Genomic DNA, 782,057 nt, shown 5'->3' on the forward strand with positions numbered 1-782,057 from the left:
CATGCGAACTATGAGGAAACATATCAACCGGCTGTACTTCCTGCGTCTTATACCCATGTTCTTCTAAATACGCCAAATCCCGTGCCAATGTCGCTGGATTACAAGACACATACACCACTCTTTTTGGCTCCATATTGACGATGGTTTCTAGAACACTTTCTTCACAGCCCTTTCTAGGGGGATCTACCACCACGACCTCTGTACGAATTCCTTCTTTATAGAGCTGAGGCACCACTTCCTCTGCTTTTCCTACGTGGAACTCAGCATTATTCAGATTATTGATTTTAGCATTATGCTTTGCATCTTCAATTGCCGCCTCTACTACTTCTACACCATAGACCTTTTTAGCCTTTTGTGCTAAAAATAAAGAGATGGTTCCAATACCACAGTAGATATCCAAAACATTTTCTTCTCCTGTTAGGTTTGCATATTCCAGTGCTTTTTCATAGAGCGCCTTGGTTTGCATTGGATTCACTTGAAAGAAGGATTGTGGGGAAATATTAAACTTCAAGTCCCCTATGTAATCTGTAATGTAACCCTCCCCATGAAGGGTCTTTGTCTTAGATCCAAATATCACATTTGTATTCTTTTCATTAATATTATGTGCCACTGTCTTAAGACCCTTTACACCTTCTATCAGCAGATCAATCAGTTCCTTTTTATGAGGTAACTGTTTGCCATTGGTAATCAGCACAACCATAACCTCTCCTGTTGTAAACCCTACCTTTGTAATCACATGGCGTAGTAGTCCCACTCTCTTTTTTTCATCGTACACAGTGACTCCAAAGGAATCAATATAATGTTTCATGACCTTTGCAATGGTTTCATTGATAGGGGACTGAATATGGCAATATTCTGTATCAACAATTTCATGACTTCCCTTTTTATAAAACCCTAGTATTGCTTTGCCATCCATGACTCCAATGGGAAATTGGGCCTTGTTTCGGTATTCATAGGGATTGTCCATTCCCAAGGTGGCATGTACTGTGGTTTCTATCTTTCCGATCCGTGCCAATGTCTCTTCTACTCTTTTTCTCTTCATTTCTAATTGCCCTTTATAGTCCATATGCATGATTTGACATCCACCACAAACATCAGCTATTGGACAGCGTGGCTCGGTTCTATTGGGAGAAGCCGTCATGATCTCAATCATTCTTCCCATTCCATATGTCTTCTTTACCTTGGTTATTTTAACCTTTAAGTGATCACCAGGTATCCCACCCTCTACAAAAACCGTAAAACCATCAATCCGACCGACGCCTTCACCATTATGTCCTGTATCCTTAATTTCCATCTCAATCACATCATTTACATTAATCATTTTTTCTCACTCCTTATCTCATTCCATTAAAAATCTGCTTATTTCTATCACATCAACTCATATCTAAGATAAAAATGCTATCTAAAGATCTATTTTATTGTCGAAGCTACTACCTTCTCTCTCATTCTACACTACTTAGGCCTTTTTTTGCCAACATTTGTTGTACGATTACTATTTACTGGAACTTTTAAATATTCTATAATGGAGTTATCACTTGGGACAAGCTTAAGGGAGTTGATAAAATGAAAGGCACCATCAGAAACATCCTGTTGCTACTGATTATTTGTGCTACGGCTTCTGGAATACCCATTTATGCGGATTCCATCAATTTTAGTACCTTTCGGACTAATACAGCTGTATCCTCAGAGCACATACAACTACATACCCATCTAGAAGAAGACCAATTGACAGTTACCTTTTCTACCGATCGAGATCAAACTCCCCTGGTTTTTGACCTAGATCATCCTTTCACACTTGAAATACAATTTCAAAATGAGACTGTGAAAGAAGTTATGTTTCATGAGATTGCTATAGGAACACCAAATCTTGATACGGTTATGACACAAGATAGCCCTCTGACTTTTGAGCTTGATTTATCTCAGCATCAATTGCAGCTTCCAGATGGTAACTATACTTTAGTGTTGCAACCTAATGTCAAAAATATGCCAACATCATTTCCTGCTGAAAGCATTCATTTATCCTATGATCTCTCTGGGAATTACATTCCTGCTTTGCAAGGAATCAGTAGGAATGAAACAGCTTTAAAGCTTTATTTTCCAACAGAGGACTATAACCATTTGATCCCTGTCACCCGTGTGATTCCTTATACAAGGACACCACTTAGAATGACCATTGATGCATTAGAGCAGGGTCCTGCCACTGACCTAGGCTTACCTACTTTTTCACCAATACCACAGGGAAGTGATATTAGCTTAAACCAAGGCAGTGCTACCATTCATTTATCTAGTGACACAGCTTCTTTTATCCAAGGATCCGCTACTGCTATTGTAGCCATTGACAGCTTTGTTGAGTCTCTTGGGGCAATTAGCGAAGTCAATGCGGTTCGGTTTGAATCCGAATCTAATTCAAATGAAATTTTCCATGGTATGTCCCTGGACGAGCCTTTTATACCTATGGCTGGCCCTCAGCTTTATGTGAAATTCAAAGGAGAAAACAAGCGTTTACTCCTATTACCACTATCTCTAGAAAAGAAGTCCTTAGATGTTGAGGGTATCTTTGCTCAATTAAAATACCAATCAAACTATCAATTTTTCAATCATCAAATCCAACCGACTGTTCCTATGGAGGTAGAACTCTTGTCCTTTAACATTGAAGGAAGTACACTACATTTAACCTTCAATGAGGCTTTCATCGAAGTGCAGCAAGAGAACTCTTTACATCAACTGATGATTGAATCCCTTCTATATACCTACACTTCTTTCGAGGAAGTTGAACAAGTCCATTTTCAAGTGGCGGGGCATTTCTCTGAAACCATCTCCCCCTCCCCTTATATTAATCCTGAAAAATAATTCGAAAACAACATGATTTCTCGATCATGTTGTTTTCTTGCAAAAAAAGTGAGCACAATCACTTGTGCTCCAAAGAAAATTAGAATCAGTTTGCCTCTCATCAATGTTTCAATACTCTATTTAATAATATTTGACACTTTTACCATATTTTATACCACCCTATTTATTTAAAACAACTTCCCACTTGCTCTAGCATATGGCGAATAGGAAGATCATATGGGCATCTTGGTTCACATTTGCCACATTTAATACAGTCTGAAGCCTTTATGGACTGTCCTTGATACCGCTCTACAGCCCAGTCTTGTAGATCATAACGAGTATAGTAGCCTTCTAGCAAAAATTGTGCTGGTATGTCTATTTCTTGAGGACAGGGTAAACAGTAACCACATCTTCTACAAAATGTATTACCTAATTCTTTTTGTAGTTTCTCTAAGTGCTGTCGTTCTTCTTTATTTAGAGGTATTTTTTCTTGACCAATTCGACTATTTTCAAAAACCTGGTCCATATGATCAATGCCTGGAATGACAACAGAAATATTAGGATTTTCAACAATAAATCGTAGGGCTAGTTCACCTTCCCTAATGGCACCTCCTGCAAGTGGCTTCATAATAATCACGCCAATATTACGTTCTTTGGCCCTTTGGAAAAGTTTTTCTCCATGCCTTTCCACAATATTATATGGAAACTGGATGGTGGAAAAAAAGTCGGTCTCTATAGCCATCTCCAAGACACCCAAGTCATGGCTTGTAATTCCTATTTTTTTGATTTTCCCCTCTAATTGCGCCTCTTTTAAAGCGCCATAAGCGCCATTTGGTCCCATTACTTGATCATATACTTCCTTTGATTTTACTTGATGAAGTTGGTATAAATCGATTGTATTAGACCTTAAATTTTTTAAACTGATTTCAATATCGGCCTTCATCCCTTGATCATCTCTGGCAAGAGACTTGGTTGCAATGATCCAAGAATCACGCATTCCTTCCATAGCCTTACCGATCAGTACTTCACTGTTGGCATAACCTCTGGCGGTATCAATAAAGTTAATGCCTTCTCCTTGAGCTGTTTTAATGAGTTCAATTGCTTCTTTTTCTTCTAATCGTTGAATTGGAATGCCACCGAATCCAATTACACTTACCTTATAATTGGTCCTTCCTAACTGCCTAAACTCCATGTTCCTCCTCCTTTGTTTAACTATTTACGATAGTAAATCGAGAAATTTCCCTCTTGGATCATTTGTTTTAACTGTTTTTTGATAAATGATTTAATTGCAAATCGGGTAAATGGAATCACTAAGGAAAATCCTGCAATATCTGTGAGTAATCCTGGTGTTAAGAGAAATGCGCCACCAATCAATACGCAAAGTCCATTGATGAGTTCGTCCCCAGGCATTTTGCCTTGACTCCCCTCAAACTTGATTCTTTTAATAATTCCTTTTCCTTCGCTTTTGGCCAGTGTCGCCCCAATGATACCCGTTAGAAAAACAAGTAACAGTGTATAGGGTAATCCAATATAGTTGTTTAGTTTTAATAAAATAGCCAGTTCTGCAATAGGGATTACTGTGAATAGTATAATGAGCTTAAATAACATGCTTTCACCTCCCTAAGAAATTTTCATCACTAGATTCCTTAGTTCTACTTCAAACCATGTAAAATAGTTTCCATGGTAGCCGAAACTCATCTGATCTATTTTTTGACATCACCTTAGACCACAACGAGAAAAAAATATTTACTATTTGTATTCCCTGTTATGATTAGTATTACAATTAAGCCACTTAAATAAGTAGCTTAATCTTCTATTTTATGTATATTCTGTAGTTGTTTGTATATTCCTTCATGCTTTTTCTTTAGGTTAGTTGGTCTTCCATTTTCTTTATCAACAAAAACATGTTCTGTAAATCCTTCAGCAATAAATACATTATCTTCTTCTCTAATAATTTCATAATAAAACTTAATTCTTGTAGGACTTAGTTCTTCTACTGTTGTTTTGACTATTAAATTATCAGCATATTTTGCCGAGGCTTTATATTTGCAATTAACTTCTATCACTGGAAGTATTATACCCATTGCTTCCATCTGTTTATAGCTAATCGTGGATTCTTTTAAATAATCAGTTCTCCCTACTTCAAACCATACAAAGTAATTGGAATGGTATATAACCCCCATTTGGTCAGTTTCACTATATCTTGGTATTATTTTAGTCTCATTACTATACAAATGAAACACCTTCCTTTCTTTAAACAATTATAGCATATATCCCTAGATCCTAAAAAAACCTACCAATTTTTTTATCTTTATATTATCAACAGTGAACTGCACAACTGTGTTAAGATGTTTAAAACACTAAAAATGTAACAGGTGCTTTAAAAGCCAAAATTCAAATTACAACAGAAGATTTTATATGATGTAACGATAAAAAAAATCTTCTACATCTTTTACTTTTAAAGAATATATCTTTCCTTCATCAATTTTTACAGAAACTGCTTTTGTGCATTCCCCTAAACAAAAGGCTGCCTTTATGGTCACTTGATCCTCTAAAGCCTTTTCTTCTACTATGCTTTGAAATTTATTTACTACATCATAGGCTCCTTTCAAATGACATGCACTTCCAATACATATATTAATTGTTTTCATTAGGACCTCTCCTTATTAATCATTCTCTGCAAATATAATTCATCGTCATATCTTATTATTTTTTTATGGTTTCATTTTATGAAAAAAAATTAAAAATATTGTATTTCCACCTTTTTTCCTAAGGTTTTTAAGTGTTTTTCTAATTTCCGAATGACTTGTATCTTAATATTTAAATCTGCAGGTAAATCTGGATTTTGATGGGCGGGGTTAATTGCCTTTCCTACCCAAAGATTTAAATGGGTACAATCTTCAATTAATAGCTTTGTCAATTTAGAAGCTCCATTTTTTGAATCTTCTTCCCAAGGGGTCTTATTTAATAAAATGTTTTCCATATATTTTTCTATATTCTCTAGCACTTTACTTAAGGTAATGACCCCTTCAGTAACCAAGTTGATTCCTTCCATTCTTCCCATGGGAGGAATCTTTTGAGTCCCTGTTTCAAAGTCTACAATCAATTCTTTTCCCGTCTCACGACTTACAATATTAGCTGCTGTTCCTCCACAGACAATTTTTTGTCCTCTAGCTCCCATAAACCCTTGAATAATTTTTTGATCCCGCTCTTTATTTTCTGGTGGGCCCGAAAATAATTGTATCACTTCTGGTTCTCTAATTTTCACCACGACTACCGATGTATCATCTCCTGGGTTTCCATCATATAAATAGGCACAGGTGTCAATCAGCTTTTTAGAAATATTTTTAGCACATTTTTCTATTTTCGATTGTTTCAATAAATATTCTGCTACATTGTCCCATTGCCATCCTAAGTTCAAAACTCCCCCTACTCCAGCATGAATCGCCCCATCACTCACAAGGATTAATGTGTCTCCTTTTTGAAGCTGGGCCTGACTTTCTAAAATTCTTTTCCCATGAATCTTTCGTTCTGTTTTATTTAGTTCCATATATTTATCTTTTCGAATAAAAAAAATCGGTGGGTTATCATATTCTACTATATATACTTTACCATCATTTTGAATTTTCAAAATGATAAAAGTACAATAAGCTAACTTTCGCACATTACATACAGGTAAAGTACTAGCAATGGTTTCTATGGTTTCATAAATACTGGCACCCTCTCGTAACATGGTTCCTGCAATTTTCGTAGTCATGGTAGCTAAAATATTAGCTTTCACACCACTACCCAATCCATCTGCTAATACAATAATGATACTATTCTCTGTATACACTACTTCTACCTTATCTCCACACAATTCTTCATTTTGTTTATTAATACTATCGTAGGCTAAATCCACAAAAAAATCCATTATACTTCCCCTCGTTCCCCCATGACGATGTCTTTTAATTTAGTTAAAGTCACCTTTGTCTCCGCTGTGGTCTCTCCTAATAAACTAGCAATTTCCTGGGCGACTCTCATTTGTTTATTGATTACATCTTGAGCCACATTTAAAGTATTTTCCTTTACCCGTGCTAACTCTGCTTTGTTTTTTTCTGCTGCAGTAACATCAGTCATAATTGCCATTAAAATATTTTCTTCTTTAAGATAAATAATATTTGCAATTAAAATCACCCCATATTGAGGATACTCTATTTTTTTCCCAACTGTATTTACTTTTGTTTCTAATACCTTTTCAAAAATATCTTCTGGAATAATCTTTTGAACTCGTTCTCCTTTAATTTGATTGGTTTTAATTTGAAACACTCGCTCAGAGGAAGGGTTAAATTCTTTAACTCTTAGGTCATAACCCACCATAAAAATAGCATTGGGACTATGATCAAAAATTACATTTTTTAAACTTTCTGCTTTTGCTCTCATAAAGGGTAAACATCTATTTGACTGGGAACGCCCTTGCAAAACAGATTGTGCCTTTTCACGACAGGTTCGATAACCACAAGCATCACAGTTTAATTCATCTTCTTTTTTATATTTCCACATGCTTTTTAATACTTTTTCGATTTCTTCTTGAGAGTGTTTTTTTTGCTCTACCCGTTTATCAGATATGATTCTCGAAAGACTTATAGACTCTTTTAGCTTTATGTCTTCAAATAATACCGTTTTAGATGTTTCCTTAATATAGTCCTTTACTCGCTTTCTTCTTACATAATAATTTGTCGCATCCTTAGGCATTCCTGTGCCGTCAATACATCCACCTTGGCAAGAGGCACTTTCTAAAAAAATCCCACTCAATTCTTTCTTAGATAAACTTTCTAAAATCTCTTTACTTCTTGAAATTCCTGTGACAATAACTCGCTCATATTTTGTTTTTTGCTCTTTTGAGACATTTGGTTTACAGGGAATTTGCTGACCTTGTCTCCTCCCTTTTCCATCAAATTCTTCTAATGAAAGTTCTTCAAGATTTATGCCCGCTTCTCCAAACCATTGTTCTAATTCTACAAAGGTTAATACAGAGTCCACAACTCCTTGATGCTGTCTTTCATAAGCCTCTACTTTTTTTGCAATACAAGGACCAATAAAAACAACATGAATATCGTGCCCATATTTTTGCTTTAAATATTTTCCATGAGCAATCATCGGTGAAACAATAGGAATCATATATTTACGCAGTTCCGGATAATATGTTTCAATTAAATAATTGTTTGAGGGACAACTAGTTGCAATCAAATTATCTTTTTGAGAGGCTTGAAGGTGTTCTTCGTAAGCCATTACCACCATATCCCCTCCAATTGATGCTTCCTCAACAATATCAAACCCTAATATTTTTAATGCCTTTACCATTTGCCCTGTTGCTTTCATAGAAAAAGCTCCTGGAAAAGAAGGGGATAAGCTTGCCACCACTTTCTTATTGGAGTCAATGGCCCTTTTTACTTCATGTACTTTGTCTTTTATATAAAGGGCATTTTGGTCACAAATCACATAACATTCTCCACAGGATATACAACGATCTTCTAATATTTCTGCTCGATCATCATAAATAGAAATAGCCTTGGGTGAACACACCCTTATACACTTATAACAATTCTTACATTTTTCTTTAGAGAAGTTAATAAATTTCATTGTCTCACCCCTCTTGTTATTTTCTTAACAAGTACATTGTAACTTACTTTCATAAAAAAACCAACCAATATGTTTACAATAAAGCGTAAATTTAGGATTAAAAATAGAAATAATTACAAATTGCTTATCTACATTATCTCCCTTAAATTAAGAAAAGAACCTACAGGATCCTGTAGGTTCTTTTTTTTACCAGCTTATTTCACGATAATCAATAAAGGGGGAGAATATTGATGTCGTTATTGTATTATATGTTTTTCTATATAAATCGGTGCTTCATTTCCATCATATTTTTTACAAGACACGTGTCTTTCCACTATATATCAATCCCCGAATGGTATCTACAGTGACAATATCTCCGGTTTTCAGCTTCTCTGTTGCGCCTATGGCTCCAACCACTGTGGGCTTATGAAGGTTTAACCCTACAATAGCTGCATGACTTGTGATGCCACCTTCTTCTACAATCATAGCCCCTGCTTTCTCCATCAATGGAATCAGATCCTTATCTGTACAAGAAACCACTAAAATGTCACCCTCATTGAATGTTTCTTGTCCTAGCTCATCATGCTGATGGATCACAACCACTTTTCCAGTGGCGGGAATTTTGCCTACCCCGGTTCCATTTACCAATACATCCCCAACAATATGTACCTTCAATAGGTTTGTTGTTCCTGCTATGCCTACAGGCACTCCTGCCGTCATAACGATCAAGTCGCCTCTCTTAATATACTCTTTCTCCAAGGCATGTTCCACTGTTGCATCAATAATATCATCGGTTGATTGAAATTCATCTACTAATAGACAATAAGCACCCCAAGTTAAACTCAGCTTTCTCATCACACGCTCACTGGTTGTGGCTGCAATAATTGGTGCCTGAGGTTTAAATCGAGAGACCATCCTTGCGGTATGTCCTGAGGACGTAGCTATTAAAATTGCAGATGCCTGTAAGTCACTTGCTGTACTGCAGGTAGCATGACTAATTGCATCGGTGATTGTCAATTCCCGTTCTTGGGCCTTTTTGTTCAATAGGCTACGGTAATCAATGGCCCCTTCAGTTCTTAATGCGATTCTCGCCATTGTTTTCACAGATTCTATCGGATATTTTCCTGCTGCGGTTTCCCCCGAAAGCATGATTGCATCGGTTCCATCAAATATTGCATTGGCCACATCCGTTACCTCTGCACGAGTGGGTCTAGGATTACGCATCATAGAATCCAACATCTGAGTAGCTGTGATCACTGGTTTTCCAACCTTGTTACATTTTAGAATCATTTCTTTTTGAGCTAGGGGAACATCTTCTGTTGGTATTTCTACACCTAAATCTCCTCGAGCTACCATAATCCCATCTGAGACTTCTATGATTTCATCTAAATTATCCATTCCTTCTTGATTCTCTATTTTAGAGATAATTTGAATATGATCTGCATTATTTTCCTCTAATATCCTTTTGATAGCCAATACATCAGATGCTTTTCTGACGAAGGAAGCCGCAATAAAATCAATATCCATCTGGATTCCAAATACAATATCACCTTCATCTTTTTCTGTAATGGCAGGTAAATTAATTTGTACCCCTGGAACATTGACTCCTTTGTGATTTTTCACGATTCCTGCATTTTCAACGATGCATTCAACATCTGTTCCTTGGATGATTTTTTGCACCCTAAGTCCCACTAGTCCATCATCAATCAATATTTCATCTCCAGGCTTAACATCTCTAGCCAACCCTTCATAGCTAACACTACACATATTTTGATCCCCTACGACATCACGTGTGGTCACAGTGAATACCTGCCCTTCCGCTAGCAGGACCTCTGGATCTTTAAACTTTCCTGTGCGAATTTCTGGTCCCTTAGTATCTAGTAAAATTGCTACAGATTGTTCAAGCTCTCGTCTCACTTCTTTAATCATTTTAATTCGCTCACCATGCTCTTCATGGTTTCCATGGGAAAAGTTTAACCTAGCTACGTTTAAACCCTGCTTTACTAACTCAGTGAACACTTCCTTAGATTCACTGGCTGGCCCTATTGTACAGACAATTTTTGTTTTTTTCATATTCATCTCTCCTTCATTATATCGATAGTATTTTTGCAAGCTCAAAGGTTTCTTGATCAAATTTATTTTCTATATTTAAAGCTTCCTCAATATCCATGTCGAAAATTTGATTTCCTTTAATACCAACAGCACGGTTGCCTTTTTCCTCTATTAATAGATCCACAGCCCTGGCACCCATTTTGCTGGCTAAAATTCGATCAAAGGCAGTAGGACTTCCACCCCTTTGAATATGTCCAAACACAGTAGATCTTGTTTCAATTCCTGTCTTTTCTTCAATGATTTTGCCTAAATCAATGGCCCCCCCAACACCTTCTGCCAATACAATTAAACTATGTAATTTACCTCTGTTTTTGCCCTGTAATAGTTTTCGACATATTTCATCAATGTCCAAGCCTACTTCAGGAATAATAATACTTTCAGCACCCCCTGCTAAACCAGTATATAGGGCAATATCACCACAATGTCTTCCCATTACTTCAATGATGTTTGCTCTTCCATGGGAGGTAGAGGTGTCTCTGATTTTACTGATGGCATCTAATACTGTATTCATTGCGGTATCAAAACCTATTGTATAATCACTATATCCCAGATCATTATCAATGGTCCCTGGTACTGCCACCGTAGGGATCCCTAGTTCACTCAGTTTTTTTGCCCCTTGAAAGGAACCATCCCCACCGATGACCACAACCCCATCTATCTTCAATACCTTCAACACATTTAATGCCTTTTTTCTTCCTTCTTCAGTTCTAAATTCTTCACATCGAGCTGTTCTTAGAATCGTTCCCCCCCGATGAATAATATCGGCTACTGAAGAAAGGTTCATTTCTTCAATTTTAGCATTGATAAGTCCGCTATAGCCCTGTTTAATGCCCATTATCTTACAGCCATTATAAATACCACTTCTGACCACAGCACGTATGGCAGCATTCATTCCTGGAGAATCTCCCCCACTTGTTAATACACCAATTGTTTTCATTTCTATACCTCCATTCTATCCTATAGGGACTTTGTTTGTCCCGCGTAGTTTAATTAGTCCCTATTTCTATGTATATAAAAAAAGAAAAAGTAATTTATAATCCGTGGTTCATTAAAATATGATGTGCTTCTTCAACTTCCGCTCTAGGTACTAATATTTCACAGGTACCTTCTTCATTGCTTTTACTAATAGGTTTAATTTTAACTAAGAAGCCTTCTTCTGTTAATATTTTTTGCATTTTTTCTGCATCCCTTTTGGTATTAGCCATATACACGACTGTCCACATTATTCAGGCCTCCTTTTATCTCTAATTAAGTCTCATATTACTTCAGTATACCCTAAACTGAATCTACTATTGTATCTCTTTTTAATTTTCTATTTTATACTATATTTTACTTTCTAAATCATTTTTCATTTTGGTGTTTACAATTTTGAATATATTACATATTATAACACACACGCCTTTTTATTTGCCACAAAATATTCAAATGGAGGGATGATTTTAAAAAATATTGTCATTAAGTTGATGGATGAACGGGGGGTGATTATAAGAAAAGGTAGGCATCCTTAAGGATCCAAATATTAAAGATGCCAGTGTTCATACCTTCTTAGGCAATCTGATTGCCGGTATTGCGGCTGCAGCCTCAGTCCTTATTGCCCATTCAAAGTTTAGTTAACTAACCTTAACGCAATCTTCTCCAAAGACAGTTTTTAATTTCTGTAATAGATCTTCATCTAGTGTAATCCAGAGACTTTGATCAGCCTTAAAGGCTTTTTTCTGATCTTCAATATAGACAAATACTGGCACCTTTCCTCTATGCAGGCGAAGGGTCGGCTTTATTTCTTCTATTTTACCAAGCTGATCCTCATTTTCCACTTTAATGTATAGTTTTTGTTCTGCCTCTTCTTCTTTAACCAATGGTCGTACCCGTTGAACCAGAACTTTAGGTGTTTCATCCTCCCTTAGGTTTAAGGTTCCCTCCATGAGGACAAAGCTATCGTCTACCAATAAATCTTGGTAGCGATCATATGTTTTTGGAAAAACAACACATTCCACAACTCCAAATAAATCTTCTACGGTTACAAAGGCCATTATTTGTTGGTGTTTTGTGGTTTTAATCGTTTTTTCAATAACAATTCCTCCAATAATGACCCGATCTCCTTCTTTCCATTCCTGCTCATTATCATCTTCTTCGAGGCTCAAGACTAATTGATTACTATAGGCGGATACCTTTTTGCTTAGCTCTTTTTCATAGGCTGCCAGGGGATGTCCACTGATATATAAGCCTAGTACTTCTTTTTCCATATTGAGCCTGAGCTTATCATTAAATTCTTTGATGTTAGGCAATAATCCTTCATTTAGATTAGATGGCATTCCCGATGGACCTTCAAATAAGCCAAGTTGACCTTGGATGTTTCTCTTTCGATCATGATAAACACTATCTAGCACCTTCTCATAAATGGCTAATAATTGTGCTCGATACACCTCTAAGCAATCAAAAGCCCCACATTTAATCAAACTTTCAATAGAACGTTTGTTAAGATCCTTACTAGGTACTTTTTGACAAAAATCTGTAAAGCTTGTAAAGCTTCCTTTATGATTTCTAGTTTCTACAATGGCATCAATCATATTGCCCCCCACATTTTTAACAGCGGCTAATCCAAAACGAATTTGATTATCTTCAACTGCAAACTTGCTATAGCTTTTATTAATGCTAGGGGATAATATTTCCATGCCTTGTCGTTTGACATCTTGAATATAGTGAACTACCTTAAGGGTGTTCCCCATGACACTGGTCATTAATGCTGCCATAAATTCCACAGGATAATGACATTTTAAATAAGCCGTCTGATAAGACAGGACTGCATAGGAGGCCGCATGACTTTTGTTAAATGCATAATTGGCAAAATCAATCATTTGATCATAAATTTCATTGGCAATATTCTCAGGAATCCCTCGTCGAATACACCCTTCAATTTCTAATTCCCCAGCTTCACTTTCTTTTCCATAAATAAAATATTTTCTTTCCTCTTCCATCACATCACGTTTCTTTTTTCCCATGGCCCGTCTCACTAAGTCAGAACGGCCATAGCTATAACCTGCCAGGTCTCTTACCACTTGCATTACCTGTTCCTGATAGACCATACAACCATAGGTCATATTTAATATGGGCTCTAAGCTCTCATGTAAATATTCAATTTTCTCATGATTATTTTTATATTCAATATATTTTGGAATGGACTCCATGGGTCCTGGACGAAAAAGTGAAATCCCAGCCACAATATCTTCAAAATTGTCAGGCTTCAGCTCCCTCATAAATTGAATCATCCCTTGGCTCTCCAATTGGAATACACCCAGTGTTTCTCCTCTACCAATCAATTCATAAACCTTAGGATCTGTATATTCACTATCTTCAAAGCTAACTTCAAGCCCATGATTTGCCTTAATTAATTCTAGTGCATCTCGAATCACAGTGAGTGTTCTCAATCCTAAAAAGTCCATTTTAAGTAGGCCTAATTCTTCCAATGTCCCCATAGTGAATTGTGTTGTCATACTGTTATCATGCATATACAGGGGTATATGCTGGTCTAAGGGCTTCTTAGCAATCACCACCCCCGCCGCATGGGTAGAGGCATGTCTTGGCATTCCCTCAAGCTTTTTCGCCATACGAATCAAATAATTGGCATCATCATTTTCTTGATACATCTTTCTTAAAACAGGATTCACTTCTAATGCCTTTTCAATGGTGATTCCTAAGGTAAAGGGGATTTCCTTTGCGATTTGATCTACTTCATTGTATGGCATATTCACCACTCGACCCACATCTCGAATAGCGCCACGGGCAGCCATGGTTCCAAAGGTGATGATCTGAGCCACCTTATCTTGTCCATATTTTGCCTTTACATAATTAATGACTTCTTCTCGACGTTCATAGCAAAAATCAATATCAATATCTGGCATTGAAACCCGTTCTGGATTCAAAAACCGTTCAAAAATTAAATTGTATCGAATGGGGTCAATATCTGTAATCCCTAATGTATAGGCCACAATACTCCCTGCTGCACTCCCTCTTCCTGGCCCCACTGCAATTCCTTGATCTTTGGCGTATTTAATAAAGTCCCATACAATTAAGAAGTATTCCATATAGCCCATCTGCTCGATGATACCCAATTCATACTCTAATCGTTCCTTCAATTCCTGGGTGATTTCCTTGTATCGATACTGGAGTCCTTCGTAACAAAGCTCTCTCAAATACCCTTGCTTTGTCTTTCCAGGAGCAACATCATAGTTAGGTAAATGAATGGTGTCAAAATCAAAATCCACCTGACACATTTCAGCTATCTTAACTGTATTGGCTAAGGCCTCTGGGGCATAGTCAAATAGCTTTGCCATTTCCTTTTGTGTTTTCAAATAGAATTGATCATTGGGGAATTTAAGACGCTTTTCATCATTTAGAATTTTTCCCGTTTGAATACACAACAAAATATCATGGGCTTCAGCATCCTCCTGATCTGTATAGTGGACATCATTGGTGGCCACAAGGGGGATCCCCGTTTCTTGATTCATCTTAATCAATTCTTCATTGACCTGCTGCTGTTCTGGTAGTTTATGATCCTGTAGCTCTAAATAAAAGTTTCCTTTACCAAACATTTCTTCTAGCATTAATGCCTTTTCCTTGGCTTTTTCATACTGATTTTGTAAAATCAACCGCTGTACCTCTCCAGCTAAGCAGGCACTTAGAGCAATCAATCCCTCTGTATGCTTTGCAATTTCATTATAATCCACCCTTGGCTTATAATAGAACCCATGTAGATAGGATTCAGAGACCAGTTTAATCAGGTTTTGATATCCTACATTATTTTTAGCCAATAAAACCAAATGACCTTGGGACTTATCCTTAACTGGATCCTTATCTGTCATGCCTCTGGCAGCCGTATAGACCTCACAACCAATGATAGGCTTGATGCCTTTCTTTTTTGCCGCTTTATAAAAATCCACAACCCCAAACATTGAGCCATGGTCAGTGATTGCAAGGGCATCCATTCCCAGTTCCTTAACCCGGTCTAGGGTTTGATTAATGGTGGCAAATCCATCTAATAAACTATATTGTGTATGCACATGAAGATGGACAAAGCTCATCTTCTTCACTTCCCTTCATTAGCCGCATCAATTAGCAACGCTGCCTTGACTTTAATCTGATTCACAATAGCCTGTTCATTAGGGTTATTGAGTCTTTTACTAAAATTTTCCGCTCTTTTTAAACTCTCCAATGCTTTGTCATACTTCTTTTCATGAATGAATAGCAGGGTCATATATCCCTCTGCAATGGCACGCCCCCACAATACATCTATTTGTTTATATAATACAATGGCCTTTTTCAAATACGGCTTTGCCCTTTGGTAATCCCCTATCTCCACGGCTGCTTGTCCCCCGTGGGTATAGAAAATCATTAAGCTTTTAAAAATCTTTCGCTCCTGGCAAATGGCAATGGCTTGATCATAATAGCCCATTGCTTCTTCTAGGTGATTTTGGCATCTCTTTACTTCTCCTAAATAATCATAGGCTGCTGCAATATTCAAAGCATAATTATTGGCATCTTGATCTAATTGCTCAAAAACCTCAATGGATTTCTTGAAAAATCCCTCTGCTTCCTGGTATTCATTGTTCATCATCTGATGTCGTCCCTTTAATCTCAAAAAGTATCCACTCTCTCTTAAATCCTCTAGTTTCTCAGCGATAACTAGCCCTTTTTCAATATATATTTCCATTAAAGGTAGCTGGTGGGTTTGTATTCCATAATAAATCATCTGTCGATAGCCCTTCAGAAGGATTTCATACTGTTCATGGTCTAAGGCCTTATGGATCATTTTTTTAATATATTCTACACCACAGGTATATTTACCCTCACGAATCATAAACCGGCCCTTCATATGAAGAAATTCAATTTCCAGGCCTTGTATGACTTCTATATGATTTGGTTTGTCCAACAGAGACGTAAGTGATTCTTGAATTTCATTTAAAAACGTCGTGGCTTCTTTTTTAGTCAAATAGAAATACTGTTCTTGTTCTAAATACTCCCCGTTTAATGCTGGGAATAATTCGTGATTAAACTCTAGATAGGCATTGACGTTTTTGATTTGGTATTTCAAAGCTGCCATGGGATCTCCTGACTTTGAAAAATGATAGATCAATTTAGAGTAGTGCATGCGATCCCATTGATTATTTTGTAAATTTCCCTCCAATAGAGAGGCGATTCGTCCATGAAAGACTTTTCTCATAGATTTGGGCTGTTGCTGATAAATAAAGTCCCTTAGTTTTTGATGGGTTAATTGAAAAACAACCTTATCTCCCTCGTCTATCTCTCTAATTAAATACCGGCTCTGTAGCTCATTCAGTAGTTGGACCAGTAGTAATTCATCCTTACCACTGATGGACTTCAAGACTTCTAAAGAAACCTTGTCAAAGAAAATAGAAATTAAATTAATCAATTGTCGTGCTTCCTGTGAAATGCCCATCAATCGACTTTTCAACACATCTTGCATCTTAGGTGACAATGTAGTGACATCTCCATGATCCTGAAGGACATTTAAATATTCTACTAAGAAGAAGGGGTTTCCCTCAGTCTCCTCATAGATCTCATGAATTTGTCGCTCCTTAAAGGGGTACTCTGGAAGCTTTTTCTCGATAAATCCTGCCACTTCTTTTTTGGTAAAGGCGGTTATTTCTACTTTTTCAATAACATCATATCGATTAAGCTCCACCATAAACTCATCTATTTTCTCATCAAATCCGCTCCTACAGGTTCCAAGCAAGAATACATTTCTTGGAGCAATCCGTAACAAAATGATCTTTAACAAAGATAAACTCATTCGATCCATCCACTGTAGGTCTTCAAAAACAAGAACCAACTTCTTTTTGTTACTTATCTTTTGAAAAAGACCTAAAATCACTTCCTGAACCCTCTGATATTGTTGGGAACCCGGTCCCGTGGTTACATCAATGGCTAGATGATTCATTTCATCGGTTGCAAAAATGGGGAAAATTGAAGCAATCATCTCCTGCCAGATCAATGGAATTTTTATTTGCTCTTGTTGAATGATGTTTACCAACTGAGAAAAAATTGGATTCCATGGTTTCAGCAAATAATTCTCCTCTGCCTGATAACAGCTGGCTTGAATTACAAGGATATCATTTGGCAGTGTCTCTAAAAACACATCCTTTAGTGTTGTTTTACCAATACCTGCTTCACCTGTAATCATGATTGAACCATAGGACCTACTACTTCTAAATAGTGTGAACTGTTTATTCATTTCAGTGAGTTCTTTTGCTCTTCCATGGAAAAACAATGTGTTTTTTTCATTTTTGTTATTCTGTTTATCACTTTGATATTGCAATGCTTCTTCAAACATTTTTCTTGTCCGTATATCTGGTGCAATCCCTAGCTCTGTTTTTAACATATCCGTCAACCCTTGGTAGGTCTCCATTACCTTATAGTATAGTCCCTGTTCCACATAACATCCCATCAGCCATCGATAGGCCCGTTCATCGTACTCATCTAATTGAATTAGGGTATTGGCATACTTTTCAACTAAAGGATATGCTTTGAGCTTGAAGCTCTGACCAATCTCCTCATATGCTTTTTGTACATATTGATCTTGGTAATATTGTCTTTCTCTACTTACCCACTCCTCAAACTCCAAAGCTCCTTTTATGATGAATCCCTTTAGAAACAGGCTAGCGTATGCATCTAAATTCACTTGATTCTCCTTTATAAAATCATGTAAATCACAGGCAATTTTCACCTGGGGATTTAACATGACAATTGATCTTTGGGGAGAGACAATGATATCTATATCAAAAGTTTTTCGTATTTTATACATGGCATTTCGCAAATTTTTTCTCCCAATTTCCTCATGACATTCAGACCATAATAAATGTACTAAGTCATCCCTAGTGGCTTGTCCTTGTACCACAAGATAATAAAACAAGGCCTCTGCCTTACGAAAAGGAAAATGTATTTTTTCGCCATCCTTTAGTACACTGGGTGTATTGAACAATTGAACAGTAATGAGGTTCATTAAAGCTCCCCCTCGTCATATGCTTCTTTTTCTTATACTTCTATTATAAAGGAATGGCTTCAAAAAGGAAAAGAAAAAGAAAAAAGGTTAGAGAATTAATCTCCAACCCTTTTTCCATGTGTACTCGAAACTAAATTGACAAGGTCAAATTCGTCTCTTTTACTCCATTATTCTAGATTCTAATATCTGTTCCATTGAAAAGTCTTCAATTCCTAAATAATAAACTGCTGTGTCAATTAAAGCTTCCATGGGTAAAAGACCAATGACTTCGCTACCCACTACGTTAACACCATATCTTTTAGCTTCAATTTTAATGAGCTCAAATACACGGTATAGAGCTGTTTTTGTAAAGTCGGTCATATTCATCGATACTTGAACGATGCCTCGATCTTCTAGTTCAATCCCGATTCCTTTGCAGTATCGTAATCCACCGCTTAAATGACGCACATTTTTAGCAATACGATTGGCTATCTCTAAGCTGTTGGTGTCTAAATTCACATTATAGGCTACCAATGGCATGCGGGCGCCCACAGCTGTGACCCCTGCGGTGGGATGAGGTGTTTGGGGTCCAAAGTCTGGCTTCCATTCCTCTTCCTTGAGTTTCTCAAACATGCCTTCAAATTGTCCTTTTCTGATTTTAGCTAGGTTTTCACGTCCTGGGTCACTGGCAGATTTTTCATATAAAAAGATGGGAAGTCCATATTGTTCTGCCGCAGCTTCAGCTACCTGTGCTGCCAGTTCCTTTGCCTCCTCCTCTGTTACATTTCGAATCGGAATAAAAGGAATGACATCCACAGCCCCCATTCTTGGATGCTGACCCTGATGCTTGGTCATATCTATTTCTTTTATCGCAATTCCAATCGCCTGAAGTACAGCTTTCTTTAGAGGCTCCGGCTCACCTACCACGGTGACTACTAAGCGATTGTGGTCAGCATCTCGACTATAATCCAATAGTTTTACCCCTTCTTTTCCTCTAAAGGGATCAATTATTTTTTCAATTTTATCTAAGTCTCTTCCCTCACTAAAGTTTGGGACACATTGTACAATACGATTCATATTTTTCATCCTTTCTGCTACTTTTGTTTTATTTATTGAAGGCTTTGTCAAGACATTCCTTAACTAACTCATCCTTTGGTATATAGGGAATGGTAATATGATCACTGCCTTGATTCGCTTGGTTATACTCAATACTGGTAGAAATGGAATTCTCATTTCTAGCCCAAGCTCTTCTAGCTACACCGCCCATTACATCCCAAGGCATGGCACTGCTTAGAATTGTATCTACTCGTTCACTTCCATCTAATACCATACCAAAACCACCATTGATGGATTTTCCGATACCAACGCCCCCCCCATTGTGAAGGGCTATTAAACTCATTCCTCTAGCAGCATTCCCTGCAAAGCATTGGGTAGCCATATCAGCCATGACATTACTTCCATCCTTGATGTTAGCTGTTTCTCTAAAGGGAGAGTCTGTACCACTGACATCATGGTGATCTCTTCCTAGCATAATGGGACCCACTTCACCATTTCTCACCATTTCATTAAACTTCAATGCAATTTTGGTTCTTCCCATGGCGTCCTGATATAAAATTCTAGCCTGGGTACCCACTACCAATTGATTTTTTTCCGCATCCCTAATCCACACATAATTGTCTCGATCCTGCCCACGGCGATTTGGGTCAATACATGCCATGGCCATCTGATCTGTTTTTCTTAAGTCCTCTTTTTCTCCACTTAGGCAAACCCATCTAAAGGGACCATAGCCATAGTCAAAAAGTTCAGGACCCATGATATCCTCCACATAAGAAGGGAAGATAAATCCATCTTTTTCATCAATTCCATTTTTGGATATTTCCGTCACTCCAGCATCATAAACTGCCTTCATGAAGGAATTACCATAGTCAAAGAAGTAGGTACCTTGCTCTACTAGCTTCTTGATCATATTAAAGTGTTCTCTTAGGGTTTCATCAACTAATTGTTTAAAGCCCTCACGATTCCCTTGCAGCATTTCAGTTCTTGCTTCAAAGGACAATCCCTGTGGACAATATCCACCATCGTAAGCCGCATGACAAGATGTCTGATCCGATAATAAATCGATATGCAGATTGTGTGCTACAGCATAGGCCAATAGATCTACAATATTGCCATGATAAGCAATGGAAATGGGTTCTTTTTTCTCCATGTACTCCTTAGCAATACGGAATACTTCAGCCAAATCCGAAGAAACTTCACTGACCCACCCCTGTTGATGTCGGGTTTCAATACGAGAAAGGTCTACCTCTGCGATAATACCCACACCATTAGAAATTTCCACAGCCTTAGGTTGTGCACCACTCATACCACCCAATCCTGAAGTAACAAATAACTTTCCTCTCAAATCCTCATCATCTTTTAGCCCGAGCTTTAATCGTCCAGCATTTAGCAGGGTGTTAAATGTCCCATGTACAATTCCCTGGGGTCCAATATACATCCACCCACCGGCAGTCATTTGTCCATAGTTTGCCACACCCATCTGTTGTGCCACATCCCAATCCTTTGTGTTATCAAACATTCCTATCATCAGGGCATTTGTAATAATCACCCGGGGACTGTCTGGCTTAGACTTAAATAATCCTAAGGGATGTCCTGATTCAATGACTAATGTTTGTTCCTGGGTCATCACCTCTAAATACTTTTTAATCAGCTGATATTGCATCCAATTTTGAAAGACACTTCCTGTTTCTCCATAGGTAACAAGCTCATAGGGATACAACGCCACATCAAAGTCAAGATTATTATCAATCATTACCTGGAAGGCTTTTCCCTCAACACAGTTCCCCTTATACTCATCAATTGTTTTTGCCTTCATCCTTCCCTCAGGTCTAAATCGATAACCATAAATGCGTCCCCTGGTCATCAGTTCCTCTAAAAATTCAGGAGCAACAGTTTCATGGTATTTTTCTGGTACATATCTCAGGGCATTCTTCAAGGCGACCTCCGTCTGCTCTAGGGTCAATTTAAACCCGCGATTAGGGGCCCTGCGAATCCCTTCAGTAAACTTCGGCAAATCTGGCAATACATCATCTAATTTGATCGTCATGGCATTACCAATGTCTAAGTTTGAAATCATTCTTAGTCCTCCTCTATTCTTTTTTTTAGTATACAATACTTCCGTCTCCACATCGTCTATTTTTGATTTAGGGCAAATTTGTTAGAATTTAAAGAATGATGAAGATAATAGTTGAACTTTGCATTTTTTAAAGGCATATTTCGATTTCATCCATTTGATTTCTACCATATAAAGTGCTAAACTATTGTTTACTATACAAAATATGGTATGGAGGCGTGAGTATGAAAAACACTTTTATTTCTGTAGAAGGCCCCATCGGCGTGGGCAAAACAACACTTACAAATATTTTAGCTAAGCACCTCGATTCCTTTGCATTAAAAGAAATTGTAGAAGACAATCCCTATCTTAAAAGTTTTTATGAAAACGTTGAAGAATATGCATTTCAAACGGAAATGTTTTTTCTTTGTAATCGAATTAAGCAACTAGAAGACGTTCAAAAAAAATACTTAGACCGTGGTTTATCCGTTGTCTCGGATTATAATATCATTAAAAACCTTGTTTTCGCTGGTTTGAACCTTCAGAATGGAAAGTTCCAAAAATATAGACAGGTTTATGCCATATTAGCTGACCAGCTTCCTCAATCGGATATTATCATTTATCTGTATGGAGACACTGATTTATTAATGAAACGCATTGAAATGCGCGACCGCCCTTTTGAACGCAATATGAGTCGTGATTATATTGATCGCTTAAATCGTGAATATCAACATTATTTTGACCCTTGTTCTTTAAAGCATTATTTTGGTACCAAGATTCCCAAGGTCATTTCAATTAATGTCAATCATCGAGATTTTGTCAATTGTCCCCAGGACGTGGCCTATGTTTTAAAGGAAATTCAGCGAGTCCATGAAGTGAGTACATCCTCACAGGAGGTACAATCATGTTAACAAAGTTTATGGTACATAATGATTATGTCCCTCAAAGTAAAGATGATCATGAGGGTCGTTTTATTACAGTTGCAGGCAATGTCGGTGCTGGAAAATCTACATTCACCAGAATATTAGGTCAATCGTTACAATTTAATACAAGCTTCGAGAAAGTGATTGGAAATCCCTATTTGGAAGATTTCTATCGAGATCAAAAGAGATGGAGTTTCCATTTACAGCTCTACTTTTTAAGCCAACGCTTTCAAGATCAAAAACGCATTGGTCAAGAAAAGTCTCATCACATTCAAGATAGAAGCATCTATGAAGATGTTGAGATCTTTGCTAAATCTTTATATGAAAATAGGAAAATGTCACAAAGAGACTTTGATACTTATTCAGAATTATTCTACTGTATGATGACCCCTTATTTAATCAAACCAGATTTGATGATTTTTCTAAATGGAAGCATCGATACGGTTTTAAATCGGATTGACAAACGAGGAAGAGCTATGGAAAAGCAAGTTCCCAAAAGCTATTGGATGGATCTTCATAGACGCTATGAGCAATGGATCAGTGAGTACAAAGAGTCTCCTGTTTTAGTGGTTAATATTGATGAGGCAGATCTCTTGGCCCGACCTGATCAAGTGGATTTGATTAAGAAGGAAATTCAAAATATTTTAAATGTAAAAAATAATTATCAATAGGAAGAAATCAACTGATTTCAGAATAATATCTTTCATAAAAAAATAGAAGCTCAGTATCATACTAAGCTTCTATAAAATTACTTCTATTATTCAATCTCTATCGTATCTATGTCTAGTATCGGTTCTCCCTTTACTTCTAGGTTTTCTCTTTGCCATTCTCCATTTATTTTTCGTGAAGATTGCATAACATTTGTTCCATCAGCTTCCTTATAAAGTACTACAAGCTCTAAATGATCTTCTTTTATTAAGAATAATGGTATTGTAGAGCCTATTGGTCCTTGGTTTAAAGCATCAAACTCAGTTGCAATCTCTGGACCCAAATCACCTATCTCATCAAATTGTATTTCTTTATAATTTGATGATTTTTCCGTTGCCATTAATGTTTTGTCTAAGTTAAAGCTAGTCATGATATCTTTTCTAGCATGCTCTAACCTTGTTTCTACTTTAAGTTCTATATTTTCATCTTTTTCACCACTAGCATAGATAGCGGTTAAACTTCCTATGATTAGAATCAAACTCAAAATAAAAAGGATAGTATTTTTTTGTTTTCTTAACATTTTTACACCCTCTCTTAAGATGTAGTAAATCATATAGTATCTCTATTCACTACATCTTATATTCATCCAATACAAATCCAGTGGAAATTTAAACAGCTCTATTAATTCTTAAACAGCTAAAGTTGCACTACTTGTATTACCTGTGCTTAAACTCAAGGAGTCGTTAAATTAAAAAATAATATTCAAATCTTTTTGCGTGAAATCTGTTATCTCCATGTAGTTTACTAAACTCCCTGTATTTTTTTGAATAGATACTAATATATTGAGTTTTTCTCCATCAAGTTCTGTAATTTTGTATGTTACGATTTCGTCAGTTTCAATATCCTTTTCAATAGCCATGTTTCTATATTTATTTAATCCGCATAGTTTGAGTTTAGTAAACTCAACATATGGATGTCTACCAGCAAATGAAGATAAATTAATTATTTCTTCTAATCCGTTCGATAAAACTTCAGTTACTTTGACTGATGTTCCTGTTTCTCCTACTTCATATATGCCTTTGTATTGCTTTTCGTTATTTTCTTTGACTTCTAAGATCTCGATTATACGGTTATTTACATTTTCTCTATTTATATTGGCCTCTATATGCTTATTTTCACCAAAATAATCTACAGTACCTTTTACCAATAACGTTGATGTAACTGGCAAGTGTTTTGGGAGAAATTTTGGCAAATAGTTTTCCATAGTAATTTCCAAATCTCTCCATACACTACTGCTTGTAATTTATCTTATAATCACTGAACTTTATTAAACGAATATTAGTTTTTATCTCTTATGACTTTTCTGATTTGCTCATAAATATCTTGCTCCGTATACTCGAAAATATGACCTTCATCATCTTCTACAGGAGATCCATACTCATTTAATAATTCCTGCTTTAAGCCATCAGAGATAGTTATCCTTCTGCTAAACAAATACTTTTTTAAATCTTTCTCTCTTAACAACATAATCACAATCGCCTCCTTCATCTATTAAAACAATGATTCTCGATGTTCTAATCTATAGCTCTTACCTGTCATATTAAATAGCTCACATCTGTAAGTGATTCTATCTAACACTGCCGTGGTTAAAGCGGGGTCCCCTAATAACTCGGTCCAATCTTCAAGCCCTTTGTTGGAGGTAATAATTAACGATGTTTGTTCATGAAGGGCTGATATTAATTGGAAAAACAAGTTCGCTTCTTCTCTTGATATGGGGAGGTAACCTAGCTCATCGATGATCAGAAGACTAGAAGATAAAACATTGTTGATTTTCCCTTTGCTTTTTCTTGATATCTCCTGTGTTTTTAAACAGTGCATCAGATTGTCCATGGTGGTGAAGCTAACCTTGTAGCCCATCTCTACAGCCTTGTACCCTAATGCAATACACAAGTGGCTTTTACCTACCCCTGGAGGGCCTAAAAGTATTAGATTATACATTCTATCTATCCAGTCCATCTCAATAAGACTATTGATTTGTCTTTGGGTAATCGATCTTTGAAAGGTTAGATCGAACTCTTCTATTGTCTTAAGTACCGGAAAGCCTGCAGCCTTAACTCTGCGTTCCTGGGCCTTTTTCTCTCTGAGATCGACTTCGTTTTCTAATATTGACAGTAAAAGATTCTGATATGAAATGTTGTTTATGTCAGCATTTTCAACGATGGAATCTGCATTGGTATTTAAGTAGTTCAATTTGAGTTTTTTAGCGTGATCCTTTATTGATTCTAATTTTTCCATTTTCTTTTATCCTCCTTCAGGGCACTCATGTATTCTCTAATATCTCGTACTTGAGGCTTTAAATCCTGATATTTTGAAGGAGTAGTTATGTCAGCTTTAAAGTACTTCTTATTTAGTTGTCTGTTTTCTTCAAGTTTTAAGTACTGTATGGCATCCTTCAAGAGCCCTGCGCTAAACAATTTCCTTTCAATACAGTAGCTTAATGCCCTTTGAACAATTGATTTGTCTTGGTTTTTTACTGTATTCATTATTAGGGCAAATTGATCTTTAAAGTGTCTTGGCTTCTCTATTTTTAATACATCAACAAATTCATTAGCCTTTTCAGTATGGTCTAAGCTTTTTAACACTTTGTTGTAGATTTCATGACTTGTACAGTGTTTACTCTCATTCCTATCATAGTGCTCTATTTTCACTAATTTTCCTTTATCCTGACTGATTTTATGTTCAATAATTAACTGTTCTGTATCTTGGTTCTTAATTTCCATGGTATCTTTCTTAATAATTAATTTAACCTCTTTCCCTGGAGAATAGGTTCCCGTAGGGACTTGGTATCTATTTTGCTTGTAAAAAACTGTATTGTTTTTTCTAACGAGATAGGTTAAACTATTTGTATTAGTTGTGTTTACAAATAGAGTGGGTATTGGCTTTAAGTGTTCCTTTTCCAGGGCAAACACTTCTGCCGGTACCTTCTTTGTTGTTTCATGGACTTTTTTATTACCTCTTCTTTCTAACCATTTCAGCGAATCATCATTAAATGAGTCAATATCTACAAATGTTCTATTCTTTGCAAAATTATACTTGGCATATTTCACTACGGCTTCAATTTTCCCTTTACTCTGTGGGTCATAACCCCTGCAAAGGTACACTTTAAACTTAAGGGAATTAATATAGTTTTGAAATCCTTCTGTGTATATGATATCTCCATGATTTTCTGATACCACTAGGACTCTGTCCTGGTCATAAACAACCTCCTTAGGCATTCCTCCAAAATATTCAAAGGCTTTATTATGGGCCTCAATGAATGTCTGGGTAGTAAAGGGCTTGTCTATCCAATAGATGTATTTATGTCTGGAATGGGATAAAACCATACCAAAGCAATATACTTTGATTCTTGTTTTGTCAGGTTTATCTAGCCATATTTGGCCCAGGTCAACCTGTGCTTGATATCCCATAGGAAGCTCATCCACCTCCTCAAATTGCCTTGCTGAAACTACTTTAGGGAGCTTATGTTCTTCCCTTAAGTGATTGACATATAGTCGTAAAGTTCTATCCTTAAAGTCCAGCACATGATATTTTTCCTCTAGCCAATCATATATTTGAGCACTTGATAAATCCCTATGTTCTCTAATCCATGCTAAGACTTCGTCCTTATATTTGTCCACCTTCCTTTCTCTAGATTCAGTTCTTTGTCTTAAGCTTGCAAATTCATCTGGTGTCATATCCCAATATTTATGTACTGTTTTATAGTCGATCTCCAGCCTCCTTGCTACCTGTGATTTATTCAGTCCTTTGGACTTGTATCCTTGGATTTCAGCAAACATATTCCACTCCTTCAATTTCATTCCTCCTCTGGTGTCACTAGCTAACTAATTCTACCAGAAGGGATATTATTATTGTAGTAAATTGGAAATTATTCTCCGTTTTTGTTTGCCAAAATCTCTCCCTTTTATTTTACCAGTTACAGTTGATTTAGCCTCATACTCTGAAATAGCATCTATAATAGCTTGTTGTTCGTCAGAAAAATTATTAACTCCAATAGTTGATGAACGATCGCCTACTATAATGATTTGTTTACTGTTATTTTCATACTCTACTATAAAACCAAAAGTTTCAGTAATGAAACGAAGAGGAACATAGCTACGATCATTTACAAGTATATAATCTACTCCTGGCTTAATTACTGTTTCGTTACCACTTTTTATCATTGCTCCCCCATATTCATTATATAAATGTATTTTAGGAGTTATGATGATTTCCTTTTCATTGTCTGATAATAATACTGATTTATCTAACTCATTATAGTTAACATTAAGGTGAAAAATTTTTGCTATATCTCCAACTGGTATATAAGTATAATCTTGAAAAACAAATGGACTTCCCTTAATTACATAATCATTTTTATTTATATTAACGTGATAATCTGAATCAAAATTTGTCTCATGGAAGGCTTTAGGTAATTTCATATTCAATTTAATAGACGTTGCTGATATGCCATATGTATTTCCATAAAAGGAATAAAGAACAAATATAGATAAAATTATTACAATTTTTTTTGTTTTTTTTATATTCATAGTTATATCTCCTCGTATAATATTATGGAAATGACGGCCATCATAATTCCCAATGTAAATATTTTTATTTTTAAACAATTTCAGCAGCTTTGTCTATATTATAGTGATAGTGGATGTAGATTCGTTTTTTGCTTTTGGTTGGTCAATCTTCTGACATTTTCGATTAGAAAATTTATTTTAACCTTTATTACACTTTTAATATAACATAAAATTACCTCTATTTTTTATTACTGTAATGAAATAGGAGTAAAAAGGAATGAAAAGGTACATAAACTTTTTCATTCCTTTTTACTCCCGTTTCGTTCCCTTTTAATTGTATATTATTTACAATCGTGTTATGATTCATTTTGTTAAAGGAGTTGGCGATATGAAAATACATAGTCCTATTGATATTTTTGCTTATAGAATCTACAAGGAAAAGTTATTATCTCACGATGATATTCGTAAAATGAAATATGCCATGAAAGTGATTTGGAATGAAGGGGTAAAGTTTATAGTATTACTGTTATTTTTTGTAGTCTTAGACCAATTACCTTCGTTTTTATTTTCTTTAAGTATTCTACTATCTATTCGTGTATTTTCTGGTGGGTTACACTTTCAAAGTGGGTTGTTATGCTTTATGGTAAGTCTTGGATTTTTTTCCTTAGCTGTTTTAATTTTACCCCATTTCTTTCCCATGACACTCCACATTGCTCCTATACTGACACTACTTAGTGCTATCGTAATTTATTATCATTCTCCCAAGCCTTCTATCTTTCGGCCTATATTCAATAAAAAGAGAAAAAGGACTCTCAAATACTTATCCCTCTTCTCTACACTGCTATGGTTCTTTCTTCTATTTAGATTTGTTTTGCCAAATAATCAAAATTTTTTTGAATGTGGCATATGGACAATCTCTTTACAAGCATTTCAGTTATCAATAGGAAAAAATCAACCGATTTCAGAATAATATGTTCCCACTAGTGTTCAATTAATGGATTTTAAATCCATTAATTGAACACTAGTGATATGTTTGATAAAAAAATAGAAGTTCACCTTCTCTTAAATTATTCATCGTATTACTTACCATTATATGACAACCAATTACTTCCTACAATATCGTCATACTCTAACGCTCTTAATCCCTGCTAAATAAGGCATATATCAACGTCTACGACCAAGGTATATAAGTAGCCCAAGTGGTCCAAGAAAAAATGGTAGTGCAACAAATATTAGAGAAATATTTCTTTTTCGTACATCAATTAAAACATAAATTGTTGATAATATATATCCAAATAGAATTAGCATCTCAACAAGCCCAATTCGCATAATTATTTTATTACCTCTTTTCTTAAATATTTGGTTTTAGTTAATGGTAAGCGTAAAGTCTAGTAATAATAGGCTCTTCAAAAACAGGATTATTTAAGAGTTGATCTATTTCAGCAAGCTCAGGTGTTAACTCAAAAAGAGATTTAGGGAGAGATTCAGCAATCAATGTTGGTTGTTCCCAGTTGGGATAATCTAGAATTAGCATAGTACACTTCCTTTCAAATCAGATTTATTACTATACTAATTCAACATAATTGCCTAAAATCCTTTTTGATTGTAAAAAAATAATCAAATCTGATTTTATCAGGTTAAACTAATTAAGCATTCGATAACTAAGCTTATAAATAATGAGACATTTAGTTAGACGCTATGGCTTGAAAGTTAACCAGTATATAATTCCATAAAAATCGAAAATATTGTTTTATAAGGATAGTTGTATTTAATTTTACTGGAATATATTCCCTGAAGGCTTAATTGTAAAGCTCCATCACAAAACTGAAAAAAATTTTAAAAATCAATAGAAATATTATCTAATTTTTTAACACTAGTGTTAAATTATCGAACTTAATTCAATTACTTATTCTCCTGGAGTTTCTTCAGTTTCTACAATGTCTTCAGTGTTTACTGATTCAAGCACGAACTCACCTATGACTGTTTTGCCATCAACCTCATATAAAGGTATTTTTTTTGTATCTTTATTTTTTTGTTTTTCTTTTTGTTTCTTTATAGCTTCTTCAGGATTATTAGCTGCTTCAGGCTCAAGATCTTTAGAACGAACATATCCTAAAGCGCCATTTGAACCACGAGCTTTAATCAAGTCTGGAGCCACTCCCAAAGTAGCTTCTTGCAATCCTGAACCATATGTTTCACCATTGCTATTTACTTTATACTCTGAATTATCTAGACTTGTTGATGCATCATTAATATTAACAACTTGGTTATTCTCAGGAGTCATAGAAGTATATGATAAAGTAGATTTACTTCCATCTTCAAGAGTCATAATAGGACTCTTGTATGTATAATACGTGTTATATGTATTTCCATTATATAACTTAACTTTTCCATAACTATAGTAAGATCCATTATGTTCTGCAAATGTAGGTACATTCATTCCTACTGTTCTTTCACCACTATATCTCCATTCTTTCGCTGAACTATATAGATAATCATTTGAATCATATACTCTAGGAAGTGCACCCATAAGTCCAGCTTGAGTACTACCACTAGTAAGACCTACGTATGTTCCTGCTCTTAAGCTTTTATGTCCATCTTGTATATCAGCAAAATATTTGTAACTTTTGCCATTTACTGTAGCAGTTTTATGATTACTTTCACTAGCAGTTGCAAAAACTATTCCTCCACCTAAAACACCTACAGCTAAAACAAAAGAGCCGGTAGCTAAAGCTAAATTTTTACAAAAATTTCTTTTCATTTTTTATACTCTCCTTTTCTTTTTAATGATATTACTTTTTATTCATACTATTTCACTAGTGTTCAAAAATTAGATAGTATTTCTATTGATTTTTAAAATTTTTTCAGTTTTGTTGACTTGCACCTTCATCCAGTAGCTTGATTTGGGAGTAAGTAATATCAAGAGTTTCAACTTCTTGTACTGTTGCATTGTCTTCCAATCTTGTAATAAAATATTTTTCATCACTGATGAATTTGTCAAACTTTTTATAGTCCACATAGGCTTTATCCAGTACATATATACAGTTTTTCTCGGTCATTAGTTCTTCCATTTTCTTTTTATCATGGACCTTAGCATTTGAAACAATCACCAGTTCAGGGATACCTCTTCCTAAGTCATACTTTGTATGAAATTTAATCCCTGCTTTTGTAGTTCTAAACTCCGCCCATTTCAAAGTAAGATAGCGCCATACTTATTGTTGAAGAATCAATGAGTTTCACAGGTTTAAATATTGCAGCTCTATTATTTACAGGTAATTTATTCATGGCTGTAGCAATAATTTGATTCATTAAAGGGACATATACCTCAAAATTTATATCATTGTTGTAGTTTGACAAATAACCGATGCTAACACCATTGATCAGTTCCTTTAAGTCTGAATCGGATTTCATGAAGTCATGGATATCTCTTAAGCTATCTAGTTGGGCTACATGAAAGTATATCAGCGCTTTTAAGTGATTTTGAGCAATATAATAGTTAGTATCTAGTAGATAAGTAGACTCTTTCAATTTTTGCCAATCAATGATGTCTAATAATTTTTCGAAAATAGTGATATAATTATTCTTAACCAATAGTCAGTACCCCCTTGCAAATATGGTTAGTGGTGTAATTATATTAAAGCAAGGGTTACTGACTATTTTCATGACTAAATTTAAGGAAAATGATGAAATTAATGGATACTAAGTATTATCAATGGATTTTAAATCCATTAATTGAACACTAGTGATATCCGAATAAAATTAACATCTCCATAAGCCCAATTCCCATAATAATTAGATTACCTCATTTCTTAAATATTGAAATATCATAGGTACTTCTTGTTCCTTATTACACTTTCAATATAACATAAAATTGCCTCTATTTTTTATTACTGTAATGAAATGGGAGTAAAAAGGAATGAAAAGGTATACAATCTTTTTCATTCCTTTTTACTCCTATTTCGTTCCTTTTGAATTGTATATTATTTACAGTTGTGTTATGATTCATTTTAGTTCAAGCTGTGGGTTACAAGTATTCCAACAATCAGTAGAAAGGAGGTACATCGATGAAAAACAATCATTCAATATTTAAAGTTGTTTTATTCTCATTTGCATCTATGTTTGTTCTTGCTTCAGATATGATTGCTCTCTCTGGCTCAATCGTTCTTTGGGGAGAACCAAAGTGCCCTAAAAATTTACTAAAGTAATATCTTAAGTACTGTGCAGTCTCCATCAAAGGAAAGCTCTATGGTTCCCTGATAACGATCCACAATCTTTTTAACATGATACAGCCCATAGCCCCTATGCTTTCCTTTTTTGGTAGAAAAACCTCTTTCAAATATACGCTCAATATTTTCTTGTTTGATTATGCCTCCTGTATTTTTCACTTCTATCATACTATAATTTGCTTCTATTCCAAGTGTTAAAAAGACTTTAGGATTTTCAACACTACTACTGTCTTCAGCTGCCTCAATTGCATTGTCCAATAAATTACCCAACAATTCAACAAGCTCGTATTTTACTAGTGGAAACACTGGTATCTCACCACAAAATTCAACATGAAAGTAGATACCTTGTTTTTCTGCCAAGGATTTTTTACTATAAATAATTGCGCTTAGTACCGGTTCCTTTATATTCAATAGTTGATCGGTAGACTTCATCCCTTCGATTAACACTTCTAAATATTGTGCAATTTCTTCTTTAGCCTTTAGTGCATCTTCTATTTGCACCAATCCATAAAGGACATTGAGATGGTTTTTAGATTCATGTTGCATCTCCCTTACTTCATCTACCATATCCTTTAAAATAGGTGTATATTTTTCATGAATATCTATCATTTTTTCTTGCTCTTTAATTCGTATTGACTGATATAAAAAAAAGATATTTAAGGCTTCCCATATAACCATTGCCAATAATAGATAGACTATGTGATTCCATACAAAGTTTTGATTCATTTCCCACATGTATATCAATAACAAAACCATTCCAGTAATGTTTATAGTAATTGAGATCGTATAGTTACTATATTTAAGATAGTTTTGTTTTACCTTACTTCCCATAATAAGCTTATAGATTATCATACTGACTAGGAGCGTGAATGTATTAATAATGAGTCCGTTAACAAATGAATAGGTGTTAGTATTTCTAAAAGTTGATAGGAAGTAAGTAAGGGAAAATTGAATACTGAAAATTATTATTAATACAATTAAAAATTGTATTATGGTATCTTTGACAGGGACTTTAAGTAACGTAATAACCATCGTACATAATACGATATAGTGAATGATAAAGTCCATATTAACATCATAAACATTAAACATAGCTGCCATTAATGACATCCCCATAACGATACAAAGGCTCCTTATTTTATAACGATTAAATTTTTCATTGAATCCACTCCATATCGCTACTATAGCTACCATCTCTAGTATAGAAAGCATCAGTATTTGGTACCATTCCATAAAGCACCCTCCCTCCTTATACTTTATCCTAAGTATTGTTCTAAAAAAATGTCTCTATATTTATGGCTGATATAAGCGACTAAAGGGTACTCCTTAAAGTACACAGGCCAAGCATTTTTTTCATGTTTCTCTATTCGGTAGATATTCTCCAGATTAATGATATAAGATTTATGGGTTTGCATAAATTGATAGGCTGCTACTTTCTCTAATACTTGCTTCATTGTCATATTAGGAATCGTATACTGATCACTCTTTGTATAAACCATACATTTTTTTCCTTGAGATTCAATAAACAAAATATCTCTTATGAAAACTTTTAAAATACAGCTTTTTATTTCAAATCGTATTGCTTGATTAGTATTACTGTTCTGTATAACACCTCTTATTAAACGATCAAAAATTTTTGATACCTGTTCTTGCTTATATGGTTTTTCTATAAAATCATAGCAGTGATATTTTTTAAAAGCTTCAAGTTGATAATAAACATGAGTCGTAATAAAGACAATATAAGTTAATTCATATTGAGGCATAGACCGAATCTTCTCTGCAATTTTCAAACCTGAAAAATCAGGAAGTTCAATATCTAAAAAAAACAATGAAATTCTTTCTTCGTTTACTATTTTTATGGCATCTTCTCCTGTAGTGGCTTGAAATATGTTGAGATTTTTGTTTAAACACTTGAGCATTCTAATTAAGTTTTTTCTTTCAACCTGATTATCTTCAACAACAAGAATATTTAACATGGTCATCCTCCTTTTCTCTATTTTTCTCTCTTTTTTGCCCTCATTATATAGAGCGAATTAGATTAAAAATGTTCCCAAATCTAGTAACTTTTTTATAACGATTTATTTTGTTATATATATTCTAAAAAAAAATCAACTTATGATTTAGTCATAAGTTGATTAAAGTATTATATTGATTTCCCTCTTTCCCGATCTGCAATTTGATCTAATTTACGCAGTCGATGATTGACACCTGATTTTCCTATGGGAGGATTTATCATCTCCCCAAGCTCTTTTAATGTTGCATCTTGATATTCGACCCTTAGCTCTGCAACCTCTCTTAAGTTGTCAGGCAAGCGATTTATGCCTATGGATCCTTCGATATATTGAATGTTTTGAATTTGCCTTATGGATGCATCCACTGTTTTACTTAAATTTGCTGTCTCACAGTTGACAATCCGATTAACATTGTTCCGCATTTCTTTATAGACACGGATGTTTTCTAGATCTAGCAAAGCACTATGGGCTCCAACAATATTTAATAGGTCCACCACTTGGTCTCCTTCTTTTAGGTAAACCACATAATTTCCTTTTCTTTCTACTACCTTTGCATTCAGGTCAAAACTATTAATTAAATCCCTTAATCCTTCACTTAGCTCTTTGTGATGTGTTACAAATTCTAAATGATAGGTTTTTTCCGGATCACTTACTGAACCTCCCCCTAGAAAGGCCCCTCTTAAATATGCTCGTTTACAGCATCTGTTTTGCGTCAATTCCTGTGGTATACGATAAGTAATATCAAAGGAGTCATCAACTTTTTTCATAATCCCTAAATCCGCAAGAACTTCACTACTTCCCATGGAGTGTGTGATTACGAGTAAATAATAGTTATTCTTTTTTAAACGAGCATTTCGTCGAATCATGACCTCTGCATGAATATTATACTGTTTTTTGATAATTTTGAATAACCTTCTGGCAATGGCTGGATTTTCAGTTGTCACTTTGATATTTAATTTCTGCGATCCGACTAATTGCAAAGTACCACTCATTCGAATTAACGCCGCTAGCTCTGCTCTCACACAGCACGACTGTTCACCCTCAATACGAGCTAATTCATTTTTTGTGTTTGAAGAATATGACATGGTATCACGACCTTTTTATACAAATTTCATTGGTGATTTCCATTACAATTATTCTTATATTTTTTGCCTAATTGAGCAAAATATAAGTGAAACTGACTATGGAGGTGTAAGATAATGAATCAACATCCAAGCATGGAAGTTATGTGTCATGTAAATAATTGTAAATTCAATGAAGCAAATTATTGCTTTGCTCCTAAAATTGAGGTAAACGCGCAGTCTGGTGACCAAGCAAGCTCTTCTACTGAAACGGTATGTACAACGTTTAAACCTCAGTAAGTGCAACTAAGATATTTAGAAAGACCTCACCTACCTTTGTGAGGTCTTTCTAAATAGATGAATTGCTTTTTCAATAATTTGTTTTTCATCATCGTACTTTGCCAATTCGATGCAGCGATCCATGTGAATGAATTTAGCATCAATAAAGCCTTCTTCTTTTTGTGGAATACAAGCGATTGTCCTAGACTGCATTAAGAACCAATGGACAGTTTTATTAATCAAATCATTATCTTCCCAACTATTTTTGAAGGTATAATGAATTTTATTAATGTATTGTATCACTTCCACCTTAACACCTGCTTCTTCATGGACCTCACGAACAGCTGCCTGTTGAAAACTTTCGTGATTTTCCACCTTCCCCTTTGGTAAAACCCAATCTCCATTATATTTTTTTAGTAGCAGTATAGCATTACCAAAAACTACCACACCGCCGGCACTGATTTCTTGCCGCACGACTTCCACTCCTTCATTTTGCATCACTCTATCTTGGGTGTATTGCTAAAATTCCCATCTCATTGGATAAGAACTTCAAACAACTACATCCTCTAAATCAATTTGGCTACACTTCAGAGAAATATAAAACACCTCTGAGTTAAGTCTCATTTCATATTAGTATATTCTTCACTTCACTTTAGGTTATTCAATAAACATTTTTCTACTAAAAATAAATACTCTATATAATAATTTATCATATTCCACTACATATTTCAATAATCAGTGTATGGTAGACTTTATTATCATTTGAATTTTCAAATAATCTAGTCATATTAAGTAAAAAAAAAATCAACAGACCCTAAAAAACAGGATCTGTTGATTTTAATATAATTTGGTTTCTACTCTACTGACTTTAATTTTGCAGTAAAGTGCCTTAATACCTTTGGTTCATAGATAAATTCAAAAAAAAGCTAGAAAGAATGTTCTTCTTCCTAGTTATCATTGCGTTTAATGGCTTCTCGAATGTAGAAGTAATCTAATATGCGATTACGATCTGTGGCTAGCTTTTCTTGAAGCACCCGATCAACAATTATTTTCGATAGGGTAATGGCATCATGTCTCACGTAATCCTTCTTAATATCCACTAGATCCCGCTCAATCAATTTTATGTTCATTTTCTTTAATTGTTGGCGATCCACTTCAGTAACTTTAACGAATTTCGCTCCTTCTGAATAGTACTTCTCTTGAATGAATCCACTGATACCTTCTTTATTGGCAATGACATAGTCTAATTCCAGTCCATTGCAATGGCTAATCACTGCATTGATGTGCTCTATTAAAGAATAATCATCGGTTTCACCAGGTTGTGTCATTAAATTAGGTATATAAAACCTAAGACCAGAAGCATTTTTCAGTGTTTCTCCTATTTCTTTAACTAACAAGTTGGGCACGACGCTGGTGTAGAGACTTCCAGGCCCTAAAATAATGGCATCAGCTTGTTCGATAGCTTCTATTGCTTCCTTCAATGCTCTTGCACCCTTGGGCTTAATAAAAATCTGTTCTATGGCACTTTGCTGCTCTATACTTTTTAAGGGGATATCAGACTCTCCTTTAATAACCGAACCATTTTCTAATTTAGCATACAGTGTCATATCCTCTAGTGTAACTGGAAGTACATTTCCTGTTACAGCTAACACTTCACTGATTTTTTTGATGGCATCTTCAAAATTTTCACTGATTCCATTCATTGCAGCAATCAATAAGTTCCCAAAACTTTGTCCTTTCAGCGCGCCCTCTTGAAATCGATATTGTAATAGCTTTTCCATGGTAGGCTCCATATCTGCAAGGGCTAAAATACAATTTCGGATATCCCCAGGAGGGAGCATTCCTAAGTCTTCTCTTAGTTTTCCCGATCCCCCCCCATCATCTCCAACTGTTACGATGGCAGTAATATTTGAGGTAAAACACTTTAATCCTCTTAAGAGAACAGAAAGCCCAGTTCCCCCGCCGATTACCACAATCTTAGGTCCTCTGTTTAAAATCCGTTGGTCATGAAGCTTTTTGTTAATCTTAGATCTGTCCATCCTCCCTGTCATAGGATTAGGAATATCCATCAACCGTAGCAGGGAGGCCAGTCCACTTCGAATAGAATAAATGACAAAAAAGACTCCTACTCCTCCTATGAGAATAGCAATCCATCCCCTCAGTTCAACTCCAATGTCAACAACAAAACCGGCAATGGCACTTGCAAAGAGGAGAATACCTACGATGCCAATTGTCATCCAACGTTTGACCTGTAGCCCAGGCTTAAGCCAATCTAATAAATTCATTAGGACTCTTTTTTCCTCTCTCTAGTCTCTCCAGAATCGCGATGACTTAAGGTAACCCGATGTCCTTTATCCTTTAACTGATGATAAAGTACATGGGCAATTGTGACAGAGCGGTGTCTCCCACCGGTACACCCTATGGAGATGACCAATTGATTTTTGCCTTCTTGAACATAGTGTGGAATTAAAAAGCTCACTATGTCATGGAGCTTATTGGAAAATTCTACACTTATTGGAGAATTCATGACATAATTTCTTACTTTCACATCATTTCCTGTAAAATCCTTTAGTTCTTCAATATAAAAGGGGTTTGGTAAAAAACGCACATCAAATACTAAATCAGAATCCAAAGGGATACCATGTTTAAAGCCAAAGGATGCAATGGAGATCATTAGGTTATTCATTTGATTACCTTCTACATAAATATTTCTTAACTCTTCCTTTAACTGAGCTGGTATGAGCTTCGTTGTGTGGATAATGTGGCTAGCGCGGTCTTTTAATTCTTGAAGCAACTCTCTTTCTCGAGTAATACCATTTTCAATGGATCCATCAACATTTAATGGGTGACTTCTTCTGGTTTCTTTGAATCGCTTCATCAATACTTCATCATCAGCATCTAAGAACAAAATTTCATATTGATGCCCTAAATGTTCAAGCTCCTTTAAGCTTTCAAATAAGTCATCAAAAAACATCCCCCCACGAATGTCAATCACAAGGGCAGCTCGACTGATCACACCTTGGGATTGATGACACAGTTCAGCAAATTTTGGTATTAAAGCCGGGGGTAAATTGTCCACACAATAAAAACCAAAATCCTCCATACTTTTGACAGTTTGGCTCTTTCCCGCCCCTGACAATCCTGTAATAATGACAAATTTCATGACTTCACTCCTCTTTTGTAACAAACATGTTCAAGACTAAACTACACTTCCCCCACAACTCTTACTTCATTATGTAACCCTACGTCAAATTTTTCTTTGACCTGTTTTTGAATATGTGCAATTAAATTAAGTACATCTGCTGCGCTGGCATTATCAATATTCACAATAAACCCCGAATGAAGCTCAGAAACTTGAGCGCCTCCTATTTTGAAACCCTTCAAATTACAATCTTGAATTAATTTACCAGCAAAATATCCTGGGGGCCTTTTAAACACGCTACCGGCACAAGGTAGATGTAATGGCTGTTTTGTTGTTCTTTTGACTGTTAAATCATCAATAATAGAACGAATCTCTTCGTATTTTCCTTCTTGAAGTGCTAGTACTACCTCTAATGCTATATACCCTTTTTCTTGTATGATACTCGTTCGATAGTCTAATTCCAGTTCTTCAAGTGATAGGTCAATGATCTCACCCTGGTGGTTCAATACCTTGCAGGACTTAACCACATCTTTCATCTCTCCGCCATAGGCACCTGCATTCATGGTTATAGCGCCTCCCACTGTGCCTGGAATCCCATTAGCAAACTCAAATCCCTTTAGACAAGCCCTTGCAATTTGGTTTGAAAGGGTAGATAACAAAATTCCCGTCTGGACAATCACATGATTTCCTTCAAAACGAACCTCATTAAAATTTTCCGCAATTTTTATCACAACACATCGCATGCCTTTATCACGCACCAGAAGGTTGGAACCATTACCCATCACAAAGTAGGGAGTCTTACTTTTCTTACATATTTCAACAGATTGTCGAATTTCCTCTACTGTTCTTGGCATCACCAATAAGTCAGCAGGTCCGCCGATCTTAAATGATGTATGTTTTTTCATTGGTTCCTCCAAAAATACATGCTCTTCTCCCATTAATGCAACAAATTCTTGATATAAATTTTCCTTGTCCATTTCATTCACTCCTATATCTCATTCAGCTTCCAATAAATCAAGCTCGTTTTATTCATTTATCATTCTTTCCTTACTGCTATCAATTAATGCTTCTCTTAATCAAAGGAACCACTGCACTTTATTGTCTTCACTTACTTGCTTTTTCTCATTTTAGTATAACTTTTTTTTTTCATTGGGTCAATTATTCTGGACAATAGATCATTGCTGTTTGCTTTTTATCAGCACATTTACCTTCTCTTCAGCATCCTGTAAAACTTGTTGTGGTGTTTTTTTCTCCAATACCCCTTGTCTAATTTCATTTTGAATAATCTCATCAATTTCCTTCCAATATGGATGAGGCGGCGGTATTTCTGTATAAGTGAGGGTCTCATAAATCATCGTCATTAAAGGATCTGCTTCGTATATATTTCCTACGGATTTTTTAACTGGGAATACACCTAATCGCGTCAACTCCTGTTGATGCTTTTCTTCTGATAAAAATTTTAAAAAAGTCACACCCATTTCTAATTTCAAAGGATCCTGCTGTTTTGTCATCCCATAGGATCCTACCATGTTACTCATTGTAATGGGGGCTCCCTTTTCTCCTATTGGAAAATGTGCAATAGAATAATTAAATCCAGTCCCCTCCTGTTTCATCTGTTTCAGAACATTTAATGACCAAGTGCCTGTAGGATAGACAGCTGTTTTTTGTTCCTGATAAAAGTGTGTCCATGCGTCATTGGCATTGTTTTCTCCAAAGTCTTCTGGCATCACAGCATACTCATTTTTCAAATTGATTAGTTTTTCTATCCCCTTTTGAGCTCGATGGTCATTAAATACATAATGTAACCCTTCATCAACGATTTCGCCTCCGTCACTCAGTAAAATTCCCCATAGGTTATAATATCCCGGTTGAATAAATCCTCCCAAGCCATAATGATCGATTTTTCCATCCTCTTCGCTAGCAAATGTCAAAACTTTCATTTTTTCAATAAATTCATCGTAATGCCACAAGCCATCCATAGGAGGCTCCACTCCCCTATCTTGAAAAATATCCAAATTTAATGCCATGGTGTAAGTGGTCATCATCCAGGGCATTGCCCATATACGGCCGTCATAAGTCACAGCCTCCAGGGCATTTTCACGGAAGTCCTGTATTTCAGTAACAGATAAAAATGGGTCTAGAGGCTCCAATAAGCCTTTATGGAGCAAGCTATAGTCGCTGCCAATGGGTATGATATCAGGTAGCTGTCCTAGTTTGGCAGCTGACTCTACTTGTATGGGTCCTCTTTCCCAGGTCAAGGGCTTAAATTGAATGTATACACCGGGATAAGCCTTTTCAAATGCCCGAATTTTATCATAAATCCACCTGAAGTTTGTGCCCGTACTTTGATCTAATCGTGGGTAGTCCCAGAATGTAATGACGCCAGTCCACTCCGGCTTATCTTTTACTTTATTGTAGTTCATTTCATTAGGACGATGAAACAATAAGTAAAAGGGTCCTATTATCATAAATAAAACAAATATGATACACAGAAAAAGGGTGATACCATTTTTAAGTTTTCTCTTGGCCATATACATTCCCCCTACTCCAATTTATTCATCTTTAGATTTGATTATTCATAGGGAATGTATATATGCAAAAATGACTCAAGGGCCTAGACTATTCTAGGCCCTTGATTGGATTTTCAACGAATTTCCTATTTGTACATCTCCTGTTTTGATCGTCTTTGCAAAAAAGATATGTTCTTGAATATGGCATTTTCTAGACTTTGAGATCAGGGGACAATTTGGGTGACAGTGTTTCCCTATTTCTGTTATTCTGATGACAGCTTGCCCCATCTCATATAAATCCACTTTATTCAGCACTTTCAAGGATAAGCCTTCCACTATAAAGTTAGCTTGAAACCGATTATGACAAAATCCCTTTCCAGTAGTTTCAACTAATTCTTTTAATCCCTTGGAGGTGATAAAACTCAATTGGCGTTCTTCTTGATTCTTTACTTCTACCAAAATACTTTCACATTGATGCCAGTTTCCCCCTTGGTCCTTATCATAAATTCCTTGGATCCTTTGCATCCATTAGCCCCCAATTTCAGACATGCTTCTTGCACTCATTTCATGCTTGTTGGTATATAGGTAATGTTTTTCAGGCTTTAATTGAATCCCGTTAGATAACACTGCTCCAATCTGTTCAGGATTTTCCCTAGCCACCCTTAATAAATCAATTTCGTGGTTACTGTGAAGACATGGCTTCAGTTTCCCATCACTTGTGACTCGAATACGATTACAGCTCTCACAAAAATGGCTACTAATAGGATTAATAAAGCCAACCCTTCCTTTTGCCCCCGGCAGTCTATAGAGTCTAGCTGGGCTAGTGGCATCTGTTATAATAGGAACCAATCCTTCAATTTTACTTTTCACTTCCTCATTGGATAGAAAACGGTCTTTTGCCCAACCACTTGCTTCCCCAATAGGCATCAACTCAATAAATCGAACATCAATAGGATCATCTACTGTTAAATTAGCAAAATCCTCTATTTCATCCTCATTATATCCTCCGATCACAACAACATTCAACTTCACAGGAGTCATCCCTAAGCGCAGGGCTTCCTGTATCCCTTCCAACACTTGGCTTAAATCGCCGCCCCTGGTGATTTCTTTATATCTGTCAGGTCTTAGAGAGTCAATGCTAATATTAATTCTTTTTAGCCCCGCATCTTTTAATGCTTCTCCATATTTTTTAATGAGGAGCCCATTGGTGGTCAATGCAATATCTTGAATTCCAGGTATATTTGAAATATTTTTAATTAATCCGATGACCCCTTTTCTAACTAGAGGTTCTCCACCAGTAATTCGTACTTTATTAATACCATTTTCCGCACCTATTCTGACGATTTGTTCGATTTCTTCCAAGGTTAATATATCTTGATGTGTTTTTTTATAGATTCCCTTTTCAGGCATACAATATTGACAACGCAAATTACATAGATCCGTGATAGAAATCCTCATGTAGTTAATGCTTCTTTGGAATGTGTCTTTCATGTATTTTCCCCCTTAATCATCTACTTAATGATGTGCTGGTGTTTGGATTAACTTTTTTTCGGATAAATATGAATATATAAAACAAAAACTAGTCCTCGAAAGGACTAGCTTAAATAGCTAGTATATTTCCTTTCCAATGTTGGGAGGCACAAAAATTTCTCTAGGTACCTATCGGCCACTAACCTTAGACAGTTTGCCCTTAGGAAAAGTAACTCGGAAATAAATTTTATTGAATTGTCTGGTAACTCATTTTATTATATCAGACTTTTTTACAAATTGAAACTAGCTATGGATAATTATTGTACTTCCCTTTCAATAAAGTCCCTATCTTGTGTATTTTTTTTAGTTTCATTGTGCTATAATTTAATTGATAATATTTTATCAAAGGAGAGGATACCTTGAAAAAGTATATTAACGTTCTTAAGTATGCTATGGAAATGGAAAAGCAGGGCCATCAATTTTTCAAAGAAAATGCTCAAAAAATGACCTTACCTAGTGCTAAAGAAATGTTTGAAAAACTTGCAGAAGTTGAGCTAGATCATTATCACTTCCTAGAAGATCAGGTTAACCATATGGTGAGTAACAATGAAGTCAAGGAAGTAGAAATGGATATTAACCGTGAAAATAATATCTTTGAAGAACGGGCCACTAAGGAAATGTTAGAACACACATTAAGTGAATCTATGGTACCAGATTTAACTGTCTTAAGAAGTGCTTACTTAATGGAAAAAGATTTTGCAGAGTTTTATCATGATGCTGCCTTAAAGGCTGAAGAACCTAAAGTAAAAAAACTCTTCACTACCCTAGCCACATGGGAAGAAGGTCATGAACGTTTTTTTAAAGAAGAATATGATCGTCATATGAAAGAATATATGTATCAACCTTGGGGGGGATAGCACTCGTCTGATGCTCTGGCATCGACTCATATCTCACTTAAATTTAAACTAGTAAAAGGAGTCGCTTGTGACTCCTTTTACTAGTTTATGTCCAATAAAAAAGATGGCCTAGTGTAGGCCATCTTTTTTTATCTTGCTATTATTTTTACAACTTTAACACCTGTCACCTTAAGCCCTGGAATTTTACAGTATTTATCCAAGTCTGTTCCATTAGTTAATACATTAGCTGCTCCTTCAAAGTAATGGAATGGCATGAACACAACATTTTCATCAACAATTTTTGTGACTTTTGCCTTTGTTCGCACTTCACCCCTAGGAGATTTCACCTTAACAGTTTCTCCATTCGTTATCCCTAGAGACACGGCTAGATTTGGATGCATTTCAATATAACTCTCTGGTGCCATTTGATTAATTCCCTCGGTCTTTCCTGTCATTGTTCTGGTATGATATTGATATAGAATTCGACCGGTTGTTAAGATGAGTGGATATTCCTCATTACCTAGTTCACTTGACTCCACATGTTCCACTGCCATGAACAATCCAGCTCCTCTGGCAGGCTTTCCTGTATGGAGAAACTTTGTTCCTGGATGATCTTCAGTAGGACATGGCCATTGAATTCCAATATCCTCAATTCTATCATAGCTGATTCCTGCATACTGCGGTGTCACTTGTCGAATTTCCTCAAAGATCTCTTCAACGTTTTTGTACTGCTTGTCGTATCCTAGGTGATTCATCAATTCCATGAAAATCATCCAATCAGCCTTGGCTTCTCCTTGAGAATTCACAGCTTTTCTGACTCGTTGTACCCTTCTTTCTGTGTTCACAAAGGTACCATCCTTCTCTGCAAAGGAAGCTGCGGGTAACACCACATCTGCTAGTTCTGCTGTTTCTGTTAAGAATAAATCTTGTACAACAACAAAGCTATTCTTTAAGGCTTCTTCAACATGATGAGTATCTGGATCAGAGACCATCGGATTTTCACCAAAGATATAGATCATTTTCACATCACCATGGGCTGCTTTATGCATTACTTCTGGAATGGTTAATCCAACATTATTAGAAAGCTTTGTATTCCAAGCCTTCTCAAACTTGTTAATCACTTCTGCATTTGTTACCTGCTGGTATCCAGGCATTACATTTGGTAATGCACCCATGTCACAGGCTCCCTGTACATTATTTTGCCCTCTTAGTGGGTTGATGCCAGTTCCTTCTTTTCCTAAGTTACCTGTGGCTAATGCTAAGTTAGATAAACTCATGACACTTTCAGTTCCATTGTGATGCTGGGTGATTCCCATACAGTAAAGAATACTTCCTCTAACGCCTTGACCATATAGACGTGCTGCTGCACGGATATCCTCTGGCTTAACACCACAAATCTCTCCAGCCATCTCTGGGGTATATTTTTGTACAACTTTCTTTAGTTCTTCAATTCCTTCTGTATTCTCTTCTATATAGGTTTTATCTTCTAAGCCCTCTTCAAAAATTACATTAAGCATTGCATTAGATAGGGCAATACTGGTTCCTGGCTTAATCTTTAAGAATACATCAGCATCTTGAGCTAGATCAATTTCTCTCGGATCAGCTACAATGAGTTTCGTTCCATTTTTCACTGCCTGACGTACTTGTGCTCCAATAACAGGATGACTCTCTGTTGTATTGGAACCCGTTATAAAAATGACATCAGCTTGCTTTACTTCAGCAACACTGTTTGTCATGGCACCGCTTCCTAATGTAGTTGCAAGACCTGCAACTGTAGAGGAATGTCAGAGTCGTGCACAATGATCAACATTGTTTGTGCCAATCACTGCTCTCATCATTTTTTGCATTAAATAATTTTCTTCTGTCAATGAACGAGCCGATGAAAAGCCTGCAATTGTATCTGGTCCAAAGTTCTCTTTAGTGTGTTTTACTTTATCAACAATAACTTGGTAGGCTTCTTCCCAGCTGGTCTCTACTAGTTTTCCATCCTTTTTGACCAATGGCTTTTTTAGTCGATCCGGGTGATTGATAAAATTGAAGGCAAACTTTCCTTTTACACAAAGTAATCCTTCATTAGATGGCCCCATTGCTGGATCTACTTCCACAACTTTATTATCCTTAACCAGAAGGTCCATTTGACATCCTACACCGCAATAGGCACAAGTTGTTCTAGTGGACTTTGTCTCCCAATATCTAAACTTTTCCTTGCTCTTAGGCATTAATGCGCCTACGGGACAGACAGATACACAGTTTCCACAAGAAACACAAGTGGAATGCTCTAGTCCTTTATCAAATGGTGTGGCTATATGAGTATCAAATCCTCTTTCAGCAAAACCGATGGCATCGGTCCCCTGAAGCTGAGAACAGACATATACGCATTTACCACAAAGAATACATTTCTCTTGGTCACTATAGTAGAATGGGTTGGATTCATCTGTTTCGTATTCTTTTTTCGCTCCACCATAACTGGACTCTTTTATATCATACTTGTAACACAAGTCCTGTAATGTACATCTTCCAGCCTTGTCACAGGTCAAACAGTCCAATGGATGATTGGCCAGCATTAAATCTAATATTTCTCGTCTTGCTTCTATTACATCATCACTTTCCGTCCACACTTCCATACCTTCACCAACAGGCGTACAACATGCAGTAGGTAGATTTCTACCTCCTTTTATTTCAACAACACATATTCTACAGGACCCATGAGGCTTTAGTCTTGGATCATGGCAAAAAGTTGGTATTTCTACGCCTAGTTGACTAGCTGCTTCTAATATTGTTGTCCCAGCTTCAACTTGGACTTTCATACCATCAATAGTCAATGCAATCATTTTTTCGCCCCCTTCTTACTTCTTCACAATCGCTTTAAATGGACAAGCTTCTAAACATGCACCACATTTAATACATTTTTCTTGATCAATTAAATAAACTTCTTTACCCTTTACGCCACTAATACAATCTACTGGACACTTTTTAGCACAAATGCCACACTTTTTACATAATTCACTCACTACTAGATATTTAGCTAAGGCTTTACACACGCCTGCTGGACAACTTTTGTCATGAACATGTGCATCATATTCATCTCTAAAGTACTTGAGTGTTGATAATACCGGGTTTGGTGCCGTTTGTCCAAGGCCACATAATGAAGATGATTTGATGGTCTTGGCAAGACTCTCTAGTTTATCAAGATCCGCAACGGTCCCCTTGCCCTCTGAGATAATATCTAATAACTCTAACATTCTTTTTGTTCCTTCACGACATGGCGTACATTTACCACAGGATTCTTCAACAGTAAAGTCTAAGAAAAATCTTGCAATATCTACCATACAGTTATCTTCATCCATGACAATCATTCCACCGGATCCCATCATGGATCCTAGTTCAATTAAGTTATCATAGTCAATGGGTGTATCAAGATGCTCCGCTGTAATACAGCCTCCAGATGGACCACCGGTTTGTACGGCCTTGAATGCCTTTCCATCAGGAATCCCACCACCAATATCATAAATCACTTCCTTGAGGGTCGTACCCATTGCAATCTCAACAAGTCCAGTATTATTGATTTTTCCTCCTAGAGCGAATACCTTTGTTCCTTTTGATTTCTCTGTTCCAATGCTGGCAAACCATTCTGCTCCATTTAAAATAATTCGTGGTACATTTGCATAGGTTTCTACGTTATTGAGTAACGTCGGTTTATTCCAAATTCCCTTTTGGGCAGGAAATGGTGGTCTTGGTCTTGGCATTCCACGTTTTCCTTCGATAGAGTTGATTAAGGCGGTTTCCTCTCCACAAACGAAGGCTCCAGCTCCCAGTCGAATCTCCAATTCGAAATCAAATCCTGTTCCAAAAATGTCCTTCCCTAGCAAACCGTTTTCCCGCGCCTGCCCAATGGCAATTTCAAGGCGTTCAACAGCAATCGGATACTCTGCTCGAATATACACATATCCTCTATTGGCTCCTGCGGCATATGCCGCTATGGCCATGGCTTCTATCACAACATGAGGGTCTCCCTCTAAGACAGAGCGATCCATAAAGGCTCCTGGATCTCCTTCATCGGCATTACAGGCTACATATTTTTCATCGCCCTCAGCCTTTGCTGTAAATTCCCATTTCAGCCCCGCAGGGAATCCACCACCACCTCGGCCTCTTAAGCCAGATCTTTTCATGATGTCAACGACTTCTTCTGGCTGCATTTCTGTTAAAACCTTACCTAAAGCTTTGTATCCATCATAAGCGATGTATTCTTCAATGACCTCAGGGTTGATGACGCCACAATTTCTTAAGGCAATTCTTGTTTGTTTTTTATAAAATCCAACTTCATCAATGGCCTTAATCTGGTCACCTACATATGATTCCTTGTATAATAAGTCAGTGACAATCCGTCCCTTTAATAAATGTTCCTCTGTAATTCTGTCAATATCTGATAGCTTTACATGACTATAAAAGGCGCCCTCTGGATAGACAATGACAATGGGTCCCGCTTCACACAATCCAAAGCAGCCTGTTTTAACGAGTTTAACTTCTTTTTCTAGCCCATACTTCTTAAATGCTTCATCAAATTCATCTATCATTTTAAATGAATCTGAAGATGCACAGCCTGTTCCGCCACACACCAATACATGTGATCTAAATAAATCCATGATTTTACCCCCTTACATAATTGTTGGTCATTTAAGCGCTATTGTCTTTATTACGAGTCCCTGACAAAACTACTTTTCGTAGGCACCAATGCTATATTCTGATACAATATTGCCATTGACAATATGATCTAGGATTACTTTTCTTGCCTTTTCAGCTGTCATGTCTACATAGGTTACCTTATCTTCACCTTCTTTGTAGATTTCAACAATGGGCTCATACTTACAGACCCCTATACAGCCTGTTTGTGTGACAATAATGTGTTCTAAATTTCTTTTTTTCACTTCTTCCATTAATGCCATCATCACTGGTCTTGCCCCCGATGCAATCCCACAGGTTGCCATACCTACAACAATTCTGGTTCCACCTTTTTCTGTTCGAAGATTAACCTGGTCAAGTGCTGCATTACGAATCTTTTCAAGATCTGCCATTGATTTCACTTAAAACCCTCCCTCTATTAAACGTCTTTGATTGATTACTTTTGATACTTTTCAACAATACCCGGTATATCCGTTAACTTCAATCTACCATAAACATCCTCATTAACTGTAAGTATTGGAGCTAATCCACAGGCACCAATACATCGTGTTGCCACAAGAGAAAATCTTCCATCCCCTGAGTTGCAACCAGCCTTTGCACCAATTAGTTCACTGACCTTATCCAGAATAGGTTGTGCCCCTTTTACATAACATGCGGTTCCCATACAAACACCGATAACGTAGTCTCCTTTAGGTTCTAAAGAAAATTGGGAATAGAATGTGATAACCCCATAAATTTCACTTAAGGGTATCTTCATTTCTTCACAAATTTTCTTCTGTACCTCTAAAGGAATACATCCAAAGATTTTTTGAGCCTCATGTAGAACTGGCATCAATGGACCCTTTTCACCCTTCTCTTCTTCCATCACTATCTGAAGCTTTTGAAAATTTTCTTCAGTTAAACTGGTTTTTTTCATTATGTCCCCTCCTTATTTCATTAAAAATCCTTCTTGATCTACATTCCATACTACAGTCAATAAATAACGCTTCTCATCCCTGTTTCATACACCATACACTAATCATACTATATTTATGTAAATATAAAAATAAATTTTCTGAATTTTACCCCTCTATAACAATACGCCTTTTATGCCTAAAACTCCTCTTTGCTATTACAATTGATTTATATACAATCGATTATAACAAGATAATACCGTTAAATTTTTAACTATTGTATGCAAAAAAATAAGCTATTCGCTTTATTATATCTGTTTTTTTCAAGCTCACTGCCAGTATTATTAATGTGAATAATGTCAATGTATATTCGAGGACATTATATATTAAATATTCATATAAATCAATGATTCTTTTGTCATTTGTGTGTATTTTCATAATTATTTGACAATAATTAATTGTCAAATAATTCATCCTCCTCTTACGCATTTGTTAAATTATTATCCTTCATCTACAAATCTATTAAGCTAAAACATACTAAATTCTATTTAATTCTTAGACAAAGATAGTATTAGCAAAATAAAAAGATCAATCTTTAGCTTTGATTGATCTTTTTCATCACTTGTTTACCTATTATTGGTATTGTTATCGTCCTTACCCAAGCTTATTTGAGAAAGGTTCAAGTACTCGGTCTAAAATCTGTGTCATGTATCCAATTAATACTCCATAGTTGACAATTGGCACACCTTGTCCTTTTGCTCGATTAATTCGGTTCATCATCTCTCGTCTATTATGCATACAGGAACCACAGTGTACAATTAATTTATATTTAGATAGGTCTTCTTCAAAGGTTGTTCCTGCAAACCATGAAAAGCTAAGCTTTCCACCTACTTCTTTTTCCAACCATCTAGGAATTTTCACTGTACCAATATCATCCTCTTGTCGGTGATGGGTACATCCTTCTACGATTAACACTTCATCTCCTGGCACTAACGTCTTAATTGCCTTAGCTCCTTCTATCAACGTATCCAAGTCACCCTTATACCGTGCGAATAAGATCGAAAAAGATGTTAGGGGTATTTCCTTTGGCACAATTTGAGACACATAAGCAAAGGCTTGGGAGTCTGTTACAATTAGATTAGGAGGACTCTTCAATCTATCTAATGTATCCGCTAACTCTGTTTCTTTACAAACCATCATGATGGCATCATGATCTAGAATATCCCGTATGACCTGCACTTGGGGTAAAATCATTCTACCCTTCGGTGCTGCAGAATCAATGGGGGTAACTAATACAACTAAATCACCCTTTTCAATTAGCCCTGCCATTAATGAAATTTCTTCATCCTTTGGGGCTTCTTTAATAATTCGCTGCTTTAATGCTTCAATTCCACTATTGGCCTTCGCACTTGTGGATACAATTGGAATCGTTAAATACTCCGTTGATATATCCTTTGAGGCATGAAATAAGTCTATTTTATTGTATACAATGATAATTGGAATCTCCTTGGATCTGATTGTATCAATTAATCCCTCTTCATATTCCCCTATTCCTATTTCAGCATCCGTCACGATCAGCGCTAAATCTGTTTTCCCTAATACTTTTTTTGTTTTTTCAATTCTCAATTCTCCAATCATACCTTCATCGTCAATCCCAGGGGTATCAATCAGCAGCACAGGACCTATTGGTAAAATTTCCATGGATTTATACACAGGATCTGTGGTTGTTCCTGCTACTTGTGAGACCACTGCAATATCCTGATCGGTTAAGGCATTAATCAAGCTAGATTTCCCAACATTTCTTCGTCCAAAAATAGCAATGTGTAGGCGATTTCCTCTTGGTGTCTGATTCATTTATACCACCTCCTGGGGAGTAACTTTTAAATACTTAGGAATACTTCGATTGGCTTCAGCTATTGATTTAAATGCCGATGCTAGATCAATCATATTTTTATGACTATATATTTGATAATTTTTTCTATATTTTTCAGGTGTTGAGATCAACATAATTGTATTGGCACCACATTTCAAAGCCTTTGTCTGTCCATCAGGATCGATAGAAGCCAATGCTGTAGTCGCTGGAATATACACATTCTTACATACCAATCGTGTAACTGCCACTGCCTTTAGTGTCATTTCTATACTTCCAGTTTCATAGGTTTCGAAGGGCGTTCCCTTCGCAGGAATAAAAGGACCAATTCCGATCATGTGAATCCTCATTTTTTTAAAAAATAAAATATCCTCAGCAATATCTTCCTCCGTTTGCCCTGGCAGTCCAATCATATTACCTGAACCATTGGCATACCCTAACTCTCGAAGCCATTCTGAACATTGGATCCTTGTGTCATAGTTGTCGTCAGGATGAATAAATTCAAAGATTTGTCGATTTGTTGTTTCAATTTTTAATAGAAAATTATTTGTTCCTGCTTCTCGCAAAAACTGATATTCATCATAGGACTTTTCACCAATACTTAATGTGACTCCCATCTTTGTTTCTCTTTTAATACGAGTAATGATCTGAATGAGCATATCTGTTGTATAGTAGTCGTCTTCTCCAGACTGAAGGATTACCGTTTTAATTCCCCATTGATGTAACTGGTACACACTCTCCATAATCTCATCTTCTGTCATTCGATACCGACTAGGTGTGGTACATCCCTTTCGAATTCCACAATAATTACATTCTTTTTTACAGTAATTTGAAAACTCAATGGCCCCTCGTATTTCTACTGTATCTCCAATAATCTCTTCTCTCATTTTATCTGCTGCTTGGTAGAGAGCTTCTTTTTCACTTTGACTATCACTTTTAAGCAACAACACAATCTCTTCCTTCGTTAGTTCTTTGCCTTCTTGTATTTTAACCATCACTTCATTAAATGGTTGGGAAATGATATTATTTTTTAAGCTTCTTATTAATCCCGATAGTTTTCTAGGTTGATAAGGGTGTATTTGCTGAAAGCCCAAATAATTTTTTTGCAAAATATCTTCTATGAAACTCTTGTCTTCTGCATCAAAGGCAATAGCAGTGGTACAAATTGATCCATACTCACTTGGGGTCGGCGTCAATTCTGTTTTAATCCCTCGTAATTTCAACAATCTATCTGTATTTAACATATGACTTGTTGATTCACAAATAATAATATACTGGTGCTTTAAATCATCCATTTTAACCCCTCCTACTTTTCGTCTTCTTAAAGGTAAAGGTCCCTTTTCCCACTTTCTATCTCCTGTAATCGTTCTTCAGTAATACAACGGATTTTGGGGTTAGTGATTTCATTTAAAGCTTCTCTAATGAGTATCTCTCCCTTTTCAACAGTCTCCCTACTTGCATAATCAATTAAATTTTCCTTTAACGTTAATATTGCATTCGGTTGACAAAATTCATGAATATGCGCATCCTTTGCTAATTCCATAAACGCTGCTCCCGTTCTCTTAGTCCGATAACATGCAGTACAAAAACTTGGTAAATGGCCTTGATCACAAATTACTTGTAGCATTTCATCCAATGGTCTTTCGTCACTGGTTTCAAACTGCGTAGCCTCTTGATCCATTTCCTCATATCCCCCAGGATTTGTTTTTGATCCTGCTGATATTTGTGACACCCCTAAGGTAAGCAATTCGTCTCTTAATTGTGAACTTTCTCGAGTTGAAAGAATAATACCTGTATAGGGTAGGGTTAATCGATAAACTGCTACAATTTTCTTGAAATCTTGATCACTTACAGGAGCAGGTGCTTCTGTAAATGCTGCATCCATTGCTGGCCTAAGTCTTGGGATGGAAATGGTATGTGGCCCTACACTGTAGTTTTCCTCCATATACTCTGAATGCATTAACGTGGCTAAAACATCAAAACGATAGTCATATAAACCTAGTAATACCCCAATTCCATAATCATCAATCCCCGCTTCCAATCCTCTCTCAATGGCCGTTAATCGATAATCATAATTTGACTTAGGTCCACTAGGATGCATCTTGGCATAGGTTTCTCGATGGTAGGTTTCTTGGAAGATTTGATAGGTTCCAATGCCTACTTCCTTTAGTTTTTTAAATTCTGATACATTTAAAGGAGCTGCATTCACATTAATCCTTCTAATGTCTGTTTTATTGTATATACTGGTTACAGCTTCAGTAATGTGTTCAATCGTGGTTTTGCTCTTGTCCTCCCCACATACCAACAATATTCTTTTGTGCCCTTGATTCTCTATGGCCTTTGCTTCTTGTATAATTTCACCTGTCTCTAAGGTTCTACGATGCAAGCCTTTGTTTGCTACCCTAAACCCACAATAGAGACAATTATTTTGACATTCGTTGCTTGTATAAAGGGGCGCAAAGATCACAATTCGTTTTCCGTAAATTTTCTCCTTAATTATTTTAGCTGTCCTCAACAATGCATCCATTTCATTTTCCTCTTTTATTTGCAACAGTGCCGCGGCCTCCACAAGGGACAAACCATGACAATCCTTAGCCTTTTCAATGATCTCTAATCGCTCTGCCTTTGAAAAGGTTTTTCCTATTGCTAAGAATTCATGAGTTTTTTCTTCGTTAATGATTCTAGTTGTATCCATCTTATTGCCCTCCCTATACTTAGTCTCTCTACTTTTGTGTCAAGGCACTTTTGACTGTCACCTCATTTAGCCTACCTAACTTCCCTGTTAAAGCACCAATCTCATCGGTTGTTCCATCTACAATTATCGAAATAATACTTACCTTTTTCTCCTTGTAGGGTAACCCCATCCGCCCTACGATAATCTCACCGTAATCACTGAGTAGCTTATTAACCATAGGAACATTTTCTTTATCTTCAATAATGATTGCAACAACACCAATTCGCTTACTCATAAAATCAACTCCTTCATTTCTTAAAAAGATAATCTTTCATTCTTTTAACTGTATTTTGCTGAGGAAATTGCATATTTAAAGTTTGAATTATATTGATGTAAAACATAAAAAAACTCTCCAAAAAGACTGGAAAGTTTTTATACGGATCTCCCGATCAATATTACTCTCAACCTTTTGCTCAGACTTATCCTTGCAATTAGCAGTAATTTTTGCCTTGGAATGGATGTGATCCATTCCAAAACATTATGAATGATTGTCAGCCACGGTAGCTTTGAGTAACATTTTAGAAATAAGCATAACATCTTCTACTTCAGCTGTTATAGGATATTTTTCTCTTGCTGTATAATAAGTATGAAGTAATTCATGGGATTTATGTCCATTTGGCTTTCCTAAGAATTCTTCATATAACTTAATAATTAGTGGATTTTCATGGGATTTTCATGGGATTTTCTTAATTGCTTAACAGTATCTTCTTCATACAATGCCTTTGCTCTTTCAACTCGAATGTCACAATCCATTTTTACTCTAGCAGGCACATGAGGCTGACCTCCACCGGTTACACATCCGCCACTACATCCCATTATTTCAATAAAATGATATTCTTTCTCACCAGATTTAATCATTTCCAGTAATTTAGAAGCCATAGCAGTACCGTGGACCACAGCAATTTTAATGGTTTGTCCCCCTAGATTTATTTCTGCTTCCTTAATCCCAGCTACACCTCTTATGTTATGATACTCGATTTCTTCTAATTCTTGCCCCGTTAGGGTATCTGCTAGTGTTCTCAATGCTGCCTCCATTACACCACCAGTAGCACCGAATATCGCACCTGCACCTGTATATTCTCCTAACGCTGGATCGAATTCCGCATCTTCTAGCTTCAAAAACTCAATCCGAGCTTGTTTAATCATCTTTGCTAATTCTCTTGTTGTCAATACTGCGTCAACATCACGTAGACCGTCAACCGTCATTTCTGGTCTTGCGGCTTCACTCTTTTTAGAGGTACAAGGCATGATTGACACCACAAATATTTTCTTAGGATCTATTTGCTGCTTTTCAGCATAATATGATTTGATAATTGCTCCCAGCATTTGATGCGGTGATTTACAGGTTGAGAGATTTTCTATGAACTCAGGATAATTAAATTCACAGTATCTTACCCATCCTGGTGAACAAGAGGTAATCATTGGTAGCTTTCCATTGTTCTGTAGCCTGTGTAACAATTCATGGCCTTCTTCCATAATGGTTAAATCTGCTCCAAAGTTTGTATCAAACACTTGATCAAATCCTAGTCTCTTAAGAGAAGCAACCATTTTCCCCGTTACTCGACTACCAATAGGCAATCCAAATTCCTCTCCAAGAGCTGCCCTTACTGCAGGGGCAGTCTGAACCACCACATGAATCTCAGGATCTTCTATTGCATCCCACACCCGTTCAATATCTTCCTTTTCTCTTAAGGCTGCCACTGGACAGGAAACAATACATTGTCCACAATAAATACAGGGTGTCTCATTCATGCTTTTATTAAAAGCTGGAGATATCTGGGTTTCAAAGCCTCTATTAGTAAACTCCAATATACTGGTTTTCTGTACATTTTTACATACGTTAACACATCTACCACATAAAATACATTTACTACTATCTCTAACGATGGAAGTAGATTTATCATCAATGGTTCCTACGGTCTTCTCTCCTTCAAATGGGATCTCACTAATGTTTAATTCTTCTGCTAGGCTTTGAAGCTCACAGCTTTTATTTCTAAAGCAAGTTAAGCATTCTCTATTATGATTTGAAAGAATTAACTCTACAGTTGACTTTCTAGTATCTCTGAGTTTCTTTGTATTGGTTTTAATTACCATTCCCTCTGCTACCGGATGAACACATGAAGCCTGCAATGCTCGTGCGCCTTGGATTTCAACTAAGCAAACTCTACAAGCACCAATTTCATTGGCATCCTTTAAAAAGCATAGAGTGGGAATGTCTACTCCTACAGTTTTAGCAGCTTCAAGTATTGTATACTCCTTAGGCACTTCAACAGTTATATTATCTATGGTTAAAGTCACTTTCTCCATTTTCCACACACTCCTTTTCAATTATGATCAAGATCCTCCCTGTTATTTTTTTACAATTGCCTTAAATGGACATTTATCCACACAAGCGCCACATTTGATACATGTATCTGTATTGATTAAATGAACTGCCTTGCGTTCTCCATGAATTGCATCAACAGGACATGCTTTAACACATAGGGTACATCCTTTACAGTCATCGGTAATAACATAGTTTGTCAGCGCTTGGCATACCCCAGCTGGACAACTTTTCTCCTTAACATGGGCCTCATATTCATCTCTAAAATACTTGAGTGTCGATAATACTGGATTTGGTGCCGTTTGACCTAGTCCACATAGTGAGGCAACTTTAATACTTTCTGCCAAACGCTCAAGCTTATCAAGGTCCTCTAATTCACCCTTTCCTTCGGTGATTTTATCTAGGAGCTCTAGCATACGCTTTGTACCAATTCGACAGGGAGGACATTTTCCACAGGATTCTTCCACAGTGAAGTCTAAGAAGAATCTTGCAATATCTACCATACAGTTATCTTCATCCATAACAATCATCCCGCCTGATCCCATCATGGATCCTAATGCAATTAAATTGTCATAATCTATAGGTGTATCAAGATGTTCCGCTGTAATACAGCCTCCAGAGGGTCCACCGGTTTGTACCGCCTTGAATGCCTTGCCGTTGGGAATACCACCACCAACATCATAAATAACCTCTCTTAATGTTGTTCCCATAGCAACCTCTAAAAGTCCAGTATTGTTGATCTTTCCCCCTAGAGCAAACACCTTTGTACCTTTAGATTTCTCTGTACCCATGCTAGCAAACCATTCTGCTCCATTTAGAATAATTTGTGGTACATTGGCATAGGTTTCCACATTATTCAGTAACGTCGGTTTGTTCCAAATTCCCTTATGGGCAGGAAATGGTGGCCTTGGTCTTGGCATTCCACGTTTTCCTTCTATAGAGTTAATTAAAGCTGTCTCCTCACCACAAACAAAAGCCCCAGCTCCTAACCGAATCTCTAACTCAAAGTCAAATTCTGTTCCAAAAATGTTCTTTCCTAATAATCCGTTTTCTCTGGCCTGTTTAATTGCAATTTCAAGACGTTCAACAGCAATTGGATACTCTGCACGAATATACACATATCCTCTGTTGGCTCCTGCAGCATAGGCAGCTATGGCCATGGCCTCGATGATGACATGGGGGTCTCCCTCTAAGACAGAACGATCCATGAAGGCTCCTGGGTCTCCTTCATCGGCGTTACAGGCTACATATTTCTCGTCACCCTCAGCTTTTGCTGTAAACTCCCATTTGAGTCCTGAAGGGAATCCACCACCACCTCGTCCTCTTAGACCAGAGCGTTTGATGATATCAATGACTTCCTCAGGTTTCATTTCTGTTAAAACCTTTCCTAAGGCTTTATAACCGTCAAAGGCAATATATTCCTCAATGACTTCAGGATTGATGATTCCACAATTCCTTAAGGCAACTCGTTTCTGTTTCTTATAAAATCCAACTTCGTCAATTCCTTTGATTAAATTTTCTTCTATTGATTCTTTATATACTAAGTCAGTGACAATTCTTCCCTTTAATAAATGTTCCTTTGTAATCCGCTCAACATCCTCTAGCTTTACCTGACTGTAAAAGACACCTCCTGGATAGACAATGACAATAGGTCCCGCTTCACAGAGTCCGAAGCACCCTGTCTTCACTACCTTTATTTCCTTTTCTAGCTCGACCTTTTTTAGTTCTTCTTCAAATTTATCAATCATTTTAAATGAGTCCGAAGATGCACAGCCTGTTCCGCCGCACACCAATACATGCGCTCTACATACATCCATGATTTTGCCCCCTTACGTAGTTGTTATTCTCTTAAGCTTTATGGTCTTCATTAATCCCATACTAAGCTATTTTTCATAGGCTCCAATGCTATATTCCGATACAATATTCCCGTTAACAATATGGTCGAGGATGATCTTTTGTGCCTTTTCAACTGTCATGTCTACGTAGGTTACCTTATCTTCGCCTTCTCTGTAGACTTCAACAATGGGCTCATACTTGCAGACCCCGATACAGCCTGTTTGTGTCACAATCATATGTTCTAGGTTTCTTTTTTTCACTTCTTCTATTAACGCCATCATCACAGGCCTTGCCCCGGATGCAATACCACAGGTTGCCATGCCTACAACAATTCTAGTTCCACCTTTTTCTTTTCGAAGATTAACTTGGTCAAGTGCTTCGTTTCGAATTCTTTCAAGATCTGCCATTGATTTCAATATAAGCCCTCCTTCTATTCAACACATTGGATTACTTTACTTGATATTTTTCAACAATACCCGGTATATCTTCCAACTTTAATCTCCCATACACATCCTCGTTAACAGTTAAAACTGGTGCTAACCCACAGGCACCAATACATCGTGTTGCCACAAGAGAAAACCGCCCATCCTCTGAGTTTCCTCCAGGCTTCGTTCCTGTCAGTTCACTGATTTTGTCAATGATAGGTTGTGATCCTTTTACATAACAGGCAGTTCCCATGCAAACGCCAATGACATAGTCGCCCTTAGGTTCTAGTGAAAATTGAGAATAAAATGTGATCACTCCATAAATTTCACTTAATGGTATTTCTATTTCCTCAGAAATTCTCTTTTGTACTTCTAATGGGATGTACCCAAAAATTTTCTGCGCTTCATGTAGAACTGGCATTAATGGACCTTTCTTACCCTTCTGTTCTTCAATCACCATCTGAAGCCTTTGGAATTTTTCTTCAGTTAAACCATTCTTTTTCATTGTATCTCCTCCTTATTTTAAATCCCATTGTGTCTTTATCTATATTAATTTAATAAATATCGTTATTTTTTTAACTATATATTGCAAAAAAAATACTGTTCTTGTATAAAATTCATCATTTTACTTACTTCTTTATTAAAATTACTTCTACAACAAAAGATTGATTCTCTTGTAATATTACTAATTATATCTTGATTATAACTGAGCTCTTAATGGGTTTCAACTATTATTTTGTCGTTTTTATTTTTCATAAAATTATAAATATTTTGTTATTTCCTATTAATACATAAACATTTATCTAAATAACTATTATGTTTTTCAACATTTTTATTGTTAATTGATTAACAATTTTCTGATAATTTCACTTCATTTCAATGAAAAGGATTACTGCAATTTGCAACATGACAAAACAACCCCCGCAACACATGAAAAGGATATGTGTTACAAGGGCTACTTGTTTAATAATTAGGTACGACACTTAGTTTCTTATTGATTCAATTCATATTTTTTAAGCTTACGGTACAATGTTGCTCGTCCAATTCCCATGGCTTTGGCTATATCATCTTTGCAATTATACTGCTTCAACATTTTTTTAATCAGTTCTTTTTCAGCATCATCTAATGTGATTAGATCCTTTCTACTCAAACGATGAAAATCAAAAGCGATTATATCTTTTTGTCTTACTATAGAATCATCGGCATTGCCAATAATCAGATCTATCGTTCTTTGGATTTCTCTAATATTTTTAGGCCAAGCATATTTGTACATTGTCTCCAAAACATCTTGGCTAAATTCTAAGTGAGGTTTCAAATGTTTTATCTTAAGTGCTTCAATGACACTATCTATCACTATTTTTATATCTCCTTTACGACTTAGGAGGGGGGGAATCTTTATTATATTCTTAGAAATCCTAAAATACAATTCTTCATTGAACATACCCTGCTTTACACGTGTTGTTAAATCGTTGCTGGTATCAAATATAAATCTAACATCGATATGAAATCCTTTGTAAGTTCTTTGTTCTAGTTCTTTGGTTTTAATCACTTCAACTAAACGCTTCTGTAAGTACAGTGGCATTTGACATATATTATTAAAGAATATCGTGCCTTTATGGGCCATCCTTAATTTTCCAATACTTAAACTAGTAACGTTACCATTATTCTCACTACCAAATATCTCTTTTTCAAGTAAATCATAGGAAGTATTGCTACAATCAACAATGGCAAAATACTTTTTTGATCTGTCAGAAAAGTTATGTATTGCCCTCACTAGCATGGTTTTACCAAGTCCAGTCTCTCCGCAAATTAAAATGCTCTCATCAATAACAGCAAGTTTTTTTGCCATTTCTATCTTTTCAATTAGCTTGGGATCTTTCCCTAAAATATCTGAGAAAGAAACATTAGCCTTGTCATTTGAAATCTCATTAAGTTCGTTATATGCCGCCCCTAAACTTTTAAAGGTTAAAAGGGCTCCATGATTAATCCCATTTATATTTATATTCCTGTAGGATAAAAATCCATAGAAACTATGATTTTTTTGTTCATAATAAAAGAGTTTATGAGAAAAATTATTGCTCAACAATATAATTTCATGGATGAAAGGATGATCAAGAATTTTTTTCATCTTATTTCCATAGATATCTCCTTCAATTTTAAAAAAGTTTTCAAATTGGTGGTTATAATGCACCACCTCACCCATATCATTAACAAAAACCAATCCATCCTCAATCATATCTATTATAATTTCACGTTGTTTTTTAATAAGATTAAGTTTATTATAATCATCAATATTTTTAAGCTTGGAGCTTAATAGCTCTGCCATACTTTCCAAAAAATCTATGGAGACCTCAAAGTTTTCGAAGATAGGACTGATTTTATTAATAGGAATTAATAGGGCAAATACACCTACCACTTTACTTTCCAAGAAAATAGGAACACTAATTAGACCTGAAATGGCACACTCATCTAAATCAGGGCAATTTTTACAATGTTCATACTCCCCTTTGTTTTTTACAACTACAACCTTACCCGTATGCATTGTCTCCCCCACAATAGTATATCTATTAATGGGTATTTCTTCTTGATTATAGCGGAATGTGTTGGCAATTCTATGATAATTATCATCAATTATCATCACATCAACATCCAGAATCTCCGAAATCGTTTTAGCAAACTGCGAGGCCGTTTCTTTTATTTCAGCAAGATACATAAAGCAATCACCTTATTCCTCGAAAGAGTATTTTAGAACCTTTTCTAAATTTCGTAACCCTAACAATTAGATTGTTATATCAAGTCTGCAAACTATTTCGCCAAGCAAGTTACACATTGTCGTTTATGTGAGATTACACTGATTAATTCAACCTCCGTTGACATAAAGCCCTCTTTTATTGGTTCTTTCTTCATTAAATCAGTACTTAAATATTTTTTATTATCATCAGAGAATATCGTTACAATGATACACTCTTTTCCCAATATCTCTTGAACCCTTAAGGCACCAAGAAAATTGCCACCAGATGAAATCCCTACACCTATTCCCAAAGCATTTGCAAGTTTTTGGGCCATTATAATGGCATCTCCATCATCTACTGCAATGACTTCATCTAATTCATTAAGCTTTACAATAGAGGGGATAAATTCATCAGATATTCCTTGCATTCTGTGGTTTCCAACCTTATATCCTGTGGTTAATGTAGGTGAACTGATAGGCTCAAGTGGATAAACTTTAACATCAGGATTCTTTTCTTTTAGATAATTCCCGATTCCCATGATGGTACCACCTGTCCCTACACCGGCTACAATTCCATCAGGTATTAGGTTTAAATCCTGAAGTTGTGTCCAGATCTCAGGGCCCGTTGTTAAATAGTGGGCTTGACAATTATTTTCATTTGAAAATTGGCATGGCAAAAAAACATTTTCATTATCTTTAGCAAACTCTTCGGCCATAGCGATACTACCTAAAAATCCACCTTGTTCTTTGCTAACCAGCTGAATATCAGCGCCATAACTCTTCATTAAATTTTTTCTTTCTTCACTCATCCAATCTGGCATAAAAATAGTGACATTATGTCCTAATGAGCTGCCAATTGCAGAAAATGCGATTCCTGTATTTCCACTAGTTGCTTCTGCAATGATATCTCCTACTTTGAGTTCACCAGATTCATAACCTTTTTTTATGATGTGTAAAGCCATACGGTCCTTGATACTACCAGTTAAATTGTAATGTTCTGCTTTTGCAAATATCCTACGCCTTTCCCCTTTATATGTGAATTCAATTTCCAATAAGGGTGTGTTTCCTATGAGGTTTGATAAGTCCTTTATACGGTCTTCAACACATCTTGAATACATACAGATCCCCCTTATAAATAGAATTAGGCCAAATTATTGGTGAATATAGAAAAGCAAATAATTTCATTTGCTTTTCTACTTACATTTTCCGTAGTTCTCATTTGATTTTAGTGTGTGATTTAAAGATTAAGCAAATGATATACTGTTACATGAATACATCTGGCCTTTTATCATTTGCATAAATAATCGACCAAAACTTCTATTTGATAACACATAGTCACTGCACCTGGGTCAATATGTCCTACACCTTTTTGAGCTTGATAATAAGCCCGTCCCTTGACGGCTTCCATCTCTTTCGTGCTATTCATACCATCAATGGCACCCTGTTTTAATTCTTGTAAAGCCGTATGATTGTCTAATCCCTTTTCAAGAGATTCCTTAAAGCGAGTAACCGCTGGATATAATGCATCAATCATGGTTTTATACCCTGGCTTTGCTTTACCACGTTCCATAATCCCATTAAGTTCCGCTTCCAATACCTCACATAGTAAGTTGATATCCATCTCTGTTTCGTCACCAAGGACCTTAGCTGCTTTTATATAGGCACTTCCATATAAAACCCCTGAGGAGCCCCCCACAGTAGACATAATAAGCATTCCTACCTTTTGAAACATTTCACTTAATTTCATTGAAGCAAGAGATTCTTTATCCTTCAAAACCCTTTGAAACCCCATATTCATATTGACCCAATGATCACCGTCTCCAGTGATGGAATCAAGCTCCGTCACATAATCCTTATTTAATTCAATCTTTTTTGCTACCAATTCAATATACTCCATATATTCTTTTGAAGTTATTTTAATGTCCATATCCTCACCTACACTTTCATTGCTGGTGTATCACACTTAGCATCCAGCAGTTCTTTAAGTTCCTCATCTAGTTTTAATAATGTAATAGAGCAACCAGCCATTTCAAGAGAAGTCATATAATTACCTACAAATATTTTATAAATTTTTATATTGTGCTTGGATAGCTTCTTTTCAACTTCATTATTTAAAATATATAATTCCATCAATGGTGTCGCACCAAGTCCATTTACCATTAATGCAACTTCATTACCTGTAACGTCATAATCAGCAAGAATTTTATCACATAAAATTTCTGCTAGCTCAGCTGCTGTTTTGATACTTGTTTTCTCCACTCCCGGCTCCCCATGAATACCCATACCAATCTCGATTTCATTTTCACCTAGTAAGAATCCAGGCTTGCCAACTCCAGGCAATACACAAGGGCTCATTGCCATACCCATACTACGGACATTAGCAATGGTTTTTTCAGCTACTCTCTTAACTTCATCCAGGGTAGCACCGGTTTCAGCTTTTGCACCAGCTAGTTTATGAACAAATACTGTTCCAGCAATGCCTCTACGCCCAGTAGAATGGGTACTATCTTCAACAGCCACATCATCTCTTACCACAACAGTCTCTACCTTTATACCTTCCATTCCAGCTAATTCCTGAGCCATATCAAAATTCATAATATCTCCTGAATAGTTTTTAATGATAAGAAGGACACCCTTACCAGTGTTGGCTTCTTGAATCCCCTTTAAGACTCTATCGGGAGAAGGTGAAGCAAATACATTACCTGCCACCGCCGCATCAAGCATACCCTTCCCTACGTAGCCCGCATGGGCAGGTTCATGTCCACTGCCGCCACCAGATACAAGACCTACTTTTTCCGCTTTGTCTTTCTTTGCAATCACTTCAACCTCATCAAAATAGACTAGCTGAGGATGTGCCTTCACAAGCCCTTGAAGCATTTCACTTACAACATCATTAGGATCATTAATAATTTTTTTCATTTCTTATCCCCCCTCATTTTTAACCAATACCAAGATAAGCTCTTCTTACTTCAGCGTTATTGTTTAACGCTTTTGCATCATCAGTTAACATCACTTTTCCTGTTTCTAAAACATATCCACGATTAGCAATAGATAACGCCATACTGGCATTTTGTTCAACCAATAAAACCGTAGTCCCCTGTTCATTAATGGTTTTTATAAGTTCAAAAATTTTCAATACCAAATTAGGAGCTAAGCCTAAGGAGGGTTCGTCTAATAACAGTAACTGCGGCTCCGACATTAATCCTCTACCGATTGCCAACATTTGTTGTTCTCCACCAGATAAGGTTCCTGCTGTTTGCTTTTTTCTTTCAAACAATCGTGGAAATAATTCATAAACCCGCTCATAGGTTTCCTTTATCACTTTTTTATCTTTTCTTGTGTAGGCCCCTAATTGAAGATTTTCCTCAACTGTTAACTCTGGAAAAACTTCACGTCCTTCAGGCGAAAGACTAATGCCCATTTTAACAATATGAGAAGGTGGAATATTGGTTATATTCTTACCCTTAAACCAAATTTCTCCAGAGGTGGCCTTTAGTAAGCCTGTAATGGAATTTAAGGTGGTGCTCTTTCCAGCTCCATTACTACCGATTAGGGTTACAATCTCTCCTTGTTTCACTTCTAAATTAACACCTTTTAATGCATGAATATTACCATAGTATGAATTCAAATTTTTAACTTCAAGCATTGTTAGTCACTCCCTTTCCAAGATATGCCTCAATCACACGTTCATTATTGGCAATTTCTAAAGGAAGACCTTCAGCAATTTTTTTGCCATGATCAAGCACATATATTCTGTCAGAAATGTTCATCACAACACTCATATCATGTTCAATTAATATGATGGTATAGCCGATATCCCTTAGCTCTTTAATAAAATTCAACAACTTATCAGATTCTTTGGCATTCATTCCAGCAGCTGGTTCATCTAATAAGAGTATTTTTGCATTAGTAGAAATGGCGCGAGCTATTTCTAGTCTTCTCTGATCACCATAGGGTAAGTTAACGGCATAGTTATGCATCTTCTCTTTCAATCCAATTGAATCAAGTATTTCTATTGCTTTTTCGTGTTTTGATATTTCCTCTTCTCGAAATTTTTTAGTCCTAAAAATCAAATCAAAGAAACGATAATTCGTATTGATATGCATTCCGACTAAAACGTTTTCGATCACTCTCATATCACCAAATAATCTAATATTTTGAAAAGTTCTTGCTAATCCAGCCTTCACAATTTCTTGAGGAGTTAAATTATGAATTGGTTTACCTTCAAATAGAATTTCACCTTCAGTTAGGGTGTATACTCCCGTCAGCATATTAAAAAGCGTTGTCTTTCCCGCACCATTAGGTCCAATAATACTCACGATTTCACCTTTCTTAACATCTACAGACACGTTGTCCACCGCTACAAGCCCACCAAAATGCTTTGTTATGTTTTTTACCTCAAGGAATGCCATATCATACCCCCTCCTCCACTGTATTAATCGATTCTCCAGTTTTGCCAGGAGCTGTCTCCTTACTTTGACCAACATCCACTCCCTTAGGAAGTTTGTATTCAGTCTTTTTCTGCCCCCCTAAAATACCTTGGGGACGATATCGCATCATCATAATCAGAACAACACCATACACAACAAATCTATAGGCCTGCAGAAATCTTGCGAATTCCGGAAAAGAAATTAAAAGAGCTGAACCTAGAAACATACCTTTGATTGTCCCCATACCGCCTAAAATAACGATACTTAAAATCAGAATAGAGGTATCAAAGGTGAAGCTATTAGGGTCAATAAATCTTATCATATGTGCATAAAATGCACCTGCCAGCCCTGAGAAAAAAGCAGATACCACAAAGGCCACAACTTTATAATAAGTAATTCTAATTCCCATCATGGTAGCTGCCAATTCATCTTCTCTTAAGGCCATCATCGCTCTTCCCATTTTAGATTTAACAATAGCAAGCATAACCACAGTGGTTATGGCTACAAAGATCAGTATCAAATAGTATAAACCATTATTAGCCAAAGTCAGTTCAATACCCAAAATAGAAGGTCTTGGAATCCTAGAAATACCTAATGGACCATTGGTGACTCTGTCCCAATTTGACAACACCATTCTTACAATTTCCCCAAATCCCAATGTTGTAATGGCAAGATAAGGCCCCGAAAGACGGAGCGTAGGTAACCCTAGTAAAAGCCCACATAAAGCAGCAATCATAGCCGCAACAGGTACTGTAATAAAAAAGCTAATGCCATAATTAACACTCAGTATAGCAGAAGTGTATGCCCCTATAGCATAAAAAGCCGCATGCCCAAGGGATACCTGACCAGCATAACCAGTAACAAGACCTAGGGATAGGGACAAAATACTGTAAACCCCAATCATGATTATAATTCTTAAAACATATTGTGAGCTGATTATATATGGTAAAGCCAGCACCAATGTTATCAAGAGAGCAATAACAATATTTTTATTTTTTATCATAGCACCTTGGATTTTACCTACGATATGATTAAGTTTATGAGTACCATAATTTTTTTTCTCCATAGGCTACACCTTTATATTACCTTTCTTCCCGAATAACCCTGTTGGTTTCACAAGGAGTACTGCAATCAAAATAACAAATGCCACAGCATCTCTATAGGTTCCGCCAAGATAAGCTGCTGCAAAACTTTCTGAAACACCTACTATCAGCCCGCCAACAATGGCGCCATGTAAAATACCAATGCCGCCCAAAACTGCAGCAGAAAAGGCCTTAAGTCCAGCTAAAAATCCCATGTTCGGATAAACCACCTGATAATATCCACTTATTAGCGTTCCTGCAATGGCAGCTGAAGCACCACCTAAAAAGAAAGTAAATGTGACAATAAAGTTTACATCTATTCCCATTAAGCTTGCAGCCTTATGATTTTGCTCAACGGCTCTCATGGCAAGACCTATTTTTGTTTTTTTGATTATATAACTTAGTAACACAAGTAAAACAAGAGATACACCAACTATGAATAATTGAGTTGTTCCAATACTGACCCTACCAATATTGATATTCCCATAATCAAAAAGTTTTGGAAAAAATTTAGTCTCGCTTCCATATACAATCATAAGAAGATTTTGAATAATATAAGAGACGCCAATAGTGGTAATTAGAGCTGCTATACGCTTTGAATTTTTAGCACGTAGAGGAGCCAATGCCAATTTATCAATGGCGATTCCTAGCATACCCGTTAATATAATACTAAAAATCAAAGCTGGTACAATCCCATATTCCATACCTACGAAGACCATGGCCATATGTGCACCGAAGGCATACACTGAACCATGTGAAAAATTTATGAGTCTTAAAATTCCAAATACCAAAGAATATCCTACGGCAATTAATGCATAAACCATCCCTAAAGCCAAGCCATTAACTAACTGATCTAATATCAATATGACACCTCCCCGTAATAGGAAATTGTATTTGGCAAGTAGTAATATAATAATAAGTTTATCTACTCATTCTTAATAGACTACTTGCCAAATTTAGTTTGCTTTACACTATTTAACTTCTATAAATTGTCCATTTTCAATTTTAACAAGTGAAAAGGCTTTAATGGCATCTCCATTATCTTCAAACTTTGTTTCACCAGTAACGCCATCATACACAAGCTTACTAACCTCGTCTTTTATGGCACTTCGATCTGCTGTACCAGCATTTTCAATAGCTTTAAGAATAATGCCAGCACTGTCATAGGCTTGAGCTGTAAGGCTACTTGGACTTGACCCGTATTTAGCCTCATAAGCACTTACAAAAGATGAAACATTTTCTTCTACGCTTCCATGGAAGAAAATTGTTGGGAAGTGAATATTTTCAGCGTTTTCCTGTGCAAGATTGATTAATTGTTGACTATATGCATTGGAGAATCCTACAAGTTCAATTTCAGGATTAACTGCTTTATACTGAGAGGCAAATGGTCCAAGGGTGTTATACATACCAACAACAATGATTACATCTGCATCTGCACTATGAAGTCTTGTGATATTTGAGCTAAAATCAATTGTTCCATCAACAACTTCCTGATGATCAACAACGGTTCCACCAGCTTTTTCAACAAGATCTTTAGTAATATCAGCAGTACTGGTACCCCAATCAGTTCTAACAGAAAGTATACCAACATTCTTTTTATCTAGGGTGTCAATTGCAAGATTGACAGCAACCTGTGCTTCAATGTCAATGACGGTGTTATTTCTAAAAATGAAATCACCCTCACCTGAGAAGTCAGGATGTGATGCAGAAGGGGAAATGTTAAGGATGCCAGCCTCCTGATATGTTGGTGATGCCACCATGGCTACACCACTAGCGAAGTGTCCAATAACAGCCTTTATGTCTTTATCTCCGGCAATTCTTTCAGCGATTGTAGCAGCTTCTTCACCAGTGTTTTTATCATCAAAAACAACTAATTCGATTTGCTGGCCAAGAACGCCTCCAGCTTCATTCCACTGTTCAACCATCAGTGCAGCAGCATTGGAAAAACCTGTTCCATACTCTGCAAAATCGCCAGTTAATGGACCTGCAACAGCAATTTTGATTACTTCAGATTCTTGGCTGGTGGTTTGACTCTGACACCCTACAAAGACTGTCATCATAAGAATACCTACAAGCAAAATCCCAATTACTTTTTTCATAAAAATCGTTCCCCCTTATATTTTTCTCATGGTACTAACATAATGTTCTACTGAAAGTACAATCCTGTTTAATCCTCCTTTCCTTTGCTTAACTTTATTTATATGTTCTTTAGCCTAAGCTAAAGTGAACTAAATAGACGTCATTATTTTTTCTTGTGGAAAAAGACTTCACACACAGAATTTCCTTGGGCTATGGTCTTACCTAATTCGAATTCAAAATGGTCCGAACTCTCCCCAATACCACGGTCTCCGTCCATAGCTATATCACAAAGTATTTCCATCTTTTCATCACTCTCACCTTGCTTTTGCCATGCACTGACCAATGGACAGTAATGAAACTCGACTGCAAGCTTATCCTCGGTTAACTCAACAATGTCCATTTCAAAAAGTTTCTTCACCAAATCACTTAAGAACAGTTCAGTGAACTCTTTGATATCAGACTTATCCTTGAGTTTTTCAGATATTCCATTACCATGAAAACAGCCACATCTTTTGATTGCTTTTCTAGCCATACTCTCCCAATCTTGGCCAGCTTTTTCAGCCTCATCTATCATTAGACTCATCCAAGTTGCTCTGTGCTCAATTGCACCTCTTACGGCTAATACTTTCTCATCATTAGTAATTGTAGGATTGTTATTAATCTTTGTCATTATTATTTCCCCCTTAATATTTATCGTAGAGCCATTGACACAAATGACACAATAAAAACCATTGAAAATTCATTCATCTAAGTAACCCTGTATCATTTTGATACTAATAGTATCATCTGATATTTCTGATAATTATATAACTGATAATTTCAAATGTCAATATTTTTCTGAATATTTAAACTTCATTTTACTCTACGCTTACTTTCCAATGGATCACTGTATCACTGTATCACTTTCTTCTACACAAAATGACCCCCTGTACCATTTCACTTTGAAATGGTACAGGGGGTCATTTTGTTACCTTCAGTCTCTTGCTCTTGCAAACATAGCACTACCAATTATTCCAGCATCATTTTTCAACTCTGCCAGTACAATCTTAGCATGAGGTACATGATTGCACCAAACATACTGGGGAATGGTTTTATTGAGCTTATCTAATAAATAATCTCCTGCTTGTGATACCCCGCCACCAATTGCAATGACTTCAGGTGCTAGTATATTAATCAAATTAGCAATTCCAATGGACAAGTATTTAACGAGTCGCTCAATTGCTTGTATGGATACAGCATCACCATGGTAAGCACATTCAAAAATCAGTTTAGCCGTTATTGCTTCAATCTCCCCTTGTGTTTTCTCTATTAGCATGCTTTCTTTACCTTCTTTAATTAGTTTTTGCGTATATTTAGTTAAGGCAGTGGCCGAAGCAAATGTTTCTAAGCATCCATTATTTCCACAATTACAATCATAAAAGTTTTCACCTATCACCATATGTCCTAGTTCACTACCGATTCCATGATTACCACTGTACACTTGGTTATTAATCACCAAGCCACCGCCAACACCAGTTCCTAATGTCAAAAATATTGCATTCTTTACCCCAGTTAATGCGCCCTTCACTGATTCTCCCATGGCTGCCACCGTTGCATCATTTTCCACATAAACAGAAAGACCCGTCTTTTCTTGTAGAGCCTCTGCTAGAGGAATATTTTCCCAAAACAAATTAGTGGCATAATAGACGAAGCCTTCTTTGTTACATACACCGGGAATGCCGACTCCTATACAGTTAATCTCTTCCTTAGAAATTCCTTCTTGTTTAATCAATTGGTCAATCATCTCTACCATCACTTGCACAACCGCCCGGTAGCCTTCCTTTACGGGAGTTGGTTCACTGCAACGTTTTAAAATTTCTCCTACTTCATTGACTAAGCCCGCCTTAATAGACGTTCCTCCCAAATCAATCCCGATGTACTTCATCCGACCTGTCTCCCCTTCATTGTTGTGATTTTTCTTCTAGTGATTTCATTAGCCTATCATTAAATTCCTGAGCTGCATGATAACCCATTTTCTTTTGCCTATGATTTCTCGCTGCCACTTCAATAATCAGTGCGATGTTTCGTGCAGGCTTAATGGGTATGGTTACCTCATCTATCTTCATCCCTAATATTTCCCTATGGTTGTCATCTAATCCTAATCTGTCATAGCTTTTGGTGGAATCCCACTCCTCTAAATCAATGATCAGATCAATATCTGTTTTGATTTTAATGGCACCCACTCCAAAAAGACTCTTAACATCTAAAATTCCAATTCCTCTCACTTCAATCATGTGACGAATAATCTCCGGTGCACATCCCTGCAAGACTTCGTGCCCAATCCGCTTAATTTCCACTGCATCATCAGCAACAAGTAGGTGACCTCGTTTAATCAACTCTACGGCGGTTTCACTCTTTCCGATTCCACTTTTTCCTGTGATGAGCACGCCTACACCATAAATATCCATCAAAACACCGTGGAGGGTAATCGTAGGCGCCAATGTATCCTCTAAATAGTTGATTACCTTACTAATTAGCTTTGTTGTGTTTTTATGACTTCGTAAGATTTTACGCTGATATTTGTTGGCAGTACATAACAGCTCCTCTGGCACCTCTAAGCCTCTACTAATGATTAAACAAGGAATGTCATAGGACATCATTCGGTCCAATCGTTCCTTCCTTGTTTTTGTGTCCAATGTTTCCAGGTAACGGTGCTCAACCTTTCCTATAATTTGAATACGCTCATAGGCAAAATAATCGAAGAATCCTGCTAGCTGCATACCTGGTCGATTTAAGTCTGTGGTTGAAATCAAGAGGGCTGTTGCTTCTATACTATTTAGCTCCTCCATGTTTAAATCCTTCATTAGTTTTTCTACTGTAATTGATTTCATTTGTTCTCCCTTCTTTAATACCTTTGAATTTGACTGGGCATCACCCAGCTAGCGATAACATAAGCAATAATTCCCGGAAATCCAGCTGAAAATATGGTTAATATCACCCATCCTAATCTAACAACGGTTGGGTCAACATCAAAATACTCAGCAATACCTCCACAAACACCTGATATTTTCTTATCTACATGGGATAGATACAGTTTCTTTTTCATCATACTCTCCTCCTTATTGCTTTCTAAAAAAGTGATACATATTTTCTGCTACCTTTCGATTGAGTCCCTCTACTTCAATTAGTTCCTCAATTGTTGCTTGCTTCATTTTATCAATACTTTCAAAGTGTTTCATCAGGGATTTTCTTCTTTTTTCTCCTATCCCCGGAATGTCCTCTAGTACTGAATGAAGTATACTTTTTGTTCTCAAGCTTCGATGATATGTGATTGCAAATCGATGGACCTCATCCTGAACTTGGGTAATAAATCGTAAAAGGTGGGAAGGTCTTTCAATGGGTATTTCTTTTCCTTCATAAACCAATCCTCTGGTTCGATGACGTTCATCTTTGACCATACCACAAACAGGAATTAAAATTCCTAATGCAGCCAATCCTTTTTTCACACTAGTTACCTGACCTAATCCCCCATCTACCATGATCAAGTCTGGAAAAAGCGAAAATTTTCCCTCCTGCACTGTCATTGTATTTTCAATCATTGCCTTTGTTTCATCGACGCCTCTTTTATATCGTCTATAAATAATCTCCTCTATACTACCATAATCATTAGCTCCCTGTATTGTTTTAATCTTAAACCTTCTGTAATCTTTATTTTTAGGTTTCCCCCCTTCAAAAACCACCATTGATCCCACTGATTCCATACCTTGGGTATTGGATATATCAAAGGCTTCTACCCTGTGAATGGCATCCGCTAAACCCAGTGCTTCTTGTAGCACCACCATGGCACCCTCTGTTTTTTCTTTACTCTTTCTTTGGGTCTCTTCCCGTTGTCCCATGGTAAGGGCAGCATTTCTTTTAACCAATTGAATCATGGATTTCTTTTCGCCCCTCAGTGGCGCTCTAACCTTGACATGATTGCCTCTTTTGTTGGTAAGCCATTGGGCCATCAATTCTTGATCTTCAACTTCCCGCTCCACTAGCACTTCTTTAGGAATGAAATTGGTTTCTCCATAAAATTGCTTAATAAATGCCGAGAGGATTTCTTTCTCATCTTCGTCTTCCCTAGTGGTGAGTATATAATGCTCACGTTGTACTAATTTCCCCCCACGTACAAAGAATACCTGAACACAGCTTTCTTGTTCTCCCTTTGCCATTGCAATAATATCTTGATCAATGTCATTAACAGAAACCACTTTTTGTCTTTCTATAATATCTAGAAGTGCTTGCCTTTGATCTCTGTAGTGTGCCGCTCCTTCAAAATCCATTTTTTCAGCTGCTCTCTTCATCTTCTCTTCGATCTTTTTAATCAATTCATCTTCTTTACCACCTAAAAAGAGAATAATCTCATGAATCATCTGCTGATATGTCTCATCATTCACCATCCCGGTACAAGGGCCGATACATTTTCGAATATGATAGTTTAGACACGGTCGTTCTTGTCTTTCAATCATTTTTTCTATGTTTTTACCACATACTCTAATGGGATACATTTGATGGATCACTTCTAGTGTTTCATTTAGTGCACTGATATTGGTATATGGACCAAAATATTTTGCTTTATCCTTTAGCACCTTACGGGTTTTTAATACCCTTGGAAATGTTTCATTCATGGTCACCTTGATATAAGGATATGTTTTATCATCTCTAAGCAGTACATTGTATTTAGGTCGATTTTCTTTAATTAAATTACACTCTAATATTAAGGCTTCTAACTCCGAGTCCGTTACAATATATTCGAAAAAATTAATATGAGTTACCATGGCTCTTACCTTAGGATGCTGGTTATTAGAAGACTGGAAGTATTGCCTTACTCGATTTTTTAAGGAAATGGCCTTTCCTACATAGATAATCTCATTGGCTTTATTCTTCATTAAATAAACCCCAGGCTTATCTGGTAATAGCTTTAGTTGTTCCTTTATGTCAAACATTTTCCGCCTCCTGTTTCTTTTCCTATTATCTATTTTATCACTTTGTGCCTACTGTTATCAATGTATCGTGATTTTCTTTTCAAGATACACGACCTCCACTTTTAGTGGTTTACCTAGGTGGCATGGCATGATCTGATTCATGAACAAGTTTCGTAAGTTCACTTGTCTATGTATATTTACTGGGTTCTTCGGAGACAATTAAAATAATAAATGGAAAAAATATCCTACTAGGAGGAATGATTATGAAAAAAATACCCACAACTTTACTTGTGCTTTATTTACTCTTTTTAAGCAGTTTTATTGTTTTTGCCAGCACTCATCATCAAAGCATACAAGTCTATTTTGGTGACTTTAAGGTACAACATCACAAGGATTTGCTCTCTTTAGAAGAATCACCTTTTCTCTATGAGGGTAGACTCTATATGCCCCTACGGGCTTTAAGCGAATCCCTGGGTTACGATGTTGATTGGGATGAAAATACCCAAACCGCCATTCTATCCAAGGACACAGCCTTCACACAGATTCCAGAGACCGACCCTTTAAATGGAGAGGCCTTTGTCTATGGAGAGGTTCGTCATATCGACTATGAAAATCGTTCCATTGACATTGTACAGCACTTAGATCATCACAGCAGAGAAGTATTTGAGGGTCTTTTAGTAGAGGAAGATGCCATTATCATCCTGCAACGCAATGATCATCAATGGAATATCGCCTTTTCTGATGTCAAGGTAGGAGATGTTGTGGGGATGGTTTTAACTGCAGAGAATCTTGTTCGAGGGATCATTGTTGATTGATATGTATCTCTTCATACAAAAAAGGTAGCAATGCTACCTTTTTTTTAATGGTTAGATGATAAGGCCTTCTTTAAATAATGGCCTGTATAGGATTTCGCATTTTCGCTGATTTCCTCTGGGGTTCCTTGGGCGATGATTTCGCCACCACCTTTACCCCCTTCAGGTCCTAAGTCTATAATGTGGTCAGCGGTTTTGATGACATCTAAGTTATGCTCAATGACTAAAATGGTGTTACCGCCTTCCGCTAGTCGTTGAAGCACACCAATCAATCGGTGAATGTCGGCAATATGCAAACCTGTTGTGGGCTCATCTAGGATATATAAAGTCTTTCCTGTGCTTCGTTTGCTTAATTCCGAAGATAATTTAATCCGTTGTGCTTCTCCACCCGAAAGCTGGGTTGAAGGTTGGCCTAACTTAATATAGCTTAATCCTACATCATATAGGGTTTGTAACTTCTTATGAATTTTGGGTATGTTTTCAAAAAATCCTACTGCTTCCTCTACATTCATACCCAGAACCTCTGAAATTGTCTTACCTTTATACTTAACTTCTAAAGTCTCACGATTGTACCGCTTCCCTTTACAGATCTCACAGGGCACATACACGTCAGGTAGAAAATGCATCTCAATCTTAATGATTCCATCCCCTTTACAAGCCTCACAACGGCCACCCTTCAAGTTAAAGCTAAATCTCCCCTTTAGATACCCCCTCATTTTTGATTGAGGTGTTTGGGCAAATACATCTCTGATGTCATCAAAGACACCTGTATAGGTAGCTGGATTTGATCTTGGTGTTCTTCCAATTGGACCTTGATCAATTTCAATTACTTTATCAATATATTCTAGCCCCTCAATACTCTTATGGGCTCCTGGTTTGTCCTTAGCTCGATTTAACTCCTGTGCTACGCTCTTATAAAGAATTTCATTTACCAGGGTACTTTTTCCCGATCCTGATACCCCTGTCACACAAGTAAATAGACCTAATGGAAACTTGGCATTAATGTTTTTTAGATTATTTTCCTTGGCGCCTTTTACGGTAACCCACTTGCCATTTGGTGTTCTGCGTTCCCTAGGCACTTCAATAAACTTTTTCCCACTTAAATATTGTCCTGTAATGGATCGTGGCTCCTTTATGATGTCATTAATGTCACCCTGCGCAACTACTTCACCACCATGGATCCCTGCTCCTGGACCAATATCAATTACATGATCTGCGGCAAACATGGTATCTTCATCATGTTCCACCACAATAACTGTATTCCCAATATCAGTTAAATTCCTCAATGTTTTCAACAAACGATTATTATCTCTTTGGTGTAATCCAATACTAGGCTCATCTAAAATGTATAGTACACCCACTAGACTTGCGCCTATTTGAGTGGCCAAGCGAATACGCTGAGATTCTCCTCCTGACAATGTTCCCGAACTTCTTGACAAACTCAAGTAGTCTAGTCCCACATCAATTAAAAAGTTTAACCTACTTTGAATTTCTTTCAATACTTGCTTGCCTATAAATGTCTTTCGTTCATCTAGTTGAAGCTGATCAAAGAATGCCTTGCATTCCTTTATGGCCAGTTGTGTGACATCATTAATATTTTTGTCGCCTAGGGTTACCGCAAGAACCTCGTCCTTTAACCTGGCTCCTTTACAGCTTTTACAGGAGTGCTCTGCCATATATTCTTCTATTTTTTCACGCATATACTCAGAGTTTGTTTCTTTGTATCGTCTGGTTAGATTCGTGAGAACTCCTTCAAATATTCCAGAATAATTTCTCACGCCTCCATACTTAGAATCATATTCGAAGTATACCTTTTTGCTAGAGCCATACAATATATCCTGTACCATTTCTTGTGGTAGTTCATCTACTGGAGTATCCACATTGGTTCCGTATTGTTCAGCTAGGTTTTCAATCATTTTGAAATAATATGTGTTGTCGTTTGTTCCACCGGATGTCCACCATGGTGCAATGGCCCCTTGGCGGAGGGTCAATTTTTTATTGGGAATCACCAAGTCAGGATCAACTTCCTTCATATGCCCAATTCCATTACACTCTGTGCAGGCGCCAAAGGGACTATTAAAGGAAAACATCCTTGGTGATAAATCCTCCACTCCAATACCGTGCTCTGGACAAGCAAATTTAGTGGAGAAGAGTAACTCCTCTTGATCAATCACGTCGATAATTACCAGCCCCTCACTGAGTTTCAGTACAGTTTCAACAGAATCTGCAATACGTTGCTGGGATTCAGGTTTCACTAAAATTCTATCTACCACAACCTCAATACTGTGTTTCTTATTTTTTTCTAATTCAATCTCTTCATAAATTTCTCGTACTTCACCATTAATTCGAACTCTCACGAATCCATCTTTTTTAATTTGCTCTAGGGTTTTCTGATGGGTCCCTTTTTTCCCTCTTACGATAGGAGCAAGAATCTGAATTTTTGTTCTTTCCTCTAATTCCATTACCTTGTCAACAATTTGCTGCACTGTCATCTGACTAATCTCAACATGGCAAACTGGACAATGGGGCGTTCCAACTCTTGCAAATAGAAGTCGTAAATAGTCGTAGATCTCTGTTACGGTTCCTACAGTTGATCTAGGGTTTTTACTTGTTGTCTTTTGGTCGATTGAAATCGCTGGAGAAAGTCCCTCAATATACTCGACATCGGGCTTTTCCATCTGTCCTAAAAATTGTCTAGCATAGGAGGATAGACTTTCAATATATCTTCTCTGTCCTTCTGCATAAATGGTATCGAAGGCTAAGGATGACTTTCCTGAACCCGATAAACCTGTCATGACCACAAACTTTTCCCTTGGAATTTCTATATCAATATTTTTTAGATTATGTTCCTTTGCACCTCTTATAATAATTTTATCTCTTGCCACATCTACACCTCTTCTTCGTTAAAGTACACTTTCTTCAATTTTTTCACTTGATCTCTTAGTTCAGCAGCTCGCTCAAACTGTAATTCGTCAGCCGCCTGCATCATTTCTATTTGGAGTCTTTGAATCAACTCTTCTACTTCTTCTGGGGTTAATGCTTCTATCTCTTTATTCAAGCCATATTTCTCTTTCTCTTCAGCTACCTTTGTGGCTTCAATTACATTTCTTACCTTTTTCACAATGGTCTTTGGTGTGATTTGATGTTTGTCATTGTATTCTATTTGAATTAATCTACGTCGTTCCGTTTCATCAATTGCCTTCTGCATGGATTTGGTGATCCGATTGGCATACATAATCACCCGGCCTTCTACATTTCTTGCGGCCCGTCCCGTTGTTTGGATCAATGCAGTTGCAGAACGCAGAAAGCCTTCCTTATCGGCATCTAAAATAGCTACCAAAGAGACCTCAGGTAAATCTAGGCCTTCTCTGAGTAGATTGATTCCCACCAATACATCAAATACCCCCAGTCTTAAATCTCGAATGATTTCCATTCTTTCCATGGTCAGAATATCTGAATGTAGGTATCTCACCTTAATATCAATTTCCTTTAAATAGTTAGTTAAATCCTCAGACATCTTTTTAGTTAATGTCGTCACCAATACCCGCTGTTTTTTTTCGATTCGTTTGTGTATTTCTCCTACTAAATTGTCAATTTGCCCCTCTATGGGTCTCACTTCTACCACGGGATCTAAAAGACCTGTTGGCCGAATGATTTGCTCTTCAATTCTTTGATTTCTTTCTAATTCGTAAGGACCTGGTGTGGCACTGACATATAGAATTTGATTCACAAGCTTTTCAAATTCCTTGAAATTCAGTGGTCTATTGTCTAGAGCCGAAGGAAGTCTAAATCCATGATTAATCAATGATTCCTTCCGTGAGCGGTCCCCTGCATACATTCCCCCTACCTGTGGAATTGTGGCATGGGACTCATCCACAATAATTAAGTAGTCATCTGGAAAATAGTCGATCAGTGTAAAGGGCCTACTCCCTGCTTTTCTACCGGTTAACTGTCTTGAGTAGTTTTCAATCCCTTGACAGAAACCCACTTCTCTTAGCATCTCAATATCATACATGGTTCGCTGTTGAATTCGCTGGGCTTCAATCAACTTTTCTTCTTGTTTAAAAAAGGCTACCTGCTCTATGAGCTCTTGCTCAATACTTTCAATGGCATTTTCAATCTTATCTGCACTGGTGGCATAATGAGATGCCGGAAAGATTGATATATGGTTTCTGAGTCCCACTATTTCTCCCGTTAGTGAATTAATTTCTGTAATCCTATCAATTTCATCACCAAAAAACTCCACTCGGATTGCATTCTCCGAAGAAGAGGCAGGAAATATTTCTACGATATCTCCCCTGACACGAAAAGTTCCCCTAATAAAATTAATATCATTTCGCAAGTATTGTATATCAACTAGCTGTCGTAACACCTGGTCCCTATCTTTAGTCATCCCAGTTCTTAAGGACACAACTAATTTCTTATATTCAGCAGGATCTCCTAATCCATATATACAGGACACACTGGCCACAATAATGACATCCCGTCGTTCTAAAAGGGCTGAAGTAGCAGAATGCCTCAGCTTGTCTATTTCATCATTAATGGAAGCATCTTTCTCAATATAGGTGTCACTTTGAACGACATAGGCCTCTGGTTGATAATAATCATAATAACTCACAAAATACTCTACTGCATTATTTGGGAAAAACTCTTTAAACTCACTACAGAGCTGTGCTGCCAGGGTTTTATTATGAGCAATAATTAATGTTGGTTTTTGTACATCTTGGATAATATTGGCCATTGTAAAGGTTTTTCCTGATCCCGTTACACCTAGCAGTACTTGATCCCTAAGGCCTTCTTTAATTCCTTGGCTTAATGCTTCAATGGCCTTTGGTTGATCTCCCGTGGGTTGATAGTCTGATTGAATTTCAAATCCATTCATACGCAAAACCTCTCAATTCTCTTATTTTCATAAACTTTATTATACCATAATCACTTTTACTCTATCTGCTTTTTCAGTTGTTAATTTTTAGGACGTTCCGAACATTAGTTCGTTATATTATTATAATCTTTCCTTTTCTCACTGTCAACTCTGTTTAAAAATCATGGTCAGTTTTTGTAAGAATCACATATACTATTACAAACAAATGTGAGGGCGAGCCATATGCTATTCATCTTGATCTTGATGTCAATTTCTACTTTCACTTATATTCTTTTTATTTGTTATTATATATACCCTAAATGTCCTTACTGTCACAATCATTCAATTGAAACCCATGAACACCTATACTATGACAACTTTGTTTGTGGATACTGTGGTTTTTCCTACAGATCATACGCCGCTTATTATGTTTTAACACCCATTCCCAATCAACTGGCTCTGGAGATCAGCCCCATGGATGACGATGATGATGATGATGAGTTCGATTCATGGGATGATGAGCCTTAAATGGAACAAAATTGACTTCGTCAATATTTGTTTTCGCTAGGGAACCCTAGGTTCCCTTCGACGGTCTTACGACCTGAGCACCCTCCTAAACCGACAGAGGGGAATACCCCTCTGCACTCCCCATGTCTAGGAAATTTAAAAGCATAATTTCCTAGACATCAAAAAATCCTCATTTAAGAGGATTTTTTGTGTTCATTTCTTTTTATTCACTAATTCATCTTACTTTTAATCACTTCAATGGATTTTTCCAACTGTGGATCTTCGTCTGCTTCCGTGACAGGCTCCCCTTCTATTCCCTCAGGTCTCTCAACAATCACATCAGGTTCAATACCAGTTCCATGAATGTTTGTACCATTAGGTGTAAAGTATTCTGATACAGTAAATTTAAATCCTGTTCCATCATCAAGTGGTTTCACCTGTTGGACTAATCCCTTACCAAAGGTTGTTGTGCCCACAATGGTACCACGCTCACCATCTTTAATTGCTCCTGCTAAAATCTCCGAAGCACTGGCACTTCCTTCATTGACAAGGACAACCATGGGTAATGCAACTTCTCTTCTATCGGATCGCTCCACCTCTCGATTTCCTTGACGATCCTCTGTATAAACGATCACTTGTTCACCCAGTAAATAATCTGCAATCTCAACACATTGACTTAGTAGACCACCGGGATTATTTCTCAAGTCCAAGATTAATCCTTCTATATTTTCTTGTTGCAGCTGATCTACTTGGGTTTTAAAGTCATTGGCTGTTTTCTCATCGAACATGGAAATTCTTACGTATCCAATATTACCCTCTACAATTTCAGATCTCACTGTTTGTAGTCGTATCTCTTCTCTTTGGATCCTGACGTCCATGGCCTCCGTCAATCCTTCACGCCATATGGAGAGTCTTACCTCAGTTCCGGGCTCTCCCTTCATCATCTCAACTGCTTTATCCAGGCGGTCTCCAGAAATAGGCTCTCCATTAACAGACATGATTTTATCTCCTGTCCTTAACCCAGCCCTTTCACCAGGGGTATCTTCGATGGGTGAAACAACCGTGACCATTCCATCATCACCGGGGGTAACAATGACACCAATTCCACCATAGGTTCCTTGGGTTCGAGTCATTAAATCCTCAAATTCTCTTTGAGACAAATAATTAGTATAGGGGTCTCCAATTCCTTCAAACATTCCTTTAATAGCCCCTTCTACTAAATGTTCAGGCTCTATTTCTCTATAATAATTGGTTTCTAAGAAGTCTTTCAATGCGAACATTTTACCATATTCATTTTTAATCGTTTGATAAAACTCGTATGTATCCCTTGTCACCACCACCTTCTGCCCCATTTTTAAAGCAATCATATTGCCTAAGGTTAGGTTCAAAATGGTTGTCAGGATAACAATGATTACTACGCCAATTAATGCTTTCTTTTTACTGATCATGATTTCCTCCCCTTTAGATATCTCCAAGAAAATAACCAGTCAATCAGTAGTTTAATGACTCGTTATTTTCTTTAGGATGCCTTTATGTTGATACAAACCGATAGATAGTCAGCATTTAGTTGGATATCTATCCTTCCGTTTTAATATTCTACTGATTAATTACTCTCATTATACCTTAGAAGGTAAAAGTTTTCAAAACTTCGCAATAGGATTAAAAAAAAGCTAAAGGCTTGTCCTTTAGCTTTTTTAGATTATTTCAGGTTATCTTCCTCGTACATAAGGCATTGGATCTACATATTTCCCATTTTCACGAACCTCAAAATGTAAATGGGGACCTGTAGACATACCTGTGCTTCCGGCTTTAGCAATCACTTGCCCCGTCGTCACTTGATCCCCTACTGAAACCACTAGTCTAGAGTTATGGGCATATAGGGTCACGATACTACCACCATGATCAATCATAACTGTTCTCCCATATCCACCTTGGTCTCCAGCTAAAATAACCCTTCCATTACCTGCAGCAATGATATCCGTGCCTGTGGGAGCAGGAATATCAATCCCAGAATGGAATCGTTGTGTTCTTAAAATTGGGTGAATGCGATTACCATAGGCTGATGAAATCCGCGTACGCCCTGGTACTGGCCACTTCATAACACCTCCAACGAATTCACCACTGGATTGTAACTTTCTAATTTCAGCCTCATACTCTCTTGCCTGTTTTTCTAATGCATCTACTTCTTTAGCTAGTAACACCCTATCTTGGGCCAGTTCTTGCTGTAATCGTTGTTGATTTCCACGACTCACCTGCAAGGTACTTCTTCGATTTTCAACATCATTTTTCAAAACAATTAGTTGGCTCCTCTGGTTTTCCAGCTGAACCTTCTTATCTTCAATTAATTCCTTTTGCTCTTGTAAATATTTTAATAAATCCACATCGTGATTGACAATCTTTTTAACCATATCTAAATTAGTCAGTAGTTCTGTCACACTTGTAGAGCTCAATAATACTTCAGCATAACCAATAGGACCACTTTTGTACATCACTTTTATTCGAGCTTCTAATGTGTCATTCTTGCCTTGAATTTCTCCTTCTGCCTCAACTAATTCCTCTGTTGTTTTGGTAATTTGACCTTCCGTCTGACCGATATTCGTCTGCAACGTTTCAATTTCATTTTCGGTCTTTTGAATTTCCGTTTCTAATGCCTCAATTTGTGCTCTAATGCCCTGCTGTTCTTTGTCATTTTCTTGAATTGCTTTTTTTGTCTGATTCGTTTGATCACGAACTGACCCTAACTGATCAGTTATCTCATTAACATTGTTTGCAAATGTAGGTAGTGTTGTTACACTCAGTAACAATACCACAATCCCACAAGCTACTTGATTTTTCTTGGTCACAATTATATTCCCCCCTAACTGACTATACTCTTAAATGTTTTCTTAATGAAAAAATACTTCCCAATGCGCCGACACCTGCTCCAAGTACCGCAAAGATAACAATTGTTTTGTTCATCATTTCTTCAATCGGTACCATATAGGTGCTTAACATAATATAAAATTGCGTTGTCATAGCATTAAATACATATTGGTATCCATAATACACAAATACCAGTGCTAATACGGATCCAATTAAGCCTAGAAAAACGCCTTCAATAATGAAGGGCCAGCGAACAAACCAATTGGTCGCTCCCACATACTTCATGATATTGATTTCTTGCCTCCGGGCATTCAATGTTAATTTAATTGTATTAGAGATAATAAAAACAGTCACTAAAATAAGGGCAAGAATTAAAACAAATCCAACTGTTCGAATTAGACCAGCAATATTCATTAGTTGGTCCATAATCTCTTTGTAGTACTTAACTTCTTCAATGCCTTCAATTGCTTCTAACTCAGACACCACTTCATCCGCTACCTCAAGACCCTCCAGGTGAATAATGTAAGAGTTTGGCAATGGATTACTTTCGAGGTTGTCCAATAAATACCCTTGTTCACCCCATTGTTCCTTCATATTAGCCAATGCTTGTTCACTTGACTCATATTCAACAGCAGCCACTCCTTGTATTTCAGAAACATCTTCACCAATTTGTCTAATAGACTCTAATTCTAGTTCCTCATCTAAATATACTTGTACTGAATCGAATTGTGTCTGGGCTAATAGAGCCACATTATTGATGTTTAATACTAGTGTAATAATTAAGCCTAGTACTAACAAAGAGGTCATAACAGAACTGATTGAGGCAATACTCATCCCACGGTTTCGCCATAATCCAATCATCCCTTGCTTGAAGACATAGTTGATTGTCTTAATCTTCATAGCCGTATGTCCCCCTCTCTTCATCCCGTATAATTCGTCCTTTTTCAAGGGCAACTACCCGTTGCTCCATAATATTGACGATATCTTTTGCATGAGTTACCATCACAACAGTTGTTCCTCTTCTGTTAATTTGCTTGAGGACCTTCATGATTTCCCATGCAGTTTCAGGATCTAAATTTCCAGTAGGTTCATCGGCTATTAATAGGGCTGGATTATTGACAATTGCCCTAGCAATTGAAACACGTTGTTTCTCGCCTCCCGATAATTGGTGGGGGTACTTAGATGCTTTATCACTTAGACCCACCATACTGAGTATCATCGGTACTTGTCTCCGTACTTCCTTTGAAGCAGCTTCTACTACTTCCATTGCAAAAGCTACATTTTCATAGACAGTCTTGTTGGGCAGCAATCGGAAATCTTGAAAAACCACTGCCATACTTCGCCTAAGATGGGGTATATTTCTTTTGGAAAGCTTTGTGGTATCCTTCCCATTAATACAAATTCTTCCTTCTGTTGGTTCTTCTTCTTTAAGTAATAACTTTATAAAAGTGGATTTCCCGGCTCCACTGGGACCCACTATAAAGACAAACTCACCTTTTTCTATCTTAAAATTTAAGTTGGTTAAAGCTTGTACCCCTTTAGCATATGTTTTACTTACATTTTTAAATTCAATCAAAGCCATCAACTCCTGGTCCATCTAGTTTATAATTCGACGTAAAACTGCTATTTCCTTCTACAAATTTATAAAATACCTAGTTCATCATTCCTATTTTTGATTATTCTACATTTTATTCGTCACTCTATTATAACAGGAGTCTGCATAAAAATTCAAATGTATTAATCACCCAAATTCTGTTATTTCAAATGTATTAATTACCCAAATTCTGTTACAATAGAATCATAACTATTTATGGGAGGTTCAAGATGAAAAATACACTTCGGAAACAATTACTTGCGCAACGAGAAATCTTATCTTCAGTTCATATGGAAACAAAGAGTCAGCAAGTACGATCATCACTGTTTAATTTTTCCCCTTACAAAAAAGCGCAACACGTGATGCTTTATGTCTCCTTTGGTAAAGAAGTCATCACACGTGGCATCATTCAAGATTTATTAGATCAAAATAAGCGGGTTTTTATTCCAGTATGTGTCCCTAAAACAAAGGAGCTCATTATATCAGAGCTTCTAGACTTCGATGAAGATTTAGAGATTGGTCATTTCGGTGTTTTAGAACCTAAAAAAGAAGCCCTTCGGCCTGTGGATCCAAAGATACTAGATTTTATTATTGTTCCTGGACTTGCTTTTGACTCACAAGGCTATCGCATTGGTTATGGAGGGGGCTACTATGACCGATTTTTACCAAAAATTTCTGACAAAGTTCCCAAGGTCTCTTTAGCCTTTGATGAATTCGTCATCGATTCAGTTCCTACGGATTCCTTTGACATACCAGTGGATTTCATTATAACAGAAAAAAAGTTAATTGAATGTATAAAGGATCGGTAATTACCGATCCTTTTTTTACACCTTAATTAATTTTCTGTCTCTTCTTCTACCGAATCTAATTTTTTCATCATTCTTTTATCAATTTCCTCTATGGAAAAATCCGTCAACAATTGTATGCCTTCATCTACATGGCAAATGGAGTAAATATGAAATTGTTCTTCCTTTACTGCTTGGATGACTTCTTCCTTCAACATAAGATTTGTTACATTTTGTTGTGGCATAATCACCCCTTGATCTCCTGTTAACCCCTTGAGCTTACAGATATCAAAAAATCCTTCGATTTTTTCATTAATGCCACCAATGGGTTGAATCTCACCTTTTTGATTGATGGATCCAGTGACAGCAAGGTTTTGTTTGATAGGAACCTCTGCAATACTAGAAAGAATCGCATAAAGCTCCGTACTTGAGGCGCTATCTCCATCAATCATGGAGTAGTTTTGTTCAAAGCTAATACTCACCGAAAGGGAGAGTCGCTTTCTTTGTGCATATTTGTATCCAAGATATCCACTTAATATCAGCACTCCTTTGTCGTGAATACTTCCGCTTTTCTTCACTTCTCTTTCAATATTGATAATACCTGATTTTCCCTTATAGGTAGATACAGTGATTCGACTGGGTTTTCCAAATTGATATTCCCCTGTTCCCATTACTACAAGACCATTAATTTGTCCAATTTTTTTACCACTTACATCTAGTAATAATGAGCGTTCCTCAAACATTTCATTGAGTTTTTCCTCATATTTATTGTTGCGATAAACTTTCATTTGAATAGCCTTCTCTACATGCTCTTTTAATACAATGTCTTGATTTGATTCGGTGGCCCATAGATCTGCTTCATATAAAATTTCAACAATTTGATTAAACCTAGCACTTAGCTTTTCTTGATGGTCTGCTAATCTTGAACTGTACTCAATGATCCGTGCTACTGCAGTTTTGTGGAAGTCTTTTAATCCTTCTTTTTTACAATGAGTGGCAATAAATTGCCCCATTCGTTTAATATGATCTTGGTTTCTAGGCATTTCAACATCAAAGTCTGCCATAATCTTAAAAAGTTTTTTAAAGTCCTCATCTAGCTGATACAGAAGATAATAGCTGTTTAAATCACCAATTAAGATTACCTTCAACTCCAAAGGAATTGGTTCGGGTTTTAAGGTTGATGTCACCACATATCCCATTTGCTTATTTAAGTTTTCTATATTAATCTCTCCAGTTTTCAAGGCTCTCTTCAAGGTCTCCCAGCCAAATGGTTGACTTAATATTTCTTTTGCATCCAAAATCAAAAATCCACCGTTGGCCATGTGTAATGACCCTTGTTTGATTTGTGTGAAATCTGTTTTTAAAACCCCCATTTCATTTCGATATTCTATTGTTCCTAAGAGATTAGAGAATGTAGGGTTCGTTTCATTGACAATCGGTCCGCAGGTACATTCATTATTATCAACAAATAAATTTACCTTGTAACGATTAAAAAATGCATCATCATTTTTTGGAGCTCCCATTAAGAGTCTATTATTTGGATTCTTATGGTCATCCTTTTCATCTGTTTTAAAACGCTCAATATGCTCGACTATATTCTCCTCAATGTCATTCAAGTATGCCTTGATCTTGTCTTTATCACTGTAGCGCTTTAACAGCTTATTAATTAAATGATTTACCACCTTATATCCTATTTCTTCGTCTAATTCTTTCAGTACTTTTCTTAATTTTTCTTCCTGGGCTTTTATCTGAGTCAGGATACTCATGGTTTCTATATTTAGCTGGCTAGATTTCTTCTGAAGGGCTTCAATCTCCTCATGCGCTAGACTCTCATATTCTTCTTGACTCATTGGTCTACCTTCTTTTAAGGGTACCGTCATCAGACCTTGTTCACTGTCTTTAAAGATAAATCCATACTCTTTGGAAATTTTATTCAATTCTTCTACAATTTTTTGGTTTTCATCTTGAAATCTTCTATAAATAGCATTGCGCTTTGTTTCATATTCAGTTCCTTCAAAAGCCAAAGGTATTTTTTGTTTTAATTGATCAATCATGTTTTCAATGTCTTTCTCAAATTGTTTTCCAGTTCCCGCTTCCATAGCCAGTGCCTTGGGACGATCTGGACTCTTAAAGTTATATACATATGCCCAATCATTGGGTGCTCTCATCTCTTTTGCAAAGGTTTTACCAATTGAATTGGCATAGCTACTTCTTCCAGTACCACTCAGTCCTGCTATATAGATGTTATAGCCTTTCTTTCTTACCTTTAATCCAAATGTAAGCGCTTCTACTGCTCTGTTTTGCCCAATAATACCTTCTAATGGCCTTAACTCTGCTGTTGTTTCAAAATCAAAAGTACTTAACAGGCAAGGACTTGTCAATTTTTCTGGTGCCAGGCGTAATCTCTCTCTCACATTAATTCCCCCTCGTATGTTTCATAAAGTTGACTGCAATTCAGCGGTAATGAAAATCCCCTCAGGATGATCAAACCAAACGACTGCCACAAAATCTAAAATCAAAGTGACAACTTATGGTTGTCTACTTATGGATTAAGTCTCATTATATATATACCACTTAAAATGATTTCAAATAAAAAATGCCGGAATATTTCGGCATTTTTTATCTCTTTAATCAAGTTCTACTTATTATTAGGATTTCCCTGCTGTAATTATCACATTTCGTTGGTGATTTAAATCAGGCTTTCCATCCTTATGACGTGTACTATTATGGAAGTATACATCCATGTGTCCATTAAAGCTGTTATTCTTAATGTATTGTATGTCATGGGGCATCGAGCTGGCAGAGGCAGCAATCCGTCTGCCATTAATCTCTACAATCATGGGTCGTGTACTCCAACTATAGCTTCCACCCCATACCTGTTTCATAATTGCTGCATCAGCTGCTGTTACTGGTTCGCTATCGGCATGATTTGCTCCTATTGTGCGTTTCATCATCCATGATTTTCCTGTGTAATAATCAGTCATTTTAAAAGTTGCGCCTATGGGAACCACATATTGCGCCTCAGTCCACCAATCTAGTAACTCCCCATATTGTGAACCTGGGGTAGACTTGACGGGAATATGATAAACAGGTATTGTGATCTTTTGACCAATTCTCAATGTACTATTTTCAGTCATGCCATTAACCTTCAATAGCTCAGCAAAGGGAATGCCGTATTTAATGGAAAGGCTCCAGGTGTTATCTCCGGAAGCAACGGTATGAGTCCTTGTGGTTCTTTTAACCTGTGTTCCTCTTGTTGGTGGAACAGGCATTGTTGCAGTTTGCCCCTTTGGAATCGTTATCCTTTGTCCAGGGTAAATTTCATCTCCTGCCCTCAGACCATTTACCTGCAGAAGCTCATTTAAGTTTACACCAAATTGATTACTAATGGTCCAGGGGGTATCTCCTTTTTGTACTGTATGGGCTTGTGAAGGTGCCTTTTCTGGAACACTAACCCTGGCCCCTACCATGAGCATTGATTGTGCACGATATCCAAGATTAGCTTGATACACCTCCTCTAATGTCACATTGTATCTTTGTGAAATTTTCCAAAGGGTATCCCCTGAAACCACTGTATGTACCATAGAAGCCGCTGACACCGAGAGAATCGATGTCGTTAACACTGTTGAAGCAATCACTGTTCCCACAACAATTTTTTTAATTTTTGAAGCCATTTGCACTTCCTCCTTGTCTCAGTTCGGATTTCATTGCGTCTCTTCTTATACCAGTTTTCTGGTAATTCTTCGCTCTTTGTTTTTATTCGTCAAAATTCGACAATTACCTTGATGTAAATTATGGTAGGAAGTGCACTTAAAATTCGTCTGATGCTACCGCTTCGACTCATGGCGCACTTGAAATGTCAAACAGGTACTGTTTGACATTTCAAGTGCTTAAATACAAAAGAGGCTGAGTAATTATACTCAGCCTCTGGCTTACTAAAATAATGGTTTGATTTGATAAGTGACTTCATCTCCATTAATATTAAATTCTAAATACTTGAAGAGTTCCTGTGAATCTTTGTCAGATGTACTTTGATAGTTACCAAGAGCAATATATCGAATTCCATCTACTAACCTGACACCCATTTCATCTCCTCCATAAAGTACAAAAACATTTTTATCTTTTTCTACTTGTTTATTCAAAAGCTCAATCAACAGATCAAACTCTTTATCATCTGTAAACCCATGATTTCCAAGAAGAGGTCTAGGTAATACAATAAATATATTTTGCTTATTGGTATTTTGTAATTGGCTTTGTAACCATGGCCATTGACTGAAATCTGTTGCTCGAAGTCCATTTCCTCTGTTATCTAATTGGATGAACAAACTACTACCATTTTCAGAAATTCCATAGCCTGGTTTCGCAATCACATTTGGCTTCGTAATTTGTCCGCTAATTCTTGAGTTAATACTTCCTGTAAAGATGGCAGTATCATAGCTTGTATTAATCAAGTGGTTCACTCGCGTTTCCACAATTTGGTCTAATAGGGTATGTCCCCCTTGGTTGATACCGCTATGGACAAAAAACTGTGTTCCTGGATTTGTATAAGGTCGATTCATTAGATCTTGAAAATCATTGTTTCCAAAACTTTCAACCCCAGGTGCTTTCACGCTATACAATGCTTCAATACCATCGAATAACAGTGAGCCCGTTCTCTTTTGTGTCGCATCGGTTTCCACCACATAAATCCTCTCTAAAGCAATAGGATAGGTAGCATCGCTTGGAAGAACCGCTTCAGTATATTTCCATCCTGTCCAGTCAATTCGTTGGGCAAAATCAATTGTATGGTCTTTGCCACTTGCATCTTTAATACGTCCTCTAATCTGAGGCGTTGCTTGCTCAGAAGCATACACCCACATCCCTAACTTACTAGGTTTGTTTGCTATTTTTAACCCACCTTGGTCAAAGGCAACATAAGCAGCTCTACTTTCGTCTGTTTGTGTAAAATCATAGGTAAGCTTTAAGGATGTGCTTCCCTTTTTTGCCTCTGGGCTTAACTCAATTGATCCTAACACCGACTGGGGATATCCAATATAGCTGGCATTTAGTTTATCAAAATTAGTTAAGGACACTTGTTCATATCCAATGGCAATCCCAATTTCAACCTTTTTATCTCTGAATGTCCCGGTTAAAATCGTTCCCCCACCTTGATTTCCCGCTACGTAGACACCATTTTCAACTTGACCTAATCCTTTTTCATCCTGCCATTGTATCTGTTCAGGATTAATGACTGTCCGATAGCCCTTTTCGTCCAATCCATAAACCTGTAAAGGGACACGCTGTCCAAAATTCACTTGAAGTATATTAGGTGTTGCGATCAATGTTGTTAAATTGTTCATCACATCAATGACAACTTCCGCTGTTCTTCCTAGATACTCCACCTCAATTATTGCTTTTCCTACTACTTCAGGAATAAAAGAATTCCCTTCAAATCGTCCTTGTCCACTTTTGATGTTAAATTTCACCTGCTGGTGATCGATTTGTATTGGATTATAATTTTCATCATAGGCATTAACCAAAATTTCCCTAGGTGTCTCTACAAAGGCCCGGGGGTCATTAACCTTAGCCTGAATCGCTCTCAATGTGGTTGGTTGAGCCTTAGAAAGGACCGCAATCCCATTGACAATTCTACGTTCAACACCCTCAGAAGGATTATTAATGATTTGTGGTTTGGCTTCTCCTAATTCTCTAGCTATCATGGTTGTTGACCCACCACCATCCATAATAATCGCATCATGAGCTCCTAGACCCAAAAGAATATTTCCCAATTCCCTACCGTCTACACCATGATAAAAGTTACTACGTCCATCAATTGTTACTAAAATAACTTGTTTGCGATCCCTTGAGATTCCAATAGCACTTCTAGGGTGGGCTCCAGCAACACTTTGGGTAAGGTGAGCAGCTTGTCCATCCTTAACCAATAACGTTCCTCCCCCTAATGCCAGTTCAATCTGATTTAGATTAGGTTGAATCTCTTGGTGAAGCGTCAGTCGGTCCCCTACCTTTAGGTTATCAAATAGATGCCCTGCCCGTCCCCAGCCTGTTTCTGTTTGAGAGGCCACAAGGACATATCCATTACTGGGAATACCTGTTGCCGGTTGTCTTCTTCTAATTTCAGCTACTTCATCATTGATGACGATTACTTCTACCATATCTAACAACTTTTCGTTATATCCCGGTGTGTGGGTGCCCCAATTTTTATCGATTAACATCGTATATTGATATCGATCAGTATATTTATTGATAGAAGATAAATCTATCCTTTTTCCACCATCGGTTGTAATATAAAGATCACGATCCCAGTAACTAGCAAATGCTTGTTTATTTGTATCCACAAAGAATGTTGCATAGTTTTGGTCCGATCTATCGATGGGACTGCTGATCATCTCTCCACCTTTAATCATTGCTCCTAATGGTGAGTCTGGAGTTAACATATAAAAGAAGTCTCCATTCATGGCACCCACAACATTTTCTCTTGCATTTACCATGGTTGACAATGTTTCTTTCGTCGCAACGCCTTTGCTACTTTTCAATAAATCTAATTCTAATGAATCCGCAGTTAAATCTATGTACAAAGCGTTGATATTTAGCCAACCATTTGCATTAAATCGTACAATATTTCGATGCGTTACACCATTTGAAATCTGTTGTTGTTGATCCGCCACATTAATCACGCCACTGGCAAATCCCACACTGGTACCCATAGATAGTAGCAATGTAGTTGATAATCCCACTGTCAATAATAATCTCTTAAGTCTATTCATCTAATTCCCTCCTGTAAGTCTACTTCTATTTGTGATAAACGTTTTTGTGTTTTAACAAACAGACTAATCAATAGACATTTCTCTCCTACTCACATTATATAGTATCCCTAGCATAATACAATTACATAAATATTACATTTTACTGTTACAAGAACAAAAGTAGGCGCTTTCGCACCTACTCTTGATATGTAACCTTCAAATCGATTTTTTTAGGTAGTTCTTCTAACTCAACTCTTGCCACTACATAGGGATAACTTATGACTTGTGCCACTAAATCATCTGCTTTAGGGTCTTTAAATGCGGCGTGTACCATCAGTTTTTCTTCATCATGATCCTTAATGATCATTATTTGTTCGATGTCTACACTATATCCTGCCGTCAATTTTTCCCCTCGTGTTACAATCACATAGATATCATCTTGTACCTTTGCTGCTAAAGCCCGCTCTAGCATTTTATACCTTGGTAGGATTTCTTGTATTTCTTCTGGAACTTGCTCTTTTTCAAGGATTACATAACTCACCTCTTGATCACCGCCTGAAATAAATTTTGGTATCACCTTTACTGCAGCGACCACAAGTACAATAATAACCATAACAGTTAAAAACAATTTCCAGTTTATTTTAGGTAGTTTAGGTAATCTTCTTTTCAACTTCATCGAATTCCCTCCCCTCTCATTTCACATGCTTTTCACTTTCTTAATTATGTCTATTCACCCCAATACTGAAATATTCAATTGTACAAGCAAATAAAATTCGTCCACTTCTATGAAATTGACTCCTATCCCAAATAAAACATTTCGATTTTCATCTCCACTGTTTCCATTACGTAAATAGCAAAGGGGCATCTATTTAGATGCCCCTTCTAGGTTTTACTTGTTTATCTCTTTAAATCCTTCACCCAGTACTTCATGAATGGTTGTCATCATGATAAATGCTTTGTCATCAATCTCATGAACAATCTTTTTCACCTTAGTCACTTGGGCCCTGTTGACCACACACATAAGCACTTCCCTCTTGTTCCCTGTGTAGAGCCCTCTTCCCTCCAATGCAGTCACACCTCTACCGATTTCTTGCATAATTTTCCGCCCAATTTCATCGGGCTTATTGGATATAATATAAAAAGCTTTTGAATAGCTTAATCCTTCCACAATAAAATCTGCAACCTTCACAACAGTATACAGTGCAATCACAGAATAGAGGGCTGTCTCAAGCCTCTTTTCTACAATACCTGCTGCAGCTACAATAATTAAATCTAGAATCATCATTAGCTTTGCAATACTTAGAGAGGGAATAAACTTATTAATCATGGCACCTGCTAAATCAGTTCCTCCTGTGGTCCCGCCAGTTCGAAAGACCAACCCAATACCAGCCCCCATAATGACCCCTCCGTAAATAGCCGAAAGTAGTAGGTCATCTGTAAACAGTGTACTTTGATTAAATATAATAATAAAAAATCTGATGAATGCAGAAAGCATAATTGTGGCATAGGCAGTTTTTGCTCCAAAGGCCTTTCCTAATAACATAATCCCGGCAATGAATAGTGGAATGTTAATCACTAAGTTTGTCACATCTATGGGTATCCCTGTTATTTTCTGAATAATGATAGCCAAACCAGTTACCCCACCAGGAGCAATGGTATTAGGTTCTAAGAAAAAAACCAAGCCTAGCGCCATTAATGCGACTCCTATTGTAATTCCTAAATAGTCCATTATATACTTTTCTTTTTTTGTCCCCATATTAAACACCTACTTATCCTTTAAAATAAAATCCAGCAAAAACTTAGGTAATATAAGCATTCGCTTGTATCTACTTGGTTCTTTTATTAAACGATAAAACCACTCTAATCCTACTTTTTGATAAAAAACAGGGGCTCTCTTAACAATTCCAGCCCATACGTCAATGCTTCCTCCAACTCCCATTGCAACCTTTACATTTAAATCCTGCTGGTATTTTTCAATCCATTTTTCTTGTTTGGGTGCCCCAAGTGCAACAAAAAGAATCTCCGCCTTCGATTGATTAATCTCTTCAATGAGCTCTTTATCCTCCGTTTCTTTAAAATAACCATCCCTGACACCAACAATTTTTAATTCAGGGTACTTTTTCATTAATTCTTCTCCTGCCTGTTGGGCTACTCCAGGCTTCCCACCCAATAAATAAATAGACTTCTTATACTCATTACAGTGTATCAATAAACCTTGGGCCAGCTCGATACCTGGCACCCGCTCTTTCAAACCCCTTGACTTCAATTTCGAGGCATAGATCAACCCAATTCCATCAGGGACAATCAGATCTGCCTTTTCCATTGCACCAAGTAACCCATGGTCTTCTCGAGCCATCATTACAATTTCTGGGTTTGGTGTAAAAACCATGCTACACCCGTGGGTTTCTGTTAGTACTACAACGGTTTTTATGGCACTATCCATTGTCACTTGGTCAATAGGTACCCCCAAAATTCTTACCCTTTTCCCCATACTACCTCTCTCCCTTCGCCAACAGTTGATTCACAATCTCTTCATTCATGGCCAATTTGTTCTTGAGTTTCATGACCCGCTGGCTTAAAAGCACTTTTTCATCTTGCTTCTTTTCTAATATAGATCTTAATTCACCTATTATGTCTACATTTTCTAATTCTTGCAATGAAGTGAAGCTATTTAAATCTAGTGATTCCATAAAACTATCAATTTTAGGATCATAGGATATGGCGACCATAGGTATATTCATCACCGCCGCAAAAATCAGTGAGTGCAGTCTAACGCCCACAAGCACGTCTAAATTCCCTACGATACTTAGCATTTCATCTACAGAATAACGCTCTTTCATAAAAACACCAGGCTGTTCCATTTTCCCATGAATTCCGTCTAATACACATAAATCTTCTCCATAGTGGAAGGGTAAAAAAACCACTTGCGCATTAAGCTTTTCCATCATTTCGTCCGCTAGCTTTCCCATCTGCTCTTGATACTGCTCATTTGACTTCCATCCTCTTAAGGCAAAACCAATTAAAGGTTTTTTCCCATGGGGATCAATTCCTGATTGAATTAGTTTTTTTCTACCTTCTTCAATACCAACCTTTTGTAACCCAATTACTGGATCTGATGTGATATGAATTGAGGGCTTTCGAACACCTAGTTTGATTAGGGTATCTTTTGATTTAATGTCCCGAACTGTAATACAGTCTACATAATTCAAAACCCACTTCATTAACCATTGATTAAAGCCTCGATTCACAGGACCAATTCCTTGGCTATATATCATGATTTTTTTACGTAGGACCATACCAATCAAGATGACCCCTAAATAGTAAGTCATACTTCGTCCACTGGTCACATCCTGAAGTAAGCTCCCACCACCACTGATCAACAGGTCACATTTTTTAATACTTTTATATATATCCACAACAGCTTTGCGATTGATGGCTTCCACTTGATGCTTTTGGACAGTACTTTGGGGATTGACCGATAACACTGTAATATCAATATCTTCTACCTTTTCTTTCAAATTGTAAATAATGGAAGTGAGGATGGATTCATCTCCTATATTGTTAAATCCATAATATCCTGAAATAACTACTTTATGCATCAACGTCTTCTCCTCTCAACCTCCTCAGTACCTTCACGCCTCCTTCTAGTAGAAGGATATACACAATTCCTATTAGTATGCCCAAACCCAAGCCATATACGGTTCGTACTGTAGATAGGTAGATTGGTGTTCTTAAATGACTAAATGTATTCACAACAGATGTTTGTCCAATCACAACTCCCAGCCCCGAGATAAAGATGAGATCTTTATATTTTTTCAATGCAGCAAAAATACCAACCATAAGAATTGGAAATGCCCCTAAAAACTCTTTATTCCTTGGTCTAGCCAAGAGTGATTCCTCTAAAATATTTCTCATAATAATCTCCAAGTAGCCAGGCTGGATATTGGTTTCATGTCCAGTTCGTGCGATATAAATGTATCCGATACCTAATATCATTCCTCCTAGAAGAATATAGATCACTTTAATGTTCTCAAATAAAATGCTCTTAACATCTGCATATAATAATCTGGTCTCTTTTGTTTTAAGATTTCGATTACGATAACCAAAGTATATGATAAAAGTAACTCCATAAAGAGCAATTGGGATCAGCTGGCTAAACTTCACCCCTCTAAATATTCCTATTTCTAATAAATATTCACTATGAGATAAAATGGCCGCTACAAAAATGGCACCAATGAATGAGATTCCTGTTGCGATAAGGAGATCTCTTATGGCAATACCAATGAGCTTTGTATATTTCTTTGTAGGCTTTTCATCTAACAAGTATGTCCTACATTGTTTGCAAAAGTAGACCATACTCAATGAAGGAAATGTAATGGCTGCCACCAGTGCAAAAACTTTGTCTCCTAGGTTGGGGGCTACAATGCTAGCCGCTGCAACACCTAATGCCCCAATACCCAAAGCACCGTATTTCATCCATTCCTTTAACTTCAATAAATAGTCTCCTAATAAAACCACAGCTGCTGCAATTCCCCATCCCATTAAAATACGCTGTACCGTACCTACCTCTCGCATAGGCATAGTACTGCTTTCGCCTAGTTCCATCCCATGCTTAGCGATGCGATTTTCAAAACTCGCAAACATTTTTTCGTATTCATCAAAATCAGTGACATAGTCATGTTCATCCCATTTAAATGGCTTGAAGTAAATCATACGGATATTTCTCTCAGTAACAGCACGATAGAGTGTATTCCCAATTTCTTCAGCACCTTCGTATCCATAAAATTGGAATCGCTCCTGTACCCAATCCCAGACTGAAAAGATCCGTACCGCATTATAATTCAAATCTCTGGCTAATTGTTCAAGACCTCTTTGGTCTAAGTGACCTCTTTGTACACTGCTTTCTATTAGTCCTATTTTTATGTCATTTCCCATCATGTATTCGTATACTTCTTCATATGCATATGCGTCTGGGGCTCCAAAAACTTCTTCGCCACCGAAGAACATCACGTATGGTTTCATATTAAAGTCTTGAAACTCTTCAATTACAGCCCGAACTAATTTTTTTCCCCGCCATTTTCCATAGCTATAGGATCTTGGTAGCACTTCAAGTCCTGAATCACGAATTAGTTGTATCTTCTCAGCATCAAATCCTAAACCTAGCCTCTCTAGCTTAGAGCCTTCTATATATGATACATTTTTAAAACTCTTTCCATCAGAATCTACCAGAGCTGTTGATTGTGTAAATAAAGTGTCTTCTATCTCTCCTTGCAACACAATGATATACATTTCTTCCTCAATCAAAACTTTAAATTGATCAACATCATACCTACGATTTAACCCTTCGTATATAAAATCATAGTCATCCTTTGATTTTGTTAACAGCACAAAATCATGTTCCCAGTACTCATTTTCTTCAATATAGTTAACTAAAGCTTTTGGATAATTTTCTTTCCAGTTTAGTGTTTCTATTATTTCTCCCGTCACAAATATGTCTACCGGTCGATTGGCATCAACTAATCTCTCGAAATTCTCTTCATTTAGACCTACATATCTAACGCCTAGGCTTTCAAATCCTTCCAACCACCATTTCATATCCTGGTCAGATTGTTTTGCCAACTCTTCAATCTCCTTATAGTCTAATACAATATCCACTGTTTTATTTTGAGATTCCACTTGCACTCTTTGTCCTGTCACAATAGAAGATATGATGATTCCTACAATCAATATGCCTAATAAAATCTTATTTTCACTCACCTTCATTTGTTTTCCTCCACTCTTTTATCTTCCAATTTCTTCACAGTTTGCATAATGTCCTTACTATGTCCCTAAAGCTGTACATTAACATAATTGAGTCACTCTTATTATCTTATTATTAATCTTTATTTCTGTAAAGCATTTTTCCTTAACTCTTTCAGAAATACTTGCTGAAAAACCCAACAATATGCAGACTGTTCAAAACCCTTTAGCTTCCAGGCACAATAAAACCCAGCAACCGCAGCGTATATGGAATACGTATGGGTGCTGGGGCTTTAAATAAGGTCAAAGATGAAGATTCCTCAACCGTCTGAGCATTTACATTACTTTATTGAATCGTATATTCTCCTCTTACCATTACCCATATCTGTTCTGTTTGAGCTGCAATTCCTCTACCATCCTTTTTGGGAACAATCAGCAAATGATTTGGTTCTACCTTGTGGCCTGTTCTCAAATCTGTTCCCACCGTAATATTGGTCACACCATCACCAGCTGTATTTCCCACAGCAGTAGCTTCCCCACCACGCAAGATCATTTCCGTACTATTTCCACCTAGTAACTGCTGCCCTTGTGTCAATACAACGATTTCAAAAACTTGTTGTTGTCCCGTTACAGGGGTTCCATTGCCAGGGACTGATTCTCCACCTTTTGTGATTTGCGTTTCCAACCCTTTTACCTTTTCATCTATATAATACCGTAACTGTTCATTTCTTGTTTCAACATAACTTTGGGTTACGATAGGATCTTCCTGGGATCCTGGTTCCAAAAAATTAGCTTCACTCATCTGTGTAAAAGCTCCGACTAAGACAACGCCACCTATAATCGCTCCATAAAGCGCCTTTTTACCCGTACTTTTTTTCATGATAGCCCTCCTTTATGTATTTCAATGTCAATTTCCCTGGAAATAATTAATATAATGTCTAATTTCCTCGGAAATACCAAGTCCATTTAATATCACTCCCATTTTACCACAAATTACCCCTAATTTTTCAACCTGTTTATAAAATATTTTTCAAACCCTGATTACATCTCCTAAACATAAAAAGGTAGTTGCTTAACAACTACCTAAAAATCTATCAATCCACAGCTAATTAATAACGCTTCATTTACTTTAATCATCATTTCCTCATCAAAGTGTCCGACTTTTTCTTCTAATCGTCTTTTATCAATCGTCCTGATTTGTTCTAGTAAAACAACAGAGTCTTTAGGCAAACCATAGTCAGAGGCAGTGATTTCAATATGAGTTGGTAACTTTGCCTTGTTAATTTGAGACGTAATTGCTGCAACAATCACCGTTGGACTGTACCGGTTTCCGATATCATTTTGAATGATTAAAACCGGCCTAACGCCCCCTTGCTCCGATCCAATGACAGGACTTAGATCTGCATAATAGATGTCTCCTCTTTTGACAACCACACTACTCACACTCCGCCATTTGAGTCTCATAGTGCTCTAATGAAGAAATATCTAAACTCAATCCAAGTTCTGCAATGGCTAAGTTAATATATCCCATTTCTTGATACCCAGTGATCATCTTCTCTCTTAACTCCATTTTATTTCTCTCCCTAATGTAGAGTTTCATTGCTTCACGAATAAATTCACTTCGGTTTGTTTGTTCCATAGAAACAATCCCATCTACCTCTTGTAAAAGACTGTCCGGAAGACTAATCATAATTCGTTTAGAGTCGGCCACCATAGCACCTCCCATAGATTTTAAAAAGATATAGAGGTGAGATAGTCTATCTAATAGGTCCCCATACCTATATATCTACAATGATTTCGGTAAATATATCTTATATATATCGCCTTATATATCACTCTTTATAAGTGTGACAATATAAACCAAAAAATATACTTGCACATTCAAATATTCCTTATTATTTTACCAAACTATCATGGATGTGTAAAAGGTTATTATTTTCCAAATACGCTCTAGGTACTCGTCTCCCTACCATACATACAATTTCATAGTTAATTGTGTTTAGTTTGCGTGCTATATCATCAATACTGCATCCACTAGCGGGATCATTGCTGAATAATGTCACCACATCTCCTTGCTCAATCTCAATTCCAGTGGCATCCGCCATACACTGATCCATACAAATTCTACCTACAATTGGTCTTTTTTCCCCCTTCAAGATGAGCTCTGCTTTATCTGTCAGCATTCTTGTGAATCCATCAGCATAACCAATAGGAAGGGTAATAATTTTTTCCTCTCCCTTGGTCTTATAGGTGAGTCCATAGCTGACACCCTGCTGTGGAAGCACATTTTTTACATGGGCAACCCGAGTCTTTAATTCCATTACTTGCTTGAGTTGAACAGCTTCATGATTCACATCTGGAGAAGGATATAGTCCATAAAGCATAATCCCTGCTCTCACCATATCTAGGTTCATATCAGGTAAATCGATAATTGCTGCACTGTTGGACACATGCCTGATTGGAATTTGATAGCCTTCTTTTTTGAGTTCTTCTGTTAATTCCATAAAACAATTGAATTGAAACTTAGTATAATCCTTATTCTTTTCATCTGCAACTGCAAAATGAGTATAGATCCCCTCAACATTTATATATTCTAACTCAATTATTTGTTTGATTTCCTCAATGGTCTTTTGACTACAGTTAAAGCCTAGGCGGGACATCCCTGTATCGATTTTAAGGTGAATCGTCATACTCTTTTTTTGTTCTTTCCCTATCTTTGCCAAGGCCTTAGCTTGTTCATATGTGTAGATTGTTTGAATGACATTATAATCAAGGATTACTTGACCTTGGGTCTCAGGGGTATATCCTAATACTAAAATTGGTATATCTTGATAGCCTCCCTGTCTGAGCTCAATTGCTTCTGATAAGGTAGCTACTGCTAATCTATCTGCACCATGGTCAAGCAATGTCTTTGCAATGGTCATGACACCGTGTCCATATCCATTGGCCTTGACCACTGCACATAATAAAGTGTCTTTATTGATCACCTTTTTCACTTCTCTTATATTATGTTTTAAATGATCTAGGTTTATCTCAGCCCAAGTTGGCCTCGTTAAGCTTAAGCCTTTCATATTTTTCCTCCTTTAACTCTCGTTGTTTTCTAGTATTCTCTCTTCCTGTGATTTTAAGTAAAACAATGTATCTTCTATTATGGGATTGTACTGAAAGTTTTCATAAAATACTCTAAATCGAATTCCCCCTTCTTGATCTAGTATATGCAGTTTAACGGGTTCAATTTTCTTTTTATCAATCCAAAGTTTTTGATAGGAAAAATAATAGTTCACCTCAGGTAGTGGTGTTGTGATCACAATATATGCTTCTCCATTTAATGTTTCTGTTTCAATCCCAGAGTCTTCAGCCTCATAAAGATTTCGCAAAAAATATCCAATAAACATCATTTGCTCTTGGGAGTGGTCAAATGAGTCTAGCATCCTAGTCTGATTGATAGATGGTTGAATCAGCCAAGATTTTTTGCCATTTGATAGGATCGTGGTTCCTTTTAATTCCTCTGGCTCTAGTAGCTCTAGGCGATATTGATTAGGATACTTAAATGTCTGCATGAAATGATAACTTCTTTCCTGATCTCTTTCATCCTTGATGTAGATTTTCGCAATGGTTTCATAGGTTTCCAATCCACCCAGCTTCTTCTGTGCCTTATAAAACAACTCCTCATCTGTAGGTTGTTGGCATGCTGTGATGTTTAGCACTAACAACATCATTAAAACAACCTTGAGCAGTCTCACCGTCTCTCCTCCTCAACTTTCACACCGCAAGGCATTTCCAATAAAATAAGAAGTCAATATGATGTCCTCTATTTCGACTCATTATTTTCTTTCCCCTGCCTAAGTGGCAATGGCTTGGGCAACTGCATTTTCCTTACTGTGGGATATGGATATGAAAATCTCATTTATATTTTTACTATATGCAATTTCCAAAGCATTATTATGCAATTTTATATATGGTTTCCCCGCCGAGTCCTTCAATACTTCAATATCCTTCCACTTCATATTGCTAATACCCGTTCCTAATGCTTTCACAACCGCTTCTTTTGCTGCAAAAACCCCAGCGATGCTAGCTGGATGACCACCCTTCTCAATAAACCCTCGATTCTCTTCAAGGGTAAATAATCTTTCCTTAAACCTTGGGTTTTTCTCTAAAGCTCGGGCTATTCGTTCTATTTCAATGATATCAATCCCTATCCCCTTGATCATTTTCTCACCTCTTTACTTATTATTTTACCATTTTTTTTATATTATTGAAATATTCATTCATGGTTTCACTATAATGTACTTTATATTGGTAAATTCTCCTGTTTTCATCAAATTGAAACAATAAATCAGAGGATCTACGACAAATCCTCTGATTTCAAAGTGACTCATGCTTTATTCCTTAGGATCTAAAAAACGGAAGTCTAGCTTTTCCATTTCCTCATGTCCTACTGTGTCATGCAAAAAATGGTATGTTGTTTTCATATCCATTTCTAATGCTTCTTTTTCCTGCCTTAATTGATCCAACTTTTCTCTCAGTTTAGTGATTTCATCATCAACTTTTTTTTGTTTTTTTCCTGTGGTCCGCATCTTCTCATATGCAATGATCACAGTTTCCTTCAATAATTGTAAATTGATTTCTTCTATTTTCTTGGGATACACTGTTGACGCTTCCATCATCTCTTCAATCCTTCTATTAATATCTGTTACATTTTCCTTAGCGGCCTCTAACTCTTCTAAGGCGTTGTCCCCCTCGTGGCGATTGACTTGATCTGATAGATGAATCATTTGACTCATCACAGCCTTCTTTTCTTTTGTTAGTGCCTTTAATTCTCTCTGTGACTTTAATTCTTCTGCTACTAGGACTTCTAATGATTTGGCTAAGGCAATCACTTTTCTATTTTCATTATCTTTAATCATTTTCTTCCAATGTTGATCACGAATTAATAGGGGAGTATGATTCTTCTTGATTATATTTTCTGCCAGTTCAATGGCTTTTTTTCTTCTGAATAACATATGATTCCTCTTTTCTTCACATGTACTTTACTTAATACAAATTCGATACTTCACCTTCAAATTCCTGCTAGTCCATGGTCCCATTTATTTGATTTCCAAGGTCACCCATGCTTTTTTGTCTTAATACATATGGCGATAACAAATATCGTCTAGAGATTCATCTGTAATATTCGATACATTATCATTTTTGTGTAATGTTTTTCATCATAATGGTAAAAATACCACAGAGGTGATTCAATGAATAATAAGTCGATAATGAAAAGAATATTTCCTTCCATTCTCTTTTTAATGATTTCTCTACTGCTTTTTAGCTGTAGTCCTTCTCCCGAAAGACCTGAAGAAGAACACAATCCTAATAACACCCCTGAAACCCCACAGGTCCTTGAAGAAATGGAAGAGGAATTACTGAATCTGATGCATGATTTGGACTCTATTGAAGGGATTCAAGTTGCTATGTTAGAAGAAGAGAATGAAAAAATGGAAGAAGATATGGAAGAATCCTACGTTTTAAAATCAGAAGAAGATGAGGTTGTTTTGGCGGAGGAACACGATGAAGGTGAAGAAGAAACCAAAGAAAATGGTGTCGATGTCCAGCGCCTCATTCATGAGCATCAGCTTATAGGTATCCTTCTTGGTGCTGAAGATATCGAAGGGAACCTAGATTTAGATGAGCTTCCCCCTGCTGACATGGAAGCGCTTTGGTTTGAATTAAACAACCTGATTGATGAACTCCATAGAAAATGGAATGTGTTAGAGCCCGAACTTCAAAAGGCTAAGGTTGACCGATCTGACATTGAAGAATTCGAGGAGCAACTGGATCGTTTATCCCTTACTGTGTTAGATCAGGAAATAATGGAGAGTCTTTTTCACAGTAATCAGCTCACCTTCCTCTTAGCAAAATATAGAGGCAATTTTGATGACGACCTCCCCAATGAGATACCTAAAATGAAATTCTATATTCGTGAAAGCGTCCTACTGGCTGCAAATGATAACTTTGTTGAAGCAGTTGATGCAGTGGAATCTGCCCAAGAGCTAGAAGAACAAATACGTCACATTTTGATAAAAGAGGATGCCGAAGATGTGGTTCAAAAGTTCCAGCTCTCTATAGATGATTTAATTCATGAGTTAAATAATGAAGACTTCTACTTAACACAGATTAAAGCTCCCATTGTGATTAAAAACATCATGCTCATGGATGAGACCTTTAGTGCTCACTAAAATAAGCAGAGGATTCAAGCTCCTCTGCTTATTTTCCATCTATTTTCATTGTATTTTAACATGTCTACTAAAACTAATTTATTATGCTTGAAGACCCGATATCACCAGTAATCCCATAATAACAGTTAACAAAATAGCATAGATGAATACATCACCAAATATCATTCTCTTTTCAAATCGTTGAACACAATAATTAGGAAATTCTTCACAAAAATCTGTCACGGGCTTATATAAAAACTTTTCTGCATTAAGCCATTTAGGTAAATGCAAATGGAAAAGGTGATATTTCAATCCAACAATAAAAATCCCTGTTCCTAAAGCATATACACCGACCATACTAATTAGATCTTGGGAATTCCAAAAATTCATTCCCACAATATATTTATCAATAAAGGCTGGATCATAGGTGAAACTCATTAATCCAGGTATAATCATGATGTTCAAGAAAACAGAAGGGTTTAATCCAATCAGTACAATGAGCATTGCCAATATCCCCATTGCCAGAGACATTTTAGGATCATCTCCTTCAATCTTTTGATGTTCCTCAGGACATTTACCTAGAAATATGAATCCATAGAATTTAAGAAAGGAGCAAACCGTCCCAGCACTCACCAGGGTAAACAGCATTTCTGCATATCTAAAGGATGGATGTCCATATTCATAGGCCTCTATAATGGCATGATGTAGAATAGATTTACTAGCAAAACCATTGAACCCAGGCATTCCTGTAATACCAAAGACAGCAATTAGAGCCACAAAGGCTGTAAAAGGCATCTTCCGCCACAGTCCGCCAAGTTGATACATATCCAATTCCTTTGTTCTCATATAAACAGCCCCTGCCACCATAAATAACAGTGCTTTAAAGAGTCCATGGTTAACCATATGATATAGACTTCCTGAGAAGCCCATGGCCCCTTGATATCCTAAATAAGCCGCAACCCCTATTCCCATAATGATATAGCCCATTTGGCTGACACTATGATAGGCTAGCATCCGCTTCATATTTGCCTGCTGCAGGGCCATAAAAACCCCCACAACCATGGTCAATATTCCTAGCCAAATGATCACCACACCTAAATTTTCAGATGTGCTCCATACGATGGCTTCAGCTGAAACTGCAACCTCTTGACTAGTAGATAGGATCGTAACGACCACCCTTAGAATCCCGTAGGCTCCTACCTTCATCAATATTCCTGAGGAGAGCGCATTAACAGATATCGGTGCCCCAACGTAGATCTTCGGAACCCAAAAGTGAAAGGGGACCATCCCTGCTTTAACACCAAATCCAAATATAAACAGTCCACTTATGATGTATTTAATCATACCCATTTGACTAAATTTCTCTGCTAAGTTGACCCATTCATAGCTTTGGGTATAGGCTGATAGCATGAGAATTCCACTGAGGATACTCAATCCTCCAATAATACCCATGTATATATAGGTATTCCCTGCTTCAATAATTTCCGTTCCTCTACGGTGAACCATTAATGCATATGAACTAAAGGTCATTATCTCAAAGAATAGGAAAAAGCTTAATAAATCTCCTGCCATTAATGTCCCTAATGTTGATATATAGGTAATTGTAAAGAAAAAGAAGAAACTTCTTTCCCGTCCGATATTTTTCACATCCACGGAGCTATAAATACTAACAATTAGCCACATCAGTCCTGCAAAGAGCATTAATGTATAATTGAGATAATCAATTTTAAAGATAATCCCATTTCCAAAAACATTCGCGATTTCATAAATAATAGGTCCCTTTTGAACTTCTCCATAGGCGGAAATCATTAAAATTGTTGTCATGAGAATCATCACTTTAACTGACAATCGTCTTATGAATCTTCTTTTCCCACCCAAAAATGGGATGATTAATGCTTCTACAAGACCAAATATAATAATGATCGTCGGTAGCCAAAGCTGTATGATCATTCTGGTTAAATTCATATCGGTTCCCCTTTCCTTTGGCTTATTCCGTCATCTAAGCAAACTTGAGTAATACAAATAATACACTGGTTAAAATCACTGAATAAATCACAACATCACTACTAATAATGGTCATCTCATATCGATTTGTAAATCCCTTTGAAAAGTTAACCACGCCCCTATACATGGGCTTATACACTGTACGCTCGACATCCAACCACTGAGGTAGATGGATGTGAAACAAGTGAAACTTCATACCAACAATAAAGATTCCCGCACCCATTAAGTAAATCCAAATCATTCCCGTCAAATCAGCTGTATTAAAGAAATTCATATCGACTAAATATTTATCGATAAAGGCTGGGTCATAGGTAAATGTTCTGGCTGCTGGGATAATAAATTTATCCATCATAAAATTTGGTACCTGCCCTACAGCGATGATCATTAATGCCAAACCACCCATGGCTAAATCCATCATACCCTTTTCCCCTTCAATATCTTTATATTTTTCAGGGCACTTCCCAAGAAAGACAAAGCTAAAAAGTTTGATGAAGGAACACACCGTTCCTGCACTGACAACTGTGAAAATCATCTCTGCATATCTAAAGGATGGATGCCCATATTCATATGCTTCAATGATGGCATGATGTAGTATTGACTTACTGGCAAATCCATTGAATCCTGGCATCCCTGTAATTCCTAGTGCTGCTATGATACACAAAAAAGCTGTAAAGGGCATTTTTCGCCACATACCACCCAGCTTATACATATCCAGTTCATGGGTTCTCAAATAAACTAACCCAACAACCATGAATAGCAGTGCTTTAAACAGTGCATGATTCACCATATGGTAGATGCCTCCGGAAAAACCCATGGCACCTTTATATCCTAAATACGTTGCTACGCCAATCCCCATAACGATATATCCCATTTGACTGATACTGTGATAGGCTAGCATCTTTTTCATATTACTCTGCTGCAGTGCCATAAATACCCCAACAACCATGGTAATAATCCCAATCCAAATAATCACTGCGCCTAACTTTTGTGATACTTCCCACAATGAGTCTGCATACCCACTGATTTCCGTTATACTTGGTACAAAAAAGCTGATGGACACACGTAAAATACCATAGGCACCCACTTTAATCAGAATACCTGATAACAGTGCGCTTGCAGGTGTCGGTGCAACAGGATGGGCTTTAGGTAACCAAATGTGTAATGGAAGCATCCCTGCTTTGATTCCAAATCCCCCTACAAATAAACCTGTCATTAAATACTTAACCCAACCTAAATCCTTTATTTCAGATGCTAGGGGTATAAATTCCAAAGTCCCTGTATAGGCGTAGAGCAGAATCATTCCTAATAAGATACTTAATCCCCCTGCCACACCCATATAAATATAGCTATTACCAGCTAATATAGACTCCTTAGATTGATTATGTGCCACTAAAAAATAGGAGCTAAACGTCATAATCTCAAAGAAAAGGAACATGGTAAATAAATCTCCTGCCATAACAGTGCCCAAAATTCCACCAAATGTCACTGACATCCATAGATAAAAACGATTACGGTGGTTTTCAATGCCCATATAATCATGGGCATAAATGGAGACAAGAAACCAAAGGACCCCAGCTGTAGCTGCCATAATAAAACTCAGCATGTCAACTTTAAAGCTTAATCCGTATCCTAGTAATTTAGGGAGGTGATAATACATTTCTCCTTGAGCTACTTGTGGGTACATGGCTAAAACCAATAGTAAAGTCACAAAGGTTGTATCTACCACAGCCATATCCCTTAGATTCTCAGATTTTTTTCCTATATAGGCTTCGATTGGCCCCCCTACCAATGGGATCATAATGACCAATAATGGCAGTGCCTTAAAGTTAAGCATAAAGTCAATCATTTTTTGTGAAATAACACTCCGAAATCCAACCATTTCAGCTAATCTGGTTGTTTCCATAGATGAGGATAGCAGAATAAGCCCTGCTATTAACGCTAATGCGCCCCCAAAAACCAATATACAATTGAGTGAGAAAAAGTCTAATGCCTTCCTAGTAAGTGTGATTTTCTTTTTTCCTACTGGGTTTAGCTCTTTTTCTTTTACAGCCCGAACACCCTTCATTTCAATCTCCTCCATTACACAATTTAATTATTAATAAAAAGGAAAGTTGGCACTGCACGTTCAACGACGTCCATCACAATATGAGGGAAGAACCCCATTACAACACACCCTATGGCAATAATTACCATTGGGTACATCATTGTTTTTGGTAAACGATCTAGAACCATTACATTGTCTCTTTCATTACTTTCTTTTAGGAAAGCAGCTATGATAATCGGTAAATAATAGATAGCATTTAAAAAACTACTAATTAATATCATAATTAGGAATACCGGTTTGTCTGCTTCAAGCACAGCCAAACTTAAATACCATTTACTCATAAATCCGTTTAAACCCGGTATGCCAATCATGCCTAGTGCAGCAACGGAAAACACGCCCATGGTAATAGGCATCTGGTATCCGATGCCATCTAAGTCTCGAATGTCCCGTTTTCCTGTCTGATAAATAATGGCTCCTGCACTTAAGAAAAGAGCAGACTTCATTAAAGCATGGGTGATTACATGAAATAGTCCTGCAGAGAATCCTAACTCCGTTGCCAGCCCTAACCCTAAGAAAATATATCCGATCTGTGCCACACTTGAATAAGCTAAGAGTCTCTTGATGTCGGTCTGTCCGATGGCAAAGACAGAACCCATGATCATGCTTAATACAGCAAAATAAGTGATAAATTCCGTTACCCCAATGGATTGAACAATATCCTGTCCTAATACCCTAAATAAAATTTTGGCAATAGCAAACACATAAACTTTAACCACCAATCCAGATAACAGTGCACTAGATGGGGTGGGCGCGTTGGAATGTGCATCTGGTAGCCATATGTGTAAGGGAAAGATTGCTGCTTTGATTCCAAAGCCCGTTAAAATAAAGCCTAGGGCTATTAAAATGTTTCGTGGATAGCTTTGCCATACTTGAGTGATTACTTCATAGGCTGCTGTCATATTTAAATGGCCTGTTACCATATATAAAAGGGCAATCCCCATTAATATTGATACAGAGCCAATTGCTCCCAACATTAGATATTTAAAACTTGCCATTAGATTTTCTTTTTTTCTCTTAATTGAAATGATCCCACAGGATGTCAAGGATAAAATTTCCATAAATACATATAAATTAAACAAATCATTGGTAAAAATCATACCAATCATAGAAAATAAGAGTAAAAAAATCAACGTATAATAAGAAAAAAATTGTTCCTTTAAAATCTCATGTTCTATATCCTTTAAGGAATAAATAATGATTAAGGTTGCCACAGATAATACCACCAGTGTCATTAATGCAGAAAATTCATCAACAACAAATTCGATCCCAATAGTTGGATTCCATTGTCCGAAAGTATAGGTAAAGGATTGATCCCTTAACACAAAGATTAATAGACTTAAGGATAGTGCCCAGGCGAGCCCTAGGACACCCATCATTTCCCACTTAAAGCCATCATCATAGTCTCCTTTTTTCAAAGGAATTAAAATTGCTGAAATTAATAATAAAAGTAATATATAGACTGGAAAATGAATGCTACTCATTGGTCTGCCCACCCCTTATTTCCATAATTTCATCTAAGTCTATCGTTCCATAAGCTTCATGAATTTTCACGATAATACTAAGGGCATAAGCAGTGATACTGACTGCTACAACGATTCCAGTCAAAATCATAGCTGAAGGCAACGGATTGACATAGATCAATTCGCCACTGCCAGACTCTAAAATTGGAGCCTTTGCACCTTTCACGTATCCTATTGAAACAAAGAAAAGAAAAATAGATGTTTCCATAATATTAACCCCAATAATTTTCTTTAAAAGATTGGAATGGGTTAATACAGTATACAGTCCGATTATAAACAAAATAAATGCGCCAATATAATTTATATTATCGATAATTGAATTCAAATCTGTCATCATTATTCCTCCTCAATCATCGTATGAAATAAAGTAATCATGGTACTACCAACCTTCATTCCAATTCCAACTGTAGCCAAAGGGATCAGTCCTGCACTAATAACAGTTCCTAGCTGTCCCATATGAAATCCAGCTGATTGATTTTCTAAAAAGTTGCCTCCCATGATCACACCTATCAGTCCTAGAGAAATAAGCCAGAGAATTCCACCAGATTCGATCCTTGAAGAGATGCGATGGGGCATCTTTTGATGTCCTTTCTTCAATCCAAATGCCAGGGTATAAAGTACTAAACTGGCACCGATGATGGCGCCACCTGCAAATCCACCACCAGGAGAAATATGTCCATGCAAAACAATAAAAACACCATATAATTGAATAAAGGGCATAACGATTCTAGTTATGGTCTTAACAATCAAATCATCCACTTTACTCAGCCTCCTTTTTTTCAACCTTTGGCGTTTTACCACTTACACTCATCACAGAAATAACTGCTGCAATAGAAGTAAATAGCACCGTTGTTTCCCCTAGGGTATCAAATGCACGGTAATCCGTAATAATTGCAGATATCACATTAGCCGTATTTGTGTCTTCTACAGCATTGTCAACATAATAATGTGCCACTTCATTATAGGATGGACTTTCAGCACTTCCTAAGGATGGCATTTCTGAAATACTACTTAACAATACGAAGAGCAGACCTCCTAATACAAATAAAAGAAATTTTTTCTTCACTTTTCCATCCTCCCAGTTCTACTAATGACACCAATGAACAAAATTGTTGTTACACCGGCTCCAATAGCTGCTTCTGTCATTGCAATATCAGGCGCTCTTAATAGCAACCACAATACCGCCATAACCAAGCTATAGGTAGCAAATATAATGACGGCTCCCAATAAGTCCTTTGTTTCTTCTACCGCAATGGCGCAAACAATCAGAAAGATCACTAAGATTACATTTAACAATTGCACCTGTGGTTCACCTCTTCTCTACTTGATCATTGTGATAAGCAGCCTTGGCTATGATATGGGCTGCCGTTGGATTTGTTATCCAAATAAAAATCAACACAAGAAGCAATTTTATACTAATCACATCAAACCCTCTATAAACGATCAATGCTAATAACGCTAATCCCGCCCCTAGGGTATCACTCTTGGTCGTGGCATGCATTCGACAAAAAACATCAGGCATTCGAATTAAGCCAACCGTACCCACTAAAAAGAAAAAACTACTTACTATTAATAAGAAAAGAACAATTCCTGTTTGTATCAATGCACACACCCCCTAAAACAATTTTCCTTTTTCCACGTACTTTGACACACAAATTGTTGCAATAAAACCCATCATGGCATAAATTAACGCCACATCCACAAAAGCATCTTGGTCAGTTACAATTGTAATTAAAGCAATTAAAACTGTCACCTTAGTTGCAATAATATTAATGGAAACAACTCGATCTGCAGCTGTCGGCCCTATAAATGCTCTATATAGACAGAAAAAAATCAGTATTGCTAAAAAAATTGTCATGCCTGTCAAAGCTGTTAAAATCATTTGTCATCCACCTCTAATCTCAGCACATGCTGCTCCATCACACTATCGATTAAGTCTTCTGCAGCCTCTTCTGTTAACGCATGCACTAAATATTCATTTTCAGTTATATCCACAGTCAAGGTACCTGGCGTTAAAGTCACGGCATTACCATAAAGCACCTTATTAAAATCATTTTTAAACTTCACAGGTATCCTGACTAATTTAGGTGAAATTGGCATAGAAGGGCTTAATACAATTTTGGCAACTTGAATGTTAGCCTTTACAATCTCCACCAACAAACACCATATAAAAGAGAAGAATTTGCCAATATTAGAAAGCTTATATAGGGTTACCTCTTCTTCATCAAATACAATATCCCTTGAATAGAGTACAACGCCAAAGGAAACCACCAACCCAACTAGTATTGATTCTACAGTAATACGAGGAGATAATATGTTCCAAAATGTAAATAAGAGCACTCCCAATACGATGTGCTTTTTTTGTAACAATGAAATTTTTTCTTTCATAGTTCACCTCCTGCTATTTAATTACATTTCTACCCTTATATTGGGGTTAACGAGGACCTACGTGTGTTTTTACAATTTATCGAGACTTTCCACTATTTTTCTTGCATTTCCTTTTATTTCCGCTATAACCTTATCAATTAATAATATTGATTATTAATTAACTTAGATTTTTTGTTATGGTCCTTTTAATATTGTACAGTAAATTTAACAATTCTTCAATGAAATCATTTATACAATTTTCCATTTAAATGTAAAGAGACCTATATACTGTATATAGGCCTCCAATACTGATTATTTGTTTCATTTTATTATATTTGATCCATTAGGTTATTTTCCACTACCTTGTCTTTACTTCGTTCCACTGTGACCATCATATAAACTTTTTTAATACCAATCCATGTAAAGCATGAAATGGCAGCAATTGTACCTAACTTTCCACCAACGCCTGCATAGGCTGGTGTTGTTAATATAAATACGGCTCCCACAATAAATCCTACGACGCTCATTTCCTTAAGATTCGGTACATTTTTCACAGCAACCATTCCCGCATAAGAAGCAGTGGTTGCAACAACAGCCAATGTGGATCCTATACCTGGAATGAAATGAGGTAGAAAAATTCCTGAAACTAATGTTACAACAGCTGAGCCAAACACGGCACCCTTGTTTAATTCAATACTGATATAATATGCTGCCATTCCTCCAAAAATTGCAGTAATAATAATCATCATATTTTCCATATTCACCCTCCTATCCCAAAATATTCATAATGGTTCTGGTGATTAATCCAGATAGCGCAGCAGTTGTTCCGCCTTTTCCACCGATCCCAGCATAAATCTCTGTGGTTAAAACAATGACAGCACCCACAACCAAACCACCAATTCCCGCAGCTAGTAATGAAGGAAGTACAACTGTGGAGGACATTCCTACAAAGGATGCAGTATAAGTTGCTCCCGCCAAAGGTCCCGGGAGAAATATAGCTGCCAATACACCTACCAAGCCATTTGCAACAATCGCTCCATATCCCATTTCATGATTTATATACCAAGTGACAACGACACTTACAAATGCGCACAATAAAACGATTAATTTACTTTTATCTAGCTTCATTTATGCTTCCCCCTTACTTTAATAATTCCTTATAATGATCAGGTAACCCGATAAAAAACAGTACAGCAACAACAAGCAAGAGGATCGTATATACGAATGATTCTCCTCTTATTGCTGAAAAAATCAGCAATCCTACTCCTGTGCCAATAAAAGTTGTTAATCCCAATACTTTTCGCATGGGCTTTTCCTCCTTTTGAATCTCATATAGAGACCTCTTCTTACTATTATTGTAATACTCTGACAATATTATGTCAAAGCTTTTATTCAAGTTTCTATATTTAGGCAACTTTTTTCTATTCAGAAAATCAACAGCTTAATATTGTCCTAGCATTCCCCTCTTCAGCACTTCTTTTTCTGCCACCTTATAACCATACATCCCAATACTCATATAGAGAACAGATGTGAACAGTAAAAAACCGTAATCCTCTGAAGAAAAATTTTGAAGTCCCTTTCCCTCTTGTAGCATTTTCATAATTAATTCCCTAGTATAAGTAAAGGGTAATAATTTTAATATTGGTTTGTCCGTCGGTGATACCATCATTAATCCCACAATAATGAATTGGGTGGCACCCATTATGTTCTGAATTTTTTTAAATACCAATCCTAATCCGGCTAATAGTAATCCGACTCCATATAGGCTAAACAGTCCTACAAACAAGACAACAAAAATCCCTAGTAGGTCCACATGTAATTGAATTCCTGTCAATATCATTTGTACGTAAATCATGACAATAAAGAATACTGTAAAAAAAAGGGTCGAGACAATGTTCTTGCTGACCAACAACCATACAAAGGGAATTTCCGTCATGTACAACTGCTCTAATGTTCCTTTTCTAGCCTCATCCACAATAGCGTGGGCTGTATCAGAAAATGCCCCCATTGCCATGAACCACAGTGTATATCCTATCAAAAATCCCTCTAGGCTTTCAGTTAAAGCAACATTTGCTTGTCCAATATATTGCGCACCAGTAAAAAGTGCAATAAAAATAATAATATAGATGATAAATCCAATTAGACTGTTTAACCAATATCTTTTAAGTTCAATCCATTCCTTATGAAAGATAGCCATAAAGCTATAAAGGTATTTCATCCTTTTGTTCCTCCTTGATTAAATCCAAAAATATCCCCTCAAGATTCTTATGTTGTTTTGTTAAGTCTATTAAATGTCCCCCGCTATCCTTAATTAGGCCTAATAGATCGTATAAATCATCAACCTCTTTGAGCTCTATTATGATTGTTTGCTCTATGCCATTTCTTTTTTCACTTATGATTCCAATCTGTTTATTCATACTGGCTATTTCTTGAATATTCACTGGTGAGTGCAGTTTAATTTGATAAATCTGGCGATTCATCAATGTCCCCAGGTTTTGTACTGAGTCCTGTGCAACCACCTTCCCTTTATTGATAATCAGTACCCGGTTGCAAATCGCTTCTACCACATGTAAATCGTGGGTACTTAATAGTATGGTTTTTTGGTCCTCCCGTGCAATTTCCTGGAGCATCCCTCGCATTTCTAGGGTCATATTCACATCTAACCCCAATGTAGGTTCATCTAGCATAATGATTGGTTTGTTTGTAATGAGGGAGATGGCAATAGCTACCTTTTGTTTCATGCCCCGAGATAAATAGTTGACCACTTGATGACGTTGTTCCTGTAAATGGAAACGCTCAATCAAATCATTCATACGATCTTTAATTGCAGACTTCGACACGCCATTAATCCCTGCAAAAAAAATCAGATTCTCTTGAACAGTCATTCTCCAATAGATATTGCGATTACCCTCTAATACTGCACTGATGTATCTCAATCCCTCTCTTCTATTTTTTTTCATTGAATAACCATTTACTGAGATTTCCCCTTCTTCAAAAAACAATAACCCACAAATACACTTAATCATTGTGGTCTTTCCAGCTCCATTGGGCCCTAAAATACCAAATATTTCACCAGGCTTTACAGTAAAGGAAATATCTTGTAATGCTTGAAAAGATCTTTTTCTTTTTTCATAGTAGAACTTATTAACATGATTTACTTGAAGAATATCCTTCATCTTCTCACCTTCCGCTTTCCATGTTCTTCTTACCATGCATTCATCCTAATCTAGTTAGCATAAATCAGTACAATGATATCCGTATCCGCTTTGTCCTCTTCATCTATTGGAGGTACTAGAATAATCGCTATATGTTCTTCTTTTTTCATATTTATAGAAATCGGCTTGTTATCTAAGGTATTTTCCCATCCATTTTCCACAAGAATTTCTTCATAACGTGACAAAAACCCTTCAGGAGTTGTATTGGGTATAGAGTAGGTGCCGATATCTAAATCCTCGCCCTCCCCCTCTTTAAATTCAATTAACTTCATACTTTCTTCGTAGTCTGGTAGATATGGAAATTCTTTTGTATACCGATTATCATCTTCACTCTCACCATTATTAGATGATGCACAAGAAGCCATAGTAGCCAGCATCAATAGAGATAAAATAAATACAAACATTCTTTTCATGATAAACACTCCTTATTTTAGCCTTTCTTCTAGTATTCATCATAATAAAGATCTTGATACATATCCTGTGTGAAGGCTGTAATACCATGGCTCTATATAGGAGAACTACGATTACAACTGTTTTAAAACAGCATTTATCGTAATAAAAGAGCCCTACATACAAATGTATGATAGAGCCCTTCAAATATTGTCATTTTTAATTATTTATGTGGTTTTAGCTTTCTGTATAGCTTTTAATAATATCCCTACGGCTGACGATTCCTACTAGTATCTCATTTTCAACAACAGGAATACGATTCACATTTTTGCTTGTCATTAAAGTAGCTACATCTTCAACAGAGTCATTAATATCTGCTTTGACCACCTTTTTAGTCATGACATCCTCTACTTTATATCCCACCATTTTTTTAATTTGATCCCCTAGATTTTGTGGATTTTCAAGAAATATGTAACTATCTAATAGGGTAAAGTAACTTGGGATTTTCAATTTTTTACTACGATAGATCAAATCACCCTCAGTAATAATTCCAACGACGTGATTTTCTTCATCCACTACAGGTAATCCACTAATTCCATTATCTAGCAATAGCTTAACCACTTTCTCTACAGTATCTTCCTTGGTCACTGAAATAACGTCCCTTGTCATAATATCTCTGGCTTTCATTGTATCCATACCCCCTACTTAAAATATATTTTAATGAGTGAACAAACAAAATTTAATTGTTATGAATTTAATTGTTATGAATACTATTAAAATACCCAATTAAATGGCTTTTAATAAATTCTTTTTATATAATCTTTATGGTTGTGCCTTCCCCACCATATATTGGGGGTGACACCATGAGCTTAATTGGCACTCTGTTTTTCAGCTCTTCCACATGACTGATAATCCCCACACTTAATTTTTCTGAGTGCAATCTCTCTAGGGCATTCATGACAATTTCAAGGAGTTCGCTGTCTAATGTACCAAATCCTTCATCTAGGAAGAAGAATTCCAATGGTACACTTCCCTTCAATTGAATATGAGAGGATAATGCTAGGGCAAGGGCTAAGGAGGTTAAAAATGTTTCTCCACCAGATAATGTGTTTGTGGCTCTTCTGATCCCTCCATTAAAGTCATCTCTCATGACAAAATTACCACTACTGTCTAGTTCCAGGGCATACCTCCCCCTTGTAATTTCCTTTAGCCATTTTGAGGCTTCTCTGGCAATGTACTTTAACTGGTTAATTGCAACATACTCTACAAATTTGTTTCCCTCTAACATTTTGCTTAATTCCAAGAGAATATCTAGTTTGTGGGTGATTTTCTTCTCCTTTTTTTTAAGCTCCTTTATATTCTCTAGCTTTACTTTAACATCCTTGACAATCTGTTGTGATTCTCCAATTTCCTTAGACATTTTCTCTTGAACTTGCTTTTTCTCAGTCAACAATGCCTGAATTTGTTCCCACATTTCCTGTGTTAAACAATTCCCCTCTAATGCCTTATTAATTCTACCTATATTATGATTGATATTTTTTACATCATCATCATAGGTAATAATCTGTTTTTCTAATCTCTCGAGCTCTTCTTCTATGATCACATATTTTTCTATCTCTTCTAGAGAATTGAACCCTTGATCTTGAGTCATTTTTTCTAGCTCTTGTTTTTTTAGACTGTACTCACTCTCTAAATTAACTCTGTTGTTTTCTGCTATGGCCTTTTCTTCTACCATCTTCTGTTGCAAGGCACTACCCTTTTCAACCCTTACCTTAAGGTTCTTTTCTGTTTCTTCTACTTCTTTCATTCTGTTTTCTAGGGTTACTCTATAGGTTTTAGGATTATTATCTTCAACAAGCTTCTTTATTTTTTCAATGGACATGTTCAGGTGCTGTTTGTTTCCATCTAACTGTTGTTTATTTTTTGCTATTTCTAAATTTAAGGAATGTAGCCCTTCTTCTAATGCTTCTCTTTGATGATTTTCTATTTCTACAATTTCCCTCAAATCCTTTAATTCTTTTTCTTTTTTCCACCGTTCTTTATCCAGACCCTTCATTTGATTATATTCGACAACAATATTTTCAATTTTAAGACCTTCCTTTAATTTTTCAATTGATGAAGAGATCTCATTACTATTTTTGCGTAGCTTCTGAATTTTATTAATTAGTGTCTCATGGCTTTCACTGTCTTTTTGTATTTCTATATTTAACTTTGTCAGTAGGGTATTGTTGCTATTTATTCCTTCCTTGTGCTTTTCTATTTCTGCTTCTGTCTTGGTTTTGTTATTAGTATATGCTTCTCTTTCCTTTATTACTTTTATTAATTCTATTTCTAACCCATCAACTTCTTTTCTAAAATCTTCTAAGGATTGATTTCCTACTAATTTTTCAATCTCCTCTAAGGAGGTTTTTTTCATATCCCCCTCTTTATCTACTTGTGCAAGGGAAATATCTATCTTTGTTTTTTCTTCCTTTAATTCAAGTAGCTTGGTCTCACTTTTACCCAGCTCATTGTTCTTCTCTATCAGAAGTGCTTCCGCTTTCCCTTCTGCGGGATGAGGATGTTCCTTTGAACCACATACAGGGCATGAATCTCCTTGGTGTAGGTGTTGAGCCAGATTAGCAGCTACGGATTCCATCTCAATTTTTTTCACTTCCACTTTTAATGTTTCAAACCCACTTTCTGCTTCCCTGATTTTTGTAATATATGCCTCTTTATTATTTTCTAATTGTGTTTTATCTCTTAATAGGGCTTCTAGTACTTTAACTAAAGTGGATCTTTGAGTCGTGTGATCCCTTAGGGTTATTAACTGCTGTTTCCTTTTTTCTAGTTCCATCTTATTTGTAAAAACAATGTTTTCTTCCTTTAATGGACTCTGCTCTAAATGTTTTTGGGCTTCAACAAATGTACTTAACCCTGCTTCTAGCCCTTCTTTTATCTGTGTTTTTTCCTTTAGCTTTATTTTGTTCTCTTCTATCACTTTAGATAAAGCCACAAGCATTGTTTCATTTTCTTTTTTTTCTAGTAATACTCTTTCCATATCCTTTTCTAGACTATAGCCCTGTTCTAGGCCTTCACGAATGTGGGACTCAATATAAATTGCCTCTAAATACTTTTCTATTTCTGTTATTTTTTCTTTACCCTCAATTCTTTTCACTTTTAATTTTTCTAATCCCTTAGCTTTTTCTTGGCTCTCCTTGTAATGATAGGCATACAATTCTTCAAGAGCCTTTATTTCTTTTATAAGCAGTTGGTTTTGCTCCTCCATCTCTTCAGCCTGCTTACAGCTTTCTACTTTAGCAATTAAACTAGGGAATTGTTCTTCTTTATAGACTAGGGATTTTTGGTGGTTTTCTTGGACTTCCTTTAGTTTTTCATTTACCCGTGGCAAATCTGTTTCTAGTTTTTCTAAATTAATCTTATTTTCATTGATTTTTTCTTCTATGGTTTTTAAATTTGTCAGGTACGGTTTAAGGAGGTTAGACTTCCTCCCCATTTCAAATTGATTTCGATTTTCTTCTATTTCCGACTTTTTTTCTTCTAACGTTTTTTTAATCGCTTCATAACCCCGTCGTTCCTCTTGTAGCTCCCAGGTTTTTTTACCCTGTTGGTACTCCTTATCTAGCTTTAGAATTTCAACCTTCAGTAGCTGTTCTTCCCCTAGTAATAAATTTAGATGTTCTGCTACTTCTTTATAATAATCCCCTGTAATCCCTTCATAACCCTTCAGTTGGCCTTCTAAATCGATTCGCTTTACATCATATTTTTTTCGTTGGGTAGAAATCTTATCCATTATGGTTTTGCCATATTGCTCTAGTCCAAAAATACGCTCTAGCATATTTCGTCTTTCTCTCCCTGTGAGCTTTAAAAACTCACTAAATTTCCCCTGGGGTAGCACAACAGAACGTGTAAAGTCATCGGCGCTCAGTCCTATCACTCTCATGACTTCCTGATTTACATTAGTGACCCCTTCTGCCAATATTTTGATTCCATCGACCTCTAGCTCCATCATCCTGGCTACTGTGGTTTCTATTCCTCCATTTTTTTTGCGCTTAATCCCACGTTCCAAACGATAGGTCCTGCGTCTCTTTCCATCTAGGATTTCAAATTCAAAGCTAACTTCTCCTCGATCCACTTCCGTATTAATAAATTCCTTAGAATCCCTTGAAATGTTTCCATATAGGACTAAGGTGATGGCATCTAGTATCGAAGATTTTCCACTACCCGTAGGTCCGAAGATTCCAAAGAGTCCTTTTTCTACTAGTCGATTAAATTCAATCACCTGCTCACCATTAAAGCTATTGATTCCCTTTATCTTTAATAGACTAGGTCTCATCTTCGTCACCTTCTCCCTGGGCAATTTCACTAAATAAATCCATTAACTCTTCAGTTGGATGAACACCATTTTTATATATGTAATAGTCCTTAAACAAGTCTTCAATCCTCATGGTTGTCATATCCTCAAGTTCCTCTTCTTCCCTATCCATCTCCTGAAATACAGGTTTAATCTCCACAATATGAGGACGTAATTTCTTCATTTCCTTAATTTCAGATTGGGTCATCACTCTATCCGTCTGAATTTCTAAGTAAACCCAAATATCTCGTTCTCCATCCTCTTCACATCGTATCAGAGCTTCTTTGATTCCCTTACATTTCCAAACCTCTATTGGTTTATAATTTTTCAAATAAACTTCTTCTACCTTGGTATCAAGGCCCAGGTTAACTTCTACTACGTAAACACTTTTGCTATAATGTACCTCTTTTTTACTATATTCGATGGGAGACCCAGAGTAATATGCTTTTATCTTACCGCTACCCACAACCTTTTGTGGTTTATGAAGATGTCCAAGGGCCACATAATGAGCCCTTTGGGGCAAATGATTGGCATCCACCGTTAATGAGCCCCCCAGCTGGATGGGTCTCTCAGATCCAACCTCCTCTCCCCCCATGACAAAGAGGTGCGATATGGCTAAATTAATGGTATCCTCCCTATGTTTTTCAGACAAGTTGCTAAAAATTTCTCCAATTCGGGCTGAATAAGATTTCCGTCTAGCATCCTCCGCTAATTCCTCGGAAAGCAGCTCATTAAGCCTTTGTTCACTGGGGTAAGGAAGTGTCAAAATCACGACCCGTTCTCCCTTAAGATCTATTTCTAAAAACCCTTCTCCAGAATCTACAATTTCAAATGTCCCATACTTTCCTATTTCAACAATACTTTTGGGCTTTCCAAGTAATACAACCCCATGCTCGTAGGCTAGCGGACTTGCAGCCACAAGCCTATCAGGATTATCATGGTTCCCAGCAACAATAATAATGGGCCGTTGTCCATTTGCAGAAAGCTTTTTAACACTGTCATAAAAAAGTCTTTCTGCCTGGGCTGGTGGATTACTGGTATCGTATATATCTCCAGCAACTAAAATCAAATCGATTTCTTTTTCATTTACAATGGTAACGAGCTCCTCTAAAAATCGTTCCTGTTCTGCCAGACGACTATTCCCCTCTAGAGTCTTACCCAAATGCCAGTCAGATGTGTGTAATATCTTCATCGTTTCACCCCTTGATCCACGTCGAATAAGTATAAATATGTTTCCTTTACCTGTTTTCCTGTAATACGCTCTAGGGCTTCTGCATACATCATTAGTTGCACATCATATCTTGTCATGATGCTGGCGGTATCTCCATTGAGGACAATGTCATTTTTATAGTCCACCAATACCAAACCATCCATTTCCTCAAAGTAGCAGTCTATCACCCCTTGAACAAGTAGCTTTTCCTCTAGATTTTCAGATAACCCATGGATGACATCCTTAGCGGATTTTTCAATAATAAATGGTGATTCTCGATATACCTTCTCTGCCCCAAGCATTCGCTTTCCTATTTCACTCTTAAAGTAATTTACGATTTTCCCTACATTGACGACCTGAGCTTCTTCTTCAGTAATCAACTCCCGGGCCACCATCAAGTCTATCTGTTGACTGATCTCCTCTTCACTTCCAACTTGATTTAATGCTAAATGCTGAAGTACAAAGTGAATAATGGTCCCTCTTTCCGCTGCAGTCAGGGCCTTTTTACCCTCCATAAACTTTGGGGTTTTAACAAGTGTGGGGATTTGATGTACAATAGAATCCATCTCTCCCATATTGGCTTTTTTAATATCCGACACCGAAAGCTTAGAGGGGATCACAGTTGCCTGGGGGTAAGGATACTGCCAGTTAAGCCTGTTATCAATTTCTTCTTTGTGTTCTGTGTGCCTATGTGGCGAAAAGTCCTCTCGATTAAAATGGGTCAACTTTTCCTTATATTCCTCTTCCTTTAATCGTTTTTCATGCTCTTCTAATACAACAGCTTGCCTACCTAAAATGTTTACTGTCCATTTAGAATCCTCAGCCTTATATTTCAGTTCATTAAATTCAAAATCACCTAGTTCTCTTAACACTTCTCCGTGAGGATGCTTAATCAATGCAGCACCTATCCAATCTAAGTAGCTTTTGGCATTCATTAGTGAATAGATGTTGTCCGCCTGGTTCCAGTTTGTAACCAGCCTGTCAATTTTCCGTAAAGAGCCAACGATAATCAACTTATCTTTGGGTCTGGTAAAGGCAACATACAAAATTCTCATTTCCTCAGATAGACTTTCTATCTTAATTTGATCCTTCATGGCAAGCTTCGCAATACTGTCTCTGTATGTTCTCAAGTTAGAGTCCACAAATTTGGGCCCTAGGCCTAAATCCTTATGCAATAGCACATCTGCACTGGTATCCCTTAGGTTAAAGTTTTTACCCATACCCGCTGCAATGACCACAGGAAACTCTAAACCCTTGCTTTTGTGGATACTCATGATACGAACCACATTATCGTTTTCCCCAAGTATTTTTGCTGCACCCATGTCACCTTTACTACCTTGAAGCTTTTCAATAAATTTGATAAAGTTAAACAAACCTTTTATTGAGGTCTTTTCAAATTGACTGGCACGGTCAAATAAAATTCTAAGATTAGCTTGTCGTTGAAGTCCACCAGGCATTGCTCCTACATAATAGTAAAAACCCGTATCCATAAGGAGCTTCCATATAAACTGATCTATTTTAATATATCTAGCCTCATTTCCCCATTTGTTAAGCTTTTCAATAAAGGAAACCAGCTTGTCTTTTAACGCATCCTCATTTTTTTCAATATATTTTTCTATTGCATCATAATAGGTACCATTTTTATCATTAATTCTAATATCAATCAGTTCCGCCGTTGTAAATTCACCAATAGGAGATCTCATCACACTGATTAGGGGAATATCCTGCCTTTTATTATCGATTACCTTTAGTAGATTAAGGAACATTCCCACTTCGATGGCCTCAAAATAACCTGTATTTGCATCGGCGTAGGCAGGTATTCCTTCACGAATAAATGCCTCTAAAAAGCTTTGTGCCCAATTCTTCGTGGTTCTTAAAAGCACAACAATGTCTTTAAATTCTAACCTTCGATAAACTTCATTCTTTTCATCGTAGATTTCTTCGTTTAATAAATCCTTAATCCTTTTGGCTATAATACGAGCCTCTACTTCAATATCAGCCAGTTCCTGTAGCTCCTCTTCTATGTCCTCATCTATCTCCATATTTTTTTCGATTAGATTCACTTCAATAGATGGCTCCTTAATGGACTCAAAACTAGCCCCTTGGTATAGGGCCGCCCTATGATCATATCCTATTTCTCCTAGCTCCTTGGACATAATATATTTAAATAGATAATTAACTCCGGCCAACACCTCACCTCTACTTCTAAAGTTTTTAGCAAGGTCTATTCGTCTATTTATGTCTCCTTCTTTTTCTCCAAATGTTTCGTACTTTTCTATAAATAGGCTTGGGTCCGCTAGACGAAAACGATAAATACTTTGTTTTACATCCCCCACCATAAAAAGGTTATCTTTTCTCTTAATGGATTGGATCAAGGTCTCTTGTACGATATTACTGTCCTGATACTCATCAACGAAAATATATTCAAACCTTTGCTGATACTCCTGAGCTACCAATTCATTGGCTAAAATTTCAAGTCCATAATGTTCCAGATCATTAAAATCAACGATACCCCTATCGGCTTTCTTTTGGGCATATCTGCTGGTAAATCCCGTCACTAACTGATATAGATAATCCATTAAAGGATGAAGTTTGTTTAAATCCTCTACATAGGCCTCGGGACTCACGGTAAAAATATTATCTTTAATGTCCTTGATAATGCCCTTAGCCTTATCTCTTAGGTTTTTGGACTCCTCTTTTAATACCGGGTCGCTTTCCTTTGAAGGCTTTAATCTGGCATGATTGATGTGATTTAAATGTTCATAAAATGATGTAATAGGTAGGGTTAGGCTATCATACAGCTCGCTTATTTGACCTAAATCTGAAAGGATGGCTTCTTCATATACTTCCGGTCCCCCTGGCTCCTGTGCAATACTGAGGGCATTATTTAAAAGATCCATGGCTCCTTTTAATTGAATTTCAATCCTACTCTTGATGGTTTTAATCCATAAACTCTCATCAAAGTCTTCAATAGACAGGGAAAAGTCCCCTACCTTTTCCTTAAGCCACACTTCCGGGTAAGGCTGACTTTGAATAAATCCATATACCTTTAATACTAAATCCTGCAATGGCCTATCTTCCTTTGTTCCTCCAAAGGCTTCTACTAACCTAAAGAATGTCTCATGGGCCCCTTGGTATTCCTCTTCAAACAGCTCTTCTAAAGCTTCTAGTCTCATAATACTGGTTTCTGTTATGTCTCCAATTCTAAATCCAGGGTCCACATCAATAATATGAAAATGTCTTCTGACCACGTCGATACAAAAAGAGTGGATGGTTGTGATAGAGGCTCTATTAAGCAAATTGATCTGTCTTCTTAAATGGGCCTCTTGCTCGGTCTTTCTCTCCATTTCTTCCATAATAGCTCCTGCGATTCTTTCTCGCATTTCTCCAGCGGCTGCATTGGTAAATGTCACGATCAAAAGTCTATCGATATCAATTTTATCCTTTAAAATAATTTGAATAATCCGTTCAACAAGCACCGCTGTTTTACCGGATCCAGCTGCAGCAGAGATCAAAAGATTACTTCCCCTGGCGTCTATGGCAGCTTGTTGCTCTGTAGTCCAATTTTTCATTACCCTACACCTCATTTCAATACTTTATCCTGGGCTACAATTCAGTGGGATCAAAACCTCATCTGAATTAAGTCTCGTTTTTATTGCTCTAATTATATCATATATAGAACGAATGTTTTAGAAACAACAGTCCCTAAAAAACTGTTGTTTTCCTCTCTATGGCTCCTACAGAGATTAGTATTATCAATTCACTTGAAATTAGTATAAACATGGTATTTTAGTCACCAAGCAAAATATCTTTTAAATATAAAAAAACAAAAAAATATTCAAAAGAGAGGTTTACATTTCCTCCTAAAAATCGCTTGTATATAGTGAGAAGGAAATAACCGGTTAAAAATTCTCAAGATATTAATTCAATATGTGTAAACAAAATGAAGATCATCAAAAAAACTTAGGAGGAGGAAAGACATTTGAACAAAAAATATTTGAATTAGCATCCACCCAAGAAATATGAACAGTACTTGCTGTAGCTCTGATTTTTTTACATCTTAAAAAATTAAGAGAGAAGAGATTTTCGTCAAGAAGACAAGGAGAAAAAGTATCAAGAGATTACATGAAATTTAACAGATAAATTGAATCTAATGGAAGATGTGAAAAAAAATGTTGTAGAAATAAAAGATTATATATTTAAGAAAGGTTCTATAAAAAAATAAATATAAAATGAAAAGGAGATGATTTTTATGGGCGGATATCATGTTGCACATAGAGCTACTAGTTATACAAAATATATAGGTATTGCCAGTACATTAAAATTACCAAATAATTGCGGTTTTGAAAAAGATTCAGCAGCAACTGTATACGATGGAGTATTTCCTGAATTTATACATGGCTTTTATAAGAATTCTTATGGATTAGATGTCGGTGTAATCTACAGGGATAAAAAATTCAAATTGTTTTATCATAGTTTTTCAAATACCTGTAATCCTACTGATGGTGATGTAGAAGTAAATGTATCAAAAAGAGATACTATAGAGTTAAAAACTTATTTAAGTGGTAATAAAATCCTTGCTGAAGCCTGGAAAAATTCTGTGAAATTGAAAACGCTAAGCATTCCATTAACATCAGCAGCAGCCCAAGCTTTTGCAGGCGGAGCTAAAATAAATAGAGAACTTGTTATCGCAGCAAACAGACATCCTTATATTCCCTGCGATGCATATTTTAGTGATACAACATTCTCAAAAAGTACATTAACAACCACAAGTTACACATATGAAAAATTAAGAATATCTAATAGTAAATTATTGAGATATGCAGATGAAGGCACTATGGATCGCAGTAGATATGGTTATCTTCCTCCTACAGAAGATAGTGGTGGATATGTTATAGATACAGGCTCTTGCGATTTTAGATAAAATGTTTTTATATAAAAATAATAGTAGCGTAATGCTTTTTTACTCTACTATTATTTTTAATTTTATACTATTGAAATGAATTAATATTTACCCATGTTTCAGATGAATCATACGATGATATTACTCTAAATGTAGTTCCATCTATTTCAAAAAACTTAATAAAATCTTGTGTATTTCCACTAGAATAATAAGACTCAGTGTTTATTATAATCTTTATTAAATCATTTATTTGTACAGTATCTTCTAATTTACTATTTAGCATATAATATAAATCATTTTCCAATTTCTCGCGACTTTTTATCTCACCCCATTCTATTAAAGGTGAAACATCTCCCCGTACAAAAATGTTTAGTTCCGTATCTCTAGGTACAAAAAAACCATCATAATAACTATCTTTTGAAGGTGTAAACCATTCGTATCGCAAAGCAATTTTATCTAGAATGATCAAAGCTTGTTCTATAGTAGTGGGTAATTTAGGATCTAATCGATTATTGAAGCCTTTAATAATTCCTTCATTAACACAATAAAGCATAGCATTATAAGCCCATTTACTTATATCTTTTTCATCTGAAAAATTATTTAAATTGCCGCTTACATCAGTATCAATTCCATTAATATTCAAAAATTTGGCTATTACGATTGCAAGTTCTTCTCTAGTTATATTAGACATTGGTGCGTATTCATCTTTACTTATTCCCTTTATAAGTCCTAATGAATAAGCTCTTTGAACATCTATTGAATCTGTATCTTTAAATGGATTTTCTTTTAAAGGTATATCTTCTTTATTCGTTTGGGTTCCTATAGCATACATAGATATAATCAACTCTGCCAATTCTTCTCGGGTTATGTTTTCTGTATATTTATTATCGTCAAGTATAGATACATCTACTTTATTATGTATAAAATCAGCTATGGCTTCACCCGACCAAAAATTATTATAAGCATGGACCGTTGTTATTTTCATATTTGTAGCTAATAAGCTTAGTACTATCGTAAGCACTAAAAAAGTTTTTGATTTTTTACTTCTTTGATTTTTTACGAACATATTTAATCTCCTCATAAAATAAGATTTGCAAGAAAATTTTATTGTTAATACGTAGAGATAGTAGCCTTGCAATCTATTTTCTCTCATATTTCCATGAAATTCCTTTTAAGTATTTCTTATGTTTCACCTCTCTTTAATTCAAATTTATAAATCAGTTGGAAATTTATTGTATAATTAAGCTATTTTTACAATCTCATTATATCATTTCTTTTTTCAAAACTATTTTACAAATTAATTACAGTTTATATTTACTAACCAGTACTTATTACAAAAAAGATACTACAAAGAAGTAATTTGCTAGATTGCAAGAGATTTTAAAAAATCTTTTTAATATGAGTTCCGAATCAAATCCAAGTGCGTTATAGTAATAGTCGTGGGGTAGCAACTCTAGTTGCAAGTCCATGAAAATGCACCTCGCATATGGTATTTGGATTTGTTTAGCCACTTCCATTTTACCATTTTTGCTCAGGTGCATTTTATATTTTCGCCGAATTTATGGACTCTTTCAACAGGTTCTATTAACTAGATTGTATTATTCCATCATCTAAATATAGAATTCTATCACATTTCTTAGCTATTAGAATATCATGAGTCACTACTATAGCAGTTAACTCTCTAGAATCTTTTATTAAACCTAATACAATATTTTTCGACTCTTTATCCAATGTATTGGTCATTTCATCTGCTAAAATGACCTCAGGATTTGTAATCATAGCTCTTGCAATAGAAATTTTTTGCCTCTCTCCAGCAGACATATTATCTGGCTTTTTATTTAATAGATGTTTAATCTTTAGGGTTGATGAGATTTCATCTACTTTCTCTTCTATCACTTCCTTGGTGTATCCTCTAAATAAAAGAGGTAATGATATATTATAAAACCCTTTTTTATCTCGTATTAAACAAAATCCTTGAGGTATATATCCAAAATGATTTCTTCTTAATTTATTCAACTTCAAAGGTTGATCTATAGACAATTTCTTATCATTAAATATATACTCACCCTTATCTGGTGTATCAATAGTCCCTATTAGGTTTAACAAAGTAGTTTTTCCGGATCCATTATTACCCATTATGGCAATCTTTTCACCTTTTTCTATTCCTAAATTAATATTCTTTAATACCTGAATATTATCCCCTTTATGTATATATGATTTAGAAATATTTTTTAAATTTATCAGCATAATTATTCCTCCCATGCATTTTTAAGAAATAGCTTATTTAGAAAATCGCTTCCAATCATATTGGCCGTTACAAACCATATAATAAGGCTTACAACAATATTTATAACACTATATAATAAGGAAGGCTTAAAAATCAGCAATTGAATAATCACACTTAATATATTTGATACAGCTAATACGATCAAAATTTCAAATTGTATACTTCGTTTAATGGTTAAAATGTTTGCTCCTGAAACTAAATATGCCCAGTATGTACCTATATTTCGTAAAATTTTCTTATTGAAAATAATTATTATAAGTGCAGATGAGATGAATACTAATATGCCGTAAAATACAATAAAGCTTGAAATCAAACTACTACCAACTTCTCTTTGATCTATGCCTGCAATATCATTTGTAGACCATGACGAATATTTCTTCAGACCACTTTCTTTAGCCATCTTATTAATTATCGTTTTAGCTTTATTATTGCTTACCCCCTCTATTGGTTTCAGTATACCACTTGTCTTTAAGCCATAATGTCTAACTTGAAAAATTTTATCTTGTGTGTTAATTGGCTTTTCACAATTAATACAAGGCATTATTATATATCTATCTAAATATTGAATATCATTGCCAATTTGAATATAACTATCTTGCTCTAAAAATCCAATTACCTCAAAGTTAAAAGGTTCTGCTATATAAACACCTTGTAATTCTTGTCCCAATTTATATTGTTTTTTATACTCATATCCCAAAATGATAGGTACAGTTTCATTTATGCTATGAAAATAATCTTCTTCTTTAAATTTCTGCCCTTCTAATAACTTTAAATTAAAATCAGAAAAGCAATTATAACTTAATTGAGCTGCTTTAATTGTGGCCGCTGGCGGATATTTAGTCCCATTCATCTCCATAACAATATCTTCTTTATAAGGATTCCCGTCTTCATACATTTTTCTAAATATGTCAGAACCTTCATAATTTAAAATATACAAAGATTGGTAATATATCTCATAGTACTCAAATTCTTTAGCGTTAACTAATTTTTCATACATGGTTTTAACATTGCGTTCTCCATTGGGTTGTGAGTAAAATGGAGAATATTCTTGATTATATGCAATACTTATATAATCTTTAGGAACATTTTGCGCATATCTTGTCTGGTTGTCTGATAACAATATTTTTGTAAATATTAAATAGTTAAATAACGAAAAAACCATTGTAAATAGACAAATCATCAGTACAAATTGAATTAAATTCCTCTTTATATCTTCTTTCAAAATATATTTCAACATTTTATGACTCCTTTTTTACTCCAATAGTAGCAAATATATACTATATATGCGATAAAAGAACAAATAAACAAACTAAATATAACACAAGTAATATTTAAAGGAAAACCATTCATAATCCTTTTAAAATCAGAAAATGAAAAGAAAACCGAATATATCGCTATAGAACTTATTATTCCGATTGTTTCATATATAACCCATTTTCCTAACGTAATATAAATTGTATGATATAGAGAAAAACCAAGAAATTTGGAAACCTGAAGTGTTTTTTGTATTGTTAAAAAGAAAGATCGACTCTTAATAAAAAATAATATCCATATTAGAATAATAATTGGATAGATTACCCTATGAGAATGCCTTTCGTATCCCAACAAACGTTTTATCCCCTGATTTTCATCTATTATTATTTCTATCTCGCCCAAATTAGATATTGTATTTAATATCAGATTTGTTTTAGCTACATTGTTGCCATCTATAGAGTAGATTCCCCAGTCTGCATGGTGTATACTGTCCAAATTATAAAAGATTATATTATCAATAATACTATTTATCCCATAACCACAAATACCAATTACTTCATAACTATCATTAAACAAAGAAAGATATCTTTTCTCGTTTTCTGCATATGTATACTCAGTCATGTTTTCTCCTATTACAACTAGCTTTTTATTAGCAAAAAAATCAGTTTCATTAAAGAAGCGGCCATCAAGTATTTTAGGTAAATTTACATTTCCTTTAACTAAAACCCCTCTTAATTGAGGATTATTTAAAGAGTCATCGAATATAACATAATCGTTAATATTTTCACTCTCAAACAAATCCTTAAGGTTATCAGTCCCATACTCCCCTAAAAACATGCTAGTTTTAATTTTTTGGGTAGCAGGGCCTCTATAACCTATACTAATTTTCTCCAGTTCTTCTACATACTTCACATAGGTAGATACGGTGATGGCAAAAATATAAACTAGAATTATTAATGATATGGTAAAAATTTTATTTTTATTCATTGGCGTCCCCTTCTTTATAGAGTTTGAGATAGCAAATATAGCTATCTCAAACCACTATAAAATTATAGTTTATGAATATATTTAGAATTTATAGCCCATATCTGATACGTCCATAAGTAGAATCATATACTTCCCATCCAACATCCTTCGAAGTAGCCGAAACTTTTCCTGTTCCCCATTTCGTAACTGCGCCAAAGCTCTTCCCCAAAATAAAAGTGGCAAAAACACACAGTTTGATTTTTACACCATATGCTGTATCAGTTATTTTGACTAGCTACATTATATGGTATGGAAAATATAAAAACTTACTTTTGACACTCTAATCATAATAGATAAATAAATAATTAGTTTTTATTGACTTTTAATCCGTATCCTTAACTATTTAAAATATACCACATAATTCTTCTTATTTATCTAAATTGTAATGAAATGGGAGTAAAACGCAATGAAATGGTATATAAAACTTTTTCGTTACTTTTTACTCCCATTTCATTACCGCAATAAAGAAAGATGTAGTAAATTAGATAGTATCTCTATTCACTACATCTTATCTTCATCTAGTACAAATCCAGTGGAAATTTAAACTGCTCTATTAATTCTTAAACAGATAAAGTTGCACTACTTGTATTGCCTGTGCTTGAACTCAAGGAGTCGTTAAATTAAAAAATATTATTCAAATATTTTTGCGTGAAATCTGTTACCTCCATGTAGTTTACTACACTCCCTGTATTTTTTTTAATAGATATTAATATATTGAGTTTTTCTCCATCAAGCTCTGTAATTTGGTATGTTACCATTTCGTCAGTTTCAATATCCTTTTCAATAGCCATGTAATAATAGTAAACAAACAGTTATAATTTAAAATCAAACTTTTATTTTACTCTACTCTAACTTCTTCTGACTTTCTTTCTTGATCCTTTCAAGTACCTCATCAGACTTTAATTCCTTAATATTTTTATATTGATTGTCATGAAAACTATTATCAAATTGGCAGATGGCAATATAGTCACAATATTTACAAGAGGTGTCACCACCCTTTTTAAATGGCTCTATTTTCACGTTTCCCTTTAGCATTTCCTCACCAATCTCTTTAACCAATCTCCTTACATGATTAAGAAGTGCTTTGAAATCTTCCTCTGGCAGAGCGGATGAGGACTTTGATATTTCATCATCCTTTGTTAACCCTGCTGGTACAATCGTCGAAGACCTTCCAATTGATCTATCCATTTTCTTAATAATATTGACATCCTTTAAAACTAATCCCTTCATTTTAAGCTTTTTATTGATTTCCTTTTCTACTTCTTCCACTACTTTTTCTGTGGTTTTTACCATTGGATCATCTATTTTAAAATAAAAGATCCCTCCTGGATGTATTTCCACCTGATGTTTTTTCTCTTCACTGGATAATATGGCATCTAAGTAAACCATGAGCTGAATTTGAAGGCCATAATATACATCAGACAGACTAAACTCCTTACTTCCAGATTTGTAATCAATTATTTTGACATAATTTCCATCTTCTTCATCATTCAATAGATCAACACGGTCTATCCTACCTTCTAGATAAATCTTTTCTCCATTTGCAAGCTCAATGATAATAGGAGGTACATCTCCTTCAAGACCAAAAATAATTTCATGGCCCATTGGAACAAATTCACCTTTTTTCACATGGTCTGTTAAGGTCCACATCGCTCTTTTACTAATTCGCTTAAGCCTAGTCACTAAATATTGATAGCGGTGGGTACTGAGCATAATTCCATGTTCAAAATCTGGTACCATTTCATCGATTACCTTCTCCACTAACTCATCATTTTTCTCTTTGGTTAAGTCCTTCCACTGAATTTCTTCATTAACCATTTCCTTAGTAAACTGCTCCATGGAATCATGGAATAATCTACCGATATCTGGATTAGATAATTGGTATTCCTTTCGCTCCTTTGGTCTTAGTCCATAGGTAACAAAGTGAGAAAATGGACAGTTTGCGAACCGTTCAAGCCTTGAAACACTGGACTTGATCGGGTTATCATATAGGCTTTTGGCCTTGTTTTCTCCTATATAGGTGATTTGATTTTGATGGAATAACCCCTTCACCATTAGTTTGCGTCTGTCCTCCCATGTAGGCTCCTTGCTATACCAGTCATATACATCCCACCACATATCTGCCATAGCCTTGTCGTCTACATTTTGCCTAATGTTTTCCGTCATATATTTAAATGTACTAATTGGTGTTGTAATCAGATGCAGCTGCCGATCTACGTCATTAACAACATCACTTTTTATCCTTAGGTTTTTAAATAGCTTTTTAAAACGATCGATTAAAATAGATTGTCTCATGGCCTTTCCCTCTTGATCTGCTAAGGCATAGCTGACCCATAAATATTCTGTAGGCTTTGAGAAAGCAGAGTAAATCATAAATTGTTCCTCCAGCAGCGAGGACTCTAATGTCGTTCCTATTGAGATTCCTTTTTTAACCAAGGACTCGCGCTCATGATCCAACAATATGCCTCCATCCTCTTGACCAAATGGAAGAACCCCATCATTTACGCCCACCACAAATAACGCCTTGATATCATGACTCTTGGATCTTTCTATACTCCCAACCAGCACTTGATCTATTGTAGATGGAATCACTCCTACTTTACAGGCTAAAAATCCTGCCTCTAAAATCCGTCCATATTCTTTTAGGGTCGCACTCTCATCGGCTAATATTTCCGTTAGCTGATCAAATATTTCCATAATTTTATTCCATATTTGTGTGTTTTCGTTTACATACTCAAAATATTTTTCTTCTCTTAGTTCTTCTATCCATTGATTTAGCTTGTCCTCTATATTTAACTCCTTCATAAATTCAAATAATGCCTTGGTAATCTCTCCAATCTTCTTTTTTCGATAGATCCTTTTTTCAAATTTTGCAAAGGGAGCAATAAACCGCATTCTTAATTCATTGTATTTTTCTTTCTTCTCTTCATCAATCTGCTTCTCTCCCTCTTCTTTATCCTTTTGTTGTATTTGCTTTTTTTCAAAGCCCTTGGTAAAGGGTTCAGAATATGCTTTCCCCCTAATTCCGTACTGAAGCACATAGTTTTCTAGCTGCTCCACTTCATCCTTAGTCAAGTCACTAAAGCCAGTTTTTAGAAAACTAAATACATCCTCGTACTGATATCCTCTACTTAGAATTTCGATACTAGATAAAATCAGTTCTATCATAGGATTGTTCATGATAGACCTTTTTTCATCTATAAAATAAGGTATATGATATTCTTCAAATACTCTTTTTAATATCATACTATATTGGTCTAATCCACCAGAAACAAGGGCTATGTCATTCCAACGATAGCCTCTATTTCGTACTAAATGTATGATTTGAGCAGCCACATTTTCCATCTCTGAATATAGATTAGAACCAGCAAAAATCTCTAAGTTCGCAATCTCGTCAGCATATTGCTTATAGGGATATGTATTAAATTCTCTTTCTATATGGGCTATTTCCTTCTCCTTTGGCAGTACCTTTCTTTCCTCTATATCTAAGTTGATTACCTCTTCATCTAAGTTGAATTTCTGAGCAATTGTCTTTACTTTTAAATATGTCTTTTGGGTAATGTGAAATAAATCCTTATCTTTTTCCTTAGCATTTAGCTCCATTGTGAATGTAATTGTAATGTTTGCTACCTTTTGGGCTAGTTTTTCTATTACCCTTATGATTTGAGGCGTGAAGCTTTGAAATCCATCTATCCAAATCTCTGCCCCCTCTAAAAATTCCACCCGCTCTATATTTTCAATCAATAAGTTTACATGATCCTCATTATCCACATATTGCCCCTTTAAATAATTGTTAAATCGCTGGTATAAGAGGGTGATATCCTCTAGCTTTCGTTTCAATATTGTTTCTTCCTCTATCTCGTTTAGTTCCATCGTCAACTCAGTAGGAGTGATATCATGTTGCTTCATTTCACATATCAGCTCATTTAATTTAGTGATAAATCCATCCTGTTTAGCAATGGACTGATAAATTGAAAGCTCCTTTAAAGACTCATCGGCAATCTTTCTTAAAATCATGTTTTTACCTAGCTCGTTAATTGGTACCCTTGTAAGGCCTCCAACTTCACTGAAAACCCGATGGGCAAGCCTTGTAAAGCTTAATACCTCTGCCCTCATCATTCCCGTTAGCTCCTGTTTCCTTATTAAATCCCGCTCTGCCTGTAGTGTAAATTGTTCTGGAACCAGGAGAAACAGCTTATTATCCTCTTCTTCCTGTAATTTTTGTTTTATTTCCTCAAGAGCAAGGTAGCTTTTCCCTCTACCTGCTCGTCCAAATATGTATCGAATCGCCATTAAGCTAGCACCTCACTTTCATACTTTTCAGTACATTATATTTTTTAATTATATCATATGCAGAACAGATGTTTCTAAAAAGTGGAATAGGAATTTTCATGTATAAATGAAAAATCACCCAAAACATTTTAAGATAGACTATAATAGAAATATAGGGTCTTTCGTATTTATAGTTCTCTACATTTTATAGGCAATAATTATTTAAGACAATCAATCCACTTTAAACCCATGACTTAAGTCATAATAAATTTAATTAATCTTTTAAAAGGAGACTGATTACAATGATACATACAGAAAGAGTTCAAGAAAGTACCATATTTATAAAAAAGCAAGTAAAAGATTTGGTAAGTGGTGATATTATCTTACACCCTATTTATCGTTCAGATGGGTTAATGTTAATGAAACAATATAAAACTTTAGTAACTAGTTTAGTTATCAAAATTAAACATCAAATAACACGGGATCTCCCAGTAATTGTACTTTCATCACATTATAATATAGAAACCTTTAACGAAATGAAACTTTATAATAATAGCTCCTTAATTGTGGAGCTAGAAACAATGAGTAAGAAGTATAGTGATTATATGCAGGTTCCTTTAGAGAAAAACATTCTAGTCGATAAAAGAGTAATCATAGAAACTGACACTGAACCTGTTAGTCAAATAAATTATAATGAAAATTATATAGATTTACTATGTGATTCTCCATTTTTTTCCACATTTGAAGAAAAGTTAGAATCTTCTCATTTACAGCTACGAGCCAAGAAAGTTAAAAAATCCCTAATCGATATTATCTCAGATAATAAAGTATTGTTGAGTAAGTTAAATGAAATTAAAGACTATAAGGATATTTTATTGTTGCACAGTATTAACACAACAGGTATTGCGCTTATGATAGGTCTTACATTAGAATTAACAGAGTCAAACTTGATAGACCTGGCACTTGCCAATCTACTAATTGATATTTCAGTTACACAAATACCTAAGAAACAATTTGAACTACATTTGAAGCACAACACTTCAAATAGCGATTTTTATAATCTTCATTTGAATGAATTAAAGAAGCTATCTGAAAAATTACCTTTAATCAGAAAAGAGTCTATTATCTATGGTGTATTAGACCACTACGAACATTACAGTGGTAAAGGATACCCAAAAGGAAAAAAAGAATCCACTATAAGTATTTTTGGAAGAATAATTCCCATAGCACAGGCTTACGATGAAACAATTGGAGGATACTTTTATAATGATGGTATAAGGCCAATTCAAGCATTACAAACTATTTGGGAAGGTCGAGGCACTAAATTCGATCCAAATATTCTGAGGATTTTCATAGATCGCACTACCCTCTTAAAAAAAGACCGCCCCATTATACTTAGCAATCACTATCGAGGCATTATTATGGGTTTCACAGATTTTATTAATTTCCCTCTTTCCCCAATCGTTAAACTGGACGATGGGAGCATCGTTGATCTTTTAGATATGAAAAATAAAGAGTATAGCTCTTGATAACCTCATATCCTATCCCCCAGCCCGTAAGAACTTCAGTCTAAAAATTGCAATCATCTCATGATACACGCCTTCTTCCCCATGAAAGGTGATAGTCACTTCAGGTAGCTTTATTGACCCCAACCGGCAGATCTTTTCTTCTGCTAAAATCACTTGCCAGCCTTTACCATAATAGGCACCTCCTGCCTCACAGCTTGCTAACTCTTTAAAGTATTCAGCTAATTCAGCTCTTGTCACGCCTCTTGTCTCATGGACTCTTTGTATTTTCACTTATACTCCTCCTGACAATTCAGTTATAGATAGGTAATGTTGAGTTGCTTATCTATATTACACGTATAAAAAGAGGGGCTCCAGCATGTGATGTCTGGAGCCTTCTCATTATTTACGGTTCAAATGATTTTTTATAGTATTCTGTTCCCATATTCCAAAGCTTCCCTGTAAAACTTTCTTCATTTCCTTCTTGTTCCTTCATAAAAGAAAGAATACTTTCAATATTTCCAGACATAATATCCGCTTGGTGTAGGATTTGGGCTTCGGGACTCTTAGGAAGTACTGGGGAACCAAATTCCAATCTACCATGATGTCCTAAAATTCCATTCAAAATGATCAGCTTATCATCCTCATTAAAATCTTCAATTTCGTTCATATGGTTCAGGGTTCCATGTGCCCCTAGAAAAATATGTCCCAGCATTGTTCCCTGTTCTGTAAAGCCTAAATCCGGTAGTGCCTTATATTCGATTACCTTTGCCCAATCATGTAGCATTGTCATCACAATCAGTCGGTCAATTTGCCTTTGGGTTAACTGTTTTGTAGTGGCAACTGTATAGGCAAATTTCAACACCTCTAGTGTATGTTGCACCAATCCGTGATAAAAATTATGATGCACCCGCCGTGCTGCTGGATGAGTCATGAATTTTTCATAATGTGTTTCAGAAAAAATCATCTCATCTAATAGCTGCTTCAACTGGGGACTTTCTATACGGTCGTAAAAATATTTTAATCCCTGTTCTAATTTTTCTAAGCTCCATTCACTCTTGGGAATAAAGTCTCCCATTTGATAGGCATTCTTCTCCGCCAATTTGATTTCTTTAATAGTGAGCTGAAGCTGTCCTTGGTATTCTCCTACTAAAGCTTGAATAACCACAATTTCACTAGTACTTAGTTGGCTAAAAAAGTCTTCCTTCTCATCATAGTCCCAAAACTTCGCTTCCATACTCTTAGACCCATCTTGTATGATTACATCTGCATACCGCTTGTCTGTTTTTGTTGTTTTCACCTTCACTTCAACCAATAAAACAGCTGCCTCTATGACTTGGTTTAGATGTTCCTTTGTTATTTCTTTTAATTGCTTTACCAACACACGACCCCTCCTATATACAGCATTCTAATAAAACTCCAATCCTATCCAGTAGAAAATAAAGTTCTCTTTATATTAAGTCTCATTTTGTACTTGTTATGAAAATTTCATCTTCAAGGTACATGCCCTCACCTGATTTCCTGATGTTTCAGCTTTTTGAAACGAGTTCACTCCCTGTAATATTCGATACGCCACTAAAAAATCCTGCAATGATATTTTCATTGTTTTTGTTTAATGTATACCATTTGGGGTATTCATTATCATGGAATTATTGTATCATATATTTGAGGAGGAGATAAAAATGAATGCAATGACAGCAAGTAATTTAAAATCAGCCTTTGGTGGCGAAAGTATGGCGCATATGCGTTATTTACAATGGGCAGAGGCAGCTAAAAAAGATGGTTTTCCAAATGTACAAAACCTATTTAAAGCTGTTGCTTATGCTGAAGGAGTTCATGCAGGAAATCACTTTAGAGAATTAAGAAAAGAAGTTGGTGAAGCTTCCGTTACTGCAGGAGCAGGTTTTGGAATGACAACAACTTCAGAGAACCTTCATGGTGCCATTGAAGGAGAAAACTATGAGATCCAACAAATGTATCCTGCATTTTTGGCAGTGGCTGACATTCAAAGTGAAAAGGGAAGTATCCGTTCCTTCCAATTTGCTCTTGAGGCAGAAAAAACCCATTCAGCATTATTTACACAGGCAAAGGAAGCAGTTGATGCTAAGTCTGACTTTGATGCGGATACAGTACATGTTTGTGATATCTGTGGTTACACTTTAACCGGAGCATTAGAAGATGATTGTCCAATTTGCAAAGCAAAAACATCTATGTTTACAACGTTTGTAACAGGCAATGCCTGTGCAGAGGCTTAATAAGCCTGCCCTACAATACATAAAAGCCTGTATCTCAGTGATACAGGCTTTTATTTTATAATTTTTGATATCCTTTAACAAATGCATAACTCACTTCAATGTTTTCATTAAAAACAATCAAATCCGCATCTTTTCCAGTTGTAATACTTCCTTTTTGATCTTGTATCCCAATGAGCCTTGCTGGATTTAATGTCACCATATGAATGACATCATGGAGTGGCAGTTTTGTTGCTTGTGTAAAGTGTTTCACTGCTTTGTTTAGGGTTAGGACACTTCCTGCCAAGCTACCATTTTCAAGTCTAGCACTACCCTCGGCTACCGTCACCCCTTGCCCTCCTAAATCATAGGTTCCTTCCTTCATACAACCCGCACGAATGGCATCAGTAATCAAGATTACATTTTCCCTACCTTTTATACGATAGATTAATTTAAATAAATCAGGATGGACATGAATTTTATCTGCAATTAACTCACAGGTGATTTGACTGTTAAAGACAGCCCCTACAATACCTGGTTCACGGTGATGCAAAGGGGTCATGGCATTGAACAGATGCGTGGCATGACGGACTCCATTCTCTATGGCCCCCATGGCTTCATCATAGGTAGCTTGACTATGCCCTATGGCTAATGTAATCTCAGGATTCGACTTCATTGCTTCTAAGAATGTCTGCCCCCCTTTAACCTCAGGGGCCAGGGTAATGATTTTAATGACATCCAGATAGTCTTCAATATAGCTTTTCTCGGGCTCCACCACGTAAGTTTGGTTTTGTGCCCCTTTGTATTGCACATTAATAAAAGGACCTTCCATATGGGCCCCTAAAACTTGAGCACCCTTCATGTCTTGACTCGTGGCTTCCCGAATCACATCTAATGCTTTGTGAATGGATTTCATATCCATTGTCATGGTAGTGGGTAAAAATCCAGTGGTTCCTTGTCTCAGAATCGTATCACTAATGATGTTCAGATCTTCTAAAGTTCCATCCATAGTGTCGCTTCCGCCAGATCCATGGATGTGAATGTCGATAAATCCTGGGGAAATATATTGTCCCCCTACATCAATGACTTTTTTGACTCCATTGGGTTGAAATTGACTTTTATGAATAATGCCTCTTATTTTATCATCAAATAAAAGGACCTTATCCTCCAGAATTTCATCTGCTAATATGATCTTCCCATTATATAATGCGATCATTTACCACACCCACCTTCATTTAAGTAGACAACCGAAAATTAGTACTTTAACTTTCGTGTTGGTCACTTAGTTAGAAATATTGTGATTCCTTTCCTTCGTAATAATCCTAAAGGAATCATGATATTACCTAACTACTATTACTTTAACTTCTGCGTCACTCAATTAACCGTGCGGCATCTTTATCAATAATCAAACTGACATTTGGATGTGTTTGAAGTACCGAAGCAGGCACTTGTGTATTGAGATGTCCACTTGTCATTTCTCTAATGGCCTCTGCCTTACTTGCACCACTTGCCAGCAAAATAATTTGATTTGCCTTCATAATCGTTGCAATCCCAATGGACAACGCCTGTCGTGGAACCTCTGCTTTGTTTTCAAAGAAGCGGCTATTATCTTCAATTGTTTCTAGGGACAAGTCCACTAAGTGCGTTCTTATATTGAGCTTATTGCTGGGTTCATTGAATCCAATATGTCCATTGGCTCCTATCCCCAGTACTTGCAGGTCTATTCCTCCAGCTATCCGAATTTGTTCCTCATAGCCTAAGCATTCTTGTACAACATTTCTTGCCATACCATTTGGGATATGAATTCGCTCCTTGGCTACATTTATATAGTTAAAAAGATTTTCCATCATATAGCTATAATAGCTTTGGGGATTATCCTTACTCAAACCATAGTATTCATCTAGGTTAATGGTTGTCACTTCCGAAAAGTCTATGTCATCTTTTTCATACATTTCTACCAAGGCTTGGTACATTCCCACAGGTGTGCTCCCTGTGGCAAGCCCTAATACACTTTGGGGGTTTAAAATAATTTGACTAGCTACGATTAAAGCCGCCTTTTTACTCATTTTTTCATAATCTTCTTCAATGTAAATTCTCATTTGTACCCTTCCTTTACTTTTCTCTAAATTCAGAATCCCCTAATGCAACCTCTTCTCTTATATTTATCATTTGAAACCTTTTTTTCACATAATTAACTTGCCCATAACCACAGATTTCTTCGCTCCTGTCACTGAGGGAATATTATTGCCATTCCCATGAAGTGCTTCATTTGCTAAAATAGCAAATGCAATAGCTTCTTTTGCATCACTTGAATACCCAATATCTTCTTGTATTTTTACATCTACCCCTCTTAGGCTTTCTTTTATCATATTAATAAGTGTATGATTGTAACTCCCACCACCTGCAATAATCACTTCATCAATTGGCTGTTTCAATGTAATCAAATTTTCATAATGATAGGCAATAGATTTTGCTGTAAAAGCTGTCACTGTTGAAACAGTATCCTCAAAGGATAACTCAAGTTGTTTACATCGTTTAAGCAAATTCCTTGTAAAATTTACACCAAATGATTCTCTCCCTGTGGTTTTTGGAGGTAATAATTTTATATAAGAATGATCCATCAATTCATTTAGTACTTCTTGGCAGATCTTTCCCTTGGATGCAATTTCCCCACCTTGATCGTATTGAAGCTTTCCATTTGTAAATACATTTACTACTTGATCAATTATCATATTCCCTGGACCAGTATCAAATGCTTGAACATCTTCCAACTTAGCCCTTCGAGGTATAACGGTAGCATTTCCAATTCCGCCGATATTCTGAAATACTCGTGTTTTTGTGTCACTTCTATAGAGTAAATACTCTGGATAAGCAACTAGCGGAGCACCATGCCCTCCTGCAGCGACATCTCGCACTCTAAAATCTGCAATCACAGGCTTCCCGGTTATCTCTGCAATCACTGAAGGTTCTCCAATTTGAAGTGTACTGCTTTGTGGCACATGATAGATTGTCTGTCCATGAGATCCAATCAAATCTATTTCTTCTAACCTCATGTTCAGCTTTTTCATCAGACCTAATACAGCTTCTCCAAATAATTTTCCAATTTCAAAATTCAATTGACAAATTTGTTCTACGTTTGATTCTTCTATAGAGCAGCACCTTAGGATTCTTTTTTTAACTTGGGGTTGGATTTTTAAATTGTAAAATCCTTTATACTTTATTTTTGTTTCCAGTCCATGTCCTTCTATTTCTACTAGTGCACAATCTATCCCATCTATGGATGTACCTGACATAAGACCAATCACATTTTTTTTATTTTTTTCTAATAGTTTGACTATGTGTCTCATGTTAACTACCTAAATCTTCAAAGGAGATTACTTGAATATTATTTTGATCTAACCAAACTTTCAGTACTCCACTAGTTAGTATTTCAAGCTCCTTTTTTCTATAGTTATTATATGAGCTTATGGATTTTAAATCTTCATCTACATATGCAGGATGCACCATCACTTCTAAGATTCCCTTTTCAAAACCATTTATTATTGTCTTTAGATTCTCTAAATTAGCTCCTTCACCATAAAATTCTAAGGTAAAATGATCAGTGGTTGTAATATTCATTTCCTTATATAGTTTCTTAGCCCTTTCGCTTGGTTGGCGTAATGGTAGGTTATACTCCTTAGCTAACCCTGCGACAATTTCAAGAATCCCGTCATGCATGTGTACATGATGATGACTATCCAAATGACTTATTTTTAAACCACACTTTAAAAATGTATCAATTTGCATTCTTAATTCACTTTCAACCTCATCCAATTTCATTACTGGTAATAAGCGTGTACTTCTTCTATAAAAATTTCCCTCTTCATCTACCAAAGAACGTACTTGTTGCTGAGGAAGTATTGGCTTACCACAAGTTAGTGTTAGATGAATCCCTAAAGTATCTATTCCATTTTCCTTCGCTAATAGAATTGCCTCTTCCGCCTTAGGCATATTTACCATAAGTGTTGTGTTGGACACAACACCATTTATAATTGACTCAATGATTCCTTTATTACAGCTTGTCGTTAATCCAAAATCATCCGCATTGATAATTATCTTTTTCATCTACACCCCTCCAATTACCCTTCAATTAATCCTTCTATTGTCCTTTGAAATTGAGGAAGATATTCTCTGTTTTCAACTAGAATATCTTCCAATAGCTGTTTTGCCACAGTAGCAGATGGAACTAGTGGATGTATGGCTAAGCATTGCAACGCTAGCCCATAATCCCCTTTAACACCAGCCTCAACTGCTAATTCTTCATAGGCTTTTACTCCTTGTATTAATCCATAGATTTTTGGTGATAGTGTCCCTACTTGAATTGGATGGGCACCAGTTTTATCAATTAAGCAGGTCACTTCAATCACTGTATCTTGAGGCAATCCAATCAATGTTCCGTTATTTCTTATATTCACCACATGAAGTTGCTTTTTATCATTATAAATGGCACTAATTAATGATACAGCTGCCTCTGAATAGTAGGCCCCTCCACGTTTTTCTAATTGTTTTGGTTTTTCTTGAAGTTCTGGATTTTTGTATATTTGAAATAATTCTCTTTCTACTTGCTGAACTTGTTCTGCTCTAGTCCCCCTACCTTCTTCAACAGCCTTTTTTTGATCCTTCACCATCTGGTCCGTCATATAAAAATATCTGTGATATGGGCAAGGTAACATTCCTAACGATTCTAAAAATACAGGGTCCCATTTTAGATCTGGGATATTCTTCATACTAAGGGCTGCGCCATCACTTAATTTGTCTAACACCCATTTAGTCACATCTTTACCATCAACAAATAATTTTTGTCCCCACACCAGGTGATTCAACCCAACAAAATCCACTGACACCTTCTCACTATCCACTTCTAGCATGTCGGCTACCATCTTCACCATTCCCACTGGAACATTGCATAATCCAATTACTTTTACTTTTGTATGTTTCTCAACCACTTCTGTAATCAATCCCGCTGGATTGGTAAAGTTAATTAACCATGCATTCGGTGCAAGCTCTTCAATATCCTTACAAATATCCATAATAACAGGTATTGTCCTCATTGCTTTGGAAAAGCCACCAGGCCCAGTTGTCTCCTGTCCCAGGACATCATATTTCAAAGGAATTTTTTCATCCCGAGCTCTAGCTGCTAACCCCCCGACCCTAAACTGAGTAGTCACAAAATCAGCACCCTTGATCGCCGATCTACGATCGGTTGTTAGTATGACATCTATGTCTACCCCAGCTTTCTCTACCATTCTTTGTGCTAAAGCACCTACAATCTCCAATTTGTACATTCCGTCTTCAACGTCAACCAAATGAATTTCTTTCACAGGTAGTTCATAGCGTCTCTTAATGAATCCTTCAATAATCTCTGGGGTATAGCTACTACCACCACCAATGATGGCTATTTTAAGCTCTTCCATAACCCTCCTCCCCCTTATCACTATTTATTTTCTTCTAGTTGATCTACTCGCTTGTATAAATCCATCATATTTTCAATCAACCCTTTTTCTGCTATTGCTGTCATCAAGTGATCTTGTGCATGAACAAAAAGTAAAGACATCTCTACTTTTTTCCCATTGATTTCACCTTGGATTATTTCTGTTTGAGCTCGGTGTGCTATACCAGCTTCTTTCTCGGCTTCCTCTAAATGTTTCTGCGCCTTTTCAAAATCCTTCTCTTTGGCTGCCTTTAAAGCATCATAGGCTTCACCTCTTGCATTTCCTGCATGTAAAATTATTTGAAAAATTACCTCTTCATTTGTCATTCTAGATTCCCCCTTTTTGATTATCTACTTAAAATCAGTTTAAAACCTTTATGTATTAGCATATATTAATTAAAAGATATTGCATTGTTACTTTAGTAAATGGTCAGTTAGGCTTAACCCTTTACTAAAGCACCAATATAACCCGGTGCTTTTATTGAGTTAACTATTCAGCGTATAAAAACTCTTCATCTTGATTTTCTTTTTCCTCTGCTATCATTTTCTTTTCATAGGACTTAAAGAATGGATAATAAATGGCCATCATAATAGAAATATTAATTAATACCAATACAATAGCCCTCCAATCTCCCCCGGTTGCCATATATGCACCAATCGGTGCAGGTAACGTCCAAGGGGCTAAAATATACGGTCTTCCTACTAAATTTAGTGTCATTGCTATGTATGAGATAGTCCCTGTAATCACGGGGCCTAGAATAAATGGTATTGCAAGAATAGGATTCAGCATAATGGGTGCTCCAAAAATAACCGGCTCATTTATATTGCAGATTCCAGGAATTAGAGAAGCCCTCCCAACACCCTTAAGATATTTTGATTTTGAGAATATCATCCATAGCACCAATGCAATTGTTGCACCAGATCCTCCAATCCAAACAAACCATTGAAAAAAAGGTTCTGGAGCAATATTAGGCATTGCTCTTCCATCAGCAACAGCTTGTAGATTTTCATCTAGTAGAACCAACCAAATTGGCCTTGCCACAGCCCCAACAACGGATACGCCATGAATTCCCGCCGCCCATAATATAGTAATCAAAATAATTGGTATCAATATTCCAGGCAATGTATTACCCGCTGTTACAAATGGTTTAAATAGAGACATAACAAATTCCTGGATGTCAAATCCAATCATGTATCTTACGAGCCAGACAGCTGTGATAATCACTGCTGCAGGAATTAATGCTTCAAAGGATCTAGATACAGAATCCGGTACTCCTTCTGGCATTTTAAACATAATATTTCGGCTCTGTAAAAATCTTAACACTTCTACTGCGAAAATAGACATAATAATCGCTACAAACATTCCTGCACCGCCAGCATTTGCCATAGGTAAAACCCATCCATGACCATCTACCATAGCTGGTGATATGGTTAAAATAAACGCCGCTAAAGAAAGAACCCCTCCTGATACCCCATCAATCTTATAGGATTTTGCTAAGCTATAACCGATACCGTAGGATGCATATAGACCCATTAGTCCCATTGTTAACCTAAAAGGAATCAATATGTTTCCAACATGCGGTTCTATCCAATCAGCTAGAGCAGGGATAGGTGGAAATGCAATCACTAAGAAGAAGCTTCCAATAATAATTAGTGCCATAGTAGAAATAATACCATCTCTGACAGCTCTTAAGTGTCTTTGCTCTGCCAACCTTGTCATTGGAGGCATTAAAACCTTTTCAACTATTTCAAAGAATTTATTCATGACATACCCTCCTTATTTTATTATTACTTTAATTTAACGATCTCCTTAATTTGTTTCACAACTCTAGGTCCACCCATAGGTGTGTACCCTTGAGGTTGAATTAAAGCAATGGGTACATTAGCCTCCTTTGCAGCCACTTCAAATGTAGCCATTCTATGTCTAACCTGAGGTGCTACCAAAGCAATGTCCCAGTCTTCTCCATTAACCTCGTCTTCAAATTCTCCAGTTCCCACTGCCTTGACATTTGATTCTACGCCTTGCTTTTCCAGTTCCTTCTGAATAGATTTTACAACAATAGAACTGGACATGCCCCCTGAACACACTAATAACACATTTAACATATCTCTTCCCCCTCCTTAATATATTCTAAAGCTTTTTTTACAAAGCCACCGGCTTCCTGCAATTTTGCTGTGGCTTCAACAAAACTGCATCCTGTATTAATCATAAGAATTGCCACCTTCGGTTGATAATTGGAGTTTTTTAAAATTTCTGTAGCTTCTATCTCTCCTACCCCTGTTGCCATCATAACGATACGCTTTGATCGATCTTCTAGTTTTTCATTTGTTGTTTGTACGTCTACCATTAAATTTTTATAGACCTTTCCAACACCAATCATAGAAGCAGTTGTGAGCATATTTAAAACAAGTTTTTGTGCTGTACCTGACTTTAGTCTAGTAGATCCTGCAATCACTTCTGGTCCAACAACTGGTACAATAGCAATATCAGCAACTCTAGTTATAACTGCGTCTTTATTGCAACATAATGCTACAGTGGTTGCACCTATATTATTTGCATAATTTAGTCCCCCAACAACATAAGGAGTTCTTCCACTTGCTGCAATTCCCACAACAATATCCTGTGAAGTTAGTTTTATATTTTTTAAATCTTTAATTCCTTCTTCTTTACTATCTTCAGCGCCTTCTACGGCTTCTAGCAAAGCTTCTCTACCTCCTGCAATCAAGCCTATCACCTGTTCTTTAGATGTTCCAAATGTTGGAGGACATTCAGCTGCATCCAATATTCCAAGTCTTCCACTAGTCCCAGCCCCTAGATATATAAGTCTTCCATTTGTTTTAAATGCTTCGATAATTTTTTCAACAGCCTTTGCAATATTAGGTAGTTCCTTTTCTACAGCTAATGCCACTTTTTTATCTTCTTCATTAATTACTTTCACAATTTCCAAAGGCGATTTTTCATCAATATTTAATGTCTCTAAATTAACTTTCTCCGTTGTTAACTGTTCTAAATTATTGAGCATAACGCACTTCCTCTCTAATACTTCCTATCCTTTACCACTTCTCTTGTTTCATATAAATGTTCAATCACTTCGTCATACCTTCTACAAGCAACCCCTATAAACAAACTGTCAATCACTGTGAGTTGGGCAATTCGAGATGCCATGGCACCACTCCTAAAGTTATTTTCTACTGCCGCTGTATATAACTTAATATCTGCACTACCGGCAAGAGGAGAGTCTCCAAATTGTGTTATAGCAATAGTTTTAGCTCCTTTTTTCTTTGCAACTTTCATTGCTTCTACGATTTCCTTTGTTCTCCCTGAGTAAGAGATTCCAATTGCCACATCTTCCTTAGTCAAATGTACAGCAGATGTCATTTGTATATGACTATCAAAATACATATGAGTTGGTATATTAATTCTCATGAATTTATATTGTGCATCAAGTGCAACTACAGACGAAGCTCCCAAACCAAAAATATTAATACTCTTTGCCTTGTCAATCGTTTCTATGGCTTTCTCTAACTCTTCTGATGAAAGAATATTCTTTGTGTCCTCAATCGCCTGTATGTTACCCGATGAAACCTTAGAAATAATCTCCTGAGTACTATCCCCTGTTCCAATTTGCTCAAATAATACCTTTTCACCTTGCTCAGCCCTAGATGTCTCCAGTGATACTGCCAATTTTAATTCTTGATACCCTTTCAGCTCTAAACTTTTACAAAACCTTACAATGCTAGCTTCACTTGTGTTACTTTTTTTTGCCAATTCCGTAATAGAAAGATCTTTAATCTCCCTAGGAGTATCCAGTATAAACTGTGCTACTTTTTTTTCTGATGGCTTGAAACTTTCTAAGCCTTGCCTAATTTTTACTAAACAGCCACTCATTTTTTCTCTCCACCTACTTTCTTCCCATTATAAAAATCAAACGAATCAAAGGATATTCCCAATCTCTTAAAGCCTAGTATTAAAGCTCCTACAACAGGGGGATGTAATGATTTCGAAACTTCTACATATTTATATTGTTTTTTTATACATTCTACATAGTGATCGTAAACAATGCTGACATTCTCCAACACTCCTCCCCCAACTTTTATGGTCAAGGAACCACCCTGGGGCATCTTTCTTATCAATGTTTTACTAAGTTCACAGAGGCTCTCTGCTGCCTCTTGTAATATTCTTGTACTAACATCATCTCCACAATCCGCACAATATTGAACTACAGGAGTTATCCTCGCGATATCAGCCTTTGTTCTATGGGGATGGTGTACATATCCTATAACATCCGTAGCCTTCTCCCAATTTAATTTTTTAATTATTTCCTTCGTTAAAGATGTATTTTGTTCTCTGCCATCCACAACTTTCACCAATGTTGCCAATGCATTTCTTCCAATATCATACCCACTACCTTCATCTCCAAGTATGTGTCCCCACCCTCCAGCACGATATTCTTGCCCCATTGAATCGATTCCGTAAGCGATGGACCCTGTACCGCTTAATACGAATATTCCTTCTGCATTACCATTGGCCCCGACTAAGGCAATTTGAACATCTGTACTTAATAGAACCTTGTTTTTAACCTTTACTTTTTCAAGAATATTTTCAAATATTAATCTATCTTCTTCTCTTCCTATTCCTGCAACACCGAGGGAAATCAGATCAATATCATCAATTGTATAGCAGTTTTCATTAAGCAGTATGCTTATCAGATTACAAAAATTTTCTTCCACTTTCTGTATCCCTTGAGAGTGTATGTTTAGTGAACCAGTTCTTTCTCTAGCTATGGTTTCTCCAGATGTATTCACCATATATCCTATTGTTTTTGTTCCACCACCATCAATCCCAATGAGTAAGCCCATAATCGACTCTCCTTAATGCTTATATTTTCTGATTAATTAAATAATATCATTTTTGATTTTTATTTTCAATATTAATGTTTAATTTTGAAAATATTTTTCACACCTTTTATGTGTTTAACTACATTACTAAAATAAAATAAGCTAATTTGTCTACATTCACTTACTTACCTGAAATTTGTACAAATTTTACGTACTTAAAACACCGATTATATCTTGGAACTTTTTTTACTATAATTGAGAATATCCATAGATTCGATTCATATGGAGACCCTTCCATTATTATTGATTTTCATGAAATAGACTTAATTCAAAGGAAGTCTTAGCAACAAAATAGAATATAAAAAGCAGTTAGTATAGTACAAAAAAAGCAGCTACTCAGCTGCTTTTCTGCCAATTTATGTTCATTGGCTATCTCATATTTTCTTTAAACTTGAATTTTTGCCAAGGGCGCACATGATCCAAGAGATACACCTCTTCGTCACATACTTTTCCTACAACACTAGTCTTCCCACTGTTATCCATATCCTGAAGTGCAATTTGAAGCTCACCAGCATACCTATCATAAAGGGAGCTTTCAATGATAGTATCTCCTCTTTTAATGGGCGTTGGAGGATACAAAGGCCGCTGTTCTTATGCCCCCCTTTCTATATTCCTTGGAACATTTAATAAAGTGCCCTCTGGATAATCCTGTATACCGATGGGGATAGAAGTTATGGCATCCAATTAAATTATCTTTGTTTGGTATATAAGATAGTATATTTTCTAGATACTTTGTCCCCACAGCTTCATATCCTTGAAAAACTTTAAATCAGTATGGCTGATGTTATATTCATCGAATACCGAGGGACTTACACCTGCTATTGTTTTCATTGCCAATCTATCAGCATGGTCTATTATTTCTTTAAACTCTTCAATCACTTTATCCTTATTACCCTTAGCTGATATAAGACAAGTGAATACTCTTGTAAACCCATATTTAGCTGCCAGTGATAGATAATCCTTTATTTCTTCAACGTTTGCATTTTCAGGGTATATTGATACTCCCAATTCCCTCATTCCATTAAGCCTCCCATTTTTCAGGTAGTACATTTTTATATAAATCAACAAATTCTTCAGCCATATCCTTAATGGTCATGGCATTCATTAAGTGATCCTGTGCATGGATCATTAATAGAGATATTTCCACCTTGTTCCCCTGTGCCTCTGCGTGTATTAATGTTGTTTGAGCCTGATGGGCTAAGATTAGCTTTGCTTTTGCATCTTCAATACATGCTATGGCTTTTTTGAAATCTCCCTTTTTCGCATGCTGTATAGACTCCATGCTGGAACTTCTTGCTTCTCCGCTATGGGTAATCAGAGTAAATATAGCCACTTCGATATCCAAGTTTAATCACTCCTTGCATTATGTTATTATTTATTGAATTGAGGTAGGTTGTTGGCATTTTCTATCAATATATCATTTAATACTTTTTTTGCAACCTTTATTGATGGTACTAAGGGATTAGACACAAGAGCCATTAGTGCTGTATTATAATCTCCAGACATACCTGCCTCTACTGTCAAAAGCTCATATGCTTTTACTGTTTGTATTAGTCCCTTAATATTTGTAGGTAATTTTCCAGTTGCGATGCCCTTTGCACCGGATTTTCCTATTACTGCATTTATTTCTACTACTACATCCTGCTCTAACCCTAACACAGCACCATTATTGTGGATATTGACAGTATGAATTTCTTCCTTATCATTATAAATAGCACTAATTAGTGATACTGCTGCATCAGAATAATATGCGCCTCCACGTTCTTCTAGTTCCTTTGGCTTTATATTAAGTTCATTATCTTGATAAAGGTTAAATAACGCACTCTCTATTTTCATTACCTGCTCTGCCCTTGTTCCCTTCTCATTTAAAGCTTTCTTTTCATCCTCCAGCATCTCATCTGCCATATAGAAGTATCTATGATATGGACATGGTATCATTCCTAAAGCATAAAGGAAATCTTTATCCCAAACTAAGTCTGGGATATTTTTCATCGTCACCGTTTTACCTTCTGCCAGCTCATTTAAGACATCAGAAGTAATGTCCTGACCATCTAAATACACTCTTTTCCCATAAACCATATGGTTTAAACCAACAAAATCTATCTTTAATCGTTTGCTTTCATACCCAAGTATCTTTGCGATATTATTGATCATACCAATTGGAACATTGCAGAGTCCTATTGTTTTCACATTTGTATGTTTAAGCACCATTTCAGTTATAATACTAACTGGATTGGTAAAGTTAATCAGCCATGCATTTGGAGCAAGTATTTCTATTTCTCTACAAATATCTAATATAACTGGCATTGTTCTTAATGCCTTAGCAAATCCTCCTGCTCCCGTTGTCTCCTGACCAATCATATTATATTTCAGAGGAATTTTTTCATCCAATGCCCTTGCCTTTAATCCACCTACCCTTATTTGAGTCAGGATAAAATCCGAATCCTTTATTGCTTTTTTTCTATCTACTGTTTGGTATACCTGGGTTTTTAATCCTGCTTTCTTTATCATTCTTCTTGTTAGCTCAAAAATAACATTCAACTTTTTTTTCCCTTCTTCTATATCTACTAAATGTATCTCTTTAACTGGTAGCTCATTGGCTCTTGTAATAAGTCCCTCTATTAACTCTGGTGTGTAGCTACTTCCACCGCCAATAACTGTAATTTTCAATCCATTTTCCATCATTTCACCTCATTATTCATAGTATGATAAGATAAAGGGAGTTTACTCACTCCCTTCACCTTATACTTTAGTGACTTGTGCTTTTTTTACTTCGATCTTCTCCATATTGATCTTGCCCATACTTATCTGCAAGCTTAATAAATGGTAGATAAATCAATACTGCTACACAGAAATTGAACAACGCTAGCAATCCACCCATAATATTTCCACCTGTGGCTAGAAATCCACCAATACCCATTGGTGTAATCCATGGAATTGCCACAAATGTTGGTGGAACTAATCCACTTACTGTTGCAAGATATGCAATGAGAGTCAGTACAGCTGGGGTAATAATAAATGGTATAAAGAGAATTGGATTTAAAACAATTGGCATACCAAATATCATGGGTTCGTTAATTTGGAAAATTCCATTAGGTAAGCTTAGCTTAGCCACCTCTTTATATTCTTTACGTTTTTTTGTACCGATAAATATTGCTGCTATTAGTGCTAATGTTGCTCCTGACCCACCTAAGTGCACATAGGCGTCAAAAAACACCCTCGTTATGTTATTTGTTGCTACTAACCCCTGCTCAACTAAGTCTGCATTTTCTAAAAGCGCTGGTAAATAAACTGTATTCATAATAGGTTCTAATAAATTGGCTCCGTGTAGGCCAAAGAACCAGAATAAATTAATCAGCATAGCTGCTATCATGGCCGAAATAGGGCCTTGACCCAATATTAGAAGTGGTGCTTGAATCGTGTTATATATTAAATCGTATAAACTTGTATCACCAACAGTAGCAATGATATAAGCTACAATTCCTAAAGCATATACTGATGCAATTCCTGGTATTACAGCAGCAAAGGCTCTTCCTACTGCTGGTGGGACAGTATCTGGCATTTTAATAACCAGATTACGTTTTGTTAGTTTCACAAAAATTTCAGTTGCAATGATGGCTACCAAAAGTCCAGTAAATAACCCCGTTGCACTTAGGAAACTATTGTGGATATAACCCCCACCTGCATCCCCATGAGCTTGGGGTGTAACCGCAATAAATGCGCCAATGGAAATTAATCCAGCTGCTAATCCATCTACACCATACCCCTTGGCTAAGTTATAACCCGTTGAAAACACAACCAAAAGAGTCATAATTGAAAATGTGCCCCATAAAACATTCTCATTAATTCCCCTTAGAAATCCAAAAAACGGAACCCAGTCAAGCAGTGTGGCGTTTAGCAGTATAGCAAATGAACCCGCTAAAATCAAAGGCATAATACCAACAAACCCATCACGAATAGCGACTAAGTGTCTTTGTGCACCTATTTTAGATGCCGCAGGCATAAAGTACTTTTCCATAAACTCAATAAATTTTTTCATAATTATCCCCCTTTAATTTTAATCTAACTGTCTTAGAAAATTAAAGTATAAATAAGTCTACTCTAATAGTTTTAAAGCCTGCTCTAAAACAGCGTCTCCATTCATTCTTCCATAATTGATACCATCAATTATGGCTACTGGTACCCCCCTTCCAGCCAATGTCTTTTCCATTTTGCCTAACAAATATCTCACCTGTGGTCCTAACAATAAAACATCAATATGATCAAAATGTTTGGAAGCGTCGGATTCAGATACAGCAAAAATTTCAACCAAAACCCCTGTTTTGACTGCAGCTATATTCATTTTTGTTACCAACAAACTTGTAGACATACCTGCAGAGCATACTAGCATTACTCTTTTCATCACATTACCTCCTCCATTTTCAGACTATATTCATAATTTCATTTATCTAAAACTGTCTACGGCTAACAGCAGTGCACCCATAGTTGTCTCATGATATCCCCCCCTTTTTTCATCTTTGTCACATAATATACAGCAAGAGTGGTGCCAATTTTTCTGATTGTTAGATTAATATGCTTTTTTTCTATAGTTCAGCTATACCAGTTCTCCTGAATTCATTAAAAATTTCAAAAATTAAAAATAGTGTGCATATTTCATCGCACACTATTTTACACAGTTACACACTTTTAATTATAGTCGTTATATAAAGTCTCATTTTCATTATTAGACACTACTATTTTACAAATATGTGCCAACTCATGTTCACCTATATTTATTCCATAATTAACCTCTAAGGTTTTAAAACAGTTTTTGATCAGTATCATTTCTCTATTAAACTGGTCTTTATAAGATGCTAATTCATTAAAATCAGTTTGGCTCCCACCACTCTTTAATTTATCTAATAGAAAGCTGATGTGAAGAATAATCCCAATTATGGCCTCATATTTTACTTTTATATTTAACGTTCTTTCAATATTAGTAATTGTATCTCTTATCTCATCAATTACTTTCTCACCATCAATTTCTTTCAAGTGACTTTTTAAGGATTTGCCTATTTTAATATAATTTTCTTCATCCGTTACAACTTCTTCAAGATATTTCAGTCCATCACCAGCAATCATCTCTTCTGCTGATATGAAGAGAATATCACTCATATGGATATCTATGGTACTAATAATAGCTAAAATTTTATGATTTTTTTTATATTCATTTATTGAAGCCAAAAACGCTTTCCTATCGAGCATATTTAATGGTATGATCTCAAGATTATAACAATCGGTTAACTTCTCTTCGATCAGTCCCTTAAGTCGTTCTGATGCACCTTCTCCTGTAAAACAAGCTGTAATAATAATATTTTTCTTTATCTTCTTTATCATCTTTACTGCTTTACTAAAGTTACTATTTGTTAATCCCTCACCCCTCAAACTCTCGTAGATTTCATTGATACCTCTTCCTAATACAGCCTTTCTGCAAGCATCAATAACAATTGATGTGCTAACCATATCCACTGTTTTTACGATTATACCTGTTTCCTCATATATCATGTCGCCAAAATTAGTTAAGGATCCCATATCCACCAATAGCAATACGCCTCTGCCATTATCTAACTCCATAACTTGTTTTTTAGCTAACTCATACATATCTAAAGGATTTATACTAAGTGGCATATCTAAAGCAATGGCATGCTGCTCTCCCACTAATGTATTACTGACTTCCACCATACTACTTGCGGTTGTATTCCCATGCATAATAACGAGTATCCCTACCTTTAGCTTTTCCACTCCATCAAAATCTAAGGGATTCGTAATAAAAAACAAGGTTAAATACCCAACTTCATCTAAAGGCGTTTGAATATGAAATTTCTTATCGATAATTTTCACTGCTTCCATTGCTACTAAAAATTCATCTGGATATTCAACCCGAATTAAGTTTAATTTAGGGTGATAAATTTTCAAACCCTTGTTAACCCGTTCAATGAAGCAGTTGATGTGAAGTGCTAATCCATAATATATCTTTGGGTCATATTCTCTATTCATCTTATTCTGCGCCAATTGAAGGATTTCTTTCACCGTATCTAGGACTTCAATGTCTACAACTTTAGAAATTTCTGGTCTTCCAATGTCTTCATGTAGGTTGACAAGATATTTTTGAAAGTGACTCTCAATATCTATATTGATAATCTGATTAATCTCCTCAGCATCTATTCCAGATCTTTTTAAGTCTTCTAACTTTTTTTCTATTACATCATAAAAATCTCCCCCATGACTTGGCTCATTGATGATATTGGGCACTGCATCTTCTCTATAGTTAAATCGCAGAACATCTCCCTTTGTTTTTAAGAGTTGATCTATCTCAACTCTTAATTCATTAATTCTCATCATTCCTTTTTTTACATACTGAGGTAGATCTGACTGTGTAATTAATATATAATCTTCTTTTCTTGACTTGTAATTTACAAAAGCTTTTGCGCAGGTTAACTGAATATCACTCCCGAGCTGACCAATATTATTTGGACAATGGTAAAGAAGTAGCGAAATAAGAGAATTCTTATTTACATATATACTTTTTCCAATTCTCTTTGACTCCTTCTTTATAAAATATTCAATTAAATAATATCTCTCTCCTAGGCTTTTCTTTCTTAAAGGGGGCAAAGTAATAACCATTGGGATTCTTCTTGTAAATGTATTAAGTAAATAAGATTGAGGATCCTCTGTTGTGGCAGCAATGATTTGTACATCTACAGCAATGGCTTTTTCTGTTTCTCCTAGAGCCCTAAAAACACCTGTATCAATGTACGTAAACAGCATCTCTTGCCCTTGGGGTGACAGTCTATGTACTTCATCAAGAAATAGCATTCCTCCATTTGCCTTTTTCAGCAGACCGTCTCTATCCTTATCTGCACCTGTATATGCTCCCTTTTTAACACCAAATATTTGTGCCATTACCAGTTGAGGGTTATCAGCATAATCAGCACAATTAAATCTAATAAAGGAAGCTTCTTTTTCAATTACCTTTGATTCAAAAGCAAATTCATACATTATTTCTGCAAACATTGACTTCCCAACACCTGTTTCACCTAATATTAATGTATGTAGCCCTCTAGGTGGATATAAAATAGCAGCTTTAGCTTGTTGTATTGGTATTAGCAAGCTTTGTTGCTGTAGAATAATTTTATCTAGATTATTCTCAATAGATCCTGTTGTTTGAGATACTTTGCCCCTTTTAGTAGAAGTATATAGGACAGGTCTTCCTTCAATTTTGTCAATCCTCTTTTTTCCGTAAAGAGCATTTAAGTATCTACTTACATTAGATCTATCTGCTTTTAGTACTTCGCTAATTTCATAAGCAGAAATCCCTCGATTAAATTTTTCCTCCAACTGAGTCAATACCTCATATACCTTATCAATCTTTTTCATAATATTCCTCTTTCATTCAATTTATTTGACAATTCATGGGACAAGTAACAGTTTAATAAATTAACTTGAGAGTACTCACTATCCCTAAAATAATAACACTTAAATAAATTTATGATCTGAGTGAATTTGATATTTCTTAATCATTGATTATTCTAAATTTCAGTCAATAGAAAATTTGCTTTCCCACCAATTTTTTCTCCCATATTCACCTTTGTTTCAAACCCCCTATTGGTATTGTTGATTATATCTTCATCAATTTTGATGTGCCCCTTCTCCATTAATAAAATCACTGTGGAGCCTCCAAATTTAAAATATCCTTTTTCATCCCCTTTTTCAACTCTTTGTTTAGGCTGATAGGTCTGAATGATAGAACCTACACAGGTAGCCCCTACTTCAAAGTAAGCAATCTGACCAAACTCATCTGATTGGAACAATGTGAGTTCTCTTTTGTTTTGGCAGTATACTTCTGCAATTCGATTTAATGCAATTGGATTAACAGAATAGTACTGTCCCTTAATGGCTGTATACTCATGAGGGATTCCACCATCGGGAAAGTGGAAGCGATGATAATCTGAAGGATTAAGGCGAATAACAATACATGAACCACCATGGTATCCTTTAGCCAAATCTTCATCCTGAAAAAGTGCTTTCAGTGTATAGTTCATTCCCTTTACCTGTATCATTTTATCTTGATCAATGTCTGCATAGGCCAATAATCGTCCATCGGCTGGTGAAGCAAAAGCATCCAAGGCTTCACATATGGGACGTGCTTCTTTTTTTAGTTTTCTAGTAAAGAAATCATTGAAGTGTCGATAATCACCGATGCTTTTTCTATCCGCCTCTGTTAAATCGATGGAAAGATCTGAGACAAACTTAGCTATTTTTTTTCTACTGAAGGGTTGATCCTGCATCTTTCCATATAATGTTGAGAACCATTTTCTTTTTATGAGAAGTTCCAATGCTGTTGCACCACTTTTACGATCATGTAGCCATCGTAAAAAGCGATCCCCAGCAACGACTTCCTTTTCCTTTTTCCCTGTATTGCGATCGATATAATAAATGTCCATTTTCAACCCTCTTATCTATATTTTGATTTTGATTTTAGCCTTTGTAGCCTTCGCCGATTTATCACTATTTCAGATTGCTAAGTCAAGTTCAGCTAAATATCATAAGTCTTCTTTATTTTACAAGACTATCCCTTTAACTTCAATAAAAAGAGCGTCTTCGACGCTTTCGCTGGATGAAACAACTAAGCGATCAACACAATTTAGCAAACTAAATTGGTTGCCTGCTTATAGGGAAACCTAGTTTCCCTTCGACGACGACAAAGTCGTCTGAGCACCCTTCTGACTACGGAAGGGGAATACTTCCCCTTTCAACCCCTGTTTTTTATATAGTAGGAAAGGAGAACTTTCCTACTATATAAAAAAAGAATCCCATTGTGTTTACGCTACAGCAATGTGATTCTTCTTAAGCAGTTTATCCTTAGTGGTATGCTAAATGCCATCGTTTATTCTTAAAAACAACAAACTCACTTGTATACAGGGTTCCTGTATCGATTTCTATAATATAAGTATATTTTGATGGAACCCACTGGGATAATAGGGATTTGTCAATATAATAAAATTGTCTTGCTTGATTAAAGTTATTGGATTGGAAAAAAGTATTTAACTGCTTTTCGTCACTCCAGCTCATTTCTTCTCCGACTGGATAAACCCCCTCCTGGAGTTTATATTCTTCCACAACAGTTTTAACTTGCTCATAATGATCTTTGTATTTGTTATAGGCGTAATCTTCATACATAAAATACATGGGTAAACTGACACCGACTAGTATCAATAACACAAAAGTCATAAAAATACGCTTAAAATTATTATCTTTTCTTTCAACTGTAAATAAACTATCTAGCTTATCCATCAATGTTCCCATTAGCCCTCACTCCTAGATTTTTTAGATTTTTTAGATTTTTTAGATTTTTTAGATTTTTTAGATTTTTTAGATTTTTTAGATTTTTTATTATTATATCATTTTTGCTAATTTAGAGTATGTTAAAATTTACATTTATTTAACAATTTTTAAAGACTTTTCCATCAATTGACTTTTCAACTATTCCATGTTATATTCTAATTAATACTTATGGCTTTTCCTTTAATTAAGTCCTGTGAGACTGAAAGGGTTACGCATACAATGCGATGAATGTACAGAATACATGTTACCATGTACTTTGTACTATTTGTGTATACCTTAACCTTTGGTCTCTGACCAAAGGTTTTTTGTTTAAGCACTTGAAATTTTCAATAAAGAGGCATTAAAAATTTAAGTGCGCCATGAGTCCATGGGGTAGCATCAGAGGAATTTTCAGTTTTACAATCACCTTTAATTTGGTCCAGAGAGACTAAAAAGGGAGTTTAGCTCCCATACTACAAATCAGGGAGGAATTTTTATGTCACTAAAAGGAAGACACTTAATTGATCCAAACCAGTTGAGTTTAGCAGAGCTTGATAACATCATCACCTTAGGTTTAGAAATTTACCGTAATCCTAATCACTATCGGGAAATTTGTAAAGGTAAAATTTTAGGCACATTGTTTTATGAACCTAGTACACGAACACGATTAAGCTTCGAATCTGCAATGCTTCGAATGGGTGGAACTGTCCTTGGCTTTTCCGATGCCAATACCAGCTCAGCTAAAAAGGGAGAAAGTATTGCTGACACCATACGAGTACTAGATGATTATGCAGACCTCCTTGTCATGCGCCATCCCCGTGAAGGTGCACCACTACTGGCTTCCCAATATGCCACAGTTCCAATTGTCAATGGTGGAGATGGCGGTCATCAGCACCCTACACAAACATTAACCGATCTGATTACAATCCACCATAACAAGGGTAAAATCGAAAACTTAAAGGTTGCCTTTTGTGGAGATTTGCTGTTTGGAAGAACAGTCCACTCTCTTTTGAAAACCCTAAGTCGTTTTCCAAATATGGAGTTTGTTTTCATCTCTCCTTCCGAATTAAAAATTCCTAAACATCTAAAGGACGAAGTGATTAAAAGCAATAACGTTGAAATTGTTGAAACAACATTTTTGGAAAAGCATATGTCTGAAATTGATATTTTGTATATGACTCGCATTCAAAAAGAACGCTTTTTCAATGAGGAAGAGTACGTAAAATTAAAGGATAGTTATATATTAGACCTACAAAAACTAAGAAATGCGAAAGAAGACCTTTTGATTATGCATCCACTACCACGGGTCAATGAAATTCATCCTGAGGTAGATACAGATACTCGTGCAAAATATTTTGAACAAGCAAAACTAGGCGTTTATGTCAGAATGGCCTTAATGGCATTACAGTTGGGGGTGATTGAGTCATGTTAGAGGTAACTTCTATTCATAAAGGAATTGTGATTGACCATATTACATCTGGAAAAGGCTTGAAAATATTTCAAAAACTTAATTTAGACAAGATTTCTTCACCTGTGGTATTACTGATGAATGTATCTAGTAAAACATTAGGTAAAAAAGATGTCATTAAAATACAGGATGAAGTTGATTTAGACTTAACAATGCTAGGTCTGATTGACCAGAATATTACCATCAATTTAATTTCCCAAGGAGAAATCGCGGAAAAGAGACAGGTAAAATTGCCGGTCAAGGTTAAGGGATTATTTGAATGTAAGAACCCACGCTGCATCACTTCTGTTGATGATTATGCCCAGTCTGAGTTCACCCTTGTTCCCAATGGAAAAATCCAATATCGTTGTCATTACTGCGAGGAACTTACGGAATACAAACTATAGTTTTACAATGTATAAAAGCCTCTACATTAAAATTTAAAAAGGGAATTTCTAATTGATTTTCAATTAGAAATTCCCCTTTTAATCTTAAAATGTCATTGGTTTTTTATCACACGGGATATTAATTCATCTCATGTGTCCTCAAATCGTTCATTGACATTTCTTTTTTCTATTGAATGTACTTTAGGTAAAATATAGCCAGTTGCGTTCGATCTCTTACGTTGAGCTTTTCTAATAACTGAGTCACATAATTCCGTACCGTTCCCTCACTTAAATATAAGGCAGCAGAAATTTCCCGATTAGATAAACCCTCTCCTACCCATTTTATAATTTCATGCTCTCTCTCAGTCAGTTGCAAATCTAAGTGATGTTTCTCTTTTTCTTCCTTAAGCATTGAGGTCAGTACAGAGGCTATTTCTGTTTCAAATACTACATTTCCCTTACTTACGGTCCTCAGACTCTCTATAATGCTATCGGCGGACTGACTTTTTAAAATATATCCTTGGGCTCCATTTTTCAAGGCTTCTTTTATATACTGATCATCTTTAAATGTGGTTAATATAATGATTCGAATACTGCCAAAGCTTTCCTTAATCATCTTTGTAGCCAAGACACCATCCATTATAGGCATACGGATGTCCATTAGGATTAAATCTGGGGCATATTCTTTACAAAATTCAAATGCCTCTTGTCCATTGGAGGCAGTCCCCACCACTGTAAAATCGGCCTCTAGGTCAATTAAAATTTTTAAACTATCCCTGATTAGTGCATCATCGTCGACAATTAAAACCTTCAAGGATTCTCCCCCCTCCCACACAATCTACAGGTAACACACTTACTATTAACAATCCATGATCATTACTTACAGAAAAACTCCCCCCAGCATTCCTTACCCGCTCCCTCATTCCACTGATCCCTAAGTTTTCCTTTATGTCCTCACAGCCAACCCCATTATCCTTTATATACAGTCTAGTGAACTTTTCATTGCAATCTATAGAGACTTCAACCTTAGAGGCATTTGAATGCTTCGTTACATTGGTTAAGGCTTCTTTTATATTTGTCGTTAAAATTTCTAGATGAGTTGTGGTAATGTGATTAAAATCCCCTCTACATTTAAATTGTACTGGGCAAAATGAGAAATTCTCTACGAGCTTTCTGATATATTCTATTCCTAATTCTTCCTTAGGCTTGATATTATGCACTGTATCCCTTAAAATCACCAATGTGTTGGCTAGTTTTTCCACAGAATCCCCTAATAGCTCTTTAGACTTTTTCGAATCTTTATCGTACAACTTTTCTACCACCTGCATTTGCATTAAAATTCCAGCGATACTATGTCCTATATTATCATGAATCTCTCTTGCAATCCGATTTCGTTCCTTCACCTCTGTTAAATGTGCTATCTCCTTTGAAGAATTCATTAGCTTATTTTTTGTTGCTTCTAGTTCATATGTGAACTTCCGTTCAGAATCATAGGCTTTCCTTAAATTTCTTTCTTTATATGTCAGTTCTTTACTTATATATGCAAAAAAACTACACAGAAATATGATCAATATATAATTGTACAAGTCGTTCCCAGTTAAAAAATACACTCCCAAAGCAACCGATGGTAGCAGTCCCCAATATATTTCCTTGAAAATCAGGTCATGGGTTAACATCCCATAAAAAATGATAAAATAAGGATTTAGTTGCACAAACATCAATATGATACCAAATTCAACTACTAACAACCACTTTGAATTTATGTACTTTTCTCTTACTATATTTAAAATTACCATCACTAAAATACCCACTACATCTAGGTACGTTACTTGCCTATTTGTAATTGTCTGTGTCAAAACAAATAGGAAAAATATACTTTTAAATAGATACCTCATCATCTATCCCACATTTCTTAACTCATATTCAAAATCATTCTCATTTCTCGGATAAAACAAGGATCCCGATTTACTCATCAGTAGGGTCCTTGTGATTTCTATCAACTGATCACAATACCAGTTTACTATTCTCTTCATTTATTGTAAATATAAGTTATACTAGGTGATTATGAGTTACTTATCTATCTCTCATATTATTAATCACCTAGAACAACTTCTCACTTCTATTTTTTAATCAATAATATCTGTGTTCTTCCATGATCCCAGTAAAAAGAAAACCACTGCAAAGAGCATTAATATGAAAATCTCCTGTGTCATACTGCTTAAGGGATCACCATATAAGACCTTTGTTGCTCCCTCTAGGGCCCATGTCGTCGGTACGAATGTGGAGACTCTTTGTAAGGCTTCAGGCATGATTTCCCGAGGCCAAAAGCTTCCCCCTAGCATTACCATGGGAGTAACAATAAATGTTGAAAGTACGCCTAACTGGTGGACATCTTTAACCATAGAGCTTATTGCCAGACCTAGGGCAATGCATACAATACTAAAAACCAGTAAAATAACAAATAAATTGATAACCGAAGGCCCTAAGTCCATGTTAAATACCACGGACATGAAAAAGAGTACTAAGTTAATTTGTATGATAGAGAGCACTACAAAACTTAATATGTTTTGCATCATAAAGCTCTTTAAATGAATCGGTGCTGCAAAAATACGATAAAATGTTCTATTCTCCTTATCTTCTAGAATTAGAGTAGAGGATCTTAGGGAAAATACCAATATCCCCATAATTAAAAATCCGATTCCATTTGTTGTGATGATCTTACCTTGTACATTACTTTCTATCGAATGATATACTACATTAAAGCTTCCATCTCCATAAGCCTCTAAACCTGCATAAAATTTCTCCTGTTCTTCATTTGAGACCTCACTAATATTTTTTGCAGCATCTAAGAAGCTATCGACATACACCGCAATAGGACGAGATATGTTCGTATCCATACTGGCGTATCCTTGAATTTTAGGGTCCATATTTCCTATGATCTCATCAGTAAATCCTTCAGGAATATAGATCCCATATTGTATATTTAAATCCACAATTTCTCCTGACAAGTGGTCCTTTGGTATCCTGATCACCTGTCCCTTGTTCTCTAGATTGTTAATCAACATCTCCGTAAGGGGAGTCTGATCATCATCAGCTACCCCTACCCTTATGTTTGCTCCCCCGCCAGATGAAATCAATGTTACCATAAGGATGAAACCTAAGGGAATGAGTAACATGGTTACAATACCACTTTTACTTTTTAAGATTCTTCTTATATTATTTTCAAATATCGTCATATTACTTTTCTCCTTCCCTTTACAATCGATATCGTAAACACTGCCAATATCATTAACCACATAATCCCAATTGAACTCTTCACTTGCTCCATATTACCACTATAAATCGTGTTGAAAATCGCCCTTTGTGCATAATGATTTGGTGATAGTCCTCTCATGATCCCAAGCAAACCTCCTTGTTGGTCCAATGGCATATAGCCTCCTGCCACAAATGTAAATATGACCACCAAAATATTGGTTACAGAAGAAGCCACCTTAGAGCTACCAGACAATAAACATCCTACAATCCCTAAGCCCGTTGCAAATATAGACAAGGTCAAACAAGTAAACAGAATAATGTAGAGGTTATCTCCCCAATTCACATGATAAACATACTTTGTAAATAATATTAATACAACAGACTGAATAAATAAGGTGAGGGCCACTCCCAATGTACTTCCTATATAAATCTCATATCTCCTAATCGGTGCAGCTATTAAGCGTGATCCTTTGCTTTGAAACTTAATTTCAGCTATTGCACCACTTCCATATTCAGCTCCATACATGAGGATCATCACTAACATCGTAACTGCATAATAATCCATTGCTTTAGGTGTGCTTCCTGCGGTATCAATAGAGATATTTTCTATATTTTCATTTTTAGTAAAAAACATTTGTTCATTATCGCCCAGATAATGAATCAAGTCCATTTCTTCTCCATTATTTAACCGGATTTTTGCTTGTACTGTGTTTGCTCCATTAATGTACGAATCCACGACACTCTGTACAATAGAAGTCCTAAAACTACCTTGGACACTACTGAAAACCTGAATATCCGCCTGCTTTCCTTGATATACCCCATGGGAGTAATCCTCATCTATATAGACAAATGCCGTCATTTCTCTTTTTTCTATCATGGCAATTCCTGTATCATATGAATCCACCTCCTGGAGATCGATAATCTGATTGACCTCACCACTTTTCATAAACATTTCGAAATACCTAGATCCCGCTCCTGCATCCTGACTAAAATAAGCTACTTTTGTTGGGGATATGTCAGTAATGGTAAAATGATTACTTAGGGCTGTTCCTAAAATAAATATCAATATAATAGGTAGTAATATCATTTGGCTCATGGATTTTTTATCTCTTACATGCCTAAGTAGCTTATAATAGCTAATCTGTACTATCTTCATCTTCGCACCTCCTAATCTCTCAAGGATCTTCCTGTTAATGTCAAAAACACATCTTCTAAGGTGGGGGACTCCACATTAAATGACTGTACCTTGGAACCACTCTCAAGAACTGCATCAATAATCTCTCCGGTGTTTTTGCTATTCTTTTGAGAGATCACCTCAAGATATTGATCTCTTAATGTACATTCTCTGACACCATCAATTTTTTTTATATTCTCCCCGACAGTATGGCTTATGGTAGAGATTTCTACAGTAATTTTTTCCTCAGAGGAAATTAGTTCCTTCAACTCTTCCTTGGTTCCCTGGGCAATAATTTTCCCATGATCCATGATCGTCACATCTGTGCAAATTTCCTCTACCTCCTCCATATAATGTGAGGTATAAATGACGGTGGAGCCCATTTGGTTTAAGGCTTTCACTGATTGAAGTATTAAATTTCGTGATTGAGGGTCGATACCAACTGTAGGCTCATCCATAATAATCAATTTGGGCTTATGTGCAATAGCGCATGCAATATTTAACCTTCTTTTCATTCCTCCAGAATAGTTCTTTGAAAATTGCTTTCTTCTATCCCACAAACCCACAAAGGCCAGTGCCTCTTCAACACCTTGTTTCAATGAACTTCCCTTTAATCCATACAATTTTCCAAAGAAGGTTACATTTTCTTCCGCCGTTAAATCTTCAAAGATTGCGATGTCCTGGGGTACAATTCCAATGTGACTTTTAACAAACATTTCATGTTTTTTAATGTCCTTCCCTAGGATTTTGATTTCTCCTCCATCAATTCTAGCTAGACCTATCATCATATTAATCATGGTGCTTTTTCCGGCACCATTGGGGCCTAATAACCCAAAAATTGCGCCTTCTTTTATACTTAAGTTTACATGATCCACAGCAATTGACTCACCATATCTTTTCACTATATTTCTCACTTCAACAATCATGAATTTCCCTCCTCATTATTAAATCTATTTCTATATCCTAATCATACAATCTTCCCAGCCTCTATCATAGTGACTAAAAGCATAAAACCATATGACAAATGTCATATGGTTTTGTTCTTTTAGTCTACTTTGAAAATCTATTTTCTAATTAGCTTTCTAAATAATTTTTCGACTTCCTGGCTTAACAAGTTCCGTCTTTCCTTCTTTGCACATTGGACATTCATCTGTTTCATATGAAACAACCTCTGTTGTTAATGCTGCCCTAAGTTTTGTACCGAATTGAATTTCACCATTACTTCGATCGATTAGTAGGGATACACCCACCACTTCTCCACCCTGAGCCTTCACTACTTCCATTACCTCTCTTACGGAGCCTCCTGTGGTGATGACATCCTCTGCAATCAGCACCCTTGCCCCCTTGGGAATTGTAAATCCCCTTCGTAGGGTCATCTTGCCATTTTCTCTTTCTGCAAATAGGTTTTTTACCCCTAGCTGTCTTGCCATTTCATAAGCAAGGATCACACCACCCATGGCAGGTCCAACAACAATATCAATTTGATCATCCTTAAATTCCTCTGCTAGGCCTTTAGAAATTTCCTCTGTAAACTTTGGGTATTGTAAAATTTGTGCACATTGCATATATTGATCACTATGTCTTCCTGAGGTTAATAAAAAATGCCCCTTTAATAACACATTTGATTCCGTTAATATCTCAATTACTCGTTTTTCACTGATCATCATCATTCCTCCTATTTGTTAATCATAGACGTTAACCTAAACCAGTTCTATCCAAAAGATCCTTCGACTTCGTTTCACTCCACTCAGGATGACAAATTATGGCTTAAGTTAACGCTAATGATTTATTATTAAAATACGCACCATTATAAACTCCCTCGAATCTCCTTTAAGTCCTTAATGCTGTATTGCTCCATATACCCTTGTATTCCCTCTATCACATCAATGGTTGCCCTGGGGTTGATAAAGTTTGCTGTGCCCACAGCGACACCACTGGCTCCTGCTAATATAAACTCTACAGCATCCTCCCCAGTCATAATGCCTCCCATTCCGATAATGGGTACATCCACTGCATTGGCCACTTGGTAAACCATCCGAAGGGCCACGGGCTTAATGGCCGGTCCTGAAAATCCACCCATGACATTAGCTAATATAGGCTTTCTTTTATGAATGTCAATTGCCATCCCTAAGAGGGTATTGATTAAGGAGATTCCATCGGCGCCGCCTGCCACCGCAGCCTTGGCAATGGGTACAATATCCGTCACATTAGGTGTTAGCTTCACAATCAAAGGCTGTTTGGCTACCTTTTTCACTGCCTTGGTCACTTCCTCTACCATAAAGGGATCGGTCCCAAAGCAAACCCCACCGGCCTTCACATTGGGACAGGAAATGTTCAACTCTAATAAATCAACATCGGCATCCCCTAATTTTTTCACTACTTCACAATAATCCTCTATGGTTCTTCCTGCAATATTCACGATGATTTTAGTATTATATTGTCTAAGGAAGGGAATGTCCTTTTCAATGAACTCATCCACCCCTGGGTTTTGTAATCCAACACTATTTAACATTCCCCCATAGGTTTCAGCAATTCTCGGGCTGGGGTTGCCCTTCCATGGCTCATTGGCCACCCCTTTGACCACCACAGCACCTAGTTGGTTTAAATCCACATACTCCCCATACTCTCTACCTGATCCAAATGTTCCCGAAGCCGTCATCACAGGATTTTTAAGCTCCACTCCCGCAATATTCACTTTCATATTCACCTTAGTCATCCCAGATCACCTCGTCACTCCAAAATACAGGTCCATCCTTACAAACCCGTTTGTTTTGCCAGTCTTGATCTTGCTTTTTCTTTGTTTTACAGGTGCATCCCACACAAGCCCCAATCCCACAGGCCATCCGTTCTTCCATGGAAACCTGGGCTTTAATTTCCTGCTCTGCTGCCCATTTGGCAACAGCCCATAGCATGGACTTGGGTCCACAGCTGTAGATCATATCCGCTTTATGCTTTCTCTCTTTTAGGATATCCATGACATTTCCCTTTGTCCCTACACTGCCATCCTCCGTGGCAACATATACCTTTGCTCCATATTTTTCAAAGGTTTTCACTAGTATTGGATGACATCGAAAACCCAGATATACTTCTATATTCCCCTTTAATTGCTTCACCAATTCCAACAAGGGTGGGGTACCGATGCCGCCACCTATGACGATGTGATCTTTTGCATCCTCAGGAATCATAAAACCATTCCCCAAGGGTCCAATCATTTCTACCTCTTCCCCTACCATCATTTGTGACAGGGCCTTTGTTCCCTTTCCTAACACAGCATACACAAGGGTTAATGTATTAAATTCAGGATCGATTTCACAAATGCTAATGGGTCTAGGGAGTAGACTTCCAGGATACTTACAATGGATATTTACAAATTGCCCTACCTTTGCACTTTTTACAATTTCCTCAGCAGATAAGACCATCTTATACATATCCGGTGCAATTTCAATGTGCTCTATTATCCTTGCATAACAGGTACTTTTCAAGACTTCACCCCCAAATTAATCACTTCTATGTTTTCCATGGAAACCTCCGACTCCAATACTGTCAATAAAGCGGCCACTGTATCTAAGGATGTGACAACCCCTACGGAGGACTCTACTGCAGCACGGCGAATTTTAAATCCATCTCTGTTCGTATCATTTCCCTTTGTTGGTGTGTTAACCACTAGGTCTACCTCACCCTGTCGAATAACATCCAAGATATTGGGTTGATCTTCCCCTATTTTGTTTACTTCTCTAGCTTCCATCCCATGCTTTCGTAAAAACTTTGCGGTTCCTGCTGTGGCGATAAATTCATAATTTTTTTCAGCAAATTTTTTGGCCAGTGGCAGAAACTCTTCTTTGTCCTGATCCTTTATCGTCACCAAAACCCTTCCATCTTGTTTTAGTAGGGGGATTTTAGCTGCTAGGCAGCCTTTGTACAATGCTTCCACCCAATCTCTTCCGACGCCTAAAACCTCTCCAGTGGATCTCATCTCTGGTCCAAGGCTGACCTCCACCAAGGGTAGCTTTTCCGTAGAAAATACGGGTACCTTTACACCTACCATTTCAGACTCTTTATACAGACCAGTTCCATATCCCATATCTATAATTTTCTCACCCAGCATCACCCTTGTTGCCAATGCAATAATTGGCACTTCTGCTACCTTACTAATATAAGGTACCGTTCTGCTAGATCTCGGGTTCACTTCGATAATGTAAAGTTCATTTTCATATTCGATGAACTGAATGTTAATCATCCCTTGTACCCTTAATGCTAAGGCAATTCGCTTTGTATAGTCTATTATCTTCTCCTTAATTTCTTCTGATACGTTTTGACTTGGATACATGGATATACTATCTCCAGAATGAATCCCAGCTCTTTCTAAATGCTCCATTATCCCAGGAATCAAGATTTCTTCCCCATCACATAAGGCATCGACTTCAATTTCTGTACCAATTAAATAGCGGTCAATGAGCACTGGGGTTTTCTTGTCTCGCTCAAATGAATCTCCTAGATATCTTATTAATTCCTTTTCCTCATAGGTAATTTCCATTCCCTGCCCCCCAAGGACGTAGGAGGGACGCACTAATACGGGATATCCTAATGTTTCTGCTACAACTAGACCCTCCTCTAGGCTCCACACAGCCTTCCCTTTAGGCCTGTCAATGTTCAGTTCTTCCATTAGAGCCTCAAACTTCTCTCGATCCTCTGCCACATCAATTTGCTCTGGCTGGGTCCCTAGGATTGGAATATTCATTTCCCTAAAGAATTTAGCTAATTTAATTGCTGTCTGTCCTCCAAACTGTAGAATCACACCATTTGGTTTTTCCTTTTCAACAATATTCAAGACATCTTCCTCGGTTAAGGGTTCAAAGTATAACTTATCGGATATGTCAAAGTCTGTGCTAACTGTCTCTGGATTGTTATTCACCATGATTGTTTCAATTCCTGCTTTTCTTAGGGCTAACACACTATGAACACAGCAGTAATCAAATTCGATTCCCTGACCAATTCGAATGGGTCCCGAGCCAATAACCATCACCTTTTTCCTCTCACTTACCACCACTTCATCCTCTTGGTCATAGGTAGAGTAATAGTAAGGGGAAACAGCTTCAAATTCACCCCCACAGGTATCTACCATTTTATAAACCGGATGAATATCAAACTGGCTTCTTAGCTCATAGATCTTTTGGGGACTGCATCCTATTAAATCACCCATTCCCTTATCGGAAAAACCCCTCTTTTTTAGTTCCCTTAACCACTCCTCGGTTACATGTTCTACCCTTGTTTTCCTTAGTTTTTCTTCCTCTTCCACGATTCCTTTAATTTTTTCTACAAAGAATGGATCCATCCCAGTAATTTCACTAACCTTATCTACTCGGTAGTTTCTTCGAAGCATCTCTGCTAAATCAAATATTCTTTCATCATCAGGAATTTGAACCCTTGCCTTTAATTCATCTATGGTTCGATTTCTTGAAGCTTGATGAACTAGGGAGTATTGTCCAATTTCCAATGAACGAATTCCCTTTAAAAAAGCTGCTTCGAAGTTATTTGCAATGGCCATGACTTCTCCAGTAGCCATCATCTTAGTCCCTAAACTTCGATTGGCACCGTGAAATTTATCAAAGGGCCACTTGGGTATTTTAACAACCACATAATCCAATGTGGGCTCAAAGCAGGCATAGGTCTTTTTCGTCACTGCATTTTTAATTTCATCCAGTCCAAAGCCCAGGGCAATCTTAGCGGCTACCTTGGCAATGGGATAACCCGTTACCTTAGAAGCAAGGGCTGAAGACCGACTGACCCTTGGATTAATTTCAATGACCACATAGGCAAAGCTATGGGGGTCTAGGGCGAACTGTACATTACAGCCTCCTTCTATTCCGATGGCGTTGATAATGTCAATGGATGCGCTTCGGAGCATCTGGTATTCCTTATCTGAAAGGGTTTGAGAGGGTGCCACCACAATACTATCTCCCGTATGCACACCAACAGGATCAATGTTTTCCATATTACATACAGTGATGCAGTTCCCAGATCCATCTCGCATCACCTCATATTCAATTTCCTTCCAACCTTTGATACTTCTTTCTAGTAATACTTGTCCCACGGGACTTAGGTGCAGTCCAGCCGTCAAAATCGTCTTCAAGGCTTCTGGGTCATCTGCGATTCCGCCTCCAGCTCCCCCTAATGTATAGGCAGGTCTGACAATCACCGGGTAGCCAATCTCTTCTGCAAAGCTCAACCCGTCCTCTAGCTTTGTAATAATCTCACTTTCTATGCTAGGCTGCTGTATTTTTTCCATCAGGTTTTTAAAGAGCTCACGATCTTCTCCTTTTTTAATGGATTCAATAGATGTCCCAATCACCCGTACACCATATTTGTTTAATATCCCCTGATCATGGAGCTCCACTGCTAAGTTGAGTCCCGTTTGTCCTCCCATACCCGCAATCAAACTATCCGGTCGTTCTTTTTCTATAATTTTCTCTATGATTTCTACTTTTAATGGTTCTATATAAATTTTATCCGCCATTTCTCGATCCGTCATAATGGTAGCGGGATTACTATTCACTAGGACAACCTCAACGCCTTCCTCCTTCAACGCTTGGCAGGCTTGGGTACCTGCATAATCGAATTCCGCTGCCTGTCCAATGGTGATGGGTCCTGACCCAATTACAAGTACTTTTCTTATACTGTGATCTCTTGGCATATGAGTTCTCCTCCTAACATTTTCATGAATCTGTCAAATAAATACCCTGTGTCCTGGGGACCTGGGCATGCCTCTGGATGAAACTGCACACTGAAAATAGGTAGGGTTTTATGCTGCATCCCTTCAATTGTTTCATCATTTAAGTTGATGTGGGTCACTACCATTTCCTTAGGTAGGTCCTCATTCTTGACCACATACCCATGGTTTTGAGAGGTGATATACACCTTGCTATTAATCAAGTCCTTAACTGGGTGATTACAGCCTCGATGCCCAAATTTTAGCTTTGAGGTATTACCCCCTAGGCTCAGGGCTAAAAGCTGATGTCCTAAACAGATGCCGAATATCGGTTTCTTTCCAATCAATTGTTTGATATTCTCAATGACAGACTCTAAGTCCTGTGGGTCTCCTGGTCCGTTTGATAGAAAGATGCCGTCGGGATTGACAGCTAAAACTTCTTCTGCCCTAGTATTGGCTGGGAACACTGTTATCCTACAGTTCCGCTTTCGAAAGGAACGTAATATATTTTCCTTAACACCAAAGTCCATCACTGCAATATGTTTTCCTGTTCCCTGAATTTCATAAACATCCTCAGTCGTGACAGCTTCAACAGCCTTTTCATTACTAAATGCACTCAATTTCGCTTGAATTTCTTGAGTTGTTAGTTCCTCCGTTGTGATAATCCCCTTCATGGTTCCATTATTTCTCAATACTTTAGTCAGCGCCCTTGTGTCAATCCCCTGTAATCCCATAATTTGATTTTGTTTTAAATATCCATCTAAGTCCATCTCACAACGCCAGTTACTTGGTTTGACGCACTGCTCTCTGACAATTAAAGCCTTTACCCTTACTTTGGAGGATTCCACATCCTCTAGGTTTATTCCATAATTGCCCATCAATGGATAGGTCATGGTCACAATTTGTCCATGGTAGGATGGATCCGTTAGAATCTCTTGATAACCTGTCATTCCCGTATTGAAAACCACCTCTCCAACGCTTTCCCCTATATATCCAAAGGCCTTGCCTTCAAATATGCTTCCATTTTCTAAAATAAGTTTTGCCTTCATTTTTTTGCCTCCCCTTTATCTAATTCGCTGTAGGTCCTTCTTCATGTCAATGACTGCCTCCCTAGATGATAGGGCAAACTCTTTTTCAGTAAATTGTTTCTGATATTTTTCATTTCTATAGGCTGCAATAATTCCCCTTGATGAGTTAATAATGGCCCCTAAACCGTCTTGATTAAAGTATCCCTTTAAATCTTCAGCCGTTGCACCCTGGGCCCCATATCCAGGCACCAGGAAGTAGCTCCTTGGCATGAGCTTTCTAAGATCCGCTGCTTGCTCTGGATGAGTGGCTCCCACCACGGCTCCCACTTGACTATATCCTTTTTTCCCAATGAGCTGTGCTCCCCATTGGTTCACAGAGCGCCCCACCCTTTCGTAAAGCTTTTCTCCCCCTACATCTAAGTCTTGAAATTCTCCACTGTTTGGATTAGAGGTTTTCACTAGAATAAACAGTCCCTTATCATAGGTTTTACAGTTTTGAATGTAAGGCTCAATGGAATCTACTCCTAGGTAAGGATTTAGGGTGATAGCATCTTGATTAAAAACCGTATAGCTTTCCTCTTCTATTTCAACTCTTCCAATATGTCCTTGGGAGTAAGCCTCTGCTGTGGAAGCAATGTCACTTCTTTTTATATCCCCGATGACAATGAGTCCCTTTTCCTTTGCATAATCAATGGTTTTAATATATGCCTCCATTCCTTCAGGACCATATTGCTCATACATCGCCACCTGGGGTTTGATAGCGGGTACCAAGTCATATATTGTATCAATTATTTCTTTGTTAAAACGATAGAATATTTCACCTGCAGCCTTCGGTGTTTTCCCATGTATTTCATAAGCTTCTTCTTTAATGTGCTTTGGTATCAAATTCAATCTTGGGTCTAAACCCACAACAATGGGCGCTTGGGTTTCTTCTATTTTCTTGATTAATCTATCTATCATGATTTATCCCTCCATTTAATCTTTATAATGACAACCCTATCTAAATCAAACTTTCTTATTAATGCTTTAGCTCCCCATTTTCCACAATAATTTCTCCTGCAACAATGGTGAACATAACTTTTCCCTTCACCTTACTCCCATGAAAGGGACTGTTATTGCTCTTTGATGCAAAGGTGTTAACATCTATTTCATATTCTAGATTAGAATCAAGGATTGTTATATCTGCTATTTTCCCAACCTGTATCGTTCCTTTATCAATTCCCAATAGCTTTGCTGGATTGATGGTCATCTTTTCGATAAAGCTCATGGGTGTTAAAAGTTTTGTTGCTACCAACTCTGTCATCCCTATGGATAAGGCAGTTTCTAGACCTACAATACCAAAGGGTGCTTGATGAAACTCCTGATTCTTTTCATCTGCATGATGGGGTGCATGGTCTGTGGCAATCACTTCAATGGTTCCATCTACTAACCCTTGCTTGATGGCATCCACATCCTCTCCAGTTCTCAGAGGCGGATTCATTTTGGAATTGGTAAAATCTTTTTCTACAATATCCTCAGTTAAAGCGAAGTGATGGGGACACACCTCTGCTGTTACGTTTTCACCCCTTTGCTTTGCCTCACGGGTTAGCTCTACGCCACCCTTGGTACTCACATGGCATAGGTGTAGCTTTACCCCGGTATTTCTTGCTAAAATGATGTCTCTGGCGATGATAACTTCCTCTGCATCTCTTCCTAGACCCTTGATTCCTAAGGCTTCTGCTTTTTTTCCTGCATTCATAGCTCCCCCTTGAACTAATGTATGATCCTCACAGTGGGAAAACACAGGTATGTTGGCAGCCTTAGCCTGCTCCATGGCTTTCTTTAGTAGGGCGCTATCCATGACTGTTTTACCATCTTCGCTGATACCACAAATCCCGGATTCTACTAGCTTTTCAACATCTACTAATTCCTTTCCCATCTGTCCTTTGGTAATACTTCCGATGGGCAGTACATTAACAACAGCTTGCCTCTTGGTCTTTTCTTTGATGTATTGAACAATCTCTACCGAATCGACAACAGGCTGAGTGTTTGGCATACAGCATATGGTTGTAAATCCACCCATTGCTGCACTTTTGCTTCCCGTTTCAATTGTTTCCTTATGTTCAAACCCCGGTTCTCTCAAATGCACATGGACATCAATGAGTCCCGGCACCACCCAATATCCTTTTGCATCAATGATTTCATCGGCTTCTTGATTGATTTCATCTTGTACCTCTACAATTTTTTCATTGAGAACCAATATATCTTTTATGGCATCTAATTTTGTCGCCGGGTCAATGACTCTTCCATTTTTAATTAATAGTTTCATTTCACACACTCCTTTAAAATATTTATAAAATTCCTCTGATGCGATTTCTTTAATAAGTGCTTAAAATTTCTATCCTCTGCTTTCTGATGAATCCTATTCAACTAGAAATTTCATCTTTCTCTTAAGAAAAACGAAAGGACCATAGAGAGATTATTGATTAAATAATCTCTCTATGGTCCTATTGTGCCCCAATATAAAAGGAAAAACTAAAAACATAGGCTGAACTGGGTTGAAAACCTCCATGAACGCCTTCCCTTTAGTCTTTCTATTTTTTTGTATATTAAAAAACTCGCAAAAAAAATACGCAGTGATGAACTCCATCTCAATTCCTCCCTTTCTGGCCTCTCTGGACCACCTTAAAGGTCGACATGCGTTTGTCGATATTATTTTTTACTTTTAAGCATTTTTACTATTTTATCATAAGGTTACTTTGTTTGTCAATATTTTATTCCCAAAGACAGTTAACAAAGATAAACCAACAAAAAGCACCTCCAACTGATGGTGGAGGTGCTTTTTATATTTTACATATGTTTTATAGCTTACTTTGCGTTTACTGCCGCTTTTTCAATTGTAGAGATATATCCTCCAACTGTTACTGTAGCAGAAGTAACAAGGTCAGTCTCAGCTGGTCTTCCTTCTTCAAGCTCCATAGCAGTAATTTCTGCAATTGTTCTACCTGTCATCCACTCTTCTAATGAAGCAGCTTGCTCAAACCACTCTTTTTCAATTCCTGATGCTCTTTTCATTCCATAGTCATCACCAAGCTCAACCTTAGTTTTGAAATCCCCATCTTTATCAGTTGTGATTTGACCGTCTACATCAATGTCAATTTTTGTTTGCGCTACATCAATGATTGTTCCAACAACGACACCGTCTGCATCAAGTGCAACAACATTCATAGTCGTATCAACCTGTGCAAGTGCTCCATTGTCACCTTCTGCAGATTTAGACTTTGCAATTGAAATTTCAGTACCAAGACCTACTTTTACAGCTCCAGCTTCAACTTCTACAGCATTGTTGTATGCTTCTTCAAGGGCTGCTAAATAAGTATCAACTGTTATTGTAGCAGAAGTGATAAGATCAGCATCCGCTGGTCTATTTTCTTCAAGTTCCATAGCCATGATTTCTGCTACTGTTTTACCTATCATCCACTCTTCTAAAGCAGCTGCTTGCTCAAACCACTCTTTTTCAATTCCTGATGCTCTTTTCATTCCATAATCATCACCAAGCTCAAGCTTAGTTTTGAATTCTCCATCTTTATCAGATGTTAATTGTACATCTGCATCAAAATCTACTTTTGTTTGTGCTACGTCTATTGTTACACTCACTACTTTACCTTCTGCATCAAATCCAGCAGCAACCATTGTTGTATCCACTTGTGCAAGTGGTACAGTATCACCGTCTAAACTTTTCGACTTACCAATTGCAGTTCCGTGTCCAAGACCAATCGTTACCATTTCACCTTCTACTATTTCATCATTATCGGCAACTTGCTCATTTGTTGTGTCTTCAGCCTCAGCCGCACCAGTGGTGCATCCAGTTAATACCATACCAGCTAAAATAAGTACTACTAAAGTCGTTATGAACTTCTTCATCTTGTATTCCCCCTATTTATTATTTAAATTGTAATTCTTATTAATTATACCACTGTGTTTTATAATAAACAATCTTTTTTAATAAACACCATTATTTACAATATTTAGATATTAACCATTACCAGAATCCCTTATGTATTTATACTAGTATAAATAGCTGTAGCGATTGTAAGATGTCCATGATTAAACATTACTCACTTCATAAATTACCTGACTTAGACATAGGTCATAATAAAATATTAATTATCAAAGCGGGCTATTTCTCGACAGGAATCAATTATTTGTTTTATAGGAAATAAAAAAGAAGAGACTTCACAACTAAAAAAAACATCATTACTGCCCTATATTTGATCATAAGGTAGAAATGATGTTTTGAATTCATATATTTCAAATTCACAAGAGCTGTCTCTTACTTTTCAATCAACTTTGGAAAAATAAATTAAAGAGTTGAACCAGCTAAAATAATCAATGCTCTAAAAAGTCGATATAAATCTAAATAATCCCCTGATGAATAGGTAATACATCTAGCCCCTTTACGCTTCACTCCAGGCACTAGCATGGCTACCTCAGTCATAATGGTAGCGTTAAATGCAAGCTCCAATTCAATTTCCCCCTCATATTCCACCAGAGGATACTGATCTACATGACCCAATGCCCTTTGAATGGCCTCTTTATACCTTTTTTTCACTTCTTCTAAGGAGCAATTCTTAGCAGCATAACGTGCCATGGTTTCCTTCACAACCACACCCTCAATCGTACCAATCTCCTCCTTAGATTGTGCCACTACCTTATCATCCCCAGATACTAATACCACTGGCACATCAAAATAACCAGCAAGGCCAGCGTTTAAACCACACTCCCCGACTTCTTTTCCATTGATTTTTACACTGGCTACAATGCTCCCTGCATAGGTATGGTCAAAAATACCTTCAGAAGTCCCTGCCCTTGGATGATATCCAATAAAAATGACGGCATCATAGGATTGATCGATTCCTTGCATCATACTTAATGGCTTAGGGCTTCCACTGATCAATACCGCTCTTGGATAAAGCTGTTCAATTAATAAATTATCCATCCTACCATGGGAATCATTAATCACCACTTCTTTGGCTCCTGCATTAAAGGCTTCTTCCACAACCCAATTAATTTCTTCAGTCATAAGCTTCCTGGCTCGTTCATAGTTCTTTCCCAAAGGATCCGCTTGATCTCTCGAAACAACACCCCATATTCCTTCTATATCTGCTGAAATAAAGACTTTCATCTGCTTCATCCCCCCTAAATATGATTGTTATCATATAAAACACACTACAATCCATTGTTCTTCATTTTTCAAATAAACCCTTCATCATTTCCAGATCATCTAATGCAAATTAATGATTCAATAAAAATCAGTTTTTTTCTTGGTGAATGAATTTATAGATAACTCCAGTCTCGTTTATCTTTACTTGCATTCTCCAAGGTCTTATCTACAGTATCATAAAATGTGAGTTGCTCTATTGGAACAGTGGAAAAGTTAGACACAGTTAATCCGATCAGACGAATATATTCTTCGATTCCATTCTCCTCTAGGGCCTCACTGGCAATCTCATAAATTTCCTTTTCATCTCTAATATACTTCTCTATGGTTTTACCTTTGGAATGGGCTTTAAAATGAGCATCCTTCATTTTGATCGTAATGGTTCGGGCAAAAAATCCCCTTCTTTTTAAAGACTGGGAAACCTCTTGGGCAAATATGAATAGGTATTTTTTAAGCTCTTCTTTATCCATTGTATCTCTCGTTAAAGTGGTCTCTCGTCCAATGGATTTAATCTGTCGGTCTATTTCCACCATTCTTTGGTCAACTCCACGAATTCGATGGTAGATCTCCACTCCGGACTTGCCCAAAAGATCAATTAGATTTTGTTCTGACAGAGAGAGTAAATCTTCAATGGTCTCAATCCCGATCTGATTTAGCTTACTGCCAGATTTTCGCCCTATTCCAAACACTTTATGGACCGGAAGTGGTTTCAATATATCAGGAACCATCTCCTTTGTAATGATCTTAATCCCATCTGGTTTATTCCAGTCCGATGCCAATTTAGCTAAAAATTTATTATATGAAATCCCCACAGAAATTGTTAATCCTGTTTTCTGGTTCACTTGTTCTTTAATGTACTTTGCAATGTCATAGGTTTTTTCTTCACAATCCGATATATCTAGAAAGGCTTCGTCGATGGATAGGGGCTCTACTAGATCTGTCACTTCATAAAGGATATCGAAAACCTGCCTAGATACTTCCCTATATCGCTCGTGACGAACAGGCAAATAGATACCATGTGGACATCTCTGTTTTGCCATGAAAATAGGCATGGCAGAATGAATGCCAAACTTCCTTGCTTCATAGGAACATGTGCATACAATTCCGCGATTACTACTACCGCCCACAATGACCGCTTTCCCTTTCAATTCTGGCTGGTCCTGCTGCTCCACTGCAGCGAAAAATGCATCCATATCTACATGAATGATTCTATGATCCATCATGGCCACCCCCTACCCTCTTATTATACCCCAAAAAATCAAAACATAAAAACAGCCCCCAAAGCGGGGGCTATCCTAAAATTCTGCAGATTTTGGTGTTCTTGGATAGGAAATAACGTCACGAATATTAGCCATTCCTGTTAAATACATAATCGCTCTTTCAAAACCAAGTCCATATCCAGCATGTTTGACACCACCATATTTTCTTAGTTCTAAATACCACCAATACTCTTCTTCATCTAATCCCATTTGTTTCATTCGATCTGTTAATACATCTAATCTTTCTTCTCTTTGACTTCCACCGATAATTTCTCCTATCCCCGGCACTAACAAGTCCATAGCCGCAACAGTTTTATTATCATCATTCATTCTCATATAAAAAGCCTTAATATCCTTTGGATAGTCCATGACAAACACTGGCTTTTTAAATACTTTTTCTGTTAAGTATCGTTCATGTTCTGTTTGAAGGTCATGTCCCCATTCCACAGGATACTCAAATTCCTCTCCTGATTCTTGCAACATTTTGACAGCCTCTGTATAGGTTACCTTTCCAAATTCAGAATTCGCCACATGGTTTAATCTATCGATCAATCCTTTATCAACAAACTGATTGAAAAATTCAAGCTCTTCAGGTGCCTGTTCCATGACGTACCGAATCATATACTTTAACATATCCTCAGCTAATTCCATGTTGTCCTGAAGGTCTGCAAAGGCAATCTCAGGCTCGATCATCCAAAACTCTGATGCATGTCTAGCAGTATTGGAATTTTCTGCTCTAAATGTTGGTCCAAATGTATAAACCTTCTTGAAGGCTAATGCATAGGCCTCAGCAGCTAGTTGTCCACTGACTGTCAGGCTTGTTTCCTTCCCAAAGAAATCTTTCTTGAAGTCAACTTGTTGTTCTTCATCTAAAGGGATATTTTTAAAGTCTAGGGTTGAAACTCTAAACATTTCTCCTGCCCCTTCAGCATCACTGCCTGTCACAATAGGGGTATGGGTGTAAACAAAGCCCTTCTCTTGAAAGAATTGATGAATGGCAAAGGCTGCAATGGATCTTACTCTAAATACAGCCGAAAAGGCATTACTCCTTGGTCTTAAATGAGCAATTTGTCTTAAGTACTCAAATGTATGTCGTTTCTTCTGAAGTGGATAATCCTTGTGGGAGTGCGCTTCTAATTCTACATTTGTTGCCTTAATTTCAAAGGGCTGCTTTGCACCAGGTGTGATTTCTAATGTACCCTCTATTATGATGGCTGAACTAATAGTAAATTTACTTACGTCACTAAAGTTATGTAGATCTTCATCAAAGACGATCTGAATGTTTTTAAAAAATGTTCCATCATTCAATTCAATAAAACCAAAAGCCTTTGATGCACGTAATGTTCGAATCCAGCCTTCAACACGAATTGATTGACCTGCATATTGCTCGGTTTGACGATAAATTTCTTTAACTGATACTGTCTTCATCATTCTCCTCCTCTTGTGTACTTTATTAAACTACAAAAAGCCCTCCATCCCAAAACCTAGGGACGAAAGACTCTCATTTCGCGGTACCACCCTTATTGTCATCTACATGACCACTCATCAGCACAATCTTAGTTATGCTGCCCAATGAATAACGGTTTGGCTCCGGCTAAGTCTACTCTCATCATTCACAGTCTTAATGATTTCGATTAGCAACTCCGAGATGTTCTTCAATAAAGGCTTCATATCGGACTCTCACCATCACCGACTCGCTAAAACGTCCCCTATATCTACTCTTCTCTTCATCGTCTTTTAATTTCTAGTTCCATTTATTGATATTATAATCTTTTAAGCAAAAGATGTCAAAATTATTTAACTCTATTTTACCCGCAGCCTTTATATTTATTCTACACATAGGAATAAGAAATGAAGTTGAGTTTATATTTTTTTAATTTCTTCATTATTGGCAAAGAAGATTAGTCGAATCATCAGGATAATGCCACCGACTCCTGGGAGAAAATAAGTTGGTACATGGTCTACAATGAGACCCGAAATTAACAACCCTAGGGGAGCAATGGCAATGGCCATGGTACTGACTAAGCTCAATACCCTCCCCCTAATTTCATTAGGAATTTGTCTTTGAATAAGTACCATAAAAGGAATATCAATTAAGGCAACAATAAAGCCTATGAATCCCATAATGATGATATAGTAAATAAAGTAAGTCTGATTTGAATACCCGCTAAAGTAAGGTGTGACAGGAATTGCCACTGCTATAATCAACAAAACAAATAAGGTCATCAACAAAATCAATCGCTTATATAAGCTCTCTTTTTCAGGTAAAAAAGAAAGTAATATGGCCCCCAAAAGCATTCCTGCAGGCCATAGTCCATTAATGATGCCAAACTGTTCTGGAGACATTTGGAGAACATGATTTAATATATAGGGTAATGGAACCGTAATTGAAATTTGTAAAATAAAATTGATTAATATTGAAAAAGAAAGCACGTTGAACAGCATCTTGTTACTTCTAAAAAAGGTCCAGCCTTCTAACATTTCTTTCCACAACAATTTTCTTTCTTTTGGTAGTTGGCTGTGGTGAGACTGGTTATAGTCAAACTGTATAAAGTACTCTGAAACCCCTGATAAAACAAATGAAATTCCATTAATTAATAAAAACAACTTGATGTCTACCAATGCAAAAATAAGTCCACCTAGAAAAGGCCCACTAATGGCAGCGATGGAAGTAATACTCTGTCCCAAAGAGTTAATCCGCATTAGGTGCTTTGCATCAACTAGATTAGGCTTACTTGCTTCTAATGATACATCAAAGAACACATTACAGGTTGTCAGTAGGAATGAAAACAAAAATACATAACCCAATCTAATCCCGTTCACTGTACTCAATCCATAAAACAGGAGCATTAGTAGCCCACATATTAAGTCCATGCCTACCACAATCTTTTTACGATCAAAACGATCCGCAATGACTCCAGCAATAGGACCAAACAGTACCCTAGGGAGCATACCAAAAATCAAGGTACTGGCAAAAGAGAGCCCTGAACCCGTCATATTGAGAACATATAATCCAATGGCAAAGCTGTAGATCTGTGTCCCAAATAAAGATGCAAACTTTCCTGCTATAAATAAGACTAAATTTCGCTTTCCAATTGTATCTTTTTTATTTAAACTCATTGCACTTATTCCTGGATTCATGTGATTTCCCTCCAATAAACTTATGATTGTTTTGTTAACTTCATTTTATATTAGGGGGTTTTCACAAGGTCAATGACCTTATTCTCTCTTTTTCACTAAAAAATCAGTAAAGATGGGGTTGACGCCACCTTTACTGATCCTTTTTTCCGTAATACACAAATTCATAAATTTTATTCCCATTGACAAAGGGTTCATACTTTTCCTCCGTATCAACAAAGCCTAGTTGTTTAGTCTCTAATTGCTTAAAATCAGAGTTTTGCAGTAAATTTTGTATCGTTTCTTCTTTATAAAACTTTCTTGAAATCTCAGGTAGTTGGAGTAAAAATTTCTCATAAGGCTTTACATAAACATAACATCCTACTAATTTACCCCCTATTTTAACTTTATGGCTAATCTCATCAATTAAAAAATCAGGGCTTGTAAAATGGTACACAGTGGACCCCCAATAATCGACGACGATATCCACAACCCCCTCCTTCAATGGTAACCTTGCAAGGTCAGTACAAATAAACACGAAGTGAGTTGATAGGGATTCTGCTTCTAAATATTCTTTAATCTTAGTCATTCTTTCTTGATCATGATCTGTGATAATATAATAATTACTCTCATCCATATGAGAAATAAACTGTTTTAGGAAAAAACCAGATCCCGTTCCTAGCTCTAGTATCACCTTATTTGTTAGGACCTCGCTGTTAATCATTTGGGTAGCTGTCTTTATGGCTTTATACATAAAGTTAATAAACCCTGGAGATGTTCCCTCTACATAGGATTCAATAGTTGGGGCACCCTTAATTTTGACTATCTTTTTTTTGTCTTCCTCATTCAGTTCTATATAAATACCCTTCTCTACCCCAGCACAATATCCACAATGACATTGAAATTGTCCTTCCATTAACATGTTTTTTTCAATGATGCCATTGTTTAAATCCAATGAATTTTTGCAAAGTGGACAGCATAAATGTTGAATAAATAACAAAGGAAAACCTAACTGTTTTCTCTGTTGTAATGATACGATGTTAATCTCTTCAGCTCTCTGCTGTAAATACATTACTGTTTTCGCTAAATGTTTCTGCTCAGCCACTAATTCTTCTGTCTTCTCCTCTAAAATCTTCTTATATCGTAATTGATCTTGTATTGTTCTCATACCGGTTATGCGTTTATAGGAAAATACTTTCTGAATTTCACCTAATGTAAATTTCAGCCCTTTGAGCTCTAATACCCCTTGTAGGTCATTGCTATCTTTACTGGTAAACTCATATTGACCCCCCTTTTTATGAGGTAATAACAGTCCTAGATCAATATAATGCCTGACCGTATCAATTGTAATATTGTGTTTCGCAGAAAACGCTCCAATTTTCATCTCTATCAGCTCCACTTGTGGTAAATTATTCAGACCAAAATGCCTCTAGCAAAGTATCTATTGTACTTCTATTGGAAATTGTTAAATAGTGTTTCCACTCCTTAGGAAATAGACGTTGATATCTATAGGAAGTAAATCTTTCATCAATAAGAAAAACGACACCTCTATCCTTTTCCCTTCGAATCACTCTACCGGCGGCTTGAAGTACTTTGTTCATCCCTGGATACGTATAGGCATACTCATAACCCGGACGTTTTTTTTCTTGAAAGTAATTCATTACAATGTCCGTTTCCCTTGTTATTTGAGGCAGCCCCACACCAATAATGATTGTACCGATTAATCTGTTTCCTGTTAGGTCGATCCCTTCAGAAAAAATTCCCCCAAGAACCACAAATCCAATTAATGTTTCACTGGGCTTGGATTTAAATTGACGTAAAAATCCCTCTCGCTCCGGCTCCGTCATGGTGGTTCCCTGCTCTAGTACTTTTATATCGGGGCAGGCTTCTCTAAACAATTCAAGAACCCTCCTCAAATATTCATAGGAGGGAAAGAATACCAAGTAGTTTCCCTCCTTACCCCGAACCACTTCTTTAATATATTTTATAATTGGTTCATAGCTCTCCTGACGATCCTTGTATTTTGTTGAGATATCGTTGGCCACCATAAGTTTGAGGTTTTCTTTATCGAAGGGAGAGCTTAATTGTATTTGATAATCTTCTTCATGACCACCTAAAATGTCCCTAAAGTAGTTGAGTGGGGTCAGGGTAGCAGAAAAAAAGATGGCGGCTCCCCCTCTTCTAACAGCTTGTCCTAAAAGATAAGAAGGATCTAAACAAAACAGCTTTATCACCACATCCTTATCTCGTTTTTCTACATAAGTAGTATACCTATCATCATAAAACTCTAAAATCCTCAGGAAGGCAAATGCACTAAAGTATAACTCTAATAGCGCCTCATAACCCCCTTTTCCCCGTCCTTCTTTTAACCAAATCGCTGCCTCTGATATGAAATGTCTAAGGAGCTGATCCATCTCTAAAGGAGCTTCTTTTTGAATATAAAATTCATTTTCTCCACAGTTCTTCTTTGCTTTAATCATAAAAGAATTTAATTTGTTTAGGGTCTTTGCTACCTTTGGGCTCTTGTCTTTCATCACCCGCTTTAATTCCAAAAATGTCCCTTTATTTAGTTCCGCTGAAAACATAGTTCTAGAGCGATCCACTAGATTATGGGCTTCATCAATTAAAAATGTATAGTTTTTTCCTTCCTCTTGAAAAAACCGCTTTAAGTAGACACGAGGATCAAAGACATAATTATAGTCGCATATAATACAGTCACTCCACAAAGCCAATTCTAATGAAAACTCAAAGGGACATATGTGATGTTTACGAGCATATGTCTCCATCACATCCCTTGTAAAGGCATCTTCATGGTCAAATACATCTGATAAGGCCTCATTGAGCCGGTCAAAGTGCCCCTTGGCAAAGCGACACTCATCTGTATTGCAGCTACCTACCTTTTCAAAACAGATCTTATCCTTTGCGGTTAAGGTGATGGTCTTATATGCTAGTCCCTTTTCTCTGATTTTCACAATGGCCTCCTCCGCCACCTGTCTGGTAATGGTCTTGGCTGTTAGATAAAATATTTTAGATGTCATTCCCTCTCCCATCGCCTTCACCCCAGGAAAGAGGGTTGATATTGTTTTACCAGTACCCGTTGGGGCTTGGGCAAAAAGCTTCTTTTTTCCTCTGATGGTTTTATACGTCGCAACAGCCAGCTCTCTTTGTCCTTTACGGTAGGCTTCAAATGGAAATTTCATGTCCTTAATACTTAAATCCCTTTTCATCTCCCATTTCTCAATCCGATGAGCCCATTGAAAATATTGTTTAATTAAATCATAAAAAAATGCCTCTAATTCACAGATGGTTATTGTCCTTCTAAATCTTTTTATTTCCTGTGTCTCCAATTGATAGTACGTTAATTGAACCCCTATGGCTTCTAAATTGTTCTCCTTGGCATAAATATATGCATAGCATTGGGCTTGTCCCCAGTGAATGGGGTAATCATTTTCTTCTATTTCATCAAGGGATTTTGTCACTGTTTTGATTTCGTCGATAATGACTTTTTCATCCTCTAGGATTATGCCGTCAGCTCGGCCTTTTACAGTCATTTTATGCTCTTGATAATCAAAACTGTACTTTAGGGTAATCTCTGAAGTATCATTTTCCCCATAATTCTTCTGTATTTTTTGATGGGCTCTGGTGCCTTCTATGGCACTACTCCCTCCAGAAAAACCACTGTCTAGATTACCACTACGCAGTACAAATTCCACTAGATTCCCTACAGAAACCTTTATCTCCCGCTGTTCTTCCACCTTAATCCATCCTTTTTACTCCGATTAACTACATTTCTATATTTGAGGAAACTGCATCATTATCTTTAAAGAATAACAGTGTAAGAAGATGTAAAATGTAACCTAAAAATCGTAGATTGGGAGCCATTTACATGAGCTATTCCAATTCTGTGAAATCTTCATGAAATTCTTCAGAACCAGTCCTGATCAAAGCAATAAATAAAATTTGAATAATAAATCCACCTATACCCAAAAGAATCCAACCTCCTAATATGATACCCTGAGGTACATTCCATATAAATGGTTGCCCTAGGAGCAGCAAAAATCTAATGATTAAATACGCCTTCCACCTGGAATGACATTGCTGTGCTAGCTCCTTCAACTCTCTCTCTACAGCTAAAATTCTTGTTCCTTCAAAAATATAATAAGCCAATAACAACTCGATAATACCCGATATCATATTGACTCCCATTTCAAGCATGGAGTAGGAAAGAAGACCTTCAGCCCCCGCTAAAAGATTAGGATCCCCCCTATATAAATCCGGTATAGTCAAAAATATTAAAACAAAGGCCAAGGGTCTTGCTTTTTTGAATATATCATGATAGTTCGTTAATCCTCCTAAGGCTGAGAAAATGATGATATACCCCACAAAGTCAGGAAGTAGATTAAATTCATTAAATCTGATATCAAAAAATGTGATTAATAGACCCCAAAAAAGCCTGCTATAATATTCTTTAATCATTGCTTTACCTCCGCTCTTTTATGATTTGTCTAATCTGTCTTGAACTAAATTGTGGTCTATTTTGAATATAAAGAGATTGAATCCTTCTTACTCCTTCCACTGTTTCAATTAACAGCATTGCCTCTATATCAATAAATAAATGATATCGTTGATCATGTTCTTCTGTGGAATCAAAGTAATAACTGATTTTGATTTGTTCTCCTGAATTAAATTCCATTGGAAAATGAATATCCTTAATAGTGAGTCCATCTATCTGAAATAAACTTCCTTGAACGTCTCTCATCCTTTCATATGTCCTCCGAAGCTCTTCCTGGCTCTTTAGATCTTCTTCATTTATGGACTCCATAAATGCACTTTCCGATTCCATTATTTCCTCTAAACGGATCTTAGATGGATTCATATAAAGATGCAAAAATCCTTCCAATTTTCTCTTGTTGTCATATTCAAAGCTTAATACCTTCAAGGATTCTTCTACCTTATGAAGACTATAACTATTCCCATTGCTAGAGCCACCTCCACTAACCTGAGAAAGCGCTCTTTCCTCCCAATCGATAGCTTCTCTTTTTTGTATTTTAATTTCACCTATATCCACCTGCTGAGAGGTCCCATTGTTAAAATACACAGTCATTTCATTAAATACAATGCCATCCTCATTTAACCATGAATGCATCTCTTCATCAGTGATTTCTACCACCATGACCCCTAAGTTATGCTGAACATAATCTATACTATATTGTTCTGAAACTCTAATACGTTCAGAGGGTATACCAGGAATATCTATTCTATAAATATTGACATTGTCGTTTTTATTAATTAAATAACGAATTTCAAAGGATACCAATTCCCTTAGTCCTCGATCATAATAGTGTTCCATAAATAACGGTTCCTCCAATTGATAGCTTTGAAAATACATAAAATTTCCTATCCACGAAAAAACAATCAATAAAATCCCTGTCACAGCTATTTTTTTATTCACCGTAATGCCCCCCATTTATCATTGGTCACCCTCATATTTTACAGCTACTCTTTCCACCAGTCAAAGTGTTATTTTTTTGTTTTATAACAATAATAAAAGTGTAGCCTTCGAACCCTTATCAAATCACAGTTCCGATCGCTACACCTATTTTAATTCTATTTAATTACAAGTAAATCCTCTTTTCTATCCCTTAGGTTTAAAAAAGATTGCCGCCATAAACCCAAAAATAATGGCTGCAGAAACCCCGGAGCTGGTCACTTCGAATATGCCAGTTAGTACACCAATGATCCCACTGCGTTCAGCTTCCATCAAGGCACCCTTAACCAGTGAATTTCCAAAGCTACTGATGGGCACAGTGGCTCCTGCTCCTGCAAATTCTACCAATGGATCATAAAGTCCCAACCCACCTAATACAGCACCACTGACAACCAATGTAGTCATTGTATGAGCAGGTGTCAATTTAAACACATCCATCATAATCTGACCGATGACACAAATGCCACCCCCAACAATAAAAGCCCAAATAAACTTTTCCATAAGTTTCACTCCTTACATTTCGATTGCTACAGCATGGGCGATACAGGGTATACTTTCTTTCTGTTGGTAGGACATAGGAGATAATAAAGCCCCTGTAGCTACCACTAGGATTCGTTTCAATTCCCCTTTACCCATTCTTTTCATCAAATGTCCATAGGTCACAGTGGCTGAGGAAGCACATCCACTTCCCCCTGCAATCACCGGCTGCTTTTCACGGTCATAAATTAAAAGTCCACAGTCTGAAAAACGTTCCTTAGATATATTTAGACCATGTTCTTGTAATAAATCTCCGGCGATATGATGTCCCACAGTTCCCAAATCTCCTGTAATAATCAGGTCGTAATAGGATGGGTCAAGTTTTGTATCTCGAAAATGTGCTTCTATGGTATCTACGGCTGCTGGTGCCATGGCCGCCCCCATATTAAAGGGGTCAGATATTCCCATATCAACGACTCTCCCAATAGTTGCCCAAAGAATTTCAGGTCCGTCTCCATCACGTGCCACCACTGCAGCTCCAGCCCCTGTCACAGTCCATTGGGCAGTTGGTGGCTTCTGGGCTCCATATTCTGTAGGATAACGGAATTGCTTTTCCACTGCTGCATTATGGCTCGAGGCGGCAGCTAAGGCATTTTTACCTGCTCCACTATCTACAATCAAAGCCGCTAAGGCTAAACTCTCCATGGAACTAGAGCAGGCTCCAAAAACCCCTAGATAGGGCATACCCAAGGTTCTTGCTGCAAAGCTACTGGATGTAATCTGATTCATTAGATCGCCACTTAAGAAAAAGTGTATATCTTCTTTTTTCATTCCAGCTTTATCTATGGCAATTTCACAGGCTTGTTCCAACAGCTTTCTTTCTGCCTTTTCAAAGCTGTCCTGCCCCAGCCATATGTCTTCATGTAAAATATCAAAATCTTCCCTTAGGGGCCCTTGGGCTTCAAATGGCCCTCCCACTGCTGCAGATGCCACTATCGTGGGCTTAGAATCAAAAATCCATGTTTGCCGTCCTTGGAGCATCTACATTCCTCCTAGCTCTTGAAATATAATTTTGATTAATGCAACTAGAAAGGCAGAAAATACCCCGTAGGCTAAAACCGGCCCTGCAATCTTAAACATATTGCCTCCCACACCTAATACAAATCCTTCACTACGATGTTCTATAGACGCTGAAGCAACGGTATTAGCAAATCCAGTTACCGGGACAGCCGTTCCTGCTCCAGCCCACTGGGCAATGTGATCATATACACCTAATCCTGTTAGTAAGGCCGAAATCATAATCAAAACCGCCACCGTTGGATTACCTGCTGTTACCTTATCAAATTCAAAATACGTCATGAAAATCCATTGTAGCCCTTGTCCTATTGTGCAAATGATTCCACCTACAAAAAATGCCTTGAAACAGTTTTTTACAACCGATCTCTGGGGTTCCCTTTCCTTTGCAAATTGCTGATACTTTTGTTGTGTTGGTGTTAATTTTTTATTCTTTTTACTAGACATTTTTCACCACCCTCTATCTCAACAAATATGGTCTGATTTTTTTCATCATCTCTTCTAGATCAGTTGCATTTTTTTGATAGACTCTCTTTGCTTCTTCTTCTTTTGTATCCAGGGAGAATTTACTTAAATCTGCCTGGGATTTTTCAAGTCCTGCATAAAGCATTTGTTTCACTTGAGGGGGTTTCATTTGGATAGAATCATCGAATAAATCCATATAGAGCTCTCCAGATCCATTAACTTGACCCACAAAAATATTATCAACTGAGATGCCATCTTTTTCTAGCTGCTCCATTAGCCACCCCCGGTTTAAACCTAAGTTACTTAGTGGTTCATCTAATATATTGCCATCTAATATCACCGTTTGAGGTGGCTTTTGAGGTGCAACCTGCTGCTCTAGATGAAAAGGTGTAATGGGTACCTTATCAGATTTCAGTATCATATTCACTTCTCCAGAGGACTCCATCACTGCAAATTCTACATCTGCCACATTAAATGCATCTTTACTCCTAAGAGAGCTTAACAGTTCCTCACCAGTTACCCGCAATTGCTTTAAATTCTCTTCCATTATCTTTCCATTTTTAATGAGCACTGTTTCCTTCCCATAGACCCAGTGATGTAGCGATTTACTCTTTAGAGACACATATTCTATAGCAATAATCAATCCACCCCATATAATCATGGCAACAATTCCCATGACGATATTTGGAATGACTTTCGTCGAAGCCAAGGCTGCTACAATCATAATGACTCCATATCCAATAAAATGAAATGGTGTCATTCTAACAATCTGCCTTTTTCCCATTAGGCGAATTAATACAAATGTAAAAAGAAAAAGACCTACTGATCTTAATACAATTTCAATCCATTCTTCCATGTGGTCAATTCACCTAATTTCCTTTGTATTGTGGTTCTTCTAATTCAATTTTTTTAATCCTATTTTCCAAATCTTTGATGATACCTTGAGTTACCTGTATTGCTTCTTCATAGGCCTGTTTTGACTCCTCATCATGAGTCTGCATTGCATATAGCTTTAGTGTGCCTTCACTTCCCTTAAGTGTTGCTAAGGTCTGCTTGACCTGCGCCCCAATTGTCATTTATTACCCTCCCTTTTTCATGATACTTTTATGTATTTCATATTTTTTACTTCAATAAAATCATACCGCCATTAATCACGTACTTTTATGTCAACAATACTAAATATAGTGTTTCCAGTCCAATAATTTATATGCAAAAGCACCTGAGTCCATAAGGACTCAGGTGCTTACCTTTTTTCTTTTTAATTTACTCAGCTAGTTCTAAAGCAATTTTAACCATACCCATAAAAGTGTTCTGTCTTTCTTCTGAAGTTGTTTGTCCTCCAGTGATCAAACTATCACTTACCGTGAGAAGCGTCAGTGCATCAACCCCGAACTTAGCTGCCAATGTATAGAGGGCAGCTGTTTCCATCTCCACCGCCAGTGTTCCAAACTCAGCCCACTTCTTCCAACTATTTACATCCTCATTATAAAAAGTGTCAACAGTAAGTACATTGCCTACCCTCGTTAAGATACCTTTCTCTTGAGCAACATCATAGGCCTTTTTAAGTAGTCTAAAACTAGCAGTGGGTGCATAATCCATTCCACCGAATCGAAGTTTGTTCATATTGGAATCAGTTGAGGCACTCATGGCTAAAATCACATCTCTTAATTGTATCTCCTCCTGCATGGCACCACAGGTTCCAACACGAATTAGATTCTTCACGCCATAATCTGAAATCAATTCGTTGACATAGATTGAGATAGAAGGCATCCCCATTCCAGTACCCTGTACAGATATCCTTTTTCCCTTGTAGCTACCTGTAAATCCATACATACCCCTTACTTCGTTATAGCATTCGATGTTTTCTAAAAAATTTTCTGCAATAAATTTTGCTCTTAAAGGATCTCCTGGCAGCAAAATTGTTTCTGCAATTTCGCCCTTTTTCGCTCCAATATGTATGCTCATATATTCAACCCCTCTTTCATTATATTTTTTCCCGTCTTAATAAAACCGCTCTCAATATTAAGTCCGATTTACTAGTATCCACTATTGAAGTCTACTAAGTTAATCATTTCGCCCTTCTTATATAAATAGACCTTGAGATTATGTTCAATGATTTCCATGGCATGATCCATATATTTGTATGATTCACCACAAATATGGGGTGTGATCACAACATTTTCCATTTCCCACAAAGGACTCTCCTCGGGTAATGGTTCTTCTTCAAAAACATCAGTAAATAGTGCCCTGATTTCATCATTTTGCAATGCTTCAATTAAATCTTCTTCATTAACTGTTCTACCCCTACCCATGTTAATAAAACAAGCTGTTTCTTTCATTAATTGAAAATGCCTTTTATTAATAATCCCGTGGGTTTGTTGTGTATGTGGAAGTAAATTAATCACATAGTCACTTTCTATAAAGACTTCATCCATCTCTTCTGGTCCATAAACATGGTCTACGTATTCCATTGACTCAGGCGTATTTTTCAATCCAATTACCTTCATTCCCATTAAAGATGCTTTCTTCGCAACCTCTTTGCCAATACTTCCTAGCCCCAAGATTCCTACTGTAGCGCCAAATATTTCTCCCTGGAGAATATCTCTCTCCCACTTTCTCTTTGTTTGATTTCTAAATACCAAGTGGAGGTTTCTTGCTAAACTAATCATTGCAGCAAGGGCATATTCCGCCATATGGGTTCCATGAATCCCTTTCCCATTGGTTAAAATAATTTCTCGACTTGTGATTTCCTCTAGGGGCATGGCATCAATCCCTGCACTAACTCCCTGAATCCACTTGAGCTTGGGGGCTCCTGCCACCATTTCTTTTGTACATTGAAAAGTAATTAATACTTCCGTATCCTCTAGCTGCTTTAAGAGCCCGTCTTTTTCTTTGTTTATCACAAATTGAAGCTCTGGGTATCTCTCTCGCAGTACCACTAGATGCTTTGCAGGAAAATCTAAATGAATGAGCGCTTTTCTCATCATAGAACTGCCTCCTTTTCGTATACTATTCTATCAAAGTAATCCTTTTTTTACCACCTTACTACATTTGTTCAACGACATTGTGGATCCACTTTTTAGAAATCAATCTAACACTTCCAATACCTGCCTTCACAACCTCTTCCATAGAAACAAGCACCACTACCCAATAGATGGGCAACTGCCAAACGTGAGCTCCTAGGAAGGCCAAAGGCACTCCAATCAGCCACACACTACCTAATTCAAGAAAAAGAGAGAATTTTGTATCTCCGCCACTTCTTACAATACCGATTACTAAAATTGCATTAAATATCTTAAAGGCCATAAAAACACCCAATACCATCAAAATCCGTATGGCATTGATATGTACCTCTGTTGATACATTGAAAAGCTTTAAAATGTAAGGCGCTAAGGCGAACAAAAGCATTCCCATAATTCCTCCCGTTAAAGGGCCCAAGATCGCAAATTTTTTCGCATAATTAAATGCTCTCTCCTTATGATTTCCTCCAATTTCATTTCCAAGCATAACCGCGCAGGCATTTCCTAATCCCATCCCCACAACCATAAATATACTTTGAACCGTATTGGCAATTTGTACAGATGCAATGGCCTCTGTACTAATACGGGCATAAATCGCCGTGTACATCGTCATCCCCAATGACCAAAATCCTTCATTTAAAATCACAGGATAGGCCGTTTTAAAGTACTTCAATACAAATTCTCTGGTTAAATTCATCATATCTTTTATTTTTCCAGCAATTGCATATTTTTTCCCATAAACCATTCCTAGCAATAAAACCATCTCTACTGATCTAGCAGCTAATGTTGCCCAGGCCGCGCCGCTTACCCCCAATGCAGGTGCTCCGAACTTTCCAAATATGTAAATGTAGTTCAATACCGTATTGATAGACAAGGAAACTGCACTGACAACCATTGGTAGTTTGGCTTCCCCTGTGCTTCTAGCTGCAAATGAGTATGCGAAGGTCACCGCAGTGGCAAAATAGCTCAAGGACACAATTCTTAAATACTGACTTCCTAGATCAATCACCGATTGATCATGAGTGAAAAAGCCCAGTATCACATTTGGCACACCAAAGGCACCTACTGCAAAAACTAAACTTAGTATCCCCCCGGAAATTAAAGCAATTCCTAATACCCTGTGAATATTTTTAATATCCTGCCTTCCCCAAAACTGAGAAATAAAAATAGAAGCACCACTGTTAATTCCAAATAAAAGAAGTACAAACATAAAGAAGAATTGGTTTGCTAACCCAACAGCTGCGATTTCAAGTTCTCCAAGGTTTCCAATCATAATCGTATCCACTGTATTTAAGGCAGAAGAAATGAGGTTTTGGATTGTGATTGGCAAAGCAATCGCCAGCATAGTTTTGTAGAAAACTTTATCATTAAAAAGTCCTTTGGTCATTGAGAACCCCCTTTCAGGCAAAAGCAGGAAAGCTCACCGGGAGGTAAGCTTTCCTGTAAAAAGATTAGCATATCTGAGCCTATTTGTTCTAAAAATATTTAAGTAGAATGTACTACTCTATTATCATAAATACTGATGTTTACCTATCAATTATAATGAAATTACATGTTTTTGTAAAGCACATTTCATATTGCATCTTTAGAGACAACTTCCTAGCTATCGGTTTGAAGGAGTCGGTAAATAAGGATACATTTCCCCTGCCATACTTTGTATCGGCATTGTTTGAATCCATACCAATCCTGGACCAGTTAAAGTTGTTAAAAAAAGACCCTCTCCACCGAACAACATATTGCTAAAACCCTTAACCATCTCAACACTCATTTGAATCGTGGACTCATACATCCCCACGGATCCAGTTTCTACCTTTATTGACTCCCCTGCTTTAAGTTGGATCTCTACTGATTCCCCATCTATTTCAACAAAGGCCATTCCTTTTCCTCTTAATTCCTGCATAATAAACCCCTCACCCCCGAAAAAGCCCGACCCTAATCGCTTTTGAAAGGCAATCTCAAGCTCCACCTCTTCAGTTGAACATAAAAATGATCGTTTTTGGCATATGATGGATCGATTAGTCACATCAATTGGGATAATATGCCCTGGGAATGTATGTCCAAAGGCAATTCTTTGCCCATTACTGGTTGCTTGAAAAAAGTTTAAAAAACCACTCTCACCCATCAACTTCCTTTTAAACAATCCGCCAATTCCACCATTCATGCTTGTTCTCATGTCCACCATACTATCCATCCATTTCATAGCACCTGATTGCGATTTAATTGTTTCTCCTTTTTGTAGGGTCAATTCTATCAACGGCATAGTTGTTCCCACCAGTTTGTATTCCATAAATTCCCTCCTCTTTTTATCTACGATTACATTACGCTACTTAGTACTGATACACTTATTTTATCATTTTAATATATGCTTTACCCATAATAAAGATAATAAAACCTTTGAACTCATAAGTTGAGGAGCGGATTGCAATAAAGGATAAAGGAAGAAACCATATGGTTTCCTCCTCATTTGTATTACTTCATTAAGTTCTTTAGTTTCGCCGTTGTGGCATGTGGATCAGTGGCCATCATAATTTCTGACATCACTGCAACCCCGTCTACTTTAACACGGCAAAGTTGCTGAATATTTCCTGCATTGATCCCCCCAATTGCAACAATAGGGATCTTTATATTCTTTTTAAATCCTTCAATAAATGTAATACCCTTAGGTGGCAGATTTTTTTTGCTATTGGTTTCAAAAATATGTCCCACCAATAAATAGCTTGCCCCTTGATTTTCTGCTTCTATTCCTTCTTCTATGCTATGGACCGACACTCCAACGCCTCCCTGGAAATGAAGTCTTTTTTCAATGAATTGCTGAAATCCAGTATGGTATCCATGAGCACCAACAGCATTTGCTACTTCTAAGCTATTGTTGATAATCAATCGTGTATTGGTTCCATGTACAACGCCTTGAATATCTTTTGCTAATCCCAATAGCTCTTTATAAGATAAATCCTTTTCTCTTAAGATTATTGCATCTACCCCACCATTAGTTGCTCCTTTGATAACACTAAGAAAGTTATGGTCTTCTATCATCCTTCGATTGGTAACCAAGTAAAGCATCTAATCGTCCTCTCGTAAAATGTTGATATTTTTCCCTTCCATAATCTTATTCATATTTCTCATGGAGCACATTTTACCACACATGGTACAACTGTCATCATGCTCAGGCTTTGATTCCTCTCGGTATCTTCTTGCCTTTTCCGGATCAATGGCCAGTTCGAACATCTTTTCCCAATTTAACTGTTGTCTCGCGCGACTCATTTCATTATCCCATTTTCTAGCTCCAGGCACCTTCTTTGCAATATCCCCTGCATGGGCTGCAATCTTAGAGGCAATAATTCCTTCCTTCATATCTTCTAGGGTTGGTAATCGAAGATGCTCAGCAGGCGTTACATAGCATAAAAAGTCCGCTCCATGACTGGCTGCAATTGCGCCACCAATGGCACTGGTAATATGATCATATCCTGGTGCAATATCTGTAACAATAGGTCCTAATACATAAAATGGTGCACCATGACATAGCTTTTTCTCCAATACCATGTTTGCTGCAATCTCATCAATGGCCATATGTCCCGGTCCCTCTATCATAACCTGGACATTCTTTTCCCATGCACGGAGGGTTAATTCTCCTAGTACCATCAATTCTTTGATTTGACTGGCATCAGTGGCATCATGGATGCTCCCTGGTCTACAGGCATCCCCTAGGCTTATGGTTACATCATACTTTTCACAAATTTCTAGTAATTGGTCATAATATTGATAAAAAGGATTTTCTTTCTTATTTAACTCCATCCATGCGTAAAGTAATGATCCTCCTCTAGAAACAATATTGGTTAAACGAGGATTCCGCTTGAAAACTGCTGCTGTTTCTTGATTCATACCAGCATGGATGGTGACAAAGTCCACGCCTTCTTTTGCATGCTTTTCTACCACATCGATAAATTCTTGGGCTGTAATATCCTGTAGTTCCTTATCATAAAAACCCACTGCATCATATATTGGAACGGTTCCAATCATAGCTGGTGACATTTCAATTAAACTTTTTCTAAATTCCTCTGTCTTTCCAAATGAACTTAAGTCCATAATCGCCTCTGCCTTCATTTCTAGGGCTGTTCTTACCTTATCAAGCTCTACTTCGATATTTGGACAATCCTTTGAGATCCCTAAATTAACATTAATTTTTGTTCTTAATCCCTCTCCAATCCCTTCGGCATCTAATGAGTGATGATTTTTATTAGCAGGAATCGCAATTTTTCCCGTTGCTACCCTTTCACGCAAAATTTCTATATCCATTCCTTCTTTTCTTGCCACAGCTTCCATTTCCTTTGTTACCAATCCTTTTCTTGCAGCATCCATTTGAGTTGTATAATTCATCTTTTCTCCCCCTAATTTTATATTTAAATTGCCATCCAATTTTTAAATATAGGCTGATAGCCCTTATTTAATATGGCTTTTCTCATTTCTTCAACACTTCTTGTATCACTAATTTCAAACTGACTGTCTCCTTTATCGGAATCACTATGACCACCTACTTCTGTTGTTACCCCTGCAGACATTTTAGTGACTCCTAGAGGAATGAGATGATCTCTCAGACTGCCTCTTTCTCTTGTGGACATGGTAATGGCTACATAGGGTAAGTAAATTCTAAAAGCAAGAAGCACTTGAACTAAATCTTGATCAGTCACAGGATACACATCCCGAAAGCCTCCCACGTGAGGTCGAATACGAGGTAAAGAAATACTTAGTTCCACATCATTATATTTATTTTGTAAGTAATTAGCATGCATACCAGTCATAAAGGCCTCATGCTGCCACTTATTTAAGCCTAAAAGTGCACCAATATTGACATTATGTATATTGGCTTCACAAGCCCTCTCAGGCGCATCAAGTCTAAAATGATAATTCCTTTTAGGTCCAGCTAAATGCACCTGTTTATATACCTCTTCATCATAAACCTCTTGATAAATCGTTAATCCGTCTACACCAGCTTCTATTAAACGCTGATAATCTTCTTTTTCCAATGGATCGATCTCAATGGCAATGGAGTCAAAATATTTTTTCATGATCTTCACAGCTTCCACTAAATAAGAAACCGGTGTTTCTATTCTTGATTCTCCCGTTAATAGTAGAATATGCTTCAATCCCGTTTCAGCAATGATTTGAGCTTCCTTTTCAATTTCATCATAGGTAAGCTTCTTTCTTTTAATGTCGTGATCAATGTTATAGCTACAATAGGCACAGCGATTTACACAATAATTGGAAAGATAAAGAGGTGTATAAAGTAAAACCGTCTTCCCAAAATGCTGTAGTGAAAGTTCCTGCGCTCTTTGAGCCATTTCCTCTAAGCAATTAGCTGCCGCTGGAGAGAGTAGAGCTAAAAAATCATGATGATTTAGTTTATTTTTCTTAATAATTCCTAAAACATCAGGTTCCTTTACTTCCTTTAAAAATCCCTCGGTATCGAAGTTCTCATATTCTAGGTAAGTATCATAAAAACTCATTATGCTTCCCCTTCATGTAAAAATCCTGTCAAGGGGGAAGATGCCCGAGCCACTTTAGCTTGTGGCGCAGTTACCCCATTAAAGGCTAATCGACCTGCCCTTACTGCCAGTTCGAAGGCCTTAGCCATCTTCACTGGATTTTGAGCTGTTGCAATTGCCGTATTGACCAGTACTGCTTCAGCTCCCATTTCCATAGCTTCAGCAGCTTGGGAGGGCTTCCCAATTCCTGCGTCCACGATGATGGGAACTTTAATTTCTTCAATTAAAATCCGGATCATTTCCTTGGTTTGCAACCCTTTATTCGTTCCAATAGGTGATCCTAAGGGCATAACCGCTGCTGCTCCTACAGACTCTAACCTTTTAGCGATCATTAAGTCTGGATTCATATAAGGTAGCACAATAAACCCTTCCTTTGCTAGTACTTCTGTGGCCTTAACCGTTTCCTCATTATCAGGCAGTAAATACTTCTGATCTGATATTACTTCAATTTTAACCCAATCACCACATCCCATTGCTCTAGAAAGTCTTGCAATTCGAATGGCTTCTTCTGCATTTCTTGCACCGGATGTATTAGGTAGTAAAATCGTATCCTTAGGAATGTACTCAAGGATATTGTCTTCTTTATGATCTAGATTCACTCGTCTCAGGGCCATTGTGACAACTTGTGTACCACAGCCTTCAATGGCTTGCTTCATCAAGTCATAGCTAGCAAACTTTCCTGTTCCAACTAGAAGTCGACTCTTGAGTGATTTACCTCCAATATTGAATCCTTCCATTTCCTCTCCTCCTTTTAAACTTCTTCTTCACCTAATAAAATTCTAACAACTGTGTTAGCTTGGTGATTTGCGGCGATAGCTACTCTTGGAGCCATCAACCCACACCCAGGCTTTGCTGCCGATACCCCATCGCCAATTAAATAAAATTTCTTCGTGATGCGCTTGGTCTTAATCGAGTTATTGGAAAAGTATCCTGCCATTCCTGAAGCTGCCACCATGGGCTTCTCTTTCATTTTTTCCAATACTGTATTGACAAGTGTTGACTTAGATGTTGGATTATCGAAGGCTTCAACAATAACATCCATATTTTTAAAGCAGTCTTCAATATTGGTTTGATCTAAATATATATTGATCACCTCTACCTCAACAAATGGATTGATTTCATGGATTAACTGCTGAAGTGCTTCGGTTTTCAACATTCCAATATGTCGTATGAAATATTGCTGCCTATTGAGATTACTCGGTTCCACCACATCAAAATCCACCAATAAAAGCTTTCCAATTCCCATGCGAGCTAAGGAAACAGCAATGTTTGAACCCAATCCCCCTAAGCCTGCAATGCCTATAGATGCCTTCTTTATTTTTTTATGAACTCCTGGGGTATGTCTGGAGGTCAATAATACTTCTAGTTCTTCGATGATGGGGATTTCTCCCCTTTGAATCAATGTAATCAGATCTCCTTCTTGTAATAAAACATCTTCCTTGATGATAAAGCCATTATAAACAACAACATCAGCATCTTTTTTGACTTTGTTTCTCACTTCGAATGCTGTTGTTCCTTTTTTTACATCCATTTCATCTTCATTCACAATCAGTTTCATATTAACCCCCTCCGATAAATCCCACAATCTCAACTTGATCTCTTTCATCTAGCATCAGTTGTTCGTATTGTCCCTTTGGAATAATGTTCATGTTAACTTCCACTACCACATGATCTGAATCTAACTTCAACTCCTGTAGTAATTTTGTAATCGTTGTTCCATTCGGTAGTGACGTTTTTTTCCCATTGACAATCATCTTTACATCTCCCTCCTCTATTTTTGTAAAAAAAAGAAGCTCCCCTGTACTTTAGGGAAGCTTCTTATAGATTCAGATGTCTTCATAGGTTCAATTATACATTTCACCGTAATTAATTTCATCAACTCTATCAGCTTCCCTACGGTAGTACTAACTACGTCAGGTTCAAAGGGTCAGGTATTATGAATCATTCCTTCTCAGCCGTAATGGCTCCCCTAGCTAAACACTATTTACTTTTCATTCTTGCTTATTTAAGTATAGTTGACTTATCATCTCTTGTAAAGATATTGATTAAGATGTTATCATTCACCTTCACTTTGACTTTCACTTTCATCATTTTCTTGATACCCTATGGACATTCCTTTATTGTGATAGAAGACAAAGTAAAAAGTTTCAATGAATAGTTTAAATAACATAGCGATAACTGTCAATAGAATGACTTGACTGATCATTGATGCTCCTGCTACATTTCCTAGACTACTAAAAAAAACAATGCCTTCATCTCTTAATATTCCTAATGGCTCAATGGATGGTGTGGCTCCTAATTTATCGATAATACTATTTGAAATAGTAAAGAGTATCTGGAGCAATAATACCATCCAAAAGTGTTTTTTTACAAACTTAAAGCTTCCTGTAATCGCATCCCATGCACTAGGAAGTTCATCATAAACCAAAATTGTCTCCCAAAATATTAATAGTGTTGCAACCACAATTATTCCAATAGTCAAGATAATTAAACCAAGAATACCCATGACAAGCACTATGGGCACGATGATTATTCCCAGCAGACCCCCTAGAAGGATTAACAAAAATGCTCCCCCAAGAATTCGTACAAAAAAAGCCCTAACGCCCTCTCCAAAGTGATTAAACGTAACCTCTTGAGATCGTACCCCTCTACAAATCATATTGAGCTTACCTGCTTGAATAGCGATTGCTATCAAAAAATAACTCACCATCATCAATGCTAGCATTATGAAGGGGAATCCAGCTTGAGATGCACTCCCACCATATTGCACTATATTTCTAGGTGATATAAACAATATGAATCCCGTGGTGATCAATCCAGTTAAGATCAGTTCCATAAAAATAGTCATGAAAATGATCGGGTTTGATTTGACTACCGTCCCACTTTTTTTGCCATATGCCAATAGCTTAGAAAACAATTCAACCACTCCTTTATATTAGATTTCTATTTATCTTTATCAAACTCCTTTTCTTATGTATTGTTAGAACCCTCATTTTATGTTCCTTATCTGCTCTACTTTTTTCATCAATCAATTGTTATCATTGCTAAATGAGTCATAAAAGGGTAATATATAAAATGGACAAAAAATGATTATAAAACGGAGGAAAACAAATGAATACAATTAACTGGGTTGAATGGATTGGATATATAGCCTCAACCTTAATACTTATTTCTTTACTCATGACTTCCATTGTCAAATTGAGGTTGATCAACTTAGTAGGCGCCCTTATTTTTGCCATATATGGTTTCTTAATTGGTGCAATTCCCGTAGCTATTGCGAATATTGCCATTATCATTATCAATATCTATTATTTGACTAAACTCTACGCGCCTGGCAGCACCACAGAATTCTTTAAAGTACTCGCTATTGATAATAATAGTCCTTATTTCAAATACTTTTTGGATTTTTATGAAACAGACATTTTAAGCTACTTCCCTAATCATTCTATGCAATTTACCCATGATATGATCGGATTTTATGTTTTAAGGGATCTTGTTCCCGCAGGTATTTTTATTGGATCCAGATATGATGAAAACACGCTATTAGTTGAACTTGACTTTGCAATCCCCGAATATCGAGATCTAAAGATTGGAAAGTATCTTTATGAGGAACATGCAAATTACTTTTTAGACTTAGGCTATACTCGTCTCATCAGTCATGTGGCTAGTGAAAAACATACTTCATATTTACACAAGATGGGATTTATGCAAAGCACCGAGGGCGACGAAACCATTTTTGTTAAGCATCTCCTATAAATTTACAAGAAGTAAAAAAGTGGCTAGTGCTTAGTCACATGACAATCTGTGGATACGCATGCTGAAGTTTTATACGAGCATCTTTTGTAGTAAAATGCCAATTAACTCCTTTTTGAGATTCATTACGGTTCTGCTCCCATAGATATGCTTTGGTTTGCAATGTTTCTATATCTGGAATTCTCTTGTTAAGACACTGCCTTGTGAATACACTTAACTCTAACTCCGCTATATTCAACCAGCTACCTCGTATTCATAATCGTGTCGTTCGGGTTTGCCAGGTTCTAAGGGGAGAGGGGTACGAGTTTCCTTAATAAGTTGTATAGGCTGTTCATCCATACAAACAAACGCTTCTGCAATCTGTCTATCAATCCAGTTTGGTCCCTCAGCATTGGCTTTGAGAAGAATGTTTGCATGTTTGATTTTATATGCCGGTGATTTACCTTTACTTATTATATCTGTTAGTTCTTGATGTTCTTCATTGGTCAGTTTTACGATATATTTCTTTTTCATGATGTTCCTCTATTTCTTTGGGATTAGTTTACACATATCTTCTCCAAAGAAGGAGGTTACTAAGCACTAGGTTACATATCAAGGTTCGTTCTCTGCTAAAAATAGCAAAACAGAGGAGTTAGCTATCTATTTCAGCTAACTCTTCTGTTTTATATATACTTCATTTCAACAATCTCATATTCTTTTATACCTATGACATATCACGCTACTGCCAAAACAATGGTTTGCTACATCATATTTAACCTTTATATTTCCATTTCAAGCAATGCTGCACTAAGGCTTTTACCGTGCTTATCTAAAGCAAGCGATCTAGTTACTCCGCCACCAAGTGCTTTATCCATCACAAAGTTTAAAGCACCTAGTTTAGGAAGTTCATATCGTTTCACTTCTCCATGAACAATATCTTTAAACCATTCTTTTACAACCTTCGTTGTAACCTTTTCTTCAATCAATCTATAGTCTTCTTCATTAAACACGATTAATGAAACATTGGATATATTTCCTTTATCACCGGTTCTTGAGTGAGCAATCTCTCTTAACTTCATTTTAAGCCTCCTCGTAGTTGACTTCTATCTTAATATCTTCCCGTGGTATAAAAATGGAAGCTATGGAAACTATTTCTTTTACCCCTTGAGTAGCTCCACCTCCACCGGCAGGTCCATTAGTATATAAAGCTTCTACTTCATTGCCTATTTTCACTGCATCCATTCGCTCTGCTGTTCTTCCTGAAACCCTTAACCTCACTTCTTTGCACACTGATCTTTCACGAATCATAGCATCGCTAATTTGATCTTTATAAAGGGAATTGATACCAATATAATCAATTCTAAACTCTTCTATATTTACACCTGTATATTCTAATCTTTTCTTTACGATTTCTCCTGCAAGCTTTGCTCTTTCATAGGCACCACTACCGCCATAACTCATTTCTCCTTCTCCGATATAACAATCCCTATAACCCATGCTTACCTTTAAAGTGTCTGGTTTTTTCTTTCCAGTAGCACCTTTGATTTCTACTCTATCTAGTCCTATCTGTTCCATTGTAACATCAGAATAATCAGCTATCCCATCAGGCGTTACATAGGCAGTGAGGTCATGGATTTCATAAATTAATTGTTCTTTACAGGTCTGGGTAGTAACAGTTCCTCCTGATCCATCAACCTTCGTGATGACAACTTCACCATTTTCATTTATCTCAGCTATAGGAAAACCAAGCTTCCAAAGTTCAGGTACATCCTTATATCCAGGATCAGCAAAATATCCTCCAGTAATTTGACCAGCACACTCTAGTAAATGGCCTATCATAATACCTTTACCAATCTTTTCATGATCCTCACTATCCCATCCAAACTCATATAGGATAGGTCCAAGGACCAGAGCTGGGTCTGCTATTCTGCCAGTAACAACGATATCTGCCCCATTTTTCAAAGCCTCTACCACACCATCAGCACCTATATAAACATTGGCTGAAATAACTTGATCTTTAATATCCTTTAGCTTTGCATCTAACTCCAGCACATCATAATCCATATATTTATCTATCTTATCATAAATATCGTCCCCTAATACCGCCGCTATTTTCAATCCTTTGATACCTTTTTCTTCTGCCATTTTTTTGATAACAATAGCAGCGGATTGAGGATTTGCAGCACCCATATTGGTAATCACCTTTACCTTTTTCTCAACACATAATGGCAAAACCTTATCCATGCGATATTCCAAAAGTCCATTATAACCTTTATCAGGATTTTTTAGTTTTTCTTCTTGTGCTATGGCAATGGTTCTCTCCGCCAAGCATTCGAAGATAATATAATCTAGATTTCCTTTTTCCATAAGTTCTACTGCGGGCTCAAGTCTATCTCCTGCATAGCCTGCTCCAGAGCCGATACGAATTGTTTTCATTCTGTTGACCTCCTAATATTTTTCAAGTGAAAAGTAGTATAGAAACTATAATCTGATACCTCCAACAATTAGTGCTGTTATCAACATAACAATAGTTGTTGCAAAAGCATATGGAATGGTTTTCTTTTGATGCTCACCTAAATCAACACCTGTAAGGCCTAGAAGCAAGAAAGTTGCTCCAGTAAGTGGGCTTACTGGAAATCCAGTAGTCATTTGTCCCAGTATTGCCGCTCTACCTACATTCACTCCTGCAACACCAAATGCTTCAGCGGATTGTGCAAGTACTGGTAGTACTCCAAAATAGAAGGAGTCTGGATCAAATAATAAGCTTGCAGGCATAGCTATTATACCAGTAATTACAGGTATAAATCTCCCCATAGATTGTGGAATAATGGCAACTGTGTAGTTTGCCATTTCAGTTATCATTCCAGAGCCTGTCATGACACCAATAAATGCTCCAGCAGCAAATAATATACTGGCCATCATAAGAGCGGCTTTTGCATGGGCATCAATTCTCTCTCTTTGCTCTTTTACATTTGGATAATTGATTGTTAATGCAATAGCAAAGGCTAACATAAAGATAACATGTGGTGCAAGTATCCCTTTAATAAGAATAAATAAAGTTATTACTATAGTAAAAATATTCAATAAAAATAGCTGTGGTCTAGCAAGTCTAGCTTTTTCTTCATTGGCTTCATGATCAATTACAATGCTTTCTGTATCTAAATGTCCAATTCTATCTTTTTCTTGCTTTCCCAGACGATAAGCTACAAATAGAACAAAAAGCATTCCTACAGCGAAAGGTATAAGCATTGGATTAAACAACTCGCTCACAGGTACATCAAGTGATGAGGCTGCCCTTAATGTTGGTCCGCCCCAAGGAACCATGTTCATAACACCAACAGATAGTGCTACGATAGTAGCTAAGGTGTGTCTTCTCATACCAAGAGCATCGTACAATGGTAGCAATGCTGGTATTGCTATTAGAAACGAAGTAGCTCCTGAACCATCTAGATGAACAATTGCAGCCAATACAACTGTTCCTATTGCAATTTTTACAGGGTTTTTACCAACTACACCAAGAATCCTATTAACAATTGGCTCAAATGTCCCAGCATCCGTTAATATCCCGAAAAATAGGATAGCAAAAATAAACATTGTTCCTGTTGGTGCTATGGATCTAATACCATCTGTAATGAAGCCTCCAACTTCAGAAGCAAAGCCCCCGAGAAGAGCCGCTATGATTGGAACTACTACTAGAGCTACCACTGGTGATGTTTTTTTAGTCATAATAAGCGCTAATAAGACAACGATTGCAAGAAAACCAAGTAATGCTAACATAAAAATACCTCCTAATAATTTATTGTTTTCACTCTATATTAAAAGCAAGTTTTATGCCAACAATCGAATTACTGGATTTCCCAACCCACTAATCTTAAATTCCATAGGACTTTTTTCTAATAGCATTTTATCTATTACTAAAATTTCAACCTTCTTCTATTTTATGATAATTGTTTTTTCTCCTATTTGATGCCTAAGAATTTCCTGTGATTATATTTAACTATTTACACTGACCAATATGATTTCTAATTTTTTAGAAACCTCATTAGGCTTTTAAAAATAGTTAATAAAAAGAAGAGGTAACAATCTTTCCTCTTCATCTACAGACATATACACTTAACCTACGTAATGTCTTTAAATCATAGGTTTAATGGATTATGATTTTTTATCCTTTCCCTTCTTTATAAACTATTCTAAATTATTAGAAATTTTTTTGACTAATTTCTAGTATTTTAGAAATTTCTCTATTGCTCAACAATCCTCATTTTAATTTATTATAAAGTGTTGCTAAAGAGATTCCTAAAGCTTCAGCAGCTTTTTTCTTACCATCTACGGTGTTTCCATAAATCAACATTGCCTTTTTTATTTCCATAGCTTCAGTTTCCTTAATGATTTCTTCTAATTTTTTTGGGAGTACAATGTTTTTCTTTATCCCCTCGATTTGTATTATTTTAGGAAGATGTTCTAACTTAATGATATTTTCTTCTACCATATGTATTGCAAATTCTATTGCATTCTTTAGTTCTCTTATATTACCTGGCCATTCATAATTTTGGAGTATTCTCATTGCATCATCTGAAATTTCTACTTGTCTTTCTGTTTTAGTATTCATTTCGTTTAAAAAATGAAGAGCCAACGGCTCTATATCTTTTCTTCTGTAGCGAAGAGGTAGTATGTTGATGGGAAAAACCGCAATCCGATAATATAAATCTTCTCTAAATTTATTTTCTTCAACCATATTTTTGAGGTTTTTATTTGAAGCACATATCAGTCTAATGTCTATAGAAATTTCCTCTAATCCACCTATGCGACGTATAGTATTTTCCTGAAGAGTCCTTAATAATTTTGCTTGAAGTCCATAGTTCATTTCAGAGATTTCATCTAGAAATAAAGTTCCTCCATTAGCTACTTCAAATAAACCTATCTTTCCACCTTTTTTTGCCCCAGTAAAAGATCCTTCCTCATAACCAAAGAGCTCACTTTCAAGTAAATTACTCTCAAAAGTAGCACAATTAACAGCTATAAAAGGACCATTTTGTCTATTGCTAGCATTATGTATGGCGTTGACATAAAGTTCCTTACCAGTTCCACTTTCCCCCGTGGTCAATACATTAGAGTTTTTGTTGGCTATTTTTTTAGCTAAGTTTTTAGAATTCATAGAATTTTCATCCACACTAATAATATCATCAAAACTATACTTTGCTTTTCCCATTCTTTTCATCCGCTTTTGGAGTTTCTGTATCATTATATTGGATTGATTTAGTGCTTCTGTAAGTTTGTAAATATCATTTATCTCATTTAGTATAGATATGCCTCCAATAACTTCTCCATTTTCTCTAATAGGTACCATATTAACAAAGTATTCAACTCCATCTACTTTTCTTGGAATTCTTAAGCGTTGGTTTCCATTCTTAATCACCGATGGCAATTTAGCTCCAGGCCTAATTTCTATCAGAGACTTTCCCAAAATATCTTCTTTTTCTACCTTTGTAATTCTCGTATAGGAAGGGTTTATATATCGAACAGTGGAATTTTCATCTGCAATAAGGACACCATCATAAAGCGAATCAAATATGATTTTTTCTGTTTCAGTGATTTGCATTGCTATCATCTCCTATATGAAGGGTATTGATTACTACATCTTCCTTTTCCTTATTCTATCATAAAAATGGATTTGTCAGTAATTAGAAAGACTAGTAATGTTTTCAATAAATGTATCCGTCAAATACAGTTCACCTAGGAACTGAACCACGGTCATAATAAAATCATTTCAACAAATAGAAGATCCCCCCGATAATCACAGCACAAATTCCAACACCAGTCATACATGGAAGCTTTGCATCCCCTAGCCTTGTGGCTTACTTGATGTATCAAAAGTAAAATATAACCGTTGAAGAACGGTGCAAAGCACGTGATAAAGAACTAAGGCCCGAATTCGAGGCTTATTTAGCGTGACTTCATCAAATGTCGCCACTAGTTGTTCCAAAGAGTAAGTGAAGAAAAGCAATTCATTATAATCAAGCAGCAACCATCCTAGTTATTGAGCTAAAATCAGTGCTAGGATTTATTTTTTGTAAAGGTGTGCTGTATTTGACGGATGCATACGACAGAGGAGAATACCCCTCTGCACTCCCCATGTCTAGGAAATTTCAAAGTATAATTTCCTAGACATTAAAAAGTCCTCTAGAATTTTCTAGGGGACTTTACTTGTAAAGGCTTTTTCTATTCTAGACTAGATCCATCTTCTTCACATTTTCATCAATCACTAATTCGGCTCCTGTGGCTTCTCTGACCTGATCAATTGTGAATTCTGGATTGATCTCTCTGAGCACAAGTCCTTGTTTGGTCACTTCCATTACGCCCATTTCAGTAATAATAATATCTACCTGTTGTATAGCTGTTAGGGGTAATGTACATTGCTTCAATATTTTATGATTGCCCTTAGCTGTATGCTCCATGGCAACAATCACCTTTTTTGCTCCTACAACCAAGTCCATGGCACCTCCCATTCCTGGAACCATCTTTCCTGGAATCATCCAGTTGGCTAGATTACCCTTTTCATCTACCTGTAAAGCACCTAATACGGTTGCATCCACGTGTCCTCCACGGATAATCGCAAAAGACATACAACTGTCAAAGAAGGCTCCTCCTTTTTTTATGGTGACAGGCTGCCCTCCTGCATTGACTACACATGGATCTTCTTGCCCTTCCTGAGGCATGGTTCCTAAACCTACAAAACCATTTTCCGATTGCAGAATAATATCTACCTCATCAGGAATATAATTAGCCACTAAGGTCGGCAATCCAATTCCTAGGTTGACAACATCTCCGTCTTTCATTTCCTTTGCAACACGTTTAGCAATAAACTGTTTTATTAGTTTTTTATCCATTACACTTCACCCCTTACAATGTGATCTACAAAGATACCCGGGGTCACAACATTTTCAGGTTCGATTTCCCCTGCTTCTACAATTTCTTCTGCTTCTACGATGACCACATCAGCAGCTGTGGCCATGGCAGGATTAAAGTTTCTGCTTGCTCCTCGATAATAGATATTTCCTTTTTTATCTACTTTATTGCCAAATATAATGGCTACGTCAGCCTTTAGTGGCATTTCAAGTAAGTAGGTTTTGCCATTGATTTCAATTTTTTCCTTGCCTTCCTCTACCCTTGTTCCCACACCCGTATGGGTTAGAAATCCACCTAGTCCGGCTCCACCTGCACGAATCTGCTCAACCAATGTTCCCTGGGGTACTAGTACCACCTCGGTTTCCCCTTCGTTCATCTGTCTTCCCGTTTCAAGATTTGTACCAATATGGGATACGATCACCTTTTTAAATTGCTTATTGACGATCATTTTTCCAACACCTTGTTCAGGAAAGGCTGTATCATTACAAATTAAAGTCAACTCTTTTACCCCTTTAGCTACTAAGGCATCAATCACATAATGGGGGCTTCCACATCCTAAAAATCCTCCCACCATGACTGTCATCCCATCTTGAATATATTCGATTGCCTCTTGCATTGTTTTGACCTTAGACATTAACGGCACCTCCACCAATTTTATCATTCTATTCGATTTCATATCTTGTACTAGTTTAGGCATCTCTAAAAAACGAAGGTTTCAGTATGACCTTCTATTCTCTTTCTCATACCTGAGTCTTATTTAAAGCAATTTCCATACCACTTCTTATCAGGAAGCCATTTTATTTTTTAATTGATATTCCAATACTTTGATCATTCACAACCGCCACTCTCAATCAATATATTTTATCTTTTAGCTCTAAAGTGTCGCTTATTTGATACAATTTATACTTATCACCCAAGTAGTTTCTCTAATTGTTGCCTTTAGCATCTTGAAGACTTTCCATTGCGTATCAAAAAAACGACACAATTTAATGATAGTGTAGATTTTTTGATACACATTTTGTCACTTATTCATTTCATAAGCCTGAATTTTCTTGTATAGAGCAGTTCGGTGGATTCCCAGTTGCTTTGCAGCGACACTCTTATTACCATTACTATCCCTTAAAGCACTTTGTATTGCTTCAATTTCTGTCTTAGCCATTATATCCTTTAAGAGTAATGAATGACTATAAGAGCTCTTAGAGGAACTTTCAATTAAATGTCCTGGTAGATCCTCTGGATAAATCATATCGCCTTGAACGATATTTAGAGCCCGTTCTAATGTGTTTCTTAGCTCCCTTACATTTCCTGGCCATTGATACTTTTTTAATACCTCTATTGTTTCAAATGTCAATTCTTTCATTTCAATTCCAAGATCTACTGCTAATTTTTCTAGAATGCGTTGAGCTAATATTGGAATATCCTCAATCCGCTCTCGTAGCGGCGGAATTTCTATGGGAATGACATTAAGTCTATAATATAAGTCTTGTCTAAAGCGCCCTTCCTTTATGGCCTCTTCTAATGGCTCATTGGTTGCAGCAATGATCCGAACATCAAGTTGAATTCGATCATTTCCTCCAATTCGTTCAAATTCTCTAGACTCTAAAATACGAAGTATCTTCGCCTGCATCTCCAATGGCATGGCTCCGATTTCATCTAATACAATCGTTCCTCCATTGCCCAGTTCAAACTTACCCACTTTTCCTTGCTTTTTAGCTCCGGTAAAGGCTCCTGCATCATATCCAAAAAGCTCTGACTCCAGTAGTTCATTTGGAATCGCAGCACAATTAATTGTAATAAAACTACCATATCGTCTCAAACTAGCACGATGAATGGCATGGGCAAAAAATTCTTTGCCCGTGCCACTTTCCCCTTGAATTAACACAGTGGAATTACTTTCCGCTGCCTTTCTAGCCAATTCCTTTAAATAGATCATTTGACGGTTTTGAGTCACAATATGTTCAAATGAATACTTTGCTCGGTGTAGTCTTTTAATTTCTCCCCGATATTCATCAACTGTACTCTCTAGCACCTTCATCCTTTTAACTAAGGACTCCAATTCCTTAACGTCCTTGAAAAGTACTGTTCCTGCTGCTCCAATTACCCTTCCATCTTTCACAATAGGGATACGACTGGTGATCATGTCGTACCCTTGTATTTTCTGCACGTCAAACAGTTCTTTTTCTCCTGTTTTTGCTACAATGTGTAATCGTGTATTTTCAATAATTTCTTCAACCGGTCGCATAAGCACTTCTTCTTCTTTAATTCCCATCAATTTTTCATAGTTCCACTTTATAATTCTTCCTTCATGATCGACTAAGACCATTCCATGATATGCATTATCCAGTAACTCCTCGATCATTTCTAAACTATCCTTTAATTGCTGTAGTTGGTCTTCACTGGATTCTATTTCCACTTCATTTTGCTTCATTATCATCACCTACACCTTACTCAATGTCATCTTACTAGTAGTTATTCGCCACATGTTTACATTTCCCTTGCTATGATGACCAACTACTTTAATGGAATATCAATCTTCGCTCCCTCTACCCTTTTGGAGAAGTTAAGTTGCCCAATATGAAGCACCATTTCATTTCCTTCTCCTTGAAAAATTGCCTTCCGTCTATACTGTATTTTGCCTTCTACTGTTTTTTCATATTCCAAAGCTTCCGTCCGTAGAAATGGAGCCTTCTCTCCATCTACCATTAAGGTAACATCATAGAGTTGTGTTGTTTCTTCCGAATTAAAAACCAGATGTATTTCTCCATTTTTTTGCTCTAGGCTTTCAAATATAATTGGTTGTTCCTCAATACTAACTACTAAAGGCATAGCATCTTGATTTAACTCAATTGCTTCAATCCCCCTTCGACTTACCATTAATTCTGATATTTCTACCGTCAGTGTTTCCATCTCTTCAGGTAGTGGATCAAACCTCATCTCAAAGGTAGTTCCTCGATGATCCGTTCTCATACCCGATCCTTGAGAAGGAACTGAATCATGATCTGCCTTTAGCGCCATCACCATACTTGGAAATCTGGTCATTTCTCCAGAAACCCTTTCACCTATTAAATCCACCAAGCTTCCTATTTTGCCTTCAATCACTGTTTGGGTTGCTGTGGCTGTAATGTGATCTAATGTGATTTCTGTGCCCTCTATATTCATTTCCTGTCCTATCTTTTGTTTGATCATGTGTCCCATTGCCTCATTACGATTTAATGTAAAAGGGATGGTTGCTTTTTCATAAAAGTTTTCTCCTTGAAGTACCAATTCAAAGGTTAACCTTCGCTCAAAAAATCTTGGGGAATCAAATGATCCCATTGATATCATTTCCTGCTCCCAATTTTCTGAATATCCTTGTCCACTGCCCATCCAATAATTCTTAAAAAAACCTTTAAAGGTTTCCTGGGTATGATATTGGTCCAACTGTCCATTTGGGTCCTTTAGTTGGTAAAAGGCGATCATTTGATTGTCATCTACCATGATACCGTCAAGGGTCAATGTCACACCATTCTCAAACTCATATGATTTTCCTATTTCTTGCCCTCTTCCTAGCTCATTTAATTCCTTTAAGCTATCAGACATAACCGTATCATAGCCCACTAAACGCTTTCCATAATATGCAAATGTATCAAAATGATATCCCACAAAAATAACCAATATCAAGGAAGCTACCAAAGTATACCTTCTCCAAGGTGTTCTTTTCTTGTGATTTGGTTTCTTTTGATCTAAGGCGTTTCTTAATCTTTCTTCTAATTCATCTGGCGCAGTGATTTTCTCATATACTTCATGCTTTTCCTTAAGCTTCTCTTCTATTGTTTTCATGTATTGACACCTCCTAATATGATTCTGAGCTTATCTATTCCTACAGAAATTCTAGACTTGACTGTTCCCAATGGAACCTGTGTCATTTCTGAAATACTCCTATAATCCAAATCTAGATAATACCTCAATCGAATGACCTCCTGATGCTTAGCACTTAACTGTCCCAATGCTTGCTCTAAGTCCATGGTATCCTCAGTTTCTCCTATCTTATCTGTTGTCTCTTCCTGATCAATTTCTTTGATCGATACAGTTCTTTTTCTATTCTTCAGTATTTTTTTACATTGGTTTACCAAAATTGTCTTGCTCCATGACCAGAAGGCCTCATCCTTTTTTAATGTGTGGATCTTATCATATAAAATAACGATCATATCCTCTAACGCATCTAATGCATCTTCTTTATTTTGTGTATAGCTATAGGCCAATCTATAATATTCGTTCTGCTGACCCATAATTAATGCCACTAAGGCCTCTTTATCACCTAATTTAGCCTGTCTAATTTTAACTAGTTCATCCACTGGTTAACCTCCCTTCTACTTATAAGAGTATCCTTCTATGAAGAAAGTTCATTTTATAATTCTTTTTTATTCTATAGGAAAACCACCACTCTATATACAATAAAGAAGTAGATAATTTAAAATTATCTACTTCTTTATTGTATGCATTTAATCGCTTTGTATATTTTCTACTTCTTACATGGAATCCCCTACATCAAGTTGCTCTTTTCTAATCATTGCTTTATGCTTTGGCTTAAGTTTGTCAACTTCAGATTGAAGATTTTTGATTTCTTCTGTTTTACTGTTCAACTCATCTTGAACTAAATCAATTATCAATTCTAGTCGTTGTAGCTGTTCTGCTCGTTGTACCTCTTGTTGTTGCAATTCAAGGAGGTAGGTCTTTTCTTTATTAATTTCACGCATATGCTGCTCAGCTTTTTCTGATACTGACCGGTCTTCTAACGCCTCCATATCCTTCTCTATTACACTTTCATTTACACTTTCTTCTTTCATTTTTCTCTCTCCCTTCAATCATTAATTCATCGTCATTTAATTATTATATGTGCTTTTCCGCCAATCCGTTACTGTGGTCTTTGGATATGAGGATTACAACATTGTAAAGCATGGATTTTATTAAGCAATATAAAAGCCCTTAGGTTACCTCCTGGCACCTAAGAGCTTCAATTTATTTATAAGGGGAAATATTTAATATCTGGTCTACTGTCACAAATTCATATCCTTGCATTTTTAATGTCTTGATTAATTCTGGTAGCATTTCTACTGTTGCTGTTCTACTTTGACTTTCTCCACCAGCATCATGGAATAATACAATGTCATTTCCTTCAATACCCGGTAGTGTATTAATTAATATTTGGTCTACATCTTGATCTCTCCAGTCCACTGAGTCAACCGACCAGTTAATCACCTTATATTCTATATCCTTTAACCCTTGTAATACGTTAGGATTAATGGCACCATAGGGTGGTCTCATCAATGCTGGTCTTTGTCCTGTTGTCCTTACAATCGCATCTTCAGTTTGGTTCATTTCATCTACCAACTCATCAACAGATACTTTTCTCAGGTCTGGGTGGTTCCAAGTATGATTCCCAATCACATGCCCTTCCGCTACAATCCTCTGGGCTACCTCTGGATGCCTCTCTACTCTGGACCCCATCACAAAGAAAGTGGCAGGTACATCATATTGCTTTAGAATATCTAAAATCTGTGGTGTATATATTGTGTTTGGTCCATCATCAAATGTTAACGCAATTTGATTGCCACTTCCCTGTCCCTTTCGATAGAAAGTTTCCGGGAACATTTTAAGCATTTCAGATACTGTGTGTTGAAACTCTGGTTCTGGTTTTGGTTTTGGTTCCTTTAATTGGGTACTTCCTTGAACGCTAGGTATGTTTAATGCTTGCCCCACATAAATCACATTCCAGTTCACCAGCTGATTTTCTTTGGCAATTCCAGCCATGGTAACAGATAGTTTTTGAGCAATTCGATATAGTGTATCTCCATGTCTAACGTGATAAACATTTTCCTCTACTATTTTAGGAATGATTAACACTTGTCCTGGGAATATCGAACCTGGCTTTTTCAAATAACCATTTTGAAGGATGACCTCTTCTACTGTTATTCCATACATTTGGGCAATACTGGACAAATTGTCTCTAGGGGCAACACGATGTACCTGTGCCGCTTGGACTGTAGAGGGAAATAGTATCATAAAGGCCATTGTCATTATTATAACTTGAAAAAATTTCTTCATGGGCAACCCTCATTTCTATCAATATATCAGAAATGATATATCACATTTACCAAATCTGGTATATACATTATGATATGATAATCTATACTTTATATCTAGTTGTAATTAGTGGAAGGATTACCATGTATTCGCCATAGAAAAGAAATCACGACATTTCTATGGTAAGGAATTGACTGATTGATGACTAAGTGACTGACGCAAAAGTTAAAGTACGAACTTTTGGTCATCTACTTAATTGGGTATACTACTTAAATATTCTATAAAGGCAATATTTACTATATTTTTGCCCTATGCTATACTAAAACTCAAAAGGAGGGATTATATGGAAGACTTCCAGAATAATCTGATGAAATATGCAGATCTTGCGGTTCGTATTGGTGTTAATTTGCAGGCTGGACAGACCCTGGTCATCAATGCACCAATTGAATCAGCAGACTTTGTTCGAATTGTTGCAGAAAGAGCCTATGCAGCAGGCGCTAAAAATGTTCATGTTGAATGGGGTGATGAGTTAATGACTCTTTTAAAACTGACCCATGCACCAGAAGAAGGATTAGAGGATTTTCCAATATGGAAAGCTACAGGATTTGAAGAAATGGCTCAAGGGGGAGCAGCCTTTTTATCAATTTCTGCCGCAAACCCCGACTTGTTAAAGGATGCAGATCCACAACGGGTGGCTACAATGAATAAGTACCGTGGCCAAGTTTTAGAAAAGTTTAAAACCTATACGCAAAGTGGTAAAGTTTGTTGGTCTATCATCGCTACCCCTACACCCGAATGGGCTGCCAAGGTCTTCCCTGAAGTAGCTGAAGAAAAACAAGTTGAAACCCTATGGAATAGCATATTTAAAGCCACCCGAGTCATAACGGATGATCCTGTTAAGGCATGGAGCACACATATTGAGAACTTAAAAAGCAAACTGCAATATTTAAATCGCAAAAAATATAAGATGCTACATTTCAAGGGATCTGGTACTGATTTACGAATAGAACTTCCTGAAGGCCATGTATGGATTGGTGGAGGTCTATCCAATGACCAGGGCAGATATTTTGTCCCTAATCTACCTACCGAGGAGGTTTTCACAATGCCTTTAAAGGAAGGCATTAACGGTATTGTTCAAAGTACAAAACCTCTAAGCTATGGAGGTAACCTGCTGGAAAACTTCACCTTAACCTTTGAAAAAGGCCGGATTGTTGATTTCACAGCTGAAAAGGGATATGCCACATTGCAAAAGCTCATTGACACCGATGAAGGGTCCCATTACCTCGGTGAGATTGCCTTGGTTCCCCATGACTCGCCTATTTCCAATACGAATATTATTTTTTATAATACCTTATTTGATGAAAATGCTTCCTCTCATTTAGCCATTGGAAGTGCCTATCCCCTCTGTATTAAGGATGGTGGCAAAATGAATAAAGATCAGCTTGAAGCACATGGTGCCAATACAAGCCTAACCCATGTTGATTTCATGATTGGTTCACCGGGTATAGATGTTGATGGTGAAACCGCCAATGGAGATCGAGAAGCAATCTTTAGAGCTGGCAATTGGGTTATATAACACGTAAAAGGGTAACGAATGAATTCGTTACCCTTTTACTTACTTATTTAAATGAACTCTTTAAGGATACAATCTGATTAAATACTAGCTTCTCTGCTGTTGTGTCCTTTGGATCCACGTTGAAATATCCATGTCTAAATAATTGAAATTTATCTTGTCCTTTAGCCTTTTGCATATTGGGTTCCACAAAACCTTGGATCACTTCAATGGATTGAGGATTGATTTTATCTAAGAAACTTTTTTCTTCCTGACCCTCTTCTACTTGCTTTTCACTATCTAAAATTAAGGGTTCATACAGCCTAAATTCCGCTGCAATTGCCTCCTGTGCGTTAACCCAGTGCAATGTTCCCTTTACCTTTCTCCCTGTAAATCCTGTACCACTCTTGGTTTCCGGATCATAGGTACAATGGATTTCTACTACATTTCCATCTGCATCCTTTACCACATCATGACACTTAATAAAGTAAGCATGCTTTAGGCGCACTTCATTTCCTGGGAAGAGTCTAAAATACTTCTTAGGTGGATTCTCCATAAAATCCTCTTGCTCAATATAGATTTCTCTTGAAAAAGGAATTTGACGTGTACCCATTGATTCATCACCAGGGTGATTTTCTGCCTCTAACATCTCTACTTGCCCCTCAGGATAATTGGTAATAACTATCTTGAGTGGTCGCAGAACTGCCATTGTTCTTGGTGCATTTTCATTGAGATCCTCCCGAATAAAATGCTCTAGCATCTGAGAGTCTACCACACTATGGGCCTTGGCTACACCAATTTCCCTACAGAAGTTTCGAATGGCATTGGCCGTGTATCCTCTTCTTCTTAGACCAGCGATAGTGGGCATTCTAGGGTCATCCCAGCTATTAACGACGCCTTCATCGACTAGTTGTTTAAGGAATCTTTTACTCATCACTGTATTGGTTATGTTTAATCGAGCAAATTCAATTTGTTGCGGCTGCGAAGGCATTTCACATTCCTCAACAACCCAGTTATATAGAGGTCTGTGATCTTCAAACTCTAATGTACAGATTGAATGGGTCACATCCTCAATGGCATCCTCTAAAGGATGGGCGTAGTCATACATTGGATAAATACACCATTGATCACCTGTGTTGTGATGTGTGGTGTGGGCAATTCGATAAAGTACAGGATCTCTCATATTCATATTTGGAGAAGTCATGTCAATCTTAGCCCTTAATACCTTTTGTCCATCTACAAACTGACCGTTTTTCATTTTTTCAAATAAATCTACGTTTTCTTCCACAGAGCGATTGCGATAAGGACTTTCCTTCCCAGGATGCTTTAGAGTTCCCCTTGTTTCTCGGATTTCGTCAGCGGTTAAGTCACATACATAGGCCTTTCCTTTTTTGATTAATAGGACAGCCCTCTGATACATTTCTTCAAAATAGTCTGAAGCAAAATAAAGTGCATCCCAATCAAATCCCAACCATTTGACATCCTCTTTAATAGACTCAACATATTCTGTATCCTCTTTTAATGGGTTTGTATCATCAAATCTCAAGTTTGTTGTTCCTTTAAATTCGTCAGCCAAATCAAAATTTAATACGATGGACTTGGCATGTCCAATATGTAAGTAACCATTTGGTTCTGGAGGAAAACGCGTAATAATTTCTTTATGCTTACCTGATTCCAGATCTTGTATCACAATATTTTTAATAAAATTCGAACTGCTAGGTTTGTTCTCCATAAGATACTCCTTTCCTTTCCTTCACTTAATCTATTATTTCTATATTTAAATAAATATATCATAAATCCGAACTTTTTTCTATGTTCCAATTTATTTCTTCTATTCCTACACCCCTTAAAAAATCATTGGTTTTAGAAAAGGGATGACTGCCAAAGAAACCTCGATGAGCAGAAAAAGGACTGGGGTGTGGTGATTTAATAATATGATGCTGGGGATTTGTAATGAGCGCTTCCTTCTCTTGGGCATTTTTTCCCCATAAGATGAAAACCATAGCCGTCTCTCTTTCATTAAGTCGCTTAATAATCTGATCTGTAAATTGCTCCCATCCAGCACCTTTATGGGAGTTAGGTTCTCCCCTACGCACTGTTAAAACAGTATTAAGCATCAATACACCCTCTTGGGCCCATTGGTTTAAATAACCGTGTTCCGGAATATCATATCCTAGATCCCCATTCAACTCTTTGAATATATTCTTAAGGGATGGTGGTGTCTTCACGCCTGGCTTCACAGAAAAACTCAACCCATGGGCTTGCCCTGGACCGTGATAGGGATCCTGTCCTAATATAACCGCCTTCACCTTCCCAAAGGGCGTAAGCTGTAGTGCATTAAAAATATCGCCTTCATCTGGATAAACTGTTTTTGTTCTATATTCTTCCATTAAAAACTGTTTCAATTTCAGATAATATGTTTTTTCATATTCTTCCTCTACAATCGGTGCCCAATCATTATGTAAAACAGACATTTCATTCACCTCTAATTCCTGTGTTTTTGATTAAATCTCCCTCTGTTATAGAATAATCCTTTCATTACCTTTTACTCGATGCTTCTTTTCTTCACCTGCTGCTTTACTCTGACTGCAAGAAAAAGCATACATCCAAAGGTCAGTAGCTCGGCCAATGGCCCCGTCATCCAAACCCCAAGGATTCCAAATAAATTAGGGAATATGATGAGCCCTAATAATATGAAAATAACACCGCGACTCATGGTTAATATCGTGGCATACATGCGGTATTCAATGGCTTGAAAGTAGGCTGCCATAATAATGTTAATTCCTGTAAATAAAAAACCTGTAAAATAGATATAGATTCCTTGCACCGTTATATCAATCAATTCCTGACTATCAGGGGTAAAGAGGGAGACAATCCAATGCGGAAAGAGCATTCCCACTCCAAAAAAGAATAGGCTAAGGCCTAAAGAAATATAAATAGCAAATCTTAATACCTCCTGTACCCGTTCCTTTTTTCTTGCACCATAATTCACACTCACAATGGGTTGCATCGCTTGGGAAACACCAATGAAAATCGCAATAAATATGATAGAAACATTGGCAATAATACTATAGGCAGAAACAGCCAGAGTCCCCTTAATCGATAGCAATACTGTGTTAAAGGCAAAAATGACAATCCCAAAAGAAAGTTCTAATATAAAGCTTGAGAACCCATTCCCTATGATTCGCCTAACTGTTTTATAATGAGGCATGACCCTAATGAATACAAGACGATTCTCTTTGCTAAAGAAATGAATACAGAGTATCAGAAGACTAACTGCATTGGCAATGCCAGTGGCAATGGCAGCCCCTTTCATGCCCCACTGAAAATGAAAAATAAATAGTGCGTCAAGTACAATATTAATCACATTTCCAATAATCATGCTCCACATGGCAAGCTTTGGTGCTTGATCATTTCTCACAAAAACGGCTACGGTTTGATTCACTAAAAAGAAAAATCCAAATGGAAGTAAAATACCTACATATCCATTGACCAGTCCAATGTTTTCAGAAGTAGCCCCTAATAAATAGGAAATTCTTTCAGAAAAAAGCAAGCCAATGATACTAAACAATAGGCCTACAACACAAGCCATGATCACACTGTGGGTAAAAAACACCTTTGCCTGCTCCTGTCTTTTCTGTCCCATTGAAATAGAAAAGGCCGCAGCTCCTCCTATACCAAACAGAAGTCCTGTGCCAATCAATATACTAAAAAGAGGAATGGCAATATTTAAAGCTGCTAACCCCTCACTCCCTACCCCTCTGGCTATAAAGATGGTATCAAATAAAATACATAAAGATAAGACCAATGTGGAGGCGATACTGGGAATCAAATATTTTAAAAATAGTTTCGTTACATTATCCTTAGTCAAGTCTACGTTATTCTCCATTAGTGACACCTTTCTTAACACTTCTTTAATGAAATGATTTCATCCCATGTATTAGTATTTTAACATATTTTCCTAGTCTCTCCCACCCTTACAGATAAACGCTCATCCCATGGGTTTTCAACCACTTTTTTCTGATTTTATAATCAGGAATACAGCTCTCCACCAAATGCCAAAAATCCTTTGAATGATTGAAATAGATTAAATGACACATTTCATGGACAACAACATACTCCAACACCCTTTCAGGTGCCATGGATAATCGCCAGTTAAACATCAAGTTCCCCCTGCTACTACAACTTCCCCAGCGTTTCTTCTGTTCCTTGACCTTTACATTTACAGGCATGCAGTTTAATTGCATCTTATGCTTTTCTATATAATGTAGTACCCTTTCAGATGTCTGCCTCCGATACCAAGTCTCTAGAGCTCTTCTTACCTGTTCAGCTTCAATTACATCGCTCCAAACACATAATCCCCCTTGAACTAGTTCCACCATGGGAATGGGTACCGTCTCGTCCTTTACCAGCCTTAATGGAAAGCGCTCTCCTAGATAAAGAAAATTCTCTCCATTGGTAAATGTGTATTCTTTCCGATGTTTTTCCTTTTCCCTTACTTCAGCAAGCTTAATCTCAATCCACTCTTGCTTTGACTGAAGCACACTGACAACATCTTTATGCACCACCCTTTTAGGCACCAGCACCTTCACCACCCCAGGTGGTTTGATTTGAATTTCCACAGTCTTTCTATTCCTATGTTCTACTACTATATCTATGGTTTCGTTTTTCAATTGTACCTGCAATGATTGTCCCCCCTATGCTAATACATTCATTATAATATACTTTCACTCCTCTATTCAAAATAAAGCTTAGAAAGTTTTCACCCACGATGGAAAAAAATCTAATCTTGTCATATAATAACTAATAGATGGAATATTTTACTTTTTTCTAAATATTCTAAATAACCGGGGTATGGGGTGTATAAAATGAGTGAAAAAGTAGTTGGTATATTAGGTGGTATGGGGCCTGCAGCCACCTGTGATCTCTTTAGCCGAATCATTGCACAGACTAATGCAAAATCCGATGCTGATCATATCCATGTCATCATTGATAGTAATTGTAAAATCCCTGATCGCACCAAGGCAATCCTTTATCAAGGAGTAAGTCCTCTACATGCCATGATTAAATCAGCACGTCAGCTAGAAAGTATTGGAGCCGGTATTCTTATCATTCCATGTATTACCGCTCACTATTATATTGAATCGCTACAGCAAGAAATCAACATCCCGATTGTCAATGCACTACAGCTGATAGACGATCATCTCAAATCAGAGCTTTCTTCAATAAAAGCCATAGGGGTCCTGGCTACTTCTGGAACAAAACAGACCCAGCTCCTACAGCGCTCTATTCAAGAGAAAGCTTTGATTTTTCCAGATCCTCGCACCCAAGAGCATGAGTTAATGGACATCATCTATGGCAATAATGGAATCAAAGCTGGAAATCAATCTCCCGAAGTAATCAATAGGATCGTTGGTGTTATTGATAAATTGAAACAGCAAGGGGCAGAGGGTGTATTGGCAGGCTGCACGGAAATCAGTCTTGTCTTAAAGCAAAGCCATTTAGATTTACCCCTAATTGATCCTCTGGATTTATTAGCTCAAAAATCCATTGATTTCGCCCTACCTTTCAACTCCCCTGAATTAGGTCTCGTTTTATAAATAAATAGACAGTGATTGTCTGATGTGAGACAATCACTGTCTTGTGTCTTTAATAAGGAGCAAAGCCCTGTTCTGCCCACCACTCTTCTTTGTAAACATTGTATTGCTCTGTAAATTGATTTAAATGAACAAATTCCCACTTAATTAGCAGATCATACAATTTTTCCGCTTGTTCTAATTTGGTATTCTTTTTGGCTTCTTTATAAAATTCAATTGAATCCTTTTCCATTTGAATACCGATACCAAATACCGACATGCCTAAGCTGGTGTATTGCTTATCCATCTTGCTCCATTGATAAATATTGGGAGATGGTGGTTCTGATACAAATGCCAATTCAAAGTCTTCTCCCTGATTATCTTTTACTTTATTGAATAAGTCCTTTAAGTACTCTGCGTGTTCAAGTTCCTCTTTGGCCAAGGCCATAAAGGCCTCTTTGCTTTCCTCTGTTCCAGCTTGCTTTGCTGCCATTTGATAAAATTCAAATCCTTCAACCTCATTCAAAATGGCCTGCTTAATTGCATCTAATTCCTCTTTTATCATCCAAATTCCTCCTTTATACTATCTCTCTAATAAAAGTGCTATCTTATTTTTACCCATATCTTCCTATTATATAGACAAAAAATAGAACTAAATCATATCTTATGATCTAGTTCTACTAAATAACATGGTTAAAGCCTCCATTTGCACCACAAATCTTTAAACAAGATATCTAAAAATACCTAGAAAATGTAGTACGCCTCCTGCTAACACGAAAAGGTGCCAAATGGCATGATTATATGGAATTTTTTTAATAGCATAAAAAATTGTGCCTACAGTATAGGCCATTCCACCTGCCAAAAGCCACACAAAGAAGCCCAATGGAATCATTTCAAGCATGGGTTTAATGGCAATCACAATAATCCATCCCATTGCAATATAAATCCCTAGAGAGAGTGCTTTGTACTTTTCAAATTTATTAAATGTAACGATTTTAAACACAATCCCAAGGAGTGCGATTGTCCAGACAGTAGACAATATTCCAATTCGCCAATACCCCTTCATTGCTAATAGCGCAATAGGCGTATAGGTTCCCGCTATGAACAAATAGATGGATGCATGATCAAAAACCCTTAAGATTTTTTTGACTTTTTCTTTTTGGAAGCTATGATAAAGGGTTGATGCCACATATAAGACGATGGAGCAAAATCCATATATACTAAACCCCACAATAGCTGCAGTGTTTCGATTCCAAATTGAATAAACCAATAAAATGGTCAATGCAACGATACTAAACACCACTCCCATTCCATGGGTAATGCTGTTTGCAATCTCTTCTTTAATTGAGTGCGCTTTTATTTTTGAGTCCTCTACGTTCAATTAGTCTTCCCTCCCCGTTACACGATACTTTCAACTTATTAAAATTGGCCTACTACTTAATTATAATGTTATTATATTCCAATTTAGTTCTTTTTTATACTTTCTTATCATCAATATCATACCATACAACCTGAGTAATTAAAATTGAAAAAGCGAGGCAGTTTTATGCCTCGCTCATCAACTCATCATATCTAATATCGATAAATAGCTGCAATAGCCCCTTCACATGGCATTTCCTCTTTTTCCATTACATATACCTTTCCACCATTGGTAAATGTATGAAAAGCTGTGAAGTCTAATATGTCCTCACTATCTTCATTTTGTTCATGGTAGTGCTTTAATTCATTCTTTTTCTTGTCAAATCTGCCCCATACATGTTGTCCTTTAGCTATGAACAAAACTTCCACTCTTTGGTTATAAGCAGATGACACAATACTACTTAAATCGTTGGATGCTTTTCCTGTGCTCTTGAGATCATTATACTTTTCTTTTATTTCTATTTCTTCTTTCTTTAAATAAGGTTCCATGATTGTCCATCCCTGCTGTTGCAATTCTTTATTAGATGCTTCTTCAGGGTTCCCTGTGATTCCTTGTTCCAATAGACTACGATACTTATTGGCTTCTTTATAAATAGGAAATAGATATGCTACCCCCGCTAATATCAGGGGAATTGAATCGTTGTTGAAATACTTTACTAACCCTGCATTAACTTCTTGAAAATAGCGTAGTATGTTGGTCTTATCCTCTTCCATACCAGCTCCGTGTCCGTGATATGCTACCGAGCTTTGTCCTCCCGCATTTCCAGAAGTTCTGGTATTTAATTGCATCTTATTTCCTAGATCATCATACTTTAATGCCTCAGCTAGGCTCGTTGGGACATCATTCAGTTTAACTTCCGTTACATCATCCTTGGTACAATACAATAATCTTAGCTTATTTTGACTAATGGCTAAAACATAAAATTGTCCGTTTCGCTGGAAAGTTGGGAAAAGCGGTTTAATATAAAAATGATCTTTCACAACAGCTATGGGCTCAAATTCAACCGGAAGCGTATAAAAATAAAAGTCCTCCTCTGTTGCAAAAATCGCAAGTCCTTTGTCTAGATGACTCCAGAACATTGAATCCTCTAATAATGATTCAATATTATGGGTGAAATGACTTAATTCAGTCTTTTTAATACCTGCTTCTAGTAATTTAGCTTCACTTTCTTTCAGTAAGTTTTTTAATTGAATCCGTCCCTTTTGAAGATCCCTATTCTCCGACCCAGTCGTTAAAAAAATAGAGAGATTGAAATTTTTGCCGTTACTTAGTAGTTTGTCCAACTCGTCTCTAGTAAACATAACAACGCCTCCTTCTAGGTTTCGACTCCTATGATTGAGTAGTGCCATAGTGAGTAACCCCATTTTTTTCTGTCAGTTATTTAATATTTACCCTGGATACGCCCTCATAAACATTAACCCCAAGTACCACCTGTTCAAAATAAGTGCACCTATGACCGTTTCTTGCTCTGACCTAGGGGTATATTTTAAAAACATAATAACTTTGAATATATTTCATTAATCTTGTATACTTTACTATATGGAGGTGAGTTTATGTCCTTTCGACGAATCAAGGAAGTGCTTTTACATCTTTATAACCAATTTGACAAAGATGAGGTGCCTGCATTAGGGGCCCAAATTAGCTATTATCTGATTTTATCTTTTTTTCCTTTTCTCATATTTTTGATTGTCCTCATAGGTTATATTCCCCTAACAGAAGAGCGTACACTTTATGAACTTGCCCTTATATTGCCTCATGATGCCTATTCCCTTGTAGAAGAAATCATTCTAGAAATCACCACTGCTGATAATACAACCTTAATCTCCTTTGGTATGCTTGGAACCCTATGGACAGCATCTAGAGGCACCTCAGCAATGATTCGTGGAATGAACAAGGCCTACAATGTTAAAGAAGATCGTCCTTTTTGGAAGGTTGCTGGAATGGGCGTTATTTTCACCATCGGTCTTGCATTCATGATTTTATTTTCTTTAACACTATTGGTTTTTGGTCAGCTTCTGGGGGAAATGCTTATCAACCAATTAAACCTCAGTACACTCCTTGAGCCTACTTGGCGTCTTGTTCGATATGGTGTTGCTTTATTAGCTCTTTTCTCTACCTTTACTTTGCTTTATCTCTTTGGACCTAACTACCATTTAAAGCTTAAGAATATCTATTGGGGGGCTCTTTTCTCTACTGTAGGATGGGTGGTGATTTCCCTAGGATTTGCTTATTATGTCAATAATTTTGGCAACTATACCAGAGTCTATGGCAGTATTGGTGGTGTTATGATTCTTTTGATTTGGTTATACCTTAGTAGCCTCATTGTACTTATGGGGGCAGAGGTTAATTCCACCATATGGGTCTTCTCTAAGCGTGGAAAGTAACTCACTATGTAAAAAGCTCCCTGAAAACCCAAAGGGTAAGGGAGCTTATTTTAATAAACCATCATATACTTTTATGGCATTCTCATAAAAAACATCCTTGTGATATTGTTGTGCAATTAATCCTTTTATCCAGTTAATATAAATATTCAACTGTACAAGTGGCCAGTCAGATCCGTATAGAATTTTATCATAGCTTGCTGCATAATCTAAGGCTCTTTGTATGTGTTCAACAAATAGTTTGCTCTCCATTCTCTGGCGAACACTTTGTTGATCTCCAATCACAAGTCCCGAAAGATCTGCAAAAACATTGCTATTATTCGAAATGATTGCAGCTGTGTCCATTACCCACGGATCACCCAAATGAGCAATAATAAATTTCACGTTGGGGTATTGTAGGGCCACCTGGTTGACGAGTAATGGATGGGAATCATGTAAATAACCTTTAACGGCATAGGTTTTTCCACAATGAATTGTGACGGGAACTCCATAAGCTTCTGCTAGATGATAAATTGGCCTATAGATGGCATTTGTTACGGCAACGGGATAATATCCAGGGTATAGTTTAATACCCACCACAGCTTGTTCCTGAAGCTTCCTTTCAATTGTAAGGAATTCCCCCAGGGGGTCATTTTTAAGTTGAAGGGGATTGATCCCTAAGCAGTACTTCAACCATGAGGGTAGTGTACCTTCAAGATTTGCCTCCATTGGATTTCTTTGTTCCGCATCAGGAAAGGCCTTGTCATGAGTTTCCTCTAGCCCCATAGCAATGCCAGTCACGATCTCATTGCTTTCAAAGTCTTCTTTTAATCCTTCCATGGAATAATTGATTTGTGATATCTTCTCAGCGCAATTTCTAAATCGTTTAACCTCAGAAAAATGTAAATGGGCATCAATAATCTTCATTCTCTCTCCTTCTCTCATGCTTTTGAATCATGTCACTATCTCATTATTTCTTTCATTACTGCACATTATACTAGAAATAATAGTCTCCAATTAAATCCCGCTACAATCCAGTACAAACCAAAGCCTTTTACAGGTAAACAAACTAAGTGACTGTCTTAAAAGTTAAAATTAAAACTTTTGGTCATCTACTTATAGATAAACAAGCTAGGTGACATTTTTATATTTATAAAGGAAAATCATCAACTTACGTAGAATATAATCATGACACTTATAAAAGAGAAAAAAGTGAAATATGATAGAAAAAAGGAGATGATATCATGCAATTTTTAGTTACTGGTTATGATGGAACTGACGAAGGTGCACTAAAAAGACGTCTTGCGGTTCGTGCTGAACATATGGAACTTGCTGCTTCCATGAAAAAAGAAGGAAAGTATTTATATGCAGTTGCCATATTAGATGCCACTGAAAAAATGGTAGGTTCTGTACTCGTTGTAGATTTTCCTACTAGAGAAGATCTTGACGAGTGGTTAAAAATCGAGCCCTATGTTACAGGAGAGGTGTGGAAGATAATAGAAATCAAAGCTTGTAAAGTGCCTCCTTTCTTTATGGAGTAACGCAACCAAATGTAATTCAAAAGTATAAATTTAAAAGCCCTGTAGGTACATGTAGGATTCCTCCTGCACTTATCTACGGGGCTTTCATGATAGAATACTTATTATTTACGTTTCATGGACATTCTACTACAATCCCTATTCTTCATCCTTGTTTACTACTCAATTCATCCTATGGTTCGTCTACAAAAATACAAATCCTAATAAAAGTCCTGCAATCAGACCTGCATTAGCAAGATGACTACTCATTGCATTGGCCTGTGGAATCAATTCATCGTTCACAATATAAATCATGGCTCCTGCGGCAAAGGCAAGGGAACCCCCTATAAAGACTGGCGATATTCTAAAGAATAACAATCCAATGGCAGTGCCTAGTGGTGTCATCAATCCTGCCACAAGGGTAAATAAGAATATTTTCATGGAGGAAAGGCCTCCGGCCTTTAATGGACCCGCCATGGCTAACCCCTCTGGTATATTGTGAAGGGCAATGGCTACAGCTATGGCAATCCCCAACTCTGGACTGGCTTCTAGCCCCGCTCCGATGGCTAACCCCTCTGGTAAATTATGAAGGGCAATACCAAACAAAATTAAGTAGCCCACCCTTAGCATTGGGTTTTCCACAGATTGAAGATTCCCTTCATTTTCTACCACAAGATTGTCACTGTCAGACATGTGGGAATGAGGAAGAACCATGTCCAACCCATACATCATGCCTGCCCCAAGAAGAAACCCAATCAAAGCACTTGTCATGGAACCTAGGGCCACAGATTCAGGCATCAACTCAAAAACAGAAATTGCTAGCATAATGCCACCAGCAAAGCCTAATAATGTTGCCAATACCTTCTCACTAGGTTTACCAAAAATAATCAAGACCACGACTCCTAAAGAAGTGGAAATACCGGCAAAAAAACTATATAACAAGCTCTCCATAGTAACCTCCTCTACTCGTATCACCCTATTGACTTTGAATAATACGTATTAATACATTAGTCTATTTAATATAAGACGCTTACGATATTCATACCCAGTTCAGCCATTGTGTAAACACATTCTCTATCACTCAATAAATAATTCATCTCTACTATTTAACTGATACGTCTTCTTACACTGAAAAAGCCCGTGGATATTCACAGATTTCACCTGTTACTATCCACGGACCCTTTACAATACCTCTTATCATTGATCGCTCTTTTTTTATCAATGTTTCTTATCATTCACTTTGCTGTTTATCTACCTTGGCAGCAAATACAAAGTCACTCTCACTTAATCCATCTATTTTATGGGTAAACAATGTAATTTTAACCTTTCCCCAAGATAAAAGCATATCTGGATGATGGCCTTCTTTTTCTGCTAATTGGCCAATAACATTGGTATAACTTAAAGCCTCTTTAAAGTTTTTAAACTTAAATTCCCTTTCAAGGTGGTGATCATTGATCACTTTCCATTCCTCATGCAATTGGCTGATATATCTTTTTATTTCATCAGATGATAAAGGGGGTGTTCCAAGACTACAAGGTATACATTTTTTTTCTGCTAAATTGTTCATAAATTATCCTCTCCTTTGATTCTATTGATACCCTCATCTCAAATCAATCACACAAAAAATCTCTCTTATAAACATTTTCTTAGAATGATACAAAAAAACCGTGAGTACCCACAGGACTTTCCTGCACATACCCACGTACTCTTATTAAGATTGGACGATCTATAGATTATATTAGCTTTTTATATTCTTCTAATAAGTATTTCTCCGCCTCTGCTGACCATAAGCCCTTATGTCTACCAGTGATTTCTGCAAGCCCTGCAAAGAATGGATCTATCTTTCCTTTTTCCTCAAATTCATCTATGGCGGTTAATTCCATATCAATATGTGTATAGACTAGCTTTTTACCCCCTGATATATTGGGTAGATTCAAAGTTGCATCAGCTACTGAATTCAAGCCACCTATATGGGTCACCATTACTGCAGGATTGATGCGTTTTTCAGCTGACATTTGTAATGATTCCTTCATGTCATCGGTATTGCCCCCACTGGTTCCCACAATGTGGGTAGCTGCATAGTGAACATTATAGAAATTTAGTTGTGCTGAAAAATTTGTATCAATGGGACCTGCAAAGAAGTTTAGGCATCCATCTCTCCCTAAAATTTTATCAGCATCCTCAAGTAACTCTTTCACTGGGGCATACACAAAGACATCATCATATCCTGTACCATCTGTGAACTGCATTAAATATTCACTTACATTTTCAACATTGTTTGTATTAACAAAGATTAGCTCCACGCCATTTTTCTTAGCCTCTTCTTGAGTGAAAATGGACTGGGCTCTCTCTATCTTATCATCATTACGATCTGTCACCACTAACAGGCTTGGTTTTTTCTCTCGATGAATAATATAGTCTATGGCCCCGAATCCCATGGGTCCACCACCGGCTAAAAGTGCCATTTTCCCGCCTTCAACAATTTCCATCGTATGTTCATACTTTCCTGGTACCGTATGATAGGAAGCGTGGAAGGCCCCTATGATACATGACATTGGCTCTGCAAGAGAAGCATCATAGAATGCTTCGCCTTCATAGGGAAGTAAGCATCCCAACTCCATCACTTCTTGGGGAATGATTGTGTAGGTACAGTTTCCACCAAAATACTTGTATGAATAACCTGGAGAAGCCATGCTGCCTTTATAATTCAGAGCCGGTTGGATGGCAAATTTATCTCCTGCTTTAAATTGATGCTGCCATTTTTTCCCCACTTCTACAATGACTCCAGCAAACTCATGTCCCACAATGATGGGATTTTCATGAATATCCTCAGGAACTCGTTTGTGATTTTTTCCTAAGCTGGCTGCCTTATAGGTTGACATACAAATGCTATCGGTAATGACTTTAACCAGTATTTCATCCTCTTTTATTTTAGGTAATTCAAACTCTTCTAACCTTAAATCATTGGCACCATATAGTCTTACTGCTTTTGTTTTCATTTATTTAACCACCTCTCTATTGTCATAAGAAATCAACTTAACTTTCTTTTCTAACTGCTCAATCACATTCATCTCACCAGTTTCGGTACCAGAGGTCATGACGCTGGCCGCACTTGTTGCTGTGGCTAACCTAATTGCTTTTTCTAATGGGTAGTCCCTATGGATTGCTACGGCTAGAGCTGCAACCATTGAGTCTCCTGCCCCTACTGTACTGATGACGTCCACCTCTATTCCCTCTACAATTACGGTTTCTTCCTTCGTCATCAAGATCGAACCCTCTTCACCTAAAGAAATGACTATCAATTCAACTCCATATGCAAAAATATCCATTGCAACCTCTATGGCTTTCTCTTTACTTGTAATCTGGGTATTGTAAAGTCTTTCCAGCTCATAAATATTAGGCTTCACTAAATAGGGTCCTGCCTTTATTCCCTGCTTTAATAGCGCGCCATCTGCATCTAATATTGTTTTGACACCCTTTTCCTTTGCCCTGGCTATTAAAACCCCATAAATATTACTATCTATATTGCTAGGAACACTTCCCGATAAAACTAAAATATCTCCATCATGTACTGCCTCTAATGTTTTACAGATTACTTCTGCTAAATCAGGTTCAGCTATGTCCGGTCCCTTCTCGTTGATATCTGTATTTGAATGATTGATTCTATCGACAACTTTTATATTGGTTCTCGTTTCTCCCCCTACAAACAAAAAGTCATTGTCAATTTTTAAAATGTCTAATTGTTCTTTAATGAACTGCCCAGATTTTCCGGCTAAAATACCCATGGCTTTACTTTTTTCTCCTAGGGTATGTACTCCCTTTGATACATTAATTCCTTTTCCCCCAGCATCTAATCTAGCTGATGAGACTCGATTCACATGATTTATTTGAAAACTATCTATCTCAATGGTTTTATCCACTGCAGGATTTAACGTTAACGTTACGATCATCTTTTCACCTCTATTTACCACTCTGTGGTTAATTTCAATTAAATTGCTTCCACTGTAAATTTATGATAGATTTCATCTACATTTTTTGTGCTTTTAAGCATCTCAACATCGTCATCATCCTCAAAAGCACAAGCAATATTAGATAATATACTTAAATGTTCATTCCCAGCTCCTGCTATGCCGATGAGTATATAGACCGTTTCTTCACCAAAGGATATTCCTTCTGGGAATTGTAGTACTGCCATTCCTGATTTCTTAATCTTACTCTTTGCCGCTCCCACACCATGGGGAATTGCGACACCCTTTCCTATATAGGTACTCAATTGCGCTTCCCTTTCAAGCATGGCATCAATGTATCCGGCATCAACATACCCACTATCTACCAGTAGCTGTCCCACCATTTTTATGGCTTCATCTTTTTCCATACTTTTTAAATTAAGCTTTATATTTGATTTTCTCAGTATCTTATTTTCTTCAACTTCACTGACTTCAACTATATTTGATAAGTCAGTTTTACTTTGGAGTCTCGTCATTAAACGATCAATTTCCGGATCATTAAAGTAATCTTTAATGGAGATATGTTCTGCATTTGGAGCCATTCCCTTAGCTCTGTTTGTTAACCCTTCATGGGTGATAACCAGCTCTGCATCATGGGGAATTTCGTTAACTGGTATATTAACGACTTGTATATTCAATCCCATTTCCTTCAATTTTGATCTTAAACCCGTGGCCGCCATGGCACTTGAGCCCATTCCAGCATCACATGCAAATATAATTTTACTCACTATTAGCGTTGATTTTTTGCCCTTAAATTCTGCGACTTTTTCCTTTGCCTCTGTGAATTCACCTTCATCTAATTTATTGTTTGATCTCTTGATGAAGTAAGCCGCTATTAGAAAGCTCACTGTTGTAGATACAATTACCCCTGCTAATACTACAAAATAACCTCCCCGTGGAGTCATTGCCATTAATGCAAATATACTTCCTGGTGAAGGGGTTGCCACTAGACCTGCCCCTAATATGCTAAATGTTAAGACGCCACTGGCTCCTCCTGCCATGACTGCTACCAATAAAATTGGATTCATCAGTACATAGGGGAAGTAAATTTCATGGATTCCGCCTAAGAAGTGAATGATGATGGCTCCTGGTGCTGATTGCTTCACCATTCCCTTTGCAAACGTCCAATAGGCCAGTAGGATTCCAAGTCCTGGTCCCGGGTTGGTTTCCAATAGGAAGAAGATTGATTTTCCTAATGAACTTGCCTCTTGCATCCCCAATGGTCCTAACACCCCATGGTTCATGGCGTTGTTTAGAAATAGGATTTTACCTGGTTCGATGAGTAATGAGCTTAAGGGTAGAAAACCTGCATTAACCATTGCCTCTACGCCTGTCTTGAGCACGTCGTTTAGTCCTTGTACCACCGGCCCAATTGCTAGGTATGCCAGTAGTGCTACCAGGGTACCGATAATGCCTGCTGAAAAGTTATTCACTAGCATTTCAAAGCCTGCTGGTACTTTTCCTTCTACCGCTTCATCAAATTTCTTGATTGCATATCCCCCTATTGGGCCCATGAGCATGGCCCCAATAAACATGGGTATATCCACGCCAACGATAACACCCATGGTGGCTACGGCACCAATTACCCCACCCCTTATGCCACCGACCATTTTTCCTCCCGTATAACCGATTAACAATGGAAGTAGATAGATGATCATGGGTCCGACTAATTCTGATAAGTTTTCATTTGGTATCCATCCCGTGGGAATAAACAACGCTGTGATTAACCCCCAGGCGATGAATGCACCTATATTTGGCATCACCATTCCACTTAGGAATCTTCCGAAGCCCTGTATTCTTTCTTGGGTACTCTTATTCACATGATTCTCCTTTGTCACTGTATCAACATTCATTTATAACCCTCCCGCCATTCAATTACTTTTATGTCGATAAAAATCATTTAAACAATTACTGATCTCTAAATAGGCTTCTTCCTTTGCATTTCCTCTTAGTAATACCAGAAAATTAGGTTTATCAATAATCATTTTACTCACTTCACTAATTACCTCAAGATAGGCTTGTTTACTGTTCTCAGGTGCGATCATGACGATAACTAAATCAATAGCCTCCTCCTCACCCCTACTATTCAAATAATAAATTGGCTTGATCAACCTTACTGCACCAAAGTACAGTTTTTCAACACTAGAGGTCCTGCAGTGAAGCAGACTAAACCCCTTGCCTGAAATAAGGGTTCCACCCTTTTTTTCCCTACTTAATAGATCCTGTGTTAATTTGTCTTGACCTACTTTTTCCTTTACAAGCATGGCACTGACAATATGAATCAACTCTTCAATATCCTCAACATAATAGGTTTCAAGGAACAAATTATCCAACACCTCTATAATGGCGCCACTGTAGTTATGCATTTGTATGAGTTTATCTTTAAGGCTTACATTTGCCTTTCTTTTCTCCTTTGGCTTGATACTTGTTTTACTTATTTTTTTCATTGATTGGTGAATATGATATTTATCTTCATCTAATAGCAATGGATTGACTTTTATCACTGGAATACTGCTCTTCTCAATGGGAATTGTGGAAATGATAAAATCGATTTCTTCTTGCTTAAGCCAGCTTTCTTCTAGTCGAAAGGATGATATAATCCCTACAACATGCATATTATCGTATTCCTTTTCTATTCTTGTAGCCAATAGCTTTGATGTGCCAATTCCACTAGGACAGGCAACAGCAACTCTAAATCTTATTTGGGGCATTATTTCTTTTTTTTCAATCACTGCCCCTAGGTGCATGGCAATATATGCGATTTCTGATTCCGGCATTTTTTGCCCTAAATAATCCTCCAATACCTTTGCGCACTTACTACTTACCTTAATTAAATGAGGATATCGGGTTTTAATCTCTTGTAGCAAGGGATTTCTGATATCCATTTTCATCTTTATCCTTTTGATAGCTGGTTCTAAGTGATTAACAAGCCCTGTTAACAGCTTTTCATTGTTTCCAATAAAGCTCCCGGTTTCCGCTTCAGCTATTTTAATCATTTCCCTGGCTAATTTAACAAGCTCAAAGCTTCCTATGGTTGATGTCTCATTTTTAGTCACATTTCCCCTGTTTTTAGAACCCATAAGATGCATGGTGATATACCCTATTTCATCCTCATGAATATCTATATTAAAGAAATCAGATAAATTAAGTGCAAGTTTTCTGGCAATGATAAATTCTGGATTTTGGTTAAGTTCATTTAGAAATTCCTTATCCATTATTATGATCTCATTATTTTTTATTCTCTTAATTGCCAAGGCAAGATGAACAATCAAACCAACATAAGCACTGTCTGCCAGCTTGTATCCCATCTCCTCTTCAGCTATATATATCAATCCTTCTAGTGTTCTAATTGTCTCTTTATCTATTAAATTCAAAAGTCTATTTCTTGTTTTTATCTCAATGCTCCCTGATATCTCAGGTGATTTTGTTATATTTTCTTGAATAAAACTTAATAATTGCTTTTCTTCTACGTTTTCATAAATAAGATTGATGATAGCCCTTCGCTTGTGCTTTTCACGACCAGCAATGTAAACCCCAAGCCCTGGCTTTCTAATTAATTGAAGATTATAGATGTCTACCCATTCCTCTAGCTTATCTAAGTCATGGCTTATCGTCCCTTCAGATACGTTCAAAATTTTAGTCAAGTAGTAAAACTTAATGGGTTCATTGGCCTGTAATAATTCACTTGCAATGATTGTCTGTCTTTCCTGAGGTGTAAATATCTTTATTGAATTGGCATGCTCAATCAATTCTAACAATTCTTCTTTTTTCTCTAGGGAACAGGGTAGATGAATTCCAACACCTGTTTTCTTATCTAAAAATACCCCTTCTTTTTCTAACCACTTTCCTATTTCTTCTAGCTCTCTTAAGACCGTCCTTGAACTCACGTTTAGATCCTGTGCAACATTGGAAATCGTTACATAATCATTTTCTTTGCAAAGTCTATATAATATGTCTTTCTTTCTTGTGGTCATTTTCATTTGTTTCATAAAATACCTCCTCTGACAGGATTGGTTCACAGTGTTTAGAACAGTTCCTTTGATAGGAAGTATTCTGTGAGAGCAGGGGATTCCCCTGCTCCCGCAAAATAGTGATTAGGAAAATCGATTAACTAATTCATCAACTTCTGGGCTATTCATAAAGTTCCTTATTGAAATATGCTCGGCATTTGGTGCCTTGGTTCTGGCTCTGTCAGTTAGGCTTTCATGGGTGATCACCATTTCAGAATCTGAAGGGATTTCATCAATGGCACAGTTGACAACTTCAATACCTAACCCTGCTTTTTTCAATTTATTTCTTAAACCAGTGGCTGCCATGGCACTTGAGCCCATTCCAGCATCACATGCAAATATAATTTTACTCACTGTTAGCTTTGATTTTTTGCCCTTAAATCCTGCTACTCTTTCCTTTGCCTCGGTGAGTTCACCTTCATCTAATTTGTTGTTTGATCTCTTGATGAAATAAGCTGCAATTAGAAAACTCACTGTTGTTGATACAATGACCCCTGCTAATACTGCAAAATAACCTCCCCGTGGGGTCATTGCCATTAATGCAAATATACTTCCTGGTGAAGGGGTTGCCACTAGACCTGCCCCTAATATGCTAAATGTTAAGACGCCACTGGCTCCTCCTGCCATGACTGCTACTAATAAAATTGGATTCATCAGTACGTAGGGGAAGTAAATTTCATGGATTCCTCCTAAGAAGTGAATGATGATGGCTCCTGGTGCTGATTGTTTCACCATTCCCTTTGCAAACATCCAATAGGCCAGTAGGATTCCAAGTCCTGGTCCCGGGTTGGTTTCCAGTAGAAAGAAGATTGATTTTCCCAATGAACTTGTCTCTTGTATCCCTAATGGTCCTAATATCCCATGGTTCATGGCATTGTTTAAAAACAAAATTTTGCCTGGCTCAATAAATAATGAGCTCAATGGCAGTAATCCCGCATTGACAATTGCCCCGACTCCTGCTGCCAATGTATTGTTTAAGCCCTGTACCACCGGGCCAATTGCTAGATATGCTAGTAGTGCTACCAGGGTACCGATAATACCTGCTGAAAAGTTATTCACTAGCATTTCAAAGCCTGCTGGTACTTTTCCTTCTACCGCTTCATCAAATTTCTTGATTGCATATCCCCCTATTGGGCCCATGAGCATGGCTCCAATAAACATAGGTATATCCACGCCAACGATAACACCCATGGTGGCTACGGCACCAATTACCCCACCTCTTACGCCACCGACCATTTTTCCTCCCGTATAACCGATTAACAATGGGAGTAAATAGATGATCATCGGTCCAACTAACTCTGCTAAGTTTTCATTTGGCCTCCAGCCCGTTGGGATAAATAATGCTGTGATTAACCCCCAGGCGATGAATGCCCCTATGTTTGGCATTACCATTCCACTTAAAAATCTTCCGAATTTCTGTATTGTCTCTTGGGTATGACTCTGAGGTCTGTCTACTTCTTTGATACTTGCATTCGACATAATATAGTCCCCCTTATTTAATCATGACATAATTAAATACCGACATCTCTGCAGAAATGTTCTCAATATTCTCACTATGATTATATGTCAGTAAAATCCAGTTTACAATCAAAAGATAACTATTAGAAGTCCATAAACACTAGTGACAAAACTAAATATCATTCTCATATACGCTACGTTTTACAGGGTTTTAAAAAACAAAAACCCTCCAGCAACTCAGGATTTATCCTGTGTTTACTAGAGGGTTTTTGTAGTTGTTCAATCGGTCTTATTTGTCCTTGAATTTGAACTCTTATCTGGATTATATTTGTATTTGTATTAGTAAAATTAAAACTAGCTTAGTGTATTTTTTGATTTATTATAAACATCTGATAATTGTTCACTAGGTGAATGATAAGGCTTTTCCCATCCTTTTTTAACAGCTAGTTCTGTTACTGCAGTATGTCCTCCTAGCACTTGATTTAAACTTGATGAATACATTGCTTTTAATTCTGGAGTAGGAGCAGTCATCGTAGCACTTAGATATGCTTGTGCACTAGCAGCTGCACTGCCCATCATATTATTCGCTATCACTTCATCATTTATATCCATGTTCTCTTTTGTTTTATTAGTAAAAAAAGAAGTCATATTATTGTACCTCCCCTGTTGATGTAACTTGATTTTCATTAATAAATTGTTGCATTCCTTTTACTCTACCTTCCATTGCTAAAATCCCAGATTCAGCTTGCTTTTTCAGATCCTCATCCGTAATGAGTGCCTGCATCGCTTTTGAAACTGCTAAACCATCTTTCTCCATTTTTAGTAAGCCTGTTAATGACAATATTTCGCCTTCCGTAAGCTTTCTCATTTTTTTACCTCCAATTTCATTATAAATTTCAGTGACAAAGATAGTTTATGGATTTTAGAGGATGCTATTCGCTAATATCAACAAGAGGAAAATAATACCATTATTTGTAACCACATATTATTTTTCTATATTTTTGCGTTCATGATTTCTTTTAACTTACCGCATATGGCATCTCCAACTTCATGGGTTTTTGCCTTGCCCTTTAAATCAGGTGTCAATGTTTTCTCTTCTTGTAAAACCGCTGTAATTGCATCGATAATCATCTCTGTATCATCTTCTTCTAGTAGAAAGTCTAATAGCATCTTAGCTGTCCAAATCATGGCTATTGGGTTAGCTAACTGTTTACCCTTAATATCCGGTGCCGAACCGTGTACAGGTTCAAACATAGAAGGATATTCCTTCTCAAGGTTTAAATTAGCGCTAGCAGCAAACCCTAGTCCCCCTTGTAATGCAGCCCCTAAGTCAGTAATAATATCTCCAAAGAGATTAGATGCTACCAATACATCATACACCTCTGGCTTTTGAATAAAATACATGCTGACTGCATCCACATGCGTCGTTTCTGTTTTTATATCCTTATAATTCGTAGCGATTTCTTCAAATATCTTATCCCAAAATACCATGCTGTAATTTAAAGCATTTGATTTTGTCACATTTGTCACCTTGTTAAACTTCTTTCGTTTTCTTGCCAACTTAAAGGCATAGTCCATCACTTTCTCTGTATTCTTTCTAGAAAACACGGAAGTTTGAAGTGCCACTTCCTCTGGCCTACCAGGAAATCTAAATCCTCCTACTCCAGCATATTCACCTTCTACATTTTCACGAATAACAGTAAAGTCGATATCCTGAGGTCCCTTATCCTTTAATGGGCATGGGGCTCCTTGAAGAAGTTTTATGGGTCTTAGGTTAATGGATTGATTAAATCCTTGTCGAATATTGATTAAAAGTCCATGTAGTGATATATGATCAGGAACAGAAGGATCACCAACTGCCCCTAATAAAATAGCATCAAATGCTTCTAATGTTTTCAAACCGTCATCATCCATCATTTTTCCTGTTTTCAAATAATACTCACAACCCCAAGGGAAATATTCATAACTAAATTCCACATTTCCCTTTATTTCAGCATAGGTGTTTAAAACCTTTACTCCCTCAGCTGTCACTTCGTTACCGATCCCATCTCCTGGTATTACAGCTATTTTGAATTTTTTCATAATCATCTGTCCACTCCTTTTTTACTATAATTTTACAAATTTGATTTGTAAAATACCCTCTGCCTTATTAATAATATTTAATGTTTCTTTGTTAACCTCTGAATCCACAGCTAAAAACATCATGGCCTCTTTATCTTTGTGTTTTCTACTTACTTGCATGGTAGCAATATTTACATTGTTTTCACCTAACAGGCTACCCATTTTTCCAATCATACCTGGCTTATCAGTATTATTTGCAACTAACATATAGGGTGTAGGCGTAACATCAAAAACAAATCCATTTACATCTACAATTCTCATATCTTTTTTAGCAAATACTGTTCCAGCCACTGTAAATTCCTTGTTCTTAGTGGATATTTTTACCCTGATCAAATTCATAAAGTTACCATTTACCATCTTTTTGCTTTCAGTAACAGCTATTCCTCTATTTTTAGCAATCAGTCTAGCATTAACGTAGTTTACTCTTTCTTTCAATATGGGTTCAAAAATTCCTTTTAACACTGCCAAAGTCACTACTGCGGTCTCCATATCTGCTACTGCTCCACTGTATATGATTTCAATTTTTTCAATCGCTTCTTTTTCTAATTGATGATATAGTTTCCCTAAATTTTCACCTAATTTCAAGTAGTATTTCATTGCCTCTAGTTCTTGATATTGAAGTGTAGGAAGGTTGACAGCATTTGGTACCATTTTTCCCTTTAATGCACTGAAAACTTCCTGCGCAATGGTCACACCTACATTGTTTTGTGCTTCTACTGTATCCGCGCCTAAATGCGGTGTTATTATCACATTGTCAAGGTCTAATAGTAGAGAAGTAGTATTGGGTTCATTTACTAATACATCTAGACCTGCACTTGCTACGATTCCTTCCTTTACTGCCTTTGCTAGCGCTTCTTCCTCAATAATACCACCTCTAGCACAATTAACGACTCTGACACCCTTTTTAGCTACTTTAAATTCCTCTTCTCCAATCATTCCAAATGTTTCTTCAGTCTTTGGGGTATGGACAGTAATAAAATCTGATTCCTTTATTAAATCCTGCAATCTTTCTTTCTTTTCCACACCATATTTTCTAAATCTTTCATCGGTAATGTAAGGGTCATATGCGATAACCTTCATCCCAAATGCCTGTAGTCTAGTAGTCACTAATCCTCCGATTCTACCTAAGCCCACAACCCCCACTGTTTTTCCTTGCAGCTCTACACCTTTAAAATTACTTCGGTCCCATTCTCTGTTCTTTATTTTAGCATTAGCCTGTGCCACATTACGAGTAGATGCGATTAGTAGACCGATTGTATGCTCTGCAGCTGATACCGTATTGGCTTCAGGGGTATTGACCACAATAATCCCCCTATTTGTAGCACCATCCATATCTATATTATCTACACCGTTTCCTGCACGTCCAACAACCTTTAAATTAGTTGCATGTTGATAAAATTCTTCATTAATCTTAGTAACACTTCTCACAATAATCGCATCATAATTATTGATCACCTTTAATAATTCTCCTCTATCTATTCCGACTTCAACATCCACATCCAAACCCTCTTTTTTCAATACTTCTATACCCTTTTCCGCAATCTTTTCTGTTATTAATACCCTCATTTTTTTATCCTCCCTTTAGATAATTTTTTATTTCAATACTTCTAATTCCGCTGTTACACCTGCTCCATTTGCTTGGTACAAAAAATGATACTGTTATTAAATAAAATAAAAAAAGCACTCATCCCTGGCTTATTAAGCCAAGGACGAGAGCTTTATTAACTCACGTGGTACCACCTTTTTTTGTCACAATATCATGACCTCTTAGTAGATAACGGTATTAACCGGAGCGGGTTCATATTCCCCGTCTGCTTTGGAGTGGATTCAACAATCTTCAGTACCAATTTCCACCTACCATTGGCTCTCTATAAACCTTCGACTGTTTACTATTCTCTTTCACTGCATTTTGAATTTTATGAAGTTTCATATTATTATTCTCTATCCTACTACGTGGCATTTCTTTTGTCAACCATTATTTTAGTTGGAATTATGATTCTTTAGTTAAAACAACTAGGTGATTCAGTGAAAATGTAAAGTATTTTGGTTCTCTACTTATGTGTACGCTTCACCTTTGCTGTCTCCAGCATCGGCTCAACACTCGATACAGGTGGTTGGTTAGACCTTACCCGACAAGGATTCTCACCCTGCAAGAGATGCAAAGCTTTGCTTGGCGCTGTAACTCTAGTGATTTATATATAATTGTAAATTTCTCCTTACCGTAGAATTAGACCCCTACTGTACTTCATTTTCCTAGAATTCCATATTTTTCAACAAGATTATTAAAGATATTAAGCAACCTACGCCAACAGGTCCCCATAGCGCTAACTCAATGATACTTTCCGACGCACCTGTTTGAAAACCCCGTACAGTGGCTGCAGATAATGCAGTCAAATAAACAGCGCTCTTGACATTCCATATCACCGCCAACACATATCCCCATGGTTGACGCTTCCACAGCAAGACCCCACCCAACAGACCAAATGAAACTGTTAATGACAGGTCCAATGCAGATATTATATTAGTGCTCTGCTCTAGATTAATGAGTATCTCTGGAACCTGCCCAGTAAAAACGTATCCTAAAGATAGAGAGACATGAAAGATACCCAGTAGTATCGCCACAATTGCCATGAATCCCCCTATTTTTTTCACAGGCGTACCAGATCGAAACCGTTCTCCAATAATCTTTATATTAAGAGAGGATATTCCAAAGATGAGAGCAAAAATTGAAAAAGTAAATAGTGTAACATAAATCAAAAACAAGCTGTTAAAGGCTGCCCCAAAGAGATAAAAAGCATAGTTGTAAAGCGTGTAAAATAACATCCCCAACCAGACCAACTGTGCACGTTGCGATCCTTGTTTTGAAAGCACTAATGATATAGCTAGCAGAGGTACGGCTAAAAGAAGCGTTACCAAATCATTTCCATACCATCCTGAAGTAACCAAGAAGTTGTCTTGGTAAAGGTCCTTGATAAAAAGGCCCCCCACAGATGCCAACACCATTAAGATGACAATAATGACCGAAAGAATAAAAGCCGGTTTATATTTTGTCTTTAACATTATTTTTTCATTTTCTATCATTTTTTCTTGCATTTTTTACTCCTCCAATAATATATTACTTGAGATTTATTGCTCCGTCACGGTCTTGCCATCCCCGATGCCTTACACCCTCAGAACCAGTGGACGCCATAAACGGTGCCTCTTGAACCACTCTACAATTTAGTTAGTACTCTATAAAGAAAAATGACCCTACAACCTAAAGTAAATTACTATTTTTGTTCAATTTCGGTAACACATTGACTTTTAATCTTTTCAACGTGGAATTGCAGGGCATCAACAACATGTGGTCTGATGGCGATAGTTTTTTCATTTTTCCATTAATCATAAACTGATACTCTCCTACTTTTGCAAATAAATACGGTTGAATAAGTGGATATGTTAACTCTTCAGGTATATTATCAAATAATTGTATTTCATCGATTTCTGAGTTTGGCAATTCACCAAGGTGCTTAATTTCTGCATAAAATAATTGTCCAAAGGACTCACTTTCTCCATTATCTACTGAATAAATACATACAGGGGTAATTATAAAATCCTTCGCCCCTGTTTCTTCTATTAATTCTCTTGATGCAGTAGAATAGATATCTTCATTTTGCTCTTTACGCCCTCCTGGAATTTCCCAAGTTTTTCGTTCTTTATGTCTTACAAATATCCACCTTCTATCATATTTTGACATAATGACAGCATATTTTAGTTTACTTTCTTCTATTTTATTTATATTGTAAAAATTTACTTGTAACATCTACCGCTCCCCTTTCTTTATTCACAATAGAATATACATATTTCAACTTATAATGTTACCTTTAATCAGATATGAAGTTCTAAATCAACTCACTTTACTGCACTTTAAACATTAATTCTACTAATGTGTTCCACACGAACTTTATTAAGTTTCTTAGTAAGAATGATTAGAACTGGAATAAGGATAAATATTGTAGATTGGAAAATAGACATACGTATTGTCATTCCTACATTTAATTCACCATTGATGCTTACATGGACTAAATTAAGGATTGAATTTATTATAAAATGTGATATCCATGGTGTCCAAATGGAATTAGTATAATAGTACATCACACCAAAAACAATACCTATTAATATCATAGGGATGAAATTGATTACCAATGCCATTATAAAACCACCTGAACCACTCACCATTCCACTAATATACCATTTAAATGCCCAAGGGATATGCCATATTCCAAACAATAGTGCCTGCAAAAATATAGCCATTCCAACAGAATACTTTCTATTTAACATGGGAATCATAATCCCTCTGAATAATCCTTCTTCCATAAAACAATTAATCGCATTACCAAATAGAAGAAATAGTGCAAAACTTATGCCACCAGTTACACCTGCTTTGGGATCAATTGCTGCTATTAATAATTGTGGCGAATCAGAGGCAAATATTAAAAATTCTCCTCCATATCCCAAGATCATCAAAGCACTTGTAATAACACCACCTAATATAAAAATAGACCACTTATTATTAACATTAAACCCAATACTACTTAGATTATCACCTATCATTTTCACAAATAGAATTACAATAATAAAACCAATTACCTTCGACAATATGATCTCACCTAATAAATCATCCAATCTGAAAACAAAGATATCCAATATCCTAAAGATCATTGCTATGCACATTAAGCATATGCTAAGGATTAATGGTTTTGAAAATGACATATCTTTAAGTTTTTTTCTCATATCCACCTTTTACACTTCCAATCTTCTCAATTTGTTTTATAATCCTAATTTTGCAACCTTATTTTCCATAAATGCATTGTTAGATGATCAATAAATTGACCCTAACATTAAAATATGTTTTCAAACGAATACTCTTATCAGTTATACATAAGCATTCGTTACAGCAACATTCAACACCTTTATAAATCGTATAATAAAAAAACTAATATTAATCTACTACGAGTATGTTCATTTTGTTTAATATTCTATATTAACACGCCTCGCTTGCTCATCGCTTTGCAATAGATAAAAAGTCCAAATGTTATTAGCATTATGCCTATATCAAAGAGGGAAATCCAAGGACCCAGAGTATCCCATCTATTCATAAATGTAAACGTGGCAAATTGCAATAGCATTATGGAAATAGCAGAAATAAGTGACACCTGTACCGCCCAGCTCGAGCGGAATAAAAGTAGAATTGGCGCAACTACACCACTAACAATATTTGATATCCAGAGTAATAATGGGAATAGAGGGTAATCAGTGGAACAGGAAAATCACCAAACAATGTGGAAATTATTATAATTATAAAGTACAAACCAAGACACATTGATATTAACCCATAATTCTTCGATGGAAATATTATAAAAGGTAGTGGTAATAGTGCTAGAGAACCAATTTCTATCAGAAACCATACCTTCAGCATAGGCATCTTTTCTCTTACAAATAAAAACCTCCTGCACTTGAGATTTCTTGATCTCTTCAAAAATTGGGAATCCAAGTGTAGAAAGTAAAATCTTGATAGTTTCAAGATCATCCATTAGATCGGTTTCCATAGACTCCGTAATGAATGGCTGTATTAGAATAACTGAATTTTCTAATTCACATCTTCCTATTTCTTTTGCTTTTGCATAACAAAAAGATTCTAAATATTTCACGTGGAACTTAGTAAAGCTATTCGTTTTAGATATAAACTATACTAATGCCTTTTCATAACAATAAAATGGTAATTCCCTAAAAGGAAAAAACACCTGTCCTAATCTTTGGTATCCCATTCTATCATATAGCCTTAGTGCTGCTGTATTTTCACTATAGGCATCTAATCTTATACAAGAATATTGATTCTTTATAGCAAAATCTTCTATGAAATCTATAAACTTTCTTGCAATACCTTTACCTTGAAACTCTGGATGTACAGATAGTCTATGTATAACCAAAACCTTTCTTCCATCAGTAGACCAAACAATCTGGCTATATTCAGGAGACTGCTTTTCATTAATTGCAACATAGGCTATGCAATGGTTATTGTCTCTGAATACATGATAGTTATAATGCACCTTATAGAATTAAATAACTTATTTATTATTTTAATTGTTCTATTTCATTCTTTAGATGTTCTATTTCTTTTTTGAGTGAGTTTACTTCTTAAATGGCTGATAAAGCAAAAATAAAAGCTGCTGGAGCTAAATATATCCAGACTTCCATAACCTCCAACTTCCTCTCTCTAACCCTTTATTTTTTTGAGTTGTTAATAATACCTTTTTCAAAAACTATGTTATTCAATGCAGATACTAAACCCAGTGCTACGCCAAAACTAATAATATTAAAACTATAAATTTCACTAGCTTTTATAACAATAATAACGGTACAAATATAGGAAAATACATATAATGTACGCTTTCTTTTCAGCCTACTAGTTAGCTTTTGTAATGGTACAAATACTCTTAATATACTGTTATTCAAAGCTCCAAACAATATAGAAAATAAAATATAGGATATTATTATAGCTATAAAAAAATATATCAATTCCATATTTTTCAAACCTACCTTTCTAATATATTGGTATTTTAATAATAAGATCGTAAATATCCGGCAATGTTATAATCCTAATAACCCACTACAGAGTGCAGCGATTTACACTGCATGTCTTATAACGATTAGGATTGCATCTGAAGTTGAAAGAATAATAAGCTAGCCCTTTATAATCATCAATATCAGGTCACATTATTAGTCCATTTACTTATCTTCCTTTCAATTTCAGATGTGATTTAGTTGAACGGAACCGATTCTCCACTACCTATGGAGTTTCAATCGATCTCTTTCATCTTGTAAATACTAATAACTTTACATAATTTCAAAAGGAGCTCCTCCCAAGTTTTTGTTGTCTTTGTAATCCCGACAGGGATAATTTATTTCTCTGTCTGTAGGCTTCGCCATATTGTTTAAATATATCTGCGACCTCCATCATGCTAAACACTCATAAATGAATCCCCTACTCAGGGTTATCAGGGACATCAATAATCATCTTTGTGCAATCCTTACAATAATAAGTTTTTAAATGGTTTATACTTTGCTTTCTCTATCCATTTTAAAGAATATCTATCTCCACTGATGAAACCATGTACCATCTTTTGATGGCAATAGGGGCATTCCATGAAATATCCCTCCATTTTTCTACTTTTAATAAGTATCAACTGTGATACATGTAATACATCTAATTCGTCATTTAAGGTTAAAAATGCTGTTAAATAAAAAAATGTACCACATCTTTCATTTATTTCACCTCTAAAAGATAGTACCAAACATATTTTTTATTCTCCGTTATATTTTATTTTATTGTATTTACATTCATCATCTTTCCATCTTTGGTTAAAGCCTATCATTGTACCGAACATAAGAGCAAGAAAAGTACTTATTAATATACGAAAATACTCATTGTAAGAACAAACTTTAACCTACCTTTTCTTCTTTCTTTTTCCCACATTTTAATGAAGTTCTTTTCATTCTTCAACTTAATCCCTCCATACTTTTGCTACAGGTTTTCCTCAATTACATCGTAAGCGTCAATTATGTCCTCACTGTAAAAAGGGTTATATGCTTTCACAGCATGATCTAGCTTTAGCCATGGTTGATACTTCTTAGTTTTTTATTAACTGCATGTTTTTTTAAAATCCTAAAGAAAGTAATGAATTGAATCTCCATAGGTTCCCCCGCGGCTATCGTTCAACAAGATGTATCCTTGTTTAACAATCCTTTGAATATAAACTGACCCCCATCATTGAATAATACCTTGCCATTCTTTATCATCATTGGAATCGGTATTGTATTGAATATAAATATAAAACTATTTATAATACCTAAAATATAAAGATAGTAATATATTCCTAAATTCCTTTTAGCATTGAGTAATGCAGTCAACCCTTCAAATCCATTTTGAAATATCCATAGTGAACTATTCACAACGCTTTTAAAAATATATGATATCAATGATGCAAAGCTTCCAATCAAGAGAAAATCATGATTTGAGTAATAAATCGCTCCAAATGCAATTATAGCTATAACTAAATTGAAAGTAATACCTCCTAAGTGAACAAAAGTTCTTTGTAGGACATTGAACTTATTATATTTAATTTCTTCATTTCCACCAACGTGCCCAAATGGAATTAAAAATTTATTCATTACTATACTTACATGGCCTATCTTAAACTTATGGAGTTCATTTCCAATTCCAATATAAATATTATTAAATTCTTTTATTCCAGCTAGCCTTGGCATTACGCAATGTCCAATTTCATGTATGAAAACACTTAAATAAAAAATCCCTATGATAGCTAGTATATCTCCCATCATCTCTTTTTCTCCTTTACAGCCGCTATCTATGTACAGCCTTTTACATAACGGTCTCATATTTGCAACGCTCCTGAACCGGACCCGCAGAGATCTCCCCCTTTGGTGGAGCTCCGCTCCCGGTGAAGGGATGTGGTGCACTGACCTTTCCCTTGTCACATGCTTCCAGCACCTTTATACAAATGCATTGTTAGATGATGTTCAATAAATTGACCCTAACATTAAAATATGTTTATTTCTAAAACCACTATGATATAATACTAATAATTAAACCTTTAAAGCGAGGTGCCTTATTGTGAATATTAAAGTTACTGTCCTCGTTCAAAAAGAAGATAACTGGTATATTGCTAAATGTATTGAAAATGGTGTTGCTTCACAAGATAAAACTATCGAAGAATCAATTAGTAATTTGCGAGAAGCCCTTGAACTGTATTATGAAGACACTACACCAGAAAATATTAATGTCCCTACTTTCTTGACTACCATGGAGATTGGGCTATAATGAGTTCTAAATATCCCGTATTATCACCTAATAAAATTATTAAAGCTTTAGAAAAAATTGATTTTCAGAAAGTTTCTCAAAAGGAAGCCATGCAAAATATAAGAAGTTAGACATTCCTACAAGAGTAGTGATTATACCTATGCATGATGAAATTGCAAAAGGGACCTTAAAAAGTATTTTAGAGCAAGCTGATATACAACTTGATGAATTCTTAAATATTTTATAGTAACTCATTCTTAGGAATGAGTTTTTTCATACCGGTCGCGCATTTGCAACGTCCCTGCACCGGACCCACGGAGACTCTCCCCCTTGGCGGAGCTTCGCTCCCGGTGAAGGGATGTGGTGCTCTGACCTTTTCCTTGGCACTTGCTTCTAGCACCTTTATGCAAATGTATTGTTATAGGTAGTGATGACGCTTTTTACCTCTACAATCCTTCGCATAAAAAAAATGATATATCTTTAAACATTAGTTAATATGCCAAATAAAACGAGTCCTAGAAAAACAGAAAAAATCACTTTATGTATTAACTTTAATTTATCCCACTTTTTAAGAGGAACTTCTAAAATTTCAAATAAAATATCTAAGATTGCACTCATACAAATCACTCCTCTCATTTCCCTATATTTAAGCAAATTAATTTTGTATAATCCATTTGTTTAGGATAAACAGATATTTTATCATCATTAAATAAAACTATAATTAGCGAGTTTTGTTTGGTACATATACTAGGTACATATAAGAAAATAATATAAATACCCCTACTGGATTTTTAGAAATGAGAATTTCATATTTGTATGTCATAATGAAAAATAGAGTTAATGTTATAGTAAGTAGTGTTACTTTATATTTAATAATGCCAAAAATGTTAACCAATTTGTCCTTGTAATGAAATACTCTGTTAAATAGATATAATATTAAGATTGCAGTTGACGCAGGTAACATCATCGAAAACAGTTCCATACTAAACACATCCTTTCAAAATACTAAAACATTGCTTTAAATCTTTCGTATTTTTAATCAAATAAGCCACAAATAATTTGTATAACATATTACCTATCTTCAAAACACTACTTTCTTTATTAAACAATACCCTAAAAAACAACCCCGATATCATCATTGCCTATAACGGTCTCGCCATTCCCGACACTCATTGACCCCGAAGACGTGCGCTACAGAGTGAGTGTGGTCTGGCATACTTCTTAATCTTTCCCTTCCAGACCAGTTAGTGGGAATGGGCGTGTTAGCTGACGGCTTCTTTTCTATACAAAAACTATTCCTTGCCTGCTATCTCTAATTCCAGTCTTGTAAAGAAGTCATCCATTATTTTTAATCTATTATTACCAATCTTTCTTCCCATTTGGGTATATAGCTTTTCAGGGATTTTTTTTAATTTAACTTCATATTCAATAAAAGGTGTATGCTTTGATACATCCTTTAACCTTCCATTCTCACTTGTATTTATATCCATATATTCATTAAGCGGTTTATTTTTTGATATGCATTGCCCAAATTGTCCTGCCATCATAAATGTACGAGCAATACCTATGGCTCCTATAGCATCTAATTTGTCAGCATCAAAAAGTATCTTAGCCTCTATTGTCTTAGGTTCATGTCCACTCCTATATCTATGTGTAATAATACAATGCTTTATTTCTTCTATTTTCTCCTCTTCATAATCTAGATTTATTAGTATCTTTTCTGCCATCTTGCCACCTAAAACAGCATGATCAATTTCTCCAATTTTATCTTGACTTTCTATAACTCTTGCTACATCATGTAATAATGCTGCTGGGATTAGAACATCTAAATCAACGTTTTCTTCATGCTCAGATAAATAAATGCACAAACTATGTACTCTCATAACATGATCAAGATTATGTGCTGAGCATGATAATTCCTTTTCAACAATTTCTTTTATTTTTTCAATTTTTGTTTTCATTCCTTGAAGCTTCCTTCCTATATCTAGTTTTGTAAAATTGCTGTTAGCTAACGTTTCTGGCATTCCCGACACCTTTGAACTGGACCCCAAAGGAATATCCCTTGGCGGTGCTTGCCACCCAGTGAGAAGGTATGGTGCTGACCTTACTTCCTGACGATGCATACAGAGACTCTCTTCCTGACGTCACTTCTTGCACCCCTGCGGGAATGGTCATGTTAGTTGATGCCACAACCTGCCTCACTCTCTAATGGCATATTAAAATAGATGATGCGAACTAAACATTCTATTTTTTAAAAGGATTTATGATCCTTTTTTTAAATTTATCAATAGTAGTTTCAAGTAATGATTCCTTAAGGTTCTCAGGTTTAATACTCGTTATCTCCCATGAATTCCTAGTACATATATCCATGATTTCGTGTACTATGCTTCTACTCTCACTATTTTCAGCTCCCCAGCTATACATAAGCGTTCCGTCTTTTCCTCCACTAGCAACCAGTTCTATCTCTACCTTATTGTCATTAATAAATTTAAAAATAATTACTGACATAAGCGTTGATGAGATTCTAAAATAATAATTTTCTCTCATCAACACTACTATATCTCCTGACTCGTACATATATGGCTTATCTGCATGATATCCATCTTCATACTTATATAAAGCATCACTTATTTTTTGAATCTCTTCTCCTTCTATAACTAACTCAGCTACCTTCATCATATATCTCCCCTAAAATTCTTTATTATATATAATCTAAAAATAAATTTTGATTTGTTTCACAATTTTCATCTAATGTTTAGTAGCATCAAACAAACCAATTGGCCCCAACGCCCTCCCCCGATATTGTGGGTCGGGTAAGTCAGAGGGATTACTCCCTCGTTCTCCCCTAAGAACCGTACTTGACACTTTCACGTCATACGGCTCAAGTTATCTATGACTAACCAATGCCAATAGTTAGCGAGCTTTTCTTTTCAAATAATATGAATCATATTCTTCTAGATACGGATTGGCATCAAATTTTATTAAAATATGTCTTTTAATTTTAAAGTCACTTGCAAATAGTAAGGTTGCGTTTTCTGATTTGAAAATCCAATCTCTTGTTTTGATTTGTGCAAAGTATTTGCTTTTCCTCCATTTTTTAGGTTTCATGGGGTGCCTTCTCTTTGCCCATAGCCACAGGTATCTAAAAATATTTTTGTCTAGGGTTTGAAATGTCTTCTTTGCACAGACATGGTTATGATAATTGCACCATCCCCTTATGATTTGATTCAATCTATATATTAGTATTTCTTGTTTCTGCATTATATTGATTCGTATGGTTTCCTTTATTTTTCTGGTTATTTTTTTAAGGGATTTTGCTGATGGCTTTATGATGAGCTTGTCTTTATGCTTTTTATAATTCCATCCTAGATAATCAAAACCTTCTTCAATATGAGTAATCTTTGTCTTTTCTTTTGATAACTCAAGTCCTCTTTCCTCTAAGAACCCTTCTATCAGTATCTTGATTTCTTCTAAAACTTCCTTGCTTCTTGCTGTTATTATGAAATCATCGGCATATACATTCACATTTACTTTCTCTTTGTTATACTGTCTATCTACTGTTCCTACGCTGTTTGTCCAATATTTCTTCTTCAACATTGTCGCCATTCCATTCAGGGCGATGTTTGCAAGTGTTGGCGAAATGATACCTCCTTGGGGTGTGCCCTGCCCTGTCGGATACAGATTGTTTTTAAAGGTATAACCTGCTTTTAAAAATTGGTTTAGTACCCTTTTATTCATGATTATATTCTTCAGTAGCCAATTGTGGGAGATGTTATCAAAACAACCTTTGATGTCTCCTTCAAGCACCCATTCTGATGAGTGTTTGTATGCTAGACATTTAAACAAGTGTTCATTTGCATCCTTTGTACTTCTAAATTTTCTGAATCCAAAACTTGTTTTGTCTAGAATTGATTCTGACACAGGGTCTAAACATAGTAGATGCAATGCTTGCATTGCTCTGTCGTGAAATGTTGGCAGGGTCAGCACGAATTACACAAAAACTCAATCCCCTTTTAGGAAGTCTTACAATTACTCATCCATTTCATCCTTTATGTGGACAAAATTATGACATCCTTGAAGTAAAAAAATTCAACGGTTTGCAAAGATATTCTTTGCGTACGGATTCTGGTGTCATATGTGTCCCTGAGTCTTGGACGGATCGGCAAATACACAAGCTGGATTCTCACATGACTCATTTTGATGCATTCACCCTAAAAGAATTAGCTCAACTTCTTCAAAGCTTAGAAGTATCCGTAAATCCTTTTGACAAATCTAAGCAAGAGGAATAAATCTTACTATGACTACTAATGCTATTAATGAATTGAAAATACTTCCACCTTAGAGTTCAAAGGGGGTACGTCACAAATACTACACCTGTTGTCCTCAATAAATACTGTGATTTGTAGAAAGGATGCTTATGATGTCTAGTCCAACATTAATAGCTTTAGTAGGGAATGATGTTTGTAGGGCAGACGAACTTGTTACTATTGTTGCAAATTTAGTTCGTTCTTGTCTGGCTGCAATGCATAAGGAGGAACAAGAACATAATGATATCAACATCGAAAGTGAGAGCAGAACACTTGAATCGAATGGCGATTGTTTATATCCGACAATCAACTTTGACCCAAGTTCGTTACAATCAAGAGAGCACCCAACGCCAATATGCACTTCAGGAGAAAGCTTTAAACCTTGGGTGGACCCAGGAACAAATTCAGATCATCGACGAAGACCTTGGAATTTCAGGTTCGGGGCGATCCCTTCGACAGGGATTTCAGCAACTCGTCGCACAAGTCTCTTTGGGTCAAGTTGGAGCCATTTTTGGTCTCGAGATTTCCCGACTAGCACGCTCTTGTGCAGATCTCCTGAGGCTTTTGGAACTCTGTGCGCTATTCAACACAATTGTAGTGGATGAAGACGGCATCTATGATCTTAGCGATTTTAACGACCGTCTCATTCTTGGATTCAAAGGGACAATGAGTGAAGCTGAACTGCATTTTCTTCGTTCCCGCATGCTCGGTGGGAAGAAGAATAAAGCTAAAAAGGGTACACTGCGTTTTCCGCTACCTGTAGGTTATGTCTACGATATTGATGGTCAAACAGCTCTAGATCCTGACGAAGAGGTCCAAATTGCTGTGCGCAATGTCTTCCACGCTTTTCAAGCCAGTGGCAGTGCTTATGGTGTCGTCAAGTTTTTTGCTAAAAACACGCTTCGTTTTCCTAAACGAGCTTATGGAGGCGCATGGGCTGGGAAACTTGTTTGGGGAACTCTTACCCACAGCCGAGTTCTCGGAATTTTGTATAATCCAAGCTATGCTGGAGCTTATGTATATGGGCGCTATCATGATCAGAAGAGTGTAGATCCTCAGGGGTTATTTATCCACCATACCATTCGTCTACCTATGGAACAATGGGAAGTCCTTATCCCTGATCATCATCCGGCCTATATTACATGGGAAAACTACGAAAAAAATCTCAAACAGCTGCAGAATAATCGTACCAATCTTGAGCGAAGTGGTCCAGCTCGAGAAGGTACTGCTCTACTTCAGGGTGTGGTGCTGTGTGGGAAATGTGGCCGGCGCATGACTGTTCGCTATACGGGCAATGGTGGTATTTATCCTGTATATGAATGTAAAGGAAGGTGGGAGCATGGTCTTCGAGCTACATGCACCACAGTTCCAGCTACAATAATCGATCAAGTTGTCACAACCAGGCTTATGCAAATCATTCAACCAGCAGAATTGGACCTTGCCCTTAAAGTCACGGATAAACTGTTAAAAGGAGAAGATGATGCCGATAAAGGATGGTCTTTGTCTTTGGAACGTGCAAAGTATGAAGCTAACCGTGCAGAACGCCAGTACCAGCAAGTAGAGCCTGAAAATCGTTTAGTTGCACGCAGCCTCGAAGCTCGATGGAACGAAAAACTTACAGAGTTAGCGCAAATTCAAGAGCAATATGCACAATACAAATCTCGTCAAAGTTGGCAACCTACTGAAGAAGATAAAGCTCAAATTCTTTCTTTGGCAAAAGAATTGCCTCGTATTTGGTATGCAGCTACTACTACAGCTAAAGATCGAAAACGTATATTGCGGATGCTCCTTGAAGATATCACTATATTTGCAGAAGCAAGACAATCTGATATTCGGCTGGGTCTACGATGGAGAAATCAATCTCATGAAGAAATTAATGCTACAAAACCTCTGCCGAAATCAATGGCTCGCAAACACACGTCAGAAACGGTAGAACAGGTCCGAAAATTATCTGATACAATGACTGACAGTCAAATTGCAGATTACTTCAACGAATCCGGCCACCATACACCAGAAGGAAAATTGTTTACAGTCGATTCCATCAAGTGGATTCGATATTCACACAAGATAAAAAGGCTTTCTATGCAACAGCAAGGGTTATCTGTAAAAGATGTAGCCGAACAATTCAATGTCGCACCTGGTGTCGTCTATTACTGGATTAAACATGGTATTTTAGAGGCAAAAAAATTCGCTCCAGGTTGGCCTTGGAATATTCAATTAGATAAACAAAAAGAAATAGAATTGAGAGAATGGGTTCAAAAGTCGGGACACTTGTCAAAAATGACACAGGGTCTCTGAAGAACTTTTTAAAAACCAAAAACAGTCTTGGGAGGTGTGCAGTATGAATTCACCGTGGGAATTCCTAGCGGTCGATTTTTACCATTTGATTTCTTTATGAATGTTCTTTTAAGAGGGGCTGCTTTATATTTATGGTTTGTTAGTGCTAACGCACCTTTGTATTTGCTTGCTGGTGATGACCATTTTTCTGAATCAACTCCAGCTGTTCTTTTCCCTCTATTGCCTGTGATTCTTTTTACCGCAAGTAGCTTGGCATAATGTGATTCTGATAAAAGATACTGTAGCTTTTTGACTAGATTCATTCTATTCTTTGATACAGCTCTGGCAATCCTTGATTGAAGTTTATTAACTTTTTCTTCTACAATGGCCCAATCTATTTTTTCCCATTGCAGTGCGTAGTCTACAGACGCCCGCTCTTCGCTTTTTAGCTTTTCTGTATTCATAAAGTTTCCATCCTATCTTTGCCTTAAATAACCATGCTAGAAGTCTGCACTCTTTCGAGTTAGAGCAAATTTCGAACCCTTATCAGTCTCATTACAAGACTGCCTTCGCTTTCTCTAGCTTCCCATAACCACTGATATTGTGTGTTCTTTACAGAAAACCTACCTTCTCAGGAATCAACGGCCTTACCCAGTTCTACACCTTAGCCAGTTCATACTACCTTAGATTCTACCTTTACCCCGGAGCTTCTGTCCATTTATCTATCGATATGACAAGTCGATAGACCTACGCTCATACCTTTTGGTCATAGGGTTACAGCCTTTTTCCCTACTTACGTTTAACGAGGCTTACAGTAATTCATTTAATTTAATCATAGCAGTACATTTACCCTAGCAATCACCCACATTAGGCTTGCAGGATTTTCACATTGTCTCTACAGCTTAGAACCCCTTCATTGCTGATGACGCACCTATAGATAGGGTTACTCCAAATGGATAGAGCAGTCCAAAAGCCTTTCGGCTTAGACAGCCCAAGATGTAACTTATCGCTTTTATTTTCAAGCGCTGGTCGCACTGTCAACTAACGTTCTCGCATTTGCCACTCATTCGAACTGGACCTCAAAGGAATACCCTATAGCGGAGCTTCGCTCCCAGTGAGAATGTGTGGTGCTGAACCTGCCCCCCCCAAATGTGCTTCCAGCACCTTTATGCAAATGCATTGTTCTCCGATGCCATACGCCCCGTGACTCAGAGGGCGACAGGACGTCGCCCCCTTAAACATAGAACTCCACCCGTACTGCAGATTATATAAATATTACGAAGCTTCATTTAGAATTAACTATCTGCGTACTTTGCCAGAAATATGTTCAATACTAATTTTTATTACTTTAGTTGCCTTACTTGCATTTTTTATATATTCTTTTCCTTTTTCAATATAATCTGGTGAATATTTTTTTAATATTTCTAAAAGGGCTGTATTTTTTTCATCATCAAAAACTTCATTTGCTATTCCTAATAATATTACACTCTCATATTTTGTACTAAATTTGTCAGGTAGAATGCAAGTTTCTCCAACTACACAAAAAGATACCTTGTTATTATTTAATATGTTATCTAATTTATGCCCTTCGGTAGCACAATGAAAATATATTGAATTATTTATAAAAACAAAACTTACTGGTACTCCATATGGATACTCATTTTGACTTACAGTTGATAGAATACCATAATCACTGTTTTCTATGATTTGAATAACTTCATTATTTTTAATTTCTCTGTCTTTTCTCCGTAATTCTCTAAACATAATAACCCCTCCATATCATTTTTAAATGTCGTATTGGCTAATTCATAATATTTTACAAATGTGATTAAAAAAGCTATTAATATCCTTTTACACAATCCGCGGTAGGACACCGCGGTCTCAGCGTATGGTTTCGGAGAACGTTCTCTGCCATTCCCGACGCCTTCGAACTGGACCGCAGAGGAATGCCCCCCTTGGCGGTGCTCGCACCCAGTGAGAAGGTGTGGTGCTGACCTTGCTTCCTGACGGTGCTTCTTGCACTCAAAGCGGTAATGGACATGTTATGTGCCGTCCTTCCTCGCTACAATATCTATGATTACTGAACTCTTTCCTGTATATTTTTTAAATCCTTCTTAGAAAGCATTGTATAATACTACTTCGGATTATATGTATTTGTTTTTTATAATCACTCAATTGATTTTTATATTTACACTCTTTTCTTAGTTTAATAAAAAGCTTTTTATTAAACCCCAAAATATAAATAAAGCATATGCAATACGCATATATCCCCAAAATGACTTTTTTTCCCGTTGAAGTTCTACAAACCCAGAAATTAATATGCTCACTCCAAAGAAAAATAGTATATAGGGCATAAGATCAAAATTGCCAATTATCAGGCTGTAACCTGCTAAAACAGCAGCAATTACTCTAAATATGTTGTTAATAATTTCTATCAATATATTCACTCCTCAAGCTAGTTTAAAGTAAAAATTTACATCTAAACTTATTTTCTCTAGCTAAACAGCAATAACATAATAATAATTTTATTGCATAGTTAATATTTCGGGCTCTAATTTTTTGAGACTAGATAAAAATTAGAAATTTAGACTTTTTGCACTAAAATCAATAAGATATTCTTACTAATAATATTTTTTCTGTTGCAACTATCTTTTCAACCTTACTTTTCCCCACTACTTCAACTTTCTTTAGCCTGGATGTCACATAACGTTCCTGCCATTCCCGACGCCTTCGAACTGAACCCTATAGGAATACCCACTTGGCGGTGCTTGCACCCAGTGAGAAGAGTGTGGTGCTGACCCTACTTCCTGATGGTTCATACAGAGACCCTCTCCCTGACGGTGGTTCCTGCACCCTAGCGGGAATGGACATGTTATGTAAAGTTTGGCTCGTATTATAGAAAGTACTATAAATTCTAATCAGAACCAGCCTTATTTCCTTTTTAAAATATAAGTTACAAAATAACCTCTTTCATCTTGTCTTGAATCCCTTTTTATTAAGTCAAATGATTCATAAATTTCTTCAAAATCTGTTGATTGTATTAAATCTTCTTTTTTTATTCTAGAGTCAACTTTATGTTCTTCACCAAAACCTGAAACAAATACAATACCACCATCAGTTATATGATTCTTTAATTCTTTAAGTTGAGCATTACCTAGTCTATAATGATTAATTAATATGTTATCAAATATCCCAATATTATTTAATGAACTATCTTTAGTTAAATCAATTTGTTTTGTAATTACTGTTAAATTATTTTTCTGTGCAAAACACCTTAATCTTTCAAGTGCTTTTTCACTGAAATCAATTCCTGTTACTTTAAACCCATGACGAAGAAGAAAAAGAGCATTTCTACCGTCGCCGCAAGCAATGTCAAGAACTGTACCTTTATTAAAATATCCAATATTATCTATTAAGGATTGCTCAGGATCTAGTATCCTCTCCCCTCTGTTCTGAAATTTTTCGTCCCAAAATGTTTTGTTTCCAATATACTCCATTTGATTGCCTCCTGTATCGGTCCCGCATTTGCAACGTTCCTGAACGGGACCCACTTGACCCTACCCCTTGGCGGAGCTTTGCTCCCGGTGAAGGGATGTGGTGCTCTGACTTTTCCCTTGATACGTACTTCTAGCACCTTTATGCAAATGTATTGTTATAGGTAGTGATGACGATTTTTACTTCTATAATCCTTCGTATAGAATAGAAAGTGCGTATTTGAAATATTGACCTTCAAAATACAAACAATTAAATTAGTGCTAATTATTTGCTACTTATTTGTATGGATTAATAAATTTATAAACTAAAGCAGATGCTCCGAATAAAGCAGCTGACACACCTATTATGAGGGAAAATGTAAAACTTAGATAATCTATAAATATTAGTAACAATAGGCCGACAGTTATTGCTGCTATATCTACCCAATAAAGTTTTTTTGCATAAATTCTACTTATAGCAAAAAATACTAGTATACTTATTCTAATAATTGACGCTGAGTCAAATTCATATATATTACCTAAAACTGAAAAAAGTATAAAAAACATAATCGATGCTATTATAACTATTCTATCAAAAATAATAATCACTTCCTTCTAAAGAATTATTAACCTAATTATATAAACAACCTATTTAATTAAATTTTTAATTGAGATAATTAGAATAATAATTAAAAATCATCTTTCAAATTAAATACTAGATTGTTATAGTATTCAATAACTAATTCAACTCTTCTAGTTATATCTAACTTTTCAAGTGAATTCTCACAGTAGATATACTTTATTACACATTTTTCATCACATACGTCATAAATAATTTGGATAATCTATTATCTACCTTCAAAACACTTCTTTCTTTATTAAACAAGACCCTAAAAAACAGCCCCGATATCATCATTGCCTATAACACCTGTATTCCCGCCAACTCATAACGAGGTTGGCGGTTCAACTCCAAGGTCACTATATAGTTGCTTCTGTTTTTCTAGAATCTCGCCTACACGAACCACTTGACCTGGCTGCTCAAAGCATTCTATAACATCTAGTTTATCCAATATACTTTGCAGTGTATAATCTTTGAAGAGATTCTTTTCCTGCATTTGTTTCTTAATGTATGATAAATAAATTAATTAATGCAATGAATTCAGTGAACAGCTTACCGTTAAGACTCTGTTCTGAGGATACCAATGTCCGCCTCATATTCAATCGTTCTTTTAGGTTGCCTAACGCCTTTTCGACCACATCTTTATTGCGGTAGATCTCAAGTGCAGTAATTGCATCCATGGTTTCATTGCTGACAAGAACGAAGTAGCCATAATACCTTTTGGCTTGGGAAACAACTTCCTGCCTGACTGTTGCTTTGATGCCACGTTTAGGTGTTGTTTTCAACTCAAAGTACTTGCTATAGAGCTTCTCGTGTTCAGGAACTCGTTTGCCACTTTCTAGTTCCCTGCGAAGGCCAATCAGCTTTTTGTCAAAGGCTTTTTCATCTTCAGCAGCTTTATCGATGTTGTAGTAGTAATGGAGATAGATACGTTTTGTGTCTGCCAGCGTGTCACCTTTGTACCGTCTTTCTTGAGTGTAGTGCCATTCAGCTTGGACTGTGCGGGCATACAGTTCATATTTTTCACTGTAATGATCAAAGGAACGGAATCCATCATAGATGGGATCAAGTTCCTTTCGAATAAACTTCAGTGAGGTTTTGCCAGCAATCAGGAACTTGATATGATCTTTGTAGAGACTGTTGATGTTATCTTCACTGTAGAAGCCTCTGTCCATGACCAGCTTCACTTTTGGAATGCCCAGGACATTCAGGTCGGCAAGTAGATTCTTCACTGTTTTTGAATCAGGTATATTGCCGGCAAGCTGTCGGTAGTAAAATGGAAGGTTTGATTCTTCTCCGAATACCATGGCAAGGTTTATCTGTGCTAGACGGTCATTTTCCTTGTTCATGCCATACTGGACCTGTCGCAGGTGCTCGGAATAGCTAGAAATAGAGGTAATATCATAGGCCCAGTATTCCTTCTCAATTCGACGTTTTCCCTGAAGACGAAAAAACTGCTCCTTGTTCTCTTCTTTAACTGAGGAAAAAACCTCACTGCTACGTTGTGAAGGGATGTCTTTATCATAAGGATGCTTGTGCAATGTATGCCACTTTTCAAATCTGAACAAAGGATTGTTTTCCTCAAGTATCAGATAATATGCGATTGACATGAGTTGCTTATAGTTATCAGGAAAGCACTTTTTCAGATCCTCGGTGATCCCGAGCTTATCACCTATGGCATCAAGAAGATAGGTAGCTCCATAGAACTGGCGTTTCACCGTTTCAGATGGTATCGGACCTCTCTTTTTCACCTGTGTGTCGGACTTACTTTTTCTGCCTTTGCCATCGGTTGGCATAATTTTACCAGTTGCATCATCAACCCGACCGATGAGCTTTCGCTTTGAACGGGACTGTTTCTTTTCCTTGTCCCAATGGGATATGGATTCATAGGCATAGGTGATACCTGAACGTTTATCTTTTTGGTATACAATTGCCGGCATTCCATCTACCCTCTTTATGTATGTTGTAACACATAACGAGGGTAGATACCAGTAAAAGATGGGCAGAATCAAGTTTTTATAAGGGATTTAGCGATTTAACTACATTGTTATCGTTAGGTGTATGCGGGAATCCAGGATAACAGTTCTGTAAATGGTTTATACCAACCTAGAGCCAAATTTTATATAACGTTCTGCCATTCCCGACGCCTTCGAACTGGACCCCATAGGAATACCATCTTGGCGGTGCTTGCACCCAGTGAGAATGTGTGGTGCTGACCACGCTTCCTGACGGTGCTTCTTGCACCCTTGTGGGAATGGCTTGTTATATGATGGGAAAAATGCTTCTACCCTACTTGAAGTAAATAACTAACCAGTAATTTTATTTTTGTTGTTTTATTTTCTAACTAAGTCTTTTAAATCATCTTTACCTAACCAAGGTCTTTTCCTATGAAGCATTCGATGACAATTTGAACAAACTATGGATATATCTTCTGCTTTAGTAATAGTATCTTCATCTAATTCGGATAATGCTACAGTGTGGTGTCCTTCAATAAATCCTTCTCCAATTTCACCATAAAAAGCATGAAAATTAAACCCACATATTTCACAGAACAATTGCCCACTATGCTTATCTGAAAAGATTTTTTTTGCTTTTCGTATTACCTTTGGATTTCTTTCCCTTGATATATGTATTCTTGCTTTCTTCTTTCCTTCCTGAAAACCAGTATCATCTTCACTTAAGTCAACATTATCCACGCTAGGCTCATATTCGTTTAATCCCCAAATACCTTCTCCTTTTCCGCTTACGCTATAAAAAACATCTCGTCCTTTATAACCATCACTATCACTAGAATTATCATATATAGTTCTTCTTACCGTATTTCTCCACGTTTTAGTAAAATCCATATGCTTTCTTTCTTCTAGCCTCATATAGATATCTTGTAATGTACCTTCTCCACCTAATTCATTTAAAACTTCAATAATTTCTGATAACCAAGACTTTTCTTGCGCCATAATAATCTCTCCTCATAATTAGTTTAGAATTCTTCACTTTAAATTTTTCCTGTCATATAACTCTTATATTCCTAACACTTCGGTAACACTCCCAGATTCCAAGTGTTCCTGAACGTGTTTCGCTAATACTCCCTAAAGCTGATCTAATGGATTAGAAATTTTAGTCAAAGATTGTACTGAAACATGAGTGTATATCTCAGTGGTTTTACTATTTCTGTGACCAAGCAATTCTTGAATATACCTTAAGTCAACACCTGCTTCAAGCATATGGGTTGCGTAAGAATGTCTTAATTAGAATATATCATTTAACAAATACGCCTTTCAGCTATACATAATCATTCGTTACAACAACATTCAACACCTTTATAAATCGCTTAGCAATTTACTACACGTTTCGACAACATGCTCTTTAAAGCTCAGTTTACATCCTTCGTTTATGACAAAAAAGGATAAAAACCGGAGTTAATACCGGCTTTTATCCTTAGTTTTCTGTACAATTTTATTTTTCTCGTTACACGCTCTTATTCAACTGTTACTGATTTCGCGAGATTTTTGGGTTTATCCACGTCTGCTCCTCTGGCTACTGCTATATAATATGCAAATAGTTGTAGTGGAATCACAGACAGGATTGGTGACAATTCATCCATGGTATTAGGAATATAGATCACTGCATCGGCAGATTTTTCAATCTCCTGATTCCCTTCCTGGGCAACACCGATGACATATGCTCCTCTGGCTTTGACTTCCTTCATATTGGAAAGCATTTTGTCGTAAAGATAATCATGGGTGGCCAATGCAACCACTAATGTTCCTTCTTCTATTAAGGCAATTGTACCATGCTTTAACTCTCCAGCTGCGATAGCTTCAGAGTGAATGTATGAGATTTCCTTTAGTTTCAAAGAACCTTCTCTCCCTACATGATCATCTATTCCTCTACCAATGTAGAAAACATTTTCATTGTGAAATTGTTGATCTGCAAGTTTTTGGATATTCTCTATATTTTCTAATAGGGTTTCTACCTTTTCTGGTAGTGCTTTTAGCTCTGTTAATACTTCATCGTATTTTTCCTTTGTCACAGTTCCTTTTTTAATTCCCATATTTAACGCAATGAGATACATGGCCATCAATTGTGTTGTGTATGCCTTTGTTGAAGCAACAGCAATTTCTGGTCCTGCCCAAGTATAAAACACATCATCTGCTTCTCTAGAAATACGACTTCCAACAACATTGGTCACTGCCATAATTCGAGCTCCCTTTTCCTTTGCTTCTCGTAGGGCTGCTAGTGTATCTGCAGTCTCTCCCGATTGACTGACAGCAATAAATAGTGTCTTATCATCCACAAATGGATCTCGATATCTAAATTCTGAAGCAACATCGACTTCCACAGGAATCCTAGCAAACTTCTCTATGGCATATCTTCCTACAAGTCCTGCATGATAAGCAGTTCCGCATGCAACAATAACCACTTTATTGATTTTTTCTAAATCTTCTTTTGTCAACTTGATATCGTCCAATATGATCTCATTGTTTTCATTGATTCTTGGTGACAATGTGTCCTTTAATGCCTTAGGTTGCTCATAGATTTCCTTCAGCATAAAGTGTGGATACCCACCTTTTTCAGCTGCTTCCACATCCCAAGTCACTTCAAAAATCTCTCTCTCTACTTTTCGTCCTAATTCATCTAATATTTCAATGTTATTTTCATCTATGATGGCCATTTCTCCATCATTTAAAAAATAAACTTCCTTTGTGTACTTTAAAATAGCTGGGATATCAGAAGCAATGAAGTTTTCTCCCTTTCCAATTCCCACAACCAAAGGGCTATCCTTTCTCACAGCCACTAAACGATCGGGATGCTTTCTGCTGATAACTCCGATGGCATAAGCGCCTTCCATTCTCTTGACTGCTTCTTGAACAGCCTTAACAATGTCTCCCTCATAATAGTAGTCTACTAAATGAGCAATCACTTCAGTATCTGTCTCGGATTTAAACTCTTTTCCTTCTTCAATTAGCCATTCCTTTAGCTTCATGTAGTTTTCAATAATCCCATTGTGAACAACTGCAATGTCCCCTGATCCATTTACATGGGGATGGGAATTGACATCATTGGGTTCTCCGTGGGTTGCCCATCTTGTATGCCCGATTCCTAAACTCCCTTTAATTGGAACATTTTTTAAGTGTTCTTCTAATATACTTAATCTGCCTTTATATTTTCTAACATCAAGTTTATTATTGTCATAAATCGCCACTCCAGCAGAATCATATCCTCGATACTCTAATTTTTCTAATCCATCTACTAAAATGGCCGCGGCCTCCTGCTTTCCTATATATCCAACAATACCACACATAATTTAGTCTCCTCTCGACTTTTAAATGATTAGTCTTCTCTTATTTTCTCAAAAAAACTTTCAAATTATCACACTTCACAATAACTGTTACAAAAAAAACATGAACAATGAAGCCTCTAAAAATACGTTATGTATTTTCACAGACCTTTCACCTGAGTCTCTTTGTACTATCAATTGCTTGATAGCTTTGTAGACTCGTTATCGGTGGTGACTACACCGCAGGGCATCCGCCGAACTTCGATAAACCCTGTCCCTCGTCAACTCAAGTATTTTCCGTCCTACTTAAGTTCAGGCGCTTTCTTTTTAATTTTCAATGATTTTCGTCATAACATCCCTCCTTCATATCATTTTTATTCTGGGATTAGTTTCTCATCTAACCCCAGGCGCACCACAGGTTACCCTAATTTTGACTCAATAAGCTGGGCCAATCCATGTGCTAACACTTCTAGCTCTGCTTGTTCTTGGCCTTCTAGCATGACTCGAACCAGTGGCTCGGTTCCAGAAGGACGAATTAGCACTCTTCCAACTCCGTTCATTTTTTCTTCGATCATTTTGATTTCGCCCATAATGACTTCATCTTCCATATAAGCTAACTTATTTTCATTTTTCACCTTGGCATTGACTAATACTTGGGGATAGGAAGTCATCATTCCTGAAAGCTCGGATAATGTCTTGCCTGACTCCTTTACAGTGGCAATTAATTGAAGTGCTGTCAAAAGACCATCTCCTGTGGTATTATACTTCAAAAATATAATATGCCCGGATTGTTCTCCCCCCAATGTGTAGCCTTCTTTTATCATTTCTTCTAATACGTAGCGATCTCCAACCTTTGTTTTAACCACTTGACAGCCTTGCTCCTTCATGGCAAGATCTAGTCCGATATTACTCATAACAGTAGCAACGATTGTATTTTTATTTAGTATATGCTTTTCGTTTAAGTTTGTGCCACAAATAGCCATCATGCTGTCTCCATCAACGATTGCTCCTGTATTGTCTACAGCGATTAATCGATCTGCATCACCATCAAAAGACAATCCAACATCTGCCTTGTTTTCCTTCACTAGCCTTTGAACAACCTCTGGATGTGTGGAACCACATCCCTCATTGATATTCATTCCATCCGGTTGATCATTAACAATGATGACCTCTGCTCCTAGTTCCTTTAATAGTTGTGGTGCTGCTTCGTAAACCGCACCATTCCCAAGGTCCATTGCAATCTTTAATCCTTCAAATCTGCATTCAATAGTTGTTTTCAAATAGTCCATATATAATCGAGTGGCTTCCTTGAGCTCAATCCGTTTTCCTACAGCGGCCCCAGTTACCCGATTCTCGATTTCTTCATTATTTAAAATATAGGTTTCAATTTGTTCTTCGATTTCATCAGGTAATTTATACCCTTGGTGATTAAAAAATTTAATCCCATTGTACTCTGCAGGATTATGTGATGCAGAAATAACAATTCCACAATTGCCTTGTAATTCTCTTGTCAAATAGGCCACTGCTGGCGTTGGAATCACACCTAAATCGATAACATCTACCCCCATGGATAAAAATCCCGAGGTGATGGCTGAAGTCAGTAGGTCTCCTGAAATCCGAGTATCTCGACCAATCACTACCTTTGCATCTTTTGCTCCCTTTATAAGTACATAGGCGCCTACGCGTCCTAACTGATAAGCTAATTCTGGTGTTAATTCTTCATTGGCTATGCCACGAATCCCATCGGTTCCAAATAGTTTTCCCATGCTTATTAACGCCTCCTGTACGAGTATCTAGTCAATTTTATCACATATGTATTTTAAACTCAATAAAGAATGAAATATAATCCAATATATTACATTCTAATAATAAGTAAAAAGAGCGCCTTCGACGCTTTCGCTAGGAAAGCATAACTTTCCTATTGCATAAAAAAACAGGAAGGCCTAGACCTTCCTGTTTCCTTACTTTTCATCACTATGCCTTTGTAGTTTCTTCATCCTTCTTTGATAGATGAATATACCCTTGGTATGCCAATACTAATGCTAATCCAAATAGTACAACTGGGAATAGAACCAGTATCCAATTACCCTTAGCTACATTATCCCGGATTAAGAATCCTAACGCTAACAATGTGACTGAGAACATAAAAATCATTGGGAAAATAAACATGATATTATTTTTGCCTGTTTTCTTAAGCCATACTGCGATGGCCATTAAGGCTAATGCCGCTAATAATTGATTTGCAGACCCAAATATTGGCCAAATCGCCTGCCAGGAGGTAACCGCCAATAATCCACCTAACCCAGCTGTAATTCCTGTTGCTACATACATATTTGTTAATGGATTCTTTTTGTCTGCATCCTCTTGAGCGAAAAATTCTTGTAAAATAAATCTCCCTAATCTTGTGGCTGTATCTAGACTTGTTAAGGCAAAGGCCGATACAGCTAAGGCAACAAATGATTTGCCTATGGTGAAGTCTATTCCAAAGCTAGTCATAAATACGGCTATCCCATCTGAAAAAACATTTACGGGTCCTCCATTTGCCAATAAAGCAGTTAGTTGATCCTGTGATATATAGGCTGCTGTAATGATTGCCACTGTAGCCAATACCCCTTCTATCAACATACTACCGTAACCAACAATTTTTGCATCACTTTCTCTATCCAGTTGTTTCGAGGTGGTTCCCGACCCTACCAAGGAGTGGAATCCTGAAATTGCCCCACAGGCAACTAAAACAAATAACATTGGAAATAAATATTGTCCTCCAACGTTAAAACCAGTGTACCCAGCCAGCACAATCCTTGGTCTAGAAATAAGCAACCCTAATACTGCACCTGCCATCATGAAGTATAATAAATATGAATTCAAGTAATCTCTAGGCTGTAGTAATATCCAAACAGGTGTAACAGAAGCTACAAAAATATACCCTAATAAAATCACGATCCAAGCATTTCTACTCAATATCATTGGAAACATGTTTCCCATTGCAATACATCCAAACAACAGTATAATCCCAACCACACTTCCTATACCAAGTGAAACCCCTCTTCTATGAACCGCAAAACCAAATACAACCGCTAATCCAATAAATAGAACGGAAGCTGTTGCTGCTTGGGGAACACTAACAAATGTATTTGCAACGATATTAGTAAATGCCGCTACAACAAGTAACAGTGTCAACCAAGCAAATCCTGCAAATAATCGTTTACCACTTCTACCCATATTGGCTTCAATTACTTCTCCGATTGATTTTCCATCATGTCTAATAGATGCAACTAGAGAGCCATAATCTTGCACGCCACCAAAGAAAATACTTCCTACAATAATCCAAAGTAATACGGGAATCCAACCAAATATTGCCGCAGCAATGGGTCCTACAATGGGACCAGCTCCTGCTATAGAGGCAAAATGGTGGCCTAATAATACTGGTGATTTGGCAGGCACATAATCCACGCCATCACCTCTTGTGTGGGCCGGCGTCCTTTTCCCATCATCTACTCCCCACTGTTTTGATAGCCAAGCGCCATAGGTTACATAAGCAATTAAAAAAGCTACAATTGAAATGAGTACTAAAACTAATGCATTCATCATAATCCCCCTTTACAATTTTTTTAACCTATCTATTCAACCTCATAAAACCTTTGAACCTCCCTTCCTCTTTTAATAGTTATCATAAAACCTTTCTCAAGGTCTATTACCAATAGTCTGACATGAGACTTTCCAAAGATATCAAAATCTATATTTTTATAAGTATATGCGTTCACAATGTCGAAATATTTCGATATTCTTTTAAAGTAGTGTTTTTTGAGTTGTTCACTTTTTAAATATTCAAAAAAACTCATCAATAATTGAATAGAATCATGAAAATGACATAAAAAAATATCCTGACTCAATTGAGTCAGGATATTTTTCAAAGTAATTAAGCTTGAGCTACACATGAGGCTCCACGCTTAAGCGCTTCTTCATTTAATGGGATTAGATGTTGTTTTCCCGGTCCATATACTTTTTTAAAGGCTTCAATAATAGAATCAACTGATACTGTTTTGGTTAACTCTAAATAAGCACCTAGCATTACCATGTTAGCAACTCTAGCATTTCCGATCTCATTAGCAATTTCATTTGCTGGAATATAATATGCATCAAGATCATCTCTATTTGTTTTTTGCTCAATTAGAGAGCTGTTGATCAATATTCTTCCGCCTTTGATGATATTGTTCTGAAACTTTGTTAGAGATGGAAGGTTCATTACAATTGCCGTGGTTGCATCCTCTGTAATAATCGGAGAACCTACCTGCTTATCTGATACGATGACTGCACAGTTTGCAGTTCCTCCACGCATTTCAGGCCCATAGGAAGGTAACCAAGAAACTTGTTTTTCTTCAATCATTCCTGAATATGTTAATAACTGACCCATGGACATAACCCCTTGTCCACCGAACCCTGCCATAATTATTTTTTCAGTTGCCATATTATTTACCCTCCTCTGGTGTTCGGAAGTTTCCTAGTGGATAGTATGGAAGCATGTTTTCCTCTAACCATTGTAACGATTCTACTGGAGTTAATCCCCAGTTTGTAGGACATGTAGATAATACCTCTACAATACCGAATCCTTTTCCTTCTAGTTGAATCTCAAAGGCCTTTTTAATGGCTTTCTTAGCTTTTCTAATATTGGGTACATTGTGTACGGAAACTCTTTCCACAAAGACTGCGCCATCAATCGTTGCTAACATTTCAGACATTTTTAAAGGCATTCCTGTTGTTGCTGCATCTCTACCCAATGGAGCTGTTGTGGCCTTCTGTCCAATTAATGTAGTTGGTGCCATTTGGCCACCAGTCATTCCGTAGATTGCATTGTTTACAAAGATAGTTGTAAACTTCTCTGATCTATGGGCCGCATGAATAATTTCAGCAGTACCAATGGAAGCTAAATCTCCATCTCCTTGGTATGTGAATACAACGTTCTTCGGTAAAATTCTCTTAATTCCTGTGGCAACAGCTGGAGCTCTACCATGGGCTGCTTCATGCATGTCACAGTTAAAGTAGTCATAGGCTAATACAGAACATCCCACTGGCGCAACACCCACTGTTTCACCTAGAACACCTAGTTCTTCTAGTACCTCCCCTACTAATCTATGAATAATACCATGTGTACATCCAGGACAATAGTGAGTTTGCTTATCTGTTAAACCTTCTGTCTTTTTGAATACAACGGACATTATTTTACACCCCCTAAGATTTCCTTAGCATTTTTCATGATTTCTTCTGGTGAAGGAATCATTCCGCCAGGTCTACCGTAGAAGTGTACTGGTAATCTACCTTCATTTGCAATCTTAACATCGTCAACCATTTGTCCAGTACTCATTTCTACTGATATAATTGCCTTTGCTGATTCTGGAATGTCGGTGAAGGCTTTCATTGGGAAAGGCCATAAAGTAATGGGTCTAATTAACCCAGCTTTAATTCCTTCTTCTCGAAGTGCATCCACTGCATTTTTAACAATTCTTGAAGTTGTTCCATAGGCTACAAATACAACCTCTGCATCATCCATTTGATACATTTCATGTCTTACTTCCTTCTTCTCCATATCCTTATACTTTGCATCTAATCTCCAGTTGTGCTTTTCAAGCTCTGCTGGATCTAGGGCAAGAGAGTTAATGATATTTGGCTTTCTTTTTCCCTTTGTTCCTGTTGTTGCCCAATCCTTAGCAGGTAAGTCTCTCTTGGTAGGCTCGTTAAACTCAACAGGCTCCATCATTTGTCCAGTCATACCGTCTGCTAGAATCAGCACTGGATTTCTATAATAATCTGCTACGTTAAAGGCTTCAATTGTTAAATCTACTGCTTCTTGTATTGTCGCTGGTGCATACACTAAATGTCTGTAGTCTCCGTTTCCGCCACCTCTTGTAGACATGAAATAATCTGCTTGAGATGGTTGAATTCCACCTAGTCCTGGGCCCCCACGACTGATGTTGACGATCACACATGGTAGTTCTGCTCCTGCAATATATGAAATTCCCTCTTGCTTTAAAGCCATTCCTGGAGAAGATGATGAAGTCATTACCCGAGCACCTGTTCCTGCTCCACCATAAATCATATTGATTGCTGCTACTTCTGATTCTGCTTGTACAAATACCCCTTCAACCTTAGGTAATTCCTTTGACATAAACTCAGGTAATTCATTTTGTGGTGTAATTGGGTAACCGAAGAAGTATTTACATCCTGCCTTAATTGCAGCTGCACCAATCGCTTCGTTCCCTTTCATTAAAACTTTAGCCATGTTTTTCCCTCCTTACAATATTTTATCTATTTATCTAATTTTTCTACGCCGATTACTGAATCTGGGCAAATTGTTGCACAGTTTGCACAGGCAATACATTTATCCATTTCATCTACTGTAGCTGGGTGATATCCCTTTGAATTGATTTTACTTTTGTTCATGACAACGATTTTCACTGGACAAGCTGTAACACATAATTCGCAACCTTTGCATCGGTTTTCATCAAATGTTACTTTTCCTTTTGCTTTAGCCATTTGAGAACCCTCCTTTTCAATTTAACTTTTATCTCTTCATTGAATCACATTATATATAAAAGCCTTCATCGATCAAAGATCTCCAGCATTGCAAACAAAATACTACATCCATTTTTCTCTCATAATCATGTTGATGGTCACGAACTCGCCCTCAAGATTTGCAGGTAGTTCACTGATCACTTCCGGAATGGCTGCGATATACTTGATTGGTATATTGCGTTTTTCTCCAACCTTTTTGCAAAGTTCTTGGCCCTTTAATACATCTTCTAGTGTGGTATGTCTCAGTAGATGGGTATTGTTGATCAAGCCAGTCACCTTTGCTCTAGCGGTTGCTTCAATGGACTCAATAAGTGAAATGACGTCTTCCATGGTTTCAGTTCCAGGTCGATTGGCATTCACAACACAGAACATATCGTATAAACCGGGTTTAAGGTACTCTTCATATCTTGCTAAAGTCCTTGCTCCTGCTGAGTCTCCCCCTACATCCAATACAAAATCATAACTTGTGTCTTGAAGTGGTCCTACAATGGCTCCGGATACAGCTGGAAGGTCTGAGCCTGATCCCTTCACATAACTTGAAATCACCTTGATTCCTTTATCTGTTAACAAGGAATGTTTTTCTCTACTTCTAAAGTAAGGGTTGACCACATCTAAGTCAGCCAAGGCTACTTTTTTATTCTCTCCAGCCAATCTGATGGCATAATTCACAGCAAATTCTGTTTTCCCGCTACCATAATGACCAATGATAATACGAACGCGATTATCCTTTAACATTGGTTTCAACACCTTTATTCGTAGATTTTTGCTTCTTCTTCGCCTCGAAGTACTCTTAATCCACCCTCTGCTAAGGCGATCATTTCATCTTCACCTGGGTAAATCAACACTTCAGTAATAAATTCTACGCGTTCCTTAATCCATTGGGTAAAGACTTTATCGTAGGCGATTCCACCGGTTAATATGATGGCATCTACCTTACCCTTTAGCACAGCTGCACAAGAACCAATTTCCTTAGCAACTTGGTATGCCATGGCTTGGTATACAACCTCAGCATTTTTGTCTCCTGCTTCCATCATACTCACAACTTCTCTACCATCATTAGTGCCAAGATAAGCAACTAATCCACCATTTCCAGTAATCTTTTTCTTGATTTCTGCTTGTGTATACTTCCCAGAGAAACAAAGCTTTGCTAAATCTCCCACAGGCAATCCGCCACTTCTTTCAGGAGAAAATGGACCTTCTCCATCAAGGGCATTGTTCACATCTACCACTCTTCCTTGCTCATGGGCTCCTACAGAAACACCCCCACCAAGATGTGCAACGATGAGATTAACACTATTATAGCCTTTACCCATATCCTTTGAAGCTCTTCTTGCCACTGCTTTTTGGTTTAGGGCATGAAATATACTTTTTCTTTCTAGCTCAGGCATTCCTGAAATTCTTGAAATCTCATTCATTTCATCAACAACAACTGGGTCTACGATGAAAGAGGGAATGTTTAACTGTGTTGCGATTTCATAGGCTAGCACCCCACCAAGGTTTGATGCATGCTCTCCTAATACCCCTACCTTTAAATCCGCTAGCATGTTGTCGTCCACTTTATAAGTGCCACCTTCGATTGGCTTCAATAGCCCCCCGCGTCCTACAACTGCCGCAAGCTTTGTTAGGTTAATTCCTTTTTCGTTTAGGGTTTCTAAAATGACATTTTTTCTAAATTCATATTGTCCAAAAATTGACTCATGTTCTCCAATTTCTTCTGTGGAGTGTCTAAGCACTTCCTCAAATACAGGTTTTTCATCATCGAAAATCGCAATTTTAGTTGATGTTGAGCCTGGGTTAATGGTTAGTATTCTATAAACTTCAGTCATTGGTTCTTCCACCTCTCGATTAAAATAATTTAGCTGCACATAATACCCCTAGTGCAATTGAATATAATTTTGCTTCTTCACTATCTGCTCTAGATGTGAGTACAACCGGTGCCTTTGCGCCTACAATTACACCTGCGTTTTTCGCCTGGGCAAAGTATACCATTGATTTATAAAGTACATTTCCTGCTTCAATATCCGGTGCCATTAAAATGTCAGCATATCCAGCTACAGGATGGTCAATGCCTTTAAGTTTTGCGGCTTCAAGGGATACAGCATTGTCTAATGCAAAGGGTCCACCTACTAAACAGCCTTTGATTTCACCTTTTTCATTCATTTCAGCTAGTGCTTGGGCATCCATGGTATCAGGCATCTTTGGATTGGCCTTTTCCTTGGCACAGATCACTGCTACCTTTGGCTCTTCAATATCTAGGGCATGTCCTACTTGAACAGCATTTTCAATGATCTGTTTTTTCGTATTCAAGTCTGGAGCAATATTCATTGCTGCATCAGTTACGATAAATAACCGATCATAACTAGGCACATCAAATACAGCCACATGACTCAGTACATTACCAGTTCTTAAACCAATTTCAGCGTCTAGCACTGCCTTCAATATGATAGAGGTATCAACTAATCCCTTCATCACCATATGTGCTTTTCCCGTAGAAACAAGCTCAACAGCCTTTCTAGAAGCCTGTGTTAAGTCTTTAATATCTATGACTTCAAATTGTGTTAGGTCTATTTTGTTATCCTTTGCAATAGCCTGTATTTTTTCTTCATCACCCACTAAAATTGCATCTGCAATACCTGACTTTTTCGCTTCGTTAACTGCCATCAGTACATCAATATCCTGTGCACAAGCGACTGCCACTATCTTAGGTCCTCTTTCTCTTGCAACCTTCATTACTTGCTCGAAGTTTCTAATCATTGACCTTCACCTCATTTTCATAAATTTTATAAGCTTCTTTTCCTTCTATCACACGAAGGACTCCTTCGTTTAAGGCCGTCATTTCATCTTCTCCTGGGTGAACATATACTGGCGCCATAAAGCCAATTGCTTCTTTTATTTGTCCTGTTAATCTATCAGAGTATGCTAATCCACCTGTTAACACAATGGCGTCAATCTTTCCTTCTAATACCGTTGCCATAGCGCCAATTTCCTTAGCGATTTGGTAGCCCATTGCATCATAAATTAGCTTTGCCTTTTCATCACCATTCTCAATCATCTTCTCTACATCTCTGGCATCATTGCTTTCTAAATATCCAGTTAGGCCACCTTTGCCTCTTAGCTTTGTCTTTATTTCCTTAAAGGTATACTTACCTGAGAAACACAGCTTTGCAAGGTCTCCTATTGGTAGTCCACCTGTTCTCTCAGGTGAAAATGGTCCCATTTCATTGGCATTATTATAATCAACCAATCTTCCTTGTTTCACTGGTGCCACTGAGATACCCCCACCTAAATGGGCCACGACTAAATTCATCTCATGGAACTTTTTATCTAATTGAGATGCCACTCGATGTCCCACTGCTTTAATATTCAAAGCATGCCCTAAAGACCGTCTTTCTATCTCAGGTAGCCCAGAAATCCTGGCTATCTCTTCAAATTCGTCAACGGCTACAGGGTCTACAATATATGACGAAATATTTTCTAAGTCTGCAATTGCTTTGGCTAATATCCCACCAAGGTTTGAAGCGTGTTCTCCTTGAATCCCAATATTTAAATCCTTTAGCATTGCCTCTGTTACTTCATAAGTCCCACCAGGCATCGGTCTTAACAGTCCACCTCTACCAACTACGGCAATTAACTCTTCTGTTTTTATTTCATTCTCTGATAACCACGCTAGAATGATTTCTTTTCTAAGTTCATATTGCTCTGTGATTTTTTCGAATTTTTCAAGTTCCTCTGGAGAATGGCTCAAATTCTTTTGGATAACGTTTTCATTCCCTTTGAAAATCGCAACCTTCGTGGAAGTTGAACCTGGGTTAATGGCTAATATGTATTTTTTCATTGGCTTCACCCCTCATACCGTCATTTGTCTTATATTAATGCAAAAGACATGCCAAGTTATTTTTCCCATAAAGTTAATGTTTAATGTTGAAATTTCAGAGAAAAATAAGTATTTTATGAATCTAATTGACATTGACTATCAATTATGGGGAACCATGCATTATTTTGCATGAAAAAAGTTGCATGGTTTCATGCAACTTTTTTCATAGTGCTTCAATATGATACTTTTCCATCTTGTAATATAGATTTCTGATAGATACCTTTAATACCCTTGCAGCTTGGGTTCGATTTCCGCCAGATTTTGTTAAGGTTCTTAAAATCAACTGCTTTTCCAGTTTTTCTACCGCCTCTTTTAAACTTTCACCCTCATCTACTTCAATTTGATCTTTAGCTTGTTTTTGACTAGCTGCACTTTCTTGATCGTTATCAAAAAATTTTGGTAAATGATTTTCTTCTAAGGTATCCTCTTGATATTTCATATTTAGCATGGCCCGACCAATATAGTTTTGAAGTTCCCTCACATTTCCTGGCCAATCATATTCCATGAGTCTGATTAAGGCTCCATGATCTACCTTATCTACTTTTCTCCCATACTCTTCATTAAACTTTTTAATTAAATGAAGTACCAGTGGGTGAATATCTTTCTTTCTTTGCCTCAAAGGTGGAATGTTTATGGGAATGACATTCAGTCGATAGTATAAATCCTCCCTAAATTTCCCCAATTCAACGGCCTTCTCCAAATGAACATTGGTTGCAGCAATCACTCTTACATCAATGATAATTGGATTTGTTGCGCCTACCCGCAAGACTTCCTTTTCTTGCAACACCCTAAGGAGCTTCGCCTGGGTATTCATCGGTATTTCACCAATTTCATCTAAAAAAATCGTTCCTCCATGGGCTTCTTCAAACAGTCCTACTTTTCCACCCTTTCTAGCGCCTGTAAAGGCACCTTCTTCGTACCCAAATAGCTCACTTTCTAGTAAGCCTTCACTAATGGCGGCACAATTTACACGAACAAATTGGTTATACTTTCTTTTGGAAGAATTATGAATTGCATGGGCAAAAAGTTCTTTTCCCGTTCCACTCTCTCCCCTCAACAAAACTGTCGCAGGGGTGGCAGCCGCTTGCTCTGCCTTTTGAATCGCTGTAATCATTTTTTCATTGCTTACAATAATATCTTCAAAGGTATACCTTGCTTCTAGCTTTCGAATAATCTGCTTTGCTTGCATTAACTCTTTGTTTAATTTGCTAATTTCTGTCAAATCATGCAAAACGCCAACACTTCCTCTGAGCTCTCCATCAACAATAATCGGAGCAGCATCTGCTATCACATCTTTATTAAGGGGGCCCACCTTAAGTCTAGCACTTTTCACAGGTTTCCTTGTTTTTAAAACCCTCATATGAACACTTTCACCTTCAGCTAGATCCACTGTAGCTGGTTTTCCGATGACATCCTTTTCTGTCAGACCCGTTAACCTTGTATAAGCAGGATTAATCAGTACCCCCATTCCATGCTGATCACAAACAGTAATGGCATCTTGTGTGGAATGAAAAATAGCTTCCAACAGGCATTGCATTTCCTTGAGCTGGTAAATCTCATGGGTCAAATCTGTAATTTCACTAATATCTCGAAAAACAGCTACGGCACCAATGACGTGTCCTACTTCGTCCTTAACGGGCATTCGACTGGTAATGATGATTGTATCTCCCCAATGCTGACGCCGATTCAACTCTGATTCACCTGTTTCTAATACATAAGGAAGACGGGTATTCATTACCACGTCTTCCACATTTTTTCCTAATACTTCGCTCTCCTTTAACCCGGTGATCTTCTCAGCAGCCCGGTTAAAGAGTGTGATTTTCCGAAGAATGTCAATGGCAATCATTGCATCATTGGTACTATGTAAAATGACATCCAACTCTTTTTTCATTTCATATCACCCTCTACTCTTTACATCTATTGATCAATTTCACTACTCAATGTTATTTGAATGTCAGTAGGATTTAAAGAGATATCATCTATTTGTGTCTGAATATTAAAAGGTAAGCTTACAATGGGTTCAATTGTATATTCATTCTCGTCAAGCCCTTGTAAATCTACAATAATACTAATATTTTCTTGCTGAATTTCAGTAACCACATCCTCTGGACCGGTTACAGTTACCTCCAATGTCTGGGGAATGGCCTCTTGGTTTACCACTAATCCATTGGCTAGGTTTCTAAACTGCACTTTATCTCTTTCAAGAGTAAAGACCCTTTCTGCTACCCTTTCTACAGTAATCGTAACAGTTACATCATTATCTCCTACCACGGTAACCCCTTCCGGTAACACTAAGATAGCTTCCACTGTTCTATCTTCCTGGAGATTAGATATATTAATAGGTGCTGTCTGGATTGACTCAATCTCTGCAAGTATGTCTGCTTGTCCCCGAAGGGTCACTCGTTCAGGCGTCACATTAATATTGCTGATCCGATATCCTTCAGCCAATTGAATGTCTGTTACAGCTTCCACAGTCACCGTTCTCATTTGATCTATCTGTAAGTCCACGTCTACATAGGGGGTCTTCACTTCAACATTTGTCACCTCTCCCCCCCGACTATTTAAGGCTTGTAGCGGTAGACTAACAGAAACATTCTCTCGTTCTCCATTTAAGTTCAATGTAGCCCTTACATACTCCACTGAATTGACAATACTTTCTGGTCCCTCCACTGATACAACAGTTGGTCTGTATTGAGGATTACCCATTGCATATCCTTCGGCAGGCTCTCCCACAACTTCCACTCTAACTTCTTTTTGTTTACTTACAATCTCTTCTAATTCCACTCGAATAAAACGAGGATTATAGTCTACATCAACATTATTAGGAGCTGTCACTTCAACAGGTACATTGTTTGTTCCTAATCGAAAGCCCCTTAAATCCGCTCGAACTCGAACTTGATCTAGGGAAACATTATAAACTTCGTCTCTTCTCCCTGTTAAACGAACTCTGACAGTAAATTCTTCATTGTCCATAAGCACAAGTCCTTCTTGCCGCAGTTCATCGATATATAAAAGATCTACAGGTATGTTACTTAAGTCTCTGGTCACCCTTGGATTAATCGCACCCATAACATAGATCCACATCAATAATGCGAAGAGAATAGAAAGGACTTTTGGAGTTAGGTTTCTTTTGTTAAATTTACTCATCCTGTTCCCCCCCGTTTCCCTTTAAATAACTGCCATTGTTTTTTTGTTTCCGTTTTATACGTATTCATTAAGTTTCTTCTTAGGTCATCTAAATCCAAAAATCTTGAGAGCTTTCCGTTCTCGGCAATAGAAATAGCGCCAGTCTCTTCAGATACAACAATTACGATTGCATCGGAACGTTCTGTCATTCCCAAGGCTGCACGATGTCTTGTGCCCAATTCCTTATTTAAATTAGGATTCTCCGTTAGAGGTAAAAAACATCCCGCTGCCATAATATCTCCTTTTCGAATGACAACAGCACCATCATGCAACGGTGTGTTAGGAATAAATATATTAATTAATAATGCCCTTGATATTTTCGCACCTAGATACGTTCCCGTTTCACTTACTTCAGATAAACCCGTTTCCTTTTCAATGACAAGCAATGCACCTATTTTTTGTCTTGATAAAGACCCGACTGCTTCCACTACTTCCTCAACCGTGTTCTTAATCTCCTCATCCTCTATATCAATAATAGATTTTGTTAGAAATTTGGTTCTTCCAATATACTCTAGTGCTCTTCTCATCTCAGGTTGAAATACAATCAACAATGCAATTAATCCAACGGTCATTGTGTTTCTTAGAATCCAATTAATGACATGCAATTGCAGCCACTCACTTAACTGTGTTGCGATGAGCAGTACTAGTATTCCTTTTATCAGTTGTTCAGCCCTTGTCTCTCTAATCAGCATATACAGTTTATAAAAAACAAAGGCTACAATAGCCATATCTGCTATATCTCTCATTCCTATATTTCTAAATAGCTCCAGAACTTGTAGCACACAAAACACCTCTTATTAATTCATTTTATATATACTTTATATTTCCATAATCTTTGTAAAAAAACCTGCTTATTTTGAAAAGATTTTTAAATTATTTTTAATATCGATGTTTTAGCAATAATTATTTTGAATATCTATATTTTTCTAATCATTATTGACTATTCCTTTTATTAAATGTTTTTATTTTCACTTCCTCCTTTCTTTGGTATCATGGACCTTTTTGAATAAATCAATCTCTCACAACAGAGACTAAAGAGAGAACAAAATTTCATTTAGAATGAAATTTGACTCTCTTCAAATTTTTGAAAACCTATTATAAATAACGCAGTGTTGAAACTTGCCCTTAATCAAGTGGAATATAAAACACACTGCTCTGAAGCTAAATTGAAAATATGAAAGGATGAGATGAAATGTCCAATCCTAAAAGTAAGAAAACAAAAAATGCAAGTCAGGACAATGGCAAACCAACTCGAGATCAATTAATTGTTGATTATGCTAAAGATCAAATAGAAGAAAAAATGCAAGCCAGTGCTATGGATATCAATTGTTTTTGCAGAGACGGATTTGTACACGTCTCTGGAATGGTAGATGTTTTAGCGGAAAAGCAAAGAGCCGAAGAAATTATTGGAAAAATTGAAGGCGTTAGAAAAATTGAGAATAAAATTACTGTGGCAATGGATAGTAATATAACTGACAAACATATGGAAAAAGAAGTTTTGCTACGTTTTCAAGAATATCCCCATGATGACGCTGTACGTGGATTGGGTGTTAAAGTTCATGATGGTGGTGCAAGTTTGTTAGGTCATGTAGATAATTTGAAATCCGCTCATGACGCAATGGATCTAGCCAGTCAAGTTCGAGGTATCAAACATGTTGTTAACAATATCACCATCGACACATTAGGTGATTACCCCGATACAACGATCAGTAATCATATTATACAGCAATACAGTCAAATTCCCATTGGGTATAAGGATATACACCGAAAAGTATCTGGGGGAGTCGTGACTTTGACAGGATATGTAGACAATTTACAAGAAGTTGAATTAGCAGGAGAAATTGCTAAGGGAACTGAAGGGGTTAAAAAGGTGCGTAATCGTTTGAGAGCTAGGGATAAATAAAACTTAGTCAGAGAATTTTCATATGATACCTTAAAGATAAATTTCATTTTAATAGACATCATTGGATTTCACTCCTTTGATGTCTATTGTTTTATCATTTTTCCATCATGTTTATTCTGTATGTCTTCTCAAGAGCTATAGTGCTTTGTAAATAGAATAATCAATAGCAAGTAGAAAAACAGAAAATCCATATCACTCTTATCATATAATGGACTCTTCATTAAAACAGCTGCTAAAAGCAGAAAGAATAACATTAGATTACTGCGGGTCTTTTTAGCCATAGTAGCCATAGAATCCCTCCTTTTTATTGTACACTGCTTACTTCATTACGATAGATAAGCCCATATATTATAGCATATTCATTTTCTTGATTAATGTGAACAATTCCTCAAATATCTTTTGTCATTACTGGAAATAACCATTATCACCATTGACTTCCTTTCTTCAAGCATCAGAACAAATGGCTTAATGATCCAATCCTATCTTTCTATTTTGACTATGCATTCGCAACCTTTTCTATATTCTTCAATACACCCTCAATATATTTTTCATCTATCACTTTCTCAAAGCTTCTAAGCCCAGCTATTTTAAACCCATGCTTTTTAGCTAATAAGTTAATTTCATCTACTTTCTTGATTTCAATTTCTCTGCCTAAGCTAAAGTTCTCATACTTCTTTTCCAAAGCCAGTATCATGGTCTCAGCCATACATGCATAGGATAATCCTGGTGGAAATCCAAAATTGAAATTAAATTGTACCCCCTCTGGTACTTGTATCACGCCACCTTCGATGATCAACACATCTTTTCTTTCTTCTTGAACTTGCTTTGATACATCTCTAGGTCTCGCCACATCACAAACGACAGCACCACTTTTGATGAATTCAGCCTGAATCACATCATGAACGCTACTTGTCACTGTAATCACAATATCCGCTGTATTAATTCCTTCATTAATTTGTGTAAAACACTGTATTTCTTTTCTATTTTGTTCAAAAATGTATTTGCTCTCTAATTTGCGTTTCAGATTAACTAACTTTCCCCCATCACGTCCTATTAGATTAACACGCTTACCCTCTCTATATGCTAACTCGGCGCATACGCTTCCAATGGAACCATTGGCCCCAACAATTGCGATCTCACAGTTCTTGATTTTCTTCCCTAAGGTCTTAGTCGCTTCCTTTGCAGCTTCGAAAGCTGTAGCTACTGTATATGTATTTCCTGTTGTCACAGCAATATCTAATTCTCTTGCGATTGTTATCCCTGCGTCTCCAACTACCGAAGTGTATGCACCTAACCCCATAATCTTGGCACCTAATTTTTCTGAAATTCTACCGGCTTTAATAATTTTTTTTGTCACTTCTTCTTGCTTCAATGACATCATCATTTCTGACGTTAGGGGTACACCTACAAACCACCCTTCCACTTCATTAAAGGGGCTTTGTACGTTGGTAATATGGGAAATTTGGGATGGTGGTATCCAATTAATTAACCTTTCAACCATACTTTTAGGCAGTTTCTGTAGAAATTGATACTTCCTATAAATATCCTTCAACTCAATGGGATGAATTAAAAATGCAAATTTGTCCATGGTTATACTCCTCTATTTATAAATGATTTAATAAAATACTTTGTGTTGGATAGTGCCATAGATGTAATCCCTTTGTGTTTTTGAAGAATATCTCTTAATGCAGCTACAAAGTGGTCAATCTCTTCATAGGATATGGTTAAGGAAGGCTCTACTCGAATGACATAAGGGTTATTGAGGGTATAGGCAGTCACAATACCATAGTCATTAAGCATTTTACTAGCAATAACCCCACCGGTATACTCCCCTAATAATTCACTGGTTAGCTCAAATCTTTTTGTCAGTTGATTGCTTATAGGTTCAAATTCCAATCCAATCATTAATCCCCGTCCTCTTACATCTTTTAAAAGAGGATAATCTTCTTTAAGCTGATTTAGTTTTTCTAAAAAGTATGTTCCTTTTTTCCTAGCTTCATGAACTAGATTAGATTCATCAATAAACTGTATTGTTGCTAATCCAGCTGCCATAGCCCATGTATTTCCCCCAAAAGTAGAGGTATGCAATAAGCATTTGTCCATACTACCATAACCTTTTTCCCATACTGCTTTCGTGGCAATATAAGCTCCTACAGGTATGATTCCTCCCCCTAATGATTTCGCCATACACATAATATCTGGATTAATCTCTTCATCTTCACAAGCAAACCAGTTTCCAGTTCTCCCAAATCCAGTTTGAACTTCATCGGCAATCAGTAAAACGTCATATTGATTGCATAGCTCTCTTACCATTTTTAAGTATCCTTTAGAAGGTACAATCACACCCCCTTCACCTTGAATAGGTTCAAGGATCATTGCTGCAATATCATCATAGGTTTCTAATAAATCAATTAACTCACTAATGTCTCCATATATAACTTCTTCTGTTGAAGCAATAAGAGGTTGAAAATATTTTCTGTATTTTTCTCTTCCTGTGACTGATAGGGCTCCCATTGACTTTCCATGAAAAGAACTACTGCAATATATAATTCTAGCCTTTCCTGTTGCTATTCTAGCCAGCTTCAATGCCCCTTCTACAGCCTCAGCGCCACTGTTGCAGAAGAAAGTATGCATTAATGATCCAGGTGTAATATTAGCTAATGCTTCTGCTAGTGCCCCACTTAAAGGGTTCAGTGCAGTTTGCAATAAATTCGGTAGATTTGTAATCTTTTGTAGACTAGAGATAACAAATTCATTATTATGTCCTATATTTAAAGCGCCGTAAGCGCCTAAAAAATCAATATACTCTCTTCCTTGATCATCCCATAACTTTGTATCTTTAGCCTTCACAAACACGCGGTCAAAACTTAATATCTTTAATAATTTTAATAGTTGAGGATTAATGAATTGCTCATATTTTACTTGTGTTTCCAAGTTTGAAAGTTCCATTGCTTTTTCAATTGTTATGTATTTCTTTTTTTCACTGAGAATTTGATCTTTTATGACACCCACCCCTTCTAAAAAGCTTTAGTATAATGGTTGCCATATTATGGAGTTCCTATTCTCATTTCATTGCGTCCTATCTTTTATATAACAAAAAATAAAAAAGCAAGAGATTAAAAATCTCTTGCTTTTTCCTGGTGCCCAGAGGCGGAATCGAACCACCGACACGGGGATTTTCAGTCCCCTGCTCTACCGACTGAGCTATCTGGGCTTATTTAGTTGGTGGGCTCAAGTGGACTCGAACCACCGACCTCACGCTTATCAGGCGTGCGCTCTAACCAGCTGAGCTATGAGCCCTAAAATGGTGACCCATCCGCGACTCGAACGCGGGACACCCTGATTAAAAGTCAGGTGCTCTACCGACTGAGCTAATGGGTCAAAATGGAGCGGAAGACGAGATTTGAACTCGCGACCCTCGCCTTGGCAAGGCGATGCTCTACCACTGAGCCACTTCCGCATATCTGTTATTCATTTAGTTTTAAAATGGTGCGGGTGGAGGGACTTGAACCCCCACGGTCGCCCGCTAGATCCTAAGTCTAGTGCGTCTGCCAATTCCGCCACACCCGCATTTTAATATTACGCTGACCGATATTTTGTCAGCTAAGTGATAATATAAAAATATATCACATAAATGTTAGCTGATGTTTAGCTAACTAAGTGACTAATGCCAAATTATTGATTTGGGTTATCTACTTATATTTAAGTGGTGGAGGGAGAAGGATTCGAACCTTCGAAGTCGCTGACAACAGATTTACAGTCTGCCCCCTTTGGCCGCTCGGGAACCCCTCCTGATTATGAAAATGGAGCTGGTGATGGGATTCGAACCCGCGACCTGCTGATTACAAATCAGCTGCTCTACCAATTGAGCTACACCAGCTTATTATTTTAAATGGCGACCTGGAAGGGACTCGAACCCTCGACCTCCAGCGTGACAGGCTGGCATTCTAACCAACTGAACTACCAGGCCGCGTTATTTTCGCAGTCTCGCATCACAAATTTGTTCACTCCCTTTTGGTCGTGCAAATTTGGTGCGAATGTTGCGTTTAACCTACTACCGATTTACTACAAACGTAAATCGAGTATAGGTTATAAATGGTGGGCGCAACAGGGCTCGAACCTGTGACCCCCTGCTTGTAAGGCAGGTGCTCTCCCAGCTGAGCTATGCGCCCTGGGAATAAAAATGGTGACCCCTAGGGGAATCGAACCCCTGTTACCGCCGTGAAAGGGCGGTGTCTTGACCGCTTGACCAAGGGGCCTTGTAATGGTTGCGGGGGCAGGATTCGAACCTACGACCTTCGGGTTATGAGCCCGACGAGCTACCAGTTGCTCCACCCCGCGTTGTAAATAAAGAAATGGTGCCGAAGACCGGAATCGAACCGGTACGATCTTGAAGGACCGCAGGATTTTAAGTCCTGTGCGTCTGCCAGTTCCGCCACTTCGGCATATATGGCTCCTGGGAGAGGACTCGAACCTCCAACCTGTCGGTTAACAGCCGAATGCTCCACCATTGAGCTACCCAGGAACAATAAAATATCGCGACGACCTACTCTCCCAGGCAGCTGCCCGCCAAGTACCATCAGCGCTGAAGGGCTTAACTTCTGTGTTCGGGATGGGAACAGGTGTGACCCCTTCGCTATAGTCACGAAATTACGCTACTGCTATCGCAGCGCTTCATATCGCACTCAATTTTAAAGTATCACTTTAAAATTTCAAGTGCTCAAATTAAATGAGAGATATGCACTCTCAAAACTACACAATGTTATGGATATTTCTTTTGGTCAAGTCCTCGACCTATTAGTATTGGTCAGCTGAGTACATTACTGCACTTACACCTCCAACCTATCAACCAGGTAGTCTTCCTGGGGTCTTACTCTCTTTCGAGATGGGAAATCTTATCTTGAGGGGGGCTTCGTGCTTAGATGCCTTCAGCACTTATCCCTTCCATACGTAGCTACCCAGCGATGCTCTTGGCAGAACAACTGGTACACCAGAGGTATGTCCATCCCGGTCCTCTCGTACTAAGGACAGCTCCTCTCAAATTTCCTGCGCCCGCGACGGATAGGGACCGAACTGTCTCACGACGTTCTGAACCCAGCTCGCGTACCACTTTAATGGGCGAACAGCCCAACCCTTGGGACCTACTACAGCCCCAGGATGTGATGAGCCGACATCGAGGTGCCAAACCTCCCCGTCGATGTGGACTCTTGGGGGAGATAAGCCTGTTATCCCCGGGGTAGCTTTTATCCGTTGAGCGATGGCCCTTCCACTCGGAACCACCGGATCACTAAGCCCGACTTTCGTCCTTGCTCGACCTGTATGTCTCGCAATCAAGCTCCCTTTTGCCTTTGCACTCTACGCACGATTTCCGACCGTGCTGAGGGAACCTTTGGGCGCCTCCGTTACTTTTTGGGAGGCGACCGCCCCAGTCAAACTGCCCACCTGACAGTGTCCCAAGACCGGTTTCACGGTCTATGGTTAGAATTTCAGTACTACAAGAGTGGTATCCCAAGGTCGACTCCACCAAGACTGGCGTCCTAGTTTCAAAGTCTCCCACCTATCCTGTACATATAGTACCAAAATCCAATGTCAGGCTACAGTAAAGCTCCACGGGGTCTTTCCGTCCTGTCGCGGGTAACCAGCATCTTCACTGGTATTACAATTTCACCGGGTCTATTGTTGAGACAGTGCCCAAATCGTTACGCCTTTCGTGCGGGTCGGAACTTACCCGACAAGGAATTTCGCTACCTTAGGACCGTTATAGTTACGGCCGCCGTTTACTGGGGCTTAAGTTCAGTGCTTCGCTTGCGCTAACACGTCCCCTTAACCTTCCAGCACCGGGCAGGCGTCAGCCCCTATACTTCGTCTTTCGACTTAGCAGAGACCTATGTTTTTGGTAAACAGTCGCTTGGGCCTATTCTCTGCGGCCGGATAAGGCTTATGGAGTAAATCCTTCACCAAATCCGGCACCCCTTCTCCCGAAGTTACGGGGTCATTTTGCCGAGTTCCTTAACAATAGTTCTCCCGATCGTCTTAGGATTCTCTCCTCACCCACCTGTGTCGGTTTGCGGTACGGGCACTTTATAGTCTCGATAGAGGCTTTTCTCGACAGTGTGGAATCAACCAGTTCGCTACTTATATTTCGCTCCCCATCACATCTCAGAATATGTTAGAACGGATTTGCCTATCCTAACTCCCTACTTGCTTAGACGCACACAACCAACGGTGCGCATGGTTTATCCTACTGTGTCCCCCCATTTCTCAAACGACTAAAAGTGGTACAGGAATCTCAACCTGTTGTCCATCGCCTACGCCTTTCGGCCTCGGCTTAGGTCCCGACTAACCCTGAGCGGACGAACCTTCCTCAGGAAACCTTGGGTTTTCGACGGGCAAGATTCTCACTTGCCTCTCGTTACTCATGCCAACATTCTCTCTTCTGTAAAGTCCACTGCTCCTTACGGTACAGCTTCTACCCTTACAGAACGCTCGCCTACCATCCTTTCGGATCCATAGCTTCGGTGATACGTTTGAGCCCCGGACATTTTCGGCGCAGAATCACTCGACCAGTGAGCTATTACGCACTCTTTAAATGAGTGGCTGCTTCTAAGCCAACATCCTGGTTGTCTGTGCAACTCCACATCCTTTTCCACTTAACGTATACTTTGGGACCTTAGCTGATGGTCTGGGCTCTTTCCCTCTTGACTACGGATCTTATCACTCGCAGTCTGACTCCCAAGTATAAGACGACGGCATTCGGAGTTTGATAGGTTTCGGTAACCGGTGAAGGCCCCTTGACCATTCAGTGCTCTACCTCCGTGTCTCTAATCTTGAGGCTAGCCCTAAAGCTATTTCGGCGAGAACCAGCTATCTCCGAGCTCGATTGGAATTTCACCGCTACCCACAGATCATCCGGTGACTTTTCAACGTCAATCGGTTCGGACCTCCACGAAATTTTACTTCCGCTTCATCCTGTCCATGGGTAGGTCGCTCGGTTTCGGGTCTATGGCATGAAACTAAGTCGCCCGATTAAGACTCGGTTTCCCTACGGCTTCGCACCTTAAGTGCTTAACCTTGCTCCATACCATAACTCGTTGGCCCGTTCTACAAAAAGTACGCGGTCACACATATAAAGTGCTCCCACAGCTTGTAAGCAAAGGGTTTCAGGTTCTATTTCACTCCCCTTCCGGGGTTCTTTTCACCTTTCCCTCACGGTACTATGCGCTATCGGTCACTAGGTAGTATTTAGCCTTGGGGGGTGGTCCCCCCTGCTTCCCACAGGGTTTCACGTGTCCCGTGGTACTCTGGATCACAGTCAAAGATCTTCTTGTTTGATATACAGGACTATTACCTTCTCCGGTGGGGCTTTCCAACCCTCTTCTACTACAATACCTTCTTCTTAACGACCGTGTCCACAACCCCGATGAAGTAAACCCCATCGGTTTGGGCTCTTCCCCTTTCGCTCGCCGCTACTGAGGGAATCGAATTTTCTTTCTCTTCCTCGGGGTACTTAGATGTTTCAGTTCCCCCGGTCTGTCTTCTATTACCTATGAATTGAGTAATAGATACTTGGATATGAACCCAAGTGGGTTTCCCCATTCGGAAATCCCCGGATCAATGCCTGCTTGCGGCTTCCCGAGGCTTATCGCAGCTTACCACGTCCTTCATCGACTCCTAGTGCCAAGGCATCCGCCCTTTGCTCTTAATAACTTGACCTTTACGCTCATGACCCAAATCATAGATTTAGAGTCAATCGCTCAGCTAACAACTTGTTGAGCTTTCTTGAATAATCAAGATAATCTTCAAATTGATAGTTTATTGATTTCGCATTTATTTAAGCAGATGACCAAAATCTTCGATTTTGAGTCAGTCGCTTAGCTAGCAATTTGATGATTTGTTTCCCTGAACAAATCAAGGAAATCGTCAAATTGATAGCTTCATGTTTCACATAACATTGTGTAGTTTTCAAAGAACATAAGCAGACAACCGAAATGTTGATTTCGTTTGTCTAACTTCATTAGAGAGATTAGGTCTCTCAAAACCAAACAGTATAGATGCGCCTTTGCTCCTTAGAAAGGAGGTGATCCAGCCGCACCTTCCGATACGGCTACCTTGTTACGACTTCACCCCAGTCATCGACTTCACCTTCGGCAGCTTCCTCCTTACGGTTAGATAGCTGACTTCGGGTGCTTCCGACTCCCGTGGTGTGACGGGCGGTGTGTACAAGACCCGGGAACGCATTCACCGCGACATTCTGATTCGCGATTACTAGCAACTCCAGCTTCATGTGGGCGAGTTTCAGCCCACAATCCGAACTGGGACCGACTTTATAGGATTTGCTCCGGATTACTCCTTCGCTGCCCGTTGTATCGGCCATTGTAGCACGTGTGTAGCCCTGAACATAAGGGGCATGATGATTTGACGTCATCCCCACCTTCCTCCGAGTTATCCCCGGCAGTCTCTCTAGAGTGCCCAGCCGAACTGCTGGCAACTAAAGACAAGGGTTGCGCTCGTTGCGGGACTTAACCCAACATCTCACGACACGAGCTGACGACAACCATGCACCACCTGTCACCTCAGTCCCCGAAGGGAAGACTCCGGTTAAGGAGTGGTCCGAGGGATGTCAAGTCCAGGTAAGGTTCTTCGCGTTGCTTCGAATTAAACCACATGCTCCGCTGCTTGTGCGGGTCCCCGTCAATTCCTTTGAGTTTCACTCTTGCGAGCGTACTCCCCAGGCGGAGTGCTTAATGCGTTAGCTGCGGCACTGAGGTTCGACCCCCAACACCTAGCACTCATCGTTTACGGCGTGGACTACCAGGGTATCTAATCCTGTTTGCTCCCCACGCTTTCGTGCCTCAGCGTCAGTAATGGTCCAGAAAGTCGCCTTCGCCACTGGTGTTCCTCCTAATATCTACGCATTTCACCGCTACACTAGGAATTCCACTTTCCTCTCCCATACTCAAGTCTTGCAGTTTCAAAGGCTTACTACGGTTGAGCCGTAGCCTTTCACCTCTGACTTGCAAGACCGCCTACGCACCCTTTACGCCCAGTGATTCCGGATAACGCTTGCCCCCTACGTATTACCGCGGCTGCTGGCACGTAGTTAGCCGGGGCTTCCTCCTAGGGTACCGTCAATATTCTTCCCCTAGGACAGAGCTTTACGACCCGAAGGCCTTCATCGCTCACGCGGCGTTGCTGCATCAGGCTTTCGCCCATTGTGCAATATTCCCCACTGCTGCCTCCCGTAGGAGTCTGGACCGTGTCTCAGTTCCAGTGTGGCCGATCACCCTCTCAGGTCGGCTACTGATCGTCGCCTTGGTGAGCCATTACCTCACCAACTAGCTAATCAGACGCGGGCCCATCTTGTACCGAAATTCTTTGACCCTTAAGGGATGCCCCTCTAGGGTTTTATGGGGTATTAGCAACGGTTTCCCGTTGTTGTCCCCCTGTACAAGGTAGGTTGCCCACGCGTTACTCACCCGTCCGCCGCTAGTTTCACTTTCTTCCACCCGAAGGCTTCCGTCAGATTAACCCGCTCGACTTGCATGTGTTAGGCACGCCGCCAGCGTTCATCCTGAGCCAGGATCAAACTCTTATATATAAATTTCTGGGTATTTCTTGTTCCATTCTAGTTAACTAAAATGGTATCTCGGCTTACGCCGAGTAAGTGACTTACACAAAATCTTAGATTTTGGTAATCTACTTATATGCTGGCTTACATCTATACTGTTTAGTTTTCAAAGACCTGATTTCTAACTTGCTTGGTATAACCCGTCGCGTTTTGGCGACTTAATCAATATATCATTTTTGTTGTGGTATGTCAATACTTTTTTATTGTTTTGTTTCTATTTACATAAGAAACTTGTAATAAAATTAGACATAAAAAAACCGTTTATTTTAAACGGATATGGAATTCAAATGGAGCGGGTAGAGGGAATCGAACCCTCGCGATCAGCTTGGAAGGCTGAAGTTCTACCACTAAACTACACCCGCATATACTATGGAGCTGGTGATGGGATTCGAACCCGCGACCTGCTGATTACAAATCAGCTGCTCTGCCAATTGAGCTACACCAGCTTATTATTTTAAATGGCGACCTGGAAGGGACTCGAACCCTCGACCTCCAGCGTGACAGGCTGGCATTCTAACCAACTGAACTACCAGGCCGCGTTTTGTAAATGGTAGCGGCAACAGGAGTCGAACCTGTGACCTTTCGGGTATGAACCGAACGCTCTAGCCAGCTGAGCTATGCCGCCAGATATTTGAGCACTTGAAATTTTAAGTAGTGCTTAAAATTAAGTGCAACATGAAGTGTTGCGATAGCAACAACGTAATTTTTTGGTTGCGGAGGCAGGATTTGAACCTACAACCTTCGGGTTATGAGCCCGACGAGCTACCAGTTGCTCCACCCCGCGTTTTGCTATATTTTTCCAAATCTTTAGTTTGATGTGGTACTCAGCTTCGCTGAATTTCATTAAACCTAAAGACTTGATGGTGCCCAGAGGCGGAATCGAACCACCGACACGGGGATTTTCAGTCCCCTGCTCTACCGACTGAGCTATCTGGGCTTATTTAATTGGTGGGCTCAAGTGGACTCGAACCACCGACCTCACGCTTATCAGGCGTGCGCTCTAACCAGCTGAGCTATGAGCCCTCTTGTGGTCCGGGTGAAGAGATTCGAACTCCCGACCCCATGGTCCCAAACCATGTGCGCTACCAAACTGCGCTACACCCGGTTGAATTGGCAGGGGTGACAGGATTTGAACCCACGACACGTGGTTTTGGAGACCACTGTTCTACCAACTGAACTACACCCCTGTACTTCTATTTATTATATATATGGTGGGCCTTCAGGGATTCGAACCCCGGACCTGCCGGTTATGAGCCGGACGCTCTAACCAACTGAGCTAAAGGCCCCAATTTTTTTCATTTGGTCCGGGTGAAGAGATTCGAACTCCCGACCCCATGGTCCCAAACCATGTGCGCTACCAAACTGCGCTACACCCGGTTAAAAAAATGGCGGAGAAGGCGGGATTCGAACCCGCGCGCCGCATACACGACCTAACGGTTTAGCAAACCGTCCTCTTGAGCCTACTTGAGTACTTCTCCATATTTTGTTTTAATGGCGGAGAGGGTGGGATTCGAACCCACGGTCCCTTTCAGAATCACTAGTTTTCAAGACTAGCTCCTTAAACCGCTCGGACACCTCTCCTTAATTGATGGTGACCCATCCGCGACTCGAACGCGGGACACCCTGATTAAAAGTCAGGTGCTCTACCGACTGAGCTAATGGGTCAAAATGGCTGGGATAGCAGGACTCGAACCTGCGGATGACGGAGTCAAAGTCCGTTGCCTTACCGACTTGGCTATATCCCAAGAAAGTGGCGTGCCCACAGGGATTCGAACCCCGGACCTACGGCTTAGAAGGCCGTTGCTCTATCCAGCTGAGCTATGAGCACATTTTATTTGGAGCGGGTAGAGGGAATCGAACCCTCGCGATCAGCTTGGAAGGCTGAAGTTCTACCACTAAACTACACCCGCATATACTATGGAGCTGGTGATGGGATTCGAACCCGCGACCTGCTGATTACAAATCAGCTGCTCTGCCAATTGAGCTACACCAGCTTATTATTTTAAATGGCGACCTGGAAGGGACTCGAACCCTCGACCTCCAGCGTGACAGGCTGGCATTCTAACCAACTGAACTACCAGGCCGCGTTATTTTCGCAGTCTCGCATCACAAATTTGTTCACTCCCTTTTGGTCGTGCAAATTTGGTGCGAATGTTGCGTTTAACCTACTACCGATTTACTACAAACGTAAATCGAGTCAGGTTATAAATGGTGGGCGCAACAGGGCTCGAACCTGTGACCCCCTGCTTGTAAGGCAGGTGCTCTCCCAGCTGAGCTATGCGCCCTGGGAATTAAAATGGTGACCCCTAGGGGAATCGAACCCCTGTTACCGCCGTGAAAGGGCGGTGTCTTGACCGCTTGACCAAGGGGCCATGTAATGGTTGCGGGGGCAGGATTCGAACCTACGACCTTCGGGTTATGAGCCCGACGAGCTACCAGTTGCTCCACCCCGCGTTAGTCTACAATTTTACCCAATTTAAAATTAGGTAAAATTGTAGTTCTCAACTTTGTTGATTTTTTTCATATCGCGACGACCTACTCTCCCAGGCAGCTGCCCGCCAAGTACCATCAGCGCTGAAGGGCTTAACTTCTGTGTTCGGGATGGGAACAGGTGTGACCCCTTCGCTATAGTCACGAAATTACGCTACTGCTATCGCAGCGCTTCATATCGCACTCAATTTTAAAGTATCACTTTAAAATTTCAAGTGCTCAAATTAAATGAGAGATATGCACTCTCAAAACTACACAATGTTATGGATATTTCTTTTGGTCAAGTCCTCGACCTATTAGTATTGGTCAGCTGAGTACATTACTGCACTTACACCTCCAACCTATCAACCAGGTAGTCTTCCTGGGGTCTTACTCTCTTTCGAGATGGGAAATCTTATCTTGAGGGGGGCTTCGTGCTTAGATGCCTTCAGCACTTATCCCTTCCATACGTAGCTACCCAGCGATGCTCTTGGCAGAACAACTGGTACACCAGAGGTATGTCCATCCCGGTCCTCTCGTACTAAGGACAGCTCCTCTCAAATTTCCTGCGCCCGCGACGGATAGGGACCGAACTGTCTCACGACGTTCTGAACCCAGCTCGCGTACCACTTTAATGGGCGAACAGCCCAACCCTTGGGACCTACTACAGCCCCAGGATGTGATGAGCCGACATCGAGGTGCCAAACCTCCCCGTCGATGTGGACTCTTGGGGGAGATAAGCCTGTTATCCCCGGGGTAGCTTTTATCCGTTGAGCGATGGCCCTTCCACTCGGAACCACCGGATCACTAAGCCCGACTTTCGTCCTTGCTCGACCTGTATGTCTCGCAATCAAGCTCCCTTTTGCCTTTGCACTCTACGCACGATTTCCGACCGTGCTGAGGGAACCTTTGGGCGCCTCCGTTACTTTTTGGGAGGCGACCGCCCCAGTCAAACTGCCCACCTGACAGTGTCCCAAGACCGGTTTCACGGTCTATGGTTAGAATTTCAGTACTACAAGAGTGGTATCCCAAGGTCGACTCCACCAAGACTGGCGTCCTAGTTTCAAAGTCTCCCACCTATCCTGTACATATAGTACCAAAATCCAATGTCAGGCTACAGTAAAGCTCCACGGGGTCTTTCCGTCCTGTCGCGGGTAACCAGCATCTTCACTGGTATTACAATTTCACCGGGTCTATTGTTGAGACAGTGCCCAAATCGTTACGCCTTTCGTGCGGGTCGGAACTTACCCGACAAGGAATTTCGCTACCTTAGGACCGTTATAGTTACGGCCGCCGTTTACTGGGGCTTAAGTTCAGTGCTTCGCTTGCGCTAACACGTCCCCTTAACCTTCCAGCACCGGGCAGGCGTCAGCCCCTATACTTCGTCTTTCGACTTAGCAGAGACCTATGTTTTTGGTAAACAGTCGCTTGGGCCTATTCTCTGCGGCCGGATAAGGCTTATGGAGTAAATCCTTCACCAAATCCGGCACCCCTTCTCCCGAAGTTACGGGGTCATTTTGCCGAGTTCCTTAACAATAGTTCTCCCGATCGTCTTAGGATTCTCTCCTCACCCACCTGTGTCGGTTTGCGGTACGGGCACTTTATAGTCTCGATAGAGGCTTTTCTCGACAGTGTGGAATCAACCAGTTCGCTACTTATATTTCGCTCCCCATCACATCTCAGAATATGTTAGAACGGATTTGCCTATCCTAACTCCCTACTTGCTTAGACGCACACAACCAACGGTGCGCATGGTTTATCCTACTGTGTCCCCCCATTTCTCAAACGACTAAAAGTGGTACAGGAATCTCAACCTGTTGTCCATCGCCTACGCCTTTCGGCCTCGGCTTAGGTCCCGACTAACCCTGAGCGGACGAACCTTCCTCAGGAAACCTTGGGTTTTCGACGGGCAAGATTCTCACTTGCCTCTCGTTACTCATGCCAACATTCTCTCTTCTGTAAAGTCCACTGCTCCTTACGGTACAGCTTCTACCCTTACAGAACGCTCGCCTACCATCCTTTCGGATCCATAGCTTCGGTGATACGTTTGAGCCCCGGACATTTTCGGCGCAGAATCACTCGACCAGTGAGCTATTACGCACTCTTTAAATGAGTGGCTGCTTCTAAGCCAACATCCTGGTTGTCTGTGCAACTCCACATCCTTTTCCACTTAACGTATACTTTGGGACCTTAGCTGATGGTCTGGGCTCTTTCCCTCTTGACTACGGATCTTATCACTCGCAGTCTGACTCCCAAGTATAAGACGACGGCATTCGGAGTTTGATAGGTTTCGGTAACCGGTGAAGGCCCCTTGACCATTCAGTGCTCTACCTCCGTGTCTCTAATCTTGAGGCTAGCCCTAAAGCTATTTCGGCGAGAACCAGCTATCTCCGAGCTCGATTGGAATTTCACCGCTACCCACAGATCATCCGGTGACTTTTCAACGTCAATCGGTTCGGACCTCCACGAAATTTTACTTCCGCTTCATCCTGTCCATGGGTAGGTCGCTCGGTTTCGGGTCTATGGCATGAAACTAAGTCGCCCGATTAAGACTCGGTTTCCCTACGGCTTCGCACCTTAAGTGCTTAACCTTGCTCCATACCATAACTCGTTGGCCCGTTCTACAAAAAGTACGCGGTCACACATATAAAGTGCTCCCACAGCTTGTAAGCAAAGGGTTTCAGGTTCTATTTCACTCCCCTTCCGGGGTTCTTTTCACCTTTCCCTCACGGTACTATGCGCTATCGGTCACTAGGTAGTATTTAGCCTTGGGGGGTGGTCCCCCCTGCTTCCCACAGGGTTTCACGTGTCCCGTGGTACTCTGGATCACAGTCAAAGATCTTCTTGTTTGATATACAGGACTATTACCTTCTCCGGTGGGGCTTTCCAACCCTCTTCTACTACAATACCTTCTTCTTAACGACCGTGTCCACAACCCCGATGAAGTAAACCCCATCGGTTTGGGCTCTTCCCCTTTCGCTCGCCGCTACTGAGGGAATCGAATTTTCTTTCTCTTCCTCGGGGTACTTAGATGTTTCAGTTCCCCCGGTCTGTCTTCTATTACCTATGAATTGAGTAATAGATACTTGGATATGAACCCAAGTGGGTTTCCCCATTCGGAAATCCCCGGATCAATGCCTGCTTGCGGCTTCCCGAGGCTTATCGCAGCTTACCACGTCCTTCATCGACTCCTAGTGCCAAGGCATCCGCCCTTTGCTCTTAATAACTTGACCTTTACGCTCATGACCCAAATCATAGATTTAGAGTCAATCGCTCAGCTAACAATCGCACCTTATATTTCCTTGAACAAATCAAAGAAAAGGTTTAATTGATAGTTTATTGATTTCGCATTTATTGCTTCATCATAACATTGTGTAGTTTTCAAAGAACATAAGCAGACAACCGAAATGTTGATTTCGTTTGTCTAACTTTATTAGAGAGATTAGGTCTCTCAAAACCAAACAGTATAGATGCGCCTTTGCTCCTTAGAAAGGAGGTGATCCAGCCGCACCTTCCGATACGGCTACCTTGTTACGACTTCACCCCAGTCATCGACTTCACCTTCGGCAGCTTCCTCCTTACGGTTAGATAGCTGACTTCGGGTGCTTCCGACTCCCGTGGTGTGACGGGCGGTGTGTACAAGACCCGGGAACGCATTCACCGCGACATTCTGATTCGCGATTACTAGCAACTCCAGCTTCATGTGGGCGAGTTTCAGCCCACAATCCGAACTGGGACCGACTTTATAGGATTTGCTCCGGATTACTCCTTCGCTGCCCGTTGTATCGGCCATTGTAGCACGTGTGTAGCCCTGAACATAAGGGGCATGATGATTTGACGTCATCCCCACCTTCCTCCGAGTTATCCCCGGCAGTCTCTCTAGAGTGCCCAGCCGAACTGCTGGCAACTAAAGACAAGGGTTGCGCTCGTTGCGGGACTTAACCCAACATCTCACGACACGAGCTGACGACAACCATGCACCACCTGTCACCTCAGTCCCCGAAGGGAAGACTCCGGTTAAGGAGTGGTCCGAGGGATGTCAAGTCCAGGTAAGGTTCTTCGCGTTGCTTCGAATTAAACCACATGCTCCGCTGCTTGTGCGGGTCCCCGTCAATTCCTTTGAGTTTCACTCTTGCGAGCGTACTCCCCAGGCGGAGTGCTTAATGCGTTAGCTGCGGCACTGAGGTTCGACCCCCAACACCTAGCACTCATCGTTTACGGCGTGGACTACCAGGGTATCTAATCCTGTTTGCTCCCCACGCTTTCGTGCCTCAGCGTCAGTAATGGTCCAGAAAGTCGCCTTCGCCACTGGTGTTCCTCCTAATATCTACGCATTTCACCGCTACACTAGGAATTCCACTTTCCTCTCCCATACTCAAGTCTTGCAGTTTCAAAGGCTTACTACGGTTGAGCCGTAGCCTTTCACCTCTGACTTGCAAGACCGCCTACGCACCCTTTACGCCCAGTGATTCCGGATAACGCTTGCCCCCTACGTATTACCGCGGCTGCTGGCACGTAGTTAGCCGGGGCTTCCTCCTAGGGTACCGTCAATATTCTTCCCCTAGGACAGAGCTTTACGACCCGAAGGCCTTCATCGCTCACGCGGCGTTGCTGCATCAGGCTTTCGCCCATTGTGCAATATTCCCCACTGCTGCCTCCCGTAGGAGTCTGGACCGTGTCTCAGTTCCAGTGTGGCCGATCACCCTCTCAGGTCGGCTACTGATCGTCGCCTTGGTGAGCCATTACCTCACCAACTAGCTAATCAGACGCGGGCCCATCTTGTACCGAAATTCTTTGACCCTTAAGGGATGCCCCTCTAGGGTTTTATGGGGTATTAGCAACGGTTTCCCGTTGTTGTCCCCCTGTACAAGGTAGGTTGCCCACGCGTTACTCACCCGTCCGCCGCTAGTTTCACTTTCTTCCACCCGAAGGCTTCCGTCAGATTAACCCGCTCGACTTGCATGTGTTAGGCACGCCGCCAGCGTTCATCCTGAGCCAGGATCAAACTCTTATATATAAATTTCTGGGTATTTCTTGTTCCATTCTAGTTAACTAAAATGGTATCTCGGCTTACGCCGAGTAAGTGACTTACACAAAATCTTAGATTTTGGTAATCTACTTATATGCTGGCTTACATCTATACTGTTTAGTTTTCAAAGACCTGATTTCTAACTTGCTTGGTATAACCCGTCGCGTTTTGGCGACTTAATCAATATATCATTTTTGATGACATATGTCAATAGGTTTTTATTTTTTTATTTGATACTCATGTAAAACTTGTACTGTCATTGACAGCTTAATCAATATACCATATATATGTTTATCCGTCAACTACCTATCATGTGGTAATATTTAACTAAACTTCTCAATTATTATAAACTAAAATCTCAAGTATACAATCAAGCTCTCTCCTCATGATATAATTGTTCTCTTTCACAAAACATGTATTCCTAATTTTTTTCTTATATTAGATTCTGTCAACCCTATAAAAATTCACCTTATGTGTCAATACTAATAAATACAATTAACCTATTTCATTTATAGACCAGGAAAAGTACATGCTGTATTTCATTAATAAGTAAATTATAATACACAGAGAGGAAGAGTTGATGAGTAAGCCTAAAAGAATACTTACTTTATTAGTTATTTATATAGTTACAGTAAGTATCAACATAATTTCTTTTGCCTATTTGTATAATCTGTATGATTCCATAATTGATTCAAGTTTAGCAAATCAAGAAAGGGCGGTTAATCATGAGGTTCTATTCTCAGACATTCTATATTTTAGTGGAATTACATATTTAACAATAGGCTATGGAGATTTTATTCCTATCGACGGTCAGGGCAAATTTTTAACTGTACTCCAAGGATTTTCTGGTGTAATCATAAATTCCACTTTCACTGGTATATTTCTATATTATTTAGTGAAAAGACGCAAAGATGTTCTAATATCAAATAAAATTCATATACGATATAAAGGAAATCGATTTTATCTATCTGTAAGAGTCGGTAATACTGGGAGGGCTCTTGTTAATATTAATAGAGTGTTAGAGATTTTTGCCTATGAAGATAATATCAGAAAGAAGAAGTTTCAATTATCTGAAGAATACCATTTTTTCGAAAAGCTTTTATACTGGGATATTGATTTATTGGATAAAAATAATCACAAACTATTAGGCTATCTTAAATCCGCAGTTTTCAATAAAGAAAGTATTTTATTAAGAGTTTCCATTATAGCTACTGATGTTGATTCAGATGAATCAATCTTTACATCTCAGTATTATAACCAAAATGATATTGTGTTTATTGATGATTATGTACATCTATATCAATGGAATAATCATGAGCCAACAAAAATTAACTGGAAGTACTTTAACCAGACTTACGATGCTGATAGTAGTTTAATTGAATATTTTAAAAATTTATAGTTTATTCCTTAACAATTTTTTTGTGGTAAGTAGTTTAAAACTAGATATTAGTATTACCATTTCCATATAAAAAAGCTCTGTATTATAAAAATACAGAGCTTTTTTATATCGTTAGATTCAACATGTAATAAATAATGGAGCGGGTAGAGGGAATCGAACCCTCGCGATCAGCTTGGAAGGCTGAAGTTCTACCACTAAACTACACCCGCTTATTTTTATATAATCCATATTGTTCATTGTTTAGATGGTAGCGGCAACAGGAGTCGAACCTGTGACCTTTCGGGTATGAACCGAACGCTCTAGCCATCTGAGCTATGCCGCCAGATATTTGAGCACTTATCATTTTAAATAGTGCTTAAAATTGAGTACGACATGAAGTGATCCGATAGCAACAACGTAATTTTTTGGTTGCGGAGGCAGGATTCGAACCTACGACCTTCGGGTTATGAGCCCGACGAGCTACCAGTTGCTCCACCCCGCGTTATGCTATATTTTTCCAAATCTTTAGTTTGATGTGGTACTCAGCTTCGCTGAATTTCATTAAACCTAAAGACTTGATGGTGCCCAGAGGCGGAATCGAACCACCGACACGGGGATTTTCAGTCCCCTGCTCTACCGACTGAGCTATCTGGGCTTATTTAATTGGTGGGCTCAAGTGGACTCGAACCACCGACCTCACGCTTATCAGGCGTGCGCTCTAACCAGCTGAGCTATGAGCCCTCTTGTGGTCCGGGTGAAGAGATTCGAACTCCCGACCCCATGGTCCCAAACCATGTGCGCTACCAAACTGCGCTACACCCGGTTGAATTGGCAGGGGTGACAGGATTTGAACCCACGACACGTGGTTTTGGAGACCACTGTTCTACCAACTGAACTACACCCCTGTACTTCTATTTATTATATATATGGTGGGCCTTCAGGGATTCGAACCCCGGACCTGCCGGTTATGAGCCGGACGCTCTAACCAACTGAGCTAAAGGCCCCAATTTTTTTCATTTGGTCCGGGTGAAGAGATTCGAACTCCCGACCCCATGGTCCCAAACCATGTGCGCTACCAAACTGCGCTACACCCGGTTAAAAAAATGGCGGAGAAGGCGGGATTCGAACCCGCGCGCCGCATACACGACCTAACGGTTTAGCAAACCGTCCTCTTGAGCCTACTTGAGTACTTCTCCATATTTTGTTTTAATGGCGGAGAGGGTGGGATTCGAACCCACGGTCCCTTTCAGAATCACTAGTTTTCAAGACTAGCTCCTTAAACCGCTCGGACACCTCTCCTTAATTGATGGTGACCCATCCGCGACTCGAACGCGGGACACCCTGATTAAAAGTCAGGTGCTCTACCGACTGAGCTAATGGGTCAAAATGGAGCGGAAGACGAGATTTGAACTCGCGACCCTCGCCTTGGCAAGGCGATGCTCTACCACTGAGCCACTTCCGCATATCTGTTATTCATTTAGTTTTAAAATGGTGCGGGTGGAGGGACTTGAACCCCCACGGTCGCCCGCTAGATCCTAAGTCTAGTGCGTCTGCCAATTCCGCCACACCCGCATTTGTAATGGATGTTAGCTACTGTACAGCTAACTAAGTGACTAACGCCCAATTATAGATTTGGGTTATCTACTTATATTTAAATGGTGGAGGGAGAAGGATTCGAACCTTCGAAGTCGCTGACAACAGATTTACAGTCTGCCCCCTTTGGCCGCTCGGGAACCCCTCCTGATTATGAAAATGGAGCTGGTGATGGGATTCGAACCCGCGACCTGCTGATTACAAATCAGCTGCTCTACCAATTGAGCTACACCAGCTTATTATTTTAAATGGCGACCTGGAAGGGACTCGAACCCTCGACCTCCAGCGTGACAGGCTGGCATTCTAACCAACTGAACTACCAGGCCGCGTTATTTTCGCAGTCTCGCATCACAAATTTGTTCACTCCCTTTTGGTCGTGCAAATTTGGTGCGAATGTTGCGTTTAACCTACTACCGATTTACTACAAACGTAAATCGAGTTAGGTTATAAATGGTGGGCGCAACAGGGCTCGAACCTGTGACCCCCTGCTTGTAAGGCAGGTGCTCTCCCAGCTGAGCTATGCGCCCTGGGAATAAAAATGGTGACCCCTAGGGGAATCGAACCCCTGTTACCGCCGTGAAAGGGCGGTGTCTTGACCGCTTGACCAAGGGGCCTTGTAATGGTTGCGGGGGCAGGATTCGAACCTACGACCTTCGGGTTATGAGCCCGACGAGCTACCAGTTGCTCCACCCCGCGTTGTAAATAAAAAGTGGTGCCGAAGACCGGAATCGAACCGGTACGATCTTGAAGGACCGCAGGATTTTAAGTCCTGTGCGTCTGCCAGTTCCGCCACTTCGGCATATATGGCTCCTGGGAGAGGACTCGAACCTCCAACCTGTCGGTTAACAGCCGAATGCTCCACCATTGAGCTACCCAGGAACAATAAAATATCGCGACGACCTACTCTCCCAGGCAGCTGCCCGCCAAGTACCATCAGCGCTGAAGGGCTTAACTTCTGTGTTCGGGATGGGAACAGGTGTGACCCCTTCGCTATAGTCACGATATTAACTTACCTTCAGTAAGTATTTTTAGAGGAAGTTATAAACTTTCGACTTTCTTTTACTTTGAAGTTAATTCAAGGTTAGAAAATCGTAAGTTTCTAACTAAGCGACTGCCATGAAATCATAGATTTCAGGCAGCTGCTTAAGTTCTCTCAAAACTACACAATGTTATGGATATTTCTTTTGGTCAAGTCCTCGACCTATTAGTATTGGTCAGCTGAGTACATTACTGCACTTACACCTCCAACCTATCAACCAGGTAGTCTTCCTGGGGTCTTACTCTCTTTCGAGATGGGAAATCTTATCTTGAGGGGGGCTTCGTGCTTAGATGCCTTCAGCACTTATCCCTTCCATACGTAGCTACCCAGCGATGCTCTTGGCAGAACAACTGGTACACCAGAGGTATGTCCATCCCGGTCCTCTCGTACTAAGGACAGCTCCTCTCAAATTTCCTGCGCCCGCGACGGATAGGGACCGAACTGTCTCACGACGTTCTGAACCCAGCTCGCGTACCACTTTAATGGGCGAACAGCCCAACCCTTGGGACCTACTACAGCCCCAGGATGTGATGAGCCGACATCGAGGTGCCAAACCTCCCCGTCGATGTGGACTCTTGGGGGAGATAAGCCTGTTATCCCCGGGGTAGCTTTTATCCGTTGAGCGATGGCCCTTCCACTCGGAACCACCGGATCACTAAGCCCGACTTTCGTCCTTGCTCGACCTGTATGTCTCGCAATCAAGCTCCCTTTTGCCTTTGCACTCTACGCACGATTTCCGACCGTGCTGAGGGAACCTTTGGGCGCCTCCGTTACTTTTTGGGAGGCGACCGCCCCAGTCAAACTGCCCACCTGACAGTGTCCCAAGACCGGTTTCACGGTCTATGGTTAGAATTTCAGTACTACAAGAGTGGTATCCCAAGGTCGACTCCACCAAGACTGGCGTCCTAGTTTCAAAGTCTCCCACCTATCCTGTACATATAGTACCAAAATCCAATGTCAGGCTACAGTAAAGCTCCACGGGGTCTTTCCGTCCTGTCGCGGGTAACCAGCATCTTCACTGGTATTACAATTTCACCGGGTCTATTGTTGAGACAGTGCCCAAATCGTTACGCCTTTCGTGCGGGTCGGAACTTACCCGACAAGGAATTTCGCTACCTTAGGACCGTTATAGTTACGGCCGCCGTTTACTGGGGCTTAAGTTCAGTGCTTCGCTTGCGCTAACACGTCCCCTTAACCTTCCAGCACCGGGCAGGCGTCAGCCCCTATACTTCGTCTTTCGACTTAGCAGAGACCTATGTTTTTGGTAAACAGTCGCTTGGGCCTATTCTCTGCGGCCGGATAAGGCTTATGGAGTAAATCCTTCACCAAATCCGGCACCCCTTCTCCCGAAGTTACGGGGTCATTTTGCCGAGTTCCTTAACAATAGTTCTCCCGATCGTCTTAGGATTCTCTCCTCACCCACCTGTGTCGGTTTGCGGTACGGGCACTTTATAGTCTCGATAGAGGCTTTTCTCGACAGTGTGGAATCAACCAGTTCGCTACTTATATTTCGCTCCCCATCACATCTCAGAATATGTTAGAACGGATTTGCCTATCCTAACTCCCTACTTGCTTAGACGCACACAACCAACGGTGCGCATGGTTTATCCTACTGTGTCCCCCCATTTCTCAAACGACTAAAAGTGGTACAGGAATCTCAACCTGTTGTCCATCGCCTACGCCTTTCGGCCTCGGCTTAGGTCCCGACTAACCCTGAGCGGACGAACCTTCCTCAGGAAACCTTGGGTTTTCGACGGGCAAGATTCTCACTTGCCTCTCGTTACTCATGCCAACATTCTCTCTTCTGTAAAGTCCACTGCTCCTTACGGTACAGCTTCTACCCTTACAGAACGCTCGCCTACCATCCTTTCGGATCCATAGCTTCGGTGATACGTTTGAGCCCCGGACATTTTCGGCGCAGAATCACTCGACCAGTGAGCTATTACGCACTCTTTAAATGAGTGGCTGCTTCTAAGCCAACATCCTGGTTGTCTGTGCAACTCCACATCCTTTTCCACTTAACGTATACTTTGGGACCTTAGCTGATGGTCTGGGCTCTTTCCCTCTTGACTACGGATCTTATCACTCGCAGTCTGACTCCCAAGTATAAGACGACGGCATTCGGAGTTTGATAGGTTTCGGTAACCGGTGAAGGCCCCTTGACCATTCAGTGCTCTACCTCCGTGTCTCTAATCTTGAGGCTAGCCCTAAAGCTATTTCGGCGAGAACCAGCTATCTCCGAGCTCGATTGGAATTTCACCGCTACCCACAGATCATCCGGTGACTTTTCAACGTCAATCGGTTCGGACCTCCACGAAATTTTACTTCCGCTTCATCCTGTCCATGGGTAGGTCGCTCGGTTTCGGGTCTATGGCATGAAACTAAGTCGCCCGATTAAGACTCGGTTTCCCTACGGCTTCGCACCTTAAGTGCTTAACCTTGCTCCATACCATAACTCGTTGGCCCGTTCTACAAAAAGTACGCGGTCACACATATAAAGTGCTCCCACAGCTTGTAAGCAAAGGGTTTCAGGTTCTATTTCACTCCCCTTCCGGGGTTCTTTTCACCTTTCCCTCACGGTACTATGCGCTATCGGTCACTAGGTAGTATTTAGCCTTGGGGGGTGGTCCCCCCTGCTTCCCACAGGGTTTCACGTGTCCCGTGGTACTCTGGATCACAGTCAAAGATCTTCTTGTTTGATATACAGGACTATTACCTTCTCCGGTGGGGCTTTCCAACCCTCTTCTACTACAATACCTTCTTCTTAACGACCGTGTCCACAACCCCGATGAAGTAAACCCCATCGGTTTGGGCTCTTCCCCTTTCGCTCGCCGCTACTGAGGGAATCGAATTTTCTTTCTCTTCCTCGGGGTACTTAGATGTTTCAGTTCCCCCGGTCTGTCTTCTATTACCTATGAATTGAGTAATAGATACTTGGATATGAACCCAAGTGGGTTTCCCCATTCGGAAATCCCCGGATCAATGCCTGCTTGCGGCTTCCCGAGGCTTATCGCAGCTTACCACGTCCTTCATCGACTCCTAGTGCCAAGGCATCCGCCCTTTGCTCTTAATAACTTGACCTTTACGCTCATGACCCAAATCATAGATTTAGAGTCAATCGCTCAGCTAACAATCGCACCTTATATTTCCTTGAACAAATCAAAGAAAAGGTTTGATTGATAGTTTATTGATTTCGCATTTAATGCTTCATCATAACATTGTGTAGTTTTCAAAGAACTTTTTTTAAATGGTGGAGACGAGGAGAGTCGAACTCCTGACCCCCTGCTTGCAAGGCAGGTGCTCTCCCAACTGAGCTACGCCCCCTTGGTGCTTTTAGAGAGATGATTAGGTCTCTCAAAACTAGACAGTATAGATGCGCCTTTGCTCCTTAGAAAGGAGGTGATCCAGCCGCACCTTCCGATACGGCTACCTTGTTACGACTTCACCCCAGTCATCGACTTCACCTTCGGCAGCTTCCTCCTTACGGTTAGATAGCTGACTTCGGGTGCTTCCGACTCCCGTGGTGTGACGGGCGGTGTGTACAAGACCCGGGAACGCATTCACCGCGACATTCTGATTCGCGATTACTAGCAACTCCAGCTTCATGTGGGCGAGTTTCAGCCCACAATCCGAACTGGGACCGACTTTATAGGATTTGCTCCGGATTACTCCTTCGCTGCCCGTTGTATCGGCCATTGTAGCACGTGTGTAGCCCTGAACATAAGGGGCATGATGATTTGACGTCATCCCCACCTTCCTCCGAGTTATCCCCGGCAGTCTCTCTAGAGTGCCCAGCCGAACTGCTGGCAACTAAAGACAAGGGTTGCGCTCGTTGCGGGACTTAACCCAACATCTCACGACACGAGCTGACGACAACCATGCACCACCTGTCACCTCAGTCCCCGAAGGGAAGACTCCGGTTAAGGAGTGGTCCGAGGGATGTCAAGTCCAGGTAAGGTTCTTCGCGTTGCTTCGAATTAAACCACATGCTCCGCTGCTTGTGCGGGTCCCCGTCAATTCCTTTGAGTTTCACTCTTGCGAGCGTACTCCCCAGGCGGAGTGCTTAATGCGTTAGCTGCGGCACTGAGGTTCGACCCCCAACACCTAGCACTCATCGTTTACGGCGTGGACTACCAGGGTATCTAATCCTGTTTGCTCCCCACGCTTTCGTGCCTCAGCGTCAGTAATGGTCCAGAAAGTCGCCTTCGCCACTGGTGTTCCTCCTAATATCTACGCATTTCACCGCTACACTAGGAATTCCACTTTCCTCTCCCATACTCAAGTCTTGCAGTTTCAAAGGCTTACTACGGTTGAGCCGTAGCCTTTCACCTCTGACTTGCAAGACCGCCTACGCACCCTTTACGCCCAGTGATTCCGGATAACGCTTGCCCCCTACGTATTACCGCGGCTGCTGGCACGTAGTTAGCCGGGGCTTCCTCCTAGGGTACCGTCAATATTCTTCCCCTAGGACAGAGCTTTACGACCCGAAGGCCTTCATCGCTCACGCGGCGTTGCTGCATCAGGCTTTCGCCCATTGTGCAATATTCCCCACTGCTGCCTCCCGTAGGAGTCTGGACCGTGTCTCAGTTCCAGTGTGGCCGATCACCCTCTCAGGTCGGCTACTGATCGTCGCCTTGGTGAGCCATTACCTCACCAACTAGCTAATCAGACGCGGGCCCATCTTGTACCGAAATTCTTTGACCCTTAAGGGATGCCCCTCTAGGGTTTTATGGGGTATTAGCAACGGTTTCCCGTTGTTGTCCCCCTGTACAAGGTAGGTTGCCCACGCGTTACTCACCCGTCCGCCGCTAGTTTCACTTTCTTCCACCCGAAGGCTTCCGTCAGATTAACCCGCTCGACTTGCATGTGTTAGGCACGCCGCCAGCGTTCATCCTGAGCCAGGATCAAACTCTTATATATAAATTTCTGGGTCCATCTTAGTAAAACTAAAATGGCTTCTCGACTTTGTCGAGTTTGTATCTTGCGCAAAATCTAAGACTTTGGCAATCTACTTGTAATATGCTGGCTTACATCTATACTGTTTAGTTTTCAAAGACCTGATTTCTAACTTGCTTGGTATAACCTGTCGCGTTTTGGCGACTTAATCACTATATCACTTCCGATGATGAATGTCAATACCTTTTGCACATATTTTGTTTTTATTTCGTATTAATAATGTTAGCTTCAAACAATATATCACATTCTAGTACCACTGTCAATATAGATACGGATTGTATTGTTACCCAACAATCTTATCTATAGCTAATACAAAAGCAAGGATTTAAACCCTTGCTTTTTTCGTGGTGCCCAGAGGCGGAATCGAACCACCGACACGGGGATTTTCAGTCCCCTGCTCTACCGACTGAGCTATCTGGGCTTATTTAGTTGGTGGGCTCAAGTGGACTCGAACCACCGACCTCACGCTTATCAGGCGTGCGCTCTAACCAGCTGAGCTATGAGCCCTAAATGGTGACCCATCCGCGACTCGAACGCGGGACACCCTGATTAAAAGTCAGGTGCTCTACCGACTGAGCTAATGGGTCAAAATGGCTGGGATAGCAGGACTCGAACCTGCGGATGACGGAGTCAAAGTCCGTTGCCTTACCGACTTGGCTATATCCCAAGAAAGTGGCGTGCCCACAGGGATTCGAACCCCGGACCTACGGCTTAGAAGGCCGTTGCTCTATCCAGCTGAGCTATGAGCACATTTTATTTGGAGCGGGTAGAGGGAATCGAACCCTCGCGATCAGCTTGGAAGGCTGAAGTTCTACCACTAAACTACACCCGCATATACTATGGAGCTGGTGATGGGATTCGAACCCGCGACCTGCTGATTACAAATCAGCTGCTCTGCCAATTGAGCTACACCAGCATAATATATTAATGATATTACCTTTTCTTTCAATTTTTTATGTTCAATGATTTATTTATATTCAATAGAACCATTGGAATAAATCTCAAAATGCCAACTGACTAACTCAAAATCAAAGATTCTCATTATAATATGGTGGGCGCAACAGGGCTCGAACCTGTGACCCCCTGCTTGTAAGGCAGGTGCTCTCCCAGCTGAGCTATGCGCCCTGGGAATTAAAATGGTGACCCCTAGGGGAATCGAACCCCTGTTACCGCCGTGAAAGGGCGGTGTCTTGACCGCTTGACCAAGGGGCCTTTAATATCGCGACGACCTACTCTCCCAGGCAGCTGCCCGCCAAGTACCATCAGCGCTGAAGGGCTTAACTTCTGTGTTCGGGATGGGAACAGGTGTGACCCCTTCGCTATAGTCACGATATTAAGTAGACAACCAAAAGTTAGTTTTTCAACTTTTGTGTTGGTCACTTAGTCAGCAATCTGGTTATTCCTTTCCTTCGGAATGACCCTAAAGGAATGGACAGATTGATGACGTCTTTTGAGAGTATTCTCTCAAAACTACACAATGTTATGGATATTTCTTTTGGTCAAGTCCTCGACCTATTAGTATTGGTCAGCTGAGTACATTACTGCACTTACACCTCCAACCTATCAACCAGGTAGTCTTCCTGGGGTCTTACTCTCTTTCGAGATGGGAAATCTTATCTTGAGGGGGGCTTCGTGCTTAGATGCCTTCAGCACTTATCCCTTCCATACGTAGCTACCCAGCGATGCTCTTGGCAGAACAACTGGTACACCAGAGGTATGTCCATCCCGGTCCTCTCGTACTAAGGACAGCTCCTCTCAAATTTCCTGCGCCCGCGACGGATAGGGACCGAACTGTCTCACGACGTTCTGAACCCAGCTCGCGTACCACTTTAATGGGCGAACAGCCCAACCCTTGGGACCTACTACAGCCCCAGGATGTGATGAGCCGACATCGAGGTGCCAAACCTCCCCGTCGATGTGGACTCTTGGGGGAGATAAGCCTGTTATCCCCGGGGTAGCTTTTATCCGTTGAGCGATGGCCCTTCCACTCGGAACCACCGGATCACTAAGCCCGACTTTCGTCCTTGCTCGACCTGTATGTCTCGCAATCAAGCTCCCTTTTGCCTTTGCACTCTACGCACGATTTCCGACCGTGCTGAGGGAACCTTTGGGCGCCTCCGTTACTTTTTGGGAGGCGACCGCCCCAGTCAAACTGCCCACCTGACAGTGTCCCAAGACCGGTTTCACGGTCTATGGTTAGAATTTCAGTACTACAAGAGTGGTATCCCAAGGTCGACTCCACCAAGACTGGCGTCCTAGTTTCAAAGTCTCCCACCTATCCTGTACATATAGTACCAAAATCCAATGTCAGGCTACAGTAAAGCTCCACGGGGTCTTTCCGTCCTGTCGCGGGTAACCAGCATCTTCACTGGTATTACAATTTCACCGGGTCTATTGTTGAGACAGTGCCCAAATCGTTACGCCTTTCGTGCGGGTCGGAACTTACCCGACAAGGAATTTCGCTACCTTAGGACCGTTATAGTTACGGCCGCCGTTTACTGGGGCTTAAGTTCAGTGCTTCGCTTGCGCTAACACGTCCCCTTAACCTTCCAGCACCGGGCAGGCGTCAGCCCCTATACTTCGTCTTTCGACTTAGCAGAGACCTATGTTTTTGGTAAACAGTCGCTTGGGCCTATTCTCTGCGGCCGGATAAGGCTTATGGAGTAAATCCTTCACCAAATCCGGCACCCCTTCTCCCGAAGTTACGGGGTCATTTTGCCGAGTTCCTTAACAATAGTTCTCCCGATCGTCTTAGGATTCTCTCCTCACCCACCTGTGTCGGTTTGCGGTACGGGCACTTTATAGTCTCGATAGAGGCTTTTCTCGACAGTGTGGAATCAACCAGTTCGCTACTTATATTTCGCTCCCCATCACATCTCAGAATATGTTAGAACGGATTTGCCTATCCTAACTCCCTACTTGCTTAGACGCACACAACCAACGGTGCGCATGGTTTATCCTACTGTGTCCCCCCATTTCTCAAACGACTAAAAGTGGTACAGGAATCTCAACCTGTTGTCCATCGCCTACGCCTTTCGGCCTCGGCTTAGGTCCCGACTAACCCTGAGCGGACGAACCTTCCTCAGGAAACCTTGGGTTTTCGACGGGCAAGATTCTCACTTGCCTCTCGTTACTCATGCCAACATTCTCTCTTCTGTAAAGTCCACTGCTCCTTACGGTACAGCTTCTACCCTTACAGAACGCTCGCCTACCATCCTTTCGGATCCATAGCTTCGGTGATACGTTTGAGCCCCGGACATTTTCGGCGCAGAATCACTCGACCAGTGAGCTATTACGCACTCTTTAAATGAGTGGCTGCTTCTAAGCCAACATCCTGGTTGTCTGTGCAACTCCACATCCTTTTCCACTTAACGTATACTTTGGGACCTTAGCTGATGGTCTGGGCTCTTTCCCTCTTGACTACGGATCTTATCACTCGCAGTCTGACTCCCAAGTATAAGACGACGGCATTCGGAGTTTGATAGGTTTCGGTAACCGGTGAAGGCCCCTTGACCATTCAGTGCTCTACCTCCGTGTCTCTAATCTTGAGGCTAGCCCTAAAGCTATTTCGGCGAGAACCAGCTATCTCCGAGCTCGATTGGAATTTCACCGCTACCCACAGATCATCCGGTGACTTTTCAACGTCAATCGGTTCGGACCTCCACGAAATTTTACTTCCGCTTCATCCTGTCCATGGGTAGGTCGCTCGGTTTCGGGTCTATGGCATGAAACTAAGTCGCCCGATTAAGACTCGGTTTCCCTACGGCTTCGCACCTTAAGTGCTTAACCTTGCTCCATACCATAACTCGTTGGCCCGTTCTACAAAAAGTACGCGGTCACACATATAAAGTGCTCCCACAGCTTGTAAGCAAAGGGTTTCAGGTTCTATTTCACTCCCCTTCCGGGGTTCTTTTCACCTTTCCCTCACGGTACTATGCGCTATCGGTCACTAGGTAGTATTTAGCCTTGGGGGGTGGTCCCCCCTGCTTCCCACAGGGTTTCACGTGTCCCGTGGTACTCTGGATCACAGTCAAAGATCTTCTTGTTTGATATACAGGACTATTACCTTCTCCGGTGGGGCTTTCCAACCCTCTTCTACTACAATACCTTCTTCTTAACGACCGTGTCCACAACCCCGATGAAGTAAACCCCATCGGTTTGGGCTCTTCCCCTTTCGCTCGCCGCTACTGAGGGAATCGAATTTTCTTTCTCTTCCTCGGGGTACTTAGATGTTTCAGTTCCCCCGGTCTGTCTTCTATTACCTATGAATTGAGTAATAGATACTTGGATATGAACCCAAGTGGGTTTCCCCATTCGGAAATCCCCGGATCAATGCCTGCTTGCGGCTTCCCGAGGCTTATCGCAGCTTACCACGTCCTTCATCGACTCCTAGTGCCAAGGCATCCGCCCTTTGCTCTTAATAACTTGACCTTTACGCTCATGACCCAAATCATAGATTTAGAGTCAATCGCTCAGCTAACAATCTGTTGAGTTTTCTTGAATAATCAAGAAAATCTTCAAATTGATAGTTTATTGATTTCGCATTTATTGCTTCATCATAACATTGTGTAGTTTTCAAAGAACGATTTTACACATTATCCAACTCTAAAGCTAGATAGTGGTATTTTAGAGAGATTAGGTCTCCCAAAACCAAAAGGTCGTCTATTGCTATCGCAATGACTTCCGTCGCACTTAAAGTCTTTCGACTTTCAAGTGCTCAAAGTATTACCGTCCTCCAGTTTCTTAACTGGTATCGTGGTCATACTTAGTGAGAGAGGTCTCTCAAAACTAGACAGTATAGATGCGCCTTTGCTCCTTAGAAAGGAGGTGATCCAGCCGCACCTTCCGATACGGCTACCTTGTTACGACTTCACCCCAGTCATCGACTTCACCTTCGGCAGCTTCCTCCTTACGGTTAGATAGCTGACTTCGGGTGCTTCCGACTCCCGTGGTGTGACGGGCGGTGTGTACAAGACCCGGGAACGCATTCACCGCGACATTCTGATTCGCGATTACTAGCAACTCCAGCTTCATGTGGGCGAGTTTCAGCCCACAATCCGAACTGGGACCGACTTTATAGGATTTGCTCCGGATTACTCCTTCGCTGCCCGTTGTATCGGCCATTGTAGCACGTGTGTAGCCCTGAACATAAGGGGCATGATGATTTGACGTCATCCCCACCTTCCTCCGAGTTATCCCCGGCAGTCTCTCTAGAGTGCCCAGCCGAACTGCTGGCAACTAAAGACAAGGGTTGCGCTCGTTGCGGGACTTAACCCAACATCTCACGACACGAGCTGACGACAACCATGCACCACCTGTCACCTCAGTCCCCGAAGGGAAGACTCCGGTTAAGGAGTGGTCCGAGGGATGTCAAGTCCAGGTAAGGTTCTTCGCGTTGCTTCGAATTAAACCACATGCTCCGCTGCTTGTGCGGGTCCCCGTCAATTCCTTTGAGTTTCACTCTTGCGAGCGTACTCCCCAGGCGGAGTGCTTAATGCGTTAGCTGCGGCACTGAGGTTCGACCCCCAACACCTAGCACTCATCGTTTACGGCGTGGACTACCAGGGTATCTAATCCTGTTTGCTCCCCACGCTTTCGTGCCTCAGCGTCAGTAATGGTCCAGAAAGTCGCCTTCGCCACTGGTGTTCCTCCTAATATCTACGCATTTCACCGCTACACTAGGAATTCCACTTTCCTCTCCCATACTCAAGTCTTGCAGTTTCAAAGGCTTACTACGGTTGAGCCGTAGCCTTTCACCTCTGACTTGCAAGACCGCCTACGCACCCTTTACGCCCAGTGATTCCGGATAACGCTTGCCCCCTACGTATTACCGCGGCTGCTGGCACGTAGTTAGCCGGGGCTTCCTCCTAGGGTACCGTCAATATTCTTCCCCTAGGACAGAGCTTTACGACCCGAAGGCCTTCATCGCTCACGCGGCGTTGCTGCATCAGGCTTTCGCCCATTGTGCAATATTCCCCACTGCTGCCTCCCGTAGGAGTCTGGACCGTGTCTCAGTTCCAGTGTGGCCGATCACCCTCTCAGGTCGGCTACTGATCGTCGCCTTGGTGAGCCATTACCTCACCAACTAGCTAATCAGACGCGGGCCCATCTTGTACCGAAATTCTTTGACCCTTAAGGGATGCCCCTCTAGGGTTTTATGGGGTATTAGCAACGGTTTCCCGTTGTTGTCCCCCTGTACAAGGTAGGTTGCCCACGCGTTACTCACCCGTCCGCCGCTAGTTTCACTTTCTTCCACCCGAAGGCTTCCGTCAGATTAACCCGCTCGACTTGCATGTGTTAGGCACGCCGCCAGCGTTCATCCTGAGCCAGGATCAAACTCTTATATATAAATTTCTGGGTCCATCTTAGTAAAACTAAAATGGCTTCTCGACTTTGTCGAGTTTGTATCTTGCGCAAAATCTAAGACTTTGGCAATCTACTTGTAATATGCTGGCTTACATCTATACTGTTTAGTTTTCAAAGACCTGATTTCACTGCTTTGTCATAATGTGTCGCGTTTTGGCGACTTAACCACTATATCATTTTTTACGTGGCATGTCAATACTTTTTTATAGCTTCTATCTAAAAGCTTATTTAGTAATAACAAAACATACTTTGAAATTCTTTAAATACATCAACTTTTTAACGTCATCAGTTTTTAATGACGAAGACCATCATAACATCTCACCCCTTGACTGTCAATATTGGAATTATATCCAATTTTCCATAAGTAGTACTTCTACATAAGTAGTACTTCTATAGGTACGATTAAAGAATCATAACTATCAATTATGAATTTAAAGCAAAAAACCTCCTCCCAACTTTACTGTGGGGGAAGGTTTTCTTTGTTTCGGTAAACTGTAATGTTTAATTGTTGGTTGTCATATTGGACATCAGCCTCATCTATCATCATTCCTACTAAGGGAAGTTCCTGATAATGATCATTTTCCCCTGCCAGCCCCCAATAATATCCTTCAATCTGATCCTGTCGTTGAACTTGTAACAAACTCTTTAGATTCTCCAATTCTTCTATAGGAATCTCTTGTGACTTCCCTTCCACATGGATCATTACATTTTCTTCTCCATCTTTGAAGTCCACATGAATATCCTTTACCCCTACCTTAAAACAAAAGCTCATCAATTCATCTAATATTTTCCTTGACCTCATTCGCTCTTGCTTCACATTATTCTTCCTTTCTAAAAGACTCAATAATTGGTACTAGGATACCAGCTACCATTCCTCCTGAAAATCCATTATTATATAGATTCATACCGCCATGCAAGTATCCTACATTCATGACCATGGCCATGTGTAAGAATCCCGCTACGATACCACTTGTCCATCCAAATTGACCTGCAATCGGAGCTAGTGTTGTTCCAAATAAAGCAGCAAGCAATGCACCAGTAGAGTTTAGCGCCCATACCTGTGTTAAACTTGCAAGAATAACACCAATCAGAATTGGCGTCACATTTTTTACATGTTTACCAAAAGCCCCAAATCCAACAATAGTGAAAACCCCACCGATGGTGGCTCCATTCAGTTCTCCCCCTACAATGATTACATAGGCAGTTGAAACTAATCCTAGTATGCCCATATTAATAAAGCTCATTCCGAAACCTTCTAGGGCAACAAAGTCTGAAACCGCACGCCCAGAGTGCTTAATTAACTTCCCATATCCCGCAAAGCTATTTCCATTAAAGAAAAATCCTACCATTAGCATTGAAATAAATAAAATAGAAAGGTAGACAGCGAAAACAAAATTATATCCTTCCGCTACTATCAGTGTCGTCTCATGGCTAATGCCATAAGCTCTCATCACAGCCATAAAAAATGTTCCGATCATTCCTGCAGTGAAACCAATATTGTATAAGTTGAAACCTTGATGGAACTTCAATAAATGATTGGCTAATGGCGGCAATACGAATCCGACTAACATACCAGCTGCAATTCCCATTACCATTCCTTGTACAATTGTTGCCCCATAACCAAAACTTATCTGACTAATTAGAGGTCCTAAGGCCGTACCAAAAAAAGCAATGATTATAAACTTACTAAATTTTTCTTTTTGAACTTTTGCATAAATTAATACCCCTAGAAGTATAGGCCAAATATTATAGAAGTTCTTACCAAAAAGAGCAAATCCCCCAACAGTAAAAATAGCGGCAACCATGGGGCCATTCATAATCGCTTTATTTAATTTTGCAATTGCGATGGCAATTAACATTAAAAGACCACTATTAAAAAATGTCGCCCCTATATTACCAATTACCATATAATCCGATACTAATGTGCTAGGGTGAATGACAATTCGCCCTAATCCCCCCATTATTTCTCCAGGTGTATTAAAGAACAATGATGAAATCAACACCATGACAGCGTAAATGGTCATAACAATATATTTAGGTTTTTCACCAATATTCATTACTTGATCCATGGTCTTTTTGCGTCCCTTCAGATTACTTAACCATCTATATGTCAACAAGTCTTGCATACAATCCTCTCCTTTACATAAAATCGACAAATTTTCCTCAAACCATACTATTTTATATTATAATATTTTTTTATCAAAGCCTCAATGATTATTTGAAAAAATACTCATTATTTTTTAAGTAGCATAATTTAATACCACTACTCTAGCACATTTCTATCCTCTTAGAATAAGATATTAAGGAATGATATTTACAGGAGGTGCCTCATGATTGAAGGTATTTTGATTGCAATTGCCGTTAGTATAGACAGCTTAAGCGTAGGCGTCGCCTATGGCATCAAAAAAATAAAAGTGCCTCTACATTCACTTATTGTATTAGACATCATTTCAATTTTACTACTTAGCATAGGGTTTTTCTTGGGTAATATGATGATACGTGTTATTCCTCCTTATATGACAGAACTCATCGGAGCTTCTATGCTGATTTGCCTAGGTATTTGGCTCTTGCTCCAAGGGTGGCTAGAATATAAGTTCCCTAGACAAGACATTAAAAACCCTATCTCTATTGCAATTATCAGTATTCAATCTCTTGGGATCGCCATCAATATTTTCAGAGATCCCTCCCAAGCTGATCTAGATACTTCTGGTATAATTGATACCCGAGAAGCTGTTTTGCTAGGCTTAGCCCTAGCCATTGATTCCCTCGCCATAGGTGTAGCTGTCTCATTAAATTCTATTTCTATTATCCTCTTTACAGTTGTCTTAGTAGGTATTCTGAATCTTGTTTTCTTACTTTCAGGCATTTATTTAGGTAACAAATATCTAAGTAATCGTTTTAGACAGAAAACCGCCTTCGTCCCCGGTTGTATTCTTATATTACTTGGATTAGTACGACTATTTTAATTTATAATTATTTTCAACCATTATATGATCATTATCAACGAATATGTATCATTTCATATTTAAGGAAGGCCTGTTGGTCTTCCCATTTTTTTATCAATATTGGACATACTAGTTAGAAGTCTATATAAGGAGGCATAGTATGTTAGAACATCTTATTGAAACCTTGGTCGTTTATATTATTAACATACTAGAATTAATTGGTGTGTTTATAATTTCGTACTCCTCTTTACGTGGTTTTATCATCTATATTGGTCATAAATTAAAATTTGATGATACCTGTATCAAGATTGAAATCGCCAAAGGACTGGCTATGGGTCTTGAATTTAAATTAGGAGGAGAGATTCTAAGAACAATATTAGTCCGTACATTAGATGAAATAATGGTGTTAGGAGCAATCATTGTCCTAAGGGTTATATTAACCTTTGTCATCCATTGGGAGATTAGCTCCGAAATTCACCAAGACGAGGAGTTAAGAGCTTCTTTAGCAAGAAGACAAAAAAAATAATCTATTTGCCTTTCTTTTTTGAGACTCACCCTGGATGTGGTCCTGAAACCATTTTTGCCACCTTATTTACAAGAGGACATCTTAAAAGATCTAAATAAAGAAGGTACATTATTCTGCACCTTCTTTTTACTGACTTATTATAGGTAAGTATATGGTAAAAGTTGTTCCAACTCCTTCTTCTGACTGAAAATCAATTCGTCCTCCATGGACGCGAATAATTTCATAACTTACACTCAATCCCAACCCTGTTCCATTCTCCTTAGTTGTCATATACGGAGTGCCTATGTATTTACTAAACTTGTGGGGAATTCCTTCACCCGTATCTTGTATCACAGTCACAACTTCTTCTCCCTTTAGGAATACCTCAACCATTAGCTTCCCATTTTGCTCCATGGCCTCAATTCCATTTTTAATAATATTCATTAATACTTGTTTTATCCGTTGTATATCTGCTTGTATTTTTGAGGTGTTTTGATAAGAACGATTAACTGAAATTCCTTTTTTATCTGCCTCATGCTTTAATACCGACAAAACTTCTTCAACTAAATTAGTCATCTCACAAGGAGTCATTTGAGGGTCTCCTCGTCTTCCTAATACCAGGAACTCTTCTACAATTGAGGAAGCACGATCCATTTCTTCGCACATCAGATCGATGAGATCCTCATCTATTGGCTTGCCAATCTTATACCGCTGTAGCTGCAGATACCCCTTTACAACAGTCAGCGGATTCTTAATTTCATGGGCGATTCCAGTAGCAATTTGCCCTAAAGCTGCGTACTTTTCTGTATTAATTGCCTGAATGACACTTTCTTTTCTCTGAATTTCTTTATATAGATAATACAACTGAAATAAAACAATATAAATAATAATTAAAATAATTCCCTTTCGTAGCGCCATATTAGCCGCTACCCTGGATAAATTCACACTAGGCTGTACTAATAATACCGCCCTTCTATTATGATAAATCGGCACATATGTAAATACCTTTTTCTCGTTATCAAGGAAAGATCGTTCTTCTAAGTACCCTCTTTCACCACTGTACAACATTGGGAAACTATTCTCTACAAATTTCCGTTCCTCCTCGTGGGAGATTATTGTATGTGGATGATAGACAGAACGTTGATTTTCATCGACTACAATAAAGTATTTATTTTCTTCTAATATATAATTCTGCATATCCGCCCTGAACTGTTCTAAGTCTACATAGGCGATTAAAAGGCGCTTTTCACTTTCATATTGTCTTACTATTGGCGCTGAGATTGCAAATGTGGACTTATTCATTTCATTGATGTAAAAAGAACTTGTCATATCAGTTTCACTTGATAATAATCCTTGAAGTTCTTTGGCGCCCATTAACTCAACTGGTTGTCCATAGTCCTGTTGATTACTACTTATAATACTTCGTCCTTCTTCATCTACAATAATCAAAGTATTAAACAAGCGATGCTCTTTATCTACTTCATTGTCTAAAATTCCCGTCAAAACTGGTATATCTAAAGAGGTCATTGCTGGTTGTTCAGCTAACATTTGAACATAGCATCTCAATTTTTCAAAATAAAGTTCTACGTAATATCCAATGTTTTGTGTTTCTTTTAAATTCTCCTCAATCATACGACTTCGTGTATCACTATAATCAAAATACAGGCTCACGATACTAGTAAAGATGATGATAATTATAATTGCAACTCCTAATCGTCTTTGTAGGCCATTTTTAATCATAAACCATCCTTTACCCCTTCCCTGCAAATTTAATTGTATATATAATTTTGTATACTATATTCTACAATGTTATTCAATTCCCTCCTTTTTTCTACAAATCATTAGTGCCTATGGCCTATAAAATAGGTGAATTTGACGTATAAAATAGATAAATCAATATTGCAAATTTTCAATCTCACAGTTATAATGGTATATGAAGGCAGAGTAGGTGTTATGCGTTAAGTGTTAGGGGATGGGAAGTTGCTCCTAAACGAAGAACTCATTTCGCGATATAACACCGCGTCCACTGTCACAGTCGAGGGAAGCTACTTTTTCGATACATTAATTTCTCTTACATGTGGCGCTATGTCTAACATTAAGAGAAAGGAGGTGTCCTAATGGAAAGCTCTTTTAAATTATCAAAAGAAAGAATTAGGACCCACAATAAATTATCTACTAAAAATTTGGTACTGGCTTCAATCTTCGTCTCAATGAACATCGTACTGACTCGCCTAGGAGCCATTATGCTCTTCGGTGGAACGGTTCGATTTAGCTTTGGAAACATTCCACTGATTCTTTCAGGTATGATGTTGGGACCTGTAGCTGGCCTAATGGTTGGTGCTGTCAGTGATTTATTAGGGTTCTTTATTAACTCCCATGGGGGTGCATTTCATCCAGGCTTCACATTAAGTGCAGCTTTGACTGGCATGATTCCGGGGATGATTGTTATGTTAAGTCCTAAAAACAAATATTCTATGGTCAATGTAGTGGCTGCTAACTTAGCCGTTTTAGTTGTTATCTCCTTAGCCCTGAATACATTTTGGCTTTCGCAGCTTTATGGCAATGCATTCCTTGCCTTATTACCTACTCGAATTACAACCAGTTTGATTATTGCAGGAATCAACATTTTCCTAACAACTGCTTTAGTAAAGGGTTTGAAAAAGACCCCTGTTTTTAACTAGAGTAAAAGTATATAATTTAAAATGCAAAGCTACTAGTCCGCTAGTAGCTTTTTTACACTTTAATCTCTGCGCAATTTCTTACGTTTTTCACTCTATCTACAAGGAGGTTCTACCTATGATTAAAGTATTAGCCATAATGGGCAGTCCTAGAAGATTAAAAAATAATGACCGATTGCTTGATGAACTGCTTAAAGGGTTATCGGGCCCTCATACAATTATAGAAAAATATCATGCAGATCACTTAAATATTCAGTCTTGTAAAGCATGTGATGGATGTACCCGAAAAAAAGGCTGTGTATTAAAGGACGACATGATCAATCTATATGCAAAGTTTGATGAAGCAGATATTGTTATTATGACCTCTCCTTTATATTTCAATAGCGTTAGCGCCCAGTTGAAATCCGTCATAGACCGTTGTCAAGCGCTTTGGTCTAGCAAGTATGTCCTAAAGGATTCTATGATTGACCAAACTAAAAAGCGTCTTGGTTACTTCCTTTGTACCGCTGGCGTTCCCCAGAACGACTCACTCTTTAGCGCAGCTACACCGGTCATGGATTTGTTTTTTAAATCTATCAACGCTGACTATTTAGGAAACTTATTCTTCTGTAATGTGGATGAACATCCAGTCTACGAAGATTCTGAAGCTTTAACCCAAGCCTTCAGGACAGGGGAAAACTTGTTGCATATTGCTTTATCTCATCGTACCGCTAAATAAGAAAGACTCATTATTGTGTTGTCCACAGTAATGAGTCTTTCTTATTTATTTATTTTAAAAGAGATTCAATTTTATCTTGATCAAAACCGACTATTGATTCTTCTCCAATCATGATAACAGGAACACCCATGAATCCTTTTTTCATTAATTCCTTTCTGGCAGCTGCATCCTCCGAAACATTTCTTTCTTCATAGTCAATTCCTTTTTCTTGAAAATATTCCTTAGCCGTATGACAATACCCACACGTATTACTTGTATAAATGATTACATTTTTATTCATTAATATCCCTCCTAATTGCTTTTCACAACTATTTTACCCTTTTACTACAGATGCCAATCAATCAAACTTATCAATTTTATCAATCACTTTTCGATAAACTATCGGGAAAGTTAATGTCTCTAATTGACCTATGGGGACCCACTGATATGGTTCTTTAACCCTAAGGTGATCATTGCTTCGTCCTTTAAATATGGACATCTGCCATCTTTGGTGGGTAAAAACATGCTTTTCTTTTCCTATATATTCAAGTTCCACTACCACTTGACCAACTTCCTCTTGAAAGTCCTCCTGTATCACGGCTTTCTCATCTACCTTATGCATGAGATCAATAGTTGGTAATGCCCATAAACCGCCCAGAAGTCCCTTTTGTGGGTTTTGTTTTACTAAAATAGTTCCATTATACACCATCCATAATATGCCTTTATGATAGTTTTTCACCTTTGTTTTCTTAATTCGGATTGGTAGCGTTTCTTGTATATCCAAGTGATGGGCTTTGCATTGATTGTGAACCGGACACAACCTACATCTAGGTTTTTGGGGGACACATACTGTAGCTCCTAGCTCCATCAATGCCTCCGTAAAGTCTCCACCATTGTCTTGTGGCATAAGCTGAAATACAAGATCTGTCACTTCATTGACTACCTTTTTTTCCATAATATCTTCTTGAATATTAAAGAGGCGACTCATTACCCGTAGAACATTACCATCAACCGCTGGCTCCTTTTGATTATATGCGATACTTAAAATAGCTCCGGCAGTATAGGGTCCAATTCCTGGTAGCTTGAGAAGTATCTTTTTATCCTTTGGCACATTGCCTTCATGTATCAAAACAATTTCATTGGCAGCACGATGGAGGTTTCTCCCTCTAGAATAATACCCTAATCCTTCCCAGGATTTCAGCACTTCCTCTTGAGATGCTCGTGCCAAGGTTTCTATTGTTGGAAATTTTTTCATAAAGTTTTGATAATAACTAATCACAGTCTCAACACGAGTTTGTTGAAGCATAATCTCCGATACCCAAATACAATAGGGGTCCTTTGTTTCTCTCCATGGCATCCAGCGCTTCTCTTCCCGAAACCATTCTATTAATTGATAGGAAAAACTTTCCTCAGTCATTTTTTCACTCCCTCAGAATAAACGAACTAAGTGACCAACACAAAACATAGATTTCAATTATCTACTTATGAATTAAGTCTCATTTCATCTTAACATAAGTATAAGACTCAATTCAGTTGTGCAAAATTTACCATAGATTCAGTTCCTAGCTTAGTACAAAGATGGCTTCTAAACAAGAAAAAAAGACTGGTTTCATGCACCAATCTTCTTTTCCTGCTTATTAACCTAAATGACTCCTTTGCCTACCCTTATAGCATGTCTTCTCCTGGACTCCAATTAAAAGGACATAAACCACCAGATTGCAATCCTTGTAATACACGAAGTGTTTCCTCTACACTTCTACCTACATTCAAATCATGTACAACTGAATATCTTAAAATGCCTTCTGGGTCAATAATAAACAGACCTCTTAGGGCTATTCCTTCTTCTTCAATTAAAATACCATAGTCACGGGCAACTTTCTGTGTCATATCTGATGCCAGTGGAAAAGATAGCTTTCCTAACCCGCCTTGGTCTTGGGCTGCATTGATCCAAGCCTTGTGAGAGTGCTCACTATCAGTACTGGCTCCTAAGACAGATGCGTTTAACCTACCAAAGTCAACTAGTCTTTCATTGATTCCTGTAATTTCAGTGGGACAAACAAAAGTGAAGTCCAAAGGATAGAAAAACAATACTAACCATTGTCCTTTATAGTCATCTAGTGATACTTTTCCAAACTCCATGCCTTCCCCATCCACTGTTTTCATCTCAAAATATGGTGCCTTTAATCCAACCATTCTTTCTGCCATATATAAAAACCTCCTCATTAATTAATTACTTCCTCTTTTATATTCCCAGTGTTATTTTGTTTAAACACCTTTAAGTGAAATTTATTATTCTTTGATAATAATAATTACTATTATCTCACTTATGTTCCTCTCCAGCATAACAATTATGATTCTATTTATTTATGCATCTCTGCCCTTGTCCATTGACTTTATTCTTCTATTTTGTTACTCTAATGTAAAATAAAATAAGCTTGTATGAGTAAGGGGGAGATTAATTTGAATTACAAGTTGTTTTTTACAGCCTTCACCCTATTATTCATTGCAGAACTGGGGGATAAAACACAGTTGGCAGTCTTCACTTTATCTGCACAGCATAAACAGCCATGGCCTATTTTCTTCGGGGCTTCCTTGGCCCTTACATTGGTTACTTTTTTAGGAGCTTACTTTGGACATATTGTCACAAAGCATATACCCGTTTTGGTGATTCAAACAGTATCGGGTCTACTTTTCCTAGGAATGGGGCTTCTTATTTTAAAAGACTCACTACCTTCCTTTATTGGCACTTATCTAAAGGGATTATTATTTCAATAATAATCCCTCCAGTAAAACCCAGTATCTGCAAAACATCTAACTACAAATAAATAAAATTTAAATTTAATCAATCATCTTCTTTAAAACAAAAAACTTTGGGTATCATACAATATAATACGTATCTAAAGAGAGGAAGATGAAAATGAAAAAAGTTGTTCTTTATACAAAGGATTTTTGTCCGTTTTGTCATCGTGCGCTGGATCTTTTGAAATCTAAAGAGGTTGAATTCACTAATGTAGATGTTACTCATGACTTAGAAACCTTTAAGACAGTGATCAAACGAACTGGTTCTGATACAGTTCCTCAGATTTTTATTGATGATGAGTTTATTGGTGGCTGTGATGATCTTATTGCTCTAGATCAGGAAGATACATTAGATTCAAAGCTAGGATTATAATCATTAGCTTTTAAGTGAGGATTAGACAATGAAAAAAGCAGATCTTTATATATTGTCTCTTATCGTGTTCGCCGCAGTAGGTATGTATGGCTTTAATGAGATTTTTGTTTATCAGACAACCGATGGACAGGAGCTTACTGCTGTGATCGAAGCTAATAATGAATTGGTAAGAGAAATCAAATTATCTGATGTAACTGAACCAGAGGTTTTTACAATTGAGCAACGGGGTTATGTTAATGAGATTTTCGTGGAACCAGGTAGAATCGCCATGGGCTATGCTAACTGCCCTGAGCCGGATCACTACCATAATAATTGGATCTCTCGACCTAATGAAATGCTCGTTTGTTTACCTAACTTTGTTGTCATTCGAATAAAAGGATCAGATGCACTGGTTGATGGGGTGACACATTAATGAAAAGACAGAAAAAATTAGTTCTATTAGGATTATTAACAGCCCAGGCTTTAGCACTTTTTGTTGTTGAGATGTATATTCCATTACCGATTCACATTCCTGGGATTAAGCTTGGCTTAGCTAATATCATTTCAATTGTGGCATTAATTCTCTTTGGCTATCGTGAAGCAATTGCCATTGTTGTTCTTCGAACACTTTTAGGCTCTCTTTTTGCTGGTAACTTTAGTGTATTTTTTTTCAGCATCGCTGGAGGCATACTCAGCGCCTCAGCCATGGCTATTCTTTTCAGATATTTGGGAACTCACTTTTCTATTTACAGCATCAGCGTCGTAGGCGCAGTTTTTCATAACATTGGGCAATTACTTGTGGCGGCAGCCATTATTTCCAACTTCTATATCTTTGCTTATTTACCACCCCTCTTAATATCTGGTGTGGTGACAGGTTATTTTATTGGCTGGACAGCAAAGTTTTTACTTGAAATTCTACGTAAGCATGGTAAAACCTTGGGCATCGAAGCCTTTAATTATGATTTGAAGTAGAATAAAATAAAGAATCTCCTATTTAATTTGGAGATTCTTTTCTTATAATATATTTGTTATGTGTAGTCTGCTTTTTTCTTTGACGTGTTCGACTAGGGTTTTAAGATGTGCAAGTTCTCCAAGAGCGGTCTCTCTTTCTTCCAATGCAGCATACCGCCCTACCTTTGCTAATACAATGTCAATGGAATCAATTTCATAATGCTCTAAGAAAATTAGCCATCCTTTCTTTGTCTTTTCCCATTCTTTACTAAGCTCATTCAAGTTGTTCTGAGCTTCATTCCAATTTTCTTCTTCAATCGCTTCGTCTAATTGTTCTATCTGCTCAACAAGTTTTTGGGTGCTTTGTGAGATATATTCACTGAGCCAAATGGATCCAGCAAAAAATATAATTAATATGATAATTGTTATGACCACAACCTTCATTTCCGTCTTCTCCTTTTCTTAAACTTGACTCTTTACTTTGCTTTTTCCTGTGCATGAAAGTTTCCCTCAGAGGAAATAAAGGCAAAGAATACATTGTGCAGCCCTTTAATTCCTTCGTTTTCTGTTTGCTTTAGTAGCCAACTCATATCATATCCGGCCCGTTTCAAATTATTCTGGTTCACTTTCCCATCTATGATTAATGTCACTGGTAACTCCTCCTGTTGTACGGCCACAGCTAGATCAGATGTGATCACACCCCTTTTATCTGGCTTTGGCATAATACTTAGTTGTCCATTGGTTTCTAAGATAGCATATTCCACATCACTCAAATTTAGATACTCCTTGGATCTTAACTGCTCTAATAAATCATTCACATTGATTCGCAATCTACGTAACTCCGATTGTACAATCCGCCCCTTGTGAATTAGAATACTAGGTTTCCCACAAATCAACCCTCTGAACTTTGTACTTTTCAAAGATAGATATGAAATAATTACTTGTCCTGATAAAAGTGTTAAAATTGGGATCACCCCATTGATTAAAGGAACACTTGTATTTTCCATAGGCGTTGCCGCTAGGTCTGCAATCATAATAGTAATCACTAATTCAAAGGGTTGCATCTCAGCAATTTGCCCCTTTCCCATCATTCTCATGACAATTACAACAATCATATACAACACAAAGGCTCGAATGAATATAACAATCATTTTTTCCACTCCTAGTACAAATTTGCTTTTGTTATTATTCCCGTATCTATGTTTTCTATGAAAAAAAACCATCTAGTCAGCTTAACCTTTTTCGTATTGGGTAAGATAACAAGTAAGAAGTTTTACATATATAGGAAGGGTGATATTATTGTCTGCATTATTTAGTCCCTTTACACTCAAGGATTTAACATTAAAAAATCGAATTGTGATGGCACCGATGTGTCAATACAGCGCAAGTGAAACAGGATATGCCAATCAATGGCATCAGGTGCATTATGTTAGTCGTGCTGTTGGTGGTGTGGGGTTAATCTTACTTGAAGCAACTGCTGTAGAACCGAGAGGTCGTATTTCACAAAAGGACCTTGGTATCTGGGAAAATGGACATGTGACAGGTTTGAAATCCATTGTCACCGCCTGCAAACAATATGGTGCACGGGTAGGTATTCAGTTAGCCCACGCAGGTAGAAAGTGTCATATCCCTTCAGAAAAAATTGTTGCTCCTAGTGCCATTGCCTTTAACGAAGAATATGCAACACCTACATCATTATCTCAAAATGAAATTCAGACCATTGTTCAAGCCTTTATTCATGGAGCTGCCCGGGCTTTAGAAGCTGGATTCGACGTCATTGAAGTTCATGGCGCCCATGGTTACTTAATTAATGAATTTTTATCCCCCCTGACCAATCATCGAGAGGATCAATATGGCGGAAGTCCTGAAAACCGTGTGCGATTTCTTAAGGAAGTTTTAGAGGGTATTCAAGGAGTTTGGCCTAAAAATTTACCCATCATTCTTCGGGTTTCTGCAGAAGACTACATAAAAGAGGGTAACCATCCAGAAGATTTAGCTGAAATGATTAATCTTGTTAAGGAATATGGTATTGATATGGTTAACGTTAGCTCTGGTGCCGTTGTGCCTGCTAAAATCAAGCCTTACCCAGGCTATCAAATCCCGTTCTCCGAAACCATTAAAAAACAAACTAACTTGCCCACTATTGCGGGAGGATTGATTACAACAGCTACCATGGCTGAAGAAGTTTTGCGCAATGAACGGGCAGACTTGGTTTATTTAGGCAGAGAGTTGCTACGCAATCCCTATTGGCCATTACATTCAGCTAAAGAGGTTCGGGACGATATTTTATGGCCTCTTCAATATGAAATGAGTAAAGTATAGTAAAATTCCTTTTTATTAAAAATTTCAAGTGCTTAAATAGAAAAGTGGTAGATGCATTGTTAAGTGCATCTACCACTTTCTATTCCTTCCCAAGTACCCTCAACACATTCTTCACTTGAAGTGCCACACCAATTTCTAAACAATCCTCATCTACGTCAAAGAGACCATTATGTCCATCATGAATCATTCCCTTTTCTTCATTACGACAACCCAATCGATAAAAAGCTCCCGGTGCCTCTTGTAGGAAATAAGCGAAGTCTTCCACACCTAAGCTCGGACTTTTTATAATCTTCACCTTATCTGGACCTAATAACGCTTCAGCATTTGCCTTGACACTCTCCACCATTTCATCATGATTGATTAAGGCGGTGTATCCCTTCTTTCGAAGAACTTCACCACTGCCTCCCATTGCTTCAGCCACCTGGAGGACAATTTTTTCAATACGCTCCAGAACCCGTTCTCTTACGTTTGGATCTAATGTTCTAACAGTCCCTACCATTTCCACTTTATCTGCAATAATATTGCCCTGGGTTCCCCCATTAATTTTCCCTAGGGTCACAACTGCAGAATCCCGTGGGTCGACATTTCTACTCACAATGGTTTGTAGGGCATTAATCACTTGCCCTGCCATCATAATGGTGTCCACTCCAGAATGAGGATAAGCGCCATGGGTACTTTTACCGTGTAGTGTAATTTTAATGCTATCGGAGGATGCATTCATCTGTCCAAATTTCAATCCAATTTCACCCGTGGGCATTTCTGGGGACACATGAAGGCCAAAGACTGCATCCACCTTAGGATTTTCCATCACACCTGCCTCAATCATTGACTCCGCCCCACCGAAGGTTTCCTCTGCTGGTTGAAAGAACAACTTCACATTTCCCTTTAATTGAGCCCTCATATCATTGAGTATTTTCGCCGCACCTAATAAAATCGTTGTATGGGCATCATGACCACAGGCATGCATTTTTCCCGGCACCTTAGACCGATAGGGTACATCCTTGGCATCATCAATGGGCAAAGCATCCATATCGGCCCGTAATGCCACGGTCTTACCTTCATGTTTTCCTTTAATAAAGCCCACTACAGCTGTGTGAGCAATATTGGTTTGATAAGGAATGCCCATTTCATCTAGCAGCCTTATGATTTTTTCTTGAGTCCTAAATTCTTCTCTGCCTAATTCTGGGTACTGATGAAAATCTCTTCTTATTTCTACCATCCACCGCTTCATTGCAACGGCTTGCTCTAAAATTTCATCCTTCTCATCTCTTTTACTCATTTAACGGTTTCCCCCACCTCTCCTTTGCTCTATTTCATTAATAATTCTCCTTCTACCTTCTTAAACTGTTTGGCATTTGCTCTCTACTCAATAGGTCTCCATAGGTTTCTCGTTGAACCATGATCTCCGCCTTACCTTGGTCCACTAGTACCACGGCAGGTCTTGGCAAACGATTATAATTACTAGCCATAGAGAAGTTATATGCTCCCGTACTTAATACAGCCAAGAGATCCCCAGTCTGTATTTGCGGTGCCTGTAAATCCCAAATCAAAATATCTCCAGATTCACAGCATTTCCCAGCTATGGTTACAATTTGATCTTTTTCTTCATCAATTTTATTGGCCACCACTGCATCATACTTGGCATTATATAGGGCAGGTCTCGGATTATCTGGTAATCCACCATCTACACTGGCATAGGTTCTTACATCGGGAATCTCCTTGACTGTCCCAATGCGATAAAGTGTAATTCCTGCCTCCCCTACAATCCATCGCCCAGGCTCAATGATGATTGTGGGAACCTCAAGTCCTACTTTTTCACAGGCATCCTTGATTGTTTCCATGATTGCATCGGTAAAATAACCCAATGGCCGAGGCGCTTCATCTACATACTTGATACCAAATCCCCCACCAGTGTTTAATTCTTCTGTTATGAATTCTAAATGGTCCTTGAGGTGCTTCATCAGATTGACCAGTACCTGAGTAGCATCGGTATAAGAATCATTTTCAAAAAGTTGAGATCCAATATGAAAATGGAAGCCCTTTAACTTTATATAAGGGGATTCCATTGTTTGTTTCACAGCACTTTCAATGATTTCAGGCTGTAGTGGAATACCAAACTTTGAATCTTTTTGTCCCGTCACAATATATGCATGGGTTTTCCCCTCTACCCCTGGTGTCACTCTAAAGAGTACATCGACTTTTTTCCCTTGCTCCTTAGCAATCTGTTGAAGCATTTCTAATTCAAGTAAATTATCTACTATGATTCGACCTACCCCATGCTCCACAGCTAAATAAAGCTCTTCAAAGGATTTATTATTCCCATGAAACATAGTCTTCTCCATTGGGAATCCCGCTTGAACAGCTGTATATATTTCACCACCCGAGACAACATCTAAACCAAGTCCTTCACTTTCAATAATTCGACACATGGCCATGGTTAAGAATGCTTTACTTGCATAGGCAGCCTTTGTATTTTCATATTTTTGTAGAAAAGTTTCACGAATTTCTTTACATCGTTCTTGAATTTTTTCCTTTGACAACACATAAAGTGGCGTTCCATACCGTTCAGCTAATTCCACGGTATTACACCCTCCGAACATGAAATGTTTATTATTCTCATTCTGCTTTTCCATTTTTCCATCTCCTCGCTCATTATGACCAAACCAATTAATGGTCTTCTTATATAAAGACAATCCCTGAATTTCTTTGATTCCTATTCCAGGTTCATCATTTCCCCTTGACTAATTAAATAATTTTTCTTCTATTTGCATTATTATTCTATCTCAAATCACAGTCATTTGCAATTATTTGACATCAATTGCCATAGTGGATGATAGCAAGCTTATATTTCGAAGGAGACATACTTCGTCTCTAAGAATCCTTCAATTCCATAGTGTCCTCCTTCACGGCCTATTCCACTTTCTTTAAATCCTCCGAATGGTGCTTGTGGCGTTGATGGTACGCCATCATTCACACCCACGATACCATAGGCTAAGGCTTCCGACACACGGAATCCCTTGGCTAATGATTGGGTGAAGAAGTATGCCGCCAAGCCATATTTCGTATCATTTGCTCGTGCAATGACTTCTTCTTCTGATTTAAACGACACCACAGGAATAACAGGTCCAAAGGTTTCTTCCTTCATGATTAGCATTTCTTCGGTTACATTAGATAAAAGTGTAGGCTGATAAAAATAGCCCCCTGCAGCAGATGAACCCCGATGAAAACCTTCCCCTCCAAATTCTATCTTGGCACCTTTGTTTACTGCATCTTCTATATGGGTCTTCACCTTTTCATAGGCATTTTGGTCAATTAATGGGCCTAGGTGCACCCCTTCTTCTAACCCGCTTCCAATTTTGTAGTTCTTTAATTTTTCCTTCATTTTCAAAATAAAATCATCGATAATTCCTTCTTGAACATAAAAGCGATTGGAAGCTACACAAACTTGCCCACAATTTCGAAGCTTTGAATTCAACGCTCCCGTTACTGCTTTATCCAAGTCTGCATCATCAAAAACAATAAATGGTGCATGTCCACCGAGCTCCAAAGAAATACGCTTTACCGTGGCACCAGCCTGGGTCATTAATTTTTTCCCAACTTCTGTGGAACCCGTGAAAGTCAATTTCCTAACTCGAAAATCATTCATTAATGTCTCCCCAATCTTGCTTGCATCTCCAATCACAAGATTAACAACCCCCTTAGGAAATCCCGCCTTTTCACATAGCTCAAAAATCTTAATGGCAGTTAAGGGTGTGCTTGAAGCAGGTTTTAAAACAACGGTACAGCCTGCCGCCAAAGCAGGAGCCATTTTTCTAGTAATCATAGCCGCGGGAAAATTCCAAGGTGTAATGGCTGCTACCACACCAACTGGTTGCTTTAACACCATAATTCGTTTGTTTTCTTTAGATGCCGGGATTGTTTCACCGTATACACGTTTTGCCTCTTCGGCATACCACTCTACGAATCCTGCCCCATAAACCACTTCTCCCATGGCTTCCTGTAAAGGCTTTCCTTGTTCTAATGTCATGATTTTTGCAATCTCATCCTTATGTTCAATCATCAAATGATAAAGCTTTGTTAAGTAGTTAGCTCTTTCCCCCGCAGTGGTTTTCGACCAGGTTTTGAAGGCTTTATCAGCACTTTCGATAGCCCTTTCCGTCTCTGCGTATCCAGCTTTAGCTATGTACACCAATATATCTCCCGTAGCAGGATTGACGACTTCTAATTTTTCTCCTTCTTTGCCTTCAACCCACTGTCCATCAATATACATTTTACAATTCATTTTTCTGCCTCCTTCTCCTTTTAAAACGATTATTACAGTATAGTCATTACTCACATTATACCCAAAAGATCCATAATACTACAATAATGTCTCCTATCATTTAATTACATTGCTGAGGATACATTTGAAATGCATAAAAACAATACTCCCATCGTAGTCTAATATATATTATAATAGTTAAGGTAGTCATTCATAGGGAGAGTACTACACATCACTAGTAATTAAAAAGGAGGATCTCATTGTGACAACATTCAAAGCCATTTTGCTTGGCATCGTACAAGGTTTAACAGAATTTTTACCAGTTAGTAGCTCTGGCCACTTAGCTGTTACCCAGCATCTACTTGGGGTTCCTGAAGATCGCATTTTGTTTCTAACAATTCTATTACACGTTGGAACACTTTTTTCTGTTTTCTTTGTGTATGCAGATGATATTTTTATGATATGTAAGGAATTTATACTCATGATCGTGGATTTGTTAACAGGTAAAGGGATACGGGTGAATAACCAATATCGAAAGTTGGGCCTACTCATCATTGTGGCCACCATTCCCACTGGAATCATAGGTCTTTTTTTCAAAGACCTATTTACTAGCTTCTATAATTCAACCCTAATCATTGGGATTTCTTTACTGGTTACTGGAACCCTGTTATGGACCGCTGAAAAGGTCAATACAGGAAAGCGAGATATTAAGGATATGAATTGGTTTGACGCTGTTATTGTAGGATTATTTCAAGGATTAGCCATTACTCCAGGGATTTCCAGATCAGGATCCACCATCGTTGGTTCTCTTTTTAGGGGCTTTAACAAAGAACTGGCCACTAAATTTTCTTTTTTAATTTCTATTCCAGCAATTTTAGGTGCAACAGTCTTTGAAGTAAAGGATGTTCTGGAGGTAGGCTTAGGAGATTTCACCCTAACAATGCTTATTGCAGGAGTCCTAGCCTCCTTTTTATCCGGCGTATTTGCCATCCGAACTTTGATTAACTTTATAAAAAAAGAAAAGCTATATTATTTCTCCTATTATACTTGGACTGTTGGTTCCATCGTTATTCTGTTTTCTCTTCTTTAGTTTTTAAAATAATAGGGTTACTTTAATAAAAAGAGTAAAGTCCTGCGACATAGAATCGCTGAACTTTACTCTTTTTATGTTATTGTAGTAAAGAATTATCTTTTCTATATTATGAAGATTTCCTCCGTATAAACATACTAAAACTTGTTTAATTACTTTTTCAGTGTAGTTTCGCAAACTTTTTTGCAAAAATTCGCAAGATAACTTTCAAAAAAAACTGTGGATATATGGGTTATTTTATTAACCTATCCACAGTTCTATTTTATATGTTTTTATGTAATTTTTCTAGTCTATTGGATCATGTGCTTTCTGTATTCGTGCTCTACGTTTGTGTTCGATATCTGAGCATATATTTGAGTTATCGAAGCATCTTCGTGTCCGAGGATTGCCTGTACGGTTCCTAAGTCAGCCCCGCTATTAAGTAAATGAGTGGCCATAGTGTGCCTAATCAAATGAGGATAGATACTTTTCTTGATTCCCGATGTTTTTTCTATCTTGTCAAATTCCCGTTCTATGCTCCTTCGTCCTAGTTTTTTTACTGGATTTCTTTCAGTTACAAACAGAGCTTCTTCCTCATCTAATCTTGCCATGAGATACTTCTGGATATGTACTTTTGCCTTAGCATTGATATAAACCGTTCTTTCTTTGTTTCCCTTACCGATAACCTTTAACTGTAATCTTTGCCAGTCTATATCGTACTTTTTAACATTTTCTACTTCCTCCAGTCTGCACCCAGTACTATAAAAAAAATTCTAACAAAGCCTTTTGTCTATAAGTCTTGCAACCGTCTCTTAGTATTTCCATTTCTTCATTTGTGAGTGCCTTCCTGATTCTTTTTTCTGGCTTAAGGGATTTGATTTTTCTAAGTGGACTTTTATTTATGTATTCTTCATCTTCAAGCCATCTAAAAAATCCTCTTAAGATATCTGTTTCGGTCCCTATCGTGCCATTTTTTACACCTGTTTTAGCGTAGCTTGCTAAATACATCCTGATGTCCATTGTCGTGACATCCTCAACGTTTTTGCGCATATAATAGGCAAACCTATTCAGATTTCTACTATAACCTTCAAGCGTCCTCATTGCTAGTCCGTCAATTTTCTTAGAAGCTAGATATAGTAGAATTTTGTCGTTCATGTCATCTTGGACAACTAATGACCTCTGGGCAGGATTTACATCATAATCATAGAGCACTTCTTGGATGATCTGTCGAGCCTTTTGCTGATCTAGCATTCCATTAAATTCTAGGTCTAGTCTTCCTACGATCCTAACAACAGCTTCTTCTTTTCTCAATCTAATCTCCTCCTGTGTTTCTCACACAGGAGATATAAATCCTAAATACAATTCTTGTCAAAAATTACATATGGTGATATACTATAGGCAAGATCTCCTACGTGAGATTGGATTTGAAAAGAGCCTTTTACTTTGCGAGTGGGGGCTCTTTTCTCTTTTTTGTTCCTATCTATATTATACCAAACATATGTTCTGTTTACAATTATTTTCCAACTTTTTTTATTGATATTTGAACCTTTTATGACGTCTAAAGTTCCTATTGTGTTGTTAAATACTTAAATACATCTACAGCTTTACAATAAAATTCATGTTTAATTTTAAGCGTAATAACTTTTGATTCATCAATATTGCAATACTCTAAGAGGTGTTCTATGCCTTCTTTTTGATGTCTCCAAAATTTTAATTGTCTTTTAAAAATAATTCGCTTTATAATAACAACGACCTCCTAATTATGACTTAGCAGGATATAAAAATCCCGTTATTTCTTGATATTCTTCTTCTGAAATTGCCTTACCTACTACATTAAAAACTCTGTCAATACTCCATAGTCCTGTTTCGTAATACTCTTTTACTCTATTAAACATCAATATCAACCCCTGTCATTATGGCTATATAATCAATATCAGCTCTATTCTTTTCTTCAAGTGTCGGTTCTTTCGGTGCTATCGGTTCTAAATCCTTTCTTGCTTGATATTCTTCTTCTGTTAATATCTCAATTTCTTCTTCTGTAAGTCCTGCATTTAGTGCGTTTTGTAGCATTATTTCAGAGGAATTACTAGAACCATCTATTACCTTTGTAGTGTTTTTAATTACGCAATATTTCATTTTATCCCTCCCCATGATAAACAACCATAGCAGTTATTGTAATAGTACCCGTATTAGCCCCAGAAACTTGACTCCATAGTATATCAAACCCATCATTTTCCACGTTGCGAATGTTACCACTGAGCCTATTTGTAGTATCTCCCTGTGATATAAGTATAGCGGAGCCCGTGTAAGGTCGCCATATTCCACTACCCGAACCTGAATAAAAGGACTTTTGTGCTCCTATTTGCCCAAAAAAACCTATACTTATAGTCGCTTGGCCTGTAATGTTTGCATAAAGCGTAATTCCCTTTGGCTTTCTTGGTGTAGCAATATGCTGTGTTCCTAGGATACTCGCATCTCTTTGAAAATCTATAACTTCCGACACACTTTCTGCCACATGCGAACCTAAGTCCTCATCTAAATTCATTACTTTTTGCCTGATTTCTTTTATGCATTTATATATTTTGTTAAACAACCAGTTAAACCATCCAGCAGGAGGTTTTTCTGTTGGCAACCATCCATCACTTTTCTTTTGTGCTGGTGGTTCTGTGCCCTCGTTTAACCATTCAGGTAATTGTTCATTAAACATTGTATCCCTCCTAATCTAATGGTAAGTTTGTATCATCTACAGGATCATAATATTCTCCCAGCATACCTCCCGATGTTTGATCTGTATCTGCAAATCCTACATCAATATCAAACTCACTTTCGTTTTCAAGGCTAGAAAAGGCAAAAGTACCTGTAAATAATACATTTGCCCTTACTCCTGCCGCTACAATTCTATTAACCAATCGTCCAAACTGATTAACACTAAATCCAACCGAATTTAATAATGCAGCAGGAACACTAACAAATATAGCGGCAGGTTCATTATCTAAAGTGCGATACAACTCTTGTATATAGATATTTTTCTGCTCAGTGTTTAAGGTAATAGCTAAGACTCTTATTATAGTGTTGATATCACCTTTAGATAAGTTTCTTGCTATCTTTGATTTTAGAAGTATTCGATAAACTTCATCAGGAGCTACACCTCTAAACTGTTGCACGTTCACGCCAATTTTATCTAAAGTAGCACCTATGGCTTGATCTATATCTCGATATTTTTCAGTAGTTTCTAAACTATCCTTTACTTCTTCAAGTTCTCCGACTACTACATTTAAAAGTTTCCCTATATTGATACTAGAGTCTTTTCTATAGTTATCAGTTAATCTTTGCAACAAATTAAGCACTAGTAACCACCACCTTGGTGTAATCAATTTCAGCTACTTCTGCCTGTGCTATGACAATATTATTGACACTATAGTTTATACCATCTACCCCTATTTCCAGGTCTACATCATCAATGCCATCTATACGATAGATAACTTTAATTAGCCTAGTATAGACAACATCTTGACCCATACCCAAGCCTGTGTAAACATTAGAATCTTCATCAAGTCCGCCGATGAATTTTATCAATTCAGTTCTAACAAGATCGTCCCCATTGGTGGGATATTTATCATTTTTAGTAATGCTAATGTTACTGTAAATATCTACTACATCCGCATAAGTAAATTTAATATCATGTGGATTTCCTGAATCATCATTTACGGTTACTGTTTCTTCACCAAAGCTTTCTATACCAGCTGCTTTAGTATCTAATATAGATTTACCTACATCTTCACTATTACCACCCAAAACATAGCACTCTATACTCTTAGGAGGTCTATCATCAGCATCAGTAATCATTGTGTTGTTCTCTACCACTAGAGATGCTCTGACTCCATCTAATTCAAGTAAACTAGCTCTAATACTATCTAATGTACTGGCACCACCACGACTAACAGATATAGCATATCTTTCCTTAAACTCTTGATCTAATTCTGGGTTTCTACCATTTGTTGTAGGAGCAGTATTAGTTACTTCATCGATGCCTTCTGTAGGGTTTGTAATCTCTGTAATCGTATTAGCTGGTACATTGCTTTCTATACCTGCTACAATTGCTTGTATAGGCACTGTTACTTCACCAGCTCCATCGATTGTTGCTTCCTCTATAGTTTGAAACTGTATACCATCATTAGTTTCCACAACAAAGCCCTGGGGCACAATAGTACTTGCGTCACCGGTAATCGTAAGTTCACCTTCCGACAGTTGGGCCAATCTCCTCTCAATGCCAATATACTTTCCTACATAATCAAGTTGATTCCCTTCTGCTGTATCCACATAACCACTAAAGTAAACCTTCTCAGCAAGTTGCCATAATATAGCTACACTCCATGAAATTACTCGAAAAAATAGCCCCAATGGACTTCTGGGACTAACATTTACATCTTCACCGAACAGGTTTCTTGCTCTAGTGTTCATGCTTTCAATTATGTCATTGTATTTCTTTCTTTTAAATCCTTTAGCCCCTAATCCAAAACTAGGCAATATCTAACACCTCCTGACCTTCTAAGAGTTCCCCTGATTGCATTTTAACTTTAAAGTCAATCGTGACCTTTCTGCTTTTTCTTTCAACTATAATGTTTAACTCTTCTACCTCCTGGACTCTTGGGTCTTGATTAGCTGCTTCAATAACCGCTAACCTTATTTGTTCTTCATCCACTTGCTTTGTCTGCAAAACAGAATAGTCAAAGCCATGCTCTGGTTCTAAAAAAAATTCATTAAGCCTGGTTGTGAAAACCCTATTTATACTTTGAATTTCTTCATCTTTGCCTTCTACCATTACAATGTTGTTCTGTCCATCAAAAACAATATCGTCATCAACTATTTTAAAGGTTTTCATCATATCACCCCTAGTATCACTGCATCAGTTAAATCGTGTTTCCTACTTCCGACTCCGTCTAAAGCTCTTTCGCTAAAGGCCACAGCCACAACATCATCCTTCTCTAGTGGTATATTCTTCAACTTCAGGGGATTTATAATAATAGGGTAAGCTTCCGTTCTCCCATTTTTATATTTGCGCTTTGGAATAGGTCTTATCGTTAATTGCGGTGTAATAGATACCACTCGGCATAACATAAAAGTGTGTAGGTCTGCTAATCTTTCTTCTAAAATATCTTGTATCACTTTATCTATCATATCGGCAACACCTCCACCTCTGTAATAAAATCCCCAAGATGCTGGCCTTTCACTACTCTAAAGTTGCCTGTCACAATTCTAGATTCAATCTGGACCAAACTATCTGTATTCATTTTATTATTCAATAGCATATTCACTTTGTATCCTTTTTTATCATCGATAATGATAGGCTCAGGAGAACCAACCATACCAGTCTTGCTACTTAGCAAGAAGCCTGTGGCAGTCCCAGCATTGGGAGGCCTAACGAATGCAATGTTATTTTTAATGTAAAGCTTACTCCCAGCTTCAGTGGCAATATTTTTAATTGTGTTCTTTAGCATTCCACTTACTACCTTGCCTTTACTGTAAGTAATATCATTTGCAAGTCTCAGTTCACCAATTTCAAGACCAAAACTACTTAAAGCATCCCTTAATATTGTGGATGCTTTCATTCCCTCTTTGTAGGACTTGCTAAAAGTTTTACTCATCCACCTATCAATGCCTGGTGCAATCATCATTTTGAATTCTAAGTCAGTACCAATATTTCTCTGCTCATAATCAGCAACTGTTCCTACTAATATAGCCCCTATATCCTCTCCATACCCTGCATTCAGTATTACTTCAGTACTCTTTCCGATTCTATTAATGCTATCCATACTCAAATTGTATATTGACACATCACATATATTTGGTTCTGGATCACTGTCAAATGGCACACTGAAATCAATATCAATGTTATCGCTCAAATATGATTTATTTCCTATTATCAATTCAACTTTTCTATTGAATAGCATCAGGTTCATCTCCTATAATGTATAGAAATACTTTTACGTTAAGGTTCTCGTAAGTCACCCTAGTCTCTTCATCTGCTAAATCAAGAGGCACTATCAGTACAGGCGGTATGGGTAGATGCAGAAATGTTGTAAACAAAGGTTTTCCATATACTATCTTTTCTCCCAATAAAACAACTTCTTCTCCTTTATAAAGGTCGATAGTAAAATAATCATACTCTCCATTGTAATTAATTTCTGACGTGAAGGTAATCCCACCTAGCTGGATATCAAATTGATAAGGGATTAAGTTTTTTTCTATTGAAATGTAATCTATCATAATGACCTAAACCCCCTATCAAAGCTAGCTTGTATTTTTGCCGCTGCTTCGACACTTCTTTTTTCTGCTTCATATTTATCATACAGAGCTTGGTATCTTTGTGTGTCCGCGGATTGTCCTCTGACCGACTGTGTCCCTTTGTTAGTTACTTCTTTAGTCTGTGTTTTGACCGCTGCAACTGCTACAGCAGGAGGTTTAGGACTTACAGGATCAGCTAATGGTATCTGTATCGTTTGACTCTTTGCAACCTTTATCTCCTTTAATAGCATGGTAAAGCTAAACCCATTAGCGACCCTATTATTGTGATCCGTTCTAAATATTTCAATAGACATGTTGTCAAAAATATTTCTACCTACATACTTTAATAATTCTTTGGTCTTAAAATATCTTCTCAATACGCTTATTTTTTGTCCTGCATGTATTCCAGTAACATACCCATCTATGGCCAGAATTGTAGGCTTATTATTGATATGATCAGATACAGTGCCAATATCCTCTACAGGTCTATCTGTGATTTCATTACTGAATTCAGGACTTTCATTTCCTACCGTTGAAAATTCTACTTCGCCAAGCTTTACTCTAGCCATCTTTTCACCTCGCTATGCCTCTGTTAATGCAGGATTCCTCAGGCTTAATTTCTTAGCATATCTATCCATAAGAGAATTAAATTCTCTTTCTAATTCATTTGCTGCTTGCCTAGCATTTGTACCATTTCCCACTTCTATCTTGACATTAGGGCTAAATGTCATTTTAGAGTTGTTTGTTACTGCTCCACTCAATGCTCTGTCTGTCATGCGTTCCATAGACTTTGTTGTGTTTGGAATAGAGGAATCGATTCCTGTTTCTAATCCCCCTACTATATTCCCTCCATATTCGATCATGAGCTTTGAGTCTGAATTAATACCGAAGAAGCTCTTTACTGAATTGCCTATACCACTCGCTACATCCCTGGCTGCTTGTGCTGCATCCGAACCCATACTTGTTATACCATTGATTAAGCCCTGTACAATGTCAGATCCTACTTCACGAAGATCAATCCCATTCAAATATGCTAGGGTCTCATCCCATACCTCATTTACAGCTTGTAATGGTGGATAGCTCATTATAGAATCTATGATGTCGCTTGCCATATCATTTACATAGGCGCTCGCTCTACTTCCAAGTTCAGCAAATTTATCAATTGTACCATTCACTACATTATCCGATTTATCTAATAACCAATCCATGGCATCGCCAGACCTTTCAGTAACTGCATCCCAGTTCCTCCATAGTTGCCATACACCAACGCCCAAAACTGCTACTGCGCCGCCTACAGCTCCTACCGGAGTCGCTAAAACCGCAAATGCTGCACTAGCTATTTTTGCTGCTGGTCCCGCTGCTAGCAATAAGGGTACCAAACTACTTGATAGCTCAATCAATGGTCCGTATTGATAGGCCAATTGTTCTGCTGCACTGGTTAATTTTTGCATAGCTGTATCACCAGAGTTATTGGCGTCTGCTAAAGCTTGCGTCAATCCCTCAGCCTCTAACAGTCTTTCACTTTGATTCTCTAATACTTCTTGTGACACGCCTAGTTCTTTCCAAAACCTCTCTATATCGCCTTCGGCATCTTTTAAAGCATTTTGAAATCCAGATACCGCTCTAGGACCCCTGATGCCTTCTGCCTCTAATCCTGCCATAGCAATTGCTATTTCATCTACATTTAATCCCATGGCTCTTAACGTCGGAGCTTCCCTTCTCATTAATTGTCCCATCTCGCCCATCCCTACGGTAGTTTGAGTAATAAGCCAAGTCATTGTATCAAGATGTTCTTCTGCTTCAGTCAGTGGTATATCCAAAGCTGACAGCGTACGATCAAAGAAGTCTATACCAGAAACCATATCCTTTCCCGTCGCGTCTGCAAATGTATCAAACACAGGCAATAAACTTTCGAATTGGCTTTGCGTGTTATAACCAGACTGTTGAAGCCTGTCCATTCCAGCTAGAGCATCCTCAGTTGCAAAAGTATGATCAGTTAGTGAACCAACCATTGTTCTTATTTCCTTTTCTGTCATATCTGTTGTGACAGCTAATCCTCTAGTAGCAGTAGTCAATTCAGCTTGTTGTCTGGCCATTTTTTCAATAGCTAATCCTGTAGCTCCTGCTGCCAAAGTAATCTTCTTCCAATTCTCTTCTATTACCTTCCCTGCACCCATTGTAGTTCTTCCTAGTTCATCAGTTGCTGAATCCATGCCTTCGATGTTTTCGGTTGCTCCCATGGCAGTTTCTCTTAACTCATTGGTAGCATCATCCATCTGTACAACAGCGCTCGCATTCCCGTTGAATGCAACATCAAAAATTAAACTCCTGAGACTCATTTCTTCCCCCCTTCATTACGTTGCTCTATAATAAGGTCAATGTATATGTCGAGGGCTGCATTAGCTTCTTCTAAGTCATCCTCACTCATACTACAAGCTTCCGTATAGCTAATCTTGCCCTCCATCACCAGTCTCCATATTAGCCAATTCTTTCTGGCCATGTCGTGATAGTTTTTGTTCTTCTTTTCTTTGTCGCTTGCATTGAAAGTTTATGGCTGCTGTTATGACCTCTTCTAACGTTTCAATTTCTTCGAAATCATCTATTCCCACTTTAGGACTTATAATTACATGTTCAAATACTTCGGTGTAAAGGAGCTCTTGAGATGAATTTCCGTATTTATTTTTTGACCTTTCCCTAATTTTAAGCCATTCCCTTGGTGTAACTTTTTGAAATATATACTCAACGCCCTCGACTGTAATTTTATTTTTCATAATTTCCCTCCTATTTTTGGATATTAAAAAAGCACCTTCTCAGATGCTTTCTTATTACTTTTACAAATAAATCAGTAACATTACTAATGTAGTAAATGTGAACGAAACAATCAAAAGTATTCTTGCGAATTTAGGAAATCCAGTTAGTTTTACTTTTTCTGCACTTACTTCTTTTTTTTCTTTAGGCTTACCCTGAAATTTTTCAATTGGAATATATAGAACCGCTAGTATCAATCCTATAAAAGCCCCTGTTGTTTCTCCAAGTAAATATCCGATCCATGGAAAACTAATAAAAGCACTTACTATCCTAAACATAATACCCCCCCTAACCTTTTGCCTATATTATATACAAGTCAGGGGAATTTTACCACTATCTTGCAGAATAATCCGCTACGTAAATCCTATATTCTCGTTTTGACTCTGAATTAGAAAATTCTTTCTTGCTTGTCCTTGTCACTCTACATCGGTTCCCACCTGCATTCACTCCATTTGCAGTTAAGTCTACAATTTGAGCTGATACAATAGCATTTTCACCTTTTCTGTTTGCCAAGCCATCGAGATATGGCACTGATGGAGATGTTTGCTTTAAAATAATTCCAATCGCACCCGTAGGATCGTTTGTTTCAGAGAAGGTTACTTCTCCCTTCACCCCAACTTGGACAGAAAATTTATCTTCATTTGCCTCTGATGTTATTGCAGTACCATCTGCAAAACCCGTGATGAACCTACCGCCAACAATTACATTAACACCATTCATATCATAAGTTGTTACCATCTATATCCCTCCTAGTACTTTAATACACCGCTAATAGTTCCCTCATGGATAGCCCCTGCAAGGTCTGCACTCCAAGATACACCATTATAAACTCGATTTGCGATATCATTTGTAGGAGTGTCTTCACGTTTAACGTAATTGATTTGAAAAACTCCATTATCATCATCATCCCGTAAAATGATACCCTGTGTTACTCCAAGTTTTAATACCTTTTCAGCTACAGATACCAATGAAGCAATGCCAACATTATCATAAGCAATCTTTTCTGTGTTAACAGCAAGTAAAGCACTTTCTTCTTCCATTTTAAATTGCAAGAAGAATGCGCCCAGGACTACATCAATGTACTCACCTGATGTTGTTTTTCCTTCGGTAGTCTGTAGCACTCCCATTTTTCTAATGTAGGAGAATCCGTTGTCATCGTGCAATTGAGCTAATTCAGTGGCCGTTATTTCTGATGCCAATACGCCTGAAATACTTCTAAATTTTGCAGTAACTCCACCTATCATTCTAACAAGCATATAAGCTGCCAAACCTTCTGCAACATAAGCTTCAGGGCTGTGATGGAACATTACTGTTGTTTGCTCAGACTCGATTTGTGCTGGTAAACTAAGGTCCTGAGTCGTAGTAAAATACATTTTTTCTTGAGTGTCGATCCATCCACTCAATGCAATAACTTCGGCATTTGCATTCTCCGTACAGGTTAATGCAAACCAATCATTATTAACATTTACCAGCTCGTTTAATGCTGTGACTAAATCAGCTGGTTCACCTATTTCACTGTCATACTCTTTGCCAAATATAGCTACTTGCTGAGGCGCTGGGTTTTGTCCAAATATCCTACTTGCAATCTTGTAGGCATCATCTGTAACAGCATAGTCATCCGCCACACCTTGTATGTCATTATACAGGGTGTATGGATGATCCTTCGAGGTGTCTAGAACAAGAATTAATCCAAAGCCTCTTTGTTTGATTGCAGCTGTCAACTTGCTTATATTAACTACAAAGTCTTTCTTCATCTACTTACCTCCTATTCAATCCGACTGAATGAATATGTTTCAATTGTTTCGATCTTCTTTTTTAACTCTCTTGTGTATCTCAAAATTACATCAAATCCATATCGTCTTTCATAATCTATAATCATCAGTGCATCTCTATTTTCTATAGTAGATGTGCTTACTGTGACTATATTTTTTCGTTTGAGCCATTCACACCCATGGAACTTAAAAAAATCTTTAGTTTTCATTGCAACGCTTTTAGCTTCTTCCGCCGTCTTAGCAAATACATTTATAGAGAAGCTTGGCTCAGAAGTTTCTATTTTCTGAACTTCAATGTCAGAATCAAAGTTTGGATTTTCACTTTCTACTGTTTCATAGTTGTAAATTCCCACGCTAGGATCATCAGGCTCAGCGATGATTTTGAATGTAATGTATGGATACTGTGGTTTTTCTCCTTTTTGATCCGCAAATATTGCTTTAGTAACATTTGTGAATGCTTTTAACTCCTCCAAAATATCTCCTAATGTCTCCTCATTCATTTGACCACCTTCTTTTTAGTCATATACTTTTTATAATTCACGACCTCGGGTGCCTCTAATTCTCTGTCGATTTCATATTCACCGTCATAATCTATGATTATATCGCCTTTCTTAAGTAACAACTCGTTGCCTTGCATGTCTTTCAGCTTTTCTTTTACATAAAGCTTCTTATCCTGTGTAGTATAACTGCCACCCTCGCTATAACGTATTTCCCTATCAGACATAGGTAAAAATGTACCTCTAAAATGTCTTACTTCGCTTATGCCTTCAGTCCATTTGCCACGTATATATTGACCTGTCTTTTGTTGAACTGAAATTTGTTTTTCCCATCTTTGAATTATTCTAGTAAAATCCATCATAAGCTTACCACTTCATAAGTGACTGCATTTCGAAGCCTTCCAGTTTGGATTAATGGATTATCTGTCCCTTTGTTGGCAACTGTTAACGCACTATTAGCTGGGCTTTTAGTTTCTTTTATTTTTCTTTGAATTAACGTCTGTAGATATAATCCCAGTCTATTATAGAGCTGTTCCCCTGTGAGTTTCCCCTCTAGAACATTAATCAATAAATCTTGACCCATTTCATTAATTTTGTTCTTGTTTTCATCGAAGGTTGAGCGTATATAACTTCTTTCAGGAATCATAACGCTCTTGAGTAATACAAACATAGGGATAAAATCTTTTTCTCCCTGGCCTTTAGGTTTAGCTAATATTTTTGTTCCTCTGGGCACAAATAGATCATCGTGATCTGCTGGTCTTGTATCCCCAGCAGCAGGAAGAGGTATAGCTAGATACTTTGAATTTTTAGGCTTTATAGTTGCTCCAAATTCATGGGTTGCAGCAATCATTATCAGCTCAGAATCTTCTTCTCCCATAATTCCTGCTTTTAAAGCATGTGAATCTAAATAATCTAATTCTCTTAATAGCTCAGGTACTCGACTTTCATCTTTTACTATCAATGACATACCCTCCTATGAAGTAACGAGCATGCTTAAATTGCTTTTTTTCAGTAATCTTAGCACCTCTTGTCCATATTCAGTAGATTTCAAACCTTCTTTTCCAGAAGTTGAATCAGAGAAAGCAATTGCCCCAAGGCCATCCACCTTCTCTGATTTTATTTTTGGATTGTCTAATGTGGCATAATGCGCCGTTAGATATCTCATGATTTTTTCTTTGAAGGATGCCTTGAATTCCATGCTGTTCATTTCTAACTTTGCATCTTCGATGTAGATCTCAATAGTAGAATCAGGCAAGCCTCCCAAATGAGAGGCTATTGCCCGTACCCTTTCTACAGTTGTTTCCATTGTTACTCACCACTCTTGATGGCTTCTTTTAACTGTTTTTGAATAGCCTCTAAAACAGTCTTTCTTTCCTCTTGCTCAGACCATTTTTGCAATTTTTCTTGCGAAAATGTTGTTTGTACAATCTCAATCGCCTTGCCAGCTGGAGTGATCTCGGAAATGTCTTCGATAAGTCCTTCTTTCACTTCAACCACTTTATCTTTTAGCCAATCTTTCACGATAGGATGTTTACTCTCTTTATCCCAATCCTTTTTTTCTACTTCGTTGGCGCCAATATTTAATGTCACTTCTCCAACATGCTTGATGAATTTACTATTATTAATTACTGTAATTTCCATTAATGTTCCCCCTCCTTATATTCCGTCAGCTCTGCAAATCCCCATTGGGAATCTTACAATAGCTCCACCAGTACGCTCTTCAAGGTTAATCTGAGATGACATATTTGCTAACATTACTTCTGGGTGTCTTGTGATATCAAGAGGTAATGCCATTTCTACGACATCCTTGCTGCTATCGAAAACAGCAAGACAATCTGTGGAAGAATCGCCTGCACCTTCTAGGTCTGCAACTCTAATGATATTAGTAAACCACTTTTGTTCTTGTAACCATTTGCGAATTGTCATGTTGTAGTTTTCAGCGTTCACCGGTTTATCTAAGTCCTCATACTGATTAGGTGGCAATAATAAGGTGTCCACTGTTAGTCCTGGAAGCGCATTAACTTTCTTTCTAGCTAAACGAATATCTTCAATAATCTCTTCACTGGTTTTATCTTTCCATTTTGTAGATGTTTCCCCAGCGTTTAGGGCTACAGGCATCGTTTGGATGCCAGTGAAGTTCAATAGTCCTTCAGCTTGATGCGCTTCTGATCCAACATAGAAAAAGCGGTTTTCCTTCTCTGCAACAGCTCTTCTTGCCGCTATTGCCTTTGTAATGTCGATAGTCCTATTTGCCATTTGTGCAGCTCTTTTCTCTTGAATACCAATCGTGAAGCCTACAACTACTCCATATACTTTCTGTGTGTGTCGCTCAACGTCAGCATCCACTAATGGAATATCATCCGATGCACCATAGGCAAATATCTTTGCAGCCCCTCTTCTAGTCATTTTGTCATAACTGATTGTCTCAGCACCTTCATGGTCATCAGTTTTTAAACCAACCACGGTTCTGGCCGTTAATTCTTCTTCCTTTGCTTCATAAGCGACTTTATCGATACTTTCTAAATCTTGGTTAAGCAACATTCCATCTTGTCTTACATGCATTCCTCGCATCTTTTCTCCTCCATTCTTCTCTCTATAATTGGACTACTTTTGTAGTACTTGGTAGGTTGATAGCTAACATTACTAACTCACCAGCAGCTGCACTAGTAAGGTATTCACTACCTTCAAGTTCGACACCATATACACCATTTGTATCTACACTAAGGGGAGCAGCAGTAAAATCTCCATCTTCTAAAACAGCAGCCTTTTGTCCAGCTGTTACACCAGCAGAATCAGCAGATACTTTAACCCATACAGTACCTTTTTTTAGTACAGAAACAGGGTTACCTTGTAAATATTGATCGTTGTCCAAATCACCTGTAACGCTATTTAGAGCAATCCCTGCAAATATATCTGTAGACGCTGCACCATCCCAGGCTTTCACCTGAATCTCTTTATCTGTTCCTAATTTAACAGCTTTGCCATACTTAATTGGACTTCCTTCTGCTGCCATACTTCTTGCTGTTGCTGACATACTAGCTTCTGCGATTCTTCCTGCTCCTGTAGCAGCTGGTTGATATTTTTGTACAGTCATTATTTTTCCTCCTCACTATTTTTTCATTTGAAGTCTTTTGCTTTTCATGCTTGTTACTAGATCCCCTGCACCTGCATCATTCTTAATTTTTAAGTTGTTGGCGCCTGTGCTAGAGTGTTCTGTATTTTTGTAAAAATCAACAATTGTATCAAATCGCGCATCAATGTACTCTTCACTTTTCCCTTCTCCGGTGAAGCTTTCATCGCCTAGAACCTTGATGCAATCTACTTTAATTTCTCTAGGCTTCTTGCCCTTAAAGTCGTAATCTGGATCTAAAATAATGGCCGCATCTTGTACTACTTTCAATCTGGCTTCAATTGCTTGATCCAACTTTATTTCTGATAATTGATTTTTTTCTAGTTCATCTTTCTTCTCTTGAAGCTTCTTAATTTCGTCCTCTTTTCCATCTAGCTTGCCTTCGAGTTGTCCTACTTGCTTAGTCAACTCATCACTCTTTGTTTCCAATGCAGTTACTCTTGTTGCTACCACTTCCGGTACTTCGTACTCCACTCCGTCAAGTCTAATTTTCATTTCCTTCATCCCTTCCTTTTCTTTATAATTTTCAATTTCATCAGTTCTGATCTGAACTGCAAAGCTCTCTTTTTCATCAGTTCTAGCTGAACACTCAGGACCACAACGACCTTTCTTGACCATGGCCAAGTGATTGAATTTAAAATCTGTTTGTCTTCTGTCATACTTTTGACCTTCATACACGCCGCTTTCATCGATGACTCTACACTCAAATCCTAGCGAACATTCTTTTTTCAAACCTGTGACAATATCGGCGATTAGTTTAGCATCAAACACAGTTGCTTTATTTACCATAGTCACATCTTGCATCTCTGCCTTTTCATGTGTCCAACCAGCAACTAATTCTTTTGAATTATGTGCAGATATCAACTCATAAGGATGTCCATCTGTAATAGGTAGGTTGTTTAGTTGTTCAACTACTTTAATCAAATCGTCTGGATGTTTAAGTTCATAAATCACTTGACCAGATTCATAATCCATATAGGGGTATACTCCTGGCTTCACTGCTGCAAGACTATAGTTTAAAAATCCTCTCCCATCTTCTTGCATCATATTGACTTCAACTCTGTCATATCTTTGCTTTAACAATTTTTCACCCCCCTTATATATTAAGTAATTCATCGGGATCTACTTCAGCTGTGCATCTGCATCCATAATCTTCACCTGGAAGCAGGCCTTCTGTACCAGCTCCTTCTGACCACAAAAACCTTTTACCATTAAATATTTTGTGCTTATCTCTTACATTCCCATCACCTACATCACTCCAAATAAAGCCTTTCAGTCCACTTTGCTCATACTTTGCTTTATTAATATCTGCAACTAGACTACCTGTTTGATCTCGTGCGATGAACTTGGCTTTAGTCCTGCTTGTTTTATATGCCTCCTGGAGCCCATCGGCAATTTGTTTGTTCGACCTACCCCTACGGACACCTTGAAGTATGACTGTTTCAACGTTATTATGATAGTTTTCAGGTATAGATTTTATATAGGCAATATTTTCTTTGTTGGCTGCTGTGATAATATCTAAAAGTTTACTATCTCTACCAATTGGATCTACCCCTAAAACTGACCTAAATTGATTTGCAAATTGCTGAACAATGTTGTTTCCAACGGACTTCGTAAATGCATCTGCAATTTTTACTATTTTATTTTCATCAAAATAGTATTCTAGTGTTTCTGTTCTCAAGGTATCTAATAGCAGGTTGATTTTCAGAATAGCGTTATCATTACGTTCATTAAGACCATCATTTCTTATATTATGAGATATCTTCTTTTCGAAGGTCTCTATAACATTAGCATGACTACTAATTAATAACCCTCTGACTTCCTTGAAATAATCCCATGCAGCACCAGAAGGGAATCTAGACTTAGGTGTTTTAGCCATGGTCCATCGCCTCTTTTGCTTTTTTTACTTCTCTTGCAATTTTAAGTAGCTCTTCCTCACTCATATCTAGTTTTTCAATCATTGAGGTTTCGTTAAAGCGCTCTTTCCTGGTTTCGTCCGGTGATCTAACATTATGAGTAAGATAAATGTTATCTATCTCAGCATTCATCTTTCTAATCTTTGCATCAGTCTCAGCGTCTAACTTCCACAGGGGATTGAATTTCATTTTGTACTTCACGTTATCGGGTTCAATCGACTTTGTCCCAACTCCACTTTTACTCGCTAAAAGTGATAGGTCTATTAAGTATTCCAAAGGCTCTCTTACATGTGCTTCTTGCATTCCTGCTATTCTCATATAGTAATTCAGACTATCAAACTGCCCACCTGTCACAGTTCCTTGGGGTTGACCCATGATGTGTGATTTTGGCATTCGACTCACAGCAGATAACATTTCCCAGAGAAAATCGTACATATCTTTCAGGGGTAAGCTTACCGAGGGGGATATATAATCTAGGTCATCTTCTTTACCTATCACAGCAAGACTTAACGTATTGAATTCAAAGTCTAATTCATTTTGTATGTTCTGTCTCAGTTCCTTGTCTGACATATCTACGCCATCGGTTTTCAATCTTTTATGCACCATCGAGTACATCAATTGACCTGTTGACCATGTTGCATTGTCAAATATCAATAGCAAATCATAGAGAATTTCAATCAAAGGTATGCCACGTTTTTCATCTTCAATTTTTCTTGTTGCAAAATGAATAATTCTATCATTGTGAACTAGCTTTGTATCTCCAGCTCCTTGAATTTCAAAAAGTTCTGTACTTCCATATTCAGGTGAGAACACATCTTCATTTTCTATATAGTCTATTAACTTGACTCCACTAAAAGCGTGGATATAGTCAATATCAGTTAGCTTTGATATCTCTATTGGATCAGAAATCTTGAATAACCCTGTTTGCTTTGCACCTATAGATATAAGACCATCACCCCTAAGTCTTTCAAATTTTAGAGCCTCTTGGAAGTTGTATTGCGCACCTAGGTTGGAGAGTTTATTCATGATCTGTTGTGCCAGTGCATCTTCCACGCCAGCAATAGAAATCCATTCTCTAGTTGCATCCTCGGCTGGGATGTTCACTATATTTTGAAATATACCGTTTACAGCATAGATGTCGGATATCATCCACTGACTCATTCTGTGCCTTGTAATGCCCTTTTGTCTGCTCAGTGGGCCTTTGGCTGTTCCCTTACTACTGGTTGATGACTCGAAAAAGTCTTTTTTGTATCCGCTGCTTACGCTATTACTTTTCTTTTGTTTTGTCTCTTGTCTTTTTCCCAAGTAATCACCTCCCACTTTTAACGGTATCCATCAGCTATGCTATTTGCCTTTACCTTGACTTCGCCATTGATCACTTCTACAAATCCAGTTATCGCGTCTGGACCATCATCATGCTCGTTTTTGCCTTTTCTTTGATACTTGGCCATAGCTAAATAGTACTCATTGTACTTTTTAGCCCAATCTTCTGGCATGATAACTTGCTCTATAACATTAGAACTATTGACCAGTATTCGAGTTTTCTTGTTCTTGCTCTGAAAGAACCATTTGATGTTACATTTCTTGTTTTTATACTTTTTCCTGAGAATATCTTCAACTTTTCTGGCGAAGCCACGGCCACCATTATTGGACTCAAATATGGCGTTTTTAACGCCATAAATATGAAGTCTTCTTGCCACTTCTTCCTCCGTTACTTCCATTGCTTCATCGGTATAATAAATATCTTTCACATAACCAAGTCTTCCAATTACGCCACCGATAGGCATACAAAGATAGTCGCGCCCTTCATCGGCGGTATCAATATACGCAATAATGTCTTCAAATGCTTCGTCATCCACAACATCATAGGTTTTGAACTCTTTGTACAAGCTGCCTTTTTTATCAATAGGCCTTTGTAGATAATTTGCTTCAAAGATGTCTTCATCGATACCGCCTTTTTTGTCCATGATGGCATCATAGGATAGTATCTCATCACATAAAGGTTCATCTTTTTCATTTAGTACAGGCATCTCTAGTACATATGTCTTTTCAGGGAAGTTTGCTATCACCCTTCCTGCTAAGTCATCTGTAGCCCATCTAGTTTGGATGATGATTTGTATGGCACCTTCTACCATCCTGGATAAGAATGTGTTTTTATACCAATCCCAGTGCGCTTCTTTGACCCTTTCATTAACAGCTTCCGACTTATTTTTTATAGGATCATCAATGATTCCGATGTTTCCACGCATACCGGTAATTGATCCATCAAAGGATGTAGCCAGGTAACTCATATATGCTCCTTCTAAACTCCAAAGGTTCATAGCTCCATCACCGTCTTTGATTTTCACAGATGGAAAGAAACTATTAACTACATAATAGTTGTCATCACCTTCGATTTCTTGGTCCTGTATATGCTCTCTAACCATCTTGGCAAATCTAATTGAGAGGGTTTGATTATACGAAACCGATATAATCTGATTACTGACACTGTCTCCAAATGCCCAAGTAGAAAACATTCCAGCAGTGTAACTTTTCCCGTGTCCAGGAGGGAGGTTAATTACAAGTATGCTATAAGGTTTGTTGGTCTTAGGATTTATGAGCTTTTTTTCATAAATAGCTTGTATGGTTTTGCATACCTTATCCTGAAACGTCCTAGACTCTCTAAAAAATTCAGGATTCATTCGGTTGCAATACTCTCTAAAATCACGTCGCCCTACAGCTATAATTTTAGATCTTTCACTATTCTGTTTTCCTTGGACCAACTCGTGAATGATATTCATATTCTAGTCTCCCGTTATATATCGCGTTACTTCCCCGTTACTTCGCGTTATTTTAAAGTTACTCCCCTCACGAGGTACGATAGGTCTGTTTAATCTGCTAAGTTCCTTAGAATCGATTTTAAGGCATTTTTTGCTGAAATTTAAAAAGGACATGCTTCGCCATTTGATAACCAGCCTTTATAGATAAGCTTGTTACCAATTTTGAGCCGTCCTATGTTCTCGAAATGCTCAAGCACAGCCGCAACATGTACTCGTTTTATTCCGATACCTTTATGATCTCTATGCCTAAATCCACAGTCTTTGCATCACCTAGTACAGATAAGCAAACCTTAGCCCTGCCTTTTCTTTTATCAACCTTAATGATATGCCCTTCCATGCCCAGTAGAGGTCCTGACACAACCTGTACTTTATTCCCTTCTTTTACAATTACCTTGGATAACCCTATGAGCTCTCCTTGATTGCACAATCTCAATACTCTTTGCATTTCTTCTAAGGGGATGGCCTCAGGCTTTTCAAGGCCTAAAAACCTATGGATACTTGGTATCCTTTTCAATTTGTAATATGTATCTACATCTAGTTCTACGTTTAAAAAAAGATAGCCTGTAAACAATATCTTTTTAACATGCCTGGTCTCTCCTTGCCTTTTTTCAGGAATTATTCTTTGTGGAACGATCACTTTGATATCTTCGATTTCTTTCTCCACAAGCTTCTTTGCTTTCATTTCTTCATTGCTTTTTACATGCACTACATACCATTTTTTAATTGTTCTTCGCCTCCATCTTTTTGGATATGGAATCTACTTTCTCAGATAGTTTCATCAGTAGCTCTGGATCATTCTCCAATTCTATCCGTAGTTCCATCTTGATAGCGGTGATGGCATCTTTGATGCCTTTGCTGTACTGTAGCTTAAACTTTCTCTTTATACACTGCACTTCGTTCTAATGCGACAACAATTCTTGCTGCTTTTTCAATTGGCATGTTTTCTATTTCTTCTTGAGCTGTAGCAATCTTTTGTGCTAGGCCAATAGTCAACATTGAAGTTGTTGCTCCAATGGCATCAAAATTGTTGTTCTTTTTAGCTGCATCTACAATAATCCTTGTTTGTTCAGCTACTTCCTTCATTCTTTGCACAACTGCATTTTGACGCAATGCATATCTTCCAACACTGGATTTTGATATTTCATATCCTAATTCAGTTATTTCATCCGCAATTTCATGATAAGTAAAGTTAACATCAGCTAGTCTATCGTCTAATAACTGTCTTATCTCTTCTGGTAATTCATCTACCCTTGACTTGATTCTGTTTCTTTGTCTTTCTTTAGTCATTACAGCTCAACTCCAGGATCATCGATGGTCTCTTCAATCAAATCAACTCCCTTGGCCGTCAACTCCACCTGATCATCATCTTTAATTTCAGAGAGCTTTATAGCCGTAACAGTGATGTACTCCTTATCCTCTAAATAGTGTAGAATCTTTGTCATGTCTGCTGAAAATGTAACACCTCTCGAAATGAGAGCGCTTCGTATGCCATTCACACTGACGGAATCGGGGTAGAAAAGAGCTAGTGTCCTAAGAACTTGACCTCTTAACATTTTATTTTTCATTACTTGTGCTTCCACGTCATACACTCCTTTTGACAACTAACACGTCGTGTATTTTGTCTAGTTTCTTGTCAACGTTAGACATAGCCCTGATGAAATCATCTTTATGTACATATTCCTTGGCAATTCTTACTTTGTGTTCATTGAATTCTTCTTTCAATTCCTTAATATCTTCTTGGTTTTTGTTCGTCTTCCAGTTAGTTTCACTTATGTTTTTATCAATGCTCTTTTTGAATTCTTTGAGGAAATATGCAATTGTACCTAGTCCTAGCATTATTATAGTTTGTATGACCCAGCTTAGATTAAGTTCCATACTATGTCCTCGTTCCCAGCCGTTCAGTATTACTCAAAGCTTTTTGTATTTTAGCTGTTATGTTCTCAATGTCATTTGCTTTAAGTTTCACCTCAGGAAAAATCGTATTAGTTTTAGTAGCTTTAACTTTCTTTACCTTTTCCTCAATTGTGTTCATGATATAGGTTTGTGCATCTCCTAAACTTGCTTCAATTGCTTGTTTGTACTCTGGTTCTAAAGTCGTCAGAATTTCACTGTAGGCTTGCATTGCTAAATCGCTAAGCTCAGTCTTATCTTTCTTTCCAGACTTTACTGCTGCTCTAAGTACTTTTGCAGTTTTTTCCTCAATTTTGGTTACGGTTTTCTCTGCCACATCTTCCAGACGCCATAGTGCCATCTGTAATACTTCTCTTTTACTTTCCTCTTGAATCTTTTCTGTTTCTAGCTGCATTTTCTTTGATGCTTTGTTAAGAAAATATGTTACATATGCCCCTGCTAACCCGATTAGTCCAATTGCCACGCTGACAAGAATTTCCCTTAGTGCTGTTTGAATTGCGCTCATTATTCGCCCTCCTTTTTTTGAATATAAAAAAATCGTAGTATGATTTTTTATCACACTACGATTTTACATTTATTTTCTAGTATTTACTTTTGAAGGCTTCAACAAAGAATTCAGAACAGTGACAGTTGACTGTGATGCGGTTTGTTTCTTTCTTTTTTAACCAACTCCGAACATATTTCCCTTACCCATCTCTCAGTAAAGCCGTACTTTGCAGCTAACTCACGATAATTATATCCATTAAATTCTTCTTTTATGAGCTCTTTTCTCTTGGGGTCACAGGACTTCACAATCGTAGGGAAATATATTTGACTTCCTTGAACCATCTTAGCTAACTCTAATGTAGCTTCGAATCCTATTTTGGTTGCTATCGTATAATAAGGTTCATCCAAATCATCTATCGTAATCTTTTCTAACCAATTTTCCATGACCTCACCACCTTTATCATAATTAAGTTGGCTTAAAATATCAACACATTTTTTTATTTGAGGAAGTTGGAATTAACAAATCCAATCAACTCTCCACGTCTCACTACCCACCAGGTACCATCAAAATCAAACAACTTGTCAACCTTATACCCTGCTTTAAATTTACCTATGATTGTTCCCATTACATCATTTCTAACATTCAGGGACTCAGTAATAACTTCATGCCTATCTTCAAGAGTTTGTTCTTCTTTTTTCTCCTGGTGTAAATCTTTGAAAGGTAGCCCAAAGAACTCACATGCCGTTTTGATTTGTGCCCGTGCTGCATTCTTTCGGAAGGCACTTGAAAGGAGTAATTCTTTGTCAAGTGGGTTTGTCATGAACCCATTTTCAGACAAGTTTGCTGGCATATTTGTCGCTCGTAAAACATAGAAATTTGTCCAGTGATTTAATTGACTACCTATTATGCCTCTCGATGGATTCTCTAGAAGCTCTTTTGCATTTTTTTTCCATATCTCAGCGAATTTTTTAGAGTTTGCAGATGTGCCCCAGTAAAAGGACCAATGTCCTCTAACTCCAGCGTTACCGCTTGCATCCGCGTGAGTGGATAGATATAAATCTACTTTTTCAGCGTTCGCCGTTTCGACTCGGTGTGAGAGGGGAACCTCTTTCCCGTTCAATGGTTGTACTAATACAACTTTAAAGCCGTTGTGTTCTGCTAATTCCTTCGCCATCCCTACTACTGCGCTATTGAAAGCAAACTCTGGCAGTCCAGGGACGCCCTTATTCGGTGGGTATGTGTCTACGCCATGCCCTGCATCTAATGCTATGTACTTGTTAGATGGAGGGCTATCTACTTTTTTCCCGTAATTTCATATGGCTCCTTTGTATAGATCAAGATGCCATCCGCTACAGCTCTGTTGTCATAGTACTTGTTTTGAATCTTGCCTTCTACATCCATGGCGGAGCTTCCACCGCCATCCGCATTAATAGCTGTATTACATCCGAGTTCTAACATTACCCTTGCGCTCTCTACAGCAGTCAATCCTTTTTCTTTAGTCATTCTACCTTCTGTTACAACGAATATATAATTTTCCTGATTGTCACCTATCAATGTCCGGGGATGTGATTGGTTTGTAAAGGGAAACTTGTCACCTTTCATAATGTTCATTTTCCCACCGACTACCAAGCTGTATGACAATGATATTGCCCAATTTGCTTTTTTATACTTAGTTTTCAGTTGATTGGCTGTAATATCATCAATGTGTAATTTACCGTTCTCGTGAACTAGCTCTAAAAATGCGTCCCCTGCCCAGCTTTCAGAAAGCAGGAATCCAGAGTCTACGTAGAACATTCCGTAAGGAAGCGTTCTATTTCCATCAAAGAATCCACCGTTAACTGCACCGATTCTCTTGTATCCGTTAGCTTCAAAATACGAATGTCTTATCTGTTGCACCGGTTGTCGCTTTGTTCTATCTCCCAAGCAAGGCATTATGACAACACCTTGTTTTGGTACTTCGAGTACATGAATAGTAGTATCGTACCTTCTCATTGTGTACTTCATTATTTGTAATTTCAATTTACTTATCCCCCTTAGTATACTAATCTAATATCTAAATCCTGTATTCCCCATGCAATTGCACCCTCATAAGTCTCCTTGAATATGTCTATCCTTACATTTTTCTTATCATTTCTTAAAGCTCCCCCAGTATCTTGAATCTCTACTTCTCCAAAGTTAGGTATGTATATCTTAGTGCCATAAGGGAGGCGCTTGGGATCTGCTGCTGCATATATTTTACCTGGTGTTTTTCCTGTTGATGTTATGCTGGGATTAGCATCTGCATTTATTCCATTTCGATCATCACTAGGGCTGTAGGCCGTTACTTTAGCTCTAATTACTTCTAATCTCTCTATTTGTTCCTGAAGTTCTTTGATGAGCTCTTTTTCGTTAATTATGTTTTTATTCAATAAATCTTTTTCCAAATTCAGCTTATCAATCTGCATCCATAGCTCTTCATTTTGTTTCTGGTGTTCTTTTACAGTAGTATTCGTACTAGCCATGATAACCATTAAAAGCAATATCCCCCTTTTCTTACAAATAGCATTTAGTAGTTAGTCTCTAGGATCAAGGACGCTTCCTAGATACCTTTTATAATCTTCTTTTGCTAATGCTTCTTTTTCAGCTAAAAATTGTATTCTTTTAGCACATATGCATACCTTATCGGGTTCTGAAATATCTCTTATAATGCTTTTGGTTAAGTCCACAATCTCTTCTAGAACTTTAAGTTTCATCACTTGGGACCCCTTTCGTTAATGTCCACTTTTGGATTTTCTATAAGCATTTTTGGTAGCCATTATATTTCTTATAGATTTTTGTATATTCTTTGCCTTTTTAAAGCTACCATATTTGTACTCATAATCCCTCCAGTGAGCTAAACTCATTAATAATCCGAGATTATCTGGATCTAACTGATTATCTTCTCTGTTTATAGGTATTGCTTTTAAGGGTCTTATCTTTTTCAAAAACATACTTTCGCCTCCTTCCAACTATTCTATGTGTTGATAGCAAGCCACTTCATCATATTGGGGTTCTTCTGTTCTAACAATTCTTGTGTTACAAATTCGTTTACTGCAAAACAAACATTCATCCTTTATTTTGGTCATGCTTTTCATCCTTTCTTGTTGATAACTTGCCTATTTATCTAAATAAAGTTAATTGATCAAGTTTATATCTAAAATCTTCAAAATCAACTTCTAGTAGTTCTTCCTCGTGCATTTCATATCTCACTCTATATATTTTCTTGTCAATACAACTCACAGCTAATTCATAAAATGGATTACTGCCAGTTATATGTAGCCTTTGAACATTTACTATTTTATTCACATTAAATATATTATTTTTAACGACTATGACTGACATGTATGCTTCTCCTTTTTATTGCAATGTGACTTAACTTACAGTTTCAAAATTTTCTTCAAGTGTTTCTTGCGACAATTCTAACCACCCTAATTCATCATTAGTTAGTCTAATTTCTCCACCAACAACTCTAAATGAATCTTTCTGGATATTCCAAATAGTACCTTCTTCTATAGCTGTATATTCATTTTCTATTGTAAACCCATTGTCATCGCTCATTTCCAATGAAAAACCTTTAATACATTTCATTTTAATAAATGGTTCTACGTCTGTGCTTCCACATTTTGAACAAACGCATAAAAATCTAGTTGTTTCAGATATTGTGTGTGTTTTCCATTCGTTATTACATTTGTTACATTTTAACTCATACATTTTTATCCATCCTTTCATGTCGCATAATCTAAAAAAATGCGACTTACCATCCTAATTCAATCTCTTTTATATCACCATTTAACGCTAATTCAAATATCGTTCTCTTTTTATATGGCTTTACTTGTATTTTGTAACATGGAATATTATAAATTTCGCAAGGAGATAACGCCCAAGAACCTCCTTGTTTTCTTTTGTAATAGCCATGATGCCTTATTTCGCCCATATAAGTTACTTTTTCATCACTTACACTACCTATCCAACTTTGTAATTGTATAGTGATTTTTTCGCCTACTTTCAGATTTTTAACTTTTACAAGTAGCTCCAATTTCATCACCTCTTTGCTTTTCCGTTTCAATTAGAAGTCTTCTCTTCTAAATTATAGGCAGTAACCACCTTCATGCGTGCAATCCCCATCTTCTGTAGCATATGGACAGTCTATGCATTTATCCATCTTCATTCTCCTTTCACTTAATGATTACTTTTCCAACCCGACTTCCTGTCTTATCTTTTCAAACTTCCTCGCTAGCCTTCTTAACTTGTTCCTGCAAGTTCTGTGTTCTCTCTCATCCCATACAACCCTTAGACATTTCATCCAAAATTTTAATTTTAATATCATGTGTATCCCCCTTATTTTTCAAATAAATTTGTTTAACTTGCTATTAACTCAATCACATTATTGTTCTTAATCAAGTGACTCTTTAATGACTTGAATGAAGTCCAATAGGGTTGATAAGTAGTATACTTGAATCTTTCTTCCATCTCTTTAAGAAGCTTCTTTGATAACTTCTTATAAGCTTCTTTTTTATCCTTTTGAGAGAACATTGACCTGGTCGTTGGTTTGAAGAACCTACGCCTTTCCTCGCAATCTTCAAGATACCACTTTCCTTTTATAGAACCATTTACATAGACGGCTATGACATTTTTAAATTGTCCCATCCTCTCTAACTTTAATGTGACTTCATATCCATCACAATCCAGTTTCACTGATGTATAAAAGCTTTCAAGCTTAACCTCCACCTTTTTCCATTCTTCCGATTTCATTAGCAGCACTCCTCTTCAAAACATTTTTCTTAACTTTTGATAAAGCTTATCCTGGTATCTCTTCTCGATCCTAGCAACATAACTTTGAGATATACCTAGTCTTTGTGATACATCTATTTGTGTTAATCCCTGATATCTTAGCCTTATAGCCATTTGCCTTTTAGTAGATTGTTCTTCAATGCTTTCTTCAATTAGATTATCCTTTATGATCGATCTAGCTATGAGCTTCTCTTCTCTTCCAATAAAACTTTCTTCTAGATTTTCGTCACTAGCTAATGTTTCAAAATTATAGATACTAGATCCATCATCAAAGCTTAAGTTTTTAGCATCTAACCTCACGAATGTCCATCTACTCCCTTTTTTAAGTCTTTTGATATACAGGAGTATTTCGTTTTGTATGCATCTATTAGCATAAGTATCAAATCGTGTTTGCTTGCTAGGATCATAGCTATCTATTGCTTTAATCAAGCCAATGCAACCTACACTAAATATGTCTTCACTATCTTGATTTTTATACTTATAAGCTTCATATGCTACCAACCTCAAGTTTCGTTCGATAAGGTGTTTTCGAATTTCTTCATTATTCAATTCCCTAAATTGATTTATCAAACGTTTACTTTCCTCTTCTGTCATGGGTTCTTTAAAATTCACCTTGTGTAACAATTTTTCCACCGCCTCAGCTAGAGCGACTTCCTCTTAATTTCCAGTTACATTTTCTAGAGGCCATTCTTACAGTTGCTCCTTTTACATACGCCATATAATCTCTTTGCTTCTGCTCCCTTTGTTTAGTTCTTAACTCAATAACCTTTTCCACAAATTCCTCTTTGGATGGAAGCACGTTTGTCCCCCCTTTTTTTGCAACTTATTTTGCAAATTAGCAGCTTTTATTGAGTTGTTCCTTCGTCACATCATTCATTTTCAAATGTGAATCCATACATCAGAAGTGTTTCTTTATCCATGGGTTGACCAGCTAAAAAACCTTTATTCATTAGAAACCTTCCGCTCCGAATCATCTTGACCATTCTGTCTGTATTAGCTTTGTTTGGTAGAATTCCCCGTTCCTTTAATGACTTTTTCATGTCTTCAATATCAAACTCAATGTCAATTTTGATACTAATCATTTGTTTAGCCATCCTTCTCAACCACCTTCTCCACTTCAATTCTTTTAATCATCTTCTTTAATATTTCGATTAGCCTGCTACATCCATAACCGTCCAGCCACTCAAGGCGCTCTACCTCAAACATTTTCTTTACAAATCCATTGATTCTGTCATTGTCATTGTTCCAACCTAATTCTTCTGTCATTCTGTAGATAGTCTGTCTTTGAGCCTTCGTCGAACTTCTACCACCATCATCTGTTCTTTTTTGCTTTTTCTTCTTCTTGGGCCTAACCATCGCATCAATTACTTTGTTGGCTTGCGCTTTTGTCAATTGCTTCATGCTTTCCTTCTTAGATTCTCTATAAATGATCGTGTATAGATCTTCCTTTTCTAATCCAATCTCTCTAGCAGTCGCCCATATCTTCTTTATTTGCAAACCTGTAATAACTTCCATACTGCCAGCTCCTATCTTTTTTATGAAAAAGGACTAGTAAAACTAGTCCCTATTCATCTTTTTCATATTCAACGCCGATCTTCAATGTCTCATCTACGATAACAGCATGTTTTAGTTTTTTAATTGCATCCTGAAACCCCGGTGTCCCTTCTTCGTACCCTGATACTTCCATGAAGTTCACGATTCTTTCCCAAGCTGCTGCCTCTGTAATAAAATAAGCCCAATGCTCTGCTTCTTCTTGGCTATGTCCTATAGTCTTCAGAAATTCTACATCCTTTTCAAAATTACCCTTCAGCTTCTTTTTAGCTACTTTTGCTTTACCCTCTGAAAGGTTCATTTCTTCGATGATATCTAGCACCTTTCTCTCAGTGTAATTCCCACTTACCAAAGGCCCGACGACATTCTTAAAAGGTGCTGTAAGCTTATACTGTATCTCTTCTTTAGCAAAATCCTTCAGAATGTTCTCTGGTATTACTCCTCTTAAATACTCAATGCTTACCAACTCAACCTTTTCAGCAGTGGTAACTATTGCACAGTTGCTGTCATCACCATAAAACTTTACTTGCTTTACCTTGCTATTTTCCAACGCGGATGCAGCTTCATTCTGTATGGAAAGTTTATGTTTGTTCATTTCTTTTCTGCCATCTGCCATCAGTGCATCCCACTTAGCAAGTTCATTAACCACTTTTTTGATGTTATCCATCTACCTTGTCCCCCATTTCTTTAATACATTTAGAGCATACATGGTTGTTTTGGTACCTTACCACACCATCAATAGTTCTACAGAACATACATCTTGGAGTATGCTTTGAGATTATCAACTTCCCTGCCTCTACCTCAATATCAACTGCTTGCCCTTTGTCCATGTCAATTTCTCTTCTGATGTCCGAAGGAATGGTGAACCCTCCACTTTTATTAATCTTTTTTGTTTTCATATTATTTTGCCTCCTCAATTATATTTTTTGTAAGCTCATGGAGCTCATTAACAAATTTCAATATCTCTTCCTTGGCCACAATAATGTAGTTATCATAATTTTCTTCGTTGCGAATCTTTATGGTGGCTTTATCTATTTCATATTCCATTATGTCTCCTTTATATATTGTCATTACCTTTCTTAAAGTCCCCTTCTCAGAATGTGGCGCCTCTCCTATAGCTTCTTGGGCTTTTGTTCTAACTTTTGACAATCCAGCTTCATTGATAACTTTGGTTAAGCGATCATTTGCTTTCCAATCAAGGTCAGTCTCTTTCTTGGAATCAATCTCGTCCTCTTCTTTTCTAATATTCTCGAACAGTTCATCAACTTCACTTTTATCTCTTTTTTCTGCTATCAGATCCGCGATGCCCCACTTACCATAGTAGGTTTTGATTGTTAACTTTGATAAGCCATACTTCTCACTAATTGTTTCAATAGCAGTATTGTTCCAACCATATGCTATGCATTCTTTGAGCAAGGTTTCTTTATCAATACTTTTTTTCCTAGGCACAGTCTCTGTTTCCCCCTTTTCTAATACTTCTATCGTGGTGTTCCCATTGATAACTTCCAACTTCGATGTGGTAACAATGTAACTTCCTTGATGGATGGTAATGAAGCCGTCATATTCACCTACAACGATACCTTCGAAGGATTTTGAACTCTTAGGCTTTTTAGAGTTGCAAGTGACTTTAATCCTATCTCCCTTTTGAAATTCCAACATTTCCTTTGGCTTCTACTCGATTGATAAAGAGCTTTAAAGCTCCTTTGCCGATGTATTCTTTTTCGATGTAGTTTTTTATCTCTTCAATCGTCCTTTCTTTTGTTTCTAAACCCTCCACCAGGCTATTGATATTTACCTTTAAATTTTCTTCAAGTCTCTTCCGTTGTGCAGCTCCTTCCATCTTGATCAAGACATCTTCCATTTTACGCCCTCCTTTTTATTAAGTTTTCTAACCGCTCTATTTCCTTCTGGCAGCTTCCCAGCATACGCTTCAACATCTGTAGGTCTTCTGTCATTTCATCCTCATAGTGGAGTCGGCTGGCTTTATCTTTCATCAATTGCGTTTTGTTTTCTGCACATGCTGGGTGGATGAATTGTTCATTGTAGAGAATCCAATCATCTTCCCAAACGAGATCATCACACACCCAACAGGTGTCTAAAATACAGCCACTTGCCATTACAGCATCATCATTTTACTAACCTTTTCGATTGTCTTCAGGTCAATTTCTCGTTCGTCTTCCACCAGGCGTAATACGTTTCTCAGTGTTCGATCCAATAAGCGGAAGCAGCCAGTGTTACTATTCGTGCCACGAATAATCAGTTCTTCCCTTGCTCTATCAGATATTTTGCAAAACTGTAAGTACTCAATTACTTCTTCCCTAGACAAGCCTTTAAGAGTAATGCAGAAATCTACTCTGTTAGCAAATCTGGCAATAAAGCCCTTTACCATGCTCTCTAATTTCGGTTCTCCGGCAATAACCAAACCTACTGTGTCCTGGTCAAATATTGTTCTAAGAATCTCCATCTTTTTTTGTGTGTACTTTGTAACTAGCTTGTCAGCTTCGTCCACGATTAAGAGGTACCCTCGATTCACTTCGAAAAATTCCTTAATTCCCTTGACTCTTTTCCAGATCGAACCGTAACCCTGAGGCAGCCCTATAGCTTCTTCAATAGCCTCCACTAAGTCTCTACTTCCCATGGAATCATCACATTCCACATAACACACTCGGTCTAGCTTTGCATATTCCTTCAATGTTTCGGTCTTTCCAAAGCCTGATTTACCTACGATAACACCAAGCCCTTGATCTTCTTGGCACCCCTGGCATACTCCCATGATGTCCTCCACATCTCGCGTAATGAAAAGTTCATCTCTTAGTTGTCGCACTACCTTCTCTTTTCCTGCCTGTTTTTCATCTAAAAACCTTCTGATTGCAAGTTCTAACTCGATTGATTCATAGTCACCTGATAAGTATCTAGATAATGCAGTTCTGCTGTACCCAATCTCCTTGCTTGCTTTTTCTTTACTCATGCCAGTTCTCTTTAAAAGCTCCTCCATCTCCTGTGCAAGCTCCGGTGCATTTCTATATAGTTGTACTGCCATTATTAATCATCCTTTCTATCCTAGTTTTTTTAGTGCAGCTAAGGCTTTCGCCGATTGACGTTCAAAATATTCATTCTCATCACTTTTTTGCTTTGTCTTTTTGTGTTTGAGTTCATCTTTATATTGTTCGTCCTGGGGAATCGCCACAACTTTGTCATTCTTATTCGCCATTTCAGGTGTGACAATCTTTTTATCAGCATTTTCAATAATATCTTTCTCATGCTGCTGTCTTTCCTCGTAAGTCATCTGGCGATATTTTACTTTATCAGTCTCATTTCTTAAATGACGTTTTTGATCTTTATTGTGCTCTTCAAAGGCCTTTTGTGACAGTTTTGGTGCGATTCGTAACAGTTCATAAGATACAGCTTCACAAACTTTTTTACCTTCTTTGTTATAAACATAAATTCTTGTAATATCTTCTGGATGGTACCTGATATCAACTCTTTGTCCAATGTATTTTGATAAATCTTGATTTTGATAGGTAAATTGCCTTCCCATCCCGTGTAATCTTGATTCCCATGTTGGTTACACTTCGCTCTTCACTTTCTAATAAGAGACTTAAAGCATATTCCAATGGTGGCGCTGCTTTATAATATCTTTCAGCGTGGTGAAATACATCGACTGGAACAGGGCTTTCTTCCCCTTGATCCTTTAATCCGCCATGGACCCTCGTATGATACTTTTCTACCACCCATTTTTCAAATTTCTGTGCAAATTCTTCCATTGTCATTAACTCGCCATTTTCTAGCATCTTTGCAATATCTTTCTTCACCTTGGCGTCGGTCTTTGATCCCGTTAACGTGCCGGTGTAACTAATCGTTCTCTTTGTGAACTTCTCACATACAGTTCCAAAAAATCTCTCCACTTGCGCCTTGCTCCACGGTTGGAATGGAAGAGATCTCATATCATCTTCAATACCTATGCTACGGTAAAAACCTTTCACGTCTGCATCCAGTTGTACCCTGATTTTTCTAGACCTTCCTGTTAGAGATTCCGCCGTATACTCTTTCCCATTGTCAATCAAGAGATATTTACAAACCCCGTAAGGTAGTAATGAATTTACTTTAGGATAAAAAGCATTTATCAAACTCTTCTTGATGATGAGTGCATCAGGATTCTCTGCAACAGCCCAACCCACTAAAGTTCTACTTCTCATATCCAACCAACCAACCAATGCAGGACGTATTGCTTGGAGCTTTCCATTGGATCTTCTCACAGACACCCAACAGTCAAATGAATGAACATCTCCTTGCAGCACTTCCAGTACTTGAAGACTTTCAACGTCTCTTTTCCGTTTCATCATAAAATCATTCTTCCACTGCCGTTTCCCTCTAGCCACTAATGCAGTTGCCCCTTCTCCGTCTTCCTTCTCTATATGTCCAATGTATCTCCATACGGTGTCATAGCTAGGGAGAGGTAATCCTTTTTCAATTGTCCAATCCTCCAGGTCTTCGTATAGGTTTGTCAGCGGTTGATTGTTCTCTTGGAATACTTTGGAATAAAAGATATTTTCAATTTTCGTCTTCACCGGCTCCGTCAGAGACGGGAATTGGTTTTTCTCCCGTGGCTTTCGGCATAAAGCAAGAACCATGAAATAGTCATAATTTTTCTTGCTAGCTTCTTCCATGGTATCTGCCCAGGCTTTAGCTTCTATATAATCTTTCACGCGACTTAGTAACGTTCGACTGCTAACCTCTAACTTTTTTGCAATTTCCGTTGCGAATTTCGTTTTGTTTTTCCCTTCATAATTGAGATAGATTTCAATTTGCTTAGAAATCTCCACCGCCTCATAAAAATATTTACTGTAGTTCTTTCTGTACCAAGATATGTCCACTTGGGTATACCAAGGAGCTTCCTCTTTATTATCAGGAACTTCATGCTTTGCTTTATAAGTTCGTCGAGCTTTTTTAGTTAATGAGTCCAGGGCTACCATCACCCTATCCTTCCCACCGCTCTCCGACGGCTCAATTGTTGTTTCAAAGTCTTCTTTGTTACGCTGAATTTTTCTATAAAGCGTATAGTAGGCAACTCCTTCTAGCTTAGCCGCTTCCTCTATGCTAATGTATGCTTCCAAGATATCCCCCCTTTACAGTTGGCATGGGGAGAGTGTATAATGAAGGGGATTAGAACTCGTACTGTCAGTTTCTAATTATCCTAGTTTTTCGAGGTGTCGCTCTGGTGCGATGCCTCTTTTCTTTTTTGCTAAGATATTCCCCTTCATTGGTTCTCCTTTCATGCCGTTTTACTTTTTACCGCTATCTTTTTTGCCTGTTCACCTTCGATTACAGATCGAATTTTGTCACGGTAATCATAGCCAGGGCGCAGTCCATACAAAATCATAGAGAGAAACCTTTCATCTATGCCTATGCTTTCACTTAATTCTCGCTGAGTCATATCCAGCTCTAGAAGGCTTTGCTTGATCCATAGACCAAATTCTGTCATCTTGTTCTTCCTCATATGTCTCACCACCTTCCTCTTACACTAGTTGTTCCTAATGACAAATATCGTTGCAGGTCCTTCCTCTTTAATGCGAGAACCATTTCCCTTCACTTGATAAAATTGCCCCGGACTTACTTTAATCATCTTAGCTCCATGTCGATTGGCTAGTTCTTTAGCTAGCTCCTTCTCCTTGTAGTCCTTTAGCTTCTTTCCTAGTCCAAAGAACACATCATCGTCCCCCTTAACTTCTTCTTTCTTAGCAATCCCAAATGTTTCTTCGAAAGAAACACCCTCTTGCCTTGCTTCACAAATCCTACTCTTCTCATCATCGAACACCCAAAGCACATTTACTTCTAACAAAGGTTCTATTTCAAACGTCCTGCCTACGTACTTCTTCAGCACATTAGATGTATAATTTTTGTTTTTATACCTTATAGATCCACCCTTGCCAACCTTTCTTTTCTCTATCACATAAACGCCCCCTTCTTTAGCTAGCAGTAGCCAGTATTTCATCTCTTTCACTTCGTAATGCTACAATCTGTCTTTTTAGCTCCTGCTTTCTTAGCTCCACACCAGGTGTATTAAAAATGTCTATGTGCTCCTTCGCTAACCTGGTGTGTAATAATGTAATTTCTTTCAGCCTGTCCCATTGCTGCTCGTTTAAATTCCTGATATGCTGCAATGTTAGCTTCATATCTAAGCCTCCTTTCCTTTGTTTATATTTAATTGATACCTTTTAAAGGTTTGTCCCTCTTCTTTGTAGAATTTTGTGATATAGGAAGGGGGTGAACCTTATGAAATACAAACAACATGATATTAATGGGAAAGGATTTTATGTCGATCCCGAGTTACTAGCTCACGACTTAGCTATCCTGAAAATATCTAAGTCCGAAAAGCTTAAAGAGTCAACAAATGAATTTCTGTATTACCAAGCCTACATTGAAGCGCTTCATGATTTTAGAACTATGGTAGATGGCAAAATTCGTTATGACAGTACTATCTCGGTTGATAATCGTGCTAAAACTGCTTTAAGTAACGACTAATCTCTTATACTCTTTCTTGCTGGGGTCATAAGGGCAGTTCCCTCTACTCTCCCTATTGCTTCTTTTAAAACTCCAATAGTGTATAGAGCGGTTAAATTGCCCTTCCCCTCTTCTTCCATTTCATCAACTATCAATTTGATTATTTTATTAATAACTACATCTTTTTCAACCATCATTTTCACCTCCTCTCAACGTTGAATTTTCAAAGAAATATACTTATCTACATTAAATCCTTCTTTCTCCGGCACCATGCAGGGTGTGCCTTGCAGCTCTATACAGGTCTTTAAGATAAAAACCCGTGAAAGGATGTACACAATACATATGTTTGGTTAATACTTCTTAAATATGGTAAAATGTTTGTAGGAAAGTTCTAACATAATTAAATTATACCACAAATGAGAACTAAGTCAATAATTAATTCTCATTATTTCAACATAGAAACACATTAATACAAATAAGGAGAACATTAAGGGGGAGTTTGTAATGATTGAGAACTTTTCTACAGTAGGGAAAAGAATAGAAAAATCACTTGAAGTGCTTGGAATTAAAGCTGTTGATGTATGCAGATCATCTGGAATATCTAAAAACGCTATGAGTAACTACATAAATGGCAATAGAGTGCCAAATGCCGAAATTCTCGTTAAGTTATCTGATGTTCTCAAAGTTTCAATTGATTGGTTGCTAACAGGCAAGGGCAAAGGTCCTGAAAAAGCAGCTAATTTTATTTTTCAAGAACCGGTAATAGAACAGGATCTAGTAGCAGAGTCAGAAGCTTCTTACTTCCATCAAGTGGAAGACATCGTTCGTTATAACATTGAAATAGGAAAAAATATTACTCACGTTAGAGAAGATGCCAAGATGGATGTTGAGCAGCTGGCAGCAGCTATAAATATTAAACCACAGGCTTTAAAGGATTATGAGTCAGGAAAAAAGGTTATCCCTTCCTATGTGATCCACCGGATATGCAAGGAACTTTCGGTGCTTCCACTTTTCTTGCTCGATCCAGAAGAAGTAATAGATAAGGAATACAAATCCGAAAACGCAGACTTCGGGCATTCCTTGACTCAATTTGAGCAAGATACACTTCACTTTTTCAGGGAATTATCCAGGAGTGACCAGGAAGAAATTGCACATATGATTACATTCAAGCATGAAAAAGGTAACAAAAAGGGACGCTCATCCAGATCCACGAATGGAGACAACAGAAACGATGAACAAGCAGCAGCCAGTGAAAAAAAGATGGCTTAATTTTTATGTCTTTTGTTAGAGTTTTCTAACGTTATTTTTTGTCCCATTTGTTGGAGTTTTCATACAAAATACACTGTTTTTTTGTTCAATTGCTTTTTGTCTTATTTTTATCGTATTGTAGCCTTCTACCTATTGCAAAAACTTCAATTGAACAGGTTTTATCAAAAGACTCGATTTTGTTCAATTGCTTTTTGGCAATTTGCAGTGTATTTTTTACATATTATGGTTAAAAACCAACTTTGTTTTTTTATGATGAAACTCTAGTAACGGTTGATTTTACTCAATTCTTGAATTTTATTTTGTTAATTGTAACGTTCACTAACGTTTCGACTAACGGTTTTTGAGTTTTTCAAAAATGTCCCATTGCTTATTAAAATTCAAAAAACGTAAAAAAGCACTTAAACCCTTATATTACAAAGGTTTAAGTGCTTTTACGTTTGATTTTAAATTTAATTTGCATTTTAATTTGCAATTATCCCGCAGGCCTATCCCACTCCACACCGACTTCCCCCTAGGCTTCCCATGATAACTGGGTTTGTCGTGACTTAACTCGACCTATCCCGGTTCTAATTTTACCCTGTGTCTTATGCAGGTTATCTTACAAATCTACATTCAGTGCTTCTAATCTAGGAAACAAAATATTATTCTCAAGATGGATGTGCTCCTGACTTCGGAACATCATTCATAATAAAAAGTGCTGAAGCCATCTGTTTACAGAGGTTTCAGTACTTTTTATTTTTGTTTTGCACTCACTACATCTTTTTAATTATATTGGAGATTTCATTACTCAGTAGAACATTCTTTTCAATTTTAAATATGTCTTGGTTTATTTTGCTCTTAAATAATTTGTCTGAGATCATATATAATTTGTCTACTTTGTAATCAATCTCATCTATAACAAACCCTTCTAGACCATTGATTATTTCATGGGTAGATATTTCAACGTTTTTCTCTTCTAATTTATACTCTAATACTCTCTGGATGACTAAGGCCAAATAACAAATTAAAAAATGTGACCGGATTCTTCGTTCTTTAAAGTGATACACAGGTCTTGCTTTTAAATTTGTTTTTAATATTCTGAAGGACTCTTCAATTTTATACAGGGATTTATAAGCCACCATTATATCTGCTGGATTCATCTCTACTTTATTGGTAACGATGTAAAAATATCCGAAATTCTCTTGTTCTTGTTTAATTTTTTCTTCATCGATCTCAATGTTTATTTTCTCTTTAGGATTATCAACAGCTTTGTAATACTTGCTTTTAGATTTAGTTGTTGAATTAATTGTAAAATCTTTTATATTTTTTTTCGCTCTTTCAAGCATTTTATCTTGTTTAAACATCTCCCGTTCTTTGTAGACATCTGAATATTTTTTTATGATTAATTCATCATAGGTTTCATCATTGTGACTCACTTTTCTTTTACTGGTGATATAGCCGCTTTTATATTTAGCCTCGGCTTTAGAAGTGATGTTCCAAGATGAATTGAATTTCTTCTCTTTTAGATCTTTAGGCACTGCACTGCCCTTAGAACCTACAATGTAGTTAAGCCCTTTGCCACGGATCATTTCTAAGTTAGCCCTTGAATTTAAGCCTCTGTCAGCAACGATAATAATTTCTTTTATGGTGTAATTATTTAATATATCGTCAATGACCTCTTCCATGGTATGTAATTCATGTTTGTTGCCTTTGAAAAGCCTATAGGAAATAGGGATGCCATTTGTGTCTATTAATAAACCCATAACCACTTGTGTTTCATTTCTTTTATTATCCTTACTCATGCCTCTTTCTCTAAAACCGTCTTCATCAAAAGACTCAAAGTAATAGGTTGTGCAGTCATAAAAGGCTAAAGATATATTTCTTTCTGGAACAATCTTTTCCATATGTTTATTGAGATGTTTGAAAAGTTTGTTTTCATTCATTTCAAAATTACTATCATAAGACGTTATTAGTTCTTCTAATTCGTGAGAGGTATTGTTTATGTTAGTTTCTAATATTTTTTTAGCCTCTGAATCAACGGTATCTAAGAGAATCTCCATATCGTTTATGACTTGAATGCCATCTTGTAACGCTTTAGATTTATGTTTATTAAATCCAGAAAAAACATCCAAAGAGGAATAAATATTATCGTTATTTACAAAATTAAAATCATACAGGAAATCATCCTTTCTAGTAGCTACTTCAAGCTTACTAGAAGGATTGAATAATCTACCAAGTACTTGATAGAACATCATATCGCTAAAAGAATAATCAAGTTTAGAGTCTTTGACCATCTTAGAAAAGAAACTTTGTAATTTCAATTGGTTAAAGATTTCTAAGTATGGTAGATAGCCAATATTTTTATGCTTAAGAGAAAGCTTATCTTTTGACATGGATACAATAAAATCTTCAAAGTTTTCAAATCCTCGAGAAGCTTCATCTAGTCTAATCATTTCTTTTAGCTCAGCTTCAGCTTGCACAAGAGCTTTCTTACCTGATTTAGAATCCAAATCATGAGTACCAAAACCTTTAATCTGAATTTTTTTTGATTTCTTAGTTTCAGGATCTCTAATCCCCTTAGCAATTGATATGAAATACTTACCATTTGGTCTTTTAGATTTACTAATATACATGCACAATCCCTCCATAAAATCCCTCTAACTACATTATACATCATATTATTCACCACGACAAGTCGTGGGCGTAAATAAACAAAAAAATAATGAGAAATGTTCAAATTTAAACATTTACTCATCATTTGTTCTGAATTTATGTTCTGAAGTCAGGTTATACTTGGACTGTTGGTTCCATCGTTATTCTGTTTTCTCTTCTTTAGTTTTTAAAATAATAGGGTTACTTTAATAAAAAGAGTAAAGTCCTGCGACATAGAATCGCTGAACTTTACTCTTTTTATGTTATTGTAGTAAAGAATTATCTTTTCTATATTATGAAGATTTCCTCCGTATAAACATACTAAAACTTGTTTAATTACTTTTTCAGTGCTTCTAATCTAGGAAACAAAATATTATTCTCAAGATGGATGTGCTGGAACAGATCTGACTCTAACATTTCCAATCCTTTAAAAGTTAACTCATAGGAATGGCATCCGCCACTTGGTACCTGATACTGATCCGTAATATGTCTAAGTTCCTTAAGAATATCTCCTGCCCCTTCATGTTCAGATTCTAATTCATCTATTACGTTAATTGCCTTGACTAGCAACTCATTAGATGGCTGTGCCTCATAGGCTTTTATCAACGGGAAAAGAATCTCTTCCTCTTTAATTAGATGCTGATCTAGTTCCATTTTTAAGCTGTGAAATAACTTGTGTACCTTTGAAAGTACTTTGCCATGATCCACACCGTGCACCCGATAAATCTTTGTGGTTAAATCACTTAGTTTTGGTAATTCCCTCACTAAATAAGTGTGATGTGTACTGATAACGTGGTCAATCAAATCACTAAATGGTGCCATCTGCCAGTCGATCCCTTTATCCTGTAGGCTCATTACTTTATTGTGTGCTTCAGTTAATGCACTTAATACTCTTTCTTCATTTAGGTTTTGTTCTTGTAACACAACCCTTAATGATCGATCTCCTCCACAGCAAAAATCAATTTGATACTTTTGAAAAACTTCACTTGCCTTGGGACATTTTGCTACGATTTCTCCAACCTTATCTTCACCTGAAAATATATTTTTCATTTAAAACCCTCCATTTAAAATTGATTATTTTCTCTCTTTAATGAAAGAATACTATATTTCCGATGTCATGGCTTTGATTCAAATCACAATTATGCTTCTTTTTTTCTAGTCCATCGGTTTGCATCTCGGGTATTAAATTTATCCATCATCCGATCAAAGGCATCCTCAAGGTCTATGTTTAAAGAGTTAGCGAAGCATGCCAGTATAAACATGCAGTCCGCTAGCTCCATGTCAATACTGTTTTCAGGTTCATCCTTTCGCTTTGGTTTTTCTCCATAATAGTGATTTACCTCTCTCGCCAGTTCCCCAGTCTCCTCCGTTAGCCTGGCCATCAGTGCCAATGGGCTGAAATATCCTTCTTCAAATTGTGAAATGTATTTATCCACCTTTTCCTGCATCTCTTTAATTGTCAAATCCCTATCCATCATGTTCCCTCCTCATCTAAAAATCGTTCTCCCGCAATTTTAATGCCGATTGCTCCTAGGGGTGCAGTCAAAATAATTGATAGCACCGCTAAAGCTAAAATCAATTCCCCATGCTCTACCCCTGCCGCCAATGGCACAGCACCAATAGCCGCCTGAACAGTGGCCTTGGGAATATAGGCTATGATGCAGAATAATTTTTCTTTTAAATTAAAATTTGTTCCTATCAAAGAAGCATAGACCCCTAGACTCCTAGCCAATAAACCTACGGAAATAATGATTACACCTACAAAACCAGCATCCAAGGCTACATAGATATTTACCGCAGCCCCTACCAATACAAATAACACTAATTCTGCCAGTACCCATATTTTATTGAGCTTACTAGATAATCGTTGGGCCACCGAGGGTGTTTTTTCTAATATGATAAATCCAATGGCCATGACACCTAACAACCCCGCCATTGGAACGACTCCCTCTAATGCATTCTCTAATGTTGTCAGTGTAATGGCTGCCCCTAGCATGATTAACACTTTTTTTGTATCCCTAAGATGATAATGACTAAATAAATAGATTAACCCCAGTGCCACAACCAATCCCATTAATATTCCCAGTATGATTGAAATGGGAATACTTAATATCTGTGTTGTTATGTTAATATTGGCACCACCATACATGCCTAAGAAGGCAGAAAAAATTGTAATGGCTACCACGTCATCAATAGATGCTCCGGCTAAAATCAAAGTTGGTATTCCCTTCTCTTGGCCCTTTCCTTGGTCAATAAAATCTAACATTTGAGGTACGATGACCGCCGGGGATACAGCGGCAATAATAAAGCCTAATATCCCTGCTTCTATCAACGAAATATTTAATATGTAGCTCCCTAAAAACATAATGGCAAACCCTTCAAACAGTACAGGAATAAAGCTAAATTTAATGGCAGTAATCCCGATTTTAGTAATGGTTTTCCTTTTAATCCCTAATCCTGCCCGTAATAAAATAATAATCAATGCAATTTTCCTCAGATCTCCTGAAATAGTAAGCAAATCCTCATGAAGCCAATCCATCCCATAGGGTCCCAATAGAATCCCTAATACTAGCATGCCCAAAAGTCCTGGAAGCTTTACCTTTGTAAACAGTTTACTAAACACTAATCCTAGTACCATAATCATTGCTAAACTAAAAGCCATATCTACACCGCCTTCTCTTTTAATATTATTGCCCCTCTATTTCTTTTGATTCTATTTTCTCATTCAGCTTAAATCCCCCAGATAGGAAACAAAAAACCCCTGCAAAACAAGGGTTCACCTTGTTTCGCAGGAGTCATTAACTGTTATCCAGTGGTTAATGGCGAACTCCATCGCCTATGAGCATTTTTTCCATTATACTATGAAAATCATTGTTTCACAAGTGGACTTATTCAATTGATACATTATAATGCTTCATCCATAGATTCACTTGGATTAGGTATGCAATCAGCTGAGGCCCTGTCATCAATTGACCAAACCATGGTTTTCCAAAGGATTTCCCACCTGTTTCAACAATTTCCTTGACCTTCTCTTGATTAATCACCTGTAAAATTGGTGAAGATGGATCCTGCATTATTTCTCCCATCCATTGCTGTACTGCCTTTAAGTAGGCCGGATTATGGGTCTTGGGATAAGGACTCTTTTTCCTTGTCCTCACATCCTCTGGTAGAATGTCCTTCAGTGCACTCCTTAATAAACCCTTCTCCCTCTGCCCTAAATATTTCATTTCCCATGGAATGTTCCAGGCATACTCTACAATACGATGGTCTGCAAAGGGAACCCTCACTTCTAATCCATTGGCCATACTCATACGGTCCTTTCTATTTAGCAAGGTAATCATAAACCATTTCATGTTAAGATAAAAAATTTCACGCATGCGATGGGTTTCTAATGATTCCCCCTTCATCCTTGGAACCTCTCTTAGTGTTTCTTCATATTTTGTTGCCACATACTCTTCTAATGGCAATTTCCTCAGATCTCCCGATAAAATATTCCGTCTTTCCGTTGTTGCCTTAGACCAAGGAAACGTATTGGCTTCAATGTCTTCCCTCCGTCTAAACCACGGATATCCTCCAAATATTTCATCGGCACATTCTCCCGATAGGGCTACTGTGTCATTTTGTTTTACATTTTTGCAAAACAAGTAAAGAGAAGAGTCCACGTCTGCCATTCCAGGAAGATCCGTCGATAATACAGCGGCTTCCAATGCTTCCGTTAATTGTGGCGTATCAATAATAATATCATGGTGCTTGGAGTCTATATGGCTGACCATCCGTCCAATCCATTCACTATCTGCATTAGGTTGAAATTCACTGGGTTTAAAATATTGATCATTATCTACATAGTCAATGGAGTAGGTGTGTAATTGTCCTCTACCATCTCTTTTAAAAGCATTTGCCGTCACAGAAGCAATTGCACTGGAATCCAATCCACCTGATAGAAATGTGCAGATAGGTACATCAGAAACCAACTGCCTTTCGATTGCGTCTATTAATAAGCCTCTTACATTTTCAATGGTATCCCCTAAACTATCCTCATGGGGTTTGCTTTCAAGCTGCCAGTAGGACTTAATTTTAACCCCTTGTGGTGTATAGGTTAAACAATATCCAGGCTTTATCTCATTGATGTCTTTAAAAACCCCATTACCCGGTGACCGTGCTGGTCCTAAACCAAACACCTCACATAACCCTTCCGTTGTCACAACGGGATCAATTTCTGGGTGTGCCAATAAAGCTTTAATTTCCGATGCAAAGAAGAGTCCACCATTTTTCAAGTTATAGAATAAGGGCTTTACACCCAAACGATCTCGAGCTAAGAACACGGTTTTTTCTACTTCATTCCAGATCCCAAAAGCGTAAATACCATTCAAATGCTGGACACAGTTCTCTCCCCATTCCATATAGGCTACTAGTAATACCTCTGTATCAGAGTAGGAATTGAAGGTATGACCTTTATCCTTTAATTCTTTTCGTAAGTCTTCAGTATTGTAGAGCTCCCCATTATAAACCATGGTGTATGTCTTTTCACCTAGCCGCTTTGTCATAGGTTGAGCCCCACCAGACGGATCCACAACAATTAACCGTCTATGTCCCAATAAACCGTGCTTAGAAATGTAGCTGCTTTTGGTATCTGGTCCCCGATGACCCAAACTAGCTGTCATTCTTTCAATAATCGGATTTTCATCTCTTAAATCTCTTTGATAGTCAATCCAACCAGCAATCCCGCACATGTAACTCATCTCCCCGATTAAATTTGTGATTTCCCATACATTTAACTTATGCAGTTAAATGTAAAAGGGATACTAGTTTAACCGACAATAATTTGTGTATTCCATACAATTCACTGTCATTTTATCGGAATTGGAATCATACTTACTTTACGTAAATACTCTGATTTTTTGTATTCTATTTTTATAGATCTCTTCCACCACAAATTTCACATTATTTTTTGTAATAACTTCCCCTTGTTTTGGAAAACGCCTTAGTTCACCAATAATAAATCCACCAATGGAATCAAAGTCTTCTGATTCAATGTGGATTCCAAGCATCTCATTCACTAAGGTAATCTTAGCACTGCCATCTACAACAAACTCATCTTCCTTAATCACTTGAATTTCTTCGTAAATTTCATCATATTCATCTTCAATTTCCCCTACTATTTCTTCTATTAAATCCTCCATAGTCACAATACCTGCTGTCCCACCATATTCATCCAATACAATATCCATATGAACACGACTATTTTTCATTTCCTTAAATAATTCACTGATTTTTTTAAATTCAAATGTATAATGAGGCTTTCTCATATAACGTCTAACATCAAAGTCTTCCCTGAGTCCTTCTACTAGAAATAAATCTCGAACATTCAATATACCTACAATGTCATCTAGATGCTGATCATATACAGGATATCTTGAGAATTGCTCTTCCTTCATTAGATGGATCATTTCCTCATAGGTATCCTGCACATCTATGGCAATAACATCTGTTCGCTGAACCATGACATCTTTGATCTGTAAATCTCCAAATTCAAATACATTCTGAATCATTTGCTTTTCTTCTACCTCTAATACACCTTCCTCGTGGCTGACATTCACCATTGTCCTTAGCTCTTCCTCCGTAATAAATGGCTTATCATATGCTTTCTTCCCACCCAGCATCCGGATTAAAATGCTTGTGATACGATTTAATATAATGACAATGGGATTTAGTACTACAACGACCCATCGAATGGGCTTCGCTACCTTTAAAGCCAATTTTTCTGAGTGTTGGGCTGCGATGGACTTCGGCGTAATTTCTGCAAAAATAAGCACTAAAATTGTCATAATCACCGTAGCAATTCCCACTGGATTATATCGAAATGCTTCTACTTGAAAGGCAATAGAAGTGGCCAATGCTGAAGCCCCAATATTAACAATATTATTTCCGACTAAAATACTACTTAATAGTTGGCCAGGATTTTTAATCAAGCTATTAATAATGTCTGCACCCTCCACCTTTTTTTCCACCATATTACGAATCCGAATCTTACTAAGAGCCATTAGTGATGTTTCTGATGCTGAAAAGAATGCAGACAGAGTAAGGAGTATTGCTAAAATGAATAATTGTCCAATTACATTAGGCACCATATCATCTCCTTAATCATTTGGTGATATTATCATTATTCCTTAAAATTATATACTTTATGACTATTGATACTGGTTTAATTCAATGCATAAATATCAGAAAATTCAATACTAATTTGTTCTATATAGGATTTTTGCTTATTATTTATCTCTTGCACTTCACCCTTCATTGTTTCTACTACTCTAATTGGAAAAGTCACTGTAAATTCGCTACCTCTCCCATACTCACTTGTTACACTGATAGTTCCACCTTGTAGCTCTATAAGGGATTTCGCCAGGGACAATCCAATACCACTCCCTTCATTTCTTCGGGTTAAAAGATCGTCTGCCTGTCTAAAGCGTTGGAAAATCATATCTAGTTTCTCTGTTTCGATACCTATACCCGTATCTTTAATTGAAATAACAACATTTCCTTCTATTTCCTCAATATAAACAGTAATTTGCCCGCCATAATTTGTGAACTTCACAGAATTTGAAAGAAGGTTTAATATAATTCTTTCTATTTTATCCGGATCACAGGCAATCATTCGTTCCTCTACCTCTGTATCGAATAGTAAGGTTATTTGACGATTTTCAATAAATGCTGCCACAGACAGCGTGATCTCCTCTACAATGCTTACAATATTATGATTCTGTAGCTGCATTTCACAGAACCCTGAATCAATTTTAGTCATATCAATTAAATTATTAACCAGCCTTAAAAGACGATAGCTATTTTGCCTCATGATGCCTACATGCTTACTAAGATTATTGGGATATGTCATAGATGCTTCTTTATTTGTGTATAAATTCATTAACTGCAGCGATCCTAAAATAACATTCAGAGGTGTTCTAAGCTCATGTGAAATATTAGAGAAAAACTCTGTTTTCAAACGATCACACTCCTGCATCTCATGGATTAGCTGTTGTTTTTGTGCCATATGCTTCTCTAGTATCTCAGCTCGTTTTCTATCGCTAATATCACGACTTACTACTTGAACAGCCATTCTACCGTTATATGAAAGTAGACTACAACCTACTTCTACATCTATCACCCTTCCATATATATCTACAATCTTCTCTTCTGTAAAGTAGCCTGGTTCTACTTTTCCTATCTTTATTTCTTCAGTTGCTTCTAATTTCTTTTCATAAGAACTTGAGTGGATAAAATCCATAACGCTCCTTCCAATTAATTGTTTTGGATCCTTCAACCCCACTAGTTTTGCAGCAGCCCTATTAGCCAGTATAAACTTTTCATCATTATACACACTAATGGCATCAGGAGAGTTTTCGAATAGGCTTCGATAACGCTCTTCACTTTCATAAAGGTCCATCTCAACTTTTTTACGCTCACTAATATCTCGAGCACAAAAAATAAGACCACTTGCCCCATCATTGTCTCCGATTAACACATTCCCCATAATCTCTATCCATGCATAATGCCCCTGACGATGTTGACACCGAACCTCCACTTTACTCCATGTTAGGTCTTCCTTTAGTTTTTCCATTGTGATCTTTACCTTATCAATATCATCAGGATGCATTTTTTCTAATATGGACTCCCCTATCATCTCCTCTACTTCATATCCCGTACTCACCTTATTGGAAGGGCTTGCATACCTGATTATTCCATCCATTGTAGTTTCAACTATCATATCGGATATATTGTCAGTAATTCGCCTCAACTTCATTTCACTCTCTTCTAAGGCATTCTTCATACGTTTTTCCTCCGTTATATCACGAATATATGCTAATAAATAACAGGGATTTCCATAATGGTCTCTAGCCACAGATTCATTTAAATCAACCCATATAATCTGTCCATCTTTCCTAATATATCTCTTATCCATTTTAATGGCAGTTTTTTCGCCTCGAATTAAAGAGTCTGTATTCTCTACTGATATCTGTAAATCTTCACCATGAGTAATTTCTTTGTAGTTTTTATTTAGTAGTTCCGCCTCTGTATATCCCATTATCTTACAAAATCCAGGAGGAACCTTTGTGAACGTTCCTTCTAGATCAGTATAAACCACAATAACATTGGATGTTGCCTCTGCATGTTCTAAGTTTCTCTGTCTTTCTTCTAACTGTTTTATTTGTTTTTTGAGTTGTCCCCGAGTGCTTCCTCTATTAATTGCAATGGTAAATGAGATCACTTGAATCATCACCATCATCATTACGTCTATATTACGATATCCTCTGATAAAATAAGCCACATAGGAATACACAATATGAGCTACTGCAATAATTATACTAATATAAGGTGAATGTAGTTCTATTTTGGCGAATGAATACCCAAGAGTAAGAACGATTAAAAATATCTTGAGTGAATTTACTGCCCCACCTGAATTCCCAATGTCGACTCCCATCAATATGATTAAAGACATAATAATAATTATATCTTTTATAGATACTCCCTTATAACTTCTTTTTAAAAAACCTACATACTTTTCCCTTTGAAGCCCTTGCATTTCAATACCCCTCCTCCTATTATAATTAAACGCCGCTCTAATTTTTGATGATTATGTTTATTACCATTTCTTATATTCTTTATTATTTTTCATTATCCTGCATTAAACTTAATTACGCCTTTATTTTTTATGATTTGCTCTTGTTTCCTCTGTTTTTATCGGTTTTTCGACATAATCAATCTCCCTTCGACAGCTTCAAAGGGAGATTGGATTTATTGCATCAATTTACTTTTTTGATTTACGTATTCTATATTTCTGGTTTTACTCCATTAAAATAACCCCTAGAGCTTGAAAGGTTTGCCATTCAATAACAGCACTTTCAGGAAGGTTATGATCCTTTTGAAACTCATATAAGGCCCGTTCCATCATAGGACCATATTTGCCATCTAAATAATCTGTATTTAAGTAGCCTAAAGCCCGTAGCCTTGATTGTATTTCCATTACATCTGCTCCAAAGTCCCCGGGCTTGATTGTTTGAAGCCCATATCCAAAAGGGCCAAAAACACCATTTTCGATTACCACCGGTGTTCCATTTTTAACGTATTGATATAAATCCTCAACATCCCTATTGTTCATCCGAATGCAACCAGCTGATGCGTTGTATCCGATTGAGTTAGGTTTGTCTGTGCCGTGTATTCCGTATTTACCCCAGGGTACATTTATCCCCATCCATCGGGTGCCAAAAGCACCACCCCAGCGTGCCTTCTGTATTACCTCCCATGATCCCAGTGGAGATGGAGTACTTGGTTTCCCACTAGCAATTGTATAGGTCTTTAGTAATTCGTTGCCATTTAATAAATATAATTTTTTAACGGAAATATCCACTAGAATCTTTACATTCTCATAGTTTGGATTCTCTTCTAGCATTTGATGTTCCCATAAAATGTACTCATTATATCCTCTCACATCTCCACCAGGTGTTGGTATACCTCCAAATAAGGAACCATTTTTTATGTATAACACACCTGCCGTACCGATTAATATAATTGCAAAAAATAATAATAATCTTCTAACCAATTCCATCTCCTCCCCCACATATTCATTATATGCAGAGGGACAAATCCCTCATTCCCTGATTCTAATCAATTAATCAAGTACATGCACTTTATTAGCAACGACTTTTACTTAATATAAAAAGTTTTTATATGTCACACTTAGAATGGATGATGTGACTTTAGCCTTAATTTAAACTCTTCGTATTTTATAAAAATTGCGAACTAATATATCCTTATTCTACTATAATAGTTTCTCTGTGATAATTGGATAAACATGATTTTTAGGAGATGGAGTAAATGATTCAATCTTTAACCCAGATTCACCACTAAAACTATAATCCCATCTAAATTCATCTACTGCAAATCTCCATGTTAACGGAAAATATGTGATATCTCTAAAAATAATAAGAGGATATGTTTCTTTAGACTTGACCGTACTTTCCATGGGCGAAAAAATCATAATTCCCATCAGTCCGATCATACCCCAACCACATATACCCATAATAACCACCATCCCTTTGAAAGAAACTCCACTCCTGATGGTTTAAATAGAAGCATTCTCTATGGATCGCCTTATTTTCCTTTGTTGAATTGTTTACCCACTCTTCCCCGGTAATTAAATGATTTATAAAATTCTTTCCAAAGTCTATTAGTTTCAAGGGGTAGGGAGTTACCCCCAAGGGTGTTCTTGTTGGCATGTAACCCACTCTAATTTCGCAACATATTTCTATATTTTTCTACTTAATCTGATTTTATTTCCTTGGAAATTGTTGCTTGGTGTTTTATTATGTACTTCTATTATTGGCTACTTCTATCCATCTTATTTCACTTTTCATTGAATAAGATTTTATGCATTTTATGTACTAGAAGGGTGAATATTATAATAAAGCTTTTTTGTTTTATTACATGACTATGGATGGACTATCTGGTGGTCACTGGCTTGGCTTTCTATGATGTTTCCTATGTTCGTATTACACCATAGAAAACCTTTACTTACATATGTTATATCAATAATGGTGATAATTATAATGTTGGTACTTTTTCCAGTTAACTTTACTTATACGCATTAAAGATATTAGCAAAAATGTTACAAGGAGGAAATACATCGACTATGAGTAAAGAAGTAATTATATTAATAGTTGCATGGTTTATAACAATAAATATGCTTGTTTTACTTGTGCCAAAAAATAAAATCAGAGAGGCACAAGTCATTTTCCTTTTCAAGCAATTACTATCTTGGTTATTGGGTCTTATAGTTGCACAATATAAACTTATAGAATATCCCGTTAGGTTATTTAGCTATGCAAATAAAGCTAGCTTCACCTTTGAATTCTTTATTTTTCCTGCATTGTGCGTTGTTTTTGTCTTGTATTATCCAGAAAGGAAAAGCCACACAAGGCAATTCATGTACTACCTTTATTTCTGCACAGCAATAACAACTCTCGAAATATTTTTAGAAAAGTATACAAATGTAATAGGATACATTCATTGGGCTTGGTATCTAACATGGATTACTCTTTTCTTAACTTTTTATGCTTCAAGAAAGTATTATGTTTGGTTTTTTAGATTAAAACCTAAAGAAAAAGTAGCAGACTTAGAAAAATAGGGACTTATAATTAGACATGGATTTTTTATACTGTCTTAATATTTTCCATTTCTCTGCTTATTGATTTTTCTTTCCACTACACCTCTTTCATGATGAGTATTTTAATATAATCACAATAGAGGTGTACATGTCCCCTTCTTAAAATACTTTTCTATAATTGTTTTTTGCTTTCCTCTCATAAAGGCTTAATTATGTGAATACAATTAAGCTTTTAATATAGGGCTTTTCACTTTCAAATACCATTAAATTCTATGATGTATTATCTTGTAGCATACTTGAGTTCACATAGATATCAGAAAACTCTATTTTAATTCTTTCAACATTTAAAAAATCGTTTCCATTGGAGACAATATATTCATTATCTGTGAGCTTAACAGGAAGCTCTATAATAAATTCACTTCCCTCACCAAATTTACTTACAACAGAAATCTTTCCATCATGTAACTCAACTAAATATTTAACTAATGCAAGACCAATACCTGAACCTTCAAATTCTCTACTTAAAGTGCTATCCACTTGTGCGAATCGGTCGAAAATGATTTCTGTTTTATCTTCTGGAATTCCAATACCATTATCTTTGATAGATATAGCAATGATTTCTTTTCTATCGTAAATCGTTACCTGAATTTCTCCACCTTCCCCTGTAAACTTAATGGCATTGGATAAAATATTAAGCATAATTCTTTCTATCAGGTCTTCATCAAAAGACATTATTTTTTCTTCTACCTCTGTATCAAATACAACATTAATGTTTTTTAAGTCAGCATAGCCTACTATGGACATAGTGATGTCCTCTACAGTTTTTGTAATATCTCTGTTAATAGGATGTGCTCGTAAATGATGGTTTTCTGCTTTAGTCACATCAATAAGGTTATTTATAAGTCTAAGCAAACGGTAGCAGTTTTGTTTTTGCATCTTTAGATATTTTTTTATATTCACATTCCAGGATTCCATGTTGTTATGGTCAAGCTGTTCCATCAATTGATTCGAGCCTAAAATAATATTTAGTGGCGTTTTTAACTCATGGGATACAGTTGAAAGAAATTGGTCTTTTAATTCATTGTACTCTTCTATCTCTTTTATCCTTTGGTTCAGTTCCTCTGTCATTTGGTCAAAAGTTTGTCCTACTATTGCCAGCGGGTTCTCACTAGTAAAATTCGTTTTCGCATTGAGATTGCCCTGCATTATGTCCTTAGAAGTTTGTACTAGTTTATTCATAGAAGAAACTAATCCATAACTGAGTCTTATAACCAGTATTAATAAAAGGAAGAACACACCAAAAAACATCAGTAACTCATCCTGCACACTTTTATTTTTCATAGCTAACAATTCATCAGTAGACATAGTCACAAAGTTTGCCCATCCCATAGATTCGATAGGATAATCCACTCCCGTTCGCAGGTCATTGTCAATATTTGATTTAAACGCCTCCGTTCTTACAATTTCACCATCTAAAGCTCTCCATGCAGGTGAATCTTCAGATATTTTTCTATTTTCAAAAGAAATTTCTGGACTACCCTTTCGAAAAACAATATACCCATTTTTATCAACAATACCATAGGAGCTTGTGGTAGCACGCCGCTCAGTTGTAAAGAAAGATTCGATTTTTTCCACATCTAAATAAGCGATCATAATGCCTTTCAGTTCATTATTCGCCCTGATTGATTGTGCTATAGATATAACTGGTCTGTCATCATTTTCCTTTAAATTTGAAACTACCATTTCACTACCATAGATAATCTCTTGAATATACTCTTCATGTACATAATCGCTGTTCTGTGATATAGCCCCTGTACTTGCCAACACCTCCCCCTTTGGAGATAACCATGCATAGCCAGTAATCCTAGAGTCCTTTGGACGTAATTTTTCTAAATAATCTTCAATATCTTCTTGATTCCAACTACTGTTAGAAAGTATAGTTGTTCCTACTACATTTTGAGTTCTACCAATCCCTCTGATATAACAGCTAAAGGTACTGGCAATTACACTTGCAGACTCTTCACTGGAATTTAATTCAGATTCCATACTTAAATTGTAGCGTTCTTGTATTCCATGAATTTTTATTAAGGATATAGGAATCAATATTAAAAGGATGAGGGCCAAAATTCTTATTCTTATATTCCTTAAACTCATTCTATACTCCTCCTTGAGATTGATTCCACTAAATGATTTATCCTCAATGGAAAAGTCACCCGCTTAATCTCATTATATTCTCTCAAATAATGAGATTTTCTAACTGATTTTTGAATTTTATGGAAATTCATATAATTATATCATTCGACTGATTTCTACCTACTCCTTTAAAAATCTCTCGACATACCTCGACAACTATGATTAGATAAAGCACATAGGTTAACCCATATGCTTTTTCCAATAATAAAAAAGATGAACTAGTCATCTTTTTGGTTTCTATCGGCAGATAGCGTTATTCTATTGTTATTTATATAAATTCTTCCTTAAGTCTTTTAATTTTAAGGGTAGGGAGTTACTGCACGATTGGAAGGCGATACAATCTTTCCTATCCTTCCCCTAACCCTGTATTTCTCCTGCGCAAAGCAAATACATTAGGTAGTTAACTCTCATGCAACCTACAATTCGATTACTCAAAATGCAGTTTCGAGCGGGGATGCGTTTAGCAACTAACACAGTTTCCTTTGAAACACTACTATCTAGCGACTTCTTGTCGCACCGCCTTAAAAAAAGAAGACGAAACAAATATCATATATTGTATTAGCCCTCAAAACTCCACACTGGTATTACTCCAATTTCTTCTAATAATGGATTACCATTCTCATCATCATATTTCAATTCAATCACAATATTATGGTTAATGTATTCCATCATTTCTCGGTGATATGTAACACCTGCTCTTCCTCCCTGAAAGTTCTTTAGTTCTTCAGAGTTATAGGTATATCCTGTTACATTTTTCTCTTCTTCACCTGTATTTTTATCTTTAAAGCTTATAGTAATAGATATATTCTCTGACACATAATCTTCCTGTCCCATATAGTCAATTGATTCTATACGGAGGTGCACATGGTTAGATGTATTAACCAAAACTCCATCGCTGATTTTCCAATTATTACTTTCACCTTCCAACCTAAATACAGATGTTAGCAAATCTGCCCTTTCTTGACTCAATTGATTGTTTAAATTCTTGTTATTATTCAGCGATGCGATACAGGTAATTAATAAAATAGAACATATTATCATTAATAGTTTGTTATTTTTCATATTCATTTCTTTGCTCAACCTCTTCCAGCTTATATTTTTATTGGTTATACCACTGCTTTTATTTCCATTATAGTAAAACTACCTGCACATTTTACGTCAAGTACAGATTAAATAGTTCTACTGCATTTTTATAGAATATATCCTCTTTACACGCATCATCAATATTTAGACTGTTAATCAATTCTATATGTTTCCCAATATCACACATGCCATAATCAGTTCCAAATAAAACCTTTTTCGGATTGTCTTTGATTGTTTTTTCTAAAATATATTTTATTTTTTATTTTCCAGTCTCCGCCTCAACCTCTTCATCCGCAAGACCAGATGTATCAAAATAAATATTTTCATATCCCTTCGTAATGTCATAGCAATATTCTACCCTTGGCCAAAAGTAGTGTGCGATAATAATTTTTAAATCCTTGTATTGATTTGCTACCTCTACAATATACTTTGGATCATTGTAGTTTGCAACATCAGGATCTCCGCTGTTCCATCCCGTATGTATGACAAGGGGAGCGTTGTGTTTAATACATAACTCAAATGCTTTTTTCAATCTCAAATCGTTTGGATAATGGGGATCATGTCCTGGGAATATTTTAATCGCCTTAATTACTTTTTCTTTGAATAGCATATCTAATTTATCGTGAATAAATTGGTCGCCCTTTAATATATTCAACGTACCCATCAAGAATATATTAGGTTGATTCTAAAATAATTCAATACATTCATCTAAATCACCTATGCTAGAACCTTTAATGTGGTCTGGGATCACAATAGCATAATCAACTTTATTCTTTTTTAATTCTTTCATTAAAGCACATTTCTTTTCTTCAAGGGAACATAGTCCTTCAAAAGTGGGAAGATGTAAGTGACAATCCATTTTCAATTAACTCCCTCCAGTGCAATTTAAATGATTTCAACTATTTTTATTACGCATACCTTTGGTAATTGTCCCTGAATAGATCTCAGAATAGATAGTTAATTAATACTATAAGTTTCTTTCCACGCTAACATCATACCATCTATTGGCATAATATTACACATATATACAGTCTATGTCATCATTATATTTAAATAATTCTTTCTTATTTGTGCTATGTATTAAATCATTACTTAAATTTGGATAATGAAAAAGATGAACTAGTCAATAGGTTAGTGCCTATATACTTTCTAAAACAAGAAAAAAATAAATTGCTCATCTTTATTGATAGTTAAATTCTACAGGCACAGCTCATTGAATAAGTCCTTCCGTATACTAAACATTTTCAACCCCATGGGGAACCAAGATATAAAAAGCACCCCACAAGTTCTAATTGTCCGTGGGATGCTTTTACAAAGGCATTAAGCTACATTTTTAAATTTTATGCATCTTCGTCTTTATCGTCTGTATTCTGTAACTCAGATATCATTTCTTCAATCTCTTCTTGATATTCATTTATCAAAACCTTCATATCCTCAATTAGCTCAATCGTTTCAGTTTCTTGGTCCCATTCTCCCTTTATTCCTAAGGTCTCTGCAATAAATCTTAAGGGCACATTACTTGGCGCTTTCCATTTATTGAACCCGAAAAAGATGATGAACACTGCTACTTAATAATATATCCTGAAATCACCTCATGTGAAACCATCATATCATATTATGGAATAATTTTACATTACACAATAGTAACAAAGTACACATCAGTTGACCCCTACCCATGTTTTGTAATAATAAAAAAAGATGAACTAGTCATCTTTTTAGCTTCTATCGACAGATAGCTCTATTCACTTATGATTAATATAAATACCACTTTAATCCTGTATACTCTTATTCATTATAGGGTTACCTCTGAAATAATAACACACTATCTATCTCTCCAAAAAGTCGGCATTAAAAGAATGAAAACCGTAAAAAGTTCTAGCCTGCCAAATAGCATCAATAATGAAAAAAGTAGTTTGCTTGGTACACTAAACTGACTATAGGTTTGTGCAGGTCCAACTAATTCAAACCCCGGTCCAATATTTCCGAGAGTTGCCGCCACAGAACTGGCCGCACTAATTAACCCTATTCCTTCTAATGAAATGAGCAGTGTCCCTGCTACAAATATAAGCATATATAAAAAGAAGAAGCTTGCCACACTTGCAGTCACATCTGGGGAAATTGACTTGTTATTTATCTTCACAGGAATAAATGCTCTGGGATGCAAAATCTTTGATATCTCTCTTCGAACTAGTTTGAATAAAACCAATAGACGAATAACCTTAATTGATCCTCCTGTTGATCCTGCACACCCACCAACAAACATAAGCATAAATAAAATTCCTTTACTAAAAGTAGGCCATTGATCAAAGTCGGCCGTCCCATAACCAGTCGTTGTAATAATAGAGCTGACTTGAAATAAAGCATATCTAAAAGTTTCATTTAAAGAAGTATATATTCTCCCATTTAAATTAATCGTAATTAAAATAATAGCTACTACTATAATAGAAAGATACAACTTTAACTCCGAGTTTTTCACGACTTCTTTCCAGCGCCCTTTATATAAATCATAGTATAGAGAGAAATTGATTCCTGAGGCAATCATGAAAATAGCGATGATTATCTGAATATATGAATTGAAAGCGCCAATACTACTGTTTCGTGTAGAAAACCCTCCGGTTCCAAGGGTCCCAAATGTATGTACCAAAGCTTCATATAAAGACATTCCCCCAACATAAAGCAAAACAGTTTGTAGTATTGTGATTCCTAGATACACCGTATAAAGTATCTTTGCCGTATCCTTCATTTTAGGAACTAATTTATCCGATACAGGCCCTGGACTTTCTGCTTTAAAAATCTGGAACCCACCTACGCCAATAACGGGAAGGATCGCCAGTGTTAACACCAGAATACCCATCCCCCCCAACCAATGAGTAAGAGATCTCCAAAACAATATCCCTCTAGGTAATACTTCAATGTCATCAATAATTGTGGCACCTGTGGTGGTCAATCCAGACACCGTTTCGAAAAAGGCATCAATGAATGAAGGGATGCTCCCGGATAAAACAAAGGGTAAAGACCCAAAAAAAGAAACCAAAACCCAACCACCAACTACAATGGTTAAGGCTTCTTTGGCTTTAATTCTTCTAGACGAATGAGAGAACTTCACCATAGGCACTCCCACTCCCAACAAAGCGATGATTGAATACACAAATGCTAGGGTATCTGACTCTCTATAGTACATAGAAATACCTAAAGGAAATAACAAAAATCCAGCTTCAAATAGAAGTAGACTTCCTAGCACCTTTAATACTATCCCATAGTTCATCAAGTAACCCCCCTTTACCTTTGTGAAAAAACTTATACAGTGATGACTCTTCTGATTGCAAGCAAAAGACAACAACACGATCTCCTGGATTAATGATGGAATCACCATTAGGAATGATTAACTTTCCCTTATGAACAATAGATCCAATAATGATCCCTCTGGGTAAGTCCTGTTCAGCCAATCGTTTCCCTACTATTTTTGAATCTCCTTCGGCAATAATTTCGATTACTTCCGCTTTCCCACCTAATAATAGTGAAATAGATACAACCCTTCCCCCTTGAATAAACCTCAAAATTTCACTGGCTGTGATCAATACTGGGTTTACAGCTAGGTCTATCCCTAGTTTTTCAATAATGGGAACATAATTGGGTCTACTTACCTTTGCAATTACCTTGTCTACGCCATGCTGTTTACCTAGAAGAGCCAATAATAAATTCTCTTCGTCATAACCAGTGACAGAAATTAAAGCATCCATTTCAGAAATGTTTTCATCAGTCAAAATGTTGACATCGGTTCCATCTCCATGAATGACTAAAACTCCCGTTAGCTCATCCGCAAGGTACTTACATCGCTCCTTATTTCGTTCGATAAGCTTTACACTCACCCCATGTTGGCAAAGTTTTTTAGCAAGATGATACCCAGCCTTTCCACCGCCTAAGATTAAAACCGTTTTCACTGTCTTTCTTTTAATCGGTGCACCACAGGCCGCAGAAAACTTGTTGATACTTTCTTTTTTCCCCATAACATATATAATATCCGATGATTGAATCTCTGTGTCTCCATAAGGAATAATGACTTGTCCACTTCTTGAAATCGCTACAATCAACATTGATTCAGGTATCTCTAAGTCCTTAATTTTTTCACCTGCAATACCTTCTAAACTTTCAACACGAAAATCCACCATACTTACTTTCCCCATTGCAAAATCTTCCATGTGTACGGCATGGCCCTTTAATAGGTATTTTGCAATTTCCTTAGCTGTTGACAGTTCTGGATTAACAATATAATCTATTCCCATCTCTTTTTTTATAAATCCTAACTGGTTTTCATATTCAGGATTCCGAATGCGAGCTACTGCTTTTTCACATCCCAATTTTTTCCCTATGGAACCAATTAGCATATTGGTTTCATCGCTACTTGTGACAGCGAGGATCAAATCAGTACTTTTAATGTTTAATTGTCTTAATGCATCCAATTGTACGCCATTGGCCTTGATTGTTAATACATCTAACGTATCATTGATGCGATCAAGAGCCTGCTGTACGATATCAATCACAATTACATCACGATTTCCTTGAGCAAAGGATTCCGCTAATTTATAGCCTAACTTACCTGCCCCAATTATAATAACCCTCATCATTTCATTCCTCTCTACAATTATAACTTTAAGCGGAAACCACCATTCCAGCTATTCAAAAATATAGCTTTCAATTGATCACATGCTTCTTGATCTGCTTCTTCAGTGAATCCTATAGCTTGTTCGTTAAAAGTATGCAAGTTGTCTTTACTATTTCCTGACACAAAAATAAACATATTGTCTATCACAATAAATTGACTATAGCACTTAGGGTTGGATCTTATTTCATAGTGGTTATGGATCTCCTTATACTCTTGAAACCAATTGATGAGCCTGAAATCCTTTAGCCTTGGAATAATAACCTTAAAGGCAATGTCTCTTTCAATATTAGAAGTAACAGCTACCGTAGAGTAAAGAATTTCTTTGTCCATAATGCCGTGAAACAGAATTTCTTGCGTATCAGGATGAGTATTTAAATAATTCCTTATTGCACTGATCAAATAAGATCTTCCTATCAAAAACCCCATGGCAATCCCCCTAAAATAGAATAACGGTTTATTTTATACTATCACATGTCTCTCTTATTTTGTATAGTTGTTTTAGTAAGTGAAATACTAAGATAAAATAAACCTATATGACAAGGAGGATAACATTATGCAAGACAAAGCCAAGATAGGTCTCGTTGCATCAGAAGTAGCAGGACTTTGGGATTCTTATGTAAACGACAGCCTGGTGATCTGTACGCTTAGCTATTTTATAGACAAAACTGAAGATGAAGAAGTTCTTCAAATACTTCAACATGCCCTTGACGTATCAAATGGCCACATTCAAGTAATAACAGATATATTCAACCAAGAAGGACTTCCAATTCCTAAGGGTTTCACAAAAGACGATGTCAACATAAATGCTCCTCGGCTATACGATGATCCTTTTTACTTGTTTTATCTAACTAATGTATCACAAGTTGCAATGGGCGCTTATACATTAATATTAAACCATGTAGCCCGCTCTGATGTACGTAATTTTTTTTCAGATTGTATATCCGAATCAGTTGAGCTTTACAATAAGGTCTCTGATGTGTTATTATCTCAAGGCATTTTTATAAGAGCTCCAAAGGTAGAGTTTTCAAAAAATGTCAGTTTTGTTGAGGAGCAAAATTTCTTTTCCGGTGGGTTGCTTGGTCAGAAAAGAAACTTAGTAGCAAGAGAAATGACTTCAATTTTTGCTAGCTTGCGACTCAATATAATAGGAGGCGCACTCATTACAGGTTTCGCTCAAGTTGCTGAATCTACGAAGGTCAGTGAATATTTATTCAGGGGTAGCGACCTTGCAAATAAGAAGGTTAAAACCCTAATTCCATTGCTTCTTGATGAAAATATTCCCATTCCTTCTACCTCAAATTCATTTGTAACAGACTCCATTGTTTCACCTTTTTCAGATAAACTGATGGTGTACCATGTCACCCTATTAAATGGTGGAGCAATTGCACAGGATGGTATGGCTTTATCAACTGTTTTAAGATTTGACTTGCAATTGCATTATACCCGCTCTATGTTAGATACAGCAAAGTACTCTGAAGATGGTTTGGATATTATGCTTAAAAACCGGTGGTTGGAACAACCCCCTCAAGCAATAGACCATAAAAAACTGTAAAATATAACATTATTTGGGGTTAATGTAAACCCTTGCTACAACCCTAGTCATAGAAGCTTCAGCCTTAATTTTCAAAGGAAATGCCATGACTTCAAAATGATTTACAGCTACTAGTTTTGATAGATTTGTTATGTTTTCAATTATAAGTATATTATGATTCAAGAGCATTTTGTGTATCCTAAATGGATGTTCATCTGGTGATGGCAAATCCATTCCTAGTATTTTTATCTTCTTTTCAATAAAGAAGTTTGCTAATTCTTCATCAATTACTGGATGATTTGTGAAATATTCATTTGTTCCATATTGATCGCTATGATTTGTGAACAATAGGACAATATCATTTTCATTTACGATGTTTGAATACTTCTCTTTGTATTTAATTACCTGCTCGCCTCTAACGTCTAACAGACAGCCTCTGCCGGTAAATGAATCTAAAGAGATTTCATTTATAAATTTTTCACTTTTTGTTAAATGCATGGGTATGTCAATATGTGTACCTGAATGCATACCCATTTCTAATTTAAAGTTATTATATCCATCTACATTTAAAAATTTATCTTGATATAGGTTAACAGGATCGTCATATGGATGAACAGGCATATGATGCTCAATATCATGACTTAAATCGATCAATTTAATCATTACTATTTTCACTCCTATCATATTGGATGAATTGCGCCTGGTTTTTCCCCCGATCCTTGGCTAAATACAAAGCTTTATCTGCTGCTAATATTAACTCTTCCGGTGAAGAATTAGTAGCGGGAATCATGGTTGTCACACCTAAGCTCACTGTAAGAAACGTACTGACGAGGGATTTTTCATGGAGAATTTCAAGCCCCTCGATGGTTATCCGAAGAGATTCCGCCATATACATGGCCTTATCTTCTTCAATGTTCGGTAGAATAACGACAAATTCTTCTCCTCCATAACGGGCCACGAAATCCCCTGAACGATGAATCGAATGCTTTAATGCCTGGGCCACGTTTTTTAAGGCTCTATCTCCCTCCTGATGTCCATACTGATCATTAAAGGCCTTAAAAGAATCAATGTCTATGAAAATCAAAGCAACTGGTGTTTTCAGACGTAGCCCCCGCCTCCATTCCAGCTTCAATGCTTCATCAAAATGTCTACGATTCCATATATCAGTTAGGGCATCTTTTGAAGAAAGTAGTTCCAATGCTTTATTGGCCTTTTCTAATTCGGATTTTTGCCGTTGAATTTTTTGATTGGACTTCTCCAATGCACTTGTTCGATCTGTTATTGCTATTTCTAGTCTTTCATTCAATTTTCTTTGATAGTTAGTTATTTCTTCTTCCTTTGTTAATACATTTGAAAATCGTTTAGCTAATGCTAATGAATGTGTAAATACAAAGACTAATTGACCAAAAGAAGATAAATTTCCACTTCCAATAACCCATTTAGCAAGATGATAGTTAGAATCGCTCATCCAAACACTTAGAAATATAATATCATTAATGGTTGTAATGAGTAAAATCAAAGCACCCACTCCAATAAACCTTGCTCCTATTTCTTTCTTGTATATTATTTTAACTAACACATATATCAGATACATAATGCTTGCTAAAGTAAATATTTGAAATGAAGCGTTGAATCGAGTGAAAACCTTAGCTGGCGTTAATAAAACTAACAATCCAAAGGCAAGTCCAACACCTTGGTTTATTCTAAGTATTTTATTAGTTACTTCTTTTGGATAAATAGACTTAAGAAACATAACAAATATAGGTACACCTAGATAAAATGTTAGTGTTTGTACTTTATGGGCAATTTCCCAGTTAAAATTAGGAAATAGATAGATGAAAAATATTTCTCCAACTAGCAATGTTCTTATTGCAACAAAAATGCAAAACAGACCAAAATAAAGAGGAGAATGTTCTTTTTTTCTAAAAGCAAACAAGACAAGATGATATAACCCCATTATAAGTAGGCTTCCAAATAGAAAGAGTTCGTAGGCTATATTCATGTGTCGGAGATGAAGAACTTGCCTTGCATCACCAAAGGATAAGCTCTCTAAAATTCCCCCACTACGATGCCTGTAGTTTGACACTTGTATTACGATTTCAATTTCGTCCTCTTGGGGTTCAAACAAAGCAATTTGTGTCAAGTATTGTGGTGTCATATTGTCTTTATCTCCACCCACCTGCCCAGCAAAGGCAAAGGGTTCTTCATTAATCCACATTTTATATGATGTTAATATACGCGGTATTTTTAATCCTAATAATTCATTATGATTCTCTGTTTTAATCCTTAGTCTATAGGTAGCATGTCCATCTCCTGATAATGTTTTACCATTAACTTCGTATCCATTCCATGCCCTGGGGATATCCATCAGTTGAAGACCCTTTATCTTGGCGTTTTTAAAATCCTGTGGTTCAAGTAGCTGCTCCCAGTAAAACTCCCACTGTCCATCCAAAGCTATCAAGTCTCCTTCGACTTTCCAGTTGGTCAAGTCTAGAATCCCTTCCTTAGCCTCCGGTGCTTCATTAATCGGATTTCCATAAGCACACCCGTTCAAAGTGAATATAACAGCAATGTATATTATCATAAATTTCAGAACCTTTTTATACATATGATATCCCCTTTGCAATAGAAATTTCTTTGAAAATCTGTCCAATGGTTTACAAATAAATATTCTACTTTTTTCCACATTTTCCTTTATATTTTTCGAATATAGCGCTTAGCTTGCACTTATCTAATTCCCTTGACATCACGGCCTCAGTTCTATCTAGCAAATTCAATTCGGTAGAAAATCATCTCCTATGTGATAATATCTATTTCTATTTCTATTTCTACTTTTATCTATGCCGTAAATCATATGATTTCAAGGGCTTTTAAGCATATAAATAGCGGAATGGATCTCCCATTCCGCTACTCTTTACTCTTTTATTTAGCCTTACCTTTACCTTCGATGTATGGGTACGTCACATTCTATATATTGTACACCACAATAATATCTGGATTTAACGCCCTAAATGTGAGTGACTCTGTAATAAAGAGTTGCACCGTCTTGGCATCGTGGTATTCATATCCAATGGAGAAATCTCGACCAATGGTCAATTCTAAATCTTCATGATCATATGGAAGCAACAAAGCCCCTTCTACCACAGGACTATAGATCACTTTAGACCCTGTCAGTTCTTGAATCCTATTGATTAAGGGATGACCCTGCATCTCCCGATTAATACGCTTCCACGCATCTATGCCTACTACCAAGGTCACCGGTTGGTCTACATAGGCTTCCTTTAGTAAGATCATTCCTTGGGCAAGGTTTTCCATGATTTCTTCTCCGTTATTTCCAAATTGAGATAGCTTGTGGGAAGAAGCTTCTATTAATCCCTCAATATCACCTGGTTTGTACCCATTATAAAGCATATTTTCTTCAAAAATAGCCATCTTTTCCGCTGCTTCTTCCAGGGCATCTAATTTGATGTCCTTAGCACCTCTAATTAAATTATCCATTTCCCAACGATCTAATTTAAAACTAATTCTTGCCTCCACCAAGGGTTTTACTTGATACATTCCAGTGCATACATTCCCAGGATTGTCTTCAATTTTCTTAAGTCTTCCCTCAGGAACAACTGTATAATCCCAACCCTTAGGTCCCACTATATTAACGACACGCCGAGCCGATAAATGGGTTTTCAATACCTCTGCTGCCCGTTGGTCGATTTCTTCCCATACTGATTCTGTTAATGGTGCCATGTCTCTTTTTAATATATCCATGAAACTTCCTCCTCTATTTTTTCAAATTTCCAATATTTAGTCCTTTTTCTTGGACAACTGTTTCCGTTTCTGTGCCTGTTTCTGCACCCATCTCTGCCTCAAGTATCGATCCTGTTGTGAATAAGTAAGTTTTAAGCTCTTGGTCCCAACCATCCATATTCCGTCGAAGCCACTCCAGTGTCATGCAGGCATGTTCAATCTCTTCATCCCTGTTATGTGCCATGATTTGTTTCAATTCCTCATCATTGCTTGCAGCAACTCGCTGGTTATACCAATCTACTGCTTCAATTTCTTCTTTTAGGCTGTTTATAGCCCTCGTAATATTTTTTGTTTTTTCGTCTAAATTTTCTACTGGTTCATGATAATCCATTGCCATTCATAATACCTCCTCTTAGTATTTCTTATTTATAGTCTCTATATATTTTCTACCCCAAAAAGTGGATAAAAAACAAAAAAGTAGATTTTAATATTGTCTATTGTTTTTATATTATTACCTTCTGGTATTATTATCTTTTCATATTATTATTATTATTTTGCAGGATGATTTTTAATTCTCTCTCTATCATTATCCTAAAATAGATCAAAAAAAGAGAATGATCAAATCATTCTCTATCTCTTTAATTATACTCTATTCAATTTAATCGGAATTTGAATTTCTGATATATATTCTTCTTCAGAGTCAGAAAAACCGTAGTCCACTATATTTTTTTCAATAGCATCCCCGGCTATCTCATAGTTATTTTCTTCAATCCACTGAATTAACATACTATAGTATGCTTCAATTTTATTATAGGAACCACAAAACACTAAACAAGCATACTCATACTCTGGCAAGACCTTCACCTGGGTACTGACATTTTCCTCTCTAGATGAGATCTCAATAAAGTAATTGAATCGATGAAAGCGTCTTCCCAATATGTCTTCCTTTGTGATAGAAGTATAAATTTGACCTTCCGTAAGCCATGAGGATATTTTTAAATGGGCTTCATGCTCCTTGAAGGATCTTTTTACCTCGTAAGCATCCTCAATATCCTTAATATCCATAAAAACACCCCATCTTTCAGGGAGTCTTTCCACTCTTATTTGATTAATGTATTTGTCTGCACCTTCAATTAATTCAATCTTACTTTTGATTTTTCCCTTGAGATTAATTAATCGATTAATTTTATGATCAATTTGTGCCTCTTCACTTTTGAGCAACGCCAGTAGGTGATCTGTATTCTGATTATTAAAGTACTGCTTGATATCTTCAAGGGAGATATCAAGGCTTTTCAAAAACAAAATCCTACTTAATGCAAAGAATTTCTCCACACTATAATATCGGTAACCATTCACTTGATCATAATCAGGCTTTAATAATCCAATTCGATCATAGTGTCTTAGGGTATCCGAGCTGATATTAAAAATTTTAGATAGCTCTCCGATTAAAAATTTTTCCTTCATAAAGTATCAATTCACCCTTCAATTTTAATGATCACTTTTTATGATCTGCTCTCCTTGTTCAAAACAGTTGATAACAAAGGATTATTATCATTATATTCGAAATTTGTGATAATTGAAAGGGACCTGAATACTGATCTACATATGTTTAAATGTCCAATCTAAAAGATCAATTGCCAGATCCGCTGTGATATCATTTTTATCTAATAGCACATTTAGTTCAACAAAGTCCATGGACTTAATTAATTTGGATTCTGCAAGTGTTTTTAGCGCTTTTTTCGTATCATCTACATTAATTCCAACAGATACTGGTGTCCCTGTTCCCGGTACAAATTCAGCATCAATAAAATCAAGATCAAAGCTCAAATGAATGGCTTCAACATGATTGACTTTTAGTTTATTCATCACCGCTTGCATCACTTCATTAATTCCTTTTTCAATAATCTCATCTGCAGAATAGACATTAAGCTTCATTTTATCAATTAATGCAATCTCACCAAGGTCTAGATCCCTTGCGCCTATAATAAAGACATTTTCTGGCTTAACCTTCTGCCCTTGAAAATATACATTCGTTAACCCTTCATGGCCTACATTCATTAGCTTTGCTAGAGGCATGCCATGGATGTTACCACTTCCACTTGTGTCCTGGGTGTTGATGTCTCCGTGGGCATCCATCCAAACAACTGCGAAGTTCTTGTGGGCACGACTCACACCGGAGATACTCCCCAGTGCAATGGAATGATCCCCTCCAATGACTAATGGAAAGCTCTCTGACATTAATGATGAATATACAGTATGTGCAAGGTTTTTATTAACCTCCATAATCGCATCCAAGTATTTTAGGTTTGCATGGGAAAAAAACTTATCGTAATCCTTTACATCAGGCACATGAATATCTCCCATGTCATACACCTTATTATTATACTTACTGAGAACACTTGCCACCTTTTTTTCTCTCAGCTTTTCTGGCCCATACTCTGGCCCCCTCTTGTCCGCACCGTAATATATAGGAACACCAATAATATTAATATCCATAGTTTGTACCCCCTTGTACCTTTTCCTAATTTTTATTAAGTAATAAATATTTCAATATCTTTAAGTATAAAGGTTGGAGTAGCTCAAAGGTCAATAGCTATGGATAATAAAAAAAAGAGATGAATGATCACCCCTTTACTGTAAATCCATCATTTATGACTGGTTATTTAGCTTTTCATTTCTTCATGTTTTTCTAGTGCTTCTGCTGCATTATAGGAGCTTCTTACTAATGGACTTGAAGCCACAAAGCTAAATCCGATCTTCAATGCTTCTTCTTTATATCGTTCAAACACCTCAGGCGATATATAGGCTTTTAAGGGATAATGTTTCGTACTAGGAGGTAAGTATTGTCCCACCGTTAAAAAGTCGCAACCAGACCCTCTTAAATCCTTAAACACCTCAATCAATTCTTCTTCACCTTCTCCAAGTCCTACCATGACCCCTGACTTCGTTAATATTTCTGGATCCATCTCTTTAACGTTTTTTAATAATTCCAATGACTGTACATATTCAGCCTTTGGTCGAATCTCAGGATATAATCTAGGGATGGTTTCCATATTATGATTAATGATATCAGGCTTTGACTGTACCACCTTTTGCAAAGCTTCTTTGTTTCCTTGAAAATCAGGGATCAGTACCTCGATCATTGTTTCTTTATTCTTACTCTTTATTTGATTTACCACGTCAGCAAAATGCTGGGCACCCCCATCGGCTAAATCATCCCTGGTGACAGAAGTAATGACAACATGTTTCAACCCTAGTTCAGCCACAGCATTGGCTACATTTTCTGGCTCATTTGGGTCGATTGGTTGAAGAGCGCCATGGGAAACATTGCAGAAACCGCAGCTCCGGGAACAGTCACTCCCTAGGATCATAAATGTTGCTGTTTTTTTGCTAAAGCACTCTATTTGATTGGGACAGTTAGCCTCTTCACATACTGTATTAAGCGAGAATTTTTTCAGTAGTCCTTTAACATAGTTTAGGTTACGTCCTTCACCTAGCTTGATTCGTAACCACTCTGGTTTTCTTTTTATATTCATAAAATCCCCCTTAGCTTTACTTGTCCATTTTGTCTTATTCTATCTCTACTCTACTGTCTCTATGATATCATAATTAAAAACTTCGCTGAAATACGCTAATACATGCTGATTGGCTACATGAAAGTCAACTGGATACCCTAAAATCTCTTCAATAGAAGTTACCCCTCTATCTGCAATACCACAGGGAACCAGAAACTTAAAATGCGCTAAATTAGTACTGACATTTAAGGCAAACCCATGCATGCTCACGCCACGCTTCACTGCCAAGCCAATTGCAGCAATTTTATTAGCACCTACCCAAACCCCTGGATTTACAGAAGATCTTGTAGCAGTAATGTGATACTTTTCATCTAATAATCGAATTAACACTTCTTCGAGGTTCTCTACAAACTTTTTGACCCCAATCTTAGATTTTCTAATATTGACAATCGGGTATCCAACAATTTGTCCCGGCCCATGATAGGTAACATCACCACCTCGATCCGTATTAAATAACTGGATTCCATGATTTATTAAAGATGCTTCAGATCCAATAATATTGGTTTCATCTGCATGTCTTCCCTTGGTAATCACCGGTGGATGCTCCACTAAAATCAAAGTATCCTCAATTTCTCCCCGCTGTCTTTTTTCAAGCAACTCTATTTGGACTTGTAACGCCTTTTCATATTCACATCTACCTAGGTTCACTACATTTAGATGCATCTCGTTACCCCCCTCCAGTTGATTTATGGAGATTTCATCCCCAAGGTATAAGACCCCACCCCTAAGATTCATACACCCATTATATTGTAATATTCTGAATCCATCAATGATTGATAAACATTTAACGATTTCAACATTGTGCAATATGATCTCCCAGACATTAAAAACCGCCCAACAAGAGAGCAGACTCTTTTGTTGGGCGACTATTTTACATCTATTGACCTTGTATAAATTCAATTCCTTTATTTACTGCATCTACGTTAACCGCTAATAATTGTGGCCTTTTCTTTGTTAAAGAATCCATTGCCTTTTTCACTTTATCTAGGTCTACTAGATTTAAGTATGGTAGCAATGCACCTAGGCATACCATATTAGCAATGCTTGAATTACCCATTTCATTTGCAATATCCGTAGCAGGAATCTGGATTATTTTAATGTCATCTCTCATATCTTCTAGTTCAGCAAGGGATGAGTTCACCACTAATATGCCCCCTGGCTTAATACGAGGTGCAAATTTATCATAAGCTGGCTTATTGAGCACAATTGCACCATCAGCAAAATCGATTACAGGAGAGTATATTTCTTCATCTGATAGGATTACCGAACAGTTGGCAGTCCCTCCACGCATTTCGGGTCCATAGGATGGAATCCAGCAAAGCTCTAGATCTGAACCCATACCTGCATAGGCTAAAACTTTACCTAGAAACATGACCCCTTGACCACCAAATCCGGCAAGTATTACTTTATCCATCATAAGCTCTTTACCTCCTCGGTCATCTTTAATTCTCCCATTTCATAAATAGGCATCATATTATCTCGTAACCATTGTAAGCTTTCCACAGGTGTCATTCCCCAGTTAGTTGGACAGGTTGATAGTACACTGACTAATGCAAAGCCTAACCCAGCCTGTTGAACCTTGAATGCCTTTTTAATAGCTGCTTTAGCTTGTTTAATGTTCTTTGGTGAATCTACTGAAACAGAAGCCACATATACAGCCCCTTCTAGTGCAGCAATAACCTTTGGGAAATCCATAGGTGCACCAGTCAAAATTGTATCTCTTCCATAAGGACTGGTAGATGTCTTCATTCCTTCTAGGGTAGTGGGTGCCATCTGTCCTCCAGTCATTCCATAAATCGCATTGTTGACCATGATAGAAGTGATCTTTTCACCTCTAGCTGCAGCATGGATGGCATGCTGTGTTCCGATGGCAGCCATATCTCCATCTCCTTGATAAGTGAATACCGTTCTATCTGGCATTGCTCTTTTAACCCCGATGCCCACCGCTTGAGCTCTACCATGGGGAGCGCCTACAAAGTCACAGGTAAAAAAATCTTGACAAAAACCTGCACATCCTACAGGAGAAATTCCGATTGTATCCTCAATAATATCTAATTCTTCAAGTATTTCTGCAATTAATCTCATAATGATTCCGTGAGTACATCCTGGACAAAATGAAAATGGAACATCTGATAATCCTTTACTTCTAGAAAACACTTTTTCCATGACTTACACCTCCTCTACTGCAGTTAAATTAAATGTATCTTCAACATAATCTAATATTTCATGCTCCGTTGGTAGCATACCACCCTGTCTTCTGTAAAGATGTACAGGCATTTTACACTCCACTGAAAGCTTCACATCTTCGATCATTTGTCCTGTATTTAACTCCACAGTCACAATTCCCTTCACCTTATCCTTATAAGGTGCAAAGGCTTTTTCTGGGTATGGCCATAGGGTAATGGGACGGATTAACCCTAGTTTAATTCCTTTTTTCCTAGCATTTAAAACAGTACTCTTGCATATCCTACCGGTGGTTCCATAGCTGACTAGCAGGTATTCTGCATCTTCAGTATGAAATTCTTCCCATTGCTGTTCTTTTTCTTGAATATTTTTATATTTTGCTTCCCAACGCAGATTATTGGCCTCACCAATTTCATTGGTTAGAGAGTAGCTAGCTAATATACGTTTTTTTCTTCCTTTAGCACCATCAATGATCCAGTCTCTATCAACCTTAGGTGCTTCTGGTCTATCCTTTAAAACAACAGGTTCCATTGTTTGACCTAAAAATCCATCGGATAAAATCATCACTGGGTTACGGTATTGATCCGCTAAATCAAATCCTTGCATTGTGAAGTCATAAAGTTCCTGAGCTGTGGAAGGTGCTAAGACGATTAATCGATAATCACCGTGTCCACCACCCTTAACTGATTGGAAATAATCTGATTGAGCTGGACCTAATCCACCTAATCCTGGACCACATCGGTTAACGTTAACAATTACCATTGGTAGTTCAGCAGCTGCACTGTATGAAATTCCTTCTTGCTTTAAGCTGACTCCAGGGCTTGATGATGCTGTCAGAACTCTAGATCCTGTAGCGGCAGCACCATAACACATATTAATCGCTGCGATTTCATCTTCTGCCTGTAATACCGTTCCACCTACTGGTGGTAAATGCTTAGATAAATATTCTACCACCTCTGTTGATGGTGTGATTGGATATCCGAAAAACAACTTACATCCTGAACGGATGGCTGCTTCACCAATTATTTCATTACCTTTCAACAATACCTTTTCCATCTGATACTTCAGCTCCTTTCGTTACTTTTATTTGTAAACGTCTATTGCCACATCTGGACAAACCGTTGCACATAGCGTACATCCAATACACTTATCTTGATCAGTGCAAACTGCTGTGAAATATCCTTTTTGGTTCGATTTGTCTCCAATCTTTAGAATCTTCTTAGGACAAATATCAACACAAAGACTACAGCTTTTACAATACTTACTTATTATGTCAACCTTTGGCACGACAATCCCTCCTTCGCTTGTTTTTTTAACTATATATTGCTGCTTCTTCTTCTCCTCGGATCACTCTTAATGCGCCAAGGGCTAAGGATTCAAGTTCTTCCTCTCCCGGTACCACTTCTATAGGAGCAATAAATTTAACACGTTTTGCAATATCAGCAACAATCCTCTTAGAGTATGCGATTCCACCTGTTAAGATGATTTTGTCTACATCACCCTCTAATACGGCTGCCATGGCACCTATTTCCTTTGCTACTTGATAGGCCAGGGCCTCTAATACAATATTGGCTTTCTCATTTCCTGCTGCAGCCATGGCTTCTACCTCACGGGCATCAGTTGTTCCGAAGTAAGAATAAAAACCGCCCTTACTACTTACCTTCTCTTTTAATTCATCATAGGTGTACTTTCCAGAAAAACAGAGTTTAACTAGTTGATCTGCTGGTAATCCACCACATCTATCCGGAGAAAAAGGACCCTCTGCCTTAGCATTATTAACGTCAATCATTTTACCTCTTTTATGGGGTGTCACCGAAACCCCAGTACCAAGGTGAACCACAACAAAATTAACATCTTCATATGCTTTATCCATTTCTTGTGCTACTTTACGGGCAACCGCTTTCATGTTTAACGCATGGGATAAACTAATTCGTTCTATATCAGCTAGTCCAGATATCCTGGCCACAGGCTCCATTTCATCTACTGAAACTGGATCTACGATAAATGCAGGTACATTTAATTGACCGGCTAAATCCGAAGCCATAACCGCACCTAAGTTAGAAGCATGCTCACCTCGTTCAGCCTTTTTTAAATCCTCAATCATCTTTTCGTTGACTTTATACGTTCCGCCAGGTAAGGATTTTAGTAATCCCCCACGTCCTACGATCGACGCCAATGTTTTGATTTCAATATTTTCTTCTTTAAGTACTTGTAATGCTAAGTCTAAACGATATTGATATTGATCAACTACCTTTGCAAATTCCTGCAAATCTTGTACAGAGTGATCCACAGTTCTTTTAAAAAGAAGTGCTTCGTCTTCAAATACACCCATTTTAGTTGATGTGGCTCCTGGATTAATTACGAGTATTCTATTTTTAGAAAGTGCCATATTTAATCCTCCCTTGTTCTAAGTCCATTCATTAAAAAATATTATCTGTTTCTTAAAAAATTAGAAGCGATAAAATTTATTCTTAATACTAGAATACAGAATATTTGCCTCATTGTGAAATATTATAATACTATGTCAGTAATAAGTAAAAGTGATTTCTATTGATAAATACAGAGTTAAATGTTATTATTAATCTATATAATTGACTGGTACCCAAGGATAGGAGGGCTTTGTATGGACATTCGACAATTGCGCTATTTCATTGCCGTTGCGGAACATTTAAATTTTACCGAAGCGGCTAAGCATTTATTCGTTGCACAATCAGCAGTCAGTCAACAGATCGCTGATTTAGAAAATAAAATTGAGGTCAAGCTCTTTGATAGAAATAAACGTTCAGTCAAATTAACCCATGCAGGTGGCGTACTTTTAAAAGAAGCCATTGATATTGTCAGCAGGGCCGAAGAGGCTGTCATCAAAACCCAAGAAGCTGAATTAGGAATTATAGGAAGCTTGAAAATAGGATTTTTAGGTTATACTGAGAAGAATTTTTTGCCTTTTTTAATCAGAGGATTTCGCCGTAACTATCAAAATATTGATTTACAATTAGATCAGTATAATCATGGAATACTAATCGATTCATTGAGCACCGGTGAATTGGACATTGGCTTTACACTTTCCTTTGGACTAGATAATATTGGGGGACTTGAGAAACGCAGTCTATTTACTGAGCCGATTTCAATTGTGATGCATTGTGATCACCCTCTTGCTCATCAATCCAGCATCAACCTAGGAGACTTGGCCCAGGAGCGCTTCATCGCCCTGAATAGACATGAGTCCCCCCAGGGATTCAATCAAACATTGCTTATCTGCGCTAATAAAGGTTTTTCTCCAAATATCGTTAGTGGCCCCAAGCTGCTTCATACGGTGCTACTGTTAGTCGATGCAGAAATGGGAATTGCCATCCTTCCCAAAAGTCTAGAGCATCATGCTAGTCCCAGCCTTAGATTTATTGATATCGAAGGTGAGGCAGTACAACACGAGCTTGTTGTTGCATGGAAGACAAGTAATCAAAACCCATCTATCCCTTTATTTTTGAAGGAGCTTGACGCTATGAATATGAAGGGCCAAGATGATTTTCTGAAAATCACGTAATCATCTTGGTTCTTTATTAGCAAAAATAAAAGAAGACCGTTCGACAGCCTTCTTTTATTTCACATTATTTTATTCTTTCTTAAAATACACTACTGCGGGCCTTAGGTATATATATCAGAAAACTCAATTTTTACTTTTTCTACTTTATTTTGTCTAGATTTCTCCTGTTGTGTATATTCTGTGCTTTCATTACTTAACAAGCCTATGGGTAACGCTATGATAAATTCACTTCCTTGCCCTATCTTGCTTTTAACAGTAATTTGACCTCCCTGTAGTTCAACTAAAGATTTAACAAGGGACAGTCCAATTCCACTCCCCTCATGACTTCGTGTCAGTGATCTATCTACTTGACTAAAACGCTCAAATATCACATTAATCCGATCCTCTGGAATCCCAATCCCCGTGTCTTGGATGGATATCATCATGTTTTCCTCTTTTTCATACATATTCACTTTTATTTGGCCCCCTGATTCAGTAAACTTGATTGCATTGGCCAATAAATTCAACATAATCCTCTCCATTTTATCTGGGTCACATGCAATCAGTTTGCTCTCCACCTGGGTATCAAACTGTAGATTAATGCCTCTTATTTCCATATATTCCGATACGGACATTGTAATATTTTCTACTACATTAACTATATCTACATTTTGGAGCTCTAACTGATAATACCCCGACTCAATCTTAGTAATATCGATGATGTTATTAACTAGTCTTAAGAGTCTATAACAATTTTGCTTCATACTCTTAATACGTTTGTCCACTCCTAGCAATGCTTCCTTCTTCTCTATTTCATCTTGCTTAAAGTCTAATTCCAAGAGCTGTAGAGCCCCAAATATAACATTCAGGGGCGTTCGAAGCTCATGGGCTATATTGACAAAAAATTCTGTTTTCAACTTATCATATTTAATGGTTTCCTCTAGCAACTTTTTCGCTTCTTTTTGTTCTGTTATATCTCGTATGATCATCATTGTACTTTCCTGATCATTGAAGGATACCTTAGTTTCAACTATATTCCCATATGCGATACTACCATCTTTCTTAATAAATCTGATTTCTACTAGGGGCTTAGAATTTTTATTCCTCTGTATCTTGTTGATCCATTCAACCATATCATCATAATCTTCCCAGTATATAAAATCCAATAGGGGTCTGTTAATCATGTCATTAAAGGTATCAAACCCTAAAAATTTAGTTGCCGTTGCATTTGAAAATAAGATAATCTCTTTGTCTATAATTAACACAGACTCTGGTAAAAAGTCCATTAGTTTACGATACTTTTCCTTACTCTTTATTAATGATACTTCAATTTGCTTGCGTTCAGTGATGTCTCTCACAATAGAGAGCTCTACTTGTGTTTCAAATAATTTAAAGGTATGTAAGTTAACCTCGACTGGGATTTCATATCCCCGTTTAGATATCAGTGTTGTCTCAAAGGTGGCGCACCCATTTTTGTATATTTCCTTTCGGTACCCAGCTAACTCACCTTCAGCTTTATCAACAGTTATATGTGAGGGTGTCTTTTCCAACAATTCCTCTCTAGTATATCCAAGTCTCTTGCAAGCAGCCTCATTTACCTCAATAAATTGACCTGAACTACTGGGGTCTTCAGCATGATTTAAAAAAATCAAGTCATTGGCATTATTAAATAATGTCTTAAACTTTTTCTCACTCTCTTTAAGAGCTTCTAAGGCTTTATTTTTCTCTGTCACATCATGTATAATGGAATAGACAAGTTCTCTTCCATTCTTATTGATAGATCCACTATATGCTTCTACATCTTTTATTTCGCCACTGGCCAGTTGATCCTTGAAATAATAGTGTTTACCTTTATTGCACTTAACATCTTCTATTCGATTAAACACTTCATGATGAGAACCGATGCTAAGATCAGTTACATTCATTGTGATGAATTGTTCTTTATCATATCCATAAAAAGCGCAAGCAGCTGGGTTGGCATCAACAATCTCCCCTGTATCACCGTCAGCTAAAAGCATATTTGCATGGTTCTTTTCAAACATATCCTGGTAAATGTCTTCATTTGTCTTTAAAAGGATACGGGCTTTTATTTTTTCAGTTATGTCCCTTAGGGAGACATTAATAACTTTTTTGCCGTTGATTGGTATCACGACCATTACAATTTCCACATAAAAAAGTGTTCCACATCTACGGCTGTGGGTCCACTCAAACTTACTTACCTCATTTTCCTCTGCCTGTCTAACCAATTCCTTAGCTTTCTTAATAGACAAGCTGCCATCAAGTTGTCTTTTAGGAAATAAACCATAAACTTTCTTGCCAATAAGTTGGTCTTTTGATAAGAGTTCAAACATCTCCACTGCAGCGTCATTACACCTAATAATTCTGTCCCCTTCAATGATCAGACTAGCATCTGGTGATTTTTCAAATAGTATCTTATAATCTAAATCTTGTTCTTTTACTAAGTACCCGTTATTCATCCCTTTTCCCCCATTGACTTCCCCATTTAAAATAATATTAAATTGAAATCTTGTCTACTCTATTATTCTACTTTTTTCCTAATACTCCTACAACGTACGATAAGTTTTCTGTTTTTTTATATAAATAAAACAGCCTGTATCGTATTAACTCAAAGCACAGGCTGTTTTACTTGGTTCTATTAAAATTTTATCTTCGTGGTATAACACTCCTATGGATCACCGTAGATGGGATTATAAATCTATCATGACCAATTTCTATTGATTCTGTTCCCTTTACACAACCAACAATTTAAATGATTAAATCTTTCATGCTGACTTAAGCTCTTTGCAAATTTCCCGTTTGCTAGTTTCCCTGCTGACCCTGTTGTCCGCCCATCTGCTGGCCACTCATTAAATTTCCTTGTTGCCCACCCATTTGACTTCCTTGTTGCCCACTCATCTGATTTCCTTGCTGTCCACTCATCTGATTTCCTTGCTGGCCCTGTTGGCCTTGCTGGCCACTCATTTGATTCCCTTGTTGGCCCTGTTGGCCTTGTTGGCTATTCATTTGCATTAATTGTTGTTGTGCTTGATCGATCAATTGATTCATTTGTGTAAGCACTTGGTTTGCTTGAACATATTCATTTGCCTGATTTAGAACCTGCATTGTTTGCTGGATTGATTGTTGTAGTTGTTGTACTGTTTGTTGTTGTTGTTGCTGTGCTTGGTTTCTAAACTGCTGCATTTGTTGGAACAGCTGTCCAGCTGACTGACCACTCTGTTGTGACTGGTTTTGCTGTGACTGATTTTGTTGTCCACCAGAACCTTGTTGCAATTGTCCCATTGTTTGTCTCATTTGATCTAATTGGCTTTTTAAAGTGACTACTTCTTCAGCTAGTTCTTCATCCACTTTACCTCTAGTGATTGCTTCTCTTTTTAAGTCCATTGATCCTGTTTCCATTTACATTCTCCTCCGATTCAAATTTATTTAGTGATTAACACCTATTTTATCTTTTCACTTTGCTACACCTTATATACAGAATACCATCACCAATTTTTTTATTTCATAATGAAATTTATGCCAAAATAAAAAGACCCCCTAGAAACAAAGGAATCTTTAAATAATCTTGAATACAACATATTTTATCTATTGTTTATATTTTCTGGGTTCATATCATGCCATTGTATTCTTTTTTCAGCCATTGTTTCCCATTTGGTTCCTTTTTTACCATGATTGCAATAAGGGTCAATTGAAATACCTCCCCTTGGCGTGAACTTCCCCCATACCTCTATATACTTAGGGTCCATAAGTCTAATTAAATCCTTCATGATGATGTTAATGCAATCCTCATGAAAATCACCTTGATTTCTGAAGCTAAATAAATACAGCTTTAAAGACTTGCTTTCAACTAACAGTTTATCTGGCACATAGGATATATATATAGCTGCAAAGTCAGGTTGTCCTGTCTTAGGACATAGACTAGTGAACTCCGGAAAATTTAATTTCACAAAATAGTCATTTTCAGGGTGCTTGTTCCCAAAACTTTCTAGTATGTCTGGGTTATATTGGTATTGGTACTTAACACTTTGATTACCAAGCAAAGTAACACCCTTTAGTTCTTCATCTGTTCTCCCACTCATCATAGGTCCTCCTTCAGTTTATCTTTTTTATCTTCGAAGCGTTTCTAAATACTCTCTCGGAATTAAATCTCATTTTCTTTTTGATATACTCCTAAGACTCTAGCTGAACTAGCCTTATTTTATTTTGTCTCTTAATTGCTTTACTAATACAACGCCAACAACTCCAGGAATGATTTGTCCTATGGTAATACTAAATGCTAATAATGTATAAGGTACATTAATTAAATAGGTTAACCATATTGGTACGATTAGACCCGGTCCCAAAATAATGGGTAGTGCCATGAACCAATCATTGAATCGGTACTTTTTAATCAGATAGATTAGACTAGTAGTGATGATCCCCACCATAAATCCACCAACTATATCCGGTAGACCCAAACCTCCCATTATCATATTACTCAAAAGATTACTCAGTCCTAAGGGTACAATTAAAAAAGGATAGATGGCACTTAAAGCATAGAGCGAAGTGGCAATCCTAATTTGGAACTGTCCAAATGCAAAACCTTGGGTGAAAAACATCAACACTACATATAAAGCCATTGTAATCCCAGATATTGTAAGCTTCTGTGTTGAAGAAATCTCTTTCCCACTAAAAATTTGTTGCCTTGATTTCGAGTATTTATTCATTGTATTAACCTCCCTGATCCCATCAGTATAGACGTTATTCGTCATTCATCCATTCCTCTATCAGTCTACAAGGAGTTCTTTTATCATATACAAAAGAACGAGACCTATGGTCCCTCAACTTTTCTCTTTAAAATATCGATACAAATTCTTACTATATGCATTTACCACAATACCTCTATGACTGTGGTTTCAGTTCCTTTATGGGATAAGAGATTATTATTTCTTTTTCCATAAAAAAAAAGGCCTTACGGCCCTAAATATATAGATTTATCAATACTTTATTAGCCCTAGTTTTGTTTTGAGACAGGATGGTTACGAACTGTCTTATTGAATTGTCAGGAATATTATATCATAGCTTTATCACTGGAACAATCTTTATATTCAGCTCACTTACTTCTTCAATTTTCCCGAAATAAACCTATTATTTCCCCGGAAATATAGATTTTCGACATTTTATTTTTTGAATGCTTTGTACAATTCCTCTTTGGCTCCACAAATTGGACACCGATCAGGTCGTTCATTGGTTGCAGTATGTCCACAAATCTCACATACATAGATTCCACCTATATCATAGTCCTTTCCTTGCTTAGCTGCTTCTTGAGCTTCTTTGAAAAGCTTAGCGTGAATCTTCTCCGCTTCTAATGCATAGTGAAAGGCTCTTTCTGCTCCTTTTTCCTTTTGGAATCGTGCTGTTTCCAAATAAACAGGATACATTTGTTCTATTTCATGAAGTTCTCCATCAATTCCGCCTTGAAGATTTTCTACGGTTTTACCTACTCCAAATACAGCCCCAGCAGGTACCGTATAATCACCTTTTTGATCACCAAGCTCTCTAAAATGATTATCAGCATGGGCATACTCAGCATAACCAATGGCTCTAAACAACCTTCCCGTATTAGGAAAACCCTCTTTATCTGCCACCTCTCCCCAAATTAAGTATCTCATATGAGCCATACTTTCTCCTCCATATGCCGAACGTAAAAAATCAGCAGTCATTGCATTGTTAACCGACATGTACACTCCTCCTCGTTAATTAAAATCGTTTTTTGAATTATAGACAAGCTTATTGCCTTTTATACTGCTAGGCTTTCATTAGCTCTAATCCAAAGTAAAACGCCTGTATCGTTACAGAGGTTAAGTTGAATATTTTTTTCCTCCGGAACAATACAAGCTGATGTCCTACATTCTCCATCCTTATTATAAGCGCATCCATGGCATTTACTCATTTGTATTCCTCCAATCCATTAATTCATCTTATGTTTACTTAGATTATACCCCTAGTTAAACGATGACTGACATCACATTGGCTTTGCTTTATTGTCCTATCATTGCCTATTGTCTGGGTTTATTTAGTAATTTGGAAGCTGGCATAATCTCGATTCCTTTTTCTTGTAAGTAAGGGAGCATCTGCTTGATAGCCTCGGCTGTTATTCTCCCTCCCTCAGGTCCTACATGACCAATTGCCACAGCACTTCCACTCTCTAATGCCACAACAGCTAATTTTTCAATCTGTCTCTTAATTGCCTCTACATTTTTCTCATTATCTAAAAATATAGCTCTTTCTAAAACCGGAACATTATATTGATCTGCAACTTCTTTGACTATGGATGTCTGACTTGTCTTGCTGTCAATCATATACATATCATTGGCCTTTAACACTTGCATGACTGCTTCCATAATCCTCTTGTCCTCTGTTATTTTTGACCCCATATGATTGTTTGCTCCTACGGCATACTGAACATCCTCTATGGCTTCTAAGACAATGCTATGTACCTCCTCTGAAGTTAGATTCGATGTAATGCCCCTGTCTCCTAACCACTTTGGATTTCCTTTTTTAGGTTCCATAGGAATATGTACAATCACTTCATGTCCAGCCTTATTAGCTCTTTTAGCTTCTTCTTGTGAGTATGGTAAAAAGGGAATGACTGCGAAGGTAAGGGGTTGGATAATGTTCATCATTTCATCAGTGCCGCTACCATTATTGCCAAAATCATCAATGACAATCGCGACGATCCCCTTTGTCTCTGCTACAGTCTCCTCAATTACACTTGCCTCTCTACTCATCCACAAGGGATTTTGCTCATTTCTTTGAATCCTCATTCCCCCAGTAAAAAAACCTAGCACAAGACAGGTTACAAGTATAAAATTTAAATTTTGTTTTGAAATGTAAAAAATATAGCCTTTTTTCTTCATTTCCACACCTCTTTCATTTTATAGATACTTTTCCAGTTTATTGAAGCATAAAATCACTTTAGATAAGGAATGCTACTACTGAAACTAAATTTTGCAAATGAAAGGAGTCTTTATATGTCTGAAGATAGAAATAATGATAGAAATCAAAACCGTACACAAGCATCTCATAGCTGGGTAGGGATTATATTAAGATTTGTAGTCTCTGCTATCGTCATTGCAGTTGCCGCCTTTTTAACACCAGGATTTAGAATAGAGGGTGTATGGGGGATTGTAGTAGCTGCTGCGGTTATTTCGATTGTCGACTACTTAATACAACGAGTTGTTGGATTTGATGCTTCGCCATTTGGTAAAGGCATCACAGGGTTTATTGTGGCCGCTATTGTGCTCTATGGCGCCCAGTTTATTGTTCCAGCCATGCGTGTTACATTCCTTGGAGCTATTCTAGGTGCAATTGTCATTGGTATTTTAGATATGATTATACCTGGTAAAACAATGTAATAGAAGCTAAAAGTATATCAACAGTTGCCTGTTGATATACTTTTTCTTATACACATTCAAGATCTTTTTTATCCACAATGCATTACCTGTTTTTCTTTATGATTTTTGGCTAATTCCTCAATTTAGGCAGTAAACCTGTATTTAACCAGAGTGTTATCCACATTGTCCACATATTTTATCCACAACCTAATGTGTCTCTTGAAAATACCTCTGGATTCCTATATACAGTGCCCATGCAACCCTTTGCTGGTATTGGGAATCATTAAGCAATTTTTCTTCCTTTGGATTAGATAAAAATCCACATTCTACTAACACTGTGGGTATCTCTAAATCTCTAATTAAGTAAATCCCCTCTTTTTCTAGTGCCACCCTTTTGTTGTTAGGATCTAGTACGTTTACTAATTCTTCCTGTAGAATTCCTGCTAACCTTTTTCCCATAGGGTTATTTTTTGGATAAAAAGTTTGTGCTCCAGAATATTGACTCTGGGTAAAGCTATTCACGTGAATCGTAATAAAGATGTCCGCTTGGCTTTCTTTTACAATCTTTTTCCGATTTTGTAAATCTTCATTTTTTTTCTTCCTCACCGTTCCACCCTCTGTGTATAAGCCTACGTCACTATCTCGCGTCATCAAAACAACGCTACCGCTTTGCTCTAAATACTCCCTTAAGTAACGTGCAATAGACAAATTAATATCTTTTTCGTTATTTCCCATACTACCAACCTTACCTGGGTCTATTCCACCATGTCCAGCATCTATGATCACGCCCTTTGCAGTACTAGGAATCACATTGGTTTCAATTACCTTGTCTCCTAAGTAAATCAACAACACAATTAAGGCCAGTATCCCGATTCCACCCCATATTAACCATTTTTTTTTGATAATCAACAGTCTCAAGCTCCGATTCCTCCATCCTTTCATTTATGATTATTCTTTTAAGGTATAGAGCCCCCTCTAATGTTAGGTGACATTTTCGAAATAAATTCCGCTACAATTTAGAGGGCGTGTATATTCTCTCTAAATTAAGTCTCATTTTATATATATGATCTTTTCTTTTCGTCCTATCACTTTTATCGTGATTTTATTTTGCTCAATGTAAAAACTTACTAAACGAAATCCACCACAGTTCATAAATATATAGTGGATTTTAAAATAATTGTATTTCTTACATGATCAAAGATAAACTAATGGAGAAAACAGAACATATGAGAGGAAGGTTAATAATGGAAAACAGAAAGGACAAGCAGAATATTTCAAACGAATTGGAACTGTTGAAGAAAGATAATGAGGAAATGCGTCTAAGATTATCTGCCATCGAATTATTGCTGGTGGATGAGAACAATGGAAGGTCTAAGGATCCTGACTTATCTAATGCAGTCCAAGGACTATCCACTCAGATTTCTTCACTGATACAAGATATCGACTCATTAAATGATTCCTTGTAGTCACCATTACTCTAGCTATTTTGAGTATAAAAAAAAGACTGTCTGTGACAGTCTTTTTTGAAAGTAAAATAATTATCTCTTTGAGAACTGAGGAGCTCTTCTTGCACCCTTAAGTCCATATTTCTTTCTTTCCTTCATTCTTGAATCTCTTGTCAAGTATCCGGCCTTCTTTAAAGCTGGTCTTAATTCATCATCAGCTTTAAGTAGTGCTCTAGCGATACCATGTCTTAATGCACCAGCTTGTCCGGTGTATCCTCCACCATTAACTGTTGCAAGCACATCAAATTGACTTAAAGTCTCTGTTAGTTCTAAGGGAAGTCTTACATCTCTTCTTAAAGTTTCATAATTGAAGTATTCTTCAATATTTCTTTTATTGATTGTAATATTTCCTTCACCTGGAACTAGTCTGACTCTAGCAATTGCGTTTTTTCGTCTTCCAGTTCCGTAGTAAGTTACTCTTGCCATGGATAATTCCTCCTTTCAACTGTGATCCTCGATTATAATTCTAAAGCTTGTGGTTGCTGTGCTTCGTGATCGTGATTCTCTCCTGCGTAAACCTTTAGCTTCTTAAGCATTTGTCTTCCTAATCTTGTCTTAGGAATCATCCCTTTTACAGCATGGTAAGTTAATAATTCTGGTTTTTCAGCAAGCATTCTTCTAAAAGAAATTTGCTTTAACCCACCTGGATGACCTGTATGATAAGTATAAGATTCTTGATCTAATTTCTTACCTGTTAGTACTACTTTTTCAGCATTTACAACAATTACAAAATCACCAGTGTCTACATGAGGTGTATATTCAGGCTTGTTCTTTCCAGTTAGGATTTTAGCGATTTCTGAAGAAAGTCTACCTAATGTCTTTCCTTCAGCATCGACTATAAACCATTTTCTTTCTACTTCATTTGTTTTCGCCATGTATGACTTCATCGTTTTCCCTCCTTATCAATTCTTAAAAAATAAATTTTATTTGTATTTATATTCTAGTGTCGTCAAGTTCTATATGTGTCGAGACCCGGGGCTTAGTGGATCTCTTTTTACACACTCCATCAAATTATAATACAATGTCCCTGGTGTGTCAAGGGGTAAAACACCTTTTGTAAATATAATCCTTGTGCCGGTGCTGTTTTCACTGCAACTCTTCGATTTTGTGTTTCTAGTATATTTTGTAAAGCTTCTTCCTTTATTTTACCTGTTCCGATTCCCACTAATGATCCAACAATAATCCGAACCATTTTATATAAAAAGCCATTTCCTTGCATGGTAATCCAAATTTGGCTACCTTGGGTGTCAAAGTTAATTTCATCAATCCTTCTTACTGTGGACTTCACCTGACTGCCACTGGCCATGAATCCTTTAAAGTCATGGGTTCCTAACAACGTTTCAGATGCCTGCTTCATTTTTTGTAGATCCAGTTTATAGGGAACATGATAGCAATAGTTTCGTAATAAAGCGCTCCCATGGGTATTATTCATAATGCAATACCCATATCGCTTCCCAATGGCGCTATATCGAGCGTGAAAGTCTTCTGGCATTTCCTTGGCCTCCAAAATTGTAATGTCCCTTGGCAATTTACCATTTAAAGCAAAGGAGATCCGCTCAGCAGGAATCTTAGAGTGTAGTTGAAAGCTGGCCACTTGACCTTGGGCATGAACCCCTGCATCGGTTCTTCCAGACCCATGGGTAGTGATCTCCTCACCAGTAACTTTTTTTAGTGCCTTGGCTATTTCCTCTTGAATACTAGGTGCATTCTGTTGAATCTGCCATCCACTATAATTTGTCCCATCATATTCGATTTCAATCATTATATTTCTCATTTGACACTTCACCCTATATCATTCGCGTATAAATTAATGTTAATAGTAATAATCCTGTTGTGACAAAGCCTAGTACATCTCCTTTGTCCATCTTTAATTGCTTCATTCGCGTACGACTTTCGCCTCCACGATAGCATCTTGCTTCCATGGCCATAGCCAATTCGTCTGCTCTTCTAAAGGCACTAATAAACAATGGTACCAGTAAAGGTACTAGGCTTTTAGCCCGCTTGATAATATTGCCACTCTCAAAATCAGCGCCCCTGGCCATCTGTGCCTTCATGATCTTATCCGTTTCTTCTAATAGAGTAGGAATAAATCGCAGTGCGATTGTCATCATCATGGCTAATTCATGAGCAGGTAAACCAATTCTTTTAAAGGGATTTAATAGATGCTCAATCCCATCGGTCAATGCAATGGGCGATGTTGTTAAGGTTAATAGCGATGTTCCCATGACCAGTAAAACTAATCTCAAGGCCATAAACAGTGCCTGATGAAGTCCCTCACTAGTGGCTACCAATGGTCCTAGCATGATGATTGGCTCTCCTCTAGTCATGAAAATATTGATAATAAAGGTAATCAAAATGATCACCCTCAAGGGTTTCAATCCCTTAAGCATATATTTTATGGGAATTTTAGAAATGACAATAGCACTGGCAACAAAGGCAACGATAAATGTATAGGCTATAAATTTATCAATAATAAAGAGCCCTACAATTAAGGCAAAGGTAATGAGTATTTTGGTTCTAGGGTCAAGCTTATGAATAAAAGATCCCGTTGGATAATGTTGTCCAATTGTAATATCTTTAAGCATCGTTTTGACTCCTTATCCATTTCAATATTTCCTCTTTAGCCTCTTCAACAGTTAAAATATCATCCCTCAAATGAACTCCTTGGTTCTTTAGGTTCTTCATGAGATATGTGATCTGGGGGACTCCTAATCCGATGGATTCTAATTTTTCTACTTCCTTAAAGACATCCCTTGGTCCACCACTTAAAACCACTTTGCCTTGATGCATTACAATAATGCGCTCCACTAGCTTTGCAACATCTTCCATACTGTGAGAGACTAAAATTACAGTATTCTGATATTGCTGATGAAGTAACTGAACCTGTTCAAGTATTTCATCCCGTGCCCTAGGGTCCAGCCCAGCTGTAGGCTCATCTAATATAAGTACCTCCGGCTTCATGGCTAATACACCAGCAATAGCAACTCTTCGTCGTTGTCCTCCACTTATTTCAAAGGGAGAGCGTTCCTTCAAGTCTTCATATGAAAGTTTAACTAAAGCCATTGACTCTTTTACACGATCCTCAATCTCACCATCTGAAAGCCCTAAGTTTATAGGACCAAATGCAATATCCTTGTATACTGTTTCTTCAAACAGTTGATGCTCCGGATATTGAAATACCAGTCCCACACGTTTTCTAACATCCTGAAGTTTTACACCTTTTTCGGTAATATCAAAGCCATTTATGATAATTTTACCTGAGCTAGGCTTTAATAAACCATTCAAGTGCTGAATTAAGGTGGATTTTCCTGAACCAGTATGACCGATCAAACCAATGAACTCTCCATCTTTAACTTCAAGTTCAATATTATCTAATGCTTTGGTTTCAAAAGGACTTCCTGGATTATATATATGGGTTAATCCTTGGATTTTAATTGACATAAATGCATCACCATCTCATCTACTGTTAATATATCCTTTGGAATTTGAATTCCCTCTTGAATTAATTCGTGTGCTAATTCACTTACCTGGGGAACATCTAATCCTAAAGACTTCAAGGTACTTACCTGAGAGAAAACTTCCTTCGGGGTTCCTTGTATGACTATTTTGCCAGCCTCCATTACGATCACACGATGGGCTCCTACTGCTTCTTCCATAAAGTGTGTAATGTGAACAATTGTAATATTCTCTTCTTGATTCAACTTATGAATTGTATTAATGACCTCTTTTCTACCAGAAGGGTCTAGCATAGCAGTAGGTTCATCAAATATGATACAATCAGGACGCATGGCAATCACACCTGCAATGGCAATACGCTGTTTTTGTCCTCCCGATAGTAGGTGGGGTCCTTTGTCTCTGAAGGCTGTCATATCGACAATTTTTAAAGCCTCATCCACTCTTCTGCAAATCTCTTCACGTTCTATTCCTAAGTTTTCAGGGCCAAATGCCACATCCTCTTCTACTATGGTTGCCACAATTTGATTATCGGGATTTTGGAAAACCATACCCGCACTCTGTCTAATGTTCCAAAGATTTTCTTCTTCCTTAGTGTTCATACCCTTTACCCTAACATCTCCCGCTGTGGGAAATAGTAGGGCATTCATATGTTTAGCTAAAGTTGACTTTCCGGAACCATTGTGTCCAATGACAACGACAAACTCACCTTGCTTAATATCTAGGTTCATCCCATTAATAGCAGAAACTTCTTCTTCTTCATTGTTTCTATATTTATATATCAAATCTTGTACTTCCACCATCTTACTCATGACTTGCTCCATCTCCTCTAAGCAAACAACATTAATTCAACTCACAGTATATTATAACTTATTTCACATGGTTTTACTATGAGTTTATAGCCAAAATGTCGCATTCTGTTGAGTGATAAAAAAACAGGGACTAAGCTTTAAAACTTAATCCCTCCCGTCTATATTTAGATTATACTAATTCAAGAATACAAACTTCAGCAGCATCGCCTTGTCTTGGTCCAAGTTTCATGATACGGGTGTATCCACCATTTCTATCTTGATATTTAGGTGCAATTTCCTCAAACAGGTTTGTAACAACTGTTTCTTCTGTCATATAAGCTAGTGCTTGTCTTCTAGCATGCAGATCTCCTCTTTTAGCAAGGGTGATCATTTTTTCAGCTGCTCTTCTTGTTTCTTTTGCCTTTGGTTCAGTTGTTTGGATTCGTCCGCTTTTAAACAAACTTGTTACTAAGTTTCTTAGCATTAAGTTTCTATGAGCGCTGTCACGTCCCAATTTACGATTTTGTGGCATGTCTATTCCTCCTTACTACTTCTTATTCATCACTGGGTCTTAGTCCAAGTCCTAGCTCTTCTAGCTTCTTATCCACTTCTTCAAGCGACTTCTTGCCTAAGTTTCTTACCTTCATCATATCTTCCTCTGACTTTAAGCTTAATTCCTCAACTGTATTGATGCCTGCCCGCTTCAGACAGTTATATGATCTAACAGAAAGGTCTAATTCTTCTATGGTCATTTCTAGAACCTTTTCCTTCTTGTCTTCTTCTTTTTGCACCATGATTTCAACGTCACTCACATCTTCTTTTAAAGTAATGAATAAATTTAAATGTTCACTCATTACCTTAGCAGCCAGTGAGATAGCTTCATCAGGTTTAATGCTTCCATCAGTAAAGACTTCAATTTCTAACTTATCATAGTCAGTTACCTGACCAACCCTTGTGTTACCTACAAAGTAGCTAACCTTTCTAACGGGAGTAAAAATTGAATCTACTGGAATCACACCTATTGGCATTCCAGCAGTCTTATTGTTTTCAGCTGAAACATATCCTCTACCCTTTGCAATATTAATTTCCATGTTAAGTTTGGAATTATCGTCTAAAGTAGCGATGTACATATCTGGATTTAAGACCTCCACATCAGCATCAGCAATGATATCCCCTGCTGTCACTGTACCAGGCCCTTCCATTTCAATACGAAGGGTTTTAGGCTCATTTCCGTCAATTCCGATGGATAGATCCTTTAAGTTTAAGATAATTTCTGTTACATCTTCTTTAACTCCTGGAATCGTTGAAAATTCGTGTAAAATCCCTTCAATCTTAACGGAAGTAACAGCAGCTCCAGGTAAAGATGACAACATAATCCTTCTCAATGAGTTTCCTAGGGTCGTTCCGTATCCTCTTTCTAAAGGTTCTACAACAAACTTCCCATAGGTACTATCATCACTGATTTCAAACACTTCTACTTTTGGCTTTTCCATTTCTATCATTGATTTGAACCCTCCCTTAAGATCTTCTCTATTATATCGAGGGCAACTGATTCTAATTTGATGATTACTTAGAGTATAGTTCTACAATAAGATTTTCTGAGATCGGTAAGTCGATGTCTTCTCTTGAAGGCATTGCAGCCACTTTTCCCTCTAGCTTTTCAGAATCAACTGTTAACCATGTTGGTACAGTTCCTTTGAAGTTTTCTTTCAATTCCTTGAACTTAGGTGAATTAGTAGACTTCTCCGATACTGCAACTGCATCTCCAGCCTTTACAAGGTAAGAAGGAATATCTACTTTCCCACCATTAACTGTAAAGTGACCATGTACAACCAATTGTCTTGCTTCTGCCCTAGAGGAAGCAAGTCCTAATCGATAAACAAGGTTATCTAAACGAGTCTCTAAGATTCTCAGTAAGTTTTCGCCAGTATTTCCAGCTTGCTTATCAGCCATGTCAAAATACTTTCTAAATTGAGATTCTAATACACCATAGAATCGCTTGGCTTTTTGCTTTTCTCTCAACTGAACCCCATAGTTTGAAAGCTTTTTCCTGCTTGTTCCATGTTGTCCAGGAGCAAAGTTTCTTTTTGTAATCGCACATTTATCTGTATAACATCTTTCGCCCTTTAGGTATAATTTCAAACCTTCTCGGCGACATAATCTACATACCGCATCTGTATATCTTGCCATTACTTACACCTCCTAATCTTCATTAAACTCTTCTACGTTTCGGTGGTCTACAACCGTTATGAGGAATTGGAGTTACGTCTTTAATTAAACTAACTTCCAAACCAGCTGCCTGCAAAGCACGAATAGCCGCTTCTCTACCTGCTCCTGGACCTTTAACGAATACTTCAATAGTTTTCAACCCATGCTCCATTGCACTTTTTGCAGCAGCTTCTGCGCACATTTGTGCAGCAAATGGAGTTGATTTTCTTGATCCTTTAAATCCTAATTGTCCCGCACAAGACCAACCAATTGTATTTCCTTGCATATCAGTTAGCGTAACAATAGAGTTGTTAAAGGTTGACTGAATGTGAGCTTGACCACGTTCTATATTTTTACGATCTTTTTTTCTACGAACGGTTTTTTTTCTTACTACTTTTGCCATCCTGTTCGTCCCTCCTTACTTCCTATTTTTTCTTTTTACGCCCAACAGTTCTCTTAGGACCTTTTCTCGTTCTTGCATTTGTTTTGGTCTTTTGACCTCTTACAGGTAATCCTTTAGTGTGACGAATTCCTCTATAGCATCTAATTTCTTTAAGACGCTTAATGTTTAAGGAAACCTCTCTTCTTAAGTCTCCCTCTACTTGATAATCTGCATCAATCAGCTTTCTTAGCTCATTTACTTCTTCTTCTGTTAAATCTTTAATTCTTGTGTCTACATTAATTCCTGTAGCAGCTAATATTTTGTTAGAAGTCTGTCTTCCGATACCAAATATATAAGTTAATCCAACTTCTACTCTTTTTTCTCTTGGTAAGTCAACACCTGCTATTCTTGCCATGTGGGTCTACACCTCCTAATTCTATCGTTTACCATCCATTATTTTACCCTAATCGTTCCCTAAAGTGAGCAACACATTTACATGATTACATCTATATGCTCAGTTCGATCGGAATTAAATCATACTGACTCAGCCGCCCCATCGAACTCATTGCCACAATATTGTATTATACTATAAAACAAGACAAATTACCAGTATTTTTTACTAGTTAGCCTTGCTTTTGTTTATGCTTAGGGTTTTCACAAATTACCATTACTTTCCCTTTTCGCTTGATAACCTTGCATTTTTCACAAATTGGTTTTACTGATGCTCTAACCTTCATTGTTATCCCTCCTCAACGACTTCCTACTTCTTACGCCATGTAATTCTACCACGAGTTAAGTCATAGGGAGACAATTCCACCGTTACTTTATCTCCTGGCAGGATTCTAATAAAGTGCATTCTTAATTTTCCTGAAAGATGAGCTAAAACAACATGACCGTTCTCTAGCTCTACTTGAAACGTGGCATTAGGTAATGCCTCTTTAATTACGCCTTCTACTTCAATTACATCTTCTTTTGACATTAAGCAATCAAACCTCCTCTTACATAACCCTAGGACTTTATTTTTACTCCTAGTCTTTCAAGCTCTCTTCTTATAAAGGCATTATTTATCTTTTTATTGTTTTCAACTCGTTCTTTTACTTCTTCAGATATAATGTTAAACTTAGCCACGTGTTTTTTCTTTTTCTTCTTCGGCCGATCAAGTCTTCTCAAGTCTCCATCAACCACAAGCACATGATCTTCATCAAGATGACCAATTACAATAAAAGGTTTCCCTTGATCTCGACCACTTAAAGATCTAACCACCTGACCAATGCCTATATCACTAAGTTCCACAGTGTCACCTCATTTACCTGAATTATATTATAGTGAGAATCTCAGGTTCTCCGTCCGTAATGGCTATGGTATGCTCATAATGGGCTGAGTATTCTCCATCTAATGTTACAACTGTCCAATCGTCTGAAAGCACCTTAACTTCGTAGGTCCCAATGTTAATCATTGGTTCTATCGCCAATACCATTCCGGCTTGTAACCTTGGTCCCTTACCTGGTGGTCCATAGTTTGGGATTTGCGGTTCTTCGTGCATCTTACTGCCGATGCCGTGTCCCACATAGTTTCGTACTACAGAAAATCCGTAGGACTCCACATAGCTTTGTATGGCATGAGATATATCTGAGAGCCGATAGCCCTCTTTAGCAAATTGAATTCCCTCATAAAAACTATGACGGGTTACGTCTATCAGTTTCTGGGGTTTTTCACTAAGATTTCCTACTCCGTGGGTTTTAGCAGCATCGCCGCAATAACCTTGATAGAATGCTCCGATATCTATACTAATAATATCACCATCTTCAAGTCGTTTTAATCCAGGGATTCCATGCACTACTTCGTGATTAACTGATGCACATATACTAGCCGGAAAACCACCATAACCCTTAAAGGCAGGTGTTGCCCCTCTGCTTATAATATGAGCCTCAGCAATTTCATCAAGCTCTTTTGTTGTTATGCCTGGCTTAATTGCTTCTTTTAGCAGTTCATGGGTTTCAGCAACAATTCTGCCAGCTTCACGCATGATTTCTATTTCTTGTCGAGACTTAAGATAGATCATAATTAATCTCTCCCTAAAGCTTCAACGATGTCTATAAAGACTTTTCCAATTTCTTGTTGCCCTTCAATTGTCACTAGCTGACCTTGCTTTAAATAATATTCAATTAAAGGCTCTGTTTCATCCAAATAAACTGAAATTCGTTTAGTAACAGTTTTCTCAGTGTCATCATCTCTCTGATACAGCTGTCCACCGCATTTATCACATTGATCCGCTTTAGTTGGCGGGTTAAATAATATATGGTAGGTAGCGCCACACTCTTTACACATTCTTCGTCCAACAGCTCGTTCCACTAAGGTTCCCTTAGGGACTTCGATGCTCACAACTTTGTCTAGGGTGACTCCCATTTTGTCCAGTACATCATCTAATGCTTTTGCTTGAACGACAGTTCTTGGAAAACCATCTAACAGAAAACCTTCTTGGCAGTCATCTTGCTGCAATCGATCTTCAACAATTGCAACAACAAGTTCATCTGGGACAAGCAATCCTTGGTCCATATATTCCTTTGCCTTATTCCCTAAGGCTGTACCCTGCTTAATATTAGATCTTAGCATATCACCGGTTGAAATATGTGGAATATGATACTTGTTTACAATCCCCGAAGCTTGAGTACCTTTGCCGGCACTCGGTGGTCCAAGTAAAAGCAATCTCATTTTACCATCTCCCGGTATAAAATTAGATTCAGGGGGTTAACCCCCCTTGATTCCTTTATTTTAAAAATCCTTGATAATGTCTCATTAACATTTGTGCTTCAACTTGCTTCATTGTTTCTAATGCAACCCCAACAACAATCAATAGTGCGGTACCACCAAATGCTGTTTGCATGCCAATTAATTGACTCAATGCGATTGGTAAGACTGCAATTGTCGCTAGGAAGCAAGCACCGGCTAATGTGATTCTTGTTAACACACGGTTTAGATAATCAGATGTTGGCTTTCCAGGTCTGATCCCAGGAATAAAACCTCCATTTTTCTTCATATTCGTTGCTACTTCAGCAGGATTAAATGTAACCGCTGTATAGAAATACGTGAAGAAAATAATTAATACTGCTTGCATCATGACATAAATAAATGTACCCATTCCTGTAGATGGTGTTAGGAAACGATTTACAAATCCTTCAAATCCACTTCCAGGAAAAAAGGAACCAACGATTTGTGGGAAGGATAATAGTGACATTGCAAAGATAACCGGAATTACCCCTGCTTGGTTCACTTTCAATGGAATATGTGAACTTTGTCCACCATACATTTTTCTTCCAACAACGCGCTTTGCATATTGTACTGGTATTTTTCTAACGCCTTCAGTAATCAATACAACAGCTGCGATAACAAGTACTGCAATCGCAAGAAATGCAATAATAGAAATGATTGAAATCTCACCCTGCTGTGCTAAAACGTAGGTTCTATACACACTGTCAGGAACACGAGAAACGATTCCTGCAAAGATGAGCAATGAAATTCCATTACCAATTCCTTTTTCTGTGATTTGCTCCCCTAACCACATTAGGAACGCGGTTCCTGCAGTCAAGGTTAAAATAACAACAATTATACTAAAAGCATCTGTTTGAATCAGTGCTTGTCTGAAAAGGCCAATACTAATTCCAGTTGCTTGGATTAGTGCTAACACCACCGTACCGTATCTTTGGTATTGAGCGATCTTCTTCCGTCCTTCTTCTCCTTCTTTTGACAATTCCTCTAAAGCTGGGATTGCAATCGTAAGAAGCTGCATAATAATTGAAGCAGTAATATAAGGTGTGATACTCAATGCAAAGATAGTCATGTTACCAAAAGCACCACCGGAAAATAAATCTAACAAAGAAAATAACTGTGCATTACCAACAATATTTCTTACTACCTCAATATCAATTCCTGGTACAGGAATCACTGAGCCAAGACGGAAAATGACTAGCATCATCATGGTGTAAAGAATCTTCCCTCTTAAATCTGGAATTTTCCAAGCATTTCTTAGGGTTGTTATCACCTTAAATCACCTCTGCCTTTCCTCCAGCAGCTTCAATTTTTTCAGCAGCTGACTTAGTGAACTTTTGGGCCTTAATTGTTAAGTTCTTCTCTAAGTTGCCATTGCCAAGGATCTTTACGCCATTCTTTTCTATTTGCTTGATTACGCCCATTTCCTTAAGGAATTCTGGGGTAATTGTTGTTCCGTCTTCGAACTTATTTAATACATCAACATTGACTTCATTGTACACTTTTGCAAATATATTTGTGAAACCTCGCTTAGGTAGTCTTCTAGCTAGAGGCATTTGTCCACCTTCGAAACCGATTCGTACGCCACCGCCACTTCTGGAATTTTGTCCGTTATGACCTCTACCAGCAGTTTTGCCATTACCAGTTGCACGACCTCTACCTTTTCTTTTTACTTCTTTTACTGCACCCTTAGCAGGTTTAAGCTCATGTAATTTCATGTCCACACCTCCTCAGTTCTTATTCAATCACTTGTACTAAGTGACTTACTTTATCGATCATTCCTCTTATCTGAGGATTATCTTTTTGTTCAACAACTTGCCCAATCTTTTTCAATCCTAAAGCTTCGAGATTTTGTCTCTGCTTCGGAAGTGTTCCTATTTTACTTTTAACTAATTTGATTTTAATTGTCTCTGCCATGGTTTCAACCCTCCTAACCTAAGAGTTCTTCCACTGATTTTCCTCTTAGCTTTGCTACATCTTCAGCTCTTTTAAGTTGTCTTAATCCGTCCATTGTAGCACTTACCATATTTCTAGAGTTGTTTGTTCCTAAAGACTTCGCTCTTACGTCTTTAATGCCTGCTAACTCTAAGACAGCACGAACAGGTCCACCAGCAATGATACCAGTACCTTCTTTCGCAGGCATAATCAATACATTTCCAGCTCCAAAATGACCAATTACTTCATGCGGAACTGTTGTGCCTACAGTTGGGACTAGAAGCAAGTTTTTCTTAGCAGCTTGGATTCCTTTGCGGATCGCATCTGGAATTTCCATTGCTTTACCTGTTCCAACTCCAACATGTCCGTTCTCGTCACCAACAACGACTAAAGCTGCGAATCTAAAGTTTCTACCACCTTTAACAACTTTAGTAACACGTCTTATATCAACCACTTGTTCTTTCATGTCAAGTTGATTTGCATCAATTCTTTTATTAAATTGCATTGATTTCCCTCCTTCTTTTTAGACTGTTTAGAACTTCAAGCCAGCTTCTCTAGCACCATCTGCTAAAGCCTTCACTCTACCGTGATAAATGTATCCTCCACGATCAAAAGTTACAGTACTAACTCCTTTTTCTAATGCTCTCTTACCAACTAATTCACCAACTAGCTTTGCAGCATCTTGATTGCCACTTGCTTCAACTTGTGACTTGATTGCTTCATCTAATGTTGAAGCAGCCACTAAAGTGATTCCAGCAACGTCATCGATGACTTGAGCATAGATATGATTTAAACTTCTATATACGTTCAATCTCGGACGCTGAGAGGTTCCAGTAATTTTATTACGGACTCTTTGATGACGACCTTGTCTATTTGTGTTTTTACTCACTTTCTTTAACACCTAAGCTCACTCCCTTCTATTACTTACCTGTCTTACCTTCCTTACGTCTAACGACTTCGCCCGCATAACGGACTCCTTTTCCCTTGTAAGGCTCAGGCTTTCTGTATTCTCTAATCTTAGCTGCAAAGTTTCCTACTTGTTGCTTATCGATTCCCTTTACGGTAACTTGGGTTTGAGAAGGTACTTCAATTGTTAATCCTTCTGGTTGATCAATCTCTACCGGATGTGAAAATCCTAAACTTAATACAAGCTTCTTTCCTTGCATTGTCGCTCTATATCCAACACCGACTAATTCTAGCTTTTTTTCATAACCCTTTGTTACGCCTTCAACCATGTTCGCAACAAGTGTTCTTGATAGTCCGTGTAATGACTTGTGTTTTTTATTCTCAGTTGGTCTAACAACATTAATCACATTTGCTTCTGTTTCAACTGTGATATCTCTGTGAATTTTCTCACTCAATTGACCATTAGGTCCCTTGACAGTCACGATGTTTTTTTCATCAACTGTTATTTCTACTCCCTGTGGAACTTCAATTGGTTTTAAACCTATTCTTGACATACTTGCACCTCCTTGTACGTGAATTGCGATTACCAGATGTATGCAATTACTTCTCCACCAACGCCTTCTTTTCTAGCAACTTTGTCAGTTGTGATTCCTTTTGATGTAGAGATAATCGCAATTCCTAGTCCACCTAATACTCTTGGGATTTCATCCCTTTTCGCATATACCTTTAATCCAGGCTTAGAAATTCTCTTAATGCCTGTAATTACACGTTCTTTACTTTGACCATATTTTAATTGTAATCTTAAGATTCCTTGTTTCCCATCTTCGATTACATCAAATCCCTTGATAAATCCTTCATTTAAAAGGATGTTCGCAATATCCTTCTTCATATTTGAAGCAGGTACATCTACCGTGTCATGCTTTACAGCACTTGCATTTCTAATACGTGTTAACATATCTGCAATTGGATCTGTCATCGTCATACTAAAACCCTCCTTCCTAATTCCTACCAGCTTGCTTTTCTGACACCTGGAATTTGTCCCTTATATGCTAATTCTCTAAAGCAGATACGGCAAACACCAAATTTTCTCAAGTAAGCATGAGGTCTCCCACAAATTTTACATCTACTATATTCTCTGGTACTATACTTTTGTGTTCTCGCTTGTTTAATTTTAAGAGATTTCTTAGCCACTAAATTTTCCCTCCTTACCCTACTTTGTAAAAGGCATTCCTAATAGTCTTAACAGTTCTCTTGACTCTTCATCAGAATTTGCAGTTGTAACGAGGATAATATCCATTCCTCGAACTTTATCAACTTTATCGTACTCGATTTCAGGGAAAATTAATTGTTCTTTAACCCCCAGGGCATAATTTCCTCTTCCATCAAAAGAATTAGGATTGACTCCTCTGAAGTCACGAACCCTTGGTAACGCAATATTAATTAGACGATCAGCAAATTCGTACATTTTTTCGCCTCGTAAAGTTGTTTTTGCTCCTACTGCCATTCCTTCTCTTACTTTGAAGTTCGCCACTGACTTCTTTGCTTTAGTGGTGATAGGCTTTTGTCCTGCAATGATACCAAGCTCTTTGACTGCAATTTCCAGTTCTTTTTGATTCTCTTTAGCTTGGCCTAGACCCATATTAATAATGATCTTTTCTAATCGGGGTATTTGCATAACACTTTTATATCCAAATTTCTCCATCATCGCTGGTGCAACTTCATTTCTATATTTATCTTTAATTCTAGCCATAATTAAACGTACCTCCCTTCATTAACCCTTGGATTAGTCTAAAACTTCTCCAGTCTTTTTACTTACTCTTACTTTTTCACCGTTTTCTAATACTTTATGTCCTGCTCTAACACCTTGGTTAGCTTTTTTATCCCAAAGTAAAACATTCGACACATGAATTGCTGCTTCTTGCTTTATAATTCCACCTTGTTGACTCTGTTGAGTCGGCTTTTGATGCTTTGTGACCATGTTGACACCTTCAACAATGATACGTTCTTTTTTAGGGATTGCGTGTAAAATCTTTCCCTTTTTGCCTTTATCTTTTCCACTAATTACAACTACTATATCGTCTTTTTTAACGTGCATTCGTAACACCTCCTCGACTATAATACTTCTGGAGCTAAGGATACGATCTTCATAAAGTCTCTATCTCTTAATTCTCTAGTTACCGGACCAAAGATACGTGTTCCCACCATTTGCTTGTCATCTTTGATTATAACCGCAGCATTTTCATCAAATTTAATGTAAGTTCCGTCTTTTCTTCTTGTAGTGCTGACTGTCCTTACAACAACCGCTTTAACAACTTCACCTTTTTTTACAACTCCGCCTGGTGTTGCACTTTTAACAGAACAAACAATTACATCTCCAACATTTGCGTATCTTCTCCTTGTTCCGCCTAATACGCGGATGCAAAGTAGTTCTTTCGCTCCTGAGTTATCTGCAACTTTTAATCTTGACTCTTGTTGAATCATTGCAATACCTCCCTTCCTGTTACTATCCTATTTAGCTTTTTGGACAATTTGAACTAATCTCCAACGCTTGTCTTTAGATAATGGCTTTGTTTCCATAATTTTTACTTTGTCACCAATTCCACATTCGTTTAGTTCATCATGAGTCTTAAACTTATTTGTTCTTTTCATAGCTTTTCCATAAAGGGGATGACGAACAAAGTCTTCTACTAAGACAACGACGGTTTTATCCATTTTATCGCTTACTACTCGACCGACTCTGGTTTTTCTAGATCCTCTTTCCATGAGATTGGCCTCCCTTCTTACTCTAATTTATATTACGCTCTCACTTGCTTGAGTTCATTTTCTCTTAGAATTGTTTTTAAACGAGCAATGTCCTTACGAACATTTCTGATTCTTAGAGGGTTTTCAAGCTGGCCTGTTGCTAATTGAAAACGTAAGTTAAACAATTCACTTTTAAGATCCGATAATTTTTGGTTTAATTCTACATCTGTCATATCTCTTAATTCATTAGTTTTCATCAGCTTCACCACCCTTTACTTCTTGTTCTTGTCGTGTTACAAACTTTGTTTTAATTGGTAGCTTATGCATTGCAAGTCTTAAGGCTTCTCTTGCCTTATCTTCAGGTACTCCTGCTAGTTCAAACATGATTCTACCTGGCTTTACAACTGCTACCCAGAATTCTGGTGAACCTTTTCCGGCACCCATTCGTGTTTCAGCTGGTTTCTTTGTTACAGGCTTATGAGGGAAAATTTTGATCCAAACTTTACCCCCTCTTTTAATAGATCTTGTCATAGCAATACGTGCCGCTTCTATTTGATTGGAAGTGATCCATGCTGGTTCAAGAGCCATTAACCCATATTCACCATATGTTACTTTATTTCCCTTAGTCGCTTGACCAGTCATTCTACCTCTGTGCACGCGACGACGCTTTACTCTCTTTGGCATTAACATGAACGATTCCTCCTTTCCTTCGAATATGTCAATTACTTAGCTTCTCTTCTTCTACCTCTACTGTTATCAGCCGTTTCATTGTTTGTTTCTTCATTTTTACCTTTAGTCGGTAGTATTTCACCTTTGTAGATCCATACTTTGATTCCTAATTTACCGTAGGTTGTATCTGCTTCAGCAAATCCGTAATCAATGTCCGCACGCAATGTATGCAGTGGTACATTTCCTTCACTGTATCCTTCGGTACGGGCCATATCTGCTCCACCAAGTCTTCCAGCAGTTGAAACCTTGATTCCTTTTGCTCCTGCTCTCATTGCTCTTTGCATCGCTTGCTTCATCGCTCTTCTAAAAGAAACTCTTCTCTCTAATGAAAAAGCAATATTCTCAGCTACTAGTTGTGACTCAACCTCTGGTCGTTTCACCTCTACTACATTGACAATGACAGTTTTCTTAGTCATTTTTTCTAACTCTTTACGTAACTCTTCTACGCCGATTCCACCTTTTCCAATTACCATTCCTGGCTTGGCTGTGTGGACATTAATTTTAACTCTATTATTAGCTGCTCTTTCAGTTTCAATTTTATTGATTCCTGACAAAAACAGCTTTTTCTTTACAAATTTTCGGATGCTATGGTCTTCAATCAAATAATCTGAGAAGTCTCTTTTGTTGGCATACCATTTAGCATCCCAGTCCTTAATGACTCCGACCCTCAGACCGTGAGGATTTACTTTTTGACCCATATTATTCCCTCCTTCAATACTATTTTTCTTTTACGACAATTCCGATATGACTTGTTCTTTTTCTTATAGTTGTTGCACGACCCATGGCTCTTGGTCTAAATCTTTTCATTGTTGGTCCTTGGTTTGCATAAACCTCAGAAACGAATAATTGCTCTCTATCCATTTCATGATTATTTTCAGCGTTTGCTACTGCTGACTGGATTAGTTTAATCACAACTGGTGATGCTCCCTTTGGCGTATGCTTTAAAATCGCTAAAGCCTCATCTACTTGCTTTCCTCTTACAAGGTCTACAACGATTTTAACTTTTCTAGGTGCGATTCTCACAAACTTTGCAATTGCTCTTGCTTCCACAACAACTACCTCCTTTCTCTATCTAACCGATTATTTTCTCTTTGATGTTTTCTCGTCATCATCATGACCTCTATAGGTTCTTGTTAGAGCAAACTCACCTAATTTATGCCCTACCATGTCTTCTGTCACATATACTGGAACATGCTTTCTGCCATCATGAACCGCAATTGTATGTCCGATCATTTGCGGGAAAATTGTAGATGCTCGTGACCATACTTTAATCACTTTTTTCTCATCTTTTTCATTCATTTCTTCTATCTTTCTTAAAAGTCCTTTATGAATAAAAGGTCCTTTTTTTGCTGATCTACTCATTAATTTTCCTCCCTTCAGCAATATTTCTACTATGAGATTATATTATCTTTTTCTTCCTGTAACAATAAACTTATCAGAATGCTTGTTTTTCTTACGTGTTTTATATCCAAGTGCAGGCTTGCCCCATGGTGTTACTGGAGATGGTCGTCCAATTGGAGATCTACCTTCACCACCACCGTGTGGATGATCGTTAGGATTCATAGCAGAACCTCTTACTGTAGGTCTAATTCCCATTTTTCTTTTTCTACCTGCTTTTCCGATTGTTACATTCTCATGGTCTAGGTTTCCGACTTGACCAATTGTTGCTCTACACTCAATTAAGATTTGTCTTACTTCACCTGACGGTAATCTTACCAGTGCATATCTTCCTTCTTTAGCCATTAGCTGTGCGGAATTTCCTGCAGATCTTGCAATTTGACCACCTTTTCCAGGTTTCATTTCAATATTGTGTATAATCGTACCGACTGGAATGTTAATAAGTGGTAATGCGTTACCTACTTTAATATCTGACTCAGGTCCAGAAAAGATCATCTCTCCAACCTTCAAGCCTTTAGGAGCAATGATATATCTTTTTTCTCCATCTACATAGTGTAATAATGCAATGTTTGCAGTTCTATTTGGATCATACTCAACTGATGCTACCTTAGCTGGTATATCATCTTTATTTCTTTTGAAATCTATAATTCTATAATGTCTTTTTAAGCCGCCACCGCGATGACGAACTGTAATTTTACCGTGGGCATTTCTACCACCAGACTTTGAAAGCGGTGTTAACAATGACTTTTCTGGATCTACTTTTGTAATTTCTTCAAACGTAGAAACAGTCATTTGTCGTACCCCTGGTGAGGTAGGTCTAAACTTCTTGATTCCCATTTCGGTTTCCCTCCTTCATTTTCGAATCGTTAATTACATACCTTCGAAGAATTCAATTCCTTTGCTTCCATCAGTTAAAGTAACGACGGCTTTCTTCCAGTTTGATCTTCTTCCGATATGCTTACCCATTCGCTTCATTTTACCTATCATGTTCATTGTGTTTACCTTCTCAACTTTTACATCGAAGATTTTCTCAACAGCCTTTTTGATTTCAATCTTATTGGCTTTCTTCGCCACAACAAAAGTGTATTTTTTTTCAGCCATTTCCATCATACTATTTTCAGTTACGACTGGCTTGATAATGATATCGTGTGGATTTGTCATTATGCGTACACCTCCTCCACTTTTTCAACTGCGTCCTTAGTAATAATGAACTTATCATGATTTAAGATATCATATACGTTAATTGTATTTACTAGGGCAGTTGTTACTCCTGGGATGTTACTAGCAGATTTAATGATGGCTTCGTTTTTCTCACCAACCACAAGTAGTACTTTCTTATCTGCATTTAAATTCTTTAGGATGTTTACCATATCCTTTGTCTTTGGTGTATCAAGAGATAACTCATCCAATACAAGCAACTCTTCGTTGTTTACCTTCGACGTTAAAGCAGACTTCAATGCAAGTCTCTTCACTTTTCTAGGTAATGTATAGGAGTGATCTCTTGGCTTAGGTGCAAACACAGTTCCTCCACCAATCCATAATGGTGAACGGATTGTACCAGCACGAGCTCTACCTGTTCCTTTTTGTTTCCAAGGCTTTCGGCCTCCACCTCTAACTTCAGCTCTAGTCTTTGCAGATTGTGTCCCTTGTCTTTTATTAGCTAGTTGATTTTTAACTGCTTCATAAAGTACATGTTCGTTCACTTCTACTCCGAATATATTTTCGCTTAATTCCATTTCACTTACTTTTTGTCCAGAAACATTATATACAGCCACTTTAGGCATTGTACATCCTCCTTTCTCTAGTTAGATTATTTTCCTTGTTTCACTGTTGTTTGGATTACAAGAACACCTTTTTTAGGGCCAGGTACGGCACCTTTAATTAAAAGTAAGTTCTTTTCAAGGTCTACTCTTACGATTTCTAGGTTTTGTGCAGTTACCTGTACATTACCCATATGTCCCGGCAGATTTTTACCTTTAAACACACGACCTGGATAAGCGGAAGCTCCCATTGAACCTGGTCTTCTGTGATATCTTGAACCATGGGCCATTGGACCTCTACTTTGTCCGTGTCTCTTGATAACACCTTGGAACCCTTTACCTTTAGATATTCCTGTTACATCAACCTTGTCTCCAGCTTGAAAAAGATCTGCCTTTAGCTCTTGGCCTGCAGTAAATCCTTCTGTGCTGTCTACTCGGAATTCCTTCATTGTTCTCTTAGGTGTTGTTCCTGCCTTTTCAAAATGACCTTGTAAAGGCTTGATTGTATTTTTGATTTTCTTCTCTCCATAACCTACCTGTACTGAATTGTATCCGTCTGTTTCATCAGACTTTATTTGAGTTACGACATTTTCCGCTACTTCAATAACTGTAACAGGAGTTACGATTCCATCTTCATTGAAGATTTGTGTCATGCCGACTTTTCTACCCATTAATCCTTTCATAACTTACACCTCCTAATAATCTTACAGCGGATTACATTAAGTAATCATACTAAAATTGGATGTATCTATATCCATCTTAATATCTTAGTGTATTCACTGGGTCTTACAACTTGATTTCAATATCTACGCCAGCTGGCAAGTCTAGTCTCATTAATAAGTCGACTGTCTTTGGTGTAGGGCTTAAAATGTCAATCAATCTTTTGTGAGTTCTCATCTCGAATTGTTCTCTAGCGTCTTTGTACTTGTGAACCGCTCTCAAGATTGTAATGATTTGCTTCTCTGTCGGTAGTGGAATAGGTCCTGAAACCTCAGCGCCACTCTTTTTTGCAGTTGCTACAATTTTTTCAGCAGACTGATCTACTGCTTTGTGATCATATCCCTTTAAACGGATTCTGATTTTTTGATTTGCTTTACTCATAACTTGATTTCCCTCCTTCTCATCGCACGTAGTTTGGACGTACGACTCGGATCACTGATACACTGTTCCGGGTGTGTTGATAATTTTTTAAAAAACAGTTTGCAGAAATCCCGTCGCCCGATTCTTAGATCAAGACATTCTCAACGAAAATTTTCCCTAGGGTGGGTAACCTTTCGTATCATCGCCGTCTCAGCACACTAATATATTTTATACCAAGTTCATTTAAATATCAAGGCTTTTCTTTAATTTTTTAAAGCTTTTTTCAAAGTGTTTAAAATAGATATAGAAGAAGAGACGCGCTCTTCTTCTATATGCCATTTACTTAACAGTTATTGTATTGAAATTACTCTATAATAGAAGCGACAACTCCAGCTCCAACTGTTCTTCCACCCTCTCGGATAGCAAATCTTAATCCTTCTTCTGTTGCAATTGGGCTAATCAGTTCAATTTCCATTGTGATGTTATCTCCTGGCATTACCATTTCTACTCCTTCTGGTAATTTAATTGATCCCGTTACGTCTGTTGTTCTAAAATAAAACTGTGGTCTGTATCCATCAAAGAATGGCGTATGTCTTCCACCCTCTTCTTTTTTCAATACATATACTTCAGCCATGAACTTTGTATGTGGCTGAATCGAACCTGTCTTCGCCAATACTTGTCCTCTTTCGATTTCATCTCTTTGGATACCTCTTAATAAGATTCCAACATTATCTCCAGCTTGTCCTTGATCTAGAAGCTTTCTAAACATCTCTACTCCTGTTACAACTAGCTTTCTTGGTGCTTCTGATAATCCAACTAGAGAAATCTCTTCTTGTACTTTTACAATTCCTCTTTCGATTCTTCCTGTTGCTACTGTTCCTCTACCTGTAATTGAGAATACATCCTCTACTGGCATTAGGAATGGCTTATCTGTATCTCTTACTGGCTCTGGAATCCATGTGTCAATTGCATCGAATAATTCAACAATTTTGTCTCCCCATGGACCTGCTGGATCTTCTAATGCTTTTAATGCTGACCCCATGATTACTGGTGTGTCATCTCCTGGGAATTCATACATGTTTAATAGATCTCTTACTTCCATCTCTACTAACTCTAGTAATTCTTCGTCATCTACCATGTCACACTTGTTTAGGAATACGACGATGTATGGTACACCTACTTGTCTTGATAATAGGATATGCTCTCTTGTTTGAGGCATTGGACCATCCGCTGCTGAACAAACTAAAATCGCTCCGTCCATTTGTGCTGCTCCTGTAATCATGTTCTTTACATAATCAGCATGTCCTGGGCAGTCTACGTGAGCATAATGTCTCTTGTCTGTTTCGTACTCCACGTGAGCTGTTGAAATTGTGATTCCTCTTTCTCTTTCTTCTGGTGCCTTATCGATCATATCGAAGGCTACCGCTCCACCTGTCCCATACCTGTTGTGCATTGTGATTGTGATTGCTGCTGTTAACGTTGTTTTACCGTGGTCTACGTGACCAATTGTTCCAATATTAACATGTGGTTTACTTCTTTCAAATTTTGCTTTTCCCATTCTATTTTCCTCCTTATATAAATCATTATTTAAATGTATTTTCATTAAACTAAGTATATAGAGTTTGGGATAGTTTCGTACTTCCTACCCCAGTTCTATACCGTAACCCCAAAGGGTTACACTTTTTACTTACCTGTCATAATTTTTTCTGAGATGCTTGCAGGTACTTGAGCGTAATGATTAAAGTGCATAGAGTACGTTGCGCGACCTTGGGTTTTTGAACGAAGGTCAGTAGAATATCCAAACATTTCAGAAAGTGGTACAAAGGCTTTAATGACTTGTGCGCCCGATCTCGATTCCATACCTTCTATCTGTCCACGTCTAGAGTTTAAATCTCCAATAACGTCTCCCATATAGTCTTCAGGTGTCACAACTTCTACCTTCATGTATGGCTCAAGTAATGCAGGACTTGCTTTTCTCATACCTTCTTTAAATGCCATTGAACCGGCAATCTTAAAGGCCATTTCAGAAGAGTCAACATCATGATAAGAACCATCATATAGTTCTACCTTGAAATCTACAACTTCATAACCAGCTAAGATACCATTTACCATAGCACCTTGAATTCCTTGGTCAACAGCTGGGACGTATTCTCTTGGAATGGATCCTCCAACAGTTGAGTTAGTAAACTCATATCCAATACCAGGCTCTTGAGGTATCATACGAATCTTAACATGTCCGTATTGTCCACGACCACCAGATTGCTTGGCATATTTCGCTTCCACTTCCACTGCCTTTGTGATTGTTTCTTTGTAAGCAACCTGTGGTTTTCCCACAGTTGCTTCCACTTTAAACTCACGCATCATTCTATCTACGATGATTTCTAAGTGAAGCTCACCCATACCTGCAATAATTGTTTGAGAAGTTTCTTCATCTGTGTAGGTTTTAAATGTCGGATCTTCCTCAGCAAGCTTTTGAAGAGCAACGCCCATCTTTTCTTGACCAGCCTTAGTCTTTGGCTCAATGGCAACAGAGATAACAGGCTCTGGGAATACCATTGATTCTAAGATAACAGCATCTGTTGGATCACATAATGTGTCTCCAGTTGTGGTATCCTTAAGTCCTACAGCTGCAGCGATATCGCCTGCATATACTGTTGGAATTTCCGCTCTTGTGTTGGCATGCATTTGAAGAATTCGTCCAATTCTCTCTTTTTTCCCTTTAGTAGAGTTTAATACATAAGACCCTGCATCAAGGGTTCCTGAGTATACGCGGAAAAAAGCTAATTTTCCTACATACGGATCCGCCATGATTTTAAAGGCTAAAGCTGAGAATGGTTCACTATCATCTGCATGTCTTTCTATCTCTTCTTGTGTGTCTGCATCAATTCCACTAATCGCCGGAATGTCGAGCGGTGAAGGCATATAAGCAACAACACCATCAAGAAGAAGTTGCACGCCCTTGTTCTTGTAAGCTGAACCACAATATACTGGCGTGATTTGAACATTTATTGTTCCTTGTCTAATACCCTTTACAAGCTCTTCCTCTGTTAAGGCTTCACCCTCTAGATATTTCATCATTAACTCTTCACTTGTTTCAGAAACAGCCTCTACAAGCTTTTCTCTGTATTCTACAGCTAACTCCTTCAACTCTTCAGGGATTTCTACAATTTTCGTTTCTTGCCCTACATCGTCAAGGTATATAGTTGCCTCCATTTTGACAAGATCAATGATTCCTGTGAATTCCTCTTCACTACCTATTGGCAATTGAACTGCAACAGGATTGGCGGCTAATCGATCTATCATCATTTGCATCACATTGAAAAAATCTGCTCCTTGGCGATCCATTTTATTAACGAAGGCCATTCTCGGAACTTTATATTTATCTCCTTGTCGCCATACTGTTTCAGATTGAGGTTCTACCCCACCCTTAGCACAGAATACAGCTACAGCACCATCTAGTACTCTTAAAGATCTTTCTACCTCTACAGTGAAGTCCACGTGACCTGGTGTATCAATGATGTTAACTCTATGGTTCAACCATTGACAAGTAGTAGCAGCCGAGGTAATTGTGATACCTCTTTCCTTCTCTTGATCCATCCAGTCCATCTGTGATGCACCTTCATGGGTTTCACCTAACTTACGTGTTGTACCACTGTAAAATAAAATTCTCTCTGTAGTAGTCGTCTTTCCGGCATCAATATGAGCCATAATACCGATATTTCTTGTTCTTTCTAGTGGAAATTCTCTTGGCACTACTCTTCCTCCTCCCATGCAAAATGCAACATCTACTCTATCGCATATACTAACAGCATTCTGCTTATAGCATCTCCTAAAAGCGCTATATTAAACTTGATTTTACCATCTATAATGTGCAAATGCTTTGTTTGCCTCTGCCATTTTATGTGTATCTTCTTTCTTCTTCACAGAGGACCCTGTGTTGTTTGCAGCATCCATAATTTCCTTAGCTAATTTTTCAATCATCCCTTTTTCGCCTCTAGCTCTTGTGTATTTCACTAACCACCTTAAGCCTAAAGTTTGCCTTCTTTCAGGTCTAACCTCAATTGGCACTTGATAGTTGGCTCCACCAACACGTCTAGCCTTTACTTCTAAAACAGGCATGATATTATTCATTGCTTTTTCAAACACTTCTACAGGATTTTCTTCTGCTCTTTCTTTAATTATATCGAAAGCCCCATAAACAATGTTTTGTGCAGTTCCTTTTTTACCGTCTAACATCACGCTGTTGATTAATTTTGCAACTACCATACTTCCGTGAATTGGATCGGCTAACACTTCTCTTTTAGGTACATTTCCTTTTCTTGGCACTTTGCTTCCCTCCTCAAATGATATCTTGTCTAATCATTTCATCGGTACTCGACAATTGCATCAATTGCCGTTGTGCGCAGTAATGCTCGTTATGAACTGGTACCCTATATGGTAAGGGGTAGAATATATCTATGCATTATCGCTCCGACGATCTTTATTTCTTGTCTTTTGGTCTTTTGGCACCGTACTTAGATCTACCTTGCATTCTGTTTGCGACACCGGCAGTATCTAATGTACCTCTTACGATATGGTATCTAACTCCTGGTAAATCTTTGATTCTTCCACCTCTAATCAAAACAACACTATGTTCTTGCAGGTTGTGTCCGATTCCTGGGATATATGCACTTACCTCAATCCCATTTGTCAATCTAACCCTTGCTACTTTTCTTAAGGCAGAGTTAGGCTTCTTAGGTGTGATGGTCTTTACTGAAGTACATACACCTCTTTTTTGTGGTGCGCTCAAATCAGTTGATTTTCTCTTTAAAGAGTTGAAACCTTTTTGAAGAGCAGGAGCTGTTGATTTCTCTTGAACTGCTTTTCTTCCTTTACGGACTAACTGGTTAATTGTTGGCATTTATTGCACCTCCTTCCAAAGATTAACTAATAACATAGAAAAACATTTATCTGCCCTTAGTGCAGATAAACTGTTTTTTAACAAAGTGAATACTTCTTATTTAGTTGAACCCAACTGTCATTTTATTGTGGCTGCCACAGCTGCTGCTACATCAATTCCGCATGCTTGCCCTAGCTTCTTCATTGAATCCACTGGAACAATAGCGATATTTTGTTCTTTGGCTAATTCTTCAATTGGTTCCACAACATTTTTAGCTGCATCCTTTGCAATATAAAGGACTGTAACCTCACCTTGTTTTAGAGCCTTTTTTGTTTCTTTTATTCCTATCACTTTTTTTGCATGTTGTAGCTTTTCTAGCATTAAAGTATCCTCCTTTTTAGATATCCAGGGAGATCATGTGATCTCCCGGATACAAAAAGTCAACTTTCACATGACTTACACACTTAAACATTTTAACACTTGTTAAAAATAGTGTCAACAACTTCTTTGTTAATTACAATGTTTCTTCTATCTCATCTAGCTTTTCATCGGTTTCTGTACTGATGGCAATGTTCTTATATCTCTTCATTCCAGTACCTGCAGGAATGAGTTTACCAATAATTACATTCTCTTTAAGCCCGATTAGGTGATCCTCTTTACCTTTAATGGCAGCTTCCGTTAAGACCCTTGTGGTCTCTTGAAAGGATGCAGCTGATAAGAAGGAATCAGTAGCCAGGGATGCCTTTGTAATTCCAAGTAATGCGATGTTACCAGTGGCTGGTTCTCCACCCTCTTCAATTGCCTTTTGATTGGCCAGTTCAAATGCAAAGACATTTTCTAAGCTTCCTGGCAATAATTCTGTATCCCCAGCTTCCTCGACTTTGATTCGACTAAGCATTTGTCTGGAGATGACCTCAATATGTTTATCATTGATATCAACGCCTTGTAGACGATACACCCGTTGTACTTCTTTAATAATGTAGGTTTGCACCCCTTCAACACCTTTGATTCTCAAAATATCATGGGGGTTAACAGATCCTTCAGTGATTTCGTCTCCTGGTTCAAGGATTTGCCCCTGTTTAACCTTTACCCGAGATCCGTAAGGAATCGTGTAGGTCACGACTTCTTGATTTTCATCAGTTACCGTTACTTCTCGCTTTCTCTTGCTCTCACTAATGTCTACCTTACCAGAGATTTCACTAATAATAGCTAATCCCTTTGGTTTTCTTGCCTCGAAAAGCTCTTCAACCCTCGGAAGACCTTGGGTAATATCCGATCCAGCTACCCCACCAGTATGGAAGGTACGCATGGTTAACTGTGTTCCTGGTTCTCCAATGGATTGAGCTGCAATAATTCCCACGGCTTCTCCTACCTTAACCGGCTCTCCTGTAGCTAGGTTTCGTCCATAGCAGGTACCACAAACCCCATGCTTCGAACGGCAAGCCAAGGCAGATCGAATTGCAACCTTCTCGATACCCGCCTCAGTGATTGTTTCAGCGGCATCTTCAAATATAATATCACCCTTGGGAACAATCACTTTTTTTGTCTCTGGATGAATGATGTCATCAATTGAATGTCTTCCAACAATCCGGAAGTATAGTTCCTCAATCACTTCATTGCCATCCTTAAATGCCTTTGCCACAATACCTGTTTCAGTACCGCAATCCAATTCTCTAATGATCACATCTTGGCTTACATCTACTAAACGTCTCGTTAGGTATCCAGAATCCGCCGTACGTAGGGCTGTATCTGCAAGACCTTTTCTAGCTCCGTGGGTGGAAGTAAAGTACTCTAGTACCGTCAGCCCTTCACGGAAGTTAGATTTGATTGGTATTTCAACGGTATGTCCCGACGCATTGGCCATCAATCCACGCATACCACCTAATTGACGGATCTGATTTTTACTACCACGGGCTCCTGAATCAGCCATGATAAATATGTTATTAAATCTATCTAAGCCTGCCATCAATGCATCCGTTACTTTTTCTGTGGTTTCTGTCCATGTTTCGATTACTTTCTCATATCTTTCTTCATCAGAGATTAACCCTCTTCTAAATGCCTTCTCATACTTATCAACACGTTGTTCTGCTTGAGAAATCAATTCTGCCTTTGCTTCTGGTACATCCATGTCCGAAACCGCAACAGTAATGGCACCTCGGGTAGAGTACTTGAATCCTAATTCTTTAATATAGTCTAGCATGATGGAGGTAATGGTGTTTCCATGCTTTCTAAAGCACTTACCAATGACCTTACCTAATGCACCTTTAGTACATAAGAAGTCAACCTCTAATGCATACAAATCCTTGCTACGATCAACAAATCCTAAATCCTGTGGAATTTTTTCATTAAATATAAATCGACCCACTGTACTCTCCACAAGTTTACCAGAATCCTCAGCACTTAGTTTCATTCTCACTTTAACCTTTGCATGAAGGCTGACTGCTTTCGTTTCATAGGCAAGCAATAGTTCTTCAAAATCCTTGAATATTGTACCTTCACCTAGAACACCTTCATCCTGTATTGTTAAATAATAGCATCCAAGGACCATATCCTGAGTTGGGGTTGTAATTGGTTCGCCATCCTTTGGAGCTAGGATATTATTAATGGATAACATTAAAAATCTTGATTCAGCCTGAGCTTCAACAGATAATGGCACGTGAACAGCCATTTGGTCTCCATCAAAGTCAGCATTGTAGGCTGTACATACCAATGGATGTAGCTTAATTGCTTTTCCTTCTACTAGGATTGGCTCAAATGCTTGTATTCCCAATCTATGCAGCGTAGGTGCACGATTTAGTAGCACAGGATGTTGACTAATGACTTCTTCCAGTACACCCCATACTTCAGGTTTTACTTTTTCCACCATTCGTTTAGCACTTTTGATATTATGAGCATAGTTTTCCTGAACCAGCTTCTTCATCACAAATGGTTTGAAAAGCTCTAAGGCCATTTGTTTTGGTAATCCACATTGATAGAATTTCAGTTCAGGTCCAACAACGATTACAGAACGTCCTGAGTAGTCAACACGCTTTCCTAGTAAGTTTTGTCGGAAACGACCCTGTTTACCCTTTAGCATATCAGACAAAGATTTTAATGGTCTATTTCCAGGTCCTGTTACTGGCTTTCCACGACGCCCATTATCAATTAATGCATCCACTGCTTCTTGAAGCATTCTTTTTTCATTACGAACAATAATATCTGGTGCGCCTAAGTCTAGCAATCTCTTTAATCTATTGTTTCGATTGATTACTCTTCTGTATAAATCATTTAAGTCTGAAGTAGCAAAACGCCCTCCATCCAACTGAACCATTGGTCTTAGATCTGGAGGAATAACAGGGACAACATCTAGAATCATCCACGCTGGATTGTTTTTAGACTTTCTAAAGGCTTCTACAACCTCTAGTCTTCTGACGGTACGAATCCGTTTTTGTCCAGTGCTCTCTTTGAGCTTGTGTCTTAATTCGATGTTCATGGCATCTAAATCAATGCTTTCTAATAAACCCTTGACAGCCTCAGCACCCATACCCGCCTTGAATTTTGGCCCGTATTTCTCTATTGCATCAGCATATTCTTTTTCCGTTAGAATTTGTTTTTCAGTCAATGGTGTCTCTCCAGGATTAATGACGATGTATGCAGCGAAGTACAATACTTTCTCTAAAGACCTTGGGGACATGTCTAGTAACAGACCCATTCTACTGGGAATTCCTTTAAAATACCAAATATGAGAAACCGGGGCAGCTAATTCGATATGCCCCATTCGTTCTCTTCTTACCTTAGACTTTGTGACTTCGACACCGCAACGATCACAAACAACGCCTTTGTATCTGACCCGTTTGTACTTCCCACAGTGGCACTCCCAATCACGGGTAGGTCCAAAAATCTTTTCACAAAAGAGCCCTTCTTTTTCGGGCTTTAAAGTTCTATAATTGATTGTTTCTGGTTTTTTCACTTCTCCTTTTGACCATTGGCGAATTTTTTCTGGAGAAGCTAATGCAATTTTAATTGATCTAAAGTTGTTTAATTCATACAAGGAGTCTCTCTCCCTTCTAATAATCTATAAGCTCTCCTATAACCTAGCCGGCTATGCCTTAAAGTCATTATACCCATCAAACTCATCATCATCTTCTGCATATTCAGTTTCAACGCTGGTGGGTTCAAAGTCTTCCTCTGTAATTAACGCTTCCTCGCTATCATTGTCTTCGTCCTTCTCTTCCTCATCAGTTATATGACTTCCTTCAGGAACAGTTGGTTCTTCTAAACCATAATCAAAGTCACCATGTTCTAGGCTCATTTCGCCTGCATCGTCATCAATCGTTTCTTTGATCTCTAGTTCATGATCATCATCAGTGAGTACTTTGACGTCTAAGCATAAACTCTGAAGCTCTTTAATTAATACTTTAAAGGATTCTGGCACACCCGGTTCAGGTATGTTTTCACCCTTTACAATACATTCATAGGTTTTAACCCGTCCTACAACATCATCAGACTTCACAGTCAGAATTTCTTGAAGCGTATGTGCCGCTCCGTAGGCCTCAAGTGCCCACACTTCCATCTCACCAAAACGCTGTCCCCCGAATTGTGCTTTTCCGCCTAGGGGTTGCTGTGTTACTAATGAATATGGTCCTGTACTTCTAGCATGGATTTTATCATCAACCAAGTGATGTAGCTTCAGCATGTACATATATCCTACTGTTACAGGGTTATCAAAGGCTTCTCCGGTTCTACCGTCTTGAAGCTTCAACTTACCTCCACGTGGATATCCTGATTCTTCTAGGGCATCCATAATGTCAAACTCATTGGCACCATCAAATACTGGGGTGGCCACCTTCCAGCCAAGTGCTTTAGCTGCAAGTCCTAAATGGACCTCTAGGATCTGTCCGATGTTCATACGAGAAGGTACACCCAGTGGATTTAGTACAATCTCTAATGGGGTTCCATCCTCTAAGAACGGCATGTCTTCTTGAGGTAATATTCTCGAAATAACCCCTTTATTTCCATGACGCCCCGCCATTTTGTCTCCAACATTGATTTTTTTCTTTTTAGCAATATAGACACGAACCAGTTCGTTTACGCCTGGTGGTAGTTCATCTCCATTTTCTCGAGTAAATACCTTGATGTCTACAATGATTCCATTCTCTCCATGAGGTACCTTCAGGGAAGTATCTCGAACTTCTCTTGCCTTTTCCCCAAAAATCGCTCTCAGCAAACGTTCTTCAGCAGTTAATTCAGTTTCCCCCTTTGGGGTTACTTTTCCGACTAAAATGTCGCCGGATTCAACTTCTGCTCCGATTCGAATGACGCCTCTTTCATCTAAGTCCTTCAGGGAGTCTTCACCCACATTAGGTATGTCTCGAGTGATTTCTTCTGGTCCTAGCTTTGTATCTCTAGCCTCTGATTCATATTCTTCAATGTGTATTGTTGTTAATGCATCTTCTTTGACTAGCTTTTCATTAATTAAAATAGCATCCTCAAAATTGTATCCTTCCCAAGCCATAAAGCCCACAAGACAGTTTCTACCTAGGGCAATTTCCCCTCGGTCCGTGGAAGGTCCATCAGCGATCACATCTCCTGCTTCGATACGTTCACCCTTACTCACAATCGGTTTTTGGTTAATGCAAGTTCCTTGATTAGAACGCTTGAACTTCAATAACTTGTATCGATCCTTTTGTCCATCTTCCAATTTAACCACGATCTCATTAGAAGCCACATAGTCTACAATTCCGCTGTTTCGGGCAACTACTACAACGCCAGAATCCTTTGCAGCCTTGTACTCCATTCCAGTTCCAATTATCGGTGCATCTGTAATAAGCAGTGGTACAGCTTGTCGTTGCATGTTCGACCCCATTAGTGCACGGTTGGCATCGTCATTTTCAAGGAAGGGAATCATGGCAGTTGCAACAGATACAACCTGTTTTGGTGATACATCCATATAATCCACTTCATCAAATGGCACAACATCAATTCCACCAAACTTAGTTCTAGAAGTAACACGCTTGTTTCCAAATTTTCCTTCTTCATCTAATGGCTCATTGGCCTGAGCTATAATAAACAGGTCTTCCTCATCAGCTGTCAGATACTCAATATCCGTCGTAACAACATCCCGCTTTTTATCTACCTTCCGATAAGGCGATTCAATAAATCCATATTCATTGATTCTTGCATATGAGCTCAATGAGTTGATCAGTCCAATGTTAGGTCCTTCAGGGGTCTCAATAGGACACATTCTTCCATAGTGGGAATGATGTACATCTCGAACCTCAAACCCCGCACGTTCTCTAGAAAGACCACCAGGTCCTAGTGCAGAAAGCCTTCTTTTGTGAGTCAGCTCTGCCAATGGGTTTGTCTGATCCATAAACTGAGATAATTGAGAGCTTCCAAAAAACTCTTTAATGGAGGCCGCTACGGGGCGGATATTAATCAAGGCCTGGGGTGTTACTAAATCCACATCTTGAATTGTCATCCGTTCCTTAACCACTCTCTCCATTCGAGAGAGTCCAATTCTAAATTGATTTTGAAGCAACTCACCTACTGATCTCAATCTTCTATTACCTAGATGATCAATATCATCCACATTACCAATTTCATGGGCTAAATTAAATGCATAATTGATGGAAGCGACAATATCTGATTTTAAGATATGCTTTGGAATCAGCTCTCGCTTTCTTTCTTTTAATGCTTCTTTAATTTCTGCTTCAGAGTCGAATGTGTCAAGAATTTCCCTTAGTACAGGATAATAAACCCGCTCCCTAAGCTTCAAATCTTGAATATCAAAGTCAATATGTGTTTTAATGTCAACAAAATGATTACCGATGACTTTAATTTTCTTGTTTTCCTCTGAATAGACATGTACTTCATTAATTCCAGAGTTTTGGATTAATAAAGAAATCTCACGATCAATTTTGGTGCCTTCCTCCACAAGGATTTCTCCTGTTTGTGGATCAGAAACATTTTCAGCCGCTTTATGGCTCATAATTCGATTTGCCAGAGATAATTTTTTGCTAAACTTATATCGTCCTACTTTTGCCAAATCATAACGCTTTGCATCAAAAAACAAAGTGTTGATTAAAGAAGTAGCACTCTCAATTGTTGGTGGCTCACCTGGTCTTAATTTCTTGTAAATCTCAAGTAGCCCTTCTTCTGCAGTTTTCGTATTATCCTTCTCAAGTGTTGCTAAAATTCTTTCGTCTTCTCCCAGCAAATCTTTAATTTGTTGGTCAGTTCCATACCCCAGTGCCCTTAAGAGTACTGTTGCAGGCTGTTTTCTTGTCCGGTCTACTCTTACAGAAACCACATCATTGGAATCTGTTTCATACTCTAGCCAAGCTCCACGATTTGGGATCACTGTAGCAGAATACAACTGTTTACCAGTTTTATCAAACTGTCGATTGTAATAAACCCCTGGTGAACGAACTAACTGGCTGACAATAACCCGTTCTGCACCATTAATAATAAAGGTACCGGTGTCTGTCATTAAAGGAAAGTCTCCCATAAAAACTTCCTGTTCTTTCACTTCTCCAGTTTCTTTGTTGATTAGCCTCACTTTTACTTTTAATGGTGCAGCATATGTGGCGTCTCTTTCCTTTGACTCCCCAACATCGTACTTAGGATTTTCATCAAGGGAATAATCAACAAACTCCAAAATCAGGTTCCCAGTGTAGTCTTGAATCGGTGAAATGTCGTTAAACACTTCACGTAATCCTTCATCTAAAAACCAGTCATACGCTTCTTTTTGGAGTTCAATCAAATTTGGCATGTCAAGCACTTCATTGATTTGTGAATAACTCATTCTAACTTTCTTGCCAAGCTGGACAGGATGTGGCATCAATTTAATTCACCCCTTGTGTTAAAGTTAAAAGAAATTACTTTCTTTTTTTCTACTCTATGATTGAAAATAGCCAAAAGCCTTTTATTTTGCTTTTGGTTTATTTTTACATACGATCATCTACTATACTATTGCCCTTGGTTGTCTTTTTTATACGGTCTTTATTAATCCTTGCAGGGTTTTGACGGTCTTATCAGTTTAGATAGCAGTGTCAAATAGTATAATATTATGCAATGTATAATTTTAACATAAGAGATACAGTTTGTCAACATTTCTTTGGTTTTCTATTTCTCCTATGAATTACTATATTTCATTTTTGTACTGGTCATTTTAGTTCTTTTATTGTATAATACTTTTATTGTATAATAAGAATCAAAATGTTTTTTCAAAAAACACATAAAAAGGTACTCCAGTTTCCTGGAGTGCCTTTTTTTGCTTATTCAATCAATTATTTAAGTGTTACAGAAGCGCCTGCTTCTTCTAGTTTAGCTTTAATTGCTTCAGCATCTTCTTTAGATATGGCTTCTTTAATTGCCTTAGGAGCCTCATCAACAACTCCTTTAGCTTCTTTCAATCCTAATCCTGTGATTTCTCTTACAGCTTTGATTACATTGATTTTTGAAGATCCTGCGTTATCAAGGATTACATCAAATTCGGTTTGTTCTTCTTCAACAGCTCCACCTGCAGCTGCTCCAACTACCACTGCCGCTGATGCAGATACACCAAACTTTTCTTCTGCAGCTTTCACTAACTCGTTTAATTCTAACACCTTCATATTTTCAATCGTTTCTAAAATTTGCTCGATTGTCATTTTAAAAGCACCTCCGATTATTTTTTGTTTTATTTTTGTTATTTTGATATTTTGTTATTCTTATGCCTCTTGCTCTGTCTTCTTGTCTGCAATCGCTTTGATTAAGCAAGCGAAGTTTGCCATTGGGGCATTAAAGCTGCTAAGAAGTTTAGCAATTAACACTTCTCTTGACGGCACAGACGCTAGCTCTTTTAATTTTTCTTCGTCATAAAAGCTTCCTTCAACAAACCCTACTTTTAATTCTAGGGCTTTATGGTTCTTAGCAAAATCATTTAAGATTCTAGCTGGAGCCACTGGATCCTCATAACTGAAAGCAACAGCATTTGGTCCTACCAAATCCGCCACCATTTCTTCCATCCCTGCATTTCGAGCTGCTCGTCTCATCATGGTATTCTTATATACTTTGTATTCAACGCCAGCTTCTCTAAACTTTGCTCTAAGTTCTGTGACTTCCTCAACCTTCAGTCCTCTATAATCAACTACTACTGCAGCGATAGATTTTTCAAACTTCTCAGTAATTTCAGCCACAACTTTTTCTTTCATCTCAATTACTTTTGACATTAGGACGTCCACCTCCTCTTTATGAATATATGGATATTTTGCCGTTACAGAAAAAGATCCCTCTCTGCGTAAATAACGTCACACAGAAAGAGATCTTTGATAAATTTATCCAAAGCCTCGGTAGGATATTTAAGCTAACGCACCTACTTTCTGCGGCAAAATATTCACTTTTAACAACTTTAATCATTGTATCAGTATCTGAAATCTATGTCAACAGATAAATTTAATTTATCTAATGGAACTTTATTCTGATACCTTTGATGGATTAACACGAATTCCTGGTCCCATCGTACTGGTTACACTGACACTCTTGAAATATTGTCCCTTTGCTGCGGCTGGTTTCGCCTTTGCAACTGCTTCTAACAATGTTTTAAAGTTTTCAGCCAGTTGTGCTTCTTCAAAAGAAGCTTTTCCGATTGGCACATGGATAATGTTTGTTTTATCCAATCTGTATTCTACTTTACCAGCTTTTATTTCCTTTACAGCTCTTTCAAGGTCAAATGTTACTGTTCCAGACTTAGGATTTGGCATTAATCCTTTTGGTCCAAGTACTCTACCTAATCGTCCTACAACACCCATCATATCTGGCGTTGCAACAACTACATCAAAGTCAAACCAGTTTTCGCCTTGAATCTTTGCTACTAGATCGTCTGAACCCACATAGTCTGCTCCGGCTTTTTCAGCCTCAGTTACTTTTTCGCCTTTTGCAAAGACAAGCACTTTAGCAGTTTTACCTGTTCCATGTGGTAATACAATGGCACCTCTTACTTGTTGATCTGCATGTCTTGAATCTACACCCAGTTTAATATGAGCTTCAATTGTTTCATCGAACTTTGCAGTAGCTGTTTTTTTAACTAATACTACCGCCTCATTAGGATCATATGACTTTTCTCTATCAAATTGCTTAAGTGCTTCTTGATACTTCTTACCTCTTTTTGGCATTTTCCTAACCTCCTTGTGGTAGTGACGGTCTTTATAGGACCTCCCACTTTTTCCTAAATCATCTATTGAAATTAATCTTCAACAACAACGCCCATACTTCTAGCAGTTCCAGCGATCATACTCATGGCAGATTCAACCGAAGACGCATTTAAGTCTGGCATTTTTAATTCTGCAATTTCCTTTACTTTCGCTTTTGAAATTGTTGCCACCTTCTTAGTATGCGGCTCACCTGACGCCTTGTCAATACCAGCTGCCTTCTTGATTAAGATCGCAGCAGGTGGTGTCTTTGTGATGAAAGTATATGATCTATCTTGATAAACAGAAATGATTACAGGAATAATCATACCTGCTTGATCTGCAGTTTTCGCATTGAACTCCTTACAGAACCCCATGATGTTCACACCATGTTGTCCTAAAGCAGGCCCAACTGGTGGTGCTGGTGTCGCTTTCCCTGCAGGGATTTGTAATTTAATTTGTCCTACTACCTTTTTTGCCATTGCTTTTACACCTCCTTAAAATTATATCTGTATGCGTTTCACTATCCCTAGTGTTTTTGGCTCAAGTCTTTTAAAATATCCATCCTACAAAGCTTGAACTTGGTGAAATTCTAATTCTACAGGGGTTTCCCTGCCAAACATTGATATGAGCACTCTAATGGTTTGTTTCTCCATGTTGATATGCTCTATTGAGCCCATAAAGCTTTCAAAGGGGCCGGAGACCACGCGTATAGAATCGCCTATTTTAATGTCGATTTCATGACTCACTTGTTCTACACCCATATTTTTCACTTCCCGATCCGTTAATGGAATCGGTTTAGAGCTTGGTCCAACAAAACCTGTTACACCTCGGGTATTTCTAACCAAGTACCATGACTCATCAGTCACGTGCATCTTGAGTAACACATATCCCGGATAGAGCTTGACCTCTTTTGTTTTTTTCTTGCCATTTTTAATTTCGATTTTCTCTTCCGTCGGTACTGCTACCTCCAGAATCAAATCTTCCATACCTCTGTTTTCCGCCATTTTTTCTATGTTAATTTTCACTTTGTTTTCATGGCCAGAGTACGTATGGACGACATACCATTTTGCTTGTTCGGACATATTAAGGAGCACCTGTCTTCAAAGACAAATAACTCTCCCTCCCTTTAAGCGTATTCTTCGTTAAATGAGTAAGTTTAACCCAAAACCAAAAACCGAATCCAAAATCCATAAAAGAACGACTGCCATTAATGTTGCAATAATCACAACACCTGTATGGTTTTTTATTTCTGCTCTATTTGGCCAATTCACTTTTTTAAGCTCGGATCTAACACCTCTTAAAAATTTACCTAAACCTTTTGCCTTTTCATTATTGTTGGCATTAGCTTGAGTAGTCATTCTGATCCTCACATCCTTTTAAAGTTTAAACTCAATTATTTTGTTTCTTTATGAAGTGTGTGGCTTTTACAGAATTTGCAATGTTTTTGCATTTCCATACGATCAGGGTTGTTCTTCTTATTCTTTGTTGTGTTATAATTCCTCTGCTTGCATTCTGTACACGCTAATGTTATCTTGACTCGCAACAGTTACACCTCCCGTAGAGCACTACTAATTCTCTTATTAAATCTATTACTACAACGCATAAGTAGCTCATATTATAGTACATTACCCAATAAAATTTATCACATTTTTATTTTACTGTCAATAAAAATTTCTTATTTTATCTAAAAGGGCCTAGGTTAACCCTAGCCCCCATTTATAACTCCTTGGTTTAATTAGGTTTTTAACTATTCGATAATAGAAGCGACAACTCCAGCTCCAACTGTTCTTCCACCCTCTCGGATAGCAAATCTTAATCCTTCTTCTGTTGCAATTGGGCTAATCAGTTCAATTTCCATTGTGATGTTATCTCCTGGCATTACCATTTCTACTCCTTCTGGTAATTTAATTGATCCCGTTACGTCTGTTGTTCTAAAATAAAACTGTGGTCTGTATCCATCAAAGAATGGCGTATGTCTTCCACCCTCTTCTTTTTTCAATACATATACTTCAGCCATGAACTTTGTATGTGGCTGAATCGAACCTGTCTTCGCCAATACTTGTCCTCTTTCGATTTCATCTCTTTGGATACCTCTTAATAAGATTCCAACGTTATCTCCAGCTTGTCCTTGATCTAGAAGCTTTCTAAACATCTCTACTCCTGTTACAACTAGCTTTCTTGGTGCTTCTGATAATCCAACTAGAGAAATCTCTTCTTGTACTTTTACAATTCCTCTTTCGATTCTTCCTGTTGCTACTGTTCCTCTACCTGTAATTGAGAATACATCCTCTACTGGCATTAGGAATGGCTTATCTGTATCTCTTACTGGCTCTGGAATCCATGTGTCAATTGCATCGAATAATTCAACAATTTTGTCTCCCCATGGACCTGCTGGATCTTCTAATGCTTTTAATGCTGACCCCATGATTACTGGTGTGTCATCTCCTGGGAATTCATACATGTTTAATAGATCTCTTACTTCCATCTCTACTAACTCTAGTAATTCTTCGTCGTCTACCATGTCACACTTGTTTAGGAATACGACGATGTATGGTACACCTACTTGTCTTGATAATAGGATATGCTCTCTTGTTTGAGGCATTGGACCATCCGCTGCTGAACAAACTAAAATCGCTCCGTCCATTTGTGCTGCTCCTGTAATCATGTTCTTTACATAATCAGCATGTCCTGGGCAGTCTACGTGAGCATAATGTCTCTTGTCTGTTTCGTACTCCACGTGAGCTGTTGAAATTGTGATTCCTCTTTCTCTTTCTTCTGGTGCCTTATCGATCATATCGAAGGCTACCGCTCCACCTGTTCCATATCTGTTGTGCATTGTGATTGTGATTGCTGCTGTTAACGTTGTTTTACCGTGGTCTACGTGACCAATTGTTCCAATATTAACATGTGGTTTACTTCTTTCATATTTTGCTTTTCCCATTCTATCTTCCTCCTCCATTGTTATTCACCCAAGTATCACCAAAACAATTAGCATAAATCGGGCTCCTGTTTTCCTTTTTATTATGTAGGATTTGCCTTCAAAGACAATCTATTATATTATGTCATTAAACTTTAGATTTAAATCATAGGATACATCCTACCCATTGTCCATTTTACTACGTCTCAATAACCCTTGTCAATATTATCGTAAACAAGGGAACGACTTAATTTTATGCATTTCTCGCTTCTAAATAACGCTCTAATTTGCGTTTGACACGTTGTAAGGCATTGTCAATAGATTTGACATGGCGTTTTAAATCACAAGCAATTTCCTGGTAAGATCTTCCTTGTAGATACAACATCAACACTTTCCACTCCAGGTCACTTAAAATTTCTCCGATTTTCCCTTCAATATGCCCTAACTCTTCTCGACAAATAATTAGCTCTTCCGGATCCGTTACCTTTTGCCCTGAGATAACATCCAAAAGTGTCCGATCAGACTCTTCATCGTAAATGGGCTTATTTAAAGAAACATAAGAATTAAGTGGGATATGTTTTTGTCTAGTAGCCGTTTTAATCGCCGTAATAATCTGCCTCGTAATACACAACTCAGCAAAAGCCCTAAATGAAGACAGTTTGTCCGGTTTGAAGTCTCGAATCGCCTTATAGAGTCCAATCATTCCTTCTTGTACAATATCTTCCCGATCAGCTCCTATCAAAAAATAGGATCGGGCCTTGGCTCTAACGAAGTTCTTGTATTTTTTTATCAAAAACTCCAGTGCAGCCAAATCACCATCTTTAGCACTTTCAACTATATCTTCATCCACCACATCGTAGTTCCCCGTTACATTTTTTATCGCCCCAACACCCACACACATCGCCTCCGCAGATTTAGTAATATGCCCAAAATCATGACAATATTATACCTTAATATATTATGTAAAGTCAAGTGAATTCACGACCCCCGTCTGAATTTTTCGAGTTTTTCTAAAATGGTTTCGTCTAACCTCGAAGATATATCATTTCGTTCCTGGGATAATTTTTCACCCTTTTTCTTGATCTTTACTTTTATATTTTGGAATTCTAAAACTAATTCCCTAACAGAAATTCTCGTGGCGCCTCCCCCTAAAACCATTTGTTGCTCTGCCCAATCGTTGGTTGCAACTACCACACGATTCCTTATAGAAAGTTCAGTAATCAGCCTTTCTATATAAGAATCTGCCGTCTGTTTTTCCTTGGTAAAAACAACTTCAACACCTTTAAGTTTCTCATTTTTTTGCATGCTCCCCTTCACTAAATGAGCATCAAAAACAACAATCACTTCGATTCCCTTGAATGACCCATACTCAGCCATCATTTCCAGCAGCTCTTTTCTAGCGCCATCCAAATCTCCTTGACATAATTCCTTCAGTTTTGGCCATCCATTCAATACATTATACCCGTCTAGGACCAAATATTCCTTCAAAGCCTTTCCTCCATCCTACTTTTCCGCAGAAATCCGTTGTCTATAAGCCTCATACATTAATACGGCTGCTGCTACCGAAGCATTTAGAGAAGATACCTGTCCCGCCATGGGAAGTTTGACTAAAAAGTCACATTTTTCCTTGACCAATCGAGAAATTCCACTTCCTTCACCACCAATGACCAAGGCAAGGGCTCCCTTGAAATCAGCTTCAAAATGCAGCTGTTTCCCTTTCATATCAGCCCCGGCTACCCAGACACCTTTTTCCTTAAGTTTATCTATTGTTTGAGAAATATTGGATACCTTTGCCACAGGAACGTATTCAATGGCACCTGCCGAAGTCTTTGCCACTACAGCTGTTAAACCTACAGCTCTCCTTTTAGGAATAATAATCCCATCTACCCCAACTGCATCAGCTGTTCGAATAATAGATCCCAGATTATGGGGGTCCATAATTTCATCCAATATCAGTATAAATGGCGATTTGCCTTTTTTCTGTGCATTTTCTAGTATCGTCTCCACGTCACTATACTCATAAGCCGCCACTTGGGCAATGACACCTTGATGTGCATGAGACTCTGATATTTGATCCAATTTTTGGCGTTCCACATATTGAACAATAATATTCTGATCCTTAGCCATGCCAATAATCTTTTTCATGGAGCCTTCTTCAGCTCCCTTAGCAATTAACAATTTATCAATTTCACGTCCTGCTTTCAACGCTTCTAATACAGGATTGCGTCCTTCTATTTTATCTGTTTTCATTCTTCCACCTCATTAATAGAGCTTATCGCCCTTTATAGACCTTGAAACCGTTCTTTTACTTCCTTCATTTTACCACAGCTCATACTTCCCTCTGGGCACTTTCCGTGAATACATCCTGGTCCACAATACTTAAAGACCGTGGGTGCAACGTCTTTTAGCAGTCGTAGCATCTCAATGGCTAATTCCTTGATTTCCCACTGGGCCCGATTACAGCATCGGTGATGGAAAAAGTTAAATAAAGCCCTGGCATTCATTGTAACAACGATCTTTGTTTCACAGGCATTGGGCAAGACAAACCTTGCATCTTCAATGGCTTTCTTTTCTGCCATTGATTTTGCTTGTCCTGGAGATTGCCCCCCATCAACGAACCCCTGATAGTGTTTCTGAAATAATAGTTCTGCTAACCGGTCATATGCACCTTGAATCTCTTCCATTGTTTTAATAAAAAGAACCACTGCTCGTGGATCACTCTCCACCTCTGGGGGAATCACGTACTCAAAGCTTCCCTCCTTCACATAGCGCTGACTCTTCTGAGAATAACTAGAGCCAATACGATGTCTCACAAGCTGATGCGTTAAGCTTCTTGATACCCCCTCAATGCCAAATGTGAAGCTAATATGCTCAAAAGGTGATTCATGTCCTAGACCCGCCAGCATATCGATAAACCCTTTCACTTTATCTTCCTGCAAGTTTGATCTTAAGCTCTGAATATCACTGTTAGAGTAGCACAGCTTTGCCGCCGAAGCAGTTAGTTTTTCTGGTTCTGGTGTGTGTCCAATTAATTCTACCTTTAAGTTTGTTTTCATCCTTTGGTCCCTCCTTTAATCTGCATCTCTTTTACCGGTATAACATAAAAAAGATATGCTCTAACCTTAGCCCGATACTGTCCTTCAAGGACCACTTCAACCTGTTGATCCATTTCTTTATCGAAATAACTAATTTCTGTGGTTCCTTCATCTGACTCTTGTAGTACAAATAGTACACGATAATGTAGAAGTCCTAATTTTTCCAGCAATCCACTGTTCTCCAATGGTGCTGTACTTGAAGCATAGGATTGAAACTTTCCTCGTTCTCCTTCTAACACACCAGCAGGGTCATACCATAATGATTTACCAATCAACAAAACCATCAAAATGCAAGCAATGATCAACATACTCTTTGATCGCCTATCCATTTGAATCCCCCTTACCGCTTGTCCAATATTTCCATAGAGCGACTCATTACTTCCATTAAACGCTCTGTTTTTCCCATGTAAAACAAGTAACCGATTAATGCCTCAAATCCCGTAGCGTATTTGTAGTCCATTAAGTCTGCATTTTTAGGAACCGTTGCCGGTTTCTGGTTACGTCCCTTCTTAATCACCCGCCACTCTTCTTCAGACAATTCCGCCTCCAAAGTTCGAACAATCGTTGCCTGCGATTGCGCCTTTACATAGCCAATGGCATCCCTATGATAGGCTCCTACCAGCATCTTTGTTTGGGTAATCAAATGATTTCTCACATACACTTCGAAAATAGCATCTCCTATATAGGCCAACACCAAGGGAGGTATCGCTCTTACTTCCTGTACCTTTTTACTCTGATTTTCCTGTAATTTTTCCAAAAAATCCTCCATATTCACCCTGCTCCTATGCATTTTCCATTGTCTTTTTTATCACTCATCTTATTATATGTTATTTTTATACTTTTATCAATTTCCCATGAAAGAACAGGCAAAGTGACCCAGTATTCAACCTTCTGGGTCGCAACTTTGTTGCTATTCTTTTCGCCACTTAACACCTTGGGAGGTGTCTTCCAATACAATCCCTTTTTCCTTCAAATAGTCACGAATTTCATCTGATTTAGTAAAGTTTTTCTCTATCCTTGCTTGCTGTCGCGCTTCAATTAATCGTCCAATTTCCTTATCTAAACTTTCCTCTTCTTTCCTCAGCAATCCCAAGACGCCAGTCAACTCTACCAACATACCGTAGGCAGCTTTTACAGCCTCTTTAGATGCTTCACCAGTGATATAAGTGTTCATATCCCTGACCAAATCAAAAATAACAGCGATTCCGTCGGCAGTGTTAAAATCGTCATCCATTACACGATTAAATTCCTCAGAATAATGCGTTAAGGAGTCGATCCATTCCTTTTCAGTTTCTTTCATTTCCTCTACCTTGGTATTTTCTAGTATATGCTCTAAGTGATTCTTTGCATTGTATAATCTCTCTAATCCACTTTTGGCCGACTCTAAAAGTTCTCGACTAAAGTTGACAGGGGTCCGATAATGGGCTGAAAGCATGAAAAAACGTAAGCTTTCAAGATCATACTCTTCAGCAATTTCACGGGGAGTAAAGAAGTTATCCAGTGATTTAGACATCTTTTTATTATCTATATTCAAGTACCCCACATGAATCCAATAATTAGCAAAGGTCTTTCCAGTACAAGCTTCACTTTGGGCAATCTCATTTTCATGATGCGGAAAGACTAAATCTCCTCCCCCACCATGAATATCAATGGTTTCTCCTAAATATTTCTTAGCCATAGCCGAACATTCTATGTGCCAACCTGGTCGTCCCGATCCCCATGGACTTTCCCAACTTGGTTCCCCAGGCTTCGCTGTCTTCCACAGCACAAAGTCCAGTGAATTTCGTTTGGCTTCATTTACTTCAATTCTAGCTCCTGATTGAAGTTCCTCTAGGTTCTGTTTAGAGAGCTTCCCATAATCCTCAAATCGAGATACATCGTAATACACATCACCATTCACCTCATAGGCTACATTCTTTTCAAGTAATTCCTGTATAAACGCAATAATCTCCGGAACATTTTCCGTTACCTTGGGATGAATATCTGCTTGATCGACCCCCAGAGTGGCTGCGTCTTTAAAGTACTCAACAATAAACCTTTCACTGATCTCCTTAGCTGATACAGCCTCCTCCTGGGCCTTTTTGATAATTTTATCATCTATGTCGGTAAAGTTTTGCACGAATGTGACATCATATCCTCTGTAAACCAAATACTTCCTCAATGCATCAAATACGATAAACGTCCTCCCATTACCAATATGAAAATAATTATACACCGTAGGTCCACAAGCATACATCCTTACTTTTCCCTGCTCAATTGGTACAAATACTTCTTTTTTCCTTGTTAGTGTATTATACAACCTCATCTTTGTCGCTCCTCTCAACTTTCTTTAGCATTTGTTCAAGTTTATTGATTCGTTGGTTTAAAGAATTTAACTCCTCTGAAATAGGATCCGGAAGCTTACCATGTTCTAAGTCAATTGCATCGAAGGCTAGAATTTTCTTGTTATCCCTTATGACAACTCGTCCTGGAATACCCACAACAGTGCAATTTTCAGGTACTTCCCTCAACACCACAGAACCAGCACCAATCTTGGAGTTGTCTCCCACTTTAAACGGCCCCAATACTTTAGCCCCTGTAGAGATCACAACGTTATTGCCTATTGTAGGATGGCGCTTTCCCTTCTCTTTTCCAGTTCCACCTAATGTAGACCCTTGGTATATGGTCACATTATCACCAATCTCTGTAGTCTCCCCAATGACAACTCCCGTACCATGATCAATAAAAACACCTTTTCCCAGCTTGGCTCCAGGATGAATCTCTATCCCTGTCAGAAAACGGGCAATATTGGAAATAACACGTGGCAACACTACCCATCCTCGTTTATAAAGACCGTGAGACATTCGGTGGATTAAAATTGCATGTAATCCTGGATAACATAGGATCACCTCCACAAAGCTCTTAGCCGCTGGATCTCGTTCAAAGATAACTTTAATATCCCCTCGAATCACCTTAAAAAATTTCACTATTCCCATACCTCCCAGTCTCTTATTTTTCACTATATAACAAAAACTCCGTCCTTGGCCTAGGCCAGAGACGGAGTTTTATCCGCGGTTCCACTCTGATTGAATGACTTAATCATTCCTCTCGAGGTCGATAACGGGACCACCGATTCACTCTACTTTTCCTTCGAGCTACAGCTCCCAGGTGCATTTCAATCTCCCTATCCTTTAAAATCACTCTCAACCTTTGGTGATCTCTCTCTGTTAAGGGGCGAGATTTACTTCTCCTGATCTTCGCTTTTCTATCATATTAAATTAGTCTATGCAAGACTAGATCAAATGTTCCTTGACATATTGAATTCGACTCTTCAGATTTTCTTTTCCTAAGACCTTAATAATCAAAGGAAGATCTGGCCCATGCTCTTCTCCCGTTAATGCAACTCGAATTGGTTTGAAAAGTTTCGGTCCCTTAAACCCTTTTTCCTTCTGAATTTCCTTAAGAGCTTTTTTTCCAAATGCATCATCAATTACCTCTGCAGCTTCAACCTTCTCCAAGAAAGCCTCTAGCAGCTCTGGTAAATGAGCTTCCTTTAATATTTCTCGCGCTTCATCACTCTTAGGTTCAATGGCTGTCTTAAAGAAAATATCCACATGATTAACAATATCAGCTACATAATCCAGTCTCTCTTTCAATACCCCCACCAAATCCTTTAGCCAGTCATACTTTTTCCCTACCTCTGCCTCAGTAACATACCCAGCTTCAATCAGATACGGGATGGCTAAATCTACAATTCGATCAGCAGTACTTTCCTTAATATAATGATTGTTAATCCAGTTTAACTTATTCACGTCAAAAACGCCACCACTTTTAGAAACTCTTTCCAAAGAAAAGTTCTCCTCCAGCTCAGTCATGGAGAATATTTCTTGGTTATCCTCAGGGCTCCAACCAACCAGTGCAATATAATTCACTAAAGCTTCTGGGAGATACCCTTTTCTCATAAAGTCTCCTACTGCAACATCCCCCTGTCGCTTACTTAATTTTTTCCGTTCTGTGTTTAATATGTTAGGAAGATGAACATATTGCGGTGCTTGCCAGCCCATTACCTCATAAAGGTAAACATGCTTTGGCGTAGAGGGTAGCCATTCTTCCCCACGAATCACGTGGGTAATCTCCATCAAATGGTCATCAACAACCACAGCAAAGTGATAGGTGGGAAATCCATCGGACTTAATCAGCACTTGATCATCTAAATCCCCAGTATTCATCGTCACCTTACCTCTTACAATATCGTTAAACTCAATGTCTCTATTTTCTGGGAGCTTCAATCGAATTACATAAGATTCTCCCGCTTCTATTTTTTCTCGAACCATTTCTTTAGGGTTCTCTCGACAGTGTCCATCGTATTTAGCCGTCTCCCCAGCAGCTTTTTGTTTTTCTCTCACTTCATCCAATCGCTCCTTTGAACAGAAGCAATGGTAGGCATGTCCCTCTTCTAGTAATTTAGTAATATGCTCCTGATAAATCGGTAGCCTCTCAGATTGAATATAAGGCCCATACTGGCCCTGTTGTTTCAATGTCTCTTCTTCCAGTACAACCCCTTCATTATGAGAAACTCCAGCCCAATCCATGGATTTAAGCATCCCTTCAATGGCACCCTCCACAAAACGACTTTGATCTGTATCCTCTACCCTTAAAATATACTTTCCCTGATTTTTTCTTGCAAATAGATAATTATATAATGCTGTTCTCAAACTCCCTATATGTACAAACCCTGTAGGACTTGGTGCAAACCTCACTCTAACCGACTCCATTGATAACCCTCCTATATTTAACAATATTTTGTTCCCATTATACCCCATTCCCTTGACTTGTTCAAGGAAAGCCTTATGTTTAAAGTCCTCTATCCAAGGAAACCTAAAATCGACTGAAAAAAACTTCGAATCATCTCTATAATTCGTTGCAGCAAAGAGGTCACTTCTTCAGTGTTTCTTGCAATACGACCTAATTGTTCGCCCATTTTCACCAATTGTTTTTGTATTTCCTCTGTATTGAGATTTAAATCCGCTATTCGATCCATTAAGCCAGTCATTTGAGCAATTTGTTCGTCAGTTAAGTTTATATTTAAGTTTCCTGCAATTTCAATGATAATTCTTTTAATTTCTTCGGGATCTTGGGTTCCTCGTCTAACAACCTCTTCCTTCACCTCTCGAACCAATCGACTGGCCTCTTCCCTACCAATTTTATCTCCTAGCTGGCCTGTTGTGACCATTTCTTCATTGGCAATCCGTTTTTGTTCATCGCTAATTTCCTGTCCGGTCACCTCTTCAAATGCCTTTATGATCCCAGTTAAAGCAGCCGTTCCCGAAACATCAAAGGGAGCAGCGGCAATCACCCTTGCATCAGTGACCCCTGCAGTGACCATTGCATTTGCATACATCTCTTCAGTTACCCATGTAATATTATAGGTTTCCACATGAATTCCTTCACCCTCCCCTAAATTTTCTACATAGGCGGAGGATATTGCTCGGGTTCCAATTTGTCTATCAGTCGCAATCCCTTCTAAATACTTACGCTCTTCAGCATTTGTAATTTCAATGATTTTTACAGAGGTTTCCTCTACCTGAAACAGATCTAGCAATTGGGTTCTTTCTTCACTTTTTAAATCCGCTCCTAATGTAACGACTTGATTTCCTTGGCCCCACACTTGTCCTCCCAAAAATATCATTATAATTGTCACATAGATTATGTATCTACTTTTATTATTTTTCAATGCTCTTACCTCCTAGGTGATCTTTATTATCTCACTGGTGAAACAAATTATACTTACCCCAGACTTTGTCCAACACTAACAATAGCTTGGGCTGCAATCCCTTCACCTCTTCCAACAAAACCGATCCCCTCAGTGGTGGTTGCCTTAATGTTTACTTGTTCTACCTTGATCCCAAGGACTTCAGCAATATTCCTTCTCATCAATTCTATATAGGGTGCCATTTTAGGTTCTTGGGCAATAATTGTGGCATCAATATTATTGGCAACATAGGCCTTTTCTGCCAACATTCGTCCTACCTCATTAAGCAAATACAGACTACTTTCCCCTTTATACTTTTCATCAGTATCCGGGAAATGCTTTCCTATATCTCCCAAAGCTACTGCACCCAACAAGGCATCCTTAATAGCATGAAGTAACACATCTGCATCAGAGTGCCCCAACAGTCCTTTCTCATGAGGAATTTCCACTCCCCCTACTATCAGCTTTCTTCCTTCTACCAATCGATGTACATCATACCCTATTCCCACTCGCATTGTTCTCCATCCTTTCTTTGGTTCAGTATCCCTTGTCCAATGATTAAATCCTCCGGAGTTGTTACCTTGATATTTTCATAAATACCCAAGACAACCTTAACGGTATATCCTGCCGCCTCCACAAGCACTGCGTCATCTGTACCCACTCTTTCAAAGTCCTCCGCCTCTTTGTATGCTCTTTTCAGAATGCCACTTCTAAAAACCTGAGGCGTCTGCACTGCCCATAGTTGCTGTCTTTCAGGAGTTTCCACCACTTCCATTTTTTCATTTACTCTTTTAATCGTATCTTTAACTGGTACAGCCACAATGACAGCCCCTTCTTCATAGGCTACCTCTATACTTTTTGTTATCACTTCTTTTGTAATAAAAGGTCTTGCTCCATCATGAACCAGCACCACTTCACAAGCTTCCTCTAATTCCTCCAGTCCGTTTTTGACTGAATTTCGTCTCTCGCTTCCTCCAGCCACAACTTTTCTCACTTTTTTCAGGCCATACTTTTTAATAATCTGCCCTTGGCAGTATTCCTCTTCTCCCGATGCCACGACTAAAATGATTTCATTTATTTCACTATGCTTTTCAAATACCGCCAATGTATGGTATAAGATCGGTTTATTCTCCAACATGATGTACTGTTTATTATAGCTTCGACCCATTCTCTTCCCTTTCCCTGCTGCAACAACAATTACTGTTACTTTAGATGCTACTGCCACTGTTCCGACACCCCTTTAGTCAATCTATTTGACCTCATCATTATATCATTTTTTTCACTGAAACCACAGAAAAGGGATCGTTATATAAACAATCCCTTTTATTATATACTCTATTTAGTTTTTAAGCAGTTCGATCAGCTAAAGCCTTAGGCTTTGCAAATATCATTCTTCCAGCAGCGGTTTGAAGTACACTTGTAACTAATACATCAATATTTTGTCCAATATACTTTTTACCACTTTCTACAACAATCATCGTTCCATCATCTAAATAGGCTAGACCCTGTCCCGATTCTTTTCCATCCTTCACTACATGAACAAACATTTCTTCTCCCGGTAAAACCACCGGTTTCACTGCATTTGCCAGTTCATTGATATTGAGAACAGGTACGCCTTGAAACTCCGCAACCTTGTTTAGGTTATAGTCATTGGTGACAACCTTCCCATCCAATAACTGCGCCAGCTTCAAAAGTTTCGTGTCTACTTCTGACATGTCTTCAAAATCCTTGTCATGGATCTGAACCTCAATATCCAGTTCTTTTTGAATTTTGTTTAAGATATCCAAGCCTCGTCTGCCTCTGTTACGCTTTAAAGCGTCAGAAGAATCAGCAATATGCCTTAACTCCTCCAAAACAAATTCAGGAATGACCAATGGCCCCTCAACAAAACCCGTTTTACAAAGATCTGCAATTCTACCGTCGATGATTACACTGGTATCCAATACCTTAGGCGAAACCCTTGACTCTTTTTTATTCCCTCGGTCTCTTACTCCAACTTTCTTAAATAAAGTATTTAAATTTTGAAGTTCATCCATCTTTTTAATGGCAATGGTCACACCCAAATACCCCATAAAAATATACACAATAGTCGAGAGAATTGTACCTATAAGTGGTATTGGAATGTTATTTAATAGTTGTCCAATCAGGAAGGCAATAATCAAGCCTCCAATAAGTCCAATTGATCCTAGTATCACATTAGCCGTGGGAATCTTCGCAAGTTCCAATTCAATCCAATTAGCAGTATTCCTCCCCTTATTGATAAGCCAAGGCGCTAACATAAATAATAAAAAACCACCGAGCAAAGAAGAAATAATGATTCCACTTGCATATCCCACAAAGTTATCTGATGTGTTTGTAATCCCCATGACATTAGTGATGTAAATAAATATCCCCAACCCCGACAAAGCTCCAAGGGCTGTTACTACCCCTCGAAGGATTCGATTAATCATTAAACCACCTCCTATTCCATGATTATAACCAATTTTTTACTTTTTGAATCGAATTTATCAATAATTTAAGAGTAATTTAAGAGTAATTTAATAAAACACCTCTCTTGCCAGGTGAGTTTTATTTATTCTTGTACTACGTTTTCAATCCAATCCAGAACTTCTTGCTCTTCTTTATCTGTAGAGAGCACAACTTCACTAACCAATATCTGTTTTGCATTGTTTAACATTTTTCGTTCTCCAGTTGACAATCCTTTCTCTCGATCCCGAAGAAGTAAGTTCCTTACTACTTCAGCTACAGCATAGATATCGCCACCTTTAATCAAATCCATGTTCGCCCGATACCTTCGGTTCCAATTTTGAGGCATTTTAGTCGTATCGGCAGCTAAAACAGCAAAAACTTGTTCTACTTCTGCTAAGCCTATGATGGATCGAATTCCCACCTCTTCTATATGATCCAATGGAATCATGACTTGCATATCCCCTAAAGGCATTTTCATAATGTAATACTTTCTTTTCTTACCTAATATTTCTTTTTCCTCAATTGCTTCTATTACACCTGCACCATGCATTGGATACACTATTTTATCCCCGATATTAAACATCATACTCCCCCTCAATCTTATCTCATTACTGTCTTTTACAGTATACAACAGAAGCATATTGTTGTCAAATAAATTAATAATTTTATCATAGTCATTATTGGTTGTCAACTGGTATTTATGGTTTTTATCTTTTATAATATCTCGTTTTTTGTATACATTAATCTAATTATTTGAAAATACTTGTCTTTATAATAAAATTTACTTTTTTCTCCCGTTGACAAATAAAACATCATGAAAGTATAATGGAATTAATTACATCGCGACTAAAAAATCCGAGGAGTTGAACCTATGAAAACATTCTCACTCAATACTTTCCAAGAACAGGTAGATGATGTACTGATTCGTCATCGAAGCATTCTAGATATTTTAACAAAGCTTCAAGAAAGCAATGCTAAAATGAATCGAGCTGTGGCAAAGTCTGCTACATCTTGTGGTTGTATTACACTTCACGTAAAAAAACAAGAGATTCTCGAAGAAGTAAGTTACTCTGAGCTAAAAGGTTATATGTCTGATCACACATCTGGGGCCCTATGCGATGTATGCCGGGAAAAAGTTGAGCAAGAGATTGCCACCAATCTATTTTATGTTAGTGCCCTCTGTAACCTCTTTAATATTAACGTTGAAGGCGTGTTGCAAAATCACCAAGGACAACTGAAAACATTAGGTAAATATGGATTACTATAATCATCACCCCAAGCTGGAGAGTCATCTCTCCGGCTTCTTACGTTTAAGTTTCTTCTGATTATATATGTCGGTCTAATAGCACCTGTTCCTGCAATCTTCTCAATCCTTCTTTAATAGCACGGGCACGAATTTCTCCAATTCCCTCTACCTCATCTAGCTTTTCAATAGAAGCCTTTAAAATCTTTTGAAAAGATGGAAACTGATTAACTAAATTTTCCACAACAGATCGTGGTAGCCTTGGGATTTTACTCAACAAGCGATATCCCCTAGGAGATATGGCATTATCTAGTTCACTGGCAGCACCTCCGTAGCCTAGGATTTTTGCAATATTAGATAAGTCCAGTAATTCCTCTGACGACAATGCTTTAATCAACTGGTTGACATCTTTAGCATCCATCCCTTCATTAATATTATAATCCAACACCACAGACCTGCCATCATCCTTAACATTTGCCACTAACTCCTCCAGCTGCATACTCACCAGTCTTCCTTCATTTCCCAATTCACAAATATATTTCTCAATTTCAATCACAATCTTCATAACCATTTCAGTTCGTTGTAGTACTAATGCCACATCATAGACAGTGACTAATTTTTCGAACTCCAATGCACTTAGGTTAGTCATGGCTTGATCTAGTACAACCTTATACTTCTCTAATGTTTGAATTGCCTGATTTGCCTTAGTCAAGATTTTATTGGTATCCTGTACTATATACTTGGTATACCCTCTGTATAAGCTAATAATATTTCGTCTTTGTGAAATAGAAATGACTGTCTGCCCGGTTTCCTTTGCCACACGCTCTGCAGTACGGTGTCGAATCCCTGTCTCCGATGACGGAATAGATGGATTGGTCATTAATTGGGTGTTGGCATAAAGGATGTGTTTGGCATCATAACTAATAATAATTGCACCATCCATTTTCGCTAATTCATATAAATAAGCAGGAGAAAAATCTACATTGATAGCAAATCCTCCATCTACCATATCCATTACCAGTTCACTGTCTCCAATAACGATGAGTCCACCGGTTTTAGCCTTTAAAATATTTTCCAATCCTTCTCTCAAGGGTCTTCCTGGAGCCAGAATTTTTATGATTTCAATTAACTGCGTTTCCTTATTTATATCTTCCTTCATTTCACTACCCTCCTAGAATCACGATTACTAGTTTATCAGCAAATGTACATTATTAACTATTTTTTCCTACATTTAACTATTTTATCACTATTATCTTAATTAATCTATTAAATCATGCTACATTTCTCAAAATCAGGATCATTCGTGATTATTTTCCTACTTAAATCAAGGCATAATTAAATTTAACGCTTCTTTTAAGGTACTTACACCTTCAATTCGCATACTGGTATTCCCTTTAATCTTAGCACTACTTCTACCTGGAATCACACCGCAAGCAAACCCCAACTTTTCAGCCTCCTTGACCATCTTTTCCAAATGACCGATGGCTCTTATTTCTCCAGTTAAGCTCACTTCTCCCAATGCAATCAGATCCCGAGATGAGATGGCAACCCCTCTCATACTAGAATAAATAGCCATGGCTATGCCTAAATCCGCCGAAGTTCCTTCCAACTTTAAACCACCTACAACACTCACATAAATATCCTGGTTCATCAATGGCAGTCCTACCTTTTTCTCTAATACAGCAATAATTAGATTCAGCCGATTCAAATCAATCCCCACTGCGGTTCTTCTGGGAAAGCCTGCATTAGCTGGTGTCACCAAGGCCTGTATCTCTACCAGTAGCGGTCTTGTCCCTTCTACGATTGCTACAACAATGGCACCTTCAGCTTGAGGCGTTAGACTTTCTAAAAAAATAGCAGAAGGGTTTTCCACTTGAATTAATCCCTCTTCCTTCATTTCAAAAACCCCAATTTCACTAGTAGTCCCAAAACGATTCTTCAATGCCCTTAATATACGAAATTCCTGTGTGCGTTCTCCTTCAAAATGTAAAACAGTGTCCACCATATGTTCCAACACCCTAGGTCCTGCTAGCTCCCCTTGTTTCGTCACATGGGCCACAATAAACATCGGTATATTTTGAGATTTTCCAATTCGCATTAGATTGTTAGCACATTCTTTAACCTGTGAAACACTACCCGGTGCAGAAGAAAGGTCTTCTTTGAATAGAGTTTGAATTGAGTCGATAATCACAAATACAGGTTGGTACTCTTCAATGTATTTTTCGATGACATCTACATTTGTTTCAGATACAACATATAAGTCTTTCGCTAAGGCATTAAGGCGCTCCGCCCTCATTTTAATCTGCTCTTCTGATTCTTCTCCCGAGACATATAACACCCTACCATGCTTTTCAGCCACAGCACTACTTGCCTGTAAAATCAGGGTGGACTTTCCAATTCCTGGTTCTCCAGAAATCAATGTCAGGGCTCCTTTGACCAAACCACCCCCTAGCACCCGATTTAATTCCTTAATCCCTGTATCAAATCTATTATGGGCTCCTGATTGGACCATTTGGATTGATTGTGGTTTTGTCCGACTCACCATGACAGGAGAACGGTTGAATTCTTTTTTAGATTGGATTATTTCTTCTTCCATTGTGTTCCATTGTTCGCACCCTGGACATCGTCCCAACCATTTAGGTGTCTCATATCCACAGGACTGACATAAAAACTTGCTTTTAATTTTAGCCACTTCATCACCTGCTTTTCTATTTACTTAATCCATTGTAGCAGAACAAAATCGACTTTGTCGATATTTATTCTTCGCTGGGTGAAACAACTAAGCGAACAACACAATTTAACCAGCTAAATTGGTTGCCTGCTTATAGGGGAACCCTAGGTTCCCTTCGACGGCTGCAATGCAGCCTGAGCACCCTCCTTAATACGATAGAGGGGAATCCCCTCTGTACTCCCCAATGTATAGGAAATTAAAGACCATAGTTTCCTATACATAAAAAAAGTCATTTGGGATGTCAATAGCCCCTATGATACATGACAGGGGCTATTCAAGACAGTTCCTATGGTTATTTTCTATTACATACTACAAAGCGTTTATCAATAGTTTTTCTCCTTGATAATCTACATTGACGGTTTGGCCATTTCGAATCGTTCCCTGTAGCAATTCTTCTGACAGCGGATCTTCTACAATTTTTTGAATCGCTCTTTTCAGTGGTCGCGCTCCATATTGAGGATCAAATCCCTGATCAACAATATGATTCTTAGTGGCTTCAGTCACTTCAATATTGATATTCAATGCCTTTAATCTCTTTTTTAAATCCCCTATCATGAGATCCACGATTTGATGGATATGCTCCCGCTCTAGGCCATGGAATACAATGCTATCATCAATTCTATTTAAGAATTCCGGTCTAAATGTTTTCCTTAATTCATCCATTACATTCTCTTTCATCTTTTCATACTCATTTTTCGCCTGGTCTTCAACCGTTGCAGAGAAACCTAATATCCTCTGTTTCTTTATGGTGTGTGCACCTACATTGGAGGTCATGATGATGACTGTGTTTTTAAAGTTTATCATTCTTCCCTGGGCATCAGTCAAGCGACCATCATCTAGAATTTGAAGTAATACATTAAAAACATCAGGGTGAGCCTTTTCTATTTCATCAAACAGCACAACAGAATAAGGCTTTCTACGTACTTTCTCTGTTAATTGCCCACCTTCATTAAACCCAACATATCCTGGTGGCGAACCTATTAATCGAGAAACCGTATGTTTTTCCATATATTCAGACATGTCAATGCGTATCATTGCATCTTCATCGCCAAACATCACTTCTGCTAATGCCCTTGAAAGCTCTGTTTTTCCCACTCCTGTAGGTCCTAAGAAAATAAAGGAACCGATTGGCCTCTTGGGATCCTTTAATCCAACTCTAGCCCTTCGTATGGCCTGGGATATGGATTTGACAGCAGGCTCCTGTCCAATGACTCGGTGGTGTAATGCTTCCTCTAGTTTCAACAGTCTTTGAGATTCCTCTTCCTGTAACTTCATTACAGGAACGCCGGTCCAGCTTGAAACAATTTGCGCAATTTCCTCTGCTCCAACAATTCCATTGCGGTTTTCCTTAGAACTTTTCCATTTTCTTTGAGCTGAATCTAGATCTTCCCTGGATTTCTTTTCTTCATCTCTAATTTTTGCCGCCCTTTCAAAGTCCTGTATGCTAATTGCTTCTTCCTTCTCTTTGGCTAATTTTTCAATGTTATCTTCTAGGGTCCTCAAATTAGGTGGTGCTGTGACAGTTTCAATTCTAATCTTAGAAGCAGCTTCATCAATTAAATCAATGGCTTTATCAGGTAAATAACGATCCATAATATATCTATCCGACAGTTCCGCTGCAGCTTCTAATGCTTCATCTGTAATCTTAACTCTGTGATGAGCTTCATAGCGGTCCCTTAGTCCCGCTAAAATTTTGATTGTATCTTCGACCGTAGGCTCTTCTACAGTAATCGGTTGAAATCTCCTCTCTAAAGCTGCATCCTTTTCAAAGTGCTTTCTAAATTCATCTAATGTAGTGGCTCCAATCACTTGCAATTCTCCTCTTGCTAAGGCTGGTTTCAATATATTAGCAGCATCCATGGCACCTTCCGCTGCACCTGCTCCTATAATGGTATGAATTTCGTCAATAAAGAGGATGACATCAGTTGAATCCCTTAATTCTGTCATGATTTTTTTCATTCGTTCTTCGAATTCTCCTCGGTATTTAGTCCCCGCAATCATCGAAGCCACATCTAAGTTAACCACTCTTTTCCCCGTTAGCATTTCAGGTACATTGCCTTCTTCAATTTTCTGTGCCAATCCCTCTGCAATAGCTGTTTTTCCTACCCCTGGCTCCCCAATGAGACACGGATTGTTTTTTGTTCTACGACTTAATACTTGAATCACTCTGTCAATTTCTATTCTTCTTCCGATGATTGGGTCTAATTTTCCTTCACGGCTCATTTCGTTTAAGTCTCTGCCATATTGATCCAGTGCTGGTGTATTTCCCTTGGGACTAGTCTTTGGTTTAGCCGTGTTCGGGTGACTTCCAGCACTATTAATAATTTTTATGACTTCCTCTCGGGCTTTTTTTAGATCAACTCCTAATTCAATCAATACTTTTGCCGCTATCCCTTCTCCCTCTCGAATCAAACCTAATAATAAGTGTTCGGTTCCAATATAGCTTTGATTTAAGCTTCGGGTTTCAGCAAAACTCAATTCAAAAACACGTTTTGTTCTTGGTGTAAATCCTAACAGTTCTCCACTATTTTCTCCGGTTCCCACATAGGAAACAACTTTTTTCTTTAACTGATCGCTTGCTACCCCCAAATTTTTCAATGCCTGAAAGGCAACACCTTCCCCTTCATCTATCAGTCCTAAAAGCAAGTGCTCGGTTCCTACATAATTATGTCCTAATGCTTGAGCTGCCTGCTGCGATAATACAATTACTTTTTGTGCTCTTTCCGTAAATTTACCAAACATAGCCATATCTCATTCCTCCTAAGCTAGTGATTCTCTCGTTATTTGTGCTCGTTTAATATCTCTTGCCTCTTCTGTTAAGGACTCCTGAAAGTGTTTCTGTAAATATCCAGGTTGAATCATCATCATTAGTTGATTCAATTGCTCTAGTTTAATATCCTCTACTAATTTCAAATTAATGCCTAGCTTTACGTCTGAAATCAATTGCATTGCTTCACTTGAAGATAAAATTCGAGCATTTTTCATAATTCCCAAAGATCGAAACACCCTATCCTCTACTGCTACTTTGTTACCTGATAAAAGATTCTCTCTTGTCATACGTTCTTTGTGAATAATTTGCATGACGACATCCTTTAGGTGTTGAACTATTTCCTCTTCCGTTCTTCCCAATGTAACCTGATTAGAAATCTGGTATAGATTACCTGCAAATTCACTTCCCTCTCCATAAATTCCTCGAATTGCTAAACCAATTTGACTTGCAGCCTGTAATACCCTTTGGATAGATCTAGATAATGTTAGTGCTGGTAAATGCATCATAACCGAAGCTCGAATTCCCGTTCCTAAATTTGTAGGACAAGAGGTCAAATATCCTAAGTCTTCATTAAAAGCAAATTCAATTTTTTCCTCTAATAAATTATCAATTTCATCTCCTAGCTCCCAAAGAGTTTCTAATTGTAACCCTGGCAATAGGCACTGAATTCGAATATGATCCTCTTCATTCATCATAATGCTAATGGTTTCCTCCTGATTGATAAAAACACTTCCCCCTTGAAAGCTTCGGGCTAAATGAGGACTAATTAAATGCTTTTCTACATAATTCAATCTTTCTACTTGATCCATATCGTTCATTTTCAACAACATCAATTGATTCTTTAAAGTATGGTCTCCTTCCATTAGAGCTTTATACACTTGCTGGTTTACACTATCAGCACCATCTTCTGATAAACGATGAGGAAAGGGAATGCCTTTAATATTTCGAGCAATTCTAATCCTACTACTGACAACAATATCCGACTCTGGACCCGTATCCTTTATCCACTTTGTCATCTTAACCCCTCCTAGCTCCCTTGGATTTGCTCTTCTACACCCCGTATTTGATCTCTTATTTCAGCTGCACTTTCGAATGCCTCAGTTTCTATTGCTTCCCTGAGTTGCCCCTTCAGTTGTCTTAATTGTTTTTTAAGACGAATGACTCCACCGGCCCTTTTAGGTACCTTTCCCACGTGGTGAATATTTCCATGTATTTTTTTTAGCAATGGAATAAGCTGCTCATTAAATTCTTCATAACAATGATCACACCCTAAACGTCCGTTTTCTTTAAAGTGATGATATGTATTACCACATTGCTCACAGCGTATATTCTCAACATACTTCACTTGAAATTGTGAGTCTAAACCCGTGTCCAATAGTCCACCTAAAAAGTTATGAATTGAAAAAGGATGCTCTACGTTTAAGGCTTCATTATTTTGTGCACACTGTTGGCATAAATAAACTTCTTCTTTTTTTCCATTAGTCATCTTTCTCATATGAATAGTTGCATTTTTAGCTTGACAGCGTTGACAAATCATAGGTGTTCCACCTTCTCCCCTTAAATAATAATGATATCCTGACTTTATTATAAATATTTATGCGATTATAATCAAACCTGGCTTATTACAATAATTCCTCAATCCGACTTAAAATAAACAGTTTTTGAAAATTAAATTCCTCTCGCTGTATCTTTCAAGTATTTTGGTCTCATTTTATAGTATACTTACCCCTAATTCCTTGATTCAAATAAAAAAGGCAAACAACCTGGATAAAATCTAAAAGCATGTGCCCCAGAAGGCACATGCTTAAGTTAATTTATTCTCTATCCGCCTGGGCAGCTTCCACTACTTTTTCTGCGATGCTTTGTGGTACTTCTTCATATCTTGAGAACTCCATTTGGAAGGATCCTCTAGCCTGTGTCATAGACCGTAAGTCAGTGGCATATTTAAACATCTCTGATTGAGGAACTTCTGCAATAACTAGTTGAGCTCCCTTAGGCTGTGGCTCCATCCCTAAAATTCTACCTCTTCGTTTGTTGAGATCTCCCATGATATCTCCCATGTATTCCTCTGGTACAAATACATTCACCTTTACTACAGGCTCTAGCAGCACTGGCTTTGCTTCTTCTACACCCTTCTTAAAGGCAAGGGATGCTGCAATTTTAAAGGCCATTTCCGAGGAATCTACATCGTGATAAGAGCCATCATATAATGTCGCTTTGATATTTGTGACAGGATATCCTGCCAATACTCCTGTCACTAAACAATCTCTCAATCCCTTCTCTACAGCTGGGATATATGATCTTGGTACAGAACCCCCAACAACCTCCTCAGCAAATTCGAACTCTCCAGCAGCAGGTTCAAATCGAATTCTCACATCACCGTATTGTCCGTGACCTCCGGATTGCTTTTTATGCTTTCCTTGTGCATCAGAACGCCCTTTAATGGTTTCACGATAAGGCACCTTAGGATCGATTAATCTTACATCTACACCAAATTTATTTTTCAATTTATTAATAATCACCTTAATATGTAGTTCTCCATGACCACAAATTAATGTTTGTCTTGTCTCTGCATTTCTTTCAAATGTGAAGGATGGATCTTCTTCCGATAATCGCTGGAGCCCAGAACCAATCTTTTCTTCGTCTCCCTTTGCCTTGGGTTCAATGGCTAAGTATAATTGAGGCTTATCGAACTCAATATTACTATACAAAATCGGATCCGAGATATTACATAGGGTATCTCCTGTGTTGGTATGTTGGAGCTTTGCAACAGCCACGATATCTCCTGCCCATGCTTCCGTAACATCAATTTGATTTTTCCCTCTCAGTAAAAATAAAGGTCCTATCTTTTCTTTTTCCTCTTTATTGGCATTTAATACTTCACTGTCTCCTGTTAGCTTCCCTGAAATCACCTTCATCAAAGAAATTTTACCTACATAAGCATCAACAACTGTTTTATATACCTGGGCTGAAAAAGGCTGGTCTACTTCTAAGCTTCTTGATACTACTTCGTCATTATATGGATTTTTCCCTTGCTTTGCAGGCATATCTAATGGCGAAGGTGAGTAATCTCTTATCATATCCATTAGGGTGTGGGTCCCGATATTTTTCAATGTAGAACCACACAAGACTGGAATGATGTCTCCACTGATGACGCCTTTTCTCAAGCTTTTTTGAATCTCTTCTTCTGTGAATGTCTCACCTGCAAAGTATTTTTCTAATAATGCCTCATCACTTTCCGCTACGGACTCAAGTAGCAATTCTCTGAAGACGTCGACTTGCTCCTTGAGTTCCTCAGGTATAGGTCTTTCTTTGCAGTCTTTTCCATTGTATTCCCTCGCAACCAGCTTGGCTATATTAACATTTCCAATAAAGTTTTCATGCTCCCCTAATGGAATTTGGAAGGGAGCTATCTTCTTACCGAACTTTTCTCTAAGTTCAGTGAGCACCTTATCAAAGTTGGCATTTTCTCGATCCATTTTATTAACAAAAATAAAGGTTGGTTTTTTACTATCAGAAATATACTCCCATGATTTTTCTGTGCCCACTTCAATTCCACTTGTGGCATCTAATACAATAATAGCGCCACCGGCCACCTTCATAGCACTTTGTACTTCACCTACAAAGTCAAAATATCCAGGAGTGTCCAAGAAATTAAGTTTATATCCTTCCCATTCAATGGGTACAATTGTGGTTCCAACTGAAACCCCTCTTGCAATTTCTTCTTTATCAAAATCAGATATGGTATTCCCGTCTTCTACTCTGCCCATTCGATTCGTTAGTTTTGCTGAATATGCAATCGCCTCTGTTAAAGTGGTCTTTCCACACCCACCATGTCCTAACAAGGCAATGTTCCTAATATTGGCGGCTTGATAACTTTTCATCGCATTTCCCCCTCAGTTTAGAAGTAGTTTGAATTTTTAGACTTACTGTAACATTCTATAAACTTTAACAAATTCCTTTTACCGATTCAATAAATCTACACTTTATTTTTATAATCTCTTTTGTATTATTGCCTAAAATTTACAATAAACTTCCATATAGTTTAATAATATATACTTTTTTCATTTTCCTTTTATGTTATAATAGGTTGTAATATTTCAAATTTTTTAACAAACATTGAGGAGGAACAATATGTCTATCACATTTCGACCACAAATTAAAGATTTAGCTGCTTATAAACCCGGAAAACCCATAGAAGATGTTAAAAAGGAATATGGATTAACCAAGGTGATCAAACTTGCCTCTAATGAGAATCCCCTTGGATGTTCCCCAAAGGTTAAGGAAGCCATTACAAATCAATTTGATCAACTTAGTTTGTATCCCGACGGTAATGCAACTAGTTTAAAAGAAGCCATCGCGTCTAAATTTGCTATTAAGGCAACCCAAGTGCTTCCTAGTAGTGGTTCCGACGAAATGGTTGATCAAGTAGCCAAAACTTTTATTCAAGAGGGCGACGAAGTTATCTTAGCTGATGTCACTTTTCCACGCTATCTTTCTACTACAAAAATGATGGGTGGAATCCCCGTTGTTGTTCCACTTAAAGATTTCTCATATGATTTAGAAGGTATGTCCAAAGCCATTACAGATAAAACCCGTTTAATCTGGCTTTGCAACCCAAATAATCCTACCGGTACAATGTTTACTGAAAAAACACTCATTGACTTTTTAGAACAAGTACCTGCGAATATTATTGTCATTTATGATGAGGCCTATCGAGAATTTGTAACTCGGGATGATTATCCTATGGATAGTACCTATCTACTAGAAAAATATCCAAATGTAATCATTATGCGAACATTCTCTAAAGCTTATGGTTTAGCTGCCCTTCGTGTAGGATATACCTTAGCTTCCGAAGAAATTTTAAATGAAATCAATAAAATCAGAGGACCATTCAATGTTAATACTTTAGCTCAGGTAGCTGCTATTTCAGCTTTAGAAGACGAAGCTTTTCTTCAAGAGAGCTACCAGGTTAATGTAGATGGCAAAAACTATCTTTATGATACTTTTAAAGAAATGGGTATTGAATATGCCCCATCTGAAACAAACCATGTTTTCTTCAATACAAAAAAGGATGCCAACGAAGTCTTCATAGCACTTCAAAGAAGAGGCGTGATCATTCGTCCAATCTATGGTAGCTATGCCCGTGTTTCAATCGGCACAATGGAAGAAAACAAAATATTTATCCAGCATTTAAAGGAAGTATTATAGTATAAAGAAAAGATCAACAAAATATAGACTGTTCAAAAATCGCAAAGCCCCTTTCTCTAAAGAGAAAGGGGCTTTGCTTTGTACGTTATTAGCCGTCATTGCATAGGATAGAGTGAGATAATATCAAATTAAACTTACTAAATTAATCAAGGAGGTTTATCCTATGCATGACATGATGCTTCAACCTAAAATGGCTCGAGCCTATATTCAAGGAGGCCCGCTGGCTCCGCAAATCAGAGGGGTGGTGTACTTAATAGATGTACCTGCTGGAACTGAGGTTTCAGTGGAAGTATCTGGGCTCCCCCCTTTTCAACCAGCGACAAATGATAAGGACCCTATTGGTCCACATGGATTCCATCTTCATGAATTTGGTACCTGTGAGGTGAGTGATCCAGAAGATCCCTTCCAAGCTGCTGGCCAGCATTGGAACCCGAGAAACGAACCCCATGGAAATCATGCCGGTGACTTTCCAGTTTTATTTTCTAATAATGGTAAAGCACGCATGACCTTTTTTACAAATAAATTTAAAGTATACGAAGCCATTGGAACAGCTGTTATCATCCATGAAAATCCTGATGATTACCGCTCTCAGCCTACGGGTGATGCTGGACGGCGTCTAGCTTGTGGTGTGATCCATTGGATGTAACCTTCTCTACGCTTTAAATATTAATAAATGTAAGATCCCTCTAAAAATAATGCCTAAAAAAGCCCCTTTAATAGCTGGTTTCGTCACGGAACCGACTCTTGATCCAGCCGATGCAAGCAATGCCACTCCTACAGGATCCAGTGGATTTAAAATGAATCCTGCAATTCGATTCAATTCAAGGGCATTTATGGCTCCCTCTTGAACTAGCTCTAAAGTGATGGCCATCATAGCCGTTCCTCCTGCCAAATATTTCGTTGCTACTGGCAGAACAGCCACTCCTGGGATTCCTATTCTTGTCAAGGCAGGAGATAGCACTGTTTCAAGAAGATTAATTGCACCTACTTCACGTAGAATGTTAACCATAAATATTGATAGTATCAATGGTGGAATGGACTTAATTGCAATATTAAGTCCTTCTTCTCCTCCTTTAAATAGTAGTTGAATCACACTGGCTTTTTTTGTTTGATCACCTTGGCTTTTCAGCTTATAACTAGCTGCTTCCGCTATATGTTCTTGTCCTTCCTTTAATACCGATCGATAAGCTATATATGCCGCCAGTAATCCCCCTATTACAGAAGTTGTCATTAAAATAGGTATATTCAGTCCTGCCACAGCCATGGGAAAGGCTGCATTTCCTTGAGACATTGTGAAAACAGCAGCCAAGGTTGCTGCAATCCCAGCTTTACTGATCCTGTCATCTGCGCTCATAATTTTTAAGGTCGCAATAGGCGCTGCAAAGCTCACAAGCAAAATTTGTAAAATTGCAAATACCCCTAATCCTGGTATTCCAAAAAATAGCAAAAGTGGTGCAATGCGTATTGCCACTTTGTTTAGTACACCACGTTCTTCTAGCAATCGCATTAATGCCATCATCACAACTAAAACAGGCAACAACACATATAAAGCTAAATGGACCCCCGATTCTCCTGACCTCATAATCAAATCAATAAAATGTTGCATAAATGTAATCTCCCTTCCGTCTTCTCAAAATAAGTAAAATCTAAACCTAGTCAATAATAGTCTTATTTTATAATAAATTATCGTAATAAGGAAGTTAAATCCTTACGTTTCAGGATTCAAAAAATTCCCACCTGCTTGACTAGGTTATTGGGGTATGTTAATATAATGACTTATTTTAATTTAAATATGTAATGAAGACCTTCTTTCCACGGGGTCATCAGTACGTCACCATTTTGACGACTAATCACGAAGTAAACTAATATTCGAATCTAGGAGGAATCACATTATGCCAAAATCAATTAAGTATGTCAGCACCTATATGTTTAAATGGCTTACCATTGCCACCTTAGTTGGTATCGGTGGTGGATTATCAGCGGTTCTTCTACGCATGGCCATTGACTACGTCACTCAATTGAGTACTTATGTACCGATTTGGCTAGCACCAGTTATTGGTGGTATTTTAGTGGTCCTTGTTTATCTATGGGATACCACAGCATCAGGATTCGGAACCGATCGTTATATGTGTGCTGTTAATGAAGAAAAGGGCTATTTAAAATTCAGGTCCTCCATTAGCAAGCTTATCGCTTCCGCTTTGACCATTGGCTTTCAAGGAAGTGGTGGGGTGGAGGGTCCCATGCTTATTATCGGTGGTAGCGCAGGAAGTACACTCTCTCGTATTCCCATTCTAAATAGATTTTTAGATAAGGATGACTATCGAATCTTGACAATCTGTGGTGCTGCTGGAGCCATTGGCGCAATTTTCCGTTCACCTCTAGGGGGCGGCATCTTTGTAGTAGAGCTGTTATACCGCTCTTCCCTACACTACTTCGAATTATTTCCAGCCATCCTATCCTCTACCATGGGCTTTGTTGTATTTAGTATGTTAGCCAATGGAAATCCTATATTTATGATTCCTGATTACCTTCCTAATGTCTTCAATGTTCCTACCTTTATTCTAGCAGGTGTACTAGGAGGAATCATGTCCTTAATTTTTATGGCTGTATTCAGTAAAACAAAAGCTACCTTCGACCAAATGTCCTTTAAAAGATTTCATCCCATTGCTGGTGGTCTTTTAACTGGCGTCATTCTTATTTATCTGCCTCGGGTAGGGGGTGCGGGAACAAGCATGATCCAAGAAATGATTGATTCTCCACAATCCTATCACTTGCTACTCTTATTGTTCGTGGGAAAAATGCTAGCCACATCCTTTACAGTCGGCTCTGGTGGGAGTGCTGGCTTAGTGATCCCTGCCCTCTTTATCGGTGCCATCGCTGGCAGTATTTCTAATAATCTACTTTCCGTGGTTGACCCAGGTTTGTCTGCTTCTCTGGTCATCTCAGGAATGGCAGCCAGTTTAGCAAGCATTGCTAATGTTCCAATAGCTGCTGCAATTATGCTTGTTGAAATGGTAGGTCTCCGCTTAGGTGTCCCCGCTACCCTTGGTAGCATCATGGGCTATGCCATCGGCCATAGTCGTACAATATATGGTACAACCTGCTCCTATCAAGATGACTTTGAAGAAGCAAAAAAATTCAGAAAATCAGATCGTAAATTGGATGGACACTAAACACATATCATAACTCGTTAAAATAAGCAATCCCCTATACCATAGGGAATTGCTTATTTTTATCTATCATTATACGATTATTTACATTCTTCTTTACAAACAAAAGAATGACTTTGTCTTTACCTTATTGGACAAATCCCAGCATCACAGCCATCATTGCCTATATCATATTCTACTTGCTTTGTTTCATACTTACTAATTAGAGAAGGAACAAATGGCTTCATTTCCTTTACTCTCTGTTCATATTCTGCTTGATCAATGGATTCATATGGCAATAATTGATAAAAGTTATCATCTAAAGAGAGGAATGAAAGGGCTACTACATCATCCCAGTTCTCCCATACCCATTCTTCTACAGCAGTCCATTCATGCCCTCTCACATGAATAGTAATAGAACAATTATGATCTACATAATGCTCCATGAAGCGTTTATAATTTTCTAATTGCTCAATAGCCGAAATATCATCTTTAGTCTTTCCTTCAGGAGATTTAACAGGAAATTCAACCACTTTGGTATGACAGGTTTCCCACTCTTGTCCTATTTCTGGAAAAACAGGATATTCTAATTCTTCGCATACCTTCACCAATGGATCATCTGCACTGATTCTAATTCTTCTAATGTAGTAAGGCGAATGGGAATAGTGAACACCACTGGAAACCGCTGGTAGTTGACTCAATGTTCCCTCTGGCTTAACAGTTGTCACAAGCAATGGCACATTTTGTCCAATTTCCTTGGCATATCCCTCTACTTCTTCATGAGCCACTTCTCTTAATTGTCTTAACAGACTGTCTTGTTCCTCAGGATTCATCCCTGTGGCATTGACCATGTCCTGCCATCCCGTCAAAGAACAGCCAACAAGCTTGTCACGCTGTTGTACTGCATCCCATGCGGGTAACTCTAACTCTACACAGGTCATTCGATAGCCAGCCCGTACAGACAATCTCTGGGCTTTCAACACCCCGTCTACATCCATTTTCCCTTCCTTGCTTACAAAACTATATACATTAATCGTTGTTAGGTTACACAGTCCTTGAGAATCTAAAAGAATCTCTCCGCAAGGATTAACGCCATTCATATTAGGTCTTCGTTTGGCAGCTGCTTCCGCGTTGACCCATCCTGGTTCCCCTGAATAACGCATTTTTTCAATTTGCCAATGCAGACGCTCTCTTGTGGGTTTTTCAGTATAGTAAATTGAGTTATTACTCATCTGTCTATGTATAATATTCTGATCAACAATCCACTGCCCATCAATTTGCTTATACAGATGTGACTTTGCTTCAATACAATCCTGATCCGTAGGATCTACCAGCATCATTTCAGCAGTACGTCTCACCCCACCCACCACAACATTTTCTCCTATGATATTGGCAATATCTAAACAATCAATTGATTGAAGCTTTACTCGTTTAGTCCCATTGACCTTTTTCAAATTCTGAATAACCTTATTAATTTTATAAAACATATTTTTCAGACTAGAATGACCACTTGCAGTTCCTCCGAAGGTTTTTAATCTCTCACCCTTTGGTCGAACATGATCGTAGCTTACGATAATGGTTTTAATGTTTCTATATTCATTACTATAGATAAGTTTAAAGAAGAAGTCTAATGATTGAATCCATCCTTCCTTGCTATCTCCCACAGTGATTTTAACTGTATTATTATGTAAAAATTGAAGGCTTGTATTATCTTCTCTTTCGTTTTTTGTTACAGGAGTATAGTCCTTATGAATTAAATCATAATCCATTCGCACCTTTGGTAGCTTGGATACATCTTCTTTTAAAACCCTAGCCCCCACCCCTGAACCAATCATTAAGAGGTAAAATAGTTCTTTAAATGCGTCAAAACTATCAAGCACAATAAAGGAACAATTATAGTTGGACATCGGATAATGCTTTGCCACTGCTGTCTCTCCAACCCAAAATGTTCTTCCTGACAAGAATTGCTTTAAGTTATAGACATTATCAAAGAGCCGCTCTGCTTCCTTCTTTCTAGTGGGAATTAAACTGCAGTTATATTCTACAGCTCTTCTAACGGTCTCCCACCAATATTCTCTTCTATTTTCCTCATCCACCCATCTAGAATATGTACGGTAGTAAACAAAATCGCCTAGCTGTTTCATTGGAGAAGGACGATGTTTGTATCTACTTATAAAGTCATCACTGAGTAGCTGTTCCCTTACTTTTTTAACCTTGTTTCTAGATTGACTCCTTTTATTTCTATAAATAATATATCTTTTGGCAACATCTTTACGATTACTATCCATCAGTAAATTTTCTACAATATCCTGTATATCCTCAACATGAATAGATGTCAGACTTTTGTCGATTTCTAACTCGATGGTCTTTGCGATTTCCCTACTTAAATTCTGATCTATTCCACTTGTGGTTTCTGCCATTGCTTTTTCGATGGCATGAATTATTTTTTCGGAATCAAAGAAAACTGCTCTTCCATCCCGCTTCATTACTTGCACCATATAATCCCATCCTCTAGCTATATTTTGTGTTATTTATATTTTGTAGCACAACATATTGTACCATCTGTCTATATTCGTGTCAAAAGCCTTTCTCAGAAGTGATGGGATTTTACAGCCAATTTTTGAACGCTACATACCCCTATATCTTTCAATCTTCGTTTTTTGGATAAATTTAAAAACATCATTAGGAAATTATTCCCAATGATACTTTGTCTGTTATTAATTAAGTAAGGCATCCCATGTGTAGTTATTTCCTGCATTCCAAAGAACCCATTCATCTATACCCGCATCCTTATTAGCTTTAATTTGAGCTCTAACTTCAGCTTCTCCATAACGCTTATAATAGCCCTGTCCTAAGTAACTGGCAGTAAAATCTTGTAGCCATGGTCTTAAAATTGCTTTTTTCTCATCGGTTTCTAATGCTTCAATCCGTTCTCGTCCAGCCTTCATCCCTGTGTACACAATGGTATAAGGCTCAAGGTCTGGCTTAGCCACTCCATATACCCCCACTCCATAATGTGATGGGTATACCATGGGTAGTAATACATCTGTAGCCGTCGCTAATGTCTCTAGATGCTGCCCTAGTCTCATATCATCTTCCACCGTTGTAACCAGTCCAAATATATCTGCAGAAATGATCACACCATGGTCTCGCAGTTCTTCTCTTGCATAAGATAAAAATGCTGCAATGGCCTCTGCCATTGTCTCTTTTTCTCCTGCTTCTCCATAATCAATAATGGCACGATTCCCATCAGTGGGAAAGCGTATATAGTCAAATTGTATATCCTTAAATCCTTTTTCTGCTGCTTCCTTAGCAATATCAACTAAATAATCCCATGTTTCTCTATTGTAAGGGTTAAGCCAAGCGTCACCCTTACGATCTCTCCAAACTTCTCCTGTATTGGTTTTAATAGCCCAATCTGGTCTAGCAGTGGCTGCTTGCTTGTCCTTAAATGCGACAATTCGAGCAATCGGATAAATATCATTTTCTCTTAGTACTTCCATTTTACTGTGAAAATCCCTTACTTTAATCATTCGATCTGCCCCAAATTCGTTTACCAATTTCACATTTGAAGGATACGTCAATGTACCATGATCATCTTTGACATCTACGACCCATGAATTGACAACAGATTTGTTTGTCATTGCTACGACATTTTCAAACCTACTGGTTAGACCCAAGCTATGTCCTGTCATAAAAATACCCTTAACAACTTCAGAAACCTGATACGGCTCCCAGCTCACATCCGGCTGATTCCACTGGTCCTCATCGCTAAATGTGACTTGCTTAAGGTCTATATCTTTTCTTAAGCTTGCTTCACCGAAAACAGGTTTCGGTGTTTCGTTGTTACTAAAGGCGAGTATTAACATTACAATTGCGATTAGTGCTACTATAATCATGATGACTATATTCTTGGACTGCTTCATACACTCTCCCCCTAACGCTTTGTTCTTTACATTATATCATAGGATTTTACATATCTCATCAGTTTTCGCGCTTTTCCATTTTAAACCATTCTGCGCCGTAAAATTGCGCAAAAAAATAGGGCTTACACCCTATTTTACATCAATGATATTGAGAATTTCTTTGATTGTATCCCTTATATATTCGCCTTTGCGGTACTTTCGTTTTCCGACAATTACCTCTACTTGATTTCCCCTAGCAGCAATATCTTTTAAAGTTTTAGGCATTTCAATAAAGAAACCCAACTCCTGATACATCTCATTCATAACAATAAAGGTTGGAATTTTAGGTTTGCCTCCTAGTTTATAGTTTTCCATTACCTCTTCGTTTCCTTCTCTAGGGAGAATTGTCATTTGAATCTCTTCATTTATGGCCTTCATTTTTTGTAATGCTGGTACATTGATCATACAGTCTGGACACCATATTTCAGCAAAGGCTAAAATTTTAATAGGCGTTTGGATTTGCCGTATCCTTTGAATCAATTCTTCTTCTAGAACAATGTTTTCATATAGTTCTAATGTCTTTTCCCTATTTGTATCTTCATCTAACTCGATAAATTTTTCAAATGAAATTCCTTTTTCAAAGAGTTGTTTAAAATCCATTTTTATCCCCCCTATGACTATTCCATATTAACTTTCATTATATCACTAATCATCAGGAAATTTAAGTGAGTTTATGATAATTTGCCCATCTTTTATATTCCTTATTATGGAATGAGCCCATATTTCCTATCACATTCTATCATATTAATGGGGTTGTCCTAATATGTCTTCTTTATTATAATTTTGTCTTAGAGGTATACGTCCTGCCCCCTAAGCGTTAACATAAGTATGATTTTACACACTTTTTAAATTAGCTACTGTAGTCATAAAATCCTTTGCCAGACTTTCTACCGAGCAAGCCCCCTCGAACCATCTTTCTTAAGAGTGGGTGTGGCCTATATTTTGAATCACTAAATTCTTCATACAGTACTTCCATAATAGCTAAACAAACGTCATTTCCAATTAAGTCTGCTAATGCCAATGGACCTATGGGATGGTTAGCACCTAATTTCATAGCCTCATCAATGTCTTCTGCCGTTGCAACACCCTCTGAAAGTATACCTATTGATTCATTAATCATTGGAATTAATATACGGTTGACTACGAATCCCGGTGCTTCATCAACTTCCACTGGTGTTTTGCCTAAATTTCTAGATAAATCAATGACTGTGTCTTTAGTGGTTTGAGAAGTTGCAATTCCCTTAATCACTTCGACTAACTTCATGACTGGTACAGGATTAAAAAAATGCATCCCAATCACTTGATCGGGTCTTTGGGTTACATTAGCAATCTCTGTAATTGATAATGATGATGTGTTTGTAGCTAAAATCGCTTCAAGTTTAGCAATATTATCTATTTCCTGAAATATTTTTTTCTTTAACTCCATACTTTCTACTGCTGCTTCTATTATTATATCTACTTCTTTTAATGAATCGATATCTGTTGTCCCTACAATTTTGTTTAATATCGCTTGTTTTTCTTCTTCATTCATTTTTCCCTTTTTAATGCTTCTGTCTAAATTTTTATTGATAGTTGTCATTCCTCTTTCTATGTTTTTCTCCTGTATATCACGCATGACAACTTCGTATCCTGATTGAGCCAGTACTTGCACTATTCCTGCTCCCATGGTTCCAGCACCTATTACACCTATTTTCATTTTTTTTCCTCCCTCATTATCTTCTCTATCTTCTTAATATTAACACTTTTTCTAAAAAAACTCTATTGTTTGCAAAAAACAAATAATCCTCTACGTTTCCGTAGAGGATTATTTGTATCGCGACGACCTACTCTCCCAGGCAGCTGCCCGCCAAGTACCATCAGCGCTGAAGGGCTTAACTTCTGTGTTCGGGATGGGAACAGGTGTGACCCCTTCGCTATAGTCACGATATAAGGTGATAACCAAAAGTATGGTTTTCACTTTTGTGTTAGCAGCTTAGTCAGAAATACGTTGATTGGCTTCCTCGGATTAACCCAAGGCAATCAATGGATTTATGACGTCTCATTGCTAACGCAATATTTAGAGAGATATAGTTCTCTCAAAACTACACAATGTTATGAATATTTCTTTTGGTCAAGTCCTCGACCTATTAGTATTGGTCAGCTGAGTACATTACTGCACTTACACCTCCAACCTATCAACCAGGTAGTCTTCCTGGGGTCTTACTCTCTTTCGAGATGGGAAATCTTATCTTGAGGGGGGCTTCGTGCTTAGATGCCTTCAGCACTTATCCCTTCCATACGTAGCTACCCAGCGATGCTCTTGGCAGAACAACTGGTACACCAGAGGTATGTCCATCCCGGTCCTCTCGTACTAAGGACAGCTCCTCTCAAATTTCCTGCGCCCGCGACGGATAGGGACCGAACTGTCTCACGACGTTCTGAACCCAGCTCGCGTACCACTTTAATGGGCGAACAGCCCAACCCTTGGGACCTACTACAGCCCCAGGATGTGATGAGCCGACATCGAGGTGCCAAACCTCCCCGTCGATGTGGACTCTTGGGGGAGATAAGCCTGTTATCCCCGGGGTAGCTTTTATCCGTTGAGCGATGGCCCTTCCACTCGGAACCACCGGATCACTAAGCCCGACTTTCGTCCTTGCTCGACCTGTATGTCTCGCAATCAAGCTCCCTTTTGCCTTTGCACTCTACGCACGATTTCCGACCGTGCTGAGGGAACCTTTGGGCGCCTCCGTTACTTTTTGGGAGGCGACCGCCCCAGTCAAACTGCCCACCTGACAGTGTCCCAAGACCGGTTTCACGGTCTATGGTTAGAATTTCAGTACTACAAGAGTGGTATCCCAAGGTCGACTCCACCAAGACTGGCGTCCTAGTTTCAAAGTCTCCCACCTATCCTGTACATATAGTACCAAAATCCAATGTCAGGCTACAGTAAAGCTCCACGGGGTCTTTCCGTCCTGTCGCGGGTAACCAGCATCTTCACTGGTATTACAATTTCACCGGGTCTATTGTTGAGACAGTGCCCAAATCGTTACGCCTTTCGTGCGGGTCGGAACTTACCCGACAAGGAATTTCGCTACCTTAGGACCGTTATAGTTACGGCCGCCGTTTACTGGGGCTTAAGTTCAGTGCTTCGCTTGCGCTAACACGTCCCCTTAACCTTCCAGCACCGGGCAGGCGTCAGCCCCTATACTTCGTCTTTCGACTTAGCAGAGACCTATGTTTTTGGTAAACAGTCGCTTGGGCCTATTCTCTGCGGCCGGATAAGGCTTATGGAGTAAATCCTTCACCAAATCCGGCACCCCTTCTCCCGAAGTTACGGGGTCATTTTGCCGAGTTCCTTAACAATAGTTCTCCCGATCGTCTTAGGATTCTCTCCTCACCCACCTGTGTCGGTTTGCGGTACGGGCACTTTATAGTCTCGATAGAGGCTTTTCTCGACAGTGTGGAATCAACCAGTTCGCTACTTATATTTCGCTCCCCATCACATCTCAGAATATGTTAGAACGGATTTGCCTATCCTAACTCCCTACTTGCTTAGACGCACACAACCAACGGTGCGCATGGTTTATCCTACTGTGTCCCCCCATTTCTCAAACGACTAAAAGTGGTACAGGAATCTCAACCTGTTGTCCATCGCCTACGCCTTTCGGCCTCGGCTTAGGTCCCGACTAACCCTGAGCGGACGAACCTTCCTCAGGAAACCTTGGGTTTTCGACGGGCAAGATTCTCACTTGCCTCTCGTTACTCATGCCAACATTCTCTCTTCTGTAAAGTCCACTGCTCCTTACGGTACAGCTTCTACCCTTACAGAACGCTCGCCTACCATCCTTTCGGATCCATAGCTTCGGTGATACGTTTGAGCCCCGGACATTTTCGGCGCAGAATCACTCGACCAGTGAGCTATTACGCACTCTTTAAATGAGTGGCTGCTTCTAAGCCAACATCCTGGTTGTCTGTGCAACTCCACATCCTTTTCCACTTAACGTATACTTTGGGACCTTAGCTGATGGTCTGGGCTCTTTCCCTCTTGACTACGGATCTTATCACTCGCAGTCTGACTCCCAAGTATAAGACGACGGCATTCGGAGTTTGATAGGTTTCGGTAACCGGTGAAGGCCCCTTGACCATTCAGTGCTCTACCTCCGTGTCTCTAATCTTGAGGCTAGCCCTAAAGCTATTTCGGCGAGAACCAGCTATCTCCGAGCTCGATTGGAATTTCACCGCTACCCACAGATCATCCGGTGACTTTTCAACGTCAATCGGTTCGGACCTCCACGAAATTTTACTTCCGCTTCATCCTGTCCATGGGTAGGTCGCTCGGTTTCGGGTCTATGGCATGAAACTAAGTCGCCCGATTAAGACTCGGTTTCCCTACGGCTTCGCACCTTAAGTGCTTAACCTTGCTCCATACCATAACTCGTTGGCCCGTTCTACAAAAAGTACGCGGTCACACATATAAAGTGCTCCCACAGCTTGTAAGCAAAGGGTTTCAGGTTCTATTTCACTCCCCTTCCGGGGTTCTTTTCACCTTTCCCTCACGGTACTATGCGCTATCGGTCACTAGGTAGTATTTAGCCTTGGGGGGTGGTCCCCCCTGCTTCCCACAGGGTTTCACGTGTCCCGTGGTACTCTGGATCACAGTCAAAGATCTTCTTGTTTGATATACAGGACTATTACCTTCTCCGGTGGGGCTTTCCAACCCTCTTCTACTACAATACCTTCTTCTTAACGACCGTGTCCACAACCCCGATGAAGTAAACCCCATCGGTTTGGGCTCTTCCCCTTTCGCTCGCCGCTACTGAGGGAATCGAATTTTCTTTCTCTTCCTCGGGGTACTTAGATGTTTCAGTTCCCCCGGTCTGTCTTCTATTACCTATGAATTGAGTAATAGATACTTGGATATGAACCCAAGTGGGTTTCCCCATTCGGAAATCCCCGGATCAATGCCTGCTTGCGGCTTCCCGAGGCTTATCGCAGCTTACCACGTCCTTCATCGACTCCTAGTGCCAAGGCATCCGCCCTTTGCTCTTAATAACTTGACCTTTACGCTCATGACCCAAATCATAGATTTAGAGTCAATCGCTCAGCTAACAATCGCACCTTATATTCCCCTGAACAAATCAAAGAAAAGGTTTAATTGATAGTTTATTGATTTCGCATTTATTTAAGCAGATGACCAAAATCTTCGATTTTAAGTCAGTCGCTTAGCTAGCAATTTGATGATTTGTTTCCCTGAACAAATCAAGGAAATCGTCAAATTGATAGCTTCATGTTTCACATAACATTGTGTAGTTTTCAAAGAACATAAGCAGACAACCGAAATGTTGATTTCGTTTGTCTAACTTTATTAGAGAGATTAGGTCTCTCAAAACCAAACAGTATAGATGCGCCTTTGCTCCTTAGAAAGGAGGTGATCCAGCCGCACCTTCCGATACGGCTACCTTGTTACGACTTCACCCCAGTCATCGACTTCACCTTCGGCAGCTTCCTCCTTACGGTTAGATAGCTGACTTCGGGTGCTTCCGACTCCCGTGGTGTGACGGGCGGTGTGTACAAGACCCGGGAACGCATTCACCGCGACATTCTGATTCGCGATTACTAGCAACTCCAGCTTCATGTGGGCGAGTTTCAGCCCACAATCCGAACTGGGACCGACTTTATAGGATTTGCTCCGGATTACTCCTTCGCTGCCCGTTGTATCGGCCATTGTAGCACGTGTGTAGCCCTGAACATAAGGGGCATGATGATTTGACGTCATCCCCACCTTCCTCCGAGTTATCCCCGGCAGTCTCTCTAGAGTGCCCAGCCGAACTGCTGGCAACTAAAGACAAGGGTTGCGCTCGTTGCGGGACTTAACCCAACATCTCACGACACGAGCTGACGACAACCATGCACCACCTGTCACCTCAGTCCCCGAAGGGAAGACTCCGGTTAAGGAGTGGTCCGAGGGATGTCAAGTCCAGGTAAGGTTCTTCGCGTTGCTTCGAATTAAACCACATGCTCCGCTGCTTGTGCGGGTCCCCGTCAATTCCTTTGAGTTTCACTCTTGCGAGCGTACTCCCCAGGCGGAGTGCTTAATGCGTTAGCTGCGGCACTGAGGTTCGACCCCCAACACCTAGCACTCATCGTTTACGGCGTGGACTACCAGGGTATCTAATCCTGTTTGCTCCCCACGCTTTCGTGCCTCAGCGTCAGTAATGGTCCAGAAAGTCGCCTTCGCCACTGGTGTTCCTCCTAATATCTACGCATTTCACCGCTACACTAGGAATTCCACTTTCCTCTCCCATACTCAAGTCTTGCAGTTTCAAAGGCTTACTACGGTTGAGCCGTAGCCTTTCACCTCTGACTTGCAAGACCGCCTACGCACCCTTTACGCCCAGTGATTCCGGATAACGCTTGCCCCCTACGTATTACCGCGGCTGCTGGCACGTAGTTAGCCGGGGCTTCCTCCTAGGGTACCGTCAATATTCTTCCCCTAGGACAGAGCTTTACGACCCGAAGGCCTTCATCGCTCACGCGGCGTTGCTGCATCAGGCTTTCGCCCATTGTGCAATATTCCCCACTGCTGCCTCCCGTAGGAGTCTGGACCGTGTCTCAGTTCCAGTGTGGCCGATCACCCTCTCAGGTCGGCTACTGATCGTCGCCTTGGTGAGCCATTACCTCACCAACTAGCTAATCAGACGCGGGCCCATCTTGTACCGAAATTCTTTGACCCTTAAGGGATGCCCCTCTAGGGTTTTATGGGGTATTAGCAACGGTTTCCCGTTGTTGTCCCCCTGTACAAGGTAGGTTGCCCACGCGTTACTCACCCGTCCGCCGCTAGTTTCACTTTCTTCCACCCGAAGGCTTCCGTCAGATTAACCCGCTCGACTTGCATGTGTTAGGCACGCCGCCAGCGTTCATCCTGAGCCAGGATCAAACTCTTATATATAAATTTCTGGGTCCATCTTAGTAAAACTAAAATGGCTTCTCGACTTTGTCGAGTTTGTATTTTGCGCAAAATCTAAGACTTTGGCAATCTACTTGTAATATGCTGGCTTACATCTATACTGTTTAGTTTTCAAAGACCTGATTTCTAACTTGCTTGGTATAACCCGTCGCGTTTTGGCAACTTAATCAATATATCATTTTTGATGACATATGTCAACACTTTTTCAAAACTTTTTATTTTGTCTGGTTTTGTTTGGTTATGTTATGTTTATTCAAGTAGTCTCCGCCTTACGACGACTTGTACTACTATAACAGCTCTTCACCTCAAAGTCAAATGGTATATTCACCCATATTAATCAATACAATATACTTATTCAAACCCTAAAGATGATTTAAATATTCCTTATTATAAGTATCGTATCATTGGCACTTTTAAACCAAGCCTCATTTTAGGTACAGACCGTTCAAAACATATGAATTACAGACAGAATAAAACCCAGCACCCACATATTACGTAAGAGTGCTGGGTTTTTAAAGCAAAGAATATGAAAGTTTTAAACAGTCTCAGATCCTCCATTGACAGACCTTATTGAGACGATTACTCTTCTTCTTGTTCCTGCTTGTTCTGATCAAGTGGCTTCATTGTTGGGAAAAGTAATACATCCCTAATAGATGGAGAATCAGTTAGTAGCATCATTAATCTATCAATACCGATGCCCAGTCCACCAGTAGGCGGTAGGCCTACTTCTAGCGCATTTAAGAAATCCTCATCTAACATATGAGCTTCATCATCTCCGGCTTCTCTCTGAACTAATTGCTCCATAAACCGCGCTCTTTGGTCAATTGGATCATTTAACTCAGAAAAAGCATTGGCAATTTCCCATGTGTTTACAAATGCCTCAAATCGATTTGTGATTTCTGGGTTATCAGGATTTCGCTTAGCCAAGGGTGACACCTCTACAGGATGATGTGTAATGAAAGTAGGTTGCATCAGATGCTTCTCTACGAATGTTTCAAAAACCTCATTAATCACATGCCCCTTCTTCATACCAGGCCTTACTTCTAAGCCTAGTTTTTTGGCCAATTCAATGGCTTCTTCATCCGTCTTGATCTCACTAAAATCAACATCTGCATATTCCTTACAAGAGTCAGTCATAGAAATCCGTCTCCAGGGTGGCGTCAGATCGATCTCAGTTCCTTGGTAAGTAATTTTAGTTGTTCCCAACGCATTTTCAGCAACATGGGCAACAATGTTTTCTGTAATATCCATCATATCCTTATAATCTGCATAAGCCTCATATAGTTCAATTGTCGTGAATTCAGGATTATGTTTAATAGACATTCCTTCATTTCTAAAAAGACGGCCAATTTCATATACACGATCAAGACCACCCACAATTAAACGCTTTAAATGTAGTTCTGTGGCAATTCTTAAATACATATCAATACCCAATGTATTATGATGGGTTGTAAAAGGTTTAGCACTGGCTCCTCCAGCAATGGTATCTAAAATAGGTGTTTCAACTTCTATATATCCACGATCATCTAAAAATGAGCGAATGGATTTGATTGCCCTAGATCGTACCATAAAAGTTTTCTTCACTTCAGGATTGACGATTAAATCTACATATCTTTGACGGTATCTCAAGTCTTGATCCTTTAACCCATGCCATTTTTCAGGAAGAACCTGTAGAGATTTAGTTAATAACTTGACTTCAAGGGCTTTGACTGATACTTCCCCTTTATTGGTTTTGAATATTTCTCCTTGAATCTCTAAAATGTCGCCACGATCATAGGTCACAAACAGTTCATATGCCTTCTCACCAATTTTATCTTCTCTAACATAAACTTGAATTCGCCCATCTTTGTCTTGAATATTGATGAAACTCGCTTTACCGTGGCCTCTCTTAGCCATCATTCTTCCTGCGATGGTTACTTTTTGACCTTCAAGTGCTTCAAAATCTTCTTGGATTTGCTCACTATAATGGGTGATATGTACCTTTTCAATCTTAAAGGGATCTTGCCCTGAATCTTGTAAATACTTTAACTTTTCACGCCGAATTTGCAGAAGTTCACTAACACTTTGTTCTTCATTCATCCTCAGTTCCTCCAAACCCTATCTTGTAATTTTTAACACCTTGTATTGTGTCACGCCATCAGGAATTTGTATATCTACCACTTCTCCAACTTTGCGCCCTAGCAATGTTCTTCCTACAGGCGATTCATTAGAAATTCTTAACTCATAAGGGTCCGCTTCAGCAGAACCTACAATGGTATATTCAACGATTTCATCATACTCTAAGTCTTTCACTTCAACAGTTGTACCAATACTAACTACATCAGATGAAATTTCACTTTCATCGATTACTCTTGCTTTTCTTAGCATGTTTTCTAGCTTAGCAATTCTTTCCTCTACTTGGGCTTGCTCATTTTTTGCTTCATCATATTCAGAGTTCTCACTAAGATCTCCAAAGGCGATGGCTTGCTTAATTCTACCTGCAACCTCTCTACGCCTCACTGTCTTTAGCTGCTCCAAATCATCTTCAATCTTTTTTAGCCCCTGGGCTGTTAAAAGAACTTCTTTTTCTGTCATTCCATCTCTCTCCTTTATGTGTTGTTTTTCAATATTCCCCTGCCACCCTATTTCTTATGCTTTATGCAAATTCGTTATCTATTATGTATGAGATTCGTTGATAATATATGTCCTTATATCGAATTTATCCTCCGATGATCATGGTAATTATATCCGTTAAGACGATGCGATCATTCCAGCAGATCTCTTATCCTTCTTATACAATCATAAGAAGCACTGATTGGACACAGTGCTTATCATTCCTTGATATTGTAGTTATTATAAGATAGGGCGTATGAATTGTCAAGTTAAAAAGGGAAAATCTTGCAGACGCAAAATCCTTGGCTTCAGATTAATCTCCTCCAGTATCGTCTCATAGCTCCGAGGCCATTGTTTTATTGTTTCATTTCTCCCTAAGGCCACGATTGCTGCCTCCATTGCATTGGTCCCGAAGGATCTTCCCTCTAGTTCTGGGGTCGTTGTCACCAGTAGCGCCACACCCTTGGCTTTTAGTTCTTCTACGTCCAATTGTGTGACTGTGTTGGTAATCAGCGTTTTCCCATCAAGTCTCTCGGGCATATACCTTCTAATATAGTGATAGTCTCCAGCTATAATATCGTTTTCTTGGTAATAGCTTCCTATTTTCCTATCTATTTTTCCATCCTGCTGCTTTCCCGTGGGATACAACATGCTAAGTGGAAGCTTACATGCAATAGGTGCAAGAATTTTAGCCACTCTATTTAGTGTTTTTAGGGAATAAAGTGGACAGTCCACCTTCAGTGCAAATATCAAATCTCCGATGGTTAACCGAGCTCCTTTTCCATCAATGGCTTCAGCCATTCCAAATCGGTCCATAGCAGAAGTAATCAATACCTTTTTATTGGCAAACTCAACAATTCTTTCTTTATACAAATACTCAATAACCCTTGGCTCCAAGGTGTTTTTTAATCCAGAACCATCAACAATGGGTGTCTTCTGTGCAGCTTTCTGTATGCCTATGGCATCTCTTAATATGTACTTACGCTGACCCGCCCATAGGTATAAATCAATCCCACCCATTCCAAAGGCATCTACTTTTCCATCTAAGTCCTTAATCAAGTTAATGGCCCTTTGTATATTACCATTAGTCCCAATACGCTCTATTTGGATGGTCTCGCCCATCAACTCTATTTCTGCGCAGTGGTCTCTTTTAGCACTTCCTAAACTAACACTCACGACTCTTTTCAATCTAGATTCCTCCCCAGTTCATTGAAGCCACCGTCACCTCTCTCTACTTAAGAAAAGATATTTGTATTATTACCTGTTTCCTTTTCTATATACAGTGACGACTACGAAACATAATGAGACTGATCCTAGCGGTCCTTTTAATTATATTGAGGATATGAAGTTTGTTTAACGATTTTCTTTCCCATAGTCTTCTAGTAGAAGCTTCATCTCTTGGGAACTCTCAATTCGATTAATCAGATTTCTAATGCTTGCTGAATTTTTCAGACCCTTTAAATACCAACCAACATGCTTTCTCATTTCCCGAATTCCTATATATTCTCCTTTATATTTAATGACCAAATCCATATGTTCTAAGATCATTTCCACACGTTCTTCTAAGCCTGGTTCAGCTAAGACTTCTCCGTTTTTCATATAGGCATCCACCCGTTTGAAAATCCAAGGATTTCCTTGAGCCCCTCTACCGATCATAATTCCATCACACTGGGTCTGTTCAAGCATGTCCCTGGCATCTTCTACCGAAAAAACGTCACCATTTCCAATAACAGGGATTGTCACCGCTTCTTTCACCTGCTTGATAATATCCCAATCTGCTTTTCCTGAATAAAACTGCTCTCTTGTTCTTCCGTGGACGGCAATTGCCTGGGCACCACTGTCTTCCAATATTTTTGCCATCTCTACAGCATTAATTTGCTTATCGTCCCATCCTTTTCGAATCTTTACTGTCACAGGTTTAATTGATTCTCTTACAACAGCTTTTACAACCCGAGCAGCTCTTGGTGGGTCTAGCATCAAAGCACTCCCATCTCCATTTTTCACAATTTTGGGCGTGGGACATCCCATATTAATATCTAAAATTATATTCTCTCGGTCATTGAGCATATATGCCGCCTTGGCCATGATGTCAGGTTCCGATCCGAAGATTTGCAAAGCAGCTGGTTTCTCCTCAGGATGAATTTGAAGTAGCCGTTCTGTTTTTTTGTCTCCATAATAAAGTCCCTTGGCACTAACCATTTCCATATAAACCATACCGGAGCCCATTTTTTTACAAATGAGTCGAAATGGCAGATCTGTGACCCCTGCCATTGGGGCTAAAAACACCTTGCTATGTAAAGATATGTCACCTATTTTCATACTGTTGAATCACCTCTCCACTAGTATACCCTATACATCAAAAAACAAAGCCAGGCTTATGCCTGGCTTTCCTTTAATATTGCTTGACGCTCCTGTCGGTTCCGTTCGTAAATCAGTGATAATCCTTCAAGGGTCAAGAACTTATCTACAACATCAATGCACTGGGTTTCACTGTCAATCAGTGTAGAAAGCCCCCCAGTGGCCACTACTTTGATTTTACTTCGAACGTTAAACTCCTTCTTCATCTTATTGACAATGTACTCTACCAGCCCTACATAGCCATAGACAATCCCGGCTTGCATACTACTGACAGTACTTTTACAAATCACTTTCCCTGGTTTTACTAATTCCACTCGAGGAAGCTTTGCTGCTCTTTGGAAAAGGGCATCACTGGCAATCTTAATACCTGGTGAGATTGTTCCTCCAAGATATTCTCCATGTCCAGAAATGGCACAAAAAGTTGTGGCAGTTCCAAAGTCAACGACAATTAAAGGTCCACCGTACTTTTCAAAGGCAGCTACTGCATTGACAATCCGATCAGCGCCTACCTGCTTAGGGTTATCATATTTAATATTGATACCAGTTTTTACACCAGGTCCTACAACTAAGGGCTCTACATTACAAAGCTTTCGGATTGCGTGCTCTAGAGAATACATAATATTAGGAACAACTGAAGATATAATCACATCTTCAACGGTTTTGATATTCAATCCACTGTATTGAAAAAGTTGGTTGATCAATACGCTATATTCATCAGAGCTTTTATCTTCATCTGTAGAAATTCGCCAGAAGTCTACTAGTTCTTGTTTTTCATATAAGCCTAAAACGATGTTCGTATTTCCTACATCAACGACTAAAATCATCTGTTCACCTTCTCAGCTTCCTTGTTATTTAATGAAGTGCTTCATCTTTAATGAAGTGTTTCAGCGTTTTCCCCACAGCATAAACAATCAATGCAGAAAGAATCATTTCAGGAATACCATTCATGGTTGCAATACCAAGGACTACAGACCACGGTAGATATCCTCTAACATAAATCATTGCCAGTACACCCAGTGTATTGGTGGCAGTTCCTACCACTGCTGCAACAATTATGTTTTTAGATGCACGATAAGCATAATAACTCATAACTCCAATTAGCAATCTTGGTAAAATGGCTACCAATGGATCTGCGAAGAAGGGAGTATTTGCCCTTAAAAAACTACTTCCTCCAAAAATTAGTCCTACAAAAGTAGCGACCTTTGGTCCAGCTACGATAGCAGCAATGATCACAGGAATATGCATCGTAGTTGCATTAACTCCTAAGATCGGTAATGGTATATACCCCAGGGGAGTCATACTCAGCACCACAGAAAATGCTGCAAGCATTCCAGCCAGTGCCATTTTTTTTGTAGTTAGTTTGGTTGTTGTAACCATACCTACACCTCCGTTCCAGCTCTTTAAAAGATGCCGGACTATTTTTTTTAGATCTTCAAAAGTCTAGCTCCTAAAGGATGCTAGCTATTTTGTCGTAATCATTTTAACAGTTTCTTATAATATTTTCAACTATTTTGTGACATCACTTAAATTTTGTGCCTCTTGACGCAATTCCTCAATGTATGTGTACAGATTTTCCATGGTTGCGCTGGCCTGATAGGCAGCCTCTACCTGCTGTTTTGTAGCCTCTTCAATGTGAACCGCTTCCTTTGCTACTTCCCCGTTTGTTTTTTTCAACCCACTTACGATGCCATCAATTTTCTCAATTGATCCTTGGATAGAAGTCGCTAATTTACGAATTTCCTCCGCCACAACACTAAATCCTCTACCTGCTTCCCCAAGTCTTGCGGATTCTATGGCCGCATTGAGTCCTAATAGGTTTGTTTGAGTTGCAATTTTCTTTACCATTATTGTAATTTCTTCTGTCATTTGCGTGTGTTTAATGGCTTCATCCGAAAGCTTAATCAAGTACTGACCTGTGTTAGACATGCTTTCTGACTCTGCAGCAATCTCTTGAGAGGAAGCTTGTAGCTGCGACATTCCAGATGAAAGGGCCTCTGTCATTTCAAGTAATCTATCTTGCTTTTCAATTGATTCCAGAAAACATACCCCACCTATAACCTGACCATTTTCATGAATTGGTATTGCAATGGCAATGTAAGGAAATCCAAAAAGTTCTTTTCCCATCCTTTTAATAATCTGTTTGTTTTGTATCATTGCTTGATTAATTACCGTCTCTTTTTTAAGTGGATCTCCAGGTTTAACAGGAAATTGTACACTTGTTCCTGGTGCGTACCCTACATATTTTTCGCGATCACAGGTAACCACTGCTAAATCACTGGTATGTAGCTGCTTCATAAGAGGTAGTACCTTTGTAAACGCTTCTAGTAATGTTGAATGCTCATTCATCTTCTCCCACTCCTTTAGATATCATTTTTCCTTTGTATTCCACAATTGTTTTTATATCTATACCCATGTCGAAATACAATGTTTATTGTCATTATTATAAATGACATCAGGTGTTGTGTCTATGATTCTTTTTGTTCATAAGAGGGAAAATATAATTGTTTTGCTGCGCTGGCATTGACCATAACCCACTTAAATTTCAAATGAGCTTTCTAAAAGAATTTAACTACGTAATAAGAAAATTGGAAGAGGATTCCCCCTTCCAATTTTCAACTTACTATACTAATCCAACACTGGCAAAAATAATTGCTGTGATAACAGCTAACACAGGGATGGCTGTTCCAACCATGAAAATATCCTTGTATGAATCCTTGTGAGTCATTGCTGTAACAGCTAATAGTGTTAACACCGCACCATTATGTGGTAATGTATCCAATCCACCACTGGAAAGAGATGCAACTCTATGGAATGCTTCTAGTGGAATTCCTGATGTTGCCGCTAATTCCACAAAACGATCACCCAATGCAGCTAAAGCAATTCCCATACCACCAGAAGCAGATCCTGTTGCTCCGGCCAATACGTTTACAGCTACAGCTTGCGATATTAGCGGATTTCCACCAATTCCAAGCACCATTTCTGTTAAGGTTTCAAAACCTGGTACCGCTCTTACAACTGCTCCAAATCCAACAGCAGCACTTGTATTAATAATCGCTAATACAGATCCAGATGCACCTGTATTGACTGTTTGTACAAGCTTAGGTAATCTCGTAAAGTTCAATGCAATTGTCAATAAGATTCCAATACCTAATGCAATAATAATATCTAATTCAGCTACATTTAACAATAAAATAATTGATACTAGGGGGATTAATGATAAATATGGATTTGGTAGCGTAGAAACATCTACCTCTTCCACTTTTTCAGTTAACTCTACAAATACTTCTCCTGCTGCAGCCATTTGTTTTTGTCGGTAGTTTAACCATAATAGTCCACCACCACACATGACGATTGCACCGGCGATACCCATAATGGGTGCTGCCATAGCTGTGGTCCCAAAATAGTCCCTAGGAATTAGATTTTGAATTTGTGGTGTTCCTGGGATTGCAGTCATTGTAAATGTAAAGGAACCTAATGCAATCGTTCCAGGAATTAATTTTCTAGAGATGTTCGCCTCTCTAAATAAAGCAAGAGCTAATGGATACATTGCAAATACAACGACGAATAACGAAACGCCACCGTAGGTTAGAACGGCACAACCTGCTACAACCGCCATAATGGCTCTCTTCGTTCCAAATGCCTTTGTAATTAATACCGCTACAGCCCGAGCAGCTCCAGAGTCATCCATTAATTTACCAAATATTGCTCCAAGCATAAATACCGGGAACCATGACTGAGCGAAACCTACAAATCCACCCATATAATCTTGTGTATAGGCCGGTAATAATTCAAGCCCTCCTGTAAATGCAACAACCAATGCAGCAAGTGGGGCAACCCATATGATGGACATCCCACGATATGCTAGGTACATCAATAAAGCTAAACCTATAATAATTCCTATCATAACTTTTCTCCCTCCATTTTCTCTATTTTTTTATAATTTAATGCCCATTTTTTCAGGCTTAAATATACTTGGGTCCATCTGCTTTAACGTTGGACTAACCGTTGGTTTAAAGCTCATTTGATTTAGAACATCTTTTTGTAAATCAACGCCAGGAGCAATTTCAGTTAATTCAATTCCTTTTTCACTTAATTCAAATACAGCTCTCTCTGTAATGTAAAGTACTGTTTGCTTTGTTTCAACTGCGTACTCCCCACTAAAGGTAATGTGTTCTACTTCCTCGATAAATTTCTTTACTTTACCCTCTTGAAGAATGTTTAATTGCCCATCCTTTGCTTCTACCTTTAATCCACCGGCTGTAAATGTACCGCAGAAAATCACTTTCTTCGCATTTTGTGTGATATTAATAAAGCCACCGGCTCCCGCAATTTTAGGACCAAATTTACTTACATTGATATTTCCAGTTTCATCACATTGGGCAAGCCCTAAGAATGCAACGTCCAATCCACCGCCATCATAAAAGTCAAACTGATATGGTTGATCGATAATTGCTTCTGGATTCATGGCAGCTCCAAAGCTTAATCCACCAGCTGGCACCCCACCAATAGGGCCCGGCTCTACCGTTAAAATCATTTCGTCTCCGAGTCCTTCTTCATTGGCAACAGCCGCTACCCCTTCAGGCATTCCAATTCCAAGATTGACAATGGCATTTGGAATCAATTCTTGAGCAGCACGTCGAGCAATGATTTTACGCTCACTTAATGGTAAGGGCTTTAAAGAGTTAATCGGCACCATTGTTTCTCCTGTATAGCTAGGATTATATGCTTCACTAAATGTTTGCATATGGTTTGCCATGTCTTCAACCTCAACAATACTATCCACGTAAATCCCAGGAATTTTTACTAGCCTAGGATCTAATGTGCCATTTTTTACAACCTTTTCCACCTGTACAATAACCATTCCTCCAGAGTTCTTGCAGGCTTGGGCAATGGATAATACTTCTAATGAAGCTGCTTCTCTTTGCATGGTAACGTTTCCATTTTCATCGGCATACGTTCCCCGAATCAAAGCAACATTAATTGGAAATGTTTTGTAGAACAAATAATCTTTTCCTGAAATTTCCATTACCTCAACTAAATCTTCTTTTGTTAGCTTATTGAGCTTTCCACCCTGTACTCTTGGATCTACAAAGGTTTTCAACCCTACATGAGTTAAAGTTCCGGGCTTTCCTGCTGCAATGTCTCTAAATAGATGAGAAATAACGCCTTGGGGAAAGTTATAGGCTTCAATCTTATTATCAAAGGCAAGTTTTTGGACCTTTGGTACTAATCCCCAGTGTCCACCGACTACTCTCTTAAGCAAGCCTTCATGACCTAAGTGATTTAATCCTTTCTCCTTACCATCCCCCTGGCCTGCCGCATAAACCAACGTTAGGTTTCGAGGTTCACCCGTCTCTAAAAACCTCTTTTCTAGTGCGATTTCCAACTCTTCTGGAACTGCCACTCCAACGAATCCCCCAGTAGCTACTGTTGCATTAGATGGAATTTGCTTTATTGCTTCATCGGCTGTTAAGAATTTTACTGCCATGAAAAAACCTCCTTCATTTCATTTGAATTATTTTAATGCAATCTTCGTGCCAGTTTCACTGTTTTTAGTGTGATCAAGTAGGCATCAAAAAATTACACTTTTCAAAAAATATTTAAGAGATTTTAGTGTTTATTTCAAAATGGATTTGTTCATTTACTTTACATTCTTATATCGTTTTCTAAATTTTCAATTAATTGTTGTCAGCCTTCAACGCTTTTATTTTCATGGAAGGCTTCTAATTAATAACATTTATCCGCATTATTGTTCACTTACTTTACAGTGTTCATTATTCTAACACTGCGTACTCCTAACAGTGGCTTTAATCTAATTTTCTAATCCATATTTTTTTATTTTTTCATATAAGCTTGTCCGACTAATGTCTAATAGCTTAGCTGTTTGAAATTTATTGCCCCTTGTTTTCACTAAACACTCTTCAATTACCTTTTTTTCAACTGCTTCAGTAATTACCCTTAGGGACTCATGATTATTGGTCTTGTTTTCCTTGATGGACTTCCGAACAAAATAGGGTAAATGATACGCCATAATAACGCCTTCCATGTCCATCAAATTTAAAGCGCGCTCAATCACGTTTTCCAATTCTCTAATATTCCCAGGCCAATGGTACGCTTGAAGTGCTTCTAATGCCGCTAATGATATTTCTGTTACTGATGTTCCCATCTCACTAGAGAGTTTTTTCAAAAGGTAGTCAGCAATGACTGTCACATCTCCCTTTCTGTCTCGCAGGGGGGGAATCTTGATATTGATCACATTAAGACGGTAATAAAGATCTTCTCTAAATTCCTTGTTTTTCACCATCTCTTCTAAGTCTTGATTGGTGGCTGCGATAATCCTCACATCAATTGGATAGGTTTTAATGCCTCCTACCCGTTCAATTTCCTTTTCCTGAATAACCCGCAGAAGTTTGGCCTGCATACTCACAGGCATGTCTCCAATTTCATCTAAGAAAATGCTGCTTTTATTGGCTAGCTCAAACTTGCCAGGTTTTCCACCCTTCTTGGCCCCTGTAAAGGCACCTTCCTCATAGCCAAAGAGCTCCGATTCTAAAAGTTCGTCCGGGATGGCTGCACAGTTAATCTTGATCAGAGGAAAATCAGCTCTAGGACTGTGGTTATGGATGGCTTGGGCAAATAACTCTTTACCAGTACCGCTTTCTCCTAGCAATAATACATTTGATTTTGTGTTGGCCACTTTACTGGCAAGCTTCTTAGCCCACTTAATCTCTTCACTGCTCCCAATGATACTATCGAATGTATGGCTGTTGCCCATCACCTTCTTTAGCTCTTCCTTATAAAACGCTAGCTCTTCTTCCATGGACTTCACTGCATCCATATAGGCCCCCATCTCTACTAAGTCTTTAAAGATAACGGTTCCCACTGCACCAATTAATTTTCCATCACGATAAAGGGGAATTCGGTTGGCCACCATCTGATTTCCTTTAATCTTTTGAATATCTCCAATTTCCTGACGCCCTGTCTTCACCACAATATGCATTCTTGTATTTTCAATTACCTCCGTCACATGTTTTCCAATAGACTCCGACTGTTCCACCCCGATGAAATCACAGTATGCTTGATTAAGCAATATAATGTAACCACCCTGATTTACGACAACGATCCAGTTAAAGGAACAATCAATAATATCCTTATATAGATCCAAAAGCTCCTGATTATGTTTGTCTTTCTTTATGGTTTCTAGTGACATGGCAAACACCTCCTACTCCCCATCATTAATATTACATCTATTATACACTTGTGCTCTCCATTGCTCAATGCTTATTATACATACGTTCCTTGTCCTCGAACGGATACTTCCCCAGAAAAAATATGTTCAATCCTTCCATCAGACAATTCTACCTCTAAAAACCCTTCATCTGTCATACCCAGTACCTTTGCTGCTTCTTGAGATCCGCCCTTGATGATCACCACTTCCCTACCGATTAAGGCACTATATTGTCTGCATAGCCTTAACACTTCTTCTAAGCTTCCCTCCTTAATGAAGGAATCATAGAATTTCTCAAATATAGAGATGATTTTTACGATCAATTCCTTACGATCATATTTTTTCTTGCCTTCAATCAAAAGAGAGCTTGCCTTTTCCTCTAATTCTGTTGGAAAATCAATGTTGTTCACATTAATTCCGATACCCACAATTAAATAATGTATTTCATTTAATTCCCCAGCAACTTCCGTTAAGATACCGCATACTTTTTTACCATTAATCACAATATCATTTGGCCACTTAACCAAGGCCTCCAATCCCGTAATTTCTCTAATTCCTTTGCAAACGGCTGCAGCTGCAATATGACTCACCTTCATCCCTTCATTAGGAGGAATTCCAGGTTTTAGGATTAGAGACATCCATATCCCCTCCCCCTTAGGCGAACTCCAATTTCGTCCTAATCTCCCCCTACCACCAACTTGCTCGTCGCTCATAACAATGGTTCCATGTGGGACTTCTAGGGCAATGGTCTTGCTGTAAGTATTAGTGGAGTCTATGGTGTCAAAATATTTAATCTCCTTGCCAATTTCCCTGGTATTTAAATTAAACTTAACTCCTCCCGGAAGAATTTCATCCCGCTGCTCTAGCAATCGATAGCCCTTCCGGCTCATTGTCTCAATCACATACCCTTCTTCCTTCAATGATTGAATTTGCTTCCATACGGCAGTTCGAGAGACATTTAGCTTTTTTCTCAAATACTCTCCCGATATATGGTTTTCTTGATGCTCATATAACTCTTTCAAAATTTTATCTTTCATTAATTAACCCTCCTCTCACAATCTATGGTAGTAAATCCTTTTCAATTCACATTCTCGTTTCTTGAATCACATTAACTATCTCACTTATTTAAAACACGATATACCTCATTCTAATGAAAGATTGTGATTTTGGCAACTACAGTAAGTACATAACAATTCTAGAAAGTTTGATAAAGGTAAGGAGAGGTGCGTTGAACACACCTCTCCTTACCTTTATCATCAATTCATTTGTATTGCTTTTTAGTTAAACAAAGATAGTAAAACCCCTGCTGCTACTGCTGATCCAATCACACCTGCCACATTGGGTCCCATGGCATGCATTAATAAAAAGTTTGTTGGATCTTCTTTTTGTCCCATTGTTTGTGATACCCTGGCAGCCATTGGTACAGCCGATACCCCTGCTGATCCAATTAATGGATTAATGGCATTTCCACCCATTAGCTTATTCATAAATTTAGCTAGGATCACACCGGTTGCAGATCCAACTGCAAAGGCCACCATTCCCAATACAATGATCTGGATTGTCGTTATCTGTAAAAATTCCTCTGCTCTTGCACTGGCACCCACACTTAACCCTAGTAAAATGGTTACAATGTTAATCAACTCGTTTTGTGCGGTTTTAGAAAGTCGGTCCGTTACTAAGCTTTCCTTCAGTAAGTTACCAAACATCAGCATTCCTATTAAAGGCGTTGCCGCTGGCAACAGTAGAGACACTAGAATTGTCACTAGGATTGGAAAAATAATTTTTTCCTTTTTACTTACATTTCTTAACTGCTTCATCCTGATCATACGCTCTTCCTTAGTTGTCAGCGCCTTCATAATCGGTGGCTGAATAATTGGCACAAGGGCCATATAGGAATAAGCTGCCACAGCAATGGGTCCTAGTAAATGACTGGCCATAATGGCTGTAATAAGAATTGCCGTGGGTCCATCTGCCCCTCCGATGATCCCTATGGCAGAGGATTCCTGTGCTGTAAAGCCCATCAAAATGGCTCCAGTAAAGGTAAAGAAGATCCCTAATTGAGCTGCAGCACCTAAAAACAAACTCTTAGGATTGGCAATTAACGGTCCGAAGTCTGTCATAGCCCCTACCCCTAAAAAGATCAGAGGTGGAAAAATCCCCAATTGATTACCTCTATAAAAGTATTGCAGCAATCCTCCCGGTGTTTCTGTATAAATCTGAGCCGGAATTCCTTCTCTTAGCATTTCTGCTGTTGGCTCTGCCAGCATTTGAACTGTTTCTCCCACAGTTCCTGGAGTCAAAGCCCTGAGGACCGTATGCCCTAGCTCCATCACCCCGGATTGCGGCAGATTCGTCAGTAGCATTCCAAAGGCAATGGGTACAAGTAGCAGTGGTTCAAACCCTTTTCCAATGGCAAGATATAATAAAACACAAGCAACACCCATCATAACTAGGGCTTGCCATGTGATATTGGCGTAACCAGTGGTTTCCCAAAATTTCATGACCACATCAAGCATTTGTGCATCTCCTTTCAATCCATTTTATGAAGTTGTATTATTTTAAAGAAACTAACGCATCTCCTCCATTGACGGATGCACCCTCTGAAACATGAATGGCAGCCACTGTTCCATCACAAGGAGCGACAATTTCATTTTCCATTTTCATCGCTTCTAAGATTATAAGTACTTGACCATTCTTTACTTCTTGTCCTTCTTTAACTTGAATTTTCCATATGTTTCCTGGCATTGGTGATTCCACCTTAGTGGCTCCTGCCACTGGCCCTGATTTGGCTTCAGTCTTGGCTGCTGCCTTTGGTGCTGCAGGCTTTGCCACTGGTGCTGCAGTTGGTGCCTTCGGTGCAGACGCCACAGATCCGTCCTTAATTTCTTCAACTTCTACCTCATATGACGCTCCGTTTACAGTAATATTAAACTTTTTCATGGTTGATTTCCTCCTTATGATATTATAGACGACTTTGAACTTGCTCCCCACGTCCAGCCCGAGCCCAAGCCGGTGTGTTTTCAGAGGTCCGCACAATGTTTCTCACCACAATATTGTGAGTAGATGTATGTAGACTGGCTGCGATAGCTGCTGTTATTACGGCCACTAGCTCTGTGTCAGAGGTTGTGTCCTCTTCCTCAGCCTCCTCTATTGTTGCTTCAACCGGTACAGGCACTTCCTTTTTTGTTTTCTTTTGTTCTGCACCATAAAGCATTTTTTCCATTATGGTAATGGCTAAAAATAGAAACATCAGGGCCACAAATACAATTGAAACCCCCATTACCGTGGCCTGTAAACTGCCACCTAATTTTTCCGCCATGGTCATTTGATCGATGGATACTTTCATTTTTTCTAACAAAGTCATTGACTAATCACCTCTTTTGAATTCAGTTTCATGTATTAGACTGGCAAGTTACCATGCTTTTTAGATGGTCTTGAATCTCTTTTACTGGCTAACATATTTAAGGCACTGACTAATCTTGGTCTGGTGGATGAAGGTTCAATGACATCATCAACATACCCTCTCTCCGCAGCTTTATAGGGGGTTGCAAATTCCTGTTTGTAGTTTGCAATCTTTTCCGCCCTAAGGGCTTGTGGGTCCTCTGCGTCTTTAATTTCATTACGGAAGATAATATTTGCAGCTCCTTCGGCTCCCATGACAGCAATTTCAGCTGTAGGCCATGCCAGTACTAAGTCCGCACCTAATTCTTTACAGCACATAGCAATGTATGCACCCCCATAGGCCTTTCGTACAATCAATGTAATCTTTGGTACCGTGGCTTCGCTGTAGGCATAAAGCATTTTGGCCCCATGACGAATAATCCCACCATGCTCCTGGCCTTTGCCAGGCAAAAACCCTGGTACGTCTACAATATTTAAAACTGGAATATTAAAGCAGTCACAGGTTCTAACAAATCGTGCGGCTTTATCTGAGGCATTAATGTCTAAACAGCCTGCCAATACCTTTGGTTGATTTGCAATGACCCCAACAGATTGACCATTAATACGAATAAAACCAGTGATAATATTCATTGCAAAGTATGGTTGTACTTCAAAAAAGTCTCCATCATCTGCTAGCATCTCAATAATCGTCTTCATGTCATAGGGCTTATTAGGGCTATCTGGAATCATGTCATCTAATTCTGGAATGATTCGATTAATATCGTCCTCTGTTTCAAATACCGGTGCCCCCTCCATATTGTTAGAGGGTAGGAAGCTCAATAATCTACGAATTTCTAGAATACATTCTTCATCATTATTGGCTACGCCATGGGCAACACCACTGATGCGGTTATGGGTCATGCCTCCCCCTAGCTCCTCGGAGGTGACTTCTTCTCCTGTTACGGTCTTAATGACCTGGGGTCCTGTAATAAACATTTGACTGCTTTGATCCACCATAAAAATAAAGTCTGTTAATGCCGGTGAATACACAGCGCCTCCTGCACAAGGTCCCATAATGGCAGTGATTTGAGGAATCACTCCCGAGGCAATTGTATTACGGTAAAAAATATGTGCATATCCAGAGAGGGCGTCGACTCCTTCTTGAATCCTGGCACCACCGGAATCGTTCATCCCAACGATTGGTGCCCCCATTTTCACTGCCATATCCTGTACCTTACAAATCTTTTTGGCATGCATTTCTCCTAGGGATCCACCCACAACAGTGAAATCCTGGGCGTAAGTATAAACCAATTTCCCCTCTACAGTTCCATATCCAGTGATGACACCTTCACCCGGTGCATCGACCGTTTCCATGCCAAAGTTCACGCATCTGTGCTTGACAAAACCATCTATTTCAACAAATGATCCTTCATCAAACAGTAAATTAACTCTTTCTCTAGCTGTTAACTTTCCTTTTTCATGCTGGGCCGCGATACGCTTTTCTCCGCCACCTTCTTGGATTTTTGATTTTTGCTGACGAAGCTCTTCTAACTTATGTTCAGCCATTGTATACCTCCTAATTAACAAAATATAGTACTAGGTCATAAAACCTCACCTTGATATTATAACACATAATTTACTCTTCTTGTCGCTCACTTAATTCAATTAAGACTCCATTTGTACTTTTCGGGTGACAAAAGGCAATTTTAGCTCCTCCCGCACCATATCTTGGTTTCTCATCAATCATACGGACTCCCTTTGCCTTCATTTCTTCAATGGCTTCTTCAATATTATCAACGCGGAAGGCAAGATGCTGAATTCCTTCACCCTTTTTTTCAATAAATTTAGCAATGGGACCATCTAATTCAGTAGACTGCAGTAGTTCCACCTCAGTATCTCCTACAGGTAGAAACGCAACCTTCACCTTCTGTTCTTCAACAGTTTCTGTACCCAAACATTCTAGCCCTAATATGTCTCGATAAAATTTCAGTGTCTCGTCAAGATCTTTAACAGCAATACCAATATGGTCTAATTTCCCAATTTTCATTATTTGACCTCCTTTCATTGCTCACCCTTAATAATATTTCGAATCAGTCTTTGACTAGCTCTATAAGGATCGATACTTCTATTGACTACCGATGCCGCTAAATCCTTTATCTCTTCTCTAGATTCCTGATCCCGTAGCACTCGATTGAGTAGGTTTTCTTGCGTCAATGCCAGTATCTCAAGCTCACTATTTCTTTTGCGTCTTTCTACCAACTCTCCACTTTCTACTAAGTACTGATAGTGCTTCTCCAAGCTTTCCATCAGGCTATCAATCCCCGAATTTTCCGTAGCGATGACTTGATGGACAGGGGGTCTCCAGTCCAAATGGTTAAAATCCAACATCATTTCAATTTCAATCCGCGTTCTCTCTACGCCTTCCCGGTCTGCCTTGTTGATGGCGAAAACATCTCCAATCTCCATGATCCCAGCCTTAATCGCCTGAATGTCATCCCCCAAACCAGGAACCATCACCATCAGTACCGTATCCGCTGTTTTCACAATATCAACTTCCGACTGACCCACTCCTACTGTCTCGATGATAATAAAATCCACACCATAGGCGTCTAATATTTTAATGGCGGACTGGGTGGCTCTAGAGATGCCACCCAAATGTCCCCGGGTCCCCATACTCCTAATAAAAACACCAGGATCAGTGTACAGATCACTCATTCGTATACGATCCCCTAGTATTGCTCCCCCTGTAAAAGGACTAGTGGGATCTACAGCAATAATTCCGACAGTCTTATTTTTTTTACGGAGGATTTTAACTAGCTTATCTGTTAGGGTGCTCTTACCCGCCCCAGGTGGTCCAGTGATTCCAATAATCCTTGCCTTTCCCGTATGAGGATAGAGCCTTGATAAAATCGCCGTCGCCTCTGGTTCTTCATTTTCAGCCATGGTAATTAATCTCGCTACAGCTCGTTTATCTCCTTGTAGCAGCCTCTCATCCAACTCCATGGGTCCACCGCCTTCCTATGTTCTACCTCTTTAAATTTCCGTTAATATAGTCAATGATTGTTTGAGTTGTGGTACCTGGTGTGAATATTTCAGCGATGCCACTTTCCTTTAATCCAGGAATATCTTCATCAGGAATAACGCCTCCACCAATGACTAAAGTGTCATCATAGGCATTTTCTGCCTTTAGTAGTTTAACTACCTTTGGAAAAATATGGTTATGCGCTCCAGATAGTATGCTAATGGCTACTACATCAACATCCTCTTGAATGGCCGCCTGTACTATTTGATCCGGCGTCTGTCTTAATCCCGTATAGATAACTTCCATACCAGCATCTCGTAGTGCTCTTGCAATTACCTTTGCACCACGATCATGTCCATCTAAACCTGGCTTCGCTACTAATACCCTTACTCGTCTTTCCATCTATGATACCCTCCTTTTTCATCTCTTTATAAGATAACAGTTTGCTGGTATTCTCCAAAAATTCCTCTCAGTTCATCACAGATTTCACCTAGTGTTGCATAGGCTTTCACAGCCTCTACAATATAAGGCATCAAGTTATCTTGTCCCTTGGCTGCTTCTTTTAAGGCCGATAGCTTTTCTTCTACTACTTGTTGATCTCGTTCTGCCTTTAAGCTATTAATTTTATCTTTTTGAAGCTGCTCAACAGCAGGATTCACTCTCAAAAGACCCGTTGGCGGCGCTTCTTTTACTTGGAACTTATTCATTCCTACCACAATACGTTTGCCAGATTCGATTTGTTTTTGATACTCATAGGCACTATCCATGATCTCTTGTTGCATATATCCTTTTTCAATGGCCTTTGGTGCACCACCCAAATCGTCGATTTTTTTAATATAATTTAATGCTTCTTTCTCGATGTCATTTGTTAAACTTTCAATATAATATGATCCAGCCAATGGATCAACTGTTTCTACCACGCCACTTTCATGGGCTACAATTTGCTGTGTTCTAAGTGCGATTCTAACGGAATCCTCTGTTGGCAAGGCCATTGCTTCATCCTTAGAGTTTGTATGTAGTGATTGTGTTCCACCAAGAACCGCTGCCAATGTTTGGATCGCCACACGGACAATATTATTATCTGCCTGTTGAGCCGTTAGTGTTGATCCTCCTGTTTGTGTATGGAATTTCAACTGCATGGACTTTGGATTTTTTGCTCCAAAACGTTCCTTCATAATCTTTGCCCATACCCTTCTAGCGGCACGGTACTTTGCTACCTCTTCAAGTAAATCGTTATGTGCATTAAAGAAGAAGGATAATCGAGGAGCAAATTTATCTACATCTAATCCCGCTTCAATAGCGGCTTCCACATAGGCAATTCCATCAGCTAAGGTGAAGGCCACCTCTTGTATGGCAGTACACCCAGCCTCCCTGATATGATAACCCGAAATACTAATGGTATTCCACTGTGGTACGTGATCAGAACAGTATGCAAATATATCTGTAATTAACCGCATGGATGGCTGTGGTGGGAATATATAGGTTCCCCTGGCCATATACTCTTTTAATATGTCGTTTTGTATGGTTCCCCTTAGCTTTTCAGAGGAAACACCCTGCTTTTCTCCTACAGCAATATACATGGCTAATAAAACAGAAGCTGGTGCATTAATCGTCATGGAAGTACTGACTTTATCTAGAGGAATCCCATCAAATAGGATCTCCATATCCTTTAATGAATCAATGGCAACGCCAACCTTACCTACCTCTCCTTCAGCTAAGGTATGATTTGAATCATATCCAATTTGCGTTGGTAGATCAAAGGCAACAGATAAACCCGTTTGTCCTTGCTCTAATAAATATTTATATCTCTTGTTGGACTCTTCTGCCGTAGCAAATCCCGCATATTGTCTCATTGTCCACAATCTTCCACGATACATGGTAGGCTGAACGCCCCTGGTATAAGGATATTCTCCAGGATAACCTAAATCTTCCTCATAATCAAAATCCTCTACATTAACCGGAGTATATAATCGCTCTACTTCTTCACTAGAACCAGTTAAAAATGCTTCTTTTCTCTCTGGAAATTTCGATAAGTTTTTTTGAACATGATTCTCGTCCCAACTTTCTTGACTTTTTTTAATTTTTTGCAGCTTCTCCTGATCAAACATCTTATTTCCTCCTTTTAATAAATAGAAATGGAAATGGAAGCGTAGTCGATAAATCTTTCAATTGTCCATAATAAATAATATTGAGTAATCTCTTTAGGTTTTACTCGTTTTCTTATTTCATGGAAAGGGTTGTCATTAGAAAATGTCAGTCATTTGCAATTCTTGATTCACCCCTTGCAAACATTGAAATTTAAACTGCATACCACTACAGTTATTCTACAGAGTTCTTAATATTCCTGCAACTTAATTTTTATAAATCTAAATTTCTAATGGTTATTTACTTCATTTTCCAATATTTTCTGTATTTTTCACTTAGTTTATACACATCCTAATTTTACTACGAGAGCAAAAGAGAGCGAACTAGTACTACATCCTCGAAGTAAATTCGGTGTATTGACAAAAAACCACCTAAGTACTTAGGTGGTTTTTTTATATTACTCTTCTTTTCTATTTTCCTCATTATCTTGGTCATCTTGATTATCTTTCTCTTCTTCTTTATCCGAAGATACTTCAATCAATTCTTCTTTTTCTTGTTTCTTTAAAGATACTTTAACATCTTGTTTCTTCGCATCCTCTTTAGCTACTTCAGCTTCCTCAGCTGCTTCAGCCGCTCTTTTTTTAGCTTTAACTACATTCAGCTTTGGTTGAATGTCTTCTAGTTGGTCATCCTTACCAATCACAATCTCACCCGTAAAGATCATTTCAAACGCATCGGCATCTAATGTTTCAAGCTTCAACAGCGCCTGGGCGATTACATGTAGTTTATCCATGTTTTCAGTTAAGAGCTTTTCTGTTAGCATATATGCCTCTTCAACAAACTTTCTAATTTCCTGATCAATCTCCGCAGCTACCTCTTCAGAGTAATTATGCTTAGAAGTAAAATCTCTCCCAAGAAACACCTCTGAATCTCCATCACCAAAGGTCATTGATCCTAATTTATCACTCATACCATATTGTGTCACCATTGCACGTGCAATAGATGATACTCTTTGCAAGTCATTTGAGGCTCCAGTACTAATGTCATGTAGTACGAGTTTTTCAGCTACTCGACCCCCTAATAAGTGTACAATATGTTCTTGCATTTCAGTTTTTGTTACATAATATTTATCTTCTGTAGGAAGTGTCATGGTAAACCCGCCAGCTCTTCCCCTTGGAATGATGGTTACTTGATGAACAGGGTCAGTATGGGTCAGTAGCTTTGCCACCACCGCATGGCCTGCTTCATGATAAGCGGTTAGTTTTCTTTCCTTTTCACTAATGACACGACTCTTCTTCTCTAATCCTGCAATCACTTTTGTAATCGCTTCTTCCACAGTTTCCATTTTAATTTTCTTTTCATTTTTTCTAGCTGTCAATAAAGCCGCTTCATTCATTAAATTTTCAATGTCTGCCGGTGTAAATCCTGGTGTTCTTCTGGCTAGCACCTTTAGATTCACATCTTCATCTAATGGCTTTCCTTTGGCATGCACTTGTAGAATTTGCTCTCTACCTTTAATATCCGGTGCTCCTACCATTACTTGTCGGTCAAATCGACCAGGTCTTAAAAGTGCAGGGTCTAGAATATCAGGTCTATTGGTTGCTGCAACGATAATGATTCCTTCGTTAATCCCAAAGCCATCCATTTCTACTAAGAGTTGATTCAAGGTTTGCTCCCTCTCATCATGGCCGCCACCTAATCCAGCACCTCTCTTACGACCTACAGCATCAATCTCGTCGATAAAAATGATACAAGGCGCACTTTTCTTTGCTTGTTCAAATAAATCTCTTACTCTTGATGCTCCAACTCCTACAAACATTTCTACGAAGTCAGAACCACTGATACTAAAGAAAGGTACTCCCGCTTCTCCAGCAACCGCTTTTGTTAGGTATGTTTTACCTGTTCCAGGAGGTCCAATCATTAATATCCCCTTTGGAATTCTGGCACCTAATTCAATATACTTTTTAGGGTTTTTCAAGAAGTCTACCAGCTCTTCAACCTCTGCTTTTTCCTCATCTAATCCCGCTACATCATCAAAGGTAATGCGCTTTCCTTCATCATCCTTGTGCAACTTTGCTTTACTCTTCCCAAAGGACATAACACGGTTGCCGCCCCCTTGAGATTGTTGCATGAAAACAAACCAAAAGACAATAAAGATTAAAACCATAAAAATAGAAGGTAAAAGTTCAATAAACCACGGTGTGGTTGGCGGTGGCGCTGCACTAACACGCAATCCCTCTTGATCTATCTTTTCTTCTATAATTAAAGTTAGTCTCTCTTCACTAAATACTTCAGGAACAAAAGATCGATAACTCATTTCTTCGTTATTATTGTTGACCCATATCCCTTCTACTGAACGCTCTACTAAATGGGCTTCTGTTACTCGGTCATTTACTAACGCTCTATAAAACTCTGAAAAATCTAACTCGTCTATTTCTTGAGTGGGCCTTCCAAAATTTTGGACAATAAACAAGATGATAATAAACGCTAAGATGTAAAAGCTAGCCCCACGGAAAAATTTCCTCAATTATAGTCCTCCTCTCATCGCTAATTTACTTCATTTCTAATCATTTCCTTTTCACTGCATTTTAACATTTTACCACACTATAGATTTAAAAACAACTGAAAGCTATTGTTGGTTTTCTACCTAGGCTCCTCTATTTTCTTGAACTCCACAGCTATGATTCTTGTGGTTTCATTTGTGATTTTATACTTTTCACTAATTCGATATCCAACTACCCACATGATCTCATCTCCATCACATAAAAGAGGAATCCGATTTCTTTCTTCTCTTGGAATTTTATAGTCAATGAGGAAGTCCTTTAGTTTTTTAGACCCAGTTAATCCCAAAGGATAAAAGCGATCTCCATCCATTCTGTTTCGGATAAGCAATTGCGCTTTAACCTGATCATAGTCAAAATACTTTAAGTATTTATCTCGACTAATCTCCTTTACTTCTTCTTTTTTTAAAATTCTAACACTAAAATAGCCTTCTATTTCAGGTATTGTGACTGACTCTCCTGTAACAAAATAAGAAAAGTTTTCTTGTTCTTGGTTTATTTCCGCCCCTTGTATAGCAAATCGAAGGGTTTCGTACCCTTTTTTCACAATTAAACCCTGGGGTAAATGGACTTCTTTTCCCGTGGTTTCATTTTCTAACAGGTGTAACACACTTTGAATATGCTTATATTCAAAATTTTCGCCGGACCCAATGAGTCGCTCTATTGTATACCTAATGAGCCTATTTTTTAATGATAAATGTAATGGCGTAATGCCTTTTACTGATAGTTCTAGACAATGCTCTCCCTGGCTAAAACAGACCTGCTCAAATGCTCTTTTAGTTTCCTCCTCCATATATTCATTATCCAGTTTTAAAATTTCAGCAGTTCTATGTAGTCCCTCAATGATATTAGGGTTGTAATTTTCTTTCAGATAAGGAATCAGTTCTAATCTTATTTTGTTTCGATGGTAAATAGGCTGGGAATTGGTTTGATCAATCCGTGGTGATAATTCATAGGTCTCACAATAGTCTTCAATCTTTCCTCGATCAGTTTCTAATAATGGTCGAATAATTTTATCACGCTTATGTCTGATTGCAGTTAATCCTTGAATTCCAGTTCCCCGCAAAAGTCTCATTAAAACCGTTTCCGCTTGATCATTCTGATTGTGGGCAACAGCAATTTTAGAAGCTCCTACCTTTTGTCCAATCTCTTCAAAAAACTCATATCTCAGCACCCGTCCCGCCTCTTCAGAGCTTAATCCGTTTTTCTCAGCGTAGCCAAGTACATCCATGCTTTTAACGAAGCATAAAATGTTTAGCTGCTCACAGAAATTAGCCACATATTGGGCATCCATCTGGGCATCCATGCCTCTGAAATTGTGATTCAAGTGCGCTCCATATATTTCTAGTTTATATGCTGCCTTCAATCTACTCAAAACATGAAGCAAACATACGGAATCAGGCCCTCCGGAAATGGCCACAACAACTTTATCTCCTGTTTCTAGTAAATTATATTTTTTAATGGTCTCTTGTACTTGATCTAACATATTCATCCCTCTTTTTCTGCTCTACTTGATGTTGTCAGCTTTTCATAATCATGCTACTTATCTTTTATTAATGAGTATATGCCTTCTATGACTTATCTTTCTACAAAAGAAAGATATTTCCTTCAAATTTCTCAGGAGATTTGCATCTTTTGGAGCTTACTGATTAATAAGGATTAAAAAAATCGTTAAAATAAAAAAAGAGAGGCTCCCTATAAAAATATAATCTACCCATTTCTGTGAGCAATTCATCTTTTCAAACTGTTTAACCTTCTTTTCATGACCGTAGAGTCCTTCCACCTCATTTGCAAAATCCTTTAAATAAGTATATTTTCCTTTTAGCCCATGGTTCAAAAATGTTCGATATGCTATTGATAATTTCGTCCCTGCAATTTTTTTGTTGACTGCCTGTATATTATGATTCCTTGGATTAAGCTTTTGACCAATCAGTAATTGGACTAATATCATGGTCAAAGAAAAACAAAGGTATGCCTCTGTGGCCTTTCTTTCTCCAATCCCCCAGCTGGCCTGATCATATAAGGGTGTAAATTCCTTAATCCCCCCTCCTATGTTTACCACACCACCAAGGTCTATAAACCTAATTTCTTTTTTATTTTCATCGATCATGATGTTTTCTGGCTTTAAATCCCCTAGTATGTATCCCTTTTCACCGAAAACAATCGTTCCTTTTATCAATAATCTCATTAATTTCAATGCCATTAAATAATCAATCCCAGTGTTCTCTGTATAGGTTTTCAAATTTTTCCCTGCAATATACTCTAAAATAATAAAATGAACCCTCTTCTTATCAAGTTCTAAATCGTCAATTTCTATTGCTTCCGCCACCATGCCTTCTTTGGAAAACCTTACCATGAGTTGATATTCACGATTCAGCGATAAATTGTCCTCTGAAACCTTCATAGCATATTTTTTCTGATCCTCTTCAGATTCAACTAAGTAAACAGCTCCTAGAGCCCCTTGTCCCAATTTATGAATGACACGGTACCTATTTTTTTGCCATTTCCCCTCCAGCCTTTGTCCTTTATGTAACTGTAACACCGACACAGTCTCCCCTCCTGTACGTCCATTGGAAACAGCCTCTGGACTGTTACTCTTCGATCAAAAAAAAGGTAGGTCACCACCCTACCTACCCAATATACGCCTCAACATAATCAGCTTGTTTGTTTTTCTGTTTTCCTACCCGAAGTGCTTCCAGCAGTTTAATCCCTTCCTCTATAGCAATGGCGGTGGTGGTCCCGCCCCTAGGCTTCATCTGATACAACTTTTCTTTCACATTTTTATCCTCTTCACCAAAGTGATGTATCACGCTGTATCCTTCCTTTCCCTCTCCAGGAAAAGCAACAATAGCTAGCTCCACCTTTCCTCTTCGGCCCTGGAAGGAATGAATTAAGTCAAGTATGCTATGACGAGCCAGATGGATTTTCGATGCCATGCTTCCACTACAATCCATTAAGAGACAGCATTGAATTGTCACCTCTTCGGAAAACCGATCAATGTGACCTAAAATCTTACTCCGTTCAAAGGGAGCCATTTCTTCTAGATTATGTCCCAAAACAACTTTTAGTTGTTTGTTCACCACACTTTGTAATGTTTCATTGACAGTTTTATAGGTTAAACTTTGCATCGTCTCATAGAGCTGGTCAATATAACTAAATTCGTAGCTCCCTCCCCCAGCCTTGGCAATATTAATCACTTCATCTAATGGGTTCTCTCTTTGCATTTTTCCATCCACAATACCAATAGTATTGATTACAATTCCCCTTTGGCATGCCTCTTTTGCCTTTGAGATAGGGTCTCCTCCTATGTTAGATTCTCCATCGGTTACCAATATCATTTGCCTTATGACTGCCTCCTGTTCTTTCATATGACCTCCTCCTTTTTTTACCTATTATTGTCAATGGGATATTTTTTATACACATACATGTCTCACCCAGAGCCCTATGGGCCATAAATATGACTGATGTTTCTTAAATTAAGGCAAAAAAATACACGGCTCCAAACCATGTATTATCAAGGGTACTTTTATGTTGTTTGTATTTTATTTACATTTTATTTGTGAAGCTAAAACCGATCGTTTTCCCTCGTTAATTCATCTACCTTTTCTTCTAATTGACTCACTCTTCGATTCAACTTATAGATTACCGGTAAATAAATCACGGTTACGATGATAATTGGTAGAAGTATGTTTTCCATTCGTTGCTCCTCCTCATGTTACTTTATACTGTTGATTTTTCATATCACTTTATTTTTCGCGTTACCATTTGCTGAACAATAAAGGAGGCCACATCTTCTGCATATCTTCCGGATCCAAAGCCTGCATCATATCCTAGTTCCTTGGCTAATTCATGAGAAAGCCTAGGTCCACCGCATACCAGTATAATTCTATCTCTCATTCCTTCAGCTTCTAGTAATTCTACTAAATGGGTGAGGTTTGGAATGTGTACATCTTTCTGGGTCACTACCTGGGAAACCAGGATGGCATGAGCCTTTAACTCTATGGCTTTAGCCACTAGATCCTCATTGGACACTTGACTCCCTAGGTTATGGGCATCCATTCCTTTATACCTTTCCAGTCCATAATGGCCATCAAAGCCCTTCATGTTCATAATTGCATCAATTCCCACCGTATGAGCATCGGTTCCTGTACAGGCCCCCACAACAACAACCTGCCCCCCGATATTTTCTTCAATAAACTTCTCCACTTCTTTCTTGGATAGGGTATCACTCTCTACCTTAGGAACATGAATACTGGTAAAGTCTATGGTGTGTCGACATTTTCCATAAAGAATAAAGTACGTATAGCCGATTCCTAAATCCATGGCGTGGACAACACTGGGTTCTTCTAAACCCATTTGTAGGGCCAACCGCTTAGCTGCTTCTTTTGCCTCTTCTCCATGGGGGATCGGTAATGTAAAGCTCACCTGAGTCATACCATCATTTAATGTATCTCCGTAAGGTTTTACGCTTGTATAATCTATTTTCTCTTGTGCCATTACCTTTTCCCCCCTAACATCATATCGATAAAAGGATTGAAATAGCCCTCTGCTCTTTGGACAACACCTTCCAAACCCTTTCCACCAGTTCGAGCTCGCTTGACCCCCCCAAATTTACCTTCCTCAATGGTTTGCCACAAGCCATCTCTTTCAATTTGCTCTACTAGCTTTGTTGCATTATATAATACCTCTTGGGCTCTTTTTTGAATTCGACCATCCTGTTTAAATTCAATTTCTTCTCCAATATCTTTACAGTTATTGAAAATGTATTTTGCATTTTCAATTGCCAAGGCTCGATCCTGTAGATGAGGTGTATGAATTGCCTCTGTTAGCATACCCAATAATTGAATCCCTTGATTTGTCCAAATGGAGACCAAGTTAAACATCGCATTTTGTACATGCCCTTTAAAAATATTCCCTGTCATAAATTTAGTAGGAGGCATATATTTCAGGGGAGCTTTAGGGAAAATTTCCCTTGTCATTTCCGCCTGGGCCAGCTCCCATAAGAATCCATTCTCTAATTCAGGATTCATTTCAAATGTGTGCCCCAATCCCATTTGTTCTTCAGGAATTGCTGCCTTTAATGCAAATTGTTCATTGATCAATTGAGAGGCTAATACCGTATGGGCCTCTTCAACAGCATCGGCAGTTGTTAGATAGTTGTCTTCTCCTGTATTGATAATAATCCCTGCATAGCCATTGATGATACGGGAAAAGTATTGATCTACTAAGGTTCTTTGCATGTTAATATCCCTAAATAGAATACCATATAAAGCATCATTCAACATGACATCTAATCTTTCCATTGCTCCCATGGCTGCAATTTCAGGCATGCAAAGCCCCGAGCAGTAGTTACAGAGACGAATATAACGTCCTACTTCTTCTCCTACCTCGTCCAATGCCTTCCTCATCAATCTAAAATTCTCCTGTGTGGCATAGGTTCCACCAAATCCTTCAGTGGTTGCTCCATAGGGTACATAGTCAAATAGACTTTGGGCCGTACTTCGTATCACAGCAATAATATCCGCCCCTTGTCTCGCCGCGGCTTGGGCTTGAACTACATCTTCATAAATGTTTCCTGTGGCAACGATTACATATAAATAAGGTTTATTGCCTTCACCTAGGTTTTCAATATACCCATTTCGTTCTTCTCGATTCCCTCGGATTCGCTCTACCATTTCACCAGCGATTAAGTTAATGGATTTTTTGATCTTTTCACTATCCTGTATAGGCATTTTTAACAAGTCCAGTTGCCCTTGGGCAACAGCCTCTGCAATCTCTTGAGGGGATTGATTTGTTTGAACCATGGCATTCCCCATCCAGTAGGCAATCCCCTGTCCCAATCCACCTCCATTTTTGATATGGTCCACCACGATATTCGGTAGCGGTGTCTCCATCTCATCCACACCGTCAATGCCCAGAAGCCTGGCAATTGTTCTCTCTACTGTCACAGTGGTATGCTCATCTATAAATTTTTGCGTATCCTCTGCAATGTTTCGAGCTGCACTTCTGGCCTGTGCAATTAAATTCCCATCTAAATTCAACTTGCTTCTCATTTCTTTGCCTCCTTTTCAAAATACACTTTATTTCATCCATGCCTAATCCGATTCATGATGGCTTCACGTGCACCCTCAATAATGTCTTCTCTCAATCCCATTACCTTAGCAATAAACAGGGCATCCTTGGGCACATCTACATTTTTTTGTACTTCTTCTAAACGATAGTCCATGTATTTCTCTAAAATAGCTCGATGCTGATCAGTTTGTTGTAGCTCTTCCTTTAAATCCTCTATTGTCACATTCTTCAACCCTACTACTTGGAGATGTTTGATGCCCTCTATATCACCTAATCCATCAAAATGAGTTGTAACGACGGTAATGGTTGGTAGCTTCTTTAAGTAGTCAATGACCCCCTTGGAAATCCCATAGCCTTCTATTGGATTGGTTCCCCTGGCCAGCTCATCCATTAATATTAAACCGCCCTCTTGAGCACGTTCTAATACCTGTTGGAGATGATAGATCTCTCCCCCAAAGGTTGAAAGTCCTTCTTCTTCCGATTGTTCATCTCCAGTTGAAAAGTAAAGGAAAGGAACTAAAGAAAGGGTTGCTTCTTCCGCTGGTATATAAAGACCTAGCTGGGTCATGGCTACTAACAGAGTCACTGTTTTTAATGCCACAGTTTTGCCCCCCATGTTAGCTCCCGTGATGACTGTCACTCCAGAAGCTATGTCTATATCAATAGGGGTATAGCTTTCTCCTCGACGCTTTACATTTTCTTCCACAGGAATATATCGACCCTTCTTAAACCTAATTGATGGTGTCTCTACAATGTGGGGACGAACTCCATTCACTTCCCATGCTAGTCTAGCCTTGGCTAGCATTAAATCTAATGTTCCAATGGATTGTATATTATTATCTAAGGCTTCAATATGCTTCCCAATTCCACTGGTGAGCTCTTGTCGAACGAGAAATTCTTCTTCTTCCTCTTGTACTTTCATCCGTTCTAGTGCTTCAATGTATTCTTTCACTTCATTAGAAGGCTTCACTTTAAAGCTAATGCTTCGAAAGCTTTCACTTGATAAAATAAGCAGGGGACACAGGGATGCCCTTTGAATTTTATCTTCTTCTCCCTTTGCAATAAAGATTTCTCCATTGCTGCTTAGTTTGATTCCTGTCGTTTCATGTACTTGGACATTACGTTTTCGATTTTCCTGTCTGATTTGTTCTTCCAGCCGTTGCTTTTCATCTCGTATTTCTTTGAGTCTTTTGGAATAGCAGGCATACAAATAAAATGTGTCCAGTCCACTTTTCTCAGGATCCAGTAACTCCCATAGGTCCTTCAAAGATCTTAAGTAAAAAATAGGCAGATACAATAATGTATTTTCCTCTAAATATTTTCTCAATACTTCCATGGTTTTTACTTGTCGCTTGATTTCAAAAATCTCTACTTCATTGAGCACTTCTTCTCTTCTGATTCGAGCAGCAGATCCCCTGATATCCTTAAACTCCTTAAGCTGTCTTCTCATTATCCATTGTGCATCTTTATTGATATCTAGCTCTTTTATAAGACTCTCCAGATGATCAAAATGCTTTTTCAGTTCATCTTCTTCCCCCATTTGAAAGACCTTTAATTGCTTTCTCATGGTTTTACCATAGGGTGTTTCAACCGACAGTCGTTGGATCATTTCTTGTAGTTTAATCCCTTTAGCGGCTTTTTCTGACACCCATTCATTAATCATATATCTCATCCTCTAACATGAGATCCACCACGGGTAGACCTCCCAATTGTGCCCGAATTCCATCGCGAAAGACCTCCGGTTGAAAATGATATCCCTGAGGGGCATATGGGTTTACCGTGACGGCTAATGTGTGTATTTCATCCATTACGGCGATTTGAATTCCTCTACGCTTTAATAAAATCCATTCCTTTGCAGAAATAAATAGCTTAGTTGCATCCTGTATGATAAATGTCACTTGCTTATAATAAGGAGTCACAGCAATGATATCCTCTAATGTCTTATACACCAGACTCCCACTAATTAAAACATAGGTACTCTTTTCCTCTAAGACCCCACCAATCATACGTCCACTATTTAAGGCAGTGGGGATATCCAACATTCTCAGCATCCCCTCTGCGTCTATAATGGCATACCCTTTCTCGGCGAAAATCTTCTGGGCTAGCGCTTTTATATTTTCATCTTGTATTCCCTTCATATTAAACAAATCAACCTGATGTGCTGTTTCTAGAAACACATGTTGCATATTGCGGCTGACCACAGCTCCGGTTGCTAAAATAGTTGCCTGGGTAATCCCAGGGGAGGCAGCGGTTTTACGGTTAATGGCTCCATCGACAATGACAATTTCAGCACCATAGGCACACATTTTAGCAGCAATATCCCGGATTTGATGATTCGTTTCTGGCCCAGCCAATTCCATTAAGCCTTCAGATTTTACCCTGGCAATGATGACTGGCCCCATTGGCGTTTCACAATCGGTTACTTCTAAAATCTCTAGCTTTGCGCCGCTGGCAAGAAATGTCGCCTGGGCTGTGGCTACTATGGTCTCTTTATATACATAAATTCTTGGTTTTTCTGTCATTGTTACAATGTCCTGCTTTTCTCCATCCCGTCCTGTGGAAGTTAAACCCAGTATGATCTCTTGCTCCGCTGCTTCTTGGATCAAACGATTTAATGTTACGGTTTTACCGGCATTTTTTCCCATTCCTACCACAGAAACAGTTTGATATTGATGATGGATTAAATTCATTAAACGCATAAAACGCCCCCCTATCAATCACTACCCTTTACTTACTCTCGATCATGTCTCTCTAGTTGGGCTGGCTCCATAGAAATTAGATTTCCTTGCAATAATCCCGCCACCCCTTGAAGTTTATGTTCTTTTTTACCCGTACAAATATCACAGGTACAGGCAGACTCATTACTCTCTGGCTCAGTATATGTTGTGATTACACCTTCATAATTTCGTAGGACAACCTTGTTATTAGATTGAGATAACACATAATTAGGCATCACAGGAATCTTACCGCCTCCACCTGGGGCATCGACCACAAATGTGGGTACTGCATAACCTGAAGTATGGCCCCTCAACCCTTCTATAATTTCAATTCCTTTAGCTACAGGTGTCCTAAAGTGTTCAATTCCTCGAGATAAATCACATTGATAAATGTAATAAGGTCTCACCCGCATCTTCACCATGTCATGAACTAAATCCCTCATGATGTGGACACAGTCATTAACCCCTTTTAATAAAACCGATTGATTCCCAAGGGGAATCCCTGCGTTGGCTAAGAGCTCTATGGCCTCTTTCGATTCCTTTGTGATTTCCTTTGAATGATTAAAATGCGTATTTAACCAAATTGGGTGATATTTTTTCAACATATTCACAAGACTAGGTGTGATCCGTTGTGGCATCACCACTGGAACCCGTGACCCTAATCGAATGATCTCAACATGTTCAATTGCTCGTAGCTTACTAATAATATATTCTAATCGTTCATCAGATGCTAATAAACAATCTCCTCCAGATAATAATACATCTCGAATTTGAGGGGTTTTAGCAATATAATCAATGGCTGCATCAATACGGTCTAAAGGCATTCCACTGTCCTGTTGCCCGGCGAATCTTCTTCGGGTGCAGTGTCTGCAGTACATAGAACACATATCTGTAATCAGTAGTAAAACACGATCAGGATAACGATGGGTCAGTCCTGGTACTGGCGAGTCCACATCCTCGTGCAATGGATCATCCATATCAGCACTTCCCATGGAGAGCTCACTCATAATAGGCACTGCCTGCATACGTACCGGACAGTTTGAATCCTCCTTATCCATTAAAGATGCATAGTAAGGTGTAATGCCCATTCTAAGGGTTTGTAGACACTCTTCAATTGCTTCCTCTTCCTGGCTGGTCAAATCAATTACCTTTTTTAAATCTTCTACCGTTGCAATCCGATTTTTAACCTGCCATTCCCAATCATTCCACTGTTCTTCCGTAACATCCTTCCATAATTCAATCTCTTTATAATGACGCATACTTTTTCCTCCTCTTTGTGATTAAGCGTACAATTCCTCGTAGACTTTTCTAAGTGGTTCGCTTTCTCTCATGATTTGAAGTGCGATTTCTGCGTGTCCCTTTGTATAGCCATTTCCCATAATCATCGTTGTATCTCTTCCTACTCCTTCAGCCCCCAGGGCAGCCTTTGTGAAATTCGTTGCCATACTAAAGAAGTAGATTAATCCATCGTCCTTGGCTGCTAAAATACTAGCCATTTCCGTATTAGGTACATTGACGCAGTTAATCACGATATCAGCCATTTGTCCGTCGGTGACTCTTTTTACTTTTTCCATCACTTCCACAGCATTGGTGGCATCGGCTACGATATATTCATCTGCCAATTGAGCCTCCTGTACTCTCTTAATGGACTTTTCACTGTGGGTTAAACAAATCACCTTTCCTGTGATTCCCGCACGTTTTTTTGCCTCATATAGACAGAGCATTCCTGATTTTCCTGCGCCACCAATCACCATCACTGTGTCTCCCGGTTTCACAAGCTTAGCAGTTTGAGCCGGGGCTCCTGCCACATCTAATACTGAAAGGGCTAGGTTTTCAGGCAAATCCTCAGGGATAACGGCATAAATTCCACTTTCGAATAATATTGCCTTCCCTTGTATATCTACTTGATCTATGTCTTTTCGCACTTCATGAATTTCATCAATCTTTAAGGGTGTTAGGGACAAAGACACCAGGGTTGCAATTTTGTCCCCAACTTTTAATGGACATTTCCCTTCTAGGGCAGGTCCAATTTTTTCAACTCGACCAATAAGCATACCGCCGGAACCAGTCACAGGATTTTGATGCTTTCCCTTAGTTTCTACGATTTTCTTCATAATAGCCTTAATTTTTTCTATGTTTCCTCCTGCCTCTTCTTTAATTTGAGTAAAGCTGGCAGAATCAATGTTTAATGTTTGTACATCGATTAAAATTTCGTTATCATAAATCGCCATATCATTGTCAATTCGATTGGCCGGTTGAGGTAGTACTCCTTGTGGCTCAATCACACGATGTGTTCCAAATGGACATCCTTTTTTCATTTTGCATCCCCCTTTTATTAAAAACCTTTGAAATACTGAAACAAATATATGTTTTTTCATAATTTTCACCAATACTTATATTTGCAACATTTATGCCAATTCCAATATTTTTTTCTAACTGGAAATTTTGACCCCTGATAACCATTGATATTCCAATGGTTATCAGGATAATATTTCAACAAGTTATTTCTAAAAGAGAGGTGGAAATCAATTAATCCTAAATAAACAAAAAATAATTGCCGGTTTTCAGGCAATTATTTTATTTTAAACTTTTCCATCTTATACTGTAAAGTTTGCCTTGGAATAGCAAGCTGCTTTGCGGCTTTGGAAACATTTTTATTTGTATCCCCAAGGGCCTTTTCTATCAACTGTTTCTCTACTGACTGCAATCGTTCACGTAAAGAGAGGTGATCCTCCATGCCTTCCTGTATTCCCCTTAGCCTCATCCTATCCTGAATATAATAGGGCAGATCCTCCTCATGAATCAAATCATCCTCTAAAATATTCATAGCACCTTCAATGATATGCTCTAGCTCTCTTACATTTCCTGGCCATTGATGGGCATTAAAAATCTCAATGACCTCTTTAGAAATACCTTGAACCTTTTTCTGAAGTCTCTTGTTAAACTTCTTAATGAAAAATGCAACCAAGTAGGGGATATCTTCCTTCCGTTCTCTTAGATCCGGTACCCGTAGGGATACGACACTTAAACGATAAAAGAGATCACTACGCAAATGATGTTGGTCTACTGCTTGTAGTGGGTCCATGTTCATGGCCGCAATAATTCTCACATCCACCGGCCGTGTTCTGATATCTCCCACCCGCCGAATGGAATGCTCCTCCAAGACCCGCAGTAGCTTCGCCTGCAGTTCAATTGGCATAGAGTTGATTTCGTCCAAAAACAAGGTACCTCCATTGGCTAGCTCAAACAGACCAGATCGATCCTCCGCATCTGTAAAGCTTCCTTTTACTGTCCCAAATAGGATACTCTCCAAAAGTGTTGCAGGAATTGCCGCACAGTTTTGAGCAATAAAGGGTTGATTACGTCTGTCACTGGCATTGTGTATGGATTGAACGATTAATTCCTTGCCCGTTCCGGTACTGCCATAAATCATAATTGAAGAGGGGGTATTGGCTGCCTTCAATGCCCTGGTCTTCAATCTTTGAATCTCTCGACTTCGTCCAATGATGTCTACAAAGGTATACTTAGCTGTTCCTTTGCTCTCATCACTTTCATGCTTTTCTCCTCGATAAAGCTTTCTTTGCAAATCCACTAGTTTTTCTGAGAGGGCCTTTACCTGAGTAATATCCTGTGAAATTTCTAAGGCTCCGATTACTTTTCCTTTTTCCTTAAGGGGAATTGATGAATTAGTGGTTATAATCTTATGCCCTAAATAGTTGACGAAGGTTTGTTGTACATCAAAGATAGGCTCACCGGTCTCAATGACCTGAAGTAACGTACTTGTTTCCTCTGTTAAGGAAGGATAGATTTCCAGGATACTTCGCCCCTCGGCTTCCACGCGACTCACATTATCAAGTTGCGCCGTTGCCGGATTGCAGTAGACGATAGTCCCTCTATGATCGATGATTTGAACCCCTTCCTTTACATAATCTAAAATAGATAATAGGTTCTGAGGAGTAAAGATTTTATTCATTTTCACACCGCCCATTTTCAGGCTACAACGAGCCAAATTTTCGGCACTTCTATTTAATTATAACAATCTTTGTCAATAAAATCAAACAACCTCCTAATCTCTAGGAGGTCTTGGTCCTTGATATTGGTAGTATTGACACTCTATCCTACCATTATATAGCTTTCTTCGTCGGTCTGCTTTTTTGCCAAAATGCGTTTCAAATTTATCGTGTGCCGTCAATATATAATGGGACCATGTTTCCATTTGTCCAAAGGTGTCTCCCATTACCTCATATAAGGCTTCCACTTCTTCTCGCTCCCCTAACCGTTCACCATAGGGAGGATTGGATAGGGTGCATCCATAGTCAAAACGGGATCTCAACTCTTTTACATCCAATTTTTGTAGATGAATATCCCCCTCTAGCATAGCCTCTTTTACATGATATCTAGCCAAGCTTAACACATCCCCATCAACATCGGATCCATAAATCCTTAAGGTTCGTTCATAGTCCGCTAGGTCGTGGGCTTCCTTCCGTGCCTCTCGCCAAAGTTCCTTAGATAATGATGGCCATTCCTCCGAAACGAAGGTTCGATTCATTCCTGGAGCTATGTTTCTTCCGATTAAAGCTGCTTCAATAGGAATCGTTCCAGATCCACAAAAAGGATCAATTAGAACCCGATCAGGATTCCAAAAACTCAGTTGAATTAATGCCGCAGCCAGGGTTTCTTTTAATGGTGCTTGGTTGGCTAGCTTCCGATATCCTCTTTTATGTAGTCCCGCTCCAGTGGTATCCATTGTTAATGTAACAACATCCTTTAATATCCCTACTTCAATTCGATAGGTTCCCTTGGTTTCTTCAAACCATTCTGTATGATATTTTGACTTTAGTTTCTCCACCACTGCCTTTTTAACAATAGATTGACAATTGGGTACACTGGCAAGTTGAGACTTAATAGACTTTCCATCTACTGGAAAAATGCCATCCTTAGGAATCCACTCATGCCATGGTAGGGCCTTTGTCTTTTCAAAAAGCTCATCGAAGGTTGTGGCCTTGAACTGTCCTATTTTAATTAAAACACGATCCGCAGTCCGAAGCCATAAATTCGTCCGACAAATAGCAGATTCATCTGCTGTAAAAGTAACCCTTCCATTTTCCACCTCTACATCTTCATACCCTAATTTCTTTACCTCTCTTGCTACCACTGCCTCTAAACCAAAGGTAGCCGTTGCAATTAATTCTACTTTTCTTCCCATGTTTTCACTCCTATTTATCAACATTTTATCTTCAGGGTATAATTTCCCACCTGATTCACCTATGTTTCAGCTTGCTGAAACAAGTTCACTTTCTTTACCTTCGGTGTATTGTCCTTATTTTTTAGCTTTCTTCCCTTGATTATACTGACCTTTTTCAACTTCCTTTTTAATCCATCCCCACATCATATTTCCCCACACAGCTCCTAAGGCACAGAAAATCATTAAAGTCAGTATTCCATTGGTCGAAAAGATATCTTCAGATATTTGACTCAAGGACAATCCATTTCTAACTACGCCTACAATCAATAGAAATATGAAGCCCGTAGTGATTCCCCAGTTTAAGACCCCATGTCTAAAAATGTATTTGAATTTCCCTTTTTCATAGGCTTTGATCAACTGCTGCGTTTGTTTAGTTGGCTGAGCCTTTTTACCCATTGTGATCCCACCTCATTTCTTTATTTACCTTGGTTGTATGAATATGAATTTAACTTCTATTATATCATCTATTTTTCCTTTTTTGACTCATTTTATGGTTTATCGACATTTATCTTTTTAATTTTTGTGCAATCATCTCTATTTCGACTTTTGCCCCAAGAGGTAATGACGCAACCCCAATGGTTGTCCGTGCCGGATAGGGCGCAGAAAATTGATTTAAATATACATTAAATAAGTTTTTAAAGCACTGCTTACTTTGTATCCCTATATCACCTTCAATTTGTTTTGTAACGTCACAATGATCACTTCTGGTCTGTTGAAAATCCTAATGGGAATAATACTATTCCCTAAACCTCTACTGACAACCATGGTCGTGCCTTCAACTGTATATGCGCCACTGGTGTATTTAGGAAAAAAACCTTGACCTGGGGCAATTAATCCACCTATCAATGGTAGTCTAAATTGACCTCCATGGGCATGACCAGAAAACACTAAGTCTAGTTTATTCTCTGCATATAAGTCTAGCAATTCAGGTCTATGTGAAAGAAGAATTTTAAAAGTTTGTGGATTATCTGCAGTTAATGTTTTCAAACTTTCCCTCAGTTGAGCTGTAGGATTATCCTCCATATAATTCGAGGGTATAAAAGCCGGATCTGATAAACCAACTAATTCAATAAACGAATCTTTATTTTCTATTTCTACCACTGTATCATCCAATACAAAAACCCCTGCCTCCCTTAGTTTTTGAGTCAGTTCACCATACACACCTGATCTGGCTTCGTGGTTCCCTGATACAAAATAAACTGGAGCAATATTAACAGCACCATTTATGAAATCCATGGCAATGTCCACATTGGTACGTCTACTATCGATCAAATCCCCTGTCACTACGATTATATCAGGCTTTACCTTTTCTATTTTATTTAGTAAGCCCGATTGATTTTGTTTAAACTCCTTATTATGCAAATCAGATATTTGAACAATGGTATATCCATTAAAATCATTTGGTATTTTAGTATTGCTAAATTCAATAGTAGTTAAAACGATATGGTTGTTTTGCCATATACCAAATAAAATCAAGCCCAGGATTACAAATAAAAATGTAAGGATGAGCTGAATTTCTCCAAATTTCATTTTCACACACTTTCCCCCTATTATATAACTGTTTTCATTTAATTTTTTTCCGTATATTAGCAACATCTATCTCCTTATTTATTAGGATACTCCTCAAACCTTTTCCTCGAGATTCTTTTGTCACGTATATTCTTTCAATTTCTTAGTATTGGCTCATTATATGGGGTTGTGCTAAATAACTAATTAAAAAGTTGTATAAACTTCCAAGCTATATACGCTAACAATACAGTCTTAAAGAAAAACTTTATCAAGACAGTATCTTTAGACATAGGAGAAATCATAGCATCCATATCTTCTACTATCTCTTCTAAGTTAGGAATATCATTTTTATGTTCTATGATTAAACGATGTCTTTTAGTTGATAACATACTGGGATTAATAGCTACTCTACTTTCTATATGTTGATCCAAAAATAAAAATATCGTTTTTTCTTCATCAGACTCTTCTTTTATTAATATTAAATTTCTTTTGTTGAAAACATCCTCCAGTAGGTTTTCTAACTGTGCTTTGTAAATATTTTCAACTTTAATCTCTAACTTATGCAACGTGTCATAAATCAATCCATAGGCGATCCATCCACAGAATATAACTTCTATATAAAATTTAATGCTACTATCTCCCTTTATTAACGAATCTGTAATCCCGCTAATCATTAAATAGGTTGTTAATAAAACCAATATCCAGCTTATCAATCTAGATTGAACAAAAACATTACAAGCCTTTAATCGCTTTATGTTTATACTCAGATATCTTATTATCAATATAATCAAAAGTCCCCTTATTAGGATCATACCTATGTCCACCCAATCATCCCCCTATTATCTATATCTTAAGCAATCGATGAATCAATAGTATTAGCTGTATACATTTCCCTGAAAAACACACTCCAATAATTCTTTAAAGGTGGTCCTATAAACTTTTAAGACAACAAGTAACGATTACATAATAAAAGAATATATGGTTGTTAGTATATTCATCATTACACCTTTCTTCTTTCTCTGAGTAATTCCTTCTAATATTTTTCATTGAATGTATTACTAAAATTTCTTCTTATTAGCTTTCACTTTATATATATACTTACCACCGTCCTTTGTCTTATATAAATTTCAACCTAGGGATGTATGGATATCTATAGATAAGCAATTTTAGTTTAAATAAACCATACTCACCCCAGGGTTTTTCCCATAAATATGACATATATCATACAAACCGGTGACTTATGTCACAGTACATAGCGTTCAGCTACTATATACTTTAACTAGAGCGTAATACTTAACTAGAAAGGGGCACACAAATAAATGTTTAGTTTATTCAAAAATGCTAAGGAGGCTGAAAAGATGACAGTTAAAGAAGTGAATCCAATGTTTTGTTATCAATGTGAACAAACACCAGCAGGAGGATGTACAAAATTCGGTGTTTGCGGAAAAAATCCTGATATCGCAAGTCTTCAAGATACAATGATTTTTGGCTTAAAGGGAATTGCTGCCTATGCAACCCACGCAAGAGAATTAGGATTAATTGACCCCGAGGTAGATGCCATTACCCATGAAGCTTTATACACAACTTTAACAAATTCAAACTTTAGTGTAGAAGAACACATTAATATGACATTAAAGGTAGGTCAAGCAACAGTTAAAGTAATGGACTTACTAGATCGAGCTCATACTGGAAAGTTAGGTATACCAACACCCGTTGTTGTTTCTCAAGACAAGGTAGAGGGTCATGCCATTCTTGTAACAGGTCATAATCTATATGCCTTAGAAGAGTTACTTAAGCAAACAGAAGGAAAAGGAATCAACATTTATACTCATTCAGAAATGTTACCGGCTCACGGATACCCAGAGCTTAAAAAATATCCTCACCTTAAAGGAAATGTAGGTAAGGCTTGGTTCGACCAAAGAAAATTATTTGAAGAATTTTCAGGTTCAATCCTTGGTACAACAAACTGCTTGATGCCAATTAAAGGAAGCTACTCTGATAGAATGTGGACCTATGGTAACGCAGGATTAGAAGGGGTTCAAAAAATCGCTAATGATGACTTTACACCCCTAATTGAAAAAGCGTTAGCTTTACCAAAGTCAAACATTGCATCGGATAAAACCATTACAACAGGATTCCATCACAGTACCGTATTAGATATTGCACCAGAAATTATTGATGCTATCAAAGCTGGTAAGATTAAGCGCTTCTTTGTAATCGCTGGTTGTGATGCACCGACTAAAGGTAGAGATTACTTTAGAGATCTAGCTAGCTCATTACCAAAAGAATGTGTGATCTTAACAACATCTTGTGGAAAATTCAGATTTAACGATATTGATTTTGGTACTGTACCAGGTACAGACATTCCAAGATATATTGATCTAGGTCAATGTAATAACTCAGGATCTGCTGCAAAGATTGCCATCGCTTTAGCTGATGCCTTCGAATGTACAGTAAATGATCTGCCATTAACAATTGTATTGTCTTGGTTTGAGCAAAAAGCTGTTGCCATTCTTTTAGGACTATTTAGCTTAGGTGTTAACAACATCTTTATTGGACCAAGTGCTCCAGAATTCGTATCACCAGGTGTATTGGATGTATTGCAAAATACCTTCAACCTACAATTAATCAGTGGTGATGCCAAAGCTGATTTAGCAAAAATGTTATAATTTAATTATCTCACTGTCCTTTACTCTTTGAGTAAAGGACAGTTTTTTAAAGTGCGCTATGAGTCGATGCCATAGCATCAGACGAATTTTATTTAAGCACTTGGAATTTTTAATAAAAATAGTTAAAACTTACTGTTGACAGTTTTACTTTATTACGTTAGAATAATAAACAATATATTAATAGTTCTAAATTCTGTGAATAGGATGAGTAGTTAGAGTCTTAAAGGTTTAGCGAGTCGGAGTAGGTGGGAGTCCGATACTTTATCTCTAGTGAATGGACCTAGGAGAAACAAAGAGAACTCACCAATTGGTGAAAGTATCTGATGTCGGGGGGCTTCCCGTTATAGAGGCAGGATATCGAGTTAGTTTGACTCCGTATCTCATGAGAGAGATCCTTTGGGATCTAATAAAGGTGGTACCGCGAAACTTAGTCTTTCGTCCTTTGATCAATTTGATCAATTTGGATGATGGCTTTTTTTATTGATTTTTTTATTAATATTTCGAAGGGTGGTGAACATGATGTTGTGAAGAGAAGATAATTCCATTGTTCCTTGGCAAAGAAAAAAAATAGTAAAAAACAGAGAGGAAGCGATCGAATATGAATTTACGAAAAAATATTCTAACAGCATTATTATTAGCCATCGGCTTTATTTTACGCCAATTAACACCCGGAGCATTGGGAGGAATGAAATTTGATTTATTCTTATCCTTCATCTTCATTTGTCTCTTACTTAATCCTACCTTTAAAAATGCCATCCTAACAGGTCTTCTAGGGGGAATATTAAACGCTTTGACCACGACCTTCCCTGGTGGTCAACTACCCAATGTCATTGACAAGCTTATTACTTGCGTCATACTGTTTATCATTATCAAAGTGATGATTCATGTAAAGGATAATCAAATCTTTGTGGGCTTCATTGCCTTTTTAGGTACACTGATCAGTGGCACTGTCTTCTTAACCAGCGCTCTATTTATCAGTGGTCTTCCAGCACCGTTTACACTTCTATTTATGACAATTGTTTTACCCACATCCCTAGCCAACATCGTCATGACCCTCGTGGTCTATCAGGTTGTGCAATCGACCCTAAAAATGACTGGAGTTAAATTTGCATAAGGATAAATAAATAATCATAAAATCAAAAGTGTTTCCTCTACATCGTAGAAGAAACACTTTTGATTAAACAAATAGCAATACACCATACCAATAATGAACGCTACTAAATAAATCTCTTTATTACATCTTCCTGTGTATAAGTTATTTATTTTTTTCCATTTTTCTATATATTGTCCACATTTTCAATGGTTTTACTGTAGATTATGTGCACAACAGACCTTCATCTTCTCAATTCGATCAAATGCTTCTTTTAAAGCAGCAACACCAACGGTACAGGCAAGTCTAATATATCCTTCTCCACATCCTCCAAAAGCAATACCGGGAATGGCTAATACATGAGCTTCTTCCAACAATTCCTTACAAAAGTCAACTGAGTTTAGACCCGTCTTCTTAATATTTACAAAGAGATAAAAGCTTCCTTGGGGAGATAATACCGACATATTGGGAATGGCATTAATCCGTTCATAGGCATAATACATACGTTTTTTGTATTCTGCTATCATCGGTGGTTGAATGGTTTCTCTCATCCTCAGTGCATAAATAGCCGCTCTCTGAGAAATTGATGGCACTGTAAAGCAGATTCCCTCATTAATATCTCTCATGCACTGAATGATAAAATCCGGTGCCAATACATAACCTACACGCCATCCTGTCATGGCATAATCCTTTGAAAAGCTTCCAATTGTAATAGTCCTCTCCTGCATTCCTTTCATGGTTGTCGCTGGGAGAAAGGGATCTGAAAATGTAAAGGCATCGTAAATGTCATCGGCTATGATCAACAGATCGAACTCCTTTGCCACCTTGCCCACGGCCTCCAGTGTCTCCTTGCTGAAGCATGCCCCAGTTGGATTATTAGGTGTGTTGATGATGATGGCCTTCGTTCGGTGGTTGATCAATCCCTTTAATCGGTTGATGTCAATTTGAAATCCATCTTCTTCGTAGGTATCTAAGATCACAGGTTTTCCTCTAACTAGCTCTACCTGTTGAATATAAGGGGTAAAGTATGGGGCTGGAATAATCACTTCATCTCCATCATCTAAAATTGCCTCCAATGCAAGATACATCCCATGACAAGCCCCTACAACGGCCATAACCTCCTTGGATCCCACCTTATACTCATAAGCCTCTTCATAGTATTTGATAATTTCATGTCGAAGCTCTTCATCTCCTAGTGAATCCGTATAGTGGGTATGACCGTTCTCAGCATCCTCAAAGGCTCTTTGGATCACCTCTTGATTCGTCACGTAATCAGGATCACCCAAACTTAAATTAATCACATCACTATATTGTTTTGCTAAGTCCACCACGGCCCCCATGGGAGTTGTCATTGTATTCCAATATCTCTTTGCTAAAAATCGATGCTTCATATCTATCCCCTGCTTTCTTTGTCATAACACTATGTTTCACAATCCATGGTCTTGTTGCACAAACACCCTGATTTTTAATCGCCTCTTACCCCTTCTCCATTAAGTCGCCATTTATAAATAACAATCTATCACTTTTGTACCTTCATTTCAAGTATGTTTATTCATTATGGTTTATAAACATTTAATCTTATCTACAAAAAAACTCCGCTTATGAGTTTAGCGAAGTCACTATAGCATTTATCCTTAGATTTACTTTTTCATCAATATGGCTTCTAAGACGCCCCCTGCAATAGATCTGGCTTTATCTGAAATGGTAAAGCAGTAAGAACGAATGCCTCGAGGATCAATGTCTCCGATTTTCATGCCATCCTTCACAGTGCTGCCATTTTCAATCATACCTCTTAGAACCCCATCTATTCTTCCTTCAACTGGGAGCTCCCCTATATGGGCAATGATTTCACCTTTTTCAACCCGTGTACCGATGGGTTTTAAATTTCTAATTTTCCCATCTCCAGTAGCCCTTACAATTCGCTCTTCACTAATTCCCATAATTTCCCCAGGTATACCTGTATTTCTATGGGCCCGTCCATTCCAGATTACCTTTCCTAAATCATGCCCTCTTTGACTCTCAACAACCACATGAACATCTAGACCTGCTGTAAAGCCTGGTCCAACTCCAATTACCAATGGCGCCATTTCCTTAATTGTGCCTTTATTCACCTTAGCCAGTGTCGCATCCACTACAACATCTGGCTTCAAATCACCAATTGTTTTCCCCTCTGGATCAACCATCACAGGAATACATTTAGCTCCTAATACAGTGTGTACTTCTGTAGTATTTTCAATACGTTTGGCCTTTACGTCTTCTACTATCACTTCACCTTCAAAGACAGCTTGTGCAAAGGCAACCCGTCTACGGATCACTGTGGGCTCATTCATCTCTAGTATCACCACATTAAAACCACAATTTCTAAGCCTATGGGCAATTCCAGTTGCTATATCGCCCCCTCCTCGAAGTACAACGAGTTTACCTAACATGAGAAACCCTCCTTTAAAGATATTCCTTTTCCTTTATTTTTCACAGACACAACCTCCGCCATAATGGACAAGGCAATCTCTGCTGGATTTCCCCCCTGTAGATCTAATCCAATAGGACAATAGATTTGATCTAACAGATTTTTTTGATATCCTTTTTCCTCTAAGGACTTCATTATTTCTATTTTTTTACGCTGACTTCCCATCAGTCCAATGTAAGCTGCAGGTTTTCCCAATATGGTCTCTAACACTTCTTCATCGGTGGTAGAGCCCTTAGTGACAACCACAACATAGGTTTGTTCATCAATCTCCACGTCAGATAGACCTTCTCCATAGGTAGGTTTCATAATTCTTTGGGCTGCATGGGGAAATCGCTCCTCTGTGGCAAATTCCTTGCGTTCTTCTATTATGGTTATCTCCATGTCTAAATGCTGGGCACATTGTACAACCTCATACCCAATATGTCCGCCGCCACAGACCACCAGCTTGGGTCTAGGTTGAACGATCTCTACAAACACCTTTGCCGTCCCTCCACAATTCATTCCAATCCCTTGGGAGCCTTTAGTTAAATGATAGGTTAATACACGACTTTCGTTATTTTCCAATAACTCAGGAATCATCTTAAGAACCTCAGATTCGATTTTTCCACCACCAACGCTTCCTAAGGGTTTTTCTTCTTCAGTATAAATGAGCTTAGCCCCTACTCTACCCGGTACCGATCCACTGGTTTCAATGACAGTGGCCATAGCAAATCGTTTTCGTTTCCCCATTAACAATAAAGCCTGTTCTAAGACATTCATTTACATGTCCTCCTTTAGCAGTTCTTCATAGTCCCTCTGGGTGTCAATGTCCCACCCCATTAATGCTTGTTTAATTGGATAAAATAACACTTCATCTTGATTGTCTCGAATAATCCTTCTGCCTCCTGAATCCCCTCTTAATTGCAATAGGGACCGCCTCCATCTCTTAGAAAAGATGACCGGTGCCCCTGGTTTTTCCTCATAATAAGGCACCGCTATGGAAGCTGGCGACTCCCCATAAGCCCGAATCATTTCCTTCAATTCCTCAAGGACCAATAATGGCTGATCTCCCATGAAAAACATATAATCCTCAACTGATTCATCCACTGCCTGAAGCCCCTTGATCACAGCTTGACTCTGGCCCTGAATGGCTTCTTCATTATAAATCAATTGTATATTTCTATTTTTCACTAGGCTTTTAACGGCTTCTTCTCGATATACTAATATAATCTTTTCCATATGAAGTTGTTCTATTCCCTCAATGACCCACTGTAAAATAGGTTTTTCTTGATAGGGAAGTAATAGCTTATTTGTTCCCATTCTTTGACTAAATCCAGAAGCTAAAATGATTGCAACCACTTTTAATCCCTCATTCTTTTCCTACAGTTAATTGTCCTTTTACCTGCACTTCACCCAATAAAACCTTCCCAATTCTAGGGATTTGACTTAATACGATACTAGCCATTTTTGTAGCCAGTTTCTTTTCATCCTCAGTATACACTTTATTTAGCAGCAATGCCACTGAACTATTGGGAGGAATTCCTTTTAAAAGTCCCAGGGGACTTTCCAACAGCTTGAGTAGCATTGCTTCATCAACTTTTCTATTGGTAATATTTTCATCTCCCAGTAAATTTTTATCCTTTAACAGGTGACAGCGATGGATCCACTTCTCTTCAAGGGATTTCCCTATTATATCCCATCCAATCACCACAATGGTTAGCATTGTGGATTGTGGTACTTGGGGCTCCCATGAGGCTGGAATCTTCAAGCTTTTTCCCTTAGACCCATCCCCTTCAACGAGGATCTGTCTCCCTTCTAATCGCTGATGGAGCCATACGAGGTCTTCTGGATCGTATCCTTTGACCTTATCATCTCCAATTAATTCTTTACCAGCAAAAATCTGCCTCGCATCCTTGAACTTCATGAGATAATCATGAAGCACTTCAATATCTGATTCAATTAACACTTTCATCTTCTGAGAATTTTTTGGTAGTTTCATTGCTGTTGTTGTTGTCAACAATAGATTATTCCCCTGATCCCCTAGCTCTACTGCTAATCGATAAAGGGTACTGGTTTTTCCTCCGGATCCAATGATCGTAATCATCCCATGGGCTATGCCTTCCATGTCAAGGACTTCAATTAACTTCATTTTGTTCTCCTATCTATTTAAGCTGATAAATCGAAAATTTTTCACATCAAATAACCCTAAATCTGTTAGTTTTAACTCTGGAATAACTGGTAATGCTAAAAATGATAGGGTCATAAAGGGATCAATCTGTTCATTAATTCCTAGCTTTTTATAGGCAATCTCTAACATTTGCTTTAACTGTTCATTCACTTCTTCCATGGTCCCCTGGGCCATTAGTCCCGCTATGGGCAATGATAATGTCTGAAGTATCTCTCCCTTAGAACAAATGGTAATGCCGCCCCCTACTGTATTTAATTCATTGACAGCTAAGAGCATATCTTCGTCATTGTCTCCGATGACAATAATATTGTGAGAGTCGTGTGCCACTGTAGAGGCAATGGCTCCACCCTTCAATCTAAAATCTTCTACCAAACCTAATCCAATATTTCCTGTGCGTTTATGTCTTTCAATCACTGCTAGTTTTAATATATCTAAGTCTTCATGGTACCTAAAAGTTCCCTCTTTAACCTCCACCTTACGACTTACCCGCTGGGTTACTAGACTGTGGGGTAAAAGCTTAATGACATTGACGATATCTGTTTCTAGAGAAAGCACTAAATCCTCTGGAGTCAACTCTTTTGCATTAACTGTTTGGGTTACTGTATGATCCTCAGTGGACTGTGCTTCAAAAAAAGCCTTCCCATCTTGTGCCACTAGTTTACCATCTTTAAATACCTTTGTCACATGAAATGTCTCCAAATTATCTAATACAACTAGATCAGCCCGATAGCCGGGAGCGATTGCGCCTAAGTCCTTCAGACCGTAACACTCTGCTGCATTGATGGTGGCCATCTTCACTGCAGAAATAGGATCAAGTCCCTCTTTAATCGCCACCCTTACATTGTGATCAATATGCCCTGCCTCTAAAATATCTTCAGGATGTTTGTCGTCAGTACAAAATAAACAACGGCGCATATTTTCTGGAGTGATGCCCCTCACAAGGGTTTTTAGATTGCGGGCAGCGGAGCCCTCTCGAATTAAAATATACATACCCAGTCTCAGTCGATTAATCATTTCCTCTACAGTGGAACATTCATGTTCAGTTCTAACCCCTGCTGCAACATAGGCATTCAAGGCCTCTTCTTTTATATCCGGTCCATGTCCATCTATCATTTTACCTTCTGCAATCATGATTTTATCGATAATACTCTCTTCTCCAGCAATGACTCCTGGATAATCCATCAACTCTCCCAAGCCCAATACCTTTTCATGATTAATTAAAGGCGCTAGGTCTTTTGCCTTTAAATTAGCTCCCGCATTTTCAAAGGACGTAGCTGGTACACAGGAGGGGAGCATCATGTATACATTTAAAGGCATTCCCTCGCTGGCCTTTAGCATATATTCAATCCCTGGAATACCGCATACATTAGCGATCTCATGGGGATCAGCAACAATTGTTGTGGTTCCCCTAGGAACAATGGCCCTGGCAAATTGGCCCGGTGTCACCATTGCTGATTCCATATGGACATGTCCATCTATTAATCCTGGTACCACAACTTTTCCTTCGAGGTCAATATTTTCAAGTCCATTATAGTTTCCAATTCCAACAATTTTACCCTGATCAATGGCAATATCTCCTGATATGATCTCATGGGAGAACACATTGAGGATCTGGGCATTTTTTAGTACCAATTGGCTCCGCTTCCTGCCGGCAGCCAAATCAATTCTTCGTTTAATATCATCCTTCATATTCATCGCCCCCTTATTTTTTCAAGGCCTTCAATAACCGTTGTGGAGTCACAGGTATTTCTGTGATCCGTACCCCTACTGCATCGTAAATGGCATTTAAAATCGCCGGTGCTACACCTAACATAACCGGTTCCCCAATGCCTTTGGCACCAAAGGGTGCTGTGGACTCAGGGTCCTCTATAATGATTTTTTCAAGTTCAGGAATATCTAATGCTGTTGGGATTAGATAATTGCTAAAACGCTTGTGTTTCATCTGCCCCTGCTGTAAATTTAAATCCTCCATCAGTGCATAGCCTAGTCCCATGGCAAATCCACCGTCCATCTGACCTTCAATGAGCTCTGGATTAATTGCCCTTCCCACATCCTGAGCACAAACTGCTTTCAAAATATCTACAATCCCAGTCTCTGTGTCCACCTCTAAAATGATCCCATATACATTAAAGGTATAGGGCCAGTAAGGGGCACCTTGGCCTGTTTCTTCATCCATTTTTGTTGTCTGGGCTGTAAAAACACCTTCCTCACGCAAAGGAACTTCTACGAATTTCGAGGCAATCTCCTGTAGGGTTATGCTTTTACTAGGAAAGGTTTTAAAATAAACCAGACCATTCTTCATTGTCACCCCAACATCACTATTAAATTTAAATTCTGCCACTGCAACATCAATCAGTCGTTGTCTCAGGTTTTCACAGGCTTTCTTAATGGCATTGCCGGTATTATAGGTTTGCCGACTGGCCGCGGCCGTACCAGCATCAGGCGTTAGCCTCGTATCTTCACAACTAAATATAATATCTTCTAATGGTAATCCCAATACTTCAGCTGCCATCTGACTCATGATGGTCTTGGCTCCTTGGCCTACTTCAGTGGCCCCCACATAAACTGCAACCTTCCCATCTTTTTGTAATTCAACCTGGCATCTTGATATATCTGGGAAGCCATTTCCATATCCTGTGCCATAAAAGGCACTTCCGATTCCTACACCCCGCATTTTCATTTTATTGTCCCTCCCCTGGACCTTGATATGATCGCAAGGCCTCCTCTACCGCTCTTAGGCATTCTTCAAATGGGGCACTTTCCTCTAGTATTTGTCCCGTTGCGGTCTCCGATCCCGTTTTAAAACCATTGATGACTCTCATGGTAATTGGATCGATTCCTAGCTTCACACCAATTTCATCAATCTGTTGTTCATGGGCAATCGGTGTCTGTGCTGCACCAAATCCACGCATAGCTCCTGCAAAGGGATTATTGGTATAAACTGCGTAACTATCTACTTTGACATTTGGTATTTCATAGGGCCCAGTTGCATGAACCCCTGCTTTTCTTGCAACATTTATGGCCCAAGAGGCATAGGCTCCTGTATCCCCAATAACTGTTGCTTCCATTGCCAATAGCTTACCCTGTTGATCTGCTCCGGTTCGATATTTCATTTTCATCCCATGTCGTTTGGAATGAGCATCAAAGGATTCCTCTCTGGAATAGGTTGCTTTAACAGGTCTCCCCACTCGCTGTGTTGCCAAGGCCAGGTGAATTTGAAGGGTAATGTCCTCACGTCCTCCAAATGCCCCTCCCACAGCAGGATTAATGATCCTAATTGTATCAAGTTCTACCTCTAATGCCTCCGCCACCTCTAGTTGATCAAAGTGGGGGTATTGGTTAGCAACACAGATGACAATGGTACCATCTTCTTCTGTATATGCAATGCCTGACTCTGGCTGCAAAAAAGCATGATCCACCATATCCGTGCGATATTCTCCTTCTACAACCACATGGCATTGCTTAAAAGCCTCTTGGATATCTCCTCGACGGATTTTATAATGATAGATCACATTACTTTTATCGTGGACCTGGGGTGCAGAATCTGCCATAGCCTCCTCTGGATCAAATACCCCTTGGAGCTCTTCATAGCTCACTTCAATGGCTTCCATGGCTTGTTCAGCCACTTTTTCATTTTCAGCCACCACAAATGCCATGGGATCTCCCACTCGTCTGACCTTATGGGCACAAAACACCTCATGATCCTTTAGCAATACCCCATGATGGTTATGAGGCACGTCCTTAGATGTCAAAATGCATAAAACACCTTCTATGGCTTCAGCCTTTTCTGTATTTAATGTGAAATAGGCATGGGGCTTCTCAGAACGTAATGTTCTGCCATAGCACATACCTTCCATTTGTAAATCCTCTGGATAGGTGGCTTGCCCGGTAACCTTACTCCTGCCATCTACCCGTATTGCTCTCTTTCCTACGATTTCATACTTCACTGTCATTGCCTCCCTTCCTTAACAATTCCCCTGCAAGCTCAATGGCATCTACCATCTTGTTATACCCAGTACATCGACAAAGATTCCCAGAAATACCTTCTCGAATCTCTTCACGAGTTGGGTAATTGTTTTGGTCTAATAATGCCTTGGCTGAGAGAACCATTCCTGGAGTACAAAAACCACATTGAACTGCCCCAATTTCAATAAATGCCTGCTGTATAGGATGTAGGTTCACCCCATCTGATAAACCTTCAATGGTGAAAATCGCCTTGTCTTCTGCCTGGAAGGCCATCACCATACAAGCATTTACGGTCACACCATCCATCAAAATAGTACAGGCCCCACATTCTCCTTCGCCACAGCCTTCCTTTACACCCAATAACCCAAGTTTATTTCTCAACACATCAATGAGTCGCATTTCTTCCTCAATGGTTACTTTATATGATTTTCCATTAACACTTAAAATAATGTCTCTCATCTTCATCTCTCCTCGTCTTGTGTTCCGTATATTGCTTAGGGATATTTTATGCCTGACAACTTGCTAACGCCGCCAATAATGCCTGCCTACAAATCCCCTTTACTGCAGTTGCTTTAAAGTCGGCTGTTGATCTCCCTGCCAGTCGCTGTCCTACCACATGACTTAACTGCTGAAGTCCTTCATCAATCACTTCTTCCGTCAAAACTTTGCCTGTGAAGATCGTCTCCACTTCTCTTTCCCTTAAACCCCTAGTTCCTACTGCGCCACTGGCAATTTTTATCTCTTTACAAGTTCCCTTCTCATCAATAGAAATGAAAATAGCTGTAGCAATTCGAGAGATGGCTAAGGCCTTTCGCAGTCCTAACTTTCCAAACCCTAGCCCTTGACCATCCTTGGGCCTTTTAAAGCAAATGGCCGTCACCAATTCCTCTGGTTTTAAATCCAATTTCCCCTTACCCATTAAAAATGTATCTAAAGGAATCCTCCGTTTTTCTCCTTTTTTCTCGATGACAACTTCTGCCTCCAAGGCTAATAGTGGGGGAACAATATCTGCTGCCGGTGATGCATTACATATATTGCCTCCTATGGTTGCAGTATTTCGTATTTGTGGGGACCCTACCATTCGAGCCGCTTGGGCCAACCCCTTTACTCTTCCTTGTAGCATGGGACTTTCAGATATTGATGTAAAATTAGTCCCTCCACCAATCACGATTTCGTCCTGGGACTCCCGGATAAATTGAATCTCCTTCACACTTGAAATATCAACCATTACCTCGGGATCGATGTGTTTTTCTCTTAATTGTATAATGGCATCGGTTCCCCCAGCAATCACATAGCTTCTTGAACCATACTGTTCCAGTAGTTCTAATACTTCCGCTACTGTCTTTCCACGATACACTTTCTTTACATTCATTTTCGTCCCTCCTATCAACAAAGGGGAAGCAATGCTTCCCCTTTGTTTTATTTTCTCACTCCGGCTTTTATTGTTTGTTGTTGAATGATTCGGTTTGCCTCGTTTAATATGAAATTTTCATTTAAAGTTGTTAGCTTACGGTCCTTCATCACAATTTTACCGTCAATGATTGTTGTTTCTACGTCAGAGGCCCGAGCTGAGTACACTAACCTTGAAATCACATCAACTCCGTGGCCTGGATTACTGTGAAGCCCATCTAAATTAATAATGGCTAAATCAGCTTTTTTACCAGGTTCAAGACTCCCCAATTCATCTTGCATCCCCATAGCCTCAGCGCCACCTAATGTTGCCATTTCAAAAACCTGTTGAGCAGGCATTACAGTGGGACTCAATAGTCTGGCTTTTTGGATTAATGCCGCACTACGCATTTCTTGAAATTGGTCTAAATTATTATTACAGGGTGCCCCATCTGCTCCAAGAGAAACATAGGCTCCCATCTCAATAAGCTCTGGAATTTTTGCGATTCCAGATGCCAACTTTAAGTTAGAGTTAGGACAATGGGCAATTCTTGTACCAGTTTGTGCAAGTAGCCTCATTTCCTCATCATCCAACCAAATACAATGGGCTAAAATCAATTTTTCCCCGGTGAGTCCTAAGTGATGAAGATACTTGATATTTCTCATCCCTCGATCTCTTTGAACCAGCTCTATTTCACCTCGGTTTTCAGAGGCATGGGTGTGAACCATCACATCATACTCACGAGCCAAATCTCTGACCCGAACCAATAGCTCTTCCGAACAGGATACAACAAATCTGGGAGCGAAGGCATATTGAATACGTCCATTGTCTCTCCCATGCCATTTCCTTAAGAGTGCCACACTTTCTTTAATAGACGATTCCGTTTCTTCCATTATGCTATCTGGAACTCCCTTTCCATAGTCCATCATACATTTTCCAACAATAGCTCTAAATCCACTTTCTTCGACAGCCTCAATAATGGAATCAGTATGATGCACACTTCCCATATCAATAATGGATGTGGTGCCACCTTTAATCAATTCAGCAATTCCCAGTTGAGCTGAAATATAGTTGGATTCAGGTCCATGTGAGCCCTCTAGGGGCCAGACTCTTTCCTTTAACCAGTCCATTAACTCTAAATCATCGGCCTGCCCTCGATAAAGGGTCTGGGTTAAATGAATATGGGTTTGAATAAATCCTGGAATCACGACCCGACCCTCTGCTTCGATTATTTCATCGGCCTCTGCGTCGATATGTGATGCTATGGCTTCGATACGATTTCCATCAATGAGTACATCTCCTTGAAAAATTTCACGTTTATCATTCATTGTCACAATGGTTCCCTTGCGAATTAATACCTTTGACATATGATGCGCCTCCTCTAGTGTGTATCAGTTATTTCCTCTATTTTTCTAATGGTATGACAACAACTCAACATGAATCATTGTGCTGAATATACAAAATTAACCTTTAATGACCCTCTAATGGTTTTCTAAGCACCACCTTTTCAATAAAAATCATGTAACTCAAAGGTGTGAAGGTTACTTTTGTATATTCTCACAAGTATTTAGGTAGATCTAGTATAAGTTGAAACCCTTAAGGGTTTCAACTTATACGGATCTTATCCTACGTCTAGATGGCAAACTTTATAATAAACAAGAGTGCCAAGATATACATAATTGGTGATACTTTGTTTCCTTTACCTGAAAGAAGCTTTAATGCTACATATGAAACCATACCAAAAACGATTCCATCTGCAATACTATAAGATAAAGGCATCATGATGATCGTCAAGAAGGCTGGAATTGCTTCAGTATAGTCATCTAAATCAATCTTTTTGATCGGTGACATCATGAATAGTCCAACAATAATCAACGCTGGCGCCGTGGCTGCACCAGGTACCATGATAAACAATGGTGAAAATAGTAAGGCGATTGCAAACATTCCTGCGGCAGATAATGCCGTTAGTCCTGTTTTACCACCCTCTGCTACTCCTGCAGCACTTTCTACATAGGTTGTCACTGTACTTGTTCCTAAACAGGCTCCAACAGTTGTTCCAACAGCATCAGCAAACAACGCTTCTTTAGCCCTCGGTAAGTTGCCATTCTCGTCAAGCATATCTGCTTTAGATGCAACTCCAACCAATGTTCCTACAGTATCAAACATATCTACAAATAGGAATGTAAAAAGAACAATAACCATATCCAATGAGAAAATATTACTAAAATCAAATTGAAAGAAAATTGGAGAAAGCGATGGTGGTGTACTCATGAATTGCAATCCTTCAGGTACTTGTGTGACACCCATAGGAATTCCTAAAACCGTTGTTGCCAAGATTCCTATTAAAAGCGCACCTCTTACATTTTTCGCTAATAGCACCCCTGTCAATATAATTCCAATAATAGCTAATAGAGGTGCGGCAGCAGACAAGTTCCCTAATTCAACAATCAATCCGTCAAGTGCCCCGTCAAATCCCACAAACTGACCACTGACAACAATATCAGCATTTTCAAATCCGATAAAGGCAATAAATAAACCGATACCCACTGCCACCGCATGCTTTAAGTTTTTAGGGATGGCATTTACAACTGCTTCTCTGACATTCAAGAATGTTAAGATAATAAAAATAATCCCTTCCAAAAATACTGCCGTTAAAGCAAACTGCCAGGTATACCCCATTCCAAGTACAACGGTGTAGGCAAAGAATGCATTTAATCCCATTCCTGGAGCTAATGCAAAAGGATAATTAGCATAAAATGCCATTACCAATGTGCCCACGATGGCTGACAGTGCTGTAGCCGTAAAAACGGCTCCAAAATCCATTCCTGCTTCCGAAAGAATGATTGGGTTGACAATAAGAATATACGCCATAGTCATAAAAGTGGTAATCCCTGCAAGAACCTCTGTCTTTACATTTGTTTTGTGTTCTGTTAACTTAAATTGTTTTTCTAAAAAGCCCTCTGGTACGTTTTCATTTTTCATACTCGTAATTCCCCCCCTATTATTTAGGTGCCTTTTTATCCATTATGCCCGTGGAAGCCTCCCACGCTCCTGGCTGTCATAGTGGTGACTACTCCCTTATCCCCCTCCCTTCCTTTTAGTTACTATTTTAGTTGAAGAAATTGCATCCAGTCAAGCCAAGACTTTAGAATACAATTTCCTCAATTAATCCATTACTAAATCTATTCAATAACAGGTGGTAGTATTTTAAAATTATTGACATCAATTAATCCCTGATCAGTCAACTTCCAGCTTGGACTGGTGGATAAAGCCAGGAAGGATAGATGCATGAAGGGCGCATGGACACTACATCCTAGTTCCACCTTTGTCACTCTTTCTAAATCCACAATTTTTTGACTCACTTCGGGTCCTGTTAACTCATCAGTTATGAGTCCTCCAACAGGTAATCTCATTTCTTCAATAACACGGCCATTTTTTACAACAGCGATGCCGCCTTCCATTTCAATGACCCGATTAATGGCCATGGTAATGTCTTTACTATTTGTTCCTACAGCCATGATGTTATGGGTATCGTGGGCCACACTTTCTGCAAAAGCCCCATGCTTTAGTCCAAATCCTTTAACAAAGGCCTTTCCGATCCCGCCATTACGTCCATATCTTTCTACACAAACCATCTGTAGTGCATCTTGGGCTACATCAGATATTGCATTCCCCTGCTGGGTTTTGACCGTTACTTCTAGGCTACCAGAAAGATTTTGATCTGGGATCAGCTCAATACATCTCACCAGAGCCTCTTTTCCAGAAGCAGGAATTGCAATTGCACTCTCTTGAATTTTCTTACATTTAACTGAATGCTTGACTTCTTCAGGATAAATATAGGGTGGTAGATCAATTAACAGCTCTCCCTGGGATGCCACAAGTTTTCCTTCTAGAAAAACCCCTTCCACTGTCATTTCCTTTAGATCACTGATTACCGCAATATCCGCTAGTTTGCCAGGTGCTAAGACACCACGATCCTCCAATCCAAAATAAGTGGCTGGATTGATGGTTACCATTTGAATCGCTTCAATCGGGTCTACCCCTTCAGCGATGGTTCTTTTTACAATTTCATTCATATGACCTAGCTTCTCTAAGTCCTCGGCCACCATATCGTCTGTGGCTAAAATACAACGTCTTGAGTCTAGACCTTCCTCGGTTACAGCACGAATACATTCTGCCATATTCCTTTGGGTGGAGCCTTCCCGCATAAACACATATACACCCTGTCTTAATTTTTCAACACATTCTTCCTTAGTGGTTGTCTCATGGCAGGAGCATTTGCCTCCAGTAGCAATAATATGGGCTGCTAATTCTTGCCCAAAGAGATCTGGTGCATTGCCATCCACAATTTTCCCAATGCTTTTGGCATAGGTGGTGGACGCCACTAAATCAGTAATGACCTCTGGTGTATTGCGATAAACGTGCTTTGCATTACTAAATCCTTGCAATTCTCCAATTCCAATCACATTAGGATAATTTAGAATTTCCTTCATATCCTTAGAGGTGATATCATATCCTGCTGTTTCTAAGCCAGGACAATCCGGTGTCAAGGCTGGCACCACTAAATGAACGTGGTTGGGAACAACGCTGGCCTCTTCAGCCATTGCCTTCATTCCTATGGGACCTAGTGCATTGCCTATTTCATGGGGATCCGCCACTAATGTGGTGGTACCCGATGGAATTGACAATCTTGAGAACTCTGTAATGGTTAACATGCTGCTTTCAAAGTGCATATGTGAATCCATAAATCCCGGTGATAGAAATTTCCCTCTCACATCAACCACCAGTGTATCAGGTCCAATGAGCTTTCCAGCATCTCCCACCATCAAAATATATTTATCTTTGATGGCAATATCCGCTTGATACATTTCTCTTGTTAATACATTGATTACATTTCCTTGATATAAAACAATATCTGCAAACTGATTATCTGCCATAAGCACATCGATCAATTGGCGATAGATGATTGCTTCTTTAATTCCTACAGCATCTAACAATGGAATTTCCCCTCCTTTTCCCTTAATCCCCTGGGATATCAATATGGTCAATTATACCTACAATGGAGGCATCAATAGGGGACTGGAGTCGATTTGCAGCATATCTCGCAGCAGTTCCTCTGGCGTAAAGCACTATTTCTCCAATTCCAGCTCCAATTGTGTCTACAGCGACTAAAGGTTCCCCAACTGGGTTTTTGTCAATGTTCAGTGGCTGGGTTAACATGAGTTTACATCCCATTAGTCGTTCATCCTTAGGTGTCGCCACTACGGTTCCTATGATTCTACCTATATGCATCTTACCCTCTCCTTTTAATGAGGCGTTATCCTTTAATCAGTTGAATCCCCTTTTCCTTGGCCTTATCGTAGGCTAATGGGGTAATAATTGTTCCCAGAGGAAGGGTCATTTGCTTTTGTCCCCCCGGTACCAAAGAGATATCTTTCTCTGTGATCACTTGTCGTTCTCCAAAGCTCAAGGGTTTACCCTCTATTTTTTCATGTGAAACCTTTTGGCCTTTTTGTGTTGGGTCTTCATCTTGTTCTATGAGCTCCAGGCCATATGCTGTTTCGCTTAGGGGTTTGACACCCATTTTTTGAAGTTTTTCAATATATTCTTTCATCATTTCCTCTAGAAAGGGTTGCTGAGGAGCCATGCCTCGATAGCAAAGGAGCTGCTCTAAGTTCACCAAAAGCGGTTTGCCTTTCCATAGACACTGCCATAACAATCGAGGGATAAACTCATCTTGTATTCCCATGGACAATTTAATCGCTGTATTTTGTGTCATAGCAGGAACGATAACCCTTTGGACCACATCAATGGCTTTACATGCTAGAGATTCCTCCCTTACAGTGAATATCTTGCCTACTTGAAGTGGAATCACTATCTTTTTTTCATTTAATATTTTCTCTGCACAGGTCGAAAGTGCCAAATCAACAGAAAATCCATAGCGTTTCAGCCTTGGAATTTCCCTCAGTGCTGCCTCTAGGCCATCTGCTTTTCCAGTTAAAACAATGAGCAGATGCTTTTTTATGTCATCAGGCCCTTGATCTACTCCCTTGGCTCGATTGGTCAGGTTCTTTAAAATTTCCCTTGCTTGTTCATGACCATTCATAGATTATGCTCCTTCGTTTATTCTCCCTTTAACAATACCCGTTCCACCTCAGTATGTGGTCTTGGGATTACGTGTACAGAGTGAAGTTCTCCAACAGCTCTTGCTGCCTCTGCCCCTGCGTCAACCGCAGCTTTTACAGCACCTACATCTCCTCTTACCATCACTGTTACCAATCCAAAACCTATTTTTTCATATCCAACCAATGTCACATTTGCTGCCTTTACCATGGCATCTGCTGCCTCTACCGCTCCTACTAATCCTTTTGTTTCTACCATACCTAATGCTTGACTCATCATTATTCCTCCTCATTTATTCATTCTTATTTATTCATTCTTATTTTATACTTATTTCTTCACAGAGTCACTTGAAACATCTTGCTTTTTTTTACTCTTAGGAGCCTCTTTTTTCGGCTCTGCCTGCTGTTTCTTTTTTACATTCTTTTTGAAGGCTTCAATTAATACATTGACTTCTTCATGGGGTCTTGGAATCACGTGATGTGCCAGCACCCTACCTGTTCTTTCTGCAGCGATCACCCCTGCTTCTACACTGGCCTTCACCGCCGCTACATCTCCTGCAATCTGAATCGTTACACTGACACCCTGTCCTGCTCCAATTACTTTTTCGTATCCAATTAATGTCACATCGGCAGCCTTGGCTGCTGCATCTAAGGCCGCAATGGCTGCAGTTAATCCTAGTGTTTCTATTAGTCCTAGAGCTGCTTGCATCTAAACACCTCCTACTTTCTCTTCTTAGCCGTCATACCCAGGCCCTTACTCATGTCCCCTAAGGAAACCGTTTGGATACCATTACTGGTTTCCTTTCCAGGATGTTGTACTGTCCCTGACTTCATCATTTCTTTCTCCGATGCTTTTCCACTTAATCCTGCCAAGGTGTTCATCGTTTGCTGATGGGGTCCACTGATGACGCCTTTTTGTGTCTCAAATTTATTTGGCTCTACTTTCTTATTACTATTGATCTGGGACAGCAAAGCCTGAATACGATTATCGTCTTTCTCCTTTTGCTCTTGACCCTTGCTTGATGCCGTCATCTCTTCCCCTGGCTTTTTTCCACTTAATTCTCCCAGGGTGACCATCCTAGGTTGATGGGGTTGAGTCATGACGCCCTTCTTGGTTTCCAATTTCTTGTTTTCATTGATAATGGACAGTAAGGATTGTTCTTCATTAGAAGATAGATGCTGTGTCCAAGATTTTACTACTTTCTGACCCGATGTCACTTTTTTTTGATTAGCTATGTTTCCCAAGATCACCTTTGCCAAAGGATTTGCCATCTCATTCCCCTCCTTTACCCAATGATTTGATCTAATAATTTATCCACTTCTTCATGTGGTCTTGCAATGACATTAGTGGAAATCACTTCCGCAAGTCTCCCTGCCGCTTCTTCACCACTGTCTACGGCTGCCTTGACCGCTGCTACCTCTCCAGTCACAACAACAGAAATAATTCCTGACCCTACATAGTTCAAGTCAACAATTTGTACATCCGCCGCTTTGACCATGGTGTCGGCTGCCTGGATCGCTGCTACCAAACTACGTACTTCTACCATACCTATGGCCTGTCTCATGGCAATTACCACCTTTTACTATTTTTTCAATTGAGGAAAGTACCTCTCAATATCGATTGACTCGAAACCTGGAATTGCTGCTCTCTCAAAATATTTCGCTGCTTCTCCCAAGGGCTTTGTTGCATCAAACCCCAGTTTGTCGGTAACACCCCTAAGGGTATGGGATGGTTCTAGACCAGATCCCAATCCCCCTGGTATCATCACCAGGTCCTGAGAGGCTTGAAATCTTGTGGCAATAGCCCATTGGATTTCATCATGACTGTATATGTTTACGTCTTCATCTACAATCACAACATGTTTCATATCTTTACTACTGGCTAGGGCTGCAATAATAGCACTCTTGCCATCCCCTTGGGATTTCTTTTTAATAGATACGATTCCATGGAATCGACATCCTCCTGAAACTGTTACATTGACATCCACCACATCTACCATATTCTTAACATAGGCATACAATTCCATCTCTCTTGCCAGTCCATTAGATAGATGTTCTTCTCTGCAGGGGAAAGCCACTTGCATGATTGGATTATTTCGATGCATCACTGCTTTTACCTCTACAATTGGATGACTTCCTTGGTTACCATAGTATCCCATTAATTCACCAAAGGGTCCCTCCTGCTCTCTTTTATGGGGAGGCATAATCCCTTCTAGTACAATTTCTGCATAGGCGGGTACTTCTAGATCCACGCTATGGCATTTGACTAGTTCTAGGGCTTCTCCCCTCAATGCACTGTCTACTTCATATTTATCAATACCATAGGTAGCACTACTAATCTGAGAAGCCAATAAAAATGGATAATCATATCCTAAAATAATGGCCACCTCAAAGGGTTTATTTTGATTTTCAAACCCCCGATACTGTTGTGTCGCCAAAGGAGATGCAACTAAAATACTCATTTCATTTCTTTCATTCATCTGGAGTCTACGTACTGAAGTATGAACCTTTCCCGTTTCTGGGTCTTTCAGCACAACCACACCAGATGTAATATAGCTAGATGAGTCCCCTCCATGGAATTTGGGAATGGGAAACATTTTTTGAAGATCAATGCTTCTGGTAATAATATTTTCCATGACTGGACCCTTAGGTAATGTCTTAGTAGGCTTTGGATTGGCAACCGCATCCATTAACTGGGTAATCCGATCCTTTTCCGTAGTCCCCATCATATCATAATATATCTCACGGTTTCCGAAAAGCCCTCCTGCTACAGGATATTGACTCCCCTTCACCTTTTTAAATATGATTGGCTTTTCATTGTTAAAATGGGATAATACTGCTCCTAGCTCATATTTTGGATCTACCTCCACATGACAGGTTTCCAAAAGGTTCTTTTTCTCTAATTGTGCTAAGGTCGCCCTTAGCATCTGATTTTCCATCGCTCCCCCCTCCTTCTATTCTTCACCCCATCGGGTAAATAGGTTGTTTTCAATATCCATTTGATCTAAAATTCTGCCCACCATGATACTGACTAAATCACCAATTGTTTCTGGTTGATGATAGAACCCAGGTGCCGCTGGCATAACTGTTACGCCAATTTTAGCAAGCTTTGTCATGTTTTCTAAATGAATTAAACTAAGAGGCGTTTCTCTGGGAACCACAACCAGTTTTCTTCTTTCCTTTATTACTACATCAGCAGCCCTTGTCAACAAATTATTCGATAGTCCGTTGGCAACTGCAGCCAGTGTTTTCATGGAGCAGGGTACAATGATCATGCCATCGGTTTTAAAGGAACCACTGGCAATAGGGGCCGCTAGATTATCATTATCATGATAAAATGTCGCCAGCTCCTTTAATTCCTCCAAGGCCATTCCACATTCGTGGGAGACAACTTCTTGTCCCATCTTAGAAACCACTAGATGCGTCTCAATACCTAACTGCTTTAACACCTGTAGCAATCCCACACCATAAATGGTACAGCTTGCTCCTGTAATGCCTACAATTAATCTCACTGGATTCACCGCTTTCTTCTCTTGCTATTAAGGATGGGAAATCCTGTCTACTCATTTGAACAGACAGGTCCCTTATTGATAGTATACTATTTTACTTTGTTCTGTGCATCTCCACCGCCAACCCATGGGTCTTCATCATTTTCCCATGCTTGAATGTATTGGTCCACCGTCATGACCTTAGTGAAAATACTGAGATCATTTAATCCGTATTCATGCATTTCTTCAGTCTTAGAAGCCGTACCATCACTTAATGTGATGACCTTATAGGCATTTGCTAATGCATCGGTAGCAGTGCTTCTGACGCAAACATTTGTCCAGACACCGGTTAGTACCACTGTATCGATGCCTTCTTCCTTCAGATAAAGGTCTAGATCAGTATGGGCAAAGCCACTATGTCTTCTTTTTTGTACAATATATTCATCTTCTTGAGGGTAAAGCTCTGGAATAAAATCAGATCCCCATGTTCCCTTCACTGCATGAAGAGGTCTTACTCTAAAGTCAGCATCATTTTTACGATGGGCCTCTTGAATATGAACAAGGTGTATATCATCTCCTTCACGACCTCTTACCCACTCAAATATTTTTTGTAAATCCGGAATGATTGTTTCTCCACCTGGGCATCTTAGTGGCGCTTTTTCCCCAACAAAGTCATTTAACATATCAATGACAAGTATCGCATGTTTAGCCATGTTATTTTCCTCCTTTAATTTTCACCATTTATCTATATACTCACTAATATTTTATCACACGGTCTAGCTTTTGAATGTTTTGACGCTTTACAAATTGTCCAAAACCTTCTTTTCCAACAATACCGATTGCATCGTCGTATACAACAGTTCCTCTAACAACTGTTTTGACCGGCTTACCCTTTAGCTTAATCCCATGTAATGGATTGTACTTTGCCATAGAGTAGGTTTTCTTTTGATCTATGGTCCACTCTCTTTCAAGGTCAATAATAGTAAAGTCAGCATCTGACCCAATATGCATTGCACCTTTTTTAGGATACAGTCCATATTGCTTCGCTGCATTTGTACTTAATACGTCAACTAATTTAGATAAGCTTAGTCTTCCTTTGTTGTATCCTTCACTTACCATGATAGGAACTAGGGTTTCTACTCCTGGGATTCCAGGGAAAGCCGTCCAAATATTCATGCCTTCAGCATCTTTTTCAGTTTCGATTTCATAAGGAGCATGGTCTGTTCCCATAAAGTCTACACTTCCATTTTGTAGTCCTTCCCAAAGCTCTTTATTATCCTTTGTTGTTCTTAGTGGCGGTGCAATCTTAGCAAAGGCTCCATGCTCTGTCATGGCATCTTGATAGTTTAACATTAGATAGTGAGGGCAAGTTTCCGATGTCACATCTAAACCTCTTTTCTTTGCCGCTCCTACTAGCTTGGCTCCGATTCCTGAGCTCATGTGAACAATGTGTAACCTAGCTCCTGCTGATTCAGCAAAGTTAATACCTAATTCAATAGCCGCTTGCTCAGCTTCAACCAATCTTGCTTCTGCCCAAGCAGGACCATCCATTCTACCCTCAGCTTGGAACTTCTTAACATAAAAATCACACATAGCATAGTTCTCAGCATGAATTCCTACCGGTAGCCCCGTTTCTGCAACCCATCTAAAAGCCTCTAGCATTTCTGGATCAGTTACTCTTTCATAGGTTGGTACGGAAGGAGTCATATAGGCCTTAAAGGCACACACACCATAATCCGCTTGGTCTTGTACAATATGCTTTTTGCCTTCACGAACGTCTTCACCGGTTACGCCACCCCATAGTGCAAAATCGATGATGGCCTTCTCTTTAATGTTATTTATTTTTGACTCTAGCTCTGGAATACTTCTTACGGATGGCTTCGAGCAACAAGGCATATCCATAATCATTGTTAATCCTCCAGCTGCTGCTGAAGAACTCCCGGTTAAAAAGTTCTCTCTATGGGTAAATCCTGGATCCATAAAGTGGGTATGGGAATCGAAGCATCCTGGAATGGTCAAATGACCCTCTGCATCAATTGTTTTATCGAACTCTACGCCTTCTATATCCGTTAAAAAACCTGCTATTTTTTCATCCTTTACAAGTATGTTTGTTACAATTGTGTCGTCACCTTGAGGAATCCGTGCATTTTTTACAATTACATCATATTTCATTTTATTATCTCCTCTCATATTAAACTAGAATAACCCGATAATTTCTCCACTCTCTAAAATATTCATATGGTTGGCAGCTGGGACCCTTGGTAATCCTGGCATAGTCATAATGTCTCCAGTCAGTGCCACTAAGAATCCTGCTCCTGCTGAAACTCGAATTTCCTTCACTGTGACTCTAAAACCTGTGGGTCTTCCAAGTAGTGTTGGATCATCTGATAAAGAATATTGTGTTTTAGCCATACAAATAGGCATTTTGTCTAGTCCTAGTTCTTCGTATCCTTTGATTTGCTTTAGTGCTCCCTTGCTGAAATCCACCCCATCGGCGCCATATACTTCCTTTGCAATGGTGTTAATTTTGTCAACAATAGAATCGTTTACATCGTAAAGTGGCTTGAACTCTGATGGTTTACTTTCAACAATTTCAACAACCTTCTTAGCCATTTCCACGCCACCTTGACCGCCCTTAGCCCAAACTTGCGATAGGACAACCTCAGCCCCCTTGGATTCACAAAGCGCCCTTAACAAAGCAACTTCTGCTTCTGAATCCGTTGGGAATTCATTCATAGCTACCACAACAGGTACACCGAACTTTTGAACATTTTCAATATGCTTTTCTAGGTTACCAAAGCCCTTTTCTAATGCTTGAAGGTTTTCTTCATTCAATTGTCCCTTTGGAACGCCTCCGTGATTTTTTAATGCTCTTACTGTTGCCACGATGACTGCACAATCTGGCTTAAGATCAGCAAAGCGACACTTGATATCAAAGAACTTTTCAGCCCCTAGGTCAGCTCCAAATCCTGCCTCTGTTACAACATAGTCAGCTACCTTTAGGGCTAGCTTGGTGGCTAAAGCACTGTTACATCCATGGGCAATATTTGCAAATGGTCCCCCATGAATAAATGCCGGTGTATTTTCTAATGTCTGTACTAAGTTTGGCTTAATGGCATCCTTCAGTAAAAGTGCTAGTGAGCCTGTTGCCTCTAAGTCACCTGCTGTCACTGGTTCATTAGCCCCATTGTAGGCCACAATCATCTTGGCCAAACGCATTTTCAAATCATCCATTCCCGTTGCTAAGCAAAGAATGGCCATAATCTCAGAAGCCACAGTGATGTCGAATCCATCTTCTCTTGCAACACCATCTCCTCGATTTCCTAGCCCTACAATGGTGTTTCTCAGAGTACGGTCATTGATGTCTAGTACTCTTCTCCAGGCAATTCTTCTGGTATCAATATCCAATACATTTCCTTGGTGAATGTGATTGTCTAGTAATGCAGCTAATAAGTTGTGGGCTGTTGTAATGGCATGAATATCGCCAGTAAAGTGAAGGTTAATATCCTCCATAGGAACAACCTGTGCATATCCACCTCCAGCAGCTCCTCCTTTAACGCCAAAGTTAGGTCCTAGTGATGGCTCTCGTAATGTTGTCATTGTGGTTTTACCAATGGCATTTAACCCCATACTTAGACCAACATTTGTTGTTGTCTTTCCTTCTCCCGCAGGAGTTGGGTTGATGGCTGTCACTAAAATCAGTTTGCCATTAGGCTTATCCTTTAGTCGGTCAAATACATCTAAAGAAACCTTTGCCTTATATTTCCCGTAAAGTTCTAGTTCATCTTCCTTTATACCCAATCTTGCTGCAATCTCTGTAATGGGTAGCATCTTAGCTTCTTGACCTATCTGTACATCGGTTTTCATAATGATCCTCCTCTATTCCATTAAATGGGTTTCTAATATCTGTTCCTTTCTAAACCCTTCTAACCCTAAGTGATATTCTAGTGAGTTAAGCAAATGCTCTAGCTTTACCGGTCCCACAAGTTCAGATCCTGTTACTGTCACGCCGTATCTTTGTGCTTCTTGTTTCACAAAGCTAAAGGCGCGATAAAGTGGCGTTGCTGTACAATCAAACATATTCATTGAAACGACTACGCCGGTTCTTTCTGGAAATTTGATTCCTACGGCTCTAATTGTAGAGAATCCACCACTTGGACCTCGAACGCCCTTTGCAATTTTTTTAGCAATGCTTACATCCTCTGTGGCTAAAAATACATTATAGGCCGTTAGTCCCTCATGATCGGCACTGACAATAGTCGCTCCTGCAGTTGCATGTAATGCCGCTGGTCCAATATCTGGCTTTCTTTCATCTGTGTGGGCAACTTCCTTTAACCCTTCATACTGTCCTTTTCTAATAAAAGCTAAGGACTTGCGTTCTTCACAACGGGCATTTTCTCCCGAGAAGTATACCGGCACTTCAAAGCGCTTGTAGACTTCTGATCCAATCTCCTCTGCTAGCTTTGCACATTCTTCAATAGAGATGTTTCTAAATGGAAATAAGGGAATTGTATCTTGGGCCCCAATTCTAGGGTGAGATCCTTGCTGTTCTTCCATGCTAATCAGCTCATAGGATTTTGCGGCCATGTTTAATAGTGCTTCCTTGAGAGGTCCTGGCTCTCCGATGACCGTTACCACTGTTCTATTAAAGTCATGCTCGGGTTCATAACTGACAAGTTTAACCCCTTCCACATTTCTTAAGGGCTCTACCACCGCCTCAATCACTTCTTTTCTCCTGCCATCACTAAAGTTTGGTACCGCCAAAACATATTGTTTTTCTGTTGACATAAATAAAATACCCCTTTCGCTGGTTAATTATCTTAACTCTTTTTTTAATTTTCTGTTTTTTCTCTCTCTTATCAATATTCTAGTTAATAATTCAATTTCCTTTGTATGTTCTCTATAAATATTCCTATGATTGTGATCATATACCTCGCAATATTTTGTATGTTACATACAAATATTGGTGTTTTGCTTCTTCTTCGCTTGAAATTAGAAGGAATTTTCAGAAAAAGATGGTATAATGTAAGACAGTATCTTCTAATCATCTATTTGATCAATCATCCCTTTCACTGAGATTGATCAGCTTAAAAAGGAGAGTGTTTATTAATGGCTTTACGTTTAATTGATTTATCACAGGAAATTTTTCAAGGTATGTCTGTTTTCCCAATGCATCAGCCTACCTTCATTATGACCAATATGACCCATGAAGATAACATGGAAGCAACTGGGAGTCCAACCCTAGGGTTTTCTGCTCGAAATCTGCTCATTAGTGAGCATGGGGGTACCCATTGTGATGCTGTTTGGGAATATAAGTCCTCCGGAGCCACCATTGACCACATGCCTATGGGTCATTTCTGGGGTAGTGCTATTTGCCTGGACTTGTCTCATATTCCAGCCAGTCGCAGTATTGAACCACGAGACCTTGAGGAAGCGGTCTCGAAATCTGGTCAGGAAATACGGAAAGGAGACATTGTGCTTCTTTATACAGGGCACTATGATCGTTGGTTTGGAACAGATAAATGGCAAACGACTTACACAGGTCTCAGTTACAATGCCGCCAAGTGGCTAGCTGAGCAAGGCGTCGTCAATATCGGTGTAGATGCCCCAGCCATTGACCATCCTGATGACATAAACTTTTCTGGTCATTTAGTCTGTGGTGAATATGACATGACCAATACAGAAAACCTTTGTAATCTAAACGAATTGATTAACCAACGTTTCTTGTACTTTGGGTTACCGTTAAAAATTAGAGACGGCTCTGGCTCACCAATTCGTGCCGTGGCTTTAGTAGAAGAATAATGTGAAACCCGGCACCCTTACGCAACATATCTACTGGGGTGACTGGGGTTTTTTATGCCTAAAATCTGAGGATTTGACCTCAAAAGGGTTACGATTATTTTTTTAGTATCTTTTTAATCTTTAAAGCCACCTCTAAATTCAACCGATCTCTTTGATCCTCCAGATCTAGTTCTGTAATCTGTTTAATACGCTGAATACGATAAAGTGTAGTATTATAATGGGTAAATAACGCCTCAGATATTCTTTTCAAGTTTCCGTTGTATTGAAAGTACATTTCTAGGGTTTTAACTAATTCTGTTTTCTTTTTTGAATCATACTGATCTAAAGAGGATAGGGTTACTTGATAGAATTGCTCAAGTTCTTCCTTTAAAACATCCTGACACAATATCTTGTAGATGCCTAGATCATCGAAGTAAGTCATTTGCCCTTCTTCTAAAATTGCTCCTGTCTCGATGGCTTTCATAGCGTCATGATAGCTTTTATAGGATTGACAAAGACCTTTATACATTCGCCCTACCCCTATGCCAAAATCTTGAGTCTTCATTTTTTTGTTCAATAACTCATTTAAATTAAGAGTGAAATTTTTTAATACTTGCTCTGCTTGATTGGTACCATTGAGATCCACAAGTAGGTGAATGCTATCCGTCTTATTCACCAAAAAGACATTGAATGATAACTCACTTAAGAAGCTTTGAATTTCTGAGCTTATGGAATTAAGCTTTTCCTCTAAAAAGCCAACAACTTCTCTACTCTGGTGTTGGAACTGTATGATAATCATCACATATGAGGATTGTGCATCCAACTTGAAAATATGAGCCCGTTCCATTGCCTTTTGTTTTCTGGTTGCATCCAAGGAAAGTAAATCATCTAAAAACTCCCCACGATATCGATTTTCTACATCCCTTACAGAAAGTTGCTTTAAAATTTCCAATGCCATGGTTGTAGATGCAGTTTCTAGCACCGATAAGTCAAATCCTCCTAATGGTGTAAAGACAGACCAAGCGAAAATGTGCCCATAAACACTATTTTTCACAACAATTGGCATGACCATCCGTCGCAGGTATTTTTCTTGAATTAACTCCACTCTTTCATCTAGCTTTTTTTCCTTCCATTGACTTAAATTAGGATCATAAAATCCCTGGGCATCCCGCTTCAATGCCTGTTTCATGACATCCTCTATATCCTCCAGGTGATAGAGCCATTGGTGGGGGGCACCGATGCGGATTGCAATTGGGTTTCTTAAATTTTCATAAACTACCTGTGCGATTTCTTTTACTTCTCCCCCCGCTAGTACAACCTTCATTAACCGTTCATGTATTTTTTCTAAGCGTTGCAATAAAGAGGTCTGGCGATTAAATATTTCCCGAAAGACCGGTGTCATAATATCAGAAAAGGGTGTGGCATAATAAAGATCAATAATCGGGAGGTTCAATTTATCAGCTATGGCAAGTACCTCTTCAGACAGGCATTCTAAATAGGGATAAATTTTAATACCAATCCCCGCTAGTCCCTTTTCAGAGCAAGCTTGAATCAAGGATTTTTGAGCTTCTTTATCATCCTTTTGAAAAGAATATGCTGTTGTTAAGAGCAATTCTCCTTCGTCTACCCAATTTAAAATATCTGGGTCCGCCATGACATTGACTTTGGTTACCGCATTGCCAGTTCCTTTGAAGCCAGCGATCAATTTACTTTTCTCCATACATTCCATCTTCAGAACCTCATCTATGGTAATTCCGTTTTGTCTGTGCATATTTTCACCCCCTTATCGAAGAGTACAGAGTCTCATTCTCTCTTCAATACATGACTACATTTTTTATGCCCTACATTTGTTTTTAGATATATTCTACAAATCAATCTGCTATTGCGATTGATTTTTCCCCTATATCTTTCTAACTTTTTAAAGAAATTCCTTTGTGTGTTTATATCAAAGGAGCTTCGATTTCTCAAAGCTCCTTTGGCTATTCATATATGTAGCGTACTACTTTCCTAACTTTTTATACACAGTTTCAAGCACTTCTTCCTTAAGCGCCTTTCCTGTTTTGATTAGTATGTCACATTCTTCTCTAACCGACTTCACATAGGCCTCATCCTTGATTCCCTGTAAATTGATTTCAACATTAAACAAGGCTCCCTCTAATCCTGCATAAGCCATTAAAGCCCCGACTCCTATGTCCGTGATGGCATTAATATTTCCATATTCCGCAAATATTTTTTGGGTTTTTAATACGTTCAAGCTTTCCGTTGCTGCCAATAAGGGTACTTCTAGGGCTACTTTTGTTGCTTTTTGAATGGCTTCTTTCCTTAAGGCTTTTTCTTCCTCAGTTTCTTTAGGTAGCTTGAATGCCCCCATGACTTCATTGAATGCATTGGTATCCTCATCAATTAAGTGATTTAACTTTTCCTTTAATTGTACAACTTTCTTGAATTGAATGTTCATTTCTTTTTGCTGTGCTTCAGTAAGCTGTTCATAGGTCTTTTTTCCAATGGATAAGTTTCCTACCATGGCTGTCAAAGCAGCTCCTAAACTCCCACCTAAAGCAGCGACACTGCCACCTCCTGGGGCCGGTTCATTGCTCTCTACACCATTTACAAATTCCTCTACAGTTTTGTGAACTAATAACATATTATCCTTCTCCTTTCGTGACTTAAGCTGTTGTCTCTACCTACAAATTTATCATAATTTTCAAACAGCGTCTATGTATATTTTCAACAAAAGGGCTATGATTGTTAATCAATCACCATAGCCCTTTTTATTGTTTACTTATTGAGAACATTACATCAGTTGTATCTTTAATTTATTGCTGCTTTCCATTAATCCAGTAATATTTAGATCATAATGAATTTCAATATGTCCTCTTTTTGTGTCTTGGTCTACCTGTATATCTAAGTGATGTGTGATCAGTTCCATTTTAAATTGTCCATAAAGTGTATCATAAAAGCTATTCACCCGTTTGCTCTCTTGAAATACCATCTGTGATGCTGAAGTGCCATATCGACTGAGTACCACCTTATCTTCACCCTCTAGTTTCAGCGTTGTGGTAGTCCCTTCCATCCCAGATATTTCAGATTCTTCATAGACAATATATAGGTTTTCATTCTTTTCATAACAGGTTCCTTCTGTGACCAGTTCAATCTCATGGGTTTCTTCATTGATAGGTTTCTGTAGACCTGTCACTTTTATGATTCGTTTTTCTTTCATTTTACTCACCCTTATCTATATCGTTTATCGCGATTTTAATTGGTATTCTTCCATAGCCAGTTGAATCAATTCATCGATTAGTTTATCATATGGCAATCCAGTAGCCTCCCACATCTTTGGGTACATGCTGATTTTTGTAAATCCAGGCATTGTATTCACCTCATTGACCAACACTCGATTTGTTTCATTTTCTACAAAGAAGTCTATTCTAGATAGTCCTCGACAGTCTAGTAGCTCATAGGTTTGAATTGCTAAGTGTTGTATCTCTTGGATCAACTCTTCTGATAGATCTGGGGGAATGACATACCGACTTGTTCCATCAAAGTATTTATCATGATAATCATAAAACTCATGGGATGGAATAATTTCTGCAGGCAGTGCCACCCGAGGTGCTTCGTTTCCTAAGACTGCACACTCAATCTCCCGACCCTCCACAAAGGCTTCGATCACAATTTTATTATCATACTTTCCGGCTTCTTTTATGGCTATCTTCAAGGCTTCCCTGTTTTTTGCCTTTGAAATCCCTACACTAGAGCCCATGTTTGCAGGCTTCACAAATACAGGGTATTCAAAGGTCGCTTCCAAGTCGTTAAGATACTTTAATGGATCCAATTGAAATCGTCTCCCATAGATGACTTGATAGGGAGTTTGCGCAATCTTTTCTGCTTCTAATACTTTTTTGGTTATCACCTTATCCATGGCGACGGCTGAGGCCATCACACCACATCCTACGTAGGGAATGTCGATCATTTCAAACAATCCTTGAATTCGTCCATCCTCCCCATAGGGGCCATGGAGTACAGGGAAAATAACATCTATCTTTTTCACTTCCCCGTTTTGCAGGACAATTCCTTGCTTCCCATCGGTTAATGGTAAAAGAGAGAACTTTTTATTGTCCTCGCCCTTCTCTGTCAGTTCATTTATACTTTGTTCCCAGTCTCCAGATTCAATTTCCTCAACAGATCCATTAAAAAGCTTCCAATCACCATTCTTTGCAATTCCCACGGGAATAATATGATATTTTTCCTTATTGATGGCGCCCATGACAGAAGCTGCTGACATCAGTGAAACTTCATGTTCTCCGGATTGTCCTCCAAAAATCACCATTACATTGATCTTCTTCACCTTCACACCTTCTTTCTCATACTATCATATTCTACTCTTATTTATACTATTATACAACTTCTAATCCTGCTATTGGAATATATGCTTTATTCACCCATTGCACAAAAAAAGTCTCCTTAGTTAGCAGGAGACTTTTTCTATTAAAATAATGATGCAAATCGATTGACCTGTTCTTTTGAATTTTTATAGAGATCTACAATTTTAGAGCGAAGCTCAAGGGTTACCTGTCCTTCCTCAGCGGCCATTCGAACCAATTGATACTCTTCCTCCGATAAAACTTCCTTCAATTGTCTTTGGGTTTTTTCATCTGCTAATCCATTCTTCACATCTACAAAGCATAGAGGCGGAAACATAACACACCACCAGTTTTGTCCTATACCTTCTCCGATTACGATTCTTAATGCCTCATATTCTCCCGCAGGAAAAACAACATCTCCATATCGCTTTGTGGGAAAGGTATGCTCCTCCAAATAGGCAACGGCACCATAGGTACTTCCATTTTGTCTAATTTCATCCTGGGCAACAGATTCAATTCTCTCCAGACTTTTTCCGATGATTTCTCTTGTTTCCTCAATACTTTGAGATTTTCCTAAATCCAGTGCCATTTCTTCAATGACACGATCTCTGACCTTTAGTTTTAGCCGTTGATCCCCAGGACTATCACTATTGGCTAACACGTGAAAACGGATGAGTTCTTCTCCTCTTCGCTCTAGCCCTGCTACTTGACTGTCTTGAAAAATAAATTGATGTAGTATTCCGCTTATCATAAAAACAATTACAAATCCAATTATTGCTTTCCGTCCCATAATCATTCCCCTTTTCTCCAATTGATTCTCAAAATCTCATTTTATTGTTCTACTCTCAGTATGTACGCTTAGGGGAAAAAATATACAGATTCTTGTCCATCATTTGCTACTGTTGTTGTCTTTTTGTTGTCTCTGAATCTTACAAAAACAGCTGCTTAACTTCTAAGTAGCTGTTCCCTAGTCTTCCCATTGTATTGAATTTCGTTTTCCATACCCTGTAGAGCCTTAACCCTCGAAACATTGCCCCAAGACTATGTTTTCACCCTGCTATTGATCCACGCTTTAATAAGCAAACCAATCACAACACCCATCATTAGACCTAAAATAGGTAGCCAGACGGGACCTAATAATGCGCCACTTACTTTAAAAACCGAAGAATAAATCACACCTATAGTTCCAAAATAGGCCGCAAGTATAAAGGGCAGAAATGAATAAGGAGGACTTATTCCTGTTGCATATTTATAGGCATCCCAAATGGCAAACATATAGATGCAGGGGTAAAACATTAACCACTGGTAATTGGTTTGTTCCACGGCTAGCTGTGTATTGAATTGAAAGCTTGATACGATGGCTACATTTAAATTTGATTGCACATTGATGATAAATTCCAGGGCTATGAGTATGAATCCCTTCAATAGATGGCCATTTAATAATTGTCCAAACCCAGGAAGCGCTATACTCCACAATAGTTTTTCAGTCCTATCCCCCGGGTTCATATTTGTTTACCTCTTTACACATTGGATAACTCTCTGTGTTTAATGGCTTGTGGGGGCTGTTCTAACCATCCATGATGAATCATTATTTTCGTCCCATCATCCACATACTGACCAATCTCAGTAGCTAACCGTCCATAGTTGACATGCAAATCCTTTCTTAAACTGGCCACCATGGCTGCACTATAATTTCCTATGCCTGCTCCATTTAATGTGGTTACGTGAAACAGCATTAACTTATCTGAAAAAGGCGCCACGGTGGAATCCGTTACAAATGTATCCCAGATTGAAGGCGTTGGTATATTTTCATCCGATAGTAATAAACTGAGAAGTTGCTTATGTTTGCTGGCAATATCCATACCCCTGAACATAAAATCCTTTACTTCTTTTGAATTTGTTGTTTGTCCAAAACCCGTCACCAATGGGCCTCCTACTATATTTGTCATAATATTTTCATAAAGATGCGTCACCTCAACCGTAAGCAGGGGTCTTTTTTTACCTAATATATCGTCCATAAAATCCTCTTTCTCCACAAATGTCACCTGTTTGGGTACCGCTACGCGTGGGGCACGAATAAAGATTCCCTTTGATTGTTTTAGACTGGTTACCTTATTCAACAGCTCTATTGAAGACCCTAGACATCCTGTAAAATAATCTCTGATATCAGAACGCCCCACGGTTCCTAGACCCATGCTGTAAGCAACCAATCCTACCCTGCCCATGTTTCTAAGATAAAACAAATAAAAACTATCTGTATATAGCCTAGGAGCATTCATGTTCACATCGCTGTCTGTGAAGCCCTGGGGAATGGGTAATTTTTCTTCATTAAAATGCTCAGCAATCTTCTTCATATGCTTTTCAGATAGACTTAGGGCATACTTGAGTATGGCCTTGGTTTCTCGATCTTCAACATTGTTCAAAAAATGTCTAAGGACACATGCCCCCATGCTATCGTTAACATAGGAAGTCCAAAGTCCTGCTATTTCTGATGCAGTTAATTTCGTTTCTGTACCTATATACATATTTTTCTCTCCTTTACACTTCTTTTATTATTATATTTCCTATTATTTTGTTTTTGATTCTGAATATTGATGAAAAGACGCCTTCATATCCTATGGGGGTCTACACCTACAAGTGGGTTTTCAACATTCCATAAATGCTTAGGGTTCTTTATGTCAAGGGTTGTTTTCTAGTTACGTTAACCAGAAGCAAAATCTAATTGGGAAACACCCAGGGCATGATTCTCCCACAATGTACTTTTTGTCATTTCCATTTCCTCTTGATGGCACTCAATAATGAGAACCACCTCCGATGCCTGCCCCTTATGACTTCTATGCTTTTCATATTTCTTTGTGGTGATGAGCTTAATGGCACAGCCCAAGGTAAATCCAAACCCCAAACCAATCAATGCCCACCAAATGGGTCCCCATTTTAAGACAAACCCATAAATAGACCCCAATAGCATGAATATTGTGCCCAAAGCCGCTCCTAAATCCAATAGACTCAATCCATCAGAATAGTGGATGGTATCAAATAGCCTTCTTGATTCCCCTCGCTTATCTAAAGGAATTCCTAGGATTTTTTCCTTTTTAATCCCCTTCATCTCCATGGCTGTAATGGCTAATTCTAAATAATTATCATGTTCAAATGTCGCAATGATGTACATACGATTCCTCCTCTGCCTTCCATCCTTCATAGGCATCTTGAATGCTTCATCTTGATACTGCCTTTTTAAAAATTTGGATTGCTCCCAGTCATAGAGCTTATTGTTCTCCACCGTATTCACGTAGGCATCATACACAGAAAATCCATAAATGGATGGGATATTTAAGGTCCACTGAATGTCTAAAACAGCCTTCGCTTCTTGGATCTGTCCCAGTAGGGAATAGTGGATAGCTGGAAGCAGCTTAGAGCAGCAAATAACTGCAATCCACCATATTAGAATAAAAGCCCCAGTCACAATACGATGAATATACAACTGACCCGCCCCGGGCATTAATGCAGACCAGATAAAGGCATTAAGGGGACTCCTTTTGTCTAAGTGATTAATTTCTAATGCACTGATATTAAAGGCTTTTATTTCTGCATCCTCCCTTGCTGCCAGTTTGTAGTTATTATTCATATCAACTGCTGTTCGATAGCTATCCCATATGGCAAAGATATAGAGAGGGATATATAGCAGCATCCATTCCTTGTTAAGAACTTCCTTTGCTTTATCAACTTCTCCTATAAAAGAGTAAAATATTGCCATATTAAGATTGGCATTTAGATTAACCACCACTTCCCAAGTGATCAAAAGAAAACCTCTTAAATATTTCGATAGCAAGAGATGGCCAAACCCTGGAAATGCGGCAGACCACCATGCCACGATCCGAGGATTTCTTAAATGAAGTTGTGTGGTTCCTAATATACTAACATTGGCTATTTGCCTTCGGCTTGTCATCTTTTGACTTTGATTGGTCATCACATTGTATCTCTCCTCCAATAACGCCTGCTATCCCATAGGGTCATCAGTTCACTTTTTTCTCATTAACTACCATCACCCTACTCACCAAAGCCCATGCCCCCCTGACTAACAACACCTTAAACAAAATGAGCCCGATAAAGGAATGCCAAATACTCCATTTTTTATTGTTATACTTGATCAAATTGGTTTTAACCAGAACCCAGTATTCTATTACAGCTTGAATAGACGAATAAACTACACTTTGTCTCAGTATTCCTCTGAAATTCGAATCAGCTGTTGTTTGGCAATAGGCAGTGGCAAACAAAGGACCGATTAAGCAGTCATATACCACATTACTGGGAAACACCTCAGGGAAATATCTTATTGGAAAACGAAAATATCTTTTTTTGATTAAACAATCAGATACCAATGTATTCGTTATGGCGCTGAGACTAAAAACAACCAGGGATTGCCTTCTATATTTTCGTCTAAGGATAATGGGCAAAAAGCATAACCCTATTATTGTTGAAATAAACAAGGTATTTGATTTTTTCACCTTCCATCCCTCCTCACATATGCTTATTTTTCTTAGAATTTACCAATCCAAAAAATTTACTTATCATCACCTCACCTATTTTTTCTATAGACTCTTTTTAGCAGCCTTTCGAATGAGCATCCCAATTAAAATAGCTACGGGCATTCCAAATATAATAAAGTAGGCAGTATAATCAGTGAATTTTCCTAGATCCACATATACATTGGCTACACTCCCGCTATATTGAGATATATAGTATGTGACAGGGATTAAAGGTAGCCCTAGATAATTAAGTTCCTTTGCTTTTAGTACCTGCCCAAGGAGCATGGTGGCTGCGATATGTAGTGGAGCCAGGGTCATAAATATGCTATATACCCAAATTGACATAATAATGACTTGGACGTTTTCAATGAATGCACCGGGAAGATCCACAGCATCAAACACCGTCAACGTAGGCCATATCAATTGCTTTGTACCATACATTCCAAAGTTAGAGATCACCGATACATGGATCAACAGATAATAAAGTAGTACGATAAAAATCGCTAGGGGCATAATTCGGGTGGCTTTTTCCGGTTTATCTAATAGAGCACCAAATATGAGTATAATCTCGAAGCCTAAAAAGCTAAAAATCACAAGGTCTAATCCTGCAATCAGCTGACTGGGTGGAGTCTGAAAAATAGGAAGTAAATTTGTAAAATCTGTTTCATAAAAGGAAAGTGCAAACATAATGACCACAAAGATCACAATACCAGGAAACAATATATTTGTAATTCTCCCTAATGGCTCGATTCCAAAACGACTTGAATAAGCCACTACCATGAGCATCATAATGGCAATGATGGTCATTGGTGTTCTGGGAAGCATAAACACTTTCACTACCTCTACTAAAATTCGCAACAACAATCCATTGGTTCCTACCAAATAGACAATAAAAAATAAACTAAATAAATAGGCTATGGGCTTCGTCACCGTAAAGGAGAGGATCTCAAAGTAGCTTTTTCCCGGAAAGGACTTGACAATATAGCCATGGATAAAAGCAATGCCCATGGTCAACGTCCCCCCCATTATCAAGAGGATGATGGCATCGGTTTCTACCAGCTGTACAAGCTCTCGGGGGAGGGTCAAAGCCCCCACACCAATCAACGTAAGAACTAATATATTGACCATTTGATATATAGATATACGATCATTATTTGAAAACATACTTCATCCCACCTCCTTCCCCATCTTCTTTGTTCGCCTTAGCATCGTAGACAATGCGACTCCTATTGGAATTAGGATCACAACCCCATAGGCTGTGTAATCCGTAAATACACCTAGATTTTCGTAAACAGCTGCTATGTTCCCATCCCATCTGGCAAACATAAAAACCAAAGGGAGTATTGGCAAGGCATAATAGCGATGTTCCTTTCCACCAGTCATCTGCATGGTAAATACAGTGGCAGCTAAATAGAAGGGTGCTATGGTGGTAAATATGGTAATGGTCCATATTACCATGACGAAAGCCTGTACATTTTCAATAAAGGCACCGGGCAGCTCAATGATTCCAAAAAGATTTAGCAGGGGCCAGGTCAGGTGTTCCAGTTGCTGTTCTCCTAAAACTCCTAAAACCGAAGCATTTAACATGAGATATAATAATAACGTGATGGCAATCGCAAACAGTCCTATCTTAGTGGCTTTTTTAGGTTCATTTAGAAATCCACCAAAGATCAGCAACACTTCAAACCCTAAAAAGCTAAATAGCGCAAAAACAACGCCTTGTAGTAGATCCGAAAAAGAGAGCTGAAAGATAGGTAAGAGGTTGGAAATATCCATATTCTGCCAGGATATGGTAAATAAGATTATGATTAAAACCCCTAAGGGTATAATAATGAGCTCTGCCATTCTTCCCAGTACTTCTATACCTCCCCTAACCAAATAAATACTCACCAATAGCATCAGTATAAATATCACTTCCACAGGGGTCCTGGGTAGCAGAAATGTTTTGACCACATCTGAAAATATGCGAACCACATACCCTGTCATGCCGATAAAGTACAGTGTTGTATAGATGCCCACAGCATAGGCCATGGGTTTCGTTAGGGTAAAAGAAAGAATCTCGAAAAAACCTTTTCCTGGAAAGGATTTCACAATATAACCATGAACAAAAGAAATACCGATTGCCACCAGGGCTCCCGTAATCAATACAACCCAACCATCGGCCCCAGCCGATTCTGCTAATCCTTGTGGCAAGGTCAGGGCCCCTACTCCCACCATGGTCAGTATGACAATATTGATCATTTGAGAGGTGGATACGCTATCATTATTGGAATACACCGACCTCGCCTCCTACTTCTTCCCTATATTGTTAACCCAATACGACGTATTTGGGTGCTAATATTCGGTACAATCTCTATATTAGGATAAAGTTCCTCCCAATCCTCCTCTAGTTCATTCCAAAGCTTTGGATGGTATTTTCTAAGGTAATTGTCGATGGCCAGTACATCCACCTGAAATTCCTGCTGAAGTTTTTCGATGGTTCTACCTAATTCCATTTCTAGCTTTTCACAGACCAAGCCCTCTAGTTCTCTAATGATATTTGGATCCAATAAATCCGCCTCAGGATTAAAGAAATACTGTTCAATTTCGCCTTCTGTCTCAATGTCTATGGTAATCTTGATCCCATCACCAGTCTTGTCTAGTTTATATTGACTAGATAGATAGATTAAGTCAATGGGTACAATATGTTCATGTCCCTCTTCTCCTTCATGTATAACCGTCAACCCTCCAGGTTGGGCCGTTCCCCTGATAATTTCCACAGCTCTAGTTTCAATCTCACCTAACCACCCCACCATTTGATAATTTTTAATCACAGCGGATCCGGCTACCTTTATGTCCCCGTCTCCGGGTATGATCCTTGGTATCACCGTATTTCCCCATCGATGTAGATCCTGTAAAACATCTCCTATGATTCCTCCTCCAGACCGAGGGGAGCGATCTTTATTTCGAAATATGTCTGCTATGAATTCCCCTGTCAAGGGATTAATGTTAGGTTCTACCGTTAAAACATCCTTGGCATTTCCTGATGCAATTGTTACATCTACCCGTCTACTAATAAAGGGATCCCTCTCTATGGCATCTAATATTTCTCGAAACAATTTGGGATCCCTTGCCACTGCTTCCCCTATTACAATTGCCTGCATGTGTCCAAAAAAAACCTGCCTGTTGAGTCGAGTGGTCAATATGCGGCTGGCGGAATAAAGGTTTTGCCCTACTGTATGATAAAAAATATTAGCCTCTTCCCCTTCTCCCATAATGAATGCAAAGCTAGGCAAAGCATAGGTAAATGTATATCTGTTTCTATCGGTATCCCTAGGAGCATGGGTGGATACCGCTACGGAACCACCCTCCTCCTCACTCCTCCAACCTCCCTCTTCAGCTGGTTCTTCTTCGTTTTCACCAGGGGATGGTGGTTCATATTTATCTATTCCCAAAGACATAACATAGGCTCTTTTATCGCTTTCTATGACATCCCAGCAACCAGTTAGGGTCACCATGGTAATTAAGAACACTAATAATATGATTGTCTTTCTTCTCATTTCCATTGTCCTCCTGACTTACCGAGTTCACTTCTTTTCCTCTATGTCAAAGTCTTCTTCTTGGTGATCATCCATTCGTCCCTTCTGGTTTTTTGGGGCATTGACATCCCTTTTATTCATCATAAGCTGTGGTGCTCTGATGACTGCATCCTTTAGATCAGAGAATTGATGAACAAATGTTACAAAGGGAGATAAATAAGGCATACCAAAACTCTTAAGACTACATAGGTGAATCAGCATCACTAAAGTGATCAGCATGATACCATAAAGACCAAATATTGCCGCTGAAAACAAAATAATAAAACGAATCAACCTAACGGAAATAGCCAGATTGTAGCTAGGTATTGCAAAGCTGGCTATGGCCGTAATTGCAACAACAATAACCATCAGTGGTCCAACGATTCCTGCCTCCACCGCCGCCTGTCCAATAACCAAGCCCCCAACAATACCGATTGTGGAGCCGATGGCACCTGGAAGGCGAACTCCGGCTTCCCTTAAAATTTCTATTGTGACCTCCATAATCAAAGCTTCTATAACAGCAGGGAAGGGTACCCCTCTTCTGGTGGCAGCTAAGGTCAGAGCTAAATCTGTTGGAATCATTTGGGGATGAAATGAAGAAATTCCCACATAGAGAGCAGGAGCATAGAGGGCTATTAGAAGACAAAAATATCTTAATATTCGAACCATGGTCCCAATATCCCATCGTTCATAGTAATCCTCTGCAGACTGCATCATCATATTAAATGTGGTTGGCACCATCAGGGCAAAGGGTGTGTTATCTACCACAAGAATCACACGCCCCTGATAAATGCCAGCGGCTGCCACATCTGGCCGCTCTGTATTTTGAATTTGTGGAAAAAGGGACTGCCATTCGTCCTCAATGAATTCCTCTAACTGTCCACTCTCTATGATGGCATCTACATCAATTTTATTTAGCCTTTTATCCACCTCTTCTAAAACGCCCTTGTTGGCAATGTCCTCCATATACATGACCACCACATCGGTTTGAGACCTGACTCCCACCCGATAATTCTTTACCTTTAGTCGATGGTCTCTTATCCTTCTACGTATCAGGGCGGTATTAAATCTCATTGTTTCTGTAAATCCATCTCGTGGTCCTCTAATCACCGCTTCTGTCTCAGGCTCAGAGATCCCTCGCCCCTCCCAGCCTCTGGAGGCAATAATAATGATTTTTTCATAATCATCCAATAGCAGGGCTGTTTCGCCACTAAATATATTCACCAACACATCTTCAATGGTATCTACTTCCTCGATTTCCGAAACCGCTAATGTTTTATTCTTCAGCAAATCTATAAAATTGTCCTTTATGGCCTTAGGTTTAGGGTCCACTAGTCTTGAATCTATCATTAAGCTTTCCATGATGTAATTATTAATTAAGTCCTTGTTCACCATACCATCTATCCAGATAACAGCACCTTTGTGCTTATTCTCTTTCCCAATGGTAAATTCCCGATAAACCACGTCATCACAATCTTTGAGAAATCCTTTTATGGTCTCTAAATTTTTCTGTAGGCTTCTATTGATTTTTGCTTCCTCTGGCTTCTTTGGTTTTTCCTTTTTACCAAAAAATTGATCCCATAATCCCATATCTGTTCCTCCCCGAATCTAAAAAATCCTAACCATAACAAACAGCGCGATGCCTCCGATGATATAGACATAACCTAGGGCCTTGGCGATTTTCATATCTCTTTTAAGTTTCTTTTTCCTCAAAAGAGGCACATCTCTTAGCAATAAAAACAAACCTATAAACACCATTAATACCAACATATAGCCATCGTAAATTTCTTTGAACTTCATAAAAAACTCCTGCAAACCACTCACCCTTTTCTTTTAGAACTTCTGATTATAATATTTGCCATCTCTGGCCTTTATATGCAATTAGTTGAAAATAAAAAACCCAAGGGTTTCCCCTTGGGCTCTTACTTGCTTTATTCTTTTATGATAGATATTTTCCTAGTATTTCAATATCCTCTAGACGATCGATGTCATTGCCGATTTCAGGATAATCACTAATAATGGCCTTTGCTCGTATGTAAAACCTGTCTTCAATATGTCTTTCAACATCCTCTAAGCCCACCTGCCGTAGCATAAATCGCAACAAAAATCCAAACCCTAAAATTCTAGCCATCTGAAGGGGGTTTTTTCGATAACGTACCATCCCTCGTCCTACTTGGTCAAGGGACTCCATGGCCATAGGGTTCAGAAGGAATAAGTTCCCCCCAGTGAAGAGCCCCTCCTTTAGGGTAACATAGGTGCGTTTCACATCGGGATACTTCTCTTGACAAAGAAATCGCGAGATAACGGGGTAGTATAGGTCAGCTTCATACCTCTTCGTTTGTTCAATAAAATTATTTACAGCTTCCGCCCTGAGCAGTGGGATATCACATGTGACAATCAGCAAAGGTTCTTCATCTCCAAGGGACTTGATTGCGGTCTCTACGTTATCAATGATACTTCCTGTAGCTAAGATCATCCCATCCACTTCTTCTAGGGTTGATCCTAGCCCTTCTAATTGTCCCACCACATAAATTTCTTCGATGGCATCGGATTGCCTTAAGGCTTTTATAATATACTGAATCATCGCTTTTCCCTGTATCTCCACCAAGGCTTTATTGAATAAGAATCCATTTTCATTGTCCTTATCCTTATCCTTTTCATCTCCCGCTAATATCATGGCCTTCACTGTCATTCCTCCTGAGGCGATAGCTGTTTCTTTACTTTTTTGGGTCTTTATTTTCTTGAGCGCTATACTTTGCAATTTGTTCCATCATATGACTGGCTAGATTTTCAATATGTTTCATACTCAGTTCACTTGCCCGCTCTGAGTTACGGGCAGCGATGCACTCTAATATCGCTTGATGTTCAACTACCAGTTCCTTAGAGTTGTTGTATTCAGAAATATATCTGACACGAAAACGATGAACCTGCTCTCGAAGTCCTTGGGCGATTTGTATTAGTTTTTCATTTCGAGTGGAGGCAAAAATCCGTTCGTGAAAGGCCACATCTTTTTCAATCATGCCTTCTATATCATTTCTTTCATAGCATTTTTTGAATTGATAGGAAATCATTTCCAATTCGTCCAACTCTTCATCTGTCATCCGCTGGGCAGATAAAGAAGCGGCTAGCCCCTCCATCACTGTACGCACCTCTAGTACATCGCTGATGTCCTTTGTGGAGACATCAGCCACATAGGCACCTTTTCTAGGTACCATGATGATTAAGCCTTCTAGCTCAAGCTTTCGCATTGATTCCCTTACAGGGGTTCTACTCACCCCCAGCTGTTCTGCTAACTGTATCTCCATTAGACGCTGCCCTGGTTCTAATTTTCCCTCTAAAATTGATTCTCTTAAATGCTCAAATACAATCTCCCTTAATGGCTTATAATTTTCAATTTCTAGCTTTTTCAAGTTATTCATCCCATTTCCTCCTACTGTAGCTTTGCACTAAGTGAGTCTGCTTGTACAAAATAGATAAATTTTCATAAGCAGACTTGGCTCTTCCATAGTTTTTATAGATACCAAAAACAGTGGGTCCACTGCCTGACATCATAGCTCCTATGGCGTTATATTCAAGCATTTTACGCTTCATTTCTCGAATGATAGGATGATTTCGCTGGGTAACAGATTCTAACACATTATGCATTTTTCCAGCTAGTGTATATAGATCCCCCTCTTTAACTGCCTGTATAACCTCATCGGTATTAGGTCTACTATCTAGTTTAGACAAATCCAACTGTCTGTATACTTCGGCGGTAGAAACTGAAATGGCAGGCTTTGCAATCACCATCCATACATTTTTCAATCCCTCTATGGGTGTCAATATTTCTCCAATCCCTCTAGCTATGGCTGCCCCTCCTAAAATACAAAAAGGGACATCTGCACCAAGTTTCACACCTAAGTCCATCAATTGTTTTGGGGTCAGTCTCAATCTCCACATGTGGTTAAGTCCCTCTAATACTGCAGCAGCATTGCTGCTCCCCCCTGCCAGTCCTGCAGCCACAGGAATCCGCTTATCAATGTAAATATTGACGCCTCGATTGATTCCAGAATTTTCTCTGATTATCTCAGCAGCCCGATAAGCAATATTATCCTCATTGGTGGGGATGAACTCACATTGGGTAGAAATTCGAATCTCCGAGTCTTTTCTCTCTTCTAAAGTGATTAGATCATAAAGATCAATCTGCTGCATGATCATCTCCACTTCATGATATCCATCAGATCTTCTACCTAATACATCAAGGGAGAGATTGATTTTAGCTCTAGACTTAAGTTGTACTTGTTTCATCTCACTCGCTCCTCTATTATTTCTAACTGTATATATTATATATGGGAGAGACATTTCCTGCAAATTTTTTCGTTTCCCTCTATAAACATTTTAAATTCTTACTTTCCATACATGAGCAAAGGGCCGCTTTTAGACGACCCTCTTATTGTTTATACTATTTTCCAAATTGCTATCACCGTGAAAGTTTATGCTACTTAGAATTTGAAATGATGTACCTTTTCAATAATCAGCTGGTCCCCGGCCTTAACTGCTTCTGGATTTTCAATTCCATTGCTTTCAAGAATTTGTTTCACAGTGGTGTGGTATTTCTTTGCAACCTTCCACAGAGAATCCTCTGATTGCATAAAGTACACCGTCAAACTAGGTCGTTTGGAAATATCAACATCTTCTTGTAGCTCCATCACTTCATGGATGACTTCTATTGTTTTATACTGATAAGCTTCACAGGTAGCCCCAATGTTTACCTTTATCTCTATTTGTTCACCATTAATCAGATCATAATCTACTTGCTCTACAAACATTTCAATATCCGCTTCCATTGTGACACTGAGCCCTTCTAGATCCACTGCCTGTCTGAAGGGAATTTCCTGATTAAAGCTATACAAAGGCTGCAGGTCTTCCTCAGAGGTATAAATGACATTAGCCTCCACTACCCCTTCAATCAATGCTTTATCCTCTACCAATTGATAGTCCGTACAAATCGGTTTACATTGAATAGAAAAAACTTCCTTCACCGGTGGATGGTTCGCGGGAATATCTAAGGTTTCTCTCAAAAGCATATAGGACCGATTTAACCCCATGTTTTCCTTGAGTATCATTTGATTCTTTTCTATTTTCAATAATTGACTTGGAGAATATGCATCTACAATCACTTCTCTTGTCTCTGTTTCCATCACCTTTGCTTGGATTCTGACAATCGCTTCAATTTCTACTATTTTTCTCTCACCTTGAATATTTTCCTTCACCTCTGTGTAAACCTCTTCTACCCCCATGTTTATTTTTGCTTTCATATCACTATAGGTCCCTTGTATTTCTACAAAATGGGTAAAGGGTAGCTCCTTTTTAAATATATTTAAGGACAATTCATCATCAGTTACATACAGCAAATCTACTAATAGTGTCCCTCCGACGATTACCTTACCATCAGTTACCTTGACCTCACGCTCTAGCACACGGGCATCCCACTTTAAAACCTCTTTAATACCCTCAAGATCTTCTTCAATCTCAAAAGTATCCTTAACTAATGTATCGGAACTATTTGTTCCCACAACATCAGTATACTGAATTGTCTCCTTCAATAATTCAATATCCTCTAATCCATTTAGTTCTCTGGTGACCTCTACATTTTTTTCTTCAACTACCGTGGCCGATAAGTTAACAACAGCCTTCACACCTATCTTACGTTCATTATTGATTGTATAATCAATATGCTCTATTTCTGCTGTCACATCAGATGTCATGTGAGCTCCAATTCCTTCCAGTTCAATGCTTTGTTTAAATCCAGTACTGCTATCCACACTGTATAGGGGTTGACTTCCTCCTTCTGAAACGTATAAAATCTTAAACTGAATATTCCCTTCTGCTATAATTTTGTTTTCCTCCATGGTATACTTGGTGATATAAATCGTCCCATCAACAGATAACACCCTTGTAATATCTGGTTTTGTATCTGGAACAAGTATATCTCCTTCAATAATTGCCTGAGCCGACTCTTGACCAATCATTTGATCAAGCTTCAACGAGTCCCTCAATAATTCTACAGGCATTAAAATTCCTCCTCTCATATAATTAAAGATTCTTATTACATCATATTTTTCATTATTTAAAATATGTTAGAAAGTTTGCCAAACCCCAGTTAGTCCAGTAAAATTTCTTTATATATATATGTGGCTAAACATAAAAAAAGAAGTGAAAATCAAAAGATTTCCGCTTCTTTTTACACATTACATATTCATTTTATCTTGGGTTGACTATCTTACTGAATTCCCCATTACTTCCATTGTACGATAAATCCCAACAGATACTTGTGCTATATCCACCTCGTCTTTAGGTCCGTAGGTTGTACCTCCACCCTTAAGTATTTCTAATCCATAGGCTATTGCCACATGTCCAAATCGATCCTGTGAGATCTCCATCACATCGATAAATGGCAAAGTATAAATCCCCTCTATTTGAGCTACTTTTTCAAGCTTTGCCATGTTCACTAACATTGCTGCCAGTTCCTCTCTAGTAATGAATTCATCTCCATTTAGAGGCTTCGCTTCATTCTTAATTAAGCCATGAAATACTGCTGATTGAATATCTCTGTAATTAAAATCACTTTTGCTAATATCTGTGAACTTAAGGGGTTCTTCTTCTCCCCAATAGTGACCTTGTCCTCTAGCATTGACCATCATTTTAAGGACTTCATTTCGAGTCATCTTATCTTCTAAATCTTTCTCCTTTAAATCCAAGGCACCTGTCTCAACCATAATTCTTAATTCTCTTTCAGCCCAATGTCCTTTAATCATTTCAAGAGAATGGGACACACCTTCTTTTACTTGGTCCATTGCTTGCCCCTGCCAATTTAAAAATTGTCCTGTTTTCCCATCTATATAGTTAAAGTAAACCGATCCATTTTTAGGACGATTTATATAAACTAATTTAACTTTCTGAGTTGACTCTTCTCCATCGGCTACAACTGGTATGAAGTTATACCCTAACTGAACCTCTGTTTGTTCAAGGAATCGTACCTTCATTTCTTCTTCATCCATCACATCAGTTACCTTAGGAAAAGTCGCTTCCTGCCAATTAACATACATATTTTCTAGATTTCCTGTGGCACCATTAAACTCTACACTGATATGATTCATATTGACTGGAATACCATTTTCTTTCCTAGAAAAAGTAAAGTGATATCTCTCATCTTGCATTCTTTGACCATTGTAATAGTGATGGCTCTCATAGTAGGTTTGTTCTGTTTCTGAATTTCTCAATTTATCAGGATGTATGTCTATGAGTATATCCACCGCCCTATGATAAGCTTCCTCCCATGTTACTTCTGGTTCAAATCCCTCATCCTGACTTCCCAAACCTTCCTGCATTCTAAAGTTATAGTAATGAATATGAGCCACTTCCCCTGTCAATGCATCAAAGGCCATGCTTCCTTGGGCCATGTTTTGGTCCCCTAGGCCAAAGCCCACTTCCCATAGCTTTCTTTCTCCACTTCCCATTCCACCACTAGACGCATAATTGGTACTAATGAGCTTAGTTTCTTCATCATAAATTTTGTTTAACGTTTCCTTGGCCAATTGATTTGCCTCTTCCCTAGTCATTTCCTTTTCACGGGAAGGTTTAACCGCCACGGATCGATTGAGTCGATTCCTTTGCTCCTCAGTCATATTGACTTTCTTTACTTCTTCTCTGCCCATTTGTGATAAATCGATGCTTTTTCCAGTGTGGGCATCCACCATGCTCCCTGCTTCATAGCTAGGGGAGTAGGCTAGCTTTATTTCCTGTAGCGATTGTTCATAGGGGTTCCTTTCATCTCTAACGGGGATATAATTTAAATTGAGCTTCAAATTATTTTTCAATACTTCCCCGGCTTCTTCCTTTGAAACGACACTTCCTTTCTTGGGAAGTTCCTCATCACTCCAGTTATAGGAGTAGGAGTTAATTTCTCCAGTACCACTGCTAATGCCTACAGTGATACCATCATTGAGAACATAAACTCCCTCTTGCTGTCTCCGATAAAAAAATCGGTGCTCAGTGGGTCTAAGTCCAGTATTCTGCTGATAATATATGTGATCATCCGAGGGATTGATATCTAATTGAGGTAGAAGTTCCCCATGCTTTTCTCTTAAAAACATCTCTGCCAGCTGTTGTGCTTCTTCCCTTGTGTACTTACTGACTTGATTGTCTTCACTGTGATTATATTCATATTTATTGACGGATATGAGCTTTCCTGTTTTTGCATTGATGGTCATGTCTATATTTAGACCTCCATCCCGCTGGTTACGATATAAGTGCAAGTTCCATATATGTTCACCAGCCCCGCCCCAATTTTCTCGGTATTCTAGTCTAATTTGATTTTCTTCATCTACTTCAATGTTGAAAAATTCCCTCAAATATTTTTCAGTCATTTCCCTAGCGACTTCCTCAGTTAGTTTGTCTTCCCCAACCTCCAAAGCTATCTCAGCCGGCACCTGTTGATCTGCAAAGACCACCCCCCCACTGGTAAAAATGATTCCTGCAATTAGTACACCGCTTAACGCTTTTTTAACCTTCATTTAATCACTCCTATTCTTTTTTTACCCACTACCTTATATATTCCATTGAATTTGAGTTGATACATGTAAATAAAAAATGTAAAGCAGTTGTAATAATGTAAATTATAACCTCAAATGGTAGGATAATCTAAGATCATCCTACCATTTGATATCTTTAATTATCCTCAAAATACCTTTACATATTAAGACTTTAGAACTGTGCCTGTTTTTCCTTGAATCCCTTCCTTTGCCTTCTCTAGAGAAGTAATCAAGGCTTTCCTGCCAGGTTTAGACTGTACAAATTTCAAGGCTGCCTTTACTTTAGGTAGCATAGATCCTGGGGCAAAATGTCCTTCTTCAATATACTGCAGGGCCTCTTCTATTGTGATTTCATCTAAGTCTCTTTGCTCTGGTGTGTTAAAGTGAATGGCCACCTTTTCCACCGCCGTTAAAATAATTAAATAATCTGCATCTAAAATCTCAGCAATCTTTCCCGATGCAAAATCCTTATCAATGACAGCTGGAACGCCCTCAAGCCTTCCGTGTCCACGATCCACAACAGGAATTCCGCCACCCCCTACGGTGATGACAATATGCCCCGCATCCACTAATGTGCGCACCAAGGGTGCCTCCACCACATCCACTGGTTCCGGAGAGGCCACAACACGCCTCCACCCTCGTCCCGCATCCTCTTTCATGGTATAACCCTTTTCATTCATTAATTCCACTGCCTCTTCCTCGGTAAAAAAGGAGCCTACGGGCTTCGTGGGATTTTGGAATCCTGGATCCTTCTCATCCACCACTACCTGTGTCACTAAGGCAGCTATACTTTTATTAATTTGTCTTTTGAACAGTTCTTCACGAATAGCCTGCTGCAAGTGATATCCTATATATCCTTGACTCATGGCACCACACTCAGGAAAAGGCATGATTGGTAAGTTAGGATTTCCTTGACTGGCTCCTTCATAGGTGGCAATCAATTGTCCCACCTGGGGTCCATTGCCATGGGCAATAATTACTTCATGTCCCTCTTGGATCAAGTCAACAATCGGCTTAGCTGTTTGTTTAGCCGTTACAAGCTGAGATTCTGCCCGGGTATCCTTAGGATCTGCCTGTAATGCATTTCCCCCCAGTGCTAAAACAATTCGATTCTTTTTATGTCCCAAAGTCAGCCCTCCTGTCCTTTGCTTATTTATTATACTGAACATAACACATTACTAAAATCACCCTTTCCCAACCTTTAAAATGAATTGTTCTCTTATAGTGTGGCCACCATTATCGCTTTAATGGTATGTAGACGATTTTCAGCTTCATCAAATACAACAGAGTGTCTGCTTCTAAAAACTTCGTCCGTTACTTCCATTGATTTTAATCCAAATTTTTCATGAATTTCCTTACCTACCGTTGTCTCTAGATCATGAAATGCTGGCAAGCAATGCATGAAGATCATATCTGGGTTTCCTGTCGCTTTAATCATATCCATGTTCACTTGGTAAGGTAAAAGCTGCTTAATTCTGACTTCGAATTGGTCTTCTTCACCCATGGACACCCATACATCTGTATAAATCACATCTGCATCCTTCACTCCTTCTGCCACATCGTCTGTCAATGTAATTTCCCCACCAGTTTCTGCTGCAACCGCTCTCATTTCTTCTACTAATTCTCCCTTGGGTAATAACTCTTTTGGTGCCACAGCTCTGAAGTCCATCCCCATCTTTGCTGCACCAATCATTAGTGAATTCCCCATGTTATTTCTAGCATCACCTACGTAGGCAAACTTTACTTTATTAAGAGGCTTATCAATATGTTCCATTATGGTTAAAAAGTCTGCTAAAATTTGTGTGGGATGATATAAATCTGTTAATCCATTCCATACAGGGATCCCTGCATGTGCTGCTAAGGTTTCCACGGTCTCTTGTTTAAAACCTCTAAATTCCATGCCATCATAAAAACGCCCTAATACTTTAGCTGTGTCCTCTATAGATTCTTTCTTTCCTATTTGTGAGTCATTAGATCCTAGGAAGGTGACATGGGCTCCTTCATCAAGTGCAGCCACTTCAAAGGCACATCGTGTCCTAGTAGATGCCTTTTCAAACAGTAGAACGATATTTTTCCCCAATAAGGACTCACCCTTAACTCCCATACGTTTCTTTGCCTTTAAATCCCGTGACAGATCTAAAAGATGTTGAATTTCCTGTGACGTAAAATCTTTTAATGTTAGAAAGCTTCTTCCCTTTAAATTGACTGGCATTTGTAAAACCTCCTCAGTTTGATTTAAATGATTCCTTGTCTTTCTATGGCAACAATCTCTATAATTCTTCCCTTAAAAGGGGCATTGACATACATCTTGGGCCTCCTCGGCCTCTCACTAGTTCAGAACCTTCAATTTCAATGACTTCAATCCCATGCTTTCTTAATGTGTCATTGGTGGCTTCATTTCGATTATATGTAATCACTGTCCCTGGTGCAATGGCCAATGTGTTGGTACTGTCATTCCACTGTTCCCTAGCGGCAGTAATCTCATCTCCACCACCACTTTGAATTAATTGTACCGCCGGTAAGTGTAGCACTTCCATCAAGGCTTTTTCTAAGCTCTCTTTAGGTGTTACCTTAGGTGTGGTGACTCCTTGGGTTAACTCATATACTCTGACTGCATTTTCAACCCCTGGATAGATGGTAAATTTATCATGATCTACCATGGTGAAAACCGTATCCAAGTGCATATAAGCCCGCGTGAAAGGAATTTGAATCACCAACACCTTCTTAACTTTACCCTTTGCAAAGAGTCTTTGTGCTAAAATTTCAATTCCCCGTGCAGTGGTTCTTTCACTGCATCCAAGGGCCACTACTTCATCACTGAGCACTAGAATGTCCCCTCCCTCCATGGGATAATGTTCTTGATAGTCATACCATAGGGATGTTCCTTTTTCCTTAAATAAAGGGTGGTGTCGGTATATATAGGACAGGAACATTGTCTCTCGATCTCTAGCTGGGGTTTTCATTTTATTAACAGATAATCCTTGTCCGATCACAGCCCCAGGGTCCCGGGTAAAGTATAGATTAGGCAGGGGATTAATATAGAAAGGATAATCATATTTTACATAATCCACTAAATGAAATTCTCGTTCCATCTTAGGAAAATCTTCTTTATGCAAACCCGATATAGCAATTTCCACAATCGACTCTGGTCTTTCTCCTTGCAAATACTCAATGATGATTTTTTCTAACTCAATATTGCCTACATGGGAGTTTTTGATTACGTCAACCACAAACTGATTTTTAATATGTTCATCTCTTAACACATCTGCCAATAGTGTTTCATAATAATAAATTTTGCTCCCTCTTGCTTTCATGACCTTTGCAAAATCGTCATGCTCTTCTTGCATTCTTTTCAACCATGGGATGTCATCAAAGAGCAATTCCTCTAAATATCCTGGTGTTAATCTTTCTAACTCCTTTCCTGGTCTGTGTAGTAGTACTGCCTTTAAGTTTCCAATTTCCGATGTTATATTTAAAAAACCTTTTTCCATCACGATTCCAACTCCCTTCGTGGTTTTCAGTGATGCTAGAATCTTCTAAATTTTTCTAATTTAAGTATATCTATTTTATATGCATAAATCAACCTAGCTTTTGAAGTGCGTTAAGGGGTTTTATGCACAACAAAAAACCACCTTGCCTTAGGTGGTTTTTTGTTAACTTACTTTTATTATTTGGTTGTCTTTACAAACGGTAATTTCAACAGTTTCTGTCAGAATATCCGAATAACTATAGGAGACTCTCCTAACGGTGTCAAAGTTCCCATCAATTCTTACAATAAAAATATTTGGGTACGTATTTTCTAAAATGCCTTCTCGAATGGTTGTCTTTTTTCTACCTTTATTAGCTTTTAGAGTGATTTTTTGCCCTACATATCCTTCAATGTTCATTCTAATATCATTTAACGTGTTCTTCGTTATCAAGCAATCACCTTCTTTCACTACTTTGACATTGTAATTATAACATACCCACAATACAATGTCAAGCAGTAAAGTTTTAATTATATAATTTCAGTCCTCCATTGTCAAATGGTATTTTTTCATCTCTTGTGTTTTTTTCATTTCATGATTGCCCTCTTTTAGATATGATAACGATAATAGTTTATAATCCCCTCAGCAATGCCCTCAGCAACTTTCTTTTTAAAAGCCCCATCCATGAGTTTTTTCTCCTCTTCTGGGTTGGATAAATAGGCGACTTCAATATGAATACTGCTGACCTTCAATTCTCTTAACAGAAAAAAGTCCGCTAACTTTAAGCCTCGATTAACCATTCCCGTCTTAGCCGTCAGCCTTTGTATAATCTCCTTAGCTAGAGATCGCCCTTCATGATCTCCTCTGTAGTGATAGATTTCTGTTCCTGATATTGCGGGATGACTAAAGTAGTTTTGATGAATGCTAATAAAGAAATGTGGCAGTTTTTCATTGGCTAGATGTGCCCTTTGGCTAATTGGTAAGTGTTCGTCTGTCCTACGAGTCATATGAATCTCTGCCCCTAGTTTCACCAATAGCTCCCTTAGATACAAAGCAATGTCTAAATTAACATCCTCTTCCCGAATTCCTTGGGATCCTACATGACCTTCTCCTTCTTGACCACCGTGGGCAGGATCAATCATAATTATTTTTCCTTTTAAGGGTGTTTTTATACATGGATTTATAAATTTTTTTATTGTCACACCCGTATAATAGTATTCAAGTATTTCATTACATCTTTTACCACTCTTAGCCATTTCGTGTGCTCCATATTGACAAAGTCCTAGACCATCCCCCTTACCCACGGTGAAAAATCGAATGATCTGGGGTTTCCAAGTAAATCGAGTACTGTGTAGATCCAACAAGTCCATTAATTCTTTTCCTCTAAATACTTTTCCTCCTATCGTAATCTCTTTCACTCTTCCTGTTTCATCACGATAAACATCCTGGAATATTTTCTCAATACACACACTACGCTGTATTTCATCTTTGGGAAATTCAACTCCTAGCTTTGATTCGATTTCTTCAAGAGGCACATCCTCATATTGCCAATTATAATGGCTCTCTCCACAGGATTTACACAACACCCGCCGTAGGTATTGCACAACATTGCCATCCACATTTTCGCTATTCTCCGTTGCGCCACCACAGACGAAGTGATACCTTGCATCTATGGGGCGATTATTATATAAAATAATCTGTCTTTCTGTTTCTTGTGTGGCAGTTTCTAATCGTTGTTTATTGCATTCAAATGCGTCTCCCCATTGCAGTCGGTACTCTTCCAATTCCATTAGGTCTGGGTACTTCTCTAGGCTTAATGTGAGTTCAGCTTGTTTTCTAGGGCCACCATTCAGATTCATCATGCGAACAATTTTTGTTCGCATGATAATACTCTGTGCCTTTAAGGCTTCTATATGAAATGAAGGAGGTACACTCCAAGCGACAAACATTTGAACAAGTTCTTCTAAGGATTGCACAACCCGCTTTTGATTTAGGGGGTCATCTATATTTATATTTATTTGATTCCATTCCTCATTCAACTCCCTTACCTCCCTATTCTTTTGAATTACTGAAGCAAATGTACTATATTATATGATTTTTCATATCTCTTTGTGCATTTTTCCAATATTGCATCAATAGAATTATAGGTGATATGTCAAAATAGTTAATAAAAAAAACCCTAGAGAGCATTTCCCTAAGGTCTTACACTAAATCTATATTGGCTCACTTTTCTTTAAAAACGTTTATGAGTATTTCTAAGGCCTTAAAAATCTCTTTTTGCTTGTCTTCGTTTACCCCTTGGAGTGTGCTCACCATTGATTGAAGTAAACTTAACTCTACTGTACCCACTTGTACCTTTCCCTTTTCTGATAATTGTACATAAACATTTCTACGATCCTCTAGGCATCCTCTTCGCTCAACATAACCTTCTTCTACTAGTTTGTTGAGCATGGAGGTCATTGTGCCCTTACTCACCTCCATTGCTTCACTTAAGGATGACATGTTACACACCTGCAAGCGATTCAATAAAAATAATACTTTGTATTGAGCTAATGTAAAGGAGTCGTCCAGGGCAGCATTTTTATATTGGTACTTCATCCAACGACTAAAGTATAGGAAAAAATCCTGTAATCTGTCAGCAATCTTTTCTTCTAGCAACAAAATCGACCTACCTTTCTCTCCTTCTTATTATATAATTAATATACATTTCATTTCAATTAAAATTAATTTTTTCATGAAAATATTCTATTGTCAAACCATTCGGTTTTCGTTATAATAATAGTATCATAAAATATACAATTTTAAAAATATACCAATATATCCTGATATGAAGGGAGCAGATATTTGATGACCTGTCCAATTTGCGGCAATGAGCATACAGGAAAACTTAGTAAATCTAGGTACTTCTGTAGTAACTGCTTTGTGGAGATTTTTTATACTCGGAAGTCCCAATTACAGCTTTTTCAAATTCTAGAAGATGGCACTACCTGTGCAATCCCCACAGAAGCGTAACCTTCCTTGTTCTATCATAAGGGGGGTTATTTTTTATACACTTTTACAAACCAAAAAATTCCACGCTAGCATAGTAGCGTGGAATTTTTTTATAACTCAAAGGAATTCACTTGTCATGTTTAACTACAGCAGCCTCCGCCATCACTGGTCAGGGTGATCACATATCCTCTTCCAAATATTCCTTTTTTGAAATCAACATTAACGGCTTCAAATTGTTCATCTAGGCTTTTATCGATCACAAACCCAAAACCCTCTACTTCTTTCTTAACATCACTTTCCTTAGCCTCATCCAGAGACAATGTAAATGTAGGGCCACCTCAGCCAAACCCACTGACGAAAATACGTACAGCTTTATCGGCTCTATTTTCCTCTTGAATTGCTGACTTAGCAGCATCGGTTAATAATATTTGCATGTTTTTCCTCCTTCCACCCCCCCTGCATGGGGGTGTTTTCTTTTATTATACCTATTATTTTGAAAATCGTCAATACATTTTATTATATTCATTACCCCCACTATGGGAGACATTATCTTGATTTTATAATAATCCAATAAAAGGGATATACTACAAAAGAATAAAATACTTGGAGGTGTCTTTATGTTAAGAATTGGACAGCCTGCTCCAGAATTTACAGTTCCAAGCACCCAGGGTGAACTTTCCCTTAGGGACTATCGGGGCAAATGGGTTGTATTGTTTTTCTATCCTTTAGATTTCACACCTGTCTGAAGCACCGAGATCCCAGAGTTAAATCGTAATTTACCTGCATTTCAACGGTTAAACTCCATCGTGTTGGGTGCCAACACAGACAGCGTTCCAACCCATGAAGCATGGGCTAAAAGTATTGATGGTGTCAGCTTTCCATTGCTTTCAGATTATGATAAAAAGCTGTCTGAAAAATATGAAGTCCTAGTCAAAGAAGCCGGCGGCATCGCCCTTCGTGGACTATTCATCATCGATCCCCAAGGAGATTTACAATATATCTCTGTTAACAATTTAGCTGTGGGCCGTAATGTAGGTGAAATATTGCGCGTACTAGCAGCTTGTCAAGCTGGTGGTGCCTGTCCAATTAATTGGGAAGAAGGACAAGAAACCTTAAGCTAAACAACTCTACTTAAAAACCTATAGGTAATCAATCTGATTGCCTATAGGTTTTTGGGCTTCACATCCTTATTTTTCCATTGATTTTGCTAACTCATAAAGAGTTCTAACCGCAACACCGGTACCACCCTTTGTAATGTATCCCTTTTCTTTATCACTCATGGAAGTCCCCGCAATATCCATGTGTACCCATGGCTTTCCTTCTGCAAATTCTCCCACAAATAATCCCGCTGTAATGGCTCCAGCATATTTACCGCCAATATTTTTCAAATCCGCGATTTCACTTTTGATCATCTCTTTATATTCTGGGAAGGACGGCAATTGCCACACCTGCTCCCCTGCGTTCTTAGAAGCGTCTTCAATTTGTTTTACCCATAGCTCATCATTGCTAATGAGCGCTGTGGTGGTTGTACCCAGAGCAATTAAGCAAGCTCCTGTTAGTGTGGCTAGATCTACAAGTCTCGTGGCTCCTAACTGCAATGCATAGCTTACACAGTCTACCAATACCAACCTTCCTTCAGCATCAGTATTCAATATTTCTACGGTTTTTCCACCCTTTGATGTGAGTATATCACCTGGTTTATATGCTTTACCAGAAGGCATGTTTTCGCATGCACCTACCACCGCAATAACATTTGTCTTTGGCTTCAATGCTCCAATTGCTTCCATAGCCCCTAATACAGCGGCAGCACCACCCATATCTCCCTTCATGGCATCCATTCCCTCTCCAGGCTTAATTGAGATTCCACCCGAATCAAAGGTAAGTCCTTTTCCTACCAGGCCTAATATTTCTCCCCCTTCTTCACCACCATTGTATTTCAGTACCATTAGCTTTGGTGGTTCTTCGCTACCCGCAGTCACCCCTAAGAAACAACCCATCCCAAGACGCTCCATATCCTCTTTTTCTAAAATCTCTAATTCTAACCCATGTTTTTGAGAAATACTTTGGGCTCTCTTTGCCATTTCAGTTGGTGTCAAAACATTTCCCGGTTCATTTACAAGATCTCGGGCAATCATTGTGGCATGTGCAAGCTTTTCACCAGTATCAATACCCGTTTGTAATTGAGCCGTAATCCCAGTCTCTTCATTTAAGATATAAACCTCCTGAAGAACCCTTTCCTCCTGTTCTTTAGCGGTGGTCTTGTAATGATTGAATTGGTATAGGCCTAGCTTTGTACCCTCAGCAATAGCCTGCCCCACTTTTTCAGCTGAGATATGATTACATATACCAAATGGTGTGATGGCTATGGTTTCAGCCCTAGACTTTCTTGCTTCTCTCATGACCTTGGCCACTACATTTCTCAAGTTGTTTTCCTTGAATGCCTCAGCTTTACCTAATCCCAAAAGAATACATTTCTTAGCGGGCACCCTACCTAGGGTATGTACTAACAATGTTTCTCCTTCTTCGCCTTTAAACTCCTCAGCGTTGATCATTTCTTGAATCAATCCACCTAGCTGTTGGTCCATGGTGTGATGTACATCACCCAAGCTTTTAACCTCTTCGTAAATCCCTATGATCAGAATGTCTACCATTAGATTTGAGATTTTTTCATTTATCACTTTAAATTTCATATTGTTGGGCACCTCCAAATTAGTTTCATTACCTTGTCAATTTTTCAAATTATATTTCCACTTTTTTTCTTCTATATTCATAGCTCTTTTCCCTTCTTTCTTTCACCCTCCTTTCCTACATATATCAAATAATCCTTGAAATTTCAGCCTGTTTCATGTATAATTATACTGTTATCCCCTAAATCAAGCACGCCTATTTCTACCTGTCAGCTTCATTATTTTCTTTCAAAACCTCTATTGTACTTTTTCTAAGATTACGTTTCTTTCCCATCTGCTCACGATATATCGCTCATTGTATCGCTTTATGATTAGTCTATTATCGTTAGCATTCCCCCACCATTTATTAGCATAAATATAAAATGAACCTTATATTTCTTAAGTTGGCTTTTTTTCTCATTAACGACTAGGATCCTTTATTTGTATGACTTCTATTTGCATGACTTCATTTTTTCATTAGCACGATTTAAATTGAATTTTCTGTGTCTTTATGCTATTATTTAACTATTCTACTAATCTCATATATTATTCTATCTTTATTCAAATGGGGGGGTAGGCCATAGTCAGAATTCTGCTCTATCATTCTGAACACCAAAAAACATTACTTTAAAGGAGGAATTTATTCAATGAAAACCAAAAAGGAAGCCACGCTACTACATGCTCTCATACCGATTTTGTTTCTAATCGTGGCACTATCCACATCTATTATCGTATTTGGTGCTGATCCACACATCCCACTGATCGCTACCATTATCGTAGCCTCCCTAGTTGCCACCATTTCCCTTGGATACACATGGGGGGAAATAGAAGCGGGAATGATCGATACAATTAAAATGGGAATGCAAGCCGCTCTAATTTTAATGGTTATTGGTACAATTATTGGTACATGGATCTTAAGTGGTACTGTACCAACCATGATTTATTACGGTCTACAGATTTTATCTCCTGGAATCTTTCTTGTGGCCACAGCCCTTATTTGTGCTATTGTTTCCCTTGCAACGGGAAGTTCGTGGACAACTGCCGGTACAGTAGGTATTGCCTTACTAGGAATCGGTCAAGGTCTAGGAATGCCTCCTGGTCTTATAGCTGGTGCTATCATTTCTGGAGCTTACTTTGGAGATAAAATGTCTCCTCTTTCCGATACAACCAACTTAGCACCTGCCATGGCTGGGGCTGAATTATTTGAACACATTAAGCACATGGTTTATACAACTGTTCCTGCTTTAATCATCTCTTTAGTTCTTTATGGAATTATCGGTATGAGATACGCAGGTAACGTATTGGATATGGGTAATATCAATGCAATGCTTGATGCAATGACTGCTAACTTCACGATTTCACCACTACTATTAATTCCACCGATTGTTGTTATTCTGATCGTTGTTATGAAAGTACCTGCTTTACCTGGATTAATAGCTGGTACAATTTTAGGTGGCATCTTTGCTGCTATCTTCCAGGGTGCATCCTTTGGAGCCATCATCGATGCAGCTCATTATGGATTTGAACTTGAGTCTGGTTTAGAAATAGTAGATGATCTATTAAGCGGTGGCGGACTAGATAGTATGATGTGGACTGTATCCTTAATCCTAATCGCCTTATCCTTCGGTGGTGTCATGGAGAGAACAGGTATGCTCCATGCCATTGGAAAGTCTATCCTCAGCTTAGCAAACAGTACAGGTTCTTTAATTCTAGCAACTGTTTTAACTTGTATCGCTGTCAACCTATTGGCTGCAGAGCAATATATAGCTATCGTTGTTCCAGGTAGAATGTACAAGGATACCTATACAGAAAAAGGAATCCATCCTAAAGTGCTTTCAAGAACATTAGAGGATGCCGGAACCCTTACCTCTGTATTGATTCCATGGAACACATGTGGTGCCTTTATGTTTGCAACCCTAGGGGTACATGCTTTCCAATATGCTCCCTATGCTTTCTTAAATATCTTAACACCTCTCATTGCGGTTATTTATGGTTTTATCGGATTTACAATTACACCGCTTGAAAAAGATGACAAGATAGAAGGCGCAAAAGTTTAGTCATGATGATGCATTGCTATAGATAATAAAAGATAATAAAAGATAATAAAAAAGCAGGAAATCCAATGGATTTCCTGCTTTTTGTATTGTCTACACTTCGAATACCCTTTGATATCCCCGAGAGATAAAATGATATGCGTTTAGCCCTACTATTTCCTTCAAGTATTTATCTTCTTCTTTGACCCTTATTTCTAGCCTGGGTAGTCGTCTTGCCTCACACCATGTCTCAATCCCCGTTATCAAGCCCTCTAATACCGTTTTCTGCCCTTTAGATGGATCGATGTAGTAGAAGCTTGCCTGTCCGTAAAGTTTTTCTTCAAAGGGGGAATCAATGATTTCTAAGACAATGAATCCCACTCGTTCTTCATTCTCCTCTGCAATCAATACTGTCCCGCCACATTTAACAACCGATTCTAAATAGTGCTTTGTTTTATGAGGACGTGCCACATAATGGGCACTCATCTCCACCAGTGGTTCTACATCTCTCAATAGATTAATTTTTCGAACACGCATATTTTACCTCCTATGGGATAAAAGTTTGGCAACCTAATCAACTCTTTATGTAAGATAAAAATCCCCGAGCAGAACCTCGAGGATTTTATGATTTAGTTTAAAGCATTTTCAATTGCTTCCATTACTGCTACGCTAGTCATCGTCGCACCCGTCACCACTTCTACCTCAAGGCTTTGGGTATCCTTGATTTGTTGTGCCACTTGCTCTGCTGCTGTATCCCCTATTCCAGGTGTCTCATCCATTTCATCAAAGTTAATTGACACAATTTTACCACCGGAAACATCTACGGTTACTTTGATGTCTCCACCAAATCCTGATGCCATTCCTTCATGGGTTCCATCTGGGAAGCTAGTTCCCCCAGCTTCTGCTAAGGCATTTCTGACCGCTTCCATTAAGCCCTCGCTGGACATAGTTGCACCTGTCACAATCTCTACCTCTAATTCCTGACTTGCAATAATTTGCTCCGCTACACCCTCGGCTGCTGTATCGCCGATTCCTGGTGTTTCACCGTGCTCATCAATGCTAATTGAAGCAATTCTCTCATTTGCAACTTCTACAGTAACTACTATATCTCCACCATAGCCTTTTCCGGTTCCTGTGTAAGTACCATCACTATATCCACCAGCTATTTCTTCTGCTCCAGTCATAGCCGTCACACCCATCAGTAGGGCTATGGCCATTAATGGTAATAATATAATTGCAATTTTTTGCTTTTTATCCATTTACGACACCTCCACATATTTGTTACGAATATATCATACCATAATTCCTATGGTTTTAAAACTCTTTTTTAAGAATTGTTATTGATAAAAGATGATTCCAAGAGCTATATTCAAGGCGTTTTTTTAAAGAGCCCTTACACCCTTATTGATTGTTATCAGTACATATAAAAAGGACTTAGATTTTCATCCTAAGTCCTTGCAACAGAATGGTCCTTTTAAATTTCCAATAATTACTATGAACCTAATTAATTTCTATTCGCTCTCCTGTTACCATATAAATCACCCGTTCTCCGATATTGGTAGCGTGATCTGCAATTCGTTCTAAATATCTTCCAACGAACAGTAAATTCGTTGCCTGCTTTACAACTTTTGGATCTTCAATCATCATCTCAATTATTTCTGTATAGATGGCTTCATAGATTTGATCCACAGCTTCATCATCATGTGCCACTTCCTCTGCCAATTGAATGTCCGCCTTCATAAATGAATCAAGACTTTTGTTAACCATCTTCTCCGAGAGCCTTGCCATCCTAGGAATATCAATCAAAGGCTTAATCAATGGTTCATTTCCAATCTCTAAGGTGACCTTTGCAATATTGACCGCATGGTCCCCCATACGTTCTAGATCGGTAATAATCTTCATTATGGTACCAATTACCCTTAGATCTTTTGCCATTGGTTGCTGAAGTGCTAATAGTCTCATACATTCATTTTCTATCTGTAGCTCCAGTTCATCAATTTCATCATCCATTACACAGATAGTCTTTGCCGTTTCCAGGTCTTGCTTTGCCAATGCCTGCACAGAGACTTCAATGATCTCCTGTACCATGGCTCCCATCTTCAATAGCTTAACATTTAAATCCTTTAATTGACTTTCGAATTGGCTTCTCATTACCCTTCCTCCCATTCTTAACCAAATCTTCCCGTTACATAATCCTCTGTACGCTTATCTCTAGGGATGGTAAATATCTTCTGTGTATGGTCCACTTCAATCACTTCTCCCATTAAGAAGAAGGCTGTTTCATCTGAAATTCGCGCCGCCTGTTGCATGGAGTGAGTTACAATCACAATGGTGTACTCTTTTTTTAGCTCTGTAATGAGTTCTTCTATTTTTGCTGTGGCAATGGGATCTAATGCCGATGTGGGTTCATCCATTAATAATACTTCAGGCTCCATTGCCAAGGCCCTGGCAATACAAAGCCTTTGTTGCTGTCCCCCAGAAAGTCCTAAGGCTGATTTATTTAATCGATCCTTCACTTCATCCCATAGGGCTGCCTTCCTTAAGCTCTTCTCTACCATTTCGTCTAGCTGCTTCTTATTTTTAATCCCATGTCGTTTAGGTCCATAGGCTACATTTTCGTAAATAGACTTTGGAAAAGGATTTGGTTTTTGAAAAACCATTCCGATTCGTCTTCTCAATGACACTACATCCACGTCCTTGTGATAAATATCCTGTTCCTCAAGCTTGACCTCTCCTACTATTTTAACCCCATCAATTAAATCATTCATTCGGTTTAATGTTCTAAGGAAGGTAGACTTGCCACAGCCCGAGGGACCAATTAAAGCCGTTACCTTTTTTTCTTCTATATTAAAAGTGATATTTTTTAGGGCTTGAAAATCATCATAATATAAGTTTAAACCTTCTACACAAATCTTCTGCATGCTTTATCCTCCTCACTTATTCTTATTCTTTATTAAGCCCGATTATCCATTTTAAATTTAATTCTGATTGTTGTTGCAATCATAAAAAAGACACCAACAATTCCAAGTAAAACTAAAGCTGTTCCATACTTAATTTCCTCTGGCATATTGGGCACCTGAGTTGAAATAATATATAAATGATAGGGCAGTACCATTGCTTGATCAAAAAATGATTTTGGTAGTCTTGGTAAAAAGAAAGCTGCCACTGTCAATAATATCGGCGCCGTTTCTCCTGCAGCTCTTCCAATTCCTAATATAGCTCCTGTTGTTATGCCTGGAGTCGCATGGGGTAGGACAACCTTTTGAATGGTTTGCCATTTTGTGGCTCCCAATGCCAAGGATGCCTCTCGATAACTCTGGGGCACACTTTTTAATGCCTCTTCTGATGCAGTAATCACAATAGGTAGGATCAGACACGCCAAGGTGAGGGAACCGGCTAAAATTGAAGATCCAAAACCTAGGAAGAGAACAAATAAGCCAAGTCCAAAAAGTCCATAGACCACTGAAGGCACTCCCGCTAGGTTTAAGATAGCTAGGCGTATCAATCTAGATAATATGCCTTGTTTTGCATACTCCGTTAAATAAATAGCTGACCCAATCCCAAGAGGGAGTGCAAAGAGCACCGTCCCCAGAACAAGGTATAATGTGCCGATAATAGCAGGATAAATCCCTCCTTCAGTCATGCCTTTTCTGGGCATAGCCGTTAAAAACTCCCAATTAATCATTCCTATTCCTTTTACAAATATATATCCTATTATGAGTAGGGTTGGGATCACCACAAGCATTGCGGTGAAGGTCAATATACTAAAGGCGATTCTCTCTTGTGTTTTCTTATTCATCTATCGTCCCTCCTTCTTAGCTCGGGAAAGCACAAAATCTGCAATTAAGTTAATGAAGCTAGTCATGGCTAATAGTACAATTCCAACAGCAAACAAAGCATGATAGTGGGTTCCATTTCGAACAGTATCTCCCATTTCCGCCGCAATGGTGGCAGTCATGGTTCTTCCTGATACAAGGAAGGAGCCTGGAATTTGCGCTGCATTTCCCGTTACCATCATCACTGTCATTGTCTCTCCCACTGCCCTTCCAATCCCTAGCATCACTGCGGCAATTATTCCTGAAGATGCGGCTGGAACAAGGGCGTAAAGAATGGTTTCCCACCTAGTAGCGCCTAGGGCTAGGGATGCCTCACGATATTCCTTTGGTAATGCGTTGAGGGCATCATCGGATATACTAATGATGGTAGGTAAAGCCATAAATGAGACCAAAATCGATCCTGTCAATATGGTAAATCCAGATGATATATTAAATGTCACTCTAACCCAGCTAGATAAGATCACAATTCCAAGAAAGCCTAGTACAACAGATGGAATTGCCGATAAAAATTCTATAATAACCTTTAAAACCGTCTTGGTTTTGGGTGGTGCCACCTCAGCAATAAAGATGGCACTTCCAATACCTAGGGGGACGGAAATAAAGACAGCTCCCAATGTTACCATCACGGACCCTGCCACCAATGGTAGTATTCCATATTGTGAATTCACCGAAATAGGAAACCAAAATTCTCCAAACAAAAAATCCTTCAATGCAATATCATCAAACAATCGTATTCCAGTTCGAAATAGAAACAGAAAAATCAAGGCAATGATAGCGATGGATGTCATTCCTAAAACAAAAATCACTTTTTCAATTACAAATTCACCCATGCTATTTTTCATATTTTTATTTAGGCTCTTTCGCTTTTTCTTGATTTCCATTGTTGTATCAGCCATTTTTACACCTCTCTATCTATATATAAACAATCTATCCTAATCAGTAACAGCCCTAGTCAATTGTCACATTCTTAATCTAAAATCATAAAATTCTTTATCTTCATTTTCTATCCCCATAGAAAAACAACATCCTCTTCATGTAAGAAAGATGAGCGGATGGTCCAATGTACCATCCGCGATCCTCTTTTGAATCATAGGCTCCATATCATCTTGTTCTGGCTTAATTTTACTAATTTACTTTACTGGGATAAACCCTATTTCTTCTACAATACTTTGTCCTTCTGCTGCCATAATAAAGTCCATGTATATCTCTATGACTCCTGTTGGTTCTCCAGCCGTGTATAGGAATAGTGGTCTTGCCACAGGATAATCTCCAGCCGAAATAGTTGCTAAGGATGGTAAGAAAGCCTCACTGCTATCATCAAGAGATACAGCAACCCCCTGAACTGTGTCACTTAAATACGCTAACCCAATATATCCAATTCCATTAACATCTTGTATTACTGCTTCAACAATCGCTTGTGTTGAAGGCATTAAGTTTGAGTGTGTTGCATACTCTTCATCTTCTAACACAAATTCTTTAAAGAAAGCGTAGGTTCCAGAGTTAGATTCCCTTGAGTATAATGTAATATTTGCATCATTCCCACCGAAGTCCTTCCAGTTGGTCTTTTCTCCCGTGAAGATGTCCTTTAAATCTGCCATTGTTAATTCTTGTACTGGATTGTCATTATGAACTGCAATGGCAATTCCATCTCTTCCTGTCACATGCTCTATGATCTCAATACCATTGTCTTTTCCTTGTTGTATTTCCTCGCCTTTAATTTGTCGTGAAGATTGTGCAATATCAGCAGTTCCATTAATCATAGCAGCAATCCCTGTACCTGATCCACCACCGGTTACGGCTAATTGCGCTTCAGGGTAGTTATCCATAAATACCTCTGCCCATTGTTGTCCTAGGTTAACCATTGTATCTGAACCTCTAATTTGTATTAACTTACTAAAGTCCACATCATTTCCACCGTTTGTGTCATTTGAACTTACATTGTCTCCTGTGTTTGGTTGACCTGCGTCTGCATCTCCTCCACAGCCTACCAACGCACCAGTAACCACCATTGCTAACACAAGTAATAAAGCTAATTTTTTCATTTTTTAAATCTCCTTTCATCGAAAAGCATTTTTTAATATTGCTTACAAATTCATTATACGACTTTAACTTTGCCACTTGGTTAAGTACAAGTTAACCTCAGGTTAAGGATTAGTTAATAGAATGTTATGGTTTTGTTAAGTGATTTCTACTCAGTCACCATTACGATTTTTTGCTAAATACGATGCTATTGATCCCCTAGGTTTGGTATACTAATACTAGGTTGAGAAAGCTTTAGAATGCATCCATCATTTGATTTTGAAGCTTCCTTATATTAAAAATCTAGGAGGGATTCTATGAAGATTCAATATTTAGGACATTCAGCCTTTTATGTGGAGGCTGGTGAGATGAAGGCCTTAATTGACCCCTTTATTCCCGAGACCTTGACCCATCCCATTTTTTCATTTGCTGATATTACCCATATTTTTATCACCCATGGACATGGAGACCATTTAGGCAGTACCCTTTCTATCGTAAGAGAATCCAATGCAACAGTAATCACCAATTATGAGATTTCTCTTTATCTTCAATCTAAAGGCGTGAACTGCCATTCCATGCATATTGGCGGTCGAACAACAATGGACTTTGGCACTGTAAAAATGACACCTGCCCTCCATGGATCAGCCATCGAAACAGATGAAGGCCTTGTTTGTGGCGGAAACCCTGGGGGATTTGTCATTGAGTGTCAAGGTAAGAAGCTTTATCATGCAGGGGATACAGGTCTCACAATGGATATGAAACTACTAGCAGTGGAAGAAATTGATGTGGCTCTTCTACCCATTGGGGGGAACTTTACCATGGATGTGCAGGATGCAGTAAGAGCCGTAGCATTCATCGGAGCCAAGGTTGCCATTCCAATGCACTATAATACTTTTCCTGTTATTACTGCCTCTCCAGAATCCTTTAAAGAGCAGGTCAAGACCAGCCAAGTACATATTTTAAATGTAGAGGAAGTATATAATTTTTAATTTGAATCCCTAGGGTGTCTTTAGGCGCCCTTCTTTTTTTTAGGATCCTATTGCAAATTATTATCATTTATCATACTATATATATTATCGTGTCTTACCTTTGACTTTGAATTTAAAAAATGTCATGATGTAAAGGGTCTTAGCAATAGACCTAAGATACAAATGTATTATATAAAGCTACAACTTAGGAGGTTTCTCATATGAAGGATAGAAATAAGGGTATTTTATATATGCTTCTAGCGTCTTTATTTTTTGCGCTAATGGCTTCCGCCGTCAAGTATGCTGGAGATCTACCCACAATGCAAAAAGTTTTCTTTCGAAATATAGTTGGATTTCTTATCTCTGGGTATATGATTTATCGATCCGGAGCGAGCTTTCAAGGAACAAACAAGAAGTATTTGTTTTACCGGTCATTGTTTGGGCTCATAGGGGTGTTTCTCTCCTTTTATGCCATCGACCGTTTGCCTTTGGCAGATGCAGTGGTGCTTAACCAAATGAATCCGTTTTTTGTTTTGATACTTTCAGCCTTTTTTCTAGGTGAAAAAATCAAAAAACTGCAAGTACCCGCCATCATTATAGCGATACTAGGTGTCGTATTTATTATCAGACCTCAATTTGATTACACTGTGTTTCCGGCCTTAATGGGTCTACTCTCAGCAGTTTTTGCTGCTGCAGCCTATACCATTATCCGCCATTTGAGACTGACTGACCATCCCCAAGTCATCGTCTTTTACTTTACTGGATTTTCAGTGTTTTCCACCCTACCCTTTATGCTTTTAGGTCAATTTCAAATACCTACACTTTTTCAATTGCTGGCATTATTATCCGTAGGCCTATTTGCTACCATTGCCCAACTCTTGATGACACACGCCTATCGATATGCTGAGGCAGGGGATCTCTCCATCTACTCCTACGCCAAAACTGTATTCTCTGCCTTATTGGGAATCTTATTATGGGCTGAAATCCCAGATCAATTTAGCCTTTTAGGGATTTTACTCATCTTATTAGGAGCCTATATTAATTACCGTGCAAAATTAGATCCTGAAAATTAAATTCAAAATTCTCATCAAAACGATAAACACTAAAAAGAGCGTCTTCGACGCTCTCGCTGGATGAAACAACTAAGCGATCAACACAATTTAGTAAACTAAATTGGTTGCCTGCTTATAGGAAACCCTAGGTTTCCTTCGACACCAGCGAAGCTGGCTGAGCACCTTCCTGAAAGCGGGCAGGGGATTTCATCCCTACAACCCCTGTTTTTTATATAATAGGAAAGAGATCTTTCCTATTTATATAAAAAAGACGCTACTTCTCAATAGGAGAAAATAGCGTCTTTTATTATTTTTAACTGACTCTGCCTTATGATACCATATTGCCATAATGGCATTAGCTTAATTAGTCATCATTTTTAACTACAGATACACAGTTAGGAAGTACCCTAAATCGAACCTCATCTCCGATGTTAATCTGTTGATCTGGATGAAGATTGACTATCATATCTTGAGAGATTCCACCTTCATCAATGATAGAAACCACCGCATCAATGGACTCTCCTGTATAGGTATAGGTTTTAACCTGTCCTTTGATATGTCCACTTGCGTCTACCTGCAAGCTATCGGGACGAATAGAGATACAGACCTTTTCTCCAGCACATCGGCAATGAGAATGTGCACATGGTACTGTTCCTAGATTTGTCATGATGGATTGCCCATCTTGATCAATGGTTCCTTCTAAAATGTTGGATTGTCCTACAAAAGAGGCAACAAAGCGATTTTCTGGATATTGATAAATCTCTCTGGGAGTACCTATTTGTTGTACAATCCCATCCTTCATCACAACAATTTGATCTGAAATCGCTAGGGCATCCTTTTGATCATGGCTAACAAAAATAGCTGTTGCTCCCGCTTCTTTAATAATACGTTTCACTTCGATCCTCATACTCACCCTTAAATCAGCATCAAGATTACTAAATGGCTCGTCTAATAAGACCACAACAGGCCTCCGTGTTAATGCCCTGGCTAAAGCAACTCTTTGCTGTTGCCCACCAGATAATTCATAGGGGTAGCGCTGTTCATATCCTTTTAAGTTAACCAGTTCAAGTACTTCCATAACCCTCGACTTACGGTCCTTCTCCTTGTAACCAAAGCCTACATTATCAAAAACATTAAGATGAGGAAACAGTGCGTAGTCTTGGAAAACCATTCCGATTCCTCTTTTTTCCGGTGGTATCCAGGTGTTGCTATCACTGACGGTCTTGCCAGCTAAGGATATACTTCCAGAATCGGCCCGTTCAAATCCTGCTATCAATCGTAGGGTTGTGGATTTTCCACATCCACTGGGTCCAAGTAATGTCACAATGGATCCTTTTTCTACAACTAAAGAGAGCTCTTTCACAGCAGCCTCCTTTGTTCCAATATAAGTCTTCGTCACTGATTTTATTTCTATATCATGCATGTACTCACCACCTTAGTATTTTTTCAACATGTAGCGTAGGGGGACAACGGATACAAGAACAATTAATAAAGCTGCTGGTGCTGCTAGGTGATAAATGGATTCCGAGGCTTCAAAATAAACCCGAACTGCTAGGGTGTCAAAATTTGGTGGACGCAGCATCAGGGTAGCCGGCAGCTCTTTGATAGCGCTGACAAAAACCAATGCGCCTCCAGCCAATACTCCTGGTAGCATATTTGGAAGTATCACCTTCAGCATGACCTTCCATGGTGGATATCCAAGGCTTCGGGCCGCTTCATCGATTCTTGGAGATATCAGGCTTAATGAAGCCTCCCCTGCTTGCATGGCCTGGGGTAGAAATCGAACAACAAAAGCCAATGCCACGATATAAAACGTCCCATAAAGCCTCGGTAAGTGATTATTAAATATAAAAACAAATCCCAACGCCACAATCACTCCTGGAAGGGCATATCCCGCATAGCTTAGCTTTTCAATGACCTTTGTAATCAGAGATGGATAACGGCCCTTCAGATAAATAATAGGCATGGAAAACAACATACATAATAATGCTGCAAAACCTGAAACCTTAAGACTGTTTATGGCAAAACCAAAGAACCGCCCATCAAGTGCTCCCATACGAATCCCAATTCTTGACCAATAAACAAGGACCCCGATGGGAAGGATCACAGATACAAAAAATACCACACTCACATAAAACAATACAAATGGTTTCCACTTCCCTAATTTTAAAGTCAATGGCTTTCGATAGGTATTGGATGTTTGATAATATTTATTTTTTCTTCTGGTTTTTGATTCAATCCACAATATAGCCACTGTTAACAAAATAAGCACTAGACTCAATACAGCTGCGGAAGCAGTATCAAAACTGGCCCTTTGAAAATAAATAGCAGCGGTAAACGTCACATATCGAAGCATGGCAATGGTACCAAAGTCTCCAAGGACATAGAGAGACACAAGAATCCCTCCTGCTCCTATTGCGGGTCGTAAAAGAGGTAAATTGACCTTCCAAAAAACTTCAGAAGTGCTCATCCCTTGTGAATAAGCTGCCTCTTCATAGTTACGGTTCATTTTTCGAAGAGAAGCACTGGCAATTAGATATACGTAAGGGTAGGTGAACATGGTGAGCACAAGAAACACACCCCCAAAGGAGTAAATGTTAATGCTGTAATCTCCAAGGGCATTGACTAGCCATGGAGTCGACTGCCATAAATCACGGGCCCATCCACTACGACCAAAGACGATAATGTATGTCACAGCCCCTACATAGGGCGGAACTGTCAATGGCATGGCTAATAGCCATCGCCATGCTTTTTTTCCTGGTATATCTGTGCGAATCACAATCCATGCCAAAGAAACCCCAATGATCATGGTACTCACTGTAACGGCCCCTGCTAAAGAAAGGGTGTTCCAAAGTAATTGAGGAATCCTTTCATCTAGGAGTCGTTGCCAGCGGTCTATACCAGCAAACAAGGACCTCCATATGACATAAACAATGGGAATGGCCATAATAACTGCTATACAGAGTCCAAATACAAACAACCCCATTCCCGGAGGGTTGCTTTGCCAAATACCCAACCATTTTCTTCTAAAAAAACGGAGAAGGGTTGGAGAAGTTTCTTCTCCAACCTTGACATTTTCATGATTAAATTGTGTTGTGTTTTTATCGTTCATGATGCCATCTCCTATTATGATAACTTTAATTCTCTACAGTTATTTTACATTTTTGCAATTATTTTAAGTCTAAGTCTAGTCCAGATGCCTCAATGAGCGCTGTTGTGTCTTCAAAATAATTACCAAGCTCTTTAATAGGCATATCTTGAACCTTTAAATCACTGAAGTCTACAATATGTGGTTGTACTTCAGCTGGGTAAACAGCTCCATATTGTGAGTTAATCAGAAGCTCAAGTGATTCTCCTACGAATGCCACCTGATTTTCAGGTAATAACAACCACTCAATGAAAGCAATTGCATTGCCTTCATTAGGTCCGCCACTCACAAGGCCTACCCCAGCTGCATTAGCAACCACTCCCATTTCATCTTCTTCTTGATCAAGATAGATAAAGCCTACATTATTATTTTCAGGCTCTACTAATTGCTGATGGAAGTAGTAGTTGTTCACAAGACCAAAGGAATGCTCTCCAGCACCTACAGCCCTACGAATGTCTCCATGCCCTTGATAAATACCAGCTGAATTAGCTCGAATTGCGGCAATCCACTCAGCTGTTTTTTCATCTCCCCACTGATAACGAAGGGCTGAAACATGTCCAGTCATTCCACCGTTACCTCCACGGGTAATTGCAAATCCATTTTCAACCGTTGCCCATTTAGAGTCAAATAAATCTTCATTGCTCTTTGGCATTTCTTCTTCGGTGATCATATCTTTATTATAAATAAAACCACGGGCTCTAGCAGAAATTGCAAAGTATGCGTTGTCTTCTGCTCTAAAATCTGCTGGAATTGTTTCAATTCCCTCTGGATTTGATCCTTGTAATAATCCCTTACTGTCTAGGTATCCTAAAGCACCAAGATCATTTGAAATAAAGATGTCAGCCCGAACATTATTTTTTTCTTCAGCAATTTGAAGGGGATTAGCCCCATGTAATGCTAATACTTCAATTCCTGTATCTTCAGTGAATTTCTCAAGTAATGCTTGAACAAACCTTTCATTTCTTCCTGAATACACCACTAATTCATTTGATTCAGAATCACCTTGTTCACCTGAAGCAGGTTGCTCACTACTACAACCCACTGTAATGAATGCAAATAATGCTACCATTAATAATGCTAATACGCTTTTACTTTTAAACATGTTTTGTTTCCTCCTCTAGTTGTCTACAATATTGAGTTTTTACAGTTTGTTTTTAGTACTTACAAAGGCGTCCCTATGTACATGACTTTTCCAAATTGATAAGTATAATCATTTGAACTTTCTAGGCAATTGTAAGTATATACTATCTAGTAATAGTTATCAACGGAAAATCAAAAAAAAGCTTGTCTTTTACTTGTCAATATTAAATGATGTCTTGTGAGTGTATGAATAAATTTTAGACTTATATATACTCTCAGCTCTGTTCTTCAGTTCAACACTTGAGCTAATTCTTTTTAAGGGTCCTCCTCTACTTCTTCTCTTATTATCATTATACACAAAACAGAGCAGGGCATCTGTGATAAATGTCCTGCTCTGTTTTTTATTTTATGTTTTTCATAAAAAACTGTGACCCTTATGTTCTAATAGTAGACTTAAGCTCGCTCTACTAATACAGAAGTTCCCATTCCGCCACCGATGCATAATGTAGCTAAGCCCTTCTTGGCATCTCTTTCTTCCATGGCATAAAGTAATGTTGTTAGAATCCTAGCTCCACTTGCTCCTACTGGATGTCCTAGGGCAATGGCTCCACCCTTTACATTGACAATATCAGTGTTAAAGTTTAATCCTTTAGCAACGGCTAAAGCCTGTGCTGCAAATGCTTCATTTGCTTCAATTAAATCAAGATCTTCTACTTTCCATCCTGATTTTTCAAATACCTTTTCAGTAGCCGGCACTGGACCATAACCCATTACAGATGGGTCTACTCCACCAGATGCATAGGCGACTAATTTTGCAAGAGGCTTGATTCCTAGTTCTTTGGCCTTCTCCGCACTCATCAATACCAATGCAGCAGCGCCATCATTGATTCCAGATGCATTTCCTGCAGTTACTGTACCCTCTTTTTTGAAGGCTGCTCTTAGCTTCGCTAATCCTTCAGCAGTTGCACCATGCTTGATGTATTCATCTTTATCTACTATCACTTCGCCTTTTCTTGTCTTAATGACTACTGGCACGATTTCTGCGTCAAATCCGCCTTCGTTTTGTGCTTTTTCTGCTTTGTTTTGACTTGAAACAGCAAAAGCATCTTGTTCTTCTCTAGTAATGTTGTATTTCTCAGCTAAATTCTCAGCTGTAATTCCCATATGATAATCATTGAATGCACAGCTTAATGCATCTGTCAGTAATGTATCTAATGCTTTGACATCCCCTAGTTTTGATCCCCAACGCATATTAGGAAGTACATATGGGGCTTGAGACATGCTTTCAGCTCCACCTACTACAACAATGTCATTATCTCCTGCAAGAATTGTTTGAGCTCCTAAGGATACTGCTCTTAATCCAGATCCACACAGCATGTTGATTGTCATAGACGTCACTTCAAATGGGATCCCAGCCTTTGCTGCAGCTTGTCTTGCAACATTTTGCTTGTTTCCCGCCTGAATAATACAACCCATAAACACTTCTTCTACCATATCGCCTTTAATCCCTGCACGTTCGAGGGCTCCTTTAATCGCTCCAGCCCCTAAATCAGCCACATTAACGTCCTTAAGCGCTCCACCAAAACTGCCAATCGGCGTTCTAGCTGCACTGACAATAACAACTTCTCTCATTAAACTTCCACCTCTCATATTAATCTTTTTTTACCGCTATTATAATACGACCCCACCATCTACTGACAACACAGTTCCTGTTACAAATTTTGCTTCATCAGATGCTAAGTACAAGAATGCATTGGCAATGTCTTCTGGATCTCCTAATAATCCTAGTGGAGACTTGCCTTTCATCATGTCTAACACCTTGTCAGGCATTTTTTGAACCATTTCAGTTAAGATGAATCCTGGAGCCACAGCGTTCACTCGAACCCCTTTTCTTCCTAACTCCTTAGCCCATGTTTTAGTCATTCCGATGACACCAAATTTAGTTGCTGCATAGTTTGTTTGACCGAAGTTTCCGTATACACCTACCACAGAGGATACGTTAATAATCACGCCACTTTTTTGCTCCGCCATGATTTTTGCTGCTGATTGCCCACAATTGTACACGCCTTTTAAGTTAACTGCAATTACGTTGTCAAACTGATCTTCTGTCATTTTTGTTAATTGTGCATCAGCAGTAATTCCTGCATTGTTAACAAGGATATCAATTTTACCAAAGTGGTCTTTGATTTTATCCATAGCCTCATTTGCTTCTTGTGAATTGGCTACGTTTGCAGCCACACCGAATACCTCTGCTGCTTTTCCTTTGAATTCTGCTACAACTTTTTGCACATCTTCCTCACGCTGTCCCCAAACAACAATCTTTGCACCTTCCTCTGCAAATCGAGTAATGGCTGCTTTACCAATCCCTGATGTTGAACCTGTTACAACTGCTACTTTTCCTTCTAATCTCATTTTCTATTCCTCCTTAAAATAATGGTTTATGCACTTACCTTTAGTATGGTTTAAGTCGAAAAGGAACTTAAGAGAACCTTTTCATTTGTTAGTCCTTTATAAAGCAATTTTTATGCCAAGTTTTTCATTTATTCTAAGGTGTTGCAATTCCAGAGGAAACCTCCTATTTGGAAATTGTCGTTAATTTTTTAACCAGTGGTGTTGTTCATTCTTTTTACACTTTTTTGGGCTAATTCCCTGAATCTTCTAAATACTACTGACAAGTGCAGTTATCCACCTTTTATGAGTTGTCCAGATTTTGTACACATTACAACAGTGCCTGCTTGCTTTTAATTCGATCTGTACTTTAAGTAATCACAATTGACTATTATTTAACAATTCGTTTTTTTCTTAGGACTCCTCCCCTTCATGGGCCTTCACCTGTTTCTTTGCTTCTAATCGCCAATCAATTAACCGATTCATTAATAGTCTAACAATGGCAATGACTGGAACACCTAAGAACATCCCCATCAAACCAAATAGCCCGCCCCCTATGATAATAGAGAAAATAATCCACACAGGGCTGAGTCCCACACTATCTCCTAGAATCTTGGGGCCTAAAATCAATCCATCAAATTGCTGTAGCCCAAGAATAAATAAGAGTACCCAGGCCGCCTTCACTGGACTATCAAAAAAAGTGATAATCACTGCTGGTACCGCTCCAATAAAGGGTCCAAAGTATGGGATCATATTTGTAATGCCAATGATGACACTAATAAGCAATGCATACCGAATTCCCATTATTTGTAGACCAATTAGGCACATGATGGCAATAATAAAGGAATCTAAGGACTTTCCAATAATAAACTTTGAAAAGATCATATCTGCTTCTCTTCCAAAGTCCTTCATCTTGTTTACTGTTTTATCAGCCAGGGTTGCCCGCAATACCCTTTCTGTTCCCTTTTTAAAGGATTCCTTATCTCCTAATAAGTAAAAGGAGATCACGATTCCTAAGACGAAATTTAAAACTCCCGATGTGATTGACATAATACTCACAATGATATTTTCTAAGATATACTCTAATATTGCGCTCACTCGATTGAAAATATCATTAACATTGTTTTCAAATTGATCTGTTACGTTACTTAAATTCCTTAAATCCAACTCTTCAGACCAATGATTGATCAAATCATTTGAGTAATTAATATATTCAGGCATCCTACGTAAAATATCTGAAATATTATTTCCAATTTGAGGTGCTACAAAAATAATGACTGTTACAATGAGCCCAATAACAAGTAAATACATGGTGACCACACTTAAAACCCTCAAAAGCTTTTTTTTATTAGCAATATATTCCACGCGACAATAAATATAGTTTTCGAACCATCTGACACCTGGGTTGAGCAAATAGGCAATAAAAATTCCAATAATAACAGGACTCAATATCCTTTTTAGTATTCCCAAACGCAGAAAAATATTCTCAAAAAAATATCCTGCATTATCTAAAATCTGATAAAGCATAATTGCCATAGCAATGGTCAAAAAGGCATATAGAGAGTACTTCAAATATTCCTTGTCCCACTCAATCTTCATCATCCTCAACCTCATCTCGTATTAATATCTTCTCTACACACTATTATACACGATTATATATCACCTGCCCACTACCTAAACCTATGAGTTTTAAGACAAGCTACCTTAATAAAGACAGGTTCATCTTTCATTCTTTAGTTTTTTAGTTCTTTAGTGCTTTATACTTTTTTGTCTGGTGTCCACATGGTAAGGCGAGATAGACAAACCCTGCTGGGTATTATATGTGGCGATAAATATGTGTTTAATATCTTGATATCCTTGGTCCTTCACTAAGTTCATGATTACATCCTCTGTTATTTGCAATTTTTCCATGTTTTTTTGCTCTATATTTCCCTCTAGAATCACAACATCAGCTATTGATTTCTCTTCCACAGACACATTTAAATCCTTTGCAACTACAGGACTGACCTCTGCCTTTTTCAAAACTGTTAATTTGCCATTGGATTCAATAATAGCATATTGTACTTCATTAAAATAAAAAACATCTTTTTCCCTTAGCATCATCAGAAGTTCATCTATAGAGTATTTAACACTCTTCATATTCTGAGTTAAAAATTGTCCGTTTTCCATGATCAATGTTGGTTCGAAGGTAACTAATCGGCCAAATTTCCGATGTTTTAAAATCATTCTGCTCACCACATACTGAAATATGGCTAGCATCACAACAGCAAATGCAGTGGGCATATGGTGTATACTGGGATCTGCAATATCTGCTCCCACAATAGATCCCATGGTAATAATGGTTAAGAAGTCAAACACTGGTAATTCACCAATGGGTCTTTTCCCCATAATATAAATGGTCACAAATAACAATAAGGACATGATGGTGATAATTCGAAAAAAAACAGTGATATAATCTTGCATTTTTTCTACTCCCGTCTTTTAAATGTAGTCAAGAATGCATTTCTCTCCTTGTCTCATTATAGAAGTATTAACGGAATAGGCAAAAAAAAACCAGAGAACTTACTCTTCTCTAGTTATAATATACTTCTATTAAAAACAGGCCTTGGGAGGGTACGGTTTCTCCAGCATTTTGCCGCTTTCCTACTGAAAATATTTCATCAATATAGGTAGGCTTTTTCTTTTTTGAGCCGATTTCAATTAATGTCCCCGTAATAATTCTCACCATATTGTATAAAAAGCCATCTCCTACAATGGTGATTTCCACAAAGGCATCTTTCTTTTCAATTGTGATTGATTCAATTGTTCTAACAGTTGTTTTCTCACTTTTTTTCACAGAAGAAAAAGGCAGAAAGTCGTAGGTTCCCACCAATTTTGCAGCAGCCTCCTGCATTAACTCCAAATTGAGAGCCTGGGGAACATGATAAGAATGCTTCCGATGAAATACAGAGGCAGTTGACTCATTCCAAATCCGATAGACATACTTCTTTCCTTTGACATTATATCGACTATGAAATCGTGGACCCGCTTCTTTTAACTCTTTTACCACAATGTCTTGAGGAAGATATTGATTGATGTATTGATACATTTCTTTAATTGATAATGTGCTCTTTGTATGAAAATTTGCCACTTGCCCATAAGCGTGGGCGCCAGCATCGGTTCTTCCAGATCCAACAATTTCAGTTTTTTTACCTACCATCTCTGAAATAACATGTTCTAATTTCCCTTGTATTGTCATATCCGTTGCAGTTTGGCGTTGCCACCCCCTGTACTTTGTTCCATCATATTCAACAATCATTCTTATATTGCGCATTGATATCTCTCCTATTCTCATGGTTCTAATTTATCTTCCGTGTATTGCTTGCTCTACTTGCCTTGTACGACAAAGTTAGGAACGGTGTAACACTCCACAACACTGCCAATGATATTTTGGGTGCCTGTTCGTGTATAAACCCCTTGTAGCTTTTCATTATATACAAAAAGTCCAAGGAGATAGTTGTTTTCTATAAAATGAACCTCTTCTTCCTTAATCATAGCCATTGGTAGCCTGGGGATGCAACAAAACTCTTGCAACAAATAATCTTCTCTTGCCTCTTCATTTATGATCTGTTGCCATTGTTCTAGTGTAAAGTCTTTTCCAATACGGACTCCCTGTGAAGCATATTTATCCATGGGCTTTAACACCATTCGATCCTTATGCTCAATAGCGTAGGCTACTACTTCTTGGTCTTCTTGCTCAAATAAAGTTGTAAAGGGAATGTGTGCTTGAACAAAGGCCCTTTCCTTATGGGTTAAAAAGGGGGTCTTCACAGGATCATGCAGAATTGCAAAGACAATTTTATTATGAATAATTTGGGAGCGCAAAGGTCCAACAACACAAACATTTCCTTCTAGATAAGCTTGGATTAAGTCCTGCACTTCATCCTGTCGTTCAATCAGTTCCCAGGTTACTGCCCTTCGATAAATACAGTCTATTCTAAACCCTTCATGATAAAGCTGACCATTTCGGTAGCTCAAATTCCGAGGGTCTACAATAACCGTTGCACACCCTCTTGCTTCAAAGGCTTTTTTGAATTCTTCAAATTCACTAGGGGGACTTCCCTGTAACCAATCTACAATGGCCACATTTGGTTTTTCAAGACCTCCACTGAAGTCTTCATAGTTTGTCAACAGCGCATCTACCCATGAATAAAAAAGTTCAAAACCTTCTAACTGATATTGCTCTTTAAAAGGTTCTAACGCTTTTGATTGTAGAATAATATTTTCTAGTTCTCTTGCTTCCGTCATACCCGAGGAGCCATCGGCATTCAACTCACAAAATTGAAAATCGCCATTTTGATGATAAAACACATCAAATCGCCCCATAGGAATATCAATTCCATAGCCTGGATCCTTCAAGATCAACTTCTCTAATAAAGGAGAGAACCCGAAATACTGACGAAATTTTTCATCCTTTAGATATTGATGTACCACTTTATTGAGGATTACCATCAATTGATTGATGATTTCTTCAAAGCGACCCATGTCCTCTTTTGTTAAAAACATAGGTTGATACAGAAATTCCACAGGCTTTCCTTTATATTTAGCCGGTGATGCCGCTACTCTTTTTAAAACACTTTGATAATCCTTTATAAAGTCAGGCTGATTCTTTAACACCTTAGCTTGATATTCTTGAAATAACTGTGTCTTCATCTTGTTTTTTTTCTCTCCTCACCCATTGATTCAATCCACAAAATTCAATTGCCTGTAACCCGCTTTTTTCGATATCTTCTTTCATTAAAAGAGATAAATTTTTTCTAGAAATGATTAATGTTTCCAAAGGCTTCAATATCTTTATCTCTTCTTCTGTCAGCCCTTTTTTAGATAGATCAAATAGAATTCGGATAAAATCATAGATTGTTTTGCCAAAAAACCAACCCTTAAAAGCATTTTTATGCATGGATCGCTTTGCCTTCTCAATCTGATCCCCTTCGGCTCCGTTGGCTAGTTTATATAGATAATTCAACACAGTTTCATCGTAAAATATCCCCTTAAGTAATGCAATATATGCAAAGTTATAGGGATAAGGCAGCGAATCTCCCACTCTGATTTCGATATACCTTTTCACTCGAACATCTGGAAACACCATGGTTAACAGATGTTCTATTTCTTCCCCAGTTAGGTCGTTTTCCTTTAGTACTTCTCCTATGCTTTGGTTACCTGTCTCGATTAACTGGCCTTCCTTTTTCATTAAAATAGGAGGAATTCCCAATATGTACTTTGCATATGCTTCATATCCAAATCTTTCATTCATGACACCAGGAATCACACCACTTCGATCCTTATCAGTGTTTTGCCAAATGACACTTCTCAATCCATGTCCCAGATAGTCTTCTCCTTCAAACCTAGGGGAGTTATCTGTAATCAAATGCAATAATGGTGATAAGAAATTCGCCACCTTAAATTTTTTGATAAAATCTTCTTCATTTCGATAGTCAATGGATACTTGAATTGCAGCGGTTCCCTTCATCATATGCTGGGAATATGTCCCTTTATCCTTTAGATAATTTGACATATATTGATACCTTACCTTGGGATTAAACGGGATCTCTTTGATAGAAGACTTCGGATGATATCCAATTGCCAGTAATAGCTGTCCATTATTTTCCATAATAGGGATAATTTCTTCTAAAAACTGAAAATAGATGGATTGAACGGACTCGATGGTGCTACAGGGCACAACACTAATTTCCAGCTGTCCACCTGGCTCTAATGTAATATAGTACGCTTCCTTCTTTAATGCGATCAAATAATCTCCTTCGTATTCAGCCTCGTATCCTTTTTCCAGCAAGGCTTTTAATATGTCTTCTATGCCCTGCTCCTCATAATAAGAAACCGATTTCATGGTGTCCTTCCACACGACAATATGCTCGAATTCTGCTCCAAGCTTAAGTTCACCCTGAAATTTTTCACCCTCTTTTATAATATTAATTATTTGTTCAAGTGGTCTATTCTGCACCAATTTCCTCACCCCAATTTTTTCGATCTGCGTAATGCTAGTAATGATATTACCCATTTTCAAAAGGATTACGCATCTCAATCTCTCTATCTTCGTTTCATTTCATTTTCTATTAAAATATTTTATCATAAGTACACTTATTTTCCTCATAGGTTGTCCTTAGGTGTTGCTGAAACGGTCTATGGTATTAAGTCTCATCCTACAGTATAGCTTTCCTACCTAGACCTGTAAAGGGCTCTTGATTCGTATGGCCTTCTTAATGACTCAATTTCCCACATCTAATAAGTATCCTCTCATTTCTCCGTCAAAAATAATCAAGGTTTGGGTGCTTGGATCTAGATACATTTCATATAATTCCCAAGGTAGTTTAAAAACTTCCTCATCTTTACCATTGTCCCTAATTTTAATAATACTTTGTCCATCTACTAAGTACCCTACCTCTTTGTCTACAATAATAAACATATCCATACTATTGACTAAAACAGGATTATCATAGATTTTTCGCTGATCCCCTTCTATCTCTGCAATGATTAATTTTTCTCTCCTGCCTAATGGACTTGTGTAGATATATCGATTAAATAGTATTTCATAAAAGTTATATGGAATCTCCTCTACGATATAATTTTTATCCTCATCTAAATCATACACAAAAACGCCACTATATTCTACTGTTCTCAGTTCTCCAGATTCCTCTTTTATGATCTCTCCTATGGAAATTCCTACTTTGCTTCCATCCTGGCTCCATTGTATACTATCAATGGCATCAATCAATCCTTCTCCTCTTCTATATATAACCTTCTCCATTTTCTCATTTACATAAAAAAGCACAAATTTTTCACCAATATATGTATTCCAGTCTCCTATTCGAATCTGATTCCCCTCTAGCTCCTGGGGCTTTTCTATAAAGGCAATGGCATGATCATCTGGTGCCCATTTAGCTGTTGTGGCTTTAATTCTAGCATATTGATTGCCCTTCAATTCATATATTTCTTCATTGTCAAAAATAAAATCGTTTTTCTCATGACTCCAATGGGTTGTAAATCCAAATGTCTGAAAAGCTTCTTCTGAGATGCCTTCCTTAATCAATATTGATTCTCTGTCCACTAGAGAGTAACTGAATAGCTTTGCTTCATCTCTCCCCCCCTTTGTATATAATAGTGCCTCTTCATTGGGTGCCATTAGAAGGTTGGGTCTTTGAATCCCTCTTATTTCTTCATCAATTTGATAAGCGACTTCGTCTATTTGATGAAACAATCTACCCTCTACATCTATATAAATCATCTCATGATCCTCTATTGGAATAAACAAGTCATAGGCTGCGATTCCCTCATATTCCTTTCTAATCTGTACTGTGTTCAAGTCTAAAGAGTAAAGGCCCCACTCCTGTTCCCTAAATCCTGTAAAATAGAATTTTCCTTCCTGAATATCAAACCCACTAACAGTAGAAAACTCATCAAATTCTTTAATTCTTTGGAGCTCTCCCTGGTCTTCTTCCTTCTCCTGCGGTTGAGATAGGGAGCCACAGCCTATTAATATAAGAATACACATCATACTTAAAATTCCTGTTCTAAACCTTTGAGACATCATTCCAGCACCTCTTCCAACTTTCTGTTATAGTTTCACACTGCACTACTACATATTATTGCTATTTTTTCCTATGCTCCTTTAATTTAATCATCTAAGTTTTTAAACGCCTTTATAATTGTCTTACTTTTCTTTCGGAGAATTTTCAATCCACTTCTATCGTTCCAGAATCCTATAACTTAATACCTATTGGTAATTTTTGAAGGAATTTAATTTTTTTTGTCGAATGAGTACTATTACTACTCTATTTTCATAATTCTAAACTTTCAATGAGGAGGACAACAGATGAACAAATCAATTCGGTGGAAAATCATCATAATGTTGGTTATTCTAGTCACATTACCCACCCTATTTTTAGGGATGAACAGTTATCGTAATGCCACCAACATATTAGAGGAAGAGTTAAAATCAAGCTCACTTCAAGTGGTTGAAGGACTTGAAAGCTCCATGGACTTCTTTTTAACCGGTATGGAAAATGGTGTCGCTATGCTGAGTCAAGATGCCAATGCACAACAGATTTTAGATTTCCCTGACTACGAGCCATGGATGATGGGTACTTTTTCAAGTTATTTAGAGAATCATAGTAACGTTCTTAATGTATACATAGGCACGGCAAAGGGGGATATGATGATTTACCCCGAAACTGAATTGCCCGAGGATTTTGACCCTCGAGCTCGTCCATGGTATGAGGTTGCAATTGCTGCGGATGATATCGCTTGGACTGACCCCTATGTTGATGCAGGTACTGGTCAATTAGTTGTAACCGTTGCCCATCCAGTTTACAACAGCTATGGAAGCAATGAGCTAGTAGGTGTTGTCGCCCTTGATGTTGCCCTAGGTTCCCTTGAAAGTCTTGTTCTTAACACATCATTAGGTCAAAGTGGTTATGTGTCCTTGACTAATGGTGAAGGGGTTACCATGGTGCATCCAGATGCGGATCTAATTGGAGATATTATGCCCGTACCTACTTTATTAGAAAGTGTTCTATCAAATCAAAGTGGTGTTCAGGATTACGAAATGAACGGCGACTCACGGTTTGGCGTTTTTGATACCTTAGAGCAAACTGGATGGAAGCTAATAGGGGTGATGCGCCTTACTGAAATTCAAGCAAATACCTCAACCCTTTTAAAGCAAGCTGTAATCACCGGTGGAATTTCCCTGATTGTTGCTCTTTTAGCCGGAATATTCTTTGCAGGCAAGCTAACAAAGCCTTTGAAATTACTTGTAAATGATATGAAGAAAATTGGATCCGGAGACTTTACAATCCAAAGTCAAGTCAAGTCCAATGATGAGGTAGGGGTTTTAGCCACTACCCTCAATGAAATGGTATCGGCTTTAAAAAGTCTGATTACCAATGTGCGAACTGTGTCTCAAGAAGTGAGTTCCTCCTCAGATACACTGGCGGCTACCTCCCAAGAAACAAGCGCATCCTCTGAAGAGGTTGCTAAAACCGTCGATGAGATTGCTAAGGGTGCATCGGATCAAGCCCAAGAAGCTGAAAAAGGTTCTCATATGATCGGTAATCTAGCAACTAAATTAACTCAATTAAATAAAGGATCTCAGGAAATGCACGCTCTTTCCTCCAGTGTGACCACGGCAAATACCAGAGGAATTGAAGCCATTGACTCTTTAACAGAAAAAACAGAGCATAATAAGTTGGCCATTGATCGTGTGGAAGGTGCCATCGGTGAATTAGATGTAAAGTCTCAATCAATCGGTGTCATCTTAGAAACCATTAGCTCCATTTCAGATCAAACCAATTTATTAGCTCTAAATGCTGCCATTGAAGCAGCACGAGCTGGCGAAGCTGGTAGAGGCTTTGCTGTTGTTGCCGATGAAATCCGTAAACTGGCTGAACAATCTGGTCATTCTGCTGATGAAATCCGCAGTATCGTTTTAGATATTCAAACTGAAAGTAGCAATACAGTTACGATTATGCATGATGTCAAGACCCAGACAAATGATCAAACTGGAGCAGTTAATGAGGTTCTGAACTCCTTCCAGAATATTTCTAAAACCATAAAGGATATGACCCAACAAATCCATACATTAACATCTCATGTAGATGAAATGGCCCAAGACGGCGATCAAATCGTTGGTGTCATTGAAAACATTTCAGCTGTTTCTGAAGAAACTGCTGCTGCCTCCCAAGAAGTCACCGCTTCTATGGATCAAACGAGTTCTGCTGTAGAAGAGGTTTCTCAAGCTGCAGAAAACTTAAATGCATTAGCTAGTCACTTAATGAAGGAAATCGAAAGCTTTAAAATCTAAATTCAATTGTTTCAACTATTTGTATTTTAAAAGACCTACTGCAAAGTAGGTCTTTTTTTATCTATACGCTAATGGGCAAAAGATGCCTGTGAATTAAGTGTTGTTTTAGATGTGTAGGGTTCCAATAATCTTTTGGTATTCAGGTATTCCATAAGCTTCATAAATCCCATCCAAAGCTTCCATATAAAGACTCCATTTTGCCATTAAGCCTTCTTCATTAAAACTCCGTTCCATATAAATCATCATAATTCCTGCATCAATGAGTAGATAACCATCCTCTTGTGTTTTATGTCCTACGGTTAAAATAATCTCATCGCCATCAATAATTAATTTCCATGGCTGGCGATTTCTAAAGGATGGCGCATTTCCTATATGGGAAAAGACCGTGGCCAGTCCTCTCATTTTGATTTCCTCTAACCAAGGGGCTCGTCCCCACCGTTGATCGTACACGAAATCCTGTAAAGACAATTTATCATTATCTTCTTTTTTCCCAGCTTCAACATCCCCCTCTTGGCCATAACCTAAGGCAATCATTGCCACAGGTATACCTGCTTCCTGAATCCCTAATAAGTCCTTCACCTCATGGCCACCATGGTTAATGGTAAGCCAACAGGTGCTTAGTTCATACTCAATTGTCTTTAACACCATTTGTTCCATCATGTATCCTGCATTTTGTAGATACCCCTCCTTAGGAGCGCATAAAAGTACAATGTAGTGCGGTGCCCGCACAACATTCCCATCATAACCTATCTTTCCTTGCAGTTTTTCTTCCTGTTCCCATCCATTTTCAATTAAGACAAACTGTGTATCTATTTGTGATATGATTCCCTTGATTTCTTCTGCCTCATCCATTAAATCATTCAATCTCTCTATATCAACAGGTTTTTTCCCATAGACTCTAACGGATTTTCGCCTTTGAATTAACTGATAAAAGTCCAATTTACTTCACTCCCACCTAATAAACAAACTAAGTCTCATTTTATCTTCGGTGTATTGCTAAGACTCTCACTCACAAAAGTGAGAGGTCAAGCACTACATCCTCGAAATAAACTCGGCTACAGTTCAGTGGGAAAAGTGATCCCACTGAACTAAGTCTCATTTTATTGTGCACCTATTCATACTACTTATATACCCCCTATGTTATATATAAACATCATGGGTTGTTTACTGCTCCTCAAATCACATGGATTTCTCTATTATTTTTTCAGTAAAATATAGATTTTTCAAAATTGCTTTGATTTTAGGCACAAAAACCCAGAACCCTACGTATATGTTCCCTAGGGTTCTGGGTTTTTTGAAACAGTGAAGAAGATCAGGACTGTAATAGCCTGAGCCGATAATTAGCTATGGGTTGCTTTAATTTCTTTTTCCATCCTAATCAATGTGTTTTGTGTTTCTTCACTAAGCTTTAAAAACAACTCTTCTCTGTACTGTTTACATTCCTCTAGCTTATTGCGCCTTCCCTTTCTCTTGTCTATGTCTACCCATGAAATCTTTTTGTTTCGATAATAAAGATCAAAGTCAACTTGTCTCTCTCCGTTCTGGTCATACTCTAATGCCATCGTTAGTTTTTTAATTTCCTGGGGACTATAAGTCGTAAATAATCGCACCTGGAAGGCTATCACAGAATAAAGTATTAATGCATGATCCTTAGTCCATGTTTCTCCTAATATCATCCCGATTTCCAGCTGTGACAAGATAAAAATTAACCGATCATGATGACCCTTATAATTCCCCCATGAGTCATATATATTGATTTGAAGATCGTACCATTCACTATTTTCCAAGCTTTGGGTAATAAATAAAAGACCTTCATTTCTTAGCTTTTTATGAATAAAGGACACCGGATGAGCCAGCAACAAGTTCGCATTAATAAAGTCTTTTGATGATAGTCTTCCACTGATGGGATTTTTAGTCAAAGAAAGTATTGTATCTCCTTTCTCTCCTTGTTTGACTCCTTCTTCCCAGTCCACCAGCTTCCCACCATAAACCTCCTGAATTCGTTGAATAATCTTTTGTTCGTCCCCAGCTACTCTCATAACCATAGAAGCAGGTCCCATATCCACTCGAAAAACCCACTGACTGACATGATGATTAATCATGCCCGCAAGACATGCAGAGGCGACTTCATTGACTAATATAATCTCCTTTGCATCTTCTATCGAAGTCTTTTCATGATGTTTTTCTGTGATAAAAATAAGGGTACTATCCTCAGTTGATTGCTCCAAACCTTCTTGAAACGTTGTATGGATCCCTTGACCCTCCTGGAGGAAAAAATCCTTTACCTTTTGAATTCTCTCAGTGCGTATAAACAAGAATCGTGGTCCCATTCGTAAATAGAGCATATGATCCCCCCCTAAAATCCAATCCTGCCTCTTTCCATCTTCCGAAATTGATTTGTGGCCATGGGATAGTCAATTTGATAAATCAATCCCGTGGATAAGTCAATGACATTAATATTTAATATCCCATTCAACAACTGCTGTGATCTTATTTTCTTATGTTTTGGTTCAAATCGATGACCATATAAATAATAGTCAGCCTTGGTCTCAACTCTTCGATAGTTATGCCTTAAGTAGAATGTTTTTCCCTCTATATTTATTTTTCCCTCATATAAAATAGTACCCTTTTTAGTCACCCCTTGAACACTTTTCATTTTATCATGATTACCTATTACATAGTAAATTTCACCTCTATGTATTTTCTCTATTTTATCAACAAACTTTTCTAAATTTGTTTGGTAATCTGCCAAGCGATTTTTAAAGTTCTCTAACTTTATATTGTCTACGATATCCCCAGTATGCACAATATATTGTGGATTAATTAAATTAACCAACTTGTAAATAAAAGAATATACCTCCATGGGAGTATCACTTATATGAAGCAATAAAGGACCCTTTGCCTCCATTAGCTCTTCAGGAATTAGAGGTTTGTCCAATAGTAAGTACATCCATTTCTTTATTATATTTTTCATTACTCCGTCTCCTCTCTTATGTCTACCTTATCCACAGCAAGGGACTTTGTCAATGAAAAAAAGACTAAATCTGACCCCCTTCAGAGTCATCTCTAGCCTTTTACTGTTACCCGCCTCCCACCGGTGGGAATAGCGAGACCGTATCTTCTTCTTTTAAAATAGTAGAGAAAGTTCCATCCCTGCCATTGATTAAGAGGATGGCGATTTCTTTTTGAGGAATATCTAACTCATTAATAATTCTTTCAGGAGTCACCTCTCCGGGCAGGTCTAACATGAGCTCTTTTCCTCTGCCGTCCCTCAGTGTTGCAAATAATCTTACCTTCACTTCCATTTTGTCACCCCCTAGAGACAGACATGATATGAGAAGAGCTTCCTTAGAAGCCCTTCTCTTTATTCATCTTATATTATTTTTTTATGCTGTTGTTGTTCCTAACCCAATCTGCAACTGTTCAAGACGCGCTTCAGTTGGTATACCTTCTGTATCCCATCCTCTTACAGCATAATACTCCGGCAATAGCTTATCAAGCTGCGCCACATTCCCTGCAGATGGTCCGCCAGGAATTGCATCCTTTAGCAAACGCTCAGGCAACGTATCCTCGGCAGGTGTGATGCCTGCACTCAAATTAAAGAGTTTTTCTGTATTCCATATGCGCTCTCCAGCTGCCAATAGTGTATCAGCTGTATGTGTTTCTCCTGTTACTGCATTATAAAGATCCGTATAATCTTGAAGTGATGTTGCAAAAGAAGTAAATAAACATAATCCCATAGAATCAATAACCGCTGTTAAGTCTTGGAATATTTTTACCCATTGTGCTTTTCCTTCCAATGCAAATCGGTCTAGCTTTTCAGGCATTCCTAAAATTTCAGGAGAAATTAGATATGCTCTCACATGGCAACCCCCACGGTTAGAAGTTGCATAGGCTAATCCCTGCCCTTGAATTCCCCTCGGGTCATAGGCTGGAAGTTCCTGCTTTTTAACTGACATGGAGACTTCAGGCGCCCCATAACTCTCACATAAGCGATAAGAACCATCGGTCATTTTATCACCAAGTCCTTCTCGTAATCCCATGCGCTTTGTCCATTCGATAATGGAATCCGCATTGCCAAACTCAAGAGACAACCCACCTAGCTCTTCGTCTTTAATGAGACCTTTTTGGTATAATTCCATGGCAGCCGCGATGGTAGTGGCGGTGGATATGGTATCGATTCCCATTTCATTACACCAATAGTTAGCTTTAATGATGGCTCCTAGGTCAGAAATCCCACAATCTGCTCCAAATCCCCAGATTGTTTCATACTCTGGTCCACCAGATTCTAGATCATCCACTTTACAATGTCTGCCACAGGCAATAGGACATCCATAGCAGCCAGTTCGCTTCACTAAATACTTATCTGATAATGTTTCTCCACTGATGTCCTCTGCCTTAGCAAATACAGATTCCTGGAAATTGTTAGTTGGAAACACACCATTTTCATTCAAGATATTAACAAGTACAGCGGTTCCATAGGTAGGTAGTCCCTGACCCGTAACCCCATTTTCTCTAATCTGCTTATTTACTCTTGAAACAACCTCTTTCAACTTAGCTGGATCATGTATTGCTACTTTATTTGTGCCCCTTACAGTAATGGCCTTCAGGTTCTTAGAGCCCATGACAGCACCGACTCCAGATCTTCCAGCTGCACGATCTAGATCATTCATGATCGCCGCAAGACGAGAAAGTTTTTCTCCACCAGGTCCAATGGTCAGAACCTTAACCTTATCTCCTAACTCCTCGTTTAACATTTTGGTTGTTTGAGAAACGACTTTCCCCCATAAATGTCCTGCATCCTTAATTGTGACTACATCATCTTGAATATTAATATAGACAGGAGTCTCTGACTTGTCTTCTACAATAATTAAATCGTATCCAGCAAATTTTAGCTCTGCTCCCCAGCGCCCACCTGAGTTTGAAGAAGCTGCCGTTCCAGTTAATGGAGATTTTGTCACCACCATGTATCTTCCACCAGTAGGTGTTGGCGTTCCACTTAAGGGTCCTGTTACAACAATTAGTTTGTTTTCTGGGCTTAGTGCATCAATGTTGGGATCGATTTCATCCATCAGAATCTTTTCCCCTAAACCTCTTCCTCCAATAAACTTCTTTGCTAAATCTAAATCTAATGCTTCCTTTTTAACTGTCTTGTCTTTTAAGTTAATTCGCAAAATTGTACCTGTATACCCGTACATATAAATTCCCCCCTGTTTTAATTTTTAATTTTCACGCTACTTAATTTAAAGCAAATTTCATGCCAACAGACCTTTATCCAATACTTTTTAGCTAAAATGTTTCAAGGTCTTGCTCTATAAGCAGTCTACCTCCTTTCATTGATTCCATCTCTTTATTAATTTCATCAGATGTTCCACTTTAGAACATCCCGCCCGCGTTTTCGTGTTCCACTTCAGAACATCGCGTCATTTTGGAACAGTCTATTTTATACTTTGCCATCTTGCGATACAAGGTGTTACGTCCAATCCCCAAGGCCTCAGCCGCTTGACTCACATTCCCCTCATATTTTGTTAATACCTGATGAATATGTCTTTTTTCCATATCCTCCAAGGGTTCACTCTCTAGTGAATAGACACGAGGGCTTGATTCATTACTTGTAGAAGACAGCTCTACTCGCTCTAAGAAGTTAAGTTCTCCCGAATTCATTAAGTTTTCAATGACATTTTCTAATTCTCGTATGTTTCCCCGCCAAGTATAGTTGATCATTTGATCCATTATATCCCTAGGCAAATATGTCATAGATTTTTTCAGCTTCAGTGCCTTGATCGTCATAAAATAATCAATCAAGAGAGGAATATCACTTTTTCTTTCACGAAGGGGAGGTAATATCAATGGAAGTACATTTAATCTATAATATAAATCCCCTCGAAAATTATTACGCTCTACCTCATCCCTTAAGTCTTTATTAGTAGCTGCAATGATTCGAACATCTACAGCAATCTCCTTATTTCCACCTACTCTAAACAGCTTCCCTTCCTCTAAAACACGAAGTAGGTTAGCCTGCATGTCTAAGGGCATTTCACCAATTTCATCTAAAAATAACGTCCCGCCATCGGCTAACTCAAATTTCCCTGGATGTCCTCCTCTTTTAGCCCCGGTAAAAGCACCATCCTCATATCCGAAAAGTTCAGATTCAATTAGGTTTCGTGGCAATGCACCACAGTTAATGGCAACGAATGGCTCATCACGACGCTCACTATGATTATGAATTGATTGGGCAAAAACCTCTTTTCCCGTCCCACTTTCTCCCATAATTAATACTGTGGAGGGACTATCAGAAATTTTCTTTGCATAATTTACCATTCTAATAAAGTTCTCATCTCTTCCAATGATCTTATCGAAGGTATACAATGCTTGCTTTCCAATCATTTTATTAACCAGTCTTCTCATCTTCTTGATTTCACGAATCATACACACAATCCCTTGCAAATTTTTTGATTCATCAAGAATTGGATAGGCGCTTAATGTACAATGAATTTTGCCTTTCTTAGTCTTAATATAGGCTTCTTCCTCTACATAGCTGATATTTGATTCTACACTTTCCTGCACTCCTGCCCATCCTTCGATTAATTTGATTCCTTCCATCCCTAAAATCTCGTCATTGGTATACTGTAGCATATGACTGGCAACTTGATTGATGGTCTTCATGTATCCTTTAGGTCCCACAGTAAAAATTCCCGCATCAATGGAATCAACAATGGTTTCTATGGACTTTTTTGCTAAGAATAATTTATTATTAACTTCTTTGCTTTCAAGCATATATGCGATAGCATTGGCTGCTGCCGCCACCATCCCCAATGTATGAGAATGAACATATTCACTATATCCAGTCAGGTTTAATGTTCCAATTGCTTCCCCAATACTGTTCCTAATGGGTGCAGCAGAACAAGTCCAGCGATGATATGCCTTAACAAAGTGCTCTTCTCCTGATATCTGAACAGGTATCCCCTCTGCCAAGGCCGTTCCCATGGCATTGGTTCCAATATGCTCTTCATCCATATAGGCTCCTGGGATCATCTCTAATCCATGGGATACCGCCAGTACCTTATCATCACCAAGTACTTCTAAAATACAGCCCTCCTGATCTGTTAGAATTGCAAAGAAGCCAGATCCCTCCACAAAATTATACAACTCTTCCATAAAAGATTTGGCAGTTGTCAGTAGTTCTCGATTAGCTTCTAATTTGATCTGTAGTTCATTGCCTTTTAATATCTTGCTACTATACATGCGGTTATACTCAACGCCAAAATCAATTGAACGCTGATGGGAGCGTTTCACATAATCTTTGGTCTCCATAGGTCTCCTCCTTAGTTCTCTCCCCTTAGTTCTCTCTACTTATTCAATTCAATATTTTCTTGGAGATTCCTTCCCTATATGATGTTCTTATGGCATGAATACTGAATACAAGGGACTAATGCCCAACTTTCTTAATCAAAGCTTTTATATCCTTCTGCTACAATAAAGTCATAAATCGAAAGACTTACCCCTTTTATATAATCAAAATCCAGTAATGCCACTATGTCTTCAGGGTTATGAGTTACTGTCAGCACATCTCTCTGCCCGAGAGTAACTCCCCTGATTTCTTCTTTGTTAAATGATAAATGGTCACTATCAAAACCCCGTTGCCCTTCAACGTTTATCCCATAAATCGCTAAATATTTCGTGATATTTTTCTTTAGGGCTTGATTTATTTCTTCGCCTCCTGATATTATAATGGGTCCACCTGTTTTCCTTCCCACACAATCAATGTTTATATTATATATCTTATCATACTTGTCTTTTATTTGCTTTATATAAGCATTGCTGCCTAACATTTCTGATTTCTTACTATTGAAGCCTACGAAGATGATATCCATTTGAAATGGTTCTTCTATGCTTTGATGATGCAGTCTCTGGACTAAGTCCATCATAACAGCAACTCCCGCTGCATTATCAACTACTCCTCTAAAGATTTTCTCCCCTGCCCACCCTAGGTGATCTATATGTGCGGAGATTACCACGACTTTATTTGAATCTTTTCCAGGGATCCTGCCGGCTACATTATAAATTGTTTTTTCTTCCCCCACAAGCTTGGAATATAAACTTACACTTTCTACATTCTCAGCTTGTAATGTTTCAAATAGCTCTTGTGAAATCTGGAACATAAAGGGTGCAGGTCGTGCCTCTCCATTGTCCATTATTTTATCCCAAACCCGCAGAGAATTACCCAAGACCTTCCTTTTAATCAATACAGCCTGTGCTTGATCATATACATGTTGAATCTCTTCTGGCCCATCAAGGATGATCACTTTTTCCTTTATGTCCTCATCTTTTATATTAAATGTAATGGGTGCTGTCATTTCCACTTCTCTCATAACCCTAGATTGCTCTGTATAATCCATTCCTAGCTCCGCCTCTCTTGTGGTTCCATCCTTAAAATGGATACGCAATGCCAGGGCTTGTTCATCTGGATGATAGATCATCTGTTGAAAGCCTTGAAGGTAGCTTACCTGGTCATGAGGTTGCAATCCTATTTCTTTAAAGTATTTCTCAATATATTCAACGGTTAAATGATTGCCTTCTGTACCGGGAAGTCTACCGCGATGTTCATCTGAGGTTAAGGTTAAAACCCCTTCTAATAGGACTCCATATGATTCCATCCTTTGATCATGCCACTGCTCAACCCATGGCTTGACATCCTCTTCAATGGGTATTTCTTCATCCACCACAACCATTGCCATCACACTACTGTTCATGTCTTCTCTCATGGAGTTCCCTAATTGTGCCCCATCCCCTTGAACAATGATCATTTGTCCTCCACCCAAAATTATTATCATACTTAAAAACAACGATAGAACAACAGATTGTTTTCTCATTTTTTTCCTCCTTCTCATTTTACAAATACACTGGTCCCACTTCTCCTTCTCATCACATTTATTAAGGTATTATATTAACTTCTTCCGAACGCAACCCGCTCTTTTGTCCATATAATACTTATGCTACAATAAAACTAAATATTAATCCCATAGGTAAATTACATCTTTACGTTTTTGTAGTGAATTCAGTAGGAATATAATCTTCTCTACAAATAATACAAATTTTCTTTATCAGATCAAAAGTAAAGGGTGATAAAAGATGAAAAAGGTTCAAACTGCTTGTCCCCTAGATTGCTGGGATTGCTGTGCCATTGAAGTAACCACTAATGAAGGTGAAATTATTAACGTTCAAGGAGATAAACATCATCCCATTACCAAGGGATTCCTATGTGAAAAAGGACTAAAACACTTGGAGCGTCTTTCAAGTACCAAACGCCTGAACACGCCTATGAAAAAAACAGATGGACAATGGCATTCCATTTCTTGGGAAAAAGCCATTGCAGAAATTGGCGATAAACTTTTAGAAATTAAAAGGAAGTGTGGCTCAACAGCTCTTATACATTATAGCGAAGGGGGGCACGGCGGGCTTTCAAAGAATATTGACACAGCATTTTTCAATGCCTACGGAGGGGTTACTTCCCCTATGGGTAGTCTTTGTTGGGGAGCTGGTATCGCTGCTCAAACCCTTGATTTTGGTAAGGTGTTAAGTCATGATCCTGAGGATCTCCTTAACGCCCAAACCATTATTGTATGGGGGCGTAATCCTGCTTATACTAATATACACCTACTTCCTTTTCTAAAAAAAGCTCAGAAGAAGGGGACTCAGTTGGTAGTCATTGATCCAATTAAAACGGCTACGGCTAAAATGGCTGATCATTACTATTCGGTCAAGCCGGAATCCGATGGTTTCTTGGCTTTGGCAATGGCTAAAATTATGATTGAAAACAATTGGATTAATGTTGATTTCATTACTCAGTATTGTGACGGATTTGAAGATTTCCATGGTTATCTCCAAAACTTAGATTTAAATATGCTAGTTGAAAAAACGGGCTTATCTATTGATTCAGTCCAGTCTTTGGCTACGCTTTACGCCTGTCACGGCCCCTCGGCTATTATATTAGGTTATGGGCTGCAGCGTTACACCCATGGGGGTAAAAACATTCGCTTAATCGATGCACTTGGAGCCTTATCTGGAAATATCGGGATCCCCGGTGGGGGTGTTAGCTACGCCAATCAATATGTTTCCCAATGGTTAGATCATGATTATCTTCGTAATGAGCAAAACCATTCTGTCCCATCCTTCAAGAAGGGCTTGTTTTCTCAATATGTACTACAGGATCGCCATGAATCACTAGAAGGTATTTTTATCACTAAAGCAAACCCGGTGGTTCAGCTTCCTAACACATCAGATACTATCAAGGCCTTTGACAGCATCCCATTCAAGGTAACGATTGATCACTTTATGACCGATACAGCCCAGCTTTCTGATTATGTCCTGCCCTGTACCCACATCTTTGAGGAAGAGGATTTTCTCCATTCCTCAATGTGGCATCCCTATTTTCATTATACTGAAAGGGTTGTCCCACCTCAAAATGGCGTCAAGAGCGAGTTCGAAATCTTCAAGCTTTTGGCTGAGTATATGAATATGACTGATTATCTTGACCAATATGGGTGTCAACGAACTTATTTGGAGAAAGGACTTCGCCCTCTTTTAAAAAAATTCAACAGTACCCTTGATGATATACAGGGCAAAAGGCTTAAATTGACAGGAAATGAGATCCCTTGGCAGGATAAAATATTTTACACATCTAACAAAAAATTTAATCTGTTTTGTCTCCAAGTCAGCGAACTCCCTTTTACTGAGAATTTCAACACAGAATACCCTTTACAGCTTTTAAGTGTTCATCCTAAGCACTCTCTTCATACACAACATTATATTGATACAGATAATCTGATGCTTCCCAAGGTCTATTGCCATCCAAACACCCTAAATCAATGGCATGTACATGACGGAGATAGGGTCAAAGTAATTTCACCTACTGGTGAACTCCATGTCCGTATTGTTCTAGATTCTGATGTGTCACCAAACCTGTTACTCATTTATGAGGGGTGGTGGTTAACCCATGGCGGTGTCAACCATTTAACACCTCTAGGTGTATCGGATATAGGCGATCAGGCAACCTATAATAATTGTTTTTGTAAAATTCCACCTATTTCTTTGTAATTACCACCACTATTTGTGACTTCAGTCACATCCATTTTCAAATACATATCATATAATTGCATTACACCCAATCAATTTGTATATTGATTCACAAGATTTTTAAAACAGTTTACAATCTTGTGACAAACAAAATAATGCCCCCCGCATTATTACAAAACGCCCTTTAAGGGGCGTTTTTTGTTTGATCCCTACTTTCTTAACTATTTTTCATATTACTTTTTAAATCATCAGTAGCTATTCTATAATATATTTAGAAAGTCTAAATAGTTTGGAGGTATACTAGTGAACCACGCTCATAGAAGAGAATTCATTCTCAAAGGAGTATCTCCTATGGCGATGGCACCTTGGCAGCCTTTACCATGGGCATTGGTACTGCACTGGCTACCATCATCGGGCAAAACTTAGGATCCGGACATACCATATATGCCATGTTTTTAGATATGACCAGACTTTGGGGGCTTCGTATCCCCATGATTCTTCTCTTTGGAAGATATACCGACTGGGGTTCTAGTGGTGTTTGGTACGCCATGGTTTTCAGTAATGCCACAATTTGTCTCATGGGATTTGCTATTTATCTTCAAGGAAGCTGGCAACATAAGGTGGCCCGTCACAAAGCTTTGGCCTGATATACCTCTTTTATTGCATGTAAAAAGGACCCTAAGGGTCCTTTTTTAGTTATTTCTTTATGAATTAAGTCTCATTTATTTAAAGTGTCATTGCTTTTTCAACAATATTTTCCACTGTAAATCCATATTTATCCATTAGTACTTCCCCTGGAGCAGAGGCTCCAAAATCATCAATTCCAATAGCGATGCCTGCGTCTCCAATGAATTGGCTCCAGCCCAAGGTGACGCCTGTCTCAATTGAAATACGCTTGGTTACCTGCTTAGGTAAGATTTCCTCTTGATATTCCTTTGATTGATTTTTGAAAAGCTCCCAGCTCATCATACTGACGACATTGGCTTCAATGCCCTTATCCTGTAATGCCTTTTGCGCTTCAATTGCTAATGGCACTTCTGATCCACTGGCCATCAATATCATATCAGGTGTTTCTTTCTTTCCTTTAGAGACAACATAGGCGCCCTTTGCTGCATCTTGACCTGATCCTTCTAGCTGTGCTAGGTTTTGACGACTTAATACCAGTACTGTTGGACCCTCTTGGTGCTTTAATGCCTGAATCCATGCAGCTGTTGTTTCTTTTCCATCAGCAGGACGTAATACCTGTACATTTGGAATGGATCTTAGCATTAACAAATGCTCGATTGGTTGATGAGTCGGTCCATCTTCTCCTACACCAATACTGTCATGGGTAAAGACATAGACAACCGGCTGCTTCATCAGTGCAGAGAGTCGAATTGCAGGCTTCATGTAATCACTAAATACAAAGAATGTTGAACAAAATACCCTTAATCCCCCATGTAGTGCCATTCCATTTGTAATTCCCGCCATGGCATGCTCACGGACACCAAAATAAATGTTATTGCCCTTCCATTCTCCTTTTTGAAAATCTCCCATTTCCTTTAGGTATGTCTTTGTGGAAGGATTTAGATCTGCTGATCCCCCCATTAGGTTTGGCAGATGCTTCTTTAGGCGATTCATGACCTCTCCAGAGGTAGAACGAGTGGCCATTGGCTTCTCCGAAAATTCCCAAAGAGATGCATCCTTTAATAGCTCCTGTGGTAACTCCCGACTATGCCATTGCTTCCATGCCTTTGCCAGCTCAGGATGAGCTTCAGAATACCCTTTAAACATTTCTTCCCAGACCTTCGCTTTTTCATTTGAATCCTTCACCAGTCCATCAAAATGTCCCTTGACATCCTCTGGTACGAAGAAATCCTCATCATGGGCCCATTCTAAGGTTTTACGAGTTAACTGAATCTCGTCCTTCCCTAATGGTGCTCCATGAACACCTGCGGTTCCTTGCTTATTAGGACTTCCAAATCCAATGGTAGTTTTCACTTTAATTAAAGTTGGTTGTTCTTTATTTTCCTTAGCCGCCTTGATTGCCTTTGTAATTTCCGCAACATCATTTCCATCCTTAACTATCACTACCTGCCACCCGTAAGCTTCATATCGCTTGGCTACATCCTCAGTAAATGTCAGTGAAGTATTCCCGTCGATAGAAATGTTATTATCGTCATATAAACAAATCAGCTTATGTAGTCCTAGATGTCCAGCTAAAGAAGCTGCTTCAGAGGTGATTCCCTCCATCATATCTCCGTCACCAGCAATGACATACGTGTAGTGATCTACGACATCATATTGATCCCGATTAAATTCTGCCGCTAATCTTCTTTCTGCCATGGCCATTCCCACTGCATTGGTCAGTCCTTGTCCCAATGGTCCTGTAGTTGTTTCAATTCCCACTGTATGTCCGAATTCAGGATGTCCAGGTGTCTTACTTCCCCACTGTCTGAAGTTTTGTAGGTCTTCAATCGTCAATCCATAATTGAATAGGTGTAACAATGAATAAATCAACATTGATCCATGTCCAGCTGATAGGACAAATCGATCACGGTTGGTCCATTGTGGATCATTGGGACTATGATTTAAAAATTGACTCCATAGCGTATAGGCCATTGGAGCTGCTCCCATGGGTAAACCCGGATGACCTGAGTTGGCCTTTTCCACTCCATCAACAGCTAATAAACGAATGGTATTAATGGCTTTTTGTTCAATTTGTTTCATATAAATCTCCTCCTATTTAATTGAAATCTATTCTTTATATTAAATATATTAAAGAAAACAACATATTTTTATGGCGTCTCTTCACAATATATTTCAAAAGACTGTGTTAATCAAATTGTATTTTCCCCTAAGGCAGTGTTTGTCATGCAATTTATCAAGATTATATTTTGAAAATATAATCCCCCACCTGATTTCCCGATAGTGCAATTTGCTGAAACCAGTTCACTTTAATACCCTTCTGCTTGTCTTTGGTGATTGATTTTATTTTTTGCAAGATAGGCATCATATATCTGACCTGACTCGAACCCCAGCTTCTTTCCTAGGACCAAAAATCCTTCAAACAAAATCCAGTACTCCGCTTCCCCTAAGGTACTTTCAAATTGATGAATTTGATTAAATACAGTCTTGATTTGCTCTACCAACGTTTGTTCGCCACTGACTCCGTCTTGAATCTTTGTACCTGTAAAGCCGATATCTAGACCCAAGCTTAAAATAAAATGAAGACAATCTACATACTCTTCTAAAATCACATTCCTTGAAGCTGGTGGATTTTTGCTCCAATACTTAAAGGCTCTGGTTTCATTTGCCAGCTCTCCTAATTCCACCTGGAGGGCTAATACCTTTGATGGCGTCAAGTTAACTCCTTGCAATTGATGTTCTACTATAATTTTTTCGTCTAGGTTCCTCTGGATTTCGTAAAGCACTGAGAATTCCATAATGTTCCTCCTCTTTTGTTTCCTTCACTATTATACCACAAAATTCGTCTTATGCTATCGCAACGACTCATAGCGCACTTAAATTTTTAACGGGCGTTGTTTAAAATTTCAAGTGCTTAAACAGAATTCGTCTTATGCTATCGCAACCACTCATGGCGCACTTATATTTTTAACCGGCGTTGTTCAAAATTTCAAGTGCTTAAACTGAATTCGTCTTATACTATACCAACCATTCATTCATTGCGCACTTAAATAAAACTGCCTATATCCTTAGATATAAGCAGTTCTATCATGGTACCTTATGGTCCGGTTAATCTGATGTTAAAGATTAAATAGAATGCTATTCATTCCCACAGCATTTTTTATATTTTTTGCCGCTTCCGCAAGGACATGGCTCATTTCTTCCTATCTTATCTTCTTTCACAACTGTCCTTGAGATATTGTATTCCTTTTTAATCTCTTTTCTTTTTTCCTCTGTTAAAATATCAGCCCATTGATCTAGGGTGTATAACCAGTCTGCCTTAGCTGATAACATGTTAAAATACAGCTTTTCAAAATCAACATCCACCGCAACTTCAGTCTCTTCAGTTATCTCATCTAAGTCTAGATTTGTCACTAAGCTATCGTTAATTCCATCTAAAAAGCCTACAAAATCTACTGTCTTTACCTTAAATTTCTTTGCCAAATCATTGATTTTTCCTTCTACCTTGCCTGTCCCCTCTTCTAGGACTGTAATATAAATCCCCTTTTCTAGGTCACAGTATTCATTCCAAAACTGTACTGCCATTTGATCATTAGGTATGTCATAGGCCATTGATTTCCATTCATTATATAAACTCATTATTTCGTCTCCTTTGTTTAAAACTTTTATCCACACTATTATAGTATAAACACAGCCTGTTTTTCAATGCTTATTGTGCTAATCCAATAAAAAAGTATCATAGCTTATGAATTGGTCTTTTTTACCCTTCAGATTTCACTGTCATCTTTTCAATCACCGGTTCTTGTTCATAGATATTTTTTCTCTTATATAATGTAAAGCTTAAAATGAATCTAAAGACTAAATCAAAGCACATAACAATCCAAATAGCTGTAATGCCAACATCAAAAAATTGTACTAAAATATAAGAAAATGGAATTCGAATCAACCAAAGCCCGGTTCCTGCCACAATCATAGGAACCCTTGTAAATCCAGCCCCTCGCAAAGCCCCATTTAGCACCCCTGCCATATTTTGAGGAATTTGTACGAGCCCCATAAAGAAAAGATACTTAATCCCAACATCAATGATCTCTTGTTGATCTGTTAGTAATCGCATAATGAATGCTGGAAAAAAGATCAGAACACTAGCACTAAAGATAGTAATCAAAAAAGAGCCTGTGACAATTTCCTTTAAGTACCTCTTCCCTAGCTGGGGATCCTTTGCCCCTAGTGCTTGACCAATAAAGGCGGTAGAAGCAACGCTAAAACCCATAGCAGGCATGTAAGAAATGGATTCTGCCTGTAATCCTAGCTGGTATGCAGCTAAGGAGACTTCTCCAAAATCTAAAATAATCATGGTTAAAGCAATAGAAGAAACCTGCCAAAATATAGACTCTACTGCCGTAGGAGAACCCACCCTATAAACTTGAATGACTTGCTTCATGTCTAATTTAAAAAAGGAACGATTAAATACTGTCCCTAGAATACCATGCCGATTAAAAAGCACATATATTCCTAATAGAGCTGCAACAGACTGTGCCACAACTAATGCCACAGCCGCACCCCTTAACCCCATTGCTGGCAAACCCAGTGGTCCAAATATGAATGTATAGCTTAGAATCATATTAATGACATTCATGATCAGGGCAATTTTCATAGGGGTTTTGGCGTTGCCCATTCCTTGTAGTACCCCAGCAACAACCTGTATCACAGCGACAAAGGGTAATCCCCAAGATAAGGTCCTCAAATACATAATTCCACTCTCAATCAAGGTAGGATCCCCCTTAAAAAAATTCAAAATTTGGGGAGCAAACCAAAAAAGAAGCTGCTGTAGGATCAGGACAAGTATAATAGAGGAAAGTAATGTTTGCTGTATTACTTTTTTAAGCTTGATTAAATTTCCAGATCCATAGGATTGTGCCACAAAAACTGTGGCTCCAGTGGTGACCCCTCTAAATAGAGCCCAAATAATTTGAGTAATTCGCATACTAATGCCCACAGCCGCCACGGCTACAGCACTAATCCTTCCAATCATTGCCATTGTTACGAATCCTGCACTCATCTGCAATACATTTTCCATGGTAATGGGAAGAATCATAGAAAGAATTTTTCTTCGAACCTCAATTTTCGAAGGTATTTGTAGAGATGTCGCCATTTATTCGTCTCCCTAATATTTAGATTTATCCAACCATATTTATTATACAATATAACCCACACTTCATTGCGGTTTTTTATGTTACAAATCTGTTATTACTTTCTATAAAATAAATGCTATAAGCGTCCTATGGTATGGTATACTATAAGAACAATAGAATTTTTATCGCTAGGGGTGCCTTGTGCTGAGAGGAACCATCCAACCCTTGAACCTGTAGGTTAGTACCTGCGCAGGAAAGCAAGTTCCGTATGTGAAAACAAACTACGTGAAGAGGCCTCCTCTTCACGTTTTTTATTTTTCAGAAAATATAAGCATCTGCCCAATAGTGATAAAATAAAAAATGAAGGGATGTTGATATTATGTTTCAAAAACTATTTGAGTTAGACCCTAATGTCATTAGAATTTTACTGGCTCTATTTGTCTTTTCCATTGGAGGCATGTTGTATTTTAAGAAAAACCAATCCTTTAAGTTTACTACCCGTATGCTGGTTTATGGAAGTCTTTGTATTGCTTTATCCTTTGTCTTATCCTATATCCGTCTTTATCGTTTCCCCCAAGGAGGAAGTGTGACTCCTGCAAGTATGTTGCCTTTATTCATTTATGCAGTGGCCTTTGGTCCTATCCCTGGAATCATTGCTGGCTTTGCCTTAGGTATGTTAAAGCTTATTCAAGATCCCTTTGTGATCCATTGGGCACAATTTTTTCTAGACTATCCCCTAGCCTATGGGGCTTTAGGCTTAGCAGGGCTTTATAGAAATAATCTTGCAGTTTCAGTATTGATTGGCGGATTTGGGAGATTCTTTATGAGCTTCTTATCGGGAGTCCTTTTCTTTGCCTCCTATGCACCCGAGGGGATGAATCCAATTATTTACTCGATTGTCGTCAACGGTTTAGTGCTAGGAACCGATACATTGATTTGTGTTTCCTTTGTCTTTATCCCTCAAATCAAATCTGCAGTTAAGCATATTCATGGCTCCATCACACTAACAAAATAGTTTTGAAACAGCTGCAACACTGTAGCTGTTTCCTATTTTTTTGAAGATAAAAAACAAAAACATGTTATAAACTCCGAATAATGGATATATATTCTCATGAAGAAAGTTTTGATGTTATTTTAATATAAGTTTATAGAGGAGGAGTTTTAATGAAGAGTTTTGGACAATTTTTACAAACAGGAGATTGGAAAGGTGAAAAGCACGTTCCAGTGATTCATGCACCTGAAAAGGTGAAAGCTGGTGAAGGATTTGAATTAAAGATTTCTATTGGAGATGCCATCGGACATCCTAATACCCTAGAACACTATATTGCTTGGTTTAAGGTTTTTTTCCATGCGGAAGGTGCAAAATTCCCAGTAGAAATTGCAAACTTTAATTTCGCTGCCCATGGCGAAGGAGATAATTTCACAGATCCCACAGGATGTACTCAAGTAAAATTAAATAAATCTGGTACATTCCATGCCATCAGCTATTGTAACATTCATGGTTTATGGGAAAACAGTCAAGAAATCACAGTAGAATAATATATGCTAAAGCCCTTATGTGCACACATAAGGGCTTTTTAAAATTCAATCAATTTTCTGATGTTTTTCATGGGCTTTTTCAAATGCTTTCATGTGATAATATCGAATATTAGGTCCCGTTACTTGTCCCTCTTTCACATAACTCCAATCCACCATAGGTACATTATGTTGCTTGCGTATGGCTTCAATCTCTAGACTCAATAAATTGAATCGCTTCTTAAGTATCGTTAATGTCACATATTTTTCGCCATTAATCTCTGGTTCTTTATCGTACATTTTCAGGCCTCCTTCATAAGAATTCTTCTTCAGTCTGATTTTAATGATCCCAATTCTTATAGAATTGGTGATAAAAGTCGGGTGACAGATTCCATAGCCTTGTGGCTCAGAGGTCTTTTATGATATTCCTCTAGGGTAACCTCTTTGCTATCCTTTAGGTCCTCCAAAAATACTTCTACTAATTGATCCGTTACCTCTTCATCATAGATAAAGGCATTGACTTCAAAGTTTAATTGGAAGCTCCGAATGTCAATATTGGCCGTTCCAATAGAGGTGAATACACTATCTACGAGAATCATTTTACCGTGAACAAATCCCTTTTGATATTGATATATTTGAACTCCAGCCTCTAGAAGTTCCTCAAAGTGAGACTTTGAAGCCCAAAATACCGTTCGATGATCAGGTCTCCCTGGCAGCAATATTCTGACATCAACTCCCCCAAGGGCAGCGGTTTTTAATGCCATTAGCATACTATCATCAGGAATCAGATAGGGGCTCATAATATAAGCCCGTTTTGTGGCTCCAGTTAAGGCAGTAAAATAAGTTTGCTGTATGGCGGCCCAATAAGAGTCTGGACCACTAGAGGCCACTTGAATGAGCCTTTGTCCGCAGTCTTTTTGTTTAGGAAAGTAAGCCAAACTATCAATTTCTTCTTTTTTCACGAAATACCAATCCATTAGAAAAATAGCTTGCAACACATAAACAGATTCCCCCATAATTTTCAGATGAACATCTCTCCAAAATCCCATTTTTTCACTTTTCCCTAAATATTCGTCTCCTATATTTAATCCACCAACAAACCCTACCTGTCCATCAACGATTAATATCTTTCGATGATTTCGATAATTAAGTCGACTTCCAAAGAATGGAATTGTGACCGGTAAGAAAGCAACGGCCTCCACACCTGCGTCCTTCAATGGTTGTAGAAAATCTTTTTTTAATTTCCAACTCCCTACAGCATCGTAGATCAATCGGACTTCGATTCCCTCCTCAGCCTTCTTGATTAAAGCTTTTTGAAATATTCTACCAATATCACTATCTTTAATAATAAAATATTCCATATGAATATGGTGGGTTGCCCCTTCAATTTCCTGCAACATTTCTCTAAATGTTTCTTCTCCATTATGTAAAACCTTTACCTCATTGTTCACTGTTAAAGGTGAGTAGGTATTGTTGAGAAGTAATGGTATGATTTTTCCTCTTATGTCATCAAAAAATTGATGAAACAAACCAGAGTATTGGGTAATAGGTACTTGCTCTTCTAATAAATGATTTAAAATACGATAATTTTCTTTGCGCTTTTTAATAAAAGTGTTTTTCTTTCTGTGATTCTGTCCAATGTATAAGTAAAGGAAAACTCCCGCACCGGGCAAAAAAATTAGAACTAAAATCCAAGCCAGGGTTCTAGAGGGATTTCGATTGTCTAATATAATCACGACACTTAAAATAAAAATAGTCAATGAATAGATCGTTGTGAAAAAATTTAACCAAGTCATTCTATCTCCAACCCCCTTTCTGTCATTTCTCATCTTGCTCTCTACCTTAAGTCTTATTTCATCCTTTTATATATATATATTTCCATTATTCTCTAACATAATCTTTATAGAGGCTTCCAATTGCTTTTCTTTGCTTATTTTTAAGATTAATTCCTCAGATAATAGGTTGTTTTTATGGATTGGTCTTTCCGTCTCCCCCATTCTTTCCTTATGTTTTCTAATTTCTTCCACAAAGGATGCCAAGGAATAGACCTCAAATCGATTTATCTTCAAATAATGAGCCATATTCTCCAAAATAGCAATTGCTACTTCTTGGTAGGTAGCTTTTTCACTGAGATCCATTAGATGAATCCATCTTGGGATTATCTCCTCTAACAAAAGTCTATTCAAGGGGACACTAGCTGAAAGCCCAAATAATTGGCTTAAATTCTTTAATACAGCTTCATCCCATCTCATGAGAAAAGCCATTGCCGTAATCTCATCAATAAAACCTTCTATATAATACTTTCTTCCCTTTAACCCCTTACAAGCTCTTAATGTATCAAAGTAGCCTAGGTTAAGGTTGGTTTGAGCACGCTCATTGCTAAAATCCATCATATTCCCTAGGTTTTCACAGGGCTGTATATACAACACATCTAAGTCATGGTGCTCAACTTTTTTGACCCTTCCTTTACTCAATAGTCTTACTGCTACAATTTTTCGATATCCTTTTTCATACAGCATATTAATGGGTAAATTATTATAGAATCCTCCATCAAGGAAAGTTTTTCCATCAAGCTTCTTGGACTTAAAAATTGGCAAGTAAGAGGATGCCATTAGATAGTCTGCCATTTTGCCCATTGGAATTTCTTCTTTGAAAATTTCTAAGGGTTTAAAATCCGTCAGAGAAACTGTTACAAATCCAAAATCAGTGCTGGCTTTCCTGATTTTACCTTCGTTAATATTGGCTTCAATCAATTGCTCAAGGGGTTTTGTATCCATTCCAAATCCCTTAATAAATTTTCTAACTTGTTCTAACATAAAATGCACGTTATTAGCTGTTAATTGATAATTTGATAGCATTTCATAAATACGGTCATCTATATCCATTATCGTATTAGGATTCATTTCATGCCAAATACCATAGGCTAAATCAAAATCGTCTTGAAGCATCAGGGCGCCATTCAAGGCCCCCACAGAGGTCCCTGTAATCCCATCAAACTCGATGTTCATCTCTCTAAAAGCTTTCCATGCCCCTATCTGGTAAGACCCCTTAGCACCGCCACCCTCTAGCGTTAATCCTAGCATTGGCTTTTCCCCTCTTCTCTTTTTGGTTCTTATATCTATTATATGCCTATTTTATCCTTTGGTTCAATCTATTAACCTATAATTCGTCTGATGTTGCCCCATCAAATCATAGGACATTTATATTTTAACGGGCCTTGTTAAAAATCTCAAGTCTTAAAATTCGTCTGATGCTACCGCATCGACTCATGGCGCACTTATATTTTTAACGGGCCTTGTTAAAAATCTCAAGTGCTTAAAATTCGTCTGATGCTACCGCATCGACTCATGGCGCACTTATATTTTTAACAGGCTCTGTTAAAAATCTCAAGTGCTTAAAATAGATTAAGGGATGAAGAAAATTCTTCATCCCTTAATCGTTACTTATTTAATTTGTCTTTATATTTCAGATAAACGCTTGTATGTTTCGTATCTTTCTTTTGCTTCCTTCTCAGACTTTTCAAATAGCATTTCTGCTGTTTCAGGGAAGGTTTTAGATAGAGAGGAATAACGCACTTCACCTAGTAAGAAATCTCTAAATGGAGTTGTTGGCGCCTTAGAATCTAATACAAATGGATTCTTTCCTGCTTCTTTTAGCTCTGGGTTGAATCTGTATAGATGCCAGTATCCAGCTTCAACGGCATTCTTAGACTGCTCTTGGGTTTTACCCATTCCAGCTTTGATTCCGTGAGCGATACATGGTGAGTATGCGATGACTACTGAAGGTCCATCGTAGGCTTCCGCTTCTTTCATGGCTTTGATTAATTGGTTTTTATCTGCTCCCATTGCCACCTGTGCTACATATACATAACCATAGCTCATTGCAATCATACCTAGGTCCTTCTTCTTTGTCTTCTTACCTGAAGCAGCAAATTTAGCAATTGCAGCTGTTGGTGAAGCTTTAGAAGATTGTCCTCCTGTATTTGAATAAACCTCTGTATCCATGACAAGGATGTTGATATCATCACCAGAAGCAATGACATGGTCTAATCCACCGAATCCGATATCGTAAGCCCAACCGTCTCCACCAAAGATCCACTGTGATTTTTTCACTAAGAAGTCTTTCTTCTCGATGATTTCATCAATGATTGGATTTCCTTTAGCAGCATCAAACAGTGGTAACATGTTGTAAGTTGCTTCTTTAGAAGGTTGTGCTTGGTCTTTTCCTTCTAACCATGCCTTGAAGGCGTCCTTCAATTCTTCAGCGATGTCTAATGATAATGCTTCTGTCATTAAATCAGACACCTTATCTCTAATTTGTTTTACTCCTAAGAACATACCATATCCAAACTCAGCATTATCTTCAAAGAGTGAGTTTGCCCAAGCAGGACCTTGGCCTTTTACATTTTTACAATATGGTACAGATGGTGCACTACCACCATAGATTGAAGAACAACCTGTTGCATTGGCAACCATCATTCGATCACCGAATAGCTGTGTGATTAGTTTTACATATGGTGTTTCCCCACAACCTGCACAAGCTCCTGAGAATTCAAATAATGGCTGTGCAAACTGGCTTCCTTTTACAGTCCCAATATTGGTTAGCTCTGACTTATCTGTTAAGGTCGTTGCATATTCCCAATTTTCTTTTTGAGCTTCAACTTGAGGCTCTACAGGTTTCATTTCAATGGCCTTTCCTTTAGGTGCTGGACAAATGTCTACACAGTTTCCGCAACCTGTACAGTCAAGGGTGCTCACTTGTAGGCGGTATTGTAATCCATTGAACTCTTTACCCATTGCCTTCAATGTTTTAAATCCTTCAGGCGCCTGAGCCGCTTCTTTTTCATCAACCAAGAAAGGTCTAATGGCAGCATGAGGACAAACATAAGCACATTGGTTACATTGAATACATTTTTCCATTTGCCATTCTGGTACATCAACAGCGATACAACGCTTCTCATATGCACTTGTTCCCAATGGGAATGTTCCATCTTCTGCTCCAACAAAAGCACTTACCGGTAGATCATCTCCACCTTGTGCATTAATTGGCCTTAAGATATTTTCAATAAAGGCAGGTGCTTCTGCCGCTACTGCTACTTCTTCTTGAGCACTTCCCCAACTTGCAGGTACGTCAATCTTTACTAATGCATTAACGCCTTGATTAACTGCTTCCTGGTTCATGTTAACAATCTTTTCACCTTTAATTCCATAAGCATCTACAATTGCTTCCTTTAGATACTTAGTCGCATCTTCAACTGGAATTACCTCTGCTAATTTAAAGAATGCAGATTGCATTACCATGTTGATTCTTCCGCCTAATCCGATTTCAGTGGCAATTTTTGTGGCATTTAATGTGTAGAAGTTAATGTTGTTCTCTACAATATAACGTTTAATTGAAGCAGGTAATTTTGCGTCTAATTCCTCTGGTGACCAGATACAGTTCAATAGGAATATTCCTCCTGGCTTCAATCCCTTTAATAAATCATATTGATATACGTAGGATTGGTTATGACAGGCTACAAAATCAGCTTGGTCAATTAAGTAAGTGGAACGGATCGGTTGCTTACCAAATCTTAAGTGAGAAATAGTTACCCCACCAGATTTTTTTGAATCATAGGAGAAGTAAGCTTGTGCATACATGTCTGTATTATCCCCAATAATTTTAATGGCACTTTTGTTAGCCCCTACTGTACCATCGGATCCGAGTCCCCAGAACTTACATCTGATTGTTCCTTTAGATGCTGTGACAACATTTTCTTCTACTGGTAGCGATGTATGTGTTACATCATCATTAATCCCAACGGTAAATGCATTTCTAGGCTTCTCTGCCTTTAAATTATCAAATACTGCCTTAATTTGAGGCGGTGTTGTATCTTTAGATCCAAGACCATATCTTCCCCCCACGATTAATGGTGCATTTTCTTTACCAAAGAATATGGTTAGAATATCTTGGTATAATGGCTCTCCCAATGAACCGGGTTCCTTTGTTCTATCTAATACAGAGATACGCTTAACTGAATCAGGTACTACGTCAAAGAAATATTTAGCAGAAAACGGTCTATATAGATGTACTTTTATAAGACCCACTTTTTCTCCTTTTTCATTTAAGTAATCCACTACTTCTTCGATTGTTTCTGTGACTGATCCCATTGCAATAATAATGTTTTCAGCATCAGGTGCTCCATAATAGTTAAATGGTGCATACTCTCTTCCTGTTAGCTTAGTGATCTCTTTCATATAATCATTAACGATACCTGGAATCACCTCATAGAATGGGTTGGAGGCTTCCTTTGCTTGGAAAAATATGTCTGGATTTTGAGCAGTTCCTCTTAGTTCTGGATGCTCTGGGTTTAACCCTCTATTTCTAAAGGCTTTGATTTCATTCCAATCTACTAACTTTTCAAGCTCATCAAACTCAATCACTTCAATTTTTTGCATTTCATGAGAAGTTCTAAATCCATCAAAGAAATGAACAAAAGGCATTCTGCCTTTAATTGCGGCCAAGTGAGCTACGCCCCCTAGGTCCATTACTTCTTGAACACTACCTGAAGCTAAGAGCGCACATCCTGTTTGTCTTACTGCCATTACATCTGAGTGATCTCCAAAGATAGAAAGCGCATGTCCCGCTAAGGCACGAGCACTTACATGGAATACACCAGGTAGTAACTCTCCGGCGATTTTATACATGTTGGGAATCATTAACAAAAGACCTTGAGACGCTGTGAATGTTGTTGTTAAGGCACCAGCTGCTAAAGAACCATGTACGGCTCCCGCTGCTCCCGCCTCAGATTGCATTTCTGTTACCTGTACTGTCTGTCCGAAAATGTTTTTAAGTCCCTCAGAACTCCACTCGTCTACATTTTCTGCCATATTGGATGATGGTGTAATCGGATAGATTGCAGCAACATCTGTAAAAGCATAAGATACATGAGCCGCAGCTGCGTTCCCATCCATTGTTTTCATCTTTCTTGCCATTTGACATCCTCCTTTGATTAAATATATTAATAAATTTTATTTAATTGTATCTTGTATACGCTTTCATTATATAAGAAAACACCAAAAAATTATAGGGCAACTTTGTAGAGAGGTTCAACCATTTTTTTAAGTGTTTATTAAGGGCTGACTTTTCAACACTTGGGAGAATTATTACAAATTTATTTCACCCATGGATTGCCTTCTTTTATATGTAAGACCCGATTACACTTATTAAAACAGCTATATTTACAATACTGTACTCCCTTTGACATCTTCTCGTATAAAGTATACACATAAGCTTGTTAAATTTTCCTTTATTTTCTTTCATCACCCATAGTATACTAGTTTGCTATACAAAAAACAATGAGGGTTGTCTTTTTTTTCGACCAACCCTCATTGTTTTTTATGTTTTTCGACAATTCTCTACGCCACATCAGGAATGAACCCATCAAACTGAGCTTTATATAGCCTTGCATAAATACCCTCCTGCTGAAGTAACTCCTCGTGACTTCCTTCTTCTGCGATTCCCTCATCGGTTAACACCATAATTCGATCAGCATTCCGAATTGTGGCTAATCTATGGGCAATGACTAAGGTAGTTCTATTCTCAGAAAGAGAAAACAAGGATTGTTGAATGATTTTTTCTGTTTCATTATCTAAGGCCGATGTGGCTTCATCTAATATTAAAATCGGTGGATTTTTAAGAAATATTCTGGCTATGGAGAGTCTTTGCTTTTGTCCACCAGACAGTTTCACACCTCGTTCTCCAATATAGGTATCATACCCATTCTCTAATTTCATAATAAACTCATGGGCATTGGCTTTTTTAGCTGCTTCCATCACCTCTTCATCGGTTGGGTTTTGCTTGCCATAAGCAATGTTTTCTTTAACCGTTCCTGAAAATAAGAAGACATCTTGTTGAACAATCCCTATATTTTCTCGAAGAGAGCTTTGTGTGATCTCTTTAATGTCAACGCCATCAATTTGAATACTTCCCTGTTCCACCTCATAAAACCTTGGAATCAAGCTACACAATGTGGTCTTTCCTCCCCCAGATGGACCTACAAAGGCCACGGTTTCACCTGTTTTTACCTCCATAGTAATATCCTGAAGAACATTCTGTTGATTATTATAGCTAAAGGTCACATGCTGGAAGTTAATCCTTCCCTCTGCGCGTCCCATCTCTTTTGCATTTTCACTGTCCACAATCTCAGGGTCCAGTTCTAGCACTTCAACAAAGCGACTGAATCCAGCCATCCCTTTTTGATAATTTTCCACTAGGGTTGTGAGCCTTCGTATGGGCTGCATAAACATAGAGACATATAATAGAAACGCAAATAAGTCTCCTGTGGTCATTTGTCCTTGATAAATGAAGATTCCACCCCCAATAAGAACTGCTAAGTTTGTAAAGTTAGAGAAGAAATTAACACCAGCAAAAAATTCTGCCATGACCTGAAATGCTTTCTCCCGAGAAACTCTAAATTTTACATTTCCCTCTTGGAACTTTTCTTCCTCATAGTGTTCATTATTGAAGGACTTTACCACACGGACGCCAGAAATGCTATCCTCCACCTGTGCATTGATGTCAGCTACCTTTAATCGCATGTCCTTAAATGCTCGTTGCATCCTGCGGTTTTTGTTAATGGCAAACCACATCATAATGGGAACAAGTGCAAATGTAATCAAGGCCAGGGGCCCGTTAATAGTTAGTAGAATAATAAAGGATCCTACTAATGTGATTGTGGCAATAAAAAGATCCTCCGGGCCATGGTGGGCCAGTTCTGACAAATCATGAAGGTCATTGACCAATCTAGACATAATATGCCCAGTTTTCGTATTGTCAAAGTAAGTAAAGGATTGTTTGTTGATATGATGAAATAAATCCTTCCTCATATCATGCTCTATTCGAACGCCCAATACGTGGCCCCAATAATCTACAATGTATTGTAGGATAGAGCGTACAATATAAAGGATCACCATCCCTAGAGCTATCCATAGAATTAATCGAAGGTCTCTGGCCGGAAAAACATCGTCAATCATCTTTCTTACAACGAAGGGAAAAACCAAGTCCATCCCAGCCATTAAAAATGCACATCCAAAATCTAGATAGAATAATGGTAGATGTGCTTTATAGTATTTAATAAATCTTTTAATCATCCTCAATTCACCCCTCATCACCTTTTATTTCGGTTCTCTAAGGTTATATTATATCATACTTGCACAGCCATGAAAATTCTTCTTTTCACATAAAAAAGCACCTCTTTAACTAGGTCATAAAGGATTTCCCTTATCCTATTAAAAGAGGCTGAATGCGTTGTCCATTAACTGATTCAATTTTATGTGTTTATCAATAGAATACTTTCGGGGTAGCTGTCCTACCTGATTCTCAATGTCCTATCTTGCTAAACTAAGTTCACGCTTCTGTTCTGGCCTTTGTTGGATCACACTTAGGTTCTTTTACTTCTGTGACCTGGGCTAGCTTTGTTAAATAGTAGCATTCCTCACGAGCCATATGATCTAGCATGAGTGCCGATAAAGTCCCTAAGACCTTCTGGTTTAATTCTAATGCTTCTAATTCTCTTAAGAATTTCTTAAATAAGAGTAATTCCCCTTCTACCTGATAATTGAATCGTGTAAAGGCAGGAAATTGATCAAGGGTTGTTCTGGTATACCCTGCGATTTCCACTGCTTTAATATAGAATTCTTCAAATCGCTGGGTGAATTTTCCACTTTTTCTAATGAGTTCCTTTTCAACCATGTCAAGGTCGCCCATAATTCCTGCCGAATGTCCTGCGGCATCAAGAAGCCATACCATATGATAATGAATAGGCTGTGTAATTGGGATCTGTTTCATTGAAAGAAAACAGAGAATTCGTAAATATTCCTCCACTTCATTGACCATATGATTGAGGAATGTTGGTGGGAGACCAATCTCAATCTTTCCTACTAAATGTCTTTTAATAAGATGTAGCTTGAAAGTACGAATCTCCTGGGCACATCCATAGGCTTGATCCGTAAGCTTGCTTAAAGCTGAACCCCTAGGGGATTTTCTTGATTCTTCCAACAGTTGATCAAATATATGAATGAAGTACTGTGCTCTTTGAATTTCTTCTCGTTCTTCTGGAGATAATGCATTCAAGATGAATCGTGCATGGTCACCTAAAACCTGTAGCCAAAATTGATGTTCAAATAGTGCCACATTCTCATAGGGTAAAATGTCTTCCTTATCCAACTCTTTTCCCTCCTCCACTTTTATACACTTTCATTATATGCATGTGCATGATTTCTTAGAATAATAAAAAACCGCAATCCATGAACCACCTGGTTCTCCATAGTAGATTCCCATAGGTTAATGAGAGTCGGATATAAAATAATAAGACCCTTGGGCAGGGTCTTATTATTTTGATGAATTATATAGATAAAAAATAGTGAGTCGTTTATCTATAACAATGCTATTTTAGCTTTTTCACATGTTTCTATCATCTTATCAGGCCATATGGCTGCTTGTACCTCTCCTATATGGGCCTTTTTTAAGAAAAACATACAAATTCTTGACTGGCCAATTCCCCCACCTATTGTATAGGGCAGCACTTTAGTTAAAATACCTTGATGAAAAACTAAGCTTTGACGATCCTCACATTTTGCTAAGCTCAATTGTCTTGCCATGGCTTCCTCATCGACTCGCACCCCCATAGAGGAAAGCTCTACAGCCTGATCTAACATTGGGTACCAAAATAAAATATCACCATTCAAATTCCAATCATCATAATCAGGTGCTCGTCCATCATGCTTTTCACCGGATTTCATATCTCCACCAATTGCAATAATGAAAACTGCTTTCTTTTCCTTGGTAATTGCATTTTCTCTTTCCTTAGGAGATAACGTTGGATAGCGATCCTCCAGCTCTTGGGCAGTAATGAAGGTGATCTCCTCAGGTAACATTTTACCTAAGTGTGGATAGAACTGAAATAAGTAGTTTTCCGTATCTTTAAAAACGCCATAAATACTCTCTACAGTAGATTTTAATGTTTCAATCCTTCTCTCTTCCTTAGAGATAACCCTCTCCCAGTCCCACTGGTCTACATAAATGGAATGTAGATTATCTAAATCCTCGTCCCTGCGGATGGCGTCCATATCTGTATAAATTCCTTCCCCTAACTTAAACCCATATCGGTGTAGAGCCATTCGCTTCCACTTTGCTAGTGAATGTACCACCTCTACTTCTTTATTATCTATTCCTTTTACTTCAAAGGAGACAGGTCTCTCTACGCCATTTAAGTTGTCATTGATACCCGTCTCTGGTCTAACAAACAAAGGGGCAGATACCCTAGTGAGATTTAACATTTCAGCCAATCTACCTTCAAAAAAGTCTTTAATTCTTTTAATTGCAATTTCAGTTTCTCGGATATCTAGTTTGGGATCATAGTCCACTGGGATAATTAATAATTCTTTTGCTTGCTCCATCATATTTCCTCCTCGTATCATTTATTTAAATATCAAATCCAAAAGCATTAAACCCTCAATGTAAATCATGGCCATGATTTTACAAAAACAAAAAAGTCCTTCATCCTTATCATATAAGGACGAAGAACTGAATCTCCGTGGTACCACCTTAGTTAGCATTACTGCCCACTCTAAATCAATACGGAATGACTGCTAGTTCGCATTCAATCGATACTGTCCAATGAATAACGGTTTGGATCCGGCTAAGTCTACTCTCCTATTCGGATTTCGGTTAGCAACTCAGAGATGTTTTTCAATATAGACTTAGTGTTGATCTCTCACCATCATCAACTCGCTGAAACGTCATACTATATTTACTCTTCTCTTCATCGTCTTTTAGTTTACTAGGTTAATTTTTATTATTTTATCTCATTTATATTATTATGTCAATAAAATAATAATATAATTCCAAATTTTTTAAATAATCCTTTGAATCCTTAAAGGGATCCCTTTTCTTGGAAGAACTCTTTATATTCCATATCAACTTTCATAATATGACTCTCAATCCAATTTGCAATAAAAATAATGATATCCATCCCTATTTTTTTCTGCTTTTCATCGATGTCTTGATTTTCAATTTCAATCACCTTATTGATAAAAGCTTGATGGGCTTCTTTATGATCCGCTATTCCCGGATAATGATGCTTTTCCATTAAAGCCTCTTCATATTGAAAATGATCGATGGTATAATGCTTTAGCTCTTGTAGCACTTCCATCATTTCATCATAGTGATCCAACTGATCCTTAGCTTTCACTATTTCATGTAACTGCATTCCAATCTGAAAAAGCTTTTGATGTTGCTGATCCACAGAACCTACTTCACAATTAAAACTTTCCTTCCATTTAAACAAATGAAACGCCTCCTCAAATAATTTTTACGTTTAATTATAACATATTTCTCCAGCCCTCATGGGATATAGATTAAGTTGGTCATACGCTTCTCTTTACTGAATTGTACTGGAAAATCTACCTATCCTTTAGAAATATTACCCTCATTCTAATGAGTTCAATCACAGTTCTTTTTATCTAGCTTCCACATTAAGAGATTTATTACAAAATCATTACATTTTTAGTTTTTTATTGCATATTATTGGTAGTTTTGTATATAATATCTATGTAGTCAATTTATTTCATCTAACTTGAGAGGAGGTCGTATTAATGAAAACTTTAAATTCAACTATCAAAAACATGTGTCCCTTTACGTTACAAATTAATAATTTTTTGACGCGGCCTTATGGTCTAGTGAAATAATTTTATGGTGATGATTTCTGTATTGTTTTTAAATCATTACTGGTTACTTCTATATCTATTTCGCTAACATTTTGAGCTATAGGCGTGTCATTACCTATGGCTCTTTCTAATTTTCCCCTGTGTTTTTTGATTGGGGAAAACCGTTCTATTGCACTAGAACGAATAGCAGGCTATAGGTTACCCAACCTATAGCCTTTTTGTTTTTGTTGAACTGGCACCCCGTTATCTTACGTAATTGGGATGTCTTTCATAATAAAAAAATTGAATGGAGGGATGTTATATGATTTATCTAATTACATCAAAAAGAATGCAAAGGAGTTTTCCGTTATTTCAAACCTGAGTTAAATAGGTATCTATTAGAGGAGGAAATATAAATGTCATTAGCTAGTTTTTCTTTAAATTTAAGTTACTTTAACATAAACATTAGTATTAAGAGAGATGAATTGAAAAGACAGAAGAAGCTTGAGGAACAGTTGACCCGAGAAGTTGCACTTGAAAAGGTCACCACCCATAGAGAGCTTGTTCAGTGTGAATTTTCACATTTTCTATACTAAAATAATATCAAGGTAATATGAACAGTAAGTTTAAGGATTGAAGTTCACTTTAAGTTGAAGTGAACTTCAATTTTTTTGATCCTAATTATAGAATAGCCAAGAATAATCAGGGGAAAATTAAGTTCACCTAAATTTAATAAATAAGGAGCGTTTCTATGAATGAAAACAACGAAAAATTCAATTGTCTAGCAAATCACGACCCGATCCCTCGCCCCTACTGGCTTACTTCTACTGATCAAAAAAATCACCCTCCTTTAGAAAAAGACATCACCGTGGATGTCGCTATTGTGGGGGGAGGGATGGTTGGCATTACTTCAGCATGGTTGTTAAAACAAGCAGGTCTATCGGTGGCTATAGTAGAGGCTGATCATATTCTTCAAGGAACAACCGGCCATACCACAGCTAAAATCACCTCTCAGCACGGATTAATTTATGACAAAATAACCAACAAAATGGGTAATGAGCTGGCCAGTCAGTATGCTCAAGCCAATGAGTCTGCCATCCATTTTATTGCTGACCTCATAAAAGAAAAAGAAATTTCCTGTGATTTTTCATGGCAACCTGCTTATGTTTATACACAGTCCCCTGTTTATGTCCAAAAACTAATTGACGAAACAAAGGCCGCCTCTAGCTTAGGGCTCATGGCTTCCTATGTAGAGTCTCTTCCCCTCCCCTTTGACATCCAAGGAGCTATGAAGTTTGAGGATCAAGCTCAATTCCACCCACGAAAGTATCTGCTTTCCTTAGCTAAAGACATTGTGGGAGATAATAGCTATATTTTTGAGCAAACCCGTGCAGTGGATATTCAGGAAGGATCTCTTTGTCAAGTCATCACTCATAATAATAATAAGAAGGTAACGGCTTCACATGTGATCATTGCTTCTCATTATCCTTTTTATGATAAACCAGGATTATACTTTGCCAGAATCTATCAAGAAAGATCCTATATCCTAGGTGCAAAAATAAAAGGAGACTTTCCAAAGGGTATGTTCATTAATGCAGAGCAACCGACCCGTTCCCTTCGAACCCAACCCATGGAAGATGGTGAGCTGGTTCTTATAGGCGGTGAAAATCATAAAAGTGGGCATGGACAAAGTACCCTCAAACACTATGAAGCCCTCTGTCAATTTGCCCACAAGCACTTTGACGTAGAAGATATTCTATTTAGATGGTCTACCCAGGACTGTGTCACAATGGACAACATCCCTTATATAGGTCACCTCACCGCAGATCGTCCTAATGTTTATGTGGCCACAGGCTTTGGCAAATGGGGCATGACCAACAGTACAGTCTCTGCCATCATGCTACGAGACTTAATTGTGAAAGGGGAAAACCCTTGGACCTCTGTGTATTACCCTTCTCGAATCAGACCTCAGGCTTCCGCCACTGAGTTTATTGTGCAAAATGTAGATGTTGCTACCCGATTCATCTCTGGAAAATTGATACCAAATTCTAAGGATATGAATCTTCAACCTGGCCAAGGCAAAGTCTTACAGATTAAAGGACAAAGAGTGGGTGCCTATTGTGATGAAAATGGAGAAATCCATGTAGTTGATACCACCTGCACTCACCTAGGCTGCGAACTCACCTGGAATGATGCCGAAAAGTCCTGGGATTGTCCCTGCCATGGTTCCCGTTTTTCTTATACAGGGGACATTATAGAGGGTCCCGCTTTAAAGCCATTGCAAAAACTACAGTAAGCTGATTGAGAACAAAATCGACTTCGTCGATATTTATTCTTCGCTAGGGAACCCTAGGTTCCCTTCGACGGCTGCAAGACAGCCTGAGCACCCTCCTTAATACGACAGAGGGGAATCCCCTCTGTACTCCCCAATGTATAGGAAATTAAAAACCATAATTTCCTATACATTTTAAAAAACAGGTCTGGATTGGGGGTGCTATCCCCAAGAGCCAGACCTTTAACATACTTTGCTGCCTTTTTTAGAAATCTTATCTGCAATTCCTGTTGAGGTATAGGAATCTGGTTTCATGCAGCATTTGAAGCCCATTCCCATAACCCAACCAACAATTTCTTTGATTAAATGCTTTGTTTCTCCCTGGTCACCAATGTCTACATGCACCTCTAGAGAAGCTTCGATCTCATTTTTATTAATATATTCCATTACCTGGGAGGCCAGCTCGATACTACATTGGGTTTCTTTAAAAATCTTCTGTCTTATATTATTAATTCGCTTTACCTTTTTAATATCATAAAAGAAAATCCCGCCCTTTGTCTTTTTCACGATGGCAATCACAGAGACCACCTTGGTAATGCCACCAATGTTCTGAGAATCGGTTCCTACGGAAATGACATACTGCCCCTTTAGATCTCTTCCCGTATATATTTTAATTTTTTCACACACTTCATTAAAGGTTAATTCACCATAAGTAATACTTTTCATTGATATTCCTCCAAGTGATTACTATATTCACTTTTACTAAAACGAATATCCTATTCTATTAGTCTATGCACTCAATAGGACTTTGGTATACTACGATTAATCTTATTTTAAAACTTTACTATTTATATATTTCCGATTTCTCTATATAATTATCCCTTTCTGCTACATCCAATATTTTTTATTGTTTCATATAGGACACTATTGGGGAATGTGTTATGGTATCAGGTTTTAAGTTTACCTATTTTTATGTTTTTTTATATAAAAAAATCATAACCTAGTCACTAGTTTATGATTTCTACTTGAATCTCTTTATCCTAGTTGTATTCTTAGCATGTTCTCTACATTAATTGTTATTTTATACCACATACTTCTCATGGGTTAGGACGTCATCCTTTATATGAGACTCTCGGGCCCTTTGAAATTTCATCATAACACTTAATATGGCATGGTCAGTGAGCTGCATTCCTTCTTCAGACAATATCCTTAGATTTTCAATGGTTCCTTCAGCTGTTTCTGCAACAATTCCATTTCCCGTGGGCACGATGTGATGGTCCATAGCTAAAAGAGCTGATTGAATGGCTACCTGTGCAGACGTGGCTAGCTTTAAAGCACATCCAACTTTAGCACCGTCACAGATCATGCCACTGACATTGGCCAGCATGTTTTTTATCACGCCATCAATCTGCTGTTCCTTTGCACCCATTAACCAAGCAATAGCGACCGATGCACCTGTTCCAGCCGCAACTCCACAGCCACACAGAGCAGATAACCTGCCTATGTAGTGCTTAATATAGCTATTCATCAAATGGCTTATGGCTAGAGCCTTAGCCATTTTTTCATCTTCTACTTGAAATTTCATCCCATAGGCAACGATCGGTAAAATAGCTGTGATCCCGTTATTGCCACTTCCATTACTGCTCATCACGGGCAATATGGAGCCCGACATCCTAGCATCCGAGGCAGCAGCAGTCAGCATCATAGCCTGGTTCATAATATCATCAGATAAAATACCCTTTTTCATATTATCATAATAGGTGTAGCCCACTCCCATCCCTACTCCTGGCTGTAATCCAGTCATTGCCATTTTCTTGTTCATTTCTACTCCATCCATCATAAAGGCAAGTTCCTCATGGGGGATTTGTTCTATGATGGCAATAATTTCTTTAATTTCCATGTGATACAATGGATTTTGATGACTTGCAATCACCCCAGGCACAGTTTTACTGTCTAATAATACGTGTCCCTGTTTTTCTAGGTAGACAAATTGATTATGCCTTTCTTTGATGATGACCTTAGCCTTCCATCCTTGTATAGAAAGGATGACTTCGATATAAACTTTTTCATTTGTATCCTTGATATCTAAGGAGATTAGCCCTTGATCCATTAGGCTTACTGCAATATCCTGTTCCGTTTTTTTCATTCCCTCTAAAACTTGAAGCCCCTGATGACACTTTCCTCCCGTTAACCCTAGGGCGGCGGCGATGGCTAGGCCTATGTGTTCTGTATGGGGTACCCCTACAGCCAATCCATTTTTATATACATTAGGACTTACAATTACATCTACATGATCTACTTCATCAATTGACACCCCTGCTATTTCCCTGGCCTTTGCACAGGCTAATGCTACAGCAATAGGCTCTGTGCATCCGATAGCCGGTACGACTTCTGCTTTCAGTGTCTCTAGGATTAATCGCTTCAATTGCATCACACCTCCATCTACTCTTTCTGATGTAGGTTAATAGAGCAATAATCATGCCAACTCAAAGTCCTTGAAAGCGCTATACTTTGCAATCTGCAATCTCAATATGAGAATAACAACCTTAAAACGGTATCAAAATGATATTTTTTCTCATTTTGATACCGTTTTAATTCCATATATCTTCAATTTTCGATATAAAGTGGCTCTCCCAATCCCCAGGGCCGTCGCCGCCATGGTAATCGCCTGCTTTGTATTTCCAAAATATGCAATGGCCTTTATCATTTCCTTCCTTTCTAATTCTTGAATTGAAGTAATGCCTCGGAAGCTCTCATCCTTTGACTCTGTTTGTCTACGAGACAAGCGTTTTGGTAAATCCCTCTCCATAATGATACTTCCTGAACACATATTGACTGCATATTCGATGGTATTTTCTAACTCTCTCACATTTCCTGGCCATTGATAACTCATAAAAACATCAAATACCCCAGGGTGAACCTCTTGAATATACTTGCCCAGCTTCTCATTGCACTTGTTCAGTAAGTAGCTTACTAAAATCATTAGATCCTCTCCCCTTTGTCTCAAGGGAGGAATGTGTAGGGGAATCACATTAATTCGATAAAAGAGATCCTGCCGGAATTCCCCCTCCAACACCCTATTTTCCAAATCCTTATTGGTGGCCGCAATAATTCTTGCATCAATAGGGATAAAATCCTTTCCCCCCACCTTTTCAATCACTTGCTCCTGCAAAACCCGCAAAAGTTTGGTTTGAAGATGCAGTGGCATATCTCCAATCTCATCAAGAAAGATGGTTCCGCCATTGGCCAGTTCAAACTTCCCTGATTTCCCTCCTCTTTTAGCCCCTGTAAAGGCTCCTTCCTCATATCCAAAGAGCTCACTTTCTAGCAGTTGCTCTGGAATCGCTGCACAATTGATGGGAATAAAGGGTTTCTTGCAGCGCTGACTATGAAAGTGGATGGCTCTGGCAAAGAGCTCTTTACCAGTGCCACTCTCTCCTTGAATCAAGACAGTGGAGGAAGATTGAGCAGCCTTTTCCCCCTGGATCTTGACCTCATTAAATAGCTGACTCTCTCCAATGATATCATCAAACTTCATAATCATTGTTCCCGTGGTCATATCATTGATAATCCCCAATACGTCTGAAATATTGCTGAATGTAAATACAATTCCAAAGTTCTCACTACCTATACGAATGGGGTTGGCATCAAAAACCCCTCTAAATCCGTCCCCCTTGCCTCGATAGACAAAGGCTCTATTTTTAACCTGACGGCTCTTTTTAAACAGTAGATTCACGTCAAATTCTTCTAACAAGTCTTTAATGTTCCGATCACATACTTCATTTTCACTAAGTTTAAAAAGTCCTATGGCCCTTTTATTATAGTGAATGATCTTTCCAGTCCCATCAACAGCAATAATGCCTCGGTCAACGGAATCCAGTACAGTTTCTAGTTCCTTCACTAAAAATTTGATTTGATCGGTACTTTCCTGCTCAATCACCTTGGAAGAAATCAAATCTGCCATCTTGTTTAAAAATTCCATTAGGTTTTTTTGATTCCCAATCATAGCGGTTTTTTGTTCTTCTTCAAAGGCAATAAGTCCGATTACCCCAACAATTTGATCCTTCACCTTAATTGGACAGCAAACCTCCGCATATTCCATACAGTTTCCAACATTTTCACATTGCAAGCAAATGTCATGTTGTCTTGGGTTTTCAATGATCAGACTCTCTCCTTGCCTAAGAACAAATCCAAATGCGGAGTTCTCATCAACCTTTTCTCCTACCTGTTCTTTATAGCACCCCGTACCAGCAATTCGATTTAGGTGATGGTCTACAATTGTCACATCTACATTAATCACACTGGCAATCGCTTCCGAGACATTTTGCACACTTGAAACAATCTTCCTTAAATCCATAGAGCATCTCCCTTTTGCTTTTATCGATTCCTTTCACTTTATCATATCAGAAGAGTGAATTGTCACCAACTATTTTATATCTACTGAAAAATCCTATTCTTCTAAAGAAATTGACTTCGTAAAAACCTAAAAAAACACTCTCTTACTGATAGAAGAGAGTGTTTGTCTATGTTCAAATTCAAATAATGCTTAGCCTAGGGCTAATTCTGCTTGATTCACTAAGGTCGCCATAAGCTCCTTAACGGTGGTGATTTCATCGATGCGGTAGGCATTGCTACCAGAAAAGATTAATCCATTATCCACATCACCGGTCACTGAATTAATTAATGCAGTGGAAATACAATAAGGTGTGTTTTTAGGATCACAGGGCTTTAAGCAATCATAGCATTTTTTTACTGGAATGTTTCCCGTCTCCAGCCTCTTGGTTAGCTGATTCGCAATCGCTCTGCCCGGCATACCTACAGGGCTTTTCACTAGTTGTACATCCCCTTGCTTTGATTGCAGATAGGCATTTTTGAAGTTAATATGTGCATCACATTCCTCTGTAGCCACAAAGCGAGTAGACATCTGTACTCCAGCAGCACCTAATTTTAAGTATTTAGCGATATCTTCACCATCGAAAATGCCACCTGCTGCCACAACGGGAATTGATTTGTTATGCTTTTCCTCATAGGGCTTCAATGCTTGGATGACCTCAACCATAATTTGTGCTAATTCTGGTTCTGGTTTAGTCCTTAATTGCTCTTCTGAAAACCCTAAATGTCCTCCAGCTTCAGGACCTTCCACAATCACTAAATCTGGTGCATACCCAAATTTCCGATCCCATAGCTTGCTAATTAAGGCTGCTGCTTTACCGGAAGAAACGATGGGAGCAATCTTTGTTTTTGTTCCCTTAATCATATCTGGCAAATCTGTAGGTAATCCAGCCCCTGAAACGATTAAATCAATCTTTTCTTCCACTGCGGCTCTTACCATATCTTTATAGTTGCTAATTGCGACTAATAAGTTAACACCTAACACACCATCTGGGCTTAAATCTCTCGCTTTTTGAATGTGCTTTCTAAGGGCTCTGACATTGGCTTCATCATTGTTTTTTTCAAAGTCTGGCTCTTCAAATCCAATTTGAACCCCTGATATAACACCTATGCCCCCTTCATTAGCCACAGCTGAGGCCAGTTTTGATAAAGAAACCCCCACACCCATAGCTCCTTGGATAATTGGGACAGTTGCAACGAGTTCTCCTAATCTTAGAGAAGGTAATTTCATGATATCGACTCCTAATCTATTGTAATATTAAAAACATTATTACAAAAATTATATATCTATTATTATACTAAGTCAATAGATAAAGTAATATGACCTGGTTCTAATATCCTTTACTCTTTTTATTTTTCCCTTATTTGAACAATCAATGCACTTTTTGCTTTATTCAGTAGGGGCCCAAAAATAATTTTCCGGGCCCCCATTCTGTCTTTATGCGGGCCTATGCTAATCCCCTCTTTATTTTTTTTCTAAATATGCCAAATATAATGAGTGTCAGTCCAATAATCCATGCTGAAAACTGACCCAACTCACCCCAACTGGCTGAATGGGTAATCACATTACTCAATCCCAAAACAGTCCAATAAACAGGGGACCAATATAAAAAGACCTGTTGTTTAATTGGTAGCAAGACCACCCCTAAAAAGGAGGCTGATGCAATTAAGAATAAAAACTTCATATTGGCGATTCCAGCAATTTGATTATTACTTAACACACCAATTAAAAAACCCAAAATAATTGAAACAAAAGAACTGACGATTACCATTAAAGTTATCATGGCAAAATTAACTTCTGTCACATTTAAAATCCACAGTATGATAAATGTCTCGATAATAGGTAAGATCATACCGATGAAACTTTTCCCTATGATAAACTCTAGATTCTTCATTGGTGTAGTACTGAGGGCAGCAATTGTTCCCGCTTCTTTTTCTTCTATTATATTAAGACCGATCACCATTCCCGATAGCATGATGGCGATCAGAATCACACTGGTTGCGCCATAGATTGTGAATGCTGACTTTCCACTGCCTATATCACTAAACTGAACTTCATAGGCTCCACTGTCTCCACTGGCCCTATGAATAATTTGTTGCGCAATAGATTGTGCACCTTCTCCTTCGTTTCCTTCCAAAACAATGATAAAATGCCCCTGCTGATCTTGGGTGACACCAATCACTTCATCTACTCTTCCAACCCGATCCTCTATGGCTTCTCTACCCTCTAAAAGGGCTACACTTCCATATTCCTTAAATGTCTCAACCACCCCTTGTTCTATTTGATTATCTAGTGCAAATTGATAGGAGATCATATTGACACTGGGAATAAAGAACCTCAATCCAATGGCAATCAGGATCGGGGCAATCATCAAATAGAATAATAAAAATTCTCTAGAGCTACTTTTCATATCTCTTTTGAAAATGGATAGGATTCTCTTCATATTATTGCCTCCCTTAGTCCCTTAATAGATTTCTCTTGTATGACATCAATGCTAAACCATATAGAATACCACTCAACCCTGTTAGTACCAGTAGACTCTCATAAACAACAGCATTGTTTCCTACTGGGAATATGGCCTCTCGAATGGCAAACATCAAATTATATATGGGTATCATGGTGATTAATCGCGGTGAAAAACTTGGGGTAAAGTAAGAGATCATTGGGGCTGTTAACAGTAAGCTAATCCCTAAGATCCAAATCATTGCCTTTGAAATATTGTCAAAAAAGCTGGCCAGTAGCATGGCAATGGTGGAACTAAACAAAGTTCCCGCTGCCACAACACTTACAAGCATAGGCCAATTCACATTTATACCCACCGTTAGTAGGGTAATTAAAATAGTGGAAAGTAGTCCTAACACCACCATTAATACTAACTTACTAAATAGGTACAACCCGACGCCACCTGGAGAGATCATATAGGCTTTAATGGTTCCCTCTTCCTTCTCCATAAAGATGAGGGCGGCTAAAAAGATAAACCCTAACATAACTGGTTCATTCAACAGAATCAAGGGCACCATTTGTTTATTAAATGGTATCTCCCCTAAGCTTCTTTGATCCCTCAGTATCACTGTTTCAATTCCACGATCATTGATTGTCTCTCCATCTAAAATGGCCTCAATTGTTAATGCAAGGGCTCTTTGGCTTTGTGGATTTTCATAACCCTGCATGATCAACTCAAAGGCAGGGTTCCCCTCCATTTCATAGAGTCGTAAGCCCACTGTGTTTTGATTTTCTTTCATTAAAGCGACAATTTCATCTCGAGAAGCCACTGTACTATTTTGTGGCTGTGCATCTAAATAGGTTAACAGTGGTTGAAATTCCTCAATGCTTTCATCTTCCAATGAATAGATGATATTCGTACTGGTATTTACGCTTTCCGGTATCAGAAACTGAACAACGCCAATTAGGAGCACGGCCACCACCATGACAATAAGAAAGAAAAAATTTCGATAGGCGATCTTAAAATCTTTTTTAAGGAGCCCTGCCAATCTCTTCATTTTATTTCAGCTCCTTCCCAGTAATTTTTATAAATATTTCTTCTAGGGTTGCTTCCTGGGTATGCATTGTTTCAATGTGTTGTGATGCAATGATTTCCTTGAGCTGTTGTCTTTCTTTCTCATCGGTCAAAGAATAACTTCTTTTTTTCAGTATTTCCTCCTTGAGATATTCCACCTTTACAAAGCGTTCCCCATAAATTAGCTTTAAATTTCTTGGTGAATCTATGGCGCTTATCTCTCCATTGGTAATAAAGGCTACCCGATCACAGATTTCTTCAGCAATATGCATATTGTGAGTAGTTAAAAAAATAGTTGTTCCCTGCTCTTTTTTTTCCTTAATGATTCCTTTGATGGTACTTGCTGTATTGGGATCTAATCCTGAAGTGGGTTCATCTAAAAACCAAATTTTAGGTTGGTTTATCATAGATCTTGCAAATACCAATCGTTGAAGCATTCCCTTGGAATATCCCCCTGCTTTTTGATGAGCTGCGTCCTCAAGCCCTACTCGTTTCAAGAGCCCCATTGGATCCTCTGTGGGTACATCATACATCTCACTATGGAATTGTAAATTTTCTACTCCAGAAAGCTTTTTATAGATATTGGGTCGTTCAAAGGATACCCCTATATGATTAAATAGGGTTTTGCTTTTATTTCCTATGTTTTGCCCATCTATTAAAACGGTTCCCCTTTGAAGTGATAATAGACCAATTAATATATTTTGTGTTGTTGATTTCCCTGCGCCACTGGGGCCTAAGAATCCAAATATCTCCCCTTGATTCACTTCAAAACTAACATCTTTTACCGCATAGTGTTCATCCTTTGTATAGGAATGATATAAATTTTTTACTGTAATCATACCTTCACCCCTTACTTTTTATTATGAAGCTTTATTCACTTCCAACTCACATCTGGCTCGATTGTTCTCTTCTTATACAGTAAATCCCTTTTCAATAATAAATAACATCTTATCCACCATCTCTAACAGCCTTCTCTCATCCTGTATCATTTCCTCATATCTTATGTCATTGAGTAAATAGTCTACTATGGATGTGTTTAACGTAGAAATCATATGAGCACCAAATTTCGTGTCAATTTCAGGATTGATCTCTCCTCTTTGTTTTCTTTCCTCGATTAACTGTTCCAGAAATTGATTGCTTTTTTCAAGGCCCATTCCTAAAATTTCTTCCTTAAACTTGACATCATTCTCTTTTAAAAAATGATTAGCAATTCCCACTAGCTGGGGATTCTCCTTTGCAAAAAGTATTCCCCTTACATAAAGTTTTTTGATTAATTCAAAAAAACGTAACTCATCCATCTCTTCTAGACAATCCTTTAGATAGTGCATTTTTTTCTGTGTTGCGATATCAATCATAAATTTATATAAATCCTTTTTATCCTCAAAATATTGATACAAGCTACCCTTGGCAATATTAGCTCGTTCAGCTACCTTAGAAATACTGGCATTATCAAAGCTATTTTTTGAAAATTCTTCTATGGCAACTCCTATGATCCGCTCTCTTTTTTCATCGGGCAAATTAAAAAATGTTTGCTTTGGCATATCGTCACTCCTCGTATCTTCGGTCTATTGCTAAGACTCTGATTTAAATTTCTTTTATGACTACCCAGTCATTTTGATATTAAAAAAATATTCCCCCTTAGTGTGGTCATTATTTCACTGAAAAATACATTATATGACTACCCAGTCACATCCTTTCTTCAATTGTATGCTTCTATGGTTATTCTGTCAAGATAATTTTTATGTAAAAAGCCCGTGCATCTGTTTTTCACAATTACACGAGCTCTTACCTTGTATCGTTTCTTACCTTATCCTTGGCTGTCGATTTCGATCCCTGCCATTTTAATTAAATATAGGGCATTTCTAGTTGTTGATATTCCAGGTCTAAGCCTATAGTCAAAGTATATCTGATTATCTTTATAATGCTCTTGGAAATGATAGTTTTTAATATTGCCATGACTGTCCTTTTCAATCTCTCCCAGTTCAAGGTCATGGGTGGAGATTAACCCCATGGCACCATCCTCATAAAGCTGTTTAATTAGAGTCTTGGCGCCAATATGTCTATCATGAGAATTTGTCCCCTTAAAGACTTCATCAATTAGAAAAAATACTTGCTCATTTTCCTTGCTTGCCTTAACAATTTTCTTTATTCTCAGTAGCTCGCCATAAAAAGAAGAGATGTTTTTTTCTAGATTATCACTTATTCTCATACAGGTATGGATTTCCATGAGGGAGCACTTCATACTAGAAGCGCAGACCGGGGTCCCCATATAGGCCAACACTAAATTAATGCCTAGGGTTCTCAATAGGGTGCTCTTCCCTGACATATTAGATCCCGTAATGAGTAGGATTCTAGATGGGTCCTTAATATCTACATCATTACATACCTGTTTATTGGTAAGTAGTGGATGCCCTACTGCTTTGCCCTGAAAAACCCATGGCTCATCTACAATCTCTGGGATACTCCATTGTGGATAATCATGTCCTATATTAGCAAGGCTTGATAATGCCTCTATTTCTCCTACTACCTCCAGCCATTCCTGAATTTGTCCTCCTGATTGTCTTTTCCAAGCTTCTAGGGCAATCATACATTGGTAATCCCATAGTATTAGTATATTAATTGGAAAAAACATTAAGTTATTTCGATTTAAAATTCTATCTGCAATGACTTCCAGCCTTTTCAATTGTTGAACAGCGCTTAATCCTTTGTTATCACGTAGTCTATTCTTTAACTCCTTCAAGTAATCAGAGGTAAACCCTTCCTTTTCCACATGGGCTAACATCCGAGTATACACCCTAATGGCATCTTTATATTGATACACTGGATTTAATTCCTTACTTCTTTGTTTCACATTGATTAAAAGTATCAGTATGTGGAGCACCAGTAGAACCATAGCTGATTGTACAGGTAAAAAATCAGTAAAATAGCTCACAATAAAGGTGGTGACAGTCACCATAGGTAGTACCCTCATCCCCATGACTAACCAAGGTCTTGAATAGACTTCATTTCTACTCCCCGCCCAATTGATTAGTCCTCCTTTGTCATGGCTTTTATCCTCTATTCGCATCCCCTCTGCTTGAAGTCTTTGGCGCCACCATCGTTTCCTTGATAGTTCCTGAAGAGCTTCCTGTCTTTGGTTGATTACATCCTTGTTTTTCTCCGGTTCTGATAATAATCTGGCAAGTCTAACCCTGCCTACATATGTTGTACATCGATTGACCCATTGGAAAAGAGATCCCCTTCCAAATATGTCTAGATCACTACTGAAAGGATGTTCCTCATCTTTAAATTCATCACCTCGGTCTTCAAGGTCTATCCACGTTCCCTCTACCCTTTGAATGGATTGTCCATTGATTTTCTCTAGCATGGCGATATATTGTTGGGTCATTTTTAGGCTATTGAACACCCTCACCAGGTAAATAAACACCCCTACAGACAACATAAATATAATCAATGAAAGATTGTTATTTCTTGATCCTAATAGAAAACCTCCGTTTATGAGACCAACTATTCCAGCCAAAAGCCTAAAATTTCCTATTGTATTAATTGATTTTCCTAGCTTACAAAATGCTTGGGAATAGTATTTGACTCTTCTTTCATAGATTGCCTTGACGTTTTGCAAAGTAAAGTCTCCTCTCCAATTTAATTCACTTAACTATTATAGATAATTAATGTTCACTTGCTTACCTATCTTAGCATATACTCCCTTTAAAATAACTTATCATATTATGACATAGAATCAAAATCATTGTTCCACATAATCAAATTTATCTTTTTATTCCAATTATTAGCCAATGCAGAAAAAAGATGCCCATAAGAGCATCTTTTTCTGTATTATAAAATTTGAAACCATTACTTAATGGCTGCATGAACCTCTTCAATCATCATATTTGTTCCAGTGATTCCACCGGAAGCAACATACCAAAGTTGAGAATTAAGATACACAATTTTGTCATTTTGATATGCCTGTGTCATACTAATCATCTCATTATCCAGTACTTGTTCTGCAGCAACACTACCACCCGTTACCGCTGCTCTATCAATCACAAAAAGATAATCTGGATCTATTTCCAATACGTATTCGTAGGAAACATTTTGACCATGATTGGCCATGATAATCAAAGCATTTTTCCCATTTCCCACCACATCTTGATGTAAAGCTTCAAGGGCATTATTGATACTGATAAGCTCACTTTCTACCTGCTCTCCCATATCAAAATTTTGTATTTGTCATGATGCATTCCTCCTCATTAACAAATAAAGAAAGATAACGCTTCCTATTACGCCAACCATCAATCCTATTGGAATCTCATAGGGAAAAATAATCAAACGTCCTAGTATATCGCAGGCCAAAAGGAATGCTGCTCCCAATAAAGCTGTTGTTAAAATATTCTTTTTTAGATAGTCCCCCTGATAAATGGTAACGATATTAGGTATAATCAAACCTAAAAAAGGGATTCTCCCTACGGTAATGACAACCAAAGAAGAGAGTAAAGCCACAATGGTAATACCTATATTCACAACTTGATTGTAATTGAGCCCTAGGTTCGCGGAAAAATCCTCACCCATACCAGCCACAGTAAACTTGTTGGCATATAGGAAGGCAATGATCACCAGTGGAATACTTAAGTATAAAAGCTCATACCTCCCTTTAATCACCAGTGAAAAGTTCCCCTGCATCCAGGACGAAATGTTTTGGACCAAATCATACCGATAGGCAAAAAATGTTGTAATTGATTACCGAGGCTCTGGAAAGCTTTTTCTACGCTACTCATATTCCAATAAAAGCATTTGATTTAAATGAATGTGGGATTTGTTCAATGGGATATGGAGAGGAAGAAAACCAGCCTTTTGTTAATCTATCTTATTTGAAAGATGCCTACTTTACAGCCTGTTATCTAGATCCTACCGATACCAATAGGGGGTTCTGCATTATGGGCCCTTATACTTCATCACTGCAAAGAAATGACCAATCGCTCTTGTATAAACCGCTAAGTTGTATTTCACACTTAGTTTCACTACTACATAGCCTCGTTAGAGATACAACTCAAATACACCAAGGACAGATAGGTATCCACGGCATGCCCTTGGGTCTTTATGTAAAAAAAGCCTTAGATTACATTCAGGCTAAGTATAGCGAGCCCATTACCTTAACCGAACTGGCTCACGATTTAAAAATTAACAGATGCTATTTTTGTACCTTATTCAAAAAAGAAACCAACAAAACCTTTTCACAATATTTGAATGAGATCAGAATAGAAAGAAGCAAAGAATTGCTACCGGAAAACAAGCTATCTATATTAGACATTGCCCTGGCGGTTGGCTTTAATAATCAAAGCTATTATACGATGACCTTTAAGAAGCTGGCTAATCAAACGCCCTTAGAGTTTAGAAAAATATCCCTTATGCTTTAAATTTGTTTAACTTCTTTCCTACCCTAACGCCATTACAATTTCCTCCTACTTTGTATTCAACATAATACCTCTTAATTATGTAATGTGTTGAACTAAAAAAATACACAACAGGGAAGTTTTTCTAAAACCTCCCTTTTTGTGTATTTTTAAATGTTTTATTGCTTTCTCTGAGTTCAACACAATTACCATTGTGTTGACTTGGGATTGTGTGAAATAAGCTCACTGGTTTTATATACTAAAAAGTTTTCTTTACTCTCTTCATTATACTAAAGAAATATACCTCTATAAGGTTAATAATTTAATATAAAAAAGACAATGTGAAAATCACTTTTCATTTAATTTTTTGTTAATAGAATCTAGAACTTTTTCTAATTTTTCATATCTTTCATTATCTTTTTTAAATTTTTTTAGTAATCTAATTGCTAAATAAACTATTGCCATCCAGAATACAATGTTTAAGATTAAGAATACGAGAGTCCAAACTACTTCCATATCAACACCTCCAATTAACTTGTTATTTAGAAATTATACTGTATGATTTATAGATATTTGAAGATATAAGAACCAATAATAACCAAACTAAAATGTTATAACTTGAGTTTGGTTATTATTGGATTTAGTGATTGTTATATTGGATTACAGATTTAAAATCAATTACTAATTTGCGGTATTAAAAAATTCAAACCTAGTCCGCGGTTAAGTTATTAATAATTATCGTAGCCTATACCTATTACTGATAGTAATGTATTCTTTTTTATAGACCCTATTCCATCTATGACTATATAATACTCTACTTGCCCAGAACCTTCCAAGAATACCGACTGACCATCGCTTGATATGTTATAAAAATTAGACTGAATATCAGGCGTATATGTAGTGCCTGCTGTAACCATAGTATTTAAAATAATTAAAGCGTCTGGATTAGATCCAAGCGCTTCGTACTTAGCATTGTGTTGAACTCGTGGAAGTTCTGAGCTTTATAGTTACTATGCCATTTGCAACACAAGGAAATATGGGACGGTTCTTTTGATTACGAAATTGATATCAGCGTCTATGAAACCTCTAAAATACTCGCAAATTGACGCTGCTTTACACTTTCTATACACTTAGCAAATGACTATTTTTTAAAAAAATTTCTATTAATGTGTTTCTACTTGTATATTTAATTCTCCGTCTAGACTAATAGAAGTAATATCAATATATATATAAGAGTAAAATTCAGAAACATAACCTATAATGTTATAATTTTTACTTTTTCCTGACTCGGATATATGCTTCAAATTAACTGCATTTTCATTAAATCCTCCTACATAGTATTCAAATGAGATATCAGTATAAGACTGTATATTAGAGATACTAAACTCTTTTTCATTATCATTTGAGCTAAAAATTAAATTTTCTATGTTTTCGTTAGTGTGATTTCTTATGGTAATAGTAGTTTCATTATTTTGAAAAAACATGTATTTTGTTGCCAATAATACAGTTAAACTACTCAAAAACAATATTATTAATATTTTTTTTGTTGACATATATGCAACGCTCCTTAAAAACATGAGACAAATAACAATCTTACTCATCTCATGTTAAATAATTCTACTTTTTTACATTATACTAATACGTATATAAATATCTTAAGCTATTTCTGTTATCATATACCTTTTTAGCTAAAGCGGTACTCACTAATGTACTATTCAAATCAAATATATCTCTCCCTTTTTTATTATTATATAAATCCATATCCTTATGATCTAGCAATGTATATCCATCAAGTACACCATTTGAATTTTTAGATTTTTCTTGTAATACGGAACTAGGATAATCCTCATGAGCAGTTGCAAACGCCGCTGCCTTACTAATACCAGTAGATTTCGAAGTAATTGCTCCAATATATTTAGCCATTAAAGCGTTCCATACCGCATGCCTATATGCATCTGAAGGATCTCCTACTAAATTATGGCCATAATATTGTTTAGTGCAATAATTTGCATCGTTAACAGCCAGTTGTATTGGATTTACAAGCAATGGATTTGCAACAATAAAAATTTTTTCTGCAGTTGTTAAATTTGACCAACCGCTTGGATAGATAATTGATTTTACCATTATATCATTCTCTAAAGAAAGAGTTTCATCTATTAGCCTAATTAATTTTTCATCACTAAGTTTTGGATTTCTTTCCTTTATATCCTGCAAATAATCTATAAACTCATCACTTATTGTCAATATATTATTTATGTCATTTTGTTTATGTTCTTGTATTTTATTTTTGTCTACTTTCTTAGTATCCTGAGATTCTATTAGCTCTACACCAATTATTCCAAACTGTTCTTGATCACCATTATAAACAGTAGTAGAAATACTTTCTTCATTCGAAAAATTCATTTGATTATTAGCTATTTCTTGTGCAGATATTGGCGCTATACTCCCAAAACATAATACACTTATCAACATTACGCATAAAGATTTTTTCATCATCTCATTTTTCCTCCTTAGTATCTAATAGTTTTCCCGAAAACTTTAAAGTTAAGTTATCCCAGCTTTCTTAATGATTGCTGGTTTTAAGGTTCATCTAGATGCGTGACTCAACTTATTAAAAGCTCACTCTAACTTGTTTTTTAAAATTTTCATTTGATATTGTGACATTACTGTAAGCCTTTGTGTATAATGTACTAGGGTCTCTTATTTTCATGTTTCCTCCTTCTTTGTTTATTTAAAGTGTACAATATGGAATTTCAATACTAAAACACCTTAGTTTTAAAAAAGTTCCATGAGAAATGGAACCTTTTTTAGACTAAGGTGTTTTTATTGTTAGAAAGCATCAAAGGAGGAATGAAGCTAATGAAAAAAACAGTATTCTTTTTTACAGTTGCTGTAACATTACTTTTAAAAGAACAAGGGATTTTAAAGTTGACGTAGAATTTAGGTTCTACAAATAAATCGGTTTTAAAAGGAGGCTTTCGATATGAATAAGAATAGTAAGACAGTTATTGTGATTGGCATTATTGTTTTAGCTATAATAATATATTTCTGGATTATGAAGCTTAAACAGGTTGAACTTTGGTTTGGGGACGCTTCTGAAATGGTTTCAAATTTAAGAGCAGGTATAACTCATAAATATGGACTTAGAGCGATTTTAACAATAGCAGGCACTGGTGGTCTAGCGTATATAATTAATAATAACAAAATTTTTCAAAATAATGCTAATACTAATGCTTTAAATATAAATAAATCTGAACTAGAAAATGAGTTAACTAGACTAAAAAATCTTAAGGACGAAGGTATTCTAACAGAAGAAGAGTATAAGAGAAAAAGAGAAGAAACAATAGAAAAATTTGAGGTTTGAATCTTATAATAATGTAGTGTTAATACATAAATTAAAAATACTTTAAATTAAACAAGTACCTAGAATTTGATTCTAGGTACTTGTTTAATTTTTACTAGAAAATATACAATTACTGCTCTTTTGTTGCATACTTACTTAATTGATATCTGAGCTCCTGAGTAAAAGGTTACATTTGGAGCTGTCGACCAATGAAGATAAATTGAACTAGACATATCCCCATCGTCACTATGCATTGACATCAATTGGTCGGTCCCATTACGTATCTGGACTTGGACACTATGCGGTACTGCAGTACCAGCAAGTATTCCTATTGGCCACCATATCATAGATAATCCTTGTTGAATGAGGTCACTTATTATTCTTCGTCTTACCGTATTCACGCCCCATATGTATTGAAGAGTTTCTTCCTTATCAAAATAGTTTTGTCAAACCTCTGTTCCAGTATTTAAATAATTTGAGTAATACACAGCTCCACCATTAGGCAAACGCACACTAGATCCTGAGGATATAGTAATCTCTTCATTATTTATACCAAGTTGCGTATCAATCATTTTTTCATAAAGATGATAATGGTCGATAGCACCTTGTTCAATGAGTTGTTCTCTTACTTGGCTCAAAATATTATTTCTTGTTTTAACTAGCTGAGATTGCTCTATTTCAAATGAACTAATATCATCATATGCAAAAACACTTGTTGGAGCAATTAAAAATACCATAATAAAAGCCAAAGTTATACCTATAACTTTATTTAATGATTTTTTCAAAATTAACTACCTCCTTGTATAATTTAGATTTTCTTTTGTTTGATCTTATTTTCTTATACTTTACAATTCTTATGAAAGCACTTAAAAAGCTGCCAAGGGTAGTAAGTATTTTATTCAATGCTCGGTGATCTGATATGCATATTTTTTTCCTCCTTTGTTGAAATAGTTAGAATATTTCTGCTTTCATTAATAAAACACCCCAAGTAAAAAAAGTTCCAAACAAAATTAAAATGGAACTTTTTAAAAGCGTAGGTGTTTTTATTGTTAGAACATATCAAAGGAGGAATTGAACTAATGAAAAAAACAGTATTCTTTTTTATCGTTGTTGTAACTTTACTTTTATCAGTAAGTTTTGTATCTGCAAGTCAGAAAAACTATGAACCTGGTTTCAATGATGAAGATGTTAAGGTGATTAGTCTTGATGATATAAAACGTGGGACAGTGGCTCATGAACTTATAATTAACCAGTCTAGTCAGCAACACAACTATTTAAATGATTATGGAGCAACCCTAAGATATCTAGGTTCTGGTAGATTAGATGGACTGGGTTATACAAGAACAGGCCAAAATGTTGACACCATCAATACTATAATGTACCTTCAACAGTATGATGAATCTCGAAGGTTATGGGTAAGTATCCACACTATATCTAACACTTTAAATAATGCTAGCTACTCACAGGTAACCCGAAGCTATAGTGTTCCAGTAGGGGCTAGATATAGGCTTCAGGTAATACATGAAGCTACAGTGGGGGGGCAAATCGAAAGAATTTCTACGTATTCTTCAGTAGCTAATACCTATTAATCCTTACTGCATAATAAAGGCAATGGAGTTATTCCATTGCCTTTATTATTTCTTTAACTTCTTCAATTTCAATAGCATAAAAAATATCCATGGTATGATTGATCCCAAATGAAGACCAAACTACTTTAGTATGAGTTTCAGTAACTTTTACAATGGTGTAGGGAATATTATCCAGTAGTATCTCTAAAATTTCGCTAGTTGGGTTAACGTTAATTGATTGAGTGAATTCAAGCCCTTGCCTCATTTGTTGTAGACTTATTCTACCTTGATTAGTTGTGTAGTTTAAGTCTAGAATTTCTGCCCCGTCAAATGGACCTTCAATTAAGGCATCTTCCAACTGATAAGGAAGCTCTTTAAAGTTAAAGGATACAATATGTCTTACTTCTTCAATAGAGTTTGTTAGAATCCGCTCCTCCTCAAGTACTTCTAGCCCACCACCAACAGATAGGTTATGCTCAATAGAGGAACCCTTATCACTAGCATTTAGAATATTGGTTATCCCAGGAATTTTCCAAGCAGAGATCTCAATATCAGCTAAATTTAATAGTGTAAATCCTGATAGCACTCCTATTATAATTATAGCTGCCCTTTTGTAATTGGTTTTTATGGGAATCTTTTTCTTTTTAGATTTTTCTTGTAATTTCAACCATTGTTGTTCAATCTCTTCATCGGTAATATCAATAGCATTCATTTCTTCTTCCAAAACCTCAGTTATGAGTGTATCTAATTGATCTAATTTATCTTTTCTCATTTTCTTCACCCTCTGAATTGAATATTTTAATGAGTTTGTCCTTAGCCCTTCTTAACCTAGATTTCACGGTTCCTTGCTTTAAGGACAATGCTTTTCCCACATCTTCATATGTTAGGTGATGATAATACCTTAAAGTAATGATCTCTTTAGCATCAGGATCTAACTGTTCTAATGAATTTCGCAATTTTTCTTTTTGTTCTTCCTTGTCCATGTTCTCAATCACAATGTCTTCTGTCATATGATCATCTGCTAGTGTTTCCATAGGATAAAAAGAAATTACTTTACTGTGTTTTCTAATATGATTTTTTGCTAAGTTTGCAGCAATGATACAAATCCATTGTTTGAATTTATTGATATCATCAAGTGTTTCTAATTTATCGTATGCTTTCAAATATGCTTCATTTGTTAGATCCTGAGATAGCTCTTTGTTTTTTGTTATGTAGTATACAGTTCTATAGACATCTCTATAATATAATTTATACATTGAGTACTGAACATCTTCGGTTGTATCTTGTAGCTTTATATGTTCTTTAGAACTAATCACTTTTTCCATGTAACTGGTAAAATAAAAGGGAGAGATTTTGGCAAACAAAAACGGAGAATAATTTCCAATTTACTACAATAATAATATCCCTTCTGGTAGAATTAGTTAGCTAGTGACACCAGAGGAGGAATGAAATTGAAGGAGTGGAATATGTTTGCTGAAATCCAAGGATACAAGTCCAAAGGACTGAATAAATCACAGGTAGCAAGGAGGCTGGAGATCGACTATAAAACAGTACATAAATATTGGGATATGACACCAGATGAATTTGCAAGCTTAAGACAAAGAACTGAATCTAGAGAAAGGAAGGTGGACAAATATAAGGACGAAGTCTTAGCATGGATTAGAGAACATAGGGATTTATCAAGTGCTCAAATATATGATTGGCTAGAGGAAAAATATCATGTGCTGGACTTTAAGGATAGAACTTTACGACTATATGTCAATCACTTAAGGGAAGAACATAAGCTCCCTAAAGTAGTTTCAGCAAGGCAATTTGAGGAGGTGGATGAGCTTCCTATGGGATATCAAGCACAGGTTGACCTGGGCCAAATATGGCTAGATAAACCTGACAAAACAAGAATCAAAGTATATTGCTTTGGTATGGTTTTATCCCATTCCAGACATAAATACATCTATTGGATAGACAAGCCCTTTACTACCCAGACATTCATTGAGGCCCATAATAAAGCCTTTGAATATTTTGGAGGAATGCCTAAGGAGGTTGTTTATGACCAGGACAGAGTCCTAGTGGTATCAGAAAATCATGGAGATATCATATACACAGAAGGATTTCAAAACTATATTAATTCCCTTAAGTTTAAAGTGTACCTTTGCAGGGGTTATGACCCACAGAGTAAAGGGAAAATTGAAGCCGTAGTGAAATATGCCAAGTATAATTTTGCAAAGAATAGAACATTTGTAGATATTGACTCATTTAATGATGATTCGCTGAAATGGTTAGAAAGAAGAGGTAATAAAAAAGTCCATGAAACAACAAAGAAGGTACCGGCAGAAGTGTTTGCCCTGGAAAAGGAACACTTAAAGCCAATACCCACTCTATTTGTAAACACAACTAATACAAATAGTTTAACCTATCTCGTTAGAAAAAACAATACAGTTTTTTACAAGCAAAATAGATACCAAGTCCCTACGGGAACCTATTCTCCAGGGAAAGAGGTTAAATTAATTATTAAGAAAGATACCATGGAAATTAAGAACCAAGATACAGAACAGTTAATTATTGAACATAAAATCAGTCAGGATAAAGGAAAATTAGTGAAAATAGAGCACTATGATAGGAATGAGAGTAAACACTGTACAAGTCATGAAATCTACAACAAAGTGTTAAAAAGCTTAGACCATACTGAAAAGGCTAATGAATTTGTTGATGTATTAAAAATAGAGAAGCCAAGACACTTTAAAGATCAATTTGCCCTAATAATGAATACAGTAAAAAACCAAGACAAATCAATTGTTCAAAGGGCATTAAGCTACTGTATTGAAAGGAAATTGTTTAGCGCAGGGCTCTTGAAGGATGCCATACAGTACTTAAAACTTGAAGAAAACAGACAACTAAATAAGAAGTACTTTAAAGCTGACATAACTACTCCTTCAAAATATCAGGATTTAAAGCCTCAAGTACGAGATATTAGAGAATACATGAGTGCCCTGAAGGAGGATAAAAGAAAATGGAAAAATTAGAATCAATAAAGGATCACGCTAAAAAACTCAAATTGAACTACTTAAATACCAATGCAGATTCCATCGTTGAAAATGCTGACATAAACAACATTTCATATCAGAATCTTTTACTGTCAATATTAGAAAACGAAGTCGATCTCAGAGAGAAAAAGGCCCAGGAACGCAGAGTTAAGGCTGCAGGCTTTCCGGTACTTAAGACAATAGAAGAGTTCGATCTAACCTTTCAAAGATCGATTACCCAAAGACAAATCAATAGTCTTATTGAGATGGACTGGATAGATAGAATGTATAATCTAATACTTTTAGGCCCTCCAGGGGTAGGTAAAAGCCACTTGTGTATTGCATTAGGGTACAAGGCTGTAGAGATGGGCTACAAGGTTAGCTTCACCACCATGGACAATCTGATGCACTGTTTAAAAACACAGGAGATATCAAGAAAAAGCAAAGGGAAAATCAACAATGTTTTATCTTCTAGTCTTCTGATCATCGATGAGCTAGGTTACCTCCCCATATCAAGAGAAGAAGCGAACTTGTTTTTCCAATTAATATCAGCCCTTCATGAACAAACATCGTTAATTATTACCTCCAACAAAGGGCTTGAAGATTGGACCGAGTTATTAGGGGACCCCGCTTTAACCACGGCAGTGTTAGATAGAATCACTTACAGATGTGAGCTATTTAATATGACAGGTAAGAGCTATAGATTAGAACATCGAGAATCATTGTTTTAATAGATGAAGGAGGCGATTGTGATTATGTTGTTAAGAGAGAAAGATTTAAAAAAGTATTTGTTTAGCAGAAGGATAACTATCTCTGATGGCTTAAAGCAGGAATTATTAAATGAGTATGGATCTCCTGTAGAAGATGATGAAGGTCATATTTTCGAGTATACGGAGCAAGATATTTATGAGCAAATCAGAAAAGTCATAAGAGATAAAAACTAATATTCGTTTAATAAAGTTCAGTGATTATAAGATAAATTACAAGCAGTAGTGTATGGAGAGATTTGGAAATTACTATGGAAAACTATTTGCCAAAATTTCTCCAAAAACACTTGCCAGTTACACTCATATGTTCAATGTTTTTATTCTAATAAATGATTTTCTTACTTATTCTATTTAAAACCTTTGTTCTCCTTTAATTCAGAAACATTTACACTAAGTTCTAAATAAGTCTATAGTATAGATCAAGCTCCTGGATCTGATCCAGGAGCTTGGTTAATTCAACAGAATTTGTATTATGTTGAATTGGGTGTTGCTTAGGCCTTAAAATATATTAAACATCTTATAAATATTAAACCTACGATTCTTCACTAAAACCATTATTAAATTAGTTAGCCCATTCCATATGTGGAATGATCGCATGATGAGAATATTTCTTAGAATTCCCTGTTGTCGTGTTTTCTACATAGATATCAAACTCTACCCTCATTCCAGCTTCAATATCCACTTCTTCTCCAATTCGAGTGTTTTCATATCTTGCTAAAGCACTTCCAAAAATATCTGCCTCTTGCCAACCATCTAGTCTGAAAACATACCCTTTGTCCCATGCATATTCTCTAGAGTTGAACTGCGGGTGACTAGTGAAAATAATTTTTGCTTGATATTTGTCCTGACTGTTCATGTATGCTAATTTGTCTTTATGTTCAAAAGTAACTCTAAAATACACAGGGTCCCAACCACTTTCAGCCATTTCTATCTCAATCTTCGGCTCAATAAAACCATCCTTTGGAGGTTCTGGTAGCTGAATATTTTTAACATTTTCACCAATTACAACTGTGCGAACATCAGCTCTCCAATCTACTTCCTGTTCAAAACTTTCAGCAATAAATCTCAAAGGCACATAGGTTCTAGAACCTTCAATAAAGCTATTGTGTTCTTCGATTCTTAAATCAAGTTCTTTACCATCTTGCTCGAATGCTACTGTTCTAGTCGTTCCATTCCATGTATAGTCAATTCCTAAATTTCTAGCGATAATTGCCACTGGTACAGTTGTCCGCTCGTTTCTGATAATTGGCTTTGCATCTGGAAAATCAATATAATCATCATTTAGGAAGACCCTAATATCACTTCCTGCTCCAAACACACTTGAAATACTTAAACTTGCTAAAATTGCTAAAATTGCTCCTAATACTAATACTTTTTTCATTTTTAATTCCTCCGTATCTTCTACTATCAAAGAACAATGTTGAATAAAGTTGATTTAAGTATTTTGAAAAATTAAAAGAGTTTATATTAAATGCCTGTCGAAATATTATGTTCTTTATGTTTTTTATAAAACATTAATGTCTTTGCTAAATTAACAAGTCCCACTATCCAACCCAAGGTAAATGCTAAAGTTAAAATTAAAGCAAATTGTAAAATGCCGAAGATAAAGCCCATGTACCCATTGCCACCACTAAATAATGTTGTAATTAAAGCGGTATCAATAGAATTGCTTGTATTGCCCTTTAACATACCTACTATTGTTCTCCATCCATAGTAAAATCCTATAGGATATACAACAGTAATAAACCAGGATACATTAAAAATTGAGAAGCCATATTGAAGAAAGGCAATAAATAAGCCAATAACCCCCAATACTCCTACCTTGATCAATTCTCTTTCATAAGCAGTGATTGGTTTTTTCACAGTTTTTTCAATGAAACTATTAAAGTATTTATCCATCTAAATCTTCCCTTCTTTTAGTAATCTACGTATACTTAAATTCCAGATTAAATTTTGGACTACTCTAAATAAAAAGTAACCTATAAAAAACATGGCTAATAAGTAAATACTACTTTGATCCAGCGAAATGTCTTTTAAATTATTATAAAATACTAAATACAAGACCCCAAACCCTACTAAAGAACCCAGTACACCATTAATTAAGGATAATATAATGTAAATAAAATCAATAAAACCTACTTGTATTTTTTTAGCTCTAATATAATTTATAATCGGTAAAACAACTGTAAATACTATGCTAATAGATAATATAAGCATAAAATTGTTTAAAAAGACAGGAATCATGTGCAATATAAGACTAAATATTCCTACTATAGCTCCTCCCATTAATAGATATGGTGTACATCCGGCAGGTTCATGATTACCAAACAAGTCTCCATCAAACATCATATCCCATATCATTAATTCTGTAATAAGTCTATCTTCATTACGCAAACCTAATTCCACCCCCTTAAGTATGAATTTAGAGATGAGCTATTTAAAACAAGTATTGTAAAGTTAGGCGTCATAAACAGAATAAGACATACTTCGTGTGAAATATGTCTTATTCTGTCGAATGGACATTAAATATTTTAATTTCCTCTAATGAAACATAATTCATATTGTGTTGAACTCAGGGAAGCTTTGAGCTTTATAGTTACCATGTGATTTATACTACTTTATACCAACTAGTTTGACACATCACTATATGAGATTAGGTACAATTTGCTATTAAGATAGCTCCTAGTTCTTCCTTTTCAGTAATTATCTAGCTATACCAGTAGATAGATAAATAGGTGCTATGAACCCTATAAATAAATATGATTCTTACTTTCTCATTTATTTTGTCGTTTTAAAATACTTATTCTTATTTTGCTACCTATTGAAAACATTAGAAGTAAGAAGGAAATTAACATAGATACTAAACCTAAATTGTTCAAATAGGAAAATATAAGTAATAATATTGAAATTGCTATAGACATATCCAAAGAGAATATAGTTGATTTTTTATTAGTTAATTTACTAAAAGTACGATACATGATCATTAAAAAGCCAAATATAAAAAGAGCTATTATTAGTTGAGTAGGGAACATTATTAACCTCCTTATATAATTAAAAAGGCTAATTATTAGCCTTTTTAATTATATCATATTTTATCTTCCCCTTACAAGAACGGCGGGATACGGTAGCCACTGAACTCTGATTGTAGCACCAGCAGAAGTAATACTTCTATTAATTCTTGTGGCAACCCAATCATCACCAACTGCCATGATTGCAGCAGAAGCTGCTGCTGCAATTGTTGTTGGATTAGGTACTGTAGCTGAAATACCAGCTAATAATGCTGCTGTAAGTGCCCATGCAGAAGCGCTATCTTCTAATGCATATTGTAAAGTTCTCGCTTCTGAATAGTTATATGTGAAAGTATATGCAGTCCAAGACAAATCTAATGGTTCTAAACTATTACTATTACTTTTAGTTTCTAGCTCTTCATGAATGACAAAACCATAATTATCGTCAAATGATAGTTTTTCCTCTTTGGCTGCTAAATTCAATAATTCAACACCATTTAAAAAGTATTCATAAACTTCAGTAGTAACTTCTTCCTTTACTTTCTCATCCAGAACAAGAATACCTTTATCGTTTTTTGATAGATAGTTATCTAAAATACCTATTTGTTCAAAAGTTTCTTGTTGAAGAGTTTTTTCTTCAAAAACAGAAGAAGTGGAAGCAAATCCTGTAGATGCAAAAAGTGAAACAAACATCGTAACCATTACAAAAATTGTAATAAGTCTTTTTTTAGTATTCATAATTTTTCCCCCTTTAAAATATGTTGTTTTCTAGAAAAATCTAAAGTTAAGTTATCCCAGTTTTCTTAATGATTGCTAGCTTTAATGTTTAGCTAGATGCGTGACTCAAATTATTAAAAGTTAACTCTAACTTCTTTTCAATAATTTTTATTTGATATTGTGACCTTACTGCAAGCCTTTGCGTATAGTGCGCTAGGGTCTCTTATCCTCATGTTTTTCTCCTTCCTTCTTTACTTTATTTTAAGTGTAAAATAAACACTTTCAATACTAAAACACCTTAGTTTTAAAAAAGTTCCATGAAAAATGGAACCTTTTTTAAACTAAGGTGTTTTTATTGTTAGCAAATATCAAAGGAGGAATTAAACTAATGAAAAAAACAGTATTCTTTTTTATCGTTGTTGTAACATTACTTTTATCAGTAAGTTTTGTATCTGCAAGTCAGAAAAACTATGAACCTGATTTCGATGATGAAGATGTTAAGGTGATTAGTCTTGATGATATAAAACGTGGAACAATGGCTCATGAACTTATAATTAACCAGTCTAGTCAGCAACACAACTATTTAAATGATTATGGAGCAACCCTAAGATATCTAGGTTCTGGTAGATTAGATGCATTGGGTTATACAAGAACTGGCCAAAATGTTGACACCATCAGTACTACAGTGTATCTTCAACAATACGACGAATCCCGAAGGGTATGGGTAAGTATCCACACTATATCTAACACTTTAAATAATGCTGGCTACTCACAGGTAACCCGAAGCTATAGTGTTCCAGTAGGGGCTAGATATAGGCTTCAGGTAATACATGAAGCTACAGTGGGGGGGCAAATCGAAAGAATTTCTACGTATTCTTCAGTAGCTAATACCTATTAATCCTTACTGCATAATAAAGGCAATGGAGTTATTCCATTGCCTTTATTATTTCTTTAACTTCTTCAATTTCAATAACATAAAAAATATCCATAGTATGATTTACTCCAAATGAAGACCAAACTACTTTAGTATGAGTTTCAGTAACTTTTACGATGGTGTAGGGAATATTATCAAGCAGTATCTCTAAAATCTCGCTAGTTGGGTTAACGTTAATTGACTGAGTAAATTCAAGCCCTTGCCTCATTTGCTGTAAGCTTATTCTGCCTTGATTAGTTGTGTAGTTTAAGTCTAGAATTTCTGCCCCGTCAAATGGACCTTCAATTAAGGCATCTCCTAACTGATAAGGAAGCTCTTTAAAGTTAAAGGATACAATATGTCTTACTTCTTCAATAGAGTTTGTTAGAATCCGCTCCTCCTCAAGTACTTCTAGCCCACCACCAACAGATAGGTTATGCTCAATAGAGGAACCCTTATCACTAGCATTTAGAATATTGGTTAGCCCAGGGATTTTCCAAGCAGAGATCTCAATATTAGCTAAATTTAATAGTGTAAATCCTGACAGCACTCCTATTATAATTATAGCTGCCTTTTTGTAATTGGTTTTTCTGGGAATCTTTTTCTTTTTAGATTTTTCTTGTAATTTCAACCATTGTTGTTCAATCTCTTCATCGGTAATATCAATAGCATTCATTTCTTCTTCCAAAACCTCAGTTATGAGTGTATCTAATTGATCTAATTTATCTTTTCTCATTTTCTTCACCCTCTGAATTGAATATTTTAATGAGTTTGTCCTTAGCCCTTCTTAACCTAGATTTCACGGTTCCTTGCTTTAAGGACAATGCTTTTCCCACATCTTCATATGTTAGGTGATGATAATACCTTAAAGTAATGATCTCTTTAGCATCAGGATCTAACTGTTCTAATGAATTTCGCAATTTTTCTTTTTGTTCTTCCTTGTCCATGTTCTCAATCACGATGTCTTCTGTTATATGATCATCTGCTAGTGTTTCCATAGGATAAAAAGAAATCACTTTACTGTGTTTTCTAATATGATTTTTTGCTAAGTTTGCAGCAATGACACAAATCCATTGTTTAAATTTATTAATATCATCAAGTGTTTTTAGTTTATCATATGCTTTCAAATATGCTTCATTTGTTAGATCCTGAGATAGCTCTTTGTTTTTAGTTATGTAGTACACAGTTCTATAGACATCTCTATAATATAATTTATACATTGAGTACTGAATATCTTCTGTTGAGTCTTGTAGCTTTATATGTTCTTTAGAACTTACCGCTTTTTCCATCGCAATACCACCTCATATGTTCAATCTTGTTATTCTAATAAATCATTTTCTTAACTTATTCTATTCCAATCCTTTGTTCTCCTTTAATTTTAAAGCCTTTACAATAATTTCTAAATAAGGCATTAGTACCTAACTTACTATAAAAATACGTTTAGAGTATAAACCAAGCCCCTGGATCAAGTCCAGGAGTTTGGTTTAGTCAACAGAATTGAGATTGTATTGAGCTGGGTGGCGCTTAACCCTTAAAATATATTGAAAATTCTATAAATTTCAAGCCTACGATTCTTCGCCAAAACCACTATTCCAAGAAGCACGCCATTTGCAATTTTTTTAACCTTATCCTAGTATCAGACAAATAAATCCGCATAAAATATGCAGATTTATTTGTTTGAAGTTCACTTATTTTTTTAAATCTTTTATCCATAAAATTAAACGTAAAACTAAATAAACAGCAATAATTATTGATATAACTAAAACAATTTCTGCAGCACCTATCATTTTAAGCATTCTCAACTTCCTTATAATATTATTTTTTTGATTTAAAAGATCACAGACTTCCCTCCTTTTTAAAAAATAAGGTTCAACGCTACATTTTCGTTGGCAGTATCCTATTCTTCTTCATCCATTCCCTACGCCTTAGTAAACTTGACAAATAGGGTGTAAAAAGTAGTTCCATACAGGAGCCACTTCTATACACCCTATTTACCTTTTATAGATTCTGATTATATTGTATTTTATAAAATAGTAAAATTATTTCAACGAATAACTTTACTAAAATTAATACAATTATTGGTTCTAACACTTGGTAGTATAATGAATGAAAGTAAAAGATTGACTTTTCATATAGTGTACTATCAACCGAAACGTTGGCTGTAGAGAAATATAACCTCATAAAAATAAAAATAAATGTTAACGGAAATAATAGCTTACATATCGTTTCCATTGGTGTTTTGTTGGATTTAACCAATAGATTTAGCACCTTTTTCATAATTCTATAAATCGCTCAGTCCGAAACTCATTACATATGTTTTGGCTCGAGTGGTAACTGTGTAGGTTTCAGATGATGTTTGAGATATATTTAGTATATCACCACCAATAGTTATTCCTGTTGAACTACCTACTTCATAAACTAGTGTAGCTGTTCTACTAATTCTAGCGTTAGTTGTAGAAACTTCTTTATTATAACCTCCACCAGATAATTGAACATTGCTTAATCCAGGTATGTACATATGTGGCTCACCTACAGACATTATTTCCAGTGCCTTTCCTGTGGTATAAGAATAAACGTACTTTACCTCAACTGCCATTTCTACAGACTGTGGAGCGCCGCTGAGTGAAGTGCTACCAATTAGGGTTTTGTAATTAATTATTTCATCTAACCCCAAGGTTCCTATTTCTGATAAGTACTCTTGATTTTCTTTTTGGTTCATTTCATATGCTTCTTTATATGAAATGTTCAGTTCATTAGCTAAACTTTGTACATACCTTTCTTCACTACTATTTTCTGATCGAGTCACAACAAAAATGTCATTAGATACATCATTAGTATATGCATTTGCTGCATATAGATTACTGGATAATAACAGAGCAAAGATCACCATAACTATAATTTTTTTCATAAAAATCCTCCTTTGTTGAAATAGTTAGAATGTTTCTGCTTTCATTAAGAAAACACCTTAGTTTTAAAAAAGTTCCATGTAAAATGGAACTTTTTTAAAACTAAGGTGTTTCTTGTAATTTTAACCATTGTTGCTCAATTTCTTCATGGGTCATATCAATCGCATTCATTTCACTTCAGCTAAAACCAGTGTATACTAATGATATTTCATAATCACCAGACGAATGTCTTCATAGCTCACCTCTGGGGACAAAGCCTCCTTAATTGGCTTTAGCTTCATGATTCCTATCTCTTCTATCACATCTAATATTGCTCTTTCCTTATTTGGATCATCTATAAACCTTCCCCAGTCAACTTCTTGTCCATTATCCTCACATCTTTTTAAATGTTCAATAATTGTGGTTCCCTTTAGATTTCTCTCGTGGGCAATTTTAGGTAAAGACAGTCCTTCTAAGTAGCAGTCATAGGTTATTTGGTATCGATCAAGCCCCGCTCCTACTTGGGAATTACTTTCATCAGTGTTGACTACCTCATCTACTTTAGACTCCGTTCCCTGGATTTTATTTTCAATACAATACGCTTCAACTAAATCCATAAATTGTGCTCCATAGTTTTCATACTTCTTCATCCCCACACCATCTATTGTGAGAAATACCTCTTTAGTCCGGGGAAAACAAGCTGCCATTTCTTTCAATGTCCTATCATGAAAAATCATAAAGGGAGGCACCCTTTTTTCGCTGGCTATGGTGCTTCTCAGTTCCTTTAATTGACTTAATAATTCCTCATCAAAATGATCACTAACTGCTTTCTTTGATTTTCTTTCCTTTTCATCTTTTGAGCCAATTGCCTCTACTAGTTCTTTTTTGTGATGTATTTTTACATCTCCTTGCAATATTTCCCGACATTGGGCTGTCAGCTTCAATACAGGAAATTTATCTGTGGTCACATGTATATATCCTCTAGCCACTAAGGTCATAATGATTTCCCTGACCCCCTGCTCACTGTAGTTTTTCATAATATTGTAGGTGGAAACCTTATCTAACCCTAGCTGTAATATTTTTTTGTTTTTCGATCCCCTTAAAACCTGGGTGACAATATTGACACCATATCGTTGGTCAATACGGTAAATACAAGATAGCACTTTTTGAGCCTCTAGGGTGATGTCTATCATTTCCGATCTATCTAGACAATTACTGCAATTCCCACAATCTTCCTCTATGATGACTTCACCAAAGTAGGTTAATATTTTATTTCGAAGACAATCGTTTGTGTGGCAAAAATCGATTAGATATTGTAGATTCTTATATTGTAATGCTTGTCTTTCTGGGGAACTATACTCATTTTCCATAATCAATTTTTGTTTGACAACATCCGAGGGTGAATACATTAAAATACATTGGCTTTTCTCCCCATCTCTGCCCCCTCTACCTGCCTCTTGGTAGTATGCTTCCATATTTTTAGGCATATTATAATGGATAACAAATCGTACATCAGGCTTGTCAATTCCCATACCAAAGGCGTTGGTTGCCACAATAATTCTAGTTCTATTGTACATAAAGTCCTCTTGGTTTTTCATGCGTATATCTGCATTCATGCCTCCATGGTATCCTTCCACTGAAAAACCTTTTTCCTTTAATTTCTTTACTAGTGACTCCACTGTTTTTCTCGTTGAACAGTAAATGATCCCCGTCTCACTTTGGAAATTTTCCTTTAAATAACTCATCAAATAAGTGAACTTATTCCCTGCCTTACTTACTTGATAAAATAAATTAGGTCGATCAAATCCTGTTGTGATTTCGATGGGCTTCTGTAATTCGATTAGTTTTTTGATTTCGATGATGATTTCCTTTGTGGCAGTAGCTGTAAAGGCTGCCACCATGGGCCTATTTGCAAAACCCTTAATAAATTTAGGAATTTCAATATAGCTTGGTCGAAAATCATGACCCCATTGACTAATACAATGGGCTTCATCAATTGCAACAAATGAAACCGTAATATGCCTTATGGTATTCCTAAAAATATTGGTATTGAGTCGCTCCGGAGCCACAAACAGTATTTTATATTGATTTTCCTTAATCTCCTTAATTCTTTCCATTAATTCTTCTTGATCCAGGGTACTATTAATACATGTAGCATTAATCCCTATTTCATTTAATGAATCTACTTGATCCTTCATCAATGAGATCAATGGGGAAATCACAATCGTGACTCCCTCTAGCATAACAGCCGGCAATTGATAGCAAAGGGACTTTCCCCCGCCGGTGGGCATGATCCCCAGGACATCCTTACCTGCTAATATACCGGTTACCAGCTTTTCTTGCCCTTCTTTAAATGTATCGTATCCAAAATATGTTTTTAATTCTTTATATATATTCATATGATTCCCTCACTTCTAATCACAAATTAAATCTGACTAACCCATTGTATTGTTAAATCAGATATTATTCTTTACACATAACTTATCGTATTAAGCCCCACCTACACTAACACTTAGGCGGGGCTTATACCCTAAAAATAAAATCACGATTAATTAATCTGCTCTAATGACTTCCACATCATACCCATCTGGATCCGTTACAAAATAGTATCTAGGTGGGCTCCCTGGAAGCCCCGTTAATTTTGTCACCTTATAGCCCATTTTTCGATGTCTTTCTTGAGAAGCCTCTAAATCATCAACAGAAACCGCTATGTGACTAAACCCATTTCCAATCTCATAGGATTGATCTTGATTATAGTTGTAGGTTAGTTCTAGATCATAATGACCTGCTTCGTCACTCAAGAATACTAAAGTAAATTCATGTTCCGGAAAATCTTTTCTTCTTTTTTCTACTAGGCCTAGGGCGTCTTCATAGAACCTTAAAGATTTTTCTAAATCCATTACTCGTATACAGGTATGTAGCATTTTATATTTCATGAAATAACCCCTTTCTTTTTTTATTCTAATATCATTATAACAAATTTTCATGGTAAGATCCATTTTATGTAATTTTCCTAGGAAATCCTATGGCTTTTCAGCTTCAAAATCATAGGATTTCTCCACACATTTTTATTTTACCCTTGGTTGCCATTAAAAAACAGGTTAAATTTACTCCCCTGACACAATTAGGACCCTGTAAATTTTTCCTTATTTTTTTTAATATATTCTATTGACAAGAACAAAATAAATTGTTATACTATTCTAAATTAACAGAATATTATAAATGCATTGAAGGAGAAGGATATTTTAACTACAGTTTTAGAGAGTCGGTGGTGGGTGTAAACCGATACTGTAATAAAATATAGATCACTCCCAAGCAGTATCTTCGAAATTTTCAAAGTAGTTGATACCGATTAGCCTCGATAACGGCTTAGGTTTGTTAGAACCGAAAAAGTGGTTTCTTTCTATTTTATTATATTTTAAAATAGGAGAGACAATTAAGGTGGTACCGCGAGTGATAACTCGCCCTTAGAATAATAATCTAAGGGCGGTTTTTTTAACCCCAAAATATAAAGGAGGAATTATTATGTACAATGTAGCCGCAAATTTAGTCAATTCGTCAAAGGAGAAGGCACCCACTTTTGTTTTAAGTGCCACAAAGAAAGTCAATCCATCCAAGGAAAAATCTGTTTCCCCAAAAGAATTGTTGTCCACAACTAACCACTGGGGTCAAGGGCTCTATAAGGATGATCTAAACTTCTATGAGTCTGACTCTTGCTCATACCTAAAGGTGATGAAATAATGGATTTAGGGATTAGATCCTTAGGGAGGCATAATATAGGCAGGGCCTCTAGAGGCCCTGCCTATATTAACCTTTTACCTTAGTTTTTATTAGATCTCAGATCCTTCACTTCTTCTTCCGTTAAGTTTCTCCATTTTCCTATGGTTAAATCCTTAAGTGTCAAATTCATGATTCGAACTCGTTTGAGCTTGACAACACGATAGCCAAAATGAGTACACATTCTTCGAATCTGTCGATTTAACCCTTGGCATAGGGTAATCTTAAATGTTCTATCATTTATTCTAACTAGCTTGCACCGTTTGGTCATGGTGTCCTTATTCTTCACAGGGTTATAGATTTTAACACCCTTAGACATCCCCTCTATAAAAGAAGGGGTTATTTTTTTGTTCACAGTAACAATATAATCCTTCTCATGTTTGTTTTCCTCTGCCAAAATCTCATTAACGATGCTCCCGTCGTTTGTAAGCAGAATCAGCCCTTCGGAGTCCTTATCCAATCTACCAATTGGGAAAATCCGTTCTGGGTGATTGATAAAATCAATGATATTTCCTCTGATATGTCTTTCCGTAGTACAAGTAATTCCTACGGGCTTATTTAAGGCAATATAAACATCATTATTTTTTGCCTGTAGAGGTTTCCCCTTTAGCATCACCTGATCTCCGGGATCTACTTTGCAGCCTAATGTTGCAATTTTACCATTAACCGTTACTTTTTTCTGTTTAATGAGTTCATCTGCTTCTCTTCTAGAGCATTTACCAGTTGAGCTTATAAAATTGTTTAATCTCATAAAACTTCTCCTTACTCTTTTTACTTTGTGTCAATCATCTCGCCCTTGTACATCATCTTTTCCGTAGCTGATATCTCTAATTCATTGGTTATTTTCCTAAACATACTCTCTTCTCTTTTGTTAACTATTGAAACCACAGTGCCTAGGGCACCCATTCTCCCAGTTCTTCCAGATCGATGTGTATATTGATCAGCAGTCAATGGTACATCCCAATTAATGACATGGGTGAGTCCCTCAATGTCAAGTCCCCTGGCAGCCACATCAGTAGCAACTAACAATGGAAATTTGCCCATTCGAAATCCATTTAAGGCTTCTTTTCGTTGGGTTTTGTTAGATCCTCCCATGAGTACGCCTAAATCGATGCCATTATAGCTGAGCTTTACTTGAATTTCCTCAATCTTTCTTACATCATTTGTAAAAACCAAAGCCTTTACATTGCCTGATCTGATTATTTTCCGAAGCACCTCGAATTTTTCTCTATGCTCACATATAATGTAGGTGTGTTGTATGTTAGATAGGGTAGATAGGCTAGACTGACCCTTCTGAATTTGAATGATTTTAGGCTCCTTCATTAATTCCATTCCAATTTGCTCTGTATTCTCTGATATTGTAGCGGAAAAACAGACAATCTGTCTTTCCTTTAGTGTTGTTTTAATAATATGTTTTAGATTTTCCGCGTGTTCCTCTGCGATCAAGATATCAAATTCATCCACTACAATGGTCTTGACCTCATGCATTTTTATTTTTTTTAATTTAATCACTTCAAGCAATCTACCGGTTGTAGCTACAATGATCTGAGGACGTTTCTTGAGATTCTCTATTTGTCTTTTAATATTCGCTCCCCCTATTAAGGGCTCACTGCTTATGTTATTATCCTTTGTCCACTTTTCAATGGTTTGGTGGATTTGCATAGCTAATTCATGAGAGGGTGCTAGAATGACTGCTTGCACAGCTTTACTTTCAGGGTCTATCCTATGTAGTATTGGTATGAGGTAGGCTAGGGTTTTACCGGTTCCTGTTGGTGACTCAGCGATTAAATCCTTTCCCTCTAAAATTAAGGGTATTGCCTCCTCTTGGATAGGAGTCGGGGCTGTAAATCCCACACGATTCCATGTCTCTTGTAAAAAGGGTTTCATCTTTAATAATAATGGCCACTGTTGGGCCTTTGAATTATTCTGTTCCATTATCTCAGTTCCTTTCTGTTCCTTGATCTATATAACCACTTATCTTAGTGTTTACTTAACTTTAGTATACCATATAGATGAAAATTCTATCATGATGTTATTCCTTTAGCTCTTCTACCCTTACCCGGTAGCTTCTTTCCTTCACTGTAATTAAGTATTCCTTTACGGAATGTATCCCTTGGGTCCTTGAATTAAAGTCCTTCTCCAAATTCACAATGGCTTCTTCTTTCTTAATAGCAACTGAACTGAGCCTCTTCCATATCAATAGAAATAAATTGAATGACATCCCCAGGTTTTTTTGAGCAACCACTGGTATATCTACAGAGATGACGTTGGAAATTTTTGTATAACCTCCTGTGGTTTGCCTATCTGATACTCACCTTTTTAAAATGTAGCTTTCCCCTCTTGTGTAAATAGCATGGCTTCACATACTGTAATCTACCACCCTGTGCTTGAACAAATCCTTGTAACACACCGATTTGATAGATCATATAGGCTTTCGCTTCTTCCAAGGAGGCTTGCATGTTTCTCCTACCAAAGCCTAGTAGATCTGGAAAGCCTGGGTGGGCTCCGATGAGCTGATAGGGCCTCTAGGGTGATTACCTTGAGCTGCTCTAGCATATCTAAATTCACTTCTAAGCTTAAACCATCCACTGTACAAACAACTTTTTTACTACATCCGTCTACGCCGCCTTCACCAATCATACCCTCTAGCATTTCTATTTCCTTATCCACATTATGAAGCAACATTTTAGAAGTCATAATTGATAAACCTGCAACCAGGCCATGAGCTCCCCAGTTTGAGACACCCGCTACGATCAAATAGTCCGATGCACTCACTGCACATATTTTCTCACCAAGCTTTACATTTTTCTTTATATGTTCAGCAATTTTTCCCATTCCCATTTCATTGCCACCATCACCCACTGCCATGGTTTTAATCTCACTTTCTTTTGCTATGGAAAACAAATGATCTGTATTGGGCACAAAACTACTCAAATCCTCTCCCCTCATAGAGTAACATCCACCATCTGCAGCTCTTCCAGGACGCTCAATGGCTACAACCAGATCAGGTTCAAAATCCCTTATGCTTTGTTCACAATAGTCTTCTGCCCCTTCAAAGGGGACTATTCCTATATCAATCTCCATATCCATATCCATATCCATCGCCTTACAACAAGCAACCACTAATTTATAGGAGTATTCGTCGGTGATGATCACGACCTCCTTATCAAGCTTTTTTAGTGCAGCTCCAAGGGATACGGCTCCTATTGGACCATCGGTTTCACCTGTCATGGTATCTCTAATACAAAATCCCGTAATAATCATGATGCGTTGGGCTTGGTTTAATTCTTCTAAGGCCTGTCCTAAATCCCCAGTCTTAAAATCTGACCCTAAGCCTCTACAACCAACGTCTACGCCAATGAGTGTTTCAATACGATCTATATATGTTTGCTTCATAGTCCTTTCATCTCCTCATCCTTTATGTCGGTAATGAACATGTACCCAAGGGAGTGGGTGATCACGATTTCAGGCTTGGGTGTATCCTGGAGCAAGACCAGGTGTTGGTCCCTGCCAAACTCTTTTTCGTATCGCTTCTCTTGCTAACGGGCCAGCATTCATACCATAATCCCCCTTATGTGTTATTAATTACTCTTTGAGACTAATCATTCGACAACAATTTGGAAATTCCTTTATACCTAGTGGATTAACACTGCTTGTTTATTCATTTCAACTAATAATTATTATGTTTTCCACCCTTGTAATCCTTCAATTTTCTGTCAATTGTTTCTTGCGTTATAATTTTATTTATTTTACCAATGGTAAAGTAATATAAAATATAGTATAATATACTCATGTTACCATGTTGGCCCTTTTGTTTTCAAGGTATGCATGTAGGTTTTTGTCGGTTTATCGCGTTTGATAGTTTGAATCATCATATGAATTGTAAAGTTGTCTTCATTTCATTTTAACGTATTTTCAATTTATTTTGTACAATCTTTATAATGAATAAATAATATGTTTTTTAAAAAGTTATTTATCATGTAAATAACTTTTTATAAATAATAAAAGGGGGAAAAAAAATGAAAAAGTCTAAATTTATTTATGTATTACTAGCTTGTTTATTACTAGTGTCAGCATTTGCAGTCGGGTGCAGTACCGATACCGGTACAGGTGGTGGCGAAGAAGCAACGCCATCTCGTTTAGCAATTGCCACAGGTGGAACAACGGGTACTTACTATCCATTAGGTGGGGCCTTTGCTAACATCATTAATGAAAATGTGGATAACGTTTCTGCTAATGCAGAATCCACTGGCGCATCTGTTGAGAATGTCAACCTATTAAACGCTGGAGATGTTGATTTTGCAATGGTTCAAAATGATATTTCCTATTATGCTTTTAATGGCGCTGAAATGTTTGATGAACATGACCCATTAACAAACCTTCAAGGTTTAGCAACTCTTTACCCAGAAATCATCCAGATCGTAGCCGATGGCTCTGCTGGGATCAATTCCGTTGAAGATTTAAAAGGTAAGCGTGTTGCAGTAGGAGCTCCAGGAAGTGGTACAGAAGCCAATGCACGCCAAATTTTAGCAGCCTATGGATTGACTTATGATGATATCCAAGCTGACTTCTTATCATTTGGTGAAGCAGCGGATAACTTAAAAGACGGACATGTTCAAGCAGCCTTTGTTACTGCTGGTACACCAACCGCTGCTATTACTGACTTATCTACAACCCATAATATCAACTTAGTACCTGTTCCTTCAGACATGGCCCAAGCCTTAATCGCTGAATATCCATTCTATGCAGAAGTTGTGATTCCTGCAGGCACTTACCGAAATCAAGATACAGACGTCAATGCTGTAGCCGTTATGGCGATGTTAGCAGTTAGAGCTGACCTATCTGAAGATTTAGTTTATGACATCACAAAATCATTGTTTGAGAACTTAGACTCTTTATCCGCTGCTCACGCTAGAGGTGGCGATGTAACCTTAGATACAGCCTTAGAAGGTATGTCACTAGAAGTTCATCCAGGAGCACAGCGTTACTTTGACGAAGTTAAGTAATCTAATTGGGAACGGGTATCGAAGTGTTCGATACCCGACCCTTTTGATTTCTTGTGTTTTTATAGTAATACTACTATTGATTTACCTACTTTGGCCAGTCTATGCAATTGAAGTTTCTCGTGATGGTGACATATTAAAAACATTTATTGTGCCGAACAACAGCGAGGCTTATATCGATTACACTCACTCCGTTGAAAAAACACCCGTAAGGGATGTCATTGAAATCAAAAGCAATCTTATTTTTTTATTAAAACGAACTGAGTATAGCTCCTTTGGAGCAGGACTCCCTACAGACAATCTCGGTGACTTTAAAGTTGTCAATGGCATTTTTATAAACAGTGGCATTAATCAAGAGTTATCCAGTATTTCTCTACGGGTTGGAAGAATAGCAAACCATAGTTTAGGTTTAGAAGATGGTAGACAGTTGTATTTAAAAGACTATGTAGATGGTGGTACTTTAGTAATCATCAGACCTGTAAGCGTAACAAGATTGCAGGCTTTCTTTATTGAAAAGGAGGATTAGCAGTGGACAATAACAAAAAAAGCATTCAAGATAGTGTAGAAGAACAAATCGATATTGATGAAAAATTAGCTGAATTTGATACATCATCCAATATACGTAATTTAAAAGGATTGTTAGGAAAAATCATTGTATATATTGCAATATTCATGTCTCTTTTCCATCTGTACACCGCAGGTTTTGGGACCCTCTTAGCCATGAAGCAAAGAACAGTTCATTTACTATTTGTATTTGTTTTGGGTTTTTTACTCTATCCTCTTCGTAAAAAATCAGATAAAACAAAGGTACCTTTTTATGATTGGATCTTTATGGGGGGCGGAATTTTAGTTACTTCTTATATTCTGTTCTTTTACGAACAACTAGTACGACGTGGTGGCATGCCTACCAACTTAGATATTTTCATGGGTATTATAGCAATACTCCTAGTATTAGAGGTAACACGTCGTAGTATTGGACCAGAACTTCCTATCATTGCAATTATTTTTATTGCCTATGTTTTTATGGGGCCTTATATACCCGGTATGCTAGGTCATAGAGGATATAGCGTAGCCAGAATCGTCAATCAGCTTTACATGACTACCGAAGGTATATTTGGAACACCCTTGGGTGTCTCCTCCACCTTTGTTTTTATGTTTATCTTGTTCGGAGCCTTTCTAGAAATAACTGGCGTCGGTCAATTCTTCATTGATGTGGCTTTTGCCGCAGCTGGTCACCGAAAGGGCGGACCTGCTAAAGCAGCGGTAATCGCCAGTGGATTCATGGGATCTATTTCTGGTAGTTCCATCGCCAATACCGTTACCACAGGTGCTTTTACCATTCCACTTATGAAAAAGGTAGGATATAAGCCTAATTTTGCCGGTGCTGTAGAAGCTGCTGCTTCTACCGGTGGCCAAATTTTACCACCTGTTATGGGGGCTGCTGCATTTATTATGTCAGAGTTCACTAACATCCCCTATATTACCATTGTTAAAAGTGCCGTTGTACCGGCTTTATTATATTATTTAGGCGTGATCATTATGGTTCACCTTCAAGCTTCTAAGCAGGACCTTAAAGGAATTCCCAAGGAAGAGCTTCCGGATTTCAAACAGACTTTTAAAATGGGCTTTCATTTGCTCTTGCCACTTGTATCAGTTGTAATCTTCCTGATTAGATACTCTCCTTTGAAAGCTGCATTCTTAAGTATTCTAGTAGCTTTAGGTGTTAGTATGCTTCGTAAACATACAAGAATAAAGCCAAAGGATCTTTTAGTTGCTTTGGAAAGCGGTGCCAAAAAAGCAGTGAGTGTTGCAGCTGCTTGTGCCTGCGCAGGAATTATTGTAGGAATTGTTACTTTAACTGGCTTAGGACTGACCTTTGCAAATCTAATCATTAATTTAGCTGGTGGAATGCTTTTACCTACTTTATTCTTAACAATGATAGCTTCAATTATATTGGGCATGGGACTCCCCACCACAGCAAAGTACATTGTGTTGGCTACCATGGCTGCACCTGCTTTAGTTGAATTGGGTGTACCAATCATCGCAGCTCATTTATTTATTCTATATTTTGGTGTAATCGCCGACGTAACCCCACCTGTTGCCTTGGCAGCCTATGCTGGTGCAGGCATAGCTGGCGGTGATGCCTTTAAGACAGGCATACAAGCTTTAAAACTAGGATCTGCAGGGTTTCTCATTCCCTTTATATTTGCAACAAGCCCAGCACTTCTACTGATTGATGTGACACCAGTGCAAGCAATTATTGCCATCGTTACAGCCTGCTTAGGAATCGTAGGCTTTGCCAGTGCCGTACAGGGTTATTTCTTAAGCGTTACAAAAATCCATGAACGAATTATGTTCCTATTTGCTGCCTTTTTCTTGATTCATCCAAATGCAATGATTGATATTGCCGGTTTAGTATTACTTGCCATTCCAGTGGCATTACAGTATACTAGACATAAAAAAGAAAAGACAGAAAAAGAAAATATGCCAATTAGAGAATCTATGTAGTTTATGAAAAAAAGCTGAGATCCTCGGACTCCAGTTTTTTTATAGACATAACTGACTTATTTTAAAAGAAAAGAGCAGGTACCCTTCAGGGTGCCTGCTCTTTTCTATGATTGTTTACAACATCACAACATCATAGGGATTCAATACTTTTCTCTACTTAGTTTCTAGTTAGTCCCTCCATACTATAAGTAACATCTATTGTAAATTCAAGGGTATCGGTAATATGTGCCGCATACTTCGCATCTGTGTATTGACCCAAGCCACCAACATTGTATATTTTACTCATGTCATATCCTTTTGCTTCTAAAATCTCCATCATCCATGCCACACGTGCACCAGATTGGCACATAATGAAGATTGTTTTATCCTTTGGAAATATTTCATTTAGAATTGCATCAGATTGATCGTAAGCTGCGATGGGATCTGTTGGTACGCCACCATATAATTGAACCTTCGTTTCATCTGAGTGTGCCTCGGCATTGAACATCAATGCGAAATAAGGTATCACCTCAAAGTTTTTAAAATGTTTTTTTGCATAGTCGTCATAATCTCTTAAGTCAATATACACAACATCACTTCTATTAAGGTACTGATCTAAATTTTCAACATTAATAGAAGAACAATCAGCAGAAAATACGTTTTCTTTACATTCATCCTTTACGCTTTGTGGTAATTCCTCTTGGAATATATATCCTTGTTCTTCTAATTCTTCTAAGAGTACATATCCTTGTTCCATTGGATTTTGTACCCATCCATCGGCAATAAGTTCTACCTCGGTTTGCCCTGAAGAGCATCCTGTAAGTGCTAAAATTGAAATAAGTAGAATTAATAATTTTTTTGACATTTGCATTCCCCCTAGAACTTTTATAATTTATTCTTGAAAAAATTCATTCTCTGCATGGTAATCCATCATTCCATCAATGATTCGAATGATGTTATTTGTTGAAACAGAAGAACCGGTAAATGTATCAATTTCAAAATCTTCTCTTCCTTCACCAGCAGTATAATCATCCATATCAATGTCCCACATCGTACTCAATGTTTGAAGATATGAATTTTCTTTACCATTGAAAAAAGAGATATACTCATCTTTAAAAACTTCATAGGTCACTCCCGCTGGAGTTGGATCACTATCCCCCCAAAAACCAGCAAGGTAATCTCCTGAAGCATCTTGGTCAAAAGAGATATGTCTTAAAACAACATCATCAGGATTTTTACTACTTGGTAAACTTAGTTCAATATAAGCAGTTTGCCAATAATTTACAGCTGCCGAACGACAGGTACAGGATAAATACGTAACTTGATATTTAACATAGTCCCGTGATTGATACTCAAAATTTACAAAGGCATAGAAATCAGATTCATTTTGAGGACCATCAATATGGGCAAAAGGAATTACTGCAACAGGATTTGCAATAGAGCCAGGACCTAGGTCTCCACTCTGGTTAAGAAACTCGTTAACCATTTCTAAAGTAACGTCTCCTGTCTCTACCACCTCTGTTGAGGCTTGATTCTCTTGACCTCCCTCGACTTCAGTTGAACCACAACCAGCCAAACCCAAAACTAGAAAACCAATAATCATTAATAACATAATTTTTTTCATTTTTATCCTCCTCACAAAAATTGCTCATTAAATTACCGAAACATATTTTAATGTTAACTAATAAAGAATCTTGGAAACACCTTGTATCCTGTTGCTTTTTTATCACATCCCTTTTTAATAATGAGTCAATCAATTATATAGACTGTTAAATTTTTGTGTTAAATAGACTTCTGTAGCTCTTATTATATTCTAGTTTCACCTACAGGGATAATAAGAGTTAGTTATGATGTATAATGATCACTTATACTTGATTAAAAATTAACAATTTCCATTAGCGTAATTGGCTTTTCCAAAAAAAATATTTCATGATATAATAACAATTAGTATTCAACGATAAAATGAGACTTACTTTAGAGGGAGCGGATCAAATGAACCTCCAATATTTAAAAGCTTTTTATGTCACAGTAAAGCTAAATAGCATTTCCAAAGCAGCCAAGGAACTCCATTTAACCCAACCAGGCTTAAGTATGCAAATTCAGTCTTTAGAAAAGGAGTTAGACGTAACGCTTCTCAGTAGAAGTAACAAAGGGGTTGAGCTGACCGAGGCAGGAATGGTGGTCTTTGACTATGCAAATACCATTCTTTCTATGCAGGGCAACATTGAAAGGGATTTAGAAAACCTTAAAACCAGTAAGAAGGATTTAATCATTGGTTGCTGTAAGGCCGTAGGAGAATATGCCCTTCCCTGTAGTATTTATGTGTACAAACAAGATCACCAGGATGTGAGCATCACCTATGATGTTACCAATTCAGAAACCGTCATGGAAAATCTTTCAGACCGAACCGTCAACATCGGTCTCATTCATAGTAGTATGAAAAGAAAAAATATCAAAACAGAAAAAATTACCTCTGATAGATTAATCTTAAGTACTTCCTTGCCTATGTTAAAGAATAAAATCACCCTAGAGGAGTTAAATCGTCTTCCCCTCATCTTCCGAGAAGAGGGATCTGGAACACGGGAAACTATCAAACAGCATTTATCCCCTTCTGGTATTAAAGTGCAGGACTTAAATATTATTTATCAACTAAATTCCATGGAAGCCATTAAGACTTCTGTTATCTCTGGTAAAGGTATTTCTTTTATTCCAGCCCTAACAATACAAAAAGAACTTCGGGATGGCGTACTGCATGAGATCGAAATAGAAGGTCTTGATATCTACAGCGATTTTTATATAGCTTATCGAGAGGATCATCAGTTTACAGCCTATGAGAGCCAATTTATCGATTTTATTAAGTCCTCTAAGAAAGGATTTTGTTAAAAAAAAATAGCCTCACAAAATCCAACTGCACCTGTTATCATTCATTGCAAGGTGTGGTTTGATTTTTTTGAGACTACTTTTTCATATTCACATATTATTTTTTATCTATAAAATATATCTAATTAATACTTTACTCCCTATCCATGATCCAACAAACATGAATGCGGCAAAAACCCATCCATGTAATGAAAAGGAAGGAATTGCACTGAAATAAGCGCTGATATTGCAGCCAAAGCTTAAGATTGTTCCATACCCCATCACAATGCCACCAATTAAAGCAAAACAGAGCTGTTTTACATTTTTGATTTTTTTCCACTTAAACTCACTGGCCCATAAAGCAGCTATCAATGCCCCCACAATAACAGCAATATTAAGAACTGTATTTGGATTATTTAAAAAGGTTTGACCTTCCTCTACTCCATTTTGATACACACTAAAATAATACCAGTTGGCAGGAGTGAATCCTATCTTTTCCAAGCCCCATGCCCCCCAATACAAAAACCCTCCGCTCACCCTCCAAGTAGATCCCGTGACAATCAGTAAGCAAATATTGAGTAGGGCTAATAATATGCCTCCAATCCAGTAGGGCCAAGGGTCTTTAACTACTTTATCATACACTCTCAATGGCTTATCCTCCTAACTTAAGGCTATTTTACCTTTTCAATATAGATTTCCCACTCACCTTCTGCAATCTCGATATAATCAATTTCATGTCCTTGCTTTTTAGTCCATTCTACTACATTTCTAATGGAACAATTATGATCTGTGTGCATAATTAAAAGATCACCTATTTCCATTTTTTTTAATTGCTTTAATGCCTTTAACAAAGGGATAGGACATGCCTCATATAGACAATCTAACTTGTACTCTTCCATCGTCTACCTCCTACATCATTTTCATTATATTATTCTTTTTATCGTACCAATCCGCAATAAAATATAAACTACCCAGTGATACTAATTGTATTATCAAAGAAGGAAAAAAACCAAAGTAGCTAGGAAAATAGATAACTGGTGCCTGAGATATTAATAACCTGTCCCAAAAAGGGAAATGCCAGCTTCCTATAAGTGCTCCCACAATAAAACCCATCAAAACCACTAGCTGGAGCATATATCCTTCCCCGATCCGCATCAGTGTTCCAGAGGCACATCCTCCAGCAATCACCATTCCCCCACCAAACAAAATCCCCCCAAAGGCAGTATGGACGCCTACAGGCTTCAGTTGTCCGGGAATATCTATCAACAGATAGTCAGGGTTCATTAACACAGCATGATACTGTATGATAAAAAATCCAATAGTTGATACCATAAATGCTAAAAGGACCGCCTTTAAAAGCGAAGTGCTTCCTACCATAATGGGATCCCTAAATCCTGCAGTAAAGCAAAATCTAGCCCGCTGCATAGTCACTCCCATTAGAATACCAATGATCCAAAAGCTACTAAATTTCAAATTATAATTGATAAGCACTATATATACTAACAATGCCACAACTGTCACTACCCTTGCATATGGTAATTGATTTTTTCTTTTTCTCAGTTGCTTTGTTCTTTGCTTTTTTAGTTCCTCGATCTTACTAGATGACATCAAGCTTTTACCTCCTTAAGCCATTGCTCCAATCAGTTAATACTCTATTATTATGAGACTATGGAGTATATAGTTAATTATATCACAAAACATATCTAGTCTTTATAGCACTTTTGTAATTAAGTCAACTACGATTTTTACTTTTATAAATCATTGATTGAATAATGATAAAAATTCTTATGACTCTTTGTGTTGACCTTCTATAATTTCAACAAATTTAGTAGATGCAGGAGAGAGAGACACTTTTTAAAAAACAAAAACCGATGCCTCTTTTAGGTATTGCATCAACAATCTGCACCTCATGTAATCTCTTATTTTGTAGGTATTCCTTGGAAAAACTTTTGCATTTTGCTACCTCACTAAAAACCTTATACAAATCTAGTTTTGCTATCATATAAGCTTATATTAAATATTACATATATTTATTTTACTTATACCATAAATATAATGTATAGTACAAGTATAGAGTTGGTAGTTTAACAAAAAGCCAATCATTAAGGAGATGTTATAAATGGAAAGAATAGTAGGAACTGTGGTTAGAGGTCTTCGTGCACCGATCATTAGTCAAGGAGATTCTATACCAGAGATCGTTGTTGATACAGTACTAAAGGCTTCACAGGTAGAAGGATTTACCGTGAATGATAAGGATGTTGTTGCCATCACCGAATCTGTAGTGGCTCGTGCACAAGGAAACTATGCAACCATCGATGCCATTGCAAAGGATGTAAACTCAAAGTTTGGAAATGACACCATCGGCGTGATCTTCCCTATATTAAGTCGTAACCGTTTTGCCATTTGCCTTCGTGGCATAGCCAAGGAGGCTAAGAAAATCGTTTTAATGTTTAGCTATCCATCGGATGAAGTGGGTAACCACTTAGTAGATCTAGATTTGCTTGATGAGAAAGGCGTTAATCCTTGGACAGATGTTTTAACCGAGAAACAGTTCCGTGATTACTTTGGATATGAAAAACATACATTTACAGGTGTTGACTATATCGATTATTATAAGTCTTTAATCCAAGAATATGGTGTTGAATGTGAGGTTATTTTCTCCAACAATGCCAAGACAATTTTAGACTATACAAAAAATGTTCTTGCCTGCGATATTCACACAAGATCTAGAACAAAAAAAATACTGAAAGCCAACGGCGCTGATAAAGTTTACAGTCTCGATGAGATTTTATCGACATCTATTGATGGAAATGGATATAACCAGGACTATGGTCTTTTAGGCTCAAATAAATCAACTGAAAACAGTGTTAAACTTTTCCCTCGGGATTCCCAGCCTGTTGTTGATAAGATTCAATCTATATTAAAAGAAAAAACGGGAAAAACCGTAGAAGTCATGATTTATGGAGATGGTGCATTTAAAGACCCTGTGGGGAAAATTTGGGAACTTGCTGATCCTGTTGTATCACCAGCCTACACATCAGGACTTGAAGGAACACCTAACGAAGTTAAATTGAAATATCTTGCGGATAATAACTTTGCTCACTTAACAGGCGCCGCACTAAAAGAAGCAATCTCTACTCATATTAAAAACAAAGGTTCTAACCTTGTGGGTGCCATGGAAGCCCAAGGTACGACTCCTAGAAGACTTACTGACCTGCTAGGCTCCCTGTGTGACTTGACTTCAGGAAGCGGAGATAAAGGGACCCCTATTATATACATCCAAGGTTACTTTGATAACTACACGGAATAAAACATGTATTCATTAATACAGAAGGTAATGGGACAATGATTCAATTCATTGTCCCATTACCTTTATGATCTGATAATTACATTCTTAACGAATCCATTCTTGATTTAGATCAAGTCCATTCATTAATTCAATAATTTTATCTTTTCCACTAACATTCTCTTTTTATTTGCATTTTTATTTAGTCTTCCTCCAAAAACATTGACTGCCAAACCTAACATTACCAACAAAGCTCCAATAATCTGCCACAGAGAAAATGTCTCATTTAAAAACAAGGCAGCACTACTCATACCTATTACTGGAACCAATAAGGAAAAAGGAGAAACTACAGCTGCAGGGTAACACGAAAGTAATCTGCCCCATAGCCCATAACCACCTAATGATGCAAAGTATGCTAAGTAAATTATTGAAACTATTGTTATCCAATTTAGAGAATCCCAGGCTAACTTCCATGCAGTAGCTCCTTCAAAGTATAAGGAGAAAAGACCAAGGGGTAGAATAGCAATCCCACCCGCCCATACGACTAAAGATAACATAGAAAAAGGAGGAGCGTCTTTTGTTGTACGTCGCATAATTACATTTCCAATCCCCCAGCTAGCAGCTGCAATTAATGTTAACCAGAATCCAACTGCTGTCATACTGCCTCCTTGCTGTGATCCTACAACAACCATACCTCCTGTCGCTATTATAAGACCAACTACATGATTCCATTTCCACTGTTCTCCTAGAAACAAGGTCGCAATAACTAAAGTAAAAAAGACCTGGGACTGGTGCACAAGTGATGAAAGCCCCGCAGGCATACCTAGTTTAACTCCCATAAAAAGAAAAGCAAATTGTCCAACATTTAGGGTCAATCCTAGAGCAATGAGCCATCGCCAATCTACTGGTGGCTTAGGCAAAAAAAAGATAGCAGGTATACAAACAACCATAAAGCGAATGGTAGCTAATAACAATGGTGGCATATCGGCCAATCCAAGTTTAATAGCTATAAAGTTCAGTCCCCATAAAGTTGCCACAATTAATCCTATCCCTATATCACGTTTATTCAATAGTACAACCCCCCTAGCTTACAGCTAATGGAATATTAAAAAGAGTATTAAGAAAATACGGAACCATTACAACAGTTGTTATCATTTGTCCTACAAATATAGATACGATTATCTTCCATGAAGACAGTTTGGCTAGATCAATCTTTAAACTTCTAACTACAATTGCAGGAATAATACCTGTAAGAGCAGAAGTTAAAACAAAATGTGGCATAAAAAGTCCTGTAGGTCTAACTATGTGGCTAACAATATCCCCTATTGTACCTATTATTCCACCAACTACAGGTCCAAATACTAAGCCTCCAAATATAATTAGAAACCCGCCAAACTTTATAATACCTGGAATAGCAACAATTCTTGACAGTACAATGTTTAATGAAATTAAAAAACCCGATATTATAATAATCTTTGTATCTAACTTTTTCATAAAAATACCTCCTTTCATACAAAATATGACAGACTGTCATATTAGAAAGAAGATATTACTGATATTAACAGCGAACGCAATAATATGTCGCAAGCATTTGCTCTTCGTTCAAATACAACGTTCCATCCTTTGACACTTTACGCATATTATTTACTCTGTCTTCTAATATTTATATTGTTATATTAAAGATAACCTCGCATACATTATATACCAATACCCAAAATACAACAAATTTAAATTAGTCTTATTAAATTCGGATTGTATGATTTTTATCTTCGTGTCTTTCTGGCTTTTCTCGATAATCTCATCCATACACGAAATAATTCCCATATCCTGTGTTCCGTCAACAACGCCGACAGAATTGTTCAATTGAATTAATTGACATACATACTGTTGAAAATAAAATATGAATAGAACTGTCTTTCCATGAGCAATAAAGAGAACCAGGGTTAAGATGAGCCAAAAGCGATAAATTTTCCACTAAAGAAATTTGATATTCATGGTGAGTACGTCATTTACCTAACATGCTAAAACCGCCTTTATAATAATTAGTAACGAAAATCAATCCGTTCACATTTATTATTGGGGGGATTTAAAAAAGTCAAGTATTTTTTGAAATATGTACTAAAGCTAAACAAAATGGAGGAAAAGAAAAAACCAGCAGTCATTAAGAACGCTGGATTTATGGTGGGAAGCTTTGACGGCCTAGTATCCATTTTTTTTAGGATAGGGTCCACGGACAATAAAGCTATAAGAGAGAGGGTGATGTTACCACCACCCTACCAGATGAATCACTGAAATTTAAGGTAATGAAGGGATTAAAATCATTGCGTCTGATTGTATTCTAAAGTTGGAATTTTGAAATATTCTTCTTCATTTCCTCGGCCAATTGACCTAAAGCTTCACTTGAATTTGCAATCTCTATCATAGAGGCAGTTTGCTCTTCAACAGAAGCAGCGGCTTCTTGTGTTCCTGCTGCAGTTTCTTCTGATATAGCCGATAGGTTTTCAATGATACTAATAACTTCACTCTTTTTACCTTCCATTTCTTTTCCCGATAAGGTAATCATTGAAATTAATTTCTGTATGTTTTCAATTGCTTTAGCAATTCCTTCAAATTTATCATTAGTCATTGAAACACTCATTGTTTGAGATGTCGTGATTGAATCTACTTCTTGCATTGTGCTAACGGTGAGTTCTGTTTTAGCTGTTAACTCTTGAGTAATAGTAGCTATTTGTTGTGTAAATTCACTAGAGTTTTCTGCTAGTTTTCGTATTTCCTCTGCTACAACTGCAAATCCCCTTCCGGCGTCCCCTGCTCTGGCTGCTTCTATAGCAGCATTTAATGCTAAAAGGTTTGTTTGCTCTGCTATACTTCTAATCATTTGGCTAGCAACTTCTATTTTTTGTGCACTTTCATTGGTATTAATAATAACGCCATTTATGATTTGTAAAGCTTCATTATTAGATTCTGTTTTTTCTACTAAGTCTTTAATAATTTCAGAGCCTTCATTTTTTAGGGTATTAACGACATCAATCGAAGTATTTAATTCCTGAACATATTGCTGATCATTTTCTATCAATTTACCTAATTCATTAATACTTCCTGCTCCAAGTTCTGTATCTTTGGCTTGTTCACTTGTACCCCTAGCAATCTCTTCAATTGTTTTTGCTACTTCTTCTGCTGCTATGGCGGATTGTTCACTGGTGGCAGTCAATGCCACTGATGAAGAAGCCACTTGATCGGAAGTATTTACAATTTGTTGGATGAACTCCCGTAGACTGTTTGTCATTAACGTAACATTTTGATGGAGCTGGCCTAGTTCATCCTTGCTTTTAATATCTACATTGTCTTGCTTAAGGTTACCACTGGCTATTTTTTTTGTGATTTCATTAATTAGAATTATCGGTGAGATCAGCTTCATGCTGAAGAGTATTGCAATTATAACTGCGATGAAAATACATGTTGCAGAAATAATCAAAAATATCCATTTTAAAGAATGAACATTTTGTTGTATTTCAGCTTGTTCAACAGAAAGTCCTAAATACCATGGTGTGTTTCCCATAATATTCACAGGAACAATTGTTGTTAAGTATTCACTTCCATGCAGATCATGTTCCAATAAAGCATAACGAGAATCATCTTGTGATTCTTTATGATCCCATATATATTTTATGGGGTGTTGTTGCATGCTCTCAGATTCTGTAATTAATTCGCCTAGAAGGGAATCCTCTGCTCCATGGGCTAGTATCATACCATGTTGGTCAAAGATAAAACCGAATCCTGTTTCCCCAAATTCCAATCCAGTGATTATCTCTTGTATTCTATCTAATTCTAATGTTGCATAACCTACTCCTTTAGTCATATTTTCTTCATTCATGATTGGCGATACAACAATCACAGATAGTTTTCCAGATGTATTTGATACCAGTACATCAGAAATCATTGACTCATTTGTAGTCATTGTATGGGTAAAATACTCCCGGCTAGCAATGGAACCTTCTTCACCGATATAATTCCATCTCGTTCCTTCTGCATTTGCCATGGAGATATTGGCAAATGTATCTTGAAAAGAGGGAAATACCCTTGCTAATTCCGGAACAGCTTCTTCAGGGTTAGCATCAAGCAAACCTTTAAGGCGAGAAAAACCTTCTACCTTGGAAATCGAATCTACTAAAAACAGCTCTACTTCTTGAGTTCGTATATCAACAGCACTTTTTAAGAGGTCATCATTTGATTCCAGCATAGACCTCTTAGAAAAGGTGTACCCCCCAAATGATAACAAAGATAAAGATAGTACAATTAACAGCGAAATTACTAATGATAATTTTAAGCGAATACCCATATGTAATCATCTCTCCTATCTCTTCTGTAATCTGTAAATACAGCTGTTTATAAAATACTGAATCTCTTATAAGTTCAATTCTAATGCTTCATGACAGTTCACCACCTTCCTTAGTTATTAAATTGCAACACAAGTTTGGATTTCCCATAAGAGCCTCTTCAAAGAGTACACAAATTCCATAAAAAAATAAAATACACCTGATCAAAATGGTAAAATGGAAGTGGCTAAACAGCCTCAAATACCATATTATGGGTGTATTTCCATAAATTCACAATCGAAGTTGCTACCCCTCTACTATTACTATAGCACACTTATATTTGATTCAGAATGCATAGATGACATTAATCATGTAAATGATCTGATTGTCCTAAAAAACATCAGTAAAAGATGCAATACTTACTATCACCACCACATTTTTCCTCACTAAAAAAGGCAGTATGAGAAAATTCTTCATACTACCCACTCATATTTATAATCTAAAATATGTCAATTAACCAATCGAAAGAACCGTCCCCCAGATTCACCCCAGATTCATGCTTCAAAAGCTATCACAGAGGATAATAATTTCTTAGCATATTCATTTTCAGTTCTCGCTAGTTCTGTTATAGGCAACCTTTCTTCTATCTTACCTTTATATAGAAACAGTACCTTGTCACATAAACTGGCCACGGCCTGAAGATCATGGGCTATAAACAAATAGGTAAGATTTAAATCAGTCTTAAGCTCTTTTAATAAATCTAATATCTGAGCTTGTATTGAGACATCTAGAGAGCTTATGGCTTCATCCAAAATAACAAATCTTGGCTTGGTAGAAATTGCTCTAGCAATACACACCCTCTGTAATTGTCCTCCACTTAGTTCATGGGGGTATCTATTCAAAAACTGCGATGACAGATTTACTCTATCTAACAGTTGCGTTGCTTTGGTTTTTATATGCTCTTGCTTGCCTCTTATCATCATAGGCTCTGTAATAACTTGTTCTACAGTAAATCGTGGATTTACAGATGAAGTATAGTCTTGAAACACCACACTTATTTGACCTTGGTTCTTCTTTTTCCATACTTGTATACTTTCATCCTCTAAAGTAATCAGCCCTTTATCTGGTTTCTCTAAATCCATGATCAATCTAGACAACGTACTTTTACCGCTACCACTTTCTCCAATCAAGCCAACGCACTCACCTTCTTCAATTTCAAAACTAATTCCAGAAAGAACTTGTATTTGATCTTTTCTAAATAGGCTCCCTGCCTTTGAATAACTTTTATATACATTTTGAACTTTTAACATTTATAACTTTAACCTCCTCCCTATTCATAATTTTGTGAAAAGGCTGTGAAAGAGCAATGCGAGTTTCTACTAAATAGCGAGTATAATCATTTTTAGGTTCTTTAAAAATCTGATTTGCATCTCCGTACTCTACACAAGCACCACCCTTCATCACCAATACTTTTTGTGCTAACCTCTGCACAACACCTAAATCATGGGATATAAATAAGATCGCAGTGCCGGTTATACTTTGTAATAGTTCAAACTGTTCTACCACATCACGCTGATTGATAGAGTCTAAAGCAGTGGTAGGCTCATCGGCTATAATAATATCTGGCTTCATAACCATAGCAATCGCAATCATACTCCTTTGGAGCATGCCACCTGATAACTGATGAGGATATTTTTTCAGTACATCTTTTGCATCATAAATACTCATCTTATTCATAGCTTCTATCCCCATTGCCCTTGCATCCTTCTTTGACACCTTTAAATTCTCACAAAGGGTCTCTTCTATTTGATAACCTATAGTATAGAGAGGATCAAAAGCTGTCATTGCATCTTGTAGAATCATTGAAATGTTTTTACCTCTGATCTTTCGCATGGCACCAGAATCATTTCTTTTGATTTCTTTTCCATGAAGGAAAACAGTTCCCGTTACTTCCAGCCAAGGATTGGTCAAATTTAATATGGCCTTGCATGTCATAGACTTACCACTACCGCTTTCCCCCACAATGGCAAGACAGCTATCGGGTTCAAGAGAAAAGTTCAGATTGTGAAGGATTCTTTCCCCGTTACGCAAATCAACTACAGACAGATTCTCCACTTTCAACAAACTCATTGTTTTTCACCCTCCTATCCATATGTTTAGGATCCATAATATCCCTCACTTTATCTCCAATAAAATTAAAAGCCGCCACCACCGCTAATATAGCGATACCAGGAGGAATCATTTTTGTGGGATGTGTAATCATAATGTTTTTGGCCTCGTTCAGCATCATGCCCCATTCCGGAGTTGGTGCCTGCACCCCTAGCCCTAAGAAAGATAATGCAGAAACACTCAATATAACTGCTCCTGTATCTAAAGAGGCTAATACCACGATTTCACCTAGAGACCCCGGTAACAAATGGTTTTTCATAATATGAAAGGGACTCCCACCCACTACCTTAGCAAAAGAAATATAGTTTTTATCCATATACTGTATCACAATGGATCTTATCATCCGAGTATACCAAGCCCACTTGGCAATAATATTAGCTATAACGATATTACCCAGTCCAGGCCCTAGCATTCCTACGATGGCCAGTATCATCACTTCACTAGGAAAAGATAGCATCACATCACATAAACGCATGATGATCTCATCTATCCACCCTCTAAAGTACCCTGACACAAACCCCAATATTGTTCCAATAGAAATAGTGGCCAGCGTCGTCCAAATAGACATCCACACTGTAGTACGGATCCCATAGAGTAGCCGAGAGAAAATGCATCTCCCAAGCTGATCTGTACCAAAGGGATATTGTAGACTGATACCAGAAAGCTTTTCTGTAATATTTGTTTCCACAGGATCATTGGGAGCAGCTACCGGTGCTATAACTCCCAACAGAATAATCGTCACAAGGAAAAACAAACATACCCCCGCAAGCTTATCTGATTTAATTTTTTTCCAAATATACATACTATGTTGTCCTCCTTATCCTAGGATCTAAGGATGCACTAATAATATCTACAATTAGATTACATACCACAAACAATAGAGCCATCATAACAATATAGGCTTGAATGATAGGATAATCTCGATTAAATATAGCACTAACACACAATCTTCCAATTCCCGGCCATGCAAAAATGTTTTCTACAATTACAGTTCCAGCTATAAGTTTAGGAATTGACATCCCTAGTGCCGTAATAGAGGATTGGATTGAATTTCTAAATATATGTTTCGTGACAGCCCAATTCTTTAAACCCCTTATACGGGTATACAGTACATAATTCTCATTTTTATTTTGTATCATGTTATTTCGAATCAATCGCGTATAGATGGAAATATAGCTTAAGGATAATGTAGCTGCCGGCAAAATCACTGAGCTAAAACCACTCATCCCACTGGTAGGGAACAAGTCCAATTTTACAGCAAACAACCACATTAGTAGTAGCCCCACCCAGAAGTTAGGCATTGCCGTCCCAACAAATATGATTCCTCGTATTATTTTATCTCCTATAGAGTCTTCAAATATAGCGCATAAAATCCCTGCCACAATACTAATTCCCAAAATCATGATCAGTGCTATTGCTGCCAAATATAGTGTAGCAGGTAATGCGCTTAGCATTTCATCTGAAACTGACTTGTTATTTATATAACTATTTCCAAAGTCAAAGCGAAGACTATTTCCCAACCAAATAATATACCTTTCAAAAAAAGGTTTGTCTAAACCTAACTCTTCCCGCATGGCTGCTACAGCTTCATCGGTAGGGGTAATTTCATTGACCCTTAGGGCAACTTCTGCCGGGTCACTGGTGTTTAAATTAATTAGCAAAAACGAAATGAAGGTTATTCCTATTAATATCGGTATAATAAATAATATTCGGCGAATTATATAATTTCTCATTGATTGCCCCCCTTACTAATTCAGATCTAAACATCATCTTTTACATAGGATTCCTTACCTAGTAAGGAATCCTATGTTTAGCTTTATTGCTGAAAATACATGTTTTCAAAAGGTATCTCATATTGGGATGTATTAAAACCAACACCTCTTAATGAAGGTTCATATACCGCTTTTGTTCTAGAATAAGTTAGTGGTATGTATACACTGGCATCGTGGATATAAGTTAGTATCTCATTGTACATTTCCTGTCGTGTATTTTCGTCGGTTTCTATCATAACATTTCCAATCATTTCATCTAGCCACGCTTTTTTTTCAAGTCCTACTTGAGCCTGATAGTCACCATGGGCTGGGATTCTCCATGAAGATACGTAGGATTGAGGGTCGTAGGGAATACCCCAAGATAAGGAATATTGAAGGTCAAAATCTCCTGTTTTTTGTCGATCTAAGAAGGCTTGTTTTTCTTCACCAACTATTTTCAAGTTTACACCTGCATTTTTTAAATTATCTTGCATATACTCACTGATCATACGTTCTTGACTATTATCGGAATTGTAATAAATAGTGATTTCCATTTTAGCACCATCCTTGTACCGATAACCATCATTACCTAAAGTCCAACCGGCTGCATCTAAAAGTTTTGATGCCTTATCTATATCATAGGACCTTTTTTCCAAGTCTACATTGCAATAGGCAACAGTAGGAGACAGTACGGTATCTGCTACGGATTCCGAACCATTAAGTATACCCTCGGCGATGCCTTCTTTATCTATGGCGTATTGCAAGGCTTCTCTTACCTTGATATCTCCTGTAATCTCTTTATTTGAATTTAATAGGATGGCCCTAGAAGCTATGGGCTCACTCATTACAGTAACATATTTCCCCCTATCTTCTAAAGCCTTAAAGGAATCTAAATCAACCATGTCTCCATCAGCTCCAAATAATAGGTCAATCTCTCCCTTTTCAAGGGCAAGAAGTATGGTTTGATGATCCGGCATAACTTGCCATTTAACGGCATTAAGCTTTGCTTTTTCACCCCAGTAGGATTCATTGGCAGTAAATATTGCATACTGATTTTCTTTATGCTCACTAAGCACCCAAGGACCTGTTCCAATGTAACCATTTACTCCTTCTTTCGTGTTGCCATCAATAAAGGAGTTAGGCGATATAAATCTAAAGGGTCTCGTTAATGCCAATTCGCTAAGGGTAGGATAATAAGCATTTTTTAGGACTAAATCAATGGTAAAGTCATCTATAATATCCACATGATCGATTTGATTTACTAGCTCTAACCATGCATGTCTTTCGAAATTATTCATGACGGCATCGATATTCATCTTAGCTGCTGCTGCATTGAACACCTCTCCGTCAGTAAATTTCACATCTTCCCTCAATTTGAAGGTATAGGTCTTCCCATCCTCTGATATCTCCCAATTTTCAGCTAACCAAGGTTTTACCCCCTCGTCTGTATTTATTACTAAGGATTCAAAAACCATATTTTGTGCTGCCATTTCTCCAGAGTAGGTATGGGGGTTAATATCCCTTATATCCTTGGTACTGGCGTATACCAGCTGTGTTTTTTCTTCACCAATATCTCCACTTGCTTGTGTTGTCGCTGTATTACAGCCTACCATAGAAAAACTTAATGCTAAAACCAATATCATCACTACTATTTTATTGCATTTCATTGCTTTTCCTCCTCCTAATTTAAAATAGATCTAATATTATAACTCTTATCAACTGAAGATTTCACCAGTACAGTTGCTGTTATTAACAAATTTCTGCAACAAAAAATCTCCTTAACTACATAAGGAGATCATTGGTAAAATAACCTGTATTTTATCAAAACATACCCCCCTATCCTCCGTAGAGTTGTGATTTATAATAATAGGCAGGTCTTCTGACTCAAGTATCATCACAGTGCAAAGCCTTCCCATATCAACAGTGGCATATTTTGCACTACTACTCTTTTACAGCGGCGGGACCGTACAGGATTTACACCTGTTTCCCTTTTAATTGAAGGCTCAACTTCCTTGATCCTTCAAACCTATTATCGTAGAATATTAGATTTTTAACAATTTCAGTATATATTGTATATTGTTTCCTGTCAAGAAATCAAGGGGACGGTTCTGTTGATTAAATACAGAAGGTAATGGGACAATGATTCAATTCATCGTCCCATTACCTTCTCTTATTTTTTGACGACCTTCAGCTCATTTTATATGTAAAAGACTTTGAGTTTATGTCATAATGGAAGTAATACTTTATCTATATCATCGTATTTTATTTGTTTCTGGAACTTAAGAGGAGGTTACACTTTTGGAATCAAAAAAAATGATAAATCTGTCATTCCTGTTTATTGTTAATTTTTTAGTCATGGTCATCTTTAATTCAACTTTCACTTTACTTCCACTCTATATACTAAAACTTGGTGGCACTGAGTTTCACTCGGGTCTTCAGACCGCCTTGTTTTTTATTACTGCTATTTGTCTGCGCTTCTATTTCGGACCCTTGGCAGATCGTGTTGGCCGCAAAATTCCCTTACTCATAGGAACTGCCTGCTTTGCTCTAACCTCATTATTATTTTATTATAGCAATAGCCTCTGGTTATTGACTTTAGCCCGTATGCTTCAGGCCCTTGGCCTATCTGCTTTTCTATCTAGTTCAATTTCTGCTGTTGCTGATATGGCTCCAGTAAATAAAGTGGGTACTTATATGGGGGTTTACAGATTGATCGGCGCCTTTGCTTTATTGGTGGGTCCCGCTACTTCATCCTTCATTATGAATCAATTTAGCTTTGGATTTTGGTTTATGACTTGTTTTTTATTTGGTCTTATTGCTCTCATTCTTCTATTTAAAACTCAATTTGTAGAAATCACTCAATCTACAAATTTAAGGATTTCTAATTCCATGTTATCAGTTTTGCTTGATAAAAAATATTGGGCGATCTACTTAGGCATAGGATTAACTGCAACCTCCTTTGGCGCCTTACTTTCCTTTGTGACACTTTACATTTCCAGAGTGACCGAAATCAGTAACCCTGGTATTTATTTTACTTTTTTTGGAATTGCTAGCATTTTCTCCACTCTTATCTCAGGACATCTATCTGATCGTTGGGGACGTTCAATGGTGGCCTGGCCAGCCATAGGCCTTCTAGGTTTGGGTGTTTCCATACTGTACTACCTAGATTCCGGTCAATATACGATTTTAATCATTAGCAGCCTGCTAACTGGTATCGGGTTTAATGGTGGTATTTCTGTCTTGTCTGCTTGGTTGGTTGATTTATCCCCCGTCAGCACAAGAGCCACTGTATTATCTGTACAAGAGAGTATCATTGATTTTTCCATTGGTCTCATTGCTCTTGCACTTGGTTCTTTAAGTAGCTCAATTGATTTTTCCATTTCTTTCCTATTCACTGGGCTGATTGTTGTGGTCTTTGCCATTTCATTGATTATTAGAACCAATGCCTCTTCTGCGACTACCCTTAGAGGTTAAAATAATGAGATTACTTTATCCTCTATGAGCTCTAGGGTTCTAATTAATTATCCTAGGCCCGTTACCCTTTTAAAATATGTAAAATATATTTTTACTTTAAAAAAGAGAAATCCTAAAATGAAAGAGGATTTCTCTTTTTTTAAATAGTTGATATAGATAAGAAGCGTGACATTGCTTATCCATATCATAACATATTAACAAATGGTTACTAACTACTCTGGTAAAAGTGGCAAATTACATGACCTAACTCTAGAGGGATATGGAATCACCTGATTGTATGGATGGGGATGTAACCTCGCATTTAAATCCTGTGTTGAAGGTCTATCAATCCCATTGTTATTCCCATCAAGCTGACACTTTAATATATCTACAATCAGCATTCCAATCTGCCTTCCAAGTCTTAGTCCTTCGTTTAAATCCGATGGAAAGTGTACGCCTCCATATAGGCGTGAAATAGAGTTCTCTTGGGCTAATTCTTTTAAACGCTCAGCTTCTGGAGGGAAAAAATAACTTAGGATGACTTCAGCTGTTCCCGATATAACAGAGTGTCCTGATGGATAAGCTGGAAATTTTGGAGTACAAATTGCTGTAATCAGTTTTGAATCCAATTGATTTGGACGGGGAACGTCCCAAAGGTATTTATAGAACCAAGTGATGACAAGTGCATCGCTCATTCCCGCCTGAACTGCTGCAATTACACGAGCAGATTGAGCTGGACTAAGGTTATAGGTATCTACCAACCGATCTATGATAGGGGTCCATTGCTTTGTAGGTGGCCCGTCTCCCCAGTATTCTGCAATTTTCCTTTGATCACATGTAATATTCTTTAGTACACGCTTGACAATCGATAGCTCTTTACAGAAATCGATATTGTCTGGATGTTGTATTGTAAGTCTAATCATTTTTCCATCTAGTGTCGTAAATCTCCCAGTTCTACTTCTTTTCATGAAGTACAAGGGCCATGAACCAGCGGCTGGGTCAATTCCTATGGGCTTTCGTGTTTCTCCAGCATAAGGCAAGCAGGACCATTTCTTGTGAGCCTTTTTATGGACTTTACCTTTGTTTGGCTTATTTATCTTTATGTTTTTGTTATGAAATCTTAGATATTCTACTGCTATGTTAGAGCGTATCACGATCTTCATAATTATCCCCCATCACTACATAATATTGATTATTACATTATATGAAGGGAAATTGTCTATGTTACTTGAAATATATAAGTCACTGAAGGACTTTTTTAGATGTCCCTTGAAACCACAAGTCTAATCTGGTTTCCCGAAGGATCCTCAGTGATGAATACACCTTCTTCCTTTTTTACCTGATAATTAAGATCCCTTAGTTTCTTTATGACTTTTTCCCTAGCTTCATCACTAGGAAACACAACAGAAAATGAACTCATGCCCACACTATTTTCCGAAGGCGCAGGAGCGCCTATTCCGTTCCAGATATTTGTTCCTATATGATGATGATACTCGCCTGTAGAGAAAAAGACTGCATTCCTTGGAATTCGCATTACCACATCAAATCCCATACCCTGATGATAAAATGCTTCTGTTTTTTCTAGCTCTGACACACTTAAATGTATGTGTCCAATCAGTGCTTCAGAGGGGATTCCTTTCCATTCTTTATCTTCAGCTTCCGCTAACAGGCCTTTTATATCCAATGCCTTTCCTTCTGCTGGCAACACTCCATTCTCCCATTTCCATGTGGAAGGTGGCGTGTCTGCATATATTTCGATTCCATTTCCATCGGGATCCTCTAAATAAATGGCTTCACTAATACCATGATGAGATCCTCCCTGTAATGGATAACTTATTTCTCTTAGTTTCTTTATTATGGTTCCTAAATCAGCCCGGCTCGGTAACAGGATTGCAAAATGATATAGCCCTGTTGTTTGTGATTCCTTTGAAATTATATCTTCAGGCTGCTCAATTTTAATGAGGGGGAGCTTACCATCTGCTGTGAGCGTGATCTTTCCTTCATGATTTTCTAATATAGTAAATCCAAGAACTCCTTGGTAAAAGTTAAGTGTTCTCTCTAAGTCCCCCACTTTAATGTCCACTTGACCAACAAAGGTATTGGGTGGTCGATGATATTTTGACATAATTCACTGCCTCCTTTAAGCCACATAGTGTTTATCTATATAATACCAACTTAAAGATTCCATTAAACTGTCAAGTCATGATCTAATTTTATAATAATCCATGATTGATGTCTCCATGAAGCCACAGGACTTATAAAAATTCAGGGCATTGGCATTTTCAGCAGCCACTTGGAGCATCACTTCACCTGCATTGGCTTCTTTTAGCTTTTCTATAGCCATCATTAGAATTGCTCGTCCAAATCCTTTTCCTCTATACTCAGGTAATACACCTAGACCATATATTCCACCAATTTTAGTACTCAATTGAAGATTGACTTTTCCAATAATCTGTTGATCTTTTTCTGCCAAGTAGATCGTCATCCCCCTCTTTTCTTCCTCTTCTGGTAGTATCAAACCTTCATTTAGATGAGATGCTTTTAAAATATGACAAAATTCATCGCTGAATCGGAGTACAAGCAAAATGCTGAGCAAACCGGAAGTATGGGTTAGAATCATAATTAATCCATGTGAGAAATTAGCCATTACTTATTCTACTATGATATTTATTCTGTCAATTCTATTATACGATTTAATGGCAAAATTAAAAAGCTCCCCTCTGGTTTTGTTTACCAGAAAGGAGCTTTAGGTTCTAATATCCTTAGACTAGAATAAACCTTGTAGATTTCAGTGGTTCTTTGATTGCATAACTTTTTTCAATATCCTAATTCCTTCCGTTATCATCTTTTCATCTACATTTCCATAACCAAAGATTAATTGATTTAAATGCTCATCTCTGCGAACTGCATATTCCCTAACACAGTGGATATTTAGACCTTTACTTTTTAGTTTGTCTAAGTGCTCTTTTGTAAAGATTATGTCTTTCCATTGAGCGACTAAATGCATACCTGTGGATTCTCCCATTATTTTTATATCAGGGAAGTTAATTTTTAGCTCATGAATTAGCTGGTTTTGCCTTCTTTTATAAACCTTTTTCATTTTTCTAATATGCTTGAGTAATTGTCCTTCCTCTATAAACCTTTCCAATGCCAGTTGAGTCAGGGTTTCTGTATGTAGATCGGAGATGTATTTCTCTTTCCTGCAATTATCAACCAGTTTTTCTGGAAGAATTAAATAACCTATCCTTAGGGCAGGAGATAATATTTTACTAAAGGTCCCAACATAGATGACATTTTCTGGTGCCAAGCCTTGAATGGAGGGAATTGGGTAGCCTTCATATCGATATTCACTGTCATAGTCGTCTTCAACGATGTAACAGTTTTTTTGCTTTGCATACTGGATAAGCTCTAGCCGTCTTGCAATAGGCATCACTCCACCCAGTGGAAATTGATGGGAAGGAGTTACTAGGATTAGTTTAGGATGTAGCTCCTGGGGAAGTAATCCTGTATTGAGTCCCTGTTCATCTACGGAAATTGATATACCCCTAGCTCCTCTTCTTTCAAAGGATTTTCTAATCTCTATATTAGTAGGGTCCTCACTGATGAAGCAATCCTCTTCTTTTAATAGTACTTGGGCAATAATCCCGAGGGCTTGCACAGCACCATTAGTAATAATAACCTGATTTTCATTACATTTAACATTTCTCATTTGCTGTAAATAATCTACCAATGTTTTTCTTAATTTTAGATGTCCCATGGTTTCTGAATACCCTAAATCGCTTGGTTCTATTTCTGCGCAAATGCTTTTATAAATTTGCCCCCACTTATTATGAGGAAAGCAGTCTAGGGCAGGTATGCCGGAACGAAAATTTATTTTTATTGATGGTTCCTGATTTTTTGATAGGGTCTGTTTTGGTGTTGATGGACTTTCTTTTATCGTATCTATTTGAAGTCCTTCGGTTATATAGGTCCCCGAGCCTTCATGGCTCTGTATATAGCCTTCGCTCATTAATTGATCATAAGCTTCTATCACCACATTTCTAGAAACATTCAGTTCTTGTGCTAGGGCTCTTGTGGAGGGGAGCTTATTCTCCTCTTTTAATTTGCCAGATAATATCATATCTCGAATCTGACTATACATTTGTTGAATGATAGACATATCACTTTTTTTATTTATTGTAATCCAAATCATTTTCACCCCTCCAAGTGGCTCTATTAAATTTAATTAAAAGCGGATCTACATCTAACCACTTCTCTCATGCTATTATAATACCATAAAATGAAACTTAATTTAGAAGGAGTGGTTTGATGAAACAATCTTATCGAGCATATGTAGAAATGACTTTAGGTATGTTCATATCAGGAAGTGCAGTAGTGGTTGGAAAAATCGTGGTAATAGATATGCCCATTTTCTTATTTCAGATATATAGCTTAGCTATCGCCCTGATTTTTTCAGGAATGATTCTTTTATGTAGGAAAGAGGGCTCTAGTGTAGTACAGCTTTCTAAAAAAAACCTAGTAGTTTTGTTTTTCCAGGCCTTGATGGGTACTTTCTTATATCGTGTATTTCTATTATATGGTCTTCGTTTTACTAGTGCTAGGGAAAGTGGTGCTATTCTTAGTACCATTCCAGCTGTGATTGCCCTTTTATCTTGGATTTTTTTGAAAGAAAAGATTCGCTCAAATACCATTTGGGGGATATTTTTTAGTATTCTTGGAATTATAGTTTTTAATTTCACTACTTCTAGTACTGATATTGCTCTTTCCTATCGTCTATTTGGTAATCTTCTCGTTTTTTTTGCTGTGCTAGGAGAGTCTTTATTTACATTTTTACGGAAAAAGCTTTCACCTGTGCCGTCGCCTCTTGTGAGTACCTTTATGGTTTCTTTCTATGGCTTTATGCTCGCTTTGCCCCTTGCTTTATATGAGCAGTATCATTTCAACTTATCTAGTTTAACCTATAAACACTACTTTGCAATACTTTATTATGGTGCTTTTGTAACGGTACTTTCCTTTTCTCTATGGTTTGCTGGAATATCAAAGGTATCCGGCAGTACAGCAGGTGCCTATTATGGTATTTTTCCTATAAGTGTATTTCTTCTCTCTTATTTTATACTAGGTGAACCTATTTATCTTAAACATATTGTGGGCCTTCTCTTCATTGTTTCTTCTATTATATTACTATCTAAGCAATCTACTGTTAAAGATATCCAAATCGCATCTCATCCAGAAACACACAAGGATAAATAAATAAATCAATGATTTTCGTAAAGGCAAGTCGGGACAATCCTTGCTTGCTTTACGCTAAAACCCTCTTCATATAAGGTATTTAAATAATCTGTTCCCATCCTATCATAAACAGGATATCATAAAACCCAATACTCATTAAATCGAATTTACAACTCTATTACATTAGTTAATTACCATATGTGCTAAAATAAGAACGGAGGTGGTTTTATGGCACACATTCTCATCGTCGAGGATGAACAATCCATAAACGACCTTATTGCTATGAATCTCGAGCTGGTAGGCCATACCAGCACACAGGTCTATGAAGGCAATGAGGCGCTTGAATTCATAAAACAGAATACTTATTCACTGATTATCCTAGACATCATGCTTCCAGAGCTAGATGGTTTTTCCCTGATGGAATATGTTCCTGAGAACATACCTGTAATTTTCCTCACTGCCATGGGTAATCTATCTGATCGAGTCAAAGGACTTAAACTAGGTGCAGACGATTATATTGTAAAGCCCTTTGAAACCATTGAACTGCTGGCCCGTATCGAAGCTGTACTCCGCCGTACCCAGCGATCTTTAAATATTTTTTCTCTTGATAGTACCGTTGTAAACCTAGAAAGCAGAGTCGTTACGGTGAACGGAGATGAAATTGAACTTACCCTTCGTGAATATGAATTACTGGAAATACTCATTAAAAATAGAAACATCGCACTATCTCGTGAAAAACTGCTGAAATTGGCCTGGGAGTACGACTACTTCGGAGAGACCAGAACAGTAGATGTACACATTCAGAAACTGCGTAAAAAATTAAATTGGGAAAACAAAATAAAAACTGTATATAAGATGGGGTATCGATTGGAGGTGGATCAGTGAAGTTTTGGCAAAAAGCATTTATTGGCATTCTAATCATTTTCATTGTATCCATCAACATTAGCTCATACCTGACTTCTAAACATAGTTTTTCCCTTAATATGCAGCGGGATAAGAATCGAGCACTGGGTGAATATCACTTCATCAGGAATGGTATTCTTGAAGCAATTAACAGTAATTACTATCGTGAAGAAGCTGAGATACCGCCCGCCTCTATGGAAAGTGTGATGCGGTCCTATGCTAACTACTATAGAAAGCAAGATGTATTCTTAGAACTGAAACACTCCAATGATCTTCTTTTCACAAATATCCCTTTTTCTGTCCCATACAGCACAGGTAATGAAGAATTAGATTGGAATGCTGTTGAATTACAAGTTCTATCAATCAACGAAAAAAGATACTTATATATCTCTGGGAGAGTCCATGGGCAACACCAAGATTATGCCCTTGCCTATGTTCGGGATCTATCTGAACTATATGATACCCACTCACAACTTATTCGTTATCTCATTACGGTCAGTGCCTCAGTTGAGATCGTGTTGACATTGGTATTGCTACTGTTTTTAAGAAAGCTTACTCAGCCTATAAGAATTATGCAAACAGCTACTCGTAAAATATCTAGCGGCGTATATGACGACCGAATCAGTATCCCAGGCAAAGATGAGTTCCATGACTTAGCAGAAAACTTCAATCAGATGGCTTCCAGCATACAAGAAAAGATTACTGAGCTTGACAAAAATGCTCAAGATAAACAGCGTCTCGTGGACAATCTAGCCCACGAGCTGAGGACACCCCTTACAGCCATTCGTGGCTACGGTGAATATTTACAAAACGCTAATGCAAGTGAGCAGAATCGCATAAAAGCAACTGGTTATATTATTAGTGAAACTGATAGAATGCAAAACTTAGCATTTAAACTACTGGATTTAGCTCTCATAAAAAATAGTAAACTGGATGTTCACAGAATAATACCTTCTGAGCTGCTTCATCAGATAAGATTAGTATTAGCCCCGAAGTTAAAAGAAAAATCTATCAAGCTTGATATTCATTCCTCATTAAATGAATTATCGGGAGATTTTATCCTTCTTCAATCACTATTGGTAAACCTTGTAGACAATGCAGTGAAAGCATCTACCGAGAATTCTTCCATACACCTGTCTGCTTATTTGGATATTGTACCAATACTTGAAGTAAAGGACTTTGGGTGTGGTATGGATGAGGAACAAACTGCTTTGGTATGTGAACCCTTTTATCGGGTGGACACAGCTCGTTCACGAAGTTCAGGTGGGATAGGTTTGGGTTTGTCCCTTTGCAGGGAGATTGCCCATCTGCATGGCGCCCAGTTAAAGATCTATTCTTGTTTAGGAAAAGGCACCAGCGTTCAAATTCTTTTTACAACTCCTTTACAACCTTCTGAAAACTCCGTAACCTATAAGGATGTATGATGTATTTGTAGTACTACATTACATTTATTAAAAAGGAGATTATAAAAATGGCAAAATTTAAAACAATCGTTAAAAAGACATGGGTATTTATTGCAGCTGCTACTCTGATAGTGGGAAGCAACTCCTTGATGGTTTCTGCTCTTAACCGTAATATACCTGAAAGTGCATCGGCTTATGTAGTTCTCGATACAAACAATAATACGGCATATAGTAAAAATCAAACTGCCGAAACTGAAGATACGGTGGAATACTCCGTTGTTGACCTATCTAAGAGAGTCCATGATGGTGCCCACGAAAATGCAATCAAAGACAAATTAAGCTATATAAAAGATATTACACCTGAGCAGATCGAGGAAAAATACAATGCTACTATAGCGAATATGATTCCAGGAGAAAAAGATATTTCAGCAGAACAGGCTGCCTCCTATGCTGTAGCCGTACTTGAAAAGGCCTATGGAGTAGATTTAACAGGTTACACCGCTGAAGCAAGTTTTTCAAGAAGTCCTGTTCCAAACTCAGATATTTGGGGAATAACATTCCTCTCTCCTAATGAAGCCGAGAGTTCAAAGAGTTATCATGTCTCCGTAGATTCTGTGAGCGGTACAATAATTCATGTAGGTTTTTACAACCTCAATTCTAGGGACGATAATAATAAGGATCTAGAAAGCCCTGAATGGAAAAATAAAGCTGTACAGGAAATTTTAAAATTAATCCCAGAAAATGTTACAATAAGCAGCAGTAAAGTGGTATTCTCAGACCCACAAACTGGCGTCACCGTAGTATCCGAGCTATCTGACGGCTCCGCATACGCAGTTCGCTTAATCGGTGAAAACAAGGAAGTAGCAGTCATCATATACTTCCCAGATGGTTACGATGGAAGTTTCGATCCCAAACCACTGACAGATAAAGCAGTAGGCTAATATATCAATAGGACGGCTTATTTGATATAAACTTATCAAACAGGCCGTCCTATACTTACATATCGTTTCACTCACCAGCTTTACTAGCTAAATGAGCTCGTCTTTCTCACCCCTCAAAATATTCATTATACCATCCACTAGTAATCCATTCAGCCAAAGCCCACTGGGACGATCTATGCTGAAAACACTAAGGTCTAGAGAAAATCACCGTCACTTATGGTAAGGTTCAGCGTATCGCTGTAACTGCGGTTTCGTATCTTTATTATTATTAATATTGGTAAACGAAATGCCCCCTTCAAGAAAGCCTAGGCGTGTGTTTACACCAGAATTTAAAAGTCAGATGGTTCAACTTTACCATAATAGAAAAAGAAAATGTGACATTATCAAAGAATATGATGTTGCTGCATTCGTTCTTGATAAATGGATTAAACAAGCGGAAACAACAGGTTCTTTTGAAAAGAAGGATAATCGGAGCACCCAAGAACAAGAAATCATTAAACTCAAGAAAGAGTTAAAACAACTGCAAATGGAGAATGACATTCTAAAGCAAGCAGCATTGATCTTAGGACAAAGGTAAATGTGATAAAAAATAATGTACACAAATACCCAATGTCAGCAATGTGCAAAGTCTTACAAATCTCAAGAAGTACGTATTATTATGAAGCTACACAAAATTCTGATGAGAGCCTATTAACCAAACATATTACTGATATATTTAAATCTAGTCGCAATAATTATGGCACTCGTAAAATTAATAGAGAACTCCTAAAAAGAGGATATCAAGTTTCACGCCGCCGTATTGGCAGGATTATGAAACAAGAGGGACTTATATATAATTACACCATTGCTCAATTTAAACCAACTACTGACAAAACTAATTAATCTAAAGTAGCTAATTTAGCAGATCTCAACTTTGATGAACAGCTTCATTTAAATGTCGTAGTAAGCTATTTGACCTATGTAAGGGTAGGTATGAGTTGGAACTATATCTGTATTCTTATTGATTTATTTAACCGATAAATTATTGGATACATTAGATGGCTTGAAATTTCAACTAGATGACTATGTTAACTGGTTTAATAACCATAGATTCCATTCATCACTAGGATATTTATCACTAACTCAGTATAAAAGTAATACCCTTAAAAAAACTGTCCAAATAAGTAAATAAGTGTTGACAGTCCAACCTTGTTATTAAGCGCTTACTGATTAGATAATCATTGGCTCCCATATCTAAACCTATTACTCTGTCTTCTATATCACTACGGGCAGATTAGATCTAGAATAACTAAATCATATTCATCCTCAGCTAAAAGCAATTTCATCTCGTTATACGCTCCTCTGCTTAGTATAAAAAATGACGCAGCAGTAATTATAGCGCTGCCCCAAAACTATTTTGATTAATTTGTAACTACCTTAGCAGGTTCAGTTTTGCTCATATCAACATTGTCAAGATTTTCTGTCTTAACTGTTTCTAACTTTGTAGCCGATTCAAACTTCGAAGATGTAGAAGATGCAAATGCTGCCATAGACATTGATACAATCATTGTAACTGCTAGTGCTGAAATACCCATTATTTTAATTTTTCTTGTTATATACATGATAAAGCCTTCTGTTATTTGTTTTATTTTTGTAAGGTTGCAACCTATGTACCTAGTATACCAAAACAAAAGTTAGGAGACGGTTAGTTTTATATTCTCAGCAACTCTAAATTTAACTATCTCAATTACTAATTTATATGGCAGTGGCTTTTCTATAGGGAATTGAACTGCTCCTTTTCCTCCTGTATACTCTGATAATTCATGCTTGAATGCCTCAATTCCACTAGGTGCTGGATAAAATCCAATACGGTTTTTAAAAGCAGCAAAATGCACAATTTTTTATATAGCACAAATGTAGGCATTTGATAACTTATCTTTTCCTTAGCATCTGGTGCTGCCCCTTTTATAACATTCCTTAACGTTTTAAATATTTCCTGAACCTCTTCTGGAAATTTAGAAATATAGTCATCAATCGGTTTATAGAAAAAATTATATAATAATATTTACTCTATTAATCCTACTGCTTTTAATAGGTTTCTAATAGCAGTTGCAGCTTCTGTATCGGTGAACTTTCCTATCTTAGCTTTAACCGTCACCAATCTGATCTGCTATTTAAAGTTATATCTGATTGGGTATAAGTCAGATAGCATATTCGTAGCATTTATATTTATTCTATTTTCAACATCTGCCCCCTCCGTTCCTGACAGTATCTCTGGGTTATAGATTAAAACACGTTTTCCTTGAATATGTTTAGGAATATTTAGTTTCAATATTTTAGGATTCTCTCCACTGCTGTAAATAAGGATATCCTCACCATCACCACCTATAGGCGTCCTGCTAATTACTCTATCATCAACATCTTTTAAAGTAACCATTCCCTCTTCATTAAGCTCGAATCTGAACCTACCATTATCTGTTTGAATTACTCTATATAAGTGAGGCGCTTTGGTTTCAGTACTTTCACCAAACACTAATGTTGCTCCTGCCACAAGTATAAATGTTAGCATCAGACTAAGTACTGATGTTTTCTTAAATTTCATAATAGACACGATTCTTTCTTCAGTGGCATTTTTGCTGAAACTGCTATATAAAGGGGTACATTTAGTTCTACCTTCCGCCATTTCAATTAAGGATAACGCATAATGAGATTTTGTGCTCTCACCGAATAGTTTGATTACCTCCTCATCGCAGGCAATCTCCAAATCTCTATTCATTAACACATACAATACCCATACCATAGGGTTGAACCAATGTAAGCATAGTGCAATGATCAGTAAAAGCTTCCATAGAGCATCAAATCGCTTAATATGTATACATTCATGAGCAAGAATATATCTGACTTCCAGTTCGTTGCTGTAATCCATAGACTTTGGAAGTATAATTTTAGGCTTTAGTATGCCATAGGTGAGGGGTGTTGTCACTTTATCGGATACTAGAATTCTAATGAGTCGATTTGTCTTTTGCTCACTCAACCATTTGTCAATCAAATTATTCCCTTTAATTGGCAACGCTGTTCTAATTTCTCTATAGCTTCTATAAAAGGATACGACAAAAAATAGAGCAAGCAAAGCGATACCCGCAATCCAAAGTATCATCATGGGTTCTATGTACCAAGGTTTATTCACTGCCTCCACATATTCTGTATTTCCATAGATAAACACTCTTGCATCGTTGCTATTTGTCCCTCCGACTTCTAGTGCAAATTTTTCCTTTAAGCGATTAATCACGTTATACAGACCAAATTTTGAAGGAATGGAAAAAGGAATGATCAATCTAGATAAAGCAATTCCCCAAAGTACAATAAAGGTTGTTTTAGGTAGCCTGTTAATGGCAAGTCCTCTTATAACAACAACCATCAGAATAAGAATGCCGGCTGAGACACTCATTTGCAACAGATTCATTGTATTCACCTCACTTCAACTTATCAACAATTTTTTTTAATTTGTCAATTTGCTCTTTCGTTAGGTTTTTTTCATTAACAAATGTCGCAAAGAACATTTCTGTAGATCCATCAAACATTTTGTTAATCAGTTCTTCTGTTTCCTGCTCCTGGATCTCTTCCTTGGAGAGCAGCGCCCTGCATATAAAATTAGGTTCCAATCTTTCAATGGCATCTTTGTCAATACATTTTTTGATGACAGTATAGGTGGTATTTCTATTCCAACCTGTTTCTTCTTTTAAAATAAGGGCAAGCTGACCTGCCGTCAAATTACCTTCTCTCCATAGCACTTCCATCACCTTTAGTTCGGAATCGAATAATTTAATTTTCATATTCATCTCTCCTTACTTGACTATTTCAATAGTTGAATACAAGTCAATACTATCGCAGCAGTAATAACATGTCAATTACTATTTCAATCGTTAATGACAAAAGCGTCTCCGATGCTTTCCCTTTAGCTCACATCATCCATCATGTATTTTTTTAGTATGGGGGATATGTAAAAATTGGTAATCAATCCTATGGTACTCATTGTTATAAAGAAAAACAATAACATTCCAACTGTCGGGAATAGTAACAGCGGTAAGGCGCTCAATATAAAGCATAAAGTCAGTACTCCCAGATTTGGAAAGAATCTGATTATAGAAAATATAAAAGCATTCTGATAGATCTGTTTGATCGAAAGTCTGAATGTAATCAGCATTGGGTACATATACATATGCATCATTAAAAAGAAGAGAAATAGTAATATGATCAAAAAAGTAATTGCGGTGAAAAATATGCTTTCTGTACTTATTCCAAAATAGAAGTTGATAGCAATTCCAATGACCAACACAACAACCAGGTCAATCAGACATATAAAAATGCTTTGTCTCGCATTGCTCAAAGCATGCTCCTTAAAATCCCCCCATAAAAATGCATGCTCTTCACCAGCGAATTTTTTCAGTACATAAGTGAATCCAGCCTGCGCTGGACCTATTGTCACAACTGGTATGCATACTAAAATAGCACCCATGGCAAAATAAAATACCAACTCATAAACACTATTTCCCATTGGGCCTCCGTTTTTATTCAACGTTGGTAAAAAAACTGTGCCACAAAGGGCATGACAACAACTGCTGGCAGGTTAAATACAAAGAACAGCATGTTCAACTTAACAAGGTGCCAGAACTTGCGAAAAAATATATGGAAGAAAACCACGATACGCGGTTTCGACAGAGTATTTTTAGGAATATCCATTTCCGTTTTTGTGTCCTTAAACATACCGAAAATACGTAACATAAGAGATCATTCCTTTCTAATTGCACTCAACGATGGAAACACCTGTTAATTACAAACTCATTTTATTATTTAGTCATGCTAAATGAACATTTAGTTCGTAATTGTTTTTTCCGTTTCTCTGTCAAAAATATGGACTTTACTGGGATCTAATGCGAGTCTTATGGTATCCCCTACTTTTATCTGTTTTTTAGGATTAACTCTTGCAATAAAGCCGGTATCTTCAATTTTTACATGCAAATGAATTTCAGAACCAAGCATTTCAACAACTTCTACCTCTGCTTCTACAACACAATCTGCAAGTGAATCAAGGTATCTCTGCTCATCAAATACATTTTCAGGCCTGACTCCCATGATTACTTCCTTGCCTATATAATCCAGTTCCTCTAGCTTCCTTGCCTTTTCATAGGGCAACTTTATGCTATTTCTGCCAAATTTCAGATGTACTTCCTCTCCGAATTTCTCTACCAGGACTTCCATGAAGTTCATCTGAGGACTTCCTATAAATCCGGCCACAAACAAATTATCAGGCTTTTCGTAAACAGTTTGTGGCGTATTAACTTGTTGGATATACCCGTCCTTCATCACAACAATCCGTGTCCCCATTGTCATGGCTTCTGTCTGATCATGAGTAACATATATGAAGGTTGTTTGTAGCTCTCTGTGAAGCTTGCTGATTTCAGTCCTCATCTGGCCCCTCAATTTCGCGTCCAGGTTTGACATCGGTTCATCCATGAGGAATACCTTTGGTCTGCGTACAATTGCACGACCCAGTGCCACCCTTTGCCTCTGACCTCCAGATAGCGCCTTTGGTTTTCTGTCAAGAAATTGCTCTATGTCAAGTATTTTAGCAGCTTCATATACACTTGCTTTGATTTCATCTTTTGGGGTTTTTCTTAACTTCAAGCTGTACGCCATGTTTTCAAAAACAGTCATATGGGGATACAGCGCATAGTTCTGGAAAACCATAGCAATATCCCTGTCTTTAGATTGTACGTCGTTCACCAGCCTACCGTCTATCGATATTTCTCCTTGGGTTATTTCTTCTAACCCTGCAATCATCCTAAGTGTAGTAGTCTTTCCGCAGCCGGAAGGACCAACAAAAATGATAAATTCCTTATCTTCAATATCCAGATTGAAATCCGCAACTGCAACAACATTACCTTCAAATTTTTTTATCACATGTTTTAAATTTACACTGGCCATAATCATCATCCTCCTCTTACTTCAATTAATCACCCATTTTATTCAGTTTACTGATTATTAGAAAATATATCAGGGGCTTAAACCCCTGATACATTTTCATTTTCCACCCACTATACTACCCTCTTCCTTACTCTCCAAGATAGGTATTTACCCTGTCCTGCATCAGTCTTGTTGTCTCTTCTACAGATTTGTCTCCAGAGAAAAATGATCTCGTCTCATCCTGTACAATACGACTAATGTTTGTATCTACATTGGCATATGTTCTTAATCCCGAAATAAATTCATTTATATAATCGATATCCGTTTGGGACATCAACGCTTGGCTTACTGTAATACTACTGTCTCCGCTTCTTAGCATCATTTTTGCATTTCCACTTTGAGACAACGCTACAGCCTGTTGGGCTTTCTGTTGCTGTGCAGCTTTGTTGACCGAAAAGCCTCCCATTGCCTGTTGCGATTGTCCTGCTCCTCCCTGCATTGCCCCTCCTTGCATCTCCTGGGATTGGATCTCATCAGATAAAAGCGTTTTTAAGAATTCCCAGCTTTCCGATACATATTCGGAATTTCTGTTGATTGCATACATTGAATTAGATGAAAATGTTCCTCCACTAGGACCACCTCCAGAGGGCATATTATAAAGACTTAATTGTTCTTTAAATGCAGCTTTCATAAATCCATACATATTATAACCGCTAATACTATAAGGATAAAAGACGATGGACTCCCTGCCTGCTGCTTCTAGGATCGAAATCATATGGTTTTTAACGCTGCTATCGGTAAGACTTCCGTCATCAAAGGCCTTGATAGTATTCAACAAGTCAACAAAGTTTGGTGAAGTGAAGTTGGCATTCTTCCTATCAACATCAATGTAATTGCTGTAGCTGTCTCCGGTAAATAGATTCAACAGTTCCATAGAGCTTACAGAAGGTAGCGCTGCTCGACTTCCATTACTGTCACTTTTTTGAGTCACTTTCTCAGCAATTGATTTAAAATCATTCCAAGTCCATTCACTATCATCAATTATGATTGATTCCTGATTAAGGATTCCTTGATTGGCCATTAAAACATTGAATGTAAATTCGATGGGCAGTACATACAGGCTTCCATTGGATTTCAAAGCATCAAAAATGTTAGTGTGGTATTTGTTCATGTCGAAGCTATTGTCACTAGCCATCATCTCGCTTAAATCTACCAGTATGTTTCTAGAAATATAGTTCTCATATTGCAGCCCAGCCACGGATATAATATCAGGTCCCTTTCCCGAAAGTATTTGGGTATTCAGATTTGTTATATAGGTTTCATAGTCATCACTTGGATATGTCTGTATATCAATCCTGTACCCAGGGTTCTCCCGCTGGAATTGGCCTGCTGCTACTTCAAGTGCTCTATTGGATCCAGGAACTGAAATCGTAATGACTTCTTGAGTTTGTACGATGCTGTCTCCACTCTGTATTGAGTACTTATACAATTCATATTTTATAAAGTCTGCAGAATCAACGGTTGCTTCACTAGCCCCACCTTTCATCACAGGTTGGTCAGAAGAATTACTATCTGGGGTATCTTGGGTATTTGGAGTATTTCCTCCAGATCCCATGTTGATTCTCCCTGGGTCTGCAGGTACCGATGTAGTGGACACATAGATATTGCCCTCGCCATCAATACTCATATCAGAAATATTATATCCGCTGGCCATAATGGTGTAGGATTTGAAATCTATAGCAGTCCCCATGAGGTTTCCCGAGGAATCATATTTGGTAATGTCTTGGCTAGTTAGATAGTATATACTTTCATCCTCTTTTGAAAACCTAATTCTATTGACTCCCATCATAGAGATTCCACTTGAATTCTGACCTGATAAATCAATGGACCAAATGGGATTGCCCGTTGAAGCATCTAATTTTTCAATACTTCTCTTCCCCATGATGAGGCTTGCTGCAATAATATTACCCTCGGAATCGATATCAATACTTTCGTATCCTTCGGATCCCAAGGTTTTTACCGGCTGTCCCTCCTTGTCAAGGACTTGAATACTCTTTGAAGGATCTGATATGTAAATATTCCCATTACCATCTACTGCGATATCAGAAAAACCCATACTTTGCATTCTGACACTTCCGCTACTTCCGGTATTTGAAACGGTCCCAAGGTCAACAGTCTTTAGGGTATCTCCTTGGGGACTGATTACTGTAAGTTTTTGTGAAGTATTGTCACCTTGGGTTTCTGCTGTCACCGCATAAATGTTGTCCTCTTCATCAAGGGTAAATGCTCTGACATTTCCCAAAAAGCTGATTGAATCACCTACTGGGTTACCTTCCTGATCTAAGGTTACAAATCCAGAATTTGTTCCATAGCCCCTGTCAAAAATCACCAGTTGGTTTTGAGAATTAACTCGGCCCCCCCCTGGCCACATAAGGTCTGAATGAATTCCTATTTCCATTTCTGAATATGTATCCACACTTTGTTGTTGAGAAACGTTGCTATTCCCCATCCCGCAAGCTGCAAGGCTCACTGTAATCATCACTACCATTAATAGACACATTATTTTTTTCAACATTTTTTACATCACTTTCCTTTCGATTTGTAATTTGCAAAATATTTAAAAATATAAAAGCCCAGGCCACTAGAATACTTTTCACATCCAGTATAAAGGGCAGTTTTATCATAAAAGCTACCACAGCTAGCATACCCAGAGAAAGAAGAAAGAACAAAGCAAATATTAATGTAAGTCTATTTGAATCCACATTTAATGTTTTAATCTCTCGGAAGCCGGTATATAAAAGTAGGGAGCCCAACACAATAGAAATCCAAAAAAGCAGGCTCACCATTATATTAGTAGCATTAAGAATCAACTCGGATTGGGGTGGGACATAACCCATATCTTGTATACCACCTTGAATGACGCTTTTAATCAAATCCAAATAATAGGAAATATTGATTAACTCATCAGGAATATAATGAGATGGAATATAGGGGCTGAATCTAATTCCTAGCCAAAACAATATAATTCCTAATGATACCCCTGTCATTTCAAAGAAGCAGGTTGCGATTATCCTTCGATGGTACTTAATCACATTTGTCAAATAATCCGTCTTACACCCATCTCTTATCAATGAATATAACTTTATGATTAAGTTCTTAGCATGCACCATCAATATAAAAATTGATATCATTCCAATAATAAATACGAAGAGAAGTAACAATTGTTCCATTAATTCATACCTCAAATTAAAGTCAATGATATTATAATTTGAAGGGTTTTGCCCTATTTGCCTTAGGGCAGTTGATACATTGGTGACATTCTCATCCAACCTTCCAGCATTGTCAGTCTTTATCTGGAGAGCCGTAATCCGAGACGTACTATCTATATCTAATATGACTTCACTTGGTATATATACCTTCGGCAAGCCTTCATCCGTTACTTTTTCAATAAGGGTATCATCCTTTTTCACAACCCCAATGATCCTAAAGACGTTACCAAAGATATCAATATTTTTTCCTGTGGCGTTTACTGTTTTAAATAATTTCCAGGCCAACTCCTCATCGATTACTGCAACCATTGCCCCTTCTTCTTCCTGTTGCCGTGTAATAAAGCTTCCCTCTTCAATCATTAAGCCATAAAACAGAGGGTACATGTGATCTACACCCGTTAGTCTGACAGGTAGAGTGGAACTGTCGTTGGAAACCGATGTATTGATACTACCTGACTGTACAGTATAGCTGATTTCTTCTGTTGCAAGCTCCCTTTTCAGCCTTTTTATATCATCAATTGAAAAGGCATTGATACCCTGAAGATCTATGTGGTTCTTAACAGACACCAACACCTTTTCCATGGAATAGTCTCCATTCAACTGAGAAGATTCTACAACCAGCCCATTTCCAAGGACAATCAATGAAAGCATCAATAAAATTCCTGAGAAGGTTAGAATCCATGCAACTTTTCTTTTTCTCATGATAATCTCACTCCTTAATTGACCAGCATGACTCGCGAGCCGTTGGATAACGGTTTATTACTATTAGAAACAACCTGATCTCTAGAGCTTATGCCACTCAAAACTGCGGTTTTTATATTATCGGATTCACCGATGCTGACAGATACTTTTTCTACATAAAATTCATTTCCAAGTGGACCCTCCCTCTCTTTAAGTACATATACAAAATCTCCATCACTATCTTGGCCTACTGCTGAATTGGACACTAGCACATTATAAGATCCAATATTTTTTCTTATACTTGCTGTTCCAATTTCTCCACCAATCAACTCATCAGAGTCAATGTCAATGATAACATCCTTTTTCACACCAATTTCTTGCTGGTTATCTCTAATTTGATTTACTTTCCCTTGTATATTCCTATTGTTTAATGAATTTATTGATATTTCAGCTGTATCACCCACTTCCAGATATTCCCCTGCACTTATATTAACAGTGGCAATAAATTGAAATCCTCCTTGGATATCTGCAATTTTGTATAGTGGTTGAGAAGTATTTGCCGTCATACCCTCTGAATAATACAACTCTGTAACGATACCATCACTGGGAGCCGTCACCGTACCCATGTTGATTTCCTTCGCTAACTCAGCTATTCTTCTCTCTGCCATATCTATGTCTAACTTTGTGATTTCGATATCTCGGTTGTTGTTTTCAATATCTCTATTGTTATTTTCAATATCTCTGTTATTCTCTCTTATTGCTTTATCCCTATTGTTTTTTGCTAACTCATAGTCCATCCTAGCACTGTCAAGACTCATTTTTGCATCGGCCAGTTCATTTGCAGATATAGCACCTACTTCATCATAAAGAACTTTATTATTATCGTAATTTCGCTGGGCCTTATCTACATTCTGCTGGGCAGTTTGAATTGCTTTGTCTAGGTTCATCAAATCCTCTGGCAAATTGGATTCTTTGAGCTTTTCGCCAGCTTGTATGAGCTTTTCAAGATGTAATTTTTTCTGGGTATATTGATCCTGCTGATCCTTCAATTGATTTTCTATATCAGCTGTGTCCAATGTTAACAGTGTTTGCCCTTGATAAACTTCGTCCCCAACCTCCACCATAACTCCCGTCACCCTCATACTGGTATGAACATACAAATCGCGGATTGTTTTTGCCACTACATTCCCGGTATCTGTCACTTCCTTCATAAGTGCCCCACTTGTAGGCGTTTCATATGTTACCTTTGGCAGTGTCAAGTTATTTATGGTTTTTGAAAAAAAGGTTAAAAAAAGCATTACCATAAGAAATATTACCGTCGCCTTTCCGATTATCTTTCTTTTCTCGATATTTGCATTTGCATCCGCATCTAATGCCTTCATATTCTTTGCCATACCTCCAATTCTAATTTTCATTAATCTAATTTCTATGCCTTAAAAGACTACCTATATCAACCCTTAAGTCCGGAAAGTTGAATCCCTTTCACCAGGTAGTTCTCTCCATAAAGGAAAATCAACAACATCGGTAGCATATAAATCGTCGACGCAGCAAAAGCAATCCCCATCTCCCCTTGGTTGATGTTCGACAGATAAACTGACAACGGATGCATATTCACGTCCTGCAGAAATATTAACGGTTGCTCCACCATATTCCAGTTATCTATAAAAACCAAAATAGAAAGTGCAGCAAGTGCTGTTTTTGACATGGGAAGGATAATACCAAAAAAAATCTTAAACTGGCTGGCTCCATCCATCTTTGCAGATTCGATATAAGCATCCGGAATGTATACCATAAACTGCCTCATTAAAAAAACACCAAATGTACCAAATATGCCAGGCAGTATGATGGATGAATAACTTCCTATAAGCCCCAATTGGTTGGCCATGATATAATTGGGAACCAGCGTGACCTGGAAGGGCATCATCATGACAATAATATAGGTAAAGAACAGCTTATCGCGGAAAACAAACTCTATTTTGGCAAAAGCGTATGCGGCCATAGATGCAACAAGCATCTGCCCCAATATGATTGGAACGACTATTATCGCTGAATTCCAAAACTTGATAAGAAACGAGGTCCTTTCAATAAGAGCCGTATAGTACTGTGTGATAGTCACCCTGTCTGGTATTAGTTTTACATTGGCATACTTGCTAGAGAATACATTTTCCTCTTGACTTGAGTTGTTTGAAGTTACCATACTGTAACTGGTTTCTATTTCTTGTTCGCTCATAAAAGAATTGGTAATTGTCAGTACAAGAGGAAATAGAACCACGACAACCATAGCAAACAGTATAACTGATAGAACTGTCTTTCCAAGTCTTTTCTTTATATACCGCCTCATCTGCATCACTTCATCATCCTCCTATTGTACTGCTCACTTTTCTTTCAATCTTGAATAATAATAATACCAGTATGTAAATGAAAATAGCCATAATAAAAGCAGCCGATGTAAGCATCTGGTAATCTAAGGATGCAAACTTGTTGTTCATATAATGCTGCAACATATAGATGCTATCATGAGGATATGCACCTGAAATCAAATACACCTCCCTGAACACCTTAAAAGAATTGATGATGGACATTACAAATACAAAAAACGTAGTAGGCGTAAGATAAACCAAAGTGATACTGGTAAACTTGCGCCAATTGCTGGCTCCGTCAATATCAGCTGCTTCATAATACTCTAATGGTATATTCTGAAGGCCTGCCAAGAAAAGTACCATATTATACCCGATATTCTTCCATAAATAGAGTATCACAACTATCATCCTGGCAAAATCAGTCTTCATCCAGTCTATAGGTGATAATCCAAGCCATATAATAAAAGCATTGAGGGATCCATTCATATCAAACAATATCTGCCACACCAGAACTACCGATGCCACTGGAACCACCAAGGGTATAATAAATCCCATACGTATAATATTCCTACCATAAATTTTCCTATTAAGCAGTAGCGCAAGACCCAGGGAAAATAGAATATTGAGCGGGACAGCGATCACCGTAAAAATAAGGGTATTATATCCCGCTTTTTGAAAAACAGGATTCTTTATGAGTTCGATATAGTTTGCCAATCCAACAAAACTGCCACCAATGGGACTGTCTACAAATGAGTAATAAAGCCCTCCTATAAATGGTATGAAGAAAAAAATCAAAAACCCAATAAGACTTGGTGCCAGAAATAATAGTGCCGTTTTATTATCATATTTTTTTCCTGTATTTAATACTGACATCATCCATCCCCCTGTGGTATCCTTCACTTTGAAGCCATATACCTTATTTTGATTATGTACATACATCTTCCTTTTATGACTATTGATATAGTCATATTGCAATTAAATACTATCAGAGTAGTCATCACTTGTCAATGACTATTCTGATAGTTGTCAAAAATAATTAATCATTCATTATAGTGAAGTTTTATTTACTGCTATCTCAATCAACAATAGAGATTACGATTGAGACTCCACTATTTCATTAAAAGTAGTTTTCCACCATTCATACCCCATACTTCATCCGCAACAGAAGATACCTTTTTGGAGTGGGTAACGATTATTACACATTTACCTTCATTATGGGCCAGCGAAGTTAATATAGATAAAATGTTCTCTTCCGTTTCAATATCTAAGTTCCCAGTGGGTTCATCTGCAATGATAATGTCAGGATTATGAGATAAAGCTCTTGCAATACCAACTCGCTGTTGTTCGCCGCCGGAAAGTTTGAGGATTTTACGGTCAGCGGTTTCTTTATTAATTCCAACTTTTTCAAGCAGCTTATAAGCGACTTTTTTCTTATTATTTTCCTTTGTTTTGCTAATGCACATCGACAACACAATATTTTCAACAGCTGTTGCGTTTGTCAAAAGATTATAACCCTGAAAAATAACGCCAATACTTTCAGCTCTGTATTTATCACGGTCAATCTGTGAAAGTGGATTGCCGCCAAAACTTATTGTACCGTCCGTACAATTATCAAGCCCTGAAATAAGAGATAAGAGGGTAGTCTTTCCTGAACCTGACTTGCCCATAATCACGTAGAGCTTACCACTGTTAAACTCCGCCGAAACTTTTTTTAATACGGTTTTTGTTGTGCCGCTGTATTTATAGGATACATTTTCTATTGTTAAAAGACTCATCATAGTATTCACCTTAATTCCTTTCTGAAAGTATCTTTATAGGCTCGTATTTTGTGATATACATGATACCAGCAACGCTTGATATACCTGCAAGAATAAGAGAGATTAAAATAATCTGTGTAATGGCGTCCGCACTTAAATTTACCTGAAGTTCTGAAAGTGGTTTAACGTCTGATGAAAATGTTGGAGCTCCAAGTCCTGTTCTACCCGACGATGGCACGCCGCCATTTGTATTACTGTTTTCTTCAGCAAGTTCAATTTGACCTGCAAGCATGCTATCCGCCACAGGTTGCGATGCCGCTAATCCTACGCCTAAACCAAGCACCAGGCATATCACTGTGATAACAAGCATTTCTGTAAGCAGTCCAAAAGCTACCTTAGCTTTTTTCATACCCATTGCACGAAGGACACCGATTTCGTATTTACGTTCTCGAATCGCAAGACTTGATAAAAGAATAAGAACCATTGAACCGAAAATCAAAACAACAATCAAGAACGTATTTGTTACCCCGGCAAGTCCTTCAACAGGGCCTACAACTTTTTTATATCCGGCTTCGTCAGTGACAACATTGTAATAATCAGCCAATCCCTTTTCCCTGAGTTCTTTTTCATAAGCAGGAAGCAGTGTGGGATCTTTCAAAAAATATTGCACCGAAACACGTCCGTGTACATTAAACATTTCCATATTAACGGCCGTATCAAAACCGGTAAGAATCTCGTTATTTCTATTTTCCATCGAAGATATTACTTCAAGATTTGAACCAAGCATAGTATTGTCCATATAAATACCTGTAATAGTCAAGCTATGGGTCATTGGGTCATTTTTGTAATAACTGTCCACTTCAATGGTGTCACCAACGGATAAGTTGTTAAGGTCTGCGTATTGTTGGCTGACAATACATTCATTGAGATTTTTATACATTTCACCGCTGGTAATTTTACGTGTTGAATTTTTGAAATCTTTGTCTGCTTCTGGGTTATCTGTCGCAATGATTTTACCTTTTAATGGGACTGTTTCAGGGTTTTTTGTTCCATCCGCCCTTATTGCGCCGCTTATAAAATCAGAAATAAAATCATCCATTTCACTTTCACTAAGTGAAGACAGCTTTCTCGGTGAAATATCAATTGTTGCCGAAAAGTTTGCGCTCTGCAACAAATCAGACTTTCCAAATTCTATTTGCTGCTGGGGCGTGAGTTCTTTGTAGCTCTCAGCTACTTTTTTGTTTTGAAGCATTTCAAAATTGGTTTCAATAGAAACCTCCGAACCAAATCTCGACTTATAATCTGCAATGATAGCCGATGTTGTTGTGTTAATGATAATAGACACGGCTGTTGTGAGAATGATGGCAAAAATGATAATTGCCATTAAAATGTTTCTGCCCTTATTTCTTCCGATGTTCTTTACGGCATTTGCAATAATATACATTGTTTGTTCGCTCCTTTAATCAGTATTTGTCTGTCCACATGACATAGTGTAGCATATGGATTGTTAGGTTTTCGTTAGGTTATAAAGAGAGGATTATTTGTTTCATTTTATCTTCTTCTTTATAATTTTATTTGTAAGCCCGTACTCAGTATAAAGGAATGATTGTTAGATTAACGTTAGGGAATAGCATAACGCACAAAAAAGACGGACAACTTCCTTCGTTGACCGTCTTGTAATTTGCGTGGAAATGCTGTGAAATTATTCTTTTATTGGGGAAGCTGTATTGAGATTTTTGTACCTTTCACATTTTCACTCGAAACGCTGATTGTTCCTCCGTGCCTTTCTATGATGGATTTTACAATAGATAATCCCAGTCCTGAGCCTGCAATTTTTCGAGAGCGTGAACCGTCCACCCGATAGAAAGCATCAAATATAAAGGGTATATGCTCGGCTGGAATTCCTATCCCGGTATCTTCAACATCAATGCTAACGCACTTATTTGTTTTGCTTCCACGAACTGTAATACTTCCTTTCTCGCGGTTATATTTATATGAATTATCGATCAGGTTAAAAAAATTTCTGTAAAGAAGCGCCGCGTTTCCATGGAATGATATAGCGTCACATTCGATATTATAAGTGATTCCGCGATATTCATATACCGGCGACAACTCATCAAATATTGTCTCAAACATGACATCTAAATATACTTCTTCCTTTAACTCATCCGTTTCCTCATTTGGAGAAGCCATAATTAATAAATCGTTTACTACTTGCGTCAGCCTATCAACGCTTGCTTCCATCATATGGGCGTTTTCCTTATATTCTTCCAATGTGGTGGATTTGTCGATTTTAAGCACCTGTATCCCCGCTTTCATTGTTGCAAGGGGTGTTTTAAGCTCATGTGCAGCACTAGCCGAGAAGCGTTTTTGCCTGTTAAATGCTTCTTCTAAGCGCTCAAGGGCCTGATTGAAACTCTTTGTCAGACTACTCACTTCATCATGCGATAAACTTTCAGTTAATCTTTGAGATAAGTCCCGTTCGTCAATTTCAGACACCTGTTTGCTCAAATTTTTGACAGGCCGCAGGGCTTTCCCGGAAACAAAATATACAAGTCCTGTTCCGACAGTAGTTAGCGCAAGAAAAACCATTATGCTTTTCAAATCAAAATCTCTTTTGGCTGTTCCAAAACGGGTACTCTCGTTTTCTATTTCGTTATCGTCTATACCTCGAATTACTATATCGTCCGAATTATCATCGGCTTTGGTTATGCTGATTGGACCGTTTATTAAGGGCATAAGAGTTCTTTGGGCGTTTAATATGGAGAAGGCGGTTAATGCCGCAGAGCATATTATCAGCACTATAGCTACGAGTATTGTAATTCGCCATTGTAAAGTTAATTTCATAAATAGCTTCATTCTTGCGCCTCCTCTATGATATAGCCTTGACCACGGATTGTTTTTATTACTTCTTCATTGCTGAAATTAGACAGCTTCTTTTTTAGTGTATGAATGTGGTAACGCAGGGTATTTGAAAAAGGATCGAATTCACTATCCCATATATGTTCCACTAATTGTTCCGCACTGATAGTTTTATTCTTGTTCAAAATAAGGTACTCAAAAATGTTATATTCTTTGCGTGTCAAATTCAATACATCGTTATCACAGATTACCCTTTTAGCATTTATGTCAACTATAAAATTATCAAGCATAATAGTTGTGGGAGTCCCTGAAAAATTTCGGCGCAGTAAATTTCTTATTCTTGCTTCTAATTCTCCAAAATCGAAAGGCTTAATAAGATAATCGTTTGCACCTTCATCCAGTCCAAGAATTCTCTCGTCAACTTTCGTTCTTGCAGATAGAATTAAAATCTTTTGATCTGTATCTTTTTTACGAATTGTCCGCAATACGTTCAACCCATCTATTTTCGGGATATTTAAGTCTAAAATGATAATGTCGTACTCATAAATTTCGTAATATTCTAAGGCTTCTTCGCCATCAAATACCGTATCAACCGCATAGCCTACCTTACGCAGTCCCTTTGCTATTATAGCTGAAAGCATTTCTTCATCTTCAATAAGCAATATTTTCATAAGAACACCTCTTTATATTAATCATCCTTTATAGTATATCAAAAGGAATGTTAGTTTTTGGTTTGTTTTCTTTTAGCCGAGCGTCCGCAGACTTTTCCACATTACTCGGAATAGCCCATCCCTTGCTGAACCGAATAACTCCTTCTATACCGCCTTCCTCTCACAGTTTTTGGATGCGGCCTTCGGAAATGCCCCACTTCACGGAAGCCGCCGCTCACAAAAAATTTGCAAAACAGCAAAAGCCCCACTGCCTTCCAGAGCAAACTGGCTGGCAGTGGGGATAACATACTTCTCTATTTCTGTTGCTATTTTACTAATCTCATAATTGCTCATCCTCTATCCCTCATTTTTCTACACTTCCATTATAATACATTTCAAAAATAAAAACATTATACTAGCTTCATTACCTCAATTTTTCACAAAACCGCCGTCATTTATGGTACGGTTCATTTTTACTAATCCGAAAAGCCCGATACACCTGCTCTAATAAAATCAACTTCATTAACTGATGGGGAAAGGTCATGGGTGAAAAACATAGCTTGAAGTCAGCTCTTTTTAAAACACCTTGAGATAAACCTAGGGAGCCCCCTATCACAAATGTAATATGGCTATTGCCTTGTAAAGCTAATTTATCTATCTTTTCCGATAGTGCCTCTGATGAGAGCATTTTTCCTGCTAGGTCTAAGGCAATGACAAACATACCATCCTTGATGCTTTTTAAGATTGCTTCTCCCTCTTTATCTTTAATCATGATCTCTTCTGCTTCACTTAGGTTCTCAGGAGCCTTTTCATCTGCCACTTCTATAAAATTCAATTTACAATATCGACTCAGTCTTTTATCATACTCAGCAATTCCTTGCTTCAAATACTTTTCTTTTAGTTTCCCTACTGAAATCACTGTAATATTCATATAACACCTTCCTTTTCCACAATAAAAAAGCCGAAAAATCTCGGCTATACAACTAAATATTTGGGTATATGGTCACAAAAGTCACAGGTTTTTGGCGCCATCCACTCAGTAAAGGTCACATGGCCTAGCTCATATAAATCTGGTGGCTGTTCATATACTTGTACAAACTCCTCTAAAGCTTCCTCTAAATGCTGATTGCATACGACATACATTTTATTCACTCCATTTAATCGTTTTCATGAAGGTATAATTTCTTAGCATTATTATTTGTTAAATTATATCCTTCATACATTGAATGACGTTTTTTTTCATTTTTTAACATCTTTTTCCTTTGATTATATATCATTTTTTTTAATATTTCAAATATTTCACCCTAAGCCTCAAAACAAGTACTGTGTAATTGCTTTGTCTGGCCATCTCATTGGTTTATTTTGCGAAAATATAAGCCAAGGGAACCCCCCTGGCTTATATTAAAATCCAATTTTAATGCTCATTTCCTGTCCATCTCTCAAGATATGAACGATGGCTTCATCTCCTGGTCGATACCGATAAATTTCTCGAATCAATTGTCCCATGGTTGCCACCTCTTGATTCCCAATACCAACAATAATATCATTTGCTCGAATGTCGTATTGATCCGCAGGAGAGTTGGCTTCGATTTCAAAAACATATACCCCATACTCTGCCTGTAATACTTCACCAGTCATGCCCTCAACCTCTTCTACATTAAGTCCACGAATTCCTAGATAAACCCTTGTGAACTCTCCTTTTTCAATAAATTGATCGACAATAGGCTTTGCCGTATTAATCGGGATGGAAAACCCTAATCCCTCAGCAGTTCGCATTTTAGCTGTATTAATCCCGATCACTTGTCCCTGTGCATTCAACAAAGGACCTCCACTATTTCCAGGATTAATAGATGCATCGGTTTGAATTAAATTATCAATTGCTTGGCCCTGCTCTGTTGGCAGGCTTCGATTCAATCCACTGATAATCCCTTGGGTCACCGTCCGCTCTAGGTTTAACCCGAGTGGATTGCCAATGGCAATGGCTAGCTCCCCTACTTGTAAATTATCACTGTTTCCTAGCTCCGCCACAGGAAAGTTAGATCCTTCAACTTGAATAATTGCTAAATCTAAACTTTTCTCATTCCATAGCACCTCTGCTGGAAGTGTTTGACCATCATAAAAAAGCACCATGACTTCCTCAACTTCTCCATCCCCAACCACATGGGAATTGGTTAAGATGTATCCCCTCTCATCCACAACAACACCAGTTCCCAATCCTTGGGCTCTACGAGTTCCAAAAAACGCATCTCTTTGAAGGGTGACGGTTGTAATCCCTACCACAGAGGGCATAGCCTTCTGGGTAACAGCAGAATAGACCGTCATATCTTGTAATGGCTCAATGGTGATGGATTGTCCTGGTGTCTGACCAAGCAGACCTTGGTCTACAAGGATCTGTGGTAAAGCCACATAGGCAAAACTTAGGGTTAGTAGACTTCCAATAACTGCACCCATTAGAGCCATCAAAAAGTACCCTTTCTTAGCCCCTCGTCTTGATCTATAAATGTCTTCATCTTTGACATATCTACGGGGTCTGTCTATTGATGATTCAATTCTTTCCTGTGATTCTTTTTCCTCTTGATTTTCAGTTTCTCGATTTTCATTTTCATTATACAAGAATTTCACCCCCAAATTTATTGACTGAAAGTGACAACTAATACTGATATATCATGCTTACCCTATTTCGTTCTGCTAAACTAACTTCTATGTCTCTACCTATTATCATTTCATTACTTTGCAAAATATTTTTTACTGTTATCATGGCTAACTCAGGAAAGTTGTTTTCCTTGCTTAAATGAGCTAGTAAAATAGCTTTTACATTTCTCTTCACTAAGTCAACAATTGCATCCCCTGCAGCATCATTGGATAAGTGTCCTACATCTGATAAAACTCTACGTTTTAAAGCATAGGGATACTGTCCTATCTTTAACATTTCCACATCATGATTAGACTCTAGTACAACTAGGTCAGAGTTCCCCACCTTATTGAGTATCTCCTCATCGATATGTCCTAAATCAGTGGCAATGCTAATTTTTGCATTGCTTCCTTGAAAGCAAAAACCGACTGGGTCCTTGGCATCATGTGAAATACTAAAGGGAGATACTGTTAATTTTCCAATTTTAAAGTCTCTTGTTTGATCAAAAAAACAAATATGCTCCTCTTTTACCTTGCCGACTTTATCAGCCATCCCCTTCCAGGTTCCTTCATTTGCATAAACAGGTAAATTATATCTTCTAGATAGTATTCCTACCCCTAAAATATGATCACGATGCTCATGACTCACTAAAATTCCTGTTAAATCCTTGGGATTCATCCCAATATCCTTTAATCGTGATTCTATCTGCTTTCCACTTAATCCTGCGTCTACTAATAGATGTTCCTTGCCATCAGAAATCAAGTGACAGTTGCCACTACTTCCACTGGCTAAGGAGCAAAAGGTCATTGCCATGTGTCGCCTCCAATTCTATTCTAGTACCCTGGTTACATTGGCCCCAAGCAATTGTAGTTTCTCTTGTAATCGATCATAGCCTCTGTCTATATACTGTACATTTTCAATTTCAGTTTTACCCTCTGCCATCAAGCCTGCAACGACTAATGCAGCTCCAGCCCTTAAATCCGATGCAGATACCTTAGCTCCAGATAGCCTGGCTACTCCTTGAAACACTGCCACATGTCCTTCTACTTTTATGTTGGCTCCCATTCTTTTTAACTCATCTACATGCTTAAGTCTACCTTCAAAGATTGTTTCTGTCACCATCCCAGTTCCCTTTGCCATGGTTAATAAACTACTCATTGGCTGTTGTAGATCCGTGGGAAACCCAGGATAAACAAGGGTTTTAACGTTAACGCTTTTCAGCGGTCTAGAGGCAACCACATGAAGTGAATCCCCATTTTCTACAATATCTACACCCATTTCCTTTAGCTTTGCTGTAATAGCTTCTAAATGCTTTGGAATGACATTTTCAATGGTGACATCGCCACCTGTTGCAGCAGTGGCAATCATATAGGTTCCAGCTTCTATTTGATCAGGGATCACAGAATACTGGCATCCATTTAATTTTTCCACACCTTTAATTTTAATGACATCGGTTCCTGCACCACGAACCTTAGCCCCCATACAGTTTAAAAAATTAGCTACATCAACAATATGAGGTTCCTTAGCTGCATTTTCAATGGTTGTTGTACCTTCTGCCATTACAGCTGCCAACATAATATTGATTGTAGCGCCAACACTGACAACATCTAAATAAATCTCTGTGCCGATAAGCCTTTCTGCTTCTACTGTGATGATTCCATGCTCTACAGTGACCGTTGCTCCTAGCGCTTCAAATCCTTTAATGTGCTGATCAATTGGGCGACTGCCAATAGAACACCCCCCGGGATAAGCCACCTTTGCTTTCTTGAACCTGCCTAAGGATGCTCCTAGTAAATAATAGGAAGCCCTAAGCTCCTTTGCTACTTCATAATCTGCATAGCACTGCTTCATCGACGCTGTATTAATTTCCAGCTTATTAGATCCTATCTCTGTTACTATGGCCCCTAGGCTCCTTAATATATTCCCTAATACCTTTACGTCACTAATTTCTGGTAAGTTATCTAGCACACAAATATCTCCTGCTAAAACTGTGGCAGGGATTAATGCTACGGCTGCATTTTTAAATCCACTCACTCGAACGTTTCCTTGTAGTCTTTGTCCACCCTCAATGATCAATTTATCCATATATCTCGCTGATCTACATCAGCTGTTCACCACCCTCTATTAAAGTCTAATACTAAATCATCTATTTATGGTTTCTCTTTAATTAACTATATTCATCTGTGTAATTCACAATTTGTTTACATTATAGCACTTCTTAGGCTTTTTGATAAGCATAATTCCTTTGAAAATTCCAATCAAATATTTTGTCTTCTTTTCATTTTTCAAAAATTCTAATTCCTAGATACATTATATCATGTAATTATGGAGTTATGAACCGGTTCTGCCTTCTAAGGCAATAAAAAAGCAGAAAAAGCATACTATACTTTTTCTACTTCCTTTTACAAAATCCTTCATTATAGTTTAAGCGTTAGTTTTTATAAGCTTCCACATAATAAATCCTGCCATTATCTAAGGTGATCCGCCAAGTGGGGAAGGCCGTTCCAGAATAAATATTCTCTACAGGCACATTGATGTCTTCAGGATTAAAGTAGTAACCAACTTCAATATCTGTTATAAAAATCTCTTCTCCTCTATGATCATAAACCATCTCATCCATTCTTCGGAGAAGAGCCTCTGTGGCAGGTATAATTTTTTTCTTTTGTTCAGAGGTCTTTTCCTGCTCTAATAGCATAGCCTCTACCCCAATAATCCCGTATTGATTGGCATAAACATTAATATAACTTTCTCCTAAAAAGTGTTCCTGATATGTTTGCCTGTAAATTAGCTGATAGACAGGATTTGAGCCAAATAATTTTACAGTTCCAAAGTAAATTTGCTCTAACACAATGTTTTCTTCCAATAGTCCATATTCCCTTAAGAAGGCTTGACTCTTGGCAATCATTTCTTCATCGGATAATGGTCGTCCTTGGTGTGATTTTTCCAGGTCATAATAGGTAATCCTTTTTCTTCCTTCAACCTTCAACTGTTTTTCCCCTAGTGTATACACACTCTCCTGGGCATTGGTTCCCTGGACTTCATATCCATCCCCCAAAAATTTTTCAGCTACCTCATTAGGTGAAAACTCTTTATACTTTACTGTTAATGTTGGTAAAGACTTAATTTCCCTAGAAATAGGTGTAAGTAGATAAATATTACTTTCCATTAGATAGTTTTGTACATTGTTAATATGTTCTTCACTAAATACAACAAAATCTTCTTGATTAAAATGATCTTTTTCAATATTATAGATTAAGAGTATGTTTGTAATAATAAAGGCTACAATTAATATATTTTTTGCCTTTGACCAATCCATCATTTCACCATCCCTAAAATGAGACTTAATTCACAAGGAGTTTTGACTTTCTCTGGATTGTGTAGCCCAGAAGATTTCCAAAAGTAGATTGCAAAGACCATCGCTTATTTCTTAAGGAGGAGTCCAAGCAAACAACCCAGGGCGGATTAATTTTGTGGACTACTATTAATCCATTCTCCTGTATAGGCATCAAAAAAGTATCGGTTTTCTTCAATTTCAATCATCCATGCAGGGACAAGCAATTGCTGTGTTTGCTTCTCCAATGCATCAAAGTAAACCATTGTGACGAGGTCAATATCCTTAGCGATCCACTGGGCATCCGTTAGTTCTTCATTTTGCCTAGCTTCATTGGTTATCTCATCATAAGGATGTTGACTCTTGATATCCGTTGCATTTTGCTCAATGATATCTACTGGAGATAATGTGGATATCTGGGGCTGAACACTCATTGTATTTTTCATTTTTTCTCGTGTGAATGTACGATAGCTTTTTATTTTATTTCCATAAACTTCGATTTCAATGGGGTCCTCCATTTGACTGTTACTTAATTCAACAGGAAACCCAGCTATTCGATAGCCAAATCCAAAGTAATATCCTTTATTCGTGTTATGGGTAATATTACGAATTTCATTTAAGTAGACGCCCTCTGGAAAATCTCCGTGGTCAATAATAAAATCTATGGCCACATCTAATGCATCATTCACATTTGTACTGGACTCTGACCCAATGTCTTCATTGTATTCTAATCGTCCTCTATGATTGATCCGAACGCCCCGCTCTCCATACCCATACATATACACTAAAGAACCACTTGTTTCTCGAATGGTTTTAACAAAGTCAAAATTTTCGTTAAAAAAGGATTTAGCTCGTTCTACTACTTCTTGTTCATCGTTAATGTCAATCTGACTTTCTACAAAAAATTGATGTACAGGAACGTTCTCTGTAAAACTCATACTAGTGGAAATTGGAATAATCGTATGATTATCTAAAAAATCAAAAATCGGGGCATAGGTAATAAAGTCAATTTTATTGCTTTCTAGGTCACTGATAAACTCAGTTAAGTTTTCCTGGGGTTCTTTGTTCTCCAATTTAACCTCAAAAATAACACCCTCTCCACCTACAATATAGATTGTATTGATATGCTGGGCAGGAATCAATATTTTATAAATTTCCTTTACACTACGAACAATTTTATTATCTGCAGTATCAAAGCCCGTGGCGACTAGGGTTGAAGGAACTCCCTTTGCAAACTCTAATTCAATGGCTTTACGACTCTTTGTCTCTTCATATACTTCCATAGAAACCGCTGTCACTTCTGGATCTCCATGGAAATAGTTATTTAAGATGTTACTTCCTTGGTTCCAAACCTTACTTACATCAGAATAAGAAGAAAGCATTGTATAAGAGTTGTCTCCAAAACTTAAGACAACTCTTTTAGGCATTACCATTATATTTCTTATTTCCTTGATGGTCTCTTGGTTCTTTCTGAGATTTGTGGCCTGTGACTGGAGTATATGTAAGGGTGATGAAAACCATATTTGTTGTACTAATACCACAGTCATCATAACTAAAATGCATAAAATGAGGGTTTTTGTTTTTTCGCGATTCATTAAAACCACTCCAAGCTCAATTATTCTCTGCCTGTATTTAGAATATTTTGGATCGTTTGTGCTGTCGAATTTCCGCTAATACTCTCATTCACTTCTTGTTGTACTTCTTCAATGTCCTTTAACATAACAAATCGTACCTCTTCATGCTTTGTCCCATTGGGTTGTATGGCTTTGAATGTGATCTTATTCTTCCCTTTTTGCAGTTCCACACTTATGGTACGTCTCTCTAGAGACCCGACTTCCATCTCTATTGTTTCACCAATTTGAACAAAATTTTCCGTTTCTCCGTCTTCATTACTGTTGTGATATACATCAATGGTAACCGTTGTTCCTTCAGAAGCAGTAAAAGTTAAAATCATATTTTTCTTTGTTGTTGTTACATTTCGCACTGGTGAAATAACCTGAAATGGTCTTTCAGTTTCTTTTATTTCTTCAATATTTACATTAGAATAGTTAACCTGATCAGGATTTGCGTATACGACTGCACCCGACGCGCTTATTAAAACGATCATTACTGTGCCAGCGATTACTTTTTTTATCATATTAATTCCTCCTGTAAAACAGTTAAATGATTTCATTATCATTATATAGCACTTGTATTACAGTCACATTACAAGGAAATTAAAAATCAATTACACATTTTTTCCTGTAGAAGTGGTAACTCAATCAAGACGGCCGTGCCACCCGATTCTCTACTGTCAACTTTAATCATGCCTTCATGAACATCAATAATCTGCTTTGCAATAGAAAGACCCAATCCAGTGCCTCCCATTTCTCTTGAACGGGCTTTATCAACTCTATAAAATCGTTCAAATATTCTAGGCAGATCCTCCTTTGGAATTCCCATACCATTATCTGTTATTTTAATCGTTGCATGGTTCTGGGTTTCTTCCAAGGACACATCGATGCATCCACCATTTGCTGTGTATTTAATGGCATTACTTATCACATTCAGCAGTACTTGTTCAATACGATTTTCATCAGCCCACACTGATACACCTTCTCTTAATCCTTTATAATTTAATTCTTGTTCTTTATTTTTTGCTGAAACACTTAAATTTAGTACTGCTTTTTCAACAATATAATTTAAATCAACTTCCTTTTTATCCCATTTCGTTTGTTGATAATCTGCATTGGATAGTTGCAACAAATCTCGTACAAGTCGAGCCATCCGATCTGCTTCGTTATCAATAACATTCAGAAACTGTTTTCCTAGCTCTTGATTCTCCATGGCACCCTCTAATAATGTTTCTGTATAGCTTTTGATGGTGGTTAAGGGTGTTTTAAGCTCATGGGAAACATTAGCGACGAATTCCTTTCTCATATTTTCCAATTTTTCATACTCTGTTACATCTTGGAAAAGCACAATAATGCCATCTAAATCTCCCTTTTCATTCATATATGGAGCATAGTTAGCTCGCAAAGTAATACCATACTCCATTTCAATCATCTGACTTCCTGACCATTTAGCTGGACTATTTTGTAAATATTCAATGGTTAACCGTTCATTTAATTGCTTAAATGTTTCATCGAAATGTTTTTCTAAAATATCTTTTTCTTGTATCCTTAACATTTCTAAAGCCCTGGGGTTTGCATGGATCACTTTCCCTTCCATGGTGGTTGCAATTAAACCATCCGCCATATAAGTAATAATGGTATCCATCTTTTGCTTTTCATTGGACATCTCTTGAAGCACGGACTTCAAGCGTGCCATCAAGTAGTTGAACATATTTCCTAATTGTCCAATTTCATCATCTGACTTGATTTCTACCACTTGTTCAAAATCGCCCCTCGCCATTTTTTCAGCCTTAATGGTCACATCATTGATAGGCCCTGTGACGCTTTTTGCAATAAAGTACCCTACAAAAATCGTGATAAATAAGGCTAAAATCGTTGCCCTAATCAAGATATTGATGGATTGATCTAATGTATTATAAATCTCTTCGAGGTTTTGTCTCAAATAGATGGCACCTGTTACACGACTATGCTCATCGTAAAGGGGAAAAACCATATTTTTAGAGCTAGTCAACCCCTCTTCCTTAGGGACAATGTCCTTTTCTCCTGGATCCCCATTAAAGGAAGATAAGATTAAGTCCGGTTCCAGAATCTCCGTTGCATTCTCATTCAGATAAGACAAATTTGTACTAGAAATAATGGTAAAGTTTGTATCTCTACCAATTACATATATTTCCATTCCGATTTTTTCATAATAAGTAATGTTTTCCTGAACATCTTCCTTATTCTTTTGCCAGTCCATATCCTTAAGAGAGATCCTTAAACTATTGGCTATCTGCGTTAAATTATCTCGAACAACGCCCAAGTGATACTGTTCGAACTGATTAATTAAAAACACACCGACAATAACCATCGCCATAAATACAAGCAGGAAGTAGATGGTTATAAACTTCCACCGGATACTTTTAAACATAATTAGGCCCTCCTGAAATAATACCCAACGCCCCGCTTCGTTTGTATGTATTTAGGGTTACCGGAATCATCCTCAACTTTTTCTCTCAATCTTCTTACGGTTACATCTACGGTTCTAATATCTCCATAATATTCATATCCCCATACTTCTTTTAAAAGCTGTTCTCTTGTAAAGACCTGCTCTGCTTGAATTGCTAAAAACTTCAAGAGCTCGAACTCCCTAGAGGTTAACTCAATGACCAGTTGGTCTCTTTTTACTTCATATTTACTAAAGTCGATGGATAACTTACCGGAGGAAATCTTGCCACCGCCTTGTGATCCTGCAGGTGCTTCCATGCGTCTAAAATTTGCATTTACCCTAGCCAGCAGTTCACGCATGCCAAATGGTTTTGTAATATAATCATCAGCTCCAATCTCAAGACCCAACACCTTGTCTACTTCTTCTTCCTTAGCTGTTAGCATCAAAATTGGCATAGAAAAACTTTCTCTTATCTTTCGGCAGACCTGAAACCCGTCTAATTTGGGTAACATCACATCTAGAAGAACCAAATCAGGGATGAATTCACTCACTTTTTTCAAAGCATCCTCCCCATCATGGGCCATTTCTATGCGGTAACCTTCCTTTTCTAAATTAAACTTTAAAATATCTGCAATAGGCTTTTCATCTTCAACGATTAATATTTTCTTCTCCATTTTCAGTTCACCTCATCAATTGATTTGATATAACAGTTCTACTTGGTTTCACTTTTTCCTGCTTAATTAAGTAAAGAAATTATTTTAAAGTCAAAGATTTCTCTTTAACTTTAAAATTCATTAAAAATGGCAAGTACTTTCTCAGGGTCTTTTCCCTCTCCTAATTCTTCAATCAAGTTGATTAATGCCTGTCTTCCATACTCCTCTACAAATGCATTCACCAATCTAAATGACTTTGTATAGGCTTCGTACTGATTCATTTGATGAAATCCATAGGTCAAAGCTTCCAGGTCATATACCTCTGACAATGTGACGCCTCTACCCCATTCATATCCGTCTACTTCATATTCAAAATATAAACTAACCCCTTCCGTAAACCAATGGGGAAAATTCCCCTTGGCTACATGGTCTGTTAGCAAATGGACCAGTTCATGCAAAATCGGCCCTTCCTCATAAAAAACCTGCTCTAAATCCTGTCCCTCATTAACCCATAAAGTAGGATCTAAAATATGAAGCGCATTTCCATAATACACACCCATAGGTGGTTTTTCTTTATTTAACATGACCGTCTTCATCATTCGATTTGGATCATTATAGACAACCAGCAATACTTTATCCTTAGGTTCGTATTGAAATACTGCCGTTGCTTCTCTATACTTATCTTCCGCTGTTTCTGCAATGAATTGCAGCAGCTCTTCATCTATTGATTGATACTTAATGATGAAATTCTCTGTCTCTATTTGTTGGTCACTTCTTGTTTGATAGCTTACCATGGTTTCTTCAGCGCTCCTCAGCAAAGGCCTAAAGGCCGTCACTGCTTGAGGTTTAAATGAGCTGTATGCCCCTAGCATCAAAAGTAACACAATGAATCCAACAAATCCTATGTTTCTCCATGATTTTAATTTCATGTTTTTTTTCAACATCACAATCCCTCCCTTCAAGGATATGTATGGGAGGATACAGATTGTATTATATCATATAGTTATGTAAACTTCTATACGACTACCATGAGAATAAATACCATATTCACTAACTGTCACCTTTTTCAAGCTTTTGCATAGTCTATATTAGATTAAAAATCATGAAACAATGTAAAGGGGGACAGCGTGTGTTTGGATATAGAGATATTATAGAAGAATCAGTGTTCCAACGATTAATGACTTTAGATGAAGACGAAATTCCTGTGATCATTCGAGCTGAAAATTGTGATTGTGCTGACCTTGAAAAATGTGTTAGAGACAAAGGTGGTCGAATTAAATACCTTCTTCCTCTCATTAATTCTGTGGCTGCCTACCTTCCTTCAGTTGGGGTTAGGAGCGTTGCTAGGGAAGAATTCATCAATAAAATTATTTATGATGAGTTAGCCCATAAACTAATGGATGTAGCCTCCCTTACTGTAGGTTCTGACTACGCCAATGAATATGACTTAACTGGAAAAGGTGTTACTGTAGCAGTGATAGACACAGGGGTTCACCCCCACAGTGATCTGGTCACTCCTACCAATCGGATCATTGGATTCAAGGATTTTGTTGGTAAAAGAACTTCACCCTATGATGATGATGGACACGGCACCCATGTGGCAGGTATCGTTGCAGGAAATGGATTCTCCTCCCAAGGCAAATATATGGGGATTGCACCGGATGCCAACATCCTGGGTGTTAAAGTGCTTAACCAGGACGGTGGCGGCAGCATATCCGATGTCATCGCCGGTATTCAGTGGGCTGTGGATAATCGCAGTCGTTATAACGTCAAAGTAATGACTTTATCCCTTGGGACAAAGGCAAATAAATCCTATCGCGAGGATCCGCTATGTCAGGCTGTTGAAGCAGCAGTTAACGCTGGAATTACCGTTGTGACCGCTGCCGGAAATAGTGGTCCCGAGAGAAGTACCATCAATTCACCGGCAAACAGCCCTTCAGCCATCAGTGTAGGCGCAGTTGATGATCGAGACATTACTTCACCAAGAGATGCTAAAATTGCAGATTTTTCAAGCCGAGGTCCTACTCCAGATGGGTTTAGTAAGCCTGATTTACTGTCTCCTGGGGTCCGTATTAACTCTCTTAGTCACCAAGGGAGCCAATATACCAGTTTATCAGGAACCTCCATGGCAACCCCAATTGTTGCAGGATGTGCTGCTTTACTTTATGAGCAAAATCCATCCTTGAACCCCCAAGGGGTAAAATCACTTATGACAAAGCATGCCCTAAGCATAAATCAAAATAGAGATGCCCAGGGTGCTGGTATCCTTGACATTCGTAAAATATTACAGGATACAAACCCTACCCATAAAAAACCGGGAACTACGCCGTCTAGACCGATACAATCACCTCAAAGAAATCGTTCCTTCTTTAGCGATTGGTTCCTTGTTTTACTAATTGTTGTGCTTTTAATTATTTTGTAGCATGATTAAATTTAAGTAACTAGAGTGAATATCGATTTATTGTTTTCATTGTCGTTTTAGTGGTATAAACAGTAATAGCGTAGTCATTAATACGACTACGCTATTATCTATATAGGTTGTTTTCTAATATTTTACAAAACTTAAGGGATTAACAGGGGAGCCATTTTTCCTGACTTCAAAGTGTAGATGTGGACCCGTACTTCTACCGGTACTTCCCATCTTAGCAATTTGCTCTCCTTTATAAACCCGATCTCCCTTTTTAACAAGGAGTGAACTGTTATGTGCATAATATGTCTGGTATCCATTTTCATGATTAATAATCACTAGATTCCCATAGGCACCATTATATCCAGCGAAGGAAACGAGTCCTGCATCTGCAGCATTAACAGCTGTTCCCGTTGGCCCTGCCACATCAATTCCTTCATGACGTCTGCCCCATCTTGTGCCAAAGCCTGATGTTAGTCTACCACGGGTTGGATTAGCAAAAACCCCTGTCGCTACTGTTCTAGGTCGTGGCTCTGTTCCTTCTGCAATTACTCTCATTTTAGGCTCTAAAAGGATTTCTTCATAAAGAATCTCTTTATCTATCTCTATACCATTTTCTCTTACAATATATGCCTGTACTTCTTTTTCACCTTCTACACCTTGTATCGTAATTTTTCGATCTCCTTCATATAAGGAGCTGGTCTTTTCATACTCTGTATCAAAAGGAATGATTTCCTTTTGTACAATGAATTCTAGTGTTCTCACATTAATATAAGGTTTAGGGATAATTAAACTTATTTCTTGTCCAATTTGAAGTCGCTCAGAATTAATCTCTGGATTAGCCTTTTCAATATCTGATACACTTAAATCATATTTCCCTGCAATGGTCCAAGCACTTTCTCCAGATTGCACCTCATGAATTTTCTCTTCATCGGTTCCTGTAATGATTAAATTTAATGCATCTTCCTTTTCTCTCAAAGCACCTATCTCTGTGGCAATTTCTTTAATTTCTATCTCTTCACTAAAATCAACTTTTTCATATTTTTCAACTTCATCTTCTTGTAAAAATGGCGCTTTTAATGTTGCCAAAATTTCATCTGCAGTACTTTGGTCTCTGACAACAACCACGTCTTCTCCATTGACACTAATGGCAAAAGCCTTTACCTTCAAATCTAGTTGTTTTCGGATATTTCGGATCATCATATTCCGGTCTGTAATTGATTCCTCATCTGCCTTCACTTCTATCACTTCAAGCTCTTGAATCATGATCACTTCCTGTTTGTAGGTCTTTTCTAGTTCTTGCTTTACAGCATTCATCGCTTCTTCAAAGTCTTCTTCGGCTCTGACAACAGCTAATACTTGTCCATCTGTCTGTATCTCATATGCTTGCAATGAAGCGTTTATTGATCCGTTCAGTAAAACCACTGAGAGAACCAGTATCAGGGCTAAGGCTGCGCCTATTATTTTATACTGAACCGCTTTTTTCCCTTTGTTTATATTATAAAAATTCCTCATATGTGCTTCATATTTTTTATATGTACTTTCCGCTTGTTTTTGAATTCTTTTGATATCAATCTTCATCATTTTAGCTCCTCTCGAGTACATAAGTTGCAAATACTCTTTTAGGGGTAGGATTGCTCCTAGTTTCACTTCTGTAAAAATTTATATTTGTAATGATTCTGTAACAATCACCTGTTTATTATATCACATTTTTTCAAATCGACAACCCTTAATTTACTCTAGTAACCACAAAAAGGATTGTCCCTTTCTATAGGTATTTTTATTATTTTATGTAATATTAAACATTTTATTCCATCTGTTTTTCTAGCCACTGTGTGAACAATGGTCTTAAGTCAATAGACGTGTTTCTTTGGCAAACAACGAAGAAGTCCTCTGTGGTTGCATTTTTAAATTGATAGTCTAAAAAATACTCCCTCATAGATGTCATAAATGCCTCATCTCCCATGTGTTCCCTGAGTTCCTCTACAAACATGGCTCCTTTACTGTATACAATGCTACTATACTCCCAAGAGCTATCAAATTCTTTCAAGCTCCTTAATATGCCTTCCCCTTTATCTGGCTCAAAATCAGTAAAATTATGATATTGTGCCTTGATCATTTTTTCAAAAATTTGTTCCTTTATATGAGGCCCATATTTCTCCTCAAAGTACATAAGTGTGCTATACTCTGTCAATGCTTCATCTAGCCAAGGTTCTGTGATTTCATTGTTTCCTACGATTCCATACCACCATTGGTGGGCCACTTCATGGACCACAACATATTCTAAAGGAAACTTCTCCTCCATTTCATAGAGTTGCCTTCCAATCATGACTAAGTTAGGATACTCCATGCCTCCAATAAAAAAGTCCGCTGCCACAATAGATAATTGATCATAGGGATAAACTCCAAACAATCGGTTAAATATTTCAAGTGAATCCACGCCATATTGAAGTGCTTCTTCTCCCCGCAAACCATTAATTGAATAAGAAAGGATTTTTGTCTCCCCTAGCTTTGCTTCCTGCACCTCAAAAAATCGACTTATGACCATGGCAAAATCCCTAACGCTCTTGGCTTCAATTTCATAGGTCTTCATATTCCCGTCTTCCTTTTGTTTCATCACATTTCCTGTTGTGGCCAATTCATAACCGGTTGGAATCATCAGTGTAATTTCATAGGTTGCTACCTCGCTATAAAATGGATCTCCTATGGGATAATAGGGATCTAAGTTCCATCCATTCTTATCATAAACCGATAGTATCGGATACCAATTGGTAATGTTAACCGTGCTATCACTATACCCCATACGACCAATGGCATTGGGTAGCTTCACTTCAAATTCAATGGATAAGTTCATCGATTCACCCGGTGCTAGTGGTTTTTTAGGTGTCACTCTTAATATGGTCCCTCCAGTTCCCATTATCAGGTGATCTGTTGGATTTTTTCCTTCCTTTACAGACAAAATTTCCACCCATCCGGGATTAAAACCATTGGGATATGCCCGATCTATTTCTTCTTTTTCAAAGGGCGCCTGTTCCTTGCTTTTAAATGTATTGGGGTATAGATGAAGATAAATATTTTCTAGGGTTTGTTCATGTTTATTGAGATACTTTAGCTCTTGATGGGCCTTAATACCCATGCTTTCTTCCTCAAAAACTGCATTGATTTTGTAATATGCTCCCTCACCCTCTGTTATCTTTGGAGCCAATACAGGTAAAGCCTGATATCCAGGCCAAAAATGATACACGCCCATAGAAAACACAAAAACAGTCAAGATGATAACAATTCTTTTTATTTTTCTTCTCAAAGGATCCATCATTCTGCCCCCTTAGGTTATCGCAATTCATTATTATGTTTCTCTACTATAAAATCTTATTGTTTTTTTTTGCTTTCTATTCTTAAAACTTTTAGCAAGGCATCATAAATAAAAAACCAATCCATTCCACTCCAGTTATTGATTCTTTTTCTAATCCATCCAAGGTAGCAACAACTGAAGTATTCTATGATATAATAGAATAAAATCAGAAAAGTGTATGTGAAATTGGAGTGATATTAGATGAGTTTTATTAAGAGATCTTCTTCTATTGATTTAGGAGATACATCCATTGAAAATATTTTTATTGATGTGTACATGCCCATGGCAAATGGTACCTATGTTAAGGTGTACTTATTAGGGTATAAGTGTGCCTGTGAAGGTGATATCAGCTTAGAGTCTAGCAACATGACCATTGCTAAGCATCTGACCCTACCCCTTTCCGATGTGTTATCTGCATGGGATTTTTGGGAAAGCAAAGGGATTATCAAAAAACATCCCATGGAAGAAGGCGACGATACAAACTATACAGTGGAGTTTATCAATTTAAAGCAACTCTATATAGATAATAACTTTAAATCCATCCAGCAACCTTCCTCACAAGCTTCAGAGCCCAAACCCTTTAGTTGCTCTCCTAAGGATTTAGTAGATGCGAATAAGGTACCTGAAATCAAAGAGATGTTTATGGAGATTAATCGTATCATTGACCGCCCACTTGTTCCAAATGAAAAAAAAGAGATTTTAGAATGGTTTTATACCTTCAACATTGATCCCCCACTAATTATCAAGGCCTATAGCTACTGTAAGCACAAGAAAAACATTAAGAGTGTCAAATATGTTGGTGGGGTTGCACGAAATTGGTATGACTTAGGCATTACTACCGTGGAGCAGCTTCAAACATATTTACTTAAAAAGGGAGAAAAATTTGCTATTTATGATCGGATCTTTAAGGCCATGGGATTTATTGGTCGAGAACCATCAGAGGCTGAAATTGAAATTATGAATAAATGGGTTGATGAGTATCAATTTGACCTCACGGTTATTTTAAAGGCTTGCGCTAATTCCAGTAAAACCTCTAATCCAAATATAAATTATATTAATGGTATTCTAGCGGATTGGTTCAAAAAGGGGATCCGTAATGTATCAGACATCGAGCAGTTAGACCAACAAAAAAAGGTGACTCCCTCACCAGCTAAGTCCAAAGCTTCCCCCCCTGCTACCAAGACTAAATTTCATTTAACGGAAAGTCGTGGTTCAAAGTATAATGCTAAGGAATTAGAGGAACTCGTACTCAATCGCAACAAAATAAATCAGTAGGAGTGTCTATGCAATGAAGAAGGCATTTATTAATGAGATATTAAGGAACTATGAAAAGAAAAGGGATTATACCAAGACCAAAAGACTCCAACGACTGCAAGAGGTCTATAGCCGGGTGCCAGAGATTAAAAAAATTGATCGGGAAGTGCAAAAACTTGGTATCTCTATCTCTAAATCCCTCATCCATGGTGAAACACATCCAGAAAAAATGATAGATACCCTTAAAAGTCAGTTACTGAAGTTAAAACAAGATAAGGCTATGTTATTAACCGAAAACAATATTCCTCTTCAATATTTAGATGAGGAATATGATTGTTCTCAGTGTAAGGATACTGGCTTTTTAAATACCGGAAAGAAATGTAATTGCTTTAAACAAGAAATTATAAACTATTCCTATAAAATGTCCAACCTATCCACTGTATTACAAAAGGAAAATTTTAATCATTTTAATATGGCGCTTTTTTCTGAAGCTTCCTTTGAAGAACAAGCTCAAAGTCCTCGAGAAAATATGCTCCATATACTGAATGTCTCTGAAGGCTTTGTTTTTAACTTTGATAAAGATAATGAAGAGAACCTATTGTTCTATGGATCAACTGGATTAGGTAAGACTTTTCTAGCTAATTGCGTTGCCAAGTCTCTTTTAGATAAAGGACATATTGTGATCTATCAAACAGCCTTTAAGCTGTTAGAAATCATCAGTGATCTTCGTTTTCAAAATAAGCAGGAAAAGAATAAGTATGATCTTCTCTTTGAAGCTGATCTTTTAATCATTGATGATCTTGGAACTGAGATGACCAATACCTTTACCAATAGTGAACTGTTTAATATCATTAATAGTCGTTTATTATCTAATAAGAAGACACTTATCTCCACAAACTTAAGTCCCAAGGAATTAATGGACCGTTACGACGATCGTATTTTTTCCCGGCTCTTTTCTAAGTTTACCGTGTTAAAATTTTATGGTAATGACTTACGATGGGAGTCACAATAAAATTCGTCTGATGCTAGCGAAAACTTTTTAAAAAAAACACCCTACTCATAATGAGTAAGGTGTTTTTTGATTTGGTGACCCCTAGGGGAATCGAACCCCTGTTACCGCCGTGAAAGGGCGGTGTCTTGACCGCTTGACCAAGGGGCCAAGTTCAGCAACCCTTAGTATTCCTCACTAAGAATCACTGAATATGATTTAACTGGTGACCCATCCGCGACTCGAACGCGGGACACCCTGATTAAAAGTCAGGTGCTCTACCGACTGAGCTAATGGGTCAAATTGTGACTACAGTTATATATATTACTAGAAGTTCATGCCGCTGTCAATCATTTTTTCGACTTTATTCACCATTACGTTTACAATCACTTTTCACCATTCATTTAATGGAAAAAAAGCTAGAAAACCAGCATATTATCTATACTGGTCCCTAACTTTTTTCCATAGAATCAGTCATGTTAAAACCTTTAAAATAAACGTTCTCTAATAATGGTCTGATTTCTCTTTGGTCCCACAGAAATCATTTTTATTGGAACACCCACATAGGACTCAATTCTTTCAATATATTTCTTTGCATTTTCTGGAAGTTCTTCATATGTCTTCATATTTGTAATGTCTTCCTCCCAACCAGGTAGCTCTTCATATATTGGCTTGCATTTACCTAATGTTTTTATGTTGGCTGGAAAGTGAGCTACCATCTCCCCTTCTAATTCATAGCCTGTACAGATTTTCAGTGTATCAAATCCACTTAACACATCCAATAGCATCAACGACATAGCCGTTAGCCCGTTTATTCGTGTGGTGTATCTTACCATCACACCGTCGAACCAGCCACATCTTCTTGGTCTTCCAGTTGTTGTCCCAAATTCATTTCCCTTAATCCGGATTTTATCTCCTACTTCGTTATCTAGCTCTGTAGGGAATGTTCCTGAACCAACCCTAGTGGTGTAGGCCTTCACAATTCCTAATACCTGTTCAATTTGATTAGGTCCAATTCCTGCTCCAATAGGAAATCCACCAGCCGTAGGATGAGAGGATGTCACATAGGGGTATGTTCCTAGGTCTATATCTAGTAATGTTCCCTGTGCCCCTTCAAATAGCACCTTCTTTTTTGCTTTTAAGGCTTCATGGGCCAGTATGGTTGTATCCGTTACATACTTTTTGATTTCTCTAGCATATTTGAGATAGGTTTCATACATGGCTTCTTTTTCAAATCCCTCTGCTTCATAGATCTTTTCAATTATCTTGTTTTTATCATCTACTTGCTTATATAACCTGTCTTTAAAATCCTCTTCATCAATCATTTCCCCAAGTCGAATACCAGATCGCTGAATCTTATCCATATAACAGGGGCCGATTCCTTTTTTAGTTGTCCCGATCTGGGCTTCACCCCTTGCTTCCTCTTCCAATTGATCAATTCGCTTATGATAAGGGAAAATCACATGTACCCTTTCATCGATCTTAATGTTAGATGTATTAATCCCTTCTTTTTTAAGTACTTCTATCTCTTGTAAAAATCCTTCGGGATCAAACACAACGCCATTACCGATAATATTTAGTTTGTCCTCAAAAAGCACGCCAGAAGGCAATAAGTGAAAGCTATATTTTTTATCTTCAACCATCACTGTATGTCCTGCATTGTTTCCACCTTGCGCTCTAATCACCACATCTGCTTCTTGTGCTAAGTAATCAATAATCTTTCCTTTTCCCTCATCGCCCCATTGGGCACCTACAATTACTATTGATGGCATCATACACACCTCTCATTCAAAATGTTTGTCCTATCCGAACATTATCTTACCATATTACCATTAAATCCAGAACTGGTCAATTAATAGTCGAATATTATTTTGCTCTTATTATATATAATTCGGTATTACTGCCAGGTATTTACCCTCTCCTCATAAAAGGTAATCCACTCTTTTGACGCAAACTAGATATAATAGATAAAGCCTAGGATTTCTCCTAGGCTTTATCTATTATATCTAGTTTCCCTTTTCTTCAAAAAACTTATTCAAATCATCAACTAATTTGTCTACATCAATCCCATGTACGTTTCCAGCATCACTGATGCTCTCCATAGTGGCACCAGGTCAGCCAAGACAATGTAATCCGTACTTCATGAAGATTGTTGCAACTTCTCGATCTAATTGCATTACATCCATAATAGTCATATCTCGATTAATTTTCATCGTAGTGTTCCTCCTCACTTGTATAGCTTTCGTCTATAATATTACCATTTTTAATCAATTTTATCAATATATCTTACGATAACTTCCCTGTTTTATATTTTTCTTCACGGTTAAATTAAAAAGCTTCCTGTGAATTGAAGTTCTCTTAATTTTATCCTAATCTCTTTATTCTATAAATAAAACCCTAAAGTTGATCTTTTTCCACAGCTTACACCACTATATGCACAGGTGTTCTGTTGATAGTGTGGATAACTTATTCTTTTTATACATTTCTTTTGTCATCATCATGTGGATAAATTGACACTTAATCAATCCTTTATCTAGTTTAAACAACTCTCGATAAGGTAAATACAACTCCTCTTGAAAGATTGGTAATCTTTGATCCTCAAATTCTTCAAGTTTAACTGTCACAATCTTAAATCCACATTTTTCATAACATCTTTGGGCACGTTTGTTGAAGTAAGATACCTTTAGGTTTAATTTTTTCATTTTTAGTACTTCAAAATAATAGATTAAAAAAGTATTTAAACTATCACTACCATAACCCTTGTTGATTTGGTCTGGATCAAATACAATCCCTAGCTCACCGACTTTTCGAAACCATTTAATATCTCTCAATGCAATATAACCCACTAGCTGTCCCTCTAAATTAAAGATCGCGTAGCAACGCTTACTAAAGGAAAAAGCTTTGATTTGATACCAATAATTGCGCTCTTGCCTATTCATTTTGGGAAAATTGTATCCATAAAACAAAGGCTCCTGATGTTTGCCCCACTCCTGCATTGAATCAACATGTTTGCGTTGTAGTTTCATCATATAGGTATTTCTTCCCCTTGCGATAATCATCTTTATCCTCCACTACCTATCCTCTTAATTTTGGCGATACTTTTCAAAATCAAGGAACTTTTGAAATTGTCCCAACCAGATTAACTCAATATTTCCAGTTTCACCATTACGGTGCTTTGCAATGATCACTTCTCCTATATTTTTCTTTTCACTGTCTGGAAAATAGTATTCATCACGATATAAAAACATAACTAAATCTGCATCCTGCTCAATGGCTCCCGATTCTCTCAAGTCAGATAGGATGGGTCGATGATCTGCTCGAAGCTCAGGCGCACGTGATAGCTGGGATAGTGCGATGACTGGACAGTCTAGTTCCTTTGCCAGTATTTTTAATCCCCTTGAAATTGCAGAAATTTCTTGTTGTCTACTTTCGATTCTTCCGTCTCCTTGCATTAACTGTAAGTAGTCAATTACCACAAGGTCTAATCCTTTTTCCATTTTTAATCTTCTACATTTAGATCTCATTTCCATGATGCTAATACCCGGTGTATCGTCGAAATATAGATTTGCTACGGAGAGAGGCACCATTGCCTGGGCAATCTTAGACCATTCTTCTTCATTTAGGTTTCCATTTTTAATTTTATTTAAATCCACCATGGATTCTGATGCTAGCATTCTAAGCATCAGCTGTTCCTTGGACATCTCCAGACTAAAGACAGCAACTGATGCATTATCCATTGTTGCTGCATTTTGTGCTAAGTTTAGTGCAAAGGCAGATTTTCCCATGGCAGGTCTTGCGGCAACTAGAATGAGATCTGTTTTATGAAAGCCGCCTAGTTTTGTATTTAAATCAAGAAACCCTGTGGTCATTCCTGTAATGCCCTTCTTGTTCTCATATAGTTGTTCAATTCGATCAAATGTATCAGATAAAATTTCTCTTGCTGGGGTGAACCCCTCCGAAGAACGATTTTGAGAAATATCATATATGCTCTTTTGAGCCTGTTCTATGACTTGTAATACTTCCACATCGCTGCTATATCCAAGATGTATGATTTCCTCAGATGATTTAATGACCCTCCTAAGGGTTGCTTTTCTTTCCACAATCTCTGCATAGTATCGTACATTGGTTGTAATGGGAACGCCCGAGGCAAGGCTTGTTAGATAAGTAATTCCCCCTATGGCATCTAGTGTTCCCCTTTTTTTTAACTCTTCCGTTAACGTAACTAAATCTACAGGTTCATTTCGATTAAATAAATCATAGACAGATTCAAAAACTTCTCGGTGTGCTTCTTTATAAAAGTCTTCTCCATGAATGACTTCTAAGGCAATAATAATCGCCTCTCGATCCAATAGCATAGATCCTAGTACTGATTGCTCTGCTTCTATACTATGGGGTGGTATTTTGTTTAGTGAACTCATTACTTCCACAAGAACCCTCCTATAACTTTAACACTCTACTTTTTAAAGATGCGCCCTATTCAAAATCTTGGATTTTATATTCTTTCCGTTACATTAATCCTTCATTTATTATACCATAATTTTTTAACCCCTCTTTATTAAAAATCTCAAGTATTTTTATAAAAAAAACTGGAGGAATCCTCCAGCTTTTATGCTTCTTCTGTAACGGTTACTTTTATTTTACCCACTACTCCGGAATGCAATTTAATGTCAATCCATTTTGATCCAAGCTCTCGAATTGGTTCATCCAAAAGTAACTTTCTCTTATCTAGCTTAATTCCTTCTTGTTTTTGCAGCTTCTCTATCACATCCTTAGATGTGACTGAACCAAAAAGTCTGCCACCCTCTCCTGCCTTCGCCTTGATGTTGACATCAACCTTACTTAATCGTTCGGCTAGTTCTTTAGCTTTATCTACCTCTTGATCCTTCTTCATTTTCTGAGCAGTTTTTTGCTCCTTTAATGTTTGAAGACTCCCTTCCGTTGCTTCCTTTGCTACTTTTTTAGGAAGTAAGAAGTTTCTTGCATATCCATCACTGGCATTAACAACATCACCTTTGTCTCCTAATCCTTTTACATCCTTTAATAAGATCACTTTCATTCTTCTTCACCCTCCTCCAAATACGCATTAATTGTTTCTTTTAATACCTTTTCAGCCTCTTCCATGGTACAATTTTCTAGCTGGGCTCCAGCCACAGTTAAGTGACCTCCTCCTCCTAGCTTTTCTAAAATGACTTGTACATTAATGGCTCCCATAGAGCGACCACTTATAAAAATCATTGTATCATCTTTTTTACCTAATACAAAGGAGGCCGTAATTCCCCTAACGCCTAAAAGTTCGTCTGCTGCTTGTGCACTAACCAATTGCACACTCTCAATAGGCTCTTCACAGGTAGAGATGGCAATTGTCTCATTAATCACCCTAGCTCGTTTCACAATTTCAGCTCGAGCGATGATGGTTTCAAGATCATCCTGAAATAACTGCTTTACAGATATTGTGTCGGCGCCAGCACGTCTTAGTAATGAAGCTGCTTCAAAGGTCCTTACCCCTGTTTTAAAGGTGAAATTCTTTGTATCCACAGCAATTCCAGCTAACAATGCCTCTGCTTCTAAGGGTTCAATGTTTACTTTATCATCCATATAATAAAGTACCTCTGTAACCAATTCACAGGTTGAGGAAGCATATGTTTCTTGATAGTTTAATACCGTCTCCTCAATAAATTCGGTTCCTCTTCTATGATGATCGATCACCACGATCTTTTCTGATATCTCTAGCAGCTCAGGACATTCGGTAAAGTTAGGACGATGGGTGTCGACAACGATCAATAAAGAGCTTGGCTGAATCTTTGTTTTGGCTTCTTCACATGTAATGATATTATTACGGTACTCTTCCTTTTCATATAATCTTGCTGTTAACCCATCAATAGAAGGATTAGAACCATTCAATACGATATATGCTTCTTTATCTCTATTCTTAGATGCACGATAAATCCCAACAGCTGCCCCTAATGCATCTAGATCGGAGCCTTTGTGTCCCATAACAAACACGTTATCTGATTGCTCAATTAACTGCTTTAATGCATGGGCTATGACCCGAGCCTTCACTTTCGTTCTCTTTTCTACAGCCTTTGTCTTTCCTCCATAGAAGCTTATTTTATCACTTCGTTTTAAGGCGACTTGGTCTCCACCCCGTCCAAGGGCTAAATTCTTTGCTGCATTGGCAAAATCGCAGGTTTCTAATGGTATTTTCCCTTCTGCACCAATTCCAACACTTAGGGTGATGGGTATTTTGTTGCCTAAGTTAATCTCTCTCATTTCATCTAATATATCAAACTTCTTCACTTCTAGCTTCTCTAAATGCTGTTTTTGAAAAACCACAACAAACTTATCCTTTGAGTACTTGCGGATAAACCCACCTAATCTATTGACCCATATATTGAGACGATGCTCAATTTCAGCAGCAATTAAAGGCCTGTTCATCTCCTCCGTACTCTGCATAACTTCATCAAAGTTATCTATCTGAAACAAACCAACAATGGGCTTTTCTTCTTCATACTTTTTCTTGAGTCCTTCATACTCTGTGACTTCTAGCCAGTAAAGCATAATAATATAATTTGAAGCATGATTTTTGGATAATTTTACAATATTATAAAGCACCTCGAAGTGCCTCCCATTTATATTCACCTGTTGCACCTGTTCTTGCTGTTCATTTAAAATTTCTCTTAGATTAAAATTTGGAATCACATCTTGTATGTCCTTTTCAAGTAAATCCTTTTTATTTGTTACTTCTATAAATTTTGGATTATACCACGTAATTGTTCCATCAAATTCTACAATGGTTAAGGGAATAGGTAGATTCAATATTGCATACTTTGTAGCTGAATCAATATCCGATGAAATGCCTTCAATATACTGTGTCCACTCCTCACGACGGATATTGGTTATCTTAAGATTATAGTAGAGTAGATATGCTAAAAAGAAAACACCAATAATTCCAATTACATGATTATAAATAGAGATAATAATGATTAAAAGAGAAATAATGATCATATAGATCCGCGTATCTGGAACGAGCAATTTAAAAAATTTTGTATTTCGCATAGTTCCCATTAGATTGCCTCCTAAAGTAATTTACATAAATATTAAGATTTCCTAAGTTTTCTAATGTCTAACATAGCATCTATCACACCCATGATAGAAACCACTGTTAACAATGGACTGATTAAGACGATCAATACGATTATGATAATTCTTACGGTTCTATTGATTCGGGTTTTTTTAATGAGGTAGCTTACAAATGAGATCCCCTGTAAAAAAAAGATAAACACAAAAAGTAGTGTCACATTAGCAATTAAACTGGTGTGATAGATTCCCTCTATATAGGTGGTTAATAAGCTTAAAACAAAAATAATGAAGGTTCCAAGTACAATATTGTGCGGCAGCTTGAAGTGACTAAAGCTAGGAAGCTCATAGGTTTCAACTCGAAATCTCCTCAGTATGGAAATCGTTAAGTAATAATTAATAAATGCACCTATAAATACTTGAATCATCATAAGCCCTGGTAAAATCATGACCATGTAATTGAAGGCTTCTGTAATAGCCACTCTGCTAAAGTTCATTTCTCTCAGCATATCCATTTGATGTTCTAGCACTTCAGGCAACATGAGGTTCACCTGACTCATTACATTAAATCCACTGACTAATGAAATAATCTGGATGGCTATAAAAATCGATATGATTGAGGCGCCACTCCCCAAAGCCATCACTTGAAATGGCTCTCTGTTTCTTTTGATGTAGTATCCCATCAACAATGCCAGTGGCCCCACTAATAACAGTATAAACAATGGATATAATAGACTTGTTAAAAATCCAATTAAAAGGCTTGTTAATAGTAAAGATAAAGCAGCGTATCTTGTACTATGTCTTACGGCTAAGACCATAAATGGAACTGGTAATAACACCAGTAATACTGATAAAACTGGAATATAGACTCCTACAATTCCAAAGAAAGCAGTAATTGATGCAATAAGGGCTGATTCAATTAAGGCCTTTTTACTTGTTACATTGTTCACACTTCATCACTCCTAAGAACTATTTTTCACGTCCCTTTAAATGTTGATTGAGACTGGATAATTCGCCATACCACTTTTCAAGATGATGTTCCTCTATAATATGAATTTTTACCTTGTCCTGTACTTTTTTATCAATTATTTGATAATCAATTCCTAATCTTTTTCCTAGTGAATAAGTCACTAAAATAATATTGGCTAATCCTTCTAGTACTGAATCTTGTGCCCCCTTAACTCCTTTTAATAACCCCTCAAATACAAGGGCAATGCTACTCAATAGCTCACACTTTAAAAATTCTATCATTTTTAGATTACGTCCAATATCCACATTCTTTTTTTGAAAATCCAACATCCTATTTCCCCCTATTCCATCCTAGTTAATAGGTCATCATTACTATATTCGATTTTAACTAGGTTTTTCCTCCTTCATATCACCCTTTAATTGATAAATAAGCACAGGAATACTCCAGTGCTTATGTGTTAGTACGCTGTTATAATATTTAACTTAGATAAAGCCTCTTCAAGATTATATAAAAATACGATCATTCGCACAACTTCTTCCGCAGGGTATTCATTGATTTTAGTATTTGTTTTTAGCTGTGTTTTGACCTTCCTTATTTCTTCAATAATAAGCGTTAGGTCTATATTTTTTTGGTGATTCAATACTTCCTTTTCAATTCCTTGGACCACTTCTAATGAAGCTTTTATCTTCTGAACATCTTCAGCAATGTCCTCAATCATATGCAGCTTTAGTCCTCTTTTACAGGCAACATGAATATTTTGTATGTGCTGATAGATTTCTTTAACCAGCTTGAAAGTAATCATTAATTCATTACACTTAAAGTCTCCGTACACCCTTATTCGTTCTTCTTTAACCTGTAATTGTAGCAAGTTGTCTGATTCCTGCAACTCTCCTTCTATTTCATTCATCCTTGTTTCTAAATACTTAATGTCTTCTTGCCTTTCTTCTAAAAGAATTTCTAATGTTAATAAATTGCATTCCCAAAGGTCTTTACATACATTACGCATCTTATCGATGGCTATTGTATCATAGGTAGGAGGGTAAATAAAGTAATTGACAACCACTCCAATACTAATGCCCACAAATGTATCAAATAAACGATGTAAGGTATAAGCGATATGCCCTCCCTCTGTATTGAGAAAAATGGCAATGAATCCAATGGTTGCAATGGAAGTGGACGCTTTCCAGTTTAATTTATTCATAATCATAATGAGTACAATAATGCCTACTCCTGCAACAATTGGATTTCCTGGGGCTATTAAAACAAAGGCAAGGCCAATCATTGCACCAATTAAGGTTCCTAGCATTCTATTGAAACCCATTTTCCAAGAATCTGAAACCGTAGGTTGCATGACAATAATTGCAGCAACAGCTGCAAAAAAAGGATCATCCATTCCTAAAAGATAGTAAACAAAAAGTGTTAGTGTAACTGCTAATCCTGTTTTCAAGGTCCTAAGACCAATATTCATACGAATCCTCCTAAAAGAATATAATGTACTCAAATTTTGAATATAAATATGGAATTCTAGTCTATTATACCTCATTTTCCATTAGGAGAGTATCTCTATTTTTACAGAATCAGAACTTATCTTCCTATACGATATATTTCAATATTAATAACAGAATGACCCCAGGAACGCCTAATAATCCAGTGATTAAAGCTGTAACAGGGTTGATGGCTAAATAAATCCCCCAAAAACCACCTATGAAATTAAGCATCAATAGCATAATTCCACCAATAATACCATTCCAAATCAGCTTTACCAGCCATTTAATTGGAATGAGAAGTATCCAACCCACAACATATAATAAAATCAATCCGATGGCATACGCCAGTATCACACTTAATTCAAATCCCATACACATTCCCTCACTTCAATTAAATAGTAGTCTATGCAATACTATTTACTGCTCTAGAAAGAACTATTTCCTAAACAATAAAATTCGTCCGGTGCTATCGTATGGACTCATGGCACACTTGAAATTTAAAACGGCCTTTGTTTTAAATTTCAAGTGTTTAAGTACATAATATAAGGAGTAGTTCATCTACTCCTTATATTATATCATGTTCAGTTAGCCAATATGACAAGCTTAGTGAAAATTAACCCGAACGCCTTCTTCTTTTGCTTTTTTTAATAAATATATATATCTGGTTTTGGCAGCTTCTAGCTTGTAAATTGCATGGTCTACTAAGTCAGGATCTGATACATTATGGAAGAATCCCTCGGCATTTTTCCATTCTTCGTGGGCATTGAGAACTTGTTGAATAAATGCTTGTTCTTCGTCTATTTCAGGCTCCTGGTAATTACCGATCTTATTATACAAGTTCTCTAAAACCGAGACCACATTCTTCACAGCCTTCTCTTTCTTTGTTCCATTTGTTTCATTTGTTTCAATAGAGCTTTGCTCTTTCATTATGGAATTTCCCCCCTAGATCTTTTTTATTATCTATTAGGTTATCCATTTTATTCCTATTTATACTGCCTCCTATAGGATTTCTGCTCCTAGTTGAGCTAAGGTAGATCTCTCCACCTTTTTAAAATGAATGTGGGCCGATACTGATTGATCTCTGAACCGGTTTATCACATATGTTAGTCCATTACACTGTTCATCTAAGTATGGATGATCAATCTGTTCCGTGTCTCCCATTAATACAATTTTACTTCCTTCCCCCACCCTGGTGATGATGGTTTTAATTTCATGTTTTGTCAAATTTTGTGCCTCATCAATCACAATAAATTGATTGGGTACACTTCTTCCACGGATATAGGTTAGGGCTTCGATTTCAATGCGATTCATTGCCACAATGGTATCTCCTATACTAGAAAGTGCCTTTGTCCCCAAAATTAACTCTAGGTTGTCATAAATCGGTTGCACCCAAGGTCTTAGTTTTTGGTCCTTATCTCCTGGTAGAAAACCAATGTCTCTTCCTACTGGAATAACAGGCTTCGTAATCAGTAATTTTTGATAACGCTTTTCATCGTTGGTTTTGTAAAGACCCGCTGTTAAGGATAGTAATGTTTTTCCTGTTCCAGCCTTTCCTGTTAAGGTAACCATTGAAACATCATCATCTAATAATGCTTCTAGTGCCATTCTTTGTTCTAAATTTCTTCCTTTGATTCCCCAGTAGCTCCCTTCCCCAAAACTTAATCCCACTACCCTATGATGTTCTTTCTTGAGTTTTCCAATAGCTGATTTGCCTGTGCCCTGTCGATCTTTTAATAGGATAAATTCATTGTAGCTTAATGCATATCCATTAAGTGCCTTCTGAAGCTCCTCTACCATAACGTATCCTCTCTTGTAAAATGTGTCAATGAGCTCACCCTCAACCCATAATTCCTCATATCCATGGTAGATTTCTTCATTTAAGTGAATTTTATCGTGTAAATAATCTTGGCTACTGATTTCCAATGCATCCGCTTTAATTCGCATGATGGCATCTTTGCTCACTAAAACGACCTCGCCATCCTTTTCTGTTTTCTCCAGCTGTAAATTCAACGCAACTGCTAAAATACGATTATCATTGTTAATTTCATTAAAAAATGCTCTTACTTTAGCTAGACTACGGTGATTTAATTCTACTTTAATATAACCACCATTTTCTATTTGAATACCCTGGCTCAATGTTCCCTTTTCCCTGAGCTTATCTAGCTCCCTTGCCACCTCTCTGGCATTTCTTCCTATCAGATCTTGGTTGTTCTTCTTTTTATCAATTTCTTCTATTACCACAGCTGGTAAAACCACAAGATTATCTCCGAAGGAATAGATACTTCTTGGATCATGAAGCAAAACACTGGTATCAAGAATAAAAGCTTTCCGCATATGTCCCCCTACGGGTAATAAGGGTCTTCACCATCCTTTCTATGATTGAACACTTACTGGTTATTATTATATGTTTATTATGCCAAAAGGGAATTCATGTGTGGTATATTTCACTTTAAAAAGAAGGACATCTTTCTTCAAAAATGAAAACATGGCTTAAGGAGAATTGTATCTTTCCCTAAACCATGTTTTAAACAAATTGAAACAAGTGCCAAATTTCTTTGCGTTACGTTTTCTATCCTTTAACATTTCATCAAGCTTCATCCACATCGCACAATGCTTTACGTACAAGTATTGGTCCAATGAGTTCAAAAACCACTACTGCTGTAAGAACAACGGGCATAATTGTATCCGGTGCAAAGATAGATTTTTGTTCAGCGATGATTGCTAAACCAATGGCCACGCCAGCTTGGGGAGTTAGGGCTCTACCTAAATTGCGCTTCCAACTCATGGGAAACTTTGTTAATGCTGTTCCCACACGACTCCCCACCAGTTTGGCAACAAAACGTGCTCCGATATATACCAAACCAATTTGTCCTACAGCCGGCAGAACTGATAAATCCAGTTTTGCACCTGCTAAGGTAAGAAAAACCAATAAAATGGGATCCTCAACATTCATAAGCGATCGACTAATTCGCTGTGGTTTTCCAGAAAAATTGATATAGACGGTACCAGCTGTAATTGCAGCCAGTAAAGCAGGTGTCCCCCACTGGTTGGATAATCCTACTGTTACTAAAATCACTCCTAGAACGGAAACTAAAATGCGTGTATCACTTTTAGCCTTGTGGGATGTGGCTACCAAAAATACACCAGCGCCTATTCCTAACAGTAAAGCAATCCCTATATCCCGTGAAGCCATTACAATGGCCGGTGTATTCCCTGTATCAGTAGCAGCCAGCCCGACCTGCATAAAACTAATGATAATACCAAAGAGCGTAATAGAAAATAAATTATCCATTGCGACTACTGATAAGAGTACCCTGCTGAAGTCTCCCTTAGAGGGGGTTTCCCTTATACATGCAATAATAGCTCCTGGAGCTGTAGCAATACTAATTACCCCAAAGATGAGGGCGTATCGAAAAGGCAAACCAAATAGATATAGAGATCCAAATACAAGGACTAAGGTAAGAAGGGCCTCTACCATAAAAACCTTGGCTGCATCTTTGGCTAACTTGCGCATTGTTCCCCAATGGAGCTCAGCCCCAATGGAAAGTGCAATCACACCCAATGCCAGTTCATTGATTGGTGCAAGCTGATACATTTCTTCTACGCTAACTAAGCCCATAACAGAAGGACCCACAAGAATTCCCGCTAATAGATTACCTGTTACCGATGGAAGCTTCACGTAACGGGCCAGTTTTCCCCCCGCAGCTCCTGCTAGAAAAACAATGCCAATCGCTAAAGAGATATTCATCGTAGTAACTCATCCCCCTCTGTTTTAACCAGGCCTTTACAAAAATCGATGGGGATTGTCATCACAATGCCGGTATCTGGCTTGTTTAAGTCTCCAACAATTCTTTCTATGGCGTCTATTGCTTTTTTCCGGGATTCATCAGAATCAATAACGACAAAAATTGTCTTATTGAATGAAGGATCCTTTCCAAATTCGGCAAAGCGGGCAAAAAACGGGATATGATCAGCTATAATATGTGCCATTCCCTTACTGTCCATTACTGTTGCTCCTCTAACGTCAACTTTATAGAACTCATCTAATATATCTATTACGTAATCTGGGTTGTTGATGATTGCAATTAATAAATGCATCTGTTAATTCCTCCCTGTTGGTGTATTTCAAAATTTTAAGAACTAATAAAATTTTCTATAAAAAGGATATCACTTTTTAACTCATATATCAAATGAGTGATTATATAGGCTTTTTGTTAAGTGATAGAGATTTCATAGAGGAACTGCAGGAAGAAAGGCGGAGTAAATGTGAAAAAGCCAGGAAGAATGATGGGGGAACCCATGAAACCGCCTGGCTTTTGAAGAACTTTATTATGTTGTTGTAGAAGTTTATTTTGGAGTTACACATGAAACAAGTTCACTTAAATTTCTCTTCTACCTTCTAATGCTTTAGATAGTGTTACTTCATCTGCATACTCAAGATCCCCGCCTACTGGTATGCCATGGGCGATCCGTGATACTTTAATCCCTATCGGTTTTAAAAGTTTTCCAATATACATCGCCGTGGCCTCCCCTTCAATATTAGGGTTCATGGCCAAGATAACTTCCTCTACGGGATGTTCCTGTAGTCTTATTAATAGCTCTTTAATATTAATTTCCTCTGGTCCGATTCCTTCCAAAGGTGAGATTGCTCCATGTAAAACATGATACTGCCCTTTAAATTCTCTTGTTCTTTCCATCGCTACAACATCTCTTGGATCTTCTATGACACAAATCACTGATTTCTTTCGGTTTGGATCACTACAAATATTACAAACCTCTTTATCAGTCAAGTTGGTGCATATACGACAATACTTAATGCTCTTCTTGGCTTCTATAATTGAATTAGAAAGCTTCTCTGCATCTTCATATCCCATACTGATCACATGAAATGCTAATCTTTGGGCGGTTTTTCTTCCAATTCCAGGAAGCTTTGAAAACTCATCGATTAGTTTAGCAATGGGAGCCGAATAGTAGTTCATATCCCTTCACCTATACCTTTTTCTTTTGACTTAAAATAATCCAGGAATATTCATGCCTCCTGTGACTTTACCCATTTCCTTTGATACCATTTCTTCTGCCCCTCGCATTGCTTCATTAACAGCAGCCATAATTAAATCCTGAAGCATTTCTACATCCTCTGGATCTACTACCTCTGGTTTGATTTCAATTGAAATGACTTCCTTTTTCCCTGATACCTTAACAGTGATGGCACCACCACCGGCACTAGCTTCTACTTCTTTTTCCTCTAATGCTGCTTGTGTCTTTTCCATATCTTTCTGCATTTTTTGCACTTGTTTCATCATATTGTTCATGTTTGGGGCACCGCCCATTCCTGGAAATCCTTTTTTAGCCATTGTTTTTCCTCCTTCTTAATTATGTTTTATTATTATATCATAAGCTACCTAAGTGACACTTATTCATCAATTATTTGTAGCATCCCCTCGGGAACCACTTCCTGTAGTTTTTTTAAAGGATGATCCTCTTCAACTACTTGTATGGGATTGATTTCATTTTCCATCACAAAGGAGATGTTTACTTTTTTTCCAGTATACTTCTCAATGATATTAGTGATGTAATCCTTTTTATCATCTTGATTTAATCGCTTATGATGAATTGCAAAGCCTTCTTTTAATGCAATAACCAGTATATTTCCTCTCATTTCAATAAGAGTTGTACCATCCTTTAACAGGGCCTGTAAAGGGATTTTTTTATCACCCCTCATATATTCTAGTATCTCATCCCACTTCCTGCTTACTTCTTGAAATTTAACATTTGAATCCGATTCGTCAACTGTGCTTGTGATCATAGTCTCTCTTTGCCCTTGAGCCTGTGCTGTGGACTGGAGTGAGGGGGGGGCTTGATGGTGATTGGGCTGGATCTTTTCTTGCCTCTTTGTTTCAATTTTTGTTTCGGTTCTTGCCTGATTGTGGACTGGCATATTTCCTGAAGCAATTGTCTTTTCTAAATGATCTACCCTGGTTAATAGTCCCTCTAAGGAATCATCTATTTCACTGCGACATAATGTAATCAGCGCAACTTCTAGTAAAATTCGAGGATGTGTTGAATACTTAGCCTTTGACTCAGCCTCTGTTAACACATGAATACTTCTAATGAGTTCATTGGTCTCAAAAGCTTTGCTCTGCTCTTTTATTCGACTCAATATTTCTTGAGAAAAGGATAATAAGTCTTCTAACTCTACATTCATATTAGCCAATAGTAGCCCTCGGTAATATCCGATTAAATCCTTAATCAGTACTTGGACATCCTTCCCCTCCATAATGACCTGTTGAACCAGTTCAATGGCTTTGGAAGCGTTTTGTTTAGTAAAAGCTTCTGCCATGTCAAATAAAAACTCATGACTGACCATACCAAGGGTATTAGTCACATCATGATAAGTAAGCTGTCCAGGGTGAAATGAAATACATTGCTCTAAAATACTCAGGGCATCTCTTAAAGCACCTTCTGCATTCATTGCCACAACTCTCAAGGCTTCCTCCTCAGCATTAATGTCCATGGATTTACAAATGTACACTAATTGTTTCATCATATCATCGGTTTTAACTGGTTTAAAGTCAAATCGTTGACAACGAGATAAAATTGTTGCCGGTAGCTTTTGTGGCTCTGTTGTGGCTAAAATGAAAATCACATGGGGTGGAGGCTCTTCTAATGTTTTAAGCAATGCATTGAAAGCACCGGTACTTAACATATGAACCTCATCAATAATATATACTTTGTATTTTCCCTTTGAGGGGGGATATTTTACATTTTCGCGAATCTCACGAATATGATCTACGCCATTATTGGAAGCCGCATCAATTTCAATCACATCCATAATACTTTCAGTTATAATCCCTTGACATACTTCACATTCATTGCAAGGATTAACATTCTGTTCATCCTTGCAGTTTACCGCCCTAGCAAAAATTTTAGCGGTGGATGTTTTTCCAGTTCCCCTGGTCCCTGAAAATAAATAGGCATGAGCAACATTATTTGCTTCTATTTGATTTTTTAATGTTTTAATCACATGGTCCTGTCCAATTACATCTTCAAAAATTCTTGGACGCCATTTACGATACAATGCTTTATAGGTCATTTCTACCACCTTCACTTCACTTCAATTCAATCAATTTATTATATCATAACTATACAATGTGTACTCCTCAATTAAATGATTTTAGAAGCCCATTGATCCCATATCATCATAAAAACCTTTGAATCCTCTAGTGTATTGGCTATTGTTCCTTCTGGCGTTGTCAGTGTAATTGAAAATAAGATGATCATTCCAATAAAAACTAATATTCCACCTTTTAAACCACCAATAAATCCGCCTCCTATTTGATTAATTGTCCCAAGTACCGGGAGTTTAAAAATCCCATTGATTATTTGTCCAATCCCTAAGATAATCAGTCGTGCAAGGATAAATAGAATAATCATACTTAGTAAATCAATAAATAACTCTGTCAGCTGCCCTATGATCAGATCTTGTACCTTCTCTATTGTTTCCACTGCATAGTTTTGTAGGTTTACTTCCCCAAGTAAATAGTTTTGAATAAATCCAGGTAATTTCATTGAAGCAATTAACTCTCCAATGGAATGAATAGGCTCTTGTACTTGTTCAGCTCCTTGTACTGGTAAAGTAATTTCTATATTTTTACCCACAAATCCATAAACTCCATTTAAAAATGAAGGTCTGCTTTGTAGCCATTGTGAAAAATCTATATAGTAGCTTTTAGAAAACAAATAAGCTAATACATAACTTCCTATGCTAAATAAAGTTAAAATCAATCCCCTGCGATATCCAATGAATATATTGACGACCACTAAAAGGATGATAGAAATATCAATCCATGTCATTTTATTTTTCTCCTTTACCTTTCAACTAGTTCAATGAAGGAAATTTTTTCCTTTGTGATCACGGCGATCCGATTGGATGACAGCAAAAATGCCTGATTAATATCACTTCCATAGCTATATTCCTTCACACTTTCACCCTGTGTATCCATCAAGTAAATACTCCTTGGGGAATGCAGTACAACCTGATTTTCACTTAAATTAATCCCATTTATGGTCTCTTTTAATACGGCTTCACCCATCCATTTTCCATCATAGGATAAAAATCGGATTCGATCCCTTGCTCCTGTATGGATCAATCCTCCTTTTTCTTGTTTTTCATAAAAAACAATCCTACCCCCACTTTCAGCTTCGATGATTTTCATATTATTAATATCTTGACTCCATTGTCGAGCTTTCTTTTCTTCAATACCCAATACCCTGTCTTCTTGAACCACAATCAATTGTCCCTCTATTCCATAAAATAAAGACAAAATTATTTCATCTGGAAATTTCTCAAGTTCTTTCAGGTTTCCTTGCAAATCATAAATGAGCACAGTGGATTCTATCCCCTCTGCATTAACATCTATTGTGCTAATGGCAACTCGATCATGTTTCTCAGATATGGCAGTATTTAATATTTTTCCCTCTGAAATAGTTACCTCTCCTGCTTTATTTCCTATTTCATCTATTATTGTCACATATTCTAAGTTGCCCTCAGACAGGTGCTGAATTATGACATAGTCTTCTTCTCCCACCTCTAGATTAAACAGAGGCTTTTCGAGAATGCGATTATACATTATTTCCCCATCTTTATCAACTTTAATGAGCCTTCTGCGATTCCCTTCTACTGCATATGCAAAATTTTTACTGGTTTTAAACAATGGATTGGAGATCCCCAAATTAATCCCCCACTGTTGTTGTCCTTCAGTATTATAATAAAACAAAATACCATCTAAATATTTTATGATCCCTTTGTCTAATTTATTGTACTGGATTAAACTACTATGAGGTGTTTCAATTTCCTTTGATATTGTGAAGGCGTCCTTGTCTCTCATTTTGTCGCCCTGTACAAAGTCCATGATCTTAGGATTCATAATAATTAAAACAAGCACTAATCCTATCCCGATCATGATCTTCTTTTTCTCTCTTATCATTTTATCCCCCTCGTTTCATGTGAAACCTAGTCGGCCTTCCTTTTAAAATAATGATTACAATAAATACAAATCCGATATATCCAAATATTGGGTATATCACTTCTACTAGCCTCTTAAAACCAAACATTGCTAGTGGAATGGATAAAGTACATAATAAAAAACCCGTTACTTTTTCTCCTAGGGGTATTAAATATGTCACCCTTAAAATACAAGCATATCCATTGGCCACAGCGGTTGTAAACATTGCTAACAAAAGCACCCCACTATATATTTGTTTCCATCCATCCCCAAGGGAATGTGCGATTGCAATCATGGGTACCTCTAATCCAATTATATTAGTTTCTAAAATTAATAAGCTAACTAAAATAAGCAATGCCATAGCCCCTAGTCCCACTGCCCCTAAAATCGCACCATAACGGGCGGAACCCTGATCATAGATCAGCGGATACACTGATGTCATAACCACAAGGGCTATCATACTATTATAAGATACATATAGTATCGCTGACCATACCCATTCACCATTAAATTTAAAAAATTTTAATTCTTCTACTAAAGCAGTGACTCCTGCTTGGGTATTACTCATAAATACATGATTATTACTGATCACATTACCGCTGACAAAAATAATAACAAATGCCAATATGGGTACAAACAAATTATTTACCCCAGCGATTCCCTTTAGACCAAATGAAAATACAATAAAACACATAATAGTCATCATTACAATACCATAAATAACTGGAATTTCAAAGCTTTGATGAAGTACAGCGCCACTTCCTGCCAGCATGATAAAATATCCCCCAGTTAAGAAAAGTATCAATATGAGGTTGATCGCATAGAGTAATCTCTTGTTAAAATAATGTAGAGCAAAACTTTCAAAGCTTTGAATTCTTCCATGGTAAACTTCTGATAATATCCTAGATCCAACAATGCTAAATAAAATTGTCATGACAAAAATTCCCACTACCCCCATATTACCATATTTTCCAAAGAACTGATAGATTTCTTGGCCCGATGCAAAGCCTGCTCCAATCACGGTTCCTATATAAATCGTCCCCAAAGTAACGATTGAATTAAATTTTTTCAATCCCCTCCCCCTCCCCTTTTTACTAAATTACATGTGCATTACTTATTCAAACTTAAATTTCATTATCTATAAGACTCTTTATATATATATATTTGATTTGTTTGCTTTATGTAATTTAACCCTTGGTTAATAGAAAAATCCTAGGGTGGCACTCACGTAGAATTTTCATAACTTAAGCTCTTTTCTGTATTTTATATAATTCTTTCGGACACTATAATATTGTGCCTCAAGAAGTACATCACATAAGGAGGAATATTGTGGGCTTTTTTAATAAACAAACTCCAGATTCTGTAAGTGTTGAAACTCCCGTGTCTTCAGTTGAATTTAGTCACCTACTTACCCAGTATCTCCAGAAATATTATCACCCCCCTTTTCAAGAGTTAGTTTTTTTATGCATCGGTACTGATCGTTCTACTGGGGATGCTTTAGGTCCTCTAATCGGCTACAAGCTTTGTAGGTCATTAAGGCATTATGATTCTGTTCACGTTTTAGGAACCTTAGAGGATCCCGTTCACGCTAAAAACCTAAAAGAAAGGATTCATTGGATTTATGAGACCTATCATCGCCCTTTCGTAGTGGCCATTGATGCTTGCCTTGGTAAAGTGGACAGAATTGGTTACATGACCGTCTCTAATGGTCCTTTAAAACCTGGTGCTGGCGTAAATAAGGAACTTCCTGCTGTTGGAGATATCCATATTACGGGAATTGTTAACATGGGAGGCTATATGGAATATCTTATTTTACAAAATACAAGACTTAATTTAGTGATGAAGATGGCAGACACAATAACTGAATCCATTAAATATTCATTATGGACCCTAAACAAAAATAACACCTTCTCTTCATTAATGAAAAAAGAAAACCTACACTAAAATTCGTCTGATGCTACCGCATCGACTCATAGCGCACTCAATTTTCAATGCCTCTCTATTGAAAATTTCAAGTGCTTACATAAAAAGAGGTCAATTCCAATGAATTGACCTCTTTTTATGTAAATAATCCCTCGTATCTTCTGTTTTCTATCACATACTGTATTTCTTCCATTGATCGATTGGTGGCATTTATAAGTACCGCCCCATTGCTATTGCTCTCTTCATTATTATTTACATTTTCTAGTCCTCCATAATCATTTGTATAAACAATAGCATCTACAAAGTGTCCTTCATTAAAATTGACAACCTCATATCCCTTGGATCTTAGGCCTTTTCTTATCTCTTCTAGTCCTTTTTGTACTGCAATTCGCTTCATATAAAAAACACCTCCTTAGGTTATGATTCCAAGAAGGTGTTTTCTTTATTCCAAATAATTTCAATTCCCTTTTCTATAATTTCAACTGTAGTTGGAAGATGATCTTTTACTTCTCCATCAGCATTAAACTTAAATTTGCTTTGGGAAGAAACTTCAACTTTTTTTCCTCTATAAAATTCAACCTCTTTGTATTTAACATGATTTCCAGTAAAAATAGTAGGAAACAAGAACAATAGCTTTAACTTGGACATTTTTCTTATCAAACAAACATCCAAATACCCATCTGCTACATCTGCAGTGGGGGCAATCTTCATCCCGCCACCATAATAAGCTCCATTACATATTGCAAGAAGCATGATCTCCCGTTTCTGTTCTTTTCCATCAATTAAAACTTTTATGGTAGGGCTTTTGAAGACAATAATCCCTTTTAGAACCGCTAGTACATAGGTATACCTGCTAGAATAAAGCTTTTTCATCTTATTAGCTTCTTCAGCGATCAAGGCATCTAGTCCAATGCTGGCAAAGTTAATGAAATAATTTCCATTAATCCTACCAATATCTATTTTTCTTGTATGCCCATTGAGGACTGTTTCTAGGGCCTGCTCCACATTTGTTGGATAGTTTAAAGATTTTGCCAGGTCATTCCCTGTACCTGCTGGAATAATCCCTAGCTTTTTTTTACTATGGATCATTCCATTTAGTACTTCATGAATAGTTCCATCTCCTCCTATTGCCACAATTACATCGTATTTTTCTCGAGAAGCTTGTGATGCTAAAAACTGAGCTTCACCTGGCTTATTTGTGACATACAGCTGATAGTCTACGTTTTTTTTCTTTAATACCTCTTCAACCAATACCATGACTTTTTTCCCTTTGTTTTTACCTGAAACAGGGTTGACTATAAAGCAATAGGTCACATTCTTCACCTACCCTAATTCTTTTTTGCTTCTAAATCCTTGAAGTTCTAGGGTATCTATCGTATTTTCCTTAGCTCTTTGCAATGCCTGAAGCTCTTCAACAGATAAACTGTAATTAGATTTTCCGTCCTTTACTGGCTTAGCATATGTAACTGTCTCACTGCGTCCATAAATACCAGTAATGATCATGCCATTGTTATTCTCATCTAATAGTGCGTAGGAGTAGCTTAGGTCACTTCCCATATCAGCAAAAGCATTATATCTGACCATACCTACTTTCTGAATACAGAAGCTCATTCGATTGTTTATAATATCTAATCTCTTATGAACTTTTTCAACTTCGACTTGAGCCTCTTCTACCTTTTCAATGTGTTGCATTAATACGCTCTCAATGTTTTTGCCATCTGTTCCCTTTACCAATCGTTTATACTTATCCTTTAAATTGGAAGTTGTGGTATTATAAATAATCAATAATAAAACCAGTAATAAGTTCAATAAAAAACTACCCAATATAAAATAAGTTCCATACATTTCTACAAAGGTTAACACCCATTGCATGTTATAACCTCCTTTCATGTGTAACAGTTTCATCTAAGCTTATATAATTCCACAGTCATATTTGTTTTCCTGCTATTTTTCAACAAAATATTCTATGTAAAATTTCCCTAATGCAGATTAAAAAATCCAACAAAAAACCAAGAGGCTTTCCCTTGGCTTTCCCGATATTAAAACTAATGTTGTAATTCACGGTCTTACTCTAATTGTTCGCATATGGTTTTTATGGCTTCAATCACGACATCTATCTCTTCTTCTTTATTAAAATACCCCATACCAAATCGAATCGTTCCCTGCTCAAATGTACCAATTGTTTTATGGGCCATGGCTGCACAGTGAAGCCCAGAACGAACAGCTATTTCAAACATTTGATCAAAAATATAGGCCATTTCCGAGGAATCCTCTTCCCCGATATTAATTGAAACCACTGCAGCTTGCTTGGTGGCATCTTGTGGTCCATATATTTTGACCATTTCAACTTCTTTCAATCGCTTTATAAAATACTGTGTTAATTCCTCTTCATGTCTTCTGATTTTGTCTAAGCCTTCCTGTAAAATAAATTGAATTCCTGCCCCTAACCCCACGATACCTGGGGTATTAAGGGTGCCACTCTCATACCGATCTGGTAGTATCGTCGGTTGAATTAATTCCTCAGACTTACTCCCTGTTCCCCCTTCTTTAAAATGTCGGACTTCTACTTCTTCACGGATATATAGAAATCCCGTTCCTTGGGGACCCATTAAACCCTTATGTCCTGGAGCGGCTAATAAATCGATGTTCATTTTTTTCACGTCAATTTCATATACCCCCGCTGTTTGGGCGGCGTCTACTAAAAACAAAGCCTTTGACTCTCTTGCTATTTTACCAATGGCTTCAATGGACTGAATTGTACCCGTTACATTAGAAGCATGGGTAATTGCAATCATTCTTGTGTTTTTTCTAAGGGCCCTCTTCACATCTTCAATATTGAGATAGCCCGTTCTGTCACATTGAATGATTGTATTCTCTATACCAATTTCTTCTAATGCTTTAATTGGCCTTAGAACAGAATTATGTTCCATACTGGATGTGATCACATGGTCTCCTTTATTAAGAGCTCCTTTTATTGCCAAATTCAATGCTTCTGTGGCATTAGCAGTAAAAATAATTTGCATTGGATTATCTATATTGAATAACTCACTCAATTGTTCTCTTACAGTAAAAATGCCTCGTCCGGCCTCCAGTGCTAGTTTATGCCCTGACCGTCCCGGATTAGCCCCTGCATTTTTCATATGATTCAAAACTGCTTCATAAACAGCTTCAGGTTTTGGATACGTTGTGGCAGCATTGTCCAAGTAAATCACTTATTCCACTCCTTTAAGCATTAATATCATTCTTTATCACTTAATTATATCATATTCTAAAAGTAATCAATATGGGAATGGTCTCATGATTAAGGAAATTTTAAAACCCCTTCTAACACGATAACAGCTTGTCCTCCTACATTAACACTGTAGTTGTCTTGATCTCTTTTAATCGTGCAGTGTATTGTACTGGGTCGATCCATGAAATATCCCTGTTCAAAAATAAGGTTTTTTTCCTCCTTGATTGAAATAATCTCATTTGCTGCTAAAAAAACAGCCAGTGCACCGTTGGCTGTTCCAGTAGCAGATTCTTCATTGATTCCCACAGCCGGCGCAAAGTTTCTACAATGGGCGGTATTTCTTTTATCCATTGTTTCAAGTGTAAATGCATGTAGTCCTACAACACCCACCTTTTTACTGTACTGACTTAATTTTTCCATATCTATCTTCATCTTTTTTAAGACTTCTAAGGATTTAATGGGTACAATAATATCCCTTAATCCCGTTGAGATAATCTGTGGCTTCACTTTTATTTCGTTAATTCCCATATCCGCCACCTTAATTCCCAATATATTGCAGAGCTCTACTTGATTAAATTCATGGTTAATGATTTCAGGTAAGGCTTGTTCCATCATGACTTTTTGCAACTTTCCCTGGGAGACATCTAAATATACCTTTAAGAGTCCTGCCTTTGTTCTTTGTTTGAGAATTGTCGGTCTGGATTGTCTTTTAATATATCCTTTTTCATATAAAACATGAAAGGTCGCTACTGTGGCATGCCCACAAAGTGCCACCTCTTTTTGGGGCGTAAAAAAGCGTACTTCATATTGGTCTCCTCTTTCATCCATAGGAAAAACAAAGGCAGTTTCTGATAGGTTCATTTCTTTAGCAATTTGTTGCATTGTTATCTCTTCTAATCCTTTTGCATTTGGAACCACTGCAGCTGGGTTTCCTCCAAATCGCTTATTAGTAAATGCATCTGCTTGATATACAATGTAGTCCATTTGTTTTACACCTACTATCCTTTTAGTTTCATGTGAAACATTCCTGCTAGTTCAGCATCTCAAGTATTCGTTCTAGATCCTCATCATTATAGTACTCTATTTCTATTTTTCCCTTTTTCTGCCCTTTTACAATACTTACTTTTGTACCAAACAATTTTTTAAGATTATCTTCAATCTCCACTATAATTAAATCCTTTTCTTGCTTTTTTTTCTTTTTTTCCTTTTGATTTTCTAATAACGCCTTAACGAGGCCTTCTACTTGCCTTACATTCAATCGTTCACTTTCTACTTTTAGAGCGATTTGATACTGTCTTTCGCTGTCTTTAATGGACAACAAAGCCCTACCATGGCCCCCGGTAATTCTTTCTCCTTGGATCATATCAATAATTCTTTCATCTAATTGTAATAGACGAAGCATATTTGTGATATGAGGTCGACTTTTTCCTAATGCCTCGGCTAGCTGATCCTGGGTTACATCATATTCATCAATTAAATACTTATATGCCTTTGCTTCCTCGATAATACTTAAGTTTTCACGCTGTAAGTTTTCAATTAAAGCAATTTCTAACAATTGGCGTCTGCTATATTCCCTAATGATACAAGGCACTTCCTTAAGTTGAATCTTCCGAGCAGCTCTCCATCGCCTTTCTCCTGCAATGATTTGATAGCCTCTCTTTTCCTTGGATACGATTATAGGTTGAATCATTCCATGTCGTTCTATGGATTTTGCCAGTTCCTCTAGGGCTGTTTCGTCAAATGTTTTTCTAGGTTGATCTTCATTGGGAGAGATTTCTTCAATAGAAATAAGCTGTAGCTTTTCTACTTGCTTTTCATCATGACTTGCTTCCATTATGATCATGTCAGGGATTAATGCTTCTAGTCCTCTACCAAGTCCTCTTTTTTTCAATTTAGTCATCTAAATCACATCCTCTTCCAAGTCTAGAAATTCCACAGCTAAATCCGTATAGGCTTCGGCTCCCTTAGACTTATTATCATAATATATAATAGGTTGTCCAAAGCTAGGTGCCTCTGCTAATCTCACATTTCTAGGAATAATCGTCGCATATACCTTTCCTTTAAAGTAATTTTTGACTTCATCCACCACTTGAATAGATAGGTTTGTCCTACCATCAAACATACTTAAAACGACTCCTTGAATCTCCAAATCCTTGTTTAAGCTTTTCTTTATTAACTGAATTGTATTCATTAATTGGCTAACGCCCTCCAATGCATAGTACTCACACTGTATTGGAATTAGAACACTATCCACGGCTGCTAAAGAATTAATGGTTAATAGCCCCAATGATGGAGGACAATCAATAAATATATAATCATAGTTATCTCTAATACGATTAATGGATTCCTTGAGCCTTAATTCTCTTTTTTGGATAGTGGTTAATTCAATTTCTGCTCCAGCTAACTGTGCACTTGAAGGAACAATGTCTAGATTTTCGTAATCTGTATGCATAATTGTCTCTTCTATGGGCAGATCGTTGATCAACACGTCATAAATGCTGTATTCTAATTGTTTTTTATCAATTCCAAATCCACTTGTTGTATTTCCTTGAGGGTCTATGTCTATGACACAAACTCGCTTCCCTTCTTGGGCGATACAAGCGCTTAGGTTAACATTTGTTGTTGTTTTTCCTACGCCACCTTTTTGATTAAAGACTGCTATTACCTTTCCCAATATTCTTTCCCCCCTTAAAATAATCCTGAAAATAAATACATACGCTTTCCCTACAAAAATAACTAATAATACGAATTCCACTTGAATATATATACTCTGTGATTCATTCTATCGTCACTTTACTAATCGCTTCCAAGAAATCTGAAAATTAGTTTATCAATAATGAGGAGGCACTCTTATGTTACGTATTATTTTTTCAACTTTTCTAGTGGTCTTTGTGGCCGAGTTAGGTGACAAGACACAGCTTCAGACCATGTTGCTTGCAACCCAATCTGAGTCAATTTGGCCTGTGTTTATTGGTGCATCCCTTGCTCTATTATTAAGCTCCTTACTTGGTGTGTTAGCTGGTACCTATTTGACAAAGTATATACCCACTAGTTATCTACAAACCGGGGCTGGGGTTGTTTTTATTGTCATTGGTGTATTAACTTTATCAGGGAAGTTCTAGTTTTTTTCTAAAAAAGATTACTATTAGGTTAGTAATCTTTTTAGATATATCTATTTGTTTCTACTTTACTGTTTTGGTTCCTTGGGAATCTTAACCACAACTTCAATATAATCTCCCTTATCTACTTGTGAGAACTCTGCACTTTCTTCTCTTTCTTTAATTGCATCATAGGCTTGCTTAATTGTATTAATATAAATACGGTAGTTAAAAAAACTTTTAATCTTTTTAGTTACTTTTTGCGCCTCTTCTTTTTGACTAGAGATATCCTCTAACATCTCTTTTATCAGTTCTTCTGTCTTTTTAACATTGTAATCATATTTAATTACTTTTTTTAATATATCCATTCTCAACTCATCATCTGGAAGCTTTAAAAGTGCCCTTCCATGTCTTTCTGTTAATTCATGCTCTATTAACATCTTCTTAATATCATCTCTAAGTCTGAGAATTCTTAGCTTATTTGCAATAGTTGATTGGTTTTTTCCTATATGTTCTGCCAATTCCTGCTGTGTAAACTCATGATCATGAATTAGGTTAGCATACCCCTCAGCTTCTTCAATAAAGTTTAAATCTTCCCGCTGTAAATTTTCAATAATGGCTAAAACAGCAGCATCCTTATCGTTATAATGTGTGTTGATAATAGCAGGAATTGTCACGAGTCTTGCCAGTTTTGCTGCCTTTAGTCTTCTTTCTCCAGCAATTAACTCATACTTCTCTTCGCCTATTTTTCTCACACTTATTGGCTGTAAAATGCCATATGCCTTAATTGATTGACTCAATTCCTCTAGGCTCACCTGAGAAAAAGTTTTTCTTGGCTGATATGGGTTGGGAATGACAGAATCTATGGCAATCTCCATCATCTTTTTTTCTGTAGTATTCATAAGCTATATCCCTCTCTTCTTTCACAATATTCCATAATACCTATTTCTATAAAAAAATATCGACTCCTTCTAGCAAGTGACATAATTTTTTATTTTTCGTTTTACAAAATCCCCAATTTTTCCTTATTTTATCGGCTTTTTACTGGGTGTCCCAGGCTTTCTGGGGTATTTTGTCGGAGTCTGTTTTATTTTTTCGATGACTAAAAGACTATGGGTAATATCGCTAAAAGGCAATGTAATCTCTTTTTGCTCTACTACTTTTCCTCCTAAAACTGTGATGGCGTTTTGTGAATTTTGTATTTCTTCCTTAAGCTGTGGACCTTTTTGACATATAAAATATCCTCCTACCTTCACAAAGGGTAAGCAATACTCTACTAGTACATTTAAGGATGCCACTGCTCTGGCTACTGCATAATCATATTGTTCTCGATGGGTCTCCTCCTGACCACACTCCTCTGCTCTTCCATGAACAAAATTTACATCTTCTAGGCCTAATTCTTGGGATACTTCCTTTAAAAATTCAACTCTTTTATTTAAGGAATCCAATAGGGTTAATTTCAACTTAGGGAAATATACCTTTAATGGAATACCTGGAAATCCAGCACCAGTCCCCACATCAATCATTGTGCCTTCCTCTTTTAAATATTGACTCTGAATACAGGATAGGGAGTCTAAAAAGTGTTTAACCATTACTTCTTCTTCTTCTGTGATGGCAGTTAAATTCATTTTTTCATTCCATTCCAGTAAAATATCTTTATATGTAAGTAGTTGCTGAACCTGATTGTCATCTATATGAAACCCTAGCTCTTGACATCCGTCCTTTAAAATCATTTTGCTCTCCATTAGGTCCCGCCTCCATTTTTTTGTCGTCTTCTTTGCTCTAGGTAGATCATCAAAACTGAAATATCAGAAGGAGATACACCAGATATTCTAGAGGCTTGTCCTACAGACATAGGCTGAATATCACTCAGCTTTTGTCTTGCTTCAAGTCTCAATCCGTCAATACCATGATAATCAATTTCTTGGGGCAGTATTTTGTTTTCTAATTTTTTAAACTGGTCGATTTGTCGAAGCTGCTTTTCAATATATCCCTCATATTTAATGATAATCTCACATTGCTCTTGGGCATCTCTTACAATATCCACATTTCTATTTTCATCAATCTTCTTCAGGACTTTATAGGTTACCTCAGGACGTTTTAATAAGTCATAGAGAGACATACCTGCTTTAATTAAAGAACTCTTGTTTTCTTCTAAAATTGGATTCGCTTTTTCTGGGGACACATTTGTTTTTTTAAGACGCGTTATTTCTTCCTCAATATGACTCTTCTTGAGTAGATAACGTTCAAGTCTTTCCTTGGAGGCTAAACCAATTTTATATGATTTTTCTGTTAATCTCATATCTGCATTATCTTGTCTTAATATTAATCGATATTCAGCCCGGGAGGTCATCATTCGATAGGGCTCGTTGGTTCCTTTTGTCACAAGATCATCAATTAATACACCTATATAGGCCTCGGATCGATCTAAAACAAAGGGCTCTTCTCCCTTAGTCTTTAAAACTGCATTAATTCCTGCCATCAGGCCTTGTGCTGCTGCTTCTTCATAGCCCGATGTTCCATTGAATTGACCCCCACTAAATAGGTTTTCAATATGCTTTACCTCTAAAGTAGGTTTCAGCTGTGTTGGATCTATACAGTCGTATTCAATGGCATAGGCTGGTCTCATAATAACAGCCGATTCCAACCCGATTACGGTTTTTAACATGGCATCCTGTACTTCCTCTGGTAGACTAGTTGACATCCCCTGTACATACATTTCTTTTGTATCTAATCCCTCTGGTTCAATAAAAATCTGATGGGATGGCTTATCACTAAAGCGAACAACTTTATCTTCAATAGAAGGACAATATCTAGGTCCAACACTTTCCATATCCCCTCTATACATTGCTGAACGATTCAAATTTTCCATAATGACTCGATGAGTCTCTCCTGTGGTACGGGTCAACCAACAGGGGACTTGTTTTTTCTCTATTCCGTCATTCATAAAAGAAAAAGGAACAATTTCCTCATCTCCTAGATGCTCTTCCATTTTTGAAAAATCAACAGAATCCTGATGAATCCGCGCTGGTGTTCCTGTTTTAAATCGCCTCATATTGCATCCTAGCTTTGTCAGTTTTTCCGACAGATGCATTGAAGGAAAAAGACCATTAGGACCAGATTCATAATTAACTTCTCCAATATAAATTTTGCCTCTTAAATAGACCCCTGTAGCCAAGATGACTGAATGGCTATAGAAGCTGGCTCCTGATCTGGTCACAACACCCTTCACTGTGTTGTCTTCTATGATTAAATCCACAACCTCTGCTTGTTTTAAAAGTAGGTTAGGCTCATTTTCTATGGTTTTTTTCATCTCCGTATGATATTTATTCTTATCGGCCTGTGCCCTTAAGGAATGCACCGCTGGCCCTTTTCCTGTGTTTAACATACGACTTTGAATAAATGTTTTATCAGTGTTGATTCCCATTTCTCCACCTATTGCATCAATTTCACGAACGAGATGTCCTTTTCCTGTGCCTCCTATGGATGGATTACAAGGCATCATTGCAATTGAATCTAATGTCATTGTTAACATCAGGGTTTTTGCACCCATTCTTGCAGCTGCTAAAGCAGCCTCGCAGCCAGCATGTCCTGCCCCAACTACGATTACATCAAATGTTCCCGCATTATACTTCATATTTGTTTCTCCCTTATTCTAATTTTATTTACCAGATTTAAGACCCTTACAGAAGCCTTATCATAGATGGTATTTTGTAATCATAGGAGGTAGACACTCCCTATATTTCATCTTAGTGAAACAATTCCACTTTGTTTTTCACGTGAAACAACTACTTCCCAATACAAAAGTTTTGGAATATATGATCTAATAAATCTTCTCCCACTGTATCTCCTGTGATCTCACCTAATGCATCCCAAGCATTTTTTACATCAACCTCTACAAAATCAAGGGGCATTTTTTGCTTGATTGCTTGTACTCCGTCTGTTAGGCTCTCTAAAGCTCTTTCTAAAGCATTTTTATGTCGTACATTTGTGACCAGTAGACTATCCTTAGCCCTTGTTTCACCCTTATAAACGATTTCTACTAAGGCTTCCTCTACTTCCTCTAAGCCACTTTCTTCTATAAGTGAAATCTTGATCACCTTCTTTTCCCCCACAATTTCTATGATTCGATCATAATCAATTTGTGACGTTAAGTCAGTTTTATTAACTAATATTAAGGCTTTTTTACTTTTGACTAGCTCCATAATTTGTAGATCCTCTGGGGTTAACTCTCTAGATGCATCCAGCATTAAAATGATTAAGTCTGCTTTATTAAAAAACGCCTTGGATCTTTCTACCCCTATTTTTTCTACAATATCTTCTGTTTCCCTAATTCCTGCTGTATCAATTAAATTTAATGGAATTCCTCTTATGTTAAAATGTTCTTCAATGGCATCCCTTGTTGTGCCTGGCACTTCCGTCACAATGGCCCTTGATTCCTTTAATAGTGCGTTTAGTAATGAAGACTTTCCTACATTGGGCTTTCCTACAATCACTGTGTTGAGCCCTTCCCTCAATATCTTTCCAGTATCCGCTGTTTCCAATAAGACTTTTATCTTTTTTTCAATCTCCATACTTTGCTTTAAGAGTAAATCTAAAGTAACTTCATCTACGTCTTCATCTGAAAAATCAATGGATACTTCAATATGGGCTAACATATCTAAAAGCTCATCCTTCACTTTTTTAACTCGTTTAGAAAGAGACCCTTCTAATTGATTTAATGCCACATCAAAACCCATATCTGTTTTTGCACTAACCAAGTCCATTACAGCCTCTGCCTGGGCTAAATCAATTCTACCATTCAAAAAAGCACGCTTTGTAAATTCTCCAGCATCTGCAGCTCTGGCACCCTTGCGTAAAATTAATTCTAATATACGCTTTACAGGAATCATCCCACCATGACAGTTAATTTCTACGACATCCTCTGTGGTATAGGTATGTGGTCCCTTCATATACGAAACCAAGACTTCATCAATACGTTCATTTCGCTCTGTATCGATAATATGCCCATATGTAATTCGTCTAGGAGAAATATCCTTCAATTTTTTCCCTTGTTTAGATTGAAATACTTGATCTATTATATGGAGTGCTTTCTCACCACTAATTCTTACAATACCGATTCCTGCTTCTCCATGGGCTGTGGCAATCGCCGCAATTGTATCATCTAAAAACATATTTTCACCTCTATTATTTAATTAGTTAAACTACAAACCAAATTATTTGCAATGCTTTACCAGAACATCTATACTTACTATGTGTTCTCTTTATTTAATTCAAGCAGATCCTCACCTTTACTCATTAAACTTATTAGTTATTATACCAAATTTCTCTTGTATTTAATTATAAATCATTTGAAATCATAAAAAAAGCGTCTTCGACGCTTTCGCTAGGAAACCCTAGGTTTCCTTCGACGCCAGTGAAGCTGGCTGAGCACCTTCCTGAAAACGGGCAGGGGATTTCATCCCCTACAACCCCTCTTTTTTATATAATATGAAAGCACCACTTTCCTATTATATAAAAAAACCCAGTTATTTAACTGGGTTTATGTCTCTTATTTTTTTAGAGAAATGACTACCTTCCGATAAGGCTCTTCACCCTCACTATATGTCTGCACAAAAGGACTTCCTTGAAGAGTTGAATGAATTACTCTTCTTTCATATGGATTCATTGGTTCTAATGCAACTGTTTTGCCTATTTTTTTAGCTTTTCGAGCCATTTTGTTTGCTAAACGAACTAATGTCTCTTCTCTTTTTTGTCGATAGTTTTCTGTATCAAGAATAACCTTTACATATTTATCTTCGCCCTTATTAACGACTAAACTAACTAAGTACTGAACCGCATCTAGTGTCTGGCCTCTTCGTCCAATGACAACGCCCATATTGGGTCCTTCTAATGTAATATTCAATATGTCTTGGTTTCTTTCGATTTGAATATCAACGTCCGGAATGGTCATGCCCTCCAAAACATCCTTTAGGAAGTTTCTAGCCTCATCCTCTACCTGGTTGACAACTGTTAATTGCACCTTTGCCATTTTTGTTCCAATAAAACCCAAAAAACCCTTGGAAGGTTGATCTATTATTTCAATCTCAACCTGTTCCTTAGTTTTATTAAGTTCCTTTAAACCTATTTCAATGGCTTCATCAATCGTTTTACCCATTGCTTCGGTCATATTCATATTAATTAGAACCCTCCTTTAACTTATCTTGGGATCTATTCATTAATAGTTGTTGAACGAATTGGAATAGATTACTCACTACCCAATAAAGTGTTAGTCCTGCTGGAAAGCTTCTTCCCCACCAAAATATCATAAGTGGCATGCCGTATGTCATCATTTTTTGGGTTTGATCAGCTTGTTTTCCTGTGGACATTGTTTTACTAGATAAGAAAGTTGTTATCCCTGCTAACAGTGGTAGTACCCATGGATCTGCATCCGATAAGTTGGATAACCATAAAAAACTAGTGTTAATACTCGCATATATTTCAGCCGAACCAAATACATAGGTTGCTGGATCTCTTAGAGCTGTAAATAATCCAATCAAAATTGGAAACTGAACTAATAAGGGTAAACAGCCTCCAAATGGACTAACATTATATTTTGCGTATATCTCCATTGTCTTTGCATTTAGTTGTTCTTTATCATTTTTATATTTTTCTTGTAACTTTTTAATCTCAGGCTGAACTTCTTGCATTTGTCTCATTGACCTTGTTTGTTTAAGCGTCAACGGGAGTAATAAAAGTTTAACTAAAATTGTGAAAACAATAATTGAAACCCCATAGTTTCCAATAAGATCAAATATTAGTTTTAATAGAGCACCTAATGGTTGTGCAAAAAACCTCAAGTTTAAACCCCCCTATACACCGTTGTGTATTATTTTAAAGGGTCAAACCCTCCAGGGTGGAAGGGATGACACTTTAATAGCCGTCTAATCGTTAAATAAGTTCCCCTAAAAAATCCATAAGTATTATATGCTGATATACTGTAACTAGAACAAGTTGGATAAAATCGACAAGTCTGTCCCTTTAATGGTGAAATCCATTTTTGATATAGGGTAATCAGTTTAATAAGGAATTTAGACATAAGCGCTTCACTCCACTGCTTTTTAAATACATATTTAATAAATAAATTAATATAGCTAGTGCCTAACTAATCAGTTTCATTTTCCGAATTAAATGTAACAAGGCACTTTCAATTTCTTTATAAGTTGATTCCTTGCAATTGGGTCTAGCAATGAAAACGATATCATGGCTTGTCTTTATTTTCCCCTCATTTAAACGATAAGATTCCTTCATTAATCTCTTTACTCTACTTCTTACAACACTATTACCAACTTTCTTGGAAACAGTAAATCCAATTCGATTGTATTCTAAATTATTGTTTACAATGTATATAATCAAGAGCTTATTGGCCATAGACCGTCCCTTTTGATATACCATTCTAAAGTCCTGATTTTTCTTTAGCTTATTATTGGACTGCATACTTCTTCCTCCAAATCATCATAGCTACAGAAAAAGGCCACATAGTGCGGCCTTATGCAGTCAATCTCTTTCTGCCTTTTAGTCTACGTCTTTTTAGTATTCTTCTGCCACTCGTTGTACGCATTCTCTTTACAAAACCATGTTCTTTCTTTCTTTGTCTTTTTTTAGGCTGATATGTTCTTTTCACGAAATACACCCCCTTCAAGTACTACAATGGAGTACTACTATATAATCACTGACGGATTAATTTATTTATACCTATTTTTGAGCACACTACAGATAGATTATACCTATATTCACTGTAACTGTCAAGAAAAAAGCATTTTTCTAGATTGTGGATAGTTTTCTCCACAATCTGTTTATTTGTGGATATTTTTCTTTTAATCATTGAAAAAACTTAAAAAATTTGTTAATATAGATATACCTGTTGATAATAAGGAAAAAACTATTCACATTTTCCCCAGTTATGCACATATTGTGGGTAAACCTGTGTATAACTCTAAGATTTCCTTTAATATTCTTGTTTATACTCACTTTTTGCCATTTTTTCTGTGCATAAACCCTATGTGGATTTTGTACATACTTTGGCACTTACTATTACTTTTTTATAAAAGTCCACAAACATCTGCATCTTTTACTCGTTATCGTGTGTATAAGACTTGTCCTATTTTTTTTGTACCAAAGATGCGTTTTTTTATTTTTTTTGTGGATAACACTTAGGATAAGTTTATTTTACTCGCAACATTATTTTGCTACATCATTATATTATATGCTTTTCTTTATATATTATATTCCTATTCTTTTT

Annotated in this window: 746 protein-coding genes, 69 tRNA genes, 15 rRNA genes, 6 pseudogenes, 6 riboswitches and 7 other annotated features (1 of these 849 running past the window's edge); of the genes and pseudogenes, 88 read left to right on the forward strand and 748 right to left on the reverse strand. The window is 37.8% G+C overall.

Annotation, left to right across the window (positions count from 1 at the left end):
- A protein-coding gene (gene rlmD, locus AMET_RS19925; protein ID WP_012065093.1) for a 23S rRNA (uracil(1939)-C(5))-methyltransferase RlmD crosses the window boundary here: on the reverse strand, positions 1-1,321 show its 5' portion. 38 nt of this gene lie to the left of the window's left edge; 1,321 of the gene's 1,359 nt are visible here — the first part of the coding sequence; it begins with the start codon at positions 1,319-1,321; the stop codon falls past the left edge of the window.
- A 242-nt stretch (positions 1,322-1,563) separates the two neighbouring features.
- Here rlmD and AMET_RS19930 point away from each other — a divergent pair, with 242 nt between their 5' ends.
- Positions 1,564-2,850 carry a GerMN domain-containing protein gene (locus AMET_RS19930; RefSeq protein WP_012065094.1) on the forward strand — a complete coding sequence of 429 codons (1,287 nt, stop codon included), beginning with the start codon at positions 1,564-1,566 and terminating at the stop codon, positions 2,848-2,850.
- A 163-nt stretch (positions 2,851-3,013) separates the two neighbouring features.
- Here AMET_RS19930 and AMET_RS19935 read toward each other — a convergent pair whose 3' ends face one another.
- The 13 genes from AMET_RS19935 to AMET_RS19995 form a co-directional block, all read right to left on the reverse strand.
- On the reverse strand, positions 3,014-4,021 hold the full coding sequence (locus tag AMET_RS19935) for an aldo/keto reductase (RefSeq protein ID WP_012065095.1): 1,008 nt from the start codon (positions 4,019-4,021) through the stop codon (positions 3,014-3,016).
- Positions 4,022-4,041: 20 nt separating this feature from the next.
- Positions 4,042-4,437: an FxsA family protein gene (locus AMET_RS19940; protein WP_012065096.1), complete on the reverse strand. Its 396-nt coding sequence runs from the start codon at positions 4,435-4,437 to the stop codon at positions 4,042-4,044.
- A gap of 197 nt (positions 4,438-4,634) precedes the next feature.
- Positions 4,635-5,090: an acyl-CoA thioesterase gene (locus AMET_RS19945; protein WP_012065097.1), complete on the reverse strand. Its 456-nt coding sequence runs from the start codon at positions 5,088-5,090 to the stop codon at positions 4,635-4,637.
- 153 nt (positions 5,091-5,243) lie between these two features.
- Positions 5,244-5,480, reverse strand: a complete 237-nt coding sequence (locus tag AMET_RS19950) for a (2Fe-2S) ferredoxin domain-containing protein (RefSeq protein ID WP_012065098.1) — start codon at positions 5,478-5,480, stop codon at positions 5,244-5,246.
- Positions 5,481-5,569: 89 nt separating this feature from the next.
- The gene (locus AMET_RS19955) at positions 5,570-6,742 is read right to left on the reverse strand and encodes a SpoIIE family protein phosphatase (protein ID WP_012065099.1); all 1,173 of its coding nucleotides are present in this window, start codon (positions 6,740-6,742) and stop codon (positions 5,570-5,572) included.
- Positions 6,742-8,451 (reverse strand): [Fe-Fe] hydrogenase large subunit C-terminal domain-containing protein, encoded by a 1,710-nt coding sequence (locus AMET_RS19960; RefSeq protein ID WP_012065100.1) that lies wholly within the window; start codon positions 8,449-8,451, stop codon positions 6,742-6,744. The genes AMET_RS19955 and AMET_RS19960 overlap by 1 nt, the downstream gene beginning before the upstream one ends.
- A 291-nt stretch (positions 8,452-8,742) precedes the next feature.
- Positions 8,743-10,503, reverse strand: coding sequence for a pyruvate kinase (gene pyk / locus AMET_RS19965; RefSeq protein WP_012065101.1), 1,761 nt, complete (start codon positions 10,501-10,503; stop codon positions 8,743-8,745).
- A 16-nt stretch (positions 10,504-10,519) separates the two neighbouring features.
- The gene (gene pfkA / locus AMET_RS19970) at positions 10,520-11,479 is read right to left on the reverse strand and encodes a 6-phosphofructokinase (protein WP_012065102.1); all 960 of its coding nucleotides are present in this window, start codon (positions 11,477-11,479) and stop codon (positions 10,520-10,522) included.
- A 94-nt stretch (positions 11,480-11,573) separates the two neighbouring features.
- Entirely contained in the window at positions 11,574-11,765 is a 192-nt protein-coding gene (locus AMET_RS19975) for a hypothetical protein (RefSeq protein WP_012065103.1), read from the reverse strand.
- A 387-nt stretch (positions 11,766-12,152) separates the two neighbouring features.
- Positions 12,153-15,620: a DNA polymerase III subunit alpha gene (locus AMET_RS19980; RefSeq protein ID WP_012065104.1), complete on the reverse strand. Its 3,468-nt coding sequence runs from the start codon at positions 15,618-15,620 to the stop codon at positions 12,153-12,155.
- Positions 15,621-15,625: 5 nt separating this feature from the next.
- Positions 15,626-18,559, reverse strand: a complete 2,934-nt coding sequence (locus AMET_RS19985) for an AAA family ATPase (protein WP_012065105.1) — start codon at positions 18,557-18,559, stop codon at positions 15,626-15,628.
- 159 nt (positions 18,560-18,718) lie between these two features.
- Positions 18,719-19,615 (reverse strand): glutamate formimidoyltransferase, encoded by an 897-nt coding sequence (ftcD, locus tag AMET_RS19990; protein ID WP_012065106.1) that lies wholly within the window; start codon positions 19,613-19,615, stop codon positions 18,719-18,721.
- 28 nt (positions 19,616-19,643) lie between these two features.
- Positions 19,644-21,671, reverse strand: coding sequence for a urocanate hydratase (locus tag AMET_RS19995; RefSeq protein ID WP_012065107.1), 2,028 nt, complete (start codon positions 21,669-21,671; stop codon positions 19,644-19,646).
- Positions 21,672-21,892: 221 nt separating this feature from the next.
- Here AMET_RS19995 and AMET_RS20000 point away from each other — a divergent pair, with 221 nt between their 5' ends.
- On the forward strand, positions 21,893-22,558 hold the full coding sequence (locus AMET_RS20000; protein WP_012065108.1) for a deoxynucleoside kinase: 666 nt from the start codon (positions 21,893-21,895) through the stop codon (positions 22,556-22,558).
- Positions 22,552-23,241 carry a deoxynucleoside kinase gene (locus AMET_RS20005; RefSeq protein WP_012065109.1) on the forward strand — a complete coding sequence of 230 codons (690 nt, stop codon included), beginning with the start codon at positions 22,552-22,554 and terminating at the stop codon, positions 23,239-23,241. Before AMET_RS20000 ends, AMET_RS20005 begins: the two co-directional genes overlap by 7 nt.
- 86 nt (positions 23,242-23,327) lie before the next feature.
- Here the strand turns inward: AMET_RS20005 and AMET_RS20010 are convergent, their stop codons facing one another.
- The 6 genes from AMET_RS20010 to AMET_RS20035 form a co-directional block, all read right to left on the reverse strand.
- A complete protein-coding gene (locus AMET_RS20010; protein ID WP_012065110.1) occupies positions 23,328-23,798 on the reverse strand; it encodes a hypothetical protein in 471 nt (156 codons plus the stop codon).
- Positions 23,799-23,966: 168 nt separating this feature from the next.
- Entirely contained in the window at positions 23,967-24,482 is a 516-nt protein-coding gene (locus AMET_RS20015) for a hypothetical protein (RefSeq protein WP_157047316.1), read from the reverse strand.
- A 74-nt stretch (positions 24,483-24,556) separates the two neighbouring features.
- Positions 24,557-24,745 (reverse strand): hypothetical protein, encoded by a 189-nt coding sequence (locus AMET_RS20020; protein WP_041720379.1) that lies wholly within the window; start codon positions 24,743-24,745, stop codon positions 24,557-24,559.
- A 24-nt stretch (positions 24,746-24,769) separates the two neighbouring features.
- A complete protein-coding gene (gene istB / locus AMET_RS20025) occupies positions 24,770-25,513 on the reverse strand; it encodes an IS21-like element helper ATPase IstB (protein WP_012062302.1) in 744 nt (247 codons plus the stop codon).
- Positions 25,501-27,069 (reverse strand): IS21 family transposase, encoded by a 1,569-nt coding sequence (istA, locus tag AMET_RS20030; RefSeq protein ID WP_049765184.1) that lies wholly within the window; start codon positions 27,067-27,069, stop codon positions 25,501-25,503. Before istA (AMET_RS20030) ends, istB (AMET_RS20025) begins: the two co-directional genes overlap by 13 nt.
- Before the next feature lie 54 nt (positions 27,070-27,123).
- Positions 27,124-27,804 carry a copper amine oxidase N-terminal domain-containing protein gene (locus AMET_RS20035; RefSeq protein WP_012065112.1) on the reverse strand — a complete coding sequence of 227 codons (681 nt, stop codon included), beginning with the start codon at positions 27,802-27,804 and terminating at the stop codon, positions 27,124-27,126.
- Positions 27,805-28,171: 367 nt separating this feature from the next.
- Here AMET_RS20035 and AMET_RS20040 point away from each other — a divergent pair, with 367 nt between their 5' ends.
- Entirely contained in the window at positions 28,172-28,753 is a 582-nt protein-coding gene (locus tag AMET_RS20040) for an accessory gene regulator ArgB-like protein (RefSeq protein WP_242661339.1), read from the forward strand.
- 399 nt (positions 28,754-29,152) lie between these two features.
- Here the strand turns inward: AMET_RS20040 and AMET_RS26005 are convergent, their stop codons facing one another.
- The 4 genes from AMET_RS26005 to AMET_RS25235 form a co-directional block, all read right to left on the reverse strand.
- On the reverse strand, positions 29,153-29,317 hold the full coding sequence (locus AMET_RS26005) for a hypothetical protein (RefSeq protein WP_157047317.1): 165 nt from the start codon (positions 29,315-29,317) through the stop codon (positions 29,153-29,155).
- A 372-nt stretch (positions 29,318-29,689) separates the two neighbouring features.
- Positions 29,690-30,544 (reverse strand): hypothetical protein, encoded by an 855-nt coding sequence (locus AMET_RS24570; RefSeq protein ID WP_012065114.1) that lies wholly within the window; start codon positions 30,542-30,544, stop codon positions 29,690-29,692.
- Positions 30,545-30,647: 103 nt separating this feature from the next.
- On the reverse strand, positions 30,648-30,977 hold the full coding sequence (locus tag AMET_RS24575; protein ID WP_049765312.1) for a transposase: 330 nt from the start codon (positions 30,975-30,977) through the stop codon (positions 30,648-30,650).
- The gene (locus AMET_RS25235; RefSeq protein ID WP_083761060.1) at positions 30,958-31,374 is read right to left on the reverse strand and encodes a DUF4372 domain-containing protein; all 417 of its coding nucleotides are present in this window, start codon (positions 31,372-31,374) and stop codon (positions 30,958-30,960) included. Before AMET_RS25235 ends, AMET_RS24575 begins: the two co-directional genes overlap by 20 nt.
- Before the next feature lie 473 nt (positions 31,375-31,847).
- Between AMET_RS25235 and AMET_RS25240 the strand changes: the two genes are divergently transcribed.
- On the forward strand, positions 31,848-31,988 hold the full coding sequence (locus AMET_RS25240; protein ID WP_083761061.1) for an AgrD family cyclic lactone autoinducer peptide: 141 nt from the start codon (positions 31,848-31,850) through the stop codon (positions 31,986-31,988).
- On the opposite strand, the gene AMET_RS20055 is transcribed toward AMET_RS25240, so the two are convergent.
- From AMET_RS20055 to whiA, 3 genes are all read right to left on the reverse strand, one after another.
- Positions 31,980-33,242, reverse strand: a complete 1,263-nt coding sequence (locus tag AMET_RS20055; protein ID WP_012065115.1) for a sensor histidine kinase — start codon at positions 33,240-33,242, stop codon at positions 31,980-31,982. The genes AMET_RS25240 and AMET_RS20055 overlap by 9 nt on opposite strands.
- A gap of 23 nt (positions 33,243-33,265) precedes the next feature.
- Positions 33,266-33,985, reverse strand: a complete 720-nt coding sequence (locus AMET_RS20060) for a LytR/AlgR family response regulator transcription factor (RefSeq protein ID WP_012065116.1) — start codon at positions 33,983-33,985, stop codon at positions 33,266-33,268.
- A 167-nt stretch (positions 33,986-34,152) separates the two neighbouring features.
- Positions 34,153-35,106, reverse strand: a complete 954-nt coding sequence (whiA, locus tag AMET_RS20065) for a DNA-binding protein WhiA (protein WP_012065117.1) — start codon at positions 35,104-35,106, stop codon at positions 34,153-34,155.
- Positions 35,107-35,220: 114 nt separating this feature from the next.
- Here whiA and AMET_RS25245 point away from each other — a divergent pair, with 114 nt between their 5' ends.
- Positions 35,221-35,382: a DUF1540 domain-containing protein gene (locus AMET_RS25245; RefSeq protein ID WP_012065118.1), complete on the forward strand. Its 162-nt coding sequence runs from the start codon at positions 35,221-35,223 to the stop codon at positions 35,380-35,382.
- A gap of 30 nt (positions 35,383-35,412) precedes the next feature.
- Here the strand turns inward: AMET_RS25245 and AMET_RS20070 are convergent, their stop codons facing one another.
- The 7 genes from AMET_RS20070 to moaA form a co-directional block, all read right to left on the reverse strand.
- The gene (locus AMET_RS20070; RefSeq protein ID WP_012065119.1) at positions 35,413-35,835 is read right to left on the reverse strand and encodes an NUDIX hydrolase; all 423 of its coding nucleotides are present in this window, start codon (positions 35,833-35,835) and stop codon (positions 35,413-35,415) included.
- Between the two features lie 473 nt (positions 35,836-36,308).
- Entirely contained in the window at positions 36,309-37,646 is a 1,338-nt protein-coding gene (locus tag AMET_RS20075) for a gluconeogenesis factor YvcK family protein (protein ID WP_041721158.1), read from the reverse strand.
- A complete protein-coding gene (gene rapZ, locus AMET_RS20080) occupies positions 37,646-38,524 on the reverse strand; it encodes an RNase adapter RapZ (protein ID WP_012065121.1) in 879 nt (292 codons plus the stop codon). The genes AMET_RS20075 and rapZ overlap by 1 nt, the downstream gene beginning before the upstream one ends.
- Positions 38,525-38,565: 41 nt before the next feature.
- A complete protein-coding gene (gene murB / locus AMET_RS20085; RefSeq protein ID WP_012065122.1) occupies positions 38,566-39,480 on the reverse strand; it encodes a UDP-N-acetylmuramate dehydrogenase in 915 nt (304 codons plus the stop codon).
- Positions 39,481-39,678: 198 nt separating this feature from the next.
- Positions 39,679-41,034, reverse strand: a complete 1,356-nt coding sequence (locus AMET_RS20090) for an extracellular solute-binding protein (protein ID WP_012065123.1) — start codon at positions 41,032-41,034, stop codon at positions 39,679-39,681.
- Positions 41,035-41,127: 93 nt separating this feature from the next.
- Complete coding sequence (locus AMET_RS20095; protein WP_012065124.1) at positions 41,128-41,538, reverse strand: hypothetical protein; 411 nt, start codon at positions 41,536-41,538, stop codon at positions 41,128-41,130.
- 3 nt (positions 41,539-41,541) lie between these two features.
- A complete protein-coding gene (moaA, locus tag AMET_RS20100) occupies positions 41,542-42,504 on the reverse strand; it encodes a GTP 3',8-cyclase MoaA (RefSeq protein ID WP_012065125.1) in 963 nt (320 codons plus the stop codon).
- 110 nt (positions 42,505-42,614) lie between these two features.
- A riboswitch (molybdenum cofactor riboswitch) is annotated at positions 42,615-42,735 on the reverse strand.
- Positions 42,736-42,902: 167 nt separating this feature from the next.
- Here moaA and AMET_RS20105 point away from each other — a divergent pair.
- Positions 42,903-43,400, forward strand: a complete 498-nt coding sequence (locus AMET_RS20105; protein ID WP_012065126.1) for a ferritin-like domain-containing protein — start codon at positions 42,903-42,905, stop codon at positions 43,398-43,400.
- A 128-nt stretch (positions 43,401-43,528) separates the two neighbouring features.
- Here the strand turns inward: AMET_RS20105 and fdhF are convergent, their stop codons facing one another.
- The 27 genes from fdhF to uvrC form a co-directional block, all read right to left on the reverse strand.
- Positions 43,529-46,210, reverse strand: coding sequence for a formate dehydrogenase subunit alpha (gene fdhF / locus AMET_RS25250; RefSeq protein ID WP_083761062.1), 2,682 nt, complete (start codon positions 46,208-46,210; stop codon positions 43,529-43,531).
- A 15-nt stretch (positions 46,211-46,225) separates the two neighbouring features.
- Positions 46,226-48,022, reverse strand: a complete 1,797-nt coding sequence (nuoF, locus tag AMET_RS20120) for an NADH-quinone oxidoreductase subunit NuoF (protein WP_012065129.1) — start codon at positions 48,020-48,022, stop codon at positions 46,226-46,228.
- Between the two features lie 69 nt (positions 48,023-48,091).
- Entirely contained in the window at positions 48,092-48,451 is a 360-nt protein-coding gene (locus tag AMET_RS20125) for a (2Fe-2S) ferredoxin domain-containing protein (RefSeq protein ID WP_012065130.1), read from the reverse strand.
- A 44-nt stretch (positions 48,452-48,495) separates the two neighbouring features.
- On the reverse strand, positions 48,496-48,975 hold the full coding sequence (locus tag AMET_RS20130; RefSeq protein WP_012065131.1) for an NADH-quinone oxidoreductase subunit NuoE family protein: 480 nt from the start codon (positions 48,973-48,975) through the stop codon (positions 48,496-48,498).
- Between the two features lie 631 nt (positions 48,976-49,606).
- A complete protein-coding gene (hydF, locus tag AMET_RS26340) occupies positions 49,607-50,806 on the reverse strand; it encodes a [FeFe] hydrogenase H-cluster maturation GTPase HydF (RefSeq protein ID WP_012065132.1) in 1,200 nt (399 codons plus the stop codon).
- Positions 50,807-52,117 (reverse strand): [FeFe] hydrogenase H-cluster radical SAM maturase HydE, encoded by a 1,311-nt coding sequence (gene hydE, locus AMET_RS26345; RefSeq protein WP_012065133.1) that lies wholly within the window; start codon positions 52,115-52,117, stop codon positions 50,807-50,809. It lies immediately after the preceding gene.
- Positions 52,118-52,143: 26 nt separating this feature from the next.
- Entirely contained in the window at positions 52,144-53,517 is a 1,374-nt protein-coding gene (gene hydG / locus AMET_RS20150) for a [FeFe] hydrogenase H-cluster radical SAM maturase HydG (protein ID WP_012065134.1), read from the reverse strand.
- A gap of 28 nt (positions 53,518-53,545) precedes the next feature.
- Positions 53,546-53,791 (reverse strand): TM1266 family iron-only hydrogenase system putative regulator, encoded by a 246-nt coding sequence (locus AMET_RS20155; RefSeq protein WP_012065135.1) that lies wholly within the window; start codon positions 53,789-53,791, stop codon positions 53,546-53,548.
- A 243-nt stretch (positions 53,792-54,034) separates the two neighbouring features.
- Positions 54,035-54,208, reverse strand: coding sequence for an iron hydrogenase small subunit (locus tag AMET_RS27435; protein WP_408626410.1), 174 nt, complete (start codon positions 54,206-54,208; stop codon positions 54,035-54,037).
- The gene (locus tag AMET_RS20160; protein WP_012065136.1) at positions 54,208-55,863 is read right to left on the reverse strand and encodes an NADH-dependent [FeFe] hydrogenase, group A6; all 1,656 of its coding nucleotides are present in this window, start codon (positions 55,861-55,863) and stop codon (positions 54,208-54,210) included. Before AMET_RS20160 ends, AMET_RS27435 begins: the two co-directional genes overlap by 1 nt.
- A 42-nt stretch (positions 55,864-55,905) precedes the next feature.
- Entirely contained in the window at positions 55,906-57,696 is a 1,791-nt protein-coding gene (gene nuoF / locus AMET_RS20165; protein WP_012065137.1) for an NADH-quinone oxidoreductase subunit NuoF, read from the reverse strand.
- 66 nt (positions 57,697-57,762) lie between these two features.
- The gene (locus AMET_RS20170) at positions 57,763-58,122 is read right to left on the reverse strand and encodes a (2Fe-2S) ferredoxin domain-containing protein (protein WP_157047436.1); all 360 of its coding nucleotides are present in this window, start codon (positions 58,120-58,122) and stop codon (positions 57,763-57,765) included.
- 40 nt (positions 58,123-58,162) lie between these two features.
- Entirely contained in the window at positions 58,163-58,645 is a 483-nt protein-coding gene (locus tag AMET_RS20175; protein WP_012065139.1) for an NADH-quinone oxidoreductase subunit NuoE family protein, read from the reverse strand.
- Between the two features lie 486 nt (positions 58,646-59,131).
- On the reverse strand, positions 59,132-60,853 hold the full coding sequence (locus tag AMET_RS20180) for a sigma-54-dependent Fis family transcriptional regulator (protein ID WP_012065140.1): 1,722 nt from the start codon (positions 60,851-60,853) through the stop codon (positions 59,132-59,134).
- A 92-nt stretch (positions 60,854-60,945) separates the two neighbouring features.
- Complete coding sequence (locus AMET_RS20185; protein WP_012065141.1) at positions 60,946-61,989, reverse strand: PLP-dependent cysteine synthase family protein; 1,044 nt, start codon at positions 61,987-61,989, stop codon at positions 60,946-60,948.
- A 170-nt stretch (positions 61,990-62,159) separates the two neighbouring features.
- A complete protein-coding gene (gene dhaL / locus AMET_RS20190; RefSeq protein ID WP_242661341.1) occupies positions 62,160-62,768 on the reverse strand; it encodes a dihydroxyacetone kinase subunit DhaL in 609 nt (202 codons plus the stop codon).
- Between the two features lie 38 nt (positions 62,769-62,806).
- A complete protein-coding gene (gene dhaK, locus AMET_RS20195; RefSeq protein ID WP_012065143.1) occupies positions 62,807-63,790 on the reverse strand; it encodes a dihydroxyacetone kinase subunit DhaK in 984 nt (327 codons plus the stop codon).
- A gap of 19 nt (positions 63,791-63,809) precedes the next feature.
- Positions 63,810-64,517, reverse strand: coding sequence for an ABC transporter ATP-binding protein (locus tag AMET_RS20200; RefSeq protein WP_012065144.1), 708 nt, complete (start codon positions 64,515-64,517; stop codon positions 63,810-63,812).
- Complete coding sequence (locus tag AMET_RS20205; RefSeq protein ID WP_012065145.1) at positions 64,510-65,283, reverse strand: ABC transporter ATP-binding protein; 774 nt, start codon at positions 65,281-65,283, stop codon at positions 64,510-64,512. The genes AMET_RS20200 and AMET_RS20205 overlap by 8 nt, the downstream gene beginning before the upstream one ends.
- A gap of 1 nt (position 65,284) precedes the next feature.
- Positions 65,285-66,367 (reverse strand): branched-chain amino acid ABC transporter permease, encoded by a 1,083-nt coding sequence (locus AMET_RS20210; protein ID WP_012065146.1) that lies wholly within the window; start codon positions 66,365-66,367, stop codon positions 65,285-65,287.
- Positions 66,368-66,370: 3 nt separating this feature from the next.
- Complete coding sequence (locus tag AMET_RS20215) at positions 66,371-67,246, reverse strand: branched-chain amino acid ABC transporter permease (protein ID WP_012065147.1); 876 nt, start codon at positions 67,244-67,246, stop codon at positions 66,371-66,373.
- 108 nt (positions 67,247-67,354) lie between these two features.
- Entirely contained in the window at positions 67,355-68,482 is a 1,128-nt protein-coding gene (locus tag AMET_RS20220) for an ABC transporter substrate-binding protein (protein WP_012065148.1), read from the reverse strand.
- Between the two features lie 143 nt (positions 68,483-68,625).
- Positions 68,626-69,132, reverse strand: a complete 507-nt coding sequence (locus AMET_RS20225; protein ID WP_012065149.1) for an L-2-amino-thiazoline-4-carboxylic acid hydrolase — start codon at positions 69,130-69,132, stop codon at positions 68,626-68,628.
- 303 nt (positions 69,133-69,435) lie between these two features.
- On the reverse strand, positions 69,436-70,386 hold the full coding sequence (locus AMET_RS20230) for an ROK family protein (RefSeq protein WP_012065150.1): 951 nt from the start codon (positions 70,384-70,386) through the stop codon (positions 69,436-69,438).
- 16 nt (positions 70,387-70,402) lie between these two features.
- Entirely contained in the window at positions 70,403-71,332 is a 930-nt protein-coding gene (hprK, locus tag AMET_RS20235; protein ID WP_012065151.1) for an HPr(Ser) kinase/phosphatase, read from the reverse strand.
- A 14-nt stretch (positions 71,333-71,346) separates the two neighbouring features.
- A complete protein-coding gene (locus AMET_RS20240) occupies positions 71,347-71,550 on the reverse strand; it encodes a PspC domain-containing protein (RefSeq protein ID WP_012065152.1) in 204 nt (67 codons plus the stop codon).
- Positions 71,551-71,560: 10 nt separating this feature from the next.
- Positions 71,561-73,429 carry an excinuclease ABC subunit UvrC gene (gene uvrC, locus AMET_RS20245; RefSeq protein WP_012065153.1) on the reverse strand — a complete coding sequence of 623 codons (1,869 nt, stop codon included), beginning with the start codon at positions 73,427-73,429 and terminating at the stop codon, positions 71,561-71,563.
- A gap of 242 nt (positions 73,430-73,671) precedes the next feature.
- On the opposite strand from uvrC, the gene AMET_RS20250 reads away from it, so the two are divergent.
- Entirely contained in the window at positions 73,672-74,223 is a 552-nt protein-coding gene (locus tag AMET_RS20250) for a copper amine oxidase N-terminal domain-containing protein (protein ID WP_012065154.1), read from the forward strand.
- Between the two features lie 44 nt (positions 74,224-74,267).
- Here AMET_RS20250 and uvrA read toward each other — a convergent pair whose 3' ends face one another.
- Both uvrA and uvrB read right to left on the reverse strand, forming a co-directional pair.
- Positions 74,268-77,105 (reverse strand): excinuclease ABC subunit UvrA, encoded by a 2,838-nt coding sequence (gene uvrA, locus AMET_RS20255; RefSeq protein ID WP_012065155.1) that lies wholly within the window; start codon positions 77,103-77,105, stop codon positions 74,268-74,270.
- A gap of 2 nt (positions 77,106-77,107) precedes the next feature.
- On the reverse strand, positions 77,108-79,102 hold the full coding sequence (gene uvrB / locus AMET_RS20260) for an excinuclease ABC subunit UvrB (protein ID WP_012065156.1): 1,995 nt from the start codon (positions 79,100-79,102) through the stop codon (positions 77,108-77,110).
- 222 nt (positions 79,103-79,324) lie between these two features.
- Between uvrB and AMET_RS26010 the strand changes: the two genes are divergently transcribed.
- On the forward strand, positions 79,325-79,609 hold the full coding sequence (locus AMET_RS26010) for a hypothetical protein (protein WP_198135369.1): 285 nt from the start codon (positions 79,325-79,327) through the stop codon (positions 79,607-79,609).
- Positions 79,610-79,818: 209 nt separating this feature from the next.
- On the opposite strand, the gene AMET_RS20265 is transcribed toward AMET_RS26010, so the two are convergent.
- The 4 genes from AMET_RS20265 to ftsE form a co-directional block, all read right to left on the reverse strand.
- The gene (locus tag AMET_RS20265; protein WP_012065157.1) at positions 79,819-81,036 is read right to left on the reverse strand and encodes a S41 family peptidase; all 1,218 of its coding nucleotides are present in this window, start codon (positions 81,034-81,036) and stop codon (positions 79,819-79,821) included.
- A gap of 261 nt (positions 81,037-81,297) precedes the next feature.
- Positions 81,298-82,431 (reverse strand): murein hydrolase activator EnvC family protein, encoded by a 1,134-nt coding sequence (locus AMET_RS20270; RefSeq protein WP_012065158.1) that lies wholly within the window; start codon positions 82,429-82,431, stop codon positions 81,298-81,300.
- 22 nt (positions 82,432-82,453) lie between these two features.
- Positions 82,454-83,350: a permease-like cell division protein FtsX gene (gene ftsX / locus AMET_RS20275; protein ID WP_012065159.1), complete on the reverse strand. Its 897-nt coding sequence runs from the start codon at positions 83,348-83,350 to the stop codon at positions 82,454-82,456.
- Positions 83,340-84,047: a cell division ATP-binding protein FtsE gene (ftsE, locus tag AMET_RS20280; RefSeq protein WP_330368625.1), complete on the reverse strand. Its 708-nt coding sequence runs from the start codon at positions 84,045-84,047 to the stop codon at positions 83,340-83,342. The genes ftsX and ftsE overlap by 11 nt, the downstream gene beginning before the upstream one ends.
- 227 nt (positions 84,048-84,274) lie before the next feature.
- Here ftsE and AMET_RS20285 point away from each other — a divergent pair, with 227 nt between their 5' ends.
- A complete protein-coding gene (locus AMET_RS20285; RefSeq protein ID WP_012065161.1) occupies positions 84,275-84,853 on the forward strand; it encodes a 5-formyltetrahydrofolate cyclo-ligase in 579 nt (192 codons plus the stop codon).
- Positions 84,854-84,879: 26 nt separating this feature from the next.
- Here AMET_RS20285 and AMET_RS20290 read toward each other — a convergent pair whose 3' ends face one another.
- The 15 genes from AMET_RS20290 to AMET_RS20360 form a co-directional block, all read right to left on the reverse strand.
- Entirely contained in the window at positions 84,880-87,243 is a 2,364-nt protein-coding gene (locus AMET_RS20290) for a Lon protease family protein (RefSeq protein ID WP_012065162.1), read from the reverse strand.
- Positions 87,244-87,477: 234 nt separating this feature from the next.
- Entirely contained in the window at positions 87,478-88,503 is a 1,026-nt protein-coding gene (locus tag AMET_RS20295) for a LysM peptidoglycan-binding domain-containing protein (protein WP_012065163.1), read from the reverse strand.
- 261 nt (positions 88,504-88,764) lie between these two features.
- Positions 88,765-91,593, reverse strand: coding sequence for a phosphodiester glycosidase family protein (locus tag AMET_RS20300; protein WP_012065164.1), 2,829 nt, complete (start codon positions 91,591-91,593; stop codon positions 88,765-88,767).
- A 175-nt stretch (positions 91,594-91,768) separates the two neighbouring features.
- Entirely contained in the window at positions 91,769-92,248 is a 480-nt protein-coding gene (locus AMET_RS20305) for a protease complex subunit PrcB family protein (RefSeq protein WP_012065165.1), read from the reverse strand.
- Positions 92,249-92,461: 213 nt separating this feature from the next.
- The gene (locus tag AMET_RS20310) at positions 92,462-93,328 is read right to left on the reverse strand and encodes a YitT family protein (protein ID WP_012065167.1); all 867 of its coding nucleotides are present in this window, start codon (positions 93,326-93,328) and stop codon (positions 92,462-92,464) included.
- A gap of 9 nt (positions 93,329-93,337) precedes the next feature.
- Positions 93,338-94,063 carry a WecB/TagA/CpsF family glycosyltransferase gene (locus AMET_RS20315; RefSeq protein WP_012065168.1) on the reverse strand — a complete coding sequence of 242 codons (726 nt, stop codon included), beginning with the start codon at positions 94,061-94,063 and terminating at the stop codon, positions 93,338-93,340.
- Between the two features lies 1 nt (position 94,064).
- Positions 94,065-95,171, reverse strand: a complete 1,107-nt coding sequence (gene csaB, locus AMET_RS20320; protein ID WP_012065169.1) for a polysaccharide pyruvyl transferase CsaB — start codon at positions 95,169-95,171, stop codon at positions 94,065-94,067.
- A complete protein-coding gene (locus AMET_RS20325) occupies positions 95,164-97,335 on the reverse strand; it encodes a DUF5693 family protein (RefSeq protein WP_012065170.1) in 2,172 nt (723 codons plus the stop codon). The genes csaB and AMET_RS20325 overlap by 8 nt, the downstream gene beginning before the upstream one ends.
- Before the next feature lie 322 nt (positions 97,336-97,657).
- Positions 97,658-98,191 (reverse strand): hypothetical protein, encoded by a 534-nt coding sequence (locus AMET_RS24585; protein ID WP_012065171.1) that lies wholly within the window; start codon positions 98,189-98,191, stop codon positions 97,658-97,660.
- A 203-nt stretch (positions 98,192-98,394) separates the two neighbouring features.
- A complete protein-coding gene (locus AMET_RS20335; RefSeq protein WP_456297474.1) occupies positions 98,395-98,775 on the reverse strand; it encodes a type II toxin-antitoxin system PemK/MazF family toxin in 381 nt (126 codons plus the stop codon).
- The gene (locus tag AMET_RS20340) at positions 98,747-99,037 is read right to left on the reverse strand and encodes a CopG family ribbon-helix-helix protein (RefSeq protein WP_330368626.1); all 291 of its coding nucleotides are present in this window, start codon (positions 99,035-99,037) and stop codon (positions 98,747-98,749) included. The genes AMET_RS20335 and AMET_RS20340 overlap by 29 nt, the downstream gene beginning before the upstream one ends.
- 169 nt (positions 99,038-99,206) lie before the next feature.
- Entirely contained in the window at positions 99,207-100,382 is a 1,176-nt protein-coding gene (gene alr / locus AMET_RS20345; protein WP_012065174.1) for an alanine racemase, read from the reverse strand.
- Between the two features lie 12 nt (positions 100,383-100,394).
- The gene (locus AMET_RS20350) at positions 100,395-101,054 is read right to left on the reverse strand and encodes a LolA family protein (RefSeq protein WP_012065175.1); all 660 of its coding nucleotides are present in this window, start codon (positions 101,052-101,054) and stop codon (positions 100,395-100,397) included.
- 99 nt (positions 101,055-101,153) lie between these two features.
- Positions 101,154-101,522: a holo-ACP synthase gene (gene acpS / locus AMET_RS20355; protein ID WP_012065176.1), complete on the reverse strand. Its 369-nt coding sequence runs from the start codon at positions 101,520-101,522 to the stop codon at positions 101,154-101,156.
- Between the two features lie 171 nt (positions 101,523-101,693).
- Positions 101,694-102,314 (reverse strand): hypothetical protein, encoded by a 621-nt coding sequence (locus AMET_RS20360; RefSeq protein WP_012065177.1) that lies wholly within the window; start codon positions 102,312-102,314, stop codon positions 101,694-101,696.
- Between the two features lie 255 nt (positions 102,315-102,569).
- Here AMET_RS20360 and AMET_RS20365 point away from each other — a divergent pair, with 255 nt between their 5' ends.
- Complete coding sequence (locus AMET_RS20365) at positions 102,570-103,532, forward strand: hypothetical protein (protein ID WP_157047320.1); 963 nt, start codon at positions 102,570-102,572, stop codon at positions 103,530-103,532.
- A gap of 81 nt (positions 103,533-103,613) precedes the next feature.
- On the opposite strand, the gene AMET_RS20370 is transcribed toward AMET_RS20365, so the two are convergent.
- The 20 genes from AMET_RS20370 to addA form a co-directional block, all read right to left on the reverse strand.
- Positions 103,614-105,476, reverse strand: a complete 1,863-nt coding sequence (locus tag AMET_RS20370; RefSeq protein ID WP_012065179.1) for a complex I subunit 5 family protein — start codon at positions 105,474-105,476, stop codon at positions 103,614-103,616.
- 34 nt (positions 105,477-105,510) lie between these two features.
- Complete coding sequence (locus AMET_RS20375; protein WP_041721168.1) at positions 105,511-107,580, reverse strand: complex I subunit 5 family protein; 2,070 nt, start codon at positions 107,578-107,580, stop codon at positions 105,511-105,513.
- Positions 107,581-107,603: 23 nt separating this feature from the next.
- The gene (locus AMET_RS20380) at positions 107,604-109,100 is read right to left on the reverse strand and encodes a complex I subunit 5 family protein (RefSeq protein WP_012065181.1); all 1,497 of its coding nucleotides are present in this window, start codon (positions 109,098-109,100) and stop codon (positions 107,604-107,606) included.
- Complete coding sequence (locus tag AMET_RS20385) at positions 109,093-109,476, reverse strand: cation:proton antiporter subunit C (RefSeq protein ID WP_012065182.1); 384 nt, start codon at positions 109,474-109,476, stop codon at positions 109,093-109,095. Before AMET_RS20385 ends, AMET_RS20380 begins: the two co-directional genes overlap by 8 nt.
- Positions 109,476-109,898, reverse strand: a complete 423-nt coding sequence (locus tag AMET_RS20390) for an MnhB domain-containing protein (RefSeq protein WP_012065183.1) — start codon at positions 109,896-109,898, stop codon at positions 109,476-109,478. The genes AMET_RS20385 and AMET_RS20390 overlap by 1 nt, the downstream gene beginning before the upstream one ends.
- Position 109,899: 1 nt before the next feature.
- The gene (gene mbhE / locus AMET_RS20395; RefSeq protein ID WP_012065184.1) at positions 109,900-110,205 is read right to left on the reverse strand and encodes a hydrogen gas-evolving membrane-bound hydrogenase subunit E; all 306 of its coding nucleotides are present in this window, start codon (positions 110,203-110,205) and stop codon (positions 109,900-109,902) included.
- Positions 110,202-110,441 carry a hydrogenase subunit MbhD domain-containing protein gene (locus tag AMET_RS20400; RefSeq protein ID WP_012065185.1) on the reverse strand — a complete coding sequence of 80 codons (240 nt, stop codon included), beginning with the start codon at positions 110,439-110,441 and terminating at the stop codon, positions 110,202-110,204. The genes mbhE and AMET_RS20400 overlap by 4 nt, the downstream gene beginning before the upstream one ends.
- Before the next feature lie 7 nt (positions 110,442-110,448).
- Positions 110,449-110,742, reverse strand: coding sequence for a monovalent cation/H(+) antiporter subunit G (gene mnhG / locus AMET_RS20405; protein WP_012065186.1), 294 nt, complete (start codon positions 110,740-110,742; stop codon positions 110,449-110,451).
- Between the two features lie 12 nt (positions 110,743-110,754).
- Complete coding sequence (locus AMET_RS20410; protein WP_012065187.1) at positions 110,755-111,021, reverse strand: monovalent cation/H+ antiporter complex subunit F; 267 nt, start codon at positions 111,019-111,021, stop codon at positions 110,755-110,757.
- Positions 111,018-111,527: a Na+/H+ antiporter subunit E gene (locus tag AMET_RS20415; RefSeq protein WP_012065188.1), complete on the reverse strand. Its 510-nt coding sequence runs from the start codon at positions 111,525-111,527 to the stop codon at positions 111,018-111,020. Before AMET_RS20415 ends, AMET_RS20410 begins: the two co-directional genes overlap by 4 nt.
- Before the next feature lie 308 nt (positions 111,528-111,835).
- Entirely contained in the window at positions 111,836-112,264 is a 429-nt protein-coding gene (locus AMET_RS20420; protein ID WP_012065189.1) for a hypothetical protein, read from the reverse strand.
- Between the two features lie 10 nt (positions 112,265-112,274).
- Complete coding sequence (locus tag AMET_RS20425) at positions 112,275-112,634, reverse strand: hypothetical protein (RefSeq protein ID WP_012065190.1); 360 nt, start codon at positions 112,632-112,634, stop codon at positions 112,275-112,277.
- A 13-nt stretch (positions 112,635-112,647) separates the two neighbouring features.
- Positions 112,648-112,812, reverse strand: a complete 165-nt coding sequence (locus tag AMET_RS26015; RefSeq protein WP_157047321.1) for a hypothetical protein — start codon at positions 112,810-112,812, stop codon at positions 112,648-112,650.
- Between the two features lie 135 nt (positions 112,813-112,947).
- A complete protein-coding gene (locus AMET_RS20430) occupies positions 112,948-113,724 on the reverse strand; it encodes an ABC transporter permease (protein WP_012065192.1) in 777 nt (258 codons plus the stop codon).
- Complete coding sequence (locus tag AMET_RS20435) at positions 113,708-114,718, reverse strand: ABC transporter ATP-binding protein (protein WP_012065193.1); 1,011 nt, start codon at positions 114,716-114,718, stop codon at positions 113,708-113,710. The genes AMET_RS20430 and AMET_RS20435 overlap by 17 nt, the downstream gene beginning before the upstream one ends.
- Before the next feature lie 14 nt (positions 114,719-114,732).
- A complete protein-coding gene (locus AMET_RS20440; RefSeq protein ID WP_012065194.1) occupies positions 114,733-115,134 on the reverse strand; it encodes a hypothetical protein in 402 nt (133 codons plus the stop codon).
- 214 nt (positions 115,135-115,348) lie between these two features.
- Positions 115,349-115,807, reverse strand: a complete 459-nt coding sequence (locus AMET_RS20445; protein WP_242661343.1) for a CBS domain-containing protein — start codon at positions 115,805-115,807, stop codon at positions 115,349-115,351.
- Between the two features lie 115 nt (positions 115,808-115,922).
- A complete protein-coding gene (locus tag AMET_RS20450) occupies positions 115,923-119,447 on the reverse strand; it encodes an AAA family ATPase (RefSeq protein ID WP_012065196.1) in 3,525 nt (1,174 codons plus the stop codon).
- Positions 119,437-120,657, reverse strand: a complete 1,221-nt coding sequence (locus tag AMET_RS20455; RefSeq protein WP_012065197.1) for a metallophosphoesterase family protein — start codon at positions 120,655-120,657, stop codon at positions 119,437-119,439. The genes AMET_RS20450 and AMET_RS20455 overlap by 11 nt, the downstream gene beginning before the upstream one ends.
- Positions 120,654-124,247 (reverse strand): helicase-exonuclease AddAB subunit AddA, encoded by a 3,594-nt coding sequence (addA, locus tag AMET_RS20460; RefSeq protein WP_012065198.1) that lies wholly within the window; start codon positions 124,245-124,247, stop codon positions 120,654-120,656. The genes AMET_RS20455 and addA overlap by 4 nt, the downstream gene beginning before the upstream one ends.
- Before the next feature lie 680 nt (positions 124,248-124,927).
- Between addA and AMET_RS20465 the strand changes: the two genes are divergently transcribed.
- Complete coding sequence (locus tag AMET_RS20465) at positions 124,928-125,599, forward strand: hypothetical protein (RefSeq protein ID WP_012065199.1); 672 nt, start codon at positions 124,928-124,930, stop codon at positions 125,597-125,599.
- 67 nt (positions 125,600-125,666) lie between these two features.
- Here AMET_RS20465 and AMET_RS20470 read toward each other — a convergent pair whose 3' ends face one another.
- The 6 genes from AMET_RS20470 to addB all read right to left on the reverse strand — a co-directional run bounded on the left by AMET_RS20470 (position 125,667) and on the right by addB (position 134,438).
- Entirely contained in the window at positions 125,667-126,644 is a 978-nt protein-coding gene (locus tag AMET_RS20470) for an S-layer homology domain-containing protein (protein WP_012065200.1), read from the reverse strand.
- 518 nt (positions 126,645-127,162) lie between these two features.
- Complete coding sequence (locus AMET_RS20475) at positions 127,163-127,825, reverse strand: ABC transporter ATP-binding protein (protein WP_012065201.1); 663 nt, start codon at positions 127,823-127,825, stop codon at positions 127,163-127,165.
- A 2-nt stretch (positions 127,826-127,827) separates the two neighbouring features.
- Complete coding sequence (locus tag AMET_RS20480; protein ID WP_012065202.1) at positions 127,828-129,102, reverse strand: hypothetical protein; 1,275 nt, start codon at positions 129,100-129,102, stop codon at positions 127,828-127,830.
- A complete protein-coding gene (locus tag AMET_RS20485; RefSeq protein ID WP_012065203.1) occupies positions 129,096-130,106 on the reverse strand; it encodes a hypothetical protein in 1,011 nt (336 codons plus the stop codon). The genes AMET_RS20480 and AMET_RS20485 overlap by 7 nt, the downstream gene beginning before the upstream one ends.
- Positions 130,107-130,765: 659 nt before the next feature.
- Positions 130,766-130,936, reverse strand: a complete 171-nt coding sequence (locus AMET_RS26020) for a hypothetical protein (RefSeq protein ID WP_012065204.1) — start codon at positions 130,934-130,936, stop codon at positions 130,766-130,768.
- A 52-nt stretch (positions 130,937-130,988) separates the two neighbouring features.
- Positions 130,989-134,438 (reverse strand): helicase-exonuclease AddAB subunit AddB, encoded by a 3,450-nt coding sequence (gene addB, locus AMET_RS20490; protein ID WP_012065205.1) that lies wholly within the window; start codon positions 134,436-134,438, stop codon positions 130,989-130,991.
- A gap of 281 nt (positions 134,439-134,719) precedes the next feature.
- Between addB and AMET_RS20495 the strand changes: the two genes are divergently transcribed.
- Positions 134,720-135,946 carry an HD-GYP domain-containing protein gene (locus AMET_RS20495; protein ID WP_012065206.1) on the forward strand — a complete coding sequence of 409 codons (1,227 nt, stop codon included), beginning with the start codon at positions 134,720-134,722 and terminating at the stop codon, positions 135,944-135,946.
- 12 nt (positions 135,947-135,958) lie between these two features.
- Here the strand turns inward: AMET_RS20495 and AMET_RS20500 are convergent, their stop codons facing one another.
- Both AMET_RS20500 and AMET_RS20505 read right to left on the reverse strand, forming a co-directional pair.
- Positions 135,959-136,216 carry a hypothetical protein gene (locus AMET_RS20500; RefSeq protein WP_012065207.1) on the reverse strand — a complete coding sequence of 86 codons (258 nt, stop codon included), beginning with the start codon at positions 136,214-136,216 and terminating at the stop codon, positions 135,959-135,961.
- 112 nt (positions 136,217-136,328) lie between these two features.
- Entirely contained in the window at positions 136,329-137,306 is a 978-nt protein-coding gene (locus tag AMET_RS20505; RefSeq protein ID WP_012065208.1) for a 3'-5' exoribonuclease YhaM family protein, read from the reverse strand.
- A 298-nt stretch (positions 137,307-137,604) separates the two neighbouring features.
- On the opposite strand from AMET_RS20505, the gene AMET_RS20510 reads away from it, so the two are divergent.
- Complete coding sequence (locus AMET_RS20510) at positions 137,605-138,177, forward strand: rubrerythrin family protein (RefSeq protein WP_041721174.1); 573 nt, start codon at positions 137,605-137,607, stop codon at positions 138,175-138,177.
- A 55-nt stretch (positions 138,178-138,232) separates the two neighbouring features.
- On the opposite strand, the gene nagA is transcribed toward AMET_RS20510, so the two are convergent.
- The 20 genes and pseudogenes from nagA to AMET_RS20610 form a co-directional block, all read right to left on the reverse strand.
- Complete coding sequence (gene nagA, locus AMET_RS20515) at positions 138,233-139,369, reverse strand: N-acetylglucosamine-6-phosphate deacetylase (protein WP_012065210.1); 1,137 nt, start codon at positions 139,367-139,369, stop codon at positions 138,233-138,235.
- A 154-nt stretch (positions 139,370-139,523) separates the two neighbouring features.
- A complete protein-coding gene (gene nagB / locus AMET_RS20520; protein ID WP_012065211.1) occupies positions 139,524-140,252 on the reverse strand; it encodes a glucosamine-6-phosphate deaminase in 729 nt (242 codons plus the stop codon).
- An 84-nt stretch (positions 140,253-140,336) separates the two neighbouring features.
- Positions 140,337-141,500: an anhydro-N-acetylmuramic acid kinase AnmK gene (gene anmK, locus AMET_RS20525; protein WP_012065212.1), complete on the reverse strand. Its 1,164-nt coding sequence runs from the start codon at positions 141,498-141,500 to the stop codon at positions 140,337-140,339.
- A gap of 1 nt (position 141,501) precedes the next feature.
- Positions 141,502-142,257: a chitin disaccharide deacetylase gene (gene chbG, locus AMET_RS20530; protein ID WP_012065213.1), complete on the reverse strand. Its 756-nt coding sequence runs from the start codon at positions 142,255-142,257 to the stop codon at positions 141,502-141,504.
- 14 nt (positions 142,258-142,271) lie between these two features.
- On the reverse strand, positions 142,272-143,606 hold the full coding sequence (locus AMET_RS20535; RefSeq protein ID WP_012065214.1) for a 6-phospho-beta-glucosidase: 1,335 nt from the start codon (positions 143,604-143,606) through the stop codon (positions 142,272-142,274).
- 20 nt (positions 143,607-143,626) lie between these two features.
- A complete protein-coding gene (locus AMET_RS20540; protein WP_012065215.1) occupies positions 143,627-143,950 on the reverse strand; it encodes a PTS lactose/cellobiose transporter subunit IIA in 324 nt (107 codons plus the stop codon).
- 163 nt (positions 143,951-144,113) lie between these two features.
- Positions 144,114-145,388, reverse strand: coding sequence for a PTS sugar transporter subunit IIC (locus AMET_RS20545; protein WP_012065216.1), 1,275 nt, complete (start codon positions 145,386-145,388; stop codon positions 144,114-144,116).
- 23 nt (positions 145,389-145,411) lie between these two features.
- A complete protein-coding gene (locus AMET_RS20550) occupies positions 145,412-145,729 on the reverse strand; it encodes a PTS sugar transporter subunit IIB (protein WP_012065217.1) in 318 nt (105 codons plus the stop codon).
- Positions 145,723-146,646, reverse strand: coding sequence for an N-acetylmuramic acid 6-phosphate etherase (gene murQ, locus AMET_RS20555; protein WP_012065218.1), 924 nt, complete (start codon positions 146,644-146,646; stop codon positions 145,723-145,725). The genes AMET_RS20550 and murQ overlap by 7 nt, the downstream gene beginning before the upstream one ends.
- A gap of 14 nt (positions 146,647-146,660) precedes the next feature.
- Positions 146,661-147,512 carry a MurR/RpiR family transcriptional regulator gene (locus tag AMET_RS20560; protein ID WP_012065219.1) on the reverse strand — a complete coding sequence of 284 codons (852 nt, stop codon included), beginning with the start codon at positions 147,510-147,512 and terminating at the stop codon, positions 146,661-146,663.
- On the reverse strand, positions 147,509-148,483 hold the full coding sequence (locus AMET_RS20565) for an N-acetylglucosamine kinase (protein ID WP_012065220.1): 975 nt from the start codon (positions 148,481-148,483) through the stop codon (positions 147,509-147,511). Before AMET_RS20565 ends, AMET_RS20560 begins: the two co-directional genes overlap by 4 nt.
- Positions 148,484-148,891: 408 nt before the next feature.
- A complete protein-coding gene (locus AMET_RS27120) occupies positions 148,892-149,101 on the reverse strand; it encodes a phospho-sugar glycosidase domain-containing protein (protein WP_041721177.1) in 210 nt (69 codons plus the stop codon).
- Positions 149,079-149,572: pseudogene (locus AMET_RS27210) on the reverse strand (MupG family TIM beta-alpha barrel fold protein). The gene AMET_RS27120 and the pseudogene AMET_RS27210 overlap by 23 nt, the downstream one beginning before the upstream one ends.
- Complete coding sequence (locus tag AMET_RS20580; protein WP_012065221.1) at positions 149,544-149,867, reverse strand: PTS lactose/cellobiose transporter subunit IIA; 324 nt, start codon at positions 149,865-149,867, stop codon at positions 149,544-149,546. The pseudogene AMET_RS27210 and the gene AMET_RS20580 overlap by 29 nt, the downstream one beginning before the upstream one ends.
- A gap of 26 nt (positions 149,868-149,893) precedes the next feature.
- Complete coding sequence (locus tag AMET_RS20585) at positions 149,894-151,204, reverse strand: 6-phospho-beta-glucosidase (protein WP_012065222.1); 1,311 nt, start codon at positions 151,202-151,204, stop codon at positions 149,894-149,896.
- Positions 151,205-151,271: 67 nt separating this feature from the next.
- Positions 151,272-152,561: a PTS sugar transporter subunit IIC gene (locus AMET_RS20590; RefSeq protein WP_012065223.1), complete on the reverse strand. Its 1,290-nt coding sequence runs from the start codon at positions 152,559-152,561 to the stop codon at positions 151,272-151,274.
- Positions 152,562-152,618: 57 nt separating this feature from the next.
- Positions 152,619-152,924, reverse strand: a complete 306-nt coding sequence (locus AMET_RS20595) for a PTS sugar transporter subunit IIB (protein WP_012065224.1) — start codon at positions 152,922-152,924, stop codon at positions 152,619-152,621.
- Between the two features lie 284 nt (positions 152,925-153,208).
- Positions 153,209-155,938 carry a sigma-54-dependent transcriptional regulator gene (locus AMET_RS20600; protein ID WP_012065225.1) on the reverse strand — a complete coding sequence of 910 codons (2,730 nt, stop codon included), beginning with the start codon at positions 155,936-155,938 and terminating at the stop codon, positions 153,209-153,211.
- 152 nt (positions 155,939-156,090) lie between these two features.
- Positions 156,091-157,005 carry a phosphatidylserine decarboxylase gene (locus tag AMET_RS20605; RefSeq protein ID WP_012065226.1) on the reverse strand — a complete coding sequence of 305 codons (915 nt, stop codon included), beginning with the start codon at positions 157,003-157,005 and terminating at the stop codon, positions 156,091-156,093.
- 418 nt (positions 157,006-157,423) lie between these two features.
- Positions 157,424-157,867, reverse strand: a complete 444-nt coding sequence (locus AMET_RS20610) for a hypothetical protein (RefSeq protein WP_012065227.1) — start codon at positions 157,865-157,867, stop codon at positions 157,424-157,426.
- 514 nt (positions 157,868-158,381) lie between these two features.
- Here AMET_RS20610 and pyrB point away from each other — a divergent pair.
- Together pyrB and AMET_RS20620 are read left to right on the forward strand one after the other, a co-directional pair.
- Positions 158,382-159,317 (forward strand): aspartate carbamoyltransferase, encoded by a 936-nt coding sequence (pyrB, locus tag AMET_RS20615; RefSeq protein WP_012065228.1) that lies wholly within the window; start codon positions 158,382-158,384, stop codon positions 159,315-159,317.
- Positions 159,311-159,739 carry an aspartate carbamoyltransferase regulatory subunit gene (locus AMET_RS20620; RefSeq protein WP_012065229.1) on the forward strand — a complete coding sequence of 143 codons (429 nt, stop codon included), beginning with the start codon at positions 159,311-159,313 and terminating at the stop codon, positions 159,737-159,739. The genes pyrB and AMET_RS20620 overlap by 7 nt, the downstream gene beginning before the upstream one ends.
- Positions 159,740-159,905: 166 nt before the next feature.
- Here the strand turns inward: AMET_RS20620 and AMET_RS20625 are convergent, their stop codons facing one another.
- The 38 genes from AMET_RS20625 to AMET_RS20805 form a co-directional block, all read right to left on the reverse strand.
- Positions 159,906-160,532, reverse strand: coding sequence for a response regulator (locus AMET_RS20625; RefSeq protein WP_012065230.1), 627 nt, complete (start codon positions 160,530-160,532; stop codon positions 159,906-159,908).
- Complete coding sequence (locus AMET_RS20630) at positions 160,507-161,574, reverse strand: sensor histidine kinase (RefSeq protein ID WP_207636406.1); 1,068 nt, start codon at positions 161,572-161,574, stop codon at positions 160,507-160,509. Before AMET_RS20630 ends, AMET_RS20625 begins: the two co-directional genes overlap by 26 nt.
- Before the next feature lie 42 nt (positions 161,575-161,616).
- Positions 161,617-161,751 carry a hypothetical protein gene (locus tag AMET_RS26985; protein ID WP_278184223.1) on the reverse strand — a complete coding sequence of 45 codons (135 nt, stop codon included), beginning with the start codon at positions 161,749-161,751 and terminating at the stop codon, positions 161,617-161,619.
- A gap of 93 nt (positions 161,752-161,844) precedes the next feature.
- Positions 161,845-162,954: an ABC transporter permease gene (locus AMET_RS20635; protein WP_012065232.1), complete on the reverse strand. Its 1,110-nt coding sequence runs from the start codon at positions 162,952-162,954 to the stop codon at positions 161,845-161,847.
- The gene (locus tag AMET_RS20640; RefSeq protein ID WP_012065233.1) at positions 162,951-164,129 is read right to left on the reverse strand and encodes an ABC transporter permease; all 1,179 of its coding nucleotides are present in this window, start codon (positions 164,127-164,129) and stop codon (positions 162,951-162,953) included. Before AMET_RS20640 ends, AMET_RS20635 begins: the two co-directional genes overlap by 4 nt.
- 11 nt (positions 164,130-164,140) lie before the next feature.
- Complete coding sequence (locus tag AMET_RS20645) at positions 164,141-165,073, reverse strand: ABC transporter ATP-binding protein (protein ID WP_012065234.1); 933 nt, start codon at positions 165,071-165,073, stop codon at positions 164,141-164,143.
- 156 nt (positions 165,074-165,229) lie between these two features.
- Positions 165,230-165,811 carry an orotate phosphoribosyltransferase gene (pyrE, locus tag AMET_RS20650; protein WP_012065235.1) on the reverse strand — a complete coding sequence of 194 codons (582 nt, stop codon included), beginning with the start codon at positions 165,809-165,811 and terminating at the stop codon, positions 165,230-165,232.
- 143 nt (positions 165,812-165,954) lie between these two features.
- On the reverse strand, positions 165,955-166,863 hold the full coding sequence (locus AMET_RS20655; RefSeq protein WP_012065236.1) for a dihydroorotate dehydrogenase: 909 nt from the start codon (positions 166,861-166,863) through the stop codon (positions 165,955-165,957).
- Positions 166,856-167,629 (reverse strand): dihydroorotate dehydrogenase electron transfer subunit, encoded by a 774-nt coding sequence (locus AMET_RS20660; RefSeq protein WP_012065237.1) that lies wholly within the window; start codon positions 167,627-167,629, stop codon positions 166,856-166,858. Before AMET_RS20660 ends, AMET_RS20655 begins: the two co-directional genes overlap by 8 nt.
- Positions 167,626-170,838: a carbamoyl-phosphate synthase large subunit gene (gene carB / locus AMET_RS20665; protein WP_012065238.1), complete on the reverse strand. Its 3,213-nt coding sequence runs from the start codon at positions 170,836-170,838 to the stop codon at positions 167,626-167,628. Before carB ends, AMET_RS20660 begins: the two co-directional genes overlap by 4 nt.
- A complete protein-coding gene (locus AMET_RS20670) occupies positions 170,817-171,902 on the reverse strand; it encodes a carbamoyl phosphate synthase small subunit (protein ID WP_012065239.1) in 1,086 nt (361 codons plus the stop codon). Before AMET_RS20670 ends, carB begins: the two co-directional genes overlap by 22 nt.
- A 15-nt stretch (positions 171,903-171,917) precedes the next feature.
- Positions 171,918-172,841: an orotidine-5'-phosphate decarboxylase gene (pyrF, locus tag AMET_RS20675; RefSeq protein WP_012065240.1), complete on the reverse strand. Its 924-nt coding sequence runs from the start codon at positions 172,839-172,841 to the stop codon at positions 171,918-171,920.
- A gap of 58 nt (positions 172,842-172,899) precedes the next feature.
- Complete coding sequence (locus AMET_RS20680; RefSeq protein WP_012065241.1) at positions 172,900-174,189, reverse strand: dihydroorotase; 1,290 nt, start codon at positions 174,187-174,189, stop codon at positions 172,900-172,902.
- Between the two features lie 539 nt (positions 174,190-174,728).
- On the reverse strand, positions 174,729-175,784 hold the full coding sequence (locus AMET_RS20685; protein ID WP_012065242.1) for a hypothetical protein: 1,056 nt from the start codon (positions 175,782-175,784) through the stop codon (positions 174,729-174,731).
- A gap of 439 nt (positions 175,785-176,223) precedes the next feature.
- Entirely contained in the window at positions 176,224-177,054 is an 831-nt protein-coding gene (locus tag AMET_RS20690; RefSeq protein WP_198135370.1) for a M55 family metallopeptidase, read from the reverse strand.
- A 143-nt stretch (positions 177,055-177,197) separates the two neighbouring features.
- The gene (locus AMET_RS20695; protein WP_330368631.1) at positions 177,198-178,304 is read right to left on the reverse strand and encodes a DNA polymerase IV; all 1,107 of its coding nucleotides are present in this window, start codon (positions 178,302-178,304) and stop codon (positions 177,198-177,200) included.
- A gap of 72 nt (positions 178,305-178,376) precedes the next feature.
- Complete coding sequence (asnS, locus tag AMET_RS20700; RefSeq protein WP_012065245.1) at positions 178,377-179,768, reverse strand: asparagine--tRNA ligase; 1,392 nt, start codon at positions 179,766-179,768, stop codon at positions 178,377-178,379.
- A 55-nt stretch (positions 179,769-179,823) separates the two neighbouring features.
- Positions 179,824-180,080, reverse strand: a binding site (T-box leader).
- A gap of 123 nt (positions 180,081-180,203) precedes the next feature.
- Positions 180,204-181,481 carry an MFS transporter gene (locus tag AMET_RS20705; RefSeq protein ID WP_012065246.1) on the reverse strand — a complete coding sequence of 426 codons (1,278 nt, stop codon included), beginning with the start codon at positions 181,479-181,481 and terminating at the stop codon, positions 180,204-180,206.
- A gap of 130 nt (positions 181,482-181,611) precedes the next feature.
- On the reverse strand, positions 181,612-182,841 hold the full coding sequence (locus AMET_RS20710; protein ID WP_012065247.1) for a MerR family transcriptional regulator: 1,230 nt from the start codon (positions 182,839-182,841) through the stop codon (positions 181,612-181,614).
- Positions 182,842-182,866: 25 nt separating this feature from the next.
- Positions 182,867-185,212 (reverse strand): ATP-dependent DNA helicase, encoded by a 2,346-nt coding sequence (locus AMET_RS20715; RefSeq protein ID WP_012065248.1) that lies wholly within the window; start codon positions 185,210-185,212, stop codon positions 182,867-182,869.
- A gap of 136 nt (positions 185,213-185,348) precedes the next feature.
- The gene (locus AMET_RS24590) at positions 185,349-185,933 is read right to left on the reverse strand and encodes a hypothetical protein (RefSeq protein ID WP_012065249.1); all 585 of its coding nucleotides are present in this window, start codon (positions 185,931-185,933) and stop codon (positions 185,349-185,351) included.
- A 4-nt stretch (positions 185,934-185,937) separates the two neighbouring features.
- A complete protein-coding gene (locus AMET_RS20725; RefSeq protein WP_041721185.1) occupies positions 185,938-186,909 on the reverse strand; it encodes a hypothetical protein in 972 nt (323 codons plus the stop codon).
- Positions 186,910-187,092: 183 nt separating this feature from the next.
- Complete coding sequence (gene spoVAE / locus AMET_RS20730; protein ID WP_012065251.1) at positions 187,093-187,446, reverse strand: stage V sporulation protein AE; 354 nt, start codon at positions 187,444-187,446, stop codon at positions 187,093-187,095.
- Positions 187,447-187,458: 12 nt separating this feature from the next.
- On the reverse strand, positions 187,459-188,463 hold the full coding sequence (gene spoVAD, locus AMET_RS20735) for a stage V sporulation protein AD (protein ID WP_012065252.1): 1,005 nt from the start codon (positions 188,461-188,463) through the stop codon (positions 187,459-187,461).
- On the reverse strand, positions 188,464-188,943 hold the full coding sequence (gene spoVAC, locus AMET_RS20740; protein WP_012065253.1) for a stage V sporulation protein AC: 480 nt from the start codon (positions 188,941-188,943) through the stop codon (positions 188,464-188,466).
- A gap of 13 nt (positions 188,944-188,956) precedes the next feature.
- Positions 188,957-189,817 (reverse strand): DUF421 domain-containing protein, encoded by an 861-nt coding sequence (locus AMET_RS20745; RefSeq protein ID WP_012065254.1) that lies wholly within the window; start codon positions 189,815-189,817, stop codon positions 188,957-188,959.
- 13 nt (positions 189,818-189,830) lie between these two features.
- A complete protein-coding gene (locus tag AMET_RS20750; protein WP_012065255.1) occupies positions 189,831-190,037 on the reverse strand; it encodes a DUF1657 domain-containing protein in 207 nt (68 codons plus the stop codon).
- Between the two features lie 187 nt (positions 190,038-190,224).
- Positions 190,225-190,926, reverse strand: a complete 702-nt coding sequence (gene deoD, locus AMET_RS20755; RefSeq protein ID WP_012065256.1) for a purine-nucleoside phosphorylase — start codon at positions 190,924-190,926, stop codon at positions 190,225-190,227.
- Between the two features lie 71 nt (positions 190,927-190,997).
- Positions 190,998-191,948 carry a D-2-hydroxyacid dehydrogenase gene (locus AMET_RS20760; RefSeq protein ID WP_012065257.1) on the reverse strand — a complete coding sequence of 317 codons (951 nt, stop codon included), beginning with the start codon at positions 191,946-191,948 and terminating at the stop codon, positions 190,998-191,000.
- Positions 191,949-192,006: 58 nt separating this feature from the next.
- A complete protein-coding gene (locus AMET_RS20765; RefSeq protein ID WP_012065258.1) occupies positions 192,007-193,368 on the reverse strand; it encodes an MATE family efflux transporter in 1,362 nt (453 codons plus the stop codon).
- 216 nt (positions 193,369-193,584) lie between these two features.
- Entirely contained in the window at positions 193,585-194,268 is a 684-nt protein-coding gene (locus tag AMET_RS20770; protein ID WP_012065259.1) for a TIGR00266 family protein, read from the reverse strand.
- 182 nt (positions 194,269-194,450) lie between these two features.
- On the reverse strand, positions 194,451-195,041 hold the full coding sequence (thiE, locus tag AMET_RS20775) for a thiamine phosphate synthase (protein WP_012065260.1): 591 nt from the start codon (positions 195,039-195,041) through the stop codon (positions 194,451-194,453).
- Positions 195,042-196,355, reverse strand: a complete 1,314-nt coding sequence (thiC, locus tag AMET_RS20780) for a phosphomethylpyrimidine synthase ThiC (protein WP_012065261.1) — start codon at positions 196,353-196,355, stop codon at positions 195,042-195,044.
- Positions 196,356-196,378: 23 nt separating this feature from the next.
- The gene (gene thiH, locus AMET_RS20785; RefSeq protein WP_012065262.1) at positions 196,379-197,482 is read right to left on the reverse strand and encodes a 2-iminoacetate synthase ThiH; all 1,104 of its coding nucleotides are present in this window, start codon (positions 197,480-197,482) and stop codon (positions 196,379-196,381) included.
- Positions 197,482-198,258: a thiazole synthase gene (locus tag AMET_RS20790; RefSeq protein WP_012065263.1), complete on the reverse strand. Its 777-nt coding sequence runs from the start codon at positions 198,256-198,258 to the stop codon at positions 197,482-197,484. The genes thiH and AMET_RS20790 overlap by 1 nt, the downstream gene beginning before the upstream one ends.
- A gap of 14 nt (positions 198,259-198,272) precedes the next feature.
- On the reverse strand, positions 198,273-199,079 hold the full coding sequence (gene thiF, locus AMET_RS20795; RefSeq protein ID WP_012065264.1) for a sulfur carrier protein ThiS adenylyltransferase ThiF: 807 nt from the start codon (positions 199,077-199,079) through the stop codon (positions 198,273-198,275).
- A 1-nt stretch (position 199,080) separates the two neighbouring features.
- A complete protein-coding gene (gene thiS, locus AMET_RS20800) occupies positions 199,081-199,275 on the reverse strand; it encodes a sulfur carrier protein ThiS (protein WP_012065265.1) in 195 nt (64 codons plus the stop codon).
- Positions 199,276-199,394: 119 nt separating this feature from the next.
- Positions 199,395-199,502: riboswitch (TPP riboswitch) on the reverse strand.
- A gap of 75 nt (positions 199,503-199,577) precedes the next feature.
- Positions 199,578-200,438: a hypothetical protein gene (locus AMET_RS20805; RefSeq protein ID WP_012065266.1), complete on the reverse strand. Its 861-nt coding sequence runs from the start codon at positions 200,436-200,438 to the stop codon at positions 199,578-199,580.
- 194 nt (positions 200,439-200,632) lie between these two features.
- Here AMET_RS20805 and AMET_RS20810 point away from each other — a divergent pair, with 194 nt between their 5' ends.
- Positions 200,633-201,277, forward strand: coding sequence for a YgjV family protein (locus AMET_RS20810; protein WP_012065267.1), 645 nt, complete (start codon positions 200,633-200,635; stop codon positions 201,275-201,277).
- 34 nt (positions 201,278-201,311) lie between these two features.
- Here AMET_RS20810 and AMET_RS27440 read toward each other — a convergent pair whose 3' ends face one another.
- The 13 genes from AMET_RS27440 to AMET_RS25270 all read right to left on the reverse strand — a co-directional run bounded on the left by AMET_RS27440 (position 201,312) and on the right by AMET_RS25270 (position 214,243).
- Positions 201,312-201,512, reverse strand: a complete 201-nt coding sequence (locus AMET_RS27440; protein ID WP_049765313.1) for a hypothetical protein — start codon at positions 201,510-201,512, stop codon at positions 201,312-201,314.
- Entirely contained in the window at positions 201,509-201,787 is a 279-nt protein-coding gene (locus AMET_RS27445; RefSeq protein ID WP_083761066.1) for a hypothetical protein, read from the reverse strand. The genes AMET_RS27440 and AMET_RS27445 overlap by 4 nt, the downstream gene beginning before the upstream one ends.
- A 245-nt stretch (positions 201,788-202,032) precedes the next feature.
- Positions 202,033-202,332 (reverse strand): AtuA-related protein, encoded by a 300-nt coding sequence (locus AMET_RS20825; RefSeq protein WP_012065268.1) that lies wholly within the window; start codon positions 202,330-202,332, stop codon positions 202,033-202,035.
- A 1-nt stretch (position 202,333) separates the two neighbouring features.
- On the reverse strand, positions 202,334-203,689 hold the full coding sequence (locus tag AMET_RS20830; RefSeq protein ID WP_012065269.1) for an acyclic terpene utilization AtuA family protein: 1,356 nt from the start codon (positions 203,687-203,689) through the stop codon (positions 202,334-202,336).
- Positions 203,690-203,734: 45 nt separating this feature from the next.
- The gene (locus AMET_RS20835; protein WP_012065270.1) at positions 203,735-205,030 is read right to left on the reverse strand and encodes a CitMHS family transporter; all 1,296 of its coding nucleotides are present in this window, start codon (positions 205,028-205,030) and stop codon (positions 203,735-203,737) included.
- Positions 205,031-205,511: 481 nt separating this feature from the next.
- The gene (locus AMET_RS20840) at positions 205,512-206,852 is read right to left on the reverse strand and encodes a sigma-54 interaction domain-containing protein (RefSeq protein ID WP_012065271.1); all 1,341 of its coding nucleotides are present in this window, start codon (positions 206,850-206,852) and stop codon (positions 205,512-205,514) included.
- A 625-nt stretch (positions 206,853-207,477) separates the two neighbouring features.
- Entirely contained in the window at positions 207,478-208,140 is a 663-nt protein-coding gene (locus AMET_RS20845; RefSeq protein ID WP_012065272.1) for a 3-oxoacid CoA-transferase subunit B, read from the reverse strand.
- The gene (locus tag AMET_RS20850) at positions 208,140-208,793 is read right to left on the reverse strand and encodes a CoA transferase subunit A (RefSeq protein ID WP_012065273.1); all 654 of its coding nucleotides are present in this window, start codon (positions 208,791-208,793) and stop codon (positions 208,140-208,142) included. Before AMET_RS20850 ends, AMET_RS20845 begins: the two co-directional genes overlap by 1 nt.
- A gap of 387 nt (positions 208,794-209,180) precedes the next feature.
- Positions 209,181-210,587, reverse strand: coding sequence for a sigma-54 interaction domain-containing protein (locus tag AMET_RS20855; RefSeq protein WP_242661345.1), 1,407 nt, complete (start codon positions 210,585-210,587; stop codon positions 209,181-209,183).
- Positions 210,588-210,670: 83 nt separating this feature from the next.
- Positions 210,671-211,978: a DUF4179 domain-containing protein gene (locus AMET_RS20860; RefSeq protein WP_012065275.1), complete on the reverse strand. Its 1,308-nt coding sequence runs from the start codon at positions 211,976-211,978 to the stop codon at positions 210,671-210,673.
- Positions 211,975-212,493, reverse strand: coding sequence for an RNA polymerase sigma factor (locus AMET_RS20865; RefSeq protein WP_012065276.1), 519 nt, complete (start codon positions 212,491-212,493; stop codon positions 211,975-211,977). Before AMET_RS20865 ends, AMET_RS20860 begins: the two co-directional genes overlap by 4 nt.
- A 174-nt stretch (positions 212,494-212,667) precedes the next feature.
- Complete coding sequence (locus tag AMET_RS20870; RefSeq protein WP_012065277.1) at positions 212,668-212,985, reverse strand: hypothetical protein; 318 nt, start codon at positions 212,983-212,985, stop codon at positions 212,668-212,670.
- Positions 212,986-213,157: 172 nt separating this feature from the next.
- Positions 213,158-214,243 carry a polysaccharide deacetylase family protein gene (locus AMET_RS25270; protein ID WP_012065278.1) on the reverse strand — a complete coding sequence of 362 codons (1,086 nt, stop codon included), beginning with the start codon at positions 214,241-214,243 and terminating at the stop codon, positions 213,158-213,160.
- A 322-nt stretch (positions 214,244-214,565) separates the two neighbouring features.
- Here AMET_RS25270 and AMET_RS20880 point away from each other — a divergent pair, with 322 nt between their 5' ends.
- Positions 214,566-215,798: an aminopeptidase gene (locus AMET_RS20880; protein WP_012065279.1), complete on the forward strand. Its 1,233-nt coding sequence runs from the start codon at positions 214,566-214,568 to the stop codon at positions 215,796-215,798.
- A 43-nt stretch (positions 215,799-215,841) separates the two neighbouring features.
- On the opposite strand, the gene AMET_RS20885 is transcribed toward AMET_RS20880, so the two are convergent.
- The 4 genes from AMET_RS20885 to AMET_RS20900 all read right to left on the reverse strand — a co-directional run bounded on the left by AMET_RS20885 (position 215,842) and on the right by AMET_RS20900 (position 220,459).
- Entirely contained in the window at positions 215,842-217,506 is a 1,665-nt protein-coding gene (locus AMET_RS20885) for a glutamine--tRNA ligase/YqeY domain fusion protein (RefSeq protein ID WP_012065280.1), read from the reverse strand.
- A 58-nt stretch (positions 217,507-217,564) separates the two neighbouring features.
- Entirely contained in the window at positions 217,565-218,248 is a 684-nt protein-coding gene (locus AMET_RS20890) for a uracil-DNA glycosylase (RefSeq protein WP_012065281.1), read from the reverse strand.
- A 71-nt stretch (positions 218,249-218,319) separates the two neighbouring features.
- Positions 218,320-219,663 carry an MATE family efflux transporter gene (locus AMET_RS20895; RefSeq protein ID WP_012065282.1) on the reverse strand — a complete coding sequence of 448 codons (1,344 nt, stop codon included), beginning with the start codon at positions 219,661-219,663 and terminating at the stop codon, positions 218,320-218,322.
- Positions 219,664-219,751: 88 nt separating this feature from the next.
- A complete protein-coding gene (locus tag AMET_RS20900; RefSeq protein WP_012065283.1) occupies positions 219,752-220,459 on the reverse strand; it encodes a M48 family metallopeptidase in 708 nt (235 codons plus the stop codon).
- A 183-nt stretch (positions 220,460-220,642) separates the two neighbouring features.
- Here AMET_RS20900 and cuyB point away from each other — a divergent pair, with 183 nt between their 5' ends.
- Positions 220,643-221,374 carry a cysteate racemase gene (cuyB, locus tag AMET_RS20905; protein ID WP_012065284.1) on the forward strand — a complete coding sequence of 244 codons (732 nt, stop codon included), beginning with the start codon at positions 220,643-220,645 and terminating at the stop codon, positions 221,372-221,374.
- Between the two features lie 49 nt (positions 221,375-221,423).
- Here the strand turns inward: cuyB and AMET_RS20910 are convergent, their stop codons facing one another.
- From AMET_RS20910 to AMET_RS20920, 3 genes are all read right to left on the reverse strand, one after another.
- Entirely contained in the window at positions 221,424-221,915 is a 492-nt protein-coding gene (locus AMET_RS20910) for a ferritin-like domain-containing protein (RefSeq protein ID WP_012065285.1), read from the reverse strand.
- 156 nt (positions 221,916-222,071) lie between these two features.
- The gene (trhA, locus tag AMET_RS20915; RefSeq protein WP_012065286.1) at positions 222,072-222,731 is read right to left on the reverse strand and encodes a PAQR family membrane homeostasis protein TrhA; all 660 of its coding nucleotides are present in this window, start codon (positions 222,729-222,731) and stop codon (positions 222,072-222,074) included.
- A gap of 191 nt (positions 222,732-222,922) precedes the next feature.
- Positions 222,923-224,071, reverse strand: a complete 1,149-nt coding sequence (locus AMET_RS20920; protein ID WP_041721190.1) for a baeRF7 domain-containing protein — start codon at positions 224,069-224,071, stop codon at positions 222,923-222,925.
- 252 nt (positions 224,072-224,323) lie between these two features.
- On the opposite strand from AMET_RS20920, the gene AMET_RS20925 reads away from it, so the two are divergent.
- Positions 224,324-225,154: a YihY/virulence factor BrkB family protein gene (locus tag AMET_RS20925; RefSeq protein WP_012065288.1), complete on the forward strand. Its 831-nt coding sequence runs from the start codon at positions 224,324-224,326 to the stop codon at positions 225,152-225,154.
- Between the two features lie 45 nt (positions 225,155-225,199).
- Here the strand turns inward: AMET_RS20925 and AMET_RS20930 are convergent, their stop codons facing one another.
- Positions 225,200-226,057, reverse strand: a complete 858-nt coding sequence (locus AMET_RS20930; RefSeq protein WP_012065289.1) for an amidohydrolase family protein — start codon at positions 226,055-226,057, stop codon at positions 225,200-225,202.
- 317 nt (positions 226,058-226,374) lie between these two features.
- Between AMET_RS20930 and AMET_RS20935 the strand changes: the two genes are divergently transcribed.
- Entirely contained in the window at positions 226,375-226,671 is a 297-nt protein-coding gene (locus tag AMET_RS20935) for a YciI family protein (protein WP_012065290.1), read from the forward strand.
- A gap of 180 nt (positions 226,672-226,851) precedes the next feature.
- On the opposite strand, the gene AMET_RS20940 is transcribed toward AMET_RS20935, so the two are convergent.
- From AMET_RS20940 to AMET_RS21015, 16 genes are all read right to left on the reverse strand, one after another.
- A complete protein-coding gene (locus tag AMET_RS20940) occupies positions 226,852-227,598 on the reverse strand; it encodes a ZIP family metal transporter (protein WP_012065291.1) in 747 nt (248 codons plus the stop codon).
- Between the two features lie 280 nt (positions 227,599-227,878).
- Positions 227,879-228,214 carry a 4a-hydroxytetrahydrobiopterin dehydratase gene (locus AMET_RS20945; RefSeq protein ID WP_012065292.1) on the reverse strand — a complete coding sequence of 112 codons (336 nt, stop codon included), beginning with the start codon at positions 228,212-228,214 and terminating at the stop codon, positions 227,879-227,881.
- A gap of 166 nt (positions 228,215-228,380) precedes the next feature.
- Complete coding sequence (locus AMET_RS20950) at positions 228,381-229,646, reverse strand: zinc-binding dehydrogenase (protein WP_012065293.1); 1,266 nt, start codon at positions 229,644-229,646, stop codon at positions 228,381-228,383.
- Positions 229,647-230,597, reverse strand: coding sequence for a 1-phosphofructokinase (pfkB, locus tag AMET_RS20955; RefSeq protein ID WP_012065294.1), 951 nt, complete (start codon positions 230,595-230,597; stop codon positions 229,647-229,649).
- A 38-nt stretch (positions 230,598-230,635) separates the two neighbouring features.
- The gene (locus tag AMET_RS20960) at positions 230,636-232,507 is read right to left on the reverse strand and encodes a PTS mannitol transporter subunit IICBA (RefSeq protein ID WP_012065295.1); all 1,872 of its coding nucleotides are present in this window, start codon (positions 232,505-232,507) and stop codon (positions 230,636-230,638) included.
- A gap of 18 nt (positions 232,508-232,525) precedes the next feature.
- Positions 232,526-234,643, reverse strand: coding sequence for a BglG family transcription antiterminator (locus AMET_RS20965; RefSeq protein ID WP_012065296.1), 2,118 nt, complete (start codon positions 234,641-234,643; stop codon positions 232,526-232,528).
- 105 nt (positions 234,644-234,748) lie between these two features.
- Complete coding sequence (locus AMET_RS20970) at positions 234,749-236,143, reverse strand: PTS mannitol transporter subunit IICB (protein ID WP_012065297.1); 1,395 nt, start codon at positions 236,141-236,143, stop codon at positions 234,749-234,751.
- 333 nt (positions 236,144-236,476) lie between these two features.
- Positions 236,477-236,770, reverse strand: coding sequence for a spore coat protein (locus AMET_RS20975; RefSeq protein ID WP_012065298.1), 294 nt, complete (start codon positions 236,768-236,770; stop codon positions 236,477-236,479).
- Between the two features lies 1 nt (position 236,771).
- Complete coding sequence (locus tag AMET_RS20980) at positions 236,772-236,990, reverse strand: hypothetical protein (protein ID WP_012065299.1); 219 nt, start codon at positions 236,988-236,990, stop codon at positions 236,772-236,774.
- Between the two features lie 125 nt (positions 236,991-237,115).
- A complete protein-coding gene (locus AMET_RS20985) occupies positions 237,116-238,210 on the reverse strand; it encodes a tartrate dehydrogenase (protein WP_012065300.1) in 1,095 nt (364 codons plus the stop codon).
- An 18-nt stretch (positions 238,211-238,228) separates the two neighbouring features.
- A complete protein-coding gene (gene serA, locus AMET_RS20990; protein WP_012065301.1) occupies positions 238,229-239,809 on the reverse strand; it encodes a phosphoglycerate dehydrogenase in 1,581 nt (526 codons plus the stop codon).
- Between the two features lie 136 nt (positions 239,810-239,945).
- Positions 239,946-240,155: a binding site (T-box leader), on the reverse strand.
- Positions 240,156-240,496: 341 nt separating this feature from the next.
- Complete coding sequence (locus tag AMET_RS20995; protein ID WP_012065303.1) at positions 240,497-241,336, reverse strand: hypothetical protein; 840 nt, start codon at positions 241,334-241,336, stop codon at positions 240,497-240,499.
- Between the two features lie 163 nt (positions 241,337-241,499).
- Positions 241,500-242,045, reverse strand: coding sequence for an NUDIX hydrolase (locus tag AMET_RS21000; RefSeq protein ID WP_012065304.1), 546 nt, complete (start codon positions 242,043-242,045; stop codon positions 241,500-241,502).
- Positions 242,046-242,149: 104 nt separating this feature from the next.
- Positions 242,150-242,881 carry a CPBP family intramembrane glutamic endopeptidase gene (locus AMET_RS21005; protein ID WP_207636407.1) on the reverse strand — a complete coding sequence of 244 codons (732 nt, stop codon included), beginning with the start codon at positions 242,879-242,881 and terminating at the stop codon, positions 242,150-242,152.
- A 671-nt stretch (positions 242,882-243,552) separates the two neighbouring features.
- Entirely contained in the window at positions 243,553-243,933 is a 381-nt protein-coding gene (locus tag AMET_RS21010; protein WP_012065306.1) for a GIY-YIG nuclease family protein, read from the reverse strand.
- A gap of 36 nt (positions 243,934-243,969) precedes the next feature.
- The gene (locus tag AMET_RS21015; RefSeq protein ID WP_012065307.1) at positions 243,970-244,332 is read right to left on the reverse strand and encodes a GNAT family N-acetyltransferase; all 363 of its coding nucleotides are present in this window, start codon (positions 244,330-244,332) and stop codon (positions 243,970-243,972) included.
- Between the two features lie 92 nt (positions 244,333-244,424).
- Here AMET_RS21015 and AMET_RS26035 point away from each other — a divergent pair, with 92 nt between their 5' ends.
- On the forward strand, positions 244,425-244,610 hold the full coding sequence (locus AMET_RS26035) for a hypothetical protein (RefSeq protein ID WP_157047324.1): 186 nt from the start codon (positions 244,425-244,427) through the stop codon (positions 244,608-244,610).
- A 703-nt stretch (positions 244,611-245,313) separates the two neighbouring features.
- Here AMET_RS26035 and AMET_RS27450 read toward each other — a convergent pair.
- Together AMET_RS27450 and AMET_RS21030 are read right to left on the reverse strand one after the other, a co-directional pair.
- On the reverse strand, positions 245,314-245,445 hold the full coding sequence (locus AMET_RS27450) for a PF20097 family protein (protein ID WP_408626411.1): 132 nt from the start codon (positions 245,443-245,445) through the stop codon (positions 245,314-245,316).
- Between the two features lie 553 nt (positions 245,446-245,998).
- Positions 245,999-246,682, reverse strand: a complete 684-nt coding sequence (locus tag AMET_RS21030; RefSeq protein WP_012065309.1) for a site-2 protease family protein — start codon at positions 246,680-246,682, stop codon at positions 245,999-246,001.
- A 235-nt stretch (positions 246,683-246,917) separates the two neighbouring features.
- On the opposite strand from AMET_RS21030, the gene AMET_RS21035 reads away from it, so the two are divergent.
- Both AMET_RS21035 and AMET_RS27455 read left to right on the forward strand, forming a co-directional pair.
- Positions 246,918-247,124 carry a type II toxin-antitoxin system HicB family antitoxin gene (locus AMET_RS21035; protein WP_012065310.1) on the forward strand — a complete coding sequence of 69 codons (207 nt, stop codon included), beginning with the start codon at positions 246,918-246,920 and terminating at the stop codon, positions 247,122-247,124.
- 127 nt (positions 247,125-247,251) lie between these two features.
- The gene (locus tag AMET_RS27455) at positions 247,252-247,350 is read left to right on the forward strand and encodes a type II toxin-antitoxin system HicA family toxin (RefSeq protein ID WP_242661348.1); all 99 of its coding nucleotides are present in this window, start codon (positions 247,252-247,254) and stop codon (positions 247,348-247,350) included.
- A gap of 233 nt (positions 247,351-247,583) precedes the next feature.
- Here AMET_RS27455 and AMET_RS26040 read toward each other — a convergent pair whose 3' ends face one another.
- The 4 genes from AMET_RS26040 to AMET_RS21060 form a co-directional block, all read right to left on the reverse strand.
- The gene (locus AMET_RS26040; protein ID WP_157047325.1) at positions 247,584-247,721 is read right to left on the reverse strand and encodes a hypothetical protein; all 138 of its coding nucleotides are present in this window, start codon (positions 247,719-247,721) and stop codon (positions 247,584-247,586) included.
- 674 nt (positions 247,722-248,395) lie between these two features.
- Positions 248,396-249,127 carry an HD domain-containing protein gene (locus AMET_RS21050; protein ID WP_012065312.1) on the reverse strand — a complete coding sequence of 244 codons (732 nt, stop codon included), beginning with the start codon at positions 249,125-249,127 and terminating at the stop codon, positions 248,396-248,398.
- Positions 249,128-249,347: 220 nt separating this feature from the next.
- Positions 249,348-249,782, reverse strand: coding sequence for a hypothetical protein (locus AMET_RS21055; RefSeq protein WP_012065313.1), 435 nt, complete (start codon positions 249,780-249,782; stop codon positions 249,348-249,350).
- 234 nt (positions 249,783-250,016) lie between these two features.
- Positions 250,017-251,057 carry a reverse transcriptase domain-containing protein gene (locus tag AMET_RS21060; RefSeq protein WP_157047326.1) on the reverse strand — a complete coding sequence of 347 codons (1,041 nt, stop codon included), beginning with the start codon at positions 251,055-251,057 and terminating at the stop codon, positions 250,017-250,019.
- On the opposite strand from AMET_RS21060, the gene AMET_RS26045 reads away from it, so the two are divergent.
- Positions 251,012-251,392 carry a DUF5372 family protein gene (locus AMET_RS26045; protein WP_242661350.1) on the forward strand — a complete coding sequence of 127 codons (381 nt, stop codon included), beginning with the start codon at positions 251,012-251,014 and terminating at the stop codon, positions 251,390-251,392. The two genes, AMET_RS21060 and AMET_RS26045, sit on opposite strands and share 46 nt — an antisense overlap.
- 258 nt (positions 251,393-251,650) lie before the next feature.
- Positions 251,651-253,708: a recombinase family protein gene (locus AMET_RS21065; protein ID WP_012065315.1), complete on the forward strand. Its 2,058-nt coding sequence runs from the start codon at positions 251,651-251,653 to the stop codon at positions 253,706-253,708.
- 8 nt (positions 253,709-253,716) lie between these two features.
- Here the strand turns inward: AMET_RS21065 and AMET_RS21070 are convergent, their stop codons facing one another.
- The 21 genes and pseudogenes from AMET_RS21070 to cdaA form a co-directional block, all read right to left on the reverse strand.
- On the reverse strand, positions 253,717-254,151 hold the full coding sequence (locus tag AMET_RS21070; protein WP_012062650.1) for a reverse transcriptase N-terminal domain-containing protein: 435 nt from the start codon (positions 254,149-254,151) through the stop codon (positions 253,717-253,719).
- 835 nt (positions 254,152-254,986) lie between these two features.
- Positions 254,987-255,451 (reverse strand): pyridoxamine 5'-phosphate oxidase family protein, encoded by a 465-nt coding sequence (locus AMET_RS21075; protein ID WP_012065316.1) that lies wholly within the window; start codon positions 255,449-255,451, stop codon positions 254,987-254,989.
- Between the two features lie 437 nt (positions 255,452-255,888).
- Positions 255,889-256,134 carry a hypothetical protein gene (locus AMET_RS21080; protein WP_012065317.1) on the reverse strand — a complete coding sequence of 82 codons (246 nt, stop codon included), beginning with the start codon at positions 256,132-256,134 and terminating at the stop codon, positions 255,889-255,891.
- A gap of 483 nt (positions 256,135-256,617) precedes the next feature.
- The gene (locus tag AMET_RS21085; protein ID WP_041721202.1) at positions 256,618-257,184 is read right to left on the reverse strand and encodes a class I SAM-dependent methyltransferase; all 567 of its coding nucleotides are present in this window, start codon (positions 257,182-257,184) and stop codon (positions 256,618-256,620) included.
- Positions 257,185-258,282: 1,098 nt separating this feature from the next.
- Entirely contained in the window at positions 258,283-259,719 is a 1,437-nt protein-coding gene (locus AMET_RS26750) for an IS1634 family transposase (protein ID WP_242661352.1), read from the reverse strand.
- Positions 259,720-260,112: 393 nt separating this feature from the next.
- Positions 260,113-260,733 carry an HNH endonuclease gene (locus AMET_RS21100; protein WP_012065319.1) on the reverse strand — a complete coding sequence of 207 codons (621 nt, stop codon included), beginning with the start codon at positions 260,731-260,733 and terminating at the stop codon, positions 260,113-260,115.
- 132 nt (positions 260,734-260,865) lie between these two features.
- A pseudogene (locus AMET_RS25285) lies at positions 260,866-261,012 on the reverse strand (tyrosine-type recombinase/integrase); the annotation flags it as partial.
- 242 nt (positions 261,013-261,254) lie between these two features.
- The gene (glmS, locus tag AMET_RS21105; protein WP_012065320.1) at positions 261,255-263,081 is read right to left on the reverse strand and encodes a glutamine--fructose-6-phosphate transaminase (isomerizing); all 1,827 of its coding nucleotides are present in this window, start codon (positions 263,079-263,081) and stop codon (positions 261,255-261,257) included.
- A gap of 395 nt (positions 263,082-263,476) precedes the next feature.
- Entirely contained in the window at positions 263,477-264,823 is a 1,347-nt protein-coding gene (gene glmM / locus AMET_RS21110) for a phosphoglucosamine mutase (protein ID WP_012065321.1), read from the reverse strand.
- A 208-nt stretch (positions 264,824-265,031) separates the two neighbouring features.
- Positions 265,032-266,648: a carbon starvation CstA family protein gene (locus AMET_RS21115; protein ID WP_330368634.1), complete on the reverse strand. Its 1,617-nt coding sequence runs from the start codon at positions 266,646-266,648 to the stop codon at positions 265,032-265,034.
- 328 nt (positions 266,649-266,976) lie between these two features.
- The gene (locus AMET_RS21125; RefSeq protein ID WP_012065324.1) at positions 266,977-267,525 is read right to left on the reverse strand and encodes a 2-oxoacid:acceptor oxidoreductase family protein; all 549 of its coding nucleotides are present in this window, start codon (positions 267,523-267,525) and stop codon (positions 266,977-266,979) included.
- Between the two features lies 1 nt (position 267,526).
- Entirely contained in the window at positions 267,527-268,273 is a 747-nt protein-coding gene (locus AMET_RS21130) for a thiamine pyrophosphate-dependent enzyme (RefSeq protein ID WP_012065325.1), read from the reverse strand.
- Entirely contained in the window at positions 268,273-269,334 is a 1,062-nt protein-coding gene (locus AMET_RS21135; RefSeq protein WP_012065326.1) for a 3-methyl-2-oxobutanoate dehydrogenase subunit VorB, read from the reverse strand. The genes AMET_RS21130 and AMET_RS21135 overlap by 1 nt, the downstream gene beginning before the upstream one ends.
- 26 nt (positions 269,335-269,360) lie before the next feature.
- Positions 269,361-269,588, reverse strand: coding sequence for a 4Fe-4S dicluster domain-containing protein (locus tag AMET_RS21140; RefSeq protein WP_012065327.1), 228 nt, complete (start codon positions 269,586-269,588; stop codon positions 269,361-269,363).
- Between the two features lie 102 nt (positions 269,589-269,690).
- The gene (locus AMET_RS21145) at positions 269,691-270,362 is read right to left on the reverse strand and encodes a nucleotide-binding protein (protein WP_012065328.1); all 672 of its coding nucleotides are present in this window, start codon (positions 270,360-270,362) and stop codon (positions 269,691-269,693) included.
- Between the two features lie 14 nt (positions 270,363-270,376).
- Positions 270,377-271,453, reverse strand: a complete 1,077-nt coding sequence (gene buk, locus AMET_RS21150; protein ID WP_012065329.1) for a butyrate kinase — start codon at positions 271,451-271,453, stop codon at positions 270,377-270,379.
- Between the two features lie 19 nt (positions 271,454-271,472).
- Positions 271,473-272,381, reverse strand: coding sequence for a phosphate butyryltransferase (gene ptb, locus AMET_RS21155; RefSeq protein ID WP_012065330.1), 909 nt, complete (start codon positions 272,379-272,381; stop codon positions 271,473-271,475).
- On the reverse strand, positions 272,374-273,462 hold the full coding sequence (buk, locus tag AMET_RS21160; protein WP_012065331.1) for a butyrate kinase: 1,089 nt from the start codon (positions 273,460-273,462) through the stop codon (positions 272,374-272,376). The genes ptb and buk (AMET_RS21160) overlap by 8 nt, the downstream gene beginning before the upstream one ends.
- Positions 273,463-273,664: 202 nt before the next feature.
- The gene (locus AMET_RS21170) at positions 273,665-275,392 is read right to left on the reverse strand and encodes a sigma-54 interaction domain-containing protein (RefSeq protein WP_012065332.1); all 1,728 of its coding nucleotides are present in this window, start codon (positions 275,390-275,392) and stop codon (positions 273,665-273,667) included.
- Positions 275,393-275,418: 26 nt separating this feature from the next.
- Positions 275,419-276,648 carry a CdaR family protein gene (locus AMET_RS21175; protein ID WP_012065333.1) on the reverse strand — a complete coding sequence of 410 codons (1,230 nt, stop codon included), beginning with the start codon at positions 276,646-276,648 and terminating at the stop codon, positions 275,419-275,421.
- Positions 276,645-277,469 (reverse strand): diadenylate cyclase CdaA, encoded by an 825-nt coding sequence (gene cdaA, locus AMET_RS21180; RefSeq protein ID WP_012065334.1) that lies wholly within the window; start codon positions 277,467-277,469, stop codon positions 276,645-276,647. Before cdaA ends, AMET_RS21175 begins: the two co-directional genes overlap by 4 nt.
- Positions 277,470-277,879: 410 nt before the next feature.
- Between cdaA and AMET_RS21185 the strand changes: the two genes are divergently transcribed.
- Complete coding sequence (locus AMET_RS21185) at positions 277,880-278,590, forward strand: BON domain-containing protein (RefSeq protein WP_012065335.1); 711 nt, start codon at positions 277,880-277,882, stop codon at positions 278,588-278,590.
- Between the two features lie 128 nt (positions 278,591-278,718).
- Here the strand turns inward: AMET_RS21185 and AMET_RS26050 are convergent, their stop codons facing one another.
- The 44 genes from AMET_RS26050 to AMET_RS21400 all read right to left on the reverse strand — a co-directional run bounded on the left by AMET_RS26050 (position 278,719) and on the right by AMET_RS21400 (position 295,704).
- Entirely contained in the window at positions 278,719-278,880 is a 162-nt protein-coding gene (locus AMET_RS26050; RefSeq protein WP_012065336.1) for a hypothetical protein, read from the reverse strand.
- A 206-nt stretch (positions 278,881-279,086) separates the two neighbouring features.
- Entirely contained in the window at positions 279,087-280,178 is a 1,092-nt protein-coding gene (locus AMET_RS21190) for a shikimate 5-dehydrogenase (protein ID WP_012065337.1), read from the reverse strand.
- Between the two features lie 2 nt (positions 280,179-280,180).
- The gene (locus AMET_RS21195) at positions 280,181-281,602 is read right to left on the reverse strand and encodes an aspartate aminotransferase family protein (RefSeq protein WP_012065338.1); all 1,422 of its coding nucleotides are present in this window, start codon (positions 281,600-281,602) and stop codon (positions 280,181-280,183) included.
- 126 nt (positions 281,603-281,728) lie between these two features.
- Positions 281,729-281,804: transfer RNA gene (locus AMET_RS21200), tRNA-Phe, on the reverse strand.
- A gap of 9 nt (positions 281,805-281,813) precedes the next feature.
- Positions 281,814-281,890 (reverse strand) — tRNA-Ile (locus AMET_RS21205).
- Positions 281,891-281,895: 5 nt separating this feature from the next.
- Positions 281,896-281,971 (reverse strand) — tRNA-Lys (locus AMET_RS21210).
- Positions 281,972-281,975: 4 nt separating this feature from the next.
- Positions 281,976-282,050 (reverse strand) — tRNA-Gly (locus AMET_RS21215).
- A gap of 27 nt (positions 282,051-282,077) precedes the next feature.
- Positions 282,078-282,160, reverse strand: a tRNA-Leu gene (locus AMET_RS21220).
- Positions 282,161-282,297: 137 nt separating this feature from the next.
- A tRNA-Tyr gene (locus AMET_RS21225) sits at positions 282,298-282,382 on the reverse strand.
- A 12-nt stretch (positions 282,383-282,394) separates the two neighbouring features.
- Positions 282,395-282,470: transfer RNA gene (locus tag AMET_RS21230), tRNA-Thr, on the reverse strand.
- A gap of 13 nt (positions 282,471-282,483) precedes the next feature.
- Positions 282,484-282,560, reverse strand: a tRNA-Asp gene (locus tag AMET_RS21235).
- A 126-nt stretch (positions 282,561-282,686) separates the two neighbouring features.
- Positions 282,687-282,762 (reverse strand) — tRNA-Val (locus AMET_RS21240).
- Positions 282,763-282,774: 12 nt separating this feature from the next.
- Positions 282,775-282,849: transfer RNA gene (locus tag AMET_RS21245), tRNA-Glu, on the reverse strand.
- Between the two features lie 6 nt (positions 282,850-282,855).
- Positions 282,856-282,931: transfer RNA gene (locus AMET_RS21250), tRNA-Met, on the reverse strand.
- A 15-nt stretch (positions 282,932-282,946) separates the two neighbouring features.
- Positions 282,947-283,035: transfer RNA gene (locus AMET_RS21255), tRNA-Leu, on the reverse strand.
- Positions 283,036-283,040: 5 nt separating this feature from the next.
- Positions 283,041-283,115: transfer RNA gene (locus AMET_RS21260), tRNA-Asn, on the reverse strand.
- A gap of 8 nt (positions 283,116-283,123) precedes the next feature.
- Positions 283,124-283,240 (reverse strand): 5S ribosomal RNA (gene rrf, locus AMET_RS21265).
- 127 nt (positions 283,241-283,367) lie between these two features.
- A 23S ribosomal RNA gene (locus AMET_RS21270) occupies positions 283,368-286,303 on the reverse strand.
- 357 nt (positions 286,304-286,660) lie between these two features.
- A 16S ribosomal RNA gene (locus AMET_RS21275) occupies positions 286,661-288,188 on the reverse strand.
- The 16S, 23S and 5S rRNA genes sit together here with 35 tRNA genes alongside, the layout of an rRNA operon.
- A gap of 318 nt (positions 288,189-288,506) precedes the next feature.
- Positions 288,507-288,580: transfer RNA gene (locus AMET_RS21280), tRNA-Gly, on the reverse strand.
- 8 nt (positions 288,581-288,588) lie between these two features.
- Positions 288,589-288,664, reverse strand: a tRNA-Thr gene (locus AMET_RS21285).
- A gap of 13 nt (positions 288,665-288,677) precedes the next feature.
- Positions 288,678-288,754: transfer RNA gene (locus AMET_RS21290), tRNA-Asp, on the reverse strand.
- A 12-nt stretch (positions 288,755-288,766) separates the two neighbouring features.
- A tRNA-Met gene (locus AMET_RS21295) sits at positions 288,767-288,843 on the reverse strand.
- 83 nt (positions 288,844-288,926) lie between these two features.
- Positions 288,927-289,002, reverse strand: a tRNA-Met gene (locus tag AMET_RS21300).
- 77 nt (positions 289,003-289,079) lie between these two features.
- A tRNA-Phe gene (locus AMET_RS21305) sits at positions 289,080-289,155 on the reverse strand.
- A gap of 9 nt (positions 289,156-289,164) precedes the next feature.
- A tRNA-Ile gene (locus tag AMET_RS21310) sits at positions 289,165-289,241 on the reverse strand.
- A 5-nt stretch (positions 289,242-289,246) separates the two neighbouring features.
- A tRNA-Pro gene (locus AMET_RS21315) sits at positions 289,247-289,323 on the reverse strand.
- A gap of 6 nt (positions 289,324-289,329) precedes the next feature.
- Positions 289,330-289,405, reverse strand: a tRNA-Trp gene (locus AMET_RS21320).
- A 22-nt stretch (positions 289,406-289,427) separates the two neighbouring features.
- A tRNA-Ile gene (locus AMET_RS21325) sits at positions 289,428-289,504 on the reverse strand.
- Between the two features lie 14 nt (positions 289,505-289,518).
- Positions 289,519-289,595: transfer RNA gene (locus tag AMET_RS21330), tRNA-Pro, on the reverse strand.
- Positions 289,596-289,604: 9 nt separating this feature from the next.
- A tRNA-Ser gene (locus tag AMET_RS21335) sits at positions 289,605-289,696 on the reverse strand.
- Between the two features lie 14 nt (positions 289,697-289,710).
- Positions 289,711-289,799 (reverse strand) — tRNA-Ser (locus tag AMET_RS21340).
- Positions 289,800-289,807: 8 nt separating this feature from the next.
- A tRNA-Lys gene (locus AMET_RS21345) sits at positions 289,808-289,883 on the reverse strand.
- Positions 289,884-289,887: 4 nt separating this feature from the next.
- Positions 289,888-289,963: transfer RNA gene (locus AMET_RS21350), tRNA-Gln, on the reverse strand.
- A gap of 6 nt (positions 289,964-289,969) precedes the next feature.
- Positions 289,970-290,046: transfer RNA gene (locus AMET_RS21355), tRNA-Arg, on the reverse strand.
- Between the two features lie 8 nt (positions 290,047-290,054).
- Positions 290,055-290,128, reverse strand: a tRNA-Gly gene (locus tag AMET_RS21360).
- Positions 290,129-290,136: 8 nt separating this feature from the next.
- Positions 290,137-290,212 (reverse strand) — tRNA-Thr (locus tag AMET_RS21365).
- Positions 290,213-290,225: 13 nt separating this feature from the next.
- Positions 290,226-290,302: transfer RNA gene (locus AMET_RS21370), tRNA-Asp, on the reverse strand.
- Between the two features lie 125 nt (positions 290,303-290,427).
- A tRNA-Val gene (locus AMET_RS21375) sits at positions 290,428-290,503 on the reverse strand.
- A 12-nt stretch (positions 290,504-290,515) separates the two neighbouring features.
- Positions 290,516-290,590 (reverse strand) — tRNA-Glu (locus AMET_RS21380).
- Between the two features lie 6 nt (positions 290,591-290,596).
- Positions 290,597-290,672, reverse strand: a tRNA-Met gene (locus tag AMET_RS21385).
- A gap of 68 nt (positions 290,673-290,740) precedes the next feature.
- A 5S ribosomal RNA gene (gene rrf, locus AMET_RS21390) occupies positions 290,741-290,857 on the reverse strand.
- 127 nt (positions 290,858-290,984) lie between these two features.
- Positions 290,985-293,920 (reverse strand): 23S ribosomal RNA (locus AMET_RS21395).
- Between the two features lie 256 nt (positions 293,921-294,176).
- Positions 294,177-295,704 (reverse strand): 16S ribosomal RNA (locus AMET_RS21400).
- A 592-nt stretch (positions 295,705-296,296) separates the two neighbouring features.
- Between AMET_RS21400 and AMET_RS21405 the strand changes: the two genes are divergently transcribed.
- Positions 296,297-297,115, forward strand: a complete 819-nt coding sequence (locus AMET_RS21405) for a potassium channel family protein (protein ID WP_012065339.1) — start codon at positions 296,297-296,299, stop codon at positions 297,113-297,115.
- Between the two features lie 135 nt (positions 297,116-297,250).
- Here the strand turns inward: AMET_RS21405 and AMET_RS21410 are convergent.
- The 40 genes from AMET_RS21410 to AMET_RS21605 form a co-directional block, all read right to left on the reverse strand.
- Positions 297,251-297,324, reverse strand: a tRNA-Gly gene (locus AMET_RS21410).
- Between the two features lie 36 nt (positions 297,325-297,360).
- Positions 297,361-297,437, reverse strand: a tRNA-Met gene (locus AMET_RS21415).
- An 83-nt stretch (positions 297,438-297,520) separates the two neighbouring features.
- Positions 297,521-297,596: transfer RNA gene (locus AMET_RS21420), tRNA-Met, on the reverse strand.
- Positions 297,597-297,673: 77 nt separating this feature from the next.
- Positions 297,674-297,749, reverse strand: a tRNA-Phe gene (locus AMET_RS21425).
- Positions 297,750-297,758: 9 nt separating this feature from the next.
- Positions 297,759-297,835: transfer RNA gene (locus AMET_RS21430), tRNA-Ile, on the reverse strand.
- A 5-nt stretch (positions 297,836-297,840) separates the two neighbouring features.
- A tRNA-Pro gene (locus AMET_RS21435) sits at positions 297,841-297,917 on the reverse strand.
- A 6-nt stretch (positions 297,918-297,923) separates the two neighbouring features.
- Positions 297,924-297,999, reverse strand: a tRNA-Trp gene (locus AMET_RS21440).
- Positions 298,000-298,021: 22 nt separating this feature from the next.
- Positions 298,022-298,098, reverse strand: a tRNA-Ile gene (locus AMET_RS21445).
- Positions 298,099-298,112: 14 nt separating this feature from the next.
- Positions 298,113-298,189: transfer RNA gene (locus AMET_RS21450), tRNA-Pro, on the reverse strand.
- A 9-nt stretch (positions 298,190-298,198) separates the two neighbouring features.
- A tRNA-Ser gene (locus AMET_RS21455) sits at positions 298,199-298,290 on the reverse strand.
- A 14-nt stretch (positions 298,291-298,304) separates the two neighbouring features.
- A tRNA-Ser gene (locus AMET_RS21460) sits at positions 298,305-298,393 on the reverse strand.
- Between the two features lie 8 nt (positions 298,394-298,401).
- A tRNA-Lys gene (locus AMET_RS21465) sits at positions 298,402-298,477 on the reverse strand.
- A 4-nt stretch (positions 298,478-298,481) separates the two neighbouring features.
- Positions 298,482-298,556 (reverse strand) — tRNA-Gly (locus AMET_RS21470).
- A 27-nt stretch (positions 298,557-298,583) separates the two neighbouring features.
- Positions 298,584-298,666, reverse strand: a tRNA-Leu gene (locus AMET_RS21475).
- 84 nt (positions 298,667-298,750) lie between these two features.
- Positions 298,751-298,835, reverse strand: a tRNA-Tyr gene (locus tag AMET_RS21480).
- A 12-nt stretch (positions 298,836-298,847) separates the two neighbouring features.
- Positions 298,848-298,923, reverse strand: a tRNA-Thr gene (locus AMET_RS21485).
- A gap of 13 nt (positions 298,924-298,936) precedes the next feature.
- Positions 298,937-299,013 (reverse strand) — tRNA-Asp (locus AMET_RS21490).
- Positions 299,014-299,138: 125 nt separating this feature from the next.
- A tRNA-Val gene (locus AMET_RS21495) sits at positions 299,139-299,214 on the reverse strand.
- A gap of 12 nt (positions 299,215-299,226) precedes the next feature.
- Positions 299,227-299,301 (reverse strand) — tRNA-Glu (locus AMET_RS21500).
- A 6-nt stretch (positions 299,302-299,307) separates the two neighbouring features.
- Positions 299,308-299,383, reverse strand: a tRNA-Met gene (locus AMET_RS21505).
- A gap of 14 nt (positions 299,384-299,397) precedes the next feature.
- Positions 299,398-299,486, reverse strand: a tRNA-Leu gene (locus AMET_RS21510).
- A gap of 5 nt (positions 299,487-299,491) precedes the next feature.
- Positions 299,492-299,566, reverse strand: a tRNA-Asn gene (locus AMET_RS21515).
- Positions 299,567-299,574: 8 nt separating this feature from the next.
- Positions 299,575-299,691: ribosomal RNA gene (gene rrf, locus AMET_RS21520) — 5S ribosomal RNA — on the reverse strand.
- 180 nt (positions 299,692-299,871) lie between these two features.
- A 23S ribosomal RNA gene (locus AMET_RS21525) occupies positions 299,872-302,807 on the reverse strand.
- A gap of 167 nt (positions 302,808-302,974) precedes the next feature.
- Positions 302,975-303,050: transfer RNA gene (locus AMET_RS21530), tRNA-Ala, on the reverse strand.
- 68 nt (positions 303,051-303,118) lie between these two features.
- Positions 303,119-304,646, reverse strand: a 16S ribosomal RNA gene (locus tag AMET_RS21535).
- 381 nt (positions 304,647-305,027) lie between these two features.
- Positions 305,028-305,103: transfer RNA gene (locus tag AMET_RS21540), tRNA-Phe, on the reverse strand.
- A 9-nt stretch (positions 305,104-305,112) separates the two neighbouring features.
- Positions 305,113-305,189 (reverse strand) — tRNA-Ile (locus AMET_RS21545).
- Between the two features lie 4 nt (positions 305,190-305,193).
- Positions 305,194-305,269, reverse strand: a tRNA-Lys gene (locus AMET_RS21550).
- A 4-nt stretch (positions 305,270-305,273) separates the two neighbouring features.
- Positions 305,274-305,349: transfer RNA gene (locus tag AMET_RS21555), tRNA-Gln, on the reverse strand.
- 6 nt (positions 305,350-305,355) lie between these two features.
- A tRNA-Arg gene (locus tag AMET_RS21560) sits at positions 305,356-305,432 on the reverse strand.
- An 8-nt stretch (positions 305,433-305,440) separates the two neighbouring features.
- Positions 305,441-305,514, reverse strand: a tRNA-Gly gene (locus tag AMET_RS21565).
- A gap of 8 nt (positions 305,515-305,522) precedes the next feature.
- Positions 305,523-305,598: transfer RNA gene (locus AMET_RS21570), tRNA-Thr, on the reverse strand.
- 133 nt (positions 305,599-305,731) lie between these two features.
- Positions 305,732-305,807: transfer RNA gene (locus AMET_RS21575), tRNA-Val, on the reverse strand.
- A 12-nt stretch (positions 305,808-305,819) separates the two neighbouring features.
- Positions 305,820-305,894: transfer RNA gene (locus tag AMET_RS21580), tRNA-Glu, on the reverse strand.
- A gap of 4 nt (positions 305,895-305,898) precedes the next feature.
- A 5S ribosomal RNA gene (gene rrf / locus AMET_RS21585) occupies positions 305,899-306,015 on the reverse strand.
- A 162-nt stretch (positions 306,016-306,177) separates the two neighbouring features.
- A 23S ribosomal RNA gene (locus AMET_RS21590) occupies positions 306,178-309,113 on the reverse strand.
- Between the two features lie 389 nt (positions 309,114-309,502).
- Positions 309,503-311,030, reverse strand: a 16S ribosomal RNA gene (locus AMET_RS21595).
- A gap of 475 nt (positions 311,031-311,505) precedes the next feature.
- A complete protein-coding gene (locus tag AMET_RS21600) occupies positions 311,506-311,865 on the reverse strand; it encodes a hypothetical protein (RefSeq protein WP_157047329.1) in 360 nt (119 codons plus the stop codon).
- 1 nt (position 311,866) lies between these two features.
- Positions 311,867-313,174, reverse strand: a complete 1,308-nt coding sequence (locus tag AMET_RS21605; protein WP_012065341.1) for a DUF1576 domain-containing protein — start codon at positions 313,172-313,174, stop codon at positions 311,867-311,869.
- Between the two features lie 204 nt (positions 313,175-313,378).
- On the opposite strand from AMET_RS21605, the gene ytaF reads away from it, so the two are divergent.
- Together ytaF and AMET_RS21615 are read left to right on the forward strand one after the other, a co-directional pair.
- Positions 313,379-314,014, forward strand: a complete 636-nt coding sequence (gene ytaF, locus AMET_RS21610) for a sporulation membrane protein YtaF (protein ID WP_012065342.1) — start codon at positions 313,379-313,381, stop codon at positions 314,012-314,014.
- Between the two features lie 139 nt (positions 314,015-314,153).
- Positions 314,154-314,519 carry a DUF1622 domain-containing protein gene (locus tag AMET_RS21615; protein WP_012065343.1) on the forward strand — a complete coding sequence of 122 codons (366 nt, stop codon included), beginning with the start codon at positions 314,154-314,156 and terminating at the stop codon, positions 314,517-314,519.
- Positions 314,520-314,645: 126 nt separating this feature from the next.
- On the opposite strand, the gene AMET_RS24605 is transcribed toward AMET_RS21615, so the two are convergent.
- Positions 314,646-316,238: a PAS domain-containing sensor histidine kinase gene (locus AMET_RS24605; RefSeq protein WP_012065344.1), complete on the reverse strand. Its 1,593-nt coding sequence runs from the start codon at positions 316,236-316,238 to the stop codon at positions 314,646-314,648.
- Between the two features lie 198 nt (positions 316,239-316,436).
- A riboswitch (THF riboswitch) is annotated at positions 316,437-316,529 on the forward strand.
- 86 nt (positions 316,530-316,615) lie between these two features.
- On the opposite strand from AMET_RS24605, the gene AMET_RS21625 reads away from it, so the two are divergent.
- Together AMET_RS21625 and AMET_RS21630 are read left to right on the forward strand one after the other, a co-directional pair.
- Positions 316,616-317,179, forward strand: coding sequence for a folate family ECF transporter S component (locus AMET_RS21625; protein ID WP_012065345.1), 564 nt, complete (start codon positions 316,616-316,618; stop codon positions 317,177-317,179).
- 115 nt (positions 317,180-317,294) lie between these two features.
- A complete protein-coding gene (locus tag AMET_RS21630; protein WP_012065346.1) occupies positions 317,295-317,894 on the forward strand; it encodes a flavodoxin family protein in 600 nt (199 codons plus the stop codon).
- A gap of 49 nt (positions 317,895-317,943) precedes the next feature.
- On the opposite strand, the gene AMET_RS21635 is transcribed toward AMET_RS21630, so the two are convergent.
- The 3 genes from AMET_RS21635 to AMET_RS21645 form a co-directional block, all read right to left on the reverse strand.
- Positions 317,944-318,174 carry a glutaredoxin family protein gene (locus AMET_RS21635; protein WP_012065347.1) on the reverse strand — a complete coding sequence of 77 codons (231 nt, stop codon included), beginning with the start codon at positions 318,172-318,174 and terminating at the stop codon, positions 317,944-317,946.
- 57 nt (positions 318,175-318,231) lie between these two features.
- Positions 318,232-319,290, reverse strand: coding sequence for an A/G-specific adenine glycosylase (mutY, locus tag AMET_RS21640; RefSeq protein WP_012065348.1), 1,059 nt, complete (start codon positions 319,288-319,290; stop codon positions 318,232-318,234).
- Between the two features lie 248 nt (positions 319,291-319,538).
- Positions 319,539-320,078, reverse strand: a complete 540-nt coding sequence (locus tag AMET_RS21645; RefSeq protein ID WP_012065349.1) for a peroxiredoxin — start codon at positions 320,076-320,078, stop codon at positions 319,539-319,541.
- A 255-nt stretch (positions 320,079-320,333) separates the two neighbouring features.
- On the opposite strand from AMET_RS21645, the gene AMET_RS21650 reads away from it, so the two are divergent.
- The 4 genes from AMET_RS21650 to AMET_RS21665 all read left to right on the forward strand — a co-directional run bounded on the left by AMET_RS21650 (position 320,334) and on the right by AMET_RS21665 (position 321,996).
- Positions 320,334-320,648 (forward strand): TMEM165/GDT1 family protein, encoded by a 315-nt coding sequence (locus AMET_RS21650; protein WP_012065350.1) that lies wholly within the window; start codon positions 320,334-320,336, stop codon positions 320,646-320,648.
- Between the two features lie 142 nt (positions 320,649-320,790).
- Positions 320,791-321,045, forward strand: coding sequence for a glutaredoxin 3 (grxC, locus tag AMET_RS21655; RefSeq protein ID WP_012065351.1), 255 nt, complete (start codon positions 320,791-320,793; stop codon positions 321,043-321,045).
- Positions 321,046-321,073: 28 nt separating this feature from the next.
- The gene (locus tag AMET_RS21660) at positions 321,074-321,457 is read left to right on the forward strand and encodes a NusG domain II-containing protein (protein ID WP_012065352.1); all 384 of its coding nucleotides are present in this window, start codon (positions 321,074-321,076) and stop codon (positions 321,455-321,457) included.
- The gene (locus tag AMET_RS21665) at positions 321,457-321,996 is read left to right on the forward strand and encodes a Gx transporter family protein (protein WP_012065353.1); all 540 of its coding nucleotides are present in this window, start codon (positions 321,457-321,459) and stop codon (positions 321,994-321,996) included. The genes AMET_RS21660 and AMET_RS21665 overlap by 1 nt, the downstream gene beginning before the upstream one ends.
- Positions 321,997-322,038: 42 nt before the next feature.
- Here AMET_RS21665 and AMET_RS21670 read toward each other — a convergent pair whose 3' ends face one another.
- Together AMET_RS21670 and AMET_RS21675 are read right to left on the reverse strand one after the other, a co-directional pair.
- On the reverse strand, positions 322,039-322,419 hold the full coding sequence (locus tag AMET_RS21670; protein WP_012065354.1) for a DUF4363 family protein: 381 nt from the start codon (positions 322,417-322,419) through the stop codon (positions 322,039-322,041).
- Between the two features lie 32 nt (positions 322,420-322,451).
- Positions 322,452-323,126 carry a YetF domain-containing protein gene (locus tag AMET_RS21675; RefSeq protein WP_012065355.1) on the reverse strand — a complete coding sequence of 225 codons (675 nt, stop codon included), beginning with the start codon at positions 323,124-323,126 and terminating at the stop codon, positions 322,452-322,454.
- A 139-nt stretch (positions 323,127-323,265) separates the two neighbouring features.
- Between AMET_RS21675 and namA the strand changes: the two genes are divergently transcribed.
- Positions 323,266-324,297, forward strand: coding sequence for an NADPH dehydrogenase NamA (namA, locus tag AMET_RS21680; protein ID WP_330368635.1), 1,032 nt, complete (start codon positions 323,266-323,268; stop codon positions 324,295-324,297).
- Between the two features lie 79 nt (positions 324,298-324,376).
- Here namA and AMET_RS21685 read toward each other — a convergent pair whose 3' ends face one another.
- From AMET_RS21685 to AMET_RS21695, 3 genes are all read right to left on the reverse strand, one after another.
- On the reverse strand, positions 324,377-325,576 hold the full coding sequence (locus AMET_RS21685; protein ID WP_012065357.1) for a M20 metallopeptidase family protein: 1,200 nt from the start codon (positions 325,574-325,576) through the stop codon (positions 324,377-324,379).
- Positions 325,577-325,628: 52 nt separating this feature from the next.
- Entirely contained in the window at positions 325,629-326,930 is a 1,302-nt protein-coding gene (gene lysA / locus AMET_RS21690; protein ID WP_012065358.1) for a diaminopimelate decarboxylase, read from the reverse strand.
- A 209-nt stretch (positions 326,931-327,139) separates the two neighbouring features.
- The gene (locus tag AMET_RS21695; RefSeq protein WP_041721213.1) at positions 327,140-328,579 is read right to left on the reverse strand and encodes an NAD-dependent succinate-semialdehyde dehydrogenase; all 1,440 of its coding nucleotides are present in this window, start codon (positions 328,577-328,579) and stop codon (positions 327,140-327,142) included.
- A 241-nt stretch (positions 328,580-328,820) separates the two neighbouring features.
- On the opposite strand from AMET_RS21695, the gene uppP reads away from it, so the two are divergent.
- Complete coding sequence (uppP, locus tag AMET_RS21700; protein WP_012065360.1) at positions 328,821-329,648, forward strand: undecaprenyl-diphosphatase UppP; 828 nt, start codon at positions 328,821-328,823, stop codon at positions 329,646-329,648.
- Positions 329,649-329,938: 290 nt separating this feature from the next.
- Here uppP and AMET_RS27130 read toward each other — a convergent pair whose 3' ends face one another.
- The 61 genes from AMET_RS27130 to AMET_RS21970 form a co-directional block, all read right to left on the reverse strand.
- A complete protein-coding gene (locus tag AMET_RS27130; protein WP_330368774.1) occupies positions 329,939-330,373 on the reverse strand; it encodes a tyrosine-type recombinase/integrase in 435 nt (144 codons plus the stop codon).
- Between the two features lie 13 nt (positions 330,374-330,386).
- A complete protein-coding gene (locus tag AMET_RS27135; protein WP_330368636.1) occupies positions 330,387-330,938 on the reverse strand; it encodes a tyrosine-type recombinase/integrase in 552 nt (183 codons plus the stop codon).
- A 449-nt stretch (positions 330,939-331,387) separates the two neighbouring features.
- Complete coding sequence (locus AMET_RS25290) at positions 331,388-331,522, reverse strand: XkdX family protein (protein WP_011971576.1); 135 nt, start codon at positions 331,520-331,522, stop codon at positions 331,388-331,390.
- The gene (locus tag AMET_RS21710; RefSeq protein ID WP_011971575.1) at positions 331,515-331,763 is read right to left on the reverse strand and encodes a hypothetical protein; all 249 of its coding nucleotides are present in this window, start codon (positions 331,761-331,763) and stop codon (positions 331,515-331,517) included. The genes AMET_RS25290 and AMET_RS21710 overlap by 8 nt, the downstream gene beginning before the upstream one ends.
- Position 331,764: 1 nt before the next feature.
- The gene (locus tag AMET_RS21715; RefSeq protein ID WP_011971574.1) at positions 331,765-332,334 is read right to left on the reverse strand and encodes a hypothetical protein; all 570 of its coding nucleotides are present in this window, start codon (positions 332,332-332,334) and stop codon (positions 331,765-331,767) included.
- Positions 332,335-332,344: 10 nt separating this feature from the next.
- Positions 332,345-332,974, reverse strand: a complete 630-nt coding sequence (locus AMET_RS21720; protein ID WP_011971573.1) for a hypothetical protein — start codon at positions 332,972-332,974, stop codon at positions 332,345-332,347.
- A complete protein-coding gene (locus AMET_RS21725; RefSeq protein WP_011971572.1) occupies positions 332,967-334,154 on the reverse strand; it encodes a baseplate J/gp47 family protein in 1,188 nt (395 codons plus the stop codon). Before AMET_RS21725 ends, AMET_RS21720 begins: the two co-directional genes overlap by 8 nt.
- The gene (locus AMET_RS21730; RefSeq protein ID WP_157047130.1) at positions 334,147-334,512 is read right to left on the reverse strand and encodes a DUF2634 domain-containing protein; all 366 of its coding nucleotides are present in this window, start codon (positions 334,510-334,512) and stop codon (positions 334,147-334,149) included. Before AMET_RS21730 ends, AMET_RS21725 begins: the two co-directional genes overlap by 8 nt.
- Positions 334,509-334,805 (reverse strand): hypothetical protein, encoded by a 297-nt coding sequence (locus tag AMET_RS21735; RefSeq protein ID WP_011971570.1) that lies wholly within the window; start codon positions 334,803-334,805, stop codon positions 334,509-334,511. The genes AMET_RS21730 and AMET_RS21735 overlap by 4 nt, the downstream gene beginning before the upstream one ends.
- Positions 334,802-335,578, reverse strand: coding sequence for a phage protein (locus tag AMET_RS21740; RefSeq protein WP_011971569.1), 777 nt, complete (start codon positions 335,576-335,578; stop codon positions 334,802-334,804). The genes AMET_RS21735 and AMET_RS21740 overlap by 4 nt, the downstream gene beginning before the upstream one ends.
- Complete coding sequence (locus AMET_RS21745; protein ID WP_011971568.1) at positions 335,565-335,894, reverse strand: phage baseplate plug family protein; 330 nt, start codon at positions 335,892-335,894, stop codon at positions 335,565-335,567. Before AMET_RS21745 ends, AMET_RS21740 begins: the two co-directional genes overlap by 14 nt.
- A complete protein-coding gene (locus AMET_RS21750; protein WP_011971567.1) occupies positions 335,891-336,481 on the reverse strand; it encodes a phage baseplate protein in 591 nt (196 codons plus the stop codon). The genes AMET_RS21745 and AMET_RS21750 overlap by 4 nt, the downstream gene beginning before the upstream one ends.
- A gap of 12 nt (positions 336,482-336,493) precedes the next feature.
- Entirely contained in the window at positions 336,494-338,251 is a 1,758-nt protein-coding gene (locus tag AMET_RS21755) for a phage tail tape measure protein (RefSeq protein WP_011971566.1), read from the reverse strand.
- Positions 338,248-338,376, reverse strand: coding sequence for a hypothetical protein (locus tag AMET_RS26990; protein ID WP_278184226.1), 129 nt, complete (start codon positions 338,374-338,376; stop codon positions 338,248-338,250). The genes AMET_RS21755 and AMET_RS26990 overlap by 4 nt, the downstream gene beginning before the upstream one ends.
- Entirely contained in the window at positions 338,360-338,683 is a 324-nt protein-coding gene (locus AMET_RS21760; RefSeq protein ID WP_011971565.1) for a hypothetical protein, read from the reverse strand. The genes AMET_RS26990 and AMET_RS21760 overlap by 17 nt, the downstream gene beginning before the upstream one ends.
- A gap of 60 nt (positions 338,684-338,743) precedes the next feature.
- Positions 338,744-338,998 carry a hypothetical protein gene (locus tag AMET_RS21765; protein WP_011971564.1) on the reverse strand — a complete coding sequence of 85 codons (255 nt, stop codon included), beginning with the start codon at positions 338,996-338,998 and terminating at the stop codon, positions 338,744-338,746.
- Positions 338,999-339,053: 55 nt separating this feature from the next.
- Entirely contained in the window at positions 339,054-339,458 is a 405-nt protein-coding gene (locus AMET_RS21770; protein ID WP_011971563.1) for a phage structural protein, read from the reverse strand.
- A gap of 11 nt (positions 339,459-339,469) precedes the next feature.
- Positions 339,470-340,474, reverse strand: coding sequence for a DUF3383 family protein (locus tag AMET_RS21775; RefSeq protein ID WP_011971562.1), 1,005 nt, complete (start codon positions 340,472-340,474; stop codon positions 339,470-339,472).
- 11 nt (positions 340,475-340,485) lie between these two features.
- Positions 340,486-340,992, reverse strand: a complete 507-nt coding sequence (locus AMET_RS21780; RefSeq protein WP_011971561.1) for a phage neck terminator protein — start codon at positions 340,990-340,992, stop codon at positions 340,486-340,488.
- Positions 340,989-341,351 carry a hypothetical protein gene (locus AMET_RS21785; RefSeq protein ID WP_011971560.1) on the reverse strand — a complete coding sequence of 121 codons (363 nt, stop codon included), beginning with the start codon at positions 341,349-341,351 and terminating at the stop codon, positions 340,989-340,991. Before AMET_RS21785 ends, AMET_RS21780 begins: the two co-directional genes overlap by 4 nt.
- On the reverse strand, positions 341,348-341,950 hold the full coding sequence (locus AMET_RS21790; protein WP_011971559.1) for a hypothetical protein: 603 nt from the start codon (positions 341,948-341,950) through the stop codon (positions 341,348-341,350). Before AMET_RS21790 ends, AMET_RS21785 begins: the two co-directional genes overlap by 4 nt.
- Positions 341,951-341,962: 12 nt before the next feature.
- A complete protein-coding gene (locus AMET_RS21795; protein ID WP_011971558.1) occupies positions 341,963-342,295 on the reverse strand; it encodes a DUF4054 domain-containing protein in 333 nt (110 codons plus the stop codon).
- A gap of 2 nt (positions 342,296-342,297) precedes the next feature.
- Complete coding sequence (locus AMET_RS21800) at positions 342,298-342,630, reverse strand: hypothetical protein (protein WP_011971557.1); 333 nt, start codon at positions 342,628-342,630, stop codon at positions 342,298-342,300.
- Positions 342,631-342,645: 15 nt separating this feature from the next.
- Entirely contained in the window at positions 342,646-343,560 is a 915-nt protein-coding gene (locus AMET_RS21805) for a DUF2184 domain-containing protein (RefSeq protein ID WP_011971556.1), read from the reverse strand.
- Between the two features lie 22 nt (positions 343,561-343,582).
- Complete coding sequence (locus tag AMET_RS24610; protein ID WP_011971555.1) at positions 343,583-344,083, reverse strand: structural cement protein Gp24; 501 nt, start codon at positions 344,081-344,083, stop codon at positions 343,583-343,585.
- A gap of 15 nt (positions 344,084-344,098) precedes the next feature.
- A complete protein-coding gene (locus tag AMET_RS21815) occupies positions 344,099-345,202 on the reverse strand; it encodes a DUF2213 domain-containing protein (RefSeq protein WP_011971554.1) in 1,104 nt (367 codons plus the stop codon).
- Between the two features lie 13 nt (positions 345,203-345,215).
- On the reverse strand, positions 345,216-345,998 hold the full coding sequence (locus AMET_RS21820) for a phage head morphogenesis protein (RefSeq protein WP_011971553.1): 783 nt from the start codon (positions 345,996-345,998) through the stop codon (positions 345,216-345,218).
- Positions 345,991-347,340: a DUF1073 domain-containing protein gene (locus AMET_RS21825; protein ID WP_012065361.1), complete on the reverse strand. Its 1,350-nt coding sequence runs from the start codon at positions 347,338-347,340 to the stop codon at positions 345,991-345,993. The genes AMET_RS21820 and AMET_RS21825 overlap by 8 nt, the downstream gene beginning before the upstream one ends.
- 17 nt (positions 347,341-347,357) lie before the next feature.
- On the reverse strand, positions 347,358-348,815 hold the full coding sequence (gene terL, locus AMET_RS21830; protein WP_011971551.1) for a phage terminase large subunit: 1,458 nt from the start codon (positions 348,813-348,815) through the stop codon (positions 347,358-347,360).
- A gap of 256 nt (positions 348,816-349,071) precedes the next feature.
- Positions 349,072-349,611, reverse strand: a complete 540-nt coding sequence (loaP, locus tag AMET_RS21835) for an antiterminator LoaP (RefSeq protein ID WP_330368775.1) — start codon at positions 349,609-349,611, stop codon at positions 349,072-349,074.
- Entirely contained in the window at positions 349,574-349,747 is a 174-nt protein-coding gene (locus AMET_RS26055; protein WP_012065362.1) for a hypothetical protein, read from the reverse strand. Before AMET_RS26055 ends, loaP begins: the two co-directional genes overlap by 38 nt.
- Positions 349,722-350,141, reverse strand: a complete 420-nt coding sequence (locus AMET_RS21840) for a phage protein Gp27 family protein (protein ID WP_012065363.1) — start codon at positions 350,139-350,141, stop codon at positions 349,722-349,724. Before AMET_RS21840 ends, AMET_RS26055 begins: the two co-directional genes overlap by 26 nt.
- Positions 350,141-350,434, reverse strand: a complete 294-nt coding sequence (locus tag AMET_RS21845) for a hypothetical protein (RefSeq protein ID WP_011971548.1) — start codon at positions 350,432-350,434, stop codon at positions 350,141-350,143. The genes AMET_RS21840 and AMET_RS21845 overlap by 1 nt, the downstream gene beginning before the upstream one ends.
- Position 350,435: 1 nt before the next feature.
- Positions 350,436-350,729: a hypothetical protein gene (locus tag AMET_RS21850; protein WP_011971547.1), complete on the reverse strand. Its 294-nt coding sequence runs from the start codon at positions 350,727-350,729 to the stop codon at positions 350,436-350,438.
- Position 350,730: 1 nt separating this feature from the next.
- Positions 350,731-351,270, reverse strand: coding sequence for a hypothetical protein (locus AMET_RS21855; RefSeq protein ID WP_011971546.1), 540 nt, complete (start codon positions 351,268-351,270; stop codon positions 350,731-350,733).
- Between the two features lie 110 nt (positions 351,271-351,380).
- Entirely contained in the window at positions 351,381-351,695 is a 315-nt protein-coding gene (locus AMET_RS21860; RefSeq protein WP_011971545.1) for a Mor transcription activator family protein, read from the reverse strand.
- A 53-nt stretch (positions 351,696-351,748) separates the two neighbouring features.
- A complete protein-coding gene (locus AMET_RS21865) occupies positions 351,749-352,522 on the reverse strand; it encodes an N-acetylmuramoyl-L-alanine amidase family protein (RefSeq protein ID WP_083760799.1) in 774 nt (257 codons plus the stop codon).
- A gap of 23 nt (positions 352,523-352,545) precedes the next feature.
- Positions 352,546-353,271, reverse strand: coding sequence for a phosphodiester glycosidase family protein (locus AMET_RS21870; protein WP_041720244.1), 726 nt, complete (start codon positions 353,269-353,271; stop codon positions 352,546-352,548).
- A gap of 14 nt (positions 353,272-353,285) precedes the next feature.
- Positions 353,286-353,753, reverse strand: coding sequence for a 3D domain-containing protein (locus AMET_RS21875; RefSeq protein ID WP_198135371.1), 468 nt, complete (start codon positions 353,751-353,753; stop codon positions 353,286-353,288).
- Positions 353,754-353,804: 51 nt separating this feature from the next.
- Complete coding sequence (locus AMET_RS21880; RefSeq protein WP_011971541.1) at positions 353,805-353,984, reverse strand: hypothetical protein; 180 nt, start codon at positions 353,982-353,984, stop codon at positions 353,805-353,807.
- A gap of 18 nt (positions 353,985-354,002) precedes the next feature.
- Positions 354,003-354,221, reverse strand: coding sequence for a hypothetical protein (locus AMET_RS21885; protein WP_041720243.1), 219 nt, complete (start codon positions 354,219-354,221; stop codon positions 354,003-354,005).
- Between the two features lie 169 nt (positions 354,222-354,390).
- A complete protein-coding gene (locus AMET_RS21890; protein ID WP_011971538.1) occupies positions 354,391-354,612 on the reverse strand; it encodes a hypothetical protein in 222 nt (73 codons plus the stop codon).
- Between the two features lie 30 nt (positions 354,613-354,642).
- Positions 354,643-354,981: a hypothetical protein gene (locus AMET_RS21895; RefSeq protein WP_011971537.1), complete on the reverse strand. Its 339-nt coding sequence runs from the start codon at positions 354,979-354,981 to the stop codon at positions 354,643-354,645.
- Between the two features lie 43 nt (positions 354,982-355,024).
- On the reverse strand, positions 355,025-355,336 hold the full coding sequence (locus AMET_RS21900; protein ID WP_011971536.1) for a hypothetical protein: 312 nt from the start codon (positions 355,334-355,336) through the stop codon (positions 355,025-355,027).
- A 120-nt stretch (positions 355,337-355,456) separates the two neighbouring features.
- Complete coding sequence (locus tag AMET_RS26060; protein WP_157047129.1) at positions 355,457-355,597, reverse strand: hypothetical protein; 141 nt, start codon at positions 355,595-355,597, stop codon at positions 355,457-355,459.
- A 32-nt stretch (positions 355,598-355,629) separates the two neighbouring features.
- Positions 355,630-356,022 (reverse strand): hypothetical protein, encoded by a 393-nt coding sequence (locus AMET_RS21905; protein ID WP_041720240.1) that lies wholly within the window; start codon positions 356,020-356,022, stop codon positions 355,630-355,632.
- Between the two features lie 15 nt (positions 356,023-356,037).
- Positions 356,038-356,694, reverse strand: coding sequence for a sigma-70 family RNA polymerase sigma factor (locus AMET_RS21910; protein WP_011971534.1), 657 nt, complete (start codon positions 356,692-356,694; stop codon positions 356,038-356,040).
- A 4-nt stretch (positions 356,695-356,698) separates the two neighbouring features.
- On the reverse strand, positions 356,699-356,860 hold the full coding sequence (locus AMET_RS26065; RefSeq protein ID WP_011971533.1) for a hypothetical protein: 162 nt from the start codon (positions 356,858-356,860) through the stop codon (positions 356,699-356,701).
- A 70-nt stretch (positions 356,861-356,930) separates the two neighbouring features.
- A complete protein-coding gene (locus tag AMET_RS21915) occupies positions 356,931-357,155 on the reverse strand; it encodes a hypothetical protein (RefSeq protein WP_011971532.1) in 225 nt (74 codons plus the stop codon).
- Entirely contained in the window at positions 357,148-357,576 is a 429-nt protein-coding gene (locus AMET_RS21920; RefSeq protein WP_011971531.1) for a regulatory protein GemA, read from the reverse strand. The genes AMET_RS21915 and AMET_RS21920 overlap by 8 nt, the downstream gene beginning before the upstream one ends.
- Positions 357,577-357,625: 49 nt before the next feature.
- Positions 357,626-358,279 carry a hypothetical protein gene (locus AMET_RS21925; protein WP_011971530.1) on the reverse strand — a complete coding sequence of 218 codons (654 nt, stop codon included), beginning with the start codon at positions 358,277-358,279 and terminating at the stop codon, positions 357,626-357,628.
- Entirely contained in the window at positions 358,272-358,511 is a 240-nt protein-coding gene (locus AMET_RS21930) for an AbrB/MazE/SpoVT family DNA-binding domain-containing protein (RefSeq protein ID WP_012063120.1), read from the reverse strand. Before AMET_RS21930 ends, AMET_RS21925 begins: the two co-directional genes overlap by 8 nt.
- 1 nt (position 358,512) lies before the next feature.
- A complete protein-coding gene (locus AMET_RS21935; RefSeq protein WP_041720237.1) occupies positions 358,513-359,271 on the reverse strand; it encodes a hypothetical protein in 759 nt (252 codons plus the stop codon).
- Positions 359,246-359,473 (reverse strand): hypothetical protein, encoded by a 228-nt coding sequence (locus tag AMET_RS21940; protein WP_011971527.1) that lies wholly within the window; start codon positions 359,471-359,473, stop codon positions 359,246-359,248. Before AMET_RS21940 ends, AMET_RS21935 begins: the two co-directional genes overlap by 26 nt.
- 1 nt (position 359,474) lies before the next feature.
- Positions 359,475-359,729 (reverse strand): hypothetical protein, encoded by a 255-nt coding sequence (locus AMET_RS21945; protein WP_011971526.1) that lies wholly within the window; start codon positions 359,727-359,729, stop codon positions 359,475-359,477.
- Positions 359,729-360,652 (reverse strand): AAA family ATPase, encoded by a 924-nt coding sequence (locus tag AMET_RS21950; RefSeq protein WP_011971525.1) that lies wholly within the window; start codon positions 360,650-360,652, stop codon positions 359,729-359,731. Before AMET_RS21950 ends, AMET_RS21945 begins: the two co-directional genes overlap by 1 nt.
- Before the next feature lie 15 nt (positions 360,653-360,667).
- Positions 360,668-361,150, reverse strand: coding sequence for a Mu transposase C-terminal domain-containing protein (locus AMET_RS24615; RefSeq protein ID WP_049765318.1), 483 nt, complete (start codon positions 361,148-361,150; stop codon positions 360,668-360,670).
- The gene (locus tag AMET_RS21955; protein WP_049765319.1) at positions 361,089-362,726 is read right to left on the reverse strand and encodes a transposase domain-containing protein; all 1,638 of its coding nucleotides are present in this window, start codon (positions 362,724-362,726) and stop codon (positions 361,089-361,091) included. The genes AMET_RS24615 and AMET_RS21955 overlap by 62 nt, the downstream gene beginning before the upstream one ends.
- Positions 362,727-362,884: 158 nt before the next feature.
- Positions 362,885-363,109, reverse strand: coding sequence for a transcriptional regulator (locus AMET_RS21960; protein ID WP_011971523.1), 225 nt, complete (start codon positions 363,107-363,109; stop codon positions 362,885-362,887).
- A gap of 24 nt (positions 363,110-363,133) precedes the next feature.
- Positions 363,134-363,562, reverse strand: a complete 429-nt coding sequence (locus tag AMET_RS21965) for a BC1881 family protein (protein WP_041720235.1) — start codon at positions 363,560-363,562, stop codon at positions 363,134-363,136.
- 16 nt (positions 363,563-363,578) lie between these two features.
- On the reverse strand, positions 363,579-363,785 hold the full coding sequence (locus AMET_RS21970; RefSeq protein WP_011971521.1) for a hypothetical protein: 207 nt from the start codon (positions 363,783-363,785) through the stop codon (positions 363,579-363,581).
- A gap of 100 nt (positions 363,786-363,885) precedes the next feature.
- On the opposite strand from AMET_RS21970, the gene AMET_RS21975 reads away from it, so the two are divergent.
- Positions 363,886-364,134 (forward strand): hypothetical protein, encoded by a 249-nt coding sequence (locus tag AMET_RS21975; protein WP_041720233.1) that lies wholly within the window; start codon positions 363,886-363,888, stop codon positions 364,132-364,134.
- Here the strand turns inward: AMET_RS21975 and AMET_RS25295 are convergent.
- Positions 364,131-364,310, reverse strand: coding sequence for a hypothetical protein (locus tag AMET_RS25295; RefSeq protein ID WP_012063119.1), 180 nt, complete (start codon positions 364,308-364,310; stop codon positions 364,131-364,133). The two genes, AMET_RS21975 and AMET_RS25295, sit on opposite strands and share 4 nt — an antisense overlap.
- Positions 364,311-364,617: 307 nt before the next feature.
- On the opposite strand from AMET_RS25295, the gene AMET_RS24620 reads away from it, so the two are divergent.
- Positions 364,618-365,382, forward strand: a complete 765-nt coding sequence (locus AMET_RS24620) for a helix-turn-helix domain-containing protein (RefSeq protein WP_011971519.1) — start codon at positions 364,618-364,620, stop codon at positions 365,380-365,382.
- Between the two features lie 752 nt (positions 365,383-366,134).
- Here AMET_RS24620 and AMET_RS21985 read toward each other — a convergent pair.
- The 9 genes from AMET_RS21985 to AMET_RS22025 all read right to left on the reverse strand — a co-directional run bounded on the left by AMET_RS21985 (position 366,135) and on the right by AMET_RS22025 (position 378,085).
- Positions 366,135-367,994, reverse strand: coding sequence for an IS1634 family transposase (locus tag AMET_RS21985; protein WP_041720256.1), 1,860 nt, complete (start codon positions 367,992-367,994; stop codon positions 366,135-366,137).
- 355 nt (positions 367,995-368,349) lie between these two features.
- A complete protein-coding gene (gene ric / locus AMET_RS21990) occupies positions 368,350-369,063 on the reverse strand; it encodes an iron-sulfur cluster repair di-iron protein (protein ID WP_012065367.1) in 714 nt (237 codons plus the stop codon).
- Between the two features lie 89 nt (positions 369,064-369,152).
- On the reverse strand, positions 369,153-369,491 hold the full coding sequence (locus AMET_RS21995) for a nucleotide pyrophosphohydrolase (RefSeq protein WP_012065368.1): 339 nt from the start codon (positions 369,489-369,491) through the stop codon (positions 369,153-369,155).
- Positions 369,488-370,675, reverse strand: a complete 1,188-nt coding sequence (locus tag AMET_RS22000) for a cation:proton antiporter (protein ID WP_012065369.1) — start codon at positions 370,673-370,675, stop codon at positions 369,488-369,490. Before AMET_RS22000 ends, AMET_RS21995 begins: the two co-directional genes overlap by 4 nt.
- A gap of 120 nt (positions 370,676-370,795) precedes the next feature.
- A riboswitch (Fluoride riboswitch) is annotated at positions 370,796-370,859 on the reverse strand.
- 42 nt (positions 370,860-370,901) lie between these two features.
- Positions 370,902-372,743, reverse strand: a complete 1,842-nt coding sequence (asnB, locus tag AMET_RS22005) for an asparagine synthase (glutamine-hydrolyzing) (RefSeq protein WP_012065370.1) — start codon at positions 372,741-372,743, stop codon at positions 370,902-370,904.
- A gap of 147 nt (positions 372,744-372,890) precedes the next feature.
- A complete protein-coding gene (locus tag AMET_RS22010) occupies positions 372,891-374,141 on the reverse strand; it encodes an HlyC/CorC family transporter (protein WP_012065371.1) in 1,251 nt (416 codons plus the stop codon).
- A gap of 74 nt (positions 374,142-374,215) precedes the next feature.
- Positions 374,216-376,588: a sensor histidine kinase gene (locus tag AMET_RS24625; RefSeq protein WP_012065372.1), complete on the reverse strand. Its 2,373-nt coding sequence runs from the start codon at positions 376,586-376,588 to the stop codon at positions 374,216-374,218.
- Between the two features lie 261 nt (positions 376,589-376,849).
- Positions 376,850-377,611, reverse strand: a complete 762-nt coding sequence (locus tag AMET_RS22020) for a L,D-transpeptidase family protein (protein ID WP_012065373.1) — start codon at positions 377,609-377,611, stop codon at positions 376,850-376,852.
- 213 nt (positions 377,612-377,824) lie between these two features.
- On the reverse strand, positions 377,825-378,085 hold the full coding sequence (locus tag AMET_RS22025) for a hypothetical protein (protein WP_157047331.1): 261 nt from the start codon (positions 378,083-378,085) through the stop codon (positions 377,825-377,827).
- Between the two features lie 609 nt (positions 378,086-378,694).
- Here AMET_RS22025 and AMET_RS22030 point away from each other — a divergent pair.
- Positions 378,695-379,189, forward strand: a complete 495-nt coding sequence (locus AMET_RS22030; RefSeq protein ID WP_041721221.1) for a CBO0543 family protein — start codon at positions 378,695-378,697, stop codon at positions 379,187-379,189.
- A 249-nt stretch (positions 379,190-379,438) separates the two neighbouring features.
- On the opposite strand, the gene AMET_RS24630 is transcribed toward AMET_RS22030, so the two are convergent.
- The 8 genes and pseudogenes from AMET_RS24630 to AMET_RS22070 form a co-directional block, all read right to left on the reverse strand.
- Entirely contained in the window at positions 379,439-381,322 is a 1,884-nt protein-coding gene (locus AMET_RS24630; protein WP_012065376.1) for a sensor histidine kinase, read from the reverse strand.
- Positions 381,323-381,919: 597 nt separating this feature from the next.
- On the reverse strand, positions 381,920-382,423 hold the full coding sequence (locus AMET_RS22040) for a hypothetical protein (protein WP_157047332.1): 504 nt from the start codon (positions 382,421-382,423) through the stop codon (positions 381,920-381,922).
- 91 nt (positions 382,424-382,514) lie between these two features.
- Positions 382,515-383,108, reverse strand: a pseudogene (locus tag AMET_RS26755) (amidohydrolase family protein).
- Positions 383,109-383,129: 21 nt separating this feature from the next.
- The gene (locus AMET_RS22050) at positions 383,130-383,309 is read right to left on the reverse strand and encodes a hypothetical protein (protein WP_041721226.1); all 180 of its coding nucleotides are present in this window, start codon (positions 383,307-383,309) and stop codon (positions 383,130-383,132) included.
- Between the two features lie 475 nt (positions 383,310-383,784).
- Entirely contained in the window at positions 383,785-384,006 is a 222-nt protein-coding gene (locus AMET_RS22055) for a stalk domain-containing protein (protein ID WP_012065378.1), read from the reverse strand.
- 260 nt (positions 384,007-384,266) lie between these two features.
- Positions 384,267-385,709, reverse strand: a complete 1,443-nt coding sequence (locus AMET_RS22060; protein WP_012065379.1) for a TrkH family potassium uptake protein — start codon at positions 385,707-385,709, stop codon at positions 384,267-384,269.
- A complete protein-coding gene (trkA, locus tag AMET_RS22065; RefSeq protein WP_012065380.1) occupies positions 385,660-387,069 on the reverse strand; it encodes a Trk system potassium transporter TrkA in 1,410 nt (469 codons plus the stop codon). The genes AMET_RS22060 and trkA overlap by 50 nt, the downstream gene beginning before the upstream one ends.
- Positions 387,070-387,086: 17 nt before the next feature.
- Entirely contained in the window at positions 387,087-387,533 is a 447-nt protein-coding gene (locus tag AMET_RS22070; RefSeq protein WP_012065381.1) for a hypothetical protein, read from the reverse strand.
- A gap of 127 nt (positions 387,534-387,660) precedes the next feature.
- Here AMET_RS22070 and AMET_RS22075 point away from each other — a divergent pair, with 127 nt between their 5' ends.
- Positions 387,661-388,659 (forward strand): DUF3231 family protein, encoded by a 999-nt coding sequence (locus tag AMET_RS22075; RefSeq protein WP_012065382.1) that lies wholly within the window; start codon positions 387,661-387,663, stop codon positions 388,657-388,659.
- Positions 388,660-388,668: 9 nt separating this feature from the next.
- Here AMET_RS22075 and AMET_RS22080 read toward each other — a convergent pair whose 3' ends face one another.
- From AMET_RS22080 to buk (AMET_RS22140), 13 genes and pseudogenes are all read right to left on the reverse strand, one after another.
- Positions 388,669-389,301 (reverse strand): cyclase family protein, encoded by a 633-nt coding sequence (locus tag AMET_RS22080; protein WP_012065383.1) that lies wholly within the window; start codon positions 389,299-389,301, stop codon positions 388,669-388,671.
- Positions 389,294-391,246 carry a diguanylate cyclase gene (locus tag AMET_RS22085; protein WP_012065384.1) on the reverse strand — a complete coding sequence of 651 codons (1,953 nt, stop codon included), beginning with the start codon at positions 391,244-391,246 and terminating at the stop codon, positions 389,294-389,296. The genes AMET_RS22080 and AMET_RS22085 overlap by 8 nt, the downstream gene beginning before the upstream one ends.
- A gap of 359 nt (positions 391,247-391,605) precedes the next feature.
- A complete protein-coding gene (locus AMET_RS22090) occupies positions 391,606-392,400 on the reverse strand; it encodes a family 1 encapsulin nanocompartment shell protein (RefSeq protein ID WP_012065385.1) in 795 nt (264 codons plus the stop codon).
- A gap of 13 nt (positions 392,401-392,413) precedes the next feature.
- A complete protein-coding gene (locus tag AMET_RS22095; protein WP_012065386.1) occupies positions 392,414-392,776 on the reverse strand; it encodes an encapsulin-associated ferritin-like protein in 363 nt (120 codons plus the stop codon).
- A 245-nt stretch (positions 392,777-393,021) separates the two neighbouring features.
- Positions 393,022-393,843 (reverse strand): MerR family transcriptional regulator, encoded by an 822-nt coding sequence (locus AMET_RS22100; protein ID WP_012065387.1) that lies wholly within the window; start codon positions 393,841-393,843, stop codon positions 393,022-393,024.
- Between the two features lie 135 nt (positions 393,844-393,978).
- Positions 393,979-394,875 (reverse strand): arginase, encoded by an 897-nt coding sequence (gene rocF, locus AMET_RS22105; RefSeq protein ID WP_012065388.1) that lies wholly within the window; start codon positions 394,873-394,875, stop codon positions 393,979-393,981.
- A gap of 167 nt (positions 394,876-395,042) precedes the next feature.
- Positions 395,043-395,930, reverse strand: a pseudogene (lipA, locus tag AMET_RS22110) (lipoyl synthase); the annotation flags it as partial.
- A gap of 30 nt (positions 395,931-395,960) precedes the next feature.
- Positions 395,961-396,617: a lipoyl(octanoyl) transferase LipB gene (lipB, locus tag AMET_RS22115; RefSeq protein ID WP_041721228.1), complete on the reverse strand. Its 657-nt coding sequence runs from the start codon at positions 396,615-396,617 to the stop codon at positions 395,961-395,963.
- A gap of 214 nt (positions 396,618-396,831) precedes the next feature.
- Positions 396,832-397,371, reverse strand: coding sequence for a 2-oxoacid:acceptor oxidoreductase family protein (locus AMET_RS22120; RefSeq protein ID WP_012065391.1), 540 nt, complete (start codon positions 397,369-397,371; stop codon positions 396,832-396,834).
- Positions 397,368-398,120: a thiamine pyrophosphate-dependent enzyme gene (locus AMET_RS22125; RefSeq protein WP_012065392.1), complete on the reverse strand. Its 753-nt coding sequence runs from the start codon at positions 398,118-398,120 to the stop codon at positions 397,368-397,370. Before AMET_RS22125 ends, AMET_RS22120 begins: the two co-directional genes overlap by 4 nt.
- A gap of 3 nt (positions 398,121-398,123) precedes the next feature.
- Positions 398,124-399,194 carry a 3-methyl-2-oxobutanoate dehydrogenase subunit VorB gene (gene vorB / locus AMET_RS22130; protein ID WP_012065393.1) on the reverse strand — a complete coding sequence of 357 codons (1,071 nt, stop codon included), beginning with the start codon at positions 399,192-399,194 and terminating at the stop codon, positions 398,124-398,126.
- Positions 399,195-399,221: 27 nt separating this feature from the next.
- Positions 399,222-399,425: a 4Fe-4S dicluster domain-containing protein gene (locus tag AMET_RS22135; RefSeq protein ID WP_012065394.1), complete on the reverse strand. Its 204-nt coding sequence runs from the start codon at positions 399,423-399,425 to the stop codon at positions 399,222-399,224.
- A gap of 25 nt (positions 399,426-399,450) precedes the next feature.
- Positions 399,451-400,527: a butyrate kinase gene (gene buk, locus AMET_RS22140; protein WP_012065395.1), complete on the reverse strand. Its 1,077-nt coding sequence runs from the start codon at positions 400,525-400,527 to the stop codon at positions 399,451-399,453.
- A 234-nt stretch (positions 400,528-400,761) separates the two neighbouring features.
- On the opposite strand from buk (AMET_RS22140), the gene AMET_RS22145 reads away from it, so the two are divergent.
- Positions 400,762-401,679 (forward strand): LysR family transcriptional regulator, encoded by a 918-nt coding sequence (locus AMET_RS22145; protein ID WP_012065396.1) that lies wholly within the window; start codon positions 400,762-400,764, stop codon positions 401,677-401,679.
- Positions 401,680-401,780: 101 nt separating this feature from the next.
- On the opposite strand, the gene AMET_RS24635 is transcribed toward AMET_RS22145, so the two are convergent.
- From AMET_RS24635 to AMET_RS22175, 7 genes are all read right to left on the reverse strand, one after another.
- A complete protein-coding gene (locus tag AMET_RS24635) occupies positions 401,781-404,135 on the reverse strand; it encodes a PAS domain-containing sensor histidine kinase (protein WP_012065397.1) in 2,355 nt (784 codons plus the stop codon).
- A 343-nt stretch (positions 404,136-404,478) separates the two neighbouring features.
- Positions 404,479-405,075, reverse strand: coding sequence for a hypothetical protein (locus tag AMET_RS22155; RefSeq protein WP_012065398.1), 597 nt, complete (start codon positions 405,073-405,075; stop codon positions 404,479-404,481).
- A 182-nt stretch (positions 405,076-405,257) separates the two neighbouring features.
- Positions 405,258-405,758, reverse strand: a complete 501-nt coding sequence (gene queF / locus AMET_RS22160) for a preQ(1) synthase (protein ID WP_012065399.1) — start codon at positions 405,756-405,758, stop codon at positions 405,258-405,260.
- Between the two features lie 111 nt (positions 405,759-405,869).
- Entirely contained in the window at positions 405,870-406,382 is a 513-nt protein-coding gene (locus AMET_RS22165; RefSeq protein ID WP_041721233.1) for a QueT transporter family protein, read from the reverse strand.
- A gap of 453 nt (positions 406,383-406,835) precedes the next feature.
- Positions 406,836-407,396: a rubrerythrin family protein gene (locus AMET_RS22170; protein WP_012065401.1), complete on the reverse strand. Its 561-nt coding sequence runs from the start codon at positions 407,394-407,396 to the stop codon at positions 406,836-406,838.
- A 59-nt stretch (positions 407,397-407,455) separates the two neighbouring features.
- Positions 407,456-407,608: a hypothetical protein gene (locus AMET_RS26075; RefSeq protein ID WP_157047334.1), complete on the reverse strand. Its 153-nt coding sequence runs from the start codon at positions 407,606-407,608 to the stop codon at positions 407,456-407,458.
- Positions 407,609-407,714: 106 nt separating this feature from the next.
- Entirely contained in the window at positions 407,715-408,575 is an 861-nt protein-coding gene (locus tag AMET_RS22175; protein ID WP_012065402.1) for a divergent polysaccharide deacetylase family protein, read from the reverse strand.
- Positions 408,576-408,689: 114 nt separating this feature from the next.
- Between AMET_RS22175 and AMET_RS22180 the strand changes: the two genes are divergently transcribed.
- Entirely contained in the window at positions 408,690-409,073 is a 384-nt protein-coding gene (locus AMET_RS22180; protein WP_012065403.1) for a phage holin family protein, read from the forward strand.
- Positions 409,074-409,259: 186 nt separating this feature from the next.
- Here the strand turns inward: AMET_RS22180 and cwlD are convergent, their stop codons facing one another.
- On the reverse strand, positions 409,260-409,994 hold the full coding sequence (cwlD, locus tag AMET_RS22185; RefSeq protein WP_157047335.1) for an N-acetylmuramoyl-L-alanine amidase CwlD: 735 nt from the start codon (positions 409,992-409,994) through the stop codon (positions 409,260-409,262).
- Positions 409,995-410,296: 302 nt separating this feature from the next.
- On the opposite strand from cwlD, the gene AMET_RS22190 reads away from it, so the two are divergent.
- Entirely contained in the window at positions 410,297-410,518 is a 222-nt protein-coding gene (locus tag AMET_RS22190) for a hypothetical protein (RefSeq protein WP_041721234.1), read from the forward strand.
- A gap of 72 nt (positions 410,519-410,590) precedes the next feature.
- On the opposite strand, the gene rpsI is transcribed toward AMET_RS22190, so the two are convergent.
- From rpsI to AMET_RS22520, 67 genes are all read right to left on the reverse strand, one after another.
- Complete coding sequence (gene rpsI, locus AMET_RS22195) at positions 410,591-410,983, reverse strand: 30S ribosomal protein S9 (RefSeq protein ID WP_012065406.1); 393 nt, start codon at positions 410,981-410,983, stop codon at positions 410,591-410,593.
- 32 nt (positions 410,984-411,015) lie between these two features.
- Complete coding sequence (gene rplM, locus AMET_RS22200) at positions 411,016-411,444, reverse strand: 50S ribosomal protein L13 (RefSeq protein WP_012065407.1); 429 nt, start codon at positions 411,442-411,444, stop codon at positions 411,016-411,018.
- A 119-nt stretch (positions 411,445-411,563) separates the two neighbouring features.
- Positions 411,564-412,331: a tRNA pseudouridine(38-40) synthase TruA gene (gene truA, locus AMET_RS22205; protein WP_012065408.1), complete on the reverse strand. Its 768-nt coding sequence runs from the start codon at positions 412,329-412,331 to the stop codon at positions 411,564-411,566.
- Between the two features lie 13 nt (positions 412,332-412,344).
- A complete protein-coding gene (locus tag AMET_RS22210) occupies positions 412,345-413,142 on the reverse strand; it encodes an energy-coupling factor transporter transmembrane component T family protein (RefSeq protein ID WP_012065409.1) in 798 nt (265 codons plus the stop codon).
- Complete coding sequence (locus AMET_RS22215) at positions 413,135-413,998, reverse strand: energy-coupling factor transporter ATPase (RefSeq protein ID WP_012065410.1); 864 nt, start codon at positions 413,996-413,998, stop codon at positions 413,135-413,137. Before AMET_RS22215 ends, AMET_RS22210 begins: the two co-directional genes overlap by 8 nt.
- Entirely contained in the window at positions 413,974-414,822 is an 849-nt protein-coding gene (locus tag AMET_RS22220) for an energy-coupling factor transporter ATPase (protein WP_012065411.1), read from the reverse strand. Before AMET_RS22220 ends, AMET_RS22215 begins: the two co-directional genes overlap by 25 nt.
- 169 nt (positions 414,823-414,991) lie before the next feature.
- Positions 414,992-415,333 (reverse strand): 50S ribosomal protein L17, encoded by a 342-nt coding sequence (gene rplQ, locus AMET_RS22225; protein WP_012065412.1) that lies wholly within the window; start codon positions 415,331-415,333, stop codon positions 414,992-414,994.
- Between the two features lie 22 nt (positions 415,334-415,355).
- Entirely contained in the window at positions 415,356-416,303 is a 948-nt protein-coding gene (locus tag AMET_RS22230; protein ID WP_012065413.1) for a DNA-directed RNA polymerase subunit alpha, read from the reverse strand.
- Between the two features lie 64 nt (positions 416,304-416,367).
- Positions 416,368-416,991 (reverse strand): 30S ribosomal protein S4, encoded by a 624-nt coding sequence (gene rpsD, locus AMET_RS22235; protein ID WP_012065414.1) that lies wholly within the window; start codon positions 416,989-416,991, stop codon positions 416,368-416,370.
- Positions 416,992-417,013: 22 nt separating this feature from the next.
- Positions 417,014-417,412 (reverse strand): 30S ribosomal protein S11, encoded by a 399-nt coding sequence (rpsK, locus tag AMET_RS22240; RefSeq protein WP_012065415.1) that lies wholly within the window; start codon positions 417,410-417,412, stop codon positions 417,014-417,016.
- 22 nt (positions 417,413-417,434) lie between these two features.
- On the reverse strand, positions 417,435-417,806 hold the full coding sequence (rpsM, locus tag AMET_RS22245; RefSeq protein ID WP_012065416.1) for a 30S ribosomal protein S13: 372 nt from the start codon (positions 417,804-417,806) through the stop codon (positions 417,435-417,437).
- Positions 417,807-418,014: 208 nt separating this feature from the next.
- Complete coding sequence (gene rpmJ, locus AMET_RS22250; RefSeq protein ID WP_010095733.1) at positions 418,015-418,128, reverse strand: 50S ribosomal protein L36; 114 nt, start codon at positions 418,126-418,128, stop codon at positions 418,015-418,017.
- Between the two features lie 23 nt (positions 418,129-418,151).
- The gene (gene infA / locus AMET_RS22255) at positions 418,152-418,370 is read right to left on the reverse strand and encodes a translation initiation factor IF-1 (protein ID WP_012065417.1); all 219 of its coding nucleotides are present in this window, start codon (positions 418,368-418,370) and stop codon (positions 418,152-418,154) included.
- 29 nt (positions 418,371-418,399) lie between these two features.
- Complete coding sequence (locus AMET_RS22260; protein WP_012065418.1) at positions 418,400-418,684, reverse strand: KOW domain-containing RNA-binding protein; 285 nt, start codon at positions 418,682-418,684, stop codon at positions 418,400-418,402.
- A gap of 22 nt (positions 418,685-418,706) precedes the next feature.
- Entirely contained in the window at positions 418,707-419,453 is a 747-nt protein-coding gene (gene map, locus AMET_RS22265) for a type I methionyl aminopeptidase (RefSeq protein ID WP_012065419.1), read from the reverse strand.
- A 2-nt stretch (positions 419,454-419,455) separates the two neighbouring features.
- On the reverse strand, positions 419,456-420,103 hold the full coding sequence (locus AMET_RS22270) for an adenylate kinase (RefSeq protein ID WP_012065420.1): 648 nt from the start codon (positions 420,101-420,103) through the stop codon (positions 419,456-419,458).
- Between the two features lie 55 nt (positions 420,104-420,158).
- Positions 420,159-421,430 carry a preprotein translocase subunit SecY gene (gene secY, locus AMET_RS22275; protein ID WP_012065421.1) on the reverse strand — a complete coding sequence of 424 codons (1,272 nt, stop codon included), beginning with the start codon at positions 421,428-421,430 and terminating at the stop codon, positions 420,159-420,161.
- Position 421,431: 1 nt separating this feature from the next.
- Positions 421,432-421,875: a 50S ribosomal protein L15 gene (gene rplO / locus AMET_RS22280; RefSeq protein ID WP_012065422.1), complete on the reverse strand. Its 444-nt coding sequence runs from the start codon at positions 421,873-421,875 to the stop codon at positions 421,432-421,434.
- A gap of 19 nt (positions 421,876-421,894) precedes the next feature.
- A complete protein-coding gene (gene rpmD / locus AMET_RS22285; RefSeq protein ID WP_012065423.1) occupies positions 421,895-422,074 on the reverse strand; it encodes a 50S ribosomal protein L30 in 180 nt (59 codons plus the stop codon).
- A gap of 13 nt (positions 422,075-422,087) precedes the next feature.
- On the reverse strand, positions 422,088-422,597 hold the full coding sequence (gene rpsE / locus AMET_RS22290) for a 30S ribosomal protein S5 (RefSeq protein WP_012065424.1): 510 nt from the start codon (positions 422,595-422,597) through the stop codon (positions 422,088-422,090).
- Positions 422,598-422,624: 27 nt separating this feature from the next.
- Positions 422,625-422,993 (reverse strand): 50S ribosomal protein L18, encoded by a 369-nt coding sequence (gene rplR, locus AMET_RS22295; protein ID WP_012065425.1) that lies wholly within the window; start codon positions 422,991-422,993, stop codon positions 422,625-422,627.
- A gap of 19 nt (positions 422,994-423,012) precedes the next feature.
- On the reverse strand, positions 423,013-423,552 hold the full coding sequence (gene rplF, locus AMET_RS22300) for a 50S ribosomal protein L6 (RefSeq protein ID WP_012065426.1): 540 nt from the start codon (positions 423,550-423,552) through the stop codon (positions 423,013-423,015).
- Between the two features lie 29 nt (positions 423,553-423,581).
- The gene (rpsH, locus tag AMET_RS22305) at positions 423,582-423,980 is read right to left on the reverse strand and encodes a 30S ribosomal protein S8 (protein ID WP_012065427.1); all 399 of its coding nucleotides are present in this window, start codon (positions 423,978-423,980) and stop codon (positions 423,582-423,584) included.
- A gap of 23 nt (positions 423,981-424,003) precedes the next feature.
- On the reverse strand, positions 424,004-424,189 hold the full coding sequence (locus AMET_RS22310; protein WP_012065428.1) for a type Z 30S ribosomal protein S14: 186 nt from the start codon (positions 424,187-424,189) through the stop codon (positions 424,004-424,006).
- A 19-nt stretch (positions 424,190-424,208) separates the two neighbouring features.
- Entirely contained in the window at positions 424,209-424,748 is a 540-nt protein-coding gene (rplE, locus tag AMET_RS22315) for a 50S ribosomal protein L5 (protein WP_012065429.1), read from the reverse strand.
- A gap of 33 nt (positions 424,749-424,781) precedes the next feature.
- A complete protein-coding gene (gene rplX, locus AMET_RS22320; RefSeq protein WP_012065430.1) occupies positions 424,782-425,093 on the reverse strand; it encodes a 50S ribosomal protein L24 in 312 nt (103 codons plus the stop codon).
- Between the two features lie 17 nt (positions 425,094-425,110).
- Positions 425,111-425,479: a 50S ribosomal protein L14 gene (gene rplN, locus AMET_RS22325; protein ID WP_012065431.1), complete on the reverse strand. Its 369-nt coding sequence runs from the start codon at positions 425,477-425,479 to the stop codon at positions 425,111-425,113.
- 27 nt (positions 425,480-425,506) lie between these two features.
- Positions 425,507-425,761, reverse strand: a complete 255-nt coding sequence (rpsQ, locus tag AMET_RS22330; RefSeq protein ID WP_012065432.1) for a 30S ribosomal protein S17 — start codon at positions 425,759-425,761, stop codon at positions 425,507-425,509.
- A 32-nt stretch (positions 425,762-425,793) separates the two neighbouring features.
- Positions 425,794-425,997 carry a 50S ribosomal protein L29 gene (gene rpmC, locus AMET_RS22335; RefSeq protein ID WP_012065433.1) on the reverse strand — a complete coding sequence of 68 codons (204 nt, stop codon included), beginning with the start codon at positions 425,995-425,997 and terminating at the stop codon, positions 425,794-425,796.
- Entirely contained in the window at positions 425,987-426,430 is a 444-nt protein-coding gene (rplP, locus tag AMET_RS22340) for a 50S ribosomal protein L16 (RefSeq protein ID WP_012065434.1), read from the reverse strand. Before rplP ends, rpmC begins: the two co-directional genes overlap by 11 nt.
- 32 nt (positions 426,431-426,462) lie before the next feature.
- Positions 426,463-427,167 carry a 30S ribosomal protein S3 gene (gene rpsC / locus AMET_RS22345; protein WP_012065435.1) on the reverse strand — a complete coding sequence of 235 codons (705 nt, stop codon included), beginning with the start codon at positions 427,165-427,167 and terminating at the stop codon, positions 426,463-426,465.
- A gap of 19 nt (positions 427,168-427,186) precedes the next feature.
- Entirely contained in the window at positions 427,187-427,519 is a 333-nt protein-coding gene (gene rplV / locus AMET_RS22350; RefSeq protein ID WP_012065436.1) for a 50S ribosomal protein L22, read from the reverse strand.
- Between the two features lie 30 nt (positions 427,520-427,549).
- Positions 427,550-427,831, reverse strand: a complete 282-nt coding sequence (rpsS, locus tag AMET_RS22355) for a 30S ribosomal protein S19 (protein ID WP_012065437.1) — start codon at positions 427,829-427,831, stop codon at positions 427,550-427,552.
- Positions 427,832-427,873: 42 nt separating this feature from the next.
- Positions 427,874-428,704 (reverse strand): 50S ribosomal protein L2, encoded by an 831-nt coding sequence (gene rplB / locus AMET_RS22360; protein ID WP_012065438.1) that lies wholly within the window; start codon positions 428,702-428,704, stop codon positions 427,874-427,876.
- A gap of 33 nt (positions 428,705-428,737) precedes the next feature.
- Positions 428,738-429,028: a 50S ribosomal protein L23 gene (rplW, locus tag AMET_RS22365; RefSeq protein WP_012065439.1), complete on the reverse strand. Its 291-nt coding sequence runs from the start codon at positions 429,026-429,028 to the stop codon at positions 428,738-428,740.
- Positions 429,028-429,651 carry a 50S ribosomal protein L4 gene (gene rplD / locus AMET_RS22370; RefSeq protein ID WP_012065440.1) on the reverse strand — a complete coding sequence of 208 codons (624 nt, stop codon included), beginning with the start codon at positions 429,649-429,651 and terminating at the stop codon, positions 429,028-429,030. Before rplD ends, rplW begins: the two co-directional genes overlap by 1 nt.
- A 26-nt stretch (positions 429,652-429,677) precedes the next feature.
- Entirely contained in the window at positions 429,678-430,310 is a 633-nt protein-coding gene (gene rplC, locus AMET_RS22375; protein ID WP_012065441.1) for a 50S ribosomal protein L3, read from the reverse strand.
- Between the two features lie 103 nt (positions 430,311-430,413).
- Positions 430,414-430,728, reverse strand: coding sequence for a 30S ribosomal protein S10 (rpsJ, locus tag AMET_RS22380; protein ID WP_012065442.1), 315 nt, complete (start codon positions 430,726-430,728; stop codon positions 430,414-430,416).
- Between the two features lie 343 nt (positions 430,729-431,071).
- On the reverse strand, positions 431,072-432,265 hold the full coding sequence (tuf, locus tag AMET_RS22385) for an elongation factor Tu (protein ID WP_012065443.1): 1,194 nt from the start codon (positions 432,263-432,265) through the stop codon (positions 431,072-431,074).
- A 125-nt stretch (positions 432,266-432,390) separates the two neighbouring features.
- Complete coding sequence (gene fusA / locus AMET_RS22390) at positions 432,391-434,460, reverse strand: elongation factor G (RefSeq protein ID WP_012065444.1); 2,070 nt, start codon at positions 434,458-434,460, stop codon at positions 432,391-432,393.
- Positions 434,461-434,562: 102 nt separating this feature from the next.
- Entirely contained in the window at positions 434,563-435,033 is a 471-nt protein-coding gene (rpsG, locus tag AMET_RS22395; RefSeq protein ID WP_012065445.1) for a 30S ribosomal protein S7, read from the reverse strand.
- A 154-nt stretch (positions 435,034-435,187) separates the two neighbouring features.
- Positions 435,188-435,607, reverse strand: a complete 420-nt coding sequence (gene rpsL / locus AMET_RS22400) for a 30S ribosomal protein S12 (protein WP_012065446.1) — start codon at positions 435,605-435,607, stop codon at positions 435,188-435,190.
- Positions 435,608-435,724: 117 nt separating this feature from the next.
- Positions 435,725-435,967, reverse strand: a complete 243-nt coding sequence (locus AMET_RS22405) for a ribosomal L7Ae/L30e/S12e/Gadd45 family protein (RefSeq protein WP_012065447.1) — start codon at positions 435,965-435,967, stop codon at positions 435,725-435,727.
- A 133-nt stretch (positions 435,968-436,100) separates the two neighbouring features.
- Positions 436,101-439,616 (reverse strand): DNA-directed RNA polymerase subunit beta', encoded by a 3,516-nt coding sequence (gene rpoC, locus AMET_RS22410; RefSeq protein WP_012065448.1) that lies wholly within the window; start codon positions 439,614-439,616, stop codon positions 436,101-436,103.
- A gap of 51 nt (positions 439,617-439,667) precedes the next feature.
- Positions 439,668-443,408 (reverse strand): DNA-directed RNA polymerase subunit beta, encoded by a 3,741-nt coding sequence (gene rpoB / locus AMET_RS22415; RefSeq protein WP_012065449.1) that lies wholly within the window; start codon positions 443,406-443,408, stop codon positions 439,668-439,670.
- A 448-nt stretch (positions 443,409-443,856) separates the two neighbouring features.
- Entirely contained in the window at positions 443,857-444,219 is a 363-nt protein-coding gene (gene rplL / locus AMET_RS22420; protein WP_012065450.1) for a 50S ribosomal protein L7/L12, read from the reverse strand.
- 60 nt (positions 444,220-444,279) lie between these two features.
- Positions 444,280-444,780 carry a 50S ribosomal protein L10 gene (rplJ, locus tag AMET_RS22425; protein ID WP_012065451.1) on the reverse strand — a complete coding sequence of 167 codons (501 nt, stop codon included), beginning with the start codon at positions 444,778-444,780 and terminating at the stop codon, positions 444,280-444,282.
- 42 nt (positions 444,781-444,822) lie between these two features.
- Positions 444,823-444,954: a sequence feature (ribosomal protein L10 leader region), on the reverse strand.
- A 69-nt stretch (positions 444,955-445,023) separates the two neighbouring features.
- Positions 445,024-445,722: a 50S ribosomal protein L1 gene (gene rplA, locus AMET_RS22430; RefSeq protein WP_012065452.1), complete on the reverse strand. Its 699-nt coding sequence runs from the start codon at positions 445,720-445,722 to the stop codon at positions 445,024-445,026.
- 71 nt (positions 445,723-445,793) lie between these two features.
- Positions 445,794-446,219, reverse strand: a complete 426-nt coding sequence (gene rplK, locus AMET_RS22435) for a 50S ribosomal protein L11 (RefSeq protein ID WP_012065453.1) — start codon at positions 446,217-446,219, stop codon at positions 445,794-445,796.
- Positions 446,220-446,303: 84 nt separating this feature from the next.
- Positions 446,304-446,822 carry a transcription termination/antitermination protein NusG gene (gene nusG, locus AMET_RS22440; protein ID WP_012065454.1) on the reverse strand — a complete coding sequence of 173 codons (519 nt, stop codon included), beginning with the start codon at positions 446,820-446,822 and terminating at the stop codon, positions 446,304-446,306.
- Positions 446,823-446,882: 60 nt separating this feature from the next.
- Complete coding sequence (secE, locus tag AMET_RS22445; RefSeq protein WP_012065455.1) at positions 446,883-447,098, reverse strand: preprotein translocase subunit SecE; 216 nt, start codon at positions 447,096-447,098, stop codon at positions 446,883-446,885.
- 35 nt (positions 447,099-447,133) lie between these two features.
- Positions 447,134-447,283 (reverse strand): 50S ribosomal protein L33, encoded by a 150-nt coding sequence (rpmG, locus tag AMET_RS25300; protein WP_012065456.1) that lies wholly within the window; start codon positions 447,281-447,283, stop codon positions 447,134-447,136.
- A 204-nt stretch (positions 447,284-447,487) separates the two neighbouring features.
- On the reverse strand, positions 447,488-448,681 hold the full coding sequence (tuf, locus tag AMET_RS22450; protein WP_041721235.1) for an elongation factor Tu: 1,194 nt from the start codon (positions 448,679-448,681) through the stop codon (positions 447,488-447,490).
- 229 nt (positions 448,682-448,910) lie between these two features.
- Positions 448,911-449,552, reverse strand: a complete 642-nt coding sequence (gene sigH / locus AMET_RS22455; protein ID WP_012065458.1) for an RNA polymerase sporulation sigma factor SigH — start codon at positions 449,550-449,552, stop codon at positions 448,911-448,913.
- An 83-nt stretch (positions 449,553-449,635) separates the two neighbouring features.
- Entirely contained in the window at positions 449,636-450,145 is a 510-nt protein-coding gene (locus AMET_RS22460) for an NYN domain-containing protein (protein WP_012065459.1), read from the reverse strand.
- Between the two features lie 15 nt (positions 450,146-450,160).
- Entirely contained in the window at positions 450,161-450,907 is a 747-nt protein-coding gene (rlmB, locus tag AMET_RS22465; RefSeq protein WP_012065460.1) for a 23S rRNA (guanosine(2251)-2'-O)-methyltransferase RlmB, read from the reverse strand.
- Positions 450,908-450,939: 32 nt separating this feature from the next.
- Entirely contained in the window at positions 450,940-451,713 is a 774-nt protein-coding gene (thyX, locus tag AMET_RS22470) for an FAD-dependent thymidylate synthase (protein ID WP_012065461.1), read from the reverse strand.
- On the reverse strand, positions 451,710-452,081 hold the full coding sequence (locus AMET_RS22475) for a hypothetical protein (RefSeq protein WP_012065462.1): 372 nt from the start codon (positions 452,079-452,081) through the stop codon (positions 451,710-451,712). Before AMET_RS22475 ends, thyX begins: the two co-directional genes overlap by 4 nt.
- 11 nt (positions 452,082-452,092) lie before the next feature.
- Positions 452,093-452,521, reverse strand: coding sequence for a Mini-ribonuclease 3 (locus tag AMET_RS22480; RefSeq protein ID WP_012065463.1), 429 nt, complete (start codon positions 452,519-452,521; stop codon positions 452,093-452,095).
- Between the two features lie 141 nt (positions 452,522-452,662).
- Positions 452,663-454,057, reverse strand: a complete 1,395-nt coding sequence (gene cysS, locus AMET_RS22485; protein ID WP_012065464.1) for a cysteine--tRNA ligase — start codon at positions 454,055-454,057, stop codon at positions 452,663-452,665.
- Positions 454,044-454,727: a serine O-acetyltransferase gene (cysE, locus tag AMET_RS22490; protein ID WP_041721237.1), complete on the reverse strand. Its 684-nt coding sequence runs from the start codon at positions 454,725-454,727 to the stop codon at positions 454,044-454,046. The genes cysS and cysE overlap by 14 nt, the downstream gene beginning before the upstream one ends.
- Before the next feature lie 54 nt (positions 454,728-454,781).
- Positions 454,782-454,998, reverse strand: a binding site (T-box leader).
- Positions 454,999-455,024: 26 nt separating this feature from the next.
- Positions 455,025-456,506, reverse strand: coding sequence for a glutamate--tRNA ligase (gene gltX / locus AMET_RS22495; protein WP_012065466.1), 1,482 nt, complete (start codon positions 456,504-456,506; stop codon positions 455,025-455,027).
- Positions 456,507-456,595: 89 nt separating this feature from the next.
- Positions 456,596-457,465 carry a DUF1002 domain-containing protein gene (locus AMET_RS22500; RefSeq protein WP_041721238.1) on the reverse strand — a complete coding sequence of 290 codons (870 nt, stop codon included), beginning with the start codon at positions 457,463-457,465 and terminating at the stop codon, positions 456,596-456,598.
- A 53-nt stretch (positions 457,466-457,518) separates the two neighbouring features.
- Entirely contained in the window at positions 457,519-457,998 is a 480-nt protein-coding gene (gene ispF / locus AMET_RS22505; RefSeq protein WP_012065468.1) for a 2-C-methyl-D-erythritol 2,4-cyclodiphosphate synthase, read from the reverse strand.
- The gene (gene ispD, locus AMET_RS22510) at positions 457,983-458,708 is read right to left on the reverse strand and encodes a 2-C-methyl-D-erythritol 4-phosphate cytidylyltransferase (RefSeq protein ID WP_012065469.1); all 726 of its coding nucleotides are present in this window, start codon (positions 458,706-458,708) and stop codon (positions 457,983-457,985) included. Before ispD ends, ispF begins: the two co-directional genes overlap by 16 nt.
- Before the next feature lie 121 nt (positions 458,709-458,829).
- Positions 458,830-459,933: a PIN/TRAM domain-containing protein gene (locus tag AMET_RS22515; protein ID WP_012065470.1), complete on the reverse strand. Its 1,104-nt coding sequence runs from the start codon at positions 459,931-459,933 to the stop codon at positions 458,830-458,832.
- Between the two features lie 122 nt (positions 459,934-460,055).
- Entirely contained in the window at positions 460,056-460,538 is a 483-nt protein-coding gene (locus AMET_RS22520) for a CarD family transcriptional regulator (RefSeq protein WP_330368637.1), read from the reverse strand.
- Between the two features lie 285 nt (positions 460,539-460,823).
- On the opposite strand from AMET_RS22520, the gene AMET_RS22525 reads away from it, so the two are divergent.
- Positions 460,824-461,219, forward strand: coding sequence for a hypothetical protein (locus AMET_RS22525; protein ID WP_012065472.1), 396 nt, complete (start codon positions 460,824-460,826; stop codon positions 461,217-461,219).
- A gap of 58 nt (positions 461,220-461,277) precedes the next feature.
- Here AMET_RS22525 and disA read toward each other — a convergent pair whose 3' ends face one another.
- From disA to fusA (AMET_RS22555), 6 genes are all read right to left on the reverse strand, one after another.
- Positions 461,278-462,354: a DNA integrity scanning diadenylate cyclase DisA gene (gene disA / locus AMET_RS22530; RefSeq protein ID WP_012065473.1), complete on the reverse strand. Its 1,077-nt coding sequence runs from the start codon at positions 462,352-462,354 to the stop codon at positions 461,278-461,280.
- Between the two features lie 165 nt (positions 462,355-462,519).
- Positions 462,520-463,887, reverse strand: a complete 1,368-nt coding sequence (radA, locus tag AMET_RS22535) for a DNA repair protein RadA (protein ID WP_012065474.1) — start codon at positions 463,885-463,887, stop codon at positions 462,520-462,522.
- 348 nt (positions 463,888-464,235) lie between these two features.
- On the reverse strand, positions 464,236-466,674 hold the full coding sequence (locus AMET_RS22540; RefSeq protein ID WP_012065475.1) for an ATP-dependent Clp protease ATP-binding subunit: 2,439 nt from the start codon (positions 466,672-466,674) through the stop codon (positions 464,236-464,238).
- Positions 466,675-466,686: 12 nt separating this feature from the next.
- The gene (locus tag AMET_RS22545; RefSeq protein WP_012065476.1) at positions 466,687-467,712 is read right to left on the reverse strand and encodes a protein arginine kinase; all 1,026 of its coding nucleotides are present in this window, start codon (positions 467,710-467,712) and stop codon (positions 466,687-466,689) included.
- A gap of 11 nt (positions 467,713-467,723) precedes the next feature.
- On the reverse strand, positions 467,724-468,233 hold the full coding sequence (locus tag AMET_RS22550; RefSeq protein ID WP_012065477.1) for a UvrB/UvrC motif-containing protein: 510 nt from the start codon (positions 468,231-468,233) through the stop codon (positions 467,724-467,726).
- A gap of 277 nt (positions 468,234-468,510) precedes the next feature.
- Positions 468,511-470,580, reverse strand: coding sequence for an elongation factor G (fusA, locus tag AMET_RS22555; RefSeq protein ID WP_012065478.1), 2,070 nt, complete (start codon positions 470,578-470,580; stop codon positions 468,511-468,513).
- 250 nt (positions 470,581-470,830) lie between these two features.
- Between fusA (AMET_RS22555) and hisC the strand changes: the two genes are divergently transcribed.
- Entirely contained in the window at positions 470,831-471,907 is a 1,077-nt protein-coding gene (gene hisC / locus AMET_RS22560; RefSeq protein ID WP_012065479.1) for a histidinol-phosphate transaminase, read from the forward strand.
- Positions 471,908-472,070: 163 nt separating this feature from the next.
- Positions 472,071-472,553 carry a superoxide dismutase family protein gene (locus tag AMET_RS22565; RefSeq protein ID WP_012065480.1) on the forward strand — a complete coding sequence of 161 codons (483 nt, stop codon included), beginning with the start codon at positions 472,071-472,073 and terminating at the stop codon, positions 472,551-472,553.
- Between the two features lie 6 nt (positions 472,554-472,559).
- Here AMET_RS22565 and AMET_RS22570 read toward each other — a convergent pair whose 3' ends face one another.
- On the reverse strand, positions 472,560-473,513 hold the full coding sequence (locus tag AMET_RS22570; protein ID WP_012065481.1) for a hypothetical protein: 954 nt from the start codon (positions 473,511-473,513) through the stop codon (positions 472,560-472,562).
- 286 nt (positions 473,514-473,799) lie between these two features.
- On the opposite strand from AMET_RS22570, the gene AMET_RS22575 reads away from it, so the two are divergent.
- Positions 473,800-475,080 (forward strand): chloride channel protein, encoded by a 1,281-nt coding sequence (locus AMET_RS22575; protein WP_012065482.1) that lies wholly within the window; start codon positions 473,800-473,802, stop codon positions 475,078-475,080.
- A gap of 119 nt (positions 475,081-475,199) precedes the next feature.
- Here the strand turns inward: AMET_RS22575 and nrdJ are convergent, their stop codons facing one another.
- The 43 genes from nrdJ to AMET_RS22780 form a co-directional block, all read right to left on the reverse strand.
- Complete coding sequence (nrdJ, locus tag AMET_RS22580; RefSeq protein WP_012065483.1) at positions 475,200-477,554, reverse strand: ribonucleoside-triphosphate reductase, adenosylcobalamin-dependent; 2,355 nt, start codon at positions 477,552-477,554, stop codon at positions 475,200-475,202.
- 219 nt (positions 477,555-477,773) lie between these two features.
- A complete protein-coding gene (locus AMET_RS22585) occupies positions 477,774-478,982 on the reverse strand; it encodes a putative glycoside hydrolase (protein WP_012065484.1) in 1,209 nt (402 codons plus the stop codon).
- A 129-nt stretch (positions 478,983-479,111) separates the two neighbouring features.
- A complete protein-coding gene (locus tag AMET_RS22590) occupies positions 479,112-479,621 on the reverse strand; it encodes a thioredoxin family protein (protein ID WP_012065485.1) in 510 nt (169 codons plus the stop codon).
- A 250-nt stretch (positions 479,622-479,871) separates the two neighbouring features.
- A complete protein-coding gene (locus AMET_RS22595) occupies positions 479,872-480,717 on the reverse strand; it encodes a 3-hydroxybutyryl-CoA dehydrogenase (protein WP_012065486.1) in 846 nt (281 codons plus the stop codon).
- A gap of 114 nt (positions 480,718-480,831) precedes the next feature.
- Positions 480,832-480,948, reverse strand: a 5S ribosomal RNA gene (gene rrf, locus AMET_RS22600).
- Positions 480,949-481,127: 179 nt separating this feature from the next.
- Positions 481,128-484,063, reverse strand: a 23S ribosomal RNA gene (locus tag AMET_RS22605).
- Positions 484,064-484,424: 361 nt separating this feature from the next.
- Positions 484,425-485,952 (reverse strand): 16S ribosomal RNA (locus AMET_RS22610).
- 597 nt (positions 485,953-486,549) lie between these two features.
- Positions 486,550-488,049 carry a lysine--tRNA ligase gene (gene lysS / locus AMET_RS22615; RefSeq protein ID WP_012065487.1) on the reverse strand — a complete coding sequence of 500 codons (1,500 nt, stop codon included), beginning with the start codon at positions 488,047-488,049 and terminating at the stop codon, positions 486,550-486,552.
- Between the two features lie 18 nt (positions 488,050-488,067).
- Complete coding sequence (gene greA / locus AMET_RS22620; protein ID WP_012065488.1) at positions 488,068-488,544, reverse strand: transcription elongation factor GreA; 477 nt, start codon at positions 488,542-488,544, stop codon at positions 488,068-488,070.
- Between the two features lie 282 nt (positions 488,545-488,826).
- The gene (locus AMET_RS22625; protein WP_012065489.1) at positions 488,827-489,750 is read right to left on the reverse strand and encodes a hypothetical protein; all 924 of its coding nucleotides are present in this window, start codon (positions 489,748-489,750) and stop codon (positions 488,827-488,829) included.
- A gap of 165 nt (positions 489,751-489,915) precedes the next feature.
- On the reverse strand, positions 489,916-490,881 hold the full coding sequence (gene dusB, locus AMET_RS22630) for a tRNA dihydrouridine synthase DusB (RefSeq protein ID WP_012065490.1): 966 nt from the start codon (positions 490,879-490,881) through the stop codon (positions 489,916-489,918).
- 56 nt (positions 490,882-490,937) lie between these two features.
- Positions 490,938-491,744 carry a type III pantothenate kinase gene (locus AMET_RS22635; RefSeq protein WP_012065491.1) on the reverse strand — a complete coding sequence of 269 codons (807 nt, stop codon included), beginning with the start codon at positions 491,742-491,744 and terminating at the stop codon, positions 490,938-490,940.
- A gap of 28 nt (positions 491,745-491,772) precedes the next feature.
- Entirely contained in the window at positions 491,773-492,297 is a 525-nt protein-coding gene (locus AMET_RS22640) for an ECF transporter S component (RefSeq protein WP_012065492.1), read from the reverse strand.
- Between the two features lie 129 nt (positions 492,298-492,426).
- Complete coding sequence (locus AMET_RS22645) at positions 492,427-493,266, reverse strand: methyl-accepting chemotaxis protein (RefSeq protein ID WP_012065493.1); 840 nt, start codon at positions 493,264-493,266, stop codon at positions 492,427-492,429.
- 274 nt (positions 493,267-493,540) lie between these two features.
- Positions 493,541-494,824: a GntP family permease gene (locus AMET_RS22650; protein WP_012065494.1), complete on the reverse strand. Its 1,284-nt coding sequence runs from the start codon at positions 494,822-494,824 to the stop codon at positions 493,541-493,543.
- 30 nt (positions 494,825-494,854) lie between these two features.
- On the reverse strand, positions 494,855-496,408 hold the full coding sequence (locus AMET_RS22655) for an acyl CoA:acetate/3-ketoacid CoA transferase (protein ID WP_012065495.1): 1,554 nt from the start codon (positions 496,406-496,408) through the stop codon (positions 494,855-494,857).
- Between the two features lie 324 nt (positions 496,409-496,732).
- Positions 496,733-498,130, reverse strand: a complete 1,398-nt coding sequence (locus tag AMET_RS22660; RefSeq protein ID WP_012065496.1) for a sigma-54 interaction domain-containing protein — start codon at positions 498,128-498,130, stop codon at positions 496,733-496,735.
- 74 nt (positions 498,131-498,204) lie between these two features.
- The gene (locus tag AMET_RS22665; RefSeq protein WP_012065497.1) at positions 498,205-499,185 is read right to left on the reverse strand and encodes a biotin--[acetyl-CoA-carboxylase] ligase; all 981 of its coding nucleotides are present in this window, start codon (positions 499,183-499,185) and stop codon (positions 498,205-498,207) included.
- 240 nt (positions 499,186-499,425) lie between these two features.
- Positions 499,426-500,664, reverse strand: a complete 1,239-nt coding sequence (locus AMET_RS22670) for a sodium ion-translocating decarboxylase subunit beta (RefSeq protein ID WP_012064319.1) — start codon at positions 500,662-500,664, stop codon at positions 499,426-499,428.
- Positions 500,665-500,701: 37 nt separating this feature from the next.
- Entirely contained in the window at positions 500,702-501,088 is a 387-nt protein-coding gene (locus AMET_RS22675) for a biotin/lipoyl-containing protein (protein ID WP_012064320.1), read from the reverse strand.
- 22 nt (positions 501,089-501,110) lie between these two features.
- Entirely contained in the window at positions 501,111-501,512 is a 402-nt protein-coding gene (locus tag AMET_RS24640) for an OadG family protein (RefSeq protein ID WP_012064321.1), read from the reverse strand.
- Positions 501,513-501,547: 35 nt separating this feature from the next.
- Entirely contained in the window at positions 501,548-503,095 is a 1,548-nt protein-coding gene (locus AMET_RS22685; RefSeq protein ID WP_012065498.1) for an acyl-CoA carboxylase subunit beta, read from the reverse strand.
- Between the two features lie 70 nt (positions 503,096-503,165).
- Entirely contained in the window at positions 503,166-503,576 is a 411-nt protein-coding gene (gene mce / locus AMET_RS22690) for a methylmalonyl-CoA epimerase (protein ID WP_012065499.1), read from the reverse strand.
- 14 nt (positions 503,577-503,590) lie between these two features.
- Positions 503,591-504,532: a methylmalonyl Co-A mutase-associated GTPase MeaB gene (gene meaB / locus AMET_RS22695; RefSeq protein WP_012065500.1), complete on the reverse strand. Its 942-nt coding sequence runs from the start codon at positions 504,530-504,532 to the stop codon at positions 503,591-503,593.
- Between the two features lie 22 nt (positions 504,533-504,554).
- A complete protein-coding gene (locus AMET_RS22700; protein WP_012065501.1) occupies positions 504,555-504,953 on the reverse strand; it encodes a cobalamin B12-binding domain-containing protein in 399 nt (132 codons plus the stop codon).
- A gap of 26 nt (positions 504,954-504,979) precedes the next feature.
- The gene (locus tag AMET_RS22705; RefSeq protein WP_012065502.1) at positions 504,980-506,659 is read right to left on the reverse strand and encodes an acyl-CoA mutase large subunit family protein; all 1,680 of its coding nucleotides are present in this window, start codon (positions 506,657-506,659) and stop codon (positions 504,980-504,982) included.
- A gap of 434 nt (positions 506,660-507,093) precedes the next feature.
- Positions 507,094-509,163: an ATP-dependent zinc metalloprotease FtsH gene (gene ftsH, locus AMET_RS22710; RefSeq protein WP_012065503.1), complete on the reverse strand. Its 2,070-nt coding sequence runs from the start codon at positions 509,161-509,163 to the stop codon at positions 507,094-507,096.
- A gap of 116 nt (positions 509,164-509,279) precedes the next feature.
- Positions 509,280-510,683: a tRNA lysidine(34) synthetase TilS gene (tilS, locus tag AMET_RS22715; RefSeq protein ID WP_012065504.1), complete on the reverse strand. Its 1,404-nt coding sequence runs from the start codon at positions 510,681-510,683 to the stop codon at positions 509,280-509,282.
- Positions 510,684-510,839: 156 nt separating this feature from the next.
- Complete coding sequence (locus AMET_RS22720) at positions 510,840-511,745, reverse strand: protein kinase domain-containing protein (RefSeq protein ID WP_041721239.1); 906 nt, start codon at positions 511,743-511,745, stop codon at positions 510,840-510,842.
- Between the two features lie 82 nt (positions 511,746-511,827).
- The gene (locus AMET_RS22725; RefSeq protein WP_012065506.1) at positions 511,828-512,565 is read right to left on the reverse strand and encodes a VWA domain-containing protein; all 738 of its coding nucleotides are present in this window, start codon (positions 512,563-512,565) and stop codon (positions 511,828-511,830) included.
- Positions 512,566-512,762: 197 nt separating this feature from the next.
- Positions 512,763-512,894, reverse strand: coding sequence for a hypothetical protein (locus tag AMET_RS26995; RefSeq protein WP_012065507.1), 132 nt, complete (start codon positions 512,892-512,894; stop codon positions 512,763-512,765).
- Positions 512,895-512,938: 44 nt separating this feature from the next.
- Positions 512,939-513,694 carry a lysine 5,6-aminomutase subunit beta gene (kamE, locus tag AMET_RS22730; RefSeq protein ID WP_012065508.1) on the reverse strand — a complete coding sequence of 252 codons (756 nt, stop codon included), beginning with the start codon at positions 513,692-513,694 and terminating at the stop codon, positions 512,939-512,941.
- The gene (gene kamD, locus AMET_RS22735) at positions 513,694-515,250 is read right to left on the reverse strand and encodes a lysine 5,6-aminomutase subunit alpha (RefSeq protein WP_012065509.1); all 1,557 of its coding nucleotides are present in this window, start codon (positions 515,248-515,250) and stop codon (positions 513,694-513,696) included. Before kamD ends, kamE begins: the two co-directional genes overlap by 1 nt.
- Positions 515,251-515,282: 32 nt before the next feature.
- Positions 515,283-516,932 (reverse strand): lysine 5,6-aminomutase reactivase ATPase KamC, encoded by a 1,650-nt coding sequence (kamC, locus tag AMET_RS22740; protein ID WP_012065510.1) that lies wholly within the window; start codon positions 516,930-516,932, stop codon positions 515,283-515,285.
- Complete coding sequence (kamB, locus tag AMET_RS22745; RefSeq protein WP_012065511.1) at positions 516,925-517,968, reverse strand: lysine 5,6-aminomutase reactivase subunit KamB; 1,044 nt, start codon at positions 517,966-517,968, stop codon at positions 516,925-516,927. The genes kamC and kamB overlap by 8 nt, the downstream gene beginning before the upstream one ends.
- A gap of 32 nt (positions 517,969-518,000) precedes the next feature.
- Positions 518,001-519,245 (reverse strand): lysine 2,3-aminomutase, encoded by a 1,245-nt coding sequence (kamA, locus tag AMET_RS22750; RefSeq protein ID WP_012065512.1) that lies wholly within the window; start codon positions 519,243-519,245, stop codon positions 518,001-518,003.
- 21 nt (positions 519,246-519,266) lie between these two features.
- Positions 519,267-520,304 carry an L-erythro-3,5-diaminohexanoate dehydrogenase gene (gene kdd / locus AMET_RS22755; RefSeq protein WP_012065513.1) on the reverse strand — a complete coding sequence of 346 codons (1,038 nt, stop codon included), beginning with the start codon at positions 520,302-520,304 and terminating at the stop codon, positions 519,267-519,269.
- Between the two features lie 254 nt (positions 520,305-520,558).
- On the reverse strand, positions 520,559-521,959 hold the full coding sequence (locus tag AMET_RS22760) for a sigma-54 interaction domain-containing protein (protein ID WP_012065514.1): 1,401 nt from the start codon (positions 521,957-521,959) through the stop codon (positions 520,559-520,561).
- Between the two features lie 93 nt (positions 521,960-522,052).
- Positions 522,053-523,192, reverse strand: a complete 1,140-nt coding sequence (locus AMET_RS22765) for a THUMP domain-containing class I SAM-dependent RNA methyltransferase (protein ID WP_012065515.1) — start codon at positions 523,190-523,192, stop codon at positions 522,053-522,055.
- A 114-nt stretch (positions 523,193-523,306) separates the two neighbouring features.
- Complete coding sequence (locus tag AMET_RS22770; RefSeq protein ID WP_012065516.1) at positions 523,307-523,627, reverse strand: hypothetical protein; 321 nt, start codon at positions 523,625-523,627, stop codon at positions 523,307-523,309.
- A gap of 109 nt (positions 523,628-523,736) precedes the next feature.
- Positions 523,737-523,907 carry a RidA family protein gene (locus AMET_RS27460; RefSeq protein ID WP_083761111.1) on the reverse strand — a complete coding sequence of 57 codons (171 nt, stop codon included), beginning with the start codon at positions 523,905-523,907 and terminating at the stop codon, positions 523,737-523,739.
- The gene (locus AMET_RS22775; protein ID WP_041721978.1) at positions 523,892-524,761 is read right to left on the reverse strand and encodes a metallophosphoesterase; all 870 of its coding nucleotides are present in this window, start codon (positions 524,759-524,761) and stop codon (positions 523,892-523,894) included. The genes AMET_RS27460 and AMET_RS22775 overlap by 16 nt, the downstream gene beginning before the upstream one ends.
- Before the next feature lie 179 nt (positions 524,762-524,940).
- Complete coding sequence (locus AMET_RS22780; RefSeq protein ID WP_041721240.1) at positions 524,941-525,564, reverse strand: hypothetical protein; 624 nt, start codon at positions 525,562-525,564, stop codon at positions 524,941-524,943.
- A 534-nt stretch (positions 525,565-526,098) separates the two neighbouring features.
- On the opposite strand from AMET_RS22780, the gene hcp reads away from it, so the two are divergent.
- Together hcp and AMET_RS22795 are read left to right on the forward strand one after the other, a co-directional pair.
- Entirely contained in the window at positions 526,099-527,409 is a 1,311-nt protein-coding gene (gene hcp, locus AMET_RS22785; protein WP_330368638.1) for a hydroxylamine reductase, read from the forward strand.
- 186 nt (positions 527,410-527,595) lie between these two features.
- Positions 527,596-527,855, forward strand: a binding site (T-box leader).
- 152 nt (positions 527,856-528,007) lie between these two features.
- Entirely contained in the window at positions 528,008-528,523 is a 516-nt protein-coding gene (locus AMET_RS22795) for a tryptophan transporter (RefSeq protein WP_012065520.1), read from the forward strand.
- A 191-nt stretch (positions 528,524-528,714) separates the two neighbouring features.
- Here the strand turns inward: AMET_RS22795 and AMET_RS22800 are convergent, their stop codons facing one another.
- From AMET_RS22800 to ftcD (AMET_RS22920), 25 genes are all read right to left on the reverse strand, one after another.
- On the reverse strand, positions 528,715-529,890 hold the full coding sequence (locus AMET_RS22800; RefSeq protein WP_012065521.1) for a pyridoxal phosphate-dependent aminotransferase: 1,176 nt from the start codon (positions 529,888-529,890) through the stop codon (positions 528,715-528,717).
- A 249-nt stretch (positions 529,891-530,139) separates the two neighbouring features.
- Positions 530,140-530,928: a selenium-dependent molybdenum cofactor biosynthesis protein YqeB gene (gene yqeB, locus AMET_RS22805; protein ID WP_012065522.1), complete on the reverse strand. Its 789-nt coding sequence runs from the start codon at positions 530,926-530,928 to the stop codon at positions 530,140-530,142.
- Positions 530,922-531,725, reverse strand: a complete 804-nt coding sequence (locus tag AMET_RS22810; RefSeq protein WP_012065523.1) for an XdhC family protein — start codon at positions 531,723-531,725, stop codon at positions 530,922-530,924. The genes yqeB and AMET_RS22810 overlap by 7 nt, the downstream gene beginning before the upstream one ends.
- Complete coding sequence (locus AMET_RS22815; RefSeq protein WP_012065524.1) at positions 531,726-532,304, reverse strand: nucleotidyltransferase family protein; 579 nt, start codon at positions 532,302-532,304, stop codon at positions 531,726-531,728.
- A gap of 10 nt (positions 532,305-532,314) precedes the next feature.
- Positions 532,315-533,094 carry a selenium cofactor biosynthesis protein YqeC gene (gene yqeC / locus AMET_RS22820; protein ID WP_012065525.1) on the reverse strand — a complete coding sequence of 260 codons (780 nt, stop codon included), beginning with the start codon at positions 533,092-533,094 and terminating at the stop codon, positions 532,315-532,317.
- A 9-nt stretch (positions 533,095-533,103) separates the two neighbouring features.
- Positions 533,104-534,822, reverse strand: coding sequence for an adenine deaminase (ade, locus tag AMET_RS22825; protein WP_012065526.1), 1,719 nt, complete (start codon positions 534,820-534,822; stop codon positions 533,104-533,106).
- 13 nt (positions 534,823-534,835) lie between these two features.
- The gene (locus AMET_RS27000) at positions 534,836-535,813 is read right to left on the reverse strand and encodes a xanthine dehydrogenase family protein molybdopterin-binding subunit (RefSeq protein ID WP_012065527.1); all 978 of its coding nucleotides are present in this window, start codon (positions 535,811-535,813) and stop codon (positions 534,836-534,838) included.
- A gap of 1 nt (position 535,814) precedes the next feature.
- Positions 535,815-537,086, reverse strand: a complete 1,272-nt coding sequence (locus tag AMET_RS27005; RefSeq protein WP_012065528.1) for a xanthine dehydrogenase family protein molybdopterin-binding subunit — start codon at positions 537,084-537,086, stop codon at positions 535,815-535,817.
- Positions 537,070-537,558 carry a (2Fe-2S)-binding protein gene (locus AMET_RS22840; protein ID WP_012065529.1) on the reverse strand — a complete coding sequence of 163 codons (489 nt, stop codon included), beginning with the start codon at positions 537,556-537,558 and terminating at the stop codon, positions 537,070-537,072. The genes AMET_RS27005 and AMET_RS22840 overlap by 17 nt, the downstream gene beginning before the upstream one ends.
- 46 nt (positions 537,559-537,604) lie before the next feature.
- On the reverse strand, positions 537,605-538,471 hold the full coding sequence (locus AMET_RS22845; RefSeq protein WP_012065530.1) for an FAD binding domain-containing protein: 867 nt from the start codon (positions 538,469-538,471) through the stop codon (positions 537,605-537,607).
- A gap of 47 nt (positions 538,472-538,518) precedes the next feature.
- A complete protein-coding gene (locus AMET_RS22850; RefSeq protein ID WP_012065531.1) occupies positions 538,519-539,856 on the reverse strand; it encodes a 5'-deoxyadenosine deaminase in 1,338 nt (445 codons plus the stop codon).
- 265 nt (positions 539,857-540,121) lie between these two features.
- Positions 540,122-541,471 carry an NCS2 family permease gene (locus tag AMET_RS22855; RefSeq protein ID WP_012065532.1) on the reverse strand — a complete coding sequence of 450 codons (1,350 nt, stop codon included), beginning with the start codon at positions 541,469-541,471 and terminating at the stop codon, positions 540,122-540,124.
- 200 nt (positions 541,472-541,671) lie between these two features.
- Positions 541,672-543,486, reverse strand: a complete 1,815-nt coding sequence (gene ade / locus AMET_RS22860) for an adenine deaminase (RefSeq protein WP_012065533.1) — start codon at positions 543,484-543,486, stop codon at positions 541,672-541,674.
- Positions 543,487-543,508: 22 nt separating this feature from the next.
- A complete protein-coding gene (locus tag AMET_RS22865; protein WP_012065534.1) occupies positions 543,509-543,781 on the reverse strand; it encodes a EutN/CcmL family microcompartment protein in 273 nt (90 codons plus the stop codon).
- 25 nt (positions 543,782-543,806) lie between these two features.
- Positions 543,807-544,595, reverse strand: a complete 789-nt coding sequence (locus tag AMET_RS22870; RefSeq protein ID WP_012065535.1) for a flavoprotein — start codon at positions 544,593-544,595, stop codon at positions 543,807-543,809.
- Positions 544,596-544,612: 17 nt separating this feature from the next.
- Positions 544,613-544,891: a BMC domain-containing protein gene (locus tag AMET_RS22875; RefSeq protein ID WP_012065536.1), complete on the reverse strand. Its 279-nt coding sequence runs from the start codon at positions 544,889-544,891 to the stop codon at positions 544,613-544,615.
- 48 nt (positions 544,892-544,939) lie between these two features.
- A complete protein-coding gene (locus AMET_RS22880) occupies positions 544,940-545,320 on the reverse strand; it encodes a BMC domain-containing protein (protein WP_012065537.1) in 381 nt (126 codons plus the stop codon).
- Between the two features lie 11 nt (positions 545,321-545,331).
- Positions 545,332-545,883, reverse strand: a complete 552-nt coding sequence (locus AMET_RS22885) for a hypothetical protein (protein WP_012065538.1) — start codon at positions 545,881-545,883, stop codon at positions 545,332-545,334.
- A gap of 14 nt (positions 545,884-545,897) precedes the next feature.
- Entirely contained in the window at positions 545,898-546,176 is a 279-nt protein-coding gene (locus AMET_RS22890; protein WP_012065539.1) for a BMC domain-containing protein, read from the reverse strand.
- An 18-nt stretch (positions 546,177-546,194) separates the two neighbouring features.
- On the reverse strand, positions 546,195-547,550 hold the full coding sequence (locus tag AMET_RS22895; protein ID WP_012065540.1) for a UbiD family decarboxylase: 1,356 nt from the start codon (positions 547,548-547,550) through the stop codon (positions 546,195-546,197).
- 15 nt (positions 547,551-547,565) lie between these two features.
- A complete protein-coding gene (locus AMET_RS22900) occupies positions 547,566-548,132 on the reverse strand; it encodes a UbiX family flavin prenyltransferase (protein ID WP_330368641.1) in 567 nt (188 codons plus the stop codon).
- Between the two features lie 77 nt (positions 548,133-548,209).
- Positions 548,210-548,812 carry a cysteine hydrolase family protein gene (locus tag AMET_RS22905; RefSeq protein ID WP_012065542.1) on the reverse strand — a complete coding sequence of 201 codons (603 nt, stop codon included), beginning with the start codon at positions 548,810-548,812 and terminating at the stop codon, positions 548,210-548,212.
- Positions 548,813-548,855: 43 nt separating this feature from the next.
- Entirely contained in the window at positions 548,856-550,271 is a 1,416-nt protein-coding gene (locus AMET_RS22910; RefSeq protein ID WP_012065543.1) for a dihydroorotase, read from the reverse strand.
- Between the two features lie 24 nt (positions 550,272-550,295).
- On the reverse strand, positions 550,296-551,966 hold the full coding sequence (locus tag AMET_RS22915; RefSeq protein ID WP_012065544.1) for a formate--tetrahydrofolate ligase: 1,671 nt from the start codon (positions 551,964-551,966) through the stop codon (positions 550,296-550,298).
- A gap of 12 nt (positions 551,967-551,978) precedes the next feature.
- On the reverse strand, positions 551,979-552,887 hold the full coding sequence (ftcD, locus tag AMET_RS22920) for a glutamate formimidoyltransferase (RefSeq protein ID WP_012065545.1): 909 nt from the start codon (positions 552,885-552,887) through the stop codon (positions 551,979-551,981).
- Between the two features lie 321 nt (positions 552,888-553,208).
- On the opposite strand from ftcD (AMET_RS22920), the gene AMET_RS22925 reads away from it, so the two are divergent.
- On the forward strand, positions 553,209-553,901 hold the full coding sequence (locus AMET_RS22925; protein WP_012065546.1) for a cyclase family protein: 693 nt from the start codon (positions 553,209-553,211) through the stop codon (positions 553,899-553,901).
- Positions 553,902-553,995: 94 nt separating this feature from the next.
- Here the strand turns inward: AMET_RS22925 and AMET_RS22930 are convergent, their stop codons facing one another.
- From AMET_RS22930 to AMET_RS23055, 26 genes are all read right to left on the reverse strand, one after another.
- Positions 553,996-555,651 (reverse strand): PucR family transcriptional regulator, encoded by a 1,656-nt coding sequence (locus tag AMET_RS22930; protein ID WP_012065547.1) that lies wholly within the window; start codon positions 555,649-555,651, stop codon positions 553,996-553,998.
- A 228-nt stretch (positions 555,652-555,879) separates the two neighbouring features.
- The gene (locus AMET_RS22935; protein WP_012065548.1) at positions 555,880-556,524 is read right to left on the reverse strand and encodes a cyclodeaminase/cyclohydrolase family protein; all 645 of its coding nucleotides are present in this window, start codon (positions 556,522-556,524) and stop codon (positions 555,880-555,882) included.
- 150 nt (positions 556,525-556,674) lie between these two features.
- The gene (locus AMET_RS22940) at positions 556,675-557,100 is read right to left on the reverse strand and encodes a DUF1934 domain-containing protein (RefSeq protein ID WP_012065549.1); all 426 of its coding nucleotides are present in this window, start codon (positions 557,098-557,100) and stop codon (positions 556,675-556,677) included.
- Between the two features lie 24 nt (positions 557,101-557,124).
- A complete protein-coding gene (locus tag AMET_RS22945) occupies positions 557,125-558,225 on the reverse strand; it encodes a D-alanine--D-alanine ligase family protein (protein ID WP_012065550.1) in 1,101 nt (366 codons plus the stop codon).
- 140 nt (positions 558,226-558,365) lie between these two features.
- The gene (gene spoIIR / locus AMET_RS22950) at positions 558,366-559,031 is read right to left on the reverse strand and encodes a stage II sporulation protein R (RefSeq protein WP_041721243.1); all 666 of its coding nucleotides are present in this window, start codon (positions 559,029-559,031) and stop codon (positions 558,366-558,368) included.
- A 251-nt stretch (positions 559,032-559,282) separates the two neighbouring features.
- The gene (locus AMET_RS22955; protein WP_012065552.1) at positions 559,283-559,747 is read right to left on the reverse strand and encodes a membrane protein; all 465 of its coding nucleotides are present in this window, start codon (positions 559,745-559,747) and stop codon (positions 559,283-559,285) included.
- Between the two features lie 14 nt (positions 559,748-559,761).
- Positions 559,762-560,766, reverse strand: coding sequence for a DUF3231 family protein (locus tag AMET_RS22960; protein ID WP_012065553.1), 1,005 nt, complete (start codon positions 560,764-560,766; stop codon positions 559,762-559,764).
- Positions 560,767-560,942: 176 nt separating this feature from the next.
- Complete coding sequence (locus AMET_RS22965; protein WP_012065554.1) at positions 560,943-562,208, reverse strand: hypothetical protein; 1,266 nt, start codon at positions 562,206-562,208, stop codon at positions 560,943-560,945.
- Positions 562,209-562,254: 46 nt separating this feature from the next.
- Positions 562,255-562,746 (reverse strand): CBO0543 family protein, encoded by a 492-nt coding sequence (locus AMET_RS22970; RefSeq protein WP_012065555.1) that lies wholly within the window; start codon positions 562,744-562,746, stop codon positions 562,255-562,257.
- An 84-nt stretch (positions 562,747-562,830) separates the two neighbouring features.
- Positions 562,831-563,931 (reverse strand): GerAB/ArcD/ProY family transporter, encoded by a 1,101-nt coding sequence (locus tag AMET_RS22975; protein ID WP_012065556.1) that lies wholly within the window; start codon positions 563,929-563,931, stop codon positions 562,831-562,833.
- Between the two features lie 3 nt (positions 563,932-563,934).
- Positions 563,935-565,044: a GerAB/ArcD/ProY family transporter gene (locus AMET_RS22980; protein WP_012065557.1), complete on the reverse strand. Its 1,110-nt coding sequence runs from the start codon at positions 565,042-565,044 to the stop codon at positions 563,935-563,937.
- 23 nt (positions 565,045-565,067) lie between these two features.
- Positions 565,068-566,306: a Ger(x)C family spore germination protein gene (locus AMET_RS22985; RefSeq protein ID WP_012065558.1), complete on the reverse strand. Its 1,239-nt coding sequence runs from the start codon at positions 566,304-566,306 to the stop codon at positions 565,068-565,070.
- A gap of 27 nt (positions 566,307-566,333) precedes the next feature.
- Positions 566,334-567,914: a spore germination protein gene (locus AMET_RS22990; RefSeq protein WP_012065559.1), complete on the reverse strand. Its 1,581-nt coding sequence runs from the start codon at positions 567,912-567,914 to the stop codon at positions 566,334-566,336.
- 18 nt (positions 567,915-567,932) lie between these two features.
- On the reverse strand, positions 567,933-568,124 hold the full coding sequence (locus AMET_RS22995) for a CLC_0170 family protein (protein ID WP_041721244.1): 192 nt from the start codon (positions 568,122-568,124) through the stop codon (positions 567,933-567,935).
- 139 nt (positions 568,125-568,263) lie between these two features.
- Positions 568,264-569,001 carry a nucleotidyltransferase family protein gene (locus tag AMET_RS23000; protein WP_242661511.1) on the reverse strand — a complete coding sequence of 246 codons (738 nt, stop codon included), beginning with the start codon at positions 568,999-569,001 and terminating at the stop codon, positions 568,264-568,266.
- A 40-nt stretch (positions 569,002-569,041) separates the two neighbouring features.
- The gene (locus tag AMET_RS23005) at positions 569,042-569,743 is read right to left on the reverse strand and encodes a GntR family transcriptional regulator (RefSeq protein WP_012065562.1); all 702 of its coding nucleotides are present in this window, start codon (positions 569,741-569,743) and stop codon (positions 569,042-569,044) included.
- On the reverse strand, positions 569,736-570,611 hold the full coding sequence (ispE, locus tag AMET_RS23010) for a 4-(cytidine 5'-diphospho)-2-C-methyl-D-erythritol kinase (protein WP_012065563.1): 876 nt from the start codon (positions 570,609-570,611) through the stop codon (positions 569,736-569,738). Before ispE ends, AMET_RS23005 begins: the two co-directional genes overlap by 8 nt.
- A gap of 194 nt (positions 570,612-570,805) precedes the next feature.
- On the reverse strand, positions 570,806-572,377 hold the full coding sequence (locus AMET_RS23015; protein ID WP_012065564.1) for a DUF3794 and LysM peptidoglycan-binding domain-containing protein: 1,572 nt from the start codon (positions 572,375-572,377) through the stop codon (positions 570,806-570,808).
- Positions 572,378-572,581: 204 nt separating this feature from the next.
- Entirely contained in the window at positions 572,582-574,879 is a 2,298-nt protein-coding gene (locus AMET_RS23020) for a YcdB/YcdC domain-containing protein (protein WP_012065565.1), read from the reverse strand.
- A 182-nt stretch (positions 574,880-575,061) separates the two neighbouring features.
- Positions 575,062-576,024, reverse strand: coding sequence for a carbamate kinase (gene arcC, locus AMET_RS23025; protein ID WP_012065566.1), 963 nt, complete (start codon positions 576,022-576,024; stop codon positions 575,062-575,064).
- Positions 576,025-576,116: 92 nt separating this feature from the next.
- A complete protein-coding gene (gene argF, locus AMET_RS23030; RefSeq protein ID WP_012065567.1) occupies positions 576,117-577,109 on the reverse strand; it encodes an ornithine carbamoyltransferase in 993 nt (330 codons plus the stop codon).
- Positions 577,110-577,167: 58 nt separating this feature from the next.
- On the reverse strand, positions 577,168-578,388 hold the full coding sequence (gene arcA / locus AMET_RS23035; protein ID WP_012065568.1) for an arginine deiminase: 1,221 nt from the start codon (positions 578,386-578,388) through the stop codon (positions 577,168-577,170).
- A 162-nt stretch (positions 578,389-578,550) separates the two neighbouring features.
- Positions 578,551-578,817, reverse strand: a complete 267-nt coding sequence (locus AMET_RS23040) for a Veg family protein (RefSeq protein WP_012065569.1) — start codon at positions 578,815-578,817, stop codon at positions 578,551-578,553.
- 155 nt (positions 578,818-578,972) lie between these two features.
- Positions 578,973-580,403, reverse strand: coding sequence for an N-acetylmuramoyl-L-alanine amidase (locus AMET_RS23045; protein ID WP_012065570.1), 1,431 nt, complete (start codon positions 580,401-580,403; stop codon positions 578,973-578,975).
- A gap of 184 nt (positions 580,404-580,587) precedes the next feature.
- The gene (locus AMET_RS24645; RefSeq protein ID WP_157047337.1) at positions 580,588-581,022 is read right to left on the reverse strand and encodes a MarR family winged helix-turn-helix transcriptional regulator; all 435 of its coding nucleotides are present in this window, start codon (positions 581,020-581,022) and stop codon (positions 580,588-580,590) included.
- A gap of 473 nt (positions 581,023-581,495) precedes the next feature.
- The gene (locus AMET_RS23055) at positions 581,496-581,675 is read right to left on the reverse strand and encodes a hypothetical protein (RefSeq protein ID WP_012065573.1); all 180 of its coding nucleotides are present in this window, start codon (positions 581,673-581,675) and stop codon (positions 581,496-581,498) included.
- A 297-nt stretch (positions 581,676-581,972) separates the two neighbouring features.
- On the opposite strand from AMET_RS23055, the gene AMET_RS23060 reads away from it, so the two are divergent.
- Positions 581,973-582,476 (forward strand): peroxiredoxin, encoded by a 504-nt coding sequence (locus AMET_RS23060; RefSeq protein ID WP_012065574.1) that lies wholly within the window; start codon positions 581,973-581,975, stop codon positions 582,474-582,476.
- A gap of 66 nt (positions 582,477-582,542) precedes the next feature.
- On the opposite strand, the gene AMET_RS23065 is transcribed toward AMET_RS23060, so the two are convergent.
- On the reverse strand, positions 582,543-584,045 hold the full coding sequence (locus AMET_RS23065; protein ID WP_012065575.1) for a leucyl aminopeptidase: 1,503 nt from the start codon (positions 584,043-584,045) through the stop codon (positions 582,543-582,545).
- Between the two features lie 623 nt (positions 584,046-584,668).
- Between AMET_RS23065 and nhaC the strand changes: the two genes are divergently transcribed.
- On the forward strand, positions 584,669-586,078 hold the full coding sequence (gene nhaC / locus AMET_RS23070) for a Na+/H+ antiporter NhaC (protein ID WP_012065576.1): 1,410 nt from the start codon (positions 584,669-584,671) through the stop codon (positions 586,076-586,078).
- A 90-nt stretch (positions 586,079-586,168) separates the two neighbouring features.
- Here the strand turns inward: nhaC and AMET_RS23075 are convergent, their stop codons facing one another.
- The 7 genes from AMET_RS23075 to AMET_RS23105 form a co-directional block, all read right to left on the reverse strand.
- Positions 586,169-586,591, reverse strand: a complete 423-nt coding sequence (locus AMET_RS23075; protein WP_012065577.1) for a hypothetical protein — start codon at positions 586,589-586,591, stop codon at positions 586,169-586,171.
- Positions 586,592-586,683: 92 nt separating this feature from the next.
- A complete protein-coding gene (locus tag AMET_RS23080; RefSeq protein ID WP_012065578.1) occupies positions 586,684-587,313 on the reverse strand; it encodes an FMN-binding protein in 630 nt (209 codons plus the stop codon).
- Between the two features lie 241 nt (positions 587,314-587,554).
- The gene (gene phoU / locus AMET_RS23085) at positions 587,555-588,205 is read right to left on the reverse strand and encodes a phosphate signaling complex protein PhoU (RefSeq protein ID WP_012065579.1); all 651 of its coding nucleotides are present in this window, start codon (positions 588,203-588,205) and stop codon (positions 587,555-587,557) included.
- Positions 588,206-588,222: 17 nt separating this feature from the next.
- Positions 588,223-588,975, reverse strand: a complete 753-nt coding sequence (pstB, locus tag AMET_RS23090; RefSeq protein ID WP_012065580.1) for a phosphate ABC transporter ATP-binding protein PstB — start codon at positions 588,973-588,975, stop codon at positions 588,223-588,225.
- Positions 588,976-589,007: 32 nt separating this feature from the next.
- Positions 589,008-589,853 (reverse strand): phosphate ABC transporter permease PstA, encoded by an 846-nt coding sequence (gene pstA, locus AMET_RS23095; RefSeq protein ID WP_012065581.1) that lies wholly within the window; start codon positions 589,851-589,853, stop codon positions 589,008-589,010.
- Positions 589,854-590,786 (reverse strand): phosphate ABC transporter permease subunit PstC, encoded by a 933-nt coding sequence (gene pstC / locus AMET_RS23100; protein ID WP_012065582.1) that lies wholly within the window; start codon positions 590,784-590,786, stop codon positions 589,854-589,856.
- Between the two features lie 234 nt (positions 590,787-591,020).
- Positions 591,021-591,932: a PstS family phosphate ABC transporter substrate-binding protein gene (locus AMET_RS23105; RefSeq protein ID WP_012065583.1), complete on the reverse strand. Its 912-nt coding sequence runs from the start codon at positions 591,930-591,932 to the stop codon at positions 591,021-591,023.
- Positions 591,933-592,226: 294 nt separating this feature from the next.
- On the opposite strand from AMET_RS23105, the gene AMET_RS23110 reads away from it, so the two are divergent.
- On the forward strand, positions 592,227-592,898 hold the full coding sequence (locus AMET_RS23110; protein WP_012065584.1) for a metal-dependent hydrolase: 672 nt from the start codon (positions 592,227-592,229) through the stop codon (positions 592,896-592,898).
- Between the two features lie 200 nt (positions 592,899-593,098).
- Positions 593,099-593,950, forward strand: a complete 852-nt coding sequence (locus AMET_RS23115; protein ID WP_012065585.1) for a DMT family transporter — start codon at positions 593,099-593,101, stop codon at positions 593,948-593,950.
- A 343-nt stretch (positions 593,951-594,293) separates the two neighbouring features.
- Here the strand turns inward: AMET_RS23115 and AMET_RS23120 are convergent, their stop codons facing one another.
- From AMET_RS23120 to AMET_RS23170, 11 genes are all read right to left on the reverse strand, one after another.
- Positions 594,294-595,352 carry an ABC transporter ATP-binding protein gene (locus AMET_RS23120; protein WP_012065586.1) on the reverse strand — a complete coding sequence of 353 codons (1,059 nt, stop codon included), beginning with the start codon at positions 595,350-595,352 and terminating at the stop codon, positions 594,294-594,296.
- Positions 595,353-595,364: 12 nt separating this feature from the next.
- Positions 595,365-597,041 (reverse strand): ABC transporter permease, encoded by a 1,677-nt coding sequence (locus tag AMET_RS23125; RefSeq protein ID WP_012065587.1) that lies wholly within the window; start codon positions 597,039-597,041, stop codon positions 595,365-595,367.
- A 58-nt stretch (positions 597,042-597,099) separates the two neighbouring features.
- Entirely contained in the window at positions 597,100-598,179 is a 1,080-nt protein-coding gene (locus AMET_RS23130) for an extracellular solute-binding protein (protein ID WP_012065588.1), read from the reverse strand.
- A gap of 431 nt (positions 598,180-598,610) precedes the next feature.
- The gene (locus AMET_RS23135; RefSeq protein WP_012065589.1) at positions 598,611-599,789 is read right to left on the reverse strand and encodes an acetyl-CoA C-acetyltransferase; all 1,179 of its coding nucleotides are present in this window, start codon (positions 599,787-599,789) and stop codon (positions 598,611-598,613) included.
- A gap of 39 nt (positions 599,790-599,828) precedes the next feature.
- Positions 599,829-600,569, reverse strand: a complete 741-nt coding sequence (gene fabG / locus AMET_RS23140; protein WP_012065590.1) for a 3-oxoacyl-[acyl-carrier-protein] reductase — start codon at positions 600,567-600,569, stop codon at positions 599,829-599,831.
- 390 nt (positions 600,570-600,959) lie between these two features.
- Positions 600,960-602,147, reverse strand: coding sequence for an AI-2E family transporter (locus AMET_RS23145; RefSeq protein ID WP_012065591.1), 1,188 nt, complete (start codon positions 602,145-602,147; stop codon positions 600,960-600,962).
- 147 nt (positions 602,148-602,294) lie between these two features.
- Positions 602,295-603,008, reverse strand: coding sequence for a DUF421 domain-containing protein (locus tag AMET_RS23150; protein ID WP_012065592.1), 714 nt, complete (start codon positions 603,006-603,008; stop codon positions 602,295-602,297).
- Between the two features lie 109 nt (positions 603,009-603,117).
- Positions 603,118-603,858: a tRNA pseudouridine(38-40) synthase TruA gene (truA, locus tag AMET_RS23155; RefSeq protein WP_012065593.1), complete on the reverse strand. Its 741-nt coding sequence runs from the start codon at positions 603,856-603,858 to the stop codon at positions 603,118-603,120.
- A 53-nt stretch (positions 603,859-603,911) separates the two neighbouring features.
- Complete coding sequence (locus tag AMET_RS23160) at positions 603,912-605,237, reverse strand: circularly permuted type 2 ATP-grasp protein (protein ID WP_012065594.1); 1,326 nt, start codon at positions 605,235-605,237, stop codon at positions 603,912-603,914.
- Positions 605,203-606,543, reverse strand: coding sequence for a glutamate--cysteine ligase (locus AMET_RS23165; protein ID WP_012065595.1), 1,341 nt, complete (start codon positions 606,541-606,543; stop codon positions 605,203-605,205). Before AMET_RS23165 ends, AMET_RS23160 begins: the two co-directional genes overlap by 35 nt.
- Positions 606,544-606,807: 264 nt before the next feature.
- The gene (locus AMET_RS23170) at positions 606,808-608,130 is read right to left on the reverse strand and encodes a hypothetical protein (RefSeq protein ID WP_012065596.1); all 1,323 of its coding nucleotides are present in this window, start codon (positions 608,128-608,130) and stop codon (positions 606,808-606,810) included.
- 282 nt (positions 608,131-608,412) lie between these two features.
- On the opposite strand from AMET_RS23170, the gene AMET_RS23175 reads away from it, so the two are divergent.
- Complete coding sequence (locus AMET_RS23175) at positions 608,413-610,398, forward strand: methyl-accepting chemotaxis protein (RefSeq protein WP_012065597.1); 1,986 nt, start codon at positions 608,413-608,415, stop codon at positions 610,396-610,398.
- A 105-nt stretch (positions 610,399-610,503) separates the two neighbouring features.
- Here AMET_RS23175 and AMET_RS23180 read toward each other — a convergent pair whose 3' ends face one another.
- The 7 genes from AMET_RS23180 to AMET_RS24650 form a co-directional block, all read right to left on the reverse strand.
- Positions 610,504-611,337 (reverse strand): nitroreductase family protein, encoded by an 834-nt coding sequence (locus AMET_RS23180; protein ID WP_012065598.1) that lies wholly within the window; start codon positions 611,335-611,337, stop codon positions 610,504-610,506.
- Between the two features lie 401 nt (positions 611,338-611,738).
- A complete protein-coding gene (locus AMET_RS23185) occupies positions 611,739-612,743 on the reverse strand; it encodes a hypothetical protein (RefSeq protein WP_012065599.1) in 1,005 nt (334 codons plus the stop codon).
- Between the two features lie 11 nt (positions 612,744-612,754).
- Positions 612,755-613,372, reverse strand: coding sequence for a metallophosphoesterase family protein (locus AMET_RS23190; protein ID WP_012065600.1), 618 nt, complete (start codon positions 613,370-613,372; stop codon positions 612,755-612,757).
- Between the two features lie 106 nt (positions 613,373-613,478).
- Complete coding sequence (locus AMET_RS23195; protein ID WP_012065601.1) at positions 613,479-613,703, reverse strand: MoaD/ThiS family protein; 225 nt, start codon at positions 613,701-613,703, stop codon at positions 613,479-613,481.
- An 81-nt stretch (positions 613,704-613,784) separates the two neighbouring features.
- Positions 613,785-615,596 (reverse strand): aldehyde ferredoxin oxidoreductase family protein, encoded by a 1,812-nt coding sequence (locus AMET_RS23200; protein WP_012065602.1) that lies wholly within the window; start codon positions 615,594-615,596, stop codon positions 613,785-613,787.
- Between the two features lie 178 nt (positions 615,597-615,774).
- On the reverse strand, positions 615,775-617,712 hold the full coding sequence (locus AMET_RS23205; protein ID WP_012065603.1) for a sigma-54-dependent Fis family transcriptional regulator: 1,938 nt from the start codon (positions 617,710-617,712) through the stop codon (positions 615,775-615,777).
- Between the two features lie 131 nt (positions 617,713-617,843).
- The gene (locus AMET_RS24650) at positions 617,844-619,271 is read right to left on the reverse strand and encodes a M28 family metallopeptidase (protein ID WP_012065604.1); all 1,428 of its coding nucleotides are present in this window, start codon (positions 619,269-619,271) and stop codon (positions 617,844-617,846) included.
- A 259-nt stretch (positions 619,272-619,530) separates the two neighbouring features.
- On the opposite strand from AMET_RS24650, the gene AMET_RS23215 reads away from it, so the two are divergent.
- Complete coding sequence (locus tag AMET_RS23215) at positions 619,531-621,495, forward strand: molybdopterin-dependent oxidoreductase (RefSeq protein WP_012065605.1); 1,965 nt, start codon at positions 619,531-619,533, stop codon at positions 621,493-621,495.
- Positions 621,496-621,823: 328 nt separating this feature from the next.
- On the opposite strand, the gene AMET_RS26085 is transcribed toward AMET_RS23215, so the two are convergent.
- From AMET_RS26085 to AMET_RS23240, 5 genes are all read right to left on the reverse strand, one after another.
- Positions 621,824-622,054 (reverse strand): hypothetical protein, encoded by a 231-nt coding sequence (locus AMET_RS26085; protein ID WP_157047339.1) that lies wholly within the window; start codon positions 622,052-622,054, stop codon positions 621,824-621,826.
- A gap of 146 nt (positions 622,055-622,200) precedes the next feature.
- Complete coding sequence (gene tkt / locus AMET_RS23225; protein ID WP_012065606.1) at positions 622,201-624,183, reverse strand: transketolase; 1,983 nt, start codon at positions 624,181-624,183, stop codon at positions 622,201-622,203.
- Positions 624,184-624,410: 227 nt separating this feature from the next.
- Positions 624,411-624,899 (reverse strand): dUTP diphosphatase, encoded by a 489-nt coding sequence (locus AMET_RS23230; RefSeq protein ID WP_012065607.1) that lies wholly within the window; start codon positions 624,897-624,899, stop codon positions 624,411-624,413.
- 340 nt (positions 624,900-625,239) lie between these two features.
- Positions 625,240-625,740, reverse strand: a complete 501-nt coding sequence (locus AMET_RS23235; protein ID WP_012065608.1) for an SEC-C metal-binding domain-containing protein — start codon at positions 625,738-625,740, stop codon at positions 625,240-625,242.
- A 121-nt stretch (positions 625,741-625,861) separates the two neighbouring features.
- A complete protein-coding gene (locus AMET_RS23240; RefSeq protein WP_012065609.1) occupies positions 625,862-627,253 on the reverse strand; it encodes an MATE family efflux transporter in 1,392 nt (463 codons plus the stop codon).
- Between the two features lie 359 nt (positions 627,254-627,612).
- Here AMET_RS23240 and thiT point away from each other — a divergent pair, with 359 nt between their 5' ends.
- Both thiT and AMET_RS23250 read left to right on the forward strand, forming a co-directional pair.
- Positions 627,613-628,248, forward strand: a complete 636-nt coding sequence (thiT, locus tag AMET_RS23245; protein WP_012065610.1) for an energy-coupled thiamine transporter ThiT — start codon at positions 627,613-627,615, stop codon at positions 628,246-628,248.
- 149 nt (positions 628,249-628,397) lie between these two features.
- The gene (locus tag AMET_RS23250) at positions 628,398-628,772 is read left to right on the forward strand and encodes a class II SORL domain-containing protein (protein WP_012065611.1); all 375 of its coding nucleotides are present in this window, start codon (positions 628,398-628,400) and stop codon (positions 628,770-628,772) included.
- A 45-nt stretch (positions 628,773-628,817) separates the two neighbouring features.
- On the opposite strand, the gene AMET_RS23255 is transcribed toward AMET_RS23250, so the two are convergent.
- The 8 genes from AMET_RS23255 to AMET_RS23290 all read right to left on the reverse strand — a co-directional run bounded on the left by AMET_RS23255 (position 628,818) and on the right by AMET_RS23290 (position 641,076).
- Entirely contained in the window at positions 628,818-629,048 is a 231-nt protein-coding gene (locus AMET_RS23255; protein ID WP_012065612.1) for a hypothetical protein, read from the reverse strand.
- 56 nt (positions 629,049-629,104) lie between these two features.
- Positions 629,105-630,544, reverse strand: a complete 1,440-nt coding sequence (cls, locus tag AMET_RS23260) for a cardiolipin synthase (RefSeq protein WP_012065613.1) — start codon at positions 630,542-630,544, stop codon at positions 629,105-629,107.
- A gap of 66 nt (positions 630,545-630,610) precedes the next feature.
- Positions 630,611-631,831: a patatin-like phospholipase family protein gene (locus tag AMET_RS23265; protein WP_012065614.1), complete on the reverse strand. Its 1,221-nt coding sequence runs from the start codon at positions 631,829-631,831 to the stop codon at positions 630,611-630,613.
- A 375-nt stretch (positions 631,832-632,206) separates the two neighbouring features.
- The gene (gene nifJ / locus AMET_RS23270) at positions 632,207-635,722 is read right to left on the reverse strand and encodes a pyruvate:ferredoxin (flavodoxin) oxidoreductase (protein ID WP_012065615.1); all 3,516 of its coding nucleotides are present in this window, start codon (positions 635,720-635,722) and stop codon (positions 632,207-632,209) included.
- Between the two features lie 423 nt (positions 635,723-636,145).
- Positions 636,146-637,879, reverse strand: a complete 1,734-nt coding sequence (locus AMET_RS23275; RefSeq protein WP_012065616.1) for an ABC transporter ATP-binding protein — start codon at positions 637,877-637,879, stop codon at positions 636,146-636,148.
- A gap of 256 nt (positions 637,880-638,135) precedes the next feature.
- Positions 638,136-638,954, reverse strand: a complete 819-nt coding sequence (locus AMET_RS23280) for a DUF2935 domain-containing protein (protein ID WP_012065617.1) — start codon at positions 638,952-638,954, stop codon at positions 638,136-638,138.
- Between the two features lie 209 nt (positions 638,955-639,163).
- Positions 639,164-640,189, reverse strand: a complete 1,026-nt coding sequence (gene asnA, locus AMET_RS23285; protein WP_012065618.1) for an aspartate--ammonia ligase — start codon at positions 640,187-640,189, stop codon at positions 639,164-639,166.
- A gap of 109 nt (positions 640,190-640,298) precedes the next feature.
- Positions 640,299-640,564: a binding site (T-box leader), on the reverse strand.
- Between the two features lie 98 nt (positions 640,565-640,662).
- Positions 640,663-641,076: a bacteriohemerythrin gene (locus tag AMET_RS23290; RefSeq protein WP_012065619.1), complete on the reverse strand. Its 414-nt coding sequence runs from the start codon at positions 641,074-641,076 to the stop codon at positions 640,663-640,665.
- 774 nt (positions 641,077-641,850) lie between these two features.
- On the opposite strand from AMET_RS23290, the gene AMET_RS23295 reads away from it, so the two are divergent.
- Positions 641,851-642,030: a hypothetical protein gene (locus tag AMET_RS23295; protein ID WP_012065620.1), complete on the forward strand. Its 180-nt coding sequence runs from the start codon at positions 641,851-641,853 to the stop codon at positions 642,028-642,030.
- A 155-nt stretch (positions 642,031-642,185) separates the two neighbouring features.
- Positions 642,186-643,730 (forward strand): FAD-dependent oxidoreductase, encoded by a 1,545-nt coding sequence (locus AMET_RS23300; protein ID WP_012065621.1) that lies wholly within the window; start codon positions 642,186-642,188, stop codon positions 643,728-643,730.
- Between the two features lie 219 nt (positions 643,731-643,949).
- Here the strand turns inward: AMET_RS23300 and AMET_RS23305 are convergent, their stop codons facing one another.
- From AMET_RS23305 to AMET_RS23355, 11 genes are all read right to left on the reverse strand, one after another.
- Positions 643,950-644,432: a ribonuclease H-like YkuK family protein gene (locus AMET_RS23305; protein WP_012065622.1), complete on the reverse strand. Its 483-nt coding sequence runs from the start codon at positions 644,430-644,432 to the stop codon at positions 643,950-643,952.
- Between the two features lie 355 nt (positions 644,433-644,787).
- Entirely contained in the window at positions 644,788-646,137 is a 1,350-nt protein-coding gene (locus AMET_RS23310; protein WP_242661514.1) for an L-cysteine desulfidase family protein, read from the reverse strand.
- Between the two features lie 144 nt (positions 646,138-646,281).
- Positions 646,282-648,063 carry a sigma 54-interacting transcriptional regulator gene (locus AMET_RS23315; protein ID WP_012065624.1) on the reverse strand — a complete coding sequence of 594 codons (1,782 nt, stop codon included), beginning with the start codon at positions 648,061-648,063 and terminating at the stop codon, positions 646,282-646,284.
- A gap of 189 nt (positions 648,064-648,252) precedes the next feature.
- Positions 648,253-649,329, reverse strand: a complete 1,077-nt coding sequence (locus tag AMET_RS23320) for an NAD(P)H-dependent flavin oxidoreductase (RefSeq protein WP_012065625.1) — start codon at positions 649,327-649,329, stop codon at positions 648,253-648,255.
- Positions 649,330-649,546: 217 nt separating this feature from the next.
- Positions 649,547-650,542, reverse strand: a complete 996-nt coding sequence (locus tag AMET_RS23325; RefSeq protein WP_012065626.1) for an ABC transporter permease — start codon at positions 650,540-650,542, stop codon at positions 649,547-649,549.
- A 13-nt stretch (positions 650,543-650,555) separates the two neighbouring features.
- Complete coding sequence (locus AMET_RS23330; RefSeq protein WP_012065627.1) at positions 650,556-651,599, reverse strand: ABC transporter permease; 1,044 nt, start codon at positions 651,597-651,599, stop codon at positions 650,556-650,558.
- A 1-nt stretch (position 651,600) separates the two neighbouring features.
- A complete protein-coding gene (locus tag AMET_RS23335) occupies positions 651,601-652,455 on the reverse strand; it encodes an ABC transporter ATP-binding protein (RefSeq protein ID WP_012065628.1) in 855 nt (284 codons plus the stop codon).
- 72 nt (positions 652,456-652,527) lie between these two features.
- Positions 652,528-653,157 (reverse strand): TetR/AcrR family transcriptional regulator, encoded by a 630-nt coding sequence (locus AMET_RS23340; RefSeq protein WP_012065629.1) that lies wholly within the window; start codon positions 653,155-653,157, stop codon positions 652,528-652,530.
- Positions 653,158-653,423: 266 nt separating this feature from the next.
- Positions 653,424-655,238, reverse strand: coding sequence for a MutS family DNA mismatch repair protein (locus AMET_RS23345; RefSeq protein WP_012065630.1), 1,815 nt, complete (start codon positions 655,236-655,238; stop codon positions 653,424-653,426).
- A 230-nt stretch (positions 655,239-655,468) separates the two neighbouring features.
- Complete coding sequence (locus tag AMET_RS23350; RefSeq protein ID WP_049765321.1) at positions 655,469-655,828, reverse strand: ABC transporter substrate-binding protein; 360 nt, start codon at positions 655,826-655,828, stop codon at positions 655,469-655,471.
- Between the two features lie 18 nt (positions 655,829-655,846).
- Positions 655,847-656,350: an iron chelate uptake ABC transporter family permease subunit gene (locus AMET_RS23355; protein ID WP_198135472.1), complete on the reverse strand. Its 504-nt coding sequence runs from the start codon at positions 656,348-656,350 to the stop codon at positions 655,847-655,849.
- A gap of 86 nt (positions 656,351-656,436) precedes the next feature.
- Between AMET_RS23355 and AMET_RS23360 the strand changes: the two genes are divergently transcribed.
- Entirely contained in the window at positions 656,437-657,030 is a 594-nt protein-coding gene (locus AMET_RS23360) for a helix-turn-helix transcriptional regulator (RefSeq protein ID WP_049765322.1), read from the forward strand.
- Between the two features lie 324 nt (positions 657,031-657,354).
- Here AMET_RS23360 and AMET_RS26090 read toward each other — a convergent pair whose 3' ends face one another.
- From AMET_RS26090 to AMET_RS24655, 3 genes are all read right to left on the reverse strand, one after another.
- Positions 657,355-657,522, reverse strand: coding sequence for a hypothetical protein (locus AMET_RS26090; RefSeq protein WP_157047340.1), 168 nt, complete (start codon positions 657,520-657,522; stop codon positions 657,355-657,357).
- 647 nt (positions 657,523-658,169) lie between these two features.
- Positions 658,170-658,559: a hypothetical protein gene (locus tag AMET_RS23365; RefSeq protein WP_012065632.1), complete on the reverse strand. Its 390-nt coding sequence runs from the start codon at positions 658,557-658,559 to the stop codon at positions 658,170-658,172.
- Positions 658,560-658,641: 82 nt separating this feature from the next.
- Positions 658,642-659,502: a DUF6973 domain-containing protein gene (locus AMET_RS24655; RefSeq protein WP_012065633.1), complete on the reverse strand. Its 861-nt coding sequence runs from the start codon at positions 659,500-659,502 to the stop codon at positions 658,642-658,644.
- A gap of 487 nt (positions 659,503-659,989) precedes the next feature.
- Between AMET_RS24655 and AMET_RS23375 the strand changes: the two genes are divergently transcribed.
- A complete protein-coding gene (locus tag AMET_RS23375) occupies positions 659,990-660,370 on the forward strand; it encodes an SHOCT domain-containing protein (RefSeq protein ID WP_012065635.1) in 381 nt (126 codons plus the stop codon).
- Positions 660,371-660,795: 425 nt separating this feature from the next.
- Here AMET_RS23375 and AMET_RS23385 read toward each other — a convergent pair whose 3' ends face one another.
- Positions 660,796-661,134, reverse strand: a complete 339-nt coding sequence (locus tag AMET_RS23385) for a hypothetical protein (protein ID WP_012065636.1) — start codon at positions 661,132-661,134, stop codon at positions 660,796-660,798.
- A gap of 294 nt (positions 661,135-661,428) precedes the next feature.
- Between AMET_RS23385 and AMET_RS23390 the strand changes: the two genes are divergently transcribed.
- Entirely contained in the window at positions 661,429-661,938 is a 510-nt protein-coding gene (locus tag AMET_RS23390) for a hypothetical protein (RefSeq protein WP_041721250.1), read from the forward strand.
- 28 nt (positions 661,939-661,966) lie between these two features.
- Here AMET_RS23390 and AMET_RS23395 read toward each other — a convergent pair whose 3' ends face one another.
- Positions 661,967-662,689 (reverse strand): hypothetical protein, encoded by a 723-nt coding sequence (locus AMET_RS23395; RefSeq protein WP_012065638.1) that lies wholly within the window; start codon positions 662,687-662,689, stop codon positions 661,967-661,969.
- Complete coding sequence (locus tag AMET_RS23400) at positions 662,676-663,242, reverse strand: RNA polymerase sigma factor (RefSeq protein ID WP_012065639.1); 567 nt, start codon at positions 663,240-663,242, stop codon at positions 662,676-662,678. The genes AMET_RS23395 and AMET_RS23400 overlap by 14 nt, the downstream gene beginning before the upstream one ends.
- 126 nt (positions 663,243-663,368) lie before the next feature.
- On the opposite strand from AMET_RS23400, the gene istA (AMET_RS23405) reads away from it, so the two are divergent.
- From istA (AMET_RS23405) to AMET_RS23415, 3 genes are read left to right on the forward strand one after another with little or no spacing between them, the layout of a single operon-like run.
- Complete coding sequence (istA, locus tag AMET_RS23405; protein WP_049765184.1) at positions 663,369-664,937, forward strand: IS21 family transposase; 1,569 nt, start codon at positions 663,369-663,371, stop codon at positions 664,935-664,937.
- On the forward strand, positions 664,925-665,668 hold the full coding sequence (istB, locus tag AMET_RS23410; RefSeq protein ID WP_012062302.1) for an IS21-like element helper ATPase IstB: 744 nt from the start codon (positions 664,925-664,927) through the stop codon (positions 665,666-665,668). The genes istA (AMET_RS23405) and istB (AMET_RS23410) overlap by 13 nt, the downstream gene beginning before the upstream one ends.
- A 24-nt stretch (positions 665,669-665,692) precedes the next feature.
- The gene (locus tag AMET_RS23415; RefSeq protein ID WP_041720379.1) at positions 665,693-665,881 is read left to right on the forward strand and encodes a hypothetical protein; all 189 of its coding nucleotides are present in this window, start codon (positions 665,693-665,695) and stop codon (positions 665,879-665,881) included.
- Between the two features lie 385 nt (positions 665,882-666,266).
- Here the strand turns inward: AMET_RS23415 and AMET_RS23420 are convergent, their stop codons facing one another.
- From AMET_RS23420 to AMET_RS23440, 4 genes are all read right to left on the reverse strand, one after another.
- On the reverse strand, positions 666,267-667,085 hold the full coding sequence (locus tag AMET_RS23420; protein WP_012065640.1) for a copper amine oxidase N-terminal domain-containing protein: 819 nt from the start codon (positions 667,083-667,085) through the stop codon (positions 666,267-666,269).
- Between the two features lie 86 nt (positions 667,086-667,171).
- The gene (locus AMET_RS23425) at positions 667,172-667,603 is read right to left on the reverse strand and encodes a hypothetical protein (protein WP_012065641.1); all 432 of its coding nucleotides are present in this window, start codon (positions 667,601-667,603) and stop codon (positions 667,172-667,174) included.
- On the reverse strand, positions 667,604-668,098 hold the full coding sequence (locus AMET_RS23430) for a hypothetical protein (RefSeq protein ID WP_012065642.1): 495 nt from the start codon (positions 668,096-668,098) through the stop codon (positions 667,604-667,606).
- Between the two features lie 698 nt (positions 668,099-668,796).
- Complete coding sequence (locus AMET_RS23440) at positions 668,797-669,450, reverse strand: hypothetical protein (RefSeq protein WP_012065643.1); 654 nt, start codon at positions 669,448-669,450, stop codon at positions 668,797-668,799.
- A 367-nt stretch (positions 669,451-669,817) separates the two neighbouring features.
- On the opposite strand from AMET_RS23440, the gene AMET_RS23445 reads away from it, so the two are divergent.
- Positions 669,818-670,327 carry a hypothetical protein gene (locus AMET_RS23445; protein WP_012065644.1) on the forward strand — a complete coding sequence of 170 codons (510 nt, stop codon included), beginning with the start codon at positions 669,818-669,820 and terminating at the stop codon, positions 670,325-670,327.
- A 28-nt stretch (positions 670,328-670,355) separates the two neighbouring features.
- Here AMET_RS23445 and AMET_RS23450 read toward each other — a convergent pair whose 3' ends face one another.
- From AMET_RS23450 to gloA, 5 genes are all read right to left on the reverse strand, one after another.
- Complete coding sequence (locus AMET_RS23450; RefSeq protein ID WP_012065645.1) at positions 670,356-671,078, reverse strand: hypothetical protein; 723 nt, start codon at positions 671,076-671,078, stop codon at positions 670,356-670,358.
- Positions 671,065-671,631, reverse strand: a complete 567-nt coding sequence (locus AMET_RS23455) for an RNA polymerase sigma factor (RefSeq protein WP_012065646.1) — start codon at positions 671,629-671,631, stop codon at positions 671,065-671,067. The genes AMET_RS23450 and AMET_RS23455 overlap by 14 nt, the downstream gene beginning before the upstream one ends.
- Before the next feature lie 992 nt (positions 671,632-672,623).
- The gene (locus AMET_RS23460; RefSeq protein WP_012065647.1) at positions 672,624-673,250 is read right to left on the reverse strand and encodes a hypothetical protein; all 627 of its coding nucleotides are present in this window, start codon (positions 673,248-673,250) and stop codon (positions 672,624-672,626) included.
- Between the two features lie 195 nt (positions 673,251-673,445).
- Entirely contained in the window at positions 673,446-675,626 is a 2,181-nt protein-coding gene (gene recQ / locus AMET_RS23465) for a DNA helicase RecQ (protein ID WP_012065648.1), read from the reverse strand.
- Between the two features lie 153 nt (positions 675,627-675,779).
- On the reverse strand, positions 675,780-676,163 hold the full coding sequence (gene gloA / locus AMET_RS23470; protein ID WP_012065649.1) for a lactoylglutathione lyase: 384 nt from the start codon (positions 676,161-676,163) through the stop codon (positions 675,780-675,782).
- Between the two features lie 282 nt (positions 676,164-676,445).
- Positions 676,446-676,699: a binding site (T-box leader), on the forward strand.
- 53 nt (positions 676,700-676,752) lie between these two features.
- Between gloA and AMET_RS23475 the strand changes: the two genes are divergently transcribed.
- On the forward strand, positions 676,753-676,968 hold the full coding sequence (locus AMET_RS23475) for a hypothetical protein (RefSeq protein ID WP_012065650.1): 216 nt from the start codon (positions 676,753-676,755) through the stop codon (positions 676,966-676,968).
- 79 nt (positions 676,969-677,047) lie between these two features.
- Here the strand turns inward: AMET_RS23475 and AMET_RS23480 are convergent, their stop codons facing one another.
- From AMET_RS23480 to AMET_RS23495, 5 genes are all read right to left on the reverse strand, one after another.
- Complete coding sequence (locus AMET_RS23480) at positions 677,048-677,755, reverse strand: pseudouridine synthase (protein WP_012065651.1); 708 nt, start codon at positions 677,753-677,755, stop codon at positions 677,048-677,050.
- 20 nt (positions 677,756-677,775) lie between these two features.
- The gene (locus AMET_RS23485) at positions 677,776-678,939 is read right to left on the reverse strand and encodes a DEAD/DEAH box helicase (RefSeq protein ID WP_012065652.1); all 1,164 of its coding nucleotides are present in this window, start codon (positions 678,937-678,939) and stop codon (positions 677,776-677,778) included.
- 97 nt (positions 678,940-679,036) lie between these two features.
- A complete protein-coding gene (locus AMET_RS23490; RefSeq protein ID WP_012065653.1) occupies positions 679,037-679,225 on the reverse strand; it encodes a hypothetical protein in 189 nt (62 codons plus the stop codon).
- A gap of 79 nt (positions 679,226-679,304) precedes the next feature.
- Positions 679,305-679,463, reverse strand: a complete 159-nt coding sequence (locus AMET_RS25310; protein ID WP_012065654.1) for a LamB/YcsF family protein — start codon at positions 679,461-679,463, stop codon at positions 679,305-679,307.
- Positions 679,464-679,470: 7 nt separating this feature from the next.
- Positions 679,471-680,400, reverse strand: coding sequence for a DUF4392 domain-containing protein (locus tag AMET_RS23495; protein ID WP_012065655.1), 930 nt, complete (start codon positions 680,398-680,400; stop codon positions 679,471-679,473).
- 623 nt (positions 680,401-681,023) lie between these two features.
- Between AMET_RS23495 and AMET_RS23500 the strand changes: the two genes are divergently transcribed.
- The 3 genes from AMET_RS23500 (at position 681,024) to AMET_RS23510 (ending at position 684,515) form a co-directional block, all read left to right on the forward strand.
- A complete protein-coding gene (locus AMET_RS23500) occupies positions 681,024-682,010 on the forward strand; it encodes a TAXI family TRAP transporter solute-binding subunit (RefSeq protein ID WP_012065656.1) in 987 nt (328 codons plus the stop codon).
- Between the two features lie 148 nt (positions 682,011-682,158).
- Complete coding sequence (locus AMET_RS24660; protein ID WP_207636408.1) at positions 682,159-682,533, forward strand: DUF1850 domain-containing protein; 375 nt, start codon at positions 682,159-682,161, stop codon at positions 682,531-682,533.
- Positions 682,534-682,535: 2 nt separating this feature from the next.
- Positions 682,536-684,515, forward strand: coding sequence for a TRAP transporter permease (locus tag AMET_RS23510; protein ID WP_012065658.1), 1,980 nt, complete (start codon positions 682,536-682,538; stop codon positions 684,513-684,515).
- 157 nt (positions 684,516-684,672) lie between these two features.
- On the opposite strand, the gene AMET_RS23515 is transcribed toward AMET_RS23510, so the two are convergent.
- Positions 684,673-685,359 carry a rhodanese-like domain-containing protein gene (locus tag AMET_RS23515; protein ID WP_012065659.1) on the reverse strand — a complete coding sequence of 229 codons (687 nt, stop codon included), beginning with the start codon at positions 685,357-685,359 and terminating at the stop codon, positions 684,673-684,675.
- A 27-nt stretch (positions 685,360-685,386) separates the two neighbouring features.
- Positions 685,387-686,118 (reverse strand): hypothetical protein, encoded by a 732-nt coding sequence (locus tag AMET_RS23520; protein WP_012065660.1) that lies wholly within the window; start codon positions 686,116-686,118, stop codon positions 685,387-685,389.
- Between the two features lie 368 nt (positions 686,119-686,486).
- Here AMET_RS23520 and AMET_RS23525 point away from each other — a divergent pair, with 368 nt between their 5' ends.
- Positions 686,487-687,377, forward strand: a complete 891-nt coding sequence (locus AMET_RS23525) for a LysR family transcriptional regulator (protein ID WP_012065661.1) — start codon at positions 686,487-686,489, stop codon at positions 687,375-687,377.
- A 105-nt stretch (positions 687,378-687,482) separates the two neighbouring features.
- Here AMET_RS23525 and AMET_RS23530 read toward each other — a convergent pair whose 3' ends face one another.
- From AMET_RS23530 to AMET_RS23540, 3 genes are read right to left on the reverse strand one after another with little or no spacing between them, the layout of a single operon-like run.
- Positions 687,483-687,995 (reverse strand): YeeE/YedE thiosulfate transporter family protein, encoded by a 513-nt coding sequence (locus AMET_RS23530; RefSeq protein WP_278184261.1) that lies wholly within the window; start codon positions 687,993-687,995, stop codon positions 687,483-687,485.
- Between the two features lie 29 nt (positions 687,996-688,024).
- Positions 688,025-688,252, reverse strand: a complete 228-nt coding sequence (locus AMET_RS23535) for a sulfurtransferase TusA family protein (protein ID WP_012065663.1) — start codon at positions 688,250-688,252, stop codon at positions 688,025-688,027.
- Positions 688,253-688,262: 10 nt separating this feature from the next.
- A complete protein-coding gene (locus tag AMET_RS23540; protein WP_012065664.1) occupies positions 688,263-688,961 on the reverse strand; it encodes a YeeE/YedE thiosulfate transporter family protein in 699 nt (232 codons plus the stop codon).
- A gap of 511 nt (positions 688,962-689,472) precedes the next feature.
- On the opposite strand from AMET_RS23540, the gene AMET_RS23545 reads away from it, so the two are divergent.
- Entirely contained in the window at positions 689,473-690,663 is a 1,191-nt protein-coding gene (locus AMET_RS23545; protein WP_012065666.1) for a coenzyme F420-0:L-glutamate ligase, read from the forward strand.
- A 122-nt stretch (positions 690,664-690,785) separates the two neighbouring features.
- Here the strand turns inward: AMET_RS23545 and AMET_RS23550 are convergent, their stop codons facing one another.
- A complete protein-coding gene (locus AMET_RS23550) occupies positions 690,786-691,709 on the reverse strand; it encodes an O-acetylserine/cysteine exporter (RefSeq protein WP_012065667.1) in 924 nt (307 codons plus the stop codon).
- A 13-nt stretch (positions 691,710-691,722) separates the two neighbouring features.
- Entirely contained in the window at positions 691,723-692,133 is a 411-nt protein-coding gene (locus AMET_RS23555) for a folate family ECF transporter S component (protein WP_012065668.1), read from the reverse strand.
- Positions 692,134-692,199: 66 nt separating this feature from the next.
- Positions 692,200-692,293: riboswitch (THF riboswitch) on the reverse strand.
- 452 nt (positions 692,294-692,745) lie between these two features.
- Between AMET_RS23555 and AMET_RS26380 the strand changes: the two genes are divergently transcribed.
- Positions 692,746-692,931 carry a hypothetical protein gene (locus AMET_RS26380; protein ID WP_041721254.1) on the forward strand — a complete coding sequence of 62 codons (186 nt, stop codon included), beginning with the start codon at positions 692,746-692,748 and terminating at the stop codon, positions 692,929-692,931.
- Positions 692,932-692,977: 46 nt separating this feature from the next.
- Here AMET_RS26380 and AMET_RS24665 read toward each other — a convergent pair whose 3' ends face one another.
- From AMET_RS24665 to nikA, 6 genes are all read right to left on the reverse strand, one after another.
- Positions 692,978-694,879 carry a methyl-accepting chemotaxis protein gene (locus AMET_RS24665; protein WP_198135373.1) on the reverse strand — a complete coding sequence of 634 codons (1,902 nt, stop codon included), beginning with the start codon at positions 694,877-694,879 and terminating at the stop codon, positions 692,978-692,980.
- A gap of 630 nt (positions 694,880-695,509) precedes the next feature.
- Positions 695,510-696,265: an ABC transporter ATP-binding protein gene (locus AMET_RS23570; RefSeq protein ID WP_012065671.1), complete on the reverse strand. Its 756-nt coding sequence runs from the start codon at positions 696,263-696,265 to the stop codon at positions 695,510-695,512.
- Entirely contained in the window at positions 696,240-697,085 is an 846-nt protein-coding gene (locus tag AMET_RS23575) for an ABC transporter ATP-binding protein (RefSeq protein WP_012065672.1), read from the reverse strand. The genes AMET_RS23570 and AMET_RS23575 overlap by 26 nt, the downstream gene beginning before the upstream one ends.
- A complete protein-coding gene (opp1C, locus tag AMET_RS23580) occupies positions 697,048-697,926 on the reverse strand; it encodes a nickel/cobalt ABC transporter permease (protein WP_012065673.1) in 879 nt (292 codons plus the stop codon). The genes AMET_RS23575 and opp1C overlap by 38 nt, the downstream gene beginning before the upstream one ends.
- Before the next feature lies 1 nt (position 697,927).
- A complete protein-coding gene (gene opp1B, locus AMET_RS23585; RefSeq protein WP_012065674.1) occupies positions 697,928-698,857 on the reverse strand; it encodes a nickel/cobalt ABC transporter permease in 930 nt (309 codons plus the stop codon).
- Positions 698,858-698,940: 83 nt separating this feature from the next.
- On the reverse strand, positions 698,941-700,542 hold the full coding sequence (nikA, locus tag AMET_RS23590) for a nickel ABC transporter substrate-binding protein (protein WP_012065675.1): 1,602 nt from the start codon (positions 700,540-700,542) through the stop codon (positions 698,941-698,943).
- 185 nt (positions 700,543-700,727) lie between these two features.
- Positions 700,728-700,920: riboswitch (cobalamin riboswitch) on the reverse strand.
- Between the two features lie 253 nt (positions 700,921-701,173).
- On the opposite strand from nikA, the gene AMET_RS23595 reads away from it, so the two are divergent.
- Positions 701,174-702,349: an MFS transporter gene (locus AMET_RS23595; RefSeq protein ID WP_012065676.1), complete on the forward strand. Its 1,176-nt coding sequence runs from the start codon at positions 701,174-701,176 to the stop codon at positions 702,347-702,349.
- Between the two features lie 212 nt (positions 702,350-702,561).
- Here the strand turns inward: AMET_RS23595 and AMET_RS23600 are convergent, their stop codons facing one another.
- From AMET_RS23600 to pdxR, 4 genes are all read right to left on the reverse strand, one after another.
- A complete protein-coding gene (locus AMET_RS23600; RefSeq protein WP_012065677.1) occupies positions 702,562-703,491 on the reverse strand; it encodes a vanadium-dependent haloperoxidase in 930 nt (309 codons plus the stop codon).
- Positions 703,492-703,586: 95 nt separating this feature from the next.
- Positions 703,587-704,453 (reverse strand): VOC family protein, encoded by an 867-nt coding sequence (locus tag AMET_RS23605; protein WP_012065678.1) that lies wholly within the window; start codon positions 704,451-704,453, stop codon positions 703,587-703,589.
- A 75-nt stretch (positions 704,454-704,528) separates the two neighbouring features.
- The gene (locus AMET_RS23610) at positions 704,529-704,975 is read right to left on the reverse strand and encodes a GNAT family N-acetyltransferase (protein ID WP_012065679.1); all 447 of its coding nucleotides are present in this window, start codon (positions 704,973-704,975) and stop codon (positions 704,529-704,531) included.
- Positions 704,976-705,116: 141 nt separating this feature from the next.
- Positions 705,117-706,520: a MocR-like pyridoxine biosynthesis transcription factor PdxR gene (gene pdxR / locus AMET_RS23615; RefSeq protein ID WP_012065680.1), complete on the reverse strand. Its 1,404-nt coding sequence runs from the start codon at positions 706,518-706,520 to the stop codon at positions 705,117-705,119.
- A gap of 116 nt (positions 706,521-706,636) precedes the next feature.
- Here pdxR and AMET_RS23620 point away from each other — a divergent pair, with 116 nt between their 5' ends.
- The 5 genes and pseudogenes from AMET_RS23620 to AMET_RS25320 all read left to right on the forward strand — a co-directional run bounded on the left by AMET_RS23620 (position 706,637) and on the right by AMET_RS25320 (position 711,975).
- Entirely contained in the window at positions 706,637-707,578 is a 942-nt protein-coding gene (locus AMET_RS23620; protein WP_012065681.1) for a DMT family transporter, read from the forward strand.
- A gap of 207 nt (positions 707,579-707,785) precedes the next feature.
- On the forward strand, positions 707,786-708,442 hold the full coding sequence (locus AMET_RS23625; RefSeq protein WP_012065682.1) for a response regulator transcription factor: 657 nt from the start codon (positions 707,786-707,788) through the stop codon (positions 708,440-708,442).
- Positions 708,439-709,884 (forward strand): sensor histidine kinase, encoded by a 1,446-nt coding sequence (locus tag AMET_RS23630; protein ID WP_012065683.1) that lies wholly within the window; start codon positions 708,439-708,441, stop codon positions 709,882-709,884. The genes AMET_RS23625 and AMET_RS23630 overlap by 4 nt, the downstream gene beginning before the upstream one ends.
- Before the next feature lie 47 nt (positions 709,885-709,931).
- Positions 709,932-710,804 (forward strand): hypothetical protein, encoded by an 873-nt coding sequence (locus AMET_RS23635; protein WP_012065684.1) that lies wholly within the window; start codon positions 709,932-709,934, stop codon positions 710,802-710,804.
- A gap of 286 nt (positions 710,805-711,090) precedes the next feature.
- A pseudogene (locus AMET_RS25320) lies at positions 711,091-711,975 on the forward strand (IS3 family transposase).
- A 229-nt stretch (positions 711,976-712,204) separates the two neighbouring features.
- Here the strand turns inward: AMET_RS25320 and AMET_RS23645 are convergent.
- The 28 genes and pseudogenes from AMET_RS23645 to AMET_RS23765 all read right to left on the reverse strand — a co-directional run bounded on the left by AMET_RS23645 (position 712,205) and on the right by AMET_RS23765 (position 739,927).
- The gene (locus AMET_RS23645; RefSeq protein ID WP_041721255.1) at positions 712,205-712,405 is read right to left on the reverse strand and encodes a hypothetical protein; all 201 of its coding nucleotides are present in this window, start codon (positions 712,403-712,405) and stop codon (positions 712,205-712,207) included.
- Between the two features lie 72 nt (positions 712,406-712,477).
- Entirely contained in the window at positions 712,478-712,678 is a 201-nt protein-coding gene (locus AMET_RS27140) for an iron chaperone (protein ID WP_330368647.1), read from the reverse strand.
- 5 nt (positions 712,679-712,683) lie between these two features.
- A pseudogene (locus tag AMET_RS27465) lies at positions 712,684-712,848 on the reverse strand (DUF1801 domain-containing protein); the annotation flags it as partial.
- 105 nt (positions 712,849-712,953) lie between these two features.
- A complete protein-coding gene (locus AMET_RS23650) occupies positions 712,954-714,246 on the reverse strand; it encodes a M56 family metallopeptidase (RefSeq protein WP_012065686.1) in 1,293 nt (430 codons plus the stop codon).
- Between the two features lie 10 nt (positions 714,247-714,256).
- Positions 714,257-714,616: a BlaI/MecI/CopY family transcriptional regulator gene (locus AMET_RS23655; protein ID WP_012065687.1), complete on the reverse strand. Its 360-nt coding sequence runs from the start codon at positions 714,614-714,616 to the stop codon at positions 714,257-714,259.
- A 122-nt stretch (positions 714,617-714,738) separates the two neighbouring features.
- On the reverse strand, positions 714,739-715,359 hold the full coding sequence (locus AMET_RS23660) for a hypothetical protein (RefSeq protein WP_157047341.1): 621 nt from the start codon (positions 715,357-715,359) through the stop codon (positions 714,739-714,741).
- Positions 715,360-715,655: 296 nt separating this feature from the next.
- The gene (locus AMET_RS23670) at positions 715,656-716,768 is read right to left on the reverse strand and encodes an ABC transporter ATP-binding protein (RefSeq protein ID WP_012065689.1); all 1,113 of its coding nucleotides are present in this window, start codon (positions 716,766-716,768) and stop codon (positions 715,656-715,658) included.
- Between the two features lie 127 nt (positions 716,769-716,895).
- Positions 716,896-719,322, reverse strand: coding sequence for an extracellular solute-binding protein (locus tag AMET_RS23675; RefSeq protein ID WP_041721257.1), 2,427 nt, complete (start codon positions 719,320-719,322; stop codon positions 716,896-716,898).
- Complete coding sequence (locus tag AMET_RS23680) at positions 719,246-720,718, reverse strand: ABC transporter permease (protein ID WP_012065691.1); 1,473 nt, start codon at positions 720,716-720,718, stop codon at positions 719,246-719,248. Before AMET_RS23680 ends, AMET_RS23675 begins: the two co-directional genes overlap by 77 nt.
- A gap of 14 nt (positions 720,719-720,732) precedes the next feature.
- Positions 720,733-722,112, reverse strand: a complete 1,380-nt coding sequence (locus tag AMET_RS23685) for an efflux RND transporter periplasmic adaptor subunit (RefSeq protein WP_242661359.1) — start codon at positions 722,110-722,112, stop codon at positions 720,733-720,735.
- Positions 722,113-722,147: 35 nt separating this feature from the next.
- Complete coding sequence (locus tag AMET_RS23690; RefSeq protein WP_012065693.1) at positions 722,148-723,044, reverse strand: carbohydrate ABC transporter permease; 897 nt, start codon at positions 723,042-723,044, stop codon at positions 722,148-722,150.
- Between the two features lie 7 nt (positions 723,045-723,051).
- Positions 723,052-723,933, reverse strand: coding sequence for a carbohydrate ABC transporter permease (locus AMET_RS23695; RefSeq protein ID WP_012065694.1), 882 nt, complete (start codon positions 723,931-723,933; stop codon positions 723,052-723,054).
- Positions 723,934-724,166: 233 nt separating this feature from the next.
- The gene (locus tag AMET_RS23700; RefSeq protein ID WP_330368648.1) at positions 724,167-724,835 is read right to left on the reverse strand and encodes an ABC transporter ATP-binding protein; all 669 of its coding nucleotides are present in this window, start codon (positions 724,833-724,835) and stop codon (positions 724,167-724,169) included.
- A 10-nt stretch (positions 724,836-724,845) separates the two neighbouring features.
- Positions 724,846-726,258, reverse strand: coding sequence for an ABC transporter permease (locus tag AMET_RS23705; protein ID WP_012065696.1), 1,413 nt, complete (start codon positions 726,256-726,258; stop codon positions 724,846-724,848).
- Between the two features lie 266 nt (positions 726,259-726,524).
- The gene (locus AMET_RS23710) at positions 726,525-727,673 is read right to left on the reverse strand and encodes a sensor histidine kinase (protein ID WP_012065697.1); all 1,149 of its coding nucleotides are present in this window, start codon (positions 727,671-727,673) and stop codon (positions 726,525-726,527) included.
- Complete coding sequence (locus tag AMET_RS23715; RefSeq protein WP_012065698.1) at positions 727,670-728,347, reverse strand: response regulator transcription factor; 678 nt, start codon at positions 728,345-728,347, stop codon at positions 727,670-727,672. The genes AMET_RS23710 and AMET_RS23715 overlap by 4 nt, the downstream gene beginning before the upstream one ends.
- Before the next feature lie 198 nt (positions 728,348-728,545).
- A complete protein-coding gene (locus AMET_RS27010) occupies positions 728,546-728,680 on the reverse strand; it encodes a hypothetical protein (RefSeq protein ID WP_278184229.1) in 135 nt (44 codons plus the stop codon).
- A gap of 97 nt (positions 728,681-728,777) precedes the next feature.
- On the reverse strand, positions 728,778-729,257 hold the full coding sequence (gene rlmH / locus AMET_RS23720) for a 23S rRNA (pseudouridine(1915)-N(3))-methyltransferase RlmH (protein ID WP_012065700.1): 480 nt from the start codon (positions 729,255-729,257) through the stop codon (positions 728,778-728,780).
- A 44-nt stretch (positions 729,258-729,301) separates the two neighbouring features.
- A complete protein-coding gene (locus AMET_RS25330; protein ID WP_012065701.1) occupies positions 729,302-729,469 on the reverse strand; it encodes a CxxH/CxxC protein in 168 nt (55 codons plus the stop codon).
- A 258-nt stretch (positions 729,470-729,727) separates the two neighbouring features.
- The gene (htrA, locus tag AMET_RS23725) at positions 729,728-730,939 is read right to left on the reverse strand and encodes a serine protease HtrA (RefSeq protein WP_012065702.1); all 1,212 of its coding nucleotides are present in this window, start codon (positions 730,937-730,939) and stop codon (positions 729,728-729,730) included.
- Between the two features lie 37 nt (positions 730,940-730,976).
- Positions 730,977-731,771, reverse strand: a complete 795-nt coding sequence (locus tag AMET_RS23730) for an MBL fold metallo-hydrolase (RefSeq protein ID WP_012065703.1) — start codon at positions 731,769-731,771, stop codon at positions 730,977-730,979.
- A 15-nt stretch (positions 731,772-731,786) separates the two neighbouring features.
- Positions 731,787-733,043, reverse strand: coding sequence for a UDP-N-acetylglucosamine 1-carboxyvinyltransferase (locus AMET_RS23735; protein WP_012065704.1), 1,257 nt, complete (start codon positions 733,041-733,043; stop codon positions 731,787-731,789).
- A 346-nt stretch (positions 733,044-733,389) separates the two neighbouring features.
- Positions 733,390-734,277 (reverse strand): two-component system regulatory protein YycI, encoded by an 888-nt coding sequence (gene yycI / locus AMET_RS23740; protein WP_012065705.1) that lies wholly within the window; start codon positions 734,275-734,277, stop codon positions 733,390-733,392.
- A 143-nt stretch (positions 734,278-734,420) separates the two neighbouring features.
- Positions 734,421-735,884 carry a YycH family regulatory protein gene (locus AMET_RS23745; RefSeq protein WP_012065706.1) on the reverse strand — a complete coding sequence of 488 codons (1,464 nt, stop codon included), beginning with the start codon at positions 735,882-735,884 and terminating at the stop codon, positions 734,421-734,423.
- A 20-nt stretch (positions 735,885-735,904) separates the two neighbouring features.
- Entirely contained in the window at positions 735,905-736,426 is a 522-nt protein-coding gene (locus AMET_RS23750; RefSeq protein WP_012065707.1) for a hypothetical protein, read from the reverse strand.
- Between the two features lie 86 nt (positions 736,427-736,512).
- Positions 736,513-738,312 carry a sensor histidine kinase gene (locus AMET_RS23755; RefSeq protein ID WP_012065708.1) on the reverse strand — a complete coding sequence of 600 codons (1,800 nt, stop codon included), beginning with the start codon at positions 738,310-738,312 and terminating at the stop codon, positions 736,513-736,515.
- Between the two features lie 2 nt (positions 738,313-738,314).
- Entirely contained in the window at positions 738,315-739,004 is a 690-nt protein-coding gene (locus tag AMET_RS23760) for a response regulator (protein WP_012065709.1), read from the reverse strand.
- Positions 739,005-739,114: 110 nt separating this feature from the next.
- Positions 739,115-739,927 carry a peptidase MA family metallohydrolase gene (locus AMET_RS23765; protein ID WP_012065710.1) on the reverse strand — a complete coding sequence of 271 codons (813 nt, stop codon included), beginning with the start codon at positions 739,925-739,927 and terminating at the stop codon, positions 739,115-739,117.
- Positions 739,928-740,112: 185 nt separating this feature from the next.
- On the opposite strand from AMET_RS23765, the gene AMET_RS23770 reads away from it, so the two are divergent.
- Entirely contained in the window at positions 740,113-741,405 is a 1,293-nt protein-coding gene (locus AMET_RS23770; RefSeq protein WP_012065711.1) for a S8 family peptidase, read from the forward strand.
- A gap of 123 nt (positions 741,406-741,528) precedes the next feature.
- On the opposite strand, the gene AMET_RS23775 is transcribed toward AMET_RS23770, so the two are convergent.
- Positions 741,529-742,974 (reverse strand): LysM peptidoglycan-binding domain-containing M23 family metallopeptidase, encoded by a 1,446-nt coding sequence (locus AMET_RS23775; protein ID WP_012065712.1) that lies wholly within the window; start codon positions 742,972-742,974, stop codon positions 741,529-741,531.
- Between the two features lie 223 nt (positions 742,975-743,197).
- Positions 743,198-744,706: a M1 family metallopeptidase gene (locus AMET_RS23780; RefSeq protein ID WP_012065713.1), complete on the reverse strand. Its 1,509-nt coding sequence runs from the start codon at positions 744,704-744,706 to the stop codon at positions 743,198-743,200.
- 237 nt (positions 744,707-744,943) lie between these two features.
- On the opposite strand from AMET_RS23780, the gene AMET_RS23785 reads away from it, so the two are divergent.
- Both AMET_RS23785 and AMET_RS23790 read left to right on the forward strand, forming a co-directional pair.
- A complete protein-coding gene (locus AMET_RS23785; protein ID WP_012065714.1) occupies positions 744,944-746,017 on the forward strand; it encodes a DnaD domain protein in 1,074 nt (357 codons plus the stop codon).
- Between the two features lie 13 nt (positions 746,018-746,030).
- Positions 746,031-747,008 (forward strand): ATP-binding protein, encoded by a 978-nt coding sequence (locus tag AMET_RS23790; RefSeq protein ID WP_012065715.1) that lies wholly within the window; start codon positions 746,031-746,033, stop codon positions 747,006-747,008.
- A gap of 72 nt (positions 747,009-747,080) precedes the next feature.
- Here AMET_RS23790 and AMET_RS23795 read toward each other — a convergent pair.
- The 16 genes from AMET_RS23795 to AMET_RS23870 all read right to left on the reverse strand — a co-directional run bounded on the left by AMET_RS23795 (position 747,081) and on the right by AMET_RS23870 (position 760,616).
- A tRNA-Glu gene (locus AMET_RS23795) sits at positions 747,081-747,155 on the reverse strand.
- Positions 747,156-747,208: 53 nt separating this feature from the next.
- Positions 747,209-747,284, reverse strand: a tRNA-Lys gene (locus tag AMET_RS23800).
- A 188-nt stretch (positions 747,285-747,472) separates the two neighbouring features.
- The gene (locus AMET_RS23805) at positions 747,473-748,759 is read right to left on the reverse strand and encodes an adenylosuccinate synthase (protein WP_330368649.1); all 1,287 of its coding nucleotides are present in this window, start codon (positions 748,757-748,759) and stop codon (positions 747,473-747,475) included.
- Between the two features lie 231 nt (positions 748,760-748,990).
- Positions 748,991-749,197, reverse strand: a complete 207-nt coding sequence (locus AMET_RS23810; RefSeq protein ID WP_012065717.1) for a DUF1858 domain-containing protein — start codon at positions 749,195-749,197, stop codon at positions 748,991-748,993.
- A 216-nt stretch (positions 749,198-749,413) separates the two neighbouring features.
- On the reverse strand, positions 749,414-750,043 hold the full coding sequence (locus AMET_RS23815; RefSeq protein ID WP_157047343.1) for a GNAT family N-acetyltransferase: 630 nt from the start codon (positions 750,041-750,043) through the stop codon (positions 749,414-749,416).
- Between the two features lie 24 nt (positions 750,044-750,067).
- On the reverse strand, positions 750,068-751,402 hold the full coding sequence (gene dnaB / locus AMET_RS23820) for a replicative DNA helicase (RefSeq protein ID WP_041722010.1): 1,335 nt from the start codon (positions 751,400-751,402) through the stop codon (positions 750,068-750,070).
- 188 nt (positions 751,403-751,590) lie between these two features.
- Positions 751,591-752,040 carry a 50S ribosomal protein L9 gene (gene rplI, locus AMET_RS23825; protein ID WP_012065720.1) on the reverse strand — a complete coding sequence of 150 codons (450 nt, stop codon included), beginning with the start codon at positions 752,038-752,040 and terminating at the stop codon, positions 751,591-751,593.
- Positions 752,037-754,049 carry a DHH family phosphoesterase gene (locus AMET_RS23830; protein WP_012065721.1) on the reverse strand — a complete coding sequence of 671 codons (2,013 nt, stop codon included), beginning with the start codon at positions 754,047-754,049 and terminating at the stop codon, positions 752,037-752,039. The genes rplI and AMET_RS23830 overlap by 4 nt, the downstream gene beginning before the upstream one ends.
- Positions 754,050-754,081: 32 nt before the next feature.
- The gene (locus AMET_RS23835; RefSeq protein WP_012065722.1) at positions 754,082-755,011 is read right to left on the reverse strand and encodes a DUF2232 domain-containing protein; all 930 of its coding nucleotides are present in this window, start codon (positions 755,009-755,011) and stop codon (positions 754,082-754,084) included.
- Positions 755,012-755,030: 19 nt separating this feature from the next.
- Positions 755,031-755,360: a MazG-like family protein gene (locus AMET_RS23840; protein ID WP_012065723.1), complete on the reverse strand. Its 330-nt coding sequence runs from the start codon at positions 755,358-755,360 to the stop codon at positions 755,031-755,033.
- A 128-nt stretch (positions 755,361-755,488) separates the two neighbouring features.
- Positions 755,489-756,499 (reverse strand): FUSC family protein, encoded by a 1,011-nt coding sequence (locus tag AMET_RS24670; RefSeq protein WP_012065724.1) that lies wholly within the window; start codon positions 756,497-756,499, stop codon positions 755,489-755,491.
- 124 nt (positions 756,500-756,623) lie between these two features.
- Entirely contained in the window at positions 756,624-756,890 is a 267-nt protein-coding gene (locus AMET_RS23850) for a pro-sigmaK processing inhibitor BofA family protein (protein ID WP_012065725.1), read from the reverse strand.
- Between the two features lie 231 nt (positions 756,891-757,121).
- Positions 757,122-757,445, reverse strand: a complete 324-nt coding sequence (locus tag AMET_RS23855) for a DUF2508 family protein (RefSeq protein ID WP_012065726.1) — start codon at positions 757,443-757,445, stop codon at positions 757,122-757,124.
- Between the two features lie 72 nt (positions 757,446-757,517).
- Entirely contained in the window at positions 757,518-758,852 is a 1,335-nt protein-coding gene (locus tag AMET_RS23860) for a PhoH family protein (protein ID WP_012065727.1), read from the reverse strand.
- Between the two features lie 253 nt (positions 758,853-759,105).
- Positions 759,106-760,266, reverse strand: coding sequence for a cation:proton antiporter (locus AMET_RS23865; RefSeq protein ID WP_012065728.1), 1,161 nt, complete (start codon positions 760,264-760,266; stop codon positions 759,106-759,108).
- Positions 760,263-760,616, reverse strand: coding sequence for a hypothetical protein (locus tag AMET_RS23870; protein ID WP_012065729.1), 354 nt, complete (start codon positions 760,614-760,616; stop codon positions 760,263-760,265). Before AMET_RS23870 ends, AMET_RS23865 begins: the two co-directional genes overlap by 4 nt.
- Before the next feature lie 92 nt (positions 760,617-760,708).
- On the opposite strand from AMET_RS23870, the gene AMET_RS26095 reads away from it, so the two are divergent.
- Entirely contained in the window at positions 760,709-760,861 is a 153-nt protein-coding gene (locus tag AMET_RS26095) for a hypothetical protein (RefSeq protein WP_157047344.1), read from the forward strand.
- A 36-nt stretch (positions 760,862-760,897) separates the two neighbouring features.
- Here the strand turns inward: AMET_RS26095 and recR are convergent, their stop codons facing one another.
- The 6 genes from recR to AMET_RS23900 all read right to left on the reverse strand — a co-directional run bounded on the left by recR (position 760,898) and on the right by AMET_RS23900 (position 766,595).
- Positions 760,898-761,497, reverse strand: a complete 600-nt coding sequence (gene recR / locus AMET_RS23875) for a recombination mediator RecR (RefSeq protein ID WP_012065730.1) — start codon at positions 761,495-761,497, stop codon at positions 760,898-760,900.
- Between the two features lie 30 nt (positions 761,498-761,527).
- A complete protein-coding gene (locus AMET_RS23880) occupies positions 761,528-761,872 on the reverse strand; it encodes a YbaB/EbfC family nucleoid-associated protein (protein ID WP_012065731.1) in 345 nt (114 codons plus the stop codon).
- A gap of 59 nt (positions 761,873-761,931) precedes the next feature.
- Positions 761,932-763,611 (reverse strand): DNA polymerase III subunit gamma/tau, encoded by a 1,680-nt coding sequence (dnaX, locus tag AMET_RS23885; RefSeq protein WP_012065732.1) that lies wholly within the window; start codon positions 763,609-763,611, stop codon positions 761,932-761,934.
- A gap of 71 nt (positions 763,612-763,682) precedes the next feature.
- The gene (locus tag AMET_RS23890) at positions 763,683-764,372 is read right to left on the reverse strand and encodes a CvpA family protein (protein WP_012065733.1); all 690 of its coding nucleotides are present in this window, start codon (positions 764,370-764,372) and stop codon (positions 763,683-763,685) included.
- Positions 764,373-764,386: 14 nt separating this feature from the next.
- On the reverse strand, positions 764,387-765,505 hold the full coding sequence (locus tag AMET_RS23895; RefSeq protein WP_012065734.1) for a DUF5711 family protein: 1,119 nt from the start codon (positions 765,503-765,505) through the stop codon (positions 764,387-764,389).
- 1 nt (position 765,506) lies between these two features.
- Complete coding sequence (locus AMET_RS23900) at positions 765,507-766,595, reverse strand: YkvI family membrane protein (RefSeq protein ID WP_012065735.1); 1,089 nt, start codon at positions 766,593-766,595, stop codon at positions 765,507-765,509.
- A gap of 257 nt (positions 766,596-766,852) precedes the next feature.
- Between AMET_RS23900 and yyaC the strand changes: the two genes are divergently transcribed.
- A complete protein-coding gene (yyaC, locus tag AMET_RS23905) occupies positions 766,853-767,467 on the forward strand; it encodes a spore protease YyaC (RefSeq protein ID WP_012065736.1) in 615 nt (204 codons plus the stop codon).
- A gap of 115 nt (positions 767,468-767,582) precedes the next feature.
- Here yyaC and AMET_RS23910 read toward each other — a convergent pair whose 3' ends face one another.
- The 7 genes from AMET_RS23910 to AMET_RS23940 form a co-directional block, all read right to left on the reverse strand.
- Complete coding sequence (locus AMET_RS23910) at positions 767,583-767,843, reverse strand: YkuS family protein (protein WP_012065737.1); 261 nt, start codon at positions 767,841-767,843, stop codon at positions 767,583-767,585.
- Positions 767,844-767,863: 20 nt separating this feature from the next.
- The gene (locus AMET_RS23915; RefSeq protein ID WP_242661360.1) at positions 767,864-768,769 is read right to left on the reverse strand and encodes a diacylglycerol/lipid kinase family protein; all 906 of its coding nucleotides are present in this window, start codon (positions 768,767-768,769) and stop codon (positions 767,864-767,866) included.
- Complete coding sequence (locus tag AMET_RS23920) at positions 768,770-769,318, reverse strand: DUF4446 family protein (RefSeq protein ID WP_012065739.1); 549 nt, start codon at positions 769,316-769,318, stop codon at positions 768,770-768,772. It abuts the gene before it with no gap.
- A gap of 194 nt (positions 769,319-769,512) precedes the next feature.
- Positions 769,513-770,658, reverse strand: a complete 1,146-nt coding sequence (locus AMET_RS23925; RefSeq protein ID WP_012065740.1) for an aminotransferase class V-fold PLP-dependent enzyme — start codon at positions 770,656-770,658, stop codon at positions 769,513-769,515.
- 89 nt (positions 770,659-770,747) lie between these two features.
- A complete protein-coding gene (locus AMET_RS23930) occupies positions 770,748-771,662 on the reverse strand; it encodes a PhzF family phenazine biosynthesis protein (protein WP_012065741.1) in 915 nt (304 codons plus the stop codon).
- A 46-nt stretch (positions 771,663-771,708) separates the two neighbouring features.
- Positions 771,709-772,578 carry a ParB/RepB/Spo0J family partition protein gene (locus AMET_RS23935; RefSeq protein WP_012065742.1) on the reverse strand — a complete coding sequence of 290 codons (870 nt, stop codon included), beginning with the start codon at positions 772,576-772,578 and terminating at the stop codon, positions 771,709-771,711.
- Positions 772,579-773,352 carry a ParA family protein gene (locus AMET_RS23940; RefSeq protein ID WP_012065743.1) on the reverse strand — a complete coding sequence of 258 codons (774 nt, stop codon included), beginning with the start codon at positions 773,350-773,352 and terminating at the stop codon, positions 772,579-772,581. It lies immediately after the preceding gene.
- Positions 773,353-773,530: 178 nt separating this feature from the next.
- Between AMET_RS23940 and AMET_RS23945 the strand changes: the two genes are divergently transcribed.
- On the forward strand, positions 773,531-773,800 hold the full coding sequence (locus AMET_RS23945; protein WP_012065744.1) for a TMEM165/GDT1 family protein: 270 nt from the start codon (positions 773,531-773,533) through the stop codon (positions 773,798-773,800).
- 65 nt (positions 773,801-773,865) lie between these two features.
- Here the strand turns inward: AMET_RS23945 and noc are convergent, their stop codons facing one another.
- The 9 genes from noc to rpmH form a co-directional block, all read right to left on the reverse strand.
- Entirely contained in the window at positions 773,866-774,678 is an 813-nt protein-coding gene (gene noc / locus AMET_RS23950) for a nucleoid occlusion protein (RefSeq protein WP_012065745.1), read from the reverse strand.
- 123 nt (positions 774,679-774,801) lie between these two features.
- Entirely contained in the window at positions 774,802-775,521 is a 720-nt protein-coding gene (rsmG, locus tag AMET_RS23955) for a 16S rRNA (guanine(527)-N(7))-methyltransferase RsmG (RefSeq protein ID WP_012065746.1), read from the reverse strand.
- Positions 775,521-777,413: a tRNA uridine-5-carboxymethylaminomethyl(34) synthesis enzyme MnmG gene (mnmG, locus tag AMET_RS23960; protein ID WP_012065747.1), complete on the reverse strand. Its 1,893-nt coding sequence runs from the start codon at positions 777,411-777,413 to the stop codon at positions 775,521-775,523. Before mnmG ends, rsmG begins: the two co-directional genes overlap by 1 nt.
- 151 nt (positions 777,414-777,564) lie before the next feature.
- Entirely contained in the window at positions 777,565-778,950 is a 1,386-nt protein-coding gene (gene mnmE, locus AMET_RS23965; protein WP_012065748.1) for a tRNA uridine-5-carboxymethylaminomethyl(34) synthesis GTPase MnmE, read from the reverse strand.
- Positions 778,951-779,327: 377 nt separating this feature from the next.
- Positions 779,328-779,951, reverse strand: coding sequence for an RNA-binding cell elongation regulator Jag/EloR (jag, locus tag AMET_RS23970; protein WP_012065749.1), 624 nt, complete (start codon positions 779,949-779,951; stop codon positions 779,328-779,330).
- A 1-nt stretch (position 779,952) separates the two neighbouring features.
- A complete protein-coding gene (locus tag AMET_RS23975; protein WP_012065750.1) occupies positions 779,953-780,615 on the reverse strand; it encodes a YidC/Oxa1 family membrane protein insertase in 663 nt (220 codons plus the stop codon).
- Positions 780,616-780,644: 29 nt separating this feature from the next.
- A complete protein-coding gene (yidD, locus tag AMET_RS25335) occupies positions 780,645-780,854 on the reverse strand; it encodes a membrane protein insertion efficiency factor YidD (RefSeq protein ID WP_012065751.1) in 210 nt (69 codons plus the stop codon).
- 62 nt (positions 780,855-780,916) lie between these two features.
- Positions 780,917-781,252: a ribonuclease P protein component gene (gene rnpA, locus AMET_RS23980; protein ID WP_012065752.1), complete on the reverse strand. Its 336-nt coding sequence runs from the start codon at positions 781,250-781,252 to the stop codon at positions 780,917-780,919.
- Between the two features lie 52 nt (positions 781,253-781,304).
- Positions 781,305-781,439, reverse strand: a complete 135-nt coding sequence (gene rpmH / locus AMET_RS23985; protein WP_012065753.1) for a 50S ribosomal protein L34 — start codon at positions 781,437-781,439, stop codon at positions 781,305-781,307.
- Positions 781,440-782,057: the final 618 nt, after the last annotated feature.

Source organism: Alkaliphilus metalliredigens QYMF (assembly GCF_000016985.1).
GTDB classification, from domain to species: Bacteria; Bacillota; Clostridia; order Peptostreptococcales; family Natronincolaceae; genus Alkaliphilus_A; species Alkaliphilus_A metalliredigens.

Coding starts and splice junctions, on each gene's coding strand:
- AMET_RS19930 (WP_012065094.1), top strand. CDS start 1,564: ATGAAAGGCACCATCAGAAACATCCTGTTGCTACTGATTATTTGTGCT.
- AMET_RS19935 (WP_012065095.1), bottom strand. CDS start 4,021: ATGGAGTTTAGGCAGTTAGGAAGGACCAATTATAAGGTAAGTGTAATT.
- AMET_RS19940 (WP_012065096.1), bottom strand. CDS start 4,437: ATGTTATTTAAGCTCATTATACTATTCACAGTAATCCCTATTGCAGAA.
- AMET_RS19950 (WP_012065098.1), bottom strand. CDS start 5,480: ATGAAAACAATTAATATATGTATTGGAAGTGCATGTCATTTGAAAGGA.
- AMET_RS19955 (WP_012065099.1), bottom strand. CDS start 6,742: ATGGATTTTTTTGTGGATTTAGCCTACGATAGTATTAATAAACAAAAT.
- AMET_RS19960 (WP_012065100.1), bottom strand. CDS start 8,451: ATGAAATTTATTAACTTCTCTAAAGAAAAATGTAAGAATTGTTATAAG.
- pyk (WP_012065101.1), bottom strand. CDS start 10,503: ATGAAAAAAACAAAAATTGTCTGTACAATAGGGCCAGCCAGTGAATCT.
- pfkA (WP_012065102.1), bottom strand. CDS start 11,479: ATGAAAACAATTGGTGTATTAACAAGTGGGGGAGATTCTCCAGGAATG.
- AMET_RS19975 (WP_012065103.1), bottom strand. CDS start 11,765: ATGTGGACAGTCGTGTATATGGCTAATACCAAAAGGGATGCAGAAAAA.
- AMET_RS19980 (WP_012065104.1), bottom strand. CDS start 15,620: ATGAGCTTTGTCCATCTTCATGTGCATACACAATATAGTTTATTAGAT.
- AMET_RS19985 (WP_012065105.1), bottom strand. CDS start 18,559: ATGAACCTCATTACTGTTCAATTGTTCAATACACCCAGTGTACTAAAG.
- ftcD (WP_012065106.1), bottom strand. CDS start 19,615: ATGAATCGTATTGTACAATGTGTCCCAAACTTTAGTGAGGGAAGAGAC.
- AMET_RS19995 (WP_012065107.1), bottom strand. CDS start 21,671: ATGATTTCAAACTTAGACATTGGTAATGCCATGACGATCAAATTAGAT.
- AMET_RS20000 (WP_012065108.1), top strand. CDS start 21,893: ATGAAAAACACTTTTATTTCTGTAGAAGGCCCCATCGGCGTGGGCAAA.
- AMET_RS20005 (WP_012065109.1), top strand. CDS start 22,552: ATGTTAACAAAGTTTATGGTACATAATGATTATGTCCCTCAAAGTAAA.
- AMET_RS20010 (WP_012065110.1), bottom strand. CDS start 23,798: ATGTTAAGAAAACAAAAAAATACTATCCTTTTTATTTTGAGTTTGATT.
- AMET_RS20015 (WP_157047316.1), bottom strand. CDS start 24,482: ATGGAAAACTATTTGCCAAAATTTCTCCCAAAACACTTGCCAGTTACA.
- AMET_RS20020 (WP_041720379.1), bottom strand. CDS start 24,745: ATGTTGTTAAGAGAGAAAGATTTAAAAAAGTATTTGTTTAGCAGAAGG.
- istB (WP_012062302.1), bottom strand. CDS start 25,513: ATGGAAAAATTAGAATCAATAAAGGATCACGCTAAAAAACTCAAATTG.
- AMET_RS20035 (WP_012065112.1), bottom strand. CDS start 27,804: ATGAATATAAAAAAAACAAAAAAAATTGTAATAATTTTATCTATATTT.
- AMET_RS20040 (WP_242661339.1), top strand. CDS start 28,172: ATGAAAATACATAGTCCTATTGATATTTTTGCTTATAGAATCTACAAG.
- AMET_RS26005 (WP_157047317.1), bottom strand. CDS start 29,317: ATGCTAATTCTAGATTATCCCAACTGGGAACAACCAACATTGATTGCT.
- AMET_RS24570 (WP_012065114.1), bottom strand. CDS start 30,544: ATGAAAAGAAATTTTTGTAAAAATTTAGCTTTAGCTACCGGCTCTTTT.
- AMET_RS25240 (WP_083761061.1), top strand. CDS start 31,848: ATGAAAAACAATCATTCAATATTTAAAGTTGTTTTATTCTCATTTGCA.
- AMET_RS20055 (WP_012065115.1), bottom strand. CDS start 33,242: ATGGAATGGTACCAAATACTGATGCTTTCTATACTAGAGATGGTAGCT.
- AMET_RS20060 (WP_012065116.1), bottom strand. CDS start 33,985: ATGTTAAATATTCTTGTTGTTGAAGATAATCAGGTTGAAAGAAAAAAC.
- whiA (WP_012065117.1), bottom strand. CDS start 35,106: ATGTCATATTCTTCAAACACAAAAAATGAATTAGCTCGTATTGAGGGT.
- AMET_RS25245 (WP_012065118.1), top strand. CDS start 35,221: ATGAATCAACATCCAAGCATGGAAGTTATGTGTCATGTAAATAATTGT.
- AMET_RS20075 (WP_041721158.1), bottom strand. CDS start 37,646: ATGAATTTATTAGATTGGCTTAAGCCTGGGCTACAGGTCAAACGTTGG.
- rapZ (WP_012065121.1), bottom strand. CDS start 38,524: ATGAAATTTGTCATTATTACAGGATTGTCAGGGGCGGGAAAGAGCCAA.
- murB (WP_012065122.1), bottom strand. CDS start 39,480: ATGGACAAGGAAAATTTATATCAAGAATTTGTTGCATTAATGGGAGAA.
- AMET_RS20090 (WP_012065123.1), bottom strand. CDS start 41,034: ATGGCCAAGAGAAAACTTAAAAATGGTATCACCCTTTTTCTGTGTATC.
- AMET_RS20095 (WP_012065124.1), bottom strand. CDS start 41,538: ATGCAAAGGATCCAAGGAATTTATGATAAGGACCAAGGGGGAAACTGG.
- moaA (WP_012065125.1), bottom strand. CDS start 42,504: ATGAAAGACACATTCCAAAGAAGCATTAACTACATGAGGATTTCTATC.
- nuoF (WP_012065129.1), bottom strand. CDS start 48,022: ATGGATTTATTTAGATCACATGTATTGGTGTGTGGCGGAACAGGCTGT.
- AMET_RS20125 (WP_012065130.1), bottom strand. CDS start 48,451: ATGGCAGATCTTGAAAAGATTCGTAATGCAGCACTTGACCAGGTTAAT.
- AMET_RS20130 (WP_012065131.1), bottom strand. CDS start 48,975: ATGAAAAAAACCAGTTTAACTGAAGAAAATTTTCAAAAGCTTCAGATA.
- hydF (WP_012065132.1), bottom strand. CDS start 50,806: ATGAATCAGACACCAAGAGGAAATCGCCTACACATTGCTATTTTTGGA.
- hydE (WP_012065133.1), bottom strand. CDS start 52,117: ATGGATGATTTAAAGCACCAGTATATTATTATTTGTGAATCAACAAGT.
- hydG (WP_012065134.1), bottom strand. CDS start 53,517: ATGGATACAACTAGAATCATTAACGAAGAAAAAACTCATGAATTCTTA.
- AMET_RS20155 (WP_012065135.1), bottom strand. CDS start 53,791: ATGAGTAAGCGAATTGGTGTTGTTGCAATCATTATTGAAGATAAAGAA.
- AMET_RS20160 (WP_012065136.1), bottom strand. CDS start 55,863: ATGGAGAAAGTGACTTTAACCATAGATAATATAACTGTTGAAGTGCCT.
- nuoF (WP_012065137.1), bottom strand. CDS start 57,696: ATGGATGTATGTAGAGCGCATGTATTGGTGTGCGGCGGAACAGGCTGT.
- AMET_RS20170 (WP_157047436.1), bottom strand. CDS start 58,122: ATGGCAGATCTTGAAAGAATTCGAAACGAAGCACTTGACCAAGTTAAT.
- AMET_RS20175 (WP_012065139.1), bottom strand. CDS start 58,645: ATGAAAAAGAATGGTTTAACTGAAGAAAAATTCCAAAGGCTTCAGATG.
- AMET_RS20180 (WP_012065140.1), bottom strand. CDS start 60,853: ATGTATCTTGCTGAAATAAAAGAAACGGCCTCGCAGTTTGCTAAAACG.
- AMET_RS20185 (WP_012065141.1), bottom strand. CDS start 61,989: ATGTATTCAAGATGTGTTGAAGACCGTATAAAGGACTTATCAAACCTC.
- dhaL (WP_242661341.1), bottom strand. CDS start 62,768: ATGGAGTATATTGAATTGGTAGCAAAAAAGATTGAATTAAATAAGGAT.
- dhaK (WP_012065143.1), bottom strand. CDS start 63,790: ATGAAAAAAATTATTAATGATCCTAATGATGTTGTAAGTGAAATGCTT.
- AMET_RS20200 (WP_012065144.1), bottom strand. CDS start 64,517: ATGCTTGAAGTTAAAAATTTGAATTCATACTATGGTAATATTCATGCA.
- AMET_RS20205 (WP_012065145.1), bottom strand. CDS start 65,283: ATGGCATTCCTTGAGGTAAAAAACATAACAAAGCATTTTGGTGGGCTT.
- AMET_RS20210 (WP_012065146.1), bottom strand. CDS start 66,367: ATGGAGAAAAAAAATTATGGTACTCATAAACTTAATCATATCGTAGGT.
- AMET_RS20220 (WP_012065148.1), bottom strand. CDS start 68,482: ATGAAAAAAGTAATTGGGATTTTGCTTGTAGGTATTCTTATGATGACA.
- AMET_RS20225 (WP_012065149.1), bottom strand. CDS start 69,132: ATGACAAAGATTAATAACAATCCTACAATTACTAATGATGAGAAAGTA.
- AMET_RS20230 (WP_012065150.1), bottom strand. CDS start 70,386: ATGAAGTACATCGGGATTGATTTGGGAGGAACGTCTATTAAGGCGGGC.
- hprK (WP_012065151.1), bottom strand. CDS start 71,332: ATGAAATCAATTACAGTAGAAAAACTAATGAAGGATTTAAACATGGAG.
- AMET_RS20240 (WP_012065152.1), bottom strand. CDS start 71,550: ATGATGAAAAAGAAACTGTATCTATCCCATGTAGATAAGAAAATATCA.
- uvrC (WP_012065153.1), bottom strand. CDS start 73,429: ATGTTTGACATAAAGGAACAACTAAAGCTATTACCAGATAAGCCTGGG.
- AMET_RS20250 (WP_012065154.1), top strand. CDS start 73,672: ATGAAAAAAATACCCACAACTTTACTTGTGCTTTATTTACTCTTTTTA.
- uvrB (WP_012065156.1), bottom strand. CDS start 79,102: ATGAATGGATTTGAAATTCAATCAGACTATCAACCCACGGGAGATCAA.
- AMET_RS26010 (WP_198135369.1), top strand. CDS start 79,325: ATGCTATTCATCTTGATCTTGATGTCAATTTCTACTTTCACTTATATT.
- AMET_RS20265 (WP_012065157.1), bottom strand. CDS start 81,036: ATGATCAGTAAAAAGAAAGCATTAATTGGCGTAGTAATCATTGTTATC.
- ftsX (WP_012065159.1), bottom strand. CDS start 83,350: ATGAAGATTAAGACAATCAACTATGTCTTCAAGCAAGGGATGATTGGA.
- ftsE (WP_330368625.1), bottom strand. CDS start 84,047: ATGGACCAGGAGTTGATGGCTTTGATTGAATTTAAAAATGTAAGTAAA.
- AMET_RS20285 (WP_012065161.1), top strand. CDS start 84,275: ATGAAAAATACACTTCGGAAACAATTACTTGCGCAACGAGAAATCTTA.
- AMET_RS20295 (WP_012065163.1), bottom strand. CDS start 88,503: ATGGCTTCAAAAATTAAAAAAATTGTTGTGGGAACAGTGATTGCTTCA.
- AMET_RS20300 (WP_012065164.1), bottom strand. CDS start 91,593: ATGAATAGACTTAAGAGATTATTATTGACAGTGGGATTATCAACTACA.
- AMET_RS20305 (WP_012065165.1), bottom strand. CDS start 92,248: ATGAAGTTGAAAAGAAGATTACCTAAACTACCTAAAATAAACTGGAAA.
- AMET_RS20310 (WP_012065167.1), bottom strand. CDS start 93,328: ATGGGGACAAAAAAAGAAAAGTATATAATGGACTATTTAGGAATTACA.
- AMET_RS20315 (WP_012065168.1), bottom strand. CDS start 94,063: ATGGGGAAAAGGGTAAGAATTTTGGGGGTACCTATTGACCAAGTGACA.
- csaB (WP_012065169.1), bottom strand. CDS start 95,171: ATGCATAAAGTAGTTATTTCAGGATATTATGGATTTAACAATATAGGA.
- AMET_RS20325 (WP_012065170.1), bottom strand. CDS start 97,335: ATGAAGGTGAGTGAAAATAAGATTTTATTAGGCATATTGATTGTAGGA.
- AMET_RS24585 (WP_012065171.1), bottom strand. CDS start 98,191: ATGAAAAAAAGTACGGGTAAAAAGGCGCTTTATGGAGCGATTATAGGT.
- AMET_RS20335 (WP_456297474.1), bottom strand. CDS start 98,775: ATGAGACTCAAATGGCGGAGTGTGAGTAGTGTGGTTGTCAAAAGAGGA.
- AMET_RS20340 (WP_330368626.1), bottom strand. CDS start 99,037: ATGGGAGGTGCTATGGTGGCCGACTCTAAACGAATTATGATTAGTCTT.
- alr (WP_012065174.1), bottom strand. CDS start 100,382: ATGAAAGGCTTAAGCTTAACGAGGCCAACTTGGGCTGAGATAAACCTA.
- acpS (WP_012065176.1), bottom strand. CDS start 101,522: ATGATCAAGGGGATAGGGATTGATATCATTGAAATAGAACGAATAGCC.
- AMET_RS20360 (WP_012065177.1), bottom strand. CDS start 102,314: ATGTTATTCAGAAGAAAAAAAGCCATTGAACTGGCAGAAAATATAATC.
- AMET_RS20365 (WP_157047320.1), top strand. CDS start 102,570: ATGAAAAGAATATTTCCTTCCATTCTCTTTTTAATGATTTCTCTACTG.
- AMET_RS20370 (WP_012065179.1), bottom strand. CDS start 105,476: ATGAATTTAACCAGAATGATCATACAGCTTTGGCTACCGACGATCATT.
- AMET_RS20375 (WP_041721168.1), bottom strand. CDS start 107,580: ATGAAGGGTGTTCGGGCTGTAAAAGAAAAAGAGCTAAACCCAGTAGGA.
- AMET_RS20380 (WP_012065181.1), bottom strand. CDS start 109,100: ATGAGTAGCATTCATTTTCCAGTCTATATATTACTTTTATTATTAATT.
- AMET_RS20385 (WP_012065182.1), bottom strand. CDS start 109,476: ATGATGACAGATTTGAATTCAATTATCGATAATATAAATTATATTGGC.
- AMET_RS20410 (WP_012065187.1), bottom strand. CDS start 111,021: ATGATTTTAACAGCTTTGACAGGCATGACAATTTTTTTAGCAATACTG.
- AMET_RS20415 (WP_012065188.1), bottom strand. CDS start 111,527: ATGAAAGAAAAAATTTCATTGTTACAAAAAAAGCACATCGTATTGGGA.
- AMET_RS20420 (WP_012065189.1), bottom strand. CDS start 112,264: ATGGAAAATATGATGATTATTATTACTGCAATTTTTGGAGGAATGGCA.
- AMET_RS20425 (WP_012065190.1), bottom strand. CDS start 112,634: ATGAAGCTAGATAAAAGTAAATTAATCGTTTTATTGTGCGCATTTGTA.
- AMET_RS26015 (WP_157047321.1), bottom strand. CDS start 112,812: ATGCGAAAAGTATTGGGATTAACAACTTTTATTGGCACAGGAGTAGGA.
- AMET_RS20430 (WP_012065192.1), bottom strand. CDS start 113,724: ATGAAATACCTTTATAGCTTTATGGCTATCTTTCATAAGGAATGGATT.
- AMET_RS20435 (WP_012065193.1), bottom strand. CDS start 114,718: ATGGTAAGAAGAACATGGAAAGCGGAAGGTGAGAAGATGAAGGATATT.
- AMET_RS20440 (WP_012065194.1), bottom strand. CDS start 115,134: ATGAAAAGAATGTTTGTATTTATTTTATCTCTATTGATGCTGGCTACT.
- AMET_RS20445 (WP_242661343.1), bottom strand. CDS start 115,807: ATGGATACAATGAAAGCCAGAGATATTATGACAAGGGACGTTATTTCA.
- AMET_RS20450 (WP_012065196.1), bottom strand. CDS start 119,447: ATGAGACCTAGTCTATTAAAGATAAAGGGAATCAATAGCTTTAATGGT.
- AMET_RS20455 (WP_012065197.1), bottom strand. CDS start 120,657: ATGAAGATATTACACACATCTGACTGGCATTTGGGTAAGACTCTAGAG.
- addA (WP_012065198.1), bottom strand. CDS start 124,247: ATGAAAAATTGGACTACAGAGCAACAAGCTGCCATAGACGCCAGGGGA.
- AMET_RS20465 (WP_012065199.1), top strand. CDS start 124,928: ATGGGCGGATATCATGTTGCACATAGAGCTACTAGTTATACAAAATAT.
- AMET_RS20470 (WP_012065200.1), bottom strand. CDS start 126,644: ATGTTCGTAAAAAATCAAAGAAGTAAAAAATCAAAAACTTTTTTAGTG.
- AMET_RS20475 (WP_012065201.1), bottom strand. CDS start 127,825: ATGCTGATAAATTTAAAAAATATTTCTAAATCATATATACATAAAGGG.
- AMET_RS20480 (WP_012065202.1), bottom strand. CDS start 129,102: ATGTTGAAATATATTTTGAAAGAAGATATAAAGAGGAATTTAATTCAA.
- AMET_RS20485 (WP_012065203.1), bottom strand. CDS start 130,106: ATGAATAAAAATAAAATTTTTACCATATCATTAATAATTCTAGTTTAT.
- AMET_RS26020 (WP_012065204.1), bottom strand. CDS start 130,936: ATGGCTATTGAAAAGGATATTGAAACTGACGAAATGGTAACATACCAA.
- addB (WP_012065205.1), bottom strand. CDS start 134,438: ATGGCGATTCGATACATATTTGGACGAGCAGGTAGAGGGAAAAGCTAC.
- AMET_RS20495 (WP_012065206.1), top strand. CDS start 134,720: ATGATACATACAGAAAGAGTTCAAGAAAGTACCATATTTATAAAAAAG.
- AMET_RS20510 (WP_041721174.1), top strand. CDS start 137,605: ATGAATGCAATGACAGCAAGTAATTTAAAATCAGCCTTTGGTGGCGAA.
- nagA (WP_012065210.1), bottom strand. CDS start 139,369: ATGATCGCATTATATAATGGGAAGATCATATTAGCAGATGAAATTCTG.
- nagB (WP_012065211.1), bottom strand. CDS start 140,252: ATGAGAATTTACATTGAAGAAGATTATGAAAAAATGAGTAAAAAGGCG.
- anmK (WP_012065212.1), bottom strand. CDS start 141,500: ATGAGACACATAGTCAAACTATTAGAAAAAAATAAAAAAAATGTGATT.
- chbG (WP_012065213.1), bottom strand. CDS start 142,257: ATGAAAAAGATAATTATCAATGCGGATGATTTTGGATTAACGACAAGC.
- AMET_RS20535 (WP_012065214.1), bottom strand. CDS start 143,606: ATGGAAGAGCTTAAAATAGCCATCATTGGTGGTGGTAGTAGCTATACC.
- AMET_RS20540 (WP_012065215.1), bottom strand. CDS start 143,950: ATGACAAATGAAGAGGTAATTTTTCAAATAATTTTACATGCAGGAAAT.
- AMET_RS20545 (WP_012065216.1), bottom strand. CDS start 145,388: ATGAATAAATTCTTTGAAATAGTTGAAAAGGTTTTAATGCCTCCAATG.
- AMET_RS20550 (WP_012065217.1), bottom strand. CDS start 145,729: ATGTTAAATGTGTTATTAGTGTGTTCAGGGGGCATGTCCAGTTCTATT.
- murQ (WP_012065218.1), bottom strand. CDS start 146,646: ATGCTCAATAATTTAGAACAGTTAACAACGGAGAAAGTTAATTTAGAG.
- AMET_RS20560 (WP_012065219.1), bottom strand. CDS start 147,512: ATGAGTGGCTGTTTAGTAAAAATTAGGCAAGGCTTAGAAAGTTTCAAG.
- AMET_RS20565 (WP_012065220.1), bottom strand. CDS start 148,483: ATGGGCTTACTCATTGGGATTGATGGTGGTGGAACAAAAACAATAGGA.
- AMET_RS20585 (WP_012065222.1), bottom strand. CDS start 151,204: ATGGAAAATGGATTGAAAATTACAGTTATTGGCGGTGGAAGTAGCTAC.
- AMET_RS20590 (WP_012065223.1), bottom strand. CDS start 152,561: ATGAAAAAATTTATTGAGTTTATGGAAAAGTACTTTATGCCTGCGGCA.
- AMET_RS20595 (WP_012065224.1), bottom strand. CDS start 152,924: ATGAAAAGAGTAATGCTAGTATGCTCTGCAGGTATGTCTACAAGTTTG.
- AMET_RS20600 (WP_012065225.1), bottom strand. CDS start 155,938: ATGAAAAAGATTGATAAGGTATATGAGGTATTGACTCAGTTGGAGGAA.
- AMET_RS20605 (WP_012065226.1), bottom strand. CDS start 157,005: ATGGACATTTATTATATCGATCGCAATACAGGGAAAAAGGAAAAGGAA.
- AMET_RS20610 (WP_012065227.1), bottom strand. CDS start 157,867: ATGGGAACATTGATGGATAAGCTAGATAGTTTATTTACAGTTGAAAGA.
- pyrB (WP_012065228.1), top strand. CDS start 158,382: ATGTCACTAAAAGGAAGACACTTAATTGATCCAAACCAGTTGAGTTTA.
- AMET_RS20620 (WP_012065229.1), top strand. CDS start 159,311: ATGTTAGAGGTAACTTCTATTCATAAAGGAATTGTGATTGACCATATT.
- AMET_RS26985 (WP_278184223.1), bottom strand. CDS start 161,751: ATGAAGAGAATAGTAAACTGGTATTGTGATCAGTTGATAGAAATCACA.
- AMET_RS20635 (WP_012065232.1), bottom strand. CDS start 162,954: ATGACGATATTTGAAAATAATATAAGAAGAATCTTAAAAAGTAAAAGT.
- AMET_RS20640 (WP_012065233.1), bottom strand. CDS start 164,129: ATGAAGATAGTACAGATTAGCTATTATAAGCTACTTAGGCATGTAAGA.
- AMET_RS20645 (WP_012065234.1), bottom strand. CDS start 165,073: ATGATTGTTGAAGTGAGAAATATAGTGAAAAGATATGGTGAGTCAATT.
- pyrE (WP_012065235.1), bottom strand. CDS start 165,811: ATGATCAGTGAAAAACGAGTAATTGAGATATTAACGGAATCAAATGTG.
- AMET_RS20655 (WP_012065236.1), bottom strand. CDS start 166,863: ATGACTAAGGTGAATATGAAAGTGAATATTGCGGGAGTGGAGCTTAAA.
- carB (WP_012065238.1), bottom strand. CDS start 170,838: ATGCCAAGAGATCACAGTATAAGAAAAGTACTTGTAATTGGGTCAGGA.
- AMET_RS20670 (WP_012065239.1), bottom strand. CDS start 171,902: ATGAAGGCAAAACTTATTTTAGAAAATGGAAGCATATTTGAAGGCAAG.
- pyrF (WP_012065240.1), bottom strand. CDS start 172,841: ATGATAGATAGATTAATCAAGAAAATAGAAGAAACCCAAGCGCCCATT.
- AMET_RS20680 (WP_012065241.1), bottom strand. CDS start 174,189: ATGAAACTATTAATTAAAAATGGAAGAGTCATTGACCCGGCGACAAAA.
- AMET_RS20685 (WP_012065242.1), bottom strand. CDS start 175,784: ATGAAGAAGTTCATAACGACTTTAGTAGTACTTATTTTAGCTGGTATG.
- AMET_RS20690 (WP_198135370.1), bottom strand. CDS start 177,054: ATGAAGCAGATGAAAGTCTTTATTTCAGCAGATATAGAAGGAATATGG.
- AMET_RS20695 (WP_330368631.1), bottom strand. CDS start 178,304: ATGATGGATCATAGAATCATTCATGTAGATATGGATGCATTTTTCGCT.
- asnS (WP_012065245.1), bottom strand. CDS start 179,768: ATGAAGACAGTATCAGTTAAAGAAATTTATCGTCAAACCGAGCAATAT.
- AMET_RS20705 (WP_012065246.1), bottom strand. CDS start 181,481: ATGAATCCAGGAATAAGTGCAATGAGTTTAAATAAAAAAGATACAATT.
- AMET_RS20710 (WP_012065247.1), bottom strand. CDS start 182,841: ATGAAAATTGGAGCGTTTTCTGCGAAACACAATATTACAATTGATACG.
- AMET_RS24590 (WP_012065249.1), bottom strand. CDS start 185,933: ATGATTAAAGAATATTATAGCAGGCTTTTTTGGGGTCTATTAATCACA.
- spoVAE (WP_012065251.1), bottom strand. CDS start 187,446: ATGGAAAAGTTTATTTGGGCTTTTATTGTTGGGGGTGGCATTTGTGTC.
- spoVAD (WP_012065252.1), bottom strand. CDS start 188,463: ATGCTCCAAGGACGGCAAACATGGATTTTTGATTCTAAGCCCACGATA.
- spoVAC (WP_012065253.1), bottom strand. CDS start 188,943: ATGTCTAGTAAAAAGAATAAAAAATTAACACCAACACAACAAAAGTAT.
- AMET_RS20745 (WP_012065254.1), bottom strand. CDS start 189,817: ATGGAAGAATGGATTGAAATTGTATTAAGATCAGTAGGTCTTTTTCTT.
- AMET_RS20750 (WP_012065255.1), bottom strand. CDS start 190,037: ATGACAATTGGGGCGCAGGTCAAGCAGACCTTAGCAACACTTAAGGGA.
- deoD (WP_012065256.1), bottom strand. CDS start 190,926: ATGAGCATACATATTGGAGCGAAAAAGGGCGAAATTGCAGAAACAATT.
- AMET_RS20760 (WP_012065257.1), bottom strand. CDS start 191,948: ATGATGAGAAAAGCGCTCATTCATTTAGATTTTCCTGCAAAGCATCTA.
- AMET_RS20765 (WP_012065258.1), bottom strand. CDS start 193,368: ATGACCAAAGGACTTTTTAATGATAAAGTTTTCTACAAAACTATGCTG.
- AMET_RS20770 (WP_012065259.1), bottom strand. CDS start 194,268: ATGGAATACAAACTGGTGGGAACAACTATGCCGTTGATAGAATTGACC.
- thiE (WP_012065260.1), bottom strand. CDS start 195,041: ATGCTTTACTTGGTTACCAATCGAAGGATGATAGAAGACCATAACTTT.
- thiC (WP_012065261.1), bottom strand. CDS start 196,355: ATGAATTATACAACTCAAATGGATGCTGCAAGAAAAGGATTGGTAACA.
- thiH (WP_012065262.1), bottom strand. CDS start 197,482: ATGAGTTTTTATGATACTTACCTAGAATATGAGAACTTCGATACCGAG.
- AMET_RS20790 (WP_012065263.1), bottom strand. CDS start 198,258: ATGGAAGGATTCAATATTGGAGGTAAATCACTCAAGAGTCGACTTCTA.
- thiF (WP_012065264.1), bottom strand. CDS start 199,079: ATGAAACTGATTGTGAATGAAGATGAAATGGATGTAAAAAAAGGAACA.
- thiS (WP_012065265.1), bottom strand. CDS start 199,275: ATGATTGTCAATGGGAAAAAAACGTCACTACCGAATGGAACAACGATT.
- AMET_RS20810 (WP_012065267.1), top strand. CDS start 200,633: ATGAATACAATTAACTGGGTTGAATGGATTGGATATATAGCCTCAACC.
- AMET_RS27445 (WP_083761066.1), bottom strand. CDS start 201,787: ATGAAAAAGAAATATATCGTAAAACTGACCAATGAAGAACATCAAGAA.
- AMET_RS20825 (WP_012065268.1), bottom strand. CDS start 202,332: ATGAAGTTAAGAGAGATTGCTCACTCAAGAACCGGTGATAAAGGAAAT.
- AMET_RS20830 (WP_012065269.1), bottom strand. CDS start 203,689: ATGAAAACAATTCGTATCGGCTCTGGAGCAGGCTATGCAGGAGATAGA.
- AMET_RS20835 (WP_012065270.1), bottom strand. CDS start 205,030: ATGTTAGCATTACTTGGTTTTCTTGCAATCGTTGTCTTATTAGCGCTT.
- AMET_RS20840 (WP_012065271.1), bottom strand. CDS start 206,852: ATGCAAATCACTGAAACAGAAAAAATCATATTTGATTCGCTTTATGAT.
- AMET_RS20845 (WP_012065272.1), bottom strand. CDS start 208,140: ATGGATAAAAAACTAATAAAACAGTTTATTGCTAAACGTGTTGCAAAG.
- AMET_RS20850 (WP_012065273.1), bottom strand. CDS start 208,793: ATGTCTAAGGTCAAAACAATGCAAGAGGCAATCGAATATATTCAAGAT.
- AMET_RS20855 (WP_242661345.1), bottom strand. CDS start 210,587: ATGAAGCAAAATGAAGTGGAAATAGAATCCAGTGAAGACCAACTACAG.
- AMET_RS20860 (WP_012065275.1), bottom strand. CDS start 211,978: ATGAAAACAATAGAAGAGAAGCTTAAGGAAAAGCATGAAGTATATGAG.
- AMET_RS20870 (WP_012065277.1), bottom strand. CDS start 212,985: ATGAAAGAAGAAAGTGTAAATGAAAGTGTAATAGAGAAGGATATGGAG.
- AMET_RS25270 (WP_012065278.1), bottom strand. CDS start 214,243: ATGAAGAAATTTTTTCAAGTTATAATAATGACAATGGCCTTTATGATA.
- AMET_RS20880 (WP_012065279.1), top strand. CDS start 214,566: ATGGAAGACTTCCAGAATAATCTGATGAAATATGCAGATCTTGCGGTT.
- AMET_RS20885 (WP_012065280.1), bottom strand. CDS start 217,506: ATGGAGAACAAACCTAGCAGTTCGAATTTTATTAAAAATATTGTGATA.
- AMET_RS20890 (WP_012065281.1), bottom strand. CDS start 218,248: ATGTCTGTTTTACATAATGATTGGGCACCGATTGTAGAGGAAGAATAT.
- AMET_RS20895 (WP_012065282.1), bottom strand. CDS start 219,663: ATGGAGAATAACGTAGACTTGACTAAGGATAATGTAACGAAACTATTT.
- cuyB (WP_012065284.1), top strand. CDS start 220,643: ATGAGTGAAAAAGTAGTTGGTATATTAGGTGGTATGGGGCCTGCAGCC.
- AMET_RS20910 (WP_012065285.1), bottom strand. CDS start 221,915: ATGATAAAAGAGGAATTAGATGCAATTAAGCAGGCCATTTTGAATGAG.
- AMET_RS20920 (WP_041721190.1), bottom strand. CDS start 224,071: ATGTTTACTAGAGACGAGTTGGACAAACTACTAAGTAACGGCAAAAAT.
- AMET_RS20925 (WP_012065288.1), top strand. CDS start 224,324: ATGTCCTTTCGACGAATCAAGGAAGTGCTTTTACATCTTTATAACCAA.
- AMET_RS20930 (WP_012065289.1), bottom strand. CDS start 226,057: ATGAAGATTATTGATGCCCATTTACATTTTTCTGAGGTTAAACGATTT.
- AMET_RS20935 (WP_012065290.1), top strand. CDS start 226,375: ATGCAATTTTTAGTTACTGGTTATGATGGAACTGACGAAGGTGCACTA.
- AMET_RS20940 (WP_012065291.1), bottom strand. CDS start 227,598: ATGGAGAGCTTGTTATATAGTTTTTTTGCCGGTATTTCCACTTCTTTA.
- AMET_RS20945 (WP_012065292.1), bottom strand. CDS start 228,214: ATGAACAATTTAGCAGAAAAAAAATGTATACCTTGTAGTCTTGGAACA.
- AMET_RS20950 (WP_012065293.1), bottom strand. CDS start 229,646: ATGAAAACAAAAGCAGTAAGACTATATGGTGCCAATGATTTAAGGTTA.
- pfkB (WP_012065294.1), bottom strand. CDS start 230,597: ATGATCGTAACGTTAACGTTAAATCCTGCAGTGGATAAAACCATTGAG.
- AMET_RS20960 (WP_012065295.1), bottom strand. CDS start 232,507: ATGAATGTTGATACAGTGACAAAGGAGAATCATGTGAATAAGAGTACC.
- AMET_RS20965 (WP_012065296.1), bottom strand. CDS start 234,643: ATGAAACAAATGAAAATGACCACAAGAAAGAAAGACATATTATATAGA.
- AMET_RS20970 (WP_012065297.1), bottom strand. CDS start 236,143: ATGTCGAATGCAAGTATCAAAGAAGTAGACAGACCTCAGAGTCATACC.
- AMET_RS20975 (WP_012065298.1), bottom strand. CDS start 236,770: ATGACTTCTTTTTTTACTAATAAAACAAAAGAGAACATGGATATAAAT.
- AMET_RS20980 (WP_012065299.1), bottom strand. CDS start 236,990: ATGAGAAAGCTTACGGAAGGCGAAATATTGTCATTAACAGGCTTACTA.
- AMET_RS20985 (WP_012065300.1), bottom strand. CDS start 238,210: ATGATTATGAAAAAATTCAAAATAGCTGTAATACCAGGAGATGGGATC.
- serA (WP_012065301.1), bottom strand. CDS start 239,809: ATGAGGGTATTAATAACAGAAAAGATTGCGGAAAAGGGTATAGAAGTA.
- AMET_RS20995 (WP_012065303.1), bottom strand. CDS start 241,336: ATGCAAGAAAAAATGATAGAAAATGAAAAAATAATGTTAAAGACAAAA.
- AMET_RS21000 (WP_012065304.1), bottom strand. CDS start 242,045: ATGTTACAAGTAAATTTTTACAATATAAATAAAATAGAAGAAAGTAAA.
- AMET_RS26035 (WP_157047324.1), top strand. CDS start 244,425: ATGGCTGATAAAGCAAAAATAAAAGCTGCTGGAGCTAAATATATCCAG.
- AMET_RS27450 (WP_408626411.1), bottom strand. CDS start 245,445: ATGGAGGGATATTTCATGGAATGCCCCTATTGCCATCAAAAGATGGTA.
- AMET_RS21030 (WP_012065309.1), bottom strand. CDS start 246,682: ATGAGACCGTTATGTAAAAGGCTGTACATAGATAGCGGCTGTAAAGGA.
- AMET_RS26040 (WP_157047325.1), bottom strand. CDS start 247,721: ATGAGTGCAATCTTAGATATTTTATTTGAAATTTTAGAAGTTCCTCTT.
- AMET_RS21050 (WP_012065312.1), bottom strand. CDS start 249,127: ATGCCAGAAACGTTAGCTAACAGCAATTTTACAAAACTAGATATAGGA.
- AMET_RS21055 (WP_012065313.1), bottom strand. CDS start 249,782: ATGATGAAGGTAGCTGAGTTAGTTATAGAAGGAGAAGAGATTCAAAAA.
- AMET_RS21060 (WP_157047326.1), bottom strand. CDS start 251,057: ATGCAAGCATTGCATCTACTATGTTTAGACCCTGTGTCAGAATCAATT.
- AMET_RS21065 (WP_012065315.1), top strand. CDS start 251,651: ATGATATCAACATCGAAAGTGAGAGCAGAACACTTGAATCGAATGGCG.
- AMET_RS21070 (WP_012062650.1), bottom strand. CDS start 254,151: ATGAATACAGAAAAGCTAAAAAGCGAAGAGCGGGCGTCTGTAGACTAC.
- AMET_RS21075 (WP_012065316.1), bottom strand. CDS start 255,451: ATGTTTAGAGAATTACGGAGAAAAGACAGAGAAATTAAAAATAATGAA.
- AMET_RS21085 (WP_041721202.1), bottom strand. CDS start 257,184: ATGGAGTATATTGGAAACAAAACATTTTGGGACGAAAAATTTCAGAAC.
- AMET_RS26750 (WP_242661352.1), bottom strand. CDS start 259,719: ATGCCGGCAATTGTATACCAAAAAGATAAACGTTCAGGTATCACCTAT.
- AMET_RS21100 (WP_012065319.1), bottom strand. CDS start 260,733: ATGGCGCAAGAAAAGTCTTGGTTATCAGAAATTATTGAAGTTTTAAAT.
- glmS (WP_012065320.1), bottom strand. CDS start 263,081: ATGTGTGGTATTGTTGGATATATAGGAAAGCAGGAGGCCGCGGCCATT.
- glmM (WP_012065321.1), bottom strand. CDS start 264,823: ATGGGAAAACTATTTGGAACCGATGGGATTCGTGGCATAGCCAATGAA.
- AMET_RS21115 (WP_330368634.1), bottom strand. CDS start 266,648: ATGATGAATGCATTAGTTTTAGTACTCATTTCAATTGTAGCTTTTTTA.
- AMET_RS21125 (WP_012065324.1), bottom strand. CDS start 267,525: ATGGCAACTGAAAAAATAATTATGGCAGGGTTCGGTGGACAAGGGGTT.
- AMET_RS21130 (WP_012065325.1), bottom strand. CDS start 268,273: ATGTCCGTTGTATTCAAAAAGACAGAAGGTTTAACAGATAAGCAAACT.
- AMET_RS21135 (WP_012065326.1), bottom strand. CDS start 269,334: ATGGCTAAAGTTTTAATGAAAGGGAACGAAGCGATTGGTGCAGCTGCA.
- AMET_RS21140 (WP_012065327.1), bottom strand. CDS start 269,588: ATGGCTAAAGCAAAAGGAAAAGTAACATTTGATGAAAACCGATGCAAA.
- AMET_RS21145 (WP_012065328.1), bottom strand. CDS start 270,362: ATGTTAAAGGATAATCGCGTTCGTATTATCATTGGTCATTATGGTAGC.
- buk (WP_012065329.1), bottom strand. CDS start 271,453: ATGACTGAAGTTTATAGAATACTAACCATTAACCCAGGCTCAACATCA.
- ptb (WP_012065330.1), bottom strand. CDS start 272,381: ATGATTAGAAACTTCGAGCAAGTAATGAAGGTTGCAAGAGAAAGAGGA.
- buk (WP_012065331.1), bottom strand. CDS start 273,462: ATGAAAAAATACATATTAGCCATTAACCCAGGTTCAACTTCCACGAAG.
- AMET_RS21170 (WP_012065332.1), bottom strand. CDS start 275,392: ATGAAAAAAGAGTTGGATGTCATTTTACATAGTACCAATGATGCAATG.
- AMET_RS21175 (WP_012065333.1), bottom strand. CDS start 276,648: ATGAGTAAATTTAACAAAAGAAACCTAACTCCAAAAGTCCTTTCTATT.
- AMET_RS21185 (WP_012065335.1), top strand. CDS start 277,880: ATGTCCAATCCTAAAAGTAAGAAAACAAAAAATGCAAGTCAGGACAAT.
- AMET_RS26050 (WP_012065336.1), bottom strand. CDS start 278,880: ATGGCTACTATGGCTAAAAAGACCCGCAGTAATCTAATGTTATTCTTT.
- AMET_RS21190 (WP_012065337.1), bottom strand. CDS start 280,178: ATGGACAAATTTGCATTTTTAATTCATCCCATTGAGTTGAAGGATATT.
- AMET_RS21405 (WP_012065339.1), top strand. CDS start 296,297: ATGAGTAAGCCTAAAAGAATACTTACTTTATTAGTTATTTATATAGTT.
- AMET_RS21605 (WP_012065341.1), bottom strand. CDS start 313,174: ATGCAAGACTTGTTGACATATAGATGGTTAAGTAATCTGAAGGGACGC.
- ytaF (WP_012065342.1), top strand. CDS start 313,379: ATGATTGAAGGTATTTTGATTGCAATTGCCGTTAGTATAGACAGCTTA.
- AMET_RS21615 (WP_012065343.1), top strand. CDS start 314,154: ATGTTAGAACATCTTATTGAAACCTTGGTCGTTTATATTATTAACATA.
- AMET_RS24605 (WP_012065344.1), bottom strand. CDS start 316,238: ATGATTAAAAATGGCCTACAAAGACGATTAGGAGTTGCAATTATAATT.
- AMET_RS21625 (WP_012065345.1), top strand. CDS start 316,616: ATGGAAAGCTCTTTTAAATTATCAAAAGAAAGAATTAGGACCCACAAT.
- AMET_RS21630 (WP_012065346.1), top strand. CDS start 317,295: ATGATTAAAGTATTAGCCATAATGGGCAGTCCTAGAAGATTAAAAAAT.
- AMET_RS21635 (WP_012065347.1), bottom strand. CDS start 318,174: ATGAATAAAAATGTAATCATTTATACAAGTAATACGTGTGGGTATTGT.
- mutY (WP_012065348.1), bottom strand. CDS start 319,290: ATGACTGAGGAAAGTTTTTCCTATCAATTAATAGAATGGTTTCGGGAA.
- AMET_RS21645 (WP_012065349.1), bottom strand. CDS start 320,078: ATGGCAGAAAGAATGGTTGGATTAAAGGCACCATATTTTGAGATGAAA.
- grxC (WP_012065351.1), top strand. CDS start 320,791: ATGAAAAAAGTTGTTCTTTATACAAAGGATTTTTGTCCGTTTTGTCAT.
- AMET_RS21660 (WP_012065352.1), top strand. CDS start 321,074: ATGAAAAAAGCAGATCTTTATATATTGTCTCTTATCGTGTTCGCCGCA.
- AMET_RS21665 (WP_012065353.1), top strand. CDS start 321,457: ATGAAAAGACAGAAAAAATTAGTTCTATTAGGATTATTAACAGCCCAG.
- AMET_RS21670 (WP_012065354.1), bottom strand. CDS start 322,419: ATGAAGGTTGTGGTCATAACAATTATCATATTAATTATATTTTTTGCT.
- AMET_RS21675 (WP_012065355.1), bottom strand. CDS start 323,126: ATGATTGTTATATTCATTCGAGCCTTTGTGTTGTATATGATTGTTGTA.
- AMET_RS21685 (WP_012065357.1), bottom strand. CDS start 325,576: ATGAGTAAAAGAGATGAGAAGGATGAAATTTTAGAGCAAGCCGTTGCA.
- lysA (WP_012065358.1), bottom strand. CDS start 326,930: ATGGAAAAGCAGAATGAGAATAATAAACATTTCATGTTCGGAGGGTGT.
- AMET_RS21695 (WP_041721213.1), bottom strand. CDS start 328,579: ATGAATTGTAAAATGTATATTGATGGACAGTGGGTTGAAGGCAAAGAA.
- AMET_RS25290 (WP_011971576.1), bottom strand. CDS start 331,522: ATGTTTAATAGAGTAAAAGAGTATTACGAAACAGGACTATGGAGTATT.
- AMET_RS21710 (WP_011971575.1), bottom strand. CDS start 331,763: ATGAAATATTGCGTAATTAAAAACACTACAAAGGTAATAGATGGTTCT.
- AMET_RS21715 (WP_011971574.1), bottom strand. CDS start 332,334: ATGTTTAATGAACAATTACCTGAATGGTTAAACGAGGGCACAGAACCA.
- AMET_RS21730 (WP_157047130.1), bottom strand. CDS start 334,512: ATGATGAAAACCTTTAAAATAGTTGATGACGATATTGTTTTTGATGGA.
- AMET_RS21735 (WP_011971570.1), bottom strand. CDS start 334,805: ATGATAGATAAAGTGATACAAGATATTTTAGAAGAAAGATTAGCAGAC.
- AMET_RS21740 (WP_011971569.1), bottom strand. CDS start 335,578: ATGCTATTCAATAGAAAAGTTGAATTGATAATAGGAAATAAATCATAT.
- AMET_RS21745 (WP_011971568.1), bottom strand. CDS start 335,894: ATGATAGATTACATTTCAATAGAAAAAAACTTAATCCCTTATCAATTT.
- AMET_RS21750 (WP_011971567.1), bottom strand. CDS start 336,481: ATGGCTAGAGTAAAGCTTGGCGAAGTAGAATTTTCAACGGTAGGAAAT.
- AMET_RS21755 (WP_011971566.1), bottom strand. CDS start 338,251: ATGAGTCTCAGGAGTTTAATTTTTGATGTTGCATTCAACGGGAATGCG.
- AMET_RS26990 (WP_278184226.1), bottom strand. CDS start 338,376: ATGGAGGGCAAGATTAGCTATACGGAAGCTTGTAGTATGAGTGAGGAT.
- AMET_RS21760 (WP_011971565.1), bottom strand. CDS start 338,683: ATGAAAAATAAAATTACAGTCGAGGGCGTTGAGTATATATTTCAAAAA.
- AMET_RS21765 (WP_011971564.1), bottom strand. CDS start 338,998: ATGTTTAGGATAGTAAGTGCTTTTATTAGTTTTCCATGGATCGGATAT.
- AMET_RS21770 (WP_011971563.1), bottom strand. CDS start 339,458: ATGGTAACAACTTATGATATGAATGGTGTTAATGTAATTGTTGGCGGT.
- AMET_RS21775 (WP_011971562.1), bottom strand. CDS start 340,474: ATGAAGAAAGACTTTGTAGTTAATATAAGCAAGTTGACAGCTGCAATC.
- AMET_RS21780 (WP_011971561.1), bottom strand. CDS start 340,992: ATGAATGAGGAGACATTAGGAGATATTTTGGAGGAGTTAAAAGCATTC.
- AMET_RS21785 (WP_011971560.1), bottom strand. CDS start 341,351: ATGATGGATTTTACTAGAATAATTCAAAGATGGGAAAAACAAATTTCA.
- AMET_RS21795 (WP_011971558.1), bottom strand. CDS start 342,295: ATGGAAACAACTGTAGAAAGGGTACGGGCAATAGCCTCTCATTTGGGA.
- AMET_RS21800 (WP_011971557.1), bottom strand. CDS start 342,630: ATGGAAATTACAGTAATTAATAATAGTAAATTCATCAAGCATGTTGGA.
- AMET_RS21805 (WP_011971556.1), bottom strand. CDS start 343,560: ATGCGAGGAATGCATGTAAGACAAGATGGAATGTTGCTTAACCAAGAT.
- AMET_RS24610 (WP_011971555.1), bottom strand. CDS start 344,083: ATGACTGTACAAAAATATCAACCAGCTGCTACAGGAGCAGGAAGAATC.
- AMET_RS21820 (WP_011971553.1), bottom strand. CDS start 345,998: ATGGCTAAAACACCTAAGTCTAGATTCCCTTCTGGTGCTGCATGGGAT.
- terL (WP_011971551.1), bottom strand. CDS start 348,815: ATGAATATCATTCACGAGTTGGTCCAAGGAAAACAGAATAGTGAAAGA.
- AMET_RS21840 (WP_012065363.1), bottom strand. CDS start 350,141: ATGACTAAAGAAAGACAAAGAAACAGAATCAAGTCAAGGGTAGATGAA.
- AMET_RS21850 (WP_011971547.1), bottom strand. CDS start 350,729: ATGGAACTTAATCTAAGCTGGGTCATACAAACTATAATAATGCTAGGA.
- AMET_RS21855 (WP_011971546.1), bottom strand. CDS start 351,270: ATGAGCGCAATTCAAACAGCACTAAGGGAAATTCTTGTCAGCGTGGCA.
- AMET_RS21860 (WP_011971545.1), bottom strand. CDS start 351,695: ATGGAAAATTGGTTAGAAAAGATTACGATAGATGATTTGGATGAACCT.
- AMET_RS21875 (WP_198135371.1), bottom strand. CDS start 353,753: ATGGCTAGTACGAATACTACTGTAAAAGAACACCAGAAACAAAATGAA.
- AMET_RS21880 (WP_011971541.1), bottom strand. CDS start 353,984: ATGAAACTTAAAGTTCTAGAAGAGATTGTGGACTTAACCAAAAGCATT.
- AMET_RS21885 (WP_041720243.1), bottom strand. CDS start 354,221: ATGTTTTTGAAAAAGATAAGACCCTTAAAAGCAATACCTATAAACAGA.
- AMET_RS21890 (WP_011971538.1), bottom strand. CDS start 354,612: ATGTCAGTCATAGTCGTTAAAAATAATATATTTAATGTGAATAAAATA.
- AMET_RS21895 (WP_011971537.1), bottom strand. CDS start 354,981: ATGTATGAGTTAAAATGTAACAAATGTAATAACGAATGGAAAACACAC.
- AMET_RS26060 (WP_157047129.1), bottom strand. CDS start 355,597: ATGATATTAAAATTAAAATTTTGGATGAAATGTCTAAGGGTTGTATGG.
- AMET_RS21905 (WP_041720240.1), bottom strand. CDS start 356,022: ATGAAATCGGAAGAATGGAAAAAGGTGGAGGTTAAGCTTGAAAGCTTT.
- AMET_RS21915 (WP_011971532.1), bottom strand. CDS start 357,155: ATGGCTAAACAAATGATTAGTATCAAAATTGACATTGAGTTTGATATT.
- AMET_RS21920 (WP_011971531.1), bottom strand. CDS start 357,576: ATGGAAGTTATTACAGGTTTGCAAATAAAGAAGATATGGGCGACTGCT.
- AMET_RS21925 (WP_011971530.1), bottom strand. CDS start 358,279: ATGGATAACATCAAAAAAGTGGTTAATGAACTTGCTAAGTGGGATGCA.
- AMET_RS21930 (WP_012063120.1), bottom strand. CDS start 358,511: ATGAAAACAAAAAAGATTAATAAAAGTGGAGGGTTCACCATTCCTTCG.
- AMET_RS21935 (WP_041720237.1), bottom strand. CDS start 359,271: ATGTTGGAATTTCAAAAGGGAGATAGGATTAAAGTCACTTGCAACTCT.
- AMET_RS21940 (WP_011971527.1), bottom strand. CDS start 359,473: ATGGAAGATGTCTTGATCAAGATGGAAGGAGCTGCACAACGGAAGAGA.
- AMET_RS21945 (WP_011971526.1), bottom strand. CDS start 359,729: ATGGCAAGTGGCTGTATTTTAGACACCTGTTGGGTGTGTGATGATCTC.
- AMET_RS21950 (WP_011971525.1), bottom strand. CDS start 360,652: ATGGCAGTACAACTATATAGAAATGCACCGGAGCTTGCACAGGAGATG.
- AMET_RS24615 (WP_049765318.1), bottom strand. CDS start 361,150: ATGGGAAGGCAATTTACCTATCAAAATCAAGATTTATCAAAATACATT.
- AMET_RS21960 (WP_011971523.1), bottom strand. CDS start 363,109: ATGAGGAAGAACAAGATGACAGAATTTGGTCTATGGATCAAGCAAAGC.
- AMET_RS21970 (WP_011971521.1), bottom strand. CDS start 363,785: ATGAAGCTAACATTGCAGCATATCAGGAATTTAAACGAGCAGCAATGG.
- AMET_RS21975 (WP_041720233.1), top strand. CDS start 363,886: ATGAAATACAAACAACATGATATTAATGGGAAAGGATTTTATGTCGAT.
- AMET_RS25295 (WP_012063119.1), bottom strand. CDS start 364,310: ATGATGGTTGAAAAAGATGTAGTTATTAATAAAATAATCAAATTGATA.
- AMET_RS24620 (WP_011971519.1), top strand. CDS start 364,618: ATGATTGAGAACTTTTCTACAGTAGGGAAAAGAATAGAAAAATCACTT.
- AMET_RS21985 (WP_041720256.1), bottom strand. CDS start 367,994: ATGTATATTAGTAAATCTAAAAGACCAAATGGTAAGTATTTCATATCA.
- ric (WP_012065367.1), bottom strand. CDS start 369,063: ATGAAAAATATATTTTCAGGTGAAGATAAGGTTGGAGAAATCGTAGCA.
- AMET_RS21995 (WP_012065368.1), bottom strand. CDS start 369,491: ATGATGGATAGGGATTTGACAATTAAAGAGATGCAGGAAAAGGTGGAT.
- AMET_RS22000 (WP_012065369.1), bottom strand. CDS start 370,675: ATGGCTTTTAGTTTAGCAATGATTATGGTACTAGGATTAGTGTTTAGT.
- asnB (WP_012065370.1), bottom strand. CDS start 372,743: ATGTGCGGGATTGCTGGTTGGATTGACTATCAAAGAGATTTAAGAGAT.
- AMET_RS22010 (WP_012065371.1), bottom strand. CDS start 374,141: ATGGTGCCTAATGTAATTGGACAATTATTCATTTTAGCAATACTCCTT.
- AMET_RS24625 (WP_012065372.1), bottom strand. CDS start 376,588: ATGCAAGGGCTTCAAAGGGAAAAGTATGTAGGTTTTTTAAAAAGAAGT.
- AMET_RS22020 (WP_012065373.1), bottom strand. CDS start 377,611: ATGGAATTGGTTAGAAGATTATTATTATTTTTTGCAATTATATTAATC.
- AMET_RS22025 (WP_157047331.1), bottom strand. CDS start 378,085: ATGGGTATATGTGGTTGGGGTATGATCGGACTGATGGGAATTATGATT.
- AMET_RS22030 (WP_041721221.1), top strand. CDS start 378,695: ATGAGTAAAGAAGTAATTATATTAATAGTTGCATGGTTTATAACAATA.
- AMET_RS24630 (WP_012065376.1), bottom strand. CDS start 381,322: ATGAGTTTAAGGAATATAAGAATAAGAATTTTGGCCCTCATCCTTTTA.
- AMET_RS22040 (WP_157047332.1), bottom strand. CDS start 382,423: ATGAAAAATAACAAACTATTAATGATAATATGTTCTATTTTATTAATT.
- AMET_RS22060 (WP_012065379.1), bottom strand. CDS start 385,709: ATGAACTATGGGATAGTATTAAAGGTGCTAGGAAGTCTACTTCTATTT.
- trkA (WP_012065380.1), bottom strand. CDS start 387,069: ATGATGAGGGTTATTATAATTGGGGCAGGTAAGTTAGGCTATAAATTA.
- AMET_RS22070 (WP_012065381.1), bottom strand. CDS start 387,533: ATGGGGTTTTTGATAGGAAGATCTTATTTGATCAGTGCAATAAGGAAT.
- AMET_RS22075 (WP_012065382.1), top strand. CDS start 387,661: ATGCAAGACAAAGCCAAGATAGGTCTCGTTGCATCAGAAGTAGCAGGA.
- AMET_RS22080 (WP_012065383.1), bottom strand. CDS start 389,301: ATGATTAAATTGATCGATTTAAGTCATGATATTGAGCATCATATGCCT.
- AMET_RS22085 (WP_012065384.1), bottom strand. CDS start 391,246: ATGTATAAAAAGGTTCTGAAATTTATGATAATATACATTGCTGTTATA.
- AMET_RS22090 (WP_012065385.1), bottom strand. CDS start 392,400: ATGGATATATTAAAAAGAGACATGGCACCATTAACAGAATCAGTATGG.
- AMET_RS22095 (WP_012065386.1), bottom strand. CDS start 392,776: ATGGCAATGGATTATCATGAACCAGTAGAAAATTTAGACGAAAAAACA.
- AMET_RS22100 (WP_012065387.1), bottom strand. CDS start 393,843: ATGAAGGAAAAATTTTTAATCGGAGAGCTATCTAAAATTTTTAATATC.
- rocF (WP_012065388.1), bottom strand. CDS start 394,875: ATGGATATTAATATTATTGGTGTTCCTATATATTACGGTGCGGACAAG.
- lipB (WP_041721228.1), bottom strand. CDS start 396,617: ATGCATCTAAATGTAGTGAACCTAGGTAGATGTGAATATGAAAAGGCG.
- AMET_RS22120 (WP_012065391.1), bottom strand. CDS start 397,371: ATGATGGATAAAGTAATACTTGCCGGATTTGGTGGTCAAGGGGTCATG.
- AMET_RS22125 (WP_012065392.1), bottom strand. CDS start 398,120: ATGGAAAAAGTGTTTTCTAGAAGTAAAGGATTATCAGATGTTCCATTT.
- vorB (WP_012065393.1), bottom strand. CDS start 399,194: ATGGAAAAGGTATTGTTGAAAGGTAATGAAATAATTGGTGAAGCAGCC.
- buk (WP_012065395.1), bottom strand. CDS start 400,527: ATGGCACTTTCTAAAAATAGAATACTCGTAATTAATCCAGGAGCCACA.
- AMET_RS22145 (WP_012065396.1), top strand. CDS start 400,762: ATGGACATTCGACAATTGCGCTATTTCATTGCCGTTGCGGAACATTTA.
- AMET_RS24635 (WP_012065397.1), bottom strand. CDS start 404,135: ATGAATAACGGGTACTTAGTAAAAGAACAAGATTTAGATTATAAGATA.
- AMET_RS22155 (WP_012065398.1), bottom strand. CDS start 405,075: ATGGAAACAGGATCAATGGACTTAAAAAGAGAAGCAATCACTAGAGGT.
- queF (WP_012065399.1), bottom strand. CDS start 405,758: ATGATGAGTGGGAGAACAGATGAAGAACTAAAGGGTGTTACTTTGCTT.
- AMET_RS22165 (WP_041721233.1), bottom strand. CDS start 406,382: ATGAATAAATACTCGAAATCAAGGCAACAAATTTTTAGTGGGAAAGAG.
- AMET_RS22170 (WP_012065401.1), bottom strand. CDS start 407,396: ATGTCGGTTAACAATGCAATGACTGCTGATTTTTTACGTTCGGCATAT.
- AMET_RS26075 (WP_157047334.1), bottom strand. CDS start 407,608: ATGAGTAAATGCCATGGATGCGCTTATAATAAGGATGGAGAATGTAGG.
- AMET_RS22175 (WP_012065402.1), bottom strand. CDS start 408,575: ATGAAGAAAAAAGGCTATATTTTTTACATTTCAAAACAAAATTTAAAT.
- AMET_RS22180 (WP_012065403.1), top strand. CDS start 408,690: ATGTCTGAAGATAGAAATAATGATAGAAATCAAAACCGTACACAAGCA.
- cwlD (WP_157047335.1), bottom strand. CDS start 409,994: ATGAAAGGATGGAGGAATCGGAGCTTGAGACTGTTGATTATCAAAAAA.
- AMET_RS22190 (WP_041721234.1), top strand. CDS start 410,297: ATGGAAAACAGAAAGGACAAGCAGAATATTTCAAACGAATTGGAACTG.
- rpsI (WP_012065406.1), bottom strand. CDS start 410,983: ATGGCAAGAGTAACTTACTACGGAACTGGAAGACGAAAAAACGCAATT.
- rplM (WP_012065407.1), bottom strand. CDS start 411,444: ATGAAGTCATACATGGCGAAAACAAATGAAGTAGAAAGAAAATGGTTT.
- truA (WP_012065408.1), bottom strand. CDS start 412,331: ATGAGAAATATAATGATTGAAATCGAATATGATGGGACAAATTATAGT.
- AMET_RS22210 (WP_012065409.1), bottom strand. CDS start 413,142: ATGCTTAAAGATATTACAATTGGACAACATTATCCAACGGGATCTTTT.
- AMET_RS22215 (WP_012065410.1), bottom strand. CDS start 413,998: ATGTCAATTAAAATCCAAGGATTAACCCATATATATAATCCAGGAAGT.
- AMET_RS22220 (WP_012065411.1), bottom strand. CDS start 414,822: ATGAGTAAGATGGTGGAAGTACAAGATTTGATATATAAATATAGAAAC.
- rplQ (WP_012065412.1), bottom strand. CDS start 415,333: ATGCCACAAAATCGTAAATTGGGACGTGACAGCGCTCATAGAAACTTA.
- AMET_RS22230 (WP_012065413.1), bottom strand. CDS start 416,303: ATGATAGAAATGGAAAAGCCAAAAGTAGAAGTGTTTGAAATCAGTGAT.
- rpsD (WP_012065414.1), bottom strand. CDS start 416,991: ATGGCAAGATATACAGATGCGGTATGTAGATTATGTCGCCGAGAAGGT.
- rpsK (WP_012065415.1), bottom strand. CDS start 417,412: ATGGCAAAAGTAGTAAGAAAAAAAACCGTTCGTAGAAAAAAAGATCGT.
- rpsM (WP_012065416.1), bottom strand. CDS start 417,806: ATGGCAAGAATAGCAGGTGTTGACTTACCAAGAGAAAAAAGAGTAGAA.
- rpmJ (WP_010095733.1), bottom strand. CDS start 418,128: ATGAAGGTTAGAGCATCAGTAAAACCAATTTGTGAAAAATGCAAGGTT.
- infA (WP_012065417.1), bottom strand. CDS start 418,370: ATGTCAAAAGAAGATGTAATTGAAGTAGAAGGCGTAATTAAAGAGGCA.
- map (WP_012065419.1), bottom strand. CDS start 419,453: ATGATCTATCTTAAGTCTCGACAAGAAATAGAAATCATGCGTGAAGCT.
- AMET_RS22270 (WP_012065420.1), bottom strand. CDS start 420,103: ATGAGATTGCTTTTACTTGGACCACCGAGTGCCGGCAAAGGTACTCAA.
- rplO (WP_012065422.1), bottom strand. CDS start 421,875: ATGAAATTACATGAGCTTAAACCTGCTAAGGGTGCAGTAAAAGAAGTA.
- rpmD (WP_012065423.1), bottom strand. CDS start 422,074: ATGGCAGAGACAATTAAAATCAAATTAGTTAAAAGTAAAATAGGAACA.
- rpsE (WP_012065424.1), bottom strand. CDS start 422,597: ATGCAATTTAATAAAAGAATTGATGCAAATCAACTTGACATGAAAGAA.
- rplF (WP_012065426.1), bottom strand. CDS start 423,552: ATGTCAAGAATAGGTTTAAAACCAATTGAAGTTCCACAGGGAGTAGAA.
- rpsH (WP_012065427.1), bottom strand. CDS start 423,980: ATGACGATGACAGATCCAATTGCAGATATGTTAACACGTATTAGAAAT.
- rplE (WP_012065429.1), bottom strand. CDS start 424,748: ATGGCTAGAATTAAAGATAAATATAGAAATGAAGTTGCACCAGCGATG.
- rplX (WP_012065430.1), bottom strand. CDS start 425,093: ATGCACGTTAAAAAAGACGATATAGTAGTTGTAATTAGTGGAAAAGAT.
- rplN (WP_012065431.1), bottom strand. CDS start 425,479: ATGATTCAACAAGAGTCAAGATTAAAAGTTGCAGATAACTCAGGAGCG.
- rpsQ (WP_012065432.1), bottom strand. CDS start 425,761: ATGGAAAGAGGATCTAGAAAAACCAGAGTCGGTCGAGTAGTAAGCGAT.
- rpmC (WP_012065433.1), bottom strand. CDS start 425,997: ATGAAAACTAATGAATTAAGAGATATGACAGATGTAGAATTAAACCAA.
- rplP (WP_012065434.1), bottom strand. CDS start 426,430: ATGTTAATGCCAAAGAGAGTAAAGCGTCGTCGCGTGCACAGAGGTAGA.
- rpsC (WP_012065435.1), bottom strand. CDS start 427,167: ATGGGTCAAAAAGTAAATCCTCACGGTCTGAGGGTCGGAGTCATTAAG.
- rpsS (WP_012065437.1), bottom strand. CDS start 427,831: ATGAGTAGATCAGCAAAAAAAGGACCTTTTATTCATAAAGGACTTTTA.
- rplB (WP_012065438.1), bottom strand. CDS start 428,704: ATGGGAATCAAGAAGTTTAGACCTACCTCACCAGGGGTACGACAAATG.
- rplW (WP_012065439.1), bottom strand. CDS start 429,028: ATGACAAATCCACACGATATCATTATCAAGCCAGTCGTAACTGAAAAT.
- rplD (WP_012065440.1), bottom strand. CDS start 429,651: ATGCCTAAAGTGGCTGTATATAATGTTTCTGGACAAAAAGTAAGTGAA.
- rplC (WP_012065441.1), bottom strand. CDS start 430,310: ATGAAAGGATTAATGGGTAGAAAAGTCGGCATGACACAAATCTTCAAT.
- rpsJ (WP_012065442.1), bottom strand. CDS start 430,728: ATGAGTAAAGCAAATCAAAAAATCAGAATCCGTTTAAAGGGATATGAT.
- tuf (WP_012065443.1), bottom strand. CDS start 432,265: ATGGGAAAAGCAAAATTTGAAAGAAGTAAACCACATGTTAATATTGGA.
- rpsL (WP_012065446.1), bottom strand. CDS start 435,607: ATGCCAACAATTAACCAGTTAGTCCGTAAAGGAAGAAAAGCAGTTCAA.
- AMET_RS22405 (WP_012065447.1), bottom strand. CDS start 435,967: ATGCTAGAAAAGCTACAACATGCAAAAAAAGTGATAGGAATAAAAGAA.
- rpoB (WP_012065449.1), bottom strand. CDS start 443,408: ATGCCACATCCTGTCCAGCTTGGCAAGAAAGTTAGAATGAGTTATTCA.
- rplL (WP_012065450.1), bottom strand. CDS start 444,219: ATGACAATCGAGCAAATTTTAGAAACGATTGAAAATATGAAGGTGTTA.
- rplJ (WP_012065451.1), bottom strand. CDS start 444,780: ATGTCAAAAGTAATTGAGATGAAAGAAAAAGTTGTGGCTGAAATTACT.
- rplA (WP_012065452.1), bottom strand. CDS start 445,722: ATGCCAAAAAGAGGTAAGAAGTATCAAGAAGCACTTAAGCAATTTGAT.
- rplK (WP_012065453.1), bottom strand. CDS start 446,219: ATGGCAAAAAAGGTAGTAGGACAAATTAAATTACAAATCCCTGCAGGG.
- nusG (WP_012065454.1), bottom strand. CDS start 446,822: ATGTCCGAACAAGCAAAATGGTATGTCGTCCATACGTACTCTGGCCAT.
- secE (WP_012065455.1), bottom strand. CDS start 447,098: ATGACTACTCAAGCTAATGCCAACAATAATGAAAAGGCAAAAGGTTTA.
- tuf (WP_041721235.1), bottom strand. CDS start 448,681: ATGGGAAAAGCAAAATATGAAAGAAGTAAACCACATGTTAATATTGGA.
- rlmB (WP_012065460.1), bottom strand. CDS start 450,907: ATGAAAACAGATAAAATAGAAGGACGCAATCCTGTATTAGAAGCGTTG.
- thyX (WP_012065461.1), bottom strand. CDS start 451,713: ATGAAAACAAACTTAAAGGTAGAATTAATTGGACACACACCAGAACCA.
- AMET_RS22475 (WP_012065462.1), bottom strand. CDS start 452,081: ATGGATAGGCGATCAAAGAGTATGTTGATCATTGCTTGCATTTTGATG.
- AMET_RS22480 (WP_012065463.1), bottom strand. CDS start 452,521: ATGGAGGATTTTTTGGAAAAATTACAGGAAAATCAGAGTAAAAAGGTA.
- cysS (WP_012065464.1), bottom strand. CDS start 454,057: ATGAGGTTGTATAATACACTAACAAGGAAAAAAGAAGTATTTGTACCA.
- cysE (WP_041721237.1), bottom strand. CDS start 454,727: ATGGGAATAGTGAAATTTTTTAAGGTGATTCGAGGGGATATTAAAGTT.
- gltX (WP_012065466.1), bottom strand. CDS start 456,506: ATGGAGTCGGTTAGAGTGAGGTTTGCACCAAGTCCTACAGGGTTTGTA.
- ispF (WP_012065468.1), bottom strand. CDS start 457,998: ATGCGAGTGGGAATAGGGTATGATGTACATCGATTGGTAGAAGGAAGA.
- AMET_RS22515 (WP_012065470.1), bottom strand. CDS start 459,933: ATGATTAATCGAATCCTTCGAGGGGTAGTAACAGCCCTTGGAGCTTTG.
- AMET_RS22520 (WP_330368637.1), bottom strand. CDS start 460,538: ATGATGTTTAATATCGGGGATAAAATAGTGTATCCAATGCATGGTGCA.
- AMET_RS22525 (WP_012065472.1), top strand. CDS start 460,824: ATGAAAACATTCTCACTCAATACTTTCCAAGAACAGGTAGATGATGTA.
- disA (WP_012065473.1), bottom strand. CDS start 462,354: ATGAAGGAAGATATAAATAAGGAAACGCAGTTAATTGAAATCATAAAA.
- AMET_RS22540 (WP_012065475.1), bottom strand. CDS start 466,674: ATGGCTATGTTTGGTAAATTTACGGAAAGAGCACAAAAAGTAATTGTA.
- AMET_RS22545 (WP_012065476.1), bottom strand. CDS start 467,712: ATGACAAAGTGGATAAAGGATACGGGTCCAGAGTCGGATATTGTTGTC.
- AMET_RS22550 (WP_012065477.1), bottom strand. CDS start 468,233: ATGATTTGTCAACGCTGTCAAGCTAAAAATGCAACTATTCATATGAGA.
- fusA (WP_012065478.1), bottom strand. CDS start 470,580: ATGAAAAGTTATCAAGCCGCCAATATTAGGAACATTGCCTTGTTAGGA.
- hisC (WP_012065479.1), top strand. CDS start 470,831: ATGTCTATCACATTTCGACCACAAATTAAAGATTTAGCTGCTTATAAA.
- AMET_RS22565 (WP_012065480.1), top strand. CDS start 472,071: ATGCATGACATGATGCTTCAACCTAAAATGGCTCGAGCCTATATTCAA.
- AMET_RS22570 (WP_012065481.1), bottom strand. CDS start 473,513: ATGCAACATTTTATTGATTTGATTATGAGGTCAGGAGAATCGGGGGTC.
- AMET_RS22575 (WP_012065482.1), top strand. CDS start 473,800: ATGCCAAAATCAATTAAGTATGTCAGCACCTATATGTTTAAATGGCTT.
- nrdJ (WP_012065483.1), bottom strand. CDS start 477,554: ATGGTGCAAGTAATGAAGCGGGATGGAAGAGCAGTTTTCTTTGATTCC.
- AMET_RS22585 (WP_012065484.1), bottom strand. CDS start 478,982: ATGAAGCAGTCCAAGAATATAGTCATCATGATTATAGTAGCACTAATC.
- AMET_RS22590 (WP_012065485.1), bottom strand. CDS start 479,621: ATGGATTTTAAACAACTCTTTGAAAAAGGAATTTCATTTGAAAAATTT.
- AMET_RS22595 (WP_012065486.1), bottom strand. CDS start 480,717: ATGAAAATAGGTGTAATAGGTGCTGGAACCATGGGAGCAGGAATAGTG.
- lysS (WP_012065487.1), bottom strand. CDS start 488,049: ATGAATGAAGAACAAAGTGTTAGTGAACTTCTGCAAATTCGGCGTGAA.
- greA (WP_012065488.1), bottom strand. CDS start 488,544: ATGACAGAAAAAGAAGTTCTTTTAACAGCCCAGGGGCTAAAAAAGATT.
- dusB (WP_012065490.1), bottom strand. CDS start 490,881: ATGAAAATAGGTGACATATCTTTACATAGCAAGGTGTTTTTAGCCCCA.
- AMET_RS22635 (WP_012065491.1), bottom strand. CDS start 491,744: ATGATTTTAGTCGTTGATGTAGGAAATACGAACATCGTTTTAGGCTTA.
- AMET_RS22640 (WP_012065492.1), bottom strand. CDS start 492,297: ATGGTTACAACAACCAAACTAACTACAAAAAAAATGGCACTGGCTGGA.
- AMET_RS22645 (WP_012065493.1), bottom strand. CDS start 493,266: ATGAATGAGCATTCAACATTACTAGAAGCGTTTACAAAGGTACTACCT.
- AMET_RS22650 (WP_012065494.1), bottom strand. CDS start 494,824: ATGATAGGAATTATTATAGGTTTAGCTTTATTGATGTACCTAGCATAT.
- AMET_RS22655 (WP_012065495.1), bottom strand. CDS start 496,408: ATGGCAGTAAAATTCTTAACAGCCGATGAAGCAATAAAGCAAATTCCA.
- AMET_RS22660 (WP_012065496.1), bottom strand. CDS start 498,130: ATGTCACTAGAAACCATAAAGAAAGACAAACATAATCAGGAGCTTTTG.
- AMET_RS22665 (WP_012065497.1), bottom strand. CDS start 499,185: ATGAAAGATAAAATTTTGAAAGAGTTATATGAGCATCAAGAAAACCAT.
- AMET_RS22670 (WP_012064319.1), bottom strand. CDS start 500,664: ATGCTTGATGTGGTCATGAAATTTTGGGAAACCACTGGTTACGCCAAT.
- AMET_RS22675 (WP_012064320.1), bottom strand. CDS start 501,088: ATGAAAAAGTTTAATATTACTGTAAACGGAGCGTCATATGAGGTAGAA.
- AMET_RS24640 (WP_012064321.1), bottom strand. CDS start 501,512: ATGACTTTGTTAGAAAAAATGAAAGTATCCATCGATCAAATGACCATG.
- AMET_RS22685 (WP_012065498.1), bottom strand. CDS start 503,095: ATGGCTGAACATAAGTTAGAAGAGCTTCGTCAGCAAAAATCAAAAATC.
- mce (WP_012065499.1), bottom strand. CDS start 503,576: ATGAAAATTGGGAAATTAGACCATATTGGTATTGCTGTTAAAGATCTT.
- meaB (WP_012065500.1), bottom strand. CDS start 504,532: ATGGAGTTGGATGAGAGGCTGCTACAAGGAGATAAACGAGCTGTAGCG.
- AMET_RS22700 (WP_012065501.1), bottom strand. CDS start 504,953: ATGGAAAGACGAGTAAGGGTATTAGTAGCGAAGCCAGGTTTAGATGGA.
- AMET_RS22705 (WP_012065502.1), bottom strand. CDS start 506,659: ATGTTTGATCAGGAGAAGCTGCAAAAAATTAAAAAAAGTCAAGAAAGT.
- tilS (WP_012065504.1), bottom strand. CDS start 510,683: ATGTTAGATCAAGTACAAGAGACCATTAAAAAATATAATTTACTAGAA.
- AMET_RS22725 (WP_012065506.1), bottom strand. CDS start 512,565: ATGAAAGAACAGGAGGCAGTCATAAGGCAAATGATATTGGTAACCGAT.
- AMET_RS26995 (WP_012065507.1), bottom strand. CDS start 512,894: ATGGAAAACATACTTCTACCAATTATCATCGTAACCGTGATTTATTTA.
- kamE (WP_012065508.1), bottom strand. CDS start 513,694: ATGGCACAAGAGAAAATAGATTATACAAGCGTAAAACCTTACGGAGAT.
- kamD (WP_012065509.1), bottom strand. CDS start 515,250: ATGAGAAGCAAGTTGAATTTAGATGGGAATTTAATTGCACAGGCCAGA.
- kamC (WP_012065510.1), bottom strand. CDS start 516,932: ATGATTAATGAATGGGTGTCAGAAAAAGCCGCTAAAGGGATTAAACTA.
- kamB (WP_012065511.1), bottom strand. CDS start 517,968: ATGCGTTTAATGAATTTAATCCATCATCAATATCAAACTGTTTCTGTG.
- kamA (WP_012065512.1), bottom strand. CDS start 519,245: ATGCGTCATTATAAAGAGATTGAATTATGGAAGGATGTTACGGAAGAA.
- kdd (WP_012065513.1), bottom strand. CDS start 520,304: ATGAAAAAAGGATGTCCATTTGGAACACATCGTGTGATTGAGCCACAA.
- AMET_RS22760 (WP_012065514.1), bottom strand. CDS start 521,959: ATGAATAAAATCTTTACTCCTCAGAACCTATTATCTATTTTAGATTAT.
- AMET_RS22765 (WP_012065515.1), bottom strand. CDS start 523,192: ATGGGAAGAAAAGTAGAATTAATTGCAACGGCTACCTTTGGTTTAGAG.
- AMET_RS22770 (WP_012065516.1), bottom strand. CDS start 523,627: ATGGGTAAAAAGGCTCAGCCAACTAAACAAACGCAGCAGTTGATCAAA.
- AMET_RS22775 (WP_041721978.1), bottom strand. CDS start 524,761: ATGAAATTTGGAGAAATTCAGCTCATCCTTACATTTTTATTTGTAATC.
- hcp (WP_330368638.1), top strand. CDS start 526,099: ATGACAGTTAAAGAAGTGAATCCAATGTTTTGTTATCAATGTGAACAA.
- AMET_RS22795 (WP_012065520.1), top strand. CDS start 528,008: ATGAATTTACGAAAAAATATTCTAACAGCATTATTATTAGCCATCGGC.
- AMET_RS22800 (WP_012065521.1), bottom strand. CDS start 529,890: ATGAAGCATCGATTTTTAGCAAAGAGATATTGGAATACAATGACAACT.
- yqeB (WP_012065522.1), bottom strand. CDS start 530,928: ATGTTAGGTAAACTCGTTGTACTTCGAGGAGGGGGCGATATAGCAACT.
- AMET_RS22810 (WP_012065523.1), bottom strand. CDS start 531,725: ATGAATGTCTTAGAACAGGCTTTATTGTTAATGGGGAAACGAAAACGA.
- yqeC (WP_012065525.1), bottom strand. CDS start 533,094: ATGAAGTTAATTGAAGTCCTTGACATGGAAGGCATAGCCCATGGGATG.
- ade (WP_012065526.1), bottom strand. CDS start 534,822: ATGAAGGATGATATTAAACGAAGAATTGATTTGGCTGCCGGCAGGAAG.
- AMET_RS27000 (WP_012065527.1), bottom strand. CDS start 535,813: ATGAAAATGCGGGGTGTAGGAATCGGAAGTGCCTTTTATGGCACAGGA.
- AMET_RS27005 (WP_012065528.1), bottom strand. CDS start 537,086: ATGACAGTGAAGTATGAAATCGTAGGAAAGAGAGCAATACGGGTAGAT.
- AMET_RS22840 (WP_012065529.1), bottom strand. CDS start 537,558: ATGAGAGACATTATTTTAAGTGTTAATGGAAAATCATATAAAGTAACC.
- AMET_RS22845 (WP_012065530.1), bottom strand. CDS start 538,471: ATGAATGTAAAGAAAGTGTATCGTGGAAAGACAGTAGCGGAAGTATTA.
- AMET_RS22850 (WP_012065531.1), bottom strand. CDS start 539,856: ATGTCAAAGGTATTAATTCGCAAGGGAACCATTGTGACAATGAATGAT.
- AMET_RS22855 (WP_012065532.1), bottom strand. CDS start 541,471: ATGAAAAATGAAAACGTACCAGAGGGCTTTTTAGAAAAACAATTTAAG.
- AMET_RS22865 (WP_012065534.1), bottom strand. CDS start 543,781: ATGCATATAGGTAGAATCATAGGAACCGTAGTGGCGACACCTAAGGAT.
- AMET_RS22870 (WP_012065535.1), bottom strand. CDS start 544,595: ATGAATGGTCATGAACAAGCAAGGGAAATTTTAAAGAACCTGACCAAT.
- AMET_RS22875 (WP_012065536.1), bottom strand. CDS start 544,891: ATGATGAGTCAAGCATTAGGTATGGTAGAAACAAAAGGATTAGTAGGA.
- AMET_RS22880 (WP_012065537.1), bottom strand. CDS start 545,320: ATGCAAGCAGCTCTAGGACTAATAGAAACACTAGGATTAACTGCAGCC.
- AMET_RS22885 (WP_012065538.1), bottom strand. CDS start 545,883: ATGGCAAATCCTTTGGCAAAGGTGATCTTGGGAAACATAGCTAATCAA.
- AMET_RS22890 (WP_012065539.1), bottom strand. CDS start 546,176: ATGAGACAGGCCATAGGTATGGTAGAAGTACGTAGTTTGGTAGCAGCG.
- AMET_RS22895 (WP_012065540.1), bottom strand. CDS start 547,550: ATGGAAAATCAGATGCTAAGGGCGACCTTAGCACAATTAGAGAAAAAG.
- AMET_RS22905 (WP_012065542.1), bottom strand. CDS start 548,812: ATGGCTAAACATGCGATACTTGTCATTGATATGTTAAATGACTTTGTT.
- AMET_RS22910 (WP_012065543.1), bottom strand. CDS start 550,271: ATGAAATATGATGTAATTGTAAAAAATGCACGGATTCCTCAAGGTGAC.
- AMET_RS22915 (WP_012065544.1), bottom strand. CDS start 551,966: ATGAAAACCGATGTACAGATAGGTCAAGAAGCTAAGATGCTACCCATT.
- ftcD (WP_012065545.1), bottom strand. CDS start 552,887: ATGTCAACAGAAAAACAATATGTTTTGGCGGTACCAAACTTTAGTGAT.
- AMET_RS22925 (WP_012065546.1), top strand. CDS start 553,209: ATGGCTTTACGTTTAATTGATTTATCACAGGAAATTTTTCAAGGTATG.
- AMET_RS22930 (WP_012065547.1), bottom strand. CDS start 555,651: ATGCACAGACAAAACGGAATTACCATAGATGAGGTTCTGAAGATGGAA.
- AMET_RS22935 (WP_012065548.1), bottom strand. CDS start 556,524: ATGTTATTAGTTCACAAAACTGTAGAGGAATTTGTAAATGGTGTAGAG.
- AMET_RS22940 (WP_012065549.1), bottom strand. CDS start 557,100: ATGAAAGAAAAACGAATCATAAAAGTGACAGGTCTACAGAAACCTATC.
- spoIIR (WP_041721243.1), bottom strand. CDS start 559,031: ATGGGACGGAAAGCAATAATTGGATTTGTAATTGTTTTTATGATAAGC.
- AMET_RS22955 (WP_012065552.1), bottom strand. CDS start 559,747: ATGAACCCGGGGGATAGGACTGAAAAACTATTGTGGAGTATAGCGCTT.
- AMET_RS22960 (WP_012065553.1), bottom strand. CDS start 560,766: ATGTATATAGGTACAGAAACGAAATTAACTGCATCAGAAATAGCAGGA.
- AMET_RS22965 (WP_012065554.1), bottom strand. CDS start 562,208: ATGACCAATCAAAGTCAAAAGATGACAAGCCGAAGGCAAATAGCCAAT.
- AMET_RS22975 (WP_012065556.1), bottom strand. CDS start 563,931: ATGTTTTCAAATAATGATCGTATATCTATATATCAAATGGTCAATATA.
- AMET_RS22985 (WP_012065558.1), bottom strand. CDS start 566,306: ATGAGAAGAAAGACAATCATATTATTAGTGTTCTTAATTACCATGGTG.
- AMET_RS22990 (WP_012065559.1), bottom strand. CDS start 567,914: ATGGGATTATGGGATCAATTTTTTGGTAAAAAGGAAAAACCAAAGAAG.
- AMET_RS22995 (WP_041721244.1), bottom strand. CDS start 568,124: ATGAAGTTCAAAGAAATTTACGATGGCTATATGTTGGTATTAATGGTG.
- AMET_RS23000 (WP_242661511.1), bottom strand. CDS start 569,001: ATGATATTAGCGGGAGATGAAAAGGATAAGGATAAGGACAATGAAAAT.
- AMET_RS23005 (WP_012065562.1), bottom strand. CDS start 569,743: ATGAATAACTTGAAAAAGCTAGAAATTGAAAATTATAAGCCATTAAGG.
- ispE (WP_012065563.1), bottom strand. CDS start 570,611: ATGAAACAAGTACAACTTAAGTCTAGAGCTAAAATCAATCTCTCCCTT.
- AMET_RS23015 (WP_012065564.1), bottom strand. CDS start 572,377: ATGCCTGTAGAATTATTGAGGGACTCGTTGAAGCTTGATCAAATGATT.
- AMET_RS23020 (WP_012065565.1), bottom strand. CDS start 574,879: ATGAAGGTTAAAAAAGCGTTAAGCGGTGTACTAATTGCAGGAATCATT.
- argF (WP_012065567.1), bottom strand. CDS start 577,109: ATGCCAGTCAATTTAAAGGGAAGAAGCTTTCTAACATTAAAAGATTTT.
- arcA (WP_012065568.1), bottom strand. CDS start 578,388: ATGGAAAAAGGTTTTTTAAATATAACATCGGAAATTGGAAACTTAAAG.
- AMET_RS23065 (WP_012065575.1), bottom strand. CDS start 584,045: ATGAAATTTAAAGTGATAAATGAAAAAATCTCAAATCTAATGGTAGAC.
- nhaC (WP_012065576.1), top strand. CDS start 584,669: ATGAAAACCAAAAAGGAAGCCACGCTACTACATGCTCTCATACCGATT.
- AMET_RS23075 (WP_012065577.1), bottom strand. CDS start 586,591: ATGCGTGTTCGAAAAATTAATCTATTGAGAGATGTAGAACCACTGGTG.
- AMET_RS23080 (WP_012065578.1), bottom strand. CDS start 587,313: ATGGATAAAAAGCAAAAAATTGCAATTATATTATTACCATTAATGGCC.
- phoU (WP_012065579.1), bottom strand. CDS start 588,205: ATGAGAAGCCAATTCGAAAGTCAATTAAAGGATTTAAATGTTAAGCTA.
- pstB (WP_012065580.1), bottom strand. CDS start 588,975: ATGCAGAAGATTTGTGTAGAAGGTTTAAACTTATATTATGATGATTTT.
- pstA (WP_012065581.1), bottom strand. CDS start 589,853: ATGAATAAGAAAACACAAGAGAGAATCGCCTTTAGTATATTGACCTTC.
- pstC (WP_012065582.1), bottom strand. CDS start 590,786: ATGGCTGATACAACAATGGAAATCAAGAAAAAGCGAAAGAGCCTAAAT.
- AMET_RS23105 (WP_012065583.1), bottom strand. CDS start 591,932: ATGAAAAAATTAGCTTTATTACTTGTGTTAGCAATGGTGGTTACTGGT.
- AMET_RS23110 (WP_012065584.1), top strand. CDS start 592,227: ATGAAGATTCAATATTTAGGACATTCAGCCTTTTATGTGGAGGCTGGT.
- AMET_RS23115 (WP_012065585.1), top strand. CDS start 593,099: ATGAAGGATAGAAATAAGGGTATTTTATATATGCTTCTAGCGTCTTTA.
- AMET_RS23120 (WP_012065586.1), bottom strand. CDS start 595,352: ATGCATGATATAGAAATAAAATCAGTGACGAAGACTTATATTGGAACA.
- AMET_RS23125 (WP_012065587.1), bottom strand. CDS start 597,041: ATGAACGATAAAAACACAACACAATTTAATCATGAAAATGTCAAGGTT.
- AMET_RS23130 (WP_012065588.1), bottom strand. CDS start 598,179: ATGTTTAAAAGTAAAAGCGTATTAGCATTATTAATGGTAGCATTATTT.
- AMET_RS23135 (WP_012065589.1), bottom strand. CDS start 599,789: ATGAGAGAAGTTGTTATTGTCAGTGCAGCTAGAACGCCGATTGGCAGT.
- fabG (WP_012065590.1), bottom strand. CDS start 600,569: ATGAGATTAGAAGGAAAAGTAGCAGTTGTAACAGGTTCAACATCAGGG.
- AMET_RS23145 (WP_012065591.1), bottom strand. CDS start 602,147: ATGATGAAGATTGAGTGGGACAAGGAATATTTGAAGTACTCTCTATAT.
- AMET_RS23150 (WP_012065592.1), bottom strand. CDS start 603,008: ATGCAAGATTATATCACTGTTTTTTTTCGAATTATCACCATCATGTCC.
- truA (WP_012065593.1), bottom strand. CDS start 603,858: ATGCGCAATATAAGAATGATTGTTGAATATGATGGAACAAAGTACAGG.
- AMET_RS23160 (WP_012065594.1), bottom strand. CDS start 605,237: ATGAAGACACAGTTATTTCAAGAATATCAAGCTAAGGTGTTAAAGAAT.
- AMET_RS23170 (WP_012065596.1), bottom strand. CDS start 608,130: ATGATGTCTCAAAGGTTTAGAACAGGAATTTTAAGTATGATGTGTATT.
- AMET_RS23175 (WP_012065597.1), top strand. CDS start 608,413: ATGAACAAATCAATTCGGTGGAAAATCATCATAATGTTGGTTATTCTA.
- AMET_RS23185 (WP_012065599.1), bottom strand. CDS start 612,743: ATGCTCTATTTACGAATGGGACCACGATTCTTGTTTATACGCACTGAG.
- AMET_RS23190 (WP_012065600.1), bottom strand. CDS start 613,372: ATGAAAAATATAATAAAGAAATGGATGTACTTACTATTGGACAAACCT.
- AMET_RS23195 (WP_012065601.1), bottom strand. CDS start 613,703: ATGGAAGTGAAGGTAAGATTATTTGCAACACTGAGGGACGGCAGAGGA.
- AMET_RS23200 (WP_012065602.1), bottom strand. CDS start 615,596: ATGTACGGGTATACAGGTACAATTTTGCGAATTAACTTAAAAGACAAG.
- AMET_RS23205 (WP_012065603.1), bottom strand. CDS start 617,712: ATGGAGACCAAAGATTATGTGAAACGCTCCCATCAGCGTTCAATTGAT.
- AMET_RS24650 (WP_012065604.1), bottom strand. CDS start 619,271: ATGAGAAAACAATCTGTTGTTCTATCGTTGTTTTTAAGTATGATAATA.
- AMET_RS23215 (WP_012065605.1), top strand. CDS start 619,531: ATGAAAAAGGTTCAAACTGCTTGTCCCCTAGATTGCTGGGATTGCTGT.
- AMET_RS26085 (WP_157047339.1), bottom strand. CDS start 622,054: ATGAGACAAATTGTGGCATTACTGAAAACCATGGCGTACCAAACACCA.
- tkt (WP_012065606.1), bottom strand. CDS start 624,183: ATGAAACAAATTGAACAAAAAGCCATTAATACCATTCGTTTATTAGCT.
- AMET_RS23230 (WP_012065607.1), bottom strand. CDS start 624,899: ATGGAATTCTCAGTGCTTTACGAAATCCAGAGGAACCTAGACGAAAAA.
- AMET_RS23235 (WP_012065608.1), bottom strand. CDS start 625,740: ATGAGTTTATATAATGAATGGAAATCAATGGCCTATGACATACCTAAT.
- AMET_RS23240 (WP_012065609.1), bottom strand. CDS start 627,253: ATGGCGACATCTCTACAAATACCTTCGAAAATTGAGGTTCGAAGAAAA.
- thiT (WP_012065610.1), top strand. CDS start 627,613: ATGTTTCAAAAACTATTTGAGTTAGACCCTAATGTCATTAGAATTTTA.
- AMET_RS23250 (WP_012065611.1), top strand. CDS start 628,398: ATGAAGAGTTTTGGACAATTTTTACAAACAGGAGATTGGAAAGGTGAA.
- AMET_RS23255 (WP_012065612.1), bottom strand. CDS start 629,048: ATGTACGATAAAGAACCAGAGATTAATGGCGAAAAATATGTGACATTA.
- cls (WP_012065613.1), bottom strand. CDS start 630,544: ATGACTTGGTTAAATTTTTTCACAACGATCTATTCATTGACTATTTTT.
- AMET_RS23265 (WP_012065614.1), bottom strand. CDS start 631,831: ATGCTAGGATTAACGCTAGAGGGTGGCGGTGCTAAGGGGTCTTACCAG.
- nifJ (WP_012065615.1), bottom strand. CDS start 635,722: ATGGCAAGAAAGATGAAAACAATGGATGGGAACGCAGCTGCGGCTCAT.
- AMET_RS23275 (WP_012065616.1), bottom strand. CDS start 637,879: ATGATTAAAAGATTTATTAAATACTATAAAGCACATCTACCATTATTC.
- asnA (WP_012065618.1), bottom strand. CDS start 640,189: ATGATGGAGCAAGCAAAAGAATTATTAATTATCCCAGTGGACTATGAT.
- AMET_RS23295 (WP_012065620.1), top strand. CDS start 641,851: ATGTCATTAGCTAGTTTTTCTTTAAATTTAAGTTACTTTAACATAAAC.
- AMET_RS23300 (WP_012065621.1), top strand. CDS start 642,186: ATGAATGAAAACAACGAAAAATTCAATTGTCTAGCAAATCACGACCCG.
- AMET_RS23305 (WP_012065622.1), bottom strand. CDS start 644,432: ATGAAAAGTATTACTTATGGTGAATTAACCTTTAATGAAGTGTGTGAA.
- AMET_RS23310 (WP_242661514.1), bottom strand. CDS start 646,137: ATGCAATTGAAGCGATTAATCCTAGAGACACTGAAAGCAGAAGTCGTA.
- AMET_RS23315 (WP_012065624.1), bottom strand. CDS start 648,063: ATGGATTTAAGGAAGATTGTTTCAAGTGTGCAAAATGTCTCGGAAGCG.
- AMET_RS23320 (WP_012065625.1), bottom strand. CDS start 649,329: ATGAAATTACCTTCTCTAAGATTAGGAGAACTCGTTGCAACTGTCCCA.
- AMET_RS23325 (WP_012065626.1), bottom strand. CDS start 650,542: ATGAAGAGAATCCTATCCATTTTCAAAAGAGATATGAAAAGTAGCTCT.
- AMET_RS23330 (WP_012065627.1), bottom strand. CDS start 651,599: ATGAAGAGATTGGCAGGGCTCCTTAAAAAAGATTTTAAGATCGCCTAT.
- AMET_RS23335 (WP_012065628.1), bottom strand. CDS start 652,455: ATGATTACAGTAAAAAATTTATATCATTCCTATACAAAGGATGAACAC.
- AMET_RS23340 (WP_012065629.1), bottom strand. CDS start 653,157: ATGCCAAAGCAAACATTTTTTAATTTGCCCGATGAAAAAAGAGAGCGG.
- AMET_RS23350 (WP_049765321.1), bottom strand. CDS start 655,828: ATGGGAGAGCAGGTAGAAAGTGAGCTTATCAGTATCAATAATGCCCTT.
- AMET_RS23360 (WP_049765322.1), top strand. CDS start 656,437: ATGGGATATGGAGAGGAAGAAAACCAGCCTTTTGTTAATCTATCTTAT.
- AMET_RS26090 (WP_157047340.1), bottom strand. CDS start 657,522: ATGGAAGTAGTTTGGACTCTCGTATTCTTAATCTTAAACATTGTATTC.
- AMET_RS23365 (WP_012065632.1), bottom strand. CDS start 658,559: ATGTCAACAAAAAAAATATTAATAATATTGTTTTTGAGTAGTTTAACT.
- AMET_RS24655 (WP_012065633.1), bottom strand. CDS start 659,502: ATGATGAAAAAATCTTTATGCGTAATGTTGATAAGTGTATTATGTTTT.
- AMET_RS23375 (WP_012065635.1), top strand. CDS start 659,990: ATGAATAAGAATAGTAAGACAGTTATTGTGATTGGCATTATTGTTTTA.
- AMET_RS23390 (WP_041721250.1), top strand. CDS start 661,429: ATGAAAAAAACAGTATTCTTTTTTATCGTTGTTGTAACTTTACTTTTA.
- AMET_RS23395 (WP_012065638.1), bottom strand. CDS start 662,689: ATGAGAAAAGATAAATTAGATCAATTAGATACACTCATAACTGAGGTT.
- AMET_RS23400 (WP_012065639.1), bottom strand. CDS start 663,242: ATGGAAAAAGTGATTAGTTCTAAAGAACATATAAAGCTACAAGATACA.
- istB (WP_012062302.1), top strand. CDS start 664,925: ATGGAAAAATTAGAATCAATAAAGGATCACGCTAAAAAACTCAAATTG.
- AMET_RS23415 (WP_041720379.1), top strand. CDS start 665,693: ATGTTGTTAAGAGAGAAAGATTTAAAAAAGTATTTGTTTAGCAGAAGG.
- AMET_RS23420 (WP_012065640.1), bottom strand. CDS start 667,085: ATGAAAAAAGTATTAGTATTAGGAGCAATTTTAGCAATTTTAGCAAGT.
- AMET_RS23425 (WP_012065641.1), bottom strand. CDS start 667,603: ATGGATAAATACTTTAATAGTTTCATTGAAAAAACTGTGAAAAAACCA.
- AMET_RS23440 (WP_012065643.1), bottom strand. CDS start 669,450: ATGAATACTAAAAAAAGACTTATTACAATTTTTGTAATGGTTACGATG.
- AMET_RS23445 (WP_012065644.1), top strand. CDS start 669,818: ATGAAAAAAACAGTATTCTTTTTTATCGTTGTTGTAACATTACTTTTA.
- AMET_RS23450 (WP_012065645.1), bottom strand. CDS start 671,078: ATGAGAAAAGATAAATTAGATCAATTAGATACACTCATAACTGAGGTT.
- AMET_RS23455 (WP_012065646.1), bottom strand. CDS start 671,631: ATGGAAAAAGCGGTAAGTTCTAAAGAACATATAAAGCTACAAGACTCA.
- AMET_RS23460 (WP_012065647.1), bottom strand. CDS start 673,250: ATGAAAAAAATTATAGTTATGGTGATCTTTGCTCTGTTATTATCCAGT.
- recQ (WP_012065648.1), bottom strand. CDS start 675,626: ATGAATATATATAAAGAATTAAAAACATATTTTGGATACGATACATTT.
- gloA (WP_012065649.1), bottom strand. CDS start 676,163: ATGAAATATAAAATGCTACATACCTGTATACGAGTAATGGATTTAGAA.
- AMET_RS23475 (WP_012065650.1), top strand. CDS start 676,753: ATGTACAATGTAGCCGCAAATTTAGTCAATTCGTCAAAGGAGAAGGCA.
- AMET_RS23480 (WP_012065651.1), bottom strand. CDS start 677,755: ATGAGATTAAACAATTTTATAAGCTCAACTGGTAAATGCTCTAGAAGA.
- AMET_RS23485 (WP_012065652.1), bottom strand. CDS start 678,939: ATGGAACAGAATAATTCAAAGGCCCAACAGTGGCCATTATTATTAAAG.
- AMET_RS23490 (WP_012065653.1), bottom strand. CDS start 679,225: ATGTCATTCAATTTATTTCTATTGATATGGAAGAGGCTCAGTTCAGTT.
- AMET_RS25310 (WP_012065654.1), bottom strand. CDS start 679,463: ATGCAAGCCTCCTTGGAAGAAGCGAAAGCCTATATGATCTATCAAATC.
- AMET_RS23495 (WP_012065655.1), bottom strand. CDS start 680,400: ATGAAGCAAACATATATAGATCGTATTGAAACACTCATTGGCGTAGAC.
- AMET_RS23500 (WP_012065656.1), top strand. CDS start 681,024: ATGAAAAAGTCTAAATTTATTTATGTATTACTAGCTTGTTTATTACTA.
- AMET_RS23515 (WP_012065659.1), bottom strand. CDS start 685,359: ATGTCAAAAAAATTATTAATTCTACTTATTTCAATTTTAGCACTTACA.
- AMET_RS23520 (WP_012065660.1), bottom strand. CDS start 686,118: ATGAAAAAAATTATGTTATTAATGATTATTGGTTTTCTAGTTTTGGGT.
- AMET_RS23525 (WP_012065661.1), top strand. CDS start 686,487: ATGAACCTCCAATATTTAAAAGCTTTTTATGTCACAGTAAAGCTAAAT.
- AMET_RS23535 (WP_012065663.1), bottom strand. CDS start 688,252: ATGGAAGAGTACAAGTTAGATTGTCTATATGAGGCATGTCCTATCCCT.
- AMET_RS23540 (WP_012065664.1), bottom strand. CDS start 688,961: ATGTCATCTAGTAAGATCGAGGAACTAAAAAAGCAAAGAACAAAGCAA.
- AMET_RS23545 (WP_012065666.1), top strand. CDS start 689,473: ATGGAAAGAATAGTAGGAACTGTGGTTAGAGGTCTTCGTGCACCGATC.
- AMET_RS23555 (WP_012065668.1), bottom strand. CDS start 692,133: ATGAAAAAGTTAGATACAAAGATTATTATAATATCGGGTTTTTTAATT.
- AMET_RS24665 (WP_198135373.1), bottom strand. CDS start 694,879: ATGCTGGAATCAAATGATGACCTCTTAAAAAGTGCTGTTGATATACGA.
- AMET_RS23570 (WP_012065671.1), bottom strand. CDS start 696,265: ATGTTAAAAGTTCAAAATGTATATAAAAGTTATTCAAAGGCAGGGAGC.
- AMET_RS23575 (WP_012065672.1), bottom strand. CDS start 697,085: ATGAGTTTGTTGAAAGTGGAGAATCTGTCTGTAGTTGATTTGCGTAAC.
- opp1C (WP_012065673.1), bottom strand. CDS start 697,926: ATGTATATTTGGAAAAAAATTAAATCAGATAAGCTTGCGGGGGTATGT.
- opp1B (WP_012065674.1), bottom strand. CDS start 698,857: ATGAGAAATTATATAATTCGCCGAATATTATTTATTATACCGATATTA.
- nikA (WP_012065675.1), bottom strand. CDS start 700,542: ATGAAATGCAATAAAATAGTAGTGATGATATTGGTTTTAGCATTAAGT.
- AMET_RS23600 (WP_012065677.1), bottom strand. CDS start 703,491: ATGAAGATCGTGATACGCTCTAACATAGCAGTAGAATATCTAAGATTT.
- AMET_RS23605 (WP_012065678.1), bottom strand. CDS start 704,453: ATGTCAAAATATCATCGACCACCCAATACCTTTGTTGGTCAAGTGGAC.
- AMET_RS23610 (WP_012065679.1), bottom strand. CDS start 704,975: ATGGCTAATTTCTCACATGGATTAATTATGATTCTAACCCATACTTCC.
- pdxR (WP_012065680.1), bottom strand. CDS start 706,520: ATGATTTGGATTACAATAAATAAAAAAAGTGATATGTCTATCATTCAA.
- AMET_RS23620 (WP_012065681.1), top strand. CDS start 706,637: ATGAAACAATCTTATCGAGCATATGTAGAAATGACTTTAGGTATGTTC.
- AMET_RS23625 (WP_012065682.1), top strand. CDS start 707,786: ATGGCACACATTCTCATCGTCGAGGATGAACAATCCATAAACGACCTT.
- AMET_RS23635 (WP_012065684.1), top strand. CDS start 709,932: ATGGCAAAATTTAAAACAATCGTTAAAAAGACATGGGTATTTATTGCA.
- AMET_RS23645 (WP_041721255.1), bottom strand. CDS start 712,405: ATGTATATAACAAGAAAAATTAAAATAATGGGTATTTCAGCACTAGCA.
- AMET_RS23650 (WP_012065686.1), bottom strand. CDS start 714,246: ATGAATCTGTTGCAAATGAGTGTCTCAGCCGGCATTCTTATTCTGATG.
- AMET_RS23655 (WP_012065687.1), bottom strand. CDS start 714,616: ATGAAAATTAAATTATTCGATTCCGAACTAAAGGTGATGGAAGTGCTA.
- AMET_RS23670 (WP_012065689.1), bottom strand. CDS start 716,768: ATGGCCAGTGTAAATTTAAAACATGTGATAAAAAAATTTGAAGGTAAT.
- AMET_RS23675 (WP_041721257.1), bottom strand. CDS start 719,322: ATGTTGAAAAAAATAATGTGTCTATTAATGGTAGTGATGATTACAGTG.
- AMET_RS23680 (WP_012065691.1), bottom strand. CDS start 720,718: ATGAGAAAAAGAAAAGTTGCATGGATTCTAACCTTCTCAGGAATTTTA.
- AMET_RS23685 (WP_242661359.1), bottom strand. CDS start 722,112: ATGAAAATTAGAATTGGAGGTATGGCAAAGAATATGAAGGCATTAGAT.
- AMET_RS23690 (WP_012065693.1), bottom strand. CDS start 723,044: ATGCAGATGAGGCGGTATATAAAGAAAAGACTTGGAAAGACAGTTCTA.
- AMET_RS23695 (WP_012065694.1), bottom strand. CDS start 723,933: ATGATGTCAGTATTAAATACAGGAAAAAAATATGATAATAAAACGGCA.
- AMET_RS23700 (WP_330368648.1), bottom strand. CDS start 724,835: ATGATGAGTCTTTTAACAATAGAAAATGTATCCTATAAATACAGCGGC.
- AMET_RS23705 (WP_012065696.1), bottom strand. CDS start 726,258: ATGTATATTATTGCAAATGCCGTAAAGAACATCGGAAGAAATAAGGGC.
- AMET_RS23710 (WP_012065697.1), bottom strand. CDS start 727,673: ATGAAGCTATTTATGAAATTAACTTTACAATGGCGAATTACAATACTC.
- AMET_RS23715 (WP_012065698.1), bottom strand. CDS start 728,347: ATGAAAATATTGCTTATTGAAGATGAAGAAATGCTTTCAGCTATAATA.
- AMET_RS27010 (WP_278184229.1), bottom strand. CDS start 728,680: ATGAGCAATTATGAGATTAGTAAAATAGCAACAGAAATAGAGAAGTAT.
- rlmH (WP_012065700.1), bottom strand. CDS start 729,257: ATGAATATTACAGTGATTTCAGTAGGGAAACTAAAAGAAAAGTATTTG.
- AMET_RS25330 (WP_012065701.1), bottom strand. CDS start 729,469: ATGTATGTCGTATGCAATCAGCATTTAGAGGAAGCTTTAGAGGAGTTT.
- AMET_RS23730 (WP_012065703.1), bottom strand. CDS start 731,771: ATGGCAATGACCTTTTGCTCCTTAGCCAGTGGAAGTAGTGGCAACTGT.
- AMET_RS23735 (WP_012065704.1), bottom strand. CDS start 733,043: ATGGATAAATTGATCATTGAGGGTGGACAAAGACTACAAGGAAACGTT.
- yycI (WP_012065705.1), bottom strand. CDS start 734,277: ATGATGGATTGGTCAAAGGCAAAAAATATATTAATTGTAGCCTTTATT.
- AMET_RS23745 (WP_012065706.1), bottom strand. CDS start 735,884: ATGAATCGCGAAAAAACAAAAACCCTCATTTTATGCATTTTAGTTATG.
- AMET_RS23750 (WP_012065707.1), bottom strand. CDS start 736,426: ATGATAAAAAAAGTAATCGCTGGCACAGTAATGATCGTTTTAATAAGC.
- AMET_RS23755 (WP_012065708.1), bottom strand. CDS start 738,312: ATGTTTAAAAGTATCCGGTGGAAGTTTATAACCATCTACTTCCTGCTT.
- AMET_RS23760 (WP_012065709.1), bottom strand. CDS start 739,004: ATGGAGAAGAAAATATTAATCGTTGAAGATGAAAAGCCTATTGCAGAT.
- AMET_RS23765 (WP_012065710.1), bottom strand. CDS start 739,927: ATGTTGAAAAAAAACATGAAATTAAAATCATGGAGAAACATAGGATTT.
- AMET_RS23775 (WP_012065712.1), bottom strand. CDS start 742,974: ATGATGAAGATTGATATCAAAAGAATTCAAAAACAAGCGGAAAGTACA.
- AMET_RS23780 (WP_012065713.1), bottom strand. CDS start 744,706: ATGATGGATCCTTTGAGAAGAAAAATAAAAAGAATTGTTATCATCTTG.
- AMET_RS23785 (WP_012065714.1), top strand. CDS start 744,944: ATGAGTTTTATTAAGAGATCTTCTTCTATTGATTTAGGAGATACATCC.
- AMET_RS23790 (WP_012065715.1), top strand. CDS start 746,031: ATGAAGAAGGCATTTATTAATGAGATATTAAGGAACTATGAAAAGAAA.
- AMET_RS23805 (WP_330368649.1), bottom strand. CDS start 748,759: ATGATGCCATCAATAGTAATTGTAGGTGCCCAATGGGGCGATGAGGGA.
- AMET_RS23815 (WP_157047343.1), bottom strand. CDS start 750,043: ATGATTATCGCAAGGGGAAGAAATACCTATATGATGAAACTACAACGC.
- dnaB (WP_041722010.1), bottom strand. CDS start 751,402: ATGAGTTCACTAAACAAAATACCACCCCATAGTATAGAAGCAGAGCAA.
- rplI (WP_012065720.1), bottom strand. CDS start 752,040: ATGAAAGTGATCTTATTAAAGGATGTAAAAGGATTAGGAGACAAAGGT.
- AMET_RS23830 (WP_012065721.1), bottom strand. CDS start 754,049: ATGGGAACTATGCGAAATACAAAATTTTTTAAATTGCTCGTTCCAGAT.
- AMET_RS23840 (WP_012065723.1), bottom strand. CDS start 755,360: ATGTTGGATTTTCAAAAAAAGAATGTGGATATTGGACGTAATCTAAAA.
- AMET_RS24670 (WP_012065724.1), bottom strand. CDS start 756,499: ATGAATATTGGTCTTAGGACCTTGAAAACAGGATTAGCAGTTACACTA.
- AMET_RS23850 (WP_012065725.1), bottom strand. CDS start 756,890: ATGGGATTTGAATTAAGTGTGATACTGGCGTATGCCATCGGATTGATT.
- AMET_RS23855 (WP_012065726.1), bottom strand. CDS start 757,445: ATGAAAGAGCAAAGCTCTATTGAAACAAATGAAACAAATGGAACAAAG.
- AMET_RS23860 (WP_012065727.1), bottom strand. CDS start 758,852: ATGCGGAAAGCTTTTATTCTTGATACCAGTGTTTTGCTTCATGATCCA.
- AMET_RS23865 (WP_012065728.1), bottom strand. CDS start 760,266: ATGAATATCTCTTTAGCGATTGGCATTGTTTTTCTAGCAGGAGCTGCG.
- AMET_RS23870 (WP_012065729.1), bottom strand. CDS start 760,616: ATGCATTTATTAATTGCAATCATCAACAACCCAGATTACGTAATAGAT.
- AMET_RS26095 (WP_157047344.1), top strand. CDS start 760,709: ATGAGTGATTATATAGGCTTTTTGTTAAGTGATAGAGATTTCATAGAG.
- recR (WP_012065730.1), bottom strand. CDS start 761,497: ATGAACTACTATTCGGCTCCCATTGCTAAACTAATCGATGAGTTTTCA.
- AMET_RS23880 (WP_012065731.1), bottom strand. CDS start 761,872: ATGGCTAAAAAAGGATTTCCAGGAATGGGCGGTGCCCCAAACATGAAC.
- dnaX (WP_012065732.1), bottom strand. CDS start 763,611: ATGACCTATAAAGCATTGTATCGTAAATGGCGTCCAAGAATTTTTGAA.
- AMET_RS23890 (WP_012065733.1), bottom strand. CDS start 764,372: ATGACATGGATTGATATTTCTATCATCCTTTTAGTGGTCGTCAATATA.
- AMET_RS23895 (WP_012065734.1), bottom strand. CDS start 765,505: ATGATAAGAGAGAAAAAGAAGATCATGATCGGGATAGGATTAGTGCTT.
- AMET_RS23910 (WP_012065737.1), bottom strand. CDS start 767,843: ATGAAGCGAATTGCAGTACAAAAAGGACTAGAAGAGATAAGAAAAGGC.
- AMET_RS23920 (WP_012065739.1), bottom strand. CDS start 769,318: ATGCAATGGGTGTTAACCTTTGTAGAAATGTATGGAACTTATTTTATA.
- AMET_RS23930 (WP_012065741.1), bottom strand. CDS start 771,662: ATGGACTACATTGTATATCAAGCAGATGCATTTACTAATAAGCGATTT.
- AMET_RS23935 (WP_012065742.1), bottom strand. CDS start 772,578: ATGACTAAATTGAAAAAAAGAGGACTTGGTAGAGGACTAGAAGCATTA.
- AMET_RS23945 (WP_012065744.1), top strand. CDS start 773,531: ATGTTACGTATTATTTTTTCAACTTTTCTAGTGGTCTTTGTGGCCGAG.
- noc (WP_012065745.1), bottom strand. CDS start 774,678: ATGAATACTACAGAAAAAAAGATGATGGAGATTGCCATAGATTCTGTC.
- rsmG (WP_012065746.1), bottom strand. CDS start 775,521: ATGGAGAGCAAAATGATTTTAAAGGACGGATGTCAAGAGCTAGGGTTT.
- mnmG (WP_012065747.1), bottom strand. CDS start 777,413: ATGAAGTATAATGCGGGAACATTTGATGTAATCGTAGTTGGGGCAGGA.
- mnmE (WP_012065748.1), bottom strand. CDS start 778,950: ATGTTTTTAGATGATACAATTGCGGCGATTGCCACAGCCCATGGAGAA.
- jag (WP_012065749.1), bottom strand. CDS start 779,951: ATGAATATGACCGAAGCAATGGGTAAAACGATTGATGAAGCCATTGAA.
- yidD (WP_012065751.1), bottom strand. CDS start 780,854: ATGTCTAAATTCCTTATTAAACTGATTACCCTATATCAAAAATGGATT.
- rnpA (WP_012065752.1), bottom strand. CDS start 781,252: ATGCAGTCCAATAATAAGCTAAAGAAAAATCAGGACTTTAGAATGGTA.